Below are 915101 nucleotides of genomic sequence, written 5' to 3'. Positions count from 1 at the left end.
CACCAGACAGGCCGAGATCGCCATATTCGGACGGCAGGCGGTTCATGGCATGGTCGGCGAGGATCACCAGCCCATGGCTGGCATCACCGGGAATAATCTCGAAGGGCTGAAAGCCGGACATGACGGACCAGAGTGCTGTGTTAAAAGGGGTAGAATTGCCTGGACCAATCGCACAGCCGGGGTCGGCAGGCAACTATCTGTCTAGGCATCTGCGGGCAGATCGCCGATGGCCTAGGCCTCAAAGGTTGTGACCTTTGACTTTAGTCCGGTGTCCTTCGTTGACTTTCACCGGTCTGCAGCGCAAAAAGCAACAGATAAGCCATGAGCGGAGACTGACCGGATTTGATGTTTCGCAAGTTGCCCCGAGCCTATTTTTCCATCATCAGATCTGCCGCACTGATTCCGCTGTTCGCCGGTGCCATGATGTTTGCATCAGCCGATGAAGCCAGAGCGGATTTCCGTGTGTGCAACGGAACCCAGTCGCTGGTCGGCGGATCGATCGGTTACCGCACCGCAGAGGGTTGGGTGACGGAAGGATGGTGGCAGATTCCCGCCAATTCCTGCGCCACTCTGATCGAAGGCCAGTTGGGCTCGCGATACTACTACCTCTATGCCGAGGATGCCGGCGGTGGCGGCCGCTGGGCTGGCGATATCAACATGTGCGTCGCCGACAACGAGTTTCGGATCGTCGGTGTTGAAGACTGTTTTGCCCGCGGCTTTCAGCGCGTGGGTTTCAAGGAATACGATACCGGGCGACAAGGCAGCTGGATGGTCCAGCTATCGGACGCCCCGGAAGCGCAAGAGAGCCAAAATTGATGAAGCGTCACCGCAAAGTGAAAATCCTCGCGACTCTCGGACCGGCTTCGTCCGATGAGGCGATGATCCGGAAACTGCACGAAGCGGGCGCCGATCTGTTCCGGATCAACATGAGCCACGCCAGCCACGAAGTGATGCGGACGCTGGTTGGCCGCATTCGCGCTGTGGAAAAAAGTTGCGGGCGTCCGATCGGCATTCTCGCCGACCTTCAGGGCCCGAAGCTGCGCGTGGGCAAGTTTACCGACGGTTCTGTGGCGCTGGAAGCCGGACAGAAATTTGTTCTCGACAATCGAGACGAACCGGGCGACGCAAACCGGGTGTTCCTGCCACACCCCGAGATTCTCGAAGCGGTGCAACCTGGGCACCGGTTGTTGATCGATGATGGACGGCTGCAACTGGTCGCGGTCGAATCAGACAAGACTTCGATCACCTGCAAGGTGGTCAGCGGCACCAAGATTTCCGACCGCAAGGGCGTCAGCCTGCCCGACACCACGCTCGGTGTCGGCGCGTTGACGGAGAAGGACCGGGCCGATCTCGATGCGGTGCTTACCATCGGCCACGATATCGACTGGGTGGCGCTGTCGTTCATCCAGCGTCCCGAAGATCTTGCCGAAGTGCGCAAGATCGCCCGCGGCCAGGTCGGCCTGATGTCGAAGATTGAGAAGCCGCAGGCACTTGAGCGGATCGACGAGATCATCGAGTTGTCGGATGCGCTGATGGTGGCGCGCGGCGATCTCGGTGTGGAAATGCCGATTGAATCCGTCCCCGGTATCCAGAAGCAGCTGATTCTGGGCCTGCCGCCGCGCTGGTAAGCCGGTGGTGGTTGCCACCCAGATGCTTGAATCGATGATTTCCGCGCCGGTTCCGACCCGCGCCGAAGTGTCGGACGTGGCGACTGCCGTTTTCGAAGGCGCTGACGCGGTGATGCTGTCGGCTGAATCGGCTGCCGGCGACTACCCGGTGGAAGCCGTGTCGACCATGGCGTCAATCGCCCGCAAGGTTGAGCTTGATCCGAATTATCCGGGCATCATCTATGCCCAGCGCCCGCAGCCCGACGCGACCGGTGCCGACGCGATTTCGCTGGCGGCACGCCAGATTGCTGAAACACTCAACCTGTCGGCCGTGGTTTGCTACACGTCTTCAGGCACCACCGGTCTGCGTGCCGCGCGTGAACGGCCGCAGGTGCCGATCATCGCACTCAGCCCGGTGATCCAGACGGCACGTCGGTTGTCGATCGCCTGGGGGCTGCATTGCGTGGTCACCGAAGATGCGACCGATCTTGACGACATGGTTGATCGCGCCTGCCGGATTACCTTCCGGGAGGAATTCGGCAAGCCCGGCGACCGGATTATCATTTCGGCGGGTGTGCCGTTGGGAACGCCAGGATCAACCAACATGCTGCGGATCGCCTATATCGGCTCTGACGGCATGTCCGGGATCTGATCGGCTACCTGCAATAAGAAAGCGCCAAGCGTTCAGCCTGCCGACGAGACCTCGCCCGGGCAACGGGCGTGGTCCTGGGCAAGCCTCACCTCGGCCAGGACCGCGGCGGCTCGCAGATCGACATCCAGTCCAGCCACTTTTTCGATCCCGCGAATCGCCAGTTCGGTGGTGACGTGATCGGGCTTGTGGCCGAGATTGCGGACCCACACCAGTTCAGCTCCCTTGATGTCGCGTGCTAATCCTTCCGAATGGATATGAGCCAGAACCACCGAATCACTGTCGCCGGTAACGATCACGGTCGGTGTCTCAATTTCGGTGTAGCGCGGTGAAACACGGCTGACATAGGTTTTGAGGCCGGCGACGTCGATGGCGTTGTTGCGAAACGCCTGCGGCCTGAGCACCAACGCCGGCGCGGTGCTGCTGACATAATCATCGGGCTTTGGATTGGGCGCGAACACACAAGCTGAACCACTCTCCAGCCGGGTCAGGCCCGCCGGCAGCGCCAGCGTGTGGGCGAACAGCGGCCCAATCAGCGGCAAGTTGGTGAGTTCGTAATACCAGCTCACGCCGCCCGGCCATGGATGGGTCGCGGGTGCCAGGAACACCAGGCCAGCGGTTATCTGCGGATGATCGAGTGCAAAGCTCGCAGCAATCGCGCCGCCGAAGGAGTGGCCGACGATGATTGCCTTTGTCATTCCCTTGGCCTGCATGGCGCGGGCAATGGCCGCGGCCTGCCCGCCTGGGGTCTGATTTTCAACGCCGCCGCGCTCGGACCAGCCATGGCCGGGGCGGTCGATGAACAGCATTTCGGCGCGGCCTTCCAGCCTTGATCTGAACGGCGCCATTTGGTCCCGCAGATTGCCGCTGGCGCCGTGAATGAACACCAGGGGCGGCAGCTCTGCCTGCTCTGGGCGGGGCACATGTACGGCATGCAGCGCGTAGCCGCCGACATCGATCATCTCGCCGATCGGCGGATATTGCGCTTCGATCTCGCGAGTCTTGATCCGGGTCCAGACCGCAAGGCCCGCAACCAGCAGCACGAGGGCGACAAGGAAATAGATCATCATGGCTCGGATCGGTTTTGGGAAGGGCATGAAGGACAATGCTGTAAATTGCGGTAGTCACAGAGTTTACGGCGAAACCGGTCGAAAAGTTTCAGGCATGGATCAGGTTCTGGAGCCCGCCAGCTTGTCGGCCAGTTCGCCAAGCTTCTGCTGAGCCTGGCGATTGGCCGGATAGACATTGAGCATCTGCTCCCAGGCCCGCAGCGCCAGTTCGTCGTTGCCTGTGTCTTCGAGAATTGCGGCCATGCCAGCCAGGGCGCCAAAATGTCTGGGCTCAAGCGACAGCACCTTGTTGATGTCGGCCATCGATCTGGACTGGTCGCCCATCATGAAATGCAGCGTGGCACGCCGGTTCCAGCCTTCTGCAAAATCCGGCATCAGCACCACCACCTGGTCGAGCAGGTCGAGCGCAAAGCCGTTCTTCTTCTCCGCAATCGCCTTGTCGGCCCATTGCATCAACAAGTTGGCTGTGGCGCTGCCCGAATCGCGCCATCGTGCCCAAATGCGCTCGCTGATGCGTTCGGCCTTCTGGGTGTCGCGTTCACGTTTGAGTTCGGCAAACAGCCGATCAAGCGCCTCGGCGGGCTCTGGGGCAGGCTCAGCTTGGGGGAGGCGGGTTTGTCCGCTTCAGCCTGCGCTCCTGCGGGCGTCGACAAGGGGCCGGCAAGCAGCAGGGCAACCGTCAGGAAGAGCAGGTATGGTGACGAAAAATGGCGCATGCGGAAAACTAGTCCGTCTGCGCCAAAGATCAAATGCAAATTTCAGTGATGGCACAAGTGGCCAGCAACTTCAGCCCTGACGAGCTTTGAAACGCGGGTTCTGCTTGTTGATGATGTAAACCCGGCCCTTGCGACGAACCAACTGGTTGTCACGGTGACGAGCCTTGAGCGCCTTGAGCGAATTTTTGATCTTCATTGTTCTGATCCGCGAGTTAACTGGCGATCCGAGCCGCCCATTCAATCAAAACGCGCCAGCCAAGAACGCGTTCATTCGGTTGGCTGCGATGTACCTGCTCGGGATTATGCTGTCAACTCCGCGGCAGCTTTTTCCCGCCCTAAACCGGGGTTTAGCGCGTTGTCAGGGGGCTGATCCGGGTAACGTGGCCCATCTTGCGGCCGGGGCGGGCCTCGGCCTTGCCATAGAGATGGATCAGCACATCGGGCTCGGCAGCGATCTCGGGCAGCCTGTCGATATCAGCACCGATCAGGTTTTCCATCACGCAATCGGAATGCCGCTTGGCATCGCCTAGTGGCAGCCCGGCAATTGCGCGGATGTGCTGGTCGAATTGCGAGATCGTGCAGGCAGCCTCGGTCCAGTGACCGGAATTGTGAACCCGTGGCGCCATCTCGTTGACCAGCAGGCGGTGGCTATCGCCATCGCGGACGGCGAAGAACTCGACGGCAAAGACGCCGACATACTCTAGATGCGTGGCAATCAGCCCGGCGATGCGAAGCGCTTCGGTGCGGGCCTGAGGCCCCAACTGCGACGGCACTGTCGAGGTATGCAGGATATGGTTGCGATGGATGTTCTCGGCAACATCATAGGCCCGGACCTCGCCGGAAAGGCCGCGAGCGGCGATCACCGACACTTCGGATTCAAAATGCACGAAGGATTCGAGCACGGCCATCTGTCCGCGCATGGCGGCAAAGGCGATGTCGGCGTCTTCGGGACGGACGATCTTGGCCTGGCCCTTGCCGTCATAGCCCAGCCGGGTCGTCTTCAAGACGGCGGGCAAACCGGTAACAGTAATAGCTGCATCAAGCTCGGAGCGGTTGGAAACGGCAGCAAACAAGGCGGTTTGGGCGCCCAGTTCGGCGGCCATGGCTTTTTCCAAAAGCCGGTCCTGGGATACCTTGAGGGCTTTCGAACCGGGTCTGACCGGGACCCGTTCTTCAAGCCATTCGACCGCGGCAACCGGGACATTTTCGAATTCATAGGTGATGACATCACAATATTCGGCGAGTTGTTCAAGCGCTTGCGGGTCATCGTAGGCGGCAACAATCTGCCGATTGGCCATCTGCGCTGCGGGTGCGTGCTCGGCGGGATCGAGGATGATGGTCTGGTAGCCGAGCCGGGCGGCGGCCATTGCCAGCATGCGGCCGAGTTGGCCACCGCCGATAATGCCGATCACTGCACCGGGCGCGAGTGGTGCGTTGCTCATGGCTGATCCACGGGTTGTTCGGCCACGGCGTCGGTTCGTGCCTGACGCCAGGCGTCGAGCCGCCCGGCCAGCGCTTCATCCGAGAGCGCGAGCACACTGGCGGCGAGTAGCGCCGCGTTGACCGCCCCGGCCTTGCCGATGGCGAGTGTGCCGACGGGGATGCCCGCAGGCATCTGAACGATGGACAAAAGGCTGTCCTGACCTGACAGCGCCTTCGATTCGACAGGGACGCCAAATACCGGCAACGACGTGAAGGCTGCGGTCATGCCCGGCAAGTGGGCGGCACCGCCGGCACCGGCGATAATGACCTTGAAACCCTGTTCACGCGCTCCCTTGGCAAATGACACGAGGCGGTCGGGGGTGCGGTGGGCCGAGACGATCAGCGGCTGGTGGGCGATGCCCAGTTCAGCAAGCGTATCGGCTGCGTGTTTCATGGTCGGCCAGTCAGACTGGCTGCCCATGATCACCGCAACCAGCGGCGTTGGATTCTGCATCATGCTGGGCTCCTGCGGGTCAGGCAATAATGTCCGGGATGATCTGGTCTTCGATATTTGTGATCTTGTCTTTGATGACGAGCTTTTTCTTTTTCATCCGCTGGATCCGCAATTGGTCGCAGCCGGTCTGAATCATGGCGTTGATTGCAACGTCGTAATCTTCATGTTCATGGCGCAATCGTGCCACAAGCATGCGAAGCTCCGCCTGTTCCTGGTCGCGCATGCAGTTTCCCCGTCTCACGCATCTGGGCGGCGCCGAGAAGGCCCGACCTTTTTCGTCATTTCGGCGCTGGTACCACAGAATCGATGGTAACGGGAAGTTATCCCCATCTAAGAAATGATCTTCGACAAACGCTCACAGGCGTGCCACACTCGACGGTGTCAAGAAACCAGCGCTTCGGCGTCCCGGCGCCGGCGCTTCCCAACACAGGAGTTGCCCATGTCGATTGATGCCCATCTTGCATCGCTTGAAAAAAAGCACGGTGAATTGGAAGCCGAACTCCGTGCGGTACTCGGACAACCGTCGGTCCATGATCAGGCGATCGCGAATATCAAACGCCGCAAGTTGCGCCTCAGGGACGAGATCAAACGTCTCCGCTCCGACACACAACACTGATCAGATTTATATGACCTCCCCATGACAGGGCGCGGGGTTAATCCCCGCCCCACTATATTTTGATGCCAATGTCGGAAACTGCAGCGCGGAAGCCTCAGCGACGGTCAATTCAGGCCGGATGACACCGCGACGGGGGCGTCAGATCGTAAACCTCAATTCCAGAACTGGTCGACCCAGAGGTTGATGTGCATGAATCCATCCAGCCTGATCGCATAAATGCGGCTGGTGCCCTGGTTCGTCACTGTCACCAACCCACTGTCGAGAAGCGCCTTGAGATGCTGCGATACCGCCGGGCGGCTGATGGGAAGACCCTCGGCCAATTCGTTGACGGTGCGCGGATGGCGGCGCAATTCCTCCAGAATATGGCGCCGGTTGGGGTCGGCGATGGCTCGGAATACATCCACGGTCATGATCTCAAGCTATGCCATCGCCATTGACCGGGCAAGCGGAGATCATCGCGACGATGGGCCGACTGTGCAGCCCGAGACCGGCAGGGCGCTGGCACTCCCGTTGACGACGCGAGTCAGTCCGCCGAACTGAATTCACTGCGCAGCAGGAATTTCTGGATTTTTCCGGTCGATGTCTTCGGTATTTCCCTGAAAATGACGGTTCGCGGGCATTTGAACCGCGCCAGCAATGCGCGGCAATGCTCGATGACGTCGTTTTCGCTCATACTGTGTCCCGGGCGCAGTTCGACAAAGGCGCAAGGGGTCTCGCCCCATTTGTCGTCAGGGCGCGCCACCACGGCAGCGGCCATGATTGCCGGGTGCTTGTAAAGCGCGTCCTCGACCTCGATCGAGGATATGTTTTCGCCCCCGGATATGATGATGTCCTTCGAGCGGTCCTTGAGTTGCAGATAGCCGTCGGGATGCATCACGCCGAGGTCGCCTGAATGAAACCAGCCGCCGCGGAAAGCTTCGGCGCTGGCCTCGGGGTTTTTCAGGTAGCCCTTCATGACGATGTTGCCGCGGAACATCACCTCGCCGATCGTCTCTCCGTCGGCCGGAGTTTTCTGCATGGTGCCGGGATCCATCACCGCGAGGTTTTCGAGTGCCGGGTAGCGAACGCCTTGGCGGGCCTTCTTGGTGATACGCGCACCGGGCTCAAGTGCTGACCATTCGCCCTTCCATTCGTTGACGACCGCTGGCCCGTAGGTTTCGGTCAGGCCGTAAAGATGCACCACCTCGAAACCGGCCTCGGCCATGCCGGCAAGCACTGCTTCGGGGGCGGCGCGGCGGCAGTGTTGAAACTGACGGTCTGGGAGAAATCCCGCTTCTCGTGATCCGGTGCGTTGAGTAATACCGACATCACAATCGGCGCCCCGCACAAGTGAGTGACGCCGTGATCGGCAATGGCTTCGTACATCGCTTTGGCGCGGACCCAGCGCAGGCAGACATGGGTGCCGCCGACCACCCCGAGCGTCCAGGGAAAGCACCATCCGTTGCAGTGGAACATCGGCAATGTCCACAGATAGACCGGGTGTCGGCCCATGCCCGAGGCGATGACGTTGGCATAGCCCATCAGTGCAGCGCCGCGGTGGTGATAGACGACGCCCTTGGGGTTACCGGTGGTGCCGGAGGTGTAGTTGAGCGAAATCGAATCCCACTCGTCATCGGGCGCAGTACGGCTAAAATCAGGCGAGGCGGCGAGGATGAACGCCTCATAGTCATGCTGACCGATCGGCGGGCACTTGGGAAAGGGCGCGTCTTCGGGGTATTCGGCGTCGTCATAATCGATGACCACCGGTGCGATCTTGGCAAGCGCCAATGCCTCGGCCATCACCGCAGAGAATTCGCGATCGACGATCAGCACTTTGCATCCGGCGTGATCCAGCTGGAAGGCGATTGCCTGCGGGTCGAGCCGGGTGTTGATGCAATGCAGCACCGCGCCGGTCATCGGGACGCCGTGATGGGCTTCCAGCATCGCCGGCGTGTTCGGCAGCATTACCGAAACCGTGTCACCCTTGCCGATCCCCAGACCAGCAATCGCATTGGCCAGCCGTTTCGAGCGTTCGAGGAATACGTGATAGCTCACACGCATGGTGCCGTGGATGATTGCCACATGGTCGGGATGGACCAACGCCGCCCGTTCGAGATGGGCCAGCGGCGTCAGCGGCTGGTAATTGGCAGCATTTCGGTCAAGGTCGGTTTCGTAAGGGTTGGTGCTCAATGGAAGGTCCTGTGCCGGGCTGATCGCATTTTCCGGCATCAAACCATTTGAACGTCCATTTGTCATCCAGCCAATAGGCGAGTGACGCCGTCCCAGATCAGTTTCAGCGATGTAAGAAACACCATCAGATACATGAATGGATAAAATATCTCCGGCCGCATGCGCTTGACGATGAAGACACCCGTCAGCGTGGCCACCGGGGCCAGTGGCGCCAATGCCAGCGAGGTGGATAGATTGGTCGTGTCAAACTGGCCGAGCGCAAAATAGGGCGCGAGCTTGACGGCGTTGACGATGGCGAAATAGCGAACGCTGGTGCCGGTGTAGGTCTTCGGATCCTGCTTCAGCGGCAAGGCGTAGATCTGATAGGGCGGACCGCCGGCATGGGAAACAAAGCTGGTGAAGCCCGAAAGCGTGCCCCAGAACAGCCCCAGCAGCGGCCGATGGCCATGCACGGGAGGTGGGCTATTGCTGCGCCGGGCGATCATGCTTGTGCTGACAAAGCGGGCGACGAATAGCAGCGCCACGACCCCGACGATCAGCCGGATCATCGGATCGGTGACCCAGGCGGCCGTGGCCCAGCCGATGGCGATGCCGGCCAACGCACCGGGCAACATGATGAAAAGCGTCTTGTTGTCCTTGTGACTGCGCCAGCTCCATAGGCTGACCATGTCCATGACAATGAGGATCGGCAACAGGATTGCTGCTGCCTGGACCGGCGGAATTGTCAGCGCCATCAGCGGCACGCCAAGCAGCGCCATGGCGCCGCCAAATCCACCTTTCGAGAGCCCAACCATGAGGACAGCCGGAATTGCCGTGGCGTAGAAGAACGGGTCGGTCATCATCGGGACAGTTGATCCTTATGCCGCGCCGGTCTATCTCGTTTGCAATTGTTTGGCCATAACGGTCTTCAGCGCCGTTTGCGATAGGATATCTCATGACCGCTTCCACCAATCGCTGCCGTCTGGTTCTTGTAACGCCCGATATTGCTGATGCGAGCGAGCTCGCCGGAATTGTCGAGGGCGCCCTGCGCGGCGGCGATGTCGCTTCGGTGATCGTTCCGCAGCACGGGCTTGACGAAAAGAGTTTTCAGAAACGATGCGAAGCCCTGCTGCCGGTGATCCAGGCGACGGGTGCGGCCGCTCTTATTGCCGGTGACACCAGGGTTGCCGGCCGGGTTCGCGCCGACGGCCTGCATATCGAGGTCGGGCCGCAAGCGATGATGGAGGCTGTCAAACAGCACGCACCCGGCCTGATCGTCGGCGGCGGCAATGCGCGCGAGCGGCATGCAGCGTTGTCGATCGGCGAGGCGCAGCCGGATTACGTCATGTTCGGGTCAATCACCGGCGACATCAAGCCAGAGCCACACAGCAAGAACATCGCACTCGGGGAATGGTGGGCCGACATGATCGAACTGCCCTGTGTGGTGATGGGCGGAACTAGTACCGCATTTGTCGAGGAAATGGCACAGACCGGGGCTGAATTCATCGCCTTTGGGCAGGCGGTGTTTTCCGATCCGGCGAATGCGCCGCGCGTGGTTGCGGAAATCAATGCGGTGCTTGACGAAAAAGCGCCACGGTTCGGGCGATAATGCACCGCATGATTGATTTTGCGGTTGGCTCCGGCGGCTATTTTTACGCCGGTAAATATTTTCAGCGATCACGGTATCTATCCGTGCTGGCAGCGCTGTTGCTGGCAAGTGCAACGCCGGCGATGTCCCAGGAGGCTACGAGCGCCCCTGACGCGGCCGAAATTCTCAAGGCGCCGACCGATGCGAGCGCGCCGCCCCAGCCGGAAGGTGGAGCTGAAACGGCGGCATCCGATGATGCAACCGTCAGGGCATTCGGCGCGTTCCAACGCGGTTACTATCTGACGGCGATGGAACTGGCGCTGCCGCGAGCGCAACTGGGCGATCCGGCGGCGCAGACATTGCTGGCCGAATTGTTCGCCTCCGGCCTCGGCGTTCCGCGTAGCATGGATGATGCGGCGTTCTGGTATGGTCAGGCAGCAGAAAGCGGCGACGCCTCAGCCCAGTTCAAATACGGCGTGATGTTGCTTGAAGGCAAATATGTCACCCCCGACAAGGCCAAGGCCGAGGCCCTGATGAAAAAGGCCGCCGATGCCGGCAACGCATTCGCTCAGTTCAACTATGCGCAAATCCTGGTTTCCGCCAAGCCCGGGCCATCGGGCATTCTTGAAGCTTTGCCGTATTTCGAGAAGTCGGCCGAACAAGGGATTCCGGATGCGCAATATGCGCTTGCGCAGATCTATATCAACACCGATGGTGTGCCCGATGCAAAACGCAGCCGGGCGCGCGAGTGGATGGAAAAGGCGGCGCGGGCCGGCTTTGACACAGCACAACTCGATTATGCGATCTGGTTGATCGACGGGATTGGCGGCGACAAGGACTACGACGAAGGGTTCCGCTGGATGCAGGTGGCTGCCAATCGCGGCAACGTTGTTGCGCAGAACCGGATGGCGGTGTTGCATATCAATGCCATCGGCACGCTCGGCGATCCGGTGGAAGCGGGCAAATGGTATATCCTGTCGCGCCGCGCGGGGTTTGACGACCGCTCGCTCGATGATTTCTACCAGGGTTTGACCGAAGAACAGCAAAAGCAGGCGCTGGAGGCCGCGAACGCGTTCGGCAAGCATTGAATCAGGTGATTGCGGCCGGTCGAGATTGGGGCAGGCTTGAAAAGCCGCGCCAATTGTGGTCTTGAAGCCGCCAAACCGCGCCGAATGTCGGCCCGGACAAGCTTGACGCGGAACGCTTTCATGAAAATCAACGGAAATGAAATTCGCCCCGGTAACGTGCTTGAGCACAATGGCGGCCTGTGGGCAGTGGTCAAAACCAACGCGGTGAAGCCCGGCAAGGGCGGCGCCTTCAATCAGGTGGAAATGAAAAACCTGATCGACGGTACCAAGCTCAACGAGCGTTTCCGGGCCTCGGAGACGGTCGAGCGCATCCGGCTTGAACAGAAGGACTTTCAGTTCCTCTACGAACAGGGCGAGGCGCTGGTGTTCATGGATCTGGAAAGCTACGAGCAGCTTGAACTGCAGAAGGAATTTGTCGGTGATCGCCGCGCCTTCCTGCAGGACGGCATGATGGTGACGGTGGAATTGTACGATGAACGACCGATCGGCATCGCGCTTCCTGATCATGTGACCCTGGCGATTGCCGAGGCGGATCCTGTGGTCAAGGGACAGACAGCGGCATCGTCTTACAAGCCGGCCATTCTTGAAAACGGTGTGCGCATCCTGGTTCCGCCGTTTATCTCGTCGGGTGAACGGGTTGTGGTAGACACCAACGAACTGACCTATTTGCGCCGCGCCGAATAAATCGTTCGATCGGATGGTTGGCGCGAGGCGCCGGCCGGTCGCATAACCCCGGTCGCAAAAACCAAGGAATGATATAGATGGCGCGTTCAGCCCTTCTCAACGTGATGGTGCAGTCGGCGCTGAAAGCCGGGCGCTCGCTTGCGCGCGACTTCGGCGAGGTGCAGAACCTGCAGGTCTCGCTCAAGGGGCCGGGCGACTATGTCACCCAGGCTGACCGCAAGGCCGAGTCGATCATCAAGACCGAATTGTTGCGTGCGCGTCCCACCTATGGATTCCTGGGTGAGGAAAGCATCGAGATGGCGGGCACCGACGGCGCCCACCGCTGGATCGTTGACCCGCTCGATGGCACCACCAATTTTCTGCACGGCATTCCGCATTTTGCGGTTTCGATTGCGCTTGAACGCAATGGCGAGATCGTGGCGGGGGTTATCTACAACCCCTCCACGGACGAGCTCTACACCGCTGAACGTGGTGGCGGGGCATTCCTCAACGACCGACGCCTGCGGGTTGCCGGCCGCAAGGCGATGTCGGACGCGGTGATTGGCACCGGTGTGCCTCATCTCGGACGTGGCCATCACGGCAACTTTCTGGTCGAGCTGCGCCACATCATGGGTGAATGCGCCGGTATCCGCCGGTTCGGGGCCGCGGCGCTGGACCTGGCCTATGTTGCGGCCGGGCGGCTTGACGGGTTCTGGGAAAAGCCGCTTGAAGCCTGGGATATGGCTGCGGGCATGATCCTGATCCGCGAAGCCGGCGGTTTTATTGCCGACACGAAGGGGGAACCGACATGTTCGGTACACGCTCCATCGCAGCCGGTAACGAGTATATCCTCAAGGGCGTTCTGGAACTGGTGCAAAGGCCTGTTCCGAAAGCCTGAGCAAGCCGGCATGAGGTTGTTTTTCCGGCGCGCTTTCAATTCCGCCATATTATCGGTTAGTGTTCGCGGCAACAGTTGAAGCTAGACAAAGGCCGGGACGGACAAGCATGGCAAAACTGACATTGTCTGGATGGGGCATCTCCGAGGACGGTAGCGGCGCGGATCCTCACAAGCTCTCAAGCCCGTTGGTTTTTTTCTGGAGCATGATGATATTTCTCATCCTCTCCGGATTCGTCGCCGCGATTCTTTACCGGCAGATTCATGATGCCTTTCTTGCCAATCCGGGGCTCAATGGCCTGATCCTGGGGGTTCTCGCGGTTGGCGTGTTGCTGGTGTTCACCCATGTGCTGAGGCTTCGCCCCGAGGTGCGGTGGGTAAATTCGCTCAGGGCTACCGGGGACGCGGAGAAAGTTGGCCGCGATCCGGTGTTGTTGGCGCCGATGCGGGCGCTGATCGGGCGGCGTCAGGAAATGGCGCTGTCGACGACGTCGCTTCGCTCGATCCTTGATTCGATCGCCACCCGGCTTGACGAATCACGCGACACCTCGCGCTACCTGATCGGGTTGCTGGTATTTTTGGGCCTGCTCGGAACATTCTGGGGTTTGCTCGGTACCATCGGTTCGATCAATCAGGTGATCCAGTCGCTCAACCCCGGCTCCGGCGGCACCGAGGACTTGCTGTCGACGCTGAAAACCGGATTGTCGGCGCCACTGGACGGCATGGGAACGGCATTTTCCTCCTCGCTGTTCGGCCTTGCCGGTTCGCTGGTGCTGGGATTCCTAGATCTGCAGGCGGGGCGGGCGCAGAACCGGTTTTACACCGAACTTGAAAACTGGCTGTCGACCATGACGGATCTGGATTCCGGCATGGCCGTGCCCGCCGATGGCACGGCGGCCGCCGAAGAGATCCGGATGCTGACCGAACGGATGCAGACTTTGTCACAGGATTCCGGCGTGACGCCGCGAACCACGGCGGCCATGGCGAGCCTTGCCGAAGGTATTCAGGGCCTGGTGAAAAACATGCGCAACGAACAACAGATGCTCAGGGACTGGATCGAGGCGCAGCAGGTCGAATCGCGTCGGATGCGCGAGACGCTGGACAAGCTCGCCGATAAGCTTGGAGACAAATAGACCATGGCGCTGGCGCGAAACCGGCGACGGGAGCGGACGGTCGATTACTGGCCCGGCTTTGTCGACGCGCTGTCGACGCTGCTGCTGGCGATCATGTTCCTGCTTACCGTGTTCGTGTTGGCACAGTTTTTCCTCTCGCGTGAAATTTCCGGCCGTGACCAGGTGCTCAACCGGCTCAACAGTCAGATCAATGAACTGACCCAGCTTCTGGCGCTCGAGCGTTCCGGAAAACAGGATCTCGAGGACAACCTGGCCAATATGATGGCCTCCTTGTCGGAAGCGGAAGCCGACCGGTCGCGATTGCAGGAATTGCTTGCCAGTGGGTCGGGCGCCAGCGCGGCCGCGGAGAACAAGATCGGGATTTTGACCGAAACACTGAACTCCGAAAAGAAGGTCTCACAACGCGCGCTCAGCCAGGTGGAGTTGCTCAATCAACAGATTTCGGCGTTGAGAACCCAGCTCGCCGCTCTCGAAGACGCACTCGAGGTTTCCGAAAGCAAGGACCGGCAGACACAGGCCAGAATCGCTGATCTGGGAAGACGGTTGAACGTGGCGCTGGCGCAGCGGGTGCAGGAACTCAACCGCTACCGCTCTGACTTTTTCGGACGCTTGCGTGAAATCCTGGCGAGCCGTGAGGATGTGCGGGTCGTCGGTGACCGGTTTGTGTTCCAGTCGGAAGTGCTGTTTCCCTCGGGCGGTAACGAGCTCAATGCCGCCGGTAAGGAGCAGATGGCCAAACTGGCAACGGCGATCAACGAACTGGCGCGGGAAATTCCCGAGGAGATCAACTGGGTGCTTCGTGTCGACGGCCATACCGACGATGTGCCGTTGTCGGGCAATGGCCGCTATGCCGACAACTGGGAGCTTTCCAGTGCGCGTGCGACATCGGTGGTCAAATACCTGGTCTCCCAAGGGGTGCCGGCCAACCGGCTGGTGGCCGCCGGTTTTGGCGAATTCCAGCCGATCGCCGAAGGCGATACCGATGCTGATCGCGCCACCAATCGGCGTATCGAGCTCAAGCTGACTGAACGCTGATTCCGGCGTCGAATTAGGTCGTCATATGCTCAAGCCGGGCAGCGCCTCGTGTGCGGGAACCGGTATTGCCAGGGCCGCATAATCTGACTGTTTGACCCGTGCCAACCCGGTGACCAGCGTCGCATCGCGGATGCCGGCGGGCAGAGAGCTGAAGGCAACCTCGTTTGCACTGGCGATGGCTTCCGCTTGATCGGCGTAGCGGATGCTGGCAATCAGCGGCAGCGCCGGGGTCTCTGGCGTTCTGCTGAAGACCTGCAACTCGTCTGCCGCCGCATCGTGACGCTTGGCCAGTTCCCATGTCACGGCGTCGATTGCGGCCCAGTCGGCCTCGCCCCTGGCCACTGCGTGGATCGAGGCGCGGTGTGCGCCTGTCTGTAATGGCTGCGGGCGCGAGGCATGCCCTCCTGCTGCCAGCAGCCGCACCGGGGCGGCGAAGCCGGACTGGGAATGGGTCATGTTGTAGGCAAAGCGCCGATCCGCCAGGTCAGCCATTGTGGGCGCTGCGTCGGCTTTGCGCGCAACCAGCACGCTGAAATAGCGGCCAGGCGCGGCACCGGTAACGGCGTGGGCTGGTGCGCCGATCAAAGCAACCTTGCCGGCCAGTCCATTGGCGTAGGGAAAACCGCAGGTCTGCGACAGAACCAGGCCCGGATGGCGCCAGAGCGGCTCGGGGTCATCACTGCGCTCCAATAGGAAAGGCGCAGCGATGCCGATGTTTCGCAATTGCTGGCGGATCGCTGTCCACAGCGCATCGGTTGCTGCGCGGATTTCAGGCCAGTCATACATGGGTAACGAGGCAACGCCGGTTGTGGCGTCGCCTTCCGGTCGCGGCAACTTCATTGGCCGTCGCCGTTGCGGCGCGTGCGGTTGGGTTCCATCGGATAGGCGACCGGTTCCTTGGGCCGGAAGCCGAAACGGCGAAACACCTCCCAGTAGCTCTCAAAACGGTAGCCGCCATTCATGCGCAGGAATCGCGCCCTGTTTTCCCGGAAGAACTCGGGAATACGGTACCAGGCAAGTGAGGGATAGGCGTGATGCACCGAGTGGTAGTTGTTGTTGAGAAACAGCAGGCTCAATGGTCCGCTGGTCTCGATGATCACCGAGCGCTGATTGGCTTTCTCGACGGCTTGGTGTTCGATGAATGAGCGCACCATCAGCAGTCCCATGCCGAAATAGGCGGCAATGAAATAGGCTGCGGGGTGCAGGCTGCCATAGCGGGCAACAAGCCAGAACAGCAGTGCGACGGCAATGAGGTGCCTTGCCCAGATCCAGATGATCGACCGGTCGCCGTTTCTCACCCGGCCATATTCGCTGCGGATGAAGCCCACGGTGGCCAGTGCAGGGCCGAGGGTCATGCGTCCGGTCAGGGTGTTGTTGGCAACCAGCAGGCGCTTGAGCCAGGCAGGAACCGATGCCCATACCTGCCGGTCGAGATAATAGCTCTCCGGATCGTCATAGGGGTCGGTGATGTTTTCATTGATGTGGTGGGTAAGATGGCAGGATTTGAAGCGCAGGTAGGGCACCAGCACTCCGATTGGTGGCGCGATCAGAAGATCGTTTAATTTTTGGTTCCTGAATGGGTGACCGTGTAAAAATTCGTGTTGAAGCGAGGAATGCAGCGTGATGATGGGGATCATGAAAAGGACACGTAACGTGTCCGGTAGGTCAGCCCACCCAAACGCCAGCAAAAACCACACAGTATAGCAAACGCCTGCCAAGAGCAGGGTCCGCCACTCCGCGTCATTCCGCATTGTGGATACACCTTCTGAATGTTCCTGTTATAGCCCGCGGACAAGGTCCCGTCTCCCGCGTGGCTTCCAGACGAACAAAGGCTATTTACCCTGATTTGAGGGATTTCACAAGATTGTTACGGGCTGTAGTGGCGCGTGTTCGCCTCGCGACGCAAAAGCAGTCTCCCGATCCCAAGAAACACGGCAGAGTGATATAGTCAGGTCAGTCGGAGCCGAGCCCGGTTTGAGCAGGCTCGGGTCGTGGTTTGGAGACTCAGCCCGCTTCGGTTGCCGCAGTATTCGGGGTCAGCGCTTCGGCGCCTAGTTCAAACTGCAGGCGTGCCAGACGGGCATAGAGACCACCGCGCGCCACCAGTTCGGTGTGATTGCCCTCTTCTATGATCCTGCCCTTGTCCATCACCAGAATGCGGTCGGCGCGAAGTACTGTTGCCAGCCGGTGGGCGATGACGATGGTCGTACGGTTCTGCATCAGCCCTTCCAGCGCCTTTTGCACCAGGGTCTCGCTTTCCGCATCCAGCGCCGAGGTGGCTTCATCAAGCAGCAGGATCGGTGCATCGCGCAGGATGGCGCGGGCAATGGCAACCCGCTGGCGCTGGCCGCCCGACAAGGTGATGCCGCGTTCGCCAACCGGGGTGGCGTATCCCTGATCCAGCGCTAGGATGAACTCATGAGCTTGTGCCGCGCGGGCTGCGGCCTCGATGTCTGCCTGGCTGGCGTCAGCCCTGCCGAAGGCAATGTTGTCGCCAACACTGCCGGCGAAGATGGTCACGTCCTGCGGCACCAGCGCGATGCGGTCGCGAACATCCGTGGGGTCGGCCTCCCGGATGTCGACTTCATCGATCATTACCTTGCCGGCGGTGGCGTCGTAAAATCGCAGGATCAGTGAAAACAGGGTCGACTTTCCGGCACCTGATGCTCCGACCACGGCGACGGTTTCGCCGGGCCTGACATGAAAGCTGGCGCCGGTGAGCGCCGAGGTGCCGGGCCGTGCCGGATAGGCAAAACGTACGTTGTCGAAACGGATATCGCCAATCGGCGGATTGGGCAGGCGCGTGGGGTTTGCGGGTGCCCGGATCTCCGGCACTTCATCGAGCAGTTCGCTCAACCGTTCGGCGGCGCCGGCGGCTTGTGAAAGTTCGCCCCAGACTTCCGACAGTGCGCCAAGGCTTCCTGCGGCAAACACCGAATACAGCAGGAACTGGCCGAGGGTTCCCGGTGTCAGTTCGCCTGACAGCACCGATTGCGCCCCGTACCAGAGCACCGCTACCACTGAGCCGAATGCCATGGCGATAGCAAAGCCGGTCAGCACGGAGCGGGCCAGGATTGATTTGCGGGCAGCACCAAAGGAGGTTTCGACCGCCTCGCCGAAGCTCGCCTGGGCGTGGGCCTCGGTATTGAAGGCCTGCACTGTTCGAGTGGCGCCGATCGCCTCTCCGGCAAAGGTCATCGCTTCAGCAAGGGTATCCTGTGCGATGCGCGAGCGCTTGCGCACCTTGCGGCCAAAACCAACCAGTGGAAACACGATCAGCGGAATGGCCGCGAGCACCAAACCCGAGAGCTTGGGCGAGGTGATGAACATCATGCCGCCTGCGCCCACGCACAGAATCACGTTGCGCAGGGCAACCGAAGCGGTGGCGCCGACGGTTGACTTGATCTGGGTGGTGTCGGCGGTCAGCCGTGAAATGATTTCGCCCGACCGATTGGCGTCGTAAAAGGAAGCCGACAGCCGGGTGACATGGTCGAACACGTCACGGCGGATGTCGGCGACCACGCGCTCGCCAAGCGTGATGACGAAATAGTAACGACAGGCCGAGGCAAGTGCGAGCAACAGGGCAATTGCCGCCAGCATGGAAAAGTAGCTGTTGACGAAGCCCGCGTCCTGAGCCGAAAAACCGTGATCGATCATCCGGCGCACGGCGGTGGGAAGCGTCAGGGTGGTGATCGCCGCTGCCAACAGCGCGGCAAGGGCCCCCAGCACAAGTCGCGGATAGCGCTTGATGTAGGGGAAAAGCCGGGTAAGCGGCCGCACGGAACGGCGCGCTGCCGGTTGGGTGTTGGATTGATCTGCCACGTCTTCTCCTGGGCTATGCGTAGGCGGCCGGTGAGGGGCTCGCAAAAACAGACGCGGCCCTTGTTATCGACGGTGCCTTCATGTATAGGCTCGCCATCGAATTGGAAAGCCGTTGCCCACACGGACACCGGCTTCATTTATGTGTTTGGCCAATATGCCGCAAGCATTGTTGCGCAGGGGCCTCCCAACGGCAGGACGAAAAAATGAAGGCGAACATCCATCCCGAATACCACATGATCAAGGTGGTCATGACCGACGGCACAGAATACATGACCCAGTCGACCTGGGGCGCTGAAGGCGACACCATGAACCTGGAAATCGACCCGAAGTCACATCCGGCATGGACCGGCGGCAATCAGCAGATGCTGGACCGCGGTGGCCGCCTGTCGAAGTTCAAGAAGCGCTTCGAAGGCCTCAGCCTGTAAGATTTCCGGTTTTAACCGGACGATCAAAACCCGCCGGTTTCGGCGGGTTTTTTTGTGTCTGCCGGCCCGGTGCGGACCGCCACTGCCCATCCGAAATAGTCTGGTCCGAATGATGGATGCCTGGGCGTTCATATCCCTGCCACACACGCAAAAAAAGCCCGCAACGGATGTGCGGGCCTGACTGTCTTGGTTGTTCGTGCTCAAGCAGGTCTGCCCAAGCACAGCACCGGTTCAACGTCTGGAGAAGACCGTCTGCAGGAGATGCTGCTGGGCCTGAACCGAGTTTTCATTGTCAGGCTTGATCGCTGCGGCTTCCTCCGGGCGGTAGATTTCGCGGTCGAGCATCGCGACACGATTCTGGATCCGCAGCGAGCGTTCAACCAGATCACGGAAATTTTCGGGCAGATCGACCCAACCGGGCGCCGAGCGGTCGCAATTGAAGCTGTCGAGGCGGACCTTGCTTTTTTCGGCCATGACCTGGTCGCGGTTCATTTCGCCATTGTTGACGGCGCGCTGGAGCAGCAACCAGGAGGCCATCTGCATCAGCCGCGTGGTCAGACGCATCGATTCTGCTGCGTAAAGCACAGCAGCGATGCGCGGCAGCGATTTCGACGAGGTTCGCCCCGGTCCGTCGAGATAATTCGCGGTTTCCTCGACCAGCCCCATTCCTTCGGCGTAAAGCGCCTTGAACTGGGCCGAATTGGCCATGCGGTCTGCGAGATTGACGGTGTTGAGACGGGGTTCTGACATTGGCCGGGAAATCCTGATTACGAAATACACTGCAAGTCGGCTATCGGCTTGACGTCATCCATTGGCGCCGAGCCCTTGTATCTTGGCGCTTTGAGAGCGCCTCGGCAAGTTTATTGTTAAGAAAGGGTTAACGTCACAAATGCCGGCATATAGTGGATTCTTGCCGGGATTCAGCATGGTTTTCGAAGAGGATTTTGCAGCACGCACAAGCCGGTAGCAATGGCTTTCAGCCGGTTATCCCGGTCAATCAACAACTCAATGCGGGGAGCTATAAACAAAAAAAGAGCCGCACCAGCGGCTCTCAAGAGTTTAACAGGGAGGCGTCAAACAGTGTGACCCTGGGTCAAACTGTCAAATCCAGGAAGCCTGGATGCTTATAGTAAACACTTGTAAAGCTTACCTGGAGCTTAACAAACTTCGCAAATTCAATAAATATATGTTTTTACTGAACTATTTTGATTTGAAAAAATCCTCTGCAGCGCTGCGACTGGAGGTTTTCGAGGCCTTATCGGCTTCCAGTCGGACGATTTCCTGCTTGAGAAGGGTGATTCGTTCGTCCAGCTCATCAGCCGAGAGGAAGGTCAGATCGGCCCCGATCTCGTGTTGCTTGTTGGATTTCGGGCGGTCATCGTCAGCAAACATTTTAATGGCCCTCACAGTTCCAGCAGTGGTGTCCGCGCAGCGTGAACCTTGCCCGGACTTTAGCCCAAGCCTATGGTTCGGCAAAGCGGTAGAAGGAGAGTGAATTGATGCGTGCAGTTGAGATCCGGGAACCCGGCGGCCCCGAAGTGCTGACTCTCACAACCCGTGACCGGCCGGTGCCTGGCGCGGGAGAATTGCTAGTCAAGGTGGCCGCGGCCGGGGTCAACCGCCCCGATTGCCTGCAGCGGCAGGGTGCCTATCCGCCTCCAAAGGGGGCTTCCGACATTCCCGGCCTGGAGATTGCCGGCGAGGTGGCAGACGTCGGTGCGGGCGTTACCCGCTTCAAGCAGGGAGACCGGGTCTGTGCGCTGGTGGCGGGCGGCGGCTATGCTGAATTCTGTACTGTCAACGAGACCAACGCCCTGCCAGCGCCCAGGGGCTGACCATGGTGGAAGCAGCGGCGATTCCGGAAACCTTCTTTACGGTCTGGCACAATGTTTTCCAGCGCGGCGGACTGACTGCGGGCGAGACCTTCCTGGTACATGGCGGCACTTCGGGCATCGGTACAACGGCAATTCAGCTCGCCAAGGCGTTTGGCGCCAAGGTGCTGGCCACCGCCGGTTCGGAAGCCAAATGCGCTGCCATGCGTGATCTGGGCGCTGATCTTGCCATCAACTACCGTGAGGAAGATTTTGTGGCCGCGGTCAAGCAGGCGACAGACGGCAAGGGCGCCGATCTGATTCTCGACATGGTTGGTGGCGAGTACATCAGCCGCAATTACCAGGCCGCCGCCGTTGAGGGGCGGATCGTTCAGATCGCGTTTCTCAAGGGGCGGATGGCAGAGGCGGATTTTTCGCTGCTGATGATGAAGCGGCTGACCCATACCGGGTCGACATTGCGCGCACGCGATATCGCCTTCAAGGCCGCGATCGCCGATGAGTTGCGCCGGCAGGTGTGGCCGCTGTTGAGCGACCGCAAGGTGTTGCCGGTGATGGATTCAATCTTCCCGCTCGACCAGGCCGCCGCTGCGCACCAGCGCATGGAGGATGGCGAGCACATCGGCAAGATCGTGCTCGACGTCAGCTGACGATCACTCGGCTCAGTTCTCCGTCGTTGACGCGCGCGGATCGAGATTGATCGATTCCGGTGTGGCGGCGCGCGCCGACGGGATCGAGGCGAAGTTCTCGCGTTCGTCGGCTGGGATCGCCGCACGGATACGACTGCGGATGATGGCGTAACCGGCGACGCCGAGATGGGCCACGGCGGTGACGGCAAACAGCAGATACGGGCTGTAGGCCATCGCCACGCCACTGATCAGCGGACCGACAATGGTGCCTATGCCATAAAGCAGCAGCAGCCCTCCCGACACAGTGACGAACTGGTCGTTGGCGGCATAGTCGTTGGCATGGGCCACGATGATCGAATAGAGCGTGTAGGACATCGCACCATAGAGCGAGATCAGACCGAACAAGACGGCAATGTCCGACGGCATCACAACCACGATGGCCAATCCTGACAATCCGGCGACAGCCGCCAGGCCGGCCAGCACATAGCGGCGGTCTATCCGGTCGGACATCCGTCCGGCAGGCAACTGCATGACCGCGCCGGAGAAGATGGTGATCGACATCATGGTGGCGATGGTGATGGTGGAAAGACCGACGTCGGCGCCAAAAACCGGCGCCAGCGTACCGAAGGCGCCGTTGGCGATGCCGATTAGCAGCATGGCGACAAACGATACCGGCGAGTTGCGGTAGATCATCTTCAGATCAAGCTTCACTTCCTTCAACGGCGCCGGGCTCGATGCCGTGGACATCGCCGTCGGCAACAGCGCCAGGCAATACAGAATGCCGGCGATGATGAAGAATGTGGTCTGCGAAATATCCCCCAGCACGATGCTCATCTGCCCCGCGACGATGGCGATGTATGTGACGGTCATGTAGAGCGAAAAGATCAGTCCGCGGGTTTCGTTGGTGGCGCGCTCGTTGAGCCAGCTCTCGATGATCATGAACGAGGCGGCAATGGCAAAGCCGGTGACTACCCGCAGCACGATCCAGATCACCGGATCGACCAGCAGACCGGTGAGCAGGGCAATGATGGCGATCATCGCCGAAAATGCCGAAAACGCCCGGACATGGCCGATTCGGCGCACCAGCCGCTGTGAAAAAATGCAGCCAAGCACGAAGCCGGTCGCCCAGGACGTACCGAGCAGGCCGAGCGATGTTGGCGAGAAGCCTTCGGCGCTGCCGCGCATGGGCAGCAACAGGCCGTGCAGGCCATTACCGGCCAACAGGAAGGCGGTGCCCAACAGCAAGGACAGGACGGGAAGAATATTGCTGCGCATGACGTTCCGGAAAGCTGGAGGAGGATTGGCCGTCGGGTATTGCTTCGGCCCCGAATCAGGATGACACAGGTATTTGACCCCAATCATGACCGGTGTATGGCTGAATGGCAAAATAAGGGCGCGTTACATGGCGGTGAAAATTCTGGTTATTCTGGTTCTGGTGGCCATGGTCCTGCACCTGATCAAACCCTTCGGGCTTCCGGGTCTGCGGCAGCGTAAAGATGCCTGGAAGATCGCGCTTATTCTGATCGCCGCGATGATGATGGCGCTGGTGTTTCGGCCAGCATGATACGGGCCAAATGTGCCGCCCAATGCTGATAGCCGGCCGCATTGGCGTGAAATCCATCGACGGCGAAGCCCTCAGGCCCTTCGATCGGCAGGGGTTCCACTGCGGTGGCATAACGCTCCCGGCAGAGCTGGGCGCCCATCGCGTTGATGATCTGCACACGCAAGGACAGGATGAAGGCCAGCGCGGGCGGCAGCGCCGGAACGCCACGCATGTCGACCACCGGTGACCAGAAGATCTTTGCTTCCGGCCAGCGCGCGTGGGCGGCGTATAAAAGTCCACCGAACCCCTTCTTGAAGCGGGCGCGGGTGACATAGTTCTTGGCGTCATTGGTGCCGACGGTCAGCACCACATGGGTGAAATCGCGTTCCTCGATATTGGGGACGACATGATCGCGGATCTGTTCAGCGATAGCCGAGTTGGCGCCGGCAGTGCGCCACGACACCGGCTTGCGGGTTGCCTGGTGCAGTAGGGCGGATAGCTGCGGGCCCAGCGTCTGATCGATTTCAGCCGCACCGACGCCGGCTGCGGATGAATCGCCGATGACCAGCAGCCGGATCTCAGCCGGACCCTCGCCTATCTGGCCGCGGGGCAATCCTGGCGGGGGCGGCAGGCGGGGTGCTGTTTTACGCACGCCCAGGCCCTTGATCAGGGCCACGGGCAGCAAAAGCCAACTCAGTAGACTTGCGGTTACCGTATTCATGATGTGGCTTTAGCGGATTTTTGTTTCGAGTTGAACTATTTCCAAGGTCGGTAATCACAAAAAAAACCACCCGGAAACTGTCGCTTCCGGGTAGTTCGGGATCCTGGATAAGGCGGGAGCGCCGATCAGGCTGCGCGGGAGGCTTTGAAGATGCTGTCGATTGTGGCGGCCAGCATCGCGTCGAATTCGGCATCCGTCTGGCCCTGCGACAGCCCTTCGGTCAGGGCACGCGAGAACGAGGCGATTACGCCCTTGTTGGCACTGAGCAGGCTGTTGGCTTCATCGCGGGAATAGCCGCCAGACAGGGCAACAACACGCATGACGCGCGGATCATCGACCAGCGTCTTGTAGAGATTGGCCTTTGTCGGCAGCGACAGTTTTAGCATCACCTGTTGCCCCGTGGGAACGGTGTCGAGGTGCTGGCGGATCGCATCCAGCAGCAAGTTTTCCGCTTCGGCCTTGTCGGCGATCTTGATGTTGACTTCCGGTTCGAGAATCGGCGTCAGCCCGTGGCCGAGGATCTGCCTGCCGATCTCGAATTGCTGGGCGACGATCGCCTCGATCCCGTCCTTGTTGGCGGCGTTGACGACCGAGCGCATCTTGGTGCCGAAGACATTCTTGGCGATCGCCCGTTCAAGAAGTGCATCGAGGCCACCCATTGGCTTCATCAATTGCACGCCATTTTCTTCGGCCATCAAGCCCTTGTCGACTTTCAGAAACGGTACAATCCCGCGCTTGTCCCAAAGATAATCGGCGGTGGGAATACTGTCGATTTCACCATCCATGGTGCGTTCGAACAGGATCGCCCCAATCACCTTGTCGCCGGTGAAGGCGGGCGACTTGATGATGCGGGCACGCATGGCGTGGATCAGCGCGAACATCTCCTCGTCATTGGAATAGCTGTCCTCCGTCACGCCGTAGAGTTTCAGCGCCTTGGGTGTGGACCCGCCCGACTGGTCGAGCGCGGCGATAAAGCCGTCCTTCTCTGCCATTTGTTGCGCCATGGTCGCATTCATCATGCCGTATCCCCTGTTCATCAGAATCTTGAGGGCTGCTTTAGCAGATGCTGCAACCGGGGGAGAATAGGCTCGTGGCAGCTTGAATCGATTGAAAATCTTTCAATCGATTGAAAACACAAGTGTTTTTGAAGCATGCTTAACGATGGGTCGCGCGTTAAGCAGCAAAGGCGCTGCTTTTAGACCTTGAGCACATCAACGCCGGGCAGGGGTTTGCCTTCCATCCACTCCAGAAACGCACCGCCAGCGGTGGAAACATAGGTGAAATCTTCGGCAACGCCTGCATGATTGAGTGCAGAAACTGTATCGCCGCCACCGGCCACCGAGACCAGCAAGCCTTCCTCAGTGCGGCGGGCTGCATGCTGAGCTGCTGCCACCGTGGCTGCATCGAAGGGTGAGATCTCGAAGGCGCCGAGCGGGCCATTCCAAACTAGCGTGTCGGCCTTGGTGATCCAGGCATTGACCGCCTCGATCGACTTCGGCCCGACGTCGAGCATCATGGCGTCAGCGGGAATGGCATCAACATCAACAGTTTCGTTGTCGGCGTCAGCCTTGAATTCACGTGCCACAACGCCGTCAACCGGCAACACCAGCGCGCAGCCGGCGGCTTTGGCTTCGGTTTCGATTTCGCGAGCGGTTTGCGCAAGGTCATGCTCGCACAGTGATTTGCCGACATTGATGCCGCGGGCGGCGAGGAAGGTATTGGCCATGCCGCCGCCGATTATCAGCGCGTCGACCCTTTTTACCAGGTTCTTGAGCAGGTCGATCTTGGTGGAGACCTTGGCGCCGCCGACAATGGCGACCACCGGGCGCGCCGGGTTGCCAAGGCCCTGTTCCAGCGCGGTGAGTTCCGCCTGCATGGCGCGACCGGCATAGGCGGGTAGGTGATGCGCCAGGCCCTCGGTAGACGCATGGGCGCGGTGGGCCGCGGAGAAGGCGTCATTGACAAAGATGTCGCCGTTCCTGGCCAGGGCCGCGGCGAAATCCGGGTCATTGGTTTCTTCGCCGGCATGGAAACGGGTGTTTTCGAGCAGCAGGATATCGCCATCAACCATCGCTGCGATTGCCTTCTCGGCGATCTCGCCGATGCAATCGGCGGCAAAATGGACGCGGTGATCAAGCACGTTTTCGACCACGCCGGCGATTGATTCGAGCGACATTGATGGAACCACATTGCCCTTCGGACGGCCGAAATGCGCGAGCAGGATTACCCGCGCTCCCTTGCCGGACAGTTCCATAATGGTCGGCGCCACACGTTCGACGCGGGTGGTGTCGGTAACCTTGCCGTCCTTGACCGGGACATTGAGATCGACGCGCAGAAGAACCCGCTTGCCGGCGAGGTTCGTGAGATCATCGAGGGTTTTGAAAGCCGTCATTGATTGTTCCATTCGTCAAGTAGCTGTGCCGCGGAATTTCGGGGCGGACATTACACCGCTTGCCGTGTGGTGCAAGGCAGCATTGGTGCGACGATGCCTGCCCGGATGCCTCACTTCCGGCGTTTGCGGGTGTATTCGCGTATCGCATGGATGATTTCCCGCAGGTTTAAAAACAGCGGGAGGCGGGTGGCCGGGGCGACCGGTTCGAGCGAAACCCCGATCATGGTGGCGTTGCCATGCTCGTCGGTCTGGCGAACGATCAGCACGATGCGGCCAATTTTTACCCGGTCGGCATAATCGAGCTTGCCGCCCAGCCGCTGCTCCATCAGTTCCGCAATGGTCATTGATTTTTCGGCCTTGCTGAGCAGGCCAGGGCCATAGGCAGCATCGAGCTCTTCCCCGGTTCGGGTGGGGGCAATCGTGAAGGTTCCGAAGAATTCATTGTCGTTTTCGCTAACTGCGACCTTGGAAGCGAACAGCCGGTCGAGAAGGCGTGAATAGCCCGGTGCGATGAAGAGATAGACCTGATCGTTCTCACGTAAACGGCCGGCATATTGATAGCGCATGGATATGCCGTCGCGAATGACGAGGGAAGGCCGTGCCCAGCGGGGGATCCGTTCGCCGCGCAACACCGGGCTGTCTGCTACCACCCGGTAGGCGAGAAGTTCATGGTTGGCCGTGCCCGGCAGATCAAGTTCGAGCTTGTCGATGGCGCCGATTTGCGGCGGGACGATTTGGCCAAGGCGTCGGGCAATCGGCTTGACGGTCCAGCCCTGGATGGCAAGTGAAACCATGACCACGATGAAGGTGGTGTTGAAATAGAGCTGACCATTTTCGAGATTGCCGAGAATCGGCAGGATCGCCAGCAGGATCGAAACCGCGCCGCGCAGGCCAACCCAGGCGACAAACCCGGTCTCGCGCTGGGTATAGTCGAAGGGCAGCAGGCACAGCCAGACCGCTATTGGCCGGGCGATGAAGACCAGGAAGATTGCGAGTGCGATGGCGGGAAGGGCGATCTGCGGGAATTGCGAAGGTGTCGCCAGCAGCCCCAGAACCAGGAACATGATAATCTGCGCCAGCCAGGTCATGCCTTCCTGAAAGCGGACGATTGATGTCCGGGCCTGCAGCTTCTTGTTGCCGGCGTAAATCCCGGCAACATAGACCGCCAGGAAACCACTGCCGCCGATGGCCGAGGTGTAGGCGAATACCAGTAGAGCCAACGCCAGCACGAAGATCGGGGCGAGCCCGCGTTCCACAGGAACCCGGCGGATGATCTGGACAATGAGAACGCCGCCGCCGAGGCCGAGCAGCAAACCGCCGCCGATCTGTTTGGCAAACAGGATAAGCAGGTCAAGGCCGATATCGTCCAACCCTTGATTGTTGGCCATGATGCCGACCAGCGCAGCGGTGAGGAATATCGCCATCGGGTCGTTGGTGCCGGATTCGACTTCCAGCGTGGAACGGACCCGGTCGCGGATGCTGATGCCGCCGGTACGAAGCAGAAAGAACACAGCGGCCGCGTCGGTCGATGCGACGATGGAGCCCAGGAGCAGCCCCTCCAGCCAGGAAAAATCGAGCAGGAAGCGTGCGGCGACACCAAACAGGACAGCGGTCAGCAGCACGCCAAACGTTGCCAGCGTGAGGGCAGGGAACGAGGCCTGCTTGAAAGACTGCATCGAGGTTCCGTAGCCTGAATCAAACAGGATGATCGCCAGTGCGATGGAGCCCAGCATGTAGGCAGCGGAATTGTTGGAAAAATCGATACCCAACCCGTCGACGCCGGCCACCAATCCGATCAGCAGAAACAGCAGCAACAATGGAGCGCCAAAACGTTCGGCCAGAAGGCTCGAAAATGCCGCGATCAGAACAAGCGCCGTCGACGCCAGCGTTACAATGTAGAATGTGTCCAACCGTCTTCCCTAATCCTGATCGCCCTGGCCGGCCCGCAGTTTGCGGCGCTGTCAAAGAATATGAAATGGCCGGGGCTGCGGAGCAATGCTTCGAGCCTCAAAAGACGGAAATTTAACGATAATCACGGTGAGAGTTGGGCCGGCTACGGAAATATCGGTGGGCGTCCCGCTTCATAGCGTATTACGCACCAGAATCAGCACCGCCACCGTTCGAAACAAACGGTGGCGGCACAATCGTCAAAACGATGTCGCGGCTCAAAAGCTGCGGATCGGGTGGTGCTAGATCAGCTTCGCCATGGCGACAGCGGTGTCGCCCATGCGGTTTGAGAAGCCCCATTCATTGTCATACCAGGTCAGGATCGACACCAGTGTCCCGTCCATCACCTTGGTCTGGTCAGCATGAAAGATCGACGACCGCGGATCATGATTGAAGTCGATCGACACCAGCTTTTCCTCGGTGTAGCCGAGAATGCCCTTGAGCGGACCTTCGGCGGCGGCCGCACGGATGAAGCCGTTTACCTCCTCGATCGAGGTGGTGCGCTTGGCCACGAACTTGAGGTCGACGACAGAGACGTTCGGGGTCGGTACGCGAATCGACGAGCCGTCAAGCTTGCCGTCGAGCTCGGGCAGCACCAGACCGATGGCTTTGGCGGCACCAGTCGAGGTCGGGATCATGGACATCGCCGCGGCGCGGCCGCGGTAGAGATCCTTGTGCATGGTGTCGAGGGTCGGCTGGTCACCGGTGTAGGAATGGATCGTCGTCATGATGCCGTGTTCGATGCCAATGGCATCGTTGAGCACCTTGGCCACCGGTGACAGGCAGTTGGTGGTGCATGAGGCGTTGGAAACGACGATGTCGTCCTTGGTCAGGATGCCATGGTTGACGCCATAGACGATGGTCTTGTCGGCGCCAGCAGCCGGGGCCGACACCAGAACCCGCTTGGCGCCGGCTTTCAAATGCAACGCCGCCTTGTCGCGGGCGGTGAAAATGCCGGTGCATTCCATCACGATGTCGATGTTGAGATCGCCCCAGGGCAGGTTTGCGGGATCGCGTTCGGCGAAGACCTTGAAGCTCTCCGAGCCCACCGAGATGGTGTCGCCGTCGACCGTAACCTCATGCGGGAAACGGCCATGAACCGAATCATAGCGCATCAGGTGGGCGTTGGTTTCAACCGGACCGAGGTCGTTGATGGCCACGATATCGATGTCCTTGCGGCCCGATTCAAAAATGGCGCGAACCACATTGCGGCCGATCCGGCCAAATCCGTTGATGGCGATCCTGGTCTTCATCCTATTCCTCCGTCCTGGGTCTGGGGGGCCTGTCCTTGTCGGGATCAGGCCTTGTCGTCATGTAGGCGCGCTTCAACCGCAGTCACTGCAGCCTTGGCGGTGATGCCGAAATGCTCGTAGAGTTCCTTGTAGGGGCCGGAAGCTCCGAAGCCGGTCATGCCAATGAACAGGCCGTCGGAACCGATGAAACGGTCCCAGCCCTGGCGAATGCCGGCCTCGATGGCGATCTTGACCTTGGAATCTCCGATTACCGCGTTCTTATACTCCCTAGTTTGCTCTTCGAACAACTCAAAGCAGGGAACCGAAACGACGCGGGTGGTATGACCATTTGTCTCAAGCATCTCGCGGGCTTCGAGAGCGATCTCGATTTCGGAGCCGGAGGCGAAAATTGTCACTTCCGCATCGCCGGCCGAGACCAGGTCATAGGCGCCGTAAGCGGAAAGGTTTTCCTCAGTGAAATCGGTTCGCACCGTCGGCAGGTTTTGCCGGGTCAGGGCGATGCCGCTGGGGCGCTTCTGCTGCTCCAAGGCAATCTGCCAGCATTCCGCGGTTTCCACCGTATCGGCGGGACGGAACATCAGCAGGTTGGGGATGGCGCGCAGCGCGGCCATGTGTTCGACCGGCTGGTGGGTCGGGCCGTCTTCGCCAAGACCAATCGAATCATGGGTCAGCACGTGGATCACGCGGATGCCCATCAATGCCGCCAGGCGGATCGAAGGCCGACAGTAATCCGAGAAGATCAGGAACCCGCCGGAATAGGGAATCAGCCCGCCATGCAGCGCGATGCCGTTCATCATGGCAGCCATGCCGTGTTCGCGGATGCCGTAGTGAATGTACCGCCCGGAGAAGTCGTCTGGCGTAATCGCCTTGGTCTGGCTGGTGCGGGTGTTGTTGGATCCGGTCAGATCGGCCGAGCCGCCGAGAGTTTCGGGGATCACACCATTGATGATTTCCAGTGCCATTTCCGAGGCCTTGCGGGTGGCCACCTTCGGCAGGTCTTCCGTCAGCTTCTGCTTGTAGGCAATCATGGCCGGCTCAAAGCCGCCTGGCAGGTTGCCGCTCATGCGGCGCTCGAAGGTCATGCGGATATCGTTGTCGGCTGCAGCAAGACGTGCTTCCCAGGCCTTGCGGTCCTTTACCGATCTCAGACCGGCCAGACGCCAGGCGTCGAGAATATCCGACGGCACGACGAAGGGTTCTTCTTCCCAGCCGAGGGCAGCGCGGGCGCCGGCAATTTCCTTGTCGCCGAGCGGTGAGCCGTGGGCGCCGCTGGTGCCCGCCTTCTTCGGTGCGCCGAAACCGATAACCGTCTTGGCGGCGATCAGGGTCGGTTTGTCGGAAGCCTGCGCGGCTTCAATCGCCTGGGCGATGGCGTCCGGGTCATGGCCGTCGATATCCAGCGTGTTCCAGCCAGAGGCGGCGAAACGCGCCAGCTGATCGGTGGAATCGGTCAGCGAGACCGGGCCGTCGATGGAGATCGAGTTGTTGTCCCAGAACACGATCAGCTTGCTCAGCTTGAGATGGCCGGCAAGCGTGATCGCTTCCTGGCTGATGCCTTCCATCAGGCAGCCGTCGCCGGCGAGCACATAGGTATGGTGATCGACCAGTTCGGCGCCATACTCGGTGGCGAGCTTGCGTTCGGCGATAGCCATGCCGACGGCATTGCCGAGGCCCTGGCCAAGCGGACCGGTGGTGGTCTCGATGCCGGCAGCGTGCCCGTATTCCGGGTGACCGGCAGTGGGAGAGCCCAATTGACGGAAATTCTTGATGTCATCGAGCGAGATATCATCATAGCCGAGCAGATAGAGCAGCGAGTAGAGCAGCATCGATCCGTGGCCGGCCGAAAGCACGAAGCGGTCGCGGTCTGGCCAGTTGGGTTTTTTCGGGTCGAAGGTCAGGTAGCGCGAGAACAACACCGTGGCGATGTCGGCTGCACCCATCGGCAAGCCAGGATGACCGGAATTTGCTTTCTCAACGGCATCCATGGATAGAAACCGGATTGCATTTGCCATCCGGTCGTGTTTTTCGCGTGAAATCATGACAGTTCCGCCTTGTCGCGTTCAGGTCAAACCCGGGCCATTAGTGGACCGGATTGAAGGCCGCGCACACATAGCAGTTGCTTCGGCGGAGTCAACAAAGGGCTGAAAACGGCTGGCCGGTGGACGACTGGGGATCAAACGCGCGGTTTTGTTGACGGCTTGTTCGGCTGATGGGTAAGCTAGCTGCCACAAGTATCCGGAATTCAAGCGATTCGGCTTGTAATCCAGATCCAGGGAAGCTGACGATGCCCACTGAAAAAACAGTGAAATCTGCACTTGAGGCATTAAACAAAGCCTTGAACCAGCTCGACAATGAGGTTGACCGGCAAGTTGAAGCGAGTCGCAATTCAGTCGAGGCCGCTGCGGAGCTCAACCGGATGATTGAAGATCGGTCCCACATCGCCCAGGAACTCGATCTGGCACAGGACCGCGCCAACCGTCTGGAGGAAGCCAATCGCGAGGTTTCACGCCGGTTGGTGACGGCGATGGAAACCATTCGGGCAGTGCTGGACCGCTGAGGTCTCGGGCTGCTTAAAGTTTACCGAGTTAACAGGACAGGTTGAATGGCTCAGGTCACCGTTAGTATCGACAGCAAGACCTACCGAATGGCCTGCGAGGAAGGCCAGGAGGAGCATCTGACCGAACTCGCCGGCCGATTTGATCGCTATGTCGGGCATCTCAAGGGCCAGTTTGGCGAAATCGGCGATCTGCGCATTACCGTGATGGCGGGAATCATGGTGATGGATGAATTGCATGAATTGCAGCGGCGCATGCGCGGGCTTGAAGCTGAGGTCGAAACCTTGAAGAAAACCCGCGACAACGCACTGACCAAGGTTGATAAAACTGATCACGATCTGGCAGCCGCGCTGACCGAGGTGACGAGCAAGATCGAGAAAATCGCCAAGAAATTGAATGGCTGACTGCGTTCAGGCCGCGGTTTCGGCCACAGCGCCAACCTCTTCAAGCGCGGCGACCACCCTGTCGGGGCGGGCGTGCAGGACATGTTGGCCAATACCCTCGACCTCTTCGTAGCGGCACCCCGGTATGCGGCTGGCGGCAATACGCGCCAGCTGCGGATTTACCGCCGGGTCGGAATCGCCATGGAGAACCACCACCGGCAGATTCAGCATCGGCAAGAGATTGCTCCAGTCCGAATTGCTTGAAGAAGTGTCGGCGAGGAAGGCAGATGCTCCACCGATGGTGACGTGGCGAATGCCAGCGCGCAGAAGCCCGTATATTTCCGGGTCCCGGATCGCCTGGCGGTCGCCGTTGCTGTGTTCGGTGAGCGTTGACAGATATCGGCGCGACCCCCCGTAACGCAAATAGGAAACCGCCGTCAGGGCGATGAAGCGGTGCGCCGCCCAGGAGGCAATGCCGCTTGACATGGCCAGTTTCTGAAGCCCGCCGGTGGGCATCAGGTGATCGGCGATCTGCAACGGAAAATAGGCAGAGCATAAAACCAGACCGCGGACCCGTTCCGGATAGGCGAGACAGAATTCGATCGCTGCCTTGGCGCCGAACAGATGCCCCAGGACAAGGCAAGGACCAGCATCGTGGCGGTCGCAGAGATGCAGTGCGTCATCCACGCATGTGTGCATGAACGACGTGCCCCGGCGTGGGCCGTCGCTGGCGCCGTAGCCGGGTTTGGAAGCGCCCAACAGTTCAAACCCCGATTGCCGCAGGCTTTGCCGGATGGCCGGTGAAAGTTCCGGACTCTGCAAAAGCCCATGGAACATCAGGACCGGGGGACGCTTCTGCCTTGCCCGTCGGTCGATCGGATAATGGACATAGCTGACGGTGCGTCCTTCCACCGTCATCCTGCGCCAGGCCGAACCATCCTGCGCAAACGGGAAATTGCCGGGAGCCGGTCCCTCGAGACTTACCGGGGTGAATGGTTCGCCCGACAGGGCTGCCAGGCTGATGAGATCGTTGACCACCTGGACTGCTTCCACGCGGGAGGTGACACCAAGCTTGCGGAAGATTGCCTGGGTTTGGCTCTTCACGGTGTCGACGGACCGGGACCGCTCCTTGGATATGTCGACATTCGATTTGCCGTAGGCCATCAGTTCGAGAACTTCGATTTCGGAAGGAGACAGGCCGAGACTGCCGGCGAGGATGACAGAGATGTTGCGGCTCCAGCTGACGCCGGGAAGGGTGATGACAATGACGTCCAGTGCGTCATCCCGTGTCAGCGAGACGAATCCGCCATCGCCTTCGGTGCGGATGAAGCTGCGCCTGCTGGGCTGGGGGACCTCGTTTTGGCCAAAAAGCAGGGCAATGCCGGCAACAACGGCACCGCTGAAATGCTGCCGCACCTGATCGATCTGTTCGGCGGTGCAGAGGTCCTCGCCATCGGCAATGATGGTTTGCCTGCTCTTGTCGAGCTTGATCCCGACCCCTTCGAGATAGCCGAAAATACGGCGTGCTTCTGCGGATTGTGCGACAATGCGAAAAGCCCGGTCGACCACCAGTTTGAGCGCCGGCCCTTCGACCAGTCCACGGTACTTCGCTTCCGGCGCTGGCGCCATGACCTGCGCCAGTTCAGCGGCGATCTGGAAATGAGTTTCGATTTCGCCCGAAAAATCCGGGTGACCGGTTTCGCCGACAACCAGAAAATCCTCGAGATCCTGCATGAAGTCGGTGAATTCCTGCTCGCCCTTGAAGTAGGAATAGATCGCTTCGATCGCCTGTGTAAGCGGGGTCGGCCCTCCGACTGCATTCATGGATCGAGTACCATCCCTGTGCGCTGCTGTTGTGCGGCGATCTTACACAAGCTTGCGCCGCTCTCAAGCAGATTACAGCAAATCCGGCGAGGCGCTGTGTAAGGGACATGTATTTGGTGGAGCTCAGAATGCCTTGGTGAAAGTAAGGTCCATTCCACTTGATTGATAATCGAAGAAGGCGACGTTGCTACTTTGCGCCTTGTGGAATATTCCGATGATCGGAGAGAAACCGGCAATCTGGAATCCGTCCTTGCGGAATGAACTTCTGACTTCCCAGAACTTGTCCTCGCGCACGAGCCCGAGCCCGGGGAATGGGCTTTTGAAATCCCGGGTCCCGCCGGTGAGGGATGCGTGCATCCGCACGCCAAATCCCAGAGCGGTCTCGAGCCCAACTGTCCCCGATCTGCTGTCATAGGAGTTCCACGGCCGCGCCGGGTCGGTTTCTCTCTCGAAACTGCCGGAGAGGCTGAGCGCCAGGCGGGTCGAAAATGATCGTCTTATCGACGCCGTTGCCCGCGTGGTGCGCGTATTGGCGGCGGCGTTGCCGTCGTAAGATCTGTCCATGTGGATGATTTCGCCTGACGCCCACCAGCCTTGCGAAAAATTCCATTTTCCCGACAGACGCCCGCCGATGGCGTAGCTGTGCCGTTTCAGATTTTGCCAGCGCCGGTCGATGATTGCTTCGGCTTGCAGTGTATAGCGGAGTTCGCTGTGGCGAATGCCGGCCCTGATCTCGCCTTGCTGCTGGTCGTACTGATCATTGGAATAATCCGTGACACCAGCTGAAAGCGCGCCGTAAAGCGAAGTTTTTTCCGTCAGGGCGTGGGAATAACCGGCGACGGCTCCGGCCTTGAAGCCCACTCCCGATTGTTGGCGAGCACTGTTGGCGATCTGGAACGGCAACCCGCCGATCATCACGGTTGATTGCGTGGTGCCGTCGTTGACATTGGTTGAGGGCGCCAGGGAAAAGTAGCCTGAAAGCGAAAACCCTTCGGTGGCCCCGATGCGGCGGGAAAGCTGCTCGAGTTGACCCCGGTCACGTTCAAGGTCGACGACGTCGGTCACCTGGTTGAGATGATAGCCCGCCGCCTGCCGCTTTCCCTGGATCGCCAGGACCTTGACCAGTTCGATGCGAACCGCGTCGATATCGGGTTGCCGAGAGAGAATCTCGCGCAATATCATTTCAGCGCGGTCCGGGCGACCGGTACGCGCATAGACCACGGCAAGCAGATAGGCGGCCGGGATCGCTTCGGCCCCCTGGAAGCGGCTTTTTGCAAGAATACGCTCGGCGGCTGGGTAGTCGCCAGCCGCGACCAGAGTTTCGGCAGTCCTGAACGGAGTTTGCGTCTGAATGTTTGCGTGCACCGGTGTGGCGAGCAGCAAGGCAGCGAGGAGCGATGCTATCATCGCTCCTCGCTGCTTCGTTGCCGTGCGCCACTTTCGCGCTGGTGTCGGGGAACCCGCGTGGGTCATTGCTGCACTGGCCTGCAACAATTATTGTTTCACCGCACCGATCCCTCCGGACATGATGTAATCGCGGTTCTGGCCGTCAATCGGGGCATTGCCCTCGATCAGGAAGGCAGCCGCTGTTTCCGCCGCTCCGTCTCCGAAGAAGGCGCCGATTGCTTCATTGCTGCTGGTGGTGCCGATCGCCTGTTTGTTGGCGTCAACCAGGGTGGCGGTGCCGGTGTACTCGGCGCCGGTGATATCGGCCTTGATGTCGAGCCCGGTGATGTCGTTGTTGAGCACGACCATGTTGTTGCCTTTGTAGGTGACAAACTGGGCGCCGCTGATGCCGCCGGTCACCTTGCCGGCTCCAAAATCCGCCGCCAGTTCAACCTTGCCGCCGCGAAGGCCCATCTGCTGCATGGTTCCATTGTCGTCATAAACAGATGTGCCGCCTTCGGTGAAGCCCTTGTAGGTCGCCATTCCGGTTGCGGGCATGTTGGTCGTGTTGTTGCCGATGTAACCGACCGCGTAGGTGGCGGTGGCGTCACCGTCCTTGCCCTCCTGATAGCGGATCGTGGTGCCATGCTTCATGACGATCTGTTCAACGAATTTGTTGTTCTCATAGACATTGTAGACGCCGACAGATGACAGGTTTGCTGTTTCGTTGGAGGCCTGGGCATCGCCGAAATTGCCGTTCTCAAAATAGACATTGCCCTTGGCGTCCTTCATGCCTGCAATGGCGGTACCATTTTCGAGCATGTCGGGAGAGGAAGCGGAAATCAGCGCCGGATTGGTGCCCTGAGTGTTGGTGGGGTTCTTGTCCTCGTCCGCGGAGCCTTCGATCTGGATGCCGCCGGCCTTTGATTTTTCGAGTATTTTGGCCTGCTGGATCTGATGCTGCGAGGTTGGCAGCTTGGTGTAGCTGTTAGTCGACGCGGTGTTCGTGGCGTTGGCGCGGAATGCCAAGGCCTTGCCCGAGGCCTTGATTGGCAGCGCGCCGCCAGCGGCGAGCCCGATCGCGCCGCCTGTTGACGAGGTGCATCCGCTGATGGCGGGAACCAGGGCAAGGAGCAAGGCGCCGGAAATTGAAACAGTTTTTTTCATGATTTATCCCCCGCCCCGACACCAGACTTACCATCAGCGTTATCCGCTCAAATGCGGCCCGCCGGAAATGGGGCTGTTTTCCGGAGTGCCGCAGAGATCCCGACCTCAGGAAAGCGAGGCGGTTTGATGCCGGAACGGAGAGAACTCTTCACATTCCGGTATTCTGATTTAGGGGAGGTGTCGTGTGCGGCTCAATCACCTGAACGGGTGAAAACGCGCCTTGCTCATTTGGCAATTGGAGTTGGCCAACAGATACCCTATATAGCAGAAGCGATCTGCGCCTCTCGACAGGATACACAATCCCCGGGGCCTTAATTGATCCTAAGGGAGCTGTCCCTGGCCGGACTCGTGGGTCCGGTCATATGGCACCCACCTACGTTGTAGGTTCCCGGGATCGAAAAAATCCATCGGTTGCCGTGGATCGCACTTTTCCTGCAGGTTGAGACAGTATGGACCGGTTGGAAACAGCGGCTCTGACGCGCCCTTGCTGTGGAACGCCTACTCGATCAGGCCCATTTTGAGAGCGCGGGCGATGGCCTCGACCATGGTGTTGGCCAGCAGCTTCTTGCGGATCGAGGCAAACAGCAATTCGACCTTGTTCGGACAATCGTCAAGATGGCCGGCAATCGCATCCACACTCTCGCCTCTTGCCGCCAGTTGGAGGCAGATTCGTTCGGAATCGGACAGTTGGGTGGAAGCCTCGGTCATAAAGCCCAAAATTGAATATGCTGGAATACATGGCTTATTGTTGTCTGAGGCGTCTATGCGACCGTGCCGTCTGCGAGGCAATCTGATCTCACCAACGTCATTTACAGAGTTTCATTGCTTGTCTCGAATTGGCACGGCCTGGCGCGGTTGCGCCTGAAGGCCAGTGCGCAGAGCATTGACCTTGGCGATAATTGGCGGCACGACGTCCGGCAATGAATGAAAAGGCTGAGGGCATGCAAAGCAAGCAACAGGTTCGGATGGCGATGCTGGCTCGCCGTGACGCGCTCACGCCGGAGAACCGGATCGAGATGAGTCTGGCGATGGCGGATGCCGTCGAAGCCATCGAGTTTGAGCCGGGCGCGGTGATCGCCGGCTATCTGCCGATCTCGTTCAGAACCTGACCTGCGGCCCTTGCTGGCGCGGTTTCGTACGCGCGGGGCGCGGCTCTGCTTGCCGGTCGTTATCGACCGCGAGACCATCGTCTTTCGTGAATTCGTGCGCGGCGCAGAACTGGTCGATACCGGGTTCAAGACCGTCGGTCCGGGCCCCGAGGCCGAAATCCTCGATCCGGACTTGCTGATGATGCCGCTGTCGGCATTCGATGCAGCGGGCAACCGGTTGGGCTATGGTGCTGGCCACTACGACCGCGCCATCGCCCGGCTGCGTGCGAAGGGCATGCGGCCGCGACTGATCGGCGCAGCTTTCTCCTGCCAGGAGGCCGAATGCCTGCCAATTGAGGGGCATGATGTGCCGCTGGAGATGGTGGTGACCGAGCGAGGCTTGCACAGATTTCCTGAAGGCCTATAGAGAACTGATGCGCCTGTTATTTCTTGGAGATTTGGTCGGACGATCCGGCCGCACCGCGGTCTGGAACCGCCTTCCTGGCTTGATCCGTGATTTCAAGCTGGATTTTGTCATCGTCAATGGCGAGAACGCCGCTGGCGGCTTCGGCATTACCGAAGAGATTTTTCTCGAAACGCTCAACGCCGGCGCCGATGTGGTGACGACGGGCAATCATGTCTGGGACCAGCGCGAGGCGCTTGTCTACGCCGACCGGCAGGAACGTTTTCTGCGTCCGGCCAATTATCCCGCAGGGACGCCGGGGAGAGGTTCCAATCTCTACATTGCCCGCAATGGCGCTCGCGTGCTGGTCGCCAATGTGATGGGGCGGGTGTTCATGCACCCGGATCTCGATGACCCTTTCTCGGCCGGCGAATCCATTCTTTCGGCCTGTCCGCTGGGCGAGCAGGCTGATGCGGTGGTGTTTGATTTTCATGCCGAAGCGACCAGCGAGAAGCTGTGCTTTGCGCATTTTATCGACGGACGGGCCAGTTTCGTTGTCGGCACCCACACCCATGTGCCTACCGCTGATGCGCAGATTCTCAATGGCGGCACCGCTTATATGTCGGATGCCGGCATGTGCGGCGATTATGATTCGTCGATCGGCATGGAGACGGAAGAACCGATCAACCGGTTCCTGACACGGATTCCGAAAGGCCGCTTTGAAGTGGCCTCAGGCCCGGCAACGATCTGTGGCGTCGCGGTGGAAATTTCCGACCGCACCGGCTTGGCTGAAAAGATCGCGCCGCTGCGGATCGGGCCGCGTCTGAGCGAGACAATGCCGGACTTCTGGAACTGACCGACGGGCGTTGATTCGTCTTCGTCAGAGCTCTTGTTGCGTGCCTTTGATCAGTGGCCGTTTGGCATCCGGATCGGGCGGCAACAAGCCACGTTCCTTGAGCCATGGATGGATTTTGACGGCGCGCGCCAGTGCCGAGTAGGCGACCCCGGTGCGGCCCATGCGCATGAGTACGTGATACATGCCCGACCAGGCGCCGAAATGATCGGGATCGAGTTCCACCGCCTTTTCGAGATCAGATAGCGATCCGTCGATATTGTCGCGCAGGAACCGGACAAAGGCGCGCTGGCTCCAGCCCTCGGCATAGGTGGGCGCATCGCGAATGGCGCTGTTGAAAGCTTCCTCGGCGGCTTCAAAATCATAACTTTCGCGCCGTTCCATGCCCAGATCGATGGCGTCGCGGACAGCAAGCGTTGGCGCCTGGTTCAGCCACCAGCGCCAGATGGCGTTTTCGGCCGTGCGTCCTTCGGCTTCGGTTTCCGCGCTCTTGAGTGCCGCAAATAATTGCTCGCGCTGGCTTTCGCCGGCCGCAAGCAACGTTGATGGCGCCATCGTCACAAGGGCAAAGGTCGCTATGAAGCTCAGAAACGCGCGTCGCAGCATGATCAAACTCCCTTGAGCACCAGAATTGTTGGGCGACGCGGCAGGGTGCGGGCAGACACGGTGACGCTGTCACTGCCGACATAGTCAGTCACGAAAGCATCACCCATCATGTCGATGAAACTCGACAGCGGCGCCCCACGGCGGTGCATCGGCAGCAGGATCGAGGATTGCAGGCGTTTGGCAATGCCGGTCATCGCCCCGTGGCTCAGCGTCAGGCCACCATCAACCGGCACCATGACGATGTCGAGCCGGCCGATCTGTGCAAAATGGCTGTCTTGGAGGGGATGATGCAGATGGCCGAGATGACCGATGCAAAGATCCGCGACTTCGAAGATGAAGATCGAATTGCCGTCTTGTTCGACAGCGCCGAAATTGCGGATGTCGGTGGTGACATTGCGGATATAGACATCGTCAACGACAACATCGTGATCGGCCCGGCTGTGGTCGAAATTCCAACCGCGAAGCACATGCTCGATCCGCTCGTCCGGGGCCAGTGTGAAATGCGAGGAATGCGCCTTGTTCATGGTCACGACGCGCGGGACCGCGACCTTGCCCGACCATCCATTGTAATCGGTGGCAATGGTGACACCCGAGGGGGTGGTGATGACATAGGTGGAATGGCCGGCGAACTGGATCTCGACCTCGTCGTCACCGAACGCAGCCGGCGTGAAGCTTGCAGCGGGATCTGCAGGTGTCAGGTTGGCATAGCTGGCGCCGGGCAGGGCCTCGGCCACAGCCATGCATTGGCTGAACGGTTGAGCTTGTTGCTGCGCTTGGGCGTGGACCGGCAAGGCGATCCAAATGCAGGCCAGCAGAAAAGATATCATCCGGGGCATGCGAGGCTCCGCGGTAGACTTTTCGGGGTGCCGTTAAATGTAGCGCGTTGGCGGCAGAGGTAAAGGCTGCTCTCTGGCAACCGGCGTTTTTTGGCAGGATCCGGAATGCATCCGGTGTCATGCTTACTCGGCGAGTGTCATCAGGTTCCAACGTCGCTTGAGTTCGGCGTAGCCGTCGCTTGGCTGTCCCGGATAATCGAGTTCCCCGGTGCGGATGGTGATGAAAGACTGCTTCGAACGGGTCCAGATATGGCCGGCCGGGACAAGCCATGAGGTGTCATCAAGCGTGCCTGCCTTGATGTTGATTTCCGCAGATCCCTCGGTGCCGTGCCAAATGCGAACGCCGCAGTCAGGGCAGAACCAGCCTTCGCGCGTGTTTCCGGAACTGCTTTTGCGGCGCACGCAGCGAAGCGAACCGCTGATCTCCACCGCAGAGCGGATGAAACGCAGGCTTTCGCCAAAAGCCGATGATGTCTGGCGTTGGCATTCGCTGCAGTGGCAAAGGTAAAACACCAATGGAAGGGCCTGTGCGTTGTAACGGACGGCGCCACACTGGCAGCCGCCGGTCAGAGGCAGTGAAGGGATGATTGTCTTATGCATGTCCGAACCTTCTGGACGAAACAGGGCAAGGGATTTATAAGGCGGCGATCCTAAGTACAGCACAATAATCAGGGGCGTCATGGCCGGCCATTCACAATTCAAGAACATCATGCACAGAAAAGGGCGGCAAGATGCTGTCCGATCGAAGATGTTTTCCAAACTCGCACGCGAAATCACCGTTGCCGCAAAGATGGGTGCGCCGGACCCGGCGATGAACGCCCGGTTGCGGCTGGCGATCCAGAACGCCAAGTCGCAATCGATGCCCAAGGACAATATCCAGCGGGCCGTCAACAAGGCGTCGGGCAGCGACAGCGAGAATTACGAGGAAGTCCGCTACGAGGGCTACGGCCCTGCCGGTGTGGCCGTGATCGTTGAGGCGTTGACCGACAACCGCAACCGTACCGCGTCGAATGTGCGTGCGGCGTTTGCCAAATCCGGCGGCGCGCTTGGCGAAACCGGCTCGGTGGGCTTCATGTTCACGCGTGTCGGTGAAATCATCTATCCGCCGGAAGCCGGCGACGCCGATGCGATCATGGAAGCCGCGATCATGGCTGGCGCCGAGGACGTGAGCAGCGGCGAGGACGAGCACGCCATCATCTGCGCATTCGAGGATATCGGCGAGGTTTCCAGTGCGCTTGAAGAAGCGCTGGGCGAGGCACAGTCGATCAAGGCGGTGTGGAAGCCACAGACCTCCACACCGGTCGATGAAGACAAGGCGGAATCGGTGCTTCGTCTTATTGCCACGCTGGACGATGATGACGATGTCCAGAACGTCTACGCCAACTTTGAAGTTTCCGACGAGGTGATGGCCAAGCTTTCGGCCTGATCATATCGATATCTGAACTATCAAGCCGCCGGTCCCAAGGGCCGGCGGCTTCTTTGTATCAGAGCGCCTGCTGCATCTTCCCGAACAGCTCGACCGATTTCAGCCGTGCCTGGGATGAGTGGATCGGCATCGAGATCATGATCTCGTCGGCATTGGTAGCCTTGATGAAGTCTTGCATCTTGCGGGTCGCGGTTTCCGGACCACCGACAACCGAGTAGCGCAGCGTGTGTTCGACGGCGGTCTTTTCCATGTCTGTCCAGAACCCGTCCATGGTGTCGATCGGTCTGGGCATCTTGCCACGGGCATTGCGGCGCATGTTGACGAAGGTCTGCTGCAAGGTGGTGAACAGATAGCGTGCCTCATCATCGGTGTCGGCCATCACTCCCATCACAGCCGCCATCACATAAGGCGTATCGAGTTGCGCAGACGGGGTGAATTTGGACCGGTAGATGTCAAGCGCTTCGCTCAGCATGTCGGGTGCGAAATGCGAGGCGAAGGCGTAAGGCAGCCCCAGTGCTGCGGCCAGATGGGCGCTGTAAATGCTGGATCCGAGAATCCACAGCGGCACATGCGAGCCAGCGCCAGGGATGGCGATCAGATGGCCTTCGACGGGATCGCCCAGATAATGCTGAAGTTCGAGAATATCGTCGGGGAAGGATTGCGCGCCGGCTTCAAGGTTGCGGCGTAGCGCGCGCGCCGTATTCATGTCGGTTCCAGGCGCCCGGCCGAGACCAAGATCGACCCGACCGGGAAACAGCGCCTCCAGGGTTCCGAACTGCTCGGCGATGACCAGTGGCGAATGGTTGGGCAGCATGACGCCGCCGGAGCCGATACGGATGTGGCTGGTGGCATGGCCAGCCTCGGCAATCACCAACGCGGTGGCGGCGCTGGCAATTCCCTGCATGCCATGATGTTCGGCGAGCCAGAAACGGGTGAAGCCGGAATCTTCGGCCTGCTTGGCCATCAGCCGGGTACCGGCGAGTGCTTCGCCGGCTGTGCCGCCTTCCACAATGGGGCAGAGATCGAGAATGGAAAAGGCGGTCATGGGGAATCTTTCAGAGAGTGTCTCGGGTTGCCTTCATGTAGGAAGCCGCCCAGCGAAATGCAAAACCAGTTGGAACTGGCAGCGGTGTTTGTTTTTGGTTTGTTCACTTTTAGATGGAATGGTCAGGCCTGTCGGGCTAGGGTTTTTTCATGGCAGAAGCGATTCGAATCATCGGGATTGATCCCGGGCTGAGGAACACCGGCTGGGGTGTGGTCGACAGCCTCGGGAATTCCTTGCGCTTTGTCGCCTCCGGCACGGTCAAATCCGACAACAAGCTTGATCTCGCCTCGCGGTTGAACCAGCTCTATGGTGGTCTGGAAGAGGTTCTGCATCAGTATCAACCGTTCGAGGCAGCGGTGGAGAACACCTTTGTCAACAAGGACGCAACAGCCACCTTGAAGCTCGGCCAGGCCCGCGGCATCGCCATGGTCGTGCCGGCGCGGGCCGGGTTGAAAGTTGCCGAATATGCGCCCAACGCGGTCAAGAAAGCGGTCATTGGCGTTGGTCATGGCGACAAGAAGCAGATCGTCATGATGGTCAAGGTGCTGATGCCGAAGGCAACATTTGACAGTGATCACGCCGCGGATGCGCTGGCGATCGCCATTTGCCATTCACACCACCGGACCTCGATGGCCTGGCGGATGGCGGCGGAATGAGGAGCAACCGATGATCGGAAAACTCAAGGGAACAATCGAGGAGATCGCCGAAGACCATGTGCTGATCGACGTACACGGCGTCTGCTATGTGGCATTCTGTTCGGCGCGCACCTTGTCGCGGCTTGGTTCTGTTGGCGAAGCGGTCGTCGTCTTCATCGAAACCTATGTGCGCGAGGACCAGTTCAGGCTGTTCGGTTTCGAGACTGCGCTCGAGCGGGAGTGGTTCCGGTTGCTGCAGAGCGTTCAGGGCGTGGGCGCCAAGGTGGCGCTGGCGGTGCTGTCGACGCTGACACCGTCCGAACTCGCCAATGCGATCGCATTGCAGGACAAGGCAACGGTGACGCGCGCACCCGGCATCGGGCCGAAAGTGGCGCAGCGCATTGTCAGCGAACTGAAAAACAAGGCGCCGGCGTTCGGTGGTGACGCGGGCGGGGCGATGGGGCTCAAGCAGGAGCTTGGCGAAGGCGTTGCGGCTGCACCGGTGGCCGATGCAGTTTCGGCACTGTCCAATCTTGGCTACTCGCGTGATCAGGCGGCCAATGCGGTGGCCGCAGCGATGAAGCTTGCGGGTGAGGACGCCGATTCTGCCAAGCTGATCAGGCTGGGGCTGAAGGAGTTGGCGCGGTAGCCTCTTCCTTGCAGAAAGTGCAAATCCTTACTATGTTTGCAAGTAAGGAAATAATTGTCAGGTAAGGATATGGGCCTCGAGTCGAAAATCACCTCAAAAGGTCAGACAACGATTCCTGCGGAGGTGCGGGAATTTCTTAAGATCGGCGCAGGCGACCGTGTCGGTTATCAATTCGTTGACGGGAAAGTCGTGCTGGTGCCGAAAAACCGGAGCGCGCTGGATTTTGCCGGGGTTCTTCACCAGCCGACCCGTGCACCGGTTTCGATCGAGACCATGAACGATGCGATCAACGAGGGAATCTCCGAGAGATTTGGGCGGTCGTGTGATCGGGATTGACACCAACATCATCGTCCGGCTGCTGACGCGTGACGATCAAAAGCAGTTTGATGCGGCAGTGGCGCTGTTCAAGTCCAGCAGTGTCGATGCACCGTTATTTGTCAATCCAATCGTCATTGCGGAAACCGTTTGTGTGCTTGAGCGGGTATACAAGACGGACCGGGCAAGCGTGCGCACGCAGGTAGCAGGCCTGCTCGATACGGTGGAAATTGCGGTTCCGGACGTCTTGCGGATGGGCAATTGGGCGGATTTGCTCAACTCGCCGCATCCGGACTTCTCGGATATCCTCATTTCTGAAATCAACCGCGCGAATGGATGCGAGAAAACAATGACCTTCGATCGCAAGGCCGCCAATTCCGTTTCCGGCATGGAGCTGCTCGCATGAGTGACGCTGATCGTTTGATATCTCCCGACAAGCGCGGTGAGGATGTCGATACTACCTTGCGGCCGCAATCGCTGGACGAGTTCACCGGCCAGGCCGAGGCGCGGGCCAATCTGAAAGTGTTCATCGAGGCGGCCAAGAACCGCGGCGAGGCGCTCGACCACGTGCTATTTGTCGGGCCGCCCGGCCTGGGCAAGACCACGCTGGCGCAGATCATGGCCAAGGAACTGGGGGTGAATTTCCGCTCGACCTCCGGGCCGGTGATTGCCAAGGCCGGTGATCTGGCAGCCCTTCTGACCAATCTCGAAGACCGCGATGTGCTGTTTATTGACGAAATCCACCGGCTCAGCCCGGCGGTTGAGGAAATTCTCTATCCAGCGATGGAGGATTTTCAGCTCGATCTGATCATTGGCGAGGGGCCGGCGGCGCGGTCGGTCAAGATCGATCTGTCGCGGTTCACGCTGGTGGCGGCGACGACACGGCTTGGACTTCTGACCAATCCGCTGCGCGACCGTTTTGGCATTCCGGTGCGGCTGCAGTTCTACACGGTTGCTGAGCTCGAACTGATCGTTCGGCGCGGCGCGCGGATCATGGGGCTTGGAATGACCGATGAGGGGGCGCTGGAGATTGCCCGCCGATCCCGCGGCACACCACGCATTGCCGGGCGGTTGTTGCGCCGGGTGCGGGACTTTGCCGAAGTGGCCAAGGCCGAGGCCGTCACCCAACTGATCGCCGATGAAGCACTGACCCGGCTGTCGGTCGACAGCATTGGGCTCGATCAGCTCGACCGGCGCTATCTCGACATGATCGTGCGGAATTTTGGCGGCGGGCCGGTAGGCATCGAGACCATCGCAGCAGGATTATCAGAGCCGCGTGATGCCATCGAGGACATTATCGAGCCCTATCTGATCCAGCAGGGCTTTTTGCAGCGCACGCCGCGCGGACGTGTGCTGACAGCACGCGCCTGGGGACACATGGGGCTCAATCCACCCAAGGATCTAGCTGCCACCCAGGCTAGCCTGTTCGAAGAAGAATAGGTAGCGGGTGAGTTGTCTATGTGGGTGTTTTCGGAACAGCAGTGACCAGCCCAGCAAGGGTATCCTGAAACAGCTTTTGACCACCGGGACGCCAGCCGAGTTTTCGGATCTTTTGCGTGTCCATTTCAGCGACAGTTGTCTTGTTTGCTGATTGCGGAAGATCCGGCGAGAATGGCCAGGATCGATGCAGGGGCGCGAGGATGCTTCGGGTATCGGCAATCAGATCCGAGACATTGAAAGTCTCGCCACCAATGAGCGAGGGTTCTATCTCCAGCATCAACCGCACTGCCTGTCCGGCATCGCGACCGTGGACTTCCGAACCCGCGCGCGGTGCCATTTCTTTCCCCGCCAGATAATCGGCAAATAGGCTGTCCCACTTGTTCGGGCGCAGGTCGCCATAGACACCGGTCAATCTCAAACTCGACGTGGTAAAATGCGGATCGTTCAATCTGGCGAGTGCCTGTTCCCCCAGAAGCTTGATTTCTCCGTAGAGCGAGCCCGGCTGCAACTTCAGTGTTTCGACCAGTGGCGTTCCCACAGCGACGCCATCATAGACTGCGCGGCTCGACAGAAAGACCGTGCGGTCAACGCCCGCCTGTTTCGCAGCCTCGAACAGCCGCACCGATCCATCGAGATTGATGCGGCGGAACCCTGCCGGGTCATCGCCTTCGCCGTCACGGTAGCGGCCGGGCAGGTGTTGAAAAGCGGCATGAATGAATACGTCGACACCGGAAAACAATGCCTTGCTGTTTTGGTCAGGCTCGAGGCTGAGCGGGCGGAATTCCAGGTCGCTTGTAAACAGGTCATCAGCCGGCTTCGTCCGTCCGCCAATAATTATCTCGTAGCCTGCGTCGAGCAACGTCTCGACGATATAGCGCCCGACCAGGCCTGTGCCGCCGGAGACCAGCGCTCTCATGCGACAGCTGACTCTGTCGGGTTTGCAAGAGAAGCGATATCGGGAATGTTGTCGCCGGTGTGGAAGGCATGCCAGAGATCAATCAGCGGTTTGAGTTCTGCTGATCGGGGATGGTCTTTTTCCCAGGGCTTTTCGTATTGATAATGCAGCACACCGATCTGTTTCCAGTCCCACAGGTCCGGCAGGTTGAACCAGACATATTGCAGCATGTTCATGGTGACCGGCAGACCATGCCAGTCGTGGAAGAATGTCTGCAGGAATGTCTGGTCGGTGCGCCGCCAGAATGTATCCGGCTGGTCCAGCATTTTCAGCATGGAGCCAAAGGTCTCTGCAGACGGACGAGCGACGAACACGCCGGAATTGAGCCGGTGAAAATCCTTGAGTGTCTCGTAGACATTGGGGGCCGCGGCGAATTCGGGATAGTCGAACAGCTTGTCGATATTGCGCAACACAAGCGCATCCGCGTCGATGAAGACGCAGGACTGATACTCGGTCAGTTGCCAGAGCCGGAGCTTGCAGAAATTATCGAGCGGTGAGTGAAACGCCGGCTTGCGCCCCTTGGTGAAGGGGGCGTTGGCGTGAAGTCTGCCGCGCGCATGCCGCTCATTGAACGCATCGCATGTGTCCAGTAACTCGGTCTGGACCAGCCGGCAGCCAAGATCTGACAGCGGTGTCAGCACTGAGGCGTCGACACCGCCGGTGTGCAGAACGACGATGTCGGCTTCCGCGCCGGCAAGTTTGATCGACCGGGCAAGCGCCAGCGCGCCCATGGCGTAGTCCGCGTTGGTGACAAGCGTGACATAGGCGCGATGGCTGACTGCGGGTTTGTTCGCAGTCAGGCCGGATGAGGGAAGGCGGCTGGCGCTGCTCATGAAACTGATTTGAGCTTCTTGCCTTCTGGATCGCGATTAATCGAGCTGGCGATGTCCTTGGTCCATGCCGATACTGCCGGAACCCGCGTCCGATCGACCCGGTAAGCGAACTTCTTGGCAACATCGACGACTTCTTCGAGAAGGCCTTCCTTCAGTGTGGTCGGCTCAAGTCCCAGTTCGAGGAATTTCTCGTTGTGAACTACCAGATCGTTTTCCGCGGCTTCCTTGCGCGGGTTTGGCAACCAGGCGATTTCGGCGCCGGTCATGCCGGCAATCATTTCAGCCAGATCACGGACCCGATGGGTCTCGGTCATCTGGTTGAAGATTTCCACTTTCGATCCGGCTTCCGGCGGATTGTTGAGCGCGATTTCGATGCAACGCACCGAGTCCTGAATGTGAATGAAGGCGCGGGTCTGACCGCCGGTGCCGTGCACGGTGAGCGGATAGCCGATGGCTGCCTGAATGAGAAAGCGGTTGAGCACGGTGCCGTAGTCGCCGTCATAATCAAACCGGTTGACCAGTTGCTCATGGCGCCGGGTCTGGTCGGTGTGTGTGCCCCAGACAATGCCCTGATGCAGGTCGGTGATGCGCAGATTGTCGTTCTTGGCGTAGAACTGGAAAATCAACTGATCGAGGCATTTGGTCATGTGGTAGATCGAGCCGGGATTGGCCGGATAGAGAATGTCCTGTTTGACCGTCTCGCCGTCCATGGTCTCGATGCCGACCGGCAGATAGCCTTCGGGAATGGCTGCACCGACCGTGGAATAGCCATAGACACCCATGGTGCCCAGATGCACCAGATGGGCATCGAGATCGATCTCCACCATGGCGTTGAGCAGATTGTGGGTGGCATTGACGTTGTTGTTGACCGTGTAATTCTTGTGACGGTCGCTCTTCATCGAGTACGGTGCGGCGCGCTGTTCGGCGAAATGCACGATGGCATCAGGACGCTCTTCTGCGAGCCAGTTCTTCAATACGTCATAGTCACGCGCCATATCGATGAGATGGAAATGGATCTTGCGGCCGGTTTCTGCGTGCCAGATGCGGGTCCGTTCCTGGATCGAATCCATCGGTGTGAGTGACTGGACACCGAGTTCGGTGTCGATCCAGCGACGCGACAGGTTGTCGATGATGTGGACCTCATGTCCGGCATTGGAGAGGTGCAGTGAAGTCGGCCAGCCAACGAAACCGTCGCCGCCCATGATTGCAATTTTCATTCAAAATTCTCCTGTGCCGACGTGGTTTCAATCTTGATAGATCGGATTTATGACAGAACGACGATTGGATCAAAGGGATGTGGCTTTCGCAACCGCCTCATTTCGATTTAGAGCAAGTGGGACGGCTGAAAATGAACACACCCCTATCGGGCAAGCTCGACGATGGTGGCCATGAGCTGACCCAGCGGGTGTATTACGAGGACACGGATTTTTCCGGTTTTGTCTATCATGCGCGCTATCTGCATTTCTTCGAGCGTGGGCGGACCGATTATATCCGGCTGCTTGGGGTTTCGCAGGGCGCGTTGCATAAAGGCGCCGATCCGGTCGATGCCGTGGCCTTTGTGGTGCGGAGAATGGAAATCGATTTCAGGTCGCCGGCGCGTATGGATGATGTGCTGACGATTCGCACCAAACCGGCGGAGGTGCGCGGCGCGCGCATGCAGCTTGAGCAGAGCATAAGCCGCGAAGGCGATTTGCTCGCTACGGCTTCGGTCACGGTTGCGGTGATCAACGGATCTGGACGGGCGCGAAGGCTGCCGGATCCGCTGATGGAGCGTTTTCTGGACAATGGTCGAACCGCAGATGCGGCGAAGGAGTAAAGGCAGTGGTGATTTCATCGGATGATGAGCTCGAGAAGCTTCGGCACATCGGGCGAATCTGCGCCAATACGATACAAACGATGGCGGCGGCGATGGAGCCGGGCATGACCACCCGCGATCTTGATCTGATCGGGCGGCAATATCTTGAAGCCCAGGGCGCCCAGTCTGCGCCGGAATTCAGTTATCAGTTTCCCGGTGCGACCTGCATTTCCGTCAATGAAGAAGTCGCTCACGGCATTCCCGGGGAACGGGTGATTGCGGCTGGCGATCTCGTCAACATAGATGTCTCTGCGCTCAAGGACGGTTATTTCGGTGACACCGGCGCATCATTCGGTGTTGCCCCGGTGGCAACAAGAACCGTGCGTTTGCTGCGTGACGGCAAACGGGCGCTTTCGACGGGGCTTGGTCAGGTCAAAAGCGGCGCCCGTTATGCCGCGATTGGCAATGCGATCGGCAAGTTCGCCAGCAAGAACGGCTATACGCTCATCCGCAACCTTGCCAGCCACGGGGTTGGTCTGTCGCTGCATGACGAGCCGTCGGAAATCGCGACCTGGCCTGACCGGCACGAAAAACGCCTCATGAAGGACGGTCAGGTCTTTACAATCGAGCCGTTCCTGTCGCTTGGCGCGTCGATAGCAGACAGCGAGGGGGATGATGACTGGACGCTGTATAGCTATCCCCCGGCACTGACAGTCCAGTTCGAACATACGGTGGTCGCCAGCCGCAATGGTCCGGTCATCCTGACACTGCCGCACTGACGCAGCGCCCCAAGTTCGGTCAGGCACTGGCGTTTGAATCCTAACCAAGCCTTAACCATAACCAATTATGAATAAATTGGAGAGCTTGGTGCGGACGGTGTGCGCCATCCTTTAACCAAAATTGGCCGCGAGAAGTTCTGAGAAGTGAGTTGGCGGCAATCGCGCACTTCTGGATTCCCGGCAAAAGTGACGTCTTAGCCGCCCGGTAGCAACAACCGGGCGTTTGGATTCGAGGGTTATGTAAATGGAACAGGTTGGACTGGCTGCGACCAGCGAAGTGACACTCTGGTCACTCTTCTTGCAGGCGGGCTTTGTGGTCAAATTGGTGATGCTCGGTCTTATCGGCGCATCGATCTGGACCTGGGCTATCGTCGCGGACAAATGGATCTCGTTCGGCAAGTTCCGGCGGCAACTCGATCAGTTCGAGCAGATTTTCTGGTCGGGACAGTCGCTGGAGGAATTGTACCGGACGTTGTCTGATCGCAAGACCGTCGGCATGAGTTCGATCTTTGTGGCTGCCATGCGCGAATGGAAGAAATCCTTCGAACGCGGCGCCAAGTCACCGATTGGTCTGCAAATGCGGATCGACAAGGCGATGGATGTGACGCTTTCGCGCGAGGCGGATGCGCTTGAATCACGGCTCGGTTCCCTGGCCTCGATCGGCTCTTCGGCGCCGTTCATCGGCCTGTTTGGTACCGTGGTCGGCATCATGACCTCGTTTCAGGCGATTGCCGGGTCGAAATCCACCAATCTCGCCGTGGTTGCGCCCGGTATCGCCGAGGCGCTGCTGGCCACCGCCATCGGCTTGCTGGCGGCTATTCCGGCGGTGATTGCCTACAACAAGTTTTCCTCCGATGCCGGCAAGTTGTCAGCGCGGATGGAAGGTTTTGCCGACGAATTTTCCGGCATTCTGTCGCGCCAGATCGACGAGCGGTTGAGCGCGCGTCAGGCCGCGGAATAGGGGGCTGACATGGGCATGAGCGCATCAGGCGGACGGAGCGGCGGACAGCGACGCGGGCGTCGCAGTGGCCGCACCCAACTGGTCAGCGAGATCAACGTCACGCCGTTCGTCGACGTGATGCTGGTGCTTTTGATCATCTTCATGGTGGCGGCGCCGCTGTTGACGGTGGGCGTGCCTATCGACCTGCCAGAAACGCAGGCCAATGCGCTCAACTCGGACACGCAGCCGATTACCGTATCTGTCAATTCCGAGGGGCAGATCTATCTGCAGGAAACCGAGATCCCGATCGAGGAGATTGTTCCCAAGCTCGAGGCGATTGCCACTACCGGCTATGACGAGCGCATTTATGTGCGCGGTGATACCAACGCCGACTATGGCACCGTGATGAAGGTGATGGCGCGGATTTCCGCTGCCGGGTTCAAGAACCTGGGGCTGGTTACGCTCCAGGAACAGGATAGTTGACGGCGCGCTGATGAAGGGAAGTCTGGCGACATCGACAGTTTTGCACGTGCTGGTCCTGGGATTCGCGCTGTCGTCTTTCACTGCGCCGAGAACGCTTGAAGTGGAAGATGTTGAATCGTTTCCCGTCAACATTGTGCCGATTGAAGAACTGACCCAGATCCAGCAGGGTGAAAAGACCGCGCCGATCGCCGAAAAGGCCGCGCCGATCCCGACTGCACGGCCGGACCCGGTGCCGGATGCCGAGAATGCCGGCGACAATACCGTTGATCTGAAACCCGCCAAGGCTGCCAAGCCAAGCCCCAAGGAAGTGGTTTCCGAAGCGCCGCCCAAGCCTGCCGAAAAGCCTGCGCCAAAACCGGAACCGGTTCCTGAAAAACCGACGCCGGAGCCGGTCAAGGCGGTCGAACCCAAGCCCGCACCGGAACCCAAGCCTGCCCCCGAGCCGGTCAAGGTGGCAAAACCGGAGCCGGCGCCTGAGCCCAAACCTGCGGCTGAAAAGCCGGCTGAACCCAAGCCGGCGCCGGTGGAAGTTGCTGCCTTGCCTGCCGAATCGACGCCTGATCCGGTGGCAGAGGCGATTAGCGAAGCGGCACCCGCCGAGCCGCAATTTACCACATTGCCAAGCGATGGCCCGGTGCCGCAAGCCCGGCCGGAACCACCCAAGGCGCAGGCCAAACCTGCGGCCGCAGAAACCGCGTCTTCCAAGCAAAGTGATTTCAATGCCGATCAGGTGGCAGCACTGCTTAACAAGCAGGATGCGGCCGGCGGCGGCGCCAAGCGCTCGACGGAAACCGCGTCCCTGGGTGGGACCCGTACCACGCGCGGAAATACGTTGAGCCAGAGCGAAATGGACGCGTTGCGCGGCCAGATCCAGAAATACTGGAACATTATTCCAGGCATGGCCGATGGTGGAGATGTGCGGGTGATCGTGAAAATGAAGCTCGACCAGACCGGTAACATCGTCGGCGAACCAGAAGTTTCGGCCACCGGCGGAGCCGCCGGCACCCGGGGCACGCTTGCCGCCAGCGCCAGACGCGCGGTGCTGCGGGCGCAGCCCTACCAACTTCCCAAGGAAAAATATGATTCCTGGGCGGACGTGATCGTGAACTTTGACCCCAGTCAGATGTTCTAGTGTCAGGATCCATGACTATGATTGAAATGGCGCTGAAAGGCTGCACCATGAAAATGATGAACCGCTACCTGTTTCTGCCGATGGCGATTGTTGCCGCGATGGCATTGATGGCCACCAGTCCGGCGCGTGCCGTGGTTGAAATCGATATCAATCGCGCCAATGTCGAGCCGCTTCCGATCGCGATCACCGATTTCATCTCGGGCGATGCCATCGGAGCGCAGATATCGGCTGTCGTGGCTGCCGATCTCAAGCGGTCGGGACTGTTTGCCCCGATCGACCAGGCGGCATTCATTGAAAAGATTTCCAATCCGGACGCAGCGCCGCGGTTCGAGGACTGGCGCGTGATCAACGCCCAGGCACTTGTGACCGGGCGCGTGGCGCGGGAAGCCGATGGCCGGTTGCGGGCCGAGTTCCGGCTTTGGGATACATTTGCCAATCAACAGCTTTCGGGGGAGCAATTCTTCACCAGCCCCGAAAACTGGCGGCGGGTCGCGCACATTATCGCCGACGCGATTTACGAGCGGCTGACAGGTGAAAAAGGCTATTTCGACAGCCGGGTGGTGTTCGTGTCCGAAAGCGGATCGAAGATCGACCGCAAGAAGCAACTGGCGATCATGGATCAGGACGGCGCGAATCTGCGCATGCTGACCAATGCCAATGATATCGTGCTGACGCCGCGGTTTTCGCCCAGCCGTCAGGAAATCACCTATATGTCGTTTGAAGGCGGTCAGCCGCGGGTTTACCTGCTGCAGCTTGAAACTGGCCAGCGCGAACTCGTCGGCAACTTTCCCGGCATGACGTTCTCGCCGCGGTTTTCGCCGGACGGCCAGAAGGTGATCATGAGCCTTCAGCAGGACGGCAATGCCAATATCTACACCATGGATCTGCGCTCGCGGGCGACGACGCGGCTGACCAGCACGGCTGCGATCGACACGTCGCCATCCTATTCGCCCGATGGCACCCAGATCGTGTTTGAAAGTGACCGCGGCGGTCGCCAGCAGCTTTACATGATGGGGGCCGATGGTTCGAACCAGCGTCGCGTGTCGTTTGGCGATGGTTCCTACTCGACTCCGGTCTGGTCTCCGCGTGGCGATCTGATTGCTTTCACCAAGCAGTCGGGCGGCAAGTTCTCGATCGGAGTGATGCGCACAGACGGTTCGGGTGAACGGATTTTGACAACCGGATTTCACAATGAGGGGCCGACCTGGGCGCCCAATGGCCGGGTGCTGATGTTCTTCCGCCAGCCGGCAGGTTCGGGCGGTCCGCAGATCTATTCGATCGACCTGACCGGTTACAATGAACAGCTGGTGAAAACGCCCACCTACGCGTCCGACCCGGCCTGGTCGCCGCTGCTCGAGTAGCGCGGATCTCGCCGGAGTCGGCGTTTTGCCCCGTTTGCGCCGCATTGTGCGTCCAAACGCGGGACAGGGAGCCTCAATTCGTAAAATGTTAACTGTGTTCTTTCAGGGCGGATTAACCGCAATCGGTTAGAAATGGTCAACTACAACTTCCAAGGAGACCGGCCATGCGCCGCATGCAAATGATTGCCCGCAACCCGGCGATGCTCGTGCTGTTTACCGCACTCGTACTGACCGGCTGCGCCTCGAAAAAGAACAACTTGCCCAACAACGCGGCTGATCTCGGCCTTGCCGGGAACGCCACGCCGGGTTCGCAACAGGACTTCACGGTCAATGTCGGCGACCGGATCTTTTTCGATACAGATTCCTCCGTGGTTCGTGCCGATGCCGCGTCGACACTCGACCGACAGGCGCAGTGGCTCAACCAGTATCCGAACTATCAGATCACCATGGAAGGCCATGCCGACGAACGCGGCACGCGTGAATACAACCTCGCGCTTGGTGCACGCCGCGCGGCAGCAGCCCGGCAATACCTGGCGTCTCGGGGTATTGCAGCGAACCGTATCCGTACGATTTCCTACGGCAAGGAACGTCCGGTCGCGGTCTGTGATGACATTTCCTGCTGGTCCCAGAATCGGCGGGCGGTCACTGTGCTCGGCGGCGCCGGAAGCTGACCTCGTATGTGACGGCGAAAGCTACAGGGGCGGTCTTCGGGCCGCCCTTTTTGATTAAGATCACGCCTTTGATCATAGTTTGGCCGGTTTCTACGTTGATTTGAGGGGCGGCCCTGCGGTATTCGATTAACAGGGGCAACCGTCCGTCTATGGCGTGGCGCAATAAGGTTAGGCTGATGAAACCCATTTGCAATTTGCTTGTCACGGTGGCGCTGGCCGCATTCGCGGTTCCCGCGACGGCGGCGCCGCTGCTCTCCGGATTCTCACAGTTTGCGCCAACGCCGCCGGTGGCCATCACCCGAGGCCAGGATATCCGCGCACCGGTGGTGCTGGCTCAAGCCGGCGACCCGGTGTACCGGATCGGGCAACTCGAGGAACAAATTCGAGGGCTCAATGGCCGGATCGAGGAACTAGGTTTCCAACTGTTGCAGATGCAGGAACAGATGCGGCAGATGCAGGAAGACAACGAATTCCGGTTCCAGGAACTCGAAAAAACCGGCAGCCAACGCAGCGATGCCGGCGTTCCGCAGCCGGGCGTCGAACAATCGGCAACCGCGTCGACAACGCGCGATACCCAGCCGTCTGGAACACCGTCGATCGATCTGGGTTCGCTCAAGGTTGATGGCAATGGAGACCTCATCGGCGGTATCATCGAGCCGTTGTCGTCGGGAACCGAAACCGCGTCACTGGGGTCGGCCGAAGATATCTACCAGGCCGGCTACAACCACATGCTGGCAGGTGATTATGCGCTGGCCGAGCAGGTGTTTCAGGATTATGTGGCCTCGCATCCGGATGGCGCGCGCGCCTCTGACGCGATGTTCTGGCTCGGCGAGGCACAATACTCGCAGGGGCGGTTTCAGGAATCGGCCAAAACCTTTCTCGACGCCCACAAGAAATATCCGCAGGCAGACAAGGGCGCCGATACGCTGCTGAAACTCGGCATGTCGCTGTCCCAGCTTGATAACCGCGATACCGCCTGCGCAACCCTGCGCGAGGTTCTGATCCGCTATCCCGGCGCCTCGGCAGCGGTCCGCGCCAAGGTCAGTGAAGAGCAGTTGCGGGCCAGCTGCTGAATTGCGTGATGGACTGGCGAAGCTCAATGACTTCTGCCCGTCACGATCCGATGAATACCCGTTTTTACAATCTTCTGGCTGAATTTTGCGACGGCATTGCCGACCGACGACCGCTTGGCGTTGCCGTCTCGGGCGGCTCGGATTCGCTCGGCTTGCTTTACGGGCTGGTGCAAACGGTTGGAGCCGGCCGGGTGGTCGCCCTGACCGTGGATCACGGTCTGCGTGCGGCCTCCGCCGATGAAGCGCGTCAGGTCAAGTCGCTGTGCCGCAGGATCGGCGTACGTCATCAGACGCTCGTCTGGGAGGGCGACAAACCCCAGACAGGAGTGCAGGCGGCGGCGCGAACCGCGCGTTACCATTTGCTTGGTCAGGCTGCCCAACAGCTCGGTCTGGCGGCGGTGCTGACCGGCCACACCCGCGACGATCAGCACGAGACGCTTGTGATGCGCCGCGCGCGCGGCTTGACCGAATTGGCGCCAGGGTTGGCGGGAATCCCGCAGGCGAGCCTGTTTGACGGACGCATGTGGGTATTGCGGCCGCTGTTGCAGGTGCGCCGGACGGAGATCCGGGACATTCTCAAGGCTACCGGGGTTGCCTGGATCGAGGATCCTTCCAACCGGGAGCTTCATTACGAGCGGGTGCGGGTGCGCACCGAACTCCAAACCAATCCGGCATTGGAGCTGGACGTCGGTGAGCAGCGTGCAATCGCCGAGAGATTTCGGCTTGCGCAAGAGGCCGCGGACCAGATCACCACCCATTGCCGCGCCGATGCGGATCGAACAGTCAGGATCCGGCTTCACCCGGACAGCGCCACCGATGCAGTGAAAGCCGCGATTATTGCCTTGATCGACGTGCTCGGCGGGGCTTCGCGGCCGCTTGACCGCCGTGGCAAAACGACGCTTGAAGCCTTTGTCGTTGGCAGCCGCGATCAACCGGCCATCACCGTCGGTCGAACCGTGTTGCGGCGCGAACGCGGGGAACTGGTTGTGCGGCGCGAGCGGCGAGGGCTTGAGAATCGCGAGATTCCGGCAGGTGCCTATGCTGACTGGGATGGCCGTTTCCGGGTGCATAATCTTGATCGGAATTCTTCCCTGATGGTCAGTGCTGGGCAATCAAGGGGCGTGTCGCCATTGTTCAGCCGTGATTATGGCCAAGGTTCGAAGAACTGGCGTCTGGACGAGCAAGTGGTTGGTGGTTTTTGCGCGGAGGCGTTGATCGGTCGATATTCGAGAATTTTGCCGGTCTACGAGGCGCCGCTGGCGCGCGCCATCGCACAATTGCTCGATACGGAGCCGTTCCCGAGTGTCCCTGGGGCAATTCAGGAGACTTTAAGACGAACGTGCGATGACAAAGGCAGGCTGTAGCCTTGGCAATGGGCTGCTTGGCTCCTATGTTATGTATTGAAATTCGAAAACCGGTTGTGAGCCGGCGGCTACAGGCCAAGATTCCCGAGGAAGAGCATGAATCCTAACTTCCGCAATTTTGCCCTGTGGGCAATCATCGCGCTACTGTTGATCGCATTGTTCAACATGTTCCAGAGTCCGAGCGAACGGAACACGGGGCGTGATATCGCCTATTCCCAATTCCTCAAGGATGTTGATACCGGCCGCGTGCGTGATGTGACCATCATCGGCGAGCGGATTTCGGGTAACTACACCGATACCGCTACCGGCTTTCAGACCTATTCTCCTGGCGACCCGTCTCTCATCACGCGGTTGAGCAACAAGAATGTAACCGTTGTTGCCAAGCCTGAGGTCGACAGCTCCAACACGCTGGTCGGCTATCTGATTTCGTGGCTGCCGATCCTGCTGATCCTGGGGGTATGGATTTTCTTCATGCGCCAGATGCAGGGCGGCTCGCGCGGTGCGATGGGCTTCGGCAAGTCGAAGGCCAAGTTGCTGACAGAAGCGCATGGCCGCGTCACTTTCGCTGATGTGGCGGGCGTTGACGAAGCCAAGCAGGATCTCGAGGAAATCGTCGAATTCCTGCGTGACCCGCAGAAATTCCAGCGTCTGGGCGGCAAGATCCCGCGCGGCGTGTTGCTCGTTGGCCCTCCCGGTACCGGCAAGACCCTGACCGCACGTGCGGTTGCCGGCGAAGCCAATGTACCGTTCTTCACGATTTCCGGTTCGGACTTTGTTGAAATGTTCGTCGGCGTCGGCGCCAGCCGTGTCCGTGACATGTTCGAACAGGCCAAGAAAAACGCCCCATGCATCATCTTCATCGACGAAATTGATGCTGTCGGTCGCCATCGGGGCGCCGGTCTCGGCGGCGGCAATGACGAACGCGAGCAGACGCTCAACCAGTTGCTGGTCGAGATGGATGGTTTCGAGGCCAATGAGGGGATTATCCTGATTGCGGCCACCAACCGTCCCGACGTGCTGGATCCTGCGCTGATGCGGCCGGGCCGTTTCGACCGGCAGGTCGTGGTGCCGCTTCCCGACGTCAATGGACGCGAGAAGATTCTCAAGGTGCATGTGCGCAATGTGCCGATGGCGCCCAATGTCGATCTCAAGGTGCTTGCACGCGGCACACCGGGCTTTTCCGGCGCCGACCTGATGAACCTGGTCAACGAAGGCGCGCTTCTGGCTGCCCGACGCAACAAGCGTTTGGTGACAATGGCCGAATTCGAGGACGCCAAGGACAAGGTGATGATGGGGGCCGAGCGTCGGTCCACCGCCATGACCCAGGAAGAAAAGAAGCTGACCGCCTATCACGAGGCCGGCCATGCCATCGTCGCGCTCAATGTCGCTGCAGCCGATCCTGTGCACAAGGCGACGATCATCCCGCGCGGTCGCGCGCTAGGCATGGTCATGCAGTTGCCGGAAGGCGACCGCTATTCGATGAGCTACAAATGGATGGTCTCACGTTTGGCGATCATGATGGGTGGCCGCGTCGCCGAGGAATTGACCTTCGGCAAGGAGAACATCACCTCCGGCGCTTCCTCCGATATTGTGCAGGCCACCAAACTGGCTCGCGCGATGGTGACCGAATGGGGCTTTTCCGACGAACTCGGACTGGTCGCCTATGGTGAGAACCAGCAGGAAGTCTTCCTCGGCCATTCGGTGGCGCAGCAGAAGAATGTTTCGGAATCGACCGCGCAGAAGATCGATAGCGAAATCCGCCGTCTGATCGATCAGGCCTATCACGAGGCACGTGGAATCCTGACCAAGAAGAAGAAGGGTTTCATTGCCATTGCCGAAGGTCTGCTTGAGTACGAGACGCTGACCGGCGAGGAAATCAACGCCTTGATCCGCGGTGAAAAGCCGGCGCGCGATATCGGCGACGATACGCCGCCAAGCAGGGGAACAGCGGTTCCCACTGCCGGCGGCCACAAGAAAGGCAGTTCCGGGAAGAAGGGCGATGAGCCTGATCCGGGAATGGAGCCGCAGCCGCAGTAATCAGGCCGCGGCGGCGCCAAGCAGAAGACAAGAAACACATAACAGCCGCCCATCCGGCGGCTGTTATTTTTTACGTGGTGAAACTATTTGTAACAAATTTTGATTGTATTTATGATCAAATCTGTTGGATCAATATAGTAAGTATCTGGTTGGTATGAGTCGGGGGCTCCATGAGTAGACGGTATTTTGGCACCGACGGAATTCGCGGGCAGGCCAACAAGGCGCCCATGACCCCAGATCTGGCGATGCGTGTTGGCGTTGCTGTAGGAAACCTGTTTCGCCGTGGCGATCACCGACATCGGGTGGTGATCGGCAAGGACACCCGCCTTTCAGGCTACATGATTGAAAACGCTTTGGTCGCCGGCTTTACCGCGGCTGGCCTTGATGTGTTTCTGCTTGGTCCGATCCCGACACCGGCCGTTGCCATGCTGACGCGCTCCTTGCGCGCTGATATCGGCGTGATGATTTCCGCGTCTCACAATCCTTATCAGGACAATGGCATCAAGCTGTTCGGACCCGACGGCTTCAAGCTTTCCGATGAGATCGAGCATCGCATCGAGGAGCTGATGGATGACAACATCCAGCTTCAGCTCGCGCGTCCGGATGCTATTGGCCGGGCCAAGCGCGTCGATGGCGTTCACGATCGCTACATAGAATTCGCCAAGCGGACCCTGCCCAAGGACATCACCCTGTCGGGTATGCGGGTAGTGATCGATTGCGCCAATGGTGCCGGCTACAAGGTGGCGCCGGCGGCGCTGTGGGAACTGGGCGCTGAAGTGGTGGCGATTGGCGAGGAGCCGAACGGCACCAACATCAATCTCAATTGCGGCTCGACCCATCCGCTGGCACTCTCACGCAAGGTCAACGAAGTGCGGGCCGATGTCGGCATTGCACTTGATGGCGACGCAGACCGGGTGCTCATTGTCGATGAAACCGGCGCGGTGATCGATGGCGACCAGCTGATGGCGCTGATCGGCGAATCCTGGGCCGCCGACCAGAGCTTGCGCGGCGAGGGTATCGTCGCGACTGTGATGTCCAATCTCGGGCTGGAGCGCTTTCTCGGCGGGATCGGGCTTTCGCTTGCTCGCACCCAGGTGGGCGACCGCTATGTGGTCGAGCACATGCGCAAACACAATTTCAATGTCGGCGGCGAGCAATCGGGCCACATCGTGCTTTCCGATTTCGCCACTACCGGTGATGGCCTGGTCGCGGCACTGCAGGTGATGGCCTGCGTCCAGCGCATGGGCAGGCCGGTATCGGAAGTCTGCCGCAGGTTCGACCCGGTGCCGCAGGTTCTCAAGAACGTGCGCTATTCAGGCGGCAAGCCGCTCAACGACAGCCATGTCAAAAGCGCGATTGCCGATGCTGAAGCTTCGCTCGGCAACGGGGGAAGGCTGGTCATCCGTCCGTCCGGCACCGAACCCCTGATACGGGTCATGGCCGAAGGCGATGATCGGGGTCAGATCGAGACGATTGTCGATGACCTGATCAACGTGATCTCCGGTGCGCGCGACGCCGCCTGACAATTCTTTCAGAATTCTGCCGTTCGGTGATGAACCGTTCGGCCATATCCAAACCCGGTCGGGCTGAACAACTTGGTCGGGTTTTTGTTTTTCCGCCGCCAATTGAAGCGTGATGAGACCGTCCCTGAAACGGGCAACATGCAATCACAACTCCCTCAAAAAGCTGGTTTCGTGGTAAAGAGACGTGGTTAAGTGGCTTTTAACTTTTTCGCTCCATTATCCGGGTTGAACCAAACAGCGTGAAGTCTCCAAAACCGGCGGCCGCGCATGTCTCGACGATGGAGTCTACCATGAGAAAGATTTTCCTGGCTGGAGCGGCCGTTATGCTTGCCGGTGCTGGGTCGGCCGGAGCAGCCGATGTTCTGCCCGCGCCGATTGTTGATGCACCCTACTACGAGGCTCCGATAGCGCAGCCGGTCGAGTCAGCCAGCGGATGGTACCTGCGCGGCGATGTCGGCTATGCTTGGAACCGCAGCAGCGGCACCGATTTCTTCCAGGGCCCTCTGGTTGCCGGCTATACGTCCTTTACCAGTTCAACTTTGCGCGGATCCTACACGGTCGGCGGCGGTGTCGGTTATCAGGCGACGAAATATCTTCGCGGTGATGTGACGGCTGATTACTTCGATGACGCCAAGTTTCGCGGCTCCACCAGAGGTAGCTGCGGCGTGGCCGGCGCTTGTACGTCCACTGACCTCTCGTTGGTCAGCGGCATAAGCCTGCTGGCTAACGCCTATGTCGACTTCTACAAGCGCGGCCGGTTCACGCTTTACGGCGGTGCCGGTCTCGGCGGCTCCTATGTCTCCTGGAGTGGTTTGAGGAATACTTCCTGTGCTGACGGCAACCCGGCGCTTTGCGACCCGTCTGTCAACCACGGCGGCGAAAAGTCCTGGCGCTTCACCTATGCCCTCATGGCCGGCGCCTCGGTTGATGTGACCTGCAACGTGAAGGCTGATGTCGGTTACCGCTATCGCCATATCAGTGGCGGCCGGATGTTCGGCTTCCCGGCCGGAGCGGGAACCCAGGGTTATGACCGCGGTTTCGATTCCCATGAAGTCCGTGGCGGCCTTCGCTACAGCTTCGGCGGCTGCGCTGAGGAAGAAGTTTACATCGAGCCGGCTCCGGTCATGCCGGCGGTCTACAAGTAAGACTTCCCACTCGCCAATCAGGCCTTGTCAATATCAACCGCCCGGTCAATCGCCGGGCGGTTTTTCGCTGCAGCGAGGGTGGGTCGGCAGGGCCGATCCTGGACCAAACCTGCACAATTATACGGTTAACAGACGTGCTTAACAAACGTGCTTAACCGGGACTTAACCTGTCACCGCCATAGTGATCTTCACACGCATTCGGCCACTCTATCGCTGGCCCGGAGCCATTGAAGGGAAAACAGTCATGTTGACGCGAATAGCTGTAACCTCGTGCATTGCGGTTCTGGGACTGGCAGTGCCCACGCAAGCAGCCGATCTTGACGACATCATTTATGCACCGGATCTGCCGGTAACCCAGCCGGTCGAAATTGGCACCGGATGGTATCTGCGTGGCGATCTTGGTTACTCGGCACGCACGCGCGGTGCTGCCACCAACTATTCGGTCTTCAACGTCGGTCCGCCCGCGGCCTATGCCGGCGAGCAGTTTGATACCTCATCTCTCGACAGTAACTGGTCGGGTTCGATCGGTATGGGGTACAGCTTCACGGATTATCTGCGTGCCGACCTTACCTTCGACTACGCGGAGGGCAAATTCGACGGAACCACCAGTTCGCTGCTGAGTTGCGCTGGTGTGGTGGGCGGTCAGTGCGCCAGCATCGACACCCAGGACTTTGAACAATATGGCTTCATGGCCAACGCCTATGTCGATCTCGGCACCTATTCAGGCTTCACACCCTATGTTGGCGCGGGCGCCGGTATCGCCCGGGTGACCTGGGGTGCGCTTACCAATGACCAGCGCTGCGTTTCAGTCGTCGGCAATGTTTGCGGTGCCGGCGTTGCGGTCGACAGCACCCATGCCGGTGAGGAGACCTGGCGCTTTACCTACGCGCTTATGGCTGGCTTTTCCTACGACATTACCAAGGATCTCAAGCTCGATCTGGGTTACCGCTATTCCAAGGTGGATGGCGGCGCACAGTTCAGCTATGACGCCGTAACGGCGGCTGCCGGCGCGGTGGGCGTCCAGTCCTATGACAACGGCATTGAAAAGCACGAAATCCGGGCGGGCCTGCGCTACGCACTTTGGTAGGCGACAGCAGACAATCGTCATTGAGCAGAAAGGGCGGAAATTCTCCGCCTTTTTTTGTGCGCGCGACTGCAGGATCGCGCTTGACTTCAATTTTGCAGAAGTCTAATCCGGTCAGTGGGCCACCCCTCCCCAACGAGGGGCCACTATCTGGAAGGATAGCTTTATGACGACTGCTCCCAAGCCGGACCTGCGTCCGGCAAATCCCCGTTTTTCTTCTGGTCCTTGCGCGAAGCGTCCCGGGTGGACGCCCGAAGCGCTCATTGATGCAGCGCTGGGCCGTTCGCATCGGGCCAAGATCGGCAAATCCAAACTCAAGCAGGCCATCGAGCTTACGCGCAGCGTTCTCAAGGTGCCTGACGACTATCGCATCGGCATCGTTCCTGCTTCGGACACGGGTGCGGTGGAGATGGCCATGTGGTCTATGCTCGGTGCCCGCGGTGTCGACATGGTCGCCTGGGAAAGTTTCGGCGAAGGCTGGATTACCGATGTGGCCAAGCAACTCAAGCTCGACGGATTTCGCAAGATTACCGCACCCTATGGTGAATTGCCGGATCTGGCACAGATCGATTTTGACCGCGACGTGGTGTTCACCTGGAATGGCACGACATCCGGCGTGCGAGTTCCCAACGCCGATTTCATCCCCGCCGACCGCGCCGGTTTGACGATTTGCGATGCCACTTCGGCGGCCTTTGCGCAGGATCTCGATTTCGCCAAACTCGATGTGGTGACATTTTCCTGGCAGAAAGTGCTCGGCGGAGAGGGCGGCCATGGCGTGCTGATCCTGTCGCCGCGTGCCGTCGAGCGGCTGGAAAGTTACCAGCCGGCCTGGCCGTTGCCGAAAGTCTTTCGCATGACCAAGGGCGGCAAGCTGATCGAGGGCATCTTCGTCGGCGAAACCATCAACACGCCGTCGATGCTGTGCGTCGAGGATTACCTGGACGCGCTAACCTGGGCAGAGAAGCTTGGCGGCCTTGACGGGCTGATGGCTCGCGCCGATGCCAATGCCAATGTCTTGCATCGGTTTGTTGCCGACAATGACTGGATTGCCAATCTTGCCAAGGTTGATGAGACGCGCTCCAACACCTCGGTCTGTCTGGTGATTGCGGATCCGGAGATAACGGCACTGCCTGCCGACGCGCAGGCAGCCTTCGCCAAGGCGATGGTCGGACGGCTCGACAAGGAAGGCGTGGCGCTGGATATTGGCGCCTACCGTGACGCCCCCGCGGGCTTGCGGATCTGGTGCGGCGCAACGGTGGAAACCTCCGATCTGGAGGCGCTGACGCCGTGGCTCTCATGGGCCTTCGCACAGGAAAAAGCCGCGCTCAAGCAAGCGGCCTGATTTTCAGTTGCGCCGACCGCGCTGTCGCCGAGACGGCGCGGTCCTGCTCCCAATTCATCGAAATACTATCAAGCAATGGAGGCCATCATGGCGCCCCGCGTACTCGTATCCGACAAACTCTCCCCCACCGCTGTGCAGATTTTCAAAGACCGCGGTGTCGAGGTGGATTACCTTCCCGAAATCGGCAAGGACAAGGAAAAGCTGCTCGAGATCATCGGCAAGTATGATGGCCTGGCCATCCGCTCTGCCACCAAGGCGACGGAAAAAATGATTGCCGCCGCAACCAATCTGAAAGTGATCGGACGGGCCGGCATCGGTGTCGATAATGTCGACATTCCGGCTGCATCGCGCCGCGGTATCATCGTCATGAACACGCCGTTCGGCAACTCGATCACTACAGCTGAACACGCGATTGCCCTGTTGTTCGCAGTCGCCCGCCAGCTTCCGGCGGCCGATGCTTCGACCCAGGCCGGCAAGTGGGAGAAATCGAAGTTCATGGGCGTGGAGATCACCGGCAAGACGCTTGGCGTCATCGGCGCGGGCAATATCGGCTCGATCGTCTGCGCGCGTGCCATCGGTCTGAAAATGCGTGTCGTTGCCTATGATCCGTTCCTTTCGAAAGAACGTGCCGGGGAAATGGGTGTGGAGAAGGTTGAGCTCGACGAGTTGCTGGCTCAGGCAGATTTCATCACGCTGCACGTGCCGATGACCGACAAGACCCGTGGCATCCTCGACGCCGAGGCGCTGGCCAAGACCAAGAAGGGCGTCCGCATCATCAATTGCGCGCGCGGTGGTCTGGTTGTTGAGGCCGATCTCGCCGAAGCGCTCAAATCCGGCCAGGTTGCCGGTGCCGGTTTCGATGTGTTTGAAGTCGAACCCGCCACCGACAGCCCGCTGTTCGGGTTGCCCAATGTGGTTTGCACGCCGCATCTGGGCGCGTCCACCACCGAAGCACAGGAAAATGTCGCTCTGCAGGTAGCCGAGCAGATGTCGGATTATCTGGTTCGCGGCGCTGTTTCCAACGCCATCAACATGCCCTCGATCACGGCAGAAGAAGCGCCAATTCTGAAGCCGTTCATCCGTCTTGCCGATGTGCTGGGGTCGTTCGCGGGCCAGGTTACCGAGAGCCCGATCAAGCAGATCGAGATCCTCTATGACGGGGCGACGGCATCAATGAATACCAAGGCGCTGAGCAGCGCGCTGCTGGCCGGCCTGATCCGCAACCAGGTGGCCGACGTCAACATGGTTTCGGCGCCGATCATGATCAAGGAAAAGGGCGTCGTCCTGTCCGAGGTCAAGCGCGACAAGACCGGCGTCTATGATGGCTACATCAAGCTGACGGTGACAACCGAGCGTCAGAGCCGCTCGGTGGCAGGTACCGTGTTCTCGGATGGCAAGCCGCGGTTTATCCAGATCAAGGGGATCAACATGGATGCCGATGTCGGCGCCCACATGATCTACATCGCCAATACCGATGTGCCCGGCATGATCGGCTTCATGGGTTCGACGCTCGGCGATGCCAACGTCAATATCGCCAATTTCCAACTCGGTCGGGAAAAGGAAAACGGTGATGCGATAGCACTTCTCTATGTCGACAAGCTGGTTGAACAGGATGTGCTCGACAAGCTGACCGCCCATGCGGCCATCAAGCAGGCCAAGCCGCTGGTCTTCAACATCGATTAAGAACCGCTACATGTCGAAGAAGCGGCCCCTGGCGTTTACCACGCCGGGGGCTTTTCATTTCTTGTAGTGTTCGGCCAGCCAGATTCCTCCCAGCACCAGTGTCAACGCGATCACATGATAGACGTGCAGGACCTCGCCAAGAATCAGCACCGACAACAGCGTGCCGAAGATTGGTACCAGGTTGATGAAAATCCCGGCCCGGTTCGATCCGATGATCTCGTTGCCCCTGACGAACAGTACTTGCGAGATCAGCGAGGGGAACACGGCGGTGTAGACGGCCAGCATGAAGCCGCGGGTGTCGGGCCAGATGAACGTGTCCTGGGTTGCCTCCCAGGCCGCAAATGGCAGCGAGGTGAGAAATGCCGCCGCCGCCATCACCGTTATCAGGCTTTGCCAGTGAATTGCCGGCTTGTAGCGAAGCGCCACGGTGTAGCTGCCATAAAGCATCACCGCGACAAGCATCATCGCGTCGCCGCGGTTGAGCTCAAGCCCGATCAACCGCTCGAGGCTGCCGCTTGAGGCGGTAATCACAACGCCGGCAAGCGTGAGCATGAATCCGGCGAATTGGCCGAAGCTGACCTTGATGCGAAACAGGAAGAAATTGGCGAGAAATATCAGCATCGGCATGCCAGCCTGCTCGATCGCCACATTGATGGCCGTGGTGTGGGTGAGCGCGGTATACATCAGGACGTTGAAAAAGGCGAAGCCGAAGATGCCATAGCTGGCCAGCAACGGCAGATGCGCGCGGATCACCCTCATATCGCGCCGCACCTGCGGCAGTGCGAATGTCAGGACAATCGTCAGCGCTATCCCCCAGCGGAACGACGTCAGCAACATCGGCGAGATGTGCCCCACCGCGAGCTTGCCGGCCACGGCGTTGCCGCCCCAGGTGAGAGCGGTGATTGTCAGAAGCAGATAGGCGCGCAAATACACGGCGGGTATCCAGACTTTGAGGGTGGATTTCGGCGCAGCTGAAAGGCCCGCCAGACGGCGTATGGGGAACGTCCATCACTCCCCCACTTCCTGTTTGGCCAGAAGCCGCGAAATTGTCACGCAAAAAAACGTCATTAATGGAGACGAAGGCTCGATTTCGGCGGCCTTAGCCGGTATGCATGCGCGGGTTTTCGTTTTTCTGGCCCCCGGTTGCGGGCCCTATATCAAGAGGATGTCATGGCCAACGTAGTTGTCGTCGGGTCGCAATGGGGTGACGAGGGGAAGGGCAAGATTGTCGACTGGCTTTCCGAGCGGGCCGATGTGGTCGTGCGCTTTCAGGGCGGCCACAATGCCGGCCATACGCTGGTTATCGACGGCATAAGCTACAAGCTTTCGCTGCTGCCCTCGGGTGTCGTGCGTCCGGGCAAGCTGGCTGTTATCGGCAATGGCGTGGTGATCGATCCGCATGCGCTGGTCAGCGAAATCGACCGGTTGGCCAAACAGGGCGTGGTCGTCAATGCGGACAATCTCAGGATCGCCGACAATGCCACACTGATTCTCTCGCTGCACCGCGAACTCGATGCGCTGCGCGAAGATGCGGCGTCGAACTCGGGCACGAAGATTGGCACCACCCGGCGCGGCATTGGCCCGGCCTATGAAGACAAGGTCGGTCGCCGGGCGATCCGGGTGATGGATCTGGCCAACCTCGACACCCTGCCGGCCAAGGTCGACCGGCTCTTGACCCACCACAATGCGTTGCTGCGTGGGCTTGGCCAGCCGGAAATTTCGGTCGAGACAATTCTTGAGGAACTCACAAGCGTTGCCGACCGCATTCTGCCGTTTCGCGAAACGGTCTGGCTGCTGCTCGACAAGGCGCGTCGGCGCGGCTCACGCATCCTGTTCGAAGGCGCCCAGGGCTCGCTTCTCGATGTCGACCACGGCACCTACCCGTTCGTCACCTCGTCAAACACCGTGGCTGGGCAGGCTGCCGCAGGATCCGGGCTTGGGCCGGGGGCGCTGAGCTATGTGCTGGGGATCACCAAGGCCTATACGACGCGGGTCGGCGAGGGGCCGTTCCCGACCGAGCTGAATGACGAAACCGGCCAGTTCCTTGGCGAACGCGGTCATGAATTCGGCACCGTCACCGGCCGCAAGCGTCGCTGCGGCTGGTTCGATGCAGCGCTGGTGCGGCAATCGGTTGCCGTCAACGGCACCACCGGCATCGCACTGACCAAGCTCGATGTGCTCGACGGGCTCAAGCAGCTCAAGATCTGCGTGGGCTACGAGCTCGATGGCGTACGAATTGATCATCTTCCCGCCAGCCAGGGTGCGCAGGAACGGGTAACCCCGATCTACGAGACCATCGATGGCTGGGAAGAGACAACCGTTGGCGCGCGCAGCTGGGCGGATCTGCCGGCGCAGGCGATCAAATATGTGCGGCGGGTCGAAGAGCTCATCGGCGCACCGGTGGCGCTGTTGTCTACTAGTCCTGAGCGGGATGATACGATACTTGTGACTGACCCTTTTGAAGACTAGGTTAGCGCAAACGCGCGCTTTCCGCGCATTGTAGCATCGAACCAAGGTAAACCATGGCGGATTTTGTAGCAGTCATCCGGAAGGCGGTCGATAACCTGCCTGACAATACACCGGAGAACCGAACCAAGGTCTATGGCAAGGCGCGGGCTGCAATCCGCCGTCAACTCGAAGCCATCAACCCGCCACCCGCTGAAGAGGTGATTGCCCGCCAGCTCGACAAGCTCGACATGGCGATCGAGGAGGTTGAAAGCGAGCACACCGAAGCGCTTCCGGCCGATATCGATGAAACCGACGCCTTGATGGCGGAGCTGGAATCGATGGTCGAGAAGAGCCCCGTGCTCGCCGATCCGATTCCGGAACCTGAGCCGGAGCCTGAACCTGCCGCGACCCCGGTCCTGGGGTCGTCGGTCTCTGCAACGCCGGAACCGGTTGACGCCGATGCCGCTGTCCCGCCCTTGGCACACGGCACCGGGTCACGCCCGTCCGAGCTGGTCGGCCGCGCCCATGACGAGGCTTTCGGGCTGGCCGAAAAAGCGGTCCAGTCCTCGAGGAATGCGCGCAAGCGGCCTGCATCCGGCGGCAAGGGCGGCATGCTGGCGCTGGTGGTGATCCTGGTGCTCGGCATCGCCGCATTTGCCGGCTGGGCCTACAAGGATACCTTCGTGGCGATGTTTGGTGCGGCCTCGATCGACACCCCGGTGGCGGTTGAAGAGTCCGAGCCGGTGACGGAGACCGCGCCGGTTGCAGCACCAGCTGAACCTGAAACGGCCCCGGCCACCGAGACCGCGCTGGCGGCGCCGGAGGCCGCTGCGCCGGAAACCGAATCCGGTGCCGGCGACAAGTTTACCCAGCGGCTCAATGCCGATGGCACCGAAACCGATGCCGGTCCGGCGCCCGGACCTGCCGCCGATGATACCGTGGAAGGCCGCTCGGTTGCCGAACTGACCGATGATAAGCCTGCCGATGAAGCCGTGGCCGAGGAAACCACTGCCGATGCGGCCGTCGCACCCGAAGAGGCCACGGCCCCGGATTCCCAGCCGCTTGGCGTCGCCCAGAAGATGATCCTGTATGAAGAGCGGCTCGGCGCACAGTCGCTGGAGGTCAAGCAGGGCACGGTTGTCTGGACCCTTGTCAACGAGAAATCCGACGCTGGTCCGGATGAAGCCGTCATTCGTGGCGAGATCAACAATCCCGACAAGGGGCTTTCGGCGATGCTCACCATCAAGCGCAACACCGACCCGTCCTTGCCGGCGAGCCACATCGTCGAAGTGGTTTTCGCCGTGCCTGCGGATTTTGACGGCGGCTCGATCGACCAGTTGCAGCGCATCGCCTTCAAGCAGACCGAGGCCGATCAGGGCAACCCACTGATCGCGGTGCCGGCCAAGATCACTCAGGATTTCTACATGGTGGCGCTCAACGACCTCGATGAAGCGCGCAAGACCAATGAGAGCCTGATGCGCGATCGCAGCTGGATCGATATCCCGCTGGTCTATGCCAATGGCCGGCAGGCGCTGATCACGTTGGAAAAAGGCGCCACCGGCACCGAGGTGTTCAACGAGGCGCTCGACGCCTGGGCCCGCGCCACGCCGCAGAACTGACGGGCGAGATGCCCTCCGATCTCCCCCTTGCGGGGGAGATGTCGGCATGGCCGACAGAGGGGGCGCGGCAATCACAGGAGGCGGGTTTTTGCCCCCTCTGTCACTTCGTGACATCTCCCCCGCAAGGGGGAGATCAGTCGCCGCTGACCACTGCCCATAACGCGACATTTTCAACAGGTTCAATATTCGAGAACGCGAAGGTGGGCGATGCTCTAAGCCTCGGCCCAATTCACTCGCACCTCTTTGCTGCCTCAAGCGCCGCGGCCCTATCTGCCTTGGCTAGCCGGCCCAACCGCCCCACCGCTTTGTAAAACCGTGGATAGTCGCCTGCACACAGCTCGAACAGGCGCACAAAAGCCGGCACCCGGTCATTATAAACCGATGTCGCGGCGATCTTGGCATTGTTGATCGGGGCCTCGACCCAGGCATCGTATCCGCTAAATCCACCCCATTGCTGCTTGCGCATCCGCCGGGTGCGCGTCCTGAGCCGTTCGATCGCGGCTGCCTTCGCGGCGCGTTTCTGCGCAACGCTGCCAGTGCCCTGATAGACGTTGCTCAACTCGGTCCGGGTTTGCGCCACCAGCGCAAGAAACTGGGCATTGCGCTTCAGCCCAGCCTCGTAGCGGCCAAGTCCCGCCGTATCGCCATTCGCGCGCAGCCATGTCTTCACCCCGGTGGTTTCGACAGTCACGGCGAAGGCCTCGTTGAAGGCGGAATCGTCATCGACATAAACGCGCTGGTGGGCCAGTTCATGAAACACCAGGCCCGCGAGATAGGTTTCATCCTGGCGCAGCATGGTCGACAGCAGCGGATCACTTGACCAGCCCAGCGTCGAATAGGCGGTGACGCCCGAGACATGGACGTCAAAACCCTGTTGCTGAAGCCCGGCAGCGGTTTTAACCGCAATGTCCTTGAAGAAATATCCCCGATAGGGCACGCAGCCGAACACCGGAAAACACCAGACCTGCGGCATGAGCGAAAATTCGGGTGCTGCAAACACCGCCCAGGTTACATAGTCCCGGCCAATATCGACGTAAGAGCGGTAGCTCGCATTGTCGGGCAGGTCGAGTTTGTCGGTAGCAAACTGCCTGATGGCGCGCGCCGAGGCCATGCGCGCGCGCAAGCCCTCGGGCGTCGACGCATCGTCGATCAGCCTGGCGACCGGCTGGCGCGCCGTCATGATCTCGACATGCCCCTTCAGCGACTGCGCATAATAGGAAACCCCGATGCACCCGCTCAGGCCGGACACCAGTCCAAACGCAAAGATCACTCGAAAGAAGATGCGCTTCACGGTCTGCCCACTCGATTGCCCACATGTCCGCCGGAGCACAGGAAAAGATGGCTTTTGAAAGAGGCCTGAGTGGTAAAGCGGCGGGCGGGTTTGGGCAAGGCTGGGAAAGGCTCTCGTTCTCCGCGAGATTGGAATGATGTTGGTCATTATCCTGGGCTGAATTGTCTGAGATCTGCTTCAATCAGTTCTCTCTGGCACGTCTATCTGAAGTTAGTAATAGTCTTGCCCGTCGTATCCTACCTCGGCCCAGAAATTGGCTTCCCGCTGCTCCTTTAGTTCTTCCAAAGACACTTCCTGCCTTTTAAAATCGAGTCGATACATCGGCAACTGCCAGCTATGCCGCAAATGCCCGACGTGATCGTTCGTTGCGTTTTCGGAAATGAGGTTCTCACCTTCCAGGGACTTGAGCATATTGTAGGCTAGCTCTGAGCTTTGCCCTGACGTTTCCTCTCCCGAGAAATCGACTTCGGCCCATGCCGAGGAGACGAGGTCGAGACCTTTTCGGGTGAAGGCGCCTACAGTCTGGAGGGCCTCACAGGTCTTCCATGGGGTTGGATACTGCGGGAACGTTAGGCTTTCCGGGTCATCATAGCTGGGTTCGCTCCAAATTGGGTCCCCTTCTTCGTATGTGATGATGTCGGCGTATAGAAGGGTCTCTCTGGTCGATGTAGCCGAGTTCGGCAGGATGTACTCGCCGTTGTAACCCTCCAGATAATGGGAGCGGCGTTCATTGTTTACGTATGTACGGAGTTCGTTCAGGTCCATCGGCCGCCAGTGCTGGGCTTCGATGTACAGCAACCTCGCGAGGTGGTCGTAGAACAGCCTCATCATTGGTCCAATGAGCGAAGGCCTGATCTTGGGTGGGCACCTGACGATGTCCATGAGGATTAGTATCTTTGCTGCCTCCTCCAGAGCGTGACCTTCAAGTATCTTGGAAGCTCTGGAGTGACCCGGTAAAGCAATAGCGGCATTGAGCAGGTCGGTGGCACTTTTCATCAGGATCGGCAGCCCCTCGGCGATCAGGTCGAGTTGCTTGTCCGGGGTCATGTTCGCGATCACGCGGCCGCGTTTCATGCCTATATCGCTGGATTTTTGTGCTTCAGGCATGGTTGGCGTCTGTTGTTCCCTGATCTGCCTCAACGATCATCCGCGCCCTTTGGTAGAGTTCATCGAATGTGACCACCTCCGGCCGCAAAAGATTCCGGCGAAAGAGTTCGAACGAACGGAACTTTCGGTCATTGACCCCGGGGGCTGTCTGAAACTCCGAAAGGCAGCCGCATATGACATATGAGCGCGGTTCGGTGGTGAATAGGATTTCTCCCGTCGGGGTACCGTCGACGGCATACACAGTTTCCTGCGAGTGCCATTGGTCTAATGCCGACGCCACGGTTCCCTGTATCTGGGCGACGGCCCCCGACAGTTCTTTGGACGGTTGCCAGATACCGGACCGATACTGGTCATCGGTGACAAGAGCTGTGTCGTGTCGCTTAATCTCCACAAAGCAAGTCGTCGATACGACTGCATTTGATCGGAGCAGCGCATCGACGCGCTTACCTGGACCGGTGACCGAAAACCCTCGAACGACCTGTTCCATCTTGCGGTTGTCGAGCGGACCGAAGTGGATCAGCGACAGGCTGGTGCCGAAAATCCATGCATTGCGCTCGAAGAACTTCTGCCACACACCCTCCGGCGTAAGGCCTCGGTGCTCCCGCGTGGCCTGAAAGAAGGCTTGCTCCGTCAGAAGACGTTCGAATGTGCGGAGCTCACGTTTGCGATAGCCTAGCGCGATGACGTCTTCGGTCGTGATCTCGTTGCGGGCCAGTTCTGCGAGTAGCGGTTGGTTGTCGGCTGCCAATCGCTTCATCTGGGCCGGGCTGAGCAGCAACTGCTCAAGATCCGCGTCCGAGATGTTAATCTTACCTTCGTCGGGGAAATTAATTCGCTTAATGTCTGTCAGGAACTTGAGCAGTCGGGTGATTTCGTTGGGCCGAAATGTAAAGTATTCCTTGGCTCCGGTCTTCGTGAACTTCTGGATGGTGAGCGTCTGGATACCGCGGCTGGCCTCAAAGAAGGTTGCCTTGATCTGGAAGCGCCCGGCGGGCGTTTCTCGAAGCACGATCTCGTCCTTGACCAGCCCGAATTCGTGGCCGCCCGGATTGTCGATAACCTTGTTCGCAATCCGGACCTTCTCGCCCACAAAGCCTTTAAAAACCGGGCTGACGTAGGTCTTGTCGGTCCTCATGTGAAGATGGATTTCTTGCTCGCTGACATCGTCCATGCATGACTCCCTAGGTTGCGTATCATAGCAGGGTTCAATCGATAAGACAGCGGTCTGTCGTTAACTCCTAATCGGTGTGTGCTGGTTATTTGTTCCTATTGCGCCAGAGCCACATTGCATGAAAGACAGTAGCCATTCATTTTCGACGCAACAAGCACTCACCCCATCCAAAAAATCCCACCATTTTTTCCACACCCTTTGCCCCCGTGCCACACTCATCCGACCTTCCGTTCCAAGCGGATGGCCGGGGCTGACGGAGCCTTGGCCGGCGGGAGGCGGTGAGTTCTGGCGTACGGGCACCGTACCTGCGGGCCAGAAACTCGGCGATTGGGAACATTCCGGCAAAAAAGCCGGAACCGGAGACCTGCTGGTCCGCGCCAGCACCGGCGGCGTCGAAAGACGCTGGTCCTGACAAGGCCTGATCAGGCTGGACGGTATTGAGGCCGGGAGCAGATCGGGAGTGGGCGGGTTCGGTTGGCGGTTCAGCCGAACGAGACGAAACCGTCCGGGACTGTGTCGACCTGATCGCGGGGAGGAGCCCCATGTGCGCCCGGAAGGCGCATGTGTCCCTCACCGGTGGGGCGCGGCTGACTGCGCCAAGCCACATACTCCATAGCACCACGGGCCATTCGCCCGCGCCCCACAAGTCCGGATTGTTTTTGCCGGACCAGCACATACCCCAGGCCGTCGGCGAGTTATGTTTCGCGCGCGGGGTTTTGGTGTGGATGGTGGGCTGGCGGGACAGGACATACATGCCGCGACGCATTGCGGGCGCGATCACTCCACACCGTCTTACCGGACTTGATCCGGTATCCAGCACGTCCAAGTCCTTGGGCGGAAAGAGTCCTTTGACCCGGCAGACGCCGGGTCGCTGGATGCCGGATCAAGTCCGGCACACGGATGATCGGAATGGCGCCTTGGAGACCGAGGATGACGAAGGTTTGTGCCGAGCATGACGGGGCAATGCCGGTCCCCAAAACCCACGCAAACAAAACCCCGAAAGCGGGGGGCGCTTCCGGGGTCGCAAATGTTTCGCAATCAGTGTGCGGTCAGTCGGCGACGGTGACCAGTGCCTTGTCGCGCGCAGCAGCGGCCTTCTGGACGGCGTCCTGGACCTTCTCAAAAGCGCGAACCTCGATCTGGCGCACCCGCTCGCGGCTGATGCTGAATTCGGTCGACAGGTCTTCCAGCGTGATCGGATCGTCACGCAGACGCCGCGCCTCGAAGATACGCCGTTCGCGCTCGTTGAGCACGTCGAGCGCGCCCTGCAGCATGGCTCGGCGGCCTTCAAGCTGATCCTGTTCGACCAGCATGTCTTCCTGGCTCTCGGATGTGTCGACCAGCCAGTCCTGCCATTGGCCGGATTCGCCCTCGGAAGCCTTGATCGGCGCGTTCAGCGAGGCGTCGCCTGCAAGCCGCCGGTTCATCGAAATCACTTCGGCTTCCGAGACATTGAGCTTGGTGGCGATTTCAGCCACCTGGTCGGGGCGCAGGTCGCCATCCTCGACAGCCTGAATCTTGCTCTTGACCTTGCGCAGGTTGAAGAACAGCCGCTTCTGGTTGGCGGTGGTGCCCATCTTGACGAGGCTCCAGGAGCGCAGAATGTATTCCTGGATAGAGGCCTTGATCCACCACATGGCGTAGGTGGCAAGCCGGAAACCGCGTTCCGGATCGAATTTCTTGACCGCCTGCATCAGCCCGACATTGCCCTCGGAGATCACTTCCCGATCGGCAGGCCGTAGCCGCGATAGCCCATGGCGATCTTGGCGACCAGCCGGAGATGGCTGGTGACGAGCTTGTGCGCCGCCTTGGTGTCCTCATGTTCGAGGAAACGCTTGGCGAGCATGTATTCTTCCTGAGGCTCCAGCATGGGGAACCGGCGAATTTCCGCTAGGTAACGGTTAAGACCGTTCTCGCCTGCGGAGATTGTTGGCATACTTGATTGGGCCACAACAGCACCCTTTCTCCCGAATTTCAGCTTCCTGACGGCAAGCTTCCCGGCTCGAACCGGACGATGCGTTCGAACCTGTCTAGGTGTCATCTAATTGTGGCGAAACCCGGGATCAAGGTGCAAACGGCTCACGCTCGCGTGATTGCAGGGGTCCCGCCGGTCAGAGGCTTGCAAAAGCCAGCCGCAATTCTTCCATATCCGGCGGCAACGGTGCCTCGAAACGCATGGTTTCGCCACTTGCCGGGTGCTCGAATACCAACAGAAATGCGTGCAGCGCCTGACGCGAGAAGGCGTTGACGGTCTCGCGGACATTGTCGGGCAGCCGGTTGGCCTTGGTCCGGAAAGCGCCGCCATATTCGGCATCGCCCACCAACGGATGGCCAATATGGGCCATGTGCACCCGGATCTGGTGGGTGCGACCGGTTTCGAGACGGCATTCCACCATCGAGCCGGCGCAGGATCCGTCGGGCTTTTCCTCATAGCGCTCGGTGACCAGATAATGGGTCACGGCGTGGCGGACATCGTCGCCGTCATCCTTGCGCACGGCGCGGCGAATGCGGTCGCGACCGCGACCAAGGCTGGCATTGATGGTGCCCTTGAGCCCGTGCGGCTTGCCCCAGACGAGCGCCTGGTAGGCGCGCTCCAGCGGGCCGGTGAGGCCATGGTCAGCGAATTGTTCTGCGAGATGGCGGTGGGCGAGATCGTTCTTTGCCACCACCATCACACCGGTGGTGTCGCGGTCGAGCCGGTGGACGATGCCGGGCCGGCGCACGCCGCCAATCCCCGACAGGCTGTCGCCGCAATGGTGGATCAGGGCGTTGACCAGGGTTCCGGTCCAGTTGCCGGCGCCGGGATGCACCACCAGACCGGCCTGCTTGTTGAGCACGATCAGGTCGGCATCCTCATACAGGATATCCAGCGCGATATCCTCGCCCTGCGGAATCGGGTCCTCGGGCTCGGGCATGACCAGTTCAACCTGGTCGCCCGCCTGGATCTTGTGCTTGGCGTGGGTGGCGGTCTTGCCGTTGACACTGACCGCGCCGGCCTCGATCAGCGCCTTGACCCGGCTACGAGAAATGTCGGGTTCGAGCGTCGCCGCCAGCCAGACATCAAGCCGGCCTTCGGCATCTTCGCCCGCCACAAGGATTTCAGGCGCCGCGTGGGGTTCCCTATCGGGCTGGGCTTCGGTAAACGGTGTCGCGTTCTTCAATTTCAGGGTCCGCCCGGCAAGGAATGGTAATGTCGCAAGTCAACGAGGACGATCTCGACGAAAAGCCGCTTGATCCGGATATGGAAAAGGTGCGGCGCAAGATGGTACGGCTGCTGGCCGTGTCGATCGCCATCATGTTCATCGGCCTTATGGCCGTGCTGGGCGCAATTGTCTATAAATTCACGCGCAGCGACGATTCAAATGTTGCGGCCAAGGTACCTTCCAGCTCGTCTATGACGGTGCCCGCCGATGCACCGGTCGAGGCCGTGGCGGGGCTGCCGCAGGGGTTTACGGTCGAAAGCGTGTCGCTTGACGGCACCCGCATCGGGTTTTTCGGCCGGGCCGAGGATGGGTCGCGACGGCTGATCATTCATGATTTGTCGGTGGGCCGCAATGTCGGCGACATCGTCGTGATCAACCGCTGAGCATGACCGCGCCGGCGCGCCTGACGCCTGTTACCGACCCTGCAGATCCGCGCATCGCCGAATTTACCGCGATGCGCGATCGCGATCTGGCGGGGCGCGGCAACCGTTTCATCGCCGAAGGCCGGGTGGTGCTGCAGGCGCTTGCCGACGCCGAGGCAGATCACAAGCGGTTCGTGATCGAAAAGGTCCTGATCCTGGAAAACCGTGTTGCCGGGTTGAGCGAGCTGATCGCGCAGCTCGATCCGGACTGTCCGGTCTATGTCGCCGGGCGTGAGGTGATTGATGCGGCCGTCGGATTTGCCATGCATCGCGGGGTTCTGGCGCTGGGGCGGCACCTGCCGGTGGCGGGATTGCGTGAATTCATTTCCCGATTGCCGGAACAAGCATTGCTGGTGGCGGCCTGCGGCATTGCCAATCATGACAATATCGGCGGCATCTTTCGCAATGCCGGGGTGTTTGGCGCCGATGGCGTCGTGCTCGACGATAGCTGCTGCGATCCCTTGTACCGCAAGGCTATCCGGGTTTCGGTCGGCGCGGCGCTCAGGGTTCCGTTCTGCCGCGGCGGTTCGATTACTGAGCTGGTGGCCGAATTGTCGAGCCACGGTTTCGAGGTCGTCGGATTGTCACCGCGCGGCACCGAAGCGCTGAGCGATTTTCAGCCTGGCCGCCGGGTCGCACTGCTGGCCGGAACCGAAGGCGAGGGATTGCCCGAGGAAATCATCAACCGGGTGAAGACGCTCAGAATTGAGCAGGCGCCAGGGCTCGACAGCCTTAACGTGGCGACAGCGAGCGGCATTGCGTTGTGGCATGCGGCGAGCCGGATGGGCCGGACCAGTCGCTAACTGCGATCGCGCCGAAAGCCGCTGGAAATGGGACAGATCGACCCGGCGCATTTGTATCGATTGGGCGAAATACGAGACTGATCTGATCCACCCAGGATAGTGCACGGGCAGCCGCCTCAGTGGCTGGCATCCAGCATCTGGCGGGCACGGTCTGCAAGACTCGGGCCTGAATTGCTCGCCCGGTTGGGCTCTTCGCTGCCTTTGAGAATCTTGCGAATCGGTGACGCGGGCCCATCACGGCTGGCGGTCAGTTCCACCATCATGGCGGCGACGGCGGCAATTTCGCGCCGCAGGGCTGCATCATTGCCGCTCTTGTTGGCTTTCATCAGCCGCTCGATCAGCGCTGCCTGGCGGGCGCGAAGCCGGTCGATTTTTTCATCCTCGGACAGATCTTCGGCAATATCGTCCGCACCTTCGAAGTCGGCAGGCTCGTCATCGCTGTTGTTGGCGACGTCATTGTCGTCACGGCTTGTCGCCAAAACCGGCTGCGACGCATTCTCCACCCGACGCTCATTGGTGGTGGCGCGCTCGGGCTTGTCGGGTACCCCTGCTGCGCGTGCAGTCTTCTGGGCATCCCTGAGGTCGCGTTTGACTGACCTCAGTTCGTTCGACATGTCCTTGTTTTTCTGTTTGTAGCGCTCGACATCCGCGCTGCGTCGGTCCAGCGCATCTTCGCGGTCCGTGAGCTTTGTGATGGTGGTTGCCAGCTTCTGCTCGATCTCGGCGAGACGAGTTTCCTCGCGGTTCAGGCGGAACGACAGATCCTGGTTTGCCGCTTCGGTTTCCTTGAGCGTTTCACGCAAAGCGCGGCGTTCGTCGCGCAGCTCGCGGATCTGCGATTTGAAGTTTTCCGCTTCGGTGTCGAGCGTCACCAGATCGATGCGCATCTCCTCGATTTCGGAACCAAGGCGGTTGATCTGATCGTTGCGGTGCTCGATTTCATGCTGGCGGGCTTCGGCCAATCGTGTTGCCACACCCAATTCAGCGGTGAGATTGATGATCTCTTCCTCACGCTTGTGCAGGTCGGCGCTGAGATCACGAATACTGGCATCCTTGGCCTCGATCGTCTGTTCGGCGTCGATTTTTTCCGCGCGCAGAGCGATCAGGTTTGCGGACAGTCGGGTGGCGCGGGCGCTCGCTTGGCTGAGTTCATCGCGGCTGTGCCTGAGGTCGACCGAGATCTCGCGCGTTTTCCGCCGCATAAGCAGCGCGCGCCATATCCTTCTCGGCACGGATTTCGGCAGCCGAGAGCGGCACGCTTGCGCGCATGCGCCTCTCGGTGAGGGTTACCACGCGGCGCTGAATAATGGGCGCGATGATCAGCGCCACCAGAGCGGCGGCAAGAAAACCCAGAGCAAACAGCAGGACAAACTCAATCACAGTGGATCCATCTTAACAAAAACCGGGCCGATGTCGTCGCGTCTGAACCAGGAAACAAGCTTTAAGCATGACAGACCCACCTCGGCAAGCAGCTGCTCCATTGCAGGTCATTGCTGCACACCCGGTCAGGTTCAAATTGCCGTGTCATGGCCGCAAACTTTGTCGGTGTGGGAGGTTGGTCAGACCGCGGCGGGGTGAGGCCAGAGGAGAATTTGCTGTAAAGAAAAAGCAGCCGTTGCGGCTGCTTCATCCTGTGGCTCCAGACTAATTGTCAGAATGGATTCCAAGTCGGCGCCGTTGTCATCTTGAGATAGCCGACATTGATGCCGAGACGTGCGCCGACGCCGGTCCGGATCGGAACCACCAGAACGCCATCGCGCTTCAACACGGTCATGCCAAGGCCTGCAATCACGTAGGCCGAGCCGGAAACGCCGCCAAACCTGCCATACACGCCTTCGACGCTCGGCAGATTGTAGACCAGCATCATGGTCCGGTTGCCGCTGCCGCCGTAGTCCCAGCCCAGCGACGGTCCCTGCCAGAAGACATCGTGCTGGCCGGCGTTCTTGGTGAACAATGCGCCTTCGCCATAGGTCAGGCCGCCGATGAAGGCGCCCGAGGCTTCCTGGCCGAGGATATAGCCGTTGGGGAGCCCGTAGGACTGAAAGGCCTTCTCGACAATCTTGGCGAGGCCGCCCGAGGTGGACCCGAAGAAGCCGTGCCCCGCGTCGACGATTTCCTGTGTTGTGTATTGAGATGAATTTGCCGCCGTCTGGGCATGGGCGCTGGGTGCCAAACCAACAACGACGAGCAGCGACAGCAAAAATGAGGTGATGGCGCAAAGGTAAAGGCGGGACGCGATCATGGGGTCCACTCCGTTGACAAGGCGATAGATACCGCAGGAAAGATTGATCACATTGTGGCGCGCCGATCTTAATAAGCGGTTTACCAAATGTGGTGTCTTTAGGGCGATATTCCTTCCGGTGCGGCGGGCGATAGGCCACCTTGCGGTCACCCGGCGGGAGGCGGCGCTTGCGATAAAACGCACCTGGTGCAATTTTGCTGTCACGACAATTCGGCGCGCGGGGCGCGCGAACAGGAGATTTCGATGTCGAAGAACCACAACTTGACCTTGGCAGGCCCAGACCTGGCTGCGCTTTTGTGCAGCCGCGTGTGTCATGACATCATCTCGCCGGTCGGGGCGATCAACAACGGGCTCGAACTGCTCGATGAGGGCGGTGCCGATGCCGACGCCATGGACCTGATTCGGACCAGCGCGTTCAATGCCTCGGTCAGGCTGAAATTTGCCCGCCTTGCGTTTGGCGCATCTGGCTCGGTGGGTGCGTCGATTGATACAGGCGAGGCTGAAAAAGCGGTTCTCGATTATGTGTCCGCAGACAAGAAGACCGAAGTGAAATGGAGCGGCCCGCGGGCGATCATTCCCAAGAACCAGGTCAAATTACTGCTCAACCTGTTCCTGGTCGCCTATGGAGCAATTCCGCGTGGCGGGGAAATCGATGTTACGCTGGAAACACCGGAAACCGATCCACGGTTCCGGCTGGTCTGCAAGGGCCGGATGGTTCGAGTGCCGCCAAAATTCCTCGAAATCTATTCCGGTGACCTCGACGAGGCGATCGATGCCCATTCGATCCAGCCCTATTACACTGTGCTTCTGGCACAGGAGGCAGGATTGACGCTGGCCTGTTCGGCAAATGCTGATGAAGTCGTGTTTACCGCCCAGCGCACAGAAGCGACGCCGGCCTGAATTTGATCAGAGCGTTGCCGGGAACCCAATCCTTTCGGCAACGCTCCGTTAAGCCTGTCTGATTACGGAATCTTTGCTTCCTCACGCTAGTCTTTCAACTATACCGACGGTTCTCGCTATTGGAGCTGTCAAAAGACATAGCAAGAGGAGAGCCGCCATGCGCCGCTTGATGATCGCCGATGATTCCGCCGTAATCTGCAAGGTAGCCAAGCGCATCCTGACAGGTCTGGATTTCCTGGTCATTGAGGCATCAAACGCGGGCGAGGCGATGATCATGTGCGATGCGCAACTGCCCGAGGTTCTGCTGGTCGACGCCGGCATGACCGATGCTCTGGATCTGATTTCCTCGGTACGGCAGATGGATGGCGGCAAGAATGTGCGCATCCATTACCTGATGATCGAGAAAGATTTCAAGCAGATGATGGCCGGCAAGCGCGCGGGCGCGGATGATTTTCTGCTCAAGCCGTTCGACCGTCGCAGCCTGACCGAAGCTTTTGCTCCCTACGCGGTTGCGGCCTGACCGACTTTCGGGGCTGGTGTTTGCCAAGCCCTTGGCTTGGGCTTTTCCAAATTCATGCAGCAAAAAACCCGCCATGTCTGGCGGGTTTTTTTGTCTCAGTTATTGCGCCTGAGAGAAATCAGGCACTTTCCCGAATTTCGGCCTCTTCCGGCTCGCGCAGCACATAGCCACGGCCCCAGACCGTCTCGATGTAATTCTTGCCACCAGCCGATGTGGCCAGTTTCTTGCGCAGCTTGCAGATGAAGACGTCGATGATCTTCAATTCCGGCTCGTCCATGCCACCATAAAGATGGTTGAGGAACATTTCCTTGGTCAGGGTCGTGCCCTTACGCAGCGAAAGAAGTTCCAGCATCTGGTATTCCTTGCCGGTCAGATGCACCCGCTGCGAGCCGACTTCCACGGTCTTCGCATCGAGATTGACGACCAGGTCGCCGGTGGTGATGACCGACTGGGCGTGGCCCTTGGAACGCCGAACGATGGCATGAATACGTGCGACCAGTTCATCCTTGTGGAATGGTTTGGTCATGTAGTCATCAGCGCCGAAGCCGAGCCCGCGCACCTTGTCCTCTATGCCTGCCATACCGGACAGGATCAGGATCGGTGTCTTGACCTTTGAAAGCCGCAATGTCCGCAAAACCTCGTAACCGGACATATCCGGCAAATTGAGATCGAGAAGGATGATGTCATAATCATAAAGTTTGCCGAGATCGACGCCCTCTTCACCCAGATCCGTGGTGTAGACGTTGAAGCTTTCAGACTTCAGCATCAATTCGATGCTCTGCGCTGTGGCGCTGTCATCCTCGATCAATAAAACCCGCATATTTGTCCCCTTTTCCGCCGCCGAAAGGTCATCCTGATCCACTTGTGCGATACGGATCCAGTCGTTGCCTGATTTGGAGGCTGCCATGGAATGGTTAACAAATTCTAATCGGGTTACGCAACCAATATCGAATTGTTAATTATCACGGGCAAACTCCTGATTCATATTTGGAAATCCCTATCAATCTTGTTGATGTGAAACATGAAGAAACATCATCAACTGATTCAAAGGACTCTACAAAGCAGGCCGAAAAAACATGTTTTCCGTTTACCCCGCCTTAAACCATGACCGTTAGTATTAACGATGCCCGTAAATGAATGGTTACCGTGGCGGTAAAAAAGTTAACGCTATGGTCATTTTTTGAGACAGCGGGTGCGGCGCTTGTGCCGGAGTTGTGAATTTTCAGTAACCGGGGTCTCGCATCACGGGAGTATTGCGTATGAAGTCGCGTGAGAGCCATGTTCGCCTGAAACAATTTCAGGTCAACGAAAAAACCCGTCAGCTTGGGCAGATCCAACTGATGATGGCGGAAATGGAAAAGATGGCGGCCGAGCTGGAGTACCAGATCACCGCCGAGGAGAAAAAGGCCGGCATCACCGATCCCTCCCATTTTGCCTATCCAACCTTCGCCAAGGCGGCGCGTCAGCGGTCGGACAATCTGCAGAATTCAATTCGCGAATTGAAAGTGCAGCTTGATGCGGCCGAGCTCGCGCTCGAAGAGGCACAGGCTGACTATGATAAGGCGGCAGCGCTTGAAGAGCGTGACGCCGGCCACCGGTCCACCCGGGCGGTTTGACGGCCAGGGCCTTCGGGGCCTGAGGAAACGATCATTTCATGGTCAGGCGCGGGCTCAAGCTCGCGCCTGCGATTGAATGTGTGCCGCGGTCAGACCCGTTAATGCGGGCAGGGCCAATGCACTCGTGTGGCTGATTGGCGCTGCGGTCAGACGACCGCGTCGCGCCATTCCGGATGGCGCTGTGCCTGGGCTTTGAAAAACGGACAGAGCGGGATGATTTTCCAGCCGCCGGCACGGGCGGCTTCAACGGCATGTGCGGCAAGCGCCTGACCCACGCCCTTGCCGCGCAAGCTGTCGGGAACGCCGGTATGATCGATGATGATCAACTGGGGTGACGTCCGTGAATAGGTCATTTCGGCTTCAACGCCATCGAGGCGGGCAATATAACGGCCGCCGCTCGGTCCTGTTTCCTCGGTGATTTGCATGACAGTCCCCCATTTGCCAATTGGCGTTGATCTCGGATATGGAGATCAGGCGGCACCGGATCAAGTTCACAGGAGAGACAATGCGTTGGATGCTTGTGGCGGCGCTTGTGCTTGCGCCGCTTTTTTCGGCCTTGGCGTGGTGTTGCCACTGGTTCGGTTTGAAACGCTGTATTTTTTCGATCAGTCGCCATCGCTCCTGGGCGTGGTCGCGGCGCTGTGGACCGGTGATGATGCGGTGCTGGCGATTGTGGTCGCACTGGTGTCGTTGGTGTTTCCGGTGATCAAGATGCTGGTGATCACCACCGAAGCACTGGGACAGCGGCCCGAATCAGCGCTGGCGCAGGCGGTGCTGCCGCAGCTCAGCCGTTGGTCGCTGATGGATGTGGTGTTGGTGGCGCTGGTGATCGTCGCGGCGAAAACCGGTGGAATCGCCAGCGCGTTCTCGCAGCCCGGTCTGTGGTTTTACGCCGGCTCCGCCTTGACGGCGGCACTGGCCCATGGACTGGCGGGACGAGCCTCAGCACAGTGAACCGACGGTGTTTGCCGTCACGCCGGTTGCCTAACCGAAGCGCGTATCTTTGAACCGCCCCCGGAAGGGGACGGGATTGAGATACGGGACGGAAAAGTGACGGCAGTGCGGCTCAGTGCCGGTATTGCTGGATGCGCGTGGTGCGCAGACCGGCAAGGCCATGGTCGCTGATCGACGACTGCCAGGAGAGGAACTCCTCGACAGTTAACGTGTAGCGTGCACAGGCCTCTTCGAGACTGAGCAGGCCGCCGCGGACAGCGGCTACCACTTCTGCCTTCCGGCGGATTACCCACCTTCGGGTGTTGGCTGGCGGCAAATCGGCGATCGTCAACGGACTCCCGTCGGGGCCGATCACATATTTGACGCGGGGTCGTACCATATCGGTCATTGGACTCTCTTACACACTCAAGACCTACTGACCTGACCCTACAGGCGTGGGTTTAAAATTTGCCTAAGGGCCTGACAAGGTTTCGGTAATCTTTGGCACAGGGGGCAAAACGGATGGCCCGCGACCGCAAGTCGCGGGGGGTGTCTTGTTGCGTGCGGCTGCAAACCCTATAAAGGGAGTGTCCGGAACGGACATATTTGCAACCGCTTGATCAGCGCCTTGAACGCTGTTGAATGACGGGAAAGACAGTGAACAATCTCGATATAGACAAGGATCCGCGCGATACGCGGGTAGTGGTCGCCATGTCTGGCGGCGTGGACAGTTCGGTCGTGGCCGGGCTTCTTGCCCGTCAGGGCTATGATGTGCTGGGCGTGACGCTGCAGCTTTATGACCATGGCGCAGCCGTGCACCGGGCCGGCTCCTGTTGTGCCGGGCAGGACATCGATGATGCCCGCCGAGTCTGCGAAACGCTCGGTATTCCGCATTATGTGCTGGATTATGAAAAACGTTTTCGCGAAGCGGTGATCAACCCGTTTGCCGAAAGCTACGTGGCGGGCGAAACGCCAATCCCTTGCGTTGCCTGCAACCAGACTGTCAAATTCGCCGATCTGCTGGCGACGGCGCGCGATCTGGGCGCCGATGCGCTGGCGACCGGGCATTATATCCGCTCACGGGCCAACCCGGTTCCAGGCCATCCGGGCCGTCGGGCGCTTTACCGGCCGGTCGATGCGGACCGCGACCAGAGTTACTTCCTGTTTGCCACCACCCAGAACCAGCTCGATTACGTGCGCTTTCCGCTTGGCGAATTGCCGAAAATCCGCACCCGGGAGCTCGCTGCGGAAATGGGTCTGACGGTAGCGCAGAAGGCCGACAGCCAGGACATCTGCTTCGTACCGCAGGGCAATTACGCCACCGTGATCGAGAAACTGCGCCCCAATTCGGCGCTGGCCGGCGAGATCGTCCATATTGACGGGCGTGTGCTGGGCGAGCACCCCGGCATTGTTCATTTCACCATTGGCCAGCGCCGCGGCATTGGCGTGGCAACTGGAGACCCGTTGTATGTGGTGCATCTCGATGCGCGCTCGCGGCGGGTGATTGTCGGCCCGCGCGAACTGCTTGATACGCGCCGGCTGATGCTGCGCGATGTCAACTGGCTGGGCGATATGGATCTGGCCGAGCTTGGCGCGGACGGGCTGGAGTGCTTTGCCAAGGTGCGCTCGACACGGCCGCCAAAGCCGGCCGTGCTGCGGTGCGTTGACGGCGAAATCTCGGTCGAGCTCGTCGAGGGCGAAGCCGGTGTCGCGCCGGGGCAGGCCTGTGTGCTCTACTCGGCCCCGGGTGACGATGCGCGGGTGTATGGCGGCGGTTTTATCAGCCGTTCGGAACGCTCGCCCGCTGCCGAAGCCATGCTTGCCACCCTGCTGCGCCCGGCGGCCTGAGCGGGCCTCCCGTTGAAAATTCCGCCCCTGACTTTACAATCGGGGGCGGGAAGCTGCCTTCAATCGTGGCGGACGCTGCCCTCCGAGAGGATCTCGATCACCGCCAGACCATCGGCCACGCGCGTGCGCGATGGGGCACCGGTACGGATGCACTCGATGAAATGGCTGCATTCACGGGTCAGCGGCATACCATCGGCGATGTCGACATATTCCGGATCAACCATTTCCGATTGCCAGCCGGATTCATCCTCCCACAATTTGTGGTGATAGATGGCCAGTTTCTGGTTCCAGGGCGCGACATCGTCAAACACAGCCATCGCCTTGGTGCCGATTACGGTGAGCTTGCGTTCGCGGTAGGGGTTGAGCCGCGAGGTGAAGACATGGCTGCGGATGCCGCCGGGAAATTGCAGATGCAGATGCGCAAAATCGGATAGCCGGTTGAGAATCGCCGAGCCGACGCCGCGCACATTGATCGGCTTTTCGCCGGTGATCGCCAGAATCAGTGACAGGTCATGCGGGGCAATGTCCCACAAAGCGTCGTTCTCGGCGTGAAACTTGCCCAGCCCCACACGATGTGAATGGATGTAGCGTATCGCGCCGAGCTCGCCCCTGGCGATCATCGCTTCAAGCGCCTCAAAAGCGGGGTGGAAGCGCAGCACATGGCCGGTCATGGCAACCAGATGCGGGTTTTGTGCCGAGGCCTCGACCACGCGCCGGGCATCGGCCACCGACAGGGCGATCGGTTTTTCGACCAGCACATGCTTGCCCGCTTCCAGCGCCGCAACCGCCGTGTCGGCATGGTATTGCGGCGGCAGCGCCAGCACCACAGCATCGATCGCCGGATCGTCAAACACTGTCTCAAGCTTGAGCGGCTTGACGTCATGGCGGGTGGCCAGCGTCCGGGTGCGGTCATCATGACGATCGGCGACCCCGTAGAGCACGCCGAGCTCGGACAATGTGCGGGCGTGGTTGGACCCCCAGTAACCGCAACCGATGACCACGACGTTGGGGGGAGGGGAGCTTTGCATGGGCGGATCTGGTCCTGTCATCTCGGGGCTGCGGAGTATGGCTCCGGAATTAGACCCGTTGGCAACGCAAGGCAAGGCGCGGGGCCGCGACCGAAAGCCCCAAGGCACGCGGCGGTGACCGTGAAACGGCACGCGCGGGAGTTATGGATGAATTGGCGTCGAAAAGCCCAAAGTACGCTTGACACCGGCAGGCGCCGCCCCTTATATCCCGCCCGTCCAGACCGGTTTTCACCGGCGGCTGGCGGCGGGGTAGCTCAGCTGGTTAGAGCAGCGGAATCATAATCCGCGTGTCGGGGGTTCGAGTCCCTCTCCCGCTACCAAATTTCTTTAATGAAATAAAATGCTTAGAGTTTGTTGCCCGCAAGGGCACGTCGCCAACATTTCTGAATGTTTGCTATCTACCATTTGCGAATGGCTTCTGGCCTGCCTCAGTTAAGTCAACGAACTTGGCTGGGGCGAGCGGGCACAGAGCGCGATGGTTCGGGCGTGACCAACATTTCCCGAATAGGGCACATCGGGGGCCGTGGCCCCACGCAGCGGGCTTGCCGAGATCGAAGTTGTGATGCTGTCTGGTGCCCGATGGGTGCGAAGGCTCAAGGAAGAGTTTGCCGCTTCTGGATTGTCCAGCTTGACCTACCCGTTTAGAGGCCACTGTCGAACTGCGTAATCGCAGGCATTCTTGTCGGAAGAGGAACCGAGCATTGGCGACATCTGCGGCTGGTCTCCACTGGTTAATCAATCAGGGATTGTGCGGTATTTCCTGCTGCAAAACCATATGAACAATAATTTCCTTCTTTGATATCATTGATGCTCTTCAACTATGGACGCGCAAGAACGTGAGAAATATAAATAATAACAATAAGATCCAGTTGAGGCGGCCAGAGTGCGGCGTCGGGAGTGTATTGCGTCCAGGCGGCCGCAAGATGCATAGAGAGCGCAGGCGCGCCGAAACGATCAACTGCCTGTTCAAGGCGGGAGTCGTCGATCGACGCGGCCCCGGCCGAAGCTTTGAAGCGGTCGAATACACCACCCTCGAATGGGTCGACTGGTTTAACAACCGCCGCCTGCTGGAACCCATCGGGAACATCCCGCAAGCCGAAGCCGACGCAAGCTTCTGAGCAGCTCTGGAAAGATCAGACAAGGCCGCTTAACTCAATCCAAACAACCTCCGGAAAACCTGAGGCGGTTCAGGATGCGAAAGAAACGGCATATCGCTCGCACCGAAAACAGCGGGAGAGGTTCAGGTTTGGGGTGCCACTCTACGGCCCATTCGTCATTTGCCACTCAGACCAAGAGTTTTTCAACCTTCTCGTGGTCCCATTCCATACCGATCCCGGGCGTGTTGGGTACGTGATAGAAACCATCTACGACCTTCGGCGGATCAACGAGAATGGCATCCGCCCAGTCAACATATTCAAGCCAGTGAGCCGTTGGTGTTGCGCACAGGAGATGGCCGCTGACTTCGGGCAGCAGATGGCTGGACATTTCCAGCCCGTGCGCAGCGGCAATGCCGGCAGCATGGATCCATCCCGTAACCCCTCCGATGCGGCCCGCATCTGGCATAACCCAATCAGTGGCGCGTTCCGAATAGGCCTCTGCCAATTCCGCCGGGCTGTTGAAATTCTCGCCGATCTGCATCGGCAGATTTAGAGTCTGGGTTATCTTGCGGTTACCCGCCCAATCATCATGACGGATCGGTTCCTCGATCCAATAGGCACCTTCGGCCTCGATTGCTCTTCCCCGCTGCAGGGCTTCAGTGACCGTTAGAGCCTGATTGTAATCGACCATGATCCTGATTTCATCGTCAAGACGGTTTCGAACCGCCCGCAGAACCGCCAGGTCCTCATTCAACGTGGGATATCCGAGCCTCAGCTTTGCCGCGCTGAAGCCGCCTTCCAGCAAGGCCTCGGCTTCGTCTGCTGCGGCTTCCGGCGACATTAACCCGAGCCCGCAGGAGTTATACGCAAGGATTGGCCTCGGACTTGAACCCAGCATCGTGGCAAGCGGTAGATTGGCCGCGCGCGCCTTGGCATCCCACAATGCCATATCGAGTGCGGCAAGCGCCATACGTGCGGTGCCAACGACACCCAGAAGCGCGAACCTGCGTTCCAGCAATGCTCCGATCGCAACGGGATCGACGAGTTTTCCTTTCACAACCTCGACAGCATCCTCAAGCAAGGCTGCGATCGCGGATCCTCCGCTCCTGCGGTATGTAAATAGATATGTTCGCCCTGTGATCCCCTCTTTGGTGAAGAGGTCTACCAACAAAAGGGGGGCGGACTTTACTTGAGCCGCGCTTGTTCCCAAGACAAACCGCAAGGGAACTTCGATCAATTGTGTTTTAACCCCATCTATCGTCAGCATTTTATTTACTCCTTCGTAAATATTCAAAAATTGATGTAATCATGACTACGCGCCGGTTTGCTTTGGCCGGATGTGCCCGTAACCGGATGTAACCCCCATTATGGCCGGGGGCTTCGTGACGTGATCTGCAGCATATTCCCGGTTTGGGCGCGCCGCCGGCATGCCCCATTCAGGGTATGCCTTGGTAATCGCGACGGGCCCATTTGAGGAGTGGCTTTCCCGCAGTGGCGAGCCAGCTCTGTTTATGCCTCGGGTGACTAGAAGTACTGCGGATCTACAGTGCGTCATTTTCCCTTTTTAGGTGATGGTGAACGCACTCGGTTCCGTAGATGGTCAAAGGTGTCAAGCTGCAGCGGGGCCCTCTGCCAGCGGCGCCAGAACAGCCAGAATGAACTCATTGGCCGGCGTTGGCACACCGACTTCCCGGCCGAGGTCGACAATGCCGCCACTTAGCCAACGAAGCTCCATCGGTTTGCCTGCTTCGAGGTCGTGAAGCATGGATGCTTTCATGGCGTCCGGCAGTGTGTCGACAAAGCGCATCCTGTCGTCGGCATAGTCTTCGGGTAAATGGACCCCGCGCGCCCGTCCGACGGCAACCGCTTCGGCTATAATCTGGCGCAGCAACTGGCGGGTTTCGGGGGTTTTACGCAGTATTCCTATCGGCAAACGCGTTGCGGCGGTGGCCGCGGATAGACCAACCAGAAATACGTACTTCTCCCAGAGGACCTTTTCGATGTCGCTTGAGGCCTTGGCTTCGATCCCTGTCGAGGCGAAACTAGCGACAATGGTTCTGACTCGATCCGAAACCGATTGGTCATATTCGCCGATCGTGATTTTCTGGAGGTCGCCGGTCTGCCCTACCACGCCGGGCCGTGTGATTGCGGTCGCCACATAGCCGACGCCGCCGAGGACCGCCTTCTCATCGAACCGCTGTTTGAGAATGATGTCCTTTATCACCCCGTTCTGCAGCGACAGAATGCTCGTGTTGTCACCGACAACGACCTTCACGGTTTCTATCGCCGCCTCCATATCCCACATTTTGACGGCGAAGAGCAGGAAGTCGACCTTGCCTATATCTGCAGGCTTTTCGGTCGCCATAACGTCATATTTTTGCGAAGTTCCATCGGTGATATTCTCGATAAGCAGGCCTTTTTCGCGGATTGCCTCAAGATGGGCGCCACGCGCGATGAATGAAACATCATGCCCCGCCTCGGCCAGCTTTGCGCCGTAAAATCCTCCGACGCCACCGGCGCCCATAACTGCAACTTTCATATTCAACACCTCGAACTTATAATTGGCCAACCGGTTAACCAAAAAATCCATAAAGGCGAACCAAAGTCCTGTCAATGGTACCTGTTTTTCCCCTTGGAAGGATGGTTTGGCTGGATGGGTGAAATCGTAGCCCTGCGTCAACCAAACCGAACCAGCGCAATGCGCATATGTTCTGTGTTTCTGCGTGCCGTTATTGCAAGGCAGACCGGAGGTGACCGGAAGGTTCGAGTTTCAGGTTGTCTGAATCAGGGAATACAGCGAGCGCGCGAGGTAGGCAGTGCCAATCGCGTAGAGTATCCACCAAGTGTAACGACGAAAGTTGGTGTCGGTCAGCCGGTCAAGCACGGAGCGGCTGAGAATGGTCCCGACCACAGCGCAAAGCGCAGCAATGGCAATCACCGGAGGCGTCGTGACATCCGTGGTCTCGCCACGGATTAGCATGCCAAAATACAGCAGTTTCGAAATGTGGGTGATGACCTGACACATCGCCTTGGTGGCGACGATTTCACGGCGGTTCAGGGGGGAGCGAATAAAGAAAATGTCCAACATCGGTCCGGAGACACCGGACAGCAACTGGAATGAAGTGCCGATAAAGCCGCAGATCTCGGCGCCTGCGCGCTGATTGACAGGGGGAACCCACTGTGCCGGAAGAACTCTGCCGATAAAGGGAACGAGCCCGAGTATAAGGAAGATCAACTCCTGCTGAGGCACAATTTCCATGGATGAGAAGAGCGCGCCGGCCAGAAGCAGGCCCAATCCGTATCGAGCGATGATCGTCCAGCGCACATAAGGTCGCCAGAGTAGCGCCCGCCATCCGTTCGAGGTGAGCTGGGTAAGGCCATGCAGGATCATCGCGTCGCCCACAGGCACCATGTAAAGTAGCCCTCCCATCAACAGCATGCCGCCGGCCATACCGAAAACGCCAGACAGAAAGGACGTGCCAACCGCAAGGAAGGCAAAGAAGGAAATCGCGAGAAGTGACATTATTATAAGCTCTTAGAAAAGAAAAATTCTCAAAGCTCGAGCAGATTATGGCGTACCGTCAGCAAGTGAGCGCGCACTGCAGCCTCTGCACGAGCGGTATTTCGCGTTTGAAGCGCGGCTATGATTTCGCCATGCTCCCTGTTGTAGGTCTGGCGCCGTTCTTCCGTGAAACTGGAGCGCTTCATATCACCCCAGTCGGCCTGTTCACGCGAGGTGGTGATGGTCTGATAGACGTCAATCAGGAGCTGGTTGTGCGTCGCTTCCGCAATTGCGTGATGAAATACACCGTCCCAATATTCAAACATCTCGAAATCAACGGCCTCGACAGCCTGGTTCATGGCGTGGCGGATCGCGGCAAGATCGGCGCTGTTGCCTCGCGCAACCACGGGGCCTGCAAGGCAGGGTTCGATCAGCAGTCGTGCCTCCATGATCTCGATCGGGCTCGAATCGCCAGCTGCCGTGCTTATTTCGGGTTTGGCCAGGGGGTCGGGATCCGCGACATAGGTGCCGCTGCCGGTAATACGGACCACGCGTCCCTGCAATTCCAGCCGCGCCAGCGCTACCCGCACCGCGCTGCGCGCAACGTTGAGCTCCGCAGCGAGCGCGCGTTCGGTCGGCAATTTGCTCCCCGGCCCGATATCCGGCCGCTCCAGGAATTTCTCGATCGCCGCATCAACGATATGGGACGGTTTTCGAGATTTCCTGTCGATGTCCTGCAAAGAAAGGGACGGCAAACTCATTCCAAAGACCTCAAATGGTTGAATGTTGATCGGACCAATGTCTATCGCAAAGGCGTAGGTGCGTCACGTTCAATCGGAAAAAAATCCAAATCGGTATTGACCATTTAAACCAAACGGATCTTAATGGTAGCACCAATATTCGTATTTGGCCAGAATTGTGACCCCGATCTTGATTCTGGCGAGCTTGTTTCAAGGATAGGAGGCCTGCATGGCAGAAACTGCACAAAGCGTCGTCGGTGTCGAACACTGGGCTAGGAAGGGCGACGTCAATCTCTTTCTCTGGCAGAAGCGCGCACCTTCTGGAACGCCCAAGGGGACTGTCCTTTTCGTCCACGGTTCCTCCATGGCGTCGCAACCAACCTTTGACCTGCAGGTCGAGGGTCGGCCATGGTCCTCTGCTATGGACTGGTTCGCCTCTCAGGGCTTTGACGCCTGGTGTGTCGACATGGAGGGCTACGGTCGATCGGACAAGAACCGGGACATCGCAGCGAGCATAGCCGACGGAGCGGACGATCTGTCCGCTGCCAGCGACTACATAATGAAAACGACGGGTGCTGAAAAGTTCCTTGTCTACGGGATCTCGTCGGGTGCGCTTAGGGGCGCAGCGTTTGCCGAGAGGCACCCCGAACGTGTTGAAAAGCTTGCATTAGATGCTTTTGTTTGGACAGGCGAGGGCAGTCCAACCCTGGCCGAACGCCGGAAGAAGCTGGATACGTTTCGAGCCATGAAGCGTCGGCCCATAGATCGCGCCTTTGTCCATTCGGTCTTTAACCGGGATCATCCTGGTACAGCGGAAGAGAAGGTTGTCGAGGCGTTTGCCGATGCAATCCTGGCGTTGGACGATTCGATGCCGACCGGCACTTATGTCGATATGTGCGCGAACCTGCCGCTGACCGATCCGGCCAAACTCACCATGCCGACGCTTGTTATGCGCGGCGAGTATGACGGTATCGCTAGCTTCGACGACCTGTTGAAGTTCTTCGCCGCACTGCCTCATCCCAACAAGCAGTTCAGTGTCATGCAGGGTATCTCGCACGCTTCATTTCAGCAGAAGAATTACATGATGGTCTATCAAATCCTGCAGTCCTTCTACGAACAACCTGCTGCGCTCTACACTGGTGAGAAGAAGACCAAATAAACCAATACATCAAAATAGTTGCGTTTAGCCCAGTGTGAATATGCATTGAGAAACCAATCCAGCAAGGCAAAGGACTGACCGATCTGGCAATTACTTCTAAAGGAGGAGGAGAAAATGCGTAAAGATAACCATAGTTGCAATACGGGTATGAGCAGGCGCGGGTTTCTGCGAAACAGCGCGCTTGTTACGGCTGCAGTCGGCATCGGCGGATTTGCGGGCGCTCGCCCGGGGTTCGCTGCCGGTTACCCGAGCCGTGATATCAATATTATTATCCCGACGGGCGAAGGTGGTGGCGCTGACCGCGACGCCCGGGTTTTCACAAAGATCTGGGGTAACCATCTGAAGACGAATTTCAACTTCAGATACTACCCGGGCGCGGCCGGCGAGGTGGGCTATAGGTTCTTCATGAGCAGTGAGCCTGATTGCTACAACCTGCTGTTCGCTAATCTTGGGCCTGAAGTTATCATGCTCGAGTTACAGAAAACCGGGATCGAGGTCGGTCGCGACATTGTTTATGTCGAACAGACCCTGTCTGAGCCAATGAACGTCTGGGTCGGTGCCAATAGCCCGATCAAGTCTCTCGAAGACCTGATTGATACCGCAAAAAAGCGGACCGTTACCTGCGCGGTCAGTCGTCTGCCCCATCCCGCTTCGATCGGTATGCTGGCTATGGGGGAGGCCACAGGCGCCAACTTCACGCTCGTGCCTTATGGCGGCGGCAATCCTTCGGCAATGGCGGCAATTACCGGTGAAGCGGATTGTTGCGCGTTGCCGTTGACCAACTCCATTGTACTCGGCGATCAGGTTCGTGTGCTTGGTGTGTTCGCCAACAAGAACGTGGTGCCTGGAAGCACAGACAACGCGCCGCCGGTCAACCAGGCGCTCGGCACGAACATTCCCCCGATGATCTCTTCGCGCGCATGGGGGCTTCAGGGGGCGGCCGTAGAAGCATATCCGGATCAGGTGAAGATCCTGGCCGATAGTATGCAAGCCACGTTGCAGGATCCGGCCTATGCAAATGCAGTCGAAGCGGCAGGCGTCCCGGCCAGCTTCATTGATCCGGGTGATCGCGAGATCGCAATGGCAAGCGCCCAGCAGTTCGCTGATATGGCCAAGAAATATCGCGATCTTCTAACTGGCAAAAAGTGAGAGCATTGCGAGCCAACCAACGGTGCTGGCTCGCTTTACTTCCCAACGAGTGGAGATTGACATGGCATCGCCAGAAGCGAAGGTCGGGGCTGCGTCAGCAACGGAACTCATCATTCCTGTTACTGGAAGCTTGTACGCCGTCTATTATATCGTTTCGGTTTGGAATTTTCCGTTCCAGGCTCAACTGAGCGGAGTGGTTCTCGCAGGGCTATTTTTATTCTTTGCCCTGCTGTTTTTTCTGCGAACATTCGGTCAGATCGTCACCAACAGGTTTGACTGGCGCGTGGCCGAGTTGCTCGGCCCACCTCAGGAACACCGCGCGCGCGCGGGCTTCTTGGTTCTGGTCTTCGGCTATCTCTATCTCGTGCCGTGGGGTGGCTTCACACTTACTACCTTCGTGTTTCTGCTTGTCGGCAGCTATCTCGCCGGACTTCGGCCTTGGTCCAAAGCGCTGGTCTATGCCGCGGTCGGTGCGATCGGCGGGTGGGTTTTCTTCATCTTGATCCTTGGCACGCGTTTTCCACAGGGTCCTTTCGAACAGCTTGTTACGGTCGTGCAATCATGGATCTGAGCCTCGCCAGTTATTTTGACCTGTTACTTTATTCTTTGTCGATGTGGTACGTCATCATTCCCGCGGTGTTAGCTGGGGTTCTGATGGGTGCAATTCCCGGTTTCAGCGCCGCCAACACGATCATTATGTTACTGCCTCTTACACTCGTGCTGGACGTGCATGTCGCGTTGACGTTCATGGTGGCGCTCTATTGCGCCAGCCAACTGGGCGGAGGAATTCCAGCCATCCTGCTGAACATCCCCGGCACAGGTGGAGCGGCTGCGACCATGCTCGACGGGCATCCCATGGCGCAACGCGGCTTGGCCTCCAAGGCGCTGGCCCTGAGCTTCACCGCTTCGGTGATCGGCGGCCTCCTGACCTCGTTGATCACCCTTGCGAGTTTGCCGTTGCTGTCTCATATCGGCTACTACGTGCATTCACCCGAACTGGTGGTGGTGATGCTCTTCGGGCTCGCGCTTATCGCCGCCATCGCCGCCGACGATATGCTCAAGGGTCTCATCGCCGGCGCACTCGGCCTGCTCCTGGGGGCAATGGGCGCCGACCACATTTACGCTACACCGCGCGGAACCTTCGGCTTGCTCTCCCTGTTTGACGGAGTTCCACTGGTACCCGCTCTTATCGGCCTCTTTGCCATTTCCGAAGCGTTTATCATGCTCGAACAGGGTAAGGGTGCCGTTGCGGGTGACAATAAAGATGTCGTCACACCCAGTTGGTCCCGGGCGCTACATGATGTCTTGGCTTGCTTTCGCCACTGGTGGCTAATCTTGCGCTCCAGCGTGCTTGGGCTTGTCATCGGTGTGCTTCCTGGCGCCGGAGCGCCGATCGCTGCCTTTGTTGCCTATCAGCAAGCGCGGGCCTTTTCCAAGACCCCTGAGAAGTTTGGCACCGGGGCCGAAGAAGGAATCATTGCTCCCGAAGCAGCCAACAATGGCGTCACCACCGGCGCGATGGTTCCCTTGCTAGCGCTCGGGATACCGGGCGGAGAGACCGCAGCGGTCATGATGGTCGTACTGCAATTTCAGGGCATACCTTTTGGACCCCGGCTTTTCGTGCAGGACCCGACGCTGGCCTATGGCGTCATCATGTCGATGTTTGTCGCTTATGTCTTCATGCTCGTCATGATCTTTCCGTTGACACGCTATCTGTCGCGCATCACGCTGATCCCAAATTATTACATGGCGCCACTCATCGTTGCATTCACACTCGTCGGGGCGTTTGTCCCCCGCGGTTTCATGGATGACATCGCAATTGCAGTCGTATTCGGGATCATTGGATATATAGCGCGCAAGACGGGCTACCATGTTGCCGCCATCTTGATCGGCGTGATCCTCGGCCCGCTGATCGAGAAATCCTTTATCCTGTCGATGCGCCTTTCGGGCAACGATGTCGGCGTCTTCTTCTCATCGCCAATCACCATAATCCTGTGGGCAATGCTCGCGGCAACGCTGATCGTGCCGCTGCTTCTCAAGAAGCGTAGGCAGAGGAACGACCGCAGAGCAGGCCTGCAATACTAATGCTGGGCCGCGGACCCGCACCACTCAATCTTAAATAGGAGTAGTAATCTATGAAGCTGGTGACGTACGCACTGGACGGTGCAGAGCATGTTGGTGTGATGACTGATGAGGGCATCATCCCGCTCAGTATTCTAAATTCTGACATGCCCGACGAGATGCACGCTGTCGTGGCTGGAGGTTCCGTTCTTCTCAACCAGATAGCAGATGCAATCATCGCTTCTTCTCCAACGCCGCTCGATCCGACGGATGTGGCGCTGTTGGCGCCCTTTCCGCGCCCGCGCCGGAATGTCTTTTGTGTCGGCAAAAACTATTATGCCCACGCCAGGGAATTCGAGGTTTCGGGCTTCGACAGCTCATCCGCTGGTCAGCAGATCCCTGAGGTGCCGATTATCTTCACAAAGGCCACCACATCTGTCGTTGGTTCTGGCGACACGGTGGAAAGTGCGCTCGATCCGACCGGTAGTGTTGACTATGAAGGCGAACTGGCCGTTGTCATCGGGACCGGCGGACGCGGCATCAACAGCACCGATGCGATGAAACATGTGTACGGTTATACGATCATCAACGATGTGACCTCTCGCGATATCCAGCGCCAACACAAGCAGTGGTTTCTGGGAAAGTCGATGGACACGTTCTGCCCGATGGGACCAGTGATCACGACGGCTGATGAGTTGCACGATATACGATCCATACAACTGACAACCCGTGTAAACGGCGAAGTGCGCCAGAACGCCAGCGTCAAGGACCTGATCTTCGATATACCACGGCTAATCGAAACGCTTTCGAAATCGATGACGTTGGAGCCGGGCGATCTGATTGCCACGGGTACACCGGCAGGTGTCGGCATCGGCTTCACTCCACCGCGCTATCTCCAGCCCGGAGATCACGTGGAGGTGGAGATATCGGGCATTGGTGTTTTGGCAAACCCGATCGGGTGATCAGCCATCAGTGGCAAACGCGCTCTCGCAAACCCGTTGGTTGTGGTTACGAGATAAACCACGTCTCTGGGGCTTGAAGCATGTCGCGCAAACATGTGCAGCGGTTTTGCGATCACCGCACGCAATAACAAGGAACAAATGCGCGTCGCCCAGGTTCGGTATCACGCGGCGCGTGTTCTAACGATGCTCTAATGCCTTGCCTGGCGAAGGCTCTCTGAATTCTCGACGAGCATATCGACCATTCGCATCGCCAGCGGCTGGGTCCGTCCCGGACCGATAGCGACGAACTCTATCTCGGGCAATTGCGGTAGATTGGCCTCGTTCGACAATTGCACGAGCCCGCTCGGCACAAGGCGGCCGGAATGAGCAGCCAGGCCGAGCCCCGCGACAAGCGCTGCGCGCAATCCGCTGATACTCCCGCTGCTGCAGGTGATGCGCCAGCTCCTGCCGGCCTTCTGCAACGTCTCGGTTGCCAGCGACCGGGTGATGCTTGGCGGCGCGAATGCCACAAGCGGCACGGGTAGATTGGGCGGGAGCAGCAATGCCGGGCGTGCGATCCATACAAGGCGCTCGCGCCATGCGATCTTGCCGCGGCGGTCGCCGGGTTTGCGCTTTACAAAAATCACATCCAGATCGCCGGCATCGAAGCGCTGATAAAGATAACCACTAAGGCCGACCGTGAGTTCAATATCGACATGCGGATCGTGGCGTTTGAACGCGATCAGCACGTTTGCCAGTCGCGACATTGCAAAATCCTCAGAGATGCCGAGACGCAATCTTTCCCGGGTTCCCTTGTCGATGAAGTAACTGACCAATCTGTCATTGGCGTCAAGGATGTTGCGGGCGATTTCCATCATCGCATCGCCTTCTTCGGTCAAGGCAACGGAGTGGGTGTCCCGCAACAGCAAACGTTGGCCGGTCGCGTCCTCCAGTTTCTTGATGTGCTGACTGATGGTGGATTGCCGCAAATCCAGCCGGGCAGCTGCAGCCGTGAAACTCAGGCTGTTGGCAACCGCCAGAAAGCTGCGGAACAGGGAGGGAGGTAGATCAAGCAGCGGGTGTGGAGACATGGTTATTTCATATTGTGATTACTGATATTCAGGCTATCACGATGTCAAATGAGCGCAAGAGCGCCTAGAATATAGTGACATGCAACAATCCGTAGCGGAGGGGTCATGCGCGGCGTCCTGAAGAAATTACCGATCGACACCTATATGCTGTTGCTGATTGCCACGGTCGTGATCGCCACCGTGCTGCCCGTATCCGGCTCTGCCGCCAGGTTTGTTTCCCACCTCAGCTCCGCGGCGGTCGCGCTTTTGTTCTTTCTGTACGGCGCCAAACTGAAGGCGCAGGCTATCGTTGCCGGTATCTCCAATTGGAAGCTGCAATTACTGGTCGTCTTCACAACATATGTGGTTTTCCCGATCCTCGGCTTCGGTCTGGCGTTCTTTGCCAGTTCATGGCTGCCCGAAGAACTTGTCGTCGGCTTTCTCTTTCTCTGCATCCTGCCGTCGACCGTACAGTCTTCCATTGCGTTAACTGGCATGGCCAGAGGCAACGTACCCGCAGCTATTTGCGCCGCTTCCCTTTCCAACGTTTTAAGCGTTGTCCTGACCCCGGCTTTTGCGGCTGTGCTGTTGTCGACCAGCGGCATAAAGCTCGATGCGAATGCCGTAATCGGTATCTTCGTGCAGCTGTTATTGCCGTTCGTTGCCGGGCAACTGTTGCGACCGTTGATCGGAGCATGGATTGAAAGGAACAGGATGCTGACAATGGCCGTCGACCGCGGCTCGATCCTGTTGATCATCTACTCGGCTTTCAGTGCAGGAGTCGTGGGCGGTATCTGGGGGAGGCTTGACGGCATGACGCTGTCCCTATTGATCGGACTCGATTTGATCCTGCTGCTTCTGGTAATGGTGATTGTGCGGCGAATGGGCCAAATGGCTGGTTTGAGCCGTGAAGACGAGGTCAGTCTTCTGTTTTGCGGCTCGCAGAAAAGCTTGGCCAATGGTGTTCCTATGGTGAATATTCTGTTTGCAGGTCATGCAACCGGGCTCATCATCCTGCCGCTGATGCTCTACCATCAGTTCCAATTGTTCGTCTGTGCAGCCATAGCCCAACGCTATGCCGCAGGTGATGAGCATCAGTCGGGGGTGCGGGAGGGAGCCTGAAACCACTCCCGTGCGGAAATCAACAACGAATAATTGCAACGCTGGCTTGCTGGTCAGGAAGCTTTCGGGCTATCGGCTGCATTTTACAGATTGCCGGGCCCGCCGCTGGATTTTCAAGGAATGTTCTACCCGTATGCTTCAGCGCACACGGTTACCGCCAGCGTTTCGCCAAAGGCCAGCGACAGAGCATGGACCGATCGGGCACGGCTATGCTTCCGAGTATCGACAAATTTGCGCCGAGTTGCTGCAATTCTTCCAGCAATGGGGACAGGGCGAAACCCGACGCGCGCCGCAATCGCTTTCGCCCCGGTTCGGTGACGCGGAAGTCGTAGTGACCACTCATGAGGAAATCGAGTCGGGACACAACACGGTATTCTGCTGCATCCGCACGGAGCGTAAGACAAGCACCGCAGTGACCGCGCTCGATGCAGCTGCATTTCAGATTGCAGCGGACGGCCGCAATCGCCCGAAACGGCAGCTAACGTGAGTCAGATCCAATTTTGCATGCCGAAACACAAACAATTTGTCTTTCATCTCGCTGTCCTTTCCCACGTGTTTCTCATAAGACCACCATGTTGGCACATTGCGATGCCGTATGGAGATGGGCGGCAACCATCCCACTAGGTCACTGTCAATCGGTCCGTTCGGGACGGTTGTTCAAAAAAGCGGCCCCGTTGTTCGGGACCGCTGGTGTTCGGGCGGGCTGTCAACCGTATCAGCGTTGTGACACGTGCCAGGGCAGCATCAGTCGTTCAGCGAAATCGACCATGTAGAACAGCACGGTTCCCATCAGGCCCAGCAGCACCAGCGAGACGAACACCCTGGTGGTGTCGAACTGGCCCTGGGCGACAAGCACGAGGAAGCCCAGACCGTTGCCGCCGGCGACAAACTCGCCGACAATGGCGCCGACCAGTGCAAACGAGATCGCCACCTTCATGCCGGCGAACAGGCTCGGCAGCGCGTTGGGCAACCTGATCTTGTAGAGCACCTGAAAGTTGGAGGCGCGGGTGGCGCGGGCCAGGTTAAGCATGTCCGGGTCGACCGAGCGCAGGCCGAGGACCGTGTCGATGACGATGGGAAAGATCGCCAGCATTACCGCAACCGCCAGTTTCGGCTCGAGGCCGGTGCCGAGCCAGATCACGAACAGCGGCGCAAGCGCCACTTTCGGCACCGAGTTGAGCGCCACAAGCAGGGTGTAGATGGTGCGTTCGAGCAGTCGCGACTGGACGATGCCGATCGACAGCACCACGCCAAGCACCACCGAGAGCACGAAGGCCATGGCGGTGGTCGAAAGCGTGTAGAGCATGTGGCGCAGGAAGGTGCCGGGGGTGGAGATGAAATCGGCCCAGATCGCGGACGGCGCGGGCAGCAGGATCGCCGGCGGCTGGAAGATGTAGACCGCAAATTCCCAGACCAGAACGGTGACCGCAAGCACAAGGATGACGTCGCGGGCGCGGGTATCGAAGACGAGCTTGTTGTAAATCCAGTCGATCATTCCTGAACAATCCCCAGTTCGGCAAAGTGATGCCGGATACGGTGTGTGTAGTCGCCAAAGGCGGCGGATTCACGGATCGACAGCGAGCGTGGGCGCGGCAGGTCGATATCGATGATGTCGACGATCTCGCCCGGGCTGCGGGACATCAAGACCACCCGGTCGGAGAGAAAAACCGCCTCGGGAATAGAATGAGTGATGAACATGACTGTCTTGTTGGTGCCTTGCCAGATCCGCGCCAGTTCGACATTGAGGTCGTCACGGGTCATGGCGTCGAGCGCGCCGAAAGGCTCATCCATCAACAGAAGTTCCGGCTCGCACAACAGCGCCCGGCAGATCGAGGCGCGTTGTCGCATGCCGCCGGAAAGCTCCCAGGGGTGCCGGTCCTCGAACCCGCTGAGGCCGAAGCGTTCGAGCAATTGCTGCGCCTTGGGGCGGTATTCGGCCTTTGAATGGCCGAGGAATTCTGCCTGCAGCAAGACATTGTCGAGAATGGTTCGCCAGTCGAGCAGCACATCGCGCTGGAACACCACACCGAGCGCATCGGGCGGGCCGTCGAGCGGTTTGCCATGAACCGCAATTGAGCCCGAACTGATGGGCTCCAACCCGGCGACGCATTTCAGGAGAGTGCTCTTGCCGCAACCGCTGGGGCCGACAATGCTGACGAATTCGCCGGGAGCGATCGCAAGGTTGATGTCCTTGAGAGCCGTCACCGCGCCGTGTGAGGAAGGATAAACCTTCCCCACACGGTCGATCGCCAAATTGGGTACTGCTGATGCCACAAGTGTGTACCTTTCTGGCTCAGCCATTACTTGACGAAATCATTGGTGTAATAATCTTCCGCCTTCCAGCCTGAATCGATAATTCCGGCCTGTTCCATGCCCTTGAGCGCGTCTTCCCAGTCCTGTTTGGCCTGGAAGCCGATCGGCGAGTCTTCGGTTGCCGGGGTGTTGAAATATTCGATCGACAGCCGGATCTGCTCGCGCAGCACGTCACGGTTGAGGTTCGCATCGGGTCGGGCTGCGACCATGGCATCGACGCCGAGTTCGAGATCTTCCTTGATTGCTTGCCAGGCGCGTTGCTCGACCGCAACCAGCTTGGCCAGTTCTTCGCCGCGCTCATTGATGGTCTTTTCCGTGGCGATCAGGCCATAGCTAGGAAAGTACAGGTTGGCCTGGTCAAGCGTGATGCATTTGGAGGGACGGTTGGCTTCGGCCACGGGCAGGGCCGAACTGACGGTGGACATCAGGCCATCCACGCGCTTGGCCGTGTAGGTGCCCCACAAGGCAGACGGGTCGACAAACAAGATTTCGACATCGCTTTGGGTCAGCCCGCCACCGGCGAGAAAGGCGTCGATGAAAGGCGCCCAGGGACTTGCGGCAAACACGACAACGCTTTTGCCCTTCAAGTCGGCCACGGTCGACATCGGTGAATCCTTGTCGACGAGAACGCACAGATCGGTCCGCCTGAGAAAGCCCGCGAAGGATTTAACCTCGGCGCCCTGCTTGCGGGCGGAGCCCAATAGGCCGAGCTGGATCTGGCCGACATCGACCTGATCGGAATTGACCAGCTGAAGCGTGTTGCCTGATCCACGGCCGTCCTGAACGTCAACATCCAGACCGGCTTCATCGAACCAGCCGTTCTGCTCGGCGAGATGCATTCCGGCGTGAACGCCCCATGGGGAAAAGTCCAGCCTGACGGTAAGCGGCTCGGCGGTGGCGGAGCCAACGGCGCCGAAAAGCGCCAGCGCCGAAGCGGCGGAGATAAGTCGTGTAAGCATTTTCATTTCAAGTTCCCCATTTTTGATTGAACACGAAATTCAGACTACATAGTGCAATATCGTTCCGCAACAGAAAAAGACGGTATTCGCTTTCAGGCCATGTGTTGCATGGCTTCTTGACGTTTGAATTCGATTATACTAACCAATTGGTACAACTCAAATCGTGAAGGACACGTGATGAAAAAAGTCGATCAAACCGTATCGGCGTCGATATTGGCGGCACATTTACCGATCTAGTGCTGATCGATTCAGAGGGGCGTCTGTTTCACAACAAGACCGCTTCGACGCCGCGGGCGCCGGAAATGGCGGTGCTCGAGGGGATTCGCGCGATCGTCGCTGAATCGGGCGTCGGTTTTGCTGATATTGACGAGATCGTGCACGGTACGACGGTCGGTTCCAACACGTTGTTACAGAAGGTTGGCGCCCGTACCGGGCTGATCACCACCAAGGGATTCCGCGACGTTCTCGAGATCGGTCGCCTGCGCACGCCGGGTATGTTCGATCTGCAGTGGGAAAAACCGGAGCCGCTGGTACGCCGCCGTCATCGACTGGAAGTTAACGAGCGGATCGCCTTTGACGGCAGCATCATCACGCCGATGGATGAGGACGAATTGCTGCGGGTGGCCGGCGAACTGGTCGCCGAAGGAATTGAATCGGTGGCGTTGTGTTTCCTCAACAGCTACCGCAATCCGGCGCATGAGTTGCGGGCAGAGTCGCTGCTGGCGCGAGAATTTCCAAATCTTCCGGTGACCGCCTCGGTTTCTGTGCTGCCCGAAGCCAAGGAATACGAGCGCACCAGCACGACGGTGGTGAATGCTTATGTGGCTCCGGTTCTGGAAAAATACTTGACCCAGCTTGAAGAAGGCATCGCCAGCCTCGGCATCAATGCGCCGCTTCTGGTTGGCAATTCCAACGGAGCGCTGGCGTCTTCTGCAACGGCGCGTGAAAAGCCGGTGTTCTTCATCTCCTCGGGGCGGGCAGCCGGTGTTGTCGGTGGCGGCCGGCTGGGTGCAGCGCTGGGCGTGAAGGATCTGGTGGTTTTCGATATGGGCGGCACCACTGCCTCTGCCTCGCTGGTGCGCGATGGAGAGTTGAGCCGGGTCAGCGAGTATGAATTCAGGGCCGGCATTTCCACGCCGAGCCGGTTCATCAAGGCCGGCGGCTACATGATGAGCGTGCCGACGGTCGACGTCGCAGAAGTCGGCAGCGGCGCCGGCTCGATCGCCCATCTCGATAGCGCCGGATTGATCAAGGTCGGCCCGATCTCGGCTGGCGCCGATCCGGGGCCGGTGTGCTATGACATGGGCGGAAATCGCCCCACGGTGACCGATGCCAACCTGGTTCTGGGCTACCTGCCGGGCTCGATTGCCGGCGGTTCGCGGTCGCTTTCGAGCGACCTGGCGCGTGACGCGCTGAGTGCGGAACTCGGAACCCGGCTGGGGCTGGATGCGGTGGAAGCCGCTTACGGCGTCCGTGAAGTCACCAATGCCAACATGGCACGCGCCATCCGCGCGGTCACCGTCGAACGCGGTGTCGATCCGCGCGACTTCACGCTTGTTGCGATTGGCGGTTCAGGCCCGGTTCACGCCGCAAGCATCGCCGAATTGTTGTCGATCAAGCGCTTGCTGATCCCTGCTTCGCCCGGCGTCTTTACCGCCATGGGGATGCTCGCCGGCGATGTCGAACGCTACTACATTGCGCCGATTGCCGGGGCTCTCGACGGGCTCGACCTTGATGAACTTTCGCGTGTTGCCGAAAATCTGCGGCAGCAGGCCCGCAAATCGCTTCTGGAAGAAGGAATTGCCGAAAGCGGGATCGAGCTGATTTCGGAAATCAATCTGCGTTTCCGGGGTCAGGAAATGTCGTTGGCGGTGCCGTTCAGTGAGCCGTTCGATACGGCAGCAGTGCGCGACAGGTTTCTGGAAATGTACAAGTCGATCTACAGCTATTCCTCCTCCGACAGCATCGAGGCGGTGAGCATACGGCTAACAGGACGCGGGTATCTGCCCGGCAAGCTGGACTTCAAGAAAGTCAGCCCCGACCGGCCGGATGCAACCGATCCGGTCTCATGGCGCGAGGTCTTTTTTGGGAAGCAGGAAGGGTGGGTTTCGACCCCGGTCTATGAGCGCCTGCGCTGCCCGCGGACGCTGCAGGGGCCGGCCATTCTGGAGGCCTCCGACAGCACGGTGGTGATCCCGCCAAACGCCACGGCGACCGTCGACCCGCAACTTAATCTCCACATCGAGCTCGCCTGAGCGAGGAGGGACACTTTCATGACTTCCACTCTGGATCCCATCACCTTCGCCGTTCTCAAAAGCGCTGTGGAGTCGATTGTCGATGACATGGCCTATACGGTGATGCGCACGGCGCGCTCGCCGATCGTGCGCGATGTTCTCGATTACTCGACCACCATGTGCGATGCGGAAGGGCGGATTCTGGCGCAGGCCAAGACCGTTGCCTTGCATCTGGGGGCAGTGCCCGACGCCATGGAGGCATTGCTGCGCCACTATGGCGATGATCTCGCGCCAGAGGATGTGATCATCTTCAACGACCCCTATGATGGCGGCATGCACCTGCCCGACATTTTCATGTTCAAGCCGATCTTTCGCGGTGACGAGCATATCGGGTTCTCGGTGGTGATCTGCCACCATTGCGATGTCGGCGGCCGGGTTCCCGGTTCCAACGCCAGCGATTCCACCGAGATCTTCCAGGAAGGTCTGCGCATTCCGCCGCTTAAGCTGTTTGACCGCGGCGTGCCGAACAAGGCGCTGTTCGATATCATCCGCAAGAACGTCCGGCTGCCTGATCTCGTCATCGGCGATCTCGAGGCACAGCTGGCAACCTGCGCGCTGGGCGAGCGAGAATTGCTGCGGCTGGTGGATAAATATGGCGTGGAACTGTTTCGCTCATTCCTGGGGGAATTCCTCGATTACGGCGAGCGTCTGACACGTAACGAGATTTCCGAGTGGCCCGACGGCGACTACAGCTTCACCGACTACATTGACGGCGACGGTTTTTCCAAGGCGGCGATCCCGATCAAGGTGACGATCACCGTCAAGGGCAGCCAGCTCAATGTTGATTTTACCGGCAGTTCGCCGCAGGTGAAGGGTGCCATCAACTCGACGCTGTCTTTCGTCAAATCGGCAACCTATCTTGCCATCCGCTGCGTGCTTGATGGCGAGGTGCCCAACAATTCGGGGGTTTACCGCTGCATCGATGTCAGTGCTCCGAAAGGCAGTCTGCTCAATCCCGATTTCCCTGCGCCGGTGGCAGCGCGTGCGCTGACCGGCTACCGGGTGGCAGACACGGTGCTTGGCGCGCTGTCGAAAATCGTGTCCGGCAAGGTGGTTGCGGCCGGCGAGGGCGGTAACTCGGTTGTCTGTCTTGGCGGTTACGACAAGACCACGCGCGAACCCTTCATCATGGTCGACATGATCAATGGCGCGCTCGGCGCCCGCGCCACCAAGGATGGCATCGACGCCATTACCAATCCCTCGCAGAACATGTCCAACATGCCGGTGGAGGTAATGGAATCCACGTATCCTGTGCGCATCGAGGAATACGGTCTGCGTCCGGATTCTGCAGGGGCCGGGGCTACCCGTGGCGGACTTGGCGTGGTGCGCCAATACCGGCTGATGGCTGATGAAGCGGTGTTGCAGCTGCGTGCCGACCGCTACGAGACACGGCCTTATGGTCTGTTTGGCGGAGAGCCGGGGGCAGCGTCGCGCAATCTGCTGAGTTCGGATGATGGTGCGTTCGACCTTCTCGACAGCAAGGTCACGCGTACAGTTCGCACCGGCGATGTGATCCGCCACGAACAGGCTGGCGGTGGCGGCTACGGCATGCCGCTCGAACGCAATCTCGACGCCATTCTTGAAGATGTTCTCGATGGCAAGATCACCACCGATCATGCGCGCCAGTTCTATGGTGTCGTGATCGAAGGGAAGGGTCTCAACCAGGCGGCAACCGAAACGTTGCGGGCGTCGATGGCAAAGGTATCCGCAGGCGGGGCGGTGTGATGGACGATCTGAGCCGGTTTGCCATCAACCAGATCACCACCCGCAACTGGACGCTGCCTGAGGCAATCGAAGGCTATGCCCGCCAAGGTGTCGGCGGCATCGGCGTCTGGGTCGATTATCTTGACGCGACCGGGGTGACAGAGGCCGCGCGGCAGATTCGCGACGCCGGCCTTTTCGTCCCAAGCCTTTGCACCAGCGCCTGGGTCAACACCGACGACGTCGCAGCCTTTGACAAGGCGCTTGATGAAAACCGGCGACGTCTTGATGCCGCCGCAGCAATCGGCGCGAAATGCCTGGTGGTGGTGCCTGGTGGTCTGGCGGCAGGTGAAAAGGATCTGGTGACAGCCCGCAACCGGGTCGAGGACTCTTTAGCAGCCCTTCTGCCCGATGCCCGTTCGGCGGGTGTGGCGCTGGGGCTCGAGCCGCTGCACCCGATGTATGCCGGCGACAGATCCTGCCTGAACACCTTCGCCCAGTGTCTCGAACTGTGTGACCGCCTTGGCGAGGGAACCGGCATGGTTGCCGATGTCTACCATTGCTGGTGGGACCCTCAGTTCGCCGAGGGGTTGCGCAAGGCCGGGCCGGAGCGAATCCTGAGCTTTCATCTCTGTGACTGGCTGGTTCCCACCCGCGACGTCTATCAGGATCGTGGCATGGTCGGCGATGGTGTGATCGATCTTTCCCAGTATCGGCGTGTGCTGGACGAGATCGGTTATGATGGCCCGTTCGAGATCGAAATCTTCTCGAAACTGGACTGGTGGCAGCGTGATGGCGAGGAGACTGTGAGGATTTCGATCGAGCGCTGTGCGCCGTTGGTTAACCGCCGGGTGCAAGAGAATGCTTGATGTTCCGGCCCGTCTCGGCATAACCGGGGTGTGAACGGGCAGGGCGCAAGGAGGACTGGAAATCGTGAAAGCCACAACCGGGAAGAGGGACGGAATCCGAACCCAGGAAAAGATACTTGCTGCGGCGCAAAACGAGTTCGCACGAAAGGGCTATGACGGCGCCCGCGTCGATGCGATCGCCGCACGGGCGAAGATCAGCAAGAACCTGCTTTACCACCACTTCCGCAGCAAGGAAGAGCTCTATATCCGCGTGCTGGAACGCACCTATGAGACGTTGCGCCGGCGCCAGGGAGATGTTTCACTCGCCGGGCTCGACCCGATCCAGGCGATGACAAAGCTGTGTGAGACTACGTTTCAGACGTTTGTGGACGAACCGGATATCATCGTCATGCTCAACACCGAGAACCTGCATCGCGGCAAGCACATCGCCAAATCGCCGATCATCCGGTCGCTGTATGACCGGCTTTCGGAAGTTCTCAGGGACATTCTCAAGGATGGCGAGGAGAAAGGCGTTTTCCGGCGCGATGTCGACCCGGTCGAACTTTATATCTCGATGTCGGGGCTGGGCTACTTCTACCTGTCGAACCAGCACACCCTGTCGATGCTGTTCAACCGTGCGCTGGTTTCCCCGGACAACCTCGAAAAGCGCAAGGCGCATATCGTCGATGTCATCCTGAGTTATCTCACCCGTTTCCCAGACGTGGAGACGACGCCCGACACAGCTTCCACTGCGTAGCCCTACTGAACTATCGGAGACAACCATCATGGCCCATTCGCTCAGCAACAAAGGCAGCGCCTTGCCGTCCGCAGACAGCAATCTGCGCCACAACCGCCCGGCGGTCGACAGCGAAGAGGTGATGCAGGCGCGACGGGATCTGGCCGCCTGCTTCCGGTTTGCTGCGCGTCTCGGAATGCATGAGGGCATCTGCAACCATTTCTCGGCGCTGCTTCCAGGCCACGATGACCTGTTTCTGGTCAATCCCTATGGCTATGCGTTTAGCGAGATTACGGCTTCGAGCCTCTTGGTTTGCGACTATCATGGCAATGTTGTTGCCGGCGACGGTGAACCTGAAGCGACGGCCTTTTACATTCATGCGCGCCTGCACAAGAATGTGCCGCGCGCCCGCGTCGCCTTCCACACTCACATGCCCTACGCGACTGCGCTGACGATGACGGAGGGCGAACCGCTGGTGTTTGCCGGACAGACTGCGCTCAAGTTTTATGGCCGGACGGTGGTGGATGAGGATTACAACGGGCTGGCACTTGATGAGGGCGAAGGCGACAGGATCGCAGCGGCAGTCGGTGACGCCGACATCGTCTTCATGAAGCATCACGGGGTGATGGTGCTTGGCGGTTCGATCGCAGAAGCCTGGGACGATCTCTATTATCTGGAACGGGCATGCGAGGTGCAGTGCCTGGCGCTGTCGACGGGACGGCAGATCATTCCGGTTGATCCGGAGATCGCCAAAGCCACCGCGGCGCAGATGCGTGACGGCGACGAGGAATCGGCTCGGCTTCACCTTGCCAGCATGCACCGGATTCTTGCGGCGGAAGAATGCGATTACCTGCAGTGACAGCCTGATCGGCCGGCATGTTTGTCGGCGCGTTGGCAGGGGATCAGCTTGCACAACTCCAGCCTGTGCCTTCCGTTTCTTGCATGTGAACCGATCTGCCGCAAAACGTTGTAGCCGAATTTGCGGTGCGTGAGGCACGCCGCATGCAATGGCGGATGCAACGATTTTGTCTTCACCCTCCCGAGGCGTGCCTGCGCCTTGTGGGCGGGTGGAACGGGGCGCACGAGCGAATCCAAATGTCAGCTTTGACGACGCATGACCATCGAATTGCAGTGGTATAATCGCCCCTGATATTGTCTTTCTCTGACGTTTTTTCTTTTATTTCCTGATGTTTGCGAATTAATTCTGGATAATAATCAAGAAGAACACCCGATCCGTGTCTTTTCGATTACACTTGATGCTGAGGGGTGCCCAATCAAGCATCTGATCCCGCGTGCCGGTTTCGATCTTTCTACTGATCGGAACGGGTTGCCTCTTCTTTGAAGCCGGAGCGATTCTGGGATCATGACGGGAGGGAACAATAATGACAACAAAACTGGTAGTTGGCCTGGATGGCCACGGGACCGGCGATCGTGCTGTGGCCCATGCAAAAAAACTCGCCGAACTGATCGGGGATTGCGAACTGGTGGTAGTCTATGTGGTGGAATGGTCGCCCTATTCGTTTCAGACCGCCGAGGAGAATGCACAGCGCCACAAACGCCGTGAAGAGGAGATCTCAACGGCAATGTCACGGGTCGTTGACCCGGCGGTTAAAAGCCTGCACGAGGCTGGCATCAAGGCCACCGGCAGAGTCAGACACGGGGATGTGGCTTCGATCCTGATGGATATTTCACAAGAAGAAGGGGCCGCCCAGATCATCGTCAGCCGTTCGTCGGAGGGCGGGTTTGCCAAGCGCCTGTTTGGCAGCGCGACTTCCAATCTTGTCATGCACGCCAAAGTGCCCGTGACTGTGGTCAGCTGAGGGGAATATCATGAATTTTTTTCAGAAATTAATGCTGTCATTTTTTGCGGTTGCAGCAGTACCTGGCGTTGCGCAGGCGCAGGAAGCGATGACGCTGGATCAACAGGTCAACCAGGTCTTTGCCGCCGTGACCGGTCCTTTTGTCAGTCTTATCTTTGCACCGATTCCGGGCACCAGTTTTCCCTGGATCGTGATGTGGCTGGTGATCGCCGCAACGATTTTCACGCTCTATTTCGGCTTCGTTCAGTTCAGGTTCTTCGGCCACGCCATCAGCTTGGTGAAGGGCGATTATTCGGATCCCAATGATGCCGGCGAGGTCAGCCATTTCCAGGCCTTGGCCACAGCGCTGTCTGGCACTGTGGGGCTCGGCAATATCGCCGGTGTGGCGGTTGCTGTCGGCATCGGCGGCCCGGGCGCCACTTTCTGGATGATCCTGGCTGGATTGCTCGGCATGGCATCAAAATTCACCGAATGTACGCTCGGTGTTAAATACCGAAATGAATATGAGGACGGCACGGTTTCCGGCGGTCCGATGTACTACATCTCCAAGGGTTTCAAGGAACTGGGCCTTCCCGGCGGCAAGTTCCTCGCCGTGATGTTTTCGATCTTCTGTATCCTGGGTGCGCTTGGCGGCGGCAACATGTTCCAGGCCAATCAGGCTCACGCCCAGATTTCCGGAATTGTCGGCGACTATCCCGGATGGATTACAGGTATCATCTTCGCAGCCGTGGTCTTCGCGGTCATCGTCGGCGGCATCAAGTCGATTGCCAATGTCACCGAAAAGGTGGTCCCGTTCATGGGTCTCCTCTATGTCGGTGCAGCGCTGATCATCCTGCTGGTCAACTACGACAAGATCGGCTGGGCCTTTGGCCAGATCTTCGGTGGCGCCTTTACCGGCCTCGGCGTTGCTGGCGGCTTTGTTGGCGCCCTGATCCAGGGCTTCAAACGGGCAGCATTCTCCAACGAAGCCGGTGTTGGCTCGGCAGCGATTGCCCACTCCGCGGTCAGGACCAAGGAGCCGATCACCGAGGGTTTCGTGTCACTGCTCGAGCCGCTCATCGATACCGTCGTGATCTGCACGATGACCGCCCTGGTCATCACCATTTCGCAGCAATTGATCGTTGACCCGGCGACCGGGCTTTATGTGCTCAATGAAGCCGGTTCGTCGATTGCCACCATTGGTGACGTCAGCGGTGTGGCTTTGACGTCCGCTGCATTCGGGTCGGCGATCAGCTGGTTCCCCTATGTGCTGGCGATCGCCGTGATCCTGTTTGCCTTCTCAACCATGATCTCGTGGTCCTACTATGGGCTGAAAAGCTGGACCTACCTTTTCGGTGAGGGCAAGAATTCGGAGCTGACCTTCAAGATCATCTTCTGCGTCTTCATCGTCATCGGTGCCGCAGCAAGCCTTGGTCCGGTCATCGACTTCTCCGATGCCGCGATCTTTGCCATGGCGGTGGTCAACATCTTCTGCCTCTACTTCCTGATGAAGTTGGTGAAGAAGGAGCTGATCTCCTACGCCTCGCGTTTGCAGTCAGGCGAGATCCGCAAGTTCAAACACTAAGGCTGATTGACCCCATCCTTGCTGCGGGCTCGCTCTGGACCCGCGGAAAATCGGGCGCCGGCGCGAAAGCGGTTGGCGCCCTTTTTCTATGCCGATCATCGGGGTGGTGAGCGGGGCAACAGTTGCCGATCCATAATAAGCCGCCTGCGGCGGGAGATAAGCTGCCGGTATCAGGTGCCTGACAATTGTTTTCGGGCACTGTCGAGCATGCGGCGGTGAACATGCGAATGGCGGTTGCGAAGGTGCATCGCCAGATAGACGGCCTGCGGGATGCGCGGGGCGTCGTTGACATAGTGAAATGCGCCGTCCGCGACCATTTCGATGGCAGAGTCCTCAAGCACATAGGCAGTCCCGCCAAGCGAACTCAGCAGACCGCAGACGGTAATGTTCTGGCCACTCGAAAGCGGCGCCTCGTCAAGCCCGGCGACCACCGGACGGTGCATCCTGTCAAAAGCCGGAGAGAAGTTGGTGAAGATGTAGCTCTCGGGCACGATCTCCTTGATGCAATTGGCGTGGGAGCTGATCATCCGGTAGCCGACCTCGCCGATCAGTTCATGATGCAGATCGGGCAGGTTCTTGGGTGTGAACAGGATCGATAGATCAAGTTCGCCTGCCAGCAGGTCGATGCTCATCTGGTTGGAAAAATCGTGCTCGATATAGAAAGACGCGTCCGGCAGGACCCGGCGAAACCCGGTCACCCAGTCGGCAATATGGTTGGAAACGAGATCGTGCTGGATGCCGATCCGCATCGACAGGGCAAAATTGCCGGTGCTTTGCACCGAACGGCGTGCCTGGGTCCATTGGTGGCGCAGCGAGCGGGCATGATCGAGCAGGCGGAAACCGGCCGGGGTTGGCTGTGTGCCGGCGCGGCTGCGGGTGAACAATTTCCGTCCCAGTGAGGTTTCCAGCGCGTGGATCCGGGCGGATACGGTTGATTGCGTCAGGTTCAGCCGCTCGGCAGTGCGGTTGAAGCTGTTGGTTTCCATCAGGTCGAGAAAAGTCTCCAGCTGCTCGATCTGCATTGCCGGGGCGCTCCAATTGCTGCTTTGCACCCTAATCGGATTTTCCGATTAATAAAGGCCTTTCAGCGGAATAGCGGAACGGCAGGCAAGGTCGGATACTCGCTGTCATCAACCGGTTTCGGGAGGCACCAGTGGTCGAAATTTCCGGGCATGCGAGGGTCGTCATAATCGGTGGTGGGGTGGTTGGCGTCTCGGCGCTGTATCACCTGGCCAAGGCCGGCTGGACAGATTGCGTGCTTCTCGAGAAGAACGAGCTAACAGCAGGATCGACCTGGCACGCGGCCGGCAATGTACCGACGTTTTCGTCTTCCTGGTCGATCATGAACATGCAGCGCTATTCGACCGAGCTTTACCGGGGGTTGGCTGACGAGGTCGATTACCCGATGAATTACCATGTTACCGGCTCGATCCGGCTTGGTCATTCTGCCGAACGGCTGCGGGAATTCCACCGGGTGGCGGGCATGGGACGCTACCAGGGCATGGAGCTTGAGGTGCTGGCGCCCGACGAAATCAGGACGCGCTACCCGTTTACCGAAACCCACGATCTCAGCGGCGCGCTCTATGATCCCTATGACGGCGACATTGACCCGGCGCAGCTGACCCAGGCGCTGGCCAAGGGCGCGCGCGACATGGGTGCAAGAATCCACCGTTTCTGCCCGGCCACCGGTGTGCGCCGCGACGGCGACGAATGGGTAATCTCGACGCCGAAAGGCGAAATTCGCTGCGAATATGTTGTCAACGCCGCGGGCTATTATGCTCGTGAAGTCGGCAAGATGTTTGGCCGCGACATGCCGATGATGGTGATGAGCCATCAATACATGCTGTTTGACGAGGTGCCCGAGGTTGCCGCCTGGAGCCGGGAGAACGGTGGCAAACTACCGTTGATGCGTGATGTCGACAGCTCCTACTATCTCCGGCAGGAAAAGAACGGGTTTAACCTCGGCCCCTATGAACGCAACTGCAAGGCCCATTGGGTCACGCCCGATGATCCGATGCCCGAGGATTTCTCGTTCCAGCTCTATCCGGACGATCTCGAACGGCTGGAATGGTACATCAATGATGCTGTCGAGCGGGTGCCGCTATTGGGCACGGCGGGTCTTACCAAGAACATTAACGGCCCCATTCCCTACACACCGGACGGCAACCCGTTGATCGGGCCGATGCCCGGCGTGCCAAACGCATTTGAGGCTTGCGTGTTCACCTTCGGCATTTGCCAGGGCGGCGGTGCCGGCAAGGTGCTGGCCGAATGGGTGATGGAAGGTGAAACCGAGTGGGACATGTGGTCGTGCGATCCGCGCCGCTTCACCGCGTTTTGCGATCAGGACTACGCGATCGCCAAGGGCATGGAAGTCTATGGCCATGAATACGCGATGCACTTTCCGCATCATGCCTGGCCTGCCGGGCGCAACAAGAAACTCTCGTCGGTGCATGACCGGGTTGCGGCGCTTGGCGCGCAATTCGGCGCGTACAATGGCTGGGAGCGGGCCAACTGGTATGCCCGGCCCGGTGACGACACAAGCGAGGAAGCGACCCAGACCTGGGCGCGCGAAGGCGCCTGGTTCGAGGCGGTGCGGGAAGAGTGCCTGGCGGTGCGCAACGCTGCCGGCATTCTCGATCTGCCGGGCTTTTCGCGGTTCAAGGTTCAGGGGCCGGGCGCGCGCGACTGGCTCAACACGCTGATTACCGGCATGGCGCCGAAGCCGGGGCGGATCGGGCTTGGTTATTTCTCCGACGCCAAGGGCCGTATCGTCACCGAGATGTCGCTGATGGCGCTGGACGAGGATGTCTTCTTCCTGATCACTGCCGCCACCGCGCAATGGCACGATTTCGAATGGCTGACGAAACACCTTCCTGCCGGTTCTGACATTGCGATCGAGAATGTTACCGAAGCATTCTCTTGCCAGATCCTGACCGGACCCAAGTCACGCGAGATCCTGTCCGGGATCACCGATGCCGATTTGAGTAAGGCATGGCTAACGCATCAATCGGCGCAAGTGGCGGGGACATGGTGCCAGCTGGTGCGGGTCTCCTTCGCAGGCGAACTGGGATGGGAGATCCACACCAAGGTTGAAGACACAGCACCGGTCTTCGATGCGGTGATGAAAGCCGGCGCGCCGCTCGGTCTCAAGCCGTTCGGCATGTTCGCGCTCAATTCGCTGCGACTGGAAAAAGGCTACCGCGCCTGGAAGGGCGATCTGTCGACCGACTATACATTGCTGCAGGGCGGGCTTGAGCGTTTCATAAAATGGGAAAAGCCCGATTTCATCGGCAAGCAGGCGCTCGAGGCCGAAAAGCAGCGCGGCGTCAATCGGCGCTTCGTCACGATGGTGGTCGAGGCCGGGGACTGCGATGCGCCCTATATGTCGACGCTTTGGCACAACGGTGCGGTGGTGGGAGAAACCACTTCGGGCGGCTGGGGCCACCGGATCGGCAAGTCGATCGCGCTGGGGATGCTGCGGGCCGATCTGACGGAGCCGGGCACCGAGCTTGAAGTTGAAATATTCGGCGAGCGGTTCCCCGCCACCGTGCAACCTGACCAGCCGCTGTGGGATCCGAAAAACGAGAGGATTCGGGCATGAGCACGGCTGTCCCCGACAAGGCCCGCGTGGTCATCGTTGGCGGCGGCGTCTCGGGCTGTTCGGTGGCCTATCACCTGGCCAAGCTCGGCTGGCGCGACATCGTGCTTCTGGAACGCAAGCAACTGACCTGCGGCACCACTTGGCATGCCGCCGGGCTGATCGGACAGTTGCGGGCCTCGCTCAACATGACCCGGCTCGCCAAATATTCAGCCGACCTCTACATCAAGCTCGAGGAAGAGACCGGTGTCGCTACCGGCATGCGGCAATGCGGGTCGATCACCGTGGCGCTGACCGAGGAACGCAAGGAAGAGATTTTGCGCCAGGCCTCGCTGGCCCGGGCCTTCGATATTGATGTTCAGGAAATTGGTCCTGAAGAGGTGTTGAAGATGTATCCGCATCTCAACATCTCCGACGTCACCGCGGCGGTGCATCTGCCGCTCGACGGGCAATGCGACCCGGCCAATATCGCCATGGCGCTGGCCAAGGGCGCACGCCAGAACGGCGCCCGCATCATTGAGGGTGTGAAGGTCACTTCGGTGACGAGTGCCAACGGCAAGGTCAATGGCGTCGACTGGGAGAGAGACGGCGAGACCGGCTCGATTGCGGCTGACATCGTCGTCAATTGCGGCGGCATGTGGGGCCGCGATCTCGCGGCACAGTCCGGTGTGACGCTGCCGTTGCATGCTTGTGAACATTTCTACATCGTCACCGAAGCGATCAAGGACTTGCCGCGGTTGCCGGTGCTCCGCGTGCCAGATGAATGCGCCTATTACAAGGAAGACGCCGGCAAGATGCTGCTCGGCGCGTTCGAGCCGAAAGCCAAGGCCTGGGGCATGCAGGGAATCCCGGAGGATTTTTGCTTTGACCAGTTGCCGGAGGATTTCGATCATTTCGAGCCGATCCTCGAACAGGCGATCAACCGGTTGCCACTGTTGGCGACAACCGGCATTCACACCTTCTTCAACGGCCCGGAAAGCTTTACGCCGGACGACCGCTATTATCTTGGCGAAGCGCCAGAGCTGAAAGGCTACTGGGTCGCTGCCGGTTACAATTCGATCGGCATTGTCTCATCCGGCGGCGCAGGCTTTGCGCTGGCGCAATGGATCAATGATGGCGAGCCGCCGTTCGATCTGTGGGAAGTCGATATTCGCCGGGCGCAGCCATTCCAGAAGAATCGGCATTATTTGCGTGAGCGGGTCACCGAAACCCTCGGCCTGCTCTACGCCGATCACTACCCCTACCGGCAGATGGCGACCGCGCGCGGTATCCGCCGCTCGCCGATCCATGAACAGTTGAAAGCGCATGGCGCGGTGTTTGGCGAAATGGCCGGCTGGGAGCGGGCCAACTGGTTTGCCGATGAAGGTGAGGCCCGCGAATACAAGTATTCCTGGAAGCGGCAGAACTGGTTTGACAACCAGAAGCGCGAGCATATGGCGGTGCGCGAGGCCGTCGGCCTGTTCGACATGACCTCGTTCGGCAAGATCCGGGTCGAGGGACGCGATGCGGCTTCGTTCTTGCAGCGGCTGTGCGGCAACGAGATGGATGTCGAGCCGGGTCGCATTGTCTACACCCAAATGCTCAACACGCGTGGCGGCATCGAGTGCGACCTGACCGTGACGCGGTTGTCGAAGACCGCCTACCTGCTGATAGTGCCGGGCGCCACCTTGCAGCGTGATCTGACCTGGCTGAGGCGGCATCTGAGTGACGAGTTTGTCGTCATCACCGATGTGACGGCAGGTGAATCAGTGTTGTGCGTTATGGGTCCGAATGCGCGCGCGCTCATGCAGGCCGTCAGTCCGAATGAATTTTCCAACGAGGCGCACCCGTTTGGCGCCGCCCGCGAAATCGAGATCGGCATGGGCCTCGCCCGCGCCCATCGCGTCACCTATGTCGGCGAACTGGGCTGGGAGCTTTATGTATCCAGTGATCAGGCGGCGCATGTATTCGAAACGCTGATCGATGCAGGGGCTGATCATGGGCTCAAACTCTGCGGGTTGCATACGCTCGATTCCTGCCGGATCGAAAAAGGCTTCCGCCATTTCGGCCATGACATCACGGACGAGGATCACGTGCTGGAAGCCGGTCTCGGCTTTGCGGTGAAGACCAAGAAAGGCGAGTTCATCGGCCGCGACGCGGTGTTGCGCAAGCGCGAGCAAGGGCTTTCGCGTCGGCTGGTGCAGTTCCAGCTCAAGGACCCTGAGCCGCTGCTGTTCCACAACGAGGTGATCGTCCGTGACGGAGAGATCGTCTCGATCATCACCTCGGGCAATTACGGCCATCATCTCGGCGGCGCTATCGGGCTCGGCTACGTGCCCTGCGCGGGCGAAAACACTGAAGAGATGCTTGCCTCATCCTATGAAATCGAAATTGCCGGGGAACGCCATACTGCGGTCGCGTCCCTGAAACCGCTTTACGACCCCGGATCGCTGCGCGTCCGGATGTGACTTGAAATCTGCTTCGGACCTCATGGAGACCAAGATGGACATCGCAACTGAAACCAACACTGCAATCGAGTCTCCTGAAGCTGTAAAGCAGCGCCGCCGTTCTGGCGGGCGCGCCAGCCGGGTAGCCGCCAGATCGGCACCGCTGGCTGTCAATCTCAGGCCAATACGGGCTGGAATGAGCGGTGGGCAATATTCACCGCTGAGCCACGCCAATGTGCTTCGCATTCACGAGGCAGCACTCGATGCGCTGGAAACCATAGGGCTTTCGCAGGCTCCGCCGTCGGGTGTTGAAATTCTCACCGGCGCAGGCGCTATCCTTGGTGATGACGGGCGCATCCGCTTTCCGCGTGCGCTGGTCGAGGACATGCTGGCGCTCGCCAACAAGGATCTGGTGCTGTTCGGACGCGATCCGGCCCACGATCTCGATCTGTCCGGAACCCGGGTTCATTACGGCACGGCTGGTGCTGCGGTCCACATTGTCGATGTCGAGAACCGGAATTATCGCGAGTCGACGGCGAAGGATCTGTATGACGCGGCGCGGATCACCCACGCGCTCGACAATGTGCACTTCTTTCAGCGCACCATGGTCTGCCGCGACGTGGTCGACAATTACGAGATGGACATCAACACCATCTATGCCTGTTGCGCAGGCACCACCAAGCATGTCGGCACCAGTTTTTCTGATCCGTCTCATTTCGAAGGCTGCCTCGATCTCATTCACATGATTGCCGGCGGTGAGGCCAACTGGCGGGCCCGGCCGTTCGTCTCCAATTCCAATTGCTTTGTGGTGCCGCCGATGCGGTTTGCAGAAGAGAGCTGCGTCACCATGGAAAAATGCGTTCGCGCGGGCATGCCGGTGCTGCTGCTTTCAGCCGGGCAGGCGGGCGCCACTGCTCCGGCGCTGCTGGCCACCGCGATCGTGCAGGCGGTGGCTGAATGCCTGGCAGGCGTGGTCTATGTCAACGCCATGGCGCCGGGCCATCCGGCGGTGTTCGGCACATGGCCTTTCGTTTCCGATTTGCGCACAGGGGCGATGTCGGGCGGCTCCGGCGAACAGGCGCTGCTGTCGGCCGGATGTGCCCAGATGCACCGATTTTACGGCTTGCCGGGTGGCGCCGCCGCCGGTATCGCCGATGCGAAACTGCCCGACATGCAGGCCGGCTGGGAGCAGGCGATCTCCAACACCATGGCGGGGCTGAGTGGTCTCAACATGGTCTATGAAGCGGTCGGCATGCACGCCTCGCTGCTCGGGTTCTGCATGGAATCGCTGGTGCTTGGTGACGACCTGCTGGGCCAGGTGTTGCGCTGCGTGCGCGGGATCGATGTGACCGAGGACAGCGTCAGCCTGGACGCGATGCGAGAGGTTTGCCTGGAGGGTCCCGGCCACTATCTCGGTCATCCGCAGACGCTGGGCGTGATGCAGACCGAATATGTCTACCCTGTGGTCGCCGACCGGACCAGCCCGAAGGAATGGGCTGAAATCGGCAAGCCGGATCTGGTACAAAAGGCGATTGAACGGAAAAACAAAATTCTGGCGCAGTCTTCGGCTCCCTTGTTTGATGCCGCGACCGACGCTGCAATCCGTGCGGCGTTCAACATTTACGTATAAGGCATGATCGATGAGCATCCCGGACAATATTGCACGGTTTTATATTAATGGGGGCTGGGTCGAGCCTTCCTCCGGGGCGACGATGATGCACGTTGTCAACCCGGCCACCGAGGTAAGCGTAGCTCGCGTGGCGATTGGCACCCGGCAAGATGCCGAAAAAGCCATCGCAGCAGCGCGGGCGGCATTTCCGGCATTCAGCGCCTGGTCGGTGGCGGATCGGCTGGCGTTGCTCGGTCGTATCCGCGATGGCTATGAAGCGCGGCTGGACGAGATCGCCGAAGCGATCACCATGGAAATGGGCGCACCCTCGAAGATGTCTCGATCCGAGCAGGCGGCCTCCGGGCTGAGCCATATCGAAGCAACGATGACGGCGCTGAAGGGTTTTGCATTTGAAGAAAAACGCGGCACGACACTGATCATGCACGAAGCTATCGGGGTTGCCGGCCTGATCACGCCGTGGAACTGGCCGATGAACCAGATTGCCTCCAAGGTGGCGCCGGCGTTGGCTGCGGGCTGCACCATGGTGCTCAAGCCGAGTGAAATCGCGCCCCTGAGCGGCATTGTGTTTGCCGAGATCCTGCATGAGGCAGGCGTGCCTGCGGGCGTATTCAATCTGCTCAATGGCGACGGCCCCGGCGTGGGCCAGGTGCTGAGCAGCCATCCCGATATCGACATCGTCTCCTTCACCGGATCGACGCGGGCGGGCATCCTTGTGGCCAAGTCAGCAGCCGATACGGTCAAGCGCGTGGCGCAGGAACTGGGTGGCAAATCACCCAACATCATTCTGGCAGATGCTGATCTCAAAGCCGCGGTGAGCAGTGGCGTCGAGTGGTGCTTCGGCAACAGCGGCCAGTCCTGCGATGCGCCGACACGGATGCTGGTACCACGGGACCGCCATGAGGAAGCAATGGCGATTGCAAAACAGGCCGCTGAGCAACTTGTCACCGGCGATCCGCGTGATCCGAAAACCAATCTGGGGCCGGTGATCAGCCAGGTTCAGTATGACAAGATTCAAGGCTTGATCGCGTCAGGCATTCAGGATGGTGCGACGCTGGTGACCGGCGGGCGCGACCGGCCCGAAGGGCTGAGCCATGGCTACTACGTGAAGCCGACCGTGTTTGGCGGCGTGACGCCTGACATGCGGATCGCGCGCGAGGAAATCTTCGGTCCGGTGCTCGCCATCATGCCTTACGATACGGAAGAGCAGGCGGTCGAAATCGCCAATGACACGGTCTACGGGCTTGCCGCCTATGTGCAGTCCGGCGATCTCGAACATGGGCGGGTGATCGCGCGGCAGATGCGCGCCGGGCAAGTGCATATCAACTACCCCGATGCAGACATGTTCGCCCCATTCGGTGGCTACAAGCAATCGGGCAATGGCCGCGAATATGCCGACTGGGGCATGTGCGATTATCTCGAAACCAAGGCGCTGATCGGCCACGGCTAAAACCGCGCATTCACTATCATCTGAACTTGCATATTTGGAGCATCACCATGCGCTATGGTTTCATCGGCCTGGGCAATCTCGGCGGGCATATGGCGGCAAGCCTGTTGCGCGAAGGCTTTGACGTTTCGGTCACCGATATCGATCCGTCTTTGGCCAAGCGTCATCTGGATATGGGCAAGGGCTGCATCTGGGCTGACAGTCCGGCGGAACTGGCGCGCGACTGCGACGCGATCATCACCTGCCTGCCATCGCCGGCAGTGTCGGAAAAAGTGCTCACCGAAATGCTGACCACTGCCAGGCCCGGCACCACATGGATCGAGATGTCGACGCTGGGCCGCGACGACATCTTGAGGCTTGCCACGATCGCCTCAGCCAAGGGCGTGGAGACGATGGAGGCACCGGTGACCGGCGGGGTGCATCTGGCGGCGCAAGGCAAGATCACCGTGCTTGCCGGCGGCGAACAGCAGCTGTTCAACAAGCACAAGCCTGCGTTTGAGGCGATGGGTGACAAGATCTTTCACATGGGACCTCTCGGCTCTGCGTCGATCATCAAGGTGATCACCAACATGCTGGCCTTCATCCATCTGGTTGCTGATGGCGAAGCCTTGATGCTGGCCAAGCGTGGCGGGCTCGACCTGAAGACTGCGTGGGAAGCCATTGCCGCCAGTTCCGGCTCGAGTTTCGTGCATGAGACTGAAGGACAGCTCATTCTCAATGGCAGCTATGATGTGGCGTTCAACATGGATCTGGCGCTCAAGGATCTTGGCTTTGCAATGAATTTCGGCCGCGAATTCGGCGTACCAATGGACCTGGCCGGGCTGACCAACCAGACCTTCGTGCGCGGCAAGGCAGCCTATGGCGGGGAGGCGCAATCGACCCAGATCGTCAAGCTGCTGGAGGATGTGCTCGAGACGGATCTGCGCGCTGATGGGTTTCCTGCACGGCTTGAATAGGGGGCAGGGCTAGGGGCAAAAAGTCATCGCGAGCCAGCGGTGTGATCTTTCGCGCAACATGACGTCGATCAATACGCCGCTCGCCAGTCTGGTGCATTGTAAGCCAACAGCAGCAGGCAGCGAGAGACATCATGTTCAAGAATGCGGTCCAGCTTTTTGAAATTTTCGGCTTCAAGCTCCGGGTAGACCCTAGCTGGCTTTTGATCGCCGCACTGATCGTGTGGAGCCTGTCGACCTCCTATTTCCCGGAGATGTTGCCCGCCCAGACGGCCACGTTTTACACGACCCTAGGCATAGTTGCGATGCTCGGGATGTTTGTCTCGCTGGTCCTGCATGAACTGGCGCATTCGGTGGTGGCACGGGCCTATGGTCTGGAGATCGGCGGTATCACCCTGTTCATCTTTGGTGGTGTGGCCGAACTCGGTGAAGAGCCGCACACGCCGAAATCCGAATTCCAGATTGCCATTGCCGGGCCGTTGATGAGTTTGGCGCTGGCCGGTCTGTTCTATCTGGCGTCAGGCCCGTTCATCGACGGCGACAATATCGGCGCGATTGGAGCGGTGCTTGGATATCTGGCATTGATCAATCTGGTGCTCGCCGTGTTCAACATGGTTCCGGCGTTCCCGCTTGATGGTGGTCGGGTTTTCCGCGCGGCGATCTGGCAGGTGACCGGTGATGTGGTGCGAGCGACACGAATTTCCAGCCGTATTGGCACGTTTTTCGGTCTTTTTTTGATGGTTACGGGCGCTTTCGCCGTGTTCGGCGGCCAGGGTATTGGTGGCGTGTGGCAGATCCTGATCGGCTTTTTCGTCATCAATGCCTCCAGTGGCAGCTACCAGAACCTGCTTGTCAAGAATGCGTTGCGGGGCAAGTCGGCACGGATGCTGATGAGCGATCTGCTCTGGACGGTGGATGCCGATGCATCGATTGCGCAGTTGGTCGACGATGTGATGCTGCGCCATGGCGTAAGCTTCGTGCCGGTTCTCTCGCAGGGGCGTCTGTTCGGCTATGTCGATACGGCCGGTGCAGGATCGATCGATCGGGTTGAATGGTCCACCAGACGGGTTTTTGAGGTGGCAACTCCGGCTGGCCCCGACAACATGGTGACGCCAGATACACCGCTTGACGAAGTGTTCAAGCGGCTGGGCGCCGGCACGCGGCGCAAGCTGATGGTGGCCGATGCCGGCAAACTGATCGGCGTGATTTCGCTCTCCGATCTCGTGCACTATCTGGCGTTGCAGCAGGAAATAGGCACCCCAATGAAGACGGGGCATTAGCCCCCGTCAGGGCGACGGTTCCGTCCGAAACGGTGAAGTAACGAGCAAGCAAATCTGAGGAATGAGGACACTATGGTGATCAATGGTCTGGCCGATATTCTAAACCGGGTTTCGCGGGCGCGAGATCTCGACGCAGAGCTCTATGCGGAAGTGATCGGTGCGCTTCAAGCTGCATTTCCGAATGAGAACTTTGGCGAATCCGGCGCTCTGGCGGCACGCCATCCAACCGATGCGGCACTGCACATGGTCAACACCCACCTGCCCGGTTGGTCGATCACGCTCAAGGGCAAGGCGCATGAGGCGGATGGCGACTGGCACTGTACGCTGCGACAATCGGATTCGCGCGACAACGACGCGATGATTGGTGTCGGCAGCGGGCCGACACTGGCCTTGGCGCTGCTGGTTGCGTTTCTCAAACTCAACATCCGGCGCGCACCGCAATAATCGCGGTACCCAACCAGTTCGCAGGTTGGGGCCACGCGGCGGGAGGCGAGGATGAAGACCGTCCGCATATTATTTTCCCCCCGGTTGATGTATATCAATGGGACTGCATGAACAGACGTTAAGGTTTCAGTCAGGCGTTGTTTGATCATACCGACGGGAACGGCATGCTGCCTCCCTGCGGATTGGTGATCGAAGCGCGAACCCTAGGTGGAGGTTATCATGAAGCATGTTCGGAAAAGCTCGGGCTGTCTCGCAATCGCGGCAGCATTTCTTCTCGCGTCTGCGCCGATGGCGGCGGCATTTACCGCCTGCCAGGTCACCGATACCGGCGGTATTGACGATAACAGCTTCAACCAGACAGCATGGAAGGGTGTCGAGGACGCCAAGGCAGAGCTCGGCATTGAAGGTCGGTTTCTCGAATCCCAGGCAGAGACAGATTACGAGGCGAATATCAATTCGCTGATCGGCGGCCAATGCGACGTGATCATCACCGTTGGCTTCCTGCTTGGCGACGCCACCAAGAATGCGGCGCTGGCCAACCCGGATCAGAAATTCTCGATCGTCGATTTTGCCTATGACCCGATGGTGCCCAATATTCTGGGCCAGGTTTATGCCACCGACGAAGCTGCCTTCCTCGCTGGCTACCTCGCCGCCGGAATGAGCAAGACCGGTGTGCTCGGCGTGTTTGGCGGGATCAACATTCCCCCGGTGACGATTTTCATGGACGGTTTTTCCGCCGGTGCCAGCTATTACAATGAACAGAAGGGCACCTCTGTCACCGTGCTCGGCTGGGACCCGAAAGCCCGCGAGGGCCTGTTCACCAACAATTTCGAGTCGCTCGATGATGGCCGCGCATTTGCCCAGAACCTTTATGACGAAGGTGCCGATATCATCGTTCCCGTGGCCGGGCCGGTTGGCCTCGGATCGGCAACGCTGGCCGCTGAGCTCGGTGCCGACAAGCTCAAGATCATCGGTGTCGATGCCGATCTCTATCTCAGCGACCCAGAGCACAAGCAGGTGTATCTGACATCCATCACCAAGCGGATGGACGCCACCGTGCTTGATGTCATCAAGAGCGTGATGGATGACAAATTCGAAGGTGGCGTGCTTGAGGGATCGCTGGCCAATGGTGGTGTCGACCTGGCGCCGTTCCATGATCTGGAAGATGCGGTTCCGGCCGAGTTGAAGCAGGAACTCGAAACCATTCGCGCCGGCATCATCGACGGATCGATTTCTGTCGACAACAAGTAACGCATCGGCAGCACATCGAGCCAGGGGTGGGTCGACCCCATTTCCTGGCCCGGTTGCTCGCTTGGTTTCCGGGCCTATCCATTGCAGAAGATTTAATTGAAGCGGGTGGATTTTTCGTGCTGCCAGGGCCGGAATATCTGCAGATACCCTACGTGCTTGCTGAATGGATTCGCTCTGCATTTTTTGCGGTTCTTCGGTGGCCAACGCTCACGCAGTCGCATCTGAGGATGGTCAGCTCTAAAAATCAGAGTGTATGAGATGGATGTCGAACTTCGCGGAATTACCAAACGTTTCGGCCCTGTGGTCGCCAATTCAGGCGTCAACCTGACCATTCGCAGTGGTGAAGTGCTCGGACTGCTGGGGGAGAACGGCGCAGGCAAGTCTACCCTGATGAATGTGCTGTGTGGCCTCTACCGACCTGATGAAGGCGAAATCCTGATCGACGGCAAGCCTGTGACCTTTGATGGACCGGGTGCGGCGATCAAGGCCGGCATCGGCATGGTGCATCAGCATTTCATGCTGGTCCCGGTTTTCACCGTGGCCGAAAATGTCGTGCTCGGTGTCGAGCCGACGGGCCGGGCGGACTATCTGGATCTTGACGCCGCCAGGGCTCAGGTCAGGCAGATTCACGAGCAATACGGGTTGGAGGTCGATCCGGACGCGCTGATTGAAAACCTTCCGGTGGGTGTCCAGCAGCGGGTGGAAATCATCAAGGTGCTGTTTCGCTCTGCCGAAGTGCTGATCCTTGATGAGCCGACCGCAGTGCTGACACCGCAGGAAGTCTCTGAGTTTTTCGAGATCGTCAAATCCCTGCGCGATGCCGGCAAGGCGCTGGTGTTCATCACCCACAAGCTCAACGAAATTCTCGAAATTGCGGATCGGATCAGCGTCCTGCGCGGCGGTGAAATTGTTGGTGAAGGCGATCCGAAAAAATTGTCTACGACTGATCTGGCCGAGATGATGGTCGGACGACCGGTGAGCTTCGATGTTGTCAAGAAACCATATGAGCCGGGACCGTCGATGATCGAAGTGAGCGACCTGGTGGTGCTCAACGAGAATGATTCCGTGGCTGTCGACCATCTCGACTTCACCATCAAGAGCGGTGAAATCGTTGGGATCGCAGGTGTCCAGGGCAATGGCCAGTCTGCGCTTGTCGAGGCGCTGGCGGGCTTGCGCGAGGTGGTGGGCGGTTCGATCCGCTATGCCGGCGAGGATATCACACGCGCATCACCCAGGGCGCGCCACAAGATGGGTATTGCGCATATTCCGGAAGACCGCCAACGCACCGGAATTATCCCCAGTTTCACGGTCGCGGAAAACATGGTGCTGGACACCTATTATGACGAGCGCTTTTCTTCCGGGCTCGAGATCAAGTGGGATAAGGTCCGCGAAAATGCAGCGCAGAATGCTGTCGAGTTCGATGTTCGCACGCCGTCGGTCTATGCCGCGGCCGGGCATTTGTCCGGCGGCAATCAGCAAAAGTTGGTGGTGGCCCGGGAAATGTCCCGCGACACCAAGTTCCTGATTGCGGCGCAGCCGACCCGTGGCCTTGATGTCGGATCAATCGAGTATATTCATCAGCGGCTGATTGATGCCCGCGACGAGGGCGACGGGGTGCTGATCGTCTCATCGGAACTCGACGAAATCTTGGCGTTGTCAGACCGGATTCTGGTGATGTTCAAGGGCCGGATCGTGGCCGAGTTCGATGCCAGCAAGGGCCCGGTCGACAAGAACGCCGTGGGACTGGCGATGGCGGGAGCAAAAGCATGAGCGATTCCAATATCGACGAGGCCGTACAGGCCCTGCTCAAACGCGCCGCGCCGGGGCGGACCGAATTCGAGGATCTGGTGATTGTACCGGTGTTCGCCATTGTCGCAGCCTTGATCCTGGGCGCACTGACAATGCTGGCTACCGGGGTGGAACCGGGCACGATCGCCCGCTCCTATCTGGCGCTGCTGAAAGGCTCGGTCGGTTCGGTCAACGCCATCTCGGAAACGCTGACGGCAGCCACGCCGTTGGTGCTTGCTGGGTTGGGATTGGCGCTCGGCTTCCGCGCTGGACTGTTCAATATTGGAGCCGAGGGGCAGATCCTGGTCGGCGGCATGGCGTCGGTGATCGCCGGGTTCAGCCTCTCCGGACTGCCCTACATTGTGTTGTTGCCCATCAGCCTGCTGGCTGGCGCGCTGGTGGGCGGGCTCTATGCGGCGATTGCCGGGTGGCTGCGCGCAGCCACCGGCGCCCATGAGGTGATCTCGACGATCATGCTCAATCTGATTGCCTACAGGTTGGTCGACTACATGTTGCGGCTGCCCTACGTGCAGCGCGCCGGGCGCAGCGACCCGATTTCCAAATCGGTTCCTGAAAATGCGCAGCTGCCCAGATTGCTGGAATGGATCGACCCGAATCTGCGGGTGCATGCGGGTATTTTCCTCACTCTCGCCGCAGTGCTGCTGGTCTACTGGATCCTGTACCGGACGAAGATCGGCTTCGAATTTCGCGCCAGCGGCGCAAGCCCCGATGCGGCGCGATTTGCCGGCATGCGCTCCGGTCTGATCATCGTTGCGGCGATGGCGACTGCGGGCGCGCTTGCAGGCCTTGCCGGCTCTGCGCAGGTGCTGGGTGTGCTGGACCGGGCGACGCCAGGGTTTTCGGCAGGGATCGGCTTTAACGCCATCGCTGTTGCGTTGCTGGGTCGGTCGCATCCGTTCGGCGTGCTTCTGGCCGGGCTGCTGTTCGGCGGGTTGGAGGCCGGGGGCAGGCAGATGCAGGTTGACGCCGGGGTGAGCATCGACCTGATCGGCATCATCCAGTCCCTGATAATCGTGTTCATCGCTGCACCGCTATTGGTGCGGGCGATTTTCCCATGGGGCTTTCGCAAGCCCGGAACGGCGCGGAAGGAGTAGGTCATGACAACAATTCAAAACCCCACCGCCGATAGCCCGGCCCGGCTTGATCTTGGAAAGCAGAAACATGCCCGGATTTCCGGCGCGGTGCTGATCGCGTTGGCGGTGCTGGTGGCGCTGGTGTTTGGCGCCGGCAGCGAAGGCAGCGCAGTGTTCAGGCTGTCACGGCCGACCGATGCGCTGGTGTTGCCCAATCTGAGCGTGCCGGCGGCGCAGTTCAATTTCATCGCGGCGGGCATTCTCGCATTTTTAGGCGCGCGGCAGTTCCTGCGCGGCGGCGTGCGCTGGACATCGCTTTCGCTCGGGCTCGGTTTGGCGCTGGCCGTGGTCGCGTTTCTGGTCTGGGCCACTGCCGGCAAGGCGTTTTCGCTCACCGGCATGCTGCAGGCCACCATGGTTCGCGCCGTGCCGATCGCGCTTGGCGGTCTCGCCGGTGTGCTGTGCGAGCGCGTGGCGGTGGTCAATATCGCCATCGAAGGCATGTTGCTCGCCGGTGCTTTTGCCGGCGCGCTGGTCGGCTCTTTGCTCGGTGGTATCGCCGGGTTGACGGCTGCGGTGGCAGTTGGCGGCCTGTTCGGGTTTTTCCTGGCGGCGCTGGTGGTGACCTACCGGATGGACCAGATCATCGCCGGGGTGGTGATCAATCTGTTCGTGCTGGGGCTGACATCCTATGTCAGCAGCCAGGTGTTCCAGGAATACCGCTCGCTTAACAATGCGCCGGTGTTCCGGGCGATTAAAATCCCGCTTTTGGGTGACATTCCGGTGATCGGGCCGATGCTGTTTTACCAGAACATCTTTGTCTATGGCGCATTGGTCATGGTGGCGGTGGCAACCTACTACCTATTCTACACCCGTACCGGACTGAGAGCTCGGGCGGTAGGTGAACACCCGCGGGCTGCTGATACGCTGGGGATCGATGTCTACCGCACCCGGTTCATCAATGTGACGCTGGGTGGCATGGTCGCGGGCTTTGGCGGCGCCTGGTTCACGCTGGGTTCGGTCGGGCGGTTTGACGAGAACATGACCGGCGGACGCGGCTATATCGGGCTGGCGGCGATGATCTTCGGCCGTTGGCATCCGGTGGGCGCGCTGATGGCGGCGCTGGTGTTCGGCTTTGCCGATTCCATGCAGCAGAAACTGGCCTTGCTGCAAACGCCGATCCCATCGGAATTTCTGGCAATGGCGCCTTATATCGCTACTATCATCGTGGTGGCCGGCTTTGTCGGCGCGCGCGCGCGCCAGCTGCGGACGGGCAGCCCTATATCAAGGAATAGGCTGCGAATATTAACAAGGCGAGGTAGCCATGGTTGATCGGGAGGCGGGGGCGCGCGGGAACGGAGCGGTGGACGCCTGTCCGGCTCACGCTGCAGCCGGATCCGGCAATGCTGCGATGGGCGGATGCCCGGTATCGCCGCAAGCGGCAGCCTTCGATCCGTTTTCACCGGCCTATCTCGCCAATCCAGCCGAAGCGCTCAAGTGGTCGCGCGAGCAGGAACCGGTGTTTTACAACCCCGAGCTCGGCTACTGGGTGGTCAGCCTCTACGATGACGTCAAGGCGGTGTTTCGCGACAACATCACCTTCTCGCCGTCGATTGCGCTGGAACGGGTGGTACCGCCGAGCGAGGCGGCGCTTGCGACCCTCAAACGCTACAATTACGCCATGAACCGGACTTTGGTGAATGAGGATGAACCGGCGCATATGGAGCGCCGTCGGGCGCTGATGGATCATTTCCTGCCGGCCAATCTCGCGCAAAAGGAGCCGATGATCCGGCGGTTGACGCGCGAAAAGGTCGATGCTTTCATCGATAATGGGCGGGTTGATCTGGTCGAGGCGATGCTGTGGGAAATTCCGCTCACAGTGGCGCTGCATTTTCTGGGGGTTCCCAAGGAAGACATGGACAGGCTCAAGGAATTTTCCGTGGCGCACACGGTCAATACCTGGGGCAAACCCTCGCCCGAGCAGCAATTGCATGTGGCCGAATCTGTCGGCCGGTTCTGGCAATATGCGGGGCAAGTGCTCGACAAGATGCGCCAGGAACCCGACGGCCAGGGCTGGATGCACCAAGCAATCCGCAAGAATGCGGAAATTCCCGATGTAGTGACCGATTCCTATCTGCACTCGATGATGATGGCGATCATCGTGGCCGGGCACGAGACTACCGCGCTGGCAAGCACCAACGCATTGAAATTGCTTCTATCCAACCGGCTTGTCTGGGAGCGGATCTGTAACGACCCGGCGCTGATCCCGAACGCCGTCGAGGAGTGTTTGCGGCTTGAAGGCTCGGTCGTCGCGTGGCGCCGTCAGGCCACCCGCGACACCGAAATTGCCGGCATCGCCATCCCGAAGGATGCCAAACTGCTGATCGTCAGCGCCTCGGCCAACCACGACCCTCGGCATTTCGAGAACAGCGATTTTCTCGACATCTATCGAGACAGCGCCGCCGAGCACCTGACTTTCGGCTATGGCAGCCACCAGTGCATGGGCAAGAATTTTGCGCGGCTAGAGATGCGGATCTTTATCGAGGAACTGTGCCGGAGGCTGCCGCATATGCGGCTGGTTGAGGGCCAGCAGTTTACCTACCTGCCAAACCTCGCCTTTCGCGGGCCCCAGAAGCTGGAGGTCGAATGGGACCCGGCCAACAACCCGGAGCGTACCGATCCGGCGATTGTCGAGCGCGAAATCTCTTTCCCGGTCGGCGCGCCGACCAGCAAGGAGATCACCCGGAGTGTCCGCGTTGCCGAGATCAGCGTTGCCGCCGACGGGATCAAGCTGTTACGGCTGGAAGACCCCGACGGACTGCCACTGCCGGCCTGGACGCCGGGTGCCCATATCGATCTGGTGCTTGGCGCCTTTAGCCGTAAATACTCGCTGTGCGGCGATCCTTCGGCGTCTGACTATACAATCGCAGTGCTGCGCGAGGAGAATGGTCGCGGCGGTTCGCAGTTCATTCACGAGGAACTCAGGCCCGGTATGACGGTGCGGCTGCGCGGCCCGAAAAACTATTTCCGGCTGGAGGAGCAGGCCGGACGCCATGTTCTGATCGCCGGCGGCATCGGCATCACGCCGATTGTCGCAATGGCCGACCGACTGAAGCAGATCGGCGCCGATTACGTCGTCCACTATTGCGGTCGGTCACGCGGAGCAATGGCGCTTGCCGACCGGCTGATCGCCGATCATGGCGAACATGCGGTGCTGCATGTTTCGGATGAAAGTGGCCGCGCCGATCTCGCCGCGATTATTTGCGATTGTGGCGAGGATGTGCGGGTTCACGCCTGCGGGCCGCAGCGTTTGCTCGATGCGCTTGCCCGGCTTTGCGCGGACCGACCGGAAGGTATGCTCAAAAGCGAGCGGTTTACCACTGATGTCGGAGGAATGGCGCTTGAGGGCGATACTTCGTTTGAGATCGAGCTGGAAGATTCCAATCTGACGCTCACTGTTCCCGCCGGCGAGACGCTGCTCGATGTGGTGCGCGCCGCGGGCATTGATGTGCCGAGCGATTGCGAGGAGGGGCTGTGTGGCAGTTGCGAGGTGCGGGTGCTCGAAGGCGGGGTCGATCATCGCGACCGGGTACTGTCGACCGCCGAACGGGCGGAAGGCGGGCGGATGATGGCTTGCTGCTCACGCAGCGCCGGTGGAATGCTGCGGCTGGCGCTGTGAGCGCATATCGGTGGTTGATCGGCGGATGTGGGGCGGGTATTAGCTGCGAACATACACGCCAGAGCGATCGTCCGGACGGATCGGCAAATGCCCAAACTGCTCATAGTCACCGACGCCTGGCGACCGCAGATCAACGGCGTTGTCCGCTCGATTGAGAACCTGGTGCCGTGGCTTGTGCGGTTGGGCATCGAGGTCGATATCCTGTCGCCGGCCGAATTCCACACCGCGCCGTTGCCGGGATATCCGGAGATCCGCCTGGCGCTGACAACGCCGGGGCGCGTGCGGCGACGGATCGAGGCGTGCGACCCTGACTATATCCATATCGCCACCGAGGGACCTCTGGGCGTGCTTGCCCGCCGCACTGCTCTAAAGCGCAATGGGTTTACCTCAAGCTATCACACCCGTTTTCCGGAATATGTCGCGGCCCGCTCGCCCATTCCGGAGAGATGGCTCTATTGGTTCATGCGGTGGTTTCACAATGCGGGGCGCGGTTGCTTGGTGGCGACCGCCAGCCTGCGCGATGAGCTGTCGTCCAGGGGCTTTGCAAATATACACATCTGGTCGCGCGGCGTTGATACACAGCATTTTCGACCGGACTACGCGCCTCCGCTTGAGCTGCCGCGTCCGGTGTTTGTCCATGTCGGCCGGATGGCGGTGGAGAAGAATGTCGAGGCCTTTTTGAAGATGAAGCTGCCTGGCAGCAAGCTGGTCGTCGGCGATGGACCTTTGCTGGAAGAATTCAGGGCGCGCTACCCGGATGTGGTGTTTACCGGCGCCAAGTCGGGCACGGAGCTCGCAACGTTGTACGCGATGGGTGATGTCTTCGTGTTTCCGTCGCTAACGGACACGTTTGGTCTGGTGGTGCTTGAGGCGCTTGCTTCGGGGGTGCCGGTTGCTGCCTATCCGGTCACCGGGCCGAAGGATATTCTGGGAAACTGCGGTGCAGGGGTTGTGGATGAGGACCTGCACAAGGCGGCGCTTGCCTGCCTTTCGCTTTCTGGCGTCGATGCCCGCGCCCGCGCCATGGACTTCTCCTGGAAGGCCTGCGCCGACCAATTCCTGGATGCGACATATGTGAGTTTCGGCATCGCCCCTTAAGCCGAGTTCAGGGCGGAATTGCGCATGCTGCGGCGTTGTGACCGATCGCTGCGGCAAAAATGCTAGCAATTGCAATCGGTTGTTTGGTTTCCGTTAACAAGCAGCAGCTACCGTCATCAAGCGCATGATGCGAATGAAAGCTGGCAAGGGCAACGGAGCCGAATGTCCAATGGGTGTGAAGCACCCGGGAATATTCGGCCGGCATTTGTCGATGAAGATGAATAAGAGTTGGATGAATGGGGATCGGTCCGGTTCCCAAATCGCCCGACGACTACGTGGTAGTAGCAGGACTGAGTAAATGCTGAAGCAGACACGAAATAGATGGTTTGACTGGGGAGCGGAGTTCAGTTTTTCCATCATCCTTCTCGGCCTACTGGCTTTGGGAGGGATCCTCATTCTATGGTTCCAGGGTGTCGGTCAGCCGGAAAATGCCGGGTATACTACTTCCGGCGTGCTCCTCATCGGTATCGCTGCCTGCGTGCCGCTGTTTCTGCTGATCTCGGTACTGGACCTGAAGAGCCGGCTGAAATCCCTCGGCAAAGACCACGCCCGGGTTCTTGCGCAATCCGAACGTGACGCACTGACCGGCGTTTTCAATCGTGAAAAATTTGTTTTTGAAGCCAAGTTGGCGCTCGAAACCCGTTCAAACACATCGTTCTTTGCGCTGTTCCTGGCCGATATCGATCACTTCAAACAAGTCAATGATAGCCTTGGCCACCCGGCGGGGGATACGGTTCTGGTGCATTTTGCCGAAAAACTGCGGATGCATTTCCCTGGTGCGCAGGTGGGGCGGCTGGGGGGCGACGAGTTCGGGGTGCTGATCGAGCATTCTGACCCGATTACCGCAAAATACGCTCACGAGTTGTGTGCCGGTCTCGAGAGCGGGCTATCAAAGTCGGCCAGCGTCGGCAACCATCGTTTGTCGGTCTCTGCGTCGATCGGCATTGCGCTGGCGCCCTATCACGGCAAGACTTGGAGCTCGCTGTTCATCAATGCCGACATGGCGCTTTATGCGTCGAAGAAAAATGGCCGCGCCTGCGCGACGCTGTTTCAGGAAGAGATGCTGACTGACATTCGCAACGAGAAGGCGCTGGTTCGCGAATTGCGCGCTGCCCTTCTGCTCAGACATTTGCGCGTGGCTTATCAGCCGATTGTCGATGCCAATGGCCGGTTGGTGGCCTTTGAGGCGCTTCTGCGCTGGCGGCATGCGCTGAGGGGCGTGATCCCGCCGGATATCTTCATCCCGGTCGCCGAACGAGCATTGATGATCGGCGACATCGGCGATTATGTCCTGAGCCACGTGTGCGAGGACATGCCACGGTTGCCGGACGTGCCGGTCAATGTGAACCTCTCGGCCAATCAGATCGCCAAGCCGGACCTGAAAGCACAGATGCTCAAGATCCTTGCGGAAACCGGAACGGACCCGCACCGGATTATCCTTGAAATCACCGAAAGCGCCTCGTTGGCGGCCAATCCGGTCATTGCCGGCCAGATTTCGGCGTTGCAGGATGTTGGCTTCCGCATTGCGCTCGATGATTTCGGCATGGGCTATTCCGAGTTCAACCAGCTGCGGGCACTTCCCTATGACGTGATCAAGATCGACAAGAGCTATATCCGCACACTGGGCTCCGACCATGTCACCGATGTTTTTGTCAGTGCGGTGGTGGAAATCGCTCGCTGTGCCGGCAATTGCATTGTTGCCGAAGGAATTGAGACCGAAGCCGATCTCATGCGCGCCAGTGCGGCGGGTTGTGACCGCTTCCAGGGTTACTATTTCGGCAAGCCGAGCTTCATCGAGGATATGGACGGCAGCCGTCTGGACTACGGCAAGGCAACGCCGGACCAGGAGAGTGAACGAGAAGTGGCCTGATCCCGAGATCAATGGCCTGCGGGTTCCAGTTTCCGTTGGCGCCCGTTTCCCGCCGGGCAGGGTCAGTTGTCCACCGTTTTCACATAACTGTCACGTCCTTGTCGTGATCCTGCAATCTCGCTGATGGCACATCGCCGGAAATCAAACCGGGAGATTGCCCTATGTCGAGATTGCTTTGTTTCACCTCCGCCCTTGCCATGATCGCCGCTTCGGCGTCGGCCGCGGAGATGAATTTCAACAGGATTTCATCGCTGGCCACGCCTTCGAACATGGCCGCCGGCGAAGACATGAACCGTGAAACATCCGCAGAAATCATCGCCGCCAGCGAAGATGGCCAGCGTCTGGTCTATACCGACAGCCCGCTGGGTGTGATCGGCATCATCGATATCGCCGACCCGGCCAATCCCAAGCCGCTCGGAAACGTGTCGATGCAGCCCGTCGACGGTGGCGAAGCCGAGCCAACATCTGTCACCGTTATTGGCGGCAACGCTTTTGTCGCGGTCAACACCTCCAGTAATTATGTCGAGGTTGGCGGCAAGCTGCTGACCGTCGATATTGAAAGGCGCACGATTTCCGCAAGCTGTGATCTTGGTGGTCAGCCGGATTCGATTGCCAGCGCGAAGGACGGTTCGTTCCTGGCCATCGCCATTGAGAACGAGCGTGACGAGGATCTTAATAACGGAGTTCTGCCGCAGATGCCTGCTGGCCAGGTTGCTTTCATCGACGTCAAGGATGGCGTAGCTGATTGTGCGAGCCTGCGGTTTTCCGATGTGACGGGTTTGGCCGAGATCGCGCCGGAAGATCCGGAGCCCGAATTTGTCGATATCAATAGCCTTGGCGAAACTGTGGTGACGCTGCAGGAGAATAACCACATCGTCGTGCTCGACCGTGCTGGCAAGGTGGTCTCGCACTTCTCTGCCGGTGCCGTGACGCTGGAAAATGTCGACCTTACCGATGAACGCGGCGCGCTGCGGTTCACCGAAGCCCAGACAGACCGCAAGCGTGAACCCGATGCCGTTGGCTGGATCGACAACGATCATTTCGCCATTGCCAATGAAGGCGATTACGAGGGTGGATCGCGTGGTTGGACCATCTTCAACAAGAATGGCACCGTGGTCTATGATTCGGGCATGTCATTCGAATATGCGATTGTTGAGGCTGGCCATTACCCGGACAAGCGCTCGGACGCCAAGGGCGCGGAGCCGGAATCAATCGAAGTGGCGATATTTGACGGCAAGCCCTATGTGTTCGTCGGCGCCGAACGGGCATCCATCATCGGTGTCTACGATGTCAGCAACCTGGCAAAACCGGTGCTCACCCAGATGTTGCCGTCGGGCATAGCGCCTGAAGGCATCGTCGCCATCCCCTCGCGCAACCTGGTCGCATCGGCCAACGAAGCCGATCTGATCGAAGACGGCGGCGTGCGCAGCCATGTGATGCTGTATCAGCGCGAGAACGCGCCGGCCGCCTATCCGCAGATCACTTCGGCAGGGTCGGATGCGCTGATTGGCTGGGGCGCGCTCTCGGGGCTTGCAACCGATGCCGACACCACCGGCAAGCTCTATGCGGTCAATGACAGTTTCTATGGCTATCAGCCGACGATCTTCACCATCGACGCCACCCAGACTCCGGCGCGCATCACCTCGGCACTGGAGATCACGCGGGCCGGTTTCCCCGCCCAGAAGCTTGATCTGGAAGGTGTGACGACCGATGGCGAGGGCGGCTTCTGGTTGGCTTCGGAAGGCCGGACCGACCGGATGGTTCCGCATGCGCTGTACCACGTCAACGCCAAGGGCGTGATCAAGCAGGAAATCTCCCTGCCTGAGGAACTGCTGGCGCAGGAAAAACGCTTCGGCTTCGAAGGCATTGCCCGTCTGGGTGACACCTTGTGGATGCCGGTGCAGCGTCCTTGGCACGATGACGCCAAGAATGAGGTCAAGCTGGTGGCCTATAACACCAACAGCAAGGAATGGGGTGCTGTGCGCTACCAGCTCGATGCACCGGCCGACAAGGGCTGGGTCGGATTGTCCGACATCGAAATCCACGGCGACTATGCCTATATCATCGAGCGCGACAACCAGATCGGCGCCAAGGCTGCGATCAAGAAGATCTTCCGCGTTGCCCTGAGCCAGATGGTTCCGGCAAAGCTGGGTGGTGAATTGCCGCTGGTGGAGAAGGAAGAAGTTCGCGACCTGCTTGACGAGCTGAAGGCACTCAACGGCTACGTGGTCGACAAGGTCGAAGGTCTTGCGATTGATGCCAACGGCAAGGGCTACATCGTCACCGACAATGACGGCGTCGATGACAGCTCCGGCGAAACCCTGTTCTTCACCGTCGACGGTCTGGCACCGGTTTCCAACTGACCGTAGGCATTGAAATAATGAGGCCGGGCGTTGTCATGCGCCCGGCTTCTTGCAGTTCAGGTAGGTCTGTGACCGTTTGATGCTACGGCGAAGGCGGAGTCACCGATTTGCGCCATTGCGACAGGAACCGGGCCCGCTTGGCGCGGTCGAGCGATACCAGCAGCGCCGGTGACAACGGGATCGGCCGTAATGCCGGTTCCTTGTTGTCGGTCAGTCCGGGCAGGGCGCCGGGGCCGCTCAGCGGTGTGAGCAGGCGGGTTTCCCCGTCAAGGATCGCACGGCCTGCCGGGGATAGAGCCAGCTCCAAAAACGCTCGGGCGGCGTTCGCCGCACGGGCTTCGCGCGGAATATAGCCGGCGCGAGCCAGAACCAGGGTGTAATCGCTCGGCAGTACCACGCCGATGCGCGGGTCTTTTTCAGCCCGCGACAGCGCATAGGAGCCGAGTACGTTGTAGCCGATCAGCGCGCGGCCATCGGCGACCCGGTCGATGACTTCCGAGCTGCAACAGAAAGTGGCGACGTTGTTGCGGCCAAAGCCCTCGATCAGGCGTCCCCAGGTGCTGGCCTCGGTGGAATCCTGAAAGGCGAACAGATAGCCGACGCCGGATTCCTCGATATCGTAGGTGGCGATGCGACCGCTGAGCTTGTCGGATTGCCGCATCATGTCGATCAGGTCGAACCGGCTCAAGGGCGGACCTTCGGCGGCGAATTCGGCGCTGTTGTAAACGATCACCGCCGGCTCATAGGTCAGGCCCATCAGTTCGCCGCGCCATTGTGCCCAGTCAGGCAGGTCTGCGAGAACAGGGCTGCCGATCTCGCGGGCGCAGCCGCCATTGACCAGGCGTACCTGCTGGGCGATCGATGAGGAGATCACCAGGTCGGCGAAAAATGTCCGGTCGCTGCAGGCTTTCGAAACCGTGGCGTCGAGACTGTTGGACGTATCCTCGATATAGCTGACCGAGATGCCAGGGTTCTGCTGTTGGAAAGCCGAAATCAGCGGCCGCATGAAATCAAGATCGGTGACGCTGGCGATCACCAGTTCGGTGTTGCCGGAAGCGGCTTCAAACCGGGTCAACGTTTCTGCGGCCTCCGGTTTGCCCGGTAGCGCGGCAATGGTGATCAGGGCCGTGCCCAGAAGGAGGAGCCTGGGATTAGTCATGAAAGGCCGGTTTCCGGTGAGGAAGGCGTTGATGGAGGCACCAGCGGCAATTCGACACCGACCAGAAAGCCGCCGCCGGTTGTGCGTGCTGTGGTGATTGAGCCCTGGTGAAACTCGGCAACCTCGGCAACGATGGCCAGCCCCAATCCGGCGCTTTGCGGGTTGGTGGTATCGCGGGCGAAACGCTGGCCGATGCGGCTCAACTGATCAGCGCTCATGCCGGGGCCACTGTCATGGGCGGCGATCAAAGCCCGGTTGTCGGGGGTGATGCTGACGCGCAGCCAGACCGGCGGTTGGCCATGGGCCAGCGCGTTGGTGAGCAGGTTTCGGGCGGCTTCGCGCAGGCTGAAGGCATCGCCTGTCACCATCACCGGATCGTCGGGAAGATCGAGTTCGATGCCCTCTGAACCACCGGTGCGACGGGCTTCGCGCTCTGCCTCCACCGCCACCCGCCGCAGGTCAATCAGCGCCAGCGTTGCGGAATCGGCGCGATGCGTCACCAGCGCATGCGATAGCAATTGATCGGTTAACCGGCTGATGCCGATCGCCCGGTCGCGGATGCGCCGCTGCAGCGTCTTTAACCGACCAGGATCGGTTTCCTCCATGGCGAGTTCGGTCTGGGCGCGCAGCGCGGTGATCGGTGTGCGCATCTGGTGAGCAGCGTCGGCGACAAACCCCTGCATGGCGCCGACCCGCCGATCGAGTCGCGCCATGAAGCGGTTGATGGCGGCGACCAGCGCCTCGACTTCGCGTGGCGTGGTGGTGGTAAAGGGCGTCAGATCCTTCGGGTCGCGGGCCAGAATGGCGCGTTCGATGCGGCGCAAGGGGCTCAGCGCCAGTCGCATGGCGAGCAAGGCCAGGATCAGGGTAACGCCGCCGGCGATGACGACGCCAATCACCGCCCGGGTGACGATCTCATGGGCGAGTTCGGAGCGGGCGCGCAGGGTTTGCGCCACCACAACCGTAATCGGTCCACGCACCGCGCGCTCGGCGAGAAAACGCTGCATGCGGATGGCGCGCACTGCTTCGCCGGAGAAGTCGGCGTCATAGAGCAAGGGTTCATTCCGGGGGGCGGTCTGTTCAGGCAACGGAAAATTCTCGTCGCCGGTCAGGGTCACGCCATCGGGACCGAGGATCCGGTAAAAGATCCGGTCTTCGGAAGCCAGCGACAGCAGGCCGAATGCCGAAAGCGGAATATCGATCACGGTTTCGCCCTCGACGACACTGATGCGTTCGGCGATCTGCAGCGCCGCGCCGGTCAGCAGTCGATCGAAAGCGCGGGTGGCCGCGGTCTGACCGTAGTTCAGTGCGGCGTAAACAGTGCCGGCCACGGCAATGGTCAAAAGCAGTGTCAGCAGAAGCGTCAGTCGCCAAGCGATCGAGTGGGCGGATGCGGATGGAATGATTGCGGCTGGTGGGCTCACGGCAAGGCAGGTCCGGGTTCACAGGCGCGTGCCTGATAGCCGAGGCCGCGCAGGGTCTTGATCTCCATGCCGGCGCCGGAAAGCTTGCGGCGCAGCCGGCCGACATAGAGCTCGATGGCATTGGGGCCAGCGTCGGCATCCATGCCGAACAACCGCATGATCAGCTCTTCTTTTTCGAGCACACGCCCCTTGTTGGCCAAGAATATCTCCAGCAGCAATTGCTCGCGCGGGGTCAACGACAGCGGTTCTCCATCCACGGTCGCCAGTCGCGTCACCATGTCGAATTCGAGATTGCCGGCCGACAGGCGCGCACCAGCCTCGCCGCTGCGACGCCGGACAATGGCGCGGACCCTGGCTTCCAGCTCGCCCAGATCGAAGGGTTTGACCATGTAGTCATCGGCGCCGAAGTCGAGCGCGCCGATCTTGTCGTCGACCGCCAGCCGCGCGGTCAGAACCAGAACCGGCACCGCGTTGCGTCGTCCTCGCAACCATTTGAGAAAATCCAGGCCTGAACCGTCGGGCAGGTTGATGTCGAGAATCACCAGATCATAGGTCGAGGCTGCGGCAAAATGCATCGCATCGGCCAACGAAGCAGCCCGGTCGCAGGCATGCCCGCCGCGCCCCAGCCGTTCGATTATGGCTTCTGCGACATCGGCCGTGTCTTCAACGACCAGAAAATGCATGGTCTGGGGCCTCCCGCCGGCTGACAGCTTGTTGACAGCTTTGGCGGTTAGCATAGCCACCATTCCACCTTTGAGGAAAGGTGGCATCTTCATTGTGGAGGAAATCATGAAGAACATTATCACACGGCTTGCCGCAACCGCTGTTGCCGTCGTTTCGCTGACCGCAGCTTCCTACGCGTTCGAGCCGGAAGCCACCGAGTGCATTGCACCGGCCAACCCCGGCGGCGGCTGGGATTTCACCTGCCGTCAGGTCGGCAAGACGCTGCAGGATCTCAAGGCTGTGCCGGGCACCATGCAGGTCACCAACATGGCCGGCGGCGGTGGCGGCGTGGCCTTCGCTGAAGTCGTCAACAAACGCAATGATGACAACGATCTGATCGTCGCCGCATCGTCGGCCACGTCCACTCGTCTGGCGCAGGGTGCCTATCCCGGCAACACCATGGACCAGGTGCGCTGGATCGGTGCGGTTGGCGCCGATTACGGCATCGTTGCGGTGGCCAAGGATTCGCCGGTCAACACGCTGCCCGAGCTTCTGGACATGATCAAGAAGGATCCCACCTCGGTCTCGATCGCCGGTGGGTCGGCCGTTGGTGGCTGGGATCATCTCAAGGTGCTGATCGCCGCCAAGAAGGCAGGCATCGATGATGTCCGGACCATCAAGTATGTTGCCTTCGATGGCGGCGGCGAGGCGGTCACGCAATTGCTCGCAGGCTCCGTGCAGGCGTTTACGGGCGATGCATCCGAGGCCAAGGGCTTTGTCGATTCCGGCGACATCAAGGTGTTGGCAGTACTTGCGCCTGAACGGCTTGAAGGCGATTTTGCCTCGTTTCCGACTGCCAAGGAGCAGGGCATCGACGTGATCGGCGCCAACTGGCGCGGGTTCTATGCGCCGGGCGGCATGTCCGACGAAGCCTATGACTATTGGGTCAACGCCATCGGCGGTGTTTACGATAGCGATGAATGGAAGGGCGTGATGGCCCAGAATGGCCTCGCCCCGCTGAACCTGCGCGGCGCGGAATTCCAGGCTTTCGTTCAGGAATCGGTCGATTCGATCACGACCATTTCCAAGGAAATCGGCCTGATCCAGTAAGGATCGGGACCAAGCCTTCGCCCGTATCCAACGGGCGGAGGCTGACTGTTCCGGCAATCGCCGGGTCACCGTGGAGGGGAGGGCGCCATGAGCGACCGGATCATGGGAGGCGTTGGCCTCCTGCTGGCAGCATTTTTCATCTGGCAAGCGACACTGATCAAGGAAAGCTTCATTTCCGATCCTGTCGGACCAAAGATATTTCCAATCATCATCGGCCTGCTGGTCGGCATTTCCAGCCTGGCGATTCTGCTCAAGCCGGATGACGAACCGGAATGGCCGGATTTCAGCCGGCTGTTCGAGGTTGGTCTCACCGTCGTTGTGATGATTGCCTATGCCTATGCCCTGCCGATCGCCGGGTTCGTGGTCTCAACCGCGGTCGCCGCCGGCTATCTCTCCTGGCGGCTGGGGACACCGCCGATCAAGGCGGTGATCGCCGGGATCGTCATTTCGGTCGGCATCTTTGTCATTTTCAATCTCATTCTGGGCTTGTCGCTTGCGCGCGGCCCGTGGGGCTTTTGAGGTAGGGTCATGGATAGTCTTTACGCACTTGCACACGGGTTTTCGATCGCCCTCACATTCCAGAATCTCGGTCTGGCGCTGATCGGCTGTTTTCTCGGCACCATCATCGGTGCGCTGCCGGGGCTTGGACCGTCCAACGGGGTGGCAATCCTCATTCCGCTGGCGTTTACGCTGGGGCTGCCGGCAACTCCGGCGCTGATACTGCTCACCAGTGTCTACTACGGCGCCATGTATGGTGGCCGCATCTCCTCGATCCTGCTCAACATCCCCGGTGACGAACCGGCCTTGATGACGACGCTGGATGGCTATCCGATGGCCAAGAAGGGCATGGCCGGTGAAGCGCTGGCGCTGTCGGGCCTTGCGTCGTTTGTCGGCGCATTCTTTGCCACCTGGGGGCTTGTTTTCCTGGCGCCGCAGCTGGTCAAGGTGGCGCTGCTGTTCGGTCCGGCGGAATATTTTGCGCTGTTCGCGCTGGCTTTCGCGACGCTGGGTGGCATCGCCAGCAAGAACCAGGCAAAGGCCGCACTGGCCGCCGGCCTCGGGCTCGGCATCGCCATGATCGGTGTCGATGGTCAGACCGGCGTGCCACGCTTTTCCTTTGGCGAAGTGCATCTGTATGACGGTATCGACTTCCTGGTGGCGATCGCCGGTCTGTTTGCGTTGTCGGAAGTATTCATCTTTCTCGAACACCGCGGCACTGCCAAGGCCACGGGCGATGCCTCCGGGGTCAAGCTCGGGCGCATAACCCCGCCCTGGTCGATGATCAAACAGACAGCGCCGACGATGGCGCGGTCGACAGTGCTCGGCTTCCTCGCCGGCGTGCTGCCGGGGGCCGGCGCCTCATTGGGATCGTTTATTGCCTATTCGGTGGAAAAGCGGCTGGTCGACAAGGACAAGACCTTTGGCACAGGCGATCCGCGTGGCGTGGCAGCCCCTGAAGCTGGCAATAACGCTGCGGCCGGCGGTGCGTTGGTGCCGATGTTGGCGCTCGGTGTGCCGGGGTCGGGCACGACTGCGGTGCTGCTGGCGATGCTGCTGGCGCTCAACATCACCCCCGGTCCGCTGCTCTTTACCGCCAACCCGGATGTGGTCTGGGGGCTGATCGCGGCCCTGTTCATTGGTAACTTCATGTTGTTGATCATGAACATTCCGATGGTCAGCCTTTTCGTGCGGGTGCTTTTGGTGCCGTCGCGCTATCTGATGCCGGCAGTGGCGATGATCTCGTTTGTCGGCATCTACGGTATTTCCGGCTCGACCTTCGATCTGATGGTGATGGTGTTCTTTGGCGTGCTCGGGTGGGTGCTGCGCAAGCTCGACGTGCCGCTGGTGCCAGTCATTCTGGGTGTGCTTCTGGGTAACCAGATGGAGGCCAATCTGAGACGGGCGATGACCATTTCGGATGGGGAGTGGAGCACGCTGGTAGCCTCGCCGTTGGCAATCGGGCTGTGGGCGTTCGCTTTTTTCGGCTTTATTCTGCCGATTGTCGCCGGACGGTTCTTCCGCTCCAAGCTGCCACGCACCGACAGCGACACAGATCCCGATTGATTGGGTGGTTTGCCGGTGGTGGCCCTTCTAGGATGGGGCGAACGGCGGCTGATTCCCTGCAACGGCCGCGTCGCGCCTGGCCATCCTTCGGGAGATAATGACGAATGACACCGGGCTCCTGGCAGACCCCCTTCATCACGCTTGTGATCGCCGCAGCCGGCGCCGGGTTCACCTACGCGCTGTTATTCCCGGCGCCTTTCCTTACTGGCCCGGCGATGGCGGTGACGCTGGCCGGGCTCGTCGGGATCAGGACTGCGGCATTGCCGCAACGGCTGCGCGATCTGGTGTTCGTGGTTCTCGGCCTGTCAATCGGGCAGGGGGTGACGCCGGAAGTTCTTACCGCGATGAGGTCCTGGCCGTTGACCCTGGTGTCGTTGGCCGCAAGTCTGTTCGCCATCATCTTCCTGACCCGCGCGGCGCTTGTAAGGTTCTGGCAGATGGACCGCGCCACGGCTTTCCTGTCTTCGTCACCGGGGCATCTGAGCTATGTACTGGGCCTCACCGAAGGGGTGAAGGCGGATCTGAAGACCGTCAGCATCGTCCAGTCGATGCGGGTTCTGGCGCTGACGCTTCTGGTTCCGGTGGTAATCAGCCTGACTGGCCAGATTCCGCAACGGGTGGCGGCGCAGCCTGCCGAAACCGCGCTCCAATTGCTTGCCGGCATGATTGTCATCGCCTGGATTACCGGATTTGTTTTGCAGCGTCTCAAGCTGCCGGCGGCCTATCTGATCGGTGGCATGCTGGTTTCGATCGTGTTGCATGTAACCGGTCTGGTGCATGGCGTGATGTCGGCCTGGCTGGCGGCGATCGCCTTTGTTTCGCTTGGCGCACTGATCGGCTCGCGGTTTTCCGGCGTCACCCTGGCGCAGATGCGCAGCGCCTTAGGTGCCGGGATATTCGTGACCCTGCTCGGCGTGGCGATTGCGGGGTTCTTCGCTGTCATCGCGCACTGGATGACCGGGATGGATCTGATTGCGGTGCTGATCGCCTTTGCGCCCGGTGGATTGGAAACCATGGCGGCGATGTCTGTCATACTCGGCATCGACCCGACTTTCGTAGCCACGCATCATATTGCGCGGCTGTTGATGCTGACCGTGATCGTCCCGATTTTCGTGATCCGCAGCCAACGCAATTGAGCTGCGGCAAACCGCCTTTTGTTATGCTATGCCATTTTATTGTCAGTTCGCCTGCTTTATGTGGGAGAGGTCCGAAATGAAAATGCGGAGTGCATCGTGAGCGTCACCAAGGAAGACATCCTGGCCAAGCTGAAGATGGTGAAGGGACCGGATCTCGAAGGCAACATCGTTGATCTTGGGCTGGTGTCCGATATCTTCATTGCTGATGGCAAAGCCTATTTTTCGCTGACGGTTCCGGCCGCGCGCGCACAGGAACTAGAACCGTTGCGCGAGGCGGCCGAGCGTGCCGCCAAGACTGTTCCGGGGCTTTCAAGCGCGATGGTGGCGCTAACCGCTGCGCGTGAAGCTGGTGCTGCCGCGCCTGCGCAGCCGAGCCCACAACCCAAACCGCAACCGGCAGCCCCCAGCGCCACGCTTGCTGCACGCCTAAAGGGTCGCACCAAAACTGATGTACCGGGCATTGGCAAAATCATTGCTGTCGCCTCGGGCAAGGGCGGCGTCGGCAAATCAACCACCGCAGTCAATCTAGCGCTCGGACTGCAGGCGACAGGCCTGCGGGTTGGTGTGCTCGACGCCGATATCTATGGCCCGTCGATGCCACGACTTCTGGGTATTTCCGGGCGCCCGGAACAGCTGGAGGGGCGGTTGCTCAAGCCGATGGAGAATTACGGCCTCAAGGTGATGTCGATGGGCTTCCTGGTGGAGGAAGACACGCCGATGATCTGGCGCGGACCGATGGTGATCTCGGCGCTCAACCAGATGCTGCGTGAGGTCGCCTGGGGTGAACTCGACATGCTGGTGGTCGACATGCCGCCGGGCACCGGCGACGCGCAACTGACGATGGCGCAGAATGTGCCGCTGGCTGGCGCCGTGATCGTCTCGACGCCGCAGGACCTGGCGTTGATCGATGCCCGCAAGGGGCTCAACATGTTTACCAAGGTGAATGTTCCGGTGTTGGGCATCGTCGAGAACATGAGCTATTTCGTCTGTCCCGATTGCGGAGGCCGGCACGACATTTTCGGCCATGGCGGCGCCCGCGAGGAAGCATCCCGGATCAATGTTCCATTTCTTGGCGAAGTGCCGCTGGCGATGTCGATCCGCGAAACCTCCGATGCCGGCCTGCCTGTTGTGGCCTCGGCCCCGGACGGACCACACGCGAAAGCCTATCGCGACATTGCCGTCAAGGTGCTGGCTGAGCTTGATGCGCTCTCGGGCGAAGGTGCCCGGACCATGCCGGAGATCGTGTTCGAATAGGTGCGGCTCAGGTGGGTTTGGCCAGATTGGCGAACAACGCCAGCATGTCCTGGTCGAGCGCATCGTTCTGGGGCTCGTGTTGAGATGCCGTGCAGGTAATCACCGTATTGGTGTCGGGGTCGCAGTAGAGAAACTGGCCGTGAATGCCGGCTGCGAGAAAGGCATTGGAGCCGCCGCCAAGCTGATACCAGTTGCTGCGGTAGCGGCCTGTTTTCAGGAACTCCGCCTGGGTGCCGCGTGCCCAGGCGCCCGGATCGCCATTTGTGCGCATGTCGTCGATCCAGCGCCGGGAGATGATCTGGTTGCCTCCGGCCTTGCCGCCATCGAGCAGCATCTGGCCCAGCGCCAGCAGATCATGCGGGCATAGCGAGATGCCGCCGGCGGTGCGCGGCGCGCCGCGATTGTCGACGGTGATGAGCGCGTCCGCAGATGCGCCAAGCGGCTGCCACAGAAGATCCGAGCAAAGATCTGTAAAGCGAGTGCCGGTGGCGCGCTCTAGAACGATCCCCAGCATGTCCGAATTGGGTGACAGGTAGGCGTGATCGCCTCCATGGGGGCCGTCGGCCTTGCCGAGGCTACCAAGCAAGGCCAGCAGGCCTTTTTCCTCACTGCCATCCCCGGTTGCCGGGTTCCAGAGCATGGCGCGGCGGTAACGGGCGTAATCCTGTTCGGAGAGGTAGGATTCATCAAAGTCCAGGCTAATGCGCATGTCGAGCAGATCGCGCACGCTGGCATCGGCATAGGCGCTGCCCTTGGTCTCCGGCACCAGATCCCCAACCGGTGTGCTGACATTTAGAATACCCCGGTCTTCGAGAATGCCCGCAACCAGTGCGGTGATGGATTTTGAGATTGAAAACACCAGATGCGGATCGGACCGATCGACACCGGGCGCGTGCCATTCACACACCATTTCGCCGTCGCGTGAAAGCAGGAAGCTGTCTGCCTGGGCGCGGCCGAGCAAACCGGCCATGGTTTCAGAAGCGCCGGGGAAGACAGGACTAGCCAGCAGCGCCGGATTGTCCACAGGCGCCGGCAGGCTGCGTGGGGCTGCTGCCCTGATCTCGCGCCGAGCGGACCATTTCCGCGACATGTCGGAACGACCAGAAACAATAGGGGCGGGTGCGCCAGTTGGTGAGCGTGATGGCATGGCGCGGAAAGCCGTTCAAAGCTTCGAAATCTGTGGTTTTTGTCATCGGATACCTTGTGCCGGAGCCTTGCGACGAACGGTCCAGGAAAAACTTGATAGAAAGGGTTTCCTTTTTCTGGAAGCATTCTAAACTAGGGTGTCTTCCGATTGGAAGCGTAGCCTGATGTCTGGAGCAAGATTATGCGGTTGACACGCCAAACCAATTACGCGGTACGCATGCTGATGTATTGTGCCGCCAATGATGCGCCGTTGAGCCGCATCGGCGACATCGCCAAGGCCTATGCCGTATCCGAACTGTTCTTGTTCAAGATCCTGCAGCCTTTGACGAAGGCCGGGCTGGTGGAGTCGGTGCGTGGTCGCAATGGCGGCGTCCGGCTGGGACGGGCTGCGGACAAGATCACGCTCCTGGACGTGGTCAAGGTGACCGAAGAAAATTTCGCCATGGCGGAGTGTTTCGAAAATGATGCAAGCGAATGCCCGCTGGTTGATTCCTGCAGCCTGAACTCGGCGTTGCGCAAGGCGCTTGGCGCGTTTTTTGACGTGTTGGCGAGCTATTCGATTGATGATCTGGTCAAGGCACGGCCTTCGATCAATTTCCTGCTGGGGCTCGAAGAACAGCCGGCAGCCTAAACACCAATTACACCTCGATCCCGGCCTTGCGGCCTTCATAAATGGCGTAGGCCGCTTGCCGCGGCGCCGCGCCATCACCGATTTCCTGAAACCGCACGCCGCGTTCGCTCAAGGCCAGCGCAAGTCCGTTCTCCGCATGGTTGGCAGTGGCGAATACCAGTGTTTCGGCCTCGATATCGGACTCTTGGTCGTCAACAAACGAGCGAATGGTTGCCGCTGTTCCATTCCAGCGGATAATTGCGCTCTCAACCATGAATTTCACGCCGAGACCGGCGAGCGTCCGTCGCAGCGGGAAATCGGACGCGGTGCGTTGCAGCTCCTTGCCAACCAGCGGATCGGGCGTGACGATGGTGACCTGATGGCCGTCTTCGGCGAGCTTCCATGCGGTGCCGCAGCCTTTCCAGTTACCGCCTTCGTCGAGCACGATCACGCGTTTGCCGGGCCGAACCTGGCGAGCCATGATTTCCTCGGTGGAGTGGACATTGCCATGGGCCAGACCGTCGAGTTCCGCCCTCTGCGGGATCGCCTTCTGAAAACCGGTTTCCGGCGGCAGTGACCCGGTTGCAAGAATAATTTCGTCGGCCTGTTCGGCGATCACATCGTCGGCTTCCATGTAGGTGTTGAGCCGGACCTCGACGCCGAGCTTTCCTAATTGCCGCTCGTACCAGTCGATCAGATCGGTGACCTGGGCACGGCGCGGCTGCAGCCCGGCCAGTCGGTAGGCGCCGCCGAGATGACTGGAGGCTTCCGTCAGAACCACCTTGTGGCCGCGTTCGCCGGCAACGCGGGCCGCTTCAAGCCCGGCCGGTCCGCCGCCTACCACCAGTACTGATTTCCGGATTTCTGCGGGCATAAAACGGTCGCCGCCCCATTCGGATTCCCGCCCGGTTGACGGGTTGACCACGCAGGATATCCAGTAGTCGCGCGAGCGCCGGCCCCAGCACATCTGGTTGCACGAGAGGCATCCGCGGATGTCGTCGGTGCGACCATCGCGGGCCTTGTTGGCAAGGTGCGGATCGGCGATCTGTCCACGCACGATCGAGACCAGATCTGCCTGTCCCTCGCCAAGCACGGTTTCGGCGTTGTCGGGGGTGCGGATATGGCTTTCGGCGGTGACCAGCGCATGTCTGACAACGCCCTTCAGCGTTCCTGCCAGATCGACACCGAGCTTTTCGGGATAGAGGAAAGTAGGCATCAGCTTGTAGAAATCGAAATAACTGCCCGAGCCGCAGGTGACATAGTCGATCATCTGCTCGCGGTCGTGGCGTTCGATGATTTCGCTGATCGATTCGCGCTGCAGGGCGATCTCGACATCGGGTTCGTCGTTGACGGCCATGCCGATGATGAAATCGTCACCACAAATGGCGCGGATACGGGTGACGATTTCGCGGGAGAAACGGGTGCGATTTTCCAGGCTGCCACCCCATTTGTCGTCGCGCCGGTTCGACCACGGCGTCCAGAACTGATCAACCAGGCCATGATAGGCGGCCCAGACCTCGACGCCGTCAAAGCCTGCTTGATGACAGCGGCGTGCGGCCTCGACAAAGCCGGTGATGGTCTGCTCGATCTCGGCTTCGTTCATGGCGTGCGAGCCGTCGCTGTCGTGATAGCTCGGCATGCCCGAGGGTGACCAGGCCGGATGGAAGGCGTTGTCCTGATCGCCGTGACTGCCGATGTGGTAAAGTTGCTGTATGGCAACCGCGCCGTTTGATTTGATCGCCTCGGTGACCTGCCTGAAATGTGGAATCACGGAATCATCACTGTGACGGAAATTGCCCCTGGTCAGTACCGCTGCGGGATGCACCGGCATCGGCTCGACCACCACCATGGCGGCGCCGCCAATGGCGCGCTCGGCATAATAGGCGGCAAGGCGTTCGGTAGGCAGGCCCTCGACGGCCATGTTGGTGGTGTGGGCGCCGAAGACGATGCGGTTGCGCAAACTGTGGCCACGCAGGTCAACCGGCGAGAACAGTTTCTTGAAGCTGCGTGCGGTCATTGTTCTCGCCCCCCATGATCTACGCCCAAGTGAGCATGCTAGCACGCGGTGCGTCCAGCACTGTATTGGCTGCGAAACGCGATGGCTTTATTGCGCAACCGTCTTCGGTGTTCGTACCGGTGCTTGCATCATGTTTCTCGTCAAAAGACTTGTATGCAAAAGTTTGCTAATTTAAACGATTAGAAACCCTCGATAACGCCGTTGGGGCGTCTAGTCCGAAGTGGAGCAAGCGGTGAGCAAATCAATGTCTCCGAACTGGTGGCGCGGCGCGGTCATCTATCAGGTCTATCCGCGGTCATATCAGGACACGTCCGGCGACGGCATTGGCGACATCCGCGGCCTCATCAAACGGCTCGAATACATCGCCTCGCTGGGTGTTGATGCCATCTGGCTGTCGCCGTTCTTCAAGTCACCGATGGCAGATTTCGGCTACGACGTTTCTGATTATTGCGATGTTGATCCCATGTTTGGCACGCTTTCGGACTTTGACGAGCTGATTGGGCTGGCCCACGCCAAGGGACTCAAGATCATCATCGATCAGGTGATCTCGCATTCGTCGGACCAGCATCACTGGTACAAGGAAAGCCGGTCGAGCCGGGACAATGCAAAAGCTGACTGGTATGTCTGGGCCGATCCCAAGCCCGATGGCACCGCGCCCAATAACTGGTTGTCGATTTTTGGCGGTCCGGCCTGGGAATGGGACACTGCGCGGCGGCAATATTACATGCACAATTTTCTGGCCTCGCAGCCGGATCTCAATTTCCACAATACTGATGTGCAGAACGCAATTCTGGATACGGTCCGGTTCTGGCTCGATCGTGGCGTTGACGGCTTCCGGCTCGATACCGTCAATTTCTATGTTCACGACAAGCAGTTGCGCGACAACCCGCCGCTGTCACAATCGGCAGAAGACGGCAACTTCATGGGGGTGGATGCGCCTGACACCAATCCTTACGGCTTTCAGGATCATCTCTACGACAAGTCGCAACCGGAGAATATCGTGTTTCTGCAACGGCTGCGGGCGCTGCTGAATGAGTATGACGGCCGCACCACCGTCGGCGAGGTGGGGGATGGCCGCCGCTCGCTCAAGACAGTCGCGGCTTACACCAATGGCGGTGACAAGCTGCACATGTGCTATACGTTCGACATGCTTGGCGGAGAGTTTTCAGCCGAGCATTTCCGCCGCAGTATTGCCAATTTCCAGTCGGTCGTGAACGACGGCTGGGTCTGCTGGGCTTTTTCCAACCATGATGTTGAACGGCACGTCTCGCGCTGGATGCAGGAGGGGGATGACCCCGAGCATCTGGCCCGCTTCGCAATCACCCTGCTTTCGTCGTTTCGCGGTTCAATCTGCCTGTATCAGGGCGAAGAACTGGGTCTGGAAGAGGCCGAGATTGCGTTCGAGGATCTTGCCGATCCTTACGGCATTCGCTTCTGGCCAGCTTACAAGGGCCGGGACGGCTGCCGCACCCCGATGGTCTGGGAGAAGGATGCTGCCAATGCCGGATTTTCCGATGCGGCACGGACGTGGCTGCCGGTTCCTGACAGCCATCTCCGGCATGCGGTGGACCAGCAGGATCATCTCAGCGGATCACTGCTCAACCATTATCGTGAGACGCTGGCGTTCCGCAGATCCCATGCCAGTCTCGTGGACGGGCCGATGACCTTCCTGGAAACAAATGGCGATCTGCTGGCCTTCATCCGTGGCGAAGGCCAGAACCGGTTCCTGTTTGTGTTCAATCTCGACCGCAGCCCCGCCGAATGGACGCCGCCGTCAGATCTCGACATTACCGAGGTGGTCAGGCTGCACGGATTCGCACCGGGCCATGAGGGCGGCACGATCATGTTGTCTGGGCTTGATGCCTTCTGTGCGCGGCTCCGATAAGGCCCGATGACCTAAGGATCGATGATCTCGAAGGCATCGACATCGATCATGCCGCGGTCGGAAATTTTCAGATGCGGGATTACCGGCAGCGGCAGGAAGGCCAGCTGCAGGAATGGCTCGTCGAGCGTGCCGCCGAGTGCCTTTGCGGCCTCGCGCAGCGGAATCAGCGTTTCGCGCACCCATTCATAGGGCTGGTCGCTCATCAGGCCGGCCACGGGCAGAGCGATTTCGGCGACCACCTTGCCGTTCTCGGCGACGACGAAGCCGCCGCGGATTTCGCTCAAGCGGTTGGCGGCCACAGCCATATCTGTCTCGGAGGCGCCGACAACGCAGATGTTGTGGCTGTCATGGCCGACGGTGGAGGCAATGGCGCCGCGCTTGAGCCCAAACCCCTGAACGAAACCGGTGGCGATGTTGCCATTCTTGCCATGGCGTTCGATCACCGAGATCTTGAGGATATCGCGGCTCAGGTCGATCTGCTTTTCGCCATTGTCGATAGCGAGGTCGAGATCGCGGCGCTCTGTAATGATCTTGCCGGGAACAATGCCGATCACCGGCGTTTCGCTGCGGTTCTTGCGCACCGTGAACGATGTCGCCGTTACTTTTGGCGCGCGGACGCTGTCGGTGCCGACCAGTTCCGTCACGGCACGGGCAGCAAATAATGCGTCGGTGACACGACGGCCGGCGGAAAATACCATCTCGGCATTGCAATCTTCGAGGCTGTCGAGCACCACCAGGTCGGCGCGCCAGCCCGGCGCCACCAGCCCTCGGTCGCTGAGCCCGAAGGCGCGCGCGGCGGAAATCGAAGCGGCGCGGTAGATCGCCAAGGGCTCGACGCCATGGGCGATGGCGTGGCGGATCATGTAGTCGAGATGGCCGTGTTCGGCGATATCGAGCGGATTGCGGTCGTCGGTGCACAGCGCCAGGAAGGGTGAGTTACGCTCGGTGATGATCGGGATCAGCGCATCGAGATCGCGCGAGACCGAGCCTTCGCGCACCAGAATATGCATGCCCTTGGACATCTTCTCGAGCGCTTCCTCGGCGGTGGTGGATTCGTGCTCGGTGCGAATGCCGGCAGCGAGGTAGCCGTTCAGGCCCAGTCCGCGCAACAAGGGCGCGTGGCCGTCGATATGGCCGCCCTGGAAAGCCTCGAGCTTGGCCATGCAGGCCGGATCCTTGGCGAGCACGCCGGGAAAATTCATGAACTCGGCGAGGCCGATCACCTGTGGGTGGTCGCGGAACGGCAGCAGGTCCTCGATATCAAGCCGGGCGCCGGCGGTCTCGAGATGGGTGGCTGGCACACAGCTTGAGAGCTGGACACGGATGTCCATGATGGTCTGGACCGCGCAATCGAGGAAATAGCGGATGCCCTTTGCGCCGATCACGTTGGCGATTTCATGCGGATCGCAGATCGCCGTGGTGATGCCGCGCGGCAGCACGCAGCGGTCAAATTCATGCGGGGTAACGAGCGAGCTCTCGATGTGCAGATGGGTGTCGATGAAACCCGGCACGACAGTCTTGCCGGAAATGTCGATTTCCTCGACACCGGAATAGGTTTCCAGCGTGCCGACGATGCGGTCGCCGCAGATGGCGATGTCGCCCTCGCGCAGGGTGCCTGTGGTCAGGTCGAACAGTCTTCCACCCTTCAGGACGATGTCGGCGGGCACCTTGCCTGCGCCTTGATCGATCTTCATGCCGAGTGTGCTCATGTCCGTGGACCTTTCAAGCTATTCCAAAATGCAAACCGGCCGGCTGTGAAGCCGGCCGGGTCAGTATCACGCCAGTGGCATGATTACATCTTCATCTTGTCGGTGACCACCGAAGTCCAGGCGCCTTCCGGCTCCTTGGTGATGATCTTCTGATCGAGCAGCGCCTTGGCGGTACGCTCATAGGCTTCCGGAATGAGCTTGGCATCCGGCTCACCGATCAGCTTGGCGACTTCGCCCATCATGCGCTTCTGGTGGTTTTCGTCCTGGCCGCCATTGTCGATGATAATGGCTGCGGCTTCATCGGGATGGGCAGTGGCATAGGCCCAGCCCTTCATCGATGCTTTCACGAAACGAACCATCTTGTCGACATAGGCCGGATCCTCGAGGTTTTCCTCAAGCGTGTACAGGCCGTCTTCCAACAGGTCGTTGCCCATTTCCGTGTAATTGAAAACGATCAGGTCTTCCGGCTTGTAGCCGGCGTCCATCAGCTGCCAGTACTCGTTGTAGGTCATGACCGAGATGCAGTCTGCCTGCTTCTGGATCAACGGCTGCACGTCAAAGCTCTGCTTGAGAACGGTAACGCCATCCTCGCCGCCTTCGGTGGACAGGCCGAGCTTGTTCATCCAGGCGTAGAACGGATATTCATTGCCGTAGAACCAGACGCCCAGGGTGTGGCCCTTGAAATCGTCCACGGTCTGGATCGGACCGTCGGCCGGGCAGACCAGTTCCATGCCAGCCTTCTTGTAGGGCTGGGCGATGTTGACCAGACCGACGCCCTTTTCGCGGGCAGCAAGCGCGCCGCCCATCCAGTCGACAATCACGTCGGCGCCACCGCCGGCAATCACCTGTTCGGGGGCGATATCCGGACCGCCGGGCTTGATTTCGACGTCGAGGCCGGCTTCTTCATAAAAACCCTTGTCCTGGGCAACGTAGTAGCCTGCAAACTGTGCCTGGGCGACCCACTTGAGCTGCAGCGTCACCTGATCAGCGGCACTTGCCGCTCCTGCCATCAGTGTCACGGCGAGAGCCATTGTAATTCCGATAGTCTTTTTCATTTATGTTCTCCTCTGGTTAAGGCCCCGGTCCATCACCTGCGATAGCTCGGATGCCAAAATGTGACGGCGCGCTCGAGAAGTGCGAGCGCCCCATAGAACAGTGACCCGACAACGGCCGCAAGCGCGATTTCGGCCCAGACCATGTCGAGATTCATTCGACCGACTTCGGTCGAAATACGAAAGCCCATACCGACCACCGGCGTGCCGAAGAACTCGGCGACGATGGCGCCGATCAGCGCCAGCGTGGAGTTGATCTTGAGGGCGTTGAAGATGAACGGCATCGCCGCCGGCAGCCGCAGCTTAAACAGCGATTGCCAGCGGGTTGAGGCGTAGGTTCGCATCAGGTCGCGTTCCATTTCCCCGGCACTGGCAAGCCCGGCGATGGTGTTGACCAGCATCGGGAAGAAAGTCATGACCACGACCACGGCGGCCTTGGACTGCCAGTCGAAACCGAACCAGATGACCATGACCGGAGCGACACCGATCATCGGCAGTGCCGAGGCCATGTTGCCGACCGGCAGCAGGCCGTTGGCGAGGAACCGGTAGCGGTCGGCGAGAATGGCGACGATGAACCCGGTCAGCGACCCGACAATGTAGCCGAACAGCACCGCCTTGAGGACGGTCTGGTTGAAGTCCGCCATCAGGATCGACGTCGAGGTGGTGACCCTGACTGCGATGGCTGACGGTGGCGGCAGCAGCACGAAGGGTATGCCGGTGCCGCGGACGATGGCTTCCCAGAGAATCAGCACCCAGATGCCGAACAGGGTGGGCACCAGCAGCGAACTCAGCGTGCCGAGATTGCGGCCATCGCCGGACAGCACCGTCACCAGCCGCCAGCCCAGCAGCCACGCCGCGGTGAGACCCGCGAAATAGCCCGCATTGGCAGTGCCGGTTGCATCCGTCAGGCCACCGATCAGCAAGGCTGCGGCACCAAGGCTTGAGACGACCAGAATGGCGATTTCAAGCATGGCGCTAAGCCGCAGCATCGAGCCGATCGCACCAAGCAACAACAGGGCGATGACCAGGTAGGACGACGATCCGTTCATTGTCGCCGTGAATGGCACGGCCGTCAGGCTGTAGAGCGTTGCGAGCAGGGACAGAAGCGCCTGCCAGTTGGGTCGGAACAGGGTCATGGGGTTTTCGCTCCCATGCGAATGCTGACAATCCGGCCGATAACATCAACGGCGGTGACCAGCAATATGGCGACAACCGAACCGGCGATAAGGGCGGCGAACACGTCGATGGTCTGGCTGTAATAGGAACCGGCCAGCAGTTTGGAACCGATGCCGGCAACCGCGCCGGTCGGCAATTCACCGACAATGGCGCCGATCAGGCTGGCGGCAACGGCGACTTTCATCGACGCGAAGAAGAACGGCATCGAGGCCGGGAGCCGCAGTTTCCACAGGGTCTGCATCGGTGTGGCCGAGTAGGTCCGCATCATGTCGAGATGCAGCACATCGGGCGAGCGCAAGCCTTTGACCATGCCGACGGCCACCGGGAAAAACGACAGATAGGTCGAGATCAGCGCCTTGGGCAAGAGCCCGGTGATGCCGATCGATGACATCAGCACGATGATCATCGGCGCCACCGCAATGATGGGGATCGTCTGCGAGGTGATGATCCAGGGCAGGAACGAGCGGTCGAGCGCCGGGATATGGACGATGCCGATGGCGATCGCCACGCCAAGTGCGGTGCCCATGGCGAAGCCGAGCAACGTCGCCGACAGCGTGATCCATGAATGGTAGATCAGAGAGCGCTTTGACCAGGGTTTGACCATCAGCGTGTTCTTCCAGAGATTTGCCGCCACCTGATGCGGCGCCGGAAGGGTCGGTTTCGGCTGGGTCATGGTCTTGACCAGGAATTCAGCAGTGGTCGAGGTCACGCCTGCACGGCGGTCGAGATCGCGCTGGAACGGCGCGTTCATCGGCACGACGAAGGCATACCAGATCGCAACAATGGCGAGCAGGATCGTCCCCACCGGAAACAATCGGTGCTTGATGAAGCTGTGGTCGGTCATGTTGCGCCTCCCGGCCAGCGCATCCGCAGGTCACAAGCTTTGGCCAACGGGGTGTGAGGTGCAGACGACATTGGTTGGCGCGCACTACTCATCATAGCTGTGCCCCGCGCGCAGGCCTTCGCGGACCCGATGGGCGATTTCCAAAAATTCCGGCGTTTCGCGGATATCGAGCGGCCGGTCATCGCCGAGATTGCAATCGATGATTTCGTGAATCCGGCCCGGGCGCGGGCTCATCACCACGATCTTGGTCGACAGGAACACGGCCTCGGGAATCGAGTGGGTGACAAACACAACAGTTTTCTTGGTCTTGGCCCAGAGCTTGAGAAGCTGTTCGTTGAGATGGTCGCGGACGATCTCGTCAAGCGCACCGAACGGCTCATCCATCAAAAGCATATGCGGTTCGACGGCGAGCGCCCGGGCGATCGAGGCGCGCTGCTGCATGCCGCCGGAGAGCTGCCAGGGGAATTTCTGTTCAAACCCGGTCAGGTTGACCAGTTCCATATTGGCGGCAATGCGGGCGTCACGGGTGGCCCTGTCGAGCCCCATCACTTCCAGCGGCAGTGCGATGTTGTCCTTGATGGTGCGCCAAGGAAACAGCGCCGCCTGCTGGAACACATAGCCATAGGCCCGCGCCAGCCGCGCTTCTTCGGGGGTCATGCCATTGACGGTCACCGTGCCGCCGGTGGGCTGCTCGAGATCGGCAATGACCCTGAGCAGCGTGGTCTTGCCGCAGCCCGACGGGCCGATCAACGAGACGAATTCGCCCTCGGCGATGTCGAAGGTGATGTCCTTGAGCGCGTGCACAGGCCCGTCATTGGTCTGGAAGGTTAGGTCCAGATTTTGGGCAGTAATGACCGTTTCATTCATCAGTTGCTGCTTTTTGTTTCATTGTGTTCCCCAGTCTTTTTGTTTTGTCAGCCTGAACCTGCTCGGTCCTGAAAACCGAGCAAGTTCCGTGCCATTACACCCCGGTTGCAGGGATGCCTTTGCGTTCGACCTTGCGCGGCGAGGAGACTTCCTTCCAGGTCGACAGCGCCTTGTTGGTGGCGGTAACCGGCTTACGGGCGACGAATTCGCCGTGGCCTTCCTGCGGCTTGACTTCGCCATCGTCAATGGCGACGCGACCGCGAGTCAGGGTGTAACGCGGCAGGCCCTTGACCTGCTTGCCTTCAAAGACGTTGTAATCGATCGCCGACTGCTGTGTCTTGGCCGAAATGGTCTTGGACTTTTCCGGATCCCAGACCACCAGATCGGCATCGGCGCCAACCAGCACCGCACCCTTTTTCGGGTAGGTGTTGAGGATCTTGGCGATGTTGGTCGAGGTGACGGCGACGAACTCGTTCATGGTCAGCCGGCCGGTGGCAACGCCATAGGTCCAGAGCATCGGCATGCGGTCTTCAAGTCCACCGGTGCCGTTGGGGATTTTTGTGAAATCACCGACGCCATAGCGCTTCTGCTCGGTGGAGAAGGCGCAATGGTCGGTGGCGACCACCTGCAACGATCCTGCCGACAGTCCGGCCCAGAGCGAATCCTGATGCATTTTGTTGCGGAACGGAGGGCTCATCACCCGGCGTGCGGCATGGTCCCAATCGGGATTGGCGTATTCGCTTTCGTCCAGCGTCAGATGCTGGATCAGCGGCTCGCCCCACACCCGCATGCCCTTCTGGCGGGCGCGGCGGATGGCTTCGTGGGATTGTTCGCAGGATGTGTGCACCACATAAAGCGGGGTGCCCGCCATGTCGGCGATCATGATGGCGCGGTTGGTGGCTTCACCCTCGACTTCGGCCGGACGGGAATAGGCGTGGGCCTCAGGGCCGTTGTTGCCTTCGGCCAGAAGCTTTTGCTGCAGTTGTGCCACCACGTCGCCGTTTTCGGCATGAACCATGGCGATGCCGCCGAGTTCGCCAACGCGGCTGAAAGAGGAATACATCTCGTCGTCATCCACCATCAGCGCACCCTTGTAGGCCATGAAATGCTTGAAGGTGGTGATGCCCTTTTCCTTGACGACCGTTTCCATCTCGTTGAACACCTGCTCGCCCCACCAGGTGATCGCCATGTGGAAAGAGTAATCGCAATGGGCGCGGGTCGATTTGTTGTCCCACATGGTCAGCGCTTCAAGCAGCGACTGACCGGGCGCGGGCAGGGCGAAATCGATCACCATGGTGGTGCCGCCGGCGAGTGCTGCGCGGGTGCCGCTTTCGAAATCATCGGTCGAATAGGTGCCCATGAACGGCATTTCGAGATGGGTATGCGGGTCAATGCCGCCGGGCATGACATAGCAGCCGGTGGCGTCGAGCGACTTGTCGCCGACGAGGTTGGGGCCGATGGCGGTGATGACACCTCCCTCGATCATCACGTCTGCCTTGTAGGTCAGATCGGCGGTGACAATTGTGCCGTTCTTGATGACGGTGGTGCTCATGGTGCACGTCCTTTTGCTGTTCCGAATCTTGTGTTGTTAAACCGTCTTGGCGCGGTCTTTTCAAACGATAATGCGTGTCAGTCGGCGTAGCCGGGGTTCTCCTCGTCCAGAACCTGTTTCATTTCCTCGAAATGGGAAAACTCGGCGTCCTTGTAGGTGTCCCATTCGCGGGCAACTGATTCGGCCATCTCGTCACTCATCACATTGAGGGGCTGGCCGGTGGAGTAGGCCAGCACCATGGTCCGCGCGGCGCGCTCGAGATGGTACATGGCGTCAAAGGCTTCGGCCACCGTGGGGGCAACCGTGGTAACGCCGTGATTGGCCATCATGACGCTGGAATGATTGCCGATCGAGGCGGCAATGCGCTCGCCCTCGGCTTCCTCGCTGGCGATGCCGCCAAACTCCATGTCGATGGCCAGCCGGTTGAAGAACCGTGCAGTGACCTGATCGAGCGGCTTGATCGAGGGATCTTTCAGTGTCGCGAGCGTAGTTGCGTAAGGCGGGTGCAGATGCAGCGCCACACGGGCATGCGGCACTCGGCGGTGAATGGCTGAATGGATCGACCAGGCCGAAGGATCGGGCGCGTCGGGCCGGTTCATGGTCTCGCTGTCGTCGGCATCGACCAGCAGCAACTGACTGGCCCGGGCGCGGGAAAAATGCTTCCAGCGCGGATTGATCAGGAATTTCTTGCCATCGGCCGAAACCGCGGCGGAGAAATGATTGGCAACGCCCTCGTGCCACTCGAAATGGGCCGCGAGCCTGAGGGCCGCGGCGAGGTCGACGCGCAACTGGCTCTCGTCACCGCGATCCAGCGGAATTACGTTTACCGGGTTGTTCATCACGTCAACCTCTCGATCAATCTGCCAGGCTGTGCCTCACTGGAATGCTTGGCACAGCAAAATGTCACTCCACCACCTCGGCGGTTTCGACCACTGCATGCATCAGTACGTCGACGCCGGCGGCGGCCCATTCCTTGGAAATGTCCTCGGCCTCATTGTGCGACAGCCCGTCGACGCAAGGGCACATCACCATGGCCGTTGGCGCCACGCGGTTGACCCAGCAGGCGTCGTGGCCGGCGCCGGAAATGATATCCATGTGCGAATAGCCAAGCCGTTCGGCGGCGTCGCGCACGGCCTTGACGCAGTTGTGGTCGAATTCCGGCGGATCGAACTGGCCGACGATTTCAGCCTCGAAACCGACGCCAATCGCTTCGCAAAGTTTCGGCGCTTCGGCCATCAAGCGGTCGACCATGCCGTTCATGCGGTCGAGTTCATGGCTGCGGAAATCGACGGTAAAGACCACCTTGCCGGGGATGATGTTGCGCGAATTGGGATAGACATCAATGTGGCCGATGGCGCCCACCGCGTTGGGGGCGTTGTCCATGGCGATCGTGTGCACCAGTTCGGTGATCTGGGCGAGCCCGCGGCCGGCATTCTTGCGCATCGGCATAGGGGTCGAGCCGGTGTGGCTTTCCTTGCCGGTGACCGTGCACTGGATCCAGCGCAGCCCCTGGCCGTGGGTAACCACGCCAATATCCTTTTTCTGGGCCTCGAGAATCGGCCCTTGCTCGATGTGCAGCTCGAAAAACGCATGCATCTTGCGGGCACCGACTTCCTCGTCGCCCTTCCAGCCGATGCGCTCGAGCTCGTCGCCAAAGCGCTTGCCCTTGGCGTCGGTCCGGTCGTAGGCCCAGTCCTGTTCGATCACGCCGGCGAAAACACCGGACGCCAGCATTGCCGGGGCAAAGCGTGTGCCTTCCTCGTTGGTCCAGTTGACCACCACGATCGGGTGCCGGGTCTTGATGTCGAGATCATTGAGCGTGCGAACCAGTTCCAGGCCGCCGAGCACGCCGAGTACGCCGTCATACTTGCCGCCGGTGGGCTGGGTGTCGAGGTGGCTGCCCACATAAACCGGCAGTGCATCCGGATCGGTTCCGGGACGGGTCATGAACATGTTGCCCATGGTGTCGACGGCCATGGTCAGGTCGGCCTGCTCGCACCAGCGCTGAAACAACTTGCGTCCCTCGCCATCCTCGTCAGTCAACGTCTGGCGGTTGTTGCCGCCGGCGATACCGGGGCCGATCTTGGCCATGTCCATGAGCGAATCCCACAGCCGGTCGGCGTTGATCCTGAGGTTTGCGGCGGGTACGGACATGATCGTCTCCTTCAATCAGTTTTGTCTGTCGTGCGGCCCCGGTTCCCGTCGGGGCCGCCATGGGCGCATCTCTAGTTCGGAAAGCTGAACACGGCGCCGGTCTTGATGCCGTTGGGCGCGAGCGAAGCAATGGTTGCCAGCCCTGTGCAGAATCGTACGCCTTCCTGCTGGCCGCCAAATGCATTCCCGATGATCTGCATGGTCAGTCGATCCCTTCGAGCACTTTGCGCAGCTTGTCGAACAGCTCATCAATCTGGTCCTTGGAGATGATCAACGGCGGCGACAGCGCGATGATGTCACCGGTGGTACGGATCAGCAAACCGTCTTCATAGGCCTTGAGGAAGGCGCTGAAGGCGCGTTTTGTCGGCTCGCCGGCAATCGGTTCAAGTTCGATGGCGCCGATCAGGCCGGTGTTGCGGATATCGATGACATGCGGGCAATCTCTCAATGAATGCAGCTGCTCTTCCCAGTAGGGCGCGATCTCGGCGGCGCGGGTGAGCAGCCCTTCTTCCTTGTAGGTGTCGAGCGTGGCCAGTGCCGCGGCCGAGGCAATCGGGTTGCCCGAATAGGTGTAGCCGTGCATGAACTCGATCATGTGCTCGGGGCCCTGCATGAAGGCATCGTGGATTTCCGAGGTCACGAACACCGCGCCCATCGGGATGACACCGTTGGTCAATCCCTTGGCGGTGGTGATGATGTCGGGCATGACATCGTAATGCTGGGCTGCAAACGGTGAGCCGAGGCGGCCGAAACCGGTGATAACTTCATCGAAAATCAGCAGGATGCCGTGCTTGGTGCAGATCTCGCGCAGCTTCTTGAGGTATCCGACTGGCGGGATCAACACGCCGGTGGAGCCTGCTACCGGTTCGACGATGACGGCAGCAATAGTGGAAGCGTCATGCAGCGTGACGATGCGTTCCAATTCGGAAGCGATGTCGCCACCATGTTCGGGCTGACCCTTGGTAAAGGCATTCTGGCCCGGCAGGTGGGTGTGCGGCATGTGATCGACGCCGGTGAGCAGCGTGCCGAACATCTTGCGGTTGGAGACGATGCCGCCAACCGAGATGCCGCCGAAATTGACGCCGTGGTAGCCGCGTTCACGACCGATCAAGCGGCTGCGGGCGCCTTCGCCCTTGGTGCGGTGATAGGCCAGCGCCACCTTAAGCGCCGTTTCCACCGATTCCGAGCCGGAATTGGTAAACAGCACATGGTTCATGCCTTCAGGCGCGATGTCGACCAGCCGGTTGGCTAGTTCGAATGCCTTCGGGTGCCCCATCTGGAACGCCGGCGCATAATCAAGTTCGCCTGCCTGCTGGCGGATTGCTTCGGTGATCTTCGGGCGGCAGTGGCCGGCATTGACGCACCACAGGCCGGCGGTGCCGTCGAGGATCTGGCGTCCGTCAGAGGAGGTGAAATGCATGTCCTTGGCTGCGACCATCATGCGCGGGTTCTGCTTGAACTGGCGGTTGGCGGTAAACGGCATCCAGAACGCGCGAAGATCGTTTGGGGTGGTGTTGAGCCGGTTGGACATGGCTGAGGCGCCTCCTGACGCATAGGGTTCCCGATCGATCAATCAATAGGCAATTCGAAGGCTTGGTCTTGGAAGCCAAGCTGTGATACGAATTTCTTGACTGTTTGATAAAACTCTAACAGCGCCAACCATTCGGTCAAGGCCAATTCGGCGTTGTTCGCGCCAGTTTGGAAGTCATGGATGGGTGCAGGCGAGAGAGAACAGGGGACGCAAGACTTGAAAGCACGGGCGACGGAGACCCAGCGCAAGACGCGCATACAGATGGAAAACGAGGAACGGATCCTCGATGCCGCTCTTGAAGTGTTTTCGGCCCATGGCTTTCGCGGCGCCACCATCGACCAGATTGCCGACCATGCGGGCATGTCCAAGCCCAATCTTTTATATTATTTCCGCCGCAAGCAGGACATGTACGAAGCGCTGATCGCGCGGCTGCTGGATACCTGGCTGGAGCCGCTGCGGGCGCTTGACGCAGTCGGCGATCCGATGCCGGAACTTCGTTGCTACATCCGCCGGAAGCTGGAGATGGCGCGCGATTTTCCGCGCGAAAGCCGGCTGTTTGCAAACGAGATCTTGCAGGGCGCGCCGCGCATCAAGCAGCTTCTGGTAAGCGAGCTCAAGCCGCTGGTCGATGAAAAGGCCGAGGTGCTTTCGGGCTGGATGGCGGAAGGCAAGATCAACCCGGTTGATCCGCGCCATCTGATCTTCTCGATCTGGTCGACCACCCAGCACTACGCCGATTTCGACGTCCAGGTTCAGGTGGTACTCGGCCCCGATCTTGGCGCCGAAGGCCGTTTCGAGGATGCGGCGCGCTATCTTGAAACGCTGTTCCTCGAAGGCCTCAGCCCCAAGACGCCGGGCGCGACAAAGCCGCGCATCCGAACCCCGTAAGATCTGGTGTGCGCAGCGTGTCCCCTTCGGCAGGCCCGAGGCGTTGAGATGTATGTTTATCAAGAATTCATGATATGTGGCTGGTACCGGGTGGACGATTGCGTTATGCGGGATGGGTTTTGACCGGTCCGGCCGAGCTTGAGTACGGGGCTGCATAGCAGCATCTACGGGCGGCGACGGGTCAAGATCTTGCTAGAATGCCAGCTGAAGAGGAACCAATCATGAGCATTGTCATCCACCACAATCCCGGCTGCGGCACGTCGCGAAATGTGCTTGAGATCATTCGCGCTGTTGCCGGCGAGCCGATTATTGTCGAGTATCAAAAAACCGGTTGGACACGCGCGCAATTGCAAGGGCTTTTTGCTGCCGCCGGGCTGACTCTGCGCAGCGCGCTACGGGTGTCGAAATCGCCTGCCGAAGAACTCGGCCTTACCGATCCATCAGTTTCTGACGACGCCATCCTTGATGCGATGATCAAACATCCGGTGCTGGTCAACCGGCCGATCGCTTGCACCGCCAAGGGGGTGGCGCTGTGCCGGCCGTCGGAAACGGTGTTTGCGTTGCTCGATGTTGCACCGGGCGCTACCTACACCAAGGAAGACGGGGAAGTGATCAAAGCACCATGAAAGATGGCATGCCCAATATCAATCCCGACCAGTTGAACCCGCCTGATACTGAACGGCTGGCGTTACCTGATGAACCGCAGCACCCGCCACGCGTACTGATGCTATACGGGTCGTTGCGCGCACGCTCCTATTCGCGGTTTCTCACCTACGAGGCGCGGCGGGTGCTGGAAGCGCTGGGTGCCGAGGTCCGGGTGTTTGATCCGAGCGGCCTGCCATTGGTATCGGAAGACAGTGAGAAGCATCCCAAGGTCGAGGAATTGCGGCAGTTGTCGCTCTGGTCGGAAGCCCAGGTCTGGTGTTCACCGGAGCGCCATGGCGCCATGACCGGGGTGATGAAGACCCAGATCGACTGGCTGCCGCTGGCGCCGATCGGCGGAATCCGTCCGACCCAGGGGCGAACACTGGCATTGATGCAGGTCTGCGGTGGATCACAGAGTTACAACAGTTTGAACCAGATGCGGGTGCTGGGTCGCTGGATGCGGATGATTACCATCCCCAATCAGTCTTCGGTGCCCAAGGCGTACGCCGAATTTGACGAGCAGGGACGGATGCTGCCGTCGGCTTATTACAACCGTGTCGTCGATGTGATGGAGGAACTGATGAAGTTCACGCTGCTGACCCGCGGCCGTTCGGCCTATCTGGTCGATCGCTATTCCGAACGGGTGGAAAGTGCCGAAGCCCTCTCCACCCGTGTCAACATTCGGTCAATCTAGATCAATCCGCTGATTACACCGCGCCGGCATATTCGCCGCGCGCCGGGTAGTCGTTCTTGATGGCAAAATCGAGCGCACCGACCAGCTCGGAGAAATGCGGACGCACAAATGGCATGGTCTGAACCGAGCCGTAATAGAGTGTTTGTTGCGGGGTCACCATGAACAGGCCCGGCTCGGAAAACAGCGCCGGCTCCTCGATGCCGATCGAGGTCTTGCCGCGCGAAGTCGAGATGTAGAGCCCCCATTCGCGGGCCTTTTCCAGCGGAAGATCATAGCCGAAACGCAAGGTGTCGGCGCCGATCTTGTCGGCCATCTGCCGCGTGCGCTCTTCGCCATCAGAGCTGATCGCAATGGTGGCGACGCCACGTTCGGCAAAATCGGCGACGCGCTTTTGCATTTCGGTCAGGTAGTTGGCGCAGATCGGGCAGTGCAGGCCGCGGTAAAAGCAGATGACGGTTCCCCGCTCCGATGCATCGGTGGAAAGATCAAACGTGCCGTGGTCAAGAGTGGGCAGCGTCAGGTCAGGAGTTTTCTGGCGGGGCATGAGCATGGAGAAAAGCCTTTCAATGGGTGTTGTGTCAGGATAGTAGCGTAATTTCAGTTTGAAAAATCCGAATTAACTGACTGGAACACCGATTTGTCCGAATTTGATCGCCTGACAACCCTGATGGAACGCTTCAGTCTGCAGGTGCGGGTGGCGCCCGTGGAAGCGGCGACGCTTGTGGTTACGGCTGATGCAGCCGGCATTGCCCGGCATGTCTGGTTTGATGCCGACCGGCTGGACCCGGCGTGGGCGGGGCAAACCGTGCTGTTTTCGGCCGCGGTTGATTGGGGCGGTGATGCCAATCCGCTGATTGCCGTCTTACCCGAGGCAATCGATTTCGATCTGTCAGGTGATCCGCAGACGGCAAGCCTGGTGGCGCTGATACAATCGGAACTGGAAGCGTCGCGCTGCGGTTCGGCTTCCGTGGTCAACCGGTTGGGCGAAGTGCTGATCGTGCGGCTGCTGCGGGCGCAGATCGAAACCGGATCGACAAAACCGGGGCTGCTGGCAGGATTGTCCGATCCGCGGCTGAGCCGCGCGCTGGTGACGATTCATGCACAGCCGGGCCGGCAATGGCGCAATGAGGATCTGGCGGCAATTGCCGGGCTGTCGCTCAGCCGCTTCGCCGAGATGTTCGTGGCAACCGTGGGGGAGACACCTTCGGCCTATTTGCGTCGGTGGCGACTTACATTGGCGCGGCAGGACCTGCAAAGGGGCGACCGCGTCGATGCCATCGCGCGGCGCTATGGCTACCGGTCGCCGGAGGGGTTTGGCCGGGCGTTCCGGCAGCATTTCGGCAAGAACCCGCTGGCCATGCGCGGCGGGGCAGCAAGAAGTTCAGCCGAGGGCGTCCGGACACGCTGACATCGGGTCAGGATAGCCGATTGTGAGCCGTGTCTCCTTATTGGTCGTTGGCGGCATGTTTTTGCGCCAACAACACCGTTTGCAAGGCACAATCGGGATCTTCCTTGACGAAATCGACGATGCGAAGCTGGAATTTCTCGAGGATGTCCTGGTATTGCCGGGGCGAAAGGCTGGAGTGGTAGACATCGTCGACGCCGACATGCCCAGCGACTTCGCCACTGTCGGGCCCAACCGTTAGCATCAGTGCGCCGCCCGGCTTGAGGTGAGCAGCCATCCGCGCAAGGGTCGTGCGCTGTTCGTCCTGTGTCAGATGAAAGAAGCTGTTCCAGCCGATGATGCCGTCGAACCGGCGATCAAGTTCGAGATCGCGCATATCGGCAAGAAGCCATTCGCCATCGGGGTATCTGGCCCGCGCCAGCGCGATCATCGCCCTGGCCTGATCGATGCCGGTGACCCTGAAACCTTTTCCGGTGAAATAGGCGGCGATCGGGTCGCCGGCGCCGCAGCCTGCATCAAGAATGGCTGCACCCGCGGGCAGCAATGCGGCAAAACGGTCGAGCCAAGGTTTTTCATTCAGCCGTTTTGATCGTTCCGCGTCGAAGCGGACAGCGTTTCGCTCATAAATGTCCCGGGTCCGGGTTGCCAGGAGCTTGAGGTCGAGTTTGTCGTTAGCCATGCTAGGGCTTTCGTAGCGGCTGCCGGACCACTCCGGCCTTGTCGTGAAATCGTCTAGGTTCGCGGGGTATGATCGTAGGGGAAGTCTTCCATGTCGTCCTCGATCCGACGCAGATCCGATTGCAGATGTCGGATGTCACGTTCGAGGCCGCGAATGGTCCTCCGGCTGGAATCGATCTTGCGCTCGGTCGCGTGCTTGTCGGCCTTGCCCTGATTGATCAGTTCCTCGTCTTCACGGATTTCCCGTTCAAGGGTGCTGATGCGTGATTCCACGCTGCGGATTTCGCTCTTCTTGCGGTTGTAGGTCCGACCCAGTTCGTAGCCATCGCGAAATCCGGGATCGAGATCGGCGGGGCAGACATTGGCGTAGGATCTGCCCTGACTGCCGACACTCAGGCCGTTGAGCGGTGTGCAATAGCGCGGCAAGCCCAACTGATAGCCCTCGTACCAAAGCGTCTGGTCGGCGGCGACGCCGGCTTTTTCACAAGCCTTGACGTGGCGGGCAAACCGGTCTTGCGGATTGTAGCCGGCGGCTCCGTCCTGCTCGCCGACAACGCGCCAGTCTGCGACCGCGCATTCTTCCTTCGACATGGTTTGACACGACATCAGGAAAAGGCAACCTATCAGCGCCAATATTGCTTGAATTCTCATCTTTGAAACGCCTCCCGCCCGGTAATTTGGAAGTGATACCAACCCGGTCTGCGCAAGGCAACTGACAGGGGGCGTTCCGGCGCTGGCTTGGTTTTGCCGGAGGCCGGCTTCGGTTGCAGGCGAGGGGGCTATGGGTATCTCAAGACAATGCAGGTCCCCCAAACGCAACAAGCCCCGGCGCAATGGCAGCCGGGGCTTGTTATCTGCTCGAGGATGGCAGGCTTATTCGGCTGCCTGCTTTGCCATCGGGTTGTTCGGGTGGGTGGTCCAGTTGGCGTAATCCGGATCAATCGGACGACCGGTGCGGGGATCGGTGCCCTCGGTCATTTCCACCATGGTGATGCAATCATCCACCGGGCAGACATTGACGCAGAGATTGCAGCCGACGCACTCGTCGTCCATCACCTCGAAATGCCGCACACCATCGACCATCGATGTGATGGCTTGGTGCGAGGTGTCCTCGCAGGCGATGTGGCAACGGCCACACTTGATGCAGAGATCCTGATCAATCTTGGCCTTGGTGATGTAGTTGAGATTGAGGTGCTGCCAGTCGGTGACGTTGGGCACGGCGCGGCCTTGGAAATCGGCGAGAGTGGCGTAACCCTTCTCGTCCATCCAGTCCGACAGGCCTTGCGTCATTTCCTGGACGATCTTGAAACCGTAGGTCATCGCCGCGGTGCAGACCTGCACAGTGCCGCAGCCAAGCGCGATATATTCGGCAGCGTCACGCCAGGTCTGGATGCCGCCGATCCCGGAGATCGGAAGTCCGCGGGTTTCAGCATCGCGCGCAATTTCGGCAACCATGTTGAGCGCAATCGGCTTGACCGCCGGACCGCAATAGCCGCCATGCGAACCCTTGCCGTCAATCGTCGGCATCGGTGCGAAATTGTCGAGATCAATCGAGACGATCGACGAGATGGTGTTGATCAGCGACACCGCATCGGCGCCTCCGGCCTTGGCGGCGCGGGCCGGGTAGCGGATGTCGGTGATGTTGGGGGTCAGCTTGACGATCACCGGCAGGCGGCAATATTGCTTGCACCATTCCGCCACCATCTGAATGTATTCGGGCACCTGGCCGACAGATGCGCCCATGCCGCGCTCGCTCATGCCGTGCGGGCAGCCGAAATTGAGCTCAATGCCATCGGCGCCGGTATCTTCGACGCGCGGCAGGATCGCTTTCCAGCTTTGCTCGTCGCAGGGCACCATGATCGAGACGATCATCGCCCGATCGGGCCAGCGTTTCTTGACCTCGGTGATCTCGCGCAGATTGATCTCGAGATCGCGGTCGGTAATCAGCTCGATGTTGTTGAGACCGAGAAGTCGCCGGTCGGGACCCCAGATGGCGCCGTAGCGCGGGCCGTTGACGTTGACGACCGGCGGGCCGGCTTCGCCAAGGGTTTTCCAGACAACGCCGCCCCAGCCGGCTTCGAAGGCACGCTCGACATTATAGGCCTTGTCGGTCGGCGGCGCGGAGGCCAGCCAGAACGGGTTGGGGGATTTGATGCCGAGGAAATTGGTCGAAAGGTCTGCCATGATGTTTCCTCCTCTAGCCGATCAGGGCCTGGTGAATGCTTTCAGCGGCGATCTTGCCGTCTTCGACGGAGACCACGGTGAGGTCTTCGCCACCGGCAATGCAGTCGCCGCCGGCCCAGATCTTGGGATGCGATGTACGGCGGGCCTCGTCGGTGCGGATGCGGCCCTTCTCAAGCGCGATGTCTGCGCCTGCCAGCGGACCGGCATCTGGCGTCTGGCCGATTGCCTTGAACACCTGGTCGACTTCGAGCGTCACAGTCTCACCTGTGCCAGAAAGCTTGCCGCTGGCATCGAGTTCAGTCCGCTCGAGGGTGATGCCGGTGACCGCACCATTGCTGACATGCAGGCTGTTGGGCATCATCCAGTGGCGAATGACGACGCCGTGGGTCTGGGCCAGTTCCTGCTCGTAGAGCGAGGCGTTCATGTGTTCCTGGCCGCGTCGGTAGGCGATGGTGACTTCCTCGGCGCCCAGCAGCTTGGACTGCATTGCCGCGTCGATGGCGGTCATGCCGCCGCCGATGACCACGATGCGGCGTCCCACTTCAAGGGCTGAAAGATCTTCTGCCTGACGCAGCACGCCGATGAAGTCGACAGCGTCGACCACGCCGTTTGCGTCCTCGCCTTCCATTCCGAGCGCGTTGACGCCCGGCAAACCTAGCCCGAGGAAGACCGCGTCGTAATCGCTGGCCAGTTGATCAAGGGTGACGTCACGTCCCAGCGCCTTGCCGTTTTCGATGTTGATGCCGCCGATTTCGGTGACGAATTCAACTTCGTCCTGGGCAAAATCATTGGTCGTCTTGTAGGCGGCGATGCCATATTCGTTGAGGCCACCGGCTTTCTCGCGGGCTTCAAAGATGGTGACGTCGTGGCCGTGGGTGGCGAGCCGGTGAGCGCAGGAAAGGCCCGCTGGGCCAGCGCCGACAACGGCGATCTTCTTGCCCGTCGGTGCGGCGCGCTGGAACGGATGAGATTGCTCGCGTTCCATGAAGGTATCGGTGGCGTGGCGCTGCAGCAGCCCGATCTTGACCGGCTTGCCTTCCGCGGCTTCGCGCACGCAGGCTTCTTCGCACAGCGTTTCGGTGGGGCAGACCCGAGCGCACATGCCGCCGAGAATGTTTTCGTCGAAGATGGTCTTGGCCGATCCTACCGGATTGCCGGCCTGGATCTTGCGGATGAACATCGGAATGTCGATCGATGTCGGACACGCGGTCATGCACGGCGCATCGTAGCAGAAATAGCATCGATCAGCTTCCACCAGCGCCTCATGCGGCGTCAGCGGCGGATGGATGTCTGAAAAATTGTCGGCATAATCGGCGCTCGACAAACGCCTCGCCTTTACGTCGCTCGTCTCGGACACAGTCATAGGACCCCCTCTTTGCGAGAACCTCTTTGCGGTCTTGATCGGAGCTACTCCTCAGCGTCTCCGGTGCCGCGATTGGGAAAGAATGAATTGGTTTTATCAAAAGGTCAAATTTTTTATCAGTTGATCAAAAAATTACGATGCGGCGATGGATTGCACTTCACGCCCCGCCCGGCAATTATGCTGTAAATGGAGATATGTAGCTGTGACTGACTACCCGATTGCGGACTATGACGATGCTTATGCCAACGGTGCTCATATTGAGGGTGCCGGGACGTATCCGCCGAAATGGACTGAACTGGCGCAAGCTTTTCGCGACCAGGCAGCGGCGGCAGGGAGGGCTCGGCTCGAGCTTGCTTACGGTCCGGGCGAACGCAACCGGCTTGATCTGTTCCTGCCTGAGGGTACGCCCAACGGTCTGGCCGTATTCGTGCATGGCGGCTACTGGAAGGCCTTTGACAGATCGGTGTGGTCGCATCTGGCTGCAGGGCCGCTGGCGCATGGCTATGCGGTGGCGATGCCAGGCTACACCCTGTGTCCCGATATTGGCATCGACGGAATTGGCGAGGAGATTGCCGCAGCGATCAGTTTTGCGGCCGGGCAGGTCGACGGCCCGATCCGTCTGACCGGTCATTCGGCCGGCGGACAACTGGTCGCAAGGATGATCAGCGGCACGCCGCTGTTGCCCCAAGCCGTGCTTGCACGGGTGGCGGGGGTGACCCCGATCTCCGGCGTCCACGATCTGCGCCCGCTGGTCCGCACGGAAATGAACGAGATCCTGAAAATCGACACAGGGACGGCGCAATCGGAAAGCCCGGTGTTGCTGGAACCGCGCGGCGCCATTCCGGTCACCGCATGGGTCGGTGCGGCGGAGCGGCCGGAATTCGTTCGACAGAACCGGGCGCTGTATGAGATGTGGCGCGGGTTTGCGACGCCGATGAGCATCATCGAGGAGACCGACAAGCATCATTTCAATGTGATCGACGGGCTGGCCGACCCACAGCATCCTCTGTGCAGAGCGTTTCTGGGGCTTGCCGGCTGACCACCAGTTCGGTAGCGGTGGTGCGGTATTTAAGTATTTCTTCACGACGACCGTTTAGTCTGGTCGGTAGTCTATGCAATGCGGCTATCCGGCCATGAAAAGGCCGGGACCGTGATCCATGCCCGATTACCGAATCCGGAACCAGACATGACGCATTCAAAGGCCATGATCGGCGTCACCGCATTGCTGGCGACATTCGCCATTTCCTCCGCCGCACCCGCCGCCGAACAGCTACCGGACCCGACGTTCGTCCAGTCGGCGCTGGTGGGCGACTGGTGGGCGACGCCCAACATCAAATTCGAGTATCGGGCAGGCGCCCTGTGTGGCGCGGTGGATGGCGGCACGGCGCAACCGTGGGACGCCATTCTCGGTATCAACGGCATCACGCTCGAAAAGGGCGAGCGCTACCGGCTGTCGCTGGTGGTTTCAGGTGACCCCGAGGGACCGATGCGGGCAATTGCCCAGAAGGCCGCCGAGCCGTGGACGCCAGAAGGCGAGATAACCCGTCGGCTGTCAGGAAAGAAAGTCAGCGCCAGTACCGATTTCCAGGTGGGCGAGAGCCACAAGGCGGGGCAAATGGTGTTCCAGCTTGGGGGCGCCGACAAGCCCTGGCGATTCTGCCTGCACTCGGCCTCGCTGCTCAGCGGCACCAAGGCGGCAACGGCATCTGCGGCGGCTGCAGGTGGCACGGGCGCGACAATCCGGGTCAACCAGACCGCCTATCTGCCCGGCGGACCAAAGCGCGCCAATCTGGTGCGCAAAGGCAATGCGCGGGTTGAATGGACACTGGTTTCGGCCTCCGGCGCAACGGTCGCCAACGGTCGCACCCGCGCCAACGGCAGGGACAATTCTTCCGGGCTGGAGGTTCACACCATCGATTTCAGTGATTTCGACAAGCCCGGCGACGGCTATCGGCTGAAGGTCGGCGGAGAAACCAGCCCGCCGTTTTCAATTTCGCGCGAGGCCTATGCTGGTCTGCGGGCGGATGCGCTGTCTTATTTCTACAAGGTGCGCAGTGGCATCGAAATCAAGGCCAAACTTGCCGGAAAGGACTATGCCCGCCCGGCCGGGCATCTGGGCAAGGCGCCCAACCGCGGTGATACCTCGGTAGGTTGTGTCGACAGCCGCACCGCGCGCAAGGTCTATGGCAAGGCCTGGGGCTGTGGCTACAAGCTCAATGTTGAGGGTGGCTGGTATGATGCCGGCGATTTCGGCAAATATGTCGTCAATGGCGGGATTGCCGCGGCGCAATTGCTGGCGACGTACGAACGTGCGCTGCATTATGCTCCAAAGGGCTCGCGCGCGCTTGCCGACGGGCTGGTGCCGATTCCCGAGGCTGGCAATGGCGTCGCTGACATTCTCGACGAGGCGCGCTGGGAACTCGACTTCCTGATTTCTATGATGGTTCCCGAAGGTCAACCCTATGCTGGGATGGCGCACCACAAGGTGCATGGCAGTCGCTGGACGGTCGGACCAATCCTGCCGCATCGCGATCGCGAGGAGCGGGTGCTGCACAGACCCTCGACGGCGGCGACGCTCAATCTGGCGGCTGCGGCGGCGCAGGGCGCCCGTGTGTTCGCACGCACCAACAAGGAATATGCGAACTGGCTGCTGGCTGCCGCGATCCGCGCCTACCAGGCCGCGGAGGCCAATCCGAAGCTATATGCACCATCGACCGACGGCAGTTTCGGTGGCGGCGATTACGAAGACAATGATGTCTCCGACGAGTTTTACTGGGCAGCAGTCGAGTTGTATCTGAGCACAGGCGACGCGGTCTGGCTGAAGCGCGCCAAGGCATCGCCGCACTGGTCCGGTCCGGTGTTCTATCCCGACGGCTTCAACTGGCGCGCGGTGGCTGGACTTGCGCGTATCGAACTGGCGTCAGTGCCCTCAAACCTGTCCGCGCGTGATCTCAAGGTGGTCCGTGCCTCGGTCAAGAAGGCGGCGGACGCCTATCTGAAGGTGCAGAAGAAGGAAGCCTTCGGGCTGATGTATGATCCCAAATCAGGCTTCGGCTGGGGATCAAACCAGTCGCTGATCCAGAACATGATCGTCGTCGCCACGGCCTATGACATCACCGGTGATCGCCGCTATCTGCACGCGGTGCAGGAGAGCATGGATTATGTGCTGGGCCGCAATGCGCTCGGCATTTCCTACGTTACCGGCTACGGCACCACCTATGCACAGCGGCAGCATTCCAACATGTTCGCCCATGCCACCGACCCGTCCTATCCCAAACCGCCCAAGGGCGCGCTGGCAGGCGGTCCGAACAGCAAACCGGCCGATGACTACGCCCAGAAAGTGCTCAAGGGCTGTGCCCCGCAAGCCTGCTATGTCGATGATCCGCGGTCGTTTTCGACCAACGAGATCGCCATCAACTGGAACGCGCCACTGACCTGGATTGCCTCGTTTCTTGCTGACGCGAAGTAAGCCTCAGAGCAGCACATGGGCGGCATTTACAGCGAGCGCAACCGCATCTTAACGTCACCCGCATAGGCTAGAAGCGTTCACTCTGCCGGGATTTTGTCCATGACCAGTATCGCCCTTGTCGGCACAGGCTTTGTCGCCGATTATTACATGACGACGCTCGCCAATTATCCCGACCTGAAGATTGCTGGCGTCTGGGATCTTGATCCCGACCGGCTCAACCGGTTTTCGGAGTTCCACGGGGTTCGCAGCTATGGTTCGCTGACGCAGTGTCTGGGTGATTCCGAAGTTGCCATCATCGTCAACCTGACGCCGCCGGAAAGCCATTTTGAGCTCAATTGCGCAGCGCTTGAGGCCGGCAAGCATGTCTATTGCGAAAAACCACTGGGGATGAGTTTCGGTGAGGCGCGCAGGGTGATCGAGCTTGCGGCCGGCAAGGGCCTGACGGTCTGCGGTGCGCCGGCGAATGGCCTGTCGGATGCCCATAAACTGGCAGCAGAGCTGCTCTCTTCGGGCCGGATCGGCGCGCCGCGTCTGGCCTACGCGGAGATGGAAGACGGGCCGGTGTTCAAGGACAATTGGCGCGACTGGCGCTCGCGCTCGGGGGCAAAATGGCCCGGTCTGCACGAGTTCGAGGTTGGTTGTACGCTTGAACATGCCGGCTATGGCCTGTCCTGGCTGGTGGCATTGTTCGGCGCAGTCGAAAGCGGCCAGGCGTTTTCGGCGCTGACCTTTCCGGACAAGGGGCCGGGGACCAAGGGGCTTGCCATGGCAGCCGATTTTTCGGTCGGCTGTCTGAGATTCCGGTCGGGTGTGACCGCGCGGCTGACCTGCGGACTTGCCGCACCGCGCGACCGGTCGCTTACGGTGGTTGGCGAGGAGGGCACGCTGGTGGTGCGCGATTTGTGGGACGACCGTTCGCCGGTACATCTGAGCCGTTTTGATGAAAAACGTCCCGTCCTGCAGCGGCTGGCGGGCCGGTTCGAACGGCAGCGCGGACGGGTGCTGCCATTGCGGCTGACCCACGGCAAGCCGGTCGCCTATCCATTTCCTCCGAGTTCCGGCCAGCTTGCGTCGTTTCCCTCGCAGATCGATTTTGCGCGCGGAATTGCGGCAATGGCACAGGCGCTTGCCGCCGGCGAAACGCCGTTTTTTTCAGGCCAGCGCGCTTTGCATCTGAGCGAACTGGCGCTGGCTCTCAATGGTGGTGTCGGGGTGTTTGCGCCGCAGTCTGACTTCTGAAGAAGGCATTACATTCCCACAGGTGAAATCAGGTGCCTGACGGCGGGGCTGCCAGAACGTCGTCAATGATGCGCAGAGTGGCAAGGGAATCGCCGAGACGGTTGTCGGGGTGCTCATTCCAGTTTTGGCGAATCGCGTCGGAGGCCGCCTCGATTTCGAACTGCAGGCCTGATCCGGGAAAGGGATAGTCGTGACGGCTAACGCCGGGCAGCGGCATATGGCGGAACAGCTTGCGGCGGATGCGGGCCATCCGCGTATCGCCACCTGGTTCGGTAAAATCTGCCCTTCGGCGTGAGGCAAACACCGTGTAGGCCCCGGCCTTGATGAATGGCACGCCGAGTGAAATCACTCCCCGGTCGCCCTCGATGATCATCCGGTTTGCCCCGGTCCGGTCAAAGCCGCAACGGATGAGCGCTTCGGTTTGGCCAAAGTGCATCGAAATTTCTGCGGCGATGTCGACGCCACTGGGGGCCGGTCGCCACGAACCTGTGATCTGTGTGGGCTCGCCGAGCAAAAAGCGCGCCAGTGAAATCGGGTAGACCCCGAGGTCATGGAGCGCGCCGCCGCCATTGGCCTTGTCGAAAAAGCGGCTCTGTGGATCGTAGTCGATCTTCCAGGCAAGCTCGGCCTCTAGACGGGTCACAGTTCCGATGACGCCATCGCGAATTGCCGTGCGGGCCGCCTGCACCGCCGGCAAATAACGGCTCCACATTGCCTCCATGACAAAACTGCCGGCAGCACGGGCGGCGGTCTCGATCTCGCGCGCCTGGGTGAGTGACGCCGTCAGGGGCTTTTCGACCAGCACCGGTATGCGCGCGGCAATGCACTCGAGCGTCTGGGCGCAATGCACCGTGTTGGGGGTGGCGATGTAGACCGCATCAATCCGGCCCGAACCGATCATTGCTGACAGCGAACTGAACCCGGCAGCCAGCGAATGCTGCCGGGCGAAAGCCGCGGCCTTGGCCGGATCGCGCGCCGTCACTGCACTGAGCGTGGCGCCTGCGGCGTGTCGGATATCGTGTGCAAATTGTCCGGCAATGACGCCAGTTCCGGCAATGCCCCAGCGGATGGTCTTGGAATTTGTCATGGGGTGAACATACAGCGGTGCCGGTGAAGGCCCGGTAAAGGCCGCTGAGAGATGCGCAGGCGGTCTTCACCAGGGCAGGGCAGTGCCTTGGTAGTCGAAAAATCCGCCTGATTGCTCTGCCGTGAGTTGGTCGAGTACGGCGAGCAGGAGGTCTGCTGCCTGCGTTGGCGGGCGCACCGTCAGTCCTGTTTTGGCGTAGCCGCTCGACAGGTCGGTGTCGACCGTGCCCGGATGCAGCGCCACGCAGATCGCTTCGGGAGATTGGCGCTTCAGTTCGATTGCAGCGCAATGGACGAATTGATTGAGCGCTGTCTTGGACGCGCGGTAGCTGTACCAACCGCCCAGCGCATTGTCGCCGATCGAGCCAACCTTGGCCGACAGCGTCGCGAAGACCGATTTACCGGTTTTGGGCAACTGGGGCAGGAAATGTTTCATCAGCAGTGCGGGGCCGGCGGCGTTGACCGCGAAGGCGTGGGCCATGTGTGCGGGATCGAGGGCGGAGAGTGATTTTTCAGGCTTGAAGCCGGACCCGTGCAGGAACCCGGTGGCGTCGAACACCAACCGCAACTCCAGGCCTGTGGCCGCAGTGTGTGCGGCCGCGCGCATGATGGTGGTCTCGTCGAGCAAATCGACATCGGGTTCCGAAACCCGGGAATAGTCGATCACACCGGCAAAGGTTCCAGATGCCCGCACAGCATTGCTTACTGCCTCGCCGATGCCGCCACTTGCGCCAATGATGACGGCGAGGCCGCCGCTGTCGATGCTTTGCATGGGCTTGTGATCTCTGTTTTTGGGCATGAAGGGCGACGCGGCGAGGATTGCCATGCGCAGTGTCGGCCCCTGCGGTTGCGCGGTTTTAACGGGCGTAGCGGGTCATCACCATCATGTAGTCGGCCATGAACAGGCCGGGATCGGTATCGACCATCACCAGGTGATCGGGGCGGCCCTCAAACACGGTTGCGCGGCTGCGGGTGCCGCCCGGCTGGAAAATCGTCTGGCCAATGGCCGGGCCGTCAGTCAGCACGCCGAGCGCGCCCTTCTGCAGGCGGAATGCGCCCGGCACGGTGAGCCAGGAGATTGCCATCACATCATGCGGGACGCAGCCGCCAAGGCCCAGATGTGAGCGATAGAAGCGCGCATAGAATTCAGCCATGTCGGCCAACGGCCGGCCCAGCGTTGGGGATTCGCGGGCCAGCGCATGCATGAAATCGGGCGTGAACAGGACCGGCATGGTGCAATCAAGCGGCGCCAGCACCAGTGGCCACGATGCGCCGAGCACCATGTCAGCGGCATGTGGGTCGTTCCAGAAATTGGCTTCCGCCATCGGCGTGACATTGCCCTTGCAATGAACCGCGCCGCCCATGACGACGACCCCCTTGAGGCGCGAGACGATCTCCGGGTCACGTTCAAGCAACCGGGCGAGATTGGTCGCCGGGCCAACGGCGCACAGTACGATTTCGCCGGGATGGCGCTTGCTGGCGTCGATGATGTAGTCGACCGCCTTGAGAGAGTGTTTTTTGCGGCGCGAAACCGGAATCTCGACGCCGCCGAAGCCGTTGAGGCCGTGCACCAGATAACTGGGTTCATTGGCGGGCATGGCAATCGGCTTGGCTTCGCCCTCGGCCACGTCAGCTTCGCTGCCCCAATGGTCGAGCAGAGCCAGGGCGTTGCGGGTGGCCTCATGGGTGCGGACATTGCCAAAGATTGTCGTCAATGCCAGCAATTCGATGTCGGGGTGGGCGATCGCATAGGCGATGGCCATGGCGTCGTCGATGCCCGGATCGGTGTCGATTATGATTTTTTGCGCCATTTGGGCCTCCTGCCTGAGCGGGGCGCCGGGCACGGTTTCCCGGGGCGAGGCCGCCTGAAGTGATGCGAGCAATGCCACGGCGCGACGTTTGTCGCAAGCAGTCGGTTGCACTGCCTGGCGCGTTCATATCGACCCATTTGAGGGATATTTCGTGTACTCAATCAGGCGTTCACAGGGTCGCGCGTGAATTGGTGCGCAAAGCTAAAGGACGCAAGGCCGGTGCAAGTTTGTGCGAGCATTGTCGCCAACGACCGGCGGCATGGCGGGGATTTCCCCGCTGTCGCTTGATGGGCGCCATCCGCCAGGTGGCGCCCATCGATTTTATCCGAAAATCGTACAATAGCGGATTGGTTCAGCCGGATGACCGGGTAACCGGGGCCATTTCATATGCTGGACGAATCGGTGTCAGGCGTTTGCCGCAATCTTGCTGATCGTCTGCTCATCGTTGGCTGCCGATCCGGCGCAATAGATGCTGGTCAATGTCTGCAGCATTTTGCACACCGAGTCTGATTTGATCGAATAGAAAATGGTCTGGGATTCACGGCGGGTTTGAACCAGATGCTGGTTTCTCAGCTTGGCCAGATGCTGCGAAAGCGCCGACTGGCTCAATCCCACCCTCTCGGCCAGAGAGCCCACCTGCATTTCGCCACGTGTCAGATTGCACAGGATCATCATGCGTTTCTGATTGCCCATGACGGCCAACAGCTTTGCGGCTTCTTTGGAATGATGTTCCAAACAGTGTGTTTCTATCATGCAGGATACCTCGTAATGAACTGTCTCTGGCGCCGCCGCTGCCATTGATTAGTCCTTGAAAAGATCGTGTCTAGGTCACAGTAGGGTTAATTTTTGACCCTCGAATTATCGCCTTTGGAGCGCATTAATCCGGCGAGTTTATGGCGCAGATCGGCCGCGGCCTGGATCGGAGCGTCGAATTCGATGCGCAAGAGTGCGTCACCATTGACCAAATCCAGTCCGCCACAATCGATGCCGCAGATGGCCCAGCCTGATTTCTTCGAGTTGCCAAGGGTCCGGGCATAGTGATCGGCGGCCTCGGCGTGGTCGGTGTTCATATGCGCAATGGCGCTTGCCTCGATTTCTGTCATATCGGCGATCGCCGGCGAGGCAATCATCAGATCGGCAGCTTCGAGCGCATAGGCCTTGCCAAACCCGCCATTGAGACTGGCGGAAACAGGAACCATCCGGAAAAATGCGAAGTCACCGAAATCGACATAGAGCGCGGCCTTCGGATGACGGGCGATGAAGCGCGACCGCAGCCGTTGATGGGCGGGGTCATCACGCGCCACCCGCTCGGCATTGGTCCGCACGGTGATGCGCGGGTGCGCCAACGGATCACCCTTGCCGGGCTCGCCAAACAACAGTGACGCACGCGGTTCGGCCCGCAGTGCTGCGGTATGTGTCGACAATGCCGATATCAGGATGACAGGTGTGCCGTCGGAATCGATGCCGGTGAGTACCCGGCTGGCAAATGGAAATCCGGTGTCGGGTTCGCATACGGCAATTGCCGCGAAGCGTGCTCCCCTCACCAGGCCGCGGGCAAGCCCACGCGCCTGGTCGTCGGTGTCGCGAATGATGTTGACGGGTTCCTTCATTGCTCGCCGGTTTATTTCGGAGCCATCCGGATTGCGCCGTCAAGCCGGATCGTCTCGCCATTGAGCATGACGTTGTCGATGATGTGCAGAGCCAACCGCGCGTATTCCTCCGGCTGTCCCAGCCGCGAGGGAAACGGCACCGAGGCGCCCAGGCTGTCCTGTACTTCCTGGGGCATGCCGAGCAGCATCGGGGTTGCGAAGATGCCCGGTGCGATGGTCATTACGCGAACGCCGAAACGTGCCAGTTCACGAGCGATCGGCAGCGCCATCGCATGGACTCCGCCCTTCGAGGCGGAATAGGCTGCCTGGCCGATTTGGCCGTCAAAGGCGGCGACAGAAGCGGTCGAGATCACTACGCCACGCTCGCCATCGGCAAGCGGGTCGAGCTTGGCCGCACGATCAGCGAACAGCCGAAGCATGTTGAAGCTGCCGATCAGATTGACCTCGATGACCTTGCGGAACAGGTCGAGATCATGCGGGCCCTCACGACCGACAACCCGGCCGGCCGGAGCGATGCCGGCACAATTGACCAGAATGCGGGCTTCGCCCAAGGCTTCGGCTGCAGCAGCCACTGCAGCTTCGGCAGCGGCAGCGTCAGAAACGTTGCAGGCGAAAGCCTTGCCGCCGATTTCCCCGGCAACAATTTCGGCCTGGGCCAGATTGATATCGAAGAGCGAGACCTTGGCCCCGGCTTTGGCCAAAGCGCGCGCGGTTGCCGCGCCCAAACCCGAACCTCCACCGGTGACGATGGCGGTTTTGCCCTTAACATCCATAGTTCATGCTCCTTGACTGCTTTCCAGACTGTGTCCGGCCGGGGTTCATCAGCGGCGGTGCTGCGTCAACCCGCGAACGATATCACTTGATGTGATGGAGCCTGTCACAACGCCTTTGTCAATAACGCCGATTGTTCCGTCCCGCTTTGAAAGCGCATCCATGACATCGGAAAGGGGCGTATCCGGGGTCACTGAAGCCGACAGCGGCAATTGACCCCGCGTATTGTCCGGCTTGCCTTGAGCCATGACGTCGCGCGCAGTCAACATGGCAATCGGATTCATATGGGCGACGAAATCGGCGACATAGTCGTTTGTTGGCGAGTTGACGATCTCGCGCGGCGTTCCGCACTGGATGATTCGCCCGCCTTCCATGATGGCGATACGGTTGCCGAGCTTCATCGCTTCATCAAGATCATGGCTGACGAAGACGATGGTCTTTCCAAGCCGGGCCTGGAGTTCAAGCAGTTCGTCCTGCAGCCTCGAGCGGATCAGCGGGTCGAGCGCCGAAAACGGCTCATCCATCAGAAGTATAGGGGCGCCGGTGGCAAAGGCGCGGGCAAGGCCGACGCGTTGCTGCATGCCCCCAGACAGTTCCGCAACCATCCGATCGGCCCAGTCGGACAGGCCGACAAGTTCGAGTTGCTCGGTGACCCGTTGATCGCGTTCCTTTTTGGGGACGCCGGAGATTTCCAGGCCGAAGCCGACATTGTCAGCGACCGAACGCCAGGGCAGCAGGCCAAATTGCTGAAACACCATCGACACGGTGTCCATGCGCAACTGTTTGAGCAGTTTGTCGTCGCATTCTCCGACATCAAATGTCTCGTCGCCGCAATTGACGGTGAGCGTGCCACGGCTGATCGGGTTGAGACGATTGACGGCGCGCAGCAACGTTGACTTTCCGGATCCGGAAAGCCCCATCAGCACGAGGATTTCGCCTTCGTTGATGTCGACTGTGCAATCATGAACACCGAGAACATCGCCGGTGATTTCCTGGATTTCCGAGCGTGACTTGCCGGCGTCGGCAAGTGCCAGGCTCTCGGCGGTATTATCGCCGAAGATGATGGAGACGTTCTCTATGCGGACCGAGCCGCGGTCGGCCTGAGGGCTCATGACGTGGCTCCCATGCGCACCCTGCAGATGCGATCGAGGATGATGGCGAGAATGACGATGGCAATGCCGGCTTCAAGCCCGAGTGGGATGTTGACGGTGTTGAGCGCTCTGACCACCGGCTTGCCGAGGCCATTGGCGCCGATTAGCGCTGCAATGACGACCATCGACAACGACAGCATGATGCATTGGGTGAGGCCGGCCATGATGGTCGGCAGGGCTGCGGGCAGTTCCACCTTGCGTAGCAATTGTTGCGGCGAGGCGCCAAAGGCCATACCTGCCTCGACCATCGGCTTGGGCACCGAGGTGATGCCGAGATAGGTCAACCTGATCGGCGCGGGCGAGGCGAAGATGATGGTCACCAGCAGGCCTGGGGCAAGGCCGAGGCCGAACAAGATCAGCACCGGGATCAGATAGACGAAGGTCGGCATCGTCTGCATCAGATCAAGGACCGGTTGCATATAGGTATAGATTCTGGGCCGGTGCGCCAGCCAGATGCCGATCGGCACGCCGATGGCCATCGACATGAACGCTGCCGAAATCACCAGCACTAGGGTTTCCACGGTTTCCTTCCAGAGACCCTGGTTGATGATGAACGCGAGCCCCAGGACGATGCCGAGCGCCAGTTTCCAGGACTTCTGAATGCGCCAGCCGATCAAGGCGATGGCAAGAACGAGGACCAGGGGCGGTAGCCACAACAACCCATCAATCATGCTGTCGAGCATAAATTTGAGGGAATCTGCGATGGCGTCAAAGGCGAATTCGAAATTGTCGGTGAGGAAATTGAAGAAGCTTTTGCCCCACATTCCGACCGGAATTTTCCAGGCCGTGATGAAGTCCGCCATACCATCCATGTCTTGTCCCCCGGCACTTGTCTTGGTCCGGGGCCGCTATGTCAGCCCCGGACCTTCGTCTGATTATTACATGCCGAGCTTGGCAGCGACAGCTTCGGCAGCGTCGCCGCCGTCAAACGTTGTCACGCCTTCAAGCCACGGCTTCACAACATCGGGGTTTGCCTTCAGCCATGCGAGACCGGAGGCGTTGGCATCCTCACCCTTGAGGATGTCGTCCATGATCTTGTTTTCCATCGACAGGGTGAAGGAAAGGTTCTTGATCAGCGTGCCTGCATTGGGGCATTCGGTGGTGTAACCGGCGCGCACATTGGTGTGCACGGTAGCTGCGCCAAAGCCGGAATCGCCCATGCCATCAAGATAGGAAATCGACATTTCGCCCATGATCGGGTGCGGGGTCCAGCCGAGGAATGCGATCCATTCCTCGTTCCTGATCGCTTTTTCGGCCTGTGACAGCATGCCGGCTTCGGAGCTTTCAACCAGTTCGAAACCATCCAGGCCATTGGCCGGGTCGGCGATCATTTCAAGGACGATGCGGTTGCCATCATTGCCGGGCTCGATACCGTAGATCTTGCCGTCGAACTTGTCCTTGAACTTGCCGATATCGGTCAGGCTCTTGACGCCGCCTTCAGCTGCATAGGTCGGCACCACAAGGCCATAGCCTGCGCCATCAAGGTTCTGGGTAATGGTTTCAACCGAGCCATCATCGAGGAACGGCTGCACATCGGCTGCCATCGATGGCATCCAGTTGCCAAGGAAAACATCCATGTCCTTGTTCTTGAGCGACTGATAGGTCACCGGTACGCTGAGCACCTGGACGTCCGGCGTGTACCCCAGTGCTTCAAGCACAACGCTTGCGACGGCAGTGGTGGCCTGGATATCGGTCCAGCCGACGTCGGCGAAACGTACTGTCTTGCAGGCTTCAGAATCCGCTGCCTGTGCCGTGGCGGCGCTTGCGAGCAGAAGGGCTGCGAAGGTAAGAGTCAGTTTTTTTGTCATGGTCGGTATCTCCCGTGTTCCGAACGCAGAAACAACCACCTCTTCGGCTCCAACTCAAGCTGAAAGACCGTGAATTTGTTGTTCACAAGCCAAAACGGTTGTTGAACACAGCTGGCGGGGGTGGGATTCACCAGGCTGGCGGGCAATGAATTTTGGGTTTGCGATTGGCAGACGCGCTAACGCCCTGCCGATACACAACGTGGCAAATTCGGAGGCCAGCCATGGCCAAACTCTATTTCAGCTATTCAACGATGAATGCGGGCAAGACCACGCTGCTGTTGCAGGCGTCGTACAACTACCGTGAACGGGGCATGCGCACCGTGTTGTTCATTGCCGCGCTGGATGACCGCGCCGGGATTGGCAAGGTAGCCTCGCGCATCGGCCTCGAATCCGAAGCGATCCCGTTTCGCCCCGAAGACGACCTGTTTGCCTCGCTCAAGGCGCTGAAGGCCGAGGGCGAGATCGCCTGTGCCTTTGTCGACGAGGCGCAATTCCTGACCGAAGATCAGGTCTGGCAGCTGGCGCGCGTGGCTGACCGGCTGAGTATTCCGGTCATGGCCTACGGCCTGCGCACTGACTTCCGCGGGAAGTTGTTTCCAGGTTCTCAGACCTTGCTGGCGATTGCCGACGAACTCCGGGAGGTGCGCACCATTTGTCATTGCGGGCGCAAGGCAACGATGGTGGTTCGCACCGATTCCGATGGAAAAGTGCTGCACGAGGGCGCCCAGATCGAGGTTGGTGGAAATGACAAATATGTGTCCTATTGTCGCCGTCACTGGGATGACGTTATAAATACCGGCGTTGCAAAATAGTGATATTTCAAATGCTTGGAATGGAACCAATGCCAATGTCGCGCGTTTGAGGCAGAGCCGTGGTTTGCGCGTGCATTGCCCTTGCGGTTCGGTGCGTTATAACCAGCCTATCAAATTCAGCTAATGGAGCCTGTTTATGCGCATTTCCTTTTCCATGTTGTTCGGCCTCGCGGTGGTCGCGGGTCTTTCGGTGCCGACCGCAGCCTTCGCCGATGGCGACGCTGCCAAGGGCGCGAAGATATTCAAAAAGTGCGCCGCATGTCACACGGCCACGGAAGCCAAGAACAAGATCGGCCCGCATCTGGACAATGTCATCGACCGCCCCGTCGCGTCGATTGAAGATTTCAAGTATTCGAAGGCGATGATCGCGCACGCCGAGGAAACTCCGACCTGGACCGTTGAGGCACTGACCGAGTTTCTGCACAAGCCGACCAAGGTGGTGAAGGGCACGAAGATGAGCTTCGCCGGCCTCAAGAAGGACAAGGATATCGAAGACATCCTTGCCTATCTCAAGGACCCGTCGGCAGCCGAGTAACCATCGCACTTATACAGACGCCAAAAGGTCGTTCCTCCGGGAACGGCCTTTTTTTGACAAGGTCATGCTTACGTTGCTCACTAATCATGTTTTGCCATCAGGGTTCCGGTGCTACAAACGCGACGGTGCCCGGTATGGGGTGTGAAATGGTGAAGCGCCTGCCTGATGGCGCCTATAAACGGGGAAACGGCATGGCCAGCATCAAGAGCCTAGACGCAGAGATTGAGAAAACCCGCGCGGTCGTTGACGACATGCGTTCAAAGATCGAGGCATCCGGCGTGGTGCTGGAGAAAATGTCGGAAGCCGACGCGCAATTGGGCGATCCGCAGTTCGACATTGAAAATGCCCGGATCCAAGATGTTCTGCGCCAGCAGCGCATGATGGAGACCAACATCGCCGACCTGATCATCGGTCTGGAGGACGCCACCAACGTGTTTGGCGCCGAGTTCGAAAGCATGAAGGGGTTTTCCGGCATGGAAAGCTTCGTGGCGATATTCTCCAAGGCGCGGGCGCAGCGGATGCGTTCGGACCGGGTAAGGAGCATGTCGCTGGCGGGCAACCTTCAGGAGCTGCTCAAGAAATCCGACACGATCACCGGTATTCTGAAGGATCAAAAGGATATTCTCGACAACCGCTACAAGACCTCCGAAGCCAGCCTGATCAAGGTGATCGAGCGCCGCAAGGTGACCATGGCCAATCTGGAATCGGTGCAACAGCGGATCGAGGAGCTCAACCCGCAACTGATGGACATCGAGAATCAGATTGCGGCCTCGACCGACCAGAAAACCCGCACCGATCTTGAAAGCGAACGTTCGAAGCTTGCCACCGAATACAATGAGCGGCAGGCCAAGGAGCAGGAATTGCTGGCCGAAAGCCAGACGCTGGAGCGCTACACCTCGATGTTCCAGACCTTTGTCGATTCTGCTCAACAACCAGATTGCCGCGCAGAACACGCTGATCAACAAACTGACGATCGACACCGAGCAGCGCATCGTTTTGTACAAGGCGCTCGAGGATTCCTTGAAAACAGCGGCGCAACAGGATGTGGCCCACAAGATCAATACGCTGGGCAGCCGGGTCGACACTGCGGCGGAAGAAACCATGGCCGGCATCGGTGCGGCAGCGCAGCGCCACATTGGCGATCTTCTGGAAATGCATGAGAAGAACATGCTGTCGACCCAGGATATCCAGCGCCGCAAGCAGCTTGCCGACGACGCTTTCGCTCGCCGCTTCTCGGAAGTTCTGGAGAAGCACAATTCCGCAAATTACGTTCAATCCTGAGCAGGGCGGCGTGACAATGGACATTGGCCATGCGCGCTGACACCGGCGCCGCCGGCGCCTATTTCAGATCGATGCAGGCGGCATTGAAGGGTCTGCGGATCTATCTCGCCGACGTCAATTCGCCGCTCTATGCCCATGGCCTGGTAGGCCAGGTGCTGGTCCCCTATGTCGACCGTCTGGAAGCCACCTTTAACGCCTGGGAACACCGGGTCGGTTTCATGGAGCGGTTTCGCATCAGCCGTGCCGACAGCGGTTTTCCGGTGTTTCAGAATGTACTGACGCTTGAAAACGACCGTGCCACCGCCAAGGAGCGGCTGGCGGCAATGCCTGAAGTGGACGCCTTGAAGGCGGAGATGGCCGACTTCATCCTGCGCCACAAGCAGTTTCCTACCGCCCTGCAGGAGCAAATCGCCGAACGGCTCTATCTCGAGGATATTGGCAAGGATGCGGTGTTTGCACCGTTCATTCTGCCCGAAACCATCCGGGTGTCAGTCAATCCGAAAAACGGCAGGCCTTATTACGTGGTGCACTGGGGCGTGTTCGATGGCAGCCAGACGTTGCCGATGGTGTATATGGCGACCATCGAGGATTCGAGCGAAGCCATCGCCAAGTCATTGGTCGGCGCGGACGGCAAGCTCAATCCCGGGATCGATATTCCGCTACCCGTCGGCGGCCTGCTCAATCCGGAATTTGCCCGCGGCTTTGATGCTTCTGCCGAAAGGAACGGTGCCTATTCGCTGTCGCCGGTCACCATCGCCCAGAATCTCGACGCCGATTTCGAGCACCTGCATCCCAAGCAATTGCGGCGTTTCGTGCTCGGGCCGTTCTATTCGGCCGGGGTGACCGACAATAGCGACCGGATATCGGCGATCCTGTCGAAGGTGCGCAAGGACGAGAACGCCTGGCTGCTGACCTGGACCATGCAGGAAGTGTTTTCCATGACCGAGCGCCCGGCCAAACGCGGATTGTGGAGTTCGACACCGGCGCGCGACGAGTATCACATCAACACCGACGATCTGGAAGCCACCCGGCAGGGCGTCAGCGACTACCAGAAACACGCGCTGGTGCCGCACGAGGCCTACCAGGCGCTGTATGCGTCGGGCGAGGCGGAGAGCATATTCTCGGGCTTTACCGTGCATGTGGTGTCGGGAAACCAGGTCATCAGCGAGGTATGAGCACATGAGCCAGACAACCGGCCTGACGACGATTTCAGAAGAAGACATCGCCCGCCATCGTTCGGTGGCGCAGGCGATGGTGACGCGCGTCGTCGTGCTGACGCCGCAGGATGGCGGATCGAAAACCGCGCTGGCGGGTACCCACCGGCGGTTTGTCTCCACCGTGTCGACCAGCGGTCTGCGCAGCACCCGCGAGATCGAGCTTGCCAGGACCATTCAGGCGGTGCGCGGCGAAGACCCGATGCTGTCGATCCCGCAGCATACGCTGTTGTTTCGGACCCGGCGCGGCATCGCGGTGGCGCTGGCAGTGGCGGAACTGTTTGCGCGGCAGACCGACCTCGAAAGCCTGCAATCGCGCAATGCCGGAGCACCGCTACAGGGGCCTGATGCGGAGCGGTTCAAGCGGTTGCTGTCGGCATCCGCCTATGTCGCCGTCTTCACGCTGGCTGCCTATATACTGCAGACCGTGGATGGTGAAACCGAGCCGGTCAATGATACCGAGGAACCTGATTTTCAGTTCGACACCCCGCAGGATGCGTTGAAATCGTTGCTTGCGGGGCTTGATGAAGCGATCGCCGGGGCGCCCGACGAGGTGTCCATGACGGCGCGCGCGCGGGCGCTGGCGCGGGTGGCGATCGAGGGGCTGCTTAGCCGTCGCGCCAGGTTCGAGGCGATGAGCGCGTTTGCCCAGTCGCATCTGCGGCTGGAGGCCGACAATTTCACGCTTGACGGTTTTGACGTGGCGCCGGGGCAGCGCCGCAAGCCGCTGGTGATGAGCTTCAAGAAGCCCAATGAAATCATCGGCAACCATCTCGCCAAGCATCAGGCAATGCGGCTTTCGCGGATGGTGATGGCATATGACTTTGATCGCCAGCTCAACCCGTTCGTCGAACTGGGCGGCTTCCTGTTCACCTTCATTGGCGACGGTGCGCCTGGCACTGGCAAGACCATCCTGATTCAGATGCTGGCCGGCATGATCAATGATTACTGCGAGGTTGCCGGCTATCCGTTCCACTACGAGAACTTTGGCGTCGACCAGATATCGTCCTATCAGGGCAAGTCGGGGCAGAACTGCAAGGCGTTCGTTGACAATGTGCTCAATCCGCGGGCCATCGGCTTCGGCACCATCGACGACATCGACCAGGTTGCCGCCAAGCGTTCCGACGACCGCGCCTCGGCGGGCCAGCAGGAAGTCACTGCCGTGCTGATGGAAAGTTTCGCCGGCGCATCGACCGTGGTGCGTGGAAACTGCAGCTTCGGCATGTTTTCGAACTATCCGGAAAACGTTGACGATGCGCTGAGACAGCGGGCAGGTGCGCGCTGGTTGGTCGATGGACCGCAATCGCTTGATGATTACATCGACATTTTTGCGCTCCTGGCCGGCAAGAACCATTCGATCCCGCTGGGCTCGCATGAACTCTATGCCAGTCAGGAGATCAAGCAGGCAGTGGCGCGCTCCTATGACGGCCACGACCGGCCGCAGGAGGAAGGGCTGCTCTCTGTCTGGGAGCGATTCGAGAAACAACACGGCAAGGTCAAGACCATTGCCGATATCGGTGCCTATCTGCACCAGATCAAGCTGGCCGAGCCGCGCTTTACCGGCCGGGCGATCAAGAACATCACCGATGCGATCAAGATGCGGGCGATGGATATTGATCTGCCCGATGAATGGTTCGAGACCGCCGGCGCCTTCATGCACAAGGCTTATGACGAGAAGCTGGCGATGATCTCCGAACTGCGCAAACCTTTCACCATCGAAATGGTGCTGCAGGAGATCAACCGTTACGCCGATTCCGAATTCCGCTATACCGACCGCTCCGACGCCACCGCGGTTGAGGAAATCATCCGTCGCGAGCGCCAGCGGGAGCGGGCTATCCGCGATATCGAGACGATGAAACGCGACGGGCGCTGGCAATCATGAAACGTCTGGTCGACAATGAGCTGATCTATGGCCGGCTGCTGGTGATCGACGAGCCGCATCTGATCGGGCGTTACAACAAGGCCCTTGAGGCCTTCGGGCTCAAGCCGTCAGCGCTTGCAAGCATTCGCATCGACATGACCGGGTTTTCGCCTGAGATCGCCGAAGAGCTCGGCGATAGCCAGTATCTCGATCCCAATGGCGTCAACCGGCGCTTCATCATCCTGACACCGGAGCAGGAAAACCTGCCGGTGGTGCATACCCAGTTTTCCAATACTGCCGGACTGATGCATGAATTTTTTGATGGCAATCGCCGCGCCGTCTACGCCGTCACCATCAAGGATGTGCTCTATGGCGAGATCGAGGATCCTGTCGAAGTCGTAACCGGAGTCGAAGATCTCTTGTCGATCGAAGAAGTCCGCTTCCGGGTGATGTCGGCCGAAGACATGCTTGGCAAGGCGACCGAATTGCGGGCTCTGGTCGACCGTTTGCAGATGTCGAAGGACGGCTGGCGCGACGATGCCATGCTTGGCCGGATGGTGGAGCTTGCCAAGGAAACTGGCGATATCAGGCAGAACGCGCTTGTGCCTGACAAGCTGGTGTTTCCGCACCAATCCTATTGGGCCAGCCATTTCGGCGGCGTGTTCATTTTTCGAGATGATCGCTCCACCACGGTGATTTGCGACAGTCATGCACCTGGTTTCCGGCGCTCGCGGCCCTGGGAAGTCAGCTATATCGACATTTCCGATCATGCCCGGATATTCGAGTATCTTTCCAAGACCGGGCGGCTACAATTACCGCGCGCATCCTGGGTCGAGCCGTCGGGCTTCTTCACCCATCGCGCCGAGATGGCGATTGCCGATCTTGTCCGGGTTGCGGACCCTGCGGCGGATCTGGCCAAGGCCGATCCGGTGTGGCTGCAGACTTGGATGCACCATAATGCCAGTCTGGTGGCCGAGCAGGGCATCTATCCATTCCTGCAGGAAGCGATGCGCGAAATCGCAACCACCGGGCAGGTGAAGATGCGCGAATTGCGTGCCGATCGGCGGCTGATGCTGTGCCGTGCCGTTCCCGCCCACCCAGACCAGTGGCTGATCAACAGGTTGTTGGCGCGTCTGGCCCCGTTTGATTTCGTCTCGCGTTTTGTTTTTGACAAGCAGGGCTTCTATGAAGCCTATGAGGGATACTCCGAAAGCTACCGCGCCCATGTTGTGGATGTGCTGACGGCGACCTATCTAAGCACCAAGGCGGCGCTCAGATCGCGGCTTTACGGACTGGAAGGACCCCAAGACGATGCTTGACCCCGTGATCGCCTTTTTCGAGCGCATCTTTCACGCTATCGGCCGCGGGGTCGGGGTGGTGGTCTCGGTGCTGTTGTGGCCGTTTGTCACCGTTGCCGGCTGGTTTGGCGAGCGCGGCTTCATGATCAAGGCCATCGTCGGCGGTGTCCTTGTCATTTTTCTCGGGCTTTACGGCTATTTCTTCTGGCAATCACAGGTATGGACGGGCTTCGACCCGGAATATCCGTCCAAGCGTGAAGTCATCGCGGCGACGCCTGGAACAGAACTGGGCGGCGGCAAATGCGCGCCATCGGCGATGGTGGCGGCGACGGCTGATCTGATTGATTTCAACGTCAATGAGAACGCCTGGATTTCCTCGATGATCCTCTACAAGTCCGGGTTCTTCGGCATCGATTGGGACCATACACCGTTCTTTGACAACAAGGCCGCGTTCCAGCGCGGTGTAAATCAGGCGATCCGTCGGACCACGGTCGAGTTTGTCGACACGCTCGGTCGTGTACGCGGCACAAGCCAGGTGGACGGCAACTTGCAGGATGCGCGCGGCGCGTTGCAGTTTGACGAATACACCTGGTATTTCGGCGTCAATCCGTTCGGTCCGAAAACTCCGACACCGTCATTCTACCGTTCGGCAATTGCCGATCTTGAGACGTTCAACACCAGGCTTGCGAACTGCGAAGCGATCTACGACGCGCGGGCCGACAATCTCATTCAGTTCATCGACCGCATAGCTGCCGATGTCGGGTCGACATCGGCGATCCTTCGGGATCGTTCGGAGAACTACAATGGTGGCTGGTTTGACACCCGCGCCGATGACCGTTTCTGGTTTTCCTACGGCCAGCTTTATGGCTATTACGGCATTCTCAAAGCCACCCGTGATGATTTCCGCGATGTGGTGGTGCAGCGCAACCTGGCGCAATTGTGGGATGAGATGGATGAGCAATTGTCAGCCGCGTTGAAGATCCAGCCGTTTATCATTTCCAACGGTAATGAGAGCGGGTGGATCATGCCGACCCATCTGGCGACCATGGGATTTTACGTGCTGAGGTTCCGTTCGAACCTGGTCGAAATGCGCGCCATTCTGGATCGCTGAGACGGGCGCCTCTCCGAAAGACTGGAGTGGGGTCAGCGTTTTGCGATCCCGCCCGCCAGTGTCGGATTGCCGACGACGCCTACCAGGCGAACCTGGTCGACCACCTCCTCGAACATGCCGTAGAGTTCTTCGCGGCCATCCTCAGTGAGGCGGAACCGGCCTACAGAGCGGACATATTTGAAACCGTTGTGGCCGTTCTTGAGCCGCAGCACATAATGAAAGCCGGTCTTTTCCACCGCAGTGCGTTCCAGCAATTCCAGCATGTAGGGTAGATCTTCTGGGTGCACGGCGTCGTTTGCCAGGGTCAGGTTCACCGGTCCCTTGGTGTAGGCCATGCCGTAGATGTCGAATATTGCCTTTGACCAGAATACGTGGCCTGTACCCATGTCCGAGCGCCAGTAACCGATCTGGTGTTGGTATGACATCAAGCCGGCGATTTCGAAGTCCGTCAGACCGATATGGTCGAGGTCCTGTTTCGGGCTGGTTGTCTCTGAAAACTCGAATCTGACCACCAGTGTCATTCCTTCGGCTAGCATTCACGGCCGCTTTGGCGCCATCAACTGATTAGATGCAACCGGAGCGCTTTGGCGACAAGTTGGGTTCTATTGACGCAATCGAGCTTGCGCATCGCGCTGTTCATATAGGTGTTGACCGTATGATCGGACAAGGAAAGAATTGCGGCGATCTCGGTCGACGTTTTGCCATTGGCTGCCCAGTGCAATACTTCCAGTTCGCGTGCAGTCAACAGATTTGGTGCCGTTTGATCCTTGTTTTTCAAGCAGGAATAAACATCGTAGGCATGCAGGACGAAAATGCCCAGTTCACCCAATTCGGTGTGGGTCAAGTCTGGACGGTTGCCGAGAAACCCCACCGCCGCGCGGTCGCCGGTTGATCCATGCACTGGAAAATATACACCCAGGGTCATGTCGTGGTAGGCGAAAAGTTGTCTGCTACTGTCGATTTCTGAGGTTGGCCGGTCCTTGTTGATGGTGGCACTGTTCCAAGACACCGGGGCAGTTGAGCGCCGCAGCGTCGCAAAAACCGGTGAGTTCTTTAACAGCCCTATCGCGTCATAGGTTTCGATCAGCCCGCTGGGCATATCAGACAGCACTATCAGCCTCGCCAAACGGTCATCCACAACTGCGGGGATATTGACCAGCATGAAGCCCTTGAAATCGAACCGGTCCGCCAGTTCGCGCAGAAAACCCGCCAAATCGATCTCGGTCTTGATTGCATTCAACCGATTGAAAAGGGCTTCTTGGCCTTTCATTAAAAGCGATCCGTCATGAAAATGAGTTCTGTTCTTCCGTAGCGACAGGTTACAGACAATCACAACCTGACGCTACAGCTGAAACCCGAATGCCCGAAACAAACTGTAACCAAATAATTCCGCGAGCCTGTCTGACGTCATCAAACCGGAAGTTTCTGGGTGTTCTTGACCTCCTCCATCACAGGGTAGGTGTGGGTTTCGCGCACGCCGGGCAGGGTCAAGATGACATCGGACAAAAATGCCCGATAGGCTTCCATTCCCTTGACCCTCGCCTTGATCAGATAATCAAAACCACCGGCCACCATATGGCATTCCATGACATCGTCGGATTTGCGTACGGCGTCGGAGAATGCGTCGAACACATCAGGCGTGGTGCGGTCGAGCTTGACCTCGACAAACACCAGCATGCCCCTGTCGAGCTTTTCCGCTGAGAGCCGGGCGGTGTAGCCGGTAATGTAGCCGTCCCGGCTCAGGCGCTTGAGCCGTTCGGCGGTGGCGGTGGCGGAAAGGCTGATTTTGTCAGCCAGCTCGATGTTGGTCAGGCGCCCATTGTCTTGCAGGGCCCGTAAAATCTTTCGGTCGATGCGATCGATTTCCTTTATGTATTCCCTGCCAATTGCCGTAAAACTAGATGCTATCACGGTTTTCGGGCCAAAATACAGTGAGAAATATGGTCAATCAAGCGATAGATTGTGTCATTCACGGGAGATAATCATGAACGCTACCACCGCTCAGGCCTTGACCGCATTCCATACCCCGCACGCACCGGATGATGACCGACTGATCAGCAGCTTTGCCCAGGACCTCTCGTTCAGCAGTGTCCAGGACCAGGCGATTGACGCCCGCGCCGGCAAGTTGATCAAGGCGATCCGTTCCGATTCCGGCCAGATGGGCGGCGTCGAGGATTTTCTTCGTGAATATGGCCTGTCGACGCGGGAAGGTCTGGCGCTGATGGTGCTGGCCGAGGCGTTGCTCCGGGTGCCTGATGCGCTGACCCAGGACCGGCTCATCGAGGACAAGCTCAAGGAGGGCGGCTGGAGCGACCATGAGGGCCATGGCGACACCTGGTTTGTGTCGGCCTCGGCCTGGGCGCTGGGCATGTCGGCGCGGGTTATCAAACCTGGTGAAACACCTGAAGGCGTCATGCGCGGCCTAGTCAAGCGGATGGGCATGCCGACGGTGCGCACCGCCACCCGTCAGGCAATGCGGTTTCTGGGGCATCATTTTGTGCTCGGCGAAACCATCCAGGATGCGCTCAGCCGTGCCGCCAAGAACGAAGCGCGGGGCTACCGCCATTCCTACGACATGCTCGGTGAAGGGGCACGTACCCGTGCCGACGCCAAGCGCTACTTCAAGTCCTATGCCGATGCGATCGCGGCGATCGGCAAATCGGCCGACAAGGCCGCTGCCGGGCGCAAATTGCCGGAGCGGCCGGGGATCTCGGTAAAGCTGTCGGCGCTGCATCCGCGCTATCTGCCGACTCATCGGGAGCAGGTGTTGGTGGAGTTGGTTCCAGACCTGATTGAACTTGCCAAGATGGCCAAGGCGTATGACCTCAATTTCACAGTCGATGCCGAGGAAGTGGACCGGTTGGAGCTGTCGCTGGATGTGATCGATCGGGCCTTCGCCGATCCATCGCTTGCCGGCTGGGACGGGTTTGGCCTTGCCATTCAGGCCTATCAGAAGCGCGCACCACAGGTAATCGAGCACATTGCCGGCCTGTGCCGCAAGCACGACCGCCGGATGATGGTGCGGCTGGTCAAGGGCGCCTATTGGGACACCGAGATCAAGCGCGCCCAGGAGCGCGGGCTCGAAGGCTATGCGGTATATACCCGGAAGGCTGCGACGGATCTGTCCTATCTCGCCTGCGCGCGGCAAATGCTTGATCTGCGCACGTTGATCTATCCGCAATTTGCCACCCACAATGCACTGACCGTCGCCACCATCATTGAAATGGCGCAAGACCGCAGCGGCTTCGAATTCCAGCGTCTGCATGGCATGGGCGAAGTAGTTTACGACAGTCTCGCCAAGGGCAATGACCGGGTGCCGTGCCGGATCTATGCGCCGGTTGGCGGATATCGCGATTTGCTGGCCTATCTGGTGCGCAGGCTGCTCGAGAATGGCGCCAACTCTTCCTTCGTTGCGGTTGCCGGCGACAAGAATATTCCGATCACGCAATTGCTGGAGCGTCCCGAGGTCAAGCTTGGTCTTGCTCGTGGACAATCGGCGCGCAACAGTCAGATCCCGTTGCCGCTGGCGATCTATTCCGATCGAGCCAATTCACGCGGCGTCGAATTTGGCGACCGGTTGCAACTGGCATCGCTGGTTGCCGGCATGGAACGCTCGGCGGGCACGGTAGAGGCGGGGCCGCTGGCGCCCGGTCTCAAGCCGGGTGGCCCAGCCCAGGAGGTGCGCTCGCCCTCGGATCCGTCGAAGATTGTCGGCACCGTGAGGTTTACCGATCCGAAGGATGTCGACAAGGCAGTGACAACCGCGCTGCAGGGCTTCAAGTCCTGGTCGCGCGCCGATCCGGATGCCCGTGCGGCAGCACTTGTCCGCGCCGCCGATCTGATTGAGGACCGGCGCGACCGTTTCATGGCGTTGCTTTCGACAGAGGCCGGCAAGACGCTCGATGACGGCATCGCCGAAATTCGCGAGGCTGTCGATTTCCTGCGCTACTACGCGGCGCGCTCGCGGCAGATGTTCGGCGCAATGCAGCCGATGCCCGGACCGACCGGCGAGGACAACCGGCTGGGTTGGCGCGGACGCGGTGTGTTTGTCTGCATTTCGCCGTGGAACTTTCCGATGGCGATCTTTCTGGGGCAGGTTTCGGCGGCGCTGGCGGCCGGCAATACGGTGATCGCCAAGCCTGCCGAACAGACGCCGTTGATTGCCCATGAGGTCATCAACCTGCTGCATGAAGCGGGTGTGCCCAAGGACGTGCTTTTGTGCCTGCCGGGCGAAGGTGATGTCGGCGCGGCGCTGACATCACACCCGAAGATCGGCGGCGTGGCATTTACCGGCTCGACCGAGACCGCGCGCGCCATCAATCGGACGCTGGCTGCCAAGGATGGACCAATCGTGCCATTCATCGCCGAGACAGGCGGCCTCAACGCGATGATTGTCGACGCCACGGCGCTGGCCGAACAGGTGGCCGACGATGTGGTGATGTCGGCGTTCCGCTCGGCCGGGCAGCGTTGCTCGGCACTCAGGCTGCTGTTCGTTCAGGAAGATGTCGCCGATCAGATGATCGAGATGATCGAGGGGGCGGCGCGCGAACTCAAGCTTGGTGATCCGTCGCAGCCTTCGACTGATATCGGTCCAGTGATCGATCAGGATCAGCGCGACATGCTGGCGGCCCACGTGACCACCATCTCGAAATCCCAGAAGCTGGTCTATGCCGGCAGTGCCCCGAATGAAGGTCTGTTCTTCGCGCCGCATATTGTCGAGCTCAAGGACGCAGCCGCGCTTGATCGCGAGATCTTCGGGCCGATACTGCATGTGGTGCGCTACAAGGCCAAGAAATTTGATAGTGTGCTTGATGCCATCGACGCCACCGGCTTCGGGCTGACGCTGGGAGTGCATTCACGCATCGAGGCGACGGTGCGCAAGGTGATCGACCGGCTCGATACCGGCAATGTCTATGTCAACCGCAACATCATCGGCGCCGTGGTCGGCACCCAGCCATTTGGCGGGTCGGGGCTGTCGGGCACCGGCTTCAAGGCTGGCGGCCCGCACTATTTGATGCGATTTGCGGTCGAGCAGGCGGTTTCCGTCAATACGGCCGCGGCCGGCGGCAATGCCGGACTGATCGCCATGGGCGACGGCTGAACGAAGGCGGTTAGAGCGCTTCAAACAGATGATGAAGCGCTCTACAACCCTCGTTTTTCGCTCTCGGTGCGCAGATCTGCGAGCGCTGCGGCAAAGCCTTTGCCGCTCCAGTCGAGTTGCCAATCGCGGCCCGACTTGTCGGTGAAGGCGAGGCGGATTGCCGCTTCTTCATTGAGAGCTGAGGCGAAGCGCTCGGCTTCCTGGCCGGAAATCAGGCAGCTGGTTCCGCCCTCGCAACGTCCGGGAGCATAGTCGAATGTGCTCATGCCATCTTCGATGATGGCAAAGCCGCCAGCTTCGAACTGGGTGCCGCGTTCGAACGAGAATTCGAAACGCAGGCCATCGACGGCGCTGCGGGTGATGAAAACGAAAGCCGCACCGAAATTCGGGCGTGGCGCGTAGACATCGACAATCCGGACATAGCAGCGCTGCTCAACGCCCTTGCCGATATCACGCTGATCGCAGGCGCTGTCCCAGATTCCCAGCGTCTTGTAGTGATCGACGACCCATTTCCAGTCGTCGACCGTGTTCTGCGCCATGGTCGGCGAGGCCAGCGCCAAGAGGAATATAAGTATATTATATGCGTGTTTTAAAAATGATGTTTTCATAGCTGCAAGTCTTGCCAAGGCGCAGGTTGCGCGCAAATCAACGATTCTCACGGCTTCGCGAGAAAAGTTGACTCCTGTTCATGGGTATAGTGTCGCAATTGGCGCATTGTACGTCCTGTTTTACACAGCTGTTGCGGCCGCTTTTAGTTTCTATTCGTGCGGACCGGCCACGCGGCACAAGCGGGCCAGGTTGGGGAGAGGACACGACATAATGGCTGAGTACAAATCCGATATCGAGATTGCCCGCGCGGCGCAGAAGAAGCCGATCATGGAGATCGGTGAGAAGCTTGGTATTCCGCAGCTGGATCTGGTGCCCTATGGCCACGACAAGGCCAAGGTCTCTGCCGATTTCATTGCCCGGCAGAAGGACAAGCCCGATGGCAAGCTGATCCTTGTTACGGCCATCAATCCGACGCCAGCCGGTGAAGGCAAGACCACCACTACGGTGGGGCTGGGCGACGGGCTCAACCGTATCGGCAGGCGCGCGATGATCTGCATCCGCGAAGCTTCGCTGGGGCCGAATTTCGGCATGAAGGGCGGGGCCGCAGGCGGCGGCATGGCGCAGGTCGTGCCGATGGAAGAGATGAATTTGCATTTTACCGGCGACTTCCACGCCATTACCAGCGCTCACAATCTGCTCTCGGCGATGATCGACAACCATATCTACTGGGGCAATGAGCTGGAAATCGACGCGCGCCGGATCGTCTGGCGCCGGGTGATGGACATGAATGACCGCGCGCTGCGCGATGTCGTTGTCAATCTCGGCGGCGTCGCCAACGGCTTTCCGCGCCAGACCGGATTTGACATCACGGTGGCGTCGGAAGTCATGGCGATCCTGTGCCTGTCCAAGGATCTTGAGGATCTGCAGCACCGGTTGGGCGCTATCGTCGTTGCCTATCGCCGTGACAAGTCGCCGATCTACTGCCGCGACATCAAGGCCGATGGCGCCATGACGGTGCTGCTGAAAGACGCGATGCAGCCCAATCTGGTGCAGACATTGGAGAACAATCCGGCCTTCGTGCACGGCGGACCGTTCGCCAATATCGCCCATGGCTGCAACTCGGTTGTGGCCACCACCACGGCACTGAAGCTGGCCGATTACGTGGTCACCGAAGCCGGGTTTGGTGCTGATCTGGGCGCTGAAAAATTCTTCGACATCAAGTGCCGCAAGGCAGGACTGAAGCCCGATGCGGCGGTGATTGTCGCCACCGTGCGGGCGATGAAGATGAATGGCGGGGTCAAGAAGGACGATCTCGGCGCGGAAAACATCGCCGCTGTCGAGAAGGGCTGTGCAAATCTCGGCCGTCACGTGCAGAACGTGAAGAAATTCGGGGTGCCGGTGGTGGTGGCGATCAACCATTTCGTCTCTGACACCGATGCCGAAATCCAGGCGGTGAAGGATTACGTCGCAACGCTCGGTACGGAAGCGATCCTGTGCAAGCACTGGGCACTTGGCTCGGCCGGGATCGAAGATCTGGCGCACAAGGTGGTCGAAATGGCCGAATCCGGCCAGGCGCAATTTGCCCCGCTTTACCCTGACGACATGCCGCTGTTCGACAAGATCGAGACCATCGCCAAATCGATCTACCATGCGGGCGAGGTGATCGCCGAGAAATCGGTGCGTGAGCAACTCAAGCAGTGGGAAGCGCAGGGCTACGGCAAGTTGCCGATCTGTATGGCCAAGACCCAATATTCGTTCTCCACCGATCCGAACCTGCGCGGTGCGCCGACCGATCACACTGTGCCGGTGCGCGAGGTGCGGTTATCCGCAGGGGCTGGCTTCATCGTCGTCATTACCGGCGAAATCATGACCATGCCGGGCCTGCCACGAACGCCATCTTCGGAAAAAATCTTCCTCAATGAAGCCGGCCAGATTGAAGGCCTGTTCTGACGCGTGGCGCGGTGACATCAAAGCCGGGCGGATTTGCCGCCCGGTTCGATTATGATCACTGGCACAGCCGGTAGCCGTGGTTGCGTTTGGCGATGTCGAGATGGAGGTGGTTGTCGTGGCTGGCGTTGGCGCCGGGACCGAGCACGGTGGTGAAATGCAGGCAGCCGCCAGCGCGCACGGCGCGCTGGAATGCTTCTTCGAAGTTGCCGTCGCCACTGCGTGGTGAAATGCCGAGGGGCTTTCGTCCGGCAAATTCGTAGTTGACAATATCGATGGCATTGCCGATCGAATGCTCCGACAGCTTGCCTGTCGCCCGATTGTTGCGTCGCCGGCAGACATAGGCCGAGCCATGGTTGATGGCGTTGAGGGAAACATCACCCGGTAGTGCCGAGGTTGCGGGTATGACCACGGTGCCCACCCACTGCGCCAGCGCGAGCGCCGTTTCGCAGCGCAGTTGCGTTGCGGGCCTCAGCACCACGCTGCTGGCGATTTTGGTGACCGCGTAAGGCGTGTTGATGCCGCAGCCATTCTCACCACTGAGCGGCTCAAGCCTTTCATATGTAACTCCTAACTTTCGCAATTCCGCTTCACAGCTTGCCAAGCCGGTTTCGGAGTCGGCAGGAGCCGATATATCGGGCAGAGGCCCGGGGCTTTGATCGGGGCTTGCCTGTTCCCGCATCGCTGGGGAGCGCACCTTGCTCTCTGGCGTCTCTGTCGATTGCTCCGGTTTTGGTACTGGAACCGGCGGATCCTGTGGCAAGTCCATGCCTGTCAGCATCAGGAAAACGGCGAGGATCATGAAAGTCCGGTGCACCAATACTGATCCTCGCTCTGGTTTTTCGTTCAGGGCCTGCCGAAATCGCGGCTCACCTTACCCCAGGCGCAATGCGGGAAATAGGGGTAGCTGTCTGTGATGAAGTAGACGAATTTGCCGTTGAGCTGGCCGCCATTGCATTGGTCGAGCGTGCCCGAACCGCCGGTGTATTGCCAGTCCTGTACATAGGTGCCGTCATGCTTGCCGCCGGGGCCGCCGTTGCGGATGCCGGGTTTCAGCGTGTAGCCAGAACGGGCCTTGGCACCGAGATAGTGGATCTCGAACCCGTCTGCAGCAAATCCAATCAGGCTGGAGCTGTTGCCCTTGAGAAAGCCGGTCGGCTTGGCGTGGTAGTGATAGAGCCCGCGATTGTCGACATGGGCATTGTTGGCATCAAGGCCGAGCATGTCGCCGGCGCCCTTGCCATCGAGTTTCCAACCCGACGACCGATCGCGGCTGAAGCCGCGTGGCGAAGAGGGATCATAATAGTCGGCGGTGCCGGGGCGGATCATCACGCCGTTGAGCGCGAAACCGGTAGAGCCGCGCAATTGTGTCGCGCGCCCTGTCTTGACCGGGTTTTCCGGCACGCAAACCTCGATCACCTGCGCGGAAATGCGGTTGGGGTTTCCGGCATTGGGAAACCGGCCGGTGGCATGATCGGGCAGGCCGTTGGAGACCATGCAGATCTTGCCGCGGCTCTTGGTGATCGATACCGAACCGGAGGCCGCGTCGGCTGCCACCGCGCTTGCGACGATGCCGGCAACGGTGACGGCGGCGATGACAAAATAGGAGAGTGGGCGGTCCATGAGTTTCCCCTTCTGGTTTGTTCTATTCACGTCTGGACAGGTCAATACTGGCGGTTTGCACCTTTCTGCGGGGTGACGGATTGATTACAGTTTGGTTATGTTGCTGCGCGGGATAAAGCCCTGTTGCGGTCTGCCGGAAAAGGGTTGCAGGGCAATGCTATCCGGTGGGTCAGGGAACGAACCGGTCCCCGGCGAGTTTATCATCACACAGAAAGACAAGGGGCGACACGCAGCATGGCGGTCGAAAAGAGTGCATCATCGCTGGCCGAGTGGCTGGTTCGCGGCGTCAAAAACGGCAGCGCCCATCGCCTGCCGGTGTTGCTGATGGGGGTGGTGACACTCGGTTTGTTCGGCTTCATCTCGATTGCCGATGAGATGGCTGAGGGTGAAATTCGCAATATTGATGAGACACTGTTTTTGCTTCTCAGGGTCCCGGGCGAGCCGTCGACGCCGCTGGGGCCGGACTGGCTGCAGGAAACCGCACTCGAAGTCACGGCGATCGGCGGGTTTCCGCTGATCATTCTCACGCTCGCGGCCGTTACCGGGTTTTTCATCGTCACCAGGCGCTATGGCGCAGCCCTCTATGCGGTGCTGTCGGTCGGCTCGGGAGCACTTTTGAGCCAGACACTGAAGCAATACTACGCACGGCCACGCCCGGATCTGGTTGATCACCTCGACAGCGTTCACACGCTGAGCTTTCCCAGCGGTCATGCGCTGGTGACGACAGTTGCCTATCTGACGCTCGCCGCGCTGGTGATCGGCTTTCTCGGCGATCGGCGAGCGCGGGCCTATGTGCTTGTGGTAGCGGTTTTGGTGGCCGTTCTTGTGGGTGTCAGCCGGGTCTATCTCGGCGTGCATTGGCCCAGTGATGTTGCCGCCGGTTGGGCGCTGGGCGCTGCCTGGGCGAGCTTTTCATGGCTGATCGTGCATTTCCTCAAGCGGCACAGAAACCTGAAACTGGGTTCTTGATACAAAATGCCAATGTGAGTTTCCCCCACCGGTTTAACCGGCGGGGGAAGTTCCAAAGCGTCACGCAGCACTCGGACCGGGATCATTGTCGCCAGAATCCGAATGTGTCTGAGGGTCGCGCTCCGACCCTGCGTCGTAAGCCAGGTGAATCCCGCCGCGGTTACGCTGTTGTTTTAGCCGTTGCCGGCGCGCGGTTTCGGGCTGGAACAGAACTTCCTCGAGCAGGATGCGCTCGGGAATGCCGTTTTCCTGCTTCGGCAGGGTAAGGCAGGCCGATTCCTCCAGTCCCAGCAAAGCCAACCCGCGTGCCGTGGTCAAAGGCAGGCTTTGACCAACGATGCCGGCCATCGCGTCCTGGGTAATGATGGCGGTCTGTGCGGACAGTTCGCCGACGCGGTACCGTACGCGGCTGTTCAAGGTAACAATGTTGTCGGGTACATCCTCGCCGAACACCACCCTTGCGGTGTCGAGCTTGTGTCTGAGCACCTGGCAAACGCCATCTGTCAGCATAAGGCGACGGTCATACATGGTTTCAAGGATTGCAAAATCCTTGCTGGTCAGGGTGCATTCCTGGTTTTTCCACATGGCGATCTCCGATTGCGCCAACTCCTGGCGACGCATGACAGGGAAGGGAGAACTGGTCCCCTGCACCGCGAATGATCCGGTGCAGGGGACGCTACCCTGTCAGGAGGCGAACCCCCTTATGTGGTGGAGAACGGTCGTGCATGATGATCACTCGGCCAATGCAGGGTGTTTGGTCTGACTGACTTCCAGCACCTTCAATTCATGACGCTGGCCGTTGGGCGCTGTCCAGTCGATGGTTTGACCTGCCTTCAAGCCGATCAATGCGGAGCCGACCGGGGTCGTAACAGATATCCGCCCGTCTTCTATATTGGCATCTACGGGGTAGACCAGCGTTACTGTCTTGCTGTCCTTGTTGTCTGCCACATAGGTCACGGTCGACCCCATTCGCACGATCGATGGACTTATCGCGGTGTCGCTGACGATCCGTGCGCGGTCGATTTCCTCGGCCAGGCTGATGGCAAGCTCGGGGCTGCGCTGAGTCCGCGCCGCGGCAAGATTGCTGAGCCGGTCGTAATCGGTTTCGGTGATCGTAATTGCAGGTTTGCGCCTGTTTCTGGGCTGCATTGAAGTATCCACGCAGTGAAGTTGTCCCGATCCGAAACGGATATGGGCATGATTGAGGATTTTGGGTGATTTTTACGCCGTCAAATGCGGGCTGGTAGACGTATCTGCCGTTTGCCTGAATGGCCCGCTTCGCAATCCCGCAGTCCGGGGGCGTAGGGCGCCGAACTGAGGGTTAGGCTTCCGCGATGGGAAAAGCCCTGAACAAGCGAACAATATGGAAGCGATACGTTTTCATGCTGCAAATGTGGGGTACACCCACGGTGATGTCAAGCGGTGGCTTGTATCCCGGGCGCCCCCTCGTATGAACTCGGAGAGGGAAATTTTTGGGCCTGTCTGCCTGTCTCGGCCCTATAGTGGGGAGCCAGCGCGTCATGACTGTGCGGCCTTATCAGATTAAACAATGATATCGGGGGAACCATGTCGAACTTGTCAGGTTAATGGTCATGCTCCCGGACTTGGCGGAATGTAGGGGCAGGGTCCGTGGCCGTGCGTGGCGAGCGCATCAACCGGGCTGATGTACGTATTGATGCCGCTACGCGAGGGCAGCAGATGGCCGCACCGGTACTGACATCAACGAGCTGGCATGACTGGTTCAAGCCATTCGCGCGGCTCGGTTACGGTGCCCGCGGTCTGGTTTATCTGCTGCTTGCCTTTTTCATCGGCAGTGCGGCGCTGACCACCGGCAGCGGCGGCGACACCAAAGATGCGGTTCAGTTCATCACCCGGTCGACAGCGAGCGTGATTCTGACACCCCTGCTGATCGTTAGCCTAGCTGGCTATTGTGTCTGGCGCATTGTCCAGTCGGTGTTCGATACCGACGATCACGGGTTCCGGCCTGCCGGGCTGGCAGTTCGCGCCGGGCTGCTTGGTGCGGCCGCGTCCTACGGGTTTCTGACAGTCTACGCCTTCTCGCTCTGGTGGGGCAGCGCGAGATCTTCCGGCAGCGGGAGTGGTGATGGATTTGCCCGTACGGCTGCGGCGTTCATCGGTGCCGGACCGGTGTCGATCATTCTGGCCTCGGTGTTTGCGATTGTCGGCGGCGCGCACATCTGGAAGGCGGCGGGCCGCAAGTATCACGATCATATCGACGCGCCCGAATCGATCATGCGGTGGATTGATATCGCCGGGATCGGCGGTCTGACCGCACGCGGACTGATCTTCATTGTCATCGCCTTCCTTTTGTACCGCCGAGGCCTGGCCGGCGATGGCGGGCAAGCGAGCCTGCAGGCAGCGCTCGATTTCATTGCAGGACTTCCGTTCGGGGCGTGGCTGCTGGGCGCCACCGCGGGCGGGTTCTTGCTGTTTGCGATCTATTCGTTTGCCGAGGCAGTCTGGCGGCGGATCAATCTTGACGACATGTGAGGCACCGCGCCACTTGATGCGCGGCGTCTGCTGGGCTATGACGCAAACCATGACGATGCATGTGGCACAGAAAAATTGGTGGTGGGCTCGCTTCTAGGCGGCCTTGACCACGCATGCGCGTTTAAGATCAACAAGCCGCCCGGGACCGAAAAGGTCCGGCGGCTTTTTTGTTTGTGCCGCCGGGCCAGGATCACCGGATCGGGTCAGACGGAGAAAAGACATGGGCACGACGGCAAAAGGCGACGGCGCGGAACGTTATGTAACCCGCGGTGGGGTGGCGATCACGCGGCGACGGCGGGAAACACCCTACGCCGATGCGATATCCGATTACATCGATGCGCTCGACAGCCGCCGCGGTGCCGTGTTCTCGTCGAATTATGAATATCCCGGCCGCTACACGCGTTGGGACACGGCGGTTATTGATCCACCGCTGGGGATTTCTGCCAGAAACCGGAAGCTGACCATCGAGGCCTATAACGGTCGCGGCGAAGCCTTGATCGAGATCCTCGCCGCAAAGCTTGGCGGACAGGCCGACTTCACCATTTCCGCGCGTGCTGCCCGGACGCTTGAGATCGACATCCATGAACCCGACCGGGTGTTCTCCGAGGAAGAGCGCTCGCGGGCGCCGACGGTGTTTTCGGTGCTCAGGGTGATTGTCGAACTGTTTCATTCGGAAGAAGACGGAAATATCGGCTTTTATGGCGCGTTTGGCTATGATCTGGCGTTCCAGTTCGATTCCGTGCCGCCGAAGCTGGTCCGCTCCGATGATCAGCGCGACCTGATGCTTTATCTGCCTGACGAAATTCTGGTGGTCGACAACCATGCCGCCAAGGCCTGGATCGACCGCTATGATTTCGCACTCGATGATGTGACCACTGAGGGCCGGGAGGCGGACATCAGTCCCGAGCCGTTCAAACCGGCCGATGTCATCCCGCCCAAGGGCGATCATACGCCGGGCGAATATGCGGAACTGGTCAGGCGCGCCAAGGAGAGTTTCAAGCGCGGCGATCTGTTTGAAGTTGTGCCGGGCCAGACATTCTTCGAGCGCTGCGAAGCCCGGCCCTCGGAGATCAGCCGCCGGCTGAAAGCCATCAACCCGTCGCCCTATTCGTTCTTCATCAATCTCGGCAACCAGGAGTATCTGATCGGCGCGTCGCCGGAGATGTTCGTGCGGGTCAATGGCAGACGGATCGAAACTTGTCCGATCTCGGGCACGATCAAGCGCGGCGAGGATGCCATTTCGGATTCGGAGCAGATCCTCAAGCTGCTCAATTCCAAAAAGGACGAATCCGAACTGACCATGTGTTCGGATGTCGACCGCAACGACAAGAGCCGGGTGTGCGAGCCCGGTTCGGTCAAGGTGATCGGCCGCCGTCAGATCGAGATGTATTCGCGGCTGATCCACACCGTCGACCATATTGAAGGCCGGTTGCGTGACAACATGGACGCGTTTGACGGCTTTCTAAGCCACGCCTGGGCAGTAACCGTGACCGGTGCGCCGAAGCTCTGGGCTATGCGGTTTCTCGAAAACAATGAGAAAAGCCCGCGCGCCTGGTATGGCGGGGCCATCGGCATGGTCGGCTTCAATGGCGACATGAACACCGGGCTGACGCTGCGCACGATCAGGGTCAAGGACGGGATCGCCGAAGTCCGCGCCGGCGCGACGCTGCTATTTGATTCCAACCCCGAAGAAGAAGAAGCCGAAACCGAACTCAAGGCCTCGGCGATGCTCTCGGCGATCCGCGATGCGCGGCGTGGCAATGCGGATGTTGCCGGCAGGCAGACAGCGCGGGTTGGCGACGGGGTATCGATCCTGCTGGTCGATCACGAGGATTCCTTCGTCCATACGCTGGCCAATTATTTCCGCCAGACCGGCGCGAAGGTGACCACCGTGCGCTCACCGGTGGTTGATGCCACATTCGAGCAGGTGTCGCCTGATCTGGTGGTGCTGTCGCCGGGGCCGGGGCGGCCCAAGGATTTCGATTGTGCCGCCACCATCAAGCAGACGCGTGCCCGAGCGGTGCCGGTGTTTGGCGTCTGTCTCGGGCTGCAGGCGATTGCCGAAAGCTTTGGCGGAAGCCTGCGCGAACTGGCCGTGCCGATGCATGGCAAGCCATCGCGAATCCGGGTGGCGTCCAAAGGCATCATCTTTTCCGGCCTGCCCAACGAGGTGACGGTCGGGCGGTATCATTCGATTTTTGCCGACAGTGCCACATTGCCGAAGGAATTCCGGATTACAGCGGAAACCGATGACGGAGTGATCATGGCGATTGAACACGAGAGCGAACCGGTGGTCGCTGTGCAATTCCATCCTGAATCGATCATGACGCTCGGCCAAGATGCCGGAATGCGGATAATCGAGAATGTGGTGGCGCACATGACGCGCGGAAAAAAGGTGAAGGCGGCATGAGACACATCCACAGAACCGGCCGGGGTCTGATGACCGGTGCATCTGCTGCCCTTGTTGTTTGCCTGTCTGTCGGGGTAGCCCCTTCATGGGCGCAGTCGGATGAAGAGGCGGAAGCCGGGCGGGAGTTGGTCGAGACCAATTGCAGCCGCTGCCATGCGGTGGGGACGGCGGATGCCAGCCCGCACAAGGCGGCGCCGCCGTTCCGCAAACTGTCTGACAGTTTCCCGATTGACGCGCTTGAGGAAGCCTTCGCCGACGGACGGATCTATTCGAACCATCCCGACATGCCCGAATTCATCGCCACGCCGGAGCAGATCGAGGCGATCATCACCTATATCGCCTCGCTGCAGAGCTGACCGGAGATGCCACAATCTGCTCTCACCGTGCGGCGGCTGGCGTTCTGGTCGATCCCGCTGGCGCTCGGTGTGATGGCGCTCAAGTTCGTCGCCTGGCATGTCACCGGGTCGGTCGCGCTTTATTCCGATGCGCTGGAATCCACCGTCAACGTGATTGCCGCGCTGGCGGCGTTCATTGCCGTCGGCTACGCCCAGAAGCCGGCCGATACCGGCCATCCCTTTGGTCACTACAAGGCTGAGTATTTTTCCGCCGTGCTGGAAGGTGTGCTGATCGCTGTTGCAGCCCTTTTGATCGTCAACGAGGCGATTGCCGGGTTGATGGCGCCGCAACGGATTGAAGCACCGGGGCTGGGGCTGGCGATCAACGCCAGTGCTGCGCTGATCAACGGTGTCTGGGCCTATGTGCTGATCCGCGCCGGACGGCGTTACCGCTCGCCGGCGCTGAGCGCTGATGGCCATCACATTTTCTCCGACGTCATCACCTCGGCCGGCGTCATCATCGGGCTGGGTCTGGCGATTGCCTTTGATCAGCCGCGGCTTGACCCGTTGCTGGCACTGATTGTCGCCATTAATGTGTTGTGGCAGGGCTGGAAGGTAATTGCCTCATCGGTTGACGGGCTGATGGACCGGGCGATTGATCCCATCGATGAGCAGCGCATACAGAGCATCATCAAGGCCGAAGCGGGCGGCGCCATCGAAGCCCATGATATCCGCACCCGGATGGCGGGCAGGGTGTCTTTTGTCGAGTTTCATCTGGTGGTGGACGGCGACATGAGCGTGGAAGCATCGCACGCGATTTGCGACCGGCTGGAGACCAGGCTGCGCCAGCAGGTCGAGGGCATTCGGGTGACCATCCATGTCGAGCCCGCGCACAAGGCCAAGGATGAGGGTGTCAGGCTGACCTGAGAGATCTGTGAGGCTTGATCAGGTTTTCGATCGCAAAGCCTGCTATCCGCCAAACTTGTCGAGCGCCATGCGGAACACATCGGCATCGACATTGCCGCCGGAAATGGTGACGATGACGTCTTCGCCTTCGATCTCGTCTGCATGAAACAGCGCGGCTGCCAAAGCCACAGCACCGCCAGGTTCGGCGACGAGCTTGAGCCGGGAAAAGGCATGAGCCATGGCGTGAAGCGCTTCGTCCTCGGTCACGACCAGTCCTGGACCGGCAAGCCGGGAAACAATCGGAAAGGTCAGGTTGCCTGGTTGCGGGGTGATGATCGCATCGCAAAGCGAGCCGGAGAGGCGGCTGTTGCGCTCGATGACGCCTGACGCCAGGCTGCGAGCCATGTCGTCAAAATCTTCGGGTTCCACCGGGCGCGCCCGCAGACACGGGGCGTCCGCCTCAAGTGCCAGCGCAACCCCCGCGGTAAAGCCGCCGCCGCCGCAGCAAACAAGCACATCGGCCTTGGTGATGCCTTCGGCGCTCGCCTGTTCGGCGATTTCCAACCCGCAGGTTCCCTGACCTGCAATCACCAGAGGGTTATCATAGGGCACGATCAGCGTCAGGCCGTGTTCTTCCGATAGCCGCGCGCAAATTGCGTTCCTGTCATCTTTTGCGCGGTCAAACAGAACCACCTCGGCTCCGAGAGCCCGTGTATTGTCGATCTTCGACTGCGGTGCATCCGATGGCATGACAATGATCGAACGCACGCCATGCCGGCTCGCTGCCAGGGCCACGCCCTGCGCATGGTTGCCGCTGGAAAAGGCGATGACGCCACGTGCCCGGGCTTCGGGATCCAGCCCCGACACCGCCGACCATCCGCCGCGAAACTTGAAGCTGCCGGTGTGCTGCAGGCATTCCGGCTTGACCCAGACCCGCCGGCCGGCGATCTCGTCGAGGAATGGAGAATTCAGCAAGGGCGTGCGCCGGGCATGGCCTTCAAGCCGGGCCTGGGCGGCGCGGATCATCTCGATGTTCATCCGGGGGTCCTCATGTGAATCGTTTGTCAGGATGCTATCGGCGCAGTGGCCCGTCTCCAAACCCTTTTGCGGCTTTGGCATGCTCGGATCATCCGATAAACGAAAAACGCCGCGCGATCCTGATCACGCGGCGTTTGCCAATCTCATATAGAAGAACGTTTATGCCGCCTGATTGTGCAGGCGGTTATAGAACATCGGATTGTCCTGGGTACCGCTGAAGGTCTTGGCGAGCGCCAGGACGCCAAGATCGGCGATCGGCTCTATGATGATGACCAGCATGTAGGCGCCACCAAAAGCTGCAATCTGCGAGAGGTTTTCAGCACCGAAGCCGTGGCCATACAAAGCCCAGAATCCAACCCACATGACGATGCCGCCCTGATAGCTGGTCGAGAGCGCGAGTGCCTGCTTGTAGGACACATCCTTGTAGGCGGTGCCCGCCGGGATGATGCGCTTGGCAATCAGCGACATGGCGTAGAGCGGCACCAGCAGGGTGGTGACGTTCATACCGTATTGCGGCAGATCGAAAGGCGCGAAGAAAACGCCTTGCATCAGCAGCCCCAAAGCCAGGCCAATTGCCGCGGGACCGGCCCCGAACATCAGATACAGCGTCGAGCCGAGAATGAGATGGACTTCCGAGACGCCGATTGCGTGGTGAGGAAACACTTCGAAGAACACAAATACCATCAGTGTGGTGATGACCGAGCGCATTCCAAGGGCTGCGACGCCACCATCGTTGCGGATCGTTTCCCAGGACATCTTCATCAGAAGGCCACCAGAAGCAGCGGCCGTTGCGTAGCTCAGAACGATCTTTGCGCCGTCAACGACGCCAGGTTCAATATGCATAACGTAATCCTTTCCGCACCCTTCGTGCGACAGGTTGAATTCGGAAGCGTATGATGGCTTCCCCGAAATTCGGGCAGGTCTCCTGGCTCGCGCTTCATGGCCGTCATCCGCCTTCCCGGATTTCTCCAGTGGCATGATGGATGCAGCTCGCGCTTACAGTTGCGAGGGCAGCCACGGATCGGGTCCCATTACGGGTCGTCCCTACCGTGTTCCCCTTTAATCCCGAAGGCTTGGCCTTCTTGGAACCCGAACAGGCCAAAACTAATTCACACTACCTGAGATGGCAATCTGAAAAGACGACGTTACGCGGCAAACTCCGTTGCTTGCCTTGCTCCTGTGGCCCTCATTGTCAGATCGGATTGCCGGTGCCGACGCTGACTGTTACGCATCCGGGATGAATGTTGAAAACACCGACCATCCCGATTTGCTCGGCTCCGGGCTTGCAACGTTTGCCGTCATCGCCGCTTCCGTGGGGTTTGGTCTCGTTCCCTATTTTGCCCGTACACTGACGGCTGAAGGAATGGCGCCGCACGCAATCGCCTTTTTCCGCTATGCCTTCGCCGCGATCGTGCTCTTACCCTTTGTCTGGCTGGCCCGGGCGCAATGGATGGCGCTTATATGGGGGCTCGTTGCCGGTATCGGCATGGGGGTCGGCTGGGTCGGTTACGTCCGCGCCGTCGAGATCGTTCCGGTATCGACGGCGGGCATTCTCTACATGACCTACCCGGTGTTCACGCTGCTGATTGCCTGGCTGGTATTCGGCGATTCGCCGGGTCGCCGCGCCATCCTGGCGGCGTTGATGATTGTCGCGGCCGCCGCACTCGCGACGTCGCCGGATGCGATCACGCCGGATCAGGTTCCTGCACTGATTCTGTCCCTGGCGGCCCCACTGGGGTTCGGCTTTGGCATCAACGTGCTGGTGCACAAGCTTGCCGTGCTCAAACCGGTGGTGCGTATTGCCTGTGTCAGTCTCGGCTCGGTTCTGGGGCTGTTGCCGCTGATGGCGACGACCCCGGTGGCGGCGTTGTTTCCCGTTACCGTGTCAGGCTGGTGGCTGGTGGCGGGCATCGCCTTTGGCTCGGCGCTGGTTCCGCAATTGCTCTATACCGTGGCGGCTCCCGTCATCGGCACTGCCCGGACGGCGATTGCCGGCAGTTTCGAGTTGCCGACGATGTTTCTGGTTGGCTGGTTTGCCTTTGCCGAGCCGGTCGGAACTGCCCAATGGGCTGCCTGCGCAATTGTCATTCTGGCGATTGCGCTGACGCCACGGAAGTCGATTCGCAGTGTGGCTGCCAACATAGCGGTTGAGACTAAACGCTGTTCATGACGTCGAATTTCCTTGCTGCGCCGCAACAAAAATATGCCGGCGCGCCTTGACATGGCCACATTTTTCGGGCCTAAGGGGGCAACTGGATAGGGGCCCTTTCGGCCGCTGCACGCCTCCTTAAGCGATGAGCGTGTTCTGACTTCCCCTAAAATCCACCTTGAAATTTCGCGTCGGCCAGCGGCGATGCGCCCAACCCGAACACCCCCGATCGCGGAGATACCGCTGCCGGAGGGACTTGTTTTATCGGGCATGGTCCGCGAATTGGCGGCGCTCAGCGCACGCCCCGACGCCTGCCCAGAATCCTGGAAGTTATTATATGTTGTTTTCCCAACTCGGCCTCTCCAAGGCCCTTCTCGACACGCTTGACGGTCTGCATCTGACGACGCCGACGCCAATTCAGGTGCAGGCGATTCCGCCAGTGCTGGAAGGCCGCGACGTCATCGGTCTGGCACAGACCGGCACCGGCAAGACCGCGGCCTTCGCGCTGCCGATCCTGCACCGGCTGGCGCCAGGCAAGCCCGCTGCACCGAAAAAGGTGCGGGCGCTGATCCTGTCGCCAACCCGCGAACTTTCCGCCCAGATCGCCAAGAGCGTCAAGGATTACGGCCGCAAGCTCAATCTGAGCTCGGCAGTTGTCGTTGGTGGCGTTTCCAGCCGTCCGCAGATCAAGGCGCTGGCAGGCGGCGTCGACATTCTGATTGCAACGCCGGGCCGGTTGATGGACCTGATCGAGCAACGCACGGTCTCGCTCAACGAAGTCGAAGTGGTGGTGCTCGACGAGGCCGACCAGATGCTCGATATCGGCTTCATGCCGGCAATCAAGCGCCTCCTGGCCATGACACCACAGGGTCGTCAGACGCTGTTGTTCTCGGCGACCATGCCGAAGGAAATCCGTCAGCTCTCCGACCGTCATCTCAAGGATCCGATCGAAGTGTCGGTGATCCCGGCCAAGAAGACCGCTGACCGCGTTGAACACTCGGTCATGCACATGCAGACGCCCGCCAAGATGGGTGCGCTGGCAAGCCTGATCCGTGATCGCAAGGGCGAACGGGTGATCGTGTTTACCCGCACCAAGCGCGGTGCCGACAAGGCCGTCAAACGGCTTGAAACCGATGGCATCAATGCTGCTGCCATTCACGGCAACAAGTCGCAGGGCCAGCGCGAACGCGCGCTTGCTGGCTTCCGCGCCGGTACTGTGCCGGTGCTGATTGCTACCGACATCGCCGCCCGCGGCATCGATGTGCCGGGTGTCAGCCTGGTGGTCAATTATGAATTGCCGAACGTGCCTGAAGTCTATGTTCACCGTATCGGCCGCACCGCGCGCGCTGGCGCCGAGGGCACTGCGGTGACCTTCTGTGCACCGGACGAGCGTTCGCTGCTCATGGATATCGAGAAGATGCTGAAGGTGGCAATTCCGGTCGATAACGCACCGGAAGGCACCTATGTCGACGCGCTGGCCGATCCGGATGGCGACTTCAAGCCACTCAGCCGTACCCAGCGGCCGCGTCAGGGCGCCAAGCCGCAGGGTCAGGGGCGCAAGCCGGGCCAGGGGCAGGGCCGCAAACCGGCCGGCTCCGGACAGCAGAGCGGCAAGCCTTCTAACGGTCAACACCCCGGCAACCGGCATCAGCCTGCAGCCGCCGCCAACCAGAATGGCGACCAGCCGGCATCGAAGCCGCGCCGTCGGCGTCGCAGCGGCGACCGTCGTCCGCGCCCCGAACAGGCCGGCGACCGCGCCACTGCCTAGGACTGACAATTTTTCGCCGGAGTACCGGCGAAACCAAATCGATGAATTTCTCACGGCGCAGCGGTTTTCCGCTGCGCCGTTTGCCTGTTACAGCGCCATTCGCGCCCGCCACCATTGTTTCGCGGGCCGGATCGTACTATCTGCGGGGCAGACAAACCTTTGGAGAACGGCTGATGAGCGACGAAGACGAAAAGACGACGGAACTGCCGTTGGGCAAGGAAGCGGAAGCCAACCTGTTCAAGTCGCGCTCGATTTTCATCTATGGCGGCATCAACCAGGAATTGGCGCACAAGATTTGTGCGCAACTGGCGGCGCTGGCAGCGGCAAGCGACGACGACATCCGCATTTTCGTCAATTCACCGGGTGGCCATGTCGAATCGGGCGATTCGATCCACGACATGATCGGCTTCATCAAGCCCAAGGTGATCATGATCGGCACCGGCTGGGTGGCTTCCGCCGGCGCGCTGATCTATGTCTCGGTGCCGAAGGAACAGCGCTTCTGCCTGCCCAATACCCGCTTCCTGCTGCATCAACCGTCTGGCGGCACCCGCGGCATGGTCTCCGATATCGAGATCCAGGCGCGCGAGATCATCAAGATGAACGAGCGGCTCAACAAGATCTTTGCCAAGGCCACCGGTCAGAAGGTTGAAAAGATCGCCAAAGACACAGACCGCGATTACTGGCTATCGGCCGAAGAGGCCAAGGATTATGGTCTGGTCGGCAAGATCATCACCAACCAGTCCGGACTCTGAGCCTGATTGATAGAATGATGAACGAGGCCTCCGCTGGCGTGAGCTGGCGGGGGTTTTGTTTAATATGTTCCGGGTCCTGTCTGCCGGTGTGATTTTCGCTCAGGATCGAGAATTGTGACATCGAGCCCAAGACGGGGTGCGAACACTTCCCCGCCAAGTGCTGTCAGGTGCCAAGCACCGGTCAATTGAACAGCGTTTTAAGGCCTTGATGCGGAGAACGATCCTGTTTTGCGTTCGATGCTGAACAACCAGTGAGGTCAGCCGCTTGATTCCGACACTTGAAACAGAACGCCTGCTGCTCAGGCCGCAGACCATGGCTGACTGGCCGGCTTACGCGCGCCTGATGATGTCCGATCAGGCCGTCTATCTGGATGGTCCGCATTCGCTGGGCGACGCCTGGGGCCTGTTTTGCCACAATCTGGCGCAGTGGCGGCTGATGGGGCAGGGCACGCTGATGATCGAGAGCCGCGAGACAGGTGAGTGCCTTGGCCAGGTCGGCATTCACTACGGGCCGCTGTTTCCCGAACACGAACTCGGCTGGCAGCTCTATCCGGGAGCCGAGGGCAACGGCTATGCCCTCGAGGCGGCGCAGGCCTTGCGCGACTGGGCCTTTGCTGTGCGCGGGCTCGAAAGCCTGGTCAGCCACATCGATCCGGAAAATCACGGCTCACGCAAACTGGCCGAGCGGCTGGATGCCGAGCTGATCCTGGATCCGGACCGTCCGGGGCCGGAGGTTCTGCTTTACCGGCATAAAATGTGAGTGGCGTCGGGTTTCAGGCAGCCAGCCGCTGGAAGATGACCTGATTACGTCCGCCGGCCTTTGCCGAGTAGAGACACTTGTCGGCCACACGGAACAGGTCGTCGTAAGCGGTATGCCCGCCGAAGGCCGCGCCGCCGACGCTGACGGAAAGCGCATGGGTTCTGGCTGATGGCGGGAACTCGATTTCATTGATATCTCGCCGAATGCGCTCGGCGACAATGCCGGCCTGATCGAGATTTGCTTTCGGCAGGAAGACGCCGAACTCCTCGCCGCCGATCCGCCCAACGATATCGCCTTGCCTGAGCGAGGTCTGGATGGTTTGTGCGATGAGCTTCAGCGCGACATCACCCTCCTGGTGACCAAAACGGTCATTGATTGATTTGAAATGGTCGGCATCGATGACCAGAAATGCTCCGGCGTTGTGTGCCGGCTGCCGCATCGCCTGTTGGAGATAGGCGTCGACCAACATCTTGAATGCGCCACGATTGAGAACCGCTGTCAGGTTGTCTGTCGAGGCGATAATGCTGATCTCGTGGTGGGCGATGGCCAATTGCCGCATCTTGTAGAGCAGCAGGAACAACAGCGGGACCGCCAGTCCGGTTGGCAGTAGTATGTCAACAATGATCGCACTGCTGAGTTCGGCATCAGTCATGCCGGAAAACCTGACGGAATCGACAATCAGGGTAGCACCAATGCAAAAAACCGTGCCGCCCAGGGTTCCGGCGATGACCCTGGCCCAGCCGGTAGCTGAAAAATCAAGCTTCACTCTTGCACCTGCTCCATTGCACCCTGATCATCACTGACCCAGATTGCAATAAAAGCCCGGAAACATATGCATTAGCTTTAATGTCTCAGCGTCAGTTGTGGGGGGTGTGTTCTTTGGTGCCCGGCACTCGCCGCAGGCGTTGCGTGCGCACAAAAAAGCCCCCGCCGGGCTTTGCCTGCGGGGGCTCACAATAGCTCACGTCACAAGCTTACGGCCCTCGACCGCAGCCTATCCCTGCTCAGGAAAAGTCCAGTGGGCGGTCGCCGTCAGCGTCCTTGATGCGGGTCGGCAGGCCGTTGTGGTTGAGGATGTTGAGGAACGGCTTGGGGTCGAGTTCCTCGACATTGGCCATCTTCTTGACGTCCCACTCGCCAGTGGCGACCAGCATGGCGGCGGCGACCGGGGGCACGCCGGCGGTGTAGGAGATCCCTTGCGAGCCCACTTCGTTGTAGGCGTCCTTGTGGTCGGCGACATTGTAGATGAAGACTTCGCGTTCCTGGCCGTCCTTGGTGCCTTTGACGAAATCACCGATGCAGGTCTTGCCGGTGTATTCGGGTGCCAGCGATGCGGGATCGGGCAGGCAGGCCTTGACCACTTTGAGCGGCACTACTTCTGAGCCGTCAGCGAGCTTGACCGGCTGTTCCGACAATAGGCCGATGGATTTCAGCACGGTGAAGACGTTGATGTAGTGATCGCCAAAGCCCATCCAGAAGCGCACATCGGCGCCATCCATGTTCTTGGCCAGTGAGTGGACTTCGTCATGGCCGCAGAGATAAGCCTTTGACGGGCCGACGACCGGCAGGTCGTAGGTCTTGCCGATTTCGAACATCTGGTTGGTCTGCCATTCGCCCTTCTGGAAGGAATAGACTACGCCAGTGAATTCGCGGAAGTTGATTTCCGGGTCGAAATTGGTGGCGAAATACTTGCCGTGGCTGCCGGCGTTGATGTCGACGATGTCTACATCGGTGACCTTGTCGAAATACTCATCCTTTGCGAGCTTGGCATAGGCGTTGACGACGCCCGGATCGAAGCCGGCGCCGAGGATGACGGTGACGCCCTTTTCAGCGGCTTCGTCAGCGCGCTTCCATTCGTAGTTGCCATACCAGGGTGGGGTTTCGCAGATCTTGCCCGGTTCTTCATGGATGGCGGTGTCGATATAGGCGGTGCCGGTGTCGATGCAGGCGCGCATCACCGACATGTTCAAAAATGCTGTGCCGACATTAATAACGATCTGCGAGTTGGTCGATTTGATCAGCGCCTTGGTGGCTTCGATGTCCATGGCATCAAGCGCGTGGCCCGCAAGAACGCCGGGCTGCTTCATGGCGTTCTTCTCACGAACCGAGGCGATGATGGCATCACATTTGGCCTTGGTGCGCGAGGCGATGTTGATGTCGCCGAGCACGTCATTGTTCTGGGCGCATTTGTGGGCGACGACCTGGGCGACGCCGCCAGCGCCGATGATGAGTACGTTCTTCTTCATGATGGGGGACTAACTCCTATGTCCAATCGTCAGATGCCTTAAGAGAGGCTGTGTTCAAAATCCGCGTAATCAAATTCGCGGACCGTTCTGATGCTGCCATCCAGCTCGCGGATGGCGATTGACGGCATACGCACGCCGTTAAACCAGTTTTTCTTGACCATTGTGTAACCGGCTGCGTCTTGGACTGAAATCCGGTCGCCGATGGCCAACTGTTCAGGGAAATTGAACTCGCCAAAGATATCGCCGGCTAGGCACGACTTGCCGCAGATCATGTAGCGGTGATCGCCAGTATCGGGTGCGATCTTGGCCTTTTCGCGGTAGATCAACAGATCCAGCATATGGGCTTCAATGGATGAATCGACAATGGCCAGATTCTTGCCATTGAAAAGCGTGTCGAGCACGGTGACTTCCAGCGTCGTCGATTTGGTGATCGAGGCTTCACCGGGTTCGAGATAGACCTGCACGCCATACTCGCCGGCAAAGCGCTTGAGCCGCTCGGCGAATTTTTCCAGCGGATAATCATCGCCGGTAAAATGAATGCCGCCGCCGAGGCTGACCCATTCGGCTTTCTTCAAGAGCGGGCCGAATTTTTGCTCGATCTCGCCCAGCATCTCATCAAACAGCGCGAAATCGCCGTTTTCGCAATTGTTGTGGATCATGAAGCCGGAGATCATCTCCATCACCGGCTCGACCTGTTTGAGATCCCATTCCCCAAGTCGCGAATAGGGCCGGGCCGGATCGGCCAGATCGAAGGTGGAGGAGGACACGCCGGGATTGAGCCGCAACCCGCGAGTGATGCCATCTGCCTTGTCGGCAAAACGAGTGAGCTGACCGATCGAATTGAAGATGATCTTGTCGGCGTGGGTCACCACCTCGTCGATCTCATGATCGGCATAGGCCACTGAGTAGGCGTGGGTTTCCTTGCCGAATTTCTCGCGGCCGAGTCGGACCTCGTAAAGCGACGAGGAGGTGGTGCCGTCCATGTAGTCGGCCATGAAATCGAACACCCCCCAGGTGGCAAAGCATTTCAGCGCCAGCAGCGCCTTGGCGCCGGAGAGTTCGCGCAGCCGGGCGATCTTTTCCATGTTGGAAAGCAGTTTCGACTTGTCGATCAGATAATAGGGGGTCTGGATCAAGGCCTGCTCCATTCAGGTGGCGGGGCGAGGAAGGGCGAGGGCGCACGTGCCGCTTTGGCAGCGGGTGTTCGGGGGGAGGTAGGGAATACCGGCGCCTGAGGCAAGTGGGTAGCAGGTTTTTGTAGCAAAAACGCTGACCTGACGCCAGTATGCGGGCAATTGCCATCGCTGCACTGTCCGGAACCGGGTGAATCGGCGCTAAACCCGGCAACAGCGGAGGTTCGGTGGCGCAAACGGCCTGCGCCGGGGCGGGCTATTTGACCTTGTTCTTCTTGACCTGGCGGATCATCTTGCCAAAAGCCTTGTCCTTGGAACGGCGCTCGGCAAGGCTTGCGGAATTGTGCCGGTCTTCGGCCAGCAGCTTGCGCCAGCGCGCCAGCCGCTCGATATCGACTGCACCGGTTGCAACTGCCGCCAGCACCGCGCAGCCGGGCTCTGTCTCGTGCCGGCAATCGCTGAAGCGGCAGGCGCCGGCAAGATCATCGAGTTCGGAGAATACTTCGGCCACGCCGGCGCCGACATCGGTGAGCTGGATTTCGCGCATGCCCGGTGTGTCGAGCACAGCGCAGCTGCCGGGCAGAATGTGCAATTGCCGGTGCGAGGTGGTGTGGCGGCCCTTGGCATCGTCCTCGCGGATTTCCTGGGTGGCGGCACTCTCGGTGCCTGACAGTGCATTGGTGAGCGTCGATTTGCCGACACCTGACGAGCCGAGAAAGGCAACTGTCTGGCCCGGCTTGCACCAGGGCGCGAGCTTGACCTTCGGCTCTTCGCCCCGGGCATCGAGCACCAGCACCGTGAGCGCGTTGGAAATCGCCTCCGCCTGTTCGACATAATCGGCCGGATCGTCGCACAGATCGGCCTTGGTCAGCAGGATCACCGGCGTCACCTCGGCCTCGAATGCCAGCGCGACATAGCGTTCCAGCCGCGCGACGTTGAAATCGGCGTTGCAGGAGGTGACGACAAAGGCGGTGTCGATGTTGGCGGCGATCAACTGCACCTGGCGGTCATGGCCGGCGGCGCGGCGCTGGATCACGCTCTTGCGATCGAGCAGCCGGCTGGCGCTGGGCAGAACGTGGTTGAACAACAGCCAGTCGCCGACGGTGGCATCGGCGCGCGGCGGCAGCATCTCGTCAATGCCGTCGCCCAGCACCCGAAGCCCGCTGCGGTGTACCTCGGTGACCCGCACCGGCGGAGTTTCGGCCAGCTCATTGATGTCGGTCTGCTGGGCATAAAACGGCTGCCAGCCGAGCTCTTGCAGCACCGACAGCGCCGGCTTCGGCGTGCCCGACTTGGCGACGTCGCCGGGCTTGGCGTCGGCCTTGCCGGTGGAAAGCGTGAATTTCGAATAGTCTCGTGACATGACGACTGGCTTTCCTGCGCCGGGGCGGCCGGGGCTGAGATAACAGAGCTTTGATGACGAAGCATCACCGCGCCGTCAGCGGTCGACTATAGCGGTGCAGTGTCCGCGTTCCCACTGATGATTTGATTGGAAGCCCGAAGCAACGCCACGATCTGCTTTAGCGTTGCCGAAAAGCCGCCATGACAAATCCCCCGCGGGCAAAAATCCGCCGACGGGTCTGGTTCGATGTGGTGTCCGGCGACTGTCTGCGACAGTCCGGAATGCGGAGCGCGCAGCTGGTGTGCCCCAATAAAATGTTTGGGGGTTGGCACGGATCATGGTCCTGTCCCGCCCGAATGGTAGGAGTGCTTTTGAAAATCGACCGGAAGCTTTGCCCAACCAGGAAAGATTTGGAAATGGACACTGCCCGTGCAACGCTCAAGTGATGAGTACACCCATCTGGGTATCTCTGTTGAAGCAATTGTTGGCAAAAGCAGATGAACTATTCATTTTTTGCAGGAGAGTATTCATGAGGACGATTTTATCAGGCGTTGCACCGACAGCGGCGTTGCTGTGGTTGTTTGTTTTGAGCGGCGCAACCTCTGTTGTAGCCCAACAACTTGATGTGCACATTATCGAGCGCGCCAGTGAAGATCTCGATACGTGCTCGTATGGTCAGGTAGCCGGATTAAAGGCGGGGGTGATGGTTTCCTCGCCGTGCGAAAAGGCCCCGGTTCCGATCATGCCAAAATTGACGAGTTGAAAAACGGCGACAACGTCTGGCTGTTTGAAACAAGAGGCAAATGGATTGGCGTAGTGTATGGCGTGGAAAGCCTGTCCTGCAGCCCGATTGACGCTGATCGTCCCGTTCACAAAGGTGGCAAGAAGGGGTGGGTCCATCAAAACTGGGTGGAAGTCCTGGCTGGCTGACCTGAATCTCGAGAAGTTTCATCGGGGATACTCTGTCAGTTGTTATCCTGAGCCCGCGCGCCCGGACAGGCCTGGGCGCGTGAACCTCCCATGATTGCAGGTATGAAGCATGATCCGCGCGAAGTTCCGACTCGGGAACGGTACCAAGCTCGGCGCAGAGGAAGCAACTGCCGAGCTCGGCAATGAGTTCTTCCCGGGCGCGTTCGCTGCGGTCCTTGGCATATCGGGAAAAGATCACGCCCCGCACGATCAGGCGACGCGGTCCGGTGTGAACAAGCCCCGCACCGCGAAGACTGGCAATGGCATCGCGAGAAACCTCTCTCCCCGCCCCATATGCCACGTAAGCAGCTTCGTTCAATCCTGAGACTCAACAAGCACTAATGAGCGCTAGGTGTCGCAATTTCGATATGGCCACAGAAAAATACATCCTATCGTAGTGAGCAGTTAGGGAGCTCGGGAGTTGCTGGAAGATGAACGCTGACGTGGATGCGAAACGGACGGACGGCATTTGGAAATCAGGCGGTGGGCGTGGCCGCAGAACTCCAAAGGGACGTCAGCTTGAAGATCAGGCTTGGGCGGAGGTAAAGGCGCTGCTGGGCGATGGACCGCACCGCCGTGATCTTCTGATCGAATACCTGCACCTCATCCAGGACGCCTATGGCCATCTGTCGGCTCGTCATCTGCGCGCGCTTGCCGAAGAGCTGCGCACTGGAATGGCCGAAATTTGGGAAGTCGCAACGTTCTATGCGCATTTTGATCCGGTTAAGGAGAATGAAACGCCGCCACCCGACCTGACAATCCGGGTTTGCGATTCGCTATCGTGCGAGATGGCGGGTTCCGAAGCCCTGCTTGCCGCCCTGAAAGCCGGGCACGATCCGAACAAGGTCCGTGTCTTGCGTGCTCCCTGCATGGGCCGGTGCGACACGGCGCCGGTGCTGGAAATCGGCCACCGTCACGTCGATCATGCAACGCCTGACAAGGTCGACACGGTGTTGGCGAAGGGCCATTTCCACGCCGAAATTCCTGACTATGAGGACCTGGCTGCTTATCAGGCTGCGGGCGGTTACGCCAAGCTGGCCGAATTGCGCGCATCCGGCAACTGGGAAGAAGTTCAGGAGATGGTTCTCTCCTCCGGGCTTCGTGGTCTCGGTGGAGCCGGTTTCCCGTCAGGCCGCAAATGGGGTTTTGTTCGCGCCAATCCCGGGCCGCGCTATCTCGCGGTCAACGGCGACGAGGGTGAGCCCGGCACGTTCAAGGACCGTCACTATCTCGAGCGCACGCCCCACCTGAAGCTCGAAGGCATGTTGATCGCCGCATGGGCGGTCGAGGCGGAGCGTTGCTTCATTTACATGCGCGATGAATATCCGGCAGTCCTGCATATCCTGCGCACCGAAATCAAGGCGCTGGAAACAGCAGGGATCGTCGCATCTGGCTATATAGAACTCCGTCGCGGCGCCGGCGCCTATATATGCGGCGAAGAAAGCGCGATGATCGAGAGTATTGAAGGCAAGCGCGGCATTCCGCGCCTGCGCCCGCCCTACGTGGCGGCTGTGGGCATTTTCGGCCGGCCCACGCTGGTGCACAATGTCGAGACGCTGCACTGGATCACCCGTATCTGCCGTGAAGGGCCGCACATCCTTTCTTCCATTGAGAAAAATGGCCGAAAGGGCCTCCGTTCCTACTCGGTTTCTGGTCGTGTGGCTCACCCCGGCGTCCACCTCTTGCCTGCCGGTTCGACCATCATGGATGTCATTGAATCTTGTGGCGGGATGGCTCCGGGACACGAATTCAAAGCCTATCAGCCGGGCGGTCCTTCCTCGGGGTTGTTGCCGGCGTCGTTAAATGACGTGCCGCTCGATTTCGACACGCTACAGGCGCATGACACGTTTATCGGCTCGGCGGCTGTGGTGGTTCTTTCCGACAAGGACAGCGTCAGGCAGGCAGCGCTGAACATGCTGCGTTTTTTTGAAAGCGAAAGCTGTGGTCAGTGCACGCCATGCAGGGTCGGTTGCGAGAAGGCCGTAAAGCTAATGCAGGCGCCGAAATGGGATACGGGGCTTCTGGACGAACTCTGCGGTGTCATGGCCGATGCATCGATCTGTGGACTCGGACAGGCGGCGCCCAACCCGATCCGTCTGACGATGAAACATTTCCCCGAGGAGATCTGACGTGACCGAGCAAATCCGCTTTACCCTGGACGGCCAGGAAGTCTCGGCAGCCCCCGGCGAGACGCTGTGGGAAGTGGCCAAGCGCCACGGCACAAATATCCCCTATCTCTGCCACAAGGATCAGACAGGCTACCGCCCGGACGGAAATTGCCGGGCCTGCGTTGTCGAGATTGAAGGCGAGCGCGTACTGGCGGCCTCCTGCTGCCGGCAACCATCGAACGACATGATCGTCAAGACCGGCAGCGATCGTGCGAAGAAATCGCGCGAGATGGTCATGGAGCTTCTCCTGGCCGATCAGCCGGAGCAATCAAAGGCCCACGACGCCTCGGCGCATTTTTGGAACATGGCCGCGGCCAATGATGTTCAATCCAGCCGTTTTCCAAAACTCGAACCCGACCACATTCCGCTGCTCGATGACAGCCATGTTGCAATGCGCGTCAATCTCGACGCCTGCATCCAGTGCGGACTCTGCGTCCGCGCCTGCCGCGATGTGCAAGTCAATGATGTGATCGGCATGGCAGGCCGGGGGCATCAGGCCTATCCAGTGTTCGACATGGACGATCCAATGGGAGAATCGACCTGCGTCGCATGCGGGGAATGCGTGCAGGCCTGTCCGACGGGCGCGCTGATGCCGGCAACTGTGATCAACAAAGATCAGGTCGGCGACCGCGCCGATTTCGACACCGAAGTCACCTCGGTCTGCCCGTTCTGCGGGGTCGGCTGTCAGGTTTCGCTGAAGGTCAAGGACGGCAAGGTCAAATATGTCGAGGGCATCAACGGCCCGGCAAACGAGGGCCGGCTGTGCGTCAAGGGCCGTTTCGGTTTCGACTACATTCACCACCCGCACCGGTTGACCAAACCGCTGATCCGGCGCGACGACGCGCCGGCCAAGGGGCTGAACGTGGATCCTGCCAACTGGCAGGAATTCTTCCGCGAAGCCACATGGGACGAAGCCCTTGATAGGGCCGCCAACGGCTGGAAGGCGCTGACCGAAAAACATGGCGGCGGAACGGTCGCTGGTTTCGGCTCGGCAAAATGCTCCAATGAGGAAGCCTACCTCTTTCAGAAGCTCATCAGGCAGGGCTTTGGTCACAACAATGTCGACCACTGCACCCGGCTCTGCCATGCCTCATCGGTTGCGGCACTTTTGGAAAATGTCGGCAGTGGCGCCGTGACGGCGAGCTTCAACGAGGTTGAACATGCCGATGTGGTCATTCTCATCGGCTGCAATCCGGTGGAAAACCACCCAGTGGCCGCAACCTATTTCAAGCAGTTCACCAAGCGCGGCGGCAAACTCATCGTCATGGATCCGCGCGGCGTCGGACTGAGCCGATTTGCCACCTCGATGCTGAAGTTCCGCCCCGGCGCTGACGTGTCGATGCTCAACGCGATCATGCACACGATCGTCGAAGAGGAGCTCTACGACAGGCAATATATCGAGGCCTATACGGAAAACTGGGAGGCCCAGAAGGCGCATCTCGCAAACTTCCCGCCAGAAAAAATGGAAGCATTTTGCGGTATCCCTGCCGCGACGCTGAGGCAGGTGGCGCGCGACTTCGCCACCGCGAAGTCCGGCATGATCTTCTGGGGAATGGGCGTGTCACAGCACATCCACGGAACCGACAACTCGCGGTGCCTGATCTCACTGGCATTGATGTGTGGCCATGTTGGACGACCGGGCACCGGGCTGCACCCGCTTCGCGGCCAGAACAACGTGCAGGGTGCCTCGGACGCCGGCCTGGTCCCGATGTTTCTGCCCGATTACCAGACAGTCACCGACGACAGCATCAGGCGGCATTTCACGACATTGTGGGGTTCGGACGACTTTTCAAGCGAGAAGGGCCTTACGGTCACCGAGATCCTCGATGCGGTTCACGCCGGACAGATCAAGGGCATGTATATCCTTGGCGAGAATCCGGCGATGTCCGATCCCGACTTGAATCATGCCCGCGAGGCGCTGGCCAAGCTCGACACCCTCGTCGTGCAGGACATCTTCCTGACCGAGACGGCGAATTATGCTGACGTGATCCTGCCTGCCGCCGCATTTTACGAGAAGAACGGGACGGTAACAAACACCAACCGGCAGGTGCAGATGGGCCGCGCCGCTGTTGCCCCTCCGGGCGAGGCGCGCGAGGATTGGGCGATCACCATGGCGCTGGCCAATCGGCTTGGTCTCGGCTGGACCTACAGCCACCCGCGCGAAGTATTTGCCGAGATGAAATCGGGGATGAAGTCCCTCGATAACATCACCTGGGACCGGTTGGAGCACGAAGGAGCCGTCACCTATCCGTCGCTTTCTCCACAAGACCCCGGTCAGGTAATTGTCTTTGGTTCAGGCTTTCCGCGCGACGGCGGACGGGCGAAGTTTACGCCGGCCAGCATCATCGCGCCCGCGGAACTGCCGGATGCGGACTATCCAATGATCCTGACCACCGGCAGACAGCTCGAACACTGGCATACCGGGTCGATGACACGCCGTTCGGTGGTGCTTGATGCGGTCGAGCCTGAGGCCAATTGCTCGCTCCATCCCGCCACGCTTCGCAGGCTCGGGGTCGAGCCGGGCGGGCACGTGCGGTTGACCACGCGGCGCGGCACGATCTCGCTGATGGCCCGCGCGGACCGGGCCGTTTCGGAGGACATGGTGTTTGTTCCCTTCGCCTTTGTCGAGGCCGCCGCCAATGTGCTGACCAATCCCGCGCTCGACCCCTACGGGAAGATACCGGAGTTCAAATTCGCAGCGGTTCGTGTGGAACGGGAGTAGGGTGCAGGTTCGACCCTCTCCCTTCACGGCACCTTCTATGGGCATGACAATATCGATGCGCATTTGCAGCAATGAGGCCTTTCCACCGGGCGTGAAGACGGCGAAATTCCGGGGATGAGAAATGATGTAGATCATCTTCCGTCAGTTCAGTAAGAATAATTGACACGAGAACCTCAATTATCGATGGGCTAATTTGGGATCTATTGCAAATATTTAATATGTGCGAGGAAGAAACGTTTGGGACGAACGATCAGAAAATAGTTGCAAATGCGTCGAGTTGCTCAGCAAATGATGGGTTTTAGTTGCAAGAATACATACCTTGTTGCTTTTGTATCATTTGAAACATCTCAATACCGGCAAGCGTTATTGCCGCGCTTGAAAAAAGATTGAAGCCGAGCTTCGGCCTGACACGCCACTTGATCCTGCGGTGATCTTGCTCAATACGGGTATTCAGGTACTCGTTTTGCCGGATAACAGATCGGCGTTGTATGAATATTTCTCTTTTCCTGAAGCTGGCTGATCACATCGCAGGAAATGCTGGCTTCCCTGTCCGTCTGGTTGCCGTCAATTACAGTGCGCTGCGGACGACCATGCCGTTCAATAAAGGCTTTCCAATGTGGATCCCACCGAACGGCGACGAGCGCCGCCATATACATCGCGCAGCGGACACGTGGTCGGCTTCCATGGATTGCCCGCTTGCCCTTGTAGAACCCCAATTCCCTGGCGTGAGGTACCGAGCCGACGAGACTGGCAATCAATCGCCGGTTGACTTGCTCAAGTTCCGATATCGAAGCCATTAGATGATTGGCAGTTTGCGGTCCGACACCGGGGACCGATTGCGGTAGCTGGTTCTGCTCATTCAGATCCTCCTGCGCGCCGATATGTGCGTTGATCTGTTTGTGCAGCGCTTCTCGGCGCTTCGTTAGTGAACGGATCGAAGCTTTGATATCTTTTTGATGAAAGCGTTATCGGCAACAGAGAGACGGTTTTGCTCAGCCGTGATCATGTTCACAATGTTGTCCCGTCTGGCTTGAAGCTCGTGAAGACGCAGGCGGTGCAATTGGATCGGTGTGGCGTGTTCGGGGCGAAGCGCCTCTCCCATCGTGCATAGAATCTGAGCGTCCAGTCTGTCGGTCTTTGCCAGCAAACCAGCGGCACGGGCGAATTGAGGAGCCCGCAACGGATTCACGCGCGCAGAGGAAACGCCACGGTCCTCAAGGCATGCAATCAGAACGCGATCATACCGGCCTATCGCCTCAAAAATTTGCATGACGTCGCCAGTCAGGCCTTGCGCCTATTTGGTCAAAAGACCCCGTCGATTGGAAACACGGGTGAAGCGCTGATTGGAAGCGGTGAACACATCGTTCCAGTCCTTGGCGACATCAACACCGATATAGGCCTGTAGCCAAAGCGACGCCGCCACCTTCTTCAGGGCTTCCCGCAAAACAATATCGTCCGACTGCACCCTTCCGTAACGCATGGTCGATCTATGTGTTCAGCACTTCACACGCCCGCCGCTGGCTCACGCCGTGCCTTCCACACGCATGATCCACAGCCTGTCTCTTTGCGGTGGGCGTTACCACTTTCGCGAGACGACATCCTTCAAAATGGCGTTGCCCAGTATATGCTCCGCAGCAGCTTTTTGGGCTTGGCGTTCGTATCTTCGAGCGCCTTCAGCTTGCGGCACACCTCCGCAGTCGGCATCCCCGTTTATTGTTCCTTGATCATGCCCGCTCTCGGCAGATTGCTGCGCAATCGTCTGCCGGGCAATGGATGATCTGTTCGTCGCTGAAACGTGATGATCTCATTTGTCCGTCTCCTATCAGAAGACGACTTCTAAACAAAGCTGGATGAAGAAACGGGGCTCAGGTCACACCTCCCCCTTGCCATCTCGCCCCACCGCGGCTATCTTTTCCCCATGAGCAAGACCACGCGCCCCTCCGAGACCTCTTTCGCCCGCTTTGCAGCGGCGACGATCTCGCATGCGCGTCTTGGCGGCCTGCTACTCCTCGCACTTAGCGGCGATCGCCGGGCTCGTTGAGGAGCGTCCGGCGGTCGATACGCCGCTGACGCGACCCTGCTCCTCTCGCGACTTTACATTTTTTCCTGAATGCAACATGACGGCCCCCTAGCGCCTGTTGACGCCGCCTCATCGCGACGCCGGGCCCGGGCCAGGAAACGAGAGAAGACCATGACCGCACATTCTTCATCCGGACAGAAGGGCATGCCGACGGCATCGCAGAAATACCACGCCTATCCGTTGATCGATCTTGCAGACCGGACCTGGCCGTCCAAGCGCATCGACACCGCGCCAATCTGGTGCTCGGTGGATTTGCGCGACGGCAACCAGTCGCTGATCAACCCGATGGGGCACGACCGCAAGGCGCGGATGTTCCAGCTGCTGCTCGACATGGGGTTCAAGGAAATCGAGATCGGGTTTCCGTCGGCCTCGCAGACCGATTTTGATTTTGCCCGCTGGTGCGTGGAAGAGGGCGGCGTGCCTGATGATGTGTCGCTGCAGGTACTGGTGCAGTGCCGGCCCGAGCTGATCACCCGCACGTTCGAGGCGCTGGAGGGCGCCAACCGGCCGATCATCCATTTCTACAATTCGACATCGGAGCTGCAGCGCCGGGTGGTGTTTGACAAGGATGTGGCCGGAATCAAGCAGATTGCTGTCGATGCGGCGAAGATGATCAAGGAGATGGCGGAGAAGGCCGGCGGCGATTTCCGGTTTGAATATTCGCCGGAAAGCTTTACCGGCACCGAGTTGGAAGTGGCGCTGGAGATTTCCAATGCGGTGATCGAGATCATTGCCCCTACGCCCGACAACAAGCTGATCCTCAACCTGCCGTCGACGGTGGAAATGGCGACGCCCAACATCTATGCCGACCAGATCGAGTGGATGTGCCGCAACATCGACAACCGCGAAAACGTGCTGATCTCGCTGCACCCGCACAATGACCGCGGCACCGGCATTGCCGCAACCGAACTGGCGCTGATGGCAGGCGCCGACCGGGTCGAGGGCACCTTGTTTGGCAATGGCGAGCGCACCGGCAATGTCGATGTGGTCGCTTTGGCGCTCAACATGTTCACCCAAGGCGTCGATCCGAAGCTCGATTGCTCGGATATCGAGCGGATGAAGGCGGTGTTCGAATATTCCAACGAGATGAAGATCCCCGAGCGGCATCCATACGTCGGCGAACTGGTCTACACCGCGTTCTCCGGCTCGCATCAGGATGCGATCAACAAGGGCATGAAGGCGCTGCGACAGGCCAACAAGCCGGAGTGGGAAGTGCCCTATCTGCCGATCGATCCCAACGATGTCGGCCGCACCTACGAGGCGATCATCCGCATCAACTCGCAATCGGGCAAGGGCGGTATCGCCTATATCCTGAAGGAGGATTACGGGCTCGATCTGCCGCGCAACCTGCAGGTGGAATTCCGCGAGGAAATCCAGAAGATCACCGATGACGAGGGCGTGGAACTGCCGCCGCAGCGGATCTACGAGAGCTTCATGGAGGTCTATGTCAACCAGACCGGAGCGCGGCTCGGCTATGTCGATCACCACACCCATACCGACCCGGCAAGCCCCGGCGTGCGGGTTGTCTCGGCGGAGATCACCGACAATGGCGAGACCAAGCGCATCGAGGGCCGCGGCACCGGGCCGATCGATGGCTTCATCAATGCGCTGTCGACTTATCTCGGCTTCTCGCTGACCGTGGCCAATTATTCCGAGCACTCGATGCAGCACGGCTCCAATGCGGCTGCCATCTGCTACATGGAAATGGAAACGCCAGCGGGCAAACTGTTTGGCGCCGGCGTCAACACCAACATCTCCGCCGCCTCGCTGGCCGCGGTGGTGTCGGCGGCCAACCGGGCGCTGGCCAAGGCCAAGGGCTGACATAAAGCTTGAGAGGCTGCCGCGGCGACAGGGCTGCGGCGGTTTCCGCTGATCGGGAAGAGGACGTGCCGTGACGGGGCTTTTGATCAAGACATCGGGTGCCGCAACCGGCGAGCCGCTGGTGCTGCTGCATGGTTTTGGCGGCGATGGTTCGGCCTGGGACGCGGTGCTTGCCGGGTTGGGAGAGGATATCCGCACGCTGGTGGTCGATCTGCCCGGCCATGGCGGCTCGCTCAATTCCGAAGGCCGCGGCGGCGCCGGACGGATGGCCAAGGCGATACTCGCCGGGCTTGATGACGCCGGTGTCGAGCGGTTTCACCTGGCCGGTCATTCGATGGGCGGGGCGGTGGCGGCGCTGATCGCCATGCGCGGGCCCGACCGGGTCAAGTCGCTGACGCTGGTGGCGCCGGGTGGGATTGACAGCAAGATCAATGCCGAATTGCTGGGGCGCTATGCCAAGGCTGCCACAGCGGAAGAGCTGCGTGCCTGCCTTGCGGAGATGTCGGCGCCGGGGTTCGAGGTGCAGCAAGCGGTTGTTGATCGCTTTGTTGCGGCCCGCGCCCGGCCCGGCGCGCTGGAAGCCCTTGATGAAACCTACCAGGCGATGTTTCCCGAAGGCCCCGACAAGGGGCAGGGGGTATTGCCCAGCGATGCGTTGTCAGCGCTTGGTATGCCGGTGGCGGTGATCTGGGGCAGCGCCGATGCGGTGTTGCCATGCCCGTCGCCACGCGCCCTGCCAGCCCATTTTGCGCTCAGCGTCCTGCCGGAACTCGGCCACATGCTGCCCGAGGAAGCACCCGATGCGCTGGTCCGCGTGCTGCGCCAGGCGATCGCTGCCGACGCTTGAGACCGTTTTTGGGTGATGGCGCCGGATCTTTACCACGAACACAATCGCTGATGCCCTATTGTCGCCATCAAGGCCGGTCTGTGCTAACCAATTGTTAACCAATTGTGCCGGAACCGCGCCATGACAGATCATACCGTGCCTACATCGCCTGATCGTCGGCTTGCCGACATCGTCAGGGAAGTCAAGATTGCAGTTGCCGACCGGACCGATGTGGTGGTCGACATGCGCGACGCCGTTCGGGCGCGGCTGGAATTGCTGGCGCTCGAAATCAAGCCGGTTCTTGACGAGATCGACCCCACCGATGACCGCTTCGATTTCGGCATATCGCCGGGGCTGCAGCCGCGATTGTGGATCGATGCGGTGGCGCATGTGCACATGGGCAATGACCGCAGGGTGTTTCGCTTCGTGCGCGATACCCGTCTTGGCCGGGTGGTGATGTCGGAGACCCCGGACATGTCGGCAACTGCCGACGCGGTGACGCGCTATATCGCCGAGCGGGTGATCGAGCGCGAGCGGATTCTTTCAGGCGATTTCGAAAGCATGAAGGCGCTGGCTGGTGCAACTGAAGCGACGGCGCGCCAATCCGACGCCGGCAGCAATGAGACCGCGCGCAGCGCGCAGGACGGTTCGGTCAGTCCGGCAGCCGCTGACGCGCAGCCACAGGCCTGGGACGCGGATGGTGCCGAGGAAACGAGGCCACAGCAGACCGCGGTCGCGGCTTCGAGCCTGCAAACCGAAATCCCGCCCAAGAAGGCCTCGCGCGGCAGCGGTTTCGTGCTCGGCGCGTCCTGGTTCATTCTCGGCTGTGTTGCCGGCGCCGCGGTGCTGGTGGTGGCGTTGTGGGACCGGCTTACGGCGTTTATCGGCTGAGGCTTGTTATCAGCTGAGGCCACTATTCATACCGGGTCGCCGCCGATCACCCCGATCTTGTGGGCTTCAAAGCCTGTGCCTTTGTCAGACAGGCGCATTCGGGTGTGTTCAAGCCGCCAGTTGCCGGGCTCTCCCTCAATGTCAAACTGATTGAAACCGGCAGTCGGACGGCTGCTGCCCGGTCCCTGGCTGGCCGAAGCAATGCCCACCACCGGCACCAGTCCGTCGCGTCCCTTGAGATGATAGAGCGTGTCGAGATGGGTGTGGCCATGCAGCACCAACTCGGCGCCATGGAGCTTGAGCATCTTGGCAAACCGCGCCGTGCCGCGCATCCGCTTGTGCCAGCTTGCGGCACCGGGCACCGGCGGGTGGTGGATCAGGATGACGCGGAACAGGCCTTCTTCCTTTGCCTTGTCGAGCAACGCGCCGGCAGCGCGGGCCTGCTTGTGGCCGAAATCCCCCGTCGCCATGAAAGGCAGGGTGGCGTTGGCCGTCGACAATCCAATCAGCGCCACCGGGCCGCGGCGGCGGAAACTCGGAAACAGCGGCGCTTCGGGCACGGCGTCGTCAGAAATCATCCAGGGGCGCCAGGCTGTGGTGGTGCGGGCAAAGGCGCCGGGCACATAGGCATCATGGTTGCCGGGCACCAAAGTCGTCAGCGCCGGGTCGAACAGGTTTTCCAACCACAGTCGCGCGGCTTCGATTTCGGCGCCGGTTGCCAGGTTGACGAGATCGCCGGTGATGGCGACATGATCGGGTGCGGCCGCGCGAATTTCTGCGACCACCTGTTCGAGCGTATTGCCGAAAAGATGCTTGCGGCGATTGCGGTGCCAGTTCACAAAGCCAGTGATCCGCTTGGAAGCGAGTTCGGCCAGTGTCACCCGGGGCAGCGGCCCGAGATGGATGTCGGAAATATGAGCAAGTCGAAACATGGTGTGAGCATTAGCGATCCCGGCAACGCCCCGCAAGCGCCACAGGGGGACTCACCGCCGCCTGAAATGCGCAACTGGAAGGCCAGACTTGTCACCCGGGTGCTGCATGTCTGGTTTGCGCTCTCGCGCGGCATGACGCTTGGCGTTCGCGCAGCCGCGTTTGACGATCAGGGCCGGGTGTTTCTGGTGCGTCATTCCTATGTGCCCGGCTGGCACATGCCGGGTGGCGGGGTCGAGCGCGGCGAAACGCTGGCTCAGGCGCTGGAAAAGGAACTGCGCGAAGAGGGCAATCTGCAGATTTTTGGAGAGCCCGAGCTGTTTGCGGTCTATTTCAACCGCCGCACCAGTGTCCGCGACCATGTTGCGTTTTACCGTTGCCGGGTGCGCCAGACAGCGCCGAAGCTGGCCGACCGGGAAATTCTCGAGGCCGGATTTTTCCCGCTGGACGGTCTACCCAAGGGCGTGACGGCTGCGACCCGGCGGCGACTGGCGGAATTGTCTGGCGACCAGGCCGCGAGTGATGAATGGTAAATTCGGCCTCAGGTTAAAGGCCGAGCTGCGTCTGAAATGACGCCCATCGAAGTTCCGCCGCGCTGCGCTTTGGCGCCACTACCCTTGAATGCAGCAGGAACAGGCTTACCTTTGCCGGGCCTGCGATTGTTGTTTTTTAGTGAATTCCCACCGCTACGGGCGCATTGCACTTCCGGCCCAATCCGTTTTTGAGAAGAAGACCATGGCAAGCATCTTGTCGATTCAAAATCTTTCCAAGCAATATGAGGGCGGCTTTCAGGCGCTGAAAAACGTCAACCTCGACATCGAGGAAGGCGAAATTCTGGCCCTGCTTGGCCCCAATGGTGCGGGCAAGACGACGCTGATCTCGATCATCTGCGGGCTGGTCAACGCCAGTTCCGGCACGGCCACGGTCGGCGGCTTCGATGTGGTCAAGGATTTTCGGCAGGCGCGCTCGCTGATCGGGCTGGTGCCGCAGGAAATCGCGCTTGAACCGTTCCAGAGTGTGATTGACGGGCTGCGCTTTACCTGCGGGCTGTTCGGAAAACCCAAGGATCCGGCGTTGCTCAGGAGCATCCTCGAAAAACTGTCACTATGGGACAAGCGCGACGCCAAGACCATGGAACTGTCGGGCGGCATGAAGCGGCGCGTGCTGATCGCCAAGGCGCTGTGTCACGAGCCGCGGGTGCTGTTTCTCGACGAGCCGACGGCCGGCGTTGATGTCGAATTGCGCAAGGAGATGTGGGAGGTGGTGCGCCAGCTCAAGGATGACGGCGTCACCATCATCCTGACCACCCACTACATCGACGAGGCCGAGGCGATTGCCGACCGGGTCGGAGTGATCCGCAGCGGCGAATTGCTCTTGGTGGAGGAAAAGGATCTGTTGATGCAGCGCATGGGCAAACGGCAGATGCGGGTGGAACTGATGCAGCCGCTCGATGTCATCCCCGAAGCGCTGAGCCGCTACAATCTCGAATACTCGGCCGAAGAGCAGACATTGATCTATTCCTACGAAGCCAATGGCGAGCGCACCGGAATTGCATCGCTGTTTGCCGATCTCGGCAAGGCCGGCATCATCCTGCGTGATGTGCAGACACGCGAAAGCTCGCTTGAAGACATCTTTGTCGGGCTGGTGGAGGACAAATCATGAATTTCAGAGCCGTCAGTTCCATCTATTCTTTCGAGATGAAGCGGTTTTTCCGCACCCTGTCACAGAGCCTGATTTCGCCAGTTCTGTCGACGTCGCTGTATTTCATCGTCTTCGGTGCGGCCATCGGTTCGCGCATCCAGGAAGTCGACGGCGTCAGCTACGGCGCGTTCATCGTGCCTGGCCTGATCATGCTGTCGGTGCTGACCCAGAGCATTTCCAACGCCTCGTTCGGGATCTATTTCCCGAAATTCATCGGTTCGATCTACGAGGTCCACACCGCGCCTATTTCCTATCTGGAGATCGTGATGGGCTATGTGGGGGCGGCAGCCTCCAAGGCGCTGCTGATCGGTCTGGTGACGTTGCTGACGGCTGCTTTCTTCGTTCCGTTCGAGATCATGCATCCCGGCGCGATGATTGCGTTTCTGGCGCTGACCTCGATCTCGTTCAGCCTGTTTGGCTTCATCATCGGGCTTTGGTCGAAGAATTTCGAGCAGTTGCAGATGGTGCCGCTGCTGGTGATCACGCCGCTGGTGTTTCTCGGCGGCAGTTTCTATTCGATCTCGATGCTGCCGCCGTTGTGGCAGACGGTGACGCTGTTCAATCCGGTGGTCTACCTGATTTCGGGCTTCCGCTGGAGCTTCTACGGCACTGCCGATGTCAATATCGGCATCAGCCTGGCGATGATCGCGCTGTTCATGTTCACCTGTCTCGGCATTATCTGGTGGACCTTCAAGACCGGCTTCAAGATCAGAAGCTGATCCGGGCAGGTCACGGCGCAGGCCGGGTCACTGGCAAATTGCGGAGAGCGCCGGCCACCAGACCGACGCTCCCGCCAAGGTGTCCTACACGTTGCGGATAACGGTTTCGAGCATGGCGCGGACTTCGCCCGCGACCTCGGTCAGACGCTGGTTGCCGACAGCCTGCATGGAGGCTACCGGATCGACTGCGCTGACGGTGATTTCGCCCGCGCCGGTGTCGCGGATGATGACGTTGCAGGGCAGCATGGCGCCGATCCGCGGCTCGATGCCGATCGCCTCATAAGCCATTTTCGGATTGCAGGCGCCGAGAATGAGATAGGGCGGCATGTCGGCGTCGAGCTTCTTTTTCATTGTTGCGGCGACATCGATCTCGGTCAGCACGCCGAAACCATTTTTTGCTAGTGCAGCCCGGGTCCGCTCGGTGATGGCGTCGAATCCTGAATCCTTGAATGTTCGGTCAATTGTATAGGACATGCGCTGTCTCCTTGGCTTCCCGGTGATGGGGCATAATCCTATATATGTGTGTTTATTTATATATCAATGCATGGCCGTGCCTGCAGCGTCCCTGAGCCAATTAAGGGCGCGACGCTGCAGCCCATTGCTCAGGCCGCCTTTTTCAGCGTGTCACGGCCATGCGGCGCGTTCAGATCAAGCTTCGGACCGACGGGGACGATGCCGGTCGGGTTGATGGTGTCGTGGCTGCCGTAATAATGGTTCTTGATGTGATCCATGTTCACGGTCTCGGCGATGCCGGGCATCTGATAGAGCTCGCGCAGATAGCCTGAAAGCGCCGGATAATCGGCAATACGGCGGATGTTGCATTTGAAATGGCCGACATAGACCGGATCGAAACGCACCAGCGTCGTAAACAGCCGCCAATCGGCTTCCGTCAACGTGTCGCCTACCAGATAGCGCTGCGCCTGAAGCCGCTCGTCGAGCATGTCGAGCGTCTGGAACAGCTCGGTGACGTGCTCCTCATAGGCTTGCTGGGTGGTGGCGAAGCCCGCCTTGTAAACGCCGTTGTTGACCTTGTGGTAGACGGTCTCGTTGATCTCGTCGATTTCAGTCCTGAGCGCCTGCGGATAGAAATCCGGCGCTGGCTTGGCGATGGCGTCGAAGGCCGAATTCAGCATGCGGATGATTTCGGAGGATTCGTTGGAAACGATGGTTTTGGTCTTCTTGTCCCACAGCGTTGGCACCGTCACGCGACCGGTATAACCAGGATCGGCGGCGACATAGACCTGCCAGAGAAAATCGGCGTTGCCGAGATGATCGCTGGTGCCGCCGTCGCGGTCGTGGAATTCCCAACCGTTCTCGGCCATGTGCGGATCAACGACCGATACCGAGATCGCATCTTCGAGCCCCTTGAGCTTGCGGAAAATCAGCGTCCGGTGCGCCCACGGGCAGGCGAGTGAAACATAAAGGTGATAGCGGCCGGCCTCTGCGGCAAACCCGCCGGTACCCGACGGGCCCGGTGCGCCGTCGGCTGTTACCCAGTTGCGGAACGAGGCCTGCTTGCGCTTGAAATGGCCGCCTGTTGATTTCGTGTCGTACCAGACGTCCTTCCAGACGCCATCTACCAGCATACCCATGAGCATTCTCCTTTGCCCAAGACATAAGACGGCAACGGCAAAAAGCGAAGGAAATGAAGGTGAACGGTGCGTTTTGCATTGGACGACGATGAATTGCTTTGCTATGGGCGAACCACCAGAAGGAAAACCGGATGCCCGCCACGGCTTTGCGACGACGCTGAAAAGACCTACCCCGCGCTTTTTGCGGGCGCTGCCTTATGTCTTGTCGTCTGTTTCCGGATAATGCCCATGCCCTGCCATGATCTCGTCTTTCTTGCCGAAGACCCGTCTTACGACGCGGCCATCGACCTCATCAATCAAGAGGCTTTCGGGCCCGGCCGCTTCGTGCGCGCCGCCGAACGGGTTCGCGAACAGGGGCCACATGACCGTGGCATCTCCTTCGTCGCCGCCGACAAGGGCGAGATCATTGCCTCGGTGCGGATGACGCCGGTGTTTGCCGGGCATGTTGCCGGTCATCTGCTTGGGCCGCTGGCGGTGCGTCCATCCCACAAGAACCTCGGTATTGGCCGCGAACTGGTTCGGATCGCGCTGGCGGCGGCGCAAAACAGCGCAAGCCAGGTGACGTTGCTGATTGGCGATCCGCCTTACTATGGACCGCTCGGGTTTGCACCCACGATCCCGGGTGCGCTTGAGATGCCGGGTCCGTTCGACCCGCGGCGTCTGCTCGCTGCCTGTTTTGGTGATGTCGAGGCTGCGGTGCTGAAGGGTGAAATCCGGCATCGCGACCGCGGGTAGGCCGGCAAGGACGCGCGAGCTGTTTTATCGGCCCTCGCGGAACCAGGTAGCGCCCAGCGCCAGAATCATCAGTGCAAGCCCGAGGAAGCCGGCAAACAGCGGCAGAGACCGTACGCCCTTGAGCACGCTTTCATTGCTGGCGCGCAGGCCCATGCGGTCGCCGGCATTGATGCTGGAGGAACGGACCGGCAATATTTGCGGCAGATCGCTGGCAGATGCATTGACGCGCACGGTCAGGCCGCCGCTGAGCGCGGAAAGCGGCGCGAGTGCCTCGGTGGTGGAGACTGTGGCGCGGAATTCGGGCGCATCGACGGCGCCGACATGGGCGAGTGCCGACAAATCGCCGGCGGAGACTTCCACCAGGCCCGGTTCCTCCAGCGTCAGTTCGGCACTGAACAGCCCGTCGCCCGAGGGCGCGAGAACCACGTCGCGCACCGCGCCGGATGGAAGCTTCACGGTAACGGGGCCGGTGGTGTCGGCCATGGTCTGGCGCTCGATTGTCAGCTTGCGGCCAAGTGCTGTGGCGCGCAGCGCTTCTTCCTCGAGCGAGGGCTCCTTCATCAGCCAGTGGGCGATGCGGCGGTAGAGCGCGACATGCGGTCCGCCACCTTCGAAACCACGGGCCCAGAGCCAGCCCTGATCGGACAACAGCATCGCCACACGGCCATCGCCATGGCGGTTGAGGATCAGCAGCGGCTCACCATCGGCGCCGCGCATCACCTCGTCACCGACCGTATCGTGCACGGCAATTGTGCGGAACCAGCGGCCCCAGTCGGGGGGCTCGGAGGCGCCGCCGGGCAGGTCGCGGGTCACCGGGTGACGCTTGCCGGCATCCGACAGTCGTGGGTAAAACCCGGCTTTGGTGACTTCGCCGGTCGGCAATGCCGGCAGAGCGGGCGCTAGCGGAGTTTCGGCTATCGAGCCGAGGCCAGCATATTCGGGCCCGGCGGCGATCAGCAGCGCGCCGCCGTCTTCGACATAGCGGGCGATGTAATCGTAATAGAGCACCGGCAGCACGCCACGGTTCTGGTATCGGTCGAAAATGATCAGGTCGAATTCGTCGATCTTTTCGACAAACAGTTCGCGGGTCGGAAATGCAATCAGCGACAGTTCAGCGATCGGCGTGCCGTCCTGCTTTTCCGGGGGACGCAAAATGGTGAAATGCACCAGATCGACAGAGGCATCGGACTTGAGCAGATTGCGCCAGGCGCGCTCGCCGGCATGGGGTTCGCCGGAGACCAGCAGCACACGGAGGTTTTCGCGGATGCCCTCGATCAGCGCCACCGCACGGTTGTTGGCAGGCGTAACCTCGTCGTCGATGACATCGACGGAAAACTCGATGATGTTCTCGCCGCCGCGTGGCAGATTGAGATAGAATGATGCTTCCTGTCCCGGAGTGGCGACCTCGGTGGCGATCTGCTTGCCATTGATACGCACGCTGACGGCCACCGGTGCGGAAACGCCCGAGGCGCCGTCCTCGCTGACACGATAGATGATTTCCTGGTCTTCGCCGACGATGCCGAAGCGCGGGCTGCGAACCACCTCGACGCGTCGGTCGATCTCGTTTTCATCGCCGACGATCAGTGCGTGCAACGGTGCGTCGAACCCGAGGGCGGTGATCGAACCGGGGATGTCATGGACCTGGCCGTCGGTAATCATCACCGCGCCGGCAAGCCGGGAGCTGGGCACATCTCGGATGCCGGACGCTAACGCCTCGAACAGGCGGGTGGAGGGCGATTGCGCGTCGGGATCGGTGACAGCTTCGATGATCCGGGTTTCAAACGCCGGGTAGCGGGCAAGCCGGTCGGTCAGCGCCTTCAGCGCCGCTTCGGTGCGCGCGGTGCGGTCAAGGCTGATCTGGCTTGGACTGCGGTCGACGACGATGGCGACGACGCTCGAGACCGGTTCGCGGTCCTCGAAATTGGCCACCGGATTGGCCAGCGCCAGCACCAGGGCTGCGAGCGCCAATGCGCGGAGCAGGGCGCCGCGCATGCGCCTGAACAGCGCCCAGCCGATCAGCAGCAAGGCGAAAATCGCGATGGCAAGGATCAAGGGCAACGGCAGCAGCGGGGAGAAAGCCAGGCTCATGTCATTGCCCCAACCGTTCGAGCAGCGCCGGGATGTGCACCTGATCGGCCTTGTAGTTGCCGGTCAGCATGTACATGACGATGTTGACGCCGGCGCGAAACGCAAATTCGCGCTGCCAAGGATCCTGCGGCACGGTGGCATAAAGCGGATAGCCGCGCTCGTCCTCGGCCCACGCCGCGGCCATGTCATTGCCGGTAATCAGGATCGACGACACGCCATCGCCGGCGCGCGCCGGGCGGGTTGTCGGGTCGTCGGTCTGCGGGATTGCTTCCACCCACAATGGCCCGTCGGCGTAGCGGCCGGGAAATGTGTCGAGCAGGAAGAAGGACTTGGTCAGCACATGGTCGGCGGGCACCGGCTCAAGTGGGGGAATGTCGAGATCGGACAGAATCTGCTGCATCCGCACGGTCAGCGCGCTGGAGCCGCCGCCAAGATCGGTGATCTGGTCGCGGGTGTCGAACAATACTGTACCGCCGTTTTTCATATAGGCGTCGATGCGGCTGATGGCGGAGGGCGAGGGGAAATCGGCGTCTTCACTCATCGGCCAGTAGATCAACGGATAGAGTGCCAGCTGGTCGGTTTCGATATTGACGCCGACGGCGGTGCCCGGCTCAAGCGCGGTGCGTTGCGCCAGATAGCGCGACAGGCTGTCGAGGCCCGAACGGCTGGTCCGGTCGGCTTCAGCGTCGCCGGTCAGCACAAAGGCAAGCCGGGTGCTTTCCAGACTGTCGATCAGTTCGGCGTCGCCGGGCTGGGAATCCTGGGCTCGGGCGCCGCCCGACCCCAGCGCCATCGCGGCGGCGAGGCCGAAGACGAGCAGCAGGGCGGACGCCGCCGCAGAGGCTCTGAGGCCGCGACGGCGGAAACCACCATTGAGCACCAGTACGATCAATGTATCGGCCATGAGCGCGATCAGTGCCGCGCCGAACAGCCACGGTCGGAAATCGACCGAGCTGTCGCCGGCAATCGGCACTCGGTCGACGGGAATCGACAGGTCAGGAATTTGCACCGGTTGAAGGGTTTCGCCCGGCGTGAACAGGTTGAGCGCATAAAAACCGTCCTCGCTGCCATAGAGCCCAGGCGGGTTGTCATGACCGGCCCGAACAGTCGTGCCGGTTCCAAGGTCGAGCGGTTTGGCGTCGCCGCTTGCCGGAACAAGGGCGGCGTCGGCGTTGAGCAACCGCCAGGGCGACAGGATGCCCGAGGCGGCTTCGCCGCCGCCGGAGACGGCGCGCGATAACTGCACCACGCGGCGTAGCATGTCGACGAAATGGCCGGAAATCGGCAAGGTCGACCAGCCGGCTTCGGCGGTAACATGGAACAGCACGATGCGGCCGGCGCCACGGTCGGCAGCCGTGACCAGCGGCGTGCCATCGGCAAGGCTGGCCCAAGTCCGGTCGGCAAGGTCGGCCGAAGGTTCGGCCAGCACCTGGCGGCTGACGGTGACATCGCGCGGCGTCGGCAGCCCGGCGAAGGGGCTTGTTGCGGGATAATCGGCCAGCGGTTGCGGTTCGATCCAGGATAGCGCGCCGCCGAGTTGGCGTTCGCCGGTGCGCAATTTGACTGGCGCAAGTGTATCATCGGCGGGGGCTGCAGCCAGACGCGGACCGGCAAAACGGATCAGCGTGCCGCCGCGCTCAATCCATTCCGTCAGTGGTCCGGTGACGTCATCGGGCAGGACACCGATATCGGCCATGACAATGACCGCCGGGGCTTGGTTGATGAGTTTGGGAACGGCGGTGGCCATATCGGCGCTATCGGCCTCGATCAGGTCGGCATAGGGCGAGAGCGCGCGTTCGATGTAATAGAGCGGCGAGAGCAGCGGCTGGGCGATATCGGCGGCCTCGCCTGAGATCAGTGCCACCCGGCGGCGGCGAAAACTGTCGTCGAGCACGCGCGCCGAGCCGGCGGTGTCGTAGCCAGCAATGTCAATCCGGGCGATGTCATTGCGGATTTCAAATGGTGCGGCGATGGCACCGCTGGCGCTGCCCTGTCCGGGTTCGAATGCGAGCGGCCCGGTGGCGATTTCCCGCCCCTTGCTGTCGCGCGCCACCAGCCGATAGCTGGCGGCCATACTGGTGTCGAGCCGGCTTGCCTCGATTTTCAGCGTGTCGGCGCCATTGTCAGCACTGGTCAGGATAAGAGCGGTCGCATCGTCGGCGCCGATTACGCGCAAGGCTGTGGGTTGAAGATCTGCCAGCCGGGTCAACGCTTCGGCGGTGCCGGCGCTGTCGATGCCGTCCGTAAGGAAAGCAACGGTGCCGGGTCGTGTGTCGCCCAGCGCTGTTGCGAGCGCGGTCGTGGCGCTACCGCGGTCGGGTCGGAGCGGGCGCGGCTTGGCGGCGCGCAATTGTTCCCGTACGCGGGCAACGGTGGTCGGCGTGGCGTCGTGACGCCGCTCGGCGGTAAAGACGATCGACACCGGCAGCTCGCGCGCCTCCGCCTCGTTGATCAGGTCCTCGGCGACGTTTGTGCGGGCTTCCCAGTCCGGCGCGCTGGCCCAGTCATTGTCGATGATCAGCGCCAGCGGCCCGTCGGCGCTCAGTGCCCGGTCACGCGGATTGAGCACCGGTTCGGCCAACGCCAGGATCACCAGGGCGGCAATCAGCAGGCGCAGCGCGGTCAGCCACCAAGGGCTGCGCGACGGTGTCTGCTCGGGCTTGAGCACGCGCGCCAGTATCGCCAACGGCGCGAAGGGTTCGGCTGCCGGGCGCGGCGGGGTCAGCCGCAGCAGCCACCAGATCACCGGCAGTGCAAGTAGCCCGAACAGGATCGCCGGAGCGCCAAAGGCGATGGGCAGGCCGGCGATCATGGCGTGGGCGCCTTTTTCGGAGTGGGGTTGCCCGACAGTTGCCCGTGCGCGGCAGCGAGCGCTTCCGAAGCCGGGCGATCGGTGCGGTGCGGGAGATAGCTCCAGCCGAGCCGGCGGACGCCGTGGGCTAGCGCATCGCGGCGGGCAAGCCAGGCACGGCGATAGTCGGCGGCAATGTTTTCGGCGCGGCCGGCAACCAGTTTCTGGCCGGTTTCGGGGTCGCGGAACTCGGTGCGGCCGGCATAGGGAAAGATCTCTTCGGCCGGGTCGGAAATTTCGATGGCGTGGCCACGGATGCCGCGGCGCGCGGCCGGGCCGATGGCCTTTTCAAGCGTTCCGGTCTCATCGAGAAAATCGCTGATCAGCACGACATCGCTCATCCGCCCGACCTGGGTTAGATCGGGCAACGTGGTCTGTTGCGGGGCATGCGCCAGTGCCAACGCCAGCCGTTCGGCCGCGTTGCGCGAGGCCACCGGCTCCATCACGCCAGGACAGCCGATGCGTTCGCCCGAGCGCGACAGGATTTCGGCCAGCGCCAGCATCAGCACCAGGGCACGGCTTTCCTTGGCGACCAGCGCGGTCTCGGATTTGAACAGCATCGAGGGCGAGCGGTCGGCCCAGAGCCAAATGGTATGGGCGGCTTCCCATTCGCGGTCTCGGACATAAAGATGATCGTCGCGGGCTGAACGTCGCCAGTCGATGCGGGAGAGCGATTCGCCGTCGACATAGGGCCGGAACTGCCAGAAGGTCTCGCCAATGCCGCGTTTGCGACGGCCGTGCCAGCCGGCAATCATGGTGTTGGCGACACGCCGCGCCTCGGCCAGGCAATCGGGCAGCAAGGCCGCACGCTGGCGGGCGCGGGCGAGCGCGTCGATCCGCGCCGTGGGTTGGGTCAGCTGGCCGATCGGGGCCATAGGCTCACCCGGCTTTCGAGGCGACGAGGTCGGCGATGACGTCGCGAATGCCGATGCCCTCGGCGCGGGCCGCGAAACTGAGCGCCATGCGGTGCTGCAGGATCGGCTCAGCCAGCGCCCTGACATCGTCGATGGAGGGGGCCAGCCGGCCATCATAGAGCGCGCGGGCGCGGGCACACAGCATCATCGCCTGGCCTGCGCGCGGGCCAGGGCCCCAGGATACGGTCTCGTCGATGCGGGCATTGCCATGGCCGGGGCGGGCAGCGCGGACCAGTTCGAGAATGGCGTCGACCACCGATTCAGGCACCGGCATCTGGCGGATCAGTGCCTGGATTTCGGCGAGCCGCTGCATGGTGATCGCCGCACGCGGCTGTGCTTCGCGGGCGCCGGTGGTCTCCAAGAGGATCTGCCGCTCGGCTGCTATTTCCGGGTAGGGGACATCGACCTGCATCAGGAACCGGTCAAGCTGGGCTTCAGGCAGCGGGTAGGTGCCTTCCTGCTCGAGCGGGTTCTGGGTAGCCAGTACATGGAACGGCCGCGGCAGATCATGGGCGGCGCCGGCGACGGTGATGTGGTATTCCTGCATGGCCTGCAGCAGCGCAGACTGGGTGCGCGGTGAGGCGCGGTTGATTTCATCGGCCATCAGCAACTGCGTGAAGATCGGACCGGGGACGAAGCGGAACGAGCGGCGCCCGGCCTCATCCTGATCCATGACTTCGGAACCGAGAATGTCGGATGGCATCAGGTCGGGGGTAAACTGGACGCGGTTTGAGGACAGTCCGAGGACGGTGCCGAGCGTTGTCACCAGCTTGGTCTTGGCCAGTCCCGGCACCCCGACGAGCAACGCATGGCCGCCCGAGAGTACTGCCAGCAGGGTTTGCTCGACAACGGCTTGTTGGCCGAAAATGACCTCCGAGACGGCCTCGCGTACCGCCGAGATATCGGCCAGCGCCTGCTCGGCGGCAGCGACCACAGCCTTCTCGTCAATCGGCTGCGTGCTGGTGTCGATACGTCCCATGGAAATCTCCGCGTGTTCGTCTTCGGGGCTTAGAGACAGCTTATTCTACGCTGAAAGGCTGACAAGGGCCGTCAGGTTGACTATCTGGTTACCTCTAACCATAGCTGGACAGGACAATGGCAAAAACAAGGACTACCGCGAAAACAGATGCTGCAGGTTTGGCGGCGCTGATTTCGCGCGCCCAGGCCGACCGCAATGCGGGAAAGGACAGTTTGCCGCCGATTGAACGCTGGAATCCGGACTATTGCGGCGATATCGACATGGAAATCAGGGCCGATGGCTCCTGGTTCTACATGGGTACGCCGATCGGTCGCCCCGCGCTGGTGCGGCTGTTCTCGACAGTTCTGCGTCAGGACGAGGATGGCAAGACCTATCTGATCACGCCTGTGGAAAAGATCGGAATTCGTGTCGTCGACGCGCCATTCGTGGCCGTTGAGATGACCGTCGAGCAGAATGACGATGGCCCGGTGCTCACATTCCGCACCAATGTCGGCGATGTGGTGCGCGCCGGGCCCGATAATCCGCTGCGATTCGTGACGCTCGGGGAGACCGAACAGCTCAAGCCCTATCTGTTGGTGCGCGGCCGGCTCGAAGCGCTGATCAATCGGGCGGTGACCTATGATCTGCTCGCACTCGGCGAGCCGGTCGAGATCGACGGCGTCGAGATGTTTGCGATCCGCTCTGGCGGCGCGACGTTCCCGGTGATGCCGATGGCTGATTTGGAGGCTGAACTTTGAGCCATGCCGCGCCCCCCACCGCTGCGGTTTGATGCGCAACAGTTTCGCGAACGTGCTCGCATCCACAACCCCGATCATGCCTTCGGGGCGGAGCCGGCGCATCTGGGGCATGGCGATCATGTGCTCAACCCCGATCTGGTCTCAAAACTGGTCGGCACCAAACCGCGCGAGGCTGCGGTGCTGGTGCCGGTAACCGAAGGCGGCCCCGAGGCGCGCGTGATCCTGACCCGCCGTTCCGCGAGCATGCGCCAGCATTCGGGCCAGGTGGCTTTTCCCGGAGGCTCGATCGACCCGGAAGACGGCAGCGCCGAGATCGCCGCAATGCGCGAGGCCGAGGAGGAAATCGGTCTTGATCGCCGCTTTGTCGAGCCGGTCGGGCGGCTGCCGGTCTACCTGACCACCACCGGTTTTCGCATCACGCCGGTGCTGGCGGTGGTGCAGCCGGGCTATTCACTGACGCTCAACCCAGCCGAAGTCGCCGCGGTGTTCGAAACGCCGCTGTCGTTTTTGATGGACCCGGCCAACCACCGGCGCGAAAGCCGTGTCTGGGAGGGCCTGGAGCGGCATTATTTCGTCATGCCCTATGGCGAGCACAACATCTGGGGCGTTACCGCCGGGATCATCCGCACCATGTATGAAAGGCTTTACGCATGAGCAATGCTGCAAGCGTCGCCACCGAGAGCTGGTTCCAGGATCCGGCGCTGGGCCGGATATTTGCGCTTCTCAACCAGGACGGCGAAGAGGTGCGGGTGGTTGGCGGTGCGGTGCGCAACGCGCTGATGGGCCAGTCGGTCACCGATATCGATCTTGCCACCAGCTGGCCGCCCGAGCAGTTGGTGGCGCGAGCCAAGGAGGCAGGCATCCGTTCGGTGCCGACCGGCATTGATCATGGCACGGTAACCCTGGTGATTGACGGGCAAGGGTTCGAGATTACCACGCTGCGCCATGATGCGGAGACCGACGGACGCCGTGCAAAGGTGACGTTCGGGCGTGACTGGCAGGTTGACGCCGAGCGGCGCGATTTTACCATCAACGCGCTTTACGCCGATCAGTCGGGTACAATCATCGATCTGGTTGGCGGGCTTGCGGACATCGAAAGCCGCACGGTGCGTTTCATCGGCGATGCCGACGCGCGGATTGCCGAGGATTATCTGCGGGTGCTGCGCTATTTCCGCTTTTTCGCCCATTACGGCGCCGGGCGTCCGGATGCGGCGGCGCTGAAGGCCTGTGCCCGCGCCAAGGGTAATCTCGACAAGCTCTCCGCCGAGCGAGTGTGGAAGGAATTGAAGGCGCTGCTCAAGGCCGTTGATCCGGGCCGGGCACTGTTGTGGATGCGCCAGACCGGCGTGCTGACGGCAGTGCTGCCGGAAACCGAGAAATGGGGCATCGATCTCGATTGCTGGGCTGACCGCCACCGAGACGGCGCTGGGTTGGGAGCCCGATCCAATGCTGCGGCTGATGGCCATCATTCCGCCAGATGTGGCGCGAGTACAGGCGCTTGCCGCGCGGCTGAAAATGTCACGCGCGGAAACCGAACGGCTGGTCAGATGGGCCGAAGCGCCGGCGCTGCAGCCGACGCTGGCAATCACCGCGCTCGACCGGCTGCTCTACCGTCATGGTGGCAAGTCGCTGGGCGACCGCATCCGATTGTCGCTGATCTCTGCCCGGGCCCGCGCGGATAGCGATCCGGCGGCGCTGACGGAGGCCGCCGGGCACAGCCGTCATCTGGCCCGCGCGCTGGCGTGGGAACGGCCGGTGTTTCCTGTGTCGGGCGCAGACCTGATTGATCGCGGCGTTGCGCCTGGCCCGGAGATGGGCGCTCGATTGTCAGAACTGGAAGACAAATGGGTGGCGAGCAATTTTGCGCTAAGTAAGGACGCGCTGCTTTCTGAAATCGATTGAGCGTACGTCGCATGATATCGGCGACTGTTTGGTTTTGCACCGACCAGCTGATGCCGGATTGCGCTGAACGCAGGCAATCTCCGATCAAACAAAATCGGGGGCCGTTCACTTTGCGTTGGGGAGGGAGGGCAAAGTGAATGGCCCCCCGGATTTAAGCGGCGTTCTGTTCGTCGCTCATCCGTTCCTTGATCTGCTCGATGATGGATGGCCGGATCGTGGTTTCGCCATGGGACTGGCGCAGATGATCGACGACACGCGAAACAACCTCGGCTTCGCTGTCGGCGCGGGTGTGCCAGTCGCAGCCGGGAACGAGGGATCCGCAGTGGAAGGTCTTCATGGTTACATCCTCCTTTTGAAAGGCCGAATACCAATGCTTCGCCAGCCGTCAATCAATACCGTGGGCGAGTACCGAACCTAGCATGAATGAGTCGAAATTGCACCTCCCGTGGCTCCGCTTGCAGTCTTCTTACGGGCTGGTCAGTCCGGTATGGTTGGCATAGGATCGTGCTTCGACTTTCAATTCTGAACGGATTTCCCCTTGCAGTACCAAGACAGACTGGACTTCGCCACCGAGCTTGCCCGGAAGGCGGGCGCGTTCGCAAAGACCCATTTTCAGGCGATCGACGCGCTGGTGATCGAGAGCAAGGGCCACCAGGACCTCGTGTCGAATGCCGACAAGGACACCGAAACCCTGATCCGCGACGCCATCAACGAGCGCTGGCCGGATGACGGGATTGTCGGAGAAGAACACGGTCGCAAGACCGGAACCAGCGGTTATGACTGGGTTATCGACCCGATTGACGGCACCGCCAATTTCGTCCGCGGAATCCCGCAATGGTGCGTGGCGATCGCCTGCGCCAGGGACGGCGCCGCAGTGGTCGGGGTGATTTTCGAGCCGTCCTCTGGAGAGATGTTTACGGCTTCCAAGGGCGGTGGCGCCTTTGTCAACGGCAAGGCGATGCGTGTCGCCCAGACCGGCGACATTGGCCAAGGTTCGTTGGGGATCGGCTTTTCAGGTCGTGCTCCTGCGATGGCGGCTGCGACCATGGTGGCGATGGTGATCAAACGCGGCGGGGTGTTTTTCCGCAACGCCTCAGGTGCACTGATGCTCGCCTATGTCGCCGCCGGGCGGTTGCTCGGCTATATTGAGGAACACATGAATTCCTGGGACTGTGTTGCCGGCCTGCTGATGATCGAAGAGGCCGGCGGTACCATCGTCAAGCCCGATCCGGCTACCAGCCTCGATGGCGGAACGGTGGTGATCACCGGCGGCCCGAACATGTTCGACGAGATCCAGGAGATCGCAAAGGCCAGTTTTTAAATCGACTGAGCCGGGATCAGCACCGGCGCGCGGTCGGGAAAGCCAAGCGCGATGTTGTCGCCTGATTTGAACGGGGCGTTGACGTCGGTACAGATCGCAAATACCTGCCCGACCTCGGTTTCCGCCAGGCATTCGAGATGCCTGCCGACATAGGTGACCTTGGTCAGTCGGGCGGCCAGCGTGTTTGGCGTGCCTGCATTTTCGAATGCCAGCCGACCGGGACGGATGGCCAGTTGCGCGGGGCCTGGGGGCAGGTTGCGGGCAGGCAATTTCAGATTGACCGGGCCGAGTGCCACGGTGGCGGTGCCGTTGTCGACGCGGCTGATCGTGCAATCGAGCAGGTTGGCCTCGCCGATGAAATCGGCAACGAAGGCGCTGGCCGGCGCGTCATAGAGATCTCGCGGCGTTCCCTCCTGGGCGATGACCGCATTGCGCATGACGATGATCCGGTCGGAGACGGCGAGTGCCTCCTCCTGGTCGTGGGTGACATAGACCACCGTCAGGCCCAGCTTGGTTTGGATGTCACGGATGTCCTCGCGGACCTGGCGACGCAGCTTGGCGTCGAGATTGGACAGCGGCTCGTCAAACAGCAGCACCTGCGGCTCGAGCACCAGCGCGCGGGCGACGGCGACGCGCTGTTGCTGGCCACCGGACAGTTGGCTGGGCAGCCGCGCGCCGAAATCCTGCAGGCCAACTAAATCGAGGCCGGCCATCGCCCGCTCGTTGATCTCCTTCTTGGGGAAACCCGAGAACTTGAGCCCATATTCGACGTTTTCACGCACGCTCATATGCGGGAACAGCGCGTAGGACTGGAACACCATCGAGACATCACGGTCGGTGGCGGGCAGGCTGGTGACATCCTGGCCGCCGATCAGGATTTTGCCCGAAGTGGCCATTTCCAGCCCGGCGATCATGCGCAAGGTGGTGGTCTTGCCGCAGCCGGAGGGACCGAGCAGCGTCACCAGTTTTCCCGTCTCGACATGGAGCGAGACATTGTCGACCGCGGCTACCTTGGCGTTGGGATAAACCTTGGTGACATCGATAAACTCCACCGATGCGGCGTTGCTGCCTATGACGCTCATTCAACCGCCTCCCAGGATCTGTACTTGCTTGTCCGGCCCGCCCTCGCGGCGGCCGATGTTGCGGCTGCCGACGAGCAATTGCATCAGCCCGATTACCGCCAGCATGACGAAGATAAGTGCCGTCGAATAGGCGATGGCGATGCCGTATTCGTTGTTTTCAACCCGGCCGATAATGTAGCTGGTCGACAGGTCGTAGCGCGCGCTGACCAGGAAGATGACGGCGCTGATTGCGGTCATGGCGCGGACGAAGGAATAGGCCAGGGCTGCAAGAATGGCGGGCCGTAGCAACGGCAGGATGATGCGGATGAAGGTCTGGAACGAATTGGCGCCGAGCGTCAGCGAGGATTCGTCCAGGCTCTTGTCGAGCTGTGACATCGAGGCGACGCCGGCGCGCACGCCCACCGGCATGTTGCGGAAGATGAACGACAGGATCAGGATCAGCGCGGTGCCGGTAAGCTCGATTGGCGGCACGTTGAAGGCGATCACATAGGCCACGCCGATCACCGTGCCGGGAATAGCGAAGGACAGCATGGTGCCGAATTCGAATGCGTTCTTGCCGGCAAAGCGCTGCCGCACCAGAAGATAGGCGGTGAGAAGCCCGATGCTGGCGGTCAGCGGCGCCGAGACCAGGGCGATCCAGATGGTGGTCCAGAACGACGCCCAGGCAGAGCCCTTCAGGTGCAGGCCGAATTCATTCCAGCCCATGGCGAATGCCTGGATGTAATGATCAAAGGTGAGCGAGGTGTCGACGCCCCAGAGCTTGACGAAACTGCCATAAAAGATCGTTGCATAGACCAGCACGGTGACGCCGATCCAGAAGGTGGCGACCGAGGAGATGACGATTGTCAGGCCGCGCGGCAAGGGTGGGTGAACCCCGGCATCGCCCTTGCCGGCCACCGTGGTGTAGGATTTCTTGCCGAGCCAGAAGCGCTGCGCGTAAAATGCGCTCAGGGTAAAGATCAGCAGCACGATGGCCAGCACCGCTGCCTGGGACTGGTCATATTGGGCGCCAACAATGGCGAAGAAGACCTCGGTCGAGAGCACGTCGAAATTGCCACCAAGCACCAGCGGGTTACCGAAATCGGCCATGCTTTCGATGAAGCCGAGCAGGAAGGCATTGGCCAGTCCGGGGCGCATCAAGGGCAGCGACACGGTGCGGAAAGTCTGCCAGCGGTTGGCGCGCAGGGTTTGTGCGGCTTCTTCCATCGACGGGCTGACGCCCTCGACGACGCCGATCAGCACCAGGAAGGCAATCGGGGTGAAGGCCAGTGTCTGGGCGATGATCAGCCCGGGCAGGCCGTAGACCCAGCGGGTGGCCTGGATATCGAACAACCAGGAAAAGCCTTGGGTGACGGCGCCGGAGAGACCGAACAGCAGGATGATGGCAAGGCCAATCACAAATGGCGGGGTGATCACCGGCAGCACGGTGAGCGCTCTGAGCAGTTTGCGGTAGCGGACATCGGTGCGGGTGGCGATCAATGCAAAGACGAGGCCGAGCAGGGTGGTAATGAAGCCCACCAACACGGCCAGGAACAGTGAGTTCCAGGCCACGCCGCAGCGGGTGCCACTGGTGATGCAACCCAGCCCCCAGATGCGGTTGGAGAATAGTTTGCCCAGAAACGCCGTGAGTGAATAGCCGCCATCTTCGGTCGCAAGCGCGCTGGCCAGCATCTGCAGGATCGGCAGGAAAATGAACAGCGCGACGACGGCGACAACGAAGCCAATGGTAGAAACGACAAACACATCCCCGCCAACCGCGCCACGCGCGGCGATGCCGAGCGTCAGCAGAAACAGAAAGGCGCCAGCAACCAGCATGGCGCCGTAGCCCATGCCGAACTGCCGGTCTCCGAGCGGACCGAAGGCTTCGGCTGCCCAGGCGAAATTCCAGCCACGAAGGCCGATGCCGTAGCCTTGCGCAAACAGCAAGAACAACCCCATGGCCCCGGCGGAGATCAACAGCCAGCCAAACCGCGGATCCTGCTTTTTGCTGCGGCCGATCAGCAATGGCAACAGCAGCGGAACCAGCATTGGCGCCAGCCACAGCTTCTTGCCCTGCAGCACCAGAAACAGGGCCGGTGCCAGTCCTGCGTCGAACGGATAGCCGTCAAACAGCCAGGACAACGAGAAGAAATTGGCCTCAAGCCCATACCAGGGCAGCACGGCATAGCCGATCCACCCGACGATCATCCAGAGAAGGATCGTCGGGTGGATTCCTGGCCTATCGGGCGTATTCGGCACCGTTTACTGCGGCAATGTCGAGACGTCGTCGTCCCACTTCTTCAAGAGCCGCTTGCGCTCATCCGACGAGCCGTACTTCTTGAAGTCGTAGTCGATCAGCTTGATGGTCGACAGGTCGGGTGCCATCTCGGACTGGGTTGCCGCCTTGTTGGACGGAACCTGGAATGATTTGACATCCTTGGCGCGCGACTGGACTTCGGCAGACAATGCCCAGTCGTAGAATTTGCGCGCGGCTTCCGGGTGGCGGCCATCCTTGATCAGGGACATCGAGCCGATCTCGTACCCGGTACCTTCGCAAGGCGCCACGGTGACGATCGGAAAGCCGCTGGCAGCCTGGGCCACGGCATCGTGCATGAAGACGATGCCGATGGTGTTTTCGCCAAGACCTGCGGCCTTGATCGGCGCAGAGCCGAATTTGGTGTACTGGTTGATGTTCTTGTGCAGGTCCTTCATGTACTGAAAGCCGCCTTCTTCGCCAAACAGCTGCACCATGGTGGCGAGCGTGGTGTAGGCGGTGCCCGAGGAATTCGGGCTGGCGATCTGCACCTGGCCCTTGTACTCGGGCTTGGTCAGGTCCTTCCAGCAGGCCGGCACCGGCAGGTTGTTTTTTTCCAGCAGGTCCTTGTTGTAGCCAAATCCGAGCGCACCGGAATAGATGCCGATGGTCTTGTTGCCCGAAGATTCCGCCTGCCTGATGGCCCAGTCGTTGAGTTGGTCGCGCATCGGCGAGATGTATTCCTAGGTCAGGCCTTCCTCGGCTGCCTGCAGATGCGGGTCGCCAGTGCCACCCCACCAGACGTCGCCCTTGGGATTGGCCGCTTCGGCCTTGACCTGGGCAAAGGTCTCGCCGGAACTCTTGCGGGTCATGTCGACCTGGATGCCGGTTTCCTCCTCGAAACCGCGTGCCATCAACTGGCACCAGGCTTCATCGGCAGAGCAGTATCAGGTTACACTTTCGGCCAGCGCGGTTCCGGATCCGAGCACTGTCGATGCGGCGAGCGCGAAGCCCGCAATAAGCGATCTGTACATGTTCTTCCTCCCTTTGCGTCAGGGCGCGTGCGACCCGACAGGTGGAAGTGTGTCAAGACACTCCGCCCGAGGCAAGAACAATTGTTACAGTTTTCTGAATTATCAAATCATTGATATTTTTGAGATTGGATGCATGCACCGGCAAAGCCGTATTTGCCGGTGCATCAATCCCTGCCGTTTTGCCGGAATTTGCAGGCCGGGAGACTTACGGATACATCACCACGGGTGGCAGCGAAGACAGGATCGAGCTGACATTGCCGCCGGTCTTCAGGCCGAAAATGGTGCCGCGATCATAGAGCAGGTTGAATTCGACATAGCGGCCGCGGCGAATGAGTTGCTCGGTGCGTTCCGCGTCGGTCCAGGGCTTGTTGAAATTGGCGCGGACGATTTTCGGATAGACCACATTGAAGGCGCGACCGACATCCTGGGTAAAGGCCAGATCAGCGTCCCACCCACCGGCCTCCGCGTCGCTGTGCAGCCAGTCGTAGAAAATGCCGCCAATGCCACGCGCCTCGTTGCGATGGGGCAGGAAGAAATACTCGTCGCACCAGTCCTTGTAGCGCGGGTAATCGGCCACTTCGTGGCGGGAGCAGGCAATTTCCATGGCGCGGTGAAACAGCTGCGTGTCCGGATCGGTCTGGGTGCGGCGGTTGTCGAGCACCGGGGTCAGGTCGGCGCCGCCGCCAAACCAGTGGCTCGAGGTCACCACCATGCGGGTGTTCATGTGCACCGTCGGCACGTGCGGATTGGTCGGGTGGGCAATCAGTGAAATGCCCGACGCCCAGAACCGTGGATCTTCCTCTGCGCCGGGGATCTGCTTGCGGAATTCAGGCGAGAACTCGCCATGCACGGTCGAGGTATGCACACCGGCTTTTTCAAACAGCCGACCCTTGAGGATCGACATCGTGCCGCCGCCGCCGGCACCCTCGTCGCGCAGCCACGGGGTGCGTTCAAAGCGGCCGGCCTCGCCCGGACACTGTGGATGGTCAGCCTCGTCCTCGAGGGTCTCGAAACTGGCGCAGATCTGGTCGCGCAGGCGTTCAAACCAGCTGCGGGCCTTGTTCTTCTTGTCTTCGATGTCGTCGGGGAGTCCGACCGGCAAATTGGGGCGTTGCATACAAAGTCCTCGCTAGCAGTCACAACCTCATAGCAGCAGCGTCGAGACGTTGTAACCTAGCCAGACTGACGCAACCGCCAAAATTGTGCCGGTCCATCGAGGACAAGGTGCCAGGCTCGGCGGTTGACGGTTCCGGCTGATCCCGGCGTGGTGTGGCAAGGGACTCGCCGTCACGCTGGTTTTGCGCTAAATTTGGCTCAGCAAGGAGACAACGTGAGCCGGTTTCAACAACGCCCGCCGCTTGAAGGCCTGCGCCGCGAGATTGCCAGGGCGCGCAAGGAGAAATCCGCCGGCACATCCGGCGGGTTCGTGCGCGAAACCTATCGGCTGAGCCGGGGCGAGGCGCGGGAGAAGGCGCGGGAATGGTTTTCGACATGGCCCAAGGCTGCCTACTGGACCGAAGTCGAGAGCTGGCGTCCGCTTCCCGACGACCAGATTGAATTCACCATGCGGCGGCTGCCGACGGCGGATTGAGCGGGCGCTGCCGTTCGCGGGGGCTGCCCGGCAGCTTCCGGTTTCACCCAGCCTATTCGTCCGCCTGCTTTTGCAGCACCAGCCGCGGTCCGGTGCCGGTCTCGCGCATTCGGTCGCCGGGATTGTAGAGCTTGCAGGCTTCGAGCGAGAGGCAGCCGCAGCCGATGCAGCCGTCGAGCCGGTCGCGCAACCGCTCGAGCATGGCGATGCGCGCGTCGAGATGGCTGCGAAAGCCGCGGCTGATCTTCTCCCAGTCGCGTTTTGTCGGGGTGCGCTCCAGCGGCAATTGCTTCAATTGGATGCGGATCTCCTCAAGCGAAAAACCCATTTGCTGGGCGATCAGGATGAATGATAACCGCCTGATGTCGGAGCGGAGGAACATGCGCTTCCCACCCGGCGTGCGGCGCGCGGCGACCAGGCCCTGATCGTCATAATAGCGGATAGCGGAGACGGCGAGACCGGTGCGGCTGGCGACCTCGCCGATTGTCAACAATCCCTGTCTGGATGGATTCGGCATGATCTGAAAAAACCTCTTGACCTCAAGTTCACTTGAGAAAGTAGCATGGGTTACATCACAGGCAATCCTTACGGGAAAAGGAAAAACCCCATGGCCCAATCATTCCTCGAACATGTCAATTTCAATGTCGCGGACGCGCCGGCCACCGCCAAATGGATGTGCGATTTGTTTGGCTGGAAAATTCGCTGGCAGGGGCCGGCAAGCAATGGCGGGCTGTCGATCCATGTCGGCACCGATGATAACTATCTGGCGATCTACACGCCGGAAGCACCACGGCCCCGTCACGACAATCCGCGTGGCGAGGTGGCCAATCTCAATCATGTCGGCATCGTTGTCGATGATCTCGATGCGGTGGAGGCAAGGGTCAAGGCGCTTGGCTACACGCCATTCAACCACGCCGATTATGAGCCGGGCAGGCGGTTCTATTTCAACGACGAGAACGACATCGAGTTTGAGATCGTCAGCTATGACTGAGGCGCTGGTGGGTTACAAACCAAACCGGCGGGTGATCTCGCCGGCCATCATCGCCACGCTCATGGCGAGGTTGAGGCTGCGACGACCCTCGATCATCGGAATGGTCAGGCGCACATCAGCGGCGTCGTGGACCTTTTCCGGCACACCGGCGCTTTCGCGGCCAAACAGCACGATATCGCGCTCGCCCAGAGTCGGGCCGGTCTCATCGATATAGGGCGTGGCGGACTTGGTGGTCATCAGCACCAGCCGCCGAGCCTCGACCTTGCGCCAGATCTCGAATTCCTCCCAGCCATCGTGGCGGGTCAGCGTGGCCATTTCGATGTAATCCATGCCGGCGCGCTTGAGCGACCGGTCGGAAAGATCGAAGCCCGGCGGCCCGATGATGTGGATGTCGATGCCCATGCAGGCACCCAGGCGCAGGATAGCGCCGGTGTTGCCGGGAATGTCGGGCTGGTAAAGGGCGATAAGCGGTTTGGTCATGTCGCTTTCATGTCACAGCTTTGCGCGCGCTTGAAGGGGTGTCTTTCGTGCGGTCGCGCAAGCGTGTAAACAGACGCTTTGCGATTCCTGCGTGGAATCATGCTGCGCCCGTCCCCGTCACGCTGATAGCAGCGACCGGACGGCCCAATCCTGACCGACTGCTTGGTTGTGTGTGGAGCGCCATGCGCCGGGTGTTCGGTCTTCACTTGAATTTGCGCGGCGTGGCCGCCTGCAGGATACGCTTATGTTTGCATGGTTTGAACGGCAACTGAATCCGTACCCCGCCGCCCCGCCGACGGCGCCGCCTGAAGGGCTGGTGGCTTTTTGCTGGCATTATTCCCGTGATGCCGCGCCGTGGCTGATTGCAATGGGCATATTGACCGCGCTGATCTCGATCGGCGAGGTCATGCTGTTCGGGTTTCTCGGGTCAATCGTCGACTGGCTCGCCAATTCCGATCCGCAGGGCTTTATCGAACGCGAATCCGGTCGGCTGATGCTGATGGGCGGGATCGTGCTGATCGCCCTGCCGGTGACGGTGCTGTTGCATTCGCTGATCATCCACCAGACGCTGCTGGGCAATTTCCCGATGATCGCGCGCTGGCAGATGCACCGCTACCTGCTGCGCCAGAGCCTGAATTTCTTCTCCAACGAGTTTGCCGGCCGGGTCGCCACCAAGGTGATGCAGACGTCGCTGTCGATCCGCGAAGCGGTTATGAAGCTGTTGGATGTGTTCGTCTATGTCTCGGTCTATTTCATCGCCATGATCGGCATGGTGGCCAGCGCCGAGTGGCGGCTGGTGCTGCCGTTGCTGTTCTGGCTGGCGGTCTATATCGGCCTGATTGTGCATTTTGTGCCGAAACTGAAGCGGATTTCGACCGATCAGGCCGATGCCCGCTCGGCGATGACCGGCCGAGTGGTCGACAGCTACACCAATATCTCGACGGTCAAGCTGTTCTCCCATGCCGGGCGCGAGGAGGCCTATGCCCAGGAAAGCATGGATATGTTCCTGCAGACCGTGCACCGGCAGATGCGCCAGGTGACGCTGTTCCAGTCGCTGATCTATTTCAACAATTCGGTTCTGGTGTTTGTGGTCTCGGCGATGTCGATCGGCTTCTGGCTCACAGGCATTGTCTCGGTAGGCTCGATTGCGATCGTCATCGGGCTCTCGCTCAGGGTCAACGGCATGTCGCAGTGGATCATGTGGGAAGTGTCAGGCTTCTTCGAGAATATCGGCGTTGTCCAGGACGGCATGGGCATGATGATCAAGCCGCATGAGGTGGTCGACAGCCCGGGCGCTGGCGCCATTGTCGCCAAGAAGGGAGCGATCTCGTTCGAGAACGTCCGGTTTCACTATGGCAAGCAGAGCGGCGTGATCGAAAACCTGTCGCTCTCGATCAAGCCTGGCGAGAAGATCGGGCTGGTCGGCCGCTCCGGCGCCGGCAAGACGACGCTCGTCAATCTGCTGCTCCGGTTTTACAATCTGGAATCCGGCCGGGTGCTGATCGATGGCCAGGACATTTCCGAGGTCAGTCAGGACAGCCTGCGCGCCCAGGTCGGCATGGTCAGCCAGGATACCTCACTGCTGCACAGGTCTGTGCGCGAGAACATCGCCTACGGTCGCCCCGAAGCCAGCGAAGCGGAGATCCTTGAGGCGGCACGCAAGGCCAATGCGCTTGAATTCATCGCCGGACTGGAGGACCTCGCCGGCCGCACAGGACTTGACGCCCATGTCGGTGAACGCGGGGTCAAGCTGTCCGGTGGTCAGCGCCAGCGCATCGCCATTGCCCGGGTGTTTCTCAAGGATGCGCCGATCCTGGTGCTCGACGAGGCAACCTCGGCGCTCGATTCGGAAGTCGAATCGGCAATCCAGGACAACCTGTTCGCGCTGATGGAAAACAAGACGGTGATCGCCATCGCGCACCGACTGTCAACGATTGCCCAGATGGACCGGCTGGTGGTGCTTGATGCGGGCGAGATTGTCGAAACCGGGGTGCATGAGGATTTGATCGTCTCGGGCGGGATCTATGCCGATCTGTGGGCGCGGCAATCGGGCGGGTTCATCGACGCAGCCGAAGAGGCGGCGGCAGAGTGACGCTTCGTACGCCGGGGAGATTGCCAAAGCGCAAGCGCGCACTATTGTTGCCGGCATGATTTTCCGACCCATCCTTAACCTGTTCGAGCACTGGATCGACCCCTTTGCCCGGCGCCAGAGCTACCGGCCACCGGCGTCGACGGTGAAGTTCCTGAGCTATTATGTCAGCCAGGCCAAGGGGGCGTTTGCCGCCATGCTGGCGCTTGGTGGTCTGGTGGCGCTGCTTGAGGCGGCACTGTTCTATTTTGTCGGCCGGCTGGTCGACGTGCTCGACGCCGCCGATCCTTCGACCGGCTGGGAGGGATTGATCGGCGCGCATGGGCCAACGCTCGCCTTCATGCTGTTCGTGGTCGTACTGGCGCGGTTTGTCGTCGTCACGGTCGCGGCTCTGGTCGAGGAGCAGACGGTGGTGCCGGGTTTTTACAATCTGGTGCGCTGGCAGGCACATGCGCATGTGTCGCGGCAGGATCTGAGCTTCTTCCAGAATGATTTCGCTGGTCGCATCGTCACCAAGGTCTGGTCGGCGGGGCAGGCGACCGGTGATTTCATGGTATCACTGCTACAGGTGGTGTGGTTCATCTTCATCTACACCGCCACCACTATGGCGCTGGTGGCGCAGCTTGACTGGCGGCTGTCGGCGCTGGTGCTGGTGTGGATTGCAGCATTTGCGGTGCTGGCGCGCTATTTCGTGCCGCGCATTCGTCGCCATGCCCGTGCCAGCGCCGAGGCCTCGGCAATGCTGACCGGGCGGCTGACTGACAGTTATTCCAACATCCAGACGCTAAAGCTCTACGCCCGTGAAGCCGACAATGACCGCTATATCCGGGCCGGGTTCGATCAGTTCATCGCCGCCATCCTGCCCTTTACCCGACATCTGACCGGGGTGCGTGCCGCGCTGGCGTTGCTGTCGGGACTGATGATCGCGGCGATTGCCGCGTTTTCGATTGACCTGTGGCTGTCCAGTGCCATTTCGGTCGGGGCGGTGGCTTTCACGCTGTCTCTGGTGCTCAGGCTCAACATGCTGCTGGGGCGGATGATGACCCAGCTCAACAGCCTGATGCGCAATTTAGGAACGGTGCAGAATTCGGCCGAACTGGTGGCGCGTCCGATTGCCCTGACCGACCGCGAAGATGCTGGCGAACTTGAGATCGATCGCGCCGGGATTCGCTTCGATCACGCTAGCTTCAGTTATGACCCGAAGCTGCCGGTGATTAATGATTTGTCGCTGAGCATCAGGCCGGGCGAAAAAATGGGGCTGGTCGGGCGCTCGGGCGCGGGCAAATCGACCTTCGTCAATCTGCTGCTGAGGTTTTACGAATTGCGGTCCGGGCGGATTGAAGTCGACGGACAGGATATTGCCGGCGTCACCCAGGAATCACTGCGGCAAGCGATCGGCATGGTGACCCAGGATACCTCGCTGCTGCACAGATCGATTCGCGAAAACATCGTGTTTGGACGTCCTGACGCCGATGATGAGGAGATCAAGGAAGCAGCGCGGCGGGCGGAGGCGCTCGATTTCATCGAAAAGCTGTCGGACCAGCGCGGCCGTACAGGGCTTGATGCGCATGTCGGTGATCGCGGCGTCAAGCTCTCCGGCGGCCAGCGCCAACGCATCGCCATTGCCCGGGTGATGCTCAAGGACGCGCCGATCCTGGTGCTGGATGAAGCAACGTCGGCACTTGATTCGGAGGTTGAGGCTGCGATTCAGGAGAATCTCGATGAGCTGATGGAAGGAAAAACCGTCATCGCCATCGCCCACAGACTGTCGACCATCGCCCGGATGGACCGGTTGGTGGTGATGGATGAAGGCCGCATCATCGAAGTGGGCACGCATGGCGAACTGATTGCACAAGGCGGGCTTTACGCGGATTTATGGGCTCGGCAGTCGGGTGGATTCATCGGAGTTGACGAAGCGGCGGAATAGGCAAGCGAATTTCTCGCGACAATGTGTCCTTCTACCTTCGTCCGGTCTGGACTTATCGGTTCAACCCGCTTAGAAACCGCGCGATTGACAGAATTCCGCCGCATTGTCGAAACTGGCCGAATCCGGCTAAGGCTATGGGATGGAAAGCTGGTCCGGACGCAGCTTCAAAGAGGACGTTGAGCCGTGAGTGAGCCAATGACACAGAGCGAAGGCGCAGGCGAACCCAACCGCCGCGATTTTCTTTATATCGCCACAGGGATGGCGGGCGTGGTCGGGGTGGGCAGTTTCGCCTGGCCGTTTATCGACCAGATGCGCCCGGATGCCTCGACGCTTGCGGTGTCGTCCATCGAAGTGGACGTCGAAAGCCTTGAGCCAGGCATGTCGCTGACAGTTAAATGGCGCGGCAAGCCGGTGTTCATCCGCAACCGCACCGAAGCCGAGGTCGAAGAGGCCAAGGCGGTGGCGATCGACGATCTCAAGGATCCGGTGGCGCGCAACGCAAATATTTCCGCCAGTTCGATGGCGACCGATATTGATCGCTCGGCTGGCGAAGGCAAGGAAAACTGGCTGGTTATGGTCGGCGTTTGCACCCATCTGGGCTGCATTCCGCTGGGCCAGTCCGGTGATTTCGGCGGTTGGTTCTGCCCCTGCCACGGCTCGCATTACGATACTGCCGGCCGAATTCGCAAAGGCCCGGCGCCGGAAAATCTGGCCGTTCCGGAATTCGCCTTCATTTCAGACACTGTCATTAAAATCGGCTAAGGGGATATAGACGATGAGTGGGGATCATTCGACCTACCAGCCCACTTCCGGTTTCGGAAAGTGGATCGATTCACGCCTGCCGCTGCCGCGGCTGGTTCATGACAGTTTCGTCTCCTATCCGGTGCCGCGAAACCTCAATTACGCCTACACCTTCGGCGGCATTCTTTCGATAATGCTGGTGGTGCAGCTGGTGACCGGCATCGTGCTGGCGATGCACTACGCTGCGGACACCTCGCTGGCCTTCCAGTCGGTCGAGAAGATCATGCGTGACGTCAATTCCGGCTGGCTGCTGCGCTACATGCACGCCAACGGCGCCTCGTTCTTTTTCCTGGCGGTTTACCTGCATATTGCCCGCGGCATGTATTACGGCTCCTACAAGGCGCCGCGCGAAGTGCTGTGGATCCTCGGCGTTGTCATCCTGCTTCTGATGATGGCCACGGCCTTCATGGGTTATGTGCTGCCCTGGGGTCAGATGTCGTTCTGGGGGGCCACGGTGATCACCGGGTTCTTTACCGCCTTCCCCGGTATCGGGGAGCCGATCCAGCAATTGCTGCTCGGCGGATTTGCGGTCGACAACCCGACGCTCAACCGCTTCTTCTCGCTGCATTACCTGCTGCCGTTCATGATCGCCGGTGTGGTTATCCTGCACGTCTGGGCGCTGCATGTGACGGGCCAGACCAACCCGACCGGCGTCGAAGTGAAATCGAAGACCGACACGGTGGCGTTCACACCTTACGCGACCATCAAGGATGGTCTGGCGATGAGCATCTTCCTGCTCGTGTTCGCTTATTTCATCTTCTACATGCCGAACTTCCTCGGCCATGCCGACAACTACATTCCGGCCAATTCGCTGAAGACGCCTGCACATATCGTGCCTGAATGGTACTTCCTGCCGTTCTACGCGATCCTGCGTGCCATCACCTTCAACATCGGACCCATCGATTCCAAGCTTGGTGGCGTGCTCGCCATGTTCGGTTCGATTGCCGTGCTGTTCGTGCTGCCCTGGCTTGATACCTCGAAGGTTCGTTCGGCGGTCTATCGTCCTTGGTACAAGCTGTTCTTCTGGGTCTTCGTGGCTAACGCGATTTTTCTGGGATGGCTCGGCGCCAAGCCCGCAGAGGGCACCTACACGACCATGGCGCAGATCGCGACGCTCTACTACTTCGCGTTCTTCCTGGTCATTCTGCCGGTGCTGGGGCTGGTTGAAACGCCCAAGCGTCTGCCGAACTCGATTACCGAAGCCGTGCTCGCCAAGAATGGCGGCAAGGGCGGGGCCGCTTCACCAGAAACCCGCGGCTGAGCGGCGCGACGGAAAGGATCTGAGATATGAAAACGCTTCTTGCAAGCATCGTTCCGCTCGCCATGGCTGCCGTTATCGGCACTGGCCCTGCAGTTGCAGCCGAGCATGAAAATGCTACGCCGCATTACCCGATCAACCATCTGCGCGAAGTAGACTGGTCTTTCGCGGGTCCGTTCGGGACCTTCGACCGGGGCCAGTTGCAGCGCGGCCTGAAGGTCTATGTGGAGACCTGCTCGGCTTGCCATTCGATGAACCTGGTGCCGTTCCGTTCGCTCGTGGCGCTCGGCTACTCTGAAGACCAGGTCAAGACGCTGGCCGCCGAATACGAGGTCGAGGACGGCCCCAATGATGAAGGCGACATGTTTACGCGCGCTGCCATTCCGGCCGACTACTTCCCTTCGCCGTTCCCCAATGATGCGGCGGCGGCAGCGTCCAACAATGGTGCGGTTCCGCCAGACTTTTCGCTGCTGGCCAAGGCCCGCTACGCGGAGCGCGGTTTCCCGCAGTTCGTTTTCGATATCTTCACTGGCTACAACGAGAGCGGCCCGAACTACATCTATTCGCTGCTGACAGGCTATCAGGAAGCGCCGGCAGGTGTTGAGGTTCCGGAAAACGCCCACTACAACCCCTACTTCCTTGCCGGCCCCGCGCTGGCGATGGCGCAGCCTTTGTCGGATGGTCAGATCACTTATGATGACGGTTCTCCGGAAACGCTTGATCAGTACTCCAAGGATGTGGCTGCGTTCATGATGTGGGCTGCCGAGCCGCACATGGAAGAGCGCAAGCGCACCGGGTTCATGGTGATGGTGTTCCTGCTGATCTTCTCGGGGCTGATGTATCTGACGAAGAAGTCAGTCTACGCCAACAAGGATCATTGATCGGCATTGCCTGATCGCGACTTCCCAAGACGCCGCCTCCGGGCGGCGTTTTCGTGTCGGCACAAACCAGCTTGCGCCGGACCCCATCGCATCGCACATTAAACCGCAATCCGGGAACCAAACCATGTCCGAACTGAGTACCGAACTCCGCGCCGCCATACGCACCATTCCGGACTATCCCAAGCCGGGCATCCTGTTTCGCGACATCACCACGCTGTTGGGTCAACCGCGGGCGTTTCGCCGGGCGGTCGACGGGTTGGTGCACCCCTATGCCGGGCTGCAGGTTTCAAAGGTGGCAGGTATCGAGGCGCGTGGCTTCATTCTCGGCGGCGCGATGGCGCACCAACTGTCGGCCGGGTTTGTGCCAATTCGCAAGAAGGGCAAGCTGCCGCATGAGACCGTGCGCGTGGCCTACAGCCTCGAATACGGGCTTGATGAAATGGAAATGCACAAGGATGCGGTCGCCGAGGGCGAAAGCGTGATCCTGGTCGATGACCTGATTGCCACCGGCGGCACTGCCGAGGGTGCCGTGAAATTGCTCAGGCAGATGGGCGCCAACATCGTTGCCGCCTGCTTTGTCATCGATCTGCCGGATCTCGGTGGACGCAAGAAGCTCGAAAACCTTGGCGTTCAGGTTCGTACACTGATTTCCTACGAGGGGCACTGAGGCGCGCCGGAACTGGTTTCCGGCGCTCCTGATGCCCGGCGATGCCTCAATCGCCAGCTTCGGGCAATTTGATCAGCACGGCAGAATCAAAACTCATCACTATGTTGCCGGCCTTGTCATGGGCTTCGGCGCTGGTTTCGAGCACTGACCAGCCCGGACGCGAATTGAGCGGACGGGCGCCGCGGTTGATGCGCGAATAGCGGATCTCGTCGCCCGCGAAAACCGGTTTGAACCAGCGAATGTTGCGAATCCCGGGCGAAGGGCCGAATTCGGGCGGCGTCCGGCCGTCGGCTTGGGCTTTTGCCACGTCATTTTCGATTGAGCGGATGTTGAGCTTCATCCAGGTAGCCGAGGTGTGCCAACCGGAAGCGCAAAGACCGCCAAAAACGGTGTTTTTGGCCGCCTCAGCATCGACGTGAAAGCGCTGCGGGTCGAATTGTCGGGCAAAGGCGATTATCGCCTCGGCGGTAAAGACATGGCTGCCGAGATCGCGGCGGACGCCCAGTTCGTAGTCGGTCTCGATACTCATGCCTCACCGCCTTCCTGCGGCCGCAGGCGCACCATCACCGGGTTTTCGGATTCAATAACCGTATCGCCGATCTGGTTGCGCAATTCATGGCGCAGACTGACGATGCCGATGCCCGGCCGGGAACGCGATTCGCGGGCCTCGAGCACCCGGGTCTCGCCGCTCAGGACATCGCCGGCAAGCACCGGTTTTCTCCATCGCACGTGGTCAATCCCTGGAGCTCCCTCAGCGGCGGTGCGCAGCAGATAGCTATCTGCCATCATCCGCATCATCATGGCGCATGTGTGCCAGCCTGAAGCTGCCAGACCGCCAAGAATCGAGGCGGCGCCGGCTTCGGCATCGATATGCATGGGCTGCGGGTCGAACTCCATGGCAAAGGCTATGATCTCGTCGGCGGTCACATCCTTGGGGCCGAGCGGAAAGATGGTTCCGGGACTCATGTCCTCGAAATAGAGAAGGTCTTGCTCGGGCATCAGGCTTGTCGCTTTCTCAAAACTGCTTCGCGGTGCAACATAGTTGATTTGGTTTAGACGTGAAAGGATCTAGCGGGTTGGCTTGATCCCGGTCAAATCGCGAACTCTTATATAACGTATGATAAATACATACCGGCGGACTTGCCGGGATCAAATTCAAGGAGCCCCTTCATGTTCAAGTCAAATGTTGGTCAATTCGACCGTATCCTGCGCATCATTGCCGGTGTTGTGCTGCTTTCACTGTATTTCATCTATCCGGATGCAGCATGGCGCTATGCCGCGCTGATTGGCATCATTCCGCTGTTTACCGGTCTGTTTGGCACCTGCCCACTGTATTCGCTGTTCGGCCTTTCAACCTGCCCGGTACGCAAGGGTTGAAGGCCGACACCCGGTCTGGTGGGGTGGGGCCGCCCGTCCACCAGATCGGGCTGGGCGACTATTGGCATGCTCATAGCGGGATATTCTATCCAACCTCTACGGGAAGCGTGTGGATCAGCGCTGCTGCGGCGTTGTGTTCGGCATGGCCGCCGAGCAGGACGAACCAGACATAAGGAACAGCATAGGCCAGCGTTGTCAGTGCCAATACGGCTCGCACCAGCCGGGTGTCGAAGCGTCGCCACAAAATCACGATCAGCGCCAGTGCAAGCGCCAGTTCGAGTTTGGAGAAGATGTCGCCATAGTGCCGTGGGTCCCAATAGGAAACCGGCGAAACAAAGCGCCACTGGCTAAAGGGCACGAAATGGGCGTGGCCATCGTTCACATGCAGCGGCAGGTCGCCAAATATGTGGGTGAGAGCGGCGAGCGCGAACAACATCACCATCATCGCCACTGATGCGAAGCTCTGGCTGCGGCGCATCAGCAGCCAGGCCAGCAAGGCGATTGCCGTAAACAACGGTATCGAGTTCATCCAGTCGATGGCGGTGAGCCATGGCGGGTTAAAATACCAGACCCGCCACACCTCGTTTTCAGGAACGCCAGTCAGTTTCGACCAGACGAACATGACGAAGATCAACGCATCGGGCGCAAAGGCGCCCACCAGAACCGCGGCATTGTTGCGGCGGTTCTCGCGTCCGGGTCGGGTCAGCAACCCCGCTGCAAGCAAGATGTGAGTCTGGGTGTTCATTGCGGCCGACCTTGCGCGGAACAGGGCGCTCGCGCAAGCAGGCTCACGAAGATATGACCGACCATCCCGGCAGCCCGTTGCTGCGGGGATGGTGAGCGTTTTCAGGTATTGAAACGGAAGTGGATGACGTCGCCGTCCTGAACGACATATTCCTTGCCTTCGTCGCGAGCCTTGCCGGCTTCCTTGGCCGGCACTTCGCCGCCGAGAGTCACATAGTCGTCGTAGGCAATGGTGAAGGCGCGGATGAAGCCGCGTTCGAAATCGGTGTGAATGACACCGGCGGCGGCGGGCGCCTTGGTACCGCGCTCAATCGTCCAGGCCCGGGTTTCCTTGGGTCCGACGGTAAAATAGGTAATCAGGTCGAGCAGATGGTAACCGGCGCGAATCAGCCGGTCGAGGCCGGCTTCTTCGAGCCCGAGCGCTGCAAGATATTCCTGTGATTCCTCGTCCGGCAGTTGCGCCACTTCAGATTCGATTGCCGCGGAAACGACAATGCTTTCCGCACCCTGTTCGGCTGCCATCTTGGCGACGGCCTGGGTGTGCGCGTTGCCGTCCACGGCATCGGCTTCGGAGACATTGCAGACATAAAGCACTGGATGAGCGGTCAGAAGGTTGAGGCCCCTGAGGATCTCAAGGTCTTCGTCCGCCAGGTCCTTCAGCATGGTGCGGACCGGTTTGCCGTCCTGCAGCAGTTTCAACGACGCTTCCATCATCGGCAACAGCGTCATCGACTCCTTGTCCTTCGAGGCGGCGCGCTTGCGGGCCTGATCGGTGCGGCGCTCGAGGCTTTCGAGGTCGGAGATCATCAACTCGGTTTCGATGGTGTCGGCATCGCTGACAGGGTCAATGCGGCCTTCGACATGGGTGATGTCGTCGTCTTCGAAGCAGCGCAGCACATGGACGATGGCGTCGACTTCGCGAATGTTGGCCAAAAACTTGTTGCCCAGGCCTTCACCCTTGGAGGCGCCGCGCACCAGGCCGGCGATGTCGACAAAGGCCATGCGTGTGGGGATGATCTCTTTCGACCCGGCCACTTCAGCCAGTTTGCGCATACGCGGATCGGGAACCGCGACCTCGCCGGTGTTGGGCTCGATCGTGCAGAACGGGTAATTCGCAGCCTGCGCGGCAGCGGTGCGCGTCAGTGCGTTGAACAGGGTGGACTTGCCGACATTGGGCAGTCCGACGATACCGCATTTGAAACCCATGGAATTGCTGTCCTTCACGTAGATACTTGCGGCTTTGTATGGATGTGACGTGCCGCGTCAAGGGGCGAGCAGCGCTAACCGTCGGCGAGGCCCGACAAAAGGTCCGGATTGACCTGTGGTTGGTCCTGCGGGAGGCCACGTTGCCCCGATATTTGTTCCATCAAGCCAAGAAGCTCTCTATAGCGCGATGCCGGGGCGAAAGACATCGTTGCGGGGAGGGCTGCCGAATTTTCTTGCGTATTCCCGGCTGAATTGGGTGGCGCTCTCATAGCCCACCTCATAGGCGGCGGAAGACACCGAATGCCCGTCCATGGCGATCAGCCGACGCGCCTCCATCAACCGCAGATCCTTCTGGTACTGGAGCGGGGTGGTTCCGGTGATCTGCTTGAAATGCTGATGGAACGATGACGGACTCATGCCAGCTTCATCGGCAAGTCCGGCCACGGCCAGGGGGACGTGGTAATCGGTCTGGATCCTGCCAATGGCGCGCGATATCCGGCTGGCATGGCTGTCGCGCTGCATCAGTTGCCGGAGCATGCCGCCATGATTGGCCATCAGCAGCCGGAAATGGATTTCCTTGAGTATCAGGGGGCCATTACCTTGGCTTCGACAGGATTATTTGCGAGGGCGAAGTAGCGTCCAACCGCCGCGACAAGAGCTGGCTCGGCGGCGCTTGCGGCAAGCGGTTTGGGTTGGCGCTGCTCGGCGAGCGCGGTTCCGACGTCCTCGACGAGGCTGCGCAGGATCGCGATATCCAGCCCGATGATGATTGCCAGATATGGGTGCTGCGGGCTGGCTTCGATAACCCGCGCCATGACTGGCAGGTCATGGCTGACAATCAGGGACTCGCCGGTACCCGATATCACCGATCGGTCGCCGATCGTCACTTCCTTGCAGCCTTGCAGGTTCAGGCAGATCACCGGATTGTAAACCACGGCTTCAAACCGGCTCGGCTGGGTCTGGCGATGAACATAGAGGCCGACGATGTCGGTCGCGCGCCCCATAAGGGTATCAGTGCTGCTGCCGATGAATTCATCCACGCGTCGGGCCAGGTCGGGTATCGTCATGGGGCTGTCCTTTCGGCTTTCAGAGATAGAACATCAGGTGCATGGGGTCACGCTGGGATGTGAGGCTTTGGAGGATTGGGCAAAACTTGCGGAGAATCCGGCAGGCATGACGGCAGCCTTGCGGCTAGCTTGCACTCATCTCGAACCGCAGGAGCCTGACATGACCCACCCAATCGCACTTATCACCGGCGGCAGCCGTGGCCTGGGCCGCAACGCCGCACTTCATCTTGCCCGACAGGGCGCAGGCATCATCATCACTTATCTGTCGCGCGCGGAAGAGGCTGCCGCCGCTGTAAAGGATATCGAAGCCCTTGGCGGGACGGCCGCCGCCCTGCAGCTTGATACCGGAGACCTGGCCCAATTTGCAGGTTTCGCCGAGCAGCTTGCGCAAACACTGAAGAATCTGTGGGGGCGGGATCGGTTCGACTTTCTGGTCAACAATGTCGGCATGGGTATCCATGCCGCTTTTACCGATACCACCGAAGAGCAATTCGACACGCTGATGAATGTCCATCTCAAGGGCGTGTTCTTTATCACCCAGCGGTTGCTGCCGCTGCTCGAAGATGGCGGTCGCATTCTCAATGTCTCCACCGGTCTTGCGCGATTTAGCACGCCGGGATTTGCCGCCTATGCCGCGATGAAGGGCGCAATCGAGGTTCTGACCCGCTATCAGGCCAGGGAACTGGGCCCACGCGGCATTGCCGTCAACGTTATTGCGCCGGGCGCCATTGAAACCGATTTCGGCGGCGGCGCGGTTCGCGACAATCCCGATGCCAATGCCTTTGTCGCCGGCAACACGGCAATGGGGCGGGTCGGTCTGCCCGACGATATTGGCGAGGCGATCGCCAGCATGCTGCTTGGCGGCAGCCAATGGATGACGGCGCAGCGGATCGAGGTGTCGGGCGGAATGTACCTCTAGACTACCAGCGGTCGAGTCTGTGCCGATGGTAGTTCGGGAACTTGCGCAGTCGCCGGTTCCCGTGCCGCCATCTGGCGGATCAACCCGGCTGAAAGGTTTTTGTGGGATGCTTGCATTTGTCAGCCTTGGGAGAGAGCGCATGGAAACCGAGCTAGCCACCTGGCATTTTGTCGTCGCGGGCTTCGTGTTTGCCCTCATTGGCGTGTTTGCGCATGTGATCCGGGCGGTGTCCAACCTCTATCCGGACAAGCTGTCGGATACGCCGGCGGTCAATATTCTGGTCTCCAGCGGTTATAGCTGGGGGGACTATCTGTGGGGTACCGAGTTTGACGATGCGGGCTATTACAAGCTCGATAGCCTGCGAAACCTCAGGCTGTGCGTCACATTCTCGGTGCTTGGCGGTCTTGGTGCGATGCTGCTGGTCGATGGCGCCGGGCTCGGCATGGCCCATCTGATCGAAGCCGGCATCGGCGGCTTTGTCGATCTGTTCTGGCAGCGGATTGCTGAACTGAAAAGCTGAACCGCGCTCCTGCCTGCGTCTTCGGACGCGGATTGGCTACTTGTTGCCGCCCAGCAATTTTCTCAGCATTTCTGCCATCGGTCCCGATGCGGGCAAGGAGGGCTTGCCCTGTCGCGCCTGATGGATGTGCGATTTGGCCGCTGGCTTGGGCTTTGTTTCGGCAGCGACGTCGGGCTTGACCGGTTGTTTGGCCGGCTTGGCGGGTTTCGGCGCTGCCGAACCGGTGGCCAGCGCCAGCTTGTTGAGAAAACCTGCATCATCGCCGCGCGCCAGCAATTCGGCGTTGTCGGCAATTGCGTCCAGCAACGGCTCCAGCCATTCCATGTCCGACTTGGCGAAATCGCCCAGCACATAAGGGCTGACACGGTCCTTGTGTCCGGGATGGCCGATGCCGATCCGGAGCCGCTTGTAGTCCTTGCCGCAATGGGCATCGATTGATTTGAGCCCGTTATGACCACCATTGCCACCGCCTGTCTTGAGCTTGAGCTTGCCGGGCGCCAGATCGAGTTCGTCATGGATGACGATGATGTCGGAAGGGGCGAGCTTGTAGAACCGCATGGCTTCGCCAACGCTGTCGCCCGACAGGTTCATGAAGGTCATCGGCTTGAGCAGCAGGACTTTCTCGCCGGCAAGTGTGCCTTCGGCGATTTCACCCCGGAATTTTTTCGAAAACCCGGAAAACGAATGGCGGCGGGCAATTGCGTCCGCCGCCATGAAGCCGACATTGTGCCGGTTTCTAGCGTATTGAGAGCCCGGATTTCCAAGTCCCGCGATAAGCAGCATGGATCCTGATCCTCAAAAAAACGCCGAAACGGCTTATTCTTCGGTTTCGCCTTCAGCTTCGCCTTCGGCTTCATCGGTGGCGGCGTTGTCGTCGCTCTTGAGGCCTGCAGGTGATGCGATGGTGGCGATGGTAAAGTCGCGATCGGTGATCGTCGGCTCAACACCTTCGGCCAGCTTCACATGCGAGATGTGAATGCCGTCGCCGATTTCCAGACCGGTGAGATCGACGATGATCGAATCGGGGATCGCATTGGCAGGGCACTGGCACTCGACCGTGTGGCGCACAACGTTGAGAACGCCGCCGCGCTTGAGGCCGGGCGATGCTTCTTCGTTCTGGAAGTGAACCGGGATTTCGACGGTCACGCGGGTGTTCTTCGAGATGCGCAGGAAATCCACGTGCATCAGGAAGTCACGTACCGGGTCAAGCTGGTAGTCCTTGGGCAGGACGCTGTACTTCTTGCCGTCGACCACGATGGTGGCCAGCGTGGTCATGAAGCCACCAGCATGGATCTTCAGGGTAACATCCTTGCGCGAGAGCGCGATGGAAACCGGCTCTTGCTTGTCACCATAGATGACAGCGGGAATCAAACCGTTGCGGCGAAGTTCACGGGCGGACCCCTTACCAACCCGTTCGCGCGCCTCGGCCTTAAGCTCATATGCAACTTTGCTCATGGCAAGTCCTTTCGAGGTTCTATTTGGGGCTGCTTCCGGGTGGCCGGCTTGCGCTGGTTCCAAAAAGCATCAAGCGCCGTTGCCGGCGCCTCATCCGCGTTGCCTCCAAGGGTGTCTGCACGGACGTGGCCGCTATAACCGAGCACCCGCGCAAATGCAAGGGATCGGGCCCGTCGGGCGTGGCGCCGTGGCATGCCGGCAAGAGGCGCGGCTTGGTATTTGCGCTCTGCCGCACCGTTACGACGATCAGGCGAATTGACGCAGCATCCGGTGATGGCTAGATTCACCGCACGGGGATAACCGGAACTCCTGTCGAGAGCCTTGGCTCCAAGCTCCGCAATACATGCAAATGCTGCGGAGCCGCAACATGTCACAAATTCATGGTCAATCCACTTTATTGTCCGCCGAACTAGCCGCAATCGCCGCGGAACTGACCATCGACGGTGTCAGGAAACCGCCGGCGCGGGCGATCTCCGGGCTGATGATTGCCGGCTCTGTCTGGCGACATCCGTTTGGTGCAGAGCGATGGGCCAACGAATTCAGGGGCAGGGTAGTGGCAGTCTATTGCGTTCACGGGCACGAGGTGAGCCAGGCGGTGTGCGGGGTCCTCAAAGAGCAGGGTGTAGAAGCCGTTGTCCTGACAGGCGGTTTTGAAGCCTGGAAGGATGCGGGTCTGGTGGTTGAGCCGGTGGAAGCCACCGATGCGTGAGGATAAGAGCTCACAGCCCTCCTACGGTGAAATGTTTCGCGTCTTCGGGCGCATTGGTCTGTTGTCGTTCGGCGGTCCTGCCGGCCAGATCGCGCTGATGCACCGGGAACTGGTCGAAATCAGGCCATGGCTGGATGAGCCACGGTTCCTGCACGCGCTTAATTTCTGCATGCTGCTGCCGGGCCCGGAGGCGATGCAGCTTGCCACCTATTCGGGCTGGCTGATGCGCGGCATAAAAGGCGGCTTGCTTGCCGGGCTGTTGTTCGTGTTGCCGGGCTTTGCCGTCATCATTGCGTTGTCGGCGCTCTATTTTCGCCATGGCGACCTGCCGGTGGTGGCAGGCATTCTGTTTGGTCTCAAGGCGGCGGTGCTGGCCATTGTCGTCGAGGCACTTGTGAAAGTATCCCGGCGGGCACTGAAATCGCGCTTCGCCTGGGCGCTGGCGATCTCGGCCTTGGTCGCCATTGCATTTTTGAAGCTGCCGTTTCCGCTGATCGTGCTTGGCGCCGGGGTGATCGGTATTAGCCGCTCGGCTGTGCGACGTGATGCGTCCTCGGTCGTTGTGATCGACCAGGATGATACCGGTCCGCTGGCCGGTCAGACGCTCCGCACATTGCTGGTCTGGGGGCTGATCTGGCTTGCACCGCTGGCGTTGCTTTCGTACCTGCCTGGCGTGCCCGAGGCCTTTGCCGCCATGGGCTGGTTCTTCTCCAAGGCGGCGATCGTTACCTTTGGCGGCGCCTATGCCGTGTTGGCCTATGTCGGCCAGCAGGCGGTCGAGGTGCATGGCTGGCTGATGCCGGGCGACATGCTGGCGGGGCTGGGGCTGGCGGAAACCACACCCGGGCCGCTGATCCTCGTGCTGGTGTTTGTCGGTTTTCTTGGCGGCGCGCGGGAAGCGGGCCTCGAGCCGCTTGTTGGCGGGTTGATGGGCGGGGCGGTGGCGTTGTTTTTCACCTTCGTGCCGTGTTTTTTATGGATCTTCATCGGTGCGCCGCATATCGAGCGGTTGCGCTCGGTGCAGTGGCTGTCAGCCGGCCTGTCGGCGATTACCGCGGCGGTGGTCGGGGTGATCGCTAACCTGGCGGTCTGGTTTGCGCTTCACGTGCTGTTCGGGTCGGTGGTGGAGACCAGGCTGGGGGCGTTGACTCTGCCTGTTGTCGATCCGGCAAGCCTTGATCTGGCCGCACTGGCAATCGCGCTCGGAGCGGGCGTGGCGCTGTTGCGCTTTCACGCCAATCTGTTTGTCGTGCTGGGTGGCGCCACGCTTGCCGGCGTGGCGGCGACGTTGCTTGCCTGAGTGATCAGTCGAACAGGCTGGAGACCGATTGTTCGGCGGCGGTGCGGTTGATTGCCTCACCCATCAGCGACGCCGTCGAGATGACCCGGATATTGTGGGCCGACTGGATGTCCTGAGTCGGCTGGATCGAGTCGGTGATCACCAGTTCCTTGAGCTTGGAGGAGGTGACACGGGCCACTGCGCCGCCAGACAATACGCCATGGGTGATGTAGGCCGTGACCGAAATCGCGCCATTGCCCAGAAGCGCTTCGGCGGCGTTGCACAGCGTGCCGCCGGAATCGACAATATCGTCGATCAGCAGACAATTCTTGCCGGCCACGTCGCCGATGATGTTCATGACTTCCGACTCACCCGGCCGATCGCGGCGTTTGTCGACAATGGCCAGCAGCGCATCCAGCCGCTTGGCGAGCGCGCGTGCACGCACCACGCCGCCGACATCGGGGGAAACCACCATCAGGCTCGAGTTCGGATAGTTTTCCTTGACGTCGCGCGACAGCAACGGAATGGCAAACAGATTGTCGGTCGGGATATCGAAAAAACCCTGGATCTGACCAGCGTGAAGATCGAGCGTCAGTACGCGGTCGGCGCCGGCCTCGGTGATCAGATTGGCAACCAGCTTGGCAGAGATCGGTGCGCGGGGACCGGGTTTGCGGTCCTGGCGGGCATAGCCGAAATAGGGCAGAACCGCCGTGATCCGCCGTGCCGAGGCGCGCCGGAAGGCGTCGATCATGATCAGCAGTTCCATCAGGTGGTCATTGGCGGGGTAGGACGTCGACTGAACAACGAAGACATCCTCGCCGCGCACATTTTCCTGAATCTCGACAAAGATCTCCTGATCGGCGAAGCGTCTGACGCTTGCCTTGCCGAGCGGCACATTGAGATAATTGCAAATGGATTCCGCCAAACGTCGGTTCGAGTTTCCTGCGAAAACCTTCATTTGGGACCGCCTGTCTTTTCGGCCGCGTCGCTTCATGCGCGCCAGTACGCATGGCGACGGGGCGCTAACCCGTTGGCCGCGTTTTAGCGGCGCTCGCGATGAATGCAAGCGCGCATCGGCCTTGCGCGCAATTTTTTTGTCATACTTTCTGCTGAACAGTGAAATGACGGTGCGTTGGCGGCTAACCGGATGTGGCGTCAGAAGCCGCGCCAGGCGGCATATTCGGCCATTGTGCGGGTTGCGATCCGCGCCATCACATCGGCCGGCACCGATGCCCATGGATCGCTTGCGCTGTCGGCGAAGGCTTCCTGTCCCTGGATACGGTGCTGCCTCGTGCCGGCCGAGTCGAGCACATCCCAGACATAGAATACCGTGGTTTGCCCATCGAAATTGTCGGCTGAGAAATAGCCTTTCAAGGCATGGTCGCCGCTGCTGTCGGCAGCGCTCAATATTACCAGGCCGCGATTGCGGGCCTCTGCCGCCAGTTGCCGCGAGAGCGGCGTGACCGCATTCACCGGCGCGCCGATTACCGGCATGAAACGGATCCTGCCGCGCACCTGTCCCGCAGGCAGAGAGGCGAGCGTAGAAGTCGCCGAAGCCGGGGCTGTGGAGGTTGGACTGGCCGGCGATGCGGGTGCCAACGCCTGATTGTCTGCGGACGGAAATGCAGCCGGCTCTCCGGGTGTCGTGTTTATAGCCTGTCCGCCGCTCGTCGGCGTGGCGCCGGGAATCGGCGCCAGAGCCAGCTCGGAGCTGTTGCAGCCGGCGATCGCGATGGTCGCGATGCTCAGGACGCCGATGGTTGTGATGCGTTTCAGCATGATGCCCGCCCGTTTTTCTCGCCTGTTATGAAAGCCCCGGGGCGAACCTGTCAATGCGCGCCAGTTCGGCCGCTGTTACTGCGGTGCAATGATCAGGCCCAGCGGTTTAGCCGAAAGCGATTCGGGTTCGGCCTCGGTGGTCAGGAAGGTCTGGCCCAGCGTCATGGCGGCGCCGGCTTCCGAATCCATGATGATCATGTGCACGAACAGCGTCATGTTGGGCGCAATTTGCAGCGGATTGCCGGCATGGAACATCTGGTGCTCCATCCAGCTCGGGGTAAACCGCGCGCCCACCGAATAACCGCAGGCATTGAGCCGGTGCCGTGTCAGGCCGCGATTGTCCATCACCTCGGCATGGGCGTCGAAGATATCGCCAAAGCTGGTTCCGGGCTTGAGGATTGCGGCGATGCTGTCGAGCGCTTCGCGGCAGGCCTCATAGAGTTCGACGTGGCGCGGCGTCGGCTCGCCGATAATGACGGTGCGCATCATGGCGGCGTGGTAGTGGGCATAGACGCCGGCCCATTCGAGCGTCAACTGGTCGCTGGCATCAAGCTTGCGCCGTCCGGCCTTGTAGCGGCACAGAAGCGCGTCTTCGCCCGAGCCGATGATGAATTCGTTGGCAGGATAATCGCCGCCGCCTGCGAACACTGCGGCCTGCATGGCGGCCAGAATGTCTGCCTCGTCGGCGCCGGGCTTGATCAGCGGTAGCGCGGCATCAAGGGCAGCGTCGGCGAGTTCAGCGGCGCGGCGGACATAGGCAATCTCTGCCGGGCTTTTGATCAACCGCAGGCGGCTGACCAGATAGGACGCATCGACCAGTTCAGCGAAGCTCTGCAGCTGGTTGTCCAGTTTGCGGCAATTGGCGCCGGTCAGGCCGTGGGTGTCGTATTCTACACCGATGCGTTCGCCCAGCAGATCGAGATCCGACAGGAGGTTCTTCAAGTCCAGCGCCGGGTCGGCGTTGGTCCGGTCGGTCCAGACCACGATTCGTTCGATGTTGGATGTGTGTCGTGCCTGGCGCAGGTCGGCGGAGCGGGTCAACAACGTCATGGTGCCGTCGGCCTTGACCACCAGGCATTGGAAAAAGCAGAAGCCGAAAGTGTCGTAGCCGGTCAGCCAGTACATGCTTTCCTGAGAGAACAGCAGCATGGCATCGAGCTTTTCAGCCTTCATGCTGGCGGTCAGCTTGTCCAGACGGCCGGCGTATTCGTCCTGTTCAAAATGCAGGGCCATGGGCGTCCTCCTTGATGGCGATGGCGGAAATTTGTCGTCCGTAATCGGGTTCGTTGCAATGGGTGGCGCGGCGATAGGAATACCACGCCTGTTCGTCGGCATAGGTGCACTGGGGCAGCATGGCTGCGTTCAGCCCGACCGAGCGCATCCGGTCGAGCGTCAGTTGCCTGAGGTCGAACATGGCGTGATCGGGGGTGTCGGACGGAATGAAATAGCGATCATGCGCCGGATCCCGGTCGAGAAAGCGGTCGACAAATTCGGGACCGACCTCGTAATTGGCCTGGCTGATCGAGGGGCCGAGCACCGCGGAGATGCGGCTGCGGACGGCGCCAAGGTGCTCCATGGCCAGGACTGTGTTTTCGACCACGCCGTCAAACGCGCCGCGCCAGCCCGCATGGGCAGCGCCGATCACGCCGGCCTCGGCATCGCAAAACAGCACCGGCCCGCAATCGGCGGTCAGTACGCCCAGCACCAGGCCGGGCGTTTGGGTGACAATACCATCGGCCTTGGGCCGCTCGGCGCGATTTTCCGCAGTGGCGACATGAACCGTGGGGGAATGGATCTGGTGAACGCTCACCAGCCGGTCAGACCCGAGGCCGAACCAGTTGCAAATCCGGGCGCGGTTTTCCGCCACATGGTTCTGATTGTCGTTTGAACCGAGTCCGACATTGAGGCCACGGTAGATCCCTTCCGACACGCCTCCGGCACGGCTGAAAAACCCGTGGGCAATGCGGCCATCGGCGGAGGTCTCGTCCAGAACTGCACTCCGGACCGGGTCGGGTCCGTGGCGGTCAACCGTCATGATTTGATCCTCTCCGAGGTCCCCGCCGGGACCGAATCCGCACACTGCTCTCGTTCGCGGGCGGGATCGTGGCTATCCGAAGGGCGTCTGTCAATTCGACTGTGTGTCTCGCTGCCAATTCAGTCAGGTCGCATTGCGGTCAAAGGGGGTAATCCGGACCGGCGCGCCACTGATCGCCAAGGCCTTGAAAAGCGCGCCCATTCGGCCTTCGCCTTCGCCGGCAAGGCGGTTGACCGCATCGCGGATCGCCGCCTGGGTCAAGCTGTCGCGGCCGGCCCCGAGCGCGCCTGCGCGCTCCACCAGCCCCAGTCCGACGAGAAGTTCGCCCTGGCTTATCGGCCGGTGCACATGCGCGCCAGAGGCAAGGGCCGCCTCGGCGAGTGCCTGAAAATCCACGTGGCTGGTCAGATCGGCTTTGCCGGGTCGCGTCAGAGGTGGGTCGTATTCGTGCCGGTAGACGGCCTGCAAGGTATCGCCAAAGGAGGTGACAAGGTGGCCATAATCGAGGATCAGCGCCGTGCCGCCATCGCGTGCGATCTTGGTTGCCACCGCCTGCATGACTGCTGATCGCGCTGGTGCCAGTTCGAAGGTTTCCCCCTCGGGAACGGCGTGTTCCTCGACTGGCAACAGGCTGGGGTCAAACCCGCCGGCGCCCAATCCGAAGGCCAGCTGACCGGTATCGTCAAGCCCGACCACGCGCTCGCGGAAGCCCTCGGCGGTCTTGACGAACTGGTGGATCGGGATGGCGTCAAACAGCTCATTGGCAACCATCAAGGTGAAGCCGTCGGGGATCTCTTCGAACGCCGTGTGCCAGGAAATCCGGTCCTTGATGCGCACCAGCGTCTGGCGCTGGACATCGCGCAACCGCTCGCTGGTCTCGACCATGTGAATGGTCGCGGTGGCGAACAGCTCCGGCGCAAGCCGTGAAATCACCCTGAGCGCATCTGACATCAGCGTGCCTCGACCTGGGCCGATCTCGACGATGCGAACATTTTTTGGGCTTGCCTGCGCTTGCCAGGCGTGGACCAGAAACACGCCGATCATTTCCCCGAACAATTGCGAGATTTCCGGGGCGGTGATGAAATCGCCGGAACGGCCGAAGGGTTCGCGGGCCTGATAATAGCCGTGTTCGGGGTCAGCCAGGCACAGTGCGAAATAGTCGGAAATCCGCAAGGGGCCACCCTCCTCGATGATGCGGACGATTTTCTGTGCAAGCGGTGTCATGTTTTGTGCATAGTGTGTCATGGCGCCCACCTTTTCCGGATACCTCAAACGCCTGGCCGGGCGGTTGCGCGGGATTTGGCGGTGACGACGGCCCACAAGCCAACGGCGATCATCGGCAATGAAAGCACCATGCCCATGGTTAACCAGCCGCCCGCGAGATAGCCGATATGGGCGTCGGGTTCCCGGAAGAATTCGACCACGATGCGCGCCATGGCGTAACCGATCAGGAACCAGCCGGCGATCAGTCCGGGCGATTTCAGCGCTTGCCGCCGATAGATCAGCAGCGCCAGTACCGCCAGCAGCAGCAGGCCTTCGAGACCTGCCTCGTAAAGCTGGGTAGGGTGGCGCGAAAACGGACCACCGGTGGGGAACACGAAAGCCCAGGGCACGTCGGTCAGGCGTCCCCACAATTCTGAATTGATGAAATTGGCGATCCGGCCGAAAAACAGTCCGGTGGGAACCACCGCGCAGACCACGTCGAACAGGCTGAAAACGGGAATATTGCGGCTGCGTGCAAACAGGATCATGGCCACCAGCGTTCCCAGCACGCCACCGTGGAATGACATGCCGCCGTTCCAGATTTCCAGCGCCCGCAGCGGATTGGCGGCAACGGCTGCCATGTCGTAGAACAGAATATAGCCGATGCGCCCACCCGCAACGATGCCGACCGTTGCCCAGACCAGGAAATCGTCGAGATCGAGCGGCGTGATCGGTGAACGGCCACCGGGCCAGAGCCGGTCATTGGCGGCTAGCCGCCTGGCATAACGCCAACCAAGCAGGATGCCGGCCACATAGGCCAGACCATACCAGCGGATCTTTACCGGGCCGAGCGCAAAGATTACCGGGTCGATATCCGGGAAGCTCATCAGCGAGAGCAGCGTGGCCGTGTAGTCCAAGGCGTAATCCTTCCTGTCCGGTTCATCATCCAGCGTGTCCTGGCTGGAACATGATACGGGTTTGAGGCAATTCTGGACCTTCCCGCCCGCGCGGTTTGCCGCTGCTGTATCGCATGTGAGCTTTGCGCAAGGCTTGCGGCCATCGCACGGCTTGCAACTGGCAGCCGGAGCGCTTACCTCAGGAAGATAAAGATTTGACCCCACCAGCCCCGACAAAAGGGATGAGGACCATGACCAGCGGACCGAACCGATTTCTCGACGAACTCGCCAAGCTGATGACCGATGCGGCGGGCGCCACCCAGGGTTTGCGCCGCGAAGCTGAAACCGCCATGCGCAGCCAGCTCGAACGGCTGATGAACTCGATGGATCTGGTCAAGCGTGAGGAATATGAGGCGGTTCGCGACATGGCAGTCAAGGCGCGCGAGGAAAACGACGCGCTTTCCGCCCGTCTCGCGGCGCTTGAAGCGAAGCTCGACGGAAAACCGTCCGCTGACGATGTTGCAACGGCAAAGCCGGCTGCGACCAAGCGGGCGCCACGCAAGAAGACCTGAACCACCCGGTCAGAGTGTTTTTCTTGTTTTTGCAGGCCTTTGCGCCTGTTGGTGCTGAGCCGGGGTGCCGGCAATTTCTTGTTGTCGCCACGACTTTAACTTCGGTGTGAAAGTCTTCCCAAGCGCACGGGACCAGCAACAGACATTATCTCGGATGAGCAATGCCGAAGACCTGTTCGGCATTGTTTTCGGACTCCGTAGCTCCAGCGATCACCTGATCTGTTCGGCTTACGCCTGCGCATGACAGTGTGCCCCCGAACTGCAGCCAGTGCCCTCCAAATTGCCGGGTCTTGTTGTCGGTATTTTCTCCCCGTCTGGACCTGAAGCAGGGCGACCGACGTGTCTTGGCGGGGTGGGTCGTTTTCAGCTCAGACAATCCAATGTTTTTTTGCACAGGCCATTGGCCGAACCCCAAGCATCAAAAAGCCTTTTGCGTGAGTCAGTTATGAGTCACGGCGGAATCAGTTTCGAGGCGTCGTCCACAGGCTGTCCCTGACAAAATGCAGCAGGGGGACTGGCGCTCGGACTCTGCATTTATACACTGATTCTAAATGATGATTCGGATCGGGCAGCAAACAACCCCGGTGGGAGTTGCGGTTGCGGGCCCCCAGGGACGGCGGTCGAGATCGTGCAGGAATTGCGTGTTTGCGGACACCGCCATGAGCGGATCGCAGGGCGCCAAAGGGAACTAGGTGGGGCATGAATCTTAGCAATATCGAATTCGAACGGCACTCTAATCCGGTAGACATGATCGAATTCGTGGCAGCGGCGAATGACTGGACGTTCGAGCGTTCGGGTGAACATGAAATCGCCATGACGGTCGAGGGGCACTGGACCGACTATCATGTTTCGTTTTCCTGGATGGAGGACTGCGAGGCGCTGCATATCGCCAGCGCCTTCGATATCAAGGTTCCCGACGTCCGCGTTACCGAGGTGATGCGGCTGCTCTCGCATGTCAACGGTCAGGTGCTGATGGGGCATTTCGACCTTTGGCAGCAGGAAAGTGTCATTATCTTCCGCCAGTCACTGTTGCTGGCCGGCGGCGCAGAACCCACCAACCGCCAGGTCGAGGTGTTGCTCTCCAATGCGCTTGATTCGTGCGAAGCCTATTTCCAGGCGTTTCAGTTTGTTGTCTGGTCGGGCATGGATGCGCACTCGGCGATGACGGCAGTAATGTTTGAAACCAAGGGCGAGGCCTGAGATGATTTCGCCTTCGACCCCTCTGGTTCTCGTCGGCGCAGGCAATATGGGCGGCGCTATGCTCAACGGCTGGCTTGATGCTGGCACCGATCCGGCGTCGATCCTGGTGATTGATCCCAAACCATCTGAGGCGATGGCGCAGCGGCTGGCCAAGGCCGGCGTGCGTTGCGAAAGCTCCCCACCCGCAGGCGTGACGGCGGGCGTGCTGATGCTCGCGGTCAAGCCGCAGATGATGGAAGCGGTACTGCCGGGGCTGACCGGGCTGGTGGGGCCGCACACTGTCAGCCTGTCGATTGCGGCGGGCAAGACCATCGCCTTTTTCGAACAATATCTGGGCGGCGCCGTGGTGCGCTCGATTCCCAACACGCCGGCCATGGTCGGCCGCGGCATCACCGGTGCGGTTGCCAATGCCGCCGTCAGCGCCGAAGCCCGGGCCGAGATCGATCGGCTGCTGTCGGTCTGCGGTCCGGTCGAATGGCTCGAGGACGAAGCCATGATCGATGCGGTCACGGCGGTGTCGGGCAGCGGCCCGGCCTATGTGTTTTATCTCGTCGAGTGCATGGCAGAGGCAGGCCGGAAATGCGGTCTGCCGGCGGACCTCGCCATGCGCCTGGCACGCGCGACCGTCACGGGGGCTGGTGAACTGATGCACCGGTCTCCGGACGGCGCCGCAACCTTGCGCCAGAATGTGACATCGCCCAACGGCACCACCGCTGCGGCGCTGGCGGTGCTGATGGCCGATGAAGGCATGCAACCGCTGTTCGACGCAGCGTTGAAGGCCGCCGCTGACCGATCGCGCGAACTGGCCGGTTGAACCGCCAATTTCCGAGCAGAGCAAGCAGGACTTCGCCATGAGCCAGACCATCGCCTGGGACGATTTCGAGAAAGTCGATATCCGCACCGGCACCGTGATTTCTGCCGAGCCGTTTCCCGAAGCGCGCAAGCCGGCGATCAAGCTCAGGATCGATTTCGGCTCGGAGATTGGCGAAAAGAAATCCTCGGCGCAGATCACCGAGCATTACACACCGCAATCGCTGGTCGGACGCCAGGTGCTGGCGGTGGTCAATTTCCCCCCGCGGCAAATCGGCCCGTTCATGTCGGAAGTGCTGACGCTGGGATTTGCCGACGCCAATGGTGCCATCGTGCTGGCCGCGACCGACAAGAACGTGCCCGACGGCGCGCGATTGATGTAGCGTCGAAGCAGGCTCGTATTGCCGTGCCTGCCACCGTCATCACCGCTCAGACCGGTAGCCGCACCGTCGCGCGCAGGCCGCCCATCGGGCTGTCGGACAACATCACGTCGCCGCCATGGCTGCGGGCGATGTCGCGGACGATGGCAAGTCCCAACCCGGTTCCTGTTTCATCCTGATTGCGTGATTCATCCAGCCGATAGAACGGCCTGAACACATCTTCGCGCGCTTCCATCGGGATCCCGGGGCCATCGTCGTCAATGGTGATGGTCAGCCATCTGCCGCGGTTCTGCACCTGGATTGCCACCTCGTCGGCATAACGCGAGGCGTTGGAAACAAGATTGGTGAGAAGCCGGCCAAAGGCGTTGGGCCGGACATTGATCGTGTCTTCACCTTCCACCGTCACCGTCACATTGGCTCCGCGCAGCCGGCCATCGGCGGCCACTTTCTCGACGGTGGTGTTGAGGCTCATGGTGCCGACATCTTCCTCGGCTTCGCCGCGGGCGAAGGAGAGATAGCTGTCGAGCATCGACTGCATGTCGTCGATGTCCTTGTTGAGGGCGTCGAGTTCCGGCCCGTCACTGACCAGTGCCAGTTGCAACCGGAACCGGGTGAGGATGGTGCGCAGATCGTGGCTGACACCCGACAGCATGGCCGTGCGCTGCTCAATCTGACGCTCGATGCGTTCGCGCATCTTGATGAAGGCTAGGCCTGCGCGTCGCACTTCGTCGGCGCCGCGCGGGCGGAAGTCGTCGGGCATGCGCTGGCCCTTGCCGAAACTTTCCGCCGCCTGGGTGAGCTTCAGGATCGGACGGATCTGGCCACGCAAAAACAGGATGGCGATGCCCAGCAGCACCAGCGAGGTGCCGACCATCCACAACAGGAAAATATGGGTATTGGAGGCATAGGCCTGGCTGCGCTTGGCGAAGATCCTGAGGATCTTGTCCTCGAGCTTGATCCGCACCTCGACAATGTTGGAATTGCCCACCGTGTCGATCCAGAACGGCAGCTTGATCTGGCGGGTGATCTCCTCAGAGAGGATCTGGTCGAGAATCGAGAAAAACGGCTTGGGCCGCGGCGGCGGCAGGTCGCCGGCGGGTTCAATGGCGATCGACAGCTCCAGCCGTTCGCGGGCGATGCGGGTGATGTTTTCGTAGGTGGTGTCCTGGGGAAAGGTATCGAGGATGTCGATGATTGCGGCGATGTCACGGGTGACCGCCATCGATAGCCGTTGCGTTACTGTCTGCCAGTGCCGTTCCATGAACACAAAGGCGATCACCGATTGCAGCAGCACCATCGGAATGATGATGATCAGCAGCGCCCGGGCATAGAGCCTGGTCGGGATCCGCCGGGTGAACCAGCGCGTCAGTCGGCGAATGCCGCTCGGGGGGTAGCGTTCATATTCCCGGCGAATGGAATCGATGCTGCTCATGCTCTGACGCCTCACTCCCCGCGGGTCTATGTTTCGGCGAGACCGGCCGCCTGATTGCTTATAGCGTCGAGTGGGGGAACAGGGCTAGGGCTTGCGGAAGGGCGATGCAGAAATCGACGCCGATTATATAATTCCGCATCAGAGCGAGCATTGGCTTGCCATTTCAACCGAGTTGCTTGATATTTCATATGTTGAAGTGTGAATGAACCAACTGGGAGGATTGGCCATGCAAGATCATATCGACAATTCCGTTTCGCGACGTTCGTTTTTAAGAAAGGGCACGATGCTTGGCGGCGTCGCCGCGGCGGGCGCCTTGTCCGCGCCTGCAGTGCTGGCGCAGGCGCCATTGGTCGTGAAGATGCAGACTTCGTGGCCTGCCTCCGACATCTGGATGGATTTTGCGCGCGAATATACCACCCGCGTGGAGGAAATGTCCGGCGGACGCCTTCAGATTGACCTTCTGCCTGCCGGCGCGATCGTCGGCGCGTTCCAGGTCATGGATGCCTGCAACGATGGTGTTCTGGATGCGGCTCATACGGTGCCGGTCTACTGGTACGGCAAATCCAAGGCAGCATCGTTCTTCGGCACCGGCCCGGTCTTCGGCGGATCGGCCACCACGATGCTCGGCTGGTTCTATCAGGGCGGTGGTGCAGAGCTTTACCGCGAACTGACGCAGGATGTTCTTGGCCTCAATGTCTATGGCTACATGGGCATGCCGATGCCCGCGCAGCCGTTCGGCTGGTTCAAGGGCGAAGTGAATACAGTCGCCGATATCCAGGGGTTCAAGTATCGCACCGTTGGCCTGGCGGCCGATCTGCTGCAGTCGATGGGCATGTCCGTCGCCCAGCTTCCGGGCGGCGAAATCGTTCCATCCATGGAGCGCGGCGTGATTGACGCCTTCGAATTCAACAACCCTTCGTCCGACCGTCGGTTCGGCGCTCAGGACGTGGCCAAGAACTACTATCTCTCGTCCTACCACCAGGCGTCCGAAGCCTTCGAGTTCATCTTCAACAAGGACTTCATGGATGATCTCGAGCCAGACCTTCAGGCGATCCTGAAATATGGTGTCGAGGCCTCGGCGACGTCGAACCTCGCGCTTGCGATGCGCGAATATTCGAAGGACCTGGCGGAACTGCAGTCCGATGACGGCGTCACGGTGCACCGGACGTCGAAGGAAATCCTTGCAGCGCAGTTGGACGCCTGGGACACGCTCATTGCCGACCTGGAAGGCGATGCCTTCAACAAGAAGGTTATGGACAGCCAGCGTGCATGGGTCGAGAAGGTCGCTTATTACGAACTGATGAACGCGCCGGACCTGGGCCTGGCCTATGAGCACTACTTCCCGGGCAAGCTGAAGATGTAACCCTGACCGGCTAATTGCTTCAATGATCCGGCGGACAATGTTTCGCCGGATCTCACTGGCTCGGAAAAGTGGTTGAACATGATTCAATATATCCGTTTTGCCGACACCTTGTCGGCGGTTTTCGGCAAGGCTTTCGCCTGGCTGATCATCATGATGGCTTTCGGCACGGGATATGAAGTCGTCTCGCGTTACCTCTTCAACGCTCCTACGCCCTGGGCGCTCGACATCTCCTTTATCATGTACGGATCGCTGTTCATGATGGGCGGTGCCTATACGCTGTCGCGCGGCGGTCATGTGCGAGGTGACTTTGTCTATCGTCTCTGGCGTCCGCAGACTCAGGCAAAAGTGGATCTGGTGCTTTACCTGCTGTTCTTCTTTCCCGGCGTTACGGCGCTGATCGTGACCGGCTGGAAATATGCCTCGCGTTCCTGGAGTTATGGCGAGGTCAGCGTCAACAGTCCCGCGGGCATCCCGATCTACCAGTTCAAGACGGTAATCATGGCCGCTGGCATTCTCTTGTTCATCCAGGGGATTGCCCAGGTTTTCCGCTGCATCGTCTGCATTCGCACCGGCGAGTGGCTCGTGGCTGATGAAGACGTGCAAGAGACCGAAGACCTGATTATGCAAAAGGCCAACGAGGCCGAGACAGGCGGCCACGTATGACCGATCCCCAAATTGCCCTGATGATGCTGGGCCTGTTCATCTTCATGGTGTTCCTGGGCTTTCCGATCGCTTTTACGCTGATGGCCATGGGCATCGGCTTTGGCTACTACGCTTATTTTGATCCGTCACGGATGTGGCGCTCCTATTTTCGCCTCGATGAGTTGGCGAGCATCTGGGACAGCGTATCCCTCTGGATAGATGGGCTGTTTAACAACCGTATCTTCGACCTCTTCATCAACCAGACCTATACGGTGATGTCCAACGAGGTGCTGACCGCGGTGCCGTTGTTCCTGTTCATGGGGTACATCGTCGAGCGCGCCAACATCGTCGACCGGCTGTTTTCCACGCTCAATCTTGCCTCCAAGCGGATTCCCGGATCGATGGGCGTTGCCGCGCTGATCACTTGCGCACTGTTCGCCACCGCCACCGGCATTGTTGGCGCCGTGGTCACGCTGATGGGCCTCCTGGCGTTGCCTGCGATGCTGAAAGCGCGCTACGATCCGGCCTTCGCCTCGGGCATCATCTGCGCCGGGGGCACGCTTGGCATCCTGATCCCGCCATCGATCATGCTGATTGTCTATGCAGCGGCGTCGGGGGTTTCCATCGTCAAGCTCTATGCCGGCGCGCTTCTGCCCGGCTTTACGCTGGTCGGCCTCTATCTCGTCTATATCGTCGGCCGCTCAATCCTTCAGCCGAGTGCGGCCCCGCGTCCAACAGATGATGAAGTGCCGGACGTTCCGATCGGACGGCTGCTGTTTCTGATAGCCACCTCATTCTTCCCGTTGGCATTTCTGATCCTGTCGGTGCTGGGCTCGATCTTGTTCGGCTTGGCAACACCAACGGAGGCAGCCTCGATTGGTGCGCTCGGCGGCATGGGTCTCGCTATCGCTTATCGGGCCATGACTTGGCAGCGGTTGCGCGAAAGCGTTTATCTGACGGTGCGGACCACGGCGATGGTGTGCTGGCTGTTTGTCGGCTCCTACGTCTTCTCCTCGGTGTTTTCGTATCTCGGTGGCGAACAGGTTATCTCGGAATTCGTCACGGGTCTGGACCTGACGCCGTTCCAGTTCCTGCTTCTGGCTCAATTGATCATATTCTTGCTGGGGTGGCCGCTGGAGTGGTCGGAGATCATCATCATCTTTGTGCCGATCTTCCTGCCGCTGCTGGCGATCTTCGACATTGATCCGCTGTTCTTCGGCATTCTTGTCGCGCTCAATCTGCAAACGTCGTTTCTGACGCCACCGATGGCCATGTCAGCCTATTATCTCAAGGGGATAGCGCCCCCGGAGGTGAAGCTGACGCAGATCTTCACCGGGGTCATGCCGTTCTTGTTGATGGTCTTCATCTGCATGGCGCTGATGTATGCCTACCCGCAGATCGTCTACTACCTGCCGGAACGCTTCTATGGCCATTGATCCCATGGCTATAATTGGCCTGAGTGCTTTGGAGGCGCGGGACAGGATGGCCAGTGGTGCGCTGGCTGCCGCCGACTACATGCGGGGCTGTCTCGAGCGGATTGCGGCAATGGACGGCGAAATCCAGGCATTCGAGTGGTTCGATGCGGATTTCGCCATGCGCCAGGCCGAAGGCGCGGACGCGCACCGCAAATCGGGCAGGCCCATCGGGCCGTTGCACGGTCTGCCGGTGGCGTTGAAGGATATCATCGACACCCGCGGCATTCCGACCGCCAATGGCACCGCGCTTGACGCCGACCGCGTTCCCGAGCGCGACGCGGGGATAGTCGAGAAGCTACGCGCTGCAGGCGCCATCATCATCGGCAAGACGGTCACCACCGAACTTGCGCTGATGCATCCGGGCAAGACCCGCAATCCGGTCAATCCGGCGCATACGCCCGGTGGCTCGTCCTCGGGCTCTGCCGCTGCAGTTGCTGCGGGCATGGTGCCGCTGGCCGTCGGTACCCAAACAGGCGGTTCGGTGATCCGGCCTGCCGCCTTCTGCGGCGTCACCGGCTTCCTGCCATCGACGGGCAGCATCCCACGCACCGGCATCCTGGCGCAATCGCCAACGCTTGACCGGGTCGGGGTCTTCGCCCGTTCGGTCGAGGACGCGGCGCTACTGGCCGAGGTACTGTTCGGCCATGATGACCTCGACAAGGCGACAATGCCGGCGCCGCATCCACGACTGCTCTCGGTTGCGTCAACCGACGCGCCGGTGCGACCACAATTTGTGTTTGTCCGCACACCTTACTGGCACAAGGCGAGCCAATCCTGCCAACTGGCGATGGAGGAATTGGCCGAACATCTAGGTGATGGCTGTTTCGAGATCGGTCTGCCGGATGCTTTCGCTGAAGCGGCAAGCATGCGCGAGCGGATAAATCTGGCGGAAATGGCCAAATGCTACCATCGCTATGCCCGTGACGGCGGCGTCCGCTTGTCGCCGCAACTCTCCGAAGCTCTCGAGAGGGGCAGCAAAATGCCGGCGCGCGACTACATTGCGGCGCTTGACTGGCCCGATTATCTCTATGCTGCGCTCGGCGAGATTTTCCAGCGCTGCGACGCAATCATCACACCCGCCGCAACCGGCCCTGCGCCACGGGGGCTGGAGAGTACCGGCGATCCGGTGTTTAATGCCATCTGGACGCTGTGCGGCACGCCAGCCATCACCTTGCCGCTGTTTTCCGATGCGGATGGAATGCCGATGGGTGTGCAACTTGTCGGACCGCGCGGCGGCGACGGTCGCCTGCTCAGAACCGCCAGGTGGCTGGTGAAGCATCTCGAAACCGACGGCCAGGGAGACTAGAGATCATGGAACGGATTCTGACGATCATCGCCTTCATCGTGCTTTGTGGCTTTCTCGGTGTACTGGTCTTCAAACTGCCAAGGCTTGATCTCGGCGCTATTGTCGCGATCACAGTGGCGATGGCTTTCTACGACCTGTTCATCCACAAACGGCCAGCACCCTAACGTACCGTTCTGTCTATCGCGCTGTAGCAGTTCGAAGTAAGACAGGTACGGTATCGGTCAAATTGATCCTTCCGGACGGATGCATCAGGTCGATGTTTCCACGCTCAGCCGGTAGCCGATGCCGCGGACGGTTTGCAGCCACACCGGGTTCGCCGGGTCTTCCTCGATCTTGCGGCGCAGACGGTTGATCTGAACGTCGATGGTGCGCTCGCCGACCTCGATATCCCCGGCGACGAGCTCATGGCGGGGCACGGTTTCACCGGCGTTTTCGGCGAAGGTGACCATGATCTCCCGCTCACGGTCGGTGAGTCGGACGATCTCGCCGGATTTCTTCAACTCGCGGCGGGCGATGATGAAGGTATAGGGACCGAACACCACCTGCTCGACCTTGGGTGTGGCCGGCTGGCCGCCGCGCTTGAGGATGTTGTTGATCCTGAGTACCAGCTCGCGTGGGTTAAACGGCTTGGGCAGATAATCATCTGCGCCGGCTTCAAGCCCGTCGATCCGGGCCTCGCCCTCGGCCAGCGCGGTGAGCATCAGGATCGGCACCGTCTTGATCTCGCGCAGCGAGCGGGTCAGCGACAGTCCGCTTTCGCCCGGCATCATCACATCGATGATCAACAGATCGAAATCGATGCCATCGAGTTTGCGCCTTGCCTCGGCTGCGTCTGCGGCGGTGGTGACCCGGAACCCCTGTTCGGTCAGATAGCGCGACAGCAGATCGCGAATACGGGTGTCATCGTCTACGACAAGCAAATGGGCGGCGTCATCGCCCGGCAATGGGGTAGTCATCGCATATGCTCCTGTTTCGCCTCGTAGCGGCCCTTGGCCTCGCACCCCGGTTCGGAGTTTATCATGCCGGAGAGAAATGCAGTTACCGCCTGACGGCCATTGTCATCCAAGTTTTGCAGTGCATGGGCGATGCGGCGAGACTGTGGCCTTGCCAGTTCCAGCGCCAGTTTGCGGCCCCGATCAGTGGGGTAGAGGCGCCGCTGACGCCGGTCTTCTGGGCCGGCGACCTGGGTAATATAGCCGCTGTCGATCAATTGCTTGAGCACCCGTGCCAGCGATTGCTTGGTGATCTTGAGCGTTTCCAGCAGTGCCGCCACGGTCAGTCCCGGCTCGCGGTTGACGAAGTGAACCACACGGTGATGGGCGCGGCCGAATCCGGACTGGTCGAGGATTGCGTCGGGGTCGGAGGTGAAGTCGCGATAGGCGAAAAACAGCAGCTCGATGATCTCGAAATCGATACCCTCGATTTCCTTCATCGGGCTCACGAGAATTTCGTCTGAGTCGGGATTGATTGCGCCGGTACGGCTCATGGCGATCTTTCCTTTCGAATATGTCAGCTATGTTGACATAATTTGCGGTGATTGCTAGCTTTGAAATGCGCACGAGCCAAATTGGCCCCGTCCGCCGGCTTGCCAATGCCCGTTTCCGGTGCCTGATTTGCGGCGCCTGGCCTCACGGTCACCGACACCGGCTTCACATTACGATTATCGCGGCGGCAGGCCGCCCGGAGGAAACGAGATGGCGTCCGTACCTTTTGATCAACTAGAAGGCGAAATCTGGTTCAACGGCGCGTTCGTGCCGTGGAAAGATGCCAAGATTCACGTGCTGACCCATGGCCTGCATTATGCCAGTGCCGTGTTTGAGGGCGAGCGTGCCTATGGCGGCGAGATCTTCAAGCTGACCGAACATACCGAACGGCTGCACACGTCGGGGGAAATCCTCGGCTTCAAGATTCCATACAGCGTCGCCGAGATCGACCAGGCCTGCACCGAGCTGTTGAAGCGTCAGGGCTTTACCGATGCTTATGTTCGGCCGATCGCCTGGCGTGGTTCGGAGATGATGGGCGTCTCGGCGCAGCAAAGCCGGATCAACCTGGCCATCGCCATCTGGCAATGGCCGAGCTATTTCAAGCCGGAAGAGCGGATGAAGGGGATTCGCCTCGACATCGCCGAGTATCGCCGTCCCGATCCGCGTACGGCGCCGTCGCGCTCGAAGGCCGCCGGTCTTTACATGATCTGCACGCTGTCGAAACACCGGGCCGAGGAGCGCGGTTATGCCGATGCCCTGATGCTCGACTGGCGCGACCAGGTGGCCGAAGCCACCGGCGCCAACGTGTTCTTTGTCAAGGACGGCAAGATTCACACGCCAACACCGGACTGTTTCCTCGACGGTATCACCCGTCGCACGGTGATCGATCTGGCCAAAAGGCGCGGGTATGAAGTGATCGAGCGGGCGATCATGCCCGACGAACTCGACAGCTTCGAGCAATGTTTCCTGACCGGCACCGCCGCCGAGGTGACGCCGGTCTCCGAGATCGGGCCGCACAGCTTTACGGTCGGCGAGATCGCCCGTAATCTGGTCAACGACTACATGGCCGAGGTTCAACCCAAACAGGCAGCTGCCGAATAATCTTCGGCATCGCCTGCAGGCCGGCCGGCGCTTGTACCGGGGCGCCGGCGGTTTGGCCTGATGAAGTGAAAAAAGGCGGCCTTCCGGAAGGAGGCCGCCTTTACTTGTTTGTAGATGAGGCCGTTATTTCTTCATGTTGCTCATCACCATGCCGACGATGCCGGCCAGCAAGCCGCCACCGGCAACGCCGCCCACAGCATCGCCGAGCACGCCTGACAAGGCACCCATGTCACCGCCAAGTACGCTGAGCAGTAAACCGCCGCCGACACCACCGACCGCACCAATGACGGATCGACCAACAGGGCTCAACGCTGCTTGTTTAAGTGCTGCGCCAACAGCATTGCCGCCGATCGCGCCGCCGACCAGTTGAATAATAATAGGAAGAAGAGCTTCCATTCCGTAATCCCTCTTGTTGTTATCTCCCGCCTTATCGTGACGGAGCAAGAGTTGAGGCCGGAACAAGGCTTAAGTCAATTCCGCCCCGGCGTTGTACATGGGTTATTCGGCGGCATCGATCAAAACCCCGCGGCGAATCTGGTCTTCCTCGATTGATTCAAACAACGCGCGGAAGTTGCCTTCACCAAAACCTTCGTCGCCCTTGCGCTGGATGAATTCGAAAAAGATCGGCCCGATCACCGTCTTGGAGAATACCTGCAGCAGGATCTTGGTCATGCCGCCATCAACCACGCCTTCGCCGTCGATCAGGATGCCGTGCTTCTTCATCCGCTCGATCGGCTCGTCGTGGCCATGCACCCGTGTTGTCGACTGCGCGTAATAGGTGTCGGGCGGGCCGGGCATGAACTTGACGCCCTTGCCGGCTATCCAGTCGGTTGCCTCGTATATGTCATCGGTGCCCACGGCGATGTGCTGGATGCCCTCGCCATTATATTTGCGCAGGAACTCCTCGATCTGGCTCTTGTCGTCGGTTGATTCGTTGAGCGGGATGCGGATCCGGCCGCAGGGCGAGGTAATGGCGCGGGAGACCAGGCCGGTCAGCTTGCCTTCGATGTCGAAGAAGTGGATCTGCTTGAAATTGAACAGGTCGCGGTAAAAATCCCACCACTTGTCCATGTTGCCGCGGATGACATTGTGGGTCAGGTGATCGAGATAGTAAAAGCCTGCGCCTTCCGGTTTCGGGTCGCGCTCGCCCAACCAGTCGAAGTCTGCGTCATAGACCGAGCCCTCGTCGCCCCAGGTGTCGACAAAATAGAGCAGCGACCCGCCGATGCCGACAATCGCCGGCACATCCAGCGTCTTGTCGTCACCGGTATATTCCTCGGCCCCCTTCGACACCGCATGGGCGAGTGCCTTTTTGGCGTCGGCGACGCGCCAGGCCATTGACGGCGCGCAGGGGCCATGGGTGGTGACGAAGCGGTCGGCAAACGAGCCCTTTTCGGCATTGAGAATGTAGTTGATGTCGCCCTGGCGCCAGACGGTGATTGCCTTCTCGCGATGACGGGCCACTGGCTGATAACCCATGCGGGTAAACAGCGCTTCCAGCTTTTCGGGCTCGGGATGGGCGAATTCGACAAACTCGAAACCGTTGGTGCCGGCCGGGTTGTCTTCCGAAATTTCCGCGCGTGGCGCATCGTGGGGGAACGGGCCCATCATGTCACTCCTCTATGCTCGCGCGGATCATGATCGCCCACGCTTGTTGACTGATGCGCATGATGCTGCATATTTGATGCAAGGTGCATGCATATGGCGCGCAAATTGATTGATGTGCGCATCTTTCATGCATACAAAGACGATAATGGAGGCTTGTTGTGCATCTGGATGAATTCGACCGCAAGCTGCTCAGACTGTTGCAACTGGATGGCCGGCTGACCAACAACGAGTTGTCGCAGAAGATCAATCTGTCTGCCTCGCAATGCTCGCGTCGGCGGACCCGTCTGGAGCAGGAGGGCTTCATCAAGGGCTACCGCGCCGATCTCGATCGTGAAAAACTCGGGGTCGGTATCGTCAACCTGATAACGGTGACATTGGCGACGCACAATCGCGACAACGCCCAGCGCTTTGCTCGTCTGGTCGGCGGCTTGCCTGAGGTTTTGGAAGCCTACTCCCTAACCGGCGAGATGGATTACATCATCAAGGTGGTGACACCGGACCTGCGCAGTCTGTCAGCCTTTGTCAGCGACGTGTTGCTGCCGCATGAATCTGTCCAGCACGTCAAGACCGCGATCGTGCTCGATACCCTCAAGGAGGGCGGCGCCTTGCCGGTTTGAGCGGTGCAGGTGGTTGGCTCGACCTGCACCGAGCCGGTTGCCGGGACACGTTGCTGCTTTACATTCGGTCGGGGGTGCCTATCTGGAGCGGAACGATAACAAAGCCGGGACGTTGGCTGGCCGCGGGCTTTGGTGCCTGCTGTAATCACATGGGATCATTTGCAGCGTTCGTTGTGGGTTTGTCGGGTGCGCTAGGTTGAGGCAAATCAAAGGGGTTTTGACGCAGCATGGATGAAATAAAGACGGTGGCATCGGATTTCCAACTGGCACAATTGTGGGATTCTGGAGGCGAGGCCCTGAAGAGCTTTCAACTCTTGGTGCTGACCTATTCGGTGTCGGTGCTGGGGGCGATCGTGATTCTGATCGCCGGCTGGATCATCTCGCGGCTGCTTGGTCGCTGGGTCCGCAGCTTGCTCACACGCACGCGCCGTGTCGATGAAACGGTTGTTGGCTTCTTTTCGGTGTTTGTCCGTTATGCGGTGCTGGTGGTGGTCGCCGTCATGGTGCTTGGCCAGTTCGGGGTGCAGACGGCGTCGATCATCACCGCGCTGGGTGCTGCCGGATTGGCGATCGGTCTGGCGCTGCAGGGCACTTTGCAGAACATCGCCGCTGGCATCATGCTGCTGGTTTTGCGCCCCTTCCGGGTCGGCGAATATGTCGATGCCGGCGGTATTGCTGGTACGGTGCAGGAAATCGGGCTGTTTGCCACCGAAATGAAAACCTTCGACGGGCTGTACCGGATGGTGCCCAATTCGCTGTTGTGGAACGTGCCGGTGACGAATTACTCGCGGCGACCGGAACGGCGTTACGATCTTGTCATCGGTATCGGCTACGAGGATGACATTGAAAAAGCTCAGGGCGTTCTGATGGACCTGGCCCGGGCAGAGGAACGGATATTGGCGGATCCGGAACCCGACGTATTCGTTTCCGAGCTTGGCGACAGCGCGGTCTCGGTGACCTTGCGTTACTGGACCAGTTCCGCGAACTGGTGGGTCACCAGCCGCGACATGACCAAGGCTGCCAAGGTCGCCTTTGATAAGAACAACATATCGATCCCGTTCCCGCAGATTTCCTATTCTGGGTCACTGGCAATCGAGAAACCGGATCAGCAATAAACACCTGGCTGCCTCGCATCGGCGAGGGGGTGACAATGGAGCGCCTGACGTTCACTTTGCGCGGCACCGAATCGAGATCAATTGGGAAAATCATCATGGGCAATTTGCGCGCGGGCATCATCCCGGTCACCTCGTTCCAGCAGAATTGCACGATCCTGTTCGACGATGACAGCAAGTCCGGCGTGGTGATCGACCCCGGCGGCGATGTCGACGTGATCCTGCAGACCATCACCGAGAACGGGATTACCATTGAGGCGATCTGGCTTACCCATGGTCATATCGATCATGCCGGCGGCGCCGACGAGTTGCGCGAAAAACTCAAGGTCCGCATCATCGGCCCGCATGAGGATGATCTGCCGTTGCTTTCCGGGCTTGAGGCGCAGGCGAAGATGTTCGGGCTTGAAATGGACGTCCGCAACGTAACCCCCGACCAGTGGCTCAACGACGGTGACAAGGTCTCGTTCGGCGAACATGAATTCGAGGTCTACCACACGCCCGGCCACGCGCCTGGTCATGTGATCTACTTCAACCGCAAGGAAGGGTTTGCCCACCTTGGCGATGTGCTGTTTGCCGGCTCGATCGGACGTACCGACCTGCCGGGGGGCGATCATCGGGCGCTGCTTGATTCAATCCGCGACAAGGTGCTGCCGCTTGGCGACGAGATCGGTTTCATCTGCGGTCACGGCCCCGGCGGCAAGATTGGCGACGAGCGTCGCAACAACCCGTTTCTAACCGGCCTGTAGGCCAGGGCCGGCAGACTGCCGGTCACTCGCCTGCCTTGCTGCACTCAACGACAAAACGCCGCGCGCTGGGGCCAGCGCGCGGCGTTTTGCTTTGTTGCGTCAGGCCCGGGCTTATCGTTTACCCAGGCCGGTTGACATCAATTGACGACGCAGAAGTGGTCGCGTCCATCATAGCCGCGATAGGTACCGGTCGAGGCATTGAACGACCGGTATTTGTCCGAGCAATAGCGGAGCCAGGAGTTGCTCCAGGGTTCGTACCTGCCGCCGCTCGCGGTTCGTGCTTGGTTGCGCACGCGAGGCTGCTCGTAGGTTACGCGCGGGTTATTATGGCTGTTGGCGATCGCCCCGCCGATGATGGCGCCGACGCCCAGGCCGATAATGCCGAGTGCTACACCATCATTGTTGTTGCGGCGGTGCTGGCGGTAGATCGGGCGGCGCTGTTGCTGGAGGCGCTGCTGCGCTTCGTATTCGCGGTAATTGTATTGGCGGCTGCGCTCGTCAACCTGGCTGCGCTGCCAGTGGCGTCCACCCGCCTCGGCGGCCGTCACGGTGAGGGGGCGATCGCGGTTGTCGCAGTGAGCATGATGATGCCGAATTTCTTGGCGAAGGGGAACATCTGAACGTCCTTTCGAGTTGGCGGCTGCGGGGGCATTGCCCCGTTTGTGGCCGGCACTTCCGGCTTGCTTGAACCCTATCGGGGTGAAGCTGAACGGTGGCTGAACAAAATCTTAATGCCGCAGTCAGGCGAAATTCCGGCGGGAATGACCGGCGGACAAAAAAGCCCGGCGATCGCACATCGCCGGGCTTTCTGTCAGGGTCGCGCTGATGCTGTTCAGGCGATTTGCAGATTGACTGCCTTCGGTCCCTTGCCACGGCGATCGGGCTCGGTGTCGAAGGATACCTTCTGGTTTTCTTCCAATCCGGTCAGGCCGGAAGCTTGCACAGCGGAGATGTGGACAAAGATGTCCGCTCCGCCACTATCGGGTTTGATGAAGCCAAAGCCCTTGTCAACATTGAAGAATTTTACGGTACCAGTTTCGGCCATGCTCTCAGGTCCTCTGATTGCTTTCCGGGTTCCCCTTGGTTTTCCGGTCAGCGAGCGTCATGTCATATCCCGCATTGGCGCGGGGGTTATGGCAGGCAGTTTTTGAAGTTTTTGGAAAGGTCCTGATTTAGACAGCTTTGTCCTTTCATACCGTTTGGTATGAGGGTTTTCATCCCAGCCGCCCGAAGTTTTTTGTGCGTCTTCGGTTCGCATGTTTCTGGTCTTCCCGTGTTCGCAAATTGCCCGAACACGCCAAGGATGCGTGTTTTGTCTAAAATTGGCAAGCAAAAGTTTATGAGCGCCGGCCACAACCAAGCCGGGCCGCATCGCGCGGCCCGGCCCGGATTTTGCGATTACTCGACGATTGCGACGTCGGTGGCTTCGGTGGTGCCATCGTTGAAAGTGATCGAGACGGTCTGGCCAGCTTCGACGCCGTCCAGTGTCACGCCTTCGGCCACGGTGAAGGTTTCACCGGATTCGAGCGCCACGGTGGTGGCGTCAACATTGGCGACGACGCCTTCGATTTCGCCGGCGAAGGCGGTCGAGATCATGGCTGCGGATGCGAGTGCGATTGCAACGAACTTGTTCATGGTTTTTTCCATAGGTTGGTAGCCCGATCCGGGGCCGGCCGGCAGATTTGCCGGGCTATGTCGGACCCGATGGGACGGCGGTGATATGCGCTGGAGAAATGTCCGGCGCAAGCGGTGAAAAGATATATTTTTCAAGACCGAAAGCGGCGCAATTTTGCCATGATCCAATCAGATCGATATTGGTTTTTGCGCTGATTTTCCGGCCCTGCGCGGCGCTACAGGCATGGGTCTGACGGCGCTGGGACCGTGCCCTGAAAACCTGTCCGGACTATTGGGTGATGGCCACCGAGGTGGCGTCGGTGGTGCCGTCATTGTAGGTGACGACCACGGTGCCGCCGGGCTTAAGACCGTCAAGCTCTACCCCGTCGGTGAGACGGAAGGCTTCGCCGCTTTCGAGCACGATCATGCGGGTAGCCGGGTCATAATTGGTGACCACACCTTCGATCTCCCCGGCCAATACGGAGCCGGCCAGCGTGATCACTGAAACTGCGGTGACTACAATCTTCATCATCGTCTTGGTTCCCTGTCTTGCCTGCGCACCGGGATTGGTGCGTGCACGGTGAAGCTAGGCGGCGATGGCGTACTGACGCAAATCACTTGGCGTGAATAAAACGAACAAAAACAATGACATAATTGCGCCATAATATGAAATTTCTCGACCCCGAGTGGGGTCTCTTTCTCATTTTCGAGGGCAAAGAAGCTTGCGGATCATGGGGTTCTGCGTGCCGCGATTTTGCCCTGATTGCGGCGCAATCGTCACCGTTGCCCGGTAAGGTTGATCACAACTTGTCCGAACCGGTGGTGGCCGATTTTGAGTTTCGGAAAGATCGTGGTGCGGGCGGACAGGTGCGGGGGGCGTGGCTTTACGGCGCTTCAGGCTTAGGGGCGGCGCGCGCAGTGCGGACCAGGGGGCCGAGCTCAGCCAACAGGATGGCGAGAAAGATCAGCAATCCGCCAACATAGCCCAGCGCCGGAATTCGCTCGCCAAGGACCACGGCACCGAACAGGGCGGCAAACAGCGATTCCGTTGACAGGAAGATCGCCGCCTGCGGTGCGGTGGTGTAACGCTGGCCAATCACCTGAAAGGTGAAGGCGAGCCCGGTGGCAAACAGGCCGGCGAACAGGATCTCAGGCAGTGCGGCGGTAATCTGCGCCAGTTCGAACGGTTCTGTGGCGAAGCCGACGCCAAGGCCGAGCACGGAAGCCAGTGCGAACTGGATGAAAGACAGGGTCAGCGGGCGGCCGCTGGGGCCGACATAGCGGCCGACCAGGATCACCTGCACTGCCCACAGCACAGCGCAACCGATGGTCAGGAGATCGCCGACGTTGAGTGCGGTGAGGCTGCCGCCGGCCAGCATCCAGATGCCGATGAAGGTCATCAGCACCGCCGGCCAGATTACCGGATGCAGCCGCTGGCCGAGCACGAACAGGGTGATGAAGGGAACGATCACTACATACAGCCCGGTCAGAAATCCAGAATTGGTCACGGTGGTGATGGTCAGGCCGACCTGTTGCAGAGCCATTGCCACAAACAGGGTCAAGCCAATCAGCGCGAAGCCCGCCAGATGCGGTGATGACACTGGATGCGCCGCCCGGCGCGATTCGCGCAAGGCAAAGGGGGCGAGCACGATGGCGGCCACCAGAAAGCGCAGCCCGATGAACACGAACGGGCCAATGCTGTCCATCGCCGTCGACTGGGCGACAAAGCCCATGCCCCAGATGGCACCGGCGAGCAATAACAGCAGATTGGCGAGATGACGCGGCATGGGCTTGATCCGGTAGAAAGACTGCAAGGTGTAAAGCCGAGCGCTAGCAGGTGCGTCCATTGCGAGCAAGCAAGAAGCCAGCATTGCAAGGGCTGGCGTTGATGGTCAGCTGCTCCGCGAGAGCTTAGTGGCCTCAAGCAGCGCTATTTGATGTCAAACAGCGCTTGCAGACGGGCGCGGTTGACGCCGAAATCGGATTTGCCGAGCTGAGCTGCTGAATAGGCCATCAGCCCGGTGCGGCCGTCGGCCAACGGCCTTGCCTCGAGATGGATCACGTCGGGAAAGCGCATGGTGGGCGAATAGGTGACAATCCGGGCGGTTGCCGGGTTGTTGCCGTCATCGACCCGGCGGGCCAGATCATCGGACGCGAGCAGCTTTTGAACCAGGTTGGAGATGGCTGCGGCTGGCGCGTCGTTCACCGGTTCGAGGTTGAAATCGGGCTTGGCGCACATGCCGGGGCTGCAGGCCAGCGCGTCGTTGGCGGTGGAGCTGCGCGGTGCGGCGGCAAAGTCATACTGGCCCCGGTCGGGCGAGCCGGCAATCAGTTCCCAGCTTCTTCCCCGGCCAACCAGCACAAAGGCGAGCACAATGATGCCGATAAGCGCGGCGACGCCCCACAGGATTGTCTTGATCATGACAAGAGAAGCTTTCCGGTTGTTTGCATACCGGTCGTGATCGGTTCACGGAGCAGCAGGCTTAATATGGTCAGTCGTCGAGGGCCTCGGGCGTGCGCGATATCCGCAGGATCGCGCCGTTGTCCTCGTCGGTCACCATCAGCACCGCGCCGTCTGGGGCGACGCGGACATCGCGTATGCGTCCGTAATCGCCCTTGAACAGCCGTTCTTCGATCAGCACTTCGCCGGATTCGTCGTCGAGGTCAAGGCGGACCAGCATCTGGAACTTGAGCGCGCCGACCAGCAGATCGCCATCCCATTCGGGAAACATCGCACCGCGATAGACGGCCATGCCGCCGGGCGCGATCGACGGGTCCCAGTAATGTGCCGGTTGCTCATAGCCCTCGGCGACGCTGCCGATACCGATCTCGGCGCCGGAATAGTGGCGTCCGTAGGCAATCATCGGCCAGCCGTAGTTCAGCCCCGGCTTGGGCAGATTGATCTCGTCGCCGCCGCGCGCGCCGTGTTCGACGGCATAAAGCACGCCGGTTTCTGGGTCGATGTCGAGGCCCTGCGGATTGCGGTGTCCTTTTGACCAGAGTTCGGGTGCGCCGCCGCCCTTGGCGTAGGGATTGTCGGCCGGCACCCCGCCATCCGGGTCAATCCGCAACACAGCGCCGGCGTGATCGCGGAGATCCTGGGCGCGCTCGCTGTCACCTCGGTCGCCGATGGTGAAAAACAGGCTTCCGTCCCGGGCCACGGCGATGCGGGATCCGAAATGCCTGCCGACATCGGTGAACCGGTTCATCCGGAAAATTTCCCTGACATCGCTCAGCGAGGCGCTGTCCGCCGACAGCTTGGCGCGGGCAATGGCGGTGCCAAATCCGCCGTCGCCGCGCGTGCTGTAACTCAGAAAGATGACCCGGCTTTCGGCAAAATCATGGCTGAGCGCGATGTCGAGCAATCCGCCCTGGCCCTGTGCCGCAATCTCGGGCAATCCGCTGATTGGTGCCGACAGGGCTCCGTCGCGCAGCATCCTGAGCGCGCCGCTGCGTTCGGTGATCAGGATGGCGCCGTCGGGAAGCACCTCGATGCCCCAGGGATGGTCGAGGCCGGAGGCGAGCATGTCGACGTCGATCGAGACTTCCTGAGTGGGCACTGTGTCACGTGCTTGCCCGGCTGCTGTGCCTGTGAGCATCGCGGCGAGGCAAAGCCCGGTGATGACATTGATGCGGATTTTGCTTCGGGGAGCAATGCTGCTCTTCGACATGGTTCACCTCTTTGCTATCTTGTTCAGGATAGGGCGTGGGAAGCGCGGGGAACAGCCCCTGGCATGCAACTCGTCCATGACACACCGTAAATTCCGACTAAACTCTTCACTTATGGACAGCGTTGATTCGCAAATCGAGATGAAGGTACCCGAGCAGGCTGGTCGTCACCGGCTGTTCTGGCGTGCCAGCGCCACTGCGCTGTTTCTGCCGGCGCTGGTGGTGGCTGCCGGCTATGCGGTGCTGTGGCTGTTTCTCAATCAGACCGGCAGGGGCGGGGGGCATCTGGCCCGTGTCAGCATGCTGGTTCTGGTGATCGGGGTGCCGATCTTGCTGGTCCATGCCGGGCTCAGGCTGTCGACCACCCGGCTTACGCTACGCGGCGCCCATCTCGAGGCGCACCCAGGATTTCCGGCGCGCGATCCAGTGATTGTTGCCTATGCCTCTATCACCGGCCTTTCTGTTCGCCGTGGCCTGTCGGGCTGGCTGACCGGCGCCGGATCGCTGATTATCGAGCGTGGCGCTCAGCCGCGGGTGATCGTGTCCGGCATGGCCCGGGCCGATAGCGCCCTCCTGGAAGTGACGGCGCGCTGTCCGGCGATCAATGGGACGAATAGTCCTGCTTGATGACATGGGATGCCACATCGCGTGAGCGGATCAGTTCTCGGGTCTCGTTGTTGTGACTGATGTAGCTGCCGGTTCTTGTCCCCGGCGTAATGCTCGCCTGGAGAGCCAGCACTGATATCAACACGAAACATCCCAACAGCGCTGCCAGCGCGATCCGGACTGCCGTCTTGCGTTCGCTGTTGGCGGGCTTGAGGCGTAGATAGTCATCTTCAGGCAGCATTGTCGCATTCCCCGTTTTCTTTGTCCGGGTTCCACCTAACAGCGGGAAGTGGACGCCAATCCGACCGGATTGTGGCGCGTCGAGTGCGATCTGGTGTCAAGATTGTGTCGGGGATCAAAGCCGCGTGATCAGCGGGTGCGCTTGCCGAAGGTTGCGGTGCGGCGCGGCGGGATTGTCACGGGCAGGATGTGGCCGGTGAACGCGACTGCCGACTGTGGTGCCGGCGCCCCGATGATGTGTTTTCGCACCGCCTTGGCGGGTTCACCGGCAAAGGGGTCGGGAAAACGCTCATCGAAGCTTGTCGGCACGATTTCCGGGCGGGCGAGGGTGTAGCCCTGCATTAGTTGCACGCCTATCTCCCGGCAGAATTCGACCTGGTGGTCCTCTTCCAGCCCTTCGAACAGCACGGTAATGCCGCGCTCGGTGAATTGCTCGACCATCAGCTTGAGCAGACCCATGCCGGCGCTGGTCTCGGTGAAACGGCGCACCCATGCGGCGTCGAATTTGAGAATATCGGGCTTGAGGTCGTCCACCCGCTGGGTGTCGGAATCGTCAGCGCCATAATCGTCGACGGCGATCCTGAACATCCGCGAGCGCAGGCCTGCCACAAGTCGGTCGAGCACGGCCGGGTTGTGGCTGCTCTGCTCGGTGATCTCGCAAACAATCCGGCCAGGCCTGAGACCGGCGCGGACGGCGACATCGACCATGCGGTCAACCTCGTCATCGGTCTCAGTGAGGGCGTCGAACAGGCTGGGATTGAAATTGATGAACAGCCGCGTCTTTTTGCGGCCGAGCTTGCCCATGTTGAGAATGTGCAGTTCGCGGCACATCGAATCGACGGCGACCGCATCGTCGGGTTCGACGACTGAGAAGAAATGCACCGCCGAGATTGGTTGGCCGTCGCGGGTGGGGCGGATCAGCGCCTCGAAGGCTTCCAGGGTCAGTTGCCCGTCCTGGTTCTGGCTAAAGATCGGCTGGAAAGCAGAGCGCAGGGCAAACGGCCCGTAGGATGTGGTGAAAAATCCCCGGTCGTCCTGTAGAAAATGCGGCTCGCGATGCCCTGGCATTTTGCGCAGGTCTCCGGTTTCGGTGGCTGCTTAATCGCCAAAATTAGCCTATAAACCTTTCGCCAGCGTTAAGAGCTGCCGTCAAACCGGGGCCTTGTGGCTTGCATCAGAGGCACCGTTGCGACATAGAACGTGCCGGGCGCCAACGCCGCCCGTCCGTTTCATTCGCAGTATCGGAGCGCTTTCCATGGCCTTTCTCGCCGACGCCCTTTCCCGGGTCAAACCGTCCGCCACCATTGCCGTCAGCCAGAAGGCGCGGGAACTCAAAGCCCAGGGCCGTGATGTCATCGGGCTTGGTGCGGGCGAACCGGATTTTGACACCCCGGACAATATCAAGGCGGCGGCGATTGACGCGATCAATCGCGGCGAGACCAAATACACCCCGGTTTCGGGCATTCCGGAACTGCGCAAGGCGATTGCCGCCAAGTTCAAGCGCGAGAACAATCTCGATTACGACTGGCAGCAGACCATTGTCGGCACCGGCGGCAAGCAGATCCTGTTCAACGCCTTCATGGCAACGCTGAATGCGGGCGACGAAGTCATTATCCCTGCGCCCTATTGGGTAAGCTATCCGGAGATGGTGGCGATCTGCGGCGGCACCTCGGTGTTCGTGCCAACCACGATCGAGAACGGCTTCAAACTCGCTGCTGCCGATCTGGAGGCTGCGATCACGCCAAAGACGAAATGGCTGATGTTCAACTCGCCGTCCAACCCCTCGGGTGCGGCCTACACTGAAGCCGAACTGAAGGCGCTGACGGATGTGCTGATGCGCCATCCGCATGTCTGGATCCTGTCCGACGACATGTACGAGCATCTGACTTATGGCGATTTCGTCTTCACCACACCGGCCCAGATCGAGCCGGCGATGAAAGACCGGACCTTGACCATGAACGGCGTGTCGAAAGCCTATGCCATGACCGGTTGGCGCATTGGCTATGCCGCCGGTCCGCTGGAACTGATCAAGGCGATGGACATGATCCAGGGCCAGCAGACCTCGGGTGCCTGCTCGATCGCGCAGTGGGCGGCGCTGGAAGCCTTGACCGGCACCCAGGATTTCATTCCAAAGAACCAGGAAATCTTCCGCGGCCGGCGCGATCTGGTTGTGTCGATGCTCAACCAGGCCAAGGGCATCCAGTGTCCGACCCCGGAGGGTGCGTTCTACGTCTACCCGTCCTGCGCCGAGCTGATCGGCAAGACCGCCCCATCGGGCAAGGTGATCGAAACCGATGCGGATTTCGTCACCGAACTTCTGGAAACCGAAGGCGTCGCCGTTGTCCACGGCTCGGCCTTTGGCCAGGGCCCGAACTTCCGGATTTCCTACGCCACCTCGGAGGAACTGCTGGAAGAAGCCTGCAACCGGATCCAGCGCTTCTGCGCAGCACTGCGCTGATCAACCACTCGCGAACGCGATACAAGACCCCGCTCTGGTGCTCCCAGGGCGGGGTCTTTGCTATGGGGCGGCGCGATTAGGCGGACGGTGCCAACACAGCGTTTCAGCCGGCCTTTTGAGCGATCATAAGTTCTACCCGCTTCAGTTCGCGCAGGATCCGGTCAGCCTGCATCTGCGGCATCAGACTGGTTTTCAGAATCGTTGCCACAATGACCAGCGTTGCCGAGGGCAGTCCCCATTTCAGCGCGGTCAGCGGCTCTGAGGCGGCAAAGAAATGCCATCCGGTCCAGACAGCGGTGATGAACAGGGCGATCTGTACCACCATGATCACCCATGTCACCCAGCCGAGCTTGCCGCTGAACTGGCTGGCGCCAAGCGCAAACCAGCCCAGTTGCCGGGTTTCGCGCAGCATCTCCTTGTCCTGGTCGGACAGGGCCTGTTCAATCAATTGGTCGAGTTTACTCATCGACGTCTCCTTTCAGGGCTTGGTTCAGTTTGGCGCGGGCGTGCATCAACCGCGTCTTGATCGTGCCGGGCGGCACATCGAGGGCAATGGCGACTTCGGCAACGCTCATGTCTTCGAGGTAGAACAGTGAGATCGCCGCGGCCTGTGGTGGTGGCAGTGCTCTGATGGCCAGGCGAACGGCCCGTGCATCTGCTGCAAGCGAGCCGGTCTCCTCCACCGTCAGATCCGATTCCATGGCGGCGTAGGCTTCCTGCTGGCGGCGTCGGACGCGACCGCTTATCAGCCGTGCCGCCCGCCGGGTGACGATGCGGTAGGCCCAGGCAGGGAACGCGCGGTCGTCTCGCAATTTTGGCAGGCCGCTGATGATCTCGATCCAGGCTTCCTGAACTGCGTCCTGGGCATCCTCGCGGTTGCCCAGCAACCTCAGTGCATGGCGCAACAGGCTCGGACCGCGCAGGTCTGCCAGATGAGCAATCGCCTTGCGGCTACCCAGGCGCGCGCCGGCCACCAGATATTCCTCGACGATTTGCTGCTTGCTGCGCATCCGGCATTTCCCTGCTCTGATACGACAAGGTGGGTTCTCCCGGTGGATCGGTTCAACGCAGGGACAAAAAGATCTAATTGCTCTGCGGCGCCGGTGTCGGCGTCGTGCCGAGATAATCGAGAAGTCCCTCAGCCAGGGCGTCGAACGCCACCCGGCAGCGTGGAACCATCCTGAGGTTTTCGTGCATGACCAGAAAGGTCATCAACTGCCAGTCGATCTGCCCGGCAAACAACCGCACCAGATCGGGATCGCGGTCGGCCAGCCCGACCTGACACATGCCGATACCGCCACCGGCCCGGATCATCGCCAGTTGAGCGACATTGCTGTCGGTGCGGAAATCGAAGCGTATGTTTGCAAAACCGGGAAATTGTTTCGCTATCTCACGTACATACACGAACTGGTGGTCAAATCCGATCAGTCGGTGTGACGCAAGATCTTCGGTCGTCTCCGGGATGCCGTGCCGTTCAAGGTAGCAGCGATGGGCAAATATGCCGACCGGAATGCCACCGATCCGCCGGCTCACCAAGGCGCCCTGGGTCGGCTCCACCATTCTTACGGCAATGTCTGCCTGCTGATTGAGAAGGTCCTCGACGGCGTCGGAGAGCGAGAGCTCGATTGTCAGACGCGGATAATCTTCCTGAAGCCGGGCCAGAATGGGCGGTAGAACTTCGAGCCCGATCACCTCGCTGGCGCTGATCCGAACGGTGCCTTCGGGGCTTGCGCTGTCGCCCGAAGCGGCCCGTGCTAGAGCGGCGGCGCTTGCGGCCATGGTTTCGGCATAGCTGCGCATGCTCAGCGCGGTCTCGGTTGGCAACAATCCTTGATAGGAGCGGAGGAACAGCGGCTTGCCGGCGGCAGCCTCAAGCGCGTCGAGATGCCGCCCAACAGTCGGCTGGGTCAGGCCCAGCGCGCGGGCTGCCGCTGATTGCGAGCCTTCCTGCAGGAGAGCCAGAAAGGTTCGGTAGTGATCCCAGTCGAGAACTGTCTTCGTCATACATTTATGTATAGCAACTCTAGAAAAATACACAATTCCGGTTAGTTGAGTTTGTCGGCATGATGTCCTCATCCAAACCACAGGAGAGAGAACATGACTGTTAACGAGAACAAGGCAGAGCCTGGTGCAGGCAATCGACTGGCGCTCGTGCTGGGTGCAACCGGCGGCATCGGGGCGGCAGTTTCGGCCAAGCTGCACGCCAATGGCTACGCGGTGCGGGCGATGCACCGTAATGCGCAGGCGCAAGCTGTGATCACGCCGCAATATGAATGGGTCGGTGGCGACGCCATGAACCGCGACGACGTGATACGGGCCGCTCAGGGCGCGTGCCTGATCGTGCATGCGGTCAATCCGCCCGGATATCGCAACTGGGGCACGCTGGTGCTGCCGATGATCGACAACACCATCGCTGCCGCCGAGGCCGTTGGCGCGCGCATCCTGATGCCTGGGACGATCTACAATTACAGCCCGGACTCCGTGGACCTCATCACCGAGAACAGCCCGCAGACCCCGGTGACGTTCAAGGGAAAGATCCGCGTTAAGCTGGAACAGCGGCTGGAGGCTGCGGCCGGGCGTGGCACCCAGGTGCTGTTGGTTCGGGCGGGTGATTTCTTTGGTCCCGGCGCCGGCAACAACTGGTTTGCGCAGGCTGTCATCAAGCCCGGCGCGCCGGTTAAAAGCATCACCAACCCGGCAGCACCTGGCGTCGGCCATCAATGGGCCTATCTGCCCGATGTTGCCGAAACCATGTTGCGGCTGGTCGAGCGCGCCGACGAACTGCCGTCATTCGCCCGCTTTCACATGGAGGGGTTTTGGGATCATGACGGTACCCAGCTGGGTGCCGCCATCCGCCGCGTGACCGGCCAGTTTGGGTTGCGCACAAAGCAGTTTCCCTGGTGGCTGTTGCGTCTCGCCCGACCGTTCGTGCCGGTGTTTCCGGAGCTTCTGGAAATGCGCTATCTCTGGCAAAAGCCCGTGCGTATGAGCAATGACAAGTTGGTCGGCTTTCTTGGCGCGGAGCCGCATACACCGATCGACCTGGCCATCCGCGAAACCCTGGTCAGCCTCGGTTGTCTTGACGCGGCAGCTGGTCCATCCGCTTCGCAACAGCGGTTGGTGGCTGATGCCGAAAGCGTGGCGGCGTGAGCTGCGGTTGGGTGCGCCGGTCGTCCACGACACCGGCGTTCTGACCGGCCTTTGGGACAGGTGCAAAAAAATGGGCCGCGAGATTGCTCTCGGGCCCAATCAAGTATGAAGGTCAAAAACCTCCAGAGGGGAACAGCTCATGCGGCGGCACTGGGAGGAGTAGACCGCCATAAGTGCATCAGCTGCAGTCGATATGGTGCTTTATTGAGCAGCCCGCAAGGATGGATGATGCATGCCAGCCATGCAGTCGGCGCATGCCATTGTTGCGGTGCATATATTCTATGCTTCCGCATTTACCTTCCGGCGAAAATTCAGGCAAAAAAATGGGCCGCGAGATCGCTCTCGGGCCCAATCAAGTATGAAGGTCAAAAACCTCCAGAGGGGAACAGCTCATGCGGCGACACTGGGAGGAGGGCCGCCAAAAGGTGCATCAGCTGCAGCCGATATGGTGCTTTATTGAGCATTACGCAAGGACAGATGGCGCATGCCAGCCATGCAGTCGGCGCATGCAATTGCTGCGATGCACATCCTGTGCGCAGGGTGGGTCACCGAGAGGCAGAATTCAGGCAAAAAAATGGGCCGCGAGATTGCTCTCGGGCCCAATCAAGTATGAAGGTCAAAAACCTCCAGAGGGGAACAGCTCATGCGGCGACACTGGGAGGAGGGCCGCCAAAAGATGCATCAGCTGCAGCCGATATGGTGCTTTATTGAGCATTACGCAAGGACAGATGGCGCATGCCAGCCATGCAGTCGGCGCATGCAATTGCTGCGATGCACATCCTGTGCGCAGGGTGGGTCACCGAGAGGCAGAATTCAGGCAAAAAAATGGGCCGCGAGATTGCTCTCGGGCCCAATCAAGTATGAAGGTCAAAAACCTCCAGAGGGGAACAGCTCATGCGGCGGCACTGGGAGGAGTAGGCCGCCAAAGGTGCATCAGCTATAATCGATATGGTGCTTTATTGAGCATTACGCAAGGGTAGCTTGCGCATGCCAGCCATGCGTTTGGCACATACCTGCATTTTAAACGAGTATTTTCCCTCGGGTCGGCAAATCCGGTCGTCCTTGGACCGGCTTGAGAAGATCGCGCTCAATAACTCCAGTTGCGCGCCTTGGAAATCAGGAAATCCCGGAAGGCCTTGAGTTTGGCCGCGTTCTTGATTTCCTGGGGGTAGCAGAAATAGGTGTCGAAGGTGGGAATGTCGGCCGGAATATCGAGTTTGACCAGCGCTAGGTCGCGGCTGACCATATAATCGGGCAGCAGCGATATTCCGGTGCCGTTGAGGGTGGCACGGCGCACCGCCGGCATGTTGTTGATCTGCAAATGCGCCATCCGGGGATTTTCCGGGCTGCGGCCGGCAATCTCCAGCCAGTTGACGTCGCGCAGGTAGTTTGGCGCCGGTTCGCCAAAGGTGACAATGCGGTGATGGTCCAGATCGTCGAGCGTCTTCGGCTCGCCATGTCGGGCGATGTAGGAAGGTGCAGCATAGATATGGAAATGCACCGTGAACAACCGGCGCTGGATCAGGTCCGGTTGTTGCGGTTGGCGCAGGCGGATGGCGCAATCGGCCATGCGCATGTTGACATCGAGCTCGTCGTTGTCGAGCAGCAATTGCACCTGGACGTCGGGATAGAGATCAAGAAACTCCTGCACCTTCTCGGTCAGCCAGCTCTGGCCAAACCCGACAGTGGTGGTGACCCTGAGCTTGCCCGAGGGCAACTCGCGGGTTTCGGTCAGCCGGCTTTTCACCGACTCCAGTTTCATCAGCACCTCGTGGGCCGTCTGGTAGAGGATCTCGCCCTGTTCCGACAGGATCAGGCCGCGGGCATGGCGATGGAACAGCTTGGCGCCGATATCCATTTCCAACGCCGAAACCTGGCGGCTGATGGCCGATTGTGACATGTGCAGCTTTTCTGCCGCATGGGTGAAGGAGCCTGCCTCCGCGGCAGCGTGAAATATGCGCAGTTTATCCCAATCGAGCGGCATGTTACTCACAATTCCCCCCGGCCGTGTTTGTTGCGGCCTTATTATTTTGCCGGTTTTCCGGCTTCATTGCGGCGCGTGGCCGCCTATTCGGCGGCTTCGGCGTGTCTGACCTGGCCGGCGAGATAGCGTTCCGCTTCAAGTGCGGCCATGCATCCCATGCCGGCGGCGGTGACCGCCTGCCGATAAATGTCGTCGGTGACGTCGCCTGCGGCAAAAACCCCGGGCACATCGGTGGCCGTCGAATCCGGCGCGGTCCACAAATAGCCGTTCGGCTTGTGCTTGAGCTTGTCCTTGAACAGGCTGACAGCGGGCGCGTGACCGATGGCGACGAAGATGCCATCGATCGGCATGTCGGTGATCTCGCCGGTCTTGCGGTTTTTCAACCGGGCACCATTGACGGAAGCCGGCATCGGCGGTTGCGCCGGTGCGCCGAGATATTCGATCACCTCGGTATCCCAGATGATGTCGACGTTGGGCTTGTCGAACAGCCGCTGTTGCAGGATCTTTTCGGCACGGAAACTGTCGCGCCGGTGAACCACGGTCACCTGGCTTGCCAGATTGGAGAGATACAACGCTTCCTCGACAGCGGAGTTGCCGCCGCCGACCACGATCACATGCTTGCCGCGGTAGAAAAATCCGTCGCAGGTGGCGCAGGCGGAGACGCCGAATCCCATGAACTGCTTTTCGGTCGGGATTTCCAGCCACTTGGCCTGCGCTCCGGTGGCGATAATCAACGCGTCACAGGTCCACACCGCGCCCGAGTCCGTGTTCACGGTAAACGGCCGCTGGGTCATCTCGACCTCGGTGACCAGATCGTTGACGATTTCGGCGCCGACATGTTCGGCCTGTTTGAGCATCTGCTCCATCATCCACGGGCCCTGCACCGGCTCGGCATAGCCGGGATAGTTTTCCACGTCGGTGGTGATCATCAGTTGTCCGCCCTGTTCCATGCCGGCAATCAGCACCGGTTCGAGCATGGCGCGGGCTGCGTAAATCGCGGCAGTGTAGCCCGCCGGGCCTGAGCCGATAATAAGAACGGGAACGTGACGGCTGGACATGGGACAATCCTGAAAATAGTTGAAGACAGCCAAATTGAGCCAAGTCTTGCGACGCATCAAATCCGAAAGCTGGCCAATCCGCAACACGCAGCAAAGCGCGCGTCGGTCAAAGTGTCATTTAGGTATGGGCACGGTGCGGTTTCAAGCACAACAATGTGGTTACGCACAGAACATCGCGCTTTCACCCCCGCCTGAGGCTTTACAGCAGCACTACCGTGGCGCAATAAAGTTTCGCAAGCAGGGCGCCTATCGGCAAGATTCGGTACCGGGTCAACCCTCAATCCGGGTATCAAACGGGAATGGATCAATGACGATCAAGGCTGAACTCGATACGATTGACATCAAGATCCTGCGCGAGCTTCAGGCCGACGGGCGGATCACCAATGTCGATCTGTCCGAGCGGGTCGGCATTTCTGCACCGCCCTGCCTGAGGCGGGTGCGTAAACTGGAACAGGCCGGCATCATCCGCGGCTACCGGGCGCTGCTCAATGCACCGAGTCTCGGTTTTGACCTGGTGGCGTTCTGCATGGTCGGCCTCAAGCATCAGTCCGACGCCAATCTCAAGGCGTTCGCGGCGATGACCAATGAATGGCCGATCGTGCGAGAAACCTGGATGGTGTCGGGTGAATCGGATTTCCTGCTGCATTGCGTGGCGCGCAATCTGACGCATTTTCAGGATTTCGTGATCGAGCAACTCACCGCCACCGATAATGTCGACACGGTGCGCACCATGTTGACCATCCGTCAGGTCAAGGATGACGGGCTGGTGGCGCTGTAGGGCGTTTCAGCACGGTCTGCCGTTCAGGCTTGCTGCCAAAGATCCTCATAAACCTTGTTGATGGCTTCAGCTTCGGCGGCGACGCTGAACTGGTCAACGGCTGTGGCACGGGCCGCAAGCGCCATTGCCTGATGCCGCGCCGTGTCGGAAAGTATTTCGACGGCCCGGTCCGCGGCCACTTGCGGTGCGCCGTCCGGAACCACCAGACCTGCCGCACCACTATCTGAAAATGCCTCGAACCAGCCGGCGTTGCTGGCCACGAACGGCACGCCCGAGGCCATCGCCTCGAGCGGCGTGACACCGTAGCCCTCATAGCGTGGCAGGGCCACGAGCAGGCTCAATCCGCGCACCAGACCGGGCATTGCTTCGGCGTCGATTTCGCCGGGAAACAATATTCGCTCGCTGAGCCCGGCATCGGCCACCTGCTGGCGCAACCGGGCCAGAAACCCGACATGCTCCGGCGCCGCCTTGCCGATCACCAATGCGGTGTGGCCCGGAAGGCGGGGCAGGGCGGCAATCATTGTTGTGACAAAGCGGTCGGTGCCTTTTTCCTCGCGGATTCTGCCGATGGTGGCGATGCCGGCCGTGCCCGGGTAGCCGCTTGCGGCCCAGGCCTGGTCTCGCGACGTGGCCGGGTGAAAGCGCTCGACATCGACCCCGTGCGGCACCACCGCGCGTACATTCCCAACAAACCGGGCGGCTTCATCGGTGGTGGCGATAATGGCGTCCATGCGCGAGATCAGCCAGCGCGGGATCAGGCTGTGGCGGCGCTGGGCCGAAGAGGTGAAAACCAGCCGCACCGGCAGCCGCAGCACGTCGCGGCCAAAGATGCCTGCGCGCATTTCGGGATTGCGACGTACATGCCAGATGTGGAACGGACGGCCAGGCGGCGGTGCGCGCGACAGCATAAGCGCATGGCGCCATGACAGCGGTTCGGGGCAGCCGGGAAGCGGGCCGCCGACCAGCTTGACGTCATAGCGGTCAAGCTGCTGGCGGACCACTGCAGCGGCGGTCGCGGAGACGCCGGTGAAATTGCGGTGCATGTTGAGCACGAACACGGGTAAACGCCCGCCAGCGGCATTGGGGTGTCCAAGGCCGTTGGCGGGGTCGTTATTGCTCATCTTATTTTCCAGTGATCGCGGCGCGGAGCGATCAGCCCCATTTGACCGCGAGGATCTCGTAGGCCTTGGACCCGCCGGGGGCGACTACCTCGACGGAATCTCCGACCGACTTGCCGATTAGCGCGCGGGCGATCGGCGAGGAGATCGAAATCCGGCCTTCCTTCACATCGGCTTCCTGGTCGCCGACGATCTGGTAGGATTTTTCCTCTTCGGTGTCTTCGTCGACAAGCTTGACGGTGGCGCCGAACTTGACGGTGTCGCCCGACAGCTTCGACAGATCGATGATATCGGCGCGGCCGATATAATCCTCGAGCTCGCCGATGCGGCCTTCATTGTGGCTCTGGGCTTCCTTGGCGGCATGGTACTCGGCATTTTCGGAAAGGTCGCCATGGGCGCGCGCTTCGGAAATCGCCTCGATGATCCGCGGCCGTTCGGTTTGCTGACGCCAGCGCAGTTCATCCCGCAGCTTGGTGTAGCCTCCTTGCGTCATTGGAACCTTCTCAACCATCGGTCTCTTCCTTGTCCATGTGGCCCCGACGCTGCGATGGGCAGCGGCAAGACACAAAAACTAAACGGCCACCGAAGGGGTTCTTCGGAGCCGTTTCACAAAATTCAAACTTACGCTTACCAAATTTGAACGGGAAATTCACCTTAAAAATCCGACGTGTTTTGCCCATCAAAAACATCGGGATAAGCGGGTTTCGTGTGCTCAGCCATGCTCGGCATTGATCAAGCTCGGGTTACTGGACGGTTCAAGGTGCGCGCTTTGGCCTTGGGAGTGTTGGCCTGTTCAGGTCGGGAATTCATCGTTCAGCCCAAGCAACTGTCAACGCGGCAAAGAGCTTCTCCATGCATGCCCGCGCCTGCCAGCCAGATGCATCGGTCTATCTTAATTGGTAGCCGCCGTGCAGGCGGTGATCATGGCGCCGCCGCGCCCAAGCACCAGCCGCATCGGGTCGCGGCCCCGGGCGGTGTGGATCAATTTTGCGCGAACGTGGTGACAGCCAAGTTTCCGTTCCCCACCATTGAGGAAATAGCTGCTCGTCCAGGTGTCCCAGGTGGGGATATTGTTAAAGCCGATCATCCGCAGCGTTCTGGCGCGTGCCCGGGCGTGTTCGGCCAGCACCGGTATGGCGTCGGCAACAGCGCGTTCCGTCACTTCCCTGTTCTTGATGCCGGTTCGGTAAGTCACCATCCACAGCTTCGATGGGACATGGTGAACGAGATAGTCCTGCGCCCAGACATCCTCGGCAACGTTCATGTCGCGAAATGCAAAAACATGGCCCAGGGCGCGTCCGGTGGTGAAGTTCTCATTGTACATTCGCTCCCCGACACTCAAGATCCGTGCGATCTCAGACTGTTCCACATAGCCTCCGGCGAGCAGTCTTGCCGATACCGTGACCGGGCCAAGTTCGGCGATGATCACCGGTTCTCCCGTACTCCTGATCAGGGCGGCGATGGCGCGTAACCGTTGGGCATCAGCGGCTGTCTGCGCGCGTTTGTTCAGCACTGTCGTATAGCGTTCATCAGGGCCGCGCAGGCGGAGCCATTCGGCGCATCCGAGTGCCGGCAGCCTTTGCTGAAGGTTGCGGTGGATTTCCGCTGTGCTCGACTTGCCGTTTCCGAAGATCGACACCACGCCGATGATCTTCACGCACCCGAGCAGTTCCATCTGCCGGTAGGCATACATGCTGATACTGTCATCTATTTCACCTTTGACTGTGATATCAGTCACCAGAAGCACAGGTTTTGCGGCTGCGATACAGACCGGGCTTGCGCCGAAATAATGCGTCGTCAATCCGCTCGCGAAAACCTGGCTGCAAGGGATCAGGACCAGCAGAAGAGCTGTTCTGATAGTCGCGAGTAAATAATCATCAGTCGTGTGAGCCATTTATACAATTATAACGGGCATTCGACAAATGGCAATATTCAGAAGTTTTCGTATAAACCGGCAAAATATGCGAGCCAAATCTCGAAAATCGTTCTGGATTGATGTGTGTATGCGTTAAAATTGAATTGTATATGCCATGCGTATTCCGGGACGATCCGGCCACTGATTCCGATAGCATCCGGCCACCCATTCCGATTTGATCCGGCCGGGGATTCCGGGGCATCCGGCCACCCCCATTTCAACCCAGTTTAGGCTGCTGCGAGGCGATCTGTAACAGGGCTACTGTTCCGTTCCTTTGGATGGAGAGAGCCCTTTATGAAGAGATTGCCTATGCGGAAGATAAGGGAAGCCCTGCGGCTTCGGGCGGATGGATTTTCAGGCCGCCAGGTGGCGCAAAGCCTGTGCGTGGCCCGTGCGACGATTTCGGAATATTTTCGGCGCGCTGATCTGGAAGGTTTGAGCTGGCCTCTGTCTGCTGATCTGTCGGACGCCGACCTTGAGAACCGCCTGTTTCCCGTTTGCCCCGGCGATGTCCGTCGCGCGGTTCCTCAGCCTGTCTGGGCGCATGTGCATGCCGAGTTGCGGCGCAAGGGCGTGACGCTGTCGCTGCTGTGGGAGGAGTATCGCGGGGTTCATCACGATGGATACGGCTATAGCCGATACTGTGAGCTCTACACCCGCTGGGAAGGCAAGCTGTCTCCGGTGATGCGTCAGCGTCATCCTGCAGGCGAGCGGCTGTTTGTCGATTACGCGGGCCCGACAGTTGATGTTGTCTGCCCCAAAACGGGAGAGGTGCGCACCGCACAAATCTTTGTCGCGACGCTGGGAGCGTCCAATTACACCTATGTCGAAGCCAGCTGGACACAGGGCCTGCCGGACTGGGTATCCAGCCATGTGCGTGCCTTTGAGTTCTTCGGTGGCGTGCCTGCGCAGCTGGTTCCAGACAATCTCAAGGCAGGCGTCACCAAGGCCTGTTTTTATGATCCTGAGATCAATCGCACCTATGGTGATATGGCGGCACATTACGATACCGCCATCGTTCCGGCGCGGCCTGGAAAGCCGAAAGACAAGGCAAAGGTGGAAGGCGCTGTTTTGCTGGCCGAGCGCTGGATTTTGGCGCGGCTGCGCAACCAGCACTTTTTTGGCCTTGATGAGGTGAACGCTGCCATCCGGCCATTGCTGGATCAGCTCAACGGCAAAGTCAGTCGCCATCTTGGTGCAAGCCGCCGCGATCTGTTTGAACGCCTGGATCGGCCCGCTCTGAAGCCCTTGTCTATGGAGGCCTATGTTTATGCCGAATGGAAGCAGTGCCGCGCGGGCCTCGATTACCATGTCGATATTGGCCGCCATTATTACTCGGTGCCGCATCAGTTGCTGAAGCAAAAACTATGGGCAAGGATCACCGCACGCACCGTAGAGGTATACTTTAATGGGCAACGCGTTGCCTCTCACGCCAGAACCTCGGGCAATCGCCAGCACTCCACGATCCGCGATCACATGCCCGCCCATCATCGCTTCCGCGAGGATTGGACGCCACAGCGTATCCGCGGGCAAGCTGTGCGCATCGGCCCAAATGTTGAGGTCTTTGTCGATGTGATCATGCGCCAGCGCAAACATCCCGAACAAGGATACAGAACGTGCCTCGGTGTTTTACGGCTGGCCAAGACCTTCGGGCGGGAGCGCCTGGATGCCGCCTGTTTGCGTGCGCTTGAGATCAACGCCCACTCCTACACATCCCTGCATTCCATTCTGAAGAATGGTTTGGACCGTCAGCGCCGCGAACCCACCACGGACGGCCCTGCGATCACTCACCCCAATATCCGTGGTGCGGATTACTTCCATTGAAGAGGATAGAGAATGCTTGATCACCCAACGCTGGATCAGCTCAAAACACTCAGGCTCGACGGCATGGCAGAAGCCTTTGCCGAGATGCAAAAACAGGACGGCACAGCCGGGCTTAGCCACGCTGAATGGCTTGGGCTGCTCATTGATCGAGAGACCGCCAGTCGTGAGACGAGGCGATTTGAAAGCCGCATGCGTACAGCAAAACTGCGCCACGTCGGTGCCTCGCCGGAGGACGTGGATTACAAGTCGCGGCGCGGCCTCGACAAAGCCATGTTCCAGCAGATGCTGACCGGGCGCTGGATCAAGGACAAGCGCAACCTGATGATCACTGGCCCCTGCGGCGTTGGCAAAACATGGTTGGCCTGCGCTCTGGCGCAAGCCGCCTGCCGAGACGGTATCACTGTGCTGTACAAGCGCATGCCACGTCTCTTTGATGAATTGGAACTGGCCCATGGTGACGGACGCTTTCCGCGTCTGTTCAAGGCCCTTACCAAAACTCAACTGCTAATCCTGGACGACTGGGGACCGGATCGCCTCAATGCCAGTCAGCGTCGTGACCTTATGGAAATAGTCGAGGACAGATACGAGGTTGGATCAACCTTGATCACAAGCCAATTGCCCATCGACACCTGGCATGACGTGATCGGGGAACCCACCTTCGCCGATGCCATTCTCGATCGCCTCGTACACAACGCCTATCGCGTCGAACTCGACGGCCAGAGCATGAGGAAAACCAAACTCGGAACAGGTGACGAAAGCATCCAATCCTGATAACCAAATCATCAGGCCTCGCAGCCGCTATATAAGGGTGGCCGGATACCCCGGTTTAGGTGGCCGGATGTTATCGGAATGGCCGGCCGGATACTCCGGAATGCGCATGCCACGAGAAACCGGGAGAAATGACGCGAATCCTGTGCTGTCCCGCCTCATGGTAATAATTTGTTGCGTGGTGACGCAATCATCTCTGCGCGGTAGACAATGCCGGCCCGGGATAATGCTATTTCCGACCGATGATGGTCCTTCGGTTGGGGATATCATCGGGCGCCGCCTTCGTTCCTGCCCGCCATTTAGGAGTAAGCAAGATGATCCGTTTGTATTCCACCCTGTTTGCCGGACTTGTTTCGGCTGCCCCGGCTTTCGCTATGCAGAAATTCGAGGAATACCGATTCTTTGGCAACGAGATTCAATCGGTGCGGTTGGGGGTACAGGAAGTCGAGGACCCGGCGACGCTGATCATCGATCTGATATCGGGATCGGGCGCAGCCCAGCAGGTGATTCTGGAATCCGACGGTGGACTGGATGACTGCAAGCAGACCATCGACTACACCATCGGTGATGCCAGCCGCTACATCGAGATTCGTGTTCACACGACCGCCGACACCATGAACGGCGTGATCGTCACCGAGTGCACCTCGATCTCGGCGGTAGGCTATTGAGGCTGATTTGATGACGTGCGGCCATCATAGGCGCGTCGGGCCTCGATCACGCGGGCATGATTAGTGATGGCCCACTGGCCAAGTGCGGAGACCGGTTTGAGCAGTTCCGTGCCGAGCGCGGTCAGTTCGTAGTCCACACGAGGCGGTACCGTCGCAAATGCCGTGCGGATGAGATAACCGTCGCGTTCCAACCCGCGAAGGGTTGTGGTGAGCATCTTTTGCGAGATGCCTTCGACGGCGCGTTTCAGTTCACTGAAGCGCATCCGCCCCTGCCCAAGCGTGCTGATCACCAGAACACTCCATTTGTCGCCAACCAGTGAAATCACATCATTGGCGACCTGGCATTGGCCGGCGGGATGGCGTTCTGATGGTTTCATGGAGGTGCCTCAGGTTCAAAAAAGTGCCGTCTTGCGGCGGACGATACGGTTTCATAAGTAGCGTTAGTCACTTTTATATACAAGGAAATCGTAATGTCTGAAATAGCAGTTCTGGTTGGTTCGTTGCGTCACGATTCGATCAATCGCAAATTCGCCGAAGCGCTGGAAAGGCTTGCGGGCGATCGCATGAAATTCACCTATGCCGATCTTGCCAGCCTGCCGCATTACAATGAAGATCTTTGGGCCAACGTGCCGGAATCGGTGACGCGCCTGAAGGCGGTGGTTGATGGCGCCGATGCCGTACTGATGGTCACCCCGGAATACAACCGGACATTTCCCGGCGTGCTCAAGGATGCCATCGACTGGGGCTCGCGTCCCTGGGGCAAGAGTTCATGGGGCGGCAAGCCAGTGGCGATCACCGGTACGTCGCCCGGCGTGATCGGCACCGCCATTGCCCAGCATCACCTTCGCACCTCAATGGTCGCCGTCGGAACCGCGGTGATGGGGCAGCCAGAACTTTATTACGCCTACAAGGCCGAGCATTTTGATGCAGACGGGCAGATCACCGACAAGGCCACGAAGGACTATCTGGAAACATGGATCGCCAGCTTTGCCGACTGGATCGCCAAGACAGGCAAATAGGGTCTTTGCGGCGCAGCACGCCGCGATCATTCAGTAAAGTAAGCGATAACTTACGTTTTGGCGTGCGCAACAGGCGGAGCTCGTCTCTGTCTTGCTGCGCGCGCCAATTGTCGGCGTCCCCGCTAGGGGAGGCCGGTTTTGGTGCGGAAATATCTGCCCGCTCAAGCGCTCGGTTTTTGACGTCCGAGCACATACCGTTCGAGCTTGGCAAGGGTCTGGCCGCCGCCCGCGACCGCTCCGAATTCGACCGTGGCATCGCGCGCCTGAGTCGTCTCGAACACCAGAGTAATCGCCACGCGCGTCTTTTGCGCCAATTCCTCGAAAGTGATGATGCCCACGAAATGGGCCGGCTCGCCCAACTCACCACCATGGTCATAGGCAATCCGCGACGGCGCGGAAATCTCGGTGTAGCGGATCCAGTTGGGCCACGCCTTGCCGTCGGCGCCATGCATGGTGTAGCGCCACAGGCCGCCAACGGAAAAATCCATCTCGTGGGTTTCGTTGGTGAAACCGTCCGGCCCCCACCAGGCATCCAGATGCTTGGCATCGGAGAATGCTTCGAAGACCAGGTCGCGGGGTGCCGCGATGATGCGCTCGACGCGGATGATCTTGCTGGAATCGAGTTCTGCTGACATGTCAGTGGTCTCCTTTGTCCTGCTTGAGCAGCCGCGCCAGCCGGTCGAAGTTCTGCTCATTGGCGGCGTGCAGGAATTTTTCCATCACCTCGTTTTCTTCCGTGCGGTCAAACAACATGCGCCACAACAGGCGCGTGCCGTGTTCCTCATCGGAAAAGCGCATCCCGAGCGTGAAGATGTGCACCGGTTCATGGTGCGTCATCCGCACCATCTTGCCAGCGACAATTTCCTCGAACGTCCAGCGATTGTGAAAGTTGGCGCCATTGTCGGCAGTCATGGTGACCAGCCAGCTTCCGCCGGGCCTGAGATCGAAGGCCGATATGGTGTTGGTGAACCCTTCCGGGCCCCACCATTGCTCCAGCTTGCAGGGGTCTGCGAAGGCATCGAACAGCGTGGCCCGGTCAACCGGGAACAGGCGGTCGTTAAGGATTTCGATGCTGTCGGTCATGGCACTCTTCTGACCTTGTCGTCATCATTGGCCTGAATTGTCGTCAGGTAGGTATCCAGCCGGTCCAGACGGTGTTCCCAGAGTTTCCTGTAATCGGCAAGCCAGTCGTCTACATCCTGCAACGGCGCGGTTTCCAACCGGCAGGGACGCCACTGGGCGTTTCTGCCACGCGAGATCAGCTTGGCCCGCTCCAGCACTTTGAGATGCTTGGAGACGCCCGGCAGGCTGATGTCGAAGGGGGCAGCCAGTTCATTGACGGTTGCTTCCCCCTCGGCCAGCCGCGCAAGGATTGCCCGACGGGTCGGGTCGGCGAGGGCGAACAGCGTGTTGGAGAGTGGGTCCAGTGCCATATTATGCCTATCGGTTAATAATCCGATTGGTTAAATATAGGCGAAATGAAAACCGGTCAAGCACGGATTGCCGGGCCGATTTTATCTCTGTTTCAGAAAGGTCTTTGTAGCGCGGTGAACGCTTAGGCGGCTTCCGTCAACATTGCGGGCGGCAAGTGCTTGCGCGCTTCAAGGATTTCCATACCGACGATCCTGCCATTCTCATCAAAATCAAGAACGATGCCGTCGGCGACTTCTTCGCTTTCAAGAACATTCTCGCCGGAAAACCGGATATAGGCAGCATCGGCAACCGGATCGAATTTTACGGTGGGGTTCATTCAGGTCTCCTTGCCCGGCGGTCCAGGAACACGGAGATTATACGGATTTCGGTCGCGTTTTCCACACAGATTGCGCGTAACACGCGGCCTTGCCGTTCCGGGATTGCCCGAAAATGCCTCTCGGCGCTGTCGCCGCGGGGCTCACTAATTCGCCATTCCGGTTCATTCACTGTTCACTCCACCCAAGCCTTTACCAGATTACGTTCGGTCAGAACGGTTTCTGCGTGGCGGGTGTAGCGAATTGACTTGAGCATGGTATTTCCCGGCCCTCAAGCCGCCGGGAAATAGCTCTGCAGCGGGTGCACTTCGAGATTGCCGGCCTTGAGCGCGGCGATGGCCTGGGCGGCCGAGAGACTGCCGGCCATGGTGGTGAAGTAGGGCACTTTCTGCATCAGAGCGGCGCGGCGCAGGGATTTGGAATCCGAGATCGTCTTGGCGCCTTCGGTGGTGTTGATCACCAGTTGGACCTGACGGTTGCGGATCGCGTCCTCGATATGTGGACGGCCTTCGAGCACCTTGTTGACGTGCTCGACTTCGAAGCCCTCGCTTTTGAGGTAATCGGCGGTGCCGGAGGTGGCCATCACCTTGAAGCCGTTGCTGACCAGGATGCGGATGGTTTCGACAACACGCGGCTTGTCCTCGTCACGGACCGACACGAACACCCGGCCCGAGCGCGGGAGGTCGACGCCAGCGCCAAGCTGCGCCTTGGCAAACGCCAGCGCATAATCGCGATCCAGCCCCATGACCTCGCCGGTCGAGCGCATTTCCGGCCCAAGCAGCGTGTCGACGCCGGGGAACTTTGCGAACGGGAAGACGGCTTCCTTGACGGCGATATGCGTGAGCGTGCGGTGATTGGGGACAGCGCCGTAAGCTGCGAAAGCCTCGGCCAGCTTCTCCCCGGTCATCACCCGTGTTGCCACTTTGGCGATTGGCGAGCCGACGGTCTTGGCCACAAACGGCACCGTGCGCGAGGCGCGCGGGTTGACCTCGAGCACGTAGATCACATCGTCCTTGATGGCGAACTGAACGTTCATCAAACCACCGACATTCAATGCCTTGGCGAGTGCTACAGTCTGGGTCTCGAGCCGGTCGACCATCTCTGCCGACAGCGTGTGGACCGGCAGCGAACAGGCAGAATCGCCCGAGTGGATGCCGGCTTCCTCGATGTGCTCCATGATGCCGGTGACATTGACGTCGGTGCCGTCGCAGATGCAATCGACATCCACTTCGATGGCGTTGGTCAGGTAGGTGTCAAACAGCAGCGGATTGGTGCCGAGCAGGGTGTTGATCTGCCCTGTCTTGTCGTTGGGATAGCGCGCCTTGATGTCTTCGGGCACCAGTTCCGGCACTGTGCCGAGCAAATAGTTCGACAGGTTTGTCTCGTCGCGGATGATCTGCATGGCGCGACCACCCAGCACATAGGACGGGCGGACCACCAGCGGGAAGCCGATGTCGGTTGCCACCAGCCGCGCCTGCTCGACCGAATAGGCGATGCCGTTGGTGGGCTGGATCAGGTCGAGCTTGTGCAAGAGTTTCTGGAAACGGTCGCGGTCTTCGGCAAGATCGATCATGTCGGGCGCGGTGCCCAGGATCGGGATGCCGGCCTTTTCCAGGGCTTCTGCGAGCTTCAGCGGGGTCTGGCCGCCAAGCTGCACGATCACGCCCTTGAGCGTTCCGGCTTCCTGTTCCTTGGCCAGAATTTCGAGCACGTCCTCGTCAGTCAGCGGCTCGAAATAAAGCCGGTCGGAAGTGTCGTAGTCGGTCGACACGGTTTCCGGGTTGCAGTTGACCATGATCGCCTCGTAGCCGGCGTCCTTCAGCGCGAAGGCGGCATGGCAGCAGCAATAGTCGAACTCGATGCCCTGGCCGATGCGGTTGGGGCCGCCGCCAAGGATCACCACCTTCTGCCGGTCGGAGACGCGCGCTTCGCAAGCTGGCGCACCCGCAAACGGCATTTCGTAGGTCGAATACATATAGGCGGTGGGCGAAGCGAATTCGGCGGCGCAGGTGTCGATCCGCTTGTAAACCGGGCGCACGCCCAACGCATGGCGGGCTTTGGCCACTTCGTGGCCACGCTTGCCGGTCAGCGAACCCAACCGCGTGTCGGAGAAGCCCATCGATTTGACCCGCCGCAGGTTTTCCGCGTCGGTCGGTATGCCATGTTCGCGCACCCGTGCTTCCATCGCCAGAATGTCCTCGATCTGGGCCAGGAACCACGGGTCTATCTTGCAGATCGAATGCACCTCTTCGGCGCTCATGCCGAGCCGTAGCGCCTGTGCCACCACTCTGAGCCGGTCCGGCGTCGGCGTACCGATGGCGGCCCTGATGGCGTTGTCGTCGTCGCCTTCGCCAAGGCCGGGGATCTCAATCTCGTCGAGCCCTGTGAGTCCGGTTTCCAGTCCCCGCAGCGCCTTCTGCAGGCTTTCGGCAAAGGTCCGGCCAATCGCCATGACTTCGCCCACCGATTTCATCGCGGTGGTCAGAAGCGGCTCGGCGCCAGGGAATTTTTCAAAGGCGAAACGCGGGATCTTGGTGACGACATAATCGATCGATGGCTCGAACGAGGCCGGGGTCGCGCCCTGGGTGATGTCGTTTTCAAGTTCATCCAGCGTGTAGCCGACAGCGAGCTTGGCTGCGACCTTGGCGATCGGGAAGCCGGTGGCTTTCGAGGCCAGCGCCGACGAGCGCGATACCCGCGGGTTCATCTCGATTACCACCAGGCGGCCATCATCGGGATTGACGGCGAACTGCACGTTCGAGCCGCCGGTCTCGACGCCGATCTCGCGCAGCACCGCGATCGAGGCGTTGCGCATGATCTGATATTCCTTGTCGGTCAAGGTCAGCGCCGGCGCTACGGTGATGGAATCACCCGTGTGCACGCCCATCGGGTCGATGTTCTCGATCGAGCAGATGATGATGCAGTTGTCGGCGGTGTCGCGCACCACCTCCATCTCGTATTCCTTCCAGCCCAGTACCGATTCCTCAATCAGCACTTCGGTGGTCGGTGAGGCATCGAGGCCGGAGCTGACGATGTCGAAAAATTCGGCGCGGTTATAGGCAATGCCGCCGCCGGTGCCGCCCATGGTGAAAGAGGGGCGGATGATGGCCGGCAGGCCGATCTCGTCAATCGCGCGGGCGGCCTGGGCCATGGCGTGGCTCATATAGCGCTGCTTGCGGTCGGATTCACCGAGGTTCCAGGTGTTTTCCAGGGCATCAAGCGCGGTGTCGAGCGCGTCGCCGGATAACTCGCCGCGCAGCCGGGCGCGTTCGGCCTCGTGCAGCTTGCGGTCGGCGTCCTTGTGTTCGGTGGCGTTGGCCAGAAACGAGCGCGGCGTCTCCAGCCCGATGCGGGCCATCGCCTCGCGGAACAGCGCCCGGTCCTCGGCCATGTCGATGGCAGCGGGCTTGGCGCCAATCATTTCGACATTGTAGCGCTCGAGCACGCCCATCCGCTTGAGCGACAGCGCCGTGTTGAGCGCAGTCTGGCCGCCCATGGTCGGCAGCAGCGCGTCGGGGCGCTCGCGAGCGATGATCTTGGCCACCACTTCGGGCGTGATCGGCTCGATATAGGTGGCATCGGCAAGGCCCGGGTCGGTCATGATGGTGGCCGGGTTGGAGTTGACCAGGATGACCCGGTAGCCCTCTTCCTTCAGCGCCTTGACCGCTTGCGTGCCGGAATAGTCGAATTCGCAGGCCTGACCAATGACGATGGGACCCGCGCCGATGATGAGGATCGATTTGATATCGTTACGTTTTGGCATGGTCCGGATCCGATTCTGGCAAGCTTCGCGCAAAAAATCCCCCGTCGGGAATCCCACTTGGAAGATCCGGGTCGGAAGAGGCCACGCGTAAAATCTAAGGCTAAACGCGGCTTATAGGGAAAACGCCCCGAAAGCGAAACCCCCCATGCGGGATTGTTCAAGAGAAAGTGGGTTGGGCTGATGTTGCCATGAGCCGTGCCTTTTGGGCGATACCTCGAATACTGGTCTCACCTTCGGCGAACGGAATGTTAACGGGCATTGGGCATGTTCGGGGTATCAATCGTTGTATACGGAGAAATGGTGGGTGACGGGAGAACTGAAAACCCTGCGGATCGTGATGGCATGGGCGCTGGTGACCAGCAGCGTGCTCGTCATGATTTTGCTCCAGGCCTCCAAGATCGTGCTCGATTACGCTTCGATGGGACGAGTCGGGCTAACGCTGGCCTTGCTGGCTGGCACCGCGGTTGTCTGCCGTAAACGCGGCTTCATCAAATCCTCGCTGATCATGGAGGCGCTGGCCGGCGGCATTGCATTTTCGGTGCTGGTGTTGATTTCCACCTATCTGGCAATCTCGCTTGATGCGCCGCTGGCTGATGACAGCCTTGCGGCCATGGATCGGGCGATGGGCTTTGACGGAGCGGCGTTCATCCGTCTGGTCGACGGAGTGCCGTGGTTGTCCTGGGCGTTGATGCATGCTTACGCGTCGTTCGCCATGCAATTGCTTGTGCTGCCGATGTTGCTGATCTTGTTTGGCAAGCCATCACGCGCGTTTGCGCTGGTGCTGGCCTATGCGCTTGTCGGTTTTGTCTCGAGTTTGATATCGATCTGGTTTCCGGCATTGGGAACGCATGTGGTCTACGCCATCGACCCTGCATCGCTCAAATCGATCAACCCCTATTTCGGTCACGCTTTCCTTGCCCAGTTCAATGCGGTGCGTGAGCAGTCGGAATTTTTCTCTCACTCAATTCGGCCGAGGGCATACTCACCTTTCCCTCGGTGCATGCTGCCGTTGCCTTCTTGTGTGCGGCTTCCGCGTTCAGCGTTCGCTGGCTCAGATATCCGTTCCTCGGGCTCAATCTGCTGATGGGGACGGCGACCGTTACCCACAGCAACCACTATCTAATTGACGTGTTTGCCGGTCTGGGCCTTGCCGCGGTCTCGCTTTATGCCATCAGCGCTTTGGCCCGTAAGCCGCTGGCCGGACAGGTTCGCGCGTTAGAGCTCAGCAGCGGGCACGGCGCAGGGTAGGCTGGCGGCCTATTTTGCCCGCTTCTGCAAATCCAGCAGCCATTCCACTACGTCGGCCTTTTCATGATCGAATAGGCGAAACGTGGTCATCGGGAAATGGTCGGCCTGAAGAAAGGCTTCGAACCAGGCGCGGTCACGGCCTTCGATGGCAACGATGGCGGAGTAGGGCGGGGCCATGTCGGCGGTGAGTTTCTGGCCTTCGCGCACATGACAGTCACGGCACCATTCCTCGACAACTTTTTCGCCGCGGGCCACGGCGGCGGCATCGGCCAGCGCCGGTGAGACCAGCAACGGCAGACACAACGCCATTCCCGCCCATGCGGCCATGGCTGTCCTGGCGGGCAATCTCGCTTTTTGCCGCTTCTGTCTCATCAACGCCTCCTGCCGGTCCGAAAACTCTTGCCGCTAGTAACCATGCGCGATCATGCGAGGATACGCCATGATCGGGATCAAGCCATTTAACGGTTGAGGCGACCGGCCCATCGGGTGCGAACCGCGGCGGTATGGCTGCGGCTGACCGGCAGGGTTTGCCCGTCCGAGGTGTGCAGCATCAACCGTGGATTGGTGCCGGTCTGGCGGGTGATGCTTTCGACGCCACGATCGGCCACCCAGTGCGAGCGGTGAATTTGTTGGCCGGCGCCGGCTTCGACGATGGCGTCACCCAGCCGCATCAGCAGCAATTCGGAGCCCTTGTCGGTTACCGCCAGCACGTAATGGTCTTGCACCTCGAGCCGGATCAGGCTCCCGCGCTTGGCAATGGGCAGGCGGTCGAGCAGCGCCGGACGGTCGGGCCGGTTGACCGACGTCTGTGTGATGGTGGCTTCGGGCGGCGCCGACGCAATTGATGCCGGCGTATCATCAGCATCGTGTTTTCGAGCCGCGTTGGTATCTTCGCCGCTACTCAGGCTGAGCCATGCCAGCACGCAGAAGCCGATCGAGATCGGCAGCGCCACCAGCGCATTTTCACCGAATTGGGAGAGATTGAACGGCGCCTTGATGACGGCTGTGTTGATGGCGGTGATCACCACGCCGATTGGCAGCGCCGCGACAATGGCGCCGATCAACATGCGGATCATGCGGTGGGCGACCCGGCGACTGAGTGCTGCGTCAGAAAACGCTACGCACACCAGCGCGCAGCCCCACGCGCCGGTGTGCAGGCTCAGCCAGTAACCCAGCCGGGAATGAAACGGCAGCCGCTCGTAGGTGCCGAACGGGCCGGTCAGCGAGAACAGCCCGACCACCAGCGCAAATACCAGCCACAGTCGCGGCCGGGACAACAGCGTGCGCAGTTCACGAAGCGTGGATTGCAGCAACGTGTCGCTCACGAAGTTCTCCGGGTCACAGGCGCAAGGGAAATTGAGAATCGATGTCGAGCATGGCCGATGGGCAGTGATTTGGCAACCGGACCGCTGGCGTTGCATCAGGCCAACCGCCGCGGCCAGCACAGACAGGAGCATTCTCATGACACTTGAACCTCTGCTTCACGCCAGCACGGCGATCCAGTTCCATGTTGTCACCGTGGTCACAGCGGCGATCATCGGCGCCCACATGCTGTGGGCGCGCAAGGGAACGCCCAGACATCGTATTTCAGGTCGGGTCTGGATCGTGCTGATGGCGATGACGGCGCTGTCGACCTTCTTCATCCATGAAATCAATCTGTTTTACGGCTTTTCACCGATCCATCTGTTGTCGGTCGTGGTGCTTGTCAGCGTGGTTGAGGTGGTTCGTTCGGCGCGGCGGCGCGATTTCGTCCGGCACAAGCGGGTGGTCAAAGCGCTCTATTTCGGCGCCATCGGCATTGCCGGGCTGTTTACGCTGATGCCGGGGCGGATCATGAATACCAGCGTTTTCGGCCCCGGTGCGGGCACCGTCCATGTGGCGATCATGCCCCTGCTGATCGGCCTGTTTTCCGCCCTCGCTGTGGCAGCCTGCGCAGTGGCTGTTACCCGGTTCCGGCGTCGCGCGGTATGAAACTGTTGCGTCAACCAGGGCCGATTGGCTTGCGCGCGGACCATCCGTCATGCTTGAAGTGAACAAAACGGCGTCTGGCGCATTCAAATGTCAGGCCAGCACAGGAGCACCGCGCCATGGAATGGAAGGGTCGTCGCCAGAGCGACAATATCGAGGACCGGCGCGGACGCGCTCCCCGCAGCGGCAATCCGTTCGGGCGTGGCGGCAATCCCTTTGGCCGCGGTGGCATCAAGCTTCCCGGCGGCGGCATGCGCCGCGCTTCGGGTGGCGGCATCAAGACCATTATCATCCTGGCGGTGGTGTTTTTCGTGCTCAAATTCATGGGCATCGATCCGCTGCAGATCCTGGCCGGCGGCAATCCCGGCGCCAGCGTTGGCGGGCAGAGCAGCACGCAGCAGATCTCTCCCGCCCGGCAGGACGAGATGACGCAATTCGTCGCCACCGTGCTGGCCGAGACCGAGGATGTCTGGAACGGCGTCATGAAATCGCAGGGCGAGAGTTATCGCGAGCCGACGCTGGTGCTGTTTTCAGGCTCGGTGCAATCCGCTTGCGGCAATGCAAGCGCTGCTTCCGGCCCGTTCTATTGCCCCGGCGACGAGAAGGTTTATATCGATCTCACATTTTACGACGAGCTGGCGCAGCGCTTCAAGGCGTCGGGTGATTTCGCCCAGGCCTATGTGCTGGCTCACGAGGTCGGCCATCACGTTCAGAACCTGATCGGGGTGCTGCCGAAATTCAACCAGATGCGCCAGTCGATGAGCCAGACCGAGCAGAACCGGATGTCGATACGCGTCGAATTGCAGGCTGATTGCTTTGCCGGCATCTGGGGCCACTACACCGCGCAAAAGGGTATCCTCGAGCGCGGCGATCTTGAAGAAGCGCTCAACGCCGCCCAGCAGATCGGCGACGACACGCTGCAGCGGCGTACGCAAGGCTATGTGGTGCCTGAAAGCTTCAACCACGGCACCTCTGCGCAGCGCAAGGAGTGGTTCGCCCGTGGCTTCGAAAGCGGCCGGCTCGACGCCTGCGACACCTTCAACAACCCGGTCTGACAGCAGTCCGGACATCGGAACGCGGACCGGCAGGACCGGTCTGCCTTCTACCACTACCGCTTTGGCGCGCCAGCCGTTCGGATCGGTGTCAGTCTGGTTTGGGGTTGTCCGGGGCCGGGCCGCCGTCGTTCGGGGATTCTGCATCCGGTTCGTCGCGGTTCACCACCTCCACCGGATTGGTCATGATGATTTCGCGGTGCGGGTAGGGGATCTTGATGCCGTTTTCCTTGAAGACATCCCACAGCGCCAGGAACACCTTGCCGCGGACATTGGTCAGCCCGGCTTGCGGGTCGGAGATCCAGAAGCGCAGCTTGAAATCGAGCGAGGAGGAGCCGAACGCCGTCATCCAGCACACCGGTGACGGGGATTTTAGCACCCGGTCGATCGAACTGGCGGCGTGGATCGCCAGCTTTGAGGCTTCGTGCGGGTCGCTGTCATAGGACACGCCGAACTCGATATCGAGCCGCACCAGCTTGTCGGAGAACGACCAGTTTACCACCTGGTGGGTGATGAAATCCTCGTTGGGGATGAGGTATTCGCGGCCGTCGCGGGTGATCACCGAGACAAACCGGGCGCGCAATTCGCGGATCCAGCCGAAGGTTTCGCCTAACGCGATGGTGTCGCCGGGCTTGATCGAGCGGTCGGCAAGAATGATCACCCCGGAAATGAAATTCGACACCACCTTCTGCAGGCCGAAGCCGAGGCCAACGCCGACCGCGCCGGAAAACACCGTCAGCGCGGTCAGATCGATGCCGGTCGAGGACAGCGCCATCATCACCGCGACCATGATCAGGCTGATCTTGATGAACTTACCGGCCAGCACCCGGAACGAGGGCGAGAGGTCCTCGAAGCGGTGGATGCGGGTGTCGAAGAAATTGCCGAGCAGATTGGCAATCCACAGGAACCCGGCGGTGACCACCACCGTGCGCAGAACGAACAGCAGCGATATCCGCAAATCGCCGACCTGAAAGGCCAGCCGGTCCAGAAACGCTGCCGCCTCCGGCCTGAGGTCGAGAATGCCGAGAGCCACATAGCCGAATATGATCAGCGCGATCAGCCGCGCCAAGGTCTTGTTGTGGATGATCCGCGAAAACACCGTGATCGCCAGCCAGGCCGAGGCCAGCGCGAAGATCAGCGACAGCAGGTAGGTTCGCGAGGGCCATGTCAGTTCCAGCAATGTCACCCGGGCAGCGGCCAGAAACACCAGAAACAGCACCCAGTCGATCCGCCGCATCACGGCGATGATCACACGTAATAGTCCCGGCTTGCCCTTGATGGTGCGGGCGCGCACCTCGAGCCAGGGCTCAACCTTAAGCGAGATCGCCCAGCCGGCGCCATAGCAGGCGGCAACGATAAGCAACTGGTAGAATGTCCAGGGCTGGACGGCATAGGATCTGCCGGCATTGAAGAGCGCGGCAACGGTTTGCACCATGTTGGGGATGTCGATGGTGTCCATGGGCCATTATGGAAGCGATTGGGTTGCTTGAGAAGAGTGCAATTGTTTTGCCCGCGTTTCGTGTGGCCAACCTGTCAAAAATAGTGGTCGCTTCGATCAATTTTGTCGTTGCCGCCTGTTAACCCCGGTGAAGGTCGAATTTTGCATTGTACACCCGGCGCTTGCGAGCAACGACACGGCGTCTATTAGCCAGAAATGGTCCGGAATCGGACCGCGGTGGGCACCGGCCACACACGTATCAGCACAGCTTGCCGGGGATCCTTGGGTCCCCGGCACTTTCCTGTCAGGTGATCGGGTGGGCGTTTCCGTAGTTGCCGGTTACGGACGGTTTTTCAGCCCTGTTCAATGGCTTGCCAAGCCATGGGCGCCAGCGCATAAGCGTTGGTTCGAAACCGGATGAGAACGGATGGGCGGGTCAGCCATGCAAGCGCGGAACGAACAAAGCTGGGGAGCGCATGCGCGCGCCACGCTGGCGCTCGGCCTGCCGCTGGTTGGCACCCAGATCGCCCAGATCGCCATTGCCACCACCGATGTGGTGATGCTCGGCTGGTATGGCACCGAAGAACTGGCGGCCACTGTGCTCGGCTCGCAGGCGTTCTTCGTGGTCTATATTTTCGGTTCCGGCTTTGCCAGCGCGGTGCTGCCGCTGGCGGCGCAGGCCGAAGGCCGCAATGATCCCACCCATGTGCGCCGCTCGGTGCGCATGGGCATGTGGATTCTGCTGCTCTACGCGGTCGTCGTCATGCCGTTGCTGTGGCAGCTCGAGCCGGCGCTGATCGCGCTGGGCCAGAAGCCCGAACTCGCAGCCCTTGCCAGCGATTACATCCGCATCGCCCAATGGGGCATGTTCCCGGCGCTGATGATGATGGCGCTGAGGTCGTTCTTCGCTGCCCGCTCCCGGGCCGGAATCGTGCTCTGGTCGGCGCTGTTCGGCACAATCGTCAACGGCATTCTCAATTACGGGCTGATTTTTGGCCATTTCAATCTGCCGGAAATGGGCGTGCGGGGGGCTGCGGTGGCCTCGGTGGTAAGCTCCTCGGTGATCTTTTTGATCATGGCCGGCTGGGCGTTCTGGCATCCGCGGCATCAGGAATACCGGCTGTTCCAGCGCTTCTGGCGGCCGGAATGGCCGGCGTTTTTTGAAGTCTTCCGGCTCGGCCTGCCGATCGGCCTGACGATCCTTGCCGAGGTCGGGCTGTTCCTGGCCGCCTCGGTGATGATGGGATGGCTCGGCACGATCCAACTGGCCGCCCACGGCATCGCGCTTCAGCTCGCTTCCATCAGCTTCATGGTGCCACTGGGCTTGTCCAATGCTGCCACCGTGCGCATCGGCCAGGCCTATGGCCGCGGCGACAAGGCGGGGCTGGCGCGGGCCGCGCATACGGTGATGGGGCTTTCGGTGTTGATCTCGTTCGCCGCCGCCACCCTGTTCTGGCTGATGCCGGAAACGCTGATCAGCCTGTTTCTCGACGAGAGCAATGTCGATGCGGCCGAACTGCTTAGCGTGGCGGTGCCGCTGTTGCTGGTGGCCGCCGGCTTCCAGCTGGTTGACGCCATCCAGGCAATTGGCGCGGGGCTGTTGCGCGGTATCAAGGACACCCGCATTCCGATGATCATGGCGGTCATCAGCTATTGGCCGATCGGCCTGTCGGCGGCCTACGGGCTCGGCTTCGGCCTCGGGCTTGGCGGTCCGGGCATCTGGGGCGGACTGGCGATTGGACTCGGGGTGGCCGCCGTACTGCTCAATCTCAGGTTTGCCAACCGGCATCTTTTTCTGGACCGCCCAAAACCCTGAATCACACATGCCGAAGTCAGGCCGGATCGGGGCTCGCCAGACTGGTGAAACCATCAGATGTCGCCAAACCATGGTCATCCGCTACGCCAAGTATTATTTGCGGCAATGCGGCCCGACTGCCGTTGCCGCATTTCGCGAGATCGGTGTTCTTCAGCCTGAAGCTGCCGTTCACGGAAACTCCCGACGCTACATGTGTCACGTCAAGGCGTTACAGCGACCTTTGCGCAGCCAATTGGATGCGCGGCGCTGTAGAAACCCGTGAGTTAAGCGGCACTCTTCCATTTCAGCGGGGTAACGTTGACGATGCTCTCACCAACACTCACCATCACATCGCCGTCCTGGATATTTATCTGGAGGTTCATTGCGCGGCTTGCCAGTTTTGCCAGTTCGCCCGTGTCTTTCTCGGAAAAATTTATCACGTGAAGGTTTTCAAACCGGGCGGTGCTGTTCTTGATCTTGTGCCACCACATCTCGGCCGTCCTGCCGCCGTAAGGATAGACGATCACCTTGCCGGCCTTGCCACAGGATTGGCGCATCACTTTTTCGCTGGGAAGCCCAAGGGCCACCCACACATCAAGTTCGCCGCTCAGGCTTTTCTGCCAGATGTCTGGCTCGTCATCCGTTGAAAGGCCCTTTGTCATTTCCAGATGCTCATGGGCATTCAGCGCGAAAGCCAAAATACGCACCATCAGCCGTTCATCCGTCTCCGAGGGGTGCTTGGCAACGGTCAGTTTATGGGTGTCGTAATAGTGACGATCCATGTCGGAGACTGAAAGTTCGACTTTGTAGATAGTGGCATTTTGCGCCATGACATGTTCCAAAAATTCAAAGATCAGGATGCTTACTGCGTCTGACACCATTGTGAAAGTGGATAAAAAGGCCACGAGCAAAGAGGACGAACAGCTGTCGTTACGTTGTGTGGCTTGACTGCGGATGATGGGTGGTCTGTAGCGCGCCAACGCCTTCAGGACTGTGTCTGAACCGGTGCAACACAATTCGGGTATGGCATCTCCCCTGGCGTTGCGCGGTATCTGCAGCGCCACTGGCAACCCCTTCACCTGGCCAGAGCGGGGTCCCCGGACGGCCATGGTCAAAGCGTCAAAGGCGGGAAAACGGGGCGTTACATCGACCCGAGCGGGTATGATGCGGGGAAAAAGATCAAGAGCAAGAAGCGGCACGCGCTGGTTCATCCGGCCGACATCCAGGATCGCGACGGCGGCGTGTTGGTCTTGAAGACGCTGTTTGGCGCGGAGCCCACCTTGGTGGTCACTGCAGCCAAGGCCCGGTTCGATCTGAATAGCCCCTAGGCTCAGGACTCATTGATTGATCCAGAAGATGACTGTTGCCGCGATTGCGATGGCTGACATGAAGGCGTGGGCACAACGGTCGTAGCGGGTGTGGATGCGCCGCCAGTCTTTAAGCTTCCCAAACATGTTCTCGATCTTGTGACGGTTTTTGTAGAGCGTCTTGTCGAACGGAATTTCGGTTTTGCGGTTGGATTTGGGCGGAATGCAGGGCTCTATGCCGCGCGCTTTAAGCGCCTGGCGAAACCAGTCTGCATCGTAGCCCTTGTCACCGAGCAGGGCTTTTGCATCCGGAATGGCGTCAAACATCAGCGCTGCGCCCTTGAAGTCGCTCATCCGGCCCTCCGAGAGCAGCAAGACCAGTGGGCGTCCCACGCCATCACAAACCGCATGCAACTTGGAATTCAAGCCGCCTTTGGTGCGGCCTATACGTCTGGGAACAGGCCCTTTTTAAAAGGCTTGCGGCCGTGCGATGGGCTTTGAGGTGGGTTGCATCCGTTGCCCGGCAAGCGATGCCACGCATCGCTGAGAGGGAATCATCACCTGATCGGGCGTCCCGGCCATGCCGGCAAGCTCGGCGAGTATCCTGTTGAACACACCAAGCCGGCTCCAACGGGTGAACCGGTTGTAGATTGTCTTGTGCGGACCATAGTCCGATGGCGCATCACGCCAGCGCAACCCGTTGCGGATAACAAAAATGATGCCACTGAGAACCCGCCGGTCATCAACCCGCGGGACGCCATGAGAAAGCGGAAAAAAGGGCTCAATCCGCTTCATTTGCCTGTCGGTAAGCCAAATCAAATCACTCATGCCAGTATCCTCCTGGCACCAGTGAATCAGTCCGCAATCCATCCCGCAAGCAATTTAATGGGTCCTGATCCTAGATGCTGATGCGCAAAGACACCGTCCAGAAATTTGCTCATGGTCGGGCTTCCTGCCGCTTCTGATCTGTTTTACCTTGGAGAAAGTGTGAGGAGCTAATAACGTCTTGCTAGATGGTGCGAAGAGCCAATGCAGTGTTGGTTTGCCCACAGGGCGTGGCGTGGGGCGTAGATGCTGGTTTATACACACTGGACGGTCAGTCCGCCCCTGCTGGTCAAACGTTCTGTTTCTGCCCTCATTCTGGCTCTTTTTCTATTGGCGCTGTCGGGCTGCGCCGGCAGCCTGCCGGAGAGTGTCAGACAATCTGTTTCAGTGGTTGTGCCAACGAAGATCGATTTTGTCGAACTCGAATATTATGCAAAGCGCTCCAAGTCTGCTTACGATCCTATTGCGGAGATCCGCAAGGCATATCCGCTGGTCACCCGGGCAGTGACCCTTCAGCCCGTCGACGTGCTGTATGTCATTGAAACGGATCTGGCCAATCGCAATCAGACATTGTCGGTCCGGGGCACAGCGCACAAACCCAATGTTTTCGAAGATATTGAAACGGCTCTCCTGCCGGACGATATCCTGGGTATTCCGTTACATCGCGGGTTTAAAGATGTGGCGACGGCCATCCATGACAATGCTGTCCCTTACCTGCGCAAGGATTTGCCGCTGCGTGTGACAGGCCATTCACTCGGGAGCGCTGCTGCGGTGATCGTCGCTGCCTATCTCGAAAGCGAAGGATACATCGTCGAGCGGGTCGTCACCTTCGGTCAGCCCAAGTTCACCACCGAGATGCCACCTGTGCCAAAGCTGATTTCGGTGTTCACGCGGGTCATCAACGAACTGGATGTTGTTCCCATGGTTCCGCCCTATACCGCAGCCAAGAAATACCAGCACTTTTCACCCGAGGTGATTTTGCGTGCGGGGCCGGATTTTGGCTATCTCAATGAACATGATGCCGACCGAATTTCGGTGGGTGATTTCTGGCGGAACATCGACGATTTTTCCACCAGGGACCACCATATGGATGGCTATCTTGAAAATATCGAGGGGAAGGTCGCAAACGGGTCGAGACAGGTTCCCTATTTGCTCAAGAGAAAACCCGAAGTCCAGAAGCTCACTGCGGCTGACTAATGCATGTCGCGTTCAAACGGTTCATCTGAACGCGATATGCATCCCGGTTCTGTCTTTCAGTTCTCGGCCAATGCCTCGCGGCCCTGGCGTTCCCGCACCATGTTCATGAAACGGCGGAACAGATAGTGGCTGTCCTGCGGGCCGGGGGAGGCTTCGGGGTGGTGCTGGACCGAGAATACCGGCTTGCCGACCAGGCGAAGGCCGCAGTTGGAGCCGTCAAACAGCGACACGTGGGTCTCCTCGATGCCATGGGGCAGGCTTTTGGCATCAACCGCAAAGCCATGGTTCATCGACACGATCTCGACCTTGCCGGTGGTGTGGTCCTTGACCGGGTGGTTGGCGCCGTGGTGGCCCTGATGCATCTTGACGGTGCGGCCGCCCACGGCCAGCGCCAGGATCTGGTGTCCCAGGCAGATGCCGAAGATCGGCACACCGCTGTCAATCAGCTTGCGCAGGATCGGCACGGCATATTCGCCGGTTGCAGCCGGATCGCCGGGGCCGTTGGACAGGAATATGCCATCTGGCGCCATCGCCAGAATATCCTCGGCGGCCATGGTGGCGGGCACGACGGTGACCTTGCAGCCAAGGCCCGAGAAAAGCCTCAGGATATTGCGCTTGACGCCGTAATCGATGGCGACGATATGCGCCACCGGCTCGCCGGTCTCTGAAAAACCCTTATCCCAGACCCATGGCGCCTGGGTCCATTGCGAAGACTGGCCTGAAGTCGCCTCCTTGGCCAGATCAAGATCCTCAAGCCCGCTCCACGCGGCTGCCAGCGCCTTGAGCGCGTCAAGGTCGAAATTGCCGTCGGGGTCGTGGGCGATGACGGCGTTGGGCATACCGTTTTCGCGGATCCAGGCGGTCAGCGCCCGTGTGTCGATGCCCGACAGGCCGATAATGCCACGCGCCTTGAGCCATTGGTCGAAATGAACCGCCGAGCGGTAATTCGAGGGTTTGGTGATGTCTGCCTTGAAGATCGCGCCAACCGCACCGATGCGGGCGGCGGGGGTGAGGTCCTCGATATCTTCTTCATTAGCGCCGATATTGCCGATATGCGGGAAAGTGAAGGTGACGATCTGGCCCATGTAGGAAGGATCGGTGAGAATCTCTTGATAACCGGTGAGCGCGGTGTTGAAGCAGACCTCGGCCTGCGCCTGACCGGTGGCGCCGACGCCCTGGCCTTCAATCACGGTGCCATCGGCAAATACCAGCACGGCGGTGGGTTTGGTTTTGGTCCAGGGGCTTGTGGTCATGTCCACTCCATTGGCGGCTCGGCGCCGCTTGATCGCCGGGCGGTGCCCCTTGAACTCGTTCGGGGGCATCGCCATTTATACAGGTCAACAGCCTGGCGCGGAATGCAGTTCCCGCGTCGAGAGCACCTTTGATCCAGTCATGCAGATGTTGGTAAATAGACAAGCCTCACGCCGCGGTCAATCAGCGTGGTGTCGCAGGGCCGGCAATAATTAGCTTGAACTGGGTGCGGCCCTGGGAGTAGTGCTGTCCGTTCCGTATCCAGGGACCCAAGGGTAGGCACATGAACTGCTGGAGTAAGTTTGATGATGCGTGAACGCTTTGCCGAAACGCTGAAAGATGCGGCTCGCGCCAAGGATACCCGCCGTCTGTCGACGTTGCGGTTGATCCAGGCTGCGATCAAGGATCGTGACATCGCCAATCGCGGCGGTGGCAAGGATCCGGTCAGCGATGATGAAATCCTGCAGATCCTGACCAAGATGATCAAGCAGCGCGAAGAATCGGCTGCGATCTACGAGGAAAACGCCCGGCTTGAGCTGGCTCAGCAGGAGCGCGATGAAATTGCCATCATCCGGCAGTTTCTGCCTGCGCAACTGCCGGAGGAGAAGGTGCGTGAACTGTGTGCATCGGTCATCGACGAGACCGGGGCTTCTGGCCTGCGCGACATGGGGAAATGCATGAATGTGCTCAAGGAGCGCTATCCGGGCCAGATGGATTTTTCCAAGGCCTGCGGCATGGTCAAGGGCCTGCTGCAATAATTCGATCGACAGGCGCCGGGGTATTGCCCCGGCGCCGCTTCGGCTGCCCCGAGGGGCGTTTGCCGGCATCTGCATGGATGCAGATGCCGGCCAGACTGACGACTTTTCCGCTTTAAGATTGGCTATCAATTAACCTGGGCGTTACGCCACTAGGCGAAATTTCGCTTATTGCGTGTAGGCGGGCGGGTCAGATAACCATCCCAGTCTTGGGTAATCAGCTGTCAATCGAAGGACTGGGCATGTCGCATGGAGTCGCATCACAGGTCCGTTTTGACCGTAAGCAATGTTTGTCTTCGACACGCAAGCATCGCCACGCCGGTTTTGGCGGGGTTGATGTTGCCGGCTGTCGTCCGGCTGCATTGACGTGGCGGGCTGCGGCCTGGTGGCGGTGATGAAAAATCCCATACTCTCCGCACCGGTGTTTGAGCCAATCAACGGGATTCACACCGTGTTTGACGCCATGCAGGTGCTGCGCAAGACCTGCGCCGCCTATGATTTCCGTTATTTTTCGGTGCTTGCGCTGCCCAATGCCATTGCCGGCGCCGATCTTTCAATCTCGCAGATTGCGATGATTTCAAGCTGGCCACCGGAATTGATTTCCGAATATGACCGCTTGAACTTGGCTAGAAACAGCCCGGTGCTCGACCAGTTGCGAAAGCAGATCACGCCGCTGCTGTTTGAAGTTGATTCGATCAATGATGACCGGCCGGCAACCGAATCGACTGAAGCAAAGGCGCTTTTTGCCCGGTTCGGCCTGAGCATGGGTGTCTATTTTCCTGTCCATGACAGCCAGGGCGTGCGGCATGCGGTTTCATTGATCGGAAATCGTGAGCCGCTTGCGGTGAACGAACTGACCACGCTGGCGATGTTCTCGACGCTTCTGGTCGGACAATTGGCGCAGATCAATTCGGACGGAAATACCGGAAAATCGGTTCTGAGCGCGCGTGAAACCGAAGTGCTGCAATGGACCGCAGAAGGCAAGACCAGCGCCGAAATCGCCCGCATCACCGGACTTTCCGAGCATACGGTCAATCACTACGCCACCATCGCCACCCAGAAACTTGGCTGTTCCAACCGGACCCAGGCCGTGGTTTCCGCACTGCGCCTGGGCCTGTTCAGCTAAAAAACATTGCGATCAGCCGAACCATGCCTGTGCTTTGGATCTTGCGCATTCCGGGCTGGGGTCGAGCGGCGTGTCCAGCGGGGGCCGCCCTCTTTCCCGAATGGGCCGCCACGCCCGCAGACCCGGATATGGCGGTAATTGTCACATCAATTTAGTGCGTACCGCAGGCCGAGCCGGACCTGGTGAATGTTGAAGCCGTGATCGCGAATTTGCACGCCGGAAGCGCCATTGGCCTGATCGGGGGCGTCATATTCATGGGCGTCGCCTCCGAAGATGTGCATGAAGCGATAGCCTGCATCCAGCTTCAGCCGGTCGGTCAGGTCATAGCTTGTGCCGACCATGAGGGCTGCTGCCATGCGCAAGCTGGTGACGCCTACGTGATCGGCGGTGTAGCGGACATAGGCAGGCGCGCAAAGCGGGCAGACTTCCTGCCGCGACATGGTGCCGTAATTGACGACGGCGGCGCCGACGCCGGCACCGAGATAGGGCCTGAAACCACGCATGTCCTTGAGGTCGACATAGGCATTGGCCATTGCCGTCCAGACATTGGCGGTTGAACTGTCATCGTAGTGGCAATCGGCTGGAAACGGCAGCGCGTGCGCCGGATCGGATTTGATCATCAGCGGGCATTCGGTTTGTCCCGCGACCTTTGCCCTGAAGAAATCCAGTGTGGCGTCGGCCCTGACATGGTCGTTGAACTGATAGCCTGCACCGATGCCGACGGAGGCGGAATCGCGCAATTTCAGAGAGTCGTAACGATAGGTATCGTCGATCCCCTGAACGCCAACAAACTGGTTCCAGAAATCCCATTCGCCCTTCGATTCCTGGCTCTTGGAATAGCCGATATCGCCGCGCAAATACCAACCGGAATAGGTTTGAACCACCGGCGGTTCTTGAAATGGAGGCAGAAGGTCGGCTGCCCCTGCGGGGACGGCCAGAGTTGCAATGCCCAACGCCAAAATGGCGGAAATCAGAGTTTTCATGGTGGCCTCGATCTTTGTCACATCGGTGCGAGCGCCGATTGCTGGCGCAGCGCACCAGAAGCCCTGTTGATAAACTGTTAGGGTAAATATCTGCTTAATGTTCAATGGTCGGAGTAGCCCATGCATCGGGTCGCTGGAATGGCCGAGATTGGGCAACGCCACCTGCACCTCCGTGCCATGGCCCTCAATCGGGGCCATTAATCCGGAGCTTGCCCGAAGCGGGGAGGGGGCGGGTTTGTGAATAGCGGGGAGAGCGTACGCAAGGTCTTTGCCAGCGCCCGCTGCACCGCCTATATAGACGCCATAGCCAACCCAAATTTTGCCAAGCGCCGGAGGCGCGCCGATCTTGCGGTTTTCACCGTCCTTTCTTGATGACATTCGCGAACGGGTTCCGATCTCGGACGTGATCGGCCGCCACGTGACCTGGGACCGGAAGAAAACCAACACCTCGCGCGGCGACTGGTGGGCGTGCTGCCCGTTCCATGGCGAAAAATCTCCGAGCTTTCACTGCGAGGACCGCAAGGGCCGCTACCATTGTTTCGGCTGCGGCGTGTCGGGCGATCATTTTAAATTTCTCACCGAACTCGAAAGCCTTAGCTTCCCCGAATCGGTCGAACGCGTCGCCGACATGGCCGGCATCTCGATGCCGGCGCCGGATCCCGAAGCTGCCCGGCGCGATCGCCAGCGTGCCAGCCTCGAGGATGTGATGGAGATGGCGGCGTCGTTCTTCGAGACCCAGTTGCAGGGTGCGCAGGGCGCCAAGGCGCGCGCCTATCTGCGCGACCGCGGCCTGTCGGGGCGTACAATTGCTGCCTTCCGGCTTGGCTACAGTTCCGACAGTCGCAGTGCGCTCAAGGAACACCTGGCGTCGCGCGGCGTGGACAAGGACCAGATCGAGGCCTGCGGGCTGGTGGTGCACGGGCCTGATATTGCCGTTTCCTACGACCGCTTCCGCGATCGCATCATGTTCCCGATCCTGTCGTCACGGGAGCGGGTGATTGCCTTTGGCGGCCGGGCGCTGTCGCCCACGGCACCGGCAAAATATCTCAATTCCAACGAGACCGAGCTGTTTCACAAGGGCAATGTTCTTTACAATTTTGCCCGCGCCCGCCGCGCTTGCGGCCAGGACGGCACGCTGATCGTGGTTGAGGGCTACATGGACGTGATCGCGCTGGCCCAGGCCGGGGTGGAAAATGTGGTGGCGCCCCTGGGCACGGCACTGGGCGAGAATCAGCTCAAGCTGTTGTGGCGGATAACGCCGCAGCCGGTTCTGTGTTTTGATGGCGATGAGGCCGGCCAGCGCGCGGCCAACCGGACCGCCGATCTGGCGTTGCCGCTGGTCGGGCCGGGCCGCTCGCTCAGAATTGCGGTGCTGCCGCCGGGCAAGGATCCCGATGATCTGGTACGCCAGGATGGGCGCGAGCCGTTCGACCATCTGATCTCCCAGGCGCGGCCGCTGGCCGACATGGTGTGGGCGCGCGAATCAGGCGCCGGCGTGTTCGAGACGCCGGAGGCCCGGGCAGAACTCGAGGCGCGGCTGCGCCAGATCACCTCGATGATTGCCGATGAGAGCGTGCGTCGGCATTACCAGCAGGACATGCGTGACCGGCTGAAGGCGTTTTTTGGCGGCGGTGGTGGCGGTTACGGCTATGGCGGCCGCGAACAGGGCAAGCGCGGCAGTTTCGAGCGTGGCAAGTTCGACCGCGAGCGTGGTGGCGAGGGTGGCCGCGGTGGCGGACGTCCGGGTGCGGCGTCGGCGCAGGGCGTTGCGGTTTCCGAACGGCTGGCCCAGTCGGGGATGGTGCGCGGCCATGGCGCCATGCCGTCGCTCAGGGAAACCGTGCTGGTGATGACGGTCGCCAACCACCCGCAGATGCTGCATGACGAATTTGACGAGTTGGCGGCGCTGGAATTTGAAGACAAGGGCTTGATGCGGGTCTGGCAGGTGATGCTGGACGCGGCTTCGGTCGGCGGCCGGTTTGACCGCGAAAGGCTGTTTGCCGCACTTGATGCCGACGGGCAGGGCGCTTTCATCGCCCGGCTCGAGAGCCATGTCCGCAATGCCCGGATCTGGACCGCAACCGTCGATGCGGCCGCAGAAGATGCGCGCGAGGGCTACCACCAGGCGCTGGCGCTGCACAAGCGCACCCGGGCGCTCAAATGGCAGAAGGCTGAACTGGAACGCGATATCGCCGAGGCCACCGAGCAGGGCGATGAAAATGCCATCCCGCGGCTGATGCTGGCCTTGCGCGAGGTTCAGCTCGAAGTGGCGCGGCTGGAAAACCAGGAAGCCATCATCGATGGTTTCGGGGTACTGTCGGGGCGCGGCAAGGGCAGCGGCGGGGCGGCGGGCTGAGAACCGCCAATCAGCACCGATTCTCGGGCGTTGCTCTTGTGAAGTTCAAATGCGCGCCTACATAGGGTGATCAAACGAATTCGACCGTGAAACCGGGCAATCGTGCCATTATTTTCACAACAGCGCGCTTTTTGCCCTTTAAGCCTTGACGGAAAGGTTTTTTGTGGGAATCAGCTACCTGACGCAACATGCGCGTGATCAATTGGCTCAGTGGGGCGGTCAATTGCCGCGCGCCAAATGGCCATCCAGTGGATGGTGGGCCAACACGAACGGCTTGGTTAATAGGGAATTAAGCATCCGTACGCCACAACATTCCGGATGATTCGCGAAAGTCGCCCGCTCTACCCGCGGGGGTCATGCGCCAATTGGCAGGCGCTGGGCCGACATCAACCGAATAAGATCCGGGGAAAGTGACTGTCCATGGCAAGCAAGGTAAAAGAAGCAGCAGACGACACCGAGAACGAGCGCGAAGGCGCTGCGGCCGACGGGCCGTTGCTCGACCTGTCGGATGACGCCGTCAAGAAGATGATTAAAACCTCGAAAAAACGAGGTTATGTCACCATGGACGAGCTCAACGCTGTGCTTCCCTCCGAAGAGGTGACCTCCGAACAGATCGAGGACATCCTGTCGATGCTCTCCGATATGGGCATCAATGTGGTCGAGGAAGACGAGGCCAGCGAAGACAAGGAAGCCGAAGACGACAGCGATGGCGAAGAGCAAAGCGAAGGCGGCGAAGTCGCCACCGCGTCGAGTTCGGCCGTCACCACCACCAAGAAAAAAGAACCGACCGACCGCACCGACGACCCGGTGAGGATGTATCTGCGCGAGATGGGCTCGGTGGAGCTGCTCTCCCGCGAGGGCGAAATCGCCATTGCCAAGCGCATCGAGGCCGGTCGCGAAACCATGATCGCCGGCCTGTGCGAAAGCCCGCTGACGTTCCAGGCGATCATCATCTGGCGTGAGGAGCTCAACGAGGGCGCGACGCTTCTGCGCGAGATCATCGATCTGGAAACAACCTATTCCGGTCCCGAGGCCAAGGCTGCGCCGCAGTTCCAGAGCCCGGAAAAGATCGAGGCCGACCGCAAGGTGGCCGAGGAAAAGGAAAAGGTCCGCGCCGAAAAGGCCAAGTCCGACGACGTCACCGATGTCGGGGGCGATGGCCAGCGCTATGGCGAGGACGAGGATGACGACGACGACGAGAACAATCTCTCGCTCGCCGCCATGGAAGCCGAGTTGCGCCCGCAGGTGATGGAAACGCTCGACACCATCGCCGAAACCTACAAGAAGCTCAGAAAGCTTCAGGACCAGCAGGTCGAGGCCCGGCTTGCCGCCACCGGCACGCTGTCTCCCGCCCAGGAGCGCCGTTACAAGGAACTCAAGGACGCGTTGATCACTTCGGTCAAGTCGCTGTCGCTCAACCAGAACCGCATCGACAACCTGGTCGAGCAGCTTTACGACATCAACAAGCGGCTGGTCCAAAGCGAAGGCCGTCTGCTGCGTCTGGCCGAGAGCTACGGCGTCAAGCGCGAAGACTTCCTGACTCAATATTCCGGCGCCGAGCTTGATCCGAACTGGACCAAGTCGATTGCCAACCTGTCGGCCAAGGGCTGGAAGGAATTTGCCAAGTCCGAATCCAACAACATTCGCGACCTGCGCACCGAGATCCAGAACCTGGCGCAGGGAACCGGCATTGCCATCGGCGAATTCCGCCGCATCGTGCAGATGGTCCAGAAGGGCGAGCGCGAGGCGCGCATTGCCAAGAAGGAAATGGTCGAGGCCAATTTGCGTCTGGTGATCTCGATCGCCAAGAAATACACCAACCGCGGTCTGCAGTTCCTCGATCTCATTCAGGAAGGCAATATCGGCCTGATGAAGGCGGTCGACAAGTTCGAATACCGTCGTGGTTACAAGTTCTCGACCTACGCCACATGGTGGATCCGGCAGGCAATCACCCGCTCGATCGCCGACCAGGCGCGCACCATCCGTATCCCGGTGCACATGATCGAGACCATCAACAAGATCGTCCGTACCTCGCGGCAGATGCTGCACGAGATCGGCCGCGAGCCGACGCCGGAAGAACTGGCCGAAAAGCTCGCCATGCCGCTCGAAAAAGTGCGCAAGGTGCTGAAAATCGCCAAGGAGCCGATCTCGCTCGAAACCCCTGTGGGCGACGAGGAGGATTCGCATCTGGGCGATTTCATCGAGGACAAGAACGCGATCCTGCCGATCGATGCGGCCATTCAGGCGAACCTGCGCGAAACCACCACCCGCGTGCTGGCTTCGCTCACCCCGCGTGAAGAACGCGTGCTCAGGATGCGCTTCGGCATCGGCATGAACACCGACCACACGCTCGAGGAAGTCGGCCAGCAGTTCTCGGTCACCCGCGAACGTATCCGCCAGATCGAAGCCAAGGCGCTGCGCAAGCTCAAGCACCCGAGCCGCTCACGCAAGCTCAGGAGCTTTTTGGATAGCTGATGGATGTTTTCTCTCTCCCCTCGTGGAGAGAAAGCGAAAACTTGGTCTTGGCAAAGCCAAGTCCTTAGTTTTCGCAAGTGAGGGGAAGCCCCAGACTTCAAAACCCGGCCATCGTGCCGGGTTTTTTGTTGCGCCTGCCGCAGCTTTGGCGTGTTCTTGCGCAGGCGGTTTCCATCAGGCAGGAATGGCGTCCTGAACCTTCAGGAATATTGACGGCAGAAATGAGTGATAGAAACGAGACCAGGAACAGATCTGATCGGCTGACTTCCGCTGAGAGGTTTTGGGTGCGTTTTTGCGTGTTCGGGTGTTCGTCAGTCGTGGTCTTGCTTGTTCTCAGTGTAGTATTGGGCGCCCGGTTTTTCCCATCCCTCTCATATTACAATTCGAACCTGTATCTCGCGCGAGGATTTGCGCTCGGCGGGCTTGTTCTGGGTGTTTATATCTTCTGGGTCGTTGGCCTGATGGAGAGGCAAGGGAAGGAAAGCCGTCAACGGAGTGTCTGGATAGTTATATCCAAATTTCTTGCACCGGTTATCATAGCCGGGTTGTTCTATCACTTGCCATTGACACCCTATCCGATGCTCCGGGCGGTTGTTGTCGGCAAAACGACCTCCGATAGCTACGTTGTTGATCATGTGAATGTGCAAAGAGACGGTAGATGTTCAGGCCGGGTTATGCTGAAAAACATGCCCCCTTTTCACGATCATCTATGTGATGTTGCACAGTCGGTTCTCGATCAGCTCACACCGGGAATGGAGATCGAGTTTCAAGGCTGGGGAACAAAGGACGGCCTTTTTGTGAAGTCGGTCAGGATTCCTTAGGGTATAGGCTACAGGTCGGTGATTTCGATGGTCTGCCCCCAGCCGACCACCGCGACATATTCACCCAATTGCATGTTTTGAACTGGAACTCCCCGCCCATCCGCACGATATGCGCCTTACCACTGCTGCGTCCTGTCCGAGGCCGCACCCTGCCGGAGACCTTTGCTGATGGAATTCCTTGCCCAGTTTCTCGACCAGATATCCTGGCCGATCGTCATCATCGCCTGTCTGACGCTGGGGCTGGCGCCGTTCTTTCCGGAGCCGCATATCTGGGAGAAGCTGAAAATGCTGATGGCTGGCTCATTGATCAAGCCGATCGACATTTTCGATTTGCTGATGCACGCCGCCCCGTTCCTGTTGGCGGCTGTCAAACTGGCGGCGATGGTGTTCGCGCCGAAATAGACCGGACCAGCGTTGGTCGCCCGCCTATGTGCCAAACCCGTGATGGCGCCAGGCCTCGGCGACGGTGGGATTTTCCAGCACATGTTTGGAGAGTTCGCTGATCTCCGGCAGGTCCATCGCCGGCGCATGCCAGTCGGCCAGCATCGCCGCGTAGACATCGGCAATCGTCATTCTCTGGCCGAGCAGGAACGGTCCCTCGATGGCGCCCGCCAGCTGGGCGAAATCGTGATCCATGTCGCGCGCCGCCTGATGTTTGATCGCGTCCAGGGCTTGGTTGCCGTGATCGACCGTATGGCGCTCGGGATAGTAATAGCGCAGCGCATCGGGATAGATGTTGGCGGTCATGAAGACCAGCCATTGCACCGCCTTGTGCCGCGCCGGCGTGCCGTGCGGCGGCAGCAGCCGCGCCTCGGGAAACAGGTCATCGAGCGCCAGCAGAATGGCCACGCTCTCGGCCATCACCTCGCCACAGGCAAGCTTGAGCACCGGCACCTTGCCTGCCGGGTTGAGCGCCAGGAAGTCAGGTCTGGCCAGTCCGGCGGTATTTTCGATCCGGACGTTGTCAAAGGGCAGCCCGATCAGCAGCAGTGCTGCTTCGACAACCATCGAGCCCGATCCCGGCTTCCAGTAAAGTGTGTATCCGCTCATCTGGCATCCCCGTGAAACTGTGCACCTGTCATGCCAGCAAGTGCTGCGCGGGGCAAGCTGGTGCGGCGTTACACCCTCGCCTGGCCCGGCCTTGGGCGGTTAACACCAAAGTGATGAAAACAATCTCGGCTCCTGCCCTTGCCGGGCCGTATTTGCTGCTATGGATCGCCCATGAGGATTTTGCACAGGATCTGGTCAGACGGACTGAGCCGCGCCTTGCTGGTGTCGCTGGCGCTGCATGGCGTGGTGTTTGCGGCGTTGCTGATGCGGCTGCCCGTGCCTGTGGCCGAGCCGGAACCGGACGAGCAGGTGGTGGAGGTGACGCTGGTCGCCCCGCCGGAGCCGGAACCAAATCCGAAGCCGGAGCCGGCACAAGAAGCCGAGCCTGAGCCGGAAACGCCCGAACCGGCGACCGAGGAGCCGCCCGCGCCCGAAGCGCCTGAGCAGGCTGAAAGTCCGCCCAAACCGGAGTTGGAACAAGCTGCAGCTCCGCCTCCCTCCGGAGAGCCGGCAGCAGGCGAGGCGGTGCCGATCCCGGTATTTCGGCCGGTGTTCCAGTTTGGCGAACGCGACGCCGGGCCGCGGGTGGCGCTCGATGGCAACAGTTCAACCGAACCTGCCGAGGCGGAGCCGTCGGATATAGAGTCCGAGACCGAACCCGCCACTCAACCGCCTGTGCCGGAATCCACCGAGCCTGACCCGGCCCCAACCGATGCCGCCGCCGTGACGCCCGACGTATCGGAACAAACCCCACCGGAACCGGAGGAAGCTCAACCAGAGCCCGAACCGCAAGAGCCAGAGATCGCGGGGCTTTCGCTGCCGGAAATTACCTTGCCCGCGTCCGGCCTGCCGCAAGACACGTTGAGCGAGCCCGAGCCCGGCACATTGCCGCCGGCCACCGCCCCGGTCGACCCCGCCGAGCCGGATGCCAGCGAAGCCGATGCCAGCCAGCCGCCTGCCGACAACACTGCCGGTAGCCCAGCCGACACCGACACCGACACCACAGCCCCGGGCGAACTGACCGAGGTTGAGCGGTTGTTCTCGCCGGTTCTGACCGAGGACCGTGCGGCGATGGTGGCGATGGGCAGCCTGCCGCGCGAAATCCGCGCCAGCCAGCTCTGCACCTCGGAGTTGCGCGAGCAGTTGCGCAACGCCACACCGGCCTACCAGCCCGAACTGCTGCCGGCCTACCGGCTCGACAGCGGCAATGTGCTGGCCGTCCCCGATGCCGCCTTCCGCGCCGGCGGCGCCTGGTATGCGCTGTCGTTCCGCTGCACGGTCGATGATGACGCCTTCAAGGTTGCAAGCTTTGCGCTGAGCATCGGCACCGCGATCCCGCGCGCCGAATGGAAAGCCCGCGGCTTTCCGGATTTTTAAGCGCGCGCCAGTGTGCCTTTGCGCCGCTGAGTGTCACACGGCACGGCACCGTTTGCGGCGTAAAGCCATGCAAAAACAAACAATTATCCCGACGGCAGTGAGGAATTGTTCATCATGATCAGGAGAAGACTTTGCCGCCGTGTTGCGCGGGCATTTTCTTTAAGTCTCCCTTTACAGTAGTAGTCCAATCGTCTGCGGGATCAGATTTCGTTTCACGATACCACCTCAAACTGTTGGAGTGATCGCATGCGTTCGAAGTGTGTGGAGCCCAGAAAGATCTGGCAATGTAACCGTGGCAATTTCGGCATCTTCGCCGCGGCCCTTGTGCCGTTGCTGTTTGTCTCGGCAGGCTTTGCAGTGGATTACACCAACATGTCCCGCGCCAAGGTCGAATTGCAGAACATGGTCGATAGCGCGGTTCTGGCGGTTTCCAAGAAATCCTCGGAGCCGGTCGATCGCGAAACCATTTATCGTCAGATCCTCCAGGCGCAAGTGTCGCAAAACGATGACATGACCCTGGTCAATGAGAACATCGATCTGACCATGGGAATGAACTACATCCGCTCCGATGCCTACGCGCAGGTGACCATACCCCTGGTCTTTCTTGGCCGGTTCATGCCCAACACGATTGCGGCGTCGGCCTCCACCTATGTTTCAACCCGCGATATCGAAATCGCGATCGCGCTTGATAATACCGGGTCCATGGGATCAGGCGGCATCAGCGCGCTGAAGGACGCTTCTCACGCCCTGCTTGATGCCCTGGATGATGTTGATACCTCGCAACAAAGCCTCAAGGTCGGGCTCATTCCGTTCGTCACCAGCGTCAATGTCAAGGGTGAGGGCTACAACAGCAGCTGGATCGATACCGCCGGAAATTCGGTCTATAATGGCTGGACGTTTCTCACCGATGCGCAGCGAGCGACCCGAAAATCCAAAGGCAACAACAGCGCCGATTTCAATTCTTCAAACTACCCGCACCATTTCAATCTGTTTAGCTGGTCGGGGACAAGCTGGAAGGGCTGCGTCGAGGCCCGGCCTGTACCCTACAATACCGATCTCACCCCGCCCGATGCCAGCAATCCCAATACGCTGTTTGTGCCCTATTTTGCCCCCGATGAGCCCGGCAACCGGATCAGCACGGGTGGAAACAGTTCCACGGCGTTCAACAATTCCTGGCTTGATGATGGCGTCTCCGGCGACCATGCCACGGTGCAGCGCTCGACAACCAAGTACAAGACCCAGACCGCGGTCCCCGGGGATTTCCGGGATAATGTGGGGCCGCTGACGCTGGGGCCGAACCGCGCCTGCCCGACACCGATCGTGCCGCTGACAACAGACCTCACAAAGGTCAGATCTGGCATTGATGCGATGCAGTTCTGGAATGGTTCGGGCACCAATATTGCCGAGGGTCTGGCGTGGGGCTGGCGTGTATTGTCACCCAATGCGCCCTATACACAGGCTGCGCCATTTGGCACTGAAAATGCATCCAAAATTCTGGTGATCATGACCGATGGCACCAATGTTTCCTACGGCGCCAGCAGCACCATCAACAAATCCGATTATGGCTCCTACGGGTTCCTGGCCGACAAGCGCATCAATTCGACGACCACCCAGTCTGCGGCCGAATCTTACCTTAATCAGTCGACAGCCAACATGTGTGTGGCGATCAAGAAGCTTGGGGTCGAGGTCTATACCGTGCTCTACAAAACCTCGTCGTCGTCAGTGGTGAGCCTGTTTTCCAATTGCGCCACGCGCAAGGAGAATTTCTTCATGGCCAGCGACGTGGCTTCGCTGAAACAGGCGTTTTCGGCGATCGGCCAATCGGTATCAGGCTTGCGGCTGGTCAACTGAGGTACCGCCTATTGGCGGGCAATCCGGGAGGCTTGGTCCCGTCGTTTTGCCATTCCTGGGCAGCGACCAAGGCCACCGCTGCGGCGGGTTGCCTGCCGGAATCCATCGCGCGTTCCTAAAGACGTTCAGCCGTGTTGATCCATCACGGAATGAATCCCTGGCTCCGCGGGAAATGATTGCGAAGAGGTGAGGCCGGATAAGCCCCTCCCGCCTGTGGGGAGTGGGGAGGGGGTGAAGCCACCGTCAGACTGGGAATTTGCGGCAACGCCAAAACACGCTCCACTTCTGTGGCGCCGTCACCGCCGGGATCAGCCGATCTTTCACGCGCGGTCCCGGGCCGCAGCAACCAGCGCGCCCTCGAAATTCAGGAAATCGTCCCAAAGCGACACGACCAGCGGATTGGGCATGGCTTCGGGCTTGATCTGTCTGAGCAGTTTCATCGCCTCGTGTGGCGGGACCTGTTGAGCCAGAAATCCCAAGGCGGTTGCTGCCGACCGGTGCACGCCTTGCAGGCAATGGACGATCAAGGCTGTATCTTCGGGCAGAGCCAGCATCCAGCGCTGCATCTCCTCAATGTGCGCTCGTGTCGGCGGCACGCTGTGCGCCGCATCGGGAACATCATTGAAGACCATCAACAGGTGATGCCTGTCCGGCAGATCTTTGGGCCCCAGATATTTGGTCTTGGTGCCCTTGATGCTCAGCACATGGGTCGCGCCCAACGTGGTGTGAAATCGGCGCGCCTCGGATTGGCTGGTCACCAGCAGCCGGCACGGCCAGCCATTGGGATGCGTGCGCCCGTCTGCCAGCGCCATGAACCGCAAGTCAGCGACATGGGCATTCTGTATGCCGGTAAAAGCGTTTTCGGCGCTTTGGCTCATGATCTTCGCTCCCCGTCGCGCGCCGCACCTGTCCACGCTGCTGTGTGGCCCTCAACACCGATTCTATCACGCTGCCCGCCCGCCCGCGATCTCGAATAGTTGTGCCATTTGCCCTTCTCTCCATCCGCGGCGCCGATCCAGCCTCACAAAAAATCTCGCCGATTTTTTCCACACCCTCCGCGCCCATGCCACACTGCTGGCGCTCCCGCTGCCGGATGGATCGCGAACGCTTCGAGCCAAGTGGGAGGAAGGCCTCTCGGATCTCGCCGTAACGTGTGGCGGGAAACGGGGGAGGCGGTGACCAGCGTGGCTCCGCTGGCAGATCTGATCATCCTTGCGGGTGAGCGGGTTCAGCCAGCCACCGGACCGACCTCGGATTCTCGTGCCCGCATGCCGGGCGCTGGGATCTGACAGCGGACCGGGCCTGTGGCGGTTTTCGCCCCCGTCGTGCGTGGCGCGTTCAGGTGTTTTGCCTGAACGATCACGTCCATGCAGCCTTGTGGCGGGGATGCAAACCGTGCCGGACCCCCGCGCCAGAAGCTTGCTCCGCGGCCCCTGTCCAGGGCAGCGGTTCGGTCAGTTCCGAGGATCTCCGCGTCGGGTGAAAACCCTCAAGCGGACAACGCAAAGCCTGTTGCCGTCTGTCGGATGTGGACATCATCCGGCGATGATCGGGCCCGCGCGTGAGGTGCGCCACCCATACTACCCATTCCTTCTGAGGCGACGCCCGCGCGCGGCCCTCCGGAGCCCGGAGTTTCTGTTCAACCCGCCAGCATTATATGCCGGCGGGGGAATTGGCGTGCCGTCCGGCTCCGGTCAGCGCTACACCCTATCATCGTTGAACCATCCGACGTCCACGCATCAACGGGGCCGCTACTGCTGCTCCGTGGCGCAAAAGCCGGGATCAATAGGACGATGCCGTCACCGGGCCTTGAAGTGGTGGGGTCAAAAAGGGCATCTTGGCCTCCGTTCGTGCAGGTGGCTCGGTCGCAGCCCGTGTCTCGGACCCGATGGTGACAGCAATGCGGGGGACGCGCCCCCGGGGAGTGGGAATGACAGACAAGACGGCGGAGCTCTCGCGGTTGTTTTTCGAAATCCGCCGCGGCTCCAATGCGCTCGCGGCACTGGGCGATCGGCTGCACGCCGATCTCAAGGTCACCAGTGCGATGCGCGCGCTGATGGAGCATCTGTCGATCAATGGCCAGGGCACGGTGCCGGACGTGGCGCGGGCCAAGAATGTCACCCGCCAGCACATCCAGCAGATCTCCAATGCGCTGGTAAAACTGGGGCTGCTTGAATTCGTTGCCAATCCCCGCCACAAGCGCTCGCCATTTGTGGCGTTGACGCCAAAGGGAGAAGAAGTCTTTGCCGAAATCGGAACGCGCGAGGCTGCAGTTCTGGGAGATCTTGCCAGCCGGCTCTACGATCTCGGCGCTGGACACGCAGCGGACGCTATAGCCCGGTTGCGGGCCGAAATCGCCAGTCTCGATCCGTCCTGACACCTTTGCCCACGGGATCCGGTGCAGCCTTGCGCGCAGGCCGGTAATTGCCGCTTGCGTCGGGCTTGCGGCCTGTGGCACCTCTGGTGATCTGTTTTCCACCCTGTCTGCCAATCTTTTGCCACCGGGAGCCCGCCATGAGCCGAGTTGAAACCACAGCCCTGATCAGCCGCTACCTCGACGCCTTCAACGCCAAGGATTTCGACGCCATGCTGGCATGCCTCAGCGACGATGTGATCCACGACATCAACCAGGGCGGCCGCGAGATTGGCAAGGAGAAATTCCGCTGGTTCAATGCCTCCATGGCCCGCCATTATGACGAGGAACTCGGCGACATTGCCATCATGGTGGATGAGAGCGGCAACCGAGCTGCAGCTGAATTTACCGTGCGTGGCAGCTATCTCGCCACCGCCGAAGGATTGCCCGAAGCCAATGGCCAGCGCTATTCGCTGCCGGCTGGGATCTTTTTCGAAATCGACGACAAGCTGATCAGCCGGGTGTCGACCAGCTACAACCTCAACGACTGGACCAAACAGGTTAAGGCTGGCTGAGGCGACAAGACCGGTGCAATCGAACGGGCAACTGACGTTTTCGCTGCTGTCGGCGGGCGAGGTCGCAGCCGCGCTTGATGATCTGGCGCGGCTCAGGATCTCGGTGTTTGCCGCCTGGCCCTATCTCTATGCCGGCGACGCTGCCTATGAGGCGCGGTATCTCGCGCAGTTCGCCGCCTCCGAGGGCGCGGTGGTGATTGCCGCGCGAGATCCGGCGGGCCGCATGGTCGGCGCTGCCACGGCAGCGCCGCTGGCTGATCACGCCAGCGAATTTGCCATCCCGTTCGCCCGCGCGGGACTTGATCCCGCGGATTATTTCTACCTCGCCGAATCGGTGCTGGAGCCGGCTTGGCGCGGGCAGGGCGCAGGCAAACGATTTTCCAAATGCGCGAAGCTGCGGGCCGGGCGCAGGGCTTTGGGCGCGCCGTGTTCGCCGCCGTGGTTCGGCCGGATGATCACCCGGCGCGGCCGGCCGATCATGTCCCGCTTGATGGCTTCTGGCGGCGGCGCGGCTACCGGCCGCTCGAAGGTCTGGTGGCGCAATTCAGATGGCCCGACCTTGGCGAGATGGAGGAAACCACCAAGCCGTTGCAGGTCTGGGGGCGGGAATTGTGAGCGGGGCTTTTAAGCCCGATTAGGGCGGGCAATTTTTCTGAACGACAGATGAACAGGCAGTTCCGATTGGGTTCAGGCAGGCGGGGATAATGTGGGTCAATCGATCGGCACAAACGATCGGTGCATGAGATCAACCATTTGGCGCCAGAGGCGCCCCACGAGGAGAAAAGCCATGAAAACCTTCCTGCGCAATACACTCGCCGCCCTTGTCGTCGCTTCTGCCGGCGTCGCCGCATCCGCTCCCGCCGCCACTGCCGGCGACGTCGGTTTCAGCTTCTCCATCGGCAGCGCCAACAGCGCCATCATGGTTCGCAGTGATGGCCGTCGCGGCGACCGTGGCTGGGACCGGTTCGAGCGTCCGCGTCATCAAGCCCGCAGCGAATGCAAGCCCCGCAAGGCGCTGCGCAAGGCCCGCAACATGGGTCTGAACCGGACCCACATTGTCCGCGACAACCACCGCCGGGTTGTTGTTGAAGGGGCCCGTCACGGCCGCTGGATGCGGGTTGCCTTCGCCAATCAGCGCCACTGCCCGGTGATCAGCGTTCGCCGCTAAACCACTCGCAAGAACTTTGAATGAACAAAACCCCGGGAGAGCGGATCTCCCGGGGTTTTGCATTGTTGCTGATATCGGCCGCGCAAATGCCACTGCGGCTCGTTGCTGTTGCCGTTACTGGGCAATTTCCCAGGTGACGCTGACGGTCACGCGGTATTCGTTCTCGCCGGCAGCCACCGGAACCGAACTGTCGGCCTTGGCGGCCATCGCCATTTCCGCGCGCATCATCGGCATCGGCGGCGAACTGTAGGAACTCTCGGTAATCTGGGTGATGCGGCCGAGCCCGACGCCAAGCGCCTCGGTCATGTCGATGGCCTTGGCTTTGGCCTTGGCGATGGCGTCCTTGCGGGCGTCGTCGCGGGCGCTGTCCTGGTCGTCATTGGTAAACACCACGTCGCCGCCCTGGTTGACGCCGAGACTGACGGAGATGTCGAGGATGGCGCCCAGCCGGTCAAGATCGCGAACCCGTACGGTCAGCGTATTGTTGACGGTGTAGCCGACGATTTTCGGTTGATCATTACGGCCTTCCCCATTGTCGGGGTAGACCCAGCGCGGCTGGACAGAAAACGTACCGGTCTGCAGGTCGCGCTCGGCAATACCCTCGGCCTTCATGGCTTCGAGCACCTGGGTCATCGCCGCGTTGTTGGCGTCAAGCGCTGCGCGTGCGGTTTCAGCCTCTCGCAGCACGGTCAGCGAAATCACAGCCATATCGGGCGCAACGGCGGCAACCCCTTCGGCGGAAACCGTGATCACCCCGGGGTCGACGCGTTTGGCGTCATCGGCGCGCGCCGGCAATTGTGTGGCGAGCAGGGAGGCGGCAAGCGCGCCGGCAAGCAGCACCGAGCCGCGAGCGAGGAAAAACGGGGTCATGAATATCTCCGATGTTGTGTCAAACGTCCCGACAGCACCTTATCTGGCGCGATTGTGGAGGCAATGCGGCAGTGCCGGCACCGACAAGCGCGCCAAACAGCACCGCACGCTTAATAGCCTGAGGCAGCCCTGATGGCCACAGCCCGGTGCGGGGCTGGCCTTGGTCGCGTATCTGCCGGATGCTGCCAGATGCCTGATCCTGCGGGCACGGACGTTTCCGCCACCTAGCTGTGGGTTGCGCGCAGCCAACGGCTTGTGAAGGCGGACGAATTGGGCTAAATGGCTGCTGTCCGGACGGCGTGTCCGGCCCGGCCATCAGGCGTCATGCTCGACTGGTCGGGGCGATTAATCTGGCGCGTCACCTTCGCGATCCGGGCCTGTAGCTCAACTGGTTAGAGCCGTCCGCTCATAACGGATTGGTTGGGGGTTCGAGTCCCTCCGGGCCTACCAACACTGTTCATCGTCACAACAGGGCGGATTCTGATGGCATAAGTCTGGATTCATCGTCACATAAGTGTGGATTCGGCGAAGAAGACATTCAATTTTAAGAGCGTCGGAAGCTAGGCCGAGGCGTTGGCATGTCGAGTTCTGGCTCGCGAAGTGCCGCCATCCCTGGCCAACATGCGTTGTCTGCTGTTTGCGATCCCCGAGAAAGCCCCTGAGGTCGCGCTAAAGATCAAAACAGCCATTGCTAAGGTCGCAGTCGATGTCGTCGTAGACAAAGCGGCCCAAATGATTTCGCTCGGATTCGACCTTCATCCAGCGAAGACGACGCGGCGATGGGAGGTGTTTCAGCGGAGTGAAATGGAAATCAGAGAGGCGCTCGGGTTCATGGACTGGAAGCGGTCGGCCGATGGGGATGGGTGGAGGTTGTCCATTGTAGCAATGGAAGCTGAAGGGCTTCGCGGGACAATTGATGCCCTAGTGGAAATCTATCGTTTCTTTAGGTAACAGGTGCCGCCGTCGGATGTGGGAGAGAGTGTCCGGTCTTCTGTGTAACTGCGCTTTGGTCCATGCTTCCTGAGAGGAGCAAGGACGATGACTATTTCCAAGGAACTGCAGGACGAACTTTTGAAGGGCTGCGAGCGGCCTGAAGATTTGCTTGGCGATGCCGGGCTGATGAAAGAGCTCAAGATTAAGCTCATGGAGCGGATGCTGGGTGCCGAGCTGACGGCGCATCTGGGCTATGAAGAGGGCAAGGACGCGCCGCCGGACCAGTCCAACCGGCGCAACGGCACATCCAGCAAGCGCCTGATGAGCCAAGACGGCGAAGTGCCAATTGCGGTGCCGCGCGACCGGGATGGCAGTTTCAAGCCGGAGCTGGTGAAGAAGGGCCAGACCCGGATCGACGGGATGGATGAGAAGATCATTGGTCTCTACGCGGCGGGGCTGACGGTGCGAGACATCCGCGCCCATCTCGAAGATGTCTATGGCCTGCAGGTCTCGCCCGACCTGATTAGCCGCGTGACCGACGCCGTGCTGAACGAGGTTCGGGAATGGCAATTACGGGCGCTGGAGCGGATGTATCCCATCGTCATCTTCGACGCACTGCGGGTCAAAATCCGTGACGCTGATAGCCGTATGGTCAAGAACAAAGCCGTCTACGTAGCCCTGGGCGTCTCACGCGACGGTGTGCGTGAGGTGTTGGGCCTGTGGATCGCTGACAATGAAGGGGCCAAGTTTTGGCTGTCGGTGATGACCGAACTGAAAAACCGGGGTGTGCAGGACATTCTGATCGCTGTTGTGGACGGGCTCAAGGGCTTTCCTGAGGCTATTACCGCAGCCTTTCCGGAAGCTACGGTGCAGACCTGCATCGTGCATTTGGTGCGCCATTCCCTGAACTTTTGCAGTTGGAAGGACCGCAAGATCGTGGCCGTTGATCTGCGCCGGATTTACAGCGCTGCGACCGCCGACCAAGCGGCGGCCGAGTTGGACGCGTTCGAGGGGAAATGGGCCGGAAAATACGCTTCCATAGCCCCGGCCTGGCGGAGGGCCTGGGCCGAAGTGATCCCGTTCTTCGCCTTCGATCCGGCGATCCGCAAGATCATTTATACAACGAATGCCATCGAAAGCCTGAACCGCGTGATCCGCAAATCAATCAAGACGCGCGGATCATTCCCGACCGAAGAAGCCGCCACAAAACTGATCTATCTGGCCATCCGCAACTTTGAGAAAGGCGGCAGAAATGTCCGCGAATGGTTTGCTGCCCGCAATCAATTCGCTATCATGTTCGACGAGCGCTTCAATGCGTGACCATATCTGAAACCCGCATGGGCCGGGCCAGATACACAGAGTTCATGACACTCCCATGTGGGAAGGAAATTAGTCGTAGCCTCAGAGAACAGCGTCCTCTGCACAGCACGCGCCTTGGCTCTGTTCATCACCTTCATAGCCAATTGCTCTAAGAATTTGCTCGACCTTTTCTGGTGGATATCCATCTGCCAGATAGCCAGCCCTCATAATATCGTAGTCGAACTTTCCTGGGTTGGCTTCCAGTTCTTCCAAAATGTCTACCGCACCATCGATATAACCATCAGGTACTTTTTCTGTCCAAATACTGAATGTATCTTTCATCTCCGACTTTAAACTCCCCATCCCAATCTGTAATTACCCACCCCCTTGCCATGCACCACAATGTCTGAATCCATGATGATATGGATCGGACTGATTTGCAGCAGCTGAGCAAGGACGAATTGATCGAGATGGTGCTTCGGCTCCAACGGCCTTCCAAGGATTCTCGGACGTCTTCCAAGCCGCCCTCGACGGACAAGAAAGAGAAACGCGTCAACTCACGACCGGGTGGAGCCAAGCCCGGGCATGAACCCCACAATAGGGTGCTGGCGGATTTTGCCGACATGTTTCGCGATCATGAACCGACCGCCTGCAAGAGATGCGGCCATGCGTTTTCCGGTGATGATACGATGGTGCTGGCCGGGGCCTATGACGAGATCGATATTCCTGCGATCCGTCCTCATGTCACCCGGCATCGGCGTTTTTCCTGTCATTGCCCGCAATGCGGCACGACAACAAAAGCCACCGCACCTGCCGTGGCAACCGCAACGCCGTTCGGGCCAGGCATTCACGCGCTGGCGATCTACCTCAAGAGTTTCCATGCATTGTCTTACGAACGCCTGAGCGGTGTGTTCATGGATATCTTCGGCCTTAATGTGAGCGAGGGCGCGATCATGAACATGTTTTCCCGCTCCCGTCCGAGCTTCCAGGCCACAGCACAGGCCGCCAAGGCCAGCCTTCGAGCCGCCCGCGTTGTCGCCAGCGACGAAACCGGTGTGCGTATCGAGGGCACAAATGCCCAACACTGGGTTTTTCATTGCAAGGATGCTGTTGTCCACCAGCCCGATTACTCCCGTGCAGCACGGGTCGTTCACGAGACCATGGGCGGCCATGTCCCCGAGGTATGGATATCTGATCGGTATTCAGCCCAGCAATCTCACGGCCATCGACATCAAACCTGCCTTGCACATTTGGCGCGTGATACAGCCTTTGCGCTGGAACATGGCGAGGATGATCTCCCTCTTCGCTTCCAGCTTTGGTTTGGCCGTGTGTTTGATTTCGCCAGAGCCATAAGCACATTCGCTGCGTCTACCGTCGCAAGCAAGAAGCGCAAATTCGATAAACAGCTTGCCGGGCTTCTATGCGCCCCGACTTCGTGCGACCTGGCCCAAAAGCTCCAGGCCAAGATCGGGCGGGCCCGCGATCAGCTGCTGACGTTTTGCGACTATCCCGGAGAAGTCGATGTCACCAACAACACATCTGAGCGAAAGCTCCGTCCATGGGTCATTCAGCGAAAGGTGACAAACGGATATCGCGCCATGTGGGCCGCCCAAGCCGAGGCGGATGTACGCACGACCATCGACACCGCCCGCCTCAAAGGCGCAAACCCCTTCCAGGTCATCGCATCCGTCCTGGCATAGGCCGGTAGAAGAACCGGAAATCACGAATTCGGGGGTGGGTAATTACCCCAATCTTGTAAACTACATAATATAGTTGCAGAAATCTCCTTGTATTGCAAACTGCTTTCTCTATTGCGATTTACATTTGCTAGAACAGGAAATACGTTTACATCATTTTCCGAGATCATTCCATCGATAAGCTCCGCGGTGTCGGTAGAATACCGATTTCTAAATTCGGAAAAGCCCTCGTCAAATCTTGCTTTTCTCAAGTGCCATGCGAAAGGGGTCGGCCTGAAGCCGAGTGTTGCCCATGCAACGCGACCCTCGCTCACCGCTTTGAGGGTCATTTTTTCAAAACCAATTTTCCGTACTGCGTGATGAAGCTGTTGTGTAAAACACCGACATCTTCCTTGTCCTCGGAAAGCTGGATCAACATGCGCGCGTCCAATGTCGGCTGTGTTCTCTTGAAAAATGAGGTCGACGTTTGCATCTATTGATCCTCGAACGGCAAGCTGATGCCTACCCCTTTCGCTCCCAACAGAAACTGTGATGCCGTCGATATTTCTCTCTAGGTGAGACATAACTGACTTTGCCTTCGCGCTATCGCTAGCGTCTTCCAATTCTGGAGATGAGGCTTGAGTTGGCGGTTCATTCAATGGGAGTGGCTTTAGTAGTAATATAGACTTCATGGAAGCTCCTCGATAACGATGGAGCTTCCTATCGCAGTTTAACCAAAAGACCGTTACGAAGGTCCGCTACCGAGAAAAAGCGTCGAAATTCAAGAGTCCGGACTTGTCTGAGAATGAGGGCCTTGAGTCCGGACTTATGTGACGACGAGTCCGGGAACTAAATAAGGCAACGCCTCAATTATTCAATGAAATCAACGAATCTGAATCCGCCCTGTTGTGACGACGCTCAAACACTTTGTAGCGCGCCACGAACGTGTGAACTCTACGCCATCTACGTCTGAACTGGGTGTCGATCTGGGAAGTCGATTTTTCGTTGGGCGGATATGGTTCATGATGACGAAAAATCATGCCAAAACGGCAGTGGGCCGACCACGGTTACGTGATCGGCCCACTTTTTTGCATATTTTTGAATTATTTTTTCGCCTACCAGAGGCTGTATTGTTTGTATTTCGCCGGAAACCGTCCGACTTAATTTTGTGATTTTGTGATCGCTATCCGTCCTGTGGAGAAGGCCGATAGTCGAATTCTCTGGAAGTCCACCGATAGTCGCGCCCAAATTTCGAAGCCGAACAATACAAGACTTGGGGTCTTGGCGTACTGGTATCCGCGCTCAGACTTCATTCGACTGGATACGTTATCCAGCCTTCGCCTTTGACGTCATGTTGGTCTGCCGATTTGACAATACTGCTTCCTCGATTTCCCTCGCTTCCAGCCGTCCGCGCAAGATCAATTGCTCCGCCAGGAATTCCAAGACATCGCGGTTCTGCTCGAGCATTCTGGACGCTCGATCCATTTGGGTGCGCAACGTGGTCTCAACATGCTTCGTCAATAGTGGCTGTCGGGATCGCATGACTTCGAGATGATCAGGATGATCCGCGGCTACCGAGATAAGGCTCTGCCCAAACCCCCATTTGACTTCCATCATCGTCGCGAGGTCCGTTGCCAAATTGAGGTCGGCTGACTGATGACCACCGGCCCCATCAGAATGATCACCGTATACGATACGTTCGGCAGCCACCCCAGCCAACAAAATGGCGATCCTGTTCTCGAAATACGTCGAGGTCTTGCGGGCAATCGGTCCTACTTCGTAAACGGCGCTACCGAGCATTTGTGCTCCATTGATATCGGCGTAGCTCTCTTGGATAGAGACGTACAAGAGGCGATCGGCCTCAGCCAAGACGCCCATAATGGCATGGCCCATCTCGTGGACTGCAGTGGACTTGAGCATTTCAGGAGGAATAGCAATTCGATTGGGCATTGCGGCCAGGATGTCCGTGATCTTCATTTCCCGTTGCGCTCGTCGGGCGACGCGTCTTGCATCTCGTACACAGTTCTCAATTGCGGCCCCCGACCATCCCAGCGACCTGCCCACTGCCAGTCTCAAATCCTGACCCTGGAGTTCGTTCCCCAAAAAAATTTGAAGATATCATCTCGCGTTTGGTCGTCTGGCATGGCGATGACAAAATGGCGTTCAAGTCTTCCCGGACGCAAAAGTGCAGCATCAATGAGTTCGGGAAAATTCGTCGCTCCCACCACCACGACACCTTCACGTTTTTTCATGCCATCCAACGATTCCAGCAGTGCATTGATGACTTGGCGGGAGTATGAAGAATTATCGCCAACGACGGTAGAGCGGTCTCCGAAACTGTCGAATTCATCAATGAACAAGATTGCTGGCGCGTGTTTCTCGGCTTCTGAAAAAGCTCTCCTCATCTCCTTGAGCATATCGCCGAGATGACCGGCTGCCTGCCAGCTGGCAGCAGAGCCGACCACCAAGGAAGCATTGCATGACCTTGCGAGAGCAGAGGCGAATGAGGTTTTGCCAGAGCCAGGCGGGCCGGACAAAAGGATGCCACGGTCGATATCTTCCCAGCTTACCTTTCTATCTCGGAGGTCCGCGAGGTCTTTGGCAAGTTCAAGCCCCCAAGACTTCGCATCTCCGTACCCGGAAAGGTCTTCGAGTTTTGGTCCCTCTGTCTGGCCATGGATCGCAGAGGTCTGCTTTTTAATGGGAGGATTCTGTTGCAACCGATCAACAACCGCTTCAATTGGCCGGCCAAGGCGCATGGCGAGTGATAGCCTGGACATGTCTTGTGAAGCAAGAAAACTGGCGTCCTCATTTCGAATGCTACCGAACCCCATTCGTTTCGCTGCTACCTGAATGTCTGTCGAAGTGGGCGGTGGAAGGGTGCCAACAAAGTCGGCCATGATTTTGAGTTCGTTGCTCAGTTGGTCGAGCGACGAAACTAAAACAACCACGCGCATTTTTTTATGGAGTCCCTCAAGGCGATCAGTTGTGGAATCCCGCGACCTTCCTTCATCGAGCACAATGACTTCATAATCGTGCCCGCCAATCATGCGCTCTCGGCGCGGCGCGTCCAGAAGCCACCGTGCCGCCTCGGAGTAGTGATTGATGTCGGAGTTTTTTGGAACCAGGAGAGCGGCCACAAAGGCCTTTCCTTTTCGCAGAAAAGGTCTGAGGCTTCTGGACAAAGTCACCAAGGCAACCTGTGTGGTGAGCGGTAAATCGAGTGACACAGGCGCATAAAGCGATGGTTTAGTTCTCATTATTTGGAGACCTTATGTAATCGGAAGAGCGAGGTGGCCGAATTCAGCACGCTATTCGCCTGACCATGCTCTCTGGCCCGATCAATGCCTCGTCCAAATCGATTTCAATAAAGCCGCGCAGGATCATTGAAGCCAGGGCGGCGATCGGTTTGGTTTCCTGAAATGCCGAGAGGCATTCGGAGACTGTCAATGTCCCGTGTTCGTCGAGCGCAGCGAGAAGTCTGACCCTGTCGCCCAGTGTTGTTTCATAATTTGCATATCGAATGAGGTCTTTGGAGTTCCGCAGGCGAAACCCCGAATGGACCGCCGTATGATCCCAACGACTATATCGAAGGTTGATGCTAGCAGCGGCGGCAGTCAGCTCTTTTTGATCTGGACCGTCGTGCCGGTCATGCGCGTCCATCAACGTTTGAACACCATCGATGTCGGTTACCAAAAAATCGCAAATGTGGCGTGCCCCCATCAGGTGGTCCGGTTTGATTGTTAGTGCATCATGGGCGTCTGGTCCATCGGGACAATGCTTTCAGGCGCGGGCGGGCGGTAGCCCAGAGCGCTATGCGGCCTGACGGTGTTGTAGTGGATACGCCATTGCTCGATCAGGATTTGCGCCTCCCTTAGGCTGTAGAAGATTTCGCCGTTCAGCAGCTCGTCGCGGAACCGGGCGTTGAAGCTTTCGCAGTATCCGTTCTCCCATGGTGAGCCTGGCTCTATGTAGGCCGTCTTGGCTCCAACAGCTGCAATCCAATCCCGCACTTTCTGGGCGATAAATTCCGGCCCATTGTCCGACCGAATGTATTCCGGCGGGCCGCGCAGGATGAATAGGTCTGTCAGAGCATCCAGCACGTCCGTTGAGTTGAGCTTGCGGTCCACGCGGATCATGAGTGCCTCCTTGGTGTATTCGTCGATGATATTCAGCGTCCGATAGGCGCGGCCGTCAGCGGTTCGATCCTGGACGAAGTCGTAGGACCAGACGTGGTTTGGCCGTTCCGGTCTGAGACGCACACATGATCCGTCGTTCAGCCAAAGCCGCCCCTTTTTCTTCTGCTTTTGTGGCACTTTCAGCCCTTCACGCCGCCAGATGCGCTCAACCCGCTTATGGTTTACCTGCCAGCCCGCGTTGTTCAGCAGACCGGTGACCATGCGATACCCATAGCGCCCGTACTTGTCGGCCAGTTCGATGATATCATCGGTCAGCCGTTCTTCATCTGCCCGGCCCTGTGGCACCTTGCGCTGTGTGGATCGGTGTTGTCCGAGCGTGCGGCAGGCGCGGCGTTCCGATACGCCAAGCTCCCGCCGCACATGGTCGATGCACTTGCGACGACGCGAAGGGCTTAGAAGTTTCCCTTTGCCGCCTCGGTCAGGATGAGTTTGTCCAGTGTCAGGTCAGACACCGCCCGCCGAAGCCGCTGGTTCTCCTTCTCCAGCTCTTTCAGCCGAGTGAGTTGAGATCGCTGCATCCCGCCATAGAGCTTTCGCCATCGATAAAACGTCTGCTGTGTCACGCCGATCTGGCGCACCGCGTCAGCAATCGTCGCACCTTGCCCTTGCAGAACTTCAACCTGCCGAAGCTTCGATACAATCTCTTCCGGCTTCTCTCGTTTTCCAGCCATCGCTGATCCTCCAATTTGAGGGATAATCTATCCCAGTTGGTGGACCACTTTCAGGGGGCAACTCCACTTTGGAAGGCAGGTTAGCCGTTCAATTTTCCGTTCGCGGTTTGGCAATAAAAACAGCACCTTGGAGAGCTGTTCAGAGGTATGTGGCGCTAGACCCTCATCAGTTCAGCTGTATGTGTCGTCTCATCCAACTGTTTATGGCGCGCTCGGCGCTAACCTATTGATTTCTGGTCGGCTCCAGTTCAGACTTTTGTGGCGGCCGACACACTTTTCGCAGTCCGGCATGAGACGCTCAGCTGACAGTGAATTGGGCCATCATTCCTGCGTCCTCGTGCTCGAGGATGTGGCAATGGAGCATGAACGGGTTTTTCTTGCTGGCCGGGTGTTCGAACCGAGCCAGAATTTCGGTTTCGCCGGGAACGAGTACTGTATCCTTCCATCCCGAATTTTCCGGACGTGGCGGCGCACCGTTCTCGCTGAGAACACGGAACTGCACCCCATGAACGTGGAAAGGGTGTGCGACCATCGAACTGCGGATAATCCAGCGCTCCACCGAACCGAGCGCGACATTGAAATCAATGCGGTCCATATCGAAGGGCTGGCCATTGATGGCAAACCCGCCACTGCCCATCATCATGCCCATTCCCATGTCCAGCGAAATCGTGCGGGTCTTTGTGTCCAGTCCGGTCAGCTCTTCGAGTGGATCGCCAATTTTGTCGGGGAGGCTCGTTATTCGTGCCGGCAGAGTTTCATCGATGGCAAAATCAAGAATACCATAGGCCTGGCCGGGATCACTCATCAGCACCGGCGTCCCTGCGCCCGCGAAATCCACGAGGATTTCGGCGCGCTCACCCGGAGCCAGCTGAAGCATATCAAGCGCGATCGGCTGCGGCAGGAAACCGCCATCGGTCGCCACCAGATGCATGGGGCGTTCGTCGTTGAAAAACAGACTGTAGATGCGCGCGTTCGACCCATTGAGCAGGCGAAGCCGGACGACCCCGCTGGGAACCGCTGCGACTGTCCCTGATTGGCCGTTGACGAGCATGCGGTTGCCATGAAACCCGTGCATCCGGTCCATCATCGAAGGCTCATAGACCATGCGGCCGTTGCTGTCGAAACTGCGGTCCTGCAGCACCAGCGTCAGATCGTCGATGCCATAGGCCGATGGCAGCCCACGATCATCGTCCCTGCCATCGGTGACGTGAATGACGCCGGCCAGACCGTTGTAGACCTGTTGGGCTGTGCGTTCGTGAATATGGGAATGATACCAGATGGTCGCAGGGGCCTGGTTGATCAGCATATCCGGTTTCCAGACTTCCCCCGGAAGCACCGGCTGATGCGGCCCCCCGTCGTTGTCGCCGGAAATCTTCATTCCATGCCAATGGACACTGACTGGCTCGCCCAGGGTGTTGCCGACGCCTGTGGCCAGCTCGCCGTTCTGCATGATCACGGTGGGGCCGAGATAGCCCTGGCTGTAGCCGGCGGTCTGCACGGATTTGCCGCCCAGGAAGTTGCTGTTTCCGGCCTGCGCGACCAAGGCAAGCTTGCCGCTGGCGCGGGTATCAATGAGCGGCGGCATTTGCAGTCGCCGCGGTGTTTCCGCGGCCAAGGCAGCACGCGGCCAAGTCGAACCGCCACCTGAAACAACCAGGGCTGCGGCGGCGGAAGTCAGGAAATCCCGTCGTTTCATGTCGTACCTGTGATCTTTCGTTTTCTCGGCAAGAAGGTGATTTGAAGCGTCATGAACCTGCCCGGCCGAGAAAGACGGAAAGAACACGATCGAAAACCCGGCGCGGCCAGCCTAGTCAGAGAGCATTTTCCGACGTTCATCGAATTCCTTGGAATCGATCTCTCCGCGTGCATACCTCTCCTTGAGGATGTCATGGGCGCGGCTCGACGGTTGCCCAGCACTGGTTACAAAGCCCGAGCCCATGTGACGCATGACATAAATAACGGCAGCGACGATACCGACGAGCACCAGGATCATGAAAATAGGTCCGAGAACCATGCCAAATCCTCCCCATTGACCGGCTCCCCACATCATTCCGTGGCCATACTGGTACGGAACATTGCCGCCGGGTATTTCACCGGTCTGTGCAAGGGCAGTCGTCGCCGAAAGCGGTACCCAGGCGGTGCTGATGATAAGGTGTGAAAACAGGTTTCTGGTCATTTCTAGTCTCCATGCGAAGCGGCCGGACAGGCTGATCTAATCGCTTTTCGAAGCTGCTGTGGAAATGGCCGCAGGTCAGCTCCGGGACATCAGACACACCGGTCGTCGCGTTCCAGCTCAATGCTGTCTATCCAATGTGGGGCTTCCATCAGGGGGAAGGTCAAGGGGCAGCATGCTGGAATCTTGATGCCCGGATGGATCTGGTGTGATCATGCTCTTGATTGTCATCACAGCGGGCAAACGCGGGCGTTTTGGCCAAGCCTCCCGGGGCGCAGGCAGGCCTGATGGCTGGTTGCGATATGCCGTGAACTTACGGCATTCAGCCGTTTCGATCCCCTGTGCCGGAGCATGAGGTGCATTTCCGGTTCTGCAGGATTTGCCGGCCACCATCGCAGCGCGGACAGGTAGAGGGATGCTTCGCCCCGGTGACTATTTTCCCCAGCCGGCTTACAGGCTGCAATTGGTGTGAACCTGCCACGACCCCAGACTGTTGCAGCCCGAGCAGCGAACCCTCGCCGTGGCTTTCGGTGTTGACGTCTGGAGCCATGACCATCGGGTTCGCCTCGTTTGCCGCAGAAGTTTTATCCCCATCCCCGAATGTGCCGGTATTCTCACCGATGTGCCGTTGAAGAGAGCTGAAACGGCAATCAGCAAAAGGGTCAGGAAAATTCAGACCCGGTTCCTTGGTCTGCCGCCGGTTCGGGCAATCAATCGATGGCAAGGACGAACAAGCATCCTTTTGGATTTTTATGCTGCTTGTCTTTTCTTTAAGCGGTGTTTTTTCCGGCTCGCCATTTTGGGTTACCGACAATTGCCTTTGCCGACGCCGGTACATCAGATATTCTGAATTTTCTATATTTGAGGAGGAGGATGGAGATGAAGCTGTTTTTGAGGATTTTTGCCGGGCTGATGTTGCTGGCCGGCGCAGTACTGCCGGCGATGCCGGCGCTGGCCGAGGAAGGCATGCACAAGCTGGTGCTGCAGATCAGCGACAATGATCCGCAGAAGATGAACACGGTGCTGAATGTGGCCGTCAACGTCTCCAAGCTCTATTCGGAGCGGGGCGAGGAAGTCGACATCAAGATCGTCGCCTTCAATGCCGGGCTGCACATGCTCAGGCCTGACACCTCGCCGGTGGCCAAGCGGATCACCAACTTTGCCGCCAGCATGCCGAATGTGGCGTTCGAGGCCTGCAACAACACCCGCGAGGCGATGGCGAAGAAATCCGGCAAGGATGTGCCAATCTTCGAATTTGCGGAAATCGTTCCTGCCGGCGTCGTGTCGATCATCGAGCTTGACGAGCAGGGCTATACGGTCGTCCGCCCGTAAATCGGACAGCCTAACCCGCGCCGAACTGGTTCCGGCGCGGATCGGCGATGTCGTTTGCCCGGATCAGGCGCGCAGCAGGATCTTGCCGGTGCGGCCCGGGGTCAGCGAGGCCTTGACCGCGTCGACGACCTGATCGAGCTTGAATTCGCCGCCGGCGGGCAGGTGAAGTTTCCCCTGGGCTGCAAGGCCCACCAGTTCGGTGATCAGCCGGGTCTTTTCGTCCTGCGGCATCTCGGCAATGATGCGCGAGCCCCAGAACCCCTTGACCACCAGATGATTGGTGATCATGGCGCTGGCATGGAGTTGCAACGGAACGCCGGTGGCGGTGCCGAACACCACCAGCAGACCGTTGACGCCGAGCAGATTGGCGATGTCGGCGACAATCGGGCCGCCGACGGAATCGATTGCCGCCTGGGCGCCGTTGTCGCCGAGGATCGCGCGGGCACGTTTCTGCCAGTCGTCTTCGGATGTCGACAACACGTTTTGCATGCCCAACGCTTCGAGCTCGGCAACGGCTTCATTGCGGCGCACCAGATTGATGGTGTTGATGCCGCGGGCGCGGGCCAGATCGGCAAAGATCTTGCCAACAGCGCCGTTGGCGGCGGTCTGGATCACCCAGTCGCCCTTGGAGACTTCGAGGAATTCCAACAGCGCCAGCGCGCTGAACGGCATGGCCACCAGTTGCGCACCGGCTGTATCGGGGATGGAATCGGGCAGCGGTAACAGGCCGGCGGCGGGGGCGGTGAAATACTTGGCCCAGGCGCCGGATTTGCCGACATTGACGACGCGCTTGCCGATCAAACGTGGCATCAATGCCATCGCCCACAGCCTCGACCACGCCGAGCGCTTCGGTACCGCCAATCGCCGGCAATTCGGGCTTGTAGCCGTAATTGCCGCGAACGGTCCAGAGGTCGTGGTTGTGGATCGGCGACAGTACCATGCGGATCAGCGCTTCACCGGGTTTCGGCTCGGGCTTGGCAATGTCGGTGGTTTGAAGCACAGCGGCGGGGTCGCCAAAGGTGGTGTAGGTGACAGCTTTCATGGGAATATCCTTTGTTGAGGTCCGGTGGGAGGTCGGACCGTGTGGTGGGATGAGATGTGGTTGAATGGATGTCGGCTGGTCAGACGAAGAAACGGTGCCTTGTGTCGTCGAGCGCCTGTTGCAGCGGGCCCGGATCGCGGGACAGCTTTGCGATGATCGCAGCGCCCAGCCACTGGCTGTAAAGCAGTCCGGCCGCCATGTCGGGATCGGGTCGGGGGATGATCGAACCGTCTTCAGCGCCTTCGCGCAAAAGCCGGGCGAGACGCTGGCAGACCGCGCAGACGCCGTCGTTGAGGATGGTGCGCATGGCTTCGGAGAGGTCGGCGATTTCGGCGGCGAGCTTGACCACCAGGCAACGGTCGGCCATCGAGCCGGCGTCACTCGCAAGGGCTGTGGCAAAGAAACGGTCCATGCGGGCGGCTGCGGGCTCCGGCGAGGCAATGATTGCGTCCAGCGCGGCCAGGTAATCGGCCACATATTGTTCAAGCATGGCGCAGCCAAATGCCTCTTTCGAGGCGAAGTAATAGTAGAACGACCCTTTCGGCACCGCCGAAGCGGCCAACAGTTCGGTCAGTCCGAGGCCGCCAAATCCGTGGGCCAGCACCAGCGCGCGGCCTTCGGCGAGAATCCGGGCCCGGGTCTGTTCCGATTTGCTTTGATCTGTTTTGGTCGATGATTTCATGGTGTCGACTTAGATAAAAATAGACCGGTCGTCTAGTCACAGCTTTGTGAGCTGTCAACGCGGTCATTAACCGGGATGTCGGCGAGGCGGGCATAAATCCTTCTCTAAAAACTCATGTTAATCGCCGCGCTTCCGGTTGACAGAAAATCAGGCAGTAAATAAACATGATTTTCGTAGTCAAGTTTTACCAACCCGGTCTCCATGGAGTATCCAATGGCAAATCTATCCGCTCGCATATTTGCGCTTCTCGCCTCCGTTTCGGCCGTCGCTGCCGTCGTCGTGCCGGCCCATGCCGAGGGTGAGGTCAACATCTACTCGTCGCGCCATTACGACACTGACGAGCGGCTCTACAGTGATTTCACCGAGGCCACCGGCATCACCATCAACCTGATTGAAGGTAAGGAAGACGAACTGATCGAGCGCATGAAGGCCGAGGGCGCCAACAGCCCGGCCGACGTGTTCATCACCGCCGATGCCGGCCGTTTGTGGCGCGCCGATCAGGCAGGCCTGCTCTCGCCGGTCGATTCTAAAGTGCTGAGCGAGCGGATCCCGGAAAGCCTGCGTCATCCCGATGGCCACTGGTTCGGCATCTCCAAGCGCGCCCGGGTAATCTTTTACAACAAGGACGAGGTGAAAGAGCCGCCACAGACCTATGCGGCGCTGGCCGATCCGAAATACAAGGGCCTGCTGTGCGCCCGCTCCGGCTCCAACATCTACATGCTGTCGCTGCTGGGCGCCTATATCGCCCATAATGGCGATGAGGCCGCCAAGGTCTGGGCGCAGGGATTGAAGGACAATCTGGCCCGCGATCCGCAGGGCGGTGATACCGACCAGCTCAAGGGTCTGGTGTCCGGCGAATGCGGCATTGCGATCGCCAATACCTACTATTTCGCTCGCGGTGTTGCCGGCCAGGTTGACGGTCTGACCGAAGGCATCGACAAGATCGGCATCGTCTTTCCTGATCAGGACGGCAATGGCGCCCATGTCAATGTCTCGGGCGCCGGGGTTGCCGTGCATGCGCCGCACCGCGAGAATGCGGTCAAGCTGCTGGAATATTTCACCTCGGACCAGGCCCAAGCCTATTTCGCCAATGGCAACAATGAGTATCCGGTGGTGCCAAGCGTCGCTGCATCCTCGGTGGTCGAGGGATTGGGCAGCTTCAAGGCCGACACGCTCAATCTGAGCAAGCTTGGTGAAAACCAGACCCGCGCCCAGGAAATCTACAATGAGGTCGGCTTCAAGTAAGCCGCACCCAGCGCATACCGCCTGGGGATCAATGACCTCTCCCCGGCCTATGAAAAGGCCCGGACATTTGGCGTCCGGGCCTTTTTGTATGGGGGATCGCTCATCGTCCAGATCGCGCCCTTGTTGCGGTGCGGCGAATGTTTGGTCTTTCTGCCGATTTCCAGAATGTAGCCCAGGGATTAGAAACCCCCGGTCGGAAGACAAGCCCTGGCCGCGCAAACAGGGGCAGTCACCAGGTTGAACCTGAATTGCCTGATTCTGGTATTTGCGACTCAACATGCCCTTGACGCGGCACCGTTGTGGGCTCGCTGGCAGCTGGGCATGTGCTCGAATGGGCCGCGTGACCTTGCGGGCTGAGGCTGGGGCCAACCAGTGTGTTGTTGGACGGCTTGGCCAGGAGAGTTACCGGACCACGGATCAGGCTGACGGCAACAGGGCGGTTTCGGGTGGGCGCATTGGCGCTTTCTTCGGGCGGCCCGATTTGCCGATCGTGTGGCACAGCAGGATCACCGGCAGCAGCCCGAAGCCGACGATCATCAGCGAGGGCAGGGCGGCCTGGTTGAGCCGCTCGTCTGACGCCAGCCGATAGGCCTGCACCGCCAGCGTGTCGAAATTGAACGGCCGCATGATCAGCGTCGCCGGCAGCTCTTTCATCACGTCGACGAAGACGATCAGCAGCGCGGTCAGCAGGCTCGGACGCAACAGCGGCAGGTGAACCTCGATCAGCATCCGTCCCGAGCTGCGGCCAAGGGTGCGGGCGGCAGCGTCGATATTGGGCTTGATTGCCGAGATGCCGGTGTCGAAGGCGCCGAGTGCGGCGGCAATGAAGCGCACCATATAGGCCACGACCAACAAGCCGATGGAGCCGGTGAAAAACAGCCCGGTGGAAACGCCGAAGGTATCGCGGGACCAGGCGTCGACGAAATTATCAAGTGCTGCGAAGGGCACCAGCAGTCCCACGGCGATGACGCCGCCGGGCACCGCATAACCGATGCCGGCGGCGGCGGCGGAAAAGCGGGACGCGAGGCTGGGGGCGATGCGGGCGCAAAAGCCGATGATCACGGCGGCGGTGACGGTGACAAAGGCGGTGATGGAGGCAAGTGTCAGCGAATTTTCGACAAAGGCGAGATAGCGTGGCGAAAACGGCGACTTGCCGACGCCGATCGCCATGTCGGCCAGCACCGCTAAGGGAATCGCGAAGCCGATTGCAACAGGGAGCGCGCAGGCCAGGAAGGCGATCGCCGCGCGGCCGCCACGCAAGCGGTGTGGCTCCATCACCTCCTGGCGCGAGCCGGCGGGAAAGCGTTTGGCGGCGCCGCGCTCGGCACGTTCAAGCAGCGCGAAGGCCAGCGCCACCACCAGCAGGCAGAGTGCCAGTTGTGAGGCGGCCATGCGGTCGCCCATCGAGAACCAGGCGCTGTAGATGCCGGTGGCGAAGGTCTGCACACCGAAATGCGCTACCGTACCAAAATCGGCGATAGTTTCCATCAGTGCCAGCAGCACGCCGCCGGCAATAGCCGGCCGGGCCATTGGCAGACTGACCTTCCAGAACGCCGACCAGGGTGAATGCCCGAGCGTGCGGGCGGCGAAATAGGCCGTCGGCGACTGTTTCAGGAAGGCGGCGCGGGCGAGCAGATAGACGTAAGGATAGAGCACGAAAATCAGCATCGCCGCGGCGCCACCGAGCGAGCGTACCTCGGGGAACCAGTAATCATGGGGCCCCCAGCCGGTGACCAGCCGCAGCGAAGTTTGCACCGCACCTGGATGGTCGAGCAGATCGGTATAGGCATAGGCCAGCACATAGGCCGGAAACGCCAGCGGCAGTGCCAGCACGATCTCGAAGGTGCGGCGGAAGGGAAAGTCGCACACGGTCACCAGCCAGGCAGTGGCGGTGCCGACAATGCCGGTACCGATGCCGACCATCACCACCAGTTTCAGCGTGGTCCAGGCGTAGCCCGGCAGCACCGTCGCCATCAGGCTGTTCCAGGTGTCAAGCGTTCCCGACGCCGCGGCAAAGCCGACAGCGATGATCGGTGCGAGGCATAGCAGGGAGACGATCCAGGCTGCGGTCTTGAGTGCGCGTTCGCCCACGGGTTGGCTCGTCCTTTGCTTGGAGCGACGCGTATCATTGCCGACGCGCGGGCCGCTCACCCCTGTTGATCTGACGCACCGAACCGGTTCACAGCCGGGTGTGAGTTTCAGCCTGAGACCGCTGACGGTTTCGGCGCGCGCCTGCTCTTGTCGTAGCGGCCGCTCCCGGGTTACAGGGGCAGCGTCAAACGCCTCGCTTGAGGATAGTTGAGTAATTCATACAGGTTTTAGCGTCAACCGGCGACGCATGTATCGGTCGGTGATGAGCAGCCGGAAACGTCGATGATTGTCTGTCAGTGCAACATTCTGTCAAAGGCCGAAATCGAAGCGGCAGTGGAAGCGTTGCTTGCCGAGGAACCGTGGCGGTTGATCGTGCCGTCGACCGTCTACCATGCAATGCGGGTGCGTGGACGTTGCTGCGGCTGTTTTCCCGATGTGGTGGAAATCATTGCCGAGGTGACCGCGCGGCTGCGGCCGGAAGATGAGGCACAGGCAAGGACCGGGCAGGGCGCGGCTGATTGACCGGGCTGGATTGACGCCGCCGCGGCGTGCTCGTACATCATTCCGGTAACTTCAAAACACGGCACAATTTTTCGATCCGCCGTGACGAATCATCAAAAGGCAGGCAAGTTCATGGAGCTCAAACCCATCAGCGAAACCTATTCCGTTTCCGGGCAGATCGAGGTCGATGACCTCGCGGCGATCAAGGCGGCGGGTTTCAAGTCCATCGTTTGTCATCGTCCGGATGGGGAAGTCGAAGGGCAACCGACCTTCGAGAGCATCCGCAAGGCGGCCGATGGGCTTGGCATCGAAATGCGACACATCCCGATAGGGCCGATGGGCGTGACCGCCGATGCGGTGCGCGAGATGGTCGACGCGATCGAGGAACTGCCGGCGCCGATGCTCGGCTATTGCCGCTCCGGTGCACGCTCGACGGCAGTCTACCAGCACACTGCGCATTTGCGCGGCTGAAGGGCGTTCGGCCGGCGGCGTCCATCTGTGGACATGCGCCGGGTCTTCGCGCATGACTTGCGGTGAGGGATCTCCAGTTCCGCAAGGATGAGCAAGCCGTGTCAGTCCGACGATCCAGAGCCAGCCGTGGGCGGCGCATGCTTGGCGCCGCGGCCACGCTGGCGATCGTCTATACGGTACTTGCCTATGTTATTGTCCCGCTGGCCTGGGAGGTGTTCTCCAAACCAGCGTTCTTGCCACCCGACAGCGCACCGCGCCTGACCGAGACGGCAGACCATCACGCCGGCGATCCGGTCAATCTGGCGTTGGTTGGAAGCGAGGCCGCGGTGAAATCCGCGATGGCGGCGGCCGGCTGGTTTCCGGCTGATCGCCTCGGTGTTGAGAGCAGTTTGCAGATCGCCGCCGATATCGTTTTGCGCCGCGCCTATGTCACGGCTCCCGTCAGCCGGTTGTTTCTGTTTGGGCGCAGCGAGGATCTGGCGTTTGAAAAACCGTCAGGCGCCAGTCCGGACCAGCGGCATCATGTACGGCTGTGGCTGTTCACGCCCGATGCCGAGGAAGGGGTGCCGCTTTATCTCGGTGCGGCCTCGTTTGACCGCGGCATTGGCGTCAGCCACGAAACCGGGCAACTGACGCATCATATCGCGCCTGATGTGGATCTCGAACGCGACAATCTGAAAGCGGATCTGACCGGATCCGGGCATCTGCAGGACAGCGACACTGTGGTGGGCTTTCATCAGGTGCGCACCGGGGTCAATGGCGGTGGGGATCCATGGTCCACCGATGGCGATCTCTGGATCGGGGTGCTGCGCCCGGCCCCCTGAGCGGATCAGGTGGCAGGCAGTTTGGACAGGATGCGGCGGATCTCGGTGAGTTGTTCGTCCTGTCCCTGCATGATCTGGGTGAGCTGGAAATTGCGGACCTGATCGAGTTTTTCGTGCAGATCCATGATCTCGAGTTCGGCTTTGAGATTGACCTCGTAGTCATGGGTGGCGGCCAGCCTGTCCTTGATCGACTGGCGGTTCTGCGACATCATGATCACCGGAGCCTGAAGTGCTGCCAGCATCGACAGGATCAGGTTGAGGAAGACGAACGGGTAAGGGTCAAATACCTCGGTGCGGCTCAGAAGCAGCGCATTCAGGCAAACCCAACCAACCAGCAGCACCAGAAATGAAATGATGAAGGTCCAAGAGCCGCCAAAGCTCGCGACCCGGTCGGCAACCCGTTGGCCGAAGGTCATCGAGTCACGATAGGTCTCGTTGATGTTCTGCGATATCGCCGCGCGCTTGGCGATGCGGCGGAGCACCCGCTGCTCGCGTTGCGGCAAGTCGTCATAACCGGATTGCAATAGCCGCTCGGCGAGTTTGGTTACATCATGGTCCATGGCTGTCGCTCCGTGCCGTCAATCGGCGTCCGTCGCAGCGCAGGTGAATCCCGGCCGCTCAGGACCCGGTTTCCGGGTAGGAGGCAATAACGCCGTTTTGATGATGGCGCCGCACTCGGTGTGGCGTTGCCATTTGAGAAACCCGAGATAGGCGAGTTTGGCCAACTGCCGGCGGCGCTCTGGTGCGCTCCCAAGCAGGGCCACCTTCGTCAGTCAGGCTTTTTGACCCCTGATCCACTGATCTGCGACAGTGTTCGTGTCGGGGTGATCGCCTCGGGGTCGAGCTTGACCTCGATAATCGACGGCATGCCGCTGGCTCTGGCGCGTTCGAAGGCGGGGGCGAAATCCACGGTGGTTTCGACCGTTTCGCCATGGCCGCCGAAGGCGCGGGCGTAGGCGGCGAAATCCGGGTTGGTCAGCGCCGTAGCACTGACCCGGCCGGGATAATCGCGCTCCTGATGCATACGGATGGTGCCGTAGATGCCGTTGTTGACCACCACCGTGATGATCGGCAATTGGTGGCGGACCATGGTGGCAAACTCCTGGCCGTGCATCAGAAAGCAGCCGTCGCCGGCAAAACAGACCACCAGCCGGTCGGGGAACGCCTGCTGGGAGCCAACCGCGCCGGGCACGCCATAGCCCATGGTTCCGGAGGTTGGCGCTGCCTGGGTGGCAAAGCCGCGGAACCGGTGGAAGCGGTGGATCCAGGTGGCGTAATTGCCGGCACCGTTGGTCATGATCGCATCTTCGGGCAGGTTTTTCTCCAGCCAGTTGATGATCGGCCCCATCTGCACCGGACCGGGGCCGATTTCGGGCGGGGTCGACCAGGCGAGATAGGATTCGTGCATGGTCTTGACGCGGGCCGCACGGCTTGCCGGCACCGTATTGCCGATGGTCTTGAGACTGGCGGCAAAAGAGGCCGGATCGGCATTGATGGCAATCGTCGGCTTGTAGACACGGCCGAGCTCGGCGGAATCGGGGTGGACATGAACCAGCGGCTGCTTGGGATAGGGAATGTCCATCAGCGTGTAGCCCGATGAGGGCATTTCGGAAAACCGGCCACCGACCAGGATGACCAGATCGGATGTCTTGATCTCCTCGGCCAGGGCCGGGTTGATGCCGATACCGACATCGCCGGCATAGGCCGGGTGCAGATGATCGAACAGCATCTGGCGGCGGAACGAGACGCCGACCGGCACGCTGGCGCGCGTGGCAAACTCCTGAACCTGTTGTACAGCCGTTTCCGTCCAGCCGGAACCACCGAGGATCATCACCGGGCGCTCGGCGGTTGCCAATCGGTCCTCGAACTCGCCCAGCTCAACGGCACCGGGGCGGGTGGCGACCCGGGTGTAGCGCTGCGGCACCACCGGGTTTTCAACCACCTCGCGCAGCACGTCCTCGGGCAGCGACAGCACCACCGGGCCGGGCCGGCCGGAGGTGGCGATGGCAAAGGCGCGGGAGACAAATTCCGGGATCCGGGCGGGGTCGTCGATCTCGCCGACCCATTTGGCGAACTCGGTGAATGCGCGGCGGTATTCGACCTCCTGGAAGGCCTCGCGCTCGCGGGCATCACGCTGCACCTGGCCGATGAACAGGATCATCGGGGTCGAATCCTGCCGCGCCACATGCAGGCCGGCAGAAGCATTGGTGGCGCCCGGACCGCGGGTGACGAAGCAGATGCCGGGTTCACCGGTGAGCTTGCCCCAGGCGTCGGCCATCATCGCGGCGCCCCCTCCTGACGGCAGACGGTGACGCCGATATCTGAATCAACCAGTGCGTCGAGCACGGCGAGATAGCTTTCGCCGGGAACGCAATAGAGCTGGCGGACGCCATTGGCTTTCAGGGAATCGACGATGAGCTGGCCGCCGGTTTTCATGTGTGTGGTCCTTTGGATTTGAGGGTCTCGAGTTCGGCCAGCACCTCATCGGTGTGCTCGCCCAGTCGCGGGCTTGGCCGGTCGTAATGCAGTGGCGATGCGGGCAGCAGGATCGGCGCGCGCACCGAGGGTATGGCGCTGCCAGCCTGATCGGCAAGGTCCATGCGAAGGCCGCGGGCAATTGCCTGCGGATCGTCAAACATCTCGGCGATAGTGTTGATCGGCCCGGCTGGCACGGCGTTGGCTTCACAGGCGGCGAGCATGTCGGCCTTGGACCATGTGCTCATCTGGGCGACGATCTCGGTGCGCAACCGCTCGCGGTGGGCAACACGCGACGGGTTGGTCTGGAAATCCGGGTCCTGGGCCATCGCGGTGGCGCCGAGCAACTTGCAGAAGCGTTGGAACTGGCCGTCATTGCCGACCGCGATGATGACGTGGCCGTCTTCGACTGGGAACACCTCATAGGGGGCGATGTTCATGTGGGCATTGCCCATTTGTTCGGGGGCCTTGCCGGACACAAGATAATTGAGGTTCTGATTGCCCAGGATCCCGGCCTGGGTATCAAATAGCGCCATGTCGATCATCTGGCCCTGGCCGGATTTTTCGGCATGGCGCAGGGCTGCCTGGATGGCGATCACCGAGTAGAGCCCGGTGAAGATGTCGGAAATGGCTACGCCGGCTTTTTGCGGCTCGCGGCCTTTTTCACCGGTGATCGACATCATCCCGGCCATCGCCTGGATGATGAAATCATAGCCGGCGCGCGGCGCATAAGGTCCGGTCTGGCCGAAGCCGGTGATCGAGCAGTAAACCAGCGCCGGATTGGCGGCCTTCAGGCTTTCATAGTCGAGACCGTATTTCTTCAACCCGCCGACCTTGAAGTTCTCGATAACCACATCGGCGGTGGCGATCAGTTCGCGGGCGGTGCGGGCGCCGTCTTCGCTGGCGATATCCAGCGTGATTGAGCGCTTGCCACGGTTGGCCGAGTGGTAATAGGCAGCAGAGAGGTTTTCGCCATCGGCGCCGGTGACAAAGGGCGGGCCCCAGCGGCGGGTGTCGTCGCCGCCCTCGGGATGCTCGATCTTGATCACGTCGGCGCCGAGATCGGCCAGCAGCTGCCCGGCCCAGGGCCCCGCCAGAATGCGCGCCAGTTCAATCACCCGGACACCAGCGAGCGGCGGATTGTTGGTCTTGGCTTGGCTCATGCGTTTCCCCGTTGTCACTGTTCCGCAAGGCATCTGAGCCCGTCCGTAGCGGGAATGAGTAATGCCTGTATAGCCCCGTAGAGCCGATGTGACACATGAATTTCTCTGATGAGGCGATCTCTGACCATAAGGTTGTATTGGAAAATAACTACATTTCCTTCTGGTTGCGAAATGTTGCAAAAATCCGTCATTCCCTCTTAGCAAATCAAGGCTATCGGCAAGGGAGTTGAAGATTACCGCGACGCCGGCTGACACGGCAGGACCCGTCAACATGACCGCAATTCACAACGGAAATACCAAGAGCGAAAAGCCCGCGGTGCGTTTCAGGGCATTATTGCTGTTCGCACTGTGTGTGGCCTTGCTGTTGATGCTCTACGACATCGTCGATGGCTTCAACGTCATGAGTGACATTGATGATGATTTGAGAGCGATCCAGATCCGGCTGTTGGTGGAGGGCCAATCCTGGTTTGACCGGACCATCCCGATGATCCAGATGCCCGAAGCCTATGTTTCGCCATGGTCACGCCTGGTCGATATGCCCTATGCGGCCATCGCCTGGATCTTGACGCCGGCGCTCGGCATCGACATGGCGCCGCAGGCAGCGTTCTGGATCTGGCCGCCGGCAATGCTGGTGATGTTGTGGGCGCTGCTGGTAAGGACCCAGTTGCTCATGCTGGACGGGATTGCGCCGCTTCGGCCGATCACGCTTGTTTGCTGTGTACTCTTGATGATGCCGGCGTTGCACGAGTTTGTGCCTGGCCGGATTGATCATCACAATGTGCAATTGCTGCTGTTCATGCTGGCTTTCCTGGGCCTTGGTCTGTGGACGCCGTTCGGCGCTGTGCTGACAGGAATCAGTACTGTGGCATCGGTGGCGGTTGGGCTGGAATTGCTGCCGCTCAGCGCCCTCTTGCTGGCCGCCGTCAGCCTGTGCTGGATGCTTGACAGGCCGGGAAGCCGGGCATTCGCGATTTCACTTGGTCTGTCGATACTGGCTTCCACACCGCTGCTGGGATTGGCACTGCTCGGACCGGCGGGCTTGGCGTCAACGCAGTGTGATGCCTTTTCTGCCCCCTATGCGATCGCACTGGCCGGTTATGGCGCCATTACTGTTGGCCTGGCGATAGCACCGATCCGGATCCGCGTGATCGGCCGCGGTGTGCTGCTGGCTGCGTCCGGCGCGGCGCTGATGGGCTGGCTGGCCTGGCGATTTCCGTTGTGCCTGGAGGGCCCCTATCAGATCATTGATCCGCTGACACGGTCGTTGTGGTTTGAACGTATCGAGCAGGAAAAATCGTTCCTGGTCTATTACGAACATGGTCTGATTGCCGGACTCATCGGTCTGGGGGCGTTTGTGGTGATCCTCGCGGTTGCCGCGCCGATAGTGCTGAAGACGCTGAAAATGGGACGCTCGGGCACGAGCATCATCTATCTCAGCGCGATTGCTGCGTCGGTCCTGGCTCTTGTCCAGATCAGGTATCTCCGGTTTGCGGCCGGGTTTGTGCCGCTGTTCGTGCCCTATGCATTGATCATGGTGGCGCGTGGCAAGAGTGCCGGACGGTGGCTGCTGGCAGTTGTAGTCATGGTGGTGGTTATTGGCTTCGGGCTGGAGGCCTTGGACCCGGCCCATAGCCGCGACATTGACGTGGCCGATTACCTGACCGACGCGGCGTGCCTGTACCCGGATTTTTCGGTTCTTTCCCGCGTGCAGCCGGGGCGGATATTGATGCCGCCAACGCAGGCGCTGCACATGATGGTTCAATTGCCTCCACGCATGTCGGTAGCGGCGGTTTCATTTCACCGCTCGGCGCCGGGCATGCGCCGGGTGTTGCAGGTGTTTATTTCGCCCGACAGCGAGAGCCGGCGAAAGGCGGCGGAAGATTTCGATTACATCGCGGTCTGTCGTCTGCCGATTCCGGCGGCCATTGCCGACGACACGCTGTTTGCGGTTCTCTCCCGCGGTGGCGGCTGGCCGGGGCTTGAGCGGCTGAGTGGTGCGGACGACGCGTTCCAGCTGTTCCGCATCGATCACACGGCTTTCCGCTGACGCAGATTGGCGGATATTGCGGTTTAACCGACCCCGGTTTTCAGGTGGCTTGCGGTGCACCGATCCGGCTGTCGAGCCAGGCTATGAAATCAGCCGTCGCTTGCTCACGGCCGACATCGTTGAGGGTCTCGTGCCGGGTTTCGGGCAGCACGGCGGCGGTGATATCGGCAAGCCCTGTCTTGCGCATCTGGGCTGCGAGCCATTCAACTGCCTTGCCTTGATCCGTCGCCGGATCCTCGGCGCCGCCGATCAGATGCACCGGCAACGTCTTTGGCAGGCGCGCGAGCCGTGCCGGGCTGCCACCGGCATAGATCATCTCGAACACATCGCGCCACATGCTCACGGTGGCGTCCCAGCCACACAGCGGATCGGCGACATAGAGATCGACCTCGGCGGTGTCGTGCGACAGCCAGTCGAACTCGGTGCGACGGTCGGGCATCGCCTTGGCCCAGGCCTGAAAGGTGAGCTTGGGCAGAATGGCGCTGGGGGTGTCGGAGCCCTTGAAGAATGCCTCGATCGCCAGCAGCCCCTGACCAACCCGTCCCAGAGCGCCAGCGTTGAAATTCGAATTCCAGACAGCTAGCGCGGCGCTGGCTTGCGGATGAGCCTCGGCGAAATTGAGGGCGATCTGCCCCCCCATCGAATGCCCGAAGGTGATCACCGGCAGGCCGGGATGGCGTTCGCCAATCAACGCATGGATGGCCGCGACATCGGCGATCACTTTTTCCACGCCATCCTTGGCGGCAAAGGCGCCGGGGATTGAACCGGGGGCGCGGGTGGCGCCGTGACCGCGGTGGTCATGGGCATAGACATGGTAGCCGCTGGCCACGAGCGCGCCGGCAAAACGCCGGTAGCGGCCGGCATGTTCGGCCAGTCCGTGATTGATCTGGACCACGCCGCGCGCGGGTGCTTGAGCCGGCAGGTGACGGACGGAAAGCTTGTCCCCGGTGGGGCTTGAAGCGGTGAAGGGAGAAAAATCGCTCATGCGCCATTGGTCATGGCCGGGGTGTTAAAATCAAGAGGGGTTGATGATCGATCAACTGCTGGATCAATCCGCGCCGTGGGCGCCTTTGAATTCGAACGGAAATTCTGACAGGAGGGCGGGGTCGCGTCGATGTAGAGAGGCGGCTGGTGGCCGGAAAAGCCTGGTCTGTGTCTGGCGAGCGGCAACGCATTGCATTCGGCGGGTTGCCCTTCATGGAAAAATCGCTAGTTGAGGGGCAACAAGCCATGGAGTGCCGACACGTGAGCGACCTGACCCTGAACCAAGCCATCGACAATATCTATGCGTCGATCAAGAACGATAATGAAGAGCTGGACATCCACATTGCCGCGCTCAAGGCCGCGATGGCGCGCGAGGGCGTCAAGGAAGCCGTGTTCGAGCCCTCCAAGCTGGCGCAATCCAATCGCCAGGGCCGCAAGATCATGCAGTCCTATTTCAAGAAGAAGGGCGTGACCGTCAGTTTTTCGGCCTGAACCGATCTCGGCGGTGTTGTATCAGTTTCAGCCACCAATTATGGGCGTGACCGGCCGCAGCTCGACATCTTCAGCCGCAGGAATGCCGATTGTGCTGACTGCAAAGTAGCCGCTGAAACGCATTTGCCAGATCGACGGCTGCGCCCCATTGTACTCGCACGCCACCGTCATGAACGGAAATTTGGCGCTCGGCTCGCCGATAATTGACAACAACAAGTGGTTGTAGTCCGGATTGAAAACAAAGTTGTAGGACCCGTATTCGGGCTTGATCCGTTCAAAACCGTCACAAGCAATCTTGCTGGCTTTACCTGTCTTATCAATGCCGGTTACCCGGTAATCAGCGCTTTCGTGATCGGCAGGCAGAATGGTGAGGTTGAGGTAAACCACGTGATCTGTGTCGGCAAATTTTCCGTGAAATTCTAGGATCTGCTCCGAGATTGATTCCGTGAGCGAATAGTCAATCGTCTGATTGATGGATTTGACCGTGGTCCCGGCCTGCGCCGTTGTGCCAAGAAGGCAGCCTAAGATGAGCGTGAGTGCGCGCATTCCCGTATCCTCCCTGACGGTTTGAGCAAGCCCGAAACACTATGCCGATCAATCCGATCACACAGGTCCAGGCCTGTCGATGGGTGGAAATGTATTGCTACTGGCAACTCTCATATGGGGAGCGTTGGTCGGCCTCATTGCCCTTGGCTGCACTTTGCAATAGACAGCGGGCAACAATCCAAATCATGTCTGGAGCGCATCGTGGCACGGCAGTTCATCTATCACATGGCAGGGCTCAACAAGTCTTTTGGCGCCAAAAAGGTTCTCGAAAACGTCCATCTGTCATTCTACCCGGATGCCAAGATCGGTATTCTTGGTCCCAACGGCGCCGGCAAATCGACGGTTCTCAAGGTCATGGCCGGGCTCGACACCGAGTTCACCGGCGAGGCCTGGCTGGCCGAGGGCGCAACACTCGGTTATCTGCCGCAGGAGCCGCAGCTCGATCCGGCCAAGACGGTGCTTGAAAACGTCATGGAAGGCGTGGCCGAGAAGCAGGCTGTGCTCGACCGCTACAACGAACTGATGATGAACTATTCCGACGAGACCGCCGACGAGGGCGCGGCTCTCCAGGATGTCATCGACGCGCAGAACCTGTGGGATCTCGACAGCCAGGTTGAAATGGCCATGGAAGCGCTGCGCTGCCCGCCGCCGGAAGCCGGCGTGGAAAGCCTGTCGGGCGGTGAAATGCGCCGCGTGGCGCTGTGCGCGCTGCTTTTGCGTCAGCCTGATCTGCTGCTGCTTGATGAGCCGACCAACCATCTCGATGCCGAAAGCATTGCCTGGCTCGAGAAGCATCTCAGGGAATATCCCGGCGCCGTGATCATGATTACCCATGACCGCTACTTTCTTGACAACGTCACCGGCTGGATTCTCGAGCTCGACCGTGGCAAGGGCATTCCCTACGAGGGCAACTACACCGCCTACCTGGAAGCCAAGCGCAAGCGCATGAAGCAGGAAGGCCGCGAAGACGCAGCCCGGCAGAAGGCGCTCAGCAGCGAGCAGGACTGGATTGCCTCGTCGCCGAAAGCCCGTCAGGCCAAGTCGAAAGCCCGTATCCGCGCCTATGACGAATTGGTCAAGGCCGCCGCTGACCGACGTCCCGGCGAAGCCCAGATCATCATTCCTACCGGCGAACGGCTCGGTAACCAGGTGATCGACGCGGAAGGTATATCCAAGGCCTATGGCGACCGGCTGCTGATTGATGATCTGACCTTCAAGCTGCCACCCGGCGGCATTGTCGGCGTCATCGGCCCCAACGGTGCGGGCAAGACCACGCTGTTCCGGATGATCACCGGGCAGGAAAAGCCCGATTCCGGCACCATCACCATCGGTGAGACCGTGCAGCTCTCCTATGTCGACCAGAGCCGCGATTCACTGGATGGCAACAAGAGCGTCTGGGAAGAGATTTCCGGCGGCAACGACATCATCAAATTGGGCCGGCACGAGATGAATTCGCGCGCCTATTGCTCGACCTTCAACTTCAAGGGTGGCGACCAGCAGCAAAAGGTCGGCACGCTTTCGGGCGGTCAGCGCAACCGGGTGCATCTGGCCAAGCTCTTGAAATCCGGTGGCAACGTGTTGCTGCTCGATGAGCCGACCAACGATCTCGACACCGAAACGCTGGGCGCGCTCGAAGAGGCGCTCGAAAACTTCGCCGGTTGCGCCGTTATCATCTCGCATGACCGCATGTTCCTCGATCGGTTGGCCACCCATATTCTTGCGTTTGAAGGCGATAGCCACGTGGAATGGTTCGAAGGCAACTTCGAGGATTACGAGCAGGACAAGATCCGTCGTCTCGGCGCGGACTCGGTCAATCCGAAGCGGGTGACGTACAAGCCGCTGAAGCGGTAGGGCATCTGTTAGTTCCTGACGCGCCGACAACCAATCAGGCCTTGAGTGGCCTGATTGTGGCGGTGTTGAATTGAATTGCTGTGCGCAGTACAATTCAACTCAAAGGAATATTGTGATGATCACTATCAATCTGCCGGATGAACTTGAGCAATTGCTGGCCCGCTATGCCGATGAGATGGGCATGAGCAAGGAAGATTTGGCGTTACGTGCGATCAAGGACCGGATGGAGGATCTGGCGGCTGGTGAAGCGGCGATTGCCAATGATGACGGGGAACACATTCCCTTGGCCGACATCCTCGCGGAGTTTGGTGACGGAACAGACGAGAATGGAAATTCGCTGCACGCAGCAGAATGACCTGGGTAGTCTCTTTCACCAAATCAACGCGGAAGCAATTGTCTAAACTCAGCCCGGCGGATCGGAGCCGAGTCCTGACTTTTCTCAAAGAGCGAGTTGTGAAACACCCCGACCCTCGCGAACTTGCCAAGCGATTACACGGAAAGAATGAAGAGCTCTGGAGGTTCCGGGTCGGTGACTTGCGGCTTATCGAGCGAATTTCACAGGGTTTGATGACGGCTCTGGTCATCGAGATCGGACACCGCAGGGAGATTTATCCATGACCACAATCCTGATCACCGGCACCAATCGCGGCATCGGGCTGGAACTGGCCAAACAGGCCTTGGCCAAGGGCTGGACGGTTTATGGCTCGGCGCGAGGTGTGGTGACCGATCCGGAAGCGCATATCTGTGATCATCCGAAGTATCATGATTTGGTATTTGATGTCACCGACCATGTGGCGGTGCGGGCGGCGGCGGCCAGTGTCAGCGAGCCGATTGATATCCTCATCAACAATGCCGGCACCATCGGGCCGAAGCGGCAATCGGTGCTGGATATGGATTTTGACGGCTTTGCCAAAACGCTGGCGATCAACACGCTGGCGCCGTTGGCGGTGGCTCAAGCCTTCCTGCCGCATCTCAAGCGGAGTTCAAATCCGCGCATTCTCACTGTCTCGTCGCGGATGGGCAGCCTGTCGCATGCCAAGTCTGACCGGATCGCCTACCGAGCTTCAAAGGCTGCGGTCAACAAGGTGATGCAAGGGCTGGCGAGCGATCTCCAGCCGATGGGGGTGGCGGTGGCGCAGCTGCATCCCGGTTGGGTGCGAACAGATATGGGTGGGCAGGGGGCCGACATCGATGTGAGCACCAGCGCCGCCGGAATCCTCAAGATCGCCGAAGGTCTGACGCTTGAAGGCACCGGTCGTTTTTACAATTGGGACGGTGCGCGGCTGGAATGGTGAGGCGCTGATAAAGGGGGAAACTTGCTTTTTTCTGATCATCAGTGCGCGAAAAAAATCCGGAAGTCAAAAATGAACTATCCCCGATCTTTTTGCCTCACTCCATTCGGCAGCAGAACGAGAAGAACGGACCGGGCAAGCCCGGTGCACCGGTCGGCGTGAAGGTGAAATCGCGCACCGCGTCGCTCTCGTCGGTGCATCCGCCCGGCGTGTAGGCGATGGCGCCTTTGACCGGATGGCTGGTTTCAAGCTGCCAGGGATTTTCGGAGGCGAAACTGACACTGCCCGGCGTCGACTGGATCGTATCGCCGGAAAAGGCGTCGATGAAAGTCGATGACATGGTGCCGTCGCAACTCAGTTGCAGCGCCCAGTTGGGCTCGAAACCGGAACAAATCATTCTCTGGCCGGGTTGCAGCAAGCCGTTGCAGGAAAGATCGGCGGCGAGCCCCGCCGTCGGCTGCGCGAGAAGGGCGGCGAGAACCAGGGCAGGGGTAAGGCAAGGTCGTTTGGCAAACATCTGGACAATCTCCTTGATCCAATGTCGTTAGCACCCCGCACTTGCCAGATTAGCACATTTTGGCGCGCGGCTGAACTGGCTGCGGTTTTGGCGCCCGGCCAATGGTGGCGAGGCAAGGGGCTGGGGTGGAAGTCAACCCGCTTGTCTCGCCGTTTCGGGTTTGAGGATTTGCAATGGCGGCACGGCAAAGATGGCAGTTCATGTATTTTGATTGGATGATCAGCGCAGCTTGGGTTATTGGCTCTGTTCCGCATCAACCTCCCAGGAGCCGCCGATGACCCTGCCGATGTTTGCCGACGACGCCACCATGCTGCCGAAAATCCATCCATCGCAAAAGCTCAGGGCGCGGGTTGCTGCGACGCTGGACGCCCGGGGTGGTGACTTTCTGAGCGAACCTGTGGCCGAGCTGGAGCTGGGGTTTGACGGCATCCCGGGAGATTTCCACGCCGGGCCGACACGCTCGTCGGGCGGGCGCGAACCCTGGTATCCGCGCGGTACTGAAATTCGCAATGAGCGACAGATCTCGATTGTTGCGGCGGACGAGCTGGCGCTGGCGGCGGCAAAAATGGGCATCGACCGGATCGAGCCCGGCTGGATCGGCGCCAATCTGGTGATTGAGGGCATTCCGCTTCTGTCGATGCTGCCGCCGCGCACGCAATTGTTTTTCGAGGGTGGGGTGACGCTGCGGATTGATGGCGACAACGCGCCGTGCCGCATCGCCGGGGCGGCGATTGCCAAGAATTATCCAGAGATGGATGAGACGGCGCTGGCGCTTGCCTTTGTGCCCGCCGCCCGCCGTCGCCGCGGCGTTGTTGCCTGGGTGGAAAAGCCCGGCAGAATTTCCGCCGGAGAGGCGCTCAGCGTGCGGATCTGGGAACAATGGATCTATCCGGCAGGCTGATTGGCTTCGTCGCTATGGCTGCCGGGGGTATGCGCGCGTGCCGCAGGTGTGGCCGGGCGGCGATTTCCATGCGACACTAAGTTTTTCAGCAACGACATTGGGCTTGCCTTGATGTCGAAAATGACATAAACATATCTTTATATCATTTTCGAGGTTTGCATGCTGTCACCGACCCCACTTTTGCTTGAGCAATGCGTTGAAGTCCTCAAGGCCGCCGGTGAACCGACGCGGCTGCGGCTGATCGCGCTGCTGCGGCAGGGGGATCTGACCGTCAGCGAAATGACCGAGGTGCTGGGGCAATCCCAGCCGCGGATTTCGCGCCATCTCAAGCTTCTGGGTGAAGCCGGGCTGGTTGAGCGCTACCAGGAAGGCGCATGGGCCTATTTTCGCCGGACGCAGGAAGGCCTGCGGGCCCGGCTGGTGCAACAGGCGCTGGACGCGGCCTCGCCGCTCGATCCGCATCTGGCGCGCGATGCCGAGCGTCTCAGGACCGTCAAACAGGCCCGAGCAAGCCGTGCGGAATCCTATTTTTCCGCCAATGCGGCGCGCTGGAACGATTTGCGGCAGATGCATGTTTCGGATGAACGGGTGGAAGCAGAAATTCTCAAGCTGATCGGTCGGACGCCGTTTGACGGCCTGCTTGATCTTGGCACTGGCACCGGCCGCATGCTGGAACTGCTGGCGGGAAGCTACCGCCGCGCCATCGGCATCGATTCGAGCCGCGACATGCTGGCGATCGCCCGGGCGCAACTTGATGATGCCGGCATCACTCATGCATCGGTTCGCCAGGGCGACATTTTCAACCTGCCGCTCGACCGCGAGAGTTTCGATGTGGTCACCATCCACCAGGTGCTGCATTTCCTGCACGACCCGCTGCCGGCAATCCGCGAGGCCGCCCGCATGCTGCGGCCCGGCGGGCGGGCGATCATTGTCGATTTCGCACCGCATGATCATGAGGATTTGCGGATCGAACACGCCCATGCGCGGCTTGGCTTCAGTCAGGCCCAGGTGGCCGACTGGCTTGAGCAGTGCGGACTGACGGTCGAACACATGGTCGACTTGCCGGCCGACAGCAGCGAAAACCGGACTTTGACAGTTACCCTCTGGCTGGCGCGCGATCCGCGCCTGCTGATCGCCTCCGACGATACCAATTCTGGCCTGACTTTTTCCAACACAGGAACCACCTGATATGTCCAGCTCCCCCGCGCCAGCGCACAGGCCCTGCCTGAAAGGATCAAGGTCTCCTTCGAGTTCTTTCCGCCCAAGAATGGCGACATGGAAAGCCAGTTGTGGGACAGCATCACCCGGCTTGCGCCGTTTCAACCGGATTTCGTCTCGGTGACCTATGGCGCCGGCGGCTCGACCAAGCAGCCGACGCTCAACACCGTGGGCCGGATCGCCTCAGAGACGGCTCTCGCGCCGGCCGCGCACCTGACCTGTGTTGGCTCGGACAAGGCAGCCGTCGACGCAGTGGCGCGCGAATTCCAGGCGCTCGGGGTCAATCATTTCGTGGCGCTGAGGGGCGACCCGCCGGAAGGCGTGGGCGCAGCCTATCAGCCCCACCCGGGCGGCTATGCCAACGGCGCCGAACTGGTGGCCGGCCTGCGCGCCATCTCCGATTTCGAGGTCTCGGTCTCGGCCTATCCCGAGCGCCATCCCGAAAGCCCGGATTTCGCCACCGATATCGACATGCTCAAGCGCAAGGTCGATGCTGGTGCTACCCGGGCGATTACCCAGTTCTTTTTCGATAACGACGTTTATGAGCGTTATGTCGAGCGGGTGCGGCGGGCTGGAATTTATGTGCCGATCGTGCCGGGTATCCTGCCGATCCACAATTTCACGCAGGTGGCTCGGTTTTCCAAACTGTGCGGCGCCTCGATTCCCAACTGGTTGGCACGACGCTTTGACGGGCTGGAAAAAGACCCGGAGACTCGGGCACTGATTGCTGCTGCCATTGCCGCTGAGCAGGTCAATGATCTGGTCGAGCGCGGCATTGATGATTTCCACTTCTACACGATGAACCGGGCGCAACTGGTCTATGCGATCTGCCATCTGCTCGGCTTGCGCGGCGTGGACGCCGATGCGGCAGTTGGTGCAGCGGCCTGATCCGCCGCTAAAGCATCCCATCGGTCCCGCGATGCCTTGACGGTTGCCCTTCGCAGGGCGCCGTCGTTTTCCAGCCTTAGAACGTCAAAACGGGAGCGCCGAAACGCTCCCGTCCTTGAACTTTTCCCTTTTTGACGGTGTGCTCCGAGGTCAGATAAAGAGCATCGCACCGACAAATATGAACGCTGCACAGATCACAAGGGTATTGAGCGATTGCGTAAATCCCATGGTGGTCCTCCTTCGCGTTATACAGTCGAATGATACGCGTGGCTTCGGCTTTGTGAAAAGCAAATTCGTTGCTGCATTGCACCCAAAACAGGGCATAGTGTTCCTATCTCGCCCTTTATCGTATTGAAATTGAAAGAATAATTGCTCATTCATTTTCTGTTAAGAAAGCGTCACATTGGGGTTGCAAAGGGTCTGGCTGTGTCGCCGGTGGAGATTTGATGCCGCATTCCCGCCCCATTGAGGCCAGAATTGCGCAGCCTGATACAGCCGGAGTCACTCATTCGCCAGCACTTTACGCGGGGATATCGGTTGCCTGAGAGCCACAGTGGCCATCGAAGCCCCTCCGGTCGGCGATTCAGGCCCTGAACGCGCGTTCCAGCGCTGCGGCTACGGCCAATAGCACCTGGTCTTGCCCGAATCGGGCGACGACCTGAATGCCGAGCGGCAGGCCGCTCGCGTCGAAAAAGCCGGGAATGTTGACCGCCGGCGTTCCCATCAGGGTCCAGAGCTTGTTGAAACGCGCGTCACCGGTTGAACCGAGCCCTTCGGGCGCTGCTCCCGGCGCGGAAGGCGTGAGCAGGATGTCGACCTCGCCGAACAGTCCGCGGGCGGCAGTGCGGCCACGTTTGGCCAGCTTGCGGGTGGCATCATAGGCGGCGGGCTCTATCGCCTGACCGCGCTCGATGGCGTCCACCAGACGCTGGCTCAGGAATTCCCGGTGACGGGCAAGGTCGGGGCCGCAGGCGAGACCCGCCTCGTGCTCCTGAAGCGCTGCATGGGCGTCGCGGGCCGCGGCCATGGCCTCGGGCTCTGCGATGTCACCGACATCAAAGCCGGCATCGGCGGCCATGTCGGCGGCTTTTGACAGCGCCTCCTGCATCGCCGGATCGGCACCCTCAAGCTGCGCGCAGCGGTAGACGGCGACACGAATGCTGGCGGGGTCCACCGGTGCGGCGGCCAGCGTCCGCCCGGTCAGCAGTTGGGCCAGCAAAGCCACATCGACGACGCTGGCAGCAAACAGCCCGGCGGTGTCGAGCGAGGGCGCAAAATGTTTCAGGCCGCCCGTGGGCAGCAGCCGGTAGCTGGGCTTGTAGCCAGCGATTCCGCAGAACGCCGCGGGACGAATTACCGAACCGCCGGTCTGGGTGCCGATGGCTGCCGGAATCATGCCGGCGGCGACGGCCGCTGCCGAGCCTGATGACGAGCCGCCGGGCGTGTGCGCCGGATTGTGCGGATTGACGGTGGCGGCGGGGTGCAGATAGGCAAATTCGGTGGTGACGGTCTTGCCGATGATGGTTGCGCCACGGCGGCGCGCCAGATCAACAATGGCGGCATCGACCTTCGGCTGGTGGCCGTCATAGGCAGCCGAACCATAGCCCGTGGGCTGGTCAAAAGTGTCGAAGATGTCCTTGACGCCAAGGGCAACGCCGGCAAGCGGGCCGGTGGCGGCAACTACGGGGTTTTCCGCGACATGGGCGAAGGCCTTGATGGCTGCATCCTTGCGGGCGATGGCGTCGCGGCTCAGGGTGATCATCACGTCCGGATCGGCCTTGCCGGCGTCGCGCGCCGAAATCAGCGCCTCAAGGCTCATCATGCGGTTGTGGCCCATGGTTTTCGTCTCCTCCCGGCAAATCAGGGCGGTCCGGCCCTGCTCACCACTTTATGGCGAGGCGATTGTCCAGTGACAAGAGCCCGAGCGCGATCAGGCCAAGACCAAGCGTCTCGGTGAGTGACAGGGATTCGCCGAGAAAGACAATGCCGAGCAGGATCGCTGCCGGCGGCACCAGCAGCGTGACCAGCGAGGTGGAGGTGGCGCCGGCGGCGCTCAGGATGCGGAAAAACAGGATATAGGCAAAAGCAGTTGAGACCAGCGCCAGCGCCAGCACTGCGGCGATCACGTCAAGCGGTGGCATCGGCAGCGTCCAGGGCTGGTCGACGACGAGCGCCAGCGGCAGCATGATCAGGCTCGAGGCGGTCAGTTGTCCGGTGGCGATGATGCGCGGTGAAAGCCCCTTGAAGCGTTTGCTGTAGGTTGCGGCGAAACCATAGGAAATGGCGGCGCCGATGATGGCGAGCTTGGCCCAGAGCGGGCTGTCGCCGAGGCCAAGGGCATCGGGCCCAATCAGCAACACCATGCCGGCAAGCCCTAGTGCGCAGCCGACCAGCTTGGCAGGTGTGATCTTCTCGTCGATTGTGAGAAGCTGCGCGATCATCACGGTCCACAGCGGCGTGGTGGCGTTGAAAATGGACGCAAGCCCGGCGCCGACCTCGATTTGCCCCGCAAAAATCAGCGTGAAGGGGATGGCATTGTTGAGCAGCCCCAGCAGCAACAGCTCGCGCCAGCGGCTTGCCATCGAAGCGTAGAAACCGGGCAGCCAGCCAAAGACGATGTGCAGGGCGATCGCGGCCAATCCGACCCGCGCCAGAACCAGCGTCATCGGCGGGATGAATTGAACCGCGATCCGTCCGAAAAAGAACGATCCGCCCCAGATGATTCCGAGCAGGACCAGCAGCCCCCAGACCTGGGCATTCATGGAGCGGTGGACGGTGGCTGTCATTGCGTATTTCCAATTATGTGGGCAGGTGTGGACCCGATTGGTGGTGCTTGTCACAGCCGCAGGGTTTGCACCACCCGAAATCAGCCGCTTGTCATTTGCCGGTGGGAAACCACGTTGGTAGTGTCGCAAGCTAACCGGGAGACGTCATATGCAACGATTCGCCACTGGTACGGACGCCGCACTCGAGCTAAGGCCGGACCAGCCGTTGTATTGCTTCCGACCGGATGTGCTGAAGCAGGATGCCCGGCAATTCATGAAGCTGTTTCCCGGCGAGACCGCCTATGCGGTCAAGACCAATGGGGAACCAATGGTGCTCAAGGCGTTGGTCGACGCCGGGGTGAAAATCTTCGACGTCGCCTCGCCGGGCGAGTTTGCCGCCGTGCGGGCTGCCTCGAAGACCGCCGAGATGCTCTACATGCACCCGGTCAAGGCGCAATCCGATATAAGGCTGGCGCTGGAAAAATATGGCATCCGGGTGATGTCGCTCGACCATGAGGACGAGATTGCAAAGGTGCTCAGGATCGTCAGGGCGCTCGATCTGGATCCGGCCTCGATCACCATTTTCGTGCGGCTGCAGACCAAGGGTCATGCGATGTACGAGCTGTCGAAGAAATTTGGCGCAGCCCCCGGCCATGCGGTGGAACTGGTGCAGCGGCTCGGCCGGATCGGCTTCAAGGTAGGTCTGTGCTTTCACGTCGGCAGCCAGGTCGAGGAGGCCGAATCCTACGAGCTGGCGCTCAAATCCGCCGACTGGGTGCGCAACCGTGCCGGTGTCGAATTGGTCGGCCTTGATGTCGGCGGCGGCTTTCCGGCGGTCTATGGCCATGATCCCAACCGCAAGGCCAAGCCGATGCCACCGCTCGAAGAGCTGATGGGCAAGCTGCGTGAGAATATCACCGAATGGGCCTTTGACGACATGCCGCTGGTGGCAGAGCCGGGCCGGGTGGTGGTGGCACGGGCGTTTTCGCTGGTGGTGCGGGTGCTCTTGCGCAAGGGCCGCAGGCTCTACATCAATGATGGCATCTGGGCCTCGCTGTCGGACAGCTGGACTGGCAAGATCACGCTGCCGGCCCGCTTCATCCCGGAACCGGCGCGGCGCATCCGCAAGGGCAATCCAGCAAACATCGTGCCGTTCCGGGTTTGCGGGGCGACCTGCGATTCGGTCGACATCCTGTCGCGGCCGTTCTGGCTACCGGAAACGGTGGACACCGGAGACTGGATCGAGATCGGCCATATCGGCGCCTATTCGCTGTCGCTGAGGACCCGCTTCAACGGATTTTACCCCAATGACTTCGTCGAGGTGACGACGCCGTTCGGTGAAGATGGCGAGGCGGAGAGCTTTGCCAGCCTGGAGACGATGGCGGACTGAGGGACGGGACCGGGCGCGGGGGAACCATGCGGCGGGTTGCGGGTTGACCCGTGCCGGCATTGGTGGATTGGGGCAGGTCGCCCGGTTATGATTATGGCGGCATTGCAAAGCTTTAATCCAGCCGGAGGCGCCGATGGAGAACCCGATCTTTTTTGACGACTGGGCCGGGATTGGCCGCATTGTGATCACCGGGCTTTTGGCCTATCCGGCACTGATCCTGATGCTGAGAATTTCCGGGAAGCGGACGCTGAGCAAGTTCAACGCGTTTGATTTCATCGTCACCATCTGCCTGGGGTCGATGCTGTCGTCGATCATCATCACCAAGTCGGTGCCGCTGGTCGAGGGCGTGGTGGCACTGGCGTTGCTGATCGTGCTGCAGTTTGCCATCACCTGGTTGTCGGTGCGCTCACCGGCATTTCAGAGTCTGATCAAGAGCAATCCGACGCTGCTGGTTCATCGCGGTGTCTATCAGGAGAAAGCGATGCGCACCGAGCGGGTGTCGAAACAGGAGATTGCGGCCGCACTGCACGCCAATGGTAACGCGGAAACGTCGGAACGCTGTTGCGTGGTGCTCGAGACCGATGGCTCGCTGAACGTATTTACGGCCGCGTGAGTCGGCTTTTGCCACATATTGCACCGCGCGCATCTGTCACGCGGTTTTTGCGATACTTTTGCGGTAGAGTGGCGTTTCAAATCCAGTCTTCAGGCTGGTCTGGAGACCGCCCATGCCGAAACTAATCCGCTTCGTCCTTCTCAACTCCGCCCTCGGAGTGCTGATCGGCTGGGCCGTGGCGGCTGCGGTGGTCTATTTCAACATCAATGGCTTTGGCGATCTGATCTGGTATTCCTCGAGCCGGATCACGGCGCTGTTCATCCTCCTGGTGTCGTTCGGCTCCACCTTCGGCTTTGCGGTGATGGCCACCGCGGTAATGCTGATGCCGGTCGACAAGGACGAGTTCGACAAGCTGTAGAGATCAAGTCCCGATTGTCTGTTTTTACAGATGGTTGAACAATACTTCCGCGACATTTTCCAGGAACGAGATCAGCAACACGTCGAGTGTTTTCGCGACGGGCCGGCGCCCCGTGCTGATCGCGCAAGTAAACCGAATTTTTTCAAGACGATTTTGTTTTGCTGCAAATCACATTAGGCTTGGGCAACAGGGAGACTTGGATGGACGATGAAATTGTCGACACGGTTCAGGCCGTCGGGCAGGCGGTGGAACAAGTTGTCGGCGAAGCCGTTCATCACGGCGACCACATGGTGTCGATCGCCATTGCGATCGCCATCGCCGCGCTGCTGGGGCTTGGTTTCATGCGGCTCAGGCAACCGCCACTGGTAGGCTTCATCCTCGCCGGACTGGCGCTCGGCCCCACCGGGCTCGGGGTAATCTCGACATCGGAAAACGTCACCCTGCTTGCGGAAATGGGCGTCGTCGTGCTGCTGTTCTTCATCGGCATGGAATTGTCGATCAAGGCGTTTGTGCTGAGCCTCAAACAGGCAGTGCTGGTGGCAGGCGGGCAATTGATTGCCTCGATGGTGCTGGCGGCAGTGCTGTCACTGGCATTGGGTGCGAGCCTGTCGGAAACCATCATTCTGGGCTTCATCATCGCCTTGTCGAGCACCGTGGTGGCGATGAAGATGCTCGACGAGATGGGCGAATTGCGCAGCTCCTCGGGCCGGATCGCTGTCGGCGTGCTGATCGCCCAGGATCTGGCGGTGGTGCCGATGCTGATCCTGGTCTCCAGCCTTGGCGGTGAAAGTTTTGACCTTGGCGCGGTGATCTTCAAGGTTGTGGTTGCGGTGGCGCTGCTGGCCGGTTTGTTGTGGTGGTTTGGCCGTCATCCGAAACTCAAGCTGCCGTTTGCCGAAGCAATTGAAGACAATGTCGACCTTTTGGCGATCGGCTCGCTGGCGTTGTGCTTTTCCGCCGCCGCGCTATCGGGCCTGGCGGGCTTGTCGCCGGTCTACGGCGCGTTTCTGGCCGGCATCATCGCCGGCAACTCGACGCTTCGAAGCCGGGTCATTCCGGTTATTGAACCGATTCAAAGCATATTGCTGGTGGTGTTCTTCCTGTCGATCGGGCTGCTGATCGATCTCGATTTCATCCTCGCCAATATCTGGCTGGTGCTGGCGGCCGCGTTTCTGGTGGTGGCGCTGAAGACGGTGGTCAATATCTTCCTGCTGCGCAGCACCGGGTCCGACCCGAAGACAGCGCTCCTGGCAGGCCTGTCGATGGCGCAGGTGGGGGAATTCTCCTTTGTGCTGGCAGCGGCCGGCTTTGCTTCGGGCGCCTTCGGCGCGGATATCTATCGACTGGCGATCGCGGTGACGGCAATTTCGCTGTTGATGTCGCCGATCTGGTTCAACCTGATGAAGCGCGTCGAGGACATCGCCAGCGAGGGCATCGGCTCCTACAGGCAGGCGCTGGCAGAGGCCTATGAGGATGAACTCGATGGCGTGGAGAATGTGGTGTGGGCGGTGCGTGCCCGCTACCGTGCCGCGCGGTTTGCGCTTTATCAGCGCCGTGCCCGCCGTGCCGGGGCCAAGGCGGAGGTTGAAGTTGTACCGGAAGACGGGAATAGCGGCACTAAAGAGCCGGTCAGTGATGTGGTTGATACGCCTTCCCGGACCGGCAGTGATGCCGCCCTAAACCCGCCGCCGTCGATCAATCAGGCAGCGAGCGGCCCGCTCGACGACGCGGGCCCTGACGATGCTGAAACAGCCGGACGATGAGGCCCGACTGCTGCTGTTTTACCCTCGATCGCTTGGGCGTTTGCGGTTGAGCGATGCTTACAGCGCGCCCAACAATTCCTCGGTGGGCCAGCCGTCTGCGGGCAGACCGAGGCGGAGCTGTTCGGTGCGTACCGCAGCGCGGGTGCCGCCACCGAGAATTCCGTCGATCTTGCCGACATCGTGGCCTCGGGCGGCAAGTTTCTGCTGCAGCTGTTTCATCGCCACGTCGCTCAGGCCGGATCCAGGATTGCCAGCATCATAGGGCTTGGCGCCGCCAAGCCGGGTGGCGAAATAGGCAGCCGACGTGGTGTAGATGAAACTCTGGTTCCACTCGAGATAGATCGAGAAATTCGGGAAGACGAGGAAGGCGGGCCCGTTACGGCCCTGGGGAAACAACAGATCGGCGGGAAGGTTCTGGGCGCTTGGTGCGCCGTTGCGGAATGTCACGCCGAGTGCTGCCCAATCATTGAGTGTCATGCCCTGGCCAAGGCCGGATTTTTCATAGGGGAAATCGCCGTCAGGCAGCGATACTTCCGCAAGCCACGGTTCGCCGGCGCGCCAGCCCAGCGCCCGGATGAAATTCGCCGCCGTCAGGATGGCATCGGGGGAAGACTTCTTGAGATCTTCATGGCCGTCGCCGTCGCCGTCGACGCCATATTTGATGATATCGCGGGGCAGCATCTGTACCTGGCCGATTTCGCCTGCCCAGGCGCCGGTGGTGCCGGTCGGGTCGAGATCGCCGTGGGCAACCATTTCGATGGCCGCCAACAATTGCGGACGAAACAGTTCAGGCCGGCGACAGTCATGGGCGAGCGTCGCCAGCGCATTGATGGTGTTGAAATCACCCTGGACCGCGCCGAAATCGGTTTCCAGTCCCCAAAACGCGGTGATCACAGGCGCCGGCACGCCATAATCGGCCTCGGCGCGGGCGAAAACCTCGGCAAACTGCGCCATCTTCTTCTTGCCGACCTGCATCCGGTTGGCGCTGACCGAGCGCTGGGAAAACTCCAGGAAGGTCTGCCGGAACACGCCCTGGGCGCGATCGCGCGAGAGCACCTTGTTATCGACCTTGACGCGAGCCAGTGCGTTGTTGGCCACTTCTTCGCTGATTCCGCGGCTCATCGCTTCGGCTTTCACACCCTGAAGGAACTGGGCGAAATTGCCGCCGCAGCTGGGTGCTTGCGCCATGGCCGGGGTAACGATCAGGCTGGAAAGAAGAAGGGTGAGGTGGAATTTGCGTCTCATGGTGGCTTGAACTCCTGATGGGGCTGGCAACGCACCCGAAATTTGTGGCTATGTTGAGGTGACCCGGCTCATGGCAGGCCCAACGCCGGCATTGGCGTTGCGGGTGTCGGTGTGCAGCGGGCACTGATGTCTGGCGGGGATGACCATATCTGCTTCAGCGCGCGTATTTCTGTAGCCATGCGCGCCACTGGCTCTTGCTGCCGGCAAAGGCATTGATGTCGGTATTGCCCTTGATGCCGGGAACCATACCGGTGCCGGTATATTGCCAGAAGCTCCAGGGATGGTCGGGATAGATGTCCTGCGGGTGTCTCGCCACCGAACGCAGCCAGAACTGGTGGTTCATGAGGTGGCCATTGATGTTTTCGCGGTGGAAATCGACCGTGGTGTAGATGATCGGCGTCTTGCCATAATGGCGGCCGACGATGTCCGACCAGATCTTGATTTCCGACCGAACCGTCTCGGGGTCGGGCCGCGTCGTGCAGGTGCGCGAGGCATGATTCCATTCGACATCGAGCACCGGCGGCATCTGTACCGCAGAGCGCGGCACATTGGCGATGAACCAGGCAGCCTGATCCCGCGCGGGTGTGCAGAAATAGTAAAAATGATAGGGCGCCGAGGCGATGCCGGCGGAGCGTGCGCCGCGCAGGTATTCCTCGAAACGGCTATCGGTATGGTCGCCGCCTTCGGTGGCCTTCATGAAGGCGAAGGCGATGCCAGCCTTGCGGACCTGATCCCAGTCGATATCTCCTTGCCATTTGGAAATGTCGATGCCGTGGACCGGGTAGAGATCCGGGTGCCGGCGTCCGAAATCAACCGGTTTGTGGTCGCCATAGCGCCCTTTTCCGGGCGGCGGCAATTTGACCACCGGGGGAGGTGCGTTGGCCGTGCGCGACTGTTTACCGATTGGCTGCAGGCTCGATTCGAGACTGCCGGATGTGCAGCCTGACAATCCCAGCACGATGACGGCGAGAATGGCGAAGGCCAGATGGCCGCGGAAACGCCTCAGGCCGCCGACTGCAACTTCCAGCAACGGTGTTGGCGCTGCCTGGCGGGTGCGGGGCGTGGAGAATCCGAAAGATGAATTATTGTGTGTCGTCAAGGCACTACACGGTTCGGTCTGGAGTGGTGAACGGGGCTCGGCGGCATCGGCGTAACGAAGTTCGTGCCCTGTTTAGCAACAAAAGCTTAAATTTTGAAAAACACTGTAAATCAACTGTTTACCATTAGAAATCACTGGTCACAATTTGTTAAATCCTGATCCGTAATGGTGTGTCGGGGAACAGGAGTTTTTAGCATGATGCTGAAATCTTATCTGCCAAACATTCATCGGCGATATGCAATCGCCGGTTTGGCAATCGGATTAATGACGGCTCTGGCGTTTTGGGTTGGAGAAAGTTTTGCGGGCGTTGCTAACGCTCAGGCGACCATCGGTGCTGCCGATGGTCCGTTGGCGCTCGCCCTTGGTGCGGGCCCCGCGGCATTGGCACTTTTTCTGGTTGCCATCGGCATTCGCAATTCACGGCTTTCCAAACAACTGGCGCACGAGCGGGCCAGCGTCCATTCACTTCGCCAGGCAGCTTACCACGACAGTCTCACGGGCTTGCGCAACCGTTATGCGCTAAGCGAGGATGTCGCTGCATTTTTGGCCGCCGATGTTCAGGACGAACACGTGGCGGTGATGTTGTTTGATCTTGATCGCTTCAAATCCATCAATGATACGCTCGGCCATGGCGCCGGCGACCAGGTGCTCAGAGTGCTGACCCGCCGCATTGAACGCCAGTGCGGCGCGGCGCAGCAGGTCTATCGCCTCGGCGGCGATGAATTCGTCGTACTCTGGAAGGATGCACCGAACGATGCCGCCATCGGTCAGTTCTGCGCGCGGCTTGCAGATGCCGTGTTTACACCGGTGGATTACGGCAATTCCCATATCGATACTGCCGGCAGCATAGGCGTGGCGGTGATGGAAGGCGACACGGTGACCTTGTCGGACCTGCTCAAGCGCGCGGACCTGGCGCTTTACCGCGCCAAGGAGGTTTCAGGTCCGAGCCATTGCTTTTACACCGACTCCATGGACAGCGATTATCGGCTGCGCCGTGACCTCGAGATGGATATGCGCAACGGCCTGTCGGATGGTGCATTCGATGTGGATTATCTGCCGGTTTACGGTGCAGGGTCGCCACGGCCGGTGGGTTTCAGCGCACATCTGAAATGGACCCATCCGGTGTTTGGCGATGTGGCGCCGACCCTGTTCATGGCGATGGCCGAGCAAAGCGGGCTGGCCGTGACACTCGGTAACTGGATGCTCGGCCGGATGCTGGGTGATGCCGCCAGTTGGCCATCCGGCGTGGAAGTCACAGTTTCGGTTTCTCCCGTGCAACTGAACACGCCGGGGTTCGCCGCCGATGTTGCCGAGGCGCTGGCGGCCGCCGGCATCGCTCCCTCGCGGCTGGTGTGTGATGTGCTTTGCAATGCGATTTCGGCCGACAACCGGATTGCGCTGGCCGAGATTGAGACGCTGCGCCGGTCCGGCGTGCGAATTGCCGTGAGTGATTTCTCTGCCGGTGTTGCCGGTCTGGCGATGACCAGGGCGCACCCGATCGACCGCGTTCGTCTGGATATCGATCATATCAAGTCGATTGCCGGAGAGGCGCGTTTTTCACAAATGTTGAGTCTGTTTCTGCAACTGGCCTCCACTGTCGATACTCCGGTTACGCTGACCGGGGTCGACAGCCGCAATGATCTGGAGTGTGCCATTTCCGCCGGCGCTGTCGAGGTCGAGGGATGCTTCGCCGGTCCGGCGCTGTCGGCGGCCGAGGTGCGCGAACTGACGTCGGTTGGTGCGGCTGCATCCGGCGATGACCGGATGCAGCTCGCAAGCTAGAGTATCCTACGCTCAGGCCTCGCCGGCGCCACCAGCGGTGGGCGTCGTCAGGATCACCGCCTCACCGGCTTCCAGCACCGTCTGGTCGCAGGCCTTGAGGGTTTCGACGGTTCCATCAAGCCGGCGTATCTGGGTCAGGCCGACCTGGCCTTCGCCACCGCCATTTATGCCCAAGGGCGGGCGGTTGCGGTGCGAGGAGAGGATGGCCATGTCCATGCGTTCGAGAAAACGCATGGTACGCCGGGTGCCATTGCCGGCTGAATGGCGACCCTTGCCGCCAGACCCTTCGCGGATATGGAAATCCTCTAGTTCCACGGGGAAGCGCATTTCCAGGATTTCCGGGTCGGTAAGCCGTGAGTTGGTCATGTGGGTATGAACGCCCGAGGTGCCGTTGAAGCCCCGACCGGAATTCTCGTAACCCGCCGGTGAGCCCGAGCAGATGGTCTCATAGTATTGGTGCTTGTCATTGCCGAAGGTGAGATTGTTCATCGTGCCCTGGCTGTTGGCGAGCGCGCTGAGTGCGCCGAAAATCGCGTTGGTGACATGCTGCGAGGTTTCGACGTTGCCTGCCACGACGGCGCGCGGATAGGCCGGCTTGAGCATCGAGCCTTCGGGGATGATGATGCGGATCGGTCGCAGGCAGCCGGCATTCATCGGAATTGGTTTTTCCACCATCACCCGGAAGCAATAGAGCACGGCGGCGCGGGCCACCGGCTCGGGCGCGTTGAAGTTGTTTTCCATCGCGTCCGATGTGCCGGTGAAATCCACTGTCGCTTCACGCTTTTCGCGGTCGACCGAAATCTTCACCCTGATCACCTGGCCAGTGTCGGTGGGGTATTCATATTCGCAATCCGACAGGGTGGAGATCACTCGGGCAACGCTTTCTGCGGCATTGTCCTGGACATGGCCCATATAGGCTTCGACCACATCAAGCCCGAAATCGGCCACCATCTTGCGCAGATCAGCCACGCCTTTCTCATTGGCGGCAATCTGGGCCTTCAGGTCAGCGACGTTCTGGGTGACATTGCGGACCGGGTAGGGGTGATTGGTGAGGAGTTCGATCAGCTCCTTTTCCCGGAAACGGCCGCGCTCGACGATGCGGAAATTGTCGATCAGAACGCCTTCCTCGTCGACGGTGGTGGCGAGCGGCGTCATTGAGCCGGGTGCCGTGCCGCCGACATCGGCGTGGTGCCCGCGCGAGGCTGACCAGAACAGGATTTCGCTGCCGTCATCGGAAAATACCGGGGTAACCACGGTGATGTCGGGCAGATGGGTGCCGCCATTATAGGGGGCGTTGAGCGCAAACACGTCGCCGGGATGGATGTCGCCTTCATTGAGGCGGATGATGGTTTCCACCGAGCGGTCCATCGAGCCCAGATGCACCGGCATGTGCGGTGCATTGGCGACAAGGGCGCCGGTGCGGTCGAACACCGCACAGGAGAAATCCAGCCGCTCCTTGATGTTGACCGAATAGGCGGTGTTCTGCAGCGTCACGCCCATCTGTTCGGCAATAGACATGAACAGGTTGTTGAACACTTCGAGCATTATCGGGTCGGCCTGATCGGCGCCGATTGCCAGCGCCCGCTCGAGCTTTTCATAGCGCGTCAGCACGACGTGGTCGCGGGCATTGATGCGCGCTTCCCAGCCTGGCTCGATGACTATGGTCTGGTTGGGCTCGATGATCAGCGCCGGGCCGGCGACACGGTTGCCGGGCTTGAGGCCCTGGCGACGGATGACGCGGGCGTCACGCCACTCGCCCTGACAATAGATCGGTCGGGTTTCGTGCTGATCTACATCGCCGTCGGTCAGCGGGTGTTCGGGCTCGACACGGTTGTCTTCGCGGTCGTCGACGCCTTCCACCGAGATCGCTTCGATGATCACCGGCTTGTCGTCATAGACAAAGCCGAACTGGGCTTTGTGCGCTGCTTCAAACTCGGTGCGGGCGGCGTCGAAATCGAAATCCGAAAACGCCACGGGAATGGTGGTGTCGGTGCCGTCATAGCGCAACTGCAATAGCGGGCGCCAGCTGATGGCGCCATCGGGCACGCCCTGGCTTGCCAATTCCTCAAACACCGCCTTGCAGAGATCGTCGATGAGACCTTTGACCCTGATGCGGCTGTCTTCTTCAAGCGGCTTGATCAGCGCCTGCTGACGCGAGGCAAAGACGCTTGCCAAGCCGATGCCATAGGCTGACAGCAAGCCGGAGAAGGGGTGGATCAGGATCGATTCCATGCCCAGCGCGTCAGCCACCAGACAGGCATGCTGGCCGCCGGCGCCGCCGAAGCAATTGAGCAGGTAGCGGGTCACGTCGTAACCGCGCTGCACCGAGATCTTCTTGATGGCGTTGGCCATGTTTTCGACGGCGATGGTGATGAAACCTTCGGCGATTTCCTCGGCGGTCTTACCCGGTTGCTCCTTGGCGAGATCGGCAAAGGCGGCCCGCACCGTGTCGGCGTCGAGCGGCTGGTCCTGGTTGGGGCCGAAAATGGCGGGGAAAAATTCGGGTGGCAGCTTGCCCAGCATGACGTTGGCGTCGGTGACGGTCAGCGGCCCGCCGCGGCGGTAGCAGGCAGGGCCGGGATTGGCGCCTGCGGAATCTGGACCGGCGCGAAACCGGCCTTCGTCGGCGTGCAGCACCGAGCCGCCACCGGCGGCAACGGTGTGGATCCGCATCATCGGTGCACGGATGCGAACGCCGGCGACTTCTGTGTCGAAGGCACGTTCGTAATCGCCATCATAATGGGCGACATCGGTGGAGGTGCCGCCCATGTCAAAGCCGATGACCTTGGAATAGCCGGCAAGGGCGGCGGTTTCGACCATGCCGACAACGCCGCCGGCGGGGCCGGAAAGAATGGCGTCCTTGCCGCGGAACATGTCCGCTGCCGTCAACCCGCCCGAGGACATCATGAACTGCAGTGTCGGGCCGGGTTCGCCCGAGGGGGTGGCGCCGAGCACGCCTGCGACGCGATCGACATAACGCCTCAGGATTGGCGATAGATAGGCGTCAACAACGGTGGTGTCGCCACGGCCGACCAGCTTGGCCAGCGGCGAGACCTGGTGGCTGACCGAGATCTGCGAGAAGCCTACGCGCTGGCAGGCGGCCTCGACCAGGGTCTCGTGGATCGGGTTTTGCCAGGCATGCATCAGCACCACGGCTACCGAATCGATGCCATCGACGCGGGCCTTGGCCAGTTCAATCTCCAACGGATCAATGTCGGGGGTGCGGCGCACGCGTCCGACCGATGTCATGCGTTCCTCGACCTCGATAACCCGTTCATAGAGCTGTTCGGGGAGAATGATTTCCTTGGCGAAAATGTCAGGGCGGGCCTGATAGGCAATCCTGAGTGCATCGCGAAAACCCTTGGTGATGACCAGCAGCGTGCGGTCGCCCTTGCGTTCGAGCAGCGCGTTGGTGGCCACGGTGGTGCCCATCTTGACGTGGCCGACGCGGTTCGATGGGATCGGCGCATCAGCATCGACGCCCAGCAGGTCGCGGATGCCCTGGATGGCGGCGTCGGGATAGGCTTCGGGGTTTTCCGAGAGAAGCTTGCGTTGATGCAGTGTGCCATCGGGCGCACGACCGACGATATCGGTGAAGGTGCCGCCGCGGTCGATCCAGAAATCCCAAAACTCAGAGTGCGTCATCGGTGTCTCCCTGCGCGCAAAGCTTGCGGTTCGAATTATTAGGTTGATCTTCTCACAAAACGCTGACAAATTGTCAACGTAACATTTAACCCAAGTTGGCTTGCAGTCTATAGTGTCCGTTCACAAGGGCGCGATCTGCGCCAAATCCGGAGGAGGAAGCATATGAAACACACACTCGCCTTGACCCTAGCCGCAGGCATGCTTGCCGCGACATTTTCGATCCCAGCGCTGTCGGCGGACTGGGATATGCCCACGCCCTATCCGGATGGGACCTTCCATACTGTCAACATCAATGAATTTGCCGATGATATCAAAAAGGCAACCGATGGTGGGCTCAATATTACCGTTCATTCCGCCGGTTCGCTGATCAAGCATGGCGAGATCAAGAACGCCGTGCGCGGTGGCCAGGTGCAGATCGGCGAGTTTTTCCTCTCGCTGCTCGCCAATGAAGATGCCGCCTACGGGCTCGATTCACAGCCATTCCTGGCCACCAGCTATGCGGAGGCTGCGAAGCTGTGGGAAGCACAGAAGCCGGTGATCACTGAACTTCTGGCCAAGCAGAAACTGGTGCCGTTGTATGCGGTTCCGTGGCCGCCGCAGGGGCTTTACACCAACAAGGAAATCAAGACAGTTGATGGTCTCAAGGGTCTGAAGTTCCGGTCCTACAACGCCGCGCTTGAAAAGTTTGCCACTCTCGCCGGTGCTGCACCTACCCAGGTTGAAGTGCCCGATATCCCGCAGGCGTTTTCCACCGGCCAGGTCGAAGCGATGATCACTTCGCCATCGACTGGTGCCAATGGCAAGGCCTGGGACTATGTCAGCCATTACACCCCGATCAACGCCTGGGTTCCCAAGAACATCGTCGTGGTCAACAAGGCGGCCTTTGATGCGCTTGATGATGCGACGCGTGCTGCCGTGCTCGAAGCTGCGGCCGCCGCGGAAAAGCGCGGTCTGGAAATGAGCATGAAGGAAACCGACGCGCAAACCGCTGTTCTCAAGGAGAATGGCATGGTTGTGGTCGAGCCGAGCACTGAGCTGCTGGAAGGGCTGATGAAAATCGGTGAGCAGATGCAGTCTGAATGGCAGGAAACCGCCTCCGAACAGGCCAAGGCAATCGTCGCCGATTACGCGAACTGATCGACTGTCGACCGCTGGCGGGTTGCCCGCCAGCGGTCGCTGTGCCCATGTAGGGGTGGCGTCACGGGCGCACCAGCGGGAGGGGAATGTGCGTAAACTACTTGATGGTGTCTACACCGGAAGCGGGCTGCTCTCGGCAGGGCTGATTGCTGCGATATGCCTGCTGGTTACCGCCCAGGTGTTGTTGAACCTGATTACCAAATACGGCCCCTTCGACATCAACCTGACAATTCCATCCTATGCGGATTTTGCCGGCTACATGCTGGCGGCATCGACGTTTCTGGCGCTGGCCTACACGTTGATGCGCGGCGGGCACATCCGGGTGACAATGGTCCTCAATCTGGTTCCGTCGGGGTTTCGTCTGGCGGCCGAAGTGTTTGCCCTGGCGCTATGTGCCGTAGTTGCCGGGTACTCGAGCTTCTACATGTACAGGCTGGTCCACGAATCCTACGAATTCGGTGACATGTCGTCCGGCATTGTCGCAATCCCGCTTTATATCCCCCAATCCACGGTTCTGGCCGGACTTGTGATCCTGACCATCGCCCTCATCGATCTGACGATTCAGACCATCCGTCTCGGGCGGCCGGTCATCGTGCAGATGAACACGGAATGAGGCTCTGTTGATGAGCGACATCACCGCAATCATCATACTTTTCGTGACGCTGCTGTTGTTGCTGGGAGTCGGTGTCTGGGTGGCGTTCGCGCTGATGCTGACCGGCGCATTCGGCATGTTGCTGATGTCCAATGCGCCGATCGGCCCGATCATCGCCACCACGCTGTGGGGGCACAGCACATCCTGGGCGCTAGCGGCGCTGCCGATGTTCATCCTGATGGGCGAAATTCTGCTGCGCTCGCGGCTGTCACAGGACATGTTCGCCGGCCTGTCACCCTGGCTCCGACGGCTGCCGGGCAGGCTGCTGCATGTCAATGTTTTCGGCTGTGCGATCTTTGCCGCCGTGTCCGGATCGTCGGCGGCGACGGCGGCGACGATCGGCAAGATGTCGGTTCCAGAGTTGAGGGAGCGGGGCTATCCGACCGACATGGTGCTGGGCACCCTGGCCGGCTCGGCAACGCTGGGGTTGTTGATCCCGCCCAGCATCATTCTCATTGTCTACGGGGTTGCGACCGAGCAATCAATCGCACGGTTGTTCGTGGCGGGTGTGCTGCCGGGGCTGCTGCTCGTAGCGCTGTTTTCGGCCTATGTGATTGCCTACGCCTTGATCTTTCCGTCCCGCATTCCCGGCGACGATGACGAGATGCCGCTGATCGACAAGATCCGGGCATCGGGCCGGCTGGTGCCGGTTCTGTTGCTGATCATCGGGGTGATCGGCTCGATCTATCTTGGCGTCGCTTCTCCCACCGATGCGGCGGCGGTTGGCGTGGTGCTGGCGGTCGTGCTGGCCTGGGCCAACGGGTCGCTGTCGTGGAGCATGCTGCGGGAAAGCTTGATGGGAGCCACCGTCACTTCCTGCATGATTGCCTTCATTCTGGTCGGCGCGGCTTTCCTGTCGGTCTCGATGGGGTTTACCGGTATCCCGCGGCATCTCGCAGAGTGGATTGCCGGGATGGGGCTCTCACCCTACGCGCTGCTGGCGGCACTGACCGTGATGTTCGTCATCCTGGGCTGTTTCCTTGACGGCATTTCCGTGGTGGTGCTGACCACGTCGATCATCATGCCGATGATTCTCGAAGCGGGCATCGACCCGCTATGGTTCGGGATCTATCTGGTGATCGTTGTCGAGATGTCGCAGATCACGCCGCCGGTGGGCTTCAACCTGTTTGTCATTCAGGGGCTGACCGGCTTTGATATCCTGCGCATCGCCAAGGCGGCGCTGCCGTTTTTCCTGCTGCTGCTGCTGGCAGTTGCGCTGATCACAATATTTCCGGGCATCGCCACCTATCTGCCGTCACTGATGGGTAACTGACGTGCGTGAGCGTCGAGCACCTACAGCGAACTTGCGGCGCGGGAGGCCTGATCGTAAAGGCCAGACAGGGTACGCAGCACGGTAGCTGTCTCGCTTAAGTCCTTGGGCAGGTTTTCGATGTGCTTGAGGTTTTCCACCAGGCACTGTTCGCGCACTTCGCGGTACTTGCTGCACAGTGCTTCGCCTTCCTTGGTGACGTTGTAAAACAGTTCCTTGCCGACCTTTTCGCCGCTTATGAGTTTTGCTTTCTGCAGCTTCTTCAGCGCGTAATTGACCGTGTGCGTGTCCTCGATGTTGAGCTGAAAGCAGATGTCGGAGAGCCGCTTCTTGCGGCTGCGATGCTGGATATGATGCAGCACCAGGATCTCCAGCGTGGTCAACCCGCTGTAGCCGGCGGCGACGGTGCAGCGCCCGATCCAGCGGGCAAAGCCGTTATAGGCGAGGATCAGGCCGTATTCGAATTCGGACGAGCGCCAGCCTTCCTCGGTTGCCAGATGATGGGAGGAGACAATCATGCCACCAGGCATTGCCGAAGAGTCCTGGGAGGGTTTCTGTTCCGTCATGACTGCTTCCTTTTCATCTCGTCGGAATTTCATAGACAAAATATAAGCGAAAATGACTCTTTTTGCGACACCATAAATGCGTGAGTATTTGTAAGTTCTTGCGATGCAAGGCTGCGTTCGGAAATGAAGACCGCTGCCGCCCTTGACCATCAAGCCGGCCCTTGCCTATCGTCTGCGACCTTTTAACGGCACGGTGGGAGCAATTGCATGGATTATGTCCGGCTGGGAAAAACAGGACTCAAGGTGTCACAGCTATGTCTGGGGTGCATGAGTTTCGGCACACCCGGTGGACCGACCCATCCCTGGGTCATTGACGAGGACGCGGCGCAGCCGTTCTTCCGCAAGGCTGTTGAGAGTGGGATCAATTTCTTCGACACCGCCAACCACTACAATTACGGTGATTCCGAACTGATCACTGGCAAGGCCCTGAAAACCTTCGCGCGCCGCGACGAGGTGGTGGTGGCGACCAAGGTCGGCTTGCGGATGAGTGACGGCCGGGCCAATGACCGCGGCCTGTCACGCAAACACATCTTCGATCAGATCGACCAGTCACTCGGACGCCTGGGTATGGACTATGTAGATATTCTCTATGTCCACAGGCTTGATCCGGACACAGAATTCGAAGAGACGCTGGATGCGCTCGAAGCGGTCATTCAGGCAGGCAAGGTGCGCTATGTCGCCGGCTCGTCGATGTGGGCGTGGCAGTTTGCGAAATTGCGCGAGATGCAGAAGGCGCGCGGCTATCAGCCGTTCATCGCCATGCAGAATTTCTACAATCTGGCTTACCGCGAAGAAGAGCGCGAGATGATGCCTTATTGCCAGGCCGAAGGTGTCGGGGTGGTGCCGTGGTCGCCAATCGCCCGCGGGTTTCTTGCCGGTAATCGACCCAAGCAGGGGCAGGCCTCCAACCGTGCGGCCACCGACCGGCTGGCGAAGGACATGTTCGGCTCACCGCAGGATTACGCAATCCTGTCACAGATCGAGAAGGTTGCCGCAAAGCTTGGCGTCAAGCCGGCGCAGGTTGCCTATGCCTGGGTGCTTTCCAAGCCTTTCGTGACCGCACCGATTGTCGGCGCCACCAAGCTCGGTCAGCTCGAAGAGGCAATCGGCGCGCTTGATGTCAAGCTCGACGCAGCCTCTGTGCGCTTGCTGGAAGCCGCCTACAAGCCGCGCGTTGTGGCCGGGCATAGCTGACAGCGGGCGGGAACCAGGGCTGCCTATCCCACCTTGGCGTTTCGACCGATCCAGACGACCAGCGCCACGGCGATGGCGAAGCCGAACATCACCGGAGTGATGGTTTCGCCCAGCAACAGGGCGGACAGCCCGAGCGTGACGAAGCTCTGCATCAGCTGCACCTGGCCGACGCGGGCGATGCCGCCAATCGCCATGCCCCAGTTCCAGAATATGAAACCGGCGAACATTGAGCCCAGCGCCAGATAGGCGAGCGCCATCAGCGCATGGTTGTCGGGCTGGGTGATGCCGCTTTTCCAGGTGAGGATGGTGCCAGCCAGGGAAATCGGTGCGGTGATCACCAGCGCCCAGCTGATAACCTCCCAGCCCGGGAGCGTGCGTGCGAGTTTTCCGGAAATGACGTAGCCATAAGCCACTGTCAGAGCTGCGCATCCCAGCCAGACATCGCCGATGCCTGGCTCGATGTCGGCGCCGGAAAGCGAGAAGATGACCACCAACGTAGCGCCGGCGATGCTCCACCCCCAGAACGCCCGGCCCGGACGCTCGCCGCCGATCAGCGCCGCGAAAGCGGTGATCAGCAAGGGCAACACGCTGAGCACGATACCGCCATGGGTCGCCGGCACGGTCAGCATGGCGACATTTGAAAAGCCGGGGAAGCCGTAGACCACCATTACCCCGGCAATGAACAGCGAAAGCGCATGCTGGCGGGGGAAGGGTTTTTTCAGAACAAGCAGCGTGATGGCGGCGACCACTGCGGCAATCAGAGCGCGGGCGCAGGTAATGAAGGCGGGCGAGAAGCCTTCAAGCGCAATATGGGTGACAGGCAGGGTTGCGCCAAAAATGACAACGCCAACGAGCCCGAGCGCCATACCTGCCAGCGGACGGGCACCGTGGGCGGGTGTTAGTGGTAGTTCGGGTGAGACGTCTGCTGGATCGGGGATACTATCGGACATAGTTAGGCCTTAACGGCACAACCGGGTTCGGGTCCAGCGAATTCCGGGAATGAATGCAATCGTCAAAAGTGATGAATTGTTGATATATTGTGCAGTGCATTATACTCGATTTTTCTAACCAAATCGCCTAAAGACATTGCATGTCTTTGTTTCAACGCCTGTTCGATGCCATCGGCGAAACCGCTTCCACCGCCTTTTCCGGCGTTGTCGAGGCTGTGCTAACCGTGTTTGCCGGTGATCCGGAAACGCGCCGCAAGGTGGCGTTTTCGGTGGCGGTGATCGCGCTGTCGGCAAAAATGGCCAAGGCTGACGGCATTGTTGCGCCCGAAGAAGTACGGGCTTTTCAGGAAATTTTTGCGGTGCCGCAGTCCGAGGCCAAAAATGTGGCACGGCTCTACAATCTGGCCAAGCAGGATGTTGCCGGCTATCAGGCCTATGCGGCGCGGGTGGCGAGCATGTGTGGCTCGGGTGAAACCAATTGCGCGATGCTGGAAGACGTGCTCGACGGGTTGTTTCACATCGCCAAGGCGGATGGGCTGATCCACGAGAAGGAACTCGAGTTCATCGCCGACGTTGCCGACATCTTTCATATTGACGAGCCGCATTTCGACCGGATCATGGCGCGGCATGTGCATCCGAACGGCATCGATCCCTATGCGGTGCTGGGGCTGCCGGACACGGCATCGTTTGCCGAAGTCAAGAAACGCTACAGGGCGCTGGCCGCTGAAAGCCACCCCGACCGATTGCGCGGTCGTGGTGTGCCTGAAGAGTTTTTGGGCATTGCCAATGACCGGATGGCGGCGCTCAACGACGCCTTCGCCATCATTGAGAAGGCACGTGCCGCAGCATGAGTGATTTTCAACCCGATATCGACGGCACCGCAACGCGGGCGTCGCCCAATCACGGTGAGCGCCGCAATGGGCGAAATCCCGATATGCTGGTGCTGCATTACACGGGCATGGCCACCGCACAGGCGGCGCTAGACTGGTTGTGTACCGAGGAAAGCCAGGTCTCGTGTCATTATTTCGTCGATGAGGCGGGGCTGGTTACCCAGCTGGTGCCTGAAGCCGCACGCGCCTGGCACGCCGGGCAGGGCATCTGGAAAGGCGAGACCGATATCAATTCGGCCTCGATCGGCATCGAGATTGCCAATCCCGGTCATGAAGCCGGGTCGCCCGATTTTCCCGAGGCGCAGATCGCTGCAGTGATCGAGCTGTGCGCAAATATCATCGATCGCCACGGGATCGCTGCCGAACGGGTGGTGGCCCATTCCGACATTGCGCCGCTGCGCAAACAGGATCCGGGTGAGAAATTTCCCTGGCAGCAATTGCACCGCGCCGGAATTGGCCACTGGGTGGAACCACTGCCGGTTGGCGGGGGCAGGTTCTTTCAACTGGGCGACGCCGGCCAGCCGGTGGAAGCGCTGCAGACCATGTTGGCGCTGTATGGCTATGGTTTGCAGGTTGATGGCCGCTTCAATGAGGAGACTGCGGCTGCGGTGTGCGCTTTCCAGCGGCATTTCCGTCCGGAGCGGGTCGATGGCATCGCCGACGCCTCGACCATCGGCACCCTGCACAAGCTGCTGAGCGAATTGCCCACCGTCGCCTGAGCAATCTCCCTCTCATCGTAAGGCCTTCCGACCGGAATGTTACAGCCTGCAATGCAAGTTTATTGCGGTGCAGCATTTTTGGGGTTGCCCGGCCATAAATAAGCCGCGCTGGGCCTTGATTGAGATGGCTTCAACGCACGAATGATGCAACGGCAACTGGCCGTATGTGCTTTCGCGCTGACAAGCAACGCGCCTGGGGCATGTCCGTTCCCGTCCACTGATGGGGGGCTAGGCGCACTCGGAGTAATACCAACAATGCGTTCAATTTTGACGGCTGCTTCGGCGGCCCTGCTTACACTTGTGCTCGCTGGATGCACGACCAGTTCTGCGGAATCGAAAAGCGAGATCAAGGAAAGCAGCCTGAGTTTCGGATATTCGGGTAGGCCTTACAACGCGCTGATCTCGAGTTATGCCAAGAGCTACGGCGTGCCGCTTTCGCTGGCTCATGCAGTGATTTCGGTGGAGAGCAACTATCGGCCAAAGGCACGCGGCGCGGCTGGTGAAATCGGGCTGATGCAAATCAAGCCGGCGACGGCGCGGATGATGGGCTACAGCGGCTCGGCCAAGGGACTCTACAAGCCGGAAAACAACATCAAATACGGTATGAAATATCTTGCCAAGGCGCATCAGCTTGGCGGCGGCACCACCTGCGGCACCATTCTCAAATACAATGCCGGCCATGCCGCAAAGCGGATGAACCCGGTTTCCAAGCGCTATTGCGGCAAGGTCCAGTTGTTGATGAAATAAGCTTGGGGCGGGCCTGTTTCATCGCGACCGTCACCTAACAACGTGGCGGGCCGCAAAAGGTTCCCGATTTTTTCCCAAATGATCCGGCGCGGCGCGGCCAGTATGGCGATGCCGCGCAGCCGGAACGTCAAGCGGGATTTTCTCGACTGTGACGGTGTGGGGAAGCCCGGGTTTGATCGTTCTGGCACGCGTCATTCCGGCTTGTCGGCATTGTGCTGGTAATCGTGGTTTGATGCCGTGGTTGCGCGCTGCCGCTATTGCTCTGGTCATCGGCGTTGTGGTAGTCTAAGGAGGGCGCGCCAGTCGGCCGGGCAGCCGCGTCTTGCAACGTCGAAAGACAGCAGGGTGAGGAAAGTCCGGGCTCCACGGATAAACGGTGCCGGATAACATCCGGCGGGGGCGACCCTAGGGAAAGTGCCACAGAAAGTATACCGCCCCGCCTTCTGATTGCCGGTCGTTGATTTGAGGTCAGGCCGACAATGAGATGGCGGGGTAAGGGTGAAAGGGTGGGGTAAGAGCCCACCGCGCGACCGGCAACGGAAGCGGCACGGTAAACCCCACCGGGAGCAAGACCGAATAGGGATGACGCAGGGCGCAAGTCCGGCCCTTTTTCCGGGGTTGATCATCCGGGTAGGTTGCTTGAGGTGCGCAGTAATGCGTATCCCAGAGGAATGGCTGCCACGTTTTCGTCCTCGGGCGGAGGCCATACAAAACCCGGCTTACAGGCCGACTGGCACTTTCACTTTTTGAGCAGATGCGGCGCCTCAGCGCGCCGGCAGTTGCGGCCCGTCATTGTCGGTCGCACCGCGCTGAATTGCGCTCATTCCGCGGAACCAAACATCATTTGCGCCGTTAAGCGCCAGACGGGATGCGGCAGTCCTGTTTCCGCCAGGATCAGGTCAATCCCGACGCCTTTAGCCATGCCCGCAAAGCTCATGTAAACCCTTCATTTGAAAGGAAATTCGCCATGAAGACCCTGTCCGATGCCTTTGAACACACCCTGCAAGATATCTATTATGCCGAAAATGCCCTGACCCGGGCGCTTCCGAAAGTCCAGGAAGCGGCCAATGGCAAAAAGCTCAAGGATGCTATTGGCGAGCATCTTGAGGAAACCAAGGGCCAGATCAAGATCCTCGAGAAAGTCTTCAAATCCATCGGCAAGAAGGCCTCCGGCGAAAAATGCGACGCCATCGAAGGGCTAATCAAGGAAACTGACGGCATCATCAAGGAAGCCAGCGGCGTTGCCAAGAACGCTGCACTTATTGCCGCAGCCCAGGCAGTCGAGCACTATGAAATCGCCCGCTACGGCACCCTGCGCGAATGGGCCAAGGTGTTGGGACACAAGGAAGCCCATGACTTGCTGTCGGACATTCTCGATCAGGAAAAAGCAGCCAACAGCAAGTTGACCAATCTGGCGGTTTCCTCAGTCAACGAGGAATAGGGCGCGACCACAACGTCACAGCCAACACATGCATTGCGCGGGAGGGGCGGTTTATGGCCGCCCTTCCTGTTTGTGCACGTCGTGCTGACGCGGGTATCGACCCTTTCCGTGCGGACCAGATTTACCGGCTTTAGCATCTTCGCAGTGCGACTGCGCTGCAGATCAATCGCCTTCGGTGATCCTGACCTTGTCCGGCCAGAACGCGAAATGCCCGGCCAATTGCTTTGAAACGTCCAAAGGCCTGTCGTAGCTCCAGGCGATTTCATCGTCATTGAGGGCGACGTAGCTGGCATCGCCTTTCAGGGGGCAATGGCTCGTCTTGTCGAGCGGCTTCAGTTTGACGACGATGTCGGTTGCGGGAATGTAGATCGCCGGATCATAAAGCGATTTGCCCATCTCCATCACCCGCAGCGCGTTTTTTGTCTCTGCGACCAGGGTGTTTCCAACATACACCCGAACCGTTCGCTTGATTGGCCTGATGACCATGAGGTGATTGGGGTTGGCCGGGTTTCGAAGGGCGCCTTCCAGCAATGGAACGTTACTGTTTGCTGAGCCTGATGTGTGCATTTTTTCACCCGTTTCTCACGCTGTTTGCCACCGATGGGCATCCGCAGATTTTACCATCAACTCCATGGATTTGATATGGAGAGAAGCGGAGATCAATCTTTGGTGCCAACTTATGCGTGAGACGGAACATGACGCAATCAGGCAAGTGGACCCGTCTGGTCAGGGTGTTAGATTGCGTCCATGAGAGATGATGATTTCGACGACAGCGGTTCGGAGCCCTGTTTTGCGCATATGCTGGTGGACGGTCATGTGGTTGATCCGCAGACATGGAAAGACGTTTCGGTCTTCCGCAAATCCCGACGCCAGCAATTGTACCAGCTTCGTAAGGAGTTGCCGCTTGATGTGCGCAAAGCCATGGCTGAGCGGATAGGCGCGCAACTTGATGAGATGCTTGGCGATGTGTCGGGGCGGACGATAGCTGCCTATTGGCCGATCCGCGGCGAACTCAATTTGCGCGACTGGATGATTGCCGCTTCCGAGCGCGGCGCGCGAATCTGCCTGCCGGTGGTGGTCGAGAAAAACCAGCCGGTGGAGTTCCACCACTGGACCCCGGAAAGCAGGATGACCCGAGGAGTCTGGAATATTCCGGTACCCGCCGACCCGGTGCCGCTTGTTCCAGAAATAGTGATCGTGCCTTTGCTCGGCGTCGACGAGGAAGGCTACCGGCTCGGCAATGGCGGTGGTTATTACGACCGGACGCTGGCGCGGCTTTCCGACGACACGCTGATCATTGGCGTCGGTCAGGATTTTGCCCGGATGAAGACGATCTTCCCGATGCCCTGGGATGTTCCCATGACCAAGGTGGTGCTTGGCGACGGCAGCGTGACTGCGCGGTCGTAAGGCTGGCCGACCACTGCGGTTGCGGACCAGCGGTTGTTGCGGGCGGTAGGTTTCGCCGTCAGGTTTCCAAGGATGAAAAATCGGCAGTCCGCCATGCCCCGGCATGAATTGCGGTCGCGGCGCAATCGTGCAAAACATGCCCCAACAGGGCGGTTCTATAACGGCCCCCGAGCATCTGCAGATCAACGGGAGAAGACACGTGAAAAACAAGACCGCGATTATCGCGCTGGGCCTGTGTGCCGCACTGGTTTCCTCAGCCGCACTGGCTGAAACGCGCATCACCTACAAATCGGCCAAATCATCCTCGTCATACTACCAAATGGGAGTGCAAATTGCCGAGGCGATGAAAGCCGGCACCAACGGCGACATCATCGTCACAGTGGAGGAAAGCCAGGGCTCGGTGCAGAACGTGATGGAGGCCAAATCCCGCGGCGGCGATTACGTGTTCACCACGCCGCCGGCGCTGGTCGGACTGGCGCAGGCCGGCAAGGCGATGTTTGAAGGCAAGGGTGATCCGAAATTCGACGAGATCCGGGCGCTGTTTCCGATCCCGTCGCTGACCATGCATTTTGTCATGTCCGCTGATAGCGGTGTGACTGATTTTGCCGGTATGGAAGGCAAGACCATCCTGCTCGGCAAGGGCTCGTTTGGCGCCAGCGAAGGCGAGAAATACCTCAAGCTGTTCGGGCTTGAAGGCAAGGTCAACCTGGCCGAGGTGGAATTGTCGAATGCGGTTCCAGCACTCAAGAACGGCCAGATCGACGGATTCGTCACCGCCGGCTCATGGCCCGCGCCCAACGTGATTGAAGCTGCCGCGTCGACCGATGTCGTGGTGCTGTCGCTCAGCGACGATCAGATTGCCCAGTCTAAGCGCTCGAAACTGGTGATCCCGGCGGGCACCTATAATGGCCAGGACAGCGATATCACCACCACGTCGCTGCCGGTTGCAGCCTTTGCCACCACAGCGATGGACGAGGAAGCCGCCTACCAGCTGACCAAGACCTTCTGGGAAGGCAAGGCGACGATGAGCCAGGGCGCGCCCTGGTGGAACGGCGTCGACAAGGCGCTGATGGCCAACATCACCACCAAGCTGCATCCCGGCGCGATCCGCTATTATCAGGAAGCCGGCTTCGAACTGACCGCAGACCAGCAGTAACAGCTATCGCCCTGCCTGGCCTTGTGCTCGGGCAGGGCGGTTTTCTTCCGGCTTCCCTTACAAAACGACAGGACCCCGACAATGATGCGGATGGCCATGATCGTCTGTGCGGTCTGTCTGGTGGCGTTTCACCTGGCGCTGATCTTCTGGGGGCTGGTTCCCAACCTGGTCAGCCGGCCGCTGCACCTGGCGCTGGCGCTGCCATGGATCTTCCTGTTCACAAAAGAAGACAGCCGCGCCCGCGCGAGTGGCGTGGTGTTGTGCGTGGCCGGGGTGGTGGCAAGCCTCTGGGTCGCCTGGCAGCACAGCGCGCTGGGTGATCAGTACGGTATCCTTGAGGGTGATTTTCAGGTTGTCATCGCCGCAGTGCTGCTGATCGTGGTGCTGGAAGCGGCGCGCCGCTCGATCGGCTGGCCGTTGCCGATGGTGGCACTGTTGGCGCTGCTCTACGGCCTGTTCGGTCAGTATATTCCGGGCGAATTTGGCCATTCCGGCACGCCGCTGGCGAGCTATCTCGGCACGCTGACGATTGCCGAGGGTGGCATCTGGGACAGTCTGACCGGGGTGTCGGTGAGCGTCGTGGCGATCTTCGTAATCTTTGGCGCAGTGCTCAATGCCGGCGAGGCGGGTCAAGGCTTCATGAACATTGCCTCCGCCGCCGCTGGCCGTCTGAAGGGCGGGGCCGGCAAAGTCTCGGTGATTTCCTCGGCGCTGTTCGGCTCGATCTCGGGCTCGGCCTCGGCCAATGTCGCCTCCACCGGAGCGATCACGCTGCCGGCAATGACCAGACTCGGCTACCCCAAGCGGTTGGCCGCGGCAATCGAGGCGGTGGCGTCCTCGGGGGGCAGATCATGCCGCCGCTGATGGGCGCCGGCGCCTTCGTCATGGTTGAACTCACCGGTGTGCCCTATACGGCGATCATGGCGGCGGCGCTGTTGCCGGCACTGTTGTATTTCTTCGCCGTCTGGATCGGCATCAATGCCTATGCCGGGCGCTACGAATTGGCAGGGCTGGCTGTCGAGGATCGGCCAAACCTGCGGCTGGTGCTGATCACCTCGGCGTTTTTCGCGATTCCGTTTGCAGCGCTGATCTGGGGCATGTTCGTCGCCAATCTGACGCCGCAATATGCTGCCAGCCTGGCGATCCTGGTCGGCTTCGTGATGCTGTTCTTCCATGCCGATGGTCGATTCGATTTTTCACGCACGGTGGTGCGGCTGGAGAATGCAGTGGTCAACGCCGCGCGGCAGGTGTCGATGATTGCCGCCATCATCATCTGCGCCTCGATCATCATTGGCGTGCTGTCGATCACCGGGCTGGGGGTCAAGATCACGTCGCTGATCCTGTCGGCCTCGGGCGGATTGCTGTGGCCGTCGCTGTTTCTCACCGCACTCGCCTGCCTGGTGCTGGGCATGGAAGTGCCGACCACTGCAGCTTACGTGATCTGCGTATCGGTGGCCGGGTCGGCGCTGTCGAAACTCGGGCTGGAGCCGCTGCAGGCACATCTGTTCGTGTTCTGGTTTGCGCTGCTATCAACCATCACCCCGCCGGTCTGCGGCGCCGTGTTCATTGCTGCCGGCATGATTGGCGAGAACTGGCTGAAGGTAGCGCTGACGGCGATGAGCCTTGGCGTCGGGCTCTACATCATCCCGCTGACGATGATCGCCAACCCATCAATCATGGCGATCGCCACCGATCCGGTCTATGCGTTGCTGGCACTGATACAGATCGGGCTCGGGCTGGCGCTGATCTCGTACGCCCTGATCGGAGCCTACAGCCATTTGCTGCGACTGGGGCTCGGCCTTTCGGGCCTGCTGGTGCTGTTCGGGCCGGTGTTGCTTGGCGCTTTGTCCTATTAGTCCAATGCGGCAAGGCGGGTGTTATCCGCCATGGCGGTGGCATTATCCGGTTCGTTAGATCGCGCCACGTGGCTGCTATCGCTGTTATCGCCTTGCAAGCTCGATGAGGGCGATGGCGATGTCCGCTTTCGAGTAGGGCTTCTGGACTACCGGTGCATCCGGAAATTTCGCAGTCAGGCTGGCCTGGTCACCGTAGCCTGTGGCAAAAGCGAACGGGATCGACCGGTTTTTCAGGTCTGCGGCGATCGGTTCGCTGGTCTCCAGGCCCAGATTGACATCCAGCAGCGCGAAACTCAGCATCGCATTGGCAGCGATTGCCAACGCATCCTCGATCCGGGCCACCACGTGGACCGCCCGGGCGCCGAGTTCCTTGACGAACTCCTCTGCATCGAGCGCGATAATCATGTTGTCCTCGACGATCAGGACATCACCGTCGAGATGCAATTTCGCATCCGGGCTCTGTTTCGGGGCGGCTAGGGCAGGCTCTTTGGTACGGGGCTCGATGCGGGAAACATAGACCGCCGGGATCATGAAATCGGCGTTCAGACCGGCGGGGTCGAAACGCACGTCAGCCGTCCCTTTGAGCTCGAACGGGATTGATTTTTGGATGAGCGTGGTGCCGAAGCCGCGACGCGATGGCGGGTTACTGATCGGCGGGCCGTCGGTTTCGCTCCAATGCAGGCGAAAGCTTCCGTCGGTTTCCAGTGCCGTCGTGATCGTCAGCACGCCGCGTTGATCGCTGAGGGCGCCGTATTTTACGGAATTGGTGATCAGTTCATGGGTAACCAGCGCAAAGGTAGTAAATGCGCCCGGATCGAGCAGCACATCGGCGCCCTCGATCCGCACCCGGTCGATCTTTTCTCCGAGATAGGCTTCGACCTCAAGCGCGATCAAGTCATGCACCGACGCCGGGTTCCAGTTCTTGCGGGTGATCTGGTCATGGGCGCGCGCCAGAGCGTGAATTCGGCCGCCGATCACCTCGGTGAAATCGGTAATGCTTGATGCGTGGGACTTGCTCTGATTGATCAGGCCGCGGATCAGATTGAGAATGTTGCGAACGCGGTGGTTGAGCTCGGAAATCAGCAGTTCCTGACGTTCCTGTGCCTGCGCGCGCTCCTTGAGGCTGGCGTCGCTTATCCGTAGCACCACTTCCAAAAGTGTCTCGCGCAGAATACCGGCTGCGTAGATTTCCGACAATGTCCAGGGAGCGCTGTAGCCACGAACGATTTCACGCCAGGTTTCAAAGCTTTTGCGGGGCGTAAGCCTGCCGCCTGGGGATGCCAGGGTTACCGGCTTTTCAGGATTGCCTGCCCACGACACGCTTTTGGCGACTTCACCACGAAACAACACGATATAATCACGTGGCGCGCGCGACATCGGCAAAACCAGCATCCCGGCAGATTGGTGTATGAAATCCGCAGCCGGCTCATAGGTCTTGGACAGATTTTCGGTGCTGAAGACAGCTCCCGCAGCGGTGGTGTTGAGAAAACGCGCCAGTCCGGGAAACTCGTCGGCCGTCGGCGTCGATCCCTGGCTGTAATACTTGCCGCCGATCCATCCTGCCGCCCCATCGAACGCAATGACGTCCTTGATCGACGAGGCGATCATGTCAAAATTGTTCTCGATGCTGGCGCCGTCCGCCAATCGCATCATCAGTCGGTCGTGTAGCGCCCGGCCCTTTTGCCTTTCCGCGCGTTCGATGTCGCCCTGCATCTGGTCGAGCACAAAGGAGAACATCTGGCCAAACAATTCCGCGGCGGTGCGTTTGTCATAGGGCAGGGTGTGCGGTGTGGTGTGATGGCAGGCGAACAAGCCCCACAATTCGCCGCGTTTGAGAATCGAGATGGACATCGACGCGGCAACGCCCATGTTGCGCAAATATTCGAGATGGATCGGCGAGACGGCGCGTGTGGTGCTGAGCGAAAGGTCGAGCGGTTCTCCTGACGGGCTGACTGCCGGGTGGATTTCCCATCCCTCATCATCGACCGCGCTGATAATGCGCAGCAGGTTGCGCTTGTAGAGTGTGCGGGCCTGTTTGGGGATATCGGAAGCCGGATAGTGCAGCCCCTTGAAGGAATCCATTCCCGGTTTGAGCGCTTCGGCAATTACCAGGCCACTGTCATCGGGCTGGAACTGGTAGACCATTACCCGGTCAAAACCGGTCAGCGCCCTGACCTGCCTCGCGGCGACATGACATAGCTGTTCAACTGATTCAGACTTGCCGATACGGTCGATCATCGTGCGGACATAGGAAGCGTAATCGTTCCTGTCCTGCTGCACATGGTGTTCGATTTCGATGATGACCGAGCGGCCCGAGATGTGCAGCGCCAGGTCAAACAGTTTGCCGCTCTTGGTCAAGCGGAATGCAAACAGGCGCTGGACCGCGTCGGGGCTGCCGAGCAGTTGCAACTGCGTGCGGATATCATGAATGGCTTCGCCATCGATAAAATCGACCAGTGGTCGACCAATCAGGTCCTGAGCGCTGACGCCGTCGAGAAATACGCCGATGTTGGTGGAAACGTGGTTGACGAACCAGTCGGAGGATACCGAAATCAGCGCGCCGAACGATTGTACCTTGCCGAGTATGTGGATCGGTTCGCGATCGCAATTGGTCAGATCTGCGGCTTGGTCTTGCTGGCGCGGGTTCGCGGTCCGGTCAGTCATTAATCAGTAGCCCCGTTTTTGCCGCTGCACCATAACACCGAAAACAGGCCAGCGCGCCGTCGATGATGTCGTCCTGCTGTGGACCGGCAGCGCTGAAGCCTTCAAGCCTGATTTTCACCATGTTCCATATGCCGCTGGCTATGGTGTCATGCAAAAAAGCGTCGGCGCGCACAACTTTCTCGTTGCTGGTGAGAAGACGACGCCGGTTGAGAATTTTCGCGCCCATCTGAGAGCCGGCGAGCACGTAGGCATAGCCCAGCGGATCCCCCGAAAGGGGGCCAAAACTTGCCATACTGGCAGGGCTGGATGGGCGGCCCAGAATCTCAAGGTCACGCTCGATCAAGGCAGGCAAATGACTGAACTCATAGCCACTTTCAACAAGACGGGGCATGATTGATTGAAGTGCGCTCAGATGAATTTCCAGGAACGAGCCGTAGTCGGCGGCGTCCGCCATATCCAGCCGGGACATGGTGCTGTCGAGCCGGGCATGAACTTCAGCAGTTTCAGATCGGAGACGGGTGCGCAAGGTCAGCTGGGCAGGATGGGTCATTGCCATCTTATACAGTTTAATGGCGCCGCCGCATTAACTCAAGTTAGGTGTGCCGGCGGATCAGCTGGAGTCATTTTGGTCGGTCATGCCGGTTTGCTAAGCGCGAAAATGGTCAGGGTTTGAAGGGTGCTGTTGCGGCGCGGCGTTGCACATAGATGGCGATGCCGATCCAGACAACCGAGCGCAGGAGCATGGCGCCCACGGTGCGGGCCTCATAGGCGCCTCCGGTGAAGACGTGCCAGCCGAAAACGGCAAAAACGGCGACGATGGCAATGGCCAGACCCATTGCGAGTTTGGAGCCCCAATCCTTGTGCAGCGCGATCCCCGCGCCGGCAGCGACATAGACAAAGCCTGACAGGAAATTGAACCACAGCACGAAGGGAACGACATTTCCTGCGGCCGCCTTTGTTGCCTCGCCCCCGAACAGCACCCGTCCACCGGACACGATGGTTAGAACGCCGAACAGGATCGCAAAACCGGCCACGATATAAAGCGCGCTATTGTTCTGTTTTTCCGACGTCATTTTCGATCTCCCTTGCCTCTACCCAGTCGACCGGTGCTTGTGCGCATGAGCCCCTGTCGCCCGCGCCAGGTGTTGTCCCAAATTCGCCGGAGCTATCCAGAGTGGAGGAGCTCGACCGCAAGCTGTGTGGATATTCTCGCCAGCCAACAATCCACGGGCATGCCTGCTGCAACACATGCAGCATGACATGCATGCCAACAAGTTGCGATTGATCACGGTGTGGCTGCGGCGGGGCAAATCGCCTCATGGGGTGTTCTTCCCAGTTCCTTCGATCATGCCTAACGGTTCGTTAATCTTGACGAGGTATTAACGGGTGAAACTTGAGGGCTTCAAGGGGAGTCGTTCCCATTGACGCCCATGGTGGCCCATGGTATCCCAAATACCCAAGATCAGCTGGCGGTTATCCGCCGATTTTTCCCCCTTCGGACCGCGGTTCCGCACAGGAACCGTTCGGGCGGCTTGCGCCGCCGGTGGGTGCGCATGGGTGGAAGATCCGGGACAAGGCGGGGGGTCGATGGCGTGGGGCCAGAAGGCGGAAGCGGCGGTACAGAGTCATGAACCGGTTCCTGTCGCATGCGACAAACAGGATCGACGCGAAGGGCCGGGTTTCGGTGCCCTCGATGTTTCGTGCCGTTTTGGCCAGGTCCGCTGTCGAGGAACTCTACGTCTGGCAGGATTTCGTGTTTCCGGCGGTCTCGATGGCCGGACCGGAAGTACTGGAGCGCTTCGAGCGGATGATCGGGTCGCAAGACCCGTTCTCGGCCGAGGCCAACAAGATGTCGCTGCTGATCCACGGCGGCGGGGTGTTCATGAAGCTCGACGGCGAGGGACGGCTTCTGGTGACGGATTTCATTCGCGATTTCACGAGCATCACCGACAAGGTGACGTTTGCGGGGCGCGGGGACCACTTTCAGCTCTGGGAACCGGCGGCATTCGAGGAAATGCAGTCGCAAGCCCGGAAAGAACGGACGGCCAGATCCTGACCGTCCGCAACGGATGGAGAAACGGAATGGCGGCGGATATGGGCGATGGTGATGCTGACGCCCAAGGCGGACCTGTCCGTCACATTCCGGTTCTTCTCCGCGGGGTTCTGGATGCATTGGCACCTGCACCGGGCGAACTGATTGTCGATGGAACCTTCGGCGCCGGTGGCTATAGTGCCGCGATCCTGCAGGCAGGCGCCGATGTCATTGCCTTTGACCGCGACCCGGATGCGATTGCCGCGGGGGCCAAAATGGTTGAGGCTGCCGATGACAAGCTCAAGCTCATTCGAGCCCAGTTTTCCGATCTTCTTGACCATGTTGAAGAGGCCAGTCTCGACGGGCTGGTTCTCGATATCGGCGTTTCCTCGATGCAGATCGACGAGGCCGAGCGCGGGTTTTCGTTCATGCGCGACGGACCGCTCGACATGCGCATGGGCCAGGCCGGTGTCAGCGCCGCCGATGTGGTCAACCGCGCCAAGGTTTCCGACCTGACCCGTATTTTCGGCATTCTCGGCGAAGAACGCCATGCCGGCCGTATCGCCCGGGCGATTGAAACCGAACGCGCCAAGCAGCCCTTTGCAACGACACGGCAACTGGCCGGATTGATCGAGCGGGTTTCACCACGCCGTCCGCAGGACAAGATTCATCCAGCGACCCGGGTGTTCCAGGCGCTCAGAACCTATGTCAACGACGAGCTTGGCGAGCTGGCGCAGACACTGTTTGCCGCCGAAAAGGCGCTTAAGCCCGGCGGCCGGCTGGTGGTGGTGAGCTTTCACTCGCTCGAGGACCGGATCGTCAAGCGTTTCTTCCAGGACCGGTCCGGCAAGGCGTCAGGCTCGCGGCACATGCCGCTGGTAGCCGTGCGCCAGGCGACATTCACGCCGATCGGCAAGCAGCCGGTCACTGCCAACGAGGCCGAATGCGCGGAAAATCCGCGCGCCCGCTCGGCCAAATTGCGATCCGGATTGCGCACCAGTGCACCGGCGGAAAACACCGACACTGACATCCTTCCCGTTCCCAACCTCGCCGCGCTCGCGGCACTCGGAGGCTGAGCCATGTTGCGAACTCTCGACCTGGTGCTGGTTGGCGCGATGATCGCGGCTGCAACCATTACCTATCAGATCAAGCACGACGCCGAGGTGAAGCTCGAAGAGGTGCGTGGGTTGCAGGCCGAAATCAAGCTGCAGAAGGAAACCATCGACCTGTTGGAGGCCGACTGGAGCCTGCTCAACCAGCCTTCGCGGCTGCAGCGGTTGTCAACGGCGTTCGAGGCTGAGCTGGGGCTTCGGCCGATCGAAGCCGAGCAAATGGCTCAACCCGACGAATTGCCCGGCCGGGCCAGCGATTTTGAACCGAAACTGGCCGAAAACGGTGCCGACGCGGCGCTGACGACAGGGTCGGTGCAGCAATGAGATCCTTGAGAACACTGTTTGCCAGACCCGTAAAACGCGCCAACCCGGTCAGCGGATTGGGACGCTCGATGCTGGAATTTGAAGGGGTGCGCAAGGCGCAAGGGGCGCAGGCCCGGAACCGCATCATCATTGCCATCGCCTGTTTCGGCGTCATCTACGCGGTGATCGGCGGGCGGCTGGTTCAATATGGCTTGCGGTCGCCGGAAACTGTGTCGTCGATCAACCGTACCAACGAGTTGCTGACGTCGCGACCGGACCTGCTGGATCGCAACGGCGAGGTTCTGGCCACCGACATCCGCACCGTGTCGTTGTTTGCCGAACCTAACAAGATTGTCGATCCGGACGAGGCGGTGGAACTTCTGGCCACTGTGCTGCCCGATCTCGACCAGCGTGGTATCTACCGGAAACTGTCATCGAATTCGCGATTTCAGTGGCTCCGGCGGCAGCTAACGCCGAAACAGCAGAGCCAGATCCTGTCGCTGGGCATTCCCGGCATCGGCTTTCGCCCGGAAACGCGCCGCTTCTATCCTGGCGGGCCGACCGCCTCGCATGTGATCGGGCTTACCAATATCGACAACAAGGGCATCTCCGGCATGGAGAAATATGTCGACGGACAGGGGCTGGGCGCGCTTGCCGACGCCGGCATGACCGTCGATGAGGATCTCAAGCCGGTCCGCCTGTCGCTTGATCTCCGGGTCCAGCATGTGCTGCGCGATGAACTCGCCGCCGCCATGGAACGCTACCAGGCGGTTGCCGCCGGCGGTGTCGTGCTCAACATTCACACCGGTGAAGTTATCGGCATGGCTTCGTTGCCTGATTACGACCCGAACGACCCGGTCGATGCGCAGAAGAAAGACCGTCTCAACCGGATGTCGGCTGGCACATTCGAGATGGGCTCGACCTTCAAGGTGTTTACCACCGCGATGGGACTGGATTCGGGCAAGGTCAAACTGACCGACCAGATTGATGCCCGCGGCTCGATCCGTATCGGCGGTTTCACCATCCGGGATTTCCATGGCAAGAACCGGATGCTGACGGTGCCGGAGGTGTTCATCTACTCCTCCAATATCGGCTCGGCGCGGATTGCCGACATGATCGGCATCGAAGGACATCAGGAGTTTCTCACCCGGCTCGGACTGCTGTCGCGGATGCAGACGGAATTGCCGGAAGTGGCAACTCCGACCCAGCCCTCGGTCTGGAAGAAAATCAATTCGGTGACCATTTCGTTCGGTCATGGTGTGGCCACAACGCCACTGCAAACGGCAGTGGCGGCAGCGGCGCTGATGAATGGAGGCAAGCTGATCGAGCCGACCTTCCTGCCGCGAACCCGTGAAGAGGCCGACAAGGTCGCAGTCCAGGTGGTCAATTCGACGACCAGCGACGAGATGCGCTACCTGATGGCGCTCAATGTCGCCAAGGGCTCGGGCCGGCGCGCCGAAGTCGAAGGTTTCCGGGTTGGCGGCAAGACCGGCACGGCGGAAAAGGTGATCAACGGCCGTTACAATTCGGATGTCCGATTCAATGCCTTCCTGTCGGCCTTTCCGATTGATAATCCCGATTATGTGGTGCTGGTGATTGTCGATGAACCGAAACCCGAAGAAGGCAAGAGATCGGCGACGGCAGGTCTTAACGCAGCGCCGATGGTCAGCGCCATCATTCGCCGGTCGGCGGCGTTTCTTGGCGTAGAACCAAAATTCGGTGACGGCGGTCAGATGCTGTCGCTGTCATATTGATACCATAAGTGGCGGGCAGGGCATGGTCCGCCAGATGCATAACGAAAGATCCGAGCCCTATATGAAACTGTCTGCCTTGATTTCAGCCTTGCCGTCAGTATCCATCACCGTCTCGCAAGCGGCGGAACTCGACGTGCCGGTCACCGGTCTGACCGTTGACAGCCGGACGGTTGAGCCGGGCAACCTGTTCTTTGCCATGGCGGGAGTGAAAACCGACGGCGCCCGCTTTGCCGCCCAGGCTGCCTCGAAAGGCGCCGTGGCGATTGTGGCGGCTGATGATGCCGATTTGCCCGCCGATGTCGGGCTGGTGCTCAGAAGCGCCGATCCCAGGCTGGCGCTGGCGCGGATGGCTGCGGCCTATTTCGGCCCGCAGCCGCGGGTGATGGCAGCCGTCACCGGCACCGCCGGCAAGACTTCGGTCGCCTCGTTTCTGCGCCAGATCTGGGCCCATGCGGGCGAGAAGGCGGCGATGCTCGGCACTACCGGCGTGACCGCCCCGGGCCGTACCGAATACGGCTCGCTGACCACCCCCGATCCGGTGGCATTGCACCGGCTGCTGGCCGAGCTTGCCAGTGACGGCGTGACCCATGCTGCGATGGAGGCCTCAAGCCATGGGCTTGACCAGCGCCGGCTTGACGGCGTGTCACTGAGCGTGGCGGGCTTTACCAATCTGGGCCGTGATCACATGGATTATCATCCGACCATGGAAAATTACATGGCAGCCAAGATGCGGCTGTTCGATTGTCTTCTGCCCAAGGGGGCGCCGGCGGTGATCTTTGCCGACGATCCCTGGTCGGAGCGGGCTGTCGAGGTTGCCGAGCGGGCCGGGGCACGGGTGCTCACGGTAGGCCGCAAGGGTGGGTTCCTGAGCCTCAAACGGGTGGAACATCTGCGGCACAAGCAGGTGGGCGAAATTCACCTCGAAGGCCGTATCTTCGAAGTCGACCTGCCGCTGGCTGGCGATTTCCAGTTCTCCAACGCGCTGGTTGCGGCCGGAATGGCGATCGCCACCGGAACGTCCGCCGATCTGGCAATGGCAGCGCTCGAGCACCTTACCGGGGCCGCCGGGAGGCTCGAACTGGTCGGCTCGACCGCCGACGGGGCGCCGGTGTATGTCGATTACGCCCACAAGCCCGAAGCGCTGGAAAACGTGCTTGGCGCGGTGCGTCCGTTTACCACCGGAAGGGTTGTGGTGGTGTTTGGCTGCGGCGGCGACCGGGATCGCGGCAAGCGGCCGATCATGGGTGGAATTGCCACCAAGCTGGCAGACGTGGTGATTGTTACAGACGACAATCCGCGCTCGGAAGATCCGGCAGAAGTGCGCGCCGAAATCATGATCGCGGCTCCAGGCGCCACCGAAATCGGCGATCGCGCCGAAGCAATTCGCAGCGCTATTGCCATGCTGAATGCAGGCGACACGCTTATCGTTGCCGGCAAGGGTCATGAGCAGGGCCAGACTGTCGGCGACAAGGTGTTGCCGTTTTCCGATCACGCAGAAATTCGCAAAGTCCTGGAGGCGCTGTCAGCATGAGCCTGTTGTGGACCGCACCAGCGATGATCGAGGCCATGGAGGGGCGTCCTGTTGGCGCCCTGCCTGAAGGGGTCACCGGAATCTCGATCGACAGCCGAACGACGTGTCAAGGCGACGCCTTCTTCGCCATCAAGGGCGACCGCTTCGACGGGCACGACTTTGCCAGCGTGGCGATTGCTAACGGCGCCAGCCTGCTGGTGGTGTCGGAAGACAAATTGCCTGCGCTGGGCCGGGTCACAGCGCCAATGATCGTGGTCAACGAGGTTCTGCCGGCGCTCGAAGCTCTCGGTCGGGCGTCGCGGGCACGTTCGCAGGCGAAAATCATCGCCATCACCGGTTCGGTGGGCAAGACGTCGAGCAAGGAAATGCTGCGCCATGCGCTGGAGCCATCGGGCGAGGTTCACGCGTCTGCGGCTTCCTACAACAATCACTGGGGCGTGCCGCTGACGCTGGCGCGGATGCCCGAAAGTGCTGCTTTCGGCATTTTCGAAATCGGTATGAACCATCCTGGCGAAATCCGACCGCTGGTCGATATGGTCAAGCCGGATGTGGCGGTGATCACCACCGTCGCTGCTGCGCATATGGGCAATTTCAAGAATCTGAGCGAAATCGCCGCCGCCAAGGCAGAGATCATGGAGGGGTTGTCCGAGGATGGCCATCTCCTGCTCAACCACGACAACGAGAAATATGGCTGGCTAAAAAAGCGGGCAGTTACGTTGGGCGTGGCGCACACCCACTCCTTCGGCGAAAACGCCAAGGCCGATTACCGGTTACTCAAGATCAAGCTGCTGCCTGATTGTTCCACCATCACTGCCCAAATTGGCACAGACGAGGTTGCCGCCAAGATCGGCGCGCCCGGCCGGCATCTGGTGCAAAATGCGCTTGCGGTGCTGGGCATGGTTCAACTGGCTGGCGCAGATCTGGCGAGGGCAGTGCATGCACTGGCCGGGTTCTCGGCCGAGAAGGGCCGCGGCGCGCGCCACGAACTCGCCATCGATGGCGGATCTTTTCTGCTGATCGATGAAAGTTACAACGCCAATCCGGCCTCGATGCGCGCTGCAATTGATCTGCTGCGCGACACGCCGGTACGGTTGCGTGGCCGCCGTATTGCGGTGCTCGGCGACATGCTGGAAATGGGCCGTTTTTCCGAGCGTGTGCACCGCGATCTGGCAACCCCGATGCGTGAAGCCAGCGTCGACATGGCCTGTCTTGCCGGGCCGGAAATGAAGGCCTTGCGCGATGAACTTGGAACTGACATCGAGACCGTCTATCGCGACGACGCGGACGGGCTCACCACCCATCTGAAATCTGTTCTCCGGGACGGTGACGTGGTGATGATCAAATCATCGCTCGGCATCGGCTTTGGACGTATTGTCAAGGCGTTGCTTGACAAATATCCACCGCTGACAGACAGCAGCGGCAACACCTAAAGCAACTCGGGGGACGGGAACTTATGCTCATCTGGCTGGTGGATCTGGCGGACCAAGTCCAGTTCTTCAATCTTTTCAGATATATCACATTCAGAACCGGGGCAGCGATGTTCACCTCGGCGTTGATCGTGTTTCTGTTTGGACCCCGAATCATTGCTTCCCTGCGGGTGCGCCAGGGACGTGGACAACCGATCCGGGCAGATGGGCCGCAAACCCATTTCCTCAAGGCCGGGACGCCGACCATGGGCGGATTGATGATCCTGGCGGGGATCATCGGCTCTTCAGTTCTGTGGGCCGACCTGTCGAGCGTCTATGTGGTGACTACATTGCTGGTAACGCTTGGTTTCGGCGCCATCGGTTTTTACGATGATTATCTCAAGGTCACCAAGCAGACAGACAAGGGCTTTTCCGGCAAGGCGCGGCTGGCGCTTGAGTTCCTGATTGCCGGCCTGGCGGTGTATTTCATCATGCAGGCCTCGATGGCCGCATCGACGGTCAAGGGCGCTACATTCAGCTCCTCCATCGCATTTCCGTTCTTCAAGGATTTGCTGCTTGACCTTGGCTGGTTCTTCATCGCCTTCGGCGCCTTCGTCATCGTCTCGGCGGGCAACGCGGTCAATCTGACCGATGGCCTCGATGGGCTCGCCATCGTGCCGGTGATGATCGCAGCCGCGTCCTTCGGGGCGATTGCCTATCTCGCAGGCAATGCGGTGTTTGCCAATTATCTGCAGATCAATTTCGTGCCGGGTACCGGCGAACTGGCGGTGATCCTCGGGGCTGTGATAGGTGCCGGCCTCGGGTTCTTATGGTTCAATGCGCCGCCGGCGGCAATCTTCATGGGTGACACCGGATCGCTGGCGCTGGGCGGACTGATCGGCACGGTAGCCGTAGCCACCAAGCACGAAATCGTCATGGCGATCATCGGCGGCCTATTCGTGATCGAAGCGCTGTCGGTGATCATCCAGGTTGCGTCCTTCAAGCTCACCGGAAAACGGGTGTTCCTGATGGCGCCGATCCATCACCATTTCGAAAAGCTCGGATGGACCGAAAGCCAGGTTGTGGTGCGGTTCTGGATCATCTCGGTGGCCCTTGCGATGATCGGGCTCGCCACCCTCAAGCTGAGATAGACGATGATTGCGGCGTCCACATTTTCCGGTCGCAAGGTCGCATTGTTCGGCCTCGGCGGATCGGGCCTGGCAACCGCAAAATCGCTGGTTGCCGGCGGCGCCGAACTGACCGCCTGGGACGATAACCCGGCCCAGGTCGAGGCGGCGCGCGCGGCCGGCATTCCGGTCGGCGACTTGCGCGACATCAATTGGTCGCAACAACATACGCTGGTGCTCTCCCCGGGGGTGCCGCTGACCCATCCGAAGCCGCACTGGACGGTGGATCTGGCCAATATGCATGCGGTCGAGATCATCGGCGACATCGAGATCTTCGTGCGCGAGCGCCGTGCTCATGCGCCTGGGAGTCCGTTCATTGCGATTACCGGCACCAACGGCAAATCCACCACCACTGCGCTGATTGCGCATCTGATTTCCCACAGCGGTCGCGACGCCCAGCTTGGCGGCAATATCGGTACAGCGGTGCTAACACTGGATCCGCCGGCGGCCGGACGGGTTCATGTGGTTGAATGCTCCTCCTACCAGATCGATCTGGCGCCATCGCTCGATCCCAGCGCCGGGCTGTTGCTTAATCTGACGCCAGACCATCTCGACCGCCACGGCTCGATGCAGCACTATGCCGAAATCAAGGCGCGGCTGGTGGCGCAGAGCGATCTGGCGATCATCGGTGTGGATGACGACTGGTGCCGCGACATCGCCGCCCGTCTTGAGGCGGAAGGCCGCGCGGTGGAACGGATCTCCAAGACGCTGCCGCTGATGCGGGGCCTCTATGCCGATGGAACCAGGATCCATCTCGCCGACCGCGGAACGGTCAGCCTCTATGTCGATCTGGCCGGCATTCCCACCCTGCGCGGCGCGCACAATGCCCAGAACGCCGCGGCTGCCATTGCCGCCTGCCGCTCGGCCGGGCTCAGCGATGACGAGATCCGCGCCGGCCTTGCCACTTTCCCGGGGCTCAAGCACCGGATGCAGCCGGTGGCGCGGCGGGGGCGGGTGGTGTTTGTCAACGATTCCAAGGCCACCAATGCGGAAGCCGCGGCACCGGCGCTCAAGAGTTTCGAGCCGATCTACTGGATTGCCGGTGGATTGGCCAAGGAAGGCGGCATTGCCGCCCTCGAGCCATATTTCCCGCGTATCGCCAAGGCCTATCTGATTGGCGAGGCAGCAGCGGGCTTTGCCGCGACGATTGGCGCCCAGGCGCCGTTTGAAATTTCCGGCACGCTCGACAATGCGGTCGCGGCAGCAGCACGGGATGCGGCGGCGGACGGGGCGGAAATGCCCGCTGTGCTGTTGTCGCCTGCCTGCGCCAGTTTTGACCAGTATCGCAATTTCGAGGTGCGCGGAGATGCCTACGTAAGCCTGGTGGCGGCTCTGGATGATATCGAGATGCTCGTCGATGCCGGGCGCAAAGGAGAAACTGATGGTTAGCCGTGTTGAACGCGGACCGGTCGCCGATTGGTTCTGGACCATTGACCGCCTTTTCCTGGCGGCCTTCGTGGCGCTGATGGGCGTAGGCCTGATGCTGTCGTTTGCGGCGAGCCCGGCGGTGGCCGAGCGGCTCGGGCTCGACAGTTTTCATTTTGTCGAGCGTCACGGCGTGTTCCTGGTCCCGGCGCTGGTGGTGATGATCGGTGTTTCCTTCCTGAGCCCGCGCCAGGTGCGCCGCGCTGCGCTGGCGCTCTTGGCCATGTCGATCGCGATGATGGTGCTGGCGCTGTTCTTCGGCGTCGAGGTCAAGGGATCGCGGCGCTGGGTGTCGGTGTTTGGCCTTTCGGTGCAGCCGTCGGAATTCATGAAGCCGGCCTTCGTGGTGATCTGTGCCTGGCTGTTTTCCGAACGCTCGCGTCATCCTGAAATTCCCGGCAACCTGTTTGCCATCATCCTGTTTGGCATTGTTGCGGCGTTGCTGGTGGCGCAACCGGATCTGGGCCAGACCATGCTGACGGCAGCGGTCTGGGGCGGCATGTTCTTCATGGCCGGCATGTCGTGGTTCTGGATCATGCTGTTGGGCGGCATGGCTGTTTCGGGCTTCGTTGCTGCCTATCTGGTATTTCCGCATGTCGCCGACCGGATCAACGGCTTCCTGTTTGGTGAGGGCGACAGCTTTCAGGTCGATACCGCGCGCGAGGCAATCATCCGCGGCGACTGGCTCGGCCAGGGGCCGGGTGAGGGGACAATCAAGCGAGATCTTGCCCGACAGCCACACCGATTTCGTGTTTTCCGTCGCGGCCGAGGAATTCGGTATCGTGTTCTGCATGGTGCTGGTGGCGCTATTTGGTTTCGTGGTCATTCGTGGCCTGATCCGCGCCGGCCGCGAGCAGGATGACTTCACCCGGCTCGCCGTGGCTGGACTGGCGCTGCTGATCGGCTTCCAGTCGTTCATCAATATCGGCGTCAATCTCGAATTGCTTCCGGCCAAGGGAATGACGTTGCCGTTCATTTCCTATGGCGGCTCGTCGATGATTGCGGTTGCCATTACCGCCGGCTTCCTGCTGGCGCTGACCCGTCGCCGGCCCGAGAGCCGGGCGCAACCGCGCGCCATCTACCGCCCCACCACCGCCGTGGCGGCGGAGTAACGGCATGGCAAATGGCAAACTGTTCCTGCTGTCGGCGGGTGGCACCGGCGGGCATCTGTTTCCTGCCGAGGCGCTGGCGCATGAGCTGACAGCCCGCGGCCACACAGTTCATCTGGTCACTGACAGCCGGGCGCAGCGGTTTGCCGGCAAGTTTCCGGCCTCGGAAATCCATATCGTTCGCTCCGCCACCATCGGTTCAAAAAACCCGATCAAGGTGGCCCGGGCGTTGTGGACGTTGTTTCAGGGCGTGCGCGAGGCGGGTGTACTGATCCGGCGGATTCGACCAGATGCGGTGATCGGCTTTGGCGGTTACCCGACGATACCGCCGCTGATCGCAGCCTCGAACGCCGGTCTGCCGACGATGATTCATGAGCAGAACGCGGTGATGGGGCGAGCCAACAAGGCGCTGGCTGGCAGGGTCAAGGCAATCGCTGGCGGGTTTCTGCCGCAGGGCAAGGGCAAATATGCCGACAAGACGGTAATCACAGGCAATCCGGTACGTCCGGAAGTGCTGGCTGCAGCGGCAATTCCGTATGTGCCGTCGATGGAGGGTGAAACCTTCCGCCTGGTGGCGTTTGGCGGAAGCCAGGGCGCGCAGTTCTTTTCCGACGCGGTGCCGGCTGCAATCGCGCTGCTTCCCGACCCGCTGCGGGCACGGTTGGAGTTGACCCAGCAGGCGAGGCCCGAGGACGAGGAGCATGTCCGTGCTCGGCTTGCAGAACTCGGCATCAAGGCGGAGGTATCGCCGTTTTTCAACGACATGGCGGCGCGTCTGGGGGCTGCGCATCTGGTGATTTCGCGGTCCGGGGCATCGACGGTGTCGGAAATTGCCGTGATCGGCCGCTCGGCGATCCTGGTGCCCTATCCGTTCGCACTCGACCATGACCAGGCCGCTAACGCCGCGGCGCTGATGGCCAAGGGTGGGGCCAGCGTGATCAAGCAATCCGAGCTTTCGCCGCAGCTACTTTCCGACATGATCGGCGACCGCATGCAGGACCCCGCCGGCCTCGCGGCCACTGCGGCTGCGGCACAGGCGACCGGAAAACCCGACGCCGCGCGCTTGCTTGCCAATCTGGCGGAGGCTATTGCGGAGGGGATTACAGCAGAGCAATTCAGGAGCACACCCGCATGAAAATGCCGCAAACCATCGGCCTCGTTCATTTCATCGGCATCGGCGGCATCGGCATGAGCGGCATCGCCGAGGTGCTGCACAATCTGGGCTACAAGGTTCAGGGCTCCGACCAGAGCGAAAGCGCCAATGTGCAGCGGCTGCGCGACAAGGGCATCGAGGTGTTCATCGGCCATGCGGCGGAAAATCTCGGTGAGGCGGAAGTCGTGGTGGTGTCTACCGCGATCAAGAAATCCAATCCGGAATTGATGGCCGCACGCGAAAAGCTGCTGCCGGTGGTGCGCCGCGCCGAGATGCTGGCCGAACTGATGCGCTTCCGCAATGCGATTGCGATTGGCGGTACCCATGGCAAGACCACCACCACATCGATGGTGGCGACGCTCCTGGAAGCAGGTGGGCTTGACCCCACAGTGATCAATGGCGGCATCATCAATGCCTATGGCACCAATGCGCGGATGGGCGAAGGCGAATGGATGGTGGTGGAAGCCGACGAGAGCGACGGCACCTTCCTCAAGCTGCCCGCCGATATTGCTGTCGTCACCAATATCGACCCCGAGCATCTAGACCATTACGGCAGTTTCGACGCGGTACGCGCGGCATTCAAGCAGTTTGTCGAGAATGTGCCGTTTTACGGTTTCGGCGTGATGTGTCTCGACCACCCAGAAGTGCAGTCGCTGGTTTCGAGGATCGAGGACCGTCGGGTGATTACCTATGGCGAGAACCCTCAGTCTGACGTGCGGCATTTCAATCACCGCATGGACGGCGCCACCTCGGTGTTCGACGTGGAAATCCGGCGCCGCAAGACTGGCGAGACGGTTCTGCTTTCCGATCTGCGGCTGCCGATGCCGGGCAGGCACAATGTCGCCAATGCGGTGGCGGCAATCGCTGTGGTGTTCGAACTGGGAATGACGCCCGAACAGATCGCCAAGGGGCTCGGGCAGTTTGGCGGGGTCAAGCGCCGCTTCACCCATACCGGCAGCTGGAACGGGGTCGAGATCTTTGACGATTACGGCCACCATCCGGTGGAAATCAAGGCGGTGCTTGCCGCTGCACGCGATGCCTGTGCGGGGCGTGTGATCGCGGTTGCACAGCCGCACCGTTACACACGGCTTGAAAGCCTGTTTGATGATTTTGCCGCCTGTTTCAACCAGGCTGATACGGCGATCCTGGCGCCGGTCTATGCCGCTGGCGAAGATCCGATCGAGGACATCAATTCGGCAAGCCTCGTTTCCAGCATGAAGGCCGGCGGCCACCGCGATGCGCGGCTGATCGATGGGCCCGAGGCGCTGGCGCCGCTGATCGCCGAGATCGCCAGGCCGGGTGATTATGTCGTCTGCCTCGGCGCAGGCACCATCACCTACTGGGCCAACAAGTTGCCCGCCGAATTGGCGGCACTGGCGCCGGATGCGGCGGCCGGGGAGCGCATGAAGCAACAGCAAGTCGATGGCGAAAAACTTCTGACGTCGCTGGGTGACAAGCTGGGCGCTGTTCGCGGACGGCTGACGCCAAATGCCGAGATGTCGAAAATCACCTGGTTCCGCACCGGCGGTCCGGCGGAGCTCATGTTCCAGCCCGCCGATGAGGACGATCTTTCGACGTTTCTGGCGGCGCTGCCTGTAGAGATCCCGGTGTTGCCGGTGGGCATCGGCTCCAATCTGCTGGTGCGTGACGGCGGTATTCCCGGCGTGGTGATCCGGCTGTCGGCCAAGGGATTTGGCCAGGCCGAACAGGTCTCCGAGACCCGGCTGGAGGCGGGTGCTGCCTGTCCGGACAAGCATCTGGCCGCCAAGGCGCTTGAGACAGGGCTCGCAGGGTTTCATTTCTATCACGGCATTCCCGGCGCGATCGGTGGCGCGCTGCGAATGAATGCCGGCGCCAATGGCGTGGAGACCCGCGACCGGGTCGTCGAGGTGCATGCCGTCGACCGAGCGGGCCAACGTCACGTGTTTGCAAACGCGGAAATGGGTTATGCCTACCGACATTCCTCGGCGCCGAAGGATCTGATTTTTACCCGCGCAGTGTTTGAGGGAACGCCTGGCGAGCGCGGCGAAATTCGCGAAGCCATGGATGCGGTCCAGCACCACCGCGAGACGGTTCAGCCGATCCGTGAGAAGACTGGCGGCTCGACCTTCAAGAATCCCGAAGGCACATCCGCCTGGAAGGAAATCGACAAGGCCGGTGGCCGCGGCCTGACCGTGGGCGGTGCGCAAATGTCGCCGATGCATTGCAATTTCATGATCAACATTGGCTCGGCTTCGGCCTATGAGCTGGAAAATCTCGGCGAAACCATCCGCGCCCGCGTGCTCGAAACCTCCGGCATCCGGCTGGAATGGGAAATCAAGCGGTTGGGCCTTTTTGAACCTGACCAACTGGTTCAGGAGTTTCTGGGTGTGATGGTGTAAAAGTGGTTGCATTATCTTTGTGATAATTTGCGTAGGTTGTGTCGAAATATGACATTCTGGCGATTTCGGGCAGCGCGCAGCGGGCGTGCCGGAAGCACAAATTTAACGGGTCAAGATTAAGGTCATCCGCTAATCGGGGGTGTATCCATGTTTCGACTGACCCGTGACTGGGTTATCAAGCAACTTTTGTTTGAGGAATTCCGGTCATACAACGACGTTGTCCGCAAGGCTGTCTGGGTCGGAATCAAAGTCTCTCTGTTGGCCTGTGGCCTCAATATTTGCGCCCATCTCCTGCTCTCCTGGTTCGACCTGCTGCCCTATGCGCTGTCTTCGGCGCTGATCGTTGCCTCGGTGCTGACGCCACCGATAACCTTCATTCTGGCGACCACAGCTTATGTGGCGGTCGGCTTTTCGATTCATGATCTGGGTGTGTCGCGGGCGGAGTTCGAGCGGTTGAGCCGCACCGACACGCTTTCTGGCTTGGCGAACCGCCGCGCATTTGTGGAAATGTTCGATCAGTGCGACCGGGAAAAGTCGATGTTGGTTTTCGATGTCGACCGGTTCAAGAAGATCAACGACACCTATGGTCACCAGATGGGCGATGCGGTCATTGTTGAGGTGGCGCGGATGCTGAAGGCGGCTTTCGGAGAGGATTGTGCCTGCGCCCGGATCGGCGGCGAGGAATTTGCCGTTTTCACTGGCAGCATGCCCTTTGCCGAGTTTGTAGTGTTGGGGGAGACCGCTCGCAGAAATGTGGCCGAGATGCAGATGAATGTGGGGGAACGAGAAATCTCCGTCACCATGTCGGGCGGGGCTGCCAGGTCGCTTCCGCATCAGACCTTTGATGAAACCTTTTCACGTGCCGACAAGGCGCTGTATGCGGCCAAGAGTGGCGGTCGAAACCGGATCGTGTTGTCCTACAGCACGGAACCGGTCAGCGCCAACCGGGCCAATAATGCCGCCGCGGCTTGACGAGAGCGCCGGCCGGGCATGTTATGCGATTGGGTCGCGCGACGGTGAAGTTCCTTGAGCAGACGCCTCATTGCCCGCCTCGGCAATAATTTCGAATGGCAGCAGGATCGAACTGTGACGCGTCGGAAAACCGCGTGCCGCAGCAAACATCTCAAGTTCGCGCCAGGGCTCGGGAAAGATGATATCCTCGCCGCTCAGAAGGCGACGGATCAAGTGTCCGATTTCAACTAATTCGGAGAATTTTCGACCGATCGCCTGTTGTACCACGACCGCGGTCGCGGCCATGCCCAGCGTGCAAGCGCGCGTCCTCCAACCGAGCGCAGTGATCACGTCCGCCTTTCTGCGTATGTCCAGCGTGACGAGGCTGCCGCAAGTGCGGCTCGTCCGGGTGACGGAAATATCCGCCGGGACGAGCCGCTTGTCGCTTCGAACCTTTGCGGCGAGATCCCGCAAACCGCGCTGGTAAAGTGCGGCAAGGTCCGGGTCTGTGGTCATTCGACGCCGTCATCCTTCATCTGCCGGCCCAGCACCGACAGGAAGGTCAAGCCAAAATACAGACCGCGGCGGACGTCTTCGTTGCGGGCCACGCGCAGTAGGCCGAGAAGCGACGGCACCTGTGCGGTCGCGGTCTGGTTGGCGGCAAACCGTGCCGCATTGCTCATCGACCAGGCCGCGCCGACTCCTTCCTCATAGGCCTTCATCAGCTTCTGGACCATGGCGTCGTCGAACATGTCGACGCCGTCCGATGCCAGCGAGGCCAGATCGACCAGATTGTGGAAGCGTCGACCCTGCAACAGTGGTGCCGCCTTTTCCAGCAGTTCCATCAAGCCGCGTTGGGTGGCTTCATCCATGGCGGCAAGAGGCTTGGCGGCCTTGATGGTGGTTTTTTCGGTCATGTCCGTGACGGATTCGCTCATATCGTTTTTCTCCCGGTGCCGATGTCAGATGATGCCGCGCGCGACGGACCAGTAGATCCCGCGATTGAAGGCCTTGCGGAGCAGCCCGCCGACTTTTGTCGGAGGCGTTGGATGGACGTCTTCATCATAGTCGTACCAAAGCGGCATTCCTGCATCGAGACCCATCTGTGCCACTGCCTGAACCTTGCCGTCATACTCGGCGACGGTGTGGCCGAGACGGATATCGCCGGCGATGTTGTTGGCAATAACCGGGCTTTGGTTGTGACATGAGCCACCGGCTTTCGAGATCGGCAGATCGACGGTGTCGCCCATGATATAGGCGTTGGGGTGGCCCTCGAGCTGGAGTGTCTTGCGATCGGTCGGCAGCCAGCCTTCATTGTTTGGTGCCTGAGAAATGCCGCTATCGAGAACTGCGTCCACCGCCCGGATCGGAGGCGTACACATCAGAAGATCGAACTCTTCCTCTTTACCTTCCTCGGAGCGGGCGATCTTCTTCTCCGCGTCTACAGATTCCAGTGTGAAGCCACGCTGATGCAGGATGCCCTTGGATTCGAACACCGGCGGAAGCACTTCGCAGACTTCCTGCTGCAAAAACAGGCAATTGCGCAGCAGTTGCGAGATGGTCGGATAAGTATAGACGATCTCGCACTGGTCGCGGACACCCTTGCGACGAAGGTATTCGTCGACCATCAGCGTGGTTTCCATCGGAGCGATGCCACATTGATGGGGCACGTTTGGCGTCTTGGGGAAGTTGACGGTTATGAAGATCCGCCCCTTCTCAAAATTGCGCAGCTTCTCTGCGAGCTGGCGCGCGGGAGCATATTGATAGAAATAGTCGCCGCCTTCCTTGAGCCCGGGAATTCGTTCCGGGGCGGGAATGCAGCCTGTTGACACGACGATATAATCATAGCCGATGGATTTGCCGGACGCGGTCTTGACCTTTGAGCCGGCGAAATCGAAGTTGACGACCTTGTCCACCTGGAAATCGATCTCGGGGCGCAGCAGACTGCTCTGCTTGCGTCGCAGTTCGCCTTCAAAAAACATGTCAAAGGCCACATACATGAACGCCGGTTTGTAATAATGCCATGGCGAATCGGAAAGCAGTGTCACCTTGACCTTCCCGCGTGCAATTTCGGGATACATTTTGGTGACGATGCTGTTGGCAGTCATCGTTCCGCCGATGCCGCCGCCCACGATAAGGATGTGTTTAGTCAATGTTGGCCTCCTCAATTGCCGCCTGAGCGGAGTCTTGATCCTTCACTCCGGAGCCTTAGCATGGGCGGTCAAACCCATTGCCTGCGGATGTTTCCGGATTGGAAAGGTTGGTTGGCGACAAAAGGAAACCCGAGATGCAAGAAGCTGAAATCCGCCAAATCGTCCAGGCCCAGATCATCGAGTGCCTGAACCGCTTCTATGCAATCGAAACCGGGATGTGGGGCGGGCCACTTGATGCATTGATGGTGCGAACCATCATTACCGGAAAGGTTCAGGGCCGTTATTACGACCTGTCCTCCTTGTCGATGACGCTGGGACTGCCAATCTCAACCACGCACAGAAAGGTCAGGGAGCTGGAGGCTGCAGGTTTGGTGGAAAGCAGGAAATGCGGTCGTTCGCTGCGTCTCGAGCCGACAAGCCGCGCGTGTGTTGATCTTGATATGAAATTCGAGGAAATGGTGTCGACATTGCAGCGGCTCTATCGTGGACCGCCGATCCTGTCCGGCAATACGCCGGCGGTATCCGAAAAGGGACCCGCTAGGACTGTTCCGTAAGTGCAACGAGCCGTCGGCTGGTCGCGAGGCGACAATACATCATTTCACCGTCGCTATAGACGGCTTGCTGAGTGCCGGGAACTTGCCGGCAGATCACGAGATGCATCGTCTGGCGTGCATGATTTCATGCTGCCTTGGCGAATTGTTTCGAAGGGCTCACGCACGGAAACAGGGTTGTCCTGGGCGTTGATCAGTTGCATCGCTGCCGCCGCCGTCATCGGCCGGCCGAACAGGTATCCCTGGATCAGGTCGGGGCTCAGCTCGCTCAGGGCTGCCATTTCATCCGGGGTTTCGACGCCCTCCAGCACGCAGCGCAGCTCGAGTCTCGCGCACAGTCGCATGACGCTGGTGACGATTTCCCGCGAGGTCACGCTCTGGCTGACCTTGGAGACAAAACTCCTGTCGAGCTTGACCTTGTCGAGCGGCAACTGGTCGAGATATTCGTAGCTTGAATAGCCCGATCCGAAATCATCAAGGGCAATCTTGCATCCGCTCGCCCGCAGCTCTGTCAGCAGCGACCGGGAAAGATCGAGCGTGGTCATGACAGCGGTTTCGGTGATTTCGAACTCGATGCGGCGGGGCGAGATACCCGACTTCATGATCTGGCCGAGCAGCGACATGATAAAGGCCTGGTCTGACAGATCCTGGCCCGAAAGGTTGAAGGATAGGGAGATGTCTTCAGGCCATTCGGCAAGGGTCTCGAGTCCTTTCCTGAAGATGATTTCCGTAAGCTTGCTGATGTGGCCCGAACGTTCTGCGGCGCGAATGAACTGGTCGGGCCGAACGAGACCAAGTTTCGGGTTCTGCCAGCGGGCAAGTGCTTCAAAGCCGACGGTTCGCTGCAGCTGCGGCGAATATTGCGGCTGAAACAGCAGGTAGATCTCGCTTTCGAGGTCGCCTTCGCGCAATTCGCGCTCAATGGCGGTCGCCTGCTGCATTTCCTTGTCTTCGGTGGCGTCGAACATCAGGCATCGGCCGCGGTGCTTGGCCTTGGCTTTATAGAGCGCGAAATCGGCTTTCTCGTAAAGTTTGGCGCTGGACGCGCCCATGCTCGGGAAATGCGAAAAACCCGCCGAAGCGCCGACGACAAGGTTCAGGAGCGCGAACGGGTAGGGACGGCTGATCGCCTCGATCACCTTGTTTCCCAGCTCCGCAGCAGCTTCCTCCGGCAAGTTTCCCGGAAACAGGGCGACGAATTCGTCACCACCGACCCGGCCGAATGTAACGCCGGGAATCTCGAGTTTGCTGGCCCGTTCGACGATTGCGCATAGCAGCTTGTCGCCGACGATATGGCCATAGATATCGTTGATCGCCTTGAAACCGTCGAGATCGAAAATTCCTACCCAGAAAGGCCTGCGCTGGTCGATCAGATAATCGATCTTCTCAAACACCGCGCGCCGGTTGGGAATGCCCGTGAGCATGTCGGTATCGGCAAGACGCCGGGCCTTGGCCGCCAGTTCGTCGGCAAGCAAGCGTGCATCAATCTGCCTGAATATGGCTTTGCGCAGCAGCATGGCCATGCCGAATGAGGCGAAAGTGGTGGCGATGCTGATCGAGACGTACTGGGTCAGGATTTCCTGGGGGAGTTTGGCTGCGAAAAGGTAGAGCGTCACCAGCGACAGGCCAACGCTGAGCAGGGTTCCCCGGAAGGTGATGCCGGTCGTAGAGAAAACCACCGCCATCAGGGCGAAATAGATCAGCTTGTTCTGCTCAAAATGAATGGTCAGGTAGCAGACGACATTCAGGTAGATCAGCAGGTTGGCGATCAGACCGATCAGTTCGAGCCGCGGCAACGACAGTTTGTCGCCGGCCAGCACATGCTGTCTCATCACATAATAGCTTACAACCGTCGTGAAGCTGATCGAGGCGAGCATGGCCAACTCCAGCCCGGTCTCGTCCCTAAAGTGGGTCAGGGTGATGTAGGCATAATAGACCATACCGGGAAACAGGAACCCGCGTACGATCGGAGAATAGGCAGTCGCCATCGCCTGCCGTCGCGCAGGGTTGATCCAGTAATTGTAAGTGGCGATCGGATTTGCCATTTTCCTGAGAGACCCTTTCAACTCAATGCTGCGCAATGGCCGACGCGGACGCGCGCTGCGTGAGCTGGAATTGAAAGAGCAAGTAAATATTTCCTTGAAAACGGGCGGTCGATCGATAGTTGAATGCTTTATCTGTCCGCTTTTGCATCAATCGAGCCCGTATTGCTGTTTCTCACTTGTTTCCACCTTGGCTAATAAACGAAATTCATTAACGCGGTGTTCCGCGCCTGTTACCCGTTAGACCAATACTCATCGTTGCGGGAAATGGTGCCGGCGGCGGCCGAGGCGACTGCATGCCGTGGCGACATGCGATTGCCTTCGGACGCCATAGTGGAACTGCGCGCGCAGCGGCGTACCCGCAGGCAAAGCCACGAGATGCCTGTGCCGCCTCTTGCGCTTGCCCGAAAGCTCTGATTCCTAAGGGTTTCCATCAGATGCGCATGAGTCGGGCGCTGCTGACCACGCCGGTTTTGAGCCAGGTACCGTGTGGCTGGAACGGGTTGGCGCAATGTTCAGCCGCTAGATTGTGCAGCAACGCGTCTGCCTGATCGGCTGAATTCTGCCTTGATGGGCATCATGATGCGGATTGGGTGGATCCCCGCCTGGAGGGGATGCGCAACAGAACGAGGGAAATGGATGAACGCCGAGGCATTGAAAAAAACCAAGCATGTCGCCGTTCTGATGGGCGGATTTTCCTCCGAGCGTCCGGTCAGTCTGGCTTCGGGCGCGCCCTGTGCCGATGCGCTGGAGCGTGCCGGTTACCGGGTCACCCGCGTCGATGTCGGGCCTGATATTGCCTCTGTGCTGACAGAGCTGAAACCTGATGTCTGTTTCAATGCTCTGCATGGACCCTACGGAGAAGACGGCACCATTCAGGGTGTGCTGGAATACCTTTCCATCCCCTACACCCATTCCGGTGTCACCGCTTCGGCGCTGGCGATGGACAAGCGGCTGTCGAAGATCGTCGCCAAGGCGGTCGGTATTCCGGTGGCGGAATCGAAGGTGATGAACCGCTTCGAGTTTACCTCGGCGCACCCGATGACACCGCCCTATGTGGTCAAGCCTGTCAACGAGGGGTCGAGCTTTGGCGTCGTCATCGTCGGCGAGGGGCAATCGCACCCGCCGCAGGTGATTACCTCGCAAGAATGGAAATATGGCGACGAGGTAATGGTCGAGCGCTACATCGGCGGCCGCGAACTGACCTGCACGGTGATGGGCAATGTGGCGCTGGCGGTCACCGAGATCGTGCCACAGGGACACACCTTCTATGATTATGATTCAAAATACGTTGCCGGCGGCTCCAAACACGTTTGTCCGGCAGAAATTTCACCAATTGTTTACCAAAAAATACGTAGGTTGAGTTTGAAGGCGCATCAGGCGATCGGTTGTCGCGGCGTGAGCAGGTCTGACTTTCGATATGATGATCGTTTCTCCGAAAACGGGGAGGTCATCTGGCTCGAAGTCAATACCCAGCCCGGCATGACACCGACATCACTGGCGCCGGAAATGGCCCTGCAGGCGGGGCATTCGTTTGAAGAATTTGTCAGCTGGATGGTGGAGGACGCTTCGTGTCGTCGATGACGGGAAACAAAGGCAGGGCCGCTAAGGCCAACAGGACGGGCGGACGCCATGCGTTTGCCAGCGCTCTTGTGCTGCCGCGTTTTCTGCGCCGTCACGTGCGCTTCTACAGGGCGCTGGCCACCGGCCGTGTGGATATCCGTCCGCATGTCGGGTCGGTTGCCGCCCTTGCCTTTCTTTCTGCCACCGGCCTCTACGGGATGCAGCTTGGTGGTCACACCGAAGCGGTGACCCAGGCTGTGACCACCAGCGCCGGATTTGCACTGGAAGACGTGCAGATCAGCGGCAATGCCGAAACCTCCGACATTGATATTCTCGGCCAGCTTGGGCTCGATGGCTCCACCTCGGTGGTGGCGATCGACGCGCATCTGGCCCGCACCCGGCTGATGCAGCTGCCTTGGGTTACCGACGCGCAGGTGCAGAAAATCTACCCGCGCGGCCTGTCGGTGAATGTTACCGAGCGGCAGCCTGTAGGTATCTGGCAGCATGGCGACCGGTTGGCACTGGTTGATGCGCGCGGCGATGTGATCGCTCCGCTTACCGGCGCTCGCCATGCTGATCTGCCCCTTTATGTCGGTCTTGGCGCCGACGAACATGCCGACGAGCTGGAAGCCCGGCTGTTGATGCATCCGCAGCTGCGCGCCCGGGTCAAGGCCGCGATCCGTATCGCCGACCGGCGCTGGGATCTGCGGCTCGACAATGGTGTGACGCTGAGCCTTCCCGAACAGGATGTCGACGCTGCGCTGAGGCGTTTTGCCGATTTCGATGGCGGTCGCGACGTGCTGTCGCGCGATATCACAGTGGTGGATCTGCGGCTTCCCGACCGGGTCACGCTGCGGTTGAGCGAAGCTTCGTTCGAACGCCGCAAGAAAGCCCTGGCGGCCCGCGCCAAGGCGATCAAGGCGGCGGAGAAGAACACATGAGCCTTTTCCGTCCTTCCTCCATGCTGCCGCGGCTTTCGCCGCTGTCGGGCAAGCGCGTCAGTATCGTCACGGTGCTCGATATCGGTTCCTCCAAGGTTGTCTGCATGATCGGCCGGCTGACCCCGGTCGAAGCGTCGGAAGTGCTGGCGGGACGTACTCACAAGATAGAGATTCTCGGGATCGGCCATCAGAAGTCGCGCGGCCTCAAGGCTGGCGTGATTTCCGACATGGACGCGGTTGAAAGTTCGGTGCGGCTCGCAGTTGACGCCGCCGAACGGATGGCCGGCGTCACCGCCGAAAGCCTGATCATCAATGTTACCGCCGGGCGGCTGGGCAGCGAAACCCACTCGGCCTCGGTCAATCTGGGTGGCCACGAGATTGCCAATGGCGATCTTGCCAAGGTGGTCAACGCCGCCACCCGCCAGAGCCAGCTCAACGAACGCGCCATCCTGCATTCGCTGCCGTCGAGCTACACGCTTGATGGCGAGCGCGGCATCCGCGATCCGGCTGGCATGTATGGTGATGTGCTGGGCGTCGACATGCATGTACTTACAGCTGACCGGGCGCCGCTGAAAAATCTCGAACTGGCGGTTAACCGCGCCCATCTCACCGTCGAGGCGATGGTGGCCACACCTTATGCTTCCGGACTCGCGGCGCTGGTCTCCGACGAGGCTGAAATGGGCTGCGCGGCCATCGATATGGGCGGCGGCACGACGACGATTTCGGTTTTTGCCGATGGCAAGCTGGTGCATGCGGATGCGATCGCGCTCGGCGGCCAGCACGTCACCATGGATCTGGCGCGCGGGCTTTCGACCCGGCTTGACGATGCCGAACGCATCAAGGTGGTGCACGGTTCGGCGCTGCCGCAGGCGGGCGAAGACCGCGACGTGATTTCGGTTCCGCCGATTGGCGAGGACGAGCGCGACCAGCCCACCCATGTGCCGCGCGGACTGGTCTCGCGGATCGTTCGCGCCCGGGTCGAGGAAACCCTCGAGATGCTTCGCGACCGGATCCAGCAATCCGGATATGGCTCGCTCGTCGGCAAGCGCATCGTGCTCACCGGTGGCGCGAGCCAGATGACCGGCCTGACCGAAGCGGCACGGCGGATTCTGGCGCGGAATGTGCGGATCGGTCGCCCGTTGGGCATTTCCGGCCTGCCGGCGGCGGCCAAGGGCCCGGCTTTTTCTACTGCGGTTGGCCTGATGATCTATCCTCAGGTCGCGCATTTCGAATCCCACGGCGCAGGCGAGGGCGGCTTTGCAGCCATCTCCGGCGCGGGTGGCCGTCTGTCCCGCATGGGACAATGGCTCAAAGAGAGTTTTTGATTTTATCGAATTGGCCCACGCGGCGGTGCGGCCATGCCAAAGGAAGGAACGGGTGTCATGACCATTAACTTGCAGAAGCCGGATATCACCGAGCTGAAGCCCCGCATCACCGTATTCGGTGTCGGCGGTGGCGGCGGCAACGCAGTCAACAACATGATCACCGCAGGGCTGCAGGGGGTCGACTTTGTGGTCGCCAACACTGACGCCCAGGCGCTGACGATGTCCAAGGCCGACCGGCTGATCCAGCTCGGCGTGGCCGTCACCGAAGGTCTTGGCGCCGGCTCGCAGCCGGAAGTCGGCCGCGCGGCCGCCGAGGAATGCATCGACGAGATCATCGATCATCTCAACAGCACTCATATGTGCTTTGTCACCGCAGGCATGGGCGGCGGCACCGGCACCGGCGCAGCACCCGTTGTTGCCCAGGCCGCTCGCGACAAGGGCATCCTGACCGTTGGCGTGGTCACCAAACCGTTCCATTTCGAGGGGCAGCGCCGCATGCGTCTGGCCGAGGCGGGCATCGAGGAATTGCAGAAATGCGTCGATACCCTGATCGTCATCCCCAACCAGAACCTGTTCCGCATCGCCAATGACAAGACTACCTTCGCCGATGCCTTCGGCATGGCCGACCAGGTGCTCTACTCGGGCGTTGCCTGCATCACCGACCTGATGGTCAAGGAAGGCCTGATCAACCTCGACTTCGCCGACGTCCGTTCGGTGATGCGCGAGATGGGTCGCGCCATGATGGGGACCGGTGAAGCATCGGGCGAAAACCGCGCAATGGCAGCTGCCGAAGCCGCGATCGCAAATCCGTTGCTCGACGAGACCACGATGAAGGGCGCGCAAGGCCTGCTGATCTCGATCACCGGCGGTCGCGACATGACCTTGTTCGAAGTTGACGAAGCCGCCACCCGCATCCGCGAGGAAGTCGATGCCGACGCCAACATCATCCTTGGCGCCACATTTGACGAAGCGCTTGAAGGCCTGATCCGCGTTTCGGTTGTTGCCACCGGCATCGACCGTGTCGAAGGCGCGGTCGAGCAGCGTCCGACGCTGTCGGCACCGCGTCCTGCTCCGCGCCCGGCTCCGCAGGCCAGCCGTCCCGCCACAGCCACGCCGGCGCCGCAGCCGGCGCAGGCCAGCAAGGATCCGGTGGCTGACACCATCCTGTCGGCAGAGGCCGAACTGGAGCGCGAACTCGACATTGCCAGCCAGATGATGGGCCTGCCGACACAGGCAAAGCCCGCACCGGAGGCCGTGCAGTCCGGTTCGCAGCCGCACAACCGGCTGTTTGCCAGCCAGCCCGAAGCAACGGCTCCGGCCGCACCGCAACGGCCGGTCATGACCGCGCCGCCGGTAGCACAGGCGCCGGTTCAGCAGGCTCCCGCTCCGGTTCGAATGGAAGCCGAACCGTCACGGATGCCGCGGGTTGAGGATTTCCCGCCAGTGGTCAAGGCCGAGATGGAGCATCGCAACGCGCCGCAAGGCCAGATCGACGAGCGCGGCCCGATGGGCCTGCTCAAGCGGCTGTCAAGCTCGCTGGGCCGTCGTGAGGACGAGGAAGCGCATGCCGCTGCTCCGAGCCCGGCACCGCAGGCGCGTCGTCCGCTGTCACCGGAGGCTAGTGTTTACGCGCCGCGCCGCGGCCAGCTCGACGATCAGGGCCGCATGACGCCGCAGGCGCGCGCGACTCACGATGACGAGCAGCTGGAGATTCCCGCCTTCTTGCGCCGCCAGGCCAAGTGACGGGATTGTAACAAACTGTAAGATAAATCGCATGGCAGTCGTGAGGCTGCCATGCGCATTTGTTAACTCATTGTTAACGAATGGGTTTTTCAAGCCGCGTTATGTTACTGTATCGTAACAGAACGATAAAAAGCGTGATTTGGAAACTCGGAGTCGCGGCCTTATCTTGCAGCCCATGAATTAGGGAATGGAGCGATCGACCACGCGGGGGGATGTGTGGAATCGCTTCAACAGACTGGGGACGGCATGGCCTTTGGGAGGCCATGACCAATCAAGCGGGAAACGGCGGACCTTATGGGTAGCGATGTAGTAGGCTTTCAGACCACGATTTCGCGGTCTATCTCCCTGTCGGGCATTGGCGTGCACTCGGGTGAGAATGTCTCTATCACCTTCCACCCGGCCGATCCTGACACCGGAATTGTTTTCAATCGACATTTGCCATGTGGTGATGTGATCAGCGTTCGCGCTGTGTCCTCGCAGGTTGGCTCGACCGATCTGTGCACCCTGCTCGGCAAGGCGCCCGACCGTTCGGTTGCGACAGTCGAGCATCTGATGGCAGCTCTCTATGCGCTCAGCGTCGACAATATCAGCATCGACATTGACGGCAGCGAAGTGCCGATCATGGATGGCAGTGCCGCGGTGTTCATCGAGGCATTCGACAATGCAGGCCTGATCAACCATCCGGTCAAGCGCCGCTACATCCGTGTCATCAAGCCGGTTCGCATCGAGATGGGCGGTTCCTGGGCCGAGTTCTCGCAGCACAACGGCACCCGGTTCGAAATCGACATAGATTTTGAATCGCCGCTGATCGGCCGCCAGTCCTGGAAGGGCGAAGTTACCGCCGACACGTTCCGCCGCGAGCTGGCCCGTGCCCGTACTTTCGGCTTCATGCGCGATGTCGAGCGGCTGTGGGCTTCGGGCCACGCGCTGGGGTCGTCGCTGGAAAACTCGGTGGTGATCGGCGACGACGACAAGGTGATCAATGTCGAGGGGCTTCGGTTCCGTGATGAATTCGCCCGCCACAAGACGCTGGATGCCGTGGGCGACCTGGCTCTGGCCGGTGCGCAATTCATCGGCTGCTATCGCAGCTACCGCGGTGGTCACAAGCTCAATGCGATGGCGCTGCGGGCACTTCTGGCCGACCAGACGGCCTATGAAGTCGTCGAAGCGCCGGCACGTCGCGATACCGTTCGTCACGGCGAACTGGTGGCTGTCAACGCTGCGGCGTTCGCGCCGTGGGCGCTCTGACCAGCCGATTGCTGCTGCATATCACTGCTTTCTTGCCTATACTGCTGTTTTTGAAGGGACGCTTTGCCACAAAAATGCGGCAAAGCGTCTTCATGACGTTGCGAAGTTCGGTCATTTCCGGATAGAAACGCGGGTCTGGTTCTGCGGATGGATTGCATCCGCGGCTGTTGAGAGGTTTTGCAGAATGGATACTTCGGGCAAGGGTAGGCGCGGGCGCGCAATTCGAGTTGCGCTCATGGTCGCCGGATTGGCCGGCGTTTCGTCGTTTGTCAGCGCGTGTCAGTCCGATCCGGACATCGACATTACCGCCTATGCACAATCTATCGAACCGGCCGACGTGCTCTACAATCAGGGACTTGCTAATCTGGAAGCCGGCGAGCTGACCGAAGCGAGCCGCAAGTTCGAGGCGGTCGACAAGCAGCATCCCTATTCCGAGTATGCGCGCAAGGCGATGGTGATGAGCGCTTTCACCAATTACCGCCAGGGGCAATATTCCGAAGCGATCAATACCGCCTCGCGTTATCTCAGCTTGTACCCCAATGACGAGGATGCGGCTTACGCGCAGTACATCGTCGGGTTGGCTTACTATCGGCAGATCCCTGAGGTGACACGCGACCAGCGCACCTCGGCGCGCGCCATCGCAGCCTTTACCGAGGTAATCGAGCGCTATCCAGAGTCCGAATATGTCGAGGACAGCCAGGCCAAGCTGCGCTATGCGCGAGATCAGCTCGCCGGCAAGGAAATGCAGGTCGGTCGCTACTATCTCGAGCGCAAGGAATATGTTGCCGCCGCCAACCGGTTCCGGCTGGTGGTCGAGCAGTATCCCAACACCAGACAGATCGAGGAGGCGCTGGCGCGGCTGGTCGAGACCTATTACGCGATGGGGCTCGAAAGCGAGGCGCAGACAGCTGCGGCCGTGCTTGGCCACAACTATCCCGACAGCCAGTGGTATGCCGATTCCTACAAGCTCCTGCGCACGGGCGGTCTTGAGCCGCGCGAGAACAAGGGCTCCTGGATTTCGCGCGCCGGGTCCCGCCTCGTCGGCGCCTGAAGCAGGGCGCGATGCTGGTACAGCTGTCGATCCGCGATATAGTCCTGATCGAGAAGCTTGATCTCGAGTTTGACGCCGGGCTCTCGGTCCTCACCGGTGAGACCGGGGCCGGCAAATCCATATTGCTTGACAGCCTGTCACTGGCGCTCGGTGGCCGCGGCGATGGTTCGCTTGTGCGCCATGGCGCCGACAAGGGCCAGGTTACCGCCGTGTTCGATGTTGGCGCGGATCATCCGGCGCGGCTGCTTTTGCGCGACAACGGCATTGATGATGACGGTGATCTGGTGTTTCGCCGGGTGCAATCGGGCGATGGCCGCACGCGGGTGTTCATCAACGATCAGCCAGCCAGCGTGGCGCTGATGCGCGAAGCCGGGCAACGGCTGGTGGAAATTCACGGCCAGCATGACGACCGCGCCCTGATCGACATGGATGCCCACCGGGCGCTGCTTGATGCCTTTGGCGGCCTGAGTGAGCGCGCGGCCGAAGTCGGTGCGCTGCATGAGAGCTGGCGCGAAGCGGAACGGGCGCTTAAAGCCCACCGGGCGCGGGTCGAGGCGGCGCGGCGCGAGGCCGACTGGCTGCGCTCATCGGTCGACGAGCTGGAAAAGCTGGTGCCGGTGGAAGGCGAAGAGGAACAACTCGCCGAAAGCCGTTCGCGGATGATGAAGGCCGAGAAGATGGCCAGTGACATCAACGAGGCTGATGAGGTGCTCAGCGGCCAGGCGTCGCCGATCCCGGTGATCAGTGGCTTGCTCCGGCGGCTTGAGCGCAAGGCCGAACAGGCGCCGGAACTTCTCAACGACACGGTGGCGGCGCTGGATGTCGCGCTCAATGCGCTGGCTGAAGCCCAGACCGCCGTCGAGGCGGCGCAGCGGGCGGCGGATTTCAACCCGCGCGAGTTGGAAGAGACCGAGGAGCGGCTGTTTGCATTGAGGGCGGCTGCGCGCAAATACAATGTGCCCGTGGATTCGCTGGCCGAATTGGCGGCGCGGATGATGGCCGATCTGGCTGATCTCGATGCCGGTGAAGAACGGCTGTCGGCGCTTGAAGCCCGGGTGGGGCAGACCGAGGCCGCGTTCCTGCAGTCGGCCAAAGTCTTGTCGGAACGCCGCCACACGGCGGGTGCTGCGCTGACTGCTGCGGTGATGGCCGAGTTGCCGGCGCTGAAGCTGGAGCGGGCCGAATTCATTGTCGAGATCAGCAGTGATGCTGCCAATGCCGGACCGACGGGAATCGATTCCGTGGCTTTCCATGTGCGCACCAACCCCGGCTCGCGGCCCGGCCCGATCATGAAGGTGGCCTCAGGCGGCGAACTTTCGCGGTTCCTGCTGGCGCTGAAAGTGGCGCTGGCCGATCGCGGTTCGGCACCGACGTTGGTTTTTGACGAGATCGACACCGGCGTGGGCGGAGCGGTGGCCGATGCCATCGGCAAGCGGCTCAAGCGGCTGGCTGATGGCGTTCAGGTGCTTTCGGTCACCCATGCACCGCAGGTAGCGGCGCGGGCTGCGACGCATTTGCTGATTGCCAAGGGGCCATCCGAGGAAGGTTCGACAACCGTGACCACCCGGGTGCGCAGCATGGGGCTCGATGACCGGTGCGAGGAAATCGCCCGGATGCTGGCCGGCGAGCACGTTACCGCCGAAGCGCGTGCCGCAGCCGCACGGCTACTGGATGTGGCGGACTGAGGAGGTCTGGCCCGGTACGGGGCAGGGATCCGGCATGCGTGGCTGTTGATTTGCCTACCAGAAAGTCTTGTTGAAAACCGATGGCCCTTCGAGCCGCGCCATGATGGTCATGACGTGGTCGGTGGTATTGCGGGCGCTGTCCGCGCTCCGCCGCATATTGGCGCTGTCCCGGGCATCATCCGAGATCAATTCAACCACGCCCCGGAGTTGATAGGCGGTGTTCATGAAGCTTGCGGCTGTTTCCGCGTCTTCGGGGCTCATTCTGGCGGTGAGGGGAGCGTCATCGTCCATCACCTCGAGATAGGCCGTGGGCACGGAACCGTCCGTGGCTGTGCCCGGATTGGCGGGTTGCTCCAGCCCGGCCAGCGTCTTGAACGCGGAGGCAAAATCGGAGGCCGCGGATTCAAGCTCCTTGGCCATCCGCGCTGTGTGGCCGGCAAGAAAACCCGGGGCGAGATTGAACAGCGACAGCGTGTTCATCTGCTCCTTGAGGTGCTTGAGCCGGTCCTCTGCAAAAGCCTTGCGGCCGAGCGCTGCCGATTCGACGAAATTGTCGAGCAGCGCCAGCGAGTCTAAAGCCTCATCACCGGCTTCAACGGATTCGGGCGTCACCGCTGCCGATGCGTTGGTGAGGATCGCCCGCTCCGTGGTCACCCTGGGAGCGGTGAAAAATTGTGTGCCGACGATCATCTGTCCGTCATTCCTTCATCGCGGCGCCAAGACCCGCATGCCGCATCAGCCTACACTGCAAATCCTAATTGCTGATTGATGTTCACGCGCCCGATAGAGGCCTTTTCATTTGCCCGGATTTCTCTAAAACGGTGCTGATCGCCGGAGCCCCAACATGACCCATCAGCCAAAACCGGTAGCCGAGTTGTCGGAAGCGGAAGCGAAGACCGAACTGGAACGGCTGGCCGCTGAAATTGCCCGTCATGACGAGGCCTATCACGGCCATGACGCGCCGCTGGTCTCTGATGCCGAGTATGACGCGCTGAAGCAGCGCAACCTTGCCATCGAGGCGCGATTCCCGCATCTCAAGCTCGCCGATTCCCCGTCCGAGAAAGTCGGCGGCGCGATAGCCGAAGGCTTTGGCAAGATCACCCACAAGGTGCCGATGCTGTCGCTCGACAATGCGTTTTCCGACGAGGACGTGCGCGATTTTGTCCATTCCGTCTACCGCTTCCTGGGGCAGTTGCCGGACAATTCGATTGCGTTCACCGCCGAGCCGAAGATTGACGGATTGTCGATGTCGATCCGCTACGAGGATGGCAAGCTGGTCACCGCCGCCACCCGTGGCGATGGCACCACCGGCGAAAATGTCACCGCCAACGTCAAGACAATCTCGGAAATCCCCAACCAATTGCCCGATGGCGCGCCGGAAGTGGTCGAGGTGCGCGGTGAGGTCTACATGGCCAAGCAGGACTTTCTGGCGCTCAACCAGCGCATGGAAGCCGAGGGCAAGCCGACCTATGTCAATCCGCGCAACACGGCGGCGGGTTCATTGCGTCAGCTCGACGCCAAGATCACGGCCAGCCGCAAGCTCAGGTTTTTTGCCTATGCCTGGGGCGACATGTCGGCGATGCCTTCTGACACCCAGCACGGCATGATCGAGACCTTTGCGGCCTGGGGCTTTCCTGTCAATCCGCTGACCAAACGGCTGGGCAGCATCAAGGGGTTGATCGACCATTACAACGAAATCGGGCTGGCCCGCGCCGATCTGCCCTATGATATTGACGGGGTGGTCTACAAGGTCGACCGGCTGGACCTGCAGGCTCGGCTTGGCTTCCGCTCGCGCAGCCCGCGCTGGGCGATTGCGCATAAATTCCCGGCCGAAAAGGCCGTGACCAAACTCACCGCCATCGACATCCAGGTCGGCCGCACCGGCGCGCTGACCCCGGTGGCGCGGCTTGAGCCGATCACCGTCGGCGGCGTGGTGGTCACCAATGCGACGCTGCACAATGCCGAGGAGATCGAGCGGCTCGGCGTTCGAATCCATGACACGGTCGAGATCCAGCGCGCCGGCGATGTCATTCCGCAGATCTTGCGGGTGGTCGATTCACCCGATGACGCAGAGGCGTTCGAATTCCCGAACATCTGTCCCTGCCATCTCAAGACGCCGGTGATTCGCGAGGAAACCGCGGGCGGTGTAGAAGGCGTTATTCGCCGCTGTTCGGGTGAGTTTGCCTGCCCGTTCCAGCGCAAGGAACATCTCAAGCATTTTGTCTCGCGCAAGGCCTTTGACATTGATGGCCTGGGCGAGAAGCAGATCGAGTTCTTCTACGACGACAAGACACTGCCGATCCGCCAGCCTGCCGACATCTTCACGCTGAAGACGCGTGACGAGGCCAACGGCTTGCAACGGCTGAAGAACCGCGACGGCTATGGCGACACATCGGCGCAAAAGCTGTTCGACGCCATCGAGGCGCGCCGGACCATTGCGCTCGATCGGCTGATTTTCGGGCTCGGCATCCGCCATGTCGGCGAGCAGACCGCCAAGACCCTGGCGCGCGCCTACGGGACCTGGGAGGCGTTGCACGAGGCGGCATTGGCCATTGCCGGGGGTGACAAAGCGGCGATCGAGGAGATGGATGCGCTCGACGATATCGGTCCCGCAGTGGTTGAGGCCATCGGCCGCTTCTTCGGCGAGCCGCACAATATCGACATGGTCGAAAGACTGCTAGAGCAACTCACCATTCTCGAAGCCGAAAAGCCGGCGCAGGATTCCCCCGTCGCAGGCCTCACGGTGGTGTTCACCGGCAGCCTCGAAAAGATGACCCGCGATGAAGCCAAGGCGATGGCCGAACGGCTGGGCGCCAAGGTGGCAGGCTCGGTGTCGAAGAAGACAGACATCCTGGTTGCCGGCCCCGGCGCCGGCTCAAAACTCACCAAGGCGCAAGGCCTGGGTGTGCGCACCATGACCGAGGACGAATGGTTCGAGCTGGTCGGCTGACACAGGTTACATCAAACCTGATCGGGGTGACGCGACCTGCCTTAGGCATAATCGACATTCAGCCTAGGCAACATCCTGCGTCTTGAGGCTCTGAATCTGTGTGGAGTGGGCACTGATATCCTGCGGATGCTGAGCGATCACCGTTTGGTTCCTGCCGTTGCGCTTGGCATCGTAGAGCGCCTCGTCGGCACGATTGATCAGCATTTCGGGTGTCTGGTCACCCTCCCACAGGGCCAAACCGATGCTGATGGTCACCCGGCTTGCCGGGGTGTCTCCCGAGGTCTTTAACCGGAACGATTCAACGGATTTGCGAATCCGCTCGGCTACCGCGAAAGCATCGCTTGCGGAGGTGCGGGGCAGCACCACGAGGAATTCCTCGCCGCCGTAGCGCGAGACTATGTCGCCGTCGCGCAGGGCGACGCTGATCTTGTTGGCCACCCCCTTAATGCAGTCGTCACCGGCGGCGTGGCCGAGAGTATCATTGAGCTGTTTGAAATTATCGATGTCGAGCATTAGGAAGGCGATAGCCCGTTTGGCATAGGAGGGGTCGCTCCAGATCCGATCGATATCTTCCTGGGTTGAACGCCGGTTCTGAATTCCGGTTAATGGGTCGAGATTGGCGATCACCTGCAATTCGGCATTGAGGCTCGCCAGTGCCTCTTGGTCGCGCAGTTCCCGGATTTTCGATTTGAAGCTTTTCCACTGGCTTCTCAGTGTTGCCTTTCGGGTCGAGGCGAAAGCAACGATCACACCGCTGTAAAAAAGACTGGTGCTCAGCGCCAGCCAAGGATCGGGGACCGGACCGGTCATGAGCATGCCGGCATGGAGAATGATTGCCGCGACAACCCCGGCGACCGTCCAGCGAAACTCGATAGGAAAGAACAGGATTGCGGTGGCCACCGTAAACAGCGCCCCCGTGAGATAGCGTTCAAACAGCGAGACCCCGCCCAACGCCCCCAGCGCACCGGACCCAATCATGATGGTCGCCGAGACCACGACCAATGTCGCACCCTGGACCCAACTTGCCCGCTGCCGTCCCCAGAGCAAGTAGAGACCTAGCAGAATGGTGGAGACAATGAATCCGCGGATGGCCAGCGTCGCCATCAACAGTGAGGGGCTGACAAGGTAGTCGAAAGACATCAGGAGAAAGTTGAAGACGAAAGCCGCCTGCAGCCAGGCGCGCGCCTTGAGCGAATGCGCCGCCCAGGAATAACTGTCGTAGAGAGCGCTGAGCGCAGGCGATGCATCGGGCAAGGAGCTATCCTGCGTCAGCACCCGGTCAGGAAGCATGACGCGATCAGTCATCGCTGTTTTAAGCGCATCATTATAGATGCGCTGGCTGAGTGCCCGGTGATCTGTTTGCCTAGTGTTCTTCATTGTCGCGGAACGTAGCATCCGGTTGTAAAGAATGGCTTTCTTGCCGATGGCGCTTTGCCGCAGCAATAAAACGCCGCGGCGACGGGGATGGCGAGGACCAGGTGGCGATGATCAGCAGCAACTGCCAGCGTACACACGCTTTGGCCGGTCCGCGTGCGTGCACCTGGCGGTATTGTTTCGCCTTGCGAGATCCAACCGAGAAACAGCGCCGCAAATCACCCGTTCAGGTGATTGAATGCGGCGGTGTCGGGCTGCTTACTCATGCCGGGACCATCATCAGACATTGGATGATTTCCAGGGATGGGGCGCAATTTTCGGCTCGGGCAAGATCCGGCGAAGCGATGCATCTCCCTGGATGGCAATAGACATTGGGGAATGCACATGAAAATTCAAACCACCGGCCTGATCGGCCTTGCCGTTCTGCTTTCGGCCTGCCAAACGCCTTCCCCCGCGGCCAAGTCGGAAGCTGCCAAGCCGGAAACCTTCGATACGGCGGCCTCGACTGCCAACGCCTTTGCCGCGACGCCTGCCAATCCGGCGATGTGTGCGATCGCCCTGCAAAGCGGGCCACCGCCAAAGCCTGCAAAGGGGGCTGATTTTGCGAAAAATGCGGTTGGCAAGAACCTGGCGCGCAATGTCGGGCGCAATGTGCTCGGCAACATGATCGGCGGCGGCATCATCGGCGCCACCGTGGCAAGCCAGGTTGTCCGCACCGAGCAGGACCTGGGTGGCAAGTGGATGGCCACCGACGGATCCTCCGGTTGCGGCTGCGAGATTCAGATCCGCACCGGCGCAGGTGTCATCGCCCAAGGGTTCGGCAGCCGCAGCGGCTACAAGCTGAAGGATGCCAAGGGCGGCAACATGAACAATCTGTCCTGCGCGAACCCGCACCTCGCCAATGTCGGACGATTTGCGCTTGGCTACAGTTTCACCGGCTACGATGCCACTCTGGCGATTGAAAGCCGCAATGGTCAGCCGGTGGCCGAATTGAAGCGCGACGGCATCAACTATTTCTCCGGCAACCTGGCAGATGGAACCCCGGTCACCATGTGGCGGCGCGGCGGCTAGATATGAGCCTTTTGACTGGTTGGCCCCTGGCCAGAGGAACGACCGCCTGATGGTTTGGCGGGCCAATCTTCTCTGAGCCGTTCCGCTTACACCAGCGCGAAGCGCAGGATCACGAACAGCACACCCGACAGCACCGCGGCGGCGGGGACGGTGACCACCCAGGCCGCGATGATCGACAGGAAATGCGAGCGCCGAACCAGCTTGCGGCGGCGCTGCTCGTCGGGCCGGCCAGTGTTGCTGGCTGTGGTCTCGTCATCTGCCTTGTTGATGCTGTGGCGGGCGACATATTCGGCCCGGCGGGTGGAATTCTCGGTGTACCATTCACGGAAGAACCCGACCCCGAAGACAGCGCCCACGGCAATATGGGTGGAACTCACCGGCAGCCCCAGCCAGGAGGCGAGAATCACGGTGATCGCCGCCGACAACGCCACGCAATAGGCGCGCATCGGGTTGAGCTTGGTGATCTGGTTGCCGACCATGCGGATCAGTTTCGGGCCGAACAACAGCAGGCCGAGCGAAATACCCGCCGCGCCGACTGCCATCACCCACAGCGGAATTACCACCTTTGAGGCAACTTCGCCGACTTCGGCGGTATGAACGATGGCCGCAAGCGGGCCAACCGCGTTGGCCACGTCATTGGCGCCATGGGCAAATGACAGCAGTGCCGCGGAGAAGATCAGCGGCAGGCCGAACAGTTTTCTCAGCGACTGGTTGCGGTTTTCAAGCCCGCGCGATTGTCGGGCGATCACCGGCCGGGCGACGATCCAGCTCAGGATGGCCACGCCGAAGCCGATCAGCAGCGCCGTGCCGAGGGGAACCTTGATGATGGCCTTGAAGCCCTTGAGCGCCAGATAGGTGGCGAAGGTGCCGGTCATGATGGCGATCAGCACCGGCACCCAGCGCCGGGCAGCGGCGATCTTGTCATCCTGGTAGATGATCGCGGTCTTGATGAAGGCCAGAAACGCTGCGGCGATAATCCCGCCGAGAAATGGCGAAATCACCCAGCTTGCGGCAATCGAGCCCATGGTCGGCCAGTTGACCGCGTCGACGCCGGCAGCAGCTATGCCCGCGCCCATCACGCCACCGACGATCGAATGGGTGGTTGATACCGGTGCGCCGAGCCAGGTGGCGAGATGGATCCACATAGCCGCTGAGACCAGCGCCGCCATCATCAGCGCAATGAAGACATTGGGATCGGAAACGGCAACCGGATCGATGATGCCCTTGGAAATGGTGGAGACCACGTCGCCGCCGGCAATCAGTGCGCCGGCGCTTTCAAACACGGCGGCAATCGCCAGCGCCACGCCCAGCGTCATCGCCTGCGAGCCGACCGCCGGGCCGACATTATTGGCAACATCATTGGCGCCGATATTGAGCGCCATATAGGCCCCGATCGTGGCCGCGGCGACGATCACCACCGCGCCGGGATGGCCGGTCACGAAAACGGCGGAGATGACGGCGCACAGGAAGATGAACACCAGCGCCAGGCCGGGCGTGACAAAGCTGCGGTTGAGCAGGCCGGTGGCCTCCTCCATCACAGCAATCTTGTCGAGATCCTTGTCGAGCGTTGGCTTGCGGTAGGTATCGGGCATTGGAGGTTGTGTTTCCCGTGTTCCGGTCCAGTCCGGCTTGCCGGTTCGTACCGGCTGAAGCCCGATCCGGCAGCCTTGAGGCCGCCGATGTGGTGTCGATGAACGCCTGCCGCGGTTCCGTCAAGCCGAAGCCCGGCTGTATCAACGTATTTTCCCGGTTCCAGGCGGTTTTGAAGTAAATGTGACGTCAAAGGCGCAGGTCAAGCCCAATCCCCGGCTACCGGCGCCGCTTGTCAGTAAAGACCAAAGCGTCGATAAAGACGACAGCCCTGCCGCCGGATCAGTCAGGGCAGAGCACCGGACTGGAGCAAAATACGCCATGAGCAGATTGTTCGAAGAACTCGATTACCGGCCGACGCCGATCGGTGCGCTGGTGCTCAGACGACGGCGCGAGGCCCGGCTCGGGGTGGATATTCTCGAGATCAAGCTCGGTGAAGAGCACCTGATGTCGGATCTGTTCACGGCATCGGAAATCGCCCTTGCCACGTTGGGGCTGGCGGCCAGGCCGGGCGAGGGGCTTGACGTGGTGGTCGGCGGGCTCGGGCTCGGATTTACCGCAAAGGCCGCGCTTGATGAGCCACGTACCGGTTCGCTGATCGTCGTTGAGTATCTCGAAGCAGTCATCGACTGGCACGGCACCGGCCTGTTGCCGCTGGGCCCGGAACTGACCGGCGACCCCCGCTGCCAATTGGTGGAGGGCGATTTTTTCGCCATGGCCCGCGGCGAGGGCGGTTTCGATCCGGACGCGCCGGGGCGCTTGTTCGATGCGATCCTGCTCGACATCGACCATTCGCCTGACGCGCTGCTCGATCCGCGCAGCGAGAGTTTCTACCAGCCGGAAGGCCTTGCGGCGCTGGCAGCCCACCTCAAGCCGGGCGGGGTGTTCGGGCTCTGGTCGGATGAAGGCACCGACGACAGTTTTACCAACCGGCTGGCGCAGGTGTTTGCCGAAGCCTGGGCCGAACCGGTGACGTTTCACAATCCGCTGCAGGACAAGCCGTTCACCCAGACCGTATATCTGGCGCGCAAGGCGGAGGTTGTCTGAGCGCGTGCACACTTGATGCGTAATCCGGCGTATCAGTGCGCTTCATCTCAACATCAATGCTATTGAATTGACAGGTCAGTAATGCTGACCTACCGATCGGGCCTGCATTTGGAGCCCTGATGACCACTTCCCGACGACATTTCTGGCACGGTGCGCGTGACAGCCTGCCGATCGTTGCTTCCGCAGCGCCCTTCGGCCTGCTGTTTGGCGCGCTCGCCGTGGATAACGGCCTGAGCATTGGCGAAGCGGTGCTGATGAGCGCCATGCTCTATGCTGGCGCCAGCCAGATGGTCGGCATCGAGCTGTTCGGCGCCCATGTGGCCCCCTGGCTGGTCGTTTTTTCGGTGTTTGCTGTCAATTTCCGCCATGTACTCTATTCGGCAGCGCTGGGGCGCAAGATGGATCTGATCCCGGGATGGCGCAAGGCTGTCGCGTTCTTCTTTCTGGTTGATCCGCAGTTTGCAGCCGCCGAGACCCGTTATGAGGTCGGCAAGCCGCTGACCTTCGCCTGGTATATGGGGTTGGCTGTGCCGATCTACATCTTCTGGGTGCTGGAGGCGTGGGCCGGCGCACTGTTTGGCAATCTGATCGCTCATCCCGAAGCCATTGGCCTGGATTTCGTGCTGTCGATCTATTTCCTCGGCCTGGTGCTGGGATTTCGCAAGCGCGCCAACTGGCTGCCGGTGGTCATTGCCTCGGGTCTCGGGTCGATACTGGCTTACTGGCTGGTCGGCTCGCCTTGGCATGTCAGCCTCGGTGCGCTGGTCGGCGTCTGCGTTGCCGTGCTGCTGCCGCTCAAGCCCGACGATCCGGTGGCTGACGCGGCGGAGGCGCCATTATGAGCAATGATTTTCTCGGCGTATCGGTCAATATCTGGATCATCATCGCCGGTGCGCTGGTCACCTATGCGACGCGGGTGGGCGGGCATCTGGTACTGTCGCGGGTCAAACGGATTCCGCCGCGGGTCGAGGCCGCGCTCAACGCCGTTCCCGCCGCAGTGCTGACCACCCTGGTGGCGCCGGCAGCCGTGTTCAACGGCCCGGCCGAAGCACTGACACTGGGGATCTGCCTGGTGATCGGCCTGCGTATCCCGATGATGGCCATGTTCGGCATCGGCTGGGCGCTGATCGTGGCGCTCAGGGCTGCGGGGCTGTAAAGGCCAAAGGCGACCGGCTGTTTTTTCCCAGTCCCCTTTGTATCCGCGATCCCCCGTAGTTTACAGCGGCTCCGTCGCTGCCCCCAACCACGTCAATGCCGTGTCACCCGACAACAGCGGCGAGAGTTCTTCGCGCACCCGGGCGTGATAGGCATCGAGCCACTCCCGCTCGACCTGATCCAGCAAGTCCTTGAGGATCAGCCGCTGGTCGATCGGGCACAGCGTCAGCGTGTCAAACCCGAGCATTGGCTTGTCGCCGCCGGGAATGTCGCGCGGCGGATGCACGGTGACCAGGTTCTCGATGCGAATGCCGAACCCGCCGTCACGATAGTAGCCCGGTTCGTTGGAAACGATCATGCCGGGCAGCAGTTCCTGCACGCCGCGCCGTGAAATCGTCTGCGGGCCTTCGTGAACCGAAAGATAGCTGCCGACGCCATGGCCGGTGCCATGGGCGAAATCGGCGCCGGCCTTCCACAGCGCAATCCGGGCAAAGGCGTCGATGTCCAGGCCGCGGGTGCCTTGCGGGAAGCGCAGCAGGCTGATGGCGATCATGCCCTTGAGCACCAGCGTGAAGAACCGCTTCTGCTCCTCGGGCACGTCGCCCACGGCAATGGTGCGGGTGATGTCGGTGGTGCCGCCGACATATTGCCCGCCCGAATCAATCAGCAGCATTTCTCCGGATTCAACCCGGCGGTTGGTCTGGGTGTTGACCCGGTAATGCATGATCGCCGCATTTGGCCCGGCGCCGGAAATGGTGTCGAAGGACAGCGCCTTGAGCGGCATCTGCATGGCTTCGCCGGTGTCGCGGCGAAACTGTTCGAGCTGACGAGCCGCGCCGATCTCATCGAGACTGCCTGGTTGTTGATCGTCGAGCCAGGCCAGAAACCGGACCATCGCGGCGCCGTCCTGACGGTGTACGGCAGCGCTGCCGGCAATTTCGGCGGCATTCTTGGTGGCGCGCGGCAGGCGGGCGGGGTCGGTCGCCGTCAGCACGGTTCCGCCCGCAGCCTTGATCAGCATCGGGATGGCATGCGAGGCCACGGCCGGGTCAACCATGATCTTGCCACCGCTACGGCCCAGCGCCGTCAACGCCTCGTCAAAGCGTGACGGTGGATTGAGATCGGCGAGCTGCGTCAGATAGGCTTCGGCCTCAATCCCGGTCTTGCGCTTGTCGATAAACAATTGCGGCCGGCCATTGGCAGGGATGATGGCGCGCGACAGCGGGTGCGGTGTCGAGGGCAGGTCTTCGCCGCGAATGTTGAAGCTCCAGGCAACCGAGGACGGGTCGGCCAGGATCACCGCGTCAGCGCCGCCGTCGCTTGCGGCCTCGGCGATCATTGCCAGCTTGTCGCGCGCGGGCCTGCCGGCATAATCGAGCGGCTGGATCGTCACCGTGCCCAGCGGCGGCTGCGGCCGGTCCTGCCAGATCGCGTCCACCGGGTTGCGCTCAAGCAGCACCAGCTTGCCACCGAGACTGTCGAGCGCTGCCTCGAGCTTCTCGACATCGGCGGTGGGCCAAGTCCAGGGATCGATGCCGAGCCTGAGTCCCTTGAGGCCCGAGTGGGTGAGGTGGTGCGCCAGCGGCGTGGCGATCAGGTCCTGATAGGTAAAAGTCGCGGCGTCGGTCTGGGCCCGTACCTGGGCGGCGTAACGGCCATCGACAAAGATGTGCGCCTGCTCCTTGAGCACCAGCACCAGCCCGGCGGAACCGGTAAAGCCGGTCAGCCAGGCCAGCCGTTCGGCGCAAGCCGGCACATATTCACCCAGATACTCGTCCGAGCGCGGCACCGCCACGGCGTCGATGCCGGAAGCCTTCAGGTTGGCACGCAGGCTGGCTATGCGGCTTGCCGCCTGATCGGGCGAGGAGAGCACGTCGAAATTTTGAAACATCATGGAGGTCCCGAGGGTCTGTTGATGACGCCGTTATAGCAAGGCGCGGGGAATTTGGCAGATCCCCGAATGCAATTTCTCCCGACCGTCCAGCCAAATATTCGGGCGGCAAGCAAAAATGCCTAATTCATGCGCATGTTGCATTGGTCGCGCGCAACTCATGCGACCACCGCATAGCTCCCGTGCAAACTCTGGTCTGCACATTCGCGCAGGAATCCTTATCTTCAAAACACAGGAGGAGTGAAGTTTCACTCGACCAAAAGGAACATGCAAATGTCCAGCAAATTCTTCCAGAATGCCTTCAACCGCCTTGTCGCCGCCCGCGAACTTCAGGTTCGCCGCTACGTCAATGGTTCGCTGTTGACGATGGATGACGATCAGCTTGCAGCGCTCGGTCGCACCCGCGACGAAATTCGTCGCGAAGGCTCGCAGGCCTACCTGTTCTAGGCTTCATGCAGACTGAACCAGTACAGTCGCAATAGACAGCAACGGCTCCTTCGGGGGGCGTTTTTTGTTGCTCGTATTTGCGCACTGGTGTGTCCACTGCGTTGGCAGTGACCGACGCTTATTTCAGATGGATCGTCACCCAGCCATTGCGCCACAGGGTCTCGACATGGTGCAGGCCCTGGCCGTTATAGGCGGCGAGCACCTGCCAGCGCTGGCTGGCCAGAATCCCCGACAGGATCACCGAACCGCCGGGCGCTAAGTGCCGCTTGATCTCGGGTGCCATGCGCATCAGCGGCCGGGCCAGGATGTTGGCGATGATCAGCCGGAACGGACTGGCATCGGCAAAGGCGGTGGCGTGAAAGCCCGGCGCGGTGAGGCAATCGATCTGCGCGGTGCGGTGGTTGTGGCGCACATTGGCGCGGGCCACGCGTGTTGCCACCGGGTCGATATCGGTGGCCAGCACCCGCACCGGACCGAGCTGGGCAGCGGCAATGGCCAGCACGCCGGAGCCGGTGCCCAGATCCAGCACCGGATTGAACCAGGCGGGGCCACCGGGGCCTGCGCGCATCACCTTTTCAATCATTTCCAGGCAGCCCGCGGTGGTGCCGTGGTGGCCGGTGCCGAAGGCCTGGCCTGCTTCCAGCTCGATCGCCAGATCGTGCGGGCGGACCATGTCGCGGTCATGGCCGCCATGAACCAGGAACCGTCCGGCACGCACCGGCTTGAGCCCCTCAAGCGATTTGGCGATCCAGTCGACATCGCCAAACAGTTCGGTCTGAATCTCAACGCCGGGGAAATCTGCTTGTAGACAGGCGGCGATCTGCGCCTTGAGCGCTTCGTCAGGGTCGCCGGTCTGGTAGGCCGAAGCCTCCCAGATCCCGTTTGCCTCGTCGACCTCCATGGTGGCGATCGGCACAAATCCGTCCTCGAACAGGTCGCTCAGAAGATCAAGCGCGCGGGCGGCGCCGGCCTCGTCGGTGACGATGTAAAAACGATGGTCGCTCACGAACGGTTGTTTCCTTCGTCGCTGGAGGTCTTGGCCGCGGCGGTCATTTCTGCCTTGCGCGCGGTCTTGCTTGCCGCCTCGGCCTTGGAGCCGTCACGCGGCAGGGCAAAACTCAAGATCCGGTCATTGGCGCCGGGTGAGTTCGTCGTCGTTGACGCAAACACCAGCGCGCCCGAGGGCTTGATCCACAACAGCACCATGGCGCCTTCGGTGCGGGCCGCCTGATAGGCTTCCCAGCCGAACTCGTCGGTCAGGCGGGTTAGCTGAAAGGTCCAGCCCTTGAGCAGCTTTTCGCGTAGATCGAGGAAGCTCACGGTTTCCTTGGTCAACGAGCGGCCACCCAGGGTGAAGCTCAGCGCCTGGCGTGCCTTGTCGTCGATACGGCCGATCTGAAACACCCGGTCGCGGCCGAGTTCCGGGCCGAAATCGGTGCAGACCAGTGCATTGTAGGCATCGTTGTCGCCCGCCGCGATCAGTGTGGAAAAGCGTTTCGGGTCGATCGCGTGGTGGGCCGTTTCCGACAGTACTTCGCCAAAATAAACTGGAATGTTGGCAAGCCGAGCTTCGGCCAAATGGTTCCAGTTCTGGTCCGCCAGCATCACCGGCACTTCCGCCTCGTTGAGCTTGGCGGCAAGGGCCGTCGACCAGCGTGAGCCGCCGACGATCAGGACGCCGGGCTGGGATGTCTTCTTGAGCTTGAGGAAGGCCGCCAGCGGCGCCAGGGTGAAGCCGTGCAGCACGATGGTGGTGACGACAACAGCAAAGGTGAAGGCCACCATCCGGCCGGCATCCTCGACGCCGACATCGGCCAGCAATGTGCCGAACAGGCCGGACACGGCCACGGCGACGACACCGCGCGGGGCAATCCACGAGGTCAGGATGCGTTCCTGGATGGTGGCGCCGGAGCGGATCGTGGCGATCATGATCGCCACCGGGCGTATGATGAACAGCAATGTCGCCACAAACAGCGCCGCGCTCCAGTCGAGCGACTTGATGTCGGCCATGCTCAGCGAAGCGGTGAGGATGATGAACACGCCCGACACCAGCAAGGTAGTGATGGTTTCCTTGAAGCGGCGCATATCGGTGAGCGAGGCGATGCGGCTGTTGGCCATCACCACGCCCATGATGGTGACGGTCAGAAGCCCGGCTTCCTCGAGCACCATGTTGGTCAGCGCATAGGACAGGATGATGACGGCCAGCAGCACTGGCGCCTTGAGATATTCGGGCACATGGCCGCGGATGAAGGACCAGACCACCGCCTTGGCCGCAAACCAGCCGACGCCAATCGACAGCGAAAAGCCGAACACCACCAGCATCACCAGGTTGTCGGCTTCGTGCAGCCCGATGAAAACCAGGATGCCTTCAAAGGCAACTACGGCAAACAGTGCGCCGATCGGATCGTTGACGATCGCCTCCCAGCGCAACAACGAGGCAGGGCGGGCGTCGAGCTGGGCCTGGCGCAACAGCGGCATGATCACCGTAGGTCCAGTGACCACCAGAATGGCGCCGAGCACGATCGCCGTTGGCCAGCTCAATCCGCCGATATGATGAGCGGCATAGGCGGCCATCACCCAGGTCAACGGTCCGGCATACATGATGATGCGCCGTACTGCGGTGGAGGTTTCGCGGATTTCCCTGACATTGAGGGTCAGTCCGCCTTCAAACAGGATGATGGCCACGGCAATCGATACCATCGGCCGGTAGATGTCGCCGAAATCGGCTGCCGGGTCCAAAAAGCCGGTGGCCGGGCCGGCGATGAATCCGGCGGCCAGCAGCAGCACGATGGCCGGCAATTGCAGCCGCCAGGCGCACCATTGCGCGACGATGCCGGCGGCGCCGATCACGGCGAGTTTGAGAACGATGTCGTCCATGCCGGCTCCCGTCGTGGCGTGCCGGGTTGCCCGGCCGCACGGTGTTATGATGCTTCTAATGCATGTTGCGATCAAATGGTTTCATTAAAACGACAACCGACATGCATCAATCAAACAGCTACAGCGCCGCGCACCCAGTCGGATGCACTGCGCTGTTGTCTGTTACGGCAAATCTGCCGCGGCGGTTGCCTTTATAGAAGATTTTTGAGCTTGGCCACAGCATTGTCGGGATTTTCGCCCCAGGCAATGGTGCTCTTGAAGCGGCCCTGGGCATCAAGCAGGAACACCGAGGCAGTGTGATCCATGGTGTAATCGCCTGCTGGATCGGCCGCATCCACCGGCACCTTCTTGGCATAGATGTTGAAGCCCTTGATCACCTCGGCGATCTTTTCGGGCGCGCCGGAAATGCCGATTACCCGGTCGGTCACGCTCGACACATAGTCGCCAAGCAGTTCCGGCGGGTCGCGTTCCGGGTCGACGGTGATGAAATAGGCGCCGATCTTGTCGCCATCGGGATCGACCTGCTTGAGCCAGCCATCGAGTTCGAACAGCGTCGTCGGGCAGACTTCCGGGCAATGGGTAAAGCCGAAGAACAGTGCCGTGGGCCGGCCTTGAAACGCGGCTTGGGTGATCGGCGCGCCGTTCTGGTCGACGAGCTCGAATGGCACGCCATAGGGTTTGGCGGCGGTTTCTGTCTGGCTTACCTGCCATTCATAGGTGAGCCACCCCAACGCCACCGCGACAGCGGCAACCAGAACCCATATTACGATGCGGAAGGTCTTCATGTCTCGGCTCTCATTCCTGGGTTATGGGGTCCGGCAGCTGCAATCCCGTGCGGTGTCGGGCGGCAGGTCCGGTCAGTTTCAGTCGATCAGAGGCACCAGGCCAGTCCGTTGGCGCTGAGCGCGTGATAGAGCGCCGCCCCGTTGGCAGTCCAGCCGGCAAAGGCAAATCCGGTCAGCACGGCAGCAATCAACAGCACCAGCGCGCCGATAATCAAGCGGCGGGGCACGAGGCTCCTGTGCGGGTGTACGGGTGCAGTGCTCATGACGCCTGTCTAGCGCGCGTCCCGCTTGATGCCAAGCAGCAAACCCTTTCAATTGTCCGTGACAGGCTCCATATCAGATCCAGTGAAATCATCCTGCGCGGGACCGGAACCAGAAGCATTTCCGCGCGTTTGCCGAGCAAGGAGACTGTCCATGACCCTCATTCAACGCCCCCTCACTGCCCTGTCGGTGGGTCTATTTGCCGCGCTGTCGCTGGCGGCTCCCGCTGCGGCTGAACAGGTCGGCGAGGTCGGCGTCGACTGGCTCGGCAATGACATCCTGATCGATGCGGTGACCGACCCGGAAGTTGCCGGCGTCACCTGCCATGTGGCCTATTTCGACCGTGGCGTCATCGACCGGCTGCAGAAGGGCAACTGGTTCGAGGATCCGTCCAACGCCTCGATCTCCTGCCGCCAGACCGGTCCGATCACCATCAAGGACATTGATCTCGACGAGGACGGCGACGTGGTGTTCAAGGAATCACGCTCGCTGATCTGGAAATCGCTGGTGGTGCGCCGGATCTACGACAAGGCCAATGATACGCTGATTTACCTGGTCAATTCGCAGCAGGTCCAGGACGGCTCGGCCAAGATGAACATCTCCACCGTGCCGCTCTACGGTCAGGACGTGACCTGGGAAAACGGCAAGCCGTAAGGGGCGTCCCTAAGCCTTGAAGATCACTGCGGCGCCGATAGCGATCAGCGTGAACCCGGCCAGATGGTTCCAGCCAAGCGGCTCCTTTAAAATGACGACGGAGAAGCCGGCGAAAACGATCAGGGTGATCACTTCCTGCATGGTCTTGAGTTCGGCTGCGGACCAGACCGCATGGCCGATGCGGTTGGCGGGCACAGCGAGGCAGTATTCGAAGAATGCAATGCCCCAGGATGCGGCGATGACGATCAACAGCGGTGAAGATTTGAATTTGAGGTGACCGTACCAGGCGAATGTCATGAAGACATTGGAAGCCAGCAGCAACAGGACTGGTAGCCATTTGACAGCGAAAGGCGAGAGACTCATGGCAGTGATCTCCACCGCAGGATGCGATGCGGAAAATCACTGCAGATATTTTGGCCCGTTCGTCAATAGCGTGTTTCCGCGCCCGCCGTTTCTTTCGCCCGATTGCCAGATCTGACGGCTTCTCGAACAGAGACCGCCCTCAATACCCCACCGTCGCCGAGCCTGTTCGGCGCGGGTCCGATGCCCCCAGCAGCAGGCCCTTCTCTACATCGACATGGATCGACTGGGTCGAGCCCATCACGCTCTTTACCGCTATCTTGTGGCCTTTGGCTTCAAGTGCTGCCACCGTGTCGCGGCTCAACCCGCCATCCTCGACGCGGATTTCGTCGGGCAGCCATTGGTGGTGGATGCGGGCGGCGTGGGTGGCTTCGGCGACGTTCATGCCGTGGTCGATCATGTTGGAGATCACCTGCAGCGTGGTGGTGATGATGCGCGAGCCGCCGGGGCTGCCGGTGACCAGGAACGGCTTGCCATCCTTGAGCACAATCGTCGGGCTCATCGAGGACAGCGGCCGTTTGCCGGGCTCCACCGCATTGGCGTCGCCGCCGATCAGGCCATAGGCGTTGGGCACGCCCGGCTTGGCGGAAAAATCATCCATCTCGTTGTTGAGCAGCACGCCGGTGCCCGCCGCCGTCATGCCCGAGCCATAGGAAAAATTCAGCGTGTAGGTGTTGGATACCGCGTTGCCATCCTTGTCGACGATGGAGAAATGCGTGGTCTGGTCGCTCTCATAGGGCGCCAGCTTGCCGGGCTTGATCGAAGCGGACGGCGTGGCGCGGTTGAGGCTGATGCCGTCGCGGATCTTTGCCGCATAGTCCTTCGAGGTCAGGGCCTTGACCGGCACATCGGCAAAATCCGGGTCGCCGAGATATTCCGAACGGTCGGCATAGGCGCGCTTCATCGCTTCCGCCATCAGATGGATGGTGTCGGATGAATTGTGCCCGAGATAGCCGACCGGATAGCCCTCCATCACATTGAGGATCTGGATAATGTGGGTGCCGCCGGAGCTTGGCGGCGGCATCGAGACAATCTCGTGGCCGCGATAGGTTCCGCTGACCGGCTCGCGGATGATTGCCTTGTAATTCGCCAGATCCTCAACGGTCATCGAGCCGCCAGCTTCCTGCACCGACGCGGCGATCGCTTCCGCCACTTCGCCTTTGTAAAACCCGTCCGGACCTTCCATTGCGATTGTCTTCAGCGTCGCCGCCAGATCCGGCTGTTTGATCACGTCGCCGGGCTCATAGAAGCTGCCGTCCTCCTTGTAGAAAATCGCAGCAGAAGTCGGCCATGCCTTGAGCCGCTTTTCCAGTCCCTTGAGACTGTCGGCCAAATCGGCGGTAACGGTGATGCCGTCCTCCGCCAGCCTGATCGCCGGGGCTGCGGCCTCGGCCAGCGTCATGCTGCCATAGGTTTCGAGCGCCAGTTGCATGCCGGCCACCGTGCCGGGCACGCCGACGGCGAGACCGTGAAACCGCGACAGATTGCTGTCGGCATTGCCGTCGGCGTCGAGATACATGTCGCGGGTGGCGCTGGCGGGCGCCATCTCCCGGTAGTCGATGGCTTTTGTCTCGCCGCTCTCCGCATCATGCACCAGCATGAAGCCACCACCGCCGAGATTGCCGGCGCGGGGCAGGGTAACCGCCAGCGCCAGCGCCACGGCGACACCGGCATCCACCGCATTGCCGCCATCCTTGAGTACCTGCAACCCGACTTCAGAGGCCAACGCCTCCTGCACCGAGACCATCGCGGATTTCGCCCAGACCGGGTGCACCGCATCCATGCTGGAAAAGATCGCCGCTTCCTGCGCAACGGCTGCAACAGGGGCAAGCGCGATCATGGCGGCGGAGGCGAGGGCTGTTAGCGGGCGGATCATCGGGGCGGTCCTTTCAAAATGGCGGCTGGGCAAGGTCATGCGAGGGCAATACGGTGAGCCTAGACCGGATTGTCTGTTTGGTACAGAATTCCGGGGCTCGCGAATTTCACAATGCCGGTTTGTTTCTTCGCGGTGGGCGGGTAGAAGGAAGCCGGTCGGGGCATGAGTTTCCCGTCAGCTGATAATAGCCCCCGAAGGAACGCCCTTGAACGCCCCTGACCGTATCGAAGAGTTGTTGACCGCCACCACAGACGCGTTCCAGAGCGGGTCTCTGATCCGCCTCAAGCTTGGCGGCTATCACGGCACGGAGCCGGAACTGAAGTCGGTCGAGGTCAAGAAGATCGCGGTCAAGGGTGGGGAGAAGTACTCCTTCACCTACAAATACAAGACCCGCGACACGATCAAGAATTACGTGGAACCCGAAGCGCTGGCGCTGTTGCGCGAGGGTCTGAAGCATGAGTTTCGCAGTGCGCAACTGGCGACCACCGAATTCGACATGCTGTTCGAGCGCAATGGGCAGAAGCAGCGGCTCAAGCGCACCGAAGTGCAGGGTCGCGAGGCGCCGTCGACCGATCACAACCGGGCCAAGAACCGGCCGCTCACCGAAACTGACAAGCCCTGGCTCAAGGCGCTCGGGATTGCCGGCAAGAACGGCGCGGTGCGCCACGACGCGCAGGACAAGTTCCGCCAGATCAACAAGATGGTCGAGATCTTTGCGCCCTTGATTGCCGCGATCAAACCCGAACGACCGCTGATCGTCGATATGGGCGCGGGCAAGGGCTATCTCGATTTCGCGCTCTATGATTATCTCACCACCATCGCCAAGCGTCCGGTCCGCATCATTGGCGTCGAGATGCGCGCGCAACTGGTCAGCGACGGCAACGCCACGGCAAAAGCATCAGGCTTTGAGGGGCTGAGCTTTCAAGCCGGCACGATCATGGATTTTGACGCCTCTGGCGCCGATGCGGTGATCGCGTTGCATGCCTGCGACACGGCCACCGATGACGCCATCTTCAAGGGCATCAGCGCCGGCGCCTCGCTGATTGCGGTGGCGCCATGCTGCCACAAGCAGACCCGCCGGCAGATGGAAGCAGGCCAGCCCGACGCGCGGCTCGAGCCGCTGCTCAGGCACGGCATCTTCGTCGAACGCCAGGCCGAGATGGTTACCGATACGCTCAGGGCGCTGCTCTTGGAGCTCAACGGCTACAAGACAAAGGTGTTCGAGTTTGTTTCCGACGCGCACACGCCGAAGAACAACCTGATTGTCGCCGAAAAGGACGGCCGGATGGGCCGTGACCGCGACGCGGTGCTCAAGCAGATCACCGAGATCAAATCGATGTTCGGCATCGAGCAGCATTATCTCGAAGGCCTGCTCGGGCTGTGACGCGGGAGCGTGCCTGAACCCGCCGCCTGTCGGGTTCCATTGGCATTCGCCTCTTGAACCGGGTGTCTATGCCCCCGAAGCGTCGCACTTGGGCACGTAGAAATCCGAGGTTTTCTGCCGGCCTGCCAGCCACCAGCCTGCCTGTTGCGGCCAGATTTCGAACGCGGTGTCGTGTCCCAGTGTGCGCGCCGCATGCTGCGCCCAGTTCGGATCGACCAGCGCCTCGCGGCCGATGGCAATCAGATCGGCGCGGCCATCGGCCAAAATCGCCTCGGCCTGCTCCGGGTGGGTAATCAGGCCCACGGCCATGGTGGTCATCTGAACATCCTTCCTGACCCGTTCGGCATACCCGACCTGAAATCCGGGCTGGCGCTTCTGGCCACCGCTGGCGGTTGCAGCGCCGGCGATGCCGCTTGATGAACAATCCATCACGTCGACGCCGATGCGCTTGAGCTCGCCCGCCAGCACCACGGTGTCATCGAGCGACCAGCCTTCCGGTGTGCCGTCCACAGCCGAGGTTCGGAAGAACAGCGGCAGCTCGTCGGGCCACACCGCGCGCACCCGCTCGGCAATCTCCAGCGCTAGCCGCATGCGACCGGCCAGGTTGCCGCCATATTGGTCGGTGCGCTTGTTGGAAAGCGGCGAGAGGAAACTGTGCACCAGGTAGCCATGGGCGCCGTGAATCTCGGCAATCTTGTAGCCGGCGGCCAGCGCGCGACCGGCGGCGGTGGCATAATCGTCAATCAGCTCGTTGATGTCGGCCTGCGACAGCGCGTGCGGCACCGGCCAGCCATCGGCCACCGGCACGGCCGAGGGGCCGACCGGTGTCCAGGGCATGTCACCGCGGGCAATGTCGGCATCGTTGAGCGGGCCATTGCCGAACCAGGGGCGCTGCATGCCGCCCTTGCGGCCGGCGTGACCGAGCTGGATGGCTGGAATGGCGCCGTGCCTCAGCGCAAACTGGGCGACCCTTGCATGACCGGGAATCTGGCTGTCGGTCCACAGGCCGGGGCAGCCATGGGTGATGCGGCCGCGCTTCTGCACTGCCGTGGCCTCGGTGAAAACAATTCCGGCGCCGCCGATGGCAAAGCGGCCGAGATGGACCGTGTGCCAATCGTCCAGATGTCCATCATGGGCTGAATACTGGCACATGGGAGAGATCACCACCCGATTGCGGGTGGTGATTCCGCGAAGCGTAAGCGGTTGGAAAAGCTGGGGCAAAACGGTCATCGGGAATCCTTTAGTAGATTTTGCGGGACGCTATCGCTCGCGGCGGCCAAGGGCAATCGATGGCTGCCGGAAATGCACAATCGGTTTGCGTGGGCCTGCAGGATCTGGCAGGTCAGAATGAAAGAAGCGTCCCCACGCCGGTCAGGCGGTGAGAACGCTCCCTGTCCAATCCCCCGCCGCCGCGCAAATCCGCGGCGGCAGGGCGGGATCACATCAGTTGGATTTTTCCATAAGTTCGCCGATGGCGTTAACGGCGTTGCCGACACCCTCGATGGTTTTCTGAACCTTCTCGGCCTTCAGTTCGGCTTCGGTCTTGGGCCGGGCGGCTTCTTCTGCGGCAGCGGCTGCGTCTGCCGCTGCTTTTGCCGCAGCTTCTTCGTCGGCCATCTTCTCTGCTTCCAGCTCGGCGCGAACCTTCTGCTCGGCCTCAAGCTTGATACGGGCCTCGGTTTCAGCCTTCACGCGCAGCGCGTCTTCGGCCTGCAGCTTTTCATATTCGGCATTTTCCAGTTTGATCCGGGCTTCTTCCTCGGCCTTGGCCTTGGCGGCCTCGGTGGCGTTGGCGGCCTGGGCTGCCTTTTCTTCCGCTGCCTTGGCGGCGGCCTTTTTCTCGGCTTCCATTTCGGCGCGGACCTTGTCCTCGGCCTCGAGCTTGATGCGGGCCTCGTTTTCGGCCTTGGCACGCAGCTCTTCATCGGCCTTGGCGGCGGCTTCGGCCTTGGCTTTTTCAGCCGCTTCGGCTGCCGCCTTGACGGCTTCCTGCTCGCTCAGCTTGTCGGCTTCCGTGACGGCTGGCGCCTGGTCGGTTTCGGTGTTGGCGCTGTTGTCTTCGCCACAGGCCGCAAGGAAAAGTGCCAGTGTTGTGACGCTCAGGATTTTGACAAGCATGTTGGTCCCCCGGATTTGCTGTCGACGGTGAGGAATCACCGCCTTGTTGGGCCCCTGTCGAGCACACCACTCATGAATGCAGGGTTAACAGCGCGTTAATTCCCGGTTCATCGGCCTTCATGCGGGGGGCATGCGCCCATACCAATGATGATGGCTCAGCCGGTTTCAGCCTCGGTGGTTTGCCGCACCTGCGCAATTGCCTTTTGCAGGGCTTCGTCGGAATAGGGCTTCATCAACAGCACGGCGTCGGAATCGGCGCCGTCGGGCAACTGGCTGTCACCGGTGGCAAAGATGATGCCGACATCGGGTTTTAGCTGCCGTACCTTTCGGGCAAGCTCTCCGCCGCGCATGTCGGGCAGGCCGACATCGGTCACCAGAATGTCGATCTGCTGCTGGCTGGCGGTGGCTGACAGTGCTTCGGCGGCGGTTCCCGCCTCGATCACGGTGTGGCCCATGTCTTCCAGCACGTCGCACGTATTGATGCGAATCAGAGCCTCGTCCTCGACCAGCAGTACGGTCAGCTTGCCGGTTTCAGCCAAAGACTCGCTGCGGGCAGGGGCAACGGCAACGCTCGCCGGTTGGGGCTGTTGCGGTGCTGCGTCCTGCGGCGCAGTGTCCTGCTTTCGGCTGTCGATCACCCGCCGGATCCGGTGATCCAGCGCTTCCCGCGTGTAGGGCTTGGACAGCAGTTCAACCCCGGGATCGAGCTTGCCGCCGTGAACGATCGAGTTCTCGGTGTAGCCGGAGGTGAACAGCACCGCGAGACCGGGAAGCCGGGTCGTAGCAAGCTTGGCCATTTCCGGGCTCTTGAGCGTGCCCGGCATCACCACATCGGTAAACAGCAGATCGATCCCGGCGCCGCTCTCGATCACTGCCAGGCCGGCTTCGGCGTCGCGCGCGGTCAATACCTTGTAGCCAAGGTCGCTGAGCGTCGCCACCACGGTGGCGCGGACCTCGTCGTCGTCCTCGACCACCAGAATGGTCTCGGTGCCGCCGATCACAGCGCCTGTCTGGTGCGGCGTTTCCAGCTCTTCCTCTGCAAGCGCGCGCGGCAAATAGAGCTTGACCGTGGTGCCATGGCCAATCTCGCTGTAAATCTTGACGTGACCGCCCGATTGCTTGACGAAACCGTAGACCATCGAAAGGCCGAGACCGGTGCCCTTGCCTTCCGCCTTGGTCGAGAAGAACGGCTCGAACGCCTGTTCCAGGGTGTCGCGGTCCATGCCTGCGCCGGTGTCGGAAACCGCGATCAGCACGTAGTCGCCGCTGTCGACGTCGTCGTGGGTGGCGGCGTAGGTGTCATCGAGGCGGGCGTTGCCGACCTCGATGGTCAATTGCCCGGCGCCGTTCATCGCGTCGCGGGCGTTGATGGCGAGGTTGAGGATGGCGTTTTCGACCTGGGTAGGGTCCGCCAGGGTGTTCCACAGGCTGTTGCCAATGACCGTTTCGATCTCGATGGTCTCGCCGATCGAGCGGTGCAGCAGATCGTCCATGCCGTGGATGAAGCGGCCGATATTGATCACCTTCGGCTCCAGCGGTTGCCGGCGGGCAAAGGCCAGCAGCTGGCTGGCCAGCTTGGCGCCGCGATGCACCCCGGCCAGCGCGTTCTTGACGCGGGTTTCGGCGCCGGTATTGCCGGCCACGTCCTTGCCCAGCAATTGCAGATTGCCGGCGATCACCTGCAGCAGATTGTTGAAATCATGGGCGACGCCGCCGGTCAGCTTGCCGATGGTTTCCATTTTCTGCGATTGCTGCAGCGCCTTCTGCGACTGCAGCAATTGCTGCGTGCGGTCCTCGATGCGCTGCTCCAGGGTTTCGTTGAGTTCGGCCAGCGCGGACTCGTTCATCTTGGCGTGCTCAATGTCGGTATTGGTGCCGACCCAGCGGCGAACTTCGCCATTGTCGTTCCTGACCGGCGTGGCGCGGACCACGTGCCAGCGATAGCTGCCGTCATGGCGCCTGACCCGGAACTCGGCCTGGTAGGTTTCCTGCCGTTCCAGCGCGTCGGCCCAGGAGGCGGCTGCCGCGGGCAAATCCTCTGGATGGACAATTGACCCCCAGCGGTCGCCTGTCAGATCTTCCTGGCTCAGGCCGCTGAAGTCGAGAACACGGTCGTTGAGCCAGTCGATCTGACCGTCCGGCGTTGCCGTCCAGACATGGTTGAGCATCGATTGCGACAGGGTCCGGAATTCCTCTTCGCTGGTCTTGAGCGCGATCTCGGCGCGCTTGCTGGCGGTGGTGTCGGAAAACAGCACGGCGACATTGTCGGAGCCGGTACCGTCTATCGGGAACGCCTGAACCTGGAACCAGCGGTCGCCGATTGCCGCCGCCGGGTTCTCGAAACTGACGGCCTCGCCGGTCTTGGCAACCTTGCCGTAGATGTCGAACCAGTGCTGTTCATGCCCGGGGGCGATATCACGACGCATCCACTTGCCGATGGGATCTTCGATGCCGGTGTGTCTGGTGAAGGCCTTGTTGACCTCGAGGAATTCGTAATCGACCGGTTCGCCGCTCTCGTTCCAGATCATGCGGATGACGCAAAAGCCGGTTTCGAGAATTTCGAACAGGTTACGGTAGCGTTCGCGCTGGTGAAACGCCTCGCGTTCCGCCGCCTTGCGCGCGGTGATGTCGAACAGCACACCGGGAAACCGCGGCGCGGCGCGGCCCTTGCCGTCGATCAGCCGCCCCTTGGCAGCCACATCGGAAACCGACCCGTCAGGCCGGACAATCCGGAATTCGCCATTGTAGCTGCCACCGACCTCGACGGCGCGGGCGAGATCGGCGGCAACCCGGTCGCGGTCCTGCGGGTGAATGATGTCGAGCAGTACCTGCCGCGGAACACCGCCGCGGGCGCGCTCGACTTCCAGCCCGAACGCCTTTGCGAAACGGCTGTCGGCGCTGATCATGTCGCCGGCGATGTTCCAGTTCCAGGTTCCGATGATCTCGGAATTGGACATGGTCAGATCGAATCGTTCCAGCAGCTGCTTGGTCTTCATGGTCCTTATGGCGATCACCCGGCCGCCGTCGGGGGCGGGAACCGAGAGCCATTCCAGATCCATCGGGCCGTCGACGGCGATGAAGAAATCGAGATCGTCGAACACCTTGGCATAGGGTTGGCCGATCACCTCGGCTGCACTCCAGCCAAGCAGACGCTCGGCGCCCTCGCTCCAGCCGGAAATCAGGCCATCAGCATTGAGAAAGATCAGCGGGGCGGAAAATGTCGTGTCCATGGGCTCTCATTAACCGGCTCGGCCGGCGATACCGCCGGCGGGAAGGGAAAAGATCGAGATAGTCGCGTCGCTTGTCGTCATCCTGTATCATATCCGCAGGCTATGCCTAGACCTAACCTTGCATGCCGGATGCGCCCGGATTTCACCGCGGCGGGATCAGGCGGAAGCGTCACCCCTGCTGACACCTGCTGTCAGCATCACACGCCTTCGTTCCCGTTTTGCCCCGGCCACCTCTTTCTTTCGCCATCGACTCTGCCCATATTGTGGCCATGGCAAAATCCCCCTCAAAATCATCCGGTTCGGATGGTTCCGAATTCGACGGTTTTGAAGAAGCGCCGCAGCGGCCGCTCTCCGGCGCGCCGGTGTCCTCGTCCGGCTCGATTGCCGACTGGGCCGCCGATCTGGCCAGGGAAGCCGAACTCGATGCGGTCAAGGCCCGGCGCAAGGCGGAAAACCGCGAGATCCGCTCCCAGGCCGGCAAGCACAGGCGCAAGGCCGGTCAGCTCAGCGCCGAGGAAGCCGCCGCGCTGCCGCCCAAGGGCAAGCCCGCCAGGAAGGGCAAGGCTAAGGAGTCCGACAGCAAGACCGCCCGCGGCACCTCTATCGGTGGCTCCAGCAATCCGCGCGAGCGCGCCGCCGCCGGGCTCAATGCCGTGGCCGGGCTCGACATGTCGATGGAGGAGGCGGAAGCCTCGGGCGCCACCAGCGCCAACACCGCCACCGTGCAGGCGCTGTCGGACCTGATCGAAAGCGGCAACCCGCTGTTCAAGAACGGCAAGGCCTGGACCCCGCACCGGCCGGCGCGACCCGAAAAATCCGAGGGCGGCGTGCCGATCCGGATGGTCACCGAGTATGAGCCCGCCGGCGACCAACCGACCGCGATTGCCGATCTGGTGGCGGGCGCGAACGAGAACGAGCGCAACCAGGTGCTGTTGGGCGTCACCGGCTCGGGCAAGACCTTTACCATGGCCAAGGTGATCGCCGAAACCCAGCGCCCGGCCTTGATCCTGGCACCCAACAAGACGCTGGCAGCCCAACTCTATTCCGAGTTCAAGAATTTCTTCCCCGACAACGCGGTCGAGTATTTCGTCTCCTACTACGATTACTACCAGCCCGAGGCCTATGTGCCGCGCACCGATACCTTCATCGAGAAGGAATCGACCATCAACGAGCAGATCGACCGGATGCGCCACGCCGCCACCCGGGCGCTGATGGAGCGCGACGACGTCATCATCGTCGCCTCCGTCTCCTGCATCTACGGTATCGGCTCGGTGGAAACCTACACTGCCATGACCTTCCAGATGGCGGTCGGCGACCGCATCGACCAGCGCCAGCTTCTGGCCGACCTGGTGGCGCAGCAATACAAGCGCCGCGACATGGATTTCCAGCGCGGCTCGTTTAGGGTGCGCGGCGACACCATCGAACTGTTCCCGGCCCACCTGGAAGATGCTGCCTGGCGGATCACGCTGTTTGGCGACGAGATCGAGAGCATTGCCGAGTTCGATCCGCTCACCGGCCAGAAGACCGGCGACCTGCAATCGGTCAAGATCTACGCCAACTCGCACTATGTGACGCCGCGGCCGACGCTCAACCAGGCGGCCAAACACATCCGCGAGGAACTCAAGCATCGCCTCGCCGAGCTCGAAGCCTCGGGGCGTCTCTTGGAAGCGCAGCGGCTCGAGCAGCGCACCCGGTTCGATCTGGAAATGCTCGAGGCCACCGGCGTCTGCCAGGGCATCGAGAACTATTCGCGCTATCTCACCGGCCGTGCGCCCGGCGAGCCGCCGCCGACGCTGTTCGAATACATCCCCGACAACGCGTTGTTGTTCATCGACGAGAGCCATGTCTCGATCCCGCAGATCGGCGGCATGTATCGCGGCGACTTTCGCCGCAAGGCGACGCTGGCCGAATACGGTTTTCGGCTGCCCTCCTGCCTCGACAACCGTCCGCTGCGGTTCGAGGAATGGGACGCGATGCGGCCCTCCACCGTTGCCGTCTCGGCCACGCCCGGCAACTGGGAGATGGAGCAGGCCGGCGGCGTGTTTGCCGAACAGGTGATCCGCCCCACCGGGCTGATCGACCCGCCGGTGGAAGTCCGTCCGGCCCGCGCCCAGGTCGACGATGTCTTGGGCGAAATCCGCGCCACCGCCGAGGCCGGCTACCGCACCCTGTGTACCGTGCTGACCAAGCGCATGGCCGAGGATCTGACCGAATATCTGCACGAGCAGGGCGTCCGCGTGCGCTACATGCACTCCGACATCGACACGCTGGAGCGGATCGAGATCATCCGCGATCTCCGGCTCGGCGCGTTCGACGTGCTGGTCGGCATCAACCTCTTGCGCGAGGGGCTCGACATCCCCGAATGCGCACTGGTGGCGATCCTCGATGCCGACAAGGAGGGCTTCCTGCGTTCCGAAACCTCGCTGATCCAGACCATCGGCCGTGCCGCCCGCAACGTCGACGGCAAGGTGATCCTCTATGCCGACAAGATCACCGGCTCGATGGAGCGCGCCATGGAGGAAACCTCGCGGCGCCGCGCCAAGCAGGAGGAATACAACACCCTTCACGGCATCACCCCTGAATCGGTCAAGGCGCATATCTCCGACATTCTCGATTCGGTCTACGAGCGCGACCATGTCCGCGCCTCGATCTCCGCGCCCTATGGCAAGGGCGGCAAGGGCCAGGCGAGCGACGAGGGCGCGCTGGTCGGCGCCAATCTCAAGGCGCATCTGGAAGCCCTGGAAAAGCAGATGCGCGATTCCGCCGCCGATCTCGATTTCGAAACCGCCGCCCGCCTGCGCGACGAGATCAAGCGGCTGAAGGCCGTCGAGCTCGACCTGATGGACGACCCGATGGCCCGCAACGCCGGCATCGAAAACACCAAGGCCTCACGCAAGGCCGCGGCCACCGGCAAGCCGGTGCGGGGGCCCTCCAAGGCGCCCAATCCCGATATCCTGCGCAACCCGGAATCGAACTATTTCAGGAAACCGACGCTCGACAACATGGGCCCGGGCACCGACATGGAAAAACCGCTGGCCGGCGGCAAGGGCGACGACGCAGCGCCCGGCTATTTCCGGAAAAACAGCCTGGACGAAATGACCGTCGGCCGCACCGAAAAGCCTGTGCCGGGCAAGGCTCCGGCGAAAAAACCCGATGATCCGATCCTCAAACGCGGCAAGGTGGGGGCGGGGTCTTATGAAGATCCGGCCGAAGCCGCCCGCCAGAAACGCCGCCCGGGCAAGACGGGCCGGCCGGGACGGTGAGATGGCGACATACAGAGAAATTCAGAACTGGGTGAAAGCTAACCACGGATTTGTGCCGAAAAGCTGCTGGATTGCGCATTGCAAAGACATGAATGGATTGAAGCCGAGAGTGTCGGCGCGGCGTTATGACGTAGCTGTGAGGCAGGTGCCTTGCCCGCCAGAAAAGCGGGAGCCGATAGAAAGCGCTTTCAGATATTTTGGCATGATAAATTAGGAGACCGGGATGTCTGTGGCACCCGATCTCCCCCTTGTGGGGGAGATGCCCGACAGGGCAGAGGGGGGTAATCTCTCCCCCAGCGCCAGCCTCGAGTTCCCCCCCCCCCCCCCTCTGTCACCTACGGTGACATCTCCCCCGCAAGGGAGGAGATTGGACTCACGATCCCCTCACCAACAAAACCCACGGTTTGGCCCTGCCGGTCCAAGCCCGTGTTTTGTATCCTTTGCCACAAGGGGAGAGGTGGACACCGCAGCCTCCACCGTCACCCCGGACTTGATCCGGGGTCCAGCAGCGTCTGCGTCGGCAGACGCGGGAGACTGTTCGGAAAACGCGGTCCGACGGAAGCGGTCTTTCGACCCCTCAGTGGCAATGCACCTGACCGGTTTTCTTCTCCATATGGCAGCATTGTCCCGGCGGCGAACTCTTGCGACAACCGCCGCCATGGGCGTAGGCCCAACTGGTTGAAAACAGCGATACCATCGCCAGCAGCGCAAAACATCGTTTCATGGCACTCTCCCCAACACCTGATGCGTTCGCGGCACACTCGCTCATGCTGCTCCCAATATCAACTCGGGGTTGATGGTATGTCTAATACGCGCGCCGTAATCGCAACCGGATGCGGCCTGCTGCCGGACGACCCGCCATCCCGGACTTGGTCGAGAAAAGCGAAGGGACGTCGCTGCCTCCGAGGAACCATTCTGCAAGCTCACATCAAGGGCGAATTGTGGGTGGCCCGCAACGCAGCTTTAGTTTCAATCACCTTGATTTTTTTAATATGCGTCAGATCAAGTAGCGTGAAGCGAGGACGTCCCTGTCCAACTTGTACTACATCAAACTGAACGGTGACCGGCTGCTCAAGCCAGTCCCTATTTAATGCATGTGGATCAATGCTTGCATCAAACCTCCCGATTATCGGTTGATCATCATCGATCGGCTGGAACTGAAAAGTACGCGGTTTTGGGAGGCTTCCTTCGAAAGCACCTTTAAAGTGTTCAGTAGTGTGTTTTATGTTGCCTTCACTTAAACGTTCTTTTGCTGCTTGAACCTGTTCGGCACCGGCGTAACGAAAAAAGTGATTTTTGAATTCAAGGCCGCACCAAGCGTCTCTTTTCCACATGAAATCTAAGAACTCCACGACCTTTTTAATTGCGCGGGGGTGCACGGCATGCACGATGTCTGTGACTTCATCGTCAGTCCCCAGTGCCGATTTTTCAAGAATATCGAGAAGCATCTTCAATGCTTCCTCGGCACCGCCGGATTCTGAAAATAGATTGGGGTCGAGGTTGGGGAGCTCGAACTCGAAGCCAAAAGAACCGGTTGCGATTCCTGTAATGGCGAGTTCGTTTCGCGCTTTGTCTGGTATAGGCCCCATATAACGCAATTTGTCGCGCATTCCAGCGATGATGGCAGCAAAGGCTTCTGCGAAGTGGGCTGAAGCTTTAGTGCCAAAATCTGCTGATATGCTACGACTTTCAATGACCGGGGAGCCTCTGAAAGTAAGTCGAGTGCGCTCCGGCTCTACATAGTCGTGAATTGTTTCGAGTGCTGTATAGGCGCGCTTCAGTCGTGCTTCGAACCCCGAGCGTTCAATCAGGTTATGTTCCGGGATCAGTTCAAGAATTTCGTTTAGTTCTTTGATTTCGGAAAGGAGGCGTTGCTGATCATGTTTCATGCCTCGACCATCAAATCTTCGAGTGCCGATCGTGCTGCTGTGTCGGCCGCAGGATCAAGTTTTGTCTGCACGAAGCCTTTCCAACGTTGGTTTCGCTTATGGGACCACATACTATACTAATAGGAAACTTGCCTGACCCGACGCTCGACTAACGCCTCCCCTAGAATTTCAAAATATGAGTCGACTCTAAACCTCGCCCTCACCTCGTCATTGTTGAATATGTGTGGGATTTTTTCATAAAGCGTGGCCTGAGTTTCCCCCTCTGGGAGGTGAAAGTATGTTATCACGTCAATGTCATTTGGGGAACGAGATTGATGCGTCTCAACGTCCTCCATAAAGCTTCCATCCAACCACTGGAAACCATGTAGGACGCCGGCCCCATATAGTTCTTGACGAAAGCGCAATAGGCCTTCGAGGATGTTTCTGCGCTCGATTGACGTTGCGAATTGATCGACAATTTCAATTATGCGTGCAGGGTAAGGTGAACGGTTGTTGCTCGTTCCGTCTTCTTCAGGCCAAATTGGCGGAAGATTACCCTCCATGTTCCATTCTGGAATCATATGCGATGGCACCTGTATTTAATGGTGGATCGATCAGGATACAAAATCCGAATGATATAATTTTGCCGATCTTAATGCACACGTAAAAATTGCGCCACTGAAAAATACGGCGCTCTCTAATTGCCAAACAAGCAACTGCGATCTGCCTCCCACCAAACATTTTCCACACCCATTTCTCCCATGCCATACTCCCCGGCACTTCCGCTGCCGGATGGATCGCGAGCGTTTCGAGCCAGGCGGGAGGGAATGCCTCTGGCAGGGCGTCCCAGCGTAGGGCGTCGGGTCAGGGGAGGCGGTGGCCATCGTGGTTCCGCTGGCAGCCCGCGCCCGAAAACGGCGCGGCGCGCGCCAGCCACCGGGCCGGAATTTGCGCTTTTGCCTGCCGCACGGCGGGTGGGGAGCGGAGAACCGGGCCGGGCCTGTGGCGGACACGGCCGGGCTGGATGCGGGCCCAGGCGCGGGTGATTTCACTCGGCCAAGCGGACACGCATCACTCACAGCCTGACCGGGGTTCGTGCCGGAACACGCGCCAAAAGCATCTCCCGCGGTCTGTCCGGATCGCGGCCGGGGCAACCCGGGCGGGAGGCCGGTGAGGAAGCCGGGCCTCGCGGGAAGCAGGCCAGCGCCTGTCGGATGCCGGACAGCAGCCGGCGAGTTTCGGGCCGCGCGCGCTCAGCGCCACCCTACTACACTTGTTTTGAGGCACTGCCCGTGTGCGGCCCTCCGGACTGATGTCATGGCCACACCCCGGTGAACTTTTTCGCGCGGGTGCGTTTCCGGCTGTCTGGCCTGTATAGAAGCGTAAACGGAGACGCGGCGGCGCGGCGAGAGGCCCGCAGGGAACGGGCAGTTTTCGCGCCGGAACCGGACACAGGTCCGCGCCGGATGATCCTCCACCCGAAAGCTGATTGCCCCCGCGCTTCAGCGCCCGGTGCTCACCAATTCCCGATGCGGCTCAGTTGACCTTGCAGCCGCGGCGGCGTTCCTCGGCCTTGATCTTGGCAACCCGGCGGGTTTCGCGCGCGCTCAGATCAGGGTCCTTGGTCCAGCAGTCGGCATTGCCAAACGTGCGTTTGCCGAGGCTGGTGGAAAAGCAGTAGCCGTTGTCGGCGTAAATCGCGTTGCGCTCATACCACAGGTCCCAGCAACTGGCAGCGGATGCGGCGGGCACAAGTGCGGTCATGCCGGTCAACATTCCGGCGGCGAAAATCATCATGGTCGGTTTCAAGGCGTGCTCCAATCGGCTGAAGATGATGGACGTCAGAGTTCATCCTACAAGGGCGGCGCCGGCATGCAATGATGCTAATCAAGTAACTATGCATTTGACGATGCCGATGATGATGCCGGTCCGACTGAAGCCGCGTATCGGGAATACAGGCGCCCGCCATGTGCGGGCCGTGCTTCGCAACAGCGCTGACACAGGGCCACGAAAAAGGGCAGCCCGGCGCTGTGCCGGACTGCCCTTGATGCGTGTCGTGGTCTGGTTCAGCCGCTGACGGCGGGCGCTTCATCCGCTGCCGGTGCCATCACCGCGGCGGGCAGTTCGTCCATCGCCGCCAGTTGTTCGGCGCAGGCATCGGCAACGCCATCAATGCCGTCCTCGACGCCGTCGATGGTCGCCCAGCCGCCGTCCTCGATGAAGTTGTCGCGGTCCCAGGATTTGGCTTCCTTGAGCTTGGCCAGTTGCATGCTGGCGCCGGGGGCTGCGACGAATTTCTTGACGCAGAGCGCGGAAACGATCTGCGTGCCGACATCATTGCCGGCCTTGTCGGCCATTTCCTGCGCAGTGCCGCCGGTGACCCAGCCGCCATAGCTTGAGAAGCCGACGATGGCGAGCACAACGGCTCCTGCCGCCGCTCCGAGGAGGGCGGGTTTCGTCCATGTGGGGATCTGCATGGGGATGTCCAATCTGAAAACGAACGCGCAGCATTGCGCGCACAGAGGGGCACCCTACACGGAAAGTGACAATCAGTAAAATTTCGTGAGTTTTTGGCCCGAGGTTCTCCGATCAACGCTTGGCAATCCGGTTGCCTCGCGATGCCGAGCGGTCATGTTAACCGGTGCTTAACGATCTTGGCCGGTTTGTCGCCGCGCTAACCCATTGCCACGACACCTGCGCTAAACTCCTGCTCGAAGGAGGGAAGTCCCGTGTCAGCAGTTCAGAGCCAATCCACCGGCCGGGTCGGCTGGGTCGATGTCGCCAAGGGCGTCTGCATCGTCTTCGTGGTGATGATGCATTCAACGCTGGGGGTGGAAAAGGCACTCGGCGACGAGGGCTTCATGGGGCTGGTGGTGGCGTTCGCCAAACCCTTCCGGATGCCGGATTTCTTCCTGATTTCGGGGTTGTTCCTGGGGCTGGTGATCAACCGTCCGTGGCGGCTCTATCTAGACCGCAAGGTCGTCCATTTTGCCTATTTCTACGCGCTGTGGCTGACCATCCAGTTTGCCTTCAAGGCGCCGGAAATGTGGATCGAGGCAGGCCCAGGGCCAACCCTTGGGCACTACCTGATTTCCTATGTCGAACCGTTCGGCACGCTGTGGTTCATCTATCTGCTGCCGATCTTTTTTGTCGTCACGCGGCTGCTCGTCACTGTGCCGAAATGGATCGTATTTCTGGCGGCGGCCGTACTCAACGCTGCCCCGGTGATGACCGGCTGGCTGGTGATCGACGAGTTCGCCGCGCGCTACGTGTTCTTCTTCGCGGGCTTCGCCGCCGCCCCGCTGATCTTTCGCGCGGCAAGCTGGGTCCAGGCCCACCGGCTGGCCGGTTTCGCCGTGCTGGCGGGCTGGGCGGTGCTCAACGGCGTGCTGGTGTTTGCGCCGGTGCCCGTGGCGCTTGCGCCCTGGGGCGAGCGGCTGTCGGATCTGCCGCTTATCGGTCTCGGGCTTGGCTTTGCCGGGGCGCTGGCGATCATTTTTTCAGCGTCGCTGCTCGCCACCAGCGCCGGCCCGGTAACCCGCTTTCTGCGTCATGCCGGGGAAAACTCGATCGTCGTCTATCTCGCCTTTTTCCTGCCGATGGCAGTCACCCGCATGGCGTTGATCCGGTTGATGCCGGAACTCGGCGCCGGCTGGATCTCGGTGCTGGTCACCGCGGTGGCAACGGTGTCGCCGCTGATCCTGTTGTGGATGATCAGCAAGAGCGGCCATGGCTGGTTCCTGTTCCGCAGGCCCGGCTGGGCGATTCTCGCTGAACCGCCTGCACGCGGCCGCTTGGCCCGAGCCTGAAGCCATTTCAGAAAGTGGCTACCGATACGCGTACACCCGCTTTGCATCCGACATGGTTTTGTCGCAGTTTGCCGTAACAACCGCCGGGCCGGTGGCGTTGATGTTTTAACGCTGACGGCCCCGTTTGGAGGCGGTACCGGTCGGTTGAGTGCGGCCAGGCCCGCAGCGAAAAAGCTGGAGTTCTCAATGCGCCTTGTCTACCGCCTCGTTGTTTGCGCCACAGCCCTGTTGGGGATTGCCACGCTGTCGGCACCGGCGTTCGCCTGGGAGGCCGTCGAGCAGGTCAAAACCTATTCCATCAGCGGCCAGTCGGGGCGGGAACTCTACCAGTCGATCGGGGCCAACGGCCCGGTAATTGCCGGTGACCGGCGCACCATTGCCCACACCACCTTCAAGCTCACCTGGCGGCGGGATTATCAGAACCAGGCTGATGGCGGCTGCGTGCTGGCCTCGGCGCGGCCGAAACTGATCATCACCTACACACTGCCCAAGCCGCGCGGCACGATGCCATCGGACGTGGCCTCGCGCTGGAAGGATTTCTACGACGGGCTCGCCGCCCATGAAAAAGTGCACGGGCAATACATCATCGAGATGGTGCGCGAGATCGAGACCGCAAGCATCGGGCTCAGCGCCGCCAATGACGGCGATTGCAACAAGGTGCGGGCGCAGTTGCAGGCCCGGCTCAAGCAATTGTCGGACTGGCAGCGGCAGCGCGGCCGCGATTTCGACCGGGTCGAAATGGGTGAGGGCGGTGCCGTGCAAAGGCTGGTGCTGGGGCTGATCAATGATCGCTGAGCGGCACAGCGTCGGCTCAGTGGTTTCATTCCTGGCGGCAATTGCATCGACCCGGGCCGCGCAATAGGTTCGGAAGCACAGGCGCCGGCGCAAATCAGCCCGGCCGCATTCTCCGGACCCCAAGCCAGGACGCCGCATGAGCATTCGCATCGCCACCTTCAACGCCGAGAACCTGATGAGCCGGTTTGATTTTTCCGGCTACCGCAACGAGTTGAGGCAGGACCGGGTATCGCAGCTCTATGATTTCAGCTCCGAGGCACAGTACCGTCAGGCCGAGATCGCGCGCGCGGTGTCGCTGACCGATGACACCCGGCAACTCACCGCGCTGGCCATCGCCGAGGCCGATGCCGATATCCTCTGCCTGCAGGAAGTCGAAAGTCTCGATACGCTGCACCGGTTCGAATATGGTTATCTGTTCAAGATGATCGGCGACGGCTACCGCCACAAGGTGCTGGTCGACGGCAATGACAGCCGCGGCATCAATCTGGCCCTGATGGCGCGCGACAAAACACTCGACGGCGCGCCGATCGAGATCCTCGAGGTTACCAGCCACGCCCATCTGACCTACGAGGCGGCGGGGCTTTATGTGCCCGAACTCAAGGAACTGGCGCAACCGCACGACCGCATCCTCAAGCGCGATTGTCTCGAGGTCGACATCAAGGTCGGCAACAAGCGTCTGACCATCTATGTGGTGCATTTCAAATCGATGGGCGGCCCGCGCGATGGGGTCGATGGCCGCAGTTTCACCATGCCGGTGCGGGTGGCCGAAGCAGGGGCGGTGCGCAAGATCATTTCCGACCGGTTTGGCGTCGATGGCGGCGGCAAGCGCTATGTGATCGCTGGCGATTTCAACGATTACACCGAAAAACTAGTGATCACCGGCGACCGCCGCACGGGCTACCAGTTCACGCCGGCCAAGGAAGACGATGGCGCGGTGCGGGTGTTGACCGCCGACGGCTTTACCGAGAACGTGGTGATGAGGCGGCCGGAAATGGATCGCTGGACGCTCTACCACACGCGCGGGCCCGAGGAGCGGCATCTTTGCCAGCTCGATTATCTACTGGCTTCGCCGGCGCTAACCCGCACCAACCGGGACCGCAAGCCCGACATCATTCGCAGCGGGCAGCCGTGGCGGACGCTGTTTCCCGCCGGCCAAGAGGTCGTCCGCTTTCCGCGCACCGGCTGGGATCGGCCCAAAGCCTCGGATCATTGCCCGGTGGCGATGACCTTCGACATGGTCTGATTGATGATCGTGGATATGCCGGAGAACCAGATCTTCAGCCTCGACGCGGTGCATCTGCAGGTCGATCCGGCCGAGCATCCCTGGCTGGTTGCCGAGGGCGAGGCGGTGGACGCGCATTGGCAGCGCGAACAGCGCGAGCGACCGTGGCTATATAATGGTACGGTGATGCTGCACCGCGGCCTCAGATTCGAGCATGGCGTGGTTTCCGGGGTCAGCCACCGCGTTCCCTATGCGGCACTGCTGCACTGGCTCAAGACCCGGCCCGAGGCCGATGCCTGGCATCTGTTCGGCTCGGCGGTGATCCTGTCGGCCGATGGTGCCATGCTGCTGATCCGGATGGCCGCGCAAACCGCCAATGCCGGCAAGGTCTGTTCGCCGGCGGGATCGCTCGACCAGTCGGATATCTTTGGCGACCGGCTTGATATCGATGGCAGCATTCGCCGCGAGGCGCGCGAAGAGACCGGGCTCGATCTGACGGAGGCGGAAGCGGAAGGGAGGCTGTTGTGCTGGCGGTGCGGCCGAATGGTGTCGGTTTTCCGGCGCTACCGCTATGCCGAGACGGCGTCGCAATTGGTAGCGCGGGCGTGCGAACATGTGCGTACGTCGCCTGAGCAGGAGGTCGACGAAATGGTGGTGGTGCGGTCGTCCGCCGACGCCGGACCGACTGCGCCGGACTACATGCGGGCGCTGCTCGCGTTTCATTTTGACGCGCGCCAAATCGGCACAGCTTGGCATGGAAGCTGAATTGGATAGGATGCGCGGAGTTGCAGGCAGGTCGGCTTGCGCGAAATACAAGGAGTAGCCGGTGGCATGACGGAATATGCAATCTATGACGTCTTCACCGGAACGGCGCTCGCCGGCAATCCCCTGGCGGTGGTGTTTGAGGCGGATCATTTCAGCGACGCCCAGATGCAGTCGATTGCGCGAGAGTTCAATCTCTCAGAGACGGTGTTCGTGACAACGCCGCAGAACCCGGCGCATACGGCGCGGCTGCGGATTTTCACGCCCGGCCGCGAATTGCCGTTTGCCGGCCACCCGACGGTGGGGGCGGCGGTCGCGCTGGCCGACCGCAGGCTTGCCGGCAAGGCGCCGGCCAATGGCATCGACATGGTCAAGATGCTGGAGGAGGGGATTGGCGCTGTGCGTTGCGCGGTGCGGATCAGCGCCGGCAATGCCGGTTTTGCCGAGTTCGATCTGCCGCGGCTGTCGCAGCGTCTCAATGTCGAAATCGAGCCCGCCGATATCGGTATGGCGCTGGGGCTCGACCCGCAGGAGATCGGGTTCGAAAACCACCGGGTGTCACTGTGGAGCGCCGGCGTACCGTTCGTGCTGGTGCCGGTGCATGACCAGGCGGCGGCAGCCAAGGCCGAATGCCATGCCGCCGATTGGGAGCGGGTGGCGCCGATGGGCGACGGGCAACTGGCCCACCCCTACATCTATTGCCGCGGCGGCATGAACCATACGGCCTCGTTCCACGCCCGCATGTTTGCGCCCGGCGAAGGTATTGTGGAGGATCCGGCAACGGGGTCGGCAGCGGCGGCGTTGTCGGGAGCAATCCATCTCTATGACGGCTTGCTCGACGGCAACCACGCGCTGGTGATCGAGCAAGGTGTCGAAATGGGCCGGCCATCTCTGATTCATCTTCATCTAGATTGCGCCGATTCGGAGGTTTCCCATGCCCGGATTGGCGGGCAGGCAGTTAAGATTGCCGAGGGCGGTTGCTGCTGTGAACCGCCATTGGGGTGATCTGTCGCGTATGCGTCGATTTCCATGAAAACGGTGTGGACAAGGCGGTTTATCCGGTCTATACGCCCCTTCGTTCCGCTTCGTCGGAACAGGTGGGGCGCGTAGCTCAGTTGGTAGAGCAGCTGACTCTTAATCAGCGGGTCCACGGTTCGAGCCCGTGCGCGCCCACCATAAATTGCCTAACGAAAACGCGGGCATAATGGCTTCCCCGGTTTTTGAAACTGTCGGTGATCCTCGCGATAGGGTCACCTCAGGGTCACACGGGTTTGAAGGCTTTATGGCGTGTGACTTCGATAGACATGTGAGATCGCCACGAATATAGCGATTTTTCGATCTTTCTGTACCGATCCCAATTGGTAATCCATAGCCAACTGATTCAAATTTTGTGCCACGGTCGAAGGCATGGATGCACTTTTGCAGCGCAGGCGCTCGCGAACGCTATTTTTTTGCTTTGCCCTATGCCACTCAAACTCCATTTCCAATCTGCCTTATCTCGAAAATTTGATAACGTCAGGACGAGTCATGCTGGCCGCTGGCACTATTTGGAAAGCTGACAGGGGAGGAATGCCAATGTGCAAACTTTACAACATCACAATGGGGCCACAAGTGATCCTCGAATTCACCAGAGCGGTCGTAAATCATGCGGGTAATTTGGAGCCTGGCAAATTCTATCGTGATTGCTCAGCGTTGATCGTTCGCGATGAAGACGACGGTAGCCGTAGATGAAAAGCCTCAGCAACACCGAAGGGTGATAACAGGGGGCGTCCAGTTTGCGCAGGCAACATGCGGCCGAGGCTAGCGCCCACCAGGTTCATGGCGTCGACGAATGCGTCGATCACTCGAACGGGGTGATCTTCGTCGATCCAGTCCTCAAGACGATCTGGAAACAGCGTGCCCTAATCACGGCTGATGCCTTCGATATAGCCTGCCATTGCCACCTCCGAAATACGGAGATGATTCTACATCAGAACCCTGTTTTTACACAGCCTCGGCCGAGAGCGCCAAAGAGGATTTGGCGGTTTCGGGCGGCAAGGGGTCTTTCGCTGCAGATTGCACCAACGGCGGCTATGCGCCAAATCGCACCTCGGCCAAGGGCATGGCAATATATGAGTTCCACCGACAAACGCTGCCACTCGATACCTTGGTATCGGCCCGAAGGAGCAGGCATCTGTGGCGAAGCGCGAGGGTTACGCGGCCTTCTTTGGTCTTTTTGCCAGGGCAATTCTGCCAATAACCGTTTTGGGCTGCGCGTCGTTATAGGTCCCTAACCATTGGAGCGGGCGGATTGCCCCGTCACGGTCTGCGAACCGAGTTTCCACCGGCGATGATGCTATTGATCAGTGTCGCCACGGCCACGTGCATCTCGAGGTCGGCCTCCGTGCCTTCTGCGTTCTCATGAGAGGTCGCCGCGTCCTTGAGAATGCCCATGATCTCGCTTTCCGGCAGGACTTGAGCGTCGTTCAACGCCAGAAGCAGCGCCTCGCAAATCGAAAGCGCCGCGATTCCTGAATGGGTGTCATGATCCGACATGCCGTGGTGACCTTTCTTGGTGCACGCGCCTGCATAAGAAATCTGAGCGGCGCATGAGACAAACTCTCAAAATATCTGCTATAATGCGCTGATCGACATCAGTCAGCGGTCAGATTTACATCGTAGGGATTTGGCTGGCCCCGAAGATTGGTCAGCATTTGGAAAACACAGCACTGGTCCGCAAGCTCGGCGCTTTCGTTGCCTTGTCGGGTGCAGAACTTTCCGTGCTTGAAGGCTTGCACAAGCGCCGCCGCACCTTTGTCGCCGCGCGCGAACTTGTGCATCAGGGGCAATCGGATCAGGCGGCTTACATCCTCATTTCCGGCTGGGCCTACTCCTACAAGGTCCTGCGGAATGGGCAGCGACAGATTGTCGATTTCCAGATCCCCGGCGATTTTCTGGGGTTGCGGAGCGTGTTGTTGCAGATCTCGGATCACAGCATCGAACCGGTCACCGATATCGAGGTAACGGAGGTTCTTATGACTGATCTGTTGGACGCGTTCGCGCGGACTCCCCGGCTGGCTACGGCAGTCCTGTGGGCCGCATCCCGTGACGAAGCTATGGTGGTCGAGCATCTGGTGAACATCGGGCGCCGCGATGCAGCCGAGCGGATGGCGCATTTCCTGCTGGAACTCGGGGCCAGGCTTTCTCTTGTAGGCTTAGGCAGCAAGGCTGGTTTTGCTTGTCCCCTGACGCAATATCTTCTGGGCGACGCGCTCGGGCTGAGTGCAGTCCACGTCAATCGGGTGCTCAGAAAACTGCGCGAATTGGGAATGGTCACGTTTCGCGAGGGATACGTCACGTTCGATGCCTATGATCGCCTGACCGAATTCGCCGAGTTCGATCCGACCTATCTGGATCAAGTCGGACCGCTTCTCAAATAGCGATAATCAGGCGCCACCATCAAGCTCAGATGCGCCCGAGCACCATCAATATGACGACGATGATCAGCACTGTGCCCAGCACACCGACTCCGGCATGACCGAAGCCGTAGCCATAGCCGCCGAAGCGTCCGCTGAAACCGCCCAGCAGAAATATGATGAGTAGAATGACGAGGATTGTGCCGAGTGACATTGTGCTTCTCCTGTTGTTGGGCGCCACCCGTCTTGCGAGAGGTCCCGACGTTTAGGCCTGCGGCGCGCGGCCAGTTCTGTGGCCTACGCCGATTATTTCATTTCCCGTCGATGGAAATGTCGTTCTCGTTGATCTCGATGCCGCTCTGGCGTTCCTGATAGTACCGATAGCCTGCAACGACCGCGACGACAGCGAGCACCCCGATCAGGATGAGAAGAAAGTTCCGATGCATCGCGTTGTTTCTCGCTGATTTCCCGAATTCAGAAGCCGCCGGGGGTGGTACCCCACAGGCTGGTTCTTGGGTGCGCTTTTCGCGTACAATGCAGCGACCTGCATCAGGCGTCGCGGACCGTGTCCTTGATGCCGCCGACGGCATTCTGGACTTTGCCCTCGGCCTTATCGGCCTCGCCTTGCGTCTCGAGTTTCGCGTCGCCGATGGTCTTGCCGATGGCCACTTTTACCTTGCCTTTCACGACCTTCGCGGAACCGATTACCCGATCCTTATCCATGGTGTTTTCCTTTCAGAGTGGTTGAGCACGAGACATGTTCACCGGACACCCCGTGAACTGCTCAAATCATCGCACCGGCGTTGCCGGCCTACACTGACGCAGGTTGGTCTAGGCAAGAATATTTTGAGGCGTTTCCTGCAGAACAGCGCGTCAGCGGGGCTTGGCTGCGCCCGGCAGGACGCGCGTTCCGGCACAGCCATCGAGGATAGAGCGGATGCCAGTCAATCAGCCGATGTCGGCGAGTTTGCCGCTGCTCCTGACGTCCGATTTACTTCAACGTGAATTTACGTAGCCGAACACAACCATCCAGGGAGGAAGCCTAAGCCTTGATCAATAGCGATCATGATCGCCCTCGCTGACGGGGTTGCGGGCCAGAAAGACGCCCTCGAACAGGAACACCGCCGCCATGCCAAAGAAGGCAAGAACGACGATCAGCGGATCAAACTGCCACTTAATCGCCGCGAATGCGCTCAGAACCACAGCGTCGAGCGTAATCGCCGTCAACAGGACCCAACCCCGCGCACCGATGTCGTGGCGGAGATGTCTGTAGACTCCCCAGTGAATGATGATGTCCATCACGAGGTAGAAGAAAGCGCCGAGCGAGGCGATGCGGCTGAGATCGAAGAAGATCGTCAAGATGCCCGCAATCACCACAGTATAGACCAGCGTGTGGTCCTTGATCGTGCCCGGCATGCCGAAATGGCTGTGCGGGATCATCTTCATCTCGGTCAGCATGGCCAGCATCCGTGAGACCGCGAAGATGCTGGCGATCAGCCCGGAGGCCGTGGCCACCAGCGCAAGCGCCACCGTCAGGTAGAAGCCAGTCGGCCCAAGCGCCGGCTCGGCCGCTTCGGCGAGGGCATAGTCCTTCGCCGCGACGATCCGGTCGAGCGGCAGACTGGAGCCGACTGCGAAGGCGACGAGCAGATAGACGACCACGCAGAATGCTATGGACAGGACAATGGCCCGGCCCACGTTGCGATGCGGGTCGGTGACCTCCGCGCCGCTGTTGGTGATCGTCGTAAACCCCTTGAACGCCAGGATCGAAAGCGCGACAGAGGCCACGAAGCCGGTTGCGCCCGCATCCCCGCCGGTCACCTCTAAGGTGGTCCCACTGGCCCAGAGACCGGCGGCCCCAAACAGCGCGATGCCGCCGACCTTGAGCGCGGCCATGAGGATGGACAGAAGTCCGACCGAACGGTTTCCCGAGACGTTCACGAGATAGGCGAAGACGATCAGCCCGACGCCGAGAACCGGCACGAGGATACTGTCCGGATCGCCCCCAAAAGCCCTGAGCGTGTAGGTTCCGAAAGTGCGCGCGACGAGACTTTCGGCGATGACCATCGACAGCGCCATCAGGAGTGCTGCGCCTGCCGCGACCGTCGTCGGCCCGTAAGCCTTTTTGAGGATCATCCCGACTCCGCCCGCAGACGGATAGGCATTCGACATCTTGATGTAGGTGTAAGCGCTGAATGTGGTCACGATCGCGCCGACGATGAACGAGAGCGGAAACAGCGGCCCCGCAAGTTCGGCGATCTGGCCGGTCAGTGCGAAGATGCCCGCCCCGATCATCACACCGGTACCCATTGCCACCGCGCCGGGCAGGCTGATGCTGTTTTTCTTGTAAGCTTGAGCCAAATCCAGGATTTCCTTATATACTATCCGTTTCATCCGGGGCGCGTACAGACCAGCACATGTCCCAGACCTGATCGCCTTTGGAAAGTGTCCTGAGCCTCGCACAATGACCGGGTTTACCAGTGTCGGCGATCAGATCGGCGCCAGGCCAATCGTTTGCGTACCAGCGGTTCAGCACCAACTCCTTTCGTCTGCGCCGGGTCCTCGCAACAACTCACGGATGTTCGCTTCGATGACGCGATACCCGAGATTTCCATAGAGCTTCTGGCAACCCTGGTTGAGCACATAGGTTGGACTGCCCTCGATCTTGAGGCGATCTCGTTGCTGGTAGTCGGCAGCCAATGACGCGAACGCCGCACCACTGTTGATTTCAGCCTCCACCGGGGAAAGATCGATTCCGATCTCTTCGGCAATCGCATGCTGAACCTTGCGCTGGGAGACGTCGCGGCATTCATGGAAAAATGCGCGTCGCAACTGCCAGATCAATTGCGTTGAAAGAGGGCTGCCGGCGCTGCCGCCACCTTCAGACTTCAATTCCGCAATCTGGACAGCTTTGATGAACAGATGCGCACTGTCCGAACTCGCTGGCTTGGCAGAAAGCCATATTTCCGGGTGGACGTCGATGTGGCCGAATTTCTTGCCGACCTCTTGCAGATGTCGATTGAAGCCGCCGTAGGCTCCCTTGTCAGCCCATCCCTGCGCTATCTTGTCTTCGGTATTTCCAAAGACGGAGCAGAACCTGTAGTCAATTTGCACGTCCGCACCGAAGTCTCTGGAAATCTCTTCAAGCCGGATTTGGGAAGCATAGGCCCATATACAGAGTACGTCCGAGAAATACGTGGTAGAAACAGGAACGGTCGTAGCCATTTTCGTCATCCAACGTGTGCCGAGGTGCGATCTAAACATGATCTCACAATTAACAGATTAGCTTGATCGCAGTGGCATCCGAATTCTGGCGGCCATTTGCTTTCCTGTCGGCGCAAAAATCATCGCTGAAGGCTCCAGAGAAATAGCAATTCATCTGAACTCAATCGGCCAATGGGAACGCGGCGGGATAATGTGGCGCCGACACGACGAGGGGCCGCTGGGTCATCGAAGGTGATCTCGCCAGCTACTTCGACACGGTCCATCACAAGCTGCTTCTGAAATGCGTGCGGCGACGGGTGCAGGACGGACGGCTCGTTGATCTTCTCTGGCGGTTCCTGAAGGCAGGCCACATCGACCGTGGCCTGTTCACAGCCTCAAGCGAGGGTGTTCCGCAAGGTGGCGTTCTGTCACCGCTCCTGTCCAACATCATGCTCCACGAGTTTGATATGTGGCTGGAGGCGAAATATCTGAACAAAAAGGCTCGTAAGGATCGCTGGGCATGGAACTTCGGCATCCAGCAAGGCAGGCCCATCACGGCTCGCGAGAACCGGCAATGGAAACCTGCCGTTGCCTATTGCCGATACGCTGACGACTTTGTCGTGATCGTAAAAGGAACCAAGGCTCAGGCAGAGGAAATCCGTGAGGAGTGCCGGGCGTTTCTGGAAGGTGAACTGAAGTTGACGCTGAACATGGAGAAGACCCATGTCACACACGTCAATGACGGCTTCGTTTTTCTGGGGCACCGGATCATCCGCAAGCGTGGGGCGCATGGACGGATGTCCATCGTCACGACGATACCCAAGGAAAAGGCCAAGGGGTTTGTCCGCAGGCTTACCGAAACCCTTTCCGGCAATCATAGTGTCAGTACGGTCGGCATGATCGCCAGTCTGAACCGCCAGTTGGTGGGATGGGCGGCGTTCTACAAGTTCACCGACTTCACGGCGTACGTATTCCGGCGCATCGATCATGTCGTGTTCTGGAAAATGGCGCATTGGCTGGGCCATAAATACCGATCTCGCATCAAACCCTTGATGCGGAAATGGTACCGGGTCCCGGAACCGGGCAAGGCGAAAACCTGGCTCGTGTTTGGTCGGACTGAACGCGGTGACCCCGTCGGAAAAGCGTTGAAACGGCTTGTCTCAAGCCCCAAGGCGCAATTCCGGTGGCGCAATCCGGAGACGAATCCGTACATCTTCCGGATTGAAGACCGCAGTACCGTCACGTCGCACTACCATGATGTTGCTATGGCCATGGGCCAAGCTTGAATGGAGAGCCGTATGCGCTGAAAGGTGCAAGTACGGTTCGGGGAGGAGAAGCGCATCTGCGCTTCTTACTCCACTCGCCACCTGGCAGGGTTTTGTCTACGTGGCGTTTGTCATCGACGTCTTCGCTCGCCGCATAGTTGGTTGGCGGGCGAGCAGGACGGCACATGCAGGCTTTGTCCTCGACGCTCTGGAGCAGGCGCTTCATGATCGGCGTCCCGCTCATGGTGGCGGCCTCGTGCATCACTCGGATCGAGGTGTCCAATACGTGTCCATTCGGTATTCCGAGCGGTTGGCGGAAGCTGGTATCGAGCCTTCTGTCGGAAGTGTCGGCGACAGTTACGACAATGCCCTCGCCGAAACGATCAACGGTCTCTACAAGGCCGAGGTCATCCATCGACGTGGACCATGGAGAAGCTTCGAGACGGTGGAATTTGCCACCCTGGAATGGGTCGACTGGTTCAAACACCGACGACTTCTGCAGCCCAACGGGAATATACCGCCAGCCGAAGCTGAAGAACGATATTACGCCATGCTGGACGAAGCAGCTATGGCAGCATAACTTAAACCAAATAGCCTCCAGCACACCCGGGGCGTGTGTGGCTGCCCCCTGTTTGGCAAGCTTTATCTTCGATTTTTCGGCGGGGTCTTCGATCGGACGTGTGTCAGGCCTCAGGTTGTGGCCTTCGATGACGCCACGGGCCGGTATGCTGTTCGGAAAGCTGGGTTCACATCGGTTCAGAGAGCTGCAAGCGCTCGAGCCCCGGGTCTGAATTTCCCTGCCTTGAACTTCGAAGTCCGTGTCGCGTACTCCTCGTCGATCGCTCACCCCGGCCTTGCGGCCATGTCGTGCCTTTTCCCTTCTCGGTTTCAGGTCACGCCATTCGATAATTCTCTTGCTTGGTCGACATGGCCCAGATCATTCGGGCCATCTTATTCGCCAGCGCAACGGCCGCGACCATCCTTGGCTTGCGTGCTACGAGAGCAGCGAGCCAGCGATTCGAACTGCCACCCTTTCGGACGACCCAGCGGATCACGCTCATCGCTCCGACGATTAGCAGTCGGCGGATGTCGGTCTGCCCCATCTTGCTGACCGACCCCAGCCTGGCCTTGCCCCCCGTGGACCTCTGCCGTGGCACCAGGCCGAGCCAGGCCGCAAAGTTCCGCCCACTGTCAAAAGTGTCGAGGTCGGGCGCAAACGCCGCCACGGCGCCTGCCGTCACGGGGCCGATCCCGGGGATGGTGCAAAGCCGCCGCAACTCACAATCTGTCTTCGATGCATCTTCCAACTCGTTTGCCAGCCGTTCGATCACGTCGGTCAGCCGCGCGATCTGCTCGAGATAAACCGCCCCCATCTCACGAACCGGGTCAGGCAGGTCGCTGCTCTCGTCCGCCAACGCATTCTCGAGTAGTTTCAGGCTCGCCGGTCCCTTCGGCGCCACCAGCCCGAATTCGGCCAGATGTCCGCGGAGCGCGTTGATGAGCTGCGTGCGCTGCCGGACCAAGCATTGATGGGTGCGGAACGCCACAGCACGGCCTTGGGTTTCGGCACTCTTCACTGCCACGAAACGCATGGTCGGGCGCATGGCCGCCTCTGCGATAGCCTCCGCGTCCGCGCGGTCATTCTTCTGGCGCTTGACGAACGGTTTCACATACGCCGCAGGCACCAGACGCACTTCATGACCGTGAGACTGCGCCATCCGGCCCCAGTGATGCGACGTGGCGCATGCCTCCATCGCGACTACACAGGCCGGCTGCTCGCCCAGAAGCGTCGCCAACCGGTTCCGAGACAGTGCCCGATTATACAGTACCCTCCCATCAGATCCGACCGCACAAGCCTGAAAGCTGCCTTTTGCTAAGTCGATTGCCAGAATGCTGATCTTCGATGTCATTGATGCGCCCTCCGCTCGGTGAATATAGAACCGTCTTGGTATACCCGATGCCGCTGGGTGGGGGCATCCACCGCATCAGTTCAATGGTCGGTGGATGGAATGTCGTGGATCGAAACGAACCATAGAAGGTGGTTCAGGTGCATAACACCGGCACCATGTTTCGCCATTCAATACACAAAGTCGGGCTAACGCCGTGGTGCGACTGTCGCACGTAGATTGTCGTTCAGATGGATTCCCAATCGCACCCTAAATGCCTTACTTCAAGGTGTTGCAACGACCTTTCTGTCTTCAATTGGATGCGCGGCGCAGCAGCGAAGAAGGCTTGAATTTGCATTCAGTTGGTGGTTGATGACAGTACAACGTAACCCATTGCGTGGTCCGCAATTTAAAAGGAGGCCAATCATGATAACGGGACCGCAATGCCGCGCGGGCAGAGCACTCGTCGAGGTATCTCGTGCTAAACTTGCACGACGTTCAGGCGTCGATGAAGCAGTTATCGAGAATTTCGAGCGCATGATCGACGATCCTGCACCTGACTAGATCTCAGCGCTTGAGAAGGCGCTGGAAGATCTGGGTGCCGTCTTCATCGAGGAGAATGGCGGCGGCATCGGTGTCCGGCTCAAGTTCAACAGTTCCGAAGCGAAACGGATTGCCGGAATGGAAGGGGAGGGCGGTATCGTCGTCAGCGATAGGGTCCCCTGGTAGTGTCTCAGTTTGAAAATGGGCTGTCTTGACGCCCTATCGAATCCCGGCGCGAATTCCTATATGCTTAGTGGCAAGCATAGGAGGCGTAATGCAATACACAGTGATAGAGACGATCTTGCCGGGCACAGTGATGGAGCGACAAGTTTTCGACAACCTCGAAGATGCATTGAAACACGCGGACATCTCCATTTATTCCGGTCCATCAGCTGTAGAGATTTCAGTAGTTGACGAACTTGGTGTCAAGCACTTGGAGAGGGTTTTGAATGCCAACCGGACCTAAAGGACAGAAGCGCCCCGCAGACGCCATCGGGCGCGCCGTACAGATCGCACAGATCGCCACTGGCGAGATTGAAGACGTTGTGCCCGACGATGGTAAAGACCCCAACGCCAAGGCTCTTGGCGCGAAGGGTGGTCGCAAGCGTGCTGAGAATATGACGCCAGAGCGGCGTAAGGAGATCGCCCAGAATGGAGTTGCCCCCTGAAAGTGGTCCACCAACTGGGATAGATTATCCCTCAAATTGGAGGATCAGCGATGGCTGGAAAACGAGAGAAGCCGGAAGAGATTGTATCGAAGCTTCGGCAGGTTGAAGTTCTGCAAGGGCAAGGTGCGACGATTGCTGACGCGGTGCGCCAGATCGGCGTGACACAGCAGACGTTTTATCGATGGCGGAAGCTCTATGGCGGGATGCAGCGATCTCAACTCACTCGGCTGAAAGAGCTGGAGAAGGAGAACCAGCGGCTTCGGCGGGCGGTGTCTGACCTGACACTGGACAAACTCATCCTGACCGAGGCGGCAAAGGGAAACTTCTAAGCCCTTCGCGTCGGCGCAAGTGCATCGACCATGTGCGGCGGGAGCTCGGCGTATCAGAACGCCGCGCCTGCCGCACGCTCGGACAACACCGATCCACACAGCGCAAGGTGCCACAGGGCCGGGCAGATGAAGAACGGCTGACCGATGATATCATCGAACTGGCCGACAAGTACGGGCGCTATGGGTATCGCATGGTCACCGGTCTGCTGAACAACGCGGGCTGGCAGGTAAACCATAAGCGGGTTGAGCGCATCTGGCGGCGTGAAGGGCTGAAAGTGCCACAAAAGCAGAAGAAAAAGGGGCGGCTTTGGCTGAACGACGGATCATGTGTGCGTCTCAGACCGGAACGGCCAAACCACGTCTGGTCCTACGACTTCGTCCAGGATCGAACCGCTGACGGCCGCGTCTATCGGACGCTGAATATCATCGACGAATACACCAGGGAGGCACTCATGATCCGCGTGGACCGCAAGCTCAACTCAACGGACGTGCTGGATGCTCTGACAGACCTATTCATCCTGCGCGGCCCGCCGGAATACATTCGGTCGGACAATGGGCCGGAATTTATCGCCCAGAAAGTGCGGGATTGGATTGCAGCTGTTGGAGCCAAGACGGCCTACATAGAGCCAGGCTCACCATGGGAGAACGGATACTGCGAAAGCTTCAACGCCCGGTTCCGCGACGAGCTGCTGAACGGCGAAATCTTCTACAGCCTAAGGGAGGCGCAAATCCTGATCGAGCAATGGCGTATCCACTACAACACCGTCAGGCCGCATAGCGCTCTGGGCTACCGCCCGCCCGCGCCGGAAAGCATTGTCCCGATGGACCAGACGCCCATGATGCACTAACAATCAAACCGGACCACCTGATGGGGGCACGCCACCATACTACGCCGGCCATTCCCGTCTTGCGTGAAAGTTAGATTTTCGACGCCGCCACTTGGCGGCACGCCTGCTGATTTTCCGCCCCAGTTGAACCAGCCACCTGCCGCCTCCAACGGGGAAACTCTGGGTAAATCGGCCATGTCACCAACCTCACCCATCAGGCATTGAATGATGTAAGGTGCCTGGGTCGAGGTGTGATACCGATAGATATAGGTGTCGTCTGTCTTTCCATTGCAGACATCAAGCTCGCCCATCGCGATTGGCGTGCCGTCAGGATTGTTGTCGCCATAGATGGGAAACCCGTCAAAAGCCCAGCCAATAATGGCAGCATCGCCGGCATTCTTCATCTGTTCAATCATGCAGGTTGGCTTGACGTGGTAATGATAGTCGTCTCCCCGTCCAGCATGCCCGCCACAGACATCCAGTTGCTCGGTTTGCAGGGTGTCATGCTGCTCCTGATGATGCTTCAGGTCGTCCAGGGTCATCTCGCCGCCGCCTGTATAATCATAGATGGGAACTCCATTGACCGCCACACCCAGGGCGGCATCACGCGTCTGGGGCGTGCTTCCCAGAACCGGATTTAGGACGATGGGAGCGGCATAGTCCTTGGCAGGCACAGGCACCTGCTCATTCGTACCAACAATGCCCGTCATCAGGGTATGCGAAGGGTATGTGTCTGACGTGATGATCGCCTTGCCGTTCTCGCATATCACCTTGACGACATCAGAAAACCCTGCTTCGGCAACGGATGCTTTTACTGCCATGCAATGATCTTCTTCGCCATGGGCGAAAGCGAAATTCGGATAGAGTGCAAGCAGCAAGGGAATAAGTGCGGCGGCTTTTGCTGGAACCGAAAACCGTTCTGTCTTGTGCAAAATCAAGCGTCATTTCCTTTGAAAACATCGTGACCCGTCGGTCTGGTTGCCTTGGTCCTTGTCACTGTCGTAGATATGCTGCGCTGCAAAATATCAAGTTACAGTTTCCTTGTCAGGGTTACCTTTTGGTAATGGAACGGATGGAACAGCAGCCATTCATCAGACTATCGTAAATGACTGCGACTTACTTGTGTCGGAAGCGAGCCAGGCCTTAGCGGCGCAGACCACAAAGGTCAGCAATGGGCCGGAAGCGCCAGTGCAAGAATGAATGTTGGCGGTCCAAAAGGGCGGACAACAGACATTGGAGCAGCCGCGGCGAATTGGCACTTTGTCCGCATCTTACCAGTTAGTGCAGCACGCAGCGAAAATCGGATTTCTCAGCCTCAGGCCAAGTCGGGGGACAGTTCTTACTCTTGGTTCGCTTGTCGAATGATCGCAGCAGCTTCAACAACCAGATCGGCGTTTCCGGTGGCTTGGTGTCCGTCTGGCATGACTGTCACATCTTCCAAACCGGTTCTGATCCCGTGGCCTCTGGCGACTGCGCGACGGTTAACATCCCAGCAGGCTATGCCGTATCCATGATGAACCTGTTCAAGAGTAATACCAGCTTCGGTCACGATATTCTCGATCATCTCAGCATGGCGAATGGCGTCATCTGGTTTCGCGTCCAGAGGCTCTACCATGACACGCCGACACAAAGCCGACAGCCCTGAAGTAACGAATGCTTTTGCATCTTCTACCGACAAGAGCCCAGCTTCGATCCCAACGCCTCGGTTGACGAGCAAGTTGCACAATTCCGCTATGCCTTCTTGTCCTTGGTTGGCAGTGACTAGGTCGGGCATCTCAATCCAATTGGATATCAACTCAAAGCGCCGATCAACATCGGCTTCGATTGCATCCGAGGTGCTTAGAGAAATGGGTACGCCGGGACAGGCTGCCCGGACAGATCGTATCGCTGCAGCGCAGGGTATCGCGTTCAATGTTTCTTGGCCCTGTTCATCAAAGGGGTGGATATGCACCGACTCAGCGCCTGCTGCCACCGCTGCGACCGCTTCTGCGGCGATCTGATCTGGCGTTCGCGGAGTGTCAGGGTGAGCGCTATCTCCGTTTAGTGCGACTTGCAGGAACAGCCCGATTCTGGCCATGTTTAACCTCTTTGAATGAATATGTTCCCTTTATGTTCCAATTGATGTATTTTGGCAATCCGTTTTCCAAATACAGACCAAAAGTCCTGACATGAATCGATCTGATGAGATCAGTGCTTCAGCGCCTAGTGACCAAAGCAGAAGCTGAAACCAAAACTACGAGCGGCAGCAAAGGGCCGATTGCACCCAATTTTGGATGAATGCAGAGGCGTTCTTCTGCGCTCGCGATGCTGGGTTCTGCTACCGTAATATCAGCATTCTCCCAAAATTGGGGGCAGTACGGACGTCAACAAAGCGTAATAGCTAACACGGAATTACGTCATAAGAGTTTTTGTGGTCGGGCTTGTCGGCATTGCCAATTTCGGTCAATTTGAAATGCCATATCACCTCGCCGAGATGGCCATACGCGAAAACAGCGACATGGAGCGCCGCTTACAAGGATCGACCGAATGAAGTCACCGCGCCTTCCTCCAGATCATCCCAATTACGGGCGCGAGTTAGAGGCAGAGCTTGAGCCGCTCATGACCGAGATTGTAGATCGCGTTGTCGCGGCTGGGTGGTCGAAGGATGCCGTGTGGACAGCACTAATATCGCTGGTTGCTGATCTCGAACATTCCACTTTTGCATCCGCCGAAACTGACAAACTTGTGGCGGAAGTGATATCCCTTCTCGATAATTTTCGCTGATTGTCTGATCAAGGCGAAAGCGACGGCATGTTTTGGAGGGGCAGTATAGAGAACATTCACTCATCCAGTTTTGCCAACATTGGAGTTTGCTATCTACGGCCAAACGACGGCGATTGATGCGAAGCAGCCAGAGTCCGCTTCGCACCCTGCCGACGTGTCGTCGCTTCGAAATTACTCGGCTTTCTTCCGTGATCCGACGAACATAATCTTTGTGCCCTGCGGGTCGTCAGTCTGGATCAACCAGCCGCCGTTGTTCGGCAGTTCCATTGGCCCCATTCGGACACTACCGCCAGCATTTTCTACGGCTGTCTTGGCTTTGTCGATATCGGCGACCTGCATTGCAAAATTCCAATACGGCTTGGCGTCTTTTTGTTGCGAGTCCATCACGCCACCGATCATCCCGCCATCATGATTGATGAAGGTATAATCACCCGCGGGGCCCATCGGCATCGCGCCGCCATGTTCCCAGCCAAACAGATTGCTGTAGAAATCTAGCGCCACTTTCTGGTCGGACGTGACGAGTTCGTTCCAGCAACAGTGGCCGGGCCTCATGGGGGTGAAAGCCGTGCTATCCTCATCACTGTTGCCGCGCATCAGGTAGAAATGCGCACCCTGCGGATCAGTGCAGAAAGCAAAACGCCCGACACCAGGAATGTCGGCCGGCTCAATATCGATTTTTCCACCAAGCGATTTTACCTTTGCCGCAGACGCATCAACATCATCAACACCGACATAGATAAACCATGCGCTCGGCATGCCAGTGGCGTGCTCGGGTGTTTTCAAGATACCAGCAACGGTTTCCTTGCTCGCTGAAGCGATACGGTAGTCCACTGAAGGGTCGCCGGACATTTTTTCAAACGTCCATGCCATGACCGCGCCGTAGAATTTCTGCGCCGCATCGGGATCATCAGTCATCAGTTCATACCAAATTGGTGTTCCGTGCTTATTGGACATGGTCTCTCTCCTCCCATTTTGGGCGCTTGCACGCCGCCTGTATTCATTCATTGTTTTCACTTCTGCCGAATACACACATTTGCAGCGCCGCCAAAAAGGTCACGGATTATTGCGCTTCAACATAGTGCTTGAAATTGTCCAGGATCGCCTGCCAGCCATCCCGCTGCATCTCGATTGAATTCTGGTCCTCTGCATCGAAAGCGGTGTTCACCTTTGTCATATTGCCATTGATCTCGAAGGTCGTGCGTGCCTTGCGTCCGTCATTCATGACAAGGGTAATTGCTTTGTGCAGTTCAACTTCTTCATAGACGCCTTCAAAATCGAATCCGAAACTTCCGTCTTTGGCTTCCATTCGCGCACAGTATTTCCCGCCCACCTTGAGATCGGTTTCCGCGCGCGGGCAGCACCAATCAGTGGACGCAAAATTCCACTGCGTGATGGCTTCAGGTGCCGTGTAACCTGCCCATACCCGTTCGAGAGGGGCGGCAATCTCGGTCACGATGGTGATTTTCTGTTTAGCCATGATAGAGCGCCTTCAGTTTCTGTTGGCTGCAGATTCAAGCGTGGCGATATCAATCCTTTTCATCGTCATCATCGCTTCGAAAGCGCGTTGAGCTTTTTTCTTGTCGGGGCTCATCGTCAGTTCAAGTAGCAATCTAGGTGTAATCTGCCATGAATGCCCCCACCGGTCCTTGCACCAGCCACATTCGCTTTCCGTGCCGCCATTGCCAACAATCGCATCCCAATAGCAGTCGGTCTCTTCCTGGCTTTCGGTCACCAACATGAAACTGACGGCTTCGTTGGGAATGAAGATTGGCCCGCCGTTCAGGCCGACAAACTTGCTCCCGACAACGGTAAATTCGACGGTCAGTTCACTACCATCACTCCCACCAGGAAAATCGGAGGGTGCGGTATTGACCCGATCAACATGACTGTCTGGAAAAGTGTTGGTATAAAACTCTGCGGCTTTTTTTGCCTCTCCATGGTCATACCAAAGGCAAGTTACGAGGTCAGTCATTGTCGGTTTCCTCTGGACTTCTTTCTGTTTGTTCTCCTCCAACTCCGAACAGCATTTCTATGTAGCGGCGCAGATGATCAACGGTTTCACGCGCCAACTCCGGATCGCCTGAGGCTTTGGCCAAAATGAAGCCACCTTGAATTGCTGCCTGCGTATGACGGGCCAGGCTTGCGGCGGTCCAATTGGCCTTGATATCATGCGCTTGCATGGCAGCTGAGATATCGGCTTCAAGCGTTGCGGCGTGATTGAAGATGCTGTCAGCGCAAGCGTCCCGAATGGCAGGAGCCAGATCGTGAAGCTCCTGGGTCATGGTTCCAACAAGACAGGTGTATTCCCAGGTCTCGCCGCCGATGATGGCTCTGCGGAAATCGATATAAGCCAAAACACGGTCCAGCGGGTTTTCCTGCTCATGATAGGGCGCACCAGCAAACAGGGCACCCGTTGTTTCCGACCAGTAGTTTGCCGCTTCCACTCCAAGGGTCTCCTTGGATTTGAAATGGTGGAAGAATGCCCCCTTGGTGACCTCTGCCGCGCTGCAAAGATCGTCCACGGAGGTTGCGGTAAAACCCTTTTGCCGAATGACATCCCGTGCGGCTTCAAGAAGCCGTGTCCGGGCACTGCCGCGTTCAGGTGATTGATGTGTCGGTCTGTTCATGCCAAATATAATACCAACCAGTCGGTATTATGTCAATGTGCTTAGCTGGCGTGCCCCCATCAGGTGGTCCGGTTTGATTGTTAGTGCATCATGGGCGTCTGGTCCATCGGGACAATGCTTTCCGGCGCGGGCGGGCGGTAGCCCAGAGCGCTATGCGGCCTGACGGTGTTGTAGTGGATACGCCATTGCTCGATCAGGATTTGCGCCTCCCTTAGGCTGTAGAAGATTTCGCCGTTCAGCAGCTCGTCGCGGAACCGGGCGTTGAAGCTTTCGCAGTATCCGTTCTCCCATGGTGAGCCTGGCTCTATGTAGGCCGTCTTGGCTCCAACAGCTGCAATCCAATCCCGCACTTTCTGGGCGATAAATTCCGGCCCATTGTCCGACCGAATGTATTCCGGCGGGCCGCGCAGGATGAATAGGTCTGTCAGAGCATCCAGCACGTCCGTTGAGTTGAGCTTGCGGTCCACGCGGATCATGAGTGCCTCCTTGGTGTATTCGTCGATGATATTCAGCGTCCGATAGGCGCGGCCGTCAGCGGTTCGATCCTGGACGAAGTCGTAGGACCAGACGTGGTTTGGCCGTTCCGGTCTGAGACGCACACATGATCCGTCGTTCAGCCAAAGCCGCCCCTTTTTCTTCTGCTTTTGTGGCACTTTCAGCCCTTCACGCCGCCAGATGCGCTCAACCCGCTTATGGTTTACCTGCCAGCCCGCGTTGTTCAGCAGACCGGTGACCATGCGATACCCATAGCGCCCGTACTTGTCGGCCAGTTCGATGATATCATCGGTCAGCCGTGCTTCATCTGCCCGGCCCTGTGGCACCTTGCGCTGTGTGGATCGGTGTTGTCCGAGCGTGCGGCAGGCGCGGCGTTCCGATACGCCAAGCTCCCGCCGCACATGGTCGATGCACTTGCGACGACGCGAAGGGCTTAGAAGTTTCCCTTTGCCGCCTCGGTCAGGATGAGTTTGTCCAGTGTCAGGTCAGACACCGCCCGCCGAAGCCGCTGGTTCTCCTTCTCCAGCTCTTTCAGCCGAGTGAGTTGAGATCGCTGCATCCCGCCATAGAGCCTCCGCCATCGATAAAACGTCTGCTGTGTCACGCCGATCTGGCGCACCGCGTCAGCAATCGTCGCACCTTGCCCTTGCAGAACTTCAACCTGCCGAAGCTTCGATACAATCTCTTCCGGCTTCTCTCGTTTTCCAGCCATCGCTGATCCTCCAATTTGAGGGATAATCTATCCCAGTTGGTGGACCACTTTCAGGGGGCAACTCCATAGCTGTATCTCGCGTTGGCCGCCGTTTGCAAATATCTCTTCCTCCCCAATTTCAGGAAGGCTAAAGGAATGTCCCGCGAGTAACGGCAATCAGCAGCCACCGATATTCCATCTAAAATTTCGGGTTATTGATGAATGGCGGCAATACTGAAGCTGCGGTTCAGTATGTGACAAGGTGACGGAGGTCCGCAAAGGGCCGGAAGCGCCAACGACTTTTGTCCGCTCCGCGTCCTGAGCTGCCCTGGTTGCCCGTCACTGCAGACGGGCGAAACATGTTGATACCGCGCAACTAGACGCGATTTCGCCCCATCCCGCCGGACTTTCCCAGCTCCCGCAAAATAATGAGCCCACAGGCTTTGAGGAGCGTTAGATTCGAATTGAAATTGAACGCCGAAGCCTATTTCGTACCGAACCGATCAAGGTTCCCTGTTGATTTCGGCTCGGGGCTCTTATGCGGTTCATGTTTGAGGCCCAAACAATGGACAATGAACCAGCATACGATCTGGACTTACTTGCCGCGCTTGCGCTTTTGGCCCAGGCCCATTTCCTTGGCAAGACGCGAGCGCGCCTCGGCATAGGCTGGTGCAACCATCGGGTAGTCGGCAGGCAGTTCCCATTTTTCACGGTATTGATCGGGAGTCAGGCCATGATGGCTCATCAGGTGGCGCTTGAGTGACTTGAATTTCTGACCGTCTTCCAGGCAGATCAGATGATCATTCTGGATCGAACGACGCACCGTAACGGCAGGCTTTTGCTTCTCCAAAATTTCTTCAACGGGCACCGTTGTGCTGCCGATCGCTGCATGCACCTGGCTAATCAAATTTGGCAGATCATTTGCAGTTACAGAATTGTGGCTCACAAAGGCCGCGACAATTTCGGCCGTCAACTCGAGAAGGAGATCAGCGCCGTAGCCTTTAGTCACTTCAGTCATAATCTGGTTCCACTTTTTTTAATCAGACGGTCTGTCCATCGTACTTCAATTTGGAGGCCGCCGTCCCGACAAGCGATACGAGTAATTAAGGGGCTGCCGTTGGGGTTTCAAGCATAAACTATTTCTAAAACTCGTCTAGCGCGGTTTACTGGCCGGCATCGATATGAAGCGCTAGTTAAACGGGAAGCTGAACTTCGTCGCACCTCTTGCGATCGTCGGTTTTTGGACTCTTAGAACTTCGAATTATGTCGCGATACTCTTCAACCTACATGTATTCTCATATGCAACTCAAATTGACCTCTGCTAAGGGCGGAATGGAAGCCAGATGCAATTTCTACTGATCGCATGACATGAGTTGGCGGAGCCACTCACCCGCTCGCGTAGTGAGCCGCTGCAATGACGAAAGGCAGAATGAGTTCGGGGATGAGATAGGCAAGCCATACGAAGCGCGGCTCGGGCAGGCCAACACGTCGAATAGATAAGAGTCTGCCCGTTCCCGCGAGAAGAATGCCAAAAGCAAGCAAATAGACCAGCGTGCCTTGATGCCTGATGGTAACGGCCGCCCAGAGGTTAATGAGGCCTGTCGAGAAATATATCCCTGCCATAAAGCGGTGCACGTTATCCAAACGTGGGGTCGTGTGGGGTTGACCGGCGAAAAACTGAAGAACACCGCCTGTCAGAGCGATGGCCGCGACAAGGAATAGGCATAGCCTAACGACAATTTGGCTGAGTAGAAGTGGATCAGCTCCACCCATGATATTTCCCCTTCATAGCGAGAAGGCGGCATAGATCGTTGAAGTGTGATTGAGAGACCGTGCGCTCTTTCAGCTGAAGCTGTAGCCATTTTTCCAGCTTTCGTAAATGCCGGTATCATATCTGTTTCGAATTCGAACCGGTCACTAGCTGCGTAGATCACCAGGTTTAATTTGGGCCGAAAGTGTCGGTGCACCAGAACTCAACAAGCGTGTCAAACGGGCGGTAAGCCCCTAAACTCATAATGAATTTTCTAGGGCGTACGCGATCCCGTTCGGTCGCAATCAGTTGAGTTTATCTGCGCTTGCGTGTGGACGCAGAAAAGCTACCAAGAGTAAGATTTCAAATTTTGGTTGGCCGCCTCGAATCTATTCAGATGAATTGGGATCAGTGAGCGGCATCACCATCGTGAAAACCGTCCTGTCGTCGTCGGACACGACGGACAACGTGGAGTTGCCCCCTGAAAGTGGTCCACCAACTGGGATAGATTATCCCTCAAATTGGAGGATCAGCGATGGCTGGAAAACGAGAGAAGCCGGAAGAGATTGTATCGAAGCTTCGGCAGGTTGAAGTTCTGCAAGGGCAAGGTGCGACGATTGCTGACGCGGTGCGCCAGATCGGCGTGACACAGCAGACGTTTTATCGATGGCGGAAGCTCTATGGCGGGATGCAGCGATCTCAACTCACTCGGCTGAAAGAGCTGGAGAAGGAGAACCAGCGGCTTCGGCGGGCGGTGTCTGACCTGACACTGGACAAACTCATCCTGACCGAGGCGGCAAAGGGAAACTTCTAAGCCCTTCGCGTCGGCGCAAGTGCATCGACCATGTGCGGCGGGAGCTCGGCGTATCAGAACGCCGCGCCTGCCGCACGCTCGGACAACACCGATCCACACAGCGCAAGGTGCCACAGGGCCGGGCAGATGAAGAACGGCTGACCGATGATATCATCGAACTGGCCGACAAGTACGGGCGCTATGGGTATCGCATGGTCACCGGTCTGCTGAACAACGCGGGCTGGCAGGTAAACCATAAGCGGGTTGAGCGCATCTGGCGGCGTGAAGGGCTGAAAGTGCCACAAAAGCAGAAGAAAAAGGGGCGGCTTTGGCTGAACGACGGATCATGTGTGCGTCTCAGACCGGAACGGCCAAACCACGTCTGGTCCTACGACTTCGTCCAGGATCGAACCGCTGACGGCCGCGTCTATCGGACGCTGAATATCATCGACGAATACACCAGGGAGGCACTCATGATCCGCGTGGACCGCAAGCTCAACTCAACGGACGTGCTGGATGCTCTGACAGACCTATTCATCCTGCGCGACCCGCCGGAATACATTCGGTCGGACAATGGGCCGGAATTTATCGCCCAGAAAGTGCGGGATTGGATTGCAGCTGTTGGAGCCAAGACGGCCTACATAGAGCCAGGCTCACCATGGGAGAACGGATACTGCGAAAGCTTCAACGCCCGGTTCCGCGACGAGCTGCTGAACGGCGAAATCTTCTACAGCCTAAGGGAGGCGCAAATCCTGATCGAGCAATGGCGTATCCACTACAACACCGTCAGGCCGCATAGCGCTCTGGGCTACCGCCCGCCCGCGCCGGAAAGCATTGTCCCGATGGACCAGACGCCCATGATGCACTAACAATCAAACCGGACCACCTGATGGGGGCACGCCAAGAGTGCCGTCCTTCCTGCGACGTACCGTTTCGAAATGATCAACTCGATCGCCGGCATGAATACGTGCCAAGATCACAGGCTCCTCATCGAGGCGGTCTTCGGGAATGATAATCGTGACCTGCTGCCCGATTGCCTCGCTGGCAGTGTACCCAAAAAGGCGCTCGGCAGCCTTGTTCCAGGTCGTTATTGTGCCGACCAAGCTTTTGCTGATGATGGCATCATCAGAAGATTCCACTATCGCAGCCAGAAATGCGGCCGCATCGTGCCCCGCCTTTGCCTCATTCACTTGAGATTCCAATTGTCGAAGGCGGTGCTCGCCATCAAGCAAGCACTGCCAGGCGTCGGGAGAAGATGTCATCGTCCACAGTCCTCCTATGCAGAACGCAAAGAGCTACGCGAAACAACCGAAGGCGACTATAATATGTTGATCGTAGACGACCTTCAGGAAAAATAAAGTGGGTCGTCAAATTCCATCACAACCTGCTCAAAAGACTCAGCGTGTAATTTTTGCAAAAGATGAGTTTGTGGAATCCTGTATTGATTCCGACATGGTCGATTTATCCGATGCGCCGAGATTGATCCATCAAGAACCGTGGGTGCTTTACCAAAGGCAGCAATGTTATAGCTGCGGTGCAGCATTCAACGAGGTCGCGGAGGTCCGCAATGGGCCGAAAGTCCCAATGAGACGTTGGCAACTTCGAGTGGAAAACGGCCATTTTCAAGTGATGATTGTGAGGAAAACCTTTCATTAGATGGGAGGCATAAGAGAAATACATTCTCTGGCTTTTGGTCGATAGGTGGAAGGCCTGATTCTTTCGATCAGACCCTCTAAGCCGTGGCCACATTGGAACATACTGAAATGCGAGTCAGTCTGAAGCCAGGATTTGAACAGGAATAGCCAGACGAATGGTCAAGCCTTGAGGCTGCCAGTTCCGCGAGATTTTGCCCTGCAATGACTGTGTGAGAGAGTGTCCGGTCTTCTGTGTAACTGCGCTTTGGTCCGTAAGCGGTGTTCCGCTCACACCTTGGCAGGATAATTCCAAGGAAGCAGCTCATCGATCCGGCTCTGTTTATGACCGTTGACGATGGCGGTAAGTGTCCTGGTCAGATAGGCCTGCGGATCAACGGCGTTGAGTTTGCAGGTCTCAACGAGCGAGGCGATGATGGCCCAGTTTTCGGCTCCAGCGTCATGGCCGGCGAAGAGTGCGTTCTTCCGATTGAGGGCTATCGGCCGGATGGTTCGCTCCACGCTGTTGTTGTCGATTTCGATGCGGCCGTCGGCGAGGAAGAGAAGCAGACCCTCCCAGTATTTGGCGATGTATTTCAAGGCTTCGCCAAGCGGCGATTTGGCCGCAACACGGGCACGGTGATGAACGAGCCATGTTTCCAATTCGGTTACCAGCGAGGCTGATCGTTCCTGTCGCCCGGCGAGGCGAGCCTGCGGATGAAGGCCGCGCAATTCGGCTTCGATCCGGTAGAGTTCGCCGATCCGTTTGACGCCGTCCTCGGCAATCGGTGCTGCTCCGTTGCGGGTGATCTCCACCAGCTTGCGACGAGCGTGGGCCCAACAATAGGCAAGCCGAATGTCCGGGCCAATCCGGTCTGGCGCGATCAGCCTGTTGTATCCGGCATAGCCATCGACCTGCAGAATGCCCGAGAAGCCCTGCAATATCCGTTCGGCATGAATGCCCCCGCGACCGGGAGTGTAGGTGAAGGCGACGCCTGGTGGCGCACCACCGCCCCATGGACGATCATCACGAGCCAAGGCCCAGAAGTATCCTGTCTTGGTTTTACGGGAGCCGGGATCAAGCACGGGGGCACGGGTCTCGTCCATGAAGAGCTTGCTCGAACGCTTCAGGTCGGAGATCAGCGCATCAAAGACGGGACACAATTCGAAGGCTGCGCGACCGACCCAATCGGCAAGTGTGGACCTGTCGAGATCAATATCTTGGCGGCTCATGATCTGAGCCTGCCGATACAAAGGAAGGTGATCGGCATATTTGGAGACCAGCACATGGGCGACCGTCGCTTCCGTCGGCAACCCAGCCTGGATCAGACGTGCAGGAGCTGGGGCCTGAACGACGCCGTCGGTGCAGGCGCGGCAGGCATATTTGGGGCGGCGTGTGACGATGACGCGGAACTGGGCCGGGATCACGTCCAGCCTCTCGGACACATCGTCGCCGATGCAATGCAGGCATCCGCCGCAGGCGCAGATCAGGCTTTCCGGCTCGATCACCTCTTCGACACGAGGAAGATGCTTTGGAAGAGAGCCGCGATTGGTCGCTCGTGGCTTGATGAACCGCTTGCCCAAGGGGGCGTCCGCCTCATCCTCGGCATGGATCGCGGCCATTGCCGTTTCCAGGTCTTCAAGTGCCAGATCGAATTGGTCGGGATCGGTCTTCTCGGACTTGCGCCCGAAGGCCGCTTGCTTGAAGGCGGCAACCAGTTTCTCCAGCCGTTCGATCCGCTCATCTTTGCGGACAATCTGGGCGTCCTTGCCTGCCTCGCGTGCCTGCGCCGCAATCAGCATCGCCTTCAGGGCGGCAACATCATCGGGAAGATCGGCGGCGTTCAGCATGGCCGGAATCTACTAAATCCCGCTTCGAATTGCCTTTGGTATTTGCCACCCGAGTCATCGTGCCGCAGCTATTCGATGGCCTCCGGTGCTCTCGTTTCCACGGAACGAACGCGTCGCCAGTCGAGGCCCGCAAACAGCGCTTCGAACTGAGCATGGCCCAATGTCATTAGGCCATCTCTGATACCCGGCCAAGTGAAGGTGTGATCTTCCAGTCGCTTGTAGGCCATCACAAGACCGCTGCCATCCCAGTAGATCAGCTTCAACCGATCCGCCTTGCGTGACCGGAACACGAACACCGTTCCAGTGAACGGGTCTTTGCGCAACTCGTTCTTCACCAGCGCAGCCAAGCCGTCATGGCCCTTGCGGAAGTCCACAGGCTTCGTCGCCACCATGATCCGCACGCGGTTTGATGGAAAGATCATGCCGAGGTCGCAAGCGCACGTGCAACAGCCACGACCCGAGCGGTCGATGCACCTTCCTCCAGGCGGATCGTGACAGGGCCGACAATGATCTCGGGACGGCTGACTTCTTTGGCCGGCGGTTCGGCAGATGGCGTCTCGACGACCATCGCTGCGAATTCCATCGCATCTTCGGGCGCAGGCAAAACCAATTTGCCCTGCCGTGCCATCGCGCGCCAAGCAGACAAATGGTTGGGCTTCAACCCGTAGCGCTCTGCCACCTGATTCACCGTCACGTCCGGGCGCAGACTTTCCGAAACGATCTTGGCCTTGACCGCATCAGGCCAACGGCGATGTCGCTCACGACCGGTCTTCCCAGTCGTGAGTATCTCCAGTGTAGTGTCCATGGAGAAACTCCCTTCGCTCATCCATGGAAAGCCGATCACAGATCAGCGATGACAGGGCAATGTGGGGACAGAACACCGCTTACTTTGGTCCATGCTTCCTGAGAGGAGCAAGGACGATGACTATTTCCAAGGAACTGCTGGACGAACTTTTGAAGGGCTGCGAGCGGCCTGAAGATTTGCTTGGCGATGCCGGGCTGATAAAAGAACTCAAGATTAAGCTCATGGAGCGGATGCTGGGTGCCGAGCTGACGGCGCACCTGGGCTATGAAGAGGGCAAGGACGCGCCGCCGGACCAGTCCAACCGGCGCAACGGCACATCCAGCAAGCGCCTGAAGAGCCAAGACGGCGAAGTGCCGATTGCGGTGCCGCGCGACCGGGATGGCAGTTTCAAGCCGGAGCTGGTGAAGAAGGGCCAGACCCGGATCGACGGGATGGATGAGAAGATCATTGGTCTCTACGCGGCAGGGCTGACGGTGCGAGACATCCGCGCCCACCTCGAAGATGTCTATGGCCTGCAGGTCTCGCCCGACCTGATTAGCCGCGTGACCGACGCCGTGCTGAACGAGGTTCGGGAATGGCAATTACGGGCGCTGGAGCGGATGTATCCCATCGTCATCTTCGACGCACTGCGGTTCAAAATCCGTGACGCTGATAGCCGTATGGTCAAGAACAAAGCCGTCTACGTAGCCCTGGGCGTCTCACGCGACGGTGTGCGTGAGGTGTTGGGCCTGTGGATCGCTGACAATGAAGGGGCCAAGTTTTGGCTGTCGGTGATGACCGAACTGAAAAACCGGGGTGTGCAGGACATTCTGATCGCTGTTGTGGACGGGCTCAAGGGCTTTCCTGAGGCTATTACCGCAGCCTTTCCGGAAGCTACGGTGCAGACCTGCATCGTGCATTTGGTGCGCCATTCCCTGAACTTTTGCAGTTGGAAGGACCGCAAGATCGTGGCCGTTGATCTGCGCCGGATTTACAGCGCTGCGACCGCCGACCAAGCGGCGGCCGAGTTGGACGCGTTCGAGGGGAAATGGGCCGGAAAATACGCTTCCATAGCCCCGGCCTGGCGGAGGGCCTGGGCCGAAGTGATCCCGTTCTTCGCCTTCGACCCGGCGATCCGCAAGATCATTTATACAACGAATGCCATCGAAAGCCTGAACCGCGTGATCCGCAAATCAATCAAGACGCGCGGATCATTCCCGACCGAAGAAGCCGCCACAAAACTGATCTATCTGGCCATCCGCAACTTTGAGAAAGGCGGCAGAAATGTCCGCGAATAGTTTGCTGCCCGCAATCAATTCGCTATCATGTTCGACGAGCGCTTCAATGCGTGACCATATCTGAAACCCGCATGGGCCGGGCCAGATACACAGAGTTCATGACACTCCATATCCCGCCTGAGCGGGATATGGAGACACCTATATCCATAACGGACACGTGTCTGACAGATGTCCTTGATCTGCAGCTTCAGTTCGGCCTGCTCACCACGCTTCGACTTGTAAACGTAGAGGCCCCGGTCGATCTGCAGCGCTGCGCAAGCCCGGCGTGTTGATATCTTCCAATCGCCAATGACCCTGTCCACAAGTTCTCGCTTCCGGGCAGGCCTCAGAGCTTTTTTGACAGCACATCTGGCGTGCCCCCATCAGGTGGTCCGGTTTGATTGTTAGTGCATCATGGGCGTCTGGTCCATCGGGACAATGCTTTCCGGCGCGGGCGGGCGGTAGCCCAGAGCGCTATGCGGCCTGACGGTGTTGTAGTGGATACGCCATTGCTCGATCAGGATTTGCGCCTCCCTTAGGCTGTAGAAGATTTCGCCGTTCAGCAGCTCGTCGCGGAACCGGGCGTTGAAGCTTTCGCAGTATCCGTTCTCCCATGGTGAGCCTGGCTCTATGTAGGCCGTCTTGGCTCCAACAGCTGCAATCCAATCCCGCACTTTCTGGGCGATAAATTCCGGCCCATTGTCCGACCGAATGTATTCCGGCGGGCCGCGCAGGATGAATAGGTCTGTCAGAGCATCCAGCACGTCCGTTGAGTTGAGCTTGCGGTCCACGCGGATCATGAGTGCCTCCCTGGTGTATTCGTCGATGATATTCAGCGTCCGATAGACGCGGCCGTCAGCGGTTCGATCCTGGACGAAGTCGTAGGACCAGACGTGGTTTGGCCGTTTCGGTCTGAGACGCACACATGATCCGTCGTTCAGCCAAAGCCGCCCCTTTTTCTTCTGCTTTTGTGGCACTTTCAGCCCTTCACGCCGCCAGATGCGCTCAACCCGCTTATGGTTTACCTGCCAGCCCGCGTTGTTCAGCAGACCGGTGACCATGCGATACCCATAGCGCCCGTACTTGTCGGCCAGTTCGATGATATCATCGGTCAGCCGTTCTTCATCTGCCCGGCCCTGTGGCACCTTGCGCTGTGTGGATCGGTGTTGTCCGAGCGTGCGGCAGGCGCGGCGTTCTGATACGCCGAGCTCCCGCCGCACATGGTCGATGCACTTGCGCCGACGCGAAGGGCTTAGAAGTTTCCCTTTGCCGCCTCGGTCAGGATGAGTTTGTCCAGTGTCAGGTCAGACACCGCCCGCCGAAGCCGCTGGTTCTCCTTCTCCAGCTCTTTCAGCCGAGTGAGTTGAGATCGCTGCATCCCGCCATAGAGCTTTCGCCATCGATAAAACGTCTGCTGTGTCACGCCGATCTGGCGCACCGCGTCAGCAATCGTCGCACCTTGCCCTTGCAGAACTTCAACCTGCCGAAGCTTCGATACAATCTCTTCCGGCTTCTCTCGTTTTCCAGCCATCGCTGATCCTCCAATTTGAGGGATAATCTATCCCAGTTGGTGGACCACTTTCAGGGGGCAACTCCATTTCCATCATCCATTTTTCAATGAAAACAATGATTTTTGCGCAATCTCGCAAGGTGCGTAGGGTCGGCTGCCGTGCTTGACCAGCGCCCGAAGAAGGAGACCGGTCAACACAGCTGAGCCAGCTACCTGCTTCGGTGGGAAAATACCCTGCGGCTCCTTTGATAAGCGGTAATGCGCGTGATGAACGATCATGTTTCCTGTCGTCCCGGCAGTTGGTGCGCTTGACATTGCAACCTGAACTTGAAATTTTGTTCGAACTAATACTACAGGTCTGATGATGAAAAACGCCTTCCTCACCCTTTTCGCAATTGCCGCACTGTCCTCCTGCGCGAAACGCCCCGACGCGATCGCGCCAACTGCATTTCCAGTTGAAACTTATGCCAATCTCGAATGTCAGGAAATCAACACTTCCCTGACTACAGAGCAGGGCACCCTGGCAGCTCTCTCGGCGGCGCAGAGTTCCGCGGCGAATACCGATGCTGTCGGTGTCTTGCTGTTGGGGATTCCTGTCGCCAGCCTTACAGATGGCGATAAAGAGGGGATGATCGCAGTCTCCAAAGGCAAGGTTCAGGCCCTTGAAGCCGCGAGAATTCGCAAGGGTTGCTGATTCTTTCCGATCTGGTCATTGACGTGTGCCTGTATCGAGACTGCGCCAGGGCCCGGTCCCGATGTGTTTCGAGACCGGGCGGTTGGTGAACGTTCGCTGGAATCAGGCGGTGGCGCCGGTTTCGAAGCGCGGGAACAGTACGTTGTTTTCGAGATGGATGTGCTCCATCAGATCTTCCTTGAGCTGTGCTGCTCCGGCATAGAGCGCTTCCCACGAGCGGCAGGCGTCGCCGGGCAAAGTGTAGTCGTCGGTGATCTTGCCGACCTGCTCGAGAAATACGCCATGGGCGTCATGGTCATGGCGCAATTCGCTGATCGGGGTGGCGAGCGGATCGGCGGCCTTACGGCGCATGGCGGGGAAGATCTCCTGTTCTTCCTTGTGCATATGGGTTTCCAGTTCAGCCATGATCTGCTGCAAGACGTCAGCCAACCCTTCCGGCGCGTTTGCGTGGCCGGCATGCACCGCCTCGACCTTGCGCGACAGCTCGATAAGCTCGGGAATCTGCTGGCGGTGGACATCGTGATAGCGGGTCTGGATGTGGCTGATCAGCGCATCGGTTTCTTGCGGAGCCTCAGGTGCGGCTTTCGGATCGAGTGCCTGAAGTGCTGTTTCCAGCTCGGCAATATCGAGCCCGCGCTCGGCTGCTGCCTGGGTTAGCGAGATGTCGCCGTGACAGCAGAAGTCGATGCCAAAACGGCGGAACACGCTGGTGGCGCCGGGAAGTTGGGCTGCGATTTCCCCGACATTCCGGTCGTTGAGGGCGGCTGTGGTCATGGTTTTCTCCGTAGGTAGATAGGGCGGTATTAAAACGAGAGGCGGGCGCGTGATCTGGAGGCCTGGCCGACCTGAAGCCGGCTTGACGATTCCCTTCCATTCACCCGAGTTCTGAGGTGTCCGCGCACGTCAGAAATTGGTATTTGCAATGCGTATTATCTTTCGCTATATTTGGTATTGTCAATACCAATTAAGGAGCAACGATGCGGCTGGCATCTTCCACGGATTTCGGAATGCGGGTTCTGATGCGTCTGGCAGGCACACCCGACCGGCCGATCTCGACAGGGCAAATCGCTGAGGAATTCCTGATCTCGCAGCACCACCTGGCCAAGGTGGTTCAGGATCTTGGGCGTGGCGGGTTTGTGCACTCGCAACGAGGGCGGAGCGGGGGACTGGTGCTGGCGCGGCCAGCTGAGACCATCACGCTGGGCGAGGTAGTGCGTCATCTTGAACAGGGGTTTGCGCTGGTTGAATGTTTTCGTGCCGATGGCGGCATGTGCGTGTTGCAGCCCCAGTGCCGCCTGAGATCGAAATTTGCCGCCGCGCGGGAAGCCTTCCTGAGCGAACTCGACCGGACGACTGTGGCCGAATGTGCCTGGCCGGGCGATGCGTCCGGCGGGTTAATGATGGCATTTTAAATACCAGGACACGGCACGAGAAAATTGCCGCAAAACAGGGTGAAAACAGCAGATGACCCAGATTTCCTACGCTGATGACACAATCGAAGTTGATGCCGGGGTGCTGGCCAAGGCGTTTCGCATCGATGCTGACACCTTGAAGCGGGACATGCGCAGCGGTGCGATTACCAGCCTGTTTGAACGGGGCGAAGATGGCGACGCCGGAAAGGTGCGGCTGACCTTTTTCTCCGCCAGTCGCCGCGTCCGCATTACAGCCGATACCGAGGGCAAGGTGCTTACCTGCTCGGCGCTGGATTTCGGCAAATTGCCGTTGCCGGCCTCGGCGAGGCGACCATGATGATCGATATGCATTCCTCAACCCATTCCGGTGGGCTGGCGATGAAGGCTCGGCAATTGCTGGCGACCATCGCCGTGCGCATCATTCCCTTTCCTTATTGCGCCAAGGCGGATGCGGAAACGGGGCCGCGTCACGAGGCGACCAGGGACGAGGTCATGGAGGCAATCTGGATTTCTGCCGAGATGCATGCGGGCGGCGCTTATGCCAACCCGGCACTGTTGCTCGATGAAAGGGTAAGGGTGAGGTCGGGTGATTGAAATATCTCTGCCTCAGAGGCTCGGCCGGAATCAAATCGCTGACGAGCAAGGTCAGAACCGGAAATGGAGAAGAGCGGATGTTTCGCTGGATATTTCCTGAACGGGCGATTGATTTGAGCCTGCGCCGACCGTTGTGGTTCACGGTCGGGATTTTGGCGCTTGCGCTTGGCGGCCTCGGCGTCGTGCTGCCGCTGCTGCCGACTACCCCGTTCATCATCCTTGCCGCCTTCGCCTTTGGCAAAAGCGCACCACGCTTCCAGCAATGGCTGGAAGACAGCCGAAGCTTCGGTCCGATGATCGCCAACTGGCGGGAGCAAGGGGCGATTGCGCCGCGCTATAAGGCGATGGCGGTGGCGATGATGATTTGCTCGGTTCTGCTGAGCCTCGCTTTGCAGGTTTCAGTCGTGGTGATCGTGGTGCAGGCGGTCTGCCTGACCGGCGCGGCAGCGTTCGTGCTCAGCCGCCCGGACGGCGCTTGAAGCAGCCGCGCCAGACGGGAAGCGGACCCCGATTCCGGCGCCCGCAGATGTTGAATGAATTTTGAAATGACCATGTGGGAGATATTGTAATGTCAGTTGCAGATGAAGTGGACATAGCCGTCGCGGAGAACACACAGAACGCCGGTTTGCGCGACAAGGTGCGAAGCCATCTCAAGAGCTTGTCGCCGGAAGCTGTTCCTATCACCTATGGTCATCTGGCACGGGAGCTTGGCCTGACCGCTCCCCGGTCAATCAGCAAGGTGACCGATGCGCTTGAGGCCACGATGTGTGAGGATGCAGAGGCTGGACGTCCGTTCATCGCAGCGCGCGTCGTCAACCGCGGACCGGCCCGATTGCCCGGCAGAGGTTTTTTCAAGCTCGCCGGTATCCTTGGCCGCGGCCCGCGTGGGGATGAGGCCGACATCGACTATTACCGGCGTGAACTGGCCGAAAGCCTTTTTTGCGACTGACGGGGAAATGCGCGTTTCGCGTGCTGCGACCCCGCCGCACCTTTGCCGGATAGGGCACAATTGTTTGGCAGTCTTCGTCCGTCCTGAGCATTGTTGACCCGCCGTGTCGCTATCGCCCACACTCCGCGCCACAAGAATCAGTTGCTGGAGTTGTCATGGGCGCGGGTTACTCGGATTTTGATGATGGGTCGGGTGGCCGGCGGCCGCTGACATGGCTTTACCCGCTGCTGGCAATTTTCGTGCTGGTGCTGGCGCTGCTGCAAACCCTGCCGTTGGTTCTGCCAATCGGGCCCATGTATTGGGACGTGCTGATCTATTATGATGCGATCGGGCGGATTGCGCATGGGCAATGGCCTGCGCGGGACTTCTTCGCACCGGTGGGACCGCTCGAGTATTTTCTGGCGGCGTTTTCAGACCGGCTGTTTCCCCAAGCCAACCCGGTGCTGTTGACGCAATGGATCTGGCTGCCGATCACCGCGCCTGTGATGGCGCTGATCCTGTGGGATGTGGTGAAACGCAGCGGCAAGCTGGCATTCTGGCTGCTGGTACCGTGGATGCTGTTTACCGCGCTGCCGTTCACGGTGATCGAATTCTATCCGTATCCGGGCACGGACGCCTTCGGGATCTACAACCGGCATGGCGCGCATCTGTTGTATTTAACGGTGGCGGCGGTGTTGTTCGTGCGCAGCCCGGTGATCCAGACCATCGTGCTTAGTGTGCTGGTGCTGGGACTGGCGTTTTGCAAGATCACCGCGTTTCTGGCGGCGGGGCCGATCCTGCTGTTTGGACTGGTGCTGGGGCGGATACGGGTTTCGACAGCTATTGCCACAGCGCTTATCTGCGTCGGTGTGGCTGGGGTCGCCGAACTTACGACCGGACTCGTCAGCCTCTATATCCGCGATATCGTGCGGCTGGCGATGGAAAACACTGATGCGCTGCTGCCGCGGTTCCTGACCGCCACATCGCAGCATTTCGATGTGATGGGAGCCGGGGGTGTGCTTGCTATCGTGCTGCTGGCCGCGGCCTTTGCGGGGCACAAGGCCGCCGGCGGCAGGCCGCAGGCCAAGGGCATTGCCCGCTGGGGTGATGCCGATTGGTTCTGGGTAGGCCTGTTGCTGGTATGCGGGCTGTTTTACGAGACCCAGAACACTGGCAGCCACGCCTTCATCCTGATCTGGCCGGCATTGTTGGCAATCTTGCTGCGGCCAATTGCCAGCTATGGCCGCTATGGTCCGGCGATCCTGGTGCTGATCGGTTTCGCGGCGTTGCCGACCGTCAGCACGGTGATCCACAAGGCGGCGCGAACAGCGGCTGTGGCGCCGGGATACATCCATCTCGATGCGCCCGATCTGGGGCCGCTGGGACAGGTTTCGGCCAAGCCGGTGTTCGTCGAACAGGCCGAACGGATGCGCGGGATTTATGCGACCCACCGCGATACCTATCAGGCGATCGCCGACACCGAGGCATTGCCGTCGTTCCTGATGTTCTCCGACCCGGATTACCAGTATATGCTGTTGCAGGAGATGCAGGTGGCGACGGTGGCGATCAGGGCGCTGGAGAAAAGTTCGGGGCGCCGTTTCAAAAGTGTTCTCAACCTGGATTTCGCCAATCCGTTTCCGTATCTGCTGGGCATACGTGGCGCTGAATATGTGCCGATTGGCGCTGACCCCTACCGGGCGGTGCCCGAGCTTCAGGAGCGAACCCGCCTGGCGGTGGCCAACACCGACCTGGTGCTGGTGCCGGTGTGTCCGGTGCAGCATGCGCGGAAGTTGCTGCTGGAGCATTACGCGTCTGCGCTGACCGGCCACACCCGGATATCGCTGACCCCTTGTTACGATGCTTTTGTGCTGCCGGAAAAAACCTTGATCATCAGCTGATGTGAAGGAAAAGCCGAAAGTCTCGATTTGTCCGCTTGACGGTTACAGTTGGGCGCATGAAGTTGTCTGTTTGAAACCTGTCCAAATGTCTGGAGTATGAGATGGTCATTGACCCACCTTACCTGATTTTTCTCGGCGATGTGCCCGATGCGCTGGCCGCCAAGACCGGTGTCGGAATTGTCGATTGGCGTCCGGAATGGTGCATCGGTCAATTGCGACTGGAAGGCTGCCAGGCCGACGCCGGCATTCCTGATATGACGATTGCGGACGCCAAGGCGCGTGGTGTTAACACCATGGTGGTGGGCGTGGTCAATGCCGGCGGCGTGTTGCCACCGCACTGGATCACGTCAATTGTTGAGGCACTGGATGCCGGGTTGAATGTGGCGACGGGCCTGCATGTGCGTCTGGCATCGATTCCGGAAATCGCCGAAGCAGCGGCGCGTGGCGGCGGCAATCTGCATGATGTGCGTTTTACCGACGAGCGGTTCGCCACGGGCAAGGGCAACAAGCGACCGGGCCGGCGGGTGTTGACGGTCGGCACCGACTGTTCGGTGGGCAAGAAATACACCGTGCTTGCGCTGGAACGCGAAATGCGGGCGCGGGGCATGGATGCGGATTTCCGCGCCACCGGGCAGACCGGGGTCTTCATCTCGGGCCGGGGGGCGGCGATTGACGCGGTGGCGGCGGATTTCATCTCCGGCGCGGTGGAATGGATTGCGCCGGCGGCTGATCCCGGGCACTGGGATCTGATCGAGGGGCAGGGATCGCTGTTTCATCCAAGCTTTGCCGGCGTGTCGCTGGGCCTGCTACATGGTGCGCAGGCCGATGCCTTTATCGTTTGCCACGAGCCGACCCGGACGACCATGCGCGGCGTCAGCCACGCGCTGCCGTCGATCCAGGACGTGATCGACATGACCATTGCTTGCGGACTGCTGACCAACCCGGAGATCACCTGCAGCGGCATCGCCGTTAACACGCAAAAACTTGGCGAGGACGAGGCCAGAGCGCTGCTCAAGACACTGGCCGAGAAGCATGACGTGCCGGCGACGGACCCGATCCGCTTCGGTGTCGAGGGGCTGGTTGACCGGCTGGAAACGATGGCTGGAAAAGCCTGATCTATTCCGAAAGTAGTACTTGCAACGGGAGCCGAGACGAATAAGGTAAACGAGCGTTCATTTAATTGATGAACCAGAACGGAACCCGGCGGCTGGGAGGAGGCCGCCAGGATCCGGGCAAAAAATACCGGTTCAACCGGCGCGAATATGGCCACTGGGGAGCGGCCAAATGCATGGGAAGCCATGCGCCCGGACAAGGTGACAAACCATCCGGACAGGGAGGAGAGTGGAGAATATGGAAGCCACAGGCGTGACTGCCGGCGGCAAGCCGGTGACGTTTCCGCAATATCTGTTGCTCAACGCCAAGCGTTTCGCGACCCGGCCGGCGATGCGTTTCAAGGATTACGGTATCTGGCAGAGCTGGAGCTGGTCCGAACAACGCGATGAGATCCGCGATTTCGCACTTGGTCTGAAGGCCATGGGTCTGAAGGAAGGCGAGCGTATCGCCATCGTTGGTTCCAACCGGCCCAGGCTTTACTGGGCGTTCTGTGCTGCGCAATCGCTCAAGGCCATCCCGGTCCCGGTTTATGCCGATTCCGTGGCCGAAGAGATGGCCTTCGTGCTTGATAATGCCGGGGTCCGGTTTGCGGTCGTGCAGGACCAGGAGCAGGTCGACAAGGTCCAGTCGGTAGCGGCGGATGTTCCCGGCCTGGCCGAGGTTATCTTTGACGAGCCGCGCGGTTTGCGCGATTACGATCCCGCCCATTTGCATGATTTCGGCGCGATCCAGGACAAGGGCCGGGCGCTGGCCGATTCTGATCCGAAGGCTGTTTCTGACTGGGAGGCCGGCATCCGCGCCTCCGATGGCAGCGAGATTTCGGCGATCCTCTACACGTCCGGCACTACCGGGCGTTCCAAGGGCGTGATGCTGACGGCGTCGGCCTCGGTCAAGGCAGCCGAAGACACAGCCAATTTTGATCATATGAGCGAGCACGACGAGGTGCTGGCCTATTTGCCGCTGGCCTGGGTTGGCGATCACTATCTCAATTTTGCGCAAGGCTATGTTGTCGGCTTGTGCATGAGCTGCCCGGAAAGCCCGGAAACCGTGGCACAGAACCTGCGCGAGATCGGCCCTACCTTCTACTTCGCGCCGCCGCGGGTGTTTGAAGGCCTGCTCACCAGCGTGATGATCCGCATGGAAGACGCCAGCCGGGTCAAGAAATGGCTGTTTCATCATTATCTGGCGGTGGCCAAGGCTTACGGCGAGAAGATCCTCGAAGGTCGGCCGGTGCCGCTGAAAGGGCGGATTTCCTACTGGATCGGCGACAAGCTGATCTACGGGCCGCTCAGGAATGTGCTGGGTTTCACCCGGATTCGCACCGCCTATACCGCGGGTGAGGCAATCGGGCCGGACCTGTTTTCGTTCTTCCGGTCGCTCGGCATCAATCTCAAGCAGCTCTACGGCCAGACCGAGGCGTTCCTTTATGTCACTGCGCAGAAGGACGGCGAAGTGCGTCCTGACACGGTGGGGCCGGCGGCTCCCGATGTGGACATCCGCATTGCCGAGAATGGCGAGGTGCATTTCCGCTCGCCGGGCATGTTCGCCGGCTATTACGGCGATGCGGAAAAAACTCGGGAAACCATGACCGAGGATGGCTGGGTGATGACCGGCGACGCCGGCATTTTCGATGCGCAGGGTCACCTCAAGATCATCGACCGCGCCAAGGATGTGGGCAAGATGACCACCGGCGCGCTCTACGCGCCCAAATACATCGAGAACAAGCTCAAATTCTTCCCCAACATCAAGGAAGCGGTGGCGTTTGGCGACGGCAAGGATTTTGTCGCGGTGTTCCTCAATATCGACTTGACAGCCGTCGGCAACTGGGCCGAGCGCAACAACATTTCCTACGGTTCCTACCAGGAACTGGCCGGGATGCCGCGGGTCTATGAAATGATGACGGCGCACGTCAACCAGGTGAACCGCGATCTTGCCGCCGAGCCGATGATGGCCGGGTCGCAGATCCAGCGGTTTCTGGTTCTGCACAAGGAGCTCGACGCCGACGATGGCGAGCTGACCCGGACCCAGAAGGTGCGACGCAGCTTCATCGCCGAGCGCTATGCCCCGCTGATCGAGGCGCTCTACGATGGATCGAGCGAGCGCTTCATTGACACCGAAGTCACCTTTGAAGATGGCCGCAAGGGCTCCATCAGCGCCACCGTGAAGGTGGCGGACGCCGAGACCTTTCCTGTCGTCAACGCCATGCCGGAGGCCGCCGAATGAATGCGCGTATCAAGCATGTCGAACTCCGTGCCGGTGATGACGGTCTTGCGCCCGGTGAGGTGATGCTGAAGGTCGAAAACGTGTCGCTGTCATTTGGCGGCGTGAAGGCGATCTCGGATATCTCGTTTGACATCCGCAAGGGCGAGATCCGCGCGATCATCGGTCCCAATGGTGCTGGCAAGACCTCGATGCTCAACGTCATTAACGGGTTCTATCATCCGCAGGAAGGGGTGATCACCTTTCGCGGCGAAGGCCGCTCGCGGATGCAGCCGCATCAGGCGGCGGCTTCGGGAATTGCCCGCACGTTCCAGAACGTGGCGCTGTTCAAAGGCATGTCGACGCTCGACAACATCATGTCGGGCCGTACGCTGAAGATGCACAAGAACTTCTTCTGGCAGATGCTGCATGTGGGGCCTGCGCGCAACGAGGAAATCGAGCACCGGCTGAAGGTCGAGGAGATCATCGATTTCCTCGAGATCCAGCACATTCGCAAGACCCCGGTGGGCAAATTACCCTACGGGCTGCAAAAGCGCGTCGAGCTCGGCCGGGCGCTGGCGATGGAGCCGGACCTGTTGTTGCTGGATGAGCCGATGGCCGGCATGAACCTCGAGGAAAAAGAGGACATGAGCCGCTTCATTCTCGATGTGAACAACCAGATGGGCACGACGATTGCGCTGATCGAGCACGATATGGGCGTGGTGATGGATATTTCCGACCGGGTGGTGGTGCTCGACTACGGCCGCAAGATCGGCGACGGGCCGCCGGACGAAGTGAAGAACAACCAGGATGTTATCGATGCCTATCTGGGAGTGTCGCACTGATGGATATTCTTTATTCAATCCTCATCGACCCCTTCATGCAGATGGTGGAACTGCCTGATTTCTTCCTCCAGGTTCTGTGGGAAGGCTTTGTTGCCGGCGTGCTTTATGCGCTGATCGCGCTTGGTTTCGTGCTGATTTTCAAGGCCTCCGGGGTGTTCAATTTCGCGCAAGGGATCATGGTCGTGTTTGCCGGACTGACGCTGGTCGGCCTGCATGAGAAAGGTGTTCCGGCCTATCTGGCGCTGATTCTGACCATCGGTGTGATGGGGCTCCTGGCGCTGGGGGTTGAGCGTTTCGTGATGCGGCCACTGGTCAATCAGCCCGAAATCATCCTGCTGATGTCGACAATCGGGCTCACGTATTTCCTGATCGGCTTCGGCGAGTTCATCTTTGGCGGCGAACCCAAGCAGATGATCACCGAGGAACTGGGTTTGCCGACCGGCTCGACGGCGTTCGAGATCGGTGATGGCGGGCTATTGATCTTGCAACACATCGATATCGCCGCGGCAGTGATCGCGCTGATCATGGTCGGTGCGTTGGCGGTGTTTTTCAACAAGACCCGGATCGGGCGGGCGCTCAGGGCGGTTGCCGATGATCACCAGGCAGCCCTTTCGGTCGGCATCTCGCTGCACCAGATCTGGGCCATCGTCTGGTTTGCAGCCGGTATCGTGGCGTTGACCACCGGCATCATGTGGGGCGCGCGTTCGGATGTATCGTTCGCGCTGGAAATCATTGCCCTTAAGGCATTGCCGGTGCTGATCCTCGGCGGCTTCACCTCCATTCCCGGGGCGATCGTCGGCGGGCTGATCATCGGCATCGGCGAGAAAATCGGTGAGATTTACTGGGGACCTCTTGTCGGCGGCGGCATCGAGAGTTGGCTGGCCTACATGATTGCCCTGATTTTCCTGCTGTTCCGGCCGCAGGGCCTGTTCGGCGAACGCATTATCGAAAGGGTGTAAGCGATGCACAAGAGCCGATTGTCTTCCATCGTCATCGATTGCCACACCGACCATATCGAACAGGCTGCAGGGTTCTGGTCACAGCTTCTGGGGCAGGCCTCACAAACCGATGATGACGGCCATCGCGCCATCATCCCGGTGGCCGATGGCGGTGTATCGCTGATCATCGAAGCGGTGCGCGAAGAAGCGTTGATCCATTTCGATATCGAGACCGATGATCTGGCCGCGGAAATCCGCCGGATCGAACAACTTGGTGGCCGCAAGGTCGGAGCGGCTGACCATGCGGTGATCATGGAAGCCCCGACTGGCCATCGGTTTCGTCTGACCGGGCCGAGCTCGCATGCGCTGTCGTCCAGCGGCAACGTCTGGGAGGGCGATTGATGTTTTACCGGGAATCTGGCCAGTACAAGACCAGCTACGCTGCCGACCAGGCGATATTCCCGATCCGCGAGGATCGTATCGGAGTGGCCATCATCCTGGCGATCGCAGTGTTCGTGATCCCGTGGTTCTCAAGCGAGTTTCTGCTGACATCGGTCGTCATCCCGTTCCTGATCCTGGCGCTGGCGGCGATCGGGCTGAACGTGCTGACCGGCTATGCCGGGCAATTGTCGCTCGGCAACGGCGCCTTCATGGGGGTGGGGGCCTACGCCTGCTACAAGCTGACAACGATCTTCCCGGATGTGAACATCATAGTCATGATCCTGCTGTCAGGCGTGTTTTCAGCGGCGATCGGGATCGCCTTCGGGCTGCCGTCACTGCGGATCAAGGGGCTCTATCTGGCGGTCACGACGCTGGCCGCGCAGTTCTTTCTCGAATGGTGTTTCATCCGTATTCCGTGGCTCTATAATTACAATGCCTCGGGCGCCATTGAAGTCCCGGAACGCCGCGGTTTCGGCGATCTGATCCTGACCGGCCCGTCGGCCTCGCCGGTGACACGCTATTTCGTGGTGCTGGCGATCGTCGTGGTGCTGACGCTGTTGGTCAAGAACATCGTTCGCGGCCGGATCGGCCGGCAATGGATGATGATCCGCGACATGGATATTGCCGCCGAACTGATCGGGGTGCGGCCGCTGACAGCGAAACTGTCGGCATTTGCCGTGTCGTCCTATCTGGCCGGGGTCTCTGGGGCGATGTTCGTATTTTTCTATCTCGGCGCGGCAGAGCCATCATCCTTCGGCGTGTCGCTGTCATTCCAGGTGCTGTTCATGGTCATTCTTGGCGGGCTCGGTTCGCTGGTCGGATCGTTTTTCGGAGCGGCCTTTATCTGGATCCTGCCGATTGCGCTGCGTGTCGGGCTGCCCGCCATCGGCATCGATGTCGGCGCCGAAATCGTGTTCCAAGTCGCCCAGATGGTGGTCGGCGCACTCATCATCTTCTTCCTGATCGCCGAGCCGCACGGATTGGCGCGGCTGTGGGCGATCGGCAAGGAAAAACTGCGTGTCTGGCCGTTCCCCTATGCCTGAACGCAGACGAAATGCCTGGCTATACGGGCATCAACGAAGACGCCGGGCCATCGAGCCAGGTCCGGTCGCACATATTGGCTCAGACGTTAATGCGATCATGGGAGGAAAACATGAAATTGCTTAAAACCACAGCAGCACTCGCCGTCGTCCTGGCTGCAGGCATGGCGCTGCCCGCGCAGGCGGAAGACAGCTTTTATATCCAGCTTCCGACATACCGCACCGGCCCCTATGCCGGTTCGGGCATCCCTATTGCCAATGGCATGCATGACTATCTGACCATGCTCAACGAGCGCGATGGCGGCATCAACGGCGTGAAGATCGAAGTCGACGAATGCGAAACCGGCTACGACACCCAGAAGGGCGTCGAATGCTACGAGCAGGCCAAGGCCAAGAACACGCTGGTGTTCAACCCGTGGTCGACCGGCATCACGCTGCAGGTGATCCCCAAGGCTTCTGTTGACAAGATCCCGGTGCTGTCGATGGCTTATGGCCTTTCGGCTGCCTCGCAGGGTGACGTGTTCCCCTGGGTGTTCAACCCGCCGATGACCTATTGGGACGGCGCTTCGGGGATCATCAAGTACATCGCTGAACAGGAAGGCGGTTTTGATAACCTCAAGGGCAAGAAGATCGGCTACATCTTCCTCGACGCCGGCTACGGCCGTGAGGCGATTCCGCTGATTGAGGACCTGGCCAAGGAATACGGCTTCGAAATGCTGCAGTATCCGGTTGCCGGCAAGGAAATGCAGAACCAGTCGTCGCAATGGCTCAATGTGCGCCGTGACAAGCCGGACTACATGGTGATGTGGGGCTGGGGTGCAATGAACCCGACCGCGGTCAAGGAAGCCACCAAGATCCGCTTTCCGATGGACAAGTTCATTGGCGTGTGGTGGGCCGGTGGTGAAGATGACGCCCGTGCCGGTGGTGCTGCCGCCAAGGGCTACAAGACGCTCAACTTCAATGCCGTGGGACCTGATTTCCCGGCGCTGCAGGACATCAAGAAGCTGGTTGTCGATACTGGCAAGAGCGAAGTCGATGCCGACAAGTTCGGTGAGAACCTCTACAATCGCGGCGTCGTGAACGCGGTCATCATGGCCGAGGCCATCCGTGTCGCCCAGGAGAAGTCTGGCAAGACGGTGATCACTTCGGAAGACATGCGCGTCGGTCTCGAGAACCTCGACATTGATGATGCCCGTCTTGAAGCCATCGGCCTGGCAGGCTTTATGGCGCCGATGAAAGTCAGCTGCGCCGACCATTCTGGTCATAACCAGATGTACATCCAGGAGTGGGACGGCGAGAACTGGCAGAAGGCATCGGACTGGTTCAGCCCGATGACCGACAAGGTGACGCCGTTGGCGGTCGCTGCGGCCGAGGATTACAAGACCTCGAACGCACCGTGGCCGGCCCGCTCGGAAGCCTGCGCCAACTAAGGCGAAAACCGACACTTGTCCGCGCGGGGAGGTTTTCCGCGCGGACGGCATCCGCCTTAGCCATCGACCAAGCCCGGAGTAGGTTCATGACGACCTCCACACAGATTGAAACCGGTGCGGCGCAAACGCCGATCCTGTCGGTCAACAATATCGAAGTCATCTACGACCATGTGATTCTGGTGCTCAAAGGCGTTTCGCTGGTGGTGCCGCAGGGCGGTATCGTGGCGCTGTTGGGCGCCAATGGCGCCGGCAAGACCACCACACTGAAGGCAATTTCCAATCTGCTGCGCTCCGAGCGCGGCGAAGTGACCAAGGGATCGATCGAGCTGGAAGGCAAGCGGATCGAAGCGCAGACCGCCAATGAGTTGGTGCGCCGCGGTTGCATCCAGGTGATGGAAGGCCGGCATTGCTTCGGCCACCTGACCATTGAAGAAAATCTGTTGACCGGGGCATTTACCCGGCGTGATGGCAAGGCGGCAATCAAGCGCGACATGGAAATGGTCTATGACTATTTCCCTCGGCTAAGGGAACGCCGGACCAGTCAGGCCGGCTATACCTCGGGTGGCGAACAGCAGATGACGGCGATCGGACGGGCGCTGATGAGCCGTCCGAAAATGATCCTGCTCGACGAGCCATCGATGGGGCTGGCGCCGCAATTGCAGGAAGAGATTTTCGAGATCGTCAAGAAACTCAACCAGCAGGAGGGCGTTTCATTCCTACTGGCTGAACAGAACACCAATATCGCGCTCAGATACGCGACCTATGGCTACATTCTCGAATCCGGTCGCATCGTCATGGACGGCGTGGCCAGCGACCTGCGCGAGAACGAGGACGTCAAGGAGTTTTACCTTGGCGTTGGCGGCGAGGGGCGGCGCTCGTTCAAGAATGTGAAACACTACAAGCGCCGCAAGCGCTGGCTGGCGTGAAGCGCCGCACGAGACATTTCGACAAGCTGCCTGGCGCATCCCGCAGAATTTGAGGGGCAGGCAGGGGCTTGCCGAATGCGACGGAGCATAATAAAATAAACAAACGTTCATTTAATTGTGTGATGCATGGCGCGACGAGCGGGATCAACTGGAGCCGAAACGGCGGAAAAACTGCGCAACGTGGCGCTCGAGCTGTTTGCGCGTTCGGGCTACGCGGCGGTATCGATGCGGGCGATCGCCGCTGAGACCGGGGTCCAGGCGGGCGCAATCTACAATCATTTCCCGACCAAGCAGGACCTGCTCAACGAATTGCTGCAGGTGCATATGGAAACGCTGCTGGCGGCATGGGCGGAAGCCGAGCGGCCTGAGCTGGCGCCAGCTGAAGCGCTGGAACATTTTGTCCGCTTTCACATCCGCTATCATCTCGACCGCTCGCGCGAGGTGTTCATTTCCTACATGGAACTGCGCAGCCTCGAAAACGAGAATTTCAGCATGATCGAACGGCTGCGGCGCCAGTACGAGCAGGTGCCGAGGGCCATTCTCGAGCGCGGCGCCAAGGACGGGTCGTTCGATATCATCGATCCACAAATTTCCACCATGGCGATCATCGCCATGCTCAATGGCATGACCACCTGGTTCCGCGAAAACGGGCGTCTGTCGCTCGACGAAATCGAAGCGATCTATGTCCGCCTGGTGGCGCGTCTGGTGCAGCAGAAAAAGGAAGACTGAAATGTTCACGACCAGCATGAATTTCGGCCTTGGCGAAGATATCGATGCGCTTCGGGATACGGTTGTGCGGTTTGCCCGCGAGCGGGTGGCGCCGGTAGCGGAAGCAACCGACCGCGAGAACAATTTCCCCGCCCATCTGTGGCAGGAAATGGGGGCGCTCGGTCTGCTCGGCATGACTGCGGATCCTGATTTTGGCGGCACCGGTATGGGCTATCTCGCGCATGTGGTGGCGATGGAAGAGATCAGCCGCGCGTCGGCCTCGATCGGGCTTTCCTACGGCGCTCATTCCAACCTGTGCGTCAACCAGATCAACCGCTGGGGCACGCAGGCGCAGAAGGAAAGATACCTGCCGAAGCTGTGCAGCGGCGAGAATGTCGGCGCGCTGGCGATGAGCGAACCGGGATCAGGCTCCGACGTGGTGTCGATGAAGCTGCGCGCTGAAAAGCGCAATGATCGCTACGTGCTCAACGGCAACAAGATGTGGATCACCAACGGGCCCGACGCCAACACGCTGGTAGTCTATGCCAAGACCGATCCGGAAGCCAAATCGCGCGGCATCACTGCGTTCCTGATCGAGAAGGGCATGGCCGGTTTTTCGACCGCGCAAAAGCTCGACAAGCTGGGCATGCGCGGCTCCAACACCTGCGAACTGGTGTTCGAAGATTGCGAGGTGCCGTTTGACAATGTGCTGGGTGAAGAAGGCCAGGGCGTCAAGATCCTGATGTCGGGACTTGATTACGAGCGGCTGGTGCTGGCCGGCGGGCCGCTTGGCATCATGGCAGCGGCGATGGATGTGACCGTCCCCTATTGCCACGAGCGCAAGCAGTTCGGCGAACCGATCGGCAATTTTCAGCTGATGCAGGGCAAGCTGGCTGACATGTACACGACGATGAACGCCTGCCGGGCCTATGTTTACGCGGTGGCGCAGGCGGCTGACCGGGGCGAAACCACCCGCAAGGATTCTGCCGGCTGCATTCTCTACGCCGCGGAAAAAGCCACGCAGGTTGCACTCGAAGCACTGCAGGCGCTGGGCGGCAATGGCTATATCAATGATTACCCGACCGGCCGGCTGCTGCGTGACGCCAAGCTCTACGAGATTGGCGCCGGCACCTCGGAAGTCCGCCGTATGCTTATCGGCCGCGAGATGATGGTGGAGACCGCGTGACATGAGTATGCTATATTGCCACGAATGAAATAGTTGGCAAGTTTTGGAAAGATGGCGTGATGGCAGGGCGCACCGAAAAGACTGGCTTCGAGGAATCTGGCCAGTCGGGCTACGACGCAGTATTCGGCGAAGGAAAAAGGCCGATGCTGGACCGGGTGAAGCTCGGCGAAGGTGGACGATTGGTTATCCCTGCAGCAATGCGTGAGGCGCTTGGGGTCAAGCCGGGCGACGAGTTGGCGCTGGAAGTCGAAGACGGGGAACTGAAGATCAAATCCTACCTCGCGGTGATCAAGGAACTGCAAGCCGAGTTCAGCGAACTGGTGTCCGCCGGAACAGACGTGGTCGGTGACTTTTTGAAGGAACGCAGAGAAGAGCAAAAGCGCGCGGATGAACGGCTGGACCGCTTGCACGCCGAAGGAATGCGTCTGAAGGACAAGATCTGATGAGTGTCGTCGTCGACAGTTCTGTCGTCCTGGCCGTGTTGCGCAACGAAGAAGGCTCCGAGCGGGCGCTGCCCGCTTTGGCTGACGGTCATCTGTCCTCCGTGAATGCGGCCGAGATCGTGACGCGGTTGATTGATTTGGGTTACGAGCCTGATCGCGCGGTGTCGACACTTTCCAGGACGCGGCTCTCCGTGGTTCCTTTCGACGAAGAACTGGCGCTGTTGGCGGGCCGCCTGCGCACGGTGACGCGCCATCGCGGTCTTTCGCTGGGAGACCGCGCCTGCCTTGCGCTTGCCATTCGCGAGAAAGCGACGGCATTGACCGCTGACCGTAATTGGGCCGAACTCGACCTGCCGTGCAAAGTGGAGCTTATTCGCTGATGTCCATCATCCAATCCGAGATTTCCACCGGCTCGCAGGCGTTTCGCGACAATGCGGCACGGATGCAGGCGCAGATCGACGAGACGGCAGCGGCTGCCGAACGGCATGGACAGGGTGGGCCGGAAGCCTCGCGCGTTCGCCATGTCGGTCGCGGCAAATTGCTGCCCCGCGAGCGGGTGGCGACATTGCTCGATCCCGGCTCGCCGTTTCTTGAAGTCGGGCGCTTTGCCGCGCACGGGCTTTATGGCGGCGAGATTGCCAGCGCCGGGCTGATTGCCGGCGTCGGCCGGGTCAAGGGCCGCGACGTGATGGTGGTGTGTAACGACGCCACGGTGAAGGGCGGCACTTATTATCCGCTGACGGTGAAGAAGCATTTACGGGCGCAGGAAATAGCGCTCGAAAACAACCTTCCCTGCGTCTACCTGGTCGATTCAGGCGGCGCCAATTTGCCCAACCAGGACGAGGTGTTTCCCGACCGGGATCATTTCGGCCGGATCTTCTTCAACCAGGCAAACATGAGCGCCAAGGGGATTTCGCAGCTTGCCGTGGTGATGGGGTCGTGCACGGCGGGTGGCGCTTATGTGCCGGCCATGAGCGACGAGACCATCATCGTGCGCGATCAGGGCACGATTTTTCTGGCCGGCCCTCCACTGGTCAAGGCTGCCACCGGCGAGATCGTCAGCGCCGAGGATCTTGGCGGTGGCGATGTGCATACACGGCTGTCGGGCGTGGCCGATCATCTGGCCGATAATGACGCCCATGCGCTGGAACTGGCGCGGCAGGCGGTGGCCAATCTCAATGACCGTGGCGGGGCAGGGCTGTGCCAGATGGATTGTCTGCCGCCGGAAGATCCGCTTTATGATCCGGCCGAGATTGCTGGCATCATTCCCGCCGACACGCGCCAGCCCTATGACATCCGCGAGGTGATCGCCCGCATCGTTGACGGCTCGCGGTTTGATGAATTCAAGGCGCGCTACGGCACCACCATTGTTTGCGGCTTTGCCCATGTGATGGGCATGCCGGTGGGCATCATCGCCAATAATGGCGTGTTATTTTCAGAAAGTGCGGTGAAGGCTGCGCATTTCGTCGAGCTGTGCTCGCAACGCAAAATCCCGCTGGTGTTCCTGCAGAACATCACCGGCTTCATGGTCGGGCAGAAATATGAGGCCGGCGGCATCGCCAAGGACGGAGCCAAGCTGGTGACCGCCGTGGCGACAACCCAGGTGCCAAAGATTACCATGATTGTTGGCGGCTCATTCGGTGCGGGAAATTACGGTATGTGCGGCCGCGCCTATTCGCCCCGGTTCATGTGGACCTGGCCCAACAGCCGGATTTCGGTGATGGGCGGTGAACAGGCGGCCGGCGTGCTCGCCACCGTCAAGCGTGACGCCATCGAGCGCAAGGGCGGCAGCTGGTCGGCGGAAGACGAAGCCCAGTTCAAGCGCCCGACCATCGAGATGTTCGAAACCCAGTCGCACCCACTCTACGCTTCGGCACGGCTGTGGGACGACGGCATCATCAACCCGATGAAGAGCCGCGAGGTTCTGGCGCTCAGCCTGTCGACGGCGCTCAATGCACCCGTGGCGGACACCAAGTTCGGCGTGTTCAGGATGTGATGGAAAGCACGGCCTTGAAGTGATATCATTATGATATCAAATGGAGTAATTGAGATGGCGCAGATCGTGGTCAGACAATTGGAAGATGAGGTGTTGGAGGCGGTGAAAACGCGCGCGGTGGCGAACAAGCGGTCGACGGAGGCCGAGGTGCGTGCCATTTTGGCCGATGCTGTCGGGCTCTCATCGACAACGGGCGTTCAAGTCAAACAAGAACCCGGAAGCTTTCGGGATTTTGTTGGAATCGCTGCCAATCGGCGTACCCAGGACGAGATTGACAGCTATGTCCGGGCACTACGTGATGAGTGGGATCGCTAGGCATGGCAACACGCCGGCGTGTCTATCTCGATACCAATGCGCTGATCGGTATTATCGAGAACGCGGATGAATTGGACAAGGCCCAGGACGTGTTGGTCGAAGAGATCAATGATGGCCGACTTGAGGCTGTGACAAGTGAGTTGACCTTGGCCGAATGCCTCGTCAAGCCAATCGCTGATCGCGATGAATCCTTGGTGCGTGTCTATTTGAGCCTATTGGCAACTGACAGCAAGTTTATGCGCGTGACACCGATTTCAAGAGATATCATTCTGGAAGCAGCACGGGTCCGAGCAGGCGCCAGGGTCAAATTGCCGGACGCCATTCATGTCGCCACCGCCAAAATCAGTCACTGTGATGAGTTTGTCAGCAATGACAGGCGTTTGGCGACAGCAACCACCATGCCATTCGAGCTCTGGAGCGAATTGGGAAGACCATGATCACCAAAATCCTCATTGCCAACCGGGGCGAGATTGCTTGCCGGATCATGCGCACGGCGCGGAAGATGGGTATCGCCACGGTCGCGGTCTATTCCGAAGCCGACGCGGGCGCGCTGCATGTCGAGATGGCCGACGAGGCGGTGCTGATCGGGCCGGCGCAGGCGAGCGAAAGCTATCTCAAGGGTGATGCTATTCTCGATGCCGCCAAGCGCACCGGCGCGGATGCGATCCATCCGGGCTACGGCTTTCTGTCGGAGAATCCCGGCTTTGTTGATCAGGTCGAGAAAGCCGGGCTGATCTTTATCGGGCCGTCGGCCAAGGCAATCCGGGCCATGGGGCTCAAGGATGCGGCTAAAGCGCTGATGGAAAAGGCCAATGTGCCGGTGGTGCCGGGCTACCACGGCGAGGCGCAGGAACTGGTGGTGCTGGCGGGCAAGGCCAACGAGATCGGCTTTCCGGTGCTGATCAAGGCGCGGGCCGGCGGCGGCGGCAAGGGCATGCGCAAGGTCGACAACCAGGCAGATTTTCCCGCGGCATTGTCCTCAGCGCGGCGCGAGGCCAAGGCCTCGTTCGGCGACGACCGGGTGCTGGTGGAAAAATATGTCACCACGCCACGGCACATCGAAATCCAGGTGTTTGGCGACAGCCATGGAAACGCGGTGCATCTGTTCGAGCGCGATTGTTCGGCGCAGCGGCGTCACCAGAAGGTGATCGAGGAAGCGCCGGCGCCGGGCATGCCAGATGACATGCGGGCGGCAATGGGGGCTGCGGCGGTACAGGCGGCCAAGGCAATCAACTATGCGGGCGCAGGTACGGTCGAGTTCATTGTCGACGCCAGCGAGGGGCTCAAGGCTGACCGTTTCTGGTTTATGGAAATGAACACGCGGCTGCAAGTTGAGCACCCGGTTACCGAGATGATCACCGGGCTTGATCTGGTCGAATGGCAGATCCGGGTGGCGGCCGGTGAGGCGCTGCCGCTCACGCAGGACCAACTGTCGATCAACGGCCATGCGGTGGAAGCGCGGATATACGCCGAAGACGCGGGCAAGGGCTTCTTGCCGGCGGTTGGGCGGCTCATGCACCTTCAATTTCCTGATGGTGACATCAGGGTTGATGCCGGGGTTCGCACCGGCGACGAGATTACGCCGTTCTATGATCCGATGATCGCCAAAATGATCGCTCACGGCCAAACCCGCGCCGAGGCGCTGGACAAGCTGGCGGGGGCTTTGGGCCGTACCGAGATTGCCGGAACCGTCACCAATACGGCGTTTCTGGTGAAGCTTTGCCGGGATGCTGACTTTGCCGCAGCAAGGCTCGACACCGGGCTGATCGAGCGGAATATCGAGAGCCTGACTGAAGTTGCTGTCGCGCCGGACTATATCGTTGCGCTCGCCGCCGTTGCCGCCTCCGGCATGGTTCCCGGTTACGGCAACGCTGCGGACGTGGCCGGGGCGATCGGGCCGTTCGAAATATGGGGCATGCCAAAACGCTGGGTCCCGCTCGAAATCAATGGCGAAGCCCGCAGTTTCGCGATCGAACGGGCAGGGACCCGGGACTGGCGTGTGACGGGGGATGCACTGGCGGCGGGCCGCATCGATCTGGAAGCCGTGTCCGTGCATGGCCATGACTGGGCATTCAGCGCCGGAGGCGTGGCAAGGCGTTGCCGGCTGGCCAATGCAGAAGACAGCGTGACTGTTTTTTACCAAGGACTTACCCATGGTTTTGGCAAGCCGCGTGGCAAGCGTGATGACGATATCGGCGGCGGTGGTGACCAAGTTGTCTCGGCGATGCCGGGAATCGTCAAGCAGGTGCTGGTGGAGGCCGGACAGACGGTCAAGTCCGGCGAAGCGATGGTGATCATGGAAGCCATGAAAATGGAGATGACGCTGAGCGCGCCACGCGACGGGGTTGTTGCAGAAGTTCTGGTCGCGGTCGGTGCGCAGGTAGCGGACGGGGTCCGGCTGGTGACGCTTCAGGTCGAAGCGGAAGCTGCGTGAGACAAATCCGCTGACGGTTGAACCCGGCTCTGGATTCACAAGCGCAAATAGTTGAAATTAGGCGGCGGCGCTCCACATAGAGCGTCCATAAATCATATGCACTCAAGGATTCTTCATGACTGAAACGCCCGACACTGTGCTCGATTTCTGGTTTTCGGAACTCACGCCCAAAGACTGGTTCGTTAAAAATGAAGATCTGGATCGCCGGATTGCCGAACGGTTCGGACCGCTCCATCTTGCCCTGTCACGCGATGTGCCGGCCGAGTGGCGGGCGTCGCCGGAAGCCCGGTTGGCGCTGGTGATCGTGTTCGACCAGTTTCCACGCAACATCTACCGTGGATCGCCGCTGTCGTTTGCCACCGATAGTCTGGCGCTGAAGGAAGCGAAGGCGGCCCTGGCCGTCGACGCGGATGCCGAGGTCAGCGAGCGGAAGCGTATTTTCTTTTACATGCCGTTCGAGCATTCGGAATCGATCGACGAACAAAATCGCTGCGTGTCGCTGTGCGAGGCCTTGGGCAACGAAACCTATCTCGACTATGCCCTTAAGCACAGGGCAGTCATTGAGCAATTCGGACGGTTTCCGCACCGCAACGCCATCCTGGGGCGAACCTCAACGTTTGAAGAAGAGGCCTATCTGGCCCAGCCTGGCGCCGGATTCTGAGCAAGCGGCCAAACAACGCGGAACGCCGGTCTGCGAAGTTGCCCGGGCCGCGTGCACGCTGCAGCCGTTTGAGATGTACCCGGACCCTGCTAAGGATGAACCGAGAGAACTTGGCGGAACGGGATTTTCATGCGTCTTAACCGGTTGATCGTGTTCATGCTGGCCGCATTGCTGATGGCGGCTGGTGGCGTGCGTGCCCAGACGTCCAGTTCGGAATCCGCCCCGGTGACAATCTCGAACCCGGTCTCAGCGGCTCCTGAGGTCCAGGCCTCGGCAGCAGTTGTGGCCGCCCAGGAGAAACTGGCCGCCTCTGAAAAACAAGTGGCCAAGCTCAAGGCTCAGCTTGAGGAAAGTGCCACCGACGACAGCCAGTTGGTAGATCTCAAGGTCACCGCCGAAGCTTTGGCGCGGTCGATGCTGGAAATCGGTGTAAGTCTGCGGCCGCGTATTACAGAGATAAAGGCACGCATCGACCAACTTGGCGCGGCGCCGGCAGAGGGCGAACCGGCAGAACCCGAGGTGATTGTCGCGGAACGGGCGCGGCTGGCTGAAGAGCGGGCGGAAATCAACGCGCTGACCGGACGGGCCGAGACTGTGTCGTTGCAGGCCAACGAAATCGGCGATCAGATTGCCGGTGCGCGCCGTGACCTGTTTGCCAATACCCTGTTCAAGCGCACAGAAATCACCCCCACCCTGATTGCCGATGCCTTCAGCGCGACTGGCAATGAATGGAGCCAATTGTCCCGCACCTACGGGTCGTGGGCGACGTTCGTCTGGAAGTTCAAACGCCAGGCCCTGCTGGGAAGTATATTCTTCTCGCTTCTGGCCGCGCTGGTGCTGATCGCCGGCGCTTATCGGCTGTTCGGCGGGCTGATCATCCGCGATGCCGACAACGAGGACCCGCCCTATACCAGCCGATTATCTGTGGCGTTCTGGTCCATCATCATTCCCACCATGGCGATGACGCTGCTGGCGGCGCTGGTGTTTGCGCTGATGAATAGTTTTGCGATTCTGCGCGCCGACGTGACGCCGGTGATCCAGAGCCTGATTGCGATGATGCTCGGGGTCTATTTCATCAGCAAGCTGGCGCGGGCCATTCTGGCGCCGAAAATGCCGGCCTGGCGGTTGGTCAACGTATCGAATGGCGGCGCGCGGGTGCTTTTCCCGCTGGTTGTGGCCATGGCGGTCATCAATGGGCTTGATTATGTCGAAGACGTGATGAGCAATTCATTGGGTTCACCAGTGGTGCTGACGGTGATGAAAGGCTTCATCTCCGTGTTCATGATGGCGTTGGTGCTCATTGCCATGGCGCTGGTCAAGCCGATGGTGCCCAAGACCTCCGGCGATCCATCCGAGCCGGGCCAGCCCTGGCCTCGAATTATTTCGAGAACGCTGCTGGTTGCTGGCATCGGGCTGATGGTGACAGCGCTGCTGGGCTATGTCGGCCTGGCGCGCTTTGCCGCGACGCAGATCGTCGTGACCGGCGGAATACTGACGACCATGTATATCGGCTATCTGTCCGGTCAGGCGGTTTCAGAAGCCGGTTCGTTTGCCAATACCACGGTGGGGCGCTGGCTGCAGGCGCGGTATAAACTCAGCCTGATGGCACTGGATCAATGCGGGCTGGGCGCCGGCTTGCTGATCAACCTGCTGGTGCTGCTGATGGGGGTTCCGCTGATCCTTCTGCAGTGGGGGTTCCAGATCCAGGACATTGAAATCTGGTTCTACCGGCTGATGACCGACATCCGCATCGGCGGCATCACGATTTCGCTGGTCGGCATTCTGTTCGGTGTCGTCATGTTCGTGCTTGGGCTGATAGCCACGCGCTGGTTCCAACGCTGGCTCGATGGCAGCGTGATGGCGCGCGGGCGGATGGACACCGGGGTGCGCAACTCTATCAAGACCGGGATCGGCTATCTCGGCGTTGCGGTGGCCGCGCTGATCGGCATATCGGTGGCGGGGATCGATCTGTCTAGCCTTGCGCTGGTTGCCGGTGCGCTGTCGCTCGGAATTGGTTTCGGGTTACAGAATATCGTCAGCAATTTTGTCTCCGGGCTGATCCTGCTGGCCGAGCGGCCGTTCAAGGTCGGAGACTGGGTGGTAACCGGATCGACAGAAGGATTTGTCAAGAAAATATCGGTCCGTGCCACCGAGATCGAGACCTTCAGCCGGCAGTCGATCATCGTGCCGAATTCGGAACTGATCAATGCGCCGGTGGGCAACTGGACCCACCGAAACAAGCTGGGTCGCGTCGATGTGCCGGTGGGGGTGAGCTATGACGCCGATCCGCGTCGGGTGATCGAGATTCTGTCTGAAATTGCACGCGGGCACGAGTTGGTGCTCAACAATCCCGAGCCATCGGTGCATTTCGTCAATTTTGGCGACTCGTCGCTGGATTTCGAACTCAAGGCGCATGTCGCAGATGTGCTTGATGGGTTGTCTGTCCGCACCGAGTTGCGGCTGCGCATTTTCGAACGGCTGAAGGCGGAGAACATTGAAATCCCGTTCCCGCAACGCGATCTCAACATAAAACTGGGCGAGGGCGGCGAAACGCTGACGACGCTGGTGGCCGACCTTTCGGATGGTGACGCAGCAACGGATGATCCATCGGCCAAGAACAAGGCTTCGGTGTCCAAGCCAAGTGCGCACACGCTGCGCAAACGCCGGGCGGCGCTCAAGGCGGGGCAGGATTCGATGGAAGAGGATTCCGGCGAGGGCGACCGGTAGGCCGCCCGCGTTCAGATTGCATTCAGTTTCGCAATGCTAGTACTCAGTTCAACACGGGCGCACATGTCGTCCAGTACGTTTTAACCAGGAGCGGCGGCAAAACCGCCGGAGACCGATGAAAACAGCAATTCTTGTCGTGGGCCTGAGCCTGGCGATGATTGGCGGCGCGGCAGCTGCCACGATCACCAACAAGGACAGCAATTCCCATGTTTTGACCGTGACCGAAGGCAGCAACCAGTCTGACATGGTGGTTGAAGCCGGCGCGACCGTCAATTTCTGCCCGGCCGGCTGCTTTGTCACCATGCCGTCAGGCGACCGCGAAACCCTGTCGGGTTCGGAAAATGTTGAAATCATCAACGGCGGCGCTGTGATCAAGTAATCGATTGGATCGAGAAAATTGCGGGCCGGTCATCCTCGGGATTGACCGGCCCGCTGCGTTTTCAATTGCATGGCCTGACTTCTGCAGTCATTTATCTGCGATGGAAAAGATACTCGTTTCTGCGTGCCTGCTGGGTAGCCCGGTGCGTTACAATGGATCCGACCGGCTGGTCGACCACCCCCTGATGGCGCTCTGGCGCGAACAGGGCCGCATCGTACAGCTTTGTCCGGAAGTCGCCGCCGGTTTTCCAACACCTCGTCCGCCGGCGGAAATCGAACCCGGCCTGATGGCTGATGACGTGCTTGTCGACAAGGCCCGGATTTTCGACCAAACTGGTGCCGATGTGACAAGCCCGTTCCGGCTGGGGGCGGAGATCGCGCTGGAGACCGCACTCTCGCAAGGGTGCCGGTTTGCCCTTCTGACCGATGGAAGTCCGTCTTGTGGCACCTCGTTTGTCTATAGCGGACATTTTGACGGGGTCGCGCGTGAAGGCGCCGGGGTGGTCGCCGCGCTGCTTTCGCAAAACGGTATTACCGTGTTTTCTGAAAACCAGATCGGACAGCTGGCCGAGGCGCTCGACAATCCGTCCTGACAGGCCCTGCGGATGTTGCGGGATTGCAAAACCTGCCTCGCGGACTCTGGCTCCCGCGCCACTGGTCGTGCAGCATGGAGATAATGTCGTAGACAGGCTCTGGTTTTGTGGCGACAGATCATAAATTCTGCTTCAAGCGCAATCAGGGTAGAAGACAATGGCAGGGTTTCCGGAGAAGGCGAAAGTAGTCATCATTGGCGTGGGCGGCATTGTTGGCGCCTCCATCGCGCATCATCTCATCGAGCGCGGCTGGGACGACATTGTCGGTATCGACAAGTCCGGCGTGCCCACCGATATCGGTTCGACGGCCCATGCATCCGACTTTTGCTACACCACGTCCCATGACTATCTGTCTGTCTGGACGACGCAGTACTCGATCGATTTCTTCGAGAAGATGGGCCACTACGCCCGCATCGGCGGTCTGGAAATCGTGCGCGCCGGCGACGATGCATGGATGGAAGAAATCAAGCGCAAGATTTCCTCCGGAAAGGCCTTTGGCACCCGTGCCAGCTTTATCGGTCCCGCCGAGGTGAAAGAAAAATTCCCGCTGGTTGAAGAAGAGATGGTGGCCGGAGCCTTGTGGGATCCGGACGCCGGGCTTGTCATCCCGCGCTCTCAGACCGTCGCGGGCAAGCTCGTCGATGCAGCCGAGAAGACCGGCAAGCTGAACGTGTTCGCCAACACTCCCGCTCAGTCGCTGGTCGTTGAAGGTGGCCGCATCAAGGGCGTCGTCACCCATCGCGGCACCATCATGGCCGATCATGTCGTCGTCTGCGCCGGCATCTGGGGACGCCTGATCGCTGAAATGGTCGGCGAGGATCTGCCGGTCATGCCGGTTGATCATCCACTGACCTTTTTCGGGCCGTACACCGAGTTTGAAGGCACCGGAAAGGATATCGGCTGGCCGCTGATGCGCGACCAGGGCAATTCGGCCTATATGCGCGACACCGGCGACCCAAAAACCGCCGAGGGGGGCAGATCGAGTGGGGTTACTACGAGACCGACAATCCGCGCCTGTGCCATCCCCGCGACATTCTGGAAAAGAACGAGGCGCGGCTGTCTCCGTCGCAACGTGACCTCGACATGGAACAGATCATCGATCCGCTCGAGCGCGCCATGGAGCTGACGCCTATTCTCGGCGAACTCGGCTACAATGAAAGCCACTCCTTCAACGGCCTGCTGCAAGTGTCCGCCGCCGGTGGCGCTTCCTGCGGCGAAAGCCAGAAGGTGCGCGGGCTATGGTATTGCGTCGCCATCTGGGTCAAGGACGCACCCGGCTACGGCAAGCTGATCGCCGACTGGATGACCGATGGCCGCACCGAGATCGACCACAACTCGATCGATTACGCACGTTTCTACCCGCATCAGATGACCGAGGAATTCATCGAAAACCGCTGCTATGAGGCGGCGCAGAAGATCTATTTCCCGGCCATCCATCCGCGCGAGCCCTATGCCAAGAGCCGTGGCGTCAAGCGCTCGCCCTTTCACGAACGCGAGGTCGAACTCGGCGGCCATTTCATGGAACTGGGAGGCTGGGAGCGGGCGCATGGCTATGCGTCCAACGCTCATCTGCTTGAGAAGTTCGGCGACCGGGTGCCGGTTCGTGAAAACGAGTGGGACAACCGTCACTTCTGGCGTGTTTCAAATGCCGAGCATCTGCAACTGTCCGAAGACTGCGGCATCATCAACCTGTCGCACTTCCACATGGTCGACATCGAAGGGCCGGATCACGTTGCGCTGATGGAGTGGTTGTGTGCGGCCAAGATCGGTGGCGACAACAATATCGGCAAGGGCATCTACACTCACTTCCTCGATGACGAGGGCATGGTGCGGGCCGATTTCACGGTTATCCGCATGGCTGACCGCTGTCGCCTGATCAACGGAGCCGACGCCGGTCCGCGCGATTTCCACTACATGCGCCGCATGGCCGAAGACAAGGGTTATGACGTCACCATCACCGATGTCACCGAGGCCTACACGACCATCGGCATCTGGGGCCCTAATGCTCGCGAGACACTGAAGAAAGTCGTTGCCGACCCAGCCGGTCTTGATGTTGAAAACTTTGCCTTTGCTGCGATCAAGCCGATAGAGATCGCCGGCAAGACGGTGTCAGCCTTCCGGCTCTCCTATGTCGGCGAGCAGGGGTGGGAATTGCACATGAAGTTCGAGGACGGGCTCGCTGTCTGGGATGCGCTGCGGTCAACCGGTGTCACTCCGGTCGGTGTCGAGACCTATGCAAACTCGCGCCGTATGGAAAAGAGCCTGCGGTTGCAGAACGCCGATCTTCTGACCCAGTATAACCTGATCGAAGCTGATCTGGCTCGTCCCAAGGTCAAGGAAGCCGATTTCCGCGGCAAGGCCAAGCACCTTGAATACAAGGCGCGTGAGCATCAGCCGGCCATGTTGTGCACATTGGTGATGATCGACAATGTCGACGCCAAGGGCGTCGCCCGCTATCCAGTGGGCGCCATGCCGGTGATCGACCCGGAGACGGGCAAGACGCTTGTCGATGAATTGGGCCGTATTTCCTACACTACTTCGGTTGCCTATGGTCCCACCATCGGCAAGAACATCGCGCTCGCCTATCTGCCCTGGGAGTACTGCCAGGTAGGTCGCGAACTCAATGTCGAGTATTTCAGCGAGACCTATCCGGTTGAAGTGGCGGCTGTCGGCTACAAGCCGCTTTACGATCCGGAGAACCTCAAGCCGCGGAGCTGATCCCGGCATACCATCCGAAAGGCTGCTTCGCTCCACCTGAGCGGGCGGCTGCGGACGGCGAGAATTTTGTCGATCCGGACAACACAGCGCGCGGGGCGCGGATTGTCTGCCATCAGCGCCTTGGGGCACCTGGAAATCTGGTTCAGCGTTGCCTCGCGTCATGCTAATATGCGTCATGGCTGGATGGCTCAAGTGCTTGATGGTGATGGCTGGATTGTTGCCAGCCACATCGGTAGTGCGGGCGCAAGAACCGGTGGATGTTGCGCTGGTTCTGGCGATCGATGTATCGCGCTCGATGTCGCCGGAGGAACTGGCGATTCAACGCGATGGCTATGCTGCGGCGCTCAAGCATCCCGATGTGGTGCGTGCCATCGCGCAAGGCGCTTATGGCCGGATCGCGATCACCATGTTCGAATGGGCCGGCGACACCTCCATCCGGGATGTTTTTGACTGGACGTTGGTGAAAAGTAGACAGGACGCCGACAGGGTGGCGGACGTAATTTCGCGGTCGCGACCGGTGGGGCAGCGCCGGACCTCGATCTCAGGAGCGCTTGCCCATGCGGTAGCCCGGTTTGACGCGGCGCCGTTTGAAAGCCTGCGCAAGGTAATCGATGTATCCGGCGACGGGCCGAACAATCAGGGCGGACCGGTTCTGGCGGCGCGGGCGGCTGCGCTTGAAAGGCAAGTCGTCATCAATGGATTGCCGCTGATGACCGATAGTGGAGCAGGTCGTGGCTTCAACATTGACGATCTGGACCGCTATTATGCCCAATGTGTCATTGGGGGGCCGGGAAGTTTTCTGGTGCCGGTCACGGATTGGCAGCAATTTCCCGAAACGATCCGCCGCAAGCTCATCCTCGAAATTGGTGGCAACGTGCCGCGAGAGGAGCCAACAGTGCTTCCCACAGCGGCGTCTGCGCCGCAGCGGTCGAATAATCCAATTGAAACCTATGATTGCCTGATTGGCGAAAAAATTTGGGAGCAACGGCAATGGGTGTTTGACGATCGTTAGCCCGGTGGAGGCTGCGACCGTGTGCCTCAGATATTTCGACGCTCCGGCACCAAGCTCCCAAAATTGTTAACGAATTAGAAAACGCGGCGTTGCATATTTGAGCCATTGCAAGTTTATTTTCCGGATTTTTGACAGTGCCTTTCAGAAAACCAAACAGCCGTTCGGCGCCTCTTGGTGTTTTCGAGGATCTGGAGATCCTGCTGGTTGAAGATTCCCGCACCTATATCGCCGCCCTGAAGCAGCGACTTGCGGGTGAATACGGGATGAGGGTCACCAGTTGCAGCACGCTTGAGATCCTGCATTCGGTGCTGGAGGAAGCACCGGAACGATTTGCACTTGCGTTGATTGATCTCAATCTTCCCGGCGCGCCGGCGGGCGAGGCACTTGATTTGCTGCTATCGAAGAATATTCCGGCAATCGTGTTTACGGCAACATTCTCCGATCTAAAACGTAAGCAAGTACTCACCAAACACGTCGCCGATTACGTTCTCAAGGACGGCAAGGACGCGATCGAGAACCTGGTCAAGGCGGCCATCCGCATACTCTCCAACCGCGGCGCCCACGTCCTGGTTGTCGACGATTCCATGACCATGCGAGAAATGCTCAGCGAGCAATTGCTGCGGCAGCTTTACCGGGTGACCGCGGTTGCCAGCGGCGAAGCTGCGCTCGAGGCGCTGGAAGAGGACGATGATTTCGACCTTGCCGTCATCAACTACCTGATGCCGGAGATGAACGGATTGACGCTGGTCGAACAGATCCGCCAGCGTCGGGATTTTGACCAATTGCGGATTATCGGCATGTCTTCACTGGAAGACCGATCGCTGACCGCGCGGTTTCTCCGTGCCGGCGCCAACGACTTTCTGCACCAGCCGCTGGGCATTGAGGAGTTCCGATGGCGGGTGGCGCAGAACATCCAGACCACCAATCAAGTCCGGCAATTGCGCGAACTGGCTGCGCGGGACTATCTCACCGGCTTGTACAACCGGCGATATTTCTTTGACTATGGGCCACGCCGGATCGCTCTGGCGCGCAAACACAATCAAGCCCAGTCGCTGGCGATTGTCGATATCGATCATTTCAAACGGCTAAACGACACTTATGGCCATGAGATTGGCGATGTGGCGCTCAAGTCGGTCGCCGGGCAATTGGCGGATATGTGTGGCAACGAGCAGTTGCTGGCCCGTTTGGGTGGAGAAGAATTCGGCCTCCTGATTTCCGGGCGGAATTTTGCCGAGGCGCGCGAATTCTGCGAAAGGCTCCGGTCTTCAATCGAACAGATGCCGATCACTACCGCCGATGGCGAGCTCAGTGTAACGATTTCCATCGGTCTTGCAGAGATCGCCCCGGAAGAGATGTTCGACAACTACCTCAATGCCGCTGACCAGTTTCTCTACATGGCCAAACATGCCGGCCGAAATTGCGTGTTCTCGGAAACCGATATCGGCGGCAAGGCCGTCGCCTGAGCGGAGGCCATCAAGGCGATGGCTCCGGCTTTGCCTGACATATGAGTCTCGGCGAAGCGTTCGAATTCAGCAGTCAGAAGGTCGTGTTACTTACGCCGCCGACAGATACTGCTTGCGGTCGGCGCGTTCCTGCTGCGGTGAGCGATCGTAGAGTTCGCGGTAGCATTTGGAAAAATGCGATGCAGAGACAAAGCCGCAAGCGACGGCGACCTCCACCACCGGCATTGGCGACTGGATCAGCAGGTGGCGGGCCCGGTCAAGACGGATCTCCAGATAGTAGCGCGCGGGTGAACGGCCCATCTCCTGGCGAAACAGTCGCTCGATCTGGCGCCGTGACAAGCCGGCGTCGTCGGCGATCTCGATCAGCGAAAGCGGTTCGGAGAGATTGGCTTCCATCAGTTCGATGATCGACAGCACCTTGGCGTTCTGAACGCCGAGACGTGCGCGCAGCGGCAGCCGCTGTCGGTCATGGGCGTTGCGGACCCGGTCGGTGAGCGCCATTTCGCAGATGCGGTTGACCAGCGTGTCGTCATGGTCCTCACCGATTAGCCGAAGCATCATGTCGAGCGCTGCGGTGCCGCCGGCGCAGGTATGGATGGCGCCGTCGATCTCATAGAGATCGGCGAACACATTGGCCTTGGGGAAGGCTTCGGCAAAGCCGGGCAGGTTCTCCCAGTGGATGGCGCACCGCCGACCGGAAAGCAGGCCGGCCATGGCCAAAATGTGGGCGCCGGTACACAGGCCGCCAATGGCGACGCCGCGGTTGTGTTCCTCGCGCAGCCAGGCCAACACCGACTTGTTGTTGAACCGTTCGACATTGGTTCCCGAGCAAACGAAGGCCATGGTCGGCCGGTTCTCGCCCGACAGATTGCGCCGCTCGTCTTCCAGCGATGTGTTGACCGCAACTTCTACCTGACTGGAGGCTTTGACCGGGGCTCCGTCATGGGAGGTCAGGCGCCATGCATAGCACTCATAGCCCAACATCCTGTTGGCCAGCCGTAACGGCTCGACCGCCATCGCAAAGGCGATCAAGGAGAAATCGGGAACCAGAAAAAAGACGAAAGAACGCTTGTGTGTAGTTTGTGGGGGCATGCCCAAATCCCTTTGCGCGCCCACGAAAGGCCGATGTCGCAATCAGGCCACAAAATTTGTGACTTGTCACTGCCGGAACGCGAATATTTCGGCTTATGACATCGGCCACACAAGCTTTACACAAGCGGGCATCCGGGGATCTTGCTGATCCTGCTGTCGGGAGCATATTGCCGCGCAGATGCGCGCCAGCCAATGTCCTTCTGCAGTTCCAGCGGAAGCGCGTAGAGCTGACGCTCCATTGCTCTGCGGTTGCGTTCGGCGCGCCATTGACGAGCCAGTCGGGCAATACTGGATAGTTCAAACATCGTCTTGTCTCCTTGCTCGGTGTTGACCAGCCTGGCTGGATTGACAACATCATCACGCTATTGCAATGTTCAATCAAACGAAATGAATTGAGCTAAACGATCAACAGAATTGAATGATATGAACGCACCTCTCAATCATCCGCTGTTAATGCTGGACCCCGATGTCTTGCGCAGCTTTGTTGCAATTGCCGAAACCGGCAGCTTTACCGCCGCAGCCGCGCGGATCTACCGCACGCCATCGGCGGTTTCCATGCAGATCAAGCGTCTGGAAGAGCAACTGGGCGTCTCCGTGTTCCTACGCGACGCGCGCAATGTCTCGCTGACCCATGATGGCGAGATTTTGCTTGGCTATGCGCGGCGGCTGATTGCGCTCAACCGCGAAACGATCTCGCGTTTCGTTTCCCCCGATGTCTCCGGGGTGGTGCGGATCGGATCACCATCAGATTACGGCGAGGCGGTGCTGCCGGGCGTGCTCAAATTGTTTGCCCAGTCGCATCCCTCCGTGACCGTCGACGTGGTGATCGACGAGTCCGCCAATTTGACCAAGCGCTTTGCATCGGGACATCTCGACATCGCGTTGGTCAGTTGTGCCCGGGATTCACTCGAAGAGGGAGATGAGGTGGTGATGACAGACGACATCGTCTGGGTTGGCGCCAAGGGTGGGCAAGCGCACCTGCTTGATCCATTGCCGGTATCGATGTGGGAAGACGGCTGCATCTGGCGTGAGAAGGCGCTGGCGGCGCTTGATCGGGTGGGCCGGACCTATCGGGTGGCGTTCATGACCTCGCATTCCGCCGGACAGCGGGCGGCAATCCTGTCGGACCTGGCGATCGCACCGATGGGGCGGAGCTTCATTGGCTCCGACCTGCAGATCCTGGATGAATGCTGCGGCATTCCGGCGCCGGGTGCCTATCAATTGCTGCTGAAGGTTGCCGCCAACCCGTCAGCGCCGGTCTGTGCCGTCAGCGATCATTTCCGGGCCGGGTTCGAGCGTTTCAGCCAGACCGGTTCGTTCAATGCCTGAGGCTGGTCACGCCGGACTCGAGGCTTTTGCTTGCGCCCTGCGACGCTTGCCCATAGCGAGATGGACGAGGATGGCGCAGCCATAACAACCGATCAGGAACAACGGTAGGGCCAGCGGTGCGCCGGAGGCGAGGATGGCGAGAACGATCGGGGTGCCGATGCTGTTGCCGAGATTGCCGGTCTGGGCGAGACCGCCATTGCCGAGAACCCGATCGGTAAGCGACGGGTTGAGTTGCGGGACGGCGGCGAAACTAGCGCCCTGAACCAGGCCGAGAGCCGTAAACAAGGCGATGAACAACCAGGGCCCCGGACCGAAGAGGGCGAATACCAGCATCAGCAGGATGGCGAGCGCGAAGCCGCTGATGATCACGGTGACCGCCGGCAAGTAGCGCAACAACCAGGAGCCAAACGTGATCGAGGACAGGATGCTGGCAAGCGGCATGGTAGCAGCCACCAGCGCACGGTGTTGGGGGTCGACCAAAGTCGGCGCAATTGCCATCAGGGCCACGAATGTCAGTGTGTAAAACAACCAGCCAAGTGCCGGTGCTGCAATAAAAGGCGAGGAATAGGCCTTCAGATGCTGCTGCGCGACATCAGTGAGCGATGGCCATGATGCGGGGATGCCGTGATCATGCGAGGGCAGCGCCCAGGCCAGCAGCATCGCGCAGGCGGCCATGTAGAGTGCGTGTGCGGCAGACAGCCCGCCCAGGCCGAAGGCGGTTATCGCCGGCTGCGCAGCAACGGCCATAATCGCAAAAGCGACGCCGAAGAAGGTACCCCACAGGGTCAGAGCAGCGCCCTGATGCCGGTCGGCGGCAAACTGAGCGATCAGGGTTGGCGCGGAAACGATGATGGCCAGATGCGACAGCCCTTCAAGCAGACGGCTCGCCAGCATCCACCCGAAAGGCGGAAGCGTGGCCTGGAAAATTGAAACCGCCACGCCAAGGATCAATCCGATCAGCAGCAACCGCCTGAGGCCGATCTGGATCGCGATGATGCCGGTCACCAGCCCCAGCACCATGCCCATGAAGGATATCAGCGAGACAAGATAGCCCGACGCCGCGCCGGTTTCGCCGTAATGGGCCTGAAGCTCCGGAAAGATGACCACGACCTTGGCAAACTGGGCCGCCGCGCCCAGACCGGCGGCCCAGAGCGCGAACACGAAAAACAGCGGTGATCTGAACAGGCTGGCCATCGCTCAGCCGTAGCGGCAACGTCGATTCGGGTAAAGCCAGATGGCGTTTAGACTACCAGCCCCGGACCAGGACGCGCTGAGTCGCATACAACTGGCGCGGTGCGTCTAGCCCAGATTGGTCCGGCCCCGGGGTCAGGTGGAACCGGTGTTGCAACAGACGTCGCCCTGCTGGACCGGAGGGCAGGCAACGGTTCCATAGGAACAGAATACGCAGCAGTCTCCGGGCTTGGGTTTGAGGAGCGCGCCGCAGGATTTGCAGTCATAAAACCACTGGCAGGCGTCGATTGGCATGGTCTCGGTCTCGGCATGGCCGCATTCGGGGCAGGTGAGAGTGGACTGGAGCTGGGTCATGCAGCATTGCGCCTCCAGAGCGCGTAGATCGTCAACAAAATGAAACCAGCAAGCACCGGCAACAAAACCAGGTCGAGATAACCCACCACCGAAGCCAGCCCCAGGATGCCGAATAAAATCACGAGTACCGGCGTGAAACAGCACAGGGCTGCCAGCACAGTGCCAAAAATGCCCAACCGAAGTAGTCCTTTGTCCGACATGTGGATCCTCCTGAGCGCAAGACTAACGCGCGCAGCGAGGATACTCACTTCACATCTTCGCGAGCGGTACAGGGGGCTCGAATCGCGAGCCCCACCGGTCAGCCGCGGCGGCGGCCACCGCGGCGCCTGGCGACGCCCGGTTCGATGCCGTCAGCGGCGTCTGTGTCCACCGAACGCACCGGCAGTTGCACCTCTTGGGCCAAGCGCGGGAAGGCGTCGACCTTGTTGGGGAAGGCCATGGCATTGACGAAATGCTTCTGGAAATCTGATTCCAGAGCGGTCTCGATCTTCTCGATGCGGGTGACGGTGTGCTCGATCTCGCGGCGATGGGTGCGGTTGAGGAGCGCCATGCGCGCACCGGTGCCTGCGGCGTTGCCGACGGCCTTGACCTTGGCGATTTCGCAATCAGGCACTAAGCCCAACACCAGCGCATATTTCGGATCAATGAAGGAGCCGAAGGCGCCGGCAAGGCCGATGTTGTCAACAGTGGTAATGCTGAGCTTGTCCATCAGCAGCTTGATGCCGGCGTAGAGCGCAGCTTTGCCGAGCTGGATGGCGCGAACGTCGTTCTGCGACACCATCAGCTTCGGTTCGCCATCCTTGAGCAGATAGGAGTATGTTCGCCCGCTCAGAACGATGCGCGGATTTGTCGCCGCCAACTCGCCATTGATGACGCCGTCCTCTGAGACGATGCCGGTGAGGTACATCTCCGCGATGATCTCGATGATGCCGGAGCCGCAGACGCCGGTGACGCCAACTTTCTTGGCTTGCTCATCAAAACCGGGCTCATCGGACCAGGGTTCGATGCCGATGACGCGGTATTTCGGCTCGAGCGTGACGGGATCGATGCGAACGCGTTCGATGGCGCCGGGGGCAGCGCGCTGGCCGCAGGAAATTTCCGCCCCTTCAAACGCCGGGCCGGTGGGCGAGGATGCGGCAACGGTGCGCGCCTTATTGCCAAGCACGATCTCGGCATTGGTGCCGACATCGACCAGCAGCATCATCTCGTCCTGGCGGTGGGGGCCTTCGGTCAGCGTTGCCGCTGCGGCGTCGGCACCAACATGGCCGGCGATGCAGGGCAGCATGTAGACCCGTGCTCCGGGATTGACCTCGATATCGAGCTCGCACGCCCTGACATTGACCGGGCCGGACACCGCAAGCGCAAACGGTGCGCCGCCTAGTTCGGTCGGGTCGATGCCCAAAAACAGGTGGTGCATGATCGGGTTGCCGACAAACACCGTGTCAAGGATGTCGGTGCGTTCGATTCCACCTTCTTTGCAGACCTTTCCGATCAGTTCGTTGAGTGCCTCACGCACCGCCTTGGTCATGCCCTCACGACCTTCGGGGTTCATCATCACGTAGGAGACGCGGCTCATCAGATCCTCGCCGAAGCGGATCTGTGGATTGGAGGTTCCTGCCGAGGCCAGCGTGCGTCCCGACAGGAGAGAGGATAGATGCATGGCGATGGTGGTCGAGCCAATATCGCAGGCAATCCCGTAGGCCTCGTTCTTGAGGCCGGGATAAAGTGCAACCAGGATGGCTGGTCCGCCTTCGAAGGGTTCATGGATGGCGGCGGTCACCTTCCAGTCGCCCTTGCGCAGAATTTTCTGCACCTGAGCGTAGAGATATGCGTCGATCTGGAGATTGCTGAAGCCCCAGTCGTTCTTGATTTGTACCAGCATCCGGTCGAGATCGCCGAGCGGTTTGTGCATGTCAGGCTCATCGACTTCGACGTAGCACATATGCACAGCCGGATTGCGCTCGATAACCCGTCCGTCGGAATCCTTGCGCACGACCTGGGCGTTGACCACGGTATCCTGCGGGATGTCGACAACGAGATCACCGAGGACCTTTGCCGTGCAGGAAAGCCGGCGTCCGGCCTTCAGGTCGCGTTTTTCAGCGTAACGGATTTCATTGCCGCCGAAGGGGCTGATGTGCTCATTGGACGAGGTGATGCCGTGCTTGGCAAACACCCCCTCCTGCACTTCAACCTGACAGCGACCGCAGATACCGCGTCCGCCGCAGACACTTTCCACATGAACGCCCAATTGGCGCGCCGCTTCGAGCACCGGTGTATCAGTGGGAAAGCGGCCACGCTTTCCCGATGGCATAAACAGGACTAGGTGGTCGGTCATTACAGGTCATGCGCCTCCTGAGCGGCCCGCGCGACCGCCGCGACGACGGCCGCCAGATCCACCGTCATTCGAAGGCGCGGCTGCTTGCGGCGCGGGCGCGGAGCCGGCCACATTCGACTGGTAGTCCTTGTAGGTCTTGATCCAGTTCATGCAGTTGGGATCGGTGCCGTTGAGCACATTGGCGGCGTGAACGGCTTCCATTTCCTGCGGACGGCAAGGATTCATGATCGCCGAGGTCATGCCGGCGCCGATCACCATCGGAATGAAACCGGCATTGATGCCGTGCCGATGAGGGATGCCGAAGGAAATGTTGGACAGACCGCAGGTGGTGTTGACCTTGAGTTCATGGCGCAGCCGATGCAGCAGGGCAAACACCTGGCGGCCAGCGTCGCCAAGGGCGCCGATCGGCATCACCAGCGGATCGACAACCACATCATGGGCCGGAATGCCGAAATCGGCGCAACGCTCAACGATCTTCTTGGCAACGGCGAAACGCACGTCAGGATCCATCGAAATGCCGGTTTCGTCATTGGAAATTGCCACCACCGGCACATCATATTTCTTGATCAGTGGCAGAATGGCTTCGAGCTTTTCCTCCTCGCCGGTGACCGAGTTGACCAGTGGTCTGCCCTTGGCGACCTTCAGAGCGGCCTCGATAGCTGCGGTAACGGAACTGTCGATGGACAGCGGCACATCGACCAGATCCTGAACGATCTGCAACGTCTGAACCAGAAGTCCGGGTTCGGTTTCGTTCGGGTTGACGGACGTAACGCCAGCATTGACGTCGAGCATGGAGGCACCGGCGGCGACCTGTGCCAGCGCGTCCTTGATGACGGTTTCGAAATTACCCTCGATCATCTCCGCGGCCAGCTTCTTGCGGCCGGTCGGATTGATGCGCTCGCCGATCACGCAGAAGGGCTGATCAAAGCCGATAATCAGTTCACGGGTGGCTGAGGCGACGATGGTACGTGTCATGTGCGATCCTTGCTGTCAGGACATAAAGATTTCTTTATATGATTATAGGAGGTCGGCGAAGGATGCAAGCCTCGGGTTCATTCGACGGTCTCCGTATCGCCGGCAGCGCCCGCCAGTTCATGCGGGCTTTGGCGTGGTTCATCAAGGATTTCCTCCATGCGCGCGGCGACCATTTCGTCACCCAAGTTCGGTTCCTTGCGCCACGGCCGACGGTCCTTGAGTACACCTGATTCGTGCACGATTTCGGCGACGAACTCTTCCTGGCGGTAAGCCATGACGTGAATGCCGGAAACGCCTTCGATTTCCTTGACCTCGTTGATTATGTCGATGCAGATCCGCTTGCCTTCGGCCTTCTGGTCCTGGGCGCCTTCCAGCCGCTCGATGATGGCATCGGGAATATGCACGCCGGGCACGTTCGATCGCATCCATTTGGCTGTCCGTGCAGAAGCCAGCGGACCGACGCCGCACATGATGAAACATTCCTTGTGAAGCCCGAGATCACGCACTTGCTGCATGTAGTGTCTGAACATCGGTACGTCGTAGCAATACTGGCTCTGCACAAATTGTGCGCCGGCAGCGATCTTCTTGGCTAATCGCAGCGGTCGGAAATCGTGCGGCGGGGCAAAGGGATTGACCGCCGCACCGAGAAACAGGGCCGGCGCGGTGGTGAGCTTGCGGCCTGAAAGGAATTTCGAATTGTCGCGCATGATCCGGATGGTTTCGAGCAACGACATGCAATCGAGATCGAACACCGGCTTGGCGCCGGGCTGGTCGCCGGCCTGGACGCCGTCGCCGGTCAGACAGAGCACGTTCTGCACCCCCATGGCCGAGGCGCCCAGCACATCTCCCTGGATGGCGATGCGGTTCCGGTCACGGCAGGAAATCTGCAGGATCGGGGCATAGCCCATGCGGGTCAGCAGTGCGCAGATGCCGACCGAAGACATGTGGGCGTTGGCGCCCGATGCGTCGACGGCGTTGATGCCATCGACCCAGCCGTCGAAGATCGCCGCGCGCTCATACACATCCTGCGGGTTGGCGCTGTCGGGCGGGTTGAGTTCTGCAGTGACTGCGAATTCGCCGCGCCGCAAAATGCGTTCAAGTCGGCCATAGGAGGAATGGCCGGGCAACGGCTCGAGCGGCGCGCTGGGATCCTGCGGATTGGTATCGACCTGGTTCACTGGCCCGCCTCCGGTTGAGCCGACAGTTCCCGCTCGGCAGCGGCATTGGCGGTGACGCGCAACCATGACGAGGTTTGTCCCAGAGCCTGATCCACTGGTTTCTGGACATTGAGGATGTTGTCGCGCTCCTGCATCTTTTGCGCCCCCGACCAGGCTTGCACCCAGACGCAGGGCATGTCCGGCTCGACTTCACAATGGCCGTTGGCGCGGACCCCGCCGCAGGGCCCGTTGCGCAGTTGCTTGGGGCAATTCATCGGGCAGGACATGCCGGTTGAGGACAGCACACACTGGCCGCACATCCGGCAGTCAAACAGCAAGCCCTTGACGTGTTTTTCGATGAACTTGATCGGCGCTTCGGCGCGCTGGTAGCCAACCACCTTCCACATCGGATGCAGCATCAGAAACACTTTGGCTAACCGCGCATAAAACCATTCGAGCGCGCGCGCGTGGCGCACAGACCAGAGCCGAATGGCAAAGCGGCGCGCATTGCGCCGCGTCGCCGAGACGCCAGATGGTTTATAGGCAATCTTCCGGGCTGCCTTCTTGTTGAGGCTTGCCTGTGTGGTAGTGGTCGGCGCGTCAGCCATGGCTCTCCCTGCCTCCGCCCTTGACCAGGGCGACCAGTCGCTCCTTGTCGTAGGCGGTTTCCAGCTCTGCCGCGGCGCTCTCCGCCTCGGCTTCAAGATCGTCGGAGACTTCTACCGGATCAGCGCGACGCCAATCGGCGAGGTAATCATCGGTTTCAGCCGCGCCGGTGCGCATGGCGCACATGTCGATGGCTTCGGTGAACCGCAATGACAGTTCGCGCTTTGCGGTGGTGCGTCCTTTCTTGACGATCACCTGGGCAGGAATGTCGCGCCAGTAGACGATGATGCGGTTGGCCATGAAGTTCTCCTCGAGAGTTACAATGCGCATGGTGGAAATTCGCCGCTTCGCTGACGACGACGCGCGGAGCGTCAAAAACGACCTGCCGGTTTTGGCTGGCTGGCGAAGCGATGGTGCGGTGTCTATCAGATCCCCATCGGGGGGCGTCAAGTATTTGCCTCTACCAGATCTTTCTGGTCAGGCCGGTCCATAGATAGGTCCAGATTGGCGGGTGAAACCGTTGCACAGAGGGCAGGGTGCTGGCTTTCGGCGTCAGCCTGCCGGTGAGGGCGTCCTCGACCGCGCGGATGGCAATGTCGCGCGAACCGGCAGCCATCGCCATCGCGTCGGTGAGCAGTGATTCGCGCGGATCGGGGGAGAGAAAAGCCTGATAGAGGATGTCGCCGGTGTCGACGCCGGCATCAACCAGGTGGACCGTTGTGCCGTAGTTGGCTTGGTCACCGGACGCGCGCGCCCACCAGCCGCCGGCAAGCCCGCGGTATTTGGGGTTGATGCCGGAATGGTAGTTGAGCACCGGGCAGGGGATGGCGGCAAGCGTGGCGCGGTTGAGCATGCGGCAGCTTGCCAGGAAAACCACCTCGGGTTGCCTCGTGGTGATCAGCGCCCGGCAATCCTCGCCATTGGCCGATGATACCGGCGTGACCGGAACAGTAGGCGATGGTTCGGTGTTCAGGCTATGGTGCTGAATGATCTCGGCTTCGCGGGCTTTGACAAAACGCTTGCCGAAGCGCGACACAGACATGGTTAGAAACTGGCCTGCGGTTTCAAACCAGCCGATCTTGCGGGCCCGCCGCCTGAGGAACAGAGCTTTGGATTCGGGCTGTTCGAGGGCTACTTCGGTGCCGCCGAAGCGCTCAGCGAGTGCGTTGATGATGACCCAGGGGTAGGGGCCGCCCGCGGTGATGACGAGGATTTTCGGTGCCGTGGCCATGTGAGCTCCCATATATGGCGTCGCTCAAGACTACAGCATCTCCGGTTAAGATCCGGCTATCGAACGATGTTCTAAAACAGCTGCATCAGCAAGGCGCCGGTGGCTGCGATCACCAATCCGGCGACACCGATCGCGATAATGCCGGCAACCACGCCGACCAGCAGGCAATTGCCGTCACGCTCGGTGTGGGCGACGCCAAGCACCGCGATGGCAAAGGCCGGCGGCCAGTTGCCGAAAGGAATCGGCAAGACGCAGGTGATGGCGAGTAGCAGTGTGAAAATTCCAAACAATCGTTCCCGCACCGGGCCGTCGAGCGGCCAGTTGCGTGGCCGCACCCAGGTTTCGGCACGGCGCAGCCAGGGCGAGACCCGCGTCACCATCCGCTGGAAGGTGGAGCGGTCAACGGCGTAATCGGCAAGCGCGCGCGGCAACCAGACCTTGTCGTAACCGATCACCAGTTGCCAGGCGACGAAAACCATCGGCAAGCCGAGCACCATGGTTGCGCCCGGCGGCAGTGGAATGAGATTCGGTAAAGCGAAGACCAGCAGAAACGCACCAAAAGAACGGTCGTTCAGAGCTGTGGCAATTTCGCGCATGCTTACCCGTTCGCCCGCGTCGCGTGCCAGCCGTTCGAGCAGGTCGGACAATTTTTCGGGGTGACGGTGGGCGCCCGCGGCGATTGCCGGAACAGACGATGCGAGGGACTGCGAACTCACTGGGAAAATCCGTACTTTGATGTTGCCCTTACATCTAAGCACGGATTGCTTAAAAAATATGGCAGAAACTGGAAATCAGCCGCGGCAGCGGGATTTAGTTTTCAACCGGCGACCTGCGCCCCGTCGGCTCAAAGTGGCCTGAGGGCATCGGTCAGATCGCCGTAACCGGTCATGCGTTTTTCGTAGCGCAGCCCAAGGCGCTCGGCTAAGGCGCGGGCCAGGCGTTCAAGCTCGGGATCGTCGGTTTGCGCCAGGTAGAGCGCCCGTTCGTAGTGGCCGAAATAGGTTTCACGCAGTTCCGGAAAGCGATCGAGCCCGAGTGGTTTGATGAGGAACGCCTCGAAATGGCGGGCGAGAAAATCCGTGATGAAAAATGTCATCATTATCTCGTCGCCGACCTGTTCGAAGGCCTGGTTGCCTATGTAGAAGGAAAAACAATGCGGCCCGGCAATCCGCTCCACTGCGTGTGCGGCGCAGACCTTGTCGAGTTCGCCGCCGGTTCCGCAGTCGGCATAGCCAATGAAAATGTGCTCATAACCTTCTTCGCGCGCCTTGCGGATGGCGAGATCTACGGCCGGGGCGATGCGGTCGGGATAGTGATGGTAGTTGGCATCGATGCATTTGAGATCGACGTGGTCGTGACCGAGCTGCGCATTTACCGCCAGCACCTCGCGGGCAATCATGCCGCAGGCGATGACCCGCACCTTTTTGCGGGGTGGGGTTTGGTTTGTTTCCGGATCTGCCATCGAATCGCCTTTCACCACATGCAGGGTTCAGGCTTCAAGCAATTCTAGGAGAATCATCGGGCCATGACGCCATTCAAGATTACAACAATTCTCGTTCTTGCCCTGACACTGGCTTCCTGCGCCAATACGATACGCGGTATTGGTCGCGACGTTAATGATTCAGCCAATGCTGTTGGCGACGCAGTCGCCGGCAACTAACGCAGGTTGCTTTCAAGGCATATTGCTTGGTGGCAATCGTGCTGCATCAACTGCGACCCGGAACGCCTGGCGTTCCGGGCAGTAGGGTTCTAGTTCGAAGCGGCAGTCGCCATCAGGTTGTGACGTCGCTTGATCATGTCCTTGGCAGTTTCTACTGCGACCGCTGCGTCGCGGCAATAGGCATCGGCGCCAACGGCCTTGCCGAATTCCTCGTTGAGCGGCGCGCCGCCGACCAGCACGATGTAATCATCGCGGATGCCCTTTTCCTTCATCGTGTCGATGACGACCTTCATGTAGGGCATGGTGGTGGTCAAAAGCGCCGACATGCCGAGAATGTCGGGCTGCTCACGCTCGATCGCATCGATATATTTCTCGACCGAATTGTTGATGCCGAGGTCGATGACGTCGAAGCCCGCGCCTTCCATCATCATGCCGACAAGGTTCTTGCCGATGTCGTGAATGTCGCCCTTGACGGTGCCGATCACCATCTTGCCGAGTTTCGGCGCGCCGGTTTCAATCAGCAGCGGGCGCAAGATGAACATGCCTGCCTTCATGGCGTTGGCGCTCATCAGCACCTCCGGCACGAACAGGATGCCGTCGCGAAAATCTTCCCCGACGATTCGCATGCCTTCGACGAGAGCCTGGGTCAGCAGATCATAGGGTGTCCAGCCGCGACTGAGGAGGATGTTGGTGCCTTCCTCAATCTCTTCCTTCAGCCCGTCATACAGATCGTCGTGCATCTGCTGGACAAGTTCATCATCAGAGAGTTCGGAAAGGACGATTTCTTCATCAGACATGGAATTCTCCCTTTGTACCCTTATCCAGCCGCGCGGCGTACCGGATCCACCCTGCATAGCGATATAGCGGTTCGTTTGCAAAAAGTTCCTTGAAAACGACGCACATATCTGAAAATGCGACGGTGCCTTCGAGCAGCTATTCCTGCAGCGCCAAGGCTTGGCGCATAAAGGCAGGTGCGCAAGACGGTTTTGACTAGCATGGATCATACAGCGCGATGGTGCGTCAATCCAGAATATGCAGGCTTTTGATGGCTCAGTCAGACACTCAATCCACAACAGATCCGGTTCAAGCAGCAATCCCTGAGGCTTCTCCTGAAGGTTCCTCCGGACGACGGGGCAAGGGCGCCGCAGGCAGGCGCGCGCAACGGTCAGGCGGTGGGCCAGGCCAATCGATGCCGTTCATCATGCGCAAGGTTGGCGTTTATGAAGTGCTCGATGAGGAAGCCCTGAACCTGATCGAAACCAACGCCGACACGGTGCTCGAGGAAATCGGCATCGAGTTCCGCGATGACGCCGAGGCGTTGCAGCTGTGGCGCGAAGCGGGCGCAGACGTGAAGGGCGAACGGGTTCGCTTTCCCAAAGGCCTGTGCCGGCAATTGCTACAGACCGCGCCGGAGATTTTTACCCAGCACGCGCGCAACCCGGCCCGCTCGGTGCAGATCGGCGGCAAGGCGACCGTGTTCGCGCCGGTTTACGGCCCGCCCTTCGTGCGCGACCTGGATGGCGAGCGACGCTATGCGACGATCGAGGATTTCCGCAATTTCGTGAAGCTGGCCTATATGGCACCGGCGATGCACCATTCCGGTGGCACCGTCTGCGAGCCGGTCGATGTGCCGGTCAACAAGCGCCATTTCGACATGGTTTACAGCCATATGAAATACAGCGACAAGCCGTTCATGGGGTCGGTCACCGCGCCGGAACGCGCCGAAGACACGGTGGAGATGTGCAAGATTCTGTTCGGTGCGGAATTTGTCGACCAGAATTGCGTCACGCTCAACCTGATCAATGCCAACTCTCCAATGGTGTTTGACGAAACCATGCTGGGCGCGCTCAAGGTCTATGCCCGCAACAACCAGGCCTGCGTGGTCTCGCCCTTCATTCTTGCCGGCGCCATGAGCCCGGTGACGGTGATCGGCACGCTGACCCAGATTCTGGCGGAAGTGCTTGCCGGGGCCGCGTTCACGCAGCTCGTGCGGCCGGGCGCACCGGTGCTGTTTGGTACTTTCGCAGCCTCGATTTCGATGCAGTCGGGTGCGCCGACCTTCGGCACGCCGGAACCGTCGCTAGTTTCTTATGGCGCCGCGCAGCTGGCGCGACGGCTGAAACTGCCGTTCCGCACCGGCGGATCGCTGTGCGGCTCCAAGGTTGTCGATGCACAGGCTGCCCATGAGAGTGCCTCAACACTCAACATGACGCTGCTGGCTGGCACCAATTTTGCGCTGCATTCGGCGGGTTGGCTCGAAGGCGGGCTGGTCAGTTCCTATGAAAAATTCATGATCGATGTCGATCAGTTGGGCATGCAGCAACGTTTTGCCCAGGGCGTCGACCTGTCGGAGACCGGTCAGGCGATGGATGCTATTGCCGAAGTGGGGCCGGGCAACCATTATCTCGGTTGTGCCCATACCCAGGCCAATTTCCAGAAAGCGTTCTTCCGTTCGTCGCTGGCTGACAACAATTCCTATGAGCAATGGCTGGCCGAGGGCGAAAAGCGCATCGAGGAACGCGCCCGGGCGCTGTGCCGGTCGTGGCTCGACAGCTATGTTGCCCCCGATCTCGATCCGGCGATCGACGAGGCGCTTCTGGCCTTCATGCGCGAGCGCAAGGAATCGATGCCCGACGCGTTCACTTGAACACAGCCCGCTCAAGCCAGGGAGACAGGCGCACAGGAAAAAGTTGCTGACCTCATTCATAAAGAGGTCTGGCGCTCTGCGTTTCGTGACGGCAAACCCGGTGGATGAGCCCCATGCCGGAAAGCGCTTCAACCCGCGCGCTTGAGAATGCGCTGGCGGACAACGGGCTTCGTCTGCGCGGGTGGATCCGGCTGGACGCGGCCAGTGCACCCATAATGGCGGAAGGCGCTGCTGCGTCGGCGCTGTGTCTTGTCGGCCATGCCGGTGGCGAATTCTGGCCGTCCTTTGCAGAGTGGTGCAATCAACACCCCGGGATCGCAGATCCGCTTGATAGCTGGTCAAAAGCGGTCATTGCGCCGATTGCGGCGGCGGCCGGCGGTGAAGCGGTGTTTCCGTCAGACCGGCCGTGGCATCCGTTCCAGCAATGGGCGATGGCGGCTGAAGGGCTCAAGGCCTCGCCGCTGGGGATGCTCATTCATCCCGAGTTCGGGCTCTAGCACGGCTACCGCGTCGCCATCCTGTTTGGTGCGGAGGCGGCCGCCAGCTTCGGCCTGACTGAGATAATAAGGGCGCAAATTCGCGCAAGCCCTCACCCCTGCGATAGCTGTGTGGACAAGCCCTGCCTGTCGCGGTGCCCGGTTGGTGCGTTTACACATGATGGGCTGGCTGTATCGACCTGTCGTGAGTATCTGGCATCTGACAATGGGAAACAGGGCTGCATGGTTTCAGGCTGTTTGGCCCGCGAAGCCTGTCCGGTGGGGCCAAAATACCGTTATGGTGGGGCGCAGATGCGATTTCACATGGCGGCTTTTGCATAAAAGTTGACGCGGCACCCAAGGATTGCCGATATCGTATCGTCAAAGCTTGGGTGATGGAGATGCGTGCCGGCATGAACTTGAGTACCCGGATCGACGACCCGGCGGATAATACGCTGGCTGTGCGCGCATCGGATGGCGACCGGGCAGCCTTTGCGCTGCTGGTCGAACGCCACTACGATTTCATCCATCGCGTGGCATGGAAATGGTGCCGCGACCGGTCGGCGGCAGAGGATATCGCCCAGAATGTCTGTCTTCGGCTTGGATTTGCGATCCGCAACTGGCGCAACGAGAGCGCTTTTACAACGTGGCTTTATCGCCTGACCATCAACGCGGCCCATGACCATGCGCGAGCGGCGGCGCGCGACAGGCGCAAGTCGGTGGCATGGTCGGTCCATGCAGGGGCTCTCGGTGAGGCGACAGAGGCGTATGACGCAAGTGACAGCGATCATGTTTGGGCTGCGGTCCGTGGTCTACCGGTGAAACAACGCGATGCAATGCTGCTGGTTTACGGCGAGGAGTTGAGCCACGCTGATGCGGCGGCGGTTATGGGCTGCGCCGAAAGCACGGTTTCCTATCATTTGCACACCGCGCGGAAGCGGTTGAAATCCCTTCTGGGCGAGGCCGGAGACGAGCGATGATCGATAAAGATCTCAAGAGACTGGCACGAAATCCGCGGGCGCCGCTGGAAGATGCCAAACGCCAGGCGCTGGATGTGGCGATGCGGGCCTATGACCGGGCCGGACAAGAAAAACCTCAAGCCACCCAAGGATCAGCCGCGGGTGGACGTCTTACCCATATCGCAACCTCGATATGGAGTGGACTGATGAAACAACGCTACATGGTAGGCTCGGCCCTTGCCACATTGATGATCCTGCCGGCAGCGGGCTATGTCGCCTGGCAGGTTTCGAAGGATTACACTGGCTGGCGGCCAGGGCTGTCGACTTTGTTGGAAGCGGATAGCGCTGCCAGCCCCGAGGCGACGATTGACGATAAAGCCACGCCGCGTTCTGAACCGACGGAAATGGAGCGCGCGGTTACCGCCCAGCCGGAAATGGCTCCGGCGCCGCGGCCATCCGCGCAGGCACTGGCCAAGCGCGCCTTCAAGCCGAACGGCGCGGTGTCAGGCGAAGCGGTCGGGCAGCCATTGGCAGGTCTCGCGCGGCAGGATTTTACGGCCCAACCCAATCGGCAGTCGTTTAGCGTTGTGGACAAGTACGATTCCAAACAGGTGCAAGACGGCGAAGGCGACATGGTGCAGGGTTTTGAAAGCAATCCCGTCAAATCCGTGGCTGAAGAACCGGTCTCGACCTTCTCCGCCGATGTCGATACGGCGTCCTACGCATTGATGCGCCGGGCGTTAAAGCAAGGAACGTTCCCCGATCCACGGACGATCCGGGTCGAAGAACTGGTCAATTATTTTCCCTATAATTATCCCGCTCCGGCCGACGCGGCGACACCTTTCCGAGCCTCCGTGACAGTGACGCCCACACCGTGGAATGAACACACCAAGCTTTTGCATGTGGGGGTGAAGGGATACGAGCTTCCGGCTACTGAGCGGCCGCGCGCCAACCTGGTGTTTCTGGTTGATGTTTCCGGTTCGATGAATGCGGCGGACAAGCTGCCGCTCTTGAAATCGGCCTTCCGGCTTATGGTCAACAAGCTTGATCCGGACGACACGGTATCGATCGCCACCTATGCCGGGGAAGCGGGAACCGTGCTGGAGCCGACCAGGGTTGCCAACAAGCAAGAGATTTTCGATGCGATGGAGCAGCTTCGCCCGGACGGCTCGACCGCCGGCGCAGAGGGACTGGAGGAAGCTTACCGATTGGCTGAAAAAGGTTTCATCAAAGGTGGTGTAAACCGGGTGATGCTGGCCACCGACGGCGATTTCAATGTCGGCCCGAGTGACGATGACGCCTTGAAGACGTTGATCGAGGCCAAGCGCGAGAGCGGCGTCTTCCTGTCGGTGTTCGGTTTTGGCCAGGGCAATTACAATGACCAGTTGATGCAGACGATTGCCCAGAATGGCAATGGCGTGGCTGCCTATATCGACACATTGTCGGAAGCCCAGAAGACATTGGTGCAGGAAGCCTCGGCGTCGCTGTTTCCGATCGCCTCGGACGTCAAGTTCCAGATCGAGTTCAACCCGGAGACGGTCGCCGAATATCGCCAGATCGGCTTCGAGACGCGGGCACTCAACCGCGAGGATTTCAACAATGACCGGGTGGATGCAGGCGAGATCGGATCTGGCCACACTGTGACGGCAATCTATGAAATCACCCCGGTTGAAAGCCCGGCGGTGCTCAACAGCGATTTGCGGTATGGCGCCCCAGCGACCGAGGCTGAGACCGAGACTGCGGCGGAGACCCGGCACGGCGACGAATATGCGTTTGTAAAAATGCGCGCAAAGGTGCCGGGCGAAGCGCAAAGCGAGCTTACGGAAATTCCGGTGACCACCGGGAACGAAGTCGACAGTTTTGACGCTGCCCCGGAAGATGTCCGGTTTTCGATAGCCGTCGCCGCGTTCGGACAGAAATTGCGCAAGGATGATGCGGTTTCACTCTATGGCTATAGCGCGATCGAGAAGGCCGCAGCTGACGCGCGTGGTTCCGACCCGTTCGGCTACCGCGCCGAATTCCTTCAACTGGTGCGGCTTGCGCTGGGGCTGGATCGGTAACCCATCCAACCCGCATCCGGCCGTCTGGTCGTGCTGTGTTGCAGCCAGCTGTTGCACTGATGTTTCGGTCGACGCCCAAAATGCCGGCCGAAACCCGGCCGAACGTAATAGTCTCGATCGGGTTAAGTCTTACCATGCGCATCTTATAGTCCAGCAAATTCAAAGAGATACTTGATGCGCCAGTATCGGTATTTGTGCTGTCTCTTGTAAAAGATATATCTTTGCATAGATAATACGATATAAAGTGCTAACGATTATATGAAAGGATTCCAATATGTTTGGAATGCACAGACACAGATGCCACGGCGATACACGTCATTTCTCTGGTCCCGAGGGATCAGGTGGGCGTGGCGGCGGTGGACGTGGTGGCCCGTTTGGACGCCATCGCGGCGGTCCGTTTGGTGGTCGGGGCAAGCGCATGTTCGACGCCGGCGCGCTGCGGCTGGTGGTTCTCGGCCTGATCGCCGAGCAACCGCGCCACGGCTACGATATCATCAAGGCCTTGGAAGCCCGCTTCCAGGGAGCCTACAGCCCAAGCCCCGGGGCGATCTATCCGATGCTGCAGATGCTGGAGGAAGCCGATCTGGTATCTTCACAGATGCAGGGCGCGAAGAAGCTCTTTGCTATTACCGAGGAGGGGCGGGCCTATCTCGAGGAAAACCGCGTCGATCTTGACCGGATCAATGCACAGATCGACGAAGCGTCGGAAGAAATTCAGGGTGTGTCGCTGGGGGCCGAATTCCGTGCCTTGCGCAAGACGCTGTTCCGCCAGGTGCGAAGTGGCGGTTTTTCCGCCGAACAGGCCCAGCAGGCGCTGGAAATCCTGAAGAAGGCCCGCGGCGACATCGAGGCCTTGCAGGACTGAAATTGGGTGCGGCGACAATTCTGCACCGAAAGCCTGGACAGGACAAGCAAAAGGCCGGTGCATGTGCGCCGGCCTTTTGCTGTGATTGCGTTGGTATGGATTAGATTCAGCTGCGACGGCGACGCTCGCGACCGGGGGCCTTGTTGTCGGCGGCCACGGTATTGCGCATCGGGCCGATGCGTTCGACGATTTCCTCGACCGTCGGGCGTGTTGCCTTGGTGTGGCCGTCAATCGCTTGGCGCATGGCGGCAAGGTGCTCGCAGGATGTGCCGCAGCAACCGCCGATGATGCGGGCGCCGCTGTCGATTGCCATCCGGGCGTAATCGGCCATCAGTGGCGGGGTGCCGGAGTAATGGATTTCGGCGCCACGGAATTCGGGAATGCCGCAATTGCCCTTGACGACGACGACAGCTTCGGGATCGGCATCGGTCATGTCGAGCAGCGAAGAAAGGATGTCGGAGGCACCGACGCCGCAATTGGCGCCAACGGCAAACGGGCCGTCGCCGATATCCTTGGCAAGTGAATGAATGTCGCGCGGATGCACGCCCATCATGGTCTTGCCGGCGGTGTCGAAGGAGCCGGTGTAGACATAGGGCAGTTCATGGCGCACCGCGGCTTCGGCGGCGGCGCGGATTTCGTCGGTGGCTGACATGGTTTCAATCCAGACGACATCAATGCCGCCGGCCTTGAGGCCCTCTATCTGCTCGGAAAAGGATTCGATGGCTGCTTCGTAGGTCATCGCACCCAGCGGCACGAGCAGGTCACCGGTCGGGCCAACGGAGCCAGCGACAATGACCTTGCGCGGCGCCTTGTCAGCGACGGCGCGGGCGATCTCGGCAGCCTTCTTGTTGAGTGCATACACCCGGTCGTGGGCCTCGTGCAGCTTCAAGCGGTTGCGGGTGCCGCCAAAGGAATTGGTGAGAATGATGTCGGAACCGGCGTCGACAAAATCCTGGTGCAGCTTGGTGATTTTCTCCGGCGCTGTTTCCAGCCACATTTCCGGGGCCTCGCCTGATTCCAGACCCATGGCGAAAAGATTGGTGCCGGTGGCGCCGTCGGCGAGCAGGACGCCCTTTTCAGCCAGCAAGTCGGCAAGCGGATTGGAAACGGGCATTGAGTTCTCCTTTACAGGGTGGCGTCCGGTCGGACGCGCAAGGGCCGCTGCAAGCTGATCAAGGGATGCTGCAGGTCGCCGTGCAAAGGGCGGGATACAGCACATCATACATAGTGTGATGCGATACGTATAAAGATATGCTTATATCATTGCAACAAGCTTGCCGGTCTGAACATAAAAAAACCGCGGGCGATTAACTCGCCCGCGGGATCTTTCGATTGATCAGTTTCCGCACTGTTGCCTTGCGCGGAGTGAAAGCAATCAGGCTGCTGCGGCTGACTCATGATCCACTGGCGTCACCATGGCGGCGATGACATCGCGGATGTCGATGTTGCCGATCGGTTTACCGGAAGCATCGGTGACATGGGCAGTCGATGCGTTGGTGTCAGTCATTTTCTTGGCAGCGACCTCAAGCACCGAACCGGCGGCAACCGGCATGCCTTTCGGCTCGCCCGACAGCGGGGTCATCACCATGTCGATGGTGATCACACGACCGCGGTTGACCTCGCGGACAAAGCTCGAGATGTACTCGTCGGCAGGGTGCAGCACGATTTCCTGCTTGGTGCCCTGCTGGACCACTTCACCATCGCGCAGAATGGCAATGCGGTCACCAAGGCGCAACGCCTCGTCGAGATCGTGGGTGATGAAGACGACGGTCTTGCGGATTTCCTTCTGCAGATCCAGCAGCACGGTCTGCATGTCCATGCGGATAAGCGGATCGAGCGCCGAGAAGGCTTCATCCATCAACAGGATCGGCGCATCATTGGTCAGCGCCCGGGCAAGGCCCACGCGCTGCTGCATTCCGCCCGAAAGTTGATTGGGGTAGTTGTCCTCAAAGCCGTCAAGGCCGACGCGGGTAATCCAGCGCCGCGCCTGGGTTTCCTGTTCTTCACGCGGCAGGCCCTGGATTTCCAGGCCATAGACCGCATTCTCAAGCACCGTGCGGTGCGGCAGAAGCGCGAACTTCTGGAACACCATGGCGGTCTTGTGGCGACGGAACTCGCGAAGTTCGTTCTCGTTCATCTTGACGACATCTTCATCGCCGACAATGACTTCGCCAGCGGTCGGATCGATCAGCCGGTTGATATGGCGGATCAGCGTGGACTTGCCGGATCCGGACAGACCCATGACAACCTGGATGCCGCCGCCGGGCATGTCGATGTTGATGTCCTTGAGACCGAGCACATGATTGTGTTTGTCGTTGAGCTCGGTCTTGGTCATGCCGCCCTTGACGGCGTCGATATAGGCTTCCGGATTGGGTCCGAAAATCTTGTACAGATTGCGAACGCTAATTCCGATTTCAGCGGATTGCTCAACCATGGACCACCTCTAGATGCTTCTGCAACCGCTTGCCGTAGGCTTGGCTGGTACGGTCAAAGATGATGGCGATGCCGACAATGGCGAGGCCGTTGAAAATACCCAGTGTGAAGTACTGGTTCGAAATTGCCTTGAGCACAGGAAGACCGAGACCCTGAACGCCGATCATCGAGGCGACCACGACCATGGCGAGCGCCATCATGATGGTCTGGTTGACGCCAGCCATGATGGTCGGCAATGCCAGCGGCATCTGCACGTTCTTGAGCCGCTGCCAGTTGGACGACCCGAATGCGTCAGCCGCTTCGAGCACATCCTTGTCGACCAGGCGAATACCGAGATTGGTCAGGCGGATGATCGGCGGAATGGCGTAGACCATCACGGCGATCAGGCCGGGAACGCGACCGATGCCGAGCAACATGACAACAGGAATGAGGTAGACGAAACTCGGCATGGTCTGCATCACGTCGAGGATCGGATTGAGGACGGCCTGGATCCGATTGGACCGGCCCATGAGAATGCCGATGGGAATGCCGACAATGATGGCAAGTATCGTCGCCACCACCGTCATGGCGATGGTTTTCATCGTGTCTTCCCACATGTCGAAATAGCCGATCAGCAACAATGTGATCACGACTCCGATGGTGATCTTGGTGCTGCGGCTCGCCAGCCATGCGATGACTGCGAAGGCAAGGATAACGAGCGGCCAGGGTGAGCTGGTGAGCAATTGCTCGACGCGATACATGAACCACTGAACCGGGTAGAGGGCGGTTTCAAACATATCGCCATTGGCCCGGGTGAAATCGCGAAACGCGAAATCGATCGCCTTTTTAAGCGCGGTTAGTCTGTCGGTGTCCATGGCGGGGAATTTAGTGAGCCAATCCATATTCACGCTCCAAATACGGTGAAATAATTTGTGCCAATCGCAAAGCGATCAGCAATGCATCGCTGCCTTCCGCTTGACGAATGCACCAATTGGCGCGTGCCCCGTTTCAGGCCCCCAGAAAACTGCGGCTGCGTGTGATCGCGGCCGACCTGATCTGGATATAAGTGTGGCGGACCTGAGCCCGCCACACTGTAAGCAATGGCTTACATCACTGCCTTCTTGACTTTTTCGGCAGCTTCCGGCGAAACCCACTTTGTCCAGATATCCTCATTTTCCTTGAGGAAGTGACGGGCACCGGCTTCACCTGTTGCCTGGTTGTCGGCCATCCAGGCAAGCAGCTTGTTGACCGTGGAGTTAGGCCAGCTGCGGTTTGCAAGATAGTCGTAGGCTGGTCCTGCGCGTTCCTTGAATTCCGCGGTCACGACCGTATAGACTTCAGACTTCGACCAGGCGTTCTTCACGGGATCCGGGCAATCGGTGATCGAGGTGCAACGATCCCATTCTTCCTTGTTGTGTTCGACGCCATGGTCGAGCTTGACCATTTCGTACTTGCCGAGGATGGCAGTCGGCGCCCAGTAGTAGCCGAGCCACGGCTTTTCGCTTTCGTAGGCCTTGGCGATCGAGCCGTCGAGGCCGGCAGCGGAACCGGTTTCAACCGTTACCCAGCCCTTTTCTTCAGCGCCGTAGGCCTTGAAGAGGTTGGTGGTGATGATGCGGCAGCCCCATCCTTCAGGACAGTTGTAAACGCCACCCTTGCCTTCGTTTTCCATGCCAGGCGCCGGAAACAGCTCCGGGTGTGCCAGTGCATCGTCGATGGTCTTGATGTCTGGGTGCTTGTCAGAGAAATATTTCGGGATCCACCAACCTTCGACGCCGCCATCGCTGAGCGATTCGGATGCGTAAAACAGCTTGCCTTCAGCAACGGCTGCATCGAGCAGGGTGCGCAGCGAATTGATCCAGGCTTCCGGAGCAACATCCGGTTCCTGCTTCTCGATCATGGAGGTAAGTGTCGGGGTCGTGTCACCAGCGACCAGTTCGGCCTGGCAACCATAGCCTTCCGACAGGATGACTTCGTCGATATTGGCGAGAACTTCGGCCGAAGCCCAGTTCATGTTTGCGATCGTAACGCGACCGCATTCGCTGTGCGAGGCGGCTTGAGCGACGCCTGCGTAGCCCATAAGGCCCATGGCGAGAACGGTGGAAGCGAGAAGCTTCTTCATGTGTAAGACCTCCCAGTCTCATGTTTGCAGTGTTTGTTCCACTTTTCGACAAATCCGGTCACTGCTCATACCGGATGCCCATGGAATTGAAGGCGTGTCGCCTCTCGGCCATTGAAGACCAATCAATACGTCGAAAATGACGCAATGACGACATCCAGCAGCGCAAAACCGACCAGCGGAACTCTGTCGCCGGCCGATGCGCGTTTGAACTGCCACGGTTAAGGGTAAGGACTTGGCGCGAGAAATCAACTGCAGCATAAAGAAATCGCATCTGCAGTGCAGCATTGGGCAGATTTGCCTGAATTGAATTCCGGCGGGCCGAATAAAATGCACGATTCACGTTTGCTTAGGATTTCAATAACTGTCCGGTAAGGTTGTCTGGGTTAAACCTCTTCTCACGGCGGGGGACAACCGCCGAACACCCCGGATTAGGTACTGCGTACCGGGATGTCGCGAACCTCGCGTGTACTTGTGGGGACGCCAGGCGTATTTTTTGGCAAACCGTTCGGATCTCAGGGTCCGGACGGTTTTCGCATTGGAGAGCCGGCAGCGCCAGAACCTGCTTTCGCCGCTAACAGATCTACAAAAGAAAAGGCCGGACGATTGCTCGTCCAGCCACATTATATTGCCGGTGTGCTCCGATCTGGAGCGGACATTGTCGCCAGTTTCAGCCTGCCGAATAGGTCCGGATGAAGTTGCTCAAGCCAACCAGCCTGCTCTTTGCCTTCGGGTTGGGAGTCGGAAGCACGTTATTCCATGCGATTTGAACGCTATTGGCATTATTGAACACGTAGAGCATCGCTAAAGTCCTTCCGAATTGGTGTCTGTGGCAGGTCTGAATCGCACCTGTAATCTGGTTCTGCTCTAGGCTGATCAGGGGAGCCGGGCGGGATCAAATCCGCCATCGGATGTCGCAATTCAGACGCCCGATAATTTTCCGCTGCCGAATTTTGGAATGCGGTTAAAGCGTGGTTAACAAAGGGTGCCGCAGGCCTCTTTCAGTAAGCTCTCAGGGGTGCTATCGCAGCGGGCATGACCAGGGCGTTGATGTTACAGGGAACCGGATCGGATGTTGGCAAAACCGTGCTTGTCGCGGGGTTTTGTAGGCTTGCCGCCAATCATGGATTGAGGGTGCGGCCGTTCAAACCGCAAAACATGTCCAACAACGCTGCTGTCGCCGATGACGGTGGCGAAATTGGCCGGGCACAATGGCTGCAGGCCCTAGCCTGCCGGACGCCAGCGAGCGTTCACATGAACCCGGTGTTGCTCAAGCCGCAGTCGGAAACCGGGTCGCAAATCGTCGTCCAGGGCAAGGTTGCAGGCCATGCCCGCGGTCGCGATTACCAACAGCTGAAGCCGAAACTGCTGGCGGCAGTGCTGGAAAGCTTCGCGGTGGTCAGCGCCGAGGCCGATCTGGTGCTCGTCGAAGGCGCTGGGTCACCGGGGAAATCAATCTGCGCGCCGGCGATATCGCCAATATGGGATTCGCGACAGCGGCGAAGGTGCCGGTGGTGCTGGTTGGTGACATTGACCGGGGTGGGGTGATCGCATCGCTGGTGGGCACGCACACGATTCTTCCCGACGAGGACCGGGCAATGATCGTCGGCTACCTGATCAACAAGTTCCGCGGTGACGTGAGCCTGTTCGACGATGGTATTTCTGCGATTGCGAAGTTTACCGGCTGGCCGTGCCTAGGGGTGATTCCCTGGCTCGCACCGGCGGCGCGGCTGCCGGCCGAGGATTCGGTGGCGCTGGAGCGGTTGGTGCAGGCAACGACTGGCGGACTGAAGATTGCGGTGCCGATGCTGTCGCGGATCGCCAATTTCGATGATTTCGACCCCCTCAAAGCCGAACCCGGGGTCAATCTGGTGTTCGTGCGGCCCGGCGAACGGTTGCCAGAGGATGCATGTTTGGTGGTTCTCCCCGGATCCAAGTCGACGATTGCCGATCTTGCCGATTTTCGTAGGCAGGGATGGGACCGGGATCTGATGGCGCATCATCGCCGCGGCGGCCACATCATCGGCATCTGCGGCGGCTACCAGATGCTGGGCCGACAGGTCAGCGATCCTCACGGGCTAGAGGGGGGCGAGAGTGTCGCCGTCGGGCTCGGTCTGCTCGACATTGAAACCGAGTTGGCGCCGGAGAAGACGGTGCGTAACATTGACGCACGATCGGCTGAACACGACGTTTTGCTGTCTGGCTACGAGATTCATCTGGGGGTGAGTCGGGGTAACGATTGCGCGCGGCCGATGACCATTCTCGATGGCCGTCCCGATGGCGCGATCTCAGCCGACGGGCGTGTTTCAGGTACCTATCTGCATGGATTGTTTGATTCTGACATCTACCGGGAGCGGCTGCTTGCCAGGTTCGGGGTCAGCGGCGGCACTCGCAATCACCGGGACGAGGTTGACGCGGCGCTCGATGCCATCGCAGCCGATCTTGACCGTCTGGTGGGATTTGACCGTCTGATGCAGGCGACGTCACCAATCGGGCGTTGAGGGCCAAGACGGGTTGCAATGGCGATTGACACTCATCTGCGGCGGCCCTATCAATTGAGATTGGAATGGTTCCAGAAACTCAGGTTGGGTTTCCGGATCAAAAGGGAATGCGACGGGATGGACCCAAACAGGGCATCTTTATCGCAGCCGACCCCGCGACTGTAGAGCGGCGAGGCGAATGTCACCGGCCCGGGTGGCCAGAGTGGCGGATGACAATGGTGTTTTCCTGCTCACTTGAAGCTCCGGACCGGACAAGCCACTGACGTGGCGGCATGATCAATCGGCGCGGACGCCTCTTTGTCTACGAATCGTCCCGTTTTCATGACCGCATTGACGTTGGGAAGGCCGGCATTTGCTGATGTTGACGGCAACGTTGACGTGACCCGCGAGCCAGGAGACCTGCCATTCGCACCGGTTGAGAGCCGGACCTTCGGAAGAAACCTTCTTCCGAAGTCACTCACGGAGGTTGTCATGTCTGCTAAAACCCAAACTCTTTCCCTGACCGATCGCATCGGCGCACGCACCGTTGCCGGCCTGATGGCATTGGTCGTCGGTTCGATCCTTGTGTTCGGCGTTGGCCTTGCCAATTCGCAGACGCTGCACGACGCAGCGCACGACACAAGGCATTCCTACGGCTTTCCCTGCCACTAAGGGATTGATATCATGATTGTCAGGTTGCTCCTGGCGGCTCTTGCCGCCGGGCTCATTGCCGGTATGGTGATGACGCCCGCTCAATATACAAGAATCGTGCCGCTGATCCTGCAGGCAGAAACCTATGAAAACGGCGATGCCGGCCACGCTCACGGCGTTGCCGAAACCGACGGCGCTGCGGTTGCCGCGCATGACCACGGCGAAGAGGAAACTGTTCTCGGATTTGGCCGGCTGGGTAACACCGTTCTGGCCAATCTGGTCGCGGGCGCAGGCTTTGCGTTGCTGCTTGCCGCTGTTGCGCTGCTGACCGGGATCGAGTTTCCCGCTGGCCGCGATGCCGTGGTGCGGGGCTTGATGCTTGGTGCAGCCGGCTGGTTCAGTGTGCAATTGGCGCCGGCATTCAGCCTGCCGCCGGCCGTACCCGGATTCCCCTATGCCGATCTTGGCACCCGGCAGGAATGGTGGGTAATCGCGGTGGCAGCCTCCGCGCTGGGGCTCTGGCTGATCGTGCAAAGACCGGAATGGATCGCCAAGGCGCTCGGAGTGATCGTGATTGCAGCGCCGCATTTCTGGGGCTCTCCAGTGCCCGAGGATCTGTCGAGCAATGTGCCGGCCTATATTGCCTCCGCCTATGCGGCAGCGTCGCTGGCCACCACATTGTTTTTCTGGCTGGTGCTTGGTGGCTTGCTGGGGCTGTTCATGTCGCGGGTGCCCCCGGACCAGACGGCGTGACCAGCGGCCTGACGCCAGTCACGCTGGTGCTGGGTGGCGCACGGTCGGGCAAATCCGCATTCGCCGAATCGCTGTTGGAGGCATCGTCGCCGACGCGGCTATACCTTGCCACCGGCCAGGCCTGGGATGAGGAGATGCGGACGCGTATCGCTGCCCACCGGGATCGGCGCGGAGCGGGCTGGGAAACCATCGAGGCGCCGGTTGATCTGGTTCAGGCGCTGGAAGCCCACGCCCGGGCTGAGCGCCCGGTTCTTGTCGATTGCCTGACCTTGTGGGTGACCAATTTGATGCTTGGCGAACACGATATCGATGCGGCATTCGAAAAGCTTGCTGCAGTACTTCCGGGCCTCAAAGGCCCTGTGGTTTTCGTCTCCAATGAGGTGGGGCTCGGGATCGTGCCGGAAAACGCCATGGCGCGGGCTTTTCGCGATCACGCCGGCCGCCTCCACCAGTTAATCGCGGGCCTTGCCGACGACGTGTTTTTCGTCGCCGCCGGCCTGCCACTCAAAATGAAGGGGTGACCCCATGATTGCTTCGAAAATTCCCGCCACCGTGATCACCGGCTTTCTCGGCGCCGGCAAGACCACGCTGATCCGGCACATGCTGGCCAATGCCAAGGGCAAGCGGATTGCGCTGATCATCAATGAATTCGGCGATCTCGGCGTGGATGGCGACGTGCTGAAGGGTTGTGGCGACGAGGTCTGCTCAGAAGACGACATCGTTGAGCTGACCAATGGCTGTATCTGCTGCACGGTGGCTGATGATTTCATTCCGACCATGGAAAAGCTGCTGGCGCGCGACAACCGACCCGATCACATCGTCATCGAGACCTCCGGCCTGGCGCTGCCGCAACCGCTGGTCGCTGCCTTTAATTGGCCGGGAATCAAGACCCAGGTGACCGTCGATGGCGTCGTCACGGTGGTCGACAGCGCCGCGGTGGCGGCGGGACGGTTTGCCGATGATCATGGCAAGCTCGACGCGCAACGCCTAGCCGATCAGGGGCTTGACCATGAAAGTCCGCTTGAAGAACTGTTCGAGGATCAGCTCACCGCGGCGGACCTGATCGTTCTCAACAAGACAGATCTCATCAGTGCCGCCGATCTTGAGGGCGTGCGCGCCGGAATTGCCGGGCACCTGACCCGCAAGCCGATCTTCATCGAGGCGCGGCAGGGCGAGGTGGCGCCGGAAGTGCTTCTCGGGCTTGGTGTCGGCACCGAAGACGACATCGGCAACCGCAAATCGCACCATGAGCGCGAGCACGAAGCCGGCGAAGATCATGATCACAACCATGACGAATTCGAGAGCTTCGTGGTCTCGTTCGGTCCGGTCAACGACCCGGCAGCGTTTGCTGAAGGCCTGAAATCGGTGATCGTCAGCCATGATATTCTGCGGCTCAAGGGGTTTGCCGACATCGCCGGCAAGCCGATGCGGATGGTGGTGCAGGCTGTCGGCAACCGCATCGACACCCATTTCGATCGGCCCTGGAGCAAGGCGGAAACCCGCGAAACCAGGCTCGTCGTCATCGGTCTGCATGATATCGACCAGGCCGCAATCAGCGCCGAGCTGACCGCGCTGGCGGGCTGATCCGTTTAAGGAGGCTGTGTCCCGATGCATCTGCTGGTCGCCCAAAAGGGGACGTTGAGCGATGGTGACGAGGCTGTCGATCTGGGCCAAAGCCCGGGCGACATCCTGTTCCTGAGCGCTGCTGACACCGAATTGGCAAGTGTGGCTGCCGCGCGGCAGACGACCGGACGGATGGAGTGGCGGCTGGCAAGCCTGTCCGATCTCAAGCATCCGATGTCGGTCGATACCTTCATCGCCCGGATGGCGCCCAAAGCCCGGCTAGTGATCGTCCGCGCGCTGGGGGGGCAGCTATTTTTCCTATGTGCTGGAAAGCCTGCATGCAGCCGCAACGATGCATGGGTTCAAGGTTGCAGCGCTGCCGGGTGACGACCGGCCCGATCCCGGGCTCGATCCGCTATCGACGCTCGCGCAAGCCGAACGGCTCGATCTCTGGGCCTATCTGACCGAAGGCGGGGCCGAAAACGCCCGTGCGCTGATCGATTACGCCGAGGCCCTGCTCGATGGGGCCGAGAAACCGCAGCCGGCGGCGCCACTCCTGAAGGCCGGGCTGTGGCACCCGCGGCTGGCCAATCCGGCGCTTGGTGATCTGCAACGCGATTGGACGCCCGGTGCGCCGGTTGCAGCGGTGTGTTTTTACCGGGCGCTGGTGCAGAGCGGCCAGACGGCGCCGGTGGCGGCTCTGTGCGAAGGGCTTCTGGCCGAAGGCGTCAATGCGTTGCCGGTGTTCGTCTCGAGCCTCAAGGACCCGGTTTCGGTTGGCACTTTACAGGCGATATTTGCGGATGCGGCGCCGGATGTGGTGATCAATGCCACCGGTTTTGCGGTGTCATCGCCGGGCGGCAAGACCAAGGGCACGGTGCTGGAATCAACTGGCGCGCCGGTGTTGCAGGCGGTGTTTGCCAGCGGTGGCCGCGAAGCCTGGGCAGGCTCACTGCAAGGGCTGACCTCGCGCGATCTGGCCATGCATGTGGCGCTGCCGGAAGTCGATGGCAGGGTGCTGAGCCGGGCGGTGTCGTTCAAGGCGGCAGCAAGGTTTGATGAAACCGTTGAAGCCAACATCGTCACCCATGCGCCAGAACTCGACAGGGTGGCGTTTGTGGCGCAGCTGGCGGCGCGCTGGGCGCGGTTGCGGCGTACCGAGATCGCGGAGCGCCGGGTGGCGATCGTGCTTGCCAATTACCCCAATCGCGACGGCCGCATTGCCAATGGCGTCGGGTTGGATACGCCGGCAGGCACCATCGAGGTGCTCAAGGCGATGTCAACGGAGGGTTATCAGGTCGGGGATATCCCCGCTGATGGTGATGCGCTGGTGACCAGGCTCAGGGCAGGGCCGACCAATGCATTGCGGGCTGAACGCGAGGGCGGTGAATATCTTTCGCTCGGGGCGTATCAGCAATTTTTCGATACCCTTGATCCATCAATTCGCGCGGCGGTGACAGAGCGTTGGGGCGAGCCGGACGCCGATCCGTTCTACCGCGACGGCGGTTTTGAGCTGGCGCTTCTGAAATTTGGCAATGTGGTTGTCGGCATCCAGCCGGCGCGCGGCTACAACATCGATCCCAAGGCCAGCTACCATGCGCCCGATCTGGTGCCGCCGCATGGCTATTTCGCGTTTTACGCCTGGCTGCGGCGGGAATTCGATGTCCATGCGGTGGTGCATATGGGCAAGCACGGCAATCTGGAATGGTTGCCGGGCAAGGCCTTGGCACTGTCGCGGGCCTGCTATCCCGAAGCGGTGCTCGGGCCGACGCCGCATGTCTATCCGTTCATCGTCAATGATCCGGGCGAGGGGACGCAGGCCAAGCGCCGCGCTGCCGCCGTCATCATTGACCATCTGACGCCGCCGCTGACCCGGGCCGAGAGCTATGGGCCCCTCAAGGATCTCGAAGCGCTGGTGGATGAATATTACCAGGCGGCAGGCCACGATCCGCGCCGGCTGAAACTGCTCAAACGCCAGATTCTTGAACTGGTGCATGACATCGGGCTCGACAGGGATGCCGGCATTGCGCCCGATGATGATGACGACCTGGCACTGGAAAAGCTTGACGCCTGGCTCTGCGATCTCAAGGAAATGCAGATTCGCGACGGGCTGCATATTTTCGGGCTTTCACCCGAGGGGGGCTGCTTGTTGATCTGACGGTTGCGTTGGCGCGGATCAAGCGCGGCGAAGCGCCGGGCGAGGACAGCCTGCACCGGGCGATTGCGCGGGATGCGGGGCTGACCGCGTTCGACCCGCTCGATTGCGCGATGGGTGAGCGGTGGTCGGGGTCAAAACCTGAGGAACTGCAGGCGGTTTCGGATGACCTCTGGCGCACCAATGGCGACACGGTGGAGCGGATCGAACTGCTGGCAATCGAGCTGGTGTCGGAGAGAATGGCTGTGCCCTCGGGATGGGCAGCGACTGCAGCCGTGATGGAGAATATCCGGACGCAGATCATGCCTTCAGTGCGGGCCTGCGGCACAGCTGAACTTGAGGGTCTCTTGATGGCGCTGGACGGGCGCTTCGTCCAGCCAGGCCCGTCGGGGGCGCCGACGCGCGGTCGGCCGGACGTGTTGCCGACGGGGCGGAATTTCTATTCGGTCGACAGCCGCGCGGTGCCTACGCCGGCGGCCTGGGAACTGGGGCAGAAATCGGCGGAGCTGCTGGTTACCCGTCACGCCCAGGACCATGGTGAATGGCCGACCTCGATGGCGCTGACTGCCTGGGGCACATCCAACATGCGCACCGGCGGCGATGACATTGCCCAAGCGCTGGCGCTGATCGGCGCCAAGCCGGTGTGGGACCCGTCGTCGCGGCGGGTGACCGGCTACGAGATCATTCCGCTGGCGATGATGAACCGGCCGCGGGTTGACGTGACCTTGCGGATTTCAGGGTTTTTCCGTGATGCGTTTCCCGACCAGATTGCGTTGTTTGACCGCGCCGTGCGCGCCGTTGCAGCGCTTGAGGAAGACGAGGCCGATAATCCGCTCGCGGCTCGCGCCCGGCAGGAAAGCGCGCGGCTGATTGACACCGGTGTCAGCGAGGCGGATGCCGGCAGGCAGGCTTCTTTCCGGGTGTTCGGTTCCAAGCCCGGTGCCTATGGGGCGGGTTTGCAGGCGCTGATGGATGAGCGCGGCTGGACCGACCGCAGCGATCTGGCCGAGGCCTTCGTGGTCTGGGGCGGCTATGCCTATGGAGCTGGGGAAGAGGGGCAGCTGGCGCGCGAATTGTTCGAGCAGCGGCTCTCAACCGTCGAGGCGGTGGTGCAAAACCAGGACAACCGCGAGCACGATCTTCTGGATTCCGATGATTACTACCAGTTCGAAGGCGGCATGACGGCGGCGGTGGAAGCGGCGCGCGGGAGCCGGCCGGCGATCTATCACAATGACCATTCGCGGCCCGAACGCCCGGTGATCCGCTCGCTGGAAGAAGAAATTGCCCGCGTCGTGCGTGGTCGGGCGGTCAATCCGAAATGGATCTCCGGGGTCAAGCGCCACGGCTACAAGGGCGCCTTCGAGATGGCGGCGACGGTCGATTATCTGTTTGCCTTTGCGGCCACCACCGGGGCGGTGCGCGATGCGCATTTCGAGGCGGTCTACCAAGCCTATCTGATGGATCAGGAAACGCTGGATTTCCTGCGCGAGAAGAACCCCGATGCGCTCAGGGAAATGGCTGAAAAGTTCGAGGAGGCCATCGAGCGTGGGCTGTGGACGCCAAAGAGCAATTCGGCCAAGTTTGCCCTGTCAGACATTGCCCGTGGGGCCAAGGACTGAACATGGCATTCGAGATACGCGAAATCGATGACACGAGCGGCGAGTTTTTTGCCGCAGTTGACGCGATCCTTGATGACGCCGCGGCCGGACTGGGGCTGCCGTTCGAGCCTGACAAATTGCACCTGCGGGTTGACGATGCCGAGGGCAGGCTTGCCGGCGGGCTGTCGGGCTATTTCGTCCAGGGCTGGCTGTTTGTGAAATTGCTGGCCATCGTTGATGAACAGCGCGGCAGCGGGATTGGCAGGGCGCTGATGCTGCGGGCCGAAGAGATCACCCGGCAGAAGGGCTATGCCGGGATCTATCTCGATACCTTCACTTTTCAGGCGCCACGATTTTACGAGAGCTTGGGCTATGTTGAATGCGGCCGTCTGCCGGCTGCGCGCGGCCATGCGCAGCGGATCTGGTTTGCCAAGGCCTTTGATGATGCGGGCGGAAGCCGGAACTGAGAAATGCCGCTTGAACCGGCGGGTCTTGCCGGTCAGGATTGATGTTGAAAAGGATGGATTGAGATGAGCGAACGGGTCAAGATTACCGATGGAATGAGCGAGGAACAACTCAACGAGCGCCACGCGGAAAAGATGAAGAAGAAGAAAGCCGCGCGTGACAAGATCATCGCCACCAAGACCATCGAAAAGGGCCTGGTGATCGTCCATACCGGCAAGGGCAAGGGTAAATCGACGGCCGCATTCGGCATGATCTTCCGCGCCATCGGCAACGGCATGAAGGTTGGCGTGGTGCAGTTCGTCAAGGGCAAGTGGTCGACCGGCGAGCGCAAGGTGCTGGAAGCCTTTCCCGATCAAGTGAAAATGGCCACCATGGGCCAGGGCTTTACCTGGGAGACGCAGGACCGCAGCCGCGATATCGCCGCCGCCCGCGAGGCTTGGCAATGTGCCCGCGAGATGATCCTCGATCCGGAAATCGACATGGTGCTGTGTGACGAGCTCAACATCGTGCTTCGCTACGATTATCTCGACGTCAACGAGGTCATCGAAACACTGAAGGAAAAGCCGGAGATGAAGCACGTCATCATCACCGGCCGCAACGCCAAGGAAGAACTGATCGAATTTGCCGATCTGGTCACCGAAATGGAAATGATCAAGCATCCGTTCCGCTCTGGCGTGAAGGCGCAGGTCGGGGTGGAATTCTGAGGGTCGCGCGTTCAGGTGAGCTCACTCGGGCGCGCCACGCCTTGCTTCAAGGTGCTACAGTGAGTTTTGCCCATCCGCTAGGATTGGCGTTGTTGTAGCCAGGGAGACATCGGATGAGCCTGACGGCAAGCTGGCAGTTCTGGGCGTTGGTGGCGGCGGTCTTCGCCGCCCTGACGGCGATTTTTGCCAAGGTCGGGATCGCCGATATCGACAGCGATCTCGCCACCTTCATCCGCACCTGCGTGATCATTGTGGTGCTCGGCGCTATCCTGACGGTGAGCGGCAAATGGCGGCATCCGTCATCGATCCCGTTCAAGACCTGGCTGTTTCTGGGCCTGTCAGGGCTTGCCACCGGCGGCTCGTGGCTCGCCTATTTCCGCGCGCTCAAACTCGGCGACGCCGCCCGGGTGGCGCCGCTCGACAAATTGTCGATCGTGCTGGTGGCCATTTTCGGCGTGATCTTTCTCGGCGAACACCTGTCCGCGCTCAATTGGCTGGGCGTGACGCTGATCGGCACCGGCGCGATTTTGCTGGCGGTTTTTTAGGGTGTGGCGTCTGATCGAGTGTCCAGCCGATAGGTCATTTACAAAACGAACCGGATAGCTGGTTTACAGTTTTTGCTGGAATTGCCCTTTCTCTGGTTGGCGCCTGGGGATAGGGTTGAGCTTGTTGGAGCTGCGATCGAGGTGACCGATGGCGGCGAAGAAGTCCTTCCCTGTCTTGATGTTCTTCTCAATGCTCATGGAAATTTCTCCATTTCGCACGGATCGGATCGCGCTCAATCCGATCCGTGCATCGTGGCCCTACCGGTTGGTACGTCGTGTTCGTCAGTCGAACTTGATAAGGTCCTTAAAGATCAGATGACCCCAGCTATTACCGTGCGCCTGCACTAGCAGCCCGCCTCCCGACAGCTCGCCAAGCGTGATCGGCGCGAACCCGAGATTTTCCGCGAGCGTCCCGATTTCCGACACTGCGTCATCGTCGTCGCTCGCCAGAAACACGACTCTCCGACCACCATGCACCGCTGGCTCCTGGCCGAGGACGCGAGCGACCAGATGGTTGAAGCCCTTGACCAATCTTGCACCTGTGAACGCTCGCGCGACGACTCTTGCGGACGGCTGTCCGCCCAGTTCCTCATCAGGCACACCATAGGCATTGGTCACGTCGACGATGATCTTCCCCTGCCAGGAGGGAGCGCCTTCGCGACATCCGGGTGCTGCTCGAATCGGACGGCCAGGAAGATGACGTCCGCCTTGACCGCTTCCGTGAGCTTCCTGGCCGTGACTTCGGATCCGATCGCGGCGGCGTCCGATGCGAAGCTTTCAGGATCGCGCGTGGTCGCCACGGATACAGCGATACCGCTCCGGGCGAATGCCCTGGCGAGAGTCTGGCCGACCTCGCCGAAACCAATAATTGCGTAGCTCATAATAATTCTCCGATCTGGTGCTAAAGTTGGGGGGTCAGACCTGCGCCCAGCCGCCATCGACGGCGAGATCTATGCCGGTGATGTAGGAGCTTTCATCGGAGGCGAGGAATGTGAGAGCAGCCGCGATTTCCTGCGGCTTGCCCCTGCGACCCATTGGGATTTGCGCAGTAAACTGGGCGACCGCCTGTTCGGCTTGCTCAGCGGTAAGGCCGGTCGTTGTCGCCAAGGCGAGAGTCTCGATCGCGCCAGGGCTCATCGTATTGACGCGGATCTTGCGGTCCTTCAACTCCTGTGTCCAAGACCGCGAGAAGCTGCGAACAGCCGCCTTGCTTGCTGCATAGGTGCTGAACGCCGGTAGCCCCATCACATTCGAGACCGAAGAGTTCAGAATGATCGAACCGCCCTCTTTGAAGATGGGAAGGGCCTTTTGCACGGTGAAGAACAACCCCTTCACATTCACATTGAAGGTCTGGTCAATATGGGACTCGGTAGCTTCCGCGAGCGGTGCGACTGTCCCTGCGCCCGCGTTTGCGAAGAGAATTTCGATGTGACCATGCTTCTCTTTCACCGTGGCGTAGAGCCGGTCCAGATCTTCCAGACACGAAACGTCGCCCACCACTGTTGTGACGTTTCTCCCGATAAGGACCGCGGCCTCTTGCAGGACTTTCTCGCGTCGCCCGAAGATCACGACCTGCGCGCCTTCTTCTACGAAACGCTTGGCTGTGGCCAGGCCAATTCCGCTGCTTCCGCCCGTGATGACTGCGATCTTACCTTCAAGTTTTTTCATGATTTTCTATCCTTCAGTGTGTGACTCAGACGCGGGATTGCGCCGGGGTCAGAGTTGCGCAAGGCCGCCGTCAACGGCGACCTCACTGGCGGTCATTAAGCTGCTATCTGACGACGCGAGAAACGCGGCCACCGCTCCGATCTCCGCCGGATCGGCCATGCGCTTGAGCGGATTCATCGATGCGAAGACCTTCATGCCTTCCTCGCCCACCGCTTCCACCGCAAGTTCGGTAGCAGTCGGCCCAGGCGCGAGCACGTTGACCCGGATGCCGGTGCCCTTCAGGTCTTCCGCCCAACTTCGCGCAAGGTTGCGGACTGCCGCCTTGCTCGCGCTGTAGACGCTGAATGCCGGGGCGCCCGTCGTACCGGCGCTCGATCCCGTCAGGATGATCGAACCGCCCTCGTCCATCAGCGGCAGCGCCTTCTGTACCGTGAAGATCGTACCCTTCACGTTGGTGTCGAAAGTTTCGTCAATGTGCTTGGCGGTGATCTCTCCGAGCGGCAGCAGACTTCCCGTCCCGGCATTGGCGAAGACGATGTCCAGCGTTCCGCGTTCCGCCTTAACCGCCGCGTAGAGACGGTCGAGGTCGGCCTCATTTGAGACCGAGCCCTTCACCGCAAGGGCATTGGCTCCAAGCTCGGCCACAGCGGCGTCAAGCGTTTCTTGCCGTCGGCCGAAGATGAAAACGAACGCGCCCTCGTCGATGAAGCGCTTTGCTGCGGCGCGGCCGATGCCGGTAGCGCCGCCGGTTATCACGGCAGTTTTTCCATTCAGTCTGTTCATGTCATGCACCCTTCGTTTCGCTGTCACGAGTTTTTGGCTGTACGGGGAAGTTCCCCGAGAGCCCTGAGGTGGGGTCACCGAAGTCGGGTGGGGAGAGCGGAATCGCGCACATCGGTGGTGCAAAAAAGATCCAGCTTGATGGATAAATGCCGCGGTGATTGCGCAAATTGCATGCTGGTATGTAATAGTGGGCTTTGGAAGCCACACGGCGCGGCGCGGGAATGCACCATGATCAACTGGGACGACGTTCGCTACTTTCTTGCCGCAGCGCGCGAAAGCTCGGTGCGGGCTGCCGCCAAGCGCTTGGGGGTGAACCACGCGACCGTGCTGCGACGCATTACCCAGCTCGAGAACCGCCTTGGGGCGCAGATGTTCGAGAAGCTGCCTTCAGGCTACCGCCTGACGGCTGTGGGCGAAGAGGTGCTCGATCTCGCGAACGATATGGAAGCGTCGTCGAACCAATTGGAAACCCGCGTCTTCGGGCGCGACCAGAGCGTGCGAGGGCTGCTGCGGGTGACCTTGACACCGATCCTCGCGACAAACTTGCTCATGCCGGACTTCGCTGATTTCGCGCGTCTGTATCCGGACATCGAGATGGAAATCCTGTCGTCCGGTGAGCTGGCAAACCTGACGAAGCGAGAGGCCGACTTGGCGATCCGCGTCGTCTACGACCGCAAAACCCTGCCGCTCAATCTTCACGGACTGAAGGGACCGGAGCTGTTTGGCGGCGTCTACATGTCTCGCGATCGGCTGGCCGCGTGGCGTACGGGCGCGCCTGATCCCGTCCGGTGGATCGTCATCAGCACTCATGGCATTCCGGAGTGGGCGGGGGAGGGTGAGGTTCGCACAACGGGGGTTCCATTCAGGGTCACGGACGCTGCGGCGGAGATCTCGGCTGTACGGCAAGGGCTCGGGATCACGACCCTGCCGTGCTTCGTTGGCGATGCCGATCCCCTGCTGGTGAGGGTGCCGGGCACCGACCTGCACCAGTACGGAACGCTGTGGCTACTCACACAAGGCGAGACACGCAAGACAAAGCGTGTGCGGCTTTTCACGGAGTTCGTATCCCGCAGGCTCGCGGCTTATGCCCCGCTTCTCACGGGGTTGTCACTAACGGGCGACTGACCAGTCGGGCTCAGCCGTTTCTTCGTTTCCCTTAAGTCTCGCTAGGCGCCCAAGTCATCCAGCGATAGTACTGCCGACCTTAAGTCAATGGGCTCTGTTGACCCTTGTATTGCTTCCCCTACTGATCCAGCAGCAGCTTAGCCGCAAGCGCCACGCAGGTGATCACCAGCAGGGGTTTGATGATCTTGGCGCCGTTTTTCATGGCCAGCCGCGAGCCCACTTGCGCGCCTGCGAACTGGGCGGCGCCCATCATCAGGCCGATCTTCCAGGAAATCACGCCGACAAAAGCGAAAACGGCAAAGCCGCCGATATTGGAGGCGAAGTTTAAAAGCTTGGTGTGGGCAGTGGCCTTGAGCAGGCCGAAACCTGCAAGCGCCACAAAGGCGAGCATGTAGAACGAGCCGGCGCCGGGGCCAAACAGGCCGTCGTAAAAGCCGACCATCGGCACGATCATGAGGCCGAACAGGAACGGCGATAGCCGGCGGGCGCGGTCGATATCGCCCATGTTGGGCTTGATGCCGAAATAGAGCGCGATGACAATCAGCAGAAACGGCAGGAAGGCGCGGAACAGCTCGCCGGGGATGAGCGTCGCCAGCATCGCCCCGATTGCCGATCCGGCGGCCGCGAGTACTGCCGGCCCGATCTGGGTCTTGAGGTCGACATGGCCCTTGCGGGCATAGGCGACCGTGGCCGAGCCCGAGCCAAACAAGCCCTGCAGCTTGTTGGTGCCAAGCGCTTCGACCGGCGAAAATCCCACCAGCAACATGGCCGGAAGCGCGATCAATCCGCCGCCGCCGGCAATCGAATCGACAAACCCCGCCAGGAAGGCCGCCGCGAACAGCAGCACGGTGAGCGTCAGCGTGAGGTCTTCCATGGGGTAGCCTGTGGGGAGATGGTGTGGGGGCGGCAATGGCTTGGAGCTATTGCATGCCGCTGGCGTTGGGGCAATTGCTGCTTGCGCACAGGCTTGGCCCGATCTGGGTGGCTACGCCGGGGGAACGGTGGCGTTTGCGGCTTTGAACTGCCGTGTCGGGCGGCTTGACAGCGGCGCGCGAAGCGGCCTTGGTGGCGGCAGGATCGGGATTTTGCGAAAGGCTCGCCACCGGGGCTGGCGGGACGCGGAAATTTACGGCCTTGTCCGGGCTTGCCCCGGTCTTGATGATGAAGTTGATGCTGGAAAGGACCATGCATGACAAACGGGGCTGACAACGGGCTTTCATGGACGCAACGGGTACGCGGATTTCTCGATCTGAACTCGTCGATCGAAGAAGTCGCCAATGATCCGGCGCTGACGGCGGAATTGCTGTTGTTGGTGAGGATGTCGTTTGCCGACAAGACCGTGGGTTCATCCGAGGCCGATGCGTTTGCGGCGATCTGCACCCGGCTGCTCGGTCTCAACGGCGATGAGTTGACCGAGATCCTGAGATATCTGCATGATTTCGGCTACGAGACCACCGATGCGCAGGCCGCGGCGATGCTTGCCGAGTTGCCTGAACCGCGCAAGCGCGAAATCCTCGATCATCTGGCAATCGTCGCCAAGGCCGACGGCAATGTCGACGAGCGCGAGCGGCGGCTGCTTGAAGCCACTGCACGGCGGCTCGGTTTCGCCTGAGCCTCTTGATCCACAACAATCAGGCGTCTGGCGCAGATCAACGCAATCGTGGCGCAAACCGCGTTGACCCATGATGCGCCAACGCCTAAGACTCCCCTCATGTGCGACGGCGCCTGATGACAGGCTGAGAGAAATTCCGGTGCGGCTGACTTATACCAAGAGCCAAACCCGGAGCTGTCCGGTTCGGTAAACGCGACAAACCCGTAAAATGGGGGCGCCGCTATTATCCGGCGTATCGTGCTGAAATTGTCACGTTGTCCGGAGGCCCCGATGCGCACCCTTGTTCTTTTTTCCATTCTCAGCGTCAGCTTTGGCGTTTCCAACGCTTTTGCTCATGGCGGGCACCTTGGCGATCTTGCCGGGCACTCGCATTGGGCCGGCTGGGCGGCTGCAGCTGCCGCTGCGGCAATTGCAGCCTGGGCAGTCAAGCGTGGCTCCAAGGCAAAGGCAGCAAGCGACGATCACGCTGAAGAAGCCGAGACCGGCGAAAAGCCCGATAGCGCGGGAGCCTGAACATGGAAAAGATCGGGATCATGGTTTGCGGTCATGGCAGCCGCAACCAGAACGCCGCACGCGAATTCGCCACCGTCGCCGAGGGGCTGAAAGCCCGCTATCCGGATCTGCCGGTGGAATATGGCTATCTCGAATTCTGCAATCCGGTGATCTCGGAAGGTCTTGATCGGCTGCGCGAAAAGGGCGTGACCCGGGTTCTGGCCGTGCCGGGCATGCTGTTTGCCGCCGGCCACGCCAAGAACGACATCCCTTCCGTACTCAACACTTACCAGGCGCAAAATCCCGGGATGGTGATCAGCTATGGGCGCGAACTTGGCATCGACCTGAAAATGATCAGGGCGGCGGGCGAGCGGATCCAGCAGGCGATCGACACGGCCAATGCGGCTGAAGGCGAAGTGGGTCTTCACGACACGCTGTTGATGGTGGTTGGCCGCGGCTCGTCCGATCCGGATGCCAATTCGAATGCGTCGAAGGTGATGCGGATGCTGTGGGAAGGCTTTGGTTTTGGCTGGGCCGAGACCTGCTATTCGGGCGTGACCTTTCCGCTGGTCGGGCCGGGGCTCAGCCATGCAGCCAAGCTCGGCTACAAGCGCATCATCGTGTTTCCCTATTTCCTGTTTACCGGCGTGCTGGTCAAGCGGATCTATTCCGAGACCGACGCGGTGGCCGCCGATCATCCCGAGATCCAGTTCATCAAGGCATCTTACCTGAGCGACCATACGCTGGTGCTCGACACCTTCCAGGACCGGGTGCAGGAGATCGTCGACGGGCAGGCGCTGATGAACTGCCAGATGTGCAAATATCGCGAGCAGGTGCTCGGCTTCGAAGCTGAAGTCGGACTGCCGCAGGAAAGCCATCATCACCATGTCGAAGGCATTGGCGGCGGGCTTGAGGATTGCCCCTGCAAGGGCGATTGCGACGCGTCGTGCCGCGAGGAAGAGTTCTGCAAGGAACATGGCCTGCCATGGACGCCGGTGCACAGCCACGCGAGCCCGGCACCGTTGGAGCCGGTGGATGATGCGCATTCGCATGGTCATGCACATGGGCATGACCACGGGCACGACCATGGGCATTCGCACGATCACACACATGACCATGGCCATGATCACAGCCACGGCGCTGACCATCACCATCATCCCTATCCGCATGCGGATCACCCGCACGGGCCGCGCTCGATGGAAAAGAACAAGGACTGACCGGGTTGACCGCTTTCACCCCCGTCCGCGATCCGGCAGAGATCTACCGGCGTTCCTTTGCCATCATCCGGGCAGAGGCTGAGCTTGCACGTTTTGACGCGGCTACCGAATCGGTGGTGGTTCGGATGATTCATGCCTGCGGGATGGTCGATCTGGCCGCTGACATCGCCGTCTCCGACGGCTTCGCGTTCACCGCGAGTGCTGCGTTGCAGGCTGGTGCGCCGGTGCTGTGCGATGTGGAAATGGTGCGTCACGGGGTGATCGGGCGATTGATGCCTGCGGGCAACGAGGTGCTGTGTCTGCTCAATGACCCGCGGGTGCGCGAGATCGCCGCACGCGATGCGACCACCCGCTCGGCAGCGCAGGTCGATCTCTGGGCCGAACGGATGGGCGGCGCGGTGATTGCCATTGGCAATGCGCCGACGGCGCTGTTCCGGCTGCTCGAGCTGATCGACGCTGGAGCGCCGAAGCCGGCCGCCATCATCGGCGCGCCGGTGGGCTTTGTCGGTGCGGTGGAAAGCAAGCAGGCGTTGGTCGACGATCCGCGCGGCGTAGCCTATCTTACAGTAACGGGGCGGCGCGGCGGCAGCGCGCTTGCCAGCGCTGCGGTGAATGCACTTGCCGGGGGGCTTGAAGGGCATGGCTGAAACGCCCTGGTTGACCATTCTCGGTATCGGCGACAATGGGCTCGACAGCCTGACGCCGCCGGCGCGAACGCTGTATGAAGCAGCAGCGACGATCATCGCACCGGAACGGGTGTTGGCGCGGATTGATTGCGGCGGCCGCGAGACCATCGCCTGGACCTTCGGGGTCAAGGAGACCCTAGCGCTGTTGATGGCGCGGCGCGGCACCCCGACCACCATTCTTGCCACCGGCGATCCGATGTTTTTCGGCATTGGCGCAACGTTGATGCGGCAACTCGATGCGGGCGAGCTCAGGGTGATCCCGTCCCCTTCGGCGTTTTCGCTCGCCGCCGCCCGGCTTGGCTGGGCGCTGCAGGAGGTGGCGATGATCTCGCTGCATGGCCGCTCGGTGCATGGGTTGGCCGCGCATGTGCAGCCGGGCGCACGGATCATCGCACTCACTTCAACCGGTCGCACGGTGATCGAGGCGGCGGAAATTCTCAACGCCCGCGGTTATGGCCGCTCCGAGATGGCGGTGCTTGAGCATATGGGCGGGCCGGATGAGCGCATCCGGGTGATGCGCGCCGACCGGATCGCAGCCGACAGGCCGGTGCTGGCCGCCTTCAACACGCTGGCGATTTTGTGCGAGGCCGAGCCCGGTGCGCGACTGCTGCCAGCGGTGCCTGGGCTGCCCGACGAAGCTTTCGAGCATGACGGACAACTGACCAAGCGCGAGGTGAGGGCGGTTACGCTATCGCGGCTCGGGCCGGTTCCGGGCGGGCTGATCTGGGATGTTGGCGCCGGCTGCGGCTCGATCGGAATAGAGTGGATTCGCGCTGCCCGCGGCGCCCGGGCGATCGCCATCGAGACCGACAGTGCGCGCCGGGAAATGATCGCCCATAATGCCATGACGCTGGGTGCGCCGGGGCTGGAGATTGTTGCGGGCACCGCGCCGGCAGCGCTCGAAAATATCGAGGCGCCGGACGCTGTATTCATCGGCGGCGGCATTTCCCGCGATGGTGTATTCGAAGCGGCCTGGCAGGCGCTGGCGCCCAACGGCCGGCTGGTTGCCAACGCCGTAACCGTGGAAGGCGAAGCGCGGTTGTTTGCGCTGCAGGCGGTGCATGGCGGCGAGTTGATTCGGGTGCAGACAAGCCGCGCGGAACCGGTCGGACGCTATCTCGGCTGGAAGCCGCAGATGCCGGTGACGCTGTGGGCGGTGACCAAGGGGCGGGACGAATGAGCGGCACTCTTTACGGGCTGGGGCTAGGGCCAGGCGACCCCGAATTGCTGACGCTGAAAGCCTACCGGATCTTGCAGTCAGCGCCGGTGATCGCTTGGCCGGCGCCGGATACCGGTCCGAGTTTCGCCCGCACCATTGCCGCTTCGCATCTGCCCGGCGGGCAGGTCGAGATCCCGATCGTGATGCCGATGCGGACCGAGAGGTTTCCGGCACGCGACGTCTATGACCGGGTGTCGGTGGAGATCGCCGCCCATCTCGATGCCGGACGCGACGTGGCGGTGCTGTGCGAAGGTGATCCGTTTTTCTATGGCTCGTTCATGTATCTGTTCGAGCGGCTGGCGCCGCGCTACCGGACCGAAGTGGTGCCCGGGGTGTCTTCGATGATGGCGGCGGCAAGCGCTGCCGGCCGTCCGCTGGCTGCGCGCAACGATGGGCTGTCGGTTTTGCCGGGACCACTTTGCGACGATGAGCTCACAAACAGAATCAACTTGGCGGATGCAGTTGCGATCATCAAGATCGGCAGGCATTTCAAGCGTTTGCGCGCGCTGATTGAGAAAATGAATCTTCTGGCGCAGGCCGTCTATGTCGAGCGGGTAACACTTGGCGCGGAGCGCTTGATGCCGCTTGCGGATGTGCCTGAAGACACCGCGCCATACTTTTCGATGATCCTGATTTACAAGGGCGGCGAGGACTGGGTCCATTCGCTGCCGGGGAGCAAGGCATGAACAAATCCGCGGCGATCGTGATTCTGTCGGAGGCGGCGTTGCCGTTGGCCCGGCGCATTGCCCAGACTACTGGCGGCGAGGTGCACGGGTTCGCCCGGCGCGTGCCGCAGGGCGCGGATGTGCAGTTTGGTGATGTCGGGGGACACCTGGCCGAGCTGTTTGCGGAAGGGCGGCCGATCATCGCCATGATGGCGGCGGGCGCTGTCATCCGGTTATTGGCGCCCCATCTCACCGACAAGGCGAACGAGCCTGCGGTAATCGCGGTTGCGGAAGACGGATCGGTTGCCGTGCCGCTGCTCGGCGGGCACCACGGCGCTAATGATCTGGCGCGCAAGATTGCCGCAATTACAGACGGGCTTGCAGCGGTTACCACGGCAGGTGACGTGAAATTCGGAGTAGCGTTGGATTCTGCCGCCGGAAGGCTGGGTGCTTGCCAATCCCCAAAACGCCAAGCTGGTGATGGCCGATCTGGTGGCTGGCAGAACTGCGCGGCTTGACGGCGATGCGCTCTGGCTCAGCGAGAGTGGGTTGATGTTTTCGCCTGATGGCGCGGTTGTTCTGGCTGTCTCGGACAGGGCCATTGCACCGCCTGAAAACGGGCTGCTGTATCATCCGCAAAACCTCGTGCTTGGCATCGGCTGCGAACGTGGTGCCAGTGGTGACGAAGCGCTGGCGCTGGCGCTGGAAAGACTCACCAAGGCTGGGCTTGCACCCGAGGCTGTTGGGCTGGTGGCGTCGATTGATGTGAAGGCCGATGAGGCAGCGGTGCATCATGTGGCGCAGCATTTCGGTTGCCCGGCGCGGTTCTTCGATGCGGTAACGCTGGAAGCGGAAACGCCGCGGCTGAAACATCCGTCTGATATCGTCTTTGCCGAAGTCGGGTGCCATGGCGTGTCCGAAGGCGCTGCATTGGCTGCCGTTGGAGCGTCAGGCGAACTGATCGCGGAGAAGCGCAAAAGCAAGCGTGCCACTTGTGCCATCGCACGCGCGATGGAGCCGTTTACAAACGCGAACCTGCCGGGCAGGGCGCGGGGCAAGCTGATGGTGGTCGGTATCGGGCCGGGATCAGAAGGCTGGCGCTCGCCAGAGGTTTCGCAGATGGTTTCTGCTTCGACCGATCTGGTCGGCTATTCGCTCTATCTCGATCTGCTCGGGCCGCTGACCAAGGGCAAGACGCGGCATGATTTTGATCTTGGCAAGGAAGAGGCGCGCGTGCGCCACGCGATGGGACTGGCAGGCCAAGGCAAGTCGGTGGCGCTGGTCTGTTCTGGTGACGCCGGGATCTACGCGATGGCGACGCTGGTGTTCGAACTTTTGGACAAGTCGGACGGACCGGAAGGCCTGACGGCAGAAGCACGCCGGATCGAGATTGCTGTGTCACCGGGCATCTCGGCGCTGCAGGCCGCGGCTGCGCGCGCCGGTGCGCCGCTGGGGCATGATTTCTGCACCATCTCGCTGTCGGATCTGCTGACGCCCTGGGAAGACATCAAGCGCCGGGTGACGGCTGCGGGCGAGGGCGATTTCGTCATCGCGTTCTACAATCCGGTGTCGAAGAAGCGCCGAACCCAACTGGCATGGGCGCGCGACAAGCTGCTCGAGCATCGCCCGGCGTCCACGCCGGTGATCCTCGCCACCAATCTGGGGCGCGAAGGCGAGTTGATCCGCATCGTGCCGCTGGGCTCGCTCAATGTCGATGATGTCGACATGCTCACCGTGGTGGTGGTCGGCTCGTCCAATTCCGCCACGATCAAGACCGGCGACGGCAAAACCTGGGTCTATACGCCGCGCGGCTATGCCCGCAAGGAAGGCACAGCCATGGCAAACATCATATCTGGAGACGCGGCATGACCGTTTATTTTATCGGCGCCGGACCGGGCGCACCCGACCTCATCACCGTGCGCGGCCTCAAGCTGATCGAGCGATGCCCGGTGTGCCTCTACGCCGGGTCGCTGGTGCCGGAGGAAATCGTCCACGCCGCGCCCGAAGGGGCGCTGGTCAAGGACACCGCGCCGATGCATCTCGAGGCGATCATCGCGGAGATGGAAACCGCGCATGCGGCCGGCCATGATGTGGCACGGGTGCATTCGGGCGATCCGGCGATCTATGGCGCGGTGGCCGAGCAGATGCGGCGGCTGGATGCGCTGGGGATCGATTACGAGGTGGTGCCAGGCGTGCCGGCTTTCGCCGGTGTGGCGGCAAAGCTTGCCACCGAGCTGACCCTGCCGGAAATCGCCCAGACGGTGATCATCACCCGCACCGGCATGAAGGCGTCATCGATGCCGGAGTTCGAGCAGTTGGAAATTCTCGGCCAGTCGCGGGCGACGCTGGCGATCCACCTGTCGATCCGCAATCTTGATTATGTGCGGCGGTCGCTGGAGCCGTTCTATGGCGCCGATTGCCCGGTGGTGATTGCCTACCGTGCCACCTGGCCGGACGAACTCTACATCCGCACCACGCTTGAGGGCATGAAGGAAGAGGTGCGCAAACACAAGATCACCCGCACCGCGCTGATCATGGTCGGCAAGGTGTTCGGCGATATCAGCTTCCGCGACAGCGACCTCTACAATTCCGACTACTCGCATGTGCTCAGGAATGTCGGAAAAAAGAAGAAGGCGAAAGTGGTGTAGTAGATAGGTGTCGACGGAATCCCAACTGCGTTTCTTGCTACGATTTCAATTCTGCAACGCCGGTTCCTAAGTTTCCGTCATCCCCGCCTTGAGCCGGGATCCAGCGACCCGTCGTCCTGGGTGAAGAGACTTTGTTCTGGTGTTGAATTTGGATCAGCTCAGAACTGCGGTGGCTTCGATTTCGATTAGGAAATCCGGCATTGCAAGGCACTGAACGCCGATCAATGTATTGGCTGCGGGTATAACATCACCGTAAAATGCACCTATGGCAGGGCCGATGATTTCGAGCTGGTCAGGCGAATAATTGACCACATAAGTCCTGAGCCTGACAACATTGGCTGCGGACGCACCTTCTGCGGCCAACACCTCTTTGAGATTTGCAAAGGCCTGCGCCGCTTGCGCGCCCAAGTCTCCCGGGCCCACCAGATTGTTATCCTTGTCCCATGCAACTTGCCCGGCGAGATGAAGCATTCTGCGTCCTTCAGATGCAACTGCATGCGAAAACCCAAACTGCGTTGCATTATACATTGTGGTGGGATTAACAGCTTCTCGTTTCATGTTGGGTTTCCTACTGTTTGGGAATGATATGAGTGCCAAAATGGGCACCAGATCTGCGTTTATTCTGGCAGACAAGCAGACTCACTACAAGGCATCAAAACACGCGCAAAGTGTTGCAAAAGAAGTGAAATTCGACAGAATTCGCACGATATCTTTTCGGCCAAAGGTTTCTTCCTTGTCGGTAATGATTTGGAAGATACGTTCCGGATTTTTAGTGAAAACAGAGAGCTATGTGTCCCCGGTGCACACTGCGCATATCGACCGCACCGGATTTGCCAACCCGATCAGTCCAAGGACCTGGGCTGGCCGGATACCGGATCGGGGTCCGGCATGACGGAACACAAGACATTTATGGTGGTTCTCAATCGCCCCGCCCGACCATAATTACCGGCACCCCCAACTCTCGCGCCGCCTCGATCTTGGCGTAAGCCGCCTTGCCGCCTGAATTGCGGCAGACGATGTGGGTGATCGAATGGGCGATCAGCAGCAGTGTCTCTACTGCCGGCGTGTCGCCGGGGCGGCCCAGGATCAGCGCATGGTCGGGGAGTTCCAGCGGATGCTCCGGCGGGTCGATCATGCGGACGATGAAATGCACATCCTCACGGGAAGCGAACAGACCGATATGCTGCGAGCCCAATGCCAGTAATACGCGGGCGCGGGGCGGAATGACATCGCGGGCTTGGTTCAGTGTTTCGACTTCTATCCAGTTGTCGCCGGGTTGTTTTGCCCAAGCGGTGCGGGTGCGGATGTCGAGCTGCACGCCAGCGATTTTCGCCGCCTCAATGGCGTTGGCGCTGATCTGGCGGGCGAAGGGATGGGTCGCGTCGACCATTCGGGTGACGCGCTCGGCGCGGATGAAATTGGCCAGTCCTTCGACGCCACCAAAACCGCCGCTGCGGACCTCACCTGCAAGCGGCGCGGGATCACGGGTGCGACCGGCCAGCGAGGTGATCACCCGCGCATCGGGGTGGCGTGCGACCAGATCGCGGGCCAGCTCGGCTGCCTCGCTTGTGCCGCCGAGAATCAGGATGGTTTGGGGGGCATTCGGCTCAGACGGCATGGGCCAGAAGCGTCCCGGCGCGGTCGGTGACCATCACATCGACACTGACCGGGGCGCCGCGGAGCACGTCAAGCACGGCGTTACGCGCGGCTTTGCCGATTATTTCGGGTAGATCAAGCCCGGCAGCACCGGTCAATTCCAGCGCCTCGAGCGCGGTGTTGGCGGCCAGGATCTGGTCCGTCAGCTCACGGTCTGCGCCCAGTTCGCCGGCCTTTTCGGCAAGCCACGCCATGTCGACCTGGCTGCGGCCCGAATGCAGATCCATCGCGCCCTGGGCGAGCTTGGTCATCTTGGCGAAACCGCCGGCAATGGTCAGCCGCGGAACCGGATGGGCGCGGAGATATTTGAGCAGCCCACCGGCGAAATCGCCCATGTCGAGACAAGCAAGGTCGGACAGGCCGTGAAAGTTCTGGGCGGTTTTCTCCGAGCTCGAGCCGGTGGCGCCCAGCACATGCGGAAAGCCCTCGGCGCGGGCGACATCGATGCCGCGGTGGATCGAGTGGATCCAGGCGGCACAGGAGAACGGATGAACGATGCCGGTGGTGCCAAGCACGGAGAGGCCACCGAGAATGCCAAGCCGCGGGTTCCAAGTCTGCAGCGCCAACTCGGCGCCGTTCTCGATCGAGACCTCGATTTCGATGTCGGGCGAGATGCCATGATGCTGGCACAGCGCAGTGACGGTTTCGGTCATCATCCGCCGCGGCACCGGGTTGATCGCCGGTTCGCCGACCGGAACCGGGAGCCCCGCCCGGGTGACGGTGCCGACGCCATCACCCGCCTTGAAGACAATGCCCTGTCCCTGAGCGAGCCGCTGGATGCGGGCGATGACCATCGCCCCGTGGGTGACGTCGGGGTCGTCGCCGGCGTCCTTGATGATGGCCGCCATGGCGGTTTTTTCATCCAGGGATTCACGCGCCAGCGCAAACCCCGGCTGCTCGCCTTTCGGCAAGGTGATGACCACCGGATCGGGGAACTCACCGGTCAGCAATGCGGTCAGCGCGGCCTTCGTTGCCGCCGTGGCGCAGGCACCCGTCGTCCAGCCCCGGCGCAGCGCCGTGGCGGGTTTTTCCGATCGAATTTCGTTTTCGTCGCTGTCCATGTCGCAGTTCTTGATCGTGTCTTGCCTGTTGCCGTTATAGAGTGCGATTGATACGGGTGTAAGCCTAATCATTCGAATGGAAAATGCATGATCGACTGGCGCCAAAACCTGCCGGAAATGAAAGCCGGCGAAGTCTGGCTGGTAGGAGCCGGGCCGGGTGACCCGGGGCTGTTAACGCTGCATGCCGCCCATGCGCTGAGCCAGGCCGATGTGATCGTCCACGATGCTCTGGTCAATGCCGAATGCCTGAAGCTTGCCCGCCCGGGCGCCCGCCTGGAATATGCCGGGAAACGAGGCGGAAAACCATCGCCGAAGCAACGCGACATTTCGCTCAGGCTGGTCGAACTGGCACGCGAGGGGCAGCGGGTTCTGCGGCTCAAGGGCGGAGATCCTTTCGTGTTTGGCCGTGGCGGCGAAGAAGCGTTGACGCTGGTCGAGCACCATATTCCGTTCCGCATCGTGCCGGGGGTGACGGCTGGGATCGGCGGGCTGGCCTATGCCGGCATTCCGGTGACCCACCGCGACACCAATCATACCGTTACCTTTCTCACCGGCCACGATGCCAGCGGTCTGGTTCCCGACCGGATCGATTGGGATGGCGTGGCCCGCGGCAGCCAGGTAATTGTCATGTATATGGCGATGAAACATATCGCCATTATTGCCGCGCGACTGATAGACGCGGGGCGCGATGCCGACGAGCCGGTGGCCTTCGTTACCGACGCCTCGTTGCCTGAGCAGAAAGTGCTTGAAACAACGCTTGAGCGGGCTGCTACCGATGTTGCCGCATCGGGGTTGCAGCCGCCGGCGATCGTGGTAGTGGGCAAGGTTGTACGGCTGAGGCCGGCGCTTGACTGGATGGGCGCCGCAGCCGGTCGGGTTCTGACCGCCGACCCTCTGGGAAATCGCGCTGATGCGCAGAAAGACAGTGCATGACGGGATTGATGATTGCGGCGCCGCAGTCAGGCGCCGGCAAGACGACGGTAACATTGGGACTATTACGGGCGCTCAAGCGCCGCGGGGTGGCGCTGGCGCCGGGCAAGGCCGGCCCGGATTATATCGATCCCGCCTTTCACACGGCAGCAAGCGGCGAGACCTGCCTCAATTACGATCCATGGGCGATGCGCGGTGACCTGCTGCTGGCCAATGCCGCGCTGCAGTCGCAGGGTGGCCGCATGCTGGTGATCGAAGCGATGATGGGGCTGTTTGACGGCGCCGCCGACGGATCCGGTTCTGCTGGCGATCTGGCCGGGCTGCTCGGTCTGCCGGTTATCTTGGTAATCGACTGCGCCAGCATGTCGCATTCGGTTGCGGCGATGGCGCAAGGTTTTGCCAATTTTCATCCCGACGTGCTGGTCGCCGGCGTCATCCTCAACCGGGTCGCCAGTCCACGCCACGAAGGCATGCTGCGCCAGGCGCTCGACAAGGCACGGATCGCTGTCCTGGGCGCGTTGCCACGGGACGACAGCCTGAGCGTCCCGCAGCGCCATCTCGGGCTGGTGCAGGCCGGAGAAAATGCCGAACTTGCAAGGTTGATCGATGCCACCGCGGATCTGGTGGAAAGCCGCGTCGATCTGCATCAGCTCGTCAGGTTGGGGCAGCGGGCACCTGCCAAGGCGACGTTGGCAAAGATCTTGCGGCTGCCACCGCCTGGCCAGAAGATCGCGGTGGCGCGGGATATCGCTTTCGCCTTTGCCTATGAGCACATGCTGCTTGGCTGGAAACGGCGTGGCGCGGAAATCTCGTTCTTCTCACCACTGGCTGACGAGGGACCGGCTGAGGATTGCGATGCGGTGGTTCTGCCCGGCGGCTATCCGGAATTGCACGTCGGCGTGCTGGCCAGTGCGCAGGGGTTCAAGTCCGCTATGCTTGCAGCGATCAAGCGCGGTGTGACGGTTTATGGCGAGTGCGGCGGCTACATGGTGTTGGGCGAGGGGCTCATCGACGATCAGGGTGTACGGCACGAGATGCTGGGCGCCTTGCCGCTGGTTACCAGTTTTGCCGACCGGCAGCGGCACCTGGGCTATCGCCGGATGACGCCGATGCCCGGCTTCTTCTGGGACATGGAACTCTCGGCGCATGAATTTCACTATGCAACGATCGTTTCCGAAGGCGAGGCCGACAGGCTGTTCTCGGCACGGGATGCGCTGGGCGCCGATCTCGGTGCAGTCGGATTGAGACGCGGCAACGTCTCGGGATCGTTCATGCATGTTATTGACCGGATAGACTGACTGATATGAGTCCTGTTCTTGATCCCATTGCCCATGGCGGCGCCCTTTCCGAGGCTATGGCGCGCCATGGCGGGGCGGCGTCGGAATGGCTCGATCTGTCGACTGGCATCAGCCCGTTTTCGCTGCCTCTGCCCGATCTGCCAGCCGATATTTGGCGGCGGCTGCCGGAGCAGGCGGAAGCGGTGCGTGTCGCGGAACTGGCGATGCGCCATTATGGCGGCGCGGTAACGCCGGTGATTACACCCGGCACTCAGGCCGCCATTCAACTGCTGCCGTGGCTCAGGCCGGACGCCGAATCTGTGGCCATCGTCTCGCCCACCTATGGCGAGTACGAACAGGCCTTTCGCCGCGCCGGCATAGAGATCGACCATATTGATACGATTGAGGCGGCGGCAGCGACGCGGGCAAGCACGGTGATCCTCGCCAATCCCAACAATCCCGACGGCCGCGCCACCATGCGCGACGATATTTTCGGCTTTGTGCGGGCGCATCGGAACCGGCTGGTTGTTGTCGATGAAGCTTTTGCCGATATGCGCCAGGACTTGTCGATGGCGGGTGCCGCGGGAATGGAGCCCAACCTGGTGGTCATGCGCTCCTTCGGCAAGTTTTTTGGGCTTGCCGGTTTGCGGCTGGGGTTCGTGTTTGCCGAGCCGGGCCTGTCGAAGATACTCAGCGACCGGCTTGGCCCCTGGGCAGTTTCAGGGCCGGCATTGGCAATTGCCGCGCATGGGTTTTCGCGCATGGATTTGGTTTCCAATCTGCGCCAGCGGATCGACAAGGCACATGCCATGACCCGGTCGGCGCTCAACATGGCCAATGTTTCGGTCATTGGCGAGACGGCGCTGTTTTTCTGCTGCGAGGTGGGTGACGGCGCAGCGGTGCGCAATGCGCTGGCGGGCCATCAGGTGCTGGTGCGGGCGTTTGACCATAGCCCGTCGCGGATCCGCATCGGTCTGGTTCCTGACGAGCTCTCCGGTGTGCGATTGCGCGAAACCCTGCGGCTTGTCGGCGTCCGGACCCCATGATGTGGCATCTGGCGGTGCTTCTGGCGGCGCTTGTGCTCGACCGAGTTGTTGGCGACCCGGACTGGCTGTGGCGGCGACTGAGCCACCCGGTGGTGATTTTCGGCCAGGCCATCGGCTTTATCGAGCGCCGCTTCAACCATGCAGATGACAGTGCTCTGACGCGCCAGCGCAACGGCAGGATTGCAATTGCAGCGCTGTTAATTGTCGCCGCGCTGGCCGGACTGGCATTGAACGTGGCATTTGCACAGTTGGGGATGATTGGTTGGGCGCTGGAGACGGTGATCGTCGCGGTTTTTCTGGCGCAAAAAAGTCTTGGTGATCATGTATGTGCGGTCGTTACCGGCTTGCGCGAGGGTGGGGTAGTCGGCGGGCGAGCAGCGGTGGCGATGATTGTCGGCCGCGATCCCGAGGCTCTCGATGAAGCTGGTGTGTCGCGGGCGGCGATCGAGAGCTTGGCCGAGAATTTTTCCGACGGTATCGTCGCGCCGGTGCTGTGGTACGCGGTTTTTGGACTGCCGGGGCTGCTGGCCTACAAGATGCTCAACACTGCGGATTCGATGATCGGCCATCTCAATGACCGGTATCGGGAATTCGGGCGTGCAGCGGCGCTGCTCGATGATCTCGCCAATTGGCCGGCGGCGCGGCTTTCGGCGTTGTTGATTGCCTGTGGTGCGGGTCTGGCCAGGGGAATTGATGCCATGCGCCAGGCGGGCGAGCAGGCGCTGGTGGATTCAGGTCTGCATCGCTCGCCCAATGCCGGCTGGCCGGAAGCGGCGATGGCCGGCGCGCTGGGGCTTTCCCTGGCCGGGCCGCGGCAGTATGGCGGCGAGATGGTGATGGAGGCCAGTGTCAACGCCCGCGGGCGTCGGCAGGCCAGTGCGGCAGACGTTGAGGAGGCGCTCAAAATCTTTTTCGAGCCTGTGACAGTCTCGCCGCTGCCGTTCTGTTGGTGCTTGCAATTCTTTAAAACCAAGATAAATCAATTGGTTGCGTCGGTATTTAGAATGCCGTTGCTGTTTTTAACTTTAACCTGATTATCAATCTGTATAAATTTTCTCGCTGATAGTATTGTGATGTGCAGCGTGTATGGGGGAAGTAAAATGAGATATTTGTTTTTGGTTGGGGCATTTGCACTTGCTCTGATGCCATTTTCAGCGACGTCGGCTCTTGCCGCCAAGGTCGTTGCCAAGATTGACGTGTCGTCGCAGACCATGGTGGTCAGCCAGAATGGCAAGGTGAAATACAAGTGGAAGGTTTCCACTGGCCGATCCGGATATTCGACCCCGCGCGGCACCTACTCGCCGAAATGGCTTTCGCGGTATCACCGGTCACGCAAATACAACAATGCGTGGATGCACTATGCGGTGTTCTTCCGCGGTGGCTATGCGATCCACGCCACCCGCGACACCAAACGTCTGGGGCGCCGCGCATCGCATGGCTGCGTCCGCTTGGCCGAACAGCATGCAGCGAAATTCTACTCGCTGGTCGAGAAAATGGGCAAGAACAACATCCGCATCGTCGTCCAGAACTGATAGCGTGATTTCAGTTGAGGGCCCGGTCTTTGCCGGGCCTTCATTATTCTATTTCAAAGTATGCTTGATATTCCAACGGTCGTGAAACCACTGCCACTGGCCTGGATATTCGCGCACCCAGCTTTCCACTTTGTCGTTGAGCATTTGCGATGTGGCGGCCACGTCGACGCTGCCATCGGCGTTCCGCGGAATTTCGATCGCTGCCTCCACCACCAGACGATGACGGCCACCTGGCAGGCGGATCGAGCGGGCCGGATAGACCTCGCATTCAAATTGCCGCACGAGCTTGGCCAGCAGTGGATTAGTGCGGGCTTCAAGACCGAAAAAGGTCGTTTGCGCACCCTTGTGGAATTTCTGGTCGACGAGCATGCCGACACCGCCACCGGCTTCCAACCGACGGGCCAGCGTAAACGCTGCGCCGGCCCGCGAGGGCACCAAATGGCCCATTGCCGTGCGCCGCGTAGCTAGCACCTTACGGGCGATATAGGGATTGTTTGGAGGGCGAAACAAGGCCATGACATCGAGATCAAAGGTCGCTGCGGCAACCGGCAATAATTCGAAATTTCCGGTATGAGCGGTAAAGACGATGAACGGCTTGCCGCTGTCGCGCAGCTTGGTAAAATACTCAATGCCCTCGACTTCGATCATGCCTGGTTCAGTTGACTCGGGATCGAAATCAAACAGCTTGTCCAAAAACACATATTCTGCCGCGAGGCGGGCCATGTTGCCCCACATGTCGACGGCAATCTGTTCGCGTTCGGCTTCGGTTTTTTCCGGGTAAGCCTTCTTCAGATTGAAGAGCGCCAGTCTGTGACGCGGCGTTAGCGGCCCGATACGGCGGGCCATGCGATCGACAAACTCAATGGCTTTTTTGGCCGGCAACAACGATATCAACCGGAGCAGCGACAGGACGGCGGCTGCAACCAGCCAGTGTTGGGCACGCTTGAACGCGATCACCAGCCGTGTCAGCACCATGCGGTAAGGATTTGCCATGGGAAGCCGGGTTCAATCCATCTTGAGAATGATTTTGCCGAACACGTCGCGGCCTTCCATGCGGGCCAGCGCCGTATAGATCTCGTCAAAACCTACTTCAGTGTCGATGACCGGTTGCACCTGACCGGCCGCCATTTTCTGCATGGCATCGGCCATGTTCTGCATCCGGCACCCGAAAGAGCCGATCAGTCGCAATTGCTGCTGAAACAGCATCATCAGATTCATCTGGGTCGACACACCCGAGGTCGAACCGCAGGTAACCAGCCGGCCGCCGCGCTTGAGTGACAGCATCGAACCGGCCCATGTGTCGGCACCGACATGTTCGAACACCACATCGACACCGCGCTTTTTGGTGAGCTTGCGCACCACGCCTTCAAAACGGTCGGTCCGGTAATTGATCACGTGATCGGCGCCGAGCGCCTTGGCCTTTTCGATCTTCTCGTCCGAGCCGACCGTGGTGATGATGGTGCAGCCCATTTTCTTGGCGAGCTGAATGGCGGCCGAACCGATGCCGGAACCGCCGGCATGGACCAGAATGGTCTCACCGGGTTCGAGCCTGGCATTGTCAAACAGCATGTGCTCGACAGTGCCGAAGGTGACCGGTGCAACCGCCGCACCAATCGGGCTGACGCCGGGCGGGGCTGGGACCAGCAGCCGAGCCGGCAGGTTGACCTTCTCCTGAGCGAAGCCATCGAGATGGAAGCCGTGGACGCCGCTGACATGTTCGCACAGATTGTCACGGCCTTCGCGGCAGGGCCGGCACAGGCCGCAGGTTCGGGCGCCGTAGATCGAAACCAGCTGCCCGGGAATAAGGCCGGAAACGCCATGGCCGATGGCATCGACCACGCCGGAGGCTTCCGCGCCGATGACGAGAGGCATCTTGCGCTTGGCAAAAGCCATGCCGCGCCAGCCCCAGACATCGATGTGATTGAGTGCCACAGCCTTGATCGAGACCGTTGCCTCGCCAATTCCGGGCGGCGGCGGCGGCGGCAGGTCGACGGTTTCCAACTTGCGGTCTTCAATGAGCTGCAATGCGCGCATGTATCTCTTCCTTCGCGGCCCGGCCTGGTCCAACCTGCTGAGCGAAATCTCCAGGAGCCAGCCGGGACATCAGGTGTCCAGTTTACCGCGCATATCCGTGTTCACGCAGCGATTGGACGCGATGATCGATATTTCCCGAGCTGATCCGCCCGGGCGCGCCATGCCTTAAGCGGGTTCGGCTTCCATGACAAGGCATGCGTTCTGCCCGCCAAATCCGAATGAGCTGGAAAGCACGCTGGTGACGACCGCCGAGCGCTTGATGTTGGGGACCACGTCGAGCGGGATCGCCGGGTCGGGATTGTCATAGTTGATGGTTGGCGGAATGACGCCGGTCTGGATGGTCAGCAGCGAGAATACAGCTTCCACTGCGCCGGCCGCAGTCAGCGTGTGGCCGATCATCGATTTGTTTGAGGAAACCGGTACTTTGGCCATGCGGTCACCAAACACCGTCGACAAAGCATGGTACTCCATCTTGTCGTTTTCCGGCGTGGAGGTGCCATGAGCGTTGACGTAGCTCACCTGGTCGGCGGAAATGCCGGCATCTTCGAGTGCGGCGCGGATAGTGGCAATCGCCGGTCCAGCATCGGGCGAGGAGCGCGTGCGGTGAAAATGATCGGCCTTCTCGCCGCAACCGCTGAGAATGCCCAGCACCCGCGCGCCGCGACTGATGGCCGCTTCAAGCGATTCCAGCACCAGCGTCGCCGCGCCTTCCGCGATGACAAAACCGTCGCGGTCCTTGGTGAACGGACGTGAGGCCTTTTCCGGCGGATCATTGTTGGTCGACAGCGCTGACAACAGTGAAAAGCGGATCAGCGCTTCGGCGCTGACCGATCCGTCGGTGGCGACGCTCAGCGCCCGGTCGGTACGGCCCTGGCGAATGGCTTCGACGCCGAGCTGAATTGCCGTGGCGCCGGAAGCGCAGGCGGTCGACAGCGTGATCGGCAGGCCGCGGGTGCCGAAGCGGTCGGCCAGGCGCTCGGAGATCGAGCCGAACAGAATCGATTCGTGGTAGGCGGGATCGGCCTTTTCACGCAGCACGGCAAGAAACTGCTCATAGGCGTTGCCCGACATCTGTTCCGGGCGAACCCGGTCACCGAGTTCGAAGCGGGCGCTCCATTCCGGCTCGATCGGCGGGGCGGCGAGAAACAGCGGACCGCCGAAATCGCCGGAGAGACCTGCTTGCGCGAGTGCTTCGAGGGTGGTTTCGCGGGCAAAGGCATAAGAGCGCTCAACGCTGTTGGGCGCGGGAATGTCGATAAAATCCACGGTGCCGCAAATACGCGTGGAAAGCTCGTCCGAGGGAAACCGGGTGATCGGGTGAATTCCGGATTTACCGGCCGTCAAGGCGGCCCAGTTGTCCTCAAGTCCCTGACCCAGCGATGTCACGACGCCCATGCCGGTGACGGCGACAAGCGGCCGGCCGAGATGATCCCTGTATGCGGCTTTGCTCATGACAGTCTCCGTCTCATGACATCTTGCTCAGGCGGGCGATGCCTTCGCCACGGAAGTGGCCGATGGTAGTAACAATCGCTGACTTGGCTGCTGCCTGCATGACCGCGTCTGTACCCGGTGCCATAGGTCTGATCGGTTGGTCAGCGTCAAGTGCCAGGCAAGCAAGGGCCACGCCGGTGGTAAACTGGGCTTCGACAGAATGACCAAGCATGGCGCCATAGGTGCGCACAGGCACGCCCGGAAGCCGGGACTGGAGAAATCGGCGTTCACGCCCGCTCAATTCAGGAAAACCGCTGGCGCCGCAGAACACGATCGCGTCGCCGGTGGCTTCAGATGCCCCGGTTTCATCGGCCAGGCGCCCCAGCCGCTGTTCCATGCGATCTTCCTGACGGGGACCGCGATCGCCCTGCACAGCGTCGATCCGGGCATAGATCCGGGCGCCGCGGGCTTCGGCGTGTTCGCGTGATTCGAGCACCAGAAAGGCACCGGCTGATCCCAGGTTCATACCTGTAGCGTCGCCGTTTTCATCCCAGAATGATTGCAGCGGGCCTTTCGCAAGCCCTTGAACCGATTCCATCACCATCAATTGGTCAATGCGTTCGGCGACAAAAGCGCCACCGACCAGGCAGTGGGTCGATTGCCCGGCGGCGATCCGCGCGTGTGCGGTCTCCACAGCCGAGATGCCTGCGCCCTGTTCGCCCATAAGGGTCCGGGAGGATCCGGTGACCTTGTGGACGATCGAAATGTTGCCGGCCATCAGATTGGAGAGTTGCGCAAGGAACAGCGTCGGACGCAATTCGGTGGTCAGTTTTTCATTGAGCAGGTGCTCGCGATCATTACGCTTGCGGCCTTCCTCTATGATCAGCGTGTCGACAGCAACATCGCGCTCGCCGCCACCGGCCGCTACAATCATGTCCATGCTAGCGCAGGCTTCGAGATCATCCTTGAAACCGGCATCGTCGAGCGCCAGACCGGCCGCGAATACACCGAGCCGCTGCCAGTTTTCCATCTGACGCTGATCGCCGCGCCGTGGAATTTGTTCCGACCAGTCGATTTCGGGCAGCGGAAAGATGGTGTAGGGGGCAAAGCGCTCACTATCGGCCGTGTTTTTAGGATCGGAATCGCCCATCAGCAGAACGCGATGTGCATCACCACCGACCCCGAGTGTCGTTACCAAACCGACGCCGGTTACCACAACGTCACGATTTGTCTGTGTCATTGCCGGTCTCCTGTGGCATTTGCCATGGCGGCGATCAGGCCAACTTCAGCGGCGCGAGTGCGCACGATCTGGGCGAGTGGAACCTGGTCGAACGCCACGGTTCTGAGCTTGAGCTGGCAATCGGCGACACGCTTGCCATCGCTGGTGATGCGCGCTTTGGTGACCGCATAGCCCGAGCCTTCATGCTCCAGCGTCACGGAAATTTCCAGTGCTGCTTCAGGCTTGACGAAATCACGCATCTTGGCGCCGTCAACCGTCATCAGGAACGGCATGGCGGCGAAGTCGCTCACGGCCAGAACCAGAAAGCCGCTGGCCTGAGCCATTGTCTCGATCAACAACACGCCAGGCACCAGCGGCATGCCGGGAAAATGGCCTTCGAACACCGTGCTCTGGGCCGGGACGGTCGAGCTTGCCACCAGCGTTCCGCCATCAAGGTCCAATGCCTCGATCCGGTCGATCATCTGGAAATATTCAAGCTGCATTGGCTACATCCGCCGAACCGGCATCAAGCCTTGGCGGCCCGCAGCTCGTCAATCTTGGTGCACAGGTTGCCAAGCACGAAATACTCCTCGGTCGAGGCCTTGCCGTCATTGACTTCCTGGGTCCACTGCTCGAGCGGAATCTTGATGCCGAATTCCTTGTCGACCGCAAACACGATGTCGAGAAAATCCAGGCTGTCGATTCCCAGATCGTCAATGGTGTGGCTTTCGGGAGTGATGGAGTCGCGGTCGATCTCGCTGGTTTCGGCGATGATGTCGGCGACCTTGTCGAATGTTGCGGTCACGCTGTATTCCTCATTGGATGATTGTTTGGCCGAAGCTATAGAAAAATCCGGCGCAAAAGCCAATGGCTACTTTACCTGCGGGTTTACAGGACGTGACCGTGACGTCGGGCAACTGCTGAAATCTCAAACTGACAGCGAGTGGCGGGCCGGACCGACACCCAGATAGGAGTCGAACGCTGAGGCGACGGAACGCACAAAGGGTTTGCCTTTGGCAGTGACCTGAAACAGGCCGCCGTTGATTTCCACCATACCATCTGTATCGCAACTGGCGAGATATTCGGCCTCATCGAGAATGGTTTCCGCCGTGCCGCCGAATTCATGACGAATGGTGGAGAACGAGAACGTGAAGTCACACATCAACAATTCGATGATCCGGGCGCGAATGCGGTCTTCGGTGGAAAGTTCGAAGCCCCGCACCACCGCCAATTTGCCAAGATTGACCTGACGCTGGTATTCGCCGGTCGAAGTCTGGTTCTGGATATAGCCCTGCGGCAACTGGCCTATTGATGATGCCCCCATGCCGATCAAGGCATCGGCGGTGTCGCTGGTATAACCCTGGAAATTCCGACGCAGAAAACCGGAAGCCGCGGCAATTGCCAGGCTGTCGGCGGGCAGAGCGAAATGATCGATACCAATTGCCGTGTAGCCGGCCGATGTCAGCGACGAAGACGCGCGGTTCATCTGTGCGAAGCGTTCGGTCACGTCCGGCAATGCTGCTTCGTCAATCATCTTCTGGTGGGTTTTCATCCACGGCACATGGGCATAGCCGAAAAGTGCGATCCGGTCGGGTTGCAGCGACACGACCTGCTCGATGGTGCGGTCAATCGACTGCCGGGTCTGATGCGGCAGCCCGTAGAGTACATCGCAATTGACCGAACGGACACCGCGGGCGCGTACCTGTTCGACGACGTCGCGGGTCTGTTCGAAAGTCTGCAAGCGGTTGATGGCCTTCTGTACCTTTTCGTCGAAATCCTGAACACCGATCGACGCGCGGGTCAGTCCGATCTCGCCGAGTGCGTCATAACGTCCGGCATCAAGATCGTTGGGGTCCATCTCGACGCTGATTTCCGCGTCCTTGTCAAAATGAAACTTGCTGCGCAGCGTGGTGTTCAAGGCCACCAAGTCGTCGGGTCGCAGCAAAGTCGGCGACCCCCCGCCCAGATGCAGCGCGGTGACGCGACAGGCCGGGTCGACCAGCCCGGCAATGGTTTCGATCTCGTTCTCAAGGGCACTGAGATAGCTGACAAGCGGGTCGTATTTGAGGGTTTGCTTGGTGTGGCAGCCGCAAAACCAGCATAGCCTGTCGCAATAGGGAATGTGGATGTAGAGCGACAGGTTCTGTCCCTGTTCGAGTTTTCTGAGCCAGTTGGCGTAAACATCGCCATTGACGCCGTCGTGAAAATGCGGCGCGGTCGGGTAGCTGGTGTAGCGGGGGGCGTGACCAGCGTGCTTGCGGACAAACTCTTTTTGCATGTGCGACTCTCTTCCGGTTGGGCGCGAACATCGCCCGGCGACAGAATGCCTGCCTTGACTTTGATCAAACCTCGCTGTTGTTTGTGCACAAATACCGATGCGCCGCACCGAGACTTCGCAGCCACGCGGCGAACGGACTGACTTGGCTGCTGCAGCAGTGAGGGGTCGATGGACGCGCACCGCAAAGACACCCGCAGTTCCGATATTCCGGGTTTGTGTCGCGCCTGTGAAGCGCGCCATAGGGGCGTGTGCGGTGCCTTGTCGGCGAGCCAGCTTGTAAGCCTCAACAAGATATCGACCCGCAAACTTATCGGCTCCGGTGCGGAACTGATTGGCGAGAACCAGGAAACTAACAGCTATGCCAATATCATCTCCGGCGTTGTCAAGCTGACCAAGATGATGGCCGACGGCCGACAACAGATCGTCGGCCTGCAATTTGCTCCTGATTTTCTCGGTCGTCCATTTCGCATGGATAGCGGTATAACCGCGGATGCAGCCACCGACGTCAATGTGTGCAGCTTTCCCAAGGCTGTTCTGGAGCGAATGATCAAGGAAACGCCGGAACTAGAGCACAAATTGCTGGAGCAAACGCTGAAGGAACTGGATGAGGCGCGGGACTGGATGCTGACGCTGGGTCGCAAGACCGCTTCGGAGAAGGTGGCCAGTTTCATGTATCTGATCGCCACCCATTCCAATCCGGAAGCGGATCCGGATTCGGCACGTTTCCAATTGCCGCTGACGCGTTCCGACATCGCCGATTTTCTTGGTCTGACGATCGAGACTGTCAGCCGGCAATTAACCCGGCTGCGCAAGGATAATGTTGTCCACATCTCCAACAATCGCCACGTCGAGGTACCGGACCTTTCCGCGCTGGCCGAACGCGCCGCGCTGTAAGTCGGGCTTAAGCCTCGTTCGGCCCATAGAGTGAGTGTGGTTATCGAACGATATTCCGGGTGACCAAGGCGGTAACATTTTCGTGAAGTCGTCCGATAATGTGTCCTTCGCTAGAGCGGTTTAGCGAACAGCAAGGCAACTTTTTGATTTGTTGATCTGATATTCTACCGTTGCGCTGGGGCGTCAGGGGAGAATTGTGAAGGCGTATTATTCGAAGAAATCTAATAAATACAATTACTAAACTCGTTCATCCGATTGGCCGTTGACGCGAGGCAGAGGCCTCGCCTGTTTGCCTCTGTCAAGAATTCCTGATTGTATCTTCGCTGCCAGCGCTATTGTTTGTGATATTGTCAACCAGTAACCAATCGACAAACAACAAGGTGCATTGTAAAGGGGGCGCAATAAAGAAAAATGGGGGATGTATGCTTTCGAAACTGATCGATGATTTTGAAAGAGCTTGCGATGATTTGCTGGGCGCGGTCCGTCGGGGAAACGAGGCCGCCGTCAATCAAATTGACGCCGAGATTCAACCTTTGGTGCACTCCATTTTCAGACAGCATGCGCGCAACCGCGAGGAAATGACGCTGCAACTGGATTTCTTTGCCCGTCTTGCGGTGCGCAATTGTGAGGACGACGAGGGCGTGCGCCGCTATACCGGTATGATGAAAGCGCTGTTTGAGCGCTATCTCCCTTCGGGTGTCAGCCAGGACGTGGCGGAAACGGAAGCCGGGCAGCCGGCGCTGTCTGAAGGATACGACGCTTCCTTGCATGAGATGCTGCTCGATTCCGTGCCCGAACGCGTCGCTGTAGTGGGGCTCGATTACCGCTATCTTTACACCAATCAGCAAAATGCCGATTTTCATCTCAAGCGATGCTCGGATTTCATCGGTAAACCTCTTGTCGATATGATGACGCCGGAATTGTATCATTCCCGGGCCAAGCCGCGGCTTGATCAGTGTTTTGCCGGCGCCAGGGTTCATTACAATTACGAAGCGACCGATTCGGCCGGGCGCAGGTATGAAGTGCGTTGCCGGATGACACCGTTTATCGGCCCCAACAAGACCATCGTTGGCGCAGTGATCGTGCTGACGATGCAGCCGATGTTTGCCCCCGTCGCCTGAGTCCCATTGATTCGTCGATCCGGTCCCGTCGGGCCGCCCTGACCGGTAGGGCTGATGTTTGACAGTCGGGCATATCGATCCGCAGTCTTGTTGACCCATTGTCCCCGCGTCCTCATTTCCTGCGACAGGTGAAGTGCAATCCTCGATCCAGGGTGACCGGAATGGTGGCGCATGCGGAAATACAGCGGATCGCAGCGGCGGCGTGGACTCTGTTGCTGGTTTACGTTTACGTGTACGTCAATAATTGATAGTCGATGAACGATATCCTGTCGTTTCCCGGCTCGACTTCACCGGTACCATTTGTCATGACAGGAGCAACGGACCGCGAGGTCTTCGAACAGGTTTGGCGGGGCAGCCGGTTTGGGTGCGTTCTGTCAAGCCGAAGTCAGGGTTTTGGAGGGTCCGGTGCGTGACGCGATCATGCGGCGGTGCCCGGATCAAGAGGTGAGGACGTTCGATGAATGATGTAACCGAGCTTGCGGAACGCGAGAGCATGGAATTTGACGTGGTGATCGTCGGTGCCGGACCCGCGGGTCTGTCGGCAGCAATCCGCCTTAAGCAAGTCAATCCGGATCTTACCGTTGTGGTTCTGGAGAAGGGCGGAGAAGTCGGCGCGCATATTCTTTCTGGCGCCGTTGTCGATCCGGTGGGGATCGACAAGCTGATCCCGGATTGGCGCGACGATCCGGATCATCCTTTCAAGACGCCGGTCAGTGCCGACCATTTTCTGGTGCTTGGACCGGCGGGATCGGTGCGACTGCCGAATTTCCTGATGCCGCCGTTGATGAACAATCATGGAAATTTCATTGTTTCACTGGGCAATGTCTGCCGTTGGCTCGGTGCCCGCGCCGAGGCGCTCGGCGTGGAAATCTATCCTGGCTTTGCCGCCAGCGAAATCCTCACCGATGAGCAGGGCGCCGTGATCGGCGTTGCCACCGGCGATATGGGCGTCGAACGCAATGGTGAGCCTGGCCCCAATTATGCCCGTGGCATGGCTCTTCTGGGCAAGTATGTGCTGATCGGCGAGGGGGTTCGCGGCTCGCTGGCCAAGCAGCTGATTTCACGCTTCAAGCTAGACGAGGGCCGGGAGCCACAGAAATACGGTATCGGCCTGAAGGAACTCTGGGAGGTCAAGCCGGAGCATCACAAGCCCGGCCTGGTCCAGCATTCCTTCGGCTGGCCGCTCGATATGAAGACCGGCGGCGGTTCGTTCCTCTACCACCTTGAGGACAATCAGGTGGCGGTCGGTTTCGTGCTTCACCTCAATTACAAGAACCCGTGGCTGTCACCATTCGAGGAATTCCAGCGCTTCAAGACCCATCCCGCGATTGCGCCGGTATTCGAGGGCGGCAAGCGGCTCGGCTATGGCGCGCGTGCCATTTCCGAAGGCGGCTGGCAGTCGGTGCCGAAACTGGCTTTCCCGGGCGGCGCGCTGATCGGCTGTTCGGCCGGCTTCGTCAACGTTGCGCGCATCAAGGGATCACACAATGCGGTTCTGTCGGGCATGATGGCCGCCGAACATGCGGCGGAGGCAATTGCCGGCGGCCGGGCTCAGGATGTGCTGCAAGGCTATGACGACGCCTGGCGCAGTTCCGAGATTGGCGCTGATCTCAAAAAGGTGCGCAACGTCAAGCCGATGTGGTCGCGACTTGGCACCATCGGCGGGGTGGCGCTGGGTGGGCTCGATATGTGGCTGAATACCCTGTTCGGATTTTCGCCATTTGGAACCATGAAGCACGGCAAGGCCGATTTCGCGGCGCTGGAGCCGGCTGACAAGCACAAGAAGATTGATTATCCGAAGCCCGACGGGGTGCTGACCTTCGACCGCCTGTCATCGGTGTATCTGTCCAATACCAATCACGAAGAAGACCAGCCGGTGCATTTGCAGGTTGCCGATCTGGCGCTGCAGAAATCTTCCGAACTCGGAGTCTACGCGGGCCCGTCGCAGCGCTACTGCCCGGCCGGTGTCTATGAATGGGTGGAAACCGACGGTGTGCCGACCTTCGTGATCAACGCGCAGAACTGCGTGCACTGCAAGACCTGCGACATCAAGGATCCGAACCAGAACATCAACTGGGTCCCGCCCCAGGGCGGCGAGGGGCCGGTCTATACCAATATGTGAGGGTGGGCCGGAAGAGATTCCGGCCAGGTCCATCTTGTTGTATATGGAATGAAAAATATAACGCGCCGGGCCTTCCGGCGCGTCTTTTCGTTGTGGTTACTGAAAAGCGGTCTCGAAGAAGCTTCTGAGCTTGCGTGAATGCAGCCGTTCAGGCGGCATGGCGGCGAGCTTCTGCATGGCCAGCAAGCCGATCTGCAAATGCTGGTTGACCTGGTTCTTGTAGAAGGCCGAGGCCATGCCGGGCAGTTTGAGTTCGCCATGCAACGGCTTGTCGGAGACGCAGAGCAGTGTGCCGTAGGGCACGCGGAAGCGGAAACCGTTGGCGGCGATGGTGGCCGATTCCATGTCGAGCGCAATGGCGCGCGATTGCGACAGCCTCTGCACCGGGCCGCGCTGGTCCCTGAGTTCCCAGTTGCGGTTGTCGATGGTGGCGACCGTGCCGGTGCGCATGATACGCTTGAGATCATAGCCCTCGAGACCGGTGATGTCGGCGACAGCTTCCTGAACGGCAACCTGCACTTCAGCCAGCGCCGGGATCGGCACCCATGCAGGTAGATCATCGTCGAGCACATGGTCCTCGCGCACATAGGCGTGGGCCAACACATAATCGCCCAGCTTCTGGCTGTTGCGAAGCCCGGCGCAATGGCCCAGCATCAGCCAGGCATGCGGTCTGAGCACGGCGATGTGGTCGGTGATGGTCTTGGCGTTGGATGGGCCGACGCCGATATTGACCATGGTGATGCCGCCATGATTCTTGCGCTTGAGATGGTAGGCGGGCATCTGCGGCAGCCGCGCCGGGGCGATGCCTTCGGTCGGGCTGCGATGGCCGACCGGCGTGATCAGGTTGCCCGGTTCAACGAAGAACTCGTAATCATGATCGCCTTCGGCCATCAACGAGCGAGCGTGATCGCAGAATTCGTCGATGTAGAACTGGTAATTGGTAAACAGCACGAAATTCTGGAAATGATCGGGCGCGGTGGCGGTGTAGTGCGACAGCCGGGCCAAGGAATAGTCGATGCGTTGCGCCTTGAACGGCGCCAACGGCAGTGCTTCGCCGGGACCGGGTTCATACAGGCCATTGACGATTTCATCGTCGGTGGTGGCGAGATCCGGCGTGTCGAACAGGTCGCGCAGCGGCATGTCGAGCTTGTCGGCAACGGCGGCCTCGACATAGGCGCCTTCGCCGAAGGCGAAATGCAGCGGAATTGGCGTGTCGGATTCCGATACCGTCAGCGGGGTGCCGTGATTGCGCAAGAGCAATTCAAACTGCGTCGTCAGGTAGCTGCGAAACAACGATGGCCGAGTGATGGTTGCGGCATAGCGACCCGGCGACACCACATGTCCGTAGGACAGGCGGGAATCGACCATGCCGAACGATGTCGTTTCAAAGCTGATCTGAGGGTAGAAGGCCCGGTAGCGGCCCTTCGGCTTGTCTGTTGCAAGGCTGTGAAACGCCCCGCATAAAAATTCGGTGTTGCGGTGATAAATGGCCTCAATCGCTGCCACAGCATCGACCGCATTGGAAAATTCCTGCGGTTCGATCGGGTCGGGCGAGATGAAGCCGGTGGCTGTCTGTGAAGAGATTCGTTGTACCATACATCGTTATATACGAGAAATATTGACAAGGAAAAGACTATCGGCGCCGTAAGGACCTTCAGGCTGCAAGCGTCTATTCGGGTGCGGAGGTTGTGCTGCTTTCCCAAGGCTGGTGATGACACTCGGCCGCCGCTCAACACGTCACCGCGCGCCTTGGGTCAAAGGCTGTTACGCTGCAATGACATGTAGAGCACGAAGCCCGCGCCGGTCATGCCGGGTCCCTTGTCGCCGGCGTTGGCGTAGGCATAGGCGCCGACTGGACCAACGAAGAACGCGGTGAGAGCAACAATCCGCAACAGGATGGACAGGGAATTATATGTTCGGTTGGACAAGGCATAATCCTCTTGGGGAATTCAGCGGGGTTAGTTGCAGCGCGCGCCAAAGCGAAAAGTGCAGGCTTCAATTGCGCCGTTGTGCCAACCCGAGGTGGTGCGTTCGGAATTGGCGACAGCAGCGGCCATCAGAAGTGCGAAGATCACGAAGATCAGGCAGACGATGATGAAGCGGCGGGCTAGAGTGGTCATGTGTGTCGATCCCCTGATGTTGAGGAGACAATCGCATGACGTGGCTGAACGGCGCCTGAGGTGTCCGTTCATCTGCCGTTCAAACACGTTAACGTGTGCCCGGTCGGATGGGGGCAGCGCTTGCCAAGAGCGGCGAAGCGTTCCACATCTTGCAAGGAGCATGGAAGGGATGGCTGATGAGCGTGCAGGACAAGGCAATCGAACTTTACTACTGGCCGACGCCGAATGGTTGGAAAGTCACGATTCTGCTTGAGGAATTGGGCGTTCCCTACCGGGTCAACTACGTCAATATCGGCCAGGGTGAACAGTTCGAGCCCTCATTTCTAGCGATTTCACCCAACAACCGGATGCCGGCTATTATCGATCCTGAAGGTCCTGGCGGCGAGCCGATCTCGGTGTTTGAATCGGGCGCTATCCTGCAATACCTTGGCCGTAAATTCGCTCAATTCTACCCGACCGACGAGCGCGCACGGGTCGAGGTTGATCAATGGCTGTTCTGGCAGATGGGCGGGCTCGGTCCGATGGCAGGGCAGGCGCATCATTTTCGCCAATATGCGCCCGAGCAGGTGCCTTACGCGATTGACCGCTACACCAACGAGGTCAACCGGCTTTACGGGGTGATGAACCGGCGGCTGGCCGGCCGTGCGTTTCTGGCGGGTGATTACTCGATTGCCGACATGGCCTGTTTCGGTTGGGTCAAGCCGCACAAGAATCAAGGACAGGATCTGGCTGATTTTCCCGATCTCAAGCGCTGGTTCGAGACCTTGCTGGCCCGGCCGGCGGTGGCAAGGGGATGCGAGATCGGCATCGAATACCGCAAGACTCTGGGCGATGACAAGGATGCGCAGAAGGTGCTGTTCGGGCAAAAGGCCCGGTGAACGGCTGACCGCGGTTTCCGCCGGGCAGTAAATTTGGATGCGAAAACGGGGGCCAAGAGCCCCCGTTCCGGTGTAACCACACTGCCAGACGCGCACGCGCGATCTGGCGGACAGGGCCGCTATCGGGGTGTCAGAGCTTGTTCCAAGTCTGGCTTTCGCACAGAATCTTGAGAACGCAGCCGGTCATCTTCAGCTTGTTGCCTGACAATTTGCCGCTGCCTGAGTAGGTTTTGCCAGTGGATGGCTTGGTGATGGATCCTGAATACTTGCCACTGCCGTCGGCCTTCATCTTGCCGATCGACTTTCCGGAATAATCGCCCGAAGTAAGCTTGATGCAGAACGAGCTTCCGCAGCTGCTGATCATGGCGTTGTCGCCGGCTTGTGTTTTCCAAGCGCCTTCGATCGGGTCTGCCAAGGCCGGGGCTGTCATGGCGGCGACAAGTGCGCCAGCGGTAATCAGTTTGCGAATCATGTCTTTCCTCCCAGAATTCACGCCCGGTTCGGGCGATTTCTTACTTAGCTTGCATTTACGTAAAGGTAAACTGGGATTTCGACGACAGGATGGCACTGCCCCGGTGTGTTTCGGGGGCGATTAACGATCAATGAATAACCCGATCTTGCGGAGATCGATCGGATTTTCAGAAATTGCAATGGATGTTTGGTTAGCCGTTCGTTTCTTTTTCCGGTGGCGTTTGAGAGACCGATTTGTCGGCTTTGACCGGAATCCAAGGGTTTGGATGTTTAACAAAATCGCAAATTTACCAAGCGTTTGAACTTTGTTCGTCTCCAGTTAAGCATGCAATTTAACGCGCCTTTTAGCCGATCACGGCACACTTCAATCCAACAAGACAGCGCCGGGCCTAACCGGACGCAAGCAAATTGAAGACGGCTTCTCAGGAGCTGACAGGGACAACGAAATCAAAACTTTACAGGGACAGAACCAATGGCACTTTATGAAATTCGAGATCAAGATCAGGCCAGCATCGGCGGCGAAGCCAAGGCAGATGTGTTTTGCGAAATGGGTCTGATGTATGCGACGGGGCGCGAATGCGCGGTCGATTACATTGCCGCCCACAAGTGGCTCAACATTGCCGCCATCAAGGGTTCCGACCGAGCCGCTACGTTGCGCGCCGAATTGTCTGAAAGCATGAGCAAGTCTGAGCTGGCCGCGGCACTGCGCGCCGCCCGCGAATGGATGACTATGCACTGATGTTCTTGCCAATGGCGCAAAAAGCGCCTCAGGGAATGGAAGTCGACCCCGTGGGGACGGGGACGCGCTTGAGCATCAGGCGACACCGACAGGCATCAGAATAGCGTCGCGCGTCCTTAACGACCTGCGGCGCTTGTTCTTTGAAGCACGGCAATAGTCTACGGCGCGAACCGCCCAATTTTCGAGCCGCAGCGGCGACAGCCTAGCCGATATCGGTCATCACCTCGGCCAGAATACTCTCAAAAATAGCGAGTTCGGCTTCCGGTCCGGTGGAAACGCGGATGCAGCGATTGAGTGGGGCTACGCTAGGCATGCGGATGAAGACGCCGCGTTTAGCCAATTCATCAAGGATCATTTTTGCGCGCTCGACACCGGCGCCGCAATCCAATGTGACGAAATTCGTGGCCGATGGGATCGGTTTGAAACCGTGAGAGCGGCCGATCGCACTGATGCGGTCCCGCGCTTTGACCACCCGGTCCACCACGTCGGCAAGCCAGGCCTGATCGGCAAGAGCTGCCAGGGCCGCGGACTGACCGAGCCGGTTGACCCCGAAATGATTGCGCACACGGTGGAACATGGACACCGTTTCCGCCACGCCAATGACATATCCAACACGCTGTCCAGCCAGCCCGTAAGCCTTGGAAAAGGTCCGAAACCGCAGCACGTTAGGCATGTCAGCCAGGGTCGCGATCTCCGGAAGCGCTGCGGCCGGCGCGGTTTCGCCATAGGCTTCGTCAAGCGCCAGCAGCGTGGTTTCGGGCAATGCCCTGGCAAAGGCCACGATATCGTCGGCACTGTGCCAGGTGCCCATCGGGTTGTCGGGATTGGAGAGGTAGACCAGCGCTGCGTCTTCGCGGCGGGCGGCCGCAAGCAACGCGTCGAGATCTTCGCGGTCTTCGCGGTAGGGGACGGTGACCAGCTTGCCGCCAAAGCCTGAGACATGGAAATTGAAAGTTGGATAGGCGCCGAGCGAGGTGACCACCGAGGTCCCGGGCTCGACAATCAGCCGCGCCAGGAGTCCCAGCAAACCGTCAATGCCTTCGCCGACCACCAGATTGTCGGCGCCAAGCCCAAGATGAGCGGCCAGCGCGTGGCGCAGGTCATGGCTTTCCGAATCCCCGTAGCGCCAGCAAAGCTCTGCCTCTCGGGTAATCGTCTGGATCACTGATGGGGCGGGGCCGAATCCACTTTCATTGGCCCCAAGCCGGGCGATGAAACTTTCACCCCGGGCGCGCTCCTGGGTTTCCGGGCCAACAAAGGGCACGGTCGGCGGCAGCGATTGGGCAAGAGCGGTAAAGCGGCTGAAGGCGGGCATGGCAAGGCTCCGGGCTAGGCAAAGGGCAGGTGAGCCGTAACGCCATAATTGGCCGGTATCAAGCGCCCGCACGCGGCTAAAGGGACGGCGTCGAGCTTCGGGAGATCAGCGTGACGTAGTTCGATCTCCGATCCGCCATTTCCCGAACGAATATTCATGAAGGATGACCATCGACGCGGTCTGCGGATGCCGCTTGCGGTAAATGGGCAAACCTTGACGCGCGAATGGCGCTTTCGCGTGATTCCGCTGCATGGCCGTCAATGAGAGTATGTTAGGATCATGGGCCGGAACTGCCGGGCGTTGAATTGTGACGCGCGAGGCTTGCGCGGTGCCGTGTCTGGCCTAAACATCAAGCCTTCGCCATCGCCACTGAGTCCATCCACCTTGCCCGTCTTTGCCGAAACCATCCTCGTTGTTTTTTCGCTGATTGCCATTGGCTTCGCAGCCACCCGCTTTCGGCTGATCAAGCCGGAGACTGGTGACGGGCTGTCGGATTTCGTTTTCACCATCGCGTTGCCGTTGTTGCTGTTTCGCACCATTTCAACTTTGGGCTTCGATCATGGCGCGCCCTGGATGTTGTGGGCGGTGTATTTCTCCGCCGTTTTCATAACCTGGGGATTTGCTCATCTGACGATCCGCGCCGGCTTTGGCCGCGATGCGCGCTCCGGGGTTGTCGCCGGTCTCTCGGCGGGGTTCGGCAATCTGGTGCTGCTCGGCATCCCGTTCATCACCGGGCTGTATGGCGAAGCAGGATTGGCAGTGCTGTCGCAGATCGTCTCGATCCACATGCCGATCATGATGGCGGCGTCGATACTGCTTTATGAATGGGCGCTCAGGCGTGACGGTGCGGTAACAAGTCCCGCGAACCTGTCTGCGCTGTCGGTTCAATTCCTGCGCCAGCTTTTTTCCAACCCGTTGATTATCGGAATTCTGGCGGGGGTGCTTGCCCGCTATACCGGGTTCGTGCTTCCCGGCGTCGTTGACCGGGTGGTTGCCAGCCTGGCCGGCGTTGCCGGTACGGTTGCGTTGTTTGCCATGGGCGCTTCGCTTGAAGGTTACGGGATCCGCGGCCAGGTCAGGCAGGCGTTGTCTTTGGTGTCGCTGAAACTGCTGCTGATGCCGGCGCTGGCGTTGGGCCTGGCGATGCTTGCGGGCCTGCCGGAATTTCAGGTCAAGATCGCTGTGGCCGCGGCTTCGCTGCCGGCCGGGGTCAATTCCTGGCTGATCGCCAGCCGGCTCGGAACCGGGCAAAGGCTGGCGTCGAGCTCGATGACGCTCGGCACTGCGCTGTCGGCGGTGACGACCGGGGTGTGGCTGTTCATTGCCGACCTGATGTTGTGAGTGCGAAAAGTCGCACTGCACAAATTGGTATTTCGGTTTCGTTTGTTTTCTTTTGACATTCGCAATGGGTTCACATTAGAAATAATGTATGGAAATTCGCCGAGCCGGAGAGCCCAATGGCACATGACAAACTCTATGATGTTTTCGTCATCGGGGGGGGCATCAATGGTTGCGGTATCGCCCGTGATGCGGTTGGGCGCGGATATTCGGTGTTTCTCGCCGAAATGAATGACCTCGCATCGGGCACGTCGTCCTGGTCGTCCAAACTGATCCATGGTGGTTTCCGCTATCTCGAATATTACGAGTTCCGGCTGGTGCGCGAGGCGCTGAGCGAACGCGAAGTGCTGTTGTCGAATGCACCACACATCATCTGGCCGTTGCGCTTCGTGCTGCCGCACCACAAGGAGATGCGGCCAGCCTGGCTGCTCAGGCTCGGGCTGTTTCTGTACGACCATATCGGCACCCGCAAATTGCTGCCCGGCACCAAGACCGTCGATCTGAAGACGTCGCCTGTCGGCAAACCGCTCAAACCCTTGTTCTCTAAGGGGTTCGAATATTCCGACTGCTGGGTCAACGACGCCCGGCTGGTGGTGCTCAATGCCCGCGACGCCGCTGACAGGGGCGCCGACATTCGTACCCGTACCGAAGTTGTCGGCGCAGAACGCAAGGATGGTGTCTGGGAAGTTACCATCGCCGATCGCGCCACCAGTGCGCGCGAAGTCGTCCATGCGCGGTTGATCGTCAATGCCGGCGGACCATGGGTCGACCGGATCCTGTCGGGCGTTATCGGGCGTAACGACGCGCATAATGTGCGGCTGGTCCAGGGCAGCCATATTGTGGTGCCGAAGCTGCACGGTCACGACCGCGCCTATATCTTCCAGAATGGCGACGGTCGGATCATCTTCGCGCTGCCCTATGAGGAAGATTTCACCCTGATCGGCACCACCGACCGGGATTATACCGGTGATCCGAAAAACGTGAAGATCACCGACGGTGAAATCGACTATTTGTGCGCAGCGGCAAGCGAGTATTTCGAAAAACCGGTGGAGCGGTCGACCATCGTCTGGACCTATTCCGGTGTGCGGCCACTCTATGATGATGGCGCGAGTGCTGCGCAGGAAGCCACGCGCGATTATGTGCTGAAGGCGGACCCGGACGAGGGCGCCGCTCTGCTCAACATCTTTGGCGGCAAGATCACCACCTACCGCAAACTGGCGGAATCCATGCTGGAACTGATTGAGGCGCGGCTCGGCAAGAAGTCTGCGCCCTGGACCCATCGCGCCGCCTTGCCCGGTGGCGATTTTCCAGCGGGTGATTTCGAGGGAGAGGTTGCACGGCTTCACGCTGATTATGCGTTCCTCGAGGCCATGCAGGCACGGCGTTATGTGCGCCAGTACGGCACCAAGGCGCGGCTGTTGCTGGGCAGGGCGAGTTCGATGGCGGATCTGGGTGAAGATTTTGGCTACGGTCTCTATACAGCCGAGATCGATTATCTGATGGCGCATGAATGGGCGATGGAAGCCGCTGATGTGCTCTGGCGGAGAACCAAGCGCGGGCTTCGGCTCGAGCCAGCGCAGGTGGACGCACTTGAAGCTTATATGGCGCAAAAGCGCGCGGCCTGACATCGCTGAAAGGCGGGGGCCTTTCGCTGGCTGGCGAATCCGGATCAAATGCCGGAACAAGCGACCTGCGGGAATTCTTGGGAGGACAGCATGAGCGGTTACATTCTGGCGATCGATCAGGGCACCACGTCGAGCCGCGCCATCGTGTTTGATGGCGAGATGCGGATCGCTGGTGTCGGCCAGAAGGAATTTACCCAATACTACCCGCAATCGGGCTGGGTCGAGCACGATCCCGAGGAAATCTGGAAAACCGTGCTGCTGACGGTCAAGCAGGCCTTGAAAAAGGCAGGCATTGAGGCGTCGGACATTTCGGCAATCGGCATTACCAACCAACGCGAGACCGTGGTGGTGTGGGAACGCGAGAGCGGCAAGCCGATCCACAATGCGATTGTCTGGCAGGACCGACGCACCGCCTCCTATTGCGAAAAACTCAAGCGCCAGGACCTTGAAAAGACATTTACCCGCAAGACCGGATTGCTGCTCGATCCGTATTTTTCCGGTACCAAACTTTCGTGGATGCTGGCCAATGTCAAAGGCACGCGGGCCAGGGCGGCACGGGGCGAACTGTGTTTCGGCACGATCGACACCTTCCTGATCTGGCGACTGACGGGCGGCAAGTCGTTTGCCACCGACGCCACTAACGCCTCGCGCACGTTGATGTTCAACATTGCCACGCAGGAATGGGATGATGAACTGCTCAAGATCCTGCGGATTCCGGCCGACATGCTGCCGGAAGTGAAGGATTGCGCGGCTGACTTCGGCGTTACCGACAAGAAGCTGTTCGGGGCGGAAATCCCGATCCTTGGCGTGGCCGGCGACCAGCAGGCGGCGACCATCGGCCAGGCCTGCTTCGAGCCGGGCATGCTGAAATCAACTTATGGAACGGGATGTTTCGCACTGCTCAACACAGGCGAGGACATGGTGCGATCGAAAAACCGGCTGCTGACCACCGTCGCCTACCGGCTGGACGGCAAGGTCACCTATGCGCTGGAAGGCTCGATCTTCATCGCTGGCGCCGCTGTGCAATGGCTGCGCGACGGCATCAAGGTGATCAAGAAGGCCGAACACAGCGGTGATCTGGCGGCAGAAGCCGATCCGACGCAGGATGTCTATCTGGTGCCGGCGTTTACCGGGCTCGGCGCGCCGCATTGGGACGCCGAGGCGCGCGGTGCGATCTACGGCATGACCCGGAACACTGGGCCTGCGGAATTTGCACGCGCGGCGCTGGAGGCGGTCTGTTACCAGACACGTGACCTACTTGATGCCATGCACAAGGACTGGAAGAGCTCAGAAGCCGACACGGTGCTGCGCGTGGATGGCGGCATGGTGGCGTCAGACTGGACCATGCAGCGGCTGGCCGATATTCTCGATGCGCCGGTGGACCGGCCAAAAATACTTGAAACCACGGCGCTGGGCGCAGCCTGGCTTGCCGGCCAGCGCGCCGGTGTCTGGCCCAAGCAGAAGGCTTTTGCCAAGGCCTGGGCGCGCGACACCACCTTCAGGCCTGAGATGGACGACAAGACCCGCAATGCCAAGCTGAAGGGCTGGCGCGACGCGGTGCGGCGGACGCTGAGCGCGAACTGATCCACTCTGGATAAACAGAGCGCCAGATGGAGTGGCTTGGACTGCGCCGAAATTGCTGTAGAATTTCCGCCCATCACGCCTGTTCGCCGCAGTCACTGTCATGGTCACTGGCGGACCGGAAACGGAAACAGGGAGTAGCCCCATGCAGCTTGGCGCATTTTCCGTCAGTCTTGCGGTGAAGGATCTGGTTTTATCCAGGGCGTTTTATGAGAAGCTCGGGTTCGAGGCTACAGGCGGCGAAGCCGATCAGGGCTGGCTGATCCTGACCAACGGCGATTGTGTCATCGGATTGTTCCAGGGCATGTTTGAGAAAAACATCCTGACCTTCAATCCCGGCTGGAGCACGAGTGCCCAGCCGCTTGATGCGTTCACCGATGTGCGCGAACTGCAGCAACAACTCAAAGCCAAGGATGTTGTCTTTGAAGCCGAGGCGGATGAAACCACCAGCGGGCCGGCCAGTTTCATGATTGTGGATCCGGACGGCAATCCGATCCTGATCGATCAGCACAGGTAACGACAGATCGGAACGGCGCTCACGCCCGACCCTATTCGATGAAGCTGACGATCACGCCAGGGGCGACCATGCCGGTCAGTTCTTCGGCGTCCCAATTGGTTAGCCGGACACAGCCGTTGGAACTGGTCTTGCCGATCTTGGAGGGTTCCGGGGTGCCGTGAATACCGTAGGTGGGCTTGGACAGGGCGATCCAGACCGAGCCGACCGGGCCATTCGGGCCGGGCGGAACTTCCAGCACCTTGTCATTATCGCCCTGCTTGAAATTGATCTTCGGGTTGTAGGTGTAGCCGGGGTTTCGAACCACCCGCTCGACGTTATAGGTACCGGTTGGAGACGGCGTTGCGGTCGAGCCGATGGTGGCCGGGTAGGCGGCAACCAGCTTGCCCTGGGCATCATAACCGCGCACCTGCTTGTTGCCCTTGTCAGCAACGATGCGGGTGATGGTGGCGGTGTTCTTTTCACCGGTGGCCACCACCTTGATCTGGACACCGGGGCGGGTGAAATCGACGCCGGGATTGAGTTCTGTGAGAAAGTCCTCGTCCATGTGGAAGCGCTCGGCAAGCATCTCCAGCGTCGAGGTGAAAGCGAGACGCTCGAGCTTGGCTTTTTCGGCATAATCGCTCGGTACCGAGGCGATGAAGGGACCGGCGGCATCCTCGGCGGAAATGGTGTAGGTGGTGAAGGCCAGCCCGCCGCTGTTTGCCAGCCGGGTGACGATTTCGTCGGTCTTGGCAGGGTCAATCCGCTCACCTGAGATTTCATACCAGGAATTGAGCGCCTTCTGGACATTGGAGCCCATGCGGCCGTCGATCACGCCCGGTGAAACGCCGTTGCGGTCAAGATAGACCTGAAGGGCTGCGACCTGCGCCTTGGTCAGCTTCGGTGTTGCTGCGGCCTTCGGCGTGGTAATCGGCGCCGGTTCGGCGCTGACATCGGGAGCCCTGAATTCTTCATCGCGCTGTTCCCGCACCGAGGAGGTCGTCGGGTTTAGGTCGCGCCGTTCGATGCTGGCTTGCGGTTCGGTCGTGGCATAATCGTCACGGGGCGGCAGCGGTTGCTCGGGGAAGCGGTCAAACTGGCGTCGCTGATGCCGGCGGCGCTCGCCGCGCGGCTCGGTCTGCTGGTACTGCCAGGTCGGGATTTCGAAACCGATCACTTCGTTCCAGCGGTCGATGACTAGACGGCGTCCCTGATTATCGATGACGATGCGGACCGTCCCGGCTTCGGGAATGTCTTGCATCAATTGCCCGTCGGTTGTCACCAGCACCATCGGTTCACCTGCGGCGAAGGCCTGCGGGGCAGAAAGTACGCCGAGGGACAACAGGACAGCGGCGAAGCGGGTTTTCGAACGGGTAAGCATGGCTACAACCTGCGTTTCGTGTGTCGATGATGAGACGATCATCACCGATTCATGGTGAATGCAAGCTGAACAAACTTTGCGAAACGGGCTTCAGTAAGGCAGGCCGACATAGTTTTCGGCCAAGGCGGTCTTGGCCGCCTGTGATTCAAGCGTATAGGCGAGTTCAGTTTCCAGAATCCGGTTCTCAAATGGTGCGTTGTCAGGAAACCGGTGTAGCATTGTGGTCATCCACCAGGAGAAGCGCACCGCGCGCCATGCCCGCGCCAGCGCCCGCTGCGAATAGGCATCGAGTAGGGTATCTTCGCGTTCGAGAAAATGCGCCCGCAGCCCTTCGAACAGGTAATGCACGTCGGAGGCGGCAAGATTGAGCCCCTTGGCGCCGGTGGGCGGGACGATATGGGCGGCGTCGCCGACCAGGAACAGGCTACCGAACCGCATCGGCTCGGCCACGAACGAGCGTAGTGGTGCGATCGATTTTTCAAACGACGGCCCGGTGGTGACCGCTTCGGCCATTTCAGCGGGCAGGCGGCGGCGCAACTCGTCCCAGAACTGGTCGTCCGACCAAGCCTCGATGCTGTCGCCGGCGTTGCACTGGATATAATAGCGGCTGCGGCTGTGCGAACGCATCGAGCACAACGCAAAACCACGCGAATGGCTGGCATAAATAAGCTCATCGCTGGCCGGCGGTACATCGGCAAGGATGCCGAGCCAGCCGAACGGATATATCTTCTCGAAGGTGCGGATCGCGCTTTCGGGCACGGCTCGGCGGCTGGCGCCGTGAAAACCATCGCAGCCGGCAATGAAACGGCAATTGATCCGGATATTCTCGCCGCCAATCCGGCAGGTGACATGCGGGTGGTCGGTGTCAAAATCTTGCGGATCGACCGCTTCAACCTGGTAGTGGCTGAGTGCGCCGGTTTGTGCGCGGCGCTCGACCAGATCGTGGGTCACTTCGGTCTGGCCATAGACCATCACCGTCTTGCCTTCGGTTAGGCTGGAAAGATCGATGTGGTGGACCTCGTCTTCGCGGGTGATTGCGAAACCTTCATGCACCAGACCCTCGGCATGCATGCGTTCGCCGACGCCTGCGCGTTCCAGCAGTTCCACGGTTCCCTGTTCGAGCACGCCGGCCCGCACACGCTCCAGCACATGCTCAAGGGTCGCGCGTTCGAGGATGATGGCGTCAATCCCGGCATCATGCAGCAATTGCCCGAGCAGTAACCCGGAAGGCCCGGCGCCGATGATGCAGACTTGGGTAGAGATGGTTTTCATGACGGTGTGCCCAGACGTTGAATAGACTGAAGCAGGCCGGAGGCGGCAACAAGTCCAGCACCGGTGGCTTCGCAGATTTGCGGCAGCACCATCCATTCGAGCATCCAGGCGGCGCCGGAGCGTTCCATCTCGTGGATTTGTGCCTGATGCATGGCTGAGATCTGGGTGGCGGCGAAGCGGGCCAGAGCCACCAGCCGTTCGGCCGCAATTGGATTGTGCTTGTGCGGCATCGCCGAGGATGCGCCGCCGCCCGAAAGATGTATGTCGCTCTCGCCGCGCAACGCCATCAGCGCGATATCCTGGCCGATTTTGCCAAGCGCGCCGGACAATTCGCAGAGCCAGCCGGCATAATGAACAAGGGGACCGCGCGCTGAATGCCAGCCATATCCGGGCCAGCGCAGCCCGAGTTTGCGCGCCACGGTACTGGCAACGGTTTCCGCGTCGGCGCCAAGCGCCTGCAGATTGCCGACGGCCCCGCCAAACTGGAGAATTTCGGTCTGGTGGCGCAGATCCGGCAGGCGGTCGCGCAACTGTTCGAGGGGGCGCCGCCACCCAGCAAGACGGTCGCCGGCTTGAAAATCAAGTGCTGGCTGCATGCGGGTGATAGCCCTGAGCGTGTTGGCGCCGTCGCGGGCCTCAAGCACAGCGAGGTCACTCAACAGCGTGTCGAGCCTTGCCGACAGAAGATCGGTGATCTCGCGCCAGCGCCTCGACGGTTGCAGTGTCGAGCAGATCCTGGCTGGTGGCGCCGTGGTGGATCAGATCGCTTCCAGTCCCCGAGACATGGGCGCGCAACTGACGCACATAATCGGGGATCGGCACGCCATCGCGGACGGAGGCTAGCGCAATTTTCTCCCGGTCGGGCTCGAAGCTCCCGATCTGGCTTATCAGCCGGGATGAATCTGATTGTTCAATCCTGCCCGCTTCAGCCAGTCCGGCAATCAGCGCCTGCTCGAAACGGGCAAAACTGGCAAACTGGGCGGTATCACCGAACTGGCTGGCGATCTGTTCATCGCCGATCAGCCCGGCAACCCAGCCCTGTCCGCCCATCGTCATCTCAGACCCGTTCCAGCGCGATGGCGATGCCCTGGCCCACGCCGATGCACATGGTTGCCAGCGCCAGTTTTTCCTTGCGAATGCCAAGTTCCAGCGCCGCCGTGCCGGCAATGCGGGCGCCGGACATGCCGAGCGGATGGCCCAGCGCGATGGCGCCGCCGTTGGGGTTGATGTGGTCGGCGTCAATCTCGAGACCAAGTTCGCGCAGCACCGCAATGCCCTGGCTTGCAAAAGCTTCGTTGAGCTCGATCACGCCGAAATCGGTGGGCTTGAGGCCGAGACGGGCGCAGAGTTTGCGAGTGGCGGGCGCCGGGCCGATGCCCATGATCCTCGGCTCGACGCCGGCGGTGGCGCCGCCAAGAATGCGAGCAATAGGCGTCAGCCCGTGGGCGCGGGCGGCCTTTTCGCTAGCGATGATCAGAGCCGCCGCACCATCATTGACACCCGAAGCATTGCCGGCGGTTACAGTGCCACCAGCGCGGAACGGGGTTGGCAGCTTGGCCAGTTGCTCGGCCGTTGTCTGGGGGCGGGGGTGTTCGTCGATATCGACAACGATCGGATCGTCCTTGCGGCGCGGAATTTCCACCTGCACGATTTCCTGCGCAAGCCGGCCCGACGCCTGGGCCTTGCCGGCTCTGGTCTGGCTGCGCAGCGCAAACGCGTCCTGATCGGCGCGGCTCACAGTATAATCCTCGGCCACGTTTTCCCCGGTCTCGGGCATGGAATCGATGCCGTACTGGGATTTGAGCAACGGGTTGACGAAACGCCAGCCGATGGTGGTGTCGTGGATTTCCGCCTTGCGCGAAAACGCGGTCTCGGCCTTGGGCATGACGAACGGCGCCCGCGACATGCTTTCAACACCGCCAGCGATCACCAGATCGGCCTCGTCGGAGCGGATCATCCGTGCAGCGGCGAGAATGGCGTCCATGCCCGACCCGCAAAGCCGGTTCAGCGTGGTGCCGGGAACCGAGACCGGCAAGCCGGCAAGCAGGGTCGCCATGCGTGCAACATTGCGGTTGTCTTCGCCGGCCTGGTTGGCACAGCCATAATAGACCTCGTCAACCGCGTCCCAGTCGACGTTGGGATTGCGGTCAACCAGCGCCCGGATCGGGATTGCGCCGAGATCGTCGGTGCGCACACCAGCGAGAGCGCCGCCAAAGCGGCCAATCGGGGTGCGGATATAATCGCAGATGAAAGCGTCGGCCATCAGCTGGCTTCTCCATTTTTGGTGCCGGAATGAGCGGCTTTTGTGCGTGCCTTTAGATCGCGCAGCGTCGACAATTCGGTGCTGGTCGGTCTGGATGTTTGTATGACCTTCGTGGCGAAGCGGACAGTCCAGCCGCATTCGGCCTGCACCATCTCGCGGGTTACGCCGGGATGCAATGACACCACGGTAAATTCACGGGTTTCGGGATCCGGTTTCCATACTGCAAGGTCGGTGACCATCAGCGTCGGGCCCTTGGTGGTGATTCCGAGCCGCTGGCGATGATCTCCGCCGTTGCCATGGCCGAAACTGGTGAAAAAGTCGATTTTGTCGACCATGGCGCGTTTTGACTGCTTCAGGGTAATGAAGATTTCGCCACAGGATGAGGCTATTTCCGGTGCGCCACCGCCGCCGGGAAGCCGGGTCTTGGGGCGGTCGTAGTCGCCGATGACGGTGGTGTTGATATTGCCGAAACGATCAATCTGGGCGGCGCCGAGAAAGCCGACGGTGACCCGACCACCCTGTAGCCAGTAGCGGAACATCTCGGGCACCGAAACGGTTGTGACGGCAGTGTCGCAGAGTTCGCCGTCGCCGATCGACAACGGCAGCACCGTGGGTGCGGTGCCGATGGTTCCGCTTTCATAAATCAGCGTCACATCTGGCGCGTGGGTGAGGCGGGCGATGTTGCAGGCAGCGGATGGCGCGCCGATACCGACGAAGCAGACATCGGTGTTTTTCAGTGCCCGGGCAGCGGTAATCGTCATCATTTCGTCAGGGGTGAAGTCGGTTACACTCATGCCGCGGCCCTCAGGTGAGTGATGCGCTCGGCAAAATCCTCGGGCGTTGAGTCGAGAACGTTGTCTTTCATCCAGGCCAGAAACGTGTCGCGATCGGCAGCGATCTTGTCCCAGGCAATGTAGCTGGCGTTGTCGCGAGGGTAGTAGCCATGGGCGTAAGACGGATGAGCTCCGCCCGGTACCAGGCAGATTGCGGTGACAGCCCAGCCGGGCAGGACACAGGCATTGGGGTGGGTCCAAAGGTCGTCAACGATCTCTTCAACCGTGACCACCGAGCGCTTGGCTGCGAGAACGGCTTCTTTTTGAACGCCGACAATCCCTTCAATCAGCACATTGCCTTTCCGGTCAGCCTTTTGGGCATGAATGAAGGTGACATCCGGGCGGATCGCCGGAACCGCGGCCAGTTTTTCGCCGGTAAACGGGCAGGTCACGGAGCGGATGTTGGGATTGACCTGGGCCAATTCGGCGCCGAGGTAGCCGCGGAACATGGCAAAAGGCAGGCCTGCGGCGCCTGCCTCATAGGCGTTGGCCATGGCCGCGTGGGAGTGTTCCTCGATCTCGATCCGGTTGGGCCAGCCGTTCTCAACGGAATCGCGCAAGCGTCTGAGCAGTCCTACACCGGGGTTGCCGGCATAGGAGAAGATCAGCTTTCGCACGGCGCCCATTCCGATCAGTTGGTCATAGATCAGGTCGGGGGTCATGCGCACGAGGGCGAGATCCTTGGTGCCCTGGCGGATGACTTCATGCGCGCTCGCGTGCGGTATCAGATGGGTGAACCCCTCGAAGGCGGCGGTGTCCCCGGCGTTCAGGTTTTCAGCCACCGCTTGGGGCAGCGTCATGAATTGTGCCATGGCCTATTTCGCTCTCATAAATCGAAAAACACGGTTTCCTGCGGCCCTTGCAGATGGATGTCATGGCGGTATTTGCCGTCGCCGCCGCGGGCAATCAAAGTTGCCTTGCGGTCCTGAATATCCATGCGTGACAGCACCGGGTCGTCAGCGGCGTCTTCGAAATAGATCCGGGTGCTGAGCCCGAGATTGATGCCGCGGGCAACAATCCAGACATTGATGTGCGGGGCCTGCAGGCGGCCATCGGCAAAGGGGACCGGGCCTGGCTTGATGGTCTCAAACCGGACAATGCCGGTTTCCCCATCGGCGGCGACGCGACCCCAGCCGGTGAAATTCGGGTCGGCCTCGCCACGCGGTTCGTTGCGGGCGTTGTAAAGGCCTTCGGCATCGGCCTGCCAGACTTCCACCAGCGCGTCCCTGAGCGGTGTGCCGCCCCCATCGATGACACAGATCTCGAGCGTGATTCGCTCGCCTTTGGTCTGGTCATTGACCATGCCGATGCCGAGGTCTGCGTCATAAACGCCGGTAATGCCGCAAAAATTCGGCGTCAGGCCGATATGGACATAGGGCCCCGCGGTTTGCGACGGCGATTCCTTGAAAGGATGCAGCGGAAAATCATTTGGGATCGGCATGTCAGTTGCCCTCCATGCGGTTTTCGAACAGCGTCGAGCGACTGCCGCGCAGGATGATATCGAAGCGGTAGGTGAGCGCATCCATCGGCACCGATGCATTCATGTCGAGCCGGGCGGTGAGCTGGTCGATGGCGCGGGGATCGTTGATGGTGCGGACAATCGGACAGCGTGGAATTAGCGGGTCGCCTTCGAAATACATCTGGGTGATCAGTCGCTGGGCAAAGCCCTGGCCGAATACCGAGAAATGGATATGGGCCGGACGCCAGTCGTTGGGACCATTGGGCCATGGATAGGGGCCGGGACGGATGGTGCGGAAGGCATAGGTCCCATCGTCATCTGAAATGGTGCGACCGCAACCGCCGAAATTGGGGTCAAGGGCAGCGAGATAGCCGTCCTTCTTGTGGCGGTAACGGCCACCGGCGTTGGCCTGCCAGAATTCGAGCAGAACGTTTGGCACCGGTAGTCCGCGTTCATCAAGCACCCGACCCTCGACGATGATGCGTTCGCCGACCGCACTCATGCCGGGCTTGGCGAAGTTCAGGATGAGATCATTATCGAGCGCGCCGATGATGTCGTGGCCAAAGGCCGGGCCGGTGGTTTCCGACAGGCTGTTGGCGACGGCCACAAGCGGTCGCGACGGCGCCCGTAACACCGAGGATTTGTAGCCCGGATCGAGAGGCTTGGGGTGCCATTGCCGGTCTCTTGGAAAAAAGCTCGCGATCGGGGCCCGGTTGGAACTCATGGCTGGTCTCCTGCCTTGGCAGCATTCATCTCGCTCAGGGTGTGTTTGGCGATGCGGATCGCGGTGTTGGCGGCTGGCACGCCTGCATAGATTGCCACATGTAGCAGAGCTTCACGGATATCGCTTTCGCTGGCGCCGGTGTTGGCGGTGGCGCGGATGTGCATCGCCAGTTCTTCCTCGTGGCCAAGAGCTGCGAGCAACGCGATGGTGACCATCGAGCGTTCGCGCCGGTTCCATTGGGGGCGCGACCAGACCTTTTCCCAGGCGCTGGTGCTGATCAGGTCCTGAAAGGGCGCGTCAAATTCGGTGGTTGCTGCCTGGGCTTTATCGACATGGGCATCGCCGAGAACGCCGCGGCGTGTCCGCTCGCCCGGCGACATCATGTTTTCGCTATCGGCCATCTGGTCCTCCCGATGGGCTTCCGTCTTCTTTTAAGATTTACATAGTGGAATGGAAATGAATAATGATTTTTATGCCCGTAAATCATTTCGGAATTGATATGAAAATATCGCGACGTATCAAGATCCGACATCTGGAAGCCTTTGTCGAAGTGGCAAGGCAAAAAAGTGTCGGGCGCGCGGCCATCACCTTGTCGCTGACCCAGCCCGCGGTCTCGCGGACCATCCGTGAACTTGAGGAAATTGTCGGGGCGACGCTGATCGAACGTGAGGGCCGCGGCATCCGGCTGTCACACCAGGGCGAGGTGTTCCTGTCGCATGCGGGTGCCGGGCTGGCCGCGGTGCGTGGCGGAATTGCGGCGCTCGCCAATGTCGCCACCAGTTCAGGCCCGCCAGTGCGGATCGGCGCGTTACCAACGGTGTCGGCCACGGTGATGCCCGGCGCGGTGGTGGAATTCCTGGCTTCGGGTCTTAAAAGCCCGCTGCGGGTGATCACCGGCGAGAACCGGGTGTTGCTCGATCATCTGCGCAAGGGCGACCTCGATCTGGTGATGGGGCGAATGCCGGCGCCCGAACTGATGACGGCCTTGAGTTTCGAACCACTGTACCGCGACCGGGTGGCATTCATCGTCTCGAAGCACCACCCGCTGGCCGGTCAAAGGCAGGTGGCTGCCGACATTCTGGCGCATCATCCGGTATTGGTCCCGCAACCGGGCTCGATCATCCATCCATTTGTCGAGCGGGTGATGGTCGAACAGGGCATGGCCCGGCCGATGCAGCCGATCGAGACCGTGTCGGACAGTTTCGGCAGGGCATTTCTCCGCACCTGCGATGCGATCTGGATCATCTCGCGCGGGGTGGTGGCGGCGGAAATCGCGTCGGGAGAATTCCTCGAACTGCCGATTGATACCGGTTCGACGCTGGGCGCCGTCGGGTTGATCACCCGGGAGGCCGACCGCCCCCATGATGCGGCGGTGTTTTTTGCCGACATTTTGCGGCGGCGTACCCTGCAGACCTGACTGCGTTTGGTCGCGGCGACTTCCTCGGATTGCCGGTACCAGTCGCTGTGATCGACATATTCTTTCGATCGGTTCTATTGTGAAGTTCGTTTCTTTCGTTTTAGAATGTTTGCGAAACACGCATCATCCGGACTTTCTGCCCCATGTATCTTGCCCCACGCCATGCCGAAATCATTGATCTCGCGAAAGTGGAGGGCAGGGTTTTGGTTGACGATCTGGCCACCCGGTTTGCCGTCACGCCGCAGACGATCCGAAAAGATCTCAATGATTTGTGCGAGCGGCAATTGCTGACCCGGATCCATGGCGGGGCGGTGATCCCGTCGGGCACGCAAAACATGGAATACGAGCAGCGCGGCAAGATTGCCGCCGACGAAAAACAGGCGATCGGGGCCGCGGCGGCGGCGCTGATTCCCGATCATGCTTCGTTGTTCATCAATATCGGTACCACCACCGAAGCCGTCAGCCAGGCATTGCTGCAACACGGCCGGCTGATGATCATCACCAATAACATCAATGTTGCCAACCGGATGCGGCCGTTTCCGCAGTTCGAAGTGGTGATCGCCGGTGGCGTGGTGCGGGCCTCCGATGGTGGTATTGTCGGGGAGGCGGCAGTCGATTTCATTCGCCAGTTCAAGGTCGATTTCGCGGTCATCGGCACCTCGGCGATCGATCATGACGGCGCGCTGCTCGATTATGATTTTCGGGAGGTCAAGGTTGCCCAGGCCATTATCGCCAATGCGAGACAGGTGATCCTGGTGGCGGATTCGACCAAGTTCGAGCGCACTGCACCGGTGCGGATTGGCCATCTCGAGCAGGTCGACACCTTTGTCACCGACTTTTGCCCGGAAGACGCGGTTCGCGATATCTGCCGAGAATTTGATGTTGAACTGATCGAAACCGCAAATTTGTCCGCGAGCGGAAACTGAATGATCTCAGGCCGTAATGGGGTCTCTGCCCCAGGCTGTGACAAGTGGGTATTTAAAGTTTTAAATATGTTGCTGTGAAGACACGTAGCCGTGTGAAGCGAACAAGACCAAACAAATACGCACGCATGTCCTTTTTATGTCGCAGTCCTTTGACTATATACTGCGAACTTTAGATGTGCGCAGGGCCCTTTGATTGCGCCTGTACCGGTAGCTTCGGTGCTTCTTCGATCTTTCAGGCCGACCGCATTGTTTTCTTTCAAAGGCGGATTCCTAATGGCGATGCCGAAATTTCATACCGTGGCCGCATTTGTGGTTCTTGCGGCATCCGCGGCCTGGGTGTTGACCGGCGAGTTTGCATCAATCGGAAGCGCGACACAGGATGAGGCCGAGCAACCGAAAAAGATGGAGACGGTTGCCCCGGAGCCGGAAAAGGTGTTGCGGACTGTTGCGGTGATGCAGCCGGAATTCATCCAACACAACCGTATCATCCGGATTTCTGGCGTCACTGCACCGGACAAGCGGACGACGCTTGCCACCCGCAGTGCCGGAATTCTCGGTGATCTGAAAATCAAGAAGGGCGATCTGATCAAGGCCGGCGATGTCGTGCTGGTGCTCGATGGCGCCGAGAAGGCGTCGCTGGTGGCAACCGCCAGGGCGCTGCTGGATCAACGCCAGAAGGAAGCCGAAAATGTCGAGCGGCTGGTCAAGAACGGGATCGTACCGGCAACACAGAGCGACACTGCGCGCTCGGCGCTGGCTGCGGCACGGTCCCAGCTTGAAACGGCTCAGGCAGATATGGACCGGCTGACCGTCGTGGCGCCGTTTTCCGGGGTGATCGATAAGGTGATGGTGGAAGAAGGCGGCTGGATGCCATCGGGCGAGCCGGTGGCCGTTTTGTTGCAACTCGACCCGGTGCTGGCGCTGGGGGAAGTCAGCGAGCGCGACATTGCCCAGGTCAGTGTTGGCAGCGAAGCTGATGTGCGTTTGATCAGCGGTGATGTCGTTTCCGGTTCTGTGCGCCATGTAAGCATGGAAGCAACGTCCGGAACGCGAACCTTTCCGATTGAAGTCGCCATCTCCAACCCCGACAACCGGGTTCCTGCCGGCATGACCGCTGAAATCATGATCAAGTCGGAAGCAGTCACCGCGGTGCGGCTGCCGCGTTCGGTGGTCACGCTCGATGCCGCCGGCAATCTGGGCTTGCGCATTCTCAATGCCGACAACACGGTGGGTTTCGTGCCGATCGACCTGATCGACGATTCCCCTGAAGGGCTGGTGCTCGGCGGCGTGCCGCTCGATGCCAAGGTCATCGTCGCTGGCCAGGATCTGGTCAGTGAGGGTGAGACTGTCAACTCGGTTCCCGCCGAAGGAGACCTTGTTGCCCGCGTTGGCGGCAAGCCTGCAGGATCTGCCCGATGAATTTCGTCGATATCGCCATCCGCAATGCGCGGTTGACCATCGCGGTGCTGTTCTTCCTCGTCGTTTCGGGGACGATGGCCTATATCTCGATTCCCAAGGAAGCCGAGCCGGACGTCAAGATCCCGATCATCTATGTGAGCCTGAGCTACCAGGGGATTTCGCCTGAGGATGCCGAACGACTGCTGCTTAGGCCGATGGAAACGCGGCTGAAGAACATCACCGGGATCAAGGAGATGCGCTCCACTGCCTATCAGGGCGGCGGCAATGTCATCATCGAGTTCATGGCAGGCGCAGACTTGGCCAAGGCGCTTGATGATGTGCGCAACAAGGTTTCCGACGCCAAGCCGGATCTTCCCCAGGGCGCCGATGAGCCGACGGTCAACGAGGTCAACATTTCCGAGTTCCCGGTTCTGGTGGTGACGCTGTCGGGTGATGTACCCGAACGCGCGCTGACCCGTGCGGCGCGTGAGTTGCGCGACCGGATCGAGGAAGTCACCGGCGTGCTCGAAGCGTCATTGCAGGGCGCGCGTGACGATCTCGTCGAGGTGATCATCGACCCGGTCAAGCTGTCATCCTATGGCCTCAAGCTTGATCAGCTGATTGCCGGCGTCAATGCGTCCAACTCGGTGGTGGCGGCCGGTGCCATGGAAGGCGACGAGGGTCGCTACGCGGTCAAGGTTCCGCTGTTGATCGAGACCGTTGAAGATGTCGCCAACCTGCCGATCATCGCTGGTCCCAACGCGGTTGTGCGGGCACAGGATCTGGCGACCATCCGCGCGACCTTCAAGGATGCTGAAACCGTTACCCGGCTCGACGGCCGGCCGGCAATCGCCATCGAAGTGTCCAAGCGCACAGGCGCCAACTTGGTGGAAACCGTGGATGCGGTAAAGGCAGTGGCGACCGAGTTTGAAGCGCTGCTGCCGGAAGGCGCGGTCATCGGTTTCAGCCAGGACAAGTCGACATCGATCCGGCAATTGCTCGGCGATCTGCAGAACTCGGTGCTCACGGCGGTGATCCTGGTGTTCATCGTCATCCTGTATGCGTTGTCTGGCAGGGCGTCGCTGTTGATTGGCTTTGCCATCCCGGCTTCGTTCCTGATGGGTATTCTGGGGCTGTCGCTGGCCGGGATGACCGTCAATATCGTGGTGCTGTTCAGCCTGATCCTGGCCGTCGGCATGCTGGTCGACGACGCGATCATCGTTACCGAATTTGCCGAACGACGGATGACCGAAGGCATGCATCGGCGCGAGGCGTTTTCACTGGCGGCCCGGCGCATGACCGGACCGGTGGTGGCCGCAACGCTGACACGGGTGGCGGCGTTTTCGCCATTGCTGTTCTGGCCCGGCGTCGTCGGCGAGTTCATGAAATACATGCCGATCACACTGATTGCGACGCTATCGGCGTCGATGCTCTATGCGCTTGTGTTTACCCCGACATTGGGGGCGATGTTCGCCAAGCCGACAATCGAGGACGGCCCCAAGCGCGACGGGCTGTATATGCGCTTCGTGGCGCGCGCGGTGAGGCACCCGTTCATTGTTGTGTTCTTCACGCTGACAGCGCTCGTGGCTGTTCCATTAGCCTACACGAAATACGGCAATGGGGTCGAATTCTTCCCCAATGTCGAGCCGGAATACGGGCTCTTGTATGTGCATGCTCGCGGCAATCTTTCGCTTGAGGAAAAAGATGCCGCCGTGCGGATGGTCGAAAAGCGGATGCTCGATTGGCCGGGGCTGACCAGCGTTTACACCCGCGTCGGCAGGGTCGGCGGCGGCGGTGCTGATGTTGCCGAGGATGTGGTTGGCGTTATTCAGTATGAATTCGTCGACTGGCGCGAGCGCAAACCGGCGGGGGAGATCCTCGATGACTTCCGCCGTGAACTCACCGGGTTCCCGGGTGTCGATATCGAGGTTCTCGTACCTCAAGGCGGACCGCCGACCGGCAAGGCGATCCAGATCCAGCTGTCGGCTGTTGATCCGTCGGGCTTACCCGATGTGGCGCGCAAGGTTGCTGCGCAACTGAAGCAGACACCGGGCGTGATCGATGTTTCTGACGGCTTGCCGCCGCCCGGCGTCGACTGGGAGATCAAGGTCGACCGGTCGGTTGCTGCGCGTTATGGCATCGGTCCGTCGGCGGTGGGCACCGTGGTGCAGCTTGTCACCTCCGGGTTGAAGCTGACCGATTACCGTCCTGCTGGTGCCGACGATGCGGTGGATATCAGACTGAGGCTGCCGGAAGATCGACGCACCCTGTCGACACTGGACGATCTGAGGATCGAGACGGCTCAAGGATCAGTGCCCATTTCCAATTTCGTCACCCGAGAACCGGCGCCCAGCGTCGGCACGCTGAACCGGATTGACGCCGTGCGCACAATCACCGTGCAGGCCGGTATCAAGGAAGGCATTCAGGCCGATCCGCTGCGACAGGGCATTGTCGCGGAGCTGGAAAAGGCCAAGCTGGAGGATTTGGGCGTTCGCTGGAAATTGGCCGGAGAGGATGAAGAGCAGAAGGCTGCCGGCGCGTTTCTCTCCAAGGCCTTCGGCGCTGCGATCTTCCTGATCTTTGTGGTGCTGTTGGCGCAATTCAACCGCTTCCTGTCGGTGGCTCTGGTGCTGTCGGCGGTGGTGATGTCGACCATCGGTGTGTTCCTGGGGCTGATCATCATGGGGCAGCCCTTTGGTATCGTCATGACCGGGATCGGCGTCATCGCGCTCGCCGGCGTGGTGGTCAACAACAACATCGTGTTGATCGATACCTATGACCATCTCAGGCGCGAAGGCCTCGACAAGCTCGACGCCATCCTTGAAACCTGCCGCGAACGTGCCCGTCCTGTGGTGCTGACGGCGGTGACGGCGATCCTCGGCGTGTTGCCAATTGCGTTCGGGTTCAATCTCGAATTGATGGGCCATGAAACCACCTATGGAGCGCCGTCGACACAATGGTGGGTTTCGCTGTCGAGCGCGATCGTCTTCGGACTGGCGTTTTCCACGGTGCTGACGCTGGTGGTGACGCCGTCCCTGCTGATGATCGTGACACGCTCGAAAGACAGCAAGGTCACCGCCTGGTGGCAACGGGTGAAGGCGCGTCTCGGGTTTGGCCGCGGGTCTGCAAAGGCTTCCCCCGAAGCCGCCGAATAGAGCGACAAAGTCAACAACACAGTATGCTGGTGCTGCGCGGTTGGCGTCGCACATCGCCAACAACGCGATTTCGGGCTATGTAGTCCTCTCGCGCTGACGACTATCGGGGAAGCCTATGAAGCTGGTGAAATACGTTGTGCTGTCGGTGCTCGCTGCGGCATGCTTGCTCGGGGCAGAGGCAAGCGTTGTTGCTCAGGTTGCCTCGCAGTCCACAGCCACCGCGCCGATCTCGCGCGGAGAAACAACCCAGACCGACCGCGAAATCCGCGAACGATTAAAAGCCATCTACGACGAGATAGATACCCTTTCCGCCGTTACGGTGTGGGTGCGCAAGGGGGTAATCGTGCTTTCCGGCAAGGTTGCCAATGAAAGCTCGGCCGAACGCGCGGTCAGGCTCGCGCACCGGATCGACGGTGCGGTCGAGGTCGAGGATGAAATCGCCCGTACGCTGAGTGTCGAGGACAACCTCAATCCGCTGCTCGAAAAGACCGAAGACGCGATTCTGACCGCCACTCGGGCGTGGCCGCTCTATGCGGTGGCGGTTCTTGCGTTCATTCTGGTCACGTTTTTCGGGCATCTGGTCGCCTCGGCCGGACGGTTCTGGCGCTGGGTGGCGCCAAACCCGTTCATTGCCGGGCTAATTGCGCAATCGATCCGTATTGTCAGCATCCTGGGCGGTATTCTTCTGGCGCTGAGCATTCTTGATGCCATGGCGCTTTTCGGTGCTGCAGCTGGTGGCGCCGGGTTGGTTGGCCTGGCGGTAGGCTTTGCGGTCAAGGATACGATTGAAAACTATATCGCCAGCGTCATGCTGAGCCTACGGCAACCGTTCCGGGCCGATGACCATGTGGTGATCAACGATCTCGAGGGTGTGGTCGTGCGACTGACATCGCGGGCTACCATCCTGATGACGCTCGACGGCAACCATTTGCGCATTCCCAATGCCGATGTGTTCAAGGGCGTGATCCTGAATTACACGCTCAACCCTCAGCGGCGTTTCTCGTTCAAGCTCGGCATAGATGCCAATGACAATCCGATTGATGCGGCGAACGCCGGACTCGAGACACTGCAAGCGCTCGACTTCATCCTCAATGAACCACAAGCTTCTGCCGGGATCGACGAGGTTGGAGATTCCAACATCGTGCTGGCGTTCTATGGCTGGATCGACCAGCGCGAGACCGATTTTCAGAAAGCCCGCAGTGCAGCCATTAATTCGGTCAAGACTGTGCTCGAGGAACAGGGTTTCACACTTCCGGAGCCTATTTACCGGGTCAAGATCGATGGACTGGAAGGGGTGATCGGCCATACCGTGTCACCGGCACAGAACGACAAGCCTCAAAAACCCCGGCCCACGCATGACAAGAAACCGCGGGCTGCGGAAGCGAGGCCTGCGGTTGTCGTCGATGTATCGCCGGACGAGGATGTTCGCCGGCAAGTGGCCGAGGACCGGGCTCGCGGCGGCGACCAGGAAGATTTGTTGAGCGACAACCGACCAATTGAATGAAGTGAACCAGCCGGCCATGAACCCAAAAGCCGGTCGCCTGTGAGGCGACCAGCTGATGTCGTTACCGCCAAGAAGCAGTGGTCAGATCACCCGGAAATTATGGCGCGAAGCATCCACAACGCCTTCTCGTGGAAGGTCAGGCGAGCTGTAAGCATATCCTCGGTGACAACGTCGTCATTGTCGCCGGCCTTGCCTGCGGCCTTGCGGGCGTCACGGACCGCCTCTTCATGATCCTTGATCAGATCGTTGACCATGTCGTGAGCGGATGCCTGGTTGACGTCCGACTTGGTCGGTGCGAACGACTTGGTCATGTCGAAATTGACTGGGGCAAGGTGACCCAGAGCCCGGATCCGCTCGGCGATAATGTCGGTATCGGCAAACAGCGCGTTATAATGGGCTTCAGTCAGATCATGGATCGGCTTGAAGATCGGGCCGACAACGTTCCAGTGATAGACATGGCTCTTGATGGTCAGACGATAGGTGGCAGCGAGGATTTCGGAAAGATCCTGGGCCATCGATTTACGGTAATCAGCCTTGAGGCCGATATTGATGCTGTCCTTGCCTGTCTCGGGGGTGAGGCTAGCGAGAGCGGAATTTGCCATGGGAAGTCTCCTATTTTGAAAAATTCGTTATGCGGGATGGAAATGCTTAGTTGACTGCTTGAGATGAGGAATTTGCTGACCCGGAAACGATGATCGAGCTGGACTGGGCGTAACCGTTGCCGTTCTCGGCAGCGAAGGCGCCCCAGAGCGCCCAGCCGGCGACGATCGCCAGTGCCAGGCTGATCGACAGAATCGCGAGCACCGGCTTTCCCTGACGGGCCTGACGGACACTGATCGGATCGATTGGTTTGTTCATGTGCCAATATCCTTTTTGTTAACGGTCTCAGTCGTCGTCTGAACGCGCGGCGTAGGCGGCCAACGCACCAAGTGCCAGGCCCGCAACAATCGCCACGCCCTTGTGTCGGGTGACCAAGCTTGAGGCCGTCACCACGCCGAGTGTGGCGGCGCTGCTCGACAGCGTATGGCGCTGCTGGCGCCGTGCGCGCATGCGCAGGACGGCGCGGACAATTAGCGCGAAAGCGGCAAGTAGAATTGCCAGGCCAGCGGCTGACAGAAGGCCCGCTATCAAGCCGTAGGTCTCGGCAATCCATACTGCGAACGCGCCAAGAAGGGCGGCGGAGGCCAGCCAAGCCATCAGTCCGACAAAGGCCATCAGCATCGCGTCGCGGCGAATTTGACGGGCTTTGCCCGTGGCAAAGCCGGACACGAGGTTCATGAGTGGAAGCGCAGGAGACATTGCTGGTCTCAACGGCGCATCAGGATGGCGGCCAGAAAGCCTGCGGCAACGGCCACGCCCAGGGCCTGAAGCGGCTTTTCGCGAACGGCCTGGCTTACCTGCTTTTCCGTGCGGCCAAGCTGCCTGGACATTTCGGAGACCAGATGCTCGCCGCTTTCAAGCAGTTCACTGACGCGGGTTTCAGCGGCTTCTCGGGCGACGCCAGCCTGCAGCGCGCCAGCACCGGCAAGCGCTTCACCCAGTTCGGCAAGCTCCTTGCGGAGTGCGGCGGCGCGGTCCGACAGGTCATCCATGACCGGTTTTGCGTTTGCTGTTGAACGGGTGGACTTGCTAGTGGCAGCCATTGGAAATTCTCCTTAGTTGGTTTCACATCTCCAACGCGCAACACTTCGGGAGGTTCCACGGCGCGCTGGTTTTTTGCCCAAGAAAAAGGCCGCCGGAGTAATCCGGCGACCTTTTGTTCGGGAGGTGTGAGGTGGTTAGCCTGCCGGGACGATCATGATCACGTCGTCGCGGTTGCTCTTCCAGGTTTCCTCGGAATATTCCGGCTGGGCTTCCAGCTGTTCCTGGGTAAACGGCGTGAAGACGGTCAGGTTGCCATCTGCATCGGCGCGGATGTCGAGGTTTTCAGGCGAAATCGCGACTTCCTTTTCGCCCATGCCCAGGAAACCGCCAACATCAAGCACGAAACCTTCAACCTTGTTGTCGGCCGACAGAAGCACGTCGCCAATTTCACCGATGTTGTCGTCATTGGCGCTATAGACAGCCCGGCCGATCAGATTGTCGGCGCTGAGATCCTCCGTGGTGACGCTGGTCATCGCCGAACGGTCGATGCCCATGGTCTTGTTTTCAGCGGTTTCGACTGCGCTTTCGCCGGATTCGATCTTTTCGGCTGTCACGTCTTCTGCCGGAGCCTTTTCGGTGTCTGCTGCCATCTTCTGGGTTGCATCAACACCTTCGTCTGTGCTGCGTGCGTCGGCGTAGATCATGTCGCGGTCAAAAGCCGGTGCGGCTTCGAGCTGTTCGCGGCTCATGTTGGCGACCAACCAGCGGTCGCCATCGCGATCAACCCACTCGATCTGGTCGTAATTGACGGCAACGTCCTTTTCACCCAGACCCAGGAAACCGCCAACGCCGACGATCAACGAGCCGACCTTGCCTTCAGCCGTGACGACGATGTCGTTGATGTCGCCGATCACTTCGGCGTCTTCAGCCGACGAAGCGTAGACGGATGACCCAATCAGGGTGCTGGCGAGGTTTGAGCCGGTGAGCATGGCGGCATCCTGATCCGTCATGACGACGGTTTCCGAGGTTGCGGCGGCGGGGTTCGCTTCGGTGTGGCTGGCGGCCATGGCGGAGGTGCTCACAAGAGCAACGAGCGCGGTGCTGGCCAAAAGTGTCTTAATCATGGTAATTTCCTCTTTGCATCGAAAGGTGTGCCCGCCGGGCTGGACCGTGTGTGTGAGAGCGCTGGTCCGGCGCGGCGGTGGTGACAGTCTAGAAACGCAAATGACTGTCCAAGGTTCCGACAGGCATCAATTTTTTTGAGTGCGGCAGCTTCCGGGGCGGGCCTGGTGGTGAGCGGAATTGCGTTACGCATTACCGCATGGCCTATGAGCAGGAACGGCACGGCAAGCAGCCCGCCGACCGGTCCCCAGAGCCAGATCCAGAAGGCCAGCGACAGGAACACGAAGAACGGATTGAGCGTGACCGAACGACCGATCACCTGCGGGGTGACGAACTGGGCCTCAATCATGTTGATCCCCAGATAGACCAGCATCGGCAGGAATACGGCAGGTGGTGAATTCCATGTCGCCAGGCCAACGCCGAGCAGGATCCCGGCCATCACCGCCGGGCCGATGTAAACGACGTAATTGAGGATGAAGGCCAGCATGCCCCAGAGATAAGGCTGCGGCACATCCAGCAGCCACATAGCCGTGGCGGTGGCGAAGCCGAGCCCTGCATTGATGACCGATATCGACAGAAGATAGCGCGAGACGAACCATTCGGCGTCGCGGAACACCCGCGCGGTTCTCAGACGGGCGCGGCGGCTGAAGCATAGCGACAGGATGCTGGTGCGAATGGTGTGGCGAGTGGCCAGAAAGAAATACAGGCTTGCCAGGAACAGGATGATCTGTGCCGCCAGCGCCGGCGCCAGCGTTGCGATTTCTTCAACCGCAGAATTGTCGGCAATGTCGACCGTCATCTGGGCCTTGCCGCCGGCGATCGCCTTGATCTGTTCCTGAACGCCGCCCAGCGTCTCAAAAGCCGAGCTCCAGTCGGTCAGGTAAAATTGCAATTCACGCCAGATTTCCGGCAGTCTCTCGCTCCAGATCGACAGCGGCATCGAAAACAACGCGATTGCCGATGCGATCATGGCGAGAAACAGAAGCACGACAATGGCGGCAGACAAACTGGCAGGAATGTAGCGCTCGAGCGCTGAAGCTACCGGTGAGGCCATCAATCCGGTGATGATGGCGAGCGATACCGGGGACAAAAACGGCTGCGCCTGATCGAGTGCTGCGAAAGCCGCGACCAAGCCAATGACGATAATGGATATCCGGGCAATTGACTCCAGGCTGGCGTCCAGACCGGTCTTTGCGGCGATGCGCACCACCGGCGGTTCCATGCGGTAAATACGCTTCATCCCACTACCCCTGTTAGAAGCGAGGACAATGCACAGGGGGCAGAATGGTTCCGTTTATGTGCCGATTGTGGACGGGACCTGCCGGTCAAGACTGCAGGTATTGGGAAGTGCGCTAGCCATTTTGATGGTTTGACATGACCCGCGCGTGAGGCACACGGATCGTCACATCGATGCCGTGCTGATTAGGGATGGTGGTGATTGACCCACCCAGTTCGACCCGCATGGTCGCATCTAGCAATTTGGTGCCAAAACCGCCCTTTCGACTGAGCGCGTCGGAATCCTGCTGATCGAGCGGAACTTCGCTGTGTTCGCGCCAGGTGAACACCAGTTCCTTGCCGGTCTCCGGCTCGGGGTTGATGTGCCAGGAAATATCGAGCATGCCGGTGTCGGAGCGCGCCGAGCCATATTTAAGGGCGTTGGTGGCGAGCTCGTGAAATGCCAGACCAAAGGCCTGGGCCGCAACTTCGTTGAGTTCGACGGTGGGCCCCACCAGTTTTTCCTCCTTGAGCTTGTCGCCAAACAATTGCCTGAGCTCCAGAGCGAGAAGCGTCTTCAGGTCGGCGCTCTGCCAGGCGGTACGGGCCAGCAGGTCCTGCGAGGCGGCCATCGCCTGGAGGCGGGCGGTAAATGACTGGGTGAATTCGTCGAGCGTTTCGGATGCGCGCGCGGTCTGCCGCGACATTGCCAGCATCCGGGCGATCATGTTCTTGATGCGGTGTTTCATTTCCTGAAGCAGAAATTCGCGATCGGTCAATGCGCGTTCGGTTTCCTGGCGCAACGCCTCGCCGACTTCGATGGTGCGCTGCTGTGACCGCGACGAGGCGGCGAGGGCGCCGGCCAGCAGCAAGGCGGCAGCAGCCAACATGAATGATCGGGTCTGGTCGACTGGCGGCTCATATATTTCGGAGGGACGGATCTCCAACTTCCACAAACGCCCGGCAACCTCGATTGCCAGTGTCTCGACATGGGAAGCACCAAAGTGGTTGCTGCGCTCCCCTGTCGACTGGAAAATCTGGTTGGTGTCGGCAGGTTCGCCATCCCACGCGGTGACATGAATAGGCAGCGCAGGCAGTCGATTGAGCGCCGATTTGAACAGGTTGGAAATGCTGAAAGGCGCGTAGATGAAGCCCTGAGGTGTGCTTGAATTGGCAGCGAAATACGGCGTGTAGATCAAGAAACCCGCCTGGGGATCGGTCTGGTTTTCCTGGACAAGTCGCACCGAGCCGGATGCGCGCAACCGTTGCTCGGAAAGAGCCGCCAGTATCGCCGTCCGGCGGACTGAATTGGAATACATGTCATAGCCAAGTGCGCGGAGATTGGCATCGGTGGAGGGCTCCAGCAGGACGATGGGCGTACGGTATTGTTCCTCAGTCTCCGGCCACGGCGTTCGCTGAATGCTGTAGTTGCGCGCAAGCTCGGCCCCGATAGCTGCGTCGGTTTGAGGTCCGGTTTGCACGTAGCGGGCAAAGCCGATGCCCTGGACACCGTCGAACTGTTCGGTTTTGCGCAGGTTACCGATGAAAATCTTGAACTCCGCCGCATCCGGAATCTCGCCGGTAGCCTCGAACAACGCTTCGGTAGACTTGATCAACAGCATGTGGTTTTCGATGCGGTCGCTCAAACGGCGCACGGCTTCCTCGGCAATGGAGGCAAAGCTCATGCGGTTGGCCTGATCGATCGTGTACCAGGAGGCGGCAGCGGTAAGCATGCCGACAAGGGCAACAACGATGAAGACCAATGCCGGTTGCATTCGGTACAACAACTGCAAGCTCAAATTCAAAGGCCGCGTGATCACCCGGCCTAGGCGTTTGCGCGTGTGCTTCAAGAGGGATAAAGCCGGGCGATTGTCGATGCTGCACCTCCAGGTGCTATTCTGTGCTGACGAAAACAAGTCATCGCAATGAGCGGGAAACGAGCGATGCGGATAGGGCTTGGTTGGCCGTCTGTCTATTAAGCATGTTAATCCACGATCAGTTTTTGGCAATTCGGCGTTTTCCGCCGATGTTGCCCGGATCGGTGGAAAACTCGGTGAGGAAACGGTCGTCAAAATCGGCGAAGTCGATGGCACGGTCGACGTCCGGGAAGCTCACGAAACCCTTGTCGATGTGCAGCATTCTTTCCTTGCCGAGCCGGTTGAGCGAACGATTGACGTGGACTGTCGACAGCCCCATGCAATCGCCAATCTGTTCTTGCGTCAGCTCAAGGTCGAAGCCTTTTGCGGAGGCCATGCCGACCTGCTCAAGGCGGGTCCACAATTCGAGCAGGAAATGTAGAATCCTCTGTGCTGCAGTGCGCGCGCCCAAGGAAATCTTGTGCTCGGAGAGAATATTGGAATGGCGCATTGTCATCCAGTCGAGCCCAGAAGCCAGCACCGGAAAGCGGCGGTGAATCTCAAGAATGCGGACAGGCTCGATAAGTGCAAGCGAGGCCTTTGTCAGCGCCGAAGCCGAGTAGATTGACGAATGGTTGAAGTTGATGTGCAAGCCGATGAAATCGCCTGGCAACGATATGCCGATAATCAGGCGACGACCGGCGGGCGTGATCTTGAAGCGAATGATCCAGCCGCGTCGGACGAGAAACGTCACCCGCATGTGCTCGCCATCATGGATGAATTCGTCACCTTTTTCGACCACCGCCTGATTGACCTGCATGGTCTCGAGGTAATCCACCTCTTCGGCAGTCAGCAAAACCGACCTGCCGAGGCGCCTGACCAGCGAACTCGCATTTTCGGGGATGGCGCTTTGGTTGACAGGCGGCATGGGCGCCCTTTCAAAATAGGGAAAGTCCGGCAACAGATATGCCGGACTTTCCAGAGTAGCTGATTAGCTGCGGCCAAGCCATTCGTCGATTTCGCGCTCGGCGTCGTCGCGGGTCTTGCCATAGCGGGCCTGAATCTTGCCGGCCAGTTCATCGCGACGGCCTTCAACGACATCGAGGTCGTCATTGGTCAGCTTGCCCCATTGTGCCTGGGCCTTGCCCTTGTACTCGTTCCACTTGCCTTCAACGATATCCCAGTTCATTTCAATTCTCCTTTTGAGGATCGGTTTGAGCCGTTTGCGGTTTTCGCCGTCGGCCTGAGCATCCAACGCGGTTAGAAGTAGTTGGTTCCCGCGATAGCCAGAATTTTCGTGCGCTGGCGTCGATTTTCCGATTTATGATCAGCGGCTTAGATTGCATTCAAGGTGAAATAGCCGACCGCTGAAACAGTGGCAGTGAGAAGGGTGCCCCAGATCAGGTCGACGATGGTCAAGCCGACGGGCCAGTTCTTCAACGTCGCCAGATTGGTGAAGTCATAGGCACCGTAAGCGGCAATGCCGAGCACGGCTCCAAGTATAGCCGCCTGCCAAACGCCGCCATCCAAACGGATGGCCGGTGCAGAAGCCAGCAGCACAATGGCGGCTGAATAGAAAACGTAAAAGGCGGCAGCCACCGGAAAGCTGATTTGGCTAGCCATCAGATCGCCGAGTTGGTCGCGATAGAAATTTCTGGCGATCAGGCCAAGCCAAAGCCCATCCAGGATCAGAATGGCGAGGGCCGCAGCGGCCCACGCCTTCCAGAAGCCCGTAGGGATCATGCGGTTTCTCGGGATTCGCGCAGAGCCAGCGGGAATATTACATGCGCCGTTTCGCCCAGATCCGGCTCGTCGCCGCTCAGATTGGCCATGGCGATTTCCCAGGCAAAGCGGACAACGCTGCCTGATGATGCCCAGATATCGGCTTCGGACGGGTCAAAACGCAGCAGCAGCAGATTGGGATCCTGCTTGCCATGTTCGAACCAGGCGCCAACCACGGACGACCAGAACTTGTCGATCAGAGAGGTGTCGGTTTCAGCACTCATCGTGCCCGAGATGCTGGCATGATAATCATGGTCGGGTCCGATAAGACAGATCCGCGCGCGGCTTGACGGATATGCTTTGATGGCCGAACCCATGGCTGAATCACGCTTGGTGTAAAACCAGATTCCGCGCCGGTCTTCGTCCACTTGCGGCGCCATCGGCTGCATTGGATGGCCCGCCTGATCGAGCCCGACCATGACCGCGTGGGTGTCGTCGAGAATATCGAAAAGCTGTTCGATCGGTTCGTCTCTGGTTTTTTTCAGATCGGTCATGGAAGTTCCTTTCATGGTTTCCATGACAACGCGCCTCCGGCCTTCGGGTTCCCGCGATCGTCAGCCGATCTTCGCCGGATCGGGTTGGCTCGGCGTGAGCACACGCAAACCGCCTGCATGGCAGATGAATTCGATCTCCGATTCCAGATCGACGATTTCGCCATCGATGGCAGCCTTTGCGCGTCGATGCCTGGTCGGGAATTTCAGAACCAGCTGCTGCGCGGATTCAACCTGAACATAGGGATTGTCCAGGAGCGCACCGCGGGCCACATCGAGCGTCATCCGCAGCACGGTGGCAGAACTGTAGGCTCGAGCGCGGTAAAGCCCCAGCACACCGCCATCGAGAACCGGGGCGAAGGGGACGGGTGAATCGCCAAACAGGTTGTTGGACACCGACACGGCCGACACGATGGTTCTGCGCGTCTCGCCCTCAAGGCTGGTTTCGACGCTCAACCGTGGCGGGGCAAGGATGACCTTGCCGAGGGCATTCAGCGTGGCGGTCATTTTCCGCAACCGCGTCGAGGTGTCGAGATGCGAGCGCAGGCTGATGAGCCGTTCATGAAGGCCCACCGAATATTGATGTATGAAAGCGCGGCCATTGGCCGTGGCAATATCGAGATCGCGCGGCTCGGCCTGTTGCAGCGCCTCGACCGCTTCATAAGGGTCGAGCGGCAGGCCAAGGCTGCGCGCGAACAGGTTCATGGTCCCAAGCGGCAGCACGCCGAGCACCTTGCCCGCGCGGAAACAAGCCGCTGCCGCAGCCGAGATGGTGCCGTCGCCGCCGCCGGCAATGATGCCGTCGATGTTTTTCTCGCTGGTAGCCTGGTCGAGAACTTCACAGATTTCAGAGCCGGCGGCCAGTTTGACGACGTAGTCGGTGGGGTCCTGTCCGAGAGTGTTGGCGCCCAAAGTTTGAGCGACGTGGTTGCCAAATTCCTGGCTGTCCATGCCGCGGATGGTTCCACCGTCCCGGTTGAGCACGATCATCATCCGCATGGAGTTGTACTGCCTGTAGTTGGTTTTGAGATATCTCTTTAACACAGTAAGAATGCAGCCCGGACGGATAGGTTCCTTCGCGCAGGCGCACTTCCGGCGAGTTCGTGCATTGAAGTCGGATCATTTGAAGGAATTCCCCATGAAAATGAAATCGGTTCTGACACTCAACGGGTTGTTGGGAATTCCCGGAGGCATCGCCATTGGGCTGTGGTTGCTGGCCATTCCGCTGATCTGGCTCGATACCCAGTACACGCTTTTCGGCAGCCCGTTGCCGTTCTGGCTGGCGATCTCAGATGACACAGCCCGATCGCTGCTGGCGACCATCGCCACGGCGGCGATCACCACGCTTGGTCTGGTCTACTCGATCATGCTGGTGGTGTTCACGCTGGCTGCGGGAAATATCGCGCCACGGTTGCTGCAACGATTTTCCAGAGACCGGGTCAATCAGGTCACCGCCGGACTTCTGGGTGGCACGTTCCTGTTTTCGCTCAGCGTGCTGCGGGCAACCGGGCCGGATCTGAGACCGGAATTTTCTATTGCCATGGCTTTTGTGCTGGCGGCCGTATCCGTGCTTCAGGTGATTCATTTCGTTCACTCGGTGTCGCGCAGCGTGACGATTGATGCCGAAGTCGCCAAAATCTCCGAGCATCTGGAGCGACAGGTCAACGCACTGCTGGCTGAAACCGATCAGCGAGACGAGGAGGAGTTCGATGAACAAGACCTCGATGCCGCCATCAAGGCGCAACAATCGGGGTATGTGACCATCATCGACGAGACAGCCCTGCTTGAACTTGCCCGTCACCACCAAGCCATGATCGCGGTTCGTGTCGCGCCGGGCGATTTCGTGCTGTCGGGACAAGTTCTGGCTGCCGCCGGTTTCGCTGCAGATGACGAGGAGGCCATCGCCGCTGTCCATGCCGCGATCAGCTTGGAGCCCTATCGCGGCGCGGTCGATGACATCCGTTTTTCGATCCGTATTCTCCTCGAGATTGCGTTGCGGGCATTGTCGCCGGGCGTCAATGACAGCTTTACCGCAGTAACCTGTGCCGACCGTATCGCCGCGGCGCTGGTGCTGCCTGTATCGGAAGGGTTGCGCGGTGATGTCCGCAGCGACCGCGACGGGGTGGCGCGGCTCAAAGTGCCGGGTCTGTCACTGGAAGACCTGCTCAACATGACATTGCACCCGTTGCGGCAGGCTTCGAGGGGCAACATCCTGATGCTCGATCACCTCGGCGTGGTGCTGAATTCGTTGTATTCGGTGGCTGGATCTGACGCGCGGGCGTTAATCAGAGTGCATGGCAAGGCGCTGCTGGAGACGGCGGCTGCCGGAGAGCCGATTGCACAGGATCTAGACTTTTTGCGCAAGCGGCTGGATTTCGAGGTCGATAGCTGAAGCCGAGGCAACCACACGGTGTCAGGCACAGCGGTTCATGCTGTTTGATCCGACGTGCCGTCAGTTCACGCGCGTGGTTTCGTCAGCATGATCCGATCGTGCCATGGCATTGAGGTCGATCTGCGGATTGATCAATTCAATGGCGACTTCAATCTCGCCTTCGGCAGTCACGTCCCAGACTATCTCGGCATCCTCATAGAACAGGGCCGGATCGATCTCGACGCATTTGCCCATGGTCTTTCCATACTTGCCATCCGCGATCTGCAGCGCGGGGCGAAGTTCAAGTTCGCACTGCTGCATGCTCTCGTAGGCGACGGTGGGGGCGGGCTGTTCGGTACAGGTCTGCAAGTCGTTGCTGCAAGCGATCAGCAGCATGAAGGCTGCGATATGTTCCATGACGCTTCTCCTTTGGCATTACAACGCCAGCGCTTCATGGAGGTTCCATCGTATCCGGGCAGGCCTCGGCTTGATCCGCACGGGAGGCGTGCACTCAAGGTCTCGTATGCCTCGGCTCGGCTTCATACTGGGATTCGGGAATGACCAGTTGATAGATCATCTTGTTGTCTGAGGTCTCGTGGCGCACCCCGGCTGAAAGCGCCTGCGGGACAATGCGTCCGAGCACGGCGCCGGAGAAGCCGTTCTTGTGGTTTGTCTGTATTTCAGTTTCGGCGGGTGGCGTCGCAAATGTTTCGGTCCAGGTCAGGGTCAACTCCGGAACCTGCTGGTCGTTAAGGTGTTCGCTTGCTTCAAGTTCAACCTTGCCGCCAGCTGGGCCGAGCGCACCCCTGGCGAGGGAATCGACGGTGAGCTCGTGCAGCGCCAGACCAAGATGCAAAGCGGCGTTGGGAAACAGGTAGGGGTCATCACCGGTGATCGTAAAACGTGGCGCATTTTTGCCCACCAGTGGCTGCAACTGCGATTGCGTCAAGGCGAACAGTTCGGCGCCGCGCCAGTCGGATGCCGTCACAAGATCCTGGGATTGCGCCATCGACTGCACCCGATTGCGAAAAGCGAACAGGAAATCGTTGAGCCCCTGGGATGATCGTGCGGTCTGGGAGGCGACGGATTGAATGATCGCCAGCAGGTTCTTGGAGCGATGACTCAATTCGCGCAAAAGCGTCTTCAGCACGGTTTCCCGGTACTTGATGTCGTCGATATCGAGAATGGTTGTGAACAATCCTATCACAGCGCCGTCAGCGTCGGTGTCGGGATCGATATGCAACATGAACCAGTGCCGCTCGTTATCTGCATCACGCAGGATTTCGAGCTTGATAGTTTCACCGGTCTGAATCACCTGCTGCTTGGCGGAGAGCACCTTGGCGGCCTGCTGGGCGTTGAATATTTGGTCGTCGGAGGCGCCTTCAAGATCAGTGTCGAGGGGCCAGTTTCCGGGGAGGTTGGCGGCATAACGAATGGCCAGATCGGTATCCTGATACATCATCGATACGCCAGCACTTCGTAGCCCCGCCAAAACAATTCGCAGCCGATCGGACTCCTTAACCGATGATAGTTTCATGGTGGGCTCTTCACTTCGGTAACATTTTCATTCGGACAGCAATGGGGCGCCGGATGTTCTCCGACGCCCGTTGCAAACAAGTGGGTCAATTGTTGCGATCATCATACTTTGCGAAAGAAATTCATAACCAGCGAAATGACCAGAAGCGCCAGGAACAGGAAGAACAGGATCTGGGCGATGCCGGCCGAGGTGCCCGCGATTCCGCCAAACCCGAGCACGCCCGCAATGATGGCGACGACAAGAAACATGAGAGCGTAATACAGCATCGATATTCTCCTTTGTCATTCGATGTGTAAACAACGCGCTCGACCTTAGTTGGTTCCGGTCAGCTGCGGTGCATCGGCGGCTGTGTTGAAAAACAGGGCCTGGCTGATCAACGCCTTGACCATGTCTGGGTTGAAAGGCTTGGTCACCAGAAACGCCGGTTCCGGCTTTTCGCCGGTCAGCAGCCGCTCGGGGAAGGCGGTGATGAAGATCACCGGCAACGCCTCATCCTTGAGAATGTCGTTGACCGCATCGATGCCGGAACTGCCGTCGGCGAGCTGGATATCGGCCAGAACCATCTTTGGCTTGGTTCGCTTGTAGAGCTCGAGCGCCTCGGAATGGGTCCGAGCCACGCCGGTGACACGGTGGCCAAGGGTTTCGACCATGTCTTCAATGTCCATGGCGATCAGCGGCTCGTCTTCGATGATCATGATGTCGGTTGCCACCTGGCTGGAGATTTCCATGGCCGCGGTCTCGAGCAGGCTGGAAAGGGTGGCTTCCTCGACGTCAAGAACATCAGCGGCTTCCATGGTGTTGAAGCCCTCGACAGCGATCAGAAGGAACGCCTTGCGCGCCTGCGGGGTTACCGCTTCAAGGTTGGCGGCGGCCCTTCTTTCCCAGCCGAATGGCGTGGGATGTTCAGGTAATGGAACCGATAGGCTGTCAAACAGTTTACAAAACAGCTTGTAGAGCGCGACCCGGTCATCTCCGGATTTGGGGAAAATGCTCAGATCTGCGATCAGCGCTTCGAGCGTGGCGGCGACAAAAGCGTCTCCGGATGTTTGGGATCCGGTTACCGCACGCGAGAAGCGGCGGAGATAGGGAAGGTGCGGCGCGATGCGCATGGACAGTGTCGACATTATGTACCCCTTGATAGTCCACTGGACGTGGCAACAACCATAAAACGCGCTGTCTGGAAAAAAGTTCCGATGGCTTGGAACTTTTTTTGTCATGGCGCATTCTAAACCTTATGTGTTCATTCTGAGAGAGCTGGCAAGGGCATGATCAATCGAGACAACAAAGACGCCTCAAACAACGGAGATCGGCCTGACCACGGTGCGTCAGACGCCATCGCTTCTCGGTTGAAGCAATATTACAAATCTGTCGAAGCAGAGCCCATTCCCGACCAGCTGCTGGATCTTCTGGAAAAACTGGATGAGGCTGAACGCTCAGGTGGCGACAATGGTGCGAACTGAGATGGATGTTCCCAAAACCATGTCCACCGATGCCGGAGACGGTTTTTCCTTCAAACGAGAGATGCTGGCCGCGCTTCCAAGCTTGCGCGCATTCTCCGTTTCCCTGGCCCGCCGTCACGACCGCGCCGATGATCTGGTCCAGGAGACCGTCATGAAGGCGTGGTCAAAGCAGGAAAGTTTCCAGCCGGGCACCAATATGCGGGCCTGGCTTTTCACCATTCTGCGCAATGAATTTTACAGCCAGATGCGGCGCAAGGGCCGGGAACTGCCTGATCCTGATGGCGTTTTCGCCGGCAATCTGGCCACCCATCCGGAACAATATGGCAAGCTCGACATGGCCGATTTCAAGGAGGCGCTCGACACCTTGCCGGATGATCAGCGTGAAGCCATCGTGCTGATCGGGGCTTCCGGGTTTTCCTATGAAGAGGCGGCGGAAATTGCTGGTGTGGCTGTCGGCACTATCAAGAGCAGGGTCAACCGTGCGCGCACCAAGCTCCAGGAACTTCTCACAATTACCGGGGAAAGCGACTATGGCCCCGACCAGACCTCGGCGCCGCTGGTCAACAAGGCGTTCCCCGGGCGATAAATTGGCCTTTGCCCGTCTGAGGCCAGTTCACTTCATGGGGTGAACTGACACCTCCAAGCATACCGTCCCGGCAGGCATTGCCCCCGGGATGGTTGATCTCTCAAGCCATTGTCTCCGCGCACTTCCGAAAAGTGGAAACGCGGGAAGAAAGATTGCTTACGCTGCGGCGGCGGTAGTGCTGCCGAGCTGTTTGTTCCAATCCGCGTACCAGTTCCGGAACAGAGTATATTGGGCTTCGGCATAATTGCGCTGGGCATCGGTCAGTGCATCGGTCTCGTTGAAATGCAGCGTGTATTCGGTGTCTCCGTTGAGCACCATAAGATGCTTGTAGTAGAGCACCAGATCACAGCCCTCATCAAAAGAAGACAGCACCCCGAGCGCGGCTTCAAGCTGCAGCGCCCGGGTCCGCGCCTCGGCGTTGCCTGATGCAGCCTGCTGACACAGCTGCATCAGGTGCAGAACCTCTTTCGGCAGCGCGTTGCCAACCCCGGTGATGGCGCCCCCGGCACCGCAATTGATAAAGCCGTGGCAGACCGCAGTATCGACACCGACCATCAGCGTGATGCCGTCTTCCGGGGAGGTGATATTTTCAGCGGCGTAACGCAAATCGTCGGCACCGCCGAATTCCTTGAACCCGATCAGGTTGGGATGTTGCCTGCGCAGCTCAAAGAACAAGTCACCGCGGGTGGCAAAGCCGTAATAGGGGCTGTTGTAAATTACCGCCGGCAGGGCAGGGGCGGCGGAAAGGATGGCGCTGAAATGCGCGCGCTGGGCTGTGACAGAACTGCCGCGCGAGAGAACCCTCGGGATCACCATCAGTCCCTGCGCGCCGACTTCGGCAGCGTGGGCGGCATGGGCAACGGCCTGCCGTGTGTTAACGGCACCGGTACCGACAATGGTCGGGATGCCGGCTTCAACCAGCCGAGCCACACCCTGCATGCGCTGCTCGTCGGTCAGCAGCGGCCAGTCGCCCATGGAGCCGCAATAGACAACGGCCGACATGCCAGCCGAGATGAGTTCCTTGGCTTTGCGCACCAGTGCGTCGAAATCGGGGGTCCTGTCGGCCTTGCAAGGGGTCATCAGGGCGGGAATGCAGCCGGTGAATATGTTCTTGGTCATAGTGGTGTCCTTCAAGAAAAGGCGAGGTCAAGGGCCGTTGCGTGTGGTTGCGAATGCACGGGTGCGAAATGGATTGCCGCCCGGATGCGCAGGACGGGGGCGTTTGTGTGTTTGATGAACGTACAATAGAATATTGGATCCAATTTGCAATATGAAATATTCCTCGATTTAGACAAGGCACGCGGATATGATGGATGGTGATCTGTTGTGCGTGATTTGTTTCGGGAGCGGGTCCGGTGCGCATGTGTGAGCTGTCTGATGCGCTTTGTGCTGTGGCGGCTCGGGGCAGGTGGATTGGCTGGCGGCGCTGAAGGAGAGTGTTTGTGAAGTTGAATGCAGTGGATATTTCCAAGTCCGCCTCCGCCGCCTCGATCGTGTTCGATGCCTTGCGCACGGCGATCATCGATGGTGAGCTGGAGGACGGCGCGCCGCTGCGCCAGGACGAAATCGCCAAACTTTTCAACACCAGCCGAATTCCGGTGCGTGAAGCGATCACCATGCTCGAGCAACAGGGCCTTGTCGTCACTCGACGCTACAAGGGCGCCACCGTTGCCGGCCTGTCGCCGGACGAGGCCAGCGAGATCTTTGATTTCCGCGCGCTGCTCGAAGGCTCGGTCATCGAAGCGGCGGTGCCAAAGATGTCCAGGGAAACACTGCAAAGCGCGCGCGCTTGTCTTGAGGCGTTTTCGCAATCGTCAGATCCGATGAGCTGGGGCGCGCTCAATCGCAAATTCCATTATGAGCTCTACAAGGACAGCGGCCTTTCCTACCATCTGCAAATCATCAACAATGCGCTCGATCGCATCGACCGCTACCTGCGGGCGCAGATCCTGATGTCAAACGGGATGGAACGCGCCAATGCCGAGCACCTGGCTATTCTAGCTGCCTGCGAAAGTGGTCGCGCGAAAGACGCCGCGGAACTGACGCGACGCCATATTCTAGGCGCCAAGACGACCCTTCTGGACGCCTTGAACGCGAAGTAGGCGTTTGAGGTTGGCAGGAGAAGCAGCAACCTGTTGCGCTGGCGGATCAGGATGGCGGCGTTCCCGGGCAGGCCAGATATTTTGTTTTAAGCCGGACTCGATAGTTGCGGTCTTTCATCGAGTTTCAGTCCGGCCACAAGCTTGTTTCAGTCACCATTCCCGTGGCCGCGATGGGCGTCGACCAAAGTGTCGACAAACGCCCGGACCTTCGGGCTGGTCAGATGGGCAGGGGCGTGCAGGACCCAGGCTTCGATGTTGCGATTGGCAACTTTAGCCCAGGCCCGAAGCCTGCCGTCACGCAGGTCCTGTTCAATAAGCCAAGCGGGAAGCAAGGCCGCTCCGGCGCCGGAAAGAACGGCATCATAAACCAGCATCATTGATGAGCATCTGAGGATTTCGCGCGGAATGATGCGGAGAGGCTCATTCTCTCTGATCACGTTCCAGGCAGTCTGCCCACTTGAGGCTGACAGGATCACCGCATCGATGATTTCGTCTTGCGCTGTGGGAGGCTGCATATCGGGCGAGGCTGCGAGCAGGATTTCTGTGCGCAGGAAACATTTTCCGACCAGATCGGAGTTGGGTGCGGGGTTCGCGCGAATGACCAGATCGTAACCCTCGGCCACTGGATCGACGAAGCGGTCGTCAATATCGATCGCCAGCTTCACCTCGGGATATTTCTTCACGAATGATGCTGCGAACGCCCCCATGCGCGACCGCGCAAGCAAGGAGGGAACGCTAACCCGCAGGCTGCCGCGAACCCGTCCGTCCCGAGCACTGACCTCCGCGCCCGCTGCGACCAGATCTGCGAGAAGGGGGCTGCCCGCGCGAACAGGATACGGCCATCTTCGGTCATCTGCATCCGGCGTCCACCCCGCTCCAGCAGCAGTGTTCCCAGACTGACCTCAAGCTGGCGTACGTGCCGCGATATCGTGGCTTTTGGGACACCCGTCTCGCGACTGGCGGCGTTAAGCCCGCCATGCCTGGCAACAGCCACGAAGTGTGACATCGCTTCAAAATTCGGCTGTTCCATTTTCGGACCACCTTGTTTCAGTATCCGCACTATGTGCAGCTGTTATGAAACACTAACTCTGGGGTCAGACGCAAGGAAGGCAATAGTGATGTCTCCCGAACCCGATTGAAAACATGCCGTCGAAGGCAAGGCAACATCATTTCAGGCCAGGTCCAGCGGCAACAAAAGGGATTAGCTACAATGACCGACATCTGGACCCCAGCTAAAATCGGCGTCACCGATATCTCTAACCGCCTTGCAATGGCTCCCATGACCCGTAGCCGCGCGCAAGCGGATGGCACGCCGGGCGCACTGGCTGCACTCTATTACGAACAGCGCGCGGGTATGGGGTTGATCGTTACCGAAGGCACACAACCCTCGGAGGATGGCCAGGGATATCTGGCCACGCCGGGGATCTACAACGATGCGCATAAAAAGGGGTGGCAGAAGATTACGTCCGCCGTTCATGCCAAGGGATCGCGCATCTTCCTTCAACTGATGCATGTCGGACGCACCTCGCATCCTGACAACACTACGCATCATCGACAGCCAGTTGCTCCTTCGGCGATCAAGCCCGGCAATCAAATCTTCACCGTGAAAGGCATGCAGCCGATCCCGGAACCCCGTTCGCTGACGATCGAAGAAATTGCGCAGACCGTGAATGATTTCCGCACAGCCGCCCGCTGCGCGATTGATGCCGGCGCGGATGGTGTCGAAATCCACGGGGCGAATGGATACCTCATTCAGCAGTTCTTTGCCCCCAATGCCAATTTGCGGGAGGACGTTTATGGTGGCGGCATCGAAAATCGTACGCGCTTAGCCATCGAGGTGGCCCAAGCCGTGGCAGACGAGATCGGGGCCAAACGCACTGGCATTCGTCTATCGCCCGGCGCGACGCTTGGCGGTTTGCAGGAAGGTGTCGAGGGGCCAAACCTCTACCGCTACCTGGTGAGTGAACTCAACAAGCTGGAGTTGGCTTATGTTCATATCATGCATCTGGGCAACGATGCGCTGCTGGCTGATATCCGCGCGAGTTGGGATCAGGCGCTTATCCTCAACCGCCCCGGTCGCGCGCTGGAAGATGTTGGGTCGGATATAAGGACCGGCCTGGCGGACGTGGAGTCCTACGGTCAATTCGTCCTGTCTACGCCTGACTTTGTCGAGCGGCTCAAATCCGGTGCTCAGATGAATGAACCCGACCGTGCCAGCTATTACGGCGGTGGGGCTGAGGGGTATGTCGATTATCCGACACAATCGGAAGCCGTTGTTGCGTGATGGCCCGACCAACCTGACCGCAACGTGAAACCTGACACCGGATGGAGTGGGTGGTTGCGCCGCTCCCTATCCAAGCCTCGCGCATGCCTGGATGAAGGCTGCCTTGCTCGAATGGTGCGAATACAACCCGTACTGGCTGATCTGGCGATTGTGTCCCGCAGCCTCGTGTAGCTTCTGACATTTACTGGCTCTTCCGGTTGGCCGGATGGAATGTTCGTGTGCCAGCAGTGGCGCGCGGACCAACCCTGCTCATGCCGAAGAGTACGGCGACCAATGCCGTAAGCTTCGCCATGCGCAGGGGATGATCCTTGCGGTTGCCATTAGACCGCCAAGAAGCGCTTCAGAATGCGGTGCGTACACTCGCGCCGACCCAGGCGTTTGCAGTTTCACCGGAACTGGTCACATTGCCGACAACCGAAAACGTTGCATCGCCAAATTTTGCTTCAACACCGAGCCCGGCACGTGCCCAGTCCTGCTCGTAAGCGGCCGTCGTCAGATTGAAGGCGCCAAGGCCAACAACCTGACCAGTGGCGTTGCTGCCGGCAGATTCGAAACGGTGTACAGCCTCCAAAGTGCCAATCAGATTGAACGTCTCGGTAACTGGAATCCGCGCATCCATCCCGATGCGGGCTTCGGTTGAGGTATCGCACAGCCTGTTGAAACTGGCCGGAAAGGCGCCACCGGTTTCGGTATAGCCGGCCATGCAGGCGCGTGCGTGCGAACCTTCAACATAGGGTGAGAAAAACGGCACAAAACCCTCCAGTTGCAAACGGCCGCGGATACCGAAGCCGGATACATCGGTCTTGCCTCTAGAGGTCGAAATCAGACCACCATTGGCTCGATAATTGCGCGTGATGTCGGCGCCGCCAATGAGTGCGGTGCCAGTCAGTACGCCCCAAATGCTGCCGGCATCGGTGGCGTAGAGCTGTCCGATGGTTTCAAGCTTGGCGTAGGTCGTCAAAACGTCGGTGGTGCCGCCAAAGGCGGAACTCTGGCTGTTGCCTGAAACGCCAATTGCGCCGTTGAGTTGGATTGCGCCGATATTACGCCCCACACCGACTTCGCCAAGTGCAACTGAGCCGTCGCGCGTGCCATGATCGTCACGGCCCAGGTCGCCACCGACCCACGCGATATTGCGCTGTTCCGGTGCGCGCCGGTCCAACGGCCGGCTCCCCGCGCCATTCAGCAACAGGCCAAGGCCGTTTACCGTCGTTGCGTTTGTGGCTGCTGCATTGCCTAATGTCGCATTCAGGTCGGTCAAGGTGATAAGGCCCACGCCTGCACCGCCGCCTGCGTTGTCGCCATTGCCAGTGCCGCCGCCTGCGTTGTCGCCATTGCCAGTGCCGCCGCCTGCGTTGTCGCCATTGCCAGTGCCGCCGCCTGCGTTGTCGCCATTGCCAGTGCCGCCGCCTGCGTTGTCGCCATTGCCAGTGCCGCCGCCTGCGTTGTCGCCATTGCCAGTGCCGCCGCCTGCGTTGTCGCCATTGCCAGTACCGCCGCCTGCGTTGTCGCCATTGCCAGTGCCGCCACCTGCGTTGTCGCCATTGCCGGTGCCGCCACCTGTGTTGTCACCATCGCCGGTGCCGCTACCGGTGTTGTCGCCATCGCCTGCGCCGTCGCTGCCGGACGTGTCCGTGGCATAGCTGCAGGTTGAAGGCCCGGTGCCGTTACCACGAGCGATATACAAATCGGAGCGGACAAAGGGCCCGAACCCGGCTGGGAAAGTGCTGCCAACCACAACGCTGCCGTCGCAATTGGTTGCACGCGCGGTATAGGTGCTGCCGTCAAGAATTGTCACGCCGCTTGTGCGCAGCCATTGCTCGACACTGACAAGGCCGCTGGTTTCGTCCCAGCGGAAGCCGGAGGGGAAGCCCGGGTCAGCAATGTCGCCAACCAGAACCTGCCCGTTGCCCGACACCCCGTATGCGATTGATCCGCGCTCTGTCTGGCCAAGGGTCGAAACAACACCATCTACCCAGCGGACTGCTACCTGACGAACGCCCATCTGGGAACTACCACCAATTACCCTGCCATCATAAGAAACATCCAGAGCATTGGAGCTGCCGCCTCCGAGGGTTTGTAGCGCCACCATACCTGTCGCCTCTGTCCAGGAAAAGGCGCGCGGAATCGTTGGAGATGTAAAGCCAGAGGAAATGCCAACAGCAACCGCACCATCACCGGAGGTCGCGTAAGCATTTGCAGTGACTTCATCGCCATCAAGTTGGCCAAGGCTGAGCATGCCGGCAGCGCTGGTCCAGCGCATGGCGCGTAAACGTCCGCCGTCATCATAGGAACTGCCGACAATAACGTTGCCATCGGCCGAAATACCCAGACCGCTTGAATTGTTGGAGCCGAGCGAACCGAGATCCTGGAAACCGCCTGCACTGGTCCAGCGATAGGCGCGGTTCCCTGTGGTGCCGGAACCAAGGATAGAATTGTTGGCAGTGCCGGTGAAAACAGTGCCGTCGCCGGATATGCCCAGCGTATCGAGCTTGAACAATATACCGCGCGACACACCGCCCAGCGTGGTGAACCCGGTGGCTTCAGTCCAGACCATGGCATGACTGGAAGATCCGCCATCCAGCGGATCAGTATTGCCGATCACAACCGAACCGTCATCAGATACACCGGTGCCCTTCACCCTTGTCCCGGTGTTTGAATAATCCTGGGCACTGGCGGATAAAGCAACCAGACACATTGTGCCCAACGCTGTTGCACTCAATAGTATTCTCAAGCTGGGTGATGTCATAAACGGCCCCTATCCGGAATAATTCGCCCGAAATATGCGCATTGAGACACAATGCAGGGATGGAGAGGTCTGCTCCATCCCCCGTTCGGGGGAGAGACGCCTGAATTTGCTGAGGGCTTTGTGTGCAGACTGGGGTATGTTCAATCGATTGCTAATGAGGGGCAAGATGCGTACGCGCCGCACGACTACGCCGGCATTGTTTATTGCCGCTCCGGTGATCATCGCCATGATGATTGCCGCGTGCGCTGTTTTGTTTGCGCTCGACCAGCCTTGGTTGGGCGTGCGATTTTCCGCGACCGCCTCAAACGGGATCAAGATAATAAGCGTTGATCCGAAGGGGCCATCGGCAGGTCTGGTGGTGGGTTCAGTCGTAACGGCTTTGGCTGCGGAGAACGGAAATCGCATCGAGCTGGTTCCGTTCGATGCCGTCGAGGATCCCGACACTGCTGTAAACTACGCTGGCTTCAACACGTTCCTTGAGCGCCAACAGATCATTTCGGCCATCCTGCGCGCACCGCAAGTCTTGGTGAGTTTCAGCGATGGCAGCAGTCATGAAATTTCCCCGGGAAAGCACCGACCGATTGCGAGCTTGCCAGTTGATTTCTGGGTGCTGATCCTTGTCGGTCTCGTTGGCGTCCTTGCCGGTGCCTGGACGCTTGCGTTCAGGCGTGAGGCAGATGCCGCCAGAATTTGGGCACTGAACGGCATGGCGCTGTTGTTGTCGACTTTTCCGTCTGCGATTTTCCTGACCCGCGAACTGGCGCTTGACGGCGCAGATTTCAGGTTCTTGTCGACTCTCAATTTTGTAGGATCGCTATCCTTCTGCATCTTCTTGTTCGCGTTGTTTCTTGTGTATCCACGCCGATTGGTGCCGCCCATTATCGTCGGTGCGCTGGTTATGCTGATCCCTGTCTTGGTCTTGGTCGACTATCTCCAGTTCGGCGTGAGCGGCCCGGACAAGGGGCGCTATCTCCCTATTGCCGTTTTTTCCATTGGTTCGTCAGTGCTCGCTATCATTCAGTATGTGATGGCAAGGGGCGATCCGCTGAAACGGGCCGGTGTGGCCTGGTTTGGGGTCTCGATAGCCCTGTGCACCGGCATTTTTACGGTTCTGTTCGTGGTGCCGAGTTTTCTCGGCAGATCGCCTTCGGTGCCGCAATGGACCGGATATGCCTTGGGCCTTGTTGTCCATTGCAGCCTTGCTCTCGGCATTTTCAGGTACCGCCTGTTTGACCTCGAGATCTGGTCTTTTCGGATTCTTTTTTACGTCGCCGGCACGCTGATTTTTGCGATGCTCGATATCTTGCTGGTATCGGTCGTGGCGTTCGATGCTGTTCCTGCGTTTGGCCTCGCATTGACCGCGGTGGTTGTGTTGTATCTTCCGCTGCGAAGCAGGTTGATGGCGCGCTTCGCTCCGCCCGAAATGCGACGCCAGGAGCTTTTCACCCAGGTGGTCGACGTCGCCGTGGCCGTCGTCGGCGCAGAGCGCAATGCGCGATGGGAGGCGCTGCTGCGCCATGCATTCGATCCCTTGTCGCTTGATAGATCGCCGCCGGTCACAGAACCCGAGATCAGCGAGGATGGTCTGGGGCTTCTGGTGCCCGGGCGAGACGTGGTGGCGCCGATGAAGCTGGGATATGCCTATTCCGGTGGTCGCCTGTTTACCCGTCGTGAAACCGCTCTTGCCAAGGAACTCGGTGACATGCTCGTCTACGCGATTGACAGCCACAATGCGTTTGAACGGGGCAAGGCAGAGGAGCGGGCCCGTATTGGGCGGGACATGCACGACAACATAGGTGCAAAACTGCTCAGCGCACTGCATGGCACAAGACCAGACAGCAAGGACGCCATGATACGCGATGCGCTGGCGGATTTGCGTGACATTATCAACAACGTGACCGGCACGCCGCAGAGCCTTGACGAAAACCTGGCCGAATTGCGGCTCGAGACAGCCGAGCGGCTGTCCGCTGCCGGGCTTGCGCTGCACTGGGTGTCTGATGCGGACGACGGCGCGCCGCTTTCCCCCGTTGCGGCGCATGCACTGCGGTCGATTGTTCGTGAGGGAGTGAGCAATTCGATTCGTCATGCCAACGCCAAAACCGTCACCGTCAAAATTGGACATGCAGACGAGCGGCTGGATTTGACCATAACTGATGATGGAGACTGTGCCGCAGTCGGCGCCCAGCGCGATATCAGCACCGGCAGCGGACTTGCCGGTATTCGCGCCCGGTTGGCCGCACTCAAAGGTCAGCTGGAGATCATCGACAGCGGGGCGGGCTTCACATTGAAGGCCTGTTTCTCAAGTGTCCAGGGAAGGCGCACATGAAACAGATCCTGATTGTCGAAGATGTTGCCGAAACGCGGAACTGGCTCAGCAATGTGGCACATGCTGCGTTTCCTGATTGCACCACAATCATGACGGACAGTTTGCGCGCGGGACGTGCGGCGGTGAGCAGGTGCGTTTTCGATCTGGCATTGATCGATCTCGGGTTGCCTGATGGCAACGGGCTGGATCTGCTTTCTGATATCCGGCAATCGGGCGCGCCGACGCTGGGCGTTGTCACCACAGCGATGGCGGATGATGCCAATATTGTTGCGGCACTGTCCCGGGGGGCAAGTGGCTATCTGCTCAAGGAACAGCCGGCCGAACGCATCGTGCAACAGCTGACCCAACTGGCCGAAGGAATTCCTGCACTGTCGCCATCGATCGCGCGGCGGATCATGGAGCATTTCCGGCTCACGGGCCCGGTGGTGGATGAAACATCCACACTGACAGCGCGGGAGTGCGAGGTGCTGGCGCTGATCAGCCGTGGATTGCGCAATGTCGACGTTGCCGAGACGCTGGGTCTTTCGGAAAACACCATCGCCAGTCACCTGAAATCGATTTATCGAAAACTAGGCATTTCTTCGCGTGCAGAGGCATCATGGCACGCCACCCGCATGGGATTGGCGCCAGGGGACTAGAGGGGGCTAATGCCTGTTTTTCCGATCGGTTTTAGGTGCAGGTTGATCTGCTGTGTCGCCTGCGGGGCTTGATGGAAAAGGGCATGCCGGTGACGGGATCGCTGGCAGTCTGGGACGGGATTGGGGTGTGATCCATCGGGAATTGGTACCCGATTGCGATACGAGCGCCTATCGACCGGATGGTTCAGACCGCGGAGTCTGGTCAGGAGATGACGTCGTTGACGGTGGAGTTGCCCCCTGAAAGTGGTCCACCAACTGGGATAGATTATCCCTCAAATTGGAGGATCAGCGATGGCTGGAAAACGAGAGAAGCCGGAAGAGATTGTATCGAAGCTTCGGCAGGTTGAAGTTCTGCAAGGGCAAGGTGCGACGATTGCTGACGCGGTGCGCCAGATCGGCGTGACACAGCAGACGTTTTATCGATGGCGGAAGCTCTATGGCGGGATGCAGCGATCTCAACTCACTCGGCTGAAAGAGCTGGAGAAGGAGAACCAGCGGCTTCGGCGGGCGGTGTCTGACCTGACACTGGACAAACTCATCCTGACCGAGGCGGCAAAGGGAAACTTCTAAGCCCTTCGCGTCGGCGCAAGTGCATCGACCATGTGCGGCGGGAGCTCGGCGTATCAGAACGCCGCGCCTGCCGCACGCTCGGACAACACCGATCCACACAGCGCAAGGTGCCACAGGGCCGGGCAGATGAAGAACGGCTGACCGATGATATCATCGAACTGGCCGACAAGTACGGGCGCTATGGGTATCGCATGGTCACCGGTCTGCTGAACAACGCGGGCTGGCAGGTAAACCATAAGCGGGTTGAGCGCATCTGGCGGCGTGAAGGGCTGAAAGTGCCACAAAAGCAGAAGAAAAAGGGGCGGCTTTGGCTGAACGACGGATCATGTGTGCGTCTCAGACCGAAACGGCCAAACCACGTCTGGTCCTACGACTTCGTCCAGGATCGAACCGCTGACGGCCGCGTCTATCGGACGCTGAATATCATCGACGAATACACCAGGGAGGCACTCATGATCCGCGTGGACCGCAAGCTCAACTCAACGGACGTGCTGGATGCTCTGACAGACCTATTCATCCTGCGCGGCCCGCCGGAATACATTCGGTCGGACAATGGGCCGGAATTTATCGCCCAGAAAGTGCGGGATTGGATTGCAGCTGTTGGAGCCAAGACGGCCTACATAGAGCCAGGCTCACCATGGGAGAACGGATACTGCGAAAGCTTCAACGCCCGGTTCCGCGACGAGCTGCTGAACGGCGAAATCTTCTACAGCCTAAGGGAGGCGCAAATCCTGATCGAGCAATGGCGTATCCACTACAACACCGTCAGGCCGCATAGCGCTCTGGGCTACCGCCCGCCCGCGCCGGAAAGCATTGTCCCGATGGACCAGACGCCCATGATGCACTAACAATCAAACCGGACCACCTGATGGGGGCACGCCATATCGATATACAGAGACAGATACGGATACCGAGACCTTAGAGAGAAACAAAACCCAAAAGAGAAAAAAAGAAAAACCTGAGAGCGCTTTTTCAAAGCGTTCGATTTCCCACATGATTTCGATTAAATCGGAGACGGTGAAATGGGCGGAATAGGCTCTGGAAATATCTGGCGGTGCGGAAGCAGGGACACATGCGAAAGCTATACCCGCATTGAACTTACCTTTCTCAGAAGGCGGGGAATGCTGCAACCGGGATACTATGGCTCGTTATCATGGAGCCGGGGCGGGGAGCCTTCAGGCGATATCCGCTTTCGGATGCACGAAAACAGTATGGAATTAATCTACAAATATCGGGCGTATGGTGTCGTGGATTGGCAGGAGGTGAGCGAGACAGTTCCCTTTGCCTATTCGCAACAGCATTTCGGCGGTCGGCGGCGCTGGTTCGTTTGTCTCTCATGTCGTGGGAAATGCTCCGTGCTTTACGGCGGCACGCACTACCGGTGCCGCAAGTGCTGGAACCTAGCCTATCAATCGCAGCATGAAGCGCCTTATCAGCGAGCGCTATCGAAAGCCCAAAAATTCAGACGGCGGCATGGCGGTTCGCCTTGCACGGATGACCCGTTCCCGGAAAAGCCAAAGGGGATGCACTGGCGAACTTATGATAGGCTCGCGGAGCACGGTGAGGCGCTGGACAAGCAAGCGGAACGGGCGGGGATGGCTATGTTCGGGCGTTGGCTAATCTGGTGACAAAATGAAGACCGTGTCAGCCCTTAATAGCTGTTGCAGGTTACGCTATTGCCGAACCTGTTACAGGTTGTCGTAGTTGGTTTTGAAAAAACAACCGGAGGCGGCGTGTATTGCTGACCACGAAACGGGAAAGTAGGCATTCTGCCGTCTGATTTTCCACATTGGAATGACATTCGGTACCAAGTGACAGGTCCAGGCAGGATGTCGGCCAAAAGACCGCCTGCATTGCTGGAGCTATCAATAACTTGGTAGGGGCCTTTGCACATATCAGCAGCCTGTTTCATGCAGCCATTAGGTGATCCGTTGCATTTTGCTTGGGACATAGCTGCGCCGCTGGGGCCGGGGATACTTTCGCCCGTTGACGAGACACATCCCGCCAACGCCGCCGCGAATAGTACCATAATCATTGGAGTTTTTATCTGAGGTTCCAAGCCGTGACCCGCAAACAGTGACTTCGACGGCAATAGAGGCGGGTTTCCCAGAATCGTCAAGCCGTCTTGATGCCCCAGATTCGGTAGGTGGCAATTCGAGGTGTGCTGGTAAAGCGATTTGCAATGAGTTTTGCATCAGCACAAGTCGACAAGTTAGGGATATTGGTAGGGTCTCGTAGGAGTTAAACTCATATTTTTCAATAAAAACATGCAGTTACTCAAATAAAGTGGCGGAGAGGAAGGGATTCGAACCCTCGATACCGTTCCCGGTATACTCCCTTAGCAGGGGAGCGCCTTCGACCACTCGGCCACCTCTCCGTTGAGTGGTCTGTTACCTTAGCGTGGCGTGGTAATCAACAGAAATTTGATGGAAGAGCCGAGGACTGGAGCGCGTCGCAGCAAACCGGGCCCGGATGACGCGCATCTGCTCTTTGCATTCGAATTTCTTAATCGCAAATCCGCTGCACATTTTTGCGCGACAGGCCTTAGGGGGCGAGATGTTCACGCCTGCTATGCGGTGTTGTTTTGCAGGGGTTGCGCCGCTTTCCGCCGTTCGGCCTGTCGGTTTTCTCTGGTTTTTTTCGGCGCCGGCTTGCTCTTTGCCTGCCGTGGAGAGGGCTTGGTTGTCGAAGCTCTTGTGCCAGTCGTGCTGTTGATCGCGTCAAGCGCAACTGCACATTGGTCAAGATCGTCGGTGGCGAGATGGGCGTAACGCAAGGTCATCTGGATGGTCTGGTGGCCGAGAAAGCTCTGTACCCGCCTGAGATCAATCCCGGCCTGTACGAGGCGCGAGGCGCAGGTGTGGCGCAGGATGTGTGGCACCATATGCGGGTCATTGTCAAAATTATTGAGCTTTCGCGCCCTGTTCCAATTATATTTGAAATTTGGATAGGAAATTGTTGAAAAGGGCCCGATTCCACCAAACCTTCGTGCGGAACTTAGCGCCTGGGCGGCGCGAATCGTTAAAGGAACCGAGCGGCTTTTGCCGGATTTGGTGATCCAGAAAGTGGCGGTATTGCCCTGAATATCGTTCCATTTGAGTGCCAGAGCCTCGCCGACACGGGCACCTGTATCAACCAGAAAACGGCACAGAAGTTCGTGATGCGGGTTGTGCTGGGCGATGGTGTGAAACATCCACGCCTCTTCCGCAGCGGTCAGGAACCGCACGCGGGAGTTGCGTTCGCGTAAACGAACATAAGTTGGGAGCCGTGGAATCTGTCCGCTCCTGTTTGCTTTCCGTAACAACCGGTAGAGCGCTGATAATTTGCGATTTATGGTTGAATTTCGGTTGCCGCGACTTCGAAAGCGATCAACCAGCTTATCTATCAAAATGTCATCATAGGTTGCAATGTTTTGCAATACCATGAAGTCGTGTATTTCAAAAATAAAGGCACGACAACTGTCTTTGTGAGGACCGCTTTCCCAAAGAACTCCGGCGTGCTGTCGCCAGAGGGAAACAAGGTCAATAGCGGTGGAGCGCGGAGGGGTGGGGGGCTGATGGCCCAATGGGGTGAACACGAATGCAACTTCCAGGGGATACTTCCCGGAATTGTAAACTCCAATTGCATTCTTAAAATCAAGTGTGTTTTTAGCCATTAACGGTTCCGACTCGCGTCGGAACCAAATTTTTTCGTGCGAAAATGAGTATGCCGGCGACGGAGGCCGCTGGCATAAGTCCATGAAACCAGTGAATATCTGATATCAGAACGAGCGCTGTACGCGGAGGAAACCGCCGAAGTCGCCGTCGTCGTTCACATCTCCGTTATCTTCCCATGCGATTTCCGGAGCCACGGTCAGGCCAGGAACAACCTCATAGATGACGTTGCCGACGAGGCTCCATGCGTCGTCCTCACCGGCCGTATTGCTTTCGCGCCAGTTACCTTGAACGTTCAGGCTTGCTTTCTCTGTCAGCTGGTAAGAACCGCCCGCAATGACGGCGAAGGTCTCATCGTCGTCGGTGCCGTTGGCCCATGTGGTGTAACCAGACGAGTTTTCACCATAGAGCAACATTGCAAAGACCGAAGCCTGATCATTGATGGTGACGTCGGCACGAAGCTTGGCAGCCCAACCGCCACGGATCTCGCCTGCGAAATCATCGCGGGAATCCCATGCGAAGATGCCACGCAGATTAATCATACCGGCATCGTAGCCAACGCCAGCGACAACATGCGGCATGTAATCGTCGATGCCCCATCCTTGTCCCCTTGCGCCGCTCGCACCGTTGAAGGCATTAGCATCATATTTGGTGCCTGCTGCACCATAACTGTTGACGCCCTGTTCAAGTGAAAGGATCGCGCTGAAGGCGCCACTATTGTAGGTGTAGCTGAGCAGGTTGGTGTCATACGGGCCTGCAGAGAAGAGAAAGTCATCGTTCGCTACGTTGCCGGCATAACCGGTGAAGGTGATGAACGCGGATTCGCTTTTACCAACCCGAAGACCGCCGAGCTCGATCCAGGCGAAGTTGACCGAGAATTCGGACGAGGTGTCGTAACCGTCAGCAGCACCGGCAGGGGCAGCTGTGTTGTAGTTGCTGTTGGTATCCCACTGGAACCGAGTCTCGGTGTAGGTGCGAAGAGTGCCGAGTTCGGTTTCCGAAGCCGTCGACGTACGGAACGAAAAGCGAGTACGCTGGTTGTAGGTTTCGTCACCGGTCGCAGAGGTGCGGTCAAACAGGTCGCCGCCGCCAATGTCATAACGGATGTAGCCGTGGATGCGCAGGCAGGTTTCGGTGCCCGGGATGTAGAAGTAGCCGGAGCCGAATGCGTCGCAAACGCGAACATATTCAACGGGTTCCGGCTCAGCTGCGACGATAGCGTCGGCAGCCTGAACGCCGGATACAGCGACGAGGGCTGCTGCGGAGCCGAGGAGTAAGCTCTTGATTTTCATGTTCTGACCTCCAGTCAAAAGATGAGCGGGAACATTACATCTCGAGCTATCCATTTGTTATATAACAATAATTATTACTTCTCTTCACTTGAAAAAACGCGTTCAGGTTCGGCGAGCTGTGTCTGCATGGCGGATGAATGAGGCGATGGCCCTTCTGCCCGCGGACCAACGATGCCTCCGTTTTGCTCTTAACGCTCGTCCGTCCTGGCTAAAATATCAGCGGCCGGGCGGATGGGTGCGGCCCTCACTGGCATACTGCAGGCAATGCCATCCCTTATAATACAAGCCCCGCTGTGCCGGGCAGGCCGCGGGCGCCGGGGCGGCTACATAAAGAAGGCAAGAAAGCTGCGTTGCATGTTGGTGTCAGGTTTCTGCGCTGTTGATTCCAATTTGCCGCAAAAACAAGGGAATCAGCAATGCCACGCTAAATCCCGACTTTCCGGCTGATTCTCGTGTCAGGCATCAGGAATCCGAGCTCGATGAGGGCGAGAATCCTAATGAGAGGTAAACAAATCGCCCGGCTGGCTCAGATTTCGTGTCATTTGTGCAACAGGCCGATGTGAAGGCATGCCGGGGACCTGCCAACCGGGTTGATCGGCGTTGCGCGGTCGGCGCTGGCGAGTATGTTCATTTTCGAAGCCAAGGCGGGCACCGTCTTTCTTCTTCCATCGTGGGGATGGGGCAGGGAATGCTGTCCTTCAGCGAAAACCCAGACCCTTTAAATACTTTTGACTGGAGGTCAGAACATGAACATCAAGAGCCTACTCCTCGGCTCCGCAGCAGCCCTCGTTGCTGTATCCGGCGCTCGCGCTGCAGACGCTATCGTTGCAGCTGAGCCGGAACCCGTTGAATATGTCCGCGTTTGCGATGCATTCGGCACCGGCTACTTCTACATCCCGGGCACCGAAACCTGCCTGCGCATCCACGGCTACCTGCGTTACGACATCCAGGGCGGCGACCTGTTCGCGCACACTTCGCGTACCGGTGACGAAACCTACAGCCAGAACATGCGTTTCTCGTTCCGCACATCGACCGCTTCGGAAACCGAACTCGGTACCCTGCGCACCTACACCGAGACCCGTTTCAACTGGTCGGATAACCAGGATGTTGTTCCGGGAACTTTCCCCGTTGCGACAGCTAATGGTTATAGCCATGGCACCAACCTGTCGTTGAACTTCGCTTGGATCCAGCTTGGTGGTCTGCGCGTTGGTAAGGACGAATCGCTGTTCACCACCTTCACCGGTTATGCCGGCGCCGTGATCAACGATGGTTCCTACGGCCCGTTTGACACCAACCTGATCAGCTACACCTACAATGGCGGCGCTTTCCGCGCAGCTATCGCTCTTGAGCAGGGTGCTAGTGATACAGGATATGTTAACGGTGTTGCGCTTGCCGCTACGGCACGCGCCGGCTGGGGTATTGATGACTACATGCCGCATGTTGTCGTCGGTCTTGGCTACAATGCCGGCATGGTCGATCTCTCCGGTGTGTTCGCATGGGATTCCCGTGACGATCTGGGTGCCGTTCAGTACGGCGGCTGGGCTGCCAAGCTCCGCGCCGACGTAGCCATCAACGACATGGCTTCGGTCTTCGCAATGGTCATGTATGGTGAAAACTCTTCGGGTTACACCACTTGGGCAAACGGCGCCCGCACCGACGAAACATGGTCGGTTATCGGCGGTGGTTCGCTGAAGGTGTCTGAAAAGGCAACCATCAACCTTCAGGGTCAGTGGATCGAAAGCAACATTGCTGCTAACTCCGACGCTTGGTCGATTGTTGGTAACGTCAACTACACGCTGGTCCCTGGTCTCGTGATCACCCCGGAACTGGTCTATGCTGACAGCGGTGTCGCAGGCACCGACGGCGACTTCGGCGCCATGCTCCGCGTGCAGCGCTCGTTCTAATCAAACCTCGGTTTGATCTGATAGAACCCGGCAGCCTAGGCTGCCGGGTTTTTTTGTCCTTGTTCCGGCAATGCTATGCCCGTAGCCACCGTTCTCCGCCCCTTCCGGCTTTTGGCTTGGCCAAGCCGGATGTGCGATGCTAGGTTCGCCCATGACGAATTCTTGGCGGAGACATCATGGTCAACTGGAAATCCTGGATCTGGCCGGGGCTGGCGACGGTCGCGTGTCTGACCGCTCTGGCGATGTGGTTTCGCGCCGATACCATTGAAGCCGATCTCAGAAAGCGCGCGCTCCTGGCACTGGAACCCCATCAGGGATGGGTTCAAGTTTCGGTGCGCGGGCGCGATCTCAGGCTCACCGGCCTGGCACCCGACGAGCCAAGCCGCGCCAAAGTGCTCGAAATTACCCAAAATCTTTACGGTGTGCGCGTGGTGGAGAACGCATCAGGCTTGTTGCCGGTGCAGTCGCCCTATCGTCTGTCGGCTGCAAAAACCGAAAGCGGCGTAACGTTGAGCGGTTTCGTACCCAACGAGACAACACGCAAACAGGTAATTGCCGATCTGACCGCCATGCTTCCAGGAATTGCATTGCTGGATCAGATGAAACTGGCGCGCGGCGCGCCCGCGCAGTTGACGGAATTGGCCGATTTCGGGCTTGCGGCATTTTCCTGGTTTTCCACCGGGGCTGTGGAAATCACAGATACTGTCGTCAATGTGAGCGGGCAGGCGCTCAATCCTGAAGATCATGAGGCCGCATTGACCGCCCTTTCCGAACCGCTACCTGCGGGTGGGATTCTCGGTGATGTGGAAATCACACCTGCGGCGGTGTCCGATGGCTATGGCTGGAAGGCCAAAATTGATGCAGACTGCATCACATTGGGGGGCTACGCGCCGAGCCTGGCAATCCGCCAGCAAATTGCCGATGCGGCCGGGCTGGCCAAACCGGGTGTGCCACTTGTCGACGAAATGCTGCTTGCAACTGGCGTGCCTGACCGTGTCGACTGGCTTGCGGCCTCGAAAGAAGCCATGTCGGTTCTATCGCATCTGGTAGAAGGGCAGGCTTCGATCAGTGGCAATGTGCTGGATTTGTCCGGGCAGGCCGCCAATGGCGATGAATTCCGCGAGGTTCAGCAGCTTCTCGATGCCGGTTTTGACAGCGGGCTGGTGCTTGGCACCGCCGATATCGGCATAGCAGCGATCTCGCCCTTCGAATGGTCGGCCAGCGTATCTGACGCAGGGCTCGTTTTGCAGGGATTTGTTCCAGGCGGGGCTATCCGGGCGCGACTTGCGGAGACAGCCGGGCTGAAATTTGGAACGCTGGCGATTGATGATCGGCAAAAGACTGCCGGTGGTGCCCCGGAAGGGTTTGATGCGGCAGCATTGGTAGCCTTGCAGGCGCTCAGCCGGCTTGATGATGCTGAGGTTCGGTTGGTCGACCGGAAGCTGACGTTACAGGGAGACGCCCTCAACCCAGCGGCGCTGCTGGCCATTGAACGGACAATGGCTGAGGATCTGCCGGAGGGCTATGAAGCCGATACGCAGGTGGCGGTGCGGCCGGTGCCTGTGGATGTGCTGGAGCCGGCGTCCTGTCAGCAACGGCTGGACCTGGTGACCGGCGCGAATTCCGTGCTGTTTGATAGTGCACAAGCAAATATTCAACTCCATTCCCTTGGCTTCCTTGACCGCATCGCGTTCGTTGCCAATCAATGTGGAAACATCCGGCTGGAGATTTCCGGGCATACGGATTCAGACGGCGCGGAGGACGCCAATCTGGACCTTTCCAATCGACGCGCGACCTCGGTTGTCGATTTTCTGGTTGCTACCGGCGTGGAAGCCGACCGGCTGTCGGCGATCGGCTATGGTGAAGACCGGCCGGTGGCAGAAAATGGTACCAGCACGGGCAAGGCGGCAAATCGCCGTATTGAGTTTCAAGTGCTGAAATAATGGGGCTTTGCCCCGGAGGAGGAGACGATGGCCTACGTGTTCATGCATATGTGGTTCTGGCTTTTGTGTGCATTCCTGGTTGGCGGGTTCGTGGGTTGGAAAACCTGCTCGCGTGACCGGACATGAGCGGGTGTACTGACAAGAGGGTGGGGGTGGAATGATCATGCTGTTTTTACAAACCTTTTTTCTGATCGCCGTAGCGTTTGCGCTTGGCTGTCTGGCCGGCTGCTGGCTTAAACGGACTATGGGCAAGGGTGCGCAGAGCCGCTCCGGCGCCGCCGCAGCCGTGACCCACGAAGGTGCTGCGCGGACATCGACAGCGTCTGAACTTGCTGCACCGCGACCACATTACGAGCCGGAATCAACGCCGCAACCTGCATCGGCGCTCGGCACCGGTGCCGCTTCCGTAACCGATACCTCGAGTAAAGACGCGGGGATATCTGAGAAGGCGCCATCCGGACCGGATAAGCCTGTCGCAATGTCCAAGACACGCGCGGCAAAAGCTGCGAGCAAGGCGCCAACAGCAGTGAAGCGCAAACCGGCCAAGGCCACTAGTGTTGGCCCGGCAAAGGCGAAGACAGATAAGCCGCCTGCCAAATCGTCGAGTGCCAAGCCTACTGACGTTCAGGCTGCCAGCGCTGCGCCGGCCGAAGCCACGGCGAAAGCCAAGGCGACCAAATCGGCTGTGGCAAAACCGAAAAGTGCCAAACCCGCTGCGACCAAAGCTGCGGCAGCCAAACCTGCCAAGGCCGAAACTGCGTTGGCCAAACCCGCCAAGGTCAAACCCGCGAACGCTAAAGCCGGAAAGGTCAAGCCGGTGGCTGCGGTCGTGCCGGACAACCTCAAACAGGTCAAGGGGATCGGCCCTCAGAACGAGGCCAAGCTGAACGGCATCGGCGTCAACAGCTTTGCCCAGATCGCGGCCTGGACCAAGAAGGAACAGGCGGATATCGGCGAACGATTGGCCTTCCCGGGCCGTATCGAACGGGAGGACTGGGTCGGTCAGGCCAAGGTGCTGGCCAGGGGTGGGCAAACCGATTTCGCCAAGCGTGTCGCCAAGGGCGAAGTGGCAAGTTCGGCCGCTGCCACGCCAAAACGAGGCGGCAAGAAGCCCGGCTGAGCATGGCATGGTGATGACGAGACCAGGTGAACCGGCGCGTCATGCGTCGGTTCACGATGTATTCGACGTTCTATCCTATTGAAAAATAGTATTATTTTGAACATGCGTGGAGCTTGCTCCAACTGTGTGTCAGTGCTTTCGTAACTTGTCGACGGATGCAAAGAAGCTGGTCAGGATCTCGGGAATACCGGACAGATGCAGGATCGGCGCATGCCCGTGGCCGTCGATGGTCGCCGTCTGCAGTGACGTGACGCGGGCCTGCATCTCGGTCAGCGTGGCTGCGGATAGAAGGGTCGAATGCTGGCCGCGCAACACCATCAACGGCATGGCGCCCAGCGCATCGAATTGTGGCCACAGGGTTGGCAGCGGGGTGTTGAGATCAACTCCCTTGAGGCCTTCGAGCAGGGCCGGATCGTAATCGGGGACGAGTTTGCCATCCTTTTCGACATAGATTGCCCGGGCGAAATCGACCCAGTCGCTCTCACCAAGCGCCGGAAAGCTCTTGTGGTGCGCCTCGGCCAGGATGCGGCCGGCATCGGTCCAATCCTTCGGTTTTGGTGTGCGTGACAGATACGCCTTGATCTGCGCGAGCCCCGCGCCTTCGATCACCGGACCGATGTCGTTGAGCACGCCGGCTGCCATCAGGCCAGGGCGCATGGCAGCGAGGACATGCATGATCAGCCCACCGCGCGAAGTACCCAGGAAGATGGCGTGTTCCAGCCCGAGCGCTGCCATGCCGTTGATCACGTCTTCGGCTTCGATAACGATCGAGTAACGGGACGGGTCCTTGTCCCAGCCGGATTGGCCGCGGCCGCGATAGTCAAAGCTCACCACACGCCGCGGTGTTTTGGCATGACTGGATATGAGCAGAGCCAGATCATGGAAATCCCGGGTGTTGCGTGTCAGTCCTGGCAGGCAGACCAGCGGCAGACGACCGCGGGTGGCCGGATCGTGCCGGCCATAATCCGCCGCATGCAGCCGCAGGCCGTCGCTGGCGGAGAAAAAGACGTCTTCGTGGGTGACCGGTTTCAGAGTTTCGATATTGTTATTCGTCATGCTACGTGTTCGTCCCTGATCGTGTGACATCAGGCTATAGCGCATTTTGGCTTTGAAACCAGTGCCGCATAATTCTGATGCCGTTCACTGCCATGGTTCTGGCGCCCAGTGCGGTGCCGGGCATTGTCGGGTTCGGTAGTTGTTAAGGCGTTATTCCGTCTGGATATCTGTCAGCCACGCCCGAAGCGGAGATCTTTTTCGATACTCGCCGGTTGGCCAAGGCGGGCCTTGTAGACCTGATAGTTTTCCATCACCCGCTGCACATAGTGGCGGGTTTCGGTGAATGGTATCATCTCGATCCAGTCGATCACCTCGTCAAGCGAGCGTCCACGCGGGTCGCCAAAGCGCGCAATCCATTGCGGCACCCGGCGTGGACCGGCGTTGTAGGCGATGAATGTCAGGATATAGGAGCCACCGAAGTCGGTGATCTGCTCGCCCAGAAAATGGGCGCCCAGTGTAGCGTTGTAACCGGCGTCAGAGGTCAGGCGGCTTTTCGAATAGGGCAGGCCGTAGCGGGCGGCAACGCCCTTGGCCGTGCCGGGGAGTATTTGCAGTAACCCAAGCGCGTTGGCCGGCGAGACCGCGGCCTTGTTGAAGGCGCTTTCCTGCCGGGCAATCGAATAGGCCAGTGCCTTGCCGGATCCCTTGATGTCGGCGCTGCCGGGCACCGCACCGAGCGGATAGGCGAGTGCCGCGACATCGAGACCGCGGTTCCAGGCGATCTTGCCGATTTGCAGCGAGACCTGGTGATCGCCGCGCTTTTCGGCCATGGCGGCGAGGATTGCCAGTTCTCCGGGGCTGTCGAGTTCGCCCGCCAGTGCGCGGTAGAGAATGTCTGCGCGGCCGTCAAAGCCAGCGCTTTCAAGCTTGCGGATCGCCTGGACGGCCTCCCGACCGGCAAACCGCGCCCGATCGGCCGGCGTGGGCGATGGATAGGCAATGTTGAGCGATTTGCGGTCAAGCCGGGCACTGGCAAGCTGTCCGTAAAATGTCGAAGGGTAGCTTGCCGCACGGCTGTAATGATCAGCCGCCTTGCCGCTGCCGCCGACTTCGGCGGCGCGGCCAAGCCAGTAATATGCGCGTGCCCTGGTGATCTGGCCGTCGGCAACCGAGAGAATGGCGGCGAAATGCTTGGATGCGGTTTTCGCATCCTTCAACCCGCGCAGCGCATACCAGCCGGCATGAAATTCGGCCTCAGCAAAATCGGCGGGACTTGACGCCAGATGCGCAGCGGCAATCTGATAGGCGCCGCGCGCATCCCCCTGCTCGTAAAGACCACGGCTGACCACTCGCGCCTCGATCCACCATTCATCGGGATCGACAAGGGCGGCGCGATCACGCGGCATCTGTTTGAAAAGGGCTGCTGCCTCCTTGTTGCGCTCGAGTTCGCGCAGATGGCGGATCCGCAGGTAAAGATAGGCCGGATTGTCATGCCAGGACGAGTGTACCGACGATATCGCCCCCGCCGCATTCCTGGGATTGGTGATGACCGCAGCCCAGGCGCGGTAGAGAGATTGCGCACCGGCCTTCTCCGCCAGGGGCTTGGCTTCGCTGACATGGTCGCGATAGAGCAACATCTCCATGCGGCGCAAATAGTCTGATTTGGATAGCAGACTGTCGAATTCGCCCAGAAATATGGCTGTTTCCTTGCTGTCCATGCGTGTCGTCCGCCAGAAACTGGCCGCCACCGACCGTGCCCTCTTGGCATCCCCGCTGGCCATCAAGGCACGGACCAAAGTGATGGCACCTTTTACCGTCTCGGGGCGGGTGTCGCCAAAGGCGGCCAGTACCTGGCGTGCGGGCGGATTTTCAAAGAACAGGGCGCGCTCGGAAAGACTGCGCAGCGATTTGAGGCCAGGCCAGCCATTTAGTTCGGTGGCTGCGGCGGCGATTTCGCCCGAAGGCACGCCTTCCATTCCCGAGAGCGCGATCGCCCAGGTCAGAATATGATTGTCCAGGGTGTCTGCACGCATGGAATCGCGGATCGCACGGGCTCGGGCAGGATCCTTGCCTGCCAGTGCATCGAGCCCGGCCTTGAGTTCACGGCTGGCCGGCGCCGTGTCGCTGGTACGCGGCACCGAGGCGGTGGTCTCCGCGCTGAAGGCAAGCGGACGCGGTGCGGGTAGAGGGATGTCGCCATCCGGCAGCGGGGCTGCCGCGGTGACAGTGACCAGGGCTGAGGAGAGCGTCAGCAGCGCAACTACGGCGGTTCTTGTCATCATGGCGTTGGTCCGGATTGGCAATCCCTGGATATTTTTCGAACGCTTGCTGGTCCGTCAGCCGCGTCCAATTTTACGTGCTCAGGCCGCAAGCTTTGCATTTCGCGGTGAAACAAGAGTTAACAAAAGCTTATGGGATTCATTCAAATGAGTTATTCCGGCGAAATTACGGATGCCAGGCGATGAGGTTTGGGCTAGGGTTGCAGAAATCGGCCTGCAAATCGGTAAAAGCATGGCCAATCCGGAGGCAAGGCTTTTCCGGCGCGGCGATTTCCTGTATCCGGCAGCAAGAGATATAAATGTACCCGGCGTGACCGCGTCGGTGGTGTTGTTTTGGAGAATAGCATGTTCAAGGGTTCCCTTCCGGCCCTCATTACACCCTTCACGGACGATGGCGCGGTGGACGAGGATGCTTTCGCGAGCCACGTCGAGCGCATGATCAAGGCCGGCAGTCGGGGTCTGGTGCCGGTAGGCACCACCGGTGAATCGCCGACACTGACCCATGCCGAGCACCGGCGTGTGGTCGAGCTTTGCGTCGAGGCCGCCGATGGCCGTGTGCCGGTGATTGCAGGGGCCGGATCGAACAACACGACGGAATCAATCGAGCTGGCGGTTCATGCCGAAAAGGCCGGGGCCGACGCGGTTCTGGTGGTGACGCCCTATTACAACAAGCCGACACAGAAGGGGCTCTATCTGCACTTCAAGGCTGTGGCCGAAGCAACCAAGTTGCCGATCATCATCTACAACATTCCGCCGCGCTCGGTGGTCGACATGTCGGTCGAGACCATGGCGGCGCTCAACCGTGATTTCGCCAATATCGTCGGCGTCAAGGATGCCACCGGTAATCTTGCCCGCGTGCCGGAACAGCGCATGGCCTGCGGCAAGGATTTCGTGCAGCTGTCGGGTGAAGACGCGACCGCGCTTGGTTACAATGCCCATGGCGGCGTTGGTTGCATCTCGGTCACTGCCAATGTTGTGCCCCAAGAATGTGCGGAATTTCAGGAAGCAACGCTGCGGGGCGATTATGCCACCGCTCTGACGATGCTCGACCGGCTGATGCCGCTGCACAAGGCCATCTTTACGGAACCAGGCGTTGCCGGCGTCAAGTATTGCCTGGCCCGGATGGGCCTGATCAAGAATGTCGTCCGCTCGCCTCTGACCACGGTAGAACCCGGGACAGCTGCCATGCTTGACGCTGCGCTTGCTCAGGCGGGCGTGGCCGGCTGATCATGGCACCCAAAAAAGAAGACAAGGCGCAATATGGCAAGGTCGTTGCTGAAAACCGCAAGGCGCGGTTCAACTACGAAATTGTCGAGACCTTCGAGACAGGCCTGGTTCTGACCGGCACGGAAGTGAAATCACTTCGTGAGGGCAAGGCCAACATCGCGGACTCCTACGCCAATGAAGAGGGCGGGGAGATGTGGCTGATCAATTCCTATGTGCCGGAATATCTGCAGGCCAACCAGTTCAATCACGAGCCCAGGCGGCGGCGTAAAATTCTGGTCAAGCTGCGCGAAATTGCGCGGCTCGGGCAAGCCGTGCAGCGTGACGGTATGACGCTGGTGCCACTGAAAATCTATTTCAACGACAAGGGCACCGCCAAGCTGCAACTGGCTCTCGCAAAGGGTAAGAAGCTCCACGACAAGCGCCAGACCCAAAAGGAACGCGACTGGAACCGGGATAAATCCCGATTGCTGCGCGACCGCGGCTAAGCCTGAATTTTCAATGGATTGGTCGTAGTCAGCCCAAGGCCTGATCGCGCGACAGAAACCGCGCTACATCTGCAAACACCGCATTGAACATCTCCGGCGTCAGCCGTCCGGTATTGATGTTGTAGCGTGAGCAGTGATAGCTCGAAAACAATTGTATACCCGCAACCACAGTCTGCGCGTTGTGGCCAAATGGGTGGGCGGAAATCTTGCCGCCCAACGCGCGCACGGTGCTGTCATGGGCGATTTTTCCCAGTGTGACGATGGCGCGGAGGTTTTCCAAGTGGCTGATCGTGGCGCTCAGAAAAGCACGGCAGGTGTTGATCTCGGCGCCCACCGGCTTGTTTTCGGGCGGCACGCAGCGCACGGCGTTGGTGATGGCGGTTTTATCAAGCCGCAAACCGTCATCTGCGCCCATCTCGAAACTGCCACCGGCCAATCCGTGCGCGCCGAGCGTGGCGTAAAGCAGGTCGCCTGAGTCATCTCCGGTGAAGGGGCGACCGGTGCGGTTGGCGCCCCGCAATCCCGGAGCCAGCCCGATGACCAGCAGCCGAACCGCGTGTGGGCCCTCGGGTGGATAGAAGGTCCGCACCGGTCCGTTATGCCAATCGGGATGGTGTTTTCTATTGTCGAGTATGAAGCCACGCAGCCGGGGACACAGGCCGCAGTCATGATCCGGTTCGGTTAGCGTTCGAGCCATCTGCGCGGCAAGGCACATTTCTCGATCAATCGTCGAAATCGTCCTCATCCTCGTCGGCAACCGGCGTCGGACGTAGTGGACGTTCTGACGGCTCTCGTCCGATTTCGGCTCTCAGGCTGGTCAGATCGATAAAGTAGTCGGCCTGGCGGCGCAGATCGTCGGCAATCATCGGCGGCTGGGTGGAGAGCGAGGAAACCACGGTTACCTTGCGACCTTTGCGCTGAAGCGCTTCGACCAGCGATGTGAAATCGCCATCGCCGGAGAAAATCACCAGGTGATCCACAACTTCCGACTGCTCCATGGCGTCAATCGCCAGTTCGATGTCCATGTTTCCCTTGATCTTGCGGCGGCCTGCAGAGTCGGTGAATTCCTTCGCTGGCTTGGTGACGACCTTGTAGCCATTGTAATCGAGCCAGTCGATGAGTGGTCGGATTGATGAATATTCCTGGTCTTCAATCAACGCCGTGTAGTAATAGGCGCGCAAGAGATAGCCGCGAGATTGAAATGTCTTAAGCAGCTTTCGGTAATCGATATCAAAGTTCAAACTTTTTGAGGCTGCATAAAGATTGGCGCCGTCTATAAAAAGAGCAATTTTCTCTCTTGGATCAAACACGTGAAGAACTCCTCTTTGGAATATTGTTTTGGTTGGAATAGTGGCCGAATTTCAGCTTGATCAATTCATGTTATCATATTGCGCGCTGTAATCACCATGCACCGCGGCTGTCTGGGCGCGGTGAGTCACTTACAATGCGGCTCTGCAGCAATTGTTCCCCTCTAGCCGTTTTTTCAAGGGTCAAATTGTTATGGTGACTTTAAGTGGTGGAACTAAGGAGAACCTGAAGCCGGCAACAAGACCCAACTTTCTCGCCGCTGAAACAGGCTTTTGACCCAAATGACTTGAAATTGCCGCATAATGTGTTTATCCGCAGGTTTGATCCCCCCATTACAGTTTGTAAAGGACAGGCAATGGCCCGCGTCACAGTCGAAGATTGCATCGACAAAGTTGAAAACCGTTTCGAACTGGTTCTGCTTGCGAGCCATCGTGCCCGCCAGATATCTCAGGGTGGCCAGATAACGATCCCCCGTGACAACGACAAGAACCCGGTCGTTGCCCTCCGCGAGATTGCCGACGAGACCCTGTCTCCCGGCGACCTGAAGGAAGATCTGATCCACTCGCTGCAGAAGCATGTCGAGGTGGACGAGCCCGAGCCCGATCCTGCGCAGTTCATCCAGACCGGTGAAGCCGCTGGCGACGCTGTGGTCGACGACGATCAGCCCGAAGCTGCCGCGTTCGGCTCAATGTCGGAAGAAGATCTGCTTGCCGGTATTGAAGGGCTTGTGCCGCCGGAAAAAAGCGACGACTATTGAGCTGATTGGTAAAGCCCGATTGATTTGTTCGAGATCGGTCGGGTTTTGCTGGAAGGCCGATAGACTGCTGATGCGATGTGATGCGCCGGTCGTTGGATTCGGCGCATTTTCTTGTCGCGGAGTACCCATTTCATGATGCGCCAGTACGAGCTCGTAGAGCGCGTGCAGAAATACAAGCCGGACGCCAATGAGGCCTTGCTCAACAAGGCCTACGTTTATGCCATGCAAAAGCATGGCAAACAAACGCGTGCCAGCGGCGACCCCTATATTTCGCACCCGCTCGAGGTGGCGGCGATCCTGACGGAAATGCGGCTCGATGAATCCACCATCGCGGTCGCGCTTTTGCATGACACGATCGAAGATACATCGGCCACACGGGCGGAGATCGACGAGCTGTTCGGCGAAGATATCGGTCGGTTGGTCGAAGGCCTGACCAAGATCAAGAAGCTCGATCTGGTGACCAAGCGCGCCAAACAGGCGGAGAACTTGCGCAAGCTGCTGCTGGCGATCTCCGACGATGTGCGGGTGTTGTTGGTCAAGCTCGCTGACCGTTTGCACAATATGCGCACGCTTGAGCATGTTCCTCCGGAAAAACGCACCCGTATCGCCGAAGAGACAATGGACATCTATGCGCCGCTGGCCGGTCGCATGGGCATGCAGGAGATGCGCGAAGAGCTGGAAGAGCTCGCCTTCAAGAACATCAACAGGGAAGCCTACGATACGGTGACGGGAAAGCTGGCCGAATTGTCGGAACGCAATCGGGACCTGATCCGTACCATTGAAGGCGAATTGTCGGCACTGTTCGAGCAGGAAGGCGTGAATGCCAGCGTTCGCGGCCGGCAGAAAAAAGCCTATTCGGTGTTTCGCAAGATGGAATCCAAGTCGTTGTCGTTCGAGCAGCTTTCGGATGTTTTCGGGTTCCGCATCATCGTTGACACCGAAGCTGATTGCTACAGGGCGCTGGGGATCGTGCACATGCGCTGGTCGGTGGTGCCCGGGCGGTTCAAGGACTACATCTCGACGCCCAAGCAGAATGACTACCGCTCTATTCACACCACCATTGTCGGGCCGTCGCGCCAGCGAGTCGAGCTTCAGATCCGCACCCGCCGCATGCAGGATATCGCCGAACGCGGCGTGGCGGCGCATGCGCTCTACAAGGACGCGAGCAACGGCGCCGAGGGGGAATTGCTGTCCAGGGACAGTCGCGCCTATTCGTGGTTGCGCCAGACCATCGAAGCCTTGTCAGTGGGTGACAACTCGGAGGATTTTCTGGAGCACACCAAGCTTGAGCTGTTCCAGGATCAGGTGTTTTGCTTCACCCCCAAGGGCCAGCTGATCGCACTGCCGCGCGGGGCGACATCGATTGATTTTGCCTATGCGGTCCATACCGATATCGGCGATACGTGTGTCGGCGCCAAGATCAACGGCCGGATCATGCCGCTGGTGACGCGGCTGACAAATGGTGACGAGGTGGAGATCCTGCGCTCCGGCGTGCAGGTGCCACCGCCGGCCTGGGAAAAGATCGTGGTCACCGGCAAGGCTCGCGCGGCCATCCGGCGTGCGACCAAGGTGGCCGTGCGCAAGCAGTATTCCGGCCTTGGTATGCGTATTCTCGAACGAACCTTCACCCGAGCCGGCAAGCCGGTCTCCCGCGATGGCCTGAAATCGGTTCTGCACCGGCTTGGTCACAAGGAAGTCGAGGACGTTCTGGCCGCGGTTGGGCGCGGCGAACTGGCGTCGGACGATGTCTTGCTGGCGATGTTTCCCAATCATCAGGAAACCCGTGCGCCGGCCCGCAAGCCAGCCGACGAGGGATGGTTTAACTTACGCAGCGCCGCTGGTCTTATTTTCAAGTTGCCGGGGCTGAACAAATCGCAAAAGACTGCCAAGGCTTCGCTCAGGGCGGGGGCGGCCAAGGATCAGGATGCGATGCCGATCCGCGGCATGGACGACAATGCAGCCGTCAGTTTCGGTCCTGGCGGTGCTGTTCCGGGCGACCGGATCGTCGGCATTCTCGAGCCGGGGGCGGGGATCACCATCTATCCGATCCAGTCGCCGGAACTGACCAAGTTTGATGATCAACCGAGCCGATGGATCGACATTCGCTGGGATATCGACGAAAACAACAAGAAGCGTTTTCCATCCCGGATTCTGGTCACGGCGATCAATGCGCCGGGCACGCTGGCCGACGTGGCGCAGGTGATCGCGTCGAGTGAAACCAATATCCAGAATCTTTCCATGGTTCGGGTAGCTGCGGATTTTACGGAAATGCTGGTGGATCTGCAGGTCTGGGATCTCAAGCATCTCAATCAATTGATCGCGCAGTTGAAGGAACTGGAACCGGTTTCCTCGGTGGAGCGTATCTACCAATAGGCCGGGCAGGTCCGGCAAAGGAATGCATTGCAGTCGACAACCCCGCCTAGCTTGAGAAAGTCGCGGTCTTTACCCAATCTTTGTTGTTGGTTGGCATATTGAAATTACGAATTTTGCGCGCCTGGGGCGATCGGAAAATTTGCCGGTCTGACTTAGGACTGACACAAAGAGAGCGATATACGGACACCAAATGCTGTTTCGTCGCCGAAGACCAGAGGGATTTTTTGACCGGATGCGCACCGCGCTCTGGCCTCGACGTTCCTTTGCTCGTTCGTTCCAGTATTTTATCAAGCGGGTGTTGCGGCTGACGGCCAGTCCGCATGCCATCGCCGCCGGCGTGGCGGCAGGGGTGTTTGCCTCGTGGACGCCGCTTCTCGGGTTTCATTTCGTCCTCGCATTCGCGCTTGCCTATGTGCTGGCAGGCAATATGGTGGCGGCCGCGATCGGCACCGCTTTCGGCAACCCGATTTCGTTTCCATTCATCTGGGCGCTAACGTTGAAGTTCGGCAACCAGCTTATCGGTGTCTCCAACGGCGCGCATCACAAGCAGATCAATCTGGAAGCGCTGTTGAGGCATCTCGACATCAGCCAGTTGTGGGACCCGGTGCTCAAGCCGATGCTGATCGGCTCGATTCCACCGGCGTTGTTCAGCGGTATCGCATTCTACGTCGTGACCTATTGGGCGGTGGGCGTGTTCCAGACGCGCAGAAAATCAAGATTGGCGGCACGCGCCAAGGCGCGGCTTCAGGAAATGGCGGCAGCGCGCGCTGAACGCGCCGCGGACAGGACCAGACGGGCGTGATCATCGGCATCGGCAGCGACCTGATTGACATCAGGCGAATTGAACAAACGCTTGAGCGGCACGGCCAGCGATTCGCCACGCGTTGCTTTACCGAAATCGAGCAGCAACGCTCGGATCGTCGCAAAAACCGGGCGGCATCTTACGCCAAGCGATTCGCCGCCAAGGAAGCCTGTTCCAAGGCGCTGGGCACCGGATTATCCAAGGGCGTGTTCTGGCGGGACATGGGTGTTGTCAATCTGCCGGGCGGCAAACCGACCATGCACCTGACCGGCGGCGCCGCCGACCGGTTGCTGGCGATGACGCCGGCAAACATGACTTGTGCCATTCATTTGACAATAACCGATGATTATCCGATGGCTCAGGCGTTCGTCATTATCGAGGCGCTGCCCGGCGTTTGAATGCCAACAAGCCGTGAGCCTGGCGACGGTGTTGCCGGAAACGATGCAAACAGCTAGAGAGGGCGCATCCGCGCCACATCTGAGGAATTCCACGCGTGTCCGAGACATCGAAAGACAAATCCAGCGGCCTTTGGGAAAACATCAAGGTCCTGGTTCAGGCACTGCTGCTTGCAGTGATCATTCGCACGCTGTTTTTCCAGCCGTTCAGCATTCCGTCGGGCTCGATGATGTCGACGCTGCTGGTCGGCGATTATCTGTTCGTGTCGAAATTTTCCTACGGCTATTCGAAATATTCTCTGCCGTTCTCGCCGGATCTGTTTTCCGGGCGGATCTGGTCATCCAATCCTGAGCGCGGCGATGTCGCGGTGTTCCGACTGCCGTCCAATCCCAAGATCGACTACATCAAGCGCGTGGTTGGTCTTCCGGGTGACCGGATTCAGGTCAGGGATGGCGTGCTGTATATCAATGATGAAGCGGTCAAACGCGAGGAAGTCGGCTCCTATACGCCGGAAGGGCGCTACAATCAGGGCACTGATGTGCCGGTCTTCCGCGAGACCTTGCCCAATGGCGTGAGCTACACGACGCTCGACATCAACCCCAATTCGCCGGGCGATAACACCCGCGAATTTTTGGTGCCGGAAGGTCATTATTTCATGATGGGCGATAACCGCGACAATTCGCTGGATAGCCGCTTTGACGTCGGCTTCGTTCCGCTGGAGAATTTTGTTGGCCGGGCAACCATCCTGTTCTTCTCGATTGCCGAGGATTCCTCACCACTGGAAATTTGGAAGTGGCCGTCAGACCTGCGCATTGAGCGGTTCTTCAAATCCGCCCAGCGATGAAGCGCGCTTCCAAAAAGCAGGCAGAGGTGATTGCCGGCGTCGAGGAGAGAATCGGCCATCACTTTGCCAACCCGGCGCGGCTTGAACGGGCGCTGACCCATTCGAGCACGCGAACCGCGGTGGGCGGGAATTACGAGCGGCTGGAATTTTTAGGTGACCGGGTTCTGGGTCTGTGTGTGGCGGAACTGCTGTTTAGTCATTTTGGCTCCGCCAGCGAAGGCGAATTGTCGGTGCGGCTCAATCAACTGGTCAGTGCTCAGACCTGCAGTGAAATCGCCGATGAACTGGGCCTGCACGAATTTATCCGTACCGGCGCGGATGTGAAGAAGCTCACCGGCAAGCGCATGGCCAATGTTCGTGCGGATGTGGTAGAATCACTGATCGCGGCGATATACCTCGATGCCGGGCTCGAAACAGCACGCGCCTTCATCGACAAGCACTGGAGAACGCGCGCGCTTGCTGATGATGCGGCGCGGCGCGATGCCAAGACCGAATTGCAGGAATGGGCGCATGCGCGATTTGGCGTGACGCCGGTGTATCGGGTGACGGACCGGGGCGGTTCGGACCATGAGCCGGTGTTTACAGTTATAGTCGACGTTGCGGGCGCCAAATCCGCTCGCGGCGAAAGCCGATCCAAACGTGCGGCCGAACAGGCTGCCGCGACCGCGATACTCGAACGTGAGGGCGTCTGGCAGACCCCGCAGGGCAAGATGATGAGTGATACACCCGATACCTCCGATACCCCCGACGTAGAAACGATTGTCGAAGAACCCAAGGGGCCGACTCGCTCCGGTTTCGTGGCGCTGATCGGCGCCCCCAATGCCGGCAAGTCGACGCTGATGAACCAGCTCGTCGGCGCCAAGGTGTCGATCGCCTCGCACAAGGTGCAGACCACGCGATCGATCGTGCGCGGGATCGCGATCCATGACCGCACCCAGATCGTGTTCATCGACACGCCAGGGATCTTCACGCCCAAGCGGCGGCTCGATCGGGCGATGGTGACAACCGCCTGGGGCGGCGCCAAGGATGGCGATTTGGTGCTGGTGTTGATCGATGCCGAGCGCGGTATCAGGGGCGAAGCAGAAGCGTTGCTGGATCTGCTTGCCGACCGGCATGGGCACAAGGTGCTGGTGATCAACAAGATCGATCAGGTCAAGCGCGATACGTTGCTGGCATTGACCGCCGCCATTCACGAGAAGGCAAAATTCGACGAGACCTTCATGATCTCGGCGCTGAACGGTTCGGGTTGCAAGGACCTGATGGACTATCTGGCGAAAACACTGCCGGAAGGCCCGTGGTATTACCCCGAGGACCAGATTTCGGATCTGCCGATGCGGCAGCTTTCGGCCGAAATCACCCGCGAGAAACTGTTTTTGCGCCTGCATCAGGAATTGCCCTACGCTTCGCATGTCGAAACAGAAGGCTGGGTGGAGAAAAAGGATGGCTCGGTTCGCATCGAGCAGGTCATCTATGTCGAACGCGACAGCCAGAAGAAGATCGTGCTTGGCCACAAGGGTGAGACCATCAAGGCCATCGGCCAGGCGTCGCGCAAGGAGATCGCCGAGATCCTTGACCAGAAGGTGCATCTGTTCCTGTTCGTCAAGGTGCGCGAGAACTGGGGCAATGACCCCGAGCGCTACCGCGAGATGGGGCTTGAATTTCCGCACTGAGCGGGCACATTCAGTCCATGGAATGGCGCGACGAGGGAATCATCCTAGGCCTGCGAAAGCATGGTGAGACCTCGGTCATCGCCGAGGTGATGACCCATGCGCATGGCCGCCATCTCGGCATCGTCCGTGGTGGTCGCTCAAAGCGGTTGCAGCCGGTGTTGCAGCCCGGCAATTCGGTTGACCTTGTCTGGCGCGCCCGACTGGACGAGCATCTGGGGCAATATCAAGTCGAAGTACTCAACGCGCGGGCTGGGCGGCTGATGGAAAGCGCCATTGGGGTCCACGGTGTTCAGGCCATGGCGGCGCTGCTCAGGCTGTTGCCTGAACGTGATTCCCACCCACGCCTGCATGATGCGTTTGCCGTCATTCTCGACAGTCTCGACACGCCCGAGCAGGCGGGTGCGCTCTATGTCCGGTTCGAACTGGCCGTGCTCGAGGATCTTGGCTTCGGGCTCGATCTGAGTGCGTGTGCTGCAACCGGGGTGCGGACCGAACTGATCTATGTATCGCCAAAAAGCGGACGCGCCGTGTCGGCCGCGGCGGGTGCGCCATGGGCCGAGCGGATGCTGGCCTTGCCGCAATTCCTGACGGACCGGGACTATCCATGCACGAATGCAGAAATGCTGGGGCAGGCATTCCGGCTGACCGGGTATTTTCTGGACCGGCATGTGTTTGAAGCACGCGGGATCGAGCCGCCGATCAGTCGCGAAAGTTTCTGCACGGCAGCGCTGCGCGCCATGCCACCGGCTGATCCTGTCCTTCCTGAAACGGAATTGATGAAATGAATGATCTTCGCAATGCAGCCGCCGACCGGCAATTTGCTGGCGTCGTGCCGCTTGAACTTGTCGCGAAAGAGGGTGGCCGGTCGGTGATGCAGGGTATTCTCGAAGGGCGCCTGCCAGGTGCGGCGATGGCGAAAACGCTCAATTTCTGGCTTACCAAGGTGGAAGAAGGGCTGATCGTATTCACCGGCAGCCCGACCGAGGAGCATCTCAATCCGCTTGGCACCATCCATGGCGGCTGGGCGGCGACGGTGTTGGATCTCGTCGCTTGCCTGTGCGGTGATGACGACGCTCGAGCCGGGGGAGGGTTACACCACCGTCGAATTCAAGCTCAACCTGACGCGGCCGATCCTTCCGGGCATGGGGGAACTGGCGTGCGAAGGCCGGCTGGTCCACCGCGGCAAGACGATTGCCACCTCCGAGGCCTATCTGCGTGACAGTTCCGGCAAGTTGCTGGCCCACGGAACCGAAACCTGCGCCATTTTCCCGATTGCCAAATTGATGCGCTGAGTGCCGGACTGCCGGTTTATTCGGCTGGTGCCAGCGCTGGGCGATCAACTGCTTGCTCCCTGATCGGCCAGTGGACAATGGCAGCGAACAGTCCCAGCGCCACACCCAGCCACCAGACCGGGTCGTAGGTACCGAAAACATCATAGAGGTAGCCGCCGAGCCAGACGCCGAGGAACGAACCAACCTGGTGCGAGAAGAACACGACGCCACCGAGCATGCCGAGATGGCGGGTGCCGAACATGATCGCCACCAGTGCATTGGTCGGAGGCACGGTCGACAGCCACAACAGGCCCATGACGATGGCGAAGATCACTACCGAAGTGCCTGTCTGTGGTGACAGGAGGAAAGCGGTGACCGCGACCGAGCGGCCAATATAGATCCAGACCAGCGCCATCGGCTTGGAATAGCGTTGGCCGATAAAGCCTGATGCCAGTGAGCCGATAATGTTGAAAAATCCGATCAGCGCCAGCGACAGAACGGCGAACGAGCTGTCGATGCCGATATCGCGCAGATAGGCAGGGAAATGCGCTGTGATGAACGCCACCTGGAAACCGCAGACGAAGAAGCCTGATACCAGCAGCACATAGCTCTTGTGGCCCAGCGCCTCGCGCAGGGCTTCGCCGATCGATTGCTTGTATTGGGCGGCCTGTTGAGAGCCAGAGGTGGAATTGCCGCGTAGTGGAATTGCCAGGAACGGGATGATGAACATCATCGCCGCCATCCAGACCAACGCTTCCTGCCAGCCATAGGCATCAATCAGGCCCTGGCTGAGCGGCGCGAAGACGAACATGCCGGCCGAGCCTGCGGCGGTGCCAATGCCGAATGCCATCGAGCGGCGCTCGGGCGCGACGTTGCGGGCAAATGCTGCCAGCACGATGCCGAAGGAGGCCGACGCAATGCCGAGGCCGATCAGCACGCCGCCGCCGATGTAGAACCAGCCCTCGCTCGGCGCCACCGACATGATGAACAGGCCACTGGCATAGAGCAGCGACGACAGCGCAAGCACTTTCCATGTGCCGTATTTGTCGGCAATGGCGCCAAAGATCGGTTGTCCCAGCCCCCAGAACAGGTTCTGAATGGCCATCGCCAGGCCGAAGGTAGTCCGGTCCCAGCCGGTATCGGCCAGCATCGGCAACTGGAAAAATCCCATCGCCGAGCGGGGGCCGAAGGACAGCAGGGCGATCAGGCAGCCGGCGATGATGATCAGCCAGGGCAACGGCGTCGGCATAGCAGTGAAACGGTCTTGGGACATCGGCAGCTCTCGATTGAGCGGCGACAATAGGCGATTGGTGATGATCGGCAAGTGCATTTGGCTGAATGCAGAGATCACCAAATTTGATGTGAGGACAGATTTACGGCGCGTTCATCGTGTCCAGCATCGGCATCGTTGAATGGTTGTGGTGCGAGCTCAAGGCGTGTAGGCCGACGTGTCATTTACGGATTTTGTTATGTTCAGCTTTCTCGGTTTCATCCTTCTTATTGCCCTGGTCCTGTGGATCCGTACCCTGCAGATAGACCAGCGAAAGATGGCCGAGCAGATTGCGATCCTGCGCAGTGACCTCAAACGGATTGCTCACAATGGGCTAGACGCAACCGTTGTCGCCGAGGGAGAGGCTGCGTCACCGCTTGAGGAAGCTTCGGACGAGGATTTGACCACAGATGTGGGTGATCAAGAAAAATCCGGCAACGAGGCCGAAAGTGACGACGCCGTCGACGAACCAATCGCGGCTCGTGCTGCTGCCTTGCCTGCTGCATCCGTGACACATGAAACCGCAGCGACCCCAGCCAGCCGCAAAAGTGTCGATCTTGAAGGCCTGATCGGCGGTCGCTGGTCGGCCCTGCTTGGCGGTCTGGCGATTGCGCTCGGTGTGTTGTTTCTGGCGCGCTATTCGATCGAGGCGGGGCTGTTGGGGCCGCGGGCACGAACCGCCATGGGCGCGCTGATGTCTGTAGCGTTGTTTGCGGCCGGCGAGGTCATGCGCAGGCGTGACCGGCGAGATGCGCTGCCGATGCTGATGAGCGCGGATATTCCCGGCATTCTGACAGGGGCGGCGGCGATTGGTGCCTTCGGCACCCTGTATGCCGCCTATGCGCTCTACGGCTTCATTGGGCCGGCCATCGCCTTTGTCGGTTTGACGGTTGTCGGGATCGCCAGCCTGCTGCTTTCCGCGGTACACGGGCCGAAGCTCGCCGCAATCGGGCTGGTTGGTGCCTATGCGGCGCCGCTCCTGGTTTCGTCAGACACGCTTGATCCGGTGGCTTTCGGGCTGCATATCCTGGTGGTAACCGCGGCGGTCATGGGGGTTGCGCGGATTCGCGGCTGGCTATGGCTGGCAATTGGCGGGATCGTCGGTTCCACCCTGTTGACGCCATTGTTGCTGACGATTGGAACCGATGTCGCCGGTGTCATGCTGGGCGTTCTGCTGCTTTGTTTGTTTGGCGTCCATCTTGGGAGTCTGGTTGTGGGCGTATCTGACCGGCCAAAACCACTGGCGGACCGCCCCGCGTTGTGGATCGCCTTTGCTGCCACGCTCGAAATCGCGCTGATAGCTGTTGTTGCGGCCTGGACCGGCGGTGCCCACTTCCCGGTGCTTGCCGCAATTCCGGTTCTTGCCGCCGTATTGATGGCGGCAGCGGGAACCTGGCCGGCGCTGTCGCTGGTGGCGCCGGTGTCTGCCGCGTTGGTGGTTCTGACGCAGATCTCGCTCCGGGTCGATTTCCCGATCCTGACCGGCATGACCACCGGTATCGATCTGCGTGATGGCATGATCGCTCCCGATATCGCCGGATTTGCGCGCGACGGGCTGCTGCTGGCTGTGCCTTCCTTCGCCCTTGCGGCCTGGTTTGGATTGCGTGCAGCGCCAACGGCGCCGCAAATGGCCGGGCGGTTGGCACTGGCGACGACGATCATCGGCGTGTTGGCGATGACTGCGTTTTACCTCGTAGTGGCGCCTTTCGAGACCCATGTCGCCACCGGGTTGGCGGCGTTGGCGCTGGCAGCCGTGATGGTGGCGTTGACCGAGATTTACACGCGCGCAAGGCCTGATGACTGGTCGGCGCCCGCACCGGCCTGGCTGGCGGTCGGGGCTGTGGCACTGACGGGTCTTGCCATCGGTATTCTCCTGACCCGGCAATGGATGCCGCTTGGCTTTGCGGTCACAGTGGCAGGCGCCTGCATGGTTTACCGCGTCCGGCCGGTTCCGGCTCTGGGTTGGCTTTCGGTGGTGCTGGCGTTGCTGGCTACGTCGGGGCTGCTGTTCAACGCCCCGTTTGCTGCCGATCAGATCGGTACAACGCCGATCTTCAACAAGTTGATCTTGATTACCGGCGTGCCTGCCGTGTTGCTGATCTGGGGCGGGATAGCTCTGAGGGTCGCCGGTGGCCGACGCCCGGGAGAACTGGTGATTGCCTTCGGGCTGTCGCTGCTGGCGCTGTTTGTCGCGCTCGAGCTGCGGCATCTGCTTGCTAGCGGCGACATACTAGGTGCGCCATTCGGGCTGATCGACATGGCCACCCAGTCGATTGCGGCGCTGGGCTTTTCCATCGGACTGCAACTGGCAGCAAGGCGTGGCAACGCCGATGTATTCGGCTTCGCATCGCTGGTCGCTGGTGCCATCGGCATTGTCGCCATGGCACTTGGCCTGGTGCTGGTGTTCAATCCGTTTCTGGCCGGCGATCCGGTGGGCGAGGGGCATGTGTTCAACCTGCTGCTGCCGGGCTACCTGGTCACAGGTTTGCTCGCCGTGCTGACCGCCTATCTGTCGCCACCCACTCGGCCGCGCTGGTATCGCTACGGTTATGGCGGGGTGGGTGCGGTGCTGTTGTTCATCTATGCCACCTTGATGACGCGGCATGGGTTCCAGGGCGGCGATGTGCGGTTCTTCCGCGCGACATCGGACGCTGAAATCTGGTCCTATTCGGTGGTGTGGCTGGCCATGGGCGGAGGTGTGCTGGCGCTCGGTCTGATGCTCAAATCAGTGCCGTTGCGCGCAGCTTCCGCGGCGATCATCCTGCTGACGGTGGCAAAAGTGTTCCTGATCGACATGTCGGCGCTCACGGGTGTGCTGCGCGCGTTCTCGTTCATCGGGCTTGGTGGCTCGCTGCTGGTGATCGGCCGGTTTTACCAACGGATATTGCAGCGGACCGGCAACCGGCCGGCATAAGGCGGGCAATTGTTGACACCTGCAGGTCTGGCAGTGATGCTTGCGTGAGATCCGTTATAGCAGGGGAGCCGGGATGATGCAGGGAGTGGGACGCGTGATCGCCGCGATTGTGGTTGGCCTGGCGCTGACATCAGTGGCTCTGGCGGACGGATTCGACCCCGACCGGGCCAGCTTCGATCCGGAAACCAAATTCGTGATCACGCCATATGGCGCGATCCTTGGCGACCCGGCGCAGCTCACCGATCTGGCGACCGGGCGGACCGGGTTCAGCTATTGCACGGCCTTGCCTGACAAGGACCGGGGGCTGTTGCTGATGGCGTCGATTGTGATCCCGGCGCAGGATGGCGCCGAGGGCGGCGGCCATGCGGCGATGATGACAGTTGATCAGGCGCGCGATTTCATCGCCTATCTGCGCAAGGCGCCGGAATGGGCCAAGGTGGCCACCGACAACAAGGTCGGGCTGTTTTCCAAGCCGATTGGCGATGTGATTGGCGCTGAGGGGGAGGCTGAACATCTGTCGATCAAATTTGTCTCCGACGAACAAAGCAATGGGGCAATCCGTATCGAGCATGTGTTGGGCGGCGTGACCAAAGCATTCGGGCTGGGTATCAATCCGGCGCAAAAATTTGCCGCGCAAGTCGAGCATACGCTGGAAACCGCGCTGGCCCAGAATCCGGACGCCGCTCCGGCCGAGGACGCGGAAAAGAGCAAATTGTTCGAATAAACCAGCCTCGACCGACGGATAATGCGACATTGCGTTCGCTTGCAATCGGTCCAGCAACGTCTTATGTGAAGGGCTTGCCGGCATTGCCGGTTTCTTTTGGTGCTTATTATGCTCAATGTGAGCATAATAGAGATTGACGGGAGGGTTTGCGATGACCCGGATGGAAACAGGCGAGAACGGCCAGAGAATGAAATCGGCGCCCAGCGCAGCCGAGCGATTTGGAGTTCTGGACCGGCCGGAACTGAGCTATTCGCCCGCCGTGGCCCGGGAAACCGCGCATCTTTACGAACGCGTACGCGATCACATTCCGGAAATCGAATGGCCGGTCTACGCGCCCTATATCCACGCCATCAATCGGATCAAGAAGGAGCGCGGGGCGGCAATTCTCGCGCATAATTACCAGACACCGGAGATCTATCATTGCGTTGCCGACATTGTCGGCGATTCGCTGCAATTGGCGCGGGAGGCGACGCTGGTCGATGCCCAGATCATCGTCCAGTGCGGCGTGCATTTCATGGCCGAGACCTCGAAACTGCTCAATCCCGATAAGACTGTGCTGATTCCAGATGCCAAGGCGGGATGTTCGCTGTCGGATTCGATCACCGGCGCCGATGTTCGGCTGCTCAAGGAGCGCTATCCGGGTGTGCCGGTTGTCACCTATGTCAACACGTCTGCCGACGTGAAGGCCGAGACCGACATCTGCTGCACATCGTCGAACGCCGTGGCGATTGTCGAAAGCTTCGATTCCGACACGGTGCTGTGCATTCCCGATGAATATCTGGCGCTCAATATCGCCAAGCAGACCAAGAAGAAAATCTTGACCTGGAAGGGTCATTGCGAAGTGCATGAGCGCTTCACTGCCGAGGAGCTGCTGGCCTACAAGCAGGCCGATCCGACGATCGAGATCATCGGCCATCCCGAGTGTCATCCTGACGTGATCGCGGTGTGTGATTATTCAGGTTCTACCGCCGGCATGATCAACTACGTCAAGGATACACGGCCGGCGCGGGTTTTGCTGGTGACGGAATGCTCGATGGCGTCGAATGTGCAGAGCGAGGTCGACGATGTCGAGTTCATCAAGCCCTGCAATCTGTGTCCACACATGAAGCGTATCACGCTGCCCAAGATCCTCGACAGCCTGTTGATGATGACCGAGGAAGTACGGATCGATCCAGCGATTGCTGGTCGGGCGCGGCTGGCGGTTGAACGGATGATCAATCTGAAGAACTGACGGCGCGGCGACGAACGCCAGGCCAGAGCCAGCAGGGAGCCCCGCCATGGCATCGACAGCGATTGCCGCCTTTGTGCCCAAGCCACGTACCGGGAGTGACGATGTTGTCATCATCGGTGGCGGGCTGGCAGGGCTGTTCTGTGCGCTCAAACTGGCGCCAAAGGCGGTGACCGTGCTGGCGGCGGCGCCGATCGGCCGTGGCGCCTCCTCGGCTTGGGCGCAAGCCGGCATCGCCGCCGCCGTGGGGGCCGGCGATACGACCGACAAACACATCGCCGACACGATCATCGCCGGTGACGGCATCGTCGACGAGGCGGTAATCGGAGCGATGGCGGCGGAAGCTGCCGACCGGATCCACGATCTGCTCGAATATGGCGTGCCGTTTGACCGCGATCTCGAGGGCAAGCTTGCCGTCAGCCGCGAGGCCGCGCACTCGGAAAGCCGGATCGTGCGGGTGAAGGGCGACATGGCAGGACGCGCGATCATGGCGGCGCTGGTTGCCGCCGTGCGCAAGACGCCGTCGATCCGGGTGCTGGAAGGCTATGTGGCCGAGGAACTGATCGTCGAAGATGGCCGTGTCAGTGGTGTAGTGGCCCGCGACAAGGCCGGCAGCGGTGAGGAATTGCACCGCATCACCGGAACCCATGTGGTGATGGCCACCGGCGGTGTCGGTCATCTTTATGAGGTGACGACCAATCCGACCGAAGCCCGTGGAGGTGGCATCGGCATGGCGGCGCGGGCAGGCGCGCGGCTGGCCGACATGGAATTCGTCCAATTTCACCCAACCGCGATCCATATCGGCAAGGATCCGGCGCCACTGGCGACCGAAGCACTGCGCGGCCATGGCGCGACACTGCTCAATTCCGCTGGTGAGCGCTTCATGTTGCCGCTGCACCCCGATGCCGAACTGGGTCCGCGTGATGTGGTGGCGCGCGGCATTTTTGCCGAGGTGAAGGCGGGCAGGGGCGCGTTTCTCGATTGTCGCACGGCAATTCATGATTTTGAGGCCGAATTTCCGACCGTCTACGGCTATTGCACGGCAGCGGGCATTGACCCGGCCAAGGACCTGATCCCGGTCATTCCCGCGGCGCATTATTTCATGGGCGGGATCTGGACCGATATTGTCGGGCGGTCGTCGCTGCCGGGCTTCTGGGCCTGTGGCGAGTGCACCTCGACAGGCGCCCACGGCGCCAACCGGCTGGCGTCGAACTCGCTCTTGGAAGCGGTGGTGTTTGCAGCACGGATAGCCGAAACGCTGAAGAGCGAAATGCGTGGCGATGCGCCGGCGAACTGGCAGGCGGGGTCGGTGACGACCGACGAGCACATGACCGAGAATGACCACCCCAACATGGTGGCGCTGCGCCAGACCATGAGCGCCCATCTTGGCGTTCTGCGTGACGGCGAAGGCATGCGCGAAGCGCTGCGGGCCATTCTCAAGCTCGAAGCCGAGAGCCATTCGGTGCGATTTGACAATGTCATCACCACCGCAAAGCTGATCGCGGTCTGCGCGCTCAACCGACTGGAAAGCCGCGGCGGACATTTTCGCACGGACTACCCGCAAGAAATGCCTTTCTGGAAACGCCGCACCATCGTGGCGCTGGACCAGGCGAATGCCATCATTCCCGATCTCCTTGAGGGCTGAACCATGCCATTGAAAGCGAACCTGCCGGATCTGCCTGGCATCATGATCGAAGATCAAGTGCGTGCCGCGCTCACAGAGGATCTGGGCCGTGCCGGCGATATCACCACCAGCGCCACCATCGGCCCGGACAGGCAGGCCACGGCCGAGATGAACAGCCGCGAGACCGGCGTCATCGCCGGCCTGCCATTGGCCGAAGCCGCATTCCGGTTGATCGATCCGGCAATCAGCTTCGAGCGGTTGGTGCAGGATGGCGCGCGGGTTGAACCGGGCACAGCCATCGCCCGGATTTCAGGACCGGCGCGCGGATTGCTGTCGGCCGAACGGGTGGCGCTCAATTTCCTCATGCACCTGTCGGGCATCGCCACCCACACGGCGCGGTTTGCCGACGCCATCGCCCACACCAAGGCCAGGGTCACCTGCACGCGCAAGACCATTCCGGGCCTGCGGGCGGTGGAGAAATATGCCGTACGCTGTGGCGGGGGCTCTTCGCACCGCTACGGGCTCGACGATGCGATCATGATCAAGGACAACCATATTGCTGTTGCCGGCGGGATCGTCGAAGCGCTCAGGGCTGCCAAGGCCTTTGCCGGTCATCTGGTCAAGATCGAGATCGAGGTTGACACGCTCGAGCAATTTGAGGTGGTTCTGAATGAAGGCGCCGATGTCTGCCTGTTGGACAATATGGGACCGGATCTGCTGCGCCAGGCTGTAAAGATGAATGCGGGCCGGATCACGCTCGAAGCGTCCGGCAATGTCGCGCTCGACACCATCAGCGCGATCGCCGAAACCGGCGTCGACTATATCTCCACCTCGAAGATCACCATGGCCGCGCCGACGCTTGATATCGGGCTGGATATGGTGATTAGCTGAGCCTGATTTGGGCGCCCTTGAGATGGCGAGGATCTGTTTCGTGATCTGTCGCAGCAATGGCCAGCGAACCGCAACTGATTGCTTCTACACTTTTTGATTGAAACCATTTACACATCGAAGCCTCAGAAAACGACGACTGATTGGCGATGTGATCGTGCTCGCCAAGGTGAAATGAAGCACTGGAATACCTGTGACAATTCACATTGCGACTGACCGCAAGGCCAACCTGGTTGGCAGCGTCTGGATGATTGCGGCGATGGCGATTTTTTCCATTGAGGACGCCTGTATCAAGGCGGCGTCCGAGATGGTGCCAATCGGTGAAGTTCTGATCATTTTTGGTCTGGGCGGAGCTCTGGTCTTTGCGGGGTTGGCGCTCGCCAACAAAGAGCCCTTGTTCATTCCTGAAGTCGTTTCACGGCCGATGTGCATTCGCGTGATCTTCGAGATCACCGGCCGCCTGTTTTACGGGCTCGCCCTTGCGCTGATCCCTTTGTCGGCGGCAACCGTTATCCTGCAGGCAACCCCACTTGTGGTGGTCGCAGGCGCGGCAGTGGTTTTTGGCGAGAAAGTGGGCTGGCGCAGATGGACCGCAATCATCGTCGGTCTGGTGGGCGTTGTGATTATCATTCAGCCCGGAACGGACAGTTTCTCGATCCTCTCGCTTCTGGCCGTTTTGGGAATGTTCGGATTTGCGGGGCGGGACCTAGCCAGCCGCGCCGCGCCTGTCGAGCTTAGCACCACGATCCTCGGATTGTATGGTTTCTCGTCCATCGTCGTGGCAGGCGTGTTGTTTTCGCTGTGGAAAGCGGAGCCATTTGTGCTGCCTGGTATCGAGGTTTTCCCATACGTACTGGGCGCGATTGTGGCTGGCGTAGTGGCTTATTCGTGCCTGATGAAAGCGATGCGTATCGGCGAGGTGTCAGCGGTAACGCCATTCAGATATTCACGGCTGTTGTTTGGAATAGCACTCGGGATAGTGTTGTTCGGCGAGCAGTTGAGTTCCGCAATGATGATCGGATCTGGTTTGATTGTGCTCTCGGGCCTGTTCATTTTCTGGCGCGGCAGGCAGGTTGGCGTCGCCAAATAAATTCCATGGTGGACCTGAGGTCGAGAGCTTCGATGTTTCCGCTTGGGCCTCAATTTGTTGAAACGTCCGGATGTTTTTCGGCATAGTGGCTGGGCGGCAGGCCTACATGGCGGGTGAAGGCGACGCTGAAGGCGCTGGCCGAACCGTAGCCGACCCGCTCGGCGATTTCGCCGACACCGCCTTCATGGTGGCGCAGCATGTTCTTGGCTAATGCCATGCGCCAGGCGAGCAAATATTCCATCGGCGACACACCGACCAGACGCTGGAACCGGTCGAAAAACGCCGAGCGTGACAGGCCGGCCTGTTTTGCCAGATCGGCCACCGTCCAGCGCCGCGTCGGGTTTTCGTGCAGAGCGCGGATGGCCAGCATCAGGCGCTCGTCCGCCAGCCCGCGCAGCAGCCCCGGCGGTAGCGCCGTACGTGCGTTCGAGCGCAGCGCTTCAATCAGCAGGACCTCCAGCAGGCGTTCCATGATGACATCACGCGCAGGTCGCATGGCGCGGGATTCGTCACCGACGAGGTGCGCCAGCGTGGCCAGCCTTGTGTCGCCTCGGATGTGGATAAGTTGCGGCAGCAGCGACACCAGCAGCGCCGCATCCGGTGAGCCAAACACACAGTGGCCTACCCGCAGCCTTATGTCGGGCGGTCCGCTCTGCCGGCCGTGCCTGATCTCGCCGCTCAGCAGCGAGGCTATTGAGAGGTCGATGTCGCTTGTCGCGGCTGCCGGTTCGATGGCCGACATGGTGAAATCCCCGGCCGAGGGGATCAGCACGAAATCACCCGCATTGAGCACCACCGGTTCATGCCCGTCAACGGCAAGCTGGCAGGATCCTTCAAGGGCCACGCAATAGAACGGCTGTCCGTACTCTTCGCGGCGCACGCTCCACTGGCCTGCTCCGCAGACAAGTTTGGAGAAAGGCGCGCTAGGACGCAGCAGCGTGACAATTTCGGCAAGTGGATCGGTCATTCCGGACTCATGCGAATGAAATATGGATTTATGATTATAGTTCGTCCGACGTCGGCGGTCTATCTTTCGGTCAGCCCAAACCAAAGGAACTGCCATGAAAACCGTTCTCATCACCGGATGTTCGTCCGGATTCGGACTGGAAACCGCCCGTTATTTCCTCGAACGCGACTGGAAGGTGATTGCCACGATGCGCAGGCCGGACAACAGTCTGCTGCCCCGTTCCGACCATCTCCGAGTGCTCGGCCTCGATGTCACCGATGCCGAGAGCATCCGGGCCGCTGTCGAGGCGGCCGGACCGATAGACGCGCTGGTCAACAACGCCGGCATTGGCATGCTCGGTGTCTTTGAAACCACACCAATGGCCATTACCCGCGATCTTTTCGAAACCAACACATTCGGGACGTTTGCATTGATCCAGGCGGTGTTGCCGCAGATGCGGGCGCGCAAGGCGGGGGTGGTCGTCAATGTTACCTCAAGCGTGACCTTGAAGCCGTTGCCACTGTTGTCGGTCTATACTGCCAGCAAAGCGGCGGTGACGGCGTTTACAGAATCGCTGGCGCTGGAGTTGCAGCCGCTCAATATTCGTGTCGCCGTGGTCGAGCCGGGACGCTCGCCAACCCGCTTTGCCGAGAATGCCCGGCCGCGGATGCAGGGTGATGTTCCTGATGCCTATACGGATTTCGTGGGAAATGTCTTTGCGGGGATGGGACCATCCGCCGGCACCGAGCCGCTGGACGTGGCGCAAGCGGTGTGGCGCGCAGTCAAGGATCCGGCATCGCCGATGCGGATGCCGGCAGGCGCTGATGCCATCGAAATGGCTCAAGGCAGCTGAGATGTGAAGGCAACCGCCGCCGAATGAAGCTCGCTTCGGTTCGCCGTTCAGGATGACCATGGCGGGCAGTATGTGGCAGCATTGAAGCATCCGCTCTATCCCCGTCCGCCGAGCCTCAGTCCGGGGGCGGGGCGTTCTTCGAGGATCTTGGCGCGAAACCGGTAGAGCGCGGCAGGGCGGCCGCCGGTGGCCGAACTTGCCGCACCGGTGGGTTCGACCAGTTCGGCGCCCTCCACCAGCCGGCGGAAGTTTTGCTTGTGCAGATGCCGGCCTGAAATCGCCTCGACGGTTGCCTGCAACTCGGTCAGGGTGAAGGCGGGTGGCATCAGCTCGAAGATTACCGGTCGGTACTTGATCTTGGCGCGTAGCCGCTGCACCGCGGTGGCGGCGATGCGTCGATAATCAAAACGCATGGCAAAGCCGAGTGGCGCGGCCAGTCCGGTACCGCTTACCCGCTGGTCGGCGACGGCTTCGGCCAACAGTCCGGCTTCATAAAGTAATTCATAGCGGTCGAGTACGCGCTCCTCGTCCCAGGGGAAATCATTGAGCCCGAAGGCCAGCCGCGAGCGGGCCATGCGGTCGAGTTTCTTGGCGTCGCTGGCGGCAGCAGCGATCCAGTCGTGCAGCCGTGGGAGAATGATGGCGTCGAGCATGGCCGGGCGACCGTCGCGCCAATCTTCCCACGGAAACAGATCATACCAGTCGCGCCAGCGCGCACCGGTGGCGTAGAGCGCTTCGGGATTTTCGGCGTCGGCGCGGGTCAGCGCCAGATAACCCACGGAAACGAGGTGCGGGCCGTCGCCATTGTTGCGGCGGTGGCGGCCGCGATCGCCAAAGGTATAGAGTTGTTCGACATAGCCCAGATGCAGCGCGGTCTGGCTCTCGACACTGTCACGCAGGCTGGCCTCGAAGGTGCGGTGCCGGTCCGGATCGAACGGGCCGAAAGGCAGCCCGTCGGCCGGGCCCCTGCCGGGAGTTGCCGGCACGGTGAGGATGCTCGGACTGCGGTCGGCGACCGCAACGATTGCCGCATTGAGTCCGATGCGCAGCGGCGGTATGTGATCGGCTTCCATGCTCAACTCCCGCGCCGCGATCGGTCGGGAGTAGCCTCGGGCACCGTATCGCCAGGCTTGATGGCGAAGCAGAAGCGGCTGCCCTCAAATGTGTCGGCGCCCCGGCCGATCGCCCGGATTGCGCGCACCAGCCTGCCGTCGCGGCCGAGCAGTTCGTCACCAATCTCGATCAAGCGGGAATTGGGGGTGACAAACGGGGAGGCGGTGCGGAGCCGTTCGGCAAGCGCCATTTCATCCTGATCGGGCTCGACCGCCAGGGCGGCAATTGCCGCGGCGGCTGGCGACCGGGAAATCCCCATCCAGCAATGAATCAGCAGCGGAGCACGGCGATCCCAGCCCCGGGCGAAGCGGATAATGCGATCGACATGGATCTCGGCCGGCGCCACCAGGCCTTGTCGCGCCTCGGAAATGTCGTTGACGCCCAATGTCAGGTGTCGGTTCGCATCAATCACCGCGGGGCGATGAAAACTCTGGTTTTCGGCCATCAGGCTGATCATTTCGCGGGCACGATGCAGAACTGCCGACTCGGCGATCTGGTTGAGACGACAGACGACGAGGTAGGACATCGATCAGCCCCTTTCTGTCCGGCGTGCGGCCTCGATGACGTCAAAACGATCGAGAAACAGCTTTTCGGCTTCAGCGGCCGGGCGTGGCGCGACGTCGATCATCTCGCGACTGATGCCGCGCGGCGGGCCGAAAAAGGCGCGCGCCTCGGCATCGGCAAAGCCCGCGAGCTCGGTGGCCTCGAAATAGGCGGCAATCCGGTCGGCACGCTTGATCAGCGCCTTGGTCGTCTTGGGCAAGGCCGGAGGCAATCCGAAACGAATGTGGATCGCAGCTTCAAGCCGCGCCTCGACCGCCTTGTAACCGCCACCGACCACAGATTTGAAAGGAGATATCATGTCGCCGATGACATATTCGGGCGCGTCGTGCAGCAACGCCAGCTGCATCAGTTCAGGCGAGGCGCTGGTCAGGTGGCCGATGATTGCTTCAACCACCAGCGAATGCTGAGCGACGGAGAAAGCATGGTCGCCACGGGTCTGGCCGTTCCAGCGTGCCACCCTGGCGAGCCCTTGGGCAATGTCGGAAATCTCGACGTCAAGCGGGGATGGGTCGAGCAGGTCAAGCCGGCGGCCTGAAAGCATGCGTTGCCAGGCGCGGGCGGCCTTGTCGGTTCCAGCCATGGATTAGCCGTCCACGGCGTTGTCATCGCTGGCCTTGAACGATAGCCCAGTCCATTCGGGCAGCGTCAGGCTTACCGGAATGCCAGCGGCAGTCAGCGGAGTTGAATCGGCAAGCGCGTCAGCCACCCGGTCGGTTCTCACGATTGCCAGGGCCTGGGTGCCGACCACCGTTCCAAGGGTTCCAACGGGCTTGTCACCAGCTAGTAGCGGTGTGCCGGTTTCAGGCAGCGGGATTTCGGCTGTCACCATTGCCGGCCGCTTGCGGGCAGTGCCCCGGTGCTGCATGCGCGAGACCACTTCCTGGCCGACATAGCAGCCCTTGCGGAAGTCCACACCATGGTTCTTGTCCATCAGCAACTCATGCGGAAACGCATCCGACAAGGCGTAATCGAGGCCCGATTCCACGACACCGTGGGCGATCCGGACCGTGTTCCAGTCAGATCGGTTGGCGTCGACCACCGAGCCACTGCCATAGAGCCGCCAGACGCCTGCTTGTTCGGGAAAGCGGCGATCGTGCAGCGCGGCTTCGGGAGCAGGGCTATCCCAGCCGGCGATCACCGGCGTCTCGGCAAGCTTGTCGAAAGTTACGGCGGCGCGCAGCTTGTAGAGGGTCAAGCGGCGGACCAGATCATCGACACTGTCGGCGCGGACATCGAGCTGGTAGCCACTCTCGGGCGCGCGCGATATCAGGAAATCAAACAGGATCTTGCCCTGTGGGGTCAGCAGCGCCGCCGGCTGTGCATCTCCGGCCTCAAGCGCCTCGATATTGGCCGTGACCAGATTCTGGAGGAAATGCTCGGCCTCGGCGCCGTCGACATGAACAATTATACGGTCGGTGAGAACGAGGGCTGGCACTGGGCGAGACTCCGGCTGAATCAGATTATCGATGGTCGATAGGTAGGCGTTTGCCGACCGGTGGACAAGGGCGCGCGGTGGCGCGGGTCTAATCGCCGGCCAGGAAAAACGCCACTCGCCGTCTGGCGAAATGCCGATTCGGTAGAAACTGTAACCGCCATAGGCCTTCATCTGTTCGACATCGCCGGCGGTAACAATGCGCAATAGATCCACCCGCTGCGGCGGCGTGAGTTCATCGAGCGTGAGCCCAACAAAATAGGGCCAGATATAGGTTTCGTCCGGTTCGCCGGCACCCACCCGGACAAAGCCGGTATTGAGCAGGTCAATAAGGATGGCGAGGATTTCCTGGCCTTCGCCGTCGCCGGAGATGGAGCGTATATAGTCGACCGGATCGGCGTCGATATCGCCCAGTAAAAGCTGTGTGGCGGTCGGCCCGACGCCAAACAGAGCCCGCAATTTCTCCGGGTCGCCGCTGGACGCAGCCTCGATGATCAGCTGGCGCATGCGCTGGGCCGGTTCAGGCAGCAGCGTTGGGTCGGTCATTACCTCCACCGGCTCGGCAACATCGGGTTCGGCGGCAACCCCGTCGGGGGTGGGCAAGGTTTGGCGGATGATCGGGCTCGGATCGGGCAATCCGCCATCAGGATTGGTCAGTGGTTCATCGAGAGGTGGTGGTGTCTTGGTGGTTTCATCCGCAACAACCGGCGGCTCGACCGGTTTGAGTTCGCTCAGGGCATGGGACGGCCGCAGGGTGAAGCCTGTTAACAGAACGAGGGCGAGTGCAAACAAGACAATCGAATCGCCCGATCGGAACTTGCGCCTTGGCTGGTCGACCGCTTTTTGACCCATTCGGTACCTTTACTGCAGAACACGCTCGGGTGAAAATTCGCCAGCCTGAATTCGCCCACGCAGAGATTCCACAAGCGCTTCAGCCTGATCCTCGCCAAGAGCGCGAACCGTTTCGCGAATTGCAATGATCATCGCGGCGTCGGCGATGATCTCCGGCTCGATGCCGTCGGCCGTACTTTCGGCCCAGGCGTCATGCTGCAATTCCAGCGCAACCTGCAGCTTTTCCTGTACGATCAACTCGTCGAGTTCATCAGGGGTGTGGAGCGTGGTTTGTGTCATGCGAGCCAACTCTTACTTACTATGTCGTTAACACCGTAGCACGGCTTGATCGGATTCGGCACGGGGCCGAGACGATAAGGGTTAACAAAAACTCAATTTCCGTACCGCGCGACTATTTCAGAGACAAGTGTTGCTCCTTCGCGACGGTATCGCTCCTCGGCGAGGCGGGCGGCGTCGGTGCAGGAGGTGTAAACTGCGGCAAAGGCACGGAAACCGCGATTGTAACCACCGGTGAGGTGTTCGCGCCGCGCTTCCTCGCCGACGGTTTCGCTGTCGAGCAGTGCCTGCATGGTCTCGCGCCAGGCGGTTTCGCCATCGGGATTGCACAGATTGCGCAGATACTGGACCGAACCGAGAATTTCGGCCAGGCGCAACAACCGGGCCTCGTAGGGCGGTGGCGGTTGGTCAGCCTCGATCGTTGGTTCGGCAGCCTCATCGACTGCGGCGGCGTGGACAGCGACGGGCCCGCCCGAGAGGACGATGGAAACGAGCAGGATCAGGGTCTGGGCAAGACTGCGCAACATGTGTGTTCCCATACACCATGGTTTCGATTGATGAAATCCCGTCGGTGGTACGCGTGTCAATCGAGAATGGCGGTCTGGGGCAGAAAGGCACTGACAACGAAAGCGAAAGTCAGTTCGTGGGCGATATCCTCGCCATTGCGGGTCACGGTGATGCTGCCAATCTCGCGGCCCTGGGCGATGGTCCCGGTATCGAGCGCCGAGCGCACGCCGGCTACCCAACTGATGGTGACGCCGCCGACCGTGATTATGCCATCGCGGCGGACCCTGTCGAGCGAGATGGCGATCGGCTCGGGACCTTCGCGCACCACCACCACATAGGATAGCGGGGCGATGCCTTCGGGCATCGGGCCGCTATAAAGGAACGGGACGCGGGAACTGTCATAACCCGCATAGGGATTGCGCCCGTATTGGCGCAGGCCGGGATTGCTGGGCGTAAGAACTTCGCCATCGGGGTGACGGTCGCGGAAGCTGGCCCAGGCTTCGAGCCGCGACGGGATCACCTCAAGCTTGGTGCCGGTTCGGACTCCAGTGATGGCTTCGCCGGTAAACTGCTGCCACCAGCTGTCGGTTTCCCGGTCATACATGACCAGGTCGGAATTGCGTAGCTTGCCGGTGGTGCCAAAGGTTGTTTCGGTTCCTTCAACGGTGCGGTCGAAGACAATGGCAGCGTTGCACAAGGGGCAATAGGTCACCGCTATGGCGCGACCGGCGATAGTGTCGTTGACGATCTCGTGCCAAATCATCACCCGCAGCGGGTAGGCGCGGGCCGCGCCATCGATCACCACCGACATCACTGGCTCCTTGTCATCAAGGCCAGAGGTCTGGTTGACCGGAAGGAAGACAGGGTCGTCTATCGGCGGGATGCCATCGCGCGGCGGCCCGCCCGACTTGATGCTGGCAAAATCGATGCTGGATCGGGAAAAATCGGTTTTCCATCCCTCCTGCTGCCAGCGCTCGGGGGTGGCGAGCGCCACAACCGTTGAAAGCGCAAGCGAGGCCACCAGCACTGCCGCAATCGCGAAGATTGGCGGCAGCGACAGTATACCGGCCTTGGCCGGGCGGGTGGGGTGAAAGCCGTTCATGTGGTTTTGTAGCGTCTGCAGCGCCCGGAAACCAATCAAGCCGGCTCACATTCGCTTGAGGTCCTAGCTAACGAAACAGACCAGTCTAGCCGTTCGGCGGGGTTGCCCCTGTCAGCATATCGATGCAGGTGAGCATGCTTTCGGGCACCGGCAGATTACGAATTTCGGCCGGGCTATACCAACCCACGGCCTTGGCGTCGTCGAGCGCTTTGGCGTCACCGCCACAGTCCTCGGCTACGAACACGGTGAGCAGAAAATGCGAGGACAGGCTGCCGTCGGCGCGCCTTGAGGGCAGGTCAAAGCTGGCAAACGGCTTTGGATTGGCTGCCTTCAACCCGGTCTCCTCGGCAAGTTCGCGTAAGGCGGCGTCTTCCAGTTTTTCATCCGGATCGACCCGGCCGCCGGGAAAGGCATACATGTGCTGGGCGGGCGGGTTGGCGCGCAGAACCAGCAGATATTTGCCCTCGCGCTCCAACGCCACTGACACAGCAAGTGCCGGTGCGTCGTAGATTGGACCATTCTGATCGGCCATTTTTAGGGTTCCTTCCACGCGCATTGTCAGCGAATTGTAATGTGCCAAGTTTCTTACTGGCGGCAACCCCGGTAATTGCCCAGATGCCTTCCGGGCCACGTTCCACGAACATTTTTGCAGGTGGTACACTGCCGGGGAATGGCGTTGTAAAAATATGCAGAAAACAATATGTTTTACCTCTGTTTGCAGCCAGAGCCCGAGAACTGGACTTTTCAATGACACCTTCGCCCGAACCCGACCTGCCGCTGGACGTCATCCGGCACGATAGCGACAGTCAGCCAGTCGTCCGACGGCGGTGGCGGTTTCACAAGCGTTACCTGTTGGTGTTGCTGATCCCTGTCATCATGTTCTCGGGTGGGGTGATCGGTATGTATTACCAGCCGGTCGCCTTGCAGAAATTCTATGCGCTAACAGGGCTGCAGCCCGGTGCCGGCTCGGCCACACCAATTGCGCTGCCGCCAGATATGGAAATGCCCAAGGAGATGGTGGCGACCATGCAGGCCAGCGACGTTGTCGGGCTGGCCCGGCTGATGCCGCGTGGCGATGTATCGATCGTGGCGCCGCCCTATGGTGCCGGCGATGCGCGCATTGCGGAAGTGCTGGTGAGCATCGGTGACCGGGTTGAAAAGGGTGCAGTGGTTGCGCGGCTCGACAATCAGGGGCAATTGCACAGCGCGGTGCTGTCAGCTGAGGCCAATGTTGCCGTTCGCGAGGCGGCACTGGTTCAAACCACCGCATCGGTGCAGAACTCGCAAGCCGAAGCCCGCGCAGCGATGGAACAGGCGCGCAGCGCAAGCACTGAAGCATCGGCCGAACTTGAGCGCGGCAAAGCCTTGTTCGAGCGCGGCGTGATCACCCAGGCCTCGCTCGATTCTCTTGCTGCAGCCGAGCGTCAGGCCGTCCTTGCGGTACAGAAAGCCGAAGCGACATTATCGCGATTCAGCGGCGAAGTTGTCGAACTGCAGCCCGATGTGATTGTCGCCGCGCGCAATCTTGATGCAGCCAAGGCGGACCTGACCCGTGCCGAGCAGGATCTGGTCCGGTCTGCGGTTCTGGCGCCTATCAGCGGCGTGGTGCTTGATTCAATGGCCAATCCGGGAGAGAAGCCACCCAGCGATGGCATCATGCTGATTGGTGATACCGATCAGATGATGGCCGAGGTGGAGGTCTATCAGGACCGGATCGCCCATGTCGCCGAAGGTCAGCCGGTGGAACTGGCGGCTGTTGCCATCGGCCAAACGCTGCAGGGCCGGGTCAAGTCGATCGGCCTGACGGTGGGACGCCAGGGCCTGCTATCCGACGACACGGCGGCAAACACCGATGCGCGAGTGATCAAGGTGATGGTTGAGCTGGATGAAGCGTCGTCAGATGTTGCCGCGCGCTACACCAATCTCGAGGTGATCGCCCGCATCGATACGCGAACGGTCGCCACCAAGAGCAATCCATGAGCCGTTTGCTGCAATGGCTGTTCGGGCGGCTGCCGATCGGCTGGCTGCAGTTGACCCACAGCCGGACGCGTTTTGCCGCGGCGATTGCAGGTGTGGCATTCGCCAATGTGCTGGTGTTTGTGCAACTGGGCATCATGAACTCGATGGCGATTGCGACTTTGAAGCCCTATGATTTTTTCAATGCCGACATCATGATCTCGGCTTCGGATGCCAATTCGATGACCGAGGGCGGCAATGTCGCGCGGCAATGGCTGTTTCAGGCGCAGGCCGATCCGGAAGTGACACTGGGGACCGGGATATTTGTCGGCAATACAAACTGGCCGCGCCCGACCAAGACGCTGGGGCTGACCAGCTTCGGCATCGATCCGACGCTGCCGGATTTTTTAAGCCCGGTGCTCAAACCGAAGTTGGCGACGCTGCAACTCAACGACTCGGCCATTCTCGATATGGCCACCCGCGGCCTACCGCCCGAGGAAGCTGCCGCGATCCGTCCGCAGACACCGGCGAGCTTCGAGGTGAGCGGCAAGACGGTGACGCTGTATGATACTTTTCAGGGCGGCGGCGGATTTGGCGGCGACGGCTATATGATCATGTCGGACCAGACTTTCCTGTCACTGTTTCCGGCGCGCAGTTCGGCCGCACCTGATCATATCTTGTTGCAGGTTAAGCCGGGGGCGGACCCGGAGGTGGTTTCGGTCCGATTGCGGGACCTGATTTCGGACAAGTCGCTGCGCATCCGCTCCTATGATCAGGCCAAGGCCGACGATCTCAGCTACCAGCAGACCAAGCGGCCGACCGGCATCATTTTCGGCTTTGGCGTGATCATCGGCGTGCTGGTCGGCATCGTCATCGTCTACCAGGTGCTCTCGACCGACGTGGCCGATCATCTGTCGGAATATGCGACCTTCAAGGCGATGGGCTATCCGCAGAAATTCTTCCTCGGCATTGTTTTTGAGGAGGCGCTGATCTTGGCCGTGTTCGGCTTCGTGCCCGGGGTGATTGTCGGCACTGGATTGCTGGTCGGCATGAAAAAGGCCACAAATCTTCCCTTGGCTATGACCTGGGACATGGCGGCAATCGTGCTGATCGGAACGCTGGTTGCCTGCTCGCTGTCGGGTGCCATCGCAACCCGGCGACTAGCGGCGGCCGATCCGGCTGATCTGTTTTGAGGGCGTGGGCATGAGTGATGATCACTCGATCAATGTGCACGGCCTGAACCATTGGTTCGGCACCGGCGAGGCGCGCAAACAGGCGATCTTCGATGTCGATCTCAAAGTGGTGCGCGGCAGCCTGACAGTGCTGATGGGCCCTTCGGGGTCCGGCAAGACAACGGTGCTGACGCTGATGGGTTGCCTGCGCGACGTTCAGGAAGGCTCTATCACTCTGCTCGGACACGAGCTGATGGGCGCTGGCAACGCGCTCAATGAAGCGCTCCGGTGCAGGCTCGGGTTCATCTTTCAAGCGCACAATCTGCATGGCAGCCTGACTGCGCTGCAGAATGCGCAGATGGGGCTTCAGGTGCACCATTTGAACAACCCTAAGGTCGAGCAGCAGGCCGCGCGCCATGCCTTGTCGCTGGTCGGTCTTGGGGACCGAATGGATTACCTGCCTGGCAATCTGTCGGGCGGGCAGAAACAGCGTGTTGCGGTGGCCCGGGCGCTGATTGGCAATCCCGACATCGTCTTTGCCGATGAACCGACGGCGGCGCTCGACAAGGAGAGCGGGCTTAATGTCGTGGCAATGCTCAAGCGGCTGGGAGAGCAGCGCGGCACGACGACGGTGATGGTGACCCACGACAACCGCATTCTCGAACTGGCCGACCGCATCGTCACGCTGGAAGACGGGCGAATCGTCTCCGACACCAGGCCGGTATAGTCCGGTCGGTCATTGCTTGACCCTTCCACCGTCGTGCGGCATGGATTGGCAATGTGTGGACGGTTTTCACTGACAGCGACGCCGGAAGAGGTGCAGGAAATGTTCGGTCTCGAGGAGATCGAGGATTTTCCGCCGCGCTACAATATCGCGCCGACGCAGCCGATCCTGATCATTGCCGGCGACCGCCGCCGCGAAGAGGGCGACAACCGCACCGATCGCCGGGCGCTGTTGGCGCGCTGGGGATTTCTGCCCGGATGGGTCAAGGATCCGGCCGATTTTCCGTTGCTGATCAATGCACGCTCCGAAACGGCGGCCGAAAAGGCCTCGTTCCGCGCCGCCATGCGGCATCGCCGGGTGCTGATCGCCGCGTCGGGATTTTACGAATGGCATCGCCCGCCCAAAGGCTCAAACGAGAAATCCACGCCTTACTGGATCAAGCCGAAAGGTGGCGGCATCGTTGCCTTTGGCGGGTTGCTCGAAACCTATATGAGTGCCGACGGGGCGGAGATCGATACTGCCGCGGTGCTGACCACGGCTGCAAACCAGATGATTGCACGGGTGCATGACCGGATGCCGGTGGTGATAAGGCCGGAGGATTTCTCCCGCTGGCTTGATTGCCTCAACCAGGAACCGCGACATGTGGCCGATCTGATGGCACCGGCGCCGGAGGACTATTTCGAGGCCATCCGGATCTCCGATCTGGTCAACAAGGTTGCAAACAGCGGCCCGGAAGTGCAAGAGCCCGCCACCGATGAGTTCGCGCCGCCCGAGCCAGCCAAACCGGTTCGCAAAGCCAAAGCGCCGCCTGCTGCCTCTGACCAGTTGAAGTTGTTCTGACCCGATGACACCTCTCTTTGCTCCCGCTTTTTCCGGCCTGCTGCTTGGTGGTTCGCTGATCATCGCCATCGGCGCGCAAAACGCCTTCATTCTGCGGCAGGGGTTGCTGCGTCAGCATGTCTTCATCCTGTGCCTGATCTGCGCACTGTCGGATGCAGTGCTGATCGGGCTGGGTGTCGCCGGGCTCGGTGCGATCATTTCGGGTTCGAGAATTCTTATCGCGGTGGTGACGTTGGGTGGGGCCGCGTTCCTCGACGTCTATGCGTTTCTGGCGCTCAAACGGGCGATCTCGCCTTCGGGGCTGGAAGCAGCCAAGTCCGGGCCGGGATCGCTGAAAGCTGCGGTGCTGACCTGTCTCGCCTTCACCTTCCTCAATCCGCATGTCTATCTCGACACCGTGCTGCTGGTGGGTGGCCTGAGCGGGCGCTATGAAGGCACGGCGCGGCTGGCGTTTGCCATCGGGGCGATGTCGTCGTCGTTCATCTGGTTCTTCGGGCTTGGTTATGGTGCGCGGGTGCTGGAGCCGCTGTTCGCCCGGCCTTCGGCCTGGCGGGTGCTCGACGGGCTGATCGCGGCTGTGATGGCGGCGCTGTCAATCTCGCTGCTGGCGCGGTTTTTCGCCGGCTGAAAGCCGCTCTCTGGCATCTTGACCGGGCGGGTTCAATCGGGGATAAGACCAGCATGAAAACGGCACACGGCGCACGCGCCACCTGCATTTGCGGCATCATTATTCGCTAGCGCTTCGCTGGCTCGGCCGTTTTCGTCTTCTTTTTCCAAACAGGACAAACGACCCGGGCCAGGGTGCTGGCATCTGGGAGTGGACATGACCGAACTCAAATTCTGGAACACGCTGACGCGGGTCAAGGAAGAGTTTACGCCGATCGATCCGGACAATGTGCGGATGTATGTCTGTGGCCCGACGGTCTATGATTATGCCCATATCGGCAATGCCCGTCCGGTGATCGTGTTTGACGTGCTGTTCCGGCTGCTCCGCCATGTCTATGGCGAAGACCACGTCACCTATGTGCGCAACATCACCGACGTCGATGACAAGATCAACGCCCGCGCGCTTCGCGATTATCCCGATCTGCCGCTCAACGAGGCGATCGCGAAAGTCACCGAAAAGACCGCCGAACGGTTCCACAAGGACGCGGCAGCACTTGGCTGCCTGCCACCGACGTTTGAACCTCGGGCGACCGCCCATATCGACGGCATGATCCGGATGATCCAGACGCTGATCGACAAGGGCAACGCCTATGTGACATCGGGCAGGGAAGGGCGCGAAGTGCTGTTTGCGGTCGCTTCCATGCCTGACTACGGCAAGCTGTCGAACCGCAAGCTCGAGGACCAGCAGGCCGGCGCCCGCATTGCAGTGGAAGACCACAAGCGCAATGCAGCGGATTTCGTGCTGTGGAAAGAGTCCGCCGCAGACGAGCCAGGCTGGGACGGTCGCTTCACGGAGAGCGGCGAGACCGTGACCATCCACGGTCGCCCCGGCTGGCATATCGAATGCTCGGTGATGAGCGAACATCATCTCGGTGAGACCTTCGACATCCATGGCGGCGGGCTGGACCTGATCTTCCCGCACCACGAAAACGAGATCGCCCAGTCCTGCTGCGCCCACGGCAATGAGCGGATGGCAAACCTCTGGATGCACAACGGCTTCCTGCAGGTCGAAGGCAAGAAGATGTCGAAATCCGACGGCAACTTCGTCACCATCGCCGAGCTCTTGGAAACCGAAAAATTCGGCGGCCGCAAATGGCCCGGCGAGGTGCTGCGTCTGGCGATGCTGATGACGCATTATCGCGAGCCGATCGATTTTTCCGTCAAGCGGCTGGAGGAGGCGGAGGCTGCTATTGAAAAGTATAGGAAGGCTCTAGCGCTTCTGGTTGCTGAGGGAGCAATCTCGCTCAACGCCGCTGATCAAAACTATCAGATAGCCTTCCCTTGGGCAGAAGCTGAAATTGAGCGAATTGCCATTGCTCCGCCTCTGGGGCATTCGGTCTATGACGATCTGAACACACCCAACCTCAAACGCTTTCTGGATCATTCAACGCGCGCCATTCTTGAGGGAGATTTCAACCTTTCCGATGCTGCGACACAGGTGGAAGTTTACACAATTGTCACTCTCCTGAACATCGCCGGATTGTTTGTCGACACTGAACAGAGTAACGCGCTGCCGGCGGGACTTGTAGATCAGGTCCAGGCTCTTGTCGATCAGCGCCTCGACCTGATCAAGGCCAAGAACTGGACCGATGCGGACACGCTTCGGGACCAAATCGTAGCCATGGGCATTCAGCTCAAGGACGGCAAGGATCCGGAGACCGGTGAGCGGGTGACAACCTGGGAAGTGAAGCGGTGAGCTTGCAGCTTTACCCCCTCTGTCGGCTACGCCGACATCTCCCCCGCAAGGGGGAGATTGGGAGTCGGGCGCTTCCGCCAAGTTGGAAAAGCGGGATCGGAATATGTTGAGAGCTTTGTTGCACCGAGTACTCGCCGGCCTGCGTCCGGGCTAAGGGATTTTTCCCTTTCAGGTTGTTTTCTGATTGCAAATGAGATGTTGTTATCCGGGCGTGATCCATCGGCACGCCGATCTCCCCCTTGTGGGGGAGATGTCACGTAGTGACAGAGGGGGGTGTCTTGCCGCACGGGAAAGTGCCGCCGCATCTCAGGCGCAATGCGCGCCGCATGCGCAGCGCCATGACCGAGGCCGAACTCAAGCTGTGGAATGAATTGCGCGCCCATCGGCTGATGGGGATGGGGTTCCGGCGGCAGGTATCGATTGGCCGGTACATCGTCGATTTCGCCTGTCCCGAGCACAGGCTGGTTGTCGAAGTAGATGGCAGTCAGCACGCTGAAAATCATACATATGATCAAGCACGAACCACCTACCTCGAACAAGAGGGATGGAAGGTCATTCGGTTCTGGAACGAAGATGTGCTCACTGACATCGGTAATGTCGGCACGCATATCCTGCGCCTGATGGGGAGGGGCTGAGCATGACCTCCACCCTTTCGGGCGGCTGCCAGTGCGGTGCTGTCCGCTTTCGCCTCGTCGGCACGCCCGGCACATCCTCGGTGTGCTATTGCCGGATGTGCCAAAAAGCCTCTGCCAGTCAGGCGCTGGCGCTGGTGTCTTTGGGCGACGCGGGCCTCGAATGGACCCGTGGCGAAGCCTCCTGGTTTCAGAGTTCCAACGCGGTGCGGCGCGGATTTTGCAACCTGTGCGGAACGCCGCTGGCCTATGAAGCGCCCGACGGGTTGGCGCTGACGGTGTTGGCGTTTGACGATCCCGATTCCGTGCCGCCAACGATTGCCTATGGCGTCGAGGGCAAACGGATCTGGTGTGACGGCATCCCGGCGCTTCCAGAGCGGCAGACGCTGGAGGATCCGGACGCGGTGAGTTTTCTCAAAACGCTGGTCAGATTCCAGCACCCCGACCGTGACACCGAAGCCTGGCCGCCGGAGCCGAAGCCATGAGCGAGCGCAAGCCGGGAACCGAAATGCCGAAATGGCTGCTTTACGGCCTGATCGGCAAGGGCGTACTGGTGGCCGCAGTCACAGTTGCCGTCGTTGTCTGGGTCAATTGGAGTTGAAAACATGAGTGGATTGCGTGGATTGTACCCGGAGATCGAACCGTTCGAGAGCGGGTTTCTCGACACCGGTGATGGCCATTCCATCTATTGGGAGCGGGCAGGGACCCGGGGCGGCAAGCCGGCGGTGTTTCTGCATGGCGGTCCGGGCGGCGGCTGTGGTCCGGTGCACCGGCGACTGTTTGACCCCGAACTTTATGACGTGCTGCTGTTTGACCAGCGCGGCTGCGGGCGCTCGACGCCGTTCGCTTCGCTCGAGAACAACACCACCTGGCATCTGGTGGCCGATATCGAACGGCTGCGTGAACTCGCGGGCTTTGACAGATGGCAGGTGTTTGGTGGCTCGTGGGGCTCGACGCTGGCGATGGCTTATGCCGAGACCCATCCCGAGCGGGTCAACGAACTGATTGTGCGCGGCATCTACACGCTGACCAAGGCGGAACTCGACTGGTATTATCAATTTGGCGTCTCGGAGATGTTTCCCGACAAATGGCAGCGGTTTCTGGCGCCGATCCCTGAAGCCGAGCGCGGCGAGATGATGGCGGCTTACCGCAGGCGTCTGATTGGTGATGACAAGGCCGCGCAGATGGCTGCCGCCAAGGCCTGGAGCGCCTGGGAGGGCGAAACCATCACGCTGCTGCCCGAGCCCTCGACCAGCGACAAGTTTCATGAGGACCAGTTCGCACTGGCCTTCGCCCGGATCGAGAACCACTTCTTCGTCCATGGCGGCTGGCTGGAGGAGGGGCAATTGCTGCGCGACGCGCACAAGCTCGCCGGTATCGACGGCGTCATCGTCCACGGCCGTTACGATATGCCGTGCCCGGCGCACACTGCCTGGCAATTGCACCAGGCCTGGCCGCGCGCCGAATTTCACCTGATCGAGGGTGCGGGTCACGCGTTTTCGGAGCCGGGTATTCTCGATCAACTGATCCGCGCAACTGACAGGTTCGCGGGCAAGGCAGACACATGACGGATTCCGCGATGGGCAAGCAACGCATCTACCTGTTCGACACCACGTTGCGCGATGGCCAGCAGACGCCGGGGATCGATTTTTCCGTCGAGGACAAGATCGCCATCGCCAGGATGCTGGATGGTTTCGGCATCGATTATGTCGAGGGCGGCTATCCCGGCGCCAATCCCACCGATACGGTATTTTTTGCCAAGAAGCGCACCGAAAAGGCCTCGTTCGTGGCTTTCGGCATGACCAAGCGTGCGGGCGTCTCGGCCTCCAATGACCCGGGTCTCGCCGGGCTCATTCAAGCCGCAGGTGATGCGGTTTGCCTGGTTGCCAAAAGCTGGGATTACCATGTGAAGGTGGCGCTCGGCTGCACCAACGAAGAGAACCTGGAATCGATCACCGGCTCGGTCGCCGCCGTGCGGGCTGCCGGCAAGGAAGCACTGGTCGATTGCGAGCATTTCTTCGATGGCTACAAGGCCAATCCAGACTATGCCATCGCCTGCGCGCGCGCCGCCTATGACGCCGGTGCGCGGTGGGTGGTGCTGTGCGACACCAATGGCGGCACCCAGCCGGCGGAAATACGCGAGATCATTGCCGCGCTGATTGCCAAGGGCATTGCCGGCGACAGGCTCGGCATTCATGCCCATAACGACACCGGCCAGGCGGTGGCCAATTCGCTGGCTGCGGTGGAAGCCGGGGTGCGGCAGATCCAGGGCACGCTCAATGGCGTCGGCGAACGCTGCGGCAACGCCAATCTGGTGACGCTGATTCCGACGCTGATGCTCAAGCCGGCCTTTTCCGACCGGTTCGAGACCGGCATCCCGGTGGAAAACCTCGAGCGCCTGACCGGGCTGAGCCACGGTTTTGACGAGTTGCTGAACCGCTCGCCGGCCACGCAATCGCCCTATGTCGGGGCGTCGGCGTTTGCCACCAAGGCCGGCATTCACGCCTCGGCGCTGATCAAGGACCCGCGCACCTATGAGCATATTCCGCCTGAAAGTGTCGGTAATTTCCGCAAGGTGATGGTGTCGGACCAGGGCGGCAAGTCCAATTTCATCAACGCGCTGAAACTGCGCGGCATCACCGTCGGCAAGGATGATCCGAAGCTCGACCGGCTGATTTCGATCGTCAAGGAACGCGAAGCCACCGGCTATGCCTATGAGGGGGCGGATGCGAGTTTTGAACTGCTGGCCCACCGTACCCTTGGCCGGGTGCCGGAATTCTTCTCGGTGACCAGCTTCCGGGTGATGGTCGAGCGCCGGTTCAATGCGATGGGACAGATAACCACTGTCTCCGAAGCCGTCGTCAAGCTGGTGGTCGACGGTGTCGAGATGATGTCGGTGGCCGAAGGCCAGGGGCCTGTCAACGCGCTCGACATAGCACTACGAAAGGATCTTGGCGTCTACCAGTCGGAAATCGGCGATCTTGAACTGGCCGACTACAAGGTGCGCATTCTCAATGGCGGCACCGAGGCGATCACACGGGTGCTGATTGAATCCGCCGATGAGACCGGCGCACGCTGGTGGACAGTTGGCGTGTCGGACAACATTATCGATGCCTCGTTCCAGGCGCTGATGGACTCGATCGTCTTCAAGCTGATGAAGAACCGCGACATGGCGGGACGGGTAGCGGCGGAGTAAGGCCGTTTGCCGCAGCCCTTGTGGGCGGGTAATCCATAAGCAACTCTGATGGACTGATCGTGATACTTGCGTTGTGTTGATGACTGCACGTCTGTAATCGTGACGTCTGCTCATGAGCAGGATTCAACCGGGATGTGCCCGGGCCTATCGGAGTTCCCATGCCGAAATCTACCGTCGTTGCCAATGAAGATACGCCGCGCGGCTTCGCTTTTGCGCTTGTCGCCTATCTGCTGTGGGGCGTTCTGCCCTTCTATATGAAAGCTGTGGCGCATATTCCTGCGGTCGAGGTGGTGGCGCACCGAGTGATCTGGTCGGTGCCGATAGCCGCGGCGGTGTTGATGTTGCTGGGCCGGACCCAGGATATCAAGGTTGCGCTGAGGACACCACGGACGCTGGGGATGGGATTTCTCACCGCCTCCATCATCACGCTCAACTGGGGCATCTATGTCTGGGCGATCGGTGCGGGCCGAACGGTGGAAGCGGCGCTGGGCTATTACATCAACCCGCTGTTTTCGATTTTTCTCGCTGCGGTGTTGCTCAAGGAAAAACTCGACGGCCTGCAGAAGCTGTCGATCGCCCTGGCCGTTGTCGCGGTGGCGTTGCTCGCCTGGGAAACAGGCGGGGTGCCTTGGGTGTCGGTCGGGCTGGCGGGCTCCTGGGGTTTCTATGCGTTCTTCAAGAAATCGCTGCCGGTGGGCCCCAACCAGGGATTCCTTCTCGAAGTGCTGATCCTGACGATACCTGCGCTCGGGTATATCGCGTATCTTGAAGCCAGTGGAAACGGCCATTTTGGTGAGACTGGGATGACCGATGTGCTGCTGTTGCTCGGGTGTGGCCTGGTCACGGCCGTGCCGTTGATGATCTATGCCAATGGCGCCAAGCTCTTGAGGCTGTCGACCATCGGGATCATGCAATATATCGCTCCGACAATGATCTTCATCATCGCCGTGTTCGTGTTCAAGGAACCGTTCGGGGTTTACAAACTGGCGGCTTTCGGGCTGATCTGGGTGTCGCTCGCAATCTATTCTGTATCGCTGCTGCGCAGCCACAAGGCGCGCCGCGCCGCTGCCCTGCTTACAACCGGCTGATCACGTCCGGGTCGCCTTCGGCGACCGGCGCCGCGCGTTCCATGATTGCCGGCACGATGTCCTCGGCACGGTCAATCACCATCGGTTGCACCAGATGTGCGGTGTGGATGAAGCCCTCGGTCGACATGTGGCCGAGCAGCGTGTTCAGCGGATTCCAGAATCCGTTGATATTGGCAAAGACCATCGACTTGGCGTGGCGGCCCAGTTGCGCCCAGGTCATGATCTCGACAATCTCCTCCAGCGTGCCGATTCCGCCGGGAAGCGTGACAAAGGCGTCGGAGCGCTCGAACATCATGTGCTTGCGCTCATGCATGTCCTTGGTGACATGAAGTTCGGTCAGGCCGCCAAGCGATTTCCGCGAAGCTTCCTGGTCCATCAGGAATTCGGGAATGATGCCGACAGCCCTTCCGCCGGCCGACATTACCGCCTCGGCGACCGCGCCCATGATTCCCTTGGTGCCGCCGCCATAGATCAGATCTATGCCGTTTTCGGCCATTGCCGCGCCAAGCGTTTGGGCGGCAGCCCGATAGGCCGGATCGCGCCCCGGTTGCGAGCCGCAATAGACGCAAATCGAGCGAATTCTGTTTGAGGTTGTTTCCATGGCAGTGAGGAAACATGGCGATGGAGTGATGGTCAAGACCGGGCTCGTCGTGCCAGCCGCTTTTTCTTGTACCGTATAGCCAAACCATATAGGTTTCCGCGAGATAGCAGCATCGTGCCGGACTGGCGGAGCGTATAATGAATAAGAACAATACCGGATTTCTGGCCTTCCTCGGATTGCTTGCGGCAGTTGCGATTGGCGGGTTCTTTGTGGTGCCGAAACTGTTTGACCAGAACGGTAAGACAGTTTCGGAAACCGCCACCGCCGTGAGACCGGAGACCGGTGATACGGCGGTCACGCCGGCGCCTGAAACTGCCCCCAAGATCGAGGATGCGGAGACCGCTGTCCGCGATGACGCGGCCGAAAAACCCGTTGCGTCAGGCGCTTGGCTGATGCCGAGCTTTGATGTGCTGCGGGTTGAACCCGATGGTTCGACTGTGATTGCCGGTAAGGCGGAGCCCGGAACGCGACTCGACATCATGAATGGCGAGACGGTCATCGCGTCGACCACCGTGGGTCCGAGCGGTGATTTTGCTGCCGTGCTCGATAAACCGTTGTCCGCTGGTGATTATCAGCTCGCGCTGCGGATCGTCGGTGCTGACGGTACCGCGCGAATGTCTGAGGAAGTTGCGACGATTTCGATTCCCGAAACGGCCGATGGCGATTTGCTTGCCATGGTGACCAAGCCGGGCAAGGCGAGCAGGATCATTGCCCAGCCCGTGGCACCAGCTTCCACCGACACCGCAGAGGCCACCCAAACCGAAGATGCGACGCAATCGGCAGAGACTGCTGGTTCCGAGGGGGCTGCAGGCGAAGCGGCCGTGTCCGAAACAGCTGCTGCGGCAGGTGGCGAGGGCGTTGAGCCCGCCGAATCTGATGTTGCAACCGCGGATGAAACGAACAAGGCAGCGGCAGGTTCAGAGCAGGCGCAAGATGGCGATTCAGATACGGCAGTTGCGCAGGGCAACGACGCAGCGTCATCGGTGGCAACGCCGGACCTTCCTGCGGTGTCGTCGCTATTGACCACTACGGCGCCGGAAATTGCGAGTGCCGCCCCGGCAGGCGACACCGCGTCGGCAACGGACACCGAAGTGGCTGCAGCCAGCACCGATGACAGCACCGCAACAACCGAGCCTGATGCAGGCGAGAGCGCGGAAACCATGGCCGCGGTTTCGCCGGAAACCGAGATCGCGCCGGCGACGAGCGCGGCGACCGACGCTCCGCTTCCTGATGGCGCCACCGTGCGCGTCGATGCTGTCGAAATTGAAGGAGACCGGATCTTCATTGCCGGTTCGGCAACACCTGGGGCTACGGTTCAGGTCTCCGCCGACGGTGTGCTGATTGGTTCTGACAAGGCCGATGAAACCGGCCGGTTCATTGTCGAGGCAACAGCGCAACTATCGGTCGGCGATCACCACGATCGGCGCTGAACTGATGGACTATGCAACCGGCAAGGTGGTGCTACGCGCCACGGTCCCGTTCAACCGGCCTGAGGGTGAGGCACACGCCGCCGTCGCCCAGTCCGGCGAAGAAGCGGCAACGCCGTCCGGGTCGGCTTCGGCAGGCAGCGAAGCAGGCGACACTGCACAAGCTGGTGCAACGGCGATGATTCTGCCGGATATCAACGGACTTTCGAAATTGCGCGAGGATGCCTTTGAGGCACTGTCGAAGCTTGAACAGATGGTGGCAAAGCCGGAGGCGCCGGATACTGGCGCATTGGCCGAGGCCCGGGCAGAAGCCGTATCCAAACTCGAGGCCGCGGCGACTGCCGAGCTGCCTGCAGACAGCACCGCCGAATCGAAGGCGATGGCCCAATCGATGCGTGCGCAGGCTGATGCAGCGCTGGCCGTGATCAATCCGCCCAAGGCCGCTGCGCCGGAGGCCGGGTCTGACGCCGCAGCCGCAACCAGTGCTTCGGAAGGCGACGCTGTCGCGATGCGCGACATGCTCAAGCAGGCCCAGACGGCTCTGTCGCAGCCGGCCGATATCGCCGTGGCTGCCGCCAATGCACCGGCTTCGGACGCGGATGAAGCCCAGACCGGCGAACCGGGCGAGCCGCGGACCATCGTTCAGGCGCCACTGGCATCGGCGCCTGGTGCGGTGATCATCCGGCGCGGCGACACGTTGTGGCAGATTTCGCGACGGACCTATGGCCAGGGTGTTCGCTATACGACCATCTATCTTGCCAATCGCTCGCAGATTCAGGACCCAGACCGGATCAAGCCGGGTCAGGTGTTCTCGGTACCGGAAAAACCGCTGCAGAATGCTGAAGAGCTGCACCGCCAACTCAGAGACAAATCGAACCGGTAAAGCGTTGAGCCTAAAGCGGCGCGCGCGGCAGCAGAAGCTTTGTTGCGGCGCGCGTGTCTTGGCTGGTTGCAGTTGCTCACGCGACAGCGGGGTAGTGTTGTTGCTCACAAAGACGCCCACTGAAAGCTGAAGTGACAGGCGGCGTCGGGATGTGCAGGCGCTCGCGCCAAAAAGAACGCCTAAAGGTGACTGAAGCGGCCTGGAAGTAGTTCCATACGCTTGACCTCGCCACATTCATCGTATATCGCCGATGAACGATGAATGATCTGAATTCGGAAATTGACCTGAGAGACGAGGCAGTGACGCGCAGGCTGGCGGCGCTGGCCCATCCCGTGCGGTTGAAGCTGCTGCGGCATCTGGGGCACTCGAAGAGCTGCTGTGTCAAGGATCTGGTCGCGCGGATTGGAATGGCGCAGTCGACCGTGTCGCAGCATCTCAAGGTGCTGGTGGACGCAGAGCTGGTCAGCTACAGGCCGGAGCAGACCCGGTCCTGCTACACCATCAATGCCGATGCGGTTCACAGCCTGATCGGCGTCATCGAACAAACGCTCACCCATTGTTGCGGCGGGGACTGCGGGCCCGTGCAGGGTGATGACTGTGAAGATCCACAACGGCGAGAGGACGCGCTGTCGCACCCCGCCGGTTACAAGGACATTTGAATTGGCTTCCAAGACCGTTTCCGCCGATCAGGGCAACCCGCTCGGCACCCTGAGAAATTTGTGGCCGTATATGTGGCCGGCCGACCGGCCCGACCTGAAACTGCGGGTTCTGTGGGCGACGCTGTTTCTGCTGTTGTCGAAAATCGTTCTGATCTCGGTACCCTATTTCTTCAAATGGGCCACCGATGCGCTCAATGGCGCCAGCGATGTGGCGGCCTGGATGCCGGCGCTGATCGCGACCCCGGTTATGCTGGTGATCGCCTATAACGTCGTGCGGATTGTGCAGTGGGGTTTCAATCAGTTGCGCGACGCGTTGTTTGCCAGTGTCGGCCAGCATGCTGTGCGCCAGCTTGCCTACAGAACCTTTGTCCACATGCATGAATTGTCGCTGCGATTCCACCTCGAGCGGCGCACCGGTGGGCTGTCACGGGTGATCGAACGCGGCACCAAGGGGATCGAGACGATTGTCCGCTTCACGATTCTCAACACCGCGCCGACATTGATCGAGTTTGCGTTGACGGCGGTCATCTTCGGCGTTGCCTATGGCTGGAGCTATGTCGCCGTCACCGCCGTCACGGTCTGGTTCTATATCTGGTTTACGGTGCGCGCGTCCGACTGGCGCATCGGCATCCGCCGGGCGATGAACGCATCGGACACAGATGCCAACACCAAGTCGGTGGATTCGCTGCTCAACTTCGAGACGGTGAAATATTTCGGCAACGAGGAGATGGAAGCGCAGCGCTTCGATCGGTCGATGGCGGGGTATGAAACGGCCGCGACCCAGGTCTGGACTTCGCTTGGCTGGCTCAATATGGGCCAAGGGGTCATCTTCGGCGTCGGCATGACCATCATGATGGTGATGTCGGCGATGGCTGTGCAGGCCGGCGATCAGACCATCGGCGACTTCGTGTTCATCAACGCGATGCTGATGCAATTGTCGGTACCGCTCAACTTTATCGGCTTCGTCTATCGCGAAATCCGTCAGGGACTGACCGACATCGAGCAGATGTTTGGGCTTCTTGATGTCGAACCGGAAGTGCGCGATGCGCCGGACGCCAAGCCGCTGGTGGTCACCGATGGCGCCGTTCGCTTCGATAATGTCAGCTTCAGCTATGATCCGGCGCGGCCGATCCTCAAGGGCATTTCTTTCGAAGTGCCAGCTGGAAAGACCGTCGCCATTGTCGGGCCGTCGGGTGCCGGCAAATCGACGCTCTCGCGGCTGCTTTACCGGTTTTATGACATCCAGTCGGGCAGCATCTCGATTGACGGTCAGAATGTTAATGACGTGACCCAGAAAAGCCTGCGTGCAGCCATCGGCATGGTGCCGCAGGACACGGTGCTGTTTAACGACACCATTGCCTACAACATCCGCTATGGCCGGGTTGGCGCCAGCGATGAGGAAATCCGCCAGGCAGCCGACCTGGCGCAGATCGGTGGCTTTATCGACAGCCTGCCGGAGGGCTTCGAGTCGATGGTGGGCGAGCGCGGCCTGAAACTTTCGGGCGGCGAAAAGCAGCGTGTGGCGATTGCTCGCACCATCCTCAAGGCGCCGCCGATCCTGATTCTTGATGAAGCAACTTCAGCACTGGATACAGCCACCGAGCAGGAGATTCAGGCGGCATTGGACTTTGTTTCGGAAGGGCGAACAACGCTGGTCATCGCCCACCGGCTCTCGACCGTTGTCAGCGCCGACGAGATCATCGTGCTCAAGGACGGGGTGATCGCCGAGCGCGGCCGGCATTCCGAACTGCTTGCGCAAAAGGGACTTTACGCCTCGATGTGGGATCGCCAGCGCGAAGCCACCGAGGCCGAGGAGCAGCTCAAGCGCATGCGCGAGGACGATGCGCTGGGGATCGTCACCCGTCGCCGCACCCCTGAAATCGACGAGGTCTGACGCGGGGATTGGGCCTGTTGGCGGCGGCGATTGCCGCCGCTTGCGCCAATTGCCTGCCCGACTTTGCCGGACGGGATTGCAATTACCGGTGCAAAGTGGTTTCCACTTGGGTCCGAATTGCTGTAGGCACGGCCAGCACACATCTCGGGGAATTTCGTCATGAGCATCTTTGACAGCGTTCGCAATGCGCTGGTCCCGGTTCACCGGGAAGGCTACAAATTTGTCGCCGCGTTTTTTGGCGCTTCTGTTCTGCTTGGTTTTATCGCCGATCCGCTGTTCTGGATCGGTCTGGTGTTGACTGCCTGGTGCGCCTATTTCTTTCGTGACCCGGAACGGGTGACGCCGCTGGACGACGATCTGGTGATCAGTCCCGCCGATGGCAGGGTCTCCTCGGTGGTGCGGATGACACCGCCCGAAGAACTGGGGTTGGGATCGTCCGAGATGCTGCGGATCTCGGTTTTCATGAATGTCTTCAATTGCCACGTGAACCGGGCGCCCGTGCAGGGCCGGATAGTTCGCAAGGTCTATTCCAAGGGATCGTTCCTCAACGCCGAACTCGACAAGGCAAGCACCGAAAATGAACGCAGCGGCCTTGTGCTGGAAACCCGCCATGGCGAAATCGGGGTGGTGCAGATCGCCGGCCTGGTGGCGCGGCGGATCCTGTGCTGGTCTGAGCAGGGCGAGCATCTTGACGCCGGTGAGCGGTTCGGCCTGATCCGTTTCGGCTCCCGACTGGATGTGTTTCTGCCCGCTGGTGCACGGCCGCTGGTCAGTGTCGGACAGACGGCAATCGCCGGCGAAACCATGCTCGCCGAATTTGGATCAGCCAAGGGGCCTGTGGTCAGTCGGCGCGACTGATGCGGTTATAAACTCATGAAAGACAAAGACACACAAACACCGTTTCTGCCCTACGAGCCCGATGTTCTGGATGAGGGGCGGGGGCCACGGCTGCGGGAAATTCCGTTTCGCATGCTGATCCCCAACCTGATCACGGTGCTGGCGATTTGCGCCGGATTGACCGGGATCCGGCTGGCATTTGAAAACCGCTTCGAAATGGCGGTCGCCATGGTTTTGCTGGCGGCGTTTCTCGATGGTATTGACGGCCGGGTGGCGCGGCTGTTGAAGGCCCAGTCTAAGTTCGGCGCGCAAATGGATTCGCTTGCCGACATCGTCAATTTCGGCGTCGCACCGGCGCTGGTGCTCTATGTCTTTATCCTAGACCAGGCGCGTTCTTTCGGCTGGATCGCTGCTATCGTCTACACGGTGGCAGCGGGACTGCGGCTGGCGCGTTTCAATGTGATTTCCGAGACTGGCAGCAAGCCGATCTGGCTCAAATATTATTTTGTCGGGGTTCCGGCGCCCGCCGGGGCGTTGCTGGTGATGCTGCCGGTTTATTTCGGCTTTCTCGGCATGCCGATCGATCGCAGCACCGGGTTCATTGCCGCAGCCTACACCATGTTCATCGGCTTTCTGTTGGTCAGCCGGGTGCCGGTCTATTCGGGCAAGAGCGTCAGCAGCGGCGTGCGCCGCGATCTGTTCATGCCGTTCATTCTGGTCGCAGTGGTCTATGTCTCACTGCTGATGAGCTTTACCTGGGAAACACTGACGCTGACGGCGATCGCCTATCTGGCGTCGTTGCCTTTCGGTGCAGCGGCATGGTCGCGCAAATACGGGCCGAAGGCCGCGACGCGGAAAGCCGCCAATGCGGCATCTGAAGCCACGCCGGCGCCACCTGAAAGCGACAGCAAACCCGATTAGTAGAGAACCCGTGTGGTGCTCTTGCGCGCTTCGCTGGCCACGCAAGCGTGCGGTAGCTTTAATCGGCTTTGCCGCCGGCCTGGTGTGAGCTTACCCACTCGTCGACGATTTTCTGGGCGCTGACATAATCGGTCTTGCCTGATCCCAGCACCGGGATTTCCTCCACATTGATGATCTCGCCCGGTACCATCAGATCAGCGGCACCGAAACGGCGGGAATAGCTGCGCAATTCTTCGCGCAGCGCCGGCATCTTGGTGGTTACCAGCACGATGCGTTCGCCCTTGCGGGTATCCTCGACGGCCACGGCTGCGTGCTGAGCCTCCGGCCAGAGCTTCTGCACCAACAGTTCGATCGCACCCAAGGAGACCATCTCGCCGGCAATTTTGGCGAAGCGCTTGGCCCGGCCGCGAATGGCGATGAAGCCGTTACCGTCAATTTCGACGATATCACCTGAATCGTGCCAACCGTCGGCAAGCGGCTCAAGCACGCCGGGGGCGCTGGCCCGCATGTAGCCAAGCATGACATTGGGGCCGGAGACGAACAGCCTGCCGCCAGTGCTGATTCCCTCCACCGGCTCGAGCCTGAGCGCCATTGCCGGCAATAACCGGCCAACGGTGCCGTCCTTGCCATGGCTTGCGGAATTGACCGCTGCCACCGGGGCAACCTCGGTCATGCCGAAACCTTCCAGGATCGCAGCACCGAAACGCTGGTGGTAGACCCTTCTCGTTTCATCGCGAACAGCCTCGGCGCCAGCCACGATCAGCCGCAGGCTCTCGAAATCGGTATCCTTGGCAGTTCGTGCATAGCCGGCCAGAAAGGTATCGGTGCCAAACAGGATCGTCGGCCTGACCTCACGCGCCACAGCCGGGATAATCCGGTAATGCAGCGGCGAGGGGTAGAAGAACAGTCTGACGCCAAACAGCAACGGCAGGATGGCGCCGCCGGTGAGTCCAAACGAGTGGAACACCGGCAGCACGTTAAACAGCTTGTCCTTGGGTGAAATGTCGATGCGTGCTTCGGCCTGGGCTGCGTTGGCGTGCAGGTTCTTGTGCGACAGCACAACGCCTTTGGGCGTGCCCTCGGAGCCGGAGGTGAACAGGATTACCGCCGGATCGGCGGCGTTGACCGGCCGCAATGGCCGCCGCCAATTGATAAAGGCACTGGCTTTTTCAAGAAATGTAATGCTTTCGCGCAGGTCTTCGAGCCAGACGATGGTGACCCCAGCGCCGGTGATGGCCTCGACCAACGGCTCGAGCCCAGCCTTTTCGATGAAGGCGCGGCTGACCAGCACGGACTTTATCTTCGCGGTCGACAGCGCCGACAGGATCGCCGCCGGACCGGCGGTGTAATTGAGCATGGCGGCAACACGGCCGGCTGACTGGATCGCCAAAAATGTCACCATCACGGCATTGGCATTGGGCAGCAGCACGCCGAGTGCCTCGCCGGGCTGACTGATCTTTTCGAACCGGGCGCCAAGTGCCCGCGCGCCCACCAGCAGGCGCTTGTAGGTAAGCTTGCCGCCAAGCGCATCTTCGAGCACGGGGTCCGATCTGCCGTATCGGTCGGCGGCGTCGCGAAACGCCAGAAACAGACCGCGGCTGAAGTCATTGCTGTTGAAGCGGGCAAGCGCCAGCAGGTCGTGGATCCGGTCCTGGTCACGGGCCGCGGTGGCGCCATTGGCGGGCGGCGTGGGGTCGCAAAGATCCAGCAGACCCGATTGCGCGAGCCTCAGGCGTGGCAGGAACTTCCGTGGCGCCTCGGCGGGCGGGCGGGCTGACCAGAGAGAGAACACGGCTCCACCGACATGAAAGGCATTGAGCCGCGCGCGGTGCTTGCGCGCCAAACGTGCCAGATCGGCATAATTTTCAAGCGTTTCCTGCGAGGGTTCGATGTCGGGCGGGAACGGCACCGTGACCGATGCACCGGAAGCCAGCGCCGCTTCCAGCGCTTGGTTATAGTCATCGGCGCCGGTACGGGCAAACAGCCGCATGCCGAACAGGGTGAGCGAGCGGCGATCGTCGGCATGCAGCAGATGCAGGCATTGGCGGTCGAGCACGCTCCACAGCACCGCGACGTCGAGACCCGACTGGCGCGAATAGACATGGATGACCGGGCCATTCGTTTCGTCGGAGCCGGCCAGTTTGCCCTCGGGCAATTCCAGCCGGAACAGCGTGCGCAGCTTCAGCAAGCCGATACCCTGCACCCAGCCGACCCTGTAGGTTCTGGCGGTGTAAAAAGCTGCGATCAGGCCGACCGCCAATAGAATGACGATCAGCGTCGCTGCGGTGCCCGACATTGACTAGCTCCCTCATCACGAACAGCCGCGGTGGCACGGATACCCGGCCAAGTGGCTGTTTTCAGATGGAAGCCTAGACACTGTCCGGACTAATTGGAAGCGACAGGGTGTCGGGGAGGGACCCCGGCTATTGCGAAACCGGATAATCGAAGAAGCGGTTATCGGAAACCCGGAACAATCTGCCAGTCTCGGTGCAATCGGGGCCGCACAGCGGGACCAGCCGGTCGGCAACTTCGGAAGGATGCGGAAGCGTCTTGGGATCTTCGCCCGGGACTGCCAACGCCCGCATCGCTGTGCGGGTCGCACCGGGATTGACCGAATTGACGCAAAGTGGGGTTTTGACGGTTTCCGCAGCCCATGTCCGTGCCAGTGATTCGACAGCCGCCTTGGAAGCCGCGTAGGGACCCCAGAAGGCACGCGGGTTTTCGGCAACACCAGCCGACAGCAGAAGCGCCCGTCCGGCATCAGATTTGATCAGCAGCGGTTCTACCGAACGGATCACCCGCCAGGTGGCCGTCACATTGATTGCCATGACCTTGTCGAACACCTTGGCCTCGACATGGCCGATCGGCGAAATCGTTCCCAGCACTGCGGCATTGGCAACCAGGATATCGAGCTTGCCCCAGCGCTCGTTGATGGCGCCGCCGAGCCGGTCGATCGCCGGCATGTCAGTCAGATCCATCGGCACCAGGGTGGCGCTGCCGCCCTCGGCCTGAATGGCGTCATCGAGTTCTTCGAGACCGCCGGTGGTGCGGGCAACGGCAATCACATGCGCGCCCTCTCTGGCCAGCGCCAGGGCGGTCCAGTAGCCGATACCTCGGGAAGCGCCGGTGACAAGCGCGATACGTCCGTCAAGAGATGCCATGGTTGTGAATTATCCGTTGTTGCCAAGCAGCAACGACAGGCGACGCACATCGCCCTGGTCGCCCTGGTCGGTGAGCGCTGTCGGGTAGTCGCCGGTAAAGCAGGCGTCACAGAATTGAGGACACTCTGCGTTGCGGCTGGGTTCGCGAACCGCGCGGTAGAGCCCGTCAATGCTCAGGAAGCCGAGACTGTCGACGCGGATGAAATCCGCCATTTGCTCAACAGTCATGCGCGACGCCAGAAGCTTGGATTTTTCCGGCGTGTCGACACCGTAATAGCATGACGACATGGTTGGCGGCGAGGCGATGCGCATATGCACTTCGCGGGCGCCGGCTTCGCGTACCATCTGCACGATTTTCTGACTGGTGGTGCCGCGGACGATGGAATCGTCGACCAGCACAACACTCTTGCCCTCGATCATTGCCCGGTTGGCGTTGTGCTTGAGTTTTACGCCCATGTGCCGGATCGAGGCAGACGGCGCAATGAAGGTGCGGCCGACATAATGATTGCGGATGATGCCGAGCTCAAACGGGATGTTGGCGCCCTGGGAAAAGCCGATGGCCGCCGGGGTTCCCGAATCGGGCACCGGAATCACCAGGTCGGCGGTGACGGGGGCTTCGCGCGCCAGTTCCTCGCCGATCCGCTTGCGCACCTCGTAGACATTGCGGCCTTCGATGATCGAATCGGGGCGGGCAAAATAGACATACTCGAATATGCACAGCCGTGGCGGTTGCTTCTCGAACGGGAAATGGCTCTCGACACCCTTTTCGGTGATCACCACCACTTCGCCAGGAGAGATGTCGCGGACGAAGCGCGCGCCGATGATGTCGAGCGCGCAGGTTTCCGATGCCAGGATATAGGCGCCGTCGAGGTCGCCCAGCACCAGCGGCCGGATTCCCAGCGGGTCGCGCGCGCCAATCATTTTCTTTTCCGACAGGCCGACCAGCGAATAAGCGCCTTCAAGCTGCATGATGGCATCGATGAATTTGGGAACGATGTGGGTTTTCTCGCTGACCGCGATCAGATGCAGGATGGTTTCGGTGTCAGAGGTGGATGAGAAGATCGCGCCGCGCTTTTGCAACTCGCGCTGGACGGTAAGGGCGTTGGTGATGTTGCCATTGTGGGCGATGGCAAAGCCGCCACCGGCAAATTCAGCAAACAGCGGCTGGACATTGCGCAGGCCTTCGCCGCCGGTGGTGGAGTAGCGGGTGTGGCCGATGGCGCGGTCGCCTGACAACCGGTCCATGATCGAGCGCTTGGTGAACGTGTCGCCAATCAGGCCGACGTGGCGCTCGACGGCAAACTGCTGGCCGGTGTAGGAGGCGATCCCCGCCGCTTCCTGTCCCCGGTGCTGAAGCGCATGCAGGCCAAGAGTTACGACAGCCGCCGCATCATCCTTGCCAAATATTCCAAATACCCCGCATTCGTCGTGGAAGCAGTCAGCTTCGTTGTCGAGCGGCGTCGAGCCAGTATCAGTCATTTGCGTCGGACCTTTTCCAACAGGCCGGCCGGAGTGCTCCCGACCGGAAACAGTCATCCGCTTGTTGCGGGCGCTTCCTCGGAGGCAGGCTTTTCATCGCCGCCGCCGCGCAGCCGCTCGAGGATGGTCGCGTCAGCGTCATCGGGCAACATGTTGACCAACCGCGCGCCAAGCGAATCAAGCATCGGCTTGGATTTCGCGGTGGCGACCCATTCGGGTTGCTTTGGCGCCGCGACCAGCCAATTGAAGAACAACATGGCGACCACGACCAGGAGAACGCCGCGGGCCGCGCCAAACACGAAGCCGAGCGTCCGGTCGAGGGCGCCGATGCGGCTGTCGATAATGAAATCGGCAAGGCGCATGGTGATGTAGGAGACGATGATCAGCGCGACCAGGAATACAACGGCCGCCGAGCCGATCATCGCGACCTTTTCGGAATCGGTGTATTTCATGGCGAAGGGCGCGAGCACCGGATAGAGGAAATAGGCGGCTGCAGCCGCTGCGATCCAGGACGCGACTGCGAGGATCTCGCGCGAAAAGCCACGGACCATGGCCAGCACCGCCGAAAATAGCGTGATGCCAAGCAAGATGCCGTCGAGAAGGGTAATAGGCATGAAATCGCGTTCCGTTCAGGCTCTGCCCCCCATCGCCCGTTCGGGCGCCCGGATGGGCTGAATTCAGTTTAGTCCTCGTCACCTTCAGTCAGTTGCGCGGCCTTTGAACCGGCAATGCGCGCCACCAGATCCGGCAAGCCCTCCATCAGCGCCAGGCTGGTGCTGCGGTGAGCGGGCAGATCGGCGGAGCCTGATGGCAACACCGCGCTGGGAAATCCCAGCTTCTCGGCCTCCTTGAGCCGCAATCCCGTTTGCGCGACCGGCCGGATAGCTCCCGACAGGCTGACTTCGCCGAAATAGACGCAATCGGGCGGAAGGGCAAGCCCGGCAAGGGAGGAAACGAGGGCCGCGGTCACCGCCAAATCGGCGGCCGGTTCGGCAATGCGGTAACCGCCGGCGATATTGAGGTAGACATCATGGCTGCCAAGGCGCACCCCGCAATGGGCTTCAAGCACGGCCAGGATCATCGACAGACGGGCCGAATCCCACCCCACGACAGCGCGGCGCGGGGTGCCGAGACTGGAGGGGGCAACCAGCGCCTGAACCTCGACCAGCACTGGCCTCGTGCCCTCGATGCCTGCAAAGACTGCCGCGCCGGGGGCTTTGGCGTTGCGCTCGCCCAGGAACAGTTCGGATGGATTGGCGACTTCGCGGAGGCCCTTGTCGGACATTTCGAACACGCCGATCTCGTCGGTAGCGCCGAAGCGGTTCTTGACGGTGCGCAGAATACGGTAGTGGTGGCCGCGGTCGCCTTCGAAATAAAGTACGGCGTCGACCATGTGCTCGACCACCCGCGGGCCGGCGATCTGACCATCCTTGGTGACGTGGCCGACCAGCACCATGGCAGCGCCGGTCTGTTTGGCGTAGCGCACCATGGCATGTACGCCGGTACGCACCTGGGTAACGGTGCCGGGGGCAGAGCCCGCCTGATCGCTCCACAATGTCTGGATCGAATCGATGATGACGAAATCGGGGCGTTTGCCATCGGCAAGGGTGGCCAGAATATCCTCGACATTGGTTTCAGCGGCGAGCAGCACGCCCGAGTCGGCAGCACCCAACCGCTGGGCGCGCAGCCGCACCTGGGCCACCGCTTCCTCACCCGAGACATAGATCACCCGGTGTCCCTGACGGGCGAGTGCCGCGGCAGCCTGCATCAGCAGCGTTGATTTGCCGATGCCGGGATCACCGCCGACCAGCACGGCGGAGCCGCGTACAAAGCCGCCCCCGGTGGCTCGGTCGAGCTCGCTGATCTGGGTGGAAATACGCGGCGCTTCCTCGATTTCGCCGGACAGGCTGGCAAGCGCCACCGGCCGGCCCTTGCGCGCGGCGGCACCCGGCCCGCCGCCGACGCCGGCGGTGGTGTCATCCTCAACAATGGTGTTCCATTCGCCGCAGCCGTCGCATTTGCCGGCCCAGCGTGCATGCACGGTTCCACAGGCCTGACAGACGAATTGAGTTCGGGCTTTGGCCAAGGAAGGTCCTTTCAGGCGGTGTAGTGACGGTCGTAACGCCGGCCGAGCGAGGTCAGCATTTCATAGCTGATGGTTCCAGCCGCGTCGGCTGCCTGTTCGAGCGGAACTGTCGCGCCGAGCAATTCCAGCCAGTCATCTGGCTTGACTGCGCCCTCGGGCAGGTCGGTGACATCAAACATGGTCAAATCCATGGTCACCTTGCCGATCACCGGCACCTGCACGCCGTTGATGGCGCCAAAGGCGCCTTGCGGCACGGCCGAGCGCAGCGGCACGCCCGCGCCGGAACCGGAGCGGTGGAAACCATCGGCGTAACCCACGCCGCAGACCGCGATGCGGCTGTCGCGGGTGAGCACATGGGCGCCGCCGTAGCTTACCGTCTGGCCTGCTTTCGCATGGCGGATGACCAGCACCCGCGTTTCGGCGGTGACAACCGGTCGCATCCGGTTTGCCACGCCTGAAACCGGTTCGCCGCCATAAAGCGCGATGCCGGGACGGGTCAGATCATGATGCGTATCGGCTCCGAGAAAGATGCCGCCGGAATTGGCGAGACTTGCCTCAATGCCTGGAAAGGCAGGTCGGAGCGCTGAAAAACTTCGACCTGGCGGGCGTTGAGCGGGTGATCGGGTTCATCGGCACAGGCGAAATGGCTCATCAGCAGCGCCGGCTGTGGGCCCCCGGCTTCAGCGTGCGCCACGGCCTGCTCAGGCGTCAGGCCGAGCCGGTTCATGCCGGTGTCGACATGCAGCGCATAGGGGCGCGTCCCGGCATTTTCGCGCCAGAACGCGGCTTGGTGGGGTGAATTTATGATCGGGATGAGATCGTGGGCGAGGATCTGCGCGAAGGAATCATCAAAAACGCCGTTTAGCACATAGATTCGGGCATCGGGCAGCAGCGGTCGCAGGCGCGCGCCCTCGTGGGCATCGGCGATAAAGAAATCCCGGCAGCCTTCGCGCGCCAGCCTAGGGGCTGCCTGCTCAGCGCCGGTGCCATAGGCGTTGGCCTTCACCGCCGCGCCGCAGCGCGCGGTTCCGGAAAAATCCCGCATGTAACGCCAGTTGGCGGCGAGTGCTGCCAGATCCACCGTCAGGCGAACCGTGGCGGCGGAATTGGCGAGGGGGAGAGCGATGACAATGAAACAGCCTATTCGTCGTGGACGAACTGATTGTAGGAATTGTCGGCCAGATCGGCAAACCGGGTGAATTCTGCCTGGAAGCCCAGTTGCACGGTGCCGGTGGGGCCATGGCGCTGCTTGGCAATAATGACGTCGGCGGTGCCTTTCACCTTGAGCATCTTTTCCTCCCAGGCAAGGTATTCAGGTGTCTTGATGTCGGCCACGACCTCGTCGGGCGAGCGGCGTGGCTCGCCGTTCTTGACGTAATATTCCTCGCGGAACACGAACAGCACAACGTCGGCATCCTGCTCGATCGAACCCGATTCACGCAAGTCGGAAAGCTGTGGCCGCTTGTCCTCACGGCTTTCCACCTGACGTGACAGCTGCGACAGGGCGATAATTGGAACATTGAGTTCCTTGCCAAGCGCCTTCAGGCCGGTGGTGATCTGGGTGATTTCCTGCACCCGGTTGTCGCTGGATTTGCCCGATCCGGTCATCAGCTGGATATAGTCGATCACCAGCACATCAAGGCCGCGCTGGCGCTTGAGCCGCCGCGCGCGTGCCGACAATTGCGCAATCGAGATACCACCGGTCTGGTCAATAAAGAGCGGGATCTTCTGCATCATCTGCGAACAGCCGACCAGCTTTTCGAAATCCGCCTCGGAGATCTCGCCGCGGCGAATCTTTGACGAGGAGATCTCGGTCTGCTCGGAAATGATACGGGTGGCGAGCTGCTCGGCGGACATTTCCAGCGAGTAGAAGCCGACGACGCCGCCGTTCTTGGCCTTCATCGAACCGTCCGCCTGCACCTCGCCCTCATAGGCCTGTGCAATGTTGAAGGCGATGTTGGTGGCGAGCGATGTCTTGCCCATGCCGGGACGTCCGGCGAGCACGATAAGGTCGGAATGCTGCAAGCCGCCCATCCGCGCATCGAGCGAGGAGATGCCGGTGGAAATGCCTGACAGGCCGCCCTCGCGTTGATAGGCGGCACCGGCCATATCGATAGCCATTGAAACAGCGTCGTTGAACGACTGGAAGCCGCCATCGTAGCGCCCGGTCTCGGCGAGTTCGAACAGGCGACGCTCTGCATCCTCGATCTGGGTGCCGGGTGGCATGTCGAGCGGGGCGTCATAGGCGATGTTGACCATGTCCTCGCCGATCGAGATCAACGAGCGACGCTGCGCCAGATCATAGATCGCGCGGCCGTAGTCCTCGGCGTTGATGATGGTCACTGCTTCGGTGGCCAGACGCGCCAGATATTGTGCCACCGTCATGTCGCCGACCTTGGCGTCGGAGGGCAGGAAAGTCTTGATCGTCACCGGGTTGGCAGTCTTGCCCATGCGGATGATGTCGCCGCCTACCTCGTAGATCCTGCGGTGCAGCGGCTCCTGAAAATGGGTCGGCTTGAGGAAGTCGGATACGCGGTAGAACGCGTCATTGTTGACCAGCATGGCGCCCAGCAAAGCCTGTTCGGCCTCGATGTTTGAGGGCGCCTCACGAAACATCGGGCTTTTTTCGGCTCGGGCCGGAATTGGCTCAATTTTTCGCGCAACATCATTCATTGTGTCTTCGATCCTCGTCAGGGTGTGGGTATTGGTCTGGCATACCCGGACCGGGCGGCAGAGTCTGCGCGCAATCGGTACGAATCGGCCAAGCTCCAGTTTTGTTCCCATTGTCCTCGTTGTCCACAGGCGAGTTGGCGCTGCGGACAATTGAAGTCATGAATATCCAAAAAGTGCTTGGCCGGTTCAGACGTGGATCGAATCAGGAACGCCGTCAGGCAGCGGCAACCAGCGTGTCGCAATCCGTCAGCGTGGCGTAAGTGCCAGCGAGCCCACCCATGAAGGCGGCGTGAACCTGCGCTGCAGGCACGGTGTCGCTGCCAAAGGTGATGTCGCGGGCGGCGCAGGCGTCATGAACCACGGTGACGTCGTAGCCCAGATCCTTTGCGGCGCGGGCGGTGGCGTCGATGCACATCTGGCTCATTGCACCGATGATGATCACACGGACAATCCCCCGTGACGACAACAGATCCTGCAGCCGGGTGTCGACAAAGCTGTTGGGGCGGTGCTTGAGGATCACTTCCTCGCCGGCTTCCGGAGCCACCGAAGGGTGGATTTCAGCCCCCTTGCTGCCGGGCCTGAAGAATGGTGCCTCGGCAGACGGGATCTCATGATGGATGTGAACCACCATCAGGCCTTGCTGGCGGGCATGGCCGAGAATCTTTGCCGCCTTGGTGCTGGCCTGGTCCATCCTGGCAAGCGGCCAACGGCCATCTTCAAAATAGTCGTTCTGGATATCGACGAGAAGCAGCGCGGTGTCGGTCATGGTGATCTCCTTTGATGAGTGGCCAGATTTACATGAAAGCCGGATCACTCTAAATTGGCGAATATGACAAATACTATGCTGAATTCGCCAAAATGGTAACGGCACCGAAATCCATGGCGATCATGGCCTACGCCGGAGTGCAGGAATCGGCGGTGCTGGGACTTGCCGATCTGCTCGATGTCGCCAATGTCATCAGCGCCGGCGGAAGCGGCGCTAATGTCAGGGTAGACGTGCTTCGTCCCGATGATCTGGCGAATGCCCGGCGCGGCTACGATGCAGTGATCCTGCCACCCAACCGAAGCGGCGCGCGGGGGGCTGATGACCGGGTCGTGCACAGTTGGTTGCAGGAACAGCACGGTGCAGGGACGCTTATCGCCTCGGTCTGTGCGGGCGTGTTCTGGCTTGGTCATGCAGGTCTGCTCAACAATCGGCCGGTGACAACCCATTGGGGGCTCGAGAAGGAATTCCGGGAAACGTTTCCGAAGGTGGATCTGCAGCCCGAGCATCTGTTGATTGATGACAATGATATTGTCACCGCCGGCGGCATGATGGCCTGGGTCGATCTCGGGCTGTTCTTTGTGGAGCACTGGCAGGGGCCTCAGGTGTTGACCAGCACCGCGCGTCATCTGCTCGTCGATCCGGGCAAGCGCGAACAACGCAATTATCGCAGTTTCCGGCCAAATCTGGGCCATGGCGACGAGACCATCCTGCGGCTGCAACTGTGGATGGAGAGCCATGTCAGCGAGAATCTGAGCGGCGAGGTGCTGGAAGCACGGGCAAAACTGTCCGGCCGCACTTTTCTCCGCCGGTTCAAGGCGGCGACCGGATTAAGCCCCAATGCCTATGTGCAGGCCTTGCGGGTCGAGAAAGCCCGCGGCTTGCTGGAGCGCACGCGCGAGCCGGTCAGTGCCGTTGGCTGGGCCGTGGGCTATCAGGATGTTTCCGCATTTGGCCGGGTATTCAGGTCGATCACCGGCTTGACGGCGGTGGAATACCGCAACCGTTTCAGCGTGCTTGACATCAGGACCTGAAAAATCCGGTCAGGATTGATCGCTTTGGGTGTCGTCGGAAATCGCAAGGCCTGAGGCCGAAAGCGTCTCGTTCGACAAAAGGTGCTCGCTTTCAAAGGCGATATGGCGCCGCATGGCCTCGAAGAACCCGCGCAGCATGTAGCCGGTGGCCTCGATGTTGATATCGGGGCGGTTGGCACCCAGTGCGTGCAGCGCTTCGGTCAGTTCCTCGGCAAAGCACTCATCCTCACAATGTTCGAATTTGAGCCGGTTGAGGGTGGCTTCGATGTCCTCGTGATCCTTGAGCCGTTCGGCAAACAGCGGAAAGACGACATCTTCCTCGAAACGGTGGAGGACGCGAACCATCGGGCCGAGTGCCCGAGCCGCATAGATACATTTCTGGCGGTTGACACTGTCGGGGAGGGAATCGGCGATTTCCTCGAGTTGATCGCAGAGCAACAACTGCTCCTTGTGTGCCTTGCGCAGAACCGCAATCGGGTTTTCGCCCTGCGCCACCCTAATCGTAGCTTCCTTAGCCATGGTGCGTTTCATCCCAGTAAAAGAGCGATTTTTTGTGTGTTGTTATTGCCCTCTGTAAAACGAGCCTATGGACGGGTTAGGCGGGCGTCCTTGACTTGGATCAAGGCAGTTGAAGAGCGTCTCTGCAATTTGTGCAATTGCTTGGCTTATGGTCGCGGTTTGTCTAAAGGGGCGGGCGCGATCAATGACGCTTGAGTTCGACATGATACCCCCGGGGGATACCAACCATGAAATACGCTTTCGAAACAATTGCCGTGGGCATAGGCGCCTTTCTGGCGTTGCTCGGCGTGGCTTTCGCCAAGGACGATTTGTTCGCGGCCCATATGTGGGTCCTGTTCTTCGTTCTTCTGGCGGGAACCGTGCTGTTGATGCGGCGAATCAATTTTGCTGCGCCTGCTACCCAAACGGCCGATGATCAATCAGGCTACCTCGACGGCGTTGTCCGTTACGGCGTGATCGCAACGACAATCTGGGGCATCGTCGGCTTCCTGGTGGGGGTGATCGTCGCTCTCCAGCTTGCCTATCCCGACCTCAATATCGAACCCTGGTTCAATTTTGGCCGGATGCGGCCGTTGCACACATCCGCGGTTGTTTTCGCCTTTGGCGGCAATGCGCTGATCGCAACATCATTCTACGTGGTCCAGCGCACCTGCCGTGCCCGGTTGTTTGGCGGCGATCTGGCCTGGTTCGTGTTCTGGGGTTACCAGCTGTTCATCGTCATGGCGGCGACCGGCTATCTGCTCGGCATCACCCAGAGCCGCGAATATGCCGAACCCGAATGGTATGTCGATCTGTGGTTGACGATTGTCTGGGTGGCCTATCTCGTGACCTTCATGGGTACGCTGCTCAAGCGCAAGGAGCCGCATATCTATGTGGCCAACTGGTTCTACCTTGCCTTCATCATCACCATTGCGATGCTGCATGTGGTCAACAATCTGGCCGTTCCGGTGTCGTTTCTCGGGTCCAAGAGCTACTCGGCCTTTGCCGGCGTTCAGGATGCCCTGACGCAGTGGTGGTATGGCCACAACGCGGTGGGCTTCTTCCTCACCGCCGGCTTCCTGGGCATGATGTACTACTTCATCCCGAAGCAGGCCAACCGTCCGGTCTATTCCTATCGGCTGTCGATCATCCATTTCTGGTCGCTGATCTTTCTCTACATCTGGGCCGGACCGCACCATCTGCACTACACCGCTCTGCCGGATTGGGCGCAGACGCTTGGCATGGTGTTCTCGATCATGCTGTGGATGCCTTCCTGGGGCGGCATGATCAACGGTCTGATGACGCTCTCGGGCGCCTGGGACAAGATCCGCACCGATCCGATCATCCGGATGATGGTAATTGCAGTGGCGTTTTACGGCATGTCGACCTTCGAAGGTCCGATGATGTCGATCAAGGCGGTCAATTCACTGAGCCATTACACCGACTGGACCATCGGTCACGTCCACTCCGGCGCACTGGGCTGGGTCGGCATGATCACCTTTGGCGCCATCTATTACCTGACGCCGAGACTGTGGAACCGTCCGCGGTTGTACTCCATGCGTCTGGTCAACTGGCACTTCTGGCTGGCCACGCTCGGTATCGTCGTCTACGCGGCGGTTTTGTGGGTCGCCGGCATTCAGCAGGGCCTGATGTGGCGCGAATACAATGACCAGGGCTTCCTGGTGTATTCCTTCGCTGAATCGGTGGCGGCTATGTACCCCTACTACGTGCTGCGTGCCATTGGTGGGATGATGTATCTCGCCGGCGGCATCATCATGGGCTGGAACGTGCTGATGACCATCCGCGGCCATGAACGGAACGAGGCCCCGATTCCGGGCGTCGCACCCGTCATGCAGCCGGCAGAGTAGGAGACACAACGATGTCACTTTTAGACAAACACGGTATCATTGAGCGTAACGCAACCCTGCTCCTGATCGGCTCGCTTGTGGTGGTATCCATCGGCGGAATCGTAGAGATCGCACCGCTCTTCTATCTCGAAAACACGATCGAGAAAGTCGACGGCATGCGTCCCTACTCGCCGCTGGAGCTGGCCGGTCGCAACATCTATATCCGCGAAGGTTGCTACACCTGCCACAGCCAGATGATCCGTCCCTTCCGGGACGAGGTCGAGCGTTACGGCCATTACAGCCTGGCGGCGGAATCGATGTATGACCGCTCGTTCCAGTGGGGATCGAAACGGACCGGGCCGGACCTGGCCCGGGTCGGTGACCGCTACTCCAACGAGTGGCATGTCGAGCACCTTACCGAGCCGCGCTCGGTGGTGCCTGAATCGATCATGCCGAGCTACTCGTTCCTGAAGACAACCCCGCTCAAGGTGGCCAATGTGACGGCCGACCTTGAAGCCAACGCGCTGCTGGGGGTTCCTTACAGCGAAGAGATGATCGCCAGTGCGAAAGCCGATCTTGCCGGACAGGCAGATCCGGAAGCCGATACCTCGGGCATCGAGGAGCGCTATCCGAAGGCCAAGCTCGGCGATTTCGACGGCGATCCGACGGTCGTGTCCGAGATGGATGCGCTGATAGCCTATCTGCAGATGCTCGGAACACTGGTCGATTTCTCGACTTATGACGAAGCCGCGGGCTACCGCTAAGGGGACTGAGCGATGGAAATCTATACCGCAATGCGCCACTTCGCCGACAGCTGGGGACTTGTCTTCATGTTCGTCTTCTTTTTGGGCATGGTGCTCTTCCTCTTTCGGCCCGGCGCCAAGTCCGCTGCCAATGAAGCGGCACAAATTCCGTTGAAGGAGGACTGATAAATGTCCGAAAAACACATTGACGAAGTGACCGGCATCTCAACCACCGGGCATGAATGGGATGGCATCCGTGAGCTGGACAACCCGATGCCGCGCTGGTGGCTGTGGACGTTCTATCTCTGCATCATCTGGGCCATCGGCTATGCAATTGCCTATCCGTCGATCCCGCTGATCAAGGGCGCAACTCCGGGTCTGCTGGGCTATTCAAGCCGTGCCGACGTGGTGAGCGAACTGGCAGACGCCAAGGTCGCCCAAGGCGCGATGCTCGAGAAGATCGCCGCCACCCCGGTGGGCGATATCGCAGGCGATCAGGAATTGCTGCAATTTGCCATTGCCGGCGGCTCGTCCGCCTTCAAGGTCAATTGCGCGCAGTGCCATGGTTCCGGCGCACAGGGCTCGGCTGGCTATCCCAACCTCAATGATGATGACTGGATGTGGGGCGGGACGATCGATCAGATCTACCACACCATTGCCCACGGCATCCGTTACGAGGTCGACGAGGACACCCATGTGTCGGAAATGCCGGCCTTTGGCGACATGCTCGAGCCTGATCAGATCAAAGAGGTTGCAGCCTATGTCATCAGCCTCAGCGACACGCCGTCCGATGCGTCACTGGTCGACGCCGGTCAGGAGGTCTATGCCGAAAACTGCGCCGCCTGCCATGGCGACAACGCCGAAGGCATCACCGACTTCGGGGCGCCGCGGCTGTCGGACGGCATCTGGCTCAAGGGCTCGACCGAAGACGCCATCGTTGCCCAGATCCGCAACCCCAAGCATGGCGTGATGCCGGCATGGATCGACCGGTTGGGCGAACCGACGATCAAGCAGCTTGCCGTGTTTGTTCATACGCTGGGCGGCGGCCAATAGGGTTTCGCCTGCATCCGGTACACAGCAGGCTGAAACACAAAACCCCGCTGGATGAATGTCCGGCGGGGTTTTGGTTTCCGGGCTTGAGCAACGGAGAGGGAGGTGGTTGCGGGCTGGTGGCGAAAACTTGCTGGTCCTACTGATCTTGGGTGTTCGTTCCACGCCATAAGAGGACATGCGACCTCTACGGCTTTCGGGGCAGAGCTGTCGTTCGCCCGAGAGAAAGAACAGTTCCGTTTGTCGCTGATTCTGCCGTTGGTCTGTAAATGCGATAAAATCGTAGCGACTGTCGAGTTTGACTGAACGAGCCATTGGGCCGCCCCCTCGCTGGAAGGTGCAAAGATAGCAACTGATGTGCCACGGACACCTTGCCGCCGACATTGGAGGGTTCTAAGCCAAAGCAATGCGTATTCTCGATAACATCATAAGTGACCGCGGGTCGAAATATGCAGTCTCGGGAGGCCCCTGCGCATCCGAGGAGGAGGCTAAAGCCTTTATCAAGGCGCTTTGCCGCAAGAAAAAATTCGCCAAGGCGTCACATAATACATGGGCTCTGCTGAGTGCCGATGCCCCATTGAAGAACGATGATGGCGAGGCAGGTGCGGGCATGGTGATCTTGCGGATGCTGGAGCGAGAAGGATTGCGCGACCATATCATCGTGGTTACGCGATGGTTTGGCGGCAAGCATCTGGGCGGCGACCGCTTCCGGCACGTGCAGGAAGCGGTGCGGATTTACCTTTCCGATCTGCGCGCAAACTGAAGTAAGTTGTCGAGCGTCAATTCGGCCCTTTGCGGACACTGGTGGTTGCTGCCCGCTAAGCGGGGACATCAACCGGTGCAGATCCTACCTCAACGCAGAACCTGCCAACGCGGTTCGACGCATGCTCTTCCATCGCGACAATTCCCGCAGTGAGGAAACCTAGAGCGTGTCCGATTAAAATAGGATCGGCACAAGGACGCTGTCGTTTCTCTTACAACGCCGGTTCGTTCAAACCCTGTCAGTTTCTACACGAATCTTGGGTGCTTCCCCATTCGACAAACGCATTGCGTACCTTCATCGACACCGTCAGGTTTCCGTCAGAATAGCGGGTCCCGGAACCAGATATGATCTGATCGAGACGCATTTCAGCGGCCCCGTCGAGTGAGACAAAGGCGGTTGAAGTACCGCCACGGTTCCGGATTCGGACAACCAGCGGAATGCCTTCAGTGCAAGTGAACCTATAGGTCCTGTCGCTATTCTTCTGTTTGCCGGCTTGGCCACCCGCCCTGGGGGTTGCACCCACAATCTGGTAAAGCGGCTGCATCTGGTCATTTCCGGCGGCATAAAGCACAAGTTTTCGGTGCAGATCGATTTGAAGCCTGACATTGCGGCTACGATCCAGAAGATAGACCGACCAGTCATCGCGATGTGTTTCTTCGAATTTGTAGCTGCCGTTCGCATTACGCTCGGTCCAGCGTTTGCCATTGAGTGAAATCTTGCCGCCCGGATAGCTTATTTCGATGACGTTGCGGCCGTTGACACCGTTAAAGGCGATCTGTGTGACGAAAATGGATTGGGAGATTCTGGGACTGTCCGGTGCAGCCGGCATTGCTACCGAGACAGTGACCCCGAACAGAGCGGTCGTAGGTACCAAAAGCGTCAGGGCGACATTTCTGAAATTATAGCTCATTTTCATCCTCATATCTAAAAAACGTAAGTAACTTGCAGCCGTTGATAGATGACCATGTAGTTATCACGGTGTAAAGTTTGCGTTTTTCAAATTTTTGGGTAATTACCCACCCCCGAATTCGTGATTTCCGGTTCTTCTACCGGCCTATGCCAGGACGGATGCGATGACCTGGAAGGGGTTTGCGCCTTTGAGGCGGGCGGTGTCGATGGTCGTGCGTACATCCGCCTCGGCTTGGGCGGCCCACATGGCGCGATATCCGTTTGTCACCTTTCGCTGAATGACCCATGGACGGAGCTTTCGCTCAGATGTGTTGTTGGTGACATCGACTTCTCCGGGATAGTCGCAAAACGTCAGCAGCTGATCGCGGGCCCGCCCGATCTTGGCCTGGAGCTTTTGGGCCAGGTCGCACGAAGTCGGGGCGCATAGAAGCCCGGCAAGCTGTTTATCGAATTTGCGCTTCTTGCTTGCGACGGTAGACGCAGCGAATGTGCTTATGGCTCTGGCGAAATCAAACACACGGCCAAACCAAAGCTGGAAGCGAAGAGGGAGATCATCCTCGCCATGTTCCAGCGCAAAGGCTGTATCACGCGCCAAATGTGCAAGGCAGGTTTGATGTCGATGGCCGTGAGATTGCTGGGCTGAATACCGATCAGATATCCATACCTCGGGGACATGGCCGCCCATGGTCTCGTGAACGACCCGTGCTGCACGGGAGTAATCGGGCTGGTGGACAACAGCATCCTTGCAATGAAAAACCCAGTGTTGGGCATTTGTGCCCTCGATACGCACACCGGTTTCGTCGCTGGCGACAACGCGGGCGGCTCGAAGGCTGGCCTTGGCGGCCTGTGCTGTGGCCTGGAAGCTCGGACGGGAGCGGGAAAACATGTTCATGATCGCGCCCTCGCTCACATTAAGGCCGAAGATATCCATGAACACACCGCTCAGGCGTTCGTAAGACAATGCATGGAAACTCTTGAGGTAGATCGCCAGCGCGTGAATGCCTGGCCCGAACGGCGTTGCGGTTGCCACGGCAGGTGCGGTGGCTTTTGTTGTCGTGCCGCATTGCGGGCAATGACAGGAAAAACGCCGATGCCGGGTGACATGAGGACGGATCGCAGGAATATCGATCTCGTCATAGGCCCCGGCCAGCACCATCGTATCATCACCGGAAAACGCATGGCCGCATCTCTTGCAGGCGGTCGGTTCATGATCGCGAAACATGTCGGCAAAATCCGCCAGCACCCTATTGTGGGGTTCATGCCCGGGCTTGGCTCCACCCGGTCGTGAGTTGACGCGTTTCTCTTTCTTGTCCGTCGAGGGCGGCTTGGAAGACGTCCGAGAATCCTTGGAAGGCCGTTGGAGCCGAAGCACCATCTCGATCAATTCGTCCTTGCTCAGCTGCTGCAAATCAGTCCGATCCATATCATCATGGATTCAGACATTGTGGTGCATGGCAAGGGGGTGGGTAATTACATTTTTGGCGTTCATCACTTGCAAATGGCCCCTTTCCGCCCGTTTGATCTGTACTGTTTCAATGGCGCTCCCGGCCCTTTGCGGACCTCCGCGCATGATGTCGCAAATGGCAGATTACGTACTTAGCGTAGAATACCGCGCCACACTGCACAGCTGTTATTCGACCGTCGGTGACCGCGATATTGTTTGCCGGGTGCAGCCAGCAATCCTAATGGCACTCTGCGGTCGACATCACGCCACGGCTAACAGTGCTTTGCCAATTTTCTCGACATGCGCATAAACGGTGCCACAGCAGCCTCCGAACACATTCATCTTCGGATAGGTGGTTTTGAGGTGACGATACTGCTCTGCCAGTTCATTCGGGTTACCTTCCTCCAGATGCCCAAGTTGGCATAGCGTTCCGTGGTCCAAAGTCGATGCATTGGCGCGAAGCCCGCGTATCCGGTTCACCCAAGGCTGAGGCTCAAGGGCCGGCCCGAAGTCCACCGGGTGCGAACAGTTGATCATGTAGTAGGCTGGCGCATTATTGGTTGCGTCGTCGACCGTCTCAATCGCTTGCTTCAGGGTTTCACCGCTACGTAACTTTCGGTCTTTTTCCAACGTAAACGAAATGACCGATGGCAAGCCCACTGTGGCCGATGCACGTGCAATGCCGATCGCCTCGTCCGTTGCACTAAGCGTCAACGCCGTCACGATATCCGCTCCTGCCGCTTTGAACGTCTCGATTTGTTCGCTGTGGTAAGCCTCGGCTGCTTCGGCTGTCAGGCCTTAATTGGTGTTGTACGCATCTCCCTTGGGGCCGATGCAGCCACTGATCACAATCTTATCGGCCGCCATCCCGGCTTCGACTGCAATATCGCGATACAGTTCAAGGCATTTGTGGTTCATCTCCGCCAAACCCTCATTGGAATAGCCAAGAAGTCTGCCCCAGTCCCTGCTGGCGCGGTAAGTGAGGCTGTCAAAAATGAAGCCCGTGCCAAGCTGGAGCGCGATGTGCGCAAACGCACTGTAGTATTCTCGTAACGCCGCAGTCGCTCGTGGATCATTGAGCAGATGAAACGCGCTGAATTCCGGTAAATCGAAACCTCGTTTGTACATCAGCCAAGTTTCGGTTCCGCCGTCCGTCAGAAAGATATCGTCCGTTTGGTGAGGTAACTTGGGGCTTTCTCGGCTCATGACGTTCTCCTGTCTCTGGAAGGTTTGTCTGACACAAGTGTAGTTTCTTCTCGCCATCCCCGACAAACGATCATAAATTGGCTCATAACTTAGTTATTCTAGGGTATGATACTCATGGCTAGGCACATTCCTCCACTTAACCAATTGCGTGCCTTCGAGGCTGCGGCCCGACACGAGAGCATCAAGAAGGGCGCGGAAGAGTTATGTGTGCCCCCCGCTGCGGTGGGGCATCAAATCAAGGCTCTGGAACTTGCGCTGAACACTTCCCTTTTTCGGCGCAGGACACGGAAGGTCGTACTGACCGCAGAAGGCCGCGAGTTGTCCGATAAGGTTGGCAAAGCGCTGGACGCGCTCGAAGATGCAGCGGCACAAGCCCGCAAACATGATCTGACCGGCACGCTCAAAATTACGATTGCGCCATTCTTCGCCAATCGCTGGTTATTGCCGCGCCTGTCAGGTTTTCATGAAAAACACCCCGGGATCGAGATCAAACCATCCTTGTCATTCGACTATGTTGATCTGGGGAAATCGGATTTCGATGCAGCCGTTCGTTATGGTGCGGGCAGTTGGGGCGGTCTCACGAGCACGATTATCTGTAACGATTGCGTCAGGCCTGTTTGCGCACCACAATTGGTGGCAGGCTTTCCGCTCCCCTTAACCGCCAGAAACGTTTTGGACTTGAACTTGGCATGTGCGGGGCGTTGGCGCGAAGATTGGACGGCCTGGGCCGATGCCGCAGGAGTTCAGATCAAAGACACAAGCAGCATTACCGAATACGAAAGCCGTGCCTTCATGTTCGACGCAGCTCTTTCAGGAAACGCGGTCATTCTCGCAGACACGAGAATGACCGCGGCAGACGAAGCCGCAGGCAGGCTCGTTGAGCTCAACCCCCTCAAGGTCAATCGTCCGCAGGGCATCTACGTTGTCTCAGAAGAAAAACCGATTCCAGACTTGCGGCTGAATTTGTTTATAAACTGGTTGAAGCTTGAAGCCGCTGCTTGATCAACCGAACCTACGTGCGATCAATTGTTCCGGATGATCAAAGTTCGCATAGGTGTCATTTGTCCGTAGGACAGCCAAAGCCCTCTTCCCGCCCCTCATTGCCGTTCAGTCTTCCACCCCAAAACTCAGGGAAGCCCAATAACTTTGCCAGTCGACATTCTGGTCGGCAGCGGGCTCGGTCATCTGCACCGCGGCGGCGAGGTAGGTGCCGGCGGTTGGAATGATGAACCGCGCGACGCCGTTGTTGTCCGTGCGCGCCAGCGTTCTGACCGCGTCGCCCTTGTCATCACGCCTGAACAGCGCCACTTGCCTGTTGGCCGACGGCTGCCCCTCCCACAACAGCGTGAAGCTCATTTCCGTGCCCGGTGTCAGCGCCGCCGGGTTTTGCCCGGCGACCAGTTCGAGCTGCATGCCGGTGGCGTGGTCCTGGTCGTTTGAAGCGTCGCCGACGTTGACCAGTGTCTTGGCGCATCTTGTGTAGATTTCCGTGATCCTGTCGCGTGGCAGCCCGCGGGCGTCGTGGCGGGCGGCGACGGTGTCGAGGCCTTCATAGGCCAGATATTCGCCAAACTTCTCCCAGTCGCGAAACAGAAGCTGCTGGCCGACCGAGACATAGGTGACGATGGTCAGGCCTTCGCCGCGCGGCGACACCGTGAGCGCCGGAATATCGCCGGCGGTGCCCTCGATGCTGATTTCGCCCAAGTGGTCGTACCGCATGAAGGACTGGAAGCGCGACGAGATGAAGGGAAAGGCGTCGCCCTTGAAATTCTGGCCGACACGAAGATCGGCGGTGATCTCGGAATCCGGCGCGACCGTGAAATCCTGTGGTTCGAGCCAGAACTCGTGCGCCGAGACTGGACTGAGCGCGCCCATCAGTCCAAGAAAAGCACATGCCCAAATGCGGCCTGTCTGTCGTGTCATCGTTCTTCTCCGAATTGGCCTTGCTGATGCATCTGTTCTTCCGTCCGATAAATCAAGTGCTGGCGCCGCTGGTTTTTGCGCTGGCGCTGCTGCTGACGTCTGGTGCTGCCAGTCTGGCGCATGAAATCCGCCCGGCGATTGCCGATCTCACCTTTGACGGGGAAGGCGGCGTCCGGCTCGACATCTCGTTGATCCTGGAGGCGGCACTGGCCGAGATCGGTGCCGGGCACGGCGACACCGACGAAAGCCCTAACGCCAAGCGCTACGATGAATTGCGGCTTGCGGCGCCAGACGACCTTGCCGCCGAATTCGAGCGTTTTCAGAGCCGGTTTCTGCAAGGCGTCGAGCTGAGCGTAAACGGAGAGCCGGTTGCACTTGAAGTCCAGTCCATCGATCTCGATCCGGTTGGCGACACCGATTTTGCACGGCTGAGCCGGTTATCGCTCGCGGGGCAATTGCCGGCTGGCGCGCAGGCGGTGACTTTTTCTTTTGACCCGGCCTTTGGCCCGAGCGTGATCCGGACGCCCGATGCGGAAGGCGGCTACAGCTATTCCGCCTATCTCGAGGATGGCGGCCCGAGCACGCCGATCCCGGTTGAGGGCGGGCTCGAGATCACCGCGCTTGAGGTGTTTGGCGATTACATCGGTATCGGCTTCACCCATATCGTTCCCAAGGGGCTCGATCATATCCTGTTCGTGGTCGGGTTGTTCCTGCTGTCGCCACGGCTCAAGCCGCTGCTCATCCAGATCACGGCGTTTACGCTGGCGCATTCGGTCACGCTTGCGCTGGCGATGCTGGGCGTGATCTCGCTGTCGCCGGCGATTGTCGAGCCGCTGATTGCCGCTTCGATTGTCTTCATTGCGGTTGAGAATCTGGCGACCAACCGGCTCAGCCCCTGGCGTCCGTTTGTGGTGTTCGGTTTCGGACTTTTACATGGTCTGGGCTTCGCTGGCGTGCTGACCGAGATCGGCCTTTCGCCCGGCCATTTCGTCGCCGGACTGGTTGCCTTCAATGTCGGCGTCGAGATCGGGCAACTGGCTGTTGTCGCGGTTTGTTATGCGGCGTTTGGGGCCTGGTTCTCGGACAAGCCCTGGTACCGGACCCGCGTCACCATGCCGATGTCGCTGGCCATTGCGGCCATTGCCACCTGGTGGTTTGTCGAGCGCATCGGCCTGATTGGCTGAGCGGCGCGGGTGTAATTCGGAACCACCAAAACCAGGCCGGGTGGCAGTATTGTCGCATGCGGGATGGTTGTCATTGACATCGACACCCACCGGGGCTTGATGGGCGCATGTAGTCGCTTGATCTTGATCAATGCGGCGGACCTGTCTGACGGGCAAGTTGCGATCCCAACCACTGGTACCGGAAATGAACCTGAACATGCCTTCCAAAAGCGCGTTGGCTGCGGACGAAATCGAGCAAATTGATGCCGAGGCGGTCAATGCCGCCTGGAAACGCAAACCGCTTTACGAAGCGCGCAAGAAAATCTTCCCGAAGCGCGCAGAAGGCGCCTATCGACGTTTCAAGTGGATAGTGCTGCTGATCACGCTGGGCATCTATTATGTCACGCCCTGGATCCGGTGGGACCGTGGTCCCTATGCGCCGGATCAGGCGGTGCTGCTCGATCTTGCCAACCGGCGATTCTACATCTTTTCCATCGAGATCTGGCCGCAAGAGTTCATCTTTGTCGCAGGGCTTCTGGTGATGGCAGGGTTCGGATTGTTCCTGATCACCTCCGTGGTGGGCCGCGCCTGGTGCGGCTATACCTGCCCGCAAACCGTCTGGGTCGATCTGTTTCTGGCGGTCGAGCGCTTCATCGAGGGTGATCGCAACCAGCGCATGAAGCTCGATGCCGCTCCCTGGAGTGCATCGAAACTGGCGCGGCGCGTATCCAAACACGCGACCTGGATCCTGATCGGCGTCGCCACCGGCGGCGCCTGGATCTTCTATTTTGCCGACGCGCCCACGTTGCTGGGCAATTTTCTGACCGGCACCGCGGCGCCGGTGGCCTATATCACGGTGGCCCTGCTGACGGCGACCACCTACACGTTCGGCGGCCTGATGCGTGAACAGGTGTGCATCTACATGTGCCCGTGGCCGCGCATCCAGGCGGCGATGCTCGATGAGAGTTCGCTGGTTGTCACCTATAATGACTGGCGTGGCGAGCCGCGCGGGCGCCACACCAAGAAGGCCGCTGCGCAAGGACTGATTCAGGGGGATTGCGTCGATTGCAATGCCTGCGTTGCGGTCTGCCCGATGGGCATCGACATCCGCGATGGCCAGCAGCTCGAATGCATCACCTGCGCGCTATGCATCGATGCCTGTGACAATGTGATGGACAAGCTCGACCGGCCCCGTGGCCTGATTTCTTACGCCACCCTGTCCGATTATGCGGAAAACATGGCTTTGGCCCAGGACCCGGCAACCGGTACGCTCGATCCATCTCGGGTTCGCACGGCAGACGGCGGCTTTGTCGACAAGGTCAAGCATTTCAACTGGCGCATCATCTTCCGTCCGCGTTCGCTGCTCTACATGGGCGTGTGGTCGCTGGTCGGGCTCGGGCTGTTGGTTGCGCTGTTGTCGCGCGACCGGCTCGAGGTCAATGTGCTGCATGACCGCAATCCGCAATATGTGCTCGAATCCAACGGCGATATCCGTAACGGCTATTCGGTCAAGATCCTCAACATGATCGCCGAGCCGCGGGTGATCTTCCTGTCGATCGAGGGGCTGGAGGGCGCGACCATGCGCATTCCGGGCATCGACCAGCCGGCGGGGACCTCCTTCGCGGTCCCGGTCGAGCCGGACCGGCTCAGGGAACTCAAGGTGCATGTGCTGCAGCCCAAGCAATATATCAGCTCCACCAGCGCCAGCTTTCGTCTCATCGTTGAAGACAAGGGCAGCGCCGAGCGTGATGTCTACAAGGCGAATTTCCATGCGCCGGAGATGAAATGATGCAGATGCTGCGCGCCATTTTCCAGCCGACGGAATTCACCGGCAAGCATATGCTGGCCATTCTGGTGGCATTCTTCGGTGTCATCATTACCGTCAATCTGATGATGGCGCGGTTTGCTATCACGAGCTGGAGCGGGCTGGTCGTACCCAACACCTATGTGGCGAGCCAGCAGTTCAACGGAAAGGCGGAAGAAGCCCGTGCCATCTCGGCGCTCGGCTACGAAGTGGACCTTGGCGCCAATGCCGATGGCCTGCAGATCACGCTCACGGACCGCGATGGTCGGGTGGCCCGCGCCGATGAGGTGACGGCCTCGTTGCGGCGGCCTGTGGGAACCCACGAAGACCGGGAACTGGTTTTCAACGCCAATCAGGCAGGCATCTACGTCGCCGACGGACGGCTTGCCGAAGGCGAATGGATCGCCCATGTCACCGCCGTCAAGGATGGACAGGCGATCTATCACAAGGCGCGGCGGTTCCATGTCGAGGCAGACGGGAGCGTGCTGAAATGAGTTGCTGTGCGGCGGGAACGGAAAGCGCTGCCGAACTTGAAGCGCTGAAGACGGAAGGACCGTCCACTGAAGAGATGTGGCTGTCGAGCCGCTCTCTGGGTAATGGCAAGCGCCAGCTCGACCTGATCGTTCCCGGGGTACATTGCGGCGCCTGCATTGCGCTTTTGGAAAAGGAATTGCCGAAGGTCTCGGGCGTCGATCATGCCCGCGTCAACCTGTCGACACGGCGGGTGGCGGTGGTATTTGACGAGAATGCTGGTGATGACGGGTACCCGGAAGCGGTGCTGAGCGCGCTTGGTGACCGGTTCAAGGCGCTGGGCTATCCGGCGCATCTGCCCGGCGGCGCCGAAGAGGGCGTTGATCCGGTGTTTCGCGATCTGCTCAAGGCGCTCGCGGTGGCGGGCTTTGCCTCGATGAACGTGATGCTGCTGTCGGTCTCTGTCTGGTCGGGGGCGGAGGCCGCGACGCGGGATCTGTTTCACTGGATCTCGGCGCTGATCGCCGCTCCGGCACTGGCCTATTCGGGACGGATCTTCTTCTCGTCCGCCTGGGGCGCGCTGCGTCATGGCCGCGCCAACATGGATGTGCCGATTTCGCTGGGGGTGATCCTGGCCTATGCGATCTCGCTCCACGAGACCATCACCCATGGCGAACACGCCTATTTTGATGCATCCGTCACCTTGCTATTCTTCCTGCTGGCAGGCCGCACGCTCGACCACATGATGCGCGAAAAGGCCCGGTCGGCGGTGCGCAATCTGGTGCGGCTGTCGCCGCGTGGCGCGATGGTGATCCAGCCTGACGGCAGCCGCGATTACATGGCGCTCGATGAAATCGAGGCGGGCATGCGGCTGGCGGTGGCGCCGGGAGACCGGATACCGGTCGACGGGCGGGTTGTTTCCGGCCGGTCGGACATGGATTTTGCCGTCGTCAACGGCGAGAGCGCACCGCAGATGGTCGAGCCCGGTTCGCTGACGCCTGCGGGCACGCTCAATTTGACCGGGGCGCTGGTGCTGGAAGCAACCCGCGACGCCAAGTCGTCATTCCTGGCCGAGATGGTGTCGATGATGGAAGCGGCGGAAAGTGGCCGTGCCGGTTATCGCCGCATTGCCGACCGGGCTTCGGCGATCTACGCGCCGGTCGTGCACATTCTGGCGCTTGGCACCTTCATCGGCTGGATGATGGTGACAGGTGACTGGCGGATGGCGATGATGACCGCTGTTGCAGTGCTGATCATCACCTGTCCCTGTGCGCTCGGACTCGCGGTTCCGGTGGTCCAGGTGGTGGCGGCGGGACGGCTGTTTGAAAACGGCATCATGGTCAAGGACGGATCCGCCATGGAGCGGTTGGCCGAAACCGACCGGGTTGTATTCGACAAGACCGGGACGCTGACCCGGGGCCAACCGCGGCTGATCAATTCGGCCACGGTAGCGCCGAACCATCTGGCTATTGCCGCGCGGATTGCGCGGGCTTCACGTCACCCGCTGAGCCAGGCGCTGGCCGCGCATGAGGCGGGTAACGGGTTCATGCCGGAATTGGACATTGTCGAGGCGCCCGGTGATGGCGTCGAGGCGATTTCGAGCGATGGCGATGTCTACCGGCTTGGCCGGGCGGCGTTTGCGCTGGACGGCCATGATGATGGCCTCGACCAGATGGATGCAGCCAGCCAGGTAATCTTGTCGAAGAACGGCCGTTTCCTCGATGTGTTCCTGTTCTCCGATCAGTTGCGGCGTGGGGCTGCGCAGGCCATCGCCCGGCTGAAGGCGCTTGGCATCGAAGCGGAAATCTTGTCGGGTGACCGGGAATTGCCGGTCAAGGCACTGGCGACTGATCTGGGAGTCAGTGATTACGTGGCCGGTGTGCGGCCACGCGGCAAGGTCGACCGGGTCAAGGCGCTGTCTGCTGCCGGTGGCAGGCCCCTGATGGTTGGCGACGGCCTCAATGACGCCCCGGCACTGTCGGCGGCGCATGTGTCTATGGCGCCGGCGAGTGCCGCCGATGTCGGGCGAATGGCTGCCGATTTCGTGTTTCTGCACGATTCGCTGGAAGCGGTGCCGCTGGCAATCGAGGTGTCGCGCAAGGCCGGCAAACTAATCCGGCAGAATTTCGCGCTGGCCGTCATCTATAATTGCATTGCCGTGCCTGCGGCCGTGCTGGGGCATGCGACCCCTCTGGTCGCGGCATTGGCGATGTCGTCGTCATCGGTGATCGTGGTGCTCAACTCGTTGCGGCTGAGGCGCAAGACCCGGATCGAGCAATTTGCCCGCAATGAACCCGGCGTCTCGGCAGTGGCCACGGTTGCGGATCCGGGCCTCGGTGCGCCGGTATGACCAACCTCATTTTCCTGATTCCCATCGCGTTGTTTCTCGGCGGATTGGGGCTTGCAGGTTTTCTCTGGTCGATGAAAAGCGGACAGTACGACGATCTCGACGGTGCCGCCTGGCGAGTCCTTGATGATGATGACGACAAACCGAAACCGGATTGACCGCCGTCAACTGCACTCTCGGCTTTGTGATAGCTGACGACCGGTCCGCCATGCCATGAGGCTTGCCGAGCGCTGAGCAATGGGCCACAGATGCAGCCAATTGTGTGTGAACAGCGGAGAACGGACATGGCGAAAGCGGAAATCGGAGTCATCGGACTGGGCGTGATGGGCGCCAATCTGGCCCTCAACATTGCTGATAATGGCTACCACGTCGCCGTCTATAACCGGACCACGTCGCGCACCGACGAATTTGCCGCTTCAGCGGGAGAATTGGCCGACCGGGTCACGGCCTGTGCCACGCTGGAAGAATTCGTCGCTGCGATCAAACCGCCGCGTCCGGTGATCATCATGGTCAAGGCCGGCGCGCCGGTTGATGAGCAGATCGCAGCACTGCAGCCGCTGTTAGAAGCCAATGACATCATCATCGACGCCGGCAACGCCAATTTCCGCGATACCATGCGCCGCTTCACCGATCTTGAGGGCTCGGGCCTGACCTTTATCGGCATGGGTGTTTCCGGCGGTGAGGAGGGCGCGCGCCACGGACCATCGATCATGGTTGGTGGTGCCGAGGCGGCCTGGAAGCGTGTCGAACCGGTGCTGACCGCGATCTCTGCGAAATATGAGGGCGAGGCCTGCGCCGCGTGGCTGGGCGAGAACGGCGCGGGACATTTCGTCAAGACCATTCACAATGGCATCGAATATGCCGACATGCAGATGATCGCCGAGGTCTATGGCGTCATGCGCGATCATCTGGGCATGGACGCGCCGTCGATTGCGGCGGTGTTTTCGGCCTGGTCGACCGGTCCGCTCGATTCCTATCTGATCGACATTACTGCCGAAGTGCTCAAGGTCAGTGACGTCGTCTCGAATCGTCCGATCGTCGATATCATCGTCGATGCCGCAGGCCAAAAAGGAACTGGCCGCTGGGCGGTGATCGAAAGCCAGATGATGGGCGTACCGGCAACGGCAATCGAAGCGGCGGTGGCCGCGCGCAGCCTGTCGGCAATGCGGGCCGAGCGGAAGAACGCGCAGGTGCGGTTTGGGCTTCCCCCACAGCAGGCACGGCGGGAAGGCCAGCAGGTCATCGACGATCTCGAAAAGGCGCTGCTGGCTGGCAAGGTCGCGGCCTATGCGCAGGGCTTTGCGGTGATGACAGCGGCATCGGCTGAATTTGACTGGAAGTTGCCGATGGCGACGACCGCACGGATCTGGCGCGCCGGCTGCATCATCCGCTCGCGGTTTCTCGATGAGATCGCTACGGCGTTTACCGACACCCCGGATGTAGCCAATCTGGCGATGACGCCGGCGTTTTCGAAAATCATCGAAGAGACCGACGGCAGCTTGCGGCGCATTGTTTCGGAATCGGTGCTCAACGGGTTGCCGGTGCCGGCGCTAGCTAGTGCGGTGAGCTATTTCGACACCTATCGGCGTGAACGCGGAACCGCCAATCTCATCCAGGCGCAGCGCGATTTTTTCGGTGCTCACGGGTTTGAGCGCTTTGATGCTGATGGCGCGCATCACGGGCCTTGGGGAGGCGAACAGGGCTAACGCAGCCGCGGGGACCGGCTGACGCGAGCGCTCACATCGCTGCCGATTTGATCAGAGATGGCCCGGCGGGCCGGATCCGGCTACCAGTCGGTGAGGTTGTTTTCGATGACGCTCAGGCCTGACTCGAGCCGGCTTGCGCCAGTCTGCCCCAAAGTCTCCAGCAACTTGGCTTCATAGCTGCGCGCCAGTTCGACCAGATCTTGATACTGGCGCCGCCCTTCGCGGGTGAGCTGGATGTGTTCGATGCGCCGGTCATGCTCGTCGGCCTGGCGGTTGATCCACTTGCGCTCCTCGAGCGAGCGTATGGCGCGGCTGACCTTGGTCTTGTGCATGGAAGAATGGGCGCCGATCCCGGTTGCCGTGGTCTTGCCGAACTGACCGATGGTGGCCAGGGTGCGCCACTCCGGGCGGGTCATGCCGTGGCGCTCGCGGTAGAGCGTGGCGAACTGGCGGCTGACGGTTTCCGCGGCACGGGCAAGGCGGTAGGGCAAGAAACCCTCTAGCGCCAATATGTCGTCCTGCGGATCTGTCTTGAGGTTGGCGTGGGGTGGCATGTCGGATTTCGGCTTTCATGGACGTTGCGTTTGTAACAGTTACAATCGCGCCGAATAGACCGAATTTCCTGTCAGCGCAATTGCCATGGGTTCAGTATAATCCTAATCCTCGATCTAATCGATTTTACAAACGGCCCTGAGCGGAGAAACCGATGGAACGTAGCCAGATCAACGACATCCTCGAAGAGAGCGACCGGTTCATCCGGTCGTTCGGCTATATTCTGCCGCCGTTTGCCTATTGGAGCCCGGAGGAAATGCGCCGCCGCACCACCAGCGACGGAAAGAATATCCGCGCCAATCGGCTGGGGTGGGACATCACCGATTACGGACAGGGTAATTTCGATGAACTCGGGCTGTTCCTGTTTACCGTCCGCAACGGCTCGGCTGAGGATTTGGCAAAGGGCAGGGGGATGCTCTACGCCGAGAAGATCATGATCTCGCGCAAGGATCAGCTGTCACCGATGCACCGCCACAACATCAAGGCGGAAGACATCATCAATCGTGGTGGCGGCAAGCTGGTGCTGGAACTGTTCGCGTCAGCCGAAGACGGCTCGGTTGATCCCGACGCCAAGGTGTCCGTACTGACCGACGGCGTGGTTCGAAACCTGGACGCGGGCGGGTTGCTCAAGCTTGATCCGGGCGAAAGTGTCACCCTGATGCCCGGCGTCTGGCATGCGTTCTGGGGAGAGGGGGCCGACGTGCTGATCGGCGAAGTCTCGACCGTCAATGACGATCTGACCGACAATGTGTTTCGCGAGCCGATCGGTCGCTTCTCGACCATCATCGAAGACGACAAGCCAGCCCATTTGCTGGTGTCGGATTACGACGTCTGGCTCTGAGAATACTGTCGGTCGCCGTGCCTGCCGATTGGGCTTTGTGGGCGGTCGATAAAACAAAGAACGCCAGCCCTGACCCCGCATGGCCCTGACTGGCGTCCTGGAAAAACCGTGCCGCTGCTCCATCCCCGCCCCGAGGTGAAACAGTTTACGGTTCCTCGTGTGTGGTTACAGCGGCGGCGTGCCGATCAGCCCGAGCCGTGCAGCTTTGGCAAGACCGGCCATGCGATTGGGTACCTGCAACTTGAGCATGGCCACCGAAAGAACCGCAGAGACTTCACTGCTGGTCAGTTCCAGCCCGTTGCCGATGTCCACGTCGGTGCGCCCTTCAGCGCATTGGCGCAGGCAATTAAGTTCGGTGCGTGTCAGGGGTATCAGCCCTCTGTCCCTGCCAAGGTCCATGGTGTGTCCTCTTGCAATGATCTGGATTCCAGATTCCTGCTGGTGCAGCATCGGTGCCGACCGCATGAAAATCAGTGTTTCCGGTTCAAATTCTGAGGATGGTTATGCACTGAATGGCTGCAAGTCACATTCACTGCGCGCGCCATTCTTCTGGAATGTGGTAAGGATGAAATGATGAATTCGAGAACGATCGGCTCGTTTTTCAACTCTGGTGCAGAGTGCTGAACAGTCGGCTCAGGAGGCGGGCCGGTGCGTCTTGCGGTAGGCGCTAGGTGTCATGTCGAACCATCTGACTGCAGACCGCGTGAAGGCGGCGGGTGCTGAGAAACCCAATTTGTAGGTGATGGCGGAGAGCGACAGTGTTGTCTCCAGAAGCAGTCGTTCAGCCATTTCCCGGCGGCATTCGTCGAGCAGATTCTGCATGCTGGTTCCGGTTTCTGTAAGCCGGCGTTGCAGGGTGCGGGGACTCATGCCGAGACGTTCGGCTTCCTCGGTCAGGGTTGGAACCTTGCCGGCCAAATTTTCGGCCAGATGAAGACGGATGGCGGTTGCCGGATCGTCGCCATCTGCATGTCGGATCGTCAGTGCATCCATCTGCTGCGACATGATGGCAAACAGACGTGGATCGGCGCCAGGATTGGCGCGTGCGAGAAACTCTGTTGGCAGAATAAGAGCGTTGATGGGCGCATCGAAAGTTACATTTCGAGTCAGTAACTCCTTGTGTAGATTGATGTTTGTGGGTTTCTTGCGCACAAGTTCGAGTTGTACGCGATTGATGTCATGGCCCAAAACTGTCCTGAAATGAGACAGCGTCTGCGCCACGCCCATATCCACATATTGATCGCTGTGCAGGATCAACGGAGAGTAGGCCCATTCAAAATGAGTATGCCGGGCGCCTATCTCCAGTGTGCACACACTTGTCTCGCCGGCCTTGTGAAGATTGCGGCCCAGGAAAACCAACAGATCGCGCACCGTCGGGGCACTCATCAGCGCGTAACCAAATGGTCCGCTTGCGCCTTTTTCGAATATTACCGATGACTTCAGGCCAAACAGATCATCGCCCGAGATCATGGCCAGTGCTTCCATGAAACGGCACAGGCGATCGAGACTGACCCTTTCGCCAATTGTATCAAAACGGTCCGGATCCAGACCGCAGGCGCGTGCAATGGGGGCAGCGTCAATGCCACGGCCTGTCGCATAGGTGCCTATTGCGGAGGCAACACCGGCAGCAGCTTCAAACTGGTCGGCTAGTGATGGGGTCATTGCTTTGGCGTGTGATGTAAAGGAATTGACGCTTCAGGTGAAGCATGTATCGTTCCTTTTGTCGACTTCAAGGGTAAGCTCGAATTCTGTTTTTCTGATCATTTTCAAATGTGTTGCCATGAACCATCGATTTATGCCGCCCAACTTTCGCTTGCCTGATGACGCACATCCGCGCATTTGCTCGCTCTTTGAGCTTTGGCTCAAGGCTTGTGATGGCGGATTGCCCGATGTGACCTGTTTCGATGTAACGGCGCTGAGCGCCGAGTATCCCTTGCTGGCACGTATCGGTATAGATGATCCGGGCAGGGTATTGGTCTGGCGCGAGCTTCCTGCCAATGGCCATTGGCCGTTCGGTGCGCCGGTAAGTGGCAGGCCGGTGGTGGAATCCGTGCCGCCGCTCAGTGTCAGGCGGGTTATGAATTCGTTCACCGAAACGCTTGAGAGCGGCATGCCGGATTATTTCGAGACAACATCGTGGATGTATGGTGGCAGAACACGGGCGCTGTCGCGGCTGGTGGTTCCGGTAAATGCTGGTGCCGGGCGGGAATTGATCGCATTATGGGAAACGATGACCCCGCCGGCAGCGCCCTGAGGCAATTCAGGCACCGGTCCGGTTCGCGAAAAGAATTTTAAGCCTATAGTATCTTCGTCGATCCGTGATAAACAAAGGTCAAAGGCTGTGGTGCCCCGCGAGACGGGTTGACCTCATGCCGACTGGATCAAATTGGAGTATATAGATGTCTGTCTCTCCCGCCGTTTCGATCAAAACCGCCAAATCTTTTTTCCAGTGGGAAGATCCGTTCCTGATCGCTGATCAGTTGAGCGATGAAGAGCGCATGATCGCTGACGCAGCGGCCGCGTTTGCCGCCGACAAGCTGGCGCCACGGGTGACTGACGCTTATTTGAACGAAACCACCGACCGGGACATCTTCTCCGAAATGGGTGCTGCGGGTCTGCTCGGCGTCACCGTGCCGGAACAATATGGCGGCGCGGAAGCAGGCTACGTGTCCTACGGGCTGGTGGCGCGCGAAGTCGAGCGGGTGGATTCAGGCTACCGGTCGATGATGAGTGTCCAGTCGTCCCTGGTGATGTACCCGATCCAGGCTTACGGCAGCGAAGAACAACGGATGAAATATCTGCCGAAGCTTGCCAGCGGCGAGTGGGTCGGCTGCTTTGGCCTGACCGAGCCCGATGCCGGTTCCGATCCGGGCGGTATGAAGACCCGCGCCAGGAAGTCCGATGGTGGCTATGTGCTCAACGGCGCGAAAATGTGGATCTCGAATTCACCGATCGCCGATGTGTTCGTGGTCTGGGCCAAGTCCGAAGCGCATGACAACCAGATCCGCGGCTTCGTGCTGGAAAAGGGCATGAAGGGTCTGTCGGCACCGAAGATCGGCGGCAAGCTGTCGTTGCGCGCCTCGATCACCGGCGAAATCGTCATGGAAAATGTCGAGGTCGGCGAAGAGGCGCTGTTGCCGAATGTTTCGGGTCTGAAGGGCCCGTTCGGCTGCCTCAACCGGGCACGCTACGGTATCTCATGGGGCGTGATGGGGGCGGCTGAGGATTGCTGGCACCGCGCGCGTCAGTACGGTCTTGACCGCCACCAGTTTGGCAAGCCGCTGGCCGGCACACAGCTGTTCCAGAAGAAGCTCGCCGACATGCAGACCGAAATTGCGCTGGGGCTGCAGGGCAGCCTGCGCGTTGGCCGGTTGATGGACGATGGCCGTTTTGCGCCGGAGATGATCTCGATCATGAAGCGCAACAATTGCGGCAAGGCGCTCGACATCGCCCGGATGGCGCGCGACATGCACGGCGGCAACGGCATCCAGGCGGAATACCACGTCATGCGCCATGCCCAGAACCTGGAAACGGTCAACACCTATGAAGGCACACATGATGTGCATGCGCTGATCCTGGGTCGCGCGCAAACCGGCATTCAGGCGTTTTTCTGAGCCGTTCTGAAATCCGAGCCTTTATGAACAGGACGAGTCGCCACCATGGCGGCTCGTTTTTTTGCAGTGTGGTCGGCGACTGCGCGGCTTTGCTGGCTGCTAATCGGAGCGCTGGGCGTTAGCCTGAGCGATTGAAGCGGTTGGCGGATCTCGCTGTCCGGGCGCTCACCGACAACGCGCCGGAAGAAATGTCAGCGGAAACCGCGGCCATCCAGAAGCAATTCAACCGGATGCATTTCATCCATCGATAGGTCGGCCAGGCGGGGTGGAATGGCCACACACCCCACCTGGCCCCAACCCGGCTACAGACCGAGGTCGGTAAGCCCGGGGTGATCGGCCGGGCGCGGACCCAAGGGCCAGCGGAACTTTCGCTCGGCTTCGCTGATGGGCAGATCGTTGATCGAGGAGAACCGGTTTTCCATCAGGCCGTCCTGATTGAATTCCCAGTTTTCATTGCCGTAAGAGCGGAACCAGTTGCCGCTGTCGTCGTGCCATTCATAGGCATAGCGGACGGCGATGCGGTTGTCGGTATAGGCCCACATTTCCTTGATCAGCCGATACTCCAGCTCTCGGTCCCACTTGCCGACCAGGAACGCCTCCGCTTCGGTGCGACTGGTTACGAAACTGGTGCGGTTGCGCCATTTCGTATCTTCCGTGTAGGCAAGCGCCACCTTGGCCGGATTGCGTCCGTTCCAGCCGTCTTCGGCGAGCCTGACCTTCTGGCGTGCGGTCTCTTCGGTGAAAGGAGGTGTGAGTGGGCGGGCGTTCATGGGGTTTCTCCTTGTAGTGAAAACTCGGCTGCGTATTAAAGCTCGATCTCGATTCTTGCCGAACCCTTTACCGGGACTGCGCAGCAGATGAGGATCTCGTCGTCGGCCCGGTCGGCCTCCGGTTCGTTGCGGTAGATGACCGATCCGGAACTCAGCTTGGTCGCGCAACTGCCGCAGCTGCCTTGGCGGCAACCGAAATCAGGGTTGAGGCCATGCGCCTCGGCGAATTCAAGGATGGGGCCATCGGCTTTGGTCCAGGCATGCTCGACCCCGGAGGCGGCGAAGACAATGACAGCCTCTTCGGCCTCCTCGACTTCATCAACGGGGATCGTCGGGGAGGGGGCTGCGCTCCCGCATCAGCGGTGCGGTGCAACGACGCCGGACCGAAGGCTTCGGCATGAATACGCGCGTCGTGCACTCCAAGCATGCGTAGAGCATCGTAAATTGCCTGCATGAATGGCGGTGGGCCGCAGAGGTAGAAATCATAATCATCAAGCGGCAGTATTTGTCTCAGCACCTCTTTGGTGATGTGGCCGGTGCTGGTGAAATCGATGCCGGGTTTGTCGCCCGCCCGCGGCCGGTTGACGAATGAGAAGTATCGGATTTTGCCCGCCGTCTGGATTTCGAGGTCGTGAAAGGTCTTGCCGAAGGCGCGCTCGTGGGTGTCCCGGGTTGCATGCAGTATCGTCAGCGGACGCGGGTTGCCCGCTGGCATGCCCTGATTGACGACGTGCCGGGCCATGGAAATCATGGGTGTGATACCGACACCGCCGGCAATCAGCACCGCCGGCCGTTTGATGGTCGGATCGATGAAGAAGGTGCCTGTGGGCGCCTTGATCTCGACCAGGTATCCGGGGCCGACTGCCTCATGCAGATAGCATGATGCCTGACCATGCTCCTCGCGCTTGACGGAAATGCGGTAATGCGGGTCCTGAGGCGCCGATGACACCGTGTAGGTGCGGACGTAAGGCGGTTCGTCGCTTTCGGGGGCGATGCGAATGGTGAGGAACTGGCCGGCCTGAAACGGCGCAAGTCCGCCGCCATCGGCGGGTTCGAGATAGAATGACCGGATTACCGAACTTTCGTCTTCGACAGCTGCGACCCGGAATGGCCGCCAGGCATGGCGGTCGCTGTCTGCAATTTGGCTTTCCGTGGCTTGTAACTGTTGCTGCCAATTGCCCGTCATCAGCGTGCTTGGCGCGTAGGCCTCGAATTCGTAGCGGATCGGTAGCGCGTTTTGCCGCCAGCAGCCGTGATCGAGTGTGAACCGCCAGGCCCGTTCAGCGCCTTCGAAGGCAACAACCTGCGGGTCATCCTCGGGCAACAATTCCACCGTGCCGGTGAGGTGGAGAAGATCGCCGGATTGGAAATCAGCAAAGAGCAGCCCGGCCTTCGGGTTGACGAGGAAATTGCCAAGCGTATTGAAGTAATGATTGCCGCTGTAATCAGGGATCGTCAGCGTGTTGGCTTCGATCCGAACAAAACCTGGTTTGCCGCCGCGATGGGAGACATCGACACCCTCGGCGGGGGACTGTGTTGCGGTGCGGTCGTAGCTGGATACAAAGAAGGTGTCAGCGGCGCCAATCATGGCGCGAGCCTTGTCATCGAATTCACGGAAGGTCTGAACGCCAATCTCGGTACCTGATTGCGCGGGCGTGTGATCAGTATCGAGCGTGCGGCTTTGAATATATTGCGGACAATTGCCGAATGACTGGTCGACGGCGAGAGTGAAACCGGTGGCATCCGTTGACGTCACCTGGCCGTTCAGGCGGTTGCGGCGGCGTGTCGATGGATCAATGCCAAGCAGGCCAAGTTTCGCGCCGGATTTGATCGTGCCATGCAGCGGGTCGGTACCCGCGGCTGTCGCGCGAACCGAGATGGTGGTCGTGTCCGGTGTTGACAGGAAGCCCGGCTGACCGGTGAGGACCGATGCCCAGGGCCAGTCATCGGCATCGACGCCGCCCACCACCAGGAACCGAAGTTGGGCAAAAAATGTCCGGTGCTGGTCGAGCAGAAACGTTCGAATGAAGCGTTGTCCGAACTGCTCCGCCGTCTCGCGTTTGTCGATGCGTGCCTGCATACGCTGTTCGCCGTCATGAAATGGCGAAACGTCGGGCTGCGTTTCTTTGTCGGGGTGCATTTGGGGTCTCGCGGAAGGTGGTGATAAAGCCTCGCCGCCGGAAAGCCGGGGGAGCTTTCCGGTCTCCCTCCTCCGGAGGACGGTATCCGGGATCGGGGGCGAGGCAGACGGTGAGGCTTAGGCAGCCAGACCGACCTTGGTTGAGGGCATCGGAACGAAACCGTCCAGTGCCTCGATATTCTTGAGCAATCGGCGAACGTTGGGGTAGGGCTCGAGCGAAATACCACCTTCGGGCGCGTGCGCCGTGTAGGAGTAGATTGCCACATCGGCGATTGTGGGCCGCTCGCCGACCAGAAACTGGCGACCTTCCATCAGCGTTTCGAGCAGGCCGAGCAGCTTGGCTGCCGTTGCCTTGCAGGCCTCAGGATCGAGCGGAGCATTGAAGACGGTAATCATGCGTGCGGCCGCCGGGCCAAAGGCCAGGTCGCCAGCGGCGAGGCTGAGAAATTTCTGCACTTCGGCTTCGGCTGCCGGGTCGGTGGGCAAATAGGACGGCGCATATTTTCGGGCGAGATAGACCAGAATGGCGTTGGAATCGGCAATCACCGTGTCGCCATCCTCAATCACCGGCACCTGACCGGCGGGGTTGAGCGCCAGGAAAGGCGGCTTCTTGTGTTCGCCGGCGGGCAGATCGACCTCGATCACTTCATGTGCGATGCCGGCAAGATTGGCAAACAGACGTACCCGGTGCGCGTGGCCGGATTTGGGGAAGCTGTGAATTCGTATCGCCTGAGACATGGGTTTACCTTTTACGGTGGGGATGGTGCGTTTGGTTTGCAGATGCAGATTTAGCAAACCGAAATGCTGGCGATAATCCATTGCCTTTGCGAATGATCATGTACAAAATGGCGATAGTAATTGATCCGGAGGCGGGGACACATGGACAGGATCGGCGCAATGCGGACATTCGCCGCGGTGGCGGCGCAGCACTCCTTCACCTCGGGGGCGCGGCGGTTGGGGATCAGCACCAAGCTCGCCAGCAAACAGGTGCGGCAGCTTGAGGAGCAACTCGGCGCGCAACTGCTCAACCGGACCACGCGCAGTGTCTCGCTGACCGAGACCGGACGGGCCTATTTCGAGCGATGTGTGCCCTTGCTCGACCAGTTCGACGAATTGGAAGGGCTGGTGCAGGAGCGCCAATCCGAACTGGCCGGGCCGATCCGGCTGACCGCGCCGACCGGGTTTGGCAGTCTTGAGCTGGTCAATGCAATCCGGCCGTTTCAGCTCGCCCATCCGAAGGTCTCGCTCGACATGCACCTGTCGGACCAGCATGTGGCGATCGTCGAGGAGGGGATCGATATCGCGGTTCGGTTCGGGGCGCTGAAGGATTCAAGCCTGGTGGCGCGCAAGCTGATGGACATGCGCATGGTGGTGGTGGCGGCGCCGGACTATCTGGCCCGGCACGGTCGGCCGTCTGACGCTTACGGACTGGCGACCCACAATTGCCTGATCCAGAAGACCTCGGCCACCCCGCAGGACTGGCTGTTCCGGATCGGCGGCAAGCAGGTTCTGGTTCATGTCGATGGCTCGTTTCACGCCAATTCGCCGCGGGCGCTCACGCATATGGCGATCGGCGGGCTGGGGATCGCCCGGTGCCCGCATTACGCCGTGGCGCCGTTCATCGCCAGCGGCGAACTGGAGCTGCTCTTTCCCGAGCTCGAGGTGACCACCATGGCGCTCTACGCGGTCTATCCTCCCGGCCGTCACCTGACCGCGCGGATACGGGCGCTGATTGATCACCTGGCGGAGACCTTCAGATAAGCGCGGGCGTCGGGCCGCTGCGATAACCTCTCAGAGACCGCCTTCGACCGTGGTCAGGCCGAGAATTTTCCAGGACTGCATGCCGCCGCGATAGTAGGAAATACGCTCCGCCGGGTAGCCTTCACGCAGCATCGCGCGGATGGCGGTGGGCGACTGGCTGCACCACAGGCCGTTGCAATAGAGCGCGACAGGGGCAGCATTTGCGCAGTCCCACGCCTCGCCGGTTCTGGTGCAGCCGAGTTCACCCAGACGATCAGCGATCTCGGTGTAGGGAATGTTGAGCGAGCCGGGAATGGTTTCCCCTGCGTGCCAGTCGATGGTGCGGGCGTCGATGACCAGAGCCTGATTGTCGGCCAGCAAATCGAGCATTTCCAGCTCACCGATGGTAGCGACGCCTTCGGCAACCTGAAACGGCTGGATGCAGAACGGCGGGCAGGCGCGCGAGGTCTGGGCGAAATAGCCGGTGATCTCGTGCTCGGTGTCCTGAATGCGTTCGATGGTTACCGGGCCATCGGCGGTGTTGACCTCGACGCTGGCGATGTCGGGGCGGATCTTGACCACCACTTCGCTGTCTTGCGCGTAGCCCACGCTGCCGGCAAGAGCAAACCAGATCAATCCGAAAAATACCGCCAAGCGTTGCATTTCAACCTCCCTTGCCGCTGGTTTGCGGCGCTCCATCCTGCGTTGCACGCAGTATCGGCAGCCGCGATGACGCTGTAAAGGGCCGCGTGCATGGATAAATGGATACGGCCTCGGAGCGACCGGATTTAGTCGCCGAGGAATTGGGCGATGACGGCCGCCTGCTGCTTGCGCCCGTCGGGATCGAGCCCGGTCTTGAGCGAACAGAACTGTTCGGCCCATTCGGAGGTGCGGATCCGGATCGGCGGGTTTTCGGCCGCAATGCAGTCAATCGCCACGGCGGCGACCTCCTGGGCGGTCTGGTAGATGTTCTGGTCGCGCCGGCTTTCTGCACCACCGATGTATTTCTGCAGGATCGGCAGGTACTCGTCCTCGAGCATGCCGCCGGTCTCGCTCACCTGCTTGAGCACGTTGTTGGCAAATTCGGAGGTGATGCCGCCGGGTTCGACCACGCTGAAATCGAGGCCGAAGGAGGGCGTTACGTAGCTCGCAAGCGATTCCATGTAGCCTTCGACGGCGAATTTGGCCGCGCAGTAGATCTCGTTGAACGGCTGGCCGACCAGCCCGCCGACCGAGGAGATGGCGATGACATGGCCCTGGCGGCGGGCGCGCATATGCGGCAGCACCGCCTTGGTGCAGCGGACCACGCCCATGAAATTGACATCCATCACCCAGCCGATTTCGGCTTCGCTCGCCTGCTCGGTGGAGCGGACGAAGCCGGCGCCGGCATTGTTAATCAGCACATCGATATGGCCATTCTCGGCCATAATGGTGTCGACCGCGCTGGCGATGCTGGCGCTGTCCTGCACATCAAGCTGCAGCACGTTGAGGCTGACACCGGCGTCGCTGGCGGCCTGATCAAGGGCTGCGCGCTTATCGAGATTGCGCATCGTGGCGTAGACCTTGTGGCCGGCCTGGGCGGCCTGCACCGACAGCTCGATGCCGAGACCGGTGGAGGTGCCGGTGATGAGGACGATCTTCTGCATGACGAATTCCTGACGGTTGGGGCAAGTTTCAATGTTAGTGCGCGCTTACGCCGATCCAGACGCGCTCGAAGGTGAGGTCGATTTCGGATTTCTGGACGGCGCGGCCCGCAAGCAGCGCGGTGCGGGCCAGATGCATGGCGGGGGCGACCAGCAGCACCGTGAGCGTGGCGATCGGCAGCGGCGCCAGCGTGCCGTCATCGACCGCGCGCTGCAGCATGGCGGCGATTTCGGCCTGCATGTAGCCGATGCTGCGGCTTTGCGCGGCGGTCAGCACCTGGGCGGCGCCGGCATATTCAACGAACTGGAAATCATGCGGGTGGGCCGAGACGAAATCGAACAGGTCGCGCCACATGCGGCGGATCATGGCGCGGGAACAGGGCTCGTCTTGGGCGGCAACGATGATGCCGTGAAACTCGGTCTTGATCTCCAGATAGACCTTCTGGAGCATGTCCTCCTTGCTGTCGAAATGCAGATAGATGGTGCCCGGCGAAATGCGGGCCCGCTTGGCGACATGACCGACGGAGACCGCGCCAATGCCTTTTTCCGCGACTTCGCGCACCAGCGCCTCGTGGATGCGGGTTCGGATTTGTTCGGCGGTGGGTCTTGGCATCAGACAGCAATTCCAGTAATGAATATTCATTACCCAATAGGCGTTGGCGGCGTTTGTTTCAACCCGAAATCCAATCGGAGTGCAGAATGGCGGACGGCAAACAGGTGGTGATGATCGGCGCGACCGGCGCCGTGGGCGGCGAGGTGGTCAAGGCGCTGCTTGGCATGGACAGCGTCGCGGGCATCACGCTGATCGGGCGGCAGCGCTATGAGGGATCATCGAGCGCGAAAGTCAGCCAGCATGTGGCCGATGTCACCGATCCCGAAAGCTACCGGCATCTGCTGGCCGGCCACAGCCACGCGATCTGCACGCTTGGTGTCGGCCAGCCCTCGAAGGAAGGCCGTGCGCAATTTCTCAGGATCGACCGCGATCTTCCGCTGGCGTTCGGCCTCGCCTGTCGCGAGGCCGGGGTCGGGCATTTTCAATTGCTGAGTTCGGTGGGTGCCGACGCCACATCGAAATCCTTCTATCTGCGCAGCAAGGGCGAACTGGAACGCGGGCTTTTAGCACTCGAATTTGCGCGGCTAAGCCTGTTTCACCCGAGCATGATCCTGACTCCAACCAACCGCTACGGCGTCAGCCAGGCACTGACGCTTGCCGTCTGGCCCTGGCTCACGCCGCTGCTTGCCGGGCCGTTGCGCAAGTTTCGCGGCGTCAAACTGGCGCGGCTGGGCCAGGCCATCGCCCTCAATCTCGATCGCACCGCACTTGCGCGCACCGGAGAGGCCAGCGAAATCCTCGAATGGGATGATTTCAACCGGATTTGTGAGGGGTAGAGCGTCGTGCGAATAACAGGCCTCATTCTGCCACAAGGATTTTAAGGGCTGACAAGGATTTTAGAATGGTCGATAGATACCCACCTGCTGACCCACTCTTTTCTATTTCAATGTATTAAGGCAGCATGTTTTAAGGCTGGAGACGAGCTGAATTAATGACGGGTGGTGTGAAGTGAGTGACGGTCTGCGCGGAACGGACTGGACAAGGTCAGAGGTCCAACTCTGCGTGGCAACCTATTTTGATCTGCTTGAGAAGCAAAACGCCAATGAGCCCTTTATAAAAGCTCACGTGTACCGAGACCTTGCTCAGCAAACGGGCCGTACCGCTTCGTCAATCGAATTCAAGTTTCAAAACATATCTGCTGTGCTGAATGAGATGGGGCTGGATTGGCTGACCGGACTTGCTCCTCTGGCGAATTTTCAAAAACTTTTGGCCGAAACGATCATCGAATACGAAGATAGAGTCAGAGCGCTTGAGACCGTTTCTGAGCCGAAGGGTCTCGAAGACTTGGCCGGTTTATTTGTCGAATCGCCGCCTGAAAGGGCGACCGGGAAAACGTCTATCCCTGAATATATGGAAAAACTTGTACGCAAATTCGACCCAGTTGAACGTGACCGGAAGAATAGACTTCTGGGCGAAGCTGGTGAGGAAATTGCGCTCGAATACGAAAAACGATGCTTGCACGCGATCGAACGGCACGATCTCGCGGAAAACGTCCGGTGGGTGTCAAAAATCGAAGGTGATGGTGCCGGGTACGATATTCTGAGTTTTGATGGTCGTGGGGAAAAGAAGTTTATCGAGGTCAAAACAACAATTGGTAGCAACACCACGCCGTTTTTTATCAGTCGCAATGAGTTTGATTTTTCAAAACGGGAAACTGAACGATTCCGATTATTCAGGGTTTTCGATTTCCGGAAAAGCCCGAGGGCATTTGAGTTGCAGGGTCCATTGGAAAACTTTGTAAGATTGTCGACCGAGACATTTAGAGCGGATTTCCGAGCCTAAGCAGGTTTGTCACGCAGATACGTCGCACGCCCAAAAACAATCCCCGCCTTCATTCCGCCCGCCCATTGACACCACACCCCGTCGGGCATTCCTATGGCGCGAATTCCGGGCGTGGGAACAGCAATGAAATATTCGGCATTATCGATATTGCGGCAGGGGCTTTCGGGCAACAAGGGCTGGCAGCCGGCTTGGCGGGAACCGGAGCCCAAGAGCCATTATGATGTGATCATCGTCGGCGGCGGCGGGCACGGGCTGGCGACCGCGCATTATCTGGCGAAAAACCACGGCATCACCAATGTGGCGGTGCTCGAGAAGGGCTATCTCGGCTCCGGCAATGTCGGGCGCAACACCACGATCGTGCGGGCCAATTACCTGCTTGAAGGCAACGAGCCGTTCTTTGCGCATTCGCTGAGGCTGTGGGAAGGGCTCGAGCAGGAGCTCAATTTCAACGCGATGATGTCGCAGCGCGGGGTGATCAATCTCTATCACTCCGACGGGCAGCGCGACGCTTATGCGCGGCGCGGCAACGCGATGCGACTGGCGGGCGAGGATGCGGAGCTTTTGGGGCGCGAGGAAGTGCGCGAGATGCTGCCCTATCTCGATTTTGATAATGCACGGTTTCCGGTCCATGGCGGGCTGATGCAGCAGCGCGGCGGCACTGCGCGGCATGACGGCGTGGCCTGGGGCTATGCGCGCTCGGCCGACAGTCGCGGGGTGGATCTGATCCAGAATTGCGAGGTAACCGGCATCCGCCGCGAGGGCGGCAAGGCTGTGGGCGTGGAGACCTCGCGCGGCTTTATCGGCTGCAACCGGCTGGGGCTGGCGGCGGCGGGCAATTCATCCCGGGTGGCGGAAATGGCGGGGCTCCGGCTGCCGATCGAAAGCCAGGTGCTGCAGGCATTCGTTTCCGAAGGGATCAAGCCGTTCATCGACCAGGTGGTGACCTTTGGCGCGGCGCTGTTTTACATGTCGCAGTCGGACAAGGGCGGGCTGGTGTTCGGCGGCAGCCTGGATCTGTATAATTCCTACGCCCAGCGCGGCAATCTGGAAACGGTGGAAAGCGTGATGGAGGCTGCCTGCGCGATGGTGCCGGCGGTTGCCCGCGTCAAGGTTCTGAGATCCTGGGGCGGGGTGGTCGACATGTCGATGGATGGCTCGCCGATCATCGATCGCACGCCTGTCGCCGATCTCTATCTCAATGCCGGCTGGTGCTATGGCGGTTTCAAGGCGACGCCGGCCTCGGGCTGGTGTTTTGCGCATTTGTTGGCCACCGGGGAGACCCATGAACTGGCCAAGGCCTTCCGGCTCGACCGGTTTTCGCGTGGCTACCAGATTGACGAAACCGGGCATGGCGCCCAAGCCAATTTACATTAGGGGCGGAACCGATGGCCAGTCTGATCACCTGTCCCCATTGCGGGGTTCGGCCCAAGGAAGAGTTCACCATTCGCGGTGACGCCAAGCCGGTGCGGCCTGCGGCGGATGCGCCGTTCGCGGCCTGGGACGAGTTCGTGCATTTGTGCGACAATGTGCGCGGTGTGATGGCCGAGCACTGGCAGCATTCGGGCGGTTGCCGGCGCTGGCTGGTGGTGGAGCGCGATACATTTACCCATGATGTGCACGGCGTGACGGATGCGGCGAAATTTACCCGGGCGCGGGCGGAAAAGGCAGCACCTGCGAAGCCGAAGCGGGCGGCAAAGGCCGACACGCCGGGCAACAGTGCCGCCAAGCCCGGGAGGGCCAGGCCATGAGCTTCTCGCGGTTTGAGGATGGCGGGCTGATCGACCGGGCGCAGAAGATCGGGTTTTCGTTCGATGGCAGCCGGTTCGAAGGATTTTCGGGCGACACGCTGGCCTCGGCGCTGCTGGCGAATGGCGTGAGCCTGATGGGGCGATCGTTCAAATATCACCGGCCGCGCGGTCTGTTGAGCGGCGGGGCGTCGGAGCCGAATGCACTTGTTACGCTGGGCGATGGCACGACGCGGGAGCCCAATCTGCGCGCCTCGATGGTGGCGCTGCGTGACGGGCTGGTGGCCGAAAGCCAGAACCGCTGGCCGTCGCTGGGCTTTGATGTCGGCGCGGTCAATTCGGCGCTGTCGCCGTTTCTGGGCACCGGATTTTACTACAAGACCTTCATGTGGCCGGCGGCGCTGTGGGAAAAGCTCTACGAGCCGGTGATCCGCCGGGCGGCGGGGCTGGGACGGGCGAGCCACGCGCCGGACCACCAGGAGTATGAAAAGCGCTGGGCGCATTGCGATCTGCTGGTGATCGGTTCCGGGCCTGCCGGGCTAATGGCGGCGCTTCATGCTGCGCGGGCCGGGTTGCGGGTGGTGCTGTGTGATGAGAATGCCGGCTTTGGCGGGCGGTTGCTGAAGGACCGGGTCGAGATTGGCGATGCCGATGGCCCCGGCTTTGCTGCGGGTGTGATCGCCAAACTGGCTGGCAACGCGAATGTGCGGTTGCTCACCAACACAACAGTGTTTGGCGCCTATGACAGCGGTGTCTATGGCGCGGTCGAGCGGCGCGATGGCGAAACTTCCGGTCCAGCGCAGCGGGTCTGGCGACTTGTCGCCAAGCGCGCCGTGCTGGCTGCAGGCGCAGAAGAGCGGCCGCTGGTGTTTGGCGGCAATGACCGCCCCGGCGTAATGACGGCGTCGGCGTTGCGCGGGCTGGTGAATGCTCAGGCGATCCGGCCGGGCGATCATGTCGCTGTGTTTGCCACCGGCGGCTCGGGTCACGAGACGGCGCGGGATCTCATCAAGCGCGGGCTTGAGGTAACGCTTGTTGATGTGCGGACCGATGTGCCTGCGGCGGAACTGGCGGCATCCGAAGGCGCGCGGGTGCTTTCGGGGCATGTGGTGGCGGATGCGCTGGGTGGCAAGGCGGTGTCGGGTATCGAGATGGTCGACCGGGCATCGGGCACGCGGCAGAAAATTAAGGCAAACGCGCTGGCGATGTCGGGTGGCTGGAACCCGGTGGTGGGGCTTGCCTGCCATCGTGGCGACAAGCCGGTGTGGGATGGCGATCTGGGCATGTTCCTGCCGCCGAAGGAGCGCGATGGATTGAGCGCATCTGGCAGTGCCGCGGGTGTTCTCGATCTGGCCGGGTGTCTCAAGAGCGGCGCCGAAGCCGGGACTCGGGCCGCGAGTGAGCTCGGGTTCAAGCCTAAGGCGGCTGAGTTGCCAAAGGCACGCGAGGCCTGTGGCGGATCGGCCGGGTTCACGACGCTGTGGCATGTGGGCGAAGCCAAGGGCAAAGCCTTTGTCGACTTCCAGAACGATGTCACCGTGTCCGATCTCGGGCTGGCGGTGCGCGAGGGCTATGGCCATGTGGAGCTGGCCAAGCGCTACACCACCACCGGCATGGCGACCGATCAGGGCAAGCTCTCGAACGTCAATGCCATCGGCATTCTGGCGGAAAATCGGGGGCTGACGCCGGACCAGGTCGGCACCACGACGTTCCGGCCGTTCTATACGCCGGTCAGCATCGGGGCGCTGGCGGGCGAGCATAGGGGCGCACATTACCGTCCGGTGCGGCGGTCTGCGTTGCATGGCTGGGCGGAAAAGCAGGGGGCTGTGTTCATCGAGGCCGGGGCCTGGTTGCGGCCATCGCATTTTCCGCGTAACGGCGAAGCAGGCTGGAAAGAGGCCTGCGACCGCGAGACGCGTGCCGTGCGGTTGGGCGTCGGTATTTCCGATGCCTCCACGCTCGGCAAGATCGATCTCAGCGGCAAGGATGCTGCGAAATTCCTCGATCTGATCTACACCGGCAAGATGTCGTCGCTTGCCGTCGGCAAGGCGCGCTACGGGCTGATGCTGCGCGAAGATGGGCTGTTGATGGATGATGGCACGGTCAGCCGGCTGGGCGAGAGCCATTATTTGATCACCACGACGACCGCAGCGGCGGGCGAGACAATGGCGCATATGGAGTTCTGCGCGCAAGCACTGTGGCCGGAACTCGATGTGCGGCTCACGTCGGTGACCGATCAGTGGGCGCAGATCACCGTTGCCGGGCCGCAATCGCGCGACGTGCTGGCACGAGTTGTGGATGCGGATTTGAGTGAAGAGGCGGTGCCATTTCTCGCCGCGCGCGAGGTGAAACTGCATTCGGGGCTGGCAGCGCGGCTGTTTCGGATTTCATTTTCGGGCGAGCTGGCGTTCGAGCTGGCAGTTCCGGCGCGCCACGGCGAGGCGGTGGCTGATGCGATCATGGAAGCAGGTCAGCCCTTCGCGGTCACGCCTTACGGGCTGGAAGCCCTGAATGTGCTCCGGATCGAGAAGGGCTTCATCACTCATTCGGAGATCGATGGCCGCACCACGCCGGGCGACCTGGGCTTAGGCAAGATGGTGAGTGCCAAGAAGGACGACTTTATCGGGCGGGTGATGCTTTCGCGCGAAGGCTTGCAGCGCGAGGGCCGCGAGCAGCTGGTCGGGCTCAGGCCGGTCAATCCGGGGCACCGCATTCTGGCTGGCGGACACCTGCTGGAACCGGGGGCTGTGCCAACCATGGCCAATGATCAGGGCCATGTGACCTCTGCCTGCTGGTCGCCGCATCTCAAATCGACGATTGCGCTGGCGATGCTCAAGCGCGGGCGTGCGCGGCATGGCGAGCGGCTGCTGGTCTGGGATCCGCTGCGCGGGCTGGAGACCCCGGTGATGGTGGGACCGCCGGTGTTTATGACGGGTGAGGCGGCAAAGCCGGCAGCTCACGCGGGCGGGCATGGACGAGTGCTGGCGAAGGCACCTGCACCCTCGGGGCTGCTTGAGGGGTTGGTGACGGGATCGTCCGACATAGCCGTGCTGGAATTGTTGCCGGACGCGCCGATGTTGCTGGTGCTCGGGACGGACGCACAGGACCGGACGGTCCGGCGGCTGGCGAAAGCCGGCGACGGGGTGTTGCGCCCGGTACAGCCGGGGCAGGCGCTGGCGGCTGGCAGACCGGGCGAGGGCGCGCGCGAATTTGCCGAGCGGCTGGCAGCGCCCTCCGGCCTGAGCCTGTGCGATCTTTCCGATGCGCGGCAGCGGCTGATGATCAGCGGCCCGCAGGCGCGCGAAATCATCGCCACCCAGACCGGCGCCGACATTCACGCTTCAGCGTTTGCCAAGGGCGCGAGCGCGCCGATGCTGTTTGGCCACGTTCCGGTGCAGCTCACCGCGCTGGACAAGGACCGTTTCGAGATCCTGGTACTAACGACCTATGCAAGGGATCTGGCCGAAAGTCTGTCGCGGGCGCTGCGGCTGGCGGCTTAAAACGCTCTGCGTCGATCGGGATCGGCGCGGCGAATAGGTACCAAAATCGTGAGACAGGCGATCTTGGCGGTTTCCGTCCAACAGCCAGGCAGTGTAGAATTGGCAAGACGCAGTAGCCGCCCGGGACACGAAACCGTGACCTGTTGCGACAAACAGCCTCTTGTGTTTGTTGCACTGCACCATTAGATAGTGTGAGGAGAATTCGGGAGGAATGACCTTTGGAGGTCGACCATGCTCTTCCGGTTTTTGTTCAAGCCGCGCGAACCACAATTTGCCCTTGAAGGCGAGGTCCGGCTGAGATCACTCGGCCCGGCCGACGCTGCCGATTTTTGCGCCCATATCCACGAGCTTCATTTCGAAGATTTCCGGCACCGCTTCAATGGTCTGGTATCGGATGAATGGCTCGACAAATACATCGCCCGTTCGCTTAACGAAGCGATCGTGATCGGGGCTTTCATCGATGATCATCTGGTGGCAGTGGCCGAGCTTCACACCGGCGGCAAGATCGCTGAAGGCATGGGTGAATCGGCCTTTTCGGTGTCGTCGGACTGGCGGCGCCACGGGCTTGGCACGCTTCTGCTGAAGGCGTTGCTGCGGGTGGCGACGGAAAACGACATTGCCACCATCATCGTCGAGACCGGCGCGCAGAACCACGCGATGAAGGCACTGGCGCGGCGCTTTGGCGCGCGGATGCAGATGCAGGGCGACCAGTCGGTCGGCCGCATCAATGTGGCCGAAGGTTTGCGCCTGGCCGCGCGCAGCAAGGTGGCGCAACGGTTGCCATCGGTGGCGGCGAGCATCGGCGACATGCCCGGCAGAGCCTCCGCAACGATGTGAGAAACTGATTCAACTGTCTGCCAGATTGAATCCGGCAATCCGCACAAGCTGTGGAAATTGCTGTTTAAAACTCAACCCAAAAAATGTGCGTGTGAATGCAAAAGGCCCGGGAGGCGGTGATCGCTTCCCGGGCCAATCATTGTGGCAGGCCTGATCAGGTTCAGGCGGCCTTGCTGGCCTTTGCCATGATCTTGGCAGCCTGGTCGCGGACCGAAGCGGTGGTTTCAGTCACCGTCTTGTTGGCGGTTTCGGCAGCATTCTTGATGCGCTCGAAATTGGCGGTGGCGCTCTCGCGAACGTAATCGGCCTGAACGCGCATGGCTTCGACAGGTGTCTTGGCGGCGGCGATCTTTTCGACCGTTGCCAGCGCATGCTCGACATTTGCGGCAGTCATGTCGAACAGGTTCTTGGTGAAAGTGGAGTATTGGCCAACCAGCGAGACAGCGGATTTTTCCATGTCGGCGGCAAGTTCGGCTGCGCTTTCATGGGCCTTCTCGGCGTGGCTCTGGACGGCTGCGGCCTGGGTGGCCATGAACTCGCGGGCGGCTTCCGGAACGGCGATCGATTCCTGAACCTTTTCCAAGGTCTCGGTGATGAAGTTGGCGGTAGGCGCTGCGGTGGTTTCGGCAGCCTTGGTTTCCACTGTCTTGGCCTCGGGGGCCTTGGCGGCAGTGGTCTTGTCGGCGGTCTTGGCAGTCGTTGTTGTGTTGGTCTTGGTCATGTTGGTCATCCTCGGTTGAGCAATGTCGGGGCCCCGTTCGTTGCGACCCGGGGCATGATGTGGTCGCCATTTGTCTTGTGCGATGCGCCATATATATTGCACTGCAACATAAAATGCAAGAGTCCGCATTTGATTAATTCGACGCGGTGCCGGCCTTGCTGCGCCCGCGAATACGCATTGGCGATGGCGGCAATGGCTGTATAGTTGGCCCAGCCTAAAACGGTGCAAGCATCTGGCTTGGCCGCAACCGGAGGAATGTCATGACCGAGAAGAAATCCACCGACGACATGGTGTCCATGTTCATGAAGTTCGGCAAGGACATGAAGCTTCCCACGCCCGAACTCGAAACGCTGGTGGCGCGCCACAAGAAGAACCTCGAGGCGCTGGAAACGGCAGCCAAGAGTGCGGGGACGGGTGCCACGACGATTCTGACGCGCCAGCGCGAGATGGTCGAGGAGGGGCTGCGCGAGATCTCCGAAATGGCCGAGAACATCAAATCCGGCGGCAACCCGCAGGCGATGATGGCGGCGCAGGCGGAGTTCGCCCGGCGTTCATTCGAAACCGCGATCAAGAACACCAGCGAGATTGCCGGGATGGCGCAAAAATCCGGCGCCGAAAGCTTCAAGGTGCTGCAGCAAAGCATGCAGCAAACGCTTGAGGAGTTGCGCCGGACAATGATGAACCAGGGCAAGAAATAGGCTTTTGAAGCTCTGAGCGCGCAGGCGGAACGGCGGGCGACGGCATGGGCGCCAGCGTCCGCGCGCCGTCGCCGTCACTGACGGTTGTCACCGCTGACGGTCGCCTTACGCGTCGTCGGATAGTGGTGAAAGATAAAGGCCGTCGGGCCGGTCGGCTTGCGCCCGGGGCGGGGCCGCGTCTACACATGGGCCTTACCGCGACCACAGCAAGTTTGGGACCAACACATGCGCATTATCACCGGTGACGACATCCGCTCCGTCTGCTCCTGGCCGATGGCCGTGGAAGCCCTGCGCGCGGGGCATCTGCTGGCGCCTGCGGATCTGAGGGATTCGCTGGTTGAAAATGCCGGTCGCAAGATGCTGGTCAGGACCGCCTGGATTGCCGGGCTCGCCTCCGGCGTGAAGGCGGTGACGATCTACCCGGACAATCCCGGCGCCAACCCGCCGCTGCCGTCGGTGCAGGGGCAGGTGCTGCTGTTTGACGAGGCGCGCGGCGATGTCGTGGCCGTGCTCGAGGGCGTCGATCTGACCGCCTGGAAGACGGCGGGCGATTCAGCGCTCGGCTCCTCGTGCCTGTCGCGGCCCGATATTCGCACCATGCTGATGGTGGGCGCCGGCTCGATGGCGCGGCCGCTGATTGATGCGCACCGCTCGGTACGGCCGTCGCTCGAGCGGGTGCTTGTGTGGAACCGCAATCAGGCCCGCGCCGAAAACCTGGTGCAGGCGCTTGCCGATGACGGCATTACCGCCGAGGCGGTCACCGACCTCGACGCCGCCGTATCCCGCGCCGACCTGATCTCGTCGGCCACCATGTCGACCGAGCCGCTGATCCATGGCGCGGCGCTCAAGCCCGGCGCCCATGTCGATCTGGTCGGCGCCTATACGCCGTCGATGCGCGAGGCCGACGATGCGGCGCTCACCCGCGGGCGGCTGTTTGTCGACAGTCTTGCCACCACCGTCGGCCATATCGGCGAAGTGATGATCCCGCTTGCATCGGGCGCCATCACAAAGGCCGATATCCAGGGCGACATGCACGATCTGGTGCAGGGCAAGGCCGGCCGCCGCTCCGACGACGAGATCACCGTGTTCAAGAACGGCGGCGGCGCCCATCTCGACGTGATGATCGCGCATGCGGTGACAAAGGCGGTTGCGGCGCGGTGAGGCGGCCTGTCAGCTTTAGCCGGCTGCCTGCCGCACCCCATGCCGGCACAGGCCTGTTGATGGCCGCACCGACACCGGCTGCCAAGGCTCCTTGCCACTCCTGAACGCACGCGCCGCAGCGGTCTGATTGCTTGCTGTGGTGTTTGTGCAGCACCAGCCAGTGCCGCATTGCCCGTTTCTGCGGTGCCTGCAGTATTTCATTAACCATTCAAGGCCATAAATTTGTTAGGAAACCAGAGCTCGTTCCCCAAATGTCGATGTTCAGATACTACGCGGCCAACAAGGCACCAGAGCAGTCACCTGTTCCTGCAGCGGCGGTCCACACCAACTTTCTCAGAACCGGGCGGATCTCCCGCAAGGCGGAGGACTGGGTCGAAGCCGAACGGCGCTTCCTGACCTATGAGGAGGTCGCGGCGCGAACCGGCATCCGGCTTGAAAACGCTGGCAAGACGACGCATCAGCGGCTCAACAAGTTCCACAAGAACATCCGGTTTCCCAAGATCATCTTTCACAAGACGCTGGCTGCGGCGCCGCACCTTGGCTATGTCCATGTAACCGCGTCGAAAACCGATTTTGCCGAGTACAAGGACGTCACCTGGGGGTTTTACATCGCTAATTTTTCGGCCGAAATTACCGCTGACGAGAAGTTCTTCAATCGCATAAAGCCCAGTTCCTCGCGGATGTATTTTGCGGTGGCCATGAAAAACGGCGAAAATGGCAAGACCCGCCAGCAGGTGATCAACCGCGATTTCCGGGAAAACGGCGTGCTGTTCAGCACCACCGACCCCAAGGCCGCGCTCAAGAACGTGCTACTGCTGGGCGCAAGAAACGCCGAACTGCGCAGGATCGTCGAGGCGATCGGCTGACGAGGGTGGGGTAATGGCTGTGCTACAGTTTTTCTGATCGTGGTGTTTGGACGGTATGGGCGGATGTTGTTGAAAAAGTCTTTGTTGCGCCGCGGGAAATCCTTTGATTCACTCGATTATGAGGAGAATGGAGGATTCGGCCATGATGGGGACGCAATCGGCACCGACGCAGCTGTTTTATGACTTCGATCTGGAGCGCCATGTGCCCGACAATCACATGCTTCGCGAAATCGACCGGTTCCTGGACGTGGACGGAATGCGTCAGAAGTTGCGGCCTTTCTACAGCCACATGGGTCGGCCCTCGATCGATCCTGAACTGATCGTGCGAATGCTTGTCATCGGGGATGTCATGGGCATCCGCTCCGAGCGACGACTGTGCGAAGAGGTTCATCTGAACCTCGCTTACCGCTGGTTCTGTCGTCTCGGCCTCGACGCAAAGGTGCCGGACCACTCGACCTTCTCGAAGTATCGCCATGGCAAATTCCGCGAAAGCGACTTGCTCAGGCACGTCTTCGAAGCGACGGTCGAACGGTGTCTGAAGGAAGATCTGGTCTCGGGTGAAGGCTTTGCAGTCGATGCCAGCCTGATCCCGGCCGATGCCAACAAATCGCGCTCAGTGCCTGCCTCGGAGTGGTGCCCGGATGTCGCCCGCGAGATCGGATCGCGCGCGGCGCAGGAGTATCTCGACACGCTTGATGATGCAGCCTTCGGTGCCGCATCGCCTTCCCAGCCGAAGTTCGTTGCCAAGTCAGACCCTGCAGCCCAATGGACGCGTGCCGAAGAAAGCCGGCCCTATTTTGCCTACGCCACGAACTACCTGATCGACACCGAGAGCTCGGTCATCATGGATGTTGAGGCCACCCGTGCTATCCGTCAGGCCGAGGTCGGTGCCTCACAAACCATGCTCGACCGGACGGAGAGACGCTTCGGCATCAAGCCGGACTGGATTGCCGCCGACACGGCTTACGGATCCAGCGAAAACCTCGGTTGGCTGGTCAAGCAGCGGGGGATCATCCCGTTCATCCCGGTGATCGACAAAGCTGAACGCACGGACGGCACCTGGTCGCGATCCGATTTCAAATGGGACGAGGAGAGTGATCAGTATATCTGCCCGGAAGGGCATGCTCTACGCCGTTTCCGCCGCAACTACTCCGATCCGAACCGCGTCAAAAAGACAGGCGGCACCTATAAGTACCGTGCCCTGAAAGCAGATTGTCAGGCATGCCCGTCCAAACAAAGGTGCTGCCCTAACATGGACTTCCGTGCTGTCACACGAGAGCCGCACGAAGATGCGCGGGACTTCACGCGGTCAAGCCGGAAGACAAAAGCCTACGCGATATCCCGCAACAAACGTAAAAAGGTCGAGATGCTGTTTGCCCACCTGAAGCGTATCCTGAACCTGACAAGGCTGAGGCTGCGAGGTCCAAATGGAGCCAAGGACGAATTCCTCCTCGCCGCCATCGCCCAGAACCTGCGAAAGCTCGCCAGGCTGCGACCTCGGGCACCCCGAATGGAGGCAGTCGCATGAGGTGACAGGACCAAACAGTCAGCCACCGGCACAACTAAGCGCAAAGGCGCAATGCCTAACCACATATTGCGCCCCATCGCAGACCAAATCACGCTTTCGAGCCTACTTTTTCAACAACATCGGCGGGAAACTGCCGTTCGTTGCAGATTGCACCAACGGCAGCTATACGGCGTGGGCAGTTTGTAAGCGCTCGCGCCGCAAGCCCTGATTTCAGGAGAGGCTTGCGGATGCTTACGAGGTTCTGCTTGCGGCCTGGCGGCGGCGTTATCTCGGCAACCCCCATCCCTTTCGGTTGTCTTTCGCATCGGTGCCGAGCCCCAAACCTTTACCTGCATCGGTTTCACCAGTCGATCCGCCCTGATCAAATCCAGGTCGGTCAACGTCCTCAGGGGAATCCGTCGACGCTGGCTTGTCGGTCTTGGGTGACGGCTTCGTCACATCTTCTGCTGTAGCCTCGCCTTCAGGTTGCGGACCATCATCGCTCGATGGACGGCGATCGACGGGGTTGTCCTTGTATTCGTCCACTTGGGCACCTTCTCCGTCCAGGCTCTGTCCGGGCAATCTCTGCGCCTTATCGCGATTGCTGAGGATATCGTTCTTCCTCACTTTTTCGTCGTCAAGTTCGGTCATTGCACCGGTTCCACTGCTTTGTCCTGCTGACATTTTGCGTACTCCAGTTTGTCTTACGGGGTGTGAACTCAACGTTGGCAAGAATGCCTATGCTGGCCCCAATTTTATGAAGGTGGCCATTGTACCAACCACTAGGACGATCGGAACATCGATGCCCGGCTCAATCTTTCTTGCTTCTGTCCGGGCCTCCGGGGTGGCTGGTGCGGGTGATCGAGACTGGATCGCTGGCCGGAAATGTGTCTTCCAGTCCTTCTTCCAACTCGTCGTCGAGTTCCTGGTTAAATGTGTCGGGCTTGGTGTCACCCTTGGCCACTTTGATCGCTGCCTCGCGGCTCGCATAGATAGCGGAATGGCGGCCATCGATCACATAAGCCCAGCCGCCGTCTCGCTTTTCGAGCACGTATTCTTGGTTTTTCATGAGTACACCTTTCACTACCCAACTCGCTCGGCCCCACATCGTTCCGTTTGCCGCACATTCGCACCGGGCCTAATTGTCGACTTTTGGTTTTCTGCTTTTTTGGCATCGGTTTTGCCAGGCAACTCCTCCAGCAATGCAGTTGCGCATTGTATCGCGTTCCCAGCGGCCCCATCTCGTCAGCATGACGACATCACAGACACCGACATTCGAGCACGAGATAGCGATCGTACCACGCGATATCGACGACATGGGTCACGTCAACAATGCCGTCTACCTTCGCTGGGTGCAGGAGGCCATTGTCGATTATTGGCAGCACATCTCTTCCACTGATGCACAGGAAGCACTTCTCTGGGTGGCTCTCAAACATGAGATCGTCTATCGTGAGCCACTTTTTTTAAATGATGAAGTGGATGCCTTGGTCACAGCGACCGGAACGCGCGGGTCTCGGGCGTCATTTTTAACAAACTTCAGGCGCGGTGAAGATATAGTATCCGAAGTGCGCAGTTCGTGGTGTTGCGTCGATACGGTTACTCGACGGCCACAAAGGATCGCTCACGACATCGCCCGACGATTCTTGCCAAGCTGAAACTGTTTCGTCCATTTTGCTATTGATGGAGCCACTGCAGGCGAACTTTCTCTTATCCAAGCTTTGGGTCATTTCGCGGCAGAAGCGATTTGCCTTCGCCAGATCAGAGTTTGTGCGCGATGCTCTCCACGAATGGTAGCAATAGGCTGCAGTTCGCCGGCTCATCGGATTCTCAGATTTTGACAGCTTCAGAGATCGTCAATGCATCTTCCAAGTCGACACCGAGAAACGGACACGGTTCGCTCCTTCATGCTTCCCGACGCGCAGATGTCGGCAACCCTGAATTAGACGAGATAGCAATATCGTGGCGAATGTCGCTTATGTGTGTTTCGTCTCTAGTCGAACAATCTCTGAATGCGCAATCGTCAACTTGTACTGCGTTCCATTCCGTCCGCTGGTGCGGCTCAGTGCGCCGCCCAACTGTTGAACGAACAGAATCGACCAGTTTCTGACCAAGGCCCGAATCCACACGGGCGTTTTCGTCGATGCCTGGACCATCGTCCCAGATCATCAGCTCGACACCGTCTTTGTCAGTGACAACTCGTAGCCCGAGTGTTCCATCGTCGCGACCATTGTAAGCATACTTCAGGCTGTTCGTTACCAATTCGTTGGTGATCAGGCCAAGGGGCACTGCGACACGCGTGGAAAGGAAAATATCGTCGATCGAAAGTTCAAGATGGATAGCTTCGGGAGAGACTTCCATCGCTGACACCGCATCGCGAACGATTGCGCTCAGATAGCTGTCCGCCTTTACACTATCGACTGTCGCCGTCCGAGAAAGGGTGCGATAAAGGGTTCCGATGGCATCGATGCGGTTGCGCATGCGCACGAAGGCCTTCTTGCCCTCATCGCCGCTGAGACTTCTTCCTTCCAGCGAGATCACAGAGCTGATCATTGCCATCGAATTCATCACACGGTGGTTCAGCTCTTCCAAAAGCCGATCGGATTGACCCATGGCCTGATCACGCTCGGCCTCCAAGCGCCGCCGCTCGGTCACGTCCTCCATGGCAAGTAGCAGGGTCTCGGTATTGTTGCCTTCTCTGAAAATCTTGCGGGCGTTGAGAAGAACCGTTCGTATGCCGATCTGCGGAAAGTCGTGCGTTATTTCATAATCTTCCATGGTGGAGTCGTCTGGGACAACATCTTCCAAAAGTCGGATCAGCTCGGCATTTGCCCATTGTCCGTCGCCAAGTTCGGCAAGATTTCTGCCAATCGCCTGGTCGGCATCCACCTTGAATTTCAGATAGAAGGATCGGCTTGCCGCGATGATCTGAAGGTCGCCGTCCAGAACAAGGAGCGGTTCGCGAATGGTGTCCACGATGCCTTCCGCCAGTTGCCGCTGACGGCTGAGTTCCCTGGCGTGATCTGCAGCTTCGGTTATATCATCGATGGCCAGCAGAATCCGCTTCGCGCTGTCGGTCACCCATACGATCTTGCGGGCATTCAGTCGCATCACCTTGCGTCCGATATGATCGAAATGGTGTTCGACTTCGATATCTTCGAGTGTCACGTCCCGCACGACAATCTCGTTCAACTGATCCAGGAGCGCAGGAATGTTCCACTGGCCGTCACCCAGATCGGAAAGCGAGCGACCCACGGTTTCGTAGCTATCGACCTGAAACATCTTCAGAAATCTGTCGCTGGCGTATTCGACAGTAAGGTCATCAGTCAGGACGATGAGGCCTTCGCGCAAAGTTTCAACGATCTCGGACGGGTTCATCGTCCTCAATGCCATCGAAGAGCTGTCATTCATTGGATGTCGGCCTCCTGCGCCACGTAGAGATGCCGAAACGTCAATTTTCCATACCACCTTTCGAAGGGCTAAACCAACGAGAAACACGAGAACGAGTATCAGTCCCAGCGACACATCGAACCATTGTAATGCGTTCCGCCGCCGTCAAACATTGTCCGCGACGATTTTAGCGTGGGCTGTGAGCCTATTATAGCGCTAAAGAAACTCCGAATTTTGACAGTCACAATAGCCCTGATACCGTCGTGGTCGGTTCCGATGAGAGTGAGGGGTTTCGATGAAACGGTTTGTTTTGAGTGTCTGGCTTTTGCTGGCAACAGCCGGGTTTGCTGTGGCAGGGCCGTTTGAGGATGGTTGGGCTGCTTATGAGAAAGATGATTACTCGGAAGCGGTGACGCATTATCGAATTGCAGCCGAGCAGGGTGATGCCCGTGCGCAAACCATGCTGGGTGTTGCCTACGACAATGGCTGGTGGGGCGTGCCGCAAGACTACGTCGAAGCCGCAAAGTGGTATCGTATGGCCGCCGAGCAGGGGAATGCCAGTGCGCAAAACAGCTTGGGTTGGGCCTACAAAAATGGCAAAGGCGTGCCGCGGGACTTCGTCTTTGCCTACATGTGGTTCAACCTGGCGGCATCGCAGGGTGATGCCGCCGCCGTAAAAAACCGCCATAGTGTTGCTAATAACTTGTACGGCGACCAGATCGCCGAAGCCAAGCGCATGGCGCGGGAATGGAAGCCGAGGCAATAGGGCGGCACCCTTTTTGTAGCGTTCGGAATTTCCGTTTTTGATCAGCCTTCCAAGCCTGAATAGAAGTCACAGACAACCCTATTGGCATAAAGGAACCAAAACAAAATGACCGACGACGAGGAGCCAAAAAGCTCAGGCGCTACGTCGATGGGCGAGCGCAACGAGACCATGACAGAGCTTGGCGCTTTCCGGCCTTGGATATCGACGCATGGAATCTAATTTCGTTCCATAATACGGCCTTATCGCTCAAATGACGACACGAATTGAATGTCTCAGTAGGGAAAGAACTGGGCGCTGGTTGCCGTGCCACAGAAGTCCGCATTGGGCCGAAAGTGACCAACTCCCAGCCTTCTGGATAGTAGCAGACCGAGTGTGAAAGTTACCTGATTCTCCACCACAATCTGCCCGTACTTAACCCTTGCTGGACAGCTCAACGTAAAGCCTCCTACGTCAAGGCGCGGCTGGCGTGCCCCCATCAGGTGGTCCGGTTTGATTGTTAGTGCATCATGGGCGTCTGGTCCATCGGGACAATGCTTTCCGGCGCGGGCGGGCGGTAGCCCAGAGCGCTATGCGGCCTGACGGTGTTGTAGTGGATACGCCATTGCTCGATCAGGATTTGCGCCTCCCTTAGGCTGTAGAAGATTTCGCCGTTCAGCAGCTCGTCGCGGAACCGGGCGTTGAAGCTTTCGCAGTATCCGTTCTCCCATGGTGAGCCTGGCTCTATGTAGGCCGTCTTGGCTCCAACAGCTGCAATCCAATCCCGCACTTTCTGGGCGATAAATTCCGGCCCATTGTCCGACCGAATGTATTCCGGCGGGCCGCGCAGGATGAATAGGTCTGTCAGAGCATCCAGCACGTCCGTTGAGTTGAGCTTGCGGTCCACGCGGATCATGAGTGCCTCCCTGGTGTATTCGTCGATGATATTCAGCGTCCGATAGACGCGGCCGTCAGCGGTTCGATCCTGGACGAAGTCGTAGGACCAGACGTGGTTTGGCCGTTCCGGTCTGAGACGCACACATGATCCGTCGTTCAGCCAAAGCCGCCCCTTTTTCTTCTGCTTTTGTGGCACTTTCAGCCCTTCACGCCGCCAGATGCGCTCAACCCGCTTATGGTTTACCTGCCAGCCCGCGTTGTTCAGCAGACCGGTGACCATGCGATACCCATAGCGCCCGTACTTGTCGGCCAGTTCGATGATATCATCGGTCAGCCGTTCTTCATCTGCCCGGCCCTGTGGCACCTTGCGCTGTGTGGATCGGTGTTGTCCGAGCGTGCGGCAGGCGCGGCGTTCTGATACGCCGAGCTCCCGCCGCACATGGTCGATGCACTTGCGCCGACGCGAAGGGCTTAGAAGTTTCCCTTTGCCGCCTCGGTCAGGATGAGTTTGTCCAGTGTCAGGTCAGACACCGCCCGCCGAAGCCGCTGGTTCTCCTTCTCCAGCTCTTTCAGCCGAGTGAGTTGAGATCGCTGCATCCCGCCATAGAGCTTCCGCCATCGATAAAACGTCTGCTGTGTCACGCCGATCTGGCGCACCGCGTCAGCAATCGTCGCACCTTGCCCTTGCAGAACTTCAACCTGCCGAAGCTTCGATACAATCTCTTCCGGCTTCTCTCGTTTTCCAGCCATCGCTGATCCTCCAATTTGAGGGATAATCTATCCCAGTTGGTGGACCACTTTCAGGGGGCAACTCCACGGCCAACCGGCGCCTCCATTCCGAAATGGGGACAATCCCGCGCGGCGATCCCAACAAATCCGGGCATCTACCGCAAAATCCGCCCCGTTTTGTCCCCACCTTCTGTCCTCATGCCAGACTCGGTCCGCTCCCGCTGCCGGATGGATCGCGAACGTTTCGATGCAGGTGGGAGGGAATGCCTCTCGATCAGGTGCGCAAACGTCAGCGTGGCCTCTCGGGGGAGGCGATGGCCAACGCGGTTCCGCTGGCGGTGCGGTTTCTTTCGGGATCCCGCGCGAACCAGCCACCGGACCGGGTTCCGGTTTCCTGCCTGCGGCACGCGGGCAGGGTGCGGGGCACCGGTCTCGGGCCTGTGGCGGGCATGGCGCGTTTTTGCGCCAGGGTCCGTGCCGGAACACGCGCCCAAAGCATTTCTCGCGGCCCGTTCAGGCCGCGGCCGGGGTAACCCGGGCGGAGAGCCCCGAAGAGGGGCAGGTGAGGAAGCCAATCTCCGCGTCGTGCGAGGCTGCCGCCTGTCGGATGGGGACGCCATCCGGCGAGTTCCGGGCCGCGCGCGCGTAGCGCCACCCTATTCCTTGCTTACCAGAGGCACTGCCTGCGTGCGGCCCTCCGGATTTGCCGCCTGTCGCGCGAAAGTGCTTGCACCGGAGCGATCATTTACAGGTGCACTCAAGGTTTTAACGCACACCCCGGCGGCACAGTCGCGCGGGCTGCGCTTGCGGCTGCCCGGATGGAGAGCGCGGCAACTCCCTATTGCGCATCAAAATCCAGCACCAGCTTTTCCGCCGTCGGGCGGGACTGGCAGGCGAGCGTAAACCCGGCCTCGATTTCCCAGGGTTCGAGCGAGAAATTCTGGTCCATGCTGGCTGTGCCCTCGACGATCTTGCAGCGGCAGGTGCAGCACATGCCGCCGGCGCAGGAGAAGGGAACATCAAGCCCCGCCTTCTGCGCGGCGCTGAGCACCGTGTCGGTGGCAGCGTCAACTTTTATGCTGCGGCGGGCGCCGTCGAGAATGATGTCGACCGAGGCGCCGTGCCTGGAACCATCCGGTGCTTTGCCATTGGCAGTTTTGGGTTTGGGCGTGAGCGCGGGGGTGGAGCCGGGAGCGGGGGTGAACAGCTCGAACTTGATCCGGTCCTTGGCCACGCCCAGCGTGGCAAGGGCTGCCGATGCCGACAGGATCATCGGCTCGGGGCCGCAGATATAGATGGCGTCGGCTTTTGCCGGATCGATCAGACCGTGGCTGGCCAGCGTTTCGAGCTTTTCGGCATCGAGCCGTCCATTCATGATCTCGACGTCCTGGACTTCCTCGTCCATCAAATGCAAGAGCGTGAAACGGGTGGTGTAGCGGTCCTTGAGATCGTTGAGATCATCGAGGAACATGACGCTTGCGGAATTGCGGTTGGCGTAAAGCAGGGTGACGCTGGAGCCGGGCTCTGCGGCAAGTACCGATTTGGCGATCGACAGGCACGGCGTGATGCCGGAGCCGGCGGCGAGCAGCAGATACTCATGGGTGCCGCCGATCTCGGCGGTAAAGTGGCCCTGCGGCGGCATCACCTTGATGCGGTCGCCGGGTTTGAGGTTTTGGGCAAAGCCCGAGAAGCGGCCATTGTCGATGCGCTTGACGCCGACCGTGCGGCGGCCGCGTTCGCCCGGCGTCGAGCAGATCGAATAGGAGCGGCGCATGTCTTCGCCGTCAATCTCGGCGCGCAGCGTCAGATACTGTCCGGGAACGAAGGCGAAGGCCGCGTCGAGATCCTCGGGGATGGCAAAGCTGATCGCCACCGCATCCGGGGTCTCGGGACGGATGGAAGCAATTTCGAGTTCGTGAAAGCGCGGTGCGGCCATTGGGGCTTCCTCAGATGCACTTGAAATAGTCGAACGGCTCGGCGCAGGCGTCGCAGCGGTAATGCGCCTTGCAGGCGGTAGAGCCGAATTCGGAGACTTTTGTGGTGTTGCTCGAGCCGCAGCGCGGGCAGGCGATGACGTCTTCGGAGAAGAAGGCGCGACGGCCACCGGAAACGCCGACCGGCGGGGCGATGCCATAGGCGCGCAGTTTCTCGCGGCCTTCCTCGGTGATCCAGTCGGTGGCCCAGGCCGGCGACATCACCCGTTCGATTGTGGAGTCAATTCCGGCAGATAGCAGCGCTGTTTCAACCGCCATCTCAATGGCAATTACCGCCGGGCAGCCGGAATAGGTGGGCGTCAGCTTGACGACGATCTGGCCTGAGTCATTGCGGGTGACCGAGCGCAGGATGCCGAGATCGGCCACGGTGACGCAGGGCACTTCCGGATCGGGCACGGCGCTTGCCACTTCGAGCGCGCGGGCGAGCTCGAAGTCGGTCACAGTGCCTGAAGACTTGCCGGAAATCTTTGCTGGGCCGGATGTTTGGGCTGGACCGGATGTTTGGGCTGGGGCGGACATTCCGCTTACCAGGTCTGGCCGGGATAGGCGCGCTGCATGAACTGCAGTTCAGCCAGCAGATGGCCCATGTCCTCGCCATGCAGGCCGTCGCGTCCGCCCTTTTGCCATGTGCGGATTTCGGGCACCGAAAGCTTGGCCGTGGCAAACACGATGTCGATGGTCTGGTCGAATTGGGCGCGCAGGGCTTCGGGATCGGGCAGCAGGCCGGTGTCGATTGCTGCCAGGCGGGCAGTCGAGACCATGAACAATTCACCGGTGTAGCGGTGCAACTCATCAACGGCGGCAGCCATGCGGGCCGCACTTTGTTCGGTACCGTCGCCGAGCCGGATCACCCATTCGCCGGAATGGCGCAGATGATAGGCCATTTCCTTTTCTGCCTTGGCGGCAATGCCGCGCAGGGCTTCATCGTTCGAGCTTGCGGAAATGGCTTTCCAGAACGGCGTCATGGAGGCGGAAAAATAGAGCTGGCGGGCCATGGTGGCGGCGAAATCGCCGTTGGTGCGTTCGACCAGCAGGCAATTGCGGTAATCGCGTTCACGCCGCAAAAAGGCGAAATCATCCTCGCTGCGGCCCTTGCCCTCGATCTCGCCGATATGGGCGTAGAGTGCGCGGGCCTGGCCCAACAGATCGAGCCCCATATTGGCGAGCGCCAGTTCTTCCTCGAGCGTCGGCGCGTGGCCGCACCATTCCGACAGGCGGTGGCCCAGAATCAGGCAATCATCGGCGATCTCGATCAGCGCCGGTACGGTCACGTCAGCTGCGGCCATCACATGTGCCCCACTTCATCGGGGATCTCGTAGAACGAGGGGTGACGGTAGATCTTGTCGTCGGCGGGCTCGAAGTTCTGATCCGCAAAGGAGGGATCGGAGGCGGCGATGTCAGCCGAGCGCACCACCCAGATCGAATTGCCTTCGCCGCGGCGGGTGTAGACATCGCGGGCTGCCTGCAGCGCCATCTCCGAGTCGGTAGCATGCAGCGAGCCGACATGGCGGTGGTGCAGACCGTTGTGCGGGCGGATGAAGACTTCCCAGAGCGGCGTGAGCTGATGCATGGTTTCGGGTGTCATTCGGCGGCCTCCTGCGGGATCTGTTGGTTTTCAGCGCGTTCGCGGGCATGAGCAAGTGCAGCTTCACGCACCCAGGCGCCGTCGTCCCAGGCCTTGTTGCGGTCGCGCAGCCGGTCGCGGTTCATCTGACCGTCGCCCCTGACCACCGCCTTGAATTCGGCCCAGTCGATCTCGCCATGGTCATAGGCCTGTTTGGCCTCGTTCCATTTCAGCTCCGGGTCGGGCATGGTGAGCCCGATGAACTCGGCTTGCGGCACGGTGGCGGTGATGAATTTCTGCCGCAGCTCGTCATTGGAAAAACGCTTGATCTTCCATTTCATCGACTGGTCGGAATTGGTGCTTTCGCTGTCGGAGGGCCCGAACATCATCAGCGACGGCCACCACCAGCGGTTAAGCGCGTCCTGGGCCAGTTCCTTCTGCTCTTCCGAGCCACGGGCCAGCGTCATCATGATTTCGTAACCCTGGCGCTGGTGAAAGCTTTCTTCCTTGCAGACGCGGATCATGGCGCGGGCGTAAGGCCCGTAGGAGCAGCGGCAGAGCGGGATCTGGTTCATGATCGCCGCCCCATCGACCAGCCAGCCGACGGCGCCGATATCGGCCCAGGTCAGCGTCGGATAGTTGAAGATCGACGAATATTTGGCCTTGCCGGACAAGAGTTCCTCGGTCATCTGCTCGCGGGAAACGCCCAGCGTCTCGGCAGCGGAATAGAGATAGAGCCCGTGGCCGCCCTCATCCTGGACCTTGGCCAGCAATGCTATTTTGCGTCTGAGCGACGGAGCGCGGGTGATCCAGTTTCCTTCAGGCAGCATGCCGACGATTTCCGAATGCGCGTGCTGACCGATCTGGCGCACCAGCGTGCGGCGATAGCCTTCAGGCATCGGGTCGTTGGGTTCGATCTTTTCCTCGCGGTCAATCCGCGCCTGGAATGCGGCGAGAAACTCCTCCGATTCCGTGGTGCTCGAATCCGCGCCGATCAGGCCCTGACTGTACATGATGAAGCTCCTCCGCGATGAAGTCTATCATATGTTACAGGATTAAAATATGTCAAGGGAATGTCGTAACACGTGTGACGTGCTGGCGAGTGGGCTAAGCGGTCTCGAAACGCAGGGCAAGCCGCGGATGGGCGGGCGGCAGGGACCCGCAGGCTGTCGCGGCATGGCTGTCGAGCCAGCGCTCCGATGGCGCCAGCAGTTCTCGGTAGATACGGGCAATCAGCGCCCGGGCTTCGGGTTCGGCATCGTCCTTAGGTGCAAGATCGGCGGGAATGGCGAGCACCCGCAGCGCCATCCGCCGCCATTCATGGATCATCAGGCAACGCAAGGTGATCGCGTCTTCCGGATCGAGTGAGGATACCTTCTCGAGCGCTTTGAGGATTGGCCGGTAGGCCGCGCTAAGGGCCGAAAATTCATTGGCAAGGCGGGCGGCGCGCAGCCGGTCCTGCACCAAAGGTGACGGAATGAAGGATGATATGTCCGCACCGCTCACCTCGGTGCCCGGCAGGGCTGCCAGAGCATCTTGCGCAGGGGTGAAACACAAAAACACGCGGTCGCCAAGAGCCAGTGCGCCAAGGCGGTCGAGCTCAGTTGTTTGCGTCTCGGCCAGCGGTTGGCCGGCAATGATCAGCGATCGCGGCGTATCCGCGGCCAGTAGCGACGTGCCGGCATAGATCCGCTGCTCGGCCTCAAGCACGGTTTGGGCAACGCCGGGCGAGAGCCGGTAGAAGCTGTTGCGGCCCTCGCGGGTGCGTTCGATCCAGCCATCGGCCGCGAGCCGGGAAACCGCGGTGCGAACCGCGCCGTGGTCGATGCCAAGCCGCGCCATCAGCACCTGCACCGCCGCCGCCGACACCTCGCCGCCGCGGGGGCCGATGGCGTCACCCAGAAAAGTGACGATCAGCGACCACGCCGACAGCCGCTGCGAAGCTTGCAGCGCAGTCAGACGGGCAGCAATGGCGCGGGCGATCGGATCGGGTCGCATGGGGGAGATGGAATAAACGGTTTGGGCCGCGGCTGGAAGAGGGGGCGGGGTGGCGCGCTGAAAAGTGCAAATAGGCAGACTCTTGGAGACACGCATCAAAGCCTTACTGCCGCGTGAAAACCACGCCGAGATTGTTGGCGGGCATCTCGGTGACGGAGGTCAGCGCCAGTCCGGATTGTTTGGCCAGGCTTTCCACATCCTCGAGCAGGCGGATGCCCCAGGCGGGGTTTCGGGCGCGCAGGCTTGCGTCAAAGTCGAGATTGCTTGGAACGAGCGGCTGGCCTTCGCGTCGGTAGGGGCCGTAAAGCACCAGCACACCGCCGCTTGGCAGCAGCTTGCCCGCGCCCGCTAGCAAGCCTTGTGTGGCCGACCACGGGCTGATGTGAACCATGTTGATGGCAATCATCGCGTCCGCCCGCTCTATTGGCCAGGTCGGGCTTGATGCGTCGATATCGAGCGGGAAGAGCACGTTGGTTGTGGCTTCCGATGTTACCCACTCCTGAATCGAGGCGCGGGCCTCAGGTGACGGATCGGAGGGTTGCCAGATCAGCTTCGGAAGCAGGCTTGCGAAATGGATGACATGCTCGCCGGAGCCGCTGGCAATCTCGAGAACCGTTCCGGTTTTGGGCAACACATGACGCAGCAGATCAGAGATCGGGCCGCGGTTGCGCAGCGCCGACGGGCTGGAGAGTTTCTGGTCTTGCGATGACATTTGGGATCCTTTGGGGAGTGCGGAGCGAGGCGGTGGGTGTGTCAGACCGGACATAAACAGCGATCGACACTTTATGACAGGATTTTGCATCTGCAACGCCGAGCGGCGGGTTTCACCGAGTTGTTACCACGGTGCCCACATCTCGCCATTCGTGCTCGGCACGGCAACAAAGCGGTGAACTGTGGCGCCTGCCGGCCAGGCGATCAGTGCGATTGCGCACTTACCCCGGAGGTAAGCGACATTAGGCCGCGATCTGGTGCAACTCGCCTGCCTGTCAGGAAGTTCTTACCTTGCGGGCCTCGAGTGCAGAAGGTGTGGTTTTCTGATTGGAGGGGTGGACGCGAGCCACAAGGCTACCGACATTCTGTCAGGGTAGGCCGGGTATGGATCAGCCATCACCGGCTGCCATACAGAGAGGAAAATATGACTGTACGCCGTATCGTTGCAAATATCGCTGCAGACTCCGTCGCTGATGTCGCGACATTCTATGCCGAGCTGTTCGATCTCGAAACCGTCATGGATCTGGGCTGGATTGTCACGCTGGCTTCTGGTGAAACCTCAATGACGCAGATGAGCATTCTGAGCGAAGGCGGCTCCGGCGCACCGGTGCCGGATCTTTCCATCGAAGTTGATGATGTTGACGCCGTCTACGCCCGCGCCACAGCGCGGGGCTGCAAGGTGGTGTACGCGCTCACCGACGAACCCTGGGGCGTGCGCCGTTTCTTCATTCGCGACCCGGCCGGCAAGCTGCTCAACGTGCTCTCGCACGCGCACTGAACCGGCAGTGAAGGGGCGTGCGCCCGCGTTGGGGACGTTACAGCCAGTTACCCGGAAGGTAGTGGTGGACTCGCCCGCCTGCTGAGGTCAAATCTCCTGTTTTTGCCGGTGGTGGTTTGTGCGGGTATCGGCTAACACTTTGGTTTAATGCGCGCATGAGTAAAGCGGGGAAGGACTGCCGTCATGAAAGTTGTTGTTATGGGAGCCGGCGTGATCGGCGTCACTACTGCCTATTATCTGGCCAAGGGGGGCGGAGGTGGTGGTGCTGGACCGGCAGACCGGTCCCGGACTGGAAACCAGCTATGCCAATGCCGGGGAACTCAGCTACGGCATGACCTCTCCGTGGGCAGCGCCGGGCGTGCCGGTGAAGGCGATCAAATGGCTGTTCATGAAGCGCAGGCCGCTCTTCATCTGGCCACTGATCAGCCCGACCATGTGGAAGTGGGGGCTGCAGATGCTGCAGAATTGCAACGATGAGGCCTACCGGGTCAACAAGGGGCGGATGGTGCGGATTTCGAACTATTCGCGCGACGTGATGCCAGACCTGATCGCGGAGACCGGCATCGACTATGACGGCCGTGCGCAGGGCACGCTGCAGTTGTTCCGCACCGCCAAGCAGCTGAAAGATTCCAAGGCCGACCAAGAGATCCTGACGGAATATGATTCGCCCTACGAGGTGCTGGACCGCGACGGCTGCATTGCCGCCGAGCCGGCGCTCGGCACGGTGCGCAACAAGTTTGTCGGCGGGTTGCGGCTGACCGCCGACCGGACCGGCGATTGCCGCATGTTCACCATGGCGCTGGCGGAGAAATGCGCCGAAATGGGCGTCGAGTTCCAGTATGGCCAATCGATCAAGGCGATCGCCGTGGAGAACGGCAGGATTGCCGGGGTCGACACCGAGATTGCCGGACGGATTGAAGGCGACGCCTATGTCTGCGCGCTCGGCAGCTATGGCCCGCGGCTGCTCAACCCGATCGGCGTCAAGCTGCCGGTCTATCCGGTCAAGGGCTATTCGGTGACGCTGCCGGTGACCGATGACGAATTTGCGCCGCAATCGACCATCATGGACGAGACCCACAAGGTGGCGATCACTCGCCTCGGCGACCGCATCCGTGTGGCCGGCACCGCCGAGATTGCGGGTTATTCCAACCGGCTGGGCCCGCACGCCACGGACACCGTCAAACACGTGATTGGAGACCTGTTCCCCAAGGGCGGTGACATTTCCAAAGCCGAAGGCTGGACCGGCCTGAGACCGATGACCCCAGACGGCACGCCGGTGCTCGGGGCCTCGCGCTACGACAATCTCTATCTCAACACCGGCCACGGTACACTGGGCTGGACCATGGCCTGCGGCTCGGGCCGCGCGGTGGCGGATGTGGTGCTGGGCAAGGAGCCGGAGATCTCGTTCGACGGTCTGACAGCAGATCGCTATGGGAGCTGAAGTGCGTATGGGGCGTCAATTGGCGGTGTGATTGCTGGGGTGCCGGGCTGGCCTATGTTGTGACAACAGTAGTGGTTGCAATCGGAGGCTATCCCGTCCCACGCCCTGGTGGGAAGGAAGTGACGGCATCGACAGTTCATCCCGGGTCAGGACATGAGCTCCGCCGGGAGGTTTGCAAGTTTGTGCAAGACGCTCGACTAACCCGCACGCCAACCATATGCTCGAAGTTCGGGATCGCCGCGCGCCCGACCGTTCAGTGCTTTGATTGAACGCGGCACAAGCGCGAGGAAGCCATGATCAAGACCACGATTGCGGGAAGTTTGCCAAAGCCGAGTTGGCTGGCGGAGCCGGAAAAGCTCTGGGCCGGTTGGCAGTTGCAAGGGGACCAGTTGATTGAGGGGCAGCAGGATGCCGCCTTGTGCTGGCTCAAGATCCAGGACGAGGCCGGGATAGACATCCAGTGCGACGGCGAACAGTTTCGCAAGCACTTTGTCCATGGTTTTCTGGAGGAGGTCGATGGCATCGACTGGAACCGCATGACCACCATGGGAATCCGCGACAACCGCTATGACGCGTCGGTGCCAACGGTCACTTCTGCGGTCAAACGCAAGAAATCGGTGCATGGCGACAGCGTGAAGTTCTTGCGCCCGCATGCGAAAAAACAACTGAAATTCACGCTGCCGGGGCCAATGACCATTTGCGACACGATTGCCGACAAGCACTATGGCGAACGGGCAAAAATGGCGATGGCGTTTGCCGAACTGCTGAACGAGGAAGCGCTGGAGTTGGAGGCGCTGGGTGTCGATGTCATCCAGTTTGACGAGCCGGCCTTCAACGCCTTCATGCATCTTGTGCCCGAATGGGGCGTTGATTGTCTGCACCGGGCGATCGAGGGTCTGAAATGCAAGACCGCCGTTCACATTTGCTATGGCTATGGCATCAAGCAGAACATCGACTGGAAGAATACGCTTGGCAGTGAATGGCGGCAGTACGAAGAGTTCTTCCCGGCCCTGAATGCCAGCAGAATCGATCAGGTCTCTCTGGAATGCGCGGATTCCCACGTTCCGTTATCTGTCATGTCGGCGCTGAAGGACAAGGAGGTTCTGGTTGGTGCGATCAATGTGGCGAGCAACGAAATCGAGACCCCCGAGAAGGTGGCAGCGACCTTGCGCGCGGCGTTGGAATTCGTCGACCCCGAACGCCTGATCGCTTGCACCAATTGCGGCATGGCGCCGTTGTCCCGCAAGGTGGCCGAAGGAAAGTTGCACGCGCTGGGTGCTGGCGCAGCGATCATCAGCAAAGAGCTTTCGGGCCGATAACGGGAAAAGCTGCCCGGGGTATGCCTCTCGGTAACGGCGGCGGGCGCGGCAACGGTCGTCTCTTCATTTCCCCACCCTGTGCTCCCGCCAGATAATAAACACGCCGCTGGCGATGATCACTGCTGCGCCCACGAAGGTGAACGCATCGGGGATTTCGTTCCAGAACAGCCAGCCGAGAGCCGTGGCCCAGATGATGGCGGAATAATCCAGCGGGGCTACGACCACGGCGGGGGCGAGGCGAAAGGCCTGGGTCATCATGGTCATGCCGGCGGTGCCGAAAATGGCGATGGCGACAAACAGCCAGAGGTCTTCGGACCGTGGCGGAATCCAGACGAAAGGTACAAGGACCAGGCTCAGTGCTGCGCCGGTGCCGGTGATGTAGAGAAGCAGCGTCCAGACGCTCTCGCGGTTGTCCACCCAGCGGGCCGAGAGCATCAACAGCGCATAGACGAAGGCGGTGGCAACGGGCAGCAGCGAGACGGTCTGGAATGCCGAGGTGCCGGGACGTACGGCGATCAGCACGCCGATAAAGCCGACAAAGACCGCCAGCCAGCGCTTCCAGCCGACGGGCTCGCGGAAGATCAGCGCCGAAAGTGCTGTGATGAACAGCGGCGCGACAAAGATCAGGGCGGTGGCTTCGGCCAGGCCGAGATACTTGATGGAGGTGAAGAACAGGATGGTGGCGCCGATCCACAGTGCGCCGCGCAACAGATGCGCCAGCGGCCGGTGTGAGCGCAGCGCTGCGCCACCGCCCATCTTCCAGGCAATCAGGATGGCAAAGGGCAGGGCGATCAGATTGCGCAGGAACAGGATCTGAACCGGCGAATAATGCGCCGTCAGGTTCTTGGCGATGGCATCGTTGACGCAAAGGCAGGCCACGCCGACGCACATCAAAAGGATGCCCGCCGAGGTGTGGATTTGCGGTTGCTTCGGTGTTTGCAGCAAGATTCTCTCCCCGTGCTGGTGGGCGAGCCTAACAGCATCGGTTTGAAAATCGAGTGCGATGTTCGCGCGGGAAGATAGGTGGATGGCACAGCCCACAACACAAGTTCGATATCGGGATGGCACAACTGAAGGCTCCACCGTTGCGGGCTTGAACCAGACAAGCGCAGCGGCGTCAAAGCCTCCGGAATCCAGACAGCCGAAGTGCTTGGGTTGAAGAGGATCTTTGATCCGGCAGGCGCCGGGGCGCTGGTTCCCGGCTCAAGGAGGGGATGAGGACGGGAGGTAGATCGGGCGGATGGAATGCCGGGGACAGTTTACTTTTCCCCACCCCGTCGAGATAGCGGATGGTTTACATTTTTGCCCCGGGCCACGGCTTTGCCAATCGCACGCAGTGAAAAATAAACTGTCCCCGACCTCGATCAGCCATATTCATTCATCGTGTGCAGTTCGTATTCGGCCACGTCGTCGCCGTCCTGGTTGAGCACTGCCACGTGCCAGCGGACTTCGCCATATTCGTCGGTTCGGCGGGTCTTGCGCTTGACGGTGAGTGCCACCGAGATGGCGTCGCTGGGCGAGACGGGTTTCATGAATTTCAGCCCGTCGAGGCCGGTGTTGGCGAGCACCGGGCCGGGGTCGGGGGAGACGAACAGGCCGGCTGCAAAGGACAGAAGCAGATAGCCGTGGGCGACGCGGCCGGGGAAGAACGGGTTGGCCTTGGCGGCTTCCTCATCCATGTGAGCGTAGAAAGTGTCGCCGGTGAAGTGGGCGAAGGTCTCGATGTCTTCCAGCGTCACCGTGCGCGGGCCGGCTTCGATGGTGTCGCCGATGGCGAGATCGTCGAAGCTGCGGGTGAAGGGGTGGACCGATGACTTCGGTTTGGCCGCGCCCTTGATCCAGGTGCCAGTGATGCCGGAGATGATGTCGGGGCTGCCCTGGATGGCGGTGCGCTGCATGTAATGCATGACGCCGCGGATGCCGCCGAGTTCCTCGCCGCCGCCGGCGCGGCCGGGGCCGCCATGGACCATGTGCGGCAAAGGCGAGCCGTGGCCAGTGGCTTCGTGCTCGCTGTCGCGGTTGTTGACATAGATACGGCCATGCGAGGCGCCGGCGTCGATCAGCAGCGTCCGGGCGACGGCCGGATCATGGGTGATGACGGAGGCGACAAGGCTGCCGCGTCCGCGGTTCATCAACTGGCCGGCATGGGCCAGATTACGGTAGGGCATCAGCGTTGCCACCGGGCCAAAAGCCTCGACCGAGTGAACGGCATTGGCGGTGTCGGGATCATCGCAGGCAAACAGCATCGGCGGCACGAAGGCGCCCTTGGTCCTGTCGGCGCCATCGACCTCGAAAGCGTCTGGGTCGCCGGTGAGAACCCGGCATTCGGCTGCGATCTGGCGGGCCTTGTCGAGCACGTCGGCTTTCTGGGCGGCCGATGCGAGTGCGCCCATGCGGGTGGTTTCCAGCGCCGGGTCGCCGATGCGGATCTTGCCGAGCTTTTCGGCAATCGCCTCGCCTAGCGGGCCGAGCAACGCTTCAGGCACGATGATGCGGCGGATGGCGGTGCATTTCTGCCCGGCCTTGGCGGTGATCTCGCGCACGGCTTCCTTGACCAGAATGTCGAACTCCGGGCTGGCTACGGTGACGTCCGGACCAAGCACGGAGGCGTTGAGGCTGTCTTGTTCGGCGACGAAACGGACACTTTTCTCAAGCAGGATCGGATTGGAGCGCAGCATCAGCGCGGTTTTGGCCGAGCCGGTGAAGCCGACCACGTCCTGATAATCGAGCCGGTCGAGCAAATCGCCCAAACCGCCCGAAACCAGCTGCAGCGCGCCGTCGGGCAGGATGCCGCTTTCGATCATGCGGCGGACGGATTGCTCGGTGACATGGCAGGTGGCGGTCGCCGGTTTGACGATGGCCGGCATGCCGGCCAGCAGCGTGGGGGCAAGCTTTTCGAGCATGCCCCAGACCGGGAAGTTGAAGGCGTTTATGTGGATGGCAACACCGTGGAGCGAGGTGGCAACATGCTGGCCGACAAAGGTGCCATTGCGCGAGAGCATCTCCAGTTCGCCATCGACATAGATGTCGCCGTCGGGCATCTCGCGCCGGCCTTTTGAGGCATAGACCAGCATGGTGCCGATGCCGCCGTCGATGTCGATCATTGCATCAGGCGTGGTGGCGCCGGTGGTGTGGGAGAGCGAGTAAAGCTCGTCCTTGAACTTGGAGAGCTCCAGCGCCAGCGCCTTGAGCATGCGGGCGCGGTCATGAAAACTCATGGCCCGAAGCGCCGGCCCGCCCTTGGTCCGGGCGAAATCGACCATGGATTGCGTATCGAGTGCAGCCTGACCGGCAATCGCTAAGGGTTCGCCGGTGACAGCATTTGCTATTGCGCGAGCGCCGTCATCGGCAGCGGTCCATTGTCCGGCATAATAGCTGTGCACATTGATCAAACCCATGTCTCTCTCCCTCATGACGACGGTCCGCCAAGTGTCATGCGTGTTGGTTCGGCGCGGGCGTCAGCCCTTGAACACGCCGGCTGCTTTCCACGAGCCGGGGCTTTGCGCATCGATGGCGGCAAAAGCTTCGCGCATGCGGTCGATGCCGGTCTCTTCGGCCCAGAACATCGGCCCGCCGAGATGTTTGGGGAAGCCATAACCCTCGGTCCAGACAATATCGACCGCAGTCTCGCTGGTAGCGATGCCCTCTTCGAGGATCAGATTGGCCTCGTTGACGATGGCGGCCATAATTCGCATGACGATCTCGTCGGTAGTGAATGTCTGCTGCCCGGTGCCGTGCTCGGTGCGCCAGGCGGCAACCATGACTTCGACGTCCGGGTCCTGCTTGCCGCTGCCGCTTGTGTGATCGTACCAGCCCTTCTTTGCCGGGCTGCCACGGCCCTGACGGCCAATTTCGCAAAGCTGGTCGGCGATGTCGACATAACGGCCCGGCCAGGTGCCTGCGGCCAACTGGCGCTTGCGGTTGGCCCAGCTGATCTGCAGTCCGGTCAGGTCCTGCAATTCATAGGGCCCCATCGGCATGCCGAGGCTGCGCATGGCTTCGTCAATGGCATAGGGTGAGGCGCCATCGGCGACCATGTAGTCGGCCTGTCGGCGATAGGCCGAGAGGATGCGGTTGCCTATGAAGCCGTCGCAGACGCCGGTTTCAACCGGGATCTTGCCCAACCCCCGGGCGAAGGCAAAGGCAGTCGACAGGGTCTGGTCGGTGGTGACCGATGTGCCGACGACTTCGACCAGCTTCATGATGTTGGCGGGCGAGAAGAAATGCAGGCCGAGAAAACGGCCCGGGCCGGGCATGCCTTCGCTGATCATGTTGGGATCGAGATAGGAGGTGTTGGTGGCGATCAATGCTGTCTCGGACATGACATCCGAAAGCTGCTTGAACACGGCGCGCTTGACCTCCGGATCCTCAAAGACCGCTTCGATGGCGATGTCGGCGTCAGCGGCGGCGGCGTAATCGGCGCCGGCAGCAAAGGCTGCGCGCCGGGCTTGTGCCTTGTCGTCCGTGATGCGGCCTGAGGCCAGATCCTTGGCGATGATGGCTTCAACGCGGGCCGCGCCGGCTTCGGCATTTTCAATGTCGCGTTCGAGCAATGTGACACGATGGCCGGCGGCGAGGCTAGCGGCTGCGATGCCTGCGCCCATCAAGCCGCCGCCGACGATGGCGACATACTTGATTTCGGCAGGCTGAAACGCTTTTAGACGCTCGGGACGGGTGACCGAGCGGCTGGCGAAAAACAGCCGGCGCAGTGCGCGGGACTGGGCGCTGTCGCGCAGGTCGAGATGGGTTTGGCGCTCGATCTTGCAGCCTTCCGCAAAGGGCAGGGTGGCTGCGAGTGCGGTGGTTTCGAGCGCGATCATCGGGGCGTTTGAGCCCTTGGCCGATTTGGTGATTTCGGCCTTCAGCGCTGTCATATCTGCGTCTGCAACCGGGCGGGCAGAGGTGTTTTGCGGCCGGGCGGGCAGGGTGTCGCGGAACCCGGCGAGCGCCGTCATCGGGTCGCCTGAGAAGACGAGATCCAGTCCACCGAACTCTTCAAACGTTTTGGCACTCACCGGCTTGCCATTCGCGGCCATGCGGGCGGCACGCTCCAGTCCGATGACGCGGGGCAGGCGCTGGGTGCCGCCGGCGCCGGGGATCAGGCCGAGATTGACTTCCGGCAGGCCGAATTTGGTGTTGTCGTCAGCGATGCGCCAGGCGCAGGCCAGCGCCAGTTCCAGCCCGCCACCGAGCACCGTGCCATGCATGACAGCGATGAACGGTGTGGCACTGGCTTCGATCGCATCAAGCACATCGGGCAGATGCGGCAATGGCGGCGGTCCGGCAAATTCCGAGATGTCGCCGCCTGCGACAAATGTGCGCCCGGCGCAGACCAGGGCTGCGGTTGCGCATCCGGCTTCGTTGACGGCGCGCAGCGCTTCCATCAGACCCTTGCGCACACTGACAGCGAGCGCGTTGACCGGCGGGTTGTTGATCGTCACAAGGGCGTGGCCGTCCTTGATGACCACGTCAACAACCTTTGTGTCCGGACCGGGGTTCGGTGTTGGGGTGCGGGTGGTCACGATGGCGGCTCCTGCAAATTTTGGCGTGAAGATTTCCAGCACCAAGTAGAAGTTTTAAGCATCAAATACCAGTGGATTATTAATTGACCAACCGGTCGGCTTATGCAACCCTCTATTTGAGGAGGACCCTGGCGATGAGCGAAACGGTATTGCATTCGTGGAATGATGGCGTGCTTGAAATCACGCTGAACCGGCCCGACAGGCTCAATTCTTTCAATGACGAGATGCATGAGGCGATGGCCGTCAATCTCGATCTGGCGCGTGACGATCGGCGCTGCAGGGCGGTGCTGCTTACCGGGGCGGGGCGGGGCTTTTGCGCGGGTCAGGATCTTGATGCGCGCAATCCGGAGAAGATGAGCGGTCCGCCGGATCTTGGCGAGACACTTCACAAATTCTACAATCCGATGATCCGCCGCATCCGTGCCATGGAAAAACCGATCGCCTGCGCCGTCAATGGCGTGGCCGCCGGGGCCGGGGCCAATCTGGCGCTCTCCTGCGACATCGTGCTGGCGGCACGCGGCGCCAAATTCATCCAGTCGTTTGCCCGTGTGGGGCTCATTCCCGATGCCGGCGGTTCCTGGATGTTGCCGCGGCTGATTGGCGAGGCGCGGGCCAAGGCGATTGCCCTGACTGCCGAGCCGGTAAGTGCTGAAACTGCCGCCCAGTGGGGCATGATCTGGCGGGTGGTTGATGACGCCGATCTGCTTGCCGAAGCGCGGGCGCTGGCGGGCAGGCTGGCAGCAGGGCCGACCTTCGGGCTTGGCCGCACCAAGAGCCTGATCCAGGCCGCCGCCGGGCATGAACTTGACGCACATCTGGAGCTTGAAGCCCGCGCCCAGGGAGAGGCTGGCCGTTCTGCCGACTATGCCGAGGGTGTGCGCGCCTTTCTGGAAAAGCGTGAACCCAAATTCGGAGGTGGGTCATGAGCGGGATCAACGACCAGCAACGCGCCGAGTGCTCTTCGGCTGCGATGTGGAAAGATGATCACACCAGCCAGGCTTTCGGCATGGAAATCGAGGCGGTCGGTCCCGGCACAGCGACGATCTCGATGGTGGTGCGCAAGGATCATCTCAATGGGCATGGCTCTTGTCACGGCGGGGCGATCTTCACGCTGGCCGACAGCGCCTTCGCATTCGCCTCCAACAGCCACAACAAGGTGACTGTGGCGCAGCACTGTTCGGTGACGTTTCTGGCGCCGGGACGAGAAGGCGACCGACTGACGGCTGTGGCGCGCGAAGTGACGCTTGCAGGTCGCTCCGGTGTCTATGACGTGTCGGTTGCGCGCCAGGACGGCGTGACGATCGCAGAATTTCGCGGCCTGTCGCGGACGGTTTCGGGAACGCATTTTGAGGAAACGGCCGGCTGACAACCGGTGGCAACAGCTATGGGGGGAGCGGCGCGGGGAGCGTTAGCAATCCGCCTGGACCAAGGAGGATATCATGCTCGACCTTACGCCTGACCGGGCCAGCCTCGATCCGATCGAGATCGCCTCGCGCGACGAGATTTCAGCCCTTCAACTCGAGCGGATGAAATGGTCGCTGGCCCATGCCTATGCAAATGTTTCGCATACCAAGGCCGCGTTTGATGCCAAGGGCGTGCATCCGGATGATCTCAGGTCGCTCTCCGATCTCGCCAAGTTTCCGTTCACCACCAAGCTCGATCTGCGCGACAATTACCCATTCGGTATGTTTGCGGTGCCGCGGGACAAGGTGACGCGGCTGCACGCCTCGTCAGGAACCACCGGCAAACCGACGGTGGTTGGCTATACCGCAGGCGACATTGATGTGTGGGGCGATCTGGTGGCGCGCTCGATCCGCGCCTCGGGTGGCCGGCCGGGCGATATTGTCCATGTCTCTTATGGCTACGGGCTTTTTACCGGCGGGCTCGGGGCGCATTACGGCGCCGAAAAACTAGGCTGCACGGTGGTGCCGGTGTCGGGCGGCATGACCGAGCGGCAGGTGTCGCTGATCACCGACTTCAAGCCGCGGGTGATCATGGTCACGCCCTCCTACATGCTGTCGATCCTCGACGAGTTCCGCGCCAAGGGAATCGACCCGCGCGAGAGTTCGCTGGCGGTCGGCATTTTTGGCGCCGAGCCGTGGACCAATGCGATGCGCGCGGAAATCGAGCAGGCCTTCGACATGCATGCTGTTGATATTTACGGACTTTCGGAAATCATGGGGCCGGGCGTTGCCAATGAATGCGTTGAGACCAAGGACGGGCTGCACATCTGGGAGGATCATTTCTACCCCGAGATCATCGATCCGGTGACAGAGGAAGTGTTGCCCGATGGCGAGATCGGCGAACTGGTGTTTACCACGCTGACCAAGGAAGCACTGCCGATGGTGCGCTACCGGACCCGCGACCTGACCCGGCTGCTGCCCGGCACAGCGCGCTCGATGCGTCGGATGGAGAAGATTACCGGCCGCTCTGACGACATGATCATCCTGCGCGGGGTCAATGTGTTTCCAACCCAGATCGAGGAGCAGATCCTCAAGTGCTCGGGGCTGGCGCCGCACTTCCAGATCGAGCTTACCCGCAGCGGGCGGCTGGATGACATGACAGTGCATGTCGAGTGCCACATCAGCGCCGCGAGCGATGAGGCGCGCGCTGCGTCCTCGCGCGAACTGGCGCATCACATCAAGAGCACGGTGGGGGTCAGCACCCGCATCAATGTGCAGGAACCCGGCAAGGTCGCGCGCTCCGAAGGCAAGGCCAAGCGCGTTGTCGACAACCGGCCAAAGGCGTAGATCTTCATGGCGCGAACCATTGCGAAGGACCACGAAGCCAAACGCGAGGCGATTCTCAAGACCGCGGCGGTGTTCTTTGCCGAGCATAGCTATGACCGGGCCTCGATGGGCAAGCTCGCGGAGGCCTGCGGGGTCTCGAAGGCGCTGATCTACCACTACTACCCGTCCAAGGATGCGCTGCTGTTTGATATTCTGGACACGCACCTAACTGCGCTGGTCGATGTGGTGGAAACCACGGCCGCAAGTTCGGCTGAGCCTCAGGCGCGGCTGCGGGCGCTGATCCGCGCGGTGCTGATCGCCTATCGGGATTCCGACAGCGAGCACAAGGTGCAACTAGATGCGCTGTCATCGCTGCCTGAGGAAAAGCAGGAGCATCTCAGGGCATTGCAGCGGCGGCTGGTTGCCTGCATGGCTGAAAGCGTGAGGGCGGTGGAGCCTGAGAGATTTGCCGCGCGCCCGGAACTGGTCAGGCCGGTGACCATGTCAGTGTTCGGCATGCTCAACTGGTTCTTTCTCTGGCACAAGCCAGGCGGACCCGTGAACCGTGACGCCTATGCCGCCATCGTCGCCGATCTGGTGATGGGCGGGCTGCCGGCGGTTTGCGCCGGACAGGCGGATGGCGATACGGGCTGATATACGCGAGCGTTCGTTTTTGACAGGGACCGGGCGCGGCTGAAAGCAAATGGTCCGGCCGCCAATCGACTCAGGGTCGTTCGCCGGTATAGATCGCGCGGGGCCGGATCAATTGACCACTGGCGCGTTGCTCAAGCGCGTGGGCGATCCAGCCAACCGACCGGCCGATGGCAAACAGCAAGAAGGCGGTGCCCGATGGCAAGTGCAAATGCCGCCGCAGGGCGACCAGCGCGAAATCAATCGATGGCTCGGTGCCGGTCAGTTCCCTGACTGCAGCGACAAACTGGGCTGCTTGCGGAAGATCGGGAAGAACCTGTTCAAGCAGCGCCTTCGCGCGAACATCGCCATCGGGATAGAGCGGGTGACCAAAGCCAGGAATGGTCTCGCCGGCTTCGAGACGCCGCTGGAGGCTGCCTTTGACATCGTCCGGATCGAGCCCGTCCCAGACCTGTTCCACTCGTGCCGTCATGGCCCCGTGCTTGATCCCGCTTAACGCCGCGAGTGCTGCAATGATTGCCGCCTTCAGCGACGCGCCGGTGGACGCCACGCAGCGCGCGGTGAAGCTCGATGCGTTGAGTTCATGATCGGCGCACAACACCAGCGCCCGGCGGATCAGATCAGCATCTTGTGGCGATACCCGCCAGCTTTCGGCCAGTTGCTGGTGAATCGCGACCGATCGCGGTGCTTGTCTGAGCGCCGTGGCTGTCAGGATGCGCACCAGATCGCCCGATCCTTGCGCCAGCATCTTGGGATCGCGGCGCCATGCCGAAGTAGGGTCTTCGCTTGCGGCAACCGCAAACAACGGCAACAGGGTGTCGCTGGCCGGTGCCATGCCGACCTGGCTGCAGAGGCTGGCATAGGCCTTGAGATTGCCCGGTGCCGCGTGCGGGAAGGCTGTCTCTTTCTCCATCTGCCAGAGCAGTGCTGCAACGTCCTCCAGATTGCGGGTTTGTGAAAGTTCAACGGCGTCGTGACCACGATAGCTCAGGCGGCCGTTTTCAATCAGCGTTACCGCCGATTCCAGCACCGGCATGCCCCAGTCGAGCGTGGCGCGAGCGATTTCCTTTGGCTTGCGGCCGCGCCGGCGGGTGGTGGCCAATTGCTCGACGGCTTCGGCGAGGTATCGGCTCTGGCGCGGGTCCGGTGCGGGCACGGCGCGCAGCAGGCCACGGCTGACATAGGCGTAAAGGGTTTGCCGCGAGACGCCGAGGCGTCGGGCGGCCTGTTCGGCGGTGAGGTATTCAGCCATGGCGAGCATCTCGATAGTTGATTTATATGATCAATATTGACGATATGATTGTTTCGAGCTTGTGTGAAGGCCTGAACGCAAGTCGGGAGTTCGCCATGACGATTTCATCAACATCAGACCACCAGGGCGCCAGGTCGATGATTGCCACCTTGTCGGCCGCTCTTGGTGTCCCGGACCATGCCGCTGCGGATCTGCAGATAGAGGGCGCGGGATCGCTGCCGTCGGTCTTCGCGGTCAGCGATTTTGCCGTCGCGTCGGTGGCCACGGCAGGGCTGGCGCTGGCCAAATGGATCACGCTGCGGTCGGGTATGCAGCCGGTGACGTGTGTGGACCGGCGGCTGGCCTCGCTCTGGTTCGGGTTTTCGATCGCCCCGCAGGGCTGGGATCTGCCATCCGTCTGGGACGCGGTTGCGGGTGATTATCGTGGCTCTGACGGCTGGATAAGGCTTCACACCAATGCGCCGCATCACCGTGCGGCGGCATTATCGGAACTGGGCACGGACGCCGATCGTGACGCGGTTGCCGCAGCGGTTTCCAAATGGCCGATTGATGATCTGGAAACCGCGATTGTCACCCGGGGTGGCTGTGCGGCGGCAATGCGCAGTCTCGATAAATGGCGTGTGCACCCACAGGGCGCGGCAGTGCTGGCAGAGCCGCTGATGCGTGTCGAGAGGACAGCGGGTGGAATGATGCCAGAGCATGGGCTTGACCCGGAATTTGATCCTGCGCGACCACTCGCCGGCGTGCGGGTTCTGGACTTGACCCGGGTGCTGGCCGGGCCGGTGGCAACGCGGTTTCTGGCCGGCTTTGGTGCAGATGTGCTGCGCATTGATCCGCCATCGTGGGATGAAGGCGCGGTGATCCCGGAAGTGACACTGGGCAAGCGCTGTGCACGGCTGGACCTCAAGGACCCGGCTGACCGGGCGCGTTTCGTAGCGCTGGTGGAGAAATCCGATGTTCTTGTGCATGGCTACCGGCCGGATGCGCTGGAAAAACTCGGTCTTGGTGCCGAAATGCGCGCGCGGACCCGCCCCGGACTGGTTGACGTTTCGCTTGATGCCTATGGCTGGAGCGGGCCCTGGGCCAATCGGCGCGGGTTTGACAGTCTGGTGCAGATGAGCTCCGGCATTGCGGCGGAAGGTATGGAGCGTACCGGATCGGAAAAGCCGGTGCCTTTGCCTGCGCAGGCGCTCGACCAGGGCGCCGGCTACCTGCTGGCGGCGGCGGCGTTGCGTGGGCTGGTGTTACGCCAGAAGGATGGTCGCGGTTCGCGCTGGCGCACGTCGCTGGCGCGGGTTGGCGGGTTTTTCGCGAGCTATCCGGGTGTGGCTGACGCCATCGCGATCGGCAAGCCGGAAGCGGATGATTATGCCGAGGCCACCGAACTCACCATCTGGGGGCCTGCATTGAGGCTTCGTCCGCCTCTCAGCCTCAGCGGGACCAGCATGGCTTGGTCTGGTCCAGCAGTGGAGCTAGGCTCGTCACAGCCGCAATGGCAGGGCGCGAACTGACGTGTGTCTGAACGTAAGAGACACGCGATTGGTGGTAAAAAATTGCCGTGGATCGCTTGCTATCGAGCAAAAACATGCCAGTTATGTTCAGCCGGTTGTCTGGCGCGCCAGAGGAGATCCGCTTTGCGGATCGGCATCCGGACTATATCGCTTGAGACTGTACCGGAGTGGCGCAAGGAACCGCCGCCTCGTTTTGTTCAAATATGGAGGAACCCTCGATGATCAGCATCAACCGCAGAAACCTTGTTGCCCTGATGGCGGCGAGCGCCATGGGCCTGTCGTTGGCCCCGGCCAAGGCCGAACAGTTCGTCAATATTCTCACAGGGGGAACATCGGGCGTCTATTATCCGCTCGGCGTCGGCCTGTCGAAGATCTACGCCGAGAAGATCGAGGGCGTGCGCACCCAGGTGCAGTCGACCAAGGCATCGGTGGAAAACCTCAATCTGCTGCAGCAGGGCAAGGGCGAACTGGCGCTGGCGCTGGGCGATTCCGTCAAGCTGGCCTGGGAAGGCGATGCGGATGCAGGCTTCAAGGCACCGCTCGACAAGCTGCGCGGCATCGCAGCGGTCTATCCCAACTACATCCAGATCGTTGCCTCGAAGGAATCCGGCATCAAGAATTTTGCCGATCTGAAGGGCAAGAGCCTGTCGGTGGGTGCTGCCAAGTCCGGCACCGAGCTCAATGCGCGCAAGATCTTTGAGGCGGCCGGCATGTCCTATGACGACCTGTCGAAGACCGAATATCTGCCGTTCGCTGAATCGGTGGAATTGATCAAGAACCGCCAACTTGACGCGACGCTGCAGTCGGCAGGCCTCGGGGTTGCCTCGATCAAGGATCTGTCGACCTCGCTCGATATCCAGATGGTGGCTGTGCCCGAAGAAGTCGTCACCGCGCTTGGCGCTCCCTATATTGCGGCCACCATTCCGGCAGGCACCTATGAAGGACAGGACAGCGATGTCGGCACCGTGGCGGTGGTCAACTTCCTGGTGACGCATTCGGACGTCAGCGACGATCTCGCCTACGAGATGACCAAGCAGTTGTTTGAAAACCTCCCAGACCTGGAAGCCGCGCACAAGGCGGCCGCGCAGATCAAGCTGGAAAATGCCGTCAAGGGCATGCCGCTGCCGCTGCACCCGGGCGCGGAGCGTTACTACAAGGAAAAGGGCATAATGTAAGTCCGGTCAAACAACCGGATAACATCAGCTGATTGCCGTGGCGGGGTTGGAATTCTGACTCCGCCACGGGGCCTATATGATGCCTTTTGGGAGAACACCGCATGGCAAGAGACCAAGCCGCGCATCAGGCCGCGGAGGCCGATATCGACCTCGGTCTGCATGATCCGCTGGCCGAGAGCTTTCCGCAAACGCCCGAAGGGCGGCTTTTGTTCTGGATTGCGCTGGTGTTCTCGGTGTTCCAGATCGCCACCGCCGCGCATATCATCGATTTGGCGAGCCAGGTGGTGCGGGCGATCCATGTCGGTTTCCTGTTGCTGCTGACCTTTCCGCTGGTCGCTGCCGCGCGCAATGCCGGCCCGGCAGTCAAGACATTGGCCTGGCTATTGGCCGGTTGCGGCGTCGCCGTGGCGTTTTACCAATGGTATGAATATACCGAACTGCTGCTGCGCGCCGGCGATCCGCTGCAGCGTGATATCGTCATGGGCGTAATTGCGCTCACCACCGTATTTGTCGCCGCCTGGGTGATCATGGGCCCGGCGCTGCCGATCATTTCCGGTGCATTTCTGGCCTACTGCCTGTTCGGCGAATATCTGCCGTCGCCGCTCAATCACCGTGGCTATGATTTTGCCCAGGTGATCGACCACATGGCCTATGGCACCGAGGGCATCTACGGTATCCCGATCTTCGTTTCCTCAAGCTTCATTTTCCTGTTCATCCTGTTTGGCGCGTTTCTTGAAAAAGCCGGCATGATTCAGCTTTTCACCGACGTTTCGCTGGGGCTGGTGGGGCACAAGCGCGGCGGTGCCGCAAAGGTTTCGGTGATCTCTTCAGGCCTGATGGGGACGATTTCCGGCTCCGGTGTCGCCAATGTGGTGACCACCGGACAATTCACGATCCCGTTGATGAAGAGTTTCGGCTACCGCGCGGCTTTTGCCGGCGGGGTGGAAGCGACCTCGTCGATGGGCGGGCAGATCATGCCGCCGGTGATGGGGGCGGTGGCCTTCATCATGGCCGAAACGCTGGGCGTCGAATATTACGAGGTCGTCCAGGCCGCGATCATCCCGGCGTTTTTGTATTTCGCCTCGGCGTTCTGGATGGTGCATCTGGAGGCCGGCAAGCACAATCTGGTAGGCTTGGCGAAGGACCAATTGCCGTCGCCGATGAAGGCGCTGCGAGAGAACTGGTATCTGCTGCTGCCGCTGTTGATGCTGATCTATCTGCTTTTTTCGGGCTACACGCCGCTGTTTGCCGGAACCGTCGGGCTGGCGCTCACCGTTCTGCTGATCCTCGGCGGTTCTGTTGCGCTGGGCCTTCCTGCGGGCGCGATCCGGACCATCTTCTGGATCGGGCTGGGGCTGGTGGCCGCCGCCTTCCTGCAATTTGGCATTCATGTGATCCTGGCTGCGGTGCTGGCGCTGGTGGCCTGGAACGCGGTCAGCAAGGGCGGGCGCGAAACGCTGGCGATCTGCAGGGATTCGCTTGCCGAGGGTGCCAAGACGGCGCTGCCGGTGGGTGTCGCCTGCGCGATTGTCGGCATCATCATCGGCACCATGACGCTGACGGGCGCTGCCAACACATTCGGGCAATATATCGTTTCGGTAGGCGACAAGAGCCTGTTCCTGTCGCTGCTTTTGACGATGATCACCTGTATCGTGCTCGGCATGGGGATCCCGACTATCCCCAACTACATCATCACCTCGTCTATCGCCGGGCCGGCGCTCTTGGAACTGGGTGTGCCGCTGATCGTCAGCCACATGTTCGTGTTTTATTTCGGCATTCTGGCCGACCTGACACCGCCGGTGGCGCTGGCCTGTTTCGCGGCTGCGCCAATTGCCAAGGAGAACGGGCTGAAGATTTCGATGGAGGCGGTCAAGGTGGCTGCCGCGGGCTTCGTGATTCCGTTCATGGCGGTCTACACACCGGCGTTGATGCTGCAGGATGGCGGGCCGCTGGCAGCCGAAATCGGTTACGTGCCGGCGGTGATCTATATCGTTGCCAAGACGGTGCTGGCGATCGGGCTGTGGGGAGCTGCGGTGATCGGCTTTCTTGGTGGACCGCTGGGCTGGCCGCTGCGCGGGCTTGCTGCGCTGGCGGCATTCACGCTGGTTGCAGCATTGCCGTTGACCGACGAGATCGGCTTCGCTCTGGCGGCAGCGTTTGCGGTGCTGGCCTATCTGCAGATGCGCAGACAGGCGGAGCCGGCGTAAATGGCACTCGCGCTTTGCGTCAGCGCTGGCGGCAAGGCGCTGGTGATCGCCGCCACGCTGTTTAATCTTTCCTGGACCCATTCGGTTGAAAAGACCGAATGGCGCGAAGACTGGCGGGTAATGCCGGGAGGGCTGGAACTGGTCGAGGCGCGGGTCAAGGGATCGGGTGCGGGTATGGATCCCGGCGAGGGCGCGCGACTTGAAGACGGCTGGTGGATCTGGGCGCCGGAACTGCCGGCTGTGCCCGAACTCGTGCTGGCGGCCTCCGGCGCCACCGTTTCGGCCTGGACGCTGTGCCATGCCGGCGGGTGTGAAACGCTGGGTGGAGCGGCCGGTGAACCAATCCGGATCGCACCTTGTGCTGAGCCCTGAAATGCCGCATCGGAACTGCCGATTACCGAGTAAAGACGACAAGCGCGGAATTGCCGCTTTGCCTTGATGGGGTGCTGGCTCTACAAACAATTGAGAAAGGCGAGGTGTGGGGATCCTGAGAAGGATCGCATCCGGCGCTGCGCGATGCACGAGATTGAGGGGATCAACAGCGCATGGGCAGGTTTTCATTTCCGATGGCGCAAGGCCGCGCCGAGGCGCTGGGCGAAATTCACGCGCGGCCGCTGGCGCTGGTCGGACAGTCGCGGGTGATCTTTCAACTGGCGTTCCTGACCGATGGCGGAGCGGCGGTCGATCACGCGGTGGTGGCCGAACTTGCGCGGGGGCGCGGCGTCGCCGTGCCAGGACGGGAGTCGGCACATTTCGCCATGGGCTGGGGACAGGGAACCCTGCGCTGGGAACGCCATACCGAGTTTTCGACCTATTTCTGGGACGCACCGGCGCCTGAGCGTTTTGGCGACCATCTCGACACACATCCGTTTGGCGACCAGTTTTCGCCGCCGGGCAATCTGATTGCCGGCATACGGCTGGAAGTCAGGCCAGAGTCGCCTGAAACGCAGGCAGCCCTTGCGACCTTCGATCCGACCAGCCTGTGCCTGAGCGAAGTCAAGGACGGGCAGGCGCTGATTGCCACCGATTTCCGCCAGGATGGCGACGGGCTGACCCGGATTCTGGTGGTCGACAGGGGCATGACTGACGCCGGGCGCGGGGCGGTGGTGCAGCGGTTGCTCGACATCGAGACCTACCGAACGCTGGCGACATTGGGCCTGGCGCTGGCGCGGACGCTGTCGCCGGAAATGCGCCGCATCGAGGACGGCCTGACAAAGACCACGCAGAGCATGAAATCCGGCGCGCGTGAAAATGCCGACAGCCTGCTTTCTGAAATCACCGAGCTTGCGGCGGAACTGGAAGCCAGCGCCGCGCTCAGCCTTTATCGTTTTGGCGCCAGCCGGGCCTATTACAACATCGTGCGCGAACGTATCGCTTCGCTGGCTGAAACCGGCCAGCCCGGTTCCGAGACGATCGGCGCGTTCCTGGAAAAGCGGCTGGCGCCGGCAATGCGCACTTGCCAGTCGATCGAGGAACGGCAGGCCAACCTGTCGCGCAAGCTGGCGCGGACCACGGCGCTGCTGCGCAGCTGGATCGATGTCGAACTGGAACGGCAAAACAGCGCGCTGCTCGGCTCGATGAACCGCCGGGTCAAACTGCAACTGAGGATGCAGCAAACCGTCGAGGGGCTCTCGGTGGCAGCAATTTCCTATTACATTGTCGGCCTGTTCGGTTATGTCGCCAAGCCACTCGACAAATTGGGGCTGCCGCTGAGTTCAGGCGTGTTGTCGAGCCTGTTCGTGCCGATTGCGATTGGCTTTACCTGGATGATGGTGCGCTCGGTCCGCAAGAAACATTCGCTTGAGGATGAGGCGGAGACTGTCGATGGCGAATAGAGCCGCGCGGTAGGGCTGCCGTGCAGCCTACCTCCTCATCACTACCCTAGCGGCATCTTGTTTTGCAGCGCGTAGCGCGCAAGGATGGGTGAGCGGCTGAGGAGCGGTGGTTCGGGAGGATGCATGACGGAGAATGCGGCGCGCGGCAAGTTCGCGCTGATCGGCGCCGGGCCGATGGGGCTGGCTGCGGCGAAGACGCTGATCGAGCAGGGAATCGGCTTTCAGGGGTTCGAGATCCATGACGATGTTGGTGGGCTGTGGGACATCAACGGCCCGCGCTCGACCATGTACGAGACCGCGCATCTGATCTCGTCGAAACGGATGACGGAGTTTGCCGATTTTCCGATGGATGAGGATGTTGCCGATTATCCCTCGCACCGGGAATTGAAGACCTATTTTCGCCGCTTCGCCGATCATTTCAAACTGCGCGAGCATTTTCTGTTCAGGACCGAAGTACTTTCAGTAACGCCGCTGTGCGGAAACGGTGAAGGCTGGCGCGTCGTCTGGCGGAACGCGGAAGGCCAGGAGCAACAAGCCGAATTTGCGGGCGTGCTGATTGCCAACGGCACCCTGTCGGAACCCAATATGCCGGCGTTCAAGGGATCGTTCTCCGGCGAACTAATGCATTCGAGCCGTTACCGCGATCCGAAAGTGTTTGCCGGCAAGCGGGTGTTGATTATCGGCGCTGGAAATTCCGGCTGCGACATCGCCGTGGATGCGATCCATCATGGCCTAAGCTGTGATATCTCGATGCGGCGCGGCTACTATTTCGTGCCCAAATATATATTCGGGCGCCCGGCGGACACGCTGGGTGGCGCCATCAAGCTGCCGATGTGGCTCAAGCGCCGGGTCGACGGCATGATCCTGAAATGGTTTGCCGGCGATCCCTCGAAATACGGGTTTCCGAAACCTGATTACGCCCTCTATGAAGCCCATCCGGTGGTCAATTCGCTGATCCTGTTTCATGCCGGCCATGGTGATGTCAAAGTCAGGCCGGATATCGACCGGTTCGAGGGCAACACGGTGCATTTCAAGGATGGCAGCCAGGCCGATTACGACCTGATCCTGGCGGCGACCGGTTACAAGCTGCATTACCCGTTCATCGACAAGGCGCTCCTCAACTGGCAAGGCGATGCGCCGCATCTGTTCCTCAACTGCATGCATCCCGAGCGTGACGATTTGTTCGTGCTGGGCATGGTCGAGGCCTCGGGGCTGGGGTGGCAGGGCCGGCACGAACAGGCGGAAATGGTGGCGCGCTACATCGCGAGCATCAGCAAGGGCATGATGGCGGCCAAGGCGCTGCAAGCGGAAAAGGCAGCCGGTTTCAAGCGGGCGACTGGCAGTATGAATTATATCGACCTGCCGCGGATGGCCTACTATGTCGACAAGGTCACCTACAGGACTGCGGTCACAAGCTGGATAGCGGCTTTGAAAGACGGTGCCAAATGACCGATATCGACGTTATTCGGCTGAATTTCAGCCCCGGCAGCCTGTTGCTGCTCAATGCCATCCTGTCGATCGTGATGTTCTCGATCGCCCTCGACCTGAAGCCGGTAGATTTTCGCGCCCTTCTGCGTGCGCCAAGAGCGCTCGTGACTGGCCTGGTTTCGCAATTTGTGGTGCTGCCGGCGCTGACATTCCTGTTGCTCTTGGCCACCAATCCGCGCCCCTCGATTGCGCTGGGTCTTGTTCTGGTGGCGGCCTGCCCGGGTGGCAATATTTCCAATTTCATCACCCATCGGGCGGGCGGCAATACGGCGCTGTCGGTGTCGATGACCGGGATCGCCACTTTCGTCGCGATCGTGCTCACGCCTGTCAACGTGGCGTTCTGGGGCAATCTCTACGCACCGACACGGACGCTTTTGCGGGAGACTGTGGTGGACCCGGTGTCGGTCGCGATTACCGTGTTTTTCATGCTGATCGTGCCGCTCGTTCTCGGTATTCTGCTCAACGCCTGTCGACCAGCGCTGGCGGCCCGGATCCGCAAGCCGATGCAATCACTGTCGATGGCTATCTTCATTGGCTTCATTGTGCTGGCGCTGGCAGCAAACTGGAATTTCTTTCTTGGCTATGCGGCGGCGGTGGCGGGGCTGGTCGTGCTGCACAACGGACTGGCGCTGGCAGGAGGCTACCTGACCGCGACCCTGGCGCGGGTGTCGGACTATGATCGCCGTGCGGTGACGATTGAAACCGGCATTCAGAATTCGGGCCTTGGGCTGGTGCTGATCTTTGCCTTTTTCGGCGGGTTGGGTGGCATGGCCGTGGCGGCGGCATTCTGGGGCATCTGGCACGCGATCTCCGGTCTGGTGCTGGCGTGGCTCTGGTCGCGCAGCGAGGCTGAACGATGAGCCGGGTGCTGGTGACAGGCGCCGCGGGTGCGGTGGGGCAGGTTCTGCTTGATGAACTGGCGGGTGCTGGCACCCAAACGCTGGCGACCGATATTCGCACACCGGCGGCCTTGTCGGATGGCATCAAATTCGAACTGATGGACGTGCGCGGTGATGAGGTTGAGCGTGTGATCGCGACGTTTAGACCGGAGGTGATCGTGCATCTGGCCTCGATTGTTTCGCCGACGCGGGCAATGACACGCGAATTTGCTCATCAGGTCGATGTGATGGGCACCCGGAAGGTGCTTGATGCGGCACTTGCGCATGGCGTCAGACGGCTGGTCGTAACCTCTTCGGGGGCGGCCTATGGCTATCATGCCGACAACCCGGTGCCGCTGAGTGAAAGCGACCCGGTGCGCGGCAATCCTGAATTTGCCTATTCAGACCACAAGCGCCAGGTCGAGGAAATGCTGGCCGAGGCAAGAAGTCTGCATCCCGAACTCGAGCAGGTGGTGCTGCGGGTCGGCACCGTGCTGGGCGGGGGGCTCGAAAACCAGATCACCGAACTGTTTCATCGCCCCCGGCTGATTGCGGTGCGGGGCTCGGACAGCCCGTTTGTGTTCATCTGGACGCGCGATCTGGCGCGCATTCTGCTGCGCGCGGCAGGCGAGGGGCCGGCGGGCATTTTCAATGTCTGTGGCGATGGTGCGCTGACGGTGAGAGAGATCGCCGAAGCGCTCGGCAAACCGGTGCTGAACCTGCCGGTATGGCTGCTGAAAGCCGCACTCGCCGTTGCCCGGCCGATCAAGCTGTCGCGCTATGGCCCGGAACAGGTGCGGTTTTTGCAATACCGGCCGGTGCTCGACAATTCGGCGCTGAAAAATGTGTTCGGCTACAGCCCGGAACTGACGAGCCGCGAGACGTTTGAATTGTGGCGCAAGGCAGCGGGCTTGTGAGCCGGGTCGCGGTGATCAGCGGTGGCGCCGGCGGGTTGGGGCAGGCGTTTGCGGCAGAGCTTCTCAAGGAAGATTGGCGCTTGGTGCTGATTGATCTGCCCGTGGCGTTGGCTGCTCTTCCGACAGGCGACGAACGGATCGAACAGGTCGCCTGCGATCTCACCGATGAGGCCGCGGTGGCGGCAGTCTGCGCTGACATCTCAGTTCGCTATCCGGCGCTTGATCTGGTGATCCACAATGCCGGGATAACCCAGATCGGCCTGTTTGACGAAACCACGCTGGCCTCGCAGCGGCTGGTGATGGAAATCAACTATTTTGGCTCGGTACGGGTGGCGGCCGGTCTGCTGCAGGCTGTGCGGAGGGCGCGGGGAACCCATATTGCGGTCTCTTCCGTGGCGGGGTTTGCACCGCTCAACAGGCGCACTGCCTATGCCGCCAGCAAGCACGCCATGAACGGCTTCTTTCAATCGCTGGCGACAGAGGAAGCCGAATACGGCGTCGGCGTGGTGGTGGCGGCGCCATCGTTCGTTGCCACCAATCCGGGCCGCTTTGAAACCGGGATTGCGGGCATTGGCCGTCCAGGGGCTGCGACCGACGGGTTTGACGAAATCAGCCCTGCGCAGGCCGCGAAGACAATTCTGGATGGATGGCGCCGTGGCAAGCGTTTTATTCCGGTGGGGCGTGTGGCGTGGATGGCCTGGATGATCAACCGACTCTCGCCGGGGCTTTATATCCGGCTGATGAGGCGGAAAATCCGCAACTAATGAGTTAGGCAAGTGGGAGTTGAACATGAATCTGGCTGAATGGCTGGTACGCAGTGCACGGGTGCACCCAGACAATCCGGCGCTGTATCTGGGAGGCGAGATGCGCGCCGATTACCGCGGCTTTGCCCGAGCCGCGGGCGGCATCGGCGCCGGGCTCGCGGAACGTCACGGGATCAAACCGGGCGACCGGGTGGCGATTTTTGCCAAGAACCATCCAGCCTATCTCGAAGCGATGTTCGGGATCTGGTTCGCCGGCGCTGCGGTGGTGCCGATCAATGCCAAGCTGCATCCGCGCGAAGCTGCCTATATCGTCGAAAATTCTGGCGCCACCGCCGTGTTTGCCAGCCAGCCGCTGGGAGACGAACTGGTGCAGGCGCTGGAACAGCGGGCGCCGACGGTAATCGATCTGGCGGGAGCGGAATTCGACGTCTTGCGCGAGGTCCAGCCATTTGCCGAGCCGGTTGCGCGTGATGACGATGACATGGCCTGGCTGTTTTACACCTCCGGCACCACCGGTCGCCCGAAGGGAGTGATGCTCAGCCACGGCAATCTGCAGGCGATGGCGTTTTCATATTTTGTCGATGTCGACGAGGTGTTGACCAGCGATGCCGCGCTCTATGCCGCGCCGATCAGCCATGGTGCGGGGCTCTATTGCATCCAGCATGTGCTCAAGGCTGCGCGGCATGTGGTGCCGGTGTCGGCCGGGTTTGAACCCGGTGAGATTTTCGGTCTGGCCAGGGAACTCGGCGGCATCCACCTGTTTGCGGCGCCGACCATGGTCAAGCGGCTGGTCAGCGGTGCGCGCGCAAGCGGCTATGATGGCGAGGGCATCCGCACCATCGTCTATGGTGGCGGGCCGATGTATCTGGCCGACATCATTGATGCTGTTGAGGTGCTGGGGCCGCGGTTCTGCCAGATCTACGGGCAGGGCGAGAGCCCGATGACGATCACCGCGCTTAACCGTGCCGCGGTCGCCGACCGCTCGCATCCGCGCTGGCGCGAGCGACTGGCCTCCGTCGGCATCCCCCATGCTTGCGTGGAGGTGCGTATTGTCGATCCCGACGGCGTCGAGTTGGCGACCGGTGACACCGGTGAGATCATCGTGCGCGGCACACCTGTGATGGCCGGTTACTGGGGCGACCCCGAGGCCACGGCCAGGGCGTTGCGCGACGGCTGGTTGTGGACCGGCGATATGGGCAGTCTCGATGCCGACGGGTTTCTCACGCTCAAGGATCGATCCAAGGATGTGATCATATCCGGTGGCACCAATATCTACCCGCGCGAGGTAGAGGAAGCGCTGCTCATCCATGAGAGCGTGCGCGAAGTCAGCGTGATTGGCGCGGCCGATCCGGAATGGGGCGAACGGGTAATTGCCTTTGTCGTGATAGCTGCCGATGCCGTGGTGGATGCGGAGGCGCTCGACCGGCATTGCCTAGACCATATCGCCCGGTTCAAACGCCCCAAGACCTATCGTTTCGTCACGGATTTACCGAAGAACAATTACGGCAAGGTGCTCAAGACCGAGTTGCGGGCGCTGCTGGCCGAGGAGCCGTCGACCGGCTTATCGTAGCCGGGCCGATTGCGACCCGAAGATCTTTTTCTCTGTCGCCCTCGTTGTGCCGTGACCACTGCGGGTTGGTAATGACTATCGTCAGAGTGAGTGTCAATCAATCAATCGATTGATTGACATGCTTGCCTGTGCTATGTTCCCTGTCGAATAAGGACAACAGGGAGAGTGAAGTGCGATCCGAAACTGAGCCGTCACCCGAGGCAGACAAGCCCGGAGACCAGACCCGCATGGCGCTGATGGTCGCGGCGCTCAAACTGTTTGGCTCGAAGGGTTTCGAGGCCACATCCACACGCGAAATTGCCGCCGCCGCCAAGGCCAACATTGCCTCGATCGCCTATCATTTTGGGGGCAAGGACGGCTTGCGGCTGGCCAGTGCCGAACTTGTAGGGAGCCGCATTCAAAGTGCGGCGATGCCGGCGCTGGCCGACATTAATCCCGGAAATGATCCGGATTCGGCGCAGAAAGCATTTGAGCGGGTGGCGATGGCGATGGCGGATTTCATGCTGGGGCGACCCGAGGCGCGCGATATTGCCACCTTCATCGTCCGAGAGATTTCAAATCCAGGACCGGTATTCGAGCATATCTATACCGACTTCATCCTGCCGATTCACACCCGGCTATGTACGCTTTTGGGACTGGCCACCGGCCATAATCCCGAAAGCGACCTGATCCGCCTTGGAACCTTCAGCATTGCGGGTCAGGTCGTCTATTTCCGTGTCGGGCACGCGATTGTCGCACGGCGGATGGACTGGCACGAGGTAGGCACGGACGAAGTCGAGCGGATCAAGACGGTGATCCTTGGCAATATCCGCGCCTTCGTCGAGACCAACAGGAAGCCGCGCCCATGACGTCACTGATCTGCGCCATTCCCTATATCGCGACGCTGTTTTCGGTCTGCGCCGGTCCAGGGCCGCTCGCGGTCGGCTATGTCGAGGGTGAGTATGTGCTGGTTGCGCCGATCGAGACGGCCCAGATAGTTGCCCTGGATGTGCGGCGCGGCGACCATATTACCGCCGAACAGCCGCTCGCCCAGTTGGAGCGACGTGACGCCGAAATCGCGGTAGCTCAAGCCCAGGCCGGGCTTGCCCAGGCACAGCGGCAACTGGCCAATCTGCAGGAAGGGCGGCGGCCGGAGGAAATTGCCAGCATCGCCGCCGCGCTCGATTCTGCCAAGGCCCAGGCTGAAGAAGCGGAGCGGGTGCTGCAGCGCCAGTCTGATCTGCTTAAACGCGGCATATCCACCCAGGCTGCCTACGATGCTGCCTCCACCAGTGCTGAACTCAGCCGCGCCAAGGTGTCCGAGCTTGAGGCCAATCTGTCGGTGGCCAAGTTGCCGGCGCGCGCCAATGAGATCAAGGCTGCCCAGGCAGGCGTCGAGCAAGCCCGTGCCGTGCTGGAGGCGGCCGAGTGGCGGCTGACCAAGCGGACGCTCTCGATCCCGCAGGCTGGCGTTGTTTCCGACATCATCCGCAACACCGGCGAGGTGGCAGGGCCCCAGGCGCCGGTGCTTTCGGTGCTGCCTGACGGGGCGTTGAAATTGCGGGTCTATGTGCCCGAGCCTGCACTCTCCCGTCTCTCCATCGGTGCAAGCCTGGTGGTGCGGTGTGATGGCTGCGCCGACGGTCTGCGGGCCACGGTGAGCTACATTTCGACCGATCCTGAATTCACGCCACCGGTGATCTACTCGCTCGAAAACCGGCAGAAGCTGGTCTACCTGGTCGAAGCCCGTCCTGATGATGACGCCTGGGCGCTGACGCCGGGACAGATCGTCGACGTCGATCTGGAAAGCGCACGCTGATGAACGTCATCGACGTCCGTGGTCTGGTCAAGCGGTTTGGCGACAAGACCGTGGTCGATCATGTCTCGATGCAGGTTGCCGAAGGCGAGATCTCCGGCTTTCTCGGGCCCAACGGGTCGGGCAAGACTACCACCATCCGGGTGATGTGCGGGCTTTTGACGCCGGATGAGGGCGAGGGCAGGGTGCTGGGGCATGACATCCGCACCGATGGTCTGCGGATCAAGCGGGAAGTCGGGTACATGACGCAGAAATTCTCGTTCTACGAGGATTTGTCGATCGAGGAGAACCTGACCTTCGTGGCCCGGCTCTATGGTCTCGAGCCGATGGCTGCCACCGTGCGTGACACGCTGGAGGATCTGGGCCTGTCATCGCGGCGCAAGCAGATGGCCGGCACCCTGTCGGGTGGTTGGAAGCAGCGGCTGGCGCTGGCGGCCTGCATCATGCACAAGCCGAAACTGCTGCTGCTTGATGAGCCCACAGCCGGCGTCGACCCCAAGGCAAGGCGCGAGTTCTGGGACGAGATCCATTTGCGTGCCACGACCGGACTGACCGTGCTGGTCTCGACCCACTATATGGACGAGGCGGAGCGGTGCCACCGGATTCATTACATTTCCTATGGCAAGCTTTTAGCCAGCGGCACGGTCGCTGACGTCATCCGTGACGCGGCCCTGACCACGATCATTGTCGAGGGTGACAAGGTCAACGAGGCGGCCAGGATGTTTGATGGCATCGAAGGGGTCGACCAGGTCGCGCCCTTCGGCCTGAGCCTGCATGTGGTTGGCCGCGACAAGGACCTGCTGACGGCAGCGGTCGAGCAGGTCGCCGCAAAAACCGGTATCCATTACCGGCAGGGGCAGACCAGCCTGGAGGATGTATTCATCCAGTTCATGAGCCAGTCGACGGACAACATGACATGAACCGGTTCTTTTCATTGCGCCGGCTGATGGCGGTCATCGCCAAGGAAACCATCCAGATGCGGCGTGACCGCATCACGTTTGCCATGATGCTGGGCGTGCCGCTTTTGCAATTGGTATTGTTTGGATTTGCCATCAACAACGACCCCAAGGGGTTGCCGGCCGCGCTGGTGACCACGAGCCAGGATCATTACAGCCGCGCCATGATCTCGGCGATGGAAAATACCGGCTATTATCGCTTCGATCATGTGGTGGCGAGCGCGGAAGAGGCCGACCGGCTGATCCAGAGTGGCGCGGTCTCCTTCATCGTCACGATCCCGTCTGATTTTGCCCGCCGGGTGCAGCGCGGCGATCACCCGCAGATCCTGATCGAGGCCGATGCGACCGATCCGTCGGTGGCATCGGGCGCGATCTCGACACTCGGCACGGTGGCCGCCCAGGCGCTGCTGCGCGAGCAATCAGCGGAGGCGCTGGCTGCACGGCAATCCACAGCGGCACTCGAAGTGGTGGTGCACCGGCTCTACAACCCAGAAGGTATTACTCAATACAATATTGTTCCCGGCTTGCTCGGAGTGATCCTGCAACTCACCATGGTGATGATGACATCGATGGCGCTGACCCGTGAAGTCGAGCGTGGCACCATGGAAAACCTGCTCGCCATGCCGATAAGTCCGATGGAGATCATGCTGGGCAAGGTGCTGCCCTACCTAGCTGTGGGCGGAGTTCAGGTCGTGGTGGTGCTGGCCGCCGCCAAGTTCCTTTTCAATGTGCCGTTTGTCGGCTCCTTGACGCTCTTACTGGCGAGCATTCTGGTCTTCGTGCTGGCGCTGGTGCTGCTTGGCTACGCGTTTTCCACCGTCGCGCGGACGCAGATGCAGGCCATGCAACTGACGTTCTTCTTCTTCCTGCCGTCGCTGCTCTTGTCAGGCTTCATGTTTCCCTATCGTGGTATGCCGGGCTGGGCACAGATGCTCGGCGAGATTTTTCCGCTCACGCATTTCCTCAGGATCATCCGCGCGGTGATGCTCAAGGGAGCGGATATGCAGGGCGTTGCCGTTCCACTCGCTGCGCTGTTTTTATTCGTTGCGGTATTTGCGGCGCTGGCCCTGGCGCGGTTTCGACGTACGCTGGACTGAAAGCCCTGGCACCATCGAACCGGGTTGACCCGCTTCACGAGTTGGATCGATTCGAAAACGCATCAATTTCTTAAACGAATATTTCAAACGCGGCTAAGCAAAAATGGGTCTTCAAGTCCCGGAAGCTGGAACGTCGCTGTTTTTGTGAACACAGTGGACACAACGGTGTGTACGGAGACTGGTTTCTGATGCTCGTCTCCATTTTCTCGAAATAATCATAACTATCTGAAATAAAACAATAAAATATCCAACTAAGAACTCACTACGTATTTTTCAAGAGAAAGTTTCAGCGTAAATTCTCACAAAAGTGTGGTTGGCAATTCCGATCGGATTACCCCATATGTGGATCATCGAAACACGGCAGCGAACGTCTCCCAGTCGCCAGCCGCTTCGAACAAAATTAGAAAAACGAATGAAAACGAAAACAAACGAAGACGGATAGAACAAATGAACAAGATCATTATCGCACTCGGCCTCACCCTTGCTGCCTCGACCGGCGCTTTCGCGGCTTCGACAGCCATGGACGCCTACCAGGTCCCAGCCGCCCAGACTTCCGGCATCGATTACACGGCAACCGCTGCTGTCGGTGCTGTGTCCAATGACCAGGTCATCTACAACCGCGCCGGCAACGACGGGTCGCCGACCTTCCTCGCTCCCAAGGGTGGCGTTGATTACACTCCGACCGCGTCGATCGATAGCGTTTCCAACGACAAGATCGTCTACGACCGCGCTGGCAACGATGGCTCGCCGCACTTCAACTAATCGAAAAACCGATCCGGCGGGCGCCATGCGTGGTGCCGGTCCGGTCCCCAACCACGCTGTCCTCCCAAGACGCGCCCCGAATTTTGAAGGATTACGACAATGAACAAGCTCATCATCGCTCTCGGTTTTACCCTTGCTGCTTCAACCGGCGCTTTTGCCGCATCAACGGCCATGGACGCCTATGACGTGCCTTCGGCACAGGGCAATACCAACTACGCTGTTGGCGTCTCTAATGATCTGGTCAGCTACCACCGCGCCGGTCATGACGGTTCGCCGAGCTTCGCCGCTCCGCAGGGTGGTGTTGACTACACTCCGACCGCTTCGTTCGGCACCGTGTCGAATGACCAGGTGATTTATGACCGCGCCGGCAATGATGGTTCGCCGCGCTTCCACTAATCAGAGCTGATCTCCGGCGGACACAATAAGTCCGCCGGACCAGTTTCCGCACGACGCGGCCCGATGAGGGCGCGCAGCGCACTGACAAGGACTAATTCCATGAACAAGCTGATTATCGCCCTCGGCCTGACGCTTGCTGCATCGACCGGTGCGTTCGCCCAGACGACCGCCTCCGACGCGCTGTCTTTTCCGCCGGCCAGAAGTGCCGGTATTGATTACACAGCAACCGCTGCCACCGGCACCGAAACAGGCGAAAAGGCCGTCTATGATCGTGCCGGTAACGACGGGTCGCCGCATTTTGAAGCTCCACAGGGCGGCGTTGACTACACCCCAACCGCTTCGATCAATGCCGCATCCAACGAGCAGATCATTTATGATCGTGCCGGCAATGATGGCTCGCCGCGCTTCAAGTAAGCACTGCGTTCAGTTCGCATATCAAAGGGGCGTCGCTTGCTAGCGGCGCCCCTTTCTCGTTTAAACTTGGCGGGGGATTGCCATCAACCATGCTGTCGGTGGATCAACTCAGCGGTGAACGGCAACGTGCGCTGATGTCCTGCTCGCGTTGATAATGGCGGGCCTGTACATCCATCAAGCCCAGCACCGTATGAAACAGATTGTCCTGTGAATAAGGGGCGTCGGCCTGCTCGCGCAGGCAGGCGGTGTCAAGCCCGAACAATCTGGTGTAGCCCTTCGACGCCCACATAAGGAAAGGAACCCGGGTCTGTTCATCGGGGGCGAAAATATAGGGCATGCCATGCAGATAGAGGCCTTTTTCGCCCAGCGATTCACCATGGTCGGAGATGTAGACCATGGTTGAGGCAATCTGATCGGAGCGGGCTTGGAGCATGTCGATGACAGCCGCCAGCATCCGGTCGGTGGCGACTATGGTATTGTCGTAGGCATTGATGATCTCCTGTTGGGTGCAATCGGCGAACTCGGCCGTGCGGCAGTCGGGCCGAAACGCCCGCTCCTCTTCACTGTAGCGGGCGAAATAGGCCGGGCCGTGGCTTCCCAACTGGTGCATAACCAGAACTGAATTGCCCTTGATGCCGTCAAGCCATGCACCCAGCGCGTTGACCATGACCGTGTCGAGGCATTCCCCCTCATTGCAAAAGCGGGGGTCGTTCTCCTCGTAGAACTTCCGCTTGACGATCCGGTCGCCGATCTTCTTGTCGCCGGTATTGTTATCCCACCATTCGACATTGACGCCGGCATGGGAAAGCACATCGACGAGATTTTCTTGCGCCAGAGCCTTTTCATGGCTGTACTCGCTGCGGGTCAGCGCGGAAAACATGCAAGGCATGGACACCGCCGTGGCGGTTCCGCAGGAACTGGTGTTGGGAAAATAGGCAATATCGCGCTTTTCCAGCTCCGGATTGGTCTTGCGTTCATACCCGCCGAGCGAAAACTCCTGAGCGCGGGCGGTTTCACCCACCACGATAATGGTCAGCACCGGCTTTTCGGCCTTGTTGATTGCTGCGCCCAGTCGGGCGTCGGAATCGAGCGGCGCGGCGACGATGACGCTTTCCTGCCCCGAGCGAATGACAAACTTGACCGCGCTGATGATCGGCGAAACCGGATTGAGAGTTTTGATCACCAGCCGGTTGTTGCGCATTGTCGAGGCGATCGCCGGATATTGCCAGGCGACCAGCGCCAGCGTGAGCAGCAAAAACGGAACGATGACAGCAAGATTGTATTTGAGCTTGGCCGGGAACGGGCGGTGGCGGATGCGCACAAAGACGATCAGAAGTGAAGGAAGGACTGCGTAGACCAGCATGTGCCACAGATATGCGGGGGTCAGCAGATGTCCCGCTTCTGCCGGGGTGGTCTGTACAGCGTTGCGGATCATGTCGGTGTCGATGATCACGCCGAAATGCTCCATGAACCATCCTGCCGATGCAGCGCTGACGATCAGGAGGATGAATATCGGCTTGGTAAGATATTTGACCGAGACGGCGATCGTATCGGCGGCAAGAAGCGCGACAATGCCGATGGAAAAGGCAGCCAGGCCAGGCATGTGTTCGCCAAACGCCGTGGCCACGTCGCGCCAGAAGACATTGTTCGTGACCAGCGCAAGCCATGCCGCCACCAGCAGACTTAATGTGACGCTGCCAACCGAGGGTCTATGAAGTTTCATTCGATGATACCTGCACTAATTTGGAGAGGAATGGTTGGTTGGCGGACTTCTGGGGTCAGCCGGGCGGGGAGCGAGTTTCTCCGCCCATGGGAATGAGGATGCGTGCCTCAAGGCCACCAAGCGGCGACCGTCCGAGGTTGAGCTGCCCGCCGAAGGATTCGACGATATCGCTGGCGATCGCCAATCCGAGACCGGCGCCCAGTCCGGCTTGGTCGAGCCGCTGGCCCGGTTTGAGGGCGTTTTTTATGTGTTGAGCGCCGAGTCCGGGGCCATCATCGCCGATGACCAGCACAATTGAGCTGGCCGAAACCTCGGTCTCGACGACAACTTCGGTGCTGGCATGGCGGACCGCGTTTTCAGCTATGTTGCCAATGAGTTCGCTAAGATCATCGGGGTCGACTGCGACAGTCAATGATGCATTGATGCTGCTTCGTAGTTGCAGTGTTTCGCCCTCGGGCGTGCGCTGCAATGTGCGCAAGATCCCCTCGACAATCGGCCTGAGCGAGGTCTGATCCTGATTCCGGCCGTGACGCAGCCGGGCGCGGGCAAGTTCACGCTCCATGTGCCGACGCATCCGCAGCGCCAGTTCGGCGATATCATTGGCGATTTCGGTGTTGCCCGTGGCGCGGAGCCGTTCGATGTCGTTTTCCAGGGCGGTCAGCGGGGTCTTGAGCCCGTGGGCGAGGTTGGCGGCGCGATCGCGCGCCCGGCTGATCGCCGCGTCCTGGGCGTCGAGCAGGGCGTTTACCTCCTCGACCAGTGGCGCGACCTCCAAGGGCACAGCATCGGAAAGGAGACGTTTGCGCGCGCCGGTACGAATATCATGGACGCCGGCCACGACACGCCTGACCGGTTTCAGGCCTTCACCAACCTGCAGCAGGAAGCCGAGCAGCAGAACGCTGCCGAGAATGGCCAGCACCGGGGCGAGATCGCGCGAAAATCCAGTCGCAAGCGCGCTGATTTCAGCCCGGTCAATGGCGGCGGTGACGCGCACGCGATGGTCGCCATCAGGTGCAGGTATCAGCACCAGGGTTTCGTGAAGCAACAGGTTTGAGCCTTGCGGGCCGGAGATGTCGTGGACGTGGCTTTCGCCGGGTCGTAACTCGTCGCCTGGAACGTCGAGCGAGGTGTCCCACAGCGAGCGCGAGCGCAATTGGTTGCCATCGGTCAGATCGACGATCTGCCAGTAGAGTCCGCCAAATACCGCCTGGAAGCGCGGATCCACCGGTTCACGCGCCAGCGACAACCCCGACGCCGCATCGACCCGGAGGCCGCCGACGATCTGGTTGAGGTGGGTATCAAGTTCCTGGCCAACGCGGCGTTCGAGATACCGGGAAAACAGGGTCGACAGACTGAAGCCAGTCACCAGCAATGCGGCGGCAAGAACCACGGCGGCAAGTGCGAAGAGCCTGAAACGGAGCGAGCGGACCGGTTTCATGTGCCAGGGCTCGAATCTTCAACGATGTAACCGAAGCCACGACGGGTCTCGATCAATGCCACCGGCAGTTTCCGCCTGACCCGGCCGACCAGCACCTCGACAGCGTTGGATTCACGCTCGAAATGGGCTGACTGCAGGTGCTCGGCGAGTTCCTGTTGCGCCACCACGCGGCCCTTGTTGAGCATCAGATAGGCCACCAGCCGATATTCCTGAGGTGACAGATTGACTGGAACGCCACGAATGCTCAGGCGCATCTGCCTTGTGTCGAGGTCGGCCTCGCCGATGCTGATTACGGCATTGGCCATGCCGCCCGAGCGGCGGATGATGGCGCGCAAGCGGGCGATCAGTTCTTCCATGCGGAATGGTTTGGGGAGGTAGTCATCGGCGCCGGCGTCAATGCCTTCGACCCGTTCGCTCCAGGTCCCACGGGCAGTGAGAACCAGGATCGGGAAAGTACGGCCGGCCGCGCGCCAACGCTTGAGCACGGCCAGCCCATCCATTCCCGGCAGGCCAAGATCAAGGATTGCGGCGCCATAGGTTTCGGTGTCGCCCAGAAACCAGGCTTCCTCGCCGTCGGATTCGCCGTCAACCACATAGCCGGCGGATTCGAGTGCGCGGGCCACGTCGTCGCGGATCCGGTCATCGTCTTCGACGAGAAGTATGCGCATGTCGGTCAGTCTTCCTCTCCGAGGCTGAGAATTTCAGCCGTACGGGCGTCGATTTCATACTCCAGGCGACGGCCGTCGTCGTTGAGGATGTAAATTTCATAAATCGGCATTCCATCTTCACGTTCGAATTCGATTTCCACGATCCGCCCGTCAATCAAAGGTTTTACCTTTTCGAGGATGTCGGACAGGGTCATGATCTCGCCGCGCCTGATCGCCTCGTTCATGTCGGCGCGCTCGTGTTGTTCATTTTTTTCATTGTGCTCATCAGCAAGCGCGGGCGCTGCCGACAACGCCAGGATCGGCAACAGGAGACAGAGACTGATTTTCATTGGGAGAGCATAGCGGCGCGAATATGACAAAACGCTGACGAGCCTTTTCAGCGGAGTGTCATGAGGGTTCTGCGAGAAACGCGTGGTCAACGGGCACTCGTCCCGAAACCGCTAGAAAAGGAATGCTCTCATGAAAACCGTCCTTATCGCAGCCACCCTTGTTGCCGCACTTGCACCGGCTGTGGCCATTGCTGCCGACAATTGCCCGAACGTGCCGCGCGATCAGTGGATGAGCGATGCCGCGATCACCGAGAAGGCCAAGGAGCTTGGCTACGATATCCGCTCGATGGAGGCCGAAGATGGCTGCCTGGAAGCCTATGCCATAGACAAGGACGGCAAGCGCGTCGAGGTCTATTTCCATCCCGGCACCGGCGACGTGCTGCGGGTCAAGGCTGACAGTTGATGGCTACGATGGAGACCATGGTGGAAGTCGGTGGTGTCACATCGCCGGCAACCATCCGGGTGTGGGACCCGCTGGTCAGGCTGTTCCACTGGTCGCTCGTCGTCCTGTTCTTTTTGCCTTTCTCACCGGTGATGAATGGCAAGATCCGCACGAGACCGCTGGCTACGTGATTGCTGCGTTGATCGCCGGCCGCGTGCTCTGGGGATTTGTCGGCTCGCGCACGGCGCGCTTTTCCTCGTTTGTCTACGGACCGTCGACGGTAGCCACCTTCGTGGGTGACACGCTGCGGATGAAGGCGCGGCGTTACCTCGGCCACAATCCGGCCGGCGGGTTGATGGTGATCGCATTGTTGCTGGCAATTGCGGCAATATCGCTCACCGGCGTGATGATGACCAGCGATGCCTTTTGGGGTGTGCGCTGGGTCAAGGAGGCGCACGAAACGGCTGCCTACGCCACGCTCGGTCTGGTGGCCCTGCATGTCGGCGGAGTGATCTTCGCAAGTATCGAGCATGGCGAAAACCTGGTGCGTGCCATGGTGACCGGCAGAAAACGCGCACCCGGTCCGGACGACGTAGTCTAACCCCTTGGTCCGCGCGGCTGCCTACTGCCCAGGCCGTGCGGACCAGCCTGCCAGATGCTGTGGCACTGGCAGGTCACAGCCCCCTTGTCTGTCTTGTTTCTGACGCGCTGGTCGGGCAAGTTCCTCTGCAATTGGCGCATCTGAATCGGCTTGCGCATCGGCAGCATTACAGGGGCGAATGAATGGACCTGATTGAAAACCGTACCATCGATGAAATCGAAATCGGAGATGAGGCCGAGATCGAACGCATGCTGACGCGGCAGGATATCGTCATGTTTGCGTCGGTGTCGGCGGACGTCAACCCGGCGCATGTCGATGCCGATGACGAGGATGCCTTGCTTCTCCAGCAGGGCATTGTTCATGGCATGTGGGCGAGCGCGCTGATTTCGGCGGTGCTGGCAACCCGGTTGCCGGGGCCCGGCACGCTGCAATTGGCGCGAACGCTGAGTTTTCATCACCCGGTCAAGATCGGCGACAGCATCAAGGTCAAGGTCGTGGTGACCAAGGTCGACAAGCAATCGGCGGAAGTTGGTCTCGATTGTGTGTGCATCAATGCCGCTGGCGAGACGGTTGTTTCAGGCACTGCGCTGGTGCGCGCACCGTTGCAGAAAAGCCGTCGCACCATTGCCCGCATGCCGACCTCGCGGCTGATGTCGCATGGCGTGCGTTTTGGCGCATTGGTGGAGCGGGCACGGGCGCTCGAGCCGCTGCGCACGGCAATTGTCCATCCGTGTGACGATCTCAGCCTCGGCGGAGCGCTTGCGGCACGCGATGAAGGCATGATCGTGCCGGTCCTGGTCGGCCCGCGCGGCAAGATCGAAGCCGCCGCAGCCGATTCCGGGCTTGATCTTGGCGGTGTCGAGATCGTCGACGCCCCGCACAGCCATGCCGCGGCGGAAAGAGCCGTGGCGCTGGTGCACGAAGGCCGGGCCAGGGCGCTGATGAAGGGCAAGCTGCATACGGACGAATTGCTGCTGGCCGTGCTCGACCGCAGCAAAGGCCTGCGTACCGAACGGCGGCTAAGCCATGTTTTCGCGCTCGACGTACCGGGGCAGGACCGCACCTTGTTTGTCACTGACGGGGCGATCAACATCTCTCCCGATCTGGAGGCGCTCAAGGATATCGTCCAGAACGCCATCGATCTGGCAATCGCACTGGGCGAGGAAACACCGCTGGTAGCGTTGTTGTCAGCGGTGGAGACGGTGACCGGAAGCCTGCCATCGACGCTGCTCGCCGCCTCGATCTGCAAGATGCACGACCGAGGGCAGATCGTCGGCGGCAAGGTCGACGGGCCGCTGGCTTTCGACAATGCGATCTCGCCCGCAGCGGTCAAGGCCAAGGGGATTGTCTCCGACGTCGCGGGCTATGCCGACATTCTGGTCACGCCCAATCTCGAAAGCGGCAACATGATCGCCAAGCAACTGATCCACCTGGCCGGCGCTTCGTCGGCAGGCATCGCGCTTGGTGCGCGGGTGCCGATCATGCTGACCAGCCGCTCCGACACCGTGGACGCGCGAATTGTCTCGGCGGCGTTGGCCAAGCTGTTTTACCACTGGCGCCGTGAACGCCCGCTGGGGTTGCTGGGGTAGAGCGGGATAGATTCGGGCTCCACGACTGGATTGGGCGGAAAGCGGAAGTTCAATATAATTGCACCAGGGTCCGCTCTACGAACCAAACACCCTAATCAGCAATCACCAAACCGCACCAACCTGACGTGGCAAAGTTGCTCTTCAATAGTGCGACTCCATGCCTTTGATGATTGCTGAAAGCGTCGTGAGTGTCGGTGTATCGACATCAAACCGTCGTCCCATCTCGATTACTGGACCGTATATATAATCAACTTCTGTTTTGCGGTGCCTTGCAAGATCAGTCCGCATAGAGGTCTTGCTGTCTCCGCCACCCTCTTTACTCGTTAGCATTTTAAGTATCGTTTCAATGTCTTCTTTGCAAATATTTATGCCAGAAGCCGTCGCTACATTCATTGTCTCGTCGATCGCGCGAAGAACAACCGCACGTAAAGCCGGCATACTCATAATTTGATACTGGGTTAGATCGGTTGCACCCGATATAGCTCCCAATCCAATGTTTCCCAACAACTTCTTCCACATCTCGCGCCGAATATCTGCACTAGCGGTTACGTTGAGGGCCGATTGCGAGAATGCATCTGCGATGAACTGAGTGCGTTCGGACAGCCCACCGCTCAATTCTCCTATATAAGATGGGAGGTACATATCATTGTAGCATTGAATAATGCCTGGCTCACGTATCATTGCACTTGGAACGGCAAGCCCCCCTAATACATTCTCGGACCCTATAATATCCGAAATCACTTCTTCGTTCCCAAGGCCGTTCTGAAAACTCACTGCGACCGCACCATCATTTTGAAACAGATGGCGAGCGTTCGAAACTACCTTTGCAGTGTGGGTTCCTTTACACTGCACCAGTACGACGTCGGTGGACTTGATCACCGATGGATCCGTTGTGGCGGGGATTTCGACAATCCGTTCGCCCCAGCTACCCATCATGCGCAAACCGTTATTGTTGATCGCATTAATGTGCGCCTCGTAGTCATCAACTAGCCACACATCGAATTCAGATAATTTGAGAAGTCCACCGAATAGACAACCCATCGCGCCTGCGCCCAAGACAACTACCTTCGGCTTGTATTGCAATTTCATGGAAGACCCCTTGGTTAGAAGCAAATCGGCCCCCCCATACAGAACAAAAGGCGCGAGGGAAGCCGAAGAGTGTTGTTGCAATTTGAGAAACCCTCAAATCAGTCGCGATTGCCATTTTGCGTCGCGAGATCGGCGTTTTCGAGACTCACCACTTGTCACCTTCATTTGCAATTTTAGTGACATCTGGCTGGAGCATGCCCTGTTCCCAGGGAACAAATGGGGGGTCGATGCCGAAGTGCTTACGATACAGTTCTTGAAATTTTCCCTCGGCAAACAACCGCTGTTGTCCCCAGTTTATCCAGTCGCGCCAGTCTGAGTCGTTTTCCCTGAGAAAAACGCCATTTGGCTCCTTCTGGAATTCTCCACCAATTTCAATGTTTGCCGCTCGATCACCAAGCTTCTCCAACAGGATCTGCGCAGTAAAAAGGCCAACAGGAGCGACGTCACACTTTCCTGACGCCATGGCTAGAACGATATCAGTATCTTCGCGGTAGAGCTTGAGGTTCACCTCAGTGCCTTTTGCGGCTGCCTTTTCCTTCCACGCAGCTCCCAATACGCCTCCCTGCGTTGAACACACTGTTGCATTGGCATCATTCAGATAACTATCAAGGTTCTTTTCCATTCCCTTTTGGATCAGAATCACAGCCACATCCCACGTATAGTGAGGAACGAAATCAACCTGTTCGTCTCGTGTTTTTGTTCCTGTCGTCGCGCCAAAATCCGCGTCAGTTTTGCACGTGAGCAACATCGGGAATCTATTTGCAGCAACTGTCGGAATTAACTCCAACTCAACGCCCAAGTGCTCTGCAAATTCGCGGGCGATATCCACGCCAAACCCGATAAGTTCGCCGGTCGAGTCAATTGAGCCCCACGGTGGAAAATCCGGCCGTACTCCTGCGCGCAGGACGCCACGCTCCTGCACAATTTCCAAGGTTGACTTACCAGGCTCACCACATGTTTGCGCTGACACAACGCCAACTGACAACAATATCCCAACTGCCGCCGCCGTAAAAATGGTTCCTACCTTAGTCTGAAACTCTCCCATACCATTCCTCCGTTTCGTTCTATCTTAATGAATGTATACATTTGTGCATTAATGCGCACCGGAGTCAACACAGCGAAATTCTGACATGCGTTGAGTGTTTTGTAGCTGTTTAGCTCTGGAGTTCTCCGCTAGTGAACCTGCTGATTAGTGTGGGAGAGTTTCCGCAGCGGAATGCAAGAATTGAGGGTGTTCAAGTCATCGGTGGTCGGGTTGAGGAATTTCCCCTTGCTGACGGTGCTGACAGGGGCGACGTAATCTGGCTAGGCACCATGTGGGACGAAGTCGATTGGTCGGGTTTCAATTGGCTGTGGGCGGAGGTGCAAGGTGCGGGGGAGGAACTGTAGCCGCAGTCATCTGGGCAATGCTGAAAAGTGACATTTGCTCTACCATCAAGAGTTGCATACACAGATCGATGGTGTGTCCGCTTTGGCTCAGATCCCATATTCCGAAGCTCTGATTATGTTGTTCCGTGGCCGCTCGCAGCCCTTCAGAAGTTCGTCCAGCAGTTCCTTGGAAATCGTCTTCGTCCTTGCTCCTCTCAGGAAGCATGGACCAAAGCGCAGTTACTCAGAAGATCAGACACTCTCCCACAATGAAGTACAAAGCGGCTATCAAGAAGTCACCCTGCAACGACAGCAAAGGGCCGTAACATCCAGGCAGTTCGACGGCAGATCTCTTCGGTCTTCCTCACCGCATCAACAGCACAGGCGCCTTGCAGGAGCGCAGCATTTCGCTCGTGGTCGAGCCAATCACGAAGCTGCGGATCCGGGAGTGGCCGTAGGCGCCCATGGCGACGAGGCAGGAGCCGGCTTCCTCGACGCGCTGACCCAGAACCGCGTCGGGTTGCCCGGCGAGGATCTTGGTTTCGACCTCCAGTCCGGCGCCGGCGAGCACGGCTTTGGCGTTTTCCAAACCTTTTTCAGTCTCGCGGTTGCGCGAACCGACGGTGATTACCTCGATCGTCAGGCCTGAAAACAGCGGGTTGCGGGCGACATGGTCGACCACCCGCTGGCTCGATGCTGCGCCATCATAGGCGATGACCGCCCGGTCGATCGGCTTGAACGCGCGCGAGGCCACGAACACCGGCTTGTGGCTGGCGCGGACCAGTTCCTCGACATGGGCACCCAGCCGCAGGCTGGCAAAATCGGCAGCTTCGCCGCGCTTGCCGATCATGATCATGGCGGCGCTGTTTTCCTGGGCGGCAACCGCATCGGTCAAATCGTCCTGGCGCAGGTGGACGCCTGACACGGTCTGGCCGGCCGCCTCGATGATGGCGCGGGCATCGTCGAGGATGGCGCGGCCCTTCTGCTGCAGCAGTTTCAGACGCTGTTCGTCCAGCGTTGCCAGTTTCTCAAGCAGGGCTGTGCGCGCGCCGAGCGCGATTGAGCCGGAAAGATCGGAGTTCTGCGCGCCTGCGAGGCGGTCGAAGACATGCAGAAGTTCGACTTTCGCGTCCATTTTGGCCGCCGCCCAAGCAGCGTGATCGCATACGCTCTTGGAGTATATCGACCCGTCGACAAGGGCTAGGATTGTGCTGGTCATGGTCGGGTCCTTGCTCAATGGGACATCAACTTGTCCATCGCGCCCGGCTTGTCGTGTATCGCAAGCCGGTCGACGATGGTTTCAGAAGCTTCATTCATGCCGATGATTTCGACGGTGGCGCCATCGCGACGGAATTTCAGCACGGCCATGTCGAGGGCCGCAACGCTGGAAATATCCCAGATATGAGCGCGGGAGACATCGATGACGACCTTTTCGAGAACTTCGTGAAAATCGAATGATTGCATGAAATCATCGGCAGACGCGAAAAACAACTGACCTTCAACAATATAGGTGCGGGTGCGGCCATCCGCCGTCAGTTCGGAGCGGACACCGAACAGCTGGGAGATTTTCCAGGCGAAGAACAGGCCGGACAACAGCACACCGACAAGCACGCCGATGGCAAGATTGTGGGTGAAGACGACAAACAGCACGGTTGCCAGCATCACCACCGAGGACGAACGCGGGTGGGAGCGCAGGTTCTTGATCGACGACCAGGAGAAGGTGCCGATCGAGACCATGATCATGATTGCCACAAGGGCTGCCATCGGGATTTTTGCCACCCAGTCGCCCAGCACAACGATAAAGAACAACAGCATGGTACCGGCAACGATGGTGGAGAGCCGGCCGCGGCCGCCGGATTTGATGTTGATGATCGACTGGCCGATCATGGCGCAGCCGGCCATGCCGCCGATAAAGCCGGTGGCGGTGTTGGCGATGCCCTGGCCGATGCATTCCTGGTTCCGGTTCGATGTGGTGTCGGTCAGATCATCGACGATGGTCTGGGTCATCAGCGATTCAAGCAGGCCGACCGCTGCGACAGCCACGGAATAGGGCAGGATGATCCACAGCGTTTCCAGCGTCAGCGGGATGTCGGGGATCAGGAAGATCGGCAGTGTATCGGGCAGCGCACCCATGTCGCCCACGGTGCGCAGGTCGAAGCCGAAGAAAATCGTCAGGGCTGTGAGCACGACGATGGTGACCAACGGCGAGGGGATGGCGGTGGTGATCAGCGGAAACAGATAGATGATCGCCAGCCCTCCGGCGACCATGACATAGGTGAGCCATGGCACGCCGATCAGTTCGGGCAATTGCGCCATGAAGATCAGGATTGCCAGCGCATTGACGAAGCCGGTCATCACCGATTTGGAGACAAAGCGCATGACGTAGCCAAGCTTGGCAATGCCTGCCAGAATCTGGATCAGGCCGGCCAGCACGGTGGCGGCGAGCAGATATTCAAGCCCGTGTTCCTTGACCAGGGTGACCATCAACACGGCGGTGGCCGCGGTGGCCGCCGAGATCATGCCTGGGCGTCCGCCGACGATTGCGGTGATGACGGCGATCGAGAACGAGGCATAGAGGCCGACCTTGGGGTCGACGCCGGCGATGATCGAAAAGGCGATTGCCTCGGGGATCAGCGCCAGAGCGACGACCAGACCCGAGAGAATGTCGCCGCGGATGTTGCCGGTCCATTGCGAGAAATAGTGATTGAACGAGATCATGAAGCGGGGGCGTCCTGTCCGATGAAAGGATGGTTCGGCGATGCGAAACTGGTGAGAGCAGGCAGCCCCGGAGCGCGATTGCGGTCCGGCAGATGAGCCGCCAGCAAGGGGCTGAACCCGAAATGGGCATTGGGATTGCGGCTTCGATACAGGGATATGGCGAAAATGCCAAGCTGTGCCTGTTTAAAACCGGGCAAAAACCTGCCGGTCACGCGGATAGTTCGTGGATCCTGACGTCGGGACAGACCGATTTGGCGATATCGCAGAGATGGCGGTGATGGGTGAGATAGATCACCTGACCGACGCCCGCCATTTCGGCAAACAGGCCGAATGTTTCCTCGGCGCGAAAATCGTCAAAGGTCTCCATGATGTCGTCGGCGATGAAGGGCACCGTGCGCCGTGACTGGGCAAACTCATGGTAACCGGCGACCCTGAGCGCCAGATAAAGCTGGAAACGCGCGCCCTTGGACATTTCCTCGGCCTGCTTGGAACCGCCATCTTCAGTCAGCGCGATCAGCAACTCACGGCCCTTGTCGGGCTGGGAGGCGAGGCCTGTGTAGCGGCCGCGGCTGATGGTCCGCACCGCTTCGGAGGCGCGCGCCATCATCGTCGAGCGGTGTTTCTCGCGGTACAACGTCAGTGCCTGTTCCATGGCGAGAACCCCGGCCGAAAGCCGCAGATAGTGGCTGGCGCCCTCGGCGATGGCGATCAGCGTGGTCTGGCGTTGTTGCTCGATCTGCGCGACCGCATCATCGCCGCCGACTGCCGCAAGCGCTGCCTCGGCCGCCCTGCGGTCGGCATGGAGATCCTGGATGTCGGCATCCAGCATTTCGAGTTCGGCCTCCAGTTCCTGTTTTTCGGCATTTGAGGCCAGTGGATCGACATCAGACAACCGCGCCAGCGCTTCGGCAAGGGAAGCCGCGCCGAGCGCCTCGCGCAGCTCGCGGCCGATGCTCTCAGCGCGGCTCATAAGCCGTTTGCGTTCCAGTGCCTGATCCACCCGCAGCGCCGCCTCGGCCAGCGTTTCCGCGGCAAGTGCGTCGAGCATCTGCGCTTTCCGGCCGGCATGAACGGCACGGGCTTCCGACAGGGCGCGCTGGCGGGCAAGAGCGTCTTCGATCTGCCTTGCTAAATCCTCATGCCGGTCGCTGGCCTTTTCGGCCATGGCGAACTGGTCAGAGATCCGTCGGTTGAGGTGGGCAGTGGCCACGCCCTCGAGCTCGATGCCGGTGTCGGTGGCAAGCTGTTTGAGCGTGGTGACGTAACTCTCTTGGTCGCGTTCCATCTTGGTGATGCGGTCAGCCAGGCTCGCACGCTGATCGAGCGCCGGCGCCAGTTCGGAAAGCAGCTTGAGGGTTTCCTGGATTTGAGCAGGCGTCGGCATCCGTTGTTCGCTGCCAAGCCAGGATCGGGAGCAGGCATCCTTCCAGGCCAGCACCCAGGCCTGCATCTCGGCCTCGGCGTCACGCAATTCGTTCTCGCGGCGTTTGCGCTCACGCTCGGCCGTGGCGACGGTCTGGCGCAGACCTTCGAGCCGGGTTTCGCTGCTGACCAGATCTTCGGCGCGGCTGATCAGTTGCTCCAAATGCTCGTTTTGCGGGATCGCAGGCTGCAATGGCGCCAGTGCTAGTGCCAGACGGGCGCAGGAATGCTGCCGGTCGACTTGCGCGGTTTCAATCTGGCCGATGAGGTCGTTGACCTCCGCTTCCGCCTGCAGCGCCAATTCGCGGCGCACAAGCCAGTCTTCGAGCGCGGCCGGGGTCATCTGCGGATCAAGCTCGGCGGACATCCGGGCGATAGCCTCGGCAATAGCCGCGTGCAGTGCAGACCGGTCGCGTTCAAGTTGTTCTCGGGCCGCGTCGTTGCTGTCGAGATCGGCGCGGGCGGTCGCCATCTGGATTGCGTTTTCCTTGAGCCGCGCGGCATCGGCCTGGTGCGCGGCGCGCTGGTCCACGGCCCGGTCGCAGGCCTGCATCGCGGCTTCGAAGGTGGCCGCCGTCTCGGTGTCCAGCTTTGTCTTGTGATCGCTCCAAGCCTGATCCCGGGCAGCGCGCAATGACCGCACCTCGTCCTCTGACGCCAGATCGGTGGCACGGGTGACGGCGTCGCGCTCGGCCTCGAGACGGCGCAGCAACTGGCCGACGCGTTCGCTCTCTTCGTCAAGCCGGGCCGCCTTTCGGGCCAATTCTTCAATGCCGGTTTTCCAGGCGCGAATGCGGTCGGCGTCAGGCGGGGTCATGGCCCGCAGCTGCGCACTCTCGCCACGCCATGGTGCCAGCGCGGCCAATCGGCTGGCGTGTTTTTCGTGGGCAACGGCAAGGGCGCGCTCCGCCGTCCGCAACCGAGCGCTGTGATCTTCCTGCCGGGCCGCGCCAAGCGCCTGCGTGAGCGCTGCGATCTGGCTGCGGCGTTGCTCGGGCGCGACGGTTGGGTCCGAATCCCCGATTTGCGGCAGGGCTGCCAGGGCCTCTTCGGCGCGTGCGTTGGCGTCTGCGGCTTCCTTCCTGGCTGATGCTATCCGGGCGTCGAGGCCGGCGCGGGCCTTGATCAGGTCATTCAGGTCAGCGGCGGTCGCGGCATCAAGCAACAGCCGCGCCGGTTCTGTTTCGCCGTCGCGGCCTAATCGGGAAAGCAATTGGGCGATGCTGCCGTCGAGCCGATTCAAGGCCTGGTGACGCCCGGGCAGATCTTCCTCGGCGGTGTCGTGGCGGGTGCGCAACCGGTCCAGTTCGGAGATACGGTCGCCCATCGACAGCACGCGGCTGTCGACCTCAACGGCATCGCGCTCGGAGATCAGGCGCTCGAGTTCCTCGGCAATGGCGCCCGCGCCAGCCTCAAGCCGGGCCTGTTCTTCGCGCAGGGCAGCAATTTCCGCGCGCCATTCGGGCGCGGCCTCGGGAAGATCCTTGAGAGTTTCCAGCTCGGCTTGCAAATCGGCCAGTTCGTCGCGGCGGGGCAGGGCAGAGAGAATGGCTGTGATCGCAGTCACGCGGGTTCTTAACTGCTTGCGCTTGCCGCTGGCCTCTTCATGGCGCTGGCGTGCGTCCTCCAGATCCTTGTTGAGCTGGGCATATTTGCTGGCCTGGATGTCGATCTGGTCGCGTTCGGCCTTCAGCGTTGCAAGCTGCGCCTTGAGCTCTCCGAGCACGCGTTTTTGTGCTCTGGGCTTGTAGAAGTCTTCGGTTTCGGTGCGGATTCGAGCCAGGTTCTGCGACAGTTCGCCCAAACCGGCACTGGCGGAGAACAGCAATTCACCAAGATCGCCGCGGCTGGCGAGAATGCTCTCGCCGCCCTGTTCGAGGGTCTCGTCATCAAGCGAGAACATGGTGCGGTAGCTTTCCCGGTCGAGCCCGCTGAGCCCGGCCAGCAGGGCGGCCTCGGAGACCGGCTGATCGTGGCCGTCGAGCAGGCTGTTCTGGGGCCGCTTGATGCGGACAAATTCCTGTGGGCCCGATTCCAGGTCAATCGACGCGCCGATGCGCATGGCCGGATAGGGGTGGAGAAAATTGTAGGCGCTCTGGGCGCCAATGCCGAACAGCAGGTCGAGCCAACCGTTGAACAGCGTCGATTTCCCAGCCTCATTAGGGCCGTAGATGAGATGCAGATCCGGCGAACCGGGCGTGGCCGCGCCAAAGTCGATCACGTGGTCGGTGAACTTGCCATAACGGGTGAGGTCGAGGCGGTTGAGGCGCATCAGCTGCTCCCGCCCACTGGGCCGGTGCGCAGCCGCGCCATTACATCGTCGATGCCCGCCTTGGCCAGTGTTTGGCGTTGTGCCTGGGCGTCGGTCTCGTCTGAACCGAACAGATCGCGCAGTTCTGCGGGTAGCTGACCCTGCAACTGCTCGATGATGGCAGCATACGCAGTCTCAAAGCCGTCGGAGCCAAGAATGCTGGATTCCATCAAAGCTTGAAGTTCGACCAGCGGATCGGCGCCCGAAGATGCCGAGGGGCGTGGCGCCACGCACTCGTTTTCCAGCTTGTCGATCCACACCGAACCGGCGCGCGCAGCGCGATCCTCGGCTTCCGCCAGCAAGAGATCGGCGTCGCGGCGCATGCGCCAGGCAAGCGGGGTTTCGCCGCTGAAGCCGAGCCGCACCACGAGTTCGGGCGCTAATGCTTCCGTGCGTGCGCTGCTCAGGGCTGTGGTGATGGCGGCGGCGAGTTCATCCCACTCGGCAATTCCGCCGAGGTCGATCGGCACCCGGGCAAATTCGGCCAACGCGACGGGCTTTTCCACGAGGCTGACGCTGCCGTCCTCGTCAATGGAGACCAGGGTGACGGATTTGGGGCCATCCTCGCCAATGTCGCGGCCCTGCGGCATGCCGGGCATGACGATGGTGCTTTGTGCCGTGGATACCGAGCGTTTGTGGATATGACCAAGCGCCCAATAGTCATAGCCAATGGCATCGAGTTCAGCCGGGCTGCAGGGCGCGTAGCGGTCATGGCCTGGGGCGCCACCGAGGCTGGTGTGCATGATGCCGATGTTGATCGTGTCGGCGAGCGGCGGTTTGTAGCGCGAGATCAGGCTTTCGGGCGCGGTTGGCTGCGCGAAACTGAGGCCGTGAATGGCAACCGGCTTCTCACCGGGGCCGCGCTCGACCAGCACATGCTCGGGGCGACCGCCAAACAGTTTGACGGTGTCGGGCAACACCAGTTCCTTCGACACCTTGGACAGGGCGTCGTGATTGCCGCGAATAATGAAGGTGAGGATGCCTGCCTGGGACAGCCGGGCCAGTTCGCCCGCGAGAAAGCGGGCGGTTTTCATCGAGGTCTGGTCGCCATCATAGAGATCGCCGGCGATGATCAGCGCATCGACCTTCTCATCCAGGCACAGATCAATGGTCGCGCTGAAGGCGCGCCGGGTGGCCGCACCGATCAAGCTGGCCAGATCGGCATTGCGCAAGGCCAGCGACTTCAGCGGCGAATCAAGATGGATATCGGCAGTATGGATGAAACGAAAAGCCGCGATCGAAGGGTCCTCCGCCGTGCTTTGGGTTATTCAGGCGTGCGGGTGGGGTGTCAGATGCACCCAGCGATAGCATAAACCACCGGCATTGCGACACGCAAAAATCAAGGTATTGGCACGGGCTTGAGTGCGAACTTGTTTTGTGGCGCGACCTAATCAGCCGCGCATCAAAAAGCAGACGGGTGCGTCACGGGGTCTGCTTGGTCTTGCCGGTGACGCGCAGCCAGCGGCCACCGTTTTCGGGTGCCTGAATCTTGAGAAAGCTCATCGATGCAGCACGGACGGGCTTGACCTCGTTGTTGAGATTGTCGAGCACGAAGTCACCGTCCCGGGTGCGAACCACCAGCACTGTGTGAGCCACGCCGCCTGAATAGCCCATGGTCAGCAACAATTGCGACGGCTTGAAGCCCTTGCGCATCAGCTTGGCGCGTTTTGCGAGCGCGAAATCCTCGCAGTCGCCCTTCCGGGTGCGTGCGGTCCAGTATTCCTTGCGACCGAATGCGTCCTTGTCATCGACAGCCGTGATCGCGCGGTTGACGGCATTGTTGACATTGCGCAGCAGGTTAAGGCGGGCTGAGGGAAGCTTGGCCGAGGCAGAGCGTCCACGGCAATCAGACGCGTTCCGGGAGCAATATTCGACATGGCCGTAGGGCCGGGTCGTTTCATTGCCGGTTTTCAGCCAGACGGAAGCGAAGGATGGCGAAATAAATGCGAATACAGATGCCAAGAAGGCCAACAAGAACAGAGGCGCGCTCATATGGTTGTCGTGCTCCTTGGTCGTTTGTGAATCGGAATAGGTCGGTTTTCAGAACTCGTTCACATAGAATGATAATTGCGGCTTAATTGCAAGTGTTGAGCATGATATGGGCCAATTAGTCTCAATAATGCATATTTGTGACGATAATCTGTGGGAAACGTCGTGTTTCGGTCCGGCTCGACCTGAGCCAGATCGGGCCGCCTGCGCATGCTACACCGCCATCACAAAGCTTTTGTGACCCATTTCGTGGAAAGGAGATGAGGGTTGTGCTGTTCGCGGGTGGGCGACCGTAGCCTGGAAAATCAGGCCGAATTGGCTTTCACTCTACGCCCTGGACAACGGATGGCGCTGGGCGCGCCTTTTCAAGGCTGCGGGCCTTACGGTCGGGCAATTTGCGGTCGACCAGCCAGTCGGTCGCCATCGCGCCGATCCAGATCGAGAACAGGGTGACCCAGGCGGTCAGCGCAAAGATGCTCGCCCCGGTCACTCCGGCGCCAACCGCGCAGCCGCCGGCGAGCATGCCGCCAAACCCCATCAGAGCGGCGCCAGCAAGATAACGCCGCATCGCGTCGCCGCCCTGAAAGCCGAGCAATTCGAGTTCGCCGCTGAAAAGGCCAGCGAGAAACGCGCCGATGAAGACGCCCGGCACCAACCCGACATCGAAATCGATCATCGTGCCGGGCGGCGACAGAAACAGCATCAAGGTATCAGCCGAAGGTCCTGTGAAACTTAGGGATTCAAGCTGCACCGGTTCAAAGGCGATCGATGTCATGGCGTGGGTGAACCACCAGGCAAGCGGGATGCAGGCGCCGACGCCGAAGGCGGCAACCGTCTTCCAGATCCCAATCCTGCGCCAGAACGCCAGCGCCAGACTGGCCACGAGCCCGAGGGTTACGGCAACCCCTGCGACCGTTTCGGAGGCGCCAGATAACAGCAGCAAGTCGTTGGAGCCGATATTGAGCGTGGTCAACGGATTGGCGAGCGCTTCGCGCACAGGTGAGAGAAAGCCGTGCAGACTGGCCTGGGCGACCACGGCAAACACCAGGCCTGACAAGAGTGCGCGCAAATTGCCGGTGGCCGAGAGTACCAGAAGCCGGGAGGAGCATCCGCGCGCCAGCACCATGCCGGTACCAAACAGCAAGCCGCCGATGGCGGCGCCCGAGAGGCTTTGCGGGGAGGCGAGTTGGCGGGCTTCGCGGGCAACAAACAGGCCTTCAGCCGAGAGCAGCATGGTGCCGGTGATGGCGGTGGAAAAGACGATCAGCCAGATGGCCAGCTTGCCGCCGATCTCTCCGCGCGAAAACTCCACTGCCGCTGCCCGCAGGCAAAATCGGCTTTGTTGGGCAAACGCGCCGAACAGTGCGCCGATCACGCCGCCGCCGAGCAGTAAAGTCCAATTCTCGCCGAACCGGTCGGCCAGCAGTTCCAGGCCCATAGGGTGTCCCTCTTTGCGCCCATAAGCCAGATTTCCGGGGAATAGACATTGACCTTGGTCAATACACACGCAAATATTCAAATACATAAATATGGAGTGACAAGTGATGGTTTCGCCCAGGCTGACGCGACGCAATGTACTGAAAGCCGGCGTTGCCGGGGCCGGATTGGTGATGGCACCGCTGGCGCTGTGGCCGGCGCGGGCGTTCGAGATCGGCACTGGCGTGCTGACCACCATCAGTGACGGCAATCTGGTTTTGCCACTCAGCTTTTCCTATCCGGACGCGCCGCAGGATGAGCTCTTGGCGTTGCTGGAAGCCAATGATCAGCCCACCGACAGTCTGATGCCGGATTGCAATGTGCCGATCCTGAAGACCGGTGACCGGACGATTCTGTTTGATGCCGGTTCGGGCGCCAATTTCATGCCGTCAGCGGGCAGCCTGATCAACAACATGACACAAGCCGGTTTTGACCCTGCCGAGGTAACCGACGTGGTGTTCACCCATGGTCACCCGGATCATCTGTGGGGCGTGGTTGACGACTTCGACGAGCTGACATTTGCCAATGCGGCCTATCACATGGGCCGGGCGGAATGGGATTTCTGGCGCGATCCTGGCACGGTCGACGCCATGCCTGAGGCGCGCAAGACCTTTGCGGTTGGCGCGCAAAACCGGCTGGCGTTTCTGGAAGAACGGATCAACCTGTTTGAAGCCGGCGCCGAGGTTCTGTCCGGCGTGGAGGCGGTGGACACGGCCGGGCATACGCCGGGTCACATGTCGTTTCTGCTGCACGGTGGCGCCGAACCGGTGCTGATCGCCGGCGACGCAATCACCCATTTCGCGGTGTCGTTCATGCACCCGTCATGGCCAAGCGGCTCGGACCAGGATCCGGAAATGGGTATTGCTACACGGACCAAGCTGCTCGACAGACTGGCTGGCGACAAGGCGCTGCTGACCGCCTATCATCTGCCTGAGCCCGGCAAAGGCCGGGTAGAACGCGACGGGACGGCTTACCGGTTTGTGGCCTCAGACTGAGGTTTTTGACGCGCGCCAGTCGGCGATGAAACTGAATGGAGTGCCTTCCATTAGCAGACCCAGGCCCATGCGCGCGCCGAGCGCGATCGAGGCCATGACAATTGGCGCGGAGATGGCCATCACCGAAAAGGCGCTGACGCCCTGACCTATAGTGCAGCCAAGGGCGAAGACGCCACCGGTTCCCATCAGGAATGCGCCGAGCAGGTGGCGGCTGAGTTCGCGGGCATCGTCGCAGGCTTCCCAGCGCATGTCGTCGGAGCGGAATGCCGATACAGCAGCGCCCAGGAACACGCCGACGACCAGGCCGACGCCGTAATCGGGCAGTTCGCCGGTGACGGTGATGATCTGCATGATGGTGTCGCCCACCGGCATGACGAAGGAGCCGGCCTCCAGTTGCACCGGGTCGAGCATATGGGCGGCGAAGCGGCTGGTAATGACCCAGCCGCCAGCGATGCACAGGCCGATTCCAAGGCCGGCCCATAGCCGCATCCGATCAGCGCGAAAGGCGGCTGATTTAAATACCCACCAGAGCCCAGCCGCACCGATGACGAGCGCCAGCGGTAACGCGACATCAAAACCGAGTGCCCGTGAGGACAGGGCGCCAAGTGACTGGCCGCCAAAGGCATTGAGATTGATGGAAAGCGGGTCGAGCAGGGCGGCGCGAAGATGGGCGGTGACGCCGCGCTGGGCGGCAAGGGCTGCCAGGCCGAGACCGGTAAGCACCACCAGCGCGCGCAGATTGCCGCCGCCAAGGCGCACCAGAGCGCCAAAACCGCATGTGCCGACAAGCGCCATGCCGAGGCCGAACATTAGTCCGCCGAGTATTGCGCCGGCAAGCGGCAGCGGTTCGGTGATATAAAACGAGCGATCTATGTCGGCGAAGCCGGCGGCAGCTGCAAGTTGGGTGGCGATCAGCGCGGTAAACGCCGCTAGCACCCAGGCCCGCAGCGGTCGATCGTCGGCAGCGTACCAATGACGCTCGAGTGCGGCCATGGTGCAGAAATGGCTTTTACGGGCCAGGAAACCGATAACCCCGCCCACTGCGCAGCCCGACAGCGCCAGCATCCATCCCGAATTGATCATGATGGCATTCCTCCCTCCGGCCATGTTTCCGAGCGTTGTCCATCAAGTCTAGGCGCGCTGCCCCATGCAGGCAAGCGATCGTGTCTGTCCGTCAGGCGCGCGGCGGGTGTTCTGCAGAGGCTCCGCGGATTCACGGATCAAGCTTGGCCAGCATCTCATCCATCAGTGCCCAGAAGAACTGGTCGCCGGGATAGCCGCGCAGCCTGCCAAGCTCGCGGCCATCGTCCACCAGCACAAAGGTTGGCGTGAAGCGCTCGACCGGAATATCGGCGAGGTCGGCAGGAATATTGGCGTGAATATCGACCCTGCGCAATGGCGCGCGCTTGCCCTGTTCGGTTTTCGACCAGGCCGGCGCGATCTCCTCGTTGAAACGCTTGCACCAGGCACAGCCAGCCTGCTCAAACATGACGAGCTCAGCTGCCAGCGCCGGAGTCGAGAAGCCGATGAGAAGGGCAAGCAGGGCTGCAGGGTATGCCGTCATGGCGCGGGTCCCGTTGGAGAATTTTGCGATTGCAATATATATAATATTTTGCATATCTAGCAATTGCATGGTCGCCGCCATCACGTCAACCAGACGTGGAGCGGCGCAGCGACGGGAGGTCGTCACAGGTGATGGATATTGGGTACGGGGCCGCTTTTCTGGCCGGTTTGTTGTCATTTGTGTCGCCCTGCGTGTTGCCGATCGTGCCACCTTATCTGGCCTATCTGGCGGGAATGAGTTTTCATGAAGTCCAGAATGCCGAGGCCGACAAGGCCGCTTCCCGGCGCATTGCGTTGGCGTCAGTTGCCTTTGTGCTGGGATTTTCCACCGTGTTCGTGGCGCTGGGCGCAACTGCAAGCGTGATCGGGCAATCGGTGGCGCGCTATTTCGATGTGCTGTCGGTCATTGCAGGCATCGTGATCTTGCTGATGGGGCTGCATTTTCTGGGCGTGTTTAAGTTTGCGCTACTCTACCGCGAAGCGCGGGTCAATGTTGAGCGCAAGCCGGCAGGCATGGTCGGCGCCTACGTCATGGGGCTGGCCTTTGCCTTTGGCTGGACACCCTGTGTCGGGCCGATTCTGGCTGCCATCCTGTTCATGGCGGCGGCCAAGGAGAGCGCCGGGCAGGGGGCGATGCTGCTGGGACTTTATGCGCTGGGTATCGGGATTCCTTTTATCGTTGCCGGCGTGTTTGCCAGTCGATTCATCCGGTTTTCGACCCGAATCAAGAAACATATGGCTGTGATCGAAAAGGCCATGGGCGTACTTCTCGTCATTACAGGTATCCTGTTCATGACTGGCCAGATGTCGCGGATCGCCCAATGGTTGCTGGAAACGTTCCCCGCATTTGCGACAATTGGATAGGAGAATAATGATGATGAGACGCGCTTTTATCGCCCTTGCCGCAATTGTCGGCCTGTCTGCCCAGGCTTGGTCCGTCGAACTCGGTGAGGACGGGCTGCACAAGCAGAACTGGTTTTCCATGACCTTCCGCGATGTGGCCGAAGACATCGAAACCGCCAAGGCGGACGGCAAGCGACTGGTGATGATTTTCGAGCAACGTGGCTGCATCTATTGCGCCAAGATGCATGAGGAGTTGCTGGCCGATCCGGAAGTTGCCGAGTTCATCAAGGCCAATTTCATGGTCGTGCAATACAATATGTTTGGCGACGAGGAGGTCACCGATCTTGATGGCGAGACGCTGACCGAGAAAACCGCCGCCCGCAAATGGGGCTATGTTTTTACGCCCACTCTGGTCTTCCTGCCTGAAGACGCACCCGACAATGTACCTGTTGCACAAGCCGCTGTTGCCACCATGCCGGGGGCCTTTGGCAAATGGACATTCCTGAACATGTTCAAATGGGTAAGCGAAAAAGGCTATGAAGGTGAGGAGCATTTCCAGAAATACCACGCGCGGATCATCAACCAATTGCGGGAGGAAGGGCGGCTGAACGCGGAATAGGCTTGGAAAAACGACATATTCAAGAAATCATATTTTTACGTTGAATGTACGCCGCCAAATGGCTATCGTTTGAAACGGAGAAGATCCGGATTGCAAATATCCGGACAATGGAGGGAGGGACCGCCATATGCATAGGCGAAACAAATTTATACTGTCGGTGATAGCCTCGGTGGGGCTGTCGACGGCTGCCTTCGCCGCGGAAATCGGCCCCGACGCGGTCGAGTTTACCGATGCCGGTGTTGTCACGTCGTTGACCGGCGTGGCCGGTGATCCGGCAGCGGGCGCGGAAATTTTCAAGAGCCGCAAGCAGGGCAATTGCCTCGCATGTCACGTCAATTCGGATATGTCCGGCGAGCTTTTCCATGGTGATGTCGGCCCGCCGCTTGATGGTGTCGCCTCGCGCTGGGAAGAGCCAGAGCTTCGCGCCATTGTGGTCAATTCTAAAGAGCCCTTCGGCCCTGAAACCGTGATGCCGGGGTTTTACTCTCTGGCGGTCGGCGAGCATCTGGCGAAACAATATGTGGGCAAGACCATCCTGAGCGCTCAGGAAGTCGAGGATGTTGTGGCCTATCTCGTCACGCTCAAGGATTGAGCTGAGGGAAAGAAATGGGACACAGATCAATTTGGAGCAAAGGAGCTCGGATACAATGAAATTTACAAGACGTAGTGTCTTAGGTCTGGCCGCAAGTGCCGCGGCCTTTATCAGCGTCGGGGCACGGGTCAATCCGGCCTTGGCTGCGGTGGAGGATACGGAAAAGGCGATCATGGAATTCACCGGCGGTGCAACCCCGGCTGAAGGCAAGATTACGCTGACCGCACCCGAAATCGCCGAAAACGGCAATACCGTGCCCGTGTCGGTCAGTGTCGAAAGCGCGATGAGCGGCGACGACCTGGTCGAATCGGTGATCATTTTCGCCGAAGGCAACCCCAACCCGCAGGTTGCGACCTTTCACTTCACCGAGATGAGCGGCGCGGCGGAAGCCACTACCCGCATGCGTCTGGCCAAGACCCAGAACGTCATCGCGGTTGCGAAAATGAAGGACGGCTCGGTCTTCATGGACAAGAAGCAGGTCAAGGTAACCATCGGCGGCTGCGGCGGCTAAGCCAGGACAGGAATTGAAACAATGGCATCAAAACCACGCATCAAGGTGCCCAAGTCGGCTTCCGCCGGTGAGGTCATCACTCTCAAGACCCTGATCAGCCATGAAATGGAATCCGGGCAGCGCAAGGACAAGGACGGAAATCCGATCCCGCGCCAGATCATCAACAAGTTCACCTGCTCGTTCGAAGGGCAGACGGTGTTCGAGTGCGATCTTGATCCGGCGATTTCGGCCAACCCGTATTTCGAGTTCAACGCCAAGGTCCCGGCTAGCGGAACCTTCAAGTTCACCTGGCTGGACGACGACGGATCGGTTTATGAAGCCGAGGCGCCGATCGAAGTCAACTAAAACGAAGGGTGCCTGCGTGGGCCGGGAGGCCAGGCAGGATGATCCTGGGAGGACAGAGACCGTGATGAAAAGACTTCTAATTACCGGCATTGCCCTTGCGGCCGGATTGGCCGGCTCGGGCCTCGCATTTGCTGATCCTGTCGACGATACGCTGGAGATCGATGGTGTGCCGATGGTGACCCGCACTGCGGCGCCGGAGGGGCATCCCTTCGACGAAGTGGTTTCCGGCTGGCATTACCGCGAAGCTGAAACCCGCGATGTCGAGCGCGATACGATCGAGAACCCGGGCATGATTGCCGTCGAAGACGGCGAAGTTCTGTGGAACAAGGTTGAGGGCACGGCCGGCAAGTCCTGCGCCAGCTGCCACGGCGACGCGGCTGAAACCATGAAGGGTGTTGGCGCGAACTACCCGAAATGGGACGCGGATTCGCAGAAGCCGATCAACATCGAGCTGCAGATCAACAAATGCCGAACCGAACAGATGGGCGCGGAAGCTTTGCCTTTCAACAAGGGCGGCCAGCAGGAGTTGACAACCTATATCAAGCATCAGTCACTTGGCGTGCCGGTTGAGATTGATCTCAGCCAGGGCGACATGCAGACTTGGTGGGAGAAGGGCAAGGACGTCTACTACACCCGCACTGGGCAGTTGAACCTTGCATGCGCCAGTTGCCACGAAGTCAGCACCGGAAAATACATCCGGGCCGACCATTTGAGCCAGGGACAGGTCAATGGCTTTCCCACCTACCGGCTCAAGAGCGGGCTTACTTCGCTACACCAGCGGTTCCGCGGTTGTATCCGCGATACCCGCGCCGAGCAGCCGAAGGCATTCTCGGACGAGTTGATGGCGCTTGAGACCTATGTGACATGGCGTGGCACCGGCCTTTCGGTCGAAACGCCTTCGGTCCGCCAGTAAAACGTGACCTGACCGGGGGCGCCTTGGCGCCTCCGGCGACGATACTGAACGCATGAAATCGGGGAATGCGAAATCCGGCTGGCGCCGGAGCGGATTCGCTTGTCCTTTTTTGCCCGAATGGAGATTGGCATGCACAGCCGACGCGACTTTTTGCAATATGCGCTGAACGCAGGTTTTGCCTTTGGCGCCGCCGGGCTTGGGGCCAATGTGACGCGCGCTTTGGCGCAGCAGAAACTGACCCAGGACGACCTGCTGAAATTCGACGCTAAAGGCCAGGTGACGCTTCTGCATTTCACCGATGTGCATGCGCAACTCAAGCCGGTGTTCTTCCGTCCGCCCGACACCAATATCGGGGTCGGCGACTATGCCGGGCTGCCGCCGCATCTGGTGGCCGAGGAGTTCCTCGATTATTTCGGCATCGATAAGGGCGGCCCGCTGGCTTACGCCCACACCATGGTCGACTATGTTGATCTGGCCCGTACCTATGGCCGGCTTGGCGGGCTCGACCGTACAGCCACCCTGGTCAAGTCGATCCGCGCCGAGCGCGGCGATGACAAGGTGCTGTTTCTCGATGGTGGCGACACCTGGCAGGGCTCCTATACCTCGCTCAAGACCAACGGCCAGGACATGGTCGACTGCATGAAGCTGCTCAAGCCCGACGCGATGACCGGGCACTGGGAGTTCACCTTTGGCGAGGATCGGTTCCTGGAACTGGTCGATGCGATGGGATATCCGTTCCTGGCGTCGAACATCTTCGATGCGGAATGGGATGAACCGGCCTTCGAGCACACCGCCTATTTCGAGCGCGGCGGCGTCAAGGTGGCGGTGATCGGCCAGGCCATGCCGTATACGCCGATCGCCAACCCGAGCTGGATGTTTCCGAAATGGTCGTTCGGCATCCGCCCCGATGTCCTGCAGGCCAATGTCGACGCGGCGCGCGCGCAGGGCGCGGAAATCGTGGTGTTGCTGTCGCATAACGGCTTCGATGTCGACCGCAAGCTAGCCACCGTCGTCTCCGGCCTTGACGTGATCGTCACCGGCCACACCCATGATGCCATTCCGCATGCCATCGAGGTCGCGGGTACGATCCTGATGTCGTCGGGCTCGCACGGCAAATATCTCGGCCGCATCGATCTCGAGGTGAAGGACGGCAAGATTGCCGGCTACAATTCAACGCTGATCCCGGTGTTTTCCGACGTGATTGCGCCCGATCCGGAAATGGCGGCCAAAATCGACGAAGTGCGTGCACCCTATGAGGCCGAGGCCAGTCGGGTGATCGGTCGCACCGAGAGCCTGCTTTACCGGCGGGGCAATTTCAACGGCACCTGGGATGACCTGATCTGCCAGGGAATCATGGAGGAGCGCGACACCGAGATCGCGCTGTCGCCAGGGTTCCGCTGGGGCACGACGCTGTTGCCCGGTTCCGACATCACCATCGACGATCTCTACACCGAAACCTCGATGAACTACCCGGCGGTCTACCGGTTGGAGTTCACCGGCGCCCAGCTCAAGGACATCATGGAAGATGTCTGTGACAACCTGTTCAACAAGGATCCTTTCCTGCAGCAGGGTGGCGACATGGTGCGTGTCGGCGGGTTTACCTATGCCTGCACGCCGGATGCGACAATCGGCAGCCGGATTACAGACATGCGGCTCACCGGCAGTGGCGATCTGATCGAAGCCGAAAAGAGCTACACCGTCGGCGGCTGGGCATCGGTCAATGAAGGCGTCGAAGGCCCGCCGATCTACGATCTGATGGAAGACTACATTACCAAAAAATCCGTGGTTTCACTGGATCCGGATGCAGCCGCAGTGAAAGTGATCCGCTGAGGCGGAGGGATAACCAGAGCCGGATTGTGAACATCTGGCGGCGAGGACGGAGAACAACAATGCAGATGCTGAACAGGCGCGAAGGGAGGATCTCATGGTGAGCAAAACCGACCCGAAGACACCCGGACGCGCGGCCTCGCGGCGCAACTTTCTCAAGACCGGCCTGCTTGGCGGTGCGGCGGTTGCGGCAAGCGCCGGTATGGCGCGCGCGCAAGGCGGCGATCCGCTGATCACCGAGATCCAGGACTGGAACCGCTATCTTGGTGATGGCGTCGATGCCGCGCCCTATGGGGCTCCGTCTGAATTCGAGGCGCAGGTGGTGCGCCGCAACGTGCCATGGCTGACGGCAGATCCGGTCTCGTCGATCAATTTCACGCCGCTGCATGAACTTGACGGCATCATCACGCCCAACGGTCTGTGCTTCGAGCGCCACCATGGCGGCGTGGCGATCATCAATCCGACCGAGCACCGGCTGATGATCAACGGCTTGGTCGACACGCCATTGGTTTTCACGATGGAAGACCTGAAGCGGTTTCCGCGCGAGAACCGGGTTTACTTCCTGGAATGCGCCGCCAATACCGGCATGGAGTGGAAGGGCGCGCAGCTCAATGGCTGCCAGTTTACCCACGGCATGGTGCATTGCGTTGTCTATACCGGCGTGCCGTTGCGCTATCTGCTGGAAGAAGCAGGTGTGAAGACAGCGGGCAAATGGTTGCTGGCCGAAGGCGCCGATGCCGCAGCAATGAGCCGCTCCATCCCGATGGAAAAGGCGCTCGATGATTGTCTTGTCGCCTTCAAGATGAACGGCGAAGCCTTGCGTCCCGAACAGGGCTATCCGCTGAGACTGTGCGTGCCAGGTTGGGAAGGCAATATGTGGGTAAAATGGCTGCGCCGGCTCGAGGTTGGCGACCAGCCCTGGGCGCAGCGTGAGGAAACCTCGAAATACACCGACCTTCTCGCCGATGGCAAAGCCCGCCGCCATACCTTCGTGATGGATGTCAAATCGGTCATCACCAGCCCCAGCCCGCAAGCGCCTGTAACTCATGGCAAGGGGCCGCTGGTAATCAGCGGGATTGCCTGGTCGGGCAGCGGCACGATCAAGCGGGTTGATGTGACGATTGATGGCGGCCGCAACTGGCATGAGGCGCGGATTGACGGGCCGAGCCTGCCCAAGGCGTTGCATCGGTTCTATCTCGATATCAATTGGGATGGCTCGGAAATGCTGCTGCAATCGCGCGCCATTGATGATCAGGGTCTGGTGCAGCCGACCAAGAACGAGCTCCGCGCAGCACGCGGTGGCAACTCGATCTATCACAACAACGGCATCCAGACATGGCACGTCAACACTGACGGAGTGGTTGAAAATGTTGAAGTTTCTTAAACCCGCAGCGATCACCGCAGGGCTTGTGCTTGCCGCTTTCTCGAGCCAGGCATTGGCCGATGGCGATGCTGCCGCCGGCAAGAAAGTGTTTAACAAGTGCAAGGCTTGCCATGCGGTTGGCGAAGGCGCCAAGAATCGTGTCGGGCCGCAGCTCAACGACTTGCTCGGACGCACGGCTGGTACGGCCGACGACTACAAGTATTCCAAGGCAATGATCGCCGCCGGTGAGGACGGGCTGGTCTGGGACGACGCCGCGCTGGCCAAGTACCTTGCAAATCCCCGCGGGATGGTCAAAGGCACCAAGATGGCGTTTGCCGGGCTTAAATCCGACGAGGATACCGCCGATCTCACGGCCTATCTGAAAGGGTTTTCGGAAGAACAAGCGGCTGCGGCAGAGCCAGCGAATGCTCCGGTGGAAACTGCGGCATCTTCCCCCGCAGAAGCCGAGGCGACGGCAGAACCCGTTTCGACAGAGAAAAGCACCGGCGCTTTCGGGCTCGGTCGGGTGGCCACGCCCGACGAGGTGACGGCCTGGGATATCGACATCCGTCCCGATGGCGCGGGATTGCCAGTGGGCAGCGGCACCGTGACCCAGGGCGAAGTCATTTTCAGTGAAAGCTGTGCTGCGTGTCACGGTGATTTCGGCGAGGGCGCCGGCCGCTGGCCGGTGCTGGCGGGCGGGCAGGACTCATTGCTCAAAGACCGTCCGGTAAAGACCATCGGCTCCTACTGGCCCTATCTGTCGACGGTATATGATTATGTCCGCCGGGCGATGCCGTTCGGGGATGCCCGGTCGCTCAGTGATGACGACGTTTATGCGCTGACAGCCTATGTGCTCTATCTCAACGATATCGTCGTTGACGAGGAGTTCGAGCTTTCGAACGAGAATTTCGCCTCGATCCGTTTGCCCAACGAAGCAAACTTCATTGCTGACGACCGGCTGAGCGAGCCGCATTACGCCAAGGGGCTCGAACCCTGCATGTCCGACTGCAAGCCGGGACCGGTGAAAATCACCGCGCGGGCGCAGGTTCTCGACGTGACGCCGGAAGGCGAGGGCGATGAAAACAGCGGTGGCAGCGTCGACTGAGCCGCGACCAGCTATTGCCTGCCGTGAACGGCCAAGCGAAATGTGCCGGTCAACTGGTACTGCATAAGGCACGTACTTTCGCGGTTCAAAGGCGGGCCGGTGAAGAACCGGGAGCGGTCTCGCTTCCGGTTCTCGCTGGTAACGCGGCAAGGCAACCCTGCCGGACGGAGTGTGAATGCTTGCTATTGGATGGGCGGCGCTGTTATCTCCGTTCAAGCATAAACAAGCCGGAGCGTCGCCAATGTCTGCCCGTTCGATCCGCCGATTGGCCCGATCCCTGGTGCTGGCCGGCTTGCTGCTTGGTTCCGCCGCCTCCGCCCATGCCGAGGACGTGCTGGTGTTTGCAGCTGCCAGCCTGAAAACCGCGCTGGACCGGATTGCCACGGATTGGGAACAGGCGACCGGACATACTGTGGCGGTTTCTTACGCAGGAAGTTCGCAACTGGCGCGGCAGATCGTGCAGGGCGCGCCGGCCGACATCTATATCTCGGCGTCGACCGACTGGATGGACTATCTGCAGAAGGCTAGTCTGATCGAGGATGCAACGCGGATTGATCTGCTTTCCAACAGTCTTGTGCTGATCGCCCACGGTGCGCAAGCGGAGGCGATTTCCTTTGGTCCGGATACTGATCTGGCCGGAATGCTCGGCGACGAGCGGTTGGCGATGGCGATGGTCGATTCGGTGCCTGCCGGGATTTATGGAAAAATGGCGCTGACGCAGCTCGGTCTTTGGGACGAGGTGGCGCCGAAAGTGGCCCAGACCGACAATGTTCGCGCCGCGCTGGCGCTGGTCTCATCAGGCGAGGCACCCTATGGCATCGTCTATGCGACCGATGCGCTGGTCGATGAAAATGTCGGGATCATCGCCTCGTTTCCCGCCACGAGCCACGCTCCGATTGTCTATCCTGCAGCAATGGTCCACGGCTCGGTCGGGCCTGAAGCGCGTGGCTTTTTTGCAGCGCTGAGCGGGGCCGACGCGGAAGCCGTGTTCAGGCAGAACGGTTTTCTAGTTCCGACGGGGCATGGCGATGGCTGACTGGCTCAGCCCTGACCAGTGGAGCGCAGTGGCGCTGTCGCTGAAGGTCTCATTGTGGGCGACTGTGCTCAGCCTGCCACTTGGCGTGGCGGTGGCCTATGTGCTGGCGCGGTACCAGTTCTGGGGCAAGCAGGTGCTTAATGGCGTGGTGCATCTACCGCTGATCCTGCCGCCGGTGGTGACCGGCTATCTGCTGCTGCTGACATTCGGTCGCCGCGGCGCGGTAGGCAGTTTTCTCGACGAGGCTTTCGGGTTGGTGTTTGCCTTCCGCTGGACCGGGGCTGCGCTGGCGGCGGCCGTGATGGCGTTTCCGCTGATGGTGCGGGCGATCCGGTTGGCGATCGAAGCGGTGGACCCGAAACTCGAACAGGCGGCGGCAACGCTGGGGGCTACGCGCGTACGGGTGTTTGCCACTGTCACCCTGCCGCTGATCCTGCCCGGGGTGGTGGCCGGTGCGATCCTGGCGTTTGCCAAGGCAATGGGCGAATTCGGCGCAACAATCACCTTCGTCTCCAATATTCCGGGCCAGACCCAGACGCTGCCACTGGCGATCTACAGCTTTCTGCAGGTGCCGGGTGGTGACAGTCAGGCCGCGCAACTGGTGCTGATCGCAGTGGTGATCGCGCTGGCCGCATTGTTCCTGTCGGAATGGGTTGGCCGGGCGGTGGCGCGAAGGATATCGGGATCATGAGCCTTTCGGTGCGCCTTGCCCATCGTTTCGGCGGTTTCGCTCTGGATGTCGACTTCGACGCGCCCGCGGGGGTGACCGCGCTGTTTGGCCGCTCGGGATCGGGCAAAACCTCCGTGGTCAACGCTGTGGCGGGGTTGTTGCGACCGCAATCGGGCCGCATCGTGGTGGACGACCGAGTGCTGTTTGATTCAGCCGAACGGGTCTTTGTGCCGGTGCACCGCCGCAGCCTTGGCTATGTGTTTCAGGAAGGTCGGCTGTTTCCGCATATGAATGTGCGCCAGAACCTCGCTTACGGAGCCCCCTTCCGCGACGCGCACTCCGGTCCGGAGTTCGACCGGGTGGTGGCGACGCTTGGGATCGAGGATTTGCTGCAACGCCGGCCGGGGGCTCTGTCGGGCGGCGAAAAACAGCGGGTGGCGATCGGCCGGGCGCTTTTGGCGCGGCCGCGTCTGTTGTTGATGGATGAGCCGCTGGCGGCGCTCGACGACCACCGCAAGGCGGAAATCCTGCCCTATCTGGAACGGTTGCGGGCAGAAAGCGATATCCCCATCCTCTATGTCAGCCACACCATGGCCGAGGTCGCCCGGCTGGCGACAACGCTGGTGTTGATGGAGGCGGGAAGGGTGGTCCGGGCTGGTCCGGCGGCGGAGATCCTGTCCGATCCCGACAGCGTGCCGGCGCTCGGGTTGCGCACGGCCGGCGCCTCGCTGCACGCGGTTGTGGCCGCGCAGGAGGATGACGGACTAACCCGGCTTGAGGCTTCGTGCGGGGTGCTGTTGTTGCCACGGGTTGCGGCCGCTGTCGGTGCCCGGATCAGTGTCCGGATTCTCGCTCAGGACGTGATCCTGTCACGCACCCGGCCCGAAGGCCTTTCGGCGCTCAACATATTGCCGGCGGTGGTGACCGCGGTGCGGCTTGGCGATGGACCGGGGGCTATCATCCAGTTGCGCGCGGGCGAGGATGTGCTGCTGGCGCGGGTCACCCGGCGTTCTGCGCTGGCACTGGAACTTGACGTCGGGGTCGACTGTTTCGCAATTCTCAAATCGGTCGCCGTCGCGCAGTCCGAAGTTGGCGTCGCTGGTTAGGTTCGGAACCTCAATAGCTTGGGCCTTGCTTCAGCGCCGGGCGATAACACCGATGCGGGCATAGTCGCGATAGAGCGACGAGAAATTCATGCTGGCGTCGTGGTCGGCAGCGAGCGTGGCCATGGCATCGCCCAGGCTTTTGCGCGGGGTGACGTGAAAACGCTTGAGCCAGGCATGCAAGCAGTTGCCAAACCAGCGCGGCAGGCCGGTCTGCTGGCCGAAATCGACCACATGCAGTTCCCCGCCGGGCCGCACCGCCAGCATCGCCTGGCAGAGTGCTGCCTCCCAGGCGGGGATCATCGACAGGCTGTAGGAGAGGAACACGCGGTCAAAGCCGGATGTGGCAAACAGCTCGCCCGCGTCAAAGCAGGTAGCGTCGCCCTGAGCCAGCTTGATCCTGCCGCCAAGGCCACTGCGCGCAACGGTGGCGTCGGCGGATTTGAGCATCTCGGATGATAGATCGAGACCGAACAGCCGAGCTTGCGGGTAATGACGGGCGGTCAGGATCAGGTTGCGGGCGGTGCCGCAGCCGATTTCCAGCACGGTGCCGTCCGGTGGCGGTTTGAGGGCGGCGACCAGATCATTGCGTCCCAGCAGATAATAGCGCCGGGTGAGATCGTAGATATGGCGCTGATGACGGTAGATGCCGTCCATCACCCCGGCATGGGCGAGTACTGATGTCATCAGTCGCGGCCGCGCTTGATGTGCAAATGAAAGCCGCCATAGATCGCCGAGCGGTCGCGCGCGCCATAGGCGAGGCTTTCTTCAGCTCGGTAATCCCATTGATTGAGAATGCCGTCGGGCACCCGGCCCGGCAATGGCGATTGAGTGGCTGCAGTACGGTAGATGACGCGCGCGCCCGATGTCGCGGTGCGGGTGATCTCGGCCCACAGTTCCGACAGTTGCTGATCTGTCATCCAGTCCTGCGCATCAAGCAGCACGAAGGCATCGACGGAACCGGCGGGACGAACGGCGAGCATCGCCGTCAGGTTCTCATTGATGATCTCGACCCGTGAAGCATTGCGGCGCACGGTTTCGAAATGGCGGCTTTCGAGATAGGGAGGCAGGCTGGCCCCGTCGCCGGGCTGGTAGCCTCGGCCAAAGGCCTGCCAGGCGAAGTAGTTGTCCTTCAGCGGAAAGCTGCAAGCCAGGCGCTCGGTGCGGGCTTTCAGCGCACCGCACATGCCGTCCGGTGAATCGCCGGCCAAGGCTTCATACTGGGCTGGCGGAATGCCGAGACCGAACAGCGAGGCGCGCAGCGATGTCAGTGCGCGAAAGCTGCGGCTGTCGAAAATCGGCGCAATGCGCGTGTCAAAGAAGGCGCGCTGCTGCTCGATGCTGTCCATCCTGAGCAACTCACGCGGATCGACGCCGTAAACCTTGGCCACAATGTGGGCAACCGAGATGAACCGTCCGAGCAGGCCGGTGGTGTAGAAACCACGCGAAAACCCGGCGATGCGGCGCCGGCCCATTATGTCGCGACCGTCCCAATAGGCGCGGGTGGCGGGATCGAGATTGGGCCGGATGTGGCGGTCGTAAAGCGCGACATTGGATTTCAGGTTGGCGTAGCGAAACATGTTCGAAAACGCCGTATGTCCTGGCAGGTGGGCTGCGGCGGCGAGCTTGAGCTTGCCGAGCGCCACATGTGCGGGCGACAGGTCGACGGCGATCAGCCGTGCCGGATTTGCCGTCAGATAGGACATCACGTTGCAGGAGCCCGAGGCGATGGTCACGAGCGTGTCGCTGGGCTTGAGCGCCAGGGCCTGCATATCGACCAGCGGGTCTTCCCAGATCTGCGGATAGACCAGCCCACGAAACGCAGACGAGAAAATCCGTTCGAGTATGCCGGTTTGGGAGAGTGCCGGATTGCGGACCACCGCACCGTCAATTCGGGCGCCGATGGCGGGAGAGTCAATCATGGTCAAGGGAATGCTCCTTGTGAAGCCGTTGGGTGGACCTGTCAGGCCGCCTCATTGTGAATGTCAGCGTCGTGGTGATGTTCTTTGGACTGCGCCTGGAACGCGGCCTTGGCAGGGATCCGGCGTGACCAGTCGATCAGTTCGATGCGGCCGTCTGGGTGTTCGACGATGGCAGTACAGCTTTCCACCCAGTCGCCGGTATTGATGTAGCGCACGCCGCCGCGCATCTCGTTGGCGGCATGGTGGATGTGGCCGCAGATGACGCCGTCGGCACCGTGCTTGCGGGCCTCGTCGGCCAGGACCTGTTCGAAGTCCGAGATGAAATTGACGGCGCCCTTGACCTTGAGCTTGGCCCAGCGGGAAATCGACCAGTACTCCAGGCCGAGCAATTTGCGGGCCCGGTTGTGCCATTTGTTGGCCCACATCGCCATTCCGTAGGCGATGTCGCCCAGATGCGCCAACCAGCGATGGTTCATCACCACCATGTCGAATTCGTCGCCGTGGATAACCAGCAGGCGCTTGCCGTCGGCAGTTTCGAACAGATCGCGCTCGCGCACCTCAATTCCGCCGAAATGCACCCCTTGATAGTCCCGCAGGAGCTCGTCATGGTTGCCCGGCACATAGATGATCCGGGTACCCTTGCGGGCCTTGCGCAACAGTTTCTGGACCACGTCGTTATGGCTCTGGGGCCAGTAGAAGCCGCGCCGCTTCATGCGCCAACAGTCGACGATGTCGCCGACGAGATAGATCGTCTCGGCATCGTGTTGGCGTAAGAACTCGATCAGCAGGTCCGCCTGGCAGTCGGGCGTGCCGAGGTGAATGTCGGAGAGGAATATCGTCCGGTAGGATTTTGTCACGGGATCCGCCTGAACCTTGAGCATTTGAGTTGCTGGCAGGCTTAGACACGATTCAGTTTTCAGTTTTGTGACGGTCGCTGCGGCGCCGCACGGACGGGCAGCACCGGTGGTGCGCGTGATTACTCTGGTATCAGGCAGGATGGGCTGAGCCGAGACTGATGAAGCTGGGGCTGCAAAACAGGCCGGCAAAATGTCACCGTGGGGTGCGGCCTGTCACGGTTGTGGTGTAGGAATTTGATATGACAGTGCCGCGCTGGCGTGAACTGTCGAACTGCAGGGGACAGCATTAATGCGATATGCATTCTATTTCTCACCGGAGCCAGACACCGAGCTTGCACGGTGCGGCGCCAGCTGGCTGGGGCGTGATGCGGTGACCGGCGTTGCTGTTGAACATCCGGAACTTGACGGTCTGGGTACGGACGAACTGGCGGTGATCACTGCGCCGGCCCGCCGTTACGGTTTTCATGCCACGCTGAAAGCGCCGTTCCGGTTGGCGGATGGCACGAACGAAGCCGGGCTTGTGGACGCCATGGCGCGTTTTGCGGCCGCGACCTCCGGCTTTGATCTTCCGTCGTTGACGGTCGCCGATCTGGGTGGGTTTGTTGCGCTGGTGCCGGACGAAGCATCGGCCGGATTACAGGCGTTTGCGGATGCGGTGGTGGAGTCATTCGAACGGTACCGGGCCCCGCTGTCGGAGGCCGACATTGTGCGGCGGAACCCGGATCGGTTGGCGCCCGAGGAGCGCGACTACCTGATGCGTTGGGGCTATCCTTACGTGTTTGATCGCTTTCGCTTTCACATGACGTTGAGCCGGCGGCTTGACCAGCCAGATCTTGACCGGGTCAGGCATGCTGCAGCGGCGTATTTTGCGAAGGCGTTGGCGCAACCGGTTGCGGTCAACGCGCTGAGCCTGTTTGTCGAGCCTGAGCCGGGAGCGCCGTTTCAGCTTCACACCCGTGTGCGGCTCGCGCCCACTGAAAAGAGAAAGACCGCCTGAATGAGCCGTGAGACAATTCTGACCAATGCCTGGCTGGTGCTGGAAGACAGGGTGATGAAGGGAAGTCTGGTGATCCGCGACGGCTTCATAGCCGATCTTTCCGAAGGCCATGTGGCGAGCGGCGAGGACATGGAGGCGGACTATCTAGTTCCCGGGTTGGTGGAGCTGCACACCGACCATCTTGAATCCCATTATTCGCCCCGTCCCGGCCTGCGCTGGAACGCGATGTCGGCACTGCAATCCCATGACGCGCAAATCGCCTCATCTGGCATCACCACGGTGTTTGATTGCCTGCGGTTGGGATCTTATGCCGACGGCGGTTTTGAGATGGGCGAAATGCGGATGATCGCCGATACGATTGCGTCTGCCCGATCGGAAAACCGGCTGCGGGCCGATCACCTCATTCACTTGCGCTGCGAAGTTTCGGCGGGCGACGTGCTGGATCATTTCGCCGATTTCAGGACCGATAATCAGGTCCGGCTGATCTCGCTGATGGATCACGCGCCTGGCCAGCGTCAGTTCCAGACGATGGATCAGTTTACGCTCTACTACAAGACCCAGCGTGGCTTGAGTGATCAGGCTTTTGCTGAGTTCGTGGCCAAGCGCCAGGCGGCATCAGCGCGCTATTCCGACAGCAACCGCAAGGTGCTCGCCGAGGCCTGTACGGCACGCAGCATCACCATTGCCAGCCACGACGATGCGACGTTGGGGCATGTTGCCGAGGCGGTCGAGCTTGGGGTCGGTCTGGCGGAGTTTCCGACCAGCATCGAAGCAGCACAGGCCTCGCATCAGGCAGGGATGAGCGTGTTGATGGGAGCGCCGAACGTGGTTCGCGGCGGATCCCATTCCGGCAATATTGCTGCTACCGATTTGGCGCGACTGGGTGTTCTTGATGTGCTGTCGTCCGATTATGTGCCGTTCAGCCTGATTTATGCGCCGTTCATACTGGCCGAGACTGTGGATGGTCTCGATCTGGCGGCGGCGTTCCGGCTGGTGACCGCCACGCCGGCAAAAACCGTGGGGTTGGATGACCGGGGCAGCCTGACATCCGGCAAGCGCGCTGACCTGGTCCGGGTTCGTCGTCAATCCGGGGTGCCGGTGGTGCGCTCAGTCTGGCGACAGGGCGAGCGGGTGGCATAATGGGGTATGCGGGTGAAAACCGTGGATCTGGGCCGATCCCGGGACGGCTGATCGTCGTGCTAGGGGCGAGCGGCTCGGGCAAGGATTCGCTGATTTCCCATGCCCGCGCGCAGTTTTCCGGGGTGGATGGCTTGTTGTTCGTGCAGCGTGCCATCACCCGTGCGGACGATGATGGCGCCGAGGATCATGTCGCCATGACCGACGCGGAATTCGACGCGGCGCAAGACAGTGGAGCGTTCGTCCTGACCTGGACCGCCAACGGATTGCGCTACGGCCTGCCTCGGATACTGGAAGCGCATCTGTCAGATGGTGGGGTTGCGGTGGTCAACGGATCACGCGGGGCCTGGGATGCTCTGCTCAAGATTTTTCCCAATGCCATGGCGGTGGAAATACGCGTCGATCCGGAGACGTTGGCGGAACGTTTGCGGGCACGCGGACGTGAAAACGAGATTGAAATCGAGGCCCGGTTGGCACGTGCAACAGCCTTGGAAAACCAGTTTCTGACGGATGCCGTGATCGACAATTCGGGATTGCTCGAAACGGCCGGCGCTGCGCTTGGTGAAATCGTCCGTAATGCGCTCACCGATGCCGGACATGGCGAGCCGACGGCCCGGTGAGGGATGTTGAAAACCGGAGTCAGGCCCATTTCTGACGGATTTCGCCCCGGAACCGCTTCTGGATGTCGAGTATTTCAGTCGAATTTCGGCTCATGGAACATGTTATTGGCGCGTTTTGAGGGTAAAATTCGACAAAACGTGCCGAAATATGACAAATCGGCAATACCCCGCGATTTTTCGCACCCTGTGAATTAAGGGATTTACAACCAGAAACTCAGACGATCCACCCTGAGAATTTAGTGCCTCGCCACCGGTATGAAGCCGGCTGACCCGCAATGATTGCATGTTGAAGGGGAGCGGCTCATGCAATTGTGGAGGGGGTCACATGGGTTTGAAATCGATAGCCAACCGTGCCGACAAGGTCAAGGTTTCGGCGCGCAGCATTACGCAAAAAATTGCCATCACCGTTGTCTTGATCAATATCATTGGTCTGGCGGTCACCAGCTTTGCCATTTCCGAAATGTCCGGCACGAGCCAGATGGAAACGGCGGAACGCAACTGGCTCAAGGACACGGCACAAATTGGTGCACAGGCAGCCGGTGGGGTGAAGTGGGGTAAAGCCGAGGCTGTGCGTTCCGCCTATCAACTTTTCCAGGATGACCCGAAGCTCTCCCTGATCGGGTTCGTTGCCTATAATCAGGCCGGCGAACAGGTCGATTTATGGACCCGGTCGGAGAAACCCGATGCGGCGCTGAGCGATGCGCTCTCCACCGTTGCGGCTGACGTGAGTGCGCCGACGATCGCCGAATCCGACTCTGCCATCGTCATTGTTGCGCCGCTGCCTGCCGGCAAGGACGGCGTGTCGCTGGGGCAGGTCAAAACCGTGTGGTCGACCGCCGATATTGCCGCATCATCGCGTGATTTTGCCCTCAAGGCGATGGCGTCGCAGATCGCGGTGCTGATCTTGTCGGTGGCGATCCTGCTCTACGCCATGCGGCGTTTCGTCGGGCAGCCGCTTGCGCAAATCAACCAGCGGGTGGGTGCGTTGCAGGCCGGCGATATTACCAGTGCCATCCCTCATGCCGAAAAGGGGGATGAAATCGGCGTCGTCGCCCGGGCGTTGTCGGAATTCTGCGATGCGTCCCGCGCCAAGCTTGAGGCCGATGCGGATATGGAGCATCAGCGCGAAGCGCTGGAGGCGGAACGCCAGGCCAATATGAGCCAGTCTGAAAAGTCGGCTGAGGCGCAGCGCAAGGTTGTCGACGAACTCGGTCATGCGCTTGAGAAACTGGCGGCGGGTGACCTGACGGTCCGAGTTCCGGACCTGGGTGGCGAGTTTGTGGCGCTTCAGGATAATTTCAATCAGGCGCTTACTGCGCTCGAGGCCACCGTTGGCACCATCGGCCAGGCACAGGAGGCGGTACAGGAGGCCTCTGACAGCCTTGGCAATTCAACCGATGAACTGGCACGGCGGACCGAACAGCAAGCAGCTGCGCTGGAACAGACCGCAGCGGCGCTCGACGAGATTACCGCGACCGTCAAAGCCTCTTCGACCCAGGCCACCGAGGCCGGGGATCTGGTCGGCTCGACCCGTCAAGCGGCAACTACCTCGGTGGAGGTTGTCCGCGCGGCGATTACCGCCATGGGACGGATCGAGGAATCATCATCGCGGATTGCGCAGATCCTCAAGGTAATTGACGACATCGCCTTCCAGACCAATCTACTGGCGCTCAATGCCGGGGTGGAGGCGGCGCGCGCCGGCGATGCAGGCAGGGGCTTTGCGGTGGTGGCGCAGGAAGTGCGCGATCTTGCCGGCCGTTCGGCCAATGCCGCAAAGGAGATCAAGGAATTGATCGAACAAAGCGGCGCCCAGGTGAGCAGCGGTGTGGATCTGGTCAACAAGACCGGCGATTCGATGAGCCACATCGAACAGCAGATTTCCGAAGTCGCCACCCGGATCGACGCAATCACCACGTCCGCACGGGAACAGGCAACGGGGCTGTCGCAGATCAACACCGCCATCAACGAGATGGACAGCATGACCCAGAAGAACGCGGCGATGGTTCAGGACAGCAACTTTTCATCGCAGAAGCTGGCCGGTGAATGCGATCGTCTGGCCGGAGTGGTGCAGTCGTTCAAGCTGGCGGGTTCCGCGCGTCAGGAGCGGGCGCCGAGATCGGCGCGGCCACAGGAACGGGTTGCCGCCGCGGCCCCGCGCTATCGTGCGCAAGGCAATGCGGCCGTCGCCCAGGATGCCCAGTTCTGGGAAGAATTCTAATCGCCGCGGCATTCCCAGGCCGAGCGCCATCAATCATAAACCGAGGAGAACACTAAATGAAGATCAAACGTACCATGACCGTAGTGCTTGTTGCCGGCGCTGCTGCATTCGCCCCTTTAACGGCCATGGCTGAAGAAGCCCATGTTGCGCCCGTCAAGGAATTCATCAGCCATAATGTCCAGGCCTGGCTGACCGATCCGGTTGTCGTTGGCGCCATCAAGGAACAGAACGCCAAGACCTCTGGCCTGAGCCAGGCGGAGATCGACAAGCTGGACATGGATTGGCGTGCCCAGGCAACGGCGTCCGACAAGCCGTTTGTCAACGAAGTGCTGGCGCGTGCGCTTTCCAAATTCCTGATGGAAAAGAAGGAAGGCAGCCAGGGCATGATTACCGAGATGTTTGTTATGGACGCCAAGGGACTCAATGTCGGCCAGAGCGACATCACCTCCGATTACTGGCAGGGTGATGAAGCCAAGTGGCAGAAAACCTATGGCGCGGGTGCGGGCGAAATGTTTGTCGATGAGGTCGAACAGGATGAATCGACACAGGCATTTCAGTCGCAGGCAAGTGTGACCATCGCTGATCCGGAAAGCGGTGAGCCGATTGGCGCGATCACCGTCGGGATCAATCTCGACATGCTGTAAGCGCTCCGCCGGGAGTTCATACTCCTGGCCTTGTGGCTTCGGGTTGGTCATCCGGAACCGGGTGACTGGTCTGGATGCAGGCAAAAACCCACGCCACGCCACGCCTGCGCTCAACGCAAGAGCGGGCGTGGCGTTTCTGTGTCGAGGTAGGGGGGCTGCTGGTGCCGGATTGCCGACAAGCGAGGCTGGCAGCGGGATTCAAAAAACGGCGACAAGTCGCTGTTCGTATTGCCGATCCGCGTTGTGATGATCATAATCGTCACGCATGCATTGCCGTGCGATATTCAATGGCGGAGCGGCATCTGCCGATTCCGGAGTGTCTCCATGAAGCTGGTCCATATTTCCGACATTCATCTCAACCACGGGTCGATTGGCGGCCACGATCCGATCGCCAATTTCCGCAAATGTCTGGCCTATGTTGAAGCTTATGACAGCGATGCCGACAGGGTGGTCATCACCGGCGATCTGAGCCATCACGGCCTCGAGACAAGCTACAGGGAACTGGCCACCATCCTCGCTGAAAGCACGCTTGCGGGAAAGCTCGAGCCGCGGCTGATGGTCGGTAACCACGACAATCGCGAAACCTTTATATCGGTGTTTCCCGAGACCCAGCGTGATGATAACGGCTTTGTACAATGGACCGAAGAGACCGAGGCGGGGTTGTTCGTCTATATCGATACTGTCGATCAGGGCAGGCACAGCGGGCTCTACTGCGCGCCGCGATTGGCCTGGCTCGCCGATGTGCTGGATGGTGCGCGCGCGCGCGGCCAGCGGGTTTATCTGTTCATGCACCACAATCCGGTGCGGGTGCATGTTGCCAATGCCGATGTAGTCGGCATGCTCAACGAACGCGAATTCCAGGCGCTGCTGAAGTCCTATCAGGACGTGATTGCCCACATCTTTTTCGGCCATTGCCATTACAGTTTGAGCGGGTCGGTATGCGGCATTGCCTACTCGGCGCCACGGTCGACCAACCATGTCTGCTGGCCTGAATTTTCCGGCATCATCAACCGGACCGGATATGGCGAACTGACCCCCAATTACAATGTCTGCTTTTTGCGTGATGACAGCGTGGTGGTGCACACGATCGATTTCCTCGACGCCGACAAGGTACAATGGTCGATTGAGACCGATCCTGCCCAGCATTAACGGACGCCAGAGAGCTTTCCTGTTTTAGGTAATATACAAATGCCAATAACATTGACATTTGTATATCTACAGGTGATTGTCGGTTCCGAATAGGGAGACTGACGTGCGCAACAAACGTTCGACCGAAGATGTGGCAATGGGCATCCGCAGGCGGGTGTTCGAGCACTCGATGCGTAACAATGGCGGCTATCTGAGCCAGGCCTGTTCGGCAGCCGAGCAACTGGCATTCCTCTACAACGAGGCGCTCAATCTCGGCGAACCGGTTTTGCCTGCCGTGCCCAAGCCATTTGCCGGCGTGCCGTCAGCCGACAACCCCGATTATGTTACAGGGGCAGGTTATAACGGCCCGTTCGAACCCCATTTCGACCGGTTGTTCATTGCGCCCGCGCATTATGCGCTTGTGGCCTATGCAACGCTGATCGAGACCGGGCGGATGGACGCCGAAGGTCTCGAGATGTTCAACAAGGACGGCTCGTCGGTGGAGATGATCGGCGCCGAACACTCGCCCGGCATGGAGGTGCACAACGGCACCCTGGGGATCGGGCTTTCGACCGGGGCCGGTCTTGCCTATGGCCGCAAGCGGCGCGGCGAGAGCGGCGAGACCTGCGTGTTCATGTCCGATGGCGAGGTTCAGGAAGGCCAGACCTGGGAAGCGGTTCAGGCGGCTGCGCACCACGGCATCGATAATCTCTGGGCGCTGATGGATGTCAACGACCAGCAATGTGACGGCGCCATGGATTCGGTGATGGAAGTGCGCGATATCGCCACCAAGTTCCGGGCATTTGGTGCGGTGTGTGTGGAAATCGACGCCCATGATCTCGAAGCCATGCGTCAGGCCAAGGACGAGCCGCATGAGGGACAGCCGCTGATCATTCTCGCCCGGTCGTCGCCCACCAGAGGCATGAGTTTCTTGCAGAAACGCTTTCCGCGGCTGCATTACGTCCGTTTCAAATCCGAGCAGGAGCGCGCCGAGATGAACATCTCGATTGCCGCCGAGTTGGGCATAGATCCCGTCGAACTGGAGGGCCACTGAGATGGTGGAAATGGTCAACCGTCCCTATGCGGCGGCCTTCGAGGCCTATGCGGTCAACAACCCCGATGTGCTGTGCCTTTCGGCGGATCTGACATCGTCTTGCGAGATCGACGGTTTCCGCGACCGCCATCCCGATCAGTTCCTGTCGCTGGGTATGGCCGAACAGAACATGATGAGCTTTGCCGGTGGGCTCGGGCTCGCCGGATACCGGCCGTTCCTGCATTCCTTCGGCGTGTTTCTCTACCGTCGTCCCTATGACCAGTTGATCGCGTCGGTGGCCTATCCCCGCCGCAAGGTGCGGCTGATGGGCTTTTTGCCAGGCATTACCACGCCCGGCGGCATGACCCACCAGGCAATCGAGGATGTGGCAATCATGCGCTCGATCCCCAACATGTCGATCCTGGAGACCGGCGACGCCACGGAAGTTGAAAGCATTTGCGAAGCCGCCGATTCAATAGATGGCCCGGTCTATTGCCGGGTGTTGCGCGGCTCGGTTCCGCGGCTGTTTGACAGCCCGATCAAGGTTGGTGAAATGCGCGAGCTGGCGCTGGGCGGCGATGTTCTTGTGGTTACGTCGGGCATTGCAACGGAAGAGGCGTTGCGCGCACGCGATGCGCTGTCGAACGCCGGGGTGTCAATCCGGCATCTGCATATTCACACCATCAAGCCGTTCAACGAGCAGGCTCTGCTCGATCACATCGGCTCGGTGAGCAAGGGGGTGGTGGTGCTGGAAAATCACGTGATTGCCGGCGGTGTCGGTTCGCTGGTGGCAGAGATCATGGCCGAGAACGGCGTCGGCAAGCCGCTGGTGCGGCTCGGGCTCAACGACACTTTCGCTCATGGCGGTTCGCGGGCCTATCTGATGAAGCATTACGGGCTCGATGCCGGCGCATTGGTGCGCGGGATCGAACGTGTGATGGGCATCTCGACCGGTATCGACGATGACGCGCTGGCCAGCGCGCGGGTAGATGCCGTTCATTCTGCGGTCAAGGCGGAGGCGCTCTGATCATGGCCGGAGACAACCGTTTCCGGGTGATCTACCGTCTGCTCGCCGACAGTGCCGCCGAGGCCGACAGCCGCGCGCGCGGTATCGCGCTGGAGCAGACCGTCGAAATCCCCGGCGACATCGTGCCTGCCGGTTATGTCAGCGACGAGATTGTGGGCCAGGTCGAGCATATTCGCGCGGTGGGTGACAACGCCTATGAGGCGACGATCTCCTACAGTCCTGACAGCGCCGGCGACGAGGTGATCCAACTCATCAACGTGATCTTCGGCAACTCCTCGATCCAGCAGAATATCCGGGTCGTGGGCATTGATCCAGGCCCTGAAATCCGCGCCCGATTTGGTGGGCCGCGATTTGGTATCCAGGGCGTCCGTGCCCGTGCCGGACGGGCGCGTGGAGGGCTGATTTCGCCGGTGATCAAGCCGCAGGGCTCGAGCGTGCGCGAACTCGCCGAAATCGCTCACCGTTGCGTGCTGGGCGGTGCCGACATCATCAAGGACGACCATGGACTGGCCAACCAAAAGATGGCGCCGTTCGCCGAGCGGGTAAAAGCCGTCAGCGTCGCGGTGGCTGAAGCCAATGCCAAGTGCAACGGCAAGGCGCAGTATTTCGTCAATGTGACCGGCTACAGCGGCAACCCGGTGGCAGAAGCATTTGCGGCCAAGGAGGCCGGCGCCGGTGGCGTGTTGCTGATGCCCGGGCTGATGGGCTTTGGCGTTGTGCATGCGCTGTCGCGCGATCCGTCATTTGACTTGCCAATCATGACTCATCCGAGCTTCACTGGCTCTTACGTGCTGACACCCGAGACCGGTGTCAGCCATGCGCTGATGTATGGCGTGTTTCAGCGCCTGGCCGGATCGGACATCTCGGTGTTTCCCAATGTCGGTGGCCGCTTTGGCTTTAGCGTCGAGGAATGCTTGTCGATTGCAGAGGCGTGCCGTGATCCCGGCGGTCTGGGTCAGCCGATAATGCCGAGCCCCGGCGGCGGCATGAGTGTCGAGCGGGCAGGGGACATGGTCTCGATGTATGGCGAGGACGTGGTGTTCCTGCTTGGTGGCAGCCTGCTGCGCGCCGGCGACAAGATCGGCGAAGCGGTACGCGCCATGCGCGACGCCATCGACCGGATCGGCAGCTGATCTCCTGAAGCAAGCCTTGGAAGCGCGGACTGCGCCGCGTGCTTTGTCAATGCGACGGCGTTGGTGTGGGCTTTACCCGTGCCTCTGAGCCGTAAGTATGGCCGGAGCATGGATACGCAAAAGGGCCGCGTTCGAAAACACGGCCCTTTTACTGTCCTGGGAGGGACACTGGAACCTGTTCGGCTTACCGTGGGGGCAGCGGCATCCAATCGGTCATGGCGACATCGGCATGGGCGAATTGCGGCATCTTGGCCGACAGGTCATCCATGTTCTTGATGTTGTTTTCCGTCAGGAACGACTGCGTGATCAGGGTCGGCGGGACCACCACCTGGGCGCCGGGATTACCACCGGTGAGCATGATCGCCAACGCACGGACTGACACCTCGCCGACCACGGCCGGGTTGGTAGCAACAGTCGCTGCCCAGGCACTGTCCGGCTCGCGCATCGCCGAAATGTCGGCGGTTGAAATGTCAGCCGAGTAGATCTTCACGTCCTGTGACAAGCCAGCCTCGTCAACGGCGATCTTCACGCCCTTTGCGAATTCGTCATAGGGCGCAAAGAACACGGTGATGTCGGGGTTGGCCTGCAGCACCGAGCGTGCCTGGTTGGCGTTGGAGTTGGCGATCGGGTTGTCCATCGTGCCCATCTGCGCCTTTTCGACAACGCCCGGATTGGCTGCCTTGAACTCTTCCCAGGCGGTGTGACGACGATCCAGCGGTGCAATCCCCGGAACATAGACATAGCCGGCATTCCATTCCGTGCCATTGTCCTTGGCGGCCTGTTCCAGAGCCAACTTGCCGAGCAGGTAGTCCGACTGTTCGATCTGCGGAATGGCTGGGTTTTCAACATTTACGTCGAAGGCAACAACCTTGATGCCGGCGTCAAGGGCGCGTTGGGCGGCTTCCTGCATGGATTCCGTCAGGCCATGCTGGATGATGATGCCATCAACGCCGAGTGCGATTGCCTGGTCGACCATATCGGCCTGCAGGGCTGCGTCCTGGCGGCTGTCGAGCACGCGAAGGTCGACGCCAAGCGCCTTGGCCTGGCTTTCGACGCCGGAGAGATAGGCCTGGAAGAAGTCGCCGGTGGAGAGATAGCGCACCAGCGCGATCTTGACGTCGCCCGGGTTGTCGAGCGGGGCCGGCATGTCCTGCGCCAGCGCCATGCCGCCGAACGGCAGTGTGATTGCTGCCGTCAGGCCAGCGAGCAGTGAGAGTGCTTGTCTACGTACCATCTTCATGCTGATTTCCTCCGTTGCATGATAATTCCGTTCAATGACTGCCGGACTTCCGGGCCGACAGCGAGAAGGTGAAGACAAGGGCGATGACCAGCACCAGTCCCTTGATGAAATCCTGGGTGTAATAGGGCGCGTTCATCATCGTCAGGCCCTGCAGCAGGATACCGACGAACAGTGCCCCCATCGCCGTGCCGAAGGCGTTGGGCTTGGCTGCCCCCAGCACCGCGAAGCCGATCAGCGAGGCGGCAACCGCATCCAGCAGCAGATTGGTGCCCGAAGCGATGTCGCCGCGGCCGAGCCGGGCCGACAGCAACATGCCGCCGATCGAGGCCAGTACGCCGGAGATCATGTAGGCCATGATCTTGTACTTGTTGACATTGGTGCCTGTCAGACTGGCGGCGCGCTCGTTAGAACCGATGGCGTACATCAGTCGGCCATGACGGGTAAGTTCGAGGAAACCCCAGACCAGAATGCCGATGACGACGAGGAAAATCACCGGCGCGGGCAACAGTTTTTCCAGCATGAAATCAAACCGGTGCCGGCCCAGCGACAGGAACAGCGGCGAAAACATGCCTTCTGCGGTTGACCCGTCGGGCAGTGTCATGCCCATGGCAATGGAGCGGCCCTCGGTGGGGATGCGTTGAAGACCGACAAGCAGGAACATCATGCCGAGCGTCGCCAGCAGATCCGGGATCTTGGTCTTGACGATCAGCAGGCCGTTGACCAGGCCGATGAAGGCGCCCATCGCCAGGCAGGCGAGAATGGCGACAGTGGCCGGCTGTTCGAGCACCACCATCATGTAGGCCGAGAGCATCATCGACGAGGTGGCGACAGAGCCGATCGACAGATCGAAGCCACCGACCACCAGCGTGCAGGTGACGCCGAGCGCGAGAATGCCGGTGATGGCCACCGACTGGAACACGAAGACGGCGCTGCGCGGTCCGGCGAAGCCATTGGCATAGATCGAGAAGAAGATCACCAGGCCGACCAGCAGCGCCAGAAATCCGTAACGGATGGCGATATCAATCGGGCTAAAGGAGCCTTTGGGAGGCCGCGAAGTACCTGCGGGAGCGGGTGTGTCGGGATGGTCGATGCTCATGCGAATGCTGCCTTTGCGGGCCGCCCGGTATCTTCCGGTGCTGACCCAGTTACTGCTGTAAGGATCTCGTTGAGATCCACGTTCTGATTTACAAATTCGGCCGACATCGAATGTTCGGTCATGACGATGATCCGATCGGCCACTTCCAGCGCCTCATCGAGTTCGGAGACGAACACCAGCGTTGCCCGGTTTTTCGCGGTTTCGCGAATCTTGCGACCAATGTCGCGGCGGGCGCGGATATCGACGCCCTGGAAAGGCTCGTCGAGCAGCAAGAGCCGACATTCCTCAGCCAACCAGCGCGCCAGCATGACCTTCTGCTGGTTGCCACCCGAGAGCGTGTTGATGCCGTCGGTCTCGCTCTGGCAGACGATCGACAATGCCTCGATCATGGTGGTTGCGGTGACGCGTTCCTTTGACCGGTTGAGGAAGGAGAGGCTGGAGTAGCGTGACAGGAACGGCACCGTGATATTGTGGGCCAGGTTGAAGTCGGCAACGACGGCGTTGTTGGCCCGATCCTTGGGGGACATGAACACGCCGCGGGCAATGGCAGCCTTGGGATTGGTTGGCGCATAATCCCTGCCATCGACCTGGATTTGCCCCTGCGACGGGGTGGCAAGGCCAAACAGGCATTGTGCAAACGCGGTCTTGCCGCTGCCGAGCAGGCCGGTGATGGCGACGATTTCGTTTTCGGCGAGTTGAAAATCGAAAGCTTTGCTGGTGGGAAGCAATCGCAGGTCGGAAATGTCGAGCACGGGTTTGCCAGGTTCGCCGATTTCGAGGTCGATATCGCTCATGCGGTGTCCGAGCATGGCGTTGACGGCACCTTCATAATCGAGGTTGTCGCCCTCGAACACCCCGGAGATTTCGCCGTCGCGCATGGATACGATGCGGTCGGCAATGCGGCGGATGTCGGACATGCGGTGGGAGATGTAGAGCACGGCGACGCCGCGCGCCGAGAGTCTTTCGATCAGCCGGAACAATCGTTCTGCTTCCGATGCCGACAGCGACGACGTCGGCTCGTCGAGAATCAGCAGCTTCGGATCGTGGGCCATAGCGCGGGCGATGGCGATCAACTGGCGGTCGGCCACGCCGAGTTCGGAGACCCGCTGCCGCACATTCAGTGCCAGTCCCATCTGGCTGGCAATGCGCTCGGCGTCGGCATAGTTCTGCCGGCGCTTGAGCAGGAAGCCATAGTTGGGTTCGGCAAGGCGGTCGATCAGCAGGTTGGACGCGACATCGAGATCGGGGATGACACCATCATTGATGTTCTGATGGACAGTGACAACGCCGGCGCGAATAGCCTCGGAGGGGGTGGAAGGGCTGAATTGCTTGCCAAGCAGCGTCACAGAGCCGGCGTCGAGCGCGTGCACGCCGCTCAATATCTTGACCAGTGTCGATTTTCCGGCGCCGTTGGCGCCCATCAATACGGTGACAGTTCCGCCAGGCAGCAACAGGTTGAGCTGCTTGAGAACACGGTTGTCGCCGAACGATTTTTCGACGCCGCGCAGATTGCAGACAGTTTCGCTCATCCCTTCCTCCCAGTAAGATGAAATCAGCAGCCATGACAAAAGTCAATACGTGTTGACAAATGAGTGAAACGAACACTAGGCTTAGGTAACGAATGGCTTGAAAGGCCGTTGTGGAGGATTGAATTGAGTAGCGAATACAAAGCTTTATCACCTGAAACTCTGGCTGATCGGCTGGGCGGGCTTGATGTCATGAAGAAAACCGTCGGCCGCAACGCCGAAGGTTGGACAGTGCGCGAGGTCGGCGACGGCAATCTCAATCTGGTCTTCATTGTCGAAGGCGAGGCGGGAAGTGTGATCGTCAAACAGGCGCTGCCCTATGTGCGACTGGTTGGCGATAGCTGGCCATTGCCGCTCAAGCGCGCCTTTTTCGAGTATCACGCATTGATCCGCCAGGAAGCAAGAGACCCGGGCAGCGTTCCCGAGGTTTTGCACTTCGATGAAACCCAGGCGCTGATCATCATGGAGCGGTTGCAGCCGCATATCATCCTGCGGCAGCAGACGATGGAGGGCCGCAAGGTCGAAGGGCTGGGCAGGGCAATGGGGCTGTTTGCGGCGCGCACCGCGTTCCGTGGCTCCGACCTGTCGATGAAAGCCGGTGACAAGAAAGCCGACCAGGCGCTGTTTGCCGGCAATGTCGAGCTCTGCGACATCACCGAAACGCTGGTGTTCACTGACCCCTATTATGACGCGGAAATGAACCGGCACACGACGCCTCAGCTCGACGGTATCGTCGCCGATCTGCGTCGTGACGAAGCGTTGAAGGTGGAAGTCCAGCACATGAAACGCGCCTTCACCTCGCGCGGTGAAACCATGTGCCATGGCGATTTGCATGCCGGCTCGATCATGGTCACGGACACCGAATCGCGGGTCATCGACCCGGAATTTGCGTTCTACGGGCCGTTCGGTTTCGACATCGGTATGCTGATCGGCAATTACCTGATGGCATATCATGCGATGCCTGCGCATATTTCCGATGCCAATGCATGCGGTGAGTTTCAGGCCTGGATCCTCGAGGTGATCGAGGAGACTTGGTCGGTCTATTGCGCGGAATTCTTGCGGTTGTGGCGAACCGAGCGCACCGGGATCCTCTATCCCAAAGCGCTGTATGAAGATCAGGGGCATGATTTTGCGTCAGAAAGCGCTGCCCAGCAGCTACTCGGTGAGATCTTCCGCGATCTGGTCGGTTTTGCCGGCATCGAGATGCACCGCCGGATTCTGGGGTTGGCGCATGTCGCCGAACTAGACACCATCGAGGACGAGGATCTGAAGGCGAAATGCGAAGCCAAATGCCTGAAGCTCGGGCAAATGCTGGTGATGAACAGAAATCGTCTGACGGGTATGGACGCGGTGCTTGCCGCGGCGCGACAGACTGAAACCGGAGGACAGGCATGAAGGTTGGCGATACACACTACCGGTCGATCTGGTTTGATGGCGAGACCGGACGGGTCAAGATCATCGACCAACGCTGGCTGCCACATGAATTCCGTGTGGTCGAGATCGACACGCTGGATGAATTCGCCATGGCGATCCGCGACATGTGGGTGCGCGGGGCACCGCTGATCGGGGCAACAGCGGCCTATGGGGTTGCTGTCGAGATGCAGCGGGATGCTTCTGATGCTGTACTCGATGCGGCCTGGGAGCAATTGCACGAAACCCGGCCGACCGCGATCAATTTGCGCTGGGCGCTCGACGAGATGCGGCAGATGCTGGCGCCGCTGCCAGAAAGCGAGCGGGCGGCGGCTGCTTTCCGCAAGGCAGAAGAGATCTGCGATGCCGATGTCGAGACCAACCGGCTGATCGGCGTTCACGGGCTGGAACTGATCCGGCAGGTTGCCGCCACCAAGAAGCCCGGCGAACCGGTCAACATCCTGACCCATTGCAATGCCGGCTGGCTTGCGACGGTGGACTGGGGAACCGCGACCTCGCCGATGTATCACGCGGTCGAAGCGGGGATTCCGATCCATGTCTGGGTCGACGAGACCCGACCGCGCAACCAGGGAGCGCAGCTGACCAGTTGGGAAATGAATCGCCATGGCATTCCGCATCATCTGATCGTCGACAATGCCGGCGGGCACCTGATGCAACACGGCGAGGTCGACATGGTGATTGTCGGCACTGACCGGACCACGGCACTGGGGGATGTGTGCAACAAGATCGGCACTTATCTCAAGGCGTTGGCGGCACATGACAATCAGATTCCGTTCTACGTGGCGTTGCCTTCCAGCACCATTGACTGGACGGTCAATGACGGGGTTCGCGAGATCCCGATTGAAGAGCGCGATGGCCGCGAGGTCACGCATGTGTTCGGCCAGCTTGAGGATGGCAGTGTCACCTCGGTGCAGATTTCGCCCGACGGCACGCCGGGCGGCAATCCCGCCTTCGATGTCACACCGGCACGACTGGTGACGGGGCTGATTACAGAGCGAGGTGTCGCCAAGGCGTCGGGCGAAGGGTTGCTGGGGCTGTTCCCCGAACGTCGCAACGCGGCCTGAGACGGGTCGCGCTCGAAACGTCAGGGTCGAGCGCGACGGATTGCTCTTGATATGAACAGATTACATGCCGCGTGGTCGACCGATCACGCGGCGTTTTGCCGGTAGTCCGGATCCTGTGTATGGGTAAGGGACGTCAGGCGAGATCCATCATGGCGCTGGCGGAGCGCTGATTTGTGACGACATGGGTGGCGTAGCCGCCCCTGAGTGCCGCTACGGCGGCGGCGGCGCGGTCTTCGCTGACCGAGACCAGAATGCCGGCGTCGCGATGACGCAGCTTTTCCAGTTCCACCCCCATCATCCGCTCGTCCAGCGGGCCGCTGACCGGATCGCCCTTGGCGTCGATGAAGCGCCCGCACAACACGCCGACTGCCCCCATCGCCTTGTACTGCTCGAGTTCGGCCAACGTCGCCAGGCCACTTGAGACGATGTGGCTGTCGGGATTGCAGGAGCCGACCGCAAACAGCGTTTTGTTGCAGTTGCTGACAGCTTCGAACTGGTGGGCGATCAGGGTTTCCGCGCGCAAGGTGGCGGCAATCTCGGCGCTGCTGAGAATTGCAGGCACGTGCAGATTGATGCAGTTGGCCGAAAATTTCCGTGCCACATTGGAGGAACAGACATCGGCGGAAAAACCGTAGGGCGTGGCCATCGAACCGACAAGCTGCAGTACCGTCAGATCGGGGATGGTTGTCTGCTCAAGCTGTTCGGCGACATCATAGATGGTCTTGCCCCAGGCGATGCCGAGGCGGTCGCCGGGTTCGAGCAGGCTTGGCAGCCAGTCGGCCGCGCCGCGGATGATGCGGCTGGCGTGATCGTCGGGTCCGCCGGTTCCGTCGGGCAGGATATAGGCGGCCTTGAGGCCGAATCGCTCGCACAATTTCAACGCTGCGCGATGGGTGTTGAACGCTTCGGGCGACAATTTGGTGTGGATATAGCCGCGTTCGCGTGCTTCTTGCAGGTAATTGACCACGGTGGCACGCGACACCATCAGCCCGGCGGCAATATCGCTCTGGTTAAGCCCATCATGGTAGTAAAGCCACGCGGTTTCGACGACGATGTCCTCGCCGCTGATCTGTTTGGTGGAGCGCCTCGTCGGGTTCTGGGCCATTTTAATCCATCGCTGCTATATATACATTTGACAATAAGGCGTGACTTTTGTCAAATGATCTTCGTTCACACAGGCGGGAGTTGGTAATGCGGCAAAACAGATGGAATGACAAGGAAGCGAATGAACGGGTTCGCGCAGCGGGCAATCACCCGGCGGACCAGACCCTGGCGCTTCGGGTCTATTCCTCGCGGCTGATCGGCGCCGATCCGGATCTGGTCATGCATGGCGGGGGTAATACCTCGGTCAAGACCGAGCGCGAGGACCTGTTTGGCGTCAGCCAGCCGGTGCTGCATGTCAAGGGCAGCGGCTGGGATCTCGACACACTTGAAGCGCCGGGCTTGCCCGGCGTGTGGCTTGAGCCGTTGCTGGAGATGCGCAAGCTCGACGCCCTGTCCGACGAGGACATGGTCAACATGCAGCGCTCCAATCTGCTTGATTCGAGCGCGCCCAACCCGTCGGTCGAAGCCTTGCTGCATGCCTTCCTGCCGCATGCCTTTGTCGATCATACCCATGCAACCGCGTTTCTGGCGCTTGCCAACCTGCCCAATGCCGATGAGGCGATCCGCGAGATATTTGGCGGTAGGCTAGCCGTGGTGCCCTACATCATGCCCGGATTCGCGCTGGCCAAGAAGGCCGCGGATGTATTTGACGCCAACCCCGATGTTGAAGGGCTGATCTTGCTCAAGCATGGGCACTTCACTTTCGGCGCGACGGCGCGGGAAAGCTACGACCGGGTGATCGAGCATACCAACATGGTCGAGGACTGGCTGGCGGCGCGCAATGGCGGCCGGCGATTTGACCTGACAGTGCAGAAAAACCGACAAGCGGCCAACCGGCCGGCCGCACAGGCGGCTCTTCCGGTGTTGCGTGGCCTGATTGGTCGTTTGCGCGGCGATCATCATCAGGGCGCGCCGCGGCCGGTGGTGATGGATCTGCGCAACAGCGCGGTTATCAATAAATTCCTGGGACGTTCCGACCTTGGTGATCTCGCCCGGCGCGGCGTTGCCTCGCCGGATCACGTGATCCGCACCAAGGGGGAAATGCTGGTGCTCTCCGGCGCGGATCTAGCCAGCGGCACGGATGCCGTTTCCGCAAAGATCGACGCTTTTGCCGATGCGTATCGGAAAATGTTTGCCAATCAGAACGCGCGCGTCGGCGGCGGCAAGACCATGCTTGAACCGCACCCTTGCGTGGCCTGGATTGAAGGTCTCGGCATCGTCGGCATCGGCAAGGATGCTGCTGCGGCATCGGCCGCGGCCGATATCGCCGAGCAGACCGTGGAAGTGATGAGCCAGGGCGAGGCAGCCGGCGGATTCCGGCCGATCGGTCCGGATGACCTGTTCGATCTCGAATACTGGTCGCTGGAGCAGGCCAAACTCGCCAAGGCTGCGGCCAAGCCGTTTACCGGCCAGGTCGTGGCGGTGACCGGTGGCGCCGGGGCGATCGGGCTTGCCACGGCGAAAGCATTTGCGCGCGATGGTGCGGCGGTGGCGCTGATCGATTTCAATGAGGAGGCCTGTCAGGCCGCGGCGGCGTCGATCGGGCAGAACTGTCTGCCGGTGGTTGCCGATCTGACCGCGAGCGGCGCCGCCCAAGCGACGGTCAACCAGATTGTCGAGCGCTTTGGCGGGCTCGATATCCTGGTATCCAATGCGGGGGCTGCGGTGCAGGGCATGTTGCTCGAGCTTGATGAGGCGAAATTGCGGTCGAGTTTTGAACTCAACTTCTTTTCGCATCTGGCGATGGCGCGCGCGGCGGCAAAGGTGTTTGCTGCGCAAGGCCATGGCGGACAAATGCTGTTCAATGTGTCCAAGCAAGCGGTCAATCCGGGCAAGGGGTTCGGGGCTTACGGATTGCCTAAGGCAGCAACCTTCTTCCTGGTCAAGCAATTGGCGTTGGAACTTGGCGGCGAAGGCGTGCGCGTCAACGGCGTGAATGCCGACCGGATCCGTTCCGGCCTCTTGACCGACGACTTCATCAAGTCGCGGTCCGAGGCACGTGGCGTTTCGGCGTCGGACTACATGGCCGGCAATCTGCTCAAGGCCGAGGTCGAGGCGCATCATGTCGCCGATGCATTCGTGGCGCTGGCCAAGGCGGAACGCACCACGGCGCATGTGATCACGGTAGACGGCGGCAACATCGAGGCGTCGCTGCGTTAAGCGCGGCCTGGTTCAGTCGTGCCGGTCGGGTGGGAACTCGACCGGGCCGCCCTGGGCTTGCCAGGTGGAAAATCCTTCGCGGATATGCGCCGCTTCAAACCCCATCTCGTTAAGCGTTGCCGTGGTCAGCGCCGAGCGCCAGCCGGAAGCGCAGTGGAAGACGAATTTCTTGTTCTGGCCGAACACCTCCTTGTAATAGGGGCTTTGCGGGTCGATCCAGAATTCGACCATGCCGCGTGGGCAGTGAAAGCTGCCGGGGATGAAGCCCGAGCGCTGGCGCTCACGCACATCACGCAAATCGACGATCACTACATCCGGATCATCCACCATGGCGATCGCATCGGCAGTTTCGACTTCCTCAATGCGCGCTCGCGCGCGAGCCACAAGGTCGGCGACGGGCGTGATGGTGCGGGACATGAATCCTCCTGTTGAATTGGCCGTGGAACCTATTTGCATGATTGACGCAATCGGTCCCTTGGTTCAACACTTCCGGCGTCGATTGGCATCTCTTGATGAACGGGGTGGCCTTGACGGATCAGCATCGGGAGTTCGCAGGCATGGCAGTTTCGTCGACAGTGTCGTTGTGGGATAAGACCGCCGAGGAAGCCGATATTTCCTCTCCGATGACGGCGGATGTGACGACCGATATTGCCATTGTTGGTGGCGGCTATACCGGTCTTTCGACTGCTCTGCATGCCGCCGGTCAGGGGCTCGATTGTTGCGTGCTTGAAGCTCGACAGATCGGCTTTGGCGGCTCTGGGCGCAATGTCGGGCTGCTCAATGCCGGGCTGTGGTTGGCACCGCAGGATGTGCGCAAGCGTCTTGGCGAGCAACGCGGCGGCCAGTTGGTGGAGTTGCTTGGCGACGGCCCCAGCTATGTGATGTCGTTGATCGAAAAGCACCAGATTCGCTGTGAACTGACCCGCACCGGCACCATTCATGCTGCCCATTCTCCAAGTGGCTTCAAAGATTTGCAGCGAAGAGCTGAGGAATGGAATCGGCTTGGTGCGCCGGTCAGGCTGCTTGACCGGAATGAGGCTGCTGCAAAGATCGGCTCGGACGCGTTTTATGGCGGGCTGCTGGATGAGCGGGCCGGCACGATCAACCCGATGGGCTATGTGCGCGGATTGGCGCGGGCGGCGAAGGCTGCCGGCGCGCGCATTCACACAGGCGTGTCGGTGACGAAACTGACACCGAAGCCGGGTGGCGGTTGGCTGCTTGCGACCGATAGCGGGACAGTGTCGGCCAAATCGGTGATTTTGGCCACCAACGCCTATTCTGACGATCTCTGGCCGGGGCTGAAGAGCAGCTTCGTACCGATCAGTTTTTTCCAGATTGCGACGGCTCCGCTGGGGGCGCGCGTCGCCGATATCCTGCCGGAACGGCAGGGAATTTGGGATACCGGAACGATCATGTTCTCGCTCCGGCGCGACATGGCGGACCGGCTGATCGTCGGTTCAATGGGATCGGTGATAGGTGGTGACAAGGGGCTGTCGGAACGCTGGGCGGCGCGGCTGCTCAAGCGGATGTTTCCAAAACTTGGGCCGGTGGAATTTGAGCAAGCCTGGCATGGCCAGATTGCCATGAACGCCGAGCACATGCCGCGCATTCACCGGCTGGCGGAGGGGCTCTATACGCCGATTGGCTACAATGGCCGCGGCATCGCGCCGGGAACGATCTTCGGCAAGGCGATGGCGGAACTTTTGGCAGGTGGCGATGAAGCCAATTTACCGATGGCGGTCACCGGTGTCAGGCCGGAACCGATGCAAAGGCTGAAAACCGGCTTCTACCAAACCGTCTTTGCCGCCAATCAATTGATCAGAAGCCTCTGACATCGCAGGCGGGATTATCCGGCGGGGCGGTGTACTGACACGGCCTCGGTATGGATTTTGAACTTGAAATTTGCGGTTCCCCAAGCGGCCAAGCCCCACGTTTGTGTGCGCGCATGCTTGTTCCGCTCATCGACACGGCTGCAAAATTGTGGTCCCGCTTGGGGTCTGGAACCAGTTCGACCGGCGGTGTGAAGCCGGGGCGTCGAGATGGCGGCGACCGATTTGCAACGGGGAGGGAAACGCAATGGACATGTGTGATGTGATTATTGTGGGCGCCGGGCTTGCGGGGCTGACGGCCGCGGCGGAACTCGCCGACAGCGGCAAGAAGGTGATCATTATTGATCAGGAGCCGGCGGGCTCTTTGGGCGGGCAGGCGTTCTGGTCGCTCGGAGGGCTGTTTCTTGTCGACACGCCCGAGCAACGCCGGATGGGCATCCGCGACAGCCGCGAGCTGGCGCTCAATGACTGGATGGGATCGGCGCAATTTGACCGCAAGGAAGATTTCTGGCCGCGCAAATGGGCCGAGGCCTATATCGATTTTGCCGCCGGTGAAATGCGGCCCTGGCTCCGCGCCATGGGTATGCGCTGGTTCCCGATCGTTGGATGGGCCGAGCGCGGCGGATCGTTCGCCGATGGCCATGGCAATTCGGTGCCGCGGTTTCACCTGACCTTGGGGGTGGGGCCGGGGACCGTGGCGCCGTTCGAAAGAAGGGTGCGCGCGCATGTGGCGGCGGGTCTGATAGAACTGAAATTTCGACACCGCTGCTCTAGCCTGCTCACCGATAATGGCGCGGTAACCGGTGTCAGCGGTGAAGTGCTGGCAGATGATTCCAGCGCGCGCGGCCGATCAACCAATCGCGACATCATCGGTGATTTCGAGTTGCGGGCGTCAAGCGTGCTGGTCACTTCGGGTGGTCTTGGCGGCAATTCCGATCTTGTGCGCAAGGTCTGGCCGCGCGATCGGCTCGGGGAGCCGCCGCAGCAGATGATCTCAGGCGTGCCGGCCCATGTCGACGGTCGGATGATTGCCATCGCCGAGGCCGCCGGTGGCCGGGTGATCAATGCCGACCGGATGTGGCATTACACCGAAGGTGTGAAAAACTGGAACCCGATCTGGCCCAATCACGGTATCCGCATTCTGCCGGGGCCTTCGTCGATGTGGTTTGACGCTACCGGCAACCGGCTCAAGCCGCCATGCATGCCAGGGTTCGATACGCTCTCGACGCTGCGCGAAATTCTCTCCACCGGGCATGACCACTCCTGGTTCGTCATGACCCAGAAGGTGCTGAAGAAGGAGGTGGCGCTGTCGGGATCGGAACAGAACCCGGATTTTGCTGCCAAAAGCTGGCTGCAGGTGATCCGGCATCGGCTCATCAACAAGCAGGCGACGACGCCGGTCGAGGCGTTCAAGCAGCATGGCGAGGATTTTGTTGTCGCCGATACGCTTGAGGAACTGGTTGCCGGCATGAACCAGAAGGGCGGGAACCTGATCGATTTCGAAAAGCTGAAGGCTCAGATTGTTGCCCGCGACAGCCAGATCGACAATCCGTTTACCAAGGATGCACAACTGATGGCGATGCACGCCGCCCGCAACTATCGCGGTGACCGGCTGATGCGAACCGCCAAGCCGCACCGGTTCCTGGCGCGCGCAAACGGACCGCTGATTGCGATCCGGCTCAACATCATTACCCGCAAGTCGCTGGGCGGTTTGGAAACCGATCTCAACGGTCAGGTGTTCAACGCACAGGGCGAGTTGGTGCCGGGCCTGTTTGCGGCAGGCGAAGTCAGTGGTTTTGGCGGTGGTGGTTATCACGGCTATAACGCGCTTGAGAGAACGTTCCTCGGCGGCTGCATTTTTTCCGGCCGTCAGGCGGGCAGGGCGGACAGCATTGCCTGAACCGGCGTTGCCTGCCTTGAGGATCATGCAAAAGACTGGCAAGAACTCTGATAGATGCTGATCAAGTGGCGGCGGCAACAGGCCCGCGGCCTACCCAATTCCGGAGACCCAATATGGCTGCTGTTCCCCCGCTGTGTGATTTTGGATGGAAACCCGTCAACGCGACCCTGCCGGGCGTAGATGGCAAGGACCACGATATCCTTGCCCAGGCTGGCGAGAACGGGCTGGTAGTGGTGTTTATCTGCAACCACTGTCCCTATGTGGTCGCGGTGATTGACCGGATCGTGCAAGTTGCCAAGGATCTGGCTGAGCTCGGCGTCGGCTTCGTGGCGATATCGTCCAACGATGTTACCAGTCACCCGCAGGATTCCTTCGACAACATGAAGCTGTTTGCCGAAAAGCACGGGTTTCCGTTTCCCTATCTTTATGACGAGGATCAGGCAGTGGGCCGGGGCTGGGGCGCGGTTTGCACCCCGGACTTCTTTGGCTTCAACGCTGACATGGAACTGCAGTATCGCGGTCGTCTGGATGCCTCGCGCAAGAAGGCGGGGGCGACCGGGCTTCGCCGCGACCTTTATGAGGCGATGAAGCAGATTGTCGAGACCGGCAAGGGGCCGGAAGAGCAGATCGCCTCGATGGGTTGCTCTATCAAGTGGAAGGACGCTTCGTGAGTGCGACCGTTGCGTCCAAGACCGGCGACGGAAGCTGGCCGAAAGCTGTTCTGTTCGATCTTGATGGCACCCTGATCGATTCCGTCCCCGACATCGCTGCGGCCACCAATCAACTGTTGGCATCAGACGGCTTGCCACCGCAATCTGTTGCGGCAGTGCGGGCGATGATCGGCAACGGGGTCAGGACACTGGTTGAGCGCGCCTATGCGGCCAGTAACAGACCGATCACCGGCGCTGCGCTTGATGAAGCTACCAATCGGATGATGGCGATTTACGGCAAGCATCTGACCCGGCACACGACGATCATGGCCGGTGCTGCTGATGTTCTCGCCGCGCTCGCGGGCGCCGGTGTCAAGCTCGGTGTGGTGACCAACAAGCCGGAGGCCTTTACCCGCGAGGTGCTGACGCATTTCGGCTTCGAAGACTTTATCGAGGTGGTTGTTGGCGGCGACACCGGACCGACCCGCAAACCTGCACCCGACATGATCGAGCACGCGCTTGGCGTCCTCGGTGTGGTGGCCGGGGATGTGGTGATGGTTGGCGACAGCCCGGCCGATATCGATGCGGCCAGGGCAGCTTCGGTGACGAGCATTGCAGTGCGCGGCGGCTATACCAACGTTGCCGTCGAGCAACTGGGCGCAACCGTGGTCATCGACAGCCTGATTGACCTCGCCGGTGCAATCGAGGCGCTCAGGCAATCTGCCTGACAGGCACTATCTGGTATGGTTGGAAGGCTGGCGGATTACCCGGGTGGAATTCGGTGTCCGGCGAAGTTCTTTCCACAGCGCAAGGGCTCGGATATGCTTCCAGCCGATGATGCCGGGCATCTGGCAGGACCAAGTTGAACAGACCGCGACCGAACCCGGTGGCATCGTGACATCGCTGCGGGCCGCCGACCACTGAAGGCGCGAGCCAACAAGGGACAACGAATGACCGAACTGGCGGAAGTCTCGTGTCTGTGTGGCAAGTCCAGCAGTTGTGTTGTGCACAACAAGGCTGTGTGCCAGGCGGCGTCGCCCGAAGCGATGGCGCAACTCGGTCGGATTTCCCATGTGCGTGAATTTCCGTGGGGCAGCGTGATTCAGGCGCAGGCCGAGCCCTGCACCATCGTCGGCAATGTCGTTGATGGCGTGGTTAAACTGTCGAGCGCCTCGATCAATGGCGACGATCATATTGTCGGGCTGTTGTTTCCTTCTGATTTCTTTGGACGTCTGTTCAGTGATGAATCGCGGTTTTCCTATGAAGCGGCGACCGATGTGACACTGTGCACGATGAACCGCCCCGCCTTTGAGCGGTTTCTGGGTGATCATCCGGCGGTTGAGCATGAGATGCTCAAGGCCAAACTGGATGAGCTCGACGCGGTGCGCGAGTGGGCGGCGATCACCAATGGTCATACCACCATGGAGCGCATCGCCACCCTGATCTACGTGTTTGCCAAACGCTCCAGGAACCAGCATCTCAACAATTTTGATGCGGTTCATCCGGTGGTGCATTTGCCGCTCAGCAGACGCGACATCGCCGATTATCTCGGTACCACGCCCGAGACGCTGAGCCGCAATATCCAGACCCTGTCGCGCACCAAGGTGATCCGCATTCTCGATGCCAAGCATTTCGAGTTGCTTGATGCCAACGAACTGATCCGGCAATCGGGTGAATCGCGCGGTGATCTCGACAAAATCGTGTCTTCCTGATCACGCCCCAGACTGGCGCGGCTCCGAACCGATACTTGACGAATATCAATGTGGGCCGGGTTTTTGAGCCGAGCATGATTGGCAGTGCGTTCGTGCACCTGATCATGGGGTTGGTTGAAACGTGTCTCACAACAGCACGATAATTTCGGTAGCCGGCGATGCCTGCGTCCTGCGCGATGTTCTTGTCCAGGCACCACTGCGTCCTCGCCCCGAGGCAAGACACTTGTCTGCGGATTTGTCCGGCCAAGCGCGGCTGCAGCACGCGGAATTGGTGCGAGTACTCGGACAGGAAGGCGTGCGGGTTCGCTATTTTGATGAACTGCTTGCCTCGGCGCTCGGTTTTGCCGATGCGCGTGACTGGGTGCTCGAGCGACGGGTGGGCGAATGTGTGGATGACGCGGGCCGAGTGACAGAGATTTCGACTTGGCTGAGTGAGCGACCGGTAGATGTGCTGGCAGATTACCTGGTCAACGGCATGCAAGTATCGGATCTGCCTTCGGAATTAAGTAAAGTCAAAAAGGGCGCCGGCGGGGAAGTTGATTGGGTGTTTTGCCCGCTTTATGACCTTGGCAATCTGCGCCGTCATCTGAGAGTTTTGGGCGGCAACGTGGTCATTGCGCAGCCGTTGCCTGCGGCAAGGCGGCCCGAGGCAATTACAGTGTCGGCGGTCTTGAACTTTGCACCGTTGTTTGACGATGCGAATTTTGAGTTCTGGCCGACTTCCGATGGCGCAGATTGCGATTTTCCGGCGATTGACGGGCGTGATCTGGCAATTTTGGGCTGTGGCGATATCTTTATCGGTGCCATTACACGCGCTACCAGCGTGACGGCACTTTCAGCGCTGACGGCTGCGCTGTTTCAGCAAAATGCGGTTGGACATGCGTTCTGGGTTGATCTCACCGGGCCTGATGGCAGGTGTCTCGATGATTGCCTTGTTGCACTCGCACCCGATTGTGTGATTGTCGACGGGGCTGTGCTGGAGCAGGCGGAAGTGTTCAGGGTTTACTCCGCCCCGCGGGGCGAGGTGTTGAGGATCACGGCCTGCGATACCGCATTTCTGAGAGAACTGTGCGCCTCATTCTCCGGCGGTCTCAATGTCATTGATGCGAGCCATTATCCCGGTGCTGTCGGGCGTTCTCTGGCGGGGCTGTCGCCAATCGTGCTGGCGCCGGGACATATCCTTGCGTTCGCCGAGCACGAACCTGCGTTTGAGGTGCTTGAGCAATACGGCGTCACCATCGCGTGTGCCCTCAACGGCTCGGCGCTGGCACACGATTGCAAGGGGCCGCGCGGGCTTGTCACCGCGCTGCTTGCCGGGCCAGCACCGGTGTGACATCCTTTTGTGCGAACCCTGATATTCCATTTCTCAATTGATATGCGGCCGGGACCCCGGCACGCACAGACCTCATGCATCGAATCCGCCGGTAATTCCCGGGTTTCGGCGCTGCAAACGGGAGAGACGCCTTGGTATCATTCATGCCAGAAACCGAGACTTATTTTCCGCGCGATATCATCGAGATCGCCGACCAGTTGATCATCATGCCCGACGGCTGTCGTTTGTCGGCGCGGATCTGGATGCCGCAGGACGCCGAGGCTGATCCGGTGCCGCTCATTCTCGAACATCTGCCTTACCGCAAGCGCGATGGCACAATCGTGCGCGACAGTCTCACCCACCCCTGGATGGCAGGGCAGGGCTATGCCTGCATCCGGGTCGATATGCGGGGAAACGGCGATTCCGAAGGCTTGATGACGGACGAATATACCGAGCAGGAATTGCAGGACGCCTGCGATGTGATCGCTTGGGCCGTCGCACAGCCCTGGTGTTCGGGCACAGCCGGGATGATGGGGATTTCCTGGGGCGGGTTCAATTCGCTGCAGGTCGCAGCATTGAGGCCGCCGGCGCTGAAGGCAATCATCACGATCTGTTCGACCGTTGACCGCTTTGCCGACGATATTCATTTCAAGGGCGGGTGCCTGCTGGGTGAAAACTTCGGCTGGGCAGCTAACATGCTGTCCTATTCATCGCGGCCGCCTGACCCGCTGCTGCTGGGGCCGGGCTGGCGTGAATTGTGGCTCAACAGGTTGAGAGAGATGCCGTTTCTGGCGCGCGAGTGGATTTCGCGGCAGACGCGGGACGATTACTGGAAACATGGCTCGGTTTGCGAGGACTTTGGCGCGATCGAGGCTGCGGTGCTGTCGATCGGCGGCTGGCACGATGGTTATCGCAACACGATTTCGCAACTGGTCGAAAATCTCGATGCTCCGGTCAAGGGTATCGTCGGGCCGTGGATTCACAAATATCCGCATTATGCCGGCCCCGAACCGCGTATCGGCTTTTTGCAGGAAGCCAAATGCTGGTGGGACCATTGGCTCAAAGGGATCGACAATGGAGCGCAGGTTCTGCCGGCCTACCGGGCCTGGCTGATGGACAGCATCGCCCCGCAGCGCTGGGTGGATGAGCGTGCCGGCCGCTGGATAGCAGAGAGCCAATGGCCGTCACCCAATAGTGACGAGATTACGTTGCAACTGGGGGACGGTTTTCTTGGCGACGCGGAGATGACGACAGCTGTGCCGATCTGTTCTTCCAGTGATTGCGGCAGTCAGGCGGGCGAATATTTCCCCTTCGCCTATGGGCCGGAACTGCCTGACGAGCAAACCCCGGATGATCTGCGCTCCGCCTGTTTCGATGGCGCCGTTCTGATGGAACCGCTGGATATTGTCGGTTCGCCAAAACTGGCGCTGCGTTTCCGGTCGGACAAGCCGATGGCGCAACTGGCGGTGCGGCTTTGCGACCTTCGTCCCGACGGAACCTCGGCGCTGATCACCATGGGTGTGCTCAACCTGACCCATAGCAAGTCCAGCGAGAAGCCGGAACTGCTGTCGCCCGGGGAAGTGTTTGAAACAACGGTCACCCTCGATCAGATCGCCTACCGGATTCCTGCCGGGCACCGATTGCGGATCGCGATCTCGACGTCCTACTGGCCGTTCATCTGGCCTGCGCCGGAGCGGGCGACTCTGACGCTTGAAGCGGGGACGCTGGCGCTGCCTTGCCGAACGGTGACTGCCGATGCGGATGAGTGCGGTTTTGATAAGCCTGTCGGAGCGGCGCCCTGGCGGCATGAAAATCTCAGGCCATCCACCTCAACCCGCGACATTCAAACCGATCCCGAAACAGGCGTGATCACCACCACCATCTTCAACGATTCCGGCGAGAACCGGGATCTCGAGCATGGTCTAATCTCCGGAAGCACGACGCGGGAACGCTGGTCGATCCATCCCGATAATCCGCTCTCCGCGACCTCGCATATCCGCTGGGAGCAGACCGGCGGGCGGGACGCCTGGCGGACCGAAACGGTCGCGGACATGGAAATGCGCTGCGACAAGGACTGGTTTTACATCACCGGGAAACTGGTGGCATCGGAGAATGGCGAGGTGCTGTTTGACAAGGATTGGGAGGAACGGATTGCGCGCCGTTTCGTCTGATCGGGCTGGCGCAATGCTTCATCCTCAATAGGGCCATTCGCCCGCACCGAGCGTTTTGATGCCTGAAATCATGCGGGCAAAGCTGTCACGTGCGCGGAGCACCGAATGCCGGGCGCGCAGATAGCCGTGAACCAGGCCTTTTTCTTCAAAGCAGATAGCTTTGCCGCCAGTCCGGGTGAGGCGGGCGCAATAGTCAGGACCATCGCCTGACAGCGGATCGCATTCGGCGGTGAAGACCAGCGTCGGCGGTATGCCGGTAAAATTCGGTGCGGCGAGTGGCGTGAATAAGGGCTCATCGACGGGTGACGCGCCACCCGAGCGCAAATCATCGTAATAGAGCATGTCGGCAGTGGTCAGCATCGGCGCATGGGCGTGGCTGACGAATGTGCCTTTCGACGTGTCGGCGCCAAGGGCGGGGTAGATCAAGACCTGTGCTGCTGGGGCCAGCGCCTGGCCGCGAGTTGCCGATGCAACTGCTGCGGCCAGATTGCCGCCGGCGCTGTCGCCGCACAGGATGATCGGAAGTGCGTAATCGCTGGCGACATGGCGGAAGGTGGCAAGCGCATCCTCGACCTGGGCGGGATGGAGATGTTCAGGCGCCAGCCGGTAATCGACTGATATGACCTGATAGCCGGTGCGGTCGCAGATCTCCGCGCAAATGCTGTCATGGCTTTCCAATCCGCCGAGGACGAAGCCGCCACCATGCAGGTACAGCACGCATGCTTTGGGCGCTGAAGCGTCAGGAAGATATTGTCGTAGCGGGATCGGGGCTTGCGGGCCGCGCACCGAGAAGTCACGCACCGTTACAGAGGGTGGGCGTCCTGCGTCAAAAGCCTGACACAACTCATCATAGACGCGACGTTGTCCGGCATGATCGAGACTGGTCGCATCCGCAGGGTAAAACGCATTCGATTTGTCGATGAACGACCATGTTTCGTCATCGATCAGCGTGTCGTAGGGTGAGGGGCGCAATGGAAAATCCTCGGAAAGGTTCGGGTCCCGGTGTTGACGCCCATGCAAGCGCGGGGCACAGCTTGTGTCAAACCGGAAACGCATCATGACATGGAAATTGAGTAGCGAGATCAAGGCAATCCTGTTCGACAAGGATGGTACGCTGGTCGACTTTGACAAGACCTGGGCGGACACCAACCGCAAGGGGGCATTGATTGCGGCAAACGGAGATGCCGCGCTGGCCGATGTCCTGCTTGATAAATGCGGCATGGACCCGCTCACCGGCAAGACTCGCGCTGACAGCATGTTTGCAGCGGCGAATGCTGGCGAGATCGCCGCGCACATGGTGGCGCATGGTAGCCCATTTTCCCCCGAAGAACTGATGCGCCTTCTCGACAGGATCTTTGTCGAGGGCGCTGAGTCTCCATGGCCGATTTGTGACCTAACGGCGCTGATGCAAACGCTGACCGAAGCCGGGTTCTTGCTGGGTATCGCTTCGAGTGACGGCGAAGCCAGTATCCGCCGAACCGTCGAGGTTTTGGGGGTGTCACGGCATATCAGCTTCATCGCCGGCTATGACAGCGGGCATGGCCCGAAACCGGGGCCGGGCATGATCAATGCCTATGCGTCTCATCTGGGCCTGAGCCCTGCCGAGATCGCCATGGTTGGCGATAATGGCCACGATATGGAGATGGCTCGGGCTGCCGGTGCGGGAGCTGCGATCGGGGTGCTGTCCGGAACCGGCACACGCCAGACGCTGGCTGAACTGGCCGATGTGCTGATTGATTCGGTGGCGGATCTGCCCGCTCTCATTGCTGCCAGATAAGACGGCTTGGCCCGCACCGGTCAGTCGTCGCGTTTTTCCAGGAGATTGGTGAGCCAGTCGGGATCCATCTCCGGAACCGACGACAACAGCAATTTGGTGTATGCGGGGAAGGGCGGCGACAGAATCTCGCTTTTGAGCCCCTGTTCGACAACTTCGCCCTCGAACATCACCACGATTTCGTCCGAAATAGCCTTCACCGTGGCGATGTCATGTGTGATGAACAAGTAGGTGATGTCGTACTTCCTCTGCAGCCGCAACAGCAATTGCAGGATACCTTCCTGCACGATCTGGTCGAGCGCGGAGGTGACCTCGTCGCAGATGATGACGTCCGGCCGGGCCGCCAGCGCGCGGGCAATGCAGATGCGTTGTTTCTGACCGCCGGAAAGTTCGGACGGCAGGCGGTCCATGAAGCTCTCGTCGAGCTCGATCATGTCCAGTAGCTCGAGGATCCGCTCCTCGCGCGCCTTGCCCTTGAGGCCGAAGTAGAACTCGAGAGGTCGACCGATGATGTCCTCAACCGTCTGGCGCGGATTCATTGCCGTGTCGGCCATCTGGTAAATCATCTGGATCTCGCTGCAACTGATCCTTGGTGCGATCCTTCAAGGCGGCGGGCAGCTCTTCGCCATTGAAGGTAACGGTACCACTGAGCGGCGGCAGCAATCCAGTCATTACCCGTGCCGTGGTCGATTTGCCGGAACCGGATTCTCCGACAACCGCAACCGTGCGTCCGCGCGGCAGCTTGATGGAGACATCGTGCAGCACCTTTACCGGCCCATAGGCTGCGTCGATGTTGTTGATGAACAGGACGATATCCTCTCCCTTGACTTCGGGCTTTTCCAGCGAACGGACCGACCACAGCGATTTGGTATAGGGCATTTCCGGCTTGGTCAGCATTTGCCGGGTCGGCGCCTCTTCAACCTCTTCGCCGTAGCGCAGCACCTGGATGAAATCAGCCATCTGGGCCACCACGGCCAGATCATGGGTGATGTAGATCGCCGCCGTGTTGAATTCCGCGACGATGTTGCGCATCGAGGCCAGAACTTCGACCTGGGTGGTGACGTCAAGCGCTGTAGTGGGTTCGTCAAAGATGATCAGATCCGGGCGCGGTGACATTGCCATGGCGGTCATCACCCGCTGCAACTGTCCGCCTGAAACCTGGTGCGGATAGCGGTTGCCGATGGTTTCGGGATCGGGCAGTTGCAGAGCCCTGAACAGTTCCACCGCATCGGCGCGCGATTCCGCATCGGGCCGGATTCCACGCCGAGTGGCGGCTTCGACGGTCTGATCGATCAGCCGATGCGCCGGGTTGAAAGAGGCGGCGGCCGATTGCGCCACATAAGCAATGCGGGTTCCCCAAAGCAGGCGCTTGTCGCGGTCCTTGGCTTTGGCCAGGTCGATCCCGTCGAAGATGATCGAGCCGCCGGTCAGTTTGCAGCCGGGTTGGGTGTAGCCCATGGCGGCCTTGCCGAGGGTGGACTTGCCAGCGCCGGATTCGCCAATCAGCCCCATGATCTCGCCGCGGCGAAGCGTCAGGTCGACGCCCTTGATGATCGGGTGCCACTGCTCGTCGGAATAGCCGTCGATGCGGATGTCGCGCATCTTCAACAGGATTTCATTGCTGAAATCGGCCGAGGATTCGGGGTTGGTTACGGGAGTGACGGTCATTCGCGGAGCCCGCTTGTTTTCTGGAGGAACCAGTCGACAATGAAATTCACCGCGACTGTCAGAAGCGCAATCGCCGCAGCCGGAAGCAAGGGAGTGATCGCCGCCGTCATGTCGTATTTGGCGAACTGAATCAGCGAAGCATTGGCCCGTACCATCGAACCCCAGTCCGCCGTCGGCGGCTGGATGCCGACGCCGAGGAAAGACAATGCGGCGATGGTCAGGAACACAAAGCAGAAGCGCAGGCCGAATTCGGCTACCAGTGGCGGCATGATGTTGGGCAAGATTTCCCGGCGCATGATCCAGCCGAGACCTTCACCGCGCAGCTTGGCTGCCTCCACATAATCCATCACAGCCACATTAACCGCAACAGCGCGGGTGAGGCGGAAGACCCGGGTGGAATCCAGCACCGCGATGATGATGATCAGGCTGGTGATGGTGGAGCCGAAAATAGACAGCAGCATCAGCGCAAAGATCAGGCTTGGAATTGCCATCAGAACGTCGACGAACCGGCTCAGCGCCTGGTCAAGCCAACGACGATTGATGGCGGCCACAAGGCCCAGGCCGCCGCCGATGAGAAACGACAGAAACGTGGTCGCGAGCGCAATGCCCATGGTGTTGCGGGCGCCGTAGATCAGCCGGGTGAGCACGTCGCGGCCGATCTGGTCGGTGCCGAAAAAGAACTCATCGCCCCATGGTGCGAAGGCAGCAGAATGAATTTCTGCCTCGCCATAGGGCGCGATGACATCGGCGAAAATCGCCACAAGGATGTAAATGGCGACCACGGTCATCCCAAACCAGGCGCTCGGAGGGGCTGATTTCATCAACAGGCCAAACCGTTCGAAGCGGCTGCGGCGGGTACGCACAGCGCCGACTTCGGCAGAAGCTGCGTATGTGTCTGGTTGCTCGCTCATCGTGGGTGCAACAATCGCGGGTTGGTGACGATGCCGATGATGTCGGCGGTCAGGTTAAGCAGGATGTAGGTCGCTGCGAAGATCAGCGCACAGGCCTGAACCACGGGAATGTCGCGGCTGGTCACGGCGTCAACCATCAACTGACCGACGCCGGGGTAGACGAACACCACTTCAACCACGACCACGCCGACAACCAGATAGGCCAGGTTGAAGGCGATGACGGTGGCGATCGGCGCCCAGGCATTGGGCAGGGCGTGTTTGAGAATGATCTGGGAGCGCGAGGCCCCCTTGAGCCGCGCCATCTCGATATAGGGACTGGCCAGCAGATTGATGATGGCAGCGCGGGTCATGCGCATCATGTGCGCGACAATCACCAGGGTCAGCGTCAGTGCGGGCAGCGCTATGCGATAGAGCCGCTCGCCAAGGGCGGTCGATACATCAATGTTGGCGAGAGAGGGAAACACCGGCCACAGCGAGGCCAGGAACAGGATCAGGATATAGGCGACGAAAAATTCCGGCGTCGAGATCGTTGTAAGCGTCACCCCATTGACGATTCGGTCATAGGCGGTGTTGCGGTAAAGTGCTGCCGTTAGTCCCAGAAACAGTGCCAGCGGTACGGCGATCAGAGCAGTAACGCCGGCCAGAAACAGTGTGTTCCAAAGCCGTGGCATGACCAGGTCAACGACCTTGCGGGAGCGATCCTGTCCGGATGCGTTGCGGCCTGAGAAAGAAGTTCCGAGATCGCCCTGAAGGACGGAGCCGACCCACTCGAAATAACGGATCGGTGCCGGCTTATCGAGACCCAGTTCCTTGCGGAACGCGGCGACGGTTTCCTTGGTCGCGGCCTGACCAAGCACCGCTTCGCTGAAGTCTCCGGGAAGCATCGAGATGGAGCTGAAGATGATGGCGGAGACGACGAACAGCGTGGCAATGCCGAGACCAAGCCGTTTGAGAATTGTCTCCACAACAGCATTCAACGGCGTATCCCTTCTGAATTATTGGATGGACTTGGAGCCATCATCCGAACTGCGGCTGAATGGCATGCGTTGGCCATTGAGCAACTCGTTGTATTGTTGGTCACTCGGCTTGTAATGTAAACCGGCTGCTGCGAGTTAATCACAGTTGACTGCCATATGCGCGCAGACGGGGACATGATCGGCGTTGATTACTCTGGATATAGATCTGCCTCGTTAATGGCCATGATCGATGTCAATGCTTTAATCTTAAATTTGTTGACCATGGCCTTGCTCCGGCCATGCTATTGATGGATTTAGTGTCAGTGGTTGACAACAGGTGTCAGGGGGACAGGATATGACCGACAGGTGGGCGCTTCTTTCAGCGACATCTCACCCAACAAAATGAGCACAAGAAATTTCTGGGAACAAAACGGAGAAAGCCATGAGAGACGAATATCTGAAAAAACAGGCGCGCTGGCTCAGCGAAGGCCAGATTGACCGCCGGCAATTCATCAAGACCGCCATTGCTGCCGGCTTGGCTGTTCCATCGGCGCTGACGCTGGCGACGAATGTGCTCGCTGCAACACCCAAGAGTGGCGGCAAACTGCGCTATGGCTCTTCCTACGGTTCGACCACCGATGCGCTTGATCCGGGCACCTCTGAAAATGGGATGACGCAGGCTATCAACTACGCCCGCGGCAACCAGCTTACCGAAGTGGGCAACGACGGCAAACTGATTGCCGAACTGGCCGAAACCTTTGAGCCGTCAAACGGTGCCAAGACTTGGGTGTTCGATCTGCGCAAGGGCGTGGAATTCCACAACGGCAAGACCATGACCGCCGACGATGTGATCGCGACGTTCAACTACCACCGCGATGAAAATTCCAAGTCTGCCGCCAAAGGCCTGTTGACTGCGGTCAAGGAAATCAAGAAGGACGGCGACAACCGGGTGATCTTCGAACTCGAAGGCGGCAATGCCGACTTCCCGTATATCGTTTCCGATTATCACATCATGATCATGCCCTCCGTGGATGGCCAGATCGAAGATGCCAACAGCCCGATCGGTACCGGCGGCTATATCATTGAAAGCTATGAAGCTGGCGTGCGCACCTTGATGAAGCGCAATCCCAACTTCTTCAAGGAAGGCCGTGCGCATTTCGACGAAGCTGAATTCATCACGCTCGCCGACACTACAGCGCGCCAGAACGCGATCATGAACGGCGATGTCGATTTTATCGACAATGTCGATCCGAAAACCGTGTCTCTGCTGGCTCGTGTGCCGACACTTGATATTCTTCAGACAACCGGCACGCAGCATTACACCTTCCCGATGCGGGTAAACGCTGCTCCTTTCGACAATTACGACCTGCGCATGGCACTCAAATATGCTATCAAGCGCCAGGAGCTGGTCGACAAGATTTTGCTCGGTCACGGTAAGGCTGGCAATGACGTGCCGGTCAATGCCTCGATGCCGTTCTTCAACACCGAACTGCCGGTGCATGAGTTCGACGCCGAAAAGGCTGCCGAACATTACAAGAAATCCGGCCATTCCGGTGCGATCCAGCTGTCTGTTTCCGACGCTGCATTCCCCGGCGCCGTCGATGCGGCTCAGCTGATCGCTGCTTCCGCCAAGGAAGCCGGAATCGAGATCGAACTGGTGCGTGAGCCCAGCGATGGCTACTGGTCCAACGTCTGGAACAAGAAGCCTTGGAGCGCGTGCTACTGGAGTGGCCGTCCGACCCAGGACTGGATGTACACGTCTGCCTATACCAATGACACCGAGTGGAATGATACCGCCTGGAAAGACGGTGAGGCGGCTGCGAAGTTCAATGATCTGGTTGTCATGGCGCGGTCGGAAACCGACGATGCCAAGCGCAAGGGCCAGTATTGGGAAGCGCAGAAGATTCTGCAGGATGATGGCGGGGCTATCGTCAGCATGTGGGCCAACTTCATTCATGCCCATTCCAAGTCACTGACGCATGATGAAAATGTTGCGGCCAACTGGCAATCTGATGGCGGCAAATTCACTGAACGCTGGTGGTTTTCCTGATCTCAGGATTTATCCTAAAACCATTCGGCCGCGGAGCAATCCGCGGCCGTTTTTGCTTCAATTGTGTGATGCGCTGCGGGTACCGGGCAGACGCAGCAAAACGCTGCCGGAGTCAGCTGAATTTTGTCTGCGGTGCTGGCAGCGGAAAGATCAGGTCGTAGACCCAGTTGAAGATGAACGCGTAGACCAGGTAAAACAGCGCAAACGAGATATCCATCATCAGCGCCTCGATCAGGCCAATGCCGAGATACCAGGCGATGAATGGCAGCAGCACAATCAGCAGCCCGGCCTCGAACAGGGTGGCATGAGCGACGCGCATAGCGATTGTCTTGCGGACAGTTCCGGTTAATCGCATCAGGGCGTGATCAAACAGCAGATTGTAGAGGTAGTTCCAGCCGGTGGCGATCGTCGCGCTGATAATGGCGACAACGCCGATATCATGAATGGGAACGCCAAATGCCCAGGCGCCGGCAGGGGTGACGATGAATAGGGCGATGATTTCGAAGCTCAGGGCGTGACGGATACGGTCAGCAGTCGTTCGCATGGGAATCCCCAAAAGTTCAGGGCCGTCCCGAATGCAAAACCCGATATGGGGGAGGTCGTCCTCGCTTCAGCCTGAGATATATGAAGTTGGTGGCATGAGACAAGACCCGTATTCGGCTTTTGGTCGCAGGGCATTGGCCCTTCTGCGGTTCTCATGCACCACGTCCTCAGCCGTCAGCCAAGTTCGGCCGGGGAACGGCCGGCTTGGCAGGCAAAAAAATTATTTTGATCAAATGGTTGCGGAAGCTTTCAGGTAATCAGATTCAATTTGCGTGGGTGCTTTCGCCCTGGACGGCAAAGGACCTGACGGTCTTCAGCGCACCTTCAAGCTTGTCGCCCTTTTCATCGGCCAGCGCTGCCTCGCGCAGCAACCGGCACCAATGGGCGGCGTCGTCCCGACCCGCGAGCAGCGCCACGCCATCCATCACCCGGTCGAATTTTGACAGGCCGCGGGCGTGGGTGTCTGAGTAGCCCTTGATCAGGCGGCGGTTGCGGAGGGTTTCGACACCCAGCGCGTAATCGGCATGACGGTATTTCAGCGCCAGATCGAGCCAGTCGTCGAGATGCTGTTTTTCGACCGCGTGGCGCAAGGTGCCGCGTCGAAATTTGCGCAGGCCGCCGAGCACGTAGAGTTGGGCAAACGGCAACAGCCGGTCAGTGCGCACGCGGCGCCCGCGGTTGAATATCCGGTCGATCAACTTCATCGCAGCTGGGCTTTGTGACATCCGGCGTCCAAGGTGCGCTGGCATCATGCCGACAATTTCTTCAGCGCGCGGATGCATGAATTCGGTGAGCTTCATCCGTGCACCGTCCGCCGGGGCGATTTCGCTGCGCACACGGGCAAAACGGCTGCCGCGGGTCTTCAGATCGGCCACCCGGATGACGTCGTCATAGGCCATCGCCTTGGCGATGTATTTAGCGGCTTCCCTGGTCAGTTCATGATCCTTGGCGGGATCGTCTGCGGCCATTACCCGTTCCAGCCGGTCGAGATATTCTGCGCCATAAGCAAGATCCTGAAAATCCACCACCGAACGCAGGCCCGTGAGCGCCATGTCGCGCGCCGGCATCGGTATTGCTATCGCCCGAGCTTCCAGCTCCCGCCACCCCTCGAGAAGCGGTTGCGGTCCTTGCGGGGCGGTTTTTGCAGGCTTGTCTATGGGGCCAGCGGATGGTGTTTCGACAATGCCGCCGGCGGCGGCCTCGAATCCGGCTGCAAAGGCGCGCAGGCTGGCCTCGACACCGCGCCCGGAAGCCTTGATCGCCGCCTCGAAACTTTCACGCTCGAACGGCAGCGCTCCGGAACCGGCAAGCGCGCCAAACAGCGTTGATGAAATCACCGATCCGGCCTTGATCGCCATTGTGTCCATATCGAACAGGATGAAGCGGCGGGCGGCGATTTCGGCGGCGGCGATAACCTCGTCGGAATCGGCGATGCCGTCTCCGGGGGCGGTCTTTTCCGACACCGCCAACGCCCGGTGCGAGGAGGCGATCAGCGTGGTCCGGTCGGGGGTGACGAAGCCGCGCATGATGGCGCGACCGGCTTCCATCATTTCAGCAGCCACGAGAATGTCGACATCGCCGGCGGCCGGCAGCAGCGAGAACACCGGTGGACGATCACCGGCCGGTGCCATCTCGATGTAATAGATGGTAGCGCCAGTGCGCTGGGCAACGCCGGCGACCGATGTGGCCTGGACGGCATAGCCGTTGCGGCGGGCGCAATCCTCGATCCAGTTGGTCAGCACGCCGCCGCCCTGGCCACCAACGGCCATGACGGCGAGCTTGATGACCTCGTCGAGCGCGGTATCGTGTGGTTTGGATTTCAGGGCGGATTGGGTTTTGCTTGCCATTGGATCAGACCTGACCAAATTCGATGCGGCCACGCGAGCGGCGGTTTTGAAGCCAAGAGATCACTCTACCGGAGAAAGAGCCCATCGTGCGTTCCAGCCATCTGGGATTGTGGACCACGTCTGCGCGGAAGAAGGACGGGCACAGCACCGCGGCATCGGCGACTTCGCCGCAATTGCCGCACCCCACGCAACTCTGGTCGATGCTGGCGACCGGGTCGTCGCGCAAGGGATCGTCGAGCTTTTTCAGCGACAGCGACGGACAGCCCGACAGTCGGATGCAGGCATGATCGCCGGTGCAGATGTCCTCGTCGACGCCGAAGCGCGGTTTTTCCACCCGCCGTCCCTCGGAGATCGCCTTGTTTGCTAGCGGCTTTTCGCGGCGCTGCTTGTTGAGCATGCATTCCGAAGCGGCAATGATCACCTTGGGGCCGACATGATCGGTGGTCAGCGCCTCGTTGAGGATTTCGCGCATTTTCGGCACGTCATAGGTGCGATCGATCTGGCGCACCCATTTGACGCCCACGCCCTTGACCGCGTCGGCGATCGGGTGGCCGGTTGCCTTGGAGGCGTTTTCGGCGCGCGAGGAGAGGATGTCCTGACCGCCGGTGGCGGCGGAATAGAAATTGTCGATAATGACGATGACGCCGTCAGACTTGTTGTAGACGGCATTGCCGATCGACGATGACAAACCGTTGTGCCAGAAGCCTCCATCGCCAAGGATCGAGATCGAGCGCTTGTCGCCACCGCCGTCAAAGGCCGCGTTGGAAGCGGGACCAAGGCCGTAGCCCATGGTCGAGCCGCCGATTTCGAACGGGGGCAGGGTGGCAAACAGATGGCAGCCGATATCACCGGCGATCTGGTGCTTGCCGTGCGCCTGCTCGGTCAGCTTGATGGCGGCGAAGACTGGTCGCTCCGGGCAGCCGGTGCAGAATCCAGGTGGGCGGATCGGTACGGTCTTGGACAGATCCGGCAGAGCGGGTTTTTCTTCGCTGTTGGGCGCGCGCAGCCGGGCGGGCAGGAATTCGGGTGCCGCCTTCTTCAAGAAAGCCTCGATGCCGTCGAGCATCACCTGACCGGTATATTCACCGGCCATTGGTAGCATGTCCTTGCCGTGCAAACCTATGGACTTGCCGGCCCGGTAGAGCATCGAGCCCAGCGCCTGCTCGATGAATTCGGGTTGGCCTTCCTCGACCACCAGAACCGCTGATTTGCCTTCGCAGAATTCGAGGAACTCGTCGCTGATCAGCGGGTAGGTGACATTGAGCACATAAAGCGGGATTTCGGTTTCGCCGTGGATGTCGGCCAGACCAAGACGCTGCAGCGCGCGGATCACGCCGTTATACATGCCGCCCTGCAGGACGATGCCAACCGGTGCCTCGCCGGGGCCGAACATCTCGTTGAGCTTGTGCTCGACGATGTGTTTCTGGGCAGCCGGCCAGCGGTTGTCGATCTTGTCGTGTTCCTGGATATAGGACATCGGCGGCAGCACCACACGGGCGTAATCGCTGCGCGGATTGGCCAGCGCATCCTTGACGGTAAACGGCGGACGCTTGTTGTCCTTGGCTTCAAAGCTGCCGGTGACATGGCACGAGCGGATCCGTACCATCAACATCACCGGGGTGTTTGTAGCTTCCGACAGTTCGAACCCCTGATGCACTGACTGAACAATGGACGGCAGGTTGGGCCGCGGATCAAGCAGCCACATCTGCGATTTCATCGCGAATGCGTGGCTGCGTTCCTGCATGATCGAGGAGCCTTCGCCATAATCCTCGCCGATGATCACCAGCGCGCCGCCGGTGACACCGGAGGATGACAGATTGGCCAGCGCATCGGAGGCGACATTGACGCCGACCGGACCCTTGAAGGTGACGGCGCCGCGGATCGGGTAGTGCACGGAGGCTGCAAGCATGGCCGCGGCGGCGGATTCAGAGGCGTTGGCCTCGTAGCGCACGCCGAGCTCGGTAAGGATTTCCTCGGCATCGGCGAGCACATCCATCAGATGACTGATCGGGGCGCCCTGATAACCGCCGACATAGCCGACGCCAGCTTCCAGAAGCGCCTTGGTGATCGCCAGAATTCCTTCTCCGGTAAAGGTTTCACCTTCGCCGATCTTGAGTTTCTGGACTTCCTTGGCAAATGAGCGTTCAGCCATCTGACACCTCTTTATTCTGGCGCATTGTTATTTTTCGGGGACGTGTTGGACCACAGCACCGACCCGCCTTCCTTCTCGTAAGCATTGCTTGCGCCTGCGCAACACAAGCACTTGCAGCCAGCGTCAATGCAGCAACAGCGAGAATGGATAGTTTCATCGGATCTCTCCTGGACGGGCGTCCGCCGTGCGGCTGGCGCTGTGGAATGCACGGAATTGCCGCGGCTAGAAATCGTGTTTTCGGATGTTGTGAAGCACCTTTTGCAGTGTGGCGACGAAGGCTGTGCGTTCGTCAGTGGGGATGCCGTGAAACATTTGTGAATAAACCCGCGACATCGATGGCCAGAGCTGTTCAAAGGCGGCGCGTCCGGCATCGGTAATGACAATGCGGGTGACCCGGCTGTCGTGGGGATCGGGATCGCGACGCACAAGGCCGTCGGCGGTGAGCTGTTCGAGGGCGCGGCTCAGGGTCGATTGCTCGACCACGGCGTAAACCGCAAGTTCGCTGATCGGCAGCCCGTCGATAACCGAAAGTACCGCGAGCGCCCGCATTTTTGGCGTGGTCAGGCCGAGGCCGGCTATTTCATGCCGCAGATTGGCATTGTAGCGACCCATGATGCGGTTCATCAGGTAGGGGGCAAAATTGGAGAGGCCGATCTCGCCAAGCCGGCGTAGCGGCTCTGCCTTGTTGGTCGCAGTGGGCTTGATTTCGTTCATGCGCCCAACCTCTTGGCCAGCAGGAAACCGGAGCCGCCACCGAGCCCCGGTCCGGGATGGGTCGACGCGCCGATGTGGTGCAGATTGCGAATACTGGTCGAATTATTGACCGTGTGGGAAAACGGTCGCCAGATGAAGAACTGGTCGAGAGCACAGGACCCGCCATAGGGATCGCCACCGACGAGGTTGATGTTGAGAGCTTCCAGATCGGCCGGTGAATAGGCCTTGCGAGCCATTACGCTCTCGGAAAATCCGTCGATATGCCGGGCAAGGATCGCCTCGATCCGGTCTGCAAAGGCCTCGCGGGTGGCGTCGTCCCAGGTGCCGGAGGTTTCGATCTCTCCGGCCGCATCGCCCTTGAGCACGCGCGGGGCATCAGGGATCTGCAGCCACAGGATCGACTTGCCCTCCGGGCAGCGGCTCGGGTCGAGCCTGTGCGGCTGGCCGACGCAGATGGTCGGCGTCTCGGGCATCATCCCGCGCTCGGCTTCGTTTGCGGATTTGGACACCGAGTCGATGCCGTTGGCCAAATGGACCAGCGCCACATTCTCAAGCCCAGCGGTTTTCCAGCGGATCGAGCCGTCGATGGCATAGTGCAGCTGGAAATTGCCGCGGCCATGACGGAATTGCTTGAGCTGTGCTGTGTCTTTCTCGGAAACCGCTCGTGTCTGGTCGCGCAGCAGGCGTTGGCAGAGCTGGCCGGGCGGTACCGAACAGATCACGTTGTCTGCTGTGATCGTGGTTCCGTCGGCAAGCCTGACGCCGGTGGTGCGGCCGTTTTCGATGATCACTTGGTCAACATCGGCATTGTCGCGCAGCTGGCCGCCATTGGCTTCGATCAGGCTCTTGAAGGCGGCAACGGCCTGGCTCGCGCCCCCCTTGACCACCGGTGCACCGGCAGCTTCAAGCGCAAAGGCAATGACCTTGCCCATCTGGCTGCCATAGGCGGATTCGGGGGTCAGCCCGGTATGCAGCACCCAAGGTGCATGGAGCGCCTGGACACGTTCGGAGGCGTAGCCCGCTTCGAGCCAGGCGCGGGACGGCCGCAGAGCCTCACCGATCCAGGCGGCAAGACCGCGGAGGCCGCGGCTCCAGGCCTGCCGGGCCAGCAGTTTGGCCGTCTGCCAGCTCCATAATTCGCCACCCAGCAGGGCAAACAGGAACGGGGCATCGGCCTCGATGGCGCCGACGTCGGCAGCGTGGCGGTCGCCATCGCCTGCGGCGGCGGCGTTGAACGCCTTGATATTGGTGGCCCGGTCTGTGGTCAGCACCAGTGACGAGCCGTCGGGCCTGAGCACGGCGGTGGGGTGCGGGGTGTGGCAGAATTCGAGCCCATGGCGCGCCAGATCAGCGCCGAGCGCGCCATGGGCCGGGGAGGTGAGGAACAGCACGAAGGTGGCGGCCATCACATCATGGTGGAAACCGGGCAAGGTGATCTCGTCGGTGCGCATGCAGCCGCCGAAACGGTCTGCGCGTTCAAGCACCAGCACCCGTTGCCCCTTGGCAGACAGCATGGCCGCAGCGACAAGCGCGTTGATGCCGCTGCCGACTATGATGTGGTCATGGTCTGCCATGATGCCCGGTCTCCGGTCTGGTTCCGGTTCAGCCGCGGGCGACCAGCGCCATCGCCCGGATCGGGCTGCCGGTGCCCTTGACGATCTTCAGCGGCGCGGCGATCAGGATCGCGCCCTTGGGCGGCAGCTTGTCGAGATTGGCGAGCGAAGCCAGACCATATTTGTTGGCAGCATGCAGCAGGTTATGCGCCGGGTAGGGTGGTTCCATGCCGCCAGCCTGACCGGCATCGGTGCCGATGCACTGGTTGCCCCAGCCGATCACGCCCTTGGACAGGATGTACTGAATGCAATCCACGGTCGGGCCAGGCGAATGCGGACCGGTTTCGTCGGCGTTGAGATAGGCCGCTTGATCACCGGCGCGGGAATCCCAGTCGGAGCGCATCACTACCCATTCACCGGCCTTGATTTCACCATGCTCGGCTTCCCAGGCCTTGACGCCAGCAGCGTCGAGCAGGAAGTTGGGGTTCTTGGCCACTTCAGCGGAGCAATCGATCACATTGACCGGTGCCACGAAATTCTGCGGTGGAATGGAATCGGTGTAGCCATCGGCATAGTCCTTGCCGGTGATCCAGTGATGCGGTGCATCGAAATGGGTGCCGGAGTGCTCGCCGATCTTGAGCCAGTTCCAGGCAAAAAACGGGCCGTCGCTGTCATATTCGGAAATCTTGTGAATTTCGATCTTGGGCGTGTTCTTGGCAAAATCTTCCGGCAATTGAAGAAGCGGCGTGTCAGGGCCAAGCAGGCCTGAGAGGTCAACCACCTCGACCTTTCCCTCAAGCAGCATTCCAGCGAGATTTCCCAGTGTGTCAGCGGCGTTCATCAATCGTCCTCCCGAAGCAAGCCTTAACGTGGCGATGGCAGGGCGACAGTGGCCCCGCAGGTAATCCGTACAAATAGATGCTAGACATAATAATATGCATTTGCAATTATAAATCTTGGGAAGAGGGGTGTCGTAGTGCCGCAAGAGTATGACGCGATCATTATCGGGGCCGGGCTCAACAGCCTGGCTTGTGCTGCGCATCTGGGCGCCAAGGGATGGCGAGTGGCGGTTTTCGAACAGGCTGCGACCCCAGGCGGCGCCGTCAAGACATTGGAACTGACCGCGCCCGGGTTCCGTCACGATTGGGCGGCGATGAACTTAAGTCTTTTTGCCGGTTCGGCTTTTTTCAAGGCCTATGGCGAGGACCTGGGCAGGTATGGGCTCGCGTTTGCGCCGGCTTCGCATTGCTTTGCCAGTGTCTTCGACGACGGCAAATGGTTCGGCGTCAGCACCGGTGCAGGGGAAACGCGGGCGCGGATCGCGGCGTTCTCCGAAGCTGACGCAGAGACCTGGGACCGGCTTTGCGGCGAGTTTCCGGGAACCGCGGAAATCATTTTTGCACTGCTGGGAAATCCCATGCAAATGCATGTACAAGGCCGTCTTTTGGCAAAAACCCTGTTTCGCAAGGGATTTTCATGGACTGCCGAACTGGTGCGCTTGTTGTTGTCTTCGCCGCGTCAGTTTCTCACAGAGACGTTCCAGTCCGAACATATTCGAACCACGCTGGCGGCCTGGGGAATGCATCTTGATTTTGCCCCCGACATGGCCGGTGGGGCGGTGTTTCCCTATCTCGAATCGATGGCCAACCAGCATTTCGGCATGGTCATCGGCCAGGGTGGCGCCGATACGGTGACGCGGGCGGTGGTGGCCAAGATCGAAGCTGACGGTGGTGAGATCCATTGTGGCAAGCGCGTCAGCAAAGTGCTGCGCGAGGGCGGCAAGGCCATCGGGATCGAGCTCGACGACGGCACCCAGATCAAGGCCCGCAAAGCGGTTATTGCCAATGTGGCGCCCGGTGGGTTGATGGATCTGCTTGAGGGCCAGTCGGGCGATGAGACGTTTGACGGCAAGATGCGCGGCTTCAGCCATGCGCCCGGCACGATGATGATCCATTTGGCGCTCGACGGGCTGCCGGACTGGAGCGCGAGCGAGGAGCTCAAGCAATTCGCCTATGTGCATATCGCGCCGTTGCTTGATCAGATGGCGCGCACCTATCAACAGGCCAAGGCTGGGTTGCTGCCCGATGAGCCGGTGCTGGTGGTGGGTCAGCCGACCGTGGTCGACCCAAGCCGCGCGCCCGAAGGCAAGCACACATTGTGGGTGCAGGTGCGGATGGTGCCCGGCGAGATCAAGGCAGATGCGGGCGGCGAAATCACCAGCACCGACTGGGCCGAGGTCAAGGAAATCTACGCGGACCGGGCAATCGCCATCATCGAGCGCCATGCGCCGGGGCTTGCGCAAAAAATCATACACCGCACGGTGGTGTCGCCGCTCGATCTGCAGGCGGACAACCCCAACCTGGTCGGCGGTGACCAGATTGCCGGCAGCCATCACCTATCTCAAAATTTCCTGTTTCGTCCGGCCTTGGGCCACGCGACCGGAAAGACCCCCATCGACGGATTGCATCTGACCGGCGCCAGCGTGTGGCCGGGAGCGGGCACCGGCGCGGGATCGGGATACATGCTCGCCCAGAAACTGGGCGGGAAATGACACAACAAAGAGCAGGGAGAACAGCATGAAACAGGTTTCTCGTCGTACGGTGCTCAAGGGCACGGCGGCGGCAATGGCGATCAGCGCCTTTGCCGGTCCGGCACTCGCCCAGGGCATCGAAGAACTCGTCATCGCCTATAACGTCAACTTGCCGTCGTGGGACCCGACCGTGGGTCCATCGGCCGTCAACCCGACCATTCAGGGCATCTACCAGTCGGTGTTCGATCAGTTCATCCTGCAGCAGCCAGACCTGTCGCCGGCGCCCGGATTGCTTACCGAATGGGGCTGGAACGACGACAAGACCAAGGTCATGATGAAGGTGCGCGAAGGCGTAACCTGGCATGACGGCTCGCCGTTTACTGCTGAAGATGTTGCCTGGTCGCTCACCCGCGCAGCTGATGAGAAAACTGGCAACCCGATCCAGTTCATCTGGTCAACGCTCGGCAACATCAAGGCCGAAGGCAACATGGTCACCGCCGATGTGACACGCTTCGAGCCGACCATCTTCAAATGGATGTACTTCCTCACCGGCTACGTTCTGCCCAAGGCCTATTATGAAAAGGTCGGCGCCGATGGCTTCGAGGCTGCGCCGATCGGTACCGGCCCCTACATGGTCGACAAGTTCGAGCGCAATGCGTTCGTCCGTCTCAAGGCCAACCCGAACTACTGGGGCGGCAAGCCGGAATTTGAAAGCGTGACCATCAAGTTCGTCACCGATTCCGCCTCGCGTGTCGCCGAGATTGAATCCGGCAACGCCCATGTCACGTTGGAAATGCCCTATGAGGAATATGACCGGCTCAAGGGCGGCAATGGCATCATGGGGACGGCCGCGCCGATCTCCGATATCGGCATGATCTTCCTCAACGATATCGACGTGATGCTCGATCCCAACGTGCGCAAGGCAGCGGCGATGTCGATCGACAAGAAGCTGATCATCGATCGGTTGCTGTCGGGCTACGGTGTTCCAATCGATACGCTGCAAACGCCTGAATACATTGCCTATGATTCCTCGATCAAGGTTCCCTACGATCCCGAAAAGGCCAAGAAATTGCTGGGCGCGTCGGGCTATTCGCCGGAGAATCCGGTCAAGTTCAAGATCCAGACCACGCGTGGTTTCAAGCCGAAGGACTACGAAATCATCCAGGCGATCGCCGGGCTGTGGCGCAAGATCGGTATCGAGGCCGAAATCGAGGTCTACGAGATCGCCAAGCATTACGAACTGCGTGCTGCCGACCAGTTGGCACCGGCGGCGTTCTACAACTGGGGCAACTCGGTGGGCGATCCGACCACATCAACCGGTTTTGCCATGTTCGGCCCATCGCCGCACTCGGTGTGGGACGGTCAGGACCTGATCGACATGATCGGACCGCTCTGGGGCGAGGCCGATGAAGACAAGCGCATCGCCGGCTGGAAGGATGTTGATCGTTACATCGCCGAGAACGCGCTGGTGATCCCGCTGTTGCAGTATGTACAGCCAATCCTGCACATCGAGGGCGTCAAGGTGACCCCGCATGCGTCGGGCTCGCTGCTTCCGCATCTGATGACGCGAGCCAAGTAACCCCTAAACGATCACGCGGCCGCTGCCTTTTCGAGGTGGCGGCCGCATTTTCAGGAATACCGATTTGATACTGTTGCGCGCGACCTTGCTTCGTCTGGCGACCATGTCCGTTACCCTGGTCGGCGCGGCGGTGGTGGTGTTTTTTGTCATCCGCGTGGTGCCGGGAAACCCGATCGCCATGATGCTGCCGCCAGGGGCTACCGAGGACGACATTGCCCGGTTGACCGCCCATTACGGGCTCGACAAATCGATCATCGAGCAGTTCGGGATTTGGCTCGGCGGCGTGTTCAGGGGCGATTTCGGCACCTCGATCTCGCTACGGCAGCCGGTGATGCCGCTGGTGCTGGGGCGGTTGCCGGCAACGCTGGAACTGGCAATTTTTGCGCTGGTGATTGCTGTCGTGATCGGCGGCGCGTTGGCGCTGACAGGCGTGCGCTACCGGGCAACGCGCACCGAAACGGCGATCGATGTCGCCAACGGCGTCGGGCTGTCGATCCCGGATTTTCTCTGGGCGCTGATCCTGATCGTGCTGTTTGGCGTACTGATGCCGGTGTTTCACATTTCTGGGCGGATTTCACCGTCGCTGGATCTGCCGTTCGTCACCCAGTTCTACGTATTCGAGAGCATTTTGCGGCTCCGCTTCGATCTGTGGTGGGACCTGCTCAAACACATGTTCATGCCGGCGTTGGCGCTGGCAATCCCGCTCGCGGCGATCATCAGCCAGTTGCTCAAGCAATCGCTAAAGGAAACCATGCATCTCGATTATGTCACACTGTCGCGCACCAAGGGCTATGGCGAAAACCATGTGATCATTTCCGAGGCGCTGCCCAATGCGGTGCTGCCGACGCTGACGCTGATTGGTGTGCAATTCACCTTCCTGATCGGCGGCACGGTGATCATCGAGCGGCTCTTTTCCTATGAGGGGCTCGGCAACATGGCGATCGATGCCGTCATCAACCGCGACCTGCCGCTGATCCAGGGCATCGTCATCGTCTTCGCACTGCTGTTTACCGTCATCAACCTAGTGGTCGACATGACCTACGCGTTGCTCAATCCGAGGCTGCGGCATGCTTGATGGCAGGGACACCATTCGCCGCCGCGCCGGCGCCCGGCTCTGGCTGGCGGGCATCTGGCTTGGTCTGATGGCGTTGATGGCGCTGTTTGCGCCGCTGGTCAGTCCGCACGATCCGCTGGCGCAGGACCTGTTTGCCGGCCGGTTGCCGCCGTTCTGGGCCGCCGGCGCCGATCCCGCCTATCTGCTTGGGACCGACAGCCTCGGCCGTGATGTGCTTTCTCGCATCATCCATGGTGGCCGGATTGCCTTCTCGGTAGCGCTTGCCGCGGGGCTCGCCACCGCGCTGGTTGGCTCGGTGCTGGGGTTGCTGGCGGGTTACATGCGCGGCTGGGTCGATGTGGTGATATCGCGGCTGGTCGAGATCTGGATGGCGTTCCCGCCGGTGTTGTTCGCGATCCTGCTGATCGCGGTGCTCGGCACCGGGCTGAGTTCGATCATCATCGCCATCGTGGTGATCGACTGGACCCGGTTCTGCCGGGTAGTGCGGGCTGAGGCGATGAACCAGTCGGCGATGGATTATGTCTCGAGCGCGATTGTCGCGGGAAGGCCGCGCAGGGACATCCTGTGGCGCGAAATCCTGCCCAATGTGCTGCCGACCATCGTCGTGCTGCTGACTCTGGAGATGGGAATTGCGGTGATCGTCGAGGCGATCCTGTCGTTCGTTAACCTGTCGATTTCCACCGACGCACCGACCTGGGGCGGAATGATTGCCGAGGGTCGCACCTCGATCTACCAGGCTTGGTGGGTGCTGGCGTTCCCGCTTGCCGTGTTGTTTTTGACCGTCCTGTCCTTCAGCCAATTTGGCGAAGGGCTCAAGGACCGCTTCGATCCGGTGCTGCGATGACTGCGTTCCTGAGTGTCAGCAATCTGTCAGCGTCAATCCGCGGCAACCAGCAGCGGGTGTTGCGCTCGGTGTCGTTCTCCATCGACACCGGCGAAGTGCTGGGGCTGGTGGGCGAGAGCGGCGCCGGCAAGAGCATGATCGGCAAGGCAGTGCTGGGTATTTTGCCGGTAGCAATCGATATCACCGAGGGCGAGATCCTGCTCGACGGCCACGACCTGCTGGCCATGCGTCCCAAGGATCGGCGCCGACTGATCGGCGCCACTGCAGCGCTGATCCCGCAGGACCCGTTGACCGCGCTCAACCCGTCGCGACGGATCGAGCCGCAGATCACCAACCGGCTGGTCGATATCCTGGGTTGGACCAAGGCCAAGGCCCGGGTGCGGGCGATGGAACTGCTCGACGAGGTGTCGATCGATAATCCCGAACGGGTGATGGCCAGCTATCCGCATGAACTCTCGGGCGGCATGCGCCAGCGGGTACTGATTGCCTCGGCCTTTGCGGCCAACCCCAAGTTGGTGGTGGCCGATGAGCCGACCACCGCGCTGGATGTAACTGTGCAAAAGCAGATCCTGCGGCTGATCCGCGAGTTGCAGGCGCGTCACGCCACGGCGATGGTGTTTGTTACCCACGATCTCGGTGTTGTCTCGAAGATCTGCCAGCGACTGTCGGTGCTCTATGGCGGCATGGTGGTGGAAGATTCCACCGTGGCGGAATTTTTCGATGGCCCCAAGCACGCCTATTCGCGGGCGCTGCTGGCGGCGACGCCGAAATACACTGATCCCGACGCCTCGCTCTTGCCAGTCGATGAAGCCGTGATCGAACAGGTGGCCGGGGAAGTTCTGGCCGCTGACCGGGGGTGGCGTCATGGCGCTTGATGACAGCCTGTTTTCGGTCTCCGCACTCGAGGTGGCGCTGCCTGATATGGCGGCCAAGCCGGTGTTCGGTCGGGCGCCGATGATCCCGATCCTCAAACGGATCGATCTGGAGATTGGCCGTGGCTCGGTGCTGGGCATCGTCGGCGGCTCGGGATCAGGTAAATCAACACTGGGCCGGGCGCTGTTGCGGCTGATAGAGCCTGTCGGCGGTTCCATCCGTTTTGACGGGCAGGACATAACCCATCTTGGCGAAGACAGTTTGCGGCCGATCCGGCGGCGAATGCAGATGATTTTTCAGGACCCGATGTCCTCGCTCAATCCGCGCCGCAGGATCGGAGCCATCATCGCCGACCCGATTTTGATGCACGGCTTCGACCGGATTAATGCGCGGGTTGACGAGGCGCTCGATCATGTCGGGTTGCCACGCACATTCCGCAGCCGCTATCCGCATGAACTTTCCGGCGGTCAGCGCCAGCGCGTCGGCATTGCCCGGGCGATTGCGCTCAAGCCGGAATTCATTCTCGCCGACGAGATCGTGTCGGGCCTTGATGTGTCGTCGCAGGCGCAGGTACTCAATGTGCTCGGCAATCTGGTTAAGGAGCTGGGGCTGACGCTGGCTTTCATCAGCCATGACCTTTCGGTTATCCGGCGCCTGTGCGACCGTGTGATGGTGCTCAACCGTGGCGAGATCGCGGAATACGCAACCGCCGGCGAATTGTTCAGGGCGCCGCAATCGGCCTACACGCGCGAATTGCTGGACGCCATTCCCTTGCCCGATCCGAACCAGGCCAACTGGTAGGCGGCAATCCCATAATTGGTGCGGAGGTGCGTTGTTGCCTAGCCGCAGATACCGGAGAGACAGACATGACACCGCAATCCACATCGGCAAATGGCGACGGCTCGGGCTACCTGCTTTACCATTCGATCGGTCAGTACCCGGGCAAGACCGAGGCGATGGCCACGGCATTGACCGCGTTTTCCGAATGCTGGGGCGCGCCCAATGACGATCAATGGGGCTATGCGCTGGGCCAGCGGCAGCGGTTCATCGAATTATGGAGCGCGCTGATCAAGGCGCCATCGGCGTCGCTCACCACCACCGAGAACGTGACCAGCTCACTGGCGGCGATGATCATGGCGCTGCCGCGGGAAGAACTTGAGGGCAAGGTCGTGCTGGTGGCAGGTGACTGTTTCCCGAGCCTGCATTTCCTGCTTACCGGCATGGCTGACCGCTATGGCTTCGAGCTGCGCACCGTGCCGCTACGCGAAGAAGCGCATTGGGTTGCGGACGAGGATGTCATCGCCGCATGGGGGCCGGAAGTTGGCTTGGCGCTGCTGACCTGGGTGAGTTCGACCTCGTCGCATCGCTGCGATCTGGCCACGCTGGTTGCGCATGGACGCAAGCAGGGTTCGGTGATCGGCGTCGACATCACCCAGGCTGCCGGGTTGATGGCGTATCACAGCATGGCCGTTGGAGCCGATTTTTCGGTCTCCACCAGCCTGAAATGGATGTGTGGATCACCCGGCGGCGGCATTTTGCAGGTGATGCCCGACGTGATCGCGCGCTGCCAGCCGGCGCTTCGCGGCTGGTTCAGCCAGGACAACATCTTTTCCTGGGACATCAATGCGTTTGCCTATGCGCCTGACATTCGCCGTTTTGACAATGGGACGCCTTCGGTGATGGCATGTGCGGCCAGCGTGCCCGCGCTCGAGTGGCATGCAAGCCAGGACTGGGATGCCCAGCTCGCCAAAAACCGTGCGCTCAGCGATGTGATCATCTCTGCCGCCGACAAGGCCGGGTTCGAACTGGTTTCGCCTCGCGATCCTGCCGAGCGTGGCGGCAGCGTGATGATGCGTCTGCCCGAAAGTATCGACCCGCAGGTGCTGCTGGCCGATCTGCGCTCGCGTTCGGTGTATGCCGACGCGCGGGGTCAGATTCTGCGCTGTTCGCCCGGCTTCATGACCATTGAGGCCGGCGTCGAACGGCTGGCGCAGGCGCTGCTGGAGGTGGCAAACCCGGCGGCCTGACCGCTTAGGATTCACACTTGGTTTTGCACCCAGTGTTGCTTTTTTCGCTGCGGGCAAGACCGTCGACAAGGCGCGGACGGGCAGGCGATCATTCTTGTGGCTTAAAAAGTTTATGCTTGAAATATATCTGACGAGGCGTAGGATTATCTAGCTGACAACCACAGTGGAGGAGCGAAGATCATGAGAGTCGTTTGTTTGGGTGGCGGACCCGCCGGTCTCTATTTCGCGATTTCCATGAAACTGCGCGACCCGTCGCATGAGGTGGTGGTGGTCGAGCGCAACAAGCCCGATGACACGTTTGGCTGGGGCGTGGTGCTGTCCGACGAGACGCTGGACAATCTGGCCGAGAACGATGCGGAAAGCGCCGCCTCGATCCGTGCCCACTTTGCCTACTGGGACGATATCGCGGTTCATTTCAAGGATACCAAGACGGTGTCGACCGGCCACGGCTTCTGCGGCATTGGCCGCAAGCAGTTGCTGTTGTTGCTTCAGGCGCGGGCTAGGGAACTGGGCGTTGAATTACGCTTTGAGACCGACGTCAAGGAAACCGCAGCCTATGCCAGGGAATTTGATCTGGTGGTTGCCGCCGACGGGCTGAATTCTCGCACCCGGACCGAATTTGCCGACGCATTTGAGCCGGAAGTCGATATCCGTGCCTGCAAATTCGTCTGGCTCGGGACTCACCAGAAGTTCGATGACGCCTTTACCTTCATTTTCGAGGAAACCGACAAGGGTTGGCTCTGGGCGCACGCCTATCAGTTCGATGATGAGACAGCGACATTCATCGTCGAATGCAACGAGGAGACCTTCAACGCCTACGGGTTTGGCGAGATGAGCCAGCAGGAATCGATCGCGGTCTGCGAGAAGATTTTTGCCAAGCATCTCGGCGGTCACAGCCTGATGACCAATGCCAGCCATATTCGTGGGTCGGCCTGGATCAATTTCCCACGCGTGTTGTGCACGCGCTGGAGCCACGAAAACATCGTGTTAATGGGCGATGCTGCAGCGACTGCGCATTTTTCCATCGGTTCGGGCACCAAACTGGCGCTCGAAAGCGCGATTGCACTGGCAAACTATTTGCACTCGGAGCCAACGCTGCCGAAGGCGTTCGACAAATACGAAGATGAGCGACGGCTGGAAGTGCTGCGGCTGCAGTCGGCGGCGCGCAACTCGATGGAGTGGTTTGAGGAAATCGGCCGCTATTTCCATCTCGATCCGGTGCAGTTCAACTATGCGCTTCTCACCCGATCACAGCGCATCAGCCACGAAAATCTGCGGATGCGCGATGCGGAATGGCTCAAGGATGCGGAACGCTGGTTCCAGACCCAGGCCGGCATTGCCGCCAATGCACCGGTGCGCCACCCGATGTTCGTGCCCTACAAGCTGCGCGACATGGAGCTCAAGAACCGCGTCGTGGTTTCGCCGATGGCGCAGTACAAGGCTGTCGATGGCTGCCCCACCGACTGGCACCTGGTGCACTACGGAGAACGCGCCAAGGGCGGCGCCGGGCTGGTCTATACCGAGATGACCTGCGTGTCGCCGGAAGGCCGGATCACGCCGGGTTGCCCGGGATTTTATGCGCCCGAGCATGAGGCAGCCTGGAAGCGCATTGTCGATTTCGTCCATAGTGAAAGCGACGCGAAAATCTGCATGCAGATTGGTCATTCCGGGGCCAAGGGGTCAACCCAACTTGGTTGGGAGATCATGGATGCACCGTTAGACAGCGGCAACTGGCCGATCATGGCTGCCTCCGGCGTTGCCTGGTCGAGCGCCAACCAGACGCCCAAGGCGATGACCCGGCACGACATGGATCAGGTGCGTGACCAGTTTGTCACTGCTGCGGAAATGGCCGACCGGGCCGGTTTCGACATGATCGAAATCCACATGGCGCATGGCTATCTGCTGTCTTCCTTCATCACGCCGCTGACCAACCGGCGCGACGACGAGTATGGCGGCAGCCTCGAAAACCGCATGCGCTATCCACTGGAAATCTATCAGGCAATGCGCGAGGCCTGGCCGCAGCACAAGCCAATCTCGGTGCGGATCTCGGCCAATGACTGGGTCGGCGAAGATGGGATTACACCTGCCGATGCAGTCGAAATCGCCCGTCTGCTCAAAGACGCCGGTGTCGATATCTGTGATGTTTCGGCGGGTCAGACGTCGAAGCTGGGTCAGCCGGTCTATGGCCGGATGTTCCAGACCCCATTCGCAGATCGGATCCGCAACGAAGTGGAGATGGCGACCATGGCGGTCGGCAATATCTATGAGCCGGATCATGTCAATTCGATCCTGATGGCCGGCCGCGCCGATCTGGTGTGCCTGGCGCGTCCGCATCTTGCTGATCCCTACTGGACCCTGCACGCGGCAGCCACGCTGGGCGACCGCGCGGAAAAATGGCCCGATCCCTATCATCCCGGCCGCGACCAGCTCTGGCGGTTGGCAGAACGCGCCGAGACCATGCTCGGCAAGGTGTGATCATGACGGAACTGATGGGACATCACGCGATCGTCACCGGCGCCGGTTCGGGCGCAGGCGAGGCGATTGCCGTGGCGTTGGCGGAACAGGGCGCGAAGGTGACCGCAATCGGCCGCCGGCAGGCCCCGCTGGATGCGCTGGCCTCGCGGTGGGATCGTATCTTTCCAATTGCTGCCGACGTCACCGATTCCGAGGCGATGGCCGCAGCGATTGCCAAGGCCGTCGAAAAACATGGCGCGCCGACCATTGTCATCGCCAATGCCGGATCGGCGGAGAGCGCGCCGTTCCTGCGCACTGGCGTCGACATGTTCCGCGCCACGCTGGATGTGAATTTGACCGGCGTGTTCAACACCTTCCAGGCCTGTCTTGCGAAAATGAATCAGAAACAGCCCGGCCGCCTGATCGCCATTGCGTCGACGGCAGGGCTGAAGGGCTATGCCTATGTCGGCGCCTATTGCGCGGCCAAGCACGGCGTCATCGGCCTGGTGCGCAGCCTCGGCCTTGAACTCGCCAAGACCGGAGTGACGGTCAATGCCATTTGTCCGGGTTTTACGGACACGCCGATGCTGCACCGCTCGATCGACAACATCGTCGAGAAAACCGGGCGCAGCCGTGAAGACGCCGAAGCGTCGCTGCGAGACGTCAATCCGCAGGGGCGGTTCATTCAGCCGGAGGAAATCGCCGACACGGCGATCTGGCTTTGCAGCGACGCCGCCGCTTCGATCACCGGCCAGGCAATCTCGCTGTCGGGGGAGAGACATGAGTGAAAACGGCACCCAGCCATCCGCCACGAAAACCGACCCCACTGTCGATGTTACTGCTTCGAAGGCGCGGCTGAGGCTGTGGTTGAAACTGCTCAAGGCGACCAAGCATGTCGAGGGTGAGTTGCGCGAGAATTTCCGCACCTCGTTTGATACCACCCTGCCGCGATTTGATGTGATGGCGGCCCTTTATCGCGCCGAAGCCGGGCTGAAAATGAGCCAGCTGTCGAGCGTGCTGCGGGTTTCCAACGGCAATGTCACCGGCATTGTTGACCGGCTGGTCGATGACGGCATGTTGGTCAGAGTTCCCGTGGATAATGACCGCCGCGCCACCACCGTCCGCCTGACCAAGGCGGGACGAGAACAATTTGCCCGGATGGCATCCAAGCACGAGGCATGGATTGATGATCTGTTGCACGGCGTCGACGCCGACGAGATCCATGACATGGCCGAGCAACTCGAGCGGATTGCCAGCAAGGCCAGCAAGGGAGAGACCTGATGTCCACCGATAGCCCCACCCATTTCCGACTGACCCTGACCGACGGTGTCGCCGAGGTCTCGCTTGACCGACCTGAGCGCAAGAATCCGCTGACGTTTGAAAGCTATGCCGAACTGCGCGACTGGTTCCGTGGGCTGGTTTACCGCGACGACGTCAAGGTGGTCATCTTCGGCTCCAATGGCGGTAATTTCTGCTCCGGCGGCGATGTCTTCGAGATCATCGGACCCTTGCTCGACAAGGACATGAAGGGGCTGCTCGCCTTCACCCGGATGACCGGCGATCTGGTCAAGGCGATTGTCGGCTGCGGCAAGCCGGTGATTGCAGCCGTTGACGGGATCTGCGCCGGCGCCGGCGCGATCATCGCCATGGCCAGCGATCTGCGCATGGCCACGCCGGAAGCCAAGACCGCGTTCCTGTTCAACCGTGTCGGGCTGGCCGGCTGCGACATGGGCGCGTGTGCGATCCTGCCGCGGATCATCGGTCAGGGCCGCGCTGCCGATCTGCTTTACACCGGACGCTCGATGAGCGCCGAGGAGGGCGAGCGCTGGGGTTTCTACAACAGGGTCGTTGCCGCTGATGAGATTGACGCTGAAGCGCGCAAGCTTGCCCGCAGGCTCGCCGATGGTCCGGGCTTTGCCAACATGATGACCAAGACCATGCTGGCGCAGGAATGGAACATGGGCATCGAGCAGGCGATCGAGGCGGAAGCCCAGGCCCAGGCGATCTGCATGCAGACCCAGGATTTCCGCCGCGCCTATGAGGCCTTCGCTTCCAAGCAGAAACCCGTATTCGAGGGCGATTGATGTCCGACTGCAGCTTTCTTCAATGGCCGTTTTTTGACGATGCCCACCGGGAACTGGCCGACCGTGCCGATCAGTGGGCGGCGGCCAATCTCGCGAACGTCGATCACGCCGATCTCGATGCCACCTGCAAGCGGCTGGTGGCGGCGCTGGGTGAGGCGGGCTGGCTTGAACTGACCGCTGTCGACCCTACAGATGAAAACTCCCGCATTGATGTGCGCAGCCTTTGCATCCTGCGTGAAACGCTGGCGCGCCATGACGGGCTAGCCGATTTTGCGTTTGCCATGCAGGGGCTTGGCACCGGCGCGATCTCGCTGTTTGGCACGGCTGCACAGAAAAGCGAGTGGTTGAACAAGACCCGCACAGGCAAGGCGCTGTCAGCATTCGCGCTGAGCGAACCGGCGTCGGGATCGGATGTGGCCAATATCGCCATGACCGCCACCCGCGATGGCGACGATTATGTGCTTGATGGCGAGAAGACCTGGATTTCCAATGGCGGCATCGCCGATGTCTACACGGTGTTTGCGCGCACCGGCGAAGCACCCGGCGCCAAGGGACTGTCGGTGTTCATCGTGCCTGCGGATACCCCGGGACTGGAGATTGCCGAACGGCTGGAAGTGGTGGCGCCGCACCCGCTTGCCCGGCTTGCCTTCAAGGGGTGCCGCGTTCCAGCTTCGGCGATGATCGGCAAGCCCGGCGAGGGGTTTCGCATTGCCATGTCGGTTCTCGACGTGTTCCGCTCGACGGTGGCGGCGGCGGCGCTGGGTTTTGCCCGGCGGGCGCTCGACGAAAGCATTGACCGCGTGACCGAGCGGGAACTGTTTGGCGCGCCGATGAGCGAATTGCAGATGGTGCAGGGTCATATCGCCGACATGGCGCTGGATGTCGATGCTTCGGCGCTGCTGGTCTACCGGGCCGCATGGCTGAAAGATCATGGGGCGGCCCGGGTCAGCCGCGAGGCGGCGATGGCCAAGCTTTATGCCACCGATCACGCCCAGGACGTGATCGACAAGGCGGTGCAACTGCATGGCGGCGACGGTGTTCGCAAGGGTCATATCATCGAAAGCCTGTACCGGGAGATCCGGGCGCTGCGGATCTACGAGGGCGCCTCCGACGTGCAGAAAGTGGTGATTGCCCGCCAAACGCTGATCAATTCGAAAGGACGATAAAGTGCTGGGACCATCGGGTCATGTGGACACGTTCACACGCGACAATCTTCCGCCGGCCGCGCAATGGCCGGATTTCCTGCTCGACGGGTTCGAATATCCCAAATGGCTCAATTGTGGCTATGAGCTGACCGATGCGATGGTGGCCCGGGGATTCGGCGATCATACCGCGCTGATCGGCAATGGCCGGATCAGGACCTACAAGGAACTGACTGACTGGACCAACCGGATTGCCCACGTGATGGTCGAGGATTACGGCATCAAGCCCGGCAACCGCGTGCTGGTGCGTTCGGCCAACAATCCGGCGATGGTCGCGGTCTGGCTGGCGGCAACCAAGGCCGGGGCGGTGGTGGTCAACACCATGCCGATGCTGCGTGCATCCGAACTTGGCAAGATTGCCGACAAGGCCGAGATTTCGCTGGCACTGTGCGACACAAGGCTGATGGACGAGATGGTCACCTGCGCCAAGCAGAACCGCTATCTCGACAAGGTGGTGGGCTTTGACGGCACCGCCAATCACGACGCCGAACTGGACCGTCTGGCGCTGTCGAAACCGGTCCGGTTCGATGCGGTCAAAACCGGTCGTGACGACGTGGCGCTGCTCGGGTTTACTTCCGGCACCACCGGCATGCCGAAGGCGACCATGCATTTTCATCGCGACATGCTGATCATCGCTGATGGCTACGCAAAGGAAGTGCTCGGCGTGACCCCCGAGGATGTGTTCATCGGCTCGCCGCCGCTGGCCTTTACCTTCGGACTTGGCGGCCTGGCGGTATTCCCGTTGCGTTTCGGTGCCGCCGCGGCGCTGCTCGAGCAGGCAACGCCGGCCAACATGGTCGAGATCATTCAGAACCACAAAGCAACCGTGTGCTTTACCGCGCCGACCGCCTATCGCGCCATGCTGGCGGCGATGGAGGAGGGGGCCGACCTGTCCTCGCTGCGTGCTGCGGTTTCAGCCGGCGAAACGCTGCCGGCGCCAGTCTATCAGCAATGGATGGAAAAGACCGGCAAGCCGATGCTCGATGGTATCGGTGCCACCGAGATGCTGCATATCTTCATCTCCAACCGATTTGGAAATTCGCATCCTGCCTGCACCGGCCTTCCGGTGAGCGGCTACGAAGCGCGTATCGTCGACGAGGACATGAATGAACTGCCGCGCGGTGAAATCGGCCGGTTGGCGGTGCGGGGTCCTACCGGTTGTCGTTATCTCGACGATTCCGAGCAACAGCAGAAATATGTGCGCAACGGCTGGAACCTGACCGGTGATTCGTTCTGGCAGAGCGAGGACGGGCTGTTTCATTTCGCCGCCCGCAGCGACGACATGATCGTTTCCGCCGGCTACAACATCGCCGGACCCGAGGTGGAGGCGGCGCTTCTCGCCCATGCGGAGGTGGCCGAATGCGGCGTGATCGGCGTTGCCGACGAAGCCCGTGGCCAGATCGTCCAGGCCCATATCGTGCTTGTCTCCGGTGTGGCCGGCACTGCCGAGACCGCCAAGCGGCTGCAGGATCACGTCAAGGCGGTGATCGCCCCCTACAAATATCCCCGGTCGATTGTTTTCATCGACGCGCTGCCGAAAACCCAGACCGGCAAGATCCAGCGTTTCAGACTTCGCACCGGTAGCCAGAACTGAATTTCTGCTGTCCGGACATGCCGGTCAGCTATACGCCCCATTCACGTTATCCAAGGACACATCATCATGATCGAAGCAGTCAATCCGCCGGATTGGGAAAAGCCCAAGGGCTACGCAAACGGCATGCTGGTTGACGGCCAGCGTTTGTACACCGGTGGCCAGATTGGCTGGAACAAGGATCAGGTGTTCGAGCACACTGATTTTGTCGGTCAGCTGGAGCAGACGCTCAGCAATATCGCGGCGATTGTCCGCGCCGCCGGGGGCGAGGTGACCGACATCGTGCGGCTGACCTGGTTCATCACCGACAAGAAGCAATATCTGGCCAGCCAGAAAGAGATTGGCGGCGCCTATCGCCGGGTACTGGGGCGGCATTTCCCGTCGATGTCGGTGGTGGTGGTTGCCGGGTTGATCGAGGATGAGGCGCTGGTCGAGATCGAGGCGACAGCCGAGATCGGAAAGTCGCAAAAGGAAGGGTGAAGCCATGACCGATTTCGAGGCCAGCCGCGCCAGGTTCGATCTGCCCGAGGGGGTGACCTATCTTGACGGCAATTCGCTCGGGCCGATGCCGAAATCTGCAGTCGAGCGGGCGCGACAGACCATCGCCGATGAATGGGGTCCGATGCTGATCACCGGCTGGAACAAGGCCGGCTGGATGAACCTTCCGGGTCAGTTGGGTGACCGCATTGGCCGGCTGATCGGCGCGCCCGCGGGCAGCACCGTGGTGGGCGACACATTGTCGATCAAGGTCTATCAGGCTGTGGCCTCGGCGCTCGAACTCAGGCCCAGCCGCAAGACGGTTCTGTCGGATAACGGTAATTTCCCGAGCGATCTCTACATGGCCGACGGTCTGCTCAGGAGCCTTGGCCAGGGCCATGATCTCAAGGTGGTGGATCCCGAAGCGGTGCTCGACGCGATCGACGAGAGCATTGCGGCGGTGATGCTGACCCAGGTCGATTACCGCAGCGGCCGTCTCCACGACATAAAGAAGATCACCGAAAAGGCCCATGCAGCCGGCGCCATCATGATCTGGGATCTGGCCCATTCGGCCGGCGCTTTGCCCATCGATTTGACTGCATGCAATGCCGATTTCGCGGTCGGATGCACCTACAAATATCTCAATGGCGGCCCCGGTGCGCCGGCGTTCATTCATGTTCGCCCCGATCTGATTGATCAGGTCCGTCCGGCGCTGTCGGGCTGGCTCGGCCATGCCGCGCCGTTTGCCTTCGATCTCGATTATCGCCCCGGCGACGGCATCAGCCGGATGCGGGTTGGCACGCCACCGGTAATCCAGATGGCGGTGCTTGACGCTGCGCTCGATGCCTTCGATGACATCAGCATGGAGGCGCTTCGGGCGCGCTCGATCGAGCTGTCGGAAAGGTTCATCAGCGAAGTCGAGGCCGGGTGCAAGCAGGTGGAACTCGTCAGCCCGCGTGACCCGCAGGCCCGTGGCAGTCAGGTTTCGTTCCGTTTTGCCGAAGGTTATGCGGCGATGCAGGCGCTGATCGCCCGCGGCGTGATCGGCGATTTCCGGGCACCCGACACCATGCGTTTCGGCTTCTGCCCGCTCTACAACACGCTTGAAGAGGTGAGCCACGCGGCGGCAGAGCTGTGTGATATCATCGCCACGGACGGTTGGGATAAGCCGGCGTTCAAGACCCGGAAGGCCGTGACATGAGCGAGGGGGGCGACTACGACCCGTCCAGCGAAGGCGCGACCATGAATTTCGACGGGCGTATGGCCTATGGTGACTATCTGTGCCTCGATCAGGTGCTGGGAGCGCAAAAGCCCCGGACCGACGCCCATGACGAGATGCTGTTCATCATTCAGCACCAGACTTCGGAATTGTGGATGCGGCTGGCGATCCACGAGATTGTCGCTGCCCGCGAGGCGATCCGTGCGGACCAGTTGCAGCCGGCGATGAAGACGCTGGCGCGGGTGTCGCGGATATTCGAACAGCTTAATAACGCCTGGGACGTGCTTCGGACC

At 60.2% G+C, this 915101-nt stretch carries 851 protein-coding genes, 4 tRNA genes, 2 other RNA genes, 39 pseudogenes and 2 riboswitches (2 of these 898 running past the window's edge); of the genes and pseudogenes, 491 read left to right on the top strand and 405 right to left on the bottom strand.

The features are described 5' to 3' along the window. A protein-coding gene (locus tag OEG84_RS11220) for an N-formylglutamate amidohydrolase (RefSeq protein ID WP_267653836.1) crosses the window boundary here: on the bottom strand, positions 1–121 show its beginning. 662 nt of this gene lie to the left of the window's left edge; the window shows 121 of its 783 coding nt (coding positions 1–121); the start codon lies at positions 119–121; the stop codon falls past the left edge of the window. Between the two features lie 299 nt (positions 122–420). Here OEG84_RS11220 and OEG84_RS11215 point away from each other — a divergent pair, with 299 nt between their 5' ends. After that, complete coding sequence (locus OEG84_RS11215) at positions 421–816, top strand: DUF1036 domain-containing protein (RefSeq protein WP_425602840.1); 396 nt, start codon at positions 421–423, stop codon at positions 814–816. Beyond that, positions 816–2259: pseudogene (gene pyk / locus OEG84_RS11210) on the top strand (pyruvate kinase). The gene OEG84_RS11215 and the pseudogene pyk overlap by 1 nt, the downstream one beginning before the upstream one ends. Positions 2260–2291: 32 nt before the next feature. On the opposite strand, the gene OEG84_RS11205 reads toward pyk, so the two are convergent. The 6 genes and pseudogenes from OEG84_RS11205 to OEG84_RS11180 all read right to left on the bottom strand — a co-directional run bounded on the left by OEG84_RS11205 (position 2292) and on the right by OEG84_RS11180 (position 6201). Continuing rightward, the gene (locus OEG84_RS11205; RefSeq protein ID WP_267653834.1) at positions 2292–3326 is read right to left on the bottom strand and encodes an alpha/beta fold hydrolase; all 1035 of its coding nucleotides are present in this window, start codon (positions 3324–3326) and stop codon (positions 2292–2294) included. 99 nt (positions 3327–3425) lie between these two features. Continuing rightward, positions 3426–3935 (bottom strand): annotated as a pseudogene (locus tag OEG84_RS11200) (hypothetical protein); the annotation flags it as partial. A 177-nt stretch (positions 3936–4112) separates the two neighbouring features. Further along, complete coding sequence (ykgO, locus tag OEG84_RS11195; RefSeq protein ID WP_267653833.1) at positions 4113–4238, bottom strand: type B 50S ribosomal protein L36; 126 nt, start codon at positions 4236–4238, stop codon at positions 4113–4115. A gap of 151 nt (positions 4239–4389) precedes the next feature. Beyond that, a complete protein-coding gene (locus tag OEG84_RS11190; protein ID WP_267653832.1) occupies positions 4390–5484 on the bottom strand; it encodes a 5-(carboxyamino)imidazole ribonucleotide synthase in 1095 nt (364 codons plus the stop codon). Further along, positions 5481–5978 carry a 5-(carboxyamino)imidazole ribonucleotide mutase gene (gene purE / locus OEG84_RS11185; protein WP_425602912.1) on the bottom strand — a complete coding sequence of 166 codons (498 nt, stop codon included), beginning with the start codon at positions 5976–5978 and terminating at the stop codon, positions 5481–5483. Before purE ends, OEG84_RS11190 begins: the two co-directional genes overlap by 4 nt. A 19-nt stretch (positions 5979–5997) precedes the next feature. Further along, positions 5998–6201, bottom strand: coding sequence for a YdcH family protein (locus OEG84_RS11180; protein WP_267653830.1), 204 nt, complete (start codon positions 6199–6201; stop codon positions 5998–6000). A 216-nt stretch (positions 6202–6417) separates the two neighbouring features. Here OEG84_RS11180 and OEG84_RS11175 point away from each other — a divergent pair, with 216 nt between their 5' ends. Then, positions 6418–6594 (top strand): YdcH family protein, encoded by a 177-nt coding sequence (locus tag OEG84_RS11175; protein WP_267653829.1) that lies wholly within the window; start codon positions 6418–6420, stop codon positions 6592–6594. 152 nt (positions 6595–6746) lie between these two features. Here the strand turns inward: OEG84_RS11175 and OEG84_RS11170 are convergent, their stop codons facing one another. The 3 genes and pseudogenes from OEG84_RS11170 to OEG84_RS11160 all read right to left on the bottom strand — a co-directional run bounded on the left by OEG84_RS11170 (position 6747) and on the right by OEG84_RS11160 (position 9605). Continuing rightward, positions 6747–7004 carry an ArsR/SmtB family transcription factor gene (locus OEG84_RS11170; RefSeq protein ID WP_267653828.1) on the bottom strand — a complete coding sequence of 86 codons (258 nt, stop codon included), beginning with the start codon at positions 7002–7004 and terminating at the stop codon, positions 6747–6749. Positions 7005–7117: 113 nt separating this feature from the next. Next, positions 7118–8802 (bottom strand): annotated as a pseudogene (locus OEG84_RS11165) (acyl-CoA synthetase). Positions 8803–8825: 23 nt separating this feature from the next. Further along, a complete protein-coding gene (locus OEG84_RS11160; RefSeq protein ID WP_267653827.1) occupies positions 8826–9605 on the bottom strand; it encodes a sulfite exporter TauE/SafE family protein in 780 nt (259 codons plus the stop codon). Positions 9606–9697: 92 nt separating this feature from the next. On the opposite strand from OEG84_RS11160, the gene OEG84_RS11155 reads away from it, so the two are divergent. From OEG84_RS11155 to OEG84_RS11130, 6 genes and pseudogenes are all read left to right on the top strand, one after another. Then, on the top strand, positions 9698–10351 hold the full coding sequence (locus OEG84_RS11155) for a thiamine phosphate synthase (protein WP_267653826.1): 654 nt from the start codon (positions 9698–9700) through the stop codon (positions 10349–10351). 8 nt (positions 10352–10359) lie between these two features. Beyond that, on the top strand, positions 10360–11418 hold the full coding sequence (locus OEG84_RS11150; protein ID WP_267653825.1) for a tetratricopeptide repeat protein: 1059 nt from the start codon (positions 10360–10362) through the stop codon (positions 11416–11418). A 120-nt stretch (positions 11419–11538) separates the two neighbouring features. Beyond that, complete coding sequence (efp, locus tag OEG84_RS11145) at positions 11539–12102, top strand: elongation factor P (protein ID WP_267653824.1); 564 nt, start codon at positions 11539–11541, stop codon at positions 12100–12102. A gap of 77 nt (positions 12103–12179) precedes the next feature. After that, positions 12180–12979 (top strand): annotated as a pseudogene (locus tag OEG84_RS11140) (inositol monophosphatase family protein). Positions 12980–13086: 107 nt separating this feature from the next. Continuing rightward, positions 13087–14109: a MotA/TolQ/ExbB proton channel family protein gene (locus tag OEG84_RS11135; RefSeq protein ID WP_267653823.1), complete on the top strand. Its 1023-nt coding sequence runs from the start codon at positions 13087–13089 to the stop codon at positions 14107–14109. A gap of 3 nt (positions 14110–14112) precedes the next feature. Next, the gene (locus OEG84_RS11130; protein ID WP_267653822.1) at positions 14113–15144 is read left to right on the top strand and encodes a peptidoglycan -binding protein; all 1032 of its coding nucleotides are present in this window, start codon (positions 14113–14115) and stop codon (positions 15142–15144) included. 21 nt (positions 15145–15165) lie between these two features. Here the strand turns inward: OEG84_RS11130 and OEG84_RS11125 are convergent, their stop codons facing one another. From OEG84_RS11125 to OEG84_RS11115, 3 genes are all read right to left on the bottom strand, one after another. Next, positions 15166–15984 carry a phosphate/phosphite/phosphonate ABC transporter substrate-binding protein gene (locus OEG84_RS11125; protein ID WP_267653821.1) on the bottom strand — a complete coding sequence of 273 codons (819 nt, stop codon included), beginning with the start codon at positions 15982–15984 and terminating at the stop codon, positions 15166–15168. After that, positions 15981–16781 carry a fatty acid desaturase gene (locus OEG84_RS11120; RefSeq protein WP_267653820.1) on the bottom strand — a complete coding sequence of 267 codons (801 nt, stop codon included), beginning with the start codon at positions 16779–16781 and terminating at the stop codon, positions 15981–15983. Before OEG84_RS11120 ends, OEG84_RS11125 begins: the two co-directional genes overlap by 4 nt. Positions 16782–17148: 367 nt before the next feature. After that, positions 17149–18966 (bottom strand): ABC transporter transmembrane domain-containing protein, encoded by a 1818-nt coding sequence (locus OEG84_RS11115; protein WP_267653819.1) that lies wholly within the window; start codon positions 18964–18966, stop codon positions 17149–17151. Positions 18967–19169: 203 nt separating this feature from the next. Here OEG84_RS11115 and rpmE point away from each other — a divergent pair, with 203 nt between their 5' ends. Continuing rightward, the gene (rpmE, locus tag OEG84_RS11110) at positions 19170–19391 is read left to right on the top strand and encodes a 50S ribosomal protein L31 (RefSeq protein WP_267653818.1); all 222 of its coding nucleotides are present in this window, start codon (positions 19170–19172) and stop codon (positions 19389–19391) included. Positions 19392–19622: 231 nt separating this feature from the next. Here rpmE and rcdA read toward each other — a convergent pair whose 3' ends face one another. Together rcdA and OEG84_RS11100 are read right to left on the bottom strand one after the other, a co-directional pair. After that, positions 19623–20141, bottom strand: coding sequence for a protease adaptor protein RcdA (rcdA, locus tag OEG84_RS11105; protein ID WP_267653817.1), 519 nt, complete (start codon positions 20139–20141; stop codon positions 19623–19625). A 450-nt stretch (positions 20142–20591) separates the two neighbouring features. Then, complete coding sequence (locus OEG84_RS11100; RefSeq protein WP_267653816.1) at positions 20592–20783, bottom strand: DUF1192 domain-containing protein; 192 nt, start codon at positions 20781–20783, stop codon at positions 20592–20594. A 107-nt stretch (positions 20784–20890) separates the two neighbouring features. Between OEG84_RS11100 and OEG84_RS11095 the strand changes: the two are divergent. Beyond that, positions 20891–21870 (top strand): annotated as a pseudogene (locus OEG84_RS11095) (NAD(P)H-quinone oxidoreductase). A gap of 12 nt (positions 21871–21882) precedes the next feature. Here the strand turns inward: OEG84_RS11095 and OEG84_RS11090 are convergent. Next, the gene (locus OEG84_RS11090) at positions 21883–23124 is read right to left on the bottom strand and encodes an MFS transporter (RefSeq protein WP_267653815.1); all 1242 of its coding nucleotides are present in this window, start codon (positions 23122–23124) and stop codon (positions 21883–21885) included. A gap of 127 nt (positions 23125–23251) precedes the next feature. Here OEG84_RS11090 and OEG84_RS11085 point away from each other — a divergent pair, with 127 nt between their 5' ends. After that, positions 23252–23413, top strand: a complete 162-nt coding sequence (locus tag OEG84_RS11085) for a hypothetical protein (protein WP_267653814.1) — start codon at positions 23252–23254, stop codon at positions 23411–23413. On the opposite strand, the gene OEG84_RS11080 is transcribed toward OEG84_RS11085, so the two are convergent. The 6 genes from OEG84_RS11080 to tkt all read right to left on the bottom strand — a co-directional run bounded on the left by OEG84_RS11080 (position 23364) and on the right by tkt (position 31744). Continuing rightward, entirely contained in the window at positions 23364–24113 is a 750-nt protein-coding gene (locus OEG84_RS11080; protein ID WP_267653813.1) for an SGNH/GDSL hydrolase family protein, read from the bottom strand. The genes OEG84_RS11085 and OEG84_RS11080 overlap by 50 nt on opposite strands. Positions 24114–24238: 125 nt before the next feature. Beyond that, positions 24239–25132 carry a fructose bisphosphate aldolase gene (locus OEG84_RS11075; RefSeq protein ID WP_267653812.1) on the bottom strand — a complete coding sequence of 298 codons (894 nt, stop codon included), beginning with the start codon at positions 25130–25132 and terminating at the stop codon, positions 24239–24241. Between the two features lie 176 nt (positions 25133–25308). Further along, positions 25309–26505 (bottom strand): phosphoglycerate kinase, encoded by a 1197-nt coding sequence (locus OEG84_RS11070; RefSeq protein WP_267653811.1) that lies wholly within the window; start codon positions 26503–26505, stop codon positions 25309–25311. Positions 26506–26615: 110 nt separating this feature from the next. After that, complete coding sequence (locus OEG84_RS11065) at positions 26616–28415, bottom strand: potassium/proton antiporter (RefSeq protein ID WP_267653810.1); 1800 nt, start codon at positions 28413–28415, stop codon at positions 26616–26618. A 279-nt stretch (positions 28416–28694) separates the two neighbouring features. Further along, positions 28695–29705 carry a type I glyceraldehyde-3-phosphate dehydrogenase gene (gene gap / locus OEG84_RS11060; RefSeq protein ID WP_267653809.1) on the bottom strand — a complete coding sequence of 337 codons (1011 nt, stop codon included), beginning with the start codon at positions 29703–29705 and terminating at the stop codon, positions 28695–28697. A gap of 44 nt (positions 29706–29749) precedes the next feature. Beyond that, the gene (gene tkt, locus OEG84_RS11055; protein WP_267653808.1) at positions 29750–31744 is read right to left on the bottom strand and encodes a transketolase; all 1995 of its coding nucleotides are present in this window, start codon (positions 31742–31744) and stop codon (positions 29750–29752) included. A 245-nt stretch (positions 31745–31989) separates the two neighbouring features. Here tkt and OEG84_RS11050 point away from each other — a divergent pair, with 245 nt between their 5' ends. Next, entirely contained in the window at positions 31990–32262 is a 273-nt protein-coding gene (locus OEG84_RS11050; RefSeq protein ID WP_267653807.1) for a DUF4164 domain-containing protein, read from the top strand. 45 nt (positions 32263–32307) lie between these two features. Continuing rightward, on the top strand, positions 32308–32664 hold the full coding sequence (locus OEG84_RS11045; RefSeq protein ID WP_267653806.1) for a cell division protein ZapA: 357 nt from the start codon (positions 32308–32310) through the stop codon (positions 32662–32664). 6 nt (positions 32665–32670) lie between these two features. Here the strand turns inward: OEG84_RS11045 and OEG84_RS11040 are convergent, their stop codons facing one another. The 3 genes from OEG84_RS11040 to OEG84_RS11030 all read right to left on the bottom strand — a co-directional run bounded on the left by OEG84_RS11040 (position 32671) and on the right by OEG84_RS11030 (position 37020). Further along, the gene (locus tag OEG84_RS11040) at positions 32671–34467 is read right to left on the bottom strand and encodes an alpha/beta fold hydrolase (RefSeq protein WP_267653805.1); all 1797 of its coding nucleotides are present in this window, start codon (positions 34465–34467) and stop codon (positions 32671–32673) included. Between the two features lie 123 nt (positions 34468–34590). Next, positions 34591–35874, bottom strand: a complete 1284-nt coding sequence (locus tag OEG84_RS11035) for a surface lipoprotein assembly modifier (protein WP_267653804.1) — start codon at positions 35872–35874, stop codon at positions 34591–34593. Positions 35875–35961: 87 nt separating this feature from the next. Continuing rightward, the gene (locus OEG84_RS11030; RefSeq protein WP_267653803.1) at positions 35962–37020 is read right to left on the bottom strand and encodes a transferrin-binding protein-like solute binding protein; all 1059 of its coding nucleotides are present in this window, start codon (positions 37018–37020) and stop codon (positions 35962–35964) included. 269 nt (positions 37021–37289) lie between these two features. On the opposite strand from OEG84_RS11030, the gene ssrS reads away from it, so the two are divergent. Then, positions 37290–37447, top strand: a non-coding RNA gene (ssrS, locus tag OEG84_RS11025) — 6S RNA. 71 nt (positions 37448–37518) lie between these two features. On the opposite strand, the gene OEG84_RS11020 is transcribed toward ssrS, so the two are convergent. Then, positions 37519–37728 (bottom strand): LuxR C-terminal-related transcriptional regulator, encoded by a 210-nt coding sequence (locus OEG84_RS11020; protein WP_267653802.1) that lies wholly within the window; start codon positions 37726–37728, stop codon positions 37519–37521. Positions 37729–37961: 233 nt separating this feature from the next. On the opposite strand from OEG84_RS11020, the pseudogene OEG84_RS11015 reads away from it, so the two are divergent. Together OEG84_RS11015 and OEG84_RS11010 are read left to right on the top strand one after the other, a co-directional pair. Continuing rightward, positions 37962–38535, top strand: a pseudogene (locus OEG84_RS11015) (5-formyltetrahydrofolate cyclo-ligase). Between the two features lie 7 nt (positions 38536–38542). Next, a complete protein-coding gene (locus tag OEG84_RS11010) occupies positions 38543–39367 on the top strand; it encodes a TIGR00282 family metallophosphoesterase (RefSeq protein WP_267653801.1) in 825 nt (274 codons plus the stop codon). 24 nt (positions 39368–39391) lie between these two features. Here OEG84_RS11010 and OEG84_RS11005 read toward each other — a convergent pair whose 3' ends face one another. The 3 genes from OEG84_RS11005 to OEG84_RS10995 all read right to left on the bottom strand — a co-directional run bounded on the left by OEG84_RS11005 (position 39392) and on the right by OEG84_RS10995 (position 41517). Next, positions 39392–39970, bottom strand: a complete 579-nt coding sequence (locus OEG84_RS11005) for a tetratricopeptide repeat protein (RefSeq protein ID WP_267653800.1) — start codon at positions 39968–39970, stop codon at positions 39392–39394. Between the two features lie 2 nt (positions 39971–39972). Beyond that, the gene (locus OEG84_RS11000; RefSeq protein WP_267653799.1) at positions 39973–40806 is read right to left on the bottom strand and encodes an MBL fold metallo-hydrolase; all 834 of its coding nucleotides are present in this window, start codon (positions 40804–40806) and stop codon (positions 39973–39975) included. Positions 40807–40929: 123 nt separating this feature from the next. Further along, on the bottom strand, positions 40930–41517 hold the full coding sequence (locus OEG84_RS10995; RefSeq protein ID WP_267653798.1) for a GFA family protein: 588 nt from the start codon (positions 41515–41517) through the stop codon (positions 40930–40932). Here OEG84_RS10995 and OEG84_RS10990 point away from each other — a divergent pair. Then, entirely contained in the window at positions 41486–42232 is a 747-nt protein-coding gene (locus OEG84_RS10990; protein WP_267653797.1) for a YebC/PmpR family DNA-binding transcriptional regulator, read from the top strand. The two genes, OEG84_RS10995 and OEG84_RS10990, sit on opposite strands and share 32 nt — an antisense overlap. 58 nt (positions 42233–42290) lie before the next feature. On the opposite strand, the gene OEG84_RS10985 is transcribed toward OEG84_RS10990, so the two are convergent. Then, positions 42291–43277 (bottom strand): LLM class flavin-dependent oxidoreductase, encoded by a 987-nt coding sequence (locus OEG84_RS10985; RefSeq protein WP_267653796.1) that lies wholly within the window; start codon positions 43275–43277, stop codon positions 42291–42293. Positions 43278–43426: 149 nt separating this feature from the next. On the opposite strand from OEG84_RS10985, the gene ruvC reads away from it, so the two are divergent. The 5 genes from ruvC to ruvB all read left to right on the top strand — a co-directional run bounded on the left by ruvC (position 43427) and on the right by ruvB (position 46316). Continuing rightward, positions 43427–43933 (top strand): crossover junction endodeoxyribonuclease RuvC, encoded by a 507-nt coding sequence (gene ruvC / locus OEG84_RS10980; protein WP_267653795.1) that lies wholly within the window; start codon positions 43427–43429, stop codon positions 43931–43933. A gap of 10 nt (positions 43934–43943) precedes the next feature. Next, positions 43944–44561, top strand: a complete 618-nt coding sequence (gene ruvA, locus OEG84_RS10975) for a Holliday junction branch migration protein RuvA (RefSeq protein WP_267653794.1) — start codon at positions 43944–43946, stop codon at positions 44559–44561. A 69-nt stretch (positions 44562–44630) separates the two neighbouring features. After that, on the top strand, positions 44631–44897 hold the full coding sequence (locus OEG84_RS10970) for an AbrB/MazE/SpoVT family DNA-binding domain-containing protein (protein ID WP_267653793.1): 267 nt from the start codon (positions 44631–44633) through the stop codon (positions 44895–44897). Then, positions 44842–45282, top strand: a complete 441-nt coding sequence (locus tag OEG84_RS10965) for a type II toxin-antitoxin system VapC family toxin (protein WP_267653792.1) — start codon at positions 44842–44844, stop codon at positions 45280–45282. Before OEG84_RS10970 ends, OEG84_RS10965 begins: the two co-directional genes overlap by 56 nt. Continuing rightward, complete coding sequence (gene ruvB, locus OEG84_RS10960; RefSeq protein WP_267653791.1) at positions 45279–46316, top strand: Holliday junction branch migration DNA helicase RuvB; 1038 nt, start codon at positions 45279–45281, stop codon at positions 46314–46316. The genes OEG84_RS10965 and ruvB overlap by 4 nt, the downstream gene beginning before the upstream one ends. Positions 46317–46332: 16 nt before the next feature. Here the strand turns inward: ruvB and OEG84_RS10955 are convergent, their stop codons facing one another. The 3 genes from OEG84_RS10955 to OEG84_RS10945 are packed head-to-tail and all read right to left on the bottom strand — an operon-like array spanning position 46333 to position 49321. Beyond that, complete coding sequence (locus OEG84_RS10955; RefSeq protein WP_267653790.1) at positions 46333–47232, bottom strand: NAD-dependent epimerase/dehydratase family protein; 900 nt, start codon at positions 47230–47232, stop codon at positions 46333–46335. Next, on the bottom strand, positions 47229–48104 hold the full coding sequence (locus tag OEG84_RS10950; protein WP_267653789.1) for a glycosyltransferase: 876 nt from the start codon (positions 48102–48104) through the stop codon (positions 47229–47231). The genes OEG84_RS10955 and OEG84_RS10950 overlap by 4 nt, the downstream gene beginning before the upstream one ends. Then, positions 48101–49321: an NAD-dependent epimerase/dehydratase family protein gene (locus OEG84_RS10945; RefSeq protein ID WP_267653788.1), complete on the bottom strand. Its 1221-nt coding sequence runs from the start codon at positions 49319–49321 to the stop codon at positions 48101–48103. The genes OEG84_RS10950 and OEG84_RS10945 overlap by 4 nt, the downstream gene beginning before the upstream one ends. Before the next feature lie 131 nt (positions 49322–49452). On the opposite strand from OEG84_RS10945, the gene ybgC reads away from it, so the two are divergent. From ybgC to serA, 15 genes are all read left to right on the top strand, one after another. Beyond that, entirely contained in the window at positions 49453–49920 is a 468-nt protein-coding gene (ybgC, locus tag OEG84_RS10940; protein WP_267653787.1) for a tol-pal system-associated acyl-CoA thioesterase, read from the top strand. 5 nt (positions 49921–49925) lie between these two features. Then, positions 49926–50678 (top strand): type I methionyl aminopeptidase, encoded by a 753-nt coding sequence (gene map / locus OEG84_RS10935; RefSeq protein ID WP_267653786.1) that lies wholly within the window; start codon positions 49926–49928, stop codon positions 50676–50678. 244 nt (positions 50679–50922) lie between these two features. Further along, positions 50923–51639: a protein TolQ gene (gene tolQ, locus OEG84_RS10930; RefSeq protein ID WP_267653785.1), complete on the top strand. Its 717-nt coding sequence runs from the start codon at positions 50923–50925 to the stop codon at positions 51637–51639. Between the two features lie 9 nt (positions 51640–51648). Next, positions 51649–52101, top strand: a complete 453-nt coding sequence (gene tolR, locus OEG84_RS10925; protein WP_267653784.1) for a protein TolR — start codon at positions 51649–51651, stop codon at positions 52099–52101. Between the two features lie 10 nt (positions 52102–52111). Next, positions 52112–53233, top strand: a complete 1122-nt coding sequence (locus OEG84_RS10920) for a hypothetical protein (protein ID WP_267653783.1) — start codon at positions 52112–52114, stop codon at positions 53231–53233. Between the two features lie 80 nt (positions 53234–53313). Then, complete coding sequence (gene tolB / locus OEG84_RS10915; RefSeq protein ID WP_425602911.1) at positions 53314–54594, top strand: Tol-Pal system beta propeller repeat protein TolB; 1281 nt, start codon at positions 53314–53316, stop codon at positions 54592–54594. 164 nt (positions 54595–54758) lie between these two features. Further along, complete coding sequence (pal, locus tag OEG84_RS10910) at positions 54759–55265, top strand: peptidoglycan-associated lipoprotein Pal (protein ID WP_267653782.1); 507 nt, start codon at positions 54759–54761, stop codon at positions 55263–55265. A gap of 176 nt (positions 55266–55441) precedes the next feature. Then, the gene (gene ybgF, locus OEG84_RS10905; protein WP_267653781.1) at positions 55442–56338 is read left to right on the top strand and encodes a tol-pal system protein YbgF; all 897 of its coding nucleotides are present in this window, start codon (positions 55442–55444) and stop codon (positions 56336–56338) included. Positions 56339–56364: 26 nt separating this feature from the next. Continuing rightward, positions 56365–57702 (top strand): tRNA lysidine(34) synthetase TilS, encoded by a 1338-nt coding sequence (gene tilS / locus OEG84_RS10900; protein ID WP_267653780.1) that lies wholly within the window; start codon positions 56365–56367, stop codon positions 57700–57702. A 96-nt stretch (positions 57703–57798) separates the two neighbouring features. Then, positions 57799–59739 (top strand): ATP-dependent zinc metalloprotease FtsH, encoded by a 1941-nt coding sequence (ftsH, locus tag OEG84_RS10895; protein WP_267653779.1) that lies wholly within the window; start codon positions 57799–57801, stop codon positions 59737–59739. 170 nt (positions 59740–59909) lie between these two features. Continuing rightward, positions 59910–61262, top strand: a complete 1353-nt coding sequence (gene glmM, locus OEG84_RS10890) for a phosphoglucosamine mutase (protein ID WP_267653778.1) — start codon at positions 59910–59912, stop codon at positions 61260–61262. A gap of 290 nt (positions 61263–61552) precedes the next feature. After that, positions 61553–62407: an outer membrane protein gene (locus tag OEG84_RS10885; RefSeq protein ID WP_267653777.1), complete on the top strand. Its 855-nt coding sequence runs from the start codon at positions 61553–61555 to the stop codon at positions 62405–62407. A gap of 244 nt (positions 62408–62651) precedes the next feature. Then, entirely contained in the window at positions 62652–63494 is an 843-nt protein-coding gene (locus tag OEG84_RS10880) for an outer membrane protein (protein ID WP_267653776.1), read from the top strand. A 163-nt stretch (positions 63495–63657) separates the two neighbouring features. Next, complete coding sequence (locus OEG84_RS10875; RefSeq protein ID WP_267653775.1) at positions 63658–64833, top strand: phosphoserine transaminase; 1176 nt, start codon at positions 63658–63660, stop codon at positions 64831–64833. An 87-nt stretch (positions 64834–64920) separates the two neighbouring features. After that, entirely contained in the window at positions 64921–66516 is a 1596-nt protein-coding gene (serA, locus tag OEG84_RS10870; RefSeq protein ID WP_267653774.1) for a phosphoglycerate dehydrogenase, read from the top strand. A 54-nt stretch (positions 66517–66570) separates the two neighbouring features. Here the strand turns inward: serA and OEG84_RS10865 are convergent, their stop codons facing one another. Further along, positions 66571–67449 (bottom strand): DMT family transporter, encoded by an 879-nt coding sequence (locus OEG84_RS10865; RefSeq protein WP_267653773.1) that lies wholly within the window; start codon positions 67447–67449, stop codon positions 66571–66573. 237 nt (positions 67450–67686) lie between these two features. Here OEG84_RS10865 and OEG84_RS10860 point away from each other — a divergent pair, with 237 nt between their 5' ends. Together OEG84_RS10860 and OEG84_RS10855 are read left to right on the top strand one after the other, a co-directional pair. Beyond that, the gene (locus tag OEG84_RS10860) at positions 67687–68985 is read left to right on the top strand and encodes an adenylosuccinate synthase (RefSeq protein ID WP_267653772.1); all 1299 of its coding nucleotides are present in this window, start codon (positions 67687–67689) and stop codon (positions 68983–68985) included. 53 nt (positions 68986–69038) lie between these two features. Then, a complete protein-coding gene (locus OEG84_RS10855; protein ID WP_267653771.1) occupies positions 69039–70583 on the top strand; it encodes a hypothetical protein in 1545 nt (514 codons plus the stop codon). Positions 70584–70812: 229 nt separating this feature from the next. On the opposite strand, the gene OEG84_RS10850 is transcribed toward OEG84_RS10855, so the two are convergent. From OEG84_RS10850 to OEG84_RS10830, 5 genes and pseudogenes are all read right to left on the bottom strand, one after another. Further along, positions 70813–71874, bottom strand: coding sequence for an aminopeptidase (locus OEG84_RS10850; protein ID WP_267653770.1), 1062 nt, complete (start codon positions 71872–71874; stop codon positions 70813–70815). Positions 71875–72084: 210 nt separating this feature from the next. Beyond that, positions 72085–72981 (bottom strand): hypothetical protein, encoded by an 897-nt coding sequence (locus OEG84_RS10845; protein ID WP_267653769.1) that lies wholly within the window; start codon positions 72979–72981, stop codon positions 72085–72087. Beyond that, on the bottom strand, positions 72974–74152 hold the full coding sequence (locus OEG84_RS10840; protein ID WP_267653768.1) for a Shedu immune nuclease family protein: 1179 nt from the start codon (positions 74150–74152) through the stop codon (positions 72974–72976). The genes OEG84_RS10845 and OEG84_RS10840 overlap by 8 nt, the downstream gene beginning before the upstream one ends. Positions 74153–75201: 1049 nt before the next feature. Next, a pseudogene (gene rpoH, locus OEG84_RS10835) lies at positions 75202–76103 on the bottom strand (RNA polymerase sigma factor RpoH). Between the two features lie 160 nt (positions 76104–76263). After that, positions 76264–77250, bottom strand: coding sequence for an RluA family pseudouridine synthase (locus OEG84_RS10830; RefSeq protein ID WP_425602910.1), 987 nt, complete (start codon positions 77248–77250; stop codon positions 76264–76266). Between the two features lie 92 nt (positions 77251–77342). Here OEG84_RS10830 and OEG84_RS10825 point away from each other — a divergent pair, with 92 nt between their 5' ends. Both OEG84_RS10825 and OEG84_RS10820 read left to right on the top strand, forming a co-directional pair. After that, positions 77343–77738 (top strand): hypothetical protein, encoded by a 396-nt coding sequence (locus OEG84_RS10825; protein WP_267653766.1) that lies wholly within the window; start codon positions 77343–77345, stop codon positions 77736–77738. 2 nt (positions 77739–77740) lie between these two features. Further along, positions 77741–78580, top strand: a complete 840-nt coding sequence (locus OEG84_RS10820; protein ID WP_267653765.1) for a TrmH family RNA methyltransferase — start codon at positions 77741–77743, stop codon at positions 78578–78580. Positions 78581–78696: 116 nt separating this feature from the next. Here the strand turns inward: OEG84_RS10820 and OEG84_RS10815 are convergent, their stop codons facing one another. From OEG84_RS10815 to OEG84_RS10805, 3 genes are all read right to left on the bottom strand, one after another. Continuing rightward, positions 78697–79782, bottom strand: a complete 1086-nt coding sequence (locus OEG84_RS10815) for a coiled-coil domain-containing protein (RefSeq protein WP_267653764.1) — start codon at positions 79780–79782, stop codon at positions 78697–78699. Further along, positions 79730–79960 (bottom strand): hypothetical protein, encoded by a 231-nt coding sequence (locus tag OEG84_RS10810; protein WP_267653763.1) that lies wholly within the window; start codon positions 79958–79960, stop codon positions 79730–79732. Before OEG84_RS10810 ends, OEG84_RS10815 begins: the two co-directional genes overlap by 53 nt. A gap of 271 nt (positions 79961–80231) precedes the next feature. Beyond that, a complete protein-coding gene (locus OEG84_RS10805; RefSeq protein WP_267653762.1) occupies positions 80232–80822 on the bottom strand; it encodes a DUF1134 domain-containing protein in 591 nt (196 codons plus the stop codon). Positions 80823–81065: 243 nt separating this feature from the next. Here OEG84_RS10805 and chpT point away from each other — a divergent pair, with 243 nt between their 5' ends. Continuing rightward, on the top strand, positions 81066–81722 hold the full coding sequence (gene chpT, locus OEG84_RS10800) for a histidine phosphotransferase ChpT (protein ID WP_267653761.1): 657 nt from the start codon (positions 81066–81068) through the stop codon (positions 81720–81722). 157 nt (positions 81723–81879) lie between these two features. After that, positions 81880–82242 carry a response regulator gene (locus OEG84_RS10795; protein ID WP_267653760.1) on the top strand — a complete coding sequence of 121 codons (363 nt, stop codon included), beginning with the start codon at positions 81880–81882 and terminating at the stop codon, positions 82240–82242. A 118-nt stretch (positions 82243–82360) separates the two neighbouring features. Here OEG84_RS10795 and ctrA read toward each other — a convergent pair whose 3' ends face one another. Further along, positions 82361–83062, bottom strand: coding sequence for a response regulator transcription factor CtrA (ctrA, locus tag OEG84_RS10790; RefSeq protein ID WP_267656163.1), 702 nt, complete (start codon positions 83060–83062; stop codon positions 82361–82363). A 439-nt stretch (positions 83063–83501) separates the two neighbouring features. Here ctrA and OEG84_RS10785 point away from each other — a divergent pair, with 439 nt between their 5' ends. Beyond that, a complete protein-coding gene (locus OEG84_RS10785; protein WP_267653759.1) occupies positions 83502–83858 on the top strand; it encodes a flagellar export protein FliJ in 357 nt (118 codons plus the stop codon). A 146-nt stretch (positions 83859–84004) separates the two neighbouring features. Here OEG84_RS10785 and OEG84_RS10780 read toward each other — a convergent pair whose 3' ends face one another. Beyond that, positions 84005–84283 carry a GNAT family N-acetyltransferase gene (locus tag OEG84_RS10780; protein WP_267653758.1) on the bottom strand — a complete coding sequence of 93 codons (279 nt, stop codon included), beginning with the start codon at positions 84281–84283 and terminating at the stop codon, positions 84005–84007. A gap of 136 nt (positions 84284–84419) precedes the next feature. Here OEG84_RS10780 and OEG84_RS10775 point away from each other — a divergent pair, with 136 nt between their 5' ends. Further along, positions 84420–84812 (top strand): paraquat-inducible protein A, encoded by a 393-nt coding sequence (locus OEG84_RS10775; protein ID WP_267653757.1) that lies wholly within the window; start codon positions 84420–84422, stop codon positions 84810–84812. A 112-nt stretch (positions 84813–84924) separates the two neighbouring features. Here OEG84_RS10775 and sciP read toward each other — a convergent pair whose 3' ends face one another. Then, positions 84925–85200 (bottom strand): CtrA inhibitor SciP, encoded by a 276-nt coding sequence (gene sciP / locus OEG84_RS10770; RefSeq protein ID WP_267653756.1) that lies wholly within the window; start codon positions 85198–85200, stop codon positions 84925–84927. 233 nt (positions 85201–85433) lie between these two features. On the opposite strand from sciP, the gene mnmA reads away from it, so the two are divergent. Continuing rightward, entirely contained in the window at positions 85434–86639 is a 1206-nt protein-coding gene (gene mnmA, locus OEG84_RS10765) for a tRNA 2-thiouridine(34) synthase MnmA (RefSeq protein ID WP_267653755.1), read from the top strand. Positions 86640–86698: 59 nt separating this feature from the next. On the opposite strand, the gene OEG84_RS10760 is transcribed toward mnmA, so the two are convergent. Then, on the bottom strand, positions 86699–87667 hold the full coding sequence (locus OEG84_RS10760) for a Gfo/Idh/MocA family protein (RefSeq protein ID WP_267653754.1): 969 nt from the start codon (positions 87665–87667) through the stop codon (positions 86699–86701). A gap of 243 nt (positions 87668–87910) precedes the next feature. Here OEG84_RS10760 and OEG84_RS10755 point away from each other — a divergent pair. Continuing rightward, positions 87911–87987, top strand: a tRNA-Met gene (locus OEG84_RS10755). Positions 87988–88611: 624 nt separating this feature from the next. Next, positions 88612–88785: pseudogene (locus OEG84_RS10750) on the top strand (IS3 family transposase); the annotation flags it as partial. A 166-nt stretch (positions 88786–88951) separates the two neighbouring features. Here the strand turns inward: OEG84_RS10750 and OEG84_RS10745 are convergent. From OEG84_RS10745 to OEG84_RS10730, 4 genes are all read right to left on the bottom strand, one after another. Then, positions 88952–90031, bottom strand: a complete 1080-nt coding sequence (locus OEG84_RS10745) for an enolase C-terminal domain-like protein (RefSeq protein ID WP_267653753.1) — start codon at positions 90029–90031, stop codon at positions 88952–88954. A 342-nt stretch (positions 90032–90373) separates the two neighbouring features. Further along, positions 90374–91444, bottom strand: coding sequence for a ketopantoate reductase family protein (locus OEG84_RS10740; RefSeq protein ID WP_267653752.1), 1071 nt, complete (start codon positions 91442–91444; stop codon positions 90374–90376). 90 nt (positions 91445–91534) lie between these two features. Further along, a complete protein-coding gene (locus tag OEG84_RS10735; protein ID WP_267653751.1) occupies positions 91535–92287 on the bottom strand; it encodes a TSUP family transporter in 753 nt (250 codons plus the stop codon). Between the two features lie 29 nt (positions 92288–92316). Next, a complete protein-coding gene (locus OEG84_RS10730) occupies positions 92317–93021 on the bottom strand; it encodes a FadR/GntR family transcriptional regulator (protein WP_267653750.1) in 705 nt (234 codons plus the stop codon). A 214-nt stretch (positions 93022–93235) separates the two neighbouring features. On the opposite strand from OEG84_RS10730, the gene OEG84_RS10725 reads away from it, so the two are divergent. From OEG84_RS10725 to OEG84_RS10705, 5 genes are all read left to right on the top strand, one after another. Then, positions 93236–94165: an alpha/beta hydrolase gene (locus OEG84_RS10725; protein ID WP_267653749.1), complete on the top strand. Its 930-nt coding sequence runs from the start codon at positions 93236–93238 to the stop codon at positions 94163–94165. Positions 94166–94279: 114 nt separating this feature from the next. After that, positions 94280–95314: a Bug family tripartite tricarboxylate transporter substrate binding protein gene (locus OEG84_RS10720; RefSeq protein WP_267653748.1), complete on the top strand. Its 1035-nt coding sequence runs from the start codon at positions 94280–94282 to the stop codon at positions 95312–95314. A gap of 61 nt (positions 95315–95375) precedes the next feature. Then, positions 95376–95885 carry a tripartite tricarboxylate transporter TctB family protein gene (locus tag OEG84_RS10715; RefSeq protein WP_267653747.1) on the top strand — a complete coding sequence of 170 codons (510 nt, stop codon included), beginning with the start codon at positions 95376–95378 and terminating at the stop codon, positions 95883–95885. After that, entirely contained in the window at positions 95876–97399 is a 1524-nt protein-coding gene (locus OEG84_RS10710) for a tripartite tricarboxylate transporter permease (protein WP_267653746.1), read from the top strand. Before OEG84_RS10715 ends, OEG84_RS10710 begins: the two co-directional genes overlap by 10 nt. Before the next feature lie 50 nt (positions 97400–97449). Further along, the gene (locus OEG84_RS10705) at positions 97450–98337 is read left to right on the top strand and encodes a fumarylacetoacetate hydrolase family protein (protein WP_267653745.1); all 888 of its coding nucleotides are present in this window, start codon (positions 97450–97452) and stop codon (positions 98335–98337) included. Between the two features lie 188 nt (positions 98338–98525). Here OEG84_RS10705 and OEG84_RS10700 read toward each other — a convergent pair whose 3' ends face one another. Continuing rightward, positions 98526–99407 carry a LysR family transcriptional regulator gene (locus OEG84_RS10700; RefSeq protein ID WP_267653744.1) on the bottom strand — a complete coding sequence of 294 codons (882 nt, stop codon included), beginning with the start codon at positions 99405–99407 and terminating at the stop codon, positions 98526–98528. Between the two features lie 105 nt (positions 99408–99512). On the opposite strand from OEG84_RS10700, the gene OEG84_RS10695 reads away from it, so the two are divergent. Both OEG84_RS10695 and OEG84_RS10690 read left to right on the top strand, forming a co-directional pair. Beyond that, entirely contained in the window at positions 99513–100508 is a 996-nt protein-coding gene (locus tag OEG84_RS10695; protein WP_267653743.1) for a bile acid:sodium symporter family protein, read from the top strand. Between the two features lie 46 nt (positions 100509–100554). After that, complete coding sequence (locus OEG84_RS10690) at positions 100555–100995, top strand: hypothetical protein (protein ID WP_267653742.1); 441 nt, start codon at positions 100555–100557, stop codon at positions 100993–100995. Between the two features lie 228 nt (positions 100996–101223). Here OEG84_RS10690 and OEG84_RS10685 read toward each other — a convergent pair whose 3' ends face one another. From OEG84_RS10685 to OEG84_RS10675, 3 genes are read right to left on the bottom strand one after another with little or no spacing between them, the layout of a single operon-like run. Beyond that, a complete protein-coding gene (locus OEG84_RS10685) occupies positions 101224–102003 on the bottom strand; it encodes an ABC transporter permease (protein WP_267653741.1) in 780 nt (259 codons plus the stop codon). Beyond that, a complete protein-coding gene (locus OEG84_RS10680; RefSeq protein ID WP_425602839.1) occupies positions 102000–102809 on the bottom strand; it encodes an ABC transporter ATP-binding protein in 810 nt (269 codons plus the stop codon). The genes OEG84_RS10685 and OEG84_RS10680 overlap by 4 nt, the downstream gene beginning before the upstream one ends. Further along, positions 102809–103780, bottom strand: a complete 972-nt coding sequence (locus tag OEG84_RS10675; RefSeq protein ID WP_267653739.1) for an ABC transporter substrate-binding protein — start codon at positions 103778–103780, stop codon at positions 102809–102811. The genes OEG84_RS10680 and OEG84_RS10675 overlap by 1 nt, the downstream gene beginning before the upstream one ends. Before the next feature lie 200 nt (positions 103781–103980). Between OEG84_RS10675 and OEG84_RS10670 the strand changes: the two genes are divergently transcribed. The 7 genes from OEG84_RS10670 (at position 103981) to OEG84_RS10640 (ending at position 112743) form a co-directional block, all read left to right on the top strand. Beyond that, positions 103981–106035: a hydantoinase/oxoprolinase family protein gene (locus OEG84_RS10670; RefSeq protein ID WP_267656162.1), complete on the top strand. Its 2055-nt coding sequence runs from the start codon at positions 103981–103983 to the stop codon at positions 106033–106035. A gap of 18 nt (positions 106036–106053) precedes the next feature. Further along, positions 106054–107799 (top strand): hydantoinase B/oxoprolinase family protein, encoded by a 1746-nt coding sequence (locus OEG84_RS10665; protein WP_267653738.1) that lies wholly within the window; start codon positions 106054–106056, stop codon positions 107797–107799. Further along, complete coding sequence (locus OEG84_RS10660) at positions 107799–108644, top strand: sugar phosphate isomerase/epimerase family protein (RefSeq protein WP_267656161.1); 846 nt, start codon at positions 107799–107801, stop codon at positions 108642–108644. Before OEG84_RS10665 ends, OEG84_RS10660 begins: the two co-directional genes overlap by 1 nt. A 64-nt stretch (positions 108645–108708) precedes the next feature. Further along, positions 108709–109380, top strand: coding sequence for a TetR/AcrR family transcriptional regulator (locus OEG84_RS10655; RefSeq protein WP_267653737.1), 672 nt, complete (start codon positions 108709–108711; stop codon positions 109378–109380). Positions 109381–109408: 28 nt separating this feature from the next. Further along, positions 109409–110218, top strand: a complete 810-nt coding sequence (locus tag OEG84_RS10650; RefSeq protein ID WP_267653736.1) for an aldolase — start codon at positions 109409–109411, stop codon at positions 110216–110218. Positions 110219–110741: 523 nt separating this feature from the next. Then, entirely contained in the window at positions 110742–111179 is a 438-nt protein-coding gene (locus OEG84_RS10645; RefSeq protein WP_267653735.1) for a universal stress protein, read from the top strand. 10 nt (positions 111180–111189) lie between these two features. Next, positions 111190–112743: an alanine/glycine:cation symporter family protein gene (locus OEG84_RS10640; RefSeq protein WP_425602838.1), complete on the top strand. Its 1554-nt coding sequence runs from the start codon at positions 111190–111192 to the stop codon at positions 112741–112743. A gap of 170 nt (positions 112744–112913) precedes the next feature. Here OEG84_RS10640 and OEG84_RS10635 read toward each other — a convergent pair whose 3' ends face one another. Next, positions 112914–113765 carry a LysR family transcriptional regulator gene (locus OEG84_RS10635; RefSeq protein WP_267653734.1) on the bottom strand — a complete coding sequence of 284 codons (852 nt, stop codon included), beginning with the start codon at positions 113763–113765 and terminating at the stop codon, positions 112914–112916. 131 nt (positions 113766–113896) lie between these two features. Here OEG84_RS10635 and OEG84_RS10630 point away from each other — a divergent pair, with 131 nt between their 5' ends. The 14 genes from OEG84_RS10630 (at position 113897) to OEG84_RS10565 (ending at position 135298) form a co-directional block, all read left to right on the top strand. Further along, complete coding sequence (locus OEG84_RS10630; RefSeq protein WP_267653733.1) at positions 113897–116344, top strand: GcvT family protein; 2448 nt, start codon at positions 113897–113899, stop codon at positions 116342–116344. Next, on the top strand, positions 116341–118788 hold the full coding sequence (locus tag OEG84_RS10625) for a GcvT family protein (protein ID WP_267653732.1): 2448 nt from the start codon (positions 116341–116343) through the stop codon (positions 118786–118788). The genes OEG84_RS10630 and OEG84_RS10625 overlap by 4 nt, the downstream gene beginning before the upstream one ends. 34 nt (positions 118789–118822) lie before the next feature. Further along, positions 118823–120397 carry a trimethylamine methyltransferase family protein gene (locus tag OEG84_RS10620; RefSeq protein ID WP_267653731.1) on the top strand — a complete coding sequence of 525 codons (1575 nt, stop codon included), beginning with the start codon at positions 118823–118825 and terminating at the stop codon, positions 120395–120397. Between the two features lie 10 nt (positions 120398–120407). Further along, positions 120408–121844, top strand: coding sequence for an aldehyde dehydrogenase family protein (locus tag OEG84_RS10615; protein WP_267653730.1), 1437 nt, complete (start codon positions 120408–120410; stop codon positions 121842–121844). A 41-nt stretch (positions 121845–121885) separates the two neighbouring features. Beyond that, the gene (locus OEG84_RS10610) at positions 121886–122797 is read left to right on the top strand and encodes an NAD(P)-dependent oxidoreductase (RefSeq protein ID WP_267656159.1); all 912 of its coding nucleotides are present in this window, start codon (positions 121886–121888) and stop codon (positions 122795–122797) included. A 131-nt stretch (positions 122798–122928) separates the two neighbouring features. After that, complete coding sequence (locus tag OEG84_RS10605) at positions 122929–124074, top strand: site-2 protease family protein (protein WP_267653729.1); 1146 nt, start codon at positions 122929–122931, stop codon at positions 124072–124074. Positions 124075–124146: 72 nt separating this feature from the next. Further along, positions 124147–124518, top strand: a complete 372-nt coding sequence (locus OEG84_RS10600) for a hypothetical protein (RefSeq protein WP_267653728.1) — start codon at positions 124147–124149, stop codon at positions 124516–124518. A 219-nt stretch (positions 124519–124737) separates the two neighbouring features. Then, entirely contained in the window at positions 124738–125769 is a 1032-nt protein-coding gene (locus OEG84_RS10595; protein WP_267653727.1) for a BMP family lipoprotein, read from the top strand. Positions 125770–126027: 258 nt separating this feature from the next. Further along, complete coding sequence (locus tag OEG84_RS10590) at positions 126028–127539, top strand: ABC transporter ATP-binding protein (protein WP_267653726.1); 1512 nt, start codon at positions 126028–126030, stop codon at positions 127537–127539. After that, positions 127536–128672: an ABC transporter permease gene (locus OEG84_RS10585; RefSeq protein ID WP_267653725.1), complete on the top strand. Its 1137-nt coding sequence runs from the start codon at positions 127536–127538 to the stop codon at positions 128670–128672. Before OEG84_RS10590 ends, OEG84_RS10585 begins: the two co-directional genes overlap by 4 nt. A 3-nt stretch (positions 128673–128675) precedes the next feature. After that, positions 128676–129983, top strand: a complete 1308-nt coding sequence (locus OEG84_RS10580; protein ID WP_267653724.1) for an ABC transporter permease — start codon at positions 128676–128678, stop codon at positions 129981–129983. After that, complete coding sequence (locus tag OEG84_RS10575) at positions 129976–132330, top strand: cytochrome P450/oxidoreductase (protein ID WP_267653723.1); 2355 nt, start codon at positions 129976–129978, stop codon at positions 132328–132330. Before OEG84_RS10580 ends, OEG84_RS10575 begins: the two co-directional genes overlap by 8 nt. 87 nt (positions 132331–132417) lie before the next feature. Further along, a complete protein-coding gene (locus tag OEG84_RS10570; protein ID WP_267653722.1) occupies positions 132418–133428 on the top strand; it encodes a glycosyltransferase family 4 protein in 1011 nt (336 codons plus the stop codon). A gap of 298 nt (positions 133429–133726) precedes the next feature. Beyond that, positions 133727–135298 carry a putative bifunctional diguanylate cyclase/phosphodiesterase gene (locus tag OEG84_RS10565; RefSeq protein ID WP_267653721.1) on the top strand — a complete coding sequence of 524 codons (1572 nt, stop codon included), beginning with the start codon at positions 133727–133729 and terminating at the stop codon, positions 135296–135298. A 79-nt stretch (positions 135299–135377) separates the two neighbouring features. Here the strand turns inward: OEG84_RS10565 and OEG84_RS10560 are convergent, their stop codons facing one another. Continuing rightward, positions 135378–135587, bottom strand: a complete 210-nt coding sequence (locus OEG84_RS10560; protein WP_267656312.1) for a hypothetical protein — start codon at positions 135585–135587, stop codon at positions 135378–135380. Here OEG84_RS10560 and OEG84_RS10555 point away from each other — a divergent pair. Further along, entirely contained in the window at positions 135496–137661 is a 2166-nt protein-coding gene (locus OEG84_RS10555; protein WP_267656158.1) for an esterase-like activity of phytase family protein, read from the top strand. The two genes, OEG84_RS10560 and OEG84_RS10555, sit on opposite strands and share 92 nt — an antisense overlap. Before the next feature lie 82 nt (positions 137662–137743). On the opposite strand, the gene OEG84_RS10550 is transcribed toward OEG84_RS10555, so the two are convergent. Genes OEG84_RS10550 through OEG84_RS10540 form a run of 3 tightly spaced genes read right to left on the bottom strand, consistent with a single transcriptional unit; the run spans position 137744 to position 140927 of the window. Next, positions 137744–138820, bottom strand: a complete 1077-nt coding sequence (locus OEG84_RS10550; RefSeq protein WP_267653720.1) for an ABC transporter substrate-binding protein — start codon at positions 138818–138820, stop codon at positions 137744–137746. Further along, positions 138817–140244: a sensor histidine kinase gene (locus tag OEG84_RS10545; RefSeq protein WP_267653719.1), complete on the bottom strand. Its 1428-nt coding sequence runs from the start codon at positions 140242–140244 to the stop codon at positions 138817–138819. The genes OEG84_RS10550 and OEG84_RS10545 overlap by 4 nt, the downstream gene beginning before the upstream one ends. Then, positions 140241–140927, bottom strand: a complete 687-nt coding sequence (locus OEG84_RS10540; protein WP_267656157.1) for a response regulator transcription factor — start codon at positions 140925–140927, stop codon at positions 140241–140243. The genes OEG84_RS10545 and OEG84_RS10540 overlap by 4 nt, the downstream gene beginning before the upstream one ends. A gap of 106 nt (positions 140928–141033) precedes the next feature. Here OEG84_RS10540 and OEG84_RS10535 point away from each other — a divergent pair, with 106 nt between their 5' ends. The 5 genes from OEG84_RS10535 to apbC all read left to right on the top strand — a co-directional run bounded on the left by OEG84_RS10535 (position 141034) and on the right by apbC (position 146471). Further along, entirely contained in the window at positions 141034–142017 is a 984-nt protein-coding gene (locus OEG84_RS10535) for a Bug family tripartite tricarboxylate transporter substrate binding protein (RefSeq protein WP_267653718.1), read from the top strand. An 87-nt stretch (positions 142018–142104) separates the two neighbouring features. Beyond that, positions 142105–142536, top strand: a complete 432-nt coding sequence (locus tag OEG84_RS10530) for a tripartite tricarboxylate transporter TctB family protein (protein ID WP_267653717.1) — start codon at positions 142105–142107, stop codon at positions 142534–142536. A gap of 9 nt (positions 142537–142545) precedes the next feature. Continuing rightward, positions 142546–144081 carry a tripartite tricarboxylate transporter permease gene (locus OEG84_RS10525; RefSeq protein ID WP_267653716.1) on the top strand — a complete coding sequence of 512 codons (1536 nt, stop codon included), beginning with the start codon at positions 142546–142548 and terminating at the stop codon, positions 144079–144081. 104 nt (positions 144082–144185) lie between these two features. Then, positions 144186–145217, top strand: a complete 1032-nt coding sequence (locus tag OEG84_RS10520; RefSeq protein WP_267653715.1) for an AbrB family transcriptional regulator — start codon at positions 144186–144188, stop codon at positions 145215–145217. A 135-nt stretch (positions 145218–145352) separates the two neighbouring features. Continuing rightward, a complete protein-coding gene (gene apbC / locus OEG84_RS10515; protein WP_425602909.1) occupies positions 145353–146471 on the top strand; it encodes an iron-sulfur cluster carrier protein ApbC in 1119 nt (372 codons plus the stop codon). A 7-nt stretch (positions 146472–146478) separates the two neighbouring features. Here apbC and OEG84_RS10510 read toward each other — a convergent pair whose 3' ends face one another. After that, the gene (locus OEG84_RS10510) at positions 146479–147441 is read right to left on the bottom strand and encodes a serine hydrolase domain-containing protein (protein ID WP_267653714.1); all 963 of its coding nucleotides are present in this window, start codon (positions 147439–147441) and stop codon (positions 146479–146481) included. Positions 147442–147469: 28 nt separating this feature from the next. Continuing rightward, complete coding sequence (locus OEG84_RS10505) at positions 147470–147664, bottom strand: hypothetical protein (RefSeq protein WP_267653713.1); 195 nt, start codon at positions 147662–147664, stop codon at positions 147470–147472. 134 nt (positions 147665–147798) lie between these two features. Between OEG84_RS10505 and rirA the strand changes: the two genes are divergently transcribed. Beyond that, positions 147799–148248, top strand: coding sequence for an iron-responsive transcriptional regulator RirA (gene rirA / locus OEG84_RS10500; RefSeq protein WP_267653712.1), 450 nt, complete (start codon positions 147799–147801; stop codon positions 148246–148248). 7 nt (positions 148249–148255) lie between these two features. On the opposite strand, the gene OEG84_RS10495 is transcribed toward rirA, so the two are convergent. Further along, positions 148256–150244, bottom strand: coding sequence for an oxidoreductase (locus OEG84_RS10495; RefSeq protein ID WP_267653711.1), 1989 nt, complete (start codon positions 150242–150244; stop codon positions 148256–148258). Between the two features lie 244 nt (positions 150245–150488). On the opposite strand from OEG84_RS10495, the gene bglA reads away from it, so the two are divergent. Further along, positions 150489–152129 carry a beta-galactosidase BglA gene (bglA, locus tag OEG84_RS10490; protein WP_267656155.1) on the top strand — a complete coding sequence of 547 codons (1641 nt, stop codon included), beginning with the start codon at positions 150489–150491 and terminating at the stop codon, positions 152127–152129. Between the two features lie 11 nt (positions 152130–152140). Here bglA and ade read toward each other — a convergent pair whose 3' ends face one another. From ade to aptA, 10 genes are all read right to left on the bottom strand, one after another. Further along, positions 152141–153838: an adenine deaminase gene (gene ade / locus OEG84_RS10485; protein WP_267653710.1), complete on the bottom strand. Its 1698-nt coding sequence runs from the start codon at positions 153836–153838 to the stop codon at positions 152141–152143. An 83-nt stretch (positions 153839–153921) separates the two neighbouring features. Continuing rightward, positions 153922–154893, bottom strand: a complete 972-nt coding sequence (locus OEG84_RS10480; RefSeq protein ID WP_267653709.1) for an ABC transporter substrate-binding protein — start codon at positions 154891–154893, stop codon at positions 153922–153924. 32 nt (positions 154894–154925) lie between these two features. Further along, the gene (locus tag OEG84_RS10475) at positions 154926–156026 is read right to left on the bottom strand and encodes an ABC transporter permease (protein WP_267653708.1); all 1101 of its coding nucleotides are present in this window, start codon (positions 156024–156026) and stop codon (positions 154926–154928) included. Beyond that, positions 156023–156910 (bottom strand): ABC transporter permease, encoded by an 888-nt coding sequence (locus OEG84_RS10470; RefSeq protein ID WP_267653707.1) that lies wholly within the window; start codon positions 156908–156910, stop codon positions 156023–156025. Before OEG84_RS10470 ends, OEG84_RS10475 begins: the two co-directional genes overlap by 4 nt. 84 nt (positions 156911–156994) lie before the next feature. Next, on the bottom strand, positions 156995–157777 hold the full coding sequence (locus tag OEG84_RS10465) for an ABC transporter ATP-binding protein (protein WP_267653706.1): 783 nt from the start codon (positions 157775–157777) through the stop codon (positions 156995–156997). A gap of 94 nt (positions 157778–157871) precedes the next feature. Then, positions 157872–159329, bottom strand: a complete 1458-nt coding sequence (gene hydA / locus OEG84_RS10460) for a dihydropyrimidinase (RefSeq protein ID WP_267653705.1) — start codon at positions 159327–159329, stop codon at positions 157872–157874. Positions 159330–159406: 77 nt separating this feature from the next. Next, complete coding sequence (locus OEG84_RS10455) at positions 159407–160168, bottom strand: class II aldolase/adducin family protein (protein WP_267653704.1); 762 nt, start codon at positions 160166–160168, stop codon at positions 159407–159409. A gap of 64 nt (positions 160169–160232) precedes the next feature. Continuing rightward, on the bottom strand, positions 160233–161483 hold the full coding sequence (locus OEG84_RS10450; RefSeq protein ID WP_267653703.1) for a Zn-dependent hydrolase: 1251 nt from the start codon (positions 161481–161483) through the stop codon (positions 160233–160235). Between the two features lie 71 nt (positions 161484–161554). Beyond that, positions 161555–161683: a hypothetical protein gene (locus tag OEG84_RS10445; protein WP_267653702.1), complete on the bottom strand. Its 129-nt coding sequence runs from the start codon at positions 161681–161683 to the stop codon at positions 161555–161557. A 2-nt stretch (positions 161684–161685) separates the two neighbouring features. Further along, entirely contained in the window at positions 161686–163014 is a 1329-nt protein-coding gene (gene aptA, locus OEG84_RS10440; RefSeq protein ID WP_267653701.1) for an omega-aminotransferase AptA, read from the bottom strand. Between the two features lie 261 nt (positions 163015–163275). Here aptA and OEG84_RS10435 point away from each other — a divergent pair, with 261 nt between their 5' ends. The 3 genes from OEG84_RS10435 to arsH all read left to right on the top strand — a co-directional run bounded on the left by OEG84_RS10435 (position 163276) and on the right by arsH (position 165241). After that, entirely contained in the window at positions 163276–163902 is a 627-nt protein-coding gene (locus tag OEG84_RS10435) for a TetR family transcriptional regulator C-terminal domain-containing protein (RefSeq protein WP_267656154.1), read from the top strand. Positions 163903–164123: 221 nt separating this feature from the next. Continuing rightward, the gene (gene arsC / locus OEG84_RS10430) at positions 164124–164528 is read left to right on the top strand and encodes an arsenate reductase (glutaredoxin) (RefSeq protein WP_267653700.1); all 405 of its coding nucleotides are present in this window, start codon (positions 164124–164126) and stop codon (positions 164526–164528) included. Continuing rightward, positions 164525–165241: an arsenical resistance protein ArsH gene (arsH, locus tag OEG84_RS10425; protein WP_267653699.1), complete on the top strand. Its 717-nt coding sequence runs from the start codon at positions 164525–164527 to the stop codon at positions 165239–165241. The genes arsC and arsH overlap by 4 nt, the downstream gene beginning before the upstream one ends. A 13-nt stretch (positions 165242–165254) precedes the next feature. On the opposite strand, the gene OEG84_RS10420 is transcribed toward arsH, so the two are convergent. Further along, a complete protein-coding gene (locus OEG84_RS10420) occupies positions 165255–165791 on the bottom strand; it encodes a peroxiredoxin-like family protein (protein ID WP_267653698.1) in 537 nt (178 codons plus the stop codon). An 87-nt stretch (positions 165792–165878) separates the two neighbouring features. Here OEG84_RS10420 and OEG84_RS10415 point away from each other — a divergent pair, with 87 nt between their 5' ends. Then, entirely contained in the window at positions 165879–166649 is a 771-nt protein-coding gene (locus OEG84_RS10415) for a helix-turn-helix transcriptional regulator (protein WP_267653697.1), read from the top strand. A gap of 37 nt (positions 166650–166686) precedes the next feature. On the opposite strand, the gene OEG84_RS10410 is transcribed toward OEG84_RS10415, so the two are convergent. From OEG84_RS10410 to OEG84_RS10395, 4 genes are all read right to left on the bottom strand, one after another. Then, on the bottom strand, positions 166687–167325 hold the full coding sequence (locus OEG84_RS10410) for a class I SAM-dependent methyltransferase (RefSeq protein ID WP_267653696.1): 639 nt from the start codon (positions 167323–167325) through the stop codon (positions 166687–166689). Positions 167326–167378: 53 nt separating this feature from the next. Next, positions 167379–167915 carry a DUF2799 domain-containing protein gene (locus tag OEG84_RS10405; RefSeq protein ID WP_267653695.1) on the bottom strand — a complete coding sequence of 179 codons (537 nt, stop codon included), beginning with the start codon at positions 167913–167915 and terminating at the stop codon, positions 167379–167381. A 282-nt stretch (positions 167916–168197) separates the two neighbouring features. Continuing rightward, on the bottom strand, positions 168198–169508 hold the full coding sequence (gene preA / locus OEG84_RS10400) for an NAD-dependent dihydropyrimidine dehydrogenase subunit PreA (protein WP_267653694.1): 1311 nt from the start codon (positions 169506–169508) through the stop codon (positions 168198–168200). A gap of 13 nt (positions 169509–169521) precedes the next feature. Continuing rightward, positions 169522–170871, bottom strand: a complete 1350-nt coding sequence (locus tag OEG84_RS10395; RefSeq protein ID WP_267653693.1) for an NAD(P)-dependent oxidoreductase — start codon at positions 170869–170871, stop codon at positions 169522–169524. A gap of 202 nt (positions 170872–171073) precedes the next feature. On the opposite strand from OEG84_RS10395, the gene OEG84_RS10390 reads away from it, so the two are divergent. From OEG84_RS10390 to OEG84_RS10380, 3 genes are all read left to right on the top strand, one after another. Next, positions 171074–171910 carry an alpha/beta hydrolase gene (locus OEG84_RS10390; RefSeq protein WP_267653692.1) on the top strand — a complete coding sequence of 279 codons (837 nt, stop codon included), beginning with the start codon at positions 171074–171076 and terminating at the stop codon, positions 171908–171910. A gap of 147 nt (positions 171911–172057) precedes the next feature. Beyond that, the gene (locus tag OEG84_RS10385) at positions 172058–174340 is read left to right on the top strand and encodes a glycoside hydrolase family 9 protein (protein ID WP_267653691.1); all 2283 of its coding nucleotides are present in this window, start codon (positions 172058–172060) and stop codon (positions 174338–174340) included. Positions 174341–174439: 99 nt separating this feature from the next. Then, positions 174440–175579, top strand: coding sequence for a Gfo/Idh/MocA family protein (locus tag OEG84_RS10380; protein ID WP_267653690.1), 1140 nt, complete (start codon positions 174440–174442; stop codon positions 175577–175579). 28 nt (positions 175580–175607) lie between these two features. On the opposite strand, the gene OEG84_RS10375 is transcribed toward OEG84_RS10380, so the two are convergent. From OEG84_RS10375 to choX, 9 genes are all read right to left on the bottom strand, one after another. Then, positions 175608–176666: a Gfo/Idh/MocA family protein gene (locus OEG84_RS10375; protein WP_267653689.1), complete on the bottom strand. Its 1059-nt coding sequence runs from the start codon at positions 176664–176666 to the stop codon at positions 175608–175610. A 66-nt stretch (positions 176667–176732) separates the two neighbouring features. After that, the gene (locus OEG84_RS10370; protein WP_267653688.1) at positions 176733–177437 is read right to left on the bottom strand and encodes an SDR family NAD(P)-dependent oxidoreductase; all 705 of its coding nucleotides are present in this window, start codon (positions 177435–177437) and stop codon (positions 176733–176735) included. An 85-nt stretch (positions 177438–177522) separates the two neighbouring features. Beyond that, on the bottom strand, positions 177523–178476 hold the full coding sequence (locus OEG84_RS10365) for a nucleoside hydrolase (protein ID WP_267653687.1): 954 nt from the start codon (positions 178474–178476) through the stop codon (positions 177523–177525). 405 nt (positions 178477–178881) lie between these two features. Continuing rightward, positions 178882–179226 carry an ArsR/SmtB family transcription factor gene (locus OEG84_RS10360; RefSeq protein WP_267656153.1) on the bottom strand — a complete coding sequence of 115 codons (345 nt, stop codon included), beginning with the start codon at positions 179224–179226 and terminating at the stop codon, positions 178882–178884. An 89-nt stretch (positions 179227–179315) separates the two neighbouring features. Next, entirely contained in the window at positions 179316–180086 is a 771-nt protein-coding gene (locus tag OEG84_RS10355; protein ID WP_267653686.1) for a HugZ family pyridoxamine 5'-phosphate oxidase, read from the bottom strand. An 11-nt stretch (positions 180087–180097) separates the two neighbouring features. After that, the gene (locus tag OEG84_RS10350) at positions 180098–180859 is read right to left on the bottom strand and encodes an SDR family NAD(P)-dependent oxidoreductase (RefSeq protein WP_267653685.1); all 762 of its coding nucleotides are present in this window, start codon (positions 180857–180859) and stop codon (positions 180098–180100) included. 48 nt (positions 180860–180907) lie between these two features. Further along, a complete protein-coding gene (choV, locus tag OEG84_RS10345; RefSeq protein ID WP_267653684.1) occupies positions 180908–181969 on the bottom strand; it encodes a choline ABC transporter ATP-binding protein in 1062 nt (353 codons plus the stop codon). Continuing rightward, the gene (gene choW / locus OEG84_RS10340) at positions 181966–182820 is read right to left on the bottom strand and encodes a choline ABC transporter permease subunit (protein WP_267653683.1); all 855 of its coding nucleotides are present in this window, start codon (positions 182818–182820) and stop codon (positions 181966–181968) included. Before choW ends, choV begins: the two co-directional genes overlap by 4 nt. A gap of 66 nt (positions 182821–182886) precedes the next feature. Beyond that, positions 182887–183816 (bottom strand): choline ABC transporter substrate-binding protein, encoded by a 930-nt coding sequence (choX, locus tag OEG84_RS10335; protein WP_267653682.1) that lies wholly within the window; start codon positions 183814–183816, stop codon positions 182887–182889. A gap of 221 nt (positions 183817–184037) precedes the next feature. Here choX and OEG84_RS10330 point away from each other — a divergent pair, with 221 nt between their 5' ends. The 7 genes and pseudogenes from OEG84_RS10330 to OEG84_RS10300 all read left to right on the top strand — a co-directional run bounded on the left by OEG84_RS10330 (position 184038) and on the right by OEG84_RS10300 (position 191928). Next, complete coding sequence (locus OEG84_RS10330) at positions 184038–184628, top strand: thymidine kinase (RefSeq protein WP_267653681.1); 591 nt, start codon at positions 184038–184040, stop codon at positions 184626–184628. Positions 184629–184764: 136 nt separating this feature from the next. Next, complete coding sequence (locus OEG84_RS10325) at positions 184765–185163, top strand: c-type cytochrome (protein WP_267653680.1); 399 nt, start codon at positions 184765–184767, stop codon at positions 185161–185163. 191 nt (positions 185164–185354) lie between these two features. Further along, a pseudogene (locus tag OEG84_RS10320) lies at positions 185355–186444 on the top strand (hypothetical protein). Between the two features lie 29 nt (positions 186445–186473). Continuing rightward, complete coding sequence (locus OEG84_RS10315) at positions 186474–187619, top strand: hypothetical protein (RefSeq protein ID WP_267653679.1); 1146 nt, start codon at positions 186474–186476, stop codon at positions 187617–187619. Positions 187620–187623: 4 nt separating this feature from the next. Further along, on the top strand, positions 187624–189540 hold the full coding sequence (locus tag OEG84_RS10310) for an AAA family ATPase (RefSeq protein WP_267653678.1): 1917 nt from the start codon (positions 187624–187626) through the stop codon (positions 189538–189540). Continuing rightward, complete coding sequence (locus tag OEG84_RS10305; RefSeq protein ID WP_267653677.1) at positions 189537–190838, top strand: DUF6638 family protein; 1302 nt, start codon at positions 189537–189539, stop codon at positions 190836–190838. The genes OEG84_RS10310 and OEG84_RS10305 overlap by 4 nt, the downstream gene beginning before the upstream one ends. After that, on the top strand, positions 190831–191928 hold the full coding sequence (locus OEG84_RS10300; RefSeq protein ID WP_267653676.1) for a DUF2333 family protein: 1098 nt from the start codon (positions 190831–190833) through the stop codon (positions 191926–191928). The genes OEG84_RS10305 and OEG84_RS10300 overlap by 8 nt, the downstream gene beginning before the upstream one ends. 32 nt (positions 191929–191960) lie before the next feature. Here the strand turns inward: OEG84_RS10300 and OEG84_RS10295 are convergent, their stop codons facing one another. From OEG84_RS10295 to OEG84_RS10285, 3 genes are all read right to left on the bottom strand, one after another. Next, positions 191961–192440 (bottom strand): PAS domain-containing protein, encoded by a 480-nt coding sequence (locus OEG84_RS10295; protein ID WP_267653675.1) that lies wholly within the window; start codon positions 192438–192440, stop codon positions 191961–191963. Between the two features lie 44 nt (positions 192441–192484). Then, complete coding sequence (locus OEG84_RS10290) at positions 192485–193198, bottom strand: helix-turn-helix transcriptional regulator (RefSeq protein WP_267653674.1); 714 nt, start codon at positions 193196–193198, stop codon at positions 192485–192487. A gap of 140 nt (positions 193199–193338) precedes the next feature. Continuing rightward, positions 193339–193800 (bottom strand): Lrp/AsnC ligand binding domain-containing protein, encoded by a 462-nt coding sequence (locus OEG84_RS10285; RefSeq protein ID WP_267656152.1) that lies wholly within the window; start codon positions 193798–193800, stop codon positions 193339–193341. Positions 193801–193912: 112 nt separating this feature from the next. On the opposite strand from OEG84_RS10285, the gene putA reads away from it, so the two are divergent. After that, positions 193913–197029 (top strand): bifunctional proline dehydrogenase/L-glutamate gamma-semialdehyde dehydrogenase PutA, encoded by a 3117-nt coding sequence (putA, locus tag OEG84_RS10280; RefSeq protein ID WP_267653673.1) that lies wholly within the window; start codon positions 193913–193915, stop codon positions 197027–197029. A gap of 41 nt (positions 197030–197070) precedes the next feature. Here the strand turns inward: putA and OEG84_RS10275 are convergent, their stop codons facing one another. Continuing rightward, positions 197071–197568: an invasion associated locus B family protein gene (locus OEG84_RS10275; protein WP_267653672.1), complete on the bottom strand. Its 498-nt coding sequence runs from the start codon at positions 197566–197568 to the stop codon at positions 197071–197073. A 280-nt stretch (positions 197569–197848) separates the two neighbouring features. On the opposite strand from OEG84_RS10275, the gene OEG84_RS10270 reads away from it, so the two are divergent. Then, positions 197849–199528: a formate--tetrahydrofolate ligase gene (locus OEG84_RS10270; RefSeq protein ID WP_267653671.1), complete on the top strand. Its 1680-nt coding sequence runs from the start codon at positions 197849–197851 to the stop codon at positions 199526–199528. Positions 199529–199583: 55 nt separating this feature from the next. Here OEG84_RS10270 and OEG84_RS10265 read toward each other — a convergent pair whose 3' ends face one another. Together OEG84_RS10265 and OEG84_RS10260 are read right to left on the bottom strand one after the other, a co-directional pair. Beyond that, complete coding sequence (locus OEG84_RS10265; RefSeq protein ID WP_267653670.1) at positions 199584–200342, bottom strand: extensin-like domain-containing protein; 759 nt, start codon at positions 200340–200342, stop codon at positions 199584–199586. A 29-nt stretch (positions 200343–200371) separates the two neighbouring features. Beyond that, positions 200372–201148, bottom strand: coding sequence for a YHYH protein (locus OEG84_RS10260; RefSeq protein WP_267653669.1), 777 nt, complete (start codon positions 201146–201148; stop codon positions 200372–200374). A gap of 234 nt (positions 201149–201382) precedes the next feature. Between OEG84_RS10260 and OEG84_RS10255 the strand changes: the two genes are divergently transcribed. After that, entirely contained in the window at positions 201383–202117 is a 735-nt protein-coding gene (locus OEG84_RS10255; protein WP_267653668.1) for a phosphatase PAP2 family protein, read from the top strand. Positions 202118–202177: 60 nt separating this feature from the next. Here the strand turns inward: OEG84_RS10255 and OEG84_RS10250 are convergent, their stop codons facing one another. Both OEG84_RS10250 and rnk read right to left on the bottom strand, forming a co-directional pair. Then, on the bottom strand, positions 202178–202768 hold the full coding sequence (locus tag OEG84_RS10250; RefSeq protein WP_267653667.1) for a GreA/GreB family elongation factor: 591 nt from the start codon (positions 202766–202768) through the stop codon (positions 202178–202180). 81 nt (positions 202769–202849) lie between these two features. Beyond that, entirely contained in the window at positions 202850–203266 is a 417-nt protein-coding gene (rnk, locus tag OEG84_RS10245) for a nucleoside diphosphate kinase regulator (RefSeq protein ID WP_267653666.1), read from the bottom strand. Positions 203267–203746: 480 nt separating this feature from the next. Between rnk and OEG84_RS10240 the strand changes: the two genes are divergently transcribed. From OEG84_RS10240 to OEG84_RS10225, 4 genes are all read left to right on the top strand, one after another. Then, positions 203747–204628 (top strand): DUF1206 domain-containing protein, encoded by an 882-nt coding sequence (locus tag OEG84_RS10240; protein ID WP_267653665.1) that lies wholly within the window; start codon positions 203747–203749, stop codon positions 204626–204628. 220 nt (positions 204629–204848) lie between these two features. Next, complete coding sequence (locus tag OEG84_RS10235; protein WP_267653664.1) at positions 204849–207038, top strand: anthranilate synthase; 2190 nt, start codon at positions 204849–204851, stop codon at positions 207036–207038. Beyond that, positions 207035–207394 (top strand): c-type cytochrome, encoded by a 360-nt coding sequence (locus OEG84_RS10230; RefSeq protein WP_267653663.1) that lies wholly within the window; start codon positions 207035–207037, stop codon positions 207392–207394. Before OEG84_RS10235 ends, OEG84_RS10230 begins: the two co-directional genes overlap by 4 nt. Before the next feature lie 6 nt (positions 207395–207400). Further along, a complete protein-coding gene (locus OEG84_RS10225) occupies positions 207401–208300 on the top strand; it encodes a cation diffusion facilitator family transporter (RefSeq protein ID WP_267653662.1) in 900 nt (299 codons plus the stop codon). Positions 208301–208342: 42 nt separating this feature from the next. On the opposite strand, the gene OEG84_RS10220 is transcribed toward OEG84_RS10225, so the two are convergent. Next, positions 208343–209317, bottom strand: a complete 975-nt coding sequence (locus tag OEG84_RS10220) for a threonine ammonia-lyase (RefSeq protein WP_267653661.1) — start codon at positions 209315–209317, stop codon at positions 208343–208345. A 159-nt stretch (positions 209318–209476) separates the two neighbouring features. Next, complete coding sequence (locus OEG84_RS10215) at positions 209477–210160, bottom strand: energy-coupling factor ABC transporter permease (protein WP_267653660.1); 684 nt, start codon at positions 210158–210160, stop codon at positions 209477–209479. A 55-nt stretch (positions 210161–210215) separates the two neighbouring features. Further along, a riboswitch (cobalamin riboswitch) is annotated at positions 210216–210425 on the bottom strand. A gap of 129 nt (positions 210426–210554) precedes the next feature. Between OEG84_RS10215 and OEG84_RS10210 the strand changes: the two genes are divergently transcribed. From OEG84_RS10210 to OEG84_RS10195, 4 genes are all read left to right on the top strand, one after another. Next, entirely contained in the window at positions 210555–211487 is a 933-nt protein-coding gene (locus OEG84_RS10210; RefSeq protein WP_267653659.1) for a DMT family transporter, read from the top strand. Positions 211488–211803: 316 nt separating this feature from the next. Further along, positions 211804–213234, top strand: a complete 1431-nt coding sequence (locus OEG84_RS10205) for a DEAD/DEAH box helicase (RefSeq protein WP_267653658.1) — start codon at positions 211804–211806, stop codon at positions 213232–213234. Positions 213235–213407: 173 nt separating this feature from the next. Beyond that, on the top strand, positions 213408–213986 hold the full coding sequence (locus OEG84_RS10200; protein WP_267653657.1) for an ATP-dependent Clp protease proteolytic subunit: 579 nt from the start codon (positions 213408–213410) through the stop codon (positions 213984–213986). Between the two features lie 265 nt (positions 213987–214251). Continuing rightward, entirely contained in the window at positions 214252–214746 is a 495-nt protein-coding gene (locus tag OEG84_RS10195) for a GNAT family N-acetyltransferase (RefSeq protein ID WP_267653656.1), read from the top strand. Between the two features lie 13 nt (positions 214747–214759). Here OEG84_RS10195 and OEG84_RS10190 read toward each other — a convergent pair whose 3' ends face one another. The 4 genes from OEG84_RS10190 to rsgA form a co-directional block, all read right to left on the bottom strand. Beyond that, the gene (locus tag OEG84_RS10190) at positions 214760–215512 is read right to left on the bottom strand and encodes a GGDEF domain-containing protein (protein ID WP_267653655.1); all 753 of its coding nucleotides are present in this window, start codon (positions 215510–215512) and stop codon (positions 214760–214762) included. 238 nt (positions 215513–215750) lie between these two features. Then, the gene (locus OEG84_RS10185) at positions 215751–216992 is read right to left on the bottom strand and encodes a saccharopine dehydrogenase family protein (protein WP_267653654.1); all 1242 of its coding nucleotides are present in this window, start codon (positions 216990–216992) and stop codon (positions 215751–215753) included. Positions 216993–217030: 38 nt separating this feature from the next. Further along, complete coding sequence (locus OEG84_RS10180) at positions 217031–218128, bottom strand: carboxynorspermidine decarboxylase (RefSeq protein WP_267653653.1); 1098 nt, start codon at positions 218126–218128, stop codon at positions 217031–217033. Positions 218129–218381: 253 nt separating this feature from the next. Next, the gene (gene rsgA, locus OEG84_RS10175) at positions 218382–219488 is read right to left on the bottom strand and encodes a ribosome small subunit-dependent GTPase A (RefSeq protein ID WP_267653652.1); all 1107 of its coding nucleotides are present in this window, start codon (positions 219486–219488) and stop codon (positions 218382–218384) included. A 424-nt stretch (positions 219489–219912) separates the two neighbouring features. Between rsgA and OEG84_RS10170 the strand changes: the two genes are divergently transcribed. Both OEG84_RS10170 and OEG84_RS10165 read left to right on the top strand, forming a co-directional pair. Next, entirely contained in the window at positions 219913–220230 is a 318-nt protein-coding gene (locus OEG84_RS10170) for a hypothetical protein (RefSeq protein WP_267656311.1), read from the top strand. Then, positions 220131–220397 carry an SH3 domain-containing protein gene (locus tag OEG84_RS10165; RefSeq protein ID WP_324288191.1) on the top strand — a complete coding sequence of 89 codons (267 nt, stop codon included), beginning with the start codon at positions 220131–220133 and terminating at the stop codon, positions 220395–220397. Before OEG84_RS10170 ends, OEG84_RS10165 begins: the two co-directional genes overlap by 100 nt. Positions 220398–220485: 88 nt before the next feature. On the opposite strand, the pseudogene OEG84_RS10160 reads toward OEG84_RS10165, so the two are convergent. After that, positions 220486–220669 (bottom strand): annotated as a pseudogene (locus OEG84_RS10160) (zincin-like metallopeptidase domain-containing protein); the annotation flags it as partial. Between the two features lie 198 nt (positions 220670–220867). Between OEG84_RS10160 and OEG84_RS10155 the strand changes: the two are divergent. Together OEG84_RS10155 and fdhF are read left to right on the top strand one after the other, a co-directional pair. After that, entirely contained in the window at positions 220868–222565 is a 1698-nt protein-coding gene (locus tag OEG84_RS10155; protein ID WP_267653651.1) for an NAD(P)H-dependent oxidoreductase subunit E, read from the top strand. A gap of 1 nt (position 222566) precedes the next feature. Further along, positions 222567–225326 carry a formate dehydrogenase subunit alpha gene (gene fdhF / locus OEG84_RS10150; protein ID WP_267653650.1) on the top strand — a complete coding sequence of 920 codons (2760 nt, stop codon included), beginning with the start codon at positions 222567–222569 and terminating at the stop codon, positions 225324–225326. A 298-nt stretch (positions 225327–225624) separates the two neighbouring features. Here fdhF and OEG84_RS10145 read toward each other — a convergent pair whose 3' ends face one another. Genes OEG84_RS10145 through OEG84_RS10130 form a run of 4 tightly spaced genes read right to left on the bottom strand, consistent with a single transcriptional unit; the run spans position 225625 to position 226806 of the window. Further along, on the bottom strand, positions 225625–225768 hold the full coding sequence (locus tag OEG84_RS10145; protein WP_425602908.1) for a DDE-type integrase/transposase/recombinase: 144 nt from the start codon (positions 225766–225768) through the stop codon (positions 225625–225627). Beyond that, on the bottom strand, positions 225764–226189 hold the full coding sequence (locus OEG84_RS10140; protein ID WP_267656150.1) for an IS110 family transposase: 426 nt from the start codon (positions 226187–226189) through the stop codon (positions 225764–225766). Before OEG84_RS10140 ends, OEG84_RS10145 begins: the two co-directional genes overlap by 5 nt. 59 nt (positions 226190–226248) lie before the next feature. After that, the gene (locus tag OEG84_RS10135; protein WP_267653649.1) at positions 226249–226596 is read right to left on the bottom strand and encodes an IS110 family transposase; all 348 of its coding nucleotides are present in this window, start codon (positions 226594–226596) and stop codon (positions 226249–226251) included. Positions 226597–226620: 24 nt separating this feature from the next. Beyond that, on the bottom strand, positions 226621–226806 hold the full coding sequence (locus tag OEG84_RS10130) for a hypothetical protein (RefSeq protein WP_267653648.1): 186 nt from the start codon (positions 226804–226806) through the stop codon (positions 226621–226623). Between the two features lie 711 nt (positions 226807–227517). On the opposite strand from OEG84_RS10130, the gene leuA reads away from it, so the two are divergent. The 3 genes from leuA (at position 227518) to OEG84_RS10115 (ending at position 230944) form a co-directional block, all read left to right on the top strand. After that, a complete protein-coding gene (gene leuA / locus OEG84_RS10125; RefSeq protein ID WP_267653647.1) occupies positions 227518–229227 on the top strand; it encodes a 2-isopropylmalate synthase in 1710 nt (569 codons plus the stop codon). 70 nt (positions 229228–229297) lie between these two features. Beyond that, complete coding sequence (locus OEG84_RS10120; protein WP_267653646.1) at positions 229298–230074, top strand: alpha/beta fold hydrolase; 777 nt, start codon at positions 229298–229300, stop codon at positions 230072–230074. Between the two features lie 120 nt (positions 230075–230194). Further along, the gene (locus OEG84_RS10115) at positions 230195–230944 is read left to right on the top strand and encodes a hypothetical protein (RefSeq protein WP_267653645.1); all 750 of its coding nucleotides are present in this window, start codon (positions 230195–230197) and stop codon (positions 230942–230944) included. A gap of 26 nt (positions 230945–230970) precedes the next feature. On the opposite strand, the gene OEG84_RS10110 is transcribed toward OEG84_RS10115, so the two are convergent. Next, complete coding sequence (locus OEG84_RS10110; RefSeq protein WP_267653644.1) at positions 230971–231876, bottom strand: metallophosphoesterase family protein; 906 nt, start codon at positions 231874–231876, stop codon at positions 230971–230973. Between the two features lie 66 nt (positions 231877–231942). On the opposite strand from OEG84_RS10110, the gene OEG84_RS10105 reads away from it, so the two are divergent. From OEG84_RS10105 to OEG84_RS10095, 3 genes are all read left to right on the top strand, one after another. Continuing rightward, positions 231943–232407, top strand: a complete 465-nt coding sequence (locus OEG84_RS10105; protein ID WP_267656149.1) for an NUDIX domain-containing protein — start codon at positions 231943–231945, stop codon at positions 232405–232407. A 202-nt stretch (positions 232408–232609) separates the two neighbouring features. Continuing rightward, positions 232610–233536 (top strand): ABC transporter ATP-binding protein, encoded by a 927-nt coding sequence (locus tag OEG84_RS10100; protein ID WP_267653643.1) that lies wholly within the window; start codon positions 232610–232612, stop codon positions 233534–233536. Continuing rightward, a complete protein-coding gene (locus OEG84_RS10095) occupies positions 233533–234294 on the top strand; it encodes an ABC transporter permease (protein ID WP_267653642.1) in 762 nt (253 codons plus the stop codon). Before OEG84_RS10100 ends, OEG84_RS10095 begins: the two co-directional genes overlap by 4 nt. An 84-nt stretch (positions 234295–234378) precedes the next feature. Here the strand turns inward: OEG84_RS10095 and OEG84_RS10090 are convergent, their stop codons facing one another. Together OEG84_RS10090 and OEG84_RS10085 are read right to left on the bottom strand one after the other, a co-directional pair. Beyond that, positions 234379–234768 (bottom strand): DUF302 domain-containing protein, encoded by a 390-nt coding sequence (locus OEG84_RS10090; protein WP_267653641.1) that lies wholly within the window; start codon positions 234766–234768, stop codon positions 234379–234381. A 128-nt stretch (positions 234769–234896) separates the two neighbouring features. After that, the gene (locus OEG84_RS10085; RefSeq protein WP_267653640.1) at positions 234897–235886 is read right to left on the bottom strand and encodes a glutathione S-transferase family protein; all 990 of its coding nucleotides are present in this window, start codon (positions 235884–235886) and stop codon (positions 234897–234899) included. On the opposite strand from OEG84_RS10085, the gene OEG84_RS10080 reads away from it, so the two are divergent. Further along, positions 235885–236109: a hypothetical protein gene (locus OEG84_RS10080; RefSeq protein ID WP_267653639.1), complete on the top strand. Its 225-nt coding sequence runs from the start codon at positions 235885–235887 to the stop codon at positions 236107–236109. The genes OEG84_RS10085 and OEG84_RS10080 overlap by 2 nt on opposite strands. A gap of 5 nt (positions 236110–236114) precedes the next feature. Continuing rightward, the gene (locus tag OEG84_RS10075) at positions 236115–236621 is read left to right on the top strand and encodes a GNAT family N-acetyltransferase (protein WP_267653638.1); all 507 of its coding nucleotides are present in this window, start codon (positions 236115–236117) and stop codon (positions 236619–236621) included. A gap of 24 nt (positions 236622–236645) precedes the next feature. On the opposite strand, the gene OEG84_RS10070 is transcribed toward OEG84_RS10075, so the two are convergent. Genes OEG84_RS10070 through OEG84_RS10055 form a run of 4 tightly spaced genes read right to left on the bottom strand, consistent with a single transcriptional unit; the run spans position 236646 to position 243453 of the window. Next, on the bottom strand, positions 236646–238709 hold the full coding sequence (locus OEG84_RS10070; RefSeq protein WP_267653637.1) for a hypothetical protein: 2064 nt from the start codon (positions 238707–238709) through the stop codon (positions 236646–236648). Between the two features lies 1 nt (position 238710). Further along, positions 238711–241521: a DUF4159 domain-containing protein gene (locus OEG84_RS10065; protein ID WP_267653636.1), complete on the bottom strand. Its 2811-nt coding sequence runs from the start codon at positions 241519–241521 to the stop codon at positions 238711–238713. Then, positions 241518–242435, bottom strand: a complete 918-nt coding sequence (locus OEG84_RS10060; protein ID WP_267653635.1) for a DUF58 domain-containing protein — start codon at positions 242433–242435, stop codon at positions 241518–241520. The genes OEG84_RS10065 and OEG84_RS10060 overlap by 4 nt, the downstream gene beginning before the upstream one ends. Before the next feature lie 4 nt (positions 242436–242439). Continuing rightward, the gene (locus tag OEG84_RS10055) at positions 242440–243453 is read right to left on the bottom strand and encodes an AAA family ATPase (protein ID WP_267653634.1); all 1014 of its coding nucleotides are present in this window, start codon (positions 243451–243453) and stop codon (positions 242440–242442) included. 116 nt (positions 243454–243569) lie between these two features. On the opposite strand from OEG84_RS10055, the gene OEG84_RS10050 reads away from it, so the two are divergent. The 3 genes and pseudogenes from OEG84_RS10050 (at position 243570) to OEG84_RS10040 (ending at position 246092) form a co-directional block, all read left to right on the top strand. Beyond that, entirely contained in the window at positions 243570–244190 is a 621-nt protein-coding gene (locus OEG84_RS10050; RefSeq protein WP_267653633.1) for a DUF1285 domain-containing protein, read from the top strand. A gap of 3 nt (positions 244191–244193) precedes the next feature. Next, a complete protein-coding gene (locus OEG84_RS10045; RefSeq protein WP_267653632.1) occupies positions 244194–244844 on the top strand; it encodes a CoA pyrophosphatase in 651 nt (216 codons plus the stop codon). After that, a pseudogene (locus tag OEG84_RS10040) lies at positions 244841–246092 on the top strand (CCA tRNA nucleotidyltransferase). The gene OEG84_RS10045 and the pseudogene OEG84_RS10040 overlap by 4 nt, the downstream one beginning before the upstream one ends. A 151-nt stretch (positions 246093–246243) precedes the next feature. Here the strand turns inward: OEG84_RS10040 and OEG84_RS10035 are convergent. Further along, positions 246244–246429 carry a DUF1059 domain-containing protein gene (locus OEG84_RS10035; RefSeq protein ID WP_267653631.1) on the bottom strand — a complete coding sequence of 62 codons (186 nt, stop codon included), beginning with the start codon at positions 246427–246429 and terminating at the stop codon, positions 246244–246246. Positions 246430–246630: 201 nt separating this feature from the next. Between OEG84_RS10035 and OEG84_RS10030 the strand changes: the two genes are divergently transcribed. Continuing rightward, on the top strand, positions 246631–247413 hold the full coding sequence (locus OEG84_RS10030; RefSeq protein ID WP_267653630.1) for an inositol monophosphatase family protein: 783 nt from the start codon (positions 246631–246633) through the stop codon (positions 247411–247413). Here OEG84_RS10030 and OEG84_RS10025 read toward each other — a convergent pair. The 4 genes and pseudogenes from OEG84_RS10025 to hemF form a co-directional block, all read right to left on the bottom strand. Beyond that, positions 247410–248495: an ABC transporter ATP-binding protein gene (locus tag OEG84_RS10025; protein ID WP_267653629.1), complete on the bottom strand. Its 1086-nt coding sequence runs from the start codon at positions 248493–248495 to the stop codon at positions 247410–247412. The two genes, OEG84_RS10030 and OEG84_RS10025, sit on opposite strands and share 4 nt — an antisense overlap. Further along, entirely contained in the window at positions 248496–250682 is a 2187-nt protein-coding gene (locus OEG84_RS10020; RefSeq protein WP_267653628.1) for an ABC transporter permease, read from the bottom strand. A 54-nt stretch (positions 250683–250736) separates the two neighbouring features. Beyond that, a pseudogene (locus OEG84_RS10015) lies at positions 250737–251762 on the bottom strand (ABC transporter substrate-binding protein). Positions 251763–251967: 205 nt separating this feature from the next. Then, on the bottom strand, positions 251968–252879 hold the full coding sequence (hemF, locus tag OEG84_RS10010; RefSeq protein WP_267653627.1) for an oxygen-dependent coproporphyrinogen oxidase: 912 nt from the start codon (positions 252877–252879) through the stop codon (positions 251968–251970). A gap of 213 nt (positions 252880–253092) precedes the next feature. Between hemF and OEG84_RS10005 the strand changes: the two genes are divergently transcribed. Further along, positions 253093–253353 (top strand): hypothetical protein, encoded by a 261-nt coding sequence (locus OEG84_RS10005; RefSeq protein WP_267653626.1) that lies wholly within the window; start codon positions 253093–253095, stop codon positions 253351–253353. Between the two features lie 52 nt (positions 253354–253405). On the opposite strand, the gene soxR is transcribed toward OEG84_RS10005, so the two are convergent. After that, a complete protein-coding gene (soxR, locus tag OEG84_RS10000) occupies positions 253406–253870 on the bottom strand; it encodes a redox-sensitive transcriptional activator SoxR (protein WP_267653625.1) in 465 nt (154 codons plus the stop codon). 90 nt (positions 253871–253960) lie between these two features. Here soxR and OEG84_RS09995 point away from each other — a divergent pair, with 90 nt between their 5' ends. Next, a complete protein-coding gene (locus OEG84_RS09995) occupies positions 253961–254344 on the top strand; it encodes a VOC family protein (protein WP_267653624.1) in 384 nt (127 codons plus the stop codon). A gap of 12 nt (positions 254345–254356) precedes the next feature. Here OEG84_RS09995 and OEG84_RS09990 read toward each other — a convergent pair whose 3' ends face one another. Continuing rightward, positions 254357–254824 carry a tRNA (cytidine(34)-2'-O)-methyltransferase gene (locus OEG84_RS09990; protein WP_267653623.1) on the bottom strand — a complete coding sequence of 156 codons (468 nt, stop codon included), beginning with the start codon at positions 254822–254824 and terminating at the stop codon, positions 254357–254359. A 244-nt stretch (positions 254825–255068) separates the two neighbouring features. Here OEG84_RS09990 and OEG84_RS09985 point away from each other — a divergent pair, with 244 nt between their 5' ends. From OEG84_RS09985 to OEG84_RS09960, 6 genes are all read left to right on the top strand, one after another. Continuing rightward, positions 255069–256916 (top strand): ABC transporter ATP-binding protein, encoded by a 1848-nt coding sequence (locus OEG84_RS09985; protein ID WP_267653622.1) that lies wholly within the window; start codon positions 255069–255071, stop codon positions 256914–256916. Positions 256917–256971: 55 nt separating this feature from the next. Continuing rightward, positions 256972–258840 carry an ABC transporter ATP-binding protein gene (locus OEG84_RS09980; RefSeq protein WP_267653621.1) on the top strand — a complete coding sequence of 623 codons (1869 nt, stop codon included), beginning with the start codon at positions 256972–256974 and terminating at the stop codon, positions 258838–258840. A gap of 183 nt (positions 258841–259023) precedes the next feature. Continuing rightward, complete coding sequence (gene petA, locus OEG84_RS09975; protein WP_267653620.1) at positions 259024–259602, top strand: ubiquinol-cytochrome c reductase iron-sulfur subunit; 579 nt, start codon at positions 259024–259026, stop codon at positions 259600–259602. A gap of 13 nt (positions 259603–259615) precedes the next feature. Then, positions 259616–260902: a cytochrome b gene (locus OEG84_RS09970; RefSeq protein WP_267653619.1), complete on the top strand. Its 1287-nt coding sequence runs from the start codon at positions 259616–259618 to the stop codon at positions 260900–260902. A gap of 26 nt (positions 260903–260928) precedes the next feature. After that, on the top strand, positions 260929–261780 hold the full coding sequence (locus OEG84_RS09965) for a cytochrome c1 (RefSeq protein ID WP_267653618.1): 852 nt from the start codon (positions 260929–260931) through the stop codon (positions 261778–261780). 124 nt (positions 261781–261904) lie between these two features. Further along, positions 261905–262447 carry an adenine phosphoribosyltransferase gene (locus OEG84_RS09960; RefSeq protein WP_267653617.1) on the top strand — a complete coding sequence of 181 codons (543 nt, stop codon included), beginning with the start codon at positions 261905–261907 and terminating at the stop codon, positions 262445–262447. Positions 262448–262493: 46 nt separating this feature from the next. Here OEG84_RS09960 and OEG84_RS09955 read toward each other — a convergent pair whose 3' ends face one another. After that, entirely contained in the window at positions 262494–262976 is a 483-nt protein-coding gene (locus OEG84_RS09955) for a MaoC family dehydratase (RefSeq protein ID WP_267653616.1), read from the bottom strand. Beyond that, a complete protein-coding gene (locus OEG84_RS09950; protein ID WP_267653615.1) occupies positions 262973–263446 on the bottom strand; it encodes a MaoC family dehydratase in 474 nt (157 codons plus the stop codon). Before OEG84_RS09950 ends, OEG84_RS09955 begins: the two co-directional genes overlap by 4 nt. 171 nt (positions 263447–263617) lie before the next feature. Here OEG84_RS09950 and OEG84_RS09945 point away from each other — a divergent pair, with 171 nt between their 5' ends. Beyond that, entirely contained in the window at positions 263618–263824 is a 207-nt protein-coding gene (locus OEG84_RS09945; protein ID WP_267653614.1) for a YgaP family membrane protein, read from the top strand. An 85-nt stretch (positions 263825–263909) separates the two neighbouring features. Here the strand turns inward: OEG84_RS09945 and OEG84_RS09940 are convergent, their stop codons facing one another. The 4 genes from OEG84_RS09940 to OEG84_RS09925 form a co-directional block, all read right to left on the bottom strand. Beyond that, a complete protein-coding gene (locus OEG84_RS09940) occupies positions 263910–264569 on the bottom strand; it encodes a metal-dependent hydrolase (RefSeq protein WP_267653613.1) in 660 nt (219 codons plus the stop codon). 101 nt (positions 264570–264670) lie between these two features. Continuing rightward, on the bottom strand, positions 264671–265774 hold the full coding sequence (gene ychF, locus OEG84_RS09935; protein ID WP_267656148.1) for a redox-regulated ATPase YchF: 1104 nt from the start codon (positions 265772–265774) through the stop codon (positions 264671–264673). Between the two features lie 177 nt (positions 265775–265951). Beyond that, complete coding sequence (locus tag OEG84_RS09930; protein ID WP_267653612.1) at positions 265952–266329, bottom strand: helix-turn-helix domain-containing protein; 378 nt, start codon at positions 266327–266329, stop codon at positions 265952–265954. Positions 266330–266358: 29 nt separating this feature from the next. Beyond that, positions 266359–266841: an AraC family transcriptional regulator gene (locus OEG84_RS09925; protein WP_267653611.1), complete on the bottom strand. Its 483-nt coding sequence runs from the start codon at positions 266839–266841 to the stop codon at positions 266359–266361. A gap of 160 nt (positions 266842–267001) precedes the next feature. On the opposite strand from OEG84_RS09925, the gene OEG84_RS09920 reads away from it, so the two are divergent. Both OEG84_RS09920 and OEG84_RS09915 read left to right on the top strand, forming a co-directional pair. Continuing rightward, a complete protein-coding gene (locus OEG84_RS09920) occupies positions 267002–267760 on the top strand; it encodes an SDR family NAD(P)-dependent oxidoreductase (RefSeq protein WP_267653610.1) in 759 nt (252 codons plus the stop codon). Between the two features lie 139 nt (positions 267761–267899). Then, the gene (locus OEG84_RS09915; RefSeq protein WP_267653609.1) at positions 267900–268280 is read left to right on the top strand and encodes a hypothetical protein; all 381 of its coding nucleotides are present in this window, start codon (positions 267900–267902) and stop codon (positions 268278–268280) included. A gap of 36 nt (positions 268281–268316) precedes the next feature. Here the strand turns inward: OEG84_RS09915 and pth are convergent, their stop codons facing one another. Continuing rightward, positions 268317–269063 carry an aminoacyl-tRNA hydrolase gene (gene pth / locus OEG84_RS09910; protein ID WP_267653608.1) on the bottom strand — a complete coding sequence of 249 codons (747 nt, stop codon included), beginning with the start codon at positions 269061–269063 and terminating at the stop codon, positions 268317–268319. Positions 269064–269096: 33 nt separating this feature from the next. Then, positions 269097–269735 (bottom strand): 50S ribosomal protein L25/general stress protein Ctc, encoded by a 639-nt coding sequence (locus OEG84_RS09905; protein WP_267653607.1) that lies wholly within the window; start codon positions 269733–269735, stop codon positions 269097–269099. 367 nt (positions 269736–270102) lie between these two features. On the opposite strand from OEG84_RS09905, the gene OEG84_RS09900 reads away from it, so the two are divergent. Then, positions 270103–270444, top strand: a complete 342-nt coding sequence (locus OEG84_RS09900) for a rhodanese-like domain-containing protein (protein WP_267653606.1) — start codon at positions 270103–270105, stop codon at positions 270442–270444. Beyond that, the gene (gene chrA, locus OEG84_RS09895) at positions 270437–271744 is read left to right on the top strand and encodes a chromate efflux transporter (protein WP_267653605.1); all 1308 of its coding nucleotides are present in this window, start codon (positions 270437–270439) and stop codon (positions 271742–271744) included. The genes OEG84_RS09900 and chrA overlap by 8 nt, the downstream gene beginning before the upstream one ends. 4 nt (positions 271745–271748) lie before the next feature. On the opposite strand, the gene OEG84_RS09890 is transcribed toward chrA, so the two are convergent. The 6 genes from OEG84_RS09890 to lgt form a co-directional block, all read right to left on the bottom strand. Further along, complete coding sequence (locus OEG84_RS09890) at positions 271749–272681, bottom strand: ribose-phosphate pyrophosphokinase (RefSeq protein ID WP_267653603.1); 933 nt, start codon at positions 272679–272681, stop codon at positions 271749–271751. Positions 272682–272878: 197 nt separating this feature from the next. After that, entirely contained in the window at positions 272879–273502 is a 624-nt protein-coding gene (locus OEG84_RS25510; protein ID WP_425602837.1) for a RodZ family helix-turn-helix domain-containing protein, read from the bottom strand. A 75-nt stretch (positions 273503–273577) separates the two neighbouring features. After that, the gene (locus OEG84_RS09880; RefSeq protein ID WP_267653602.1) at positions 273578–274735 is read right to left on the bottom strand and encodes a M24 family metallopeptidase; all 1158 of its coding nucleotides are present in this window, start codon (positions 274733–274735) and stop codon (positions 273578–273580) included. Beyond that, the gene (gene pgeF, locus OEG84_RS09875; RefSeq protein WP_267653601.1) at positions 274719–275537 is read right to left on the bottom strand and encodes a peptidoglycan editing factor PgeF; all 819 of its coding nucleotides are present in this window, start codon (positions 275535–275537) and stop codon (positions 274719–274721) included. The genes OEG84_RS09880 and pgeF overlap by 17 nt, the downstream gene beginning before the upstream one ends. A 123-nt stretch (positions 275538–275660) precedes the next feature. Continuing rightward, entirely contained in the window at positions 275661–276782 is a 1122-nt protein-coding gene (locus OEG84_RS09870; protein ID WP_425602836.1) for a class I SAM-dependent methyltransferase, read from the bottom strand. A 23-nt stretch (positions 276783–276805) separates the two neighbouring features. After that, positions 276806–277627 (bottom strand): prolipoprotein diacylglyceryl transferase, encoded by an 822-nt coding sequence (lgt, locus tag OEG84_RS09865; RefSeq protein ID WP_425602907.1) that lies wholly within the window; start codon positions 277625–277627, stop codon positions 276806–276808. 260 nt (positions 277628–277887) lie between these two features. Here lgt and OEG84_RS09860 point away from each other — a divergent pair, with 260 nt between their 5' ends. The 4 genes from OEG84_RS09860 (at position 277888) to OEG84_RS09845 (ending at position 280601) form a co-directional block, all read left to right on the top strand. Continuing rightward, positions 277888–278208: an accessory factor UbiK family protein gene (locus OEG84_RS09860; protein WP_267653599.1), complete on the top strand. Its 321-nt coding sequence runs from the start codon at positions 277888–277890 to the stop codon at positions 278206–278208. Between the two features lie 699 nt (positions 278209–278907). Next, the gene (locus OEG84_RS09855; protein ID WP_267653597.1) at positions 278908–279408 is read left to right on the top strand and encodes a type III secretion system chaperone family protein; all 501 of its coding nucleotides are present in this window, start codon (positions 278908–278910) and stop codon (positions 279406–279408) included. 1 nt (position 279409) lies between these two features. Beyond that, positions 279410–280222, top strand: a complete 813-nt coding sequence (gene proC, locus OEG84_RS09850; RefSeq protein ID WP_267653596.1) for a pyrroline-5-carboxylate reductase — start codon at positions 279410–279412, stop codon at positions 280220–280222. A 37-nt stretch (positions 280223–280259) separates the two neighbouring features. Further along, positions 280260–280601, top strand: coding sequence for a tRNA-binding protein (locus OEG84_RS09845; protein ID WP_267653595.1), 342 nt, complete (start codon positions 280260–280262; stop codon positions 280599–280601). Positions 280602–280647: 46 nt separating this feature from the next. Here the strand turns inward: OEG84_RS09845 and OEG84_RS09840 are convergent, their stop codons facing one another. Further along, positions 280648–282030 (bottom strand): ATP-binding protein, encoded by a 1383-nt coding sequence (locus OEG84_RS09840; protein WP_267653594.1) that lies wholly within the window; start codon positions 282028–282030, stop codon positions 280648–280650. Between the two features lie 226 nt (positions 282031–282256). On the opposite strand from OEG84_RS09840, the gene OEG84_RS09835 reads away from it, so the two are divergent. The 5 genes from OEG84_RS09835 to OEG84_RS09815 all read left to right on the top strand — a co-directional run bounded on the left by OEG84_RS09835 (position 282257) and on the right by OEG84_RS09815 (position 286980). Beyond that, positions 282257–283393, top strand: a complete 1137-nt coding sequence (locus OEG84_RS09835) for a TRAP transporter substrate-binding protein (RefSeq protein WP_267653593.1) — start codon at positions 282257–282259, stop codon at positions 283391–283393. 78 nt (positions 283394–283471) lie between these two features. Continuing rightward, complete coding sequence (locus OEG84_RS09830; RefSeq protein WP_267656146.1) at positions 283472–284056, top strand: TRAP transporter small permease subunit; 585 nt, start codon at positions 283472–283474, stop codon at positions 284054–284056. After that, a complete protein-coding gene (locus OEG84_RS09825; RefSeq protein WP_267653592.1) occupies positions 284053–285471 on the top strand; it encodes a TRAP transporter large permease in 1419 nt (472 codons plus the stop codon). The genes OEG84_RS09830 and OEG84_RS09825 overlap by 4 nt, the downstream gene beginning before the upstream one ends. Further along, positions 285461–286816 carry an amidase gene (locus OEG84_RS09820; RefSeq protein WP_267653591.1) on the top strand — a complete coding sequence of 452 codons (1356 nt, stop codon included), beginning with the start codon at positions 285461–285463 and terminating at the stop codon, positions 286814–286816. The genes OEG84_RS09825 and OEG84_RS09820 overlap by 11 nt, the downstream gene beginning before the upstream one ends. Positions 286817–286821: 5 nt before the next feature. Then, the gene (locus tag OEG84_RS09815) at positions 286822–286980 is read left to right on the top strand and encodes a hypothetical protein (RefSeq protein ID WP_267653590.1); all 159 of its coding nucleotides are present in this window, start codon (positions 286822–286824) and stop codon (positions 286978–286980) included. Positions 286981–287064: 84 nt separating this feature from the next. Here the strand turns inward: OEG84_RS09815 and OEG84_RS09810 are convergent, their stop codons facing one another. Next, positions 287065–287772: a response regulator gene (locus OEG84_RS09810; protein WP_267653589.1), complete on the bottom strand. Its 708-nt coding sequence runs from the start codon at positions 287770–287772 to the stop codon at positions 287065–287067. Next, complete coding sequence (locus tag OEG84_RS09805; protein ID WP_267653588.1) at positions 287769–288302, bottom strand: MarR family winged helix-turn-helix transcriptional regulator; 534 nt, start codon at positions 288300–288302, stop codon at positions 287769–287771. The genes OEG84_RS09810 and OEG84_RS09805 overlap by 4 nt, the downstream gene beginning before the upstream one ends. Before the next feature lie 208 nt (positions 288303–288510). On the opposite strand from OEG84_RS09805, the gene OEG84_RS09800 reads away from it, so the two are divergent. Continuing rightward, complete coding sequence (locus OEG84_RS09800; RefSeq protein WP_267653587.1) at positions 288511–289401, top strand: branched-chain amino acid aminotransferase; 891 nt, start codon at positions 288511–288513, stop codon at positions 289399–289401. Positions 289402–289524: 123 nt separating this feature from the next. Here the strand turns inward: OEG84_RS09800 and OEG84_RS09795 are convergent, their stop codons facing one another. After that, the gene (locus tag OEG84_RS09795) at positions 289525–289797 is read right to left on the bottom strand and encodes a hypothetical protein (RefSeq protein WP_267653586.1); all 273 of its coding nucleotides are present in this window, start codon (positions 289795–289797) and stop codon (positions 289525–289527) included. Between the two features lie 102 nt (positions 289798–289899). Further along, entirely contained in the window at positions 289900–291009 is a 1110-nt protein-coding gene (hppD, locus tag OEG84_RS09790) for a 4-hydroxyphenylpyruvate dioxygenase (protein ID WP_267653585.1), read from the bottom strand. 158 nt (positions 291010–291167) lie between these two features. Here hppD and OEG84_RS09785 point away from each other — a divergent pair, with 158 nt between their 5' ends. The 3 genes from OEG84_RS09785 (at position 291168) to OEG84_RS09775 (ending at position 293484) form a co-directional block, all read left to right on the top strand. After that, the gene (locus tag OEG84_RS09785; protein WP_267653584.1) at positions 291168–291626 is read left to right on the top strand and encodes an Lrp/AsnC family transcriptional regulator; all 459 of its coding nucleotides are present in this window, start codon (positions 291168–291170) and stop codon (positions 291624–291626) included. 227 nt (positions 291627–291853) lie between these two features. Then, positions 291854–292741, top strand: coding sequence for a mechanosensitive ion channel family protein (locus OEG84_RS09780; protein ID WP_267653583.1), 888 nt, complete (start codon positions 291854–291856; stop codon positions 292739–292741). Between the two features lie 95 nt (positions 292742–292836). Continuing rightward, positions 292837–293484 carry an MBL fold metallo-hydrolase gene (locus OEG84_RS09775; RefSeq protein WP_267653582.1) on the top strand — a complete coding sequence of 216 codons (648 nt, stop codon included), beginning with the start codon at positions 292837–292839 and terminating at the stop codon, positions 293482–293484. Positions 293485–293621: 137 nt separating this feature from the next. On the opposite strand, the gene OEG84_RS09770 is transcribed toward OEG84_RS09775, so the two are convergent. From OEG84_RS09770 to OEG84_RS09740, 7 genes are all read right to left on the bottom strand, one after another. Beyond that, a complete protein-coding gene (locus OEG84_RS09770) occupies positions 293622–294032 on the bottom strand; it encodes a BA14K family protein (protein WP_267653581.1) in 411 nt (136 codons plus the stop codon). Between the two features lie 284 nt (positions 294033–294316). Next, complete coding sequence (locus tag OEG84_RS09765) at positions 294317–294529, bottom strand: cold-shock protein (RefSeq protein ID WP_267653580.1); 213 nt, start codon at positions 294527–294529, stop codon at positions 294317–294319. Positions 294530–294882: 353 nt separating this feature from the next. Continuing rightward, entirely contained in the window at positions 294883–295119 is a 237-nt protein-coding gene (locus OEG84_RS09760; protein ID WP_267653578.1) for a DUF1344 domain-containing protein, read from the bottom strand. 268 nt (positions 295120–295387) lie between these two features. Beyond that, on the bottom strand, positions 295388–295630 hold the full coding sequence (locus OEG84_RS09755; RefSeq protein ID WP_267653577.1) for a DUF1344 domain-containing protein: 243 nt from the start codon (positions 295628–295630) through the stop codon (positions 295388–295390). A 352-nt stretch (positions 295631–295982) separates the two neighbouring features. Next, positions 295983–296885 carry a DMT family transporter gene (locus tag OEG84_RS09750; protein ID WP_267653576.1) on the bottom strand — a complete coding sequence of 301 codons (903 nt, stop codon included), beginning with the start codon at positions 296883–296885 and terminating at the stop codon, positions 295983–295985. Between the two features lie 143 nt (positions 296886–297028). Continuing rightward, the gene (locus tag OEG84_RS09745) at positions 297029–297520 is read right to left on the bottom strand and encodes a DUF1499 domain-containing protein (protein ID WP_267653575.1); all 492 of its coding nucleotides are present in this window, start codon (positions 297518–297520) and stop codon (positions 297029–297031) included. A 70-nt stretch (positions 297521–297590) separates the two neighbouring features. Continuing rightward, a complete protein-coding gene (locus OEG84_RS09740) occupies positions 297591–298697 on the bottom strand; it encodes a PQQ-dependent sugar dehydrogenase (protein WP_267656145.1) in 1107 nt (368 codons plus the stop codon). 184 nt (positions 298698–298881) lie between these two features. On the opposite strand from OEG84_RS09740, the gene OEG84_RS09735 reads away from it, so the two are divergent. Further along, complete coding sequence (locus OEG84_RS09735; protein WP_267653574.1) at positions 298882–299394, top strand: YdbT family protein; 513 nt, start codon at positions 298882–298884, stop codon at positions 299392–299394. On the opposite strand, the gene OEG84_RS09730 is transcribed toward OEG84_RS09735, so the two are convergent. Continuing rightward, positions 299369–299614, bottom strand: coding sequence for a hypothetical protein (locus tag OEG84_RS09730; protein WP_267653573.1), 246 nt, complete (start codon positions 299612–299614; stop codon positions 299369–299371). The genes OEG84_RS09735 and OEG84_RS09730 overlap by 26 nt on opposite strands. 128 nt (positions 299615–299742) lie before the next feature. After that, positions 299743–300681 carry an EAL domain-containing protein gene (locus OEG84_RS09725; protein WP_267653572.1) on the bottom strand — a complete coding sequence of 313 codons (939 nt, stop codon included), beginning with the start codon at positions 300679–300681 and terminating at the stop codon, positions 299743–299745. 187 nt (positions 300682–300868) lie between these two features. Between OEG84_RS09725 and OEG84_RS09720 the strand changes: the two genes are divergently transcribed. Then, on the top strand, positions 300869–302071 hold the full coding sequence (locus tag OEG84_RS09720; RefSeq protein ID WP_267653571.1) for a pyridoxal phosphate-dependent aminotransferase: 1203 nt from the start codon (positions 300869–300871) through the stop codon (positions 302069–302071). 103 nt (positions 302072–302174) lie between these two features. Here OEG84_RS09720 and OEG84_RS09715 read toward each other — a convergent pair whose 3' ends face one another. The 3 genes from OEG84_RS09715 to OEG84_RS09705 all read right to left on the bottom strand — a co-directional run bounded on the left by OEG84_RS09715 (position 302175) and on the right by OEG84_RS09705 (position 304075). Further along, the gene (locus tag OEG84_RS09715; RefSeq protein ID WP_267653570.1) at positions 302175–302537 is read right to left on the bottom strand and encodes a DUF6768 family protein; all 363 of its coding nucleotides are present in this window, start codon (positions 302535–302537) and stop codon (positions 302175–302177) included. Next, entirely contained in the window at positions 302530–303081 is a 552-nt protein-coding gene (locus OEG84_RS09710) for an RNA polymerase sigma factor (RefSeq protein WP_267653569.1), read from the bottom strand. Before OEG84_RS09710 ends, OEG84_RS09715 begins: the two co-directional genes overlap by 8 nt. Before the next feature lie 73 nt (positions 303082–303154). After that, entirely contained in the window at positions 303155–304075 is a 921-nt protein-coding gene (locus tag OEG84_RS09705) for a LysR family transcriptional regulator (protein WP_267653568.1), read from the bottom strand. Between the two features lie 93 nt (positions 304076–304168). Here OEG84_RS09705 and OEG84_RS09700 point away from each other — a divergent pair, with 93 nt between their 5' ends. After that, positions 304169–305221, top strand: a complete 1053-nt coding sequence (locus tag OEG84_RS09700; protein WP_267653564.1) for an NAD(P)H-binding protein — start codon at positions 304169–304171, stop codon at positions 305219–305221. A gap of 1087 nt (positions 305222–306308) precedes the next feature. On the opposite strand, the gene OEG84_RS09695 is transcribed toward OEG84_RS09700, so the two are convergent. Next, positions 306309–307205, bottom strand: coding sequence for a LysR family transcriptional regulator (locus tag OEG84_RS09695; RefSeq protein WP_267653563.1), 897 nt, complete (start codon positions 307203–307205; stop codon positions 306309–306311). 83 nt (positions 307206–307288) lie between these two features. Continuing rightward, positions 307289–308263: a thioredoxin-disulfide reductase gene (gene trxB / locus OEG84_RS09690; RefSeq protein ID WP_267653561.1), complete on the bottom strand. Its 975-nt coding sequence runs from the start codon at positions 308261–308263 to the stop codon at positions 307289–307291. A gap of 307 nt (positions 308264–308570) precedes the next feature. Here trxB and OEG84_RS09685 point away from each other — a divergent pair, with 307 nt between their 5' ends. Then, positions 308571–309041 (top strand): Lrp/AsnC family transcriptional regulator, encoded by a 471-nt coding sequence (locus OEG84_RS09685; RefSeq protein ID WP_267653560.1) that lies wholly within the window; start codon positions 308571–308573, stop codon positions 309039–309041. A 23-nt stretch (positions 309042–309064) separates the two neighbouring features. Here the strand turns inward: OEG84_RS09685 and OEG84_RS09680 are convergent, their stop codons facing one another. From OEG84_RS09680 to OEG84_RS09670, 3 genes are all read right to left on the bottom strand, one after another. After that, positions 309065–310162: a glycosyltransferase family 4 protein gene (locus OEG84_RS09680; protein ID WP_267653559.1), complete on the bottom strand. Its 1098-nt coding sequence runs from the start codon at positions 310160–310162 to the stop codon at positions 309065–309067. Between the two features lie 31 nt (positions 310163–310193). Further along, entirely contained in the window at positions 310194–310670 is a 477-nt protein-coding gene (gene greA / locus OEG84_RS09675; RefSeq protein WP_267653558.1) for a transcription elongation factor GreA, read from the bottom strand. A gap of 381 nt (positions 310671–311051) precedes the next feature. After that, a complete protein-coding gene (locus OEG84_RS09670; RefSeq protein ID WP_267653557.1) occupies positions 311052–311897 on the bottom strand; it encodes a hypothetical protein in 846 nt (281 codons plus the stop codon). Between the two features lie 471 nt (positions 311898–312368). Between OEG84_RS09670 and istA the strand changes: the two genes are divergently transcribed. From istA to OEG84_RS09655, 3 genes are all read left to right on the top strand, one after another. Continuing rightward, a complete protein-coding gene (gene istA / locus OEG84_RS09665; RefSeq protein ID WP_267652423.1) occupies positions 312369–313898 on the top strand; it encodes an IS21 family transposase in 1530 nt (509 codons plus the stop codon). Between the two features lie 12 nt (positions 313899–313910). Beyond that, on the top strand, positions 313911–314669 hold the full coding sequence (istB, locus tag OEG84_RS09660) for an IS21-like element helper ATPase IstB (RefSeq protein ID WP_267652424.1): 759 nt from the start codon (positions 313911–313913) through the stop codon (positions 314667–314669). 311 nt (positions 314670–314980) lie between these two features. After that, positions 314981–315334 carry a hypothetical protein gene (locus OEG84_RS09655; RefSeq protein ID WP_267653556.1) on the top strand — a complete coding sequence of 118 codons (354 nt, stop codon included), beginning with the start codon at positions 314981–314983 and terminating at the stop codon, positions 315332–315334. Here the strand turns inward: OEG84_RS09655 and OEG84_RS09650 are convergent. Then, positions 315328–315711 (bottom strand): winged helix-turn-helix transcriptional regulator, encoded by a 384-nt coding sequence (locus OEG84_RS09650; protein WP_267653555.1) that lies wholly within the window; start codon positions 315709–315711, stop codon positions 315328–315330. The genes OEG84_RS09655 and OEG84_RS09650 overlap by 7 nt on opposite strands. 93 nt (positions 315712–315804) lie before the next feature. Here OEG84_RS09650 and OEG84_RS09645 point away from each other — a divergent pair, with 93 nt between their 5' ends. Next, complete coding sequence (locus OEG84_RS09645; RefSeq protein ID WP_267653554.1) at positions 315805–316353, top strand: NADPH-dependent FMN reductase; 549 nt, start codon at positions 315805–315807, stop codon at positions 316351–316353. Positions 316354–316444: 91 nt separating this feature from the next. Beyond that, positions 316445–316516: pseudogene (locus tag OEG84_RS25505) on the top strand (4Fe-4S binding protein); the annotation flags it as partial. Here OEG84_RS25505 and OEG84_RS09640 read toward each other — a convergent pair. The 5 genes from OEG84_RS09640 to carB all read right to left on the bottom strand — a co-directional run bounded on the left by OEG84_RS09640 (position 316515) and on the right by carB (position 321864). Further along, complete coding sequence (locus OEG84_RS09640; RefSeq protein ID WP_267653553.1) at positions 316515–316988, bottom strand: SRPBCC family protein; 474 nt, start codon at positions 316986–316988, stop codon at positions 316515–316517. The pseudogene OEG84_RS25505 and the gene OEG84_RS09640 sit on opposite strands and share 2 nt — an antisense overlap. 1 nt (position 316989) lies before the next feature. Next, complete coding sequence (locus OEG84_RS09635; protein ID WP_267653552.1) at positions 316990–317436, bottom strand: SRPBCC domain-containing protein; 447 nt, start codon at positions 317434–317436, stop codon at positions 316990–316992. Continuing rightward, the gene (locus tag OEG84_RS09630; protein ID WP_267656144.1) at positions 317433–317780 is read right to left on the bottom strand and encodes an ArsR/SmtB family transcription factor; all 348 of its coding nucleotides are present in this window, start codon (positions 317778–317780) and stop codon (positions 317433–317435) included. Before OEG84_RS09630 ends, OEG84_RS09635 begins: the two co-directional genes overlap by 4 nt. Positions 317781–317908: 128 nt before the next feature. Continuing rightward, on the bottom strand, positions 317909–318103 hold the full coding sequence (locus OEG84_RS09625) for a DUF2283 domain-containing protein (RefSeq protein WP_267653551.1): 195 nt from the start codon (positions 318101–318103) through the stop codon (positions 317909–317911). Positions 318104–318372: 269 nt separating this feature from the next. Beyond that, entirely contained in the window at positions 318373–321864 is a 3492-nt protein-coding gene (carB, locus tag OEG84_RS09620; RefSeq protein ID WP_267653550.1) for a carbamoyl-phosphate synthase large subunit, read from the bottom strand. 304 nt (positions 321865–322168) lie between these two features. On the opposite strand from carB, the gene OEG84_RS09615 reads away from it, so the two are divergent. Both OEG84_RS09615 and OEG84_RS25500 read left to right on the top strand, forming a co-directional pair. Beyond that, positions 322169–322948, top strand: coding sequence for a phosphatase PAP2 family protein (locus OEG84_RS09615; RefSeq protein ID WP_267653549.1), 780 nt, complete (start codon positions 322169–322171; stop codon positions 322946–322948). Beyond that, positions 322861–323112, top strand: a complete 252-nt coding sequence (locus OEG84_RS25500; RefSeq protein ID WP_425602835.1) for a phosphatase PAP2 family protein — start codon at positions 322861–322863, stop codon at positions 323110–323112. The genes OEG84_RS09615 and OEG84_RS25500 overlap by 88 nt, the downstream gene beginning before the upstream one ends. A gap of 9 nt (positions 323113–323121) precedes the next feature. Here OEG84_RS25500 and OEG84_RS09610 read toward each other — a convergent pair whose 3' ends face one another. Together OEG84_RS09610 and OEG84_RS09605 are read right to left on the bottom strand one after the other, a co-directional pair. Beyond that, positions 323122–323484 carry a hypothetical protein gene (locus OEG84_RS09610; RefSeq protein WP_267653548.1) on the bottom strand — a complete coding sequence of 121 codons (363 nt, stop codon included), beginning with the start codon at positions 323482–323484 and terminating at the stop codon, positions 323122–323124. An 86-nt stretch (positions 323485–323570) separates the two neighbouring features. Then, positions 323571–324437: a LytTR family DNA-binding domain-containing protein gene (locus OEG84_RS09605; protein ID WP_267653547.1), complete on the bottom strand. Its 867-nt coding sequence runs from the start codon at positions 324435–324437 to the stop codon at positions 323571–323573. Positions 324438–324573: 136 nt separating this feature from the next. Here OEG84_RS09605 and OEG84_RS09600 point away from each other — a divergent pair, with 136 nt between their 5' ends. Next, positions 324574–325083 carry a DUF2306 domain-containing protein gene (locus tag OEG84_RS09600; RefSeq protein WP_267653546.1) on the top strand — a complete coding sequence of 170 codons (510 nt, stop codon included), beginning with the start codon at positions 324574–324576 and terminating at the stop codon, positions 325081–325083. Positions 325084–325199: 116 nt separating this feature from the next. Continuing rightward, on the top strand, positions 325200–326135 hold the full coding sequence (ypfJ, locus tag OEG84_RS09595) for a KPN_02809 family neutral zinc metallopeptidase (protein ID WP_267653545.1): 936 nt from the start codon (positions 325200–325202) through the stop codon (positions 326133–326135). Positions 326136–326223: 88 nt separating this feature from the next. Here ypfJ and OEG84_RS09590 read toward each other — a convergent pair whose 3' ends face one another. Continuing rightward, entirely contained in the window at positions 326224–327591 is a 1368-nt protein-coding gene (locus OEG84_RS09590) for a mechanosensitive ion channel family protein (protein WP_267653544.1), read from the bottom strand. Between the two features lie 421 nt (positions 327592–328012). Here OEG84_RS09590 and OEG84_RS09585 point away from each other — a divergent pair, with 421 nt between their 5' ends. Continuing rightward, on the top strand, positions 328013–329386 hold the full coding sequence (locus OEG84_RS09585) for an MATE family efflux transporter (RefSeq protein ID WP_267653543.1): 1374 nt from the start codon (positions 328013–328015) through the stop codon (positions 329384–329386). A gap of 16 nt (positions 329387–329402) precedes the next feature. On the opposite strand, the gene OEG84_RS09580 is transcribed toward OEG84_RS09585, so the two are convergent. Both OEG84_RS09580 and OEG84_RS09575 read right to left on the bottom strand, forming a co-directional pair. After that, a complete protein-coding gene (locus OEG84_RS09580) occupies positions 329403–329558 on the bottom strand; it encodes a hypothetical protein (protein ID WP_267653542.1) in 156 nt (51 codons plus the stop codon). 91 nt (positions 329559–329649) lie between these two features. Then, on the bottom strand, positions 329650–330195 hold the full coding sequence (locus tag OEG84_RS09575) for a YaeQ family protein (RefSeq protein WP_267656143.1): 546 nt from the start codon (positions 330193–330195) through the stop codon (positions 329650–329652). A 282-nt stretch (positions 330196–330477) separates the two neighbouring features. On the opposite strand from OEG84_RS09575, the pseudogene OEG84_RS09570 reads away from it, so the two are divergent. Continuing rightward, positions 330478–330648 (top strand): annotated as a pseudogene (locus OEG84_RS09570) (IS5/IS1182 family transposase); the annotation flags it as partial. Between the two features lie 54 nt (positions 330649–330702). Here OEG84_RS09570 and OEG84_RS09565 read toward each other — a convergent pair. After that, positions 330703–331500: pseudogene (locus tag OEG84_RS09565) on the bottom strand (IS5 family transposase). A gap of 243 nt (positions 331501–331743) precedes the next feature. On the opposite strand from OEG84_RS09565, the gene OEG84_RS09560 reads away from it, so the two are divergent. Next, positions 331744–332694, top strand: coding sequence for a lipase family protein (locus OEG84_RS09560; RefSeq protein WP_267653541.1), 951 nt, complete (start codon positions 331744–331746; stop codon positions 332692–332694). Between the two features lie 56 nt (positions 332695–332750). Here OEG84_RS09560 and carA read toward each other — a convergent pair whose 3' ends face one another. Then, positions 332751–333953: a glutamine-hydrolyzing carbamoyl-phosphate synthase small subunit gene (gene carA / locus OEG84_RS09555; protein WP_267656142.1), complete on the bottom strand. Its 1203-nt coding sequence runs from the start codon at positions 333951–333953 to the stop codon at positions 332751–332753. A 300-nt stretch (positions 333954–334253) separates the two neighbouring features. Between carA and OEG84_RS09550 the strand changes: the two genes are divergently transcribed. Further along, complete coding sequence (locus tag OEG84_RS09550) at positions 334254–334703, top strand: GatB/YqeY domain-containing protein (RefSeq protein WP_267656141.1); 450 nt, start codon at positions 334254–334256, stop codon at positions 334701–334703. 391 nt (positions 334704–335094) lie between these two features. After that, on the top strand, positions 335095–335826 hold the full coding sequence (locus tag OEG84_RS09545) for a helix-turn-helix transcriptional regulator (protein WP_267653540.1): 732 nt from the start codon (positions 335095–335097) through the stop codon (positions 335824–335826). Positions 335827–335972: 146 nt separating this feature from the next. On the opposite strand, the gene OEG84_RS09540 is transcribed toward OEG84_RS09545, so the two are convergent. Then, positions 335973–336809 carry an outer membrane protein gene (locus OEG84_RS09540; protein WP_425602906.1) on the bottom strand — a complete coding sequence of 279 codons (837 nt, stop codon included), beginning with the start codon at positions 336807–336809 and terminating at the stop codon, positions 335973–335975. A gap of 346 nt (positions 336810–337155) precedes the next feature. Between OEG84_RS09540 and dnaG the strand changes: the two genes are divergently transcribed. The 4 genes from dnaG (at position 337156) to OEG84_RS09520 (ending at position 342863) form a co-directional block, all read left to right on the top strand. After that, positions 337156–339165 (top strand): DNA primase, encoded by a 2010-nt coding sequence (gene dnaG, locus OEG84_RS09535; protein WP_267653538.1) that lies wholly within the window; start codon positions 337156–337158, stop codon positions 339163–339165. A 420-nt stretch (positions 339166–339585) separates the two neighbouring features. Continuing rightward, positions 339586–341640 carry an RNA polymerase sigma factor RpoD gene (rpoD, locus tag OEG84_RS09530; protein ID WP_267653537.1) on the top strand — a complete coding sequence of 685 codons (2055 nt, stop codon included), beginning with the start codon at positions 339586–339588 and terminating at the stop codon, positions 341638–341640. 113 nt (positions 341641–341753) lie between these two features. After that, entirely contained in the window at positions 341754–342461 is a 708-nt protein-coding gene (locus tag OEG84_RS09525) for a hypothetical protein (protein ID WP_267653536.1), read from the top strand. A gap of 168 nt (positions 342462–342629) precedes the next feature. Next, complete coding sequence (locus tag OEG84_RS09520) at positions 342630–342863, top strand: hypothetical protein (RefSeq protein WP_267653535.1); 234 nt, start codon at positions 342630–342632, stop codon at positions 342861–342863. 24 nt (positions 342864–342887) lie between these two features. Here OEG84_RS09520 and OEG84_RS09515 read toward each other — a convergent pair whose 3' ends face one another. Continuing rightward, positions 342888–343511, bottom strand: a complete 624-nt coding sequence (locus OEG84_RS09515) for a glutathione S-transferase family protein (RefSeq protein ID WP_267653534.1) — start codon at positions 343509–343511, stop codon at positions 342888–342890. A 171-nt stretch (positions 343512–343682) separates the two neighbouring features. Between OEG84_RS09515 and OEG84_RS09510 the strand changes: the two genes are divergently transcribed. Together OEG84_RS09510 and OEG84_RS09505 are read left to right on the top strand one after the other, a co-directional pair. Continuing rightward, the gene (locus OEG84_RS09510; RefSeq protein WP_267653533.1) at positions 343683–344888 is read left to right on the top strand and encodes a DUF930 domain-containing protein; all 1206 of its coding nucleotides are present in this window, start codon (positions 343683–343685) and stop codon (positions 344886–344888) included. A 246-nt stretch (positions 344889–345134) separates the two neighbouring features. Beyond that, positions 345135–346739, top strand: coding sequence for a pilus assembly protein (locus OEG84_RS09505; protein ID WP_267653532.1), 1605 nt, complete (start codon positions 345135–345137; stop codon positions 346737–346739). Positions 346740–347059: 320 nt separating this feature from the next. Here OEG84_RS09505 and OEG84_RS09500 read toward each other — a convergent pair whose 3' ends face one another. Then, positions 347060–347617: a phosphatase gene (locus OEG84_RS09500; RefSeq protein WP_267653530.1), complete on the bottom strand. Its 558-nt coding sequence runs from the start codon at positions 347615–347617 to the stop codon at positions 347060–347062. Positions 347618–348669: 1052 nt separating this feature from the next. On the opposite strand from OEG84_RS09500, the gene OEG84_RS09495 reads away from it, so the two are divergent. The 4 genes from OEG84_RS09495 to OEG84_RS09480 all read left to right on the top strand — a co-directional run bounded on the left by OEG84_RS09495 (position 348670) and on the right by OEG84_RS09480 (position 350835). Then, positions 348670–349116, top strand: a complete 447-nt coding sequence (locus OEG84_RS09495; RefSeq protein WP_267653529.1) for a MarR family winged helix-turn-helix transcriptional regulator — start codon at positions 348670–348672, stop codon at positions 349114–349116. 137 nt (positions 349117–349253) lie between these two features. Continuing rightward, on the top strand, positions 349254–349667 hold the full coding sequence (locus OEG84_RS09490; RefSeq protein ID WP_267653528.1) for a ketosteroid isomerase-related protein: 414 nt from the start codon (positions 349254–349256) through the stop codon (positions 349665–349667). A 13-nt stretch (positions 349668–349680) separates the two neighbouring features. Further along, a complete protein-coding gene (locus tag OEG84_RS09485) occupies positions 349681–350295 on the top strand; it encodes a hypothetical protein (RefSeq protein WP_324288190.1) in 615 nt (204 codons plus the stop codon). A gap of 159 nt (positions 350296–350454) precedes the next feature. After that, the gene (locus tag OEG84_RS09480; RefSeq protein WP_267653527.1) at positions 350455–350835 is read left to right on the top strand and encodes a hypothetical protein; all 381 of its coding nucleotides are present in this window, start codon (positions 350455–350457) and stop codon (positions 350833–350835) included. 114 nt (positions 350836–350949) lie between these two features. Here the strand turns inward: OEG84_RS09480 and OEG84_RS09475 are convergent, their stop codons facing one another. Next, on the bottom strand, positions 350950–351705 hold the full coding sequence (locus OEG84_RS09475) for an SIMPL domain-containing protein (protein WP_267653526.1): 756 nt from the start codon (positions 351703–351705) through the stop codon (positions 350950–350952). Between the two features lie 373 nt (positions 351706–352078). Between OEG84_RS09475 and OEG84_RS09470 the strand changes: the two genes are divergently transcribed. The 3 genes from OEG84_RS09470 to OEG84_RS09460 all read left to right on the top strand — a co-directional run bounded on the left by OEG84_RS09470 (position 352079) and on the right by OEG84_RS09460 (position 353958). Then, positions 352079–352155: transfer RNA gene (locus tag OEG84_RS09470), tRNA-Ile, on the top strand. A 171-nt stretch (positions 352156–352326) separates the two neighbouring features. Further along, entirely contained in the window at positions 352327–352656 is a 330-nt protein-coding gene (locus OEG84_RS09465; RefSeq protein WP_267653525.1) for a hypothetical protein, read from the top strand. Between the two features lie 87 nt (positions 352657–352743). Further along, positions 352744–353958, top strand: coding sequence for an IS256 family transposase (locus OEG84_RS09460; RefSeq protein ID WP_267653523.1), 1215 nt, complete (start codon positions 352744–352746; stop codon positions 353956–353958). Between the two features lie 81 nt (positions 353959–354039). Here the strand turns inward: OEG84_RS09460 and OEG84_RS09455 are convergent, their stop codons facing one another. After that, positions 354040–354279 (bottom strand): hypothetical protein, encoded by a 240-nt coding sequence (locus OEG84_RS09455; protein ID WP_267653522.1) that lies wholly within the window; start codon positions 354277–354279, stop codon positions 354040–354042. An 80-nt stretch (positions 354280–354359) separates the two neighbouring features. On the opposite strand from OEG84_RS09455, the gene tnpC (OEG84_RS09450) reads away from it, so the two are divergent. Then, positions 354360–355637 carry an IS66 family transposase gene (gene tnpC / locus OEG84_RS09450; RefSeq protein WP_267651873.1) on the top strand — a complete coding sequence of 426 codons (1278 nt, stop codon included), beginning with the start codon at positions 354360–354362 and terminating at the stop codon, positions 355635–355637. A gap of 20 nt (positions 355638–355657) precedes the next feature. Here the strand turns inward: tnpC (OEG84_RS09450) and OEG84_RS09445 are convergent, their stop codons facing one another. The 8 genes from OEG84_RS09445 to OEG84_RS09410 form a co-directional block, all read right to left on the bottom strand. Beyond that, positions 355658–356305, bottom strand: a complete 648-nt coding sequence (locus OEG84_RS09445; RefSeq protein ID WP_267653521.1) for an N-acetyltransferase — start codon at positions 356303–356305, stop codon at positions 355658–355660. 634 nt (positions 356306–356939) lie between these two features. After that, entirely contained in the window at positions 356940–357590 is a 651-nt protein-coding gene (locus tag OEG84_RS09440; RefSeq protein ID WP_267653520.1) for an ATP-dependent metallopeptidase FtsH/Yme1/Tma family protein, read from the bottom strand. A gap of 95 nt (positions 357591–357685) precedes the next feature. Then, on the bottom strand, positions 357686–358753 hold the full coding sequence (locus OEG84_RS09435) for an AAA family ATPase (protein WP_267653519.1): 1068 nt from the start codon (positions 358751–358753) through the stop codon (positions 357686–357688). A gap of 163 nt (positions 358754–358916) precedes the next feature. Continuing rightward, on the bottom strand, positions 358917–359336 hold the full coding sequence (locus OEG84_RS09430) for a hypothetical protein (protein ID WP_267653518.1): 420 nt from the start codon (positions 359334–359336) through the stop codon (positions 358917–358919). Between the two features lie 20 nt (positions 359337–359356). After that, positions 359357–360483 (bottom strand): IS3 family transposase gene (locus OEG84_RS09425; protein WP_267653517.1). Its coding sequence is split into 2 segments (ribosomal slippage): positions 359357–360219 and positions 360219–360483, totalling 1128 coding nucleotides; the frame shifts between segments, so codons are not numbered across the junction. Positions 360484–360781: 298 nt separating this feature from the next. Then, positions 360782–362179, bottom strand: a complete 1398-nt coding sequence (locus OEG84_RS09420; protein WP_267653516.1) for a multicopper oxidase domain-containing protein — start codon at positions 362177–362179, stop codon at positions 360782–360784. Positions 362180–362290: 111 nt separating this feature from the next. Continuing rightward, complete coding sequence (locus OEG84_RS09415) at positions 362291–362659, bottom strand: SHOCT domain-containing protein (protein ID WP_267653515.1); 369 nt, start codon at positions 362657–362659, stop codon at positions 362291–362293. Positions 362660–362978: 319 nt separating this feature from the next. Next, positions 362979–363470 (bottom strand): hypothetical protein, encoded by a 492-nt coding sequence (locus tag OEG84_RS09410; protein ID WP_267653514.1) that lies wholly within the window; start codon positions 363468–363470, stop codon positions 362979–362981. A gap of 65 nt (positions 363471–363535) precedes the next feature. On the opposite strand from OEG84_RS09410, the gene OEG84_RS09405 reads away from it, so the two are divergent. Continuing rightward, positions 363536–363988 (top strand): DsrE family protein, encoded by a 453-nt coding sequence (locus OEG84_RS09405; protein WP_267653513.1) that lies wholly within the window; start codon positions 363536–363538, stop codon positions 363986–363988. 63 nt (positions 363989–364051) lie between these two features. Here OEG84_RS09405 and OEG84_RS09400 read toward each other — a convergent pair whose 3' ends face one another. The 3 genes and pseudogenes from OEG84_RS09400 to OEG84_RS09395 all read right to left on the bottom strand — a co-directional run bounded on the left by OEG84_RS09400 (position 364052) and on the right by OEG84_RS09395 (position 365712). Further along, a complete protein-coding gene (locus OEG84_RS09400) occupies positions 364052–364798 on the bottom strand; it encodes a zinc-binding dehydrogenase (RefSeq protein ID WP_324288189.1) in 747 nt (248 codons plus the stop codon). Positions 364799–364856: 58 nt separating this feature from the next. Then, positions 364857–364928: pseudogene (locus tag OEG84_RS25370) on the bottom strand (hypothetical protein); the annotation flags it as partial. Between the two features lie 181 nt (positions 364929–365109). Continuing rightward, the gene (locus tag OEG84_RS09395) at positions 365110–365712 is read right to left on the bottom strand and encodes a TetR/AcrR family transcriptional regulator (protein ID WP_267653512.1); all 603 of its coding nucleotides are present in this window, start codon (positions 365710–365712) and stop codon (positions 365110–365112) included. A 213-nt stretch (positions 365713–365925) separates the two neighbouring features. On the opposite strand from OEG84_RS09395, the gene OEG84_RS09390 reads away from it, so the two are divergent. Continuing rightward, entirely contained in the window at positions 365926–366957 is a 1032-nt protein-coding gene (locus OEG84_RS09390) for a Fe(3+) ABC transporter substrate-binding protein (RefSeq protein WP_267653511.1), read from the top strand. Between the two features lie 417 nt (positions 366958–367374). Here the strand turns inward: OEG84_RS09390 and OEG84_RS09385 are convergent, their stop codons facing one another. Then, positions 367375–369048 carry an ABC transporter permease gene (locus tag OEG84_RS09385; RefSeq protein ID WP_267653510.1) on the bottom strand — a complete coding sequence of 558 codons (1674 nt, stop codon included), beginning with the start codon at positions 369046–369048 and terminating at the stop codon, positions 367375–367377. A gap of 282 nt (positions 369049–369330) precedes the next feature. Here OEG84_RS09385 and OEG84_RS09380 point away from each other — a divergent pair. From OEG84_RS09380 to OEG84_RS09370, 3 genes and pseudogenes are all read left to right on the top strand, one after another. After that, positions 369331–369510, top strand: a pseudogene (locus OEG84_RS09380) ((2Fe-2S)-binding protein); the annotation flags it as partial. Between the two features lie 171 nt (positions 369511–369681). Beyond that, positions 369682–370020 (top strand): protein tyrosine phosphatase family protein, encoded by a 339-nt coding sequence (locus OEG84_RS09375; protein WP_267656140.1) that lies wholly within the window; start codon positions 369682–369684, stop codon positions 370018–370020. 98 nt (positions 370021–370118) lie between these two features. Beyond that, a complete protein-coding gene (locus OEG84_RS09370) occupies positions 370119–370844 on the top strand; it encodes an LssY C-terminal domain-containing protein (protein WP_267653509.1) in 726 nt (241 codons plus the stop codon). A 5-nt stretch (positions 370845–370849) separates the two neighbouring features. Here the strand turns inward: OEG84_RS09370 and OEG84_RS09365 are convergent, their stop codons facing one another. From OEG84_RS09365 to OEG84_RS09355, 3 genes and pseudogenes are all read right to left on the bottom strand, one after another. Further along, on the bottom strand, positions 370850–371404 hold the full coding sequence (locus OEG84_RS09365) for a DUF1003 domain-containing protein (protein WP_267653508.1): 555 nt from the start codon (positions 371402–371404) through the stop codon (positions 370850–370852). Positions 371405–371613: 209 nt separating this feature from the next. After that, positions 371614–373280, bottom strand: a pseudogene (locus tag OEG84_RS09360) (thiamine pyrophosphate-binding protein). Further along, positions 373277–374482, bottom strand: a complete 1206-nt coding sequence (locus tag OEG84_RS09355; RefSeq protein WP_267653507.1) for a CaiB/BaiF CoA transferase family protein — start codon at positions 374480–374482, stop codon at positions 373277–373279. Before OEG84_RS09355 ends, OEG84_RS09360 begins: the two are co-directional and overlap by 4 nt. Positions 374483–374753: 271 nt before the next feature. Here OEG84_RS09355 and OEG84_RS09350 point away from each other — a divergent pair, with 271 nt between their 5' ends. Beyond that, the gene (locus OEG84_RS09350; protein ID WP_267653506.1) at positions 374754–376529 is read left to right on the top strand and encodes a hypothetical protein; all 1776 of its coding nucleotides are present in this window, start codon (positions 374754–374756) and stop codon (positions 376527–376529) included. A gap of 40 nt (positions 376530–376569) precedes the next feature. Here OEG84_RS09350 and OEG84_RS09345 read toward each other — a convergent pair whose 3' ends face one another. Beyond that, positions 376570–377514: an alpha/beta fold hydrolase gene (locus tag OEG84_RS09345; protein WP_267653505.1), complete on the bottom strand. Its 945-nt coding sequence runs from the start codon at positions 377512–377514 to the stop codon at positions 376570–376572. 260 nt (positions 377515–377774) lie between these two features. Between OEG84_RS09345 and OEG84_RS09340 the strand changes: the two genes are divergently transcribed. Continuing rightward, positions 377775–378005 (top strand): hypothetical protein, encoded by a 231-nt coding sequence (locus tag OEG84_RS09340; protein ID WP_267653504.1) that lies wholly within the window; start codon positions 377775–377777, stop codon positions 378003–378005. 27 nt (positions 378006–378032) lie between these two features. Here OEG84_RS09340 and OEG84_RS09335 read toward each other — a convergent pair whose 3' ends face one another. Continuing rightward, positions 378033–378551 (bottom strand): hypothetical protein, encoded by a 519-nt coding sequence (locus OEG84_RS09335; RefSeq protein ID WP_267653503.1) that lies wholly within the window; start codon positions 378549–378551, stop codon positions 378033–378035. A gap of 201 nt (positions 378552–378752) precedes the next feature. Here OEG84_RS09335 and ettA point away from each other — a divergent pair, with 201 nt between their 5' ends. From ettA to OEG84_RS09320, 4 genes are all read left to right on the top strand, one after another. Beyond that, complete coding sequence (gene ettA, locus OEG84_RS09330; RefSeq protein ID WP_267653502.1) at positions 378753–380402, top strand: energy-dependent translational throttle protein EttA; 1650 nt, start codon at positions 378753–378755, stop codon at positions 380400–380402. A 115-nt stretch (positions 380403–380517) separates the two neighbouring features. After that, entirely contained in the window at positions 380518–380757 is a 240-nt protein-coding gene (locus OEG84_RS09325; protein ID WP_267653501.1) for a hypothetical protein, read from the top strand. Further along, positions 380754–381020 carry a type II toxin-antitoxin system RelE family toxin gene (locus OEG84_RS25495; protein ID WP_425602834.1) on the top strand — a complete coding sequence of 89 codons (267 nt, stop codon included), beginning with the start codon at positions 380754–380756 and terminating at the stop codon, positions 381018–381020. The genes OEG84_RS09325 and OEG84_RS25495 overlap by 4 nt, the downstream gene beginning before the upstream one ends. Further along, the gene (locus OEG84_RS09320; RefSeq protein WP_267653500.1) at positions 381017–381697 is read left to right on the top strand and encodes an SDR family oxidoreductase; all 681 of its coding nucleotides are present in this window, start codon (positions 381017–381019) and stop codon (positions 381695–381697) included. The genes OEG84_RS25495 and OEG84_RS09320 overlap by 4 nt, the downstream gene beginning before the upstream one ends. Before the next feature lie 94 nt (positions 381698–381791). Here OEG84_RS09320 and OEG84_RS09315 read toward each other — a convergent pair whose 3' ends face one another. Continuing rightward, on the bottom strand, positions 381792–382211 hold the full coding sequence (locus tag OEG84_RS09315; protein ID WP_267653499.1) for a hypothetical protein: 420 nt from the start codon (positions 382209–382211) through the stop codon (positions 381792–381794). Positions 382212–382485: 274 nt separating this feature from the next. Here OEG84_RS09315 and OEG84_RS09310 point away from each other — a divergent pair, with 274 nt between their 5' ends. From OEG84_RS09310 to metF, 3 genes are all read left to right on the top strand, one after another. Then, complete coding sequence (locus OEG84_RS09310) at positions 382486–383112, top strand: MOSC domain-containing protein (RefSeq protein ID WP_267653498.1); 627 nt, start codon at positions 382486–382488, stop codon at positions 383110–383112. A 159-nt stretch (positions 383113–383271) separates the two neighbouring features. Further along, positions 383272–384300: an ArsR/SmtB family transcription factor gene (locus OEG84_RS09305; protein ID WP_267653497.1), complete on the top strand. Its 1029-nt coding sequence runs from the start codon at positions 383272–383274 to the stop codon at positions 384298–384300. A 33-nt stretch (positions 384301–384333) separates the two neighbouring features. Further along, positions 384334–385218 carry a methylenetetrahydrofolate reductase [NAD(P)H] gene (metF, locus tag OEG84_RS09300; protein WP_267656139.1) on the top strand — a complete coding sequence of 295 codons (885 nt, stop codon included), beginning with the start codon at positions 384334–384336 and terminating at the stop codon, positions 385216–385218. Positions 385219–385801: 583 nt separating this feature from the next. Here metF and OEG84_RS09295 read toward each other — a convergent pair. Together OEG84_RS09295 and OEG84_RS09290 are read right to left on the bottom strand one after the other, a co-directional pair. Next, the gene (locus OEG84_RS09295) at positions 385802–387055 is read right to left on the bottom strand and encodes an amidase (protein ID WP_267653496.1); all 1254 of its coding nucleotides are present in this window, start codon (positions 387053–387055) and stop codon (positions 385802–385804) included. A 43-nt stretch (positions 387056–387098) separates the two neighbouring features. Beyond that, positions 387099–388004: a DMT family transporter gene (locus tag OEG84_RS09290; protein WP_267653495.1), complete on the bottom strand. Its 906-nt coding sequence runs from the start codon at positions 388002–388004 to the stop codon at positions 387099–387101. 148 nt (positions 388005–388152) lie between these two features. On the opposite strand from OEG84_RS09290, the gene OEG84_RS09285 reads away from it, so the two are divergent. The 4 genes from OEG84_RS09285 to OEG84_RS09270 all read left to right on the top strand — a co-directional run bounded on the left by OEG84_RS09285 (position 388153) and on the right by OEG84_RS09270 (position 392107). Then, entirely contained in the window at positions 388153–389373 is a 1221-nt protein-coding gene (locus tag OEG84_RS09285; protein WP_267653494.1) for an alanine racemase, read from the top strand. Positions 389374–389506: 133 nt separating this feature from the next. Next, positions 389507–389986 carry a DUF421 domain-containing protein gene (locus OEG84_RS09280; RefSeq protein ID WP_267653493.1) on the top strand — a complete coding sequence of 160 codons (480 nt, stop codon included), beginning with the start codon at positions 389507–389509 and terminating at the stop codon, positions 389984–389986. Between the two features lie 112 nt (positions 389987–390098). Then, positions 390099–390344, top strand: coding sequence for a hypothetical protein (locus tag OEG84_RS09275; protein WP_267653491.1), 246 nt, complete (start codon positions 390099–390101; stop codon positions 390342–390344). Between the two features lie 200 nt (positions 390345–390544). Next, a complete protein-coding gene (locus tag OEG84_RS09270) occupies positions 390545–392107 on the top strand; it encodes a cation:proton antiporter (RefSeq protein WP_267653490.1) in 1563 nt (520 codons plus the stop codon). 57 nt (positions 392108–392164) lie between these two features. Here OEG84_RS09270 and OEG84_RS09265 read toward each other — a convergent pair whose 3' ends face one another. Beyond that, positions 392165–393352, bottom strand: a complete 1188-nt coding sequence (locus tag OEG84_RS09265; RefSeq protein WP_425602833.1) for a lytic murein transglycosylase — start codon at positions 393350–393352, stop codon at positions 392165–392167. A 154-nt stretch (positions 393353–393506) separates the two neighbouring features. Next, complete coding sequence (locus OEG84_RS09260) at positions 393507–394358, bottom strand: glycoside hydrolase family 25 protein (protein WP_425602905.1); 852 nt, start codon at positions 394356–394358, stop codon at positions 393507–393509. Between the two features lie 288 nt (positions 394359–394646). Between OEG84_RS09260 and OEG84_RS09255 the strand changes: the two genes are divergently transcribed. Continuing rightward, the gene (locus tag OEG84_RS09255) at positions 394647–396233 is read left to right on the top strand and encodes a diguanylate cyclase domain-containing protein (RefSeq protein WP_267653489.1); all 1587 of its coding nucleotides are present in this window, start codon (positions 394647–394649) and stop codon (positions 396231–396233) included. Positions 396234–396245: 12 nt separating this feature from the next. On the opposite strand, the gene OEG84_RS09250 is transcribed toward OEG84_RS09255, so the two are convergent. Further along, positions 396246–399878, bottom strand: coding sequence for a hydantoinase B/oxoprolinase family protein (locus OEG84_RS09250; RefSeq protein WP_267653488.1), 3633 nt, complete (start codon positions 399876–399878; stop codon positions 396246–396248). Between the two features lie 162 nt (positions 399879–400040). Between OEG84_RS09250 and OEG84_RS09245 the strand changes: the two genes are divergently transcribed. The 3 genes from OEG84_RS09245 to OEG84_RS09235 all read left to right on the top strand — a co-directional run bounded on the left by OEG84_RS09245 (position 400041) and on the right by OEG84_RS09235 (position 402940). After that, a complete protein-coding gene (locus OEG84_RS09245) occupies positions 400041–401015 on the top strand; it encodes a TRAP transporter substrate-binding protein (protein WP_267653487.1) in 975 nt (324 codons plus the stop codon). Positions 401016–401103: 88 nt separating this feature from the next. Beyond that, positions 401104–401628, top strand: a complete 525-nt coding sequence (locus OEG84_RS09240) for a TRAP transporter small permease (protein WP_267653486.1) — start codon at positions 401104–401106, stop codon at positions 401626–401628. A gap of 10 nt (positions 401629–401638) precedes the next feature. After that, the gene (locus tag OEG84_RS09235) at positions 401639–402940 is read left to right on the top strand and encodes a TRAP transporter large permease (RefSeq protein WP_267653485.1); all 1302 of its coding nucleotides are present in this window, start codon (positions 401639–401641) and stop codon (positions 402938–402940) included. A gap of 20 nt (positions 402941–402960) precedes the next feature. On the opposite strand, the gene OEG84_RS09230 is transcribed toward OEG84_RS09235, so the two are convergent. Next, positions 402961–403503: a winged helix DNA-binding protein gene (locus OEG84_RS09230; RefSeq protein ID WP_267653484.1), complete on the bottom strand. Its 543-nt coding sequence runs from the start codon at positions 403501–403503 to the stop codon at positions 402961–402963. A gap of 207 nt (positions 403504–403710) precedes the next feature. Between OEG84_RS09230 and OEG84_RS09225 the strand changes: the two genes are divergently transcribed. Further along, positions 403711–404697, top strand: a complete 987-nt coding sequence (locus tag OEG84_RS09225) for an aldo/keto reductase (RefSeq protein ID WP_267653482.1) — start codon at positions 403711–403713, stop codon at positions 404695–404697. Positions 404698–404720: 23 nt separating this feature from the next. Here OEG84_RS09225 and OEG84_RS09220 read toward each other — a convergent pair whose 3' ends face one another. After that, complete coding sequence (locus OEG84_RS09220; protein ID WP_267653481.1) at positions 404721–405647, bottom strand: DMT family transporter; 927 nt, start codon at positions 405645–405647, stop codon at positions 404721–404723. A gap of 140 nt (positions 405648–405787) precedes the next feature. Here OEG84_RS09220 and OEG84_RS09215 point away from each other — a divergent pair, with 140 nt between their 5' ends. The 5 genes from OEG84_RS09215 to OEG84_RS09195 all read left to right on the top strand — a co-directional run bounded on the left by OEG84_RS09215 (position 405788) and on the right by OEG84_RS09195 (position 409444). Next, on the top strand, positions 405788–406498 hold the full coding sequence (locus tag OEG84_RS09215; RefSeq protein WP_267653480.1) for a J domain-containing protein: 711 nt from the start codon (positions 405788–405790) through the stop codon (positions 406496–406498). Next, on the top strand, positions 406495–407256 hold the full coding sequence (locus OEG84_RS09210; RefSeq protein WP_267653479.1) for an N-acetylmuramoyl-L-alanine amidase: 762 nt from the start codon (positions 406495–406497) through the stop codon (positions 407254–407256). The genes OEG84_RS09215 and OEG84_RS09210 overlap by 4 nt, the downstream gene beginning before the upstream one ends. A gap of 255 nt (positions 407257–407511) precedes the next feature. Next, a complete protein-coding gene (locus OEG84_RS09205; protein ID WP_267653478.1) occupies positions 407512–408003 on the top strand; it encodes a lytic transglycosylase domain-containing protein in 492 nt (163 codons plus the stop codon). A 299-nt stretch (positions 408004–408302) separates the two neighbouring features. Beyond that, positions 408303–408741, top strand: an RNA gene (rnpB, locus tag OEG84_RS09200) — RNase P RNA component class A. Positions 408742–408970: 229 nt separating this feature from the next. After that, complete coding sequence (locus OEG84_RS09195) at positions 408971–409444, top strand: YciE/YciF ferroxidase family protein (RefSeq protein WP_267653476.1); 474 nt, start codon at positions 408971–408973, stop codon at positions 409442–409444. 162 nt (positions 409445–409606) lie between these two features. On the opposite strand, the gene OEG84_RS09190 is transcribed toward OEG84_RS09195, so the two are convergent. After that, positions 409607–409930, bottom strand: coding sequence for a DUF427 domain-containing protein (locus OEG84_RS09190; protein ID WP_267653475.1), 324 nt, complete (start codon positions 409928–409930; stop codon positions 409607–409609). Between the two features lie 261 nt (positions 409931–410191). On the opposite strand from OEG84_RS09190, the gene OEG84_RS09185 reads away from it, so the two are divergent. From OEG84_RS09185 to OEG84_RS09175, 3 genes and pseudogenes are all read left to right on the top strand, one after another. Beyond that, positions 410192–410851 carry a 5-formyltetrahydrofolate cyclo-ligase gene (locus tag OEG84_RS09185; RefSeq protein ID WP_267653474.1) on the top strand — a complete coding sequence of 220 codons (660 nt, stop codon included), beginning with the start codon at positions 410192–410194 and terminating at the stop codon, positions 410849–410851. Between the two features lie 199 nt (positions 410852–411050). Further along, entirely contained in the window at positions 411051–412007 is a 957-nt protein-coding gene (locus OEG84_RS09180; RefSeq protein WP_267653473.1) for a TAXI family TRAP transporter solute-binding subunit, read from the top strand. A gap of 90 nt (positions 412008–412097) precedes the next feature. Further along, positions 412098–413863, top strand: a pseudogene (locus OEG84_RS09175) (TRAP transporter permease). 84 nt (positions 413864–413947) lie between these two features. Here OEG84_RS09175 and OEG84_RS09170 read toward each other — a convergent pair. The 3 genes from OEG84_RS09170 to OEG84_RS09160 all read right to left on the bottom strand — a co-directional run bounded on the left by OEG84_RS09170 (position 413948) and on the right by OEG84_RS09160 (position 417600). Beyond that, complete coding sequence (locus OEG84_RS09170; RefSeq protein ID WP_267653472.1) at positions 413948–416527, bottom strand: HWE histidine kinase domain-containing protein; 2580 nt, start codon at positions 416525–416527, stop codon at positions 413948–413950. Next, the gene (locus OEG84_RS09165) at positions 416520–417083 is read right to left on the bottom strand and encodes a biliverdin-producing heme oxygenase (RefSeq protein WP_267653471.1); all 564 of its coding nucleotides are present in this window, start codon (positions 417081–417083) and stop codon (positions 416520–416522) included. Before OEG84_RS09165 ends, OEG84_RS09170 begins: the two co-directional genes overlap by 8 nt. Before the next feature lie 106 nt (positions 417084–417189). Next, a complete protein-coding gene (locus OEG84_RS09160; RefSeq protein WP_267653468.1) occupies positions 417190–417600 on the bottom strand; it encodes a hypothetical protein in 411 nt (136 codons plus the stop codon). Positions 417601–418154: 554 nt separating this feature from the next. On the opposite strand from OEG84_RS09160, the gene mraZ reads away from it, so the two are divergent. From mraZ to OEG84_RS09095, 13 genes and pseudogenes are all read left to right on the top strand, one after another. Continuing rightward, positions 418155–418583 carry a division/cell wall cluster transcriptional repressor MraZ gene (gene mraZ / locus OEG84_RS09155; RefSeq protein WP_267653467.1) on the top strand — a complete coding sequence of 143 codons (429 nt, stop codon included), beginning with the start codon at positions 418155–418157 and terminating at the stop codon, positions 418581–418583. A gap of 26 nt (positions 418584–418609) precedes the next feature. Next, on the top strand, positions 418610–419635 hold the full coding sequence (gene rsmH / locus OEG84_RS09150) for a 16S rRNA (cytosine(1402)-N(4))-methyltransferase RsmH (RefSeq protein ID WP_267653466.1): 1026 nt from the start codon (positions 418610–418612) through the stop codon (positions 419633–419635). A gap of 3 nt (positions 419636–419638) precedes the next feature. Beyond that, the gene (gene ftsL / locus OEG84_RS09145; RefSeq protein ID WP_267653465.1) at positions 419639–419995 is read left to right on the top strand and encodes a cell division protein FtsL; all 357 of its coding nucleotides are present in this window, start codon (positions 419639–419641) and stop codon (positions 419993–419995) included. A gap of 68 nt (positions 419996–420063) precedes the next feature. Beyond that, positions 420064–421728 carry a peptidoglycan D,D-transpeptidase FtsI family protein gene (locus tag OEG84_RS09140; RefSeq protein WP_267656136.1) on the top strand — a complete coding sequence of 555 codons (1665 nt, stop codon included), beginning with the start codon at positions 420064–420066 and terminating at the stop codon, positions 421726–421728. A gap of 34 nt (positions 421729–421762) precedes the next feature. Next, positions 421763–423259, top strand: coding sequence for a UDP-N-acetylmuramoyl-L-alanyl-D-glutamate--2,6-diaminopimelate ligase (locus tag OEG84_RS09135; RefSeq protein ID WP_425602832.1), 1497 nt, complete (start codon positions 421763–421765; stop codon positions 423257–423259). Continuing rightward, the gene (locus OEG84_RS09130; protein ID WP_267653464.1) at positions 423256–424689 is read left to right on the top strand and encodes a UDP-N-acetylmuramoylalanyl-D-glutamyl-2,6-diaminopimelate--D-alanyl-D-alanine ligase; all 1434 of its coding nucleotides are present in this window, start codon (positions 423256–423258) and stop codon (positions 424687–424689) included. Before OEG84_RS09135 ends, OEG84_RS09130 begins: the two co-directional genes overlap by 4 nt. Before the next feature lie 23 nt (positions 424690–424712). Beyond that, on the top strand, positions 424713–425816 hold the full coding sequence (mraY, locus tag OEG84_RS09125) for a phospho-N-acetylmuramoyl-pentapeptide-transferase (RefSeq protein WP_267653463.1): 1104 nt from the start codon (positions 424713–424715) through the stop codon (positions 425814–425816). A 3-nt stretch (positions 425817–425819) separates the two neighbouring features. Next, complete coding sequence (gene murD, locus OEG84_RS09120; protein WP_267653462.1) at positions 425820–427241, top strand: UDP-N-acetylmuramoyl-L-alanine--D-glutamate ligase; 1422 nt, start codon at positions 425820–425822, stop codon at positions 427239–427241. Next, positions 427234–428389 (top strand): annotated as a pseudogene (gene ftsW, locus OEG84_RS09115) (putative lipid II flippase FtsW). The gene murD and the pseudogene ftsW overlap by 8 nt, the downstream one beginning before the upstream one ends. Before the next feature lie 4 nt (positions 428390–428393). Next, positions 428394–429521, top strand: a complete 1128-nt coding sequence (murG, locus tag OEG84_RS09110; protein WP_267653461.1) for an undecaprenyldiphospho-muramoylpentapeptide beta-N-acetylglucosaminyltransferase — start codon at positions 428394–428396, stop codon at positions 429519–429521. Continuing rightward, positions 429518–430912 (top strand): annotated as a pseudogene (murC, locus tag OEG84_RS09105) (UDP-N-acetylmuramate--L-alanine ligase); the annotation flags it as partial. The gene murG and the pseudogene murC, both read left to right, overlap by 4 nt. A 30-nt stretch (positions 430913–430942) precedes the next feature. Continuing rightward, positions 430943–431920 carry a UDP-N-acetylmuramate dehydrogenase gene (gene murB / locus OEG84_RS09100; RefSeq protein WP_267656134.1) on the top strand — a complete coding sequence of 326 codons (978 nt, stop codon included), beginning with the start codon at positions 430943–430945 and terminating at the stop codon, positions 431918–431920. Positions 431921–432067: 147 nt separating this feature from the next. After that, positions 432068–432892, top strand: a complete 825-nt coding sequence (locus tag OEG84_RS09095) for a GGDEF domain-containing protein (RefSeq protein WP_267653460.1) — start codon at positions 432068–432070, stop codon at positions 432890–432892. A 21-nt stretch (positions 432893–432913) separates the two neighbouring features. On the opposite strand, the gene OEG84_RS09090 is transcribed toward OEG84_RS09095, so the two are convergent. Genes OEG84_RS09090 through OEG84_RS09080 form a run of 3 tightly spaced genes read right to left on the bottom strand, consistent with a single transcriptional unit; the run spans position 432914 to position 435024 of the window. Beyond that, entirely contained in the window at positions 432914–433387 is a 474-nt protein-coding gene (locus OEG84_RS09090; RefSeq protein ID WP_267653459.1) for an iron-sulfur cluster assembly scaffold protein, read from the bottom strand. Next, complete coding sequence (locus OEG84_RS09085) at positions 433384–433809, bottom strand: DUF1641 domain-containing protein (RefSeq protein WP_267653458.1); 426 nt, start codon at positions 433807–433809, stop codon at positions 433384–433386. Before OEG84_RS09085 ends, OEG84_RS09090 begins: the two co-directional genes overlap by 4 nt. A 24-nt stretch (positions 433810–433833) precedes the next feature. Then, positions 433834–435024 carry an NAD(P)/FAD-dependent oxidoreductase gene (locus OEG84_RS09080; protein WP_267653457.1) on the bottom strand — a complete coding sequence of 397 codons (1191 nt, stop codon included), beginning with the start codon at positions 435022–435024 and terminating at the stop codon, positions 433834–433836. 134 nt (positions 435025–435158) lie between these two features. Here OEG84_RS09080 and OEG84_RS09075 point away from each other — a divergent pair, with 134 nt between their 5' ends. Then, positions 435159–435578, top strand: coding sequence for a helix-turn-helix domain-containing protein (locus OEG84_RS09075; RefSeq protein WP_267653456.1), 420 nt, complete (start codon positions 435159–435161; stop codon positions 435576–435578). Positions 435579–435631: 53 nt separating this feature from the next. On the opposite strand, the gene OEG84_RS09070 is transcribed toward OEG84_RS09075, so the two are convergent. Next, positions 435632–437620: a putative bifunctional diguanylate cyclase/phosphodiesterase gene (locus OEG84_RS09070; RefSeq protein WP_267653455.1), complete on the bottom strand. Its 1989-nt coding sequence runs from the start codon at positions 437618–437620 to the stop codon at positions 435632–435634. 681 nt (positions 437621–438301) lie between these two features. Here OEG84_RS09070 and OEG84_RS09065 point away from each other — a divergent pair. The 7 genes from OEG84_RS09065 (at position 438302) to recN (ending at position 447173) form a co-directional block, all read left to right on the top strand. Then, positions 438302–439201, top strand: coding sequence for a D-alanine--D-alanine ligase (locus tag OEG84_RS09065; protein ID WP_267656133.1), 900 nt, complete (start codon positions 438302–438304; stop codon positions 439199–439201). Further along, positions 439198–440121, top strand: coding sequence for a cell division protein FtsQ/DivIB (locus OEG84_RS09060; protein ID WP_267653454.1), 924 nt, complete (start codon positions 439198–439200; stop codon positions 440119–440121). Before OEG84_RS09065 ends, OEG84_RS09060 begins: the two co-directional genes overlap by 4 nt. After that, entirely contained in the window at positions 440118–441446 is a 1329-nt protein-coding gene (gene ftsA, locus OEG84_RS09055) for a cell division protein FtsA (RefSeq protein ID WP_267653453.1), read from the top strand. The genes OEG84_RS09060 and ftsA overlap by 4 nt, the downstream gene beginning before the upstream one ends. Positions 441447–441503: 57 nt before the next feature. Further along, on the top strand, positions 441504–443189 hold the full coding sequence (ftsZ, locus tag OEG84_RS09050) for a cell division protein FtsZ (RefSeq protein WP_267653452.1): 1686 nt from the start codon (positions 441504–441506) through the stop codon (positions 443187–443189). Between the two features lie 294 nt (positions 443190–443483). Next, positions 443484–444437 (top strand): UDP-3-O-acyl-N-acetylglucosamine deacetylase, encoded by a 954-nt coding sequence (gene lpxC / locus OEG84_RS09045; protein WP_267653451.1) that lies wholly within the window; start codon positions 443484–443486, stop codon positions 444435–444437. Between the two features lie 184 nt (positions 444438–444621). After that, positions 444622–445488, top strand: a complete 867-nt coding sequence (locus OEG84_RS09040; RefSeq protein WP_425602831.1) for an outer membrane protein assembly factor BamD — start codon at positions 444622–444624, stop codon at positions 445486–445488. A gap of 11 nt (positions 445489–445499) precedes the next feature. Beyond that, the gene (recN, locus tag OEG84_RS09035) at positions 445500–447173 is read left to right on the top strand and encodes a DNA repair protein RecN (RefSeq protein ID WP_267653449.1); all 1674 of its coding nucleotides are present in this window, start codon (positions 445500–445502) and stop codon (positions 447171–447173) included. A 54-nt stretch (positions 447174–447227) separates the two neighbouring features. Here recN and OEG84_RS09030 read toward each other — a convergent pair whose 3' ends face one another. Further along, positions 447228–447863 carry a hypothetical protein gene (locus OEG84_RS09030; protein ID WP_267653448.1) on the bottom strand — a complete coding sequence of 212 codons (636 nt, stop codon included), beginning with the start codon at positions 447861–447863 and terminating at the stop codon, positions 447228–447230. A gap of 154 nt (positions 447864–448017) precedes the next feature. Between OEG84_RS09030 and ligA the strand changes: the two genes are divergently transcribed. Next, positions 448018–450123, top strand: coding sequence for an NAD-dependent DNA ligase LigA (gene ligA / locus OEG84_RS09025; RefSeq protein WP_267653447.1), 2106 nt, complete (start codon positions 448018–448020; stop codon positions 450121–450123). Between the two features lie 63 nt (positions 450124–450186). On the opposite strand, the gene OEG84_RS09020 is transcribed toward ligA, so the two are convergent. Continuing rightward, positions 450187–451500 (bottom strand): GGDEF domain-containing protein, encoded by a 1314-nt coding sequence (locus tag OEG84_RS09020; protein WP_267653446.1) that lies wholly within the window; start codon positions 451498–451500, stop codon positions 450187–450189. A 381-nt stretch (positions 451501–451881) separates the two neighbouring features. Here OEG84_RS09020 and OEG84_RS09015 point away from each other — a divergent pair, with 381 nt between their 5' ends. After that, the gene (locus OEG84_RS09015; protein WP_267653445.1) at positions 451882–452568 is read left to right on the top strand and encodes a hypothetical protein; all 687 of its coding nucleotides are present in this window, start codon (positions 451882–451884) and stop codon (positions 452566–452568) included. 86 nt (positions 452569–452654) lie between these two features. Here OEG84_RS09015 and OEG84_RS09010 read toward each other — a convergent pair whose 3' ends face one another. Then, positions 452655–454160: an inorganic phosphate transporter gene (locus OEG84_RS09010; RefSeq protein ID WP_267653444.1), complete on the bottom strand. Its 1506-nt coding sequence runs from the start codon at positions 454158–454160 to the stop codon at positions 452655–452657. 319 nt (positions 454161–454479) lie between these two features. On the opposite strand from OEG84_RS09010, the gene OEG84_RS09005 reads away from it, so the two are divergent. The 3 genes from OEG84_RS09005 (at position 454480) to OEG84_RS08995 (ending at position 456361) form a co-directional block, all read left to right on the top strand. Then, complete coding sequence (locus tag OEG84_RS09005; RefSeq protein ID WP_267653443.1) at positions 454480–455205, top strand: polyamine aminopropyltransferase; 726 nt, start codon at positions 454480–454482, stop codon at positions 455203–455205. A 119-nt stretch (positions 455206–455324) separates the two neighbouring features. Then, on the top strand, positions 455325–456047 hold the full coding sequence (locus tag OEG84_RS09000; RefSeq protein WP_267653442.1) for an AzlC family ABC transporter permease: 723 nt from the start codon (positions 455325–455327) through the stop codon (positions 456045–456047). After that, on the top strand, positions 456044–456361 hold the full coding sequence (locus OEG84_RS08995) for an AzlD family protein (protein ID WP_267653441.1): 318 nt from the start codon (positions 456044–456046) through the stop codon (positions 456359–456361). Before OEG84_RS09000 ends, OEG84_RS08995 begins: the two co-directional genes overlap by 4 nt. Positions 456362–456421: 60 nt before the next feature. Here the strand turns inward: OEG84_RS08995 and OEG84_RS08990 are convergent, their stop codons facing one another. Continuing rightward, positions 456422–458251 (bottom strand): aminopeptidase P family protein, encoded by a 1830-nt coding sequence (locus OEG84_RS08990; RefSeq protein WP_267656132.1) that lies wholly within the window; start codon positions 458249–458251, stop codon positions 456422–456424. 273 nt (positions 458252–458524) lie between these two features. Between OEG84_RS08990 and OEG84_RS08985 the strand changes: the two genes are divergently transcribed. Beyond that, entirely contained in the window at positions 458525–458698 is a 174-nt protein-coding gene (locus OEG84_RS08985; protein WP_267653440.1) for a hypothetical protein, read from the top strand. A 118-nt stretch (positions 458699–458816) separates the two neighbouring features. Here OEG84_RS08985 and OEG84_RS08980 read toward each other — a convergent pair whose 3' ends face one another. From OEG84_RS08980 to OEG84_RS08965, 4 genes are all read right to left on the bottom strand, one after another. Next, on the bottom strand, positions 458817–459704 hold the full coding sequence (locus OEG84_RS08980; RefSeq protein ID WP_267653439.1) for a 50S ribosomal protein L11 methyltransferase: 888 nt from the start codon (positions 459702–459704) through the stop codon (positions 458817–458819). Beyond that, positions 459701–461575 carry a cation:proton antiporter gene (locus OEG84_RS08975; RefSeq protein WP_267653438.1) on the bottom strand — a complete coding sequence of 625 codons (1875 nt, stop codon included), beginning with the start codon at positions 461573–461575 and terminating at the stop codon, positions 459701–459703. Before OEG84_RS08975 ends, OEG84_RS08980 begins: the two co-directional genes overlap by 4 nt. Positions 461576–461766: 191 nt before the next feature. After that, a complete protein-coding gene (locus OEG84_RS08970) occupies positions 461767–462360 on the bottom strand; it encodes an SCO family protein (RefSeq protein WP_267653437.1) in 594 nt (197 codons plus the stop codon). An 86-nt stretch (positions 462361–462446) separates the two neighbouring features. Continuing rightward, positions 462447–462623, bottom strand: coding sequence for a hypothetical protein (locus OEG84_RS08965; RefSeq protein ID WP_267653436.1), 177 nt, complete (start codon positions 462621–462623; stop codon positions 462447–462449). 151 nt (positions 462624–462774) lie between these two features. Here OEG84_RS08965 and OEG84_RS08960 point away from each other — a divergent pair, with 151 nt between their 5' ends. Continuing rightward, entirely contained in the window at positions 462775–463275 is a 501-nt protein-coding gene (locus OEG84_RS08960) for a CreA family protein (protein WP_267653435.1), read from the top strand. Positions 463276–463284: 9 nt separating this feature from the next. Here the strand turns inward: OEG84_RS08960 and OEG84_RS08955 are convergent, their stop codons facing one another. Both OEG84_RS08955 and ggt read right to left on the bottom strand, forming a co-directional pair. Next, entirely contained in the window at positions 463285–463638 is a 354-nt protein-coding gene (locus OEG84_RS08955) for a DMT family protein (RefSeq protein WP_267653434.1), read from the bottom strand. A 139-nt stretch (positions 463639–463777) separates the two neighbouring features. Beyond that, positions 463778–465511 carry a gamma-glutamyltransferase gene (gene ggt, locus OEG84_RS08950; RefSeq protein WP_267653433.1) on the bottom strand — a complete coding sequence of 578 codons (1734 nt, stop codon included), beginning with the start codon at positions 465509–465511 and terminating at the stop codon, positions 463778–463780. 205 nt (positions 465512–465716) lie between these two features. On the opposite strand from ggt, the gene OEG84_RS08945 reads away from it, so the two are divergent. After that, positions 465717–466895 carry a class I SAM-dependent methyltransferase gene (locus tag OEG84_RS08945; protein ID WP_267653432.1) on the top strand — a complete coding sequence of 393 codons (1179 nt, stop codon included), beginning with the start codon at positions 465717–465719 and terminating at the stop codon, positions 466893–466895. A gap of 66 nt (positions 466896–466961) precedes the next feature. On the opposite strand, the gene OEG84_RS08940 is transcribed toward OEG84_RS08945, so the two are convergent. The 3 genes from OEG84_RS08940 to OEG84_RS08930 form a co-directional block, all read right to left on the bottom strand. Next, positions 466962–468125 (bottom strand): NADH:flavin oxidoreductase/NADH oxidase, encoded by a 1164-nt coding sequence (locus OEG84_RS08940; protein ID WP_267653431.1) that lies wholly within the window; start codon positions 468123–468125, stop codon positions 466962–466964. 213 nt (positions 468126–468338) lie between these two features. Further along, entirely contained in the window at positions 468339–469013 is a 675-nt protein-coding gene (locus tag OEG84_RS08935) for a hypothetical protein (RefSeq protein WP_267653430.1), read from the bottom strand. 155 nt (positions 469014–469168) lie between these two features. After that, positions 469169–472243: a hybrid sensor histidine kinase/response regulator gene (locus tag OEG84_RS08930; RefSeq protein ID WP_267653429.1), complete on the bottom strand. Its 3075-nt coding sequence runs from the start codon at positions 472241–472243 to the stop codon at positions 469169–469171. 269 nt (positions 472244–472512) lie between these two features. Here OEG84_RS08930 and uvrB point away from each other — a divergent pair, with 269 nt between their 5' ends. After that, a complete protein-coding gene (gene uvrB, locus OEG84_RS08925) occupies positions 472513–475506 on the top strand; it encodes an excinuclease ABC subunit UvrB (RefSeq protein WP_267653427.1) in 2994 nt (997 codons plus the stop codon). A gap of 577 nt (positions 475507–476083) precedes the next feature. Here uvrB and OEG84_RS08920 read toward each other — a convergent pair. The 5 genes from OEG84_RS08920 to OEG84_RS08905 all read right to left on the bottom strand — a co-directional run bounded on the left by OEG84_RS08920 (position 476084) and on the right by OEG84_RS08905 (position 479851). Next, positions 476084–476230, bottom strand: coding sequence for a hypothetical protein (locus tag OEG84_RS08920; RefSeq protein ID WP_267653426.1), 147 nt, complete (start codon positions 476228–476230; stop codon positions 476084–476086). Between the two features lie 199 nt (positions 476231–476429). After that, positions 476430–477395, bottom strand: a complete 966-nt coding sequence (locus tag OEG84_RS08915; RefSeq protein WP_267653425.1) for a hypothetical protein — start codon at positions 477393–477395, stop codon at positions 476430–476432. Between the two features lie 116 nt (positions 477396–477511). Further along, positions 477512–477937 (bottom strand): DUF6932 family protein, encoded by a 426-nt coding sequence (locus OEG84_RS25490; protein ID WP_425602904.1) that lies wholly within the window; start codon positions 477935–477937, stop codon positions 477512–477514. A gap of 973 nt (positions 477938–478910) precedes the next feature. Then, positions 478911–479171, bottom strand: a complete 261-nt coding sequence (locus OEG84_RS08910) for a YARHG domain-containing protein (RefSeq protein ID WP_267653423.1) — start codon at positions 479169–479171, stop codon at positions 478911–478913. A gap of 269 nt (positions 479172–479440) precedes the next feature. Beyond that, complete coding sequence (locus OEG84_RS08905) at positions 479441–479851, bottom strand: hypothetical protein (RefSeq protein WP_267653421.1); 411 nt, start codon at positions 479849–479851, stop codon at positions 479441–479443. A gap of 252 nt (positions 479852–480103) precedes the next feature. Between OEG84_RS08905 and OEG84_RS08900 the strand changes: the two genes are divergently transcribed. From OEG84_RS08900 to OEG84_RS08875, 6 genes are all read left to right on the top strand, one after another. After that, on the top strand, positions 480104–481183 hold the full coding sequence (locus OEG84_RS08900) for an acyltransferase family protein (RefSeq protein WP_267653420.1): 1080 nt from the start codon (positions 480104–480106) through the stop codon (positions 481181–481183). A gap of 186 nt (positions 481184–481369) precedes the next feature. Next, entirely contained in the window at positions 481370–481978 is a 609-nt protein-coding gene (locus tag OEG84_RS08895; RefSeq protein ID WP_267653419.1) for a DUF922 domain-containing Zn-dependent protease, read from the top strand. 136 nt (positions 481979–482114) lie between these two features. Beyond that, complete coding sequence (locus tag OEG84_RS08890; protein ID WP_267653418.1) at positions 482115–483221, top strand: endonuclease/exonuclease/phosphatase family protein; 1107 nt, start codon at positions 482115–482117, stop codon at positions 483219–483221. A 3-nt stretch (positions 483222–483224) separates the two neighbouring features. Beyond that, positions 483225–483965, top strand: a complete 741-nt coding sequence (locus OEG84_RS08885) for an NUDIX hydrolase (protein ID WP_267653417.1) — start codon at positions 483225–483227, stop codon at positions 483963–483965. A gap of 66 nt (positions 483966–484031) precedes the next feature. Further along, positions 484032–484967, top strand: a complete 936-nt coding sequence (locus OEG84_RS08880; RefSeq protein ID WP_267653416.1) for a PhzF family phenazine biosynthesis protein — start codon at positions 484032–484034, stop codon at positions 484965–484967. A gap of 95 nt (positions 484968–485062) precedes the next feature. Then, positions 485063–485138, top strand: a tRNA-Lys gene (locus tag OEG84_RS08875). 523 nt (positions 485139–485661) lie between these two features. Here OEG84_RS08875 and OEG84_RS08870 read toward each other — a convergent pair. Together OEG84_RS08870 and OEG84_RS08865 are read right to left on the bottom strand one after the other, a co-directional pair. Next, a pseudogene (locus tag OEG84_RS08870) lies at positions 485662–485857 on the bottom strand (transposase); the annotation flags it as partial. Positions 485858–486260: 403 nt separating this feature from the next. Further along, positions 486261–486497: a hypothetical protein gene (locus OEG84_RS08865; RefSeq protein ID WP_267653415.1), complete on the bottom strand. Its 237-nt coding sequence runs from the start codon at positions 486495–486497 to the stop codon at positions 486261–486263. Between the two features lie 158 nt (positions 486498–486655). Between OEG84_RS08865 and OEG84_RS08860 the strand changes: the two genes are divergently transcribed. Next, a complete protein-coding gene (locus tag OEG84_RS08860; RefSeq protein WP_267653414.1) occupies positions 486656–487381 on the top strand; it encodes a Crp/Fnr family transcriptional regulator in 726 nt (241 codons plus the stop codon). 25 nt (positions 487382–487406) lie between these two features. On the opposite strand, the gene OEG84_RS08855 is transcribed toward OEG84_RS08860, so the two are convergent. The 5 genes from OEG84_RS08855 to OEG84_RS08835 form a co-directional block, all read right to left on the bottom strand. Continuing rightward, positions 487407–487571, bottom strand: coding sequence for a DUF3309 family protein (locus OEG84_RS08855; RefSeq protein ID WP_267653413.1), 165 nt, complete (start codon positions 487569–487571; stop codon positions 487407–487409). Positions 487572–487668: 97 nt separating this feature from the next. Continuing rightward, on the bottom strand, positions 487669–487803 hold the full coding sequence (locus tag OEG84_RS08850) for a hypothetical protein (RefSeq protein ID WP_267653412.1): 135 nt from the start codon (positions 487801–487803) through the stop codon (positions 487669–487671). A gap of 103 nt (positions 487804–487906) precedes the next feature. Further along, the gene (locus OEG84_RS08845; protein WP_267653411.1) at positions 487907–488080 is read right to left on the bottom strand and encodes a CsbD family protein; all 174 of its coding nucleotides are present in this window, start codon (positions 488078–488080) and stop codon (positions 487907–487909) included. Positions 488081–488410: 330 nt separating this feature from the next. Further along, the gene (locus OEG84_RS08840) at positions 488411–489751 is read right to left on the bottom strand and encodes an APC family permease (RefSeq protein ID WP_267653410.1); all 1341 of its coding nucleotides are present in this window, start codon (positions 489749–489751) and stop codon (positions 488411–488413) included. A gap of 135 nt (positions 489752–489886) precedes the next feature. After that, positions 489887–490582 (bottom strand): DsbA family oxidoreductase, encoded by a 696-nt coding sequence (locus tag OEG84_RS08835; protein ID WP_267653409.1) that lies wholly within the window; start codon positions 490580–490582, stop codon positions 489887–489889. Positions 490583–490797: 215 nt separating this feature from the next. Here OEG84_RS08835 and OEG84_RS25485 point away from each other — a divergent pair. From OEG84_RS25485 to OEG84_RS08820, 3 genes and pseudogenes are all read left to right on the top strand, one after another. Beyond that, positions 490798–491319, top strand: a pseudogene (locus tag OEG84_RS25485) (reverse transcriptase/maturase family protein); the annotation flags it as partial. Between the two features lie 39 nt (positions 491320–491358). Beyond that, a complete protein-coding gene (locus tag OEG84_RS25480; RefSeq protein ID WP_267656131.1) occupies positions 491359–491847 on the top strand; it encodes a group II intron maturase-specific domain-containing protein in 489 nt (162 codons plus the stop codon). Positions 491848–491914: 67 nt separating this feature from the next. After that, positions 491915–492406: pseudogene (locus OEG84_RS08820) on the top strand (IS3 family transposase); the annotation flags it as partial. A gap of 313 nt (positions 492407–492719) precedes the next feature. Here OEG84_RS08820 and OEG84_RS08815 read toward each other — a convergent pair. Next, positions 492720–493736, bottom strand: coding sequence for an IS110 family RNA-guided transposase (locus tag OEG84_RS08815; RefSeq protein WP_267653408.1), 1017 nt, complete (start codon positions 493734–493736; stop codon positions 492720–492722). 402 nt (positions 493737–494138) lie between these two features. On the opposite strand from OEG84_RS08815, the gene OEG84_RS25360 reads away from it, so the two are divergent. The 4 genes from OEG84_RS25360 to OEG84_RS08795 all read left to right on the top strand — a co-directional run bounded on the left by OEG84_RS25360 (position 494139) and on the right by OEG84_RS08795 (position 496100). Then, positions 494139–494276, top strand: a complete 138-nt coding sequence (locus OEG84_RS25360; RefSeq protein WP_324288188.1) for a hypothetical protein — start codon at positions 494139–494141, stop codon at positions 494274–494276. A 253-nt stretch (positions 494277–494529) separates the two neighbouring features. Then, positions 494530–494721: a hypothetical protein gene (locus OEG84_RS08805; RefSeq protein WP_267653407.1), complete on the top strand. Its 192-nt coding sequence runs from the start codon at positions 494530–494532 to the stop codon at positions 494719–494721. After that, positions 494705–494923, top strand: a complete 219-nt coding sequence (locus OEG84_RS08800) for an RNA-binding protein (RefSeq protein ID WP_267653406.1) — start codon at positions 494705–494707, stop codon at positions 494921–494923. The genes OEG84_RS08805 and OEG84_RS08800 overlap by 17 nt, the downstream gene beginning before the upstream one ends. A 50-nt stretch (positions 494924–494973) precedes the next feature. After that, positions 494974–496100, top strand: a protein-coding gene (locus tag OEG84_RS08795) for an IS3 family transposase (protein ID WP_267652453.1) whose coding sequence is annotated in 2 segments (ribosomal slippage) — positions 494974–495238 and positions 495238–496100 — 1128 coding nt in all. Because the reading frame shifts where the segments join, the coding sequence is not laid out codon by codon here. Here the strand turns inward: OEG84_RS08795 and OEG84_RS08790 are convergent. Together OEG84_RS08790 and OEG84_RS08785 are read right to left on the bottom strand one after the other, a co-directional pair. Next, entirely contained in the window at positions 496097–497017 is a 921-nt protein-coding gene (locus OEG84_RS08790) for a YHYH protein (RefSeq protein ID WP_267653405.1), read from the bottom strand. The two genes, OEG84_RS08795 and OEG84_RS08790, sit on opposite strands and share 4 nt — an antisense overlap. A 401-nt stretch (positions 497018–497418) precedes the next feature. Continuing rightward, on the bottom strand, positions 497419–498156 hold the full coding sequence (locus tag OEG84_RS08785) for a 3-keto-5-aminohexanoate cleavage protein (protein WP_267653404.1): 738 nt from the start codon (positions 498154–498156) through the stop codon (positions 497419–497421). A gap of 449 nt (positions 498157–498605) precedes the next feature. Here OEG84_RS08785 and OEG84_RS08780 point away from each other — a divergent pair, with 449 nt between their 5' ends. Continuing rightward, positions 498606–498842 (top strand): hypothetical protein, encoded by a 237-nt coding sequence (locus OEG84_RS08780; protein ID WP_267653403.1) that lies wholly within the window; start codon positions 498606–498608, stop codon positions 498840–498842. A 171-nt stretch (positions 498843–499013) separates the two neighbouring features. Here OEG84_RS08780 and OEG84_RS08775 read toward each other — a convergent pair whose 3' ends face one another. The 7 genes from OEG84_RS08775 to OEG84_RS08745 all read right to left on the bottom strand — a co-directional run bounded on the left by OEG84_RS08775 (position 499014) and on the right by OEG84_RS08745 (position 504428). Next, complete coding sequence (locus OEG84_RS08775) at positions 499014–499796, bottom strand: VOC family protein (RefSeq protein ID WP_267653402.1); 783 nt, start codon at positions 499794–499796, stop codon at positions 499014–499016. A gap of 106 nt (positions 499797–499902) precedes the next feature. Next, complete coding sequence (locus OEG84_RS08770; RefSeq protein WP_267653401.1) at positions 499903–500319, bottom strand: SRPBCC family protein; 417 nt, start codon at positions 500317–500319, stop codon at positions 499903–499905. Positions 500320–500331: 12 nt separating this feature from the next. Continuing rightward, the gene (locus OEG84_RS08765) at positions 500332–500814 is read right to left on the bottom strand and encodes a VOC family protein (protein ID WP_267653400.1); all 483 of its coding nucleotides are present in this window, start codon (positions 500812–500814) and stop codon (positions 500332–500334) included. Next, positions 500807–501469, bottom strand: coding sequence for a TetR/AcrR family transcriptional regulator (locus tag OEG84_RS08760; protein ID WP_267653399.1), 663 nt, complete (start codon positions 501467–501469; stop codon positions 500807–500809). Before OEG84_RS08760 ends, OEG84_RS08765 begins: the two co-directional genes overlap by 8 nt. Positions 501470–501549: 80 nt before the next feature. Beyond that, a protein-coding gene (locus OEG84_RS08755; RefSeq protein WP_267653397.1) for an IS3 family transposase occupies positions 501550–502676 on the bottom strand; the annotation gives its coding sequence in 2 pieces (ribosomal slippage) (positions 501550–502412 and positions 502412–502676; 1128 coding nt in all). A gap of 574 nt (positions 502677–503250) precedes the next feature. After that, entirely contained in the window at positions 503251–503673 is a 423-nt protein-coding gene (locus OEG84_RS08750) for a Ros/MucR family transcriptional regulator (protein WP_267653396.1), read from the bottom strand. Between the two features lie 368 nt (positions 503674–504041). Beyond that, positions 504042–504428: a DUF4345 family protein gene (locus OEG84_RS08745; protein ID WP_267653395.1), complete on the bottom strand. Its 387-nt coding sequence runs from the start codon at positions 504426–504428 to the stop codon at positions 504042–504044. Positions 504429–504940: 512 nt separating this feature from the next. On the opposite strand from OEG84_RS08745, the gene OEG84_RS08740 reads away from it, so the two are divergent. After that, a protein-coding gene (locus tag OEG84_RS08740) for an IS3 family transposase (protein ID WP_267652815.1) occupies positions 504941–506067 on the top strand; the annotation gives its coding sequence in 2 pieces (ribosomal slippage) (positions 504941–505205 and positions 505205–506067; 1128 coding nt in all). A gap of 33 nt (positions 506068–506100) precedes the next feature. On the opposite strand, the pseudogene OEG84_RS08735 reads toward OEG84_RS08740, so the two are convergent. Continuing rightward, a pseudogene (locus tag OEG84_RS08735) lies at positions 506101–506460 on the bottom strand (PAS domain S-box protein); the annotation flags it as partial. Positions 506461–506557: 97 nt separating this feature from the next. Between OEG84_RS08735 and OEG84_RS08730 the strand changes: the two are divergent. Next, the gene (locus OEG84_RS08730; RefSeq protein WP_267653394.1) at positions 506558–506854 is read left to right on the top strand and encodes a hypothetical protein; all 297 of its coding nucleotides are present in this window, start codon (positions 506558–506560) and stop codon (positions 506852–506854) included. Between the two features lie 266 nt (positions 506855–507120). Here OEG84_RS08730 and tnpC (OEG84_RS08725) read toward each other — a convergent pair whose 3' ends face one another. The 3 genes from tnpC (OEG84_RS08725) to OEG84_RS08715 all read right to left on the bottom strand — a co-directional run bounded on the left by tnpC (OEG84_RS08725) (position 507121) and on the right by OEG84_RS08715 (position 509485). Continuing rightward, positions 507121–508680 carry an IS66 family transposase gene (gene tnpC / locus OEG84_RS08725; protein ID WP_267653393.1) on the bottom strand — a complete coding sequence of 520 codons (1560 nt, stop codon included), beginning with the start codon at positions 508678–508680 and terminating at the stop codon, positions 507121–507123. Between the two features lie 68 nt (positions 508681–508748). Beyond that, on the bottom strand, positions 508749–509102 hold the full coding sequence (gene tnpB, locus OEG84_RS08720; protein WP_267653392.1) for an IS66 family insertion sequence element accessory protein TnpB: 354 nt from the start codon (positions 509100–509102) through the stop codon (positions 508749–508751). Beyond that, positions 509099–509485, bottom strand: coding sequence for a transposase (locus tag OEG84_RS08715; RefSeq protein WP_267653391.1), 387 nt, complete (start codon positions 509483–509485; stop codon positions 509099–509101). Before OEG84_RS08715 ends, tnpB begins: the two co-directional genes overlap by 4 nt. A gap of 116 nt (positions 509486–509601) precedes the next feature. Here OEG84_RS08715 and OEG84_RS08710 point away from each other — a divergent pair, with 116 nt between their 5' ends. Next, entirely contained in the window at positions 509602–510762 is a 1161-nt protein-coding gene (locus OEG84_RS08710) for an IS256 family transposase (protein ID WP_267653390.1), read from the top strand. A gap of 383 nt (positions 510763–511145) precedes the next feature. On the opposite strand, the gene OEG84_RS08705 is transcribed toward OEG84_RS08710, so the two are convergent. After that, a protein-coding gene (locus OEG84_RS08705; RefSeq protein WP_267653243.1) for an IS3 family transposase occupies positions 511146–512272 on the bottom strand; the annotation gives its coding sequence in 2 pieces (ribosomal slippage) (positions 511146–512008 and positions 512008–512272; 1128 coding nt in all). Between the two features lie 340 nt (positions 512273–512612). On the opposite strand from OEG84_RS08705, the gene OEG84_RS08700 reads away from it, so the two are divergent. After that, positions 512613–512945 carry a hypothetical protein gene (locus tag OEG84_RS08700; protein ID WP_324288187.1) on the top strand — a complete coding sequence of 111 codons (333 nt, stop codon included), beginning with the start codon at positions 512613–512615 and terminating at the stop codon, positions 512943–512945. A gap of 102 nt (positions 512946–513047) precedes the next feature. Here the strand turns inward: OEG84_RS08700 and ric are convergent, their stop codons facing one another. Continuing rightward, the gene (ric, locus tag OEG84_RS08695; protein ID WP_267653389.1) at positions 513048–513719 is read right to left on the bottom strand and encodes an iron-sulfur cluster repair di-iron protein; all 672 of its coding nucleotides are present in this window, start codon (positions 513717–513719) and stop codon (positions 513048–513050) included. Between the two features lie 203 nt (positions 513720–513922). Between ric and OEG84_RS08690 the strand changes: the two genes are divergently transcribed. The 29 genes and pseudogenes from OEG84_RS08690 (at position 513923) to OEG84_RS08550 (ending at position 543343) form a co-directional block, all read left to right on the top strand. Continuing rightward, on the top strand, positions 513923–514357 hold the full coding sequence (locus OEG84_RS08690) for an RrF2 family transcriptional regulator (protein WP_267653388.1): 435 nt from the start codon (positions 513923–513925) through the stop codon (positions 514355–514357). A 52-nt stretch (positions 514358–514409) separates the two neighbouring features. Continuing rightward, entirely contained in the window at positions 514410–514694 is a 285-nt protein-coding gene (locus OEG84_RS08685) for a DUF6522 family protein (RefSeq protein WP_267653387.1), read from the top strand. After that, the gene (locus tag OEG84_RS08680) at positions 514691–514951 is read left to right on the top strand and encodes a hypothetical protein (RefSeq protein WP_267653386.1); all 261 of its coding nucleotides are present in this window, start codon (positions 514691–514693) and stop codon (positions 514949–514951) included. The genes OEG84_RS08685 and OEG84_RS08680 overlap by 4 nt, the downstream gene beginning before the upstream one ends. 77 nt (positions 514952–515028) lie before the next feature. Beyond that, positions 515029–515430, top strand: a complete 402-nt coding sequence (locus OEG84_RS08675) for a YbaN family protein (protein ID WP_267653385.1) — start codon at positions 515029–515031, stop codon at positions 515428–515430. A gap of 89 nt (positions 515431–515519) precedes the next feature. Further along, positions 515520–515900, top strand: a complete 381-nt coding sequence (locus OEG84_RS08670; RefSeq protein WP_267653384.1) for a hypothetical protein — start codon at positions 515520–515522, stop codon at positions 515898–515900. Positions 515901–516055: 155 nt separating this feature from the next. Next, complete coding sequence (locus tag OEG84_RS08665; protein ID WP_267653383.1) at positions 516056–517777, top strand: hypothetical protein; 1722 nt, start codon at positions 516056–516058, stop codon at positions 517775–517777. 101 nt (positions 517778–517878) lie between these two features. Beyond that, positions 517879–518892 carry an N-acetyltransferase DgcN gene (gene dgcN, locus OEG84_RS08660; protein WP_267653382.1) on the top strand — a complete coding sequence of 338 codons (1014 nt, stop codon included), beginning with the start codon at positions 517879–517881 and terminating at the stop codon, positions 518890–518892. 235 nt (positions 518893–519127) lie between these two features. Next, a complete protein-coding gene (locus OEG84_RS08655; protein WP_267653381.1) occupies positions 519128–521113 on the top strand; it encodes an AMP-binding protein in 1986 nt (661 codons plus the stop codon). Then, complete coding sequence (locus OEG84_RS08650) at positions 521110–521934, top strand: ABC transporter ATP-binding protein (RefSeq protein ID WP_267653380.1); 825 nt, start codon at positions 521110–521112, stop codon at positions 521932–521934. Before OEG84_RS08655 ends, OEG84_RS08650 begins: the two co-directional genes overlap by 4 nt. After that, a complete protein-coding gene (locus tag OEG84_RS08645; protein WP_267653379.1) occupies positions 521934–522893 on the top strand; it encodes a branched-chain amino acid ABC transporter permease in 960 nt (319 codons plus the stop codon). The genes OEG84_RS08650 and OEG84_RS08645 overlap by 1 nt, the downstream gene beginning before the upstream one ends. A gap of 3 nt (positions 522894–522896) precedes the next feature. After that, positions 522897–523274, top strand: a complete 378-nt coding sequence (locus OEG84_RS08640) for a VOC family protein (RefSeq protein WP_267653378.1) — start codon at positions 522897–522899, stop codon at positions 523272–523274. Next, the gene (locus tag OEG84_RS08635) at positions 523274–524356 is read left to right on the top strand and encodes a branched-chain amino acid ABC transporter permease (protein WP_267653377.1); all 1083 of its coding nucleotides are present in this window, start codon (positions 523274–523276) and stop codon (positions 524354–524356) included. The genes OEG84_RS08640 and OEG84_RS08635 overlap by 1 nt, the downstream gene beginning before the upstream one ends. A 110-nt stretch (positions 524357–524466) precedes the next feature. Continuing rightward, positions 524467–525783 (top strand): ABC transporter substrate-binding protein, encoded by a 1317-nt coding sequence (locus tag OEG84_RS08630; protein WP_267653376.1) that lies wholly within the window; start codon positions 524467–524469, stop codon positions 525781–525783. A gap of 86 nt (positions 525784–525869) precedes the next feature. Beyond that, positions 525870–526709, top strand: a complete 840-nt coding sequence (locus tag OEG84_RS08625; RefSeq protein ID WP_267653375.1) for an ABC transporter ATP-binding protein — start codon at positions 525870–525872, stop codon at positions 526707–526709. 126 nt (positions 526710–526835) lie between these two features. Next, positions 526836–527438, top strand: coding sequence for a TetR/AcrR family transcriptional regulator (locus OEG84_RS08620; protein WP_267653374.1), 603 nt, complete (start codon positions 526836–526838; stop codon positions 527436–527438). Position 527439: 1 nt separating this feature from the next. Beyond that, positions 527440–528603, top strand: a complete 1164-nt coding sequence (locus OEG84_RS08615) for an isovaleryl-CoA dehydrogenase (RefSeq protein WP_267653373.1) — start codon at positions 527440–527442, stop codon at positions 528601–528603. A 59-nt stretch (positions 528604–528662) separates the two neighbouring features. Then, complete coding sequence (locus tag OEG84_RS08610) at positions 528663–529046, top strand: AbrB/MazE/SpoVT family DNA-binding domain-containing protein (RefSeq protein ID WP_267653372.1); 384 nt, start codon at positions 528663–528665, stop codon at positions 529044–529046. Beyond that, a complete protein-coding gene (locus OEG84_RS08605) occupies positions 529046–529426 on the top strand; it encodes a type II toxin-antitoxin system VapC family toxin (protein WP_267653371.1) in 381 nt (126 codons plus the stop codon). Before OEG84_RS08610 ends, OEG84_RS08605 begins: the two co-directional genes overlap by 1 nt. Continuing rightward, positions 529426–531042: a carboxyl transferase domain-containing protein gene (locus tag OEG84_RS08600; protein ID WP_267653370.1), complete on the top strand. Its 1617-nt coding sequence runs from the start codon at positions 529426–529428 to the stop codon at positions 531040–531042. Before OEG84_RS08605 ends, OEG84_RS08600 begins: the two co-directional genes overlap by 1 nt. A 54-nt stretch (positions 531043–531096) precedes the next feature. After that, a complete protein-coding gene (locus OEG84_RS08595) occupies positions 531097–531357 on the top strand; it encodes a FitA-like ribbon-helix-helix domain-containing protein (RefSeq protein WP_267653369.1) in 261 nt (86 codons plus the stop codon). A 2-nt stretch (positions 531358–531359) separates the two neighbouring features. Continuing rightward, entirely contained in the window at positions 531360–531794 is a 435-nt protein-coding gene (locus OEG84_RS08590) for a type II toxin-antitoxin system VapC family toxin (protein ID WP_267653368.1), read from the top strand. Further along, positions 531791–533791, top strand: a complete 2001-nt coding sequence (locus OEG84_RS08585; protein ID WP_267653367.1) for an acetyl/propionyl/methylcrotonyl-CoA carboxylase subunit alpha — start codon at positions 531791–531793, stop codon at positions 533789–533791. The genes OEG84_RS08590 and OEG84_RS08585 overlap by 4 nt, the downstream gene beginning before the upstream one ends. Positions 533792–533906: 115 nt before the next feature. After that, positions 533907–534452, top strand: a complete 546-nt coding sequence (locus tag OEG84_RS08580) for a DUF924 family protein (protein ID WP_267653366.1) — start codon at positions 533907–533909, stop codon at positions 534450–534452. Between the two features lie 129 nt (positions 534453–534581). After that, positions 534582–537179 carry a mechanosensitive ion channel family protein gene (locus OEG84_RS08575; RefSeq protein ID WP_267653365.1) on the top strand — a complete coding sequence of 866 codons (2598 nt, stop codon included), beginning with the start codon at positions 534582–534584 and terminating at the stop codon, positions 537177–537179. 115 nt (positions 537180–537294) lie between these two features. Continuing rightward, positions 537295–537558, top strand: a complete 264-nt coding sequence (locus tag OEG84_RS08570) for a hypothetical protein (RefSeq protein ID WP_267653364.1) — start codon at positions 537295–537297, stop codon at positions 537556–537558. Between the two features lie 100 nt (positions 537559–537658). Next, positions 537659–538150, top strand: a complete 492-nt coding sequence (locus tag OEG84_RS08565) for a 2-thiouracil desulfurase family protein (protein ID WP_267653363.1) — start codon at positions 537659–537661, stop codon at positions 538148–538150. Positions 538151–538307: 157 nt separating this feature from the next. Continuing rightward, a pseudogene (locus OEG84_RS08560) lies at positions 538308–540868 on the top strand (GcvT family protein). 175 nt (positions 540869–541043) lie between these two features. Continuing rightward, on the top strand, positions 541044–541880 hold the full coding sequence (locus tag OEG84_RS08555) for a DUF1194 domain-containing protein (RefSeq protein ID WP_267653362.1): 837 nt from the start codon (positions 541044–541046) through the stop codon (positions 541878–541880). Positions 541881–542014: 134 nt separating this feature from the next. Continuing rightward, positions 542015–543343: a GGDEF domain-containing response regulator gene (locus OEG84_RS08550; RefSeq protein WP_267653361.1), complete on the top strand. Its 1329-nt coding sequence runs from the start codon at positions 542015–542017 to the stop codon at positions 543341–543343. Positions 543344–543433: 90 nt separating this feature from the next. On the opposite strand, the gene OEG84_RS08545 is transcribed toward OEG84_RS08550, so the two are convergent. Both OEG84_RS08545 and OEG84_RS08540 read right to left on the bottom strand, forming a co-directional pair. Then, positions 543434–544435, bottom strand: a complete 1002-nt coding sequence (locus tag OEG84_RS08545) for a GlxA family transcriptional regulator (RefSeq protein ID WP_267653360.1) — start codon at positions 544433–544435, stop codon at positions 543434–543436. 116 nt (positions 544436–544551) lie between these two features. Further along, entirely contained in the window at positions 544552–544740 is a 189-nt protein-coding gene (locus OEG84_RS08540; RefSeq protein ID WP_267653358.1) for a hypothetical protein, read from the bottom strand. Positions 544741–544858: 118 nt separating this feature from the next. Here OEG84_RS08540 and OEG84_RS08535 point away from each other — a divergent pair, with 118 nt between their 5' ends. Beyond that, complete coding sequence (locus tag OEG84_RS08535; protein WP_267653357.1) at positions 544859–545764, top strand: LysR family transcriptional regulator; 906 nt, start codon at positions 544859–544861, stop codon at positions 545762–545764. A 6-nt stretch (positions 545765–545770) separates the two neighbouring features. Here the strand turns inward: OEG84_RS08535 and OEG84_RS08530 are convergent, their stop codons facing one another. The 11 genes from OEG84_RS08530 to OEG84_RS08480 form a co-directional block, all read right to left on the bottom strand. Next, positions 545771–546958, bottom strand: coding sequence for an MFS transporter (locus tag OEG84_RS08530; RefSeq protein ID WP_267653356.1), 1188 nt, complete (start codon positions 546956–546958; stop codon positions 545771–545773). A 132-nt stretch (positions 546959–547090) separates the two neighbouring features. Continuing rightward, entirely contained in the window at positions 547091–547309 is a 219-nt protein-coding gene (locus tag OEG84_RS08525; protein ID WP_267653355.1) for a GDCCVxC domain-containing (seleno)protein, read from the bottom strand. Beyond that, the gene (gene merF, locus OEG84_RS08520; RefSeq protein WP_267653354.1) at positions 547306–547509 is read right to left on the bottom strand and encodes a mercury resistance system transport protein MerF; all 204 of its coding nucleotides are present in this window, start codon (positions 547507–547509) and stop codon (positions 547306–547308) included. Before merF ends, OEG84_RS08525 begins: the two co-directional genes overlap by 4 nt. Before the next feature lie 98 nt (positions 547510–547607). Continuing rightward, positions 547608–549644 carry an ASKHA domain-containing protein gene (locus OEG84_RS08515; protein ID WP_267653353.1) on the bottom strand — a complete coding sequence of 679 codons (2037 nt, stop codon included), beginning with the start codon at positions 549642–549644 and terminating at the stop codon, positions 547608–547610. Positions 549645–549650: 6 nt separating this feature from the next. After that, positions 549651–550619, bottom strand: a complete 969-nt coding sequence (locus OEG84_RS08510) for a methyltetrahydrofolate cobalamin methyltransferase (RefSeq protein WP_267653352.1) — start codon at positions 550617–550619, stop codon at positions 549651–549653. Between the two features lie 77 nt (positions 550620–550696). Further along, the gene (locus OEG84_RS08505) at positions 550697–551797 is read right to left on the bottom strand and encodes a methylenetetrahydrofolate reductase (RefSeq protein ID WP_267653351.1); all 1101 of its coding nucleotides are present in this window, start codon (positions 551795–551797) and stop codon (positions 550697–550699) included. Next, entirely contained in the window at positions 551794–552384 is a 591-nt protein-coding gene (locus OEG84_RS08500) for a methylenetetrahydrofolate reductase C-terminal domain-containing protein (RefSeq protein ID WP_267653350.1), read from the bottom strand. The genes OEG84_RS08505 and OEG84_RS08500 overlap by 4 nt, the downstream gene beginning before the upstream one ends. Beyond that, the gene (locus tag OEG84_RS08495) at positions 552377–552682 is read right to left on the bottom strand and encodes a virulence factor (RefSeq protein WP_267656129.1); all 306 of its coding nucleotides are present in this window, start codon (positions 552680–552682) and stop codon (positions 552377–552379) included. Before OEG84_RS08495 ends, OEG84_RS08500 begins: the two co-directional genes overlap by 8 nt. Positions 552683–552842: 160 nt before the next feature. Beyond that, on the bottom strand, positions 552843–553613 hold the full coding sequence (locus OEG84_RS08490) for a formyl transferase (protein WP_267653349.1): 771 nt from the start codon (positions 553611–553613) through the stop codon (positions 552843–552845). A gap of 71 nt (positions 553614–553684) precedes the next feature. After that, on the bottom strand, positions 553685–554329 hold the full coding sequence (locus OEG84_RS08485) for an exopolysaccharide biosynthesis protein (RefSeq protein ID WP_267653348.1): 645 nt from the start codon (positions 554327–554329) through the stop codon (positions 553685–553687). 128 nt (positions 554330–554457) lie between these two features. Continuing rightward, positions 554458–555075 (bottom strand): DUF1638 domain-containing protein, encoded by a 618-nt coding sequence (locus OEG84_RS08480; protein ID WP_267653347.1) that lies wholly within the window; start codon positions 555073–555075, stop codon positions 554458–554460. 63 nt (positions 555076–555138) lie between these two features. Here OEG84_RS08480 and OEG84_RS08475 point away from each other — a divergent pair, with 63 nt between their 5' ends. Next, positions 555139–555273, top strand: coding sequence for an entericidin EcnAB (locus tag OEG84_RS08475; protein ID WP_267653345.1), 135 nt, complete (start codon positions 555139–555141; stop codon positions 555271–555273). A gap of 89 nt (positions 555274–555362) precedes the next feature. Here OEG84_RS08475 and OEG84_RS08470 read toward each other — a convergent pair whose 3' ends face one another. Next, a complete protein-coding gene (locus OEG84_RS08470) occupies positions 555363–556070 on the bottom strand; it encodes a corrinoid protein (RefSeq protein WP_267653344.1) in 708 nt (235 codons plus the stop codon). Positions 556071–556318: 248 nt separating this feature from the next. Between OEG84_RS08470 and OEG84_RS08465 the strand changes: the two genes are divergently transcribed. The 5 genes and pseudogenes from OEG84_RS08465 to OEG84_RS08445 all read left to right on the top strand — a co-directional run bounded on the left by OEG84_RS08465 (position 556319) and on the right by OEG84_RS08445 (position 562280). Continuing rightward, entirely contained in the window at positions 556319–557920 is a 1602-nt protein-coding gene (locus OEG84_RS08465) for a trimethylamine methyltransferase family protein (protein ID WP_267653343.1), read from the top strand. Positions 557921–558033: 113 nt separating this feature from the next. Then, positions 558034–558738 (top strand): annotated as a pseudogene (locus OEG84_RS25475) (ferredoxin). 71 nt (positions 558739–558809) lie between these two features. Continuing rightward, positions 558810–559376, top strand: coding sequence for an RNA polymerase sigma factor (locus tag OEG84_RS08455; RefSeq protein WP_267653342.1), 567 nt, complete (start codon positions 558810–558812; stop codon positions 559374–559376). Continuing rightward, the gene (locus OEG84_RS08450; protein WP_425602903.1) at positions 559376–561415 is read left to right on the top strand and encodes a vWA domain-containing protein; all 2040 of its coding nucleotides are present in this window, start codon (positions 559376–559378) and stop codon (positions 561413–561415) included. The genes OEG84_RS08455 and OEG84_RS08450 overlap by 1 nt, the downstream gene beginning before the upstream one ends. Before the next feature lie 283 nt (positions 561416–561698). Beyond that, the gene (locus tag OEG84_RS08445; RefSeq protein ID WP_267653340.1) at positions 561699–562280 is read left to right on the top strand and encodes a PadR family transcriptional regulator; all 582 of its coding nucleotides are present in this window, start codon (positions 561699–561701) and stop codon (positions 562278–562280) included. Between the two features lie 106 nt (positions 562281–562386). Here OEG84_RS08445 and bmt read toward each other — a convergent pair whose 3' ends face one another. The 4 genes from bmt to OEG84_RS08425 all read right to left on the bottom strand — a co-directional run bounded on the left by bmt (position 562387) and on the right by OEG84_RS08425 (position 566814). Beyond that, positions 562387–563394, bottom strand: a complete 1008-nt coding sequence (gene bmt, locus OEG84_RS08440) for a betaine--homocysteine S-methyltransferase (RefSeq protein ID WP_267653339.1) — start codon at positions 563392–563394, stop codon at positions 562387–562389. Between the two features lie 261 nt (positions 563395–563655). After that, on the bottom strand, positions 563656–564714 hold the full coding sequence (locus tag OEG84_RS08435; RefSeq protein ID WP_267653338.1) for a quaternary amine ABC transporter ATP-binding protein: 1059 nt from the start codon (positions 564712–564714) through the stop codon (positions 563656–563658). Continuing rightward, positions 564707–565594: an ABC transporter permease gene (locus OEG84_RS08430; RefSeq protein WP_267653337.1), complete on the bottom strand. Its 888-nt coding sequence runs from the start codon at positions 565592–565594 to the stop codon at positions 564707–564709. The genes OEG84_RS08435 and OEG84_RS08430 overlap by 8 nt, the downstream gene beginning before the upstream one ends. A gap of 203 nt (positions 565595–565797) precedes the next feature. Beyond that, complete coding sequence (locus OEG84_RS08425; RefSeq protein ID WP_267653336.1) at positions 565798–566814, bottom strand: ABC transporter substrate-binding protein; 1017 nt, start codon at positions 566812–566814, stop codon at positions 565798–565800. Positions 566815–567846: 1032 nt separating this feature from the next. Here OEG84_RS08425 and OEG84_RS08420 point away from each other — a divergent pair. The 9 genes and pseudogenes from OEG84_RS08420 to OEG84_RS08380 all read left to right on the top strand — a co-directional run bounded on the left by OEG84_RS08420 (position 567847) and on the right by OEG84_RS08380 (position 577725). Next, positions 567847–569312 (top strand): annotated as a pseudogene (locus tag OEG84_RS08420) (cobyric acid synthase). A gap of 49 nt (positions 569313–569361) precedes the next feature. After that, positions 569362–569733, top strand: a riboswitch (cobalamin riboswitch). Positions 569734–569783: 50 nt separating this feature from the next. Continuing rightward, a complete protein-coding gene (locus OEG84_RS08415) occupies positions 569784–569963 on the top strand; it encodes a CbtB domain-containing protein (protein WP_267653335.1) in 180 nt (59 codons plus the stop codon). Positions 569964–569975: 12 nt separating this feature from the next. Then, positions 569976–570695: a CbtA family protein gene (locus OEG84_RS08410; RefSeq protein ID WP_267653334.1), complete on the top strand. Its 720-nt coding sequence runs from the start codon at positions 569976–569978 to the stop codon at positions 570693–570695. After that, the gene (gene cobU, locus OEG84_RS08405; RefSeq protein ID WP_267653333.1) at positions 570692–571216 is read left to right on the top strand and encodes a bifunctional adenosylcobinamide kinase/adenosylcobinamide-phosphate guanylyltransferase; all 525 of its coding nucleotides are present in this window, start codon (positions 570692–570694) and stop codon (positions 571214–571216) included. Before OEG84_RS08410 ends, cobU begins: the two co-directional genes overlap by 4 nt. Positions 571217–571220: 4 nt before the next feature. Further along, positions 571221–572279 carry a cobalamin biosynthesis protein CobW gene (gene cobW / locus OEG84_RS08400; RefSeq protein ID WP_267653332.1) on the top strand — a complete coding sequence of 353 codons (1059 nt, stop codon included), beginning with the start codon at positions 571221–571223 and terminating at the stop codon, positions 572277–572279. Between the two features lie 24 nt (positions 572280–572303). Continuing rightward, positions 572304–576032: pseudogene (cobN, locus tag OEG84_RS08395) on the top strand (cobaltochelatase subunit CobN). A 2-nt stretch (positions 576033–576034) separates the two neighbouring features. Further along, a complete protein-coding gene (locus OEG84_RS08390; protein WP_267653331.1) occupies positions 576035–576478 on the top strand; it encodes a GNAT family N-acetyltransferase in 444 nt (147 codons plus the stop codon). Between the two features lie 63 nt (positions 576479–576541). Continuing rightward, positions 576542–577180, top strand: a complete 639-nt coding sequence (gene cobO / locus OEG84_RS08385; protein ID WP_267653330.1) for a cob(I)yrinic acid a,c-diamide adenosyltransferase — start codon at positions 576542–576544, stop codon at positions 577178–577180. 113 nt (positions 577181–577293) lie between these two features. Then, the gene (locus OEG84_RS08380) at positions 577294–577725 is read left to right on the top strand and encodes an EamA family transporter (RefSeq protein WP_267653329.1); all 432 of its coding nucleotides are present in this window, start codon (positions 577294–577296) and stop codon (positions 577723–577725) included. Positions 577726–577788: 63 nt separating this feature from the next. Here the strand turns inward: OEG84_RS08380 and OEG84_RS08375 are convergent, their stop codons facing one another. The 4 genes and pseudogenes from OEG84_RS08375 to OEG84_RS08360 all read right to left on the bottom strand — a co-directional run bounded on the left by OEG84_RS08375 (position 577789) and on the right by OEG84_RS08360 (position 580176). Further along, positions 577789–577923, bottom strand: a complete 135-nt coding sequence (locus OEG84_RS08375) for a hypothetical protein (protein ID WP_267653328.1) — start codon at positions 577921–577923, stop codon at positions 577789–577791. Positions 577924–578007: 84 nt separating this feature from the next. Continuing rightward, a pseudogene (locus OEG84_RS08370) lies at positions 578008–578606 on the bottom strand (NADPH-dependent F420 reductase). Between the two features lie 34 nt (positions 578607–578640). Then, entirely contained in the window at positions 578641–579393 is a 753-nt protein-coding gene (locus OEG84_RS08365; RefSeq protein WP_267653327.1) for an SDR family NAD(P)-dependent oxidoreductase, read from the bottom strand. 48 nt (positions 579394–579441) lie between these two features. Further along, on the bottom strand, positions 579442–580176 hold the full coding sequence (locus OEG84_RS08360) for an SDR family NAD(P)-dependent oxidoreductase (protein ID WP_267653326.1): 735 nt from the start codon (positions 580174–580176) through the stop codon (positions 579442–579444). 228 nt (positions 580177–580404) lie between these two features. Between OEG84_RS08360 and OEG84_RS08355 the strand changes: the two genes are divergently transcribed. Beyond that, positions 580405–581301 (top strand): LysR family transcriptional regulator, encoded by an 897-nt coding sequence (locus OEG84_RS08355; protein WP_267653325.1) that lies wholly within the window; start codon positions 580405–580407, stop codon positions 581299–581301. A 118-nt stretch (positions 581302–581419) separates the two neighbouring features. Here the strand turns inward: OEG84_RS08355 and OEG84_RS08350 are convergent, their stop codons facing one another. Both OEG84_RS08350 and OEG84_RS08345 read right to left on the bottom strand, forming a co-directional pair. Next, the gene (locus OEG84_RS08350) at positions 581420–582175 is read right to left on the bottom strand and encodes a TSUP family transporter (RefSeq protein ID WP_267653324.1); all 756 of its coding nucleotides are present in this window, start codon (positions 582173–582175) and stop codon (positions 581420–581422) included. A 46-nt stretch (positions 582176–582221) separates the two neighbouring features. Continuing rightward, on the bottom strand, positions 582222–582488 hold the full coding sequence (locus OEG84_RS08345; protein WP_267653323.1) for a hypothetical protein: 267 nt from the start codon (positions 582486–582488) through the stop codon (positions 582222–582224). Positions 582489–582490: 2 nt separating this feature from the next. Here OEG84_RS08345 and OEG84_RS08340 point away from each other — a divergent pair, with 2 nt between their 5' ends. The 8 genes and pseudogenes from OEG84_RS08340 (at position 582491) to cobM (ending at position 589840) form a co-directional block, all read left to right on the top strand. Further along, a complete protein-coding gene (locus OEG84_RS08340; protein WP_267653322.1) occupies positions 582491–582913 on the top strand; it encodes a TerB family tellurite resistance protein in 423 nt (140 codons plus the stop codon). A gap of 270 nt (positions 582914–583183) precedes the next feature. After that, a complete protein-coding gene (locus tag OEG84_RS08335) occupies positions 583184–583426 on the top strand; it encodes a DUF6732 family protein (RefSeq protein WP_267653321.1) in 243 nt (80 codons plus the stop codon). 2 nt (positions 583427–583428) lie between these two features. Then, positions 583429–584622, top strand: coding sequence for a sirohydrochlorin chelatase (locus OEG84_RS08330; protein ID WP_267653320.1), 1194 nt, complete (start codon positions 583429–583431; stop codon positions 584620–584622). Between the two features lie 5 nt (positions 584623–584627). Beyond that, positions 584628–585269 carry a precorrin-8X methylmutase gene (locus tag OEG84_RS08325; protein WP_267653319.1) on the top strand — a complete coding sequence of 214 codons (642 nt, stop codon included), beginning with the start codon at positions 584628–584630 and terminating at the stop codon, positions 585267–585269. Continuing rightward, positions 585262–586488 (top strand): precorrin-6y C5,15-methyltransferase (decarboxylating) subunit CbiE, encoded by a 1227-nt coding sequence (cbiE, locus tag OEG84_RS08320; protein ID WP_267653318.1) that lies wholly within the window; start codon positions 585262–585264, stop codon positions 586486–586488. Before OEG84_RS08325 ends, cbiE begins: the two co-directional genes overlap by 8 nt. Beyond that, on the top strand, positions 586485–587213 hold the full coding sequence (gene cobI, locus OEG84_RS08315) for a precorrin-2 C(20)-methyltransferase (protein ID WP_267653317.1): 729 nt from the start codon (positions 586485–586487) through the stop codon (positions 587211–587213). Before cbiE ends, cobI begins: the two co-directional genes overlap by 4 nt. Continuing rightward, positions 587210–589061, top strand: a pseudogene (gene cobJ / locus OEG84_RS08310) (precorrin-3B C(17)-methyltransferase). Before cobI ends, cobJ begins: the two are co-directional and overlap by 4 nt. After that, a complete protein-coding gene (cobM, locus tag OEG84_RS08305) occupies positions 589058–589840 on the top strand; it encodes a precorrin-4 C(11)-methyltransferase (protein WP_267653316.1) in 783 nt (260 codons plus the stop codon). Before cobJ ends, cobM begins: the two are co-directional and overlap by 4 nt. A gap of 153 nt (positions 589841–589993) precedes the next feature. On the opposite strand, the gene OEG84_RS08300 is transcribed toward cobM, so the two are convergent. Beyond that, the gene (locus OEG84_RS08300; RefSeq protein WP_047029340.1) at positions 589994–590398 is read right to left on the bottom strand and encodes a RidA family protein; all 405 of its coding nucleotides are present in this window, start codon (positions 590396–590398) and stop codon (positions 589994–589996) included. Between the two features lie 28 nt (positions 590399–590426). On the opposite strand from OEG84_RS08300, the gene OEG84_RS08295 reads away from it, so the two are divergent. Continuing rightward, the gene (locus tag OEG84_RS08295; protein ID WP_267653315.1) at positions 590427–590732 is read left to right on the top strand and encodes a hypothetical protein; all 306 of its coding nucleotides are present in this window, start codon (positions 590427–590429) and stop codon (positions 590730–590732) included. 27 nt (positions 590733–590759) lie between these two features. Here the strand turns inward: OEG84_RS08295 and OEG84_RS08290 are convergent, their stop codons facing one another. Beyond that, a complete protein-coding gene (locus OEG84_RS08290; protein WP_267653314.1) occupies positions 590760–591458 on the bottom strand; it encodes a cobalt-precorrin-6A reductase in 699 nt (232 codons plus the stop codon). Continuing rightward, on the bottom strand, positions 591448–592557 hold the full coding sequence (locus OEG84_RS08285; RefSeq protein WP_267653313.1) for a cobalt-precorrin-5B (C(1))-methyltransferase: 1110 nt from the start codon (positions 592555–592557) through the stop codon (positions 591448–591450). Before OEG84_RS08285 ends, OEG84_RS08290 begins: the two co-directional genes overlap by 11 nt. Before the next feature lie 87 nt (positions 592558–592644). Here OEG84_RS08285 and cobA point away from each other — a divergent pair, with 87 nt between their 5' ends. From cobA to OEG84_RS08260, 5 genes are all read left to right on the top strand, one after another. Further along, on the top strand, positions 592645–593490 hold the full coding sequence (gene cobA, locus OEG84_RS08280; RefSeq protein WP_267653312.1) for a uroporphyrinogen-III C-methyltransferase: 846 nt from the start codon (positions 592645–592647) through the stop codon (positions 593488–593490). Then, positions 593487–594785: a cobyrinic acid a,c-diamide synthase CobB gene (locus tag OEG84_RS08275; protein WP_267653311.1), complete on the top strand. Its 1299-nt coding sequence runs from the start codon at positions 593487–593489 to the stop codon at positions 594783–594785. The genes cobA and OEG84_RS08275 overlap by 4 nt, the downstream gene beginning before the upstream one ends. Positions 594786–594790: 5 nt before the next feature. Beyond that, entirely contained in the window at positions 594791–595810 is a 1020-nt protein-coding gene (gene cobD / locus OEG84_RS08270) for a threonine-phosphate decarboxylase CobD (protein WP_267653310.1), read from the top strand. Further along, positions 595807–596844: an adenosylcobinamide-phosphate synthase CbiB gene (gene cbiB / locus OEG84_RS08265; protein WP_267653308.1), complete on the top strand. Its 1038-nt coding sequence runs from the start codon at positions 595807–595809 to the stop codon at positions 596842–596844. The genes cobD and cbiB overlap by 4 nt, the downstream gene beginning before the upstream one ends. 108 nt (positions 596845–596952) lie before the next feature. Further along, the gene (locus OEG84_RS08260; protein WP_267653306.1) at positions 596953–597342 is read left to right on the top strand and encodes a L,D-transpeptidase; all 390 of its coding nucleotides are present in this window, start codon (positions 596953–596955) and stop codon (positions 597340–597342) included. 48 nt (positions 597343–597390) lie between these two features. Here OEG84_RS08260 and OEG84_RS08255 read toward each other — a convergent pair whose 3' ends face one another. The 7 genes from OEG84_RS08255 to hemN all read right to left on the bottom strand — a co-directional run bounded on the left by OEG84_RS08255 (position 597391) and on the right by hemN (position 604304). Next, positions 597391–598317 (bottom strand): lipid A biosynthesis lauroyl acyltransferase, encoded by a 927-nt coding sequence (locus OEG84_RS08255; protein ID WP_267656128.1) that lies wholly within the window; start codon positions 598315–598317, stop codon positions 597391–597393. 30 nt (positions 598318–598347) lie between these two features. Beyond that, on the bottom strand, positions 598348–599376 hold the full coding sequence (locus OEG84_RS08250) for a zinc-binding dehydrogenase (protein ID WP_267653305.1): 1029 nt from the start codon (positions 599374–599376) through the stop codon (positions 598348–598350). A gap of 165 nt (positions 599377–599541) precedes the next feature. Beyond that, positions 599542–600828, bottom strand: a complete 1287-nt coding sequence (locus OEG84_RS08245) for a beta-ketoacyl-ACP synthase (RefSeq protein WP_267653304.1) — start codon at positions 600826–600828, stop codon at positions 599542–599544. Positions 600829–600841: 13 nt separating this feature from the next. Continuing rightward, positions 600842–602047, bottom strand: coding sequence for a beta-ketoacyl-ACP synthase (locus tag OEG84_RS08240; protein ID WP_267653303.1), 1206 nt, complete (start codon positions 602045–602047; stop codon positions 600842–600844). Continuing rightward, the gene (locus OEG84_RS08235; protein WP_267653302.1) at positions 602044–602529 is read right to left on the bottom strand and encodes a 3-hydroxyacyl-ACP dehydratase FabZ family protein; all 486 of its coding nucleotides are present in this window, start codon (positions 602527–602529) and stop codon (positions 602044–602046) included. Before OEG84_RS08235 ends, OEG84_RS08240 begins: the two co-directional genes overlap by 4 nt. Positions 602530–602552: 23 nt before the next feature. Then, positions 602553–602831 carry an acyl carrier protein gene (locus tag OEG84_RS08230; RefSeq protein ID WP_007198256.1) on the bottom strand — a complete coding sequence of 93 codons (279 nt, stop codon included), beginning with the start codon at positions 602829–602831 and terminating at the stop codon, positions 602553–602555. A 123-nt stretch (positions 602832–602954) separates the two neighbouring features. Continuing rightward, positions 602955–604304 (bottom strand): oxygen-independent coproporphyrinogen III oxidase, encoded by a 1350-nt coding sequence (gene hemN / locus OEG84_RS08225; protein ID WP_267653301.1) that lies wholly within the window; start codon positions 604302–604304, stop codon positions 602955–602957. Positions 604305–604472: 168 nt separating this feature from the next. Between hemN and OEG84_RS08220 the strand changes: the two genes are divergently transcribed. The 3 genes from OEG84_RS08220 (at position 604473) to OEG84_RS08210 (ending at position 608441) form a co-directional block, all read left to right on the top strand. After that, positions 604473–605198: a Crp/Fnr family transcriptional regulator gene (locus tag OEG84_RS08220; protein WP_267653300.1), complete on the top strand. Its 726-nt coding sequence runs from the start codon at positions 604473–604475 to the stop codon at positions 605196–605198. A 347-nt stretch (positions 605199–605545) separates the two neighbouring features. Further along, on the top strand, positions 605546–606319 hold the full coding sequence (locus OEG84_RS08215; RefSeq protein ID WP_267653299.1) for a PAS domain-containing protein: 774 nt from the start codon (positions 605546–605548) through the stop codon (positions 606317–606319). Positions 606320–606776: 457 nt separating this feature from the next. After that, complete coding sequence (locus tag OEG84_RS08210) at positions 606777–608441, top strand: electron transfer flavoprotein-ubiquinone oxidoreductase (RefSeq protein ID WP_267653298.1); 1665 nt, start codon at positions 606777–606779, stop codon at positions 608439–608441. A gap of 96 nt (positions 608442–608537) precedes the next feature. On the opposite strand, the gene OEG84_RS08205 is transcribed toward OEG84_RS08210, so the two are convergent. The 3 genes from OEG84_RS08205 to OEG84_RS08195 all read right to left on the bottom strand — a co-directional run bounded on the left by OEG84_RS08205 (position 608538) and on the right by OEG84_RS08195 (position 610561). Then, positions 608538–610037 carry an AMP nucleosidase gene (locus tag OEG84_RS08205; RefSeq protein ID WP_267653297.1) on the bottom strand — a complete coding sequence of 500 codons (1500 nt, stop codon included), beginning with the start codon at positions 610035–610037 and terminating at the stop codon, positions 608538–608540. Positions 610038–610195: 158 nt separating this feature from the next. Continuing rightward, entirely contained in the window at positions 610196–610369 is a 174-nt protein-coding gene (locus tag OEG84_RS08200) for a hypothetical protein (protein ID WP_267653296.1), read from the bottom strand. Positions 610370–610399: 30 nt separating this feature from the next. After that, on the bottom strand, positions 610400–610561 hold the full coding sequence (locus tag OEG84_RS08195; RefSeq protein ID WP_267653295.1) for a hypothetical protein: 162 nt from the start codon (positions 610559–610561) through the stop codon (positions 610400–610402). A 176-nt stretch (positions 610562–610737) separates the two neighbouring features. On the opposite strand from OEG84_RS08195, the gene OEG84_RS08190 reads away from it, so the two are divergent. Next, positions 610738–611439, top strand: a complete 702-nt coding sequence (locus OEG84_RS08190) for a glutathione S-transferase N-terminal domain-containing protein (RefSeq protein WP_267653293.1) — start codon at positions 610738–610740, stop codon at positions 611437–611439. A gap of 130 nt (positions 611440–611569) precedes the next feature. Here the strand turns inward: OEG84_RS08190 and OEG84_RS08185 are convergent, their stop codons facing one another. Beyond that, a complete protein-coding gene (locus OEG84_RS08185) occupies positions 611570–611911 on the bottom strand; it encodes a DUF2147 domain-containing protein (RefSeq protein ID WP_267653292.1) in 342 nt (113 codons plus the stop codon). A 471-nt stretch (positions 611912–612382) separates the two neighbouring features. Here OEG84_RS08185 and OEG84_RS08180 point away from each other — a divergent pair, with 471 nt between their 5' ends. Continuing rightward, a complete protein-coding gene (locus OEG84_RS08180) occupies positions 612383–612649 on the top strand; it encodes a sel1 repeat family protein (RefSeq protein ID WP_267653291.1) in 267 nt (88 codons plus the stop codon). 202 nt (positions 612650–612851) lie between these two features. Here OEG84_RS08180 and OEG84_RS08175 read toward each other — a convergent pair whose 3' ends face one another. Beyond that, a complete protein-coding gene (locus OEG84_RS08175; RefSeq protein WP_267653290.1) occupies positions 612852–613964 on the bottom strand; it encodes a pyridoxal phosphate-dependent aminotransferase in 1113 nt (370 codons plus the stop codon). A gap of 384 nt (positions 613965–614348) precedes the next feature. Here OEG84_RS08175 and OEG84_RS08170 point away from each other — a divergent pair, with 384 nt between their 5' ends. From OEG84_RS08170 to OEG84_RS08155, 4 genes are all read left to right on the top strand, one after another. Next, the gene (locus OEG84_RS08170; protein WP_267653289.1) at positions 614349–615305 is read left to right on the top strand and encodes an AEC family transporter; all 957 of its coding nucleotides are present in this window, start codon (positions 614349–614351) and stop codon (positions 615303–615305) included. A 116-nt stretch (positions 615306–615421) separates the two neighbouring features. Further along, entirely contained in the window at positions 615422–616927 is a 1506-nt protein-coding gene (gene glpD, locus OEG84_RS08165) for a glycerol-3-phosphate dehydrogenase (protein WP_267653288.1), read from the top strand. Positions 616928–617017: 90 nt separating this feature from the next. Further along, on the top strand, positions 617018–618511 hold the full coding sequence (gene glpK, locus OEG84_RS08160; RefSeq protein WP_267653287.1) for a glycerol kinase GlpK: 1494 nt from the start codon (positions 617018–617020) through the stop codon (positions 618509–618511). Between the two features lie 142 nt (positions 618512–618653). Next, the gene (locus OEG84_RS08155) at positions 618654–619025 is read left to right on the top strand and encodes a VOC family protein (protein WP_267653286.1); all 372 of its coding nucleotides are present in this window, start codon (positions 618654–618656) and stop codon (positions 619023–619025) included. Between the two features lie 31 nt (positions 619026–619056). Here the strand turns inward: OEG84_RS08155 and OEG84_RS08150 are convergent, their stop codons facing one another. The 10 genes from OEG84_RS08150 to pcaC form a co-directional block, all read right to left on the bottom strand. Beyond that, on the bottom strand, positions 619057–620385 hold the full coding sequence (locus OEG84_RS08150) for a L,D-transpeptidase (protein WP_267653285.1): 1329 nt from the start codon (positions 620383–620385) through the stop codon (positions 619057–619059). A 90-nt stretch (positions 620386–620475) separates the two neighbouring features. Next, positions 620476–621648: a 4-hydroxybenzoate 3-monooxygenase gene (gene pobA / locus OEG84_RS08145; protein WP_267656127.1), complete on the bottom strand. Its 1173-nt coding sequence runs from the start codon at positions 621646–621648 to the stop codon at positions 620476–620478. A 5-nt stretch (positions 621649–621653) separates the two neighbouring features. Beyond that, a complete protein-coding gene (locus tag OEG84_RS08140) occupies positions 621654–622316 on the bottom strand; it encodes a lyase family protein (protein WP_267653284.1) in 663 nt (220 codons plus the stop codon). Further along, entirely contained in the window at positions 622309–622713 is a 405-nt protein-coding gene (locus tag OEG84_RS08135; protein WP_267653283.1) for a lyase family protein, read from the bottom strand. The genes OEG84_RS08140 and OEG84_RS08135 overlap by 8 nt, the downstream gene beginning before the upstream one ends. Position 622714: 1 nt before the next feature. Further along, positions 622715–623920 (bottom strand): 3-oxoadipyl-CoA thiolase, encoded by a 1206-nt coding sequence (pcaF, locus tag OEG84_RS08130; protein WP_267653282.1) that lies wholly within the window; start codon positions 623918–623920, stop codon positions 622715–622717. Further along, positions 623920–624714: a CoA-transferase subunit beta gene (locus tag OEG84_RS08125; RefSeq protein WP_267653281.1), complete on the bottom strand. Its 795-nt coding sequence runs from the start codon at positions 624712–624714 to the stop codon at positions 623920–623922. The genes pcaF and OEG84_RS08125 overlap by 1 nt, the downstream gene beginning before the upstream one ends. Beyond that, on the bottom strand, positions 624711–625565 hold the full coding sequence (locus OEG84_RS08120) for a CoA transferase subunit A (protein ID WP_267653280.1): 855 nt from the start codon (positions 625563–625565) through the stop codon (positions 624711–624713). Before OEG84_RS08120 ends, OEG84_RS08125 begins: the two co-directional genes overlap by 4 nt. Positions 625566–625579: 14 nt before the next feature. After that, positions 625580–626194: a protocatechuate 3,4-dioxygenase subunit alpha gene (gene pcaG, locus OEG84_RS08115; protein ID WP_267653279.1), complete on the bottom strand. Its 615-nt coding sequence runs from the start codon at positions 626192–626194 to the stop codon at positions 625580–625582. 1 nt (position 626195) lies between these two features. Beyond that, positions 626196–626936 carry a protocatechuate 3,4-dioxygenase subunit beta gene (pcaH, locus tag OEG84_RS08110; RefSeq protein WP_267653278.1) on the bottom strand — a complete coding sequence of 247 codons (741 nt, stop codon included), beginning with the start codon at positions 626934–626936 and terminating at the stop codon, positions 626196–626198. After that, entirely contained in the window at positions 626933–627337 is a 405-nt protein-coding gene (pcaC, locus tag OEG84_RS08105; protein WP_267653277.1) for a 4-carboxymuconolactone decarboxylase, read from the bottom strand. The genes pcaH and pcaC overlap by 4 nt, the downstream gene beginning before the upstream one ends. A 98-nt stretch (positions 627338–627435) precedes the next feature. On the opposite strand from pcaC, the gene pcaQ reads away from it, so the two are divergent. The 5 genes from pcaQ to OEG84_RS08080 all read left to right on the top strand — a co-directional run bounded on the left by pcaQ (position 627436) and on the right by OEG84_RS08080 (position 635336). Continuing rightward, complete coding sequence (gene pcaQ / locus OEG84_RS08100) at positions 627436–628353, top strand: pca operon transcription factor PcaQ (protein ID WP_267653276.1); 918 nt, start codon at positions 627436–627438, stop codon at positions 628351–628353. A 143-nt stretch (positions 628354–628496) separates the two neighbouring features. Next, the gene (locus OEG84_RS08095; protein ID WP_267653275.1) at positions 628497–629279 is read left to right on the top strand and encodes a DeoR/GlpR family DNA-binding transcription regulator; all 783 of its coding nucleotides are present in this window, start codon (positions 628497–628499) and stop codon (positions 629277–629279) included. A 273-nt stretch (positions 629280–629552) separates the two neighbouring features. After that, on the top strand, positions 629553–630698 hold the full coding sequence (locus OEG84_RS08090) for an efflux RND transporter periplasmic adaptor subunit (protein ID WP_267653274.1): 1146 nt from the start codon (positions 629553–629555) through the stop codon (positions 630696–630698). Further along, on the top strand, positions 630695–633832 hold the full coding sequence (locus tag OEG84_RS08085) for an efflux RND transporter permease subunit (protein WP_267653273.1): 3138 nt from the start codon (positions 630695–630697) through the stop codon (positions 633830–633832). Before OEG84_RS08090 ends, OEG84_RS08085 begins: the two co-directional genes overlap by 4 nt. A 115-nt stretch (positions 633833–633947) precedes the next feature. Then, positions 633948–635336 (top strand): mechanosensitive ion channel domain-containing protein, encoded by a 1389-nt coding sequence (locus OEG84_RS08080; protein WP_267653272.1) that lies wholly within the window; start codon positions 633948–633950, stop codon positions 635334–635336. A gap of 86 nt (positions 635337–635422) precedes the next feature. Here the strand turns inward: OEG84_RS08080 and OEG84_RS08075 are convergent, their stop codons facing one another. The 12 genes from OEG84_RS08075 to OEG84_RS08020 all read right to left on the bottom strand — a co-directional run bounded on the left by OEG84_RS08075 (position 635423) and on the right by OEG84_RS08020 (position 644385). Then, positions 635423–635938, bottom strand: coding sequence for a Dps family protein (locus OEG84_RS08075; protein ID WP_267653271.1), 516 nt, complete (start codon positions 635936–635938; stop codon positions 635423–635425). Between the two features lie 46 nt (positions 635939–635984). Next, complete coding sequence (locus OEG84_RS08070; RefSeq protein ID WP_267653270.1) at positions 635985–636194, bottom strand: hypothetical protein; 210 nt, start codon at positions 636192–636194, stop codon at positions 635985–635987. A 27-nt stretch (positions 636195–636221) separates the two neighbouring features. Beyond that, complete coding sequence (locus tag OEG84_RS08065; protein WP_267653269.1) at positions 636222–636614, bottom strand: hypothetical protein; 393 nt, start codon at positions 636612–636614, stop codon at positions 636222–636224. Positions 636615–636643: 29 nt separating this feature from the next. Continuing rightward, complete coding sequence (locus OEG84_RS08060) at positions 636644–636979, bottom strand: ElaB/YgaM/YqjD family protein (protein WP_267653268.1); 336 nt, start codon at positions 636977–636979, stop codon at positions 636644–636646. A 135-nt stretch (positions 636980–637114) separates the two neighbouring features. Beyond that, positions 637115–638044: a PRC-barrel domain-containing protein gene (locus OEG84_RS08055; RefSeq protein ID WP_267653267.1), complete on the bottom strand. Its 930-nt coding sequence runs from the start codon at positions 638042–638044 to the stop codon at positions 637115–637117. Then, positions 638041–639282 carry an AI-2E family transporter gene (locus OEG84_RS08050; RefSeq protein ID WP_267653266.1) on the bottom strand — a complete coding sequence of 414 codons (1242 nt, stop codon included), beginning with the start codon at positions 639280–639282 and terminating at the stop codon, positions 638041–638043. The genes OEG84_RS08055 and OEG84_RS08050 overlap by 4 nt, the downstream gene beginning before the upstream one ends. A gap of 112 nt (positions 639283–639394) precedes the next feature. Continuing rightward, positions 639395–641032, bottom strand: coding sequence for a CHASE domain-containing protein (locus OEG84_RS08045; RefSeq protein ID WP_267653265.1), 1638 nt, complete (start codon positions 641030–641032; stop codon positions 639395–639397). 220 nt (positions 641033–641252) lie between these two features. Beyond that, positions 641253–642041, bottom strand: coding sequence for a Crp/Fnr family transcriptional regulator (locus tag OEG84_RS08040; RefSeq protein WP_267653264.1), 789 nt, complete (start codon positions 642039–642041; stop codon positions 641253–641255). 63 nt (positions 642042–642104) lie between these two features. After that, positions 642105–642302, bottom strand: coding sequence for a CsbD family protein (locus tag OEG84_RS08035; protein WP_267653263.1), 198 nt, complete (start codon positions 642300–642302; stop codon positions 642105–642107). A gap of 146 nt (positions 642303–642448) precedes the next feature. Next, a complete protein-coding gene (locus tag OEG84_RS08030; protein WP_267653261.1) occupies positions 642449–642856 on the bottom strand; it encodes a DUF2177 family protein in 408 nt (135 codons plus the stop codon). Continuing rightward, positions 642853–643389 carry a pyridoxamine 5'-phosphate oxidase family protein gene (locus OEG84_RS08025; RefSeq protein WP_267653260.1) on the bottom strand — a complete coding sequence of 179 codons (537 nt, stop codon included), beginning with the start codon at positions 643387–643389 and terminating at the stop codon, positions 642853–642855. Before OEG84_RS08025 ends, OEG84_RS08030 begins: the two co-directional genes overlap by 4 nt. A 60-nt stretch (positions 643390–643449) precedes the next feature. Beyond that, the gene (locus OEG84_RS08020) at positions 643450–644385 is read right to left on the bottom strand and encodes a diacylglycerol/lipid kinase family protein (RefSeq protein WP_267653259.1); all 936 of its coding nucleotides are present in this window, start codon (positions 644383–644385) and stop codon (positions 643450–643452) included. Between the two features lie 139 nt (positions 644386–644524). On the opposite strand from OEG84_RS08020, the gene OEG84_RS08015 reads away from it, so the two are divergent. Next, positions 644525–645778, top strand: a complete 1254-nt coding sequence (locus OEG84_RS08015; protein ID WP_267653258.1) for a DUF2254 domain-containing protein — start codon at positions 644525–644527, stop codon at positions 645776–645778. A 60-nt stretch (positions 645779–645838) separates the two neighbouring features. Here OEG84_RS08015 and OEG84_RS08010 read toward each other — a convergent pair whose 3' ends face one another. The 4 genes from OEG84_RS08010 to OEG84_RS07995 form a co-directional block, all read right to left on the bottom strand. Beyond that, complete coding sequence (locus tag OEG84_RS08010; protein ID WP_267653257.1) at positions 645839–646174, bottom strand: hypothetical protein; 336 nt, start codon at positions 646172–646174, stop codon at positions 645839–645841. A gap of 94 nt (positions 646175–646268) precedes the next feature. Then, positions 646269–647294: a sensor histidine kinase gene (locus OEG84_RS08005; RefSeq protein ID WP_267653255.1), complete on the bottom strand. Its 1026-nt coding sequence runs from the start codon at positions 647292–647294 to the stop codon at positions 646269–646271. A 101-nt stretch (positions 647295–647395) separates the two neighbouring features. After that, the gene (locus OEG84_RS08000) at positions 647396–647560 is read right to left on the bottom strand and encodes a DUF1328 domain-containing protein (protein WP_267653254.1); all 165 of its coding nucleotides are present in this window, start codon (positions 647558–647560) and stop codon (positions 647396–647398) included. Positions 647561–647605: 45 nt separating this feature from the next. Then, positions 647606–648418, bottom strand: coding sequence for a response regulator (locus OEG84_RS07995; RefSeq protein WP_267653253.1), 813 nt, complete (start codon positions 648416–648418; stop codon positions 647606–647608). Positions 648419–648559: 141 nt separating this feature from the next. Between OEG84_RS07995 and OEG84_RS07990 the strand changes: the two genes are divergently transcribed. Together OEG84_RS07990 and OEG84_RS07985 are read left to right on the top strand one after the other, a co-directional pair. Then, the gene (locus OEG84_RS07990) at positions 648560–648754 is read left to right on the top strand and encodes a NepR family anti-sigma factor (protein WP_267653252.1); all 195 of its coding nucleotides are present in this window, start codon (positions 648560–648562) and stop codon (positions 648752–648754) included. Next, positions 648741–649340: an RNA polymerase sigma factor gene (locus OEG84_RS07985; protein ID WP_425602830.1), complete on the top strand. Its 600-nt coding sequence runs from the start codon at positions 648741–648743 to the stop codon at positions 649338–649340. Before OEG84_RS07990 ends, OEG84_RS07985 begins: the two co-directional genes overlap by 14 nt. A gap of 156 nt (positions 649341–649496) precedes the next feature. Here OEG84_RS07985 and OEG84_RS07980 read toward each other — a convergent pair whose 3' ends face one another. Next, positions 649497–650459 (bottom strand): dihydrodipicolinate synthase family protein, encoded by a 963-nt coding sequence (locus OEG84_RS07980; protein ID WP_267653251.1) that lies wholly within the window; start codon positions 650457–650459, stop codon positions 649497–649499. A gap of 323 nt (positions 650460–650782) precedes the next feature. Here OEG84_RS07980 and OEG84_RS07975 point away from each other — a divergent pair, with 323 nt between their 5' ends. After that, positions 650783–651442, top strand: a complete 660-nt coding sequence (locus tag OEG84_RS07975) for a GntR family transcriptional regulator (protein ID WP_267653250.1) — start codon at positions 650783–650785, stop codon at positions 651440–651442. Positions 651443–651588: 146 nt separating this feature from the next. On the opposite strand, the gene OEG84_RS07970 is transcribed toward OEG84_RS07975, so the two are convergent. Together OEG84_RS07970 and OEG84_RS07965 are read right to left on the bottom strand one after the other, a co-directional pair. Then, positions 651589–652149, bottom strand: coding sequence for a LysR substrate-binding domain-containing protein (locus tag OEG84_RS07970; protein ID WP_267653249.1), 561 nt, complete (start codon positions 652147–652149; stop codon positions 651589–651591). Then, a complete protein-coding gene (locus OEG84_RS07965) occupies positions 652122–652472 on the bottom strand; it encodes a helix-turn-helix domain-containing protein (protein ID WP_267653248.1) in 351 nt (116 codons plus the stop codon). Before OEG84_RS07965 ends, OEG84_RS07970 begins: the two co-directional genes overlap by 28 nt. Before the next feature lie 180 nt (positions 652473–652652). Here OEG84_RS07965 and OEG84_RS07960 point away from each other — a divergent pair, with 180 nt between their 5' ends. Beyond that, positions 652653–653726: an alkene reductase gene (locus OEG84_RS07960; protein WP_267653247.1), complete on the top strand. Its 1074-nt coding sequence runs from the start codon at positions 652653–652655 to the stop codon at positions 653724–653726. A 340-nt stretch (positions 653727–654066) separates the two neighbouring features. Here OEG84_RS07960 and OEG84_RS07955 read toward each other — a convergent pair whose 3' ends face one another. After that, the gene (locus OEG84_RS07955) at positions 654067–656367 is read right to left on the bottom strand and encodes a hypothetical protein (RefSeq protein ID WP_267653246.1); all 2301 of its coding nucleotides are present in this window, start codon (positions 656365–656367) and stop codon (positions 654067–654069) included. 142 nt (positions 656368–656509) lie between these two features. Between OEG84_RS07955 and OEG84_RS07950 the strand changes: the two genes are divergently transcribed. The 3 genes from OEG84_RS07950 to OEG84_RS07940 all read left to right on the top strand — a co-directional run bounded on the left by OEG84_RS07950 (position 656510) and on the right by OEG84_RS07940 (position 660857). Next, positions 656510–658801 carry a sensor histidine kinase gene (locus OEG84_RS07950; protein WP_267653245.1) on the top strand — a complete coding sequence of 764 codons (2292 nt, stop codon included), beginning with the start codon at positions 656510–656512 and terminating at the stop codon, positions 658799–658801. Further along, the gene (locus OEG84_RS07945) at positions 658798–659439 is read left to right on the top strand and encodes a LuxR C-terminal-related transcriptional regulator (protein WP_267653244.1); all 642 of its coding nucleotides are present in this window, start codon (positions 658798–658800) and stop codon (positions 659437–659439) included. Before OEG84_RS07950 ends, OEG84_RS07945 begins: the two co-directional genes overlap by 4 nt. A 291-nt stretch (positions 659440–659730) precedes the next feature. Continuing rightward, positions 659731–660857, top strand: a protein-coding gene (locus OEG84_RS07940) for an IS3 family transposase (protein WP_267653243.1) whose coding sequence is annotated in 2 segments (ribosomal slippage) — positions 659731–659995 and positions 659995–660857 — 1128 coding nt in all. Because the reading frame shifts where the segments join, the coding sequence is not laid out codon by codon here. 1439 nt (positions 660858–662296) lie between these two features. Here the strand turns inward: OEG84_RS07940 and OEG84_RS07935 are convergent. From OEG84_RS07935 to OEG84_RS07925, 3 genes are all read right to left on the bottom strand, one after another. Beyond that, positions 662297–662386: transfer RNA gene (locus OEG84_RS07935), tRNA-Ser, on the bottom strand. A 192-nt stretch (positions 662387–662578) separates the two neighbouring features. Beyond that, positions 662579–663664: a tyrosine-type recombinase/integrase gene (locus OEG84_RS07930; protein WP_267653242.1), complete on the bottom strand. Its 1086-nt coding sequence runs from the start codon at positions 663662–663664 to the stop codon at positions 662579–662581. Positions 663665–663769: 105 nt separating this feature from the next. Continuing rightward, a complete protein-coding gene (locus tag OEG84_RS07925; protein ID WP_267653241.1) occupies positions 663770–664954 on the bottom strand; it encodes a porin in 1185 nt (394 codons plus the stop codon). Positions 664955–665700: 746 nt separating this feature from the next. Between OEG84_RS07925 and OEG84_RS07920 the strand changes: the two genes are divergently transcribed. The 3 genes from OEG84_RS07920 (at position 665701) to OEG84_RS07910 (ending at position 669921) form a co-directional block, all read left to right on the top strand. Then, the gene (locus tag OEG84_RS07920; RefSeq protein WP_267653240.1) at positions 665701–666858 is read left to right on the top strand and encodes a porin; all 1158 of its coding nucleotides are present in this window, start codon (positions 665701–665703) and stop codon (positions 666856–666858) included. A 176-nt stretch (positions 666859–667034) separates the two neighbouring features. Next, positions 667035–668801 (top strand): OmpA family protein, encoded by a 1767-nt coding sequence (locus tag OEG84_RS07915; protein WP_267653239.1) that lies wholly within the window; start codon positions 667035–667037, stop codon positions 668799–668801. A 163-nt stretch (positions 668802–668964) separates the two neighbouring features. Then, complete coding sequence (locus OEG84_RS07910) at positions 668965–669921, top strand: NADH-quinone oxidoreductase subunit E (RefSeq protein ID WP_267653238.1); 957 nt, start codon at positions 668965–668967, stop codon at positions 669919–669921. A 129-nt stretch (positions 669922–670050) separates the two neighbouring features. Here the strand turns inward: OEG84_RS07910 and OEG84_RS07905 are convergent, their stop codons facing one another. Then, on the bottom strand, positions 670051–670977 hold the full coding sequence (locus OEG84_RS07905) for an alpha/beta fold hydrolase (RefSeq protein ID WP_267653237.1): 927 nt from the start codon (positions 670975–670977) through the stop codon (positions 670051–670053). A 170-nt stretch (positions 670978–671147) separates the two neighbouring features. Beyond that, on the bottom strand, positions 671148–673196 hold the full coding sequence (locus OEG84_RS07900) for a lytic transglycosylase domain-containing protein (protein ID WP_267656125.1): 2049 nt from the start codon (positions 673194–673196) through the stop codon (positions 671148–671150). 345 nt (positions 673197–673541) lie between these two features. Here OEG84_RS07900 and dapA point away from each other — a divergent pair, with 345 nt between their 5' ends. Both dapA and smpB read left to right on the top strand, forming a co-directional pair. Then, on the top strand, positions 673542–674423 hold the full coding sequence (gene dapA / locus OEG84_RS07895) for a 4-hydroxy-tetrahydrodipicolinate synthase (RefSeq protein WP_267653236.1): 882 nt from the start codon (positions 673542–673544) through the stop codon (positions 674421–674423). A 2-nt stretch (positions 674424–674425) separates the two neighbouring features. Continuing rightward, positions 674426–674908, top strand: a complete 483-nt coding sequence (smpB, locus tag OEG84_RS07890; protein WP_267653235.1) for an SsrA-binding protein SmpB — start codon at positions 674426–674428, stop codon at positions 674906–674908. A 28-nt stretch (positions 674909–674936) separates the two neighbouring features. On the opposite strand, the gene OEG84_RS07885 is transcribed toward smpB, so the two are convergent. Both OEG84_RS07885 and OEG84_RS07880 read right to left on the bottom strand, forming a co-directional pair. Beyond that, positions 674937–675605: a uracil-DNA glycosylase gene (locus OEG84_RS07885; RefSeq protein WP_267653234.1), complete on the bottom strand. Its 669-nt coding sequence runs from the start codon at positions 675603–675605 to the stop codon at positions 674937–674939. A gap of 25 nt (positions 675606–675630) precedes the next feature. Beyond that, entirely contained in the window at positions 675631–676218 is a 588-nt protein-coding gene (locus OEG84_RS07880; protein ID WP_267653233.1) for a LabA-like NYN domain-containing protein, read from the bottom strand. A gap of 353 nt (positions 676219–676571) precedes the next feature. On the opposite strand from OEG84_RS07880, the gene rpoZ reads away from it, so the two are divergent. The 9 genes and pseudogenes from rpoZ (at position 676572) to OEG84_RS07835 (ending at position 684350) form a co-directional block, all read left to right on the top strand. Then, on the top strand, positions 676572–676973 hold the full coding sequence (rpoZ, locus tag OEG84_RS07875) for a DNA-directed RNA polymerase subunit omega (protein ID WP_267653232.1): 402 nt from the start codon (positions 676572–676574) through the stop codon (positions 676971–676973). Between the two features lie 132 nt (positions 676974–677105). Then, on the top strand, positions 677106–679346 hold the full coding sequence (locus tag OEG84_RS07870) for a RelA/SpoT family protein (RefSeq protein WP_267653230.1): 2241 nt from the start codon (positions 677106–677108) through the stop codon (positions 679344–679346). 190 nt (positions 679347–679536) lie between these two features. Beyond that, on the top strand, positions 679537–680148 hold the full coding sequence (locus OEG84_RS07865) for a DUF2062 domain-containing protein (RefSeq protein ID WP_267653229.1): 612 nt from the start codon (positions 679537–679539) through the stop codon (positions 680146–680148). After that, a complete protein-coding gene (gene acpS, locus OEG84_RS07860) occupies positions 680145–680546 on the top strand; it encodes a holo-ACP synthase (RefSeq protein ID WP_267653228.1) in 402 nt (133 codons plus the stop codon). Before OEG84_RS07865 ends, acpS begins: the two co-directional genes overlap by 4 nt. Positions 680547–680641: 95 nt before the next feature. Next, positions 680642–681388, top strand: a complete 747-nt coding sequence (lepB, locus tag OEG84_RS07855) for a signal peptidase I (RefSeq protein WP_267653227.1) — start codon at positions 680642–680644, stop codon at positions 681386–681388. After that, a pseudogene (rnc, locus tag OEG84_RS07850) lies at positions 681385–682056 on the top strand (ribonuclease III); the annotation flags it as partial. The gene lepB and the pseudogene rnc, both read left to right, overlap by 4 nt. A gap of 45 nt (positions 682057–682101) precedes the next feature. After that, the gene (gene era / locus OEG84_RS07845; protein WP_267656124.1) at positions 682102–683058 is read left to right on the top strand and encodes a GTPase Era; all 957 of its coding nucleotides are present in this window, start codon (positions 682102–682104) and stop codon (positions 683056–683058) included. Between the two features lie 17 nt (positions 683059–683075). Next, positions 683076–683843: a DNA repair protein RecO gene (gene recO, locus OEG84_RS07840; protein ID WP_267653226.1), complete on the top strand. Its 768-nt coding sequence runs from the start codon at positions 683076–683078 to the stop codon at positions 683841–683843. A gap of 279 nt (positions 683844–684122) precedes the next feature. Further along, positions 684123–684350 carry a PaaI family thioesterase gene (locus OEG84_RS07835; protein ID WP_267653225.1) on the top strand — a complete coding sequence of 76 codons (228 nt, stop codon included), beginning with the start codon at positions 684123–684125 and terminating at the stop codon, positions 684348–684350. A 16-nt stretch (positions 684351–684366) separates the two neighbouring features. On the opposite strand, the gene OEG84_RS07830 is transcribed toward OEG84_RS07835, so the two are convergent. Continuing rightward, the gene (locus OEG84_RS07830) at positions 684367–685602 is read right to left on the bottom strand and encodes an MFS transporter (protein ID WP_267656123.1); all 1236 of its coding nucleotides are present in this window, start codon (positions 685600–685602) and stop codon (positions 684367–684369) included. 196 nt (positions 685603–685798) lie between these two features. On the opposite strand from OEG84_RS07830, the gene OEG84_RS07825 reads away from it, so the two are divergent. From OEG84_RS07825 to OEG84_RS07800, 6 genes are all read left to right on the top strand, one after another. Further along, complete coding sequence (locus OEG84_RS07825) at positions 685799–688513, top strand: DUF2339 domain-containing protein (protein WP_267653224.1); 2715 nt, start codon at positions 685799–685801, stop codon at positions 688511–688513. 94 nt (positions 688514–688607) lie between these two features. Next, positions 688608–689237, top strand: coding sequence for a hypothetical protein (locus OEG84_RS07820; protein ID WP_267653223.1), 630 nt, complete (start codon positions 688608–688610; stop codon positions 689235–689237). 151 nt (positions 689238–689388) lie between these two features. Continuing rightward, positions 689389–690468: a quinolinate synthase NadA gene (nadA, locus tag OEG84_RS07815; RefSeq protein ID WP_267653222.1), complete on the top strand. Its 1080-nt coding sequence runs from the start codon at positions 689389–689391 to the stop codon at positions 690466–690468. Between the two features lie 46 nt (positions 690469–690514). Further along, entirely contained in the window at positions 690515–692110 is a 1596-nt protein-coding gene (locus tag OEG84_RS07810; protein WP_267653221.1) for an L-aspartate oxidase, read from the top strand. A 9-nt stretch (positions 692111–692119) separates the two neighbouring features. Further along, positions 692120–692980: a carboxylating nicotinate-nucleotide diphosphorylase gene (nadC, locus tag OEG84_RS07805; protein ID WP_267656122.1), complete on the top strand. Its 861-nt coding sequence runs from the start codon at positions 692120–692122 to the stop codon at positions 692978–692980. Positions 692981–693170: 190 nt separating this feature from the next. Further along, positions 693171–694067 (top strand): DMT family transporter, encoded by an 897-nt coding sequence (locus OEG84_RS07800; protein ID WP_267653220.1) that lies wholly within the window; start codon positions 693171–693173, stop codon positions 694065–694067. A gap of 49 nt (positions 694068–694116) precedes the next feature. Here the strand turns inward: OEG84_RS07800 and OEG84_RS07795 are convergent, their stop codons facing one another. After that, entirely contained in the window at positions 694117–695034 is a 918-nt protein-coding gene (locus tag OEG84_RS07795; protein WP_267653218.1) for an AraC family transcriptional regulator, read from the bottom strand. Between the two features lie 94 nt (positions 695035–695128). Here OEG84_RS07795 and OEG84_RS07790 point away from each other — a divergent pair, with 94 nt between their 5' ends. Further along, positions 695129–695866: an SDR family oxidoreductase gene (locus OEG84_RS07790; RefSeq protein WP_267653217.1), complete on the top strand. Its 738-nt coding sequence runs from the start codon at positions 695129–695131 to the stop codon at positions 695864–695866. 95 nt (positions 695867–695961) lie between these two features. Here OEG84_RS07790 and OEG84_RS07785 read toward each other — a convergent pair whose 3' ends face one another. The 8 genes from OEG84_RS07785 to OEG84_RS07750 all read right to left on the bottom strand — a co-directional run bounded on the left by OEG84_RS07785 (position 695962) and on the right by OEG84_RS07750 (position 702244). Further along, entirely contained in the window at positions 695962–696939 is a 978-nt protein-coding gene (locus OEG84_RS07785) for an NUDIX hydrolase (protein WP_267653216.1), read from the bottom strand. A gap of 2 nt (positions 696940–696941) precedes the next feature. Continuing rightward, positions 696942–697505 carry a tyrosine phosphatase family protein gene (locus OEG84_RS07780; RefSeq protein WP_267653215.1) on the bottom strand — a complete coding sequence of 188 codons (564 nt, stop codon included), beginning with the start codon at positions 697503–697505 and terminating at the stop codon, positions 696942–696944. A 3-nt stretch (positions 697506–697508) separates the two neighbouring features. Beyond that, positions 697509–698123 (bottom strand): HD family hydrolase, encoded by a 615-nt coding sequence (locus tag OEG84_RS07775; RefSeq protein WP_267653214.1) that lies wholly within the window; start codon positions 698121–698123, stop codon positions 697509–697511. 3 nt (positions 698124–698126) lie between these two features. Further along, complete coding sequence (gene ygfZ, locus OEG84_RS25585; protein WP_267656121.1) at positions 698127–698978, bottom strand: CAF17-like 4Fe-4S cluster assembly/insertion protein YgfZ; 852 nt, start codon at positions 698976–698978, stop codon at positions 698127–698129. An 858-nt stretch (positions 698979–699836) separates the two neighbouring features. Then, positions 699837–700106 (bottom strand): hypothetical protein, encoded by a 270-nt coding sequence (locus tag OEG84_RS07765; protein ID WP_267653213.1) that lies wholly within the window; start codon positions 700104–700106, stop codon positions 699837–699839. 92 nt (positions 700107–700198) lie between these two features. Next, on the bottom strand, positions 700199–700630 hold the full coding sequence (locus OEG84_RS07760; RefSeq protein WP_267653212.1) for a TIGR02301 family protein: 432 nt from the start codon (positions 700628–700630) through the stop codon (positions 700199–700201). Positions 700631–700686: 56 nt separating this feature from the next. Next, complete coding sequence (locus tag OEG84_RS07755) at positions 700687–701712, bottom strand: DUF3179 domain-containing protein (protein ID WP_267653211.1); 1026 nt, start codon at positions 701710–701712, stop codon at positions 700687–700689. An 85-nt stretch (positions 701713–701797) separates the two neighbouring features. After that, positions 701798–702244, bottom strand: coding sequence for an NUDIX hydrolase (locus OEG84_RS07750; protein ID WP_267653210.1), 447 nt, complete (start codon positions 702242–702244; stop codon positions 701798–701800). 215 nt (positions 702245–702459) lie between these two features. Between OEG84_RS07750 and OEG84_RS07745 the strand changes: the two genes are divergently transcribed. From OEG84_RS07745 to rarD, 11 genes are all read left to right on the top strand, one after another. Beyond that, a complete protein-coding gene (locus OEG84_RS07745) occupies positions 702460–703692 on the top strand; it encodes an HlyD family efflux transporter periplasmic adaptor subunit (RefSeq protein ID WP_267653209.1) in 1233 nt (410 codons plus the stop codon). After that, the gene (gene devC, locus OEG84_RS07740; protein ID WP_267653208.1) at positions 703689–704861 is read left to right on the top strand and encodes an ABC transporter permease DevC; all 1173 of its coding nucleotides are present in this window, start codon (positions 703689–703691) and stop codon (positions 704859–704861) included. Before OEG84_RS07745 ends, devC begins: the two co-directional genes overlap by 4 nt. Positions 704862–704871: 10 nt before the next feature. After that, entirely contained in the window at positions 704872–705567 is a 696-nt protein-coding gene (locus tag OEG84_RS07735; RefSeq protein WP_267653207.1) for an ATP-binding cassette domain-containing protein, read from the top strand. 51 nt (positions 705568–705618) lie between these two features. Beyond that, complete coding sequence (locus tag OEG84_RS07730) at positions 705619–706404, top strand: SOS response-associated peptidase (RefSeq protein ID WP_267653206.1); 786 nt, start codon at positions 705619–705621, stop codon at positions 706402–706404. A 4-nt stretch (positions 706405–706408) separates the two neighbouring features. Continuing rightward, on the top strand, positions 706409–707032 hold the full coding sequence (locus tag OEG84_RS07725; protein WP_267653205.1) for a LysE/ArgO family amino acid transporter: 624 nt from the start codon (positions 706409–706411) through the stop codon (positions 707030–707032). 195 nt (positions 707033–707227) lie between these two features. Further along, positions 707228–708766, top strand: coding sequence for a cysteine--tRNA ligase (gene cysS / locus OEG84_RS07720; RefSeq protein WP_267653204.1), 1539 nt, complete (start codon positions 707228–707230; stop codon positions 708764–708766). A gap of 278 nt (positions 708767–709044) precedes the next feature. Further along, the gene (locus OEG84_RS07715) at positions 709045–709401 is read left to right on the top strand and encodes an endonuclease domain-containing protein (protein ID WP_267656120.1); all 357 of its coding nucleotides are present in this window, start codon (positions 709045–709047) and stop codon (positions 709399–709401) included. Between the two features lie 2 nt (positions 709402–709403). Next, complete coding sequence (locus OEG84_RS07710; protein ID WP_267653203.1) at positions 709404–709883, top strand: GFA family protein; 480 nt, start codon at positions 709404–709406, stop codon at positions 709881–709883. A 120-nt stretch (positions 709884–710003) separates the two neighbouring features. Beyond that, positions 710004–710966 (top strand): prolyl aminopeptidase, encoded by a 963-nt coding sequence (gene pip, locus OEG84_RS07705; RefSeq protein WP_267653202.1) that lies wholly within the window; start codon positions 710004–710006, stop codon positions 710964–710966. A gap of 11 nt (positions 710967–710977) precedes the next feature. Next, a complete protein-coding gene (gene cimA / locus OEG84_RS07700; protein ID WP_267656119.1) occupies positions 710978–712594 on the top strand; it encodes a citramalate synthase in 1617 nt (538 codons plus the stop codon). 158 nt (positions 712595–712752) lie between these two features. Then, positions 712753–713682 carry an EamA family transporter RarD gene (rarD, locus tag OEG84_RS07695; RefSeq protein ID WP_267653201.1) on the top strand — a complete coding sequence of 310 codons (930 nt, stop codon included), beginning with the start codon at positions 712753–712755 and terminating at the stop codon, positions 713680–713682. Here the strand turns inward: rarD and OEG84_RS07690 are convergent. Then, complete coding sequence (locus OEG84_RS07690) at positions 713669–714283, bottom strand: LOG family protein (protein WP_267653200.1); 615 nt, start codon at positions 714281–714283, stop codon at positions 713669–713671. The genes rarD and OEG84_RS07690 overlap by 14 nt on opposite strands. A gap of 137 nt (positions 714284–714420) precedes the next feature. On the opposite strand from OEG84_RS07690, the gene OEG84_RS07685 reads away from it, so the two are divergent. The 6 genes from OEG84_RS07685 to pssA all read left to right on the top strand — a co-directional run bounded on the left by OEG84_RS07685 (position 714421) and on the right by pssA (position 720904). Then, on the top strand, positions 714421–715713 hold the full coding sequence (locus OEG84_RS07685) for an Ig-like domain-containing protein (protein WP_267653199.1): 1293 nt from the start codon (positions 714421–714423) through the stop codon (positions 715711–715713). Next, positions 715643–716593, top strand: coding sequence for a LysM peptidoglycan-binding domain-containing protein (locus tag OEG84_RS07680; protein ID WP_267653198.1), 951 nt, complete (start codon positions 715643–715645; stop codon positions 716591–716593). The genes OEG84_RS07685 and OEG84_RS07680 overlap by 71 nt, the downstream gene beginning before the upstream one ends. Before the next feature lie 257 nt (positions 716594–716850). After that, positions 716851–717252 (top strand): ArsR/SmtB family transcription factor, encoded by a 402-nt coding sequence (locus OEG84_RS07675; protein ID WP_267653197.1) that lies wholly within the window; start codon positions 716851–716853, stop codon positions 717250–717252. 1 nt (position 717253) lies between these two features. Further along, complete coding sequence (locus tag OEG84_RS07670) at positions 717254–719146, top strand: ABCB family ABC transporter ATP-binding protein/permease (protein ID WP_267653196.1); 1893 nt, start codon at positions 717254–717256, stop codon at positions 719144–719146. Positions 719147–719305: 159 nt separating this feature from the next. Next, positions 719306–720004 (top strand): phosphatidylserine decarboxylase, encoded by a 699-nt coding sequence (locus tag OEG84_RS07665; protein ID WP_267653195.1) that lies wholly within the window; start codon positions 719306–719308, stop codon positions 720002–720004. Positions 720005–720019: 15 nt separating this feature from the next. Beyond that, on the top strand, positions 720020–720904 hold the full coding sequence (pssA, locus tag OEG84_RS07660; RefSeq protein WP_267653194.1) for a CDP-diacylglycerol--serine O-phosphatidyltransferase: 885 nt from the start codon (positions 720020–720022) through the stop codon (positions 720902–720904). 58 nt (positions 720905–720962) lie between these two features. Here pssA and OEG84_RS07655 read toward each other — a convergent pair whose 3' ends face one another. The 8 genes and pseudogenes from OEG84_RS07655 to OEG84_RS07620 all read right to left on the bottom strand — a co-directional run bounded on the left by OEG84_RS07655 (position 720963) and on the right by OEG84_RS07620 (position 731069). Beyond that, the gene (locus OEG84_RS07655) at positions 720963–723200 is read right to left on the bottom strand and encodes an AMP-binding protein (protein WP_267653193.1); all 2238 of its coding nucleotides are present in this window, start codon (positions 723198–723200) and stop codon (positions 720963–720965) included. A gap of 127 nt (positions 723201–723327) precedes the next feature. Then, on the bottom strand, positions 723328–724065 hold the full coding sequence (locus tag OEG84_RS07650) for an SDR family NAD(P)-dependent oxidoreductase (RefSeq protein WP_267653192.1): 738 nt from the start codon (positions 724063–724065) through the stop codon (positions 723328–723330). Positions 724066–724074: 9 nt separating this feature from the next. Next, the gene (gene purF, locus OEG84_RS07645; protein WP_267653191.1) at positions 724075–725544 is read right to left on the bottom strand and encodes an amidophosphoribosyltransferase; all 1470 of its coding nucleotides are present in this window, start codon (positions 725542–725544) and stop codon (positions 724075–724077) included. A 53-nt stretch (positions 725545–725597) separates the two neighbouring features. Then, positions 725598–726158: a CvpA family protein gene (locus OEG84_RS07640; protein ID WP_267653190.1), complete on the bottom strand. Its 561-nt coding sequence runs from the start codon at positions 726156–726158 to the stop codon at positions 725598–725600. 68 nt (positions 726159–726226) lie between these two features. Then, on the bottom strand, positions 726227–727630 hold the full coding sequence (gene radA / locus OEG84_RS07635) for a DNA repair protein RadA (RefSeq protein WP_267653189.1): 1404 nt from the start codon (positions 727628–727630) through the stop codon (positions 726227–726229). 11 nt (positions 727631–727641) lie between these two features. Next, a pseudogene (gene alr / locus OEG84_RS07630) lies at positions 727642–728762 on the bottom strand (alanine racemase). Positions 728763–728770: 8 nt separating this feature from the next. Then, a complete protein-coding gene (locus tag OEG84_RS07625) occupies positions 728771–730303 on the bottom strand; it encodes a replicative DNA helicase (RefSeq protein ID WP_267653188.1) in 1533 nt (510 codons plus the stop codon). Positions 730304–730517: 214 nt separating this feature from the next. Continuing rightward, positions 730518–731069 (bottom strand): cysteine hydrolase family protein, encoded by a 552-nt coding sequence (locus OEG84_RS07620; RefSeq protein WP_267653187.1) that lies wholly within the window; start codon positions 731067–731069, stop codon positions 730518–730520. A 92-nt stretch (positions 731070–731161) separates the two neighbouring features. Between OEG84_RS07620 and OEG84_RS07615 the strand changes: the two genes are divergently transcribed. Continuing rightward, entirely contained in the window at positions 731162–732100 is a 939-nt protein-coding gene (locus tag OEG84_RS07615) for a GlxA family transcriptional regulator (protein ID WP_267653186.1), read from the top strand. 9 nt (positions 732101–732109) lie between these two features. On the opposite strand, the gene OEG84_RS07610 is transcribed toward OEG84_RS07615, so the two are convergent. Continuing rightward, positions 732110–732619, bottom strand: coding sequence for a hemerythrin domain-containing protein (locus tag OEG84_RS07610; protein ID WP_267653185.1), 510 nt, complete (start codon positions 732617–732619; stop codon positions 732110–732112). 227 nt (positions 732620–732846) lie between these two features. Between OEG84_RS07610 and ccoN the strand changes: the two genes are divergently transcribed. The 5 genes from ccoN to OEG84_RS07585 all read left to right on the top strand — a co-directional run bounded on the left by ccoN (position 732847) and on the right by OEG84_RS07585 (position 737001). Then, entirely contained in the window at positions 732847–734466 is a 1620-nt protein-coding gene (gene ccoN, locus OEG84_RS07605) for a cytochrome-c oxidase, cbb3-type subunit I (protein WP_267653184.1), read from the top strand. Positions 734467–734477: 11 nt separating this feature from the next. Continuing rightward, a complete protein-coding gene (gene ccoO / locus OEG84_RS07600) occupies positions 734478–735209 on the top strand; it encodes a cytochrome-c oxidase, cbb3-type subunit II (protein WP_267653183.1) in 732 nt (243 codons plus the stop codon). A 12-nt stretch (positions 735210–735221) separates the two neighbouring features. Next, on the top strand, positions 735222–735374 hold the full coding sequence (locus OEG84_RS07595; protein ID WP_267653182.1) for a cbb3-type cytochrome c oxidase subunit 3: 153 nt from the start codon (positions 735222–735224) through the stop codon (positions 735372–735374). Between the two features lie 3 nt (positions 735375–735377). After that, positions 735378–736241 carry a cytochrome-c oxidase, cbb3-type subunit III gene (gene ccoP, locus OEG84_RS07590; protein WP_267653181.1) on the top strand — a complete coding sequence of 288 codons (864 nt, stop codon included), beginning with the start codon at positions 735378–735380 and terminating at the stop codon, positions 736239–736241. A 403-nt stretch (positions 736242–736644) separates the two neighbouring features. Continuing rightward, positions 736645–737001 carry a YigZ family protein gene (locus OEG84_RS07585; protein WP_267653180.1) on the top strand — a complete coding sequence of 119 codons (357 nt, stop codon included), beginning with the start codon at positions 736645–736647 and terminating at the stop codon, positions 736999–737001. Positions 737002–737239: 238 nt separating this feature from the next. Here the strand turns inward: OEG84_RS07585 and OEG84_RS07580 are convergent, their stop codons facing one another. From OEG84_RS07580 to OEG84_RS25580, 3 genes and pseudogenes are all read right to left on the bottom strand, one after another. Next, positions 737240–737911: an MliC family protein gene (locus OEG84_RS07580; RefSeq protein WP_267653179.1), complete on the bottom strand. Its 672-nt coding sequence runs from the start codon at positions 737909–737911 to the stop codon at positions 737240–737242. Between the two features lie 144 nt (positions 737912–738055). After that, a complete protein-coding gene (tnpC, locus tag OEG84_RS07575; protein WP_267651873.1) occupies positions 738056–739333 on the bottom strand; it encodes an IS66 family transposase in 1278 nt (425 codons plus the stop codon). Between the two features lie 282 nt (positions 739334–739615). After that, a pseudogene (locus OEG84_RS25580) lies at positions 739616–740560 on the bottom strand (homocysteine S-methyltransferase family protein). Between the two features lie 114 nt (positions 740561–740674). Here OEG84_RS25580 and OEG84_RS07565 point away from each other — a divergent pair. Then, entirely contained in the window at positions 740675–741562 is an 888-nt protein-coding gene (locus tag OEG84_RS07565) for a LysR substrate-binding domain-containing protein (RefSeq protein WP_267653178.1), read from the top strand. Positions 741563–741667: 105 nt separating this feature from the next. On the opposite strand, the gene OEG84_RS07560 is transcribed toward OEG84_RS07565, so the two are convergent. Then, complete coding sequence (locus OEG84_RS07560; protein WP_267653176.1) at positions 741668–742435, bottom strand: DUF4198 domain-containing protein; 768 nt, start codon at positions 742433–742435, stop codon at positions 741668–741670. Positions 742436–742452: 17 nt separating this feature from the next. Here OEG84_RS07560 and OEG84_RS07555 point away from each other — a divergent pair, with 17 nt between their 5' ends. The 6 genes from OEG84_RS07555 (at position 742453) to gndA (ending at position 749974) form a co-directional block, all read left to right on the top strand. Next, complete coding sequence (locus OEG84_RS07555) at positions 742453–743667, top strand: HupE/UreJ family protein (RefSeq protein WP_267653175.1); 1215 nt, start codon at positions 742453–742455, stop codon at positions 743665–743667. A 196-nt stretch (positions 743668–743863) separates the two neighbouring features. Then, positions 743864–745435 (top strand): cytochrome c oxidase accessory protein CcoG, encoded by a 1572-nt coding sequence (gene ccoG / locus OEG84_RS07550; protein WP_267653173.1) that lies wholly within the window; start codon positions 743864–743866, stop codon positions 745433–745435. After that, positions 745432–745944, top strand: coding sequence for a FixH family protein (locus OEG84_RS07545; protein WP_267653172.1), 513 nt, complete (start codon positions 745432–745434; stop codon positions 745942–745944). Before ccoG ends, OEG84_RS07545 begins: the two co-directional genes overlap by 4 nt. Continuing rightward, positions 745941–748271, top strand: coding sequence for a cation-translocating P-type ATPase (locus OEG84_RS07540; protein ID WP_267653171.1), 2331 nt, complete (start codon positions 745941–745943; stop codon positions 748269–748271). The genes OEG84_RS07545 and OEG84_RS07540 overlap by 4 nt, the downstream gene beginning before the upstream one ends. Next, entirely contained in the window at positions 748268–748426 is a 159-nt protein-coding gene (gene ccoS, locus OEG84_RS07535) for a cbb3-type cytochrome oxidase assembly protein CcoS (RefSeq protein ID WP_267653170.1), read from the top strand. Before OEG84_RS07540 ends, ccoS begins: the two co-directional genes overlap by 4 nt. A 90-nt stretch (positions 748427–748516) precedes the next feature. Next, positions 748517–749974 carry an NADP-dependent phosphogluconate dehydrogenase gene (gndA, locus tag OEG84_RS07530; protein WP_324288183.1) on the top strand — a complete coding sequence of 486 codons (1458 nt, stop codon included), beginning with the start codon at positions 748517–748519 and terminating at the stop codon, positions 749972–749974. An 80-nt stretch (positions 749975–750054) separates the two neighbouring features. Here gndA and OEG84_RS07525 read toward each other — a convergent pair whose 3' ends face one another. Beyond that, a complete protein-coding gene (locus OEG84_RS07525; RefSeq protein WP_267653168.1) occupies positions 750055–750528 on the bottom strand; it encodes a MarR family winged helix-turn-helix transcriptional regulator in 474 nt (157 codons plus the stop codon). Positions 750529–750680: 152 nt separating this feature from the next. Here OEG84_RS07525 and OEG84_RS07520 point away from each other — a divergent pair, with 152 nt between their 5' ends. Then, positions 750681–751367 carry a D-lyxose/D-mannose family sugar isomerase gene (locus OEG84_RS07520; RefSeq protein WP_267653167.1) on the top strand — a complete coding sequence of 229 codons (687 nt, stop codon included), beginning with the start codon at positions 750681–750683 and terminating at the stop codon, positions 751365–751367. A 165-nt stretch (positions 751368–751532) separates the two neighbouring features. Here the strand turns inward: OEG84_RS07520 and OEG84_RS07515 are convergent, their stop codons facing one another. Continuing rightward, positions 751533–751832, bottom strand: coding sequence for a LuxR C-terminal-related transcriptional regulator (locus tag OEG84_RS07515; protein WP_267653165.1), 300 nt, complete (start codon positions 751830–751832; stop codon positions 751533–751535). A 168-nt stretch (positions 751833–752000) separates the two neighbouring features. After that, positions 752001–753029 (bottom strand): AraC family transcriptional regulator, encoded by a 1029-nt coding sequence (locus tag OEG84_RS07510; protein ID WP_267653164.1) that lies wholly within the window; start codon positions 753027–753029, stop codon positions 752001–752003. A gap of 118 nt (positions 753030–753147) precedes the next feature. Between OEG84_RS07510 and OEG84_RS07505 the strand changes: the two genes are divergently transcribed. Both OEG84_RS07505 and OEG84_RS07500 read left to right on the top strand, forming a co-directional pair. Continuing rightward, positions 753148–753621 carry a hypothetical protein gene (locus tag OEG84_RS07505; protein WP_267653163.1) on the top strand — a complete coding sequence of 158 codons (474 nt, stop codon included), beginning with the start codon at positions 753148–753150 and terminating at the stop codon, positions 753619–753621. 145 nt (positions 753622–753766) lie between these two features. Beyond that, positions 753767–754981, top strand: a complete 1215-nt coding sequence (locus tag OEG84_RS07500; RefSeq protein WP_425602829.1) for an acyl-CoA dehydrogenase — start codon at positions 753767–753769, stop codon at positions 754979–754981. A gap of 302 nt (positions 754982–755283) precedes the next feature. On the opposite strand, the gene OEG84_RS07495 is transcribed toward OEG84_RS07500, so the two are convergent. From OEG84_RS07495 to OEG84_RS07485, 4 genes are all read right to left on the bottom strand, one after another. Next, positions 755284–755751: a nuclear transport factor 2 family protein gene (locus tag OEG84_RS07495; protein WP_267653162.1), complete on the bottom strand. Its 468-nt coding sequence runs from the start codon at positions 755749–755751 to the stop codon at positions 755284–755286. 35 nt (positions 755752–755786) lie between these two features. After that, on the bottom strand, positions 755787–755987 hold the full coding sequence (locus OEG84_RS25470; RefSeq protein ID WP_425602902.1) for a 2Fe-2S iron-sulfur cluster-binding protein: 201 nt from the start codon (positions 755985–755987) through the stop codon (positions 755787–755789). After that, a complete protein-coding gene (locus OEG84_RS07490; RefSeq protein WP_267653161.1) occupies positions 755903–757891 on the bottom strand; it encodes an FAD-binding oxidoreductase in 1989 nt (662 codons plus the stop codon). Before OEG84_RS07490 ends, OEG84_RS25470 begins: the two co-directional genes overlap by 85 nt. A 117-nt stretch (positions 757892–758008) precedes the next feature. Beyond that, positions 758009–758617 (bottom strand): glutathione S-transferase family protein, encoded by a 609-nt coding sequence (locus OEG84_RS07485; RefSeq protein WP_267656117.1) that lies wholly within the window; start codon positions 758615–758617, stop codon positions 758009–758011. Between the two features lie 171 nt (positions 758618–758788). Between OEG84_RS07485 and OEG84_RS07480 the strand changes: the two genes are divergently transcribed. Beyond that, a complete protein-coding gene (locus OEG84_RS07480; protein ID WP_267653160.1) occupies positions 758789–759652 on the top strand; it encodes a LysR family transcriptional regulator in 864 nt (287 codons plus the stop codon). 30 nt (positions 759653–759682) lie between these two features. Here the strand turns inward: OEG84_RS07480 and OEG84_RS07475 are convergent, their stop codons facing one another. From OEG84_RS07475 to OEG84_RS07465, 3 genes are all read right to left on the bottom strand, one after another. Continuing rightward, positions 759683–760294, bottom strand: coding sequence for a rhodanese-like domain-containing protein (locus OEG84_RS07475; protein ID WP_267653159.1), 612 nt, complete (start codon positions 760292–760294; stop codon positions 759683–759685). A gap of 125 nt (positions 760295–760419) precedes the next feature. Beyond that, on the bottom strand, positions 760420–761277 hold the full coding sequence (locus tag OEG84_RS07470) for an SDR family oxidoreductase (RefSeq protein ID WP_267653158.1): 858 nt from the start codon (positions 761275–761277) through the stop codon (positions 760420–760422). 34 nt (positions 761278–761311) lie between these two features. Then, a complete protein-coding gene (locus OEG84_RS07465) occupies positions 761312–761887 on the bottom strand; it encodes a TetR/AcrR family transcriptional regulator (protein ID WP_267653157.1) in 576 nt (191 codons plus the stop codon). An 86-nt stretch (positions 761888–761973) separates the two neighbouring features. On the opposite strand from OEG84_RS07465, the gene OEG84_RS07460 reads away from it, so the two are divergent. From OEG84_RS07460 to OEG84_RS07435, 6 genes and pseudogenes are all read left to right on the top strand, one after another. Next, positions 761974–762663: an NAD(P)H-binding protein gene (locus OEG84_RS07460; protein WP_267653156.1), complete on the top strand. Its 690-nt coding sequence runs from the start codon at positions 761974–761976 to the stop codon at positions 762661–762663. A gap of 172 nt (positions 762664–762835) precedes the next feature. Next, on the top strand, positions 762836–763669 hold the full coding sequence (locus OEG84_RS07455; RefSeq protein ID WP_267653155.1) for a protein NO VEIN domain-containing protein: 834 nt from the start codon (positions 762836–762838) through the stop codon (positions 763667–763669). Between the two features lie 123 nt (positions 763670–763792). Then, positions 763793–765043, top strand: coding sequence for a sarcosine oxidase subunit beta family protein (locus OEG84_RS07450; protein ID WP_267653154.1), 1251 nt, complete (start codon positions 763793–763795; stop codon positions 765041–765043). Positions 765044–765054: 11 nt separating this feature from the next. Continuing rightward, a pseudogene (locus OEG84_RS07445) lies at positions 765055–765306 on the top strand (sarcosine oxidase subunit delta); the annotation flags it as partial. 107 nt (positions 765307–765413) lie between these two features. Next, positions 765414–768371 (top strand): annotated as a pseudogene (locus OEG84_RS07440) (sarcosine oxidase subunit alpha family protein); the annotation flags it as partial. A 774-nt stretch (positions 768372–769145) separates the two neighbouring features. Continuing rightward, positions 769146–769751: a GNAT family N-acetyltransferase gene (locus OEG84_RS07435; protein WP_267653151.1), complete on the top strand. Its 606-nt coding sequence runs from the start codon at positions 769146–769148 to the stop codon at positions 769749–769751. Between the two features lie 160 nt (positions 769752–769911). Here the strand turns inward: OEG84_RS07435 and phaP are convergent, their stop codons facing one another. After that, positions 769912–770472 (bottom strand): TIGR01841 family phasin, encoded by a 561-nt coding sequence (gene phaP / locus OEG84_RS07430; protein ID WP_267653150.1) that lies wholly within the window; start codon positions 770470–770472, stop codon positions 769912–769914. A 260-nt stretch (positions 770473–770732) separates the two neighbouring features. On the opposite strand from phaP, the gene OEG84_RS07425 reads away from it, so the two are divergent. The 4 genes from OEG84_RS07425 to OEG84_RS07410 all read left to right on the top strand — a co-directional run bounded on the left by OEG84_RS07425 (position 770733) and on the right by OEG84_RS07410 (position 774725). Continuing rightward, positions 770733–771170, top strand: a complete 438-nt coding sequence (locus OEG84_RS07425; protein ID WP_267653149.1) for a phasin family protein — start codon at positions 770733–770735, stop codon at positions 771168–771170. A gap of 225 nt (positions 771171–771395) precedes the next feature. Then, positions 771396–772331 carry an ornithine cyclodeaminase family protein gene (locus tag OEG84_RS07420; protein WP_267653148.1) on the top strand — a complete coding sequence of 312 codons (936 nt, stop codon included), beginning with the start codon at positions 771396–771398 and terminating at the stop codon, positions 772329–772331. 257 nt (positions 772332–772588) lie between these two features. Next, positions 772589–773197 (top strand): DUF6656 family protein, encoded by a 609-nt coding sequence (locus OEG84_RS07415; RefSeq protein ID WP_324288182.1) that lies wholly within the window; start codon positions 772589–772591, stop codon positions 773195–773197. A 142-nt stretch (positions 773198–773339) separates the two neighbouring features. Then, positions 773340–774725 (top strand): IS1182 family transposase, encoded by a 1386-nt coding sequence (locus OEG84_RS07410; RefSeq protein ID WP_267652515.1) that lies wholly within the window; start codon positions 773340–773342, stop codon positions 774723–774725. A gap of 264 nt (positions 774726–774989) precedes the next feature. Here OEG84_RS07410 and OEG84_RS07405 read toward each other — a convergent pair whose 3' ends face one another. Together OEG84_RS07405 and OEG84_RS07400 are read right to left on the bottom strand one after the other, a co-directional pair. Then, positions 774990–775355: a hypothetical protein gene (locus OEG84_RS07405; RefSeq protein ID WP_267653146.1), complete on the bottom strand. Its 366-nt coding sequence runs from the start codon at positions 775353–775355 to the stop codon at positions 774990–774992. Between the two features lie 160 nt (positions 775356–775515). Further along, positions 775516–775773 carry a hypothetical protein gene (locus OEG84_RS07400; RefSeq protein ID WP_267653145.1) on the bottom strand — a complete coding sequence of 86 codons (258 nt, stop codon included), beginning with the start codon at positions 775771–775773 and terminating at the stop codon, positions 775516–775518. A 181-nt stretch (positions 775774–775954) separates the two neighbouring features. Between OEG84_RS07400 and OEG84_RS07395 the strand changes: the two genes are divergently transcribed. Next, a complete protein-coding gene (locus tag OEG84_RS07395; protein WP_267653144.1) occupies positions 775955–776359 on the top strand; it encodes an acyl-CoA thioesterase in 405 nt (134 codons plus the stop codon). 247 nt (positions 776360–776606) lie between these two features. Here OEG84_RS07395 and OEG84_RS07390 read toward each other — a convergent pair whose 3' ends face one another. After that, entirely contained in the window at positions 776607–778112 is a 1506-nt protein-coding gene (locus tag OEG84_RS07390) for a sensor histidine kinase (RefSeq protein WP_267653143.1), read from the bottom strand. Between the two features lie 274 nt (positions 778113–778386). On the opposite strand from OEG84_RS07390, the gene OEG84_RS07385 reads away from it, so the two are divergent. Further along, positions 778387–778857 carry a tetratricopeptide repeat protein gene (locus tag OEG84_RS07385; RefSeq protein ID WP_267653142.1) on the top strand — a complete coding sequence of 157 codons (471 nt, stop codon included), beginning with the start codon at positions 778387–778389 and terminating at the stop codon, positions 778855–778857. 496 nt (positions 778858–779353) lie between these two features. Here the strand turns inward: OEG84_RS07385 and OEG84_RS07380 are convergent. Further along, positions 779354–780480, bottom strand: a protein-coding gene (locus OEG84_RS07380; protein WP_267652453.1) for an IS3 family transposase whose coding sequence is annotated in 2 segments (ribosomal slippage) — positions 779354–780216 and positions 780216–780480 — 1128 coding nt in all. Because the reading frame shifts where the segments join, the coding sequence is not laid out codon by codon here. Between the two features lie 242 nt (positions 780481–780722). Between OEG84_RS07380 and OEG84_RS07375 the strand changes: the two genes are divergently transcribed. After that, positions 780723–780992 (top strand): hypothetical protein, encoded by a 270-nt coding sequence (locus OEG84_RS07375; protein WP_267653141.1) that lies wholly within the window; start codon positions 780723–780725, stop codon positions 780990–780992. A gap of 305 nt (positions 780993–781297) precedes the next feature. Here OEG84_RS07375 and OEG84_RS07370 read toward each other — a convergent pair whose 3' ends face one another. From OEG84_RS07370 to OEG84_RS07340, 7 genes are all read right to left on the bottom strand, one after another. Continuing rightward, the gene (locus OEG84_RS07370; protein ID WP_267653140.1) at positions 781298–782395 is read right to left on the bottom strand and encodes a 2Fe-2S iron-sulfur cluster-binding protein; all 1098 of its coding nucleotides are present in this window, start codon (positions 782393–782395) and stop codon (positions 781298–781300) included. Positions 782396–782405: 10 nt separating this feature from the next. After that, a complete protein-coding gene (gene paaD, locus OEG84_RS07365; protein WP_267653139.1) occupies positions 782406–782894 on the bottom strand; it encodes a 1,2-phenylacetyl-CoA epoxidase subunit PaaD in 489 nt (162 codons plus the stop codon). A gap of 83 nt (positions 782895–782977) precedes the next feature. Next, complete coding sequence (gene paaC, locus OEG84_RS07360; RefSeq protein WP_267653138.1) at positions 782978–783739, bottom strand: 1,2-phenylacetyl-CoA epoxidase subunit PaaC; 762 nt, start codon at positions 783737–783739, stop codon at positions 782978–782980. Then, positions 783739–784038, bottom strand: coding sequence for a 1,2-phenylacetyl-CoA epoxidase subunit PaaB (gene paaB / locus OEG84_RS07355; RefSeq protein ID WP_267653137.1), 300 nt, complete (start codon positions 784036–784038; stop codon positions 783739–783741). The genes paaC and paaB overlap by 1 nt, the downstream gene beginning before the upstream one ends. Further along, the gene (gene paaA / locus OEG84_RS07350) at positions 784035–785030 is read right to left on the bottom strand and encodes a 1,2-phenylacetyl-CoA epoxidase subunit PaaA (RefSeq protein WP_267653136.1); all 996 of its coding nucleotides are present in this window, start codon (positions 785028–785030) and stop codon (positions 784035–784037) included. Before paaA ends, paaB begins: the two co-directional genes overlap by 4 nt. A gap of 94 nt (positions 785031–785124) precedes the next feature. Continuing rightward, complete coding sequence (locus tag OEG84_RS07345; RefSeq protein ID WP_267653135.1) at positions 785125–786015, bottom strand: PaaX family transcriptional regulator C-terminal domain-containing protein; 891 nt, start codon at positions 786013–786015, stop codon at positions 785125–785127. 103 nt (positions 786016–786118) lie between these two features. Beyond that, entirely contained in the window at positions 786119–786727 is a 609-nt protein-coding gene (locus OEG84_RS07340; RefSeq protein ID WP_267653134.1) for a DUF938 domain-containing protein, read from the bottom strand. Positions 786728–787150: 423 nt separating this feature from the next. On the opposite strand from OEG84_RS07340, the gene OEG84_RS07335 reads away from it, so the two are divergent. The 3 genes and pseudogenes from OEG84_RS07335 to OEG84_RS07325 all read left to right on the top strand — a co-directional run bounded on the left by OEG84_RS07335 (position 787151) and on the right by OEG84_RS07325 (position 790264). Beyond that, positions 787151–787504: a VOC family protein gene (locus OEG84_RS07335; protein WP_267653133.1), complete on the top strand. Its 354-nt coding sequence runs from the start codon at positions 787151–787153 to the stop codon at positions 787502–787504. Positions 787505–787687: 183 nt separating this feature from the next. Continuing rightward, positions 787688–788945 (top strand): annotated as a pseudogene (locus OEG84_RS07330) (D-amino acid dehydrogenase). 293 nt (positions 788946–789238) lie between these two features. Beyond that, entirely contained in the window at positions 789239–790264 is a 1026-nt protein-coding gene (locus tag OEG84_RS07325; RefSeq protein WP_267653132.1) for a methionine synthase, read from the top strand. Positions 790265–790327: 63 nt separating this feature from the next. Here OEG84_RS07325 and OEG84_RS07320 read toward each other — a convergent pair whose 3' ends face one another. The 3 genes from OEG84_RS07320 to OEG84_RS07310 all read right to left on the bottom strand — a co-directional run bounded on the left by OEG84_RS07320 (position 790328) and on the right by OEG84_RS07310 (position 795786). Continuing rightward, a complete protein-coding gene (locus tag OEG84_RS07320) occupies positions 790328–791209 on the bottom strand; it encodes a DMT family transporter (protein ID WP_267653131.1) in 882 nt (293 codons plus the stop codon). Positions 791210–791628: 419 nt separating this feature from the next. Next, positions 791629–793662 carry a phenylacetic acid degradation bifunctional protein PaaZ gene (gene paaZ, locus OEG84_RS07315; protein ID WP_267653130.1) on the bottom strand — a complete coding sequence of 678 codons (2034 nt, stop codon included), beginning with the start codon at positions 793660–793662 and terminating at the stop codon, positions 791629–791631. Positions 793663–793722: 60 nt separating this feature from the next. Then, on the bottom strand, positions 793723–795786 hold the full coding sequence (locus tag OEG84_RS07310) for a 3-hydroxyacyl-CoA dehydrogenase NAD-binding domain-containing protein (protein WP_324288181.1): 2064 nt from the start codon (positions 795784–795786) through the stop codon (positions 793723–793725). Between the two features lie 134 nt (positions 795787–795920). Between OEG84_RS07310 and paaG the strand changes: the two genes are divergently transcribed. The 4 genes from paaG (at position 795921) to OEG84_RS07285 (ending at position 799169) form a co-directional block, all read left to right on the top strand. Then, a complete protein-coding gene (gene paaG / locus OEG84_RS07300; protein ID WP_425602828.1) occupies positions 795921–796712 on the top strand; it encodes a 2-(1,2-epoxy-1,2-dihydrophenyl)acetyl-CoA isomerase PaaG in 792 nt (263 codons plus the stop codon). Then, complete coding sequence (gene paaI, locus OEG84_RS07295) at positions 796709–797152, top strand: hydroxyphenylacetyl-CoA thioesterase PaaI (RefSeq protein ID WP_267653129.1); 444 nt, start codon at positions 796709–796711, stop codon at positions 797150–797152. The genes paaG and paaI overlap by 4 nt, the downstream gene beginning before the upstream one ends. A gap of 73 nt (positions 797153–797225) precedes the next feature. Continuing rightward, positions 797226–798536: a phenylacetate--CoA ligase PaaK gene (paaK, locus tag OEG84_RS07290; RefSeq protein ID WP_267653128.1), complete on the top strand. Its 1311-nt coding sequence runs from the start codon at positions 797226–797228 to the stop codon at positions 798534–798536. 6 nt (positions 798537–798542) lie between these two features. After that, a complete protein-coding gene (locus OEG84_RS07285) occupies positions 798543–799169 on the top strand; it encodes a TetR/AcrR family transcriptional regulator (RefSeq protein WP_267653127.1) in 627 nt (208 codons plus the stop codon). Positions 799170–799239: 70 nt separating this feature from the next. Here the strand turns inward: OEG84_RS07285 and OEG84_RS07280 are convergent, their stop codons facing one another. After that, positions 799240–800418, bottom strand: coding sequence for a citrate synthase family protein (locus OEG84_RS07280; protein ID WP_267653125.1), 1179 nt, complete (start codon positions 800416–800418; stop codon positions 799240–799242). A 95-nt stretch (positions 800419–800513) separates the two neighbouring features. Between OEG84_RS07280 and OEG84_RS07275 the strand changes: the two genes are divergently transcribed. The 17 genes from OEG84_RS07275 (at position 800514) to OEG84_RS07195 (ending at position 818183) form a co-directional block, all read left to right on the top strand. Continuing rightward, positions 800514–801929 carry a CoA transferase gene (locus tag OEG84_RS07275; protein ID WP_267653124.1) on the top strand — a complete coding sequence of 472 codons (1416 nt, stop codon included), beginning with the start codon at positions 800514–800516 and terminating at the stop codon, positions 801927–801929. Between the two features lie 218 nt (positions 801930–802147). After that, positions 802148–803104: a TAXI family TRAP transporter solute-binding subunit gene (locus OEG84_RS07270; protein ID WP_267653123.1), complete on the top strand. Its 957-nt coding sequence runs from the start codon at positions 802148–802150 to the stop codon at positions 803102–803104. 101 nt (positions 803105–803205) lie between these two features. Further along, positions 803206–805311, top strand: coding sequence for a TRAP transporter permease (locus tag OEG84_RS07265; protein ID WP_267653122.1), 2106 nt, complete (start codon positions 803206–803208; stop codon positions 805309–805311). Continuing rightward, complete coding sequence (locus OEG84_RS07260) at positions 805312–805683, top strand: DUF1850 domain-containing protein (protein WP_267653121.1); 372 nt, start codon at positions 805312–805314, stop codon at positions 805681–805683. It abuts the gene before it with no gap. 173 nt (positions 805684–805856) lie between these two features. Continuing rightward, a complete protein-coding gene (locus OEG84_RS07255) occupies positions 805857–807146 on the top strand; it encodes a DUF3422 family protein (protein ID WP_267653120.1) in 1290 nt (429 codons plus the stop codon). A gap of 123 nt (positions 807147–807269) precedes the next feature. Then, positions 807270–808595 (top strand): flavin-containing monooxygenase, encoded by a 1326-nt coding sequence (locus OEG84_RS07250; RefSeq protein ID WP_267653119.1) that lies wholly within the window; start codon positions 807270–807272, stop codon positions 808593–808595. Further along, positions 808592–809494: a bile acid:sodium symporter family protein gene (locus OEG84_RS07245; protein ID WP_267653117.1), complete on the top strand. Its 903-nt coding sequence runs from the start codon at positions 808592–808594 to the stop codon at positions 809492–809494. The genes OEG84_RS07250 and OEG84_RS07245 overlap by 4 nt, the downstream gene beginning before the upstream one ends. Beyond that, positions 809491–810429: an SDR family oxidoreductase gene (locus OEG84_RS07240; protein ID WP_267653116.1), complete on the top strand. Its 939-nt coding sequence runs from the start codon at positions 809491–809493 to the stop codon at positions 810427–810429. The genes OEG84_RS07245 and OEG84_RS07240 overlap by 4 nt, the downstream gene beginning before the upstream one ends. Continuing rightward, on the top strand, positions 810426–811193 hold the full coding sequence (locus tag OEG84_RS07235) for an SDR family NAD(P)-dependent oxidoreductase (RefSeq protein ID WP_267653115.1): 768 nt from the start codon (positions 810426–810428) through the stop codon (positions 811191–811193). Before OEG84_RS07240 ends, OEG84_RS07235 begins: the two co-directional genes overlap by 4 nt. Before the next feature lie 25 nt (positions 811194–811218). Further along, a complete protein-coding gene (locus OEG84_RS07230; protein WP_267653114.1) occupies positions 811219–812763 on the top strand; it encodes an AMP-binding protein in 1545 nt (514 codons plus the stop codon). A 170-nt stretch (positions 812764–812933) separates the two neighbouring features. Then, positions 812934–813611 carry a CerR family C-terminal domain-containing protein gene (locus tag OEG84_RS07225; RefSeq protein WP_267653113.1) on the top strand — a complete coding sequence of 226 codons (678 nt, stop codon included), beginning with the start codon at positions 812934–812936 and terminating at the stop codon, positions 813609–813611. Then, positions 813608–814561: an HlyD family secretion protein gene (locus OEG84_RS07220; RefSeq protein WP_267653111.1), complete on the top strand. Its 954-nt coding sequence runs from the start codon at positions 813608–813610 to the stop codon at positions 814559–814561. The genes OEG84_RS07225 and OEG84_RS07220 overlap by 4 nt, the downstream gene beginning before the upstream one ends. After that, positions 814561–815478, top strand: coding sequence for an ABC transporter ATP-binding protein (locus OEG84_RS07215; RefSeq protein ID WP_267653110.1), 918 nt, complete (start codon positions 814561–814563; stop codon positions 815476–815478). The genes OEG84_RS07220 and OEG84_RS07215 overlap by 1 nt, the downstream gene beginning before the upstream one ends. Then, complete coding sequence (locus OEG84_RS07210) at positions 815475–816611, top strand: ABC transporter permease (protein WP_267653109.1); 1137 nt, start codon at positions 815475–815477, stop codon at positions 816609–816611. The genes OEG84_RS07215 and OEG84_RS07210 overlap by 4 nt, the downstream gene beginning before the upstream one ends. Positions 816612–817058: 447 nt before the next feature. Next, positions 817059–817373 (top strand): hypothetical protein, encoded by a 315-nt coding sequence (locus OEG84_RS07205; protein WP_267653108.1) that lies wholly within the window; start codon positions 817059–817061, stop codon positions 817371–817373. 99 nt (positions 817374–817472) lie between these two features. Continuing rightward, entirely contained in the window at positions 817473–817769 is a 297-nt protein-coding gene (locus OEG84_RS07200; protein ID WP_267653107.1) for a hypothetical protein, read from the top strand. 99 nt (positions 817770–817868) lie between these two features. Next, on the top strand, positions 817869–818183 hold the full coding sequence (locus OEG84_RS07195; RefSeq protein ID WP_267653106.1) for a hypothetical protein: 315 nt from the start codon (positions 817869–817871) through the stop codon (positions 818181–818183). Positions 818184–818286: 103 nt separating this feature from the next. Here the strand turns inward: OEG84_RS07195 and OEG84_RS07190 are convergent, their stop codons facing one another. Genes OEG84_RS07190 through OEG84_RS07175 form a run of 4 tightly spaced genes read right to left on the bottom strand, consistent with a single transcriptional unit; the run spans position 818287 to position 822431 of the window. Continuing rightward, a complete protein-coding gene (locus OEG84_RS07190; RefSeq protein WP_267653105.1) occupies positions 818287–819906 on the bottom strand; it encodes a phosphoethanolamine transferase in 1620 nt (539 codons plus the stop codon). A 55-nt stretch (positions 819907–819961) separates the two neighbouring features. Beyond that, positions 819962–821344 (bottom strand): sensor histidine kinase, encoded by a 1383-nt coding sequence (locus tag OEG84_RS07185; RefSeq protein WP_267653104.1) that lies wholly within the window; start codon positions 821342–821344, stop codon positions 819962–819964. Continuing rightward, entirely contained in the window at positions 821341–822012 is a 672-nt protein-coding gene (locus OEG84_RS07180; protein ID WP_267653103.1) for a response regulator transcription factor, read from the bottom strand. Before OEG84_RS07180 ends, OEG84_RS07185 begins: the two co-directional genes overlap by 4 nt. A gap of 5 nt (positions 822013–822017) precedes the next feature. After that, on the bottom strand, positions 822018–822431 hold the full coding sequence (locus OEG84_RS07175; RefSeq protein ID WP_267653102.1) for a PepSY domain-containing protein: 414 nt from the start codon (positions 822429–822431) through the stop codon (positions 822018–822020). Between the two features lie 40 nt (positions 822432–822471). Here OEG84_RS07175 and OEG84_RS07170 point away from each other — a divergent pair, with 40 nt between their 5' ends. The 3 genes and pseudogenes from OEG84_RS07170 (at position 822472) to OEG84_RS07160 (ending at position 824913) form a co-directional block, all read left to right on the top strand. Then, positions 822472–822744, top strand: coding sequence for a PepSY domain-containing protein (locus tag OEG84_RS07170; protein ID WP_267653101.1), 273 nt, complete (start codon positions 822472–822474; stop codon positions 822742–822744). Next, positions 822744–823324 (top strand): annotated as a pseudogene (locus OEG84_RS07165) (cytochrome b/b6 domain-containing protein). Before OEG84_RS07170 ends, OEG84_RS07165 begins: the two are co-directional and overlap by 1 nt. Positions 823325–823506: 182 nt before the next feature. Continuing rightward, positions 823507–824913, top strand: a complete 1407-nt coding sequence (locus OEG84_RS07160; protein WP_267653100.1) for a bifunctional enoyl-CoA hydratase/phosphate acetyltransferase — start codon at positions 823507–823509, stop codon at positions 824911–824913. Between the two features lie 141 nt (positions 824914–825054). On the opposite strand, the gene OEG84_RS07155 is transcribed toward OEG84_RS07160, so the two are convergent. The 8 genes from OEG84_RS07155 to OEG84_RS07120 all read right to left on the bottom strand — a co-directional run bounded on the left by OEG84_RS07155 (position 825055) and on the right by OEG84_RS07120 (position 837248). Beyond that, positions 825055–826002, bottom strand: coding sequence for a ketopantoate reductase family protein (locus OEG84_RS07155; protein WP_267653099.1), 948 nt, complete (start codon positions 826000–826002; stop codon positions 825055–825057). A gap of 145 nt (positions 826003–826147) precedes the next feature. Continuing rightward, the gene (locus OEG84_RS07150) at positions 826148–827047 is read right to left on the bottom strand and encodes a substrate-binding periplasmic protein (RefSeq protein ID WP_267653098.1); all 900 of its coding nucleotides are present in this window, start codon (positions 827045–827047) and stop codon (positions 826148–826150) included. A 687-nt stretch (positions 827048–827734) separates the two neighbouring features. Continuing rightward, positions 827735–828589: a universal stress protein gene (locus OEG84_RS07145; protein ID WP_267653097.1), complete on the bottom strand. Its 855-nt coding sequence runs from the start codon at positions 828587–828589 to the stop codon at positions 827735–827737. Between the two features lie 14 nt (positions 828590–828603). Further along, on the bottom strand, positions 828604–830088 hold the full coding sequence (locus OEG84_RS07140) for a SulP family inorganic anion transporter (protein WP_267653096.1): 1485 nt from the start codon (positions 830086–830088) through the stop codon (positions 828604–828606). A gap of 208 nt (positions 830089–830296) precedes the next feature. Continuing rightward, positions 830297–833782 carry an ATP-binding protein gene (locus OEG84_RS07135; RefSeq protein ID WP_267653095.1) on the bottom strand — a complete coding sequence of 1162 codons (3486 nt, stop codon included), beginning with the start codon at positions 833780–833782 and terminating at the stop codon, positions 830297–830299. Further along, positions 833782–835041 (bottom strand): metallophosphoesterase family protein, encoded by a 1260-nt coding sequence (locus tag OEG84_RS07130; RefSeq protein WP_267656114.1) that lies wholly within the window; start codon positions 835039–835041, stop codon positions 833782–833784. The genes OEG84_RS07135 and OEG84_RS07130 overlap by 1 nt, the downstream gene beginning before the upstream one ends. A gap of 202 nt (positions 835042–835243) precedes the next feature. Then, positions 835244–835813, bottom strand: coding sequence for a transglutaminase-like cysteine peptidase (locus tag OEG84_RS07125; protein ID WP_267653094.1), 570 nt, complete (start codon positions 835811–835813; stop codon positions 835244–835246). A gap of 319 nt (positions 835814–836132) precedes the next feature. Next, complete coding sequence (locus OEG84_RS07120; RefSeq protein ID WP_267653093.1) at positions 836133–837248, bottom strand: YeeE/YedE family protein; 1116 nt, start codon at positions 837246–837248, stop codon at positions 836133–836135. Positions 837249–837354: 106 nt separating this feature from the next. On the opposite strand from OEG84_RS07120, the gene OEG84_RS07115 reads away from it, so the two are divergent. Then, positions 837355–838281: an MBL fold metallo-hydrolase gene (locus OEG84_RS07115; protein ID WP_267656113.1), complete on the top strand. Its 927-nt coding sequence runs from the start codon at positions 837355–837357 to the stop codon at positions 838279–838281. On the opposite strand, the gene OEG84_RS07110 is transcribed toward OEG84_RS07115, so the two are convergent. Together OEG84_RS07110 and OEG84_RS07105 are read right to left on the bottom strand one after the other, a co-directional pair. After that, positions 838273–839364, bottom strand: coding sequence for a YeeE/YedE family protein (locus tag OEG84_RS07110; RefSeq protein ID WP_267653092.1), 1092 nt, complete (start codon positions 839362–839364; stop codon positions 838273–838275). The two genes, OEG84_RS07115 and OEG84_RS07110, sit on opposite strands and share 9 nt — an antisense overlap. A gap of 130 nt (positions 839365–839494) precedes the next feature. Further along, positions 839495–839845, bottom strand: a complete 351-nt coding sequence (locus OEG84_RS07105; protein ID WP_267653091.1) for a thioredoxin domain-containing protein — start codon at positions 839843–839845, stop codon at positions 839495–839497. Positions 839846–839973: 128 nt separating this feature from the next. On the opposite strand from OEG84_RS07105, the gene OEG84_RS07100 reads away from it, so the two are divergent. From OEG84_RS07100 to modC, 12 genes are all read left to right on the top strand, one after another. Next, positions 839974–840708 carry a cytochrome c biogenesis CcdA family protein gene (locus tag OEG84_RS07100; protein ID WP_267653090.1) on the top strand — a complete coding sequence of 245 codons (735 nt, stop codon included), beginning with the start codon at positions 839974–839976 and terminating at the stop codon, positions 840706–840708. A gap of 10 nt (positions 840709–840718) precedes the next feature. Continuing rightward, entirely contained in the window at positions 840719–841306 is a 588-nt protein-coding gene (locus tag OEG84_RS07095; protein WP_425602901.1) for a thioredoxin family protein, read from the top strand. 127 nt (positions 841307–841433) lie between these two features. Continuing rightward, entirely contained in the window at positions 841434–841898 is a 465-nt protein-coding gene (soxX, locus tag OEG84_RS07090; RefSeq protein WP_267653089.1) for a sulfur oxidation c-type cytochrome SoxX, read from the top strand. Positions 841899–841953: 55 nt separating this feature from the next. Further along, positions 841954–842409, top strand: coding sequence for a thiosulfate oxidation carrier protein SoxY (gene soxY, locus OEG84_RS07085; protein ID WP_267653088.1), 456 nt, complete (start codon positions 841954–841956; stop codon positions 842407–842409). Positions 842410–842430: 21 nt separating this feature from the next. After that, positions 842431–842754 carry a thiosulfate oxidation carrier complex protein SoxZ gene (soxZ, locus tag OEG84_RS07080; RefSeq protein WP_267653087.1) on the top strand — a complete coding sequence of 108 codons (324 nt, stop codon included), beginning with the start codon at positions 842431–842433 and terminating at the stop codon, positions 842752–842754. A gap of 64 nt (positions 842755–842818) precedes the next feature. Further along, positions 842819–843667, top strand: coding sequence for a sulfur oxidation c-type cytochrome SoxA (soxA, locus tag OEG84_RS07075; RefSeq protein ID WP_267653086.1), 849 nt, complete (start codon positions 842819–842821; stop codon positions 843665–843667). Between the two features lie 129 nt (positions 843668–843796). Beyond that, a complete protein-coding gene (gene soxB, locus OEG84_RS07070) occupies positions 843797–845497 on the top strand; it encodes a thiosulfohydrolase SoxB (protein WP_267653085.1) in 1701 nt (566 codons plus the stop codon). 94 nt (positions 845498–845591) lie between these two features. Beyond that, positions 845592–846878 (top strand): sulfite dehydrogenase, encoded by a 1287-nt coding sequence (gene soxC / locus OEG84_RS07065; protein WP_267653084.1) that lies wholly within the window; start codon positions 845592–845594, stop codon positions 846876–846878. Continuing rightward, the gene (locus OEG84_RS07060; RefSeq protein ID WP_267653083.1) at positions 846862–847965 is read left to right on the top strand and encodes a c-type cytochrome; all 1104 of its coding nucleotides are present in this window, start codon (positions 846862–846864) and stop codon (positions 847963–847965) included. The genes soxC and OEG84_RS07060 overlap by 17 nt, the downstream gene beginning before the upstream one ends. Positions 847966–848206: 241 nt before the next feature. Next, positions 848207–849001: a molybdate ABC transporter substrate-binding protein gene (gene modA / locus OEG84_RS07055; protein WP_267653082.1), complete on the top strand. Its 795-nt coding sequence runs from the start codon at positions 848207–848209 to the stop codon at positions 848999–849001. Continuing rightward, complete coding sequence (modB, locus tag OEG84_RS07050) at positions 848988–849692, top strand: molybdate ABC transporter permease subunit (protein ID WP_267653081.1); 705 nt, start codon at positions 848988–848990, stop codon at positions 849690–849692. The genes modA and modB overlap by 14 nt, the downstream gene beginning before the upstream one ends. Next, positions 849689–850777: a molybdenum ABC transporter ATP-binding protein gene (gene modC / locus OEG84_RS07045; protein WP_267653079.1), complete on the top strand. Its 1089-nt coding sequence runs from the start codon at positions 849689–849691 to the stop codon at positions 850775–850777. The genes modB and modC overlap by 4 nt, the downstream gene beginning before the upstream one ends. A gap of 30 nt (positions 850778–850807) precedes the next feature. Here modC and OEG84_RS07040 read toward each other — a convergent pair whose 3' ends face one another. The 3 genes from OEG84_RS07040 to OEG84_RS07030 are packed head-to-tail and all read right to left on the bottom strand — an operon-like array spanning position 850808 to position 853577. After that, positions 850808–851461 (bottom strand): class I SAM-dependent methyltransferase, encoded by a 654-nt coding sequence (locus tag OEG84_RS07040; RefSeq protein ID WP_267653078.1) that lies wholly within the window; start codon positions 851459–851461, stop codon positions 850808–850810. Continuing rightward, entirely contained in the window at positions 851461–852696 is a 1236-nt protein-coding gene (locus OEG84_RS07035) for a BtaA family protein (RefSeq protein WP_267656111.1), read from the bottom strand. The genes OEG84_RS07040 and OEG84_RS07035 overlap by 1 nt, the downstream gene beginning before the upstream one ends. A 41-nt stretch (positions 852697–852737) precedes the next feature. Next, the gene (locus tag OEG84_RS07030; protein WP_267656110.1) at positions 852738–853577 is read right to left on the bottom strand and encodes a UDP-2,3-diacylglucosamine diphosphatase; all 840 of its coding nucleotides are present in this window, start codon (positions 853575–853577) and stop codon (positions 852738–852740) included. Positions 853578–853842: 265 nt separating this feature from the next. Here OEG84_RS07030 and OEG84_RS07025 point away from each other — a divergent pair, with 265 nt between their 5' ends. The 9 genes from OEG84_RS07025 to OEG84_RS06985 all read left to right on the top strand — a co-directional run bounded on the left by OEG84_RS07025 (position 853843) and on the right by OEG84_RS06985 (position 863490). Further along, positions 853843–854550, top strand: coding sequence for a DUF1045 domain-containing protein (locus OEG84_RS07025; RefSeq protein ID WP_267653077.1), 708 nt, complete (start codon positions 853843–853845; stop codon positions 854548–854550). Further along, the gene (locus tag OEG84_RS07020) at positions 854551–855690 is read left to right on the top strand and encodes an alpha-D-ribose 1-methylphosphonate 5-triphosphate diphosphatase (protein WP_267653076.1); all 1140 of its coding nucleotides are present in this window, start codon (positions 854551–854553) and stop codon (positions 855688–855690) included. Beyond that, positions 855690–856307, top strand: coding sequence for a phosphonate metabolism protein/1,5-bisphosphokinase (PRPP-forming) PhnN (gene phnN / locus OEG84_RS07015; protein ID WP_267653075.1), 618 nt, complete (start codon positions 855690–855692; stop codon positions 856305–856307). The genes OEG84_RS07020 and phnN overlap by 1 nt, the downstream gene beginning before the upstream one ends. A gap of 325 nt (positions 856308–856632) precedes the next feature. After that, a complete protein-coding gene (locus OEG84_RS07010) occupies positions 856633–858525 on the top strand; it encodes a methyl-accepting chemotaxis protein (protein ID WP_267653074.1) in 1893 nt (630 codons plus the stop codon). 62 nt (positions 858526–858587) lie between these two features. Continuing rightward, entirely contained in the window at positions 858588–859169 is a 582-nt protein-coding gene (locus OEG84_RS07005) for a hypothetical protein (RefSeq protein ID WP_425602900.1), read from the top strand. 324 nt (positions 859170–859493) lie between these two features. After that, positions 859494–860318 (top strand): metallophosphoesterase, encoded by an 825-nt coding sequence (locus OEG84_RS07000; RefSeq protein ID WP_267653071.1) that lies wholly within the window; start codon positions 859494–859496, stop codon positions 860316–860318. A gap of 103 nt (positions 860319–860421) precedes the next feature. Continuing rightward, positions 860422–861351, top strand: coding sequence for a transketolase (locus OEG84_RS06995; RefSeq protein ID WP_267653070.1), 930 nt, complete (start codon positions 860422–860424; stop codon positions 861349–861351). A gap of 1 nt (position 861352) precedes the next feature. Next, on the top strand, positions 861353–862357 hold the full coding sequence (locus OEG84_RS06990) for a transketolase family protein (protein ID WP_267653069.1): 1005 nt from the start codon (positions 861353–861355) through the stop codon (positions 862355–862357). Between the two features lie 2 nt (positions 862358–862359). Further along, positions 862360–863490, top strand: coding sequence for a RuBisCO large subunit C-terminal-like domain-containing protein (locus OEG84_RS06985; RefSeq protein WP_267653068.1), 1131 nt, complete (start codon positions 862360–862362; stop codon positions 863488–863490). 184 nt (positions 863491–863674) lie between these two features. Here OEG84_RS06985 and OEG84_RS06980 read toward each other — a convergent pair whose 3' ends face one another. From OEG84_RS06980 to OEG84_RS06970, 3 genes are read right to left on the bottom strand one after another with little or no spacing between them, the layout of a single operon-like run. Then, a complete protein-coding gene (locus OEG84_RS06980; RefSeq protein WP_267653067.1) occupies positions 863675–864730 on the bottom strand; it encodes a substrate-binding domain-containing protein in 1056 nt (351 codons plus the stop codon). A 31-nt stretch (positions 864731–864761) separates the two neighbouring features. Continuing rightward, positions 864762–865826 (bottom strand): ABC transporter permease, encoded by a 1065-nt coding sequence (locus OEG84_RS06975; RefSeq protein WP_267653066.1) that lies wholly within the window; start codon positions 865824–865826, stop codon positions 864762–864764. After that, complete coding sequence (locus OEG84_RS06970; RefSeq protein ID WP_267653065.1) at positions 865823–867355, bottom strand: sugar ABC transporter ATP-binding protein; 1533 nt, start codon at positions 867353–867355, stop codon at positions 865823–865825. The genes OEG84_RS06975 and OEG84_RS06970 overlap by 4 nt, the downstream gene beginning before the upstream one ends. 123 nt (positions 867356–867478) lie before the next feature. Between OEG84_RS06970 and mtnK the strand changes: the two genes are divergently transcribed. Both mtnK and mtnA read left to right on the top strand, forming a co-directional pair. Then, the gene (mtnK, locus tag OEG84_RS06965) at positions 867479–868747 is read left to right on the top strand and encodes an S-methyl-5-thioribose kinase (RefSeq protein WP_267653064.1); all 1269 of its coding nucleotides are present in this window, start codon (positions 867479–867481) and stop codon (positions 868745–868747) included. Then, entirely contained in the window at positions 868744–869847 is a 1104-nt protein-coding gene (gene mtnA / locus OEG84_RS06960; RefSeq protein WP_267653063.1) for an S-methyl-5-thioribose-1-phosphate isomerase, read from the top strand. The genes mtnK and mtnA overlap by 4 nt, the downstream gene beginning before the upstream one ends. Before the next feature lie 133 nt (positions 869848–869980). On the opposite strand, the gene OEG84_RS06955 is transcribed toward mtnA, so the two are convergent. Then, positions 869981–870952 carry a sugar-binding transcriptional regulator gene (locus OEG84_RS06955; protein WP_267653062.1) on the bottom strand — a complete coding sequence of 324 codons (972 nt, stop codon included), beginning with the start codon at positions 870950–870952 and terminating at the stop codon, positions 869981–869983. Between the two features lie 86 nt (positions 870953–871038). On the opposite strand from OEG84_RS06955, the gene OEG84_RS06950 reads away from it, so the two are divergent. Further along, positions 871039–873111: a bifunctional aldolase/short-chain dehydrogenase gene (locus tag OEG84_RS06950; protein ID WP_267653061.1), complete on the top strand. Its 2073-nt coding sequence runs from the start codon at positions 871039–871041 to the stop codon at positions 873109–873111. 12 nt (positions 873112–873123) lie between these two features. Here the strand turns inward: OEG84_RS06950 and OEG84_RS06945 are convergent, their stop codons facing one another. Beyond that, the gene (locus OEG84_RS06945) at positions 873124–873528 is read right to left on the bottom strand and encodes a rhodanese-like domain-containing protein (RefSeq protein ID WP_267653060.1); all 405 of its coding nucleotides are present in this window, start codon (positions 873526–873528) and stop codon (positions 873124–873126) included. A 140-nt stretch (positions 873529–873668) separates the two neighbouring features. Between OEG84_RS06945 and OEG84_RS06940 the strand changes: the two genes are divergently transcribed. The 7 genes from OEG84_RS06940 to OEG84_RS06910 all read left to right on the top strand — a co-directional run bounded on the left by OEG84_RS06940 (position 873669) and on the right by OEG84_RS06910 (position 882685). Then, complete coding sequence (locus OEG84_RS06940) at positions 873669–874943, top strand: NAD(P)/FAD-dependent oxidoreductase (RefSeq protein WP_267653059.1); 1275 nt, start codon at positions 873669–873671, stop codon at positions 874941–874943. 244 nt (positions 874944–875187) lie between these two features. Next, positions 875188–876840 carry an FAD-binding dehydrogenase gene (locus tag OEG84_RS06935; RefSeq protein WP_267653058.1) on the top strand — a complete coding sequence of 551 codons (1653 nt, stop codon included), beginning with the start codon at positions 875188–875190 and terminating at the stop codon, positions 876838–876840. Between the two features lie 113 nt (positions 876841–876953). Continuing rightward, a complete protein-coding gene (locus OEG84_RS06930; RefSeq protein WP_267653057.1) occupies positions 876954–877511 on the top strand; it encodes a thioredoxin family protein in 558 nt (185 codons plus the stop codon). Next, positions 877508–878218: a phosphoglycolate phosphatase gene (gene gph, locus OEG84_RS06925; RefSeq protein ID WP_267653056.1), complete on the top strand. Its 711-nt coding sequence runs from the start codon at positions 877508–877510 to the stop codon at positions 878216–878218. Before OEG84_RS06930 ends, gph begins: the two co-directional genes overlap by 4 nt. A 222-nt stretch (positions 878219–878440) precedes the next feature. Continuing rightward, complete coding sequence (locus OEG84_RS06920) at positions 878441–879202, top strand: Crp/Fnr family transcriptional regulator (protein ID WP_267653055.1); 762 nt, start codon at positions 878441–878443, stop codon at positions 879200–879202. 223 nt (positions 879203–879425) lie between these two features. After that, a complete protein-coding gene (locus OEG84_RS06915; protein ID WP_267653054.1) occupies positions 879426–880535 on the top strand; it encodes an arginine deiminase family protein in 1110 nt (369 codons plus the stop codon). Between the two features lie 143 nt (positions 880536–880678). Continuing rightward, positions 880679–882685: a CocE/NonD family hydrolase gene (locus OEG84_RS06910; RefSeq protein ID WP_267653053.1), complete on the top strand. Its 2007-nt coding sequence runs from the start codon at positions 880679–880681 to the stop codon at positions 882683–882685. Positions 882686–882709: 24 nt separating this feature from the next. Here OEG84_RS06910 and OEG84_RS06905 read toward each other — a convergent pair whose 3' ends face one another. Further along, positions 882710–883657: an alpha/beta hydrolase gene (locus OEG84_RS06905; protein ID WP_267653052.1), complete on the bottom strand. Its 948-nt coding sequence runs from the start codon at positions 883655–883657 to the stop codon at positions 882710–882712. Between the two features lie 85 nt (positions 883658–883742). On the opposite strand from OEG84_RS06905, the gene OEG84_RS06900 reads away from it, so the two are divergent. Continuing rightward, positions 883743–884462 carry an HAD family hydrolase gene (locus OEG84_RS06900; RefSeq protein WP_267653051.1) on the top strand — a complete coding sequence of 240 codons (720 nt, stop codon included), beginning with the start codon at positions 883743–883745 and terminating at the stop codon, positions 884460–884462. A gap of 20 nt (positions 884463–884482) precedes the next feature. On the opposite strand, the pseudogene OEG84_RS06895 reads toward OEG84_RS06900, so the two are convergent. The 3 genes and pseudogenes from OEG84_RS06895 to OEG84_RS06885 form a co-directional block, all read right to left on the bottom strand. Then, a pseudogene (locus tag OEG84_RS06895) lies at positions 884483–886127 on the bottom strand (ABC transporter ATP-binding protein). Further along, positions 886124–887038, bottom strand: a complete 915-nt coding sequence (locus OEG84_RS06890) for an ABC transporter permease (RefSeq protein WP_267653050.1) — start codon at positions 887036–887038, stop codon at positions 886124–886126. The pseudogene OEG84_RS06895 and the gene OEG84_RS06890 overlap by 4 nt, the downstream one beginning before the upstream one ends. Beyond that, a complete protein-coding gene (locus OEG84_RS06885) occupies positions 887035–888015 on the bottom strand; it encodes an ABC transporter permease (RefSeq protein ID WP_267653049.1) in 981 nt (326 codons plus the stop codon). The genes OEG84_RS06890 and OEG84_RS06885 overlap by 4 nt, the downstream gene beginning before the upstream one ends. A gap of 421 nt (positions 888016–888436) precedes the next feature. Here OEG84_RS06885 and OEG84_RS06880 point away from each other — a divergent pair, with 421 nt between their 5' ends. Continuing rightward, positions 888437–890044: an ABC transporter substrate-binding protein gene (locus tag OEG84_RS06880; protein ID WP_267653048.1), complete on the top strand. Its 1608-nt coding sequence runs from the start codon at positions 888437–888439 to the stop codon at positions 890042–890044. Between the two features lie 112 nt (positions 890045–890156). Here the strand turns inward: OEG84_RS06880 and OEG84_RS06875 are convergent, their stop codons facing one another. From OEG84_RS06875 to OEG84_RS06850, 6 genes are all read right to left on the bottom strand, one after another. Next, on the bottom strand, positions 890157–890588 hold the full coding sequence (locus OEG84_RS06875; RefSeq protein WP_267653047.1) for a PACE efflux transporter: 432 nt from the start codon (positions 890586–890588) through the stop codon (positions 890157–890159). Positions 890589–890850: 262 nt separating this feature from the next. Further along, entirely contained in the window at positions 890851–892434 is a 1584-nt protein-coding gene (locus tag OEG84_RS06870) for an indolepyruvate oxidoreductase subunit beta family protein (RefSeq protein ID WP_267653046.1), read from the bottom strand. A 4-nt stretch (positions 892435–892438) separates the two neighbouring features. Then, positions 892439–894586: an indolepyruvate ferredoxin oxidoreductase subunit alpha gene (locus OEG84_RS06865; RefSeq protein ID WP_267653045.1), complete on the bottom strand. Its 2148-nt coding sequence runs from the start codon at positions 894584–894586 to the stop codon at positions 892439–892441. A 222-nt stretch (positions 894587–894808) separates the two neighbouring features. After that, complete coding sequence (locus OEG84_RS06860) at positions 894809–895300, bottom strand: MarR family winged helix-turn-helix transcriptional regulator (RefSeq protein WP_267653044.1); 492 nt, start codon at positions 895298–895300, stop codon at positions 894809–894811. Next, positions 895297–896874 (bottom strand): phytoene desaturase family protein, encoded by a 1578-nt coding sequence (locus OEG84_RS06855; RefSeq protein WP_267653042.1) that lies wholly within the window; start codon positions 896872–896874, stop codon positions 895297–895299. The genes OEG84_RS06860 and OEG84_RS06855 overlap by 4 nt, the downstream gene beginning before the upstream one ends. Positions 896875–896902: 28 nt before the next feature. Further along, complete coding sequence (locus tag OEG84_RS06850; RefSeq protein WP_267653041.1) at positions 896903–897694, bottom strand: cyclase family protein; 792 nt, start codon at positions 897692–897694, stop codon at positions 896903–896905. A 135-nt stretch (positions 897695–897829) separates the two neighbouring features. On the opposite strand from OEG84_RS06850, the gene OEG84_RS06845 reads away from it, so the two are divergent. The 16 genes from OEG84_RS06845 to kynA all read left to right on the top strand — a co-directional run. Further along, the gene (locus OEG84_RS06845) at positions 897830–899404 is read left to right on the top strand and encodes a phytoene desaturase family protein (RefSeq protein WP_267653040.1); all 1575 of its coding nucleotides are present in this window, start codon (positions 897830–897832) and stop codon (positions 899402–899404) included. 25 nt (positions 899405–899429) lie between these two features. Then, complete coding sequence (locus OEG84_RS06840) at positions 899430–900962, top strand: ABC transporter substrate-binding protein (RefSeq protein WP_267653039.1); 1533 nt, start codon at positions 899430–899432, stop codon at positions 900960–900962. A gap of 67 nt (positions 900963–901029) precedes the next feature. Further along, positions 901030–902037 (top strand): ABC transporter permease, encoded by a 1008-nt coding sequence (locus tag OEG84_RS06835; protein WP_267656109.1) that lies wholly within the window; start codon positions 901030–901032, stop codon positions 902035–902037. Next, positions 902030–902881, top strand: a complete 852-nt coding sequence (locus OEG84_RS06830) for an ABC transporter permease (protein ID WP_267653038.1) — start codon at positions 902030–902032, stop codon at positions 902879–902881. The genes OEG84_RS06835 and OEG84_RS06830 overlap by 8 nt, the downstream gene beginning before the upstream one ends. Continuing rightward, on the top strand, positions 902878–903756 hold the full coding sequence (locus OEG84_RS06825) for an ABC transporter ATP-binding protein (RefSeq protein ID WP_267653037.1): 879 nt from the start codon (positions 902878–902880) through the stop codon (positions 903754–903756). The genes OEG84_RS06830 and OEG84_RS06825 overlap by 4 nt, the downstream gene beginning before the upstream one ends. After that, a complete protein-coding gene (locus tag OEG84_RS06820) occupies positions 903746–904555 on the top strand; it encodes an ATP-binding cassette domain-containing protein (RefSeq protein ID WP_267653036.1) in 810 nt (269 codons plus the stop codon). Before OEG84_RS06825 ends, OEG84_RS06820 begins: the two co-directional genes overlap by 11 nt. Positions 904556–904620: 65 nt before the next feature. Continuing rightward, entirely contained in the window at positions 904621–905781 is a 1161-nt protein-coding gene (locus OEG84_RS06815; RefSeq protein WP_267653035.1) for an aminotransferase class V-fold PLP-dependent enzyme, read from the top strand. A 180-nt stretch (positions 905782–905961) separates the two neighbouring features. After that, positions 905962–908256, top strand: a complete 2295-nt coding sequence (locus OEG84_RS06810; RefSeq protein ID WP_267653034.1) for a bifunctional salicylyl-CoA 5-hydroxylase/oxidoreductase — start codon at positions 905962–905964, stop codon at positions 908254–908256. Positions 908257–908258: 2 nt separating this feature from the next. Continuing rightward, on the top strand, positions 908259–909023 hold the full coding sequence (locus OEG84_RS06805; RefSeq protein ID WP_267653033.1) for an SDR family NAD(P)-dependent oxidoreductase: 765 nt from the start codon (positions 908259–908261) through the stop codon (positions 909021–909023). Continuing rightward, a complete protein-coding gene (locus tag OEG84_RS06800; protein ID WP_267653032.1) occupies positions 909016–909516 on the top strand; it encodes a MarR family winged helix-turn-helix transcriptional regulator in 501 nt (166 codons plus the stop codon). The genes OEG84_RS06805 and OEG84_RS06800 overlap by 8 nt, the downstream gene beginning before the upstream one ends. After that, positions 909516–910319: an enoyl-CoA hydratase family protein gene (locus tag OEG84_RS06795; protein WP_267653031.1), complete on the top strand. Its 804-nt coding sequence runs from the start codon at positions 909516–909518 to the stop codon at positions 910317–910319. Before OEG84_RS06800 ends, OEG84_RS06795 begins: the two co-directional genes overlap by 1 nt. Beyond that, positions 910319–911485: an acyl-CoA dehydrogenase family protein gene (locus OEG84_RS06790; RefSeq protein WP_267653030.1), complete on the top strand. Its 1167-nt coding sequence runs from the start codon at positions 910319–910321 to the stop codon at positions 911483–911485. The genes OEG84_RS06795 and OEG84_RS06790 overlap by 1 nt, the downstream gene beginning before the upstream one ends. A 1-nt stretch (position 911486) precedes the next feature. Then, positions 911487–913115 (top strand): AMP-binding protein, encoded by a 1629-nt coding sequence (locus tag OEG84_RS06785; RefSeq protein ID WP_267653029.1) that lies wholly within the window; start codon positions 911487–911489, stop codon positions 913113–913115. Positions 913116–913181: 66 nt separating this feature from the next. Beyond that, a complete protein-coding gene (locus OEG84_RS06780; RefSeq protein WP_267653028.1) occupies positions 913182–913592 on the top strand; it encodes a RidA family protein in 411 nt (136 codons plus the stop codon). 4 nt (positions 913593–913596) lie between these two features. Continuing rightward, positions 913597–914790 carry a kynureninase gene (gene kynU / locus OEG84_RS06775; RefSeq protein ID WP_267653027.1) on the top strand — a complete coding sequence of 398 codons (1194 nt, stop codon included), beginning with the start codon at positions 913597–913599 and terminating at the stop codon, positions 914788–914790. Next, positions 914787–915101, top strand: partial view of a tryptophan 2,3-dioxygenase gene (gene kynA / locus OEG84_RS06770; protein WP_267653026.1) — the beginning only. Its footprint extends 528 nt past the window's final position; 315 of the gene's 843 nt are visible here — the first part of the coding sequence; it begins with the start codon at positions 914787–914789; the stop codon falls past the right edge of the window. Before kynU ends, kynA begins: the two co-directional genes overlap by 4 nt.

It is taken from the genome of Hoeflea algicola, from assembly GCF_026619415.1.
GTDB classification, from domain to species: domain Bacteria; phylum Pseudomonadota; class Alphaproteobacteria; order Rhizobiales; family Rhizobiaceae; genus Hoeflea; species Hoeflea algicola.
The sequence above is the reverse complement of the archived record's forward strand: the minus strand, read 5'-3'. Positions and strand labels throughout refer to the sequence as shown.

Excerpts from the sequence above, each read along its gene's own strand:
- rcdA (WP_267653817.1), bottom strand. The coding sequence starts at position 20,141 with ATGTCAGAACCCCGTCTCAACACCGTCAATCTCGCAGACCGCATGGCC.
- trxB (WP_267653561.1), bottom strand. The coding sequence starts at position 308,263 with ATGTCCAGCCGTCACGTTCCCGTTCTTATTATCGGCTCAGGCCCGGCG.
- OEG84_RS07965 (WP_267653248.1), bottom strand. The coding sequence starts at position 652,472 with ATGGAACAGCCGAATTTTGAAGCGATGTCACACTTCGTGGCTGTTGCC.
- OEG84_RS07345 (WP_267653135.1), bottom strand. The coding sequence starts at position 786,015 with ATGCGACCCGATCCGATCGCCCGCGCCATTGCTGCCCGTCTGACTGCG.
- OEG84_RS07915 (WP_267653239.1), top strand. The coding sequence starts at position 667,035 with ATGGTCAACTGGAAATCCTGGATCTGGCCGGGGCTGGCGACGGTCGCG.
- ruvA (WP_267653794.1), top strand. The coding sequence starts at position 43,944 with ATGATCGGAAAACTCAAGGGAACAATCGAGGAGATCGCCGAAGACCAT.
- OEG84_RS09225 (WP_267653482.1), top strand. The coding sequence starts at position 403,711 with ATGGATTATGTCCGGCTGGGAAAAACAGGACTCAAGGTGTCACAGCTA.
- OEG84_RS09840 (WP_267653594.1), bottom strand. The coding sequence starts at position 282,030 with ATGAGCAGCATCGATTCCATTCGCCGGGAATATGAACGCTACCCCCCG.
- OEG84_RS08985 (WP_267653440.1), top strand. The coding sequence starts at position 458,525 with ATGTCCAGCAAATTCTTCCAGAATGCCTTCAACCGCCTTGTCGCCGCC.
- OEG84_RS08070 (WP_267653270.1), bottom strand. The coding sequence starts at position 636,194 with ATGAACAAACCAATCGATCCGATCAGTGTCCGTCAGGCCCGTCAGGGA.
- choW (WP_267653683.1), bottom strand. The coding sequence starts at position 182,820 with ATGGATGGTATGGCGGACTTCATCACGGCCTGGAAAATTCCGGTCGGA.
- OEG84_RS10290 (WP_267653674.1), bottom strand. The coding sequence starts at position 193,198 with ATGAAAGGCCAAGAAGCCCTTTTCAATCGGTTGAATGCAATCAAGACC.
- OEG84_RS07180 (WP_267653103.1), bottom strand. The coding sequence starts at position 822,012 with ATGCGCATACTTCTCGTCGAAGACGATGACCGGATCCGCGACGACGTG.
- OEG84_RS07995 (WP_267653253.1), bottom strand. The coding sequence starts at position 648,418 with ATGTCGACACTGTCCATGCGCATCGCGCCGCACCTTCCCTATCTCCGC.
- OEG84_RS06870 (WP_267653046.1), bottom strand. The coding sequence starts at position 892,434 with ATGGCAAGCAAAACCCAATCCGCCCTGAAATCCAAACCACACGATACC.
- aptA (WP_267653701.1), bottom strand. The coding sequence starts at position 163,014 with ATGTCCAACCGGCTCAACACCACCCCAAACGATCTTCGCGCGTTCTGG.
- OEG84_RS08915 (WP_267653425.1), bottom strand. The coding sequence starts at position 477,395 with ATGAAACATGATCAGCAACGCCTCCTTTCCGAAATCAAAGAACTAAAC.
- OEG84_RS08970 (WP_267653437.1), bottom strand. The coding sequence starts at position 462,360 with ATGAAGACCTTCCGCATCGTAATATGGGTTCTGGTTGCCGCTGTCGCG.
- OEG84_RS10260 (WP_267653669.1), bottom strand. The coding sequence starts at position 201,148 with ATGGACCGCCCACTCTCCTATTTTGTCATCGCCGCCGTCACCGTTGCC.
- recO (WP_267653226.1), top strand. The coding sequence starts at position 683,076 with ATGGAATGGCGCGACGAGGGAATCATCCTAGGCCTGCGAAAGCATGGT.
- OEG84_RS10745 (WP_267653753.1), bottom strand. The coding sequence starts at position 90,031 with ATGCTGACGATAGATGGGGTTAAAACACAATTGATCGAAGTTCCCTTG.
- OEG84_RS08095 (WP_267653275.1), top strand. The coding sequence starts at position 628,497 with ATGTATCTTGCCCCACGCCATGCCGAAATCATTGATCTCGCGAAAGTG.
- OEG84_RS09325 (WP_267653501.1), top strand. The coding sequence starts at position 380,518 with ATGATCACTATCAATCTGCCGGATGAACTTGAGCAATTGCTGGCCCGC.
- OEG84_RS10090 (WP_267653641.1), bottom strand. The coding sequence starts at position 234,768 with ATGTCCTATACAATTGACCGAACATTCAAGGATTCAGGATTCGACGCC.
- OEG84_RS09510 (WP_267653533.1), top strand. The coding sequence starts at position 343,683 with ATGAGGATTTTGCACAGGATCTGGTCAGACGGACTGAGCCGCGCCTTG.
- OEG84_RS10305 (WP_267653677.1), top strand. The coding sequence starts at position 189,537 with ATGAAACGTCTGGTCGACAATGAGCTGATCTATGGCCGGCTGCTGGTG.
- OEG84_RS10110 (WP_267653644.1), bottom strand. The coding sequence starts at position 231,876 with ATGTTTCGACTTGCTCATATTTCCGACATCCATCTCGGGCCGCTGCCC.
- OEG84_RS09010 (WP_267653444.1), bottom strand. The coding sequence starts at position 454,160 with ATGCCCGATACCTACCGCAAGCCAACGCTCGACAAGGATCTCGACAAG.
- istA (WP_267652423.1), top strand. The coding sequence starts at position 312,369 with ATGAAGAGATTGCCTATGCGGAAGATAAGGGAAGCCCTGCGGCTTCGG.
- OEG84_RS09960 (WP_267653617.1), top strand. The coding sequence starts at position 261,905 with ATGTCCGAACTGAGTACCGAACTCCGCGCCGCCATACGCACCATTCCG.
- OEG84_RS10185 (WP_267653654.1), bottom strand. The coding sequence starts at position 216,992 with ATGAAGAAGAACGTACTCATCATCGGCGCTGGCGGCGTCGCCCAGGTC.
- OEG84_RS08055 (WP_267653267.1), bottom strand. The coding sequence starts at position 638,044 with ATGATTAAGACACTTTTGGCCAGCACCGCGCTCGTTGCTCTTGTGAGC.
- OEG84_RS08500 (WP_267653350.1), bottom strand. The coding sequence starts at position 552,384 with ATGGCTGACGCGCCGACCACTACCACACAGGCAAGCCTCAACAAGAAG.
- OEG84_RS09345 (WP_267653505.1), bottom strand. The coding sequence starts at position 377,514 with ATGAGCGATTTTTCTCCCTTCACCGCTTCAAGCCCCACCGGGGACAAG.
- OEG84_RS09130 (WP_267653464.1), top strand. The coding sequence starts at position 423,256 with ATGAGCCTGTTGTGGACCGCACCAGCGATGATCGAGGCCATGGAGGGG.
- OEG84_RS08865 (WP_267653415.1), bottom strand. The coding sequence starts at position 486,497 with ATGTCGGATCATGACACCCATTCAGGAATCGCGGCGCTTTCGATTTGC.
- OEG84_RS09740 (WP_267656145.1), bottom strand. The coding sequence starts at position 298,697 with ATGCTCACAGGCACAGCAGCCGGGCAAGCACGTGACACAGTGCCCACT.
- OEG84_RS08685 (WP_267653387.1), top strand. The coding sequence starts at position 514,410 with ATGACCCAGATTTCCTACGCTGATGACACAATCGAAGTTGATGCCGGG.
- OEG84_RS08290 (WP_267653314.1), bottom strand. The coding sequence starts at position 591,458 with ATGCCGTCTGAGCCGAATGCCCCCCAAACCATCCTGATTCTCGGCGGC.
- OEG84_RS09255 (WP_267653489.1), top strand. The coding sequence starts at position 394,647 with ATGATGCTGAAATCTTATCTGCCAAACATTCATCGGCGATATGCAATC.
- OEG84_RS08455 (WP_267653342.1), top strand. The coding sequence starts at position 558,810 with ATGAACTTGAGTACCCGGATCGACGACCCGGCGGATAATACGCTGGCT.
- OEG84_RS07945 (WP_267653244.1), top strand. The coding sequence starts at position 658,798 with ATGAAACAGATCCTGATTGTCGAAGATGTTGCCGAAACGCGGAACTGG.
- OEG84_RS08380 (WP_267653329.1), top strand. The coding sequence starts at position 577,294 with ATGAGCCTGACGGCAAGCTGGCAGTTCTGGGCGTTGGTGGCGGCGGTC.
- OEG84_RS11035 (WP_267653804.1), bottom strand. The coding sequence starts at position 35,874 with ATGATAGCATCGCTCCTCGCTGCCTTGCTGCTCGCCACACCGGTGCAC.
- OEG84_RS10995 (WP_267653798.1), bottom strand. The coding sequence starts at position 41,517 with ATGATGTTCTTGAATTGTGAATGGCCGGCCATGACGCCCCTGATTATT.
- OEG84_RS09390 (WP_267653511.1), top strand. The coding sequence starts at position 365,926 with ATGGCAAATCTATCCGCTCGCATATTTGCGCTTCTCGCCTCCGTTTCG.
- OEG84_RS10570 (WP_267653722.1), top strand. The coding sequence starts at position 132,418 with ATGCCCAAACTGCTCATAGTCACCGACGCCTGGCGACCGCAGATCAAC.
- OEG84_RS10955 (WP_267653790.1), bottom strand. The coding sequence starts at position 47,232 with ATGAGAGCGCTGGTCTCCGGCGGCACAGGCCTGGTCGGGCGCTATATC.
- OEG84_RS09210 (WP_267653479.1), top strand. The coding sequence starts at position 406,495 with ATGAGTGATTTTCAACCCGATATCGACGGCACCGCAACGCGGGCGTCG.
- OEG84_RS07920 (WP_267653240.1), top strand. The coding sequence starts at position 665,701 with ATGAACATCAAGAGCCTACTCCTCGGCTCCGCAGCAGCCCTCGTTGCT.
- OEG84_RS10035 (WP_267653631.1), bottom strand. The coding sequence starts at position 246,429 with ATGAAGACCTTCCACTGCGGATCCCTCGTTCCCGGCTGCGACTGGCAC.
- OEG84_RS08855 (WP_267653413.1), bottom strand. The coding sequence starts at position 487,571 with ATGTCACTCGGCACAATCCTCGTCATTCTACTCATCATATTTCTGCTG.
- OEG84_RS10475 (WP_267653708.1), bottom strand. The coding sequence starts at position 156,026 with ATGACCCTGTTCCGACCCAACTGGCAGGCGCTTCTGTCCCTGCTCGCA.
- OEG84_RS09250 (WP_267653488.1), bottom strand. The coding sequence starts at position 399,878 with ATGACGCACTCTGAGTTTTGGGATTTCTGGATCGACCGCGGCGGCACC.
- OEG84_RS10115 (WP_267653645.1), top strand. The coding sequence starts at position 230,195 with ATGACAGATCATACCGTGCCTACATCGCCTGATCGTCGGCTTGCCGAC.
- ade (WP_267653710.1), bottom strand. The coding sequence starts at position 153,838 with ATGAGCACACTCGGCATGAAGATCGATCAAGGCGCAGGCAAGGTGCCC.
- OEG84_RS09720 (WP_267653571.1), top strand. The coding sequence starts at position 300,869 with ATGGCCTTTCTCGCCGACGCCCTTTCCCGGGTCAAACCGTCCGCCACC.
- OEG84_RS10045 (WP_267653632.1), top strand. The coding sequence starts at position 244,194 with ATGCCGCGCCCCCCACCGCTGCGGTTTGATGCGCAACAGTTTCGCGAA.
- OEG84_RS08185 (WP_267653292.1), bottom strand. The coding sequence starts at position 611,911 with ATGATTCGCAAACTGATTACCGCTGGCGCACTTGTCGCCGCCATGACA.
- OEG84_RS07335 (WP_267653133.1), top strand. The coding sequence starts at position 787,151 with ATGACTGTACGCCGTATCGTTGCAAATATCGCTGCAGACTCCGTCGCT.
- OEG84_RS10205 (WP_267653658.1), top strand. The coding sequence starts at position 211,804 with ATGTTGTTTTCCCAACTCGGCCTCTCCAAGGCCCTTCTCGACACGCTT.
- OEG84_RS09585 (WP_267653543.1), top strand. The coding sequence starts at position 328,013 with ATGCAAGCGCGGAACGAACAAAGCTGGGGAGCGCATGCGCGCGCCACG.
- OEG84_RS08150 (WP_267653285.1), bottom strand. The coding sequence starts at position 620,385 with ATGCTTACCCGTTCGAAAACCCGCTTCGCCGCTGTCCTGTTGTCCCTC.
- OEG84_RS07760 (WP_267653212.1), bottom strand. The coding sequence starts at position 700,630 with ATGTTGCGCAGTCTTGCCCAGACCCTGATCCTGCTCGTTTCCATCGTC.
- purE (WP_425602912.1), bottom strand. The coding sequence starts at position 5,978 with ATGCAGAATCCAACGCCGCTGGTTGCGGTGATCATGGGCAGCCAGTCT.
- OEG84_RS06890 (WP_267653050.1), bottom strand. The coding sequence starts at position 887,038 with ATGAGCGAGCAACCAGACACATACGCAGCTTCTGCCGAAGTCGGCGCT.
- OEG84_RS07785 (WP_267653216.1), bottom strand. The coding sequence starts at position 696,939 with ATGGAAGCCGATCACATACCGCCGCTGCGCATCGGACTCAATGCGGCA.
- OEG84_RS10450 (WP_267653703.1), bottom strand. The coding sequence starts at position 161,483 with ATGTCCGTACCCGCCGCAAACCTCAGGATCAACGCCGACCGGCTGTGG.
- OEG84_RS07475 (WP_267653159.1), bottom strand. The coding sequence starts at position 760,294 with ATGCAACGCTTGGCGGTATTTTTCGGATTGATCTGGTTTGCTCTTGCC.
- OEG84_RS06840 (WP_267653039.1), top strand. The coding sequence starts at position 899,430 with ATGAAACAGGTTTCTCGTCGTACGGTGCTCAAGGGCACGGCGGCGGCA.
- OEG84_RS08050 (WP_267653266.1), bottom strand. The coding sequence starts at position 639,282 with ATGAAGCGTATTTACCGCATGGAACCGCCGGTGGTGCGCATCGCCGCA.
- OEG84_RS09375 (WP_267656140.1), top strand. The coding sequence starts at position 369,682 with ATGGAGCTCAAACCCATCAGCGAAACCTATTCCGTTTCCGGGCAGATC.
- lpxC (WP_267653451.1), top strand. The coding sequence starts at position 443,484 with ATGGGTAGCGATGTAGTAGGCTTTCAGACCACGATTTCGCGGTCTATC.
- OEG84_RS07405 (WP_267653146.1), bottom strand. The coding sequence starts at position 775,355 with ATGACCGAACTTGACGACGAAAAAGTGAGGAAGAACGATATCCTCAGC.
- OEG84_RS07620 (WP_267653187.1), bottom strand. The coding sequence starts at position 731,069 with ATGACCGACACCGCGCTGCTTCTCGTCGATATCCAGAACGACTATTTT.
- cobI (WP_267653317.1), top strand. The coding sequence starts at position 586,485 with ATGAGCGGCACTCTTTACGGGCTGGGGCTAGGGCCAGGCGACCCCGAA.
- OEG84_RS07830 (WP_267656123.1), bottom strand. The coding sequence starts at position 685,602 with ATGTCCCAAGACCGTTTCACTGCTATGCCGACGCCGTTGCCCTGGCTG.
- OEG84_RS07685 (WP_267653199.1), top strand. The coding sequence starts at position 714,421 with ATGAATAAGAACAATACCGGATTTCTGGCCTTCCTCGGATTGCTTGCG.
- OEG84_RS08805 (WP_267653407.1), top strand. The coding sequence starts at position 494,530 with ATGCAATACACAGTGATAGAGACGATCTTGCCGGGCACAGTGATGGAG.
- OEG84_RS07410 (WP_267652515.1), top strand. The coding sequence starts at position 773,340 with ATGATGGGGACGCAATCGGCACCGACGCAGCTGTTTTATGACTTCGAT.
- OEG84_RS07435 (WP_267653151.1), top strand. The coding sequence starts at position 769,146 with ATGCTCTTCCGGTTTTTGTTCAAGCCGCGCGAACCACAATTTGCCCTT.
- OEG84_RS09610 (WP_267653548.1), bottom strand. The coding sequence starts at position 323,484 with ATGAGACAGAAGCGGCAAAAAGCGAGATTGCCCGCCAGGACAGCCATG.
- OEG84_RS09560 (WP_267653541.1), top strand. The coding sequence starts at position 331,744 with ATGCTGGTTTATACACACTGGACGGTCAGTCCGCCCCTGCTGGTCAAA.
- OEG84_RS10060 (WP_267653635.1), bottom strand. The coding sequence starts at position 242,435 with ATGGCCCCGATCGGCCAGCTGACCCAACCCACGGCGCGGATCGACGCG.
- OEG84_RS08920 (WP_267653426.1), bottom strand. The coding sequence starts at position 476,230 with ATGAAACGATGTTTTGCGCTGCTGGCGATGGTATCGCTGTTTTCAACC.
- OEG84_RS09750 (WP_267653576.1), bottom strand. The coding sequence starts at position 296,885 with ATGCCGCGTCATCTCGCCAATCTGCTGTTATTGCTCGCCGGTGCCATC.
- pth (WP_267653608.1), bottom strand. The coding sequence starts at position 269,063 with ATGCTGCTTATCGCGGGACTTGGAAATCCGGGCTCTCAATACGCTAGA.
- rnk (WP_267653666.1), bottom strand. The coding sequence starts at position 203,266 with ATGCAGCCCAGAAACAGGCGCAAACCTGCAATTACGATCACCGAAACC.
- soxA (WP_267653086.1), top strand. The coding sequence starts at position 842,819 with ATGAAAAGACTTCTAATTACCGGCATTGCCCTTGCGGCCGGATTGGCC.
- OEG84_RS08250 (WP_267653305.1), bottom strand. The coding sequence starts at position 599,376 with ATGCGCGCATTGCAGCTCATTGAAGACCGCAAGTTGGAAACCGTCGAC.
- OEG84_RS07980 (WP_267653251.1), bottom strand. The coding sequence starts at position 650,459 with ATGACCAAGAACATATTCACCGGCTGCATTCCCGCCCTGATGACCCCT.
- lgt (WP_425602907.1), bottom strand. The coding sequence starts at position 277,627 with ATGAGCTTCCCGGATATCGACCCGGTAATCTTTGCGCTCGGCCCGGTA.
- OEG84_RS07210 (WP_267653109.1), top strand. The coding sequence starts at position 815,475 with ATGAACCGGTTCTTTTCATTGCGCCGGCTGATGGCGGTCATCGCCAAG.
- gndA (WP_324288183.1), top strand. The coding sequence starts at position 748,517 with ATGCAGCCAATTGTGTGTGAACAGCGGAGAACGGACATGGCGAAAGCG.
- OEG84_RS07115 (WP_267656113.1), top strand. The coding sequence starts at position 837,355 with ATGGTTTCGCCCAGGCTGACGCGACGCAATGTACTGAAAGCCGGCGTT.
- OEG84_RS10860 (WP_267653772.1), top strand. The coding sequence starts at position 67,687 with ATGGCCAACGTAGTTGTCGTCGGGTCGCAATGGGGTGACGAGGGGAAG.
- OEG84_RS07680 (WP_267653198.1), top strand. The coding sequence starts at position 715,643 with ATGAAACCGGCCGGTTCATTGTCGAGGCAACAGCGCAACTATCGGTCG.
- OEG84_RS08020 (WP_267653259.1), bottom strand. The coding sequence starts at position 644,385 with ATGCGGATGATGATCGTGCTCAACCGGGACGGTGGAACCATCCGCGGC.
- OEG84_RS08905 (WP_267653421.1), bottom strand. The coding sequence starts at position 479,851 with ATGCAGATCCCCACATGGACGAAACCCGCCCTCCTCGGAGCGGCGGCA.
- OEG84_RS10155 (WP_267653651.1), top strand. The coding sequence starts at position 220,868 with ATGAACGCTGACGTGGATGCGAAACGGACGGACGGCATTTGGAAATCA.
- OEG84_RS07415 (WP_324288182.1), top strand. The coding sequence starts at position 772,589 with ATGTTCAGATACTACGCGGCCAACAAGGCACCAGAGCAGTCACCTGTT.
- OEG84_RS11215 (WP_425602840.1), top strand. The coding sequence starts at position 421 with ATGATGTTTGCATCAGCCGATGAAGCCAGAGCGGATTTCCGTGTGTGC.
- OEG84_RS09955 (WP_267653616.1), bottom strand. The coding sequence starts at position 262,976 with ATGAGTATCGAGACCGACTACGAACTGGGCGTCCGCCGCGATCTCGGC.
- OEG84_RS09065 (WP_267656133.1), top strand. The coding sequence starts at position 438,302 with ATGGGCGGATTTTCCTCCGAGCGTCCGGTCAGTCTGGCTTCGGGCGCG.
- OEG84_RS08575 (WP_267653365.1), top strand. The coding sequence starts at position 534,582 with ATGCGTCTTAACCGGTTGATCGTGTTCATGCTGGCCGCATTGCTGATG.
- OEG84_RS10405 (WP_267653695.1), bottom strand. The coding sequence starts at position 167,915 with ATGTCGAAGGAAGAATGCGCGGTCGCAGACTGGCGCGTTGTCGGCGAG.
- OEG84_RS10395 (WP_267653693.1), bottom strand. The coding sequence starts at position 170,871 with ATGACTGTGTCCGAGACGAGCGACGTAAAGGCGAGGCGTTTGTCGAGC.
- OEG84_RS10375 (WP_267653689.1), bottom strand. The coding sequence starts at position 176,666 with ATGACAAATTCCAAGACCATCCGCTGGGGCATTGCCGGAACTGGCGTC.
- OEG84_RS09755 (WP_267653577.1), bottom strand. The coding sequence starts at position 295,630 with ATGATGAAGATTGTAGTCACCGCAGTTTCAGTGATCACGCTGGCCGGC.
- OEG84_RS07250 (WP_267653119.1), top strand. The coding sequence starts at position 807,270 with ATGACGGAGAATGCGGCGCGCGGCAAGTTCGCGCTGATCGGCGCCGGG.
- OEG84_RS10985 (WP_267653796.1), bottom strand. The coding sequence starts at position 43,277 with ATGACCGCCTTTTCCATTCTCGATCTCTGCCCCATTGTGGAAGGCGGC.
- OEG84_RS09515 (WP_267653534.1), bottom strand. The coding sequence starts at position 343,511 with ATGAGCGGATACACACTTTACTGGAAGCCGGGATCGGGCTCGATGGTT.
- OEG84_RS10680 (WP_425602839.1), bottom strand. The coding sequence starts at position 102,809 with ATGGCTGAGCCAGAAAGGTACACACTTGTGGCATCAGCAGTACCCAAT.
- OEG84_RS08350 (WP_267653324.1), bottom strand. The coding sequence starts at position 582,175 with ATGGAAGACCTCACGCTGACGCTCACCGTGCTGCTGTTCGCGGCGGCC.
- OEG84_RS07960 (WP_267653247.1), top strand. The coding sequence starts at position 652,653 with ATGACCGACATCTGGACCCCAGCTAAAATCGGCGTCACCGATATCTCT.
- OEG84_RS06985 (WP_267653068.1), top strand. The coding sequence starts at position 862,360 with ATGGCCGGAGACAACCGTTTCCGGGTGATCTACCGTCTGCTCGCCGAC.
- greA (WP_267653558.1), bottom strand. The coding sequence starts at position 310,670 with ATGGTTGAGAAGGTTCCAATGACGCAAGGAGGCTACACCAAGCTGCGG.
- proC (WP_267653596.1), top strand. The coding sequence starts at position 279,410 with ATGATTTCGCCTTCGACCCCTCTGGTTCTCGTCGGCGCAGGCAATATG.
- OEG84_RS10105 (WP_267656149.1), top strand. The coding sequence starts at position 231,943 with ATGCGCAACTGGAAGGCCAGACTTGTCACCCGGGTGCTGCATGTCTGG.
- OEG84_RS10310 (WP_267653678.1), top strand. The coding sequence starts at position 187,624 with ATGAGCCAGACAACCGGCCTGACGACGATTTCAGAAGAAGACATCGCC.
- OEG84_RS08910 (WP_267653423.1), bottom strand. The coding sequence starts at position 479,171 with ATGATGATTTTCGCCGCCGGAATGTTGACCGGCATGACCGCACTTGTG.
- OEG84_RS10235 (WP_267653664.1), top strand. The coding sequence starts at position 204,849 with ATGGGCACGACGGCAAAAGGCGACGGCGCGGAACGTTATGTAACCCGC.
- OEG84_RS06865 (WP_267653045.1), bottom strand. The coding sequence starts at position 894,586 with ATGGCTGAACGCTCATTTGCCAAGGAAGTCCAGAAACTCAAGATCGGC.
- ccoG (WP_267653173.1), top strand. The coding sequence starts at position 743,864 with ATGCCTTCCAAAAGCGCGTTGGCTGCGGACGAAATCGAGCAAATTGAT.
- murB (WP_267656134.1), top strand. The coding sequence starts at position 430,943 with ATGAAGCAACAGCAAGTCGATGGCGAAAAACTTCTGACGTCGCTGGGT.
- OEG84_RS09805 (WP_267653588.1), bottom strand. The coding sequence starts at position 288,302 with ATGAGCCGTACCGGCGCAATCAATCCCGACTCAGACGAAATTCTCGTG.
- OEG84_RS07675 (WP_267653197.1), top strand. The coding sequence starts at position 716,851 with ATGAATGATCTGAATTCGGAAATTGACCTGAGAGACGAGGCAGTGACG.
- OEG84_RS11075 (WP_267653812.1), bottom strand. The coding sequence starts at position 25,132 with ATGATGAATGCGACCATGGCGCAACAAATGGCAGAGAAGGACGGCTTT.
- OEG84_RS10885 (WP_267653777.1), top strand. The coding sequence starts at position 61,553 with ATGAGAAAGATTTTCCTGGCTGGAGCGGCCGTTATGCTTGCCGGTGCT.
- OEG84_RS08410 (WP_267653334.1), top strand. The coding sequence starts at position 569,976 with ATGATTGTCAGGTTGCTCCTGGCGGCTCTTGCCGCCGGGCTCATTGCC.
- recN (WP_267653449.1), top strand. The coding sequence starts at position 445,500 with ATGCTGGTACAGCTGTCGATCCGCGATATAGTCCTGATCGAGAAGCTT.
- OEG84_RS10085 (WP_267653640.1), bottom strand. The coding sequence starts at position 235,886 with ATGGGTATGCTGGTAGATGGCGTCTGGAAGGACGTCTGGTACGACACG.
- OEG84_RS08510 (WP_267653352.1), bottom strand. The coding sequence starts at position 550,619 with ATGACACGTACCATCGTCGCCTCAGCCACCCGTGAACTGATTATCGGC.
- OEG84_RS09965 (WP_267653618.1), top strand. The coding sequence starts at position 260,929 with ATGAAAACGCTTCTTGCAAGCATCGTTCCGCTCGCCATGGCTGCCGTT.
- soxZ (WP_267653087.1), top strand. The coding sequence starts at position 842,431 with ATGGCATCAAAACCACGCATCAAGGTGCCCAAGTCGGCTTCCGCCGGT.
- OEG84_RS08965 (WP_267653436.1), bottom strand. The coding sequence starts at position 462,623 with ATGAGCACTGCACCCGTACACCCGCACAGGAGCCTCGTGCCCCGCCGC.
- OEG84_RS07650 (WP_267653192.1), bottom strand. The coding sequence starts at position 724,065 with ATGGCATCTCTTGACGGACGTATCGCGCTTGTCACCGGCGCTTCCCGA.
- OEG84_RS09810 (WP_267653589.1), bottom strand. The coding sequence starts at position 287,772 with ATGACTACCCCATTGCCGGGCGATGACGCCGCCCATTTGCTTGTCGTA.
- mtnA (WP_267653063.1), top strand. The coding sequence starts at position 868,744 with ATGAAGGTTGGCGATACACACTACCGGTCGATCTGGTTTGATGGCGAG.
- OEG84_RS08295 (WP_267653315.1), top strand. The coding sequence starts at position 590,427 with ATGAGTGCCAAAATGGGCACCAGATCTGCGTTTATTCTGGCAGACAAG.
- murG (WP_267653461.1), top strand. The coding sequence starts at position 428,394 with ATGGCAAATGGCAAACTGTTCCTGCTGTCGGCGGGTGGCACCGGCGGG.
- OEG84_RS07190 (WP_267653105.1), bottom strand. The coding sequence starts at position 819,906 with ATGAAACTTCATAGACCCTCGGTTGGCAGCGTCACATTAAGTCTGCTG.
- OEG84_RS10525 (WP_267653716.1), top strand. The coding sequence starts at position 142,546 with ATGGATAGTCTTTACGCACTTGCACACGGGTTTTCGATCGCCCTCACA.
- OEG84_RS08845 (WP_267653411.1), bottom strand. The coding sequence starts at position 488,080 with ATGGATAAGGATCGGGTAATCGGTTCCGCGAAGGTCGTGAAAGGCAAG.
- ftsA (WP_267653453.1), top strand. The coding sequence starts at position 440,118 with ATGAGCCTTTTCCGTCCTTCCTCCATGCTGCCGCGGCTTTCGCCGCTG.
- OEG84_RS10365 (WP_267653687.1), bottom strand. The coding sequence starts at position 178,476 with ATGGCGCAAAAAATCATAATCGACACCGATCCGGGCATCGACGACGCC.
- OEG84_RS09070 (WP_267653455.1), bottom strand. The coding sequence starts at position 437,620 with ATGGCAAATCCGATCGCCACTTACAATTACTGGATCAACCCTGCGCGA.
- OEG84_RS07125 (WP_267653094.1), bottom strand. The coding sequence starts at position 835,813 with ATGAGCGCGCCTCTGTTCTTGTTGGCCTTCTTGGCATCTGTATTCGCA.
- murD (WP_267653462.1), top strand. The coding sequence starts at position 425,820 with ATGATTGCGGCGTCCACATTTTCCGGTCGCAAGGTCGCATTGTTCGGC.
- OEG84_RS08715 (WP_267653391.1), bottom strand. The coding sequence starts at position 509,485 with ATGGACACTACACTGGAGATACTCACGACTGGGAAGACCGGTCGTGAG.
- OEG84_RS07560 (WP_267653176.1), bottom strand. The coding sequence starts at position 742,435 with ATGGGCGCGCTCAGTCCAGTCTCGGCGCACGAGTTCTGGCTCGAACCA.
- OEG84_RS07735 (WP_267653207.1), top strand. The coding sequence starts at position 704,872 with ATGAGTGATGATCACTCGATCAATGTGCACGGCCTGAACCATTGGTTC.
- OEG84_RS07155 (WP_267653099.1), bottom strand. The coding sequence starts at position 826,002 with ATGAAATTGCAATACAAGCCGAAGGTAGTTGTCTTGGGCGCAGGCGCG.
- nadA (WP_267653222.1), top strand. The coding sequence starts at position 689,389 with ATGACCCGGATGGAAACAGGCGAGAACGGCCAGAGAATGAAATCGGCG.
- OEG84_RS07145 (WP_267653097.1), bottom strand. The coding sequence starts at position 828,589 with ATGACCAGCACAATCCTAGCCCTTGTCGACGGGTCGATATACTCCAAG.
- OEG84_RS09400 (WP_324288189.1), bottom strand. The coding sequence starts at position 364,798 with ATGCCACGTTTGATCGGCAAGCGCGTCGTCAATGTCGGCAAATCCGGC.
- OEG84_RS10210 (WP_267653659.1), top strand. The coding sequence starts at position 210,555 with ATGAATGTTGAAAACACCGACCATCCCGATTTGCTCGGCTCCGGGCTT.
- OEG84_RS10135 (WP_267653649.1), bottom strand. The coding sequence starts at position 226,596 with ATGCAAATTTTTGAGGCGATAGGCCGGTATGATCGCGTTCTGATTGCA.
- arsH (WP_267653699.1), top strand. The coding sequence starts at position 164,525 with ATGAAAGATGGCATGCCCAATATCAATCCCGACCAGTTGAACCCGCCT.
- paaK (WP_267653128.1), top strand. The coding sequence starts at position 797,226 with ATGCTCGACCTTACGCCTGACCGGGCCAGCCTCGATCCGATCGAGATC.
- OEG84_RS06955 (WP_267653062.1), bottom strand. The coding sequence starts at position 870,952 with ATGGCCCAGAACCCGACGAGGCGCTCCACCAAACAGATCAGCGGCGAG.
- OEG84_RS08515 (WP_267653353.1), bottom strand. The coding sequence starts at position 549,644 with ATGACCGACCACCTAGTCCTGTTTATGCCATCGGGAAAGCGTGGCCGC.
- OEG84_RS07950 (WP_267653245.1), top strand. The coding sequence starts at position 656,510 with ATGCGCATTGAGACACAATGCAGGGATGGAGAGGTCTGCTCCATCCCC.
- OEG84_RS09030 (WP_267653448.1), bottom strand. The coding sequence starts at position 447,863 with ATGATCGTCGGCACACAATTTTTCACCGCTCCCAGGGTGACCACGGAG.
- OEG84_RS10640 (WP_425602838.1), top strand. The coding sequence starts at position 111,190 with ATGAATTTTTTTCAGAAATTAATGCTGTCATTTTTTGCGGTTGCAGCA.
- OEG84_RS09245 (WP_267653487.1), top strand. The coding sequence starts at position 400,041 with ATGAAACACACACTCGCCTTGACCCTAGCCGCAGGCATGCTTGCCGCG.
- OEG84_RS09295 (WP_267653496.1), bottom strand. The coding sequence starts at position 387,055 with ATGGGCCACAACCGCATGATGAGCCTTGAGGCGCTGATTTCGGCGCGC.
- OEG84_RS08815 (WP_267653408.1), bottom strand. The coding sequence starts at position 493,736 with ATGACATCGAAGATCAGCATTCTGGCAATCGACTTAGCAAAAGGCAGC.
- OEG84_RS06920 (WP_267653055.1), top strand. The coding sequence starts at position 878,441 with ATGACCGAACTGGCGGAAGTCTCGTGTCTGTGTGGCAAGTCCAGCAGT.
- dgcN (WP_267653382.1), top strand. The coding sequence starts at position 517,879 with ATGGTCATTGACCCACCTTACCTGATTTTTCTCGGCGATGTGCCCGAT.
- OEG84_RS06950 (WP_267653061.1), top strand. The coding sequence starts at position 871,039 with ATGCGGCAAAACAGATGGAATGACAAGGAAGCGAATGAACGGGTTCGC.
- OEG84_RS08000 (WP_267653254.1), bottom strand. The coding sequence starts at position 647,560 with ATGCTGTATTACGCTCTCATGTTTCTTGTCGTCGCCATCATTGCGGGC.
- tkt (WP_267653808.1), bottom strand. The coding sequence starts at position 31,744 with ATGATTTCACGCGAAAAACACGACCGGATGGCAAATGCAATCCGGTTT.
- modC (WP_267653079.1), top strand. The coding sequence starts at position 849,689 with ATGAGCCTTTCGGTGCGCCTTGCCCATCGTTTCGGCGGTTTCGCTCTG.
- OEG84_RS09220 (WP_267653481.1), bottom strand. The coding sequence starts at position 405,647 with ATGTCCGATAGTATCCCCGATCCAGCAGACGTCTCACCCGAACTACCA.
- OEG84_RS09085 (WP_267653458.1), bottom strand. The coding sequence starts at position 433,809 with ATGAGCGAATCCGTCACGGACATGACCGAAAAAACCACCATCAAGGCC.
- OEG84_RS06815 (WP_267653035.1), top strand. The coding sequence starts at position 904,621 with ATGACACCGCAATCCACATCGGCAAATGGCGACGGCTCGGGCTACCTG.
- OEG84_RS09625 (WP_267653551.1), bottom strand. The coding sequence starts at position 318,103 with ATGAACCCCACCGTAAAATTCGATCCGGTTGCCGATGCTGCCTATATC.
- OEG84_RS08835 (WP_267653409.1), bottom strand. The coding sequence starts at position 490,582 with ATGGCTACGACCGTTCCTGTTTCTACCACGTATTTCTCGGACGTACTC.
- OEG84_RS11005 (WP_267653800.1), bottom strand. The coding sequence starts at position 39,970 with ATGCTGCGACGCGCGTTTCTGAGCTTCATAGCGACCTTTGCCCTTGTG.
- OEG84_RS07450 (WP_267653154.1), top strand. The coding sequence starts at position 763,793 with ATGAAATATTCGGCATTATCGATATTGCGGCAGGGGCTTTCGGGCAAC.
- OEG84_RS10710 (WP_267653746.1), top strand. The coding sequence starts at position 95,876 with ATGGATCTGAGCCTCGCCAGTTATTTTGACCTGTTACTTTATTCTTTG.
- OEG84_RS09440 (WP_267653520.1), bottom strand. The coding sequence starts at position 357,590 with ATGAAGATCACGGACATCCTGGCCGCAATGCCCAATCGAATTGCTATT.
- OEG84_RS08605 (WP_267653371.1), top strand. The coding sequence starts at position 529,046 with ATGAGTGTCGTCGTCGACAGTTCTGTCGTCCTGGCCGTGTTGCGCAAC.
- OEG84_RS10615 (WP_267653730.1), top strand. The coding sequence starts at position 120,408 with ATGAGCATCCCGGACAATATTGCACGGTTTTATATTAATGGGGGCTGG.
- paaA (WP_267653136.1), bottom strand. The coding sequence starts at position 785,030 with ATGTACAGTCAGGGCCTGATCGGCGCGGATTCGAGCACCACGGAATCG.
- OEG84_RS09490 (WP_267653528.1), top strand. The coding sequence starts at position 349,254 with ATGAGCCGAGTTGAAACCACAGCCCTGATCAGCCGCTACCTCGACGCC.
- bglA (WP_267656155.1), top strand. The coding sequence starts at position 150,489 with ATGTCTCCGAACTGGTGGCGCGGCGCGGTCATCTATCAGGTCTATCCG.
- OEG84_RS08890 (WP_267653418.1), top strand. The coding sequence starts at position 482,115 with ATGAGCATTCGCATCGCCACCTTCAACGCCGAGAACCTGATGAGCCGG.
- OEG84_RS10530 (WP_267653717.1), top strand. The coding sequence starts at position 142,105 with ATGAGCGACCGGATCATGGGAGGCGTTGGCCTCCTGCTGGCAGCATTT.
- OEG84_RS09480 (WP_267653527.1), top strand. The coding sequence starts at position 350,455 with ATGAAAACCTTCCTGCGCAATACACTCGCCGCCCTTGTCGTCGCTTCT.
- OEG84_RS09270 (WP_267653490.1), top strand. The coding sequence starts at position 390,545 with ATGGACGATGAAATTGTCGACACGGTTCAGGCCGTCGGGCAGGCGGTG.
- OEG84_RS08085 (WP_267653273.1), top strand. The coding sequence starts at position 630,695 with ATGAATTTCGTCGATATCGCCATCCGCAATGCGCGGTTGACCATCGCG.
- OEG84_RS10170 (WP_267656311.1), top strand. The coding sequence starts at position 219,913 with ATGAGTACACCCATCTGGGTATCTCTGTTGAAGCAATTGTTGGCAAAA.
- OEG84_RS06935 (WP_267653058.1), top strand. The coding sequence starts at position 875,188 with ATGGACATGTGTGATGTGATTATTGTGGGCGCCGGGCTTGCGGGGCTG.
- OEG84_RS09645 (WP_267653554.1), top strand. The coding sequence starts at position 315,805 with ATGTCTGAAATAGCAGTTCTGGTTGGTTCGTTGCGTCACGATTCGATC.
- OEG84_RS08240 (WP_267653303.1), bottom strand. The coding sequence starts at position 602,047 with ATGACACAGACAAATCGTGACGTTGTGGTAACCGGCGTCGGTTTGGTA.
- hydA (WP_267653705.1), bottom strand. The coding sequence starts at position 159,329 with ATGAGCACCACCGTCATCAAGAACGGCACAATTGTCACCGCCGATCTG.
- OEG84_RS07750 (WP_267653210.1), bottom strand. The coding sequence starts at position 702,244 with ATGGCCGATCAGAATGGTCCAATCTACGACGCACCGGCACTTGCTGTG.
- OEG84_RS08445 (WP_267653340.1), top strand. The coding sequence starts at position 561,699 with ATGCACAGACACAGATGCCACGGCGATACACGTCATTTCTCTGGTCCC.
- OEG84_RS09415 (WP_267653515.1), bottom strand. The coding sequence starts at position 362,659 with ATGACCAGAAACCTGTTTTCACACCTTATCATCAGCACCGCCTGGGTA.
- ccoP (WP_267653181.1), top strand. The coding sequence starts at position 735,378 with ATGTCCGAAAAACACATTGACGAAGTGACCGGCATCTCAACCACCGGG.
- OEG84_RS09655 (WP_267653556.1), top strand. The coding sequence starts at position 314,981 with ATGATCCGTTTGTATTCCACCCTGTTTGCCGGACTTGTTTCGGCTGCC.
- OEG84_RS08330 (WP_267653320.1), top strand. The coding sequence starts at position 583,429 with ATGGAAAAGATCGGGATCATGGTTTGCGGTCATGGCAGCCGCAACCAG.
- OEG84_RS08570 (WP_267653364.1), top strand. The coding sequence starts at position 537,295 with ATGAAAACAGCAATTCTTGTCGTGGGCCTGAGCCTGGCGATGATTGGC.
- OEG84_RS07790 (WP_267653217.1), top strand. The coding sequence starts at position 695,129 with ATGAAAACCGTTCTCATCACCGGATGTTCGTCCGGATTCGGACTGGAA.
- OEG84_RS10225 (WP_267653662.1), top strand. The coding sequence starts at position 207,401 with ATGCCACAATCTGCTCTCACCGTGCGGCGGCTGGCGTTCTGGTCGATC.
- OEG84_RS08780 (WP_267653403.1), top strand. The coding sequence starts at position 498,606 with ATGAAGTCACCGCGCCTTCCTCCAGATCATCCCAATTACGGGCGCGAG.
- OEG84_RS08590 (WP_267653368.1), top strand. The coding sequence starts at position 531,360 with ATGGCAACACGCCGGCGTGTCTATCTCGATACCAATGCGCTGATCGGT.
- dapA (WP_267653236.1), top strand. The coding sequence starts at position 673,542 with ATGTTCAAGGGTTCCCTTCCGGCCCTCATTACACCCTTCACGGACGAT.
- ftsH (WP_267653779.1), top strand. The coding sequence starts at position 57,799 with ATGAATCCTAACTTCCGCAATTTTGCCCTGTGGGCAATCATCGCGCTA.
- OEG84_RS10600 (WP_267653728.1), top strand. The coding sequence starts at position 124,147 with ATGGTGATCAATGGTCTGGCCGATATTCTAAACCGGGTTTCGCGGGCG.
- OEG84_RS09685 (WP_267653560.1), top strand. The coding sequence starts at position 308,571 with ATGACGATCAAGGCTGAACTCGATACGATTGACATCAAGATCCTGCGC.
- OEG84_RS10585 (WP_267653725.1), top strand. The coding sequence starts at position 127,536 with ATGAGCGATTCCAATATCGACGAGGCCGTACAGGCCCTGCTCAAACGC.
- gap (WP_267653809.1), bottom strand. The coding sequence starts at position 29,705 with ATGAAGACCAGGATCGCCATCAACGGATTTGGCCGGATCGGCCGCAAT.
- OEG84_RS08300 (WP_047029340.1), bottom strand. The coding sequence starts at position 590,398 with ATGAAACGAGAAGCTGTTAATCCCACCACAATGTATAATGCAACGCAG.
- OEG84_RS07780 (WP_267653215.1), bottom strand. The coding sequence starts at position 697,505 with ATGTCCTACCTCGTCGTCTGTCGTCTCAACCAGATCGCCGAGTCGGCA.
- OEG84_RS09460 (WP_267653523.1), top strand. The coding sequence starts at position 352,744 with ATGACTATTTCCAAGGAACTGCAGGACGAACTTTTGAAGGGCTGCGAG.
- OEG84_RS08080 (WP_267653272.1), top strand. The coding sequence starts at position 633,948 with ATGAAGCTGGTGAAATACGTTGTGCTGTCGGTGCTCGCTGCGGCATGC.
- OEG84_RS07400 (WP_267653145.1), bottom strand. The coding sequence starts at position 775,773 with ATGAAAAACCAAGAATACGTGCTCGAAAAGCGAGACGGCGGCTGGGCT.
- OEG84_RS08930 (WP_267653429.1), bottom strand. The coding sequence starts at position 472,243 with ATGGACACGACATTTTCCGCCCCGCTGATCTTTCTCAATGCTGATGGC.
- OEG84_RS08220 (WP_267653300.1), top strand. The coding sequence starts at position 604,473 with ATGGACGCGCACCGCAAAGACACCCGCAGTTCCGATATTCCGGGTTTG.
- OEG84_RS07200 (WP_267653107.1), top strand. The coding sequence starts at position 817,473 with ATGAACAAGCTCATCATCGCTCTCGGTTTTACCCTTGCTGCTTCAACC.
- OEG84_RS09215 (WP_267653480.1), top strand. The coding sequence starts at position 405,788 with ATGTCTTTGTTTCAACGCCTGTTCGATGCCATCGGCGAAACCGCTTCC.
- OEG84_RS08205 (WP_267653297.1), bottom strand. The coding sequence starts at position 610,037 with ATGGTACAACGAATCTCTTCACAGACAGCCACCGGCTTCATCTCGCCC.
- OEG84_RS07340 (WP_267653134.1), bottom strand. The coding sequence starts at position 786,727 with ATGTCATCGCAAGACCAGAAACTCTCCAGCCCGTCGGCGCTGCGCAAC.
- OEG84_RS06790 (WP_267653030.1), top strand. The coding sequence starts at position 910,319 with ATGTCCGACTGCAGCTTTCTTCAATGGCCGTTTTTTGACGATGCCCAC.
- OEG84_RS08555 (WP_267653362.1), top strand. The coding sequence starts at position 541,044 with ATGGCTGGATGGCTCAAGTGCTTGATGGTGATGGCTGGATTGTTGCCA.
- OEG84_RS08340 (WP_267653322.1), top strand. The coding sequence starts at position 582,491 with ATGACAAACGGGGCTGACAACGGGCTTTCATGGACGCAACGGGTACGC.
- OEG84_RS06830 (WP_267653038.1), top strand. The coding sequence starts at position 902,030 with ATGCTTGATGGCAGGGACACCATTCGCCGCCGCGCCGGCGCCCGGCTC.
- OEG84_RS10595 (WP_267653727.1), top strand. The coding sequence starts at position 124,738 with ATGAAGCATGTTCGGAAAAGCTCGGGCTGTCTCGCAATCGCGGCAGCA.
- OEG84_RS07985 (WP_425602830.1), top strand. The coding sequence starts at position 648,741 with ATGGTGCGAACTGAGATGGATGTTCCCAAAACCATGTCCACCGATGCC.
- OEG84_RS09550 (WP_267656141.1), top strand. The coding sequence starts at position 334,254 with ATGCGTGAACGCTTTGCCGAAACGCTGAAAGATGCGGCTCGCGCCAAG.
- OEG84_RS08495 (WP_267656129.1), bottom strand. The coding sequence starts at position 552,682 with ATGGCCAACCGCATCATCGTCTACTGGCGCGACATTCCTGCCCAGGTG.
- soxR (WP_267653625.1), bottom strand. The coding sequence starts at position 253,870 with ATGCCGAATCCATCCAGACAGGGATTGTTGACAATCGGCGAGGTCGCC.
- OEG84_RS07490 (WP_267653161.1), bottom strand. The coding sequence starts at position 757,891 with ATGCACCCCGACAAAGAAACGCAGCCCGACGTTTCGCCATTTCATGAC.
- OEG84_RS11205 (WP_267653834.1), bottom strand. The coding sequence starts at position 3,326 with ATGATGATCTATTTCCTTGTCGCCCTCGTGCTGCTGGTTGCGGGCCTT.
- OEG84_RS08760 (WP_267653399.1), bottom strand. The coding sequence starts at position 501,469 with ATGAACAGACCGACACATCAATCACCTGAACGCGGCAGTGCCCGGACA.
- OEG84_RS10605 (WP_267653729.1), top strand. The coding sequence starts at position 122,929 with ATGTTCAAGAATGCGGTCCAGCTTTTTGAAATTTTCGGCTTCAAGCTC.
- OEG84_RS11135 (WP_267653823.1), top strand. The coding sequence starts at position 13,087 with ATGGCAAAACTGACATTGTCTGGATGGGGCATCTCCGAGGACGGTAGC.
- OEG84_RS08630 (WP_267653376.1), top strand. The coding sequence starts at position 524,467 with ATGAAATTGCTTAAAACCACAGCAGCACTCGCCGTCGTCCTGGCTGCA.
- OEG84_RS07625 (WP_267653188.1), bottom strand. The coding sequence starts at position 730,303 with ATGAATGATGTTGCGCGAAAAATTGAGCCAATTCCGGCCCGAGCCGAA.
- OEG84_RS10660 (WP_267656161.1), top strand. The coding sequence starts at position 107,799 with ATGGACGATCTGAGCCGGTTTGCCATCAACCAGATCACCACCCGCAAC.
- OEG84_RS08690 (WP_267653388.1), top strand. The coding sequence starts at position 513,923 with ATGCGGCTGGCATCTTCCACGGATTTCGGAATGCGGGTTCTGATGCGT.
- OEG84_RS09140 (WP_267656136.1), top strand. The coding sequence starts at position 420,064 with ATGCTGGAATTTGAAGGGGTGCGCAAGGCGCAAGGGGCGCAGGCCCGG.
- ypfJ (WP_267653545.1), top strand. The coding sequence starts at position 325,200 with ATGGAATGGAAGGGTCGTCGCCAGAGCGACAATATCGAGGACCGGCGC.
- glpK (WP_267653287.1), top strand. The coding sequence starts at position 617,018 with ATGAGCGGTTACATTCTGGCGATCGATCAGGGCACCACGTCGAGCCGC.
- OEG84_RS07105 (WP_267653091.1), bottom strand. The coding sequence starts at position 839,845 with ATGACGGCATACCCTGCAGCCCTGCTTGCCCTTCTCATCGGCTTCTCG.
- OEG84_RS10625 (WP_267653732.1), top strand. The coding sequence starts at position 116,341 with ATGAGCACGGCTGTCCCCGACAAGGCCCGCGTGGTCATCGTTGGCGGC.
- pcaQ (WP_267653276.1), top strand. The coding sequence starts at position 627,436 with ATGAAAATATCGCGACGTATCAAGATCCGACATCTGGAAGCCTTTGTC.
- OEG84_RS11040 (WP_267653805.1), bottom strand. The coding sequence starts at position 34,467 with ATGAATGCAGTCGGAGGGCCGACCCCGCTTACACAGGCGATCGAAGCG.
- soxY (WP_267653088.1), top strand. The coding sequence starts at position 841,954 with ATGAAATTTACAAGACGTAGTGTCTTAGGTCTGGCCGCAAGTGCCGCG.
- OEG84_RS09205 (WP_267653478.1), top strand. The coding sequence starts at position 407,512 with ATGCGTTCAATTTTGACGGCTGCTTCGGCGGCCCTGCTTACACTTGTG.
- OEG84_RS07725 (WP_267653205.1), top strand. The coding sequence starts at position 706,409 with ATGACACCTCTCTTTGCTCCCGCTTTTTCCGGCCTGCTGCTTGGTGGT.
- OEG84_RS08035 (WP_267653263.1), bottom strand. The coding sequence starts at position 642,302 with ATGAACTGGGATATCGTTGAAGGCAAGTGGAACGAGTACAAGGGCAAG.
- OEG84_RS08785 (WP_267653404.1), bottom strand. The coding sequence starts at position 498,156 with ATGGCCAGAATCGGGCTGTTCCTGCAAGTCGCACTAAACGGAGATAGC.
- purF (WP_267653191.1), bottom strand. The coding sequence starts at position 725,544 with ATGACTGATACTGGCTCGACGCCGCTCGACAACGAAGCTGACTGCTTC.
- OEG84_RS08680 (WP_267653386.1), top strand. The coding sequence starts at position 514,691 with ATGATGATCGATATGCATTCCTCAACCCATTCCGGTGGGCTGGCGATG.
- OEG84_RS07060 (WP_267653083.1), top strand. The coding sequence starts at position 846,862 with ATGTTGAAGTTTCTTAAACCCGCAGCGATCACCGCAGGGCTTGTGCTT.
- OEG84_RS10550 (WP_267653720.1), bottom strand. The coding sequence starts at position 138,820 with ATGACTAATCCCAGGCTCCTCCTTCTGGGCACGGCCCTGATCACCATT.
- OEG84_RS09995 (WP_267653624.1), top strand. The coding sequence starts at position 253,961 with ATGGCCCAATCATTCCTCGAACATGTCAATTTCAATGTCGCGGACGCG.
- OEG84_RS08645 (WP_267653379.1), top strand. The coding sequence starts at position 521,934 with ATGGATATTCTTTATTCAATCCTCATCGACCCCTTCATGCAGATGGTG.
- OEG84_RS09800 (WP_267653587.1), top strand. The coding sequence starts at position 288,511 with ATGGCGTCCGTACCTTTTGATCAACTAGAAGGCGAAATCTGGTTCAAC.
- putA (WP_267653673.1), top strand. The coding sequence starts at position 193,913 with ATGAACGCTACCACCGCTCAGGCCTTGACCGCATTCCATACCCCGCAC.
- OEG84_RS10565 (WP_267653721.1), top strand. The coding sequence starts at position 133,727 with ATGCTGAAGCAGACACGAAATAGATGGTTTGACTGGGGAGCGGAGTTC.
- phnN (WP_267653075.1), top strand. The coding sequence starts at position 855,690 with ATGGGGTATGCGGGTGAAAACCGTGGATCTGGGCCGATCCCGGGACGG.
- ftsL (WP_267653465.1), top strand. The coding sequence starts at position 419,639 with ATGTTGCGAACTCTCGACCTGGTGCTGGTTGGCGCGATGATCGCGGCT.
- OEG84_RS07160 (WP_267653100.1), top strand. The coding sequence starts at position 823,507 with ATGGACCTGATTGAAAACCGTACCATCGATGAAATCGAAATCGGAGAT.
- OEG84_RS09170 (WP_267653472.1), bottom strand. The coding sequence starts at position 416,527 with ATGACTGACCGGACCGCGAACCCGCGCCAGCAAGACCAAGCCGCAGAT.
- OEG84_RS08565 (WP_267653363.1), top strand. The coding sequence starts at position 537,659 with ATGGAAAAGATACTCGTTTCTGCGTGCCTGCTGGGTAGCCCGGTGCGT.
- OEG84_RS07110 (WP_267653092.1), bottom strand. The coding sequence starts at position 839,364 with ATGATCAATTCGGGATGGATGCTGGCGCTGTCGGGCTGCGCAGTGGGC.
- OEG84_RS09540 (WP_425602906.1), bottom strand. The coding sequence starts at position 336,809 with ATGAAAACTCTGATTTCCGCCATTTTGGCGTTGGGCATTGCAACTCTG.
- OEG84_RS08595 (WP_267653369.1), top strand. The coding sequence starts at position 531,097 with ATGGCGCAGATCGTGGTCAGACAATTGGAAGATGAGGTGTTGGAGGCG.
- pcaF (WP_267653282.1), bottom strand. The coding sequence starts at position 623,920 with ATGGCCGACGCTTTCATCTGCGATTATATCCGCACCCCGATTGGCCGC.
- tolQ (WP_267653785.1), top strand. The coding sequence starts at position 50,923 with ATGGAACAGGTTGGACTGGCTGCGACCAGCGAAGTGACACTCTGGTCA.
- glmM (WP_267653778.1), top strand. The coding sequence starts at position 59,910 with ATGAGTAGACGGTATTTTGGCACCGACGGAATTCGCGGGCAGGCCAAC.
- OEG84_RS10715 (WP_267653747.1), top strand. The coding sequence starts at position 95,376 with ATGGCATCGCCAGAAGCGAAGGTCGGGGCTGCGTCAGCAACGGAACTC.
- OEG84_RS06900 (WP_267653051.1), top strand. The coding sequence starts at position 883,743 with ATGACATGGAAATTGAGTAGCGAGATCAAGGCAATCCTGTTCGACAAG.
- tilS (WP_267653780.1), top strand. The coding sequence starts at position 56,365 with ATGACTTCTGCCCGTCACGATCCGATGAATACCCGTTTTTACAATCTT.
- OEG84_RS07245 (WP_267653117.1), top strand. The coding sequence starts at position 808,592 with ATGACCGATATCGACGTTATTCGGCTGAATTTCAGCCCCGGCAGCCTG.
- OEG84_RS10965 (WP_267653792.1), top strand. The coding sequence starts at position 44,842 with ATGCGATCAACGAGGGAATCTCCGAGAGATTTGGGCGGTCGTGTGATC.
- cobA (WP_267653312.1), top strand. The coding sequence starts at position 592,645 with ATGATCGACTGGCGCCAAAACCTGCCGGAAATGAAAGCCGGCGAAGTC.
- OEG84_RS09680 (WP_267653559.1), bottom strand. The coding sequence starts at position 310,162 with ATGAGCAATAACGACCCCGCCAACGGCCTTGGACACCCCAATGCCGCT.
- OEG84_RS07885 (WP_267653234.1), bottom strand. The coding sequence starts at position 675,605 with ATGGCTCGAACGCTAACCGAACCGGATCATGACTGCGGCCTGTGTCCC.
- OEG84_RS09420 (WP_267653516.1), bottom strand. The coding sequence starts at position 362,179 with ATGAAACGACGGGATTTCCTGACTTCCGCCGCCGCAGCCCTGGTTGTT.
- tnpC (WP_267651873.1), top strand. The coding sequence starts at position 354,360 with ATGGATCGGACTGATTTGCAGCAGCTGAGCAAGGACGAATTGATCGAG.
- ggt (WP_267653433.1), bottom strand. The coding sequence starts at position 465,511 with ATGATCCGCCCGCTAACAGCCCTCGCCTCCGCCGCCATGATCGCGCTT.
- OEG84_RS06930 (WP_267653057.1), top strand. The coding sequence starts at position 876,954 with ATGGCTGCTGTTCCCCCGCTGTGTGATTTTGGATGGAAACCCGTCAAC.
- OEG84_RS09040 (WP_425602831.1), top strand. The coding sequence starts at position 444,622 with ATGGATACTTCGGGCAAGGGTAGGCGCGGGCGCGCAATTCGAGTTGCG.
- OEG84_RS09745 (WP_267653575.1), bottom strand. The coding sequence starts at position 297,520 with ATGATCAAGACAATCCTGTGGGGCGTCGCCGCGCTTATCGGCATCATT.
- OEG84_RS09600 (WP_267653546.1), top strand. The coding sequence starts at position 324,574 with ATGACACTTGAACCTCTGCTTCACGCCAGCACGGCGATCCAGTTCCAT.
- OEG84_RS10990 (WP_267653797.1), top strand. The coding sequence starts at position 41,486 with ATGGCCGGCCATTCACAATTCAAGAACATCATGCACAGAAAAGGGCGG.
- OEG84_RS06975 (WP_267653066.1), bottom strand. The coding sequence starts at position 865,826 with ATGAGCATCGACCATCCCGACACACCCGCTCCCGCAGGTACTTCGCGG.
- rpoZ (WP_267653232.1), top strand. The coding sequence starts at position 676,572 with ATGGCCCGCGTCACAGTCGAAGATTGCATCGACAAAGTTGAAAACCGT.
- OEG84_RS07755 (WP_267653211.1), bottom strand. The coding sequence starts at position 701,712 with ATGAACGGCTTTCACCCCACCCGCCCGGCCAAGGCCGGTATACTGTCG.
- OEG84_RS08610 (WP_267653372.1), top strand. The coding sequence starts at position 528,663 with ATGGCAGGGCGCACCGAAAAGACTGGCTTCGAGGAATCTGGCCAGTCG.
- rpoD (WP_267653537.1), top strand. The coding sequence starts at position 339,586 with ATGGCAAGCAAGGTAAAAGAAGCAGCAGACGACACCGAGAACGAGCGC.
- OEG84_RS09290 (WP_267653495.1), bottom strand. The coding sequence starts at position 388,004 with ATGACAGCCACCGTCCACCGCTCCATGAATGCCCAGGTCTGGGGGCTG.
- OEG84_RS10130 (WP_267653648.1), bottom strand. The coding sequence starts at position 226,806 with ATGCGTTACGGAAGGGTGCAGTCGGACGATATTGTTTTGCGGGAAGCC.
- OEG84_RS11155 (WP_267653826.1), top strand. The coding sequence starts at position 9,698 with ATGACCGCTTCCACCAATCGCTGCCGTCTGGTTCTTGTAACGCCCGAT.
- OEG84_RS09930 (WP_267653612.1), bottom strand. The coding sequence starts at position 266,329 with ATGGCCAATCATGGCGGCATGCTCCGGCAACTGATGCAGCGCGACAGC.
- OEG84_RS07395 (WP_267653144.1), top strand. The coding sequence starts at position 775,955 with ATGACGACATCACAGACACCGACATTCGAGCACGAGATAGCGATCGTA.
- OEG84_RS08275 (WP_267653311.1), top strand. The coding sequence starts at position 593,487 with ATGACGGGATTGATGATTGCGGCGCCGCAGTCAGGCGCCGGCAAGACG.
- OEG84_RS06940 (WP_267653059.1), top strand. The coding sequence starts at position 873,669 with ATGGCAGTTTCGTCGACAGTGTCGTTGTGGGATAAGACCGCCGAGGAA.
- OEG84_RS06910 (WP_267653053.1), top strand. The coding sequence starts at position 880,679 with ATGCCAGAAACCGAGACTTATTTTCCGCGCGATATCATCGAGATCGCC.
- OEG84_RS07730 (WP_267653206.1), top strand. The coding sequence starts at position 705,619 with ATGTGTGGACGGTTTTCACTGACAGCGACGCCGGAAGAGGTGCAGGAA.
- OEG84_RS07545 (WP_267653172.1), top strand. The coding sequence starts at position 745,432 with ATGATGCAGATGCTGCGCGCCATTTTCCAGCCGACGGAATTCACCGGC.
- OEG84_RS10435 (WP_267656154.1), top strand. The coding sequence starts at position 163,276 with ATGGAAAACGAGGAACGGATCCTCGATGCCGCTCTTGAAGTGTTTTCG.
- paaG (WP_425602828.1), top strand. The coding sequence starts at position 795,921 with ATGAGCGAAACGGTATTGCATTCGTGGAATGATGGCGTGCTTGAAATC.
- OEG84_RS08640 (WP_267653378.1), top strand. The coding sequence starts at position 522,897 with ATGCACAAGAGCCGATTGTCTTCCATCGTCATCGATTGCCACACCGAC.
- OEG84_RS09990 (WP_267653623.1), bottom strand. The coding sequence starts at position 254,824 with ATGACCAAACCGCTTATCGCCCTTTACCAGCCCGACATTCCCGGCAAC.
- OEG84_RS07520 (WP_267653167.1), top strand. The coding sequence starts at position 750,681 with ATGGAACGTAGCCAGATCAACGACATCCTCGAAGAGAGCGACCGGTTC.
- OEG84_RS10795 (WP_267653760.1), top strand. The coding sequence starts at position 81,880 with ATGCGCCGCTTGATGATCGCCGATGATTCCGCCGTAATCTGCAAGGTA.
- cysS (WP_267653204.1), top strand. The coding sequence starts at position 707,228 with ATGACCGAACTCAAATTCTGGAACACGCTGACGCGGGTCAAGGAAGAG.
- OEG84_RS09465 (WP_267653525.1), top strand. The coding sequence starts at position 352,327 with ATGCGTTGTCTGCTGTTTGCGATCCCCGAGAAAGCCCCTGAGGTCGCG.
- OEG84_RS09905 (WP_267653607.1), bottom strand. The coding sequence starts at position 269,735 with ATGAGCAAAGTTGCATATGAGCTTAAGGCCGAGGCGCGCGAACGGGTT.
- OEG84_RS08475 (WP_267653345.1), top strand. The coding sequence starts at position 555,139 with ATGACGCCATTCAAGATTACAACAATTCTCGTTCTTGCCCTGACACTG.
- OEG84_RS10200 (WP_267653657.1), top strand. The coding sequence starts at position 213,408 with ATGAGCGACGAAGACGAAAAGACGACGGAACTGCCGTTGGGCAAGGAA.
- OEG84_RS10725 (WP_267653749.1), top strand. The coding sequence starts at position 93,236 with ATGGCAGAAACTGCACAAAGCGTCGTCGGTGTCGAACACTGGGCTAGG.
- OEG84_RS07095 (WP_425602901.1), top strand. The coding sequence starts at position 840,719 with ATGATGAGACGCGCTTTTATCGCCCTTGCCGCAATTGTCGGCCTGTCT.
- soxC (WP_267653084.1), top strand. The coding sequence starts at position 845,592 with ATGGTGAGCAAAACCGACCCGAAGACACCCGGACGCGCGGCCTCGCGG.
- OEG84_RS06855 (WP_267653042.1), bottom strand. The coding sequence starts at position 896,874 with ATGGCAGACCATGACCACATCATAGTCGGCAGCGGCATCAACGCGCTT.
- OEG84_RS08580 (WP_267653366.1), top strand. The coding sequence starts at position 533,907 with ATGACTGAAACGCCCGACACTGTGCTCGATTTCTGGTTTTCGGAACTC.
- OEG84_RS06795 (WP_267653031.1), top strand. The coding sequence starts at position 909,516 with ATGTCCACCGATAGCCCCACCCATTTCCGACTGACCCTGACCGACGGT.
- OEG84_RS07000 (WP_267653071.1), top strand. The coding sequence starts at position 859,494 with ATGAAGCTGGTCCATATTTCCGACATTCATCTCAACCACGGGTCGATT.
- OEG84_RS08635 (WP_267653377.1), top strand. The coding sequence starts at position 523,274 with ATGTTTTACCGGGAATCTGGCCAGTACAAGACCAGCTACGCTGCCGAC.
- OEG84_RS10355 (WP_267653686.1), bottom strand. The coding sequence starts at position 180,086 with ATGAAGGAACCCGTCAACATCATTCGCGACACCGACGACCAGGCGCGT.
- OEG84_RS08765 (WP_267653400.1), bottom strand. The coding sequence starts at position 500,814 with ATGACTGACCTCGTAACTTGCCTTTGGTATGACCATGGAGAGGCAAAA.
- OEG84_RS11125 (WP_267653821.1), bottom strand. The coding sequence starts at position 15,984 with ATGAAGTTGCCGCGACCGGAAGGCGACGCCACAACCGGCGTTGCCTCG.
- OEG84_RS11050 (WP_267653807.1), top strand. The coding sequence starts at position 31,990 with ATGCCCACTGAAAAAACAGTGAAATCTGCACTTGAGGCATTAAACAAA.
- OEG84_RS09635 (WP_267653552.1), bottom strand. The coding sequence starts at position 317,436 with ATGACCGACAGCATCGAAATCCTTAACGACCGCCTGTTCCCGGTTGAC.
- OEG84_RS08655 (WP_267653381.1), top strand. The coding sequence starts at position 519,128 with ATGGAAGCCACAGGCGTGACTGCCGGCGGCAAGCCGGTGACGTTTCCG.
- OEG84_RS07420 (WP_267653148.1), top strand. The coding sequence starts at position 771,396 with ATGCGCATTATCACCGGTGACGACATCCGCTCCGTCTGCTCCTGGCCG.
- rpmE (WP_267653818.1), top strand. The coding sequence starts at position 19,170 with ATGAAGGCGAACATCCATCCCGAATACCACATGATCAAGGTGGTCATG.
- OEG84_RS08075 (WP_267653271.1), bottom strand. The coding sequence starts at position 635,938 with ATGGCAAATTCCGCTCTCGCTAGCCTCACCCCCGAGACAGGCAAGGAC.
- OEG84_RS10325 (WP_267653680.1), top strand. The coding sequence starts at position 184,765 with ATGCGCATTTCCTTTTCCATGTTGTTCGGCCTCGCGGTGGTCGCGGGT.
- OEG84_RS08470 (WP_267653344.1), bottom strand. The coding sequence starts at position 556,070 with ATGTCTGATGAAGAAATCGTCCTTTCCGAACTCTCTGATGATGAACTT.
- OEG84_RS07810 (WP_267653221.1), top strand. The coding sequence starts at position 690,515 with ATGGCATCGACAGCGATTGCCGCCTTTGTGCCCAAGCCACGTACCGGG.
- OEG84_RS07170 (WP_267653101.1), top strand. The coding sequence starts at position 822,472 with ATGAAAACCGTCCTTATCGCAGCCACCCTTGTTGCCGCACTTGCACCG.
- OEG84_RS10350 (WP_267653685.1), bottom strand. The coding sequence starts at position 180,859 with ATGGATGTTAAGGGCAAAACCGCCATCGTCACCGGTGGAGGTTCGGGT.
- OEG84_RS09860 (WP_267653599.1), top strand. The coding sequence starts at position 277,888 with ATGACCAGCGGACCGAACCGATTTCTCGACGAACTCGCCAAGCTGATG.
- phaP (WP_267653150.1), bottom strand. The coding sequence starts at position 770,472 with ATGACCAAGACCAACACAACAACGACTGCCAAGACCGCCGACAAGACC.
- ybgF (WP_267653781.1), top strand. The coding sequence starts at position 55,442 with ATGAAACCCATTTGCAATTTGCTTGTCACGGTGGCGCTGGCCGCATTC.
- OEG84_RS09830 (WP_267656146.1), top strand. The coding sequence starts at position 283,472 with ATGATTCAATATATCCGTTTTGCCGACACCTTGTCGGCGGTTTTCGGC.
- OEG84_RS09285 (WP_267653494.1), top strand. The coding sequence starts at position 388,153 with ATGCAACGATTCGCCACTGGTACGGACGCCGCACTCGAGCTAAGGCCG.
- hemN (WP_267653301.1), bottom strand. The coding sequence starts at position 604,304 with ATGCAAAAAGAGTTTGTCCGCAAGCACGCTGGTCACGCCCCCCGCTAC.
- OEG84_RS09545 (WP_267653540.1), top strand. The coding sequence starts at position 335,095 with ATGAAAAATCCCATACTCTCCGCACCGGTGTTTGAGCCAATCAACGGG.
- OEG84_RS25510 (WP_425602837.1), bottom strand. The coding sequence starts at position 273,502 with ATGCTGAAACGCATCACAACCATCGGCGTCCTGAGCATCGCGACCATC.
- OEG84_RS08090 (WP_267653274.1), top strand. The coding sequence starts at position 629,553 with ATGGCGATGCCGAAATTTCATACCGTGGCCGCATTTGTGGTTCTTGCG.
- OEG84_RS07540 (WP_267653171.1), top strand. The coding sequence starts at position 745,941 with ATGAGTTGCTGTGCGGCGGGAACGGAAAGCGCTGCCGAACTTGAAGCG.
- OEG84_RS07990 (WP_267653252.1), top strand. The coding sequence starts at position 648,560 with ATGATCAATCGAGACAACAAAGACGCCTCAAACAACGGAGATCGGCCT.
- OEG84_RS09825 (WP_267653592.1), top strand. The coding sequence starts at position 284,053 with ATGACCGATCCCCAAATTGCCCTGATGATGCTGGGCCTGTTCATCTTC.
- istB (WP_267652424.1), top strand. The coding sequence starts at position 313,911 with ATGCTTGATCACCCAACGCTGGATCAGCTCAAAACACTCAGGCTCGAC.
- OEG84_RS08670 (WP_267653384.1), top strand. The coding sequence starts at position 515,520 with ATGTCAGTTGCAGATGAAGTGGACATAGCCGTCGCGGAGAACACACAG.
- OEG84_RS07500 (WP_425602829.1), top strand. The coding sequence starts at position 753,767 with ATGTCTGTCTCTCCCGCCGTTTCGATCAAAACCGCCAAATCTTTTTTC.
- OEG84_RS11175 (WP_267653829.1), top strand. The coding sequence starts at position 6,418 with ATGTCGATTGATGCCCATCTTGCATCGCTTGAAAAAAAGCACGGTGAA.
- OEG84_RS10055 (WP_267653634.1), bottom strand. The coding sequence starts at position 243,453 with ATGGGACGTATCGACACCAGCACGCAGCCGATTGACGAGAAGGCTGTG.
- mraZ (WP_267653467.1), top strand. The coding sequence starts at position 418,155 with ATGAACCGGTTCCTGTCGCATGCGACAAACAGGATCGACGCGAAGGGC.
- OEG84_RS08195 (WP_267653295.1), bottom strand. The coding sequence starts at position 610,561 with ATGACCACTCTAGCCCGCCGCTTCATCATCGTCTGCCTGATCTTCGTG.
- OEG84_RS07325 (WP_267653132.1), top strand. The coding sequence starts at position 789,239 with ATGATCAAGACCACGATTGCGGGAAGTTTGCCAAAGCCGAGTTGGCTG.
- OEG84_RS09775 (WP_267653582.1), top strand. The coding sequence starts at position 292,837 with ATGGGCAATTTGCGCGCGGGCATCATCCCGGTCACCTCGTTCCAGCAG.
- OEG84_RS10635 (WP_267653734.1), bottom strand. The coding sequence starts at position 113,765 with ATGCAGATCGAGCAGCTGGAGACTTTTCTCGACCTGATGGAAACCAAC.
- OEG84_RS10380 (WP_267653690.1), top strand. The coding sequence starts at position 174,440 with ATGACCAGTATCGCCCTTGTCGGCACAGGCTTTGTCGCCGATTATTAC.
- soxB (WP_267653085.1), top strand. The coding sequence starts at position 843,797 with ATGCACAGCCGACGCGACTTTTTGCAATATGCGCTGAACGCAGGTTTT.
- OEG84_RS10575 (WP_267653723.1), top strand. The coding sequence starts at position 129,976 with ATGGTTGATCGGGAGGCGGGGGCGCGCGGGAACGGAGCGGTGGACGCC.
- OEG84_RS06810 (WP_267653034.1), top strand. The coding sequence starts at position 905,962 with ATGAGAGTCGTTTGTTTGGGTGGCGGACCCGCCGGTCTCTATTTCGCG.
- OEG84_RS07035 (WP_267656111.1), bottom strand. The coding sequence starts at position 852,696 with ATGATTGACTCTCCCGCCATCGGCGCCCGAATTGACGGTGCGGTGGTC.
- OEG84_RS07495 (WP_267653162.1), bottom strand. The coding sequence starts at position 755,751 with ATGAACGCCCGCCCACTCACACCTCCTTTCACCGAAGAGACCGCACGC.
- ftsZ (WP_267653452.1), top strand. The coding sequence starts at position 441,504 with ATGACCATTAACTTGCAGAAGCCGGATATCACCGAGCTGAAGCCCCGC.
- OEG84_RS09980 (WP_267653621.1), top strand. The coding sequence starts at position 256,972 with ATGATTTTCCGACCCATCCTTAACCTGTTCGAGCACTGGATCGACCCC.
- OEG84_RS07260 (WP_267653121.1), top strand. The coding sequence starts at position 805,312 with ATGGCACTCGCGCTTTGCGTCAGCGCTGGCGGCAAGGCGCTGGTGATC.
- OEG84_RS08210 (WP_267653298.1), top strand. The coding sequence starts at position 606,777 with ATGAATGATGTAACCGAGCTTGCGGAACGCGAGAGCATGGAATTTGAC.
- OEG84_RS08025 (WP_267653260.1), bottom strand. The coding sequence starts at position 643,389 with ATGACCGATCTGAAAAAAACCAGAGACGAACCGATCGAACAGCTTTTC.
- OEG84_RS08665 (WP_267653383.1), top strand. The coding sequence starts at position 516,056 with ATGGGCGCGGGTTACTCGGATTTTGATGATGGGTCGGGTGGCCGGCGG.
- uvrB (WP_267653427.1), top strand. The coding sequence starts at position 472,513 with ATGGCAAAATCCCCCTCAAAATCATCCGGTTCGGATGGTTCCGAATTC.
- choX (WP_267653682.1), bottom strand. The coding sequence starts at position 183,816 with ATGACAAAAAAACTGACTCTTACCTTCGCAGCCCTTCTGCTCGCAAGC.
- OEG84_RS08700 (WP_324288187.1), top strand. The coding sequence starts at position 512,613 with ATGATGAAAAACGCCTTCCTCACCCTTTTCGCAATTGCCGCACTGTCC.
- OEG84_RS08955 (WP_267653434.1), bottom strand. The coding sequence starts at position 463,638 with ATGAGTCTCTCGCCTTTCGCTGTCAAATGGCTACCAGTCCTGTTGCTG.
- OEG84_RS07655 (WP_267653193.1), bottom strand. The coding sequence starts at position 723,200 with ATGTCGGGCACCGCAGCGACGCTGATCGTCATTCTATTGGCGGTCGGC.
- OEG84_RS10495 (WP_267653711.1), bottom strand. The coding sequence starts at position 150,244 with ATGACCGCACGCAGCTTCAAGAAACTGTTCTCGCCGGTTGACCTGCGT.
- OEG84_RS10275 (WP_267653672.1), bottom strand. The coding sequence starts at position 197,568 with ATGGCGCAGAACACGGTCGACGACTGGAAATGGGTCGTCGATCACTAC.
- pip (WP_267653202.1), top strand. The coding sequence starts at position 710,004 with ATGAGTGGATTGCGTGGATTGTACCCGGAGATCGAACCGTTCGAGAGC.
- OEG84_RS08620 (WP_267653374.1), top strand. The coding sequence starts at position 526,836 with ATGGCGCGACGAGCGGGATCAACTGGAGCCGAAACGGCGGAAAAACTG.
- OEG84_RS08010 (WP_267653257.1), bottom strand. The coding sequence starts at position 646,174 with ATGGAACATATCGCAGCCTTCATGCTGCTGATCGCTTGCAGCAACGAC.
- OEG84_RS09315 (WP_267653499.1), bottom strand. The coding sequence starts at position 382,211 with ATGTTTGCCAAACGACCTTGCCTTACCCCTGCCCTGGTTCTCGCCGCC.
- cbiE (WP_267653318.1), top strand. The coding sequence starts at position 585,262 with ATGGCTGAAACGCCCTGGTTGACCATTCTCGGTATCGGCGACAATGGG.
- rarD (WP_267653201.1), top strand. The coding sequence starts at position 712,753 with ATGCCGAAATCTACCGTCGTTGCCAATGAAGATACGCCGCGCGGCTTC.
- OEG84_RS09475 (WP_267653526.1), bottom strand. The coding sequence starts at position 351,705 with ATGACCCCGTTTTTCCTCGCTCGCGGCTCGGTGCTGCTTGCCGGCGCG.
- OEG84_RS10100 (WP_267653643.1), top strand. The coding sequence starts at position 232,610 with ATGGCAAGCATCTTGTCGATTCAAAATCTTTCCAAGCAATATGAGGGC.
- OEG84_RS08335 (WP_267653321.1), top strand. The coding sequence starts at position 583,184 with ATGCGCACCCTTGTTCTTTTTTCCATTCTCAGCGTCAGCTTTGGCGTT.
- OEG84_RS09730 (WP_267653573.1), bottom strand. The coding sequence starts at position 299,614 with ATGCTGCCTGAAGATGACTATCTACGCCTCAAGCCCGCCAACAGCGAA.
- OEG84_RS11160 (WP_267653827.1), bottom strand. The coding sequence starts at position 9,605 with ATGATGACCGACCCGTTCTTCTACGCCACGGCAATTCCGGCTGTCCTC.
- OEG84_RS10075 (WP_267653638.1), top strand. The coding sequence starts at position 236,115 with ATGCCCTGCCATGATCTCGTCTTTCTTGCCGAAGACCCGTCTTACGAC.
- OEG84_RS07825 (WP_267653224.1), top strand. The coding sequence starts at position 685,799 with ATGTTCAGCTTTCTCGGTTTCATCCTTCTTATTGCCCTGGTCCTGTGG.
- OEG84_RS08465 (WP_267653343.1), top strand. The coding sequence starts at position 556,319 with ATGGCTCAGTCAGACACTCAATCCACAACAGATCCGGTTCAAGCAGCA.
- smpB (WP_267653235.1), top strand. The coding sequence starts at position 674,426 with ATGGCACCCAAAAAAGAAGACAAGGCGCAATATGGCAAGGTCGTTGCT.
- OEG84_RS09890 (WP_267653603.1), bottom strand. The coding sequence starts at position 272,681 with ATGAAGGTTTTCGCAGGAAACTCGAACCGACGTTTGGCGGAATCCATT.
- OEG84_RS10855 (WP_267653771.1), top strand. The coding sequence starts at position 69,039 with ATGGCGGATTTTGTAGCAGTCATCCGGAAGGCGGTCGATAACCTGCCT.
- OEG84_RS08840 (WP_267653410.1), bottom strand. The coding sequence starts at position 489,751 with ATGAAACGGATAGTATATAAGGAAATCCTGGATTTGGCTCAAGCTTAC.
- OEG84_RS11070 (WP_267653811.1), bottom strand. The coding sequence starts at position 26,505 with ATGACGGCTTTCAAAACCCTCGATGATCTCACGAACCTCGCCGGCAAG.
- OEG84_RS06970 (WP_267653065.1), bottom strand. The coding sequence starts at position 867,355 with ATGAGCGAAACTGTCTGCAATCTGCGCGGCGTCGAAAAATCGTTCGGC.
- OEG84_RS08360 (WP_267653326.1), bottom strand. The coding sequence starts at position 580,176 with ATGAACAGACTGAATGGAAAAACTGCCGTGATAACCGGCGGCGCTACC.
- OEG84_RS09920 (WP_267653610.1), top strand. The coding sequence starts at position 267,002 with ATGACCCACCCAATCGCACTTATCACCGGCGGCAGCCGTGGCCTGGGC.
- ric (WP_267653389.1), bottom strand. The coding sequence starts at position 513,719 with ATGACCACAGCCGCCCTCAACGACCGGAATGTCGGGGAAATCGCAGCC.
- OEG84_RS10025 (WP_267653629.1), bottom strand. The coding sequence starts at position 248,495 with ATGAGCGTCATAGGCAGCAACGCCGCATCGGTGGAGTTTATCGATGTC.
- OEG84_RS07255 (WP_267653120.1), top strand. The coding sequence starts at position 805,857 with ATGGGCAGGTTTTCATTTCCGATGGCGCAAGGCCGCGCCGAGGCGCTG.
- cobO (WP_267653330.1), top strand. The coding sequence starts at position 576,542 with ATGAGCGAACGGGTCAAGATTACCGATGGAATGAGCGAGGAACAACTC.
- OEG84_RS09235 (WP_267653485.1), top strand. The coding sequence starts at position 401,639 with ATGAGCGACATCACCGCAATCATCATACTTTTCGTGACGCTGCTGTTG.
- OEG84_RS07215 (WP_267653110.1), top strand. The coding sequence starts at position 814,561 with ATGAACGTCATCGACGTCCGTGGTCTGGTCAAGCGGTTTGGCGACAAG.
- OEG84_RS11100 (WP_267653816.1), bottom strand. The coding sequence starts at position 20,783 with ATGTTTGCTGACGATGACCGCCCGAAATCCAACAAGCAACACGAGATC.
- OEG84_RS09015 (WP_267653445.1), top strand. The coding sequence starts at position 451,882 with ATGAAAATTCAAACCACCGGCCTGATCGGCCTTGCCGTTCTGCTTTCG.
- OEG84_RS10805 (WP_267653762.1), bottom strand. The coding sequence starts at position 80,822 with ATGATCGCGTCCCGCCTTTACCTTTGCGCCATCACCTCATTTTTGCTG.
- OEG84_RS09900 (WP_267653606.1), top strand. The coding sequence starts at position 270,103 with ATGTCACAAATTCATGGTCAATCCACTTTATTGTCCGCCGAACTAGCC.
- bmt (WP_267653339.1), bottom strand. The coding sequence starts at position 563,394 with ATGCCCGTTTCCAATCCGCTTGCCGACTTGCTGGCTGAAAAGGGCGTC.
- mraY (WP_267653463.1), top strand. The coding sequence starts at position 424,713 with ATGCTCATCTGGCTGGTGGATCTGGCGGACCAAGTCCAGTTCTTCAAT.
- OEG84_RS09795 (WP_267653586.1), bottom strand. The coding sequence starts at position 289,797 with ATGGAAGCTCTTCTTCCTATTATTATTCAACTGGTCGGCGGCGCGATC.
- OEG84_RS08425 (WP_267653336.1), bottom strand. The coding sequence starts at position 566,814 with ATGAAGAAGCTTCTCGCTTCCACCGTTCTCGCCATGGGCCTTATGGGC.
- OEG84_RS09230 (WP_267653484.1), bottom strand. The coding sequence starts at position 403,503 with ATGACGGAACAGAAACCCTCCCAGGACTCTTCGGCAATGCCTGGTGGC.
- OEG84_RS06980 (WP_267653067.1), bottom strand. The coding sequence starts at position 864,730 with ATGAAGATGGTACGTAGACAAGCACTCTCACTGCTCGCTGGCCTGACG.
- OEG84_RS07425 (WP_267653149.1), top strand. The coding sequence starts at position 770,733 with ATGACCGAGAAGAAATCCACCGACGACATGGTGTCCATGTTCATGAAG.
- OEG84_RS07270 (WP_267653123.1), top strand. The coding sequence starts at position 802,148 with ATGATCAGCATCAACCGCAGAAACCTTGTTGCCCTGATGGCGGCGAGC.
- OEG84_RS09305 (WP_267653497.1), top strand. The coding sequence starts at position 383,272 with ATGCTGTCACCGACCCCACTTTTGCTTGAGCAATGCGTTGAAGTCCTC.
- OEG84_RS08770 (WP_267653401.1), bottom strand. The coding sequence starts at position 500,319 with ATGGCTAAACAGAAAATCACCATCGTGACCGAGATTGCCGCCCCTCTC.
- OEG84_RS09695 (WP_267653563.1), bottom strand. The coding sequence starts at position 307,205 with ATGCCGCTCGATTGGGATAAACTGCGCATATTTCACGCTGCCGCGGAG.
- OEG84_RS08960 (WP_267653435.1), top strand. The coding sequence starts at position 462,775 with ATGACCCTCATTCAACGCCCCCTCACTGCCCTGTCGGTGGGTCTATTT.
- OEG84_RS09725 (WP_267653572.1), bottom strand. The coding sequence starts at position 300,681 with ATGCCAGGGCATCGCGAGCCGCATTTTCTACAGGACGACCGGGGATTT.
- OEG84_RS09190 (WP_267653475.1), bottom strand. The coding sequence starts at position 409,930 with ATGGTCATCAGGCCAATCAAGCGAACGGTTCGGGTGTATGTTGGAAAC.
- OEG84_RS09590 (WP_267653544.1), bottom strand. The coding sequence starts at position 327,591 with ATGGACACCATCGACATCCCCAACATGGTGCAAACCGTTGCCGCGCTC.
- OEG84_RS11080 (WP_267653813.1), bottom strand. The coding sequence starts at position 24,113 with ATGAATACGGTAACCGCAAGTCTACTGAGTTGGCTTTTGCTGCCCGTG.
- OEG84_RS07835 (WP_267653225.1), top strand. The coding sequence starts at position 684,123 with ATGACGACGCTCGAGCCGGGGGAGGGTTACACCACCGTCGAATTCAAG.
- OEG84_RS08530 (WP_267653356.1), bottom strand. The coding sequence starts at position 546,958 with ATGGCCAGCCTGTTCAGATCACCGCTGTTTTTCGTGTTCGCGCTCTGG.
- OEG84_RS08545 (WP_267653360.1), bottom strand. The coding sequence starts at position 544,435 with ATGCCCCCACAAACTACACACAAGCGTTCTTTCGTCTTTTTTCTGGTT.
- OEG84_RS09780 (WP_267653583.1), top strand. The coding sequence starts at position 291,854 with ATGGATGAAATAAAGACGGTGGCATCGGATTTCCAACTGGCACAATTG.
- OEG84_RS09185 (WP_267653474.1), top strand. The coding sequence starts at position 410,192 with ATGAGAGATGATGATTTCGACGACAGCGGTTCGGAGCCCTGTTTTGCG.
- OEG84_RS10920 (WP_267653783.1), top strand. The coding sequence starts at position 52,112 with ATGAAGGGAAGTCTGGCGACATCGACAGTTTTGCACGTGCTGGTCCTG.
- OEG84_RS09350 (WP_267653506.1), top strand. The coding sequence starts at position 374,754 with ATGACCGCAATTCACAACGGAAATACCAAGAGCGAAAAGCCCGCGGTG.
- OEG84_RS07150 (WP_267653098.1), bottom strand. The coding sequence starts at position 827,047 with ATGGGAGAGTTTCAGACTAAGGTAGGAACCATTTTTACGGCGGCGGCA.
- rsmH (WP_267653466.1), top strand. The coding sequence starts at position 418,610 with ATGGCGGCGGATATGGGCGATGGTGATGCTGACGCCCAAGGCGGACCT.
- OEG84_RS09165 (WP_267653471.1), bottom strand. The coding sequence starts at position 417,083 with ATGGCAATGACCCATCCTGCCCAGCTGACCTTGCGCACCCGTCTCCGA.
- OEG84_RS09075 (WP_267653456.1), top strand. The coding sequence starts at position 435,159 with ATGCAAGAAGCTGAAATCCGCCAAATCGTCCAGGCCCAGATCATCGAG.
- OEG84_RS10270 (WP_267653671.1), top strand. The coding sequence starts at position 197,849 with ATGGCTGAGTACAAATCCGATATCGAGATTGCCCGCGCGGCGCAGAAG.
- kynU (WP_267653027.1), top strand. The coding sequence starts at position 913,597 with ATGACCGATTTCGAGGCCAGCCGCGCCAGGTTCGATCTGCCCGAGGGG.
- mnmA (WP_267653755.1), top strand. The coding sequence starts at position 85,434 with ATGACGGGAAAGACAGTGAACAATCTCGATATAGACAAGGATCCGCGC.
- OEG84_RS08990 (WP_267656132.1), bottom strand. The coding sequence starts at position 458,251 with ATGTTTCAAAATTTCGACGTGCTCTCCTCGCCCGATCAGGCGGCAAGC.
- ccoO (WP_267653183.1), top strand. The coding sequence starts at position 734,478 with ATGTCACTTTTAGACAAACACGGTATCATTGAGCGTAACGCAACCCTG.
- OEG84_RS10080 (WP_267653639.1), top strand. The coding sequence starts at position 235,885 with ATGAGCATTCTCCTTTGCCCAAGACATAAGACGGCAACGGCAAAAAGC.
- OEG84_RS07525 (WP_267653168.1), bottom strand. The coding sequence starts at position 750,528 with ATGCCACCCCACGCCAACCTCAAGACAGATCCGCAGGACGACATATTG.
- OEG84_RS09710 (WP_267653569.1), bottom strand. The coding sequence starts at position 303,081 with ATGCGCAGCAAGCAGCAAATCGTCGAGGAATATCTGGTGGCCGGCGCG.
- OEG84_RS06860 (WP_267653044.1), bottom strand. The coding sequence starts at position 895,300 with ATGAACGAAATCAAGCCCACTGCGACCAACAAGGCAGAGCCGCTACGC.
- OEG84_RS09310 (WP_267653498.1), top strand. The coding sequence starts at position 382,486 with ATGACCCTGCCGATGTTTGCCGACGACGCCACCATGCTGCCGAAAATC.
- carB (WP_267653550.1), bottom strand. The coding sequence starts at position 321,864 with ATGCCAAAACGTAACGATATCAAATCGATCCTCATCATCGGCGCGGGT.
- pcaH (WP_267653278.1), bottom strand. The coding sequence starts at position 626,936 with ATGAGTTCCAACCGGGCCCCGATCGCGAGCTTTTTTCCAAGAGACCGG.
- OEG84_RS08975 (WP_267653438.1), bottom strand. The coding sequence starts at position 461,575 with ATGGACGACATCGTTCTCAAACTCGCCGTGATCGGCGCCGCCGGCATC.
- OEG84_RS10070 (WP_267653637.1), bottom strand. The coding sequence starts at position 238,709 with ATGAGCCTGGCTTTCTCCCCGCTGCTGCCGTTGCCCTTGATCCTTGCC.
- OEG84_RS09160 (WP_267653468.1), bottom strand. The coding sequence starts at position 417,600 with ATGACGTCGGAAAAACAGAACAATAGCGCGCTTTATATCGTGGCCGGT.
- OEG84_RS08430 (WP_267653337.1), bottom strand. The coding sequence starts at position 565,594 with ATGGATTGGCTCACTAAATTCCCCGCCATGGACACCGACAGACTAACC.
- OEG84_RS07205 (WP_267653108.1), top strand. The coding sequence starts at position 817,059 with ATGAACAAGATCATTATCGCACTCGGCCTCACCCTTGCTGCCTCGACC.
- OEG84_RS08480 (WP_267653347.1), bottom strand. The coding sequence starts at position 555,075 with ATGGCAGATCCGGAAACAAACCAAACCCCACCCCGCAAAAAGGTGCGG.
- OEG84_RS10385 (WP_267653691.1), top strand. The coding sequence starts at position 172,058 with ATGACGCATTCAAAGGCCATGATCGGCGTCACCGCATTGCTGGCGACA.
- OEG84_RS08180 (WP_267653291.1), top strand. The coding sequence starts at position 612,383 with ATGGCACTTTATGAAATTCGAGATCAAGATCAGGCCAGCATCGGCGGC.
- OEG84_RS10620 (WP_267653731.1), top strand. The coding sequence starts at position 118,823 with ATGGACATCGCAACTGAAACCAACACTGCAATCGAGTCTCCTGAAGCT.
- OEG84_RS06780 (WP_267653028.1), top strand. The coding sequence starts at position 913,182 with ATGATCGAAGCAGTCAATCCGCCGGATTGGGAAAAGCCCAAGGGCTAC.
- OEG84_RS10505 (WP_267653713.1), bottom strand. The coding sequence starts at position 147,664 with ATGACAAAAACCACAGATTTCGAAGCTTTGAACGGCTTTCCGCGCCAT.
- OEG84_RS10315 (WP_267653679.1), top strand. The coding sequence starts at position 186,474 with ATGCGCGCTGACACCGGCGCCGCCGGCGCCTATTTCAGATCGATGCAG.
- OEG84_RS08585 (WP_267653367.1), top strand. The coding sequence starts at position 531,791 with ATGATCACCAAAATCCTCATTGCCAACCGGGGCGAGATTGCTTGCCGG.
- OEG84_RS10065 (WP_267653636.1), bottom strand. The coding sequence starts at position 241,521 with ATGATCGCCGGCCTGCCCATCGCCTTTGGCGCTCCGGCGATCCTGTTC.
- OEG84_RS09355 (WP_267653507.1), bottom strand. The coding sequence starts at position 374,482 with ATGAGCCAAGCCAAGACCAACAATCCGCCGCTCGCTGGTGTCCGGGTG.
- tolR (WP_267653784.1), top strand. The coding sequence starts at position 51,649 with ATGGGCATGAGCGCATCAGGCGGACGGAGCGGCGGACAGCGACGCGGG.
- OEG84_RS07285 (WP_267653127.1), top strand. The coding sequence starts at position 798,543 with ATGGCGCGAACCATTGCGAAGGACCACGAAGCCAAACGCGAGGCGATT.
- OEG84_RS10215 (WP_267653660.1), bottom strand. The coding sequence starts at position 210,160 with ATGCATATTGAACCTGGCGTCGTTGACGGCGCAAAGATCGTTCTGAGC.
- OEG84_RS08125 (WP_267653281.1), bottom strand. The coding sequence starts at position 624,714 with ATGAGTGTAACCGACTTCACCCCTGACGAAATGATGACGATTACCGCT.
- OEG84_RS07140 (WP_267653096.1), bottom strand. The coding sequence starts at position 830,088 with ATGATCTCGTTCAATCACTATTTCTCGCAATGGACCGGCAACATCCGC.
- OEG84_RS08030 (WP_267653261.1), bottom strand. The coding sequence starts at position 642,856 with ATGATCCCTACGGGCTTCTGGAAGGCGTGGGCCGCTGCGGCCCTCGCC.
- OEG84_RS07280 (WP_267653125.1), bottom strand. The coding sequence starts at position 800,418 with ATGGCTGAATACCTCACCGCCGAACAGGCCGCCCGACGCCTCGGCGTC.
- OEG84_RS08940 (WP_267653431.1), bottom strand. The coding sequence starts at position 468,125 with ATGACCGTTTTGCCCCAGCTTTTCCAACCGCTTACGCTTCGCGGAATC.
- OEG84_RS10705 (WP_267653745.1), top strand. The coding sequence starts at position 97,450 with ATGAAGCTGGTGACGTACGCACTGGACGGTGCAGAGCATGTTGGTGTG.
- modB (WP_267653081.1), top strand. The coding sequence starts at position 848,988 with ATGGCGATGGCTGACTGGCTCAGCCCTGACCAGTGGAGCGCAGTGGCG.
- OEG84_RS08375 (WP_267653328.1), bottom strand. The coding sequence starts at position 577,923 with ATGAGCATTGAGAAGAACATCAAGACAGGGAAGGACTTCTTCGCCGCC.
- OEG84_RS10880 (WP_267653776.1), top strand. The coding sequence starts at position 62,652 with ATGTTGACGCGAATAGCTGTAACCTCGTGCATTGCGGTTCTGGGACTG.
- OEG84_RS08190 (WP_267653293.1), top strand. The coding sequence starts at position 610,738 with ATGAGCGTGCAGGACAAGGCAATCGAACTTTACTACTGGCCGACGCCG.
- preA (WP_267653694.1), bottom strand. The coding sequence starts at position 169,508 with ATGGCAGACCTTTCGACCAATTTCCTCGGCATCAAATCCCCCAACCCG.
- rirA (WP_267653712.1), top strand. The coding sequence starts at position 147,799 with ATGCGGTTGACACGCCAAACCAATTACGCGGTACGCATGCTGATGTAT.
- OEG84_RS07595 (WP_267653182.1), top strand. The coding sequence starts at position 735,222 with ATGGAAATCTATACCGCAATGCGCCACTTCGCCGACAGCTGGGGACTT.
- OEG84_RS06800 (WP_267653032.1), top strand. The coding sequence starts at position 909,016 with ATGAGTGAAAACGGCACCCAGCCATCCGCCACGAAAACCGACCCCACT.
- OEG84_RS08355 (WP_267653325.1), top strand. The coding sequence starts at position 580,405 with ATGATCAACTGGGACGACGTTCGCTACTTTCTTGCCGCAGCGCGCGAA.
- tolB (WP_425602911.1), top strand. The coding sequence starts at position 53,314 with ATGGCGATTGTTGCCGCGATGGCATTGATGGCCACCAGTCCGGCGCGT.
- OEG84_RS09495 (WP_267653529.1), top strand. The coding sequence starts at position 348,670 with ATGACAGACAAGACGGCGGAGCTCTCGCGGTTGTTTTTCGAAATCCGC.
- OEG84_RS08155 (WP_267653286.1), top strand. The coding sequence starts at position 618,654 with ATGCAGCTTGGCGCATTTTCCGTCAGTCTTGCGGTGAAGGATCTGGTT.
- OEG84_RS06990 (WP_267653069.1), top strand. The coding sequence starts at position 861,353 with ATGGTGGAAATGGTCAACCGTCCCTATGCGGCGGCCTTCGAGGCCTAT.
- OEG84_RS11190 (WP_267653832.1), bottom strand. The coding sequence starts at position 5,484 with ATGAGCAACGCACCACTCGCGCCCGGTGCAGTGATCGGCATTATCGGC.
- OEG84_RS08850 (WP_267653412.1), bottom strand. The coding sequence starts at position 487,803 with ATGCATCGGAACTTTCTTCTCATCCTGATCGGGGTGCTCGCTGTCGTC.
- OEG84_RS10700 (WP_267653744.1), bottom strand. The coding sequence starts at position 99,407 with ATGTCTCCACACCCGCTGCTTGATCTACCTCCCTCCCTGTTCCGCAGC.
- OEG84_RS08880 (WP_267653416.1), top strand. The coding sequence starts at position 484,032 with ATGACGGAATATGCAATCTATGACGTCTTCACCGGAACGGCGCTCGCC.
- OEG84_RS10020 (WP_267653628.1), bottom strand. The coding sequence starts at position 250,682 with ATGATCGTCGGGTGGATCGGCTATGCCGTGCTGCCCTGGTATGGGCTT.
- OEG84_RS11030 (WP_267653803.1), bottom strand. The coding sequence starts at position 37,020 with ATGAAAAAAACTGTTTCAATTTCCGGCGCCTTGCTCCTTGCCCTGGTT.
- OEG84_RS11150 (WP_267653825.1), top strand. The coding sequence starts at position 10,360 with ATGATTGATTTTGCGGTTGGCTCCGGCGGCTATTTTTACGCCGGTAAA.
- OEG84_RS07745 (WP_267653209.1), top strand. The coding sequence starts at position 702,460 with ATGACACCTTCGCCCGAACCCGACCTGCCGCTGGACGTCATCCGGCAC.
- OEG84_RS11130 (WP_267653822.1), top strand. The coding sequence starts at position 14,113 with ATGGCGCTGGCGCGAAACCGGCGACGGGAGCGGACGGTCGATTACTGG.
- OEG84_RS07665 (WP_267653195.1), top strand. The coding sequence starts at position 719,306 with ATGAGCATCTTTGACAGCGTTCGCAATGCGCTGGTCCCGGTTCACCGG.
- OEG84_RS10535 (WP_267653718.1), top strand. The coding sequence starts at position 141,034 with ATGAAGAACATTATCACACGGCTTGCCGCAACCGCTGTTGCCGTCGTT.
- serA (WP_267653774.1), top strand. The coding sequence starts at position 64,921 with ATGGCGCCCCGCGTACTCGTATCCGACAAACTCTCCCCCACCGCTGTG.
- OEG84_RS10455 (WP_267653704.1), bottom strand. The coding sequence starts at position 160,168 with ATGAACAACCCGGTAAACGTAATTCCGCTGGATCGCGGTGACGAGAGC.
- OEG84_RS08045 (WP_267653265.1), bottom strand. The coding sequence starts at position 641,032 with ATGCAACCGGCATTGGTCTTCATCGTTGTTGCCCTTGTCGGCATGCTT.
- OEG84_RS08775 (WP_267653402.1), bottom strand. The coding sequence starts at position 499,796 with ATGTCCAATAAGCACGGAACACCAATTTGGTATGAACTGATGACTGAT.
- OEG84_RS09135 (WP_425602832.1), top strand. The coding sequence starts at position 421,763 with ATGCATAACGAAAGATCCGAGCCCTATATGAAACTGTCTGCCTTGATT.
- OEG84_RS07390 (WP_267653143.1), bottom strand. The coding sequence starts at position 778,112 with ATGAATGACAGCTCTTCGATGGCATTGAGGACGATGAACCCGTCCGAG.
- OEG84_RS09855 (WP_267653597.1), top strand. The coding sequence starts at position 278,908 with ATGAATCTTAGCAATATCGAATTCGAACGGCACTCTAATCCGGTAGAC.
- OEG84_RS08390 (WP_267653331.1), top strand. The coding sequence starts at position 576,035 with ATGGCATTCGAGATACGCGAAATCGATGACACGAGCGGCGAGTTTTTT.
- ykgO (WP_267653833.1), bottom strand. The coding sequence starts at position 4,238 with ATGAAGATCAAAAATTCGCTCAAGGCGCTCAAGGCTCGTCACCGTGAC.
- OEG84_RS06805 (WP_267653033.1), top strand. The coding sequence starts at position 908,259 with ATGACGGAACTGATGGGACATCACGCGATCGTCACCGGCGCCGGTTCG.
- OEG84_RS09985 (WP_267653622.1), top strand. The coding sequence starts at position 255,069 with ATGTTTGCATGGTTTGAACGGCAACTGAATCCGTACCCCGCCGCCCCG.
- OEG84_RS08260 (WP_267653306.1), top strand. The coding sequence starts at position 596,953 with ATGCCATTTTCAGCGACGTCGGCTCTTGCCGCCAAGGTCGTTGCCAAG.
- OEG84_RS10825 (WP_267653766.1), top strand. The coding sequence starts at position 77,343 with ATGTCGCAAGTCAACGAGGACGATCTCGACGAAAAGCCGCTTGATCCG.
- hppD (WP_267653585.1), bottom strand. The coding sequence starts at position 291,009 with ATGGGCCCGTTCCCCCACGATGCGCCACGCGCGGAAATTTCGGAAGAC.
- OEG84_RS08175 (WP_267653290.1), bottom strand. The coding sequence starts at position 613,964 with ATGCCCGCCTTCAGCCGCTTTACCGCTCTTGCCCAATCGCTGCCGCCG.
- OEG84_RS07020 (WP_267653076.1), top strand. The coding sequence starts at position 854,551 with ATGAGCCGTGAGACAATTCTGACCAATGCCTGGCTGGTGCTGGAAGAC.
- OEG84_RS10445 (WP_267653702.1), bottom strand. The coding sequence starts at position 161,683 with ATGCAGATCATCGGGAATGCATTTGGCGGCCAGCAGGAAGGCGTACGA.
- OEG84_RS09195 (WP_267653476.1), top strand. The coding sequence starts at position 408,971 with ATGAAGACCCTGTCCGATGCCTTTGAACACACCCTGCAAGATATCTAT.
- OEG84_RS08235 (WP_267653302.1), bottom strand. The coding sequence starts at position 602,529 with ATGCAGCTTGAATATTTCCAGATGATCGACCGGATCGAGGCATTGGAC.
- OEG84_RS07480 (WP_267653160.1), top strand. The coding sequence starts at position 758,789 with ATGCGGACATTCGCCGCGGTGGCGGCGCAGCACTCCTTCACCTCGGGG.
- OEG84_RS11180 (WP_267653830.1), bottom strand. The coding sequence starts at position 6,201 with ATGCGCGACCAGGAACAGGCGGAGCTTCGCATGCTTGTGGCACGATTG.
- OEG84_RS06850 (WP_267653041.1), bottom strand. The coding sequence starts at position 897,694 with ATGAACGCCGCTGACACACTGGGAAATCTCGCTGGAATGCTGCTTGAG.
- OEG84_RS07585 (WP_267653180.1), top strand. The coding sequence starts at position 736,645 with ATGCGTATTCTCGATAACATCATAAGTGACCGCGGGTCGAAATATGCA.
- OEG84_RS09090 (WP_267653459.1), bottom strand. The coding sequence starts at position 433,387 with ATGACCACAGACCCGGACCTTGCCGCACTTTACCAGCGCGGTTTGCGG.
- OEG84_RS09845 (WP_267653595.1), top strand. The coding sequence starts at position 280,260 with ATGAGCCAGACCATCGCCTGGGACGATTTCGAGAAAGTCGATATCCGC.
- OEG84_RS07930 (WP_267653242.1), bottom strand. The coding sequence starts at position 663,664 with ATGGCTAAAAACACACTTGATTTTAAGAATGCAATTGGAGTTTACAAT.
- OEG84_RS10470 (WP_267653707.1), bottom strand. The coding sequence starts at position 156,910 with ATGACCGACCACAGCTTCATCAAGCACCGATTGTTTCCGGTGGGGACG.
- OEG84_RS07040 (WP_267653078.1), bottom strand. The coding sequence starts at position 851,461 with ATGACATCAGTACTCGCCCATGCCGGGGTGATGGACGGCATCTACCGT.
- modA (WP_267653082.1), top strand. The coding sequence starts at position 848,207 with ATGTCTGCCCGTTCGATCCGCCGATTGGCCCGATCCCTGGTGCTGGCC.
- OEG84_RS07870 (WP_267653230.1), top strand. The coding sequence starts at position 677,106 with ATGATGCGCCAGTACGAGCTCGTAGAGCGCGTGCAGAAATACAAGCCG.
- ruvC (WP_267653795.1), top strand. The coding sequence starts at position 43,427 with ATGGCAGAAGCGATTCGAATCATCGGGATTGATCCCGGGCTGAGGAAC.
- OEG84_RS07370 (WP_267653140.1), bottom strand. The coding sequence starts at position 782,395 with ATGGCCGCACCGCGCTTTCACGAACTCGAAATTGCTTCCATCCGTCCC.
- OEG84_RS10540 (WP_267656157.1), bottom strand. The coding sequence starts at position 140,927 with ATGCATTTTCTGGTCGTTGAAGACACGGCCGATGTCGCAGAAGCCATA.
- arsC (WP_267653700.1), top strand. The coding sequence starts at position 164,124 with ATGAGCATTGTCATCCACCACAATCCCGGCTGCGGCACGTCGCGAAAT.
- OEG84_RS06820 (WP_267653036.1), top strand. The coding sequence starts at position 903,746 with ATGGCGCTTGATGACAGCCTGTTTTCGGTCTCCGCACTCGAGGTGGCG.
- OEG84_RS07515 (WP_267653165.1), bottom strand. The coding sequence starts at position 751,832 with ATGCGGTCGGCACCGATGCTGCACCAGCAGGAATCTGGAATCCAGATC.
- OEG84_RS25480 (WP_267656131.1), top strand. The coding sequence starts at position 491,359 with ATGTCCATCGTCACGACGATACCCAAGGAAAAGGCCAAGGGGTTTGTC.
- OEG84_RS09945 (WP_267653614.1), top strand. The coding sequence starts at position 263,618 with ATGTTCAAGTCAAATGTTGGTCAATTCGACCGTATCCTGCGCATCATT.
- soxX (WP_267653089.1), top strand. The coding sequence starts at position 841,434 with ATGCATAGGCGAAACAAATTTATACTGTCGGTGATAGCCTCGGTGGGG.
- OEG84_RS10230 (WP_267653663.1), top strand. The coding sequence starts at position 207,035 with ATGAGACACATCCACAGAACCGGCCGGGGTCTGATGACCGGTGCATCT.
- OEG84_RS11170 (WP_267653828.1), bottom strand. The coding sequence starts at position 7,004 with ATGACCGTGGATGTATTCCGAGCCATCGCCGACCCCAACCGGCGCCAT.
- OEG84_RS07275 (WP_267653124.1), top strand. The coding sequence starts at position 800,514 with ATGACGATTTCATCAACATCAGACCACCAGGGCGCCAGGTCGATGATT.
- OEG84_RS06945 (WP_267653060.1), bottom strand. The coding sequence starts at position 873,528 with ATGTCCCGCACCATCACGCCCGTCGCCGACCTTGTGGCTCGCGCGCGA.
- OEG84_RS09640 (WP_267653553.1), bottom strand. The coding sequence starts at position 316,988 with ATGTCAGCAGAACTCGATTCCAGCAAGATCATCCGCGTCGAGCGCATC.
- OEG84_RS10875 (WP_267653775.1), top strand. The coding sequence starts at position 63,658 with ATGACGACTGCTCCCAAGCCGGACCTGCGTCCGGCAAATCCCCGTTTT.
- OEG84_RS09395 (WP_267653512.1), bottom strand. The coding sequence starts at position 365,712 with ATGAAATCATCGACCAAAACAGATCAAAGCAAATCGGAACAGACCCGG.
- OEG84_RS08750 (WP_267653396.1), bottom strand. The coding sequence starts at position 503,673 with ATGACTGAAGTGACTAAAGGCTACGGCGCTGATCTCCTTCTCGAGTTG.
- OEG84_RS08015 (WP_267653258.1), top strand. The coding sequence starts at position 644,525 with ATGAAAATGAAATCGGTTCTGACACTCAACGGGTTGTTGGGAATTCCC.
- ruvB (WP_267653791.1), top strand. The coding sequence starts at position 45,279 with ATGAGTGACGCTGATCGTTTGATATCTCCCGACAAGCGCGGTGAGGAT.
- OEG84_RS09915 (WP_267653609.1), top strand. The coding sequence starts at position 267,900 with ATGGAAACCGAGCTAGCCACCTGGCATTTTGTCGTCGCGGGCTTCGTG.
- OEG84_RS07710 (WP_267653203.1), top strand. The coding sequence starts at position 709,404 with ATGACCTCCACCCTTTCGGGCGGCTGCCAGTGCGGTGCTGTCCGCTTT.
- OEG84_RS09455 (WP_267653522.1), bottom strand. The coding sequence starts at position 354,279 with ATGAAAGATACATTCAGTATTTGGACAGAAAAAGTACCTGATGGTTAT.
- OEG84_RS11020 (WP_267653802.1), bottom strand. The coding sequence starts at position 37,728 with ATGACCGAGGCTTCCACCCAACTGTCCGATTCCGAACGAATCTGCCTC.
- OEG84_RS07195 (WP_267653106.1), top strand. The coding sequence starts at position 817,869 with ATGAACAAGCTGATTATCGCCCTCGGCCTGACGCTTGCTGCATCGACC.
- OEG84_RS07240 (WP_267653116.1), top strand. The coding sequence starts at position 809,491 with ATGAGCCGGGTGCTGGTGACAGGCGCCGCGGGTGCGGTGGGGCAGGTT.
- OEG84_RS09815 (WP_267653590.1), top strand. The coding sequence starts at position 286,822 with ATGGAACGGATTCTGACGATCATCGCCTTCATCGTGCTTTGTGGCTTT.
- OEG84_RS11085 (WP_267653814.1), top strand. The coding sequence starts at position 23,252 with ATGGCGGTGAAAATTCTGGTTATTCTGGTTCTGGTGGCCATGGTCCTG.
- OEG84_RS10510 (WP_267653714.1), bottom strand. The coding sequence starts at position 147,441 with ATGGCCGGTTTGCTCGGCCGCGCCCAGGCAGACAGCTTCCTGCTTTCA.
- OEG84_RS07610 (WP_267653185.1), bottom strand. The coding sequence starts at position 732,619 with ATGGCTAAGGAAGCTACGATTAGGGTGGCGCAGGGCGAAAACCCGATT.
- ybgC (WP_267653787.1), top strand. The coding sequence starts at position 49,453 with ATGAACACACCCCTATCGGGCAAGCTCGACGATGGTGGCCATGAGCTG.
- tnpC (WP_267651873.1), bottom strand. The coding sequence starts at position 739,333 with ATGGATCGGACTGATTTGCAGCAGCTGAGCAAGGACGAATTGATCGAG.
- OEG84_RS08615 (WP_267653373.1), top strand. The coding sequence starts at position 527,440 with ATGTTCACGACCAGCATGAATTTCGGCCTTGGCGAAGATATCGATGCG.
- OEG84_RS08040 (WP_267653264.1), bottom strand. The coding sequence starts at position 642,041 with ATGCCGCCTGTCAACCAAAGCGCCATCCCCGAAAATGCGAGTTCGCTG.
- OEG84_RS10720 (WP_267653748.1), top strand. The coding sequence starts at position 94,280 with ATGCGTAAAGATAACCATAGTTGCAATACGGGTATGAGCAGGCGCGGG.
- OEG84_RS10685 (WP_267653741.1), bottom strand. The coding sequence starts at position 102,003 with ATGATCGACTGGATTTACAACAAGCTCGTCTTCGATACCCGCGCCCGC.
- OEG84_RS08745 (WP_267653395.1), bottom strand. The coding sequence starts at position 504,428 with ATGGGTGGAGCTGATCCACTTCTACTCAGCCAAATTGTCGTTAGGCTA.
- OEG84_RS09020 (WP_267653446.1), bottom strand. The coding sequence starts at position 451,500 with ATGAAGAACACTAGGCAAACAGATCACCGGGCACTCAGCCAGCGCATC.
- OEG84_RS08345 (WP_267653323.1), bottom strand. The coding sequence starts at position 582,488 with ATGGTCCTTTCCAGCATCAACTTCATCATCAAGACCGGGGCAAGCCCG.
- OEG84_RS10845 (WP_267653769.1), bottom strand. The coding sequence starts at position 72,981 with ATGCCTGAAGCACAAAAATCCAGCGATATAGGCATGAAACGCGGCCGC.
- OEG84_RS07470 (WP_267653158.1), bottom strand. The coding sequence starts at position 761,277 with ATGCAGAAGATCGTCCTCATCACCGGCACCTCCACCGGTCTCGGCATC.
- OEG84_RS11000 (WP_267653799.1), bottom strand. The coding sequence starts at position 40,806 with ATGCCCCGGATGATATCTTTTCTGCTGGCCTGCATTTGGATCGCCTTG.
- chrA (WP_267653605.1), top strand. The coding sequence starts at position 270,437 with ATGCGTGAGGATAAGAGCTCACAGCCCTCCTACGGTGAAATGTTTCGC.
- OEG84_RS09365 (WP_267653508.1), bottom strand. The coding sequence starts at position 371,404 with ATGGACCATGATGTAACCAAACTCGCCGAGCGGCTATTGCAATCCGGT.
- OEG84_RS07970 (WP_267653249.1), bottom strand. The coding sequence starts at position 652,149 with ATGGGGGCGTTCGCAGCATCATTCGTGAAGAAATATCCCGAGGTGAAG.
- merF (WP_267653354.1), bottom strand. The coding sequence starts at position 547,509 with ATGTCGGACAAAGGACTACTTCGGTTGGGCATTTTTGGCACTGTGCTG.
- OEG84_RS08490 (WP_267653349.1), bottom strand. The coding sequence starts at position 553,613 with ATGGCCACGGCACCGAAAATCCTCGTCATCACCGCGGGCGGCCCCTAC.
- OEG84_RS07925 (WP_267653241.1), bottom strand. The coding sequence starts at position 664,954 with ATGAAAATCAAGAGCTTACTCCTCGGCTCCGCAGCAGCCCTCGTCGCT.
- OEG84_RS10820 (WP_267653765.1), top strand. The coding sequence starts at position 77,741 with ATGACCGCGCCGGCGCGCCTGACGCCTGTTACCGACCCTGCAGATCCG.
- OEG84_RS07905 (WP_267653237.1), bottom strand. The coding sequence starts at position 670,977 with ATGACGAATAACAATATCGAAACTCTGAAACCGGTCACCCACGAAGAC.
- OEG84_RS10300 (WP_267653676.1), top strand. The coding sequence starts at position 190,831 with ATGCTTGACCCCGTGATCGCCTTTTTCGAGCGCATCTTTCACGCTATC.
- cobD (WP_267653310.1), top strand. The coding sequence starts at position 594,791 with ATGAGTCCTGTTCTTGATCCCATTGCCCATGGCGGCGCCCTTTCCGAG.
- pgeF (WP_267653601.1), bottom strand. The coding sequence starts at position 275,537 with ATGACGGTTGACCGCCACGGACCCGACCCGGTCCGGAGTGCAGTTCTG.
- OEG84_RS07615 (WP_267653186.1), top strand. The coding sequence starts at position 731,162 with ATGGTAACGGCACCGAAATCCATGGCGATCATGGCCTACGCCGGAGTG.
- apbC (WP_425602909.1), top strand. The coding sequence starts at position 145,353 with ATGGTGAAGGGACCGGATCTCGAAGGCAACATCGTTGATCTTGGGCTG.
- paaB (WP_267653137.1), bottom strand. The coding sequence starts at position 784,038 with ATGACACCCGAAACCATGCATCAGCTCACGCCGCTCTGGGAAGTCTTC.
- cimA (WP_267656119.1), top strand. The coding sequence starts at position 710,978 with ATGGGCAAGCAACGCATCTACCTGTTCGACACCACGTTGCGCGATGGC.
- OEG84_RS10785 (WP_267653759.1), top strand. The coding sequence starts at position 83,502 with ATGAAGTCGCGTGAGAGCCATGTTCGCCTGAAACAATTTCAGGTCAAC.
- OEG84_RS08710 (WP_267653390.1), top strand. The coding sequence starts at position 509,602 with ATGACTATTTCCAAGGAACTGCTGGACGAACTTTTGAAGGGCTGCGAG.
- OEG84_RS09650 (WP_267653555.1), bottom strand. The coding sequence starts at position 315,711 with ATGAAACCATCAGAACGCCATCCCGCCGGCCAATGCCAGGTCGCCAAT.
- OEG84_RS09505 (WP_267653532.1), top strand. The coding sequence starts at position 345,135 with ATGCGTTCGAAGTGTGTGGAGCCCAGAAAGATCTGGCAATGTAACCGT.
- OEG84_RS10665 (WP_267653738.1), top strand. The coding sequence starts at position 106,054 with ATGACTTCCACTCTGGATCCCATCACCTTCGCCGTTCTCAAAAGCGCT.
- OEG84_RS10095 (WP_267653642.1), top strand. The coding sequence starts at position 233,533 with ATGAATTTCAGAGCCGTCAGTTCCATCTATTCTTTCGAGATGAAGCGG.
- OEG84_RS10650 (WP_267653736.1), top strand. The coding sequence starts at position 109,409 with ATGGCCCATTCGCTCAGCAACAAAGGCAGCGCCTTGCCGTCCGCAGAC.
- OEG84_RS08600 (WP_267653370.1), top strand. The coding sequence starts at position 529,426 with ATGTCCATCATCCAATCCGAGATTTCCACCGGCTCGCAGGCGTTTCGC.
- OEG84_RS10410 (WP_267653696.1), bottom strand. The coding sequence starts at position 167,325 with ATGGCTAACGACAAACTCGACCTCAAGCTCCTGGCAACCCGGACCCGG.
- OEG84_RS07220 (WP_267653111.1), top strand. The coding sequence starts at position 813,608 with ATGACGTCACTGATCTGCGCCATTCCCTATATCGCGACGCTGTTTTCG.
- OEG84_RS10590 (WP_267653726.1), top strand. The coding sequence starts at position 126,028 with ATGGATGTCGAACTTCGCGGAATTACCAAACGTTTCGGCCCTGTGGTC.
- OEG84_RS10760 (WP_267653754.1), bottom strand. The coding sequence starts at position 87,667 with ATGCAAAGCTCCCCTCCCCCCAACGTCGTGGTCATCGGTTGCGGTTAC.
- OEG84_RS09275 (WP_267653491.1), top strand. The coding sequence starts at position 390,099 with ATGCCGAAACTAATCCGCTTCGTCCTTCTCAACTCCGCCCTCGGAGTG.
- OEG84_RS09835 (WP_267653593.1), top strand. The coding sequence starts at position 282,257 with ATGCAAGATCATATCGACAATTCCGTTTCGCGACGTTCGTTTTTAAGA.
- OEG84_RS09265 (WP_425602833.1), bottom strand. The coding sequence starts at position 393,352 with ATGAGACGCAAATTCCACCTCACCCTTCTTCTTTCCAGCCTGATCGTT.
- OEG84_RS08435 (WP_267653338.1), bottom strand. The coding sequence starts at position 564,714 with ATGGTTGAGCAATCCGCTGAAATCGGAATTAGCGTTCGCAATCTGTAC.
- OEG84_RS08935 (WP_267653430.1), bottom strand. The coding sequence starts at position 469,013 with ATGCTTGTCAAAATCCTGAGCGTCACAACACTGGCACTTTTCCTTGCG.
- OEG84_RS08995 (WP_267653441.1), top strand. The coding sequence starts at position 456,044 with ATGAGCAATGATTTTCTCGGCGTATCGGTCAATATCTGGATCATCATC.
- OEG84_RS09335 (WP_267653503.1), bottom strand. The coding sequence starts at position 378,551 with ATGCGCGCACTCACGCTCATCTTAGGCTGCCTTCTTGGCACAACGGCG.
- OEG84_RS10370 (WP_267653688.1), bottom strand. The coding sequence starts at position 177,437 with ATGCAAAGCATCGACAGCGGCGGCCTCGCCGTCATCATTGGCGCAAGT.
- era (WP_267656124.1), top strand. The coding sequence starts at position 682,102 with ATGAGTGATACACCCGATACCTCCGATACCCCCGACGTAGAAACGATT.
- OEG84_RS07030 (WP_267656110.1), bottom strand. The coding sequence starts at position 853,577 with ATGCTCAAGGTTCAGGCGGATCCCGTGACAAAATCCTACCGGACGATA.
- OEG84_RS07640 (WP_267653190.1), bottom strand. The coding sequence starts at position 726,158 with ATGCCTATTACCCTTCTCGACGGCATCTTGCTTGGCATCACGCTATTT.
- OEG84_RS09060 (WP_267653454.1), top strand. The coding sequence starts at position 439,198 with ATGACGGGAAACAAAGGCAGGGCCGCTAAGGCCAACAGGACGGGCGGA.
- OEG84_RS09095 (WP_267653460.1), top strand. The coding sequence starts at position 432,068 with ATGTTTCGACTGACCCGTGACTGGGTTATCAAGCAACTTTTGTTTGAG.
- sciP (WP_267653756.1), bottom strand. The coding sequence starts at position 85,200 with ATGACCGATATGGTACGACCCCGCGTCAAATATGTGATCGGCCCCGAC.
- OEG84_RS07010 (WP_267653074.1), top strand. The coding sequence starts at position 856,633 with ATGGGTTTGAAATCGATAGCCAACCGTGCCGACAAGGTCAAGGTTTCG.
- OEG84_RS09950 (WP_267653615.1), bottom strand. The coding sequence starts at position 263,446 with ATGCCCGAGCAAGACCTTCTCTATTTCGAGGACATGAGTCCCGGAACC.
- OEG84_RS11120 (WP_267653820.1), bottom strand. The coding sequence starts at position 16,781 with ATGATCCCCATCATCACGCTGCATTCCTCGCTTCAACACGAATTTTTA.
- OEG84_RS06875 (WP_267653047.1), bottom strand. The coding sequence starts at position 890,588 with ATGCGAACGACTGCTGACCGTATCCGTCACGCCCTGAGCTTCGAAATC.
- ligA (WP_267653447.1), top strand. The coding sequence starts at position 448,018 with ATGACCCATCAGCCAAAACCGGTAGCCGAGTTGTCGGAAGCGGAAGCG.
- OEG84_RS09005 (WP_267653443.1), top strand. The coding sequence starts at position 454,480 with ATGAGCAGATTGTTCGAAGAACTCGATTACCGGCCGACGCCGATCGGT.
- OEG84_RS07555 (WP_267653175.1), top strand. The coding sequence starts at position 742,453 with ATGCCCAAATGCGGCCTGTCTGTCGTGTCATCGTTCTTCTCCGAATTG.
- OEG84_RS10480 (WP_267653709.1), bottom strand. The coding sequence starts at position 154,893 with ATGAAAAAGACTATCGGAATTACAATGGCTCTCGCCGTGACACTGATG.
- OEG84_RS07460 (WP_267653156.1), top strand. The coding sequence starts at position 761,974 with ATGGCGGACGGCAAACAGGTGGTGATGATCGGCGCGACCGGCGCCGTG.
- OEG84_RS07910 (WP_267653238.1), top strand. The coding sequence starts at position 668,965 with ATGCTGTTTTTACAAACCTTTTTTCTGATCGCCGTAGCGTTTGCGCTT.
- OEG84_RS07375 (WP_267653141.1), top strand. The coding sequence starts at position 780,723 with ATGCCTCTCGATCAGGTGCGCAAACGTCAGCGTGGCCTCTCGGGGGAG.
- OEG84_RS07900 (WP_267656125.1), bottom strand. The coding sequence starts at position 673,196 with ATGACAAGAACCGCCGTAGTTGCGCTGCTGACGCTCTCCTCAGCCCTG.
- leuA (WP_267653647.1), top strand. The coding sequence starts at position 227,518 with ATGACCGCACATTCTTCATCCGGACAGAAGGGCATGCCGACGGCATCG.
- OEG84_RS10580 (WP_267653724.1), top strand. The coding sequence starts at position 128,676 with ATGACAACAATTCAAAACCCCACCGCCGATAGCCCGGCCCGGCTTGAT.
- OEG84_RS10255 (WP_267653668.1), top strand. The coding sequence starts at position 201,383 with ATGGCGGTCGAAAAGAGTGCATCATCGCTGGCCGAGTGGCTGGTTCGC.
- OEG84_RS10780 (WP_267653758.1), bottom strand. The coding sequence starts at position 84,283 with ATGCAAATCACCGAGGAAACAGGACCGAGCGGCGGCCGTTATATTGCC.
- OEG84_RS11090 (WP_267653815.1), bottom strand. The coding sequence starts at position 23,124 with ATGCGCAGCAATATTCTTCCCGTCCTGTCCTTGCTGTTGGGCACCGCC.
- OEG84_RS07265 (WP_267653122.1), top strand. The coding sequence starts at position 803,206 with ATGGCAAGAGACCAAGCCGCGCATCAGGCCGCGGAGGCCGATATCGAC.
- OEG84_RS09000 (WP_267653442.1), top strand. The coding sequence starts at position 455,325 with ATGACCACTTCCCGACGACATTTCTGGCACGGTGCGCGTGACAGCCTG.
- OEG84_RS25490 (WP_425602904.1), bottom strand. The coding sequence starts at position 477,937 with ATGGAGGGTAATCTTCCGCCAATTTGGCCTGAAGAAGACGGAACGAGC.
- OEG84_RS10420 (WP_267653698.1), bottom strand. The coding sequence starts at position 165,791 with ATGCTCATGCCCCGCCAGAAAACTCCTGACCTGACGCTGCCCACTCTT.
- OEG84_RS09735 (WP_267653574.1), top strand. The coding sequence starts at position 298,882 with ATGGACAGCGTTGATTCGCAAATCGAGATGAAGGTACCCGAGCAGGCT.
- OEG84_RS10945 (WP_267653788.1), bottom strand. The coding sequence starts at position 49,321 with ATGAAAATTGCAATCATGGGCGGCGACGGTTTCGTTGGCTGGCCGACT.
- OEG84_RS06825 (WP_267653037.1), top strand. The coding sequence starts at position 902,878 with ATGACTGCGTTCCTGAGTGTCAGCAATCTGTCAGCGTCAATCCGCGGC.
- devC (WP_267653208.1), top strand. The coding sequence starts at position 703,689 with ATGAGCCGTTTGCTGCAATGGCTGTTCGGGCGGCTGCCGATCGGCTGG.
- OEG84_RS09575 (WP_267656143.1), bottom strand. The coding sequence starts at position 330,195 with ATGGCGCAAAATGCCACTATCTACAAAGTCGAACTTTCAGTCTCCGAC.
- tnpC (WP_267653393.1), bottom strand. The coding sequence starts at position 508,680 with ATGCTGAACGCCGCCGATCTTCCCGATGATGTTGCCGCCCTGAAGGCG.
- OEG84_RS09430 (WP_267653518.1), bottom strand. The coding sequence starts at position 359,336 with ATGGGGGCACGCCACATTTGCGATTTTTTGGTAACCGACATCGATGGT.
- OEG84_RS09320 (WP_267653500.1), top strand. The coding sequence starts at position 381,017 with ATGACCACAATCCTGATCACCGGCACCAATCGCGGCATCGGGCTGGAA.
- ctrA (WP_267656163.1), bottom strand. The coding sequence starts at position 83,062 with ATGCGGGTTTTATTGATCGAGGATGACAGCGCCACAGCGCAGAGCATC.
- OEG84_RS09870 (WP_425602836.1), bottom strand. The coding sequence starts at position 276,782 with ATGACACACTATGCACAAAACATGACACCGCTTGCACAGAAAATCGTC.
- chpT (WP_267653761.1), top strand. The coding sequence starts at position 81,066 with ATGTCGAAGAACCACAACTTGACCTTGGCAGGCCCAGACCTGGCTGCG.
- OEG84_RS25360 (WP_324288188.1), top strand. The coding sequence starts at position 494,139 with ATGATAACGGGACCGCAATGCCGCGCGGGCAGAGCACTCGTCGAGGTA.
- OEG84_RS08060 (WP_267653268.1), bottom strand. The coding sequence starts at position 636,979 with ATGGCTGCCACTAGCAAGTCCACCCGTTCAACAGCAAACGCAAAACCG.
- OEG84_RS08895 (WP_267653419.1), top strand. The coding sequence starts at position 481,370 with ATGCGCCTTGTCTACCGCCTCGTTGTTTGCGCCACAGCCCTGTTGGGG.
- paaC (WP_267653138.1), bottom strand. The coding sequence starts at position 783,739 with ATGGCCGCAGCTGACGTGACCGTACCGGCGCTGATCGAGATCGCCGAT.
- OEG84_RS07135 (WP_267653095.1), bottom strand. The coding sequence starts at position 833,782 with ATGCGCCTCAACCGCCTCGACCTCACCCGTTATGGCAAGTTCACCGAC.
- OEG84_RS08255 (WP_267656128.1), bottom strand. The coding sequence starts at position 598,317 with ATGGTGCTGACACGGCTGGTGATCGCGTTCAAGCGTGCCCAACACTGG.
- OEG84_RS08540 (WP_267653358.1), bottom strand. The coding sequence starts at position 544,740 with ATGTTTGAACTATCCAGTATTGCCCGACTGGCTCGTCAATGGCGCGCC.
- OEG84_RS08065 (WP_267653269.1), bottom strand. The coding sequence starts at position 636,614 with ATGAACCTCGTGTCCGGCTTTGCCACGGGCAAAGCCCGTCAAATTCGC.
- OEG84_RS07510 (WP_267653164.1), bottom strand. The coding sequence starts at position 753,029 with ATGACCCCATCACTAGCCGACCAGTTTGAAGCTGCTGCCGGTGTTGCC.
- OEG84_RS08245 (WP_267653304.1), bottom strand. The coding sequence starts at position 600,828 with ATGAGCAAAGCCGCATACAGGGATCATCTCGGCCGGCCGCTTGTCGCC.
- glpD (WP_267653288.1), top strand. The coding sequence starts at position 615,422 with ATGGCACATGACAAACTCTATGATGTTTTCGTCATCGGGGGGGGCATC.
- OEG84_RS09765 (WP_267653580.1), bottom strand. The coding sequence starts at position 294,529 with ATGGCCGAAACTGGTACCGTAAAATTCTTCAATGTTGACAAGGGCTTT.
- hemF (WP_267653627.1), bottom strand. The coding sequence starts at position 252,879 with ATGCAACGCCCCAATTTGCCGGTCGGACTCCCCGACGACATCGAAGAC.
- cobW (WP_267653332.1), top strand. The coding sequence starts at position 571,221 with ATGATTGCTTCGAAAATTCCCGCCACCGTGATCACCGGCTTTCTCGGC.
- cobM (WP_267653316.1), top strand. The coding sequence starts at position 589,058 with ATGACCGTTTATTTTATCGGCGCCGGACCGGGCGCACCCGACCTCATC.
- OEG84_RS07025 (WP_267653077.1), top strand. The coding sequence starts at position 853,843 with ATGCGATATGCATTCTATTTCTCACCGGAGCCAGACACCGAGCTTGCA.
- OEG84_RS08135 (WP_267653283.1), bottom strand. The coding sequence starts at position 622,713 with ATGACGATGGGCGGACAGGGCTGGGTTGCCGGGCTGATCGGCGATGAA.
- OEG84_RS07505 (WP_267653163.1), top strand. The coding sequence starts at position 753,148 with ATGAACCATCGATTTATGCCGCCCAACTTTCGCTTGCCTGATGACGCA.
- OEG84_RS08885 (WP_267653417.1), top strand. The coding sequence starts at position 483,225 with ATGATCGTGGATATGCCGGAGAACCAGATCTTCAGCCTCGACGCGGTG.
- OEG84_RS09925 (WP_267653611.1), bottom strand. The coding sequence starts at position 266,841 with ATGACGATACCCGACCTGGCCCGACGCGTGGATGAATTCATCGGCAGC.
- OEG84_RS09760 (WP_267653578.1), bottom strand. The coding sequence starts at position 295,119 with ATGAACAAGTTCGTTGCAATCGCACTCGCATCCGCAGCCATGATCTCG.
- OEG84_RS08535 (WP_267653357.1), top strand. The coding sequence starts at position 544,859 with ATGAACGCACCTCTCAATCATCCGCTGTTAATGCTGGACCCCGATGTC.
- OEG84_RS10555 (WP_267656158.1), top strand. The coding sequence starts at position 135,496 with ATGATCGCCGCTTCGGCGTCGGCCGCGGAGATGAATTTCAACAGGATT.
- OEG84_RS10560 (WP_267656312.1), bottom strand. The coding sequence starts at position 135,587 with ATGTCTTCGCCGGCGGCCATGTTCGAAGGCGTGGCCAGCGATGAAATC.
- rsgA (WP_267653652.1), bottom strand. The coding sequence starts at position 219,488 with ATGTCACGAGACTATTCGAAATTCACGCTTTCCACCGGCAAGGCCGAC.
- OEG84_RS25495 (WP_425602834.1), top strand. The coding sequence starts at position 380,754 with ATGACCTGGGTAGTCTCTTTCACCAAATCAACGCGGAAGCAATTGTCT.
- OEG84_RS07795 (WP_267653218.1), bottom strand. The coding sequence starts at position 695,034 with ATGACCGATCCACTTGCCGAAATTGTCACGCTGCTGCGTCCTAGCGCG.
- OEG84_RS10735 (WP_267653751.1), bottom strand. The coding sequence starts at position 92,287 with ATGTCACTTCTCGCGATTTCCTTCTTTGCCTTCCTTGCGGTTGGCACG.
- OEG84_RS08675 (WP_267653385.1), top strand. The coding sequence starts at position 515,029 with ATGTTTCGCTGGATATTTCCTGAACGGGCGATTGATTTGAGCCTGCGC.
- OEG84_RS06880 (WP_267653048.1), top strand. The coding sequence starts at position 888,437 with ATGAGAGACGAATATCTGAAAAAACAGGCGCGCTGGCTCAGCGAAGGC.
- OEG84_RS08120 (WP_267653280.1), bottom strand. The coding sequence starts at position 625,565 with ATGGCACAATTCATGACGCTGCCCCAAGCGGTGGCTGAAAACCTGAAC.
- OEG84_RS10645 (WP_267653735.1), top strand. The coding sequence starts at position 110,742 with ATGACAACAAAACTGGTAGTTGGCCTGGATGGCCACGGGACCGGCGAT.
- OEG84_RS07185 (WP_267653104.1), bottom strand. The coding sequence starts at position 821,344 with ATGAAACCGGTCCGCTCGCTCCGTTTCAGGCTCTTCGCACTTGCCGCC.
- OEG84_RS09820 (WP_267653591.1), top strand. The coding sequence starts at position 285,461 with ATGGCCATTGATCCCATGGCTATAATTGGCCTGAGTGCTTTGGAGGCG.
- OEG84_RS07565 (WP_267653178.1), top strand. The coding sequence starts at position 740,675 with ATGGCTAGGCACATTCCTCCACTTAACCAATTGCGTGCCTTCGAGGCT.
- OEG84_RS08415 (WP_267653335.1), top strand. The coding sequence starts at position 569,784 with ATGTCTGCTAAAACCCAAACTCTTTCCCTGACCGATCGCATCGGCGCA.
- OEG84_RS10050 (WP_267653633.1), top strand. The coding sequence starts at position 243,570 with ATGGCAAAAACAAGGACTACCGCGAAAACAGATGCTGCAGGTTTGGCG.
- OEG84_RS11045 (WP_267653806.1), top strand. The coding sequence starts at position 32,308 with ATGGCTCAGGTCACCGTTAGTATCGACAGCAAGACCTACCGAATGGCC.
- OEG84_RS10815 (WP_267653764.1), bottom strand. The coding sequence starts at position 79,782 with ATGCGGCGGAAAACGCGCGAGATCTCGGTCGACCTCAGGCACAGCCGC.
- OEG84_RS07120 (WP_267653093.1), bottom strand. The coding sequence starts at position 837,248 with ATGGGCCTGGAACTGCTGGCCGACCGGTTCGGCGAGAATTGGACTTTA.
- paaZ (WP_267653130.1), bottom strand. The coding sequence starts at position 793,662 with ATGGGTTTGATCAATGTGCACAGCTATTATGCCGGACAATGGACCGCT.
- OEG84_RS10465 (WP_267653706.1), bottom strand. The coding sequence starts at position 157,777 with ATGAATGAAACGGTCATTACTGCCCAAAATCTGGACCTAACCTTCCAG.
- pcaG (WP_267653279.1), bottom strand. The coding sequence starts at position 626,194 with ATGCCGATCCCAAATGATTTTCCGCTGCATCCTTTCAAGGAATCGCCG.
- OEG84_RS08285 (WP_267653313.1), bottom strand. The coding sequence starts at position 592,557 with ATGGACAGCGACGAAAACGAAATTCGATCGGAAAAACCCGCCACGGCG.
- OEG84_RS07580 (WP_267653179.1), bottom strand. The coding sequence starts at position 737,911 with ATGAGCTATAATTTCAGAAATGTCGCCCTGACGCTTTTGGTACCTACG.
- OEG84_RS10840 (WP_267653768.1), bottom strand. The coding sequence starts at position 74,152 with ATGGACGATGTCAGCGAGCAAGAAATCCATCTTCACATGAGGACCGAC.
- OEG84_RS10695 (WP_267653743.1), top strand. The coding sequence starts at position 99,513 with ATGCGCGGCGTCCTGAAGAAATTACCGATCGACACCTATATGCTGTTG.
- OEG84_RS07690 (WP_267653200.1), bottom strand. The coding sequence starts at position 714,283 with ATGGAAACAACCTCAAACAGAATTCGCTCGATTTGCGTCTATTGCGGC.
- OEG84_RS10950 (WP_267653789.1), bottom strand. The coding sequence starts at position 48,104 with ATGAGCAGCGCCAGCCGCCTTCCCTCATCCGGCCTGACTGCGAACAAA.
- pcaC (WP_267653277.1), bottom strand. The coding sequence starts at position 627,337 with ATGGCCGATAGCGAAAACATGATGTCGCCGGGCGAGCGGACACGCCGC.
- efp (WP_267653824.1), top strand. The coding sequence starts at position 11,539 with ATGAAAATCAACGGAAATGAAATTCGCCCCGGTAACGTGCTTGAGCAC.
- OEG84_RS07385 (WP_267653142.1), top strand. The coding sequence starts at position 778,387 with ATGAAACGGTTTGTTTTGAGTGTCTGGCTTTTGCTGGCAACAGCCGGG.
- OEG84_RS10675 (WP_267653739.1), bottom strand. The coding sequence starts at position 103,780 with ATGCTTACACGACTTATCTCCGCCGCTTCGGCGCTGGCGCTTTTCGGC.
- cbiB (WP_267653308.1), top strand. The coding sequence starts at position 595,807 with ATGATGTGGCATCTGGCGGTGCTTCTGGCGGCGCTTGTGCTCGACCGA.
- OEG84_RS09940 (WP_267653613.1), bottom strand. The coding sequence starts at position 264,569 with ATGAACACCCAGACTCACATCTTGCTTGCAGCGGGGTTGCTGACCCGA.
- OEG84_RS09405 (WP_267653513.1), top strand. The coding sequence starts at position 363,536 with ATGAAGCTGTTTTTGAGGATTTTTGCCGGGCTGATGTTGCTGGCCGGC.
- OEG84_RS10520 (WP_267653715.1), top strand. The coding sequence starts at position 144,186 with ATGACACCGGGCTCCTGGCAGACCCCCTTCATCACGCTTGTGATCGCC.
- OEG84_RS07465 (WP_267653157.1), bottom strand. The coding sequence starts at position 761,887 with ATGCCAAGACCCACCGCCGAACAAATCCGAACCCGCATCCACGAGGCG.
- OEG84_RS09970 (WP_267653619.1), top strand. The coding sequence starts at position 259,616 with ATGAGTGGGGATCATTCGACCTACCAGCCCACTTCCGGTTTCGGAAAG.
- OEG84_RS08800 (WP_267653406.1), top strand. The coding sequence starts at position 494,705 with ATGCCAACCGGACCTAAAGGACAGAAGCGCCCCGCAGACGCCATCGGG.
- OEG84_RS10970 (WP_267653793.1), top strand. The coding sequence starts at position 44,631 with ATGGGCCTCGAGTCGAAAATCACCTCAAAAGGTCAGACAACGATTCCT.
- OEG84_RS08005 (WP_267653255.1), bottom strand. The coding sequence starts at position 647,294 with ATGAAACTATCATCGGTTAAGGAGTCCGATCGGCTGCGAATTGTTTTG.
- OEG84_RS08650 (WP_267653380.1), top strand. The coding sequence starts at position 521,110 with ATGAATGCGCGTATCAAGCATGTCGAACTCCGTGCCGGTGATGACGGT.
- pal (WP_267653782.1), top strand. The coding sequence starts at position 54,759 with ATGCGCCGCATGCAAATGATTGCCCGCAACCCGGCGATGCTCGTGCTG.
- OEG84_RS08525 (WP_267653355.1), bottom strand. The coding sequence starts at position 547,309 with ATGACCCAGCTCCAGTCCACTCTCACCTGCCCCGAATGCGGCCATGCC.
- OEG84_RS11010 (WP_267653801.1), top strand. The coding sequence starts at position 38,543 with ATGCGCCTGTTATTTCTTGGAGATTTGGTCGGACGATCCGGCCGCACC.
- OEG84_RS09500 (WP_267653530.1), bottom strand. The coding sequence starts at position 347,617 with ATGAGCCAAAGCGCCGAAAACGCTTTTACCGGCATACAGAATGCCCAT.
- paaI (WP_267653129.1), top strand. The coding sequence starts at position 796,709 with ATGAGCGGGATCAACGACCAGCAACGCGCCGAGTGCTCTTCGGCTGCG.
- OEG84_RS07775 (WP_267653214.1), bottom strand. The coding sequence starts at position 698,123 with ATGGCTGGAACCGACAAGGCCGCCCGCGCCTGGCAACGCATGCTTTCA.
- OEG84_RS09520 (WP_267653535.1), top strand. The coding sequence starts at position 342,630 with ATGGAATTCCTTGCCCAGTTTCTCGACCAGATATCCTGGCCGATCGTC.
- OEG84_RS07765 (WP_267653213.1), bottom strand. The coding sequence starts at position 700,106 with ATGACACAAACCACGCTCCACACCCCTGATGAACTCGACGAGTTGATC.
- OEG84_RS08625 (WP_267653375.1), top strand. The coding sequence starts at position 525,870 with ATGACGACCTCCACACAGATTGAAACCGGTGCGGCGCAAACGCCGATC.
- OEG84_RS10220 (WP_267653661.1), bottom strand. The coding sequence starts at position 209,317 with ATGAACATCGAGATGATCCGCGCCGCCCAGGCCCGGCTTGAAGGCCAT.
- OEG84_RS09880 (WP_267653602.1), bottom strand. The coding sequence starts at position 274,735 with ATGGCCCTGCATTTTGAACAGGACGAATACGCCGGCCGTCTGGACAAG.
- OEG84_RS09445 (WP_267653521.1), bottom strand. The coding sequence starts at position 356,305 with ATGAAGTCTATATTACTACTAAAGCCACTCCCATTGAATGAACCGCCA.
- ccoN (WP_267653184.1), top strand. The coding sequence starts at position 732,847 with ATGAAATACGCTTTCGAAACAATTGCCGTGGGCATAGGCGCCTTTCTG.
- OEG84_RS09715 (WP_267653570.1), bottom strand. The coding sequence starts at position 302,537 with ATGAGTAAACTCGACCAATTGATTGAACAGGCCCTGTCCGACCAGGAC.
- choV (WP_267653684.1), bottom strand. The coding sequence starts at position 181,969 with ATGAGCCCTCAGGCCGACCGCGGCTCGGTCCGCATAGAGAACGTCTCC.
- OEG84_RS10330 (WP_267653681.1), top strand. The coding sequence starts at position 184,038 with ATGGCCAAACTCTATTTCAGCTATTCAACGATGAATGCGGGCAAGACC.
- ychF (WP_267656148.1), bottom strand. The coding sequence starts at position 265,774 with ATGGGTTTCAAATGCGGTATCGTCGGACTGCCCAATGTCGGCAAGTCC.
- OEG84_RS09280 (WP_267653493.1), top strand. The coding sequence starts at position 389,507 with ATGGAGAACCCGATCTTTTTTGACGACTGGGCCGGGATTGGCCGCATT.
- OEG84_RS09700 (WP_267653564.1), top strand. The coding sequence starts at position 304,169 with ATGACTGTTAACGAGAACAAGGCAGAGCCTGGTGCAGGCAATCGACTG.
- ccoS (WP_267653170.1), top strand. The coding sequence starts at position 748,268 with ATGACCAACCTCATTTTCCTGATTCCCATCGCGTTGTTTCTCGGCGGA.
- tnpB (WP_267653392.1), bottom strand. The coding sequence starts at position 509,102 with ATGATCTTTCCATCAAACCGCGTGCGGATCATGGTGGCGACGAAGCCT.
- pssA (WP_267653194.1), top strand. The coding sequence starts at position 720,020 with ATGAAAGACAAAGACACACAAACACCGTTTCTGCCCTACGAGCCCGAT.
- OEG84_RS09705 (WP_267653568.1), bottom strand. The coding sequence starts at position 304,075 with ATGACGAAGACAGTTCTCGACTGGGATCACTACCGAACCTTTCTGGCT.
- OEG84_RS08365 (WP_267653327.1), bottom strand. The coding sequence starts at position 579,393 with ATGAAAAAACTTGAAGGTAAGATCGCAGTCATCACGGGCGGAAGCAGC.
- OEG84_RS07230 (WP_267653114.1), top strand. The coding sequence starts at position 811,219 with ATGAATCTGGCTGAATGGCTGGTACGCAGTGCACGGGTGCACCCAGAC.
- OEG84_RS07865 (WP_267653229.1), top strand. The coding sequence starts at position 679,537 with ATGCTGTTTCGTCGCCGAAGACCAGAGGGATTTTTTGACCGGATGCGC.